Origin of the sequence: Citrobacter sp. ABFQG, assembly GCF_004322975.1 — a bacterium.
Lineage (GTDB): Bacteria > Pseudomonadota > Gammaproteobacteria > Enterobacterales > Enterobacteriaceae > Citrobacter > Citrobacter freundii.
Genome location: NZ_CP036435.1, coordinates 514,855 through 1,437,600, shown reverse-complemented (window position 1 = coordinate 1,437,600; position 922,746 = coordinate 514,855). Strand labels below are relative to the sequence as shown.

At 52.7% G+C, this 922,746-nt stretch carries 829 protein-coding genes, 25 tRNA genes, 15 rRNA genes, 5 pseudogenes, 2 riboswitches and 2 other annotated features (1 of these 878 only partly in view); of the genes and pseudogenes, 408 read left to right on the top strand and 466 right to left on the bottom strand.

Features of this window, described 5'->3' with window-relative positions; all coding sequences use genetic code 11:
- Positions 1–90 precede the first annotated feature (90 nt).
- Positions 91–1,044, bottom strand: a complete 954-nt coding sequence (gene tal, locus WN16_RS07025; RefSeq protein ID WP_003018974.1) for a transaldolase — start codon at positions 1,042–1,044, stop codon at positions 91–93.
- 274 nt (positions 1,045–1,318) lie between these two features.
- Between tal and WN16_RS07020 the strand changes: the two genes are divergently transcribed.
- Both WN16_RS07020 and yaaA read left to right on the top strand, forming a co-directional pair.
- Positions 1,319–2,749, top strand: a complete 1,431-nt coding sequence (locus WN16_RS07020; RefSeq protein ID WP_003018976.1) for a sodium:alanine symporter family protein — start codon at positions 1,319–1,321, stop codon at positions 2,747–2,749.
- A gap of 77 nt (positions 2,750–2,826) precedes the next feature.
- Positions 2,827–3,600 carry a peroxide stress protein YaaA gene (yaaA, locus tag WN16_RS07015; protein ID WP_044699040.1) on the top strand — a complete coding sequence of 258 codons (774 nt, stop codon included), beginning with the start codon at positions 2,827–2,829 and terminating at the stop codon, positions 3,598–3,600.
- Positions 3,601–3,684: 84 nt separating this feature from the next.
- On the opposite strand, the gene thrC is transcribed toward yaaA, so the two are convergent.
- The 6 genes from thrC to yjjY form a co-directional block, all read right to left on the bottom strand.
- Complete coding sequence (gene thrC / locus WN16_RS07010; RefSeq protein WP_044699042.1) at positions 3,685–4,971, bottom strand: threonine synthase; 1,287 nt, start codon at positions 4,969–4,971, stop codon at positions 3,685–3,687.
- A gap of 3 nt (positions 4,972–4,974) precedes the next feature.
- Positions 4,975–5,904: a homoserine kinase gene (gene thrB, locus WN16_RS07005; RefSeq protein ID WP_003018982.1), complete on the bottom strand. Its 930-nt coding sequence runs from the start codon at positions 5,902–5,904 to the stop codon at positions 4,975–4,977.
- A gap of 1 nt (position 5,905) precedes the next feature.
- Complete coding sequence (gene thrA / locus WN16_RS07000; protein WP_003018985.1) at positions 5,906–8,368, bottom strand: bifunctional aspartate kinase/homoserine dehydrogenase I; 2,463 nt, start codon at positions 8,366–8,368, stop codon at positions 5,906–5,908.
- Between the two features lie 23 nt (positions 8,369–8,391).
- Positions 8,392–8,518: a sequence feature (Thr leader region), on the bottom strand.
- Positions 8,448–8,513 (bottom strand): thr operon leader peptide, encoded by a 66-nt coding sequence (gene thrL / locus WN16_RS06995; protein WP_032337689.1) that lies wholly within the window; start codon positions 8,511–8,513, stop codon positions 8,448–8,450. (Overlaps the previous feature by 66 nt.)
- Before the next feature lie 206 nt (positions 8,519–8,724).
- Positions 8,725–9,411, bottom strand: a complete 687-nt coding sequence (locus WN16_RS06990) for a tRNA/rRNA methyltransferase (protein ID WP_003018988.1) — start codon at positions 9,409–9,411, stop codon at positions 8,725–8,727.
- 398 nt (positions 9,412–9,809) lie between these two features.
- Entirely contained in the window at positions 9,810–9,950 is a 141-nt protein-coding gene (gene yjjY, locus WN16_RS06985) for a protein YjjY (protein ID WP_042998021.1), read from the bottom strand.
- A gap of 95 nt (positions 9,951–10,045) precedes the next feature.
- Here yjjY and arcA (WN16_RS06980) point away from each other — a divergent pair, with 95 nt between their 5' ends.
- Complete coding sequence (gene arcA / locus WN16_RS06980) at positions 10,046–10,762, top strand: two-component system response regulator ArcA (protein ID WP_001194359.1); 717 nt, start codon at positions 10,046–10,048, stop codon at positions 10,760–10,762.
- Between the two features lie 60 nt (positions 10,763–10,822).
- Here arcA (WN16_RS06980) and creD read toward each other — a convergent pair whose 3' ends face one another.
- The 4 genes from creD to creA are packed head-to-tail and all read right to left on the bottom strand — an operon-like array spanning position 10,823 to position 14,841.
- Positions 10,823–12,184, bottom strand: coding sequence for a cell envelope integrity protein CreD (gene creD, locus WN16_RS06975; RefSeq protein WP_016149522.1), 1,362 nt, complete (start codon positions 12,182–12,184; stop codon positions 10,823–10,825).
- A 57-nt stretch (positions 12,185–12,241) separates the two neighbouring features.
- Positions 12,242–13,666 carry a two-component system sensor histidine kinase CreC gene (creC, locus tag WN16_RS06970; RefSeq protein ID WP_044699045.1) on the bottom strand — a complete coding sequence of 475 codons (1,425 nt, stop codon included), beginning with the start codon at positions 13,664–13,666 and terminating at the stop codon, positions 12,242–12,244.
- Positions 13,666–14,355: a two-component system response regulator CreB gene (gene creB / locus WN16_RS06965; protein WP_016149520.1), complete on the bottom strand. Its 690-nt coding sequence runs from the start codon at positions 14,353–14,355 to the stop codon at positions 13,666–13,668. The genes creC and creB overlap by 1 nt, the downstream gene beginning before the upstream one ends.
- Positions 14,356–14,367: 12 nt before the next feature.
- Entirely contained in the window at positions 14,368–14,841 is a 474-nt protein-coding gene (gene creA / locus WN16_RS06960) for a protein CreA (RefSeq protein WP_003018998.1), read from the bottom strand.
- Between the two features lie 211 nt (positions 14,842–15,052).
- On the opposite strand from creA, the gene robA reads away from it, so the two are divergent.
- Positions 15,053–15,922: an MDR efflux pump AcrAB transcriptional activator RobA gene (gene robA / locus WN16_RS06955; RefSeq protein WP_003837295.1), complete on the top strand. Its 870-nt coding sequence runs from the start codon at positions 15,053–15,055 to the stop codon at positions 15,920–15,922.
- Here the strand turns inward: robA and gpmB are convergent.
- Positions 15,919–16,566, bottom strand: a complete 648-nt coding sequence (gene gpmB, locus WN16_RS06950) for a 2,3-diphosphoglycerate-dependent phosphoglycerate mutase GpmB (RefSeq protein WP_003019006.1) — start codon at positions 16,564–16,566, stop codon at positions 15,919–15,921. The genes robA and gpmB overlap by 4 nt on opposite strands.
- A 71-nt stretch (positions 16,567–16,637) precedes the next feature.
- Here gpmB and yjjX point away from each other — a divergent pair, with 71 nt between their 5' ends.
- Positions 16,638–17,153, top strand: coding sequence for an inosine/xanthosine triphosphatase (yjjX, locus tag WN16_RS06945; RefSeq protein WP_016149519.1), 516 nt, complete (start codon positions 16,638–16,640; stop codon positions 17,151–17,153).
- Positions 17,154–17,208: 55 nt separating this feature from the next.
- Here yjjX and trpR read toward each other — a convergent pair whose 3' ends face one another.
- Together trpR and sltY are read right to left on the bottom strand one after the other, a co-directional pair.
- Complete coding sequence (trpR, locus tag WN16_RS06940; RefSeq protein WP_003837292.1) at positions 17,209–17,535, bottom strand: trp operon repressor; 327 nt, start codon at positions 17,533–17,535, stop codon at positions 17,209–17,211.
- A gap of 89 nt (positions 17,536–17,624) precedes the next feature.
- Entirely contained in the window at positions 17,625–19,562 is a 1,938-nt protein-coding gene (sltY, locus tag WN16_RS06935; protein WP_044699047.1) for a murein transglycosylase, read from the bottom strand.
- Positions 19,563–19,893: 331 nt separating this feature from the next.
- Between sltY and ettA the strand changes: the two genes are divergently transcribed.
- Positions 19,894–21,561, top strand: a complete 1,668-nt coding sequence (ettA, locus tag WN16_RS06930) for an energy-dependent translational throttle protein EttA (RefSeq protein WP_003845630.1) — start codon at positions 19,894–19,896, stop codon at positions 21,559–21,561.
- A gap of 99 nt (positions 21,562–21,660) precedes the next feature.
- On the opposite strand, the gene nadR is transcribed toward ettA, so the two are convergent.
- From nadR to serB, 3 genes are read right to left on the bottom strand one after another with little or no spacing between them, the layout of a single operon-like run.
- Positions 21,661–22,944, bottom strand: a complete 1,284-nt coding sequence (nadR, locus tag WN16_RS06925; RefSeq protein WP_170864046.1) for a multifunctional transcriptional regulator/nicotinamide-nucleotide adenylyltransferase/ribosylnicotinamide kinase NadR — start codon at positions 22,942–22,944, stop codon at positions 21,661–21,663.
- A gap of 34 nt (positions 22,945–22,978) precedes the next feature.
- On the bottom strand, positions 22,979–24,361 hold the full coding sequence (radA, locus tag WN16_RS06920) for a DNA repair protein RadA (RefSeq protein ID WP_001728171.1): 1,383 nt from the start codon (positions 24,359–24,361) through the stop codon (positions 22,979–22,981).
- A gap of 11 nt (positions 24,362–24,372) precedes the next feature.
- Positions 24,373–25,341 (bottom strand): phosphoserine phosphatase, encoded by a 969-nt coding sequence (gene serB / locus WN16_RS06915; protein ID WP_003019027.1) that lies wholly within the window; start codon positions 25,339–25,341, stop codon positions 24,373–24,375.
- A gap of 115 nt (positions 25,342–25,456) precedes the next feature.
- Here serB and WN16_RS06905 point away from each other — a divergent pair, with 115 nt between their 5' ends.
- Together WN16_RS06905 and lplA are read left to right on the top strand one after the other, a co-directional pair.
- Positions 25,457–26,098, top strand: coding sequence for a YtjB family periplasmic protein (locus tag WN16_RS06905; RefSeq protein WP_044699051.1), 642 nt, complete (start codon positions 25,457–25,459; stop codon positions 26,096–26,098).
- Between the two features lie 37 nt (positions 26,099–26,135).
- Positions 26,136–27,152, top strand: coding sequence for a lipoate--protein ligase LplA (gene lplA / locus WN16_RS06900; RefSeq protein WP_044699053.1), 1,017 nt, complete (start codon positions 26,136–26,138; stop codon positions 27,150–27,152).
- Positions 27,153–27,302: 150 nt separating this feature from the next.
- Here lplA and deoD read toward each other — a convergent pair whose 3' ends face one another.
- The 4 genes from deoD to deoC all read right to left on the bottom strand — a co-directional run bounded on the left by deoD (position 27,303) and on the right by deoC (position 31,614).
- Positions 27,303–28,022, bottom strand: a complete 720-nt coding sequence (gene deoD / locus WN16_RS06895) for a purine-nucleoside phosphorylase (RefSeq protein WP_000224864.1) — start codon at positions 28,020–28,022, stop codon at positions 27,303–27,305.
- Between the two features lie 103 nt (positions 28,023–28,125).
- The gene (deoB, locus tag WN16_RS06890) at positions 28,126–29,349 is read right to left on the bottom strand and encodes a phosphopentomutase (protein WP_003019037.1); all 1,224 of its coding nucleotides are present in this window, start codon (positions 29,347–29,349) and stop codon (positions 28,126–28,128) included.
- 51 nt (positions 29,350–29,400) lie between these two features.
- Positions 29,401–30,723 (bottom strand): thymidine phosphorylase, encoded by a 1,323-nt coding sequence (gene deoA, locus WN16_RS06885; protein ID WP_003019040.1) that lies wholly within the window; start codon positions 30,721–30,723, stop codon positions 29,401–29,403.
- A 111-nt stretch (positions 30,724–30,834) separates the two neighbouring features.
- Complete coding sequence (deoC, locus tag WN16_RS06880; protein WP_003019042.1) at positions 30,835–31,614, bottom strand: deoxyribose-phosphate aldolase; 780 nt, start codon at positions 31,612–31,614, stop codon at positions 30,835–30,837.
- 261 nt (positions 31,615–31,875) lie between these two features.
- Between deoC and WN16_RS06875 the strand changes: the two genes are divergently transcribed.
- Positions 31,876–33,426 (top strand): YjjI family glycine radical enzyme, encoded by a 1,551-nt coding sequence (locus tag WN16_RS06875; RefSeq protein WP_044699056.1) that lies wholly within the window; start codon positions 31,876–31,878, stop codon positions 33,424–33,426.
- On the top strand, positions 33,398–34,261 hold the full coding sequence (locus WN16_RS06870; RefSeq protein WP_044699058.1) for a YjjW family glycine radical enzyme activase: 864 nt from the start codon (positions 33,398–33,400) through the stop codon (positions 34,259–34,261). The genes WN16_RS06875 and WN16_RS06870 overlap by 29 nt, the downstream gene beginning before the upstream one ends.
- 36 nt (positions 34,262–34,297) lie before the next feature.
- Here the strand turns inward: WN16_RS06870 and WN16_RS06865 are convergent, their stop codons facing one another.
- From WN16_RS06865 to holD, 8 genes are all read right to left on the bottom strand, one after another.
- The gene (locus WN16_RS06865; RefSeq protein WP_044699060.1) at positions 34,298–35,074 is read right to left on the bottom strand and encodes a metal-dependent hydrolase; all 777 of its coding nucleotides are present in this window, start codon (positions 35,072–35,074) and stop codon (positions 34,298–34,300) included.
- Entirely contained in the window at positions 35,071–36,144 is a 1,074-nt protein-coding gene (locus WN16_RS06860) for a patatin family protein (RefSeq protein WP_003837277.1), read from the bottom strand. Before WN16_RS06860 ends, WN16_RS06865 begins: the two co-directional genes overlap by 4 nt.
- Before the next feature lie 121 nt (positions 36,145–36,265).
- Positions 36,266–36,427 carry a DUF1328 family protein gene (locus tag WN16_RS06855; protein WP_003019081.1) on the bottom strand — a complete coding sequence of 54 codons (162 nt, stop codon included), beginning with the start codon at positions 36,425–36,427 and terminating at the stop codon, positions 36,266–36,268.
- A gap of 127 nt (positions 36,428–36,554) precedes the next feature.
- A complete protein-coding gene (osmY, locus tag WN16_RS06850) occupies positions 36,555–37,172 on the bottom strand; it encodes a molecular chaperone OsmY (protein WP_003837258.1) in 618 nt (205 codons plus the stop codon).
- A gap of 308 nt (positions 37,173–37,480) precedes the next feature.
- The gene (prfC, locus tag WN16_RS06845; RefSeq protein ID WP_003019086.1) at positions 37,481–39,070 is read right to left on the bottom strand and encodes a peptide chain release factor 3; all 1,590 of its coding nucleotides are present in this window, start codon (positions 39,068–39,070) and stop codon (positions 37,481–37,483) included.
- 92 nt (positions 39,071–39,162) lie between these two features.
- On the bottom strand, positions 39,163–39,843 hold the full coding sequence (gene yjjG, locus WN16_RS06840) for a pyrimidine 5'-nucleotidase (RefSeq protein ID WP_003019088.1): 681 nt from the start codon (positions 39,841–39,843) through the stop codon (positions 39,163–39,165).
- A 14-nt stretch (positions 39,844–39,857) separates the two neighbouring features.
- Positions 39,858–40,304: a ribosomal protein S18-alanine N-acetyltransferase gene (gene rimI, locus WN16_RS06835; RefSeq protein WP_003019092.1), complete on the bottom strand. Its 447-nt coding sequence runs from the start codon at positions 40,302–40,304 to the stop codon at positions 39,858–39,860.
- Entirely contained in the window at positions 40,273–40,686 is a 414-nt protein-coding gene (gene holD / locus WN16_RS06830) for a DNA polymerase III subunit psi (RefSeq protein WP_003837254.1), read from the bottom strand. The genes rimI and holD overlap by 32 nt, the downstream gene beginning before the upstream one ends.
- Positions 40,687–40,789: 103 nt before the next feature.
- On the opposite strand from holD, the gene rsmC reads away from it, so the two are divergent.
- From rsmC to WN16_RS06810, 4 genes are all read left to right on the top strand, one after another.
- Entirely contained in the window at positions 40,790–41,821 is a 1,032-nt protein-coding gene (gene rsmC / locus WN16_RS06825; protein ID WP_003837251.1) for a 16S rRNA (guanine(1207)-N(2))-methyltransferase RsmC, read from the top strand.
- Between the two features lie 221 nt (positions 41,822–42,042).
- Positions 42,043–42,129: transfer RNA gene (locus WN16_RS06820), tRNA-Leu, on the top strand.
- Positions 42,130–42,157: 28 nt separating this feature from the next.
- A tRNA-Leu gene (locus WN16_RS06815) sits at positions 42,158–42,243 on the top strand.
- A gap of 32 nt (positions 42,244–42,275) precedes the next feature.
- Positions 42,276–42,361, top strand: a tRNA-Leu gene (locus WN16_RS06810).
- A 40-nt stretch (positions 42,362–42,401) separates the two neighbouring features.
- On the opposite strand, the gene WN16_RS06805 is transcribed toward WN16_RS06810, so the two are convergent.
- Positions 42,402–42,638 carry a DUF1435 domain-containing protein gene (locus WN16_RS06805; protein ID WP_072144002.1) on the bottom strand — a complete coding sequence of 79 codons (237 nt, stop codon included), beginning with the start codon at positions 42,636–42,638 and terminating at the stop codon, positions 42,402–42,404.
- A 255-nt stretch (positions 42,639–42,893) separates the two neighbouring features.
- Between WN16_RS06805 and WN16_RS06800 the strand changes: the two genes are divergently transcribed.
- Positions 42,894–43,970 carry a diguanylate cyclase gene (locus tag WN16_RS06800; RefSeq protein ID WP_003837249.1) on the top strand — a complete coding sequence of 359 codons (1,077 nt, stop codon included), beginning with the start codon at positions 42,894–42,896 and terminating at the stop codon, positions 43,968–43,970.
- Positions 43,971–44,078: 108 nt separating this feature from the next.
- The gene (gene fhuF / locus WN16_RS06795; protein ID WP_003837247.1) at positions 44,079–44,867 is read left to right on the top strand and encodes a siderophore-iron reductase FhuF; all 789 of its coding nucleotides are present in this window, start codon (positions 44,079–44,081) and stop codon (positions 44,865–44,867) included.
- Between the two features lie 29 nt (positions 44,868–44,896).
- Here the strand turns inward: fhuF and WN16_RS06790 are convergent, their stop codons facing one another.
- Positions 44,897–46,240, bottom strand: coding sequence for a PTS sugar transporter subunit IIC (locus tag WN16_RS06790; RefSeq protein ID WP_044699063.1), 1,344 nt, complete (start codon positions 46,238–46,240; stop codon positions 44,897–44,899).
- A gap of 366 nt (positions 46,241–46,606) precedes the next feature.
- Here WN16_RS06790 and WN16_RS06785 point away from each other — a divergent pair, with 366 nt between their 5' ends.
- Positions 46,607–47,065: a YbaK/EbsC family protein gene (locus WN16_RS06785; RefSeq protein WP_044699064.1), complete on the top strand. Its 459-nt coding sequence runs from the start codon at positions 46,607–46,609 to the stop codon at positions 47,063–47,065.
- Positions 47,066–47,122: 57 nt separating this feature from the next.
- On the opposite strand, the gene bglJ is transcribed toward WN16_RS06785, so the two are convergent.
- Both bglJ and WN16_RS06775 read right to left on the bottom strand, forming a co-directional pair.
- The gene (gene bglJ / locus WN16_RS06780) at positions 47,123–47,800 is read right to left on the bottom strand and encodes a DNA-binding transcriptional activator BglJ (protein WP_044699065.1); all 678 of its coding nucleotides are present in this window, start codon (positions 47,798–47,800) and stop codon (positions 47,123–47,125) included.
- Positions 47,761–48,486, bottom strand: a complete 726-nt coding sequence (locus tag WN16_RS06775; RefSeq protein ID WP_003019119.1) for a response regulator transcription factor — start codon at positions 48,484–48,486, stop codon at positions 47,761–47,763. The genes bglJ and WN16_RS06775 overlap by 40 nt, the downstream gene beginning before the upstream one ends.
- A 462-nt stretch (positions 48,487–48,948) precedes the next feature.
- Between WN16_RS06775 and WN16_RS06770 the strand changes: the two genes are divergently transcribed.
- The 6 genes from WN16_RS06770 (at position 48,949) to opgB (ending at position 54,676) form a co-directional block, all read left to right on the top strand.
- On the top strand, positions 48,949–49,725 hold the full coding sequence (locus tag WN16_RS06770; RefSeq protein ID WP_003019122.1) for a threonine/serine exporter ThrE family protein: 777 nt from the start codon (positions 48,949–48,951) through the stop codon (positions 49,723–49,725).
- Positions 49,716–50,189 (top strand): threonine/serine exporter, encoded by a 474-nt coding sequence (locus tag WN16_RS06765; RefSeq protein WP_003019127.1) that lies wholly within the window; start codon positions 49,716–49,718, stop codon positions 50,187–50,189. The genes WN16_RS06770 and WN16_RS06765 overlap by 10 nt, the downstream gene beginning before the upstream one ends.
- Before the next feature lie 122 nt (positions 50,190–50,311).
- On the top strand, positions 50,312–50,851 hold the full coding sequence (gene dnaT / locus WN16_RS06760; RefSeq protein ID WP_003019130.1) for a primosomal protein DnaT: 540 nt from the start codon (positions 50,312–50,314) through the stop codon (positions 50,849–50,851).
- 2 nt (positions 50,852–50,853) lie between these two features.
- Positions 50,854–51,591 (top strand): DNA replication protein DnaC, encoded by a 738-nt coding sequence (dnaC, locus tag WN16_RS06755; protein ID WP_003019133.1) that lies wholly within the window; start codon positions 50,854–50,856, stop codon positions 51,589–51,591.
- Positions 51,592–51,661: 70 nt separating this feature from the next.
- Positions 51,662–52,153 (top strand): DUF2501 domain-containing protein, encoded by a 492-nt coding sequence (locus tag WN16_RS06750; RefSeq protein ID WP_003830016.1) that lies wholly within the window; start codon positions 51,662–51,664, stop codon positions 52,151–52,153.
- 231 nt (positions 52,154–52,384) lie between these two features.
- Positions 52,385–54,676 carry a phosphatidylglycerol--membrane-oligosaccharide glycerophosphotransferase gene (gene opgB / locus WN16_RS06745; protein WP_016149508.1) on the top strand — a complete coding sequence of 764 codons (2,292 nt, stop codon included), beginning with the start codon at positions 52,385–52,387 and terminating at the stop codon, positions 54,674–54,676.
- A 42-nt stretch (positions 54,677–54,718) separates the two neighbouring features.
- On the opposite strand, the gene WN16_RS06740 is transcribed toward opgB, so the two are convergent.
- Complete coding sequence (locus tag WN16_RS06740; RefSeq protein ID WP_016149507.1) at positions 54,719–56,164, bottom strand: tagaturonate reductase; 1,446 nt, start codon at positions 56,162–56,164, stop codon at positions 54,719–54,721.
- A 13-nt stretch (positions 56,165–56,177) separates the two neighbouring features.
- Positions 56,178–57,200 (bottom strand): zinc-binding alcohol dehydrogenase family protein, encoded by a 1,023-nt coding sequence (locus tag WN16_RS06735; RefSeq protein WP_003837229.1) that lies wholly within the window; start codon positions 57,198–57,200, stop codon positions 56,178–56,180.
- Between the two features lie 136 nt (positions 57,201–57,336).
- On the opposite strand from WN16_RS06735, the gene WN16_RS06730 reads away from it, so the two are divergent.
- From WN16_RS06730 to WN16_RS06720, 3 genes are all read left to right on the top strand, one after another.
- On the top strand, positions 57,337–58,251 hold the full coding sequence (locus WN16_RS06730) for a GntR family transcriptional regulator (RefSeq protein ID WP_016149506.1): 915 nt from the start codon (positions 57,337–57,339) through the stop codon (positions 58,249–58,251).
- A 213-nt stretch (positions 58,252–58,464) separates the two neighbouring features.
- A complete protein-coding gene (locus WN16_RS06725; protein WP_003845612.1) occupies positions 58,465–59,826 on the top strand; it encodes an MFS transporter in 1,362 nt (453 codons plus the stop codon).
- Positions 59,827–59,878: 52 nt separating this feature from the next.
- Complete coding sequence (locus WN16_RS06720; protein WP_003845611.1) at positions 59,879–60,394, top strand: GNAT family N-acetyltransferase; 516 nt, start codon at positions 59,879–59,881, stop codon at positions 60,392–60,394.
- On the opposite strand, the gene tsr is transcribed toward WN16_RS06720, so the two are convergent.
- On the bottom strand, positions 60,391–62,052 hold the full coding sequence (tsr, locus tag WN16_RS06715) for a methyl-accepting chemotaxis protein (protein WP_044699072.1): 1,662 nt from the start codon (positions 62,050–62,052) through the stop codon (positions 60,391–60,393). The two genes, WN16_RS06720 and tsr, sit on opposite strands and share 4 nt — an antisense overlap.
- 365 nt (positions 62,053–62,417) lie before the next feature.
- Between tsr and btsT the strand changes: the two genes are divergently transcribed.
- From btsT to yjiA, 3 genes are all read left to right on the top strand, one after another.
- Complete coding sequence (btsT, locus tag WN16_RS06710) at positions 62,418–64,568, top strand: pyruvate/proton symporter BtsT (RefSeq protein ID WP_003845609.1); 2,151 nt, start codon at positions 62,418–62,420, stop codon at positions 64,566–64,568.
- Between the two features lie 110 nt (positions 64,569–64,678).
- Positions 64,679–64,873, top strand: a complete 195-nt coding sequence (locus tag WN16_RS06705; RefSeq protein WP_003830038.1) for a YbdD/YjiX family protein — start codon at positions 64,679–64,681, stop codon at positions 64,871–64,873.
- 12 nt (positions 64,874–64,885) lie between these two features.
- Positions 64,886–65,842, top strand: coding sequence for a GTPase (yjiA, locus tag WN16_RS06700; protein WP_032937625.1), 957 nt, complete (start codon positions 64,886–64,888; stop codon positions 65,840–65,842).
- Positions 65,843–65,892: 50 nt separating this feature from the next.
- Here the strand turns inward: yjiA and WN16_RS06695 are convergent, their stop codons facing one another.
- The 4 genes from WN16_RS06695 to WN16_RS06680 all read right to left on the bottom strand — a co-directional run bounded on the left by WN16_RS06695 (position 65,893) and on the right by WN16_RS06680 (position 68,796).
- Positions 65,893–66,957 carry a DUF2955 domain-containing protein gene (locus tag WN16_RS06695; RefSeq protein WP_032937626.1) on the bottom strand — a complete coding sequence of 355 codons (1,065 nt, stop codon included), beginning with the start codon at positions 66,955–66,957 and terminating at the stop codon, positions 65,893–65,895.
- The gene (locus WN16_RS06690) at positions 66,947–68,014 is read right to left on the bottom strand and encodes an HlyD family secretion protein (RefSeq protein ID WP_032937629.1); all 1,068 of its coding nucleotides are present in this window, start codon (positions 68,012–68,014) and stop codon (positions 66,947–66,949) included. The genes WN16_RS06695 and WN16_RS06690 overlap by 11 nt, the downstream gene beginning before the upstream one ends.
- A 6-nt stretch (positions 68,015–68,020) precedes the next feature.
- A complete protein-coding gene (locus WN16_RS06685; RefSeq protein WP_032937631.1) occupies positions 68,021–68,485 on the bottom strand; it encodes a MarR family transcriptional regulator in 465 nt (154 codons plus the stop codon).
- A gap of 146 nt (positions 68,486–68,631) precedes the next feature.
- Positions 68,632–68,796, bottom strand: coding sequence for a DUF1127 domain-containing protein (locus WN16_RS06680; RefSeq protein ID WP_003019180.1), 165 nt, complete (start codon positions 68,794–68,796; stop codon positions 68,632–68,634).
- A 177-nt stretch (positions 68,797–68,973) separates the two neighbouring features.
- Between WN16_RS06680 and WN16_RS06675 the strand changes: the two genes are divergently transcribed.
- Positions 68,974–70,386, top strand: coding sequence for a PLP-dependent aminotransferase family protein (locus WN16_RS06675; protein ID WP_003019183.1), 1,413 nt, complete (start codon positions 68,974–68,976; stop codon positions 70,384–70,386).
- A gap of 51 nt (positions 70,387–70,437) precedes the next feature.
- Here WN16_RS06675 and WN16_RS06670 read toward each other — a convergent pair.
- Positions 70,438–70,827: pseudogene (locus WN16_RS06670) on the bottom strand (ISNCY family transposase); the annotation flags it as partial.
- 185 nt (positions 70,828–71,012) lie between these two features.
- Between WN16_RS06670 and WN16_RS06660 the strand changes: the two are divergent.
- The 3 genes from WN16_RS06660 to mdtM all read left to right on the top strand — a co-directional run bounded on the left by WN16_RS06660 (position 71,013) and on the right by mdtM (position 74,094).
- A complete protein-coding gene (locus WN16_RS06660) occupies positions 71,013–71,828 on the top strand; it encodes an AraC family transcriptional regulator (RefSeq protein WP_044699076.1) in 816 nt (271 codons plus the stop codon).
- A gap of 48 nt (positions 71,829–71,876) precedes the next feature.
- A complete protein-coding gene (locus tag WN16_RS06655; protein ID WP_003845599.1) occupies positions 71,877–72,527 on the top strand; it encodes a LysE family translocator in 651 nt (216 codons plus the stop codon).
- A gap of 325 nt (positions 72,528–72,852) precedes the next feature.
- The gene (gene mdtM / locus WN16_RS06650) at positions 72,853–74,094 is read left to right on the top strand and encodes a multidrug efflux MFS transporter MdtM (protein WP_044699078.1); all 1,242 of its coding nucleotides are present in this window, start codon (positions 72,853–72,855) and stop codon (positions 74,092–74,094) included.
- An 80-nt stretch (positions 74,095–74,174) separates the two neighbouring features.
- On the opposite strand, the gene metC is transcribed toward mdtM, so the two are convergent.
- Together metC and WN16_RS06640 are read right to left on the bottom strand one after the other, a co-directional pair.
- Positions 74,175–75,365 carry a cystathionine beta-lyase gene (metC, locus tag WN16_RS06645; protein WP_044699080.1) on the bottom strand — a complete coding sequence of 397 codons (1,191 nt, stop codon included), beginning with the start codon at positions 75,363–75,365 and terminating at the stop codon, positions 74,175–74,177.
- Between the two features lie 30 nt (positions 75,366–75,395).
- On the bottom strand, positions 75,396–76,628 hold the full coding sequence (locus WN16_RS06640) for a dicarboxylate/amino acid:cation symporter (RefSeq protein WP_044699083.1): 1,233 nt from the start codon (positions 76,626–76,628) through the stop codon (positions 75,396–75,398).
- Positions 76,629–76,847: 219 nt separating this feature from the next.
- Between WN16_RS06640 and WN16_RS06635 the strand changes: the two genes are divergently transcribed.
- The 5 genes from WN16_RS06635 to WN16_RS24345 all read left to right on the top strand — a co-directional run bounded on the left by WN16_RS06635 (position 76,848) and on the right by WN16_RS24345 (position 81,251).
- Positions 76,848–77,774, top strand: coding sequence for a LysR family transcriptional regulator (locus tag WN16_RS06635; RefSeq protein WP_005134122.1), 927 nt, complete (start codon positions 76,848–76,850; stop codon positions 77,772–77,774).
- Between the two features lie 75 nt (positions 77,775–77,849).
- The gene (locus tag WN16_RS06630) at positions 77,850–79,130 is read left to right on the top strand and encodes a DUF445 domain-containing protein (protein WP_044699088.1); all 1,281 of its coding nucleotides are present in this window, start codon (positions 77,850–77,852) and stop codon (positions 79,128–79,130) included.
- Between the two features lie 13 nt (positions 79,131–79,143).
- On the top strand, positions 79,144–79,608 hold the full coding sequence (locus WN16_RS06625; protein ID WP_003845592.1) for a GNAT family N-acetyltransferase: 465 nt from the start codon (positions 79,144–79,146) through the stop codon (positions 79,606–79,608).
- 97 nt (positions 79,609–79,705) lie between these two features.
- Positions 79,706–80,893 (top strand): MFS transporter, encoded by a 1,188-nt coding sequence (locus WN16_RS06620; protein ID WP_044699090.1) that lies wholly within the window; start codon positions 79,706–79,708, stop codon positions 80,891–80,893.
- Positions 80,894–81,083: 190 nt separating this feature from the next.
- Positions 81,084–81,251 carry a hypothetical protein gene (locus WN16_RS24345; protein ID WP_155404706.1) on the top strand — a complete coding sequence of 56 codons (168 nt, stop codon included), beginning with the start codon at positions 81,084–81,086 and terminating at the stop codon, positions 81,249–81,251.
- Positions 81,252–81,349: 98 nt separating this feature from the next.
- On the opposite strand, the gene WN16_RS06615 is transcribed toward WN16_RS24345, so the two are convergent.
- The 5 genes from WN16_RS06615 to uxuA all read right to left on the bottom strand — a co-directional run bounded on the left by WN16_RS06615 (position 81,350) and on the right by uxuA (position 87,045).
- Entirely contained in the window at positions 81,350–82,357 is a 1,008-nt protein-coding gene (locus WN16_RS06615; protein ID WP_008322158.1) for a porin, read from the bottom strand.
- A 191-nt stretch (positions 82,358–82,548) separates the two neighbouring features.
- Positions 82,549–82,752 carry a hypothetical protein gene (locus tag WN16_RS06610; RefSeq protein ID WP_008322159.1) on the bottom strand — a complete coding sequence of 68 codons (204 nt, stop codon included), beginning with the start codon at positions 82,750–82,752 and terminating at the stop codon, positions 82,549–82,551.
- A 648-nt stretch (positions 82,753–83,400) separates the two neighbouring features.
- A complete protein-coding gene (gene uxuR, locus WN16_RS06605; RefSeq protein WP_003033268.1) occupies positions 83,401–84,174 on the bottom strand; it encodes a Uxu operon transcriptional regulator in 774 nt (257 codons plus the stop codon).
- A 132-nt stretch (positions 84,175–84,306) separates the two neighbouring features.
- The gene (locus WN16_RS06600) at positions 84,307–85,782 is read right to left on the bottom strand and encodes a fructuronate reductase (protein ID WP_003837172.1); all 1,476 of its coding nucleotides are present in this window, start codon (positions 85,780–85,782) and stop codon (positions 84,307–84,309) included.
- Between the two features lie 78 nt (positions 85,783–85,860).
- Positions 85,861–87,045 (bottom strand): mannonate dehydratase, encoded by a 1,185-nt coding sequence (gene uxuA / locus WN16_RS06595; protein ID WP_044699095.1) that lies wholly within the window; start codon positions 87,043–87,045, stop codon positions 85,861–85,863.
- A gap of 259 nt (positions 87,046–87,304) precedes the next feature.
- On the opposite strand from uxuA, the gene gntP reads away from it, so the two are divergent.
- Positions 87,305–88,648: a gluconate permease GntP gene (gene gntP, locus WN16_RS06590; RefSeq protein ID WP_003033260.1), complete on the top strand. Its 1,344-nt coding sequence runs from the start codon at positions 87,305–87,307 to the stop codon at positions 88,646–88,648.
- Positions 88,649–88,702: 54 nt separating this feature from the next.
- Here gntP and WN16_RS06585 read toward each other — a convergent pair whose 3' ends face one another.
- Genes WN16_RS06585 through WN16_RS06575 form a run of 3 tightly spaced genes read right to left on the bottom strand, consistent with a single transcriptional unit; the run spans position 88,703 to position 91,548 of the window.
- Positions 88,703–89,398 carry a lactate utilization protein C gene (locus tag WN16_RS06585; RefSeq protein WP_003837166.1) on the bottom strand — a complete coding sequence of 232 codons (696 nt, stop codon included), beginning with the start codon at positions 89,396–89,398 and terminating at the stop codon, positions 88,703–88,705.
- Positions 89,391–90,818: a LutB/LldF family L-lactate oxidation iron-sulfur protein gene (locus WN16_RS06580; RefSeq protein WP_003033254.1), complete on the bottom strand. Its 1,428-nt coding sequence runs from the start codon at positions 90,816–90,818 to the stop codon at positions 89,391–89,393. Before WN16_RS06580 ends, WN16_RS06585 begins: the two co-directional genes overlap by 8 nt.
- A gap of 10 nt (positions 90,819–90,828) precedes the next feature.
- The gene (locus WN16_RS06575; protein WP_003845579.1) at positions 90,829–91,548 is read right to left on the bottom strand and encodes a (Fe-S)-binding protein; all 720 of its coding nucleotides are present in this window, start codon (positions 91,546–91,548) and stop codon (positions 90,829–90,831) included.
- 581 nt (positions 91,549–92,129) lie between these two features.
- Here WN16_RS06575 and WN16_RS06570 point away from each other — a divergent pair.
- Complete coding sequence (locus tag WN16_RS06570; protein WP_003837161.1) at positions 92,130–93,683, top strand: L-lactate permease; 1,554 nt, start codon at positions 92,130–92,132, stop codon at positions 93,681–93,683.
- Positions 93,684–94,177: 494 nt separating this feature from the next.
- Here WN16_RS06570 and pdxY read toward each other — a convergent pair whose 3' ends face one another.
- From pdxY to WN16_RS06555, 3 genes are all read right to left on the bottom strand, one after another.
- On the bottom strand, positions 94,178–95,035 hold the full coding sequence (gene pdxY, locus WN16_RS06565; protein ID WP_044699096.1) for a pyridoxal kinase PdxY: 858 nt from the start codon (positions 95,033–95,035) through the stop codon (positions 94,178–94,180).
- A gap of 11 nt (positions 95,036–95,046) precedes the next feature.
- The gene (locus tag WN16_RS06560; RefSeq protein WP_003837156.1) at positions 95,047–96,312 is read right to left on the bottom strand and encodes an aromatic amino acid transporter; all 1,266 of its coding nucleotides are present in this window, start codon (positions 96,310–96,312) and stop codon (positions 95,047–95,049) included.
- A gap of 190 nt (positions 96,313–96,502) precedes the next feature.
- Positions 96,503–97,873: a tyrosine phenol-lyase gene (locus WN16_RS06555; RefSeq protein WP_003837154.1), complete on the bottom strand. Its 1,371-nt coding sequence runs from the start codon at positions 97,871–97,873 to the stop codon at positions 96,503–96,505.
- 777 nt (positions 97,874–98,650) lie between these two features.
- Here WN16_RS06555 and symE point away from each other — a divergent pair.
- Positions 98,651–99,013, top strand: a complete 363-nt coding sequence (gene symE / locus WN16_RS06550; RefSeq protein ID WP_044699097.1) for an endoribonuclease SymE — start codon at positions 98,651–98,653, stop codon at positions 99,011–99,013.
- A gap of 53 nt (positions 99,014–99,066) precedes the next feature.
- Here the strand turns inward: symE and WN16_RS06545 are convergent, their stop codons facing one another.
- Positions 99,067–99,702 carry an HNH endonuclease gene (locus WN16_RS06545; RefSeq protein ID WP_044699099.1) on the bottom strand — a complete coding sequence of 212 codons (636 nt, stop codon included), beginning with the start codon at positions 99,700–99,702 and terminating at the stop codon, positions 99,067–99,069.
- Positions 99,703–99,842: 140 nt separating this feature from the next.
- Here WN16_RS06545 and WN16_RS06540 point away from each other — a divergent pair, with 140 nt between their 5' ends.
- Positions 99,843–100,715 (top strand): phosphorothioated DNA-binding restriction endonuclease, encoded by an 873-nt coding sequence (locus tag WN16_RS06540; protein WP_080942000.1) that lies wholly within the window; start codon positions 99,843–99,845, stop codon positions 100,713–100,715.
- Between the two features lie 180 nt (positions 100,716–100,895).
- Here the strand turns inward: WN16_RS06540 and WN16_RS06535 are convergent, their stop codons facing one another.
- The 14 genes from WN16_RS06535 to WN16_RS06470 all read right to left on the bottom strand — a co-directional run bounded on the left by WN16_RS06535 (position 100,896) and on the right by WN16_RS06470 (position 109,243).
- Positions 100,896–101,903, bottom strand: a complete 1,008-nt coding sequence (locus WN16_RS06535; protein WP_063844630.1) for a restriction endonuclease — start codon at positions 101,901–101,903, stop codon at positions 100,896–100,898.
- A 258-nt stretch (positions 101,904–102,161) separates the two neighbouring features.
- Positions 102,162–102,503 carry a TA system toxin CbtA family protein gene (locus tag WN16_RS06530; protein ID WP_063844629.1) on the bottom strand — a complete coding sequence of 114 codons (342 nt, stop codon included), beginning with the start codon at positions 102,501–102,503 and terminating at the stop codon, positions 102,162–102,164.
- 20 nt (positions 102,504–102,523) lie between these two features.
- A complete protein-coding gene (yafW, locus tag WN16_RS06525; RefSeq protein WP_063844628.1) occupies positions 102,524–102,841 on the bottom strand; it encodes a type IV toxin-antitoxin system antitoxin YafW in 318 nt (105 codons plus the stop codon).
- Positions 102,842–102,859: 18 nt separating this feature from the next.
- Positions 102,860–103,081 (bottom strand): DUF987 domain-containing protein, encoded by a 222-nt coding sequence (locus WN16_RS06520; RefSeq protein ID WP_007893437.1) that lies wholly within the window; start codon positions 103,079–103,081, stop codon positions 102,860–102,862.
- A gap of 8 nt (positions 103,082–103,089) precedes the next feature.
- Positions 103,090–103,566 (bottom strand): RadC family protein, encoded by a 477-nt coding sequence (locus tag WN16_RS06515; RefSeq protein WP_063844627.1) that lies wholly within the window; start codon positions 103,564–103,566, stop codon positions 103,090–103,092.
- Positions 103,567–103,581: 15 nt separating this feature from the next.
- Entirely contained in the window at positions 103,582–104,040 is a 459-nt protein-coding gene (locus WN16_RS06510) for an antirestriction protein (protein WP_063844626.1), read from the bottom strand.
- Between the two features lie 101 nt (positions 104,041–104,141).
- On the bottom strand, positions 104,142–104,381 hold the full coding sequence (locus tag WN16_RS06505; RefSeq protein WP_063844625.1) for a DUF905 domain-containing protein: 240 nt from the start codon (positions 104,379–104,381) through the stop codon (positions 104,142–104,144).
- A gap of 76 nt (positions 104,382–104,457) precedes the next feature.
- Positions 104,458–104,925: a hypothetical protein gene (locus tag WN16_RS06500; RefSeq protein ID WP_063844624.1), complete on the bottom strand. Its 468-nt coding sequence runs from the start codon at positions 104,923–104,925 to the stop codon at positions 104,458–104,460.
- A gap of 23 nt (positions 104,926–104,948) precedes the next feature.
- Positions 104,949–105,392 carry a YfjS/YafY family lipoprotein gene (locus tag WN16_RS06495; RefSeq protein WP_088169063.1) on the bottom strand — a complete coding sequence of 148 codons (444 nt, stop codon included), beginning with the start codon at positions 105,390–105,392 and terminating at the stop codon, positions 104,949–104,951.
- Positions 105,382–105,627, bottom strand: coding sequence for a protein YpjK (gene ypjK, locus WN16_RS06490; protein ID WP_032294624.1), 246 nt, complete (start codon positions 105,625–105,627; stop codon positions 105,382–105,384). Before ypjK ends, WN16_RS06495 begins: the two co-directional genes overlap by 11 nt.
- Before the next feature lie 40 nt (positions 105,628–105,667).
- On the bottom strand, positions 105,668–106,369 hold the full coding sequence (locus tag WN16_RS06485; protein WP_063844622.1) for a WYL domain-containing protein: 702 nt from the start codon (positions 106,367–106,369) through the stop codon (positions 105,668–105,670).
- A gap of 216 nt (positions 106,370–106,585) precedes the next feature.
- Entirely contained in the window at positions 106,586–107,407 is an 822-nt protein-coding gene (locus tag WN16_RS06480) for a DUF932 domain-containing protein (RefSeq protein WP_063844621.1), read from the bottom strand.
- Positions 107,408–107,496: 89 nt separating this feature from the next.
- Positions 107,497–108,360, bottom strand: coding sequence for a GTPase family protein (locus tag WN16_RS06475; protein ID WP_063844620.1), 864 nt, complete (start codon positions 108,358–108,360; stop codon positions 107,497–107,499).
- Positions 108,361–108,481: 121 nt separating this feature from the next.
- Positions 108,482–109,243 (bottom strand): hypothetical protein, encoded by a 762-nt coding sequence (locus tag WN16_RS06470; RefSeq protein ID WP_127790460.1) that lies wholly within the window; start codon positions 109,241–109,243, stop codon positions 108,482–108,484.
- 288 nt (positions 109,244–109,531) lie between these two features.
- Here WN16_RS06470 and WN16_RS06465 point away from each other — a divergent pair, with 288 nt between their 5' ends.
- From WN16_RS06465 to WN16_RS24415, 9 genes are all read left to right on the top strand, one after another.
- Positions 109,532–110,110 carry an inovirus-type Gp2 protein gene (locus WN16_RS06465; protein ID WP_032294619.1) on the top strand — a complete coding sequence of 193 codons (579 nt, stop codon included), beginning with the start codon at positions 109,532–109,534 and terminating at the stop codon, positions 110,108–110,110.
- Positions 110,111–110,231: 121 nt separating this feature from the next.
- Entirely contained in the window at positions 110,232–110,438 is a 207-nt protein-coding gene (locus tag WN16_RS06460) for an AlpA family transcriptional regulator (protein ID WP_053266270.1), read from the top strand.
- Positions 110,439–110,712: 274 nt separating this feature from the next.
- Positions 110,713–113,562, top strand: a complete 2,850-nt coding sequence (locus WN16_RS06455; protein ID WP_074174195.1) for an SNF2-related protein — start codon at positions 110,713–110,715, stop codon at positions 113,560–113,562.
- A gap of 25 nt (positions 113,563–113,587) precedes the next feature.
- Positions 113,588–114,568: an ATP-binding protein gene (locus WN16_RS06450; RefSeq protein WP_048887777.1), complete on the top strand. Its 981-nt coding sequence runs from the start codon at positions 113,588–113,590 to the stop codon at positions 114,566–114,568.
- 9 nt (positions 114,569–114,577) lie between these two features.
- A complete protein-coding gene (locus WN16_RS06445) occupies positions 114,578–116,965 on the top strand; it encodes a S8 family peptidase (RefSeq protein ID WP_063844618.1) in 2,388 nt (795 codons plus the stop codon).
- 9 nt (positions 116,966–116,974) lie between these two features.
- Positions 116,975–118,159: a site-specific DNA-methyltransferase gene (locus WN16_RS06440; protein WP_242673183.1), complete on the top strand. Its 1,185-nt coding sequence runs from the start codon at positions 116,975–116,977 to the stop codon at positions 118,157–118,159.
- A gap of 11 nt (positions 118,160–118,170) precedes the next feature.
- Positions 118,171–118,596 carry a hypothetical protein gene (locus tag WN16_RS24495; RefSeq protein ID WP_242673182.1) on the top strand — a complete coding sequence of 142 codons (426 nt, stop codon included), beginning with the start codon at positions 118,171–118,173 and terminating at the stop codon, positions 118,594–118,596.
- The gene (locus tag WN16_RS06435; protein ID WP_063844616.1) at positions 118,593–121,463 is read left to right on the top strand and encodes a DEAD/DEAH box helicase family protein; all 2,871 of its coding nucleotides are present in this window, start codon (positions 118,593–118,595) and stop codon (positions 121,461–121,463) included. Before WN16_RS24495 ends, WN16_RS06435 begins: the two co-directional genes overlap by 4 nt.
- 84 nt (positions 121,464–121,547) lie before the next feature.
- Positions 121,548–122,054 (top strand): hypothetical protein, encoded by a 507-nt coding sequence (locus WN16_RS24415; protein WP_063844615.1) that lies wholly within the window; start codon positions 121,548–121,550, stop codon positions 122,052–122,054.
- A gap of 181 nt (positions 122,055–122,235) precedes the next feature.
- Here the strand turns inward: WN16_RS24415 and WN16_RS06425 are convergent, their stop codons facing one another.
- Together WN16_RS06425 and WN16_RS06420 are read right to left on the bottom strand one after the other, a co-directional pair.
- Entirely contained in the window at positions 122,236–123,498 is a 1,263-nt protein-coding gene (locus tag WN16_RS06425) for an integrase arm-type DNA-binding domain-containing protein (protein ID WP_063844613.1), read from the bottom strand.
- Positions 123,499–123,696: 198 nt separating this feature from the next.
- Positions 123,697–123,781, bottom strand: a tRNA-Leu gene (locus WN16_RS06420).
- 220 nt (positions 123,782–124,001) lie between these two features.
- Here WN16_RS06420 and WN16_RS06415 point away from each other — a divergent pair.
- Together WN16_RS06415 and WN16_RS06410 are read left to right on the top strand one after the other, a co-directional pair.
- Positions 124,002–125,021 (top strand): NAD(P)-dependent alcohol dehydrogenase, encoded by a 1,020-nt coding sequence (locus WN16_RS06415; RefSeq protein WP_044699125.1) that lies wholly within the window; start codon positions 124,002–124,004, stop codon positions 125,019–125,021.
- 147 nt (positions 125,022–125,168) lie between these two features.
- Positions 125,169–126,671, top strand: a complete 1,503-nt coding sequence (locus WN16_RS06410) for a helicase HerA-like C-terminal domain-containing protein (protein ID WP_003839633.1) — start codon at positions 125,169–125,171, stop codon at positions 126,669–126,671.
- Positions 126,672–126,772: 101 nt separating this feature from the next.
- On the opposite strand, the gene lptG is transcribed toward WN16_RS06410, so the two are convergent.
- From lptG to WN16_RS24490, 3 genes are all read right to left on the bottom strand, one after another.
- Positions 126,773–127,855 (bottom strand): LPS export ABC transporter permease LptG, encoded by a 1,083-nt coding sequence (lptG, locus tag WN16_RS06405; RefSeq protein ID WP_003025875.1) that lies wholly within the window; start codon positions 127,853–127,855, stop codon positions 126,773–126,775.
- Positions 127,855–128,955: an LPS export ABC transporter permease LptF gene (lptF, locus tag WN16_RS06400; protein ID WP_003839630.1), complete on the bottom strand. Its 1,101-nt coding sequence runs from the start codon at positions 128,953–128,955 to the stop codon at positions 127,855–127,857. Before lptF ends, lptG begins: the two co-directional genes overlap by 1 nt.
- Before the next feature lie 62 nt (positions 128,956–129,017).
- Positions 129,018–129,068, bottom strand: coding sequence for a hypothetical protein (locus WN16_RS24490; RefSeq protein WP_212723231.1), 51 nt, complete (start codon positions 129,066–129,068; stop codon positions 129,018–129,020).
- Between the two features lie 153 nt (positions 129,069–129,221).
- Between WN16_RS24490 and pepA the strand changes: the two genes are divergently transcribed.
- The 4 genes from pepA (at position 129,222) to WN16_RS06375 (ending at position 134,862) form a co-directional block, all read left to right on the top strand.
- Positions 129,222–130,733, top strand: coding sequence for a leucyl aminopeptidase (gene pepA / locus WN16_RS06390; protein WP_003025870.1), 1,512 nt, complete (start codon positions 129,222–129,224; stop codon positions 130,731–130,733).
- Positions 130,734–130,851: 118 nt separating this feature from the next.
- The gene (gene holC / locus WN16_RS06385; RefSeq protein ID WP_003025862.1) at positions 130,852–131,295 is read left to right on the top strand and encodes a DNA polymerase III subunit chi; all 444 of its coding nucleotides are present in this window, start codon (positions 130,852–130,854) and stop codon (positions 131,293–131,295) included.
- Positions 131,295–134,150 carry a valine--tRNA ligase gene (locus WN16_RS06380; protein WP_088169061.1) on the top strand — a complete coding sequence of 952 codons (2,856 nt, stop codon included), beginning with the start codon at positions 131,295–131,297 and terminating at the stop codon, positions 134,148–134,150. The genes holC and WN16_RS06380 overlap by 1 nt, the downstream gene beginning before the upstream one ends.
- Positions 134,151–134,358: 208 nt before the next feature.
- On the top strand, positions 134,359–134,862 hold the full coding sequence (locus WN16_RS06375) for a GNAT family N-acetyltransferase (RefSeq protein WP_003844894.1): 504 nt from the start codon (positions 134,359–134,361) through the stop codon (positions 134,860–134,862).
- A 26-nt stretch (positions 134,863–134,888) separates the two neighbouring features.
- Here the strand turns inward: WN16_RS06375 and WN16_RS06370 are convergent, their stop codons facing one another.
- The 3 genes from WN16_RS06370 to rraB form a co-directional block, all read right to left on the bottom strand.
- Positions 134,889–135,719 carry a hypothetical protein gene (locus WN16_RS06370; protein WP_003839625.1) on the bottom strand — a complete coding sequence of 277 codons (831 nt, stop codon included), beginning with the start codon at positions 135,717–135,719 and terminating at the stop codon, positions 134,889–134,891.
- A 164-nt stretch (positions 135,720–135,883) separates the two neighbouring features.
- The gene (gene miaE, locus WN16_RS06365; protein WP_044699132.1) at positions 135,884–136,642 is read right to left on the bottom strand and encodes a tRNA isopentenyl-2-thiomethyl-A-37 hydroxylase MiaE; all 759 of its coding nucleotides are present in this window, start codon (positions 136,640–136,642) and stop codon (positions 135,884–135,886) included.
- A gap of 51 nt (positions 136,643–136,693) precedes the next feature.
- On the bottom strand, positions 136,694–137,119 hold the full coding sequence (rraB, locus tag WN16_RS06360; RefSeq protein ID WP_003025845.1) for a ribonuclease E inhibitor RraB: 426 nt from the start codon (positions 137,117–137,119) through the stop codon (positions 136,694–136,696).
- Positions 137,120–137,282: 163 nt separating this feature from the next.
- On the opposite strand from rraB, the gene argF (WN16_RS06355) reads away from it, so the two are divergent.
- A complete protein-coding gene (argF, locus tag WN16_RS06355; RefSeq protein ID WP_044699134.1) occupies positions 137,283–138,287 on the top strand; it encodes an ornithine carbamoyltransferase in 1,005 nt (334 codons plus the stop codon).
- Positions 138,288–138,393: 106 nt separating this feature from the next.
- Here the strand turns inward: argF (WN16_RS06355) and WN16_RS06350 are convergent, their stop codons facing one another.
- Complete coding sequence (locus WN16_RS06350; protein ID WP_003839618.1) at positions 138,394–138,846, bottom strand: YhcH/YjgK/YiaL family protein; 453 nt, start codon at positions 138,844–138,846, stop codon at positions 138,394–138,396.
- Between the two features lie 672 nt (positions 138,847–139,518).
- Between WN16_RS06350 and arcA (WN16_RS06345) the strand changes: the two genes are divergently transcribed.
- The 5 genes from arcA (WN16_RS06345) (at position 139,519) to WN16_RS06325 (ending at position 144,826) form a co-directional block, all read left to right on the top strand.
- Positions 139,519–140,739 carry an arginine deiminase gene (arcA, locus tag WN16_RS06345; protein WP_003025834.1) on the top strand — a complete coding sequence of 407 codons (1,221 nt, stop codon included), beginning with the start codon at positions 139,519–139,521 and terminating at the stop codon, positions 140,737–140,739.
- Between the two features lie 9 nt (positions 140,740–140,748).
- A complete protein-coding gene (gene arcC / locus WN16_RS06340; RefSeq protein WP_044699137.1) occupies positions 140,749–141,681 on the top strand; it encodes a carbamate kinase in 933 nt (310 codons plus the stop codon).
- A gap of 57 nt (positions 141,682–141,738) precedes the next feature.
- A complete protein-coding gene (gene argF / locus WN16_RS06335; protein ID WP_044699139.1) occupies positions 141,739–142,743 on the top strand; it encodes an ornithine carbamoyltransferase in 1,005 nt (334 codons plus the stop codon).
- Positions 142,744–142,798: 55 nt separating this feature from the next.
- The gene (locus WN16_RS06330) at positions 142,799–144,202 is read left to right on the top strand and encodes a YfcC family protein (RefSeq protein ID WP_003844905.1); all 1,404 of its coding nucleotides are present in this window, start codon (positions 142,799–142,801) and stop codon (positions 144,200–144,202) included.
- A gap of 144 nt (positions 144,203–144,346) precedes the next feature.
- Complete coding sequence (locus tag WN16_RS06325; RefSeq protein WP_003839609.1) at positions 144,347–144,826, top strand: arginine repressor; 480 nt, start codon at positions 144,347–144,349, stop codon at positions 144,824–144,826.
- Here the strand turns inward: WN16_RS06325 and WN16_RS06320 are convergent.
- On the bottom strand, positions 144,823–144,945 hold the full coding sequence (locus tag WN16_RS06320) for a hypothetical protein (protein ID WP_085951582.1): 123 nt from the start codon (positions 144,943–144,945) through the stop codon (positions 144,823–144,825). The two genes, WN16_RS06325 and WN16_RS06320, sit on opposite strands and share 4 nt — an antisense overlap.
- Here WN16_RS06320 and WN16_RS06315 point away from each other — a divergent pair.
- From WN16_RS06315 to ridA, 4 genes are all read left to right on the top strand, one after another.
- Positions 144,921–145,070, top strand: coding sequence for a hypothetical protein (locus tag WN16_RS06315; RefSeq protein ID WP_230131637.1), 150 nt, complete (start codon positions 144,921–144,923; stop codon positions 145,068–145,070). The genes WN16_RS06320 and WN16_RS06315 overlap by 25 nt on opposite strands.
- On the top strand, positions 145,063–145,998 hold the full coding sequence (gene pyrB / locus WN16_RS06305; RefSeq protein ID WP_003025818.1) for an aspartate carbamoyltransferase: 936 nt from the start codon (positions 145,063–145,065) through the stop codon (positions 145,996–145,998). The genes WN16_RS06315 and pyrB overlap by 8 nt, the downstream gene beginning before the upstream one ends.
- 13 nt (positions 145,999–146,011) lie before the next feature.
- The gene (gene pyrI / locus WN16_RS06300) at positions 146,012–146,473 is read left to right on the top strand and encodes an aspartate carbamoyltransferase regulatory subunit (protein ID WP_003025816.1); all 462 of its coding nucleotides are present in this window, start codon (positions 146,012–146,014) and stop codon (positions 146,471–146,473) included.
- Positions 146,474–146,673: 200 nt separating this feature from the next.
- Positions 146,674–147,060: a 2-iminobutanoate/2-iminopropanoate deaminase gene (ridA, locus tag WN16_RS06295; RefSeq protein WP_000047544.1), complete on the top strand. Its 387-nt coding sequence runs from the start codon at positions 146,674–146,676 to the stop codon at positions 147,058–147,060.
- 91 nt (positions 147,061–147,151) lie between these two features.
- On the opposite strand, the gene WN16_RS06290 is transcribed toward ridA, so the two are convergent.
- The 4 genes from WN16_RS06290 to mgtA all read right to left on the bottom strand — a co-directional run bounded on the left by WN16_RS06290 (position 147,152) and on the right by mgtA (position 153,105).
- Positions 147,152–148,438, bottom strand: coding sequence for a TRAP transporter large permease (locus tag WN16_RS06290; RefSeq protein WP_003839607.1), 1,287 nt, complete (start codon positions 148,436–148,438; stop codon positions 147,152–147,154).
- Positions 148,439–148,468: 30 nt separating this feature from the next.
- On the bottom strand, positions 148,469–148,978 hold the full coding sequence (locus tag WN16_RS06285; RefSeq protein WP_003839606.1) for a TRAP transporter small permease: 510 nt from the start codon (positions 148,976–148,978) through the stop codon (positions 148,469–148,471).
- 62 nt (positions 148,979–149,040) lie between these two features.
- The gene (locus tag WN16_RS06280) at positions 149,041–150,018 is read right to left on the bottom strand and encodes a TRAP transporter substrate-binding protein (protein ID WP_003839604.1); all 978 of its coding nucleotides are present in this window, start codon (positions 150,016–150,018) and stop codon (positions 149,041–149,043) included.
- Between the two features lie 378 nt (positions 150,019–150,396).
- Positions 150,397–153,105 (bottom strand): magnesium-translocating P-type ATPase, encoded by a 2,709-nt coding sequence (gene mgtA / locus WN16_RS06275; protein WP_044699140.1) that lies wholly within the window; start codon positions 153,103–153,105, stop codon positions 150,397–150,399.
- A gap of 389 nt (positions 153,106–153,494) precedes the next feature.
- Here mgtA and treR point away from each other — a divergent pair, with 389 nt between their 5' ends.
- From treR to WN16_RS06250, 4 genes are all read left to right on the top strand, one after another.
- Positions 153,495–154,442, top strand: coding sequence for a trehalose operon repressor TreR (gene treR, locus WN16_RS06265; RefSeq protein ID WP_003025788.1), 948 nt, complete (start codon positions 153,495–153,497; stop codon positions 154,440–154,442).
- A gap of 156 nt (positions 154,443–154,598) precedes the next feature.
- Entirely contained in the window at positions 154,599–156,017 is a 1,419-nt protein-coding gene (gene treB / locus WN16_RS06260; protein ID WP_003839598.1) for a PTS trehalose transporter subunit IIBC, read from the top strand.
- Between the two features lie 49 nt (positions 156,018–156,066).
- Entirely contained in the window at positions 156,067–157,719 is a 1,653-nt protein-coding gene (treC, locus tag WN16_RS06255) for an alpha,alpha-phosphotrehalase (RefSeq protein ID WP_044699142.1), read from the top strand.
- Between the two features lie 161 nt (positions 157,720–157,880).
- Positions 157,881–158,624, top strand: coding sequence for an oligogalacturonate-specific porin KdgM family protein (locus WN16_RS06250; protein WP_003839593.1), 744 nt, complete (start codon positions 157,881–157,883; stop codon positions 158,622–158,624).
- Between the two features lie 4 nt (positions 158,625–158,628).
- Here the strand turns inward: WN16_RS06250 and WN16_RS06245 are convergent, their stop codons facing one another.
- The gene (locus WN16_RS06245) at positions 158,629–159,288 is read right to left on the bottom strand and encodes a MurR/RpiR family transcriptional regulator (protein ID WP_003839591.1); all 660 of its coding nucleotides are present in this window, start codon (positions 159,286–159,288) and stop codon (positions 158,629–158,631) included.
- Positions 159,289–159,468: 180 nt separating this feature from the next.
- Between WN16_RS06245 and WN16_RS06240 the strand changes: the two genes are divergently transcribed.
- From WN16_RS06240 to nrdG, 6 genes are all read left to right on the top strand, one after another.
- Positions 159,469–160,878 (top strand): fructose-specific PTS transporter subunit EIIC, encoded by a 1,410-nt coding sequence (locus WN16_RS06240; RefSeq protein ID WP_071593166.1) that lies wholly within the window; start codon positions 159,469–159,471, stop codon positions 160,876–160,878.
- Between the two features lies 1 nt (position 160,879).
- Positions 160,880–163,489: a glycoside hydrolase family 38 C-terminal domain-containing protein gene (locus WN16_RS06235; RefSeq protein WP_044699144.1), complete on the top strand. Its 2,610-nt coding sequence runs from the start codon at positions 160,880–160,882 to the stop codon at positions 163,487–163,489.
- A complete protein-coding gene (locus tag WN16_RS06230; protein ID WP_044699145.1) occupies positions 163,486–165,195 on the top strand; it encodes a sugar phosphorylase in 1,710 nt (569 codons plus the stop codon). Before WN16_RS06235 ends, WN16_RS06230 begins: the two co-directional genes overlap by 4 nt.
- A 3-nt stretch (positions 165,196–165,198) precedes the next feature.
- The gene (locus WN16_RS06225; protein ID WP_003839584.1) at positions 165,199–165,783 is read left to right on the top strand and encodes a fructose PTS transporter subunit IIA; all 585 of its coding nucleotides are present in this window, start codon (positions 165,199–165,201) and stop codon (positions 165,781–165,783) included.
- 377 nt (positions 165,784–166,160) lie between these two features.
- Positions 166,161–168,299, top strand: coding sequence for an anaerobic ribonucleoside-triphosphate reductase (gene nrdD, locus WN16_RS06220; RefSeq protein WP_003025782.1), 2,139 nt, complete (start codon positions 166,161–166,163; stop codon positions 168,297–168,299).
- A 106-nt stretch (positions 168,300–168,405) separates the two neighbouring features.
- Positions 168,406–168,870 carry an anaerobic ribonucleoside-triphosphate reductase-activating protein gene (nrdG, locus tag WN16_RS06215; RefSeq protein ID WP_032937736.1) on the top strand — a complete coding sequence of 155 codons (465 nt, stop codon included), beginning with the start codon at positions 168,406–168,408 and terminating at the stop codon, positions 168,868–168,870.
- A gap of 3 nt (positions 168,871–168,873) precedes the next feature.
- On the opposite strand, the gene WN16_RS06210 is transcribed toward nrdG, so the two are convergent.
- The 13 genes from WN16_RS06210 to pmbA all read right to left on the bottom strand — a co-directional run bounded on the left by WN16_RS06210 (position 168,874) and on the right by pmbA (position 178,990).
- On the bottom strand, positions 168,874–169,158 hold the full coding sequence (locus WN16_RS06210; RefSeq protein ID WP_044699148.1) for a type II toxin-antitoxin system RelE/ParE family toxin: 285 nt from the start codon (positions 169,156–169,158) through the stop codon (positions 168,874–168,876).
- Positions 169,148–169,390: a type II toxin-antitoxin system RelB/DinJ family antitoxin gene (locus tag WN16_RS06205; protein ID WP_003839576.1), complete on the bottom strand. Its 243-nt coding sequence runs from the start codon at positions 169,388–169,390 to the stop codon at positions 169,148–169,150. The genes WN16_RS06210 and WN16_RS06205 overlap by 11 nt, the downstream gene beginning before the upstream one ends.
- Before the next feature lie 77 nt (positions 169,391–169,467).
- Entirely contained in the window at positions 169,468–171,381 is a 1,914-nt protein-coding gene (locus WN16_RS06200) for a BglG family transcription antiterminator (protein WP_003839574.1), read from the bottom strand.
- Positions 171,382–171,402: 21 nt separating this feature from the next.
- Complete coding sequence (locus tag WN16_RS06195; protein ID WP_044699149.1) at positions 171,403–172,143, bottom strand: KDGP aldolase family protein; 741 nt, start codon at positions 172,141–172,143, stop codon at positions 171,403–171,405.
- Positions 172,140–173,258, bottom strand: coding sequence for a DgaE family pyridoxal phosphate-dependent ammonia lyase (locus tag WN16_RS06190; RefSeq protein ID WP_044699152.1), 1,119 nt, complete (start codon positions 173,256–173,258; stop codon positions 172,140–172,142). The genes WN16_RS06195 and WN16_RS06190 overlap by 4 nt, the downstream gene beginning before the upstream one ends.
- A complete protein-coding gene (locus WN16_RS06185) occupies positions 173,242–174,375 on the bottom strand; it encodes an amidohydrolase/deacetylase family metallohydrolase (RefSeq protein WP_016149471.1) in 1,134 nt (377 codons plus the stop codon). Before WN16_RS06185 ends, WN16_RS06190 begins: the two co-directional genes overlap by 17 nt.
- Positions 174,376–174,433: 58 nt before the next feature.
- The gene (locus WN16_RS06180; protein WP_003830379.1) at positions 174,434–175,078 is read right to left on the bottom strand and encodes a DUF4310 family protein; all 645 of its coding nucleotides are present in this window, start codon (positions 175,076–175,078) and stop codon (positions 174,434–174,436) included.
- Between the two features lie 11 nt (positions 175,079–175,089).
- Positions 175,090–175,866 carry a DUF4311 domain-containing protein gene (locus WN16_RS06175; protein ID WP_003025764.1) on the bottom strand — a complete coding sequence of 259 codons (777 nt, stop codon included), beginning with the start codon at positions 175,864–175,866 and terminating at the stop codon, positions 175,090–175,092.
- 22 nt (positions 175,867–175,888) lie between these two features.
- Complete coding sequence (locus WN16_RS06170; RefSeq protein ID WP_003025762.1) at positions 175,889–176,188, bottom strand: DUF4312 family protein; 300 nt, start codon at positions 176,186–176,188, stop codon at positions 175,889–175,891.
- A gap of 2 nt (positions 176,189–176,190) precedes the next feature.
- A complete protein-coding gene (locus tag WN16_RS06165; RefSeq protein ID WP_003830384.1) occupies positions 176,191–176,553 on the bottom strand; it encodes an SFCGS family glycine-rich protein in 363 nt (120 codons plus the stop codon).
- 10 nt (positions 176,554–176,563) lie between these two features.
- Positions 176,564–176,872: a glycine dehydrogenase gene (locus WN16_RS06160; RefSeq protein ID WP_003025758.1), complete on the bottom strand. Its 309-nt coding sequence runs from the start codon at positions 176,870–176,872 to the stop codon at positions 176,564–176,566.
- 332 nt (positions 176,873–177,204) lie between these two features.
- Complete coding sequence (gene cybC, locus WN16_RS06155) at positions 177,205–177,591, bottom strand: cytochrome b562 (RefSeq protein ID WP_003025756.1); 387 nt, start codon at positions 177,589–177,591, stop codon at positions 177,205–177,207.
- 46 nt (positions 177,592–177,637) lie between these two features.
- Positions 177,638–178,990, bottom strand: a complete 1,353-nt coding sequence (pmbA, locus tag WN16_RS06150; protein ID WP_032937740.1) for a metalloprotease PmbA — start codon at positions 178,988–178,990, stop codon at positions 177,638–177,640.
- Between the two features lie 95 nt (positions 178,991–179,085).
- On the opposite strand from pmbA, the gene yjgA reads away from it, so the two are divergent.
- A complete protein-coding gene (gene yjgA / locus WN16_RS06145; RefSeq protein WP_003025750.1) occupies positions 179,086–179,637 on the top strand; it encodes a ribosome biogenesis factor YjgA in 552 nt (183 codons plus the stop codon).
- Between the two features lie 107 nt (positions 179,638–179,744).
- Here the strand turns inward: yjgA and mpl are convergent, their stop codons facing one another.
- Positions 179,745–181,124, bottom strand: coding sequence for a UDP-N-acetylmuramate:L-alanyl-gamma-D-glutamyl-meso-diaminopimelate ligase (gene mpl / locus WN16_RS06140; RefSeq protein ID WP_044699158.1), 1,380 nt, complete (start codon positions 181,122–181,124; stop codon positions 179,745–179,747).
- Between the two features lie 175 nt (positions 181,125–181,299).
- Here mpl and fbp point away from each other — a divergent pair, with 175 nt between their 5' ends.
- On the top strand, positions 181,300–182,298 hold the full coding sequence (gene fbp, locus WN16_RS06130) for a class 1 fructose-bisphosphatase (RefSeq protein ID WP_003025742.1): 999 nt from the start codon (positions 181,300–181,302) through the stop codon (positions 182,296–182,298).
- Between the two features lie 114 nt (positions 182,299–182,412).
- Here the strand turns inward: fbp and WN16_RS06125 are convergent, their stop codons facing one another.
- The 5 genes from WN16_RS06125 to ytfQ form a co-directional block, all read right to left on the bottom strand.
- The gene (locus tag WN16_RS06125; protein ID WP_072213460.1) at positions 182,413–183,525 is read right to left on the bottom strand and encodes a methyl-accepting chemotaxis protein; all 1,113 of its coding nucleotides are present in this window, start codon (positions 183,523–183,525) and stop codon (positions 182,413–182,415) included.
- A gap of 103 nt (positions 183,526–183,628) precedes the next feature.
- On the bottom strand, positions 183,629–184,630 hold the full coding sequence (yjfF, locus tag WN16_RS06120; protein ID WP_003025736.1) for a galactofuranose ABC transporter, permease protein YjfF: 1,002 nt from the start codon (positions 184,628–184,630) through the stop codon (positions 183,629–183,631).
- On the bottom strand, positions 184,617–185,639 hold the full coding sequence (gene ytfT, locus WN16_RS06115) for a galactofuranose ABC transporter, ATP-binding protein YtfT (protein WP_008323019.1): 1,023 nt from the start codon (positions 185,637–185,639) through the stop codon (positions 184,617–184,619). Before ytfT ends, yjfF begins: the two co-directional genes overlap by 14 nt.
- Positions 185,640–185,652: 13 nt before the next feature.
- A complete protein-coding gene (gene ytfR, locus WN16_RS06110; protein ID WP_044699161.1) occupies positions 185,653–187,155 on the bottom strand; it encodes a galactofuranose ABC transporter, ATP-binding protein YtfR in 1,503 nt (500 codons plus the stop codon).
- A 103-nt stretch (positions 187,156–187,258) separates the two neighbouring features.
- Complete coding sequence (gene ytfQ, locus WN16_RS06105) at positions 187,259–188,215, bottom strand: galactofuranose ABC transporter substrate-binding protein YtfQ (protein ID WP_003025728.1); 957 nt, start codon at positions 188,213–188,215, stop codon at positions 187,259–187,261.
- 309 nt (positions 188,216–188,524) lie between these two features.
- On the opposite strand from ytfQ, the gene ppa reads away from it, so the two are divergent.
- Positions 188,525–189,052 carry an inorganic diphosphatase gene (gene ppa / locus WN16_RS06100; RefSeq protein WP_003025726.1) on the top strand — a complete coding sequence of 176 codons (528 nt, stop codon included), beginning with the start codon at positions 188,525–188,527 and terminating at the stop codon, positions 189,050–189,052.
- 104 nt (positions 189,053–189,156) lie between these two features.
- Here ppa and WN16_RS06095 read toward each other — a convergent pair whose 3' ends face one another.
- Genes WN16_RS06095 through tamA form a run of 3 tightly spaced genes read right to left on the bottom strand, consistent with a single transcriptional unit; the run spans position 189,157 to position 195,010 of the window.
- Positions 189,157–189,501, bottom strand: a complete 345-nt coding sequence (locus tag WN16_RS06095) for a gamma-glutamylcyclotransferase (protein ID WP_003025723.1) — start codon at positions 189,499–189,501, stop codon at positions 189,157–189,159.
- A 2-nt stretch (positions 189,502–189,503) separates the two neighbouring features.
- Positions 189,504–193,280 (bottom strand): autotransporter assembly complex protein TamB, encoded by a 3,777-nt coding sequence (gene tamB, locus WN16_RS06090; protein WP_044699164.1) that lies wholly within the window; start codon positions 193,278–193,280, stop codon positions 189,504–189,506.
- Positions 193,277–195,010: an autotransporter assembly complex protein TamA gene (gene tamA / locus WN16_RS06085; RefSeq protein ID WP_003025718.1), complete on the bottom strand. Its 1,734-nt coding sequence runs from the start codon at positions 195,008–195,010 to the stop codon at positions 193,277–193,279. Before tamA ends, tamB begins: the two co-directional genes overlap by 4 nt.
- Before the next feature lie 212 nt (positions 195,011–195,222).
- On the opposite strand from tamA, the gene msrA reads away from it, so the two are divergent.
- Positions 195,223–195,861 carry a peptide-methionine (S)-S-oxide reductase MsrA gene (msrA, locus tag WN16_RS06080; protein WP_003025715.1) on the top strand — a complete coding sequence of 213 codons (639 nt, stop codon included), beginning with the start codon at positions 195,223–195,225 and terminating at the stop codon, positions 195,859–195,861.
- A gap of 274 nt (positions 195,862–196,135) precedes the next feature.
- Complete coding sequence (locus WN16_RS06075; protein WP_003025713.1) at positions 196,136–197,476, top strand: hemolysin family protein; 1,341 nt, start codon at positions 196,136–196,138, stop codon at positions 197,474–197,476.
- A gap of 66 nt (positions 197,477–197,542) precedes the next feature.
- Here the strand turns inward: WN16_RS06075 and WN16_RS06070 are convergent, their stop codons facing one another.
- Positions 197,543–197,749 carry a DUF1107 domain-containing protein gene (locus tag WN16_RS06070; protein ID WP_003025710.1) on the bottom strand — a complete coding sequence of 69 codons (207 nt, stop codon included), beginning with the start codon at positions 197,747–197,749 and terminating at the stop codon, positions 197,543–197,545.
- A 327-nt stretch (positions 197,750–198,076) separates the two neighbouring features.
- Here WN16_RS06070 and WN16_RS06060 point away from each other — a divergent pair, with 327 nt between their 5' ends.
- Complete coding sequence (locus WN16_RS06060; protein WP_003025707.1) at positions 198,077–198,634, top strand: YtfJ family protein; 558 nt, start codon at positions 198,077–198,079, stop codon at positions 198,632–198,634.
- Here the strand turns inward: WN16_RS06060 and cysQ are convergent.
- Positions 198,624–199,364, bottom strand: a complete 741-nt coding sequence (gene cysQ / locus WN16_RS06055) for a 3'(2'),5'-bisphosphate nucleotidase CysQ (RefSeq protein ID WP_003025705.1) — start codon at positions 199,362–199,364, stop codon at positions 198,624–198,626. The genes WN16_RS06060 and cysQ overlap by 11 nt on opposite strands.
- Before the next feature lie 188 nt (positions 199,365–199,552).
- Here cysQ and cpdB point away from each other — a divergent pair, with 188 nt between their 5' ends.
- Complete coding sequence (cpdB, locus tag WN16_RS06050) at positions 199,553–201,496, top strand: 2',3'-cyclic-nucleotide 2'-phosphodiesterase (protein ID WP_044699166.1); 1,944 nt, start codon at positions 199,553–199,555, stop codon at positions 201,494–201,496.
- A gap of 99 nt (positions 201,497–201,595) precedes the next feature.
- On the opposite strand, the gene WN16_RS06045 is transcribed toward cpdB, so the two are convergent.
- Positions 201,596–201,976 carry a helix-turn-helix domain-containing protein gene (locus WN16_RS06045; protein WP_003839526.1) on the bottom strand — a complete coding sequence of 127 codons (381 nt, stop codon included), beginning with the start codon at positions 201,974–201,976 and terminating at the stop codon, positions 201,596–201,598.
- 90 nt (positions 201,977–202,066) lie between these two features.
- Here WN16_RS06045 and WN16_RS06040 point away from each other — a divergent pair, with 90 nt between their 5' ends.
- The 3 genes from WN16_RS06040 (at position 202,067) to WN16_RS06030 (ending at position 204,863) form a co-directional block, all read left to right on the top strand.
- Positions 202,067–202,915 carry an SDR family oxidoreductase gene (locus WN16_RS06040; protein WP_016149456.1) on the top strand — a complete coding sequence of 283 codons (849 nt, stop codon included), beginning with the start codon at positions 202,067–202,069 and terminating at the stop codon, positions 202,913–202,915.
- Positions 202,916–202,996: 81 nt separating this feature from the next.
- Positions 202,997–203,821: an AraC family transcriptional regulator gene (locus tag WN16_RS06035; RefSeq protein WP_044699214.1), complete on the top strand. Its 825-nt coding sequence runs from the start codon at positions 202,997–202,999 to the stop codon at positions 203,819–203,821.
- 76 nt (positions 203,822–203,897) lie between these two features.
- Entirely contained in the window at positions 203,898–204,863 is a 966-nt protein-coding gene (locus tag WN16_RS06030) for a DMT family transporter (protein WP_044699168.1), read from the top strand.
- A 63-nt stretch (positions 204,864–204,926) separates the two neighbouring features.
- Here WN16_RS06030 and WN16_RS06025 read toward each other — a convergent pair whose 3' ends face one another.
- Positions 204,927–206,480, bottom strand: coding sequence for a methyl-accepting chemotaxis protein (locus WN16_RS06025; protein WP_003844953.1), 1,554 nt, complete (start codon positions 206,478–206,480; stop codon positions 204,927–204,929).
- 245 nt (positions 206,481–206,725) lie between these two features.
- Between WN16_RS06025 and ytfE the strand changes: the two genes are divergently transcribed.
- Positions 206,726–207,388 (top strand): iron-sulfur cluster repair protein YtfE, encoded by a 663-nt coding sequence (gene ytfE / locus WN16_RS06020; protein WP_003025690.1) that lies wholly within the window; start codon positions 206,726–206,728, stop codon positions 207,386–207,388.
- An 83-nt stretch (positions 207,389–207,471) separates the two neighbouring features.
- Here the strand turns inward: ytfE and cycA are convergent, their stop codons facing one another.
- Both cycA and fklB read right to left on the bottom strand, forming a co-directional pair.
- The gene (gene cycA, locus WN16_RS06015) at positions 207,472–208,881 is read right to left on the bottom strand and encodes a D-serine/D-alanine/glycine transporter (RefSeq protein WP_003025688.1); all 1,410 of its coding nucleotides are present in this window, start codon (positions 208,879–208,881) and stop codon (positions 207,472–207,474) included.
- Positions 208,882–209,190: 309 nt separating this feature from the next.
- A complete protein-coding gene (fklB, locus tag WN16_RS06010) occupies positions 209,191–209,811 on the bottom strand; it encodes an FKBP-type peptidyl-prolyl cis-trans isomerase (protein ID WP_003025685.1) in 621 nt (206 codons plus the stop codon).
- A 219-nt stretch (positions 209,812–210,030) separates the two neighbouring features.
- Between fklB and WN16_RS06005 the strand changes: the two genes are divergently transcribed.
- A complete protein-coding gene (locus WN16_RS06005; protein ID WP_003025681.1) occupies positions 210,031–210,681 on the top strand; it encodes an OapA family protein in 651 nt (216 codons plus the stop codon).
- Positions 210,682–210,710: 29 nt separating this feature from the next.
- On the opposite strand, the gene WN16_RS06000 is transcribed toward WN16_RS06005, so the two are convergent.
- The 7 genes and pseudogenes from WN16_RS06000 to WN16_RS05975 all read right to left on the bottom strand — a co-directional run bounded on the left by WN16_RS06000 (position 210,711) and on the right by WN16_RS05975 (position 214,139).
- On the bottom strand, positions 210,711–211,634 hold the full coding sequence (locus WN16_RS06000) for a DMT family transporter (RefSeq protein ID WP_003844954.1): 924 nt from the start codon (positions 211,632–211,634) through the stop codon (positions 210,711–210,713).
- Positions 211,635–211,776: 142 nt separating this feature from the next.
- Complete coding sequence (gene rplI, locus WN16_RS05995; protein ID WP_003025676.1) at positions 211,777–212,226, bottom strand: 50S ribosomal protein L9; 450 nt, start codon at positions 212,224–212,226, stop codon at positions 211,777–211,779.
- A 41-nt stretch (positions 212,227–212,267) separates the two neighbouring features.
- On the bottom strand, positions 212,268–212,495 hold the full coding sequence (gene rpsR / locus WN16_RS05990) for a 30S ribosomal protein S18 (protein WP_000135199.1): 228 nt from the start codon (positions 212,493–212,495) through the stop codon (positions 212,268–212,270).
- Positions 212,496–212,499: 4 nt separating this feature from the next.
- Complete coding sequence (priB, locus tag WN16_RS05985; RefSeq protein ID WP_003025674.1) at positions 212,500–212,814, bottom strand: primosomal replication protein N; 315 nt, start codon at positions 212,812–212,814, stop codon at positions 212,500–212,502.
- A gap of 6 nt (positions 212,815–212,820) precedes the next feature.
- Positions 212,821–213,216, bottom strand: a complete 396-nt coding sequence (gene rpsF, locus WN16_RS05980; RefSeq protein ID WP_003025672.1) for a 30S ribosomal protein S6 — start codon at positions 213,214–213,216, stop codon at positions 212,821–212,823.
- 70 nt (positions 213,217–213,286) lie between these two features.
- Positions 213,287–213,364: pseudogene (locus WN16_RS24485) on the bottom strand (hypothetical protein); the annotation flags it as partial.
- Positions 213,365–213,374: 10 nt separating this feature from the next.
- Positions 213,375–214,139, bottom strand: a complete 765-nt coding sequence (locus WN16_RS05975; RefSeq protein WP_003025670.1) for a TSUP family transporter — start codon at positions 214,137–214,139, stop codon at positions 213,375–213,377.
- 298 nt (positions 214,140–214,437) lie between these two features.
- On the opposite strand from WN16_RS05975, the gene yjfY reads away from it, so the two are divergent.
- Positions 214,438–214,713 carry a DUF1471 family protein YjfY gene (gene yjfY, locus WN16_RS05970; protein ID WP_003025668.1) on the top strand — a complete coding sequence of 92 codons (276 nt, stop codon included), beginning with the start codon at positions 214,438–214,440 and terminating at the stop codon, positions 214,711–214,713.
- A gap of 132 nt (positions 214,714–214,845) precedes the next feature.
- Here yjfY and WN16_RS05965 read toward each other — a convergent pair whose 3' ends face one another.
- Genes WN16_RS05965 through ulaA form a run of 6 tightly spaced genes read right to left on the bottom strand, consistent with a single transcriptional unit; the run spans position 214,846 to position 219,255 of the window.
- Positions 214,846–215,532, bottom strand: coding sequence for an L-ribulose-5-phosphate 4-epimerase (locus WN16_RS05965; protein WP_003839510.1), 687 nt, complete (start codon positions 215,530–215,532; stop codon positions 214,846–214,848).
- The gene (locus WN16_RS05960) at positions 215,532–216,386 is read right to left on the bottom strand and encodes an L-ribulose-5-phosphate 3-epimerase (RefSeq protein ID WP_032937760.1); all 855 of its coding nucleotides are present in this window, start codon (positions 216,384–216,386) and stop codon (positions 215,532–215,534) included. The genes WN16_RS05965 and WN16_RS05960 overlap by 1 nt, the downstream gene beginning before the upstream one ends.
- A gap of 9 nt (positions 216,387–216,395) precedes the next feature.
- Positions 216,396–217,046: a 3-keto-L-gulonate-6-phosphate decarboxylase UlaD gene (gene ulaD / locus WN16_RS05955; RefSeq protein WP_003025660.1), complete on the bottom strand. Its 651-nt coding sequence runs from the start codon at positions 217,044–217,046 to the stop codon at positions 216,396–216,398.
- Between the two features lie 12 nt (positions 217,047–217,058).
- Complete coding sequence (ulaC, locus tag WN16_RS05950) at positions 217,059–217,526, bottom strand: PTS ascorbate transporter subunit IIA (protein ID WP_003025658.1); 468 nt, start codon at positions 217,524–217,526, stop codon at positions 217,059–217,061.
- 10 nt (positions 217,527–217,536) lie between these two features.
- On the bottom strand, positions 217,537–217,842 hold the full coding sequence (gene ulaB / locus WN16_RS05945) for a PTS ascorbate transporter subunit IIB (protein WP_003025655.1): 306 nt from the start codon (positions 217,840–217,842) through the stop codon (positions 217,537–217,539).
- Between the two features lie 15 nt (positions 217,843–217,857).
- The gene (gene ulaA / locus WN16_RS05940) at positions 217,858–219,255 is read right to left on the bottom strand and encodes a PTS ascorbate transporter subunit IIC (RefSeq protein WP_003025652.1); all 1,398 of its coding nucleotides are present in this window, start codon (positions 219,253–219,255) and stop codon (positions 217,858–217,860) included.
- Positions 219,256–219,622: 367 nt separating this feature from the next.
- Between ulaA and ulaG the strand changes: the two genes are divergently transcribed.
- Positions 219,623–220,687 carry an L-ascorbate 6-phosphate lactonase gene (gene ulaG, locus WN16_RS05935; protein ID WP_003025649.1) on the top strand — a complete coding sequence of 355 codons (1,065 nt, stop codon included), beginning with the start codon at positions 219,623–219,625 and terminating at the stop codon, positions 220,685–220,687.
- Between the two features lie 108 nt (positions 220,688–220,795).
- Positions 220,796–221,551 (top strand): HTH-type transcriptional regulator UlaR, encoded by a 756-nt coding sequence (ulaR, locus tag WN16_RS05930; RefSeq protein WP_003839504.1) that lies wholly within the window; start codon positions 220,796–220,798, stop codon positions 221,549–221,551.
- Here the strand turns inward: ulaR and yjfP are convergent.
- The gene (gene yjfP, locus WN16_RS05925; protein WP_044699174.1) at positions 221,548–222,297 is read right to left on the bottom strand and encodes an esterase; all 750 of its coding nucleotides are present in this window, start codon (positions 222,295–222,297) and stop codon (positions 221,548–221,550) included. The two genes, ulaR and yjfP, sit on opposite strands and share 4 nt — an antisense overlap.
- A 181-nt stretch (positions 222,298–222,478) precedes the next feature.
- On the opposite strand from yjfP, the gene bsmA reads away from it, so the two are divergent.
- Both bsmA and yjfN read left to right on the top strand, forming a co-directional pair.
- Positions 222,479–222,808: a biofilm peroxide resistance protein BsmA gene (gene bsmA, locus WN16_RS05920; RefSeq protein ID WP_044699175.1), complete on the top strand. Its 330-nt coding sequence runs from the start codon at positions 222,479–222,481 to the stop codon at positions 222,806–222,808.
- A gap of 147 nt (positions 222,809–222,955) precedes the next feature.
- Positions 222,956–223,231 carry a DUF1471 family protease activator YjfN gene (yjfN, locus tag WN16_RS05915; RefSeq protein WP_003839497.1) on the top strand — a complete coding sequence of 92 codons (276 nt, stop codon included), beginning with the start codon at positions 222,956–222,958 and terminating at the stop codon, positions 223,229–223,231.
- Positions 223,232–223,316: 85 nt separating this feature from the next.
- On the opposite strand, the gene WN16_RS05910 is transcribed toward yjfN, so the two are convergent.
- From WN16_RS05910 to nnr, 15 genes are all read right to left on the bottom strand, one after another.
- Positions 223,317–224,939, bottom strand: coding sequence for an isovaleryl-CoA dehydrogenase (locus WN16_RS05910; RefSeq protein ID WP_044699177.1), 1,623 nt, complete (start codon positions 224,937–224,939; stop codon positions 223,317–223,319).
- A gap of 129 nt (positions 224,940–225,068) precedes the next feature.
- Positions 225,069–225,800 carry a 23S rRNA (guanosine(2251)-2'-O)-methyltransferase RlmB gene (rlmB, locus tag WN16_RS05905; RefSeq protein ID WP_003025615.1) on the bottom strand — a complete coding sequence of 244 codons (732 nt, stop codon included), beginning with the start codon at positions 225,798–225,800 and terminating at the stop codon, positions 225,069–225,071.
- A gap of 70 nt (positions 225,801–225,870) precedes the next feature.
- Positions 225,871–228,333 (bottom strand): ribonuclease R, encoded by a 2,463-nt coding sequence (gene rnr / locus WN16_RS05900; protein ID WP_003025612.1) that lies wholly within the window; start codon positions 228,331–228,333, stop codon positions 225,871–225,873.
- Between the two features lie 156 nt (positions 228,334–228,489).
- Positions 228,490–228,915 (bottom strand): nitric oxide-sensing transcriptional repressor NsrR, encoded by a 426-nt coding sequence (gene nsrR, locus WN16_RS05895; RefSeq protein WP_003025609.1) that lies wholly within the window; start codon positions 228,913–228,915, stop codon positions 228,490–228,492.
- A gap of 216 nt (positions 228,916–229,131) precedes the next feature.
- Positions 229,132–230,430, bottom strand: a complete 1,299-nt coding sequence (gene purA, locus WN16_RS05885; protein WP_003025606.1) for an adenylosuccinate synthase — start codon at positions 230,428–230,430, stop codon at positions 229,132–229,134.
- 102 nt (positions 230,431–230,532) lie between these two features.
- Positions 230,533–230,730 (bottom strand): DUF2065 family protein, encoded by a 198-nt coding sequence (locus WN16_RS05880; protein ID WP_003025602.1) that lies wholly within the window; start codon positions 230,728–230,730, stop codon positions 230,533–230,535.
- Between the two features lie 82 nt (positions 230,731–230,812).
- Entirely contained in the window at positions 230,813–231,817 is a 1,005-nt protein-coding gene (gene hflC / locus WN16_RS05875) for a protease modulator HflC (protein WP_003025595.1), read from the bottom strand.
- A gap of 2 nt (positions 231,818–231,819) precedes the next feature.
- On the bottom strand, positions 231,820–233,073 hold the full coding sequence (gene hflK, locus WN16_RS05870; protein ID WP_003025593.1) for an FtsH protease activity modulator HflK: 1,254 nt from the start codon (positions 233,071–233,073) through the stop codon (positions 231,820–231,822).
- A 189-nt stretch (positions 233,074–233,262) separates the two neighbouring features.
- Entirely contained in the window at positions 233,263–234,543 is a 1,281-nt protein-coding gene (gene hflX, locus WN16_RS05865; RefSeq protein ID WP_003025589.1) for a ribosome rescue GTPase HflX, read from the bottom strand.
- A 74-nt stretch (positions 234,544–234,617) separates the two neighbouring features.
- Positions 234,618–234,926 (bottom strand): RNA chaperone Hfq, encoded by a 309-nt coding sequence (gene hfq / locus WN16_RS05860; RefSeq protein WP_003025584.1) that lies wholly within the window; start codon positions 234,924–234,926, stop codon positions 234,618–234,620.
- Between the two features lie 84 nt (positions 234,927–235,010).
- Positions 235,011–235,961 carry a tRNA (adenosine(37)-N6)-dimethylallyltransferase MiaA gene (miaA, locus tag WN16_RS05855; RefSeq protein ID WP_003839486.1) on the bottom strand — a complete coding sequence of 317 codons (951 nt, stop codon included), beginning with the start codon at positions 235,959–235,961 and terminating at the stop codon, positions 235,011–235,013.
- Positions 235,954–237,819 carry a DNA mismatch repair endonuclease MutL gene (mutL, locus tag WN16_RS05850; protein WP_003844967.1) on the bottom strand — a complete coding sequence of 622 codons (1,866 nt, stop codon included), beginning with the start codon at positions 237,817–237,819 and terminating at the stop codon, positions 235,954–235,956. The genes miaA and mutL overlap by 8 nt, the downstream gene beginning before the upstream one ends.
- 9 nt (positions 237,820–237,828) lie before the next feature.
- Entirely contained in the window at positions 237,829–239,160 is a 1,332-nt protein-coding gene (gene amiB, locus WN16_RS05845) for an N-acetylmuramoyl-L-alanine amidase AmiB (protein ID WP_044699179.1), read from the bottom strand.
- A 16-nt stretch (positions 239,161–239,176) separates the two neighbouring features.
- On the bottom strand, positions 239,177–239,638 hold the full coding sequence (gene tsaE / locus WN16_RS05840) for a tRNA (adenosine(37)-N6)-threonylcarbamoyltransferase complex ATPase subunit type 1 TsaE (protein WP_003025570.1): 462 nt from the start codon (positions 239,636–239,638) through the stop codon (positions 239,177–239,179).
- The gene (gene nnr / locus WN16_RS05835; protein WP_044699181.1) at positions 239,610–241,157 is read right to left on the bottom strand and encodes a bifunctional ADP-dependent NAD(P)H-hydrate dehydratase/NAD(P)H-hydrate epimerase; all 1,548 of its coding nucleotides are present in this window, start codon (positions 241,155–241,157) and stop codon (positions 239,610–239,612) included. Before nnr ends, tsaE begins: the two co-directional genes overlap by 29 nt.
- Between nnr and queG the strand changes: the two genes are divergently transcribed.
- Entirely contained in the window at positions 241,156–242,295 is a 1,140-nt protein-coding gene (gene queG, locus WN16_RS05830) for a tRNA epoxyqueuosine(34) reductase QueG (protein WP_044699183.1), read from the top strand. The genes nnr and queG overlap by 2 nt on opposite strands.
- A 269-nt stretch (positions 242,296–242,564) precedes the next feature.
- Here the strand turns inward: queG and WN16_RS05825 are convergent.
- The 4 genes from WN16_RS05825 to orn all read right to left on the bottom strand — a co-directional run bounded on the left by WN16_RS05825 (position 242,565) and on the right by orn (position 243,715).
- Positions 242,565–242,640, bottom strand: a tRNA-Gly gene (locus WN16_RS05825).
- Positions 242,641–242,795: 155 nt separating this feature from the next.
- Positions 242,796–242,871, bottom strand: a tRNA-Gly gene (locus WN16_RS05820).
- Positions 242,872–242,908: 37 nt separating this feature from the next.
- Positions 242,909–242,984: transfer RNA gene (locus tag WN16_RS05815), tRNA-Gly, on the bottom strand.
- Between the two features lie 185 nt (positions 242,985–243,169).
- A complete protein-coding gene (gene orn / locus WN16_RS05810) occupies positions 243,170–243,715 on the bottom strand; it encodes an oligoribonuclease (RefSeq protein ID WP_003839477.1) in 546 nt (181 codons plus the stop codon).
- A 105-nt stretch (positions 243,716–243,820) separates the two neighbouring features.
- Between orn and rsgA the strand changes: the two genes are divergently transcribed.
- The 3 genes from rsgA (at position 243,821) to mscM (ending at position 249,266) form a co-directional block, all read left to right on the top strand.
- Positions 243,821–244,873, top strand: coding sequence for a small ribosomal subunit biogenesis GTPase RsgA (gene rsgA, locus WN16_RS05805; protein ID WP_003025561.1), 1,053 nt, complete (start codon positions 243,821–243,823; stop codon positions 244,871–244,873).
- A gap of 92 nt (positions 244,874–244,965) precedes the next feature.
- Positions 244,966–245,934 carry an archaetidylserine decarboxylase gene (gene asd, locus WN16_RS05800; RefSeq protein ID WP_044699186.1) on the top strand — a complete coding sequence of 323 codons (969 nt, stop codon included), beginning with the start codon at positions 244,966–244,968 and terminating at the stop codon, positions 245,932–245,934.
- A 17-nt stretch (positions 245,935–245,951) separates the two neighbouring features.
- The gene (gene mscM, locus WN16_RS05795) at positions 245,952–249,266 is read left to right on the top strand and encodes a miniconductance mechanosensitive channel MscM (RefSeq protein ID WP_003839472.1); all 3,315 of its coding nucleotides are present in this window, start codon (positions 245,952–245,954) and stop codon (positions 249,264–249,266) included.
- A 136-nt stretch (positions 249,267–249,402) separates the two neighbouring features.
- Here mscM and yjeM read toward each other — a convergent pair whose 3' ends face one another.
- Both yjeM and epmA read right to left on the bottom strand, forming a co-directional pair.
- Entirely contained in the window at positions 249,403–250,905 is a 1,503-nt protein-coding gene (gene yjeM / locus WN16_RS05790) for a glutamate/gamma-aminobutyrate family transporter YjeM (RefSeq protein ID WP_044699191.1), read from the bottom strand.
- A 214-nt stretch (positions 250,906–251,119) separates the two neighbouring features.
- Entirely contained in the window at positions 251,120–252,097 is a 978-nt protein-coding gene (epmA, locus tag WN16_RS05785) for an elongation factor P--(R)-beta-lysine ligase (protein WP_016149440.1), read from the bottom strand.
- A gap of 324 nt (positions 252,098–252,421) precedes the next feature.
- Here epmA and frdA point away from each other — a divergent pair, with 324 nt between their 5' ends.
- The 4 genes from frdA to frdD are packed head-to-tail and all read left to right on the top strand — an operon-like array spanning position 252,422 to position 255,712.
- Positions 252,422–254,212 (top strand): fumarate reductase (quinol) flavoprotein subunit, encoded by a 1,791-nt coding sequence (gene frdA, locus WN16_RS05780; protein ID WP_003025543.1) that lies wholly within the window; start codon positions 252,422–252,424, stop codon positions 254,210–254,212.
- Positions 254,205–254,939, top strand: coding sequence for a fumarate reductase iron-sulfur protein (gene frdB / locus WN16_RS05775; RefSeq protein WP_003025540.1), 735 nt, complete (start codon positions 254,205–254,207; stop codon positions 254,937–254,939). Before frdA ends, frdB begins: the two co-directional genes overlap by 8 nt.
- A 10-nt stretch (positions 254,940–254,949) precedes the next feature.
- Positions 254,950–255,345 carry a fumarate reductase subunit FrdC gene (gene frdC, locus WN16_RS05770; RefSeq protein ID WP_003025537.1) on the top strand — a complete coding sequence of 132 codons (396 nt, stop codon included), beginning with the start codon at positions 254,950–254,952 and terminating at the stop codon, positions 255,343–255,345.
- 10 nt (positions 255,346–255,355) lie between these two features.
- The gene (gene frdD / locus WN16_RS05765; RefSeq protein WP_003025535.1) at positions 255,356–255,712 is read left to right on the top strand and encodes a fumarate reductase subunit FrdD; all 357 of its coding nucleotides are present in this window, start codon (positions 255,356–255,358) and stop codon (positions 255,710–255,712) included.
- A 42-nt stretch (positions 255,713–255,754) separates the two neighbouring features.
- On the opposite strand, the gene ampR is transcribed toward frdD, so the two are convergent.
- Complete coding sequence (ampR, locus tag WN16_RS05760) at positions 255,755–256,630, bottom strand: LysR family transcriptional regulator AmpR (protein ID WP_088169060.1); 876 nt, start codon at positions 256,628–256,630, stop codon at positions 255,755–255,757.
- 131 nt (positions 256,631–256,761) lie between these two features.
- Here ampR and WN16_RS05755 point away from each other — a divergent pair, with 131 nt between their 5' ends.
- Entirely contained in the window at positions 256,762–257,907 is a 1,146-nt protein-coding gene (locus tag WN16_RS05755) for a class C beta-lactamase CMY-48 (RefSeq protein WP_044699195.1), read from the top strand.
- Positions 257,908–257,999: 92 nt separating this feature from the next.
- Positions 258,000–258,533 carry a lipocalin family protein gene (locus WN16_RS05750; RefSeq protein ID WP_003844984.1) on the top strand — a complete coding sequence of 178 codons (534 nt, stop codon included), beginning with the start codon at positions 258,000–258,002 and terminating at the stop codon, positions 258,531–258,533.
- Here WN16_RS05750 and sugE read toward each other — a convergent pair.
- Complete coding sequence (gene sugE, locus WN16_RS05745) at positions 258,530–258,847, bottom strand: quaternary ammonium compound efflux SMR transporter SugE (protein ID WP_000118520.1); 318 nt, start codon at positions 258,845–258,847, stop codon at positions 258,530–258,532. The two genes, WN16_RS05750 and sugE, sit on opposite strands and share 4 nt — an antisense overlap.
- A 256-nt stretch (positions 258,848–259,103) precedes the next feature.
- Here sugE and WN16_RS05740 point away from each other — a divergent pair, with 256 nt between their 5' ends.
- Positions 259,104–259,703 (top strand): LuxR C-terminal-related transcriptional regulator, encoded by a 600-nt coding sequence (locus tag WN16_RS05740; protein WP_003025485.1) that lies wholly within the window; start codon positions 259,104–259,106, stop codon positions 259,701–259,703.
- Positions 259,704–259,733: 30 nt separating this feature from the next.
- On the opposite strand, the gene ecnB is transcribed toward WN16_RS05740, so the two are convergent.
- The 3 genes from ecnB to efp all read right to left on the bottom strand — a co-directional run bounded on the left by ecnB (position 259,734) and on the right by efp (position 260,746).
- Positions 259,734–259,880, bottom strand: a complete 147-nt coding sequence (gene ecnB / locus WN16_RS05735; protein WP_003025482.1) for a lipoprotein toxin entericidin B — start codon at positions 259,878–259,880, stop codon at positions 259,734–259,736.
- A gap of 107 nt (positions 259,881–259,987) precedes the next feature.
- The gene (ecnA, locus tag WN16_RS05730; RefSeq protein ID WP_003830568.1) at positions 259,988–260,122 is read right to left on the bottom strand and encodes a lipoprotein antitoxin entericidin A; all 135 of its coding nucleotides are present in this window, start codon (positions 260,120–260,122) and stop codon (positions 259,988–259,990) included.
- A gap of 57 nt (positions 260,123–260,179) precedes the next feature.
- Positions 260,180–260,746, bottom strand: coding sequence for an elongation factor P (efp, locus tag WN16_RS05725; protein ID WP_003025478.1), 567 nt, complete (start codon positions 260,744–260,746; stop codon positions 260,180–260,182).
- 41 nt (positions 260,747–260,787) lie between these two features.
- On the opposite strand from efp, the gene epmB reads away from it, so the two are divergent.
- Positions 260,788–261,816 carry an EF-P beta-lysylation protein EpmB gene (gene epmB, locus WN16_RS05720; RefSeq protein ID WP_016149436.1) on the top strand — a complete coding sequence of 343 codons (1,029 nt, stop codon included), beginning with the start codon at positions 260,788–260,790 and terminating at the stop codon, positions 261,814–261,816.
- Positions 261,817–262,000: 184 nt separating this feature from the next.
- Complete coding sequence (gene yjeJ / locus WN16_RS05715) at positions 262,001–262,864, top strand: YjeJ family protein (protein ID WP_044699197.1); 864 nt, start codon at positions 262,001–262,003, stop codon at positions 262,862–262,864.
- A 179-nt stretch (positions 262,865–263,043) separates the two neighbouring features.
- Here yjeJ and WN16_RS05710 read toward each other — a convergent pair whose 3' ends face one another.
- From WN16_RS05710 to WN16_RS05700, 3 genes are all read right to left on the bottom strand, one after another.
- Positions 263,044–263,397, bottom strand: coding sequence for a DUF4156 domain-containing protein (locus tag WN16_RS05710; protein WP_003025468.1), 354 nt, complete (start codon positions 263,395–263,397; stop codon positions 263,044–263,046).
- A 134-nt stretch (positions 263,398–263,531) separates the two neighbouring features.
- Complete coding sequence (groL, locus tag WN16_RS05705; protein ID WP_003025464.1) at positions 263,532–265,178, bottom strand: chaperonin GroEL; 1,647 nt, start codon at positions 265,176–265,178, stop codon at positions 263,532–263,534.
- A gap of 43 nt (positions 265,179–265,221) precedes the next feature.
- A complete protein-coding gene (locus WN16_RS05700) occupies positions 265,222–265,515 on the bottom strand; it encodes a co-chaperone GroES (RefSeq protein ID WP_000027827.1) in 294 nt (97 codons plus the stop codon).
- Between the two features lie 275 nt (positions 265,516–265,790).
- On the opposite strand from WN16_RS05700, the gene yjeH reads away from it, so the two are divergent.
- Positions 265,791–267,056 (top strand): L-methionine/branched-chain amino acid transporter, encoded by a 1,266-nt coding sequence (gene yjeH, locus WN16_RS05695; protein WP_044699201.1) that lies wholly within the window; start codon positions 265,791–265,793, stop codon positions 267,054–267,056.
- A 49-nt stretch (positions 267,057–267,105) separates the two neighbouring features.
- Here yjeH and WN16_RS05690 read toward each other — a convergent pair whose 3' ends face one another.
- A complete protein-coding gene (locus WN16_RS05690; protein WP_003025457.1) occupies positions 267,106–267,582 on the bottom strand; it encodes an FxsA family protein in 477 nt (158 codons plus the stop codon).
- 338 nt (positions 267,583–267,920) lie between these two features.
- Here WN16_RS05690 and aspA point away from each other — a divergent pair, with 338 nt between their 5' ends.
- From aspA to WN16_RS05655, 7 genes are all read left to right on the top strand, one after another.
- Positions 267,921–269,357 carry an aspartate ammonia-lyase gene (aspA, locus tag WN16_RS05685; protein ID WP_003025452.1) on the top strand — a complete coding sequence of 479 codons (1,437 nt, stop codon included), beginning with the start codon at positions 267,921–267,923 and terminating at the stop codon, positions 269,355–269,357.
- A 115-nt stretch (positions 269,358–269,472) separates the two neighbouring features.
- Positions 269,473–270,774 (top strand): anaerobic C4-dicarboxylate transporter DcuA, encoded by a 1,302-nt coding sequence (gene dcuA / locus WN16_RS05680; RefSeq protein ID WP_003025449.1) that lies wholly within the window; start codon positions 269,473–269,475, stop codon positions 270,772–270,774.
- A 128-nt stretch (positions 270,775–270,902) separates the two neighbouring features.
- The gene (gene cutA / locus WN16_RS05675; RefSeq protein WP_003025447.1) at positions 270,903–271,250 is read left to right on the top strand and encodes a divalent cation tolerance protein CutA; all 348 of its coding nucleotides are present in this window, start codon (positions 270,903–270,905) and stop codon (positions 271,248–271,250) included.
- Positions 271,226–272,935, top strand: a complete 1,710-nt coding sequence (locus WN16_RS05670; protein ID WP_047715953.1) for a protein-disulfide reductase DsbD — start codon at positions 271,226–271,228, stop codon at positions 272,933–272,935. Before cutA ends, WN16_RS05670 begins: the two co-directional genes overlap by 25 nt.
- Positions 272,936–272,971: 36 nt before the next feature.
- The gene (locus tag WN16_RS05665) at positions 272,972–273,547 is read left to right on the top strand and encodes a transcriptional regulator (RefSeq protein WP_003025441.1); all 576 of its coding nucleotides are present in this window, start codon (positions 272,972–272,974) and stop codon (positions 273,545–273,547) included.
- A gap of 152 nt (positions 273,548–273,699) precedes the next feature.
- Positions 273,700–273,775 (top strand) — tRNA-Phe (locus WN16_RS05660).
- Positions 273,776–274,214: 439 nt separating this feature from the next.
- The gene (locus WN16_RS05655) at positions 274,215–275,876 is read left to right on the top strand and encodes a fatty acid--CoA ligase (protein WP_044699204.1); all 1,662 of its coding nucleotides are present in this window, start codon (positions 274,215–274,217) and stop codon (positions 275,874–275,876) included.
- A gap of 220 nt (positions 275,877–276,096) precedes the next feature.
- Here WN16_RS05655 and WN16_RS05650 read toward each other — a convergent pair whose 3' ends face one another.
- The 5 genes from WN16_RS05650 to WN16_RS05630 form a co-directional block, all read right to left on the bottom strand.
- A complete protein-coding gene (locus WN16_RS05650; protein ID WP_003844994.1) occupies positions 276,097–277,818 on the bottom strand; it encodes a SulP family inorganic anion transporter in 1,722 nt (573 codons plus the stop codon).
- A gap of 463 nt (positions 277,819–278,281) precedes the next feature.
- Positions 278,282–278,397 (bottom strand): 5S ribosomal RNA (rrf, locus tag WN16_RS05645).
- A gap of 90 nt (positions 278,398–278,487) precedes the next feature.
- A 23S ribosomal RNA gene (locus WN16_RS05640) occupies positions 278,488–281,395 on the bottom strand.
- A 221-nt stretch (positions 281,396–281,616) separates the two neighbouring features.
- Positions 281,617–281,692 (bottom strand) — tRNA-Glu (locus tag WN16_RS05635).
- Positions 281,693–281,777: 85 nt separating this feature from the next.
- A 16S ribosomal RNA gene (locus WN16_RS05630) occupies positions 281,778–283,319 on the bottom strand.
- Together the 16S, 23S and 5S rRNA genes with 1 tRNA gene alongside form the textbook arrangement of a ribosomal RNA operon.
- 597 nt (positions 283,320–283,916) lie before the next feature.
- Between WN16_RS05630 and WN16_RS05625 the strand changes: the two genes are divergently transcribed.
- The 5 genes from WN16_RS05625 (at position 283,917) to WN16_RS05605 (ending at position 290,834) form a co-directional block, all read left to right on the top strand.
- On the top strand, positions 283,917–285,548 hold the full coding sequence (locus WN16_RS05625) for a sensor histidine kinase (protein WP_003031877.1): 1,632 nt from the start codon (positions 283,917–283,919) through the stop codon (positions 285,546–285,548).
- Entirely contained in the window at positions 285,545–286,264 is a 720-nt protein-coding gene (gene dcuR / locus WN16_RS05620; protein ID WP_003031875.1) for a two-component system response regulator DcuR, read from the top strand. The genes WN16_RS05625 and dcuR overlap by 4 nt, the downstream gene beginning before the upstream one ends.
- 715 nt (positions 286,265–286,979) lie before the next feature.
- A complete protein-coding gene (gene dcuB / locus WN16_RS05615) occupies positions 286,980–288,320 on the top strand; it encodes an anaerobic C4-dicarboxylate transporter DcuB (protein WP_003031873.1) in 1,341 nt (446 codons plus the stop codon).
- A 96-nt stretch (positions 288,321–288,416) separates the two neighbouring features.
- Positions 288,417–290,063 (top strand): class I fumarate hydratase FumA, encoded by a 1,647-nt coding sequence (gene fumA / locus WN16_RS05610; RefSeq protein WP_003031871.1) that lies wholly within the window; start codon positions 288,417–288,419, stop codon positions 290,061–290,063.
- Positions 290,064–290,210: 147 nt separating this feature from the next.
- Positions 290,211–290,834, top strand: a complete 624-nt coding sequence (locus tag WN16_RS05605) for a DUF2238 domain-containing protein (protein ID WP_003031870.1) — start codon at positions 290,211–290,213, stop codon at positions 290,832–290,834.
- A gap of 20 nt (positions 290,835–290,854) precedes the next feature.
- On the opposite strand, the gene WN16_RS05600 is transcribed toward WN16_RS05605, so the two are convergent.
- The 3 genes from WN16_RS05600 to melA form a co-directional block, all read right to left on the bottom strand.
- On the bottom strand, positions 290,855–291,109 hold the full coding sequence (locus WN16_RS05600) for a SemiSWEET transporter (RefSeq protein ID WP_003031867.1): 255 nt from the start codon (positions 291,107–291,109) through the stop codon (positions 290,855–290,857).
- Positions 291,110–291,111: 2 nt separating this feature from the next.
- Positions 291,112–292,542: a melibiose:sodium transporter MelB gene (melB, locus tag WN16_RS05595; RefSeq protein WP_032948355.1), complete on the bottom strand. Its 1,431-nt coding sequence runs from the start codon at positions 292,540–292,542 to the stop codon at positions 291,112–291,114.
- A 92-nt stretch (positions 292,543–292,634) separates the two neighbouring features.
- Positions 292,635–293,990 carry an alpha-galactosidase gene (gene melA / locus WN16_RS05590; protein WP_088169050.1) on the bottom strand — a complete coding sequence of 452 codons (1,356 nt, stop codon included), beginning with the start codon at positions 293,988–293,990 and terminating at the stop codon, positions 292,635–292,637.
- A 269-nt stretch (positions 293,991–294,259) separates the two neighbouring features.
- Here melA and melR point away from each other — a divergent pair, with 269 nt between their 5' ends.
- The 7 genes from melR to pmrB all read left to right on the top strand — a co-directional run bounded on the left by melR (position 294,260) and on the right by pmrB (position 303,775).
- Positions 294,260–295,192 (top strand): transcriptional regulator MelR, encoded by a 933-nt coding sequence (gene melR / locus WN16_RS05585; RefSeq protein WP_003841146.1) that lies wholly within the window; start codon positions 294,260–294,262, stop codon positions 295,190–295,192.
- 237 nt (positions 295,193–295,429) lie between these two features.
- Entirely contained in the window at positions 295,430–297,697 is a 2,268-nt protein-coding gene (gene adiA, locus WN16_RS05580; protein ID WP_008321469.1) for an arginine decarboxylase, read from the top strand.
- A gap of 311 nt (positions 297,698–298,008) precedes the next feature.
- Entirely contained in the window at positions 298,009–298,770 is a 762-nt protein-coding gene (locus WN16_RS05575; RefSeq protein ID WP_044702149.1) for an AraC family transcriptional regulator, read from the top strand.
- A gap of 127 nt (positions 298,771–298,897) precedes the next feature.
- Positions 298,898–300,235, top strand: a complete 1,338-nt coding sequence (adiC, locus tag WN16_RS05570; protein WP_003031853.1) for an arginine/agmatine antiporter — start codon at positions 298,898–298,900, stop codon at positions 300,233–300,235.
- 146 nt (positions 300,236–300,381) lie between these two features.
- Positions 300,382–302,019 (top strand): phosphoethanolamine transferase EptA, encoded by a 1,638-nt coding sequence (eptA, locus tag WN16_RS05565; RefSeq protein WP_044702150.1) that lies wholly within the window; start codon positions 300,382–300,384, stop codon positions 302,017–302,019.
- Positions 302,020–302,023: 4 nt separating this feature from the next.
- Complete coding sequence (pmrA, locus tag WN16_RS05560; protein ID WP_003031849.1) at positions 302,024–302,692, top strand: two-component system response regulator PmrA; 669 nt, start codon at positions 302,024–302,026, stop codon at positions 302,690–302,692.
- On the top strand, positions 302,693–303,775 hold the full coding sequence (gene pmrB / locus WN16_RS05555; RefSeq protein WP_003841135.1) for a two-component system sensor histidine kinase PmrB: 1,083 nt from the start codon (positions 302,693–302,695) through the stop codon (positions 303,773–303,775).
- Here pmrB and pmrR read toward each other — a convergent pair.
- Together pmrR and proP are read right to left on the bottom strand one after the other, a co-directional pair.
- Positions 303,769–303,858, bottom strand: a complete 90-nt coding sequence (gene pmrR, locus WN16_RS05550) for an LpxT activity modulator PmrR (RefSeq protein WP_008321468.1) — start codon at positions 303,856–303,858, stop codon at positions 303,769–303,771. The genes pmrB and pmrR overlap by 7 nt on opposite strands.
- A 157-nt stretch (positions 303,859–304,015) precedes the next feature.
- Entirely contained in the window at positions 304,016–305,518 is a 1,503-nt protein-coding gene (proP, locus tag WN16_RS05545; protein WP_044702152.1) for a glycine betaine/L-proline transporter ProP, read from the bottom strand.
- Between the two features lie 699 nt (positions 305,519–306,217).
- Here proP and kdgT (WN16_RS05540) point away from each other — a divergent pair.
- Positions 306,218–307,216: a 2-keto-3-deoxygluconate transporter gene (gene kdgT / locus WN16_RS05540; RefSeq protein ID WP_003841132.1), complete on the top strand. Its 999-nt coding sequence runs from the start codon at positions 306,218–306,220 to the stop codon at positions 307,214–307,216.
- A 30-nt stretch (positions 307,217–307,246) separates the two neighbouring features.
- Here kdgT (WN16_RS05540) and WN16_RS05535 read toward each other — a convergent pair whose 3' ends face one another.
- Complete coding sequence (locus tag WN16_RS05535; protein ID WP_044702154.1) at positions 307,247–308,140, bottom strand: diguanylate cyclase regulator RdcB family protein; 894 nt, start codon at positions 308,138–308,140, stop codon at positions 307,247–307,249.
- The gene (crfC, locus tag WN16_RS05530; RefSeq protein ID WP_003844774.1) at positions 308,137–310,494 is read right to left on the bottom strand and encodes a clamp-binding protein CrfC; all 2,358 of its coding nucleotides are present in this window, start codon (positions 310,492–310,494) and stop codon (positions 308,137–308,139) included. The genes WN16_RS05535 and crfC overlap by 4 nt, the downstream gene beginning before the upstream one ends.
- Positions 310,495–311,033: 539 nt before the next feature.
- On the opposite strand from crfC, the gene WN16_RS05525 reads away from it, so the two are divergent.
- From WN16_RS05525 to phnP, 16 genes are all read left to right on the top strand, one after another.
- Positions 311,034–311,369 carry a zinc ribbon domain-containing protein YjdM gene (locus tag WN16_RS05525; RefSeq protein WP_003031835.1) on the top strand — a complete coding sequence of 112 codons (336 nt, stop codon included), beginning with the start codon at positions 311,034–311,036 and terminating at the stop codon, positions 311,367–311,369.
- A 139-nt stretch (positions 311,370–311,508) separates the two neighbouring features.
- Positions 311,509–311,958: a VOC family metalloprotein YjdN gene (gene yjdN / locus WN16_RS05520; RefSeq protein ID WP_003031832.1), complete on the top strand. Its 450-nt coding sequence runs from the start codon at positions 311,509–311,511 to the stop codon at positions 311,956–311,958.
- A gap of 132 nt (positions 311,959–312,090) precedes the next feature.
- Complete coding sequence (gene phnC, locus WN16_RS05515; protein WP_003841124.1) at positions 312,091–312,879, top strand: phosphonate ABC transporter ATP-binding protein; 789 nt, start codon at positions 312,091–312,093, stop codon at positions 312,877–312,879.
- Positions 312,880–313,034: 155 nt separating this feature from the next.
- Positions 313,035–314,051 (top strand): phosphonate ABC transporter substrate-binding protein, encoded by a 1,017-nt coding sequence (gene phnD / locus WN16_RS05510; RefSeq protein WP_044702160.1) that lies wholly within the window; start codon positions 313,035–313,037, stop codon positions 314,049–314,051.
- 104 nt (positions 314,052–314,155) lie between these two features.
- Positions 314,156–314,935 carry a phosphonate ABC transporter, permease protein PhnE gene (gene phnE / locus WN16_RS05505; RefSeq protein ID WP_003841119.1) on the top strand — a complete coding sequence of 260 codons (780 nt, stop codon included), beginning with the start codon at positions 314,156–314,158 and terminating at the stop codon, positions 314,933–314,935.
- 20 nt (positions 314,936–314,955) lie between these two features.
- Positions 314,956–315,681 (top strand): phosphonate metabolism transcriptional regulator PhnF, encoded by a 726-nt coding sequence (gene phnF, locus WN16_RS05500; protein ID WP_044702161.1) that lies wholly within the window; start codon positions 314,956–314,958, stop codon positions 315,679–315,681.
- Positions 315,682–316,134, top strand: coding sequence for a phosphonate C-P lyase system protein PhnG (gene phnG / locus WN16_RS05495; RefSeq protein WP_003031825.1), 453 nt, complete (start codon positions 315,682–315,684; stop codon positions 316,132–316,134).
- A complete protein-coding gene (gene phnH / locus WN16_RS05490; RefSeq protein WP_003844771.1) occupies positions 316,131–316,715 on the top strand; it encodes a phosphonate C-P lyase system protein PhnH in 585 nt (194 codons plus the stop codon). The genes phnG and phnH overlap by 4 nt, the downstream gene beginning before the upstream one ends.
- Entirely contained in the window at positions 316,715–317,782 is a 1,068-nt protein-coding gene (locus tag WN16_RS05485; RefSeq protein WP_044702163.1) for a carbon-phosphorus lyase complex subunit PhnI, read from the top strand. Before phnH ends, WN16_RS05485 begins: the two co-directional genes overlap by 1 nt.
- 46 nt (positions 317,783–317,828) lie before the next feature.
- Entirely contained in the window at positions 317,829–318,620 is a 792-nt protein-coding gene (phnJ, locus tag WN16_RS05480; RefSeq protein WP_224774781.1) for an alpha-D-ribose 1-methylphosphonate 5-phosphate C-P-lyase PhnJ, read from the top strand.
- Positions 318,617–319,375: a phosphonate C-P lyase system protein PhnK gene (phnK, locus tag WN16_RS05475; protein WP_003844769.1), complete on the top strand. Its 759-nt coding sequence runs from the start codon at positions 318,617–318,619 to the stop codon at positions 319,373–319,375. Before phnJ ends, phnK begins: the two co-directional genes overlap by 4 nt.
- An 89-nt stretch (positions 319,376–319,464) precedes the next feature.
- Positions 319,465–320,145, top strand: coding sequence for a phosphonate C-P lyase system protein PhnL (phnL, locus tag WN16_RS05470; RefSeq protein WP_003841104.1), 681 nt, complete (start codon positions 319,465–319,467; stop codon positions 320,143–320,145).
- Positions 320,142–321,278, top strand: coding sequence for an alpha-D-ribose 1-methylphosphonate 5-triphosphate diphosphatase (gene phnM, locus WN16_RS05465; RefSeq protein WP_044702164.1), 1,137 nt, complete (start codon positions 320,142–320,144; stop codon positions 321,276–321,278). Before phnL ends, phnM begins: the two co-directional genes overlap by 4 nt.
- A gap of 2 nt (positions 321,279–321,280) precedes the next feature.
- Complete coding sequence (gene phnN, locus WN16_RS05460) at positions 321,281–321,835, top strand: ribose 1,5-bisphosphokinase (RefSeq protein WP_044702167.1); 555 nt, start codon at positions 321,281–321,283, stop codon at positions 321,833–321,835.
- Positions 321,822–322,256 carry an aminoalkylphosphonate N-acetyltransferase gene (phnO, locus tag WN16_RS05455; RefSeq protein WP_044702169.1) on the top strand — a complete coding sequence of 145 codons (435 nt, stop codon included), beginning with the start codon at positions 321,822–321,824 and terminating at the stop codon, positions 322,254–322,256. The genes phnN and phnO overlap by 14 nt, the downstream gene beginning before the upstream one ends.
- 8 nt (positions 322,257–322,264) lie before the next feature.
- On the top strand, positions 322,265–323,023 hold the full coding sequence (gene phnP, locus WN16_RS05450; protein WP_044702170.1) for a phosphonate metabolism protein PhnP: 759 nt from the start codon (positions 322,265–322,267) through the stop codon (positions 323,021–323,023).
- Positions 323,024–323,224: 201 nt separating this feature from the next.
- Here phnP and yjdP read toward each other — a convergent pair whose 3' ends face one another.
- Together yjdP and WN16_RS05440 are read right to left on the bottom strand one after the other, a co-directional pair.
- Positions 323,225–323,554: a DDRRRQL repeat protein YjdP gene (gene yjdP / locus WN16_RS05445; RefSeq protein ID WP_003031807.1), complete on the bottom strand. Its 330-nt coding sequence runs from the start codon at positions 323,552–323,554 to the stop codon at positions 323,225–323,227.
- Positions 323,555–323,623: 69 nt separating this feature from the next.
- Positions 323,624–325,888 (bottom strand): hybrid sensor histidine kinase/response regulator, encoded by a 2,265-nt coding sequence (locus WN16_RS05440; protein WP_044702173.1) that lies wholly within the window; start codon positions 325,886–325,888, stop codon positions 323,624–323,626.
- A gap of 114 nt (positions 325,889–326,002) precedes the next feature.
- On the opposite strand from WN16_RS05440, the gene WN16_RS05430 reads away from it, so the two are divergent.
- From WN16_RS05430 to WN16_RS05405, 6 genes are all read left to right on the top strand, one after another.
- Positions 326,003–327,526 (top strand): sugar ABC transporter ATP-binding protein, encoded by a 1,524-nt coding sequence (locus WN16_RS05430; RefSeq protein ID WP_003844755.1) that lies wholly within the window; start codon positions 326,003–326,005, stop codon positions 327,524–327,526.
- The gene (locus WN16_RS05425) at positions 327,519–328,514 is read left to right on the top strand and encodes a ribose ABC transporter permease (RefSeq protein WP_003031803.1); all 996 of its coding nucleotides are present in this window, start codon (positions 327,519–327,521) and stop codon (positions 328,512–328,514) included. The genes WN16_RS05430 and WN16_RS05425 overlap by 8 nt, the downstream gene beginning before the upstream one ends.
- 88 nt (positions 328,515–328,602) lie before the next feature.
- Positions 328,603–329,544 carry an ABC transporter substrate-binding protein gene (locus WN16_RS05420; RefSeq protein ID WP_003826688.1) on the top strand — a complete coding sequence of 314 codons (942 nt, stop codon included), beginning with the start codon at positions 328,603–328,605 and terminating at the stop codon, positions 329,542–329,544.
- A 120-nt stretch (positions 329,545–329,664) separates the two neighbouring features.
- Positions 329,665–330,348 carry a D-lyxose/D-mannose family sugar isomerase gene (locus WN16_RS05415; RefSeq protein ID WP_003031789.1) on the top strand — a complete coding sequence of 228 codons (684 nt, stop codon included), beginning with the start codon at positions 329,665–329,667 and terminating at the stop codon, positions 330,346–330,348.
- A gap of 14 nt (positions 330,349–330,362) precedes the next feature.
- The gene (locus tag WN16_RS05410; protein ID WP_003031787.1) at positions 330,363–331,223 is read left to right on the top strand and encodes a ketose 1,6-bisphosphate aldolase; all 861 of its coding nucleotides are present in this window, start codon (positions 330,363–330,365) and stop codon (positions 331,221–331,223) included.
- Complete coding sequence (locus WN16_RS05405) at positions 331,220–332,224, top strand: carbohydrate kinase family protein (protein WP_086529675.1); 1,005 nt, start codon at positions 331,220–331,222, stop codon at positions 332,222–332,224. Before WN16_RS05410 ends, WN16_RS05405 begins: the two co-directional genes overlap by 4 nt.
- A gap of 87 nt (positions 332,225–332,311) precedes the next feature.
- Here the strand turns inward: WN16_RS05405 and WN16_RS05400 are convergent, their stop codons facing one another.
- On the bottom strand, positions 332,312–333,043 hold the full coding sequence (locus tag WN16_RS05400; RefSeq protein WP_044702176.1) for a response regulator transcription factor: 732 nt from the start codon (positions 333,041–333,043) through the stop codon (positions 332,312–332,314).
- Between the two features lie 292 nt (positions 333,044–333,335).
- On the opposite strand from WN16_RS05400, the gene WN16_RS05395 reads away from it, so the two are divergent.
- The 7 genes from WN16_RS05395 to yjcO all read left to right on the top strand — a co-directional run bounded on the left by WN16_RS05395 (position 333,336) and on the right by yjcO (position 343,505).
- Positions 333,336–335,321, top strand: a complete 1,986-nt coding sequence (locus WN16_RS05395; RefSeq protein ID WP_044702178.1) for an alkyl sulfatase dimerization domain-containing protein — start codon at positions 333,336–333,338, stop codon at positions 335,319–335,321.
- 216 nt (positions 335,322–335,537) lie between these two features.
- Positions 335,538–335,813 carry a YtcA family lipoprotein gene (locus WN16_RS05390; RefSeq protein WP_003844749.1) on the top strand — a complete coding sequence of 92 codons (276 nt, stop codon included), beginning with the start codon at positions 335,538–335,540 and terminating at the stop codon, positions 335,811–335,813.
- Between the two features lie 19 nt (positions 335,814–335,832).
- Positions 335,833–336,867, top strand: a complete 1,035-nt coding sequence (mdtN, locus tag WN16_RS05385) for a multidrug transporter subunit MdtN (protein WP_044702180.1) — start codon at positions 335,833–335,835, stop codon at positions 336,865–336,867.
- A complete protein-coding gene (gene mdtO, locus WN16_RS05380; RefSeq protein ID WP_044702182.1) occupies positions 336,864–338,903 on the top strand; it encodes a multidrug efflux transporter permease subunit MdtO in 2,040 nt (679 codons plus the stop codon). Before mdtN ends, mdtO begins: the two co-directional genes overlap by 4 nt.
- A complete protein-coding gene (locus WN16_RS05375; RefSeq protein ID WP_044702185.1) occupies positions 338,900–340,360 on the top strand; it encodes an MdtP family multidrug efflux transporter outer membrane subunit in 1,461 nt (486 codons plus the stop codon). Before mdtO ends, WN16_RS05375 begins: the two co-directional genes overlap by 4 nt.
- A 204-nt stretch (positions 340,361–340,564) precedes the next feature.
- Entirely contained in the window at positions 340,565–342,712 is a 2,148-nt protein-coding gene (gene fdhF / locus WN16_RS05370) for a formate dehydrogenase subunit alpha (RefSeq protein ID WP_080602221.1), read from the top strand.
- Between the two features lie 103 nt (positions 342,713–342,815).
- The gene (yjcO, locus tag WN16_RS05365) at positions 342,816–343,505 is read left to right on the top strand and encodes a Sel1 family TPR-like repeat protein YjcO (protein ID WP_003031775.1); all 690 of its coding nucleotides are present in this window, start codon (positions 342,816–342,818) and stop codon (positions 343,503–343,505) included.
- 104 nt (positions 343,506–343,609) lie between these two features.
- Here the strand turns inward: yjcO and gltP are convergent, their stop codons facing one another.
- The 7 genes and pseudogenes from gltP to nrfA form a co-directional block, all read right to left on the bottom strand.
- Positions 343,610–344,923: a glutamate/aspartate:proton symporter GltP gene (gene gltP / locus WN16_RS05360; protein ID WP_003031773.1), complete on the bottom strand. Its 1,314-nt coding sequence runs from the start codon at positions 344,921–344,923 to the stop codon at positions 343,610–343,612.
- 344 nt (positions 344,924–345,267) lie between these two features.
- Positions 345,268–345,879, bottom strand: a complete 612-nt coding sequence (nrfG, locus tag WN16_RS05355) for a heme lyase NrfEFG subunit NrfG (protein WP_044702186.1) — start codon at positions 345,877–345,879, stop codon at positions 345,268–345,270.
- Positions 345,879–348,105: pseudogene (gene nrfF / locus WN16_RS05345) on the bottom strand (heme lyase NrfEFG subunit NrfF). Before nrfF ends, nrfG begins: the two are co-directional and overlap by 1 nt.
- Positions 348,106–348,113: 8 nt before the next feature.
- Positions 348,114–349,070, bottom strand: a complete 957-nt coding sequence (nrfD, locus tag WN16_RS05340) for a cytochrome c nitrite reductase subunit NrfD (RefSeq protein ID WP_003031764.1) — start codon at positions 349,068–349,070, stop codon at positions 348,114–348,116.
- Positions 349,067–349,738, bottom strand: coding sequence for a cytochrome c nitrite reductase Fe-S protein (gene nrfC, locus WN16_RS05335; protein WP_003031761.1), 672 nt, complete (start codon positions 349,736–349,738; stop codon positions 349,067–349,069). Before nrfC ends, nrfD begins: the two co-directional genes overlap by 4 nt.
- Positions 349,735–350,301 (bottom strand): cytochrome c nitrite reductase pentaheme subunit, encoded by a 567-nt coding sequence (nrfB, locus tag WN16_RS05330; RefSeq protein WP_003031758.1) that lies wholly within the window; start codon positions 350,299–350,301, stop codon positions 349,735–349,737. The genes nrfC and nrfB overlap by 4 nt, the downstream gene beginning before the upstream one ends.
- A gap of 44 nt (positions 350,302–350,345) precedes the next feature.
- Positions 350,346–351,782, bottom strand: coding sequence for an ammonia-forming nitrite reductase cytochrome c552 subunit (gene nrfA, locus WN16_RS05325; RefSeq protein ID WP_003844735.1), 1,437 nt, complete (start codon positions 351,780–351,782; stop codon positions 350,346–350,348).
- 433 nt (positions 351,783–352,215) lie between these two features.
- Between nrfA and acs the strand changes: the two genes are divergently transcribed.
- The 3 genes from acs to actP all read left to right on the top strand — a co-directional run bounded on the left by acs (position 352,216) and on the right by actP (position 356,372).
- On the top strand, positions 352,216–354,174 hold the full coding sequence (gene acs, locus WN16_RS05320) for an acetate--CoA ligase (protein ID WP_003841063.1): 1,959 nt from the start codon (positions 352,216–352,218) through the stop codon (positions 354,172–354,174).
- Between the two features lie 237 nt (positions 354,175–354,411).
- Complete coding sequence (locus WN16_RS05315; RefSeq protein WP_003031750.1) at positions 354,412–354,726, top strand: DUF485 domain-containing protein; 315 nt, start codon at positions 354,412–354,414, stop codon at positions 354,724–354,726.
- Entirely contained in the window at positions 354,723–356,372 is a 1,650-nt protein-coding gene (actP, locus tag WN16_RS05310) for a cation/acetate symporter ActP (protein WP_003031747.1), read from the top strand. The genes WN16_RS05315 and actP overlap by 4 nt, the downstream gene beginning before the upstream one ends.
- A gap of 45 nt (positions 356,373–356,417) precedes the next feature.
- Here the strand turns inward: actP and WN16_RS05305 are convergent, their stop codons facing one another.
- A complete protein-coding gene (locus WN16_RS05305; protein ID WP_044702194.1) occupies positions 356,418–357,107 on the bottom strand; it encodes an LrgB family protein in 690 nt (229 codons plus the stop codon).
- On the bottom strand, positions 357,100–357,510 hold the full coding sequence (locus tag WN16_RS05300; RefSeq protein WP_003031742.1) for a CidA/LrgA family protein: 411 nt from the start codon (positions 357,508–357,510) through the stop codon (positions 357,100–357,102). The genes WN16_RS05305 and WN16_RS05300 overlap by 8 nt, the downstream gene beginning before the upstream one ends.
- A gap of 101 nt (positions 357,511–357,611) precedes the next feature.
- Between WN16_RS05300 and WN16_RS05295 the strand changes: the two genes are divergently transcribed.
- A complete protein-coding gene (locus tag WN16_RS05295; RefSeq protein WP_044702196.1) occupies positions 357,612–358,502 on the top strand; it encodes a LysR family transcriptional regulator in 891 nt (296 codons plus the stop codon).
- A gap of 70 nt (positions 358,503–358,572) precedes the next feature.
- On the opposite strand, the gene WN16_RS05290 is transcribed toward WN16_RS05295, so the two are convergent.
- From WN16_RS05290 to soxR, 4 genes are all read right to left on the bottom strand, one after another.
- A complete protein-coding gene (locus WN16_RS05290) occupies positions 358,573–359,064 on the bottom strand; it encodes a transposase (protein ID WP_044702199.1) in 492 nt (163 codons plus the stop codon).
- Positions 359,065–359,289: 225 nt separating this feature from the next.
- Positions 359,290–360,936, bottom strand: coding sequence for a Na+/H+ antiporter (locus WN16_RS05285; protein ID WP_003031737.1), 1,647 nt, complete (start codon positions 360,934–360,936; stop codon positions 359,290–359,292).
- A 157-nt stretch (positions 360,937–361,093) separates the two neighbouring features.
- Positions 361,094–362,443, bottom strand: coding sequence for a guanine/hypoxanthine transporter GhxP (ghxP, locus tag WN16_RS05280; RefSeq protein ID WP_003031735.1), 1,350 nt, complete (start codon positions 362,441–362,443; stop codon positions 361,094–361,096).
- Between the two features lie 724 nt (positions 362,444–363,167).
- Positions 363,168–363,626 carry a redox-sensitive transcriptional activator SoxR gene (gene soxR, locus WN16_RS05270; RefSeq protein WP_003031733.1) on the bottom strand — a complete coding sequence of 153 codons (459 nt, stop codon included), beginning with the start codon at positions 363,624–363,626 and terminating at the stop codon, positions 363,168–363,170.
- A gap of 86 nt (positions 363,627–363,712) precedes the next feature.
- Between soxR and soxS the strand changes: the two genes are divergently transcribed.
- Positions 363,713–364,036, top strand: coding sequence for a superoxide response transcriptional regulator SoxS (gene soxS, locus WN16_RS05265; RefSeq protein ID WP_003031731.1), 324 nt, complete (start codon positions 363,713–363,715; stop codon positions 364,034–364,036).
- A gap of 2 nt (positions 364,037–364,038) precedes the next feature.
- On the opposite strand, the gene WN16_RS05260 is transcribed toward soxS, so the two are convergent.
- Positions 364,039–365,625 carry an EAL domain-containing protein gene (locus tag WN16_RS05260; RefSeq protein WP_003841054.1) on the bottom strand — a complete coding sequence of 529 codons (1,587 nt, stop codon included), beginning with the start codon at positions 365,623–365,625 and terminating at the stop codon, positions 364,039–364,041.
- Between the two features lie 553 nt (positions 365,626–366,178).
- On the opposite strand from WN16_RS05260, the gene WN16_RS05255 reads away from it, so the two are divergent.
- The gene (locus tag WN16_RS05255) at positions 366,179–366,460 is read left to right on the top strand and encodes a YjcB family protein (protein WP_003031727.1); all 282 of its coding nucleotides are present in this window, start codon (positions 366,179–366,181) and stop codon (positions 366,458–366,460) included.
- Between the two features lie 66 nt (positions 366,461–366,526).
- Here WN16_RS05255 and ssb1 read toward each other — a convergent pair whose 3' ends face one another.
- On the bottom strand, positions 366,527–367,051 hold the full coding sequence (ssb1, locus tag WN16_RS05250) for a single-stranded DNA-binding protein SSB1 (protein WP_003826621.1): 525 nt from the start codon (positions 367,049–367,051) through the stop codon (positions 366,527–366,529).
- A gap of 251 nt (positions 367,052–367,302) precedes the next feature.
- Between ssb1 and uvrA the strand changes: the two genes are divergently transcribed.
- On the top strand, positions 367,303–370,125 hold the full coding sequence (gene uvrA, locus WN16_RS05240; protein WP_003031720.1) for an excinuclease ABC subunit UvrA: 2,823 nt from the start codon (positions 367,303–367,305) through the stop codon (positions 370,123–370,125).
- A 115-nt stretch (positions 370,126–370,240) separates the two neighbouring features.
- Here the strand turns inward: uvrA and WN16_RS05235 are convergent, their stop codons facing one another.
- The 5 genes from WN16_RS05235 to dnaB all read right to left on the bottom strand — a co-directional run bounded on the left by WN16_RS05235 (position 370,241) and on the right by dnaB (position 375,520).
- The gene (locus WN16_RS05235; RefSeq protein WP_003031719.1) at positions 370,241–370,597 is read right to left on the bottom strand and encodes an MmcQ/YjbR family DNA-binding protein; all 357 of its coding nucleotides are present in this window, start codon (positions 370,595–370,597) and stop codon (positions 370,241–370,243) included.
- Between the two features lie 127 nt (positions 370,598–370,724).
- Positions 370,725–371,438, bottom strand: a complete 714-nt coding sequence (gene aphA / locus WN16_RS05230; protein ID WP_044702294.1) for an acid phosphatase AphA — start codon at positions 371,436–371,438, stop codon at positions 370,725–370,727.
- Positions 371,439–371,686: 248 nt separating this feature from the next.
- Positions 371,687–372,880 carry an aromatic amino acid transaminase gene (gene tyrB, locus WN16_RS05225; RefSeq protein WP_044702292.1) on the bottom strand — a complete coding sequence of 398 codons (1,194 nt, stop codon included), beginning with the start codon at positions 372,878–372,880 and terminating at the stop codon, positions 371,687–371,689.
- 128 nt (positions 372,881–373,008) lie between these two features.
- Positions 373,009–374,088: an alanine racemase gene (gene alr, locus WN16_RS05220; protein ID WP_003031716.1), complete on the bottom strand. Its 1,080-nt coding sequence runs from the start codon at positions 374,086–374,088 to the stop codon at positions 373,009–373,011.
- A gap of 16 nt (positions 374,089–374,104) precedes the next feature.
- Positions 374,105–375,520, bottom strand: coding sequence for a replicative DNA helicase (gene dnaB / locus WN16_RS05215; protein ID WP_003826610.1), 1,416 nt, complete (start codon positions 375,518–375,520; stop codon positions 374,105–374,107).
- A gap of 64 nt (positions 375,521–375,584) precedes the next feature.
- Between dnaB and WN16_RS05210 the strand changes: the two genes are divergently transcribed.
- Positions 375,585–376,568 carry a quinone oxidoreductase gene (locus WN16_RS05210; protein WP_003841359.1) on the top strand — a complete coding sequence of 328 codons (984 nt, stop codon included), beginning with the start codon at positions 375,585–375,587 and terminating at the stop codon, positions 376,566–376,568.
- 301 nt (positions 376,569–376,869) lie between these two features.
- Here WN16_RS05210 and pspG read toward each other — a convergent pair whose 3' ends face one another.
- From pspG to WN16_RS05195, 3 genes are all read right to left on the bottom strand, one after another.
- A complete protein-coding gene (gene pspG, locus WN16_RS05205; RefSeq protein WP_003031713.1) occupies positions 376,870–377,112 on the bottom strand; it encodes an envelope stress response protein PspG in 243 nt (80 codons plus the stop codon).
- A 133-nt stretch (positions 377,113–377,245) separates the two neighbouring features.
- Positions 377,246–378,244: a tRNA dihydrouridine(20/20a) synthase DusA gene (gene dusA / locus WN16_RS05200; protein WP_044702291.1), complete on the bottom strand. Its 999-nt coding sequence runs from the start codon at positions 378,242–378,244 to the stop codon at positions 377,246–377,248.
- Between the two features lie 107 nt (positions 378,245–378,351).
- The gene (locus WN16_RS05195; RefSeq protein ID WP_003031710.1) at positions 378,352–378,840 is read right to left on the bottom strand and encodes a cupin domain-containing protein; all 489 of its coding nucleotides are present in this window, start codon (positions 378,838–378,840) and stop codon (positions 378,352–378,354) included.
- Between the two features lie 115 nt (positions 378,841–378,955).
- On the opposite strand from WN16_RS05195, the gene zur reads away from it, so the two are divergent.
- Positions 378,956–379,474, top strand: a complete 519-nt coding sequence (gene zur / locus WN16_RS05190) for a zinc uptake transcriptional repressor Zur (RefSeq protein WP_003031709.1) — start codon at positions 378,956–378,958, stop codon at positions 379,472–379,474.
- A gap of 48 nt (positions 379,475–379,522) precedes the next feature.
- Here the strand turns inward: zur and WN16_RS05185 are convergent, their stop codons facing one another.
- The 4 genes from WN16_RS05185 to WN16_RS05170 all read right to left on the bottom strand — a co-directional run bounded on the left by WN16_RS05185 (position 379,523) and on the right by WN16_RS05170 (position 382,406).
- Positions 379,523–379,732, bottom strand: coding sequence for a CsbD family protein (locus WN16_RS05185; protein WP_003031706.1), 210 nt, complete (start codon positions 379,730–379,732; stop codon positions 379,523–379,525).
- A gap of 136 nt (positions 379,733–379,868) precedes the next feature.
- Entirely contained in the window at positions 379,869–381,188 is a 1,320-nt protein-coding gene (dinF, locus tag WN16_RS05180; RefSeq protein ID WP_016149403.1) for an MATE family efflux transporter DinF, read from the bottom strand.
- A gap of 131 nt (positions 381,189–381,319) precedes the next feature.
- Positions 381,320–381,928 (bottom strand): transcriptional repressor LexA, encoded by a 609-nt coding sequence (lexA, locus tag WN16_RS05175; RefSeq protein ID WP_003031703.1) that lies wholly within the window; start codon positions 381,926–381,928, stop codon positions 381,320–381,322.
- A 109-nt stretch (positions 381,929–382,037) separates the two neighbouring features.
- Positions 382,038–382,406 (bottom strand): diacylglycerol kinase, encoded by a 369-nt coding sequence (locus WN16_RS05170; protein ID WP_003826594.1) that lies wholly within the window; start codon positions 382,404–382,406, stop codon positions 382,038–382,040.
- Positions 382,407–382,577: 171 nt separating this feature from the next.
- Here WN16_RS05170 and plsB point away from each other — a divergent pair, with 171 nt between their 5' ends.
- Entirely contained in the window at positions 382,578–384,998 is a 2,421-nt protein-coding gene (plsB, locus tag WN16_RS05165) for a glycerol-3-phosphate 1-O-acyltransferase PlsB (protein ID WP_044702289.1), read from the top strand.
- Positions 384,999–385,052: 54 nt separating this feature from the next.
- Here plsB and ubiA read toward each other — a convergent pair whose 3' ends face one another.
- The 5 genes from ubiA to malK all read right to left on the bottom strand — a co-directional run bounded on the left by ubiA (position 385,053) and on the right by malK (position 390,221).
- The gene (gene ubiA / locus WN16_RS05160; RefSeq protein ID WP_044702288.1) at positions 385,053–385,925 is read right to left on the bottom strand and encodes a 4-hydroxybenzoate octaprenyltransferase; all 873 of its coding nucleotides are present in this window, start codon (positions 385,923–385,925) and stop codon (positions 385,053–385,055) included.
- Between the two features lie 13 nt (positions 385,926–385,938).
- A complete protein-coding gene (gene ubiC / locus WN16_RS05155) occupies positions 385,939–386,436 on the bottom strand; it encodes a chorismate lyase (RefSeq protein ID WP_003844713.1) in 498 nt (165 codons plus the stop codon).
- A gap of 180 nt (positions 386,437–386,616) precedes the next feature.
- Positions 386,617–387,564 carry a maltose operon protein MalM gene (gene malM, locus WN16_RS05150; protein ID WP_003841372.1) on the bottom strand — a complete coding sequence of 316 codons (948 nt, stop codon included), beginning with the start codon at positions 387,562–387,564 and terminating at the stop codon, positions 386,617–386,619.
- A gap of 113 nt (positions 387,565–387,677) precedes the next feature.
- Positions 387,678–389,033 (bottom strand): maltoporin, encoded by a 1,356-nt coding sequence (locus tag WN16_RS05145; protein ID WP_003031683.1) that lies wholly within the window; start codon positions 389,031–389,033, stop codon positions 387,678–387,680.
- 78 nt (positions 389,034–389,111) lie between these two features.
- Positions 389,112–390,221, bottom strand: coding sequence for a maltose/maltodextrin ABC transporter ATP-binding protein MalK (malK, locus tag WN16_RS05140; protein WP_003031682.1), 1,110 nt, complete (start codon positions 390,219–390,221; stop codon positions 389,112–389,114).
- A 360-nt stretch (positions 390,222–390,581) separates the two neighbouring features.
- Here malK and malE point away from each other — a divergent pair, with 360 nt between their 5' ends.
- The 5 genes from malE to nhaC all read left to right on the top strand — a co-directional run bounded on the left by malE (position 390,582) and on the right by nhaC (position 397,278).
- On the top strand, positions 390,582–391,772 hold the full coding sequence (gene malE, locus WN16_RS05135) for a maltose/maltodextrin ABC transporter substrate-binding protein MalE (RefSeq protein ID WP_003031680.1): 1,191 nt from the start codon (positions 390,582–390,584) through the stop codon (positions 391,770–391,772).
- 131 nt (positions 391,773–391,903) lie between these two features.
- Entirely contained in the window at positions 391,904–393,448 is a 1,545-nt protein-coding gene (gene malF, locus WN16_RS05130; RefSeq protein ID WP_044702287.1) for a maltose ABC transporter permease MalF, read from the top strand.
- 14 nt (positions 393,449–393,462) lie between these two features.
- Positions 393,463–394,353 carry a maltose ABC transporter permease MalG gene (gene malG, locus WN16_RS05125; protein WP_003031677.1) on the top strand — a complete coding sequence of 297 codons (891 nt, stop codon included), beginning with the start codon at positions 393,463–393,465 and terminating at the stop codon, positions 394,351–394,353.
- 302 nt (positions 394,354–394,655) lie between these two features.
- Positions 394,656–395,834 (top strand): MalY/PatB family protein, encoded by a 1,179-nt coding sequence (locus WN16_RS05120; RefSeq protein WP_044702305.1) that lies wholly within the window; start codon positions 394,656–394,658, stop codon positions 395,832–395,834.
- Positions 395,827–397,278, top strand: a complete 1,452-nt coding sequence (nhaC, locus tag WN16_RS05115) for a Na+/H+ antiporter NhaC (protein WP_032938203.1) — start codon at positions 395,827–395,829, stop codon at positions 397,276–397,278. The genes WN16_RS05120 and nhaC overlap by 8 nt, the downstream gene beginning before the upstream one ends.
- 75 nt (positions 397,279–397,353) lie before the next feature.
- Here nhaC and psiE read toward each other — a convergent pair whose 3' ends face one another.
- Positions 397,354–397,764 carry a phosphate-starvation-inducible protein PsiE gene (psiE, locus tag WN16_RS05110; RefSeq protein WP_003031674.1) on the bottom strand — a complete coding sequence of 137 codons (411 nt, stop codon included), beginning with the start codon at positions 397,762–397,764 and terminating at the stop codon, positions 397,354–397,356.
- A 135-nt stretch (positions 397,765–397,899) separates the two neighbouring features.
- Here psiE and WN16_RS05105 point away from each other — a divergent pair, with 135 nt between their 5' ends.
- Positions 397,900–398,355: an acyltransferase gene (locus WN16_RS05105; protein ID WP_161799279.1), complete on the top strand. Its 456-nt coding sequence runs from the start codon at positions 397,900–397,902 to the stop codon at positions 398,353–398,355.
- Positions 398,356–398,452: 97 nt separating this feature from the next.
- On the opposite strand, the gene WN16_RS05100 is transcribed toward WN16_RS05105, so the two are convergent.
- From WN16_RS05100 to pgi, 5 genes are all read right to left on the bottom strand, one after another.
- The gene (locus tag WN16_RS05100) at positions 398,453–400,549 is read right to left on the bottom strand and encodes a YjbH domain-containing protein (protein ID WP_044702285.1); all 2,097 of its coding nucleotides are present in this window, start codon (positions 400,547–400,549) and stop codon (positions 398,453–398,455) included.
- Complete coding sequence (locus WN16_RS05095) at positions 400,549–401,286, bottom strand: capsule biosynthesis GfcC D2 domain-containing protein (RefSeq protein ID WP_044702283.1); 738 nt, start codon at positions 401,284–401,286, stop codon at positions 400,549–400,551. Before WN16_RS05095 ends, WN16_RS05100 begins: the two co-directional genes overlap by 1 nt.
- Positions 401,283–401,921, bottom strand: a complete 639-nt coding sequence (locus WN16_RS05090) for a YjbF family lipoprotein (RefSeq protein WP_044702281.1) — start codon at positions 401,919–401,921, stop codon at positions 401,283–401,285. Before WN16_RS05090 ends, WN16_RS05095 begins: the two co-directional genes overlap by 4 nt.
- Before the next feature lie 119 nt (positions 401,922–402,040).
- A complete protein-coding gene (gene yjbE, locus WN16_RS05085) occupies positions 402,041–402,283 on the bottom strand; it encodes an exopolysaccharide production protein YjbE (protein WP_003826562.1) in 243 nt (80 codons plus the stop codon).
- Positions 402,284–402,702: 419 nt separating this feature from the next.
- Entirely contained in the window at positions 402,703–404,352 is a 1,650-nt protein-coding gene (gene pgi, locus WN16_RS05080) for a glucose-6-phosphate isomerase (protein WP_003031668.1), read from the bottom strand.
- Between the two features lie 314 nt (positions 404,353–404,666).
- Here pgi and lysC point away from each other — a divergent pair, with 314 nt between their 5' ends.
- The gene (gene lysC, locus WN16_RS05075; protein ID WP_003031667.1) at positions 404,667–406,016 is read left to right on the top strand and encodes a lysine-sensitive aspartokinase 3; all 1,350 of its coding nucleotides are present in this window, start codon (positions 404,667–404,669) and stop codon (positions 406,014–406,016) included.
- A gap of 42 nt (positions 406,017–406,058) precedes the next feature.
- Here the strand turns inward: lysC and WN16_RS05070 are convergent, their stop codons facing one another.
- Positions 406,059–406,844: a nucleotidyltransferase domain-containing protein gene (locus WN16_RS05070; RefSeq protein WP_044702280.1), complete on the bottom strand. Its 786-nt coding sequence runs from the start codon at positions 406,842–406,844 to the stop codon at positions 406,059–406,061.
- Between the two features lie 5 nt (positions 406,845–406,849).
- On the bottom strand, positions 406,850–407,977 hold the full coding sequence (locus WN16_RS05065) for a slipin family protein (protein ID WP_044702279.1): 1,128 nt from the start codon (positions 407,975–407,977) through the stop codon (positions 406,850–406,852).
- A gap of 448 nt (positions 407,978–408,425) precedes the next feature.
- Between WN16_RS05065 and rtcR the strand changes: the two genes are divergently transcribed.
- From rtcR to WN16_RS05030, 7 genes are all read left to right on the top strand, one after another.
- Positions 408,426–410,006, top strand: coding sequence for an RNA repair transcriptional activator RtcR (gene rtcR, locus WN16_RS05060; RefSeq protein WP_044702278.1), 1,581 nt, complete (start codon positions 408,426–408,428; stop codon positions 410,004–410,006).
- Positions 410,007–410,117: 111 nt separating this feature from the next.
- Positions 410,118–411,056 carry a ketopantoate/pantoate/pantothenate transporter PanS gene (panS, locus tag WN16_RS05055; protein ID WP_044702276.1) on the top strand — a complete coding sequence of 313 codons (939 nt, stop codon included), beginning with the start codon at positions 410,118–410,120 and terminating at the stop codon, positions 411,054–411,056.
- A gap of 244 nt (positions 411,057–411,300) precedes the next feature.
- A complete protein-coding gene (locus tag WN16_RS05050; RefSeq protein ID WP_044702274.1) occupies positions 411,301–412,887 on the top strand; it encodes a PTS sugar transporter in 1,587 nt (528 codons plus the stop codon).
- A 27-nt stretch (positions 412,888–412,914) separates the two neighbouring features.
- The gene (locus WN16_RS05045) at positions 412,915–413,754 is read left to right on the top strand and encodes a histidine biosynthesis protein (protein ID WP_044702272.1); all 840 of its coding nucleotides are present in this window, start codon (positions 412,915–412,917) and stop codon (positions 413,752–413,754) included.
- A gap of 17 nt (positions 413,755–413,771) precedes the next feature.
- Positions 413,772–414,629 carry a Cof-type HAD-IIB family hydrolase gene (locus WN16_RS05040; RefSeq protein WP_044702271.1) on the top strand — a complete coding sequence of 286 codons (858 nt, stop codon included), beginning with the start codon at positions 413,772–413,774 and terminating at the stop codon, positions 414,627–414,629.
- Entirely contained in the window at positions 414,616–415,374 is a 759-nt protein-coding gene (locus WN16_RS05035; protein WP_005132777.1) for a DeoR/GlpR family DNA-binding transcription regulator, read from the top strand. The genes WN16_RS05040 and WN16_RS05035 overlap by 14 nt, the downstream gene beginning before the upstream one ends.
- 62 nt (positions 415,375–415,436) lie before the next feature.
- Entirely contained in the window at positions 415,437–415,709 is a 273-nt protein-coding gene (locus WN16_RS05030) for a DUF3811 domain-containing protein (RefSeq protein ID WP_003031655.1), read from the top strand.
- Here the strand turns inward: WN16_RS05030 and rluF are convergent.
- Positions 415,706–416,587, bottom strand: coding sequence for a 23S rRNA pseudouridine(2604) synthase RluF (rluF, locus tag WN16_RS05025; RefSeq protein ID WP_044702268.1), 882 nt, complete (start codon positions 416,585–416,587; stop codon positions 415,706–415,708). The two genes, WN16_RS05030 and rluF, sit on opposite strands and share 4 nt — an antisense overlap.
- Before the next feature lie 469 nt (positions 416,588–417,056).
- Between rluF and WN16_RS05020 the strand changes: the two genes are divergently transcribed.
- From WN16_RS05020 to WN16_RS04985, 8 genes are all read left to right on the top strand, one after another.
- Positions 417,057–418,010, top strand: coding sequence for a sugar-binding transcriptional regulator (locus WN16_RS05020; RefSeq protein WP_003844696.1), 954 nt, complete (start codon positions 417,057–417,059; stop codon positions 418,008–418,010).
- A 70-nt stretch (positions 418,011–418,080) separates the two neighbouring features.
- A complete protein-coding gene (locus WN16_RS05015) occupies positions 418,081–418,887 on the top strand; it encodes an SDR family oxidoreductase (protein ID WP_003031649.1) in 807 nt (268 codons plus the stop codon).
- A gap of 9 nt (positions 418,888–418,896) precedes the next feature.
- Positions 418,897–419,304, top strand: coding sequence for a mannose/fructose/sorbose PTS transporter subunit IIA (locus tag WN16_RS05010; protein ID WP_003031647.1), 408 nt, complete (start codon positions 418,897–418,899; stop codon positions 419,302–419,304).
- Positions 419,304–419,798: a mannose/fructose/sorbose PTS transporter subunit IIB gene (locus WN16_RS05005; RefSeq protein WP_003844693.1), complete on the top strand. Its 495-nt coding sequence runs from the start codon at positions 419,304–419,306 to the stop codon at positions 419,796–419,798. The genes WN16_RS05010 and WN16_RS05005 overlap by 1 nt, the downstream gene beginning before the upstream one ends.
- 65 nt (positions 419,799–419,863) lie before the next feature.
- A complete protein-coding gene (locus WN16_RS05000) occupies positions 419,864–420,661 on the top strand; it encodes a PTS mannose/fructose/sorbose transporter subunit IIC (RefSeq protein WP_003841402.1) in 798 nt (265 codons plus the stop codon).
- An 11-nt stretch (positions 420,662–420,672) separates the two neighbouring features.
- Complete coding sequence (locus WN16_RS04995; protein ID WP_003031641.1) at positions 420,673–421,497, top strand: PTS system mannose/fructose/sorbose family transporter subunit IID; 825 nt, start codon at positions 420,673–420,675, stop codon at positions 421,495–421,497.
- A gap of 68 nt (positions 421,498–421,565) precedes the next feature.
- A complete protein-coding gene (gene sorE / locus WN16_RS04990) occupies positions 421,566–422,789 on the top strand; it encodes an L-sorbose 1-phosphate reductase (RefSeq protein WP_044702265.1) in 1,224 nt (407 codons plus the stop codon).
- A gap of 1 nt (position 422,790) precedes the next feature.
- A complete protein-coding gene (locus WN16_RS04985) occupies positions 422,791–423,603 on the top strand; it encodes a shikimate 5-dehydrogenase (protein WP_044702264.1) in 813 nt (270 codons plus the stop codon).
- A 51-nt stretch (positions 423,604–423,654) separates the two neighbouring features.
- Here WN16_RS04985 and WN16_RS04980 read toward each other — a convergent pair whose 3' ends face one another.
- Positions 423,655–424,011, bottom strand: coding sequence for a hypothetical protein (locus WN16_RS04980; protein ID WP_032948294.1), 357 nt, complete (start codon positions 424,009–424,011; stop codon positions 423,655–423,657).
- Positions 424,012–424,152: 141 nt separating this feature from the next.
- Between WN16_RS04980 and WN16_RS04975 the strand changes: the two genes are divergently transcribed.
- Positions 424,153–424,314, top strand: coding sequence for a phage protein (locus WN16_RS04975; protein ID WP_003841416.1), 162 nt, complete (start codon positions 424,153–424,155; stop codon positions 424,312–424,314).
- A 403-nt stretch (positions 424,315–424,717) separates the two neighbouring features.
- Positions 424,718–424,996, top strand: coding sequence for an addiction module antidote protein (locus WN16_RS04970; RefSeq protein ID WP_044702262.1), 279 nt, complete (start codon positions 424,718–424,720; stop codon positions 424,994–424,996).
- Between the two features lie 9 nt (positions 424,997–425,005).
- On the opposite strand, the gene WN16_RS04965 is transcribed toward WN16_RS04970, so the two are convergent.
- Positions 425,006–425,323, bottom strand: coding sequence for a helix-turn-helix transcriptional regulator (locus tag WN16_RS04965; RefSeq protein ID WP_003844682.1), 318 nt, complete (start codon positions 425,321–425,323; stop codon positions 425,006–425,008).
- Positions 425,313–425,672: a type II toxin-antitoxin system RelE/ParE family toxin gene (locus WN16_RS04960; protein ID WP_044702260.1), complete on the bottom strand. Its 360-nt coding sequence runs from the start codon at positions 425,670–425,672 to the stop codon at positions 425,313–425,315. The genes WN16_RS04965 and WN16_RS04960 overlap by 11 nt, the downstream gene beginning before the upstream one ends.
- Before the next feature lie 213 nt (positions 425,673–425,885).
- On the opposite strand from WN16_RS04960, the gene pepE reads away from it, so the two are divergent.
- Positions 425,886–426,575 carry a dipeptidase PepE gene (pepE, locus tag WN16_RS04955; protein WP_003841421.1) on the top strand — a complete coding sequence of 230 codons (690 nt, stop codon included), beginning with the start codon at positions 425,886–425,888 and terminating at the stop codon, positions 426,573–426,575.
- Positions 426,576–426,640: 65 nt separating this feature from the next.
- On the opposite strand, the gene WN16_RS04950 is transcribed toward pepE, so the two are convergent.
- Both WN16_RS04950 and metH read right to left on the bottom strand, forming a co-directional pair.
- On the bottom strand, positions 426,641–428,272 hold the full coding sequence (locus WN16_RS04950; RefSeq protein ID WP_032938230.1) for a Na/Pi cotransporter family protein: 1,632 nt from the start codon (positions 428,270–428,272) through the stop codon (positions 426,641–426,643).
- Between the two features lie 239 nt (positions 428,273–428,511).
- Positions 428,512–432,195, bottom strand: a complete 3,684-nt coding sequence (gene metH / locus WN16_RS04945) for a methionine synthase (protein WP_044702258.1) — start codon at positions 432,193–432,195, stop codon at positions 428,512–428,514.
- Positions 432,196–432,390: 195 nt separating this feature from the next.
- Here metH and iclR point away from each other — a divergent pair, with 195 nt between their 5' ends.
- The gene (gene iclR / locus WN16_RS04940; protein WP_003031613.1) at positions 432,391–433,215 is read left to right on the top strand and encodes a glyoxylate bypass operon transcriptional repressor IclR; all 825 of its coding nucleotides are present in this window, start codon (positions 432,391–432,393) and stop codon (positions 433,213–433,215) included.
- A 21-nt stretch (positions 433,216–433,236) separates the two neighbouring features.
- On the opposite strand, the gene aceK is transcribed toward iclR, so the two are convergent.
- From aceK to metA, 4 genes are all read right to left on the bottom strand, one after another.
- On the bottom strand, positions 433,237–434,985 hold the full coding sequence (gene aceK / locus WN16_RS04935; protein WP_044702257.1) for a bifunctional isocitrate dehydrogenase kinase/phosphatase: 1,749 nt from the start codon (positions 434,983–434,985) through the stop codon (positions 433,237–433,239).
- 102 nt (positions 434,986–435,087) lie between these two features.
- Complete coding sequence (aceA, locus tag WN16_RS04930) at positions 435,088–436,392, bottom strand: isocitrate lyase (protein WP_003031609.1); 1,305 nt, start codon at positions 436,390–436,392, stop codon at positions 435,088–435,090.
- A 31-nt stretch (positions 436,393–436,423) separates the two neighbouring features.
- Complete coding sequence (gene aceB, locus WN16_RS04925) at positions 436,424–438,025, bottom strand: malate synthase A (RefSeq protein ID WP_003844674.1); 1,602 nt, start codon at positions 438,023–438,025, stop codon at positions 436,424–436,426.
- A 268-nt stretch (positions 438,026–438,293) separates the two neighbouring features.
- Positions 438,294–439,223: a homoserine O-succinyltransferase gene (metA, locus tag WN16_RS04920; RefSeq protein WP_003841431.1), complete on the bottom strand. Its 930-nt coding sequence runs from the start codon at positions 439,221–439,223 to the stop codon at positions 438,294–438,296.
- A gap of 156 nt (positions 439,224–439,379) precedes the next feature.
- Between metA and WN16_RS04915 the strand changes: the two genes are divergently transcribed.
- Complete coding sequence (locus tag WN16_RS04915) at positions 439,380–439,817, top strand: acetyltransferase (RefSeq protein ID WP_044702253.1); 438 nt, start codon at positions 439,380–439,382, stop codon at positions 439,815–439,817.
- A gap of 274 nt (positions 439,818–440,091) precedes the next feature.
- Here the strand turns inward: WN16_RS04915 and rrf (WN16_RS04910) are convergent.
- The 3 genes from rrf (WN16_RS04910) to WN16_RS04900 all read right to left on the bottom strand — a co-directional run bounded on the left by rrf (WN16_RS04910) (position 440,092) and on the right by WN16_RS04900 (position 444,987).
- Positions 440,092–440,207 (bottom strand): 5S ribosomal RNA (gene rrf / locus WN16_RS04910).
- A 96-nt stretch (positions 440,208–440,303) separates the two neighbouring features.
- Positions 440,304–443,210: ribosomal RNA gene (locus WN16_RS04905) — 23S ribosomal RNA — on the bottom strand.
- 235 nt (positions 443,211–443,445) lie between these two features.
- Positions 443,446–444,987 (bottom strand): 16S ribosomal RNA (locus tag WN16_RS04900).
- A 622-nt stretch (positions 444,988–445,609) separates the two neighbouring features.
- Here WN16_RS04900 and purH point away from each other — a divergent pair.
- Both purH and purD read left to right on the top strand, forming a co-directional pair.
- Complete coding sequence (gene purH, locus WN16_RS04895; protein WP_044702690.1) at positions 445,610–447,199, top strand: bifunctional phosphoribosylaminoimidazolecarboxamide formyltransferase/IMP cyclohydrolase; 1,590 nt, start codon at positions 445,610–445,612, stop codon at positions 447,197–447,199.
- 15 nt (positions 447,200–447,214) lie between these two features.
- Positions 447,215–448,504 (top strand): phosphoribosylamine--glycine ligase, encoded by a 1,290-nt coding sequence (gene purD, locus WN16_RS04890; protein ID WP_044702691.1) that lies wholly within the window; start codon positions 447,215–447,217, stop codon positions 448,502–448,504.
- On the opposite strand, the gene zraR is transcribed toward purD, so the two are convergent.
- On the bottom strand, positions 448,501–449,826 hold the full coding sequence (zraR, locus tag WN16_RS04885) for a sigma-54-dependent response regulator transcription factor ZraR (protein ID WP_032937287.1): 1,326 nt from the start codon (positions 449,824–449,826) through the stop codon (positions 448,501–448,503). The two genes, purD and zraR, sit on opposite strands and share 4 nt — an antisense overlap.
- 5 nt (positions 449,827–449,831) lie before the next feature.
- Positions 449,832–451,217 (bottom strand): two-component system sensor histidine kinase ZraS, encoded by a 1,386-nt coding sequence (zraS, locus tag WN16_RS04880; RefSeq protein ID WP_044702693.1) that lies wholly within the window; start codon positions 451,215–451,217, stop codon positions 449,832–449,834.
- A gap of 57 nt (positions 451,218–451,274) precedes the next feature.
- Here zraS and WN16_RS04875 point away from each other — a divergent pair, with 57 nt between their 5' ends.
- Entirely contained in the window at positions 451,275–451,463 is a 189-nt protein-coding gene (locus tag WN16_RS04875) for a hypothetical protein (RefSeq protein ID WP_044702695.1), read from the top strand.
- A gap of 18 nt (positions 451,464–451,481) precedes the next feature.
- Positions 451,482–451,925 (top strand): zinc resistance sensor/chaperone ZraP, encoded by a 444-nt coding sequence (zraP, locus tag WN16_RS04870; protein WP_032945657.1) that lies wholly within the window; start codon positions 451,482–451,484, stop codon positions 451,923–451,925.
- Between the two features lie 61 nt (positions 451,926–451,986).
- Here the strand turns inward: zraP and WN16_RS04865 are convergent, their stop codons facing one another.
- The 6 genes from WN16_RS04865 to nudC all read right to left on the bottom strand — a co-directional run bounded on the left by WN16_RS04865 (position 451,987) and on the right by nudC (position 456,352).
- The gene (locus WN16_RS04865; RefSeq protein ID WP_003842011.1) at positions 451,987–452,679 is read right to left on the bottom strand and encodes a DUF1481 domain-containing protein; all 693 of its coding nucleotides are present in this window, start codon (positions 452,677–452,679) and stop codon (positions 451,987–451,989) included.
- 11 nt (positions 452,680–452,690) lie between these two features.
- Positions 452,691–452,963 (bottom strand): nucleoid-associated protein HU-alpha, encoded by a 273-nt coding sequence (gene hupA / locus WN16_RS04860; protein WP_001044509.1) that lies wholly within the window; start codon positions 452,961–452,963, stop codon positions 452,691–452,693.
- A 186-nt stretch (positions 452,964–453,149) separates the two neighbouring features.
- Entirely contained in the window at positions 453,150–453,740 is a 591-nt protein-coding gene (locus WN16_RS04855; RefSeq protein WP_003842015.1) for a YjaG family protein, read from the bottom strand.
- Between the two features lie 33 nt (positions 453,741–453,773).
- A complete protein-coding gene (gene nfi, locus WN16_RS04850) occupies positions 453,774–454,454 on the bottom strand; it encodes a deoxyribonuclease V (RefSeq protein WP_003033072.1) in 681 nt (226 codons plus the stop codon).
- A 9-nt stretch (positions 454,455–454,463) separates the two neighbouring features.
- Positions 454,464–455,528, bottom strand: a complete 1,065-nt coding sequence (gene hemE, locus WN16_RS04845; RefSeq protein WP_003826889.1) for a uroporphyrinogen decarboxylase — start codon at positions 455,526–455,528, stop codon at positions 454,464–454,466.
- A 50-nt stretch (positions 455,529–455,578) separates the two neighbouring features.
- A complete protein-coding gene (gene nudC, locus WN16_RS04840) occupies positions 455,579–456,352 on the bottom strand; it encodes an NAD(+) diphosphatase (protein ID WP_003033074.1) in 774 nt (257 codons plus the stop codon).
- A gap of 96 nt (positions 456,353–456,448) precedes the next feature.
- Between nudC and WN16_RS04835 the strand changes: the two genes are divergently transcribed.
- From WN16_RS04835 to thiH, 7 genes are all read left to right on the top strand, one after another.
- The gene (locus tag WN16_RS04835) at positions 456,449–456,937 is read left to right on the top strand and encodes an Rsd/AlgQ family anti-sigma factor (RefSeq protein ID WP_003033077.1); all 489 of its coding nucleotides are present in this window, start codon (positions 456,449–456,451) and stop codon (positions 456,935–456,937) included.
- A gap of 51 nt (positions 456,938–456,988) precedes the next feature.
- A riboswitch (TPP riboswitch) is annotated at positions 456,989–457,214 on the top strand.
- A gap of 81 nt (positions 457,215–457,295) precedes the next feature.
- Entirely contained in the window at positions 457,296–459,194 is a 1,899-nt protein-coding gene (thiC, locus tag WN16_RS04830; protein ID WP_044702698.1) for a phosphomethylpyrimidine synthase ThiC, read from the top strand.
- The gene (gene thiE / locus WN16_RS04825; RefSeq protein WP_044702699.1) at positions 459,194–459,829 is read left to right on the top strand and encodes a thiamine phosphate synthase; all 636 of its coding nucleotides are present in this window, start codon (positions 459,194–459,196) and stop codon (positions 459,827–459,829) included. Before thiC ends, thiE begins: the two co-directional genes overlap by 1 nt.
- Entirely contained in the window at positions 459,822–460,580 is a 759-nt protein-coding gene (locus WN16_RS04820) for a HesA/MoeB/ThiF family protein (RefSeq protein ID WP_003033085.1), read from the top strand. The genes thiE and WN16_RS04820 overlap by 8 nt, the downstream gene beginning before the upstream one ends.
- Positions 460,561–460,761: a sulfur carrier protein ThiS gene (gene thiS, locus WN16_RS04815; RefSeq protein WP_003033088.1), complete on the top strand. Its 201-nt coding sequence runs from the start codon at positions 460,561–460,563 to the stop codon at positions 460,759–460,761. Before WN16_RS04820 ends, thiS begins: the two co-directional genes overlap by 20 nt.
- A gap of 1 nt (position 460,762) precedes the next feature.
- Positions 460,763–461,533 carry a thiazole synthase gene (thiG, locus tag WN16_RS04810; protein ID WP_003842025.1) on the top strand — a complete coding sequence of 257 codons (771 nt, stop codon included), beginning with the start codon at positions 460,763–460,765 and terminating at the stop codon, positions 461,531–461,533.
- Positions 461,530–462,651 carry a 2-iminoacetate synthase ThiH gene (thiH, locus tag WN16_RS04805; RefSeq protein WP_003845330.1) on the top strand — a complete coding sequence of 374 codons (1,122 nt, stop codon included), beginning with the start codon at positions 461,530–461,532 and terminating at the stop codon, positions 462,649–462,651. The genes thiG and thiH overlap by 4 nt, the downstream gene beginning before the upstream one ends.
- Positions 462,652–462,782: 131 nt before the next feature.
- On the opposite strand, the gene cspG is transcribed toward thiH, so the two are convergent.
- Positions 462,783–462,995 carry a cold shock protein CspG gene (gene cspG / locus WN16_RS04800; RefSeq protein WP_003033098.1) on the bottom strand — a complete coding sequence of 71 codons (213 nt, stop codon included), beginning with the start codon at positions 462,993–462,995 and terminating at the stop codon, positions 462,783–462,785.
- 1,092 nt (positions 462,996–464,087) lie between these two features.
- Between cspG and WN16_RS04795 the strand changes: the two genes are divergently transcribed.
- Positions 464,088–464,393 (top strand): PTS sugar transporter subunit IIB, encoded by a 306-nt coding sequence (locus WN16_RS04795; protein ID WP_003033102.1) that lies wholly within the window; start codon positions 464,088–464,090, stop codon positions 464,391–464,393.
- 4 nt (positions 464,394–464,397) lie between these two features.
- Positions 464,398–464,715, top strand: a complete 318-nt coding sequence (locus tag WN16_RS04790; protein WP_003033104.1) for a PTS lactose/cellobiose transporter subunit IIA — start codon at positions 464,398–464,400, stop codon at positions 464,713–464,715.
- 111 nt (positions 464,716–464,826) lie between these two features.
- Here the strand turns inward: WN16_RS04790 and rpoC are convergent, their stop codons facing one another.
- The 13 genes from rpoC to WN16_RS04725 all read right to left on the bottom strand — a co-directional run bounded on the left by rpoC (position 464,827) and on the right by WN16_RS04725 (position 479,016).
- Positions 464,827–469,050: a DNA-directed RNA polymerase subunit beta' gene (gene rpoC / locus WN16_RS04785; protein WP_003033107.1), complete on the bottom strand. Its 4,224-nt coding sequence runs from the start codon at positions 469,048–469,050 to the stop codon at positions 464,827–464,829.
- Between the two features lie 76 nt (positions 469,051–469,126).
- Entirely contained in the window at positions 469,127–473,155 is a 4,029-nt protein-coding gene (gene rpoB / locus WN16_RS04780) for a DNA-directed RNA polymerase subunit beta (RefSeq protein ID WP_003033111.1), read from the bottom strand.
- A gap of 320 nt (positions 473,156–473,475) precedes the next feature.
- Positions 473,476–473,841: a 50S ribosomal protein L7/L12 gene (gene rplL, locus WN16_RS04775; RefSeq protein ID WP_003033114.1), complete on the bottom strand. Its 366-nt coding sequence runs from the start codon at positions 473,839–473,841 to the stop codon at positions 473,476–473,478.
- Between the two features lie 66 nt (positions 473,842–473,907).
- Positions 473,908–474,405 (bottom strand): 50S ribosomal protein L10, encoded by a 498-nt coding sequence (gene rplJ, locus WN16_RS04770; RefSeq protein ID WP_001207203.1) that lies wholly within the window; start codon positions 474,403–474,405, stop codon positions 473,908–473,910.
- 414 nt (positions 474,406–474,819) lie between these two features.
- Positions 474,820–475,527, bottom strand: coding sequence for a 50S ribosomal protein L1 (rplA, locus tag WN16_RS04765; RefSeq protein ID WP_044702700.1), 708 nt, complete (start codon positions 475,525–475,527; stop codon positions 474,820–474,822).
- Positions 475,528–475,530: 3 nt separating this feature from the next.
- Positions 475,531–475,959 (bottom strand): 50S ribosomal protein L11, encoded by a 429-nt coding sequence (gene rplK / locus WN16_RS04760; protein WP_003033122.1) that lies wholly within the window; start codon positions 475,957–475,959, stop codon positions 475,531–475,533.
- A gap of 154 nt (positions 475,960–476,113) precedes the next feature.
- Positions 476,114–476,659, bottom strand: a complete 546-nt coding sequence (gene nusG / locus WN16_RS04755; RefSeq protein ID WP_003033125.1) for a transcription termination/antitermination protein NusG — start codon at positions 476,657–476,659, stop codon at positions 476,114–476,116.
- Position 476,660: 1 nt separating this feature from the next.
- The gene (secE, locus tag WN16_RS04750; RefSeq protein ID WP_003033128.1) at positions 476,661–477,044 is read right to left on the bottom strand and encodes a preprotein translocase subunit SecE; all 384 of its coding nucleotides are present in this window, start codon (positions 477,042–477,044) and stop codon (positions 476,661–476,663) included.
- Between the two features lie 230 nt (positions 477,045–477,274).
- On the bottom strand, positions 477,275–478,459 hold the full coding sequence (gene tuf, locus WN16_RS04745) for an elongation factor Tu (protein ID WP_003031109.1): 1,185 nt from the start codon (positions 478,457–478,459) through the stop codon (positions 477,275–477,277).
- 118 nt (positions 478,460–478,577) lie between these two features.
- Positions 478,578–478,653, bottom strand: a tRNA-Thr gene (locus WN16_RS04740).
- A gap of 5 nt (positions 478,654–478,658) precedes the next feature.
- A tRNA-Gly gene (locus WN16_RS04735) sits at positions 478,659–478,733 on the bottom strand.
- 114 nt (positions 478,734–478,847) lie between these two features.
- Positions 478,848–478,932, bottom strand: a tRNA-Tyr gene (locus tag WN16_RS04730).
- A gap of 8 nt (positions 478,933–478,940) precedes the next feature.
- A tRNA-Thr gene (locus WN16_RS04725) sits at positions 478,941–479,016 on the bottom strand.
- 19 nt (positions 479,017–479,035) lie between these two features.
- Here WN16_RS04725 and WN16_RS24480 point away from each other — a divergent pair.
- Together WN16_RS24480 and coaA are read left to right on the top strand one after the other, a co-directional pair.
- Positions 479,036–479,104, top strand: a pseudogene (locus WN16_RS24480) (hypothetical protein); the annotation flags it as partial.
- A 302-nt stretch (positions 479,105–479,406) separates the two neighbouring features.
- Positions 479,407–480,357: a type I pantothenate kinase gene (gene coaA / locus WN16_RS04715; protein ID WP_003031107.1), complete on the top strand. Its 951-nt coding sequence runs from the start codon at positions 479,407–479,409 to the stop codon at positions 480,355–480,357.
- A gap of 31 nt (positions 480,358–480,388) precedes the next feature.
- Here the strand turns inward: coaA and birA are convergent, their stop codons facing one another.
- The 9 genes from birA to btuB form a co-directional block, all read right to left on the bottom strand.
- The gene (gene birA / locus WN16_RS04710) at positions 480,389–481,351 is read right to left on the bottom strand and encodes a bifunctional biotin--[acetyl-CoA-carboxylase] ligase/biotin operon repressor BirA (protein ID WP_044703032.1); all 963 of its coding nucleotides are present in this window, start codon (positions 481,349–481,351) and stop codon (positions 480,389–480,391) included.
- Positions 481,348–482,376, bottom strand: a complete 1,029-nt coding sequence (gene murB, locus WN16_RS04705; protein ID WP_044703033.1) for a UDP-N-acetylmuramate dehydrogenase — start codon at positions 482,374–482,376, stop codon at positions 481,348–481,350. The genes birA and murB overlap by 4 nt, the downstream gene beginning before the upstream one ends.
- A 391-nt stretch (positions 482,377–482,767) precedes the next feature.
- Positions 482,768–482,883, bottom strand: a 5S ribosomal RNA gene (gene rrf / locus WN16_RS04700).
- Between the two features lie 90 nt (positions 482,884–482,973).
- Positions 482,974–485,881: ribosomal RNA gene (locus WN16_RS04695) — 23S ribosomal RNA — on the bottom strand.
- A gap of 208 nt (positions 485,882–486,089) precedes the next feature.
- Positions 486,090–486,165 (bottom strand) — tRNA-Ala (locus tag WN16_RS04690).
- Between the two features lie 105 nt (positions 486,166–486,270).
- Positions 486,271–486,347, bottom strand: a tRNA-Ile gene (locus tag WN16_RS04685).
- A 71-nt stretch (positions 486,348–486,418) separates the two neighbouring features.
- Positions 486,419–487,960: ribosomal RNA gene (locus WN16_RS04680) — 16S ribosomal RNA — on the bottom strand.
- Between the two features lie 377 nt (positions 487,961–488,337).
- Positions 488,338–489,189 carry a glutamate racemase gene (gene murI / locus WN16_RS04675; RefSeq protein ID WP_003847829.1) on the bottom strand — a complete coding sequence of 284 codons (852 nt, stop codon included), beginning with the start codon at positions 489,187–489,189 and terminating at the stop codon, positions 488,338–488,340.
- Positions 489,134–490,972 carry a TonB-dependent vitamin B12 receptor BtuB gene (gene btuB, locus WN16_RS04670; RefSeq protein ID WP_044701858.1) on the bottom strand — a complete coding sequence of 613 codons (1,839 nt, stop codon included), beginning with the start codon at positions 490,970–490,972 and terminating at the stop codon, positions 489,134–489,136. Before btuB ends, murI begins: the two co-directional genes overlap by 56 nt.
- Before the next feature lie 64 nt (positions 490,973–491,036).
- Positions 491,037–491,224: riboswitch (cobalamin riboswitch) on the bottom strand.
- Between the two features lie 115 nt (positions 491,225–491,339).
- Between btuB and trmA the strand changes: the two genes are divergently transcribed.
- Positions 491,340–492,440: a tRNA (uridine(54)-C5)-methyltransferase TrmA gene (gene trmA, locus WN16_RS04665; protein WP_003028866.1), complete on the top strand. Its 1,101-nt coding sequence runs from the start codon at positions 491,340–491,342 to the stop codon at positions 492,438–492,440.
- Between the two features lie 82 nt (positions 492,441–492,522).
- Here the strand turns inward: trmA and WN16_RS04660 are convergent, their stop codons facing one another.
- Both WN16_RS04660 and fabR read right to left on the bottom strand, forming a co-directional pair.
- The gene (locus WN16_RS04660; RefSeq protein WP_003028863.1) at positions 492,523–492,882 is read right to left on the bottom strand and encodes a YijD family membrane protein; all 360 of its coding nucleotides are present in this window, start codon (positions 492,880–492,882) and stop codon (positions 492,523–492,525) included.
- Between the two features lie 15 nt (positions 492,883–492,897).
- Positions 492,898–493,533: an HTH-type transcriptional repressor FabR gene (gene fabR, locus WN16_RS04655; protein WP_003028862.1), complete on the bottom strand. Its 636-nt coding sequence runs from the start codon at positions 493,531–493,533 to the stop codon at positions 492,898–492,900.
- A 191-nt stretch (positions 493,534–493,724) separates the two neighbouring features.
- On the opposite strand from fabR, the gene sthA reads away from it, so the two are divergent.
- Positions 493,725–495,125 carry a Si-specific NAD(P)(+) transhydrogenase gene (sthA, locus tag WN16_RS04650; RefSeq protein WP_003028860.1) on the top strand — a complete coding sequence of 467 codons (1,401 nt, stop codon included), beginning with the start codon at positions 493,725–493,727 and terminating at the stop codon, positions 495,123–495,125.
- On the opposite strand, the gene oxyR is transcribed toward sthA, so the two are convergent.
- From oxyR to argC, 4 genes are all read right to left on the bottom strand, one after another.
- A complete protein-coding gene (gene oxyR, locus WN16_RS04645; RefSeq protein ID WP_003028858.1) occupies positions 495,108–496,025 on the bottom strand; it encodes a DNA-binding transcriptional regulator OxyR in 918 nt (305 codons plus the stop codon). The two genes, sthA and oxyR, sit on opposite strands and share 18 nt — an antisense overlap.
- 263 nt (positions 496,026–496,288) lie before the next feature.
- A complete protein-coding gene (gene argH, locus WN16_RS04635) occupies positions 496,289–497,662 on the bottom strand; it encodes an argininosuccinate lyase (protein WP_003028856.1) in 1,374 nt (457 codons plus the stop codon).
- Positions 497,663–497,770: 108 nt separating this feature from the next.
- Positions 497,771–498,544, bottom strand: a complete 774-nt coding sequence (argB, locus tag WN16_RS04630) for an acetylglutamate kinase (protein ID WP_003028854.1) — start codon at positions 498,542–498,544, stop codon at positions 497,771–497,773.
- 9 nt (positions 498,545–498,553) lie between these two features.
- Positions 498,554–499,558, bottom strand: coding sequence for an N-acetyl-gamma-glutamyl-phosphate reductase (gene argC / locus WN16_RS04625; RefSeq protein ID WP_016151284.1), 1,005 nt, complete (start codon positions 499,556–499,558; stop codon positions 498,554–498,556).
- A gap of 155 nt (positions 499,559–499,713) precedes the next feature.
- Between argC and argE the strand changes: the two genes are divergently transcribed.
- The 6 genes from argE (at position 499,714) to WN16_RS04595 (ending at position 508,758) form a co-directional block, all read left to right on the top strand.
- Positions 499,714–500,865 carry an acetylornithine deacetylase gene (gene argE / locus WN16_RS04620; RefSeq protein WP_003028848.1) on the top strand — a complete coding sequence of 384 codons (1,152 nt, stop codon included), beginning with the start codon at positions 499,714–499,716 and terminating at the stop codon, positions 500,863–500,865.
- A 269-nt stretch (positions 500,866–501,134) separates the two neighbouring features.
- Positions 501,135–503,786 (top strand): phosphoenolpyruvate carboxylase, encoded by a 2,652-nt coding sequence (gene ppc / locus WN16_RS04615; RefSeq protein WP_003840542.1) that lies wholly within the window; start codon positions 501,135–501,137, stop codon positions 503,784–503,786.
- Between the two features lie 212 nt (positions 503,787–503,998).
- The gene (locus tag WN16_RS04610; protein WP_044701856.1) at positions 503,999–505,732 is read left to right on the top strand and encodes a phosphoethanolamine transferase CptA; all 1,734 of its coding nucleotides are present in this window, start codon (positions 503,999–504,001) and stop codon (positions 505,730–505,732) included.
- Between the two features lie 151 nt (positions 505,733–505,883).
- Entirely contained in the window at positions 505,884–506,732 is an 849-nt protein-coding gene (locus WN16_RS04605) for an AraC family transcriptional regulator (RefSeq protein ID WP_044701855.1), read from the top strand.
- A gap of 247 nt (positions 506,733–506,979) precedes the next feature.
- A complete protein-coding gene (fsa, locus tag WN16_RS04600) occupies positions 506,980–507,642 on the top strand; it encodes a fructose-6-phosphate aldolase (protein ID WP_003847840.1) in 663 nt (220 codons plus the stop codon).
- Between the two features lie 12 nt (positions 507,643–507,654).
- On the top strand, positions 507,655–508,758 hold the full coding sequence (locus WN16_RS04595; protein WP_003847842.1) for a glycerol dehydrogenase: 1,104 nt from the start codon (positions 507,655–507,657) through the stop codon (positions 508,756–508,758).
- Positions 508,759–508,843: 85 nt separating this feature from the next.
- Here the strand turns inward: WN16_RS04595 and katG are convergent, their stop codons facing one another.
- From katG to WN16_RS04575, 3 genes are all read right to left on the bottom strand, one after another.
- Complete coding sequence (gene katG / locus WN16_RS04590) at positions 508,844–511,024, bottom strand: catalase/peroxidase HPI (protein WP_044701853.1); 2,181 nt, start codon at positions 511,022–511,024, stop codon at positions 508,844–508,846.
- Positions 511,025–511,192: 168 nt separating this feature from the next.
- Entirely contained in the window at positions 511,193–512,080 is an 888-nt protein-coding gene (gene metF, locus WN16_RS04585) for a methylenetetrahydrofolate reductase (RefSeq protein ID WP_003028830.1), read from the bottom strand.
- Positions 512,081–512,237: 157 nt separating this feature from the next.
- The gene (locus WN16_RS04575; RefSeq protein ID WP_044701851.1) at positions 512,238–513,146 is read right to left on the bottom strand and encodes a LysR family transcriptional regulator; all 909 of its coding nucleotides are present in this window, start codon (positions 513,144–513,146) and stop codon (positions 512,238–512,240) included.
- An 89-nt stretch (positions 513,147–513,235) separates the two neighbouring features.
- On the opposite strand from WN16_RS04575, the gene WN16_RS04570 reads away from it, so the two are divergent.
- The gene (locus WN16_RS04570; RefSeq protein WP_003028825.1) at positions 513,236–513,613 is read left to right on the top strand and encodes a carboxymuconolactone decarboxylase family protein; all 378 of its coding nucleotides are present in this window, start codon (positions 513,236–513,238) and stop codon (positions 513,611–513,613) included.
- A gap of 38 nt (positions 513,614–513,651) precedes the next feature.
- On the opposite strand, the gene WN16_RS04565 is transcribed toward WN16_RS04570, so the two are convergent.
- Positions 513,652–515,208, bottom strand: coding sequence for a bifunctional UDP-sugar hydrolase/5'-nucleotidase (locus WN16_RS04565; RefSeq protein WP_032938415.1), 1,557 nt, complete (start codon positions 515,206–515,208; stop codon positions 513,652–513,654).
- Between the two features lie 133 nt (positions 515,209–515,341).
- Between WN16_RS04565 and WN16_RS04560 the strand changes: the two genes are divergently transcribed.
- Entirely contained in the window at positions 515,342–516,517 is a 1,176-nt protein-coding gene (locus WN16_RS04560) for a hypothetical protein (protein WP_044701848.1), read from the top strand.
- A 35-nt stretch (positions 516,518–516,552) separates the two neighbouring features.
- Here the strand turns inward: WN16_RS04560 and metL are convergent, their stop codons facing one another.
- Positions 516,553–518,985 (bottom strand): bifunctional aspartate kinase/homoserine dehydrogenase II, encoded by a 2,433-nt coding sequence (gene metL, locus WN16_RS04555; protein ID WP_003028820.1) that lies wholly within the window; start codon positions 518,983–518,985, stop codon positions 516,553–516,555.
- A gap of 2 nt (positions 518,986–518,987) precedes the next feature.
- Positions 518,988–520,148: a cystathionine gamma-synthase gene (metB, locus tag WN16_RS04550; protein WP_003028818.1), complete on the bottom strand. Its 1,161-nt coding sequence runs from the start codon at positions 520,146–520,148 to the stop codon at positions 518,988–518,990.
- A 264-nt stretch (positions 520,149–520,412) separates the two neighbouring features.
- On the opposite strand from metB, the gene metJ reads away from it, so the two are divergent.
- Positions 520,413–520,730 carry a met regulon transcriptional regulator MetJ gene (gene metJ / locus WN16_RS04545; RefSeq protein WP_003028816.1) on the top strand — a complete coding sequence of 106 codons (318 nt, stop codon included), beginning with the start codon at positions 520,413–520,415 and terminating at the stop codon, positions 520,728–520,730.
- 52 nt (positions 520,731–520,782) lie between these two features.
- Here the strand turns inward: metJ and WN16_RS04540 are convergent, their stop codons facing one another.
- The 3 genes from WN16_RS04540 to rpmE all read right to left on the bottom strand — a co-directional run bounded on the left by WN16_RS04540 (position 520,783) and on the right by rpmE (position 523,516).
- The gene (locus WN16_RS04540) at positions 520,783–522,207 is read right to left on the bottom strand and encodes an MFS transporter (RefSeq protein ID WP_003840517.1); all 1,425 of its coding nucleotides are present in this window, start codon (positions 522,205–522,207) and stop codon (positions 520,783–520,785) included.
- 78 nt (positions 522,208–522,285) lie between these two features.
- Positions 522,286–522,966 carry an oligogalacturonate-specific porin KdgM family protein gene (locus tag WN16_RS04535; RefSeq protein WP_003028811.1) on the bottom strand — a complete coding sequence of 227 codons (681 nt, stop codon included), beginning with the start codon at positions 522,964–522,966 and terminating at the stop codon, positions 522,286–522,288.
- A gap of 337 nt (positions 522,967–523,303) precedes the next feature.
- Positions 523,304–523,516 (bottom strand): 50S ribosomal protein L31, encoded by a 213-nt coding sequence (gene rpmE / locus WN16_RS04530; protein WP_003028810.1) that lies wholly within the window; start codon positions 523,514–523,516, stop codon positions 523,304–523,306.
- A gap of 204 nt (positions 523,517–523,720) precedes the next feature.
- Here rpmE and priA point away from each other — a divergent pair, with 204 nt between their 5' ends.
- The 8 genes from priA to WN16_RS04480 all read left to right on the top strand — a co-directional run bounded on the left by priA (position 523,721) and on the right by WN16_RS04480 (position 532,644).
- Complete coding sequence (gene priA, locus WN16_RS04525; RefSeq protein ID WP_044701847.1) at positions 523,721–525,919, top strand: primosomal protein N'; 2,199 nt, start codon at positions 523,721–523,723, stop codon at positions 525,917–525,919.
- A gap of 156 nt (positions 525,920–526,075) precedes the next feature.
- Positions 526,076–527,101 (top strand): DNA-binding transcriptional regulator CytR, encoded by a 1,026-nt coding sequence (gene cytR, locus WN16_RS04515; RefSeq protein ID WP_003028807.1) that lies wholly within the window; start codon positions 526,076–526,078, stop codon positions 527,099–527,101.
- A gap of 93 nt (positions 527,102–527,194) precedes the next feature.
- Complete coding sequence (ftsN, locus tag WN16_RS04505) at positions 527,195–528,175, top strand: cell division protein FtsN (RefSeq protein ID WP_003840513.1); 981 nt, start codon at positions 527,195–527,197, stop codon at positions 528,173–528,175.
- A gap of 91 nt (positions 528,176–528,266) precedes the next feature.
- The gene (gene hslV, locus WN16_RS04500) at positions 528,267–528,797 is read left to right on the top strand and encodes an ATP-dependent protease subunit HslV (protein WP_003028805.1); all 531 of its coding nucleotides are present in this window, start codon (positions 528,267–528,269) and stop codon (positions 528,795–528,797) included.
- A 9-nt stretch (positions 528,798–528,806) separates the two neighbouring features.
- Positions 528,807–530,138: an HslU--HslV peptidase ATPase subunit gene (gene hslU, locus WN16_RS04495; RefSeq protein WP_003028803.1), complete on the top strand. Its 1,332-nt coding sequence runs from the start codon at positions 528,807–528,809 to the stop codon at positions 530,136–530,138.
- Positions 530,139–530,205: 67 nt separating this feature from the next.
- Positions 530,206–531,135: a 1,4-dihydroxy-2-naphthoate polyprenyltransferase gene (gene menA, locus WN16_RS04490; RefSeq protein WP_003028801.1), complete on the top strand. Its 930-nt coding sequence runs from the start codon at positions 530,206–530,208 to the stop codon at positions 531,133–531,135.
- A 92-nt stretch (positions 531,136–531,227) separates the two neighbouring features.
- Positions 531,228–531,713: a ribonuclease E activity regulator RraA gene (gene rraA, locus WN16_RS04485; protein ID WP_003028798.1), complete on the top strand. Its 486-nt coding sequence runs from the start codon at positions 531,228–531,230 to the stop codon at positions 531,711–531,713.
- A gap of 187 nt (positions 531,714–531,900) precedes the next feature.
- Positions 531,901–532,644: a 3-oxoacyl-ACP reductase family protein gene (locus WN16_RS04480; protein ID WP_044701846.1), complete on the top strand. Its 744-nt coding sequence runs from the start codon at positions 531,901–531,903 to the stop codon at positions 532,642–532,644.
- 202 nt (positions 532,645–532,846) lie between these two features.
- On the opposite strand, the gene zapB is transcribed toward WN16_RS04480, so the two are convergent.
- On the bottom strand, positions 532,847–533,092 hold the full coding sequence (gene zapB, locus WN16_RS04475) for a septal ring assembly protein ZapB (protein ID WP_088732415.1): 246 nt from the start codon (positions 533,090–533,092) through the stop codon (positions 532,847–532,849).
- A gap of 428 nt (positions 533,093–533,520) precedes the next feature.
- Between zapB and WN16_RS04470 the strand changes: the two genes are divergently transcribed.
- The 4 genes from WN16_RS04470 (at position 533,521) to fpr (ending at position 537,884) form a co-directional block, all read left to right on the top strand.
- The gene (locus WN16_RS04470) at positions 533,521–534,366 is read left to right on the top strand and encodes an MIP/aquaporin family protein (protein WP_003028793.1); all 846 of its coding nucleotides are present in this window, start codon (positions 533,521–533,523) and stop codon (positions 534,364–534,366) included.
- A 21-nt stretch (positions 534,367–534,387) separates the two neighbouring features.
- On the top strand, positions 534,388–535,896 hold the full coding sequence (gene glpK, locus WN16_RS04465; RefSeq protein WP_003028792.1) for a glycerol kinase GlpK: 1,509 nt from the start codon (positions 534,388–534,390) through the stop codon (positions 535,894–535,896).
- Positions 535,897–536,031: 135 nt separating this feature from the next.
- A complete protein-coding gene (gene glpX / locus WN16_RS04460) occupies positions 536,032–537,042 on the top strand; it encodes a class II fructose-bisphosphatase (protein ID WP_003840506.1) in 1,011 nt (336 codons plus the stop codon).
- 95 nt (positions 537,043–537,137) lie between these two features.
- Complete coding sequence (gene fpr, locus WN16_RS04455; RefSeq protein ID WP_044701844.1) at positions 537,138–537,884, top strand: ferredoxin--NADP(+) reductase; 747 nt, start codon at positions 537,138–537,140, stop codon at positions 537,882–537,884.
- Positions 537,885–537,947: 63 nt separating this feature from the next.
- Here fpr and WN16_RS04450 read toward each other — a convergent pair whose 3' ends face one another.
- Positions 537,948–538,376 (bottom strand): DUF805 domain-containing protein, encoded by a 429-nt coding sequence (locus WN16_RS04450; protein ID WP_003840502.1) that lies wholly within the window; start codon positions 538,374–538,376, stop codon positions 537,948–537,950.
- Positions 538,377–538,476: 100 nt separating this feature from the next.
- Between WN16_RS04450 and WN16_RS04445 the strand changes: the two genes are divergently transcribed.
- Positions 538,477–539,073: a YiiQ family protein gene (locus WN16_RS04445; RefSeq protein ID WP_016151274.1), complete on the top strand. Its 597-nt coding sequence runs from the start codon at positions 538,477–538,479 to the stop codon at positions 539,071–539,073.
- Positions 539,074–539,184: 111 nt separating this feature from the next.
- Complete coding sequence (gene tpiA / locus WN16_RS04440; protein WP_044701842.1) at positions 539,185–539,952, top strand: triose-phosphate isomerase; 768 nt, start codon at positions 539,185–539,187, stop codon at positions 539,950–539,952.
- Between the two features lie 39 nt (positions 539,953–539,991).
- On the opposite strand, the gene WN16_RS04435 is transcribed toward tpiA, so the two are convergent.
- The 7 genes from WN16_RS04435 to cpxP all read right to left on the bottom strand — a co-directional run bounded on the left by WN16_RS04435 (position 539,992) and on the right by cpxP (position 547,699).
- The gene (locus WN16_RS04435) at positions 539,992–541,464 is read right to left on the bottom strand and encodes a DASS family sodium-coupled anion symporter (protein ID WP_044701840.1); all 1,473 of its coding nucleotides are present in this window, start codon (positions 541,462–541,464) and stop codon (positions 539,992–539,994) included.
- Between the two features lie 113 nt (positions 541,465–541,577).
- Positions 541,578–542,882: an SLC13 family permease gene (locus WN16_RS04430; protein WP_003840496.1), complete on the bottom strand. Its 1,305-nt coding sequence runs from the start codon at positions 542,880–542,882 to the stop codon at positions 541,578–541,580.
- A gap of 73 nt (positions 542,883–542,955) precedes the next feature.
- The gene (locus WN16_RS04425) at positions 542,956–543,705 is read right to left on the bottom strand and encodes a CDP-diacylglycerol diphosphatase (protein WP_044701838.1); all 750 of its coding nucleotides are present in this window, start codon (positions 543,703–543,705) and stop codon (positions 542,956–542,958) included.
- Between the two features lie 104 nt (positions 543,706–543,809).
- Positions 543,810–544,799 carry a sulfate/thiosulfate ABC transporter substrate-binding protein Sbp gene (sbp, locus tag WN16_RS04420; RefSeq protein ID WP_003840489.1) on the bottom strand — a complete coding sequence of 330 codons (990 nt, stop codon included), beginning with the start codon at positions 544,797–544,799 and terminating at the stop codon, positions 543,810–543,812.
- Positions 544,800–545,002: 203 nt separating this feature from the next.
- Positions 545,003–545,965: a 6-phosphofructokinase gene (pfkA, locus tag WN16_RS04415; protein WP_003028778.1), complete on the bottom strand. Its 963-nt coding sequence runs from the start codon at positions 545,963–545,965 to the stop codon at positions 545,003–545,005.
- 183 nt (positions 545,966–546,148) lie between these two features.
- On the bottom strand, positions 546,149–547,051 hold the full coding sequence (fieF, locus tag WN16_RS04410) for a CDF family cation-efflux transporter FieF (protein ID WP_003028775.1): 903 nt from the start codon (positions 547,049–547,051) through the stop codon (positions 546,149–546,151).
- Positions 547,052–547,198: 147 nt separating this feature from the next.
- Entirely contained in the window at positions 547,199–547,699 is a 501-nt protein-coding gene (gene cpxP / locus WN16_RS04405; protein WP_003028767.1) for a cell-envelope stress modulator CpxP, read from the bottom strand.
- A 150-nt stretch (positions 547,700–547,849) separates the two neighbouring features.
- Here cpxP and cpxR point away from each other — a divergent pair, with 150 nt between their 5' ends.
- Complete coding sequence (gene cpxR / locus WN16_RS04400) at positions 547,850–548,548, top strand: envelope stress response regulator transcription factor CpxR (RefSeq protein WP_003028763.1); 699 nt, start codon at positions 547,850–547,852, stop codon at positions 548,546–548,548.
- Positions 548,545–549,918: an envelope stress sensor histidine kinase CpxA gene (gene cpxA, locus WN16_RS04395; protein WP_003840485.1), complete on the top strand. Its 1,374-nt coding sequence runs from the start codon at positions 548,545–548,547 to the stop codon at positions 549,916–549,918. The genes cpxR and cpxA overlap by 4 nt, the downstream gene beginning before the upstream one ends.
- 61 nt (positions 549,919–549,979) lie before the next feature.
- On the opposite strand, the gene yiiM is transcribed toward cpxA, so the two are convergent.
- Complete coding sequence (gene yiiM, locus WN16_RS04390) at positions 549,980–550,654, bottom strand: 6-hydroxyaminopurine reductase (RefSeq protein WP_003028749.1); 675 nt, start codon at positions 550,652–550,654, stop codon at positions 549,980–549,982.
- A 152-nt stretch (positions 550,655–550,806) separates the two neighbouring features.
- On the opposite strand from yiiM, the gene WN16_RS04385 reads away from it, so the two are divergent.
- A complete protein-coding gene (locus tag WN16_RS04385; RefSeq protein WP_003847870.1) occupies positions 550,807–551,703 on the top strand; it encodes a dihydrodipicolinate synthase family protein in 897 nt (298 codons plus the stop codon).
- A 41-nt stretch (positions 551,704–551,744) separates the two neighbouring features.
- On the opposite strand, the gene kdgT (WN16_RS04380) is transcribed toward WN16_RS04385, so the two are convergent.
- On the bottom strand, positions 551,745–552,728 hold the full coding sequence (gene kdgT / locus WN16_RS04380) for a 2-keto-3-deoxygluconate transporter (RefSeq protein ID WP_003028743.1): 984 nt from the start codon (positions 552,726–552,728) through the stop codon (positions 551,745–551,747).
- A 233-nt stretch (positions 552,729–552,961) separates the two neighbouring features.
- The gene (gene sodA / locus WN16_RS04375) at positions 552,962–553,582 is read right to left on the bottom strand and encodes a superoxide dismutase [Mn] (protein WP_003840480.1); all 621 of its coding nucleotides are present in this window, start codon (positions 553,580–553,582) and stop codon (positions 552,962–552,964) included.
- Between the two features lie 289 nt (positions 553,583–553,871).
- Between sodA and rhaT the strand changes: the two genes are divergently transcribed.
- Positions 553,872–554,906: an L-rhamnose/proton symporter RhaT gene (gene rhaT, locus WN16_RS04370; protein WP_003840477.1), complete on the top strand. Its 1,035-nt coding sequence runs from the start codon at positions 553,872–553,874 to the stop codon at positions 554,904–554,906.
- Here rhaT and rhaR read toward each other — a convergent pair.
- Entirely contained in the window at positions 554,903–555,751 is an 849-nt protein-coding gene (gene rhaR, locus WN16_RS04365; protein WP_003840475.1) for an HTH-type transcriptional activator RhaR, read from the bottom strand. The two genes, rhaT and rhaR, sit on opposite strands and share 4 nt — an antisense overlap.
- Before the next feature lie 131 nt (positions 555,752–555,882).
- On the bottom strand, positions 555,883–556,731 hold the full coding sequence (gene rhaS / locus WN16_RS04360; RefSeq protein WP_044701836.1) for an HTH-type transcriptional activator RhaS: 849 nt from the start codon (positions 556,729–556,731) through the stop codon (positions 555,883–555,885).
- 303 nt (positions 556,732–557,034) lie between these two features.
- Here rhaS and rhaB point away from each other — a divergent pair, with 303 nt between their 5' ends.
- The 5 genes from rhaB to rhaM all read left to right on the top strand — a co-directional run bounded on the left by rhaB (position 557,035) and on the right by rhaM (position 562,317).
- Positions 557,035–558,504 carry a rhamnulokinase gene (rhaB, locus tag WN16_RS04355; RefSeq protein ID WP_003840470.1) on the top strand — a complete coding sequence of 490 codons (1,470 nt, stop codon included), beginning with the start codon at positions 557,035–557,037 and terminating at the stop codon, positions 558,502–558,504.
- Positions 558,501–559,760: an L-rhamnose isomerase gene (rhaA, locus tag WN16_RS04350; protein WP_044701835.1), complete on the top strand. Its 1,260-nt coding sequence runs from the start codon at positions 558,501–558,503 to the stop codon at positions 559,758–559,760. The genes rhaB and rhaA overlap by 4 nt, the downstream gene beginning before the upstream one ends.
- 143 nt (positions 559,761–559,903) lie before the next feature.
- Positions 559,904–560,731: a rhamnulose-1-phosphate aldolase gene (rhaD, locus tag WN16_RS04345; RefSeq protein WP_044701834.1), complete on the top strand. Its 828-nt coding sequence runs from the start codon at positions 559,904–559,906 to the stop codon at positions 560,729–560,731.
- Between the two features lie 126 nt (positions 560,732–560,857).
- Positions 560,858–562,006 carry a lactaldehyde reductase gene (fucO, locus tag WN16_RS04340; RefSeq protein WP_044701831.1) on the top strand — a complete coding sequence of 383 codons (1,149 nt, stop codon included), beginning with the start codon at positions 560,858–560,860 and terminating at the stop codon, positions 562,004–562,006.
- Complete coding sequence (rhaM, locus tag WN16_RS04335) at positions 562,003–562,317, top strand: L-rhamnose mutarotase (protein ID WP_003840461.1); 315 nt, start codon at positions 562,003–562,005, stop codon at positions 562,315–562,317. Before fucO ends, rhaM begins: the two co-directional genes overlap by 4 nt.
- 57 nt (positions 562,318–562,374) lie before the next feature.
- On the opposite strand, the gene WN16_RS04330 is transcribed toward rhaM, so the two are convergent.
- On the bottom strand, positions 562,375–562,923 hold the full coding sequence (locus WN16_RS04330) for an XRE family transcriptional regulator (protein WP_003028726.1): 549 nt from the start codon (positions 562,921–562,923) through the stop codon (positions 562,375–562,377).
- Between the two features lie 101 nt (positions 562,924–563,024).
- Between WN16_RS04330 and WN16_RS04325 the strand changes: the two genes are divergently transcribed.
- The 6 genes from WN16_RS04325 to WN16_RS04300 all read left to right on the top strand — a co-directional run bounded on the left by WN16_RS04325 (position 563,025) and on the right by WN16_RS04300 (position 568,897).
- Complete coding sequence (locus tag WN16_RS04325) at positions 563,025–563,684, top strand: AzlC family ABC transporter permease (RefSeq protein WP_003028720.1); 660 nt, start codon at positions 563,025–563,027, stop codon at positions 563,682–563,684.
- Positions 563,684–564,007, top strand: coding sequence for an AzlD domain-containing protein (locus WN16_RS04320; protein WP_003847885.1), 324 nt, complete (start codon positions 563,684–563,686; stop codon positions 564,005–564,007). The genes WN16_RS04325 and WN16_RS04320 overlap by 1 nt, the downstream gene beginning before the upstream one ends.
- A gap of 182 nt (positions 564,008–564,189) precedes the next feature.
- Positions 564,190–564,636, top strand: a complete 447-nt coding sequence (locus WN16_RS04315) for a PTS fructose transporter subunit IIA (RefSeq protein ID WP_003847887.1) — start codon at positions 564,190–564,192, stop codon at positions 564,634–564,636.
- A 10-nt stretch (positions 564,637–564,646) separates the two neighbouring features.
- The gene (locus WN16_RS04310) at positions 564,647–566,092 is read left to right on the top strand and encodes a PTS fructose-like transporter subunit IIBC (RefSeq protein WP_003847888.1); all 1,446 of its coding nucleotides are present in this window, start codon (positions 564,647–564,649) and stop codon (positions 566,090–566,092) included.
- Positions 566,082–567,152: an aminopeptidase gene (locus WN16_RS04305; RefSeq protein WP_044701829.1), complete on the top strand. Its 1,071-nt coding sequence runs from the start codon at positions 566,082–566,084 to the stop codon at positions 567,150–567,152. The genes WN16_RS04310 and WN16_RS04305 overlap by 11 nt, the downstream gene beginning before the upstream one ends.
- On the top strand, positions 567,152–568,897 hold the full coding sequence (locus tag WN16_RS04300; protein ID WP_044701827.1) for a putative frv operon regulatory protein: 1,746 nt from the start codon (positions 567,152–567,154) through the stop codon (positions 568,895–568,897). The genes WN16_RS04305 and WN16_RS04300 overlap by 1 nt, the downstream gene beginning before the upstream one ends.
- Positions 568,898–568,953: 56 nt before the next feature.
- Here the strand turns inward: WN16_RS04300 and WN16_RS04295 are convergent, their stop codons facing one another.
- Entirely contained in the window at positions 568,954–569,166 is a 213-nt protein-coding gene (locus tag WN16_RS04295) for a DUF1471 domain-containing protein (RefSeq protein ID WP_003825262.1), read from the bottom strand.
- 129 nt (positions 569,167–569,295) lie between these two features.
- Here WN16_RS04295 and WN16_RS04290 point away from each other — a divergent pair, with 129 nt between their 5' ends.
- The gene (locus tag WN16_RS04290) at positions 569,296–569,817 is read left to right on the top strand and encodes a Crp/Fnr family transcriptional regulator (RefSeq protein ID WP_044701824.1); all 522 of its coding nucleotides are present in this window, start codon (positions 569,296–569,298) and stop codon (positions 569,815–569,817) included.
- A gap of 58 nt (positions 569,818–569,875) precedes the next feature.
- Positions 569,876–570,382 carry a YgjV family protein gene (locus WN16_RS04285; protein ID WP_044701822.1) on the top strand — a complete coding sequence of 169 codons (507 nt, stop codon included), beginning with the start codon at positions 569,876–569,878 and terminating at the stop codon, positions 570,380–570,382.
- On the opposite strand, the gene fdhD is transcribed toward WN16_RS04285, so the two are convergent.
- On the bottom strand, positions 570,349–571,185 hold the full coding sequence (fdhD, locus tag WN16_RS04280) for a formate dehydrogenase accessory sulfurtransferase FdhD (RefSeq protein WP_071681347.1): 837 nt from the start codon (positions 571,183–571,185) through the stop codon (positions 570,349–570,351). The two genes, WN16_RS04285 and fdhD, sit on opposite strands and share 34 nt — an antisense overlap.
- A gap of 193 nt (positions 571,186–571,378) precedes the next feature.
- Here fdhD and fdnG point away from each other — a divergent pair, with 193 nt between their 5' ends.
- From fdnG to fdhE, 4 genes are read left to right on the top strand one after another with little or no spacing between them, the layout of a single operon-like run.
- On the top strand, positions 571,379–574,429 hold the full coding sequence (gene fdnG, locus WN16_RS04275; protein ID WP_088169089.1) for a formate dehydrogenase-N subunit alpha: 3,051 nt from the start codon (positions 571,379–571,381) through the stop codon (positions 574,427–574,429).
- 12 nt (positions 574,430–574,441) lie between these two features.
- On the top strand, positions 574,442–575,344 hold the full coding sequence (gene fdoH, locus WN16_RS04270; RefSeq protein WP_003028691.1) for a formate dehydrogenase O subunit beta: 903 nt from the start codon (positions 574,442–574,444) through the stop codon (positions 575,342–575,344).
- Positions 575,341–575,976 carry a formate dehydrogenase cytochrome b556 subunit gene (fdoI, locus tag WN16_RS04265; RefSeq protein WP_003028686.1) on the top strand — a complete coding sequence of 212 codons (636 nt, stop codon included), beginning with the start codon at positions 575,341–575,343 and terminating at the stop codon, positions 575,974–575,976. The genes fdoH and fdoI overlap by 4 nt, the downstream gene beginning before the upstream one ends.
- Positions 575,973–576,902, top strand: coding sequence for a formate dehydrogenase accessory protein FdhE (fdhE, locus tag WN16_RS04260; protein WP_003028685.1), 930 nt, complete (start codon positions 575,973–575,975; stop codon positions 576,900–576,902). The genes fdoI and fdhE overlap by 4 nt, the downstream gene beginning before the upstream one ends.
- A gap of 36 nt (positions 576,903–576,938) precedes the next feature.
- On the opposite strand, the gene WN16_RS04255 is transcribed toward fdhE, so the two are convergent.
- Together WN16_RS04255 and WN16_RS04250 are read right to left on the bottom strand one after the other, a co-directional pair.
- Entirely contained in the window at positions 576,939–577,313 is a 375-nt protein-coding gene (locus WN16_RS04255; protein WP_003028682.1) for a type II toxin-antitoxin system VapC family toxin, read from the bottom strand.
- Positions 577,313–577,555 (bottom strand): CopG family transcriptional regulator, encoded by a 243-nt coding sequence (locus WN16_RS04250; RefSeq protein WP_043018956.1) that lies wholly within the window; start codon positions 577,553–577,555, stop codon positions 577,313–577,315. The genes WN16_RS04255 and WN16_RS04250 overlap by 1 nt, the downstream gene beginning before the upstream one ends.
- Before the next feature lie 205 nt (positions 577,556–577,760).
- On the opposite strand from WN16_RS04250, the gene WN16_RS04245 reads away from it, so the two are divergent.
- Entirely contained in the window at positions 577,761–578,669 is a 909-nt protein-coding gene (locus tag WN16_RS04245; RefSeq protein WP_044701816.1) for an alpha/beta hydrolase, read from the top strand.
- A gap of 150 nt (positions 578,670–578,819) precedes the next feature.
- On the opposite strand, the gene fabY is transcribed toward WN16_RS04245, so the two are convergent.
- From fabY to WN16_RS04210, 6 genes are all read right to left on the bottom strand, one after another.
- Positions 578,820–579,761: a fatty acid biosynthesis protein FabY gene (fabY, locus tag WN16_RS04235; RefSeq protein WP_003825286.1), complete on the bottom strand. Its 942-nt coding sequence runs from the start codon at positions 579,759–579,761 to the stop codon at positions 578,820–578,822.
- A 44-nt stretch (positions 579,762–579,805) separates the two neighbouring features.
- On the bottom strand, positions 579,806–580,243 hold the full coding sequence (gene dtd, locus WN16_RS04230) for a D-aminoacyl-tRNA deacylase (RefSeq protein WP_003028671.1): 438 nt from the start codon (positions 580,241–580,243) through the stop codon (positions 579,806–579,808).
- A complete protein-coding gene (locus WN16_RS04225; RefSeq protein ID WP_003028669.1) occupies positions 580,240–581,112 on the bottom strand; it encodes a virulence factor BrkB family protein in 873 nt (290 codons plus the stop codon). Before WN16_RS04225 ends, dtd begins: the two co-directional genes overlap by 4 nt.
- Entirely contained in the window at positions 581,106–581,705 is a 600-nt protein-coding gene (yihX, locus tag WN16_RS04220; RefSeq protein ID WP_016151258.1) for a glucose-1-phosphatase, read from the bottom strand. The genes WN16_RS04225 and yihX overlap by 7 nt, the downstream gene beginning before the upstream one ends.
- Before the next feature lie 105 nt (positions 581,706–581,810).
- Positions 581,811–582,614, bottom strand: a complete 804-nt coding sequence (locus WN16_RS04215; RefSeq protein WP_003847907.1) for a DeoR/GlpR family DNA-binding transcription regulator — start codon at positions 582,612–582,614, stop codon at positions 581,811–581,813.
- A gap of 33 nt (positions 582,615–582,647) precedes the next feature.
- Positions 582,648–583,544, bottom strand: a complete 897-nt coding sequence (locus WN16_RS04210; RefSeq protein ID WP_044701814.1) for a sugar kinase — start codon at positions 583,542–583,544, stop codon at positions 582,648–582,650.
- A gap of 166 nt (positions 583,545–583,710) precedes the next feature.
- Between WN16_RS04210 and yihU the strand changes: the two genes are divergently transcribed.
- The 8 genes from yihU to ompL all read left to right on the top strand — a co-directional run bounded on the left by yihU (position 583,711) and on the right by ompL (position 593,350).
- Positions 583,711–584,607 (top strand): sulfolactaldehyde 3-reductase, encoded by an 897-nt coding sequence (gene yihU, locus WN16_RS04205; protein WP_008323155.1) that lies wholly within the window; start codon positions 583,711–583,713, stop codon positions 584,605–584,607.
- A 10-nt stretch (positions 584,608–584,617) separates the two neighbouring features.
- On the top strand, positions 584,618–585,493 hold the full coding sequence (yihT, locus tag WN16_RS04200) for a sulfofructosephosphate aldolase (RefSeq protein ID WP_003028656.1): 876 nt from the start codon (positions 584,618–584,620) through the stop codon (positions 585,491–585,493).
- Positions 585,494–585,507: 14 nt separating this feature from the next.
- Positions 585,508–586,749 (top strand): sulfoquinovose isomerase, encoded by a 1,242-nt coding sequence (yihS, locus tag WN16_RS04195; RefSeq protein WP_003028654.1) that lies wholly within the window; start codon positions 585,508–585,510, stop codon positions 586,747–586,749.
- A gap of 18 nt (positions 586,750–586,767) precedes the next feature.
- Complete coding sequence (locus WN16_RS04190; protein WP_016151256.1) at positions 586,768–587,610, top strand: aldose-1-epimerase; 843 nt, start codon at positions 586,768–586,770, stop codon at positions 587,608–587,610.
- A gap of 48 nt (positions 587,611–587,658) precedes the next feature.
- Positions 587,659–589,695 carry an alpha-glucosidase gene (locus tag WN16_RS04185; protein WP_044701811.1) on the top strand — a complete coding sequence of 679 codons (2,037 nt, stop codon included), beginning with the start codon at positions 587,659–587,661 and terminating at the stop codon, positions 589,693–589,695.
- Between the two features lie 45 nt (positions 589,696–589,740).
- The gene (locus WN16_RS04180; protein WP_003028647.1) at positions 589,741–591,123 is read left to right on the top strand and encodes an MFS transporter; all 1,383 of its coding nucleotides are present in this window, start codon (positions 589,741–589,743) and stop codon (positions 591,121–591,123) included.
- Positions 591,124–591,169: 46 nt separating this feature from the next.
- Positions 591,170–592,591, top strand: a complete 1,422-nt coding sequence (locus tag WN16_RS04175) for an MFS transporter (protein ID WP_032950664.1) — start codon at positions 591,170–591,172, stop codon at positions 592,589–592,591.
- A gap of 66 nt (positions 592,592–592,657) precedes the next feature.
- The gene (gene ompL, locus WN16_RS04170) at positions 592,658–593,350 is read left to right on the top strand and encodes a porin OmpL (protein WP_003028643.1); all 693 of its coding nucleotides are present in this window, start codon (positions 592,658–592,660) and stop codon (positions 593,348–593,350) included.
- Positions 593,351–593,420: 70 nt separating this feature from the next.
- On the opposite strand, the gene typA is transcribed toward ompL, so the two are convergent.
- Positions 593,421–595,244, bottom strand: coding sequence for a ribosome-dependent GTPase TypA (gene typA, locus WN16_RS04165; protein WP_003028641.1), 1,824 nt, complete (start codon positions 595,242–595,244; stop codon positions 593,421–593,423).
- Between the two features lie 380 nt (positions 595,245–595,624).
- Here typA and glnA point away from each other — a divergent pair, with 380 nt between their 5' ends.
- From glnA to WN16_RS04145, 4 genes are all read left to right on the top strand, one after another.
- Positions 595,625–597,034: a glutamate--ammonia ligase gene (gene glnA / locus WN16_RS04160; RefSeq protein WP_003028638.1), complete on the top strand. Its 1,410-nt coding sequence runs from the start codon at positions 595,625–595,627 to the stop codon at positions 597,032–597,034.
- 281 nt (positions 597,035–597,315) lie between these two features.
- Positions 597,316–598,365: a nitrogen regulation protein NR(II) gene (gene glnL / locus WN16_RS04155; protein ID WP_003028636.1), complete on the top strand. Its 1,050-nt coding sequence runs from the start codon at positions 597,316–597,318 to the stop codon at positions 598,363–598,365.
- Between the two features lie 10 nt (positions 598,366–598,375).
- Positions 598,376–599,785 (top strand): nitrogen regulation protein NR(I), encoded by a 1,410-nt coding sequence (gene glnG, locus WN16_RS04150; protein ID WP_003028633.1) that lies wholly within the window; start codon positions 598,376–598,378, stop codon positions 599,783–599,785.
- A 111-nt stretch (positions 599,786–599,896) separates the two neighbouring features.
- On the top strand, positions 599,897–600,007 hold the full coding sequence (locus WN16_RS04145; RefSeq protein WP_003028631.1) for a YshB family small membrane protein: 111 nt from the start codon (positions 599,897–599,899) through the stop codon (positions 600,005–600,007).
- A gap of 89 nt (positions 600,008–600,096) precedes the next feature.
- Here WN16_RS04145 and hemN read toward each other — a convergent pair whose 3' ends face one another.
- From hemN to WN16_RS24475, 3 genes and pseudogenes are all read right to left on the bottom strand, one after another.
- Positions 600,097–601,470 (bottom strand): oxygen-independent coproporphyrinogen III oxidase, encoded by a 1,374-nt coding sequence (gene hemN / locus WN16_RS04140; RefSeq protein ID WP_003847923.1) that lies wholly within the window; start codon positions 601,468–601,470, stop codon positions 600,097–600,099.
- A 188-nt stretch (positions 601,471–601,658) separates the two neighbouring features.
- Positions 601,659–602,168, bottom strand: coding sequence for a Der GTPase-activating protein YihI (yihI, locus tag WN16_RS04135; RefSeq protein WP_003028627.1), 510 nt, complete (start codon positions 602,166–602,168; stop codon positions 601,659–601,661).
- A 168-nt stretch (positions 602,169–602,336) separates the two neighbouring features.
- A pseudogene (locus tag WN16_RS24475) lies at positions 602,337–602,471 on the bottom strand (hypothetical protein).
- Between the two features lie 260 nt (positions 602,472–602,731).
- Here WN16_RS24475 and yihA point away from each other — a divergent pair.
- On the top strand, positions 602,732–603,364 hold the full coding sequence (gene yihA, locus WN16_RS04130) for a ribosome biogenesis GTP-binding protein YihA/YsxC (RefSeq protein WP_003847926.1): 633 nt from the start codon (positions 602,732–602,734) through the stop codon (positions 603,362–603,364).
- Between the two features lie 333 nt (positions 603,365–603,697).
- On the opposite strand, the gene polA is transcribed toward yihA, so the two are convergent.
- Entirely contained in the window at positions 603,698–606,484 is a 2,787-nt protein-coding gene (polA, locus tag WN16_RS04125) for a DNA polymerase I (protein WP_044701808.1), read from the bottom strand.
- A gap of 363 nt (positions 606,485–606,847) precedes the next feature.
- Between polA and WN16_RS04120 the strand changes: the two genes are divergently transcribed.
- Positions 606,848–607,783 carry an acyltransferase gene (locus WN16_RS04120; protein ID WP_003028622.1) on the top strand — a complete coding sequence of 312 codons (936 nt, stop codon included), beginning with the start codon at positions 606,848–606,850 and terminating at the stop codon, positions 607,781–607,783.
- A 13-nt stretch (positions 607,784–607,796) separates the two neighbouring features.
- On the opposite strand, the gene dsbA is transcribed toward WN16_RS04120, so the two are convergent.
- The 3 genes from dsbA to WN16_RS04105 form a co-directional block, all read right to left on the bottom strand.
- Positions 607,797–608,420 (bottom strand): thiol:disulfide interchange protein DsbA, encoded by a 624-nt coding sequence (dsbA, locus tag WN16_RS04115; protein ID WP_003028621.1) that lies wholly within the window; start codon positions 608,418–608,420, stop codon positions 607,797–607,799.
- Positions 608,421–608,436: 16 nt separating this feature from the next.
- A complete protein-coding gene (locus tag WN16_RS04110; RefSeq protein WP_044701806.1) occupies positions 608,437–609,423 on the bottom strand; it encodes a serine/threonine protein kinase in 987 nt (328 codons plus the stop codon).
- Between the two features lie 76 nt (positions 609,424–609,499).
- Positions 609,500–609,769 (bottom strand): YihD family protein, encoded by a 270-nt coding sequence (locus tag WN16_RS04105; protein WP_003028616.1) that lies wholly within the window; start codon positions 609,767–609,769, stop codon positions 609,500–609,502.
- A 69-nt stretch (positions 609,770–609,838) separates the two neighbouring features.
- Between WN16_RS04105 and mobA the strand changes: the two genes are divergently transcribed.
- Together mobA and mobB are read left to right on the top strand one after the other, a co-directional pair.
- On the top strand, positions 609,839–610,423 hold the full coding sequence (gene mobA / locus WN16_RS04100; RefSeq protein WP_003028614.1) for a molybdenum cofactor guanylyltransferase MobA: 585 nt from the start codon (positions 609,839–609,841) through the stop codon (positions 610,421–610,423).
- Positions 610,420–610,923, top strand: coding sequence for a molybdopterin-guanine dinucleotide biosynthesis protein MobB (gene mobB / locus WN16_RS04095; RefSeq protein WP_003840407.1), 504 nt, complete (start codon positions 610,420–610,422; stop codon positions 610,921–610,923). Before mobA ends, mobB begins: the two co-directional genes overlap by 4 nt.
- 135 nt (positions 610,924–611,058) lie before the next feature.
- On the opposite strand, the gene rrf (WN16_RS04090) is transcribed toward mobB, so the two are convergent.
- The 9 genes from rrf (WN16_RS04090) to pepQ form a co-directional block, all read right to left on the bottom strand.
- Positions 611,059–611,174: ribosomal RNA gene (gene rrf, locus WN16_RS04090) — 5S ribosomal RNA — on the bottom strand.
- A gap of 90 nt (positions 611,175–611,264) precedes the next feature.
- A 23S ribosomal RNA gene (locus WN16_RS04085) occupies positions 611,265–614,172 on the bottom strand.
- Positions 614,173–614,380: 208 nt separating this feature from the next.
- Positions 614,381–614,456, bottom strand: a tRNA-Ala gene (locus tag WN16_RS04080).
- A gap of 108 nt (positions 614,457–614,564) precedes the next feature.
- Positions 614,565–614,641, bottom strand: a tRNA-Ile gene (locus tag WN16_RS04075).
- 71 nt (positions 614,642–614,712) lie between these two features.
- Positions 614,713–616,254, bottom strand: a 16S ribosomal RNA gene (locus WN16_RS04070).
- A 375-nt stretch (positions 616,255–616,629) separates the two neighbouring features.
- Positions 616,630–617,175: a menaquinone-dependent protoporphyrinogen IX dehydrogenase gene (gene hemG / locus WN16_RS04065; protein ID WP_003017846.1), complete on the bottom strand. Its 546-nt coding sequence runs from the start codon at positions 617,173–617,175 to the stop codon at positions 616,630–616,632.
- A gap of 11 nt (positions 617,176–617,186) precedes the next feature.
- Positions 617,187–618,638: a Trk system potassium transporter TrkH gene (trkH, locus tag WN16_RS04060; protein WP_003017848.1), complete on the bottom strand. Its 1,452-nt coding sequence runs from the start codon at positions 618,636–618,638 to the stop codon at positions 617,187–617,189.
- Between the two features lie 38 nt (positions 618,639–618,676).
- Positions 618,677–619,291, bottom strand: a complete 615-nt coding sequence (locus WN16_RS04055) for an IMPACT family protein (RefSeq protein WP_003841252.1) — start codon at positions 619,289–619,291, stop codon at positions 618,677–618,679.
- Positions 619,291–620,622, bottom strand: a complete 1,332-nt coding sequence (gene pepQ / locus WN16_RS04050) for a Xaa-Pro dipeptidase (protein WP_003841250.1) — start codon at positions 620,620–620,622, stop codon at positions 619,291–619,293. Before pepQ ends, WN16_RS04055 begins: the two co-directional genes overlap by 1 nt.
- Positions 620,623–620,811: 189 nt before the next feature.
- Between pepQ and fadB the strand changes: the two genes are divergently transcribed.
- Together fadB and fadA are read left to right on the top strand one after the other, a co-directional pair.
- Positions 620,812–623,001 carry a fatty acid oxidation complex subunit alpha FadB gene (fadB, locus tag WN16_RS04045; RefSeq protein ID WP_044702244.1) on the top strand — a complete coding sequence of 730 codons (2,190 nt, stop codon included), beginning with the start codon at positions 620,812–620,814 and terminating at the stop codon, positions 622,999–623,001.
- Between the two features lie 9 nt (positions 623,002–623,010).
- Entirely contained in the window at positions 623,011–624,174 is a 1,164-nt protein-coding gene (gene fadA, locus WN16_RS04040; protein ID WP_044702241.1) for an acetyl-CoA C-acyltransferase FadA, read from the top strand.
- 178 nt (positions 624,175–624,352) lie between these two features.
- On the opposite strand, the gene WN16_RS04035 is transcribed toward fadA, so the two are convergent.
- The 4 genes from WN16_RS04035 to ubiD all read right to left on the bottom strand — a co-directional run bounded on the left by WN16_RS04035 (position 624,353) and on the right by ubiD (position 628,718).
- Positions 624,353–625,333 carry a LacI family DNA-binding transcriptional regulator gene (locus tag WN16_RS04035; RefSeq protein ID WP_003841244.1) on the bottom strand — a complete coding sequence of 327 codons (981 nt, stop codon included), beginning with the start codon at positions 625,331–625,333 and terminating at the stop codon, positions 624,353–624,355.
- 7 nt (positions 625,334–625,340) lie between these two features.
- Positions 625,341–626,255 carry an ROK family protein gene (locus tag WN16_RS04030; protein WP_003844652.1) on the bottom strand — a complete coding sequence of 305 codons (915 nt, stop codon included), beginning with the start codon at positions 626,253–626,255 and terminating at the stop codon, positions 625,341–625,343.
- Between the two features lie 227 nt (positions 626,256–626,482).
- On the bottom strand, positions 626,483–627,184 hold the full coding sequence (gene fre, locus WN16_RS04025) for an NAD(P)H-flavin reductase (protein WP_003017873.1): 702 nt from the start codon (positions 627,182–627,184) through the stop codon (positions 626,483–626,485).
- A 40-nt stretch (positions 627,185–627,224) separates the two neighbouring features.
- Positions 627,225–628,718, bottom strand: coding sequence for a 4-hydroxy-3-polyprenylbenzoate decarboxylase (gene ubiD, locus WN16_RS04020; protein ID WP_003844649.1), 1,494 nt, complete (start codon positions 628,716–628,718; stop codon positions 627,225–627,227).
- A 204-nt stretch (positions 628,719–628,922) separates the two neighbouring features.
- On the opposite strand from ubiD, the gene rfaH reads away from it, so the two are divergent.
- Positions 628,923–629,411, top strand: a complete 489-nt coding sequence (rfaH, locus tag WN16_RS04015) for a transcription/translation regulatory transformer protein RfaH (protein WP_003017881.1) — start codon at positions 628,923–628,925, stop codon at positions 629,409–629,411.
- A 5-nt stretch (positions 629,412–629,416) separates the two neighbouring features.
- Here rfaH and tatD read toward each other — a convergent pair whose 3' ends face one another.
- The 9 genes from tatD to udp form a co-directional block, all read right to left on the bottom strand.
- The gene (gene tatD / locus WN16_RS04010) at positions 629,417–630,199 is read right to left on the bottom strand and encodes a 3'-5' ssDNA/RNA exonuclease TatD (RefSeq protein WP_003017882.1); all 783 of its coding nucleotides are present in this window, start codon (positions 630,197–630,199) and stop codon (positions 629,417–629,419) included.
- 41 nt (positions 630,200–630,240) lie between these two features.
- The gene (tatC, locus tag WN16_RS04005) at positions 630,241–631,032 is read right to left on the bottom strand and encodes a Sec-independent protein translocase subunit TatC (RefSeq protein WP_003017884.1); all 792 of its coding nucleotides are present in this window, start codon (positions 631,030–631,032) and stop codon (positions 630,241–630,243) included.
- Positions 631,033–631,034: 2 nt separating this feature from the next.
- Complete coding sequence (tatB, locus tag WN16_RS04000; protein ID WP_003841235.1) at positions 631,035–631,583, bottom strand: Sec-independent protein translocase protein TatB; 549 nt, start codon at positions 631,581–631,583, stop codon at positions 631,035–631,037.
- A 3-nt stretch (positions 631,584–631,586) separates the two neighbouring features.
- Positions 631,587–631,841, bottom strand: a complete 255-nt coding sequence (gene tatA / locus WN16_RS03995; RefSeq protein WP_003017888.1) for a Sec-independent protein translocase subunit TatA — start codon at positions 631,839–631,841, stop codon at positions 631,587–631,589.
- A gap of 78 nt (positions 631,842–631,919) precedes the next feature.
- Complete coding sequence (gene ubiB / locus WN16_RS03990) at positions 631,920–633,560, bottom strand: ubiquinone biosynthesis regulatory protein kinase UbiB (RefSeq protein WP_044702239.1); 1,641 nt, start codon at positions 633,558–633,560, stop codon at positions 631,920–631,922.
- Positions 633,557–634,162, bottom strand: coding sequence for a ubiquinone biosynthesis protein UbiJ (gene ubiJ, locus WN16_RS03985; protein ID WP_003017894.1), 606 nt, complete (start codon positions 634,160–634,162; stop codon positions 633,557–633,559). Before ubiJ ends, ubiB begins: the two co-directional genes overlap by 4 nt.
- Before the next feature lie 13 nt (positions 634,163–634,175).
- Positions 634,176–634,931 carry a bifunctional demethylmenaquinone methyltransferase/2-methoxy-6-polyprenyl-1,4-benzoquinol methylase UbiE gene (gene ubiE / locus WN16_RS03980; protein WP_003017897.1) on the bottom strand — a complete coding sequence of 252 codons (756 nt, stop codon included), beginning with the start codon at positions 634,929–634,931 and terminating at the stop codon, positions 634,176–634,178.
- 94 nt (positions 634,932–635,025) lie between these two features.
- Positions 635,026–636,456: a DNA recombination protein RmuC gene (gene rmuC, locus WN16_RS03975; RefSeq protein WP_088169033.1), complete on the bottom strand. Its 1,431-nt coding sequence runs from the start codon at positions 636,454–636,456 to the stop codon at positions 635,026–635,028.
- Positions 636,457–636,596: 140 nt separating this feature from the next.
- Positions 636,597–637,358, bottom strand: a complete 762-nt coding sequence (gene udp / locus WN16_RS03970) for a uridine phosphorylase (RefSeq protein ID WP_003017903.1) — start codon at positions 637,356–637,358, stop codon at positions 636,597–636,599.
- Between the two features lie 265 nt (positions 637,359–637,623).
- Between udp and WN16_RS03965 the strand changes: the two genes are divergently transcribed.
- Positions 637,624–638,430, top strand: coding sequence for a dienelactone hydrolase family protein (locus tag WN16_RS03965; protein ID WP_016151242.1), 807 nt, complete (start codon positions 637,624–637,626; stop codon positions 638,428–638,430).
- A gap of 54 nt (positions 638,431–638,484) precedes the next feature.
- Here the strand turns inward: WN16_RS03965 and metE are convergent, their stop codons facing one another.
- Positions 638,485–640,746 (bottom strand): 5-methyltetrahydropteroyltriglutamate--homocysteine S-methyltransferase, encoded by a 2,262-nt coding sequence (gene metE, locus WN16_RS03960; RefSeq protein WP_044702237.1) that lies wholly within the window; start codon positions 640,744–640,746, stop codon positions 638,485–638,487.
- A 117-nt stretch (positions 640,747–640,863) separates the two neighbouring features.
- Between metE and metR the strand changes: the two genes are divergently transcribed.
- Complete coding sequence (metR, locus tag WN16_RS03955) at positions 640,864–641,817, top strand: HTH-type transcriptional regulator MetR (RefSeq protein WP_044702234.1); 954 nt, start codon at positions 640,864–640,866, stop codon at positions 641,815–641,817.
- Here the strand turns inward: metR and WN16_RS03950 are convergent.
- The 3 genes from WN16_RS03950 to pldB form a co-directional block, all read right to left on the bottom strand.
- Complete coding sequence (locus tag WN16_RS03950) at positions 641,705–642,604, bottom strand: carboxylate/amino acid/amine transporter (RefSeq protein WP_003017909.1); 900 nt, start codon at positions 642,602–642,604, stop codon at positions 641,705–641,707. The genes metR and WN16_RS03950 overlap by 113 nt on opposite strands.
- A gap of 75 nt (positions 642,605–642,679) precedes the next feature.
- Positions 642,680–643,480, bottom strand: coding sequence for a sugar/pyridoxal phosphate phosphatase YigL (gene yigL, locus WN16_RS03945; protein WP_003017910.1), 801 nt, complete (start codon positions 643,478–643,480; stop codon positions 642,680–642,682).
- A gap of 15 nt (positions 643,481–643,495) precedes the next feature.
- Positions 643,496–644,512: a lysophospholipase L2 gene (pldB, locus tag WN16_RS03940; protein WP_003017911.1), complete on the bottom strand. Its 1,017-nt coding sequence runs from the start codon at positions 644,510–644,512 to the stop codon at positions 643,496–643,498.
- Positions 644,513–644,622: 110 nt separating this feature from the next.
- On the opposite strand from pldB, the gene rhtB reads away from it, so the two are divergent.
- Positions 644,623–645,243, top strand: a complete 621-nt coding sequence (gene rhtB, locus WN16_RS03935; protein WP_003828938.1) for a homoserine/homoserine lactone efflux protein — start codon at positions 644,623–644,625, stop codon at positions 645,241–645,243.
- Between the two features lie 162 nt (positions 645,244–645,405).
- Positions 645,406–646,290, top strand: a complete 885-nt coding sequence (locus tag WN16_RS03930; RefSeq protein ID WP_032950636.1) for an Rpn family recombination-promoting nuclease/putative transposase — start codon at positions 645,406–645,408, stop codon at positions 646,288–646,290.
- A gap of 38 nt (positions 646,291–646,328) precedes the next feature.
- Here the strand turns inward: WN16_RS03930 and rhtC are convergent, their stop codons facing one another.
- The 3 genes from rhtC to pldA form a co-directional block, all read right to left on the bottom strand.
- A complete protein-coding gene (gene rhtC, locus WN16_RS03925; protein WP_003828942.1) occupies positions 646,329–646,949 on the bottom strand; it encodes a threonine export protein RhtC in 621 nt (206 codons plus the stop codon).
- 63 nt (positions 646,950–647,012) lie between these two features.
- Positions 647,013–648,842, bottom strand: coding sequence for an ATP-dependent DNA helicase RecQ (gene recQ, locus WN16_RS03920; RefSeq protein WP_003017915.1), 1,830 nt, complete (start codon positions 648,840–648,842; stop codon positions 647,013–647,015).
- A gap of 88 nt (positions 648,843–648,930) precedes the next feature.
- A complete protein-coding gene (gene pldA, locus WN16_RS03915; RefSeq protein WP_003017916.1) occupies positions 648,931–649,800 on the bottom strand; it encodes a phospholipase A in 870 nt (289 codons plus the stop codon).
- A 165-nt stretch (positions 649,801–649,965) separates the two neighbouring features.
- Between pldA and yigI the strand changes: the two genes are divergently transcribed.
- Complete coding sequence (gene yigI, locus WN16_RS03910) at positions 649,966–650,433, top strand: acyl-CoA thioesterase YigI (protein WP_003017917.1); 468 nt, start codon at positions 649,966–649,968, stop codon at positions 650,431–650,433.
- Between the two features lie 51 nt (positions 650,434–650,484).
- Positions 650,485–651,378, top strand: a complete 894-nt coding sequence (gene rarD, locus WN16_RS03905) for an EamA family transporter RarD (RefSeq protein ID WP_003841213.1) — start codon at positions 650,485–650,487, stop codon at positions 651,376–651,378.
- Positions 651,379–651,451: 73 nt separating this feature from the next.
- Here rarD and corA read toward each other — a convergent pair whose 3' ends face one another.
- The 8 genes from corA to WN16_RS03870 form a co-directional block, all read right to left on the bottom strand.
- On the bottom strand, positions 651,452–652,402 hold the full coding sequence (gene corA, locus WN16_RS03900; protein WP_003017920.1) for a magnesium/cobalt transporter CorA: 951 nt from the start codon (positions 652,400–652,402) through the stop codon (positions 651,452–651,454).
- A 153-nt stretch (positions 652,403–652,555) separates the two neighbouring features.
- The gene (ysgD, locus tag WN16_RS24470) at positions 652,556–652,612 is read right to left on the bottom strand and encodes a YsgD/CorL family protein (protein WP_212723238.1); all 57 of its coding nucleotides are present in this window, start codon (positions 652,610–652,612) and stop codon (positions 652,556–652,558) included.
- Between the two features lie 148 nt (positions 652,613–652,760).
- The gene (gene uvrD / locus WN16_RS03895; protein ID WP_003017922.1) at positions 652,761–654,923 is read right to left on the bottom strand and encodes a DNA helicase II; all 2,163 of its coding nucleotides are present in this window, start codon (positions 654,921–654,923) and stop codon (positions 652,761–652,763) included.
- A gap of 64 nt (positions 654,924–654,987) precedes the next feature.
- Positions 654,988–655,704, bottom strand: a complete 717-nt coding sequence (gene yigB, locus WN16_RS03890) for a 5-amino-6-(5-phospho-D-ribitylamino)uracil phosphatase YigB (RefSeq protein ID WP_003017925.1) — start codon at positions 655,702–655,704, stop codon at positions 654,988–654,990.
- Positions 655,704–656,606 (bottom strand): tyrosine recombinase XerC, encoded by a 903-nt coding sequence (gene xerC / locus WN16_RS03885; protein ID WP_003841210.1) that lies wholly within the window; start codon positions 656,604–656,606, stop codon positions 655,704–655,706. The genes yigB and xerC overlap by 1 nt, the downstream gene beginning before the upstream one ends.
- The gene (locus WN16_RS03880) at positions 656,603–657,310 is read right to left on the bottom strand and encodes a DUF484 domain-containing protein (protein WP_003841208.1); all 708 of its coding nucleotides are present in this window, start codon (positions 657,308–657,310) and stop codon (positions 656,603–656,605) included. Before WN16_RS03880 ends, xerC begins: the two co-directional genes overlap by 4 nt.
- Entirely contained in the window at positions 657,307–658,131 is an 825-nt protein-coding gene (dapF, locus tag WN16_RS03875; RefSeq protein WP_003017933.1) for a diaminopimelate epimerase, read from the bottom strand. Before dapF ends, WN16_RS03880 begins: the two co-directional genes overlap by 4 nt.
- A 49-nt stretch (positions 658,132–658,180) precedes the next feature.
- Complete coding sequence (locus WN16_RS03870) at positions 658,181–658,384, bottom strand: lipoprotein (RefSeq protein WP_003017937.1); 204 nt, start codon at positions 658,382–658,384, stop codon at positions 658,181–658,183.
- A 138-nt stretch (positions 658,385–658,522) separates the two neighbouring features.
- On the opposite strand from WN16_RS03870, the gene cyaY reads away from it, so the two are divergent.
- Positions 658,523–658,843 (top strand): iron donor protein CyaY, encoded by a 321-nt coding sequence (cyaY, locus tag WN16_RS03865; RefSeq protein ID WP_003017943.1) that lies wholly within the window; start codon positions 658,523–658,525, stop codon positions 658,841–658,843.
- A gap of 94 nt (positions 658,844–658,937) precedes the next feature.
- On the opposite strand, the gene cyaA is transcribed toward cyaY, so the two are convergent.
- Complete coding sequence (cyaA, locus tag WN16_RS03860; RefSeq protein WP_003017946.1) at positions 658,938–661,484, bottom strand: class I adenylate cyclase; 2,547 nt, start codon at positions 661,482–661,484, stop codon at positions 658,938–658,940.
- Positions 661,485–661,874: 390 nt separating this feature from the next.
- Here cyaA and hemC point away from each other — a divergent pair, with 390 nt between their 5' ends.
- The 4 genes from hemC to hemY are packed head-to-tail and all read left to right on the top strand — an operon-like array spanning position 661,875 to position 665,952.
- On the top strand, positions 661,875–662,816 hold the full coding sequence (hemC, locus tag WN16_RS03855) for a hydroxymethylbilane synthase (protein ID WP_003841203.1): 942 nt from the start codon (positions 661,875–661,877) through the stop codon (positions 662,814–662,816).
- The gene (hemD, locus tag WN16_RS03850; RefSeq protein ID WP_003017952.1) at positions 662,813–663,553 is read left to right on the top strand and encodes a uroporphyrinogen-III synthase; all 741 of its coding nucleotides are present in this window, start codon (positions 662,813–662,815) and stop codon (positions 663,551–663,553) included. Before hemC ends, hemD begins: the two co-directional genes overlap by 4 nt.
- Before the next feature lie 21 nt (positions 663,554–663,574).
- On the top strand, positions 663,575–664,750 hold the full coding sequence (hemX, locus tag WN16_RS03845; protein WP_003017955.1) for a uroporphyrinogen-III C-methyltransferase: 1,176 nt from the start codon (positions 663,575–663,577) through the stop codon (positions 664,748–664,750).
- Between the two features lie 2 nt (positions 664,751–664,752).
- The gene (hemY, locus tag WN16_RS03840) at positions 664,753–665,952 is read left to right on the top strand and encodes a protoheme IX biogenesis protein HemY (protein WP_003017958.1); all 1,200 of its coding nucleotides are present in this window, start codon (positions 664,753–664,755) and stop codon (positions 665,950–665,952) included.
- Positions 665,953–666,407: 455 nt separating this feature from the next.
- Here hemY and WN16_RS03835 read toward each other — a convergent pair.
- From WN16_RS03835 to trxA, 18 genes are all read right to left on the bottom strand, one after another.
- A tRNA-Pro gene (locus tag WN16_RS03835) sits at positions 666,408–666,484 on the bottom strand.
- Between the two features lie 41 nt (positions 666,485–666,525).
- Positions 666,526–666,611: transfer RNA gene (locus tag WN16_RS03830), tRNA-Leu, on the bottom strand.
- Between the two features lie 20 nt (positions 666,612–666,631).
- A tRNA-His gene (locus tag WN16_RS03825) sits at positions 666,632–666,707 on the bottom strand.
- A 56-nt stretch (positions 666,708–666,763) separates the two neighbouring features.
- A tRNA-Arg gene (locus tag WN16_RS03820) sits at positions 666,764–666,840 on the bottom strand.
- 102 nt (positions 666,841–666,942) lie between these two features.
- Positions 666,943–668,328 (bottom strand): amino acid permease, encoded by a 1,386-nt coding sequence (locus WN16_RS03815; RefSeq protein ID WP_003017961.1) that lies wholly within the window; start codon positions 668,326–668,328, stop codon positions 666,943–666,945.
- 277 nt (positions 668,329–668,605) lie between these two features.
- A complete protein-coding gene (gene wecG, locus WN16_RS03810) occupies positions 668,606–669,346 on the bottom strand; it encodes a lipopolysaccharide N-acetylmannosaminouronosyltransferase (protein ID WP_044702228.1) in 741 nt (246 codons plus the stop codon).
- The gene (gene wzyE, locus WN16_RS03805) at positions 669,346–670,701 is read right to left on the bottom strand and encodes an ECA oligosaccharide polymerase (RefSeq protein WP_044702225.1); all 1,356 of its coding nucleotides are present in this window, start codon (positions 670,699–670,701) and stop codon (positions 669,346–669,348) included. The genes wecG and wzyE overlap by 1 nt, the downstream gene beginning before the upstream one ends.
- Complete coding sequence (locus tag WN16_RS03800) at positions 670,698–671,777, bottom strand: TDP-N-acetylfucosamine:lipid II N-acetylfucosaminyltransferase (RefSeq protein WP_044702223.1); 1,080 nt, start codon at positions 671,775–671,777, stop codon at positions 670,698–670,700. Before WN16_RS03800 ends, wzyE begins: the two co-directional genes overlap by 4 nt.
- Positions 671,774–673,024 (bottom strand): lipid III flippase WzxE, encoded by a 1,251-nt coding sequence (wzxE, locus tag WN16_RS03795; protein ID WP_032938464.1) that lies wholly within the window; start codon positions 673,022–673,024, stop codon positions 671,774–671,776. The genes WN16_RS03800 and wzxE overlap by 4 nt, the downstream gene beginning before the upstream one ends.
- 1 nt (position 673,025) lies before the next feature.
- Positions 673,026–674,156 (bottom strand): dTDP-4-amino-4,6-dideoxygalactose transaminase, encoded by a 1,131-nt coding sequence (gene rffA, locus WN16_RS03790; RefSeq protein WP_044702221.1) that lies wholly within the window; start codon positions 674,154–674,156, stop codon positions 673,026–673,028.
- Between the two features lie 4 nt (positions 674,157–674,160).
- Positions 674,161–674,838, bottom strand: a complete 678-nt coding sequence (gene rffC / locus WN16_RS03785) for a dTDP-4-amino-4,6-dideoxy-D-galactose acyltransferase (RefSeq protein ID WP_032938460.1) — start codon at positions 674,836–674,838, stop codon at positions 674,161–674,163.
- On the bottom strand, positions 674,835–676,097 hold the full coding sequence (gene wecC, locus WN16_RS03780; protein ID WP_016151230.1) for a UDP-N-acetyl-D-mannosamine dehydrogenase: 1,263 nt from the start codon (positions 676,095–676,097) through the stop codon (positions 674,835–674,837). The genes rffC and wecC overlap by 4 nt, the downstream gene beginning before the upstream one ends.
- Positions 676,094–677,224, bottom strand: a complete 1,131-nt coding sequence (gene wecB, locus WN16_RS03775) for a UDP-N-acetylglucosamine 2-epimerase (non-hydrolyzing) (protein ID WP_032948215.1) — start codon at positions 677,222–677,224, stop codon at positions 676,094–676,096. The genes wecC and wecB overlap by 4 nt, the downstream gene beginning before the upstream one ends.
- A 55-nt stretch (positions 677,225–677,279) precedes the next feature.
- A complete protein-coding gene (wzzE, locus tag WN16_RS03770; protein WP_003844617.1) occupies positions 677,280–678,326 on the bottom strand; it encodes an ECA polysaccharide chain length modulation protein in 1,047 nt (348 codons plus the stop codon).
- Between the two features lie 12 nt (positions 678,327–678,338).
- Positions 678,339–679,442 (bottom strand): UDP-N-acetylglucosamine--undecaprenyl-phosphate N-acetylglucosaminephosphotransferase, encoded by a 1,104-nt coding sequence (gene wecA / locus WN16_RS03765; RefSeq protein WP_003844616.1) that lies wholly within the window; start codon positions 679,440–679,442, stop codon positions 678,339–678,341.
- A 229-nt stretch (positions 679,443–679,671) separates the two neighbouring features.
- Positions 679,672–680,931 (bottom strand): transcription termination factor Rho, encoded by a 1,260-nt coding sequence (gene rho, locus WN16_RS03760; protein ID WP_002437993.1) that lies wholly within the window; start codon positions 680,929–680,931, stop codon positions 679,672–679,674.
- Between the two features lie 87 nt (positions 680,932–681,018).
- Positions 681,019–681,138, bottom strand: coding sequence for a rho operon leader peptide (locus WN16_RS03755; protein WP_049259789.1), 120 nt, complete (start codon positions 681,136–681,138; stop codon positions 681,019–681,021).
- A 130-nt stretch (positions 681,139–681,268) separates the two neighbouring features.
- On the bottom strand, positions 681,269–681,598 hold the full coding sequence (gene trxA / locus WN16_RS03750) for a thioredoxin TrxA (RefSeq protein ID WP_001280776.1): 330 nt from the start codon (positions 681,596–681,598) through the stop codon (positions 681,269–681,271).
- A 143-nt stretch (positions 681,599–681,741) separates the two neighbouring features.
- Here trxA and rhlB point away from each other — a divergent pair, with 143 nt between their 5' ends.
- Complete coding sequence (gene rhlB, locus WN16_RS03745) at positions 681,742–683,010, top strand: ATP-dependent RNA helicase RhlB (protein WP_003017994.1); 1,269 nt, start codon at positions 681,742–681,744, stop codon at positions 683,008–683,010.
- A 136-nt stretch (positions 683,011–683,146) separates the two neighbouring features.
- Positions 683,147–684,628, top strand: a complete 1,482-nt coding sequence (gene gppA, locus WN16_RS03740; protein ID WP_003017996.1) for a guanosine-5'-triphosphate,3'-diphosphate diphosphatase — start codon at positions 683,147–683,149, stop codon at positions 684,626–684,628.
- A 47-nt stretch (positions 684,629–684,675) separates the two neighbouring features.
- Here gppA and rep read toward each other — a convergent pair whose 3' ends face one another.
- On the bottom strand, positions 684,676–686,697 hold the full coding sequence (gene rep, locus WN16_RS03735) for a DNA helicase Rep (protein WP_003829018.1): 2,022 nt from the start codon (positions 686,695–686,697) through the stop codon (positions 684,676–684,678).
- 84 nt (positions 686,698–686,781) lie between these two features.
- Here rep and ppiC point away from each other — a divergent pair, with 84 nt between their 5' ends.
- Complete coding sequence (ppiC, locus tag WN16_RS03730) at positions 686,782–687,063, top strand: peptidylprolyl isomerase PpiC (protein WP_003017999.1); 282 nt, start codon at positions 686,782–686,784, stop codon at positions 687,061–687,063.
- 119 nt (positions 687,064–687,182) lie between these two features.
- Here ppiC and ilvC read toward each other — a convergent pair whose 3' ends face one another.
- Positions 687,183–688,658, bottom strand: a complete 1,476-nt coding sequence (gene ilvC / locus WN16_RS03725; RefSeq protein WP_003018001.1) for a ketol-acid reductoisomerase — start codon at positions 688,656–688,658, stop codon at positions 687,183–687,185.
- A gap of 164 nt (positions 688,659–688,822) precedes the next feature.
- On the opposite strand from ilvC, the gene ilvY reads away from it, so the two are divergent.
- Together ilvY and fabV are read left to right on the top strand one after the other, a co-directional pair.
- Positions 688,823–689,725: an HTH-type transcriptional activator IlvY gene (gene ilvY, locus WN16_RS03720; RefSeq protein ID WP_003018003.1), complete on the top strand. Its 903-nt coding sequence runs from the start codon at positions 688,823–688,825 to the stop codon at positions 689,723–689,725.
- A gap of 172 nt (positions 689,726–689,897) precedes the next feature.
- Positions 689,898–691,091: an enoyl-ACP reductase FabV gene (gene fabV, locus WN16_RS03715; RefSeq protein ID WP_003844612.1), complete on the top strand. Its 1,194-nt coding sequence runs from the start codon at positions 689,898–689,900 to the stop codon at positions 691,089–691,091.
- 63 nt (positions 691,092–691,154) lie between these two features.
- Here the strand turns inward: fabV and ilvA are convergent, their stop codons facing one another.
- From ilvA to ilvL, 6 genes are all read right to left on the bottom strand, one after another.
- Positions 691,155–692,699 carry a threonine ammonia-lyase, biosynthetic gene (gene ilvA, locus WN16_RS03710; RefSeq protein WP_044702245.1) on the bottom strand — a complete coding sequence of 515 codons (1,545 nt, stop codon included), beginning with the start codon at positions 692,697–692,699 and terminating at the stop codon, positions 691,155–691,157.
- A gap of 5 nt (positions 692,700–692,704) precedes the next feature.
- A complete protein-coding gene (ilvD, locus tag WN16_RS03705) occupies positions 692,705–694,555 on the bottom strand; it encodes a dihydroxy-acid dehydratase (protein ID WP_003844609.1) in 1,851 nt (616 codons plus the stop codon).
- Positions 694,556–694,615: 60 nt separating this feature from the next.
- Positions 694,616–695,545: a branched-chain amino acid transaminase gene (locus WN16_RS03700; protein WP_003018014.1), complete on the bottom strand. Its 930-nt coding sequence runs from the start codon at positions 695,543–695,545 to the stop codon at positions 694,616–694,618.
- A gap of 17 nt (positions 695,546–695,562) precedes the next feature.
- Entirely contained in the window at positions 695,563–695,826 is a 264-nt protein-coding gene (gene ilvM / locus WN16_RS03695) for an acetolactate synthase 2 small subunit (RefSeq protein WP_003018017.1), read from the bottom strand.
- Positions 695,823–697,469, bottom strand: a complete 1,647-nt coding sequence (ilvG, locus tag WN16_RS03690) for an acetolactate synthase 2 catalytic subunit (protein WP_003841174.1) — start codon at positions 697,467–697,469, stop codon at positions 695,823–695,825. The genes ilvM and ilvG overlap by 4 nt, the downstream gene beginning before the upstream one ends.
- 139 nt (positions 697,470–697,608) lie before the next feature.
- A complete protein-coding gene (ilvL, locus tag WN16_RS03685) occupies positions 697,609–697,707 on the bottom strand; it encodes an ilv operon leader peptide (protein ID WP_001311244.1) in 99 nt (32 codons plus the stop codon).
- A 352-nt stretch (positions 697,708–698,059) separates the two neighbouring features.
- Between ilvL and WN16_RS03680 the strand changes: the two genes are divergently transcribed.
- Positions 698,060–699,580 (top strand): YifB family Mg chelatase-like AAA ATPase, encoded by a 1,521-nt coding sequence (locus WN16_RS03680; protein WP_016151226.1) that lies wholly within the window; start codon positions 698,060–698,062, stop codon positions 699,578–699,580.
- 24 nt (positions 699,581–699,604) lie between these two features.
- Here WN16_RS03680 and maoP read toward each other — a convergent pair whose 3' ends face one another.
- The gene (gene maoP, locus WN16_RS03675) at positions 699,605–699,943 is read right to left on the bottom strand and encodes a macrodomain Ori organization protein MaoP (RefSeq protein ID WP_003018025.1); all 339 of its coding nucleotides are present in this window, start codon (positions 699,941–699,943) and stop codon (positions 699,605–699,607) included.
- Positions 699,944–700,049: 106 nt separating this feature from the next.
- Here maoP and hdfR point away from each other — a divergent pair, with 106 nt between their 5' ends.
- Entirely contained in the window at positions 700,050–700,895 is an 846-nt protein-coding gene (gene hdfR / locus WN16_RS03670) for an HTH-type transcriptional regulator HdfR (protein WP_085952510.1), read from the top strand.
- 99 nt (positions 700,896–700,994) lie between these two features.
- Here hdfR and WN16_RS03665 read toward each other — a convergent pair.
- The 6 genes from WN16_RS03665 to WN16_RS03640 all read right to left on the bottom strand — a co-directional run bounded on the left by WN16_RS03665 (position 700,995) and on the right by WN16_RS03640 (position 706,291).
- Positions 700,995–701,070 (bottom strand) — tRNA-Trp (locus tag WN16_RS03665).
- A 52-nt stretch (positions 701,071–701,122) separates the two neighbouring features.
- Positions 701,123–701,199 (bottom strand) — tRNA-Asp (locus WN16_RS03660).
- Between the two features lie 55 nt (positions 701,200–701,254).
- Positions 701,255–701,370 (bottom strand): 5S ribosomal RNA (gene rrf, locus WN16_RS03655).
- 90 nt (positions 701,371–701,460) lie between these two features.
- Positions 701,461–704,367, bottom strand: a 23S ribosomal RNA gene (locus tag WN16_RS03650).
- Positions 704,368–704,588: 221 nt separating this feature from the next.
- A tRNA-Glu gene (locus WN16_RS03645) sits at positions 704,589–704,664 on the bottom strand.
- 85 nt (positions 704,665–704,749) lie between these two features.
- Positions 704,750–706,291 (bottom strand): 16S ribosomal RNA (locus WN16_RS03640).
- Positions 706,292–706,770: 479 nt separating this feature from the next.
- Here WN16_RS03640 and WN16_RS03635 point away from each other — a divergent pair.
- Positions 706,771–707,475, top strand: a complete 705-nt coding sequence (locus WN16_RS03635) for a FadR/GntR family transcriptional regulator (RefSeq protein ID WP_003023753.1) — start codon at positions 706,771–706,773, stop codon at positions 707,473–707,475.
- Position 707,476: 1 nt separating this feature from the next.
- Positions 707,477–708,904 (top strand): multidrug transporter subunit MdtD, encoded by a 1,428-nt coding sequence (mdtD, locus tag WN16_RS03630; protein WP_044700499.1) that lies wholly within the window; start codon positions 707,477–707,479, stop codon positions 708,902–708,904.
- On the opposite strand, the gene rbsR is transcribed toward mdtD, so the two are convergent.
- The 7 genes from rbsR to kup form a co-directional block, all read right to left on the bottom strand.
- The gene (gene rbsR / locus WN16_RS03625) at positions 708,870–709,862 is read right to left on the bottom strand and encodes a ribose operon transcriptional repressor RbsR (RefSeq protein ID WP_003844413.1); all 993 of its coding nucleotides are present in this window, start codon (positions 709,860–709,862) and stop codon (positions 708,870–708,872) included. The two genes, mdtD and rbsR, sit on opposite strands and share 35 nt — an antisense overlap.
- Before the next feature lie 3 nt (positions 709,863–709,865).
- Complete coding sequence (gene rbsK / locus WN16_RS03620) at positions 709,866–710,795, bottom strand: ribokinase (RefSeq protein WP_003023758.1); 930 nt, start codon at positions 710,793–710,795, stop codon at positions 709,866–709,868.
- Positions 710,796–710,936: 141 nt separating this feature from the next.
- Positions 710,937–711,827 carry a ribose ABC transporter substrate-binding protein RbsB gene (gene rbsB, locus WN16_RS03615; protein WP_003023760.1) on the bottom strand — a complete coding sequence of 297 codons (891 nt, stop codon included), beginning with the start codon at positions 711,825–711,827 and terminating at the stop codon, positions 710,937–710,939.
- 24 nt (positions 711,828–711,851) lie between these two features.
- Positions 711,852–712,817: a ribose ABC transporter permease gene (gene rbsC, locus WN16_RS03610; protein WP_003023762.1), complete on the bottom strand. Its 966-nt coding sequence runs from the start codon at positions 712,815–712,817 to the stop codon at positions 711,852–711,854.
- A 5-nt stretch (positions 712,818–712,822) separates the two neighbouring features.
- Positions 712,823–714,328 carry a ribose ABC transporter ATP-binding protein RbsA gene (rbsA, locus tag WN16_RS03605; protein WP_003023764.1) on the bottom strand — a complete coding sequence of 502 codons (1,506 nt, stop codon included), beginning with the start codon at positions 714,326–714,328 and terminating at the stop codon, positions 712,823–712,825.
- A gap of 7 nt (positions 714,329–714,335) precedes the next feature.
- Positions 714,336–714,755, bottom strand: a complete 420-nt coding sequence (gene rbsD, locus WN16_RS03600) for a D-ribose pyranase (RefSeq protein WP_003023766.1) — start codon at positions 714,753–714,755, stop codon at positions 714,336–714,338.
- A gap of 192 nt (positions 714,756–714,947) precedes the next feature.
- Positions 714,948–716,816 (bottom strand): low affinity potassium transporter Kup, encoded by a 1,869-nt coding sequence (gene kup / locus WN16_RS03595; protein WP_046671079.1) that lies wholly within the window; start codon positions 716,814–716,816, stop codon positions 714,948–714,950.
- Between the two features lie 329 nt (positions 716,817–717,145).
- Here kup and ravA point away from each other — a divergent pair, with 329 nt between their 5' ends.
- Together ravA and viaA are read left to right on the top strand one after the other, a co-directional pair.
- Entirely contained in the window at positions 717,146–718,642 is a 1,497-nt protein-coding gene (ravA, locus tag WN16_RS03590) for an ATPase RavA (RefSeq protein WP_044700493.1), read from the top strand.
- Positions 718,636–720,087 carry an ATPase RavA stimulator ViaA gene (gene viaA, locus WN16_RS03585; RefSeq protein WP_003023773.1) on the top strand — a complete coding sequence of 484 codons (1,452 nt, stop codon included), beginning with the start codon at positions 718,636–718,638 and terminating at the stop codon, positions 720,085–720,087. The genes ravA and viaA overlap by 7 nt, the downstream gene beginning before the upstream one ends.
- Positions 720,088–720,090: 3 nt before the next feature.
- Here viaA and asnA read toward each other — a convergent pair whose 3' ends face one another.
- Positions 720,091–721,083: an aspartate--ammonia ligase gene (asnA, locus tag WN16_RS03580; protein ID WP_003827009.1), complete on the bottom strand. Its 993-nt coding sequence runs from the start codon at positions 721,081–721,083 to the stop codon at positions 720,091–720,093.
- Positions 721,084–721,234: 151 nt separating this feature from the next.
- Between asnA and asnC the strand changes: the two genes are divergently transcribed.
- The 20 genes from asnC (at position 721,235) to phoU (ending at position 741,719) form a co-directional block, all read left to right on the top strand.
- Positions 721,235–721,693: a transcriptional regulator AsnC gene (gene asnC, locus WN16_RS03575; RefSeq protein WP_003023780.1), complete on the top strand. Its 459-nt coding sequence runs from the start codon at positions 721,235–721,237 to the stop codon at positions 721,691–721,693.
- An 88-nt stretch (positions 721,694–721,781) separates the two neighbouring features.
- Positions 721,782–722,231 carry an FMN-binding protein MioC gene (gene mioC, locus WN16_RS03570; RefSeq protein WP_003023782.1) on the top strand — a complete coding sequence of 150 codons (450 nt, stop codon included), beginning with the start codon at positions 721,782–721,784 and terminating at the stop codon, positions 722,229–722,231.
- 372 nt (positions 722,232–722,603) lie between these two features.
- The gene (gene mnmG / locus WN16_RS03565) at positions 722,604–724,493 is read left to right on the top strand and encodes a tRNA uridine-5-carboxymethylaminomethyl(34) synthesis enzyme MnmG (RefSeq protein ID WP_003023784.1); all 1,890 of its coding nucleotides are present in this window, start codon (positions 722,604–722,606) and stop codon (positions 724,491–724,493) included.
- A gap of 101 nt (positions 724,494–724,594) precedes the next feature.
- Positions 724,595–725,218 (top strand): 16S rRNA (guanine(527)-N(7))-methyltransferase RsmG, encoded by a 624-nt coding sequence (gene rsmG / locus WN16_RS03560; RefSeq protein WP_003023788.1) that lies wholly within the window; start codon positions 724,595–724,597, stop codon positions 725,216–725,218.
- 614 nt (positions 725,219–725,832) lie between these two features.
- Entirely contained in the window at positions 725,833–726,213 is a 381-nt protein-coding gene (atpI, locus tag WN16_RS03555) for a F0F1 ATP synthase subunit I (RefSeq protein ID WP_003023790.1), read from the top strand.
- Between the two features lie 7 nt (positions 726,214–726,220).
- Positions 726,221–727,036 (top strand): F0F1 ATP synthase subunit A, encoded by an 816-nt coding sequence (atpB, locus tag WN16_RS03550; RefSeq protein ID WP_003023792.1) that lies wholly within the window; start codon positions 726,221–726,223, stop codon positions 727,034–727,036.
- Between the two features lie 46 nt (positions 727,037–727,082).
- Complete coding sequence (gene atpE, locus WN16_RS03545) at positions 727,083–727,322, top strand: F0F1 ATP synthase subunit C (RefSeq protein WP_003023794.1); 240 nt, start codon at positions 727,083–727,085, stop codon at positions 727,320–727,322.
- A gap of 59 nt (positions 727,323–727,381) precedes the next feature.
- Entirely contained in the window at positions 727,382–727,852 is a 471-nt protein-coding gene (atpF, locus tag WN16_RS03540) for a F0F1 ATP synthase subunit B (RefSeq protein ID WP_003023796.1), read from the top strand.
- A 14-nt stretch (positions 727,853–727,866) separates the two neighbouring features.
- The gene (gene atpH, locus WN16_RS03535; protein WP_003023799.1) at positions 727,867–728,400 is read left to right on the top strand and encodes a F0F1 ATP synthase subunit delta; all 534 of its coding nucleotides are present in this window, start codon (positions 727,867–727,869) and stop codon (positions 728,398–728,400) included.
- 12 nt (positions 728,401–728,412) lie between these two features.
- Positions 728,413–729,954, top strand: a complete 1,542-nt coding sequence (gene atpA, locus WN16_RS03530; protein ID WP_003023802.1) for a F0F1 ATP synthase subunit alpha — start codon at positions 728,413–728,415, stop codon at positions 729,952–729,954.
- Between the two features lie 50 nt (positions 729,955–730,004).
- A complete protein-coding gene (gene atpG, locus WN16_RS03525) occupies positions 730,005–730,868 on the top strand; it encodes a F0F1 ATP synthase subunit gamma (protein WP_003023804.1) in 864 nt (287 codons plus the stop codon).
- Between the two features lie 26 nt (positions 730,869–730,894).
- Complete coding sequence (gene atpD / locus WN16_RS03520) at positions 730,895–732,277, top strand: F0F1 ATP synthase subunit beta (RefSeq protein WP_003023806.1); 1,383 nt, start codon at positions 730,895–730,897, stop codon at positions 732,275–732,277.
- Between the two features lie 20 nt (positions 732,278–732,297).
- Positions 732,298–732,717 carry a F0F1 ATP synthase subunit epsilon gene (locus tag WN16_RS03515; RefSeq protein WP_003023809.1) on the top strand — a complete coding sequence of 140 codons (420 nt, stop codon included), beginning with the start codon at positions 732,298–732,300 and terminating at the stop codon, positions 732,715–732,717.
- Positions 732,718–733,365: 648 nt separating this feature from the next.
- On the top strand, positions 733,366–734,736 hold the full coding sequence (gene glmU / locus WN16_RS03510) for a bifunctional UDP-N-acetylglucosamine diphosphorylase/glucosamine-1-phosphate N-acetyltransferase GlmU (RefSeq protein WP_044700491.1): 1,371 nt from the start codon (positions 733,366–733,368) through the stop codon (positions 734,734–734,736).
- A 224-nt stretch (positions 734,737–734,960) separates the two neighbouring features.
- Positions 734,961–736,790, top strand: coding sequence for a glutamine--fructose-6-phosphate transaminase (isomerizing) (gene glmS / locus WN16_RS03505; protein ID WP_003023813.1), 1,830 nt, complete (start codon positions 734,961–734,963; stop codon positions 736,788–736,790).
- Positions 736,791–737,124: 334 nt separating this feature from the next.
- Entirely contained in the window at positions 737,125–738,165 is a 1,041-nt protein-coding gene (gene pstS, locus WN16_RS03500; RefSeq protein ID WP_003023814.1) for a phosphate ABC transporter substrate-binding protein PstS, read from the top strand.
- A gap of 144 nt (positions 738,166–738,309) precedes the next feature.
- The gene (pstC, locus tag WN16_RS03495; RefSeq protein WP_003023817.1) at positions 738,310–739,269 is read left to right on the top strand and encodes a phosphate ABC transporter permease PstC; all 960 of its coding nucleotides are present in this window, start codon (positions 738,310–738,312) and stop codon (positions 739,267–739,269) included.
- Entirely contained in the window at positions 739,269–740,159 is an 891-nt protein-coding gene (gene pstA, locus WN16_RS03490) for a phosphate ABC transporter permease PstA (protein WP_003023819.1), read from the top strand. Before pstC ends, pstA begins: the two co-directional genes overlap by 1 nt.
- Positions 740,160–740,205: 46 nt before the next feature.
- The gene (pstB, locus tag WN16_RS03485; protein WP_003023821.1) at positions 740,206–740,979 is read left to right on the top strand and encodes a phosphate ABC transporter ATP-binding protein PstB; all 774 of its coding nucleotides are present in this window, start codon (positions 740,206–740,208) and stop codon (positions 740,977–740,979) included.
- Positions 740,980–740,993: 14 nt separating this feature from the next.
- Positions 740,994–741,719 (top strand): phosphate signaling complex protein PhoU, encoded by a 726-nt coding sequence (gene phoU / locus WN16_RS03480; protein WP_003023824.1) that lies wholly within the window; start codon positions 740,994–740,996, stop codon positions 741,717–741,719.
- Between the two features lie 84 nt (positions 741,720–741,803).
- On the opposite strand, the gene yieH is transcribed toward phoU, so the two are convergent.
- On the bottom strand, positions 741,804–742,469 hold the full coding sequence (gene yieH / locus WN16_RS03475) for a 6-phosphogluconate phosphatase (protein WP_003840584.1): 666 nt from the start codon (positions 742,467–742,469) through the stop codon (positions 741,804–741,806).
- A 167-nt stretch (positions 742,470–742,636) separates the two neighbouring features.
- Here yieH and adeP point away from each other — a divergent pair, with 167 nt between their 5' ends.
- Complete coding sequence (adeP, locus tag WN16_RS03470) at positions 742,637–743,974, top strand: adenine permease AdeP (protein WP_003840586.1); 1,338 nt, start codon at positions 742,637–742,639, stop codon at positions 743,972–743,974.
- A 54-nt stretch (positions 743,975–744,028) separates the two neighbouring features.
- On the opposite strand, the gene WN16_RS03465 is transcribed toward adeP, so the two are convergent.
- The 9 genes from WN16_RS03465 to rpmH form a co-directional block, all read right to left on the bottom strand.
- The gene (locus WN16_RS03465) at positions 744,029–744,595 is read right to left on the bottom strand and encodes an NADPH-dependent FMN reductase (protein WP_003023832.1); all 567 of its coding nucleotides are present in this window, start codon (positions 744,593–744,595) and stop codon (positions 744,029–744,031) included.
- Between the two features lie 30 nt (positions 744,596–744,625).
- Positions 744,626–745,372, bottom strand: a complete 747-nt coding sequence (locus WN16_RS03460; RefSeq protein WP_003840588.1) for a 4'-phosphopantetheinyl transferase superfamily protein — start codon at positions 745,370–745,372, stop codon at positions 744,626–744,628.
- A 166-nt stretch (positions 745,373–745,538) separates the two neighbouring features.
- A complete protein-coding gene (gene yidZ, locus WN16_RS03455) occupies positions 745,539–746,498 on the bottom strand; it encodes an HTH-type transcriptional regulator YidZ (RefSeq protein ID WP_003023837.1) in 960 nt (319 codons plus the stop codon).
- A complete protein-coding gene (locus WN16_RS03450) occupies positions 746,467–747,648 on the bottom strand; it encodes an MFS transporter (RefSeq protein ID WP_003840591.1) in 1,182 nt (393 codons plus the stop codon). Before WN16_RS03450 ends, yidZ begins: the two co-directional genes overlap by 32 nt.
- A gap of 182 nt (positions 747,649–747,830) precedes the next feature.
- Positions 747,831–749,195 carry a tRNA uridine-5-carboxymethylaminomethyl(34) synthesis GTPase MnmE gene (gene mnmE / locus WN16_RS03445; protein WP_044700490.1) on the bottom strand — a complete coding sequence of 455 codons (1,365 nt, stop codon included), beginning with the start codon at positions 749,193–749,195 and terminating at the stop codon, positions 747,831–747,833.
- A gap of 105 nt (positions 749,196–749,300) precedes the next feature.
- Complete coding sequence (yidC, locus tag WN16_RS03440) at positions 749,301–750,947, bottom strand: membrane protein insertase YidC (protein ID WP_003023844.1); 1,647 nt, start codon at positions 750,945–750,947, stop codon at positions 749,301–749,303.
- Positions 750,948–750,949: 2 nt separating this feature from the next.
- Positions 750,950–751,207, bottom strand: a complete 258-nt coding sequence (gene yidD / locus WN16_RS03435) for a membrane protein insertion efficiency factor YidD (RefSeq protein ID WP_003023846.1) — start codon at positions 751,205–751,207, stop codon at positions 750,950–750,952.
- A complete protein-coding gene (rnpA, locus tag WN16_RS03430; protein WP_003844432.1) occupies positions 751,171–751,530 on the bottom strand; it encodes a ribonuclease P protein component in 360 nt (119 codons plus the stop codon). The genes yidD and rnpA overlap by 37 nt, the downstream gene beginning before the upstream one ends.
- A gap of 17 nt (positions 751,531–751,547) precedes the next feature.
- Positions 751,548–751,688, bottom strand: coding sequence for a 50S ribosomal protein L34 (gene rpmH / locus WN16_RS03425; protein ID WP_003023858.1), 141 nt, complete (start codon positions 751,686–751,688; stop codon positions 751,548–751,550).
- Between the two features lie 606 nt (positions 751,689–752,294).
- On the opposite strand from rpmH, the gene dnaA reads away from it, so the two are divergent.
- The 5 genes from dnaA (at position 752,295) to yidA (ending at position 759,429) form a co-directional block, all read left to right on the top strand.
- Positions 752,295–753,698 (top strand): chromosomal replication initiator protein DnaA, encoded by a 1,404-nt coding sequence (dnaA, locus tag WN16_RS03420; protein ID WP_003023861.1) that lies wholly within the window; start codon positions 752,295–752,297, stop codon positions 753,696–753,698.
- Positions 753,699–753,702: 4 nt separating this feature from the next.
- Positions 753,703–754,803 (top strand): DNA polymerase III subunit beta, encoded by a 1,101-nt coding sequence (gene dnaN / locus WN16_RS03415; RefSeq protein WP_003023863.1) that lies wholly within the window; start codon positions 753,703–753,705, stop codon positions 754,801–754,803.
- Between the two features lie 138 nt (positions 754,804–754,941).
- Positions 754,942–756,015, top strand: a complete 1,074-nt coding sequence (gene recF / locus WN16_RS03410; RefSeq protein WP_003844434.1) for a DNA replication/repair protein RecF — start codon at positions 754,942–754,944, stop codon at positions 756,013–756,015.
- Positions 756,016–756,043: 28 nt separating this feature from the next.
- Complete coding sequence (gene gyrB / locus WN16_RS03405; protein WP_003023868.1) at positions 756,044–758,458, top strand: DNA topoisomerase (ATP-hydrolyzing) subunit B; 2,415 nt, start codon at positions 756,044–756,046, stop codon at positions 758,456–758,458.
- Positions 758,459–758,616: 158 nt separating this feature from the next.
- Positions 758,617–759,429 (top strand): sugar-phosphatase, encoded by an 813-nt coding sequence (yidA, locus tag WN16_RS03400; RefSeq protein WP_003023871.1) that lies wholly within the window; start codon positions 758,617–758,619, stop codon positions 759,427–759,429.
- Between the two features lie 4 nt (positions 759,430–759,433).
- Here the strand turns inward: yidA and cbrA are convergent, their stop codons facing one another.
- Positions 759,434–760,552, bottom strand: coding sequence for a colicin M resistance lipid reductase CbrA (gene cbrA, locus WN16_RS03395; protein WP_044700487.1), 1,119 nt, complete (start codon positions 760,550–760,552; stop codon positions 759,434–759,436).
- A gap of 99 nt (positions 760,553–760,651) precedes the next feature.
- Between cbrA and WN16_RS03390 the strand changes: the two genes are divergently transcribed.
- On the top strand, positions 760,652–761,878 hold the full coding sequence (locus WN16_RS03390) for a DUF3748 domain-containing protein (RefSeq protein WP_044700484.1): 1,227 nt from the start codon (positions 760,652–760,654) through the stop codon (positions 761,876–761,878).
- A 1-nt stretch (position 761,879) separates the two neighbouring features.
- Here WN16_RS03390 and WN16_RS03385 read toward each other — a convergent pair whose 3' ends face one another.
- Positions 761,880–762,212, bottom strand: coding sequence for a YceK/YidQ family lipoprotein (locus WN16_RS03385; RefSeq protein ID WP_003840607.1), 333 nt, complete (start codon positions 762,210–762,212; stop codon positions 761,880–761,882).
- Positions 762,213–762,450: 238 nt separating this feature from the next.
- Positions 762,451–762,523: a sequence feature (ROSE (Repression Of Heat Shock gene Expression) occurs in the 5'-region of heat shock genes and acts as an RNA thermometer to modulate expression.), on the top strand.
- On the opposite strand from WN16_RS03385, the gene ibpA reads away from it, so the two are divergent.
- The 6 genes from ibpA to WN16_RS03355 all read left to right on the top strand — a co-directional run bounded on the left by ibpA (position 762,517) and on the right by WN16_RS03355 (position 766,649).
- Positions 762,517–762,930, top strand: a complete 414-nt coding sequence (gene ibpA, locus WN16_RS03380; protein WP_003023882.1) for a small heat shock chaperone IbpA — start codon at positions 762,517–762,519, stop codon at positions 762,928–762,930. Its footprint overlaps the feature before it by 7 nt.
- Before the next feature lie 92 nt (positions 762,931–763,022).
- On the top strand, positions 763,023–763,451 hold the full coding sequence (gene ibpB, locus WN16_RS03375; protein ID WP_003840609.1) for a small heat shock chaperone IbpB: 429 nt from the start codon (positions 763,023–763,025) through the stop codon (positions 763,449–763,451).
- 124 nt (positions 763,452–763,575) lie between these two features.
- Entirely contained in the window at positions 763,576–765,237 is a 1,662-nt protein-coding gene (locus WN16_RS03370; RefSeq protein ID WP_003840611.1) for a putative transporter, read from the top strand.
- Between the two features lie 185 nt (positions 765,238–765,422).
- Positions 765,423–765,770 carry a YidH family protein gene (locus WN16_RS03365; RefSeq protein WP_003023888.1) on the top strand — a complete coding sequence of 116 codons (348 nt, stop codon included), beginning with the start codon at positions 765,423–765,425 and terminating at the stop codon, positions 765,768–765,770.
- Positions 765,760–766,122: a DUF202 domain-containing protein gene (locus WN16_RS03360; protein WP_003023890.1), complete on the top strand. Its 363-nt coding sequence runs from the start codon at positions 765,760–765,762 to the stop codon at positions 766,120–766,122. The genes WN16_RS03365 and WN16_RS03360 overlap by 11 nt, the downstream gene beginning before the upstream one ends.
- Before the next feature lie 14 nt (positions 766,123–766,136).
- Complete coding sequence (locus tag WN16_RS03355) at positions 766,137–766,649, top strand: radical SAM protein (RefSeq protein ID WP_003023893.1); 513 nt, start codon at positions 766,137–766,139, stop codon at positions 766,647–766,649.
- A gap of 2 nt (positions 766,650–766,651) precedes the next feature.
- On the opposite strand, the gene dsdA is transcribed toward WN16_RS03355, so the two are convergent.
- Complete coding sequence (dsdA, locus tag WN16_RS03350; protein WP_016151216.1) at positions 766,652–767,974, bottom strand: D-serine ammonia-lyase; 1,323 nt, start codon at positions 767,972–767,974, stop codon at positions 766,652–766,654.
- Positions 767,975–767,991: 17 nt separating this feature from the next.
- Positions 767,992–769,329, bottom strand: coding sequence for a D-serine transporter DsdX (gene dsdX / locus WN16_RS03345; RefSeq protein ID WP_003023897.1), 1,338 nt, complete (start codon positions 769,327–769,329; stop codon positions 767,992–767,994).
- A gap of 229 nt (positions 769,330–769,558) precedes the next feature.
- On the opposite strand from dsdX, the gene dsdC reads away from it, so the two are divergent.
- Entirely contained in the window at positions 769,559–770,485 is a 927-nt protein-coding gene (gene dsdC, locus WN16_RS03340) for a DNA-binding transcriptional regulator DsdC (protein WP_003840637.1), read from the top strand.
- A 98-nt stretch (positions 770,486–770,583) separates the two neighbouring features.
- Entirely contained in the window at positions 770,584–771,645 is a 1,062-nt protein-coding gene (locus tag WN16_RS03335; protein ID WP_016151214.1) for a cellulase family glycosylhydrolase, read from the top strand.
- Here the strand turns inward: WN16_RS03335 and emrD are convergent.
- From emrD to tisB, 3 genes are all read right to left on the bottom strand, one after another.
- The gene (emrD, locus tag WN16_RS03330) at positions 771,572–772,756 is read right to left on the bottom strand and encodes a multidrug efflux MFS transporter EmrD (protein WP_003023905.1); all 1,185 of its coding nucleotides are present in this window, start codon (positions 772,754–772,756) and stop codon (positions 771,572–771,574) included. The two genes, WN16_RS03335 and emrD, sit on opposite strands and share 74 nt — an antisense overlap.
- A 193-nt stretch (positions 772,757–772,949) precedes the next feature.
- Positions 772,950–773,783 (bottom strand): DMT family transporter, encoded by an 834-nt coding sequence (locus WN16_RS03325; RefSeq protein ID WP_032937131.1) that lies wholly within the window; start codon positions 773,781–773,783, stop codon positions 772,950–772,952.
- Between the two features lie 123 nt (positions 773,784–773,906).
- Positions 773,907–773,996 carry a type I toxin-antitoxin system toxin TisB gene (gene tisB / locus WN16_RS03320; RefSeq protein ID WP_003840643.1) on the bottom strand — a complete coding sequence of 30 codons (90 nt, stop codon included), beginning with the start codon at positions 773,994–773,996 and terminating at the stop codon, positions 773,907–773,909.
- Between the two features lie 521 nt (positions 773,997–774,517).
- Between tisB and ivbL the strand changes: the two genes are divergently transcribed.
- From ivbL to ilvN, 3 genes are all read left to right on the top strand, one after another.
- A complete protein-coding gene (ivbL, locus tag WN16_RS03315; protein ID WP_003827118.1) occupies positions 774,518–774,616 on the top strand; it encodes an ilvB operon leader peptide IvbL in 99 nt (32 codons plus the stop codon).
- 107 nt (positions 774,617–774,723) lie between these two features.
- Positions 774,724–776,412: an acetolactate synthase large subunit gene (gene ilvB / locus WN16_RS03310; RefSeq protein WP_016151213.1), complete on the top strand. Its 1,689-nt coding sequence runs from the start codon at positions 774,724–774,726 to the stop codon at positions 776,410–776,412.
- Between the two features lie 3 nt (positions 776,413–776,415).
- On the top strand, positions 776,416–776,706 hold the full coding sequence (ilvN, locus tag WN16_RS03305; protein ID WP_003023914.1) for an acetolactate synthase small subunit: 291 nt from the start codon (positions 776,416–776,418) through the stop codon (positions 776,704–776,706).
- Position 776,707: 1 nt separating this feature from the next.
- On the opposite strand, the gene WN16_RS03300 is transcribed toward ilvN, so the two are convergent.
- Positions 776,708–777,493 (bottom strand): DeoR family transcriptional regulator, encoded by a 786-nt coding sequence (locus tag WN16_RS03300; protein WP_003023916.1) that lies wholly within the window; start codon positions 777,491–777,493, stop codon positions 776,708–776,710.
- Positions 777,494–777,817: 324 nt separating this feature from the next.
- Between WN16_RS03300 and rbsK (WN16_RS03295) the strand changes: the two genes are divergently transcribed.
- From rbsK (WN16_RS03295) to nepI, 11 genes are all read left to right on the top strand, one after another.
- Entirely contained in the window at positions 777,818–778,738 is a 921-nt protein-coding gene (gene rbsK / locus WN16_RS03295; protein WP_003844463.1) for a ribokinase, read from the top strand.
- Positions 778,739–778,765: 27 nt separating this feature from the next.
- Positions 778,766–780,082, top strand: a complete 1,317-nt coding sequence (fucP, locus tag WN16_RS03290) for an L-fucose:H+ symporter permease (protein WP_003023919.1) — start codon at positions 778,766–778,768, stop codon at positions 780,080–780,082.
- Positions 780,083–780,093: 11 nt separating this feature from the next.
- A complete protein-coding gene (locus tag WN16_RS03285; protein ID WP_044700482.1) occupies positions 780,094–781,107 on the top strand; it encodes an aldose 1-epimerase family protein in 1,014 nt (337 codons plus the stop codon).
- A 153-nt stretch (positions 781,108–781,260) separates the two neighbouring features.
- Positions 781,261–781,854 carry a transcriptional regulator UhpA gene (gene uhpA / locus WN16_RS03280; RefSeq protein WP_003023923.1) on the top strand — a complete coding sequence of 198 codons (594 nt, stop codon included), beginning with the start codon at positions 781,261–781,263 and terminating at the stop codon, positions 781,852–781,854.
- Positions 781,851–783,353, top strand: coding sequence for a signal transduction histidine-protein kinase/phosphatase UhpB (uhpB, locus tag WN16_RS03275; RefSeq protein ID WP_008323788.1), 1,503 nt, complete (start codon positions 781,851–781,853; stop codon positions 783,351–783,353). The genes uhpA and uhpB overlap by 4 nt, the downstream gene beginning before the upstream one ends.
- Before the next feature lie 9 nt (positions 783,354–783,362).
- Positions 783,363–784,691, top strand: a complete 1,329-nt coding sequence (locus WN16_RS03270; RefSeq protein WP_003023927.1) for an MFS transporter — start codon at positions 783,363–783,365, stop codon at positions 784,689–784,691.
- A 142-nt stretch (positions 784,692–784,833) separates the two neighbouring features.
- Positions 784,834–786,225, top strand: a complete 1,392-nt coding sequence (gene uhpT, locus WN16_RS03265; protein ID WP_003023929.1) for a hexose-6-phosphate:phosphate antiporter — start codon at positions 784,834–784,836, stop codon at positions 786,223–786,225.
- A 125-nt stretch (positions 786,226–786,350) separates the two neighbouring features.
- Positions 786,351–786,803 (top strand): DUF1198 family protein, encoded by a 453-nt coding sequence (locus WN16_RS03260; protein ID WP_003023933.1) that lies wholly within the window; start codon positions 786,351–786,353, stop codon positions 786,801–786,803.
- 100 nt (positions 786,804–786,903) lie between these two features.
- Positions 786,904–787,266 (top strand): type II toxin-antitoxin system RelE/ParE family toxin, encoded by a 363-nt coding sequence (locus WN16_RS03255; protein ID WP_016151211.1) that lies wholly within the window; start codon positions 786,904–786,906, stop codon positions 787,264–787,266.
- Positions 787,253–787,552 carry a helix-turn-helix domain-containing protein gene (locus WN16_RS03250; protein WP_003840660.1) on the top strand — a complete coding sequence of 100 codons (300 nt, stop codon included), beginning with the start codon at positions 787,253–787,255 and terminating at the stop codon, positions 787,550–787,552. The genes WN16_RS03255 and WN16_RS03250 overlap by 14 nt, the downstream gene beginning before the upstream one ends.
- 118 nt (positions 787,553–787,670) lie before the next feature.
- Positions 787,671–788,864, top strand: a complete 1,194-nt coding sequence (nepI, locus tag WN16_RS03245) for a purine ribonucleoside efflux pump NepI (RefSeq protein WP_003840662.1) — start codon at positions 787,671–787,673, stop codon at positions 788,862–788,864.
- Between the two features lie 48 nt (positions 788,865–788,912).
- Here the strand turns inward: nepI and WN16_RS03240 are convergent, their stop codons facing one another.
- Together WN16_RS03240 and WN16_RS03235 are read right to left on the bottom strand one after the other, a co-directional pair.
- Positions 788,913–790,295, bottom strand: coding sequence for a glycoside hydrolase family 1 protein (locus WN16_RS03240; protein WP_016151210.1), 1,383 nt, complete (start codon positions 790,293–790,295; stop codon positions 788,913–788,915).
- Positions 790,296–790,389: 94 nt separating this feature from the next.
- On the bottom strand, positions 790,390–790,683 hold the full coding sequence (locus WN16_RS03235) for a YicS family protein (RefSeq protein ID WP_003840665.1): 294 nt from the start codon (positions 790,681–790,683) through the stop codon (positions 790,390–790,392).
- 130 nt (positions 790,684–790,813) lie between these two features.
- On the opposite strand from WN16_RS03235, the gene WN16_RS03230 reads away from it, so the two are divergent.
- From WN16_RS03230 to nlpA, 10 genes are all read left to right on the top strand, one after another.
- Positions 790,814–791,230, top strand: coding sequence for a GNAT family N-acetyltransferase (locus WN16_RS03230; protein WP_003023951.1), 417 nt, complete (start codon positions 790,814–790,816; stop codon positions 791,228–791,230).
- A 90-nt stretch (positions 791,231–791,320) separates the two neighbouring features.
- Positions 791,321–794,119: a transcriptional regulator DagR gene (gene dagR / locus WN16_RS03225; RefSeq protein ID WP_003840669.1), complete on the top strand. Its 2,799-nt coding sequence runs from the start codon at positions 791,321–791,323 to the stop codon at positions 794,117–794,119.
- A 120-nt stretch (positions 794,120–794,239) separates the two neighbouring features.
- Positions 794,240–794,665, top strand: a complete 426-nt coding sequence (locus WN16_RS03220) for a PTS sugar transporter subunit IIA (RefSeq protein ID WP_003023957.1) — start codon at positions 794,240–794,242, stop codon at positions 794,663–794,665.
- A 12-nt stretch (positions 794,666–794,677) separates the two neighbouring features.
- Complete coding sequence (locus WN16_RS03215) at positions 794,678–795,163, top strand: PTS system mannose/fructose/N-acetylgalactosamine-transporter subunit IIB (RefSeq protein ID WP_003023959.1); 486 nt, start codon at positions 794,678–794,680, stop codon at positions 795,161–795,163.
- A 25-nt stretch (positions 795,164–795,188) separates the two neighbouring features.
- Entirely contained in the window at positions 795,189–795,938 is a 750-nt protein-coding gene (locus WN16_RS03210) for a PTS sugar transporter subunit IIC (RefSeq protein WP_003023960.1), read from the top strand.
- Positions 795,935–796,795, top strand: a complete 861-nt coding sequence (locus WN16_RS03205) for a PTS system mannose/fructose/sorbose family transporter subunit IID (protein ID WP_005121522.1) — start codon at positions 795,935–795,937, stop codon at positions 796,793–796,795. The genes WN16_RS03210 and WN16_RS03205 overlap by 4 nt, the downstream gene beginning before the upstream one ends.
- 3 nt (positions 796,796–796,798) lie before the next feature.
- Complete coding sequence (dgaE, locus tag WN16_RS03200) at positions 796,799–797,908, top strand: D-glucosaminate-6-phosphate ammonia lyase (protein WP_044700479.1); 1,110 nt, start codon at positions 796,799–796,801, stop codon at positions 797,906–797,908.
- Positions 797,895–798,638, top strand: coding sequence for a 2-dehydro-3-deoxy-phosphogluconate aldolase (locus tag WN16_RS03195; RefSeq protein ID WP_032950565.1), 744 nt, complete (start codon positions 797,895–797,897; stop codon positions 798,636–798,638). Before dgaE ends, WN16_RS03195 begins: the two co-directional genes overlap by 14 nt.
- A gap of 211 nt (positions 798,639–798,849) precedes the next feature.
- On the top strand, positions 798,850–799,788 hold the full coding sequence (locus WN16_RS03190; protein WP_044700477.1) for an Rpn family recombination-promoting nuclease/putative transposase: 939 nt from the start codon (positions 798,850–798,852) through the stop codon (positions 799,786–799,788).
- Positions 799,789–799,911: 123 nt separating this feature from the next.
- The gene (nlpA, locus tag WN16_RS03185) at positions 799,912–800,730 is read left to right on the top strand and encodes a lipoprotein NlpA (RefSeq protein WP_044700476.1); all 819 of its coding nucleotides are present in this window, start codon (positions 799,912–799,914) and stop codon (positions 800,728–800,730) included.
- A gap of 28 nt (positions 800,731–800,758) precedes the next feature.
- Here the strand turns inward: nlpA and WN16_RS03180 are convergent, their stop codons facing one another.
- From WN16_RS03180 to WN16_RS03170, 3 genes are all read right to left on the bottom strand, one after another.
- A complete protein-coding gene (locus WN16_RS03180; RefSeq protein ID WP_003023973.1) occupies positions 800,759–801,661 on the bottom strand; it encodes a carboxylate/amino acid/amine transporter in 903 nt (300 codons plus the stop codon).
- 118 nt (positions 801,662–801,779) lie between these two features.
- On the bottom strand, positions 801,780–802,085 hold the full coding sequence (locus WN16_RS03175) for a putative quinol monooxygenase (RefSeq protein ID WP_003023975.1): 306 nt from the start codon (positions 802,083–802,085) through the stop codon (positions 801,780–801,782).
- Between the two features lies 1 nt (position 802,086).
- Positions 802,087–803,094 carry a zinc-binding alcohol dehydrogenase family protein gene (locus tag WN16_RS03170; RefSeq protein ID WP_016151205.1) on the bottom strand — a complete coding sequence of 336 codons (1,008 nt, stop codon included), beginning with the start codon at positions 803,092–803,094 and terminating at the stop codon, positions 802,087–802,089.
- A gap of 104 nt (positions 803,095–803,198) precedes the next feature.
- Here WN16_RS03170 and WN16_RS03165 point away from each other — a divergent pair, with 104 nt between their 5' ends.
- Positions 803,199–804,101: a LysR family transcriptional regulator gene (locus tag WN16_RS03165; protein WP_044700474.1), complete on the top strand. Its 903-nt coding sequence runs from the start codon at positions 803,199–803,201 to the stop codon at positions 804,099–804,101.
- 36 nt (positions 804,102–804,137) lie between these two features.
- On the opposite strand, the gene WN16_RS03160 is transcribed toward WN16_RS03165, so the two are convergent.
- The 5 genes from WN16_RS03160 to WN16_RS03140 all read right to left on the bottom strand — a co-directional run bounded on the left by WN16_RS03160 (position 804,138) and on the right by WN16_RS03140 (position 808,154).
- Positions 804,138–805,634, bottom strand: a complete 1,497-nt coding sequence (locus WN16_RS03160; protein WP_044700506.1) for a C69 family dipeptidase — start codon at positions 805,632–805,634, stop codon at positions 804,138–804,140.
- Between the two features lie 342 nt (positions 805,635–805,976).
- Positions 805,977–806,441 carry a hypothetical protein gene (locus WN16_RS03155; protein WP_003840687.1) on the bottom strand — a complete coding sequence of 155 codons (465 nt, stop codon included), beginning with the start codon at positions 806,439–806,441 and terminating at the stop codon, positions 805,977–805,979.
- A complete protein-coding gene (locus tag WN16_RS03150; protein WP_016151203.1) occupies positions 806,441–807,211 on the bottom strand; it encodes a winged helix-turn-helix domain-containing protein in 771 nt (256 codons plus the stop codon). Before WN16_RS03150 ends, WN16_RS03155 begins: the two co-directional genes overlap by 1 nt.
- Before the next feature lie 41 nt (positions 807,212–807,252).
- Positions 807,253–807,950 (bottom strand): IS1-like element IS1B family transposase gene (locus WN16_RS03145; RefSeq protein WP_095033700.1). Its coding sequence is split into 2 segments (ribosomal slippage): positions 807,253–807,701 and positions 807,701–807,950, totalling 699 coding nucleotides; the frame shifts between segments, so codons are not numbered across the junction.
- Positions 807,951–808,059: 109 nt separating this feature from the next.
- A tRNA-Sec gene (locus tag WN16_RS03140) sits at positions 808,060–808,154 on the bottom strand.
- Between the two features lie 290 nt (positions 808,155–808,444).
- Between WN16_RS03140 and WN16_RS03135 the strand changes: the two genes are divergently transcribed.
- From WN16_RS03135 to WN16_RS03095, 9 genes are all read left to right on the top strand, one after another.
- Positions 808,445–809,827 carry a glycoside-pentoside-hexuronide family transporter gene (locus tag WN16_RS03135; RefSeq protein ID WP_044700462.1) on the top strand — a complete coding sequence of 461 codons (1,383 nt, stop codon included), beginning with the start codon at positions 808,445–808,447 and terminating at the stop codon, positions 809,825–809,827.
- A 10-nt stretch (positions 809,828–809,837) separates the two neighbouring features.
- On the top strand, positions 809,838–812,156 hold the full coding sequence (yicI, locus tag WN16_RS03130; protein WP_044700461.1) for an alpha-xylosidase: 2,319 nt from the start codon (positions 809,838–809,840) through the stop codon (positions 812,154–812,156).
- Positions 812,157–812,478: 322 nt separating this feature from the next.
- Positions 812,479–814,032 (top strand): PRD domain-containing protein, encoded by a 1,554-nt coding sequence (locus tag WN16_RS03125; protein ID WP_003844519.1) that lies wholly within the window; start codon positions 812,479–812,481, stop codon positions 814,030–814,032.
- 26 nt (positions 814,033–814,058) lie between these two features.
- Positions 814,059–814,529 carry a fructose PTS transporter subunit IIA gene (locus tag WN16_RS03120; protein ID WP_008786490.1) on the top strand — a complete coding sequence of 157 codons (471 nt, stop codon included), beginning with the start codon at positions 814,059–814,061 and terminating at the stop codon, positions 814,527–814,529.
- Between the two features lie 19 nt (positions 814,530–814,548).
- Positions 814,549–814,869 (top strand): PTS fructose transporter subunit IIB, encoded by a 321-nt coding sequence (locus WN16_RS03115; protein ID WP_003844521.1) that lies wholly within the window; start codon positions 814,549–814,551, stop codon positions 814,867–814,869.
- A 26-nt stretch (positions 814,870–814,895) separates the two neighbouring features.
- Positions 814,896–815,987, top strand: a complete 1,092-nt coding sequence (locus WN16_RS03110) for a PTS fructose transporter subunit IIC (RefSeq protein WP_003837581.1) — start codon at positions 814,896–814,898, stop codon at positions 815,985–815,987.
- 11 nt (positions 815,988–815,998) lie between these two features.
- Positions 815,999–816,850, top strand: coding sequence for a class II fructose-bisphosphate aldolase (locus WN16_RS03105; RefSeq protein ID WP_032937159.1), 852 nt, complete (start codon positions 815,999–816,001; stop codon positions 816,848–816,850).
- Positions 816,851–816,930: 80 nt separating this feature from the next.
- Positions 816,931–817,791, top strand: a complete 861-nt coding sequence (locus tag WN16_RS03100) for a ketose-bisphosphate aldolase (protein WP_044700458.1) — start codon at positions 816,931–816,933, stop codon at positions 817,789–817,791.
- A gap of 49 nt (positions 817,792–817,840) precedes the next feature.
- The gene (locus tag WN16_RS03095) at positions 817,841–818,518 is read left to right on the top strand and encodes a D-lyxose/D-mannose family sugar isomerase (protein WP_032937161.1); all 678 of its coding nucleotides are present in this window, start codon (positions 817,841–817,843) and stop codon (positions 818,516–818,518) included.
- Between the two features lie 42 nt (positions 818,519–818,560).
- On the opposite strand, the gene WN16_RS03090 is transcribed toward WN16_RS03095, so the two are convergent.
- Together WN16_RS03090 and xanP are read right to left on the bottom strand one after the other, a co-directional pair.
- On the bottom strand, positions 818,561–820,270 hold the full coding sequence (locus WN16_RS03090; RefSeq protein ID WP_044700455.1) for an AsmA family protein: 1,710 nt from the start codon (positions 820,268–820,270) through the stop codon (positions 818,561–818,563).
- A gap of 121 nt (positions 820,271–820,391) precedes the next feature.
- A complete protein-coding gene (gene xanP / locus WN16_RS03085) occupies positions 820,392–821,783 on the bottom strand; it encodes a xanthine/proton symporter XanP (protein ID WP_003024026.1) in 1,392 nt (463 codons plus the stop codon).
- A gap of 225 nt (positions 821,784–822,008) precedes the next feature.
- On the opposite strand from xanP, the gene gltS reads away from it, so the two are divergent.
- Entirely contained in the window at positions 822,009–823,214 is a 1,206-nt protein-coding gene (gltS, locus tag WN16_RS03080) for a sodium/glutamate symporter (protein ID WP_003024029.1), read from the top strand.
- Positions 823,215–823,256: 42 nt separating this feature from the next.
- Here gltS and recG read toward each other — a convergent pair whose 3' ends face one another.
- Genes recG through gmk form a run of 5 tightly spaced genes read right to left on the bottom strand, consistent with a single transcriptional unit; the run spans position 823,257 to position 829,130 of the window.
- Entirely contained in the window at positions 823,257–825,338 is a 2,082-nt protein-coding gene (gene recG, locus WN16_RS03075; RefSeq protein WP_003837591.1) for an ATP-dependent DNA helicase RecG, read from the bottom strand.
- 5 nt (positions 825,339–825,343) lie between these two features.
- The gene (gene trmH / locus WN16_RS03070; protein ID WP_016151178.1) at positions 825,344–826,033 is read right to left on the bottom strand and encodes a tRNA (guanosine(18)-2'-O)-methyltransferase TrmH; all 690 of its coding nucleotides are present in this window, start codon (positions 826,031–826,033) and stop codon (positions 825,344–825,346) included.
- 10 nt (positions 826,034–826,043) lie between these two features.
- Positions 826,044–828,158: a bifunctional GTP diphosphokinase/guanosine-3',5'-bis pyrophosphate 3'-pyrophosphohydrolase gene (gene spoT / locus WN16_RS03065; RefSeq protein ID WP_003024038.1), complete on the bottom strand. Its 2,115-nt coding sequence runs from the start codon at positions 828,156–828,158 to the stop codon at positions 826,044–826,046.
- A gap of 18 nt (positions 828,159–828,176) precedes the next feature.
- Positions 828,177–828,452, bottom strand: coding sequence for a DNA-directed RNA polymerase subunit omega (gene rpoZ / locus WN16_RS03060; protein ID WP_000135058.1), 276 nt, complete (start codon positions 828,450–828,452; stop codon positions 828,177–828,179).
- Positions 828,453–828,506: 54 nt separating this feature from the next.
- Positions 828,507–829,130 (bottom strand): guanylate kinase, encoded by a 624-nt coding sequence (gene gmk, locus WN16_RS03055; protein WP_003024042.1) that lies wholly within the window; start codon positions 829,128–829,130, stop codon positions 828,507–828,509.
- A 261-nt stretch (positions 829,131–829,391) separates the two neighbouring features.
- Here gmk and ligB point away from each other — a divergent pair, with 261 nt between their 5' ends.
- A complete protein-coding gene (ligB, locus tag WN16_RS03050; protein WP_044700505.1) occupies positions 829,392–831,071 on the top strand; it encodes an NAD-dependent DNA ligase LigB in 1,680 nt (559 codons plus the stop codon).
- On the opposite strand, the gene WN16_RS03045 is transcribed toward ligB, so the two are convergent.
- Both WN16_RS03045 and WN16_RS03040 read right to left on the bottom strand, forming a co-directional pair.
- Positions 831,068–831,685, bottom strand: a complete 618-nt coding sequence (locus tag WN16_RS03045; RefSeq protein ID WP_003024049.1) for a trimeric intracellular cation channel family protein — start codon at positions 831,683–831,685, stop codon at positions 831,068–831,070. The two genes, ligB and WN16_RS03045, sit on opposite strands and share 4 nt — an antisense overlap.
- Positions 831,686–831,944: 259 nt before the next feature.
- The gene (locus WN16_RS03040; protein WP_003024052.1) at positions 831,945–832,808 is read right to left on the bottom strand and encodes a YicC/YloC family endoribonuclease; all 864 of its coding nucleotides are present in this window, start codon (positions 832,806–832,808) and stop codon (positions 831,945–831,947) included.
- A 125-nt stretch (positions 832,809–832,933) separates the two neighbouring features.
- On the opposite strand from WN16_RS03040, the gene rph reads away from it, so the two are divergent.
- On the top strand, positions 832,934–833,650 hold the full coding sequence (gene rph, locus WN16_RS03035; RefSeq protein WP_003024054.1) for a ribonuclease PH: 717 nt from the start codon (positions 832,934–832,936) through the stop codon (positions 833,648–833,650).
- A gap of 65 nt (positions 833,651–833,715) precedes the next feature.
- Entirely contained in the window at positions 833,716–834,357 is a 642-nt protein-coding gene (gene pyrE, locus WN16_RS03030) for an orotate phosphoribosyltransferase (RefSeq protein WP_003024058.1), read from the top strand.
- Positions 834,358–834,439: 82 nt separating this feature from the next.
- Here the strand turns inward: pyrE and slmA are convergent, their stop codons facing one another.
- The 3 genes from slmA to coaBC all read right to left on the bottom strand — a co-directional run bounded on the left by slmA (position 834,440) and on the right by coaBC (position 836,809).
- Positions 834,440–835,036, bottom strand: a complete 597-nt coding sequence (gene slmA, locus WN16_RS03025; RefSeq protein ID WP_003024060.1) for a nucleoid occlusion factor SlmA — start codon at positions 835,034–835,036, stop codon at positions 834,440–834,442.
- Between the two features lie 116 nt (positions 835,037–835,152).
- Positions 835,153–835,611, bottom strand: coding sequence for a dUTP diphosphatase (dut, locus tag WN16_RS03015; protein WP_006687626.1), 459 nt, complete (start codon positions 835,609–835,611; stop codon positions 835,153–835,155).
- On the bottom strand, positions 835,589–836,809 hold the full coding sequence (gene coaBC / locus WN16_RS03010; protein ID WP_088169059.1) for a bifunctional phosphopantothenoylcysteine decarboxylase/phosphopantothenate--cysteine ligase CoaBC: 1,221 nt from the start codon (positions 836,807–836,809) through the stop codon (positions 835,589–835,591). The genes dut and coaBC overlap by 23 nt, the downstream gene beginning before the upstream one ends.
- Positions 836,810–836,979: 170 nt before the next feature.
- On the opposite strand from coaBC, the gene radC reads away from it, so the two are divergent.
- The 4 genes from radC to mutM all read left to right on the top strand — a co-directional run bounded on the left by radC (position 836,980) and on the right by mutM (position 839,196).
- A complete protein-coding gene (gene radC / locus WN16_RS03005) occupies positions 836,980–837,645 on the top strand; it encodes a DNA repair protein RadC (RefSeq protein WP_003837605.1) in 666 nt (221 codons plus the stop codon).
- Positions 837,646–837,863: 218 nt separating this feature from the next.
- Entirely contained in the window at positions 837,864–838,100 is a 237-nt protein-coding gene (rpmB, locus tag WN16_RS03000; RefSeq protein ID WP_003024071.1) for a 50S ribosomal protein L28, read from the top strand.
- Between the two features lie 20 nt (positions 838,101–838,120).
- Entirely contained in the window at positions 838,121–838,288 is a 168-nt protein-coding gene (rpmG, locus tag WN16_RS02995; RefSeq protein WP_003024094.1) for a 50S ribosomal protein L33, read from the top strand.
- Positions 838,289–838,386: 98 nt separating this feature from the next.
- Positions 838,387–839,196: a bifunctional DNA-formamidopyrimidine glycosylase/DNA-(apurinic or apyrimidinic site) lyase gene (mutM, locus tag WN16_RS02990; protein ID WP_003024097.1), complete on the top strand. Its 810-nt coding sequence runs from the start codon at positions 838,387–838,389 to the stop codon at positions 839,194–839,196.
- A gap of 38 nt (positions 839,197–839,234) precedes the next feature.
- On the opposite strand, the gene coaD is transcribed toward mutM, so the two are convergent.
- A complete protein-coding gene (gene coaD, locus WN16_RS02985; protein ID WP_003024099.1) occupies positions 839,235–839,714 on the bottom strand; it encodes a pantetheine-phosphate adenylyltransferase in 480 nt (159 codons plus the stop codon).
- Positions 839,715–839,722: 8 nt separating this feature from the next.
- A complete protein-coding gene (waaA, locus tag WN16_RS02980) occupies positions 839,723–841,000 on the bottom strand; it encodes a lipid IV(A) 3-deoxy-D-manno-octulosonic acid transferase (RefSeq protein ID WP_003837609.1) in 1,278 nt (425 codons plus the stop codon).
- 424 nt (positions 841,001–841,424) lie between these two features.
- On the opposite strand from waaA, the gene WN16_RS02975 reads away from it, so the two are divergent.
- The 4 genes from WN16_RS02975 to WN16_RS02960 are packed head-to-tail and all read left to right on the top strand — an operon-like array spanning position 841,425 to position 845,429.
- A complete protein-coding gene (locus tag WN16_RS02975) occupies positions 841,425–842,549 on the top strand; it encodes a glycosyltransferase family 4 protein (protein ID WP_003837612.1) in 1,125 nt (374 codons plus the stop codon).
- Complete coding sequence (rfaP, locus tag WN16_RS02970) at positions 842,542–843,339, top strand: lipopolysaccharide core heptose(I) kinase RfaP (protein ID WP_044700447.1); 798 nt, start codon at positions 842,542–842,544, stop codon at positions 843,337–843,339. Before WN16_RS02975 ends, rfaP begins: the two co-directional genes overlap by 8 nt.
- 30 nt (positions 843,340–843,369) lie before the next feature.
- Complete coding sequence (locus WN16_RS02965) at positions 843,370–844,389, top strand: glycosyltransferase (protein ID WP_003837616.1); 1,020 nt, start codon at positions 843,370–843,372, stop codon at positions 844,387–844,389.
- Positions 844,390–844,436: 47 nt separating this feature from the next.
- Positions 844,437–845,429: a glycosyltransferase gene (locus WN16_RS02960; protein ID WP_032937170.1), complete on the top strand. Its 993-nt coding sequence runs from the start codon at positions 844,437–844,439 to the stop codon at positions 845,427–845,429.
- A 26-nt stretch (positions 845,430–845,455) separates the two neighbouring features.
- On the opposite strand, the gene WN16_RS02955 is transcribed toward WN16_RS02960, so the two are convergent.
- Genes WN16_RS02955 through rfaD form a run of 7 tightly spaced genes read right to left on the bottom strand, consistent with a single transcriptional unit; the run spans position 845,456 to position 852,727 of the window.
- Complete coding sequence (locus tag WN16_RS02955) at positions 845,456–846,400, bottom strand: glycosyltransferase (protein WP_032937171.1); 945 nt, start codon at positions 846,398–846,400, stop codon at positions 845,456–845,458.
- On the bottom strand, positions 846,401–847,456 hold the full coding sequence (rfaQ, locus tag WN16_RS02950) for a lipopolysaccharide core heptosyltransferase RfaQ (RefSeq protein ID WP_032937173.1): 1,056 nt from the start codon (positions 847,454–847,456) through the stop codon (positions 846,401–846,403).
- 1 nt (position 847,457) lies between these two features.
- Positions 847,458–848,471 (bottom strand): glycosyltransferase family 2 protein, encoded by a 1,014-nt coding sequence (locus WN16_RS02945; protein WP_032937175.1) that lies wholly within the window; start codon positions 848,469–848,471, stop codon positions 847,458–847,460.
- Complete coding sequence (locus WN16_RS02940) at positions 848,464–849,747, bottom strand: O-antigen ligase family protein (RefSeq protein WP_224769933.1); 1,284 nt, start codon at positions 849,745–849,747, stop codon at positions 848,464–848,466. The genes WN16_RS02945 and WN16_RS02940 overlap by 8 nt, the downstream gene beginning before the upstream one ends.
- Before the next feature lie 16 nt (positions 849,748–849,763).
- Positions 849,764–850,732: a lipopolysaccharide heptosyltransferase RfaC gene (rfaC, locus tag WN16_RS02935; RefSeq protein WP_044700445.1), complete on the bottom strand. Its 969-nt coding sequence runs from the start codon at positions 850,730–850,732 to the stop codon at positions 849,764–849,766.
- A 3-nt stretch (positions 850,733–850,735) separates the two neighbouring features.
- A complete protein-coding gene (gene rfaF, locus WN16_RS02930) occupies positions 850,736–851,782 on the bottom strand; it encodes an ADP-heptose--LPS heptosyltransferase RfaF (protein WP_003837632.1) in 1,047 nt (348 codons plus the stop codon).
- A gap of 12 nt (positions 851,783–851,794) precedes the next feature.
- The gene (gene rfaD / locus WN16_RS02925) at positions 851,795–852,727 is read right to left on the bottom strand and encodes an ADP-glyceromanno-heptose 6-epimerase (RefSeq protein ID WP_003827312.1); all 933 of its coding nucleotides are present in this window, start codon (positions 852,725–852,727) and stop codon (positions 851,795–851,797) included.
- 215 nt (positions 852,728–852,942) lie between these two features.
- Between rfaD and kbl the strand changes: the two genes are divergently transcribed.
- The 3 genes from kbl (at position 852,943) to WN16_RS02910 (ending at position 856,404) form a co-directional block, all read left to right on the top strand.
- A complete protein-coding gene (gene kbl / locus WN16_RS02920; RefSeq protein WP_003837635.1) occupies positions 852,943–854,139 on the top strand; it encodes a glycine C-acetyltransferase in 1,197 nt (398 codons plus the stop codon).
- 9 nt (positions 854,140–854,148) lie between these two features.
- A complete protein-coding gene (gene tdh / locus WN16_RS02915) occupies positions 854,149–855,174 on the top strand; it encodes an L-threonine 3-dehydrogenase (RefSeq protein WP_003024132.1) in 1,026 nt (341 codons plus the stop codon).
- Positions 855,175–855,366: 192 nt separating this feature from the next.
- On the top strand, positions 855,367–856,404 hold the full coding sequence (locus tag WN16_RS02910) for a glycosyltransferase (protein WP_044700441.1): 1,038 nt from the start codon (positions 855,367–855,369) through the stop codon (positions 856,402–856,404).
- On the opposite strand, the gene WN16_RS02905 is transcribed toward WN16_RS02910, so the two are convergent.
- The 3 genes from WN16_RS02905 to gpmM are packed head-to-tail and all read right to left on the bottom strand — an operon-like array spanning position 856,405 to position 860,181.
- Positions 856,405–857,340, bottom strand: a complete 936-nt coding sequence (locus WN16_RS02905) for a divergent polysaccharide deacetylase family protein (RefSeq protein ID WP_003024138.1) — start codon at positions 857,338–857,340, stop codon at positions 856,405–856,407.
- A gap of 3 nt (positions 857,341–857,343) precedes the next feature.
- Positions 857,344–858,603 (bottom strand): murein hydrolase activator EnvC, encoded by a 1,260-nt coding sequence (gene envC / locus WN16_RS02900; protein ID WP_229235822.1) that lies wholly within the window; start codon positions 858,601–858,603, stop codon positions 857,344–857,346.
- Positions 858,604–858,636: 33 nt separating this feature from the next.
- A complete protein-coding gene (gene gpmM, locus WN16_RS02895; protein ID WP_044700439.1) occupies positions 858,637–860,181 on the bottom strand; it encodes a 2,3-bisphosphoglycerate-independent phosphoglycerate mutase in 1,545 nt (514 codons plus the stop codon).
- Positions 860,182–860,430: 249 nt separating this feature from the next.
- Here gpmM and WN16_RS02890 point away from each other — a divergent pair, with 249 nt between their 5' ends.
- The 5 genes from WN16_RS02890 to cysE all read left to right on the top strand — a co-directional run bounded on the left by WN16_RS02890 (position 860,431) and on the right by cysE (position 863,599).
- Positions 860,431–860,862 (top strand): rhodanese-like domain-containing protein, encoded by a 432-nt coding sequence (locus WN16_RS02890; protein WP_003024148.1) that lies wholly within the window; start codon positions 860,431–860,433, stop codon positions 860,860–860,862.
- 52 nt (positions 860,863–860,914) lie between these two features.
- Complete coding sequence (grxC, locus tag WN16_RS02885) at positions 860,915–861,166, top strand: glutaredoxin 3 (RefSeq protein WP_003844542.1); 252 nt, start codon at positions 860,915–860,917, stop codon at positions 861,164–861,166.
- A gap of 46 nt (positions 861,167–861,212) precedes the next feature.
- Positions 861,213–861,680: a protein-export chaperone SecB gene (gene secB, locus WN16_RS02880; RefSeq protein ID WP_003024155.1), complete on the top strand. Its 468-nt coding sequence runs from the start codon at positions 861,213–861,215 to the stop codon at positions 861,678–861,680.
- Positions 861,680–862,699, top strand: coding sequence for an NAD(P)H-dependent glycerol-3-phosphate dehydrogenase (gene gpsA / locus WN16_RS02875; protein ID WP_003837641.1), 1,020 nt, complete (start codon positions 861,680–861,682; stop codon positions 862,697–862,699). The genes secB and gpsA overlap by 1 nt, the downstream gene beginning before the upstream one ends.
- Positions 862,700–862,777: 78 nt before the next feature.
- Positions 862,778–863,599, top strand: coding sequence for a serine O-acetyltransferase (gene cysE, locus WN16_RS02870; RefSeq protein ID WP_003024160.1), 822 nt, complete (start codon positions 862,778–862,780; stop codon positions 863,597–863,599).
- A gap of 86 nt (positions 863,600–863,685) precedes the next feature.
- Here the strand turns inward: cysE and trmL are convergent, their stop codons facing one another.
- From trmL to WN16_RS02840, 6 genes are all read right to left on the bottom strand, one after another.
- Entirely contained in the window at positions 863,686–864,159 is a 474-nt protein-coding gene (gene trmL, locus WN16_RS02865) for a tRNA (uridine(34)/cytosine(34)/5-carboxymethylaminomethyluridine(34)-2'-O)-methyltransferase TrmL (protein ID WP_016151165.1), read from the bottom strand.
- Positions 864,160–864,205: 46 nt separating this feature from the next.
- A complete protein-coding gene (locus tag WN16_RS02860) occupies positions 864,206–865,546 on the bottom strand; it encodes an aromatic acid/H+ symport family MFS transporter (RefSeq protein ID WP_044700437.1) in 1,341 nt (446 codons plus the stop codon).
- A 195-nt stretch (positions 865,547–865,741) separates the two neighbouring features.
- Complete coding sequence (lldD, locus tag WN16_RS02855) at positions 865,742–866,932, bottom strand: FMN-dependent L-lactate dehydrogenase LldD (RefSeq protein ID WP_003837647.1); 1,191 nt, start codon at positions 866,930–866,932, stop codon at positions 865,742–865,744.
- The gene (gene lldR, locus WN16_RS02850) at positions 866,929–867,705 is read right to left on the bottom strand and encodes a transcriptional regulator LldR (RefSeq protein ID WP_003024170.1); all 777 of its coding nucleotides are present in this window, start codon (positions 867,703–867,705) and stop codon (positions 866,929–866,931) included. Before lldR ends, lldD begins: the two co-directional genes overlap by 4 nt.
- Positions 867,702–869,357 carry an L-lactate permease gene (lldP, locus tag WN16_RS02845; RefSeq protein WP_003837651.1) on the bottom strand — a complete coding sequence of 552 codons (1,656 nt, stop codon included), beginning with the start codon at positions 869,355–869,357 and terminating at the stop codon, positions 867,702–867,704. Before lldP ends, lldR begins: the two co-directional genes overlap by 4 nt.
- A 262-nt stretch (positions 869,358–869,619) precedes the next feature.
- Positions 869,620–869,982: a YibL family ribosome-associated protein gene (locus tag WN16_RS02840; RefSeq protein ID WP_003024174.1), complete on the bottom strand. Its 363-nt coding sequence runs from the start codon at positions 869,980–869,982 to the stop codon at positions 869,620–869,622.
- Between the two features lie 292 nt (positions 869,983–870,274).
- Between WN16_RS02840 and WN16_RS02835 the strand changes: the two genes are divergently transcribed.
- Positions 870,275–870,481: a hypothetical protein gene (locus tag WN16_RS02835; RefSeq protein WP_003024176.1), complete on the top strand. Its 207-nt coding sequence runs from the start codon at positions 870,275–870,277 to the stop codon at positions 870,479–870,481.
- A 12-nt stretch (positions 870,482–870,493) separates the two neighbouring features.
- On the opposite strand, the gene mtlR is transcribed toward WN16_RS02835, so the two are convergent.
- The 3 genes from mtlR to mtlA form a co-directional block, all read right to left on the bottom strand.
- On the bottom strand, positions 870,494–871,081 hold the full coding sequence (mtlR, locus tag WN16_RS02830) for a mannitol operon repressor MtlR (RefSeq protein ID WP_003024179.1): 588 nt from the start codon (positions 871,079–871,081) through the stop codon (positions 870,494–870,496).
- Entirely contained in the window at positions 871,081–872,229 is a 1,149-nt protein-coding gene (gene mtlD / locus WN16_RS02825) for a mannitol-1-phosphate 5-dehydrogenase (RefSeq protein WP_003024180.1), read from the bottom strand. Before mtlD ends, mtlR begins: the two co-directional genes overlap by 1 nt.
- A 127-nt stretch (positions 872,230–872,356) precedes the next feature.
- Complete coding sequence (gene mtlA, locus WN16_RS02820; RefSeq protein ID WP_016151161.1) at positions 872,357–874,270, bottom strand: PTS mannitol transporter subunit IICBA; 1,914 nt, start codon at positions 874,268–874,270, stop codon at positions 872,357–872,359.
- A 531-nt stretch (positions 874,271–874,801) separates the two neighbouring features.
- Between mtlA and WN16_RS02810 the strand changes: the two genes are divergently transcribed.
- The 9 genes from WN16_RS02810 (at position 874,802) to WN16_RS02770 (ending at position 884,936) form a co-directional block, all read left to right on the top strand.
- Entirely contained in the window at positions 874,802–875,164 is a 363-nt protein-coding gene (locus tag WN16_RS02810) for a DUF3302 domain-containing protein (protein ID WP_044700435.1), read from the top strand.
- Positions 875,165–875,166: 2 nt separating this feature from the next.
- On the top strand, positions 875,167–876,303 hold the full coding sequence (locus WN16_RS02805; RefSeq protein ID WP_003024188.1) for an HlyD family secretion protein: 1,137 nt from the start codon (positions 875,167–875,169) through the stop codon (positions 876,301–876,303).
- Between the two features lie 70 nt (positions 876,304–876,373).
- Entirely contained in the window at positions 876,374–876,982 is a 609-nt protein-coding gene (locus WN16_RS02800; protein WP_044700433.1) for a glutathione S-transferase, read from the top strand.
- A gap of 98 nt (positions 876,983–877,080) precedes the next feature.
- Entirely contained in the window at positions 877,081–878,472 is a 1,392-nt protein-coding gene (selA, locus tag WN16_RS02795; RefSeq protein WP_044700430.1) for an L-seryl-tRNA(Sec) selenium transferase, read from the top strand.
- Positions 878,469–880,313, top strand: a complete 1,845-nt coding sequence (gene selB, locus WN16_RS02790) for a selenocysteine-specific translation elongation factor (protein WP_044700429.1) — start codon at positions 878,469–878,471, stop codon at positions 880,311–880,313. Before selA ends, selB begins: the two co-directional genes overlap by 4 nt.
- A 189-nt stretch (positions 880,314–880,502) precedes the next feature.
- A complete protein-coding gene (yiaY, locus tag WN16_RS02785) occupies positions 880,503–881,654 on the top strand; it encodes an L-threonine dehydrogenase (protein ID WP_032937192.1) in 1,152 nt (383 codons plus the stop codon).
- A 92-nt stretch (positions 881,655–881,746) separates the two neighbouring features.
- A complete protein-coding gene (aldB, locus tag WN16_RS02780) occupies positions 881,747–883,285 on the top strand; it encodes an aldehyde dehydrogenase AldB (protein ID WP_003837670.1) in 1,539 nt (512 codons plus the stop codon).
- Between the two features lie 185 nt (positions 883,286–883,470).
- Positions 883,471–883,794, top strand: coding sequence for a DUF3302 domain-containing protein (locus WN16_RS02775; RefSeq protein WP_003024200.1), 324 nt, complete (start codon positions 883,471–883,473; stop codon positions 883,792–883,794).
- 5 nt (positions 883,795–883,799) lie between these two features.
- Entirely contained in the window at positions 883,800–884,936 is a 1,137-nt protein-coding gene (locus WN16_RS02770; RefSeq protein WP_003844558.1) for an HlyD family secretion protein, read from the top strand.
- A 7-nt stretch (positions 884,937–884,943) separates the two neighbouring features.
- Here WN16_RS02770 and WN16_RS02765 read toward each other — a convergent pair whose 3' ends face one another.
- Positions 884,944–885,906 (bottom strand): LysR family transcriptional regulator, encoded by a 963-nt coding sequence (locus WN16_RS02765; RefSeq protein ID WP_044700425.1) that lies wholly within the window; start codon positions 885,904–885,906, stop codon positions 884,944–884,946.
- A 121-nt stretch (positions 885,907–886,027) separates the two neighbouring features.
- Between WN16_RS02765 and WN16_RS02760 the strand changes: the two genes are divergently transcribed.
- Positions 886,028–886,768 carry a MipA/OmpV family protein gene (locus WN16_RS02760; protein ID WP_044700423.1) on the top strand — a complete coding sequence of 247 codons (741 nt, stop codon included), beginning with the start codon at positions 886,028–886,030 and terminating at the stop codon, positions 886,766–886,768.
- A gap of 99 nt (positions 886,769–886,867) precedes the next feature.
- Here the strand turns inward: WN16_RS02760 and WN16_RS02755 are convergent, their stop codons facing one another.
- The gene (locus WN16_RS02755) at positions 886,868–888,823 is read right to left on the bottom strand and encodes a glycoside hydrolase family 127 protein (RefSeq protein ID WP_044700422.1); all 1,956 of its coding nucleotides are present in this window, start codon (positions 888,821–888,823) and stop codon (positions 886,868–886,870) included.
- Between the two features lie 10 nt (positions 888,824–888,833).
- Positions 888,834–890,234 carry an MFS transporter gene (locus tag WN16_RS02750; protein WP_003837680.1) on the bottom strand — a complete coding sequence of 467 codons (1,401 nt, stop codon included), beginning with the start codon at positions 890,232–890,234 and terminating at the stop codon, positions 888,834–888,836.
- Between the two features lie 252 nt (positions 890,235–890,486).
- Here WN16_RS02750 and WN16_RS02745 point away from each other — a divergent pair, with 252 nt between their 5' ends.
- On the top strand, positions 890,487–891,302 hold the full coding sequence (locus WN16_RS02745; protein WP_003844563.1) for a helix-turn-helix domain-containing protein: 816 nt from the start codon (positions 890,487–890,489) through the stop codon (positions 891,300–891,302).
- A 4-nt stretch (positions 891,303–891,306) separates the two neighbouring features.
- Here WN16_RS02745 and araD read toward each other — a convergent pair whose 3' ends face one another.
- The 8 genes from araD to yiaK all read right to left on the bottom strand — a co-directional run bounded on the left by araD (position 891,307) and on the right by yiaK (position 898,881).
- The gene (araD, locus tag WN16_RS02740; protein ID WP_003024215.1) at positions 891,307–892,002 is read right to left on the bottom strand and encodes an L-ribulose-5-phosphate 4-epimerase; all 696 of its coding nucleotides are present in this window, start codon (positions 892,000–892,002) and stop codon (positions 891,307–891,309) included.
- Positions 891,996–892,856, bottom strand: a complete 861-nt coding sequence (locus tag WN16_RS02735) for an L-ribulose-5-phosphate 3-epimerase (RefSeq protein WP_003024218.1) — start codon at positions 892,854–892,856, stop codon at positions 891,996–891,998. Before WN16_RS02735 ends, araD begins: the two co-directional genes overlap by 7 nt.
- Positions 892,849–893,511 (bottom strand): 3-keto-L-gulonate-6-phosphate decarboxylase UlaD, encoded by a 663-nt coding sequence (ulaD, locus tag WN16_RS02730; protein WP_044700504.1) that lies wholly within the window; start codon positions 893,509–893,511, stop codon positions 892,849–892,851. The genes WN16_RS02735 and ulaD (WN16_RS02730) overlap by 8 nt, the downstream gene beginning before the upstream one ends.
- The gene (locus WN16_RS02725; RefSeq protein WP_044700420.1) at positions 893,511–895,013 is read right to left on the bottom strand and encodes an FGGY-family carbohydrate kinase; all 1,503 of its coding nucleotides are present in this window, start codon (positions 895,011–895,013) and stop codon (positions 893,511–893,513) included. Before WN16_RS02725 ends, ulaD (WN16_RS02730) begins: the two co-directional genes overlap by 1 nt.
- A gap of 97 nt (positions 895,014–895,110) precedes the next feature.
- Positions 895,111–896,430 (bottom strand): MFS transporter, encoded by a 1,320-nt coding sequence (locus tag WN16_RS02720; protein WP_044700417.1) that lies wholly within the window; start codon positions 896,428–896,430, stop codon positions 895,111–895,113.
- 31 nt (positions 896,431–896,461) lie between these two features.
- Complete coding sequence (locus tag WN16_RS02715; protein WP_003024231.1) at positions 896,462–897,394, bottom strand: DUF4862 family protein; 933 nt, start codon at positions 897,392–897,394, stop codon at positions 896,462–896,464.
- Between the two features lie 12 nt (positions 897,395–897,406).
- Positions 897,407–897,871, bottom strand: a complete 465-nt coding sequence (locus WN16_RS02710; protein WP_044700416.1) for a YhcH/YjgK/YiaL family protein — start codon at positions 897,869–897,871, stop codon at positions 897,407–897,409.
- A gap of 11 nt (positions 897,872–897,882) precedes the next feature.
- A complete protein-coding gene (gene yiaK, locus WN16_RS02705; protein ID WP_003024235.1) occupies positions 897,883–898,881 on the bottom strand; it encodes a 3-dehydro-L-gulonate 2-dehydrogenase in 999 nt (332 codons plus the stop codon).
- A gap of 217 nt (positions 898,882–899,098) precedes the next feature.
- On the opposite strand from yiaK, the gene yiaJ reads away from it, so the two are divergent.
- Both yiaJ and WN16_RS02695 read left to right on the top strand, forming a co-directional pair.
- On the top strand, positions 899,099–899,914 hold the full coding sequence (gene yiaJ / locus WN16_RS02700) for an IclR family transcriptional regulator YiaJ (protein ID WP_044700413.1): 816 nt from the start codon (positions 899,099–899,101) through the stop codon (positions 899,912–899,914).
- Positions 899,915–900,031: 117 nt separating this feature from the next.
- Entirely contained in the window at positions 900,032–900,505 is a 474-nt protein-coding gene (locus tag WN16_RS02695; protein WP_044700411.1) for a 4Fe-4S dicluster domain-containing protein, read from the top strand.
- A gap of 34 nt (positions 900,506–900,539) precedes the next feature.
- Here WN16_RS02695 and avtA read toward each other — a convergent pair whose 3' ends face one another.
- Positions 900,540–901,832, bottom strand: coding sequence for a valine--pyruvate transaminase (gene avtA, locus WN16_RS02690; RefSeq protein WP_003827361.1), 1,293 nt, complete (start codon positions 901,830–901,832; stop codon positions 900,540–900,542).
- A gap of 134 nt (positions 901,833–901,966) precedes the next feature.
- Entirely contained in the window at positions 901,967–903,997 is a 2,031-nt protein-coding gene (gene malS, locus WN16_RS02680; protein ID WP_044700409.1) for an alpha-amylase, read from the bottom strand.
- Between the two features lie 316 nt (positions 903,998–904,313).
- On the opposite strand from malS, the gene WN16_RS02675 reads away from it, so the two are divergent.
- Positions 904,314–905,138: a protein bax gene (locus WN16_RS02675; RefSeq protein ID WP_003024247.1), complete on the top strand. Its 825-nt coding sequence runs from the start codon at positions 904,314–904,316 to the stop codon at positions 905,136–905,138.
- A gap of 44 nt (positions 905,139–905,182) precedes the next feature.
- Here WN16_RS02675 and xylR read toward each other — a convergent pair whose 3' ends face one another.
- Positions 905,183–906,361 (bottom strand): D-xylose utilization transcriptional activator XylR, encoded by a 1,179-nt coding sequence (xylR, locus tag WN16_RS02670; RefSeq protein WP_044700406.1) that lies wholly within the window; start codon positions 906,359–906,361, stop codon positions 905,183–905,185.
- A 361-nt stretch (positions 906,362–906,722) separates the two neighbouring features.
- On the opposite strand from xylR, the gene xylA reads away from it, so the two are divergent.
- The 3 genes from xylA to yiaB all read left to right on the top strand — a co-directional run bounded on the left by xylA (position 906,723) and on the right by yiaB (position 910,092).
- The gene (gene xylA / locus WN16_RS02665; protein ID WP_003024252.1) at positions 906,723–908,045 is read left to right on the top strand and encodes a xylose isomerase; all 1,323 of its coding nucleotides are present in this window, start codon (positions 906,723–906,725) and stop codon (positions 908,043–908,045) included.
- Between the two features lie 71 nt (positions 908,046–908,116).
- Positions 908,117–909,571: a xylulokinase gene (gene xylB, locus WN16_RS02660; RefSeq protein WP_044700405.1), complete on the top strand. Its 1,455-nt coding sequence runs from the start codon at positions 908,117–908,119 to the stop codon at positions 909,569–909,571.
- Positions 909,572–909,738: 167 nt separating this feature from the next.
- Positions 909,739–910,092: an inner membrane protein YiaB gene (gene yiaB / locus WN16_RS02655; protein WP_003844581.1), complete on the top strand. Its 354-nt coding sequence runs from the start codon at positions 909,739–909,741 to the stop codon at positions 910,090–910,092.
- On the opposite strand, the gene WN16_RS02650 is transcribed toward yiaB, so the two are convergent.
- The gene (locus WN16_RS02650) at positions 910,089–911,084 is read right to left on the bottom strand and encodes an acyltransferase (protein ID WP_044700501.1); all 996 of its coding nucleotides are present in this window, start codon (positions 911,082–911,084) and stop codon (positions 910,089–910,091) included. The two genes, yiaB and WN16_RS02650, sit on opposite strands and share 4 nt — an antisense overlap.
- A gap of 172 nt (positions 911,085–911,256) precedes the next feature.
- Here WN16_RS02650 and WN16_RS02645 point away from each other — a divergent pair, with 172 nt between their 5' ends.
- The 3 genes from WN16_RS02645 (at position 911,257) to glyS (ending at position 914,651) form a co-directional block, all read left to right on the top strand.
- On the top strand, positions 911,257–911,565 hold the full coding sequence (locus tag WN16_RS02645; RefSeq protein WP_032937205.1) for a YsaB family lipoprotein: 309 nt from the start codon (positions 911,257–911,259) through the stop codon (positions 911,563–911,565).
- Positions 911,566–911,660: 95 nt separating this feature from the next.
- Positions 911,661–912,572: a glycine--tRNA ligase subunit alpha gene (glyQ, locus tag WN16_RS02640; protein WP_001168551.1), complete on the top strand. Its 912-nt coding sequence runs from the start codon at positions 911,661–911,663 to the stop codon at positions 912,570–912,572.
- A 9-nt stretch (positions 912,573–912,581) separates the two neighbouring features.
- Positions 912,582–914,651, top strand: coding sequence for a glycine--tRNA ligase subunit beta (gene glyS / locus WN16_RS02635; protein WP_044700402.1), 2,070 nt, complete (start codon positions 912,582–912,584; stop codon positions 914,649–914,651).
- Positions 914,652–914,764: 113 nt separating this feature from the next.
- On the opposite strand, the gene cueP is transcribed toward glyS, so the two are convergent.
- The 3 genes from cueP to WN16_RS02620 all read right to left on the bottom strand — a co-directional run bounded on the left by cueP (position 914,765) and on the right by WN16_RS02620 (position 916,274).
- Complete coding sequence (gene cueP, locus WN16_RS02630; protein WP_044700400.1) at positions 914,765–915,304, bottom strand: copper-binding periplasmic metallochaperone CueP; 540 nt, start codon at positions 915,302–915,304, stop codon at positions 914,765–914,767.
- A gap of 187 nt (positions 915,305–915,491) precedes the next feature.
- A complete protein-coding gene (cspA, locus tag WN16_RS02625) occupies positions 915,492–915,704 on the bottom strand; it encodes an RNA chaperone/antiterminator CspA (RefSeq protein WP_000014594.1) in 213 nt (70 codons plus the stop codon).
- A 279-nt stretch (positions 915,705–915,983) separates the two neighbouring features.
- Entirely contained in the window at positions 915,984–916,274 is a 291-nt protein-coding gene (locus WN16_RS02620; RefSeq protein ID WP_003024273.1) for an HTH-type transcriptional regulator, read from the bottom strand.
- Between the two features lie 380 nt (positions 916,275–916,654).
- Between WN16_RS02620 and WN16_RS02615 the strand changes: the two genes are divergently transcribed.
- Positions 916,655–917,365 (top strand): DUF3053 domain-containing protein, encoded by a 711-nt coding sequence (locus WN16_RS02615; protein WP_003837709.1) that lies wholly within the window; start codon positions 916,655–916,657, stop codon positions 917,363–917,365.
- 58 nt (positions 917,366–917,423) lie between these two features.
- Here the strand turns inward: WN16_RS02615 and ghrB are convergent, their stop codons facing one another.
- The 5 genes from ghrB to WN16_RS02590 form a co-directional block, all read right to left on the bottom strand.
- Positions 917,424–918,398: a glyoxylate/hydroxypyruvate reductase GhrB gene (gene ghrB / locus WN16_RS02610; protein WP_016151146.1), complete on the bottom strand. Its 975-nt coding sequence runs from the start codon at positions 918,396–918,398 to the stop codon at positions 917,424–917,426.
- A 258-nt stretch (positions 918,399–918,656) separates the two neighbouring features.
- Positions 918,657–919,967: an MFS transporter gene (locus WN16_RS02605; protein ID WP_044700397.1), complete on the bottom strand. Its 1,311-nt coding sequence runs from the start codon at positions 919,965–919,967 to the stop codon at positions 918,657–918,659.
- Positions 919,968–920,037: 70 nt separating this feature from the next.
- Positions 920,038–920,976: a sugar kinase gene (locus WN16_RS02600; RefSeq protein WP_044700394.1), complete on the bottom strand. Its 939-nt coding sequence runs from the start codon at positions 920,974–920,976 to the stop codon at positions 920,038–920,040.
- A 3-nt stretch (positions 920,977–920,979) separates the two neighbouring features.
- Positions 920,980–921,729, bottom strand: coding sequence for a hypothetical protein (locus tag WN16_RS02595; RefSeq protein WP_003024284.1), 750 nt, complete (start codon positions 921,727–921,729; stop codon positions 920,980–920,982).
- Positions 921,730–921,828: 99 nt separating this feature from the next.
- Positions 921,829–922,746, bottom strand: the 3' portion of a protein-coding gene (locus tag WN16_RS02590) for a LacI family DNA-binding transcriptional regulator (protein ID WP_044700393.1). The gene runs 99 nt beyond the window's last position; only the last 918 of its 1,017 coding nucleotides appear in the window; the start codon falls outside the window, past its right edge; it ends in the stop codon at positions 921,829–921,831.

The window sequence follows — 922,746 nt, the reverse complement described above, 5'->3', positions numbered from 1 at the left end:
CTCGTTAAACAGAATGATACACTGCGAAAGGAAGGACAGACAGGTTTCAGAAGAGGTAGCGTGACCCATATCAGGGCCACGCTTAAATGATTACAGCAGATCGCCGATCATTTTTTCCAGTTTACCCTGGTCTACAGCAAACTTACGGATACCGTCCGCCAGTTTATCTACAGCCATCGGATCCTGGTTGTGCTGCCACAGGAACTCAGCTTCGGTGATGCGTGCAGGACGCGCTTTCACTTCGCCGGAGAAGGACAGTTTACGTTCGATAGCGCCTTCGCTTTCCGCCAGCTCTTTCAGCAGTGCCGGAGCAATCGTCAGACGATCGCAGCCTGCCAGCTCAATGATTTCGCCGATGTTACGGAAGCTCGCCCCCATCACCACGGTTTCGTAACCGTGCTGTTTGTAGTACTCGTAGATTTCCGTTACGGAAACCACACCCGGATCTTCTGCCGGTGCATACTCTTTCTTGTCGGTGTTGGCTTTGTACCAGTCAAGAATACGACCAACGAACGGAGAAATCAGGTATACGCCAGCTTCTGCACATGCACGTGCCTGCGCGAAGGAGAACAGCAGAGTCAGGTTACAGTTGATGCCTTCTTTTTCCAGCTGCTCAGCGGCACGGATGCCCTGCCAGGTTGAAGCCAGTTTAATCAGAATGCGATCGTTGCTGATGCCAGCGTCGTTGTACATCTTGATCAGACGTTTTGCTTTCGCGATGGACGCGTCGGTGTCGTAAGACAGACGAGCGTCAACTTCAGTAGAGATACGACCCGGGACCAGTTTCAGGATCTCCAGACCGATATTTACTGCCAGTTTGTCGGTCGCGTCGACGATCTGCTGTGCGCGGTCGTTGCTCTGCTGCTTAGCCCAGGCTACAGCGTCATCAATCAGCTTGCGGTATTCTGGGATCTGCGCTGCGTTAAGAATGAGAGAAGGGTTAGTTGTGGCATCCTGAGGCTGATACAGCTTCATTGCCGCGATGTCTCCGGTGTCGGCCACTACTGTGGTGAACTGACGAAGGGAGGTCAATTTGTCCGTCATGATAGCGATTCTCTTTAAACAGCTTGTTAGGGGGATGTAACCGATCTTCCCTGATGATAGCACGACGCACTCTCAGCGCAACCGCCTGGATTGTCCGACCCGCTGCTCAGCCCTGATTACGCATCTCAAAGCCTGTGATGCGCAATTGCGGGATATAACGATTGTTATGATAAACTCCCGCAATCACTCTCATGACAAGGTATATACTGGTCGATTATTGGTAGCGCTTACACGGAAATCTTCGCGCTTACCGGCATCAACAAGAGGGATGTTAATGCCTGATTTTTTCTCATTTATTAATGAAATACTCTGGGGATCGGTGATGATCTACCTCCTGCTTGGCGCAGGATGTTGGTTCACCTGGCGTACAGGGTTCGTGCAATTCCGCTACATTCGCCAGTTTGGCACAAGTCTTAAAAACAGCATTAGCCCGCAGCCGGGCGGTTTAACTTCCTTTCAGGCTCTGTGCACCAGCCTTGCCGCACGTATCGGTAGCGGGAACCTGGCCGGCGTAGCGTTGGCGATCGCCGCTGGCGGCCCTGGAGCCATTTTCTGGATGTGGGTCTCAGCGGTCATTGGTATGGCAACGTCATTCGCCGAGTGCTCACTTGCCCAACTGTATAAAGAACGCGATAGCAAAGGACAGTTCCGCGGTGGCCCTGCGTGGTATATGGCACGTGGTCTGGGCATGCGCTGGATGGGCGTCCTTTTTGCCATCTTTTTACTGATTGCCTATGGACTGATTTTTAACAGCGTTCAGGCGAACTCGGTCTCTCGTGCGTTGACCTTTGCTTTTGACATCCCTCCCCTCTTCTCCGGTATCGCACTGGCAATAGTGTCATTACTGGTCATCGTCGGCGGTATTAAAGGCGTCGCACGCCTGATGCAATGGTTCGTTCCGATGATGGCACTGCTGTGGGTTGGAAGTAGCATCATCATCTGTCTGTGGCATATCGGGCAGCTTCCCGACATTATCGTCACCATTATAAAAAGCGCCTTTGGCTGGCAGGAAGCAGCAGCGGGTGCGGCCGGATATACGCTAAGCCAGGCTATTGCCAACGGTTTTCAGCGCGGCATGTTTTCTAACGAAGCCGGAATGGGATCTACGCCGAATGCAGCCGCATCGGCCGCCTCCTGGCCACCGCATCCTGCGGCACAAGGCATTGTGCAAATGATTGGGGTATTAGGCGACACTCTCGTGGTCTGTACGGCTAGTGCGATGATTATTCTGTTGGCAGGCAATGGCACCAGCTATGTGCCAATGGAAGGCATCCAGTTACTTCAAAAAGCAATGGTAACGCTGACGGGAGAATGGGGAGCCGGATTCGTGGCTTTTATTGTGATTCTGTTTGCCTTTAGCTCGATCGTCGCCAACTACATCTATGCGGAGAACAATCTCGTCTTTCTGAAACTGGACAATATGCGCGTCATCTGGCTATTGCGAATCGCTACCATTAGCACCATTATCGGCGGAACGTTTGTCAGCTTCCCGCTGGTCTGGCAGTTGGCCGATATCATTATGGCTTGTATGGCCATTACTAACCTGACAGCGATTCTGCTGCTTTCTCCGGTTGTCCATACCATCGCCAGCGACTATCTGCGCCAGCGTAAACTCGGGGTGCGCCCGGAATTCGATCCGCACCGTTATCCTGATATCAGACAACAGCTTGCCCCCGAAAGCTGGGATGAAACGCCGCGCGGATAGCGCGGCAATCACAACCATCGATCAAATCTGTCGTTTTTTTTGCTAAAGTCGCAGTAAATTTCCTGCAAGGACTGGATATGCTGATTCTGATTTCACCTGCAAAAACGCTCGACTACCAAAGTCCGCTGGCAACAACACGCCATACGCTACCCGAACTGCTGGATCACTCTCAGCAGCTTATCCATGTGGCGCGCCAGCTCTCTGCGCCGCAGATTGGCAAGCTGATGGGAATTAGCGACAAACTGGCGGATTTGAATGCCACGCGTTTCCATGACTGGCAGCCTGACTTAACGCCGGACAATGCGCGCCAGGCCATTCTGGCATTTAAGGGCGACGTGTATACCGGGCTGCAGGCTGAAACCTTCAGCGAGGCGGATTTCGACTTCGCTCAGCAGCATTTAAGGATGTTGTCCGGACTGTACGGCGTTCTACGTCCACTGGATTTGATGCAGCCTTATCGTCTGGAGATGGGCATTCGTTTGGCCAATGCGAAGGGTAAAGATCTCTACCAGTTCTGGGGAGATATCATCACCGATAAACTTAATGAAGCACTTGAAGCACAAGGCGACAGCGTGGTGATTAACCTCGCTTCGGATGAGTATTTTAAATCCGTGAAGCCGAAAAAGCTCAATGCCGAGCTGATTAAACCAGTCTTCCTCGACGAGAAAAACGGCAAGTTCAAAGTCATCAGCTTTTATGCCAAGAAAGCGCGCGGCCTGATGAGCCGCTACATCATTGAGAACCGCTTAACGCAGCCGGAACAGCTGACCGCATTTAACAGCGAAGGCTATTTCTTTGATGAAGAAGCGTCAGGAAACGGCGAACTGGTGTTTAAACGCCACGAGCAATAATTTACATGCCGGATGACGGCTAACGCCTTATCCGGCCTACAGGTTTTGTAGGCCCGCTAAGCAAAGCGCCAGCGGGCACAACCATTACCCGCGGGTCATCATCAGCTTACGCAGTTGCGCAAAATCAGCAGGCAGGTGATGAGAAAGCAGCGGCAAGTCCGCGCGATCCGCCAGCTCTTTTGGCAACGCCAGCGTCAGATCAAGAATCTCTTCAACGCTTTCTTTAAACTTCGCCGGATGCGCAGTACCAAGGAACAGGCCGTACTCGCCAGGGTTCAGTTGGTCACGCAGCGCACGGTAAGCCACCGCCGCATGCGGTTCTGAGGTGTAGCCTATCTCATGTAACTCACGCATGGTGTCCTGAGTCGTGGCATCATCAACGGCGGCATAACCCAGCTCATTCAGACGCCAGATTTTACGGCGGAACAGTTCTTCCACGCGCGGCCAGTTGTTCGGCTGGCTGACATCCATTGCATTCGATAACGTCGCCTGAGTCGCTTTCGGCGCCCACTCACCTTCAGCAAGGAAACGCGGAACCGTATCGTTAACGTTAGTCGCGGCGATAAAACGCTTCACCGGCAAGCCCAGTGATTTCGCCAGTAGCCCGGCGGTCAGATCGCCAAAGTTACCGCTGGGAACAGAAATCACCAGCTGATTCCGCGCCTCTTGCGGTAGCTGAGCCACAGCCTCAAAGTAGTAACAGATTTGCGCCAGCAAACGGCTGATGTTAATTGAATTAGCCGAGTTCAGTCCCAGAGCCACCTTCAGCTCTTCGTCATCAAACGCCTGTTTCACCAGCGCCTGGCAGGCATCAAAATCGCCATCAATCGCTACAGTTTCAATGTTACCGCCCAGCGTACAGAACAGTTTTTCCTGTAATGGGCTGATCTTGCCGTTCGGGTAGAGGATCACCACGCGCACATTTTTCAGGCCATAAAAGGCATGTGCAACCGCCGCGCCGGTATCACCTGAGGTCGCCGTCAGAATGGTTACCGGCTTGTCGCCGCTGATGTGCGTCAGCATTTGCGCCATAAAGCGCCCGCCAAAGTCTTTAAATGCAAGCGTAGGGCCGTGGAACAGTTCCAGACAGCCGACATCTGCGGCAACCTGAGCAACCGGTGCCGGAAACGCAAATGCAGCACGCACGCGTTTTTCCAGAATTTCCTGAGGGATCTCATCACCAATAAATGCGGACAGGATCTTCGCGCTGCGGCTAACGAAGTCCTGGTTCAGCATCTCATCCACTTCTGTCAGATTGAATTCCGGTAGATCATGCGGAAAAAACAATCCCTGATTCTTGCCAAGCCCTTGCGTGACGGCCTGCGCAAAGCTGACCTGCTCGTTATGATCTTTCAGATTATACAGTTTCATTGATTATCCCAGTACCCGTGCGCCCGCCGTGTCCAGCCGGCAAATATGAACAAAGCCTTCCTGATTTTGCAGGTAATTTTTACTCAGCCAATCTGCTACGCGCTGCGCCGTATCCGGCTTATCGCACAAGGCGAACAGCGTCGGCCCTGACCCGGAGATCCCGCTGGCCAGCGCGCCAATTTCTGTTACCGCCTGACGCGCCTGACTAAAGCCTGGCAGCAAGCGGGTACGATACGGCTCAGCAATGACGTCCTTCATCAGCTTCGCGGCAAGCCCAGGCTGACGGGAATAGCAGGCATGGATAAATCCAGCCAGATGTCGCCCGTGGGCGATACAGTCCTGACGGCGATACTGCGCAGGTAGAATCGCCCGCGCTTCTGCCGTCGACACTTTAATCCCCGGATACGCCAGTACCCATAGCCACTCATCAAAGCCTGGCACCTGCTGGCTGATAATGCCGTTTTCTTCGATCATTAACTGCATGCCGCCCAAAAAGCACGGGGCAACGTTATCGTAATGAATACTGCCGGAGATACGCCCTTCCAGCTCGCCCATTATCGCCAACAGGCGCGTATCGTTGAGCGGCTTACCGCAGTGTTCGTTCATAGCGACTAACGCCGCCACGACGGAACAGGCGCTGGAGCCTAACCCGGAGCCAATCGGCATATTTTTTTCCAGCGTCATCGCCACCGGAACCGTTTTACCCAGCTCCTGGCAGAATCGCTCCCAACACTGATAGACAATATTTTCGCGCGGCTCTGACGGCAGCTTGTTGGCAAAGCGCCCAAGGTTGTTCAGGCTGAACTGATCAGCCGCCTCAACGGACACCACATCGCCCAACAGCGAACCGTCCACCGGAGTTACTGCCGCACCAAGCACATCAAACCCGACGCTCATATTGGCACTGGAAGCCGGGGCATAAACTCTCACCATGTCAGACTCCTAACTTCCATGAAAGGGTGCGTAGCAGGTCGGCAAAGACGCCCGCTGCCGTCACGTCGTTACCCGCGCCATATCCGCGCAGAACCAATGGTAACGGCTGATAGTAGTGGCTATAGAATGCCAGCGCGTTCTCACCGTTTTTCACTTTAAACAGCGGATCGTTGCCGTCTACTGCATCAATTTTCACGCGACAAACGCCGTCCTCTTCGATATTGCCAACATAACGCAATACTTTTCCCTCATCACGGGCTTTCGCCACGCGCGCGGCAAAGACGTCATCCAACTGTGGCAATTTCGCCATAAACGCGGATACATCACCGGAATCATCAAACTCTTTTGGCAGAACTGGCTCAATGACCACGTCTGAAAGCTCCAGCTCACGACCTGTCTCACGGGCGAGGATCAGCAGCTTACGTGCCACATCCATGCCGGAAAGATCGTCACGCGGATCGGGCTCGGTATAGCCCATCTCACGCGCCATGGTGGTGGCTTGCGAGAAGCTCATGCCTTCATCCAGCTTGCCGAAAATAAACGACAGCGAGCCGGAAAGAATACCGGAGAAACGCTGCAATTCATCACCTGCGCTGAGCAGGTTTTGCAGGTTTTCAATTACCGGCAAGCCTGCGCCCACGTTGGTGTCGTAGAGGAATTTACGCCGGGACTTCGCGGCGGCAAAACGCAGCTGATGGTAGTAATCCATCGACGAGGTGTTGGCCTTTTTGTTCGGCGTAACCACATGGAAGCCTTCGCGCAGGAAATCAGCATACTGATCCGCCACCGCCTGGCTTGACGTACAGTCGACAATCACCGGATTAAGCAGATGATATTCTTTCACCAGGCGAATTAAGCGCCCAAGGTTGAATGGCTCTTTCGCGCTTTCCAGCTCCGACTGCCAGTTCTCCAGATTCAGTCCATGGACGTTAGTCAGCAGAGCCTTCGAATTCGCCACGCCGCACACGCGAAGATCGATATGCTTCTTTTTGAGCCAGGTTTGCTGACGTTTAAGCTGCTCCAGTAGCGCACCGCCCACGCCGCCTACGCCAATCACAAACACTTCAATCACCTGGTCGGTGTTGAACAGCATTTGATGGGTCACGCGAACGCCGGTGGTCGCGTCGTCGTTGTTCACCACCACCGAAATAGAACGCTCAGACGACCCCTGGGCGATCGCCACGATATTGATGTTCGCGCGAGCCAATGCGGCAAAGAATTTCGCCGAAATGCCACGCAGAGTACGCATACCATCGCCAACAACAGAGATGATAGCCAGACGCTCAGTTACCGCCAGCGGCTCCAGCAGGCCTTCTTTCAGTTCGAGGTAGAATTCATCCTGCATGGCGCGTTGCGCACGTGCGCAGTCGCCCTGCGGGACGCAGAAGCTGATGCTATATTCGGAAGAGGATTGGGTGATCAGCACTACCGAGATGCCCGCACGCGACATTGCGGCAAAAACGCGTGCCGCCATACCCACCATGCCTTTCATTCCTGGGCCGGAAACGCTAAACATCGCCATGTTATTGAGATTAGAAATACCTTTTACCGGCAAATCGTCGTCATCACTGCTGGCGCCAATCAACGTGCCAGGCGCTTGTGGATTGCCGGTATTTTTAATCAGGCAAGGGATCTGGAACTGGGCAATAGGGGTAATGGTGCGCGGGTGCAGCACTTTGGCGCCGAAGTAAGAAAGCTCCATCGCTTCCTGATAAGACATCGACTTCAGCAGTCGGGCGTCGGGTACCTGACGCGGATCGCAAGTATATACGCCGTCAACATCGGTCCAGATCTCACAACAATCCGCGCGCAAACAGGCGGCCAGTACGGCGGCAGAGTAGTCGGAGCCATTACGCCCCAGCACCACTAACTCACCTTTCTCATTCCCGGCGGTAAATCCGGCCATCAAAATCATGTGGTCCGCAGGAATACGGCTGGCGGCAATGCGGCGCGTAGATTCGGCGATATCAACGGTAGATTCGAGGTAATGGCCGACTGCCAGCAATTTCTCCACCGGATCGATGACCGTCACGTTGTGCCCGCGCGCTTCCAGCAGGCCTGCCATGATGGCGATCGACATTTTTTCGCCACGGCAGATAAGCGCGGCATTGATGCTGTCCGGGCACTGTCCCAACAGGCTGATGCCATGCAGGACGTGTTTAATCTGGGCAAACTCTTGTTCAACAAAGGCTTTGAGCGGGGCCAACGGAAAACCCGGCTGCGCGGCGGCCAAACCCACCAATAGCTCAGAGAAAATACGTTCGGCGTCGCTGATATTGGCTAAAGCATCCTGACCACCGATGGTCTTCTCAATCATCGCCACCAGATGGTTGGTAATTTTTGCGGGGGCAGAGAGCACGGTCGCGACCTGCCCCTGTCTGGCATTGCTTTCCAGAATATCGGCAACCCGCAGAAAGCGCTCTGCATTTGCCACTGATGTACCGCCGAACTTCAACACTCGCATGGTTTACCTCATTGCCTTTGGTCGAAAAAAAAGCCCGCACTGTTTAGGTGCGGGCTTTTTCTTGTGTTTCCTGTACGCGTCAGCCCGCACCGTTACCTGTGGTAATGGTGATGGTTGTGGTAATAGTGATGCTGATGCGTTTCATGATGTTGTGTGCTCTGTAATTATTATCTGTCTGTCTTGTATTCTTTTAGGGTTAAAGTATCTGCTGACCTAAGTCAATAAATTTTTAAATTGATCACATTCCGAAACTTGTTCATGAGCGACTGCTTGCCCTTTTACTTTCAACCAATACAGCATGTCTCGCCCACTTGAAACCAGAGTAAAACACTGCACAACAAACATTGATCAAAACTTTATTTTGTTAGATTTTTTTCTATATCATGTAAAAAACGGTGCAACATTGCCGTGTCTCGCTGCTCTAACAGACCCATTCGCTGTTGCAGCCAGTCCGTCAACTTAATGTCGTCAGAAACGTTCAGCGTGGCTAATAAACGCAAAACACGTTCGCGCAATGCCTGTAGCTGATGCTCATCCGTCATCTCAATGTTTCTGGCCGGTTGTTGTATTAAACCTGCTAATTGATAGCAATACACCATCACCGCCTGCCCCAAATTGAGTGATGGATAGTCAGCCACCATCGGTACCCCGGTGAGGACATCCGCCAGAGCCAATTCTTCGTTGGTCAGCCCCGAATCTTCACGACCAAAAACCAGCGCGGCGTGATCCATCCACGTTGATTTTTCCTGCAACAGGGGAACCAGTTCGACCGGCGTAGCGTAATAATGAAACTTCGCGCGGCTGCGCGCCGTGGTCGCGACGGTAAAATCCACGTCGTGAAGCGCCTCGGCTAACGTTGGAAAAACGTTAATATTATCAATAATATCACCCGAGCCATGCGCAACCCATCGCGTGGCAGGTTCCAGGTGGGCCTCGCTGTCAACGATCCGCAACTGGGTGAATCCCATGGTCTTCATCGCACGGGCTGCCGCACCAATATTTTCCGCTCTGGCGGGGGCAACCAGAATAATTGTTAAACGCATTTCGATACTCTTTTAGCCTATGTGCAGGTAATAATGTGACGTGCATCAACATATTACGCAGCGCGAATTTACATATTTTTAACAGAAATCACTGAAAAAGGATTTCGCATCCGGTAAAAAATGCTAAACTATTTCCAGACTGAACTATTGCCCTTTATGTTAACAAAAGTTGCATATCCTTCTGTTTATCCATGATAATTTAATTTAAAATGGATCGCATTGGTTGGATTCATTACATTTATTAATTAGCGCGTGCAACTAGTTGTAATATTGCAATTTTGTGATGAAAGCAAACATTTGGATACGTTGATTTCATCAAACTGTTAACGTGCTACAATTGAACTTGATATATGTCAACGAAGCGTAGTTTTATTGGGTGTCCGGCATGTCTTAGCCTGTTATGTTGCTGTTAAAATGGTTAGGATGACAGCCGTTTTTGACACTGTCGGGTCCAGAGGGAAACTACCCACGACCAAGCTAATGATGTTGTTGACGTTGATGGAAAGTGCATCAAGAACGCAATTACGTACTTTAGTCATGTTACGCCGATCATGTTAATTTACGGCATGCATCAGGCAGGTCAGGGACTTTTGTACTTCCTGTTTCGATTTAGTTGGCAATTTAGGTAGCAAACATGCAGACCCCGCACATTCTTATCGTTGAAGACGAGTTAGTAACACGCAACACGTTGAAAAGCATTTTCGAAGCAGAAGGCTATGATGTATTCGAAGCGACAGATGGCGCGGAAATGCATCAGATTCTCTCTGAATATGACATCAACCTTGTGATTATGGATATCAATCTGCCTGGGAAAAATGGCCTCCTGTTAGCGCGCGAACTCCGCGAACAAGCTAACGTTGCGCTGATGTTCCTGACGGGCCGTGATAACGAAGTCGATAAAATTCTCGGCCTCGAAATCGGCGCAGACGATTACATCACCAAGCCGTTTAACCCGCGCGAACTGACTATCCGTGCTCGTAACCTGCTGTCGCGTACCATGAACCTGGGTACCGTCAGCGAAGAACGCCGTAGCGTCGAGAGCTACAAGTTCAATGGCTGGGAGCTGGACATCAACAGCCGCTCTCTGATTGGTCCTGATGGCGAGCAGTATAAACTGCCACGCAGCGAATTCCGCGCCATGCTTCACTTCTGTGAGAATCCGGGCAAAATCCAGTCTCGCGCAGAACTGCTGAAAAAAATGACCGGTCGCGAACTGAAGCCGCATGACCGTACCGTTGACGTGACTATCCGCCGCATTCGTAAACATTTCGAATCAACGCCGGATACGCCAGAAATCATCGCCACCATTCACGGGGAAGGCTACCGTTTCTGCGGCGACCTGCAGGATTAATTCGATCCTCACAGGTAAAAAAACGGCGCAATATGCGCCGTTTTTCATTTCACCACAACCCTATTTCCATAAGCGAAACTCGTCACTCTGCGCAGGCTGAGACTCCGGAATTTCTGTCGGCTTTGGTTTTGGCTGTGCCAGCGAGTGCCAGTCAAGATGACGCGTCAGGAACATCACGCCACACAACGCGACCAACAGCACGCCGGTTCCCAGCAGTAAAGAGCTGTCCTGTGAACGGAGCAACACCCACATCACACCATCCAGCCCCAGCAGCGCTACGGTGAACAAAATACTCTTAAGCCAACCCTGTAATATCGCCTGCAGATACACACCGTTCATCAACGCCCCCACCAGACTCGCCGTAATCCACGCGGCGGTAAAACCAATATGTTCTGACAACGCCAGCAGCAACAGATAAAACATCACCAGCGATAATCCCACCAGCAGGTACTGCATCGGGTGCAGTCGAAGGCTGGTCATGCTTTCAAGAACAAAGAAAGACATAAAGGTCAGCACAATCAGCAAAATGGCATATTTTGTCGCCCTGTCCGTCAGTTGGTATTGATCCGCAGGCGTGGCGACAGCGACGCTAAATGCAGGCATTCCCTCCCAGCCAATCTTTTCGCCATCAAAGCGTTCGCCGAGGTTATTGGCAAACCAACTGCTTTGCCACTGTGCATTGAATCCAGACTCACTGATTTCGCGCTTAGCCGGAAGAAAATCCCCAAGAAAGTTGGGATGCGACCAATTGCTGGTTAAGGTCATTTCACTGTTACGGCCAACCGGAACAACGGAGAAATCTCCTGTTCCGCTCAAATTCAGCGACAGCGTCATGCTCAGGTTTTGCTCCGCCCAGCTCGCGTCGGGTAACGGAATGTGGATCCCCTGCGCACGTCCATCCAACCCCGTCCCCGGCTCAACCGCCAGCGACGTTCCATTGACCTGCGGCGCTTGCACCACACCAATCCCGCGCGCATCCCCCACTCCAACCACGATAAATGGTTTGCCGACGCTGACGTTGGGATGGTTTAAATCACGCAAACGTTCAGCGTTAAACTCGGCCTTCACCGAGAGGTCATTGTGCCAGACCTGGCCCTCATAAATACCGATTTTACGCGCTTCAACGTTCTGACTCCCCTCAACCACCAACGACTCCGGCAGCCAGAAATGGATATAGCTTCGCTTACGCTGGATCTCTTTGCCATCCTCCAGCGAGGTATAAAGCTCTGTCACCGGAATGGCTATCAACGGGCCGACCATCTTTTGCGGTCCGCTGGTGCTCTGGCGGATTGCATCTTCAACGTCATTGCGATAATCCGATCGCTCTACGATTATCTGCCTGACCATTGTGAGGGGAATTAACAGCAGCAGCATGGCGCCACCCAGAGTGACGATTTTCCAGAACAGGGGTGATTTCAACATAGCGTTCTCCTTTGCAATATCAGCAAGGTAGAACAGCTATGTGCGGAGAATTTGAAGTTATGTGAAGTGACGGTGAAGCGTAAACGAAGCTTGTGCACCGCCCTCTGGTCGGTTAGATAATGTCACCGCGCCTTCATGCAGTCGTGCAACTTCACTGACAAACGCCAGCCCCAAACCGCTGCTCTTGTGTCCATTCTCGCGGGGCAGCGAGTAGAAGCGCTCAAAAATACGTGGCAACGCAAAGTCAGGGATCCCGCTACCGCTGTCGGTAACCTGCAACGTGACCCGATCCTCGTGCTGATGTGCACTCAGCACAATCGTCCCGTCCAGTGGCGTAAAGTCGATAGCGTTGTCGAGTAAATTCCCCAATGCCTGCTCCAGTAACGCGGGATCGGCTGCGACGCTAAGCGATGAAGGCAAAATGGTCAGCGTGATATTTTTTGCCGCCAGCTGCACGCTACGCGCCTCTTTGAGCTGAGCAAACAGTACATCTACCGCCACTGGCGTCAACGTAATGTCCTGCCGATTCTCCAGTCGCGCCTGACGTAACAAGGTTTCAACCAGCGCCTGCATGCGCGCATTTTGCGTCAGAATATTATCGGTAAAGCGCGCTACCACGTTTGGCGGCGGACCTTCACGCAGTATCTCTGCCGCGCCACGAATGGCCGCCAGCGGGCTTTTCAGCTCATGCGTTAACGCGTAGACATACTGCTCAATGTAGTTCTTGCCTTCGAGCTTCAGACGCATACTTTCCAGCGCCTGCGCCAGTTTGCGTAACTCGCTACTGCCTAAATCAGGCAGTGGGACGGGGCGATTCTCAGTAACGGAGTCGGCATAACGCGCCAGCCGGGCAATGGAGCGGTTTATCCACCATACCATCCCGAAGCCAATCACCAGGGCAATACCCAGCAATACGGCGCTGGCCCACAGCATTCGCCGTTCACTGCGTTTAATCACCGGCGCCATCGCTGCATTTGGTTTGCCGACACTGAGCACACCGATAATACGACTACCGTCTACAATCGGCGCGGCAACGTACATCACCGAGCTTTCCGGGTCGTCCGGATTTTGCGGCGTACTACGAGCGCCATACTGCCCACGTAATGTTAACCACACGTCGTTCCAGCGGGAGTAGTCCTGACCGACGGCCTGATTAGCTGAATCAAACACCACCTTGCCCTGTGCGTCCGTCATGTAGACATGGTATTCATTACGTACTTTGTTAATGCCGCTGATATTGGCGCGGAATGGGCGGTTATGCAGTTGCGAAAAGGCCTGCGCCAGCTTGCCGTTGGCGGGGGTATCAGAGAGTAAGTCATCACGCGCCAGCACAGCCAGCAGCGTGGCGGTATCAATCAATGTGCCCTCAGTCGCTCGACGGACGCCTGGCTTAATTTCCTGCACAAAGATAGACAGAACGAACCAGGCAGCGACGGCAACAATCAGAAAATAGCCGAGCAGCAAACGCATGCCAATGCGCATCAGACGCTCCTCAGGCTGTATCCCATACCACGATGCGTATTGATGGGGGAAAGCTCGGGGTTGATGGCCCGCAGCTTGGCGCGCAGCGTTTTGATGTGGGTATCGACCGTTCTATCAAAGGTATCCTGCGCATCGGCCCAGACTAAATCCATCAGTTGTTGGCGGGAGTAAATACGTCCCGGCGACATCAGGAATGTTTTCAGCAGCAGGAATTCATAGCGCGTCAGGTTCAACGGCATGCCGAACCAAGTAATCTGCGCGGCCAGCTCATTAAGTTCAAAATCCCCACAGCGCGTTGTCAATGAAGGCGTGGAGAATTTTTGCACCCGCCGCAGCAGCGTACGCACACGCGCGCACACTTCACGCGGCGAGAAAGGCTTGGCAACATAGTCATCCGCGCCAATTTCCAGCCCCAACAGGCGATCCACTTCATCGCTGCGTGCGGTCAGAAACAGGATCGGCAACGCCGGGTGGCGTTCAAGTAAACGTCGGCACAGTTCAAAACCGCTTATATCCGGTAGCCCGACATCCAGAATGATGGCATCAGGGCATTGCTGGCGAGACTTCTCCAGCACGGGAAATCCGCGCTCAAACGCCTCTACGCTAAACCCCTCTTGCTGCAGCATGTAGATAAGCGTATCAGCGATTCCCTGCTCATCCTCAACCAACCAGATCAACGGCTGTTGCATTGTGCTTCCTTGTTATTGCCGCCACGGCATGATGGGTACCGCACTAATGGCATTTTTGGGCGATCCATCGACGACTTTATCTGAATAAGCCAGATAGGCCAGCGCATTACGTTTCGCATCGTAAAAACGCACGACCTGTAAAGATTTAAACACCAGCGAGGTACGTTTTTTAAATACCACTTCGCCCTGAGCTTTACCGTTCTTGATTCTGTCGCTCAGTTCTACCGGCCCAACCTGCTGGCAGGAAATGGCGGCATCGGAGGTATCTTCCGCCAGCCCCAGACCACCTTTGATGCCGCCAGTCTTCGCCCGACTCACGTAGCAGGTCACGTTGGTAACATCCGGATCGTCAAACGCTTCGACCACAATTTTATGATCCGGGCCGAACATTTTGAACACCGTATCGACAGATCCAATCTGCTCCGCATGGGCAACCTGCGCCAACATCAGCAGAATTGAGGAAATGACTAAGCTCTTATATTTCATATTGTTACCATTTTTAAAAGTTACTCTGTGCAATTATTCGACATTCTAAGATAAAACGTATACAGATCACAGGATTACAATAATCACGCTTTCGTATGTCCGAAAAAAGCATTTATGAGCAAAAAAAACACTGAATGCTAAAACAGCAAAAAATGCTATTATCCTCATACCTGACGTCAGGTACTCGTTGTTGAAAGGATGAGGATATTTTATGGATCAGGCTGGCATTATTCGCGACCTATTAATCTGGCTGGAAGGTCATCTGGATCAGCCTTTGTCGCTTGACAATGTGGCGGCAAAAGCGGGCTATTCCAAGTGGCACCTGCAGAGAATGTTTAAGGACGTGACGGGCCATGCTATTGGCGCCTATATCCGCGCCCGTCGTTTATCGAAATCTGCAGTGGCGCTGCGCCTGACTGCGCGCCCAATTTTGGATATTGCGCTGCAATATCGCTTCGACTCTCAACAAACCTTTACTCGCGCGTTCAAGAAACAGTTTTCCCAAACGCCTGCGCTGTATCGTCGCTCCCCGGAATGGAGTGCGTTTGGTATTCGCCCGCCAATGCGCCTGGGTGAATTTGCGATGCCTGCGCACGAGTTTGTCACCCTGGAAGATACGCAACTACTCGGCACCACGCAAAGCTATTCCTGCTCGCTGGAACAGATTTCAGATTTCCGTCATGAAATGCGTATTCAGTTCTGGCGCGACTTCCTCAGTCAGGCTCCTGCGATCCCGCCAGTCCTGTACGGGCTTAACGAAACGCGTCCGAGCATTGAAAAAGATGACGAGCAGGAAGTGTTTTACACCACTGCACTGACGCCGGAACAGGCCAATGGCTATGTGCCGTCGGCGCAGCCTATCCTGTTACAGGGTGGCGAGTACGTGATGTTTACCTACGAAGGGCTGGGAACCGGCGTGCAAGAGTTTATCCTGACGGTTTACGGCACATGCATGCCAATGCTGAACCTGACGCGCCGTAAAGGACAGGATATCGAGCGATATTACCCGGCAGAAGATGCCAAAGCGGGAGATCGCCCGATCAACCTGCGCTGCGAATTCCTGATTCCGATTCGCCGCTAGCGCTGTAGTTCATCCAACGCAGGGGCGTCCAGATGTGAGATGTCCCCTGCCGTTTCAACGACCCATCCCGGCGCCAGCCATAAGCTTTCCTGGTAATCAACGCGAGAAATAGAACAGTTGCGCAGACGCAAGCGACGTTCAGCCCATGCCGGTAATCCAAGAATTGTACTCACCAGGCAACCCAGCGCGATACCGTGACTGACCAGCAGCGGACGACTTCCCGGCGGCAATTCCAGACAGGATGCCAGCGCTGCGTTGACGCGATCGCTCAATTCCTGCATCGATTCCCCTTCAGGGATACGCCCATCCACCGTACCGTTCACCAACTGGCGACGCCAGCCCTCTTCCTCCGGCGTCAGCGTATCGATGTGACGTTTTTCCAGCACACCCATATTTAGCTCGCGCAGACGGGAGTCATAGGTGATATCACAGCCACAGGCCTGGGCGATGATTTCTGCAGTGCGTCGTGTACGACCAAGATCGCTACTGATGACATGCGTAATACCAAACGAGCGAGCGCGTTCACCCACCTGCATGGCTTGCTGTTCACCTTTAGCGGTTAGTGGGCTGTCTGACTGGCCTTGAATACGTCGCTCGGCGTTCCACTGCGTTTCGCCATGGCGAACAAGGTATACCTGTAACATGCTTTTTTTCCGTTATATACTCGTCATACTTTGAGTAGACTCTGCGATGAATTTTCAAACTGAGCTTAATTATGCACAAGGTTATCTCTGCGACCACCAATCCTGCCAAAATTCAGGCAATTCTGCGGGCATTTGAAGAGATTTTCGGGGAAGGATCCTGCCATATAGAACCCGTCGCCGTCGAGAGTGGCGTGCCGGAACAACCTTTCGGAAACCAGGAAACGCGCACTGGCGCACGAAATCGCGTTGATAACGCTCGCCGCCAGCACCCGCAGGCTGATTTCTGGGTCGCCATTGAAGCAGGAATTGACGACGATGCCACCTTCAGTTGGGTGGTGATTGATAACGGCCACCGGCGCGGTGAAGCCCGTTCAGCCACGCTGCCATTGCCTACTGTCATTCTCGACAGAGTCCGCAAAGGTGAAGCACTCGGCCCGGTGATGTCGGACTATACAGGTATTGATGAGATTGGCCGTAAAGAGGGCGCAATCGGCGTCTTTACCGCGGGTAAGCTGACGCGCTCGAGCGTCTACCATCAGGCGGTGATTCTGGCGCTCAGCCCGTTTCATAACGCGGTGTATTTATAGCATTGTGCCGGATGTTCAATCGTAGGCCGGATAAGGCAAAGCCACATCCGGCGGATCAATTTTTCCCGAGCAACACCTGTTCCAGCCACTGACGCAGATCCACCGGCGCGGATTTGAGGCTGTTCGATCCTCGCGTAATAGTAGCAATCCCCGCCCCGAGCTCGTTTTTAAGCTCACGCTGGCTCATCTCACCGCGCAGCAGCTCTTCAATGATACGCACACGCGTGCCCAACGCTTCACGCTCATCCGGCGTTAACATCAAATTGAGCAGTGGCAGGTGTAAATCTTGTTCGTAGGCGTGTTTAAGCAGATCGACAAAACGTAACCACTCCTGGTGACGTTGTTCTGCCATCTCTGCTGAATAGGGTGATTGCTGAGTCATAAGATATCGCCATCGTTGCGGGGGAAGCGTGCTTGCCTCCCCCTTTTGTACTCTTTAACGAGTACGATAGCATAACACAATCGACACGATCAGTAACGACGTTGCCATTCTGCGTCGCTCATCAACTCCGGTTTATCACCGAGGAAATAGCGATAGTACGCATCGTAAGCCAGCACGTTCTTCACATAACCACGCGTCTCTGAGAATGGAATGCTCTCGACAAACGCGACGGCATCAATGCGGCCAGCGCTATTGCCAAGCCAGGTGCGAACGCGTCCCGGACCGGCGTTATAGGCTGCTGACGCAAAGATGCGGTTATTGCCAAATTGCTGATACACGTACTGCAAATAGCTGGTTCCGATGTTGATGTTGGTATCAGGATCCAATAGCTGGCTCGGACTGCTGTAACCTGGAATCGAGAACATTTTCACCGTATGCGTCGCCGTACCCGGCATAATCTGCATCAGCCCGCTTGCGCCAACCGGTGATTTCACTTTCGGGTTCCAGGCGCTTTCCTGACGCGCTATCGCCATCGCATAGCTTGGCTGAATATCCTTGCCGCTGGTGTAACGGGTAAAAAGATCTTTATAGGCCAATGGGAAGCGCTCTTCCAAATGATCCCACAGCTTTCCGGCGATCGTCGCCTGAACGCTTAGATCCCACCAGTGATTGTTGAACGCGTAACGCGCCAACTGAGCCTGCTCGGACTTGGTACGGCTGGTGACCAGATTCGCCCATTCACTGCGCGCAGTATTATCCATGTTCCAGTACATTAGCTCGCGGACGCGTGCCATTTCCGGGCCCTGAGTCAGCGCAGAATCAACGTTCGCTGGTGCTTTATCCACTTTCAGCTCGTACTCTTCGCCCAGGCGCTGTGCCGCCACCATCGGATAGAAACCGCGCTGCTGCATGAGTTGGTGCAGGATCTCTTTGGCTTCCGCATCGCGTCCGCGCTCCAGCAGCAGATCCGCTTGCCAGTAGCGCCACTCATCTTTTTCTTTGGCTTCCATTGGCAGACGCGCCAGCCAGGTATTCAGGCCACGACGATCGCCGGTTCCCAGCGCCATGCGCACCCGGCGCTCCACAAGCGAGGTGGAGTTGGAGCGCATAATCGCATCATCACGCCATTTGGCCTGCTCGTCGGTAACGTCATTGCCCATCAGACGCCAGGCGACAATGTCGCGCAGCTCCTGGGTTTGCTCGTCATTAAGCTGTTGCGCCTGCACCAGGGAAGGGATCATCAGGCGGGCATTCTCCACATCCTGACGCGCCACGCTGGCAAAGGCGACCGCCGCCATCTGTCGGGTGAAATCCGTTGCGCCGGTGGTGCGAGCAAAGGTCATTACCGAATTCGGATCGTTGGCCAGCGCGATGATCGCTGAAGCAATGGTTTGGTATTGCGCGGGCATCTGTCCGGCCAACGCCGTGACCAGTCCGGTATTCCCGGCTTTCATCGCCAGACGAATACGTTCCAGATACGCCAGCGGATCCTGAGTGCCAGAGGCACGCCATACGCCGAATAATTTGTCACAGGCGTTCGGCTGACTTTTTCCGCTCAGCCACAGTTCTTTCGCCCCCTGCCAGGCTTCTTCAGTTTGCCCGGTACTCCATTTCGCGAAGTAATAGTTACATTGCGCTTCGGTGGTGCCCGGTTTTTCCGGACTGAACGCCAGCAGCCCACGCCAGTCTTCGCGGCGCGCCAGTTCATTCACGAAACGAGATTGCAGAGTACGCGCCGGGGGCAGCGTCGGGTTGGCGCGCACAAAATTGGTGACGGTAATGGTGGGCTGATTCATCAGATCGTCAGTGATCTGGCGATATTCCAGATAAGGATACAGAGGATAGTTCTTCAGGCCAGGCATCATCTGCTCTACGACATCCATCTGTCGGTTATCCCAGACCTGCTTAATTTGCGCATAGCGATTGCGCTGCTCATCCAGGGAATCCGCTCGCGCTACTTGACTGACCGTCAGCAGACATACGCTGGCAGCCAGCAGGCGCCAGGTAAATTGTTTGGCTTTGTCCACAAGCTCTTCCTCTTCTCATGTTACGTCTGTGCAGCATCATGCCGCTTAATTCATTCATGCTAACCAGACATTGCAGAATGCGCCACGTCACGGACACTTTTTTACTTTTGTTGCGAGTGGGATCTGCTGGCTGGGATTGGACAATGAAAAAGGCTACACTTCGCCTTTGATAACTATTTACCAATAATTAGCCCTAAATAATTCAAGTTGCAGCAAGGCGGCGAGGAAGTGAATCCCCTGAGCGTACAAAAGTACGTGACTGGGGTGAACGACACAGCCAACGCATCTGCGGCTTGAAGTATGACGGGATAAACATAGAGGCGAGTCCAACGTGGCCCAATTCGTTTATACCATGCATCGTGTCGGCAAGGTCGTTCCGCCGAAACGTCATATTCTTAAAAACATCTCACTGAGCTTCTTCCCTGGCGCCAAAATCGGTGTTCTCGGTCTGAACGGCGCGGGTAAATCTACCCTGCTGCGCATCATGGCTGGCATTGATACCGAAATTGAAGGTGAAGCTCGCCCGCAGCCAGGCATTAAAATCGGTTACCTGCCGCAGGAACCAAAACTGAACCCGGAACATACCGTTCGTGAATCCGTGGAAGAAGCGGTTGCCGAAGTGGTTAACGCGCTGAAAGGTCTGGATGAAGTGTACGCCAAGTACGCCGAACCGGACGCTGACTTCGATAAGCTGGCCGCGCAACAGGGCAAGTTTGAAGAGATCATTCAGGCGCACGACGGTCATAACCTGAACGTGCAGCTTGAGCGTGCCGCTGACGCTCTGCGTCTGCCGGACTGGGATGCCAAAATTGAAAATCTTTCCGGTGGTGAACGCCGCCGCGTCGCGCTGTGCCGCCTGCTGCTGGAAAAACCAGACATGCTGCTGCTCGACGAACCGACTAACCACCTGGACGCCGAATCCGTCGCGTGGCTGGAACGCTTCCTGCACGACTTCGAAGGTACCGTAGTGGCAATTACCCACGACCGTTACTTCCTCGACAACGTTGCCGGCTGGATCCTGGAGCTGGACCGTGGTGAAGGTATTCCATGGGAAGGTAACTACTCTTCCTGGCTGGAGCAGAAAGATCAGCGTCTGGCCCAGGAAGCCTCTCAGGAAGCGGCTCGCCGTAAATCCATTGAGAAAGAGCTGGAGTGGGTTCGTCAGGGCGCGAAAGGCCGTCAGTCTAAGGGCAAAGCCCGTCTGGCACGCTTTGAAGAGCTGAATAACACCGAATACCAGAAACGTAACGAAACCAACGAACTGTTTATCCCACCTGGACCACGTCTGGGCGATAAAGTCGTTGAAGTCACTAATCTGCGTAAATCTTACGGCGATCGCGTGCTGATCGACGACCTGAGCTTCTCGGTACCGAAAGGCGCTATCGTCGGCATCATCGGTCCGAACGGTGCGGGTAAATCAACCCTGTTCCGTATGATGTCCGGCCAGGAACAGCCTGACAGCGGCACCATCACGCTGGGTGAAACCGTCAAACTGGCCTCCGTTGACCAGTTCCGTGACGCAATGGATAACAGCAAAACCGTGTGGGAAGAAGTGTCCGGCGGGCTGGATATCATGAAGATCGGCAACACCGAAATGCCAAGCCGTGCCTATGTGGGCCGCTTTAACTTCAAAGGTGTGGATCAGGGTAAACGCGTCGGCGAGCTGTCCGGCGGTGAGCGTGGTCGTCTGCACCTGGCGAAGCTGCTGCAGGTTGGCGGCAACATGCTGCTGCTCGATGAACCAACCAACGACCTGGATATCGAAACCCTGCGCGCGCTGGAAAACGCCCTGCTGGAGTTCCCGGGTTGCGCGATGGTTATCTCGCACGACCGTTGGTTCCTTGACCGTATCGCGACCCACATCCTGGATTATCAGGATGAGGGTAAGGTTGAGTTCTTCGAAGGTAACTTTACCGAATACGAAGAGTACAAGAAACGCACGTTGGGCGCCGATGCGCTGGAGCCGAAGCGTATTAAGTACAAGCGTATTTCTAAGTAATTAGCGTTAAGTGCCGGATGGCGGCCTCATGCCACATCCGGCCTACGAGGTTAGTGCGACTTGTAGGCCGGATAAGCGCAGCGCATCCGGCATTAAAACCTACCTCTGCTCGCCCATCAACTCTTTCACCAGCTCCACGCAGCGCAGGAAGCGGCCGTCGTAGTCAGGCTCCTGAACGTGCACAAAATTGATATTGTTTTCCTGCAACATCTCGACCAGCAGCGTCTGAAACGCTTTTCTGTCAACCGAACTTCCAAGGCTGCGCAAGCCATCCGCTACCCACGGGGTGTTGTTTTCCAGCAGGATAACCAGGTCGAAGCGATACTCGTCAATCAGCGCTTGCACAAACGGGTGTTCACGCCCTTCATACTTTTTGCAGAAAGCCTGAGTGGTCACGAAATCGGTGTCGATGAACGCCACTTTATTGGCGTACTTAACAGCAAAATCAATGTATTGCGCTTGTCCCAGTGCGATTTTATCGTAATCAGAATACTGTAACGCCATCTCATCGCCGCCCAAATGGGAGAAGACGTAATCACGCCCATATTCCCACGCACTGGTGGTGTTAAAGATGTTGGCGAGCTTGTTCACCAGCGTCGATTTACCGCTCGACTCCCCGCCGAGGATCGCCACGGTGCGCACGAAAAACGGCTTCACTTCGGTCGGAATATACTCCCAGTAGCGAAACGGGTTTTCACGGATTTGCCCGCCGCTGATGCTCATAAACGTCCGCTTGGGATCCACCAGCACGGTTTCGATCCCCAGATGTTCGAGATACTGCGGGGCATCTGATTCTTCAGAGGTGTAAATCCAGTTTGGCTGGATCCCTTTCTCCTGCATAAACGTTTTGATCCCGTTGCTCCACACGTCCCAACCGTGTGGATACGGCTCCATGCCCTCTTCGTTGAAGGCATGAATACGGATATTTTTCTGATACTTAAAGGTTTGCAGCAGCCAGCGTAGACGATCGGGCACCGTAGGCTGTTGCGACATGGCACTGTCTTCAAACAGACTGCGATCGCGCGTGTCGTCATAGCCCATGATGATATGCAGTTCATCAACCTGACTACAGGCGCGCTGGATAAGGTAGATATGGCCGGTATGCAGCGGATAAAACTTACCAAATACCACACCGATATTTTTCTGCTGGCGCGGAAACTCCAGTCCGAGAAAACGGTGCAACGCCTCCAGCTTTTGCGCGCTGGGGCTTTTAATTTTGGCATTCAGAAGCTGGCTTAGATATCCCTTGGTCATGCCACTGGCATCTGCCACCTGTTGCAGGGTACAACCCTTTTTCTTAATGGCGGTTTTCAGATAATCAAATGACACAAGAGCCTCCTGCTGGAAAAATCGCGTAACACTGCCTGATGGCGCATCGCTTATCAGGCCTACAAATTCAGTACGTACGGGTATTTGATTATAGGTCGTCAAACACGCTTAACGCATCCGCAAGCTTCTTAACGCCAAAGACCTGCATCCCTTCCGGTACTTTTTTCGGTACGTTAGCGGCAGGAACAATCGCCCGGCGAAAACCGTGTTTCGCCGCTTCCGAAATACGCTCCTGCCCGCTGGGTACCGGACGGATTTCGCCTGCCAACCCCACTTCGCCAAAGACCACTAAGTCCTGTGGCAGTGGCCTGTCGCGCAAGCTGGAGACCATTGCCAGCAGCAACGCCAGGTCGGCGCTGGTTTCGGTGACTTTTACGCCGCCGACTACGTTAACGAACACGTCCTGATCCGCCATCTGCAAGCCACCGTGACGATGCAGCACCGCCAGTAGAATCGCCAGACGGTTCTGTTCCAGACCGACCGCCACGCGACGCGGGTTCGCCATCATTGAGTGATCGACCAGCGCCTGAATCTCGACCAGCAGCGGGCGCGTGCCTTCCCAGACTACCATCACCGAACTACCGGAAGTGACTTCATCGCCACGGCTTAAGAAAATAGCAGAAGGGTTGCTAACTTCGCGCAGACCCTGTTCCGTCATGGCAAAGACGCCCAGCTCATTCACCGCGCCAAAGCGGTTTTTATGGCTACGCAGTGTACGGAAGCGGGAATCGGCGTCGCCGTCGAGCAACACCGAGCAGTCAATACAGTGCTCCAGTACCTTCGGCCCAGCCAGCGAGCCATCTTTGGTGACGTGGCCGACCATCACAATCGCCACGCCGCGCGTTTTAGCAAAGCGCGTCAGGTAAGCAGCGGTTTCACGCACCTGCGCCACGCTGCCCGGCGAAGACTGAATATCCGCCATGTGCATCACCTGAATGGAGTCGATCACCATCAGCTTCGGCTGTTCTTCTTCAGCAATCAGGCAAATTTGTTCGATACTGGTTTCCGACAGCATGTTCAGGTTCGCCGTCGGCAGGCCAAGCCGATGCGCGCGCATCGCCACCTGTTGCAGCGACTCTTCGCCGGTGACGTACAGGGTTTTCATCTGCTCGGCGAGCCTGCACAGCGTTTGCAACAGCAGCGTTGATTTGCCCGCGCCAGGGTTACCGCCAATCAGTATGGCGCTGCCGGGCACCACACCACCGCCGAGCACGCGATCAAACTCTTTAAATCCGGTAGAAAAACGCGGCAGTTCCTCAAGGCTGATGTCAGAGAGCTTCTGCACTTTTGCAACGCCCGCATTTCCGGCGTAGCCGCTGAGTCGCTCGTTGCGCGCCACCGTTGGCGATGCGGCAAGGCGCACCTCGGTAATGGTATTCCAGGCCTGACAGGCGCTGCATTGCCCCTGCCAGCGCGGGTAATCGGCCCCGCATTCATTACAAACAAAGGCGCGTTTAGGAGCTTTTGCCACGTTTTACCTCATTATTTCTGATTCATACTGCCAGAGAGAATGCAGAACACGCCCATCAGGTCAGCGTGACGGATAGTAATCTCCGTCTTTTCATTCACTTTGGGTTTCGCATGATACGCAATGCCCAGCCCGGCCGTTTTGATCATCGGCAGATCGTTGGCACCGTCGCCGATCGCCACCGTCTGCGCCATCGGGATCTCATATTCTTGCGCCAGGCGGGTCAGAGTACTGGCTTTGTACTGCGCATCGACGATATCGCCGATCACGTTGCCAGTAAATTTACCGTCCATGATCTCCAGCTCATTCGCCACAGCTGCCGTCAGGCGCAGCTTATTACGCAGATAATCGGCAAAGAAAGTAAACCCGCCGGAAGCGATAGCCACTTTCCAGCCAAGCGTTTCCAGTTTTAACACCAACTGAGTCAGGCCTGGCATTAGCGGCAATGTTTCGCGCACCTGGTGCAGAATATTGGCATCAGCGCCCTTCAGCGTCGCCACGCGGCTGCGCAGGCTGGCGGTAAAGTCCAGCTCGCCGCGCATTGCGCGTTCGGTGACTTCGGCAACCATCTCGCCGGTTCCGGCCAGTTTAGCAATTTCATCAATGCATTCGATCTGGATAGCCGTTGAATCCATGTCCATCACCAGCAAACCCGGCGTGCGCAGATGCGGAATTTTACCCAGCGGCGCAACATCCAGTTTGGCGTCATGCGCCAGTTTTGCCGCACGCGGCGTTAACGAGCCCGCCAGACGAATTACCTGATAATCCTCAACGCACCACGCCGCCACGATCACCATCGCTGCGCCCAGTTTACTCTGGTATTGCGTTAACCGTTGTTTATCCAGCCCACGACCGTACAGCAGCCAGCCACTGCGGCCCGCGTGGTAATCCAGCGGCATCACTTCATCACCGCTTAAAGAGAGGGGCAGACCTGGCCACAGAGAGACATCTTCAGGTAGATCGCACCAGGTAATGTTAGGCATTAAAGCTCCTGTAAAATCGTTCGGGTCGGAATCATCAGGGGAAAATAACGCATGAGGCTACCCTGTAACCAGCGCTTCTGGCAACATTAAGTCTCAAATTTTCAGCAGGTGGAATATGGCTCGCACAAAACTGAAATTCCGACTTCATCGTGCAGTGATTGTATTGTCCTGCCTTGCGCTGCTCGTCGCGCTGATGCAGGGGGCTTCCTGGTTTAGTCAAAGCCACCAGCAGCAGCGTAATCCGCAGCTCGAAGAGCTGGCCCGCACGCTAGCCCGTCAGGTCGCGCTGAACGTCGCCCCGCTGATGCGTACCGAAACGCCGGATGAAAAGCGTATTAAGGTGGTGCTCACGCAGTTGACGGAGAGTAGCCGTATTCTGGACGCAGGCGTGTACGACGAACAGGGAGACCTGATTACGCGCACCGGTGAGAGCGTCAATGTTCGTGACCGTCTGGCGCTCGACGGCAAAAAAGCCGGGGGCTATTTTAACCAGCAGATTGTCGAACCCATTCAGGGAAAAAATGGTCCGCTGGGCTATCTGCGCCTGACGCTGGATACCCACACTCTTGCTACTGAAGCCAAGCAGGTGGATAACACCACCAACATCTTACGCCTGATGCTGCTACTGTCACTAGCAATCGGTGTAGTGCTGACCCGCACCTTATTGCAAGGTAAGCGTACCCGCTGGCAGCAATCTCCTTTCCTTCTCACTGCCAACAAACCGGTGCAGGAAGAAGACAACGAGAAGATAGAATAAAAGCTGTAAAAACTGTAAAACAGAAGGGAAATCAACCATGACAACACTACGCCTGCTTATCTCAGACTCTTACGATCCGTGGTTTAACCTCGCGGTCGAAGAGTGCATTTTTCGCCAGATGCCCGCCACGCAGCGCGTTCTGTTCTTGTGGCGTAACGCCGATACGGTGGTAATTGGCCGGGCGCAAAATCCATGGAAAGAGTGTAATACACGCCGCATGGAAGAAGACAACGTGCGGCTCGCCAGGCGCAGCAGCGGTGGCGGCGCGGTGTTCCATGACTTAGGCAATACCTGCTTTACCTTTATGGCTGGTAAACCGGAATACGACAAAACCATCTCCACCGCGATCGTCCTCAATGCGCTGAATTCGCTGGGCGTAGAAGCTGATGCCTCCGGGCGTAACGATTTGGTGGTGAAAACGCCGGACGGCGATCGCAAAGTTTCCGGCTCTGCTTATCGGGAAACGAAAGATCGCGGATTCCACCACGGCACGCTGCTGTTGAATGCCGATCTCAGCCGCCTGGCAAACTATCTCAATCCCGATAAAAAGAAACTTGCCGCCAAAGGCATCACTTCGGTTCGCTCGCGCGTAGCGAATTTGACCGAGCTGTTACCGGGCATCACTCATCAACAGGTCTGTCAGGCCATCACGGAAGCCTTTTTCGCCCACTACGGCGAACGCGTAGAAGCCGAGATCATCTCCCCAAACAAAGCGCCGGATCTGCCGAACTTCGCCGAAACATTTGCCCGCCAGAGCAGTTGGGAGTGGAATTTTGGCCAGGCGCCTGCTTTTTCACATTTACTGGACGAACGTTTCACCTGGGGCGGCGTAGAGCTTCATTTTGACGTCGAAAAAGGCGTGATTACCCGCACCCAAGTCTACACCGATAGCCTCAATCCTGCGCCGCTGGAAGTACTGGCAGAACGACTACAGGGCTGCCAGTATCGCGCCGATATTTTACAGCAGACTTGTGAAGCGCTGCTTGCGGAGTATCCAGATCAGGAAAGCGAGTTGCGTGAGCTGGCTGCTTGGGTAGCAAAGGCCGTGCGCTAAGCGATTAGTGGCGAATTGCCGGATGGCGGCTGCGCCTTATCCGGCCTACAAGACCGCTCCCGTAGGCCTGATAAGCGAAGCGCCATCAGGCATTAATAGCGGCATTCCCGTAGGCCCGGCCAGCGCAGCGCCTCCGGGCCACAACAAAACTTACTCTTTATCGCCCAGCAGAACGGATTCCAGTGCGATTTTGATCATGTCGTTGAAGGTCGTCTGACGCTCAGCGGCAGTGGTCTGCTCGTGGGTACGGATATGGTCGGATACGGTGCAGATGGTCAGCGCTTTCGCACCGAATTCCGCCGCCACGCCGTAGATACCCGCCGCTTCCATTTCCACGCCCAGCACGCCGTATTTTTCCATCACGTCGAACATTTCACCGTCCGGAGAGTAGAACAGGTCAGCGGAGAACAGGTTGCCAACGCGAGCGTCTACACCCAGCGCTTTTGCCGCATCAACTGCGTTACGCACCATGTCGAAGTCAGCGATAGCTGCAAAGTCATGATCTTTAAAACGGATACGGTTAACTTTGGAGTCGGTGCAAGCACCCATACCGATAACCACGTCACGCAGTTTAACGTCCATACGCACAGCGCCGCAGGAGCCTACGCGAATGATTTTCTTCACGCCGAAGTCGGTGATCAGCTCTTTGGTGTAGATGGAGCAGGACGGGATACCCATACCGTGGCCCATTACGGAGATCTTACGGCCTTTGTAAGTACCGGTGAAGCCTAACATGCCGCGAACGTTGTTCACTTCACGAACATCTTCGAGGAAAGTTTCAGCAATATGCTTTGCACGCAGCGGGTCGCCCGGCATCAATACGACGTCAGCGAAATCACCCATTTCTGCATTAATATGTGGAGTTGCCATCTTCAGTTCCTTTTATATTGTTGTTTTTGCCGGGTGGCGGCTGCGCCTTACCCGGCCTACAAAACCGTAGGCCCGGTAAGCGAAGCGCCACCGGGCAATTGCATCAGAGCATATTTTTACCGTAGTCCATCGGCGACGTACCAAAGTAGCTCGCCAGCGTCTGACCGATATCCGCGAAGGTTTCACGGTGACCTAAAGAACCTGGTTTCACTTTCGGGCCGTAAACCAGTACCGGAATGTGCTCACGGGTATGGTCAGTGCCGGTCCAGCTTGGGTCGCAGCCGTGGTCAGCGGTCAGGATCAGAATGTCATCTTCACCCACCAGCTCCATCAACTCAGGCAAACGGCGGTCGAACAGTTCCAGGCCCGCAGCATAACCGGCGATATCGCGACGATGTCCCCAGGAAGAGTCGAAATCAACGAAGTTGGTGAAGACGATGGTCTTATCACCGGCTTCTTTCATCTCTTTGATGGTGGCGTCGAACAACGCGTCCAGACCGGTGGCTTTCACTTTTTTGGTGATGCCGCAGTTAGCGTAGATATCCGCGATTTTACCGACGGAAACCACGTGACCGTCTTTCTCGTCGACCAGTTTCTGCAACACGGTCGGTGCTGGCGGCTCAACGGCCAGGTCGTGACGGTTACCGGTACGCTGGAAGTTACCGGCTTTATCGCCGATAAACGGACGGGCGATAACACGACCGATGTTGTAACCACCTTCGGTCAGCTCTTCACGGGCGATTTCGCACAGCTCATAGAGCTTATCCAGGCCAAAAGTCTCTTCGTGGCAGGCAATCTGGAACACGGAGTCAGCGGAGGTATAGAAAATCGGCTTGCCGGTTTTCATATGCTCTTCACCCAGTTGATCCAGGATCACGGTACCGGAAGAGTGGCAGTTGCCGAGGTAGCCCGGCAGGTTGGCACGTTTTACCAGTTTATCCAGCAGTTCTTGCGGGAAGCTGTTTTCGTGATCGGAGAAATATCCCCAGTCAAACAGAACCGGAACACCCGCGATTTCCCAGTGGCCAGACGGCGTGTCTTTCCCGGAAGAAAGTTCATGCGCCCATGCGTAGGCACCAATCACTTCCGCGTTGCCGTCCATGCCAGCAGCAATTTTACCAGTAGAACCTTCGTGAGCTTTCACCAGGCCCAGACGGGTCAGGTTAGGCAGATTCAGTGGACCTTTGCGACCATTGTCAGCTTCACCTTTCGCACAGGCTTCTGCAATGTGTCCCATAGTGTCTGAACCTACGTCGCCAAAGCGATCCGCATCTTCAGTCGCACCAATACCAAAGGAGTCCAGCACCATAATAAATGCACGTTTCATCTTGTTCTCCATACATCTGCGCCGCAAAAAAGCGATCAGATCAGTATACAGTTATTCGGTAATACGACGATAGACTGTCGGTGTAATTTCTGGCGCTTTATCGTCAAGGCTAATTGCCGCTTTGACCGCTTTCGCCGCTTCCTGCCAGCTGGCTTCGTCTTTGGCGTGGATCACCGCCAGTGGGCGCTGTCCGTCTACGCTGTCGCCCAGACGCGCCATATCGCTAAAGCCAACGCTGTAATCAATGGTGTCCGATGCCTGACGACGACCGCCACCCATGGAAACAACCGCCATTCCCAGCGCACGGGTATCCATCGCGCTGACAAAGCCTTCGGTATCAGCATATACCGCTTTGCTGAGCATTGCCGTCGGCAGGTACTTCGCATAATTTTCGACGAAATCGGTCGGGCCTTTTTGCGCCGCCACCATGCGACCAAAAATCTCTGCTGCTTTGCCGTTATCCAGCACCGTCTGCAATTTCGCACGGGCTTCGGCGTCATCTTTCGCCAGGTTGCCGGAGATCAGCATTTCCACGCACAGCGCCATGGTGACGTCTAACAGACGTGGATTGCGGTATTCACCGGTCAGGAACTGCACCGCTTCGCGGACTTCGACCGCGTTACCTGCGCTGGAGGCCAACACCTGGTTCATATCAGTTAACAGCGCGGTGGTACGTACACCCGCACCGTTTGCCACGCCGACAATCGCTTCAGCAAGGGCTTCAGAAAGCTCGTAGGTCGGCATAAAAGCACCGCTGCCCACTTTCACATCCATCACCAGCGCATCCAGCCCTTCCGCCAGTTTTTTCGCCAGAATGGAACCGGTAATCAGCGGGATGGAATCCACCGTCGCGGTAATATCGCGGGTGGCATAAAAACGTTTATCCGCCGGTGCGAGCGAGCTGGTTTGCCCAATAATCGCCACACCCACGTCTTTAATAATTTCACGGAAACGCGCGTCGTCCGGGAAGATGTCAAATCCAGGAATCGCTTCCAGTTTATCGAGCGTACCGCCGGTATGCCCCAGGCCACGCCCGGAGATCATCGGAATATAGCCGCCGCACGCAGCAACCATCGGGCCTAACATCAGTGACGTTACGTCACCTACGCCGCCGGTAGAGTGTTTATCCACAATCGGGCCGTTCAACTGCAGGCTTTTCCAGTCCAGCACGGTTCCTGAATCACGCATTGCCATGGTCAGCGAAACACGCTCAGGCATTGTCATATCGTGGAAAAAAATGGTCATCGCCAGGGCGGCGATTTGCCCTTCAGAAATGGTATTGTCGCGAATGCCATTGATAAAGAAACGAATTTCTTCATCGCTCAGCGTATGACCATCACGTTTTTTACGAATAATTTCTTGTGCGAGAAACACGGTAACCCCCGGGGGAAAGAGTAGAAGGCCGTTGTAAGCCGGGTAAGCAACGCGCCACCCGGCAGTCGTCTTAATGCCGGATGGCGGCTGCGCCTTATCCGGCCTACGGGCTTAGTAGCTGCTTGCGCTCTTGCCGTCGCCGTGACCCAGCGCTTTCAGCAAGCTAGCCAGCAGGCTGGATGCGCCAAAACGGTAGTGACGAGAATCAGCCCAGTCAGCGCCAAACAGTTCATCGGCAATCGCCAGGAACTGCTGTGCATCTTCTGCAGTACGCACGCCGCCAGCCGGTTTGAAACCTACAGTTTTAGAAACACCCATGTCGCGGATCACTTCCATCATGATGCGTGCGCTTTCCGGCGTCGCATTGACCGGCACTTTACCGGTAGACGTTTTGATGAAATCAGCACCGGCTTTGATGGAGATTTCAGACGCTTTGCGAATCAGTGCTTCTTCTTTCAGCTCACCGGTTTCGATGATCACTTTCAGCAGCACGTTTGCCGCCGCACACGCGTCTTTGCAAGCTTTAACCAGATCAAAACCAATCTGCTCGTTACCGGCGATCAGCGCACGGTACGGGAACACCACGTCAACTTCATCGGCACCGTAGGCGATCGCCGCGCGGGTTTCCGCCAGCGCAATCTCGATGTCGTCGTTGCCGTGCGGGAAGTTGGTGACGGTTGCAATGCGGATGTCCGGCGTACCCTGCTCTTTCAGAGTCTTACGCGCAATAGGGATGAAACGCGGATAGATACAGATTGCGGCAGTGTTGCCAACCGGGGTCTTCGCCTGATGACACAGCGCGATCACTTTTTCATTAGTGTCGTCGTCATTCAGGGTGGTCAGGTCCATCAGTTTCAGTGCACGCAGGCTGCTTGCTGTTAAATCGGTCATAACATTCTCCAACGGCATCGCCGTATAAAATTTCACCTTGCGAGTTTGTTAGTATTCTAACATCCGCTCGCTATTACACTTCGATATACATCACAGTTAATGAAAACCACATACAGATTTGCATTACTCTAATGAGATCTACTTCAAATAAATTACCTTTTCTAAAGGGATGCCGTGGCATCAGGCGCATCCGGATCAAAGGTTGTGGCGGCGTTGCTTTCTACAATGGCGTTACACCTTCGGGACAAAAAGGAATCAACGATGCCCACTTCAAGCGAACTCGCGCTGCAACAGCGTTGCCAACAAATCGTGACCAGCCCGGTGCTCAGCCCTGAGCAGAAACGCCACTTTCTGGCGCTGGAAGCTGAAAACGCGCTGCCTTATCCGCAACTACCTGCACAGGCACGTCAGGCGCTGGATGATAGGGTAATCTGCGATATGTACGAAGGTCATGCCCCGTTCAAACCGCGCTACGTTTTACCCGATTACGCGCGTTTTCTGGCCAATGGTTCATCGTGGCTGGAGCTGGAAGGCGCCAGCGATCTTGATGATGCGTTATCCTTACTCACCATCCTGTACCACCACGTTCCGTCAGTGACGTCGATGCCGGTTTATCTCGGCCAGCTCGATGCGCTGCTGCAACCGTATGTTAGAATTCTAACACAAGAAGAGATCGATATTCGAATAAAACGTTTCTGGCGTTATCTCGACAGAACCCTGCCAGACGCGTTTATGCATGCCAATATCGGCCCCGCCGATACTCCAGTTACCCGTGCAATTTTACGCGCAGATGCAGAATTAAAGCAGGTTTCGCCTAATCTGACATTCATTTATGACCCGCAAATCACACCTGACGATCTGCTGCTCAGCGTGGCGAAAAATATCTGCGAGTGCAGTAAGCCGCATATTTCCAATGGCCCTGAAAATGATAAAATTTTCACAAAAAGTCAGTATGGCGTCGTCAGCTGTTACAACTCTTTGCCGCTCGCCGGGGGTGGTAGCACGCTGGTCAGGCTTAATCTGAAAGCCATCGCAGAGCGCAGCGCCTCTGTCGATGACTTCTTTACGCGCACCCTACCGCACTATTGCCAACAGCAAATCGCCATCATTGATTCACGATGTGAATTCCTCTATGAAAAATCACATTTCTTTGAGAATAGCTTCCTCGTGCAGGAAGGGTTGATTGATCCCGAACGTTTTGTGCCTATGTTCGGCATGTATGGCCTGGCGGAGGCGGTGAATCTACTGTGCGATAAGGCGGGGCAAAATGCGCGCTACGGAAAAGATGAGTTCGCCAATCAGCTTGGCTATCGCATCAGCGCCCAACTGGCGGAGTTTGTCGAAAGCACCCCGGTGAAATATGGCTGGAAGCAGCGCGCGATGCTGCATGCACAGTCGGGGATCAGTTCTGACATCGGCACCACACCGGGTGCACGCCTGCCTTACGGCGATGAACCAGACCCGATCACTCATCTGCAAACCGTCGCGCCACATCACGCGTTTTATCACGCCGGGATCAGCGACATTCTCACGCTGGATGAAACCATCAAGCGTAATCCTCAGGCGCTGGTGCAACTGTGCCTCGGCGCATTTAAAGCCGGGATGCGTGAGTTTACCGCCAACGTGAGCGGCAACGATCTGGTTCGCGTTACCGGCTATATGGTGCGTCTGTCGGATCTGGAAAAATATCGCGCCGAAGGTTCTCGCACCAACACCACCTGGCTTGGCGAAGAAGCTGCGCGTAATACGCGCATTCTGGAACGACAACCTCGCGTGATTAGCCATGAACAGCAGATGCGCTTCGGTAAGTAAGATTATCCCTTTCTCCTGCGTCGACGGGCCGGGCAGTCGCCTGGCTCTGTTTCTGCAGGGATGTAATCTGCGCTGTAAAAATTGCCACAATCCGTGGACGATGGGACGCTGCAACGACTGCGGGGAGTGTGTGCTGCATTGCCCGCATGAGGCGCTGAGCCTGAGCGCGGGTAAAGTGTGGTGGCAGTCCGATTTGTGTCAGCAGTGTGACACCTGCCTTCATATGTGCCCCCAGCAGGCCACGCCGATGGCGCAGATCATGAGTGTTGATGAGGTGCTGCAGCATATTCGCAAGGCAGCACTGTTTATTGAGGGAATTACGGTCAGCGGCGGCGAAGCGACAACCCAGCTACCGTTTATTGTGGCGCTGTTTCGTGCGATCAAAACCGATCCGCAACTGCAACACTTGACCTGTATGGTCGACAGCAATGGCATGCTGAGCGAAACCGGCTGGCAGAAGCTGCTGCCGGTGTGCGACGGCGTAATGCTGGATTTAAAAGCCTGGGACAGCACGTGTCATCGTCAGTTGACCGGTCGCGATAACACGCTGATTAAACAAAGCATTACCTTTCTGTCCGGGCAAGGGAAACTTGCGGAACTGCGCCTGCTGGTTATCCCTGGTCAGGTGGATTATCTACAGCATATTGATGCGCTGGCGGCATTTATCAGAGGTTCAGGTGACGTGCCGGTACGGCTGAATGCCTTTCATGCGCACGGGGTGTATGGCGAGGCGAAGGACTGGCCGAGCGCCACGCCGGAGGATGTGGAACACCTGGCGCAAAGATTGCGCGAACGCGGGGTGGATAATTTGATTTTCCCGGCGCTGTACCTGTGATGGCCGGATGCGATGCAATAGCGCCGCATCCGGAATTCAAAAATCAAACAACGCCGTGGTATTACGATACAGCGCGTCAGCGATCACATCCGCAGGTTCCGGGCGCAGTTCGCATAAGACGTCAAAGACTCTGACTACCAGCTCCGGGCGATTAGGCTGCCCCTGAAAGCCGTTGAGCGGCATATCCGGCGCGTCGGTTTCCAGCAACAGCGACTCGAGCGGCAACTGCGCCATTACCTCGCGGGTTTTACTGGCGCGCGGATAGGTAATGGTGCCGCCCACGCCAATTTTGTATCCCAGTTGCACAAAGCGTTCGGCCTGCTGCACGCTCCCGGAAAACCCATGCACCACGCCTGTTCGTGGCAAAGCATGGCGTTTAAGGTACATCGCCAGCTTGTCATGCGTGCGTCGCGAATGCAGGATCACCGGCAGTTCGTACCGCTTCGCCAGCTTAAGTTGCGCTTCCAGCACCCGCTCTTGCTTGTCGAATTGCGGAACGTCGCGATACAGATCCAATCCAATCTCACCTACCGCCACCAGCTTTTGTGGGCGCTTATCCAGCACCTGTTGCAACTGGTCCAGGCAGTCATCACTATGTTGTTCAATAACAATGGGATGTAGACCAAGCGCGGCAAATAATGGAGGATAATTTTCCGCTAACGCCAGTACACGGGAAAAATTCGCCGCCTGGGTGGCCGGAACGATAATGCTCTGTACACCAACCTCCGCCGCGCGCTGAATGCTGGCAGGTTCATCGCCGGTAAACGGCGGGAAATCAAAGTGACAGTGCGTATCGATAAAACGAAAACTCACGCCAAATCCTCATTATTAAACGTTGTATCGTTGGCCTGAGGCGCATTGGCCACCACCGGCGCGTGGGCATCGTTGGCCACCGGCGCGGGAGGAACCACCACCGGTCCCGGCACCACAATCTTCGGCGTCTGACGAGGCAGCGGCACGTTTTTCCCCAGCAGTTTGCCGACGGTAGCGAGGAAGTAACGACCGCACAGGCGTCCGGTTTTGTAATCTTCCCGCAAGGCCGGAATACGGCTTCCCAACGCCATGCTGTGGAGCGGTTTGGGCGGGTAGATCTCAAAGATACGCAGCTTGCCCGGCGGTTTCTCAATAAAGCTCTGAATCGCGCGATAGGTGGCTTCATGGTGCTGCACCAGATTCAACAGTGGTTGCAGGCTGCTTTCACCCAGCCAGCGTTCCATACGCTTGAACCACTGCGGGGTGTAGTACATTTGCGAAGGCACAGTGCGGATAACCACCAGCGTTTTCGCCCCCTGCTTCGCCGCTTCCTGCACGGGAATGGCGTCGCTGACGCCCCCATCCAGGTAATTCACACCGTCCAGCACAACCCCTGTGCGGTAGAACCCGGGAATCGCGCTGGAGGCACGAATAAGATCGAGCCAGTTTTGCCGGTTCGGCGAAAAATAGCCCGGCGTGTAGTCATCACCCCGACAGGCGCACATATAAAACGCTTTCCCCGCGGCAAACAAGCGCTCAGCGTTGTCCATCGCCAGCGGCATTTGGGACGAGGTCGAATCCACCAGCCAGTCGAGATCGATTAAGTTTCCCCCGCGCACAAAGCGCACCGGGTCAAAAAACTCACGTCGGGTAGTGTAACGCATGATGACTTTACGACCGTAACCGGGCTGGTTACAGAGATAAGCTGAAAGGTTTTGCGCACCAGCGGACGTCCCGTAGAAGAGATCAAAGGGATTGAACTGCGCGCGCATGAATTCATCCAGTACGCCTGCGGTGAAGATGCCTCTTTGTCCCCCGCCCTCGCACACCAGCGCCATACTGCCTGGTTGAAACGGACGTAACGATAACGGCGCGATATTACCGAGCGTGACGGGTATTCTCTGCCCCACCTCTGCCTTCCTGTTGTTTTTGTAATAGGACAATAAAGTAACGCAAATTGCCTGCAGCTAAAACCGTAAAAGCCAGTCCGCTGGACTGGCTCAGTAGCAAGTTATCTTTACGGTTTACGTACTAGGGTCGTTTACGCCCGGTGAACAGGCTGACCAGAAACAGAATGATACCCACCACAAAAACAATTTTCGCTGCGCCTGCAGCGGTACCCGCCAGTCCACCAAAACCCAGTGCAGCGGCAATTAACGCGATAACCAGAAATATGATGCCCCATCGAAACATATGCTTCTCCTTTACCATAGTTAATTTCACCGCTTGATATGAGCGCTCAGGCTACCCATCGGCGATATTTTCAGTGTGGTGCACAATACGCCTCCCGACAAACGTCAGGAGGGCGAATTAAGTCTAATTAGTGAGTTTTGAGATCGTTTTTGACGCTTTTCACGCCATCAATCGCTTTGGCGATGCTCTCAGCGCGATCGCTTTGAGCTTGTGAATCGACAGAGCCTGAAAGTTGCACAACGCCATCGGTGGTCTCAACTTTCACCTTGCGTGAAGGGACAATATCATCGGCCAGCAGCTTGGCTTTTACTTCACTGGTGATTGCCGTATCGCCCGCATAGCCTTTAACGGAGGTTTCTTTACTATCACGCACGTGCAGTTTGTCGCTAACGGAGGTCACACCCTCAACGCCTTTCGCCACTTTCACCGCTTCTTCAGCCTGCGCCTGGCTTTCAACAAAGCCGCTTAGCGTTACTACTTTCTGATCGGTCTTGACGGAAATATCGGTGCTCTTAATGCTATCGTGGTCCACCAGCGCGGCTTTTACTTTCGCGGTGATGGTGCTGTCATCCATGAAATTACCGACTTTGTTCATAGAGCTATCGACTTTCTGCCCCGCACTTTCGACGCCGGATTGCGCTTTATCCGTCGTGGCGTTTTCTGCATAAGCAGAACCCGTTGCAACAGCGGAGGTCAGCATCACGGCCAGCAGCGTTTTAGAAATCTTAAGTCCTGTCATTGTCATCGATGTATTCCTGTATGTTTTGCTAAAAGCCAGGCTCTGCCGTTACACGGCCTGAACCAGCAACTAATTTTGTAAGTGGAATAAATATCAGCAATAGAAGCTGCAACAGGCAGCCTAAAAAGCATTTAACGCCGATATTTATGTCATCACATTGTTAAATATAGTTCAGGATTTCGTGATCGCTGCCCGAGTTGACTAAAAAACAGGCAAACAAAAGAAAAACGCGAAGTTTTAAGAACATTCCGCAAGGGATTTAAAAGACAGGGAAAGTTGCAGGGCACGGCGGATACCGTGCCCTGGAAGGTCGATTAGTGTTCGCGTGTTTTACGGAACTGAACGTCCGGATAACGTTCCTGGGTGAGATTCAGGTTAACCATGGTTGGCGCGATATAGGTGAGGTTATCGCCGCCATCCAGCGCCAGCTGAATTTCGTTCTTACGCTTAAATTCTTCGAATTTCTTCACGTCAGAACATTCTACCCAGCGTGCAGTCGCCACATTGACGGATTCATAAATCGCTTCAACGTTGTACTCGCTCTTCAGACGTGAAACCACCACGTCAAACTGCAGCACACCCACCGCACCGACGATCAGATCGTTGTTGGCGATCGGACGGAATACCTGCACTGCACCCTCTTCTGAAAGCTGAACCAGCCCTTTCAGCAGCTGTTTCTGCTTCAATGGATCCTTCAGGCGAATACGACGGAACAGCTCCGGCGCGAAGTTCGGAATACCGGTGAACTTCATCATTTCGCCCTGGGTAAAGGTATCGCCGATCTGGATAGTGCCGTGGTTATGCAGGCCGAGAATATCGCCCGGATACGCTTCTTCCACATGAGAACGGTCACCGGCCATAAAGGTGAGTGCGTCGGAGATCACCACGTCTTTACCAATGCGCACCTGGCGCATTTTCATGCCTTTCTCATACTTGCCGGATACCACACGCATGAACGCCACACGGTCACGGTGTTTCGGGTCCATGTTGGCCTGAATTTTAAACACGAAACCGGTGAACTTCTCTTCTGAGGCTTCGACGACGCGGGTGTCGGTTTTACGCGGCATCGGCGCAGGCGCCCACTCCACTAAGCCATCCAGCATATGGTCAACGCCGAAGTTACCCAACGCGGTACCGAAAAAGACCGGGGTGATTTCGCCCGCAAGGAACAACTCATGGTCGAACTCGTTGGACGCGCCCTGCACCAGCTCCAGCTCGTCGCGCAGCTGCTGCGCCAGGTCTTCACCCACGGCAGTATCAAGTTCCGGGTTGTTAAGACCTTTAACAACACGCACTTCCTGAATGGTGTGGCCTTTACCGGTCTGATACAGGTAAGTTTCATCTTTATAAAGGTGATAGACACCTTTGAACAACTTACCGCAGCCAATCGGCCAGGTGATCGGCGCACAGCCGATTTTCAGTTCGTTCTCAACTTCATCCAGCAGCTCCATCGGATCGCGGATGTCACGGTCGAGTTTGTTCATAAAGGTCAGGATCGGCGTATCGCGCAGACGGGTAACTTCCATCAGCTTACGGGTACGATCTTCAACGCCTTTTGCAGCATCGATAACCATCAGGCAGCAGTCCACCGCCGTCAGAGTACGATAGGTATCTTCGGAGAAGTCTTCGTGCCCCGGGGTGTCCAGCAGGTTCACCAGGCAGTCATGATACGGAAACTGCATCACAGAGGTGGTAATGGAGATACCACGTTGCTTTTCCATTTCCATCCAGTCAGATTTTGCATGCTGGCTGGAGCCACGGCCTTTTACCGTACCGGCGGTCTGAATCGCCTGTCCGAATAACAGTACCTTCTCAGTAATTGTCGTTTTACCGGCATCCGGGTGAGAAATAATGGCAAAAGTGCGGCGTTTGGCCACCTCTTGCAAATAAGGAGACAACGTCATAGTCAAATCTTCTTAGGTAAGCACGGCAACGGGCCGGGCAAGTTGAATACGAAAAATTGCGGCTATTTTACCCATCAACGGGGGGGAGGCAATCAGTGTTTACACAGGAGCTGCTCCAGTTCGCTTAATGACGCTACGGTCCAGGTCGGCTGAATGCCCGCTGGCTGCTCGCGGTGGTGCGTATTTAGCCAGCAGGTGGATAGCCCGGCGTTAATGCCGCCAAGAATATCGGACTCTGCGGTGTCACCCACCATTAGCACGCGAGAACGGTCAGGATTGCCCGCCTGCTCCAGTGCATGGTCAAAAATACGGGAATCAGGTTTTGCCACCCCAACCTGCTCAGAAATCACCAGCAGGTCGAAATAATCGCGCAGCCCCGTCCGCTCAAGGCGGATTTGCTGCAACGCGGTAAAGCCGTTAGTAATGATGCCGATTTTCGCTTTATCACGAATCGCATTGAGCAGAGAAACCGCCCCCGGCAACGGCGAGCAGATCTCCGCCATCGCATTGATGAATGCATCATTAAGCTGGCCCGGTTCAACCTTCAGGCGTTCGGCCCAGCTCTGAAAACGGGCATGCTGCAGTTGTAATGAGGTAATCGCGCCGTTTTGGTAATCCACCCACAGCGGTTTATTCACGGCCTGGTAGTCCTGAAAATCTTCAGCGGTAAAGGTAATGCTATAGTCGAGAAACATCCGCTGTAAGCCGGTAAACGAGTCAAATGTAAACAGCGTTTCGTCGGCATCAAAGAAAATCCAGTCCCACTTCTTCATCATTACACCTTGTCTTACATGCTGATTGGCAACGCCATGATGATGGCGTCTTCGTGACCATCGGCCGTTGGATAGTAATTGCGACGGATCGTCGCCTCGTTAAAGCCTAAGCTTTCGTACAGCGCGATAGCGGCCGCATTCGAGGCGCGCACTTCAAGCCACAGCGTCAAAATGCCACGCTTTTCCAGCTCATCGATCAAATGCTCCAACAGCTCACGCCCCAGCCCACGGCGCTGAAAGTCAGGATCGACGGCAATATTGAACAGCGTAGCTTCATCCAGCACGACCTGCGTAATCGCAAAAGCCGCCATCACGTCATCAACCCTCAACTGAAAATTGAGATAGCGATCGCCCTGGTTGCTGGCAAATGTTTTTTCACTCCACGGAAAAGCGTGGGCGCGTTTTTCAATATGAAATGCTGCGGGTAAATCAGTCGGTTCGAGGGAAGAAATCGTGTTCATATGCGCAGATTTGTTGCCATAACGCGGCGCGTGCCGCTGGGTTTTCCCGTAATTCATTAAACGCAGGACTCTCGACCTGAGCGCCCTCCAGCAGCAGCGGCTCTTCGGTTCCCAGCCGCCAGCTATTACAGCGACTGCCTTGCGGCAGCATGGCGACACGGTCAGGCGTCAGTTGTAAAACCTGATCCGGGCTGACGGTTAATGCGCGTAAAATATCGCTCATCAATGGTTCGGTTAGCGCGGGTAACTGTGCAGCAACCATCACCAAACGGACATGCGCAGGAATGGAAATCGCGATCTCGCCCTGCAGTGCGCCAGGACGACGCAACGACCACTGCGTAATGCCCAGTTGCTGTAACTGCCAGTCTCGTCGGGATGTCATAGCGAAACACTCCTGTCTATCAGGGGCGCAAATATAGCAAATTTGTCGAATCCGTGCCATCAAACAACTATAATCCCCCGCTGTACAATTTAAGGAGCATTCCATGTCTGCTTTTACCCCGGCAAGTGAAGTCTTGCTGCGCCACAGTGATGATTTCGAACAAAGCCGTATTCTGTTTGCCGGTGATTTGCAGGATGACCTGCCTGCCCATTTTGAAAGCGCCGCCAGCCGAGCGCACACTCAGCAACTTCACCACTGGCAGGTGCTTAACCGCCAGATGGGCGACAACGTCCGCTTCAGCCTCATCGCGCAGGCCGATGACGTTGCCGATAGCGATACGCTGATCTACTACTGGCCGAAGAATAAGCCGGAAGCCCAGTTCCAGTTGATGAACATTCTGTCGCTGTTACCGGTTGGCACCGATATTTTTGTTGTCGGTGAGAATCGCAGCGGCGTACGTAGCGCAGAGCAGATGCTGGCCGAATACGCACCGTTAAACAAAGTCGACAGCGCACGTCGCTGTGGCCTGTACCACGGTCGTCTGGAAAAACAGCCGGTCTTTGATGCAGAAAAATACTGGGATGAATACCAGACAGAAAATCTGACCATCAAAACGCTGCCGGGCGTCTTCAGCCGTGACGGCCTGGATGTTGGCAGCCAACTGCTGCTCTCCACGCTGACGCCGCACACCAAAGGCAAAGTGCTGGATGTCGGCTGTGGCGCAGGCGTTCTCTCCGTCGCCTTGGCCAGCCACTCGCCGAAAGTGCGCTTAACCCTGTGCGATGTTAGCGCCGCCGCCGTTGAAGCAAGCCGCGCAACGCTTGCAGCCAATGGCATTGAAGGTGACGTCATCGCCAGTAACGTCTTTTCTGACGTAACGGGCCGATTTGATATGATCATCTCCAACCCACCGTTCCACGACGGAATGCAGACCAGCCTTGATGCCGCGCAAACGCTGATTCGCGGCGCCGTGCGTCATCTGAACAGTGGCGGTGAACTGCGTATCGTGGCAAACGCCTTCCTGCCTTATCCGAAGGTTCTGGATGAAGTGTTTGGCTTCCACGAAGTTATCGCGCAGACCGGGCGCTTCAAGGTCTATCGCACCATCATGACGCGCCAGGCGAAAAAAGCCTAACCGCTGTAGGCCAGATAAGGCGTTTACGCCGCCATCTGGCGTGACACCGAGCAACGCCGGATGGCGCTATCGCTTATCCGGCCTGCATAAAACGCCAAAGCCGAAGAAACGCCTTTTTTTTCGGCAATCACGTTAAGTTCGATAATTAACAGTTGACGCCCTGCATAAAATCTCTAGAATTCGCCTCCGTGGTAACGATACTTTTTGAGTGTCGATGGTATGCGAAGGTGGCGGAATTGGTAGACGCGCTAGCTTCAGGTGTTAGTGTCCTTTCGGACGTGGGGGTTCAAGTCCCCCCCCTCGCACCATAATCCACGTTGATATTGCTCGCACTGGGCGAAGGTGGCGGAATTGGTAGACGCGCTAGCTTCAGGTGTTAGTGTCCTTAGGATGTGGGGGTTCGAGTCCCCCCCCTCGCACCAACGAGGCGATATCAAACAAATAAGATGACTGTGCGAAGGTGGCGGAATTGGTAGACGCGCTAGCTTCAGGTGTTAGTGTCCTTAGGATGTGGGGGTTCGAGTCCCCCCCCTCGCACCAATTATCTTATTTCCCTCTCGATTTCCTTCTCTAGTTTTGTTCATCCCTGATTCCAGTTCATTATTACCAGAACAATGCCACCAATCAGCGCCGCGCATGAAGGTAACAAAACAAAGTGCCGTAAACGCTTGTGGTACAACATGAGCGAAGTCAGTAGTAATCCTAATACAATCATCACCTTCCATACGTAGACCGACAGCTCGCTATATGCCATCCCGGCAATCAGCATTCCCGGCAGCAGAACACCCCATCCACTGCCCAGCGTACGTTGCAACATGATTCCACCTATGACACTGATAATGATAACCAATATCATATGATAAAATTTCTCATTTGTCAGCCGTGAAGCACTATCAATTATATGAGTTTTACTTAACGATTGATGACATGAATAACCCAAGGTGATAAATTGCTCACCGGTTAGCTCTTCAACTAAAAACAATAAAAACCTCTGCGAATGATACCCCGTTCGTTATTTGTTTTATTTACCAACACACCTTCGTACATTGCAGATAACTAACAATATTTACCTATGACAGTACAATCCTGGCGAACTCTGCGCACCAAAAAATACCAACTCTCTTTACGACTGTTTCTGCTGCTCAACGCAGTCTCCGCGCTGTTTACGCTTTTTTTCCCACTGTTTGCGGTCAAAGCCTTATCAGTATCGGCGTTGCTGATACTGGTGATGAGTACACTGCTGCTGGTATGGCATGGGAAATACGCAGATAAAAGAATTAATCTCCCTTTTATTTCAATCGTTTTTGGCTTGTTATGGGCGTTACACATATTATTGAAATATAATGCTTTAGGTCAGAATGATTATTATTTCCTGTTAATAGCGCTTCTCAGCGTACTGTTTATTGGCTCTATCGCTTTTGCCAATAATATCATCGCGTTTACGCTCCACTCACTCCCCTCCGTCGCCGTTTGTTTATGGCTTAACGGCAGCGAGCATGGTTTGCGGATTTTCTATTTTATGGCGCTGCCTATGGCCGGTATCGCCATCCAGCATGTGATACAAAAGCGCTACGATGGGTTCGCTCAGCAACTGATGTACAAACTGCTGGAAGAACGAGAAACCCTGAACGGGCTCAGCATGCTCGACCCGCTAACCGGTTTGTATAATCGCCGGGGGCTGCAACACCGGCTCGATACGCTGTTGGCCCTAAGTAATTCGAGACACTTCGTTCTGCTGCTGGATATCGACCATTTCAAATCCTATAACGATCATTACGGACATATGATGGGCGACCAGGCGTTGATCCGTGTTTCTGCCGCCATCCGAGACTCCGTCCGCTCCAGGGATGTGGTGGCGCGTTTTGGCGGTGAAGAGTTTATGATTTTGCTGACCGCGGTCGATCCACAGCAAGCCCAGGCTGCCGCCGAACGTATCCGCCAGAAAGTATACGACCTTAAAATCCCTCACATGTTTAATGAGAGCGTGGCAACCAACGTAACCGTCAGTATCGGCATTGCACCTCTGGTCGAACAGGATATTGATGCTGCTATTGCCAAAGCGGATAAAGCCCTTTACGAGGCGAAGAATCTTGGGCGTAACAATACTCTGGTCAGCGATGAGCTACGGGTAAACTGCCCTTCTATCTGAGCTTTCTGTGCGGTGCCACCCGAGATGGCGACAAAGATCTTGCTATCGCTTAACACCAATTATAGGATTAGCAATCATTATCATTAAGATTAACATCCTTATATCGACATGGCTTATCGTTCCGCACCGATTGTTGAAGATGTCATCTGGCGTAGCCATCTCCCCTCAGAGATGCCCTCGCTGGCTGCTGCCGTACGCGCAACGATAGCCAAAACTCGCGAGCACTTGCTGGACTTCATTCGTCTTGACGAAACGCCTGTGCCAGGTGCAATGACGCTGCATGAATGGACGCAACCGACGACGCTAAGTTCATTGCTCGCTGTTTATTCAGACCATATCTATCGCAACCAGCCCACGCTGCCCCGCGAAAATAAGCCCCTGATATCTCTTTGGGCGCAATGGTATATTGGCCTGATGATGCCTCCGTTAATGGTGGCCCTGCTGACGCAAAAAGAGGCTATAGACGTCTCTCCTGAACACATGCACGTAGAATTCCACGAAACGGGCCGAGCAGCCTGCTTCTGGATCGATGTCCATCAGGATCATCTGGCTACAGCCCTGTCTCCTCAACAACGCATGGAAACGCTGATTCTCTCAGCGCTAACGCCGGTTGTGCAGGCGCTGGAAGCAACGGGTGAGATCAACGCAAAGCTTATCTGGAGCAACACCGGATACTTAATTCACTGGTATTTAACGGAAATGAAGCCGTTGTTAGGTGAAGAACTGCTGACCACGCTGCGCCAGACCTGCTTTTTTGAGAAACAACTTTCCTGCGGTCAGGATAATCCTCTATGGCGTACCGTTGTTCCGCGTGAAGGGCTGTTAGTGCGCAGAACCTGCTGCCAACGCTATCGCCTGCCTGACGTTCAGCAATGCGGAGACTGCACGCTGAAGTAAGCGAGGAGCCGTAGCCCCTCGCCAGATATTTATGCAACCTGCTGGTTTTCCTCTTCCATACGCTGCGCTTCTTCTTTTTCCTGCGCTAATAACTGCTTTTCGTAGACCTTAAAGAACGGGAAGTAGATAACGGCCGATACCAGCGCCAACAGCACCACCAGGATAGCCGCACGATAATCCCAACCTAACGCCCATGCGGCGCCAACCGGTGCCGGGGCCGTCCATGGAACCACTGAAATTACCCGCCCAATTAAATCCAGTTTCATCGCCGCCCACGCCAGTACCGCATTCACCATCGGAGCCAGCAGGAAGGGGATAAAAAACACCGGGTTCATGACAATCGGCGTACCGAATATCACCGGTTCGTTAATATTAAAAATGCTGGGGACCACGCTCAGACGCCCAATCGAGCGTAGATGAGCGGAACGACTCCGAAGATAGCAAATCACCAACCCCATCGTCGCGCCGGAACCACCAACCACAATGAAGAACGTCCAGAACGCTTCCATAAAGATATGCGGCAACGGCGCACCCTGCGCCAGCGCCGACTGGTTCATCCCGAGATTGGTGAGCCAGAACATTTGCAGCATTCCCGACACAATAGCCGCGCCGTGAATACCGGCAAACCACAGCAGATGGCCGATCAATACCGCCAGCAGGATCGCCGGGAGAGAATCTGCAGCCGACACCAGTGGTTTGAAAATGGCCATAATGGCCTGCGGGATCAGCATGTCAAACTGCGACTGTATCGCCAGGCTTAGCGGGTACAGCGTCAGCACCACCACCAGCACCGGGATCAGCAGATCGAAAGAGTTTTTGATCATCGGCGGCACCTGATCGGGTAAACGGATGCCAATGTTGTGCGCCTTCAGGAAGCGCATCATTTCAACGCAGTAAATGGCTACCAGGATGGCGGTGAAAATCCCCGTTCCTCCCAGACTATCAACCGGCATCGTGCCTTTGGTTTTTGGCGCGGCAATCAGCAAAAAAGCCATGATTGATAGCATCGCACACATAAACGGATCTAACTGATGCGACTTCACATAGTGCTTGCCCAGGTTATAAGCAATAGCCGCACATATGTAGATCGACATGATCCCCATCGTCATATCAAACGGTGTGAGGATTTGGCCTTCAAACTGTTTTGCCAAATCCAGCCACGCACGGGCGAATCCCCAGGTGGTATCCGGAGAAAACGGCGGATAGGCAAAAACCAGCAGAAAAGAGCCTACAATCATAAAAGGCATCGCCGAAATAAAACCGTCACGAATAGCCATGACATGACGTTGTGAAGAGATGCGCCCGGCAACAGGGCTAACATAGTTTTCAACAAAGCGGAAAATCACGTTAAACACAGCATGGTTAGTAGACATAGCCGTTCTCCCGTTGTGCAAAACCTTGCAACCGTGTTGGCATCAACACCACCACGTAAATCCCATTACCACTTTTCGCAACCGTGCCGGGGGGAACACCAGCACTACCGCTATTCGAGTTAAGTTTCATAGATGGCTCTTATTATGTGATACAGAGGAAGTGACAACTTCAGTATTAATCGTCATTTCAGCATTCTGCAACCGGTTACTGTAACCGGTTTCTTTGATTGTGAAGACGATCGAAAAACTGCTAATGTTGCTATATTGTTACAATAAAATATTTACAGTGCGGTTGCCCCTATGACAAATTACATCCTGCATGTTTTCTGCTGTGCAGGATTATCTGTAAGCGATAGGGAGAGAAGAATGAGTTTGCAATCAGTACGTCAATTCCTGGCGCAACATGCACCAGATATTGAGATTATCGAATTAGATCAGAGCACAGCAACCGTTGATCTGGCAGCAAAAGCCCATAACGTTGAACCTGGCCAGATAGCGAAAACACTTTCGCTAAAGGTGAAGAACGACATCATCCTGGTCGTGGCAAAAGGTGATGCCCGACTGGATAATAAAAAGCTAAAGAGTACGTTCGGTGCCAAAGCCCGTATGTTGAGTAGCGATGAGGTCGTGAGCGCGACGGGGCATCCCGTTGACGGCGTTTGCCCCTTCGGATTAGAAACACCGATTTCAGTGTACTGTGATGTTTCTCTGAAGCACTACGCTGAAGTGTTGCCTGCCGCAGGTGCCATCCACAGCGCGGTTCGCATCACGCCTGAGAGGATGGCTGAACTGACTTCTGCCACCTGGGTTGACGTGTGTCAGTAATGCTTCACGCGCCAAATCGGCGACCAAACCCGGCACAAAGCACGTCAACGTTGCCTGTCACGAAGCCGCCTGCATAAAAGGCGCTGGCTCGCCAGCACGCAGGTACAGCAGGATATCGGCAGCATCCAGTAACCCGGCATCTGAGCTTACTCCCAGTTTGGACATCACATTAAATTTGTGTGCCCGAATGGTTTTAATGTTCCGTTCAAGCTGAGCGGCAATCTGTGGCATCGAATAGCCATTTGACATAAAGCGCAGTATTTCTCGTTCTGTCGGACTGAGCATGCGGCTTTGATTAATATACCAATGGTTTTTCGTGCTTTCGGTTCCTCGGCTTGGGCTGCTTAACGCCGTTAATAAAGCGTCCTGTAGCACCGTTAACGAAGAAGCTTTACTCACAACGCCATCCAGCGGCAAGGGGGACAAGGAGCCAATTAAACGCGCTTCAGCGTCATCATCGGCAATCACCACGCGGCGAATCCGTGGAAAATTTATCGCCAGTTCCGTTAAATAGGCCAACCCAGCTCTGCGATCGCTTCTGATTGCAGAGAGAGAAAAAATAACTGCCGAAAACGACATCTTTAACATTACCTGACTAAAAGTGGGCTGGCTAGAAAAGAGATGAAGTTTATATTGGTCATCTGGCATGGTATTAAATAAACTATTAATACCTACACTGCTCATTGTACACTTTTCTACCAGTGCAACGTTTCTTTTGATGATTCTGCTTTCCATTCCGTGGTTTCTCCATAAACTGAAGGTAAATTAAGTTCTCGCGATCCTTGAGAACTATTTATCCAGGCATACATTTCTGCATTGCTATTTATCGACAAGCGACGCATAGCGCTATTCTTTTGGGCACTGATTGTTTTATTGCTTTTCTTCAGTAACATCGCAATCTGATTAATTCCCCAGCCTTTCCCAAGGAGGCGCAACACTTTCCTTTCAGAGAGAGTGAGGACTATTGAGCGCGCGCTATGATCTAACAATTGCGGCATGGCAGGTGGAGAAAGTAGTGTCTTACTTATTCTTTCTGCTCGCGCATTTCCTGCGTGAATGACGCTCACTAAACTTTCTATCGGCTCTGCATCAGAGAGCAGCGAACTGACAGGACACATCAGTAGCTCAATAGCCAAAGGATAAAAAATACGAGAGACGAGAAAGACCCAGTGAATATCACGGTATTGAGATAATAAAGAATAATATTGTTCGCAGACTGAACGAGGATAATTGCAGTCTCCAGTTAAATCAGCAATCACCAAATCAGCGTACCGTAGTTGTAATAATGTAAGCTCTTCAACAGAACGACAGTATGTAAGTTCGTAATCGGCAAACTGCGCCTGTATTATACCTTTAAGCCCGGTCTGTATAATCGGTGATTTACTAATAATAATTGCGTTTTTGCAGCGTCCTTGCAACATATCCCCTCCACACTCACCAGTCCGTAATCGTACTTAATTCAGTTCTCCCTAATAAATTAATAGCCATTAATTCACGTAAAAATACTCCGAACAATAAACGGGGTGAATTGCTTATCCTTGGCGTTTATTAAAATAAAAGTATTGGCACTACAATCCAGATAAAGCCAAACTGTCAAGCTATTATTACATGATTACGCATAAATACGTTATTTGTAAAATTAAAATAACTACAATAGATCGTTAGCATGGCTTATGTATTTGCCATCCGGGTAAATAACGCTACATTACAGTCATGCGCCCTCTCATACCTCGGCGAGTGGGGAGTGTTAATATGCCATAACCGTATCGTCGGTGTCTTTTTTCGACACAAAGATTGATCTTAGCCAGAGCCAGCGGGCTCATGCTTCATGATAAAAGTAAACATTCGTCACTCAAAGAGATCCTTTTCAGTCAGAGCGAACCATGCAAACAGAGCAGTCGTCACAGCGAACGGTTACACGGTTATGTATTCAATGCGGTCTTTTTTTACTTCAGCATGGGGCAGAAAGCGCGCTGGTTGACGAGCTATCCACCCGCCTCGGGCTGGCACTTGGCATGGATAGTGTAGAAAGCGCTATCTCCTCTAACGCTATCGTCCTGACCACCATTAAAGACGGGCAATGCCTGACATCAACGCGAAAAAATCAGGATCGCGGCATTAATATGCACGTCGTGACGGAAGTGCAGCACATTGTCATTTTGGCGGAACATAAACTGCTGGATGTTAAAGGCGTAGAGAAACGCTTTAGCCAGATTAAACCACTGCGCTATCCAAGATGGCTGGTCGCCCTGATGGTCGGTTTATCCTGCGCCTGTTTTTGTAAACTCAATAACGGCGGATGGGATGGTGCGGTGATCACCTTTTTTGCCAGCATGGTGGCGATGTATATCCGCCAGATACTGGCATCCCGGCATTTGCATCCGCAAATCAATTTTTGCATCACCGCCTTTGTGGCGACCACCATTTCAGGTTTGCTGCTGACGTTGCCGACCTTTAGCAATACCCCGACTATCGCTATGGCCGCCAGCGTGCTACTGCTGGTTCCGGGCTTTCCGTTGATCAACTCCGTCGCGGATATGTTTAAGGGACACATTAATACCGGACTCGCTCGCTGGGCTATTGCCAGTCTGCTTACGTTGGCGACCTGTATTGGCGTGATCGTGTCGATGACCTTATGGGGGCTGCGCGGATGGGCGTGATCGATTTCATACTGGCGCTGATGCAGGATATGATCCTGTCGGCGATCCCGGCGCTTGGCTTTGCCATGGTATTCAATGTCCCCCATCGGGCGCTCCCATGGTGCGCATTACTCGGCGCACTCGGTCACGGCTCACGAATGGTGATGATGACCGCAGGGTTTAATATTGAATGGTCAACATTTATGGCGTCGCTGCTGGTCGGCTGCATTGGGATCCAGTGGTCGCGCTGGTATCTGGCGCATCCGAAAGTCTTCACCGTCGCGGCAGTGATCCCCATGTTTCCCGGGATCTCCGCCTACACCGCCATGATCTCAGCAGTAAAAATCGGCCATTTTGGTTATAGCGAAGTGCTGATGATTACCCTGCTGACCAACTTCCTGAAAGCCTCATCGATTGTCGGTGCGCTCTCCATCGGTCTGTCCGTGCCAGGATTATGGCTGTATCGCAAACGTCCACGCGTTTAACGGTGCACTTTCTTTAATACTGTGCAGAGAGGGGAATCTCCCCTCACCTGCTGCTCTCCTTCTTCTCTGTGTTACTATAAAGCAGTCCCCTTCTCGGTTGTTGTTCAGTATTGAGAAACATTATGCCCTGCAAAATTTTGACGCCAGACGTCACGAGCATTGACGCCTTATTACACGATCACCACGCTGTGCTGGCCAAGTCTGCGGGTGGCGCCGTAGCCGTATTCGCTAACAATGCACCAGCGTTTTACGCGGTGACGCCTGCGAGACTGGCTGAGCTGTTGGCGCTTGAGGAGAAACTGTCACGCCCGGGAAGCGATGTGACATTGGATGATCAATTTTATGAAGAGCCGCAAACCGCTCCCGTTGCCGTGCCAATGGGGAAATTTGCGATGTACGCTGCCTGGCAGCCTGATGCCGACTTTCAGCGTCAGGCCGCTTTATGGGGCGTAGCGTTGCGAGAGCCGGTTACTGCTGAAGAACTGGCCTCATTTGTTGCCTACTGGCAGGCTGAAGGCAAAGTCTTTCACCATATTCAGTGGCAGCAAAAACTGGCGCGCAGCATTCAGATTGGACGGGCCAGCAATGGCGGAATGCCAAAGCGCGATGTGAACAGCGTCAGTGAACCTGACAGCCACATTCCACCGGGTTTTAGAGGATAACGATGAAAAACGTTGGCGACCTGATGAAACGTCTGCAAAAAATGATGCCACCTAATGTCGAGCCCGCCTTTAAAACGGGCGAGGAGCTGCTGGCATGGCAAAAAGAGCAAGGTGAAATTCGTGCCGCAGCGCTGGCCCGCGAAAACCGGGCCATGAAAATGCAGCGCACATTCAACCGTTCCGGTATCCGTCCGCTGCATCAGAACTGTTCGTTCGAAAACTATCGGGTAGAGTGCGAAGGTCAGATGAACGCCCTGAGCAAAGCCCGCCAATACGTTGAAGAGTTTGACGGCAACATCGCCAGCTTTATCTTCTCCGGCAAACCCGGCACCGGCAAAAACCATCTGGCCGCCGCCATCTGCAACGAACTGCTATTGCGCGGCAAGTCGGTACTGATCATTACCGTGGCCGATATCATGTCGGCGATGAAAGAAACGTTCAGCAATCGTGAAACCAGCGAAGAACAGCTGCTCAACGATCTGAGCAATGTGGATCTGCTGGTGATCGACGAGATCGGCATGCAGACCGAATCCCGCTATGAAAAAGTGATTATTAATCAGATTGTCGATCGCCGTTCATCCTCAAAACGTCCGACCGGCATGTTAACTAACAGCAATATGGATGAAATGAACAAGCTGCTGGGCGAGCGCGTGATGGACCGTATGCGCCTTGGCAACAGCCTGTGGGTCATTTTTAACTGGGAAAGCTACCGTAGTCGGGTCACCGGTAAAGAGTATTAACGTATTAGGACCACTCCTAAGACTGCCAGCGCTATACTGCGCTGAAAAGGCATAACACGAGTTGCATATAATGATGAAAACTACCAAACGTCTGCTGTGCTGTGCGCTTGCCGCCAGCACGCTCATCTCCACCAGCGTTTTTGCCGCCTCCTGGCAGGATTCGCTCTCCAGCGCGGCCAGTGAGCTAAGCAAACAAAGCTCCGGCTCGCAAAGCAGCTCGTCGCTCTCTTCCCTGACCAGCCTGCTGAATGGCAGCAATCAGTCGTTGACCTCTAGCAGCATGAATAACGCCGCCGGGATCCTGGAATATTGCGCGAAACAGAAGCTGGCCTCGGTCACCGACACGCAAAACGTGAAAAACCAGGTGCTGGATAAACTGGGGCTCAGTGCTCCTGAGCAGAAGCAAGACACCAACTATATGGACGGGATTCAGGGTCTGCTCAACGCCAAAGATGGTCAACAGCTGGACCTGAACACGATTGGCAACAGCTCGCTGGCGAAACAGGTTAAAACCAAGGCCTGCGATCTGGTGTTAAAACAGGGCATGAACTTCATTTCCTGACGCACGACATGCCGCGTATAACCTGCGCGGCATCTATTTTTTACCCCATTACATTCACACGTTAAATAACCAGTAAATCCCCTGCAAAAAACACACATATCTAAACCAATTCTGAATAACAACGTAATTTAATGTCACTACAATTGCAGCAATATAACATCGCTATTACATTGTGCTTTCCCCTAATGATTAGCCTGCCAGGCATGTGCCCGGTTTATTGAGGATCGACCGTTGTCAGAATTAATCTCCATCACTCTGTTTCTCGCTTCAGTGCTGATTTACGCCTGGAAAGCGGGTCGCAACACCTGGTGGTTTGCCGCCACGTTAACGGTGCTGGGGATTTTTATTGTCCTGAATATCACGCTGTACGCCAGTGACTATTTCACCGGCGACGGGATCAATGACGCGGTACTCTACACGCTGACCAACAGCCTGACCGGCGCGGGGATTGGAAAATATATTTTGCCGGGGGTCGGCATCGCGCTGGCGCTGACGACAGTTTTTGTCGCGCTCGGCTGGATCCTGCGCCGCCGTCGCCATCACCCGCATCATGTGGGTTACAGTCTGCTGGCCCTGCTGCTGGCGCTGGCCTCCGTTGACGCCAGCCCGGCGTTTCACCAGATAACCGAACTGGTGAAGTCGCAGTCGCGCGATGGCGATCCGGATTTCACGACGTATTATAAAGAGCCGTCGAAAACCATTCCCAACCCGAAGCTGAACCTGGTGTATATCTACGGTGAGAGCCTCGAGCGCACCTATTTTAATAACGACGCGTTCCCGGATCTGACCCCGGAACTCGGCGCGTTAAAAAATGAAGGTCTGGATTTCAGCAATACCATGCAACTACCGGGTACTGATTACACCATCGCTGGCATGGTCGCCTCCCAGTGCGGTATTCCGCTGTTTGCGCCATTTGAAGGCAACGCCTCGGCGTCGGTCTCAAGTTTCTTCCCTAACAATATCTGTCTGGGCGATATCCTGAAAAACTCCGGCTATCAGAACTACTTTGTGCAGGGTGCCAACCTGCGCTTTGCCGGCAAAGACGTGTTCCTGAAATCTCACGGCTTTGACCATCTGTACGGTGCGGAAGAGTTAAAAAGCGTGGTGGCGGACCCGGCCTATCGTAACGACTGGGGCTTCTACGACGATACCGTGCTGGACGAAGCATGGAAAAAATTCGAAGAGCTTTCGCGCTCGGGCCAGCGTTTTTCACTGTTTACCCTGACCGTGGACACCCATCATCCGGATGGATTTATCTCACGTAGCTGCAACCGTAAACGTTATGACATCGACGGGAAGGCCAACCAGTCGTTCAGCGCGGTCGGCTGCAGCCAGGAAAACATTGCCGAATTTATCAATAAAATCAAAGCATCGCCGTGGTTTAAAGATACCGTTATCGTTGTTTCTTCCGATCATCTGGCGATGAACAACACCGCATGGAAGTATCTGAACAAGCAGGATCGTAACAACCTGTTCTTCGTGCTGCGCGGCGACCAACCGCAACAGGACACGCTGGCGGTAAAACGTAATACGATGGATAACGGCGCAACGGTACTGGATATTCTCGGCGGCGATAACTTTATCGGTCTTGGCCGTAGCAGCTTGTCTAGCGAATCCGTGTCGGAAGTATTCCTGAACATTAAAGAAAAAATGCTGGCGTGGAAGCCCGATATCATTCGTCTGTGGAATTTCCCGAAAGAGATGAAAGAGTTCACCGTCGACCAGGACAAAAATATGATCTCCTTCTCCGGCAGCCATTTCCGCCTGCCATTGCTGCTGCGTGTATCGGACAAACGCGTAGAGCCGCTGCCGGAAAGCGAATACTCGGCCCCGCTGCGCTTCCAGCTGGCGGATTTCGCCCCGCGCGATAACTTTGTCTGGGTCGATCGCTGCTACAAAATGGCGCAACTGTGGGCGCCGGAGCTGGCGCTTTCTACCGACTGGTGCGTTTCACAGGGTCAGTTAGGCGGGCAGCAAATTGTGCAGCACGTCGACAAAGCCAAATGGAAAAGTAAAACCGTATTTAAAGATACGGTGATCGACATGGAGCGCTACAAAGGTAACGTCGATACGCTGAAAATTGTCGATAACGACATTCGCTACAAAGCAGATAGCTTCGTTTTCAACGTGGCGGGCGCGCCGGAAGAGGTGAAACAATTTAGCGGTATTTCACGCCCCGAATCCTGGGGACGCTGGTCCAATGCGCAGCTCAGCGAAGAAGTAACGATTGAGTACAAAGCCCCGCTACCGAAGAAATTCGATCTGGTCATTACCGCGAAAGCCTTCGGTGACAATGCCAATCGTCCGATCCCCGTGCGCGTTGGCAACGAGGAACAGACGCTGGTGTTAGGCCATGACGTCAGCACCACTACCTTACATTTTGATAACCCGGCGAATGCCGATACGCTGGTTATTGTTCCACCCGATCCGGTCGCCACCAACGAGGGCAATATTCTCGGTCACTCACCGCGTAAGCTGGGGATCGGGATGGTTGAAATCAAAATAGTGGCTGCTCAGGGATAAAAAAACAGCGCCCAACACCACACCGGGCGCTGCATGGCAACCTTATTCCAGACTGTTCACCGCCTGGCGCATACCCTGCACCAGAATCATCTCCAGGTTGGCCGTCACCTGCCCGGCAAGCCCAGGTAACAACGTCAAATCCTCTCCCCAGTGCGCCGCATCGCCAAGCACTGAATCCACCAGTTCACGCAGCGTTAAATCATTGCCAACTCGCGGCCACAGGCTGGCATAGAGGCTTACCCACTGCTCATCATCCTGTATCGGATAGCGTTCCCCGTTACGCTCTGCGCGATAAAACGCCAGCAGCGCAGCGAGGGCAAACGTTAACCGCACTGGCCAGCGCCCATTTTGCTCACCCGCCAGCAGTTGCGGCAAAATTCGGGTGCGGAATTTAGTCATCCCGTTAAGCGCAATGGAAAGCAACTGGTGGCGAATGTAGGGGTTCTGAAAACGCCCGCTCACCGCGTCGGCAAATTCTCGCAGTTCGTCCGCCGGGAGATCCAACACCGGAATAATCTCCTCACTAATCGCCCGCTCGACAAAGCGGCGGATATCAGCATCCTGCATCGCCTCGCCAACGGTCTCCAACCCGCACAGCCACGCCACCGGCACCAGCGCCGTATGCGCGCCATTGAGAATAGCGACTTTGCGCTCTTTGTACGGTTTGATATCGCTCACTACACGGATATTCAGCGGACACTGCGCCAGCTTCAGCTCCTCTGCCAGCCACTGCGGCCCCTGGATCACAAACAGGTAAAAATGCTCCGCGGTATCGAGAAACGCATCGTGATAGCCAAGTGTAGCCTCCAGCGCAGCGGCTTCTTCGCGCGGGTAGCCGGTGACAATACGGTCAACCAGCGTGGAACAGAACGTGTTTGCCGTCTCCACCCAGTCGGCAAATGCCGGAGGAAGCTGCCACTCCTGCGCATACCGCAGCACCAGGGATTTGAGCGCCTCACCGTTATAGTCGATAAGCTCGCACGGAATAATTACCCAGCCCTTATCCACCGCGCCCTCAAAGTGGTTAAAGCGCTCCATCAGCAGGCGCGTCAGTTTGGCCGGAAAGCTCACCGGCGGCGCATCATCCACACAGTCTGCCGCGTGATAGCTAATTCCGGCTTCGGTAGTATTTGAAAACACAAAACGGATATCCGCATTGTGCGCCAGCGCCAGATACGCCGCGAAATCCTGGTACGGGTTGATTTCGTTATTCACCGACCGGATAAGCCGCGCCTCACTCACCGCCTCACCCTGCTCGTTTAGCCCGCGAATAAGCGTGGTATACAGCCCATCCTGGGTATTCAGCGACGGAGGAAAATCGGTATTAATTGGCCGAACGATGGTCACGCCAGCGTTCAGATCGGTATGCTCGTTGAGGATATCCAGTTGCCAGTCGACAAACGCCCGCAGAAAGTTACCTTCTCCAAACTGGATCACACGCGTTGGGTAGCTGGCTCCCGGAAAATCACGTCGATTCAATGTTTTCATCCTGTTTTCCCTCTCAGAACGTGATCACGCCTTTAATCAGTTCACGGTTGTTGATCACATCCCGCTCGTAGATTTCAGCCAGTGTGGCAAACGCGTAACGGTGCGTAAGCATCATGTCGGCGGTCAATTTGCCTTCCGACATCAGGCGGCCCACTTTGGCGAAATCTTCCGGCGTGGCGTTGCGACTGCCCATCATGGTGGTCTCTTTCTTGTGGAACTCAGGGTCAGAGAACTGCAAATCGCCTTTAAACAACCCAACGAAAACGATGCTGCCGCCATGACGAATCAAATTCACCGTGTTATTCATCGCATGTTGATTCCCCGTGGCATCAATGACCTTTTGCGCCAGCGAACCGCCAAACTGAGCGCGCAGCTGCGCATCAAAATCTTCAGCGGATGGGTCGATAACCGGAAGTCCCAGGCGGGAAACCACATGGTCTCGGCGTGCGGGACTGGTATCGGCGACCACCACCTGTGCGCCATCGGCTTTGGCAATCGCTGCAGCCCCCAGGCCAATCGGACCAGCGCCGACCACCAGCACCTGCTCACCCGGCGCCACCGCCGCCCGGCGTACCGCATGCGCGCTGATGGCATAAGGCTCAATCAGCGCCGCCGCCTGCGGGTCAATCCCCTGCGCATCCAGCAGGTTGGTCACCGGAACGGACAAATATTCACTGAAACCGCCATCCTGGTGCACGCCAATTACTGAAATCTTCTCGCAGCAGTTGGTGCGCCCGCTCAGGCATGCCGGACACTGCTGGCAGGCCACGTAAGGAATAACCGCCACCTGCTGGCCATTTTTCAGATTCTGTATATTCTTACCCAGCCCGACAATTTCCCCACATATTTCATGCCCTAATACACGTGGGTAGCTGAAAAAAGGTTGATTGCCACCCCAGGCATGAATATCGGTACCACAAATCCCTACCGATTTAATTTTTATTAATGCTTCACTCTCACCCGGAATAGGTATTTCGCGTTCTTTCCAGACTAATTTTTTAGGTTCCTGGCAAATCAACGTATTCATCGTAGACATGATTCTGCTCTCCTGTTTTTTGTTGCCTCAGATATCAACGAAAATAAAAAAGACGGAGAAAGCAGAAACACAATCTGTGAATCCCAGCGCATAAAAATGTTTTAAATCGGGTTTTAATAGGTAAAAAGGAGAAGCCATGAGCCGTTCGCAGAACTTACGCCACAATGTGATTAACCAGATTATCGATGATATGGCGCGTGGTCATATCCCTTCCCCTCTCCCGTCGCAAAGCGCATTAGCGGAGATGTACAACATCAGCCGCACCACCGTGCGTCATATGCTGAGCCACTTAGGCAAGTGCGGCGTTCTGACCCAGGTCGGCAGCCACTATGTTATCGTGCGTAAACCCGACCATGACGACGGTTTTGCCTGCACCACCGCCTCCATGACCGAGCAAAACCGGATTTTTGAGCAGGCTTTTTTCACTATGATCAACCAGCGCCAGCTGCGTGCAGGCGAGAGCTTCTCCGAACTGCAGCTTGCCAGAGCCGCGGGCGTCAGTCCGGTAGTCGTACGGGAATATCTTTTAAAATTCGAACGTTACAACCTGATCAAAAACGAAAAACGCGGTCAGTGGAGCATGAAGCAGTTCGATCAGGCCTATGCGGAGCAGCTGTTTGAACTCAGAGAAATGCTGGAAACCCATTCCCTGCAACATTTTCTCAATCTGCCCGACGATGACCCACGCTGGCTGCAAGCGAAAACGCTGCTGGAACGCCACCGGATCCTGCGCGACAGCATCGGCAGCAGCTTTCGTATGTTCTCGCAGTTAGACCGTGAGTTTCATGCCTTGCTGCTCTCTGCTGCCGATAATATATTTTTCAATCAATCACTTGAAATCATCTCCGTGATTTTCCACTTCCACTATCAGTGGGATGAGAGCGACCTCAAACAACGCAACATCATTGCCATCGATGAGCATATGACCATCCTCAGCGCGCTGATCTGCCGCAGCGACCTGGATGCCACCCTGGCGCTTTGTAACCATTTGAATTCAGCCAAACAATCAATGATTCGTTCCATCAACCAGAGTCATAGCGCCGCCCATTAAGTACCGATAAAAAACAGCAAATCATTACCGGGAGCACGATTTTATAAAAATAAAAACGCCTGAAAAATACCTCTTGCCTATGCTCACGCTAAGTCGATTGCATTAAAAACTTTTGTGAGCGGTGATGAGCAAATTGATTCATCACCGGTATTTTTTCAATACTGCACAGTCCTGCTGTGTGAAAAATAAATTATTGAGGTTCAGGAGTCCGGCGTGGAAAAAAATAATATTACCCTCGACCCGAGTTCTTCGTTTGGCACGTCATCATCTGCGGATATTAATGTTCCGCCTGAGGGCATGGTGCAACGCAGTAGCCGAATAAAACGTATTCAAACCACGGCAATGATTTTATTATTTTTTGCTGCGGTTATTAATTACCTCGACCGCAGTTCTCTGTCGGTCGCCAACTTAACGATTCGTGAAGAACTGGGGCTGAGCGCCACGCAAATCGGCGTGCTGCTGTCGGTATTTTCTCTCGCTTATGGTATTGCGCAATTGCCCTGCGGCCCGCTGCTGGATCGCAAAGGTCCGCGCATTATGCTGGGGCTGGGGATGTTCTTCTGGTCGCTGTTTCAGGCGATGTCCGGCATGGTGCACAGCTTCACCCAGTTTGTGTTGGTGCGTATCGGGATGGGGATCGGCGAAGCGCCAATGAACCCGTGCGGCGTAAAGGTCATCAACGACTGGTTTAACATCAAAGAGCGCGGCCGCCCGATGGGATTATTCAACGCCGCCTCCACCATCGGGGTTGCCATTAGCCCGCCGATTCTGGCTGCCATGATGCTGGTAATGGGCTGGCGCTGGATGTTCATCACCATTGGCGTGCTGGGTATTTTCCTCGCCATCGGCTGGTACATGCTGTATCGCAACCGCGAGCAAATTGAGCTGAGCGCCACGGAACAAGCGTACCTGAACGCTGGTAGCGTCAATGCCCGCCGCGATCCGCTGAGCTTTGCCGAATGGCGCAGCCTGTTTCGCAACCGTACCATGTGGGGCATGATGCTGGGCTTTAGCGGCATCAACTATACCGCATGGTTATACCTGGCCTGGCTGCCGGGCTACCTGCAAACCTCCTACAACCTGGATTTAAAAAGCACCGGATTAATGGCGGCGATCCCGTTCCTGTTTGGCGCAGCCGGCATGTTGATTAACGGTTTTGTCACCGACTGGCTGGTGAAGGGCGGTATGGCGCCGATTAAGAGCCGTAAGATTTGTATAATCGCCGGGATGTTCTGCTCTGCAGCCTTCACCTTCGTTGTGCCGCAGGCCACAACGTCAATGGCCGCCGTGTTACTGATCGGTATGGCGCTGTTCTGTATCCACTTCGCCGGTACCTCGTGCTGGGGCCTGATCCACGTCGCCGTCGCCTCACGCATGACCGCTTCCGTGGGCAGTATCCAGAACTTTGCCAGCTTTATCTGCGCGTCGTTTGCGCCGATCGTCACCGGATTTATTGTTGATACCACCAACTCTTTCCGCCTGGCGCTGATCATCTGCGGCTGCGTCACCATGGTGGGGGCCCTTGCCTACATCTTCCTGGTTCGCCAGCCCATTAGCGATCCACGTAAAGATTAATCCTCCAGATGCCCGATAACACCGTGCTTATCGGGCATGTTATGCTCCTCGTATGAACATCACCTTACGCGCTACTACTCTGGCAGACGCAGCCGCTCTTCCCGCCATCGAACGATCTGCGGGGCAACGTTTTTTACAGATCCCAGAACTGGCGTGGATTGCTGATGACCAGATTATATCGTCTGCTCAGCATCAGGCATTTGCCGCCACTGGCTTGAGCTGGCTGGCGCAGGCCGATGAGCATCCGGTCGGCTTTTTAGTCGCCGAAACGCTGGATTCATCGCTGTTTATTGCGGAACTGTCGCTGCATCAGGAGTGGCAGGGAAAGGGAATTGGCCGCCGATTAATTTGCTATGTTGCCGAACAGGCGGGCGAGAAAGGTTACACATCGCTCACGCTGACCACCTTCCGCGATGTGCCGTGGAATGCGCCATGGTACGCGCGTCTGGGATTTGAAATGTTGGCTGAAGAGACGCTGCCTGCAAAGTTGCGCCAGAAAAGAGAAGAGGAAGCGGCGCATGGACTGGCGTATGAATCACGCTGCGCCATGCGCTTGATGCTTACTTAGAACGTTTCCCAGTTATCCCCGGCATCCGCTACCGCGGCTTTACGCGGCTGGACCGTTGAAACCGGTTTAGCGGCCGCAACGTCACGCGCGCGCTGTTGGTCATGCTGAATACGGAACACAGCAACGGCCTGAGTCAGGCGGCTGGCCTGCTCTTCCAGCGCGGCAGCGGCAGCGGCGGATTCTTCCACCAGCGAGGCGTTCTGCTGCGTCACACGATCCATCTCGGCAACGGCCAGACCAACCTGATCAATACCGCGGCTCTGTTCATCAGAAGCAGAGGCGATTTCACCCATGATATCGGTCACGCGGGTTACCGCATTGACGATCTCATCCATGGTTTCACCGGCGCTTTCAACCAGCGTTGAACCAACATCCACACGGCTGACCGAATCTTCAATCAGGCTCTTAATCTCGCGCGCGGCCTGCGCACTACGCTGGGCCAGGTTACGCACTTCACCCGCAACCACCGCAAATCCACGGCCCTGCTCGCCCGCGCGTGCGGCTTCTACCGCGGCGTTGAGTGCCAGAATATTGGTCTGGAAGGCAATGCCGTCGATGACGCTAATAATGTCGGCGATCTTCTGCGAACTGGAAGCGATATCACGCATGGTTTGCACCACGTTGTCCACCACTTTGCCGCCTTTCTGCGCGGTTTCCGACGCACTCAGCGCCAGATGGCTGGCCTGACGCGCGTTTTCGGCGTTCTGCTTCACGGTTGCCGTCAACTGTTCCATGCTGGCTGCGGTTTCTTCCAGAGAGGCCGCCTGCTGTTCGGTACGGGAGGAGAGATCGTTATTGCCCATCGCAATCTCGCTGGCCCCGCTGTAAATCGCGTTGGCGCCGTTACGCACGTCACCCACGGTATTCATCAGCTCACCCTGCATGTGACGCAGGCTTTCCGCCAGTTGCCCAATCTCGTTGGAACCTTCCACCTCAATACGCTTCACCAAATCGCCGCTGGCGATATGACGAATGCTGTCAATCAGACGGTTCATTGGGGAGATAAGGGTCAGTTTGATACCAAACCACACCGCAATAATCGCCGCCAGTACGGTAATCAGCACGCAGATCAGCACCCACATCGCCTGGCTGTAAGAACTGTTGTTATCTTCCACCGCGATGTCATACAGGCGATCGTTCTGCTGCATGTAACTCATATACTGCTTCTCAAAGCCATCCTGATAGCTCTGCGTCGGTTGATCAAAGAACGCGTTGATCTTCCCGTCACCCAGTAACTGGATCAGCTCCGCCAGCGCACCGTGATAGATGTCATAGGTGCGGTTGATCTCCTGGAAAGCGGCTTCGCTTTGGCGCGGATCGCGCGGGATCGACTCGTAAATCGCCCAGTTTTTTTCCGTCAGCTTCAGCGCCGTGCTGGCTACCTGCATCAGTTCGGCAACGGTCGCGCCGCTGCCGATATTGCTCTGATCCATCATGTAGCGAATGCCCGCCCGGTTCAGGGTATTACGCGTTTGCAGCAGCTCAACCCAGGTGGCGTTCAGCGCAGACTGTTGCTGGCGAATGGTTTGCAGAACGGTAAAGTTCTCTTTGTCATTCTTAAGTGAGTTAAAAAACAAGCCGCCCGAGGCGAGCTGTAAAAGGCCAAATAGCGCCAATACCAGCAGTAAGCTGGTAACAATCTTCATTCGTTTTAACATGTTTTCTCTTTCCGCTAGACAGATATCAGAATTTTCGGCCTGGAAAGGGAAAACTTTATGAAATTTGTGCTAGTTGAATCGATCTCAGCATCGACGATTCGTCGATCCACGCCGTCTGCTAAAGCGCTAAGCGGGTTTATTAGTGATCTCAATCACATAAATATACCCGTTAGTCCCCACCGCTTACCGCTCGCTGACACTTGGGACCGCTTAAGCTGACATACAACCGCTCACTTATTTACCTTACTTTACGCGCGTAATTCTCTGGCAAGATCCCCCCAACATAGCAGTCAAATAACCTCCTCAAACACAAGATCAAACCCACGCGGCTTCGGCCAATTATTAATTAGATACCAGGTTTTACTATGGATACGAAAAAGATATTCAAGCACATACCCTGGGTGATTCTCGGAATCATCGGTGCATTCTGCCTCTCGGTAGTGGCATTACGTCGGGGTGAGCACATCAGTGCCCTGTGGATCGTAGTCGCCTCAGTTTCTGTTTATCTGGTGGCTTATCGTTACTACAGTTTGTACATCGCCCAAAAGGTGATGAAACTTGACCCGACGCGCGCCACGCCGGCGGTCATCAACAATGATGGTCTGAACTACGTTCCAACCAACCGTAACGTGTTGTTTGGTCACCACTTTGCTGCTATCGCAGGTGCAGGTCCGCTGGTTGGGCCGGTACTGGCCGCGCAGATGGGTTACCTGCCTGGTACGCTGTGGTTGCTGGCGGGCGTAGTGTTGGCCGGTGCGGTGCAGGACTTCATGGTGCTGTTTATCTCTTCTCGCCGTAACGGCGCATCTCTGGGTGAGATGATCAAAGAAGAGATGGGCCCGGTGCCGGGAACCATTGCGCTGTTCGGCTGCTTCTTAATCATGATCATCATCCTCGCGGTACTGGCGTTGATCGTGGTGAAAGCACTGGCTGAAAGCCCGTGGGGTGTGTTCACCGTCTGCTCAACCGTACCTATCGCGCTGTTCATGGGGATCTACATGCGATTCCTGCGCCCAGGACGCGTGGGCGAAGTGTCGGTGATTGGTATTGTGTTGCTGGTTGCCTCCATCTACTTCGGCGGCGTGATTGCGCACGACCCGTACTGGGGCCCGGCGCTGACCTTTAAAGACACCACCATTACCTTCACCCTGATCGGTTACGCGTTTATCTCTGCGCTGCTGCCGGTATGGCTGATCCTTGCCCCGCGCGACTATCTGGCTACCTTCCTGAAAATCGGCGTTATCGTCGGTCTGGCGGTGGGGATTGTTATTCTCAACCCGGAACTGAAAATGCCGGCGATGACCCAGTACGTTGATGGTACTGGCCCGCTGTGGAAAGGCGCTCTGTTCCCGTTCCTGTTCATCACCATCGCGTGTGGTGCGGTATCTGGCTTCCACGCGCTGATCGCTTCCGGTACTACACCGAAGCTGCTGGCCTGTGAAACCGACGCGCGTTTCATTGGTTACGGCGCGATGCTGATGGAATCCTTCGTGGCGATTATGGCGCTGGTTGCTGCGTCCATCATCGAACCGGGTCTGTACTTCGCAATGAACACCCCGCCTGCTGGCCTTGGCATCACCATGCCGAACCTGCATGAAATGAGCGGTGAGAACGCGCCGCTGATTATGGCGCAGTTGAAAGACGTTACCGCACACGCAGCGGCAACCGTCAGCTCCTGGGGCTTTGTGATTTCGCCTGAGCAGATCCTGCAAACCGCGAAAGACATCGGCGAGCCGTCCGTTCTGAACCGCGCAGGTGGTGCACCGACGCTGGCCGTTGGTATCGCCCACGTGTTCCACAAAGTGCTGCCGATGGCTGACATGGGCTTCTGGTACCACTTCGGTATCCTGTTCGAAGCGCTGTTCATCCTGACCGCACTGGACGCCGGTACCCGTTCTGGCCGCTTTATGCTGCAAGATTTACTGGGTAACTTCGTTCCGTTCCTGAAGAAAACCGACTCTCTGGTTGCGGGTATCATTGGTACTGCGGGCTGCGTAGGCCTGTGGGGTTACCTGCTGTATCAAGGTGTTGTTGACCCGCTGGGCGGCGTTAAGAGCCTGTGGCCGCTGTTCGGTATCTCTAACCAGATGCTGGCTGCCGTGGCGCTGGTTCTCGGCACCGTGGTGCTGGTTAAAATGCAACGTACCAAATACATCTGGGTTACCGTGGTTCCGGCAGTATGGCTGCTTATCTGCACCACCTGGGCGCTGGGTCTGAAACTGTTCAGCACCAACCCGCAGATGGAAGGCTTCTTCTTCATGGCGAATCAGTACAAAGAGAAGATTGCTAACGGCGGCGAACTGACCGCACAGCAGATTGCCAATATGAATCATATCGTCATCAACAACTACACCAACGCAGGCCTGAGTATTCTGTTCCTGGTGGTGGTGTACAGCATCATTTTCTACGGGTTCCGTACCTGGCAGAAAGCCCGTACCATCAACGGTCGCTCTGATAAAGAGACACCGTATGTACCGGTGCCGGAAGGCGGCGTGAAAACCTCTTCACATCATTAAGCCGTAATTGCCGGATGGCGCTGCGCTCATCCGGCCTACAAAATGTGCAGTATGTAGGCCGGATAAGGCGCAAGCCGCTATCCGGCTTTATTCATTAACAGGACGGCAGAATGTTTGGTACTTTAGGTCAGGCAAAGAAATATCTCGGTCAGGCGGCAAAGATGCTGATTGGCATTCCGGACTACGACAACTACGTCGAGCACATGAAGACCAACCATCCCGATAAGCCGTACATGACCTACGAAGAATTCTTCCGCGAGCGCCAGGAAGCCCGCTACGGTAGCGGCGGAAGCAGTTGCTGTTAGAAGGAGAAGTGAATGACCCCGATTGCAGTTACCCTACTCACCGGTTTTCTTGGCGCGGGTAAAACTACCCTGCTGCGCCATATTCTTAACGAGCAGCACGGTTACAAGATTGCCGTTATCGAAAACGAATTCGGCGAAGTCTCGGTGGACGATCAGCTGATTGGCGATCGCGCAACACAGATCAAAACCCTGACCAACGGCTGCATCTGCTGCACCCGTTCGAGCGAACTGGAAGACGCGTTGCTCGATCTGCTCGACAACCTCGACAAAGGCACCATCAATTTCGACCGTCTGGTGATCGAATGCACCGGCATGGCCGATCCCGGCCCGATTATTCAGACCTTTTTCTCCCATGAAGTAATTTGCGAACGCTACCTGCTGGACGGCGTAATTGCGCTGGTTGACTCGGTGCATGCCGACGAGCAGATGAACCAGTTCACCATTGCCCAGTCTCAGGTGGGCTACGCCGACCGCATCCTGCTGACCAAAACCGACGTAGCAGGTGAAAGCGAAAAACTGCGTGAGCGCCTGGCGCGCATCAACGCCCGCGCCCCGGTGTATACCGTCACGCATGGCGATATCGACCTATCCCTGCTGTTCGACACCAACGGTTTCATGCTGGAAGAAAACGTGGTCAGCGCCAAACCGCGCTTCCACTTTATCGCCGACAAGCAAAACGATATCTCCTCGATCGTCGTCGAGCTGGATTACCCGGTGAACATCAGCGACGTGTCCCGAGTGATGGAAAATCTGCTGCTGGAATCCGCTGAGAAGCTGCTGCGCTACAAAGGTATGCTGTGGATTGAAGGCGAGCCAAATCGCCTACTGTTCCAGGGCGTCCAGCGCCTGTACAGCGCCGACTGGGACCGCCCGTGGGGCGACGAACAACCGTACAGCCAACTGGTGTTTATCGGTATTAATCTGCCGGAAGACGAGATCAGAGCCGCGTTTGCGGGGTTGAAGAAGTAGATTTTTTGTAGGCCGGATAAGGCGCAGCCGCCATCCGGCACTCCAGCCACTCACTCGGTGATCACAAATCGTGTCGCCGCAAAGCAGTTCAAAACGCGGTGCACCAGAAATACCATTGTTAACGTGGCCAGCAGCGCGACGGTAACGGAGGTGATGCGGTAGAGATCGCTGAACACCAGATCGCTGTCCGGATGCAGGTTCTGGCCGAACATAATGCCGATGGTGGTGATACTAGCAAAACCCACGCCCGCACCGACTTTTTCCATCACGTGCAGGCGGGCGCTGAACGCCAGCCCGAGGCCAATCAGCGGCATCATCAACAGCATATGGTTGCTGAAATCATACACCAGCAGTTGCACCAGCAGAATGTACAGACAAGCCAGTACCACGCCGACCACGCGCCAGAGAGAGCTCAACACCGCGCCACGATAATGCATCGGAAACAGGATCAAAATACCCGCCATCAGCGCCGACAGCGAATCGCTCAAGTCGCAAATCTGAAAGACCACAAAAATCATTGTCGCCACCGAACCGGAAAGCAGCGACTCGTGACGAACCCGGGCGTCATCTTTCTCAATGCGCGGCGGCGGCTGTCGGGGTTCCACGTCCGGGATCAGATAATGCAGCAACGCACTCAGCGCCACCGCCATGACGCAGGCTTCCATATTTGAGAACATCAGCGTATGCCAGTTGGTGGTGGGATAGCTCATAAAATTGAGCATCGTGCTCTGGCACACCACGCCCATTGAGCCGAACAGAAACAGCGGTCCTTTGCTCATCAAACGAAAACGCACCACGTACAGGCTAAATACCACCAGCGTCATAATCAGCGGCCATTGTGAGAGATAGCCGACAATCAGTACCATTTCGACGCAGTTCACCGCCGCGCTGAACACAAACTGTTTGGCCACATGGCGGTTGAACACCGGTACCAGCGACAGCAGCATCAGCGGATAAACCACGAAAAACACGCCGTACTGCACGTTGTAGAAGGTCGAAATACTCAGCGCGATTGTGCCGGCAACCGAGATACGCAGGGTCTGGCGAAAATCATTGGCGGTGTAGACAATATTCCCGTGCGGCGTAAAGACGTGGGCCAGAGTGTTAATAGACATAATGCAGCCAGCTAACGAGATGGATCTGCGCCCCGGCAAAGGTGCGGGCGAACATCCCCTCGCTGTTGTACAGCTGTACCGTGGCGCGCGCCCCGGTCGGCAACGGCGTGTCGAGCGGTTCGTTCAGCGCGACGTGAATACGCATACGTTGGGCGTCGCGCACCCAGCGGGTAGACTGTTCCGGTTGCGACAGCTGGCCGTTAACCTGCTCCTGTCCTGCCAAAATACCGGCATCGCTGCTGGTGACGCGAGCAGAGAAAACCTTGCCCGGCATGGCGTCGAACACCACCGCGGCATCGGTATCCACTTTAGTGTGACGCAGGCTTTTCTCGCGAAAGTCGGCCACGATATCGGTCTGGTGGCTGACCAGCGCCAGCAATGGCGTGGCGGCAGTGGCGTAAAGTCCGGGACTAAGCTGGAGATTGCTCACCGTACCGTCGGTCTGGGCATACACTTTGCTCCAGCCGAGGTTCAGTTGCGCCTCTTCCAGCGCGTTACGGTATTTTTGTAGCGTCACGTTACGCTTATCATCGCGCTCGCCCCGTTGGATCAGCAGGTTCTGAATACTGGCATTGAGCGCCGACACCGACTGCTCGCTGGTTTGCCAGGCGGTGCGCACCTTGTCGAGATCGGCTTGCGACACGTTCTGCATGGCACTCAGGCGCTGATAGCGGTCAAAGGTGGTCTTGTCGTTCCGGGCGTTAAATTGCGCGGTGCGCAGGTTGGCACGCTCAGAGGCGATCTGCGCATCCAACTGTTGGTTGCTCAGCTTTGCCTGCTCAAGGGCGATTTGCGCAGCCTCGACCTTATTGATAAACGGCGTCGGATCCAGTTCGTACAGCAAATCGCCCTTTTTCACCTGGCTATTGTTATGTACATGCACCTGCGAGACGTAGCCGGATACGCGTGAGGAAACAGGCGTTACCACACGCATCACCGTGGAGTCCGGTGTTAGCGGGATCCAGATATCGGCAACGATAAACCAGGCGAATATAACCAGGAAAGCGGCAATACTCACCCTTACCCAACGGGCAAATTTTTGTTCTGGGGTCATCATAGATTTTTAGTGTTGATTGTCTTCTTCGCGGATTGTCCGCAAATTGCAGGCGAGTTGATTTAAGGTCGAGCTGAAGGCGGCAAGCTCCGCTTCGGGGATGGTACACGTGACGCGATGTTGGTAGTTCTCAATCACCCGGTTTAGTTTTTCCAGCCTTGAGCGGCCTTGCTCGGTCAGCGTGAGCAGGCGAATGCGTTTGTCATAAGGCGATGTGGAACGCAGCAGATAGCCGTGCTTTTCCAGCTGTGAGAGGGTGCGCATCAGCGGCGGCAGTTCAATACCCTGCACCTCCGCCAGTTCACTGACCGAGACGTTGTCTCCCAGTTGATACAGCTGCATCAATACCGTCCAGCTTGACTGCGTCAGGCCAGTGTCGGTAATGGCTGCATCAATAATGGCCCGCCACTGGCGCACCACCATTGCCATGCGCATCCCCATCGGGCGGCGGGCAAACAGTTCATCTTCAGTCATGTATCCTTCCCCTCATAGCTGAGAAGAAAATAATACTTATCAGGGTAAGTATCAAGAAACACATCATTCAGAACGCATAAATTGATAAATACCATAAATACAAATGAGGCCGGGAGAAAACCCCAGCCTCTGTCGATGAAAGAAAATCACTCCACCTGATCGCGTCGCAGCCCGACGTCCCTCAGCCGCTCGTCGCTCATCTGTTGCAACAGGCGCCGCGTTTGCGCTCGCAGCCGCCACGCCTTGTATGCCCGCCAGATCAGTACAAACCCAATAAACGGCTGTTTTGCTTTATTCTCGTGAAATTCCATACCTTGCCTCCCCGCCTTGCCAGAGGCTTTATCTTCACGGATTTGGCCCAAAACAATACAGACTCACAAAGTACTTTTATTTAACATACAGATTGGTTAAAAAGAGTTCTACATCGCTTTTTTCACGTCAATCTGTACTGGTTTGTTAATCTGTATGGTACCCATGAGGGATACAGCATGACGCGTTACCAACATCTGGCCAATCTGCTGGCCGAACGCATTGAGCAAGGTCTGTATCGCCATGGCGAAAAACTGCCTTCGGTACGCAGCCTGAGCCAGGAGCACGGGGTCAGCATCAGCACCGTCCAGCAGGCATATCAGACGCTGGAACAACTACGGCTGATCACGCCGCAGCCGCGTTCCGGTTATTTTGTCGCACCACAAAAAGCACAGCCGCCGGTGCCGCTGATGTCGCGCCCGGTCCAACGTCCAGTCGAGATAACCCAGTGGGATCAGGTGCTGGACATGCTTGCAGGTCATGCAGACAAATCGATAATCCCTTTTAGCAGTGGCGTGCCCGATATCAATCAACCCAGCCTGAAGCCGCTCTGGCGCGAGCTAAGTCGCGTGGCGCAGCATAATCTCAAGGCGGTTCTGGGCTACGATGAATTACCAGGCTGTCGCGAATTGCGTCAACAGATTGCCCGGCTCATGCTGGACGGAGGTTCGGTCATCAATGCGGATGATATTGTGATCACCAGCGGGAGTCAGAGCGGGATGTCACTGGCGCTGCTGGCAGTCTGCCAGCCAGGGGATATCGTCGCCGTAGAATCGCCCGCCTATTACGGCACGATGCAGCTGCTACGCGGATTAGGGATCAAAGTTATAGAGATCCCAACCGATCCGGATACAGGGATCAGCATTGAAGCGCTGGAACTGGCGCTGGATCAGTGGCCGATTAAAGGGGTGATTCTGGTTCCTAACTGCAATAATCCCCTCGGATTTATTATGCCGGATGCGCGTAAACGGGCGGTGCTCGCCCTCGCCCAGCAGCACGATATTGTTATTTTTGAAGATGATGTGTACGGAGAGCTTGCCACGGAATATCCCCGTCCGCGCACAATACACTCCTGGGACAGCGATGGTCGGGTGCTACTGTGCAGTTCATTTACCAAATCCGTGGCGCCGGGGTTGCGCGTCGGTTGGGTTATTCCCGGTCGTTATCACGATAAATTTCTGCATATGAAATATGCCGTCATCGGCACTAACGTTCCTGCTACGCAGCTGGCGGCCGCCGCTTTCGTGCGTGAGGGGCATTATCATCGGCATGTTCGCCGTATGCGTCAGATCTACCAGCGGAATATGGAGATCTACACCTGTTGGGTACGGGAATACTTCCCCTGCGGGATCTGCGTCACCCGACCGAAAGGCGGCTTTATGCTGTGGGTCGAGCTGCCGCACCAGGTCGATATGGTCTGTGTCGCTAAGCAGCTCTGTCGCCTCAAAATCCAGGTTGCACCGGGTTCGCTGTTCTCCGCATCAGGAAAGTATCGCAACTGCGTACGCATCAACTGCGCGTTGCCGCCAAACGAGAAGCATCGGGAAGTGATGCAAAAACTCGGGGAAGCGGTAAAGGTGGCGATAGAGTAAATCAGACCACCCGGTGCTACCGGGCTGGCGATTGCACGGTTTAGGTCATTTCTAATGGCTTACGCCCTGAATATCTTCAACGGAAAGTCGGGTAATTTTTTGCACCGTGCTGAGATCAGTACCGTCGGCCAGCATGGTGCGGGCAATGCGCAGCGCCTCGGTGCGTTGCCCCTCAATTAAACCTTCTTGTTTACCTTCCTGCTTACCTTTTTGCTGGCCTTCGAGCCACCCTTTTTGAAATCCAGCCTCATGCAATCTGTCCGCGATCGTCATTAAATGCTCCTTATGCTGTGGTGAACGTTCAGCAACCCCACGAATAAACTCACTGAAGCGAGGTGCATCGCCAGTTTGCAAAATATAATTAAACAGCGTCTTTATCTGGCTGTCATTAGTCACTCCCGTAAGTAGCAGGGAAACAATTTGCTCAACAAGCCCCATAAGGAAGCTACACCCTCACCTGCAACTTTCTCTCTTTGCGAGACGATTTCCGGGATAATAACGTCCCTATGTAACGTCTGCATTTGTCTGGAACCCGTCACGCAGAATCACGACCTCAATGCACATTCCCGCTTTTTCACCACTCGGCCTGTGCTATAACGAATCATTACTTTCAGGGAGGAGGCGATGTGACGCACACCCGGGATATTCCACAATCGTTCTGGCGTGATGAACAGCTCCCGTGGCTGGAACTGCGCAGCACCAGGCAAAGCCAGCAGGTCTATAAGCGGCATCACCACTCTCAGCTCTCGATTGGAGCAATTCTCGAGGGGGAAACGTGCTGCCTGTGCGATGGCAAGGAATACCATCTGCAGGTGGGCGATCTGATTGTGATCCCGCCTCTGGCACCTCACAGCTGTAATCCTGTTAACGGACAGTTTCGCAGCTATCACATGCTTTATCTTGATGCCCGGTGGTGCCTTGCCCATCTGCCTGCGCAGAACAACAATCAGCGGCTTTGCACGCGCGATCCCGTTATCCGCGATCGGCAATTGTTCCAGCACTATGTAAACCTCGTGGCACTTATGCAGCAACGGCAAACGACGCGGGTAACGGATGCCGCGCAAGCATTGCTGCGTTCGCTGCCATTGCAGTCGGTCACACAAGACAACCTAAGCGCCACCAGCCAGTATCTGCGCGAACGGTTGCAGTCCAGCCTGCTCACGCCGCCCTCACTCGATGAGCTGGCACATGAGTGTCACATGCGTAAAGAAACGCTGATCCGTACCTTTAAGCAGGACACCGGGCTGACGCCTGGAAGCTATCTGAACATCATTCGGATTGACTATGCCCGCCAGCTGCTGCGGGCCGGGGACGAAATTGCCGATGTCGGCTATCAGAGCGGGTTTGCCGACCAGAGCCATTTCCATCGCACCTTTGTTCGCTACACCGCCGCCACACCGCGCCAGTACGCGTTGGGGCGATCAATAACAGACAATAATTAGCGCTGCGTCAGGCGTACGGTGATCTCAGATTCATTGTCTGAGGTCGCTATGTCGCTGCTTTCTGTACTTTTTCCGTCTGCTTTTCCCGCGCTGGCGCTGGCACATTTTGTCGCACTACTCAGCCCCGGTCCGGACTTCTTTTTACTGGTCGGTTATGCCGTACGATACCGGATGCGCGGCAGCACCGGGCTGTGCGTGGGTATCGCCGTCGGCAATGGGCTATATATCCTGCTGGCAATTATCGGTTGGGGGATCCTGCGCCAGCTTCCCCTGCTGTTTACCATTATTGAGCTGCTGGGCGCGCTCTATTTATTGTGGATAGGCAGCCTGCTAATACGCAGTCGCCCGCAAACTCTGACCGGAGCAGATGCCCGGTCTACCTGTCCAGGATTTGGTAAACAGCTGCTGCTGGGATTGGGTTCGTCACTGCTTAACCCAAAAAATGCACTGTTCTATCTGGCGCTAATGACCGCCCTGCTCGGCCCGTCGGTGACGCTGCTACAACAAACCATGAGCGGGATCTGGATGACCAGCGTGGTGCTGTGCTGGGATCTGCTGATCGTGATGTTCATCGGTTTACCGCAGATCCAGCGGCGGTTAACCAGAGGGATCTTGTGGGTAGAGCGTATCGCTGGCGGTGTATTGATTATCTTCGGCTGTGCTATCGCGCTGCGGTTTTTGCAGAGCATCGTAGTCTGATTTGCGGTGCGATTTTCTACACATAAACAGGATAAACTCGTTTAATTAATATCCAATCCGCATTACACTGCGGATGGTTATTACCCGTTCAACTTACTCTTCCTGAGGTGCGATGTGCTGATTGTTACCTGTAATCGTTACGTTTTCTGACCCCGCGTTAGTGAGCGTTTCTCCTGTTTGCGCTTCACGCAGGCAGAGTTTTTGATTACATGAAATTCAGTACATTTGCAGTCTGCTTTTATTCTGTCATCGGCCTGACGTCTCAAAGACGGTATTGAATTTCGCTATTCCCGTTGAGGGTTTTCTCCCGACAAGGAGCTGTTTTATGCAACGGATTCTCGCGTTTTTCTCCCAACGCGCCACGACGCTATTTTTTCCTATTGCGTTGATTTTGTATGATTTCGCCGCCTATCTGTCGACGGACTTGATTCAGCCCGGCATCATTAATGTCGTACGCGATTTCAACGCCGACGTCAGCCTGGCGCCCGCTGCGGTGAGCCTCTATCTGGCAGGCGGCATGGCGCTGCAATGGCTGTTGGGGCCACTTTCCGACCGGATTGGCCGTCGACCGGTGCTGATTGCGGGGGCATTAATCTTTACCCTCGCCTGCGCTGCCACGCTGTTTACTACTTCAATGACGCAATTTCTGATCGCCCGATTTGTGCAGGGCACCAGCATTTGCTTTATCGCGACCGTTGGCTATGTCACGGTACAGGAGGCGTTTGGGCAAACGAAGGCCATTAAGTTAATGGCGATAATCACTTCCATTGTGTTGGTTGCACCGGTTATCGGCCCGCTCTCCGGAGCAGCGCTAATGCACTTTGTACACTGGAAGATCCTGTTTGCCATTATCGCCGTCATGGGGCTTATCGCCCTGATTGGGCTAGCGTTAGCCATGCCGGAAACCGTCCAGCGCGGCGCGGTGCCGTTCAGCGCACGCGGCGTACTGCGTGATTTCCGCGACGTTTTCCGCAACCGGGTATTCCTGTTTGGCGCAGCCACGCTATCGCTAAGCTATATCCCGATGATGAGCTGGGTGGCGGTCTCGCCGGTGATCCTGATTGATGCGGGCGGCATGACCACATCACAGTTTGCCTGGGCGCAGGCGCCGGTATTTGGCGCGGTGATCGTCGCCAATATGGTGGTGGTGCGTTTTGTGAAGGATCCAACCCAACCCAGTTTTATCTGGCGCGCCGTGCCTGTTCAACTGAGCGGGTTAGCGGTGCTGATCGCGGGTAATTTGCTGTGGCCGCACGTCTGGCTGTGGTCGGTGCTGGGAACCAGCCTGTATGCGTTTGGTATTGGGATGATCTTCCCGACGCTGTTCCGCTTTACGCTTTTTTCCAACAACTTACCTAAAGGAACGGTCTCGGCATCGCTGAATATGGTGATCCTGACGGTGATGGCGGTTTCTGTCGAAATTGGACGCTGGCTATGGTTTAACGGTGGCAGGATTTCGTTTCATCTGCTGGCGGTTGCGGCGGGGCTCGCTGTCGTGTTCACGCTGGCAGGCTTACTCAAACGGGTACGCCAACATGAGGCAACGACGTTAGTCACTGAAAACTAACCTGCCCGCTTATCCGGCCTACGACAACTACGTAGGCCGGATAAGGCGCTTGCGCCGCATCCGGCTACGCTCACATCACCTTACGCAATGCGTGCAAATCCCGCTTCGAGATCGGCAATCAGGTCGCCAATATCCTCCAGGCCAATATGCACCCTGACCAGCGTGCCGCTGAAATCCACCTCTCCAGCCGGGCGGATGCTGTTCAGCTCTTCCGGCTGGTTCGCCAGAATGAGCGACTCAAATCCACCCCACGAATAGGCCATATGGAACAGCGAGAAATTATCGAGGAAATTCGCCATCTGTTCGTCGGTGAGTCTCTTTTTCAGCACAAATGAGAACAGACCTGAGCTTCCGGTAAAATCACGCTGAAAATACTCATGGCCCGGACATTCCGGTAACGCCGGATGGTTCACCCGCGCCACTTCCGGTCTTGCCGACAGCCAGCGAGCAATATGGATACTGCTCTCCTGATGCTGCTTAAGGCGTACCGCCAGGGTGCGCAATCCGCGGCTGCCGTTGTAGGCGGTATCGGCATCCAGCGTTTGCCCCATCAGGTAGGAGTTCTCGCGCAGACGATCCCAACAACGAGCGTTAGATACCGCCGTGCCCAGCATGCCGTCCGAATGACCGATGGTGTACTTCGTTCCCGCCTGAATGGAAATATCCACGCCATAATCCAGCGCTTTGAACAGCACACCCGCCGCCCAGGTGTTGTCGATCATAATGACAATCTCCGGATTCACCGCGCGGATAGCCTTCACCATCCCCGGCACGTCCTGGACTTCCATAGTGATAGAACTTGGTGACTCAAGGAATACAACCTTCGTTTCCGGACGCAGAAGATCGACGATACCTGCACCAATCAGCGGATCGTAATACGTTGTTTCCACATTGAATTTACTCAGGATCTTATTGCAAAAATCCTGGGTTGGCTCGTAGGCCGCGCCGGTCATCAGGATATGATCGCCACCCTGAACAAACGCCAGAATCGCATTGGTCACCGCCGCAGCACCACATGGGTACAGCGCGCAGCCAACGCCGCCTTCCAGTTCGCTCATTGCCTTCTGGAAGGCAAAGTGGGTATAGGTTCCGCGACGACCGTAAAACAGCTCACCGTTTGCGCGATTGACGGTGGCAAATTTCTTGTCCTTCACGGTATCAAATACCAGTGAAGAGGCACGTTGGATAACCGGATTCACCGCTCCCTGGGTGTAGCGTTTGTCACGACCAGCAACAACCAGTTGCGTCTCAAGCTTCATTGCGTCTTTCATAACATCTCCTGTTCTTAATCCGTGTGAAACCTATACCACCGCAGCAGTAGAGTTTATTTCAGTGTTGGTCTGCTTTTTTCCAGCGAACCGTTCAACAATCTGCGCCGCATTCAAATCATGGATAACGTTAATCAGTGTGGCCGGCGCATCGGTAATGGTGCCCAGCACCACCAGCATCGGGATTGCCTCCATCGGCAGGCCCAGCGTGGTGACGATAAAGATTTCACCGAGGAACGCCCCGCCCGGCACGCCACCAACGATAATGGCGGAGAGCACCGCAATCAGCATCGTCAGGAAGAAGGTTTCGGTGGTGAATTCCATACCCAGCACGGAATAGATAAAGACGATTTTCAGCGCGGCAATCATCGCCACACCGCCTTTGTTCAGGTTAACCAGCAGCGGAATGGAAACATCAACGATTTCCGGGTTAATCCCCATCGCCTTACCGGCACGCAGCGTCACCGGGAGCGTCCCCAGCGAAGAGCAGGTCCCCAGCGCAGTTGCAGACGGTTCAATCGCGTTACGCCAGAAGGCTTTGACCGCCGGAATACCGCCGCCAATATACGAATAGAGAATCGAGCCAAAAACAAAATAGACCAGCGTGGCAACCATAAACAGGCCGATGGCACGGGCAAAGGTTAACAGTAGTGCAGAGTCCTGACTGGCCATGGTGGCGGCGAAGTAGCAGCCCAGACCAATCGGCGCGACCTTCATAATGATCGAAACGATCTTCATGATCACGGTATTGGCGTCTTCCAGCAGCGACGCAATGCGTTTACCGGCCTGATCCGACTGGCCAATCGCCACACCGGCGATGATCGCCATCACGATCAGTGCCAGAATATTGGACTTAGAGAACAGCCCAATAAAGTCGCTGGTGGTGATCATGCTGACAAAATCCATCTTGCCGCTGCCCGCCTGCACCGACTGCGAGAGATCGATAGTGACGCCCTGCGCCGGGTTATACCAGAGCGCCAGCGCGACGATCCCTGCCGCCGGAATAAAGGCCATCGCGATCGAAACAATAAAGATAATCGCCATAATACGCCCCAACCTTTTCAGGTCGGTCATACTGGTGATCGAAGACATGACGCTGATCCCCACCAGCGGCACAATAATCATAAATAACAGGTTTAAGAATATCTGACCTATTGGCTGGAGTTTACTTGCAAACGATGGGGCATAAATGCCTAATAAGCCGCCAATCACCAGAGCAACTAATAAAATAATCGACGATCTGTAGGGTTCGAGTCGTGACCACATAATCGGTACCTTTAGAATAATAATTAATGAGATTAAATTCACAATGTGATGAGTTTCCGTTTCGCCTCCTTTTAATTTGTGACGTAACTCACCTAAGTTGTTATTTTTTCATTTTGCCAGCAAGTTGTTTCCTGTGATTCAATAGTTGCATGTTTAAAAGGCGAATGTAACGGCCTATTCGTACCGTTTTTGCAAATCACTTGTGAATTAAAGGAAACTATGAGTACGCCGATTTCACTCAAGCATCTGGAGTTTTTTACTAAAATCGTCGACTGCGGAGGATTGTCAGAAGCCGCGGCGCAGCTCAACGTCTCGCCGTCTGCGGTCAGCAAAAGCCTGGCAGCGATGGAAGATACGTTAGGCACGACATTAATTAAACGCACCACCCGCAGTATTACCCTGACCGACGCCGGGCAATATCTCTTTAATCGCGCTAACAAGCTGTTGAAAGAATTCGATGAAACGCTGAACACTACTTCCGGTTATTACCATAACCCGCAGGGTGAATTACGTATAACCTGCTCAATTGCGTTTGGTTATTCCCGGCTGGTGAACCTGGTGGATAAATACCGCTCCCAGTTCCCGGATGTGAATCTGTATATCGATCTCAACGATAACTTCGTCAATCTGAACGAAACGGATTTCGACATTGCCCTGCGAATTTCCACCGCGCCGCCGCAAAACTATGCGATGCGCAAGCTGGTGCCCGTTCGCTGGGCGTACTGTGCCTCACCCGGCTACCTCGCCAAAAAAGGCATGCCCCAGCGTCGCAGCGATCTGGTAGATCATGATTGCCTGGTTTACCCGGGCCTCACGCCGGTACTGAAGGTGGCAGATGAACAGGATCGACTGCATCAGTTGAAACTACATATGCCGATCCAGGCCAACAGCAGTCTGGTGCTGTTGAAGTCGGTGTTAGAAGATCAGGGGGTGGCATATTTGCCCACTTATTTGATTGGCGATCATATTCAAAAAGAGGAGATCACGCCGCTGATGCTCGACGGCACCATCACCTGTGAAACTCATGCCCTGTATGCGCTGTACTTTCCCAGCAAGTACAGCAATCCGAAGGTGCGATCGTTTATCGATTTTCTGGTCGCAGAACTTGGTCCCTTACCGGCGTGGGATAACTGGATCCCGGAGTAAACCCAGCCCACCTGAAAATGGGAGGCGCACCACATTTTTTGCGCGATCCCCCCGTCTGGCTCTATCCTTAAGCCTATGAATAAAATTGCTGAACTCAAACGTGCCAAGCGACTGGCGCTCTCATTGCTGCTGATCGCTGCCGCGACCTTCGTCATCACGCTATTTCTGCCACCCAACTTCTGGGTACTCGGGATCAAAGCAATCGCCGAAGCGGCGATGGTCGGCGCGCTGGCGGACTGGTTTGCCGTGGTGGCGCTTTTTCGCCGGGTGCCGATCCCGTTTATCTCGCAACACACGGCTATTATCCCGCGCAATAAGGATCGGATCGGCGAAAATCTTGGTCAGTTTGTACAAGAGAAATTCCTCGATACCCAGTCGCTGATAGCCCTGATCCGCCGCCATGAACCGGCTTTGTTGATCGGCAACTGGTTCAGCCAGCCGGAAAACGCCCAGCGCATCGGCCAGCATCTGTTGCAGATCATGAGCGGTTTTCTCGAACTGACCGACGACTCGCGCATTCAGCGGCTGATCAAGCGGGCGGTGCACAAGGCCATCGACAAGGTCGATCTCTCCGGAACCAGCGCGCTGATGCTGGAAAGCATGACCAAAAACAATCGCCATCAGGTGCTGCTCGATACGCTGATCGCCCAACTGATCGCCCTGCTACAGCGCGACAGCTCGCGAGCGTTTATCGCCAGACAAGTAGTGCACTGGCTGGAAACCGAACATCCGCTGAAAGCGAAGATCCTGCCAACCGAATGGCTGGGCGAGCACAGCGCCGAGCTGGTGTCTGATGCCGTTAACTCCTTGCTGGATGACATCAGCCACGATCGCGCGCATCAGATCCGCCATGCCTTCGATCGCGCTACATTTAAGCTCATCGATAAGCTCAAACACGATCCGGAAATGGCCGCGCGGGCCGAAAGCATGAAAAGCTATCTGAAGGAAGATGAAGCCTTCAACCGTTATCTTGGCGAGCTGTGGGCAGACCTGCGTCAGTGGGTGAAAACCGACATTAACGCAGATGATTCCCGCGTGAAGCAGCGCATCGCCAGCGCCGGGCAGTGGTTCGGCGAAACGCTGGTAGCCGACAGCGCCCTGCGTGCCTCACTGAATGGGCATCTGGAGCAGGCCGCGCATAAGGTAGCGCCAGAGTTCGCCACCTTCCTGACGCGCCATATTAGCGACACGGTGAAAAGTTGGGATGCACGCGATATGTCGCAGCAAATTGAGTTAAACATCGGTAAAGATTTGCAGTTTATTCGCGTCAACGGCACGTTGGTTGGCGGTTCAATCGGGCTGGTGTTATATCTGTTGTCGCAAATTCCGTCCCTGCTGACGCTGGCGAATTTTTAAGGAGAAAGATTCAATGACGATGAACATCCGCATTTTTTCCCTGCGCGAGACGCCAGAAAAGCTGCACGAGATCACCGCTTACTTTCAGCAGCAATGGGCCTCAGAAGACTCCATGGCGGTATACGAGGATGCATTGCGCCGTTGTATTGGCGCAAAGAACCCGCTACCGCAGTGGTACTGGCTACAGGATGGTGGCAGCATTGTTGGCTGTGCTGGATTGATCACCAATGATTTTATTAGTCGCGGCGAACTGTGGCCGTGGCTATGCGCGCTCTATATCGATCCTCGCTATCGTGGTCACGGCCTGGCGTTTCGCTTGATCGAACATATTGCACAGCAGGCCAGACAGCTGGGTTTTACGCAGCTCCATCTGTGTACTGACCTGGAAGGTTTATACGAGAAAGCAGGGTTTTACTTTAACGGGCCGGGCTATCATCCGTGGGGGGAAGTCTCGCGGGTCTACAGCCGTAACCTTTGATGGCATTCAGCGTTACGCGGTTTTATTTTTACTTTTCATTATCATTTACGCATGTAATATAACAATCATCAGCTAACAGCGCGAAATGAGAGTCCGTATGTCCCAGGGAAGCCCAGATTCAAATCGCCATGCCATCAGTGTCGCGCTCTTTGGCATGCTGGTCTTAACGCTGGGCATGGGGATTGGACGCTTTCTGTATACGCCAATGCTGCCGGTGCTGCTGTCGGAAGGTCAATTTACGTTTGACCAACTCTCGTGGATTGCCAGCGCCAACTACGCCGGGTATCTGGCGGGAAGCCTGCTCTTCTCCTTTGGGCTCTTTCATCTCCCCTCACGCTTACGTCCGATGTTGCTAACGTCCGCGCTCGCTACCGCAGGGCTGATTCTGGCGATGGCCAGCTTTACACAGCCCGCGCTGGTGATGCTGATCCGCTTTCTGGCGGGCGTCGCCAGTGCCGGTATGATGATCTTTGGCTCGATGATCGTTCTGTATCATACCCGGCATCCCTTCGTGATTGCGGCGTTGTTCTCCGGCGTTGGCGCAGGCATTTTGCTGGGCAATGAATATGTCATTAGCGGTCTGCATTTTGCGCTGTCCTCGCACACCCTCTGGCTGGGCGCGGCGGCAGCCTCGGCTCTGTTCTTTGTGCTACTGGTTATACTCCTGCCATCTCGGGACCACGTGCTCCCCGCCGCGGCCCCGGTAAAAACAGAGCATCAGCCTATGTCCTGGTGGCTGCTGGCGCTGCTGTACGGGCTGGCCGGATTTGGCTACATCATTGTCGCCACCTACCTGCCGCTAATGGCGAAAAGCGCCGGCTCGCCGCTGTTGACTGCCCATCTCTGGTCGCTGGTCGGCATATCGATAATTCCGGGGTGTTTCGCCTGGCTGTGGGCCGCCCGACGCTGGGGAGTATTGCAATGCCTGACGGCGAATTTGTTGATTCAAAGCGCCTGCGTGCTCATGACGCTCGCCAGCGGCTCTTTGCCGCTGCTGGTGATAAGCAGCATGGGTTTTGGCGCAACGTTTATGGGAACCACTTCACTGGTGATGCCGCTTGCGCGACAACTTAGCGTACCGCGCAATATTAATCTGCTGGGCCTGGTCACTCTGACTTACGGCATTGGGCAAATACTTGGTCCGCTATTAACCAGCCTGCTGGGAAGCGGCGCACTGGCGATCGTTAACGCCACGGTGTGCGGCGCCGTCGCGTTGTTTATTGCGGCACTTATCAGCCTCACGCAATTATACAAACAGCGTTTCGCCTCGCCAAAAAGGGTATAACCGGCAACCTTCTAAAGAAGGTATATTCGGATTAGTCCGCAATTAAATGTCAACATTTAATAAACCGCAAATAATCGGTAATTACCCACCAGACAATTTATAATTCCCGTCCGTTCATTTATAAACTCAATTTAAAATGCGTAAAAATGGACATATTAATTCAACATCAACACTATCTTCGGGAAAATACATGTCGTGGTTTAAAATAATATTACTGGGGTTGATTATTTTAGCGGATTTAATTGGCACGCTAAAGGATTATAAAGACTTTGGCCTGTTTGGCGCACTGGGATTGTTTATTATCTTCCTGTTATCAACAACATTTTTATGGCAATGGGCATCTGGCAATGGCTGTTAAGCGGTGTACAGCAGGAAGATAGTCAGCCGGTTTAAACGCCGGCAGATATAAAAAAAGGCGTCTTAACCAGGACGCCTTTTTCATACCAGAACAAAAAGTTAGAACTGATAGGTCAGACCCGCAGCAACCTGGTTATCGCTGTCTTTACCATCGAGCAGGTTAATTTTATAACCTACATCAGCCACGATGTTTTTGTTGAAGTAGTAGTCTGTACCCAGCGCGACGTATTCGGTCAGGTCATTATTGTTGTTATCACGCGCGTGGACGTAAGCCACGTTTGGACGCAGACCAAAATCAAACACATACGCGGCCATCGCTTCAAAGTGCTCAGCTTTGTCCGCATCCTGAATCAGGTTGTGGGACTCTCCGTACATAGTCGCTACATAGATAGCATTAGCATCATATTTCAGACCCGCGCCCCAGAACTCTGCGTTTTCGCCATTCCAACCTTTTTGTTTCTGCTGAGCAGTCACAGAACTGTTGGTATAGGCCGCAATTGCAGATATGCCAGAATCCGCAATGTTGTCATAACCCAGGGAGAAGCCGTAGCCATTGCCGTGTTGTTTCGTCGGATCCTTATTGGTATCGTCCTGACCCTGATATTGCGCGCCAACATTCAGACCATCAACGGCACCGAACAGATTTTTGGTGCGAAGTGTTGCAACGCCAGAAGTGCGTGTAGTAAGGAAGCGGTCAGTATTTTCAAAGGAGTCACCGCCGAACTCTGAGAGAGTATCAGTATAAGCTCCCACATCGTAAGCGATACCATAGTTACGACCATAGTCAAAACTGACGTCATGACCATAATCCAGGCCAGCAAACGCCAGACGTGTATTAACGCCATTCTGCGAACCTTCTGCTTTAGCGGCATCAAACTGACTTTCAAATTGCCCGTAACCGGTCAGTTGATCGTTGATTTGCGTCTCACCGCGAAAACCCAGACGTGCGTAGGTTTCATCAGCATTAGTACCATCAGTCCAGGAATGGGCTGCTTTTACTTTGCCGTAGAGATCCAGCTTGTTGCCATCTTTATTATAAATTTCCGCTGCATGAACGGAGGTTACCCCTAATGCCATTACAGCTAATGCCACTACTGACTTTTTCATGTTATTACTCACTTTTAATTGTGAATTTGGCTATCAACTTTGTTATGCAGGCAGAATACCTGCATAAAAAAGTCCCCTATGGATTAAGGGGCAATACCAATAACACACCAAAAAAATACCAATGAAGGTAATAATGAAGTGGCAAGACATAATTCATTTTTGGATTTTCAATCAAAACCGGACAGCGATAATTACTCGAGACTTTCACTCTCATTAACTGAGCGATGCAACATTAATGCTTCAGCAATAATATCTTGTTTACTTTTACGGGTTTCAAATGCCAGCGTTCGCACATATTCCCACAAAGAGGTATCGACACGGGCACTTAAAAGAACCATATCTTTTGATCGGGTCCCTCTGGGTTTTCGAATATCGGGATAGTCTCGAGATGGCATTTTCAACTCCTGAACGTAATAACACGCTTATGGCGATGAAATATGCAGTTAGTGTAAAAACATGTCAACGGTAAAATACCGTCATAATAGTAATGAAAGTGTTAATAAACCAATGAAGAATGGAACGATATTTCAAATGAAAGATAACTTGTTTATGGAATAATGTGTAATGTTAACTTTACGCATATTGGCTTTTATTCATTTGATTAAAAAAACATGAGGAATTTACATTAGACATATCACAACTCAAAACATCATTATGACCAATAAGTTACGCACCGTTATTAATGTCTACATTTACGCGAACCGCTTGTTTTTATGTGTAGTTATGCCGGTATACCTTATCCTGATTACTGCAGAGATCGCGTTGATTCTCACTTAACCCAGACCCATTTTGTCTAAAAATAAGCACGGAAAGGTAAAAATAAGGTAAACGACACATTTTTTCGCATGCGAAAATAAGTTGTTTTTAATTGATTTAAATCAATTTGCACCGCACAAAGGGGACGAAAAAATGTTCATCCGAGGCGATGGAAACAATTTTTTACGTGACTTTCAGAACGTGAAAAGCGGCCCTGCCGGGCAATGAATGAGGATGCGGAAAACGCGGTGCGGGCCGCAATAGCCCGCGTATGAGAGGAAGGGAAATCAGGCGTTAACTTTATCCAGCGGCCAGGAATCAAACAGATAACCATCAAAATCAATGTCATCGACATTTGAAAACTCCAGCAGACGCTGTTTGACGTTTTCCAGATGCTGCCACATGGCCAGCTTGGCCGCGCGGGCATCTTTTTTGATTAATGCAGCCAGGATCTGTTTATGGTCGCCCATCCACTCTTTCCGGTAGTGGGTATCGTCGAGGTGGCTATGGAGCTGGATCCACATCGGGTTGTTCTCACGCCACTGCCATGACTGGCGAAACAGCTCCACCAGCATGCTGTTATGCGTGGCTTCAGCTATGGCGAGATGGAACTGCATGTCGCCGCTTTCAGAACCGTTCGGCTCGCTGGAAGCCAGCTCCCGCTCTTCCAGTTGCAACGCCTGGCGCATTTTGACGATATCTTCGCGGGTAGCCTGCAGCGCGGCAAATTCGGCAATGTTGCTTTCCAGCAGCTGTCGCGCCTGCAACAGTTCAAACGGGCCCGCATCATTGCAATGATTTGCATCCGTACTGTCGATAGTCTGCGCATCCGCATTGTCGAGCACGTAGATCCCGGCTCCGCGGCGCACGTCCACCAGGCCTTTAATTTCCAGCATGATTAACGCTTCGCGAACCACCGTGCGAGTGACATTGAGCATCTCGGCAATTTCACGCTCTGGCGGCAAGCGTTCACCGGGCTGGTACGGCGTCTGGACAATCAGATCGCGGATCATGGCACCCACTTCCTGGTAGGGTCTTTGCTGAGAAGTGTTCGATTTCATCGTGTTATGTCCGTCAGATGCGTGTAATCAGATACGGGGAATAGGTATCGAACTATAGCATTTGCGGGAAGGCAAAAACAGAAAACGGGTCAACCAAACCAATATTTTGATTGACCCGTCATAGTTCGGAAGTTATGCGTCAGCGCTTAATGCCGCAACGCACTCACGTGCGCCGTGTTCACATAGCTGTTGATACGTCGCGATAATGGTCTCCACAAAGCCGGCGTTTTCCGCCAGGTCATGACCAAAAATGCCAGACAGCCCCAGCAGCGCCGTCACGCGCTCGGCGCCCTGGTACTGTTGGTTAATGTGCTGGAATTCAGCCAGCATAGGGTCGACAACATCAATGGCCTGCCCTTGCTCATCCACACCGTGGGTGTAGCGCATCCAGCCCGCCACGCCCAGCGCCAGGTGACGCCAGCCGCTGGCATTTTGCAGGTGCAGACGCACCGGATCCAGCAGGCGCTGCGGCAGTTTCTGGCTGCCGTCCATCGCAATCTGCCAGGTACGGTGGCGCAGAGACGGGTTGCTGAAACGCTCGATCAGCAGTGTCGCGTAGGCGTTGAGATCGGTGCCTTCCGGCATCGAGAGCGTCGGCGCCTGCTCCTGCATCATCAGCGCAAACGCAGCTTTGCGGTACGCCGGATTGGTCATGGTATCGGCGATGGTTTCATAGCCGCCGAGATAGCCCAGATATGCGAGGAAAGAGTGGCTGCCGTTGAGCATGCGCAGTTTCATCATTTCAAACGGCACCACGTCGGCCACGAACTGTGCGCCAACCTTGTCCCAGTCAGGACGACCGTTGACAAAATTGTCTTCAATTACCCACTGACGGAACGGCTCACAGGCGATAGCACATGGATCGTAAACGCCCAACTGGTCGGCAATCTCCTGCAACGTTTCCGGCGTCGCCGCCGGAACAATGCGGTCGACCATAGTGCACGGGAAAGTCGCATTAGCTTCAATCCACTGCGCCAGCTGCGGGTCGCGCGCCTGCGCCAGCCCCAGTACTGCGACTTTCGCCACATGCCCATTTTCACGCACGTTATCGCAGGACATCACGGTAAAAGCCGCCAGCCCCTGCTCACGGCGCAGGTACAGCGCTTGTACGATGTAACCAATCGCCGATTTCGGCGCGGTCGGATTCGCCAGATCGTGTTTAATCAGCGGGTTATTAAGATCTAACTGACCGCTGGCCGCATCGGTGCAGTAGCCTTTTTCGGTGACCGTCAGCGAAACAATTGCCGTCTGCGGGCGCGCCATCGCCTGTAAAATACCGTCACAGCCGTCAAGATCCGGGTGCAGCGCTTCTTTCATTGACCCGATCACTTTCAGCACGGTGTTGTCCGCGCCTTTTTCCGCCACGGTATACAGCAGTTGCTGCTTGCGCAGATTTTCAATCAGTACGCAGTCGTTACCCGGCATCAGGTTAACTTCACAGATCCCCCAGTCGCTGTCAGTGGTTTCCAGCAAATGATGGGTGTACAGCGCCTGATGCGCGCGGTGAAAAGCGCCACATCCCAGGTGAACAATGCGGGATTGCAAGCGCGAGCGGTCCCATGCAGGGCGCGCAACCGGCAGGTCGCTATTGGCAATTGTCGTTGTCATCGTGAACTCCAGAACCCGTTGAAAGGCCAACGGATGAGAAAAGAAAAAGCCGGCCAGACAGGTGGCCGGCAACTCGCTTTAGCGGCTGAAGAAAGCGCGCTGGATAGCCATCTCAACGCCGCGCACTTCCGCCAGCCCTTTCAGGCGACCAATCGCGGAGTAGCCTGGGTTGGTTTTCTTTTTCAGATCGTCCAGCATCTGGTGGCCATGGTCCGGACGCATCGGGATCAGATCCTCTTTACCCTCGGCTTTACGGCGTTGTTCTTCTTCAACGATCGCTTTCACCACCTCGTACATGTCGACATCGCCATTAAGATGCGCCGCCTCATGGAAGGTTTTCGGGTTATCTTCACGCAGCGTGGAGCGCAGATGGGTGAAGTAAATGCGTGGGCCAAACTGTTTGATCATGTCGACCAGATCGTTGTCCGCCCGCACGCCATAGGAGCCGGTGCACATGGTGAAACCGTTCGCCATGCTGTTGACCGTATCGACCATCCACTGCATATCTTCCACGGTGGAAACAATGCGCGGCAGGCCAAGGATCGGGCGCGGCGGATCGTCCGGGTGTACCGCCATGCGTACGCCAGCTTCTTCCGCCACCGGAATAATCGCCTTCAGGAAGACGGCGAAATTCTCACGCAGCGCGGCTTTGTCGATATCTTTGTAGCGCGCAAGATGCTGGCGGAACTGGTCGAGGGTGTAGCCCTCTTCCGCACCCGGCAGACCGGCGATGATGTTGCGGGTCAGACGCGCTTTGTCTTCATCGCTCATGGTGGCGAAGCGTTCATTTGCCTGAGCAATCTCTTCGGCGGTGTAGTCCGCTTCCGCGCCCGGACGCTGGAGGATATGCAGCTCAAAGGCGGCAAACTCAATCTGGTCAAAACGCAGCGCTTTGGAGCCGTCCGGCAGAACGTATTCCAGGTCGGTACGGGTCCAGTCGAGAACCGGCATGAAGTTGTAGCACACGGTACGAATACCGCACTGAGCCAGGTTACGCAGGCTTTGCTGGTAGTTGGCGATCCACTGCAGATAGTTGTCGGAACGGGTTTTAATGTCTTCGTGGATCGGCACGCTTTCGACGACCGACCAGACCAGGCCCGCCTGCTCAATAATGGCTTTGCGTTTTAGGATCTCATCAACCGTCCACACTTCCCCGTTCGGGATATGGTGTAAGGCGGTGACAACGCCTGTGGCACCCGCCTGACGTACATCCGCTAAGGTGACCGGATCGTTAGGACCATACCAGCGCCATGTCTGTTCCATGTTTTATTCCTCGTTACGTTATGGACTCGACGATATGGCACATAAATTCCTCCTTTTGGTATGACATGTCAACCTGAAGCTTAAAATTGGTTAACCAAATCACGATTTATTCTATTGAGATCGCCATTTTACGGCCATGTTGCTCAGTAAGAATGTAAACATGTAACGCAATGTGACATTCATCGCATCAATGGTTAACCAATATATGTAACATCTCAACCAAAATCATAATGGTTCAACCAATAAAGGTAGACGTTATATGCACGTTCTCAATATTCTGTGGGTCGTATTCGGCATCGGTCTGATGCTGGTGCTCAATCTAAGATTCAAAATAAACTCGATGGTCGCCCTGCTGCTGGCGGCGCTCTCGGTCGGTATGCTGGCGGGTATGGATTTAATGGAGCTGCTGCACACCATGAAATCCGGCTTTGGCAGCACGCTGGGTGAACTGGCGATTATCGTGGTATTCGGGGCGGTCATCGGTAAGCTGATGGTTGATTCCGGGGCGGCGCATCAGATTGCCCATACGCTGCTGGCGCGCCTCGGCCTGCGCTATGTGCAGCTGTCGGTAATCATTATTGGTCTGATCTTCGGCCTGGCGATGTTCTATGAAGTGGCATTTATTATGCTGGCGCCGCTGGTGATCGTCATTGCAGCAGAAGCGAAGATCCCGTTCCTCAAGCTGGCGATTCCTGCCGTAGCCGCCGCCACCACCGCCCACTCGCTGTTCCCACCACAGCCGGGTCCGGTGGCGCTGGTTAACGCCTACGGCGCGGACATGGGCATGGTCTACATCTACGGTATTCTGGTGACTATTCCGAGCGTGATCTGCGCCGGGCTTATCCTGCCGAAGTTCCTCGGCAACCTCGATCGCCCAACGCCGTCATTCATGAAGGCCGACGTACCGGTTGACCAGAATAACCTGCCATCCTTCGGTGTTTCTATCCTGGTGCCGCTGATCCCGGCGATCATCATGATCTCCACCACCATCGCCAACATCTGGTTGGTGAAAGGGACGCAGGCGTGGGAAGTGGTCAACTTCTTAGGCTCTTCACCGATTGCAATGTTTATCGCTATGGTTGTCGCCTTCGTGCTGTTTGGTACCGCGCGTGGTCACGACATGCAGTGGGTGATGAATGCCTTTGAAAACGCCGTGAAAAGCATCGCCATGGTGATCCTGATCATCGGCGCGGGCGGCGTACTGAAGCAGACCATTATTGATACCGGCATTGGCGATACCATCGGCATGCTGATGTCACACGGCAATATCTCTCCGTACATCATGGCGTGGTTGATAACCGTGCTGATTCGTCTGGCAACGGGTCAGGGCGTAGTCTCAGCCATGACGGCTGCAGGGATTATTAGCGCCGCCATTCTCGACCCGGCAACCGGCCAACTGGTGGGCGTCGATCCGGCGTTACTGGTACTGGCAACGGCGGCGGGCTCCAACACCCTGACCCATATCAACGATGCCTCGTTCTGGCTGTTCAAAGGCTACTTTGACTTGTCGGTGAAGGATACGCTGAAAACCTGGGGTCTGCTGGAGCTGGTGAACTCCGTGGTTGGCCTGATTATCGTATTGATCATCAGCATGATTGCATAACATCGATACCGCTCTGGCCCGCAGCGCCAGAGCGGTTATCCATCCTATCCTGCCTCAACAATCCTCAATAATCAGATACACCGCCTTCACCGGGCCATGCACTCCAACCACCTTGATAAGCTCAATATCTGCCGTCGAGCTGGGTCCACTGATGATGTTAATGCACGATGGCATACGCTCACCGGCCTGCGCCTTCTGATGCAGTTTTTCTGCCAGTTGCGCCACGCGCGGCAGGATAGTGCTTTTACGCAGCACGAAAATTGAGGATTCCGGCAACAGGCTCAGGGAACGCCCGCGCTCCGGCGCGGAAAACAGCACCACGCCGCCGGACTCGGTCAGGCCATACTCGGCATACACCACGCCCACTTTCGCCTTTTCGGCCTGGGTAATATTTTCGCTGCCACGCGCCGGATCCCAGACCACGGCGTTGCATTCCTGTTGCAAGCGTTCGGTAATGCCCAGCGCCGCCAGCCGGCTGTCGCCGCTCAGCACCACCGGCTGCTGGCCCAATTCTTCGCACAGACGGAGCGCCGCGTCTGCGGCCTGATCTTCGCGAGTCAGCTCACAGCGAGCCAGCATCACTTCACTGGCAAACTGGACAAACGCATCGCAGCGCTGCTGCGGGCTAAGTTCGGTCAGGCGCTCGTTAGCATAGTTGTTAACCGGCGCGACATCCGCTTGCGGTTCGAAGCGCAGCGGGCGACCCAGCGCCTGGGCGATGGTATTTAAAAACGCGGTACGGTTATCCATTCTTTTTCTCCTGCGCCTGATGTTTCTTAAACCAGCTACGGAAGCTCTCGCCGTCGGCATCAGGCAGATCGCGCGCCTCCATCCAGTCACCAATCGCGCCAACCTTGAGCGGCGTTTTGCCGCCATTGATAAACCAGCTCGCCGCATGTGCGCCCGCCATCATCCCGACTTTCCACAGCCCCGGATGGCTATTGGCGTAGGCGAACATTTTGATCGCCCGTCGCTCGGCTTTCGGCGTAATGCCCTCCTCGGCCATCACCCGGCGATGACGCAGGATCAGTTTTGACAGCGGAATCTTAACCGGACAAACGCTGTCACAGGCCGTGCATAATGAACAGGCGTATGGCAGATCTTTAAAATCTTTATAGCCGCCGAGCAGCGGAGAGATCACCGCGCCGATAGGGCCGGGATAGATAGAACCATAACCGTGTCCGCCAATGTGGCGGTACGCCGGGCAGGTGTTCATACAAGCCCCGCAGCGGATGCAGCGCAGCACATCGCGAAACTCAGAGCCCAGCACCTGTGAGCGGCCGTTATCGACAATCACCAGATGGAACTCTTCCGGGCCGTCGACGTTATCCGCCTCGCGTGGGCCGGTCAGCCAGGTGTTGTAGCCCGTCAGACGTGCGCCCACGGCGCTGCGCGCCAGCATGGTGATCAGCACATCCACCTCGGCAAAGGTCGGCGCGATACGCTCCATGCCCATCACCGCAATGTGCGTTTTCGGCAGCGTGGTACACATGCGCGCGTTGCCTTCGTTGGTCACCAGACAAACAGAGCCGGTTTCCGCCACGGCAAAGTTACAGCCGGTAATACCGATTTCGGCACTGAGGAAATCCTCGCGGATCTTCTGGCGAATGAACAAGGTCATGGCTTCCGGAGTTTCCGGACCGTCGTAGCCCAGACGTTCGTTCAGCACGCGGCGGATCTGGTAGCGATCTTTATGAATAGCCGGGACCACGACGTGCGAAGGCGGATCCTGATCCAACTGCAGGATATATTCGCCGAGATCGGTTTCAATCACCTGAATTCCCGCATCCTGCAGCACATGGTTGACACCGATCTCTTCGGTCACCATCGACTTGGACTTCACCACCTTCTTCGCATTTTTACTCTGCGCAACCTGCAGAATATAGCGGGTGGCGTCTTCTTTGGTTTTGGCGAAATAGACGTGGCCGCCGTTTTCCGTCACTTTCTCGGAGAGTTGATACAGGTAAGCGTCGAGGTTGCTCAGAACGTGATCGCGGATCTGGCTGGCACGATCGCGCCAGTCTTCCCAGTGGCCTAGCTCATCAACCATTTTCTGCCGATTCGCACCAATACGCTCCTGCGCGTTGGCCACGGCTTTGCGCATGATCGGATCTTCGATCTGCTGACGAATGCGCAGTTTAAATTCTACATCGCTGGTTTTTATCGACATCTCTTTCCCCTCAGCGGCTCATCAGCACTTCAGCAATATGCATCACTTTGACCGGCTGGCCTTCGCGTTGCAGTCGGCCGCCAATATTCAGCAGGCAGCTGACGTCAGCGCCGATCAAAAACTCCGGCTTCGCATCCATCAGATGTAAAACTTTCTCTTTCACCATCTCGCCGGAGATCTCGGCCATCTTGACCGAGAACGTCCCGCCAAAGCCGCAGCAGGTGTCCTGATCGGCAAACGTCAACAGCTCCAGTCCGCGCACGTTTTTCAGCAGCGTGAGCGGCTCTTCCTTCACCCCCAGTTTGCGGGTCAGGCTACAGGAAGGGTGATACACAGCGCGGCCCTGCAGGCTGGCACCCACGTCCACCACGCCCAGTTTGTTGACGATAAAAGAGGTGAGATCCTGCATACGTCCGGCAACCTTCTCGGCGCGCAGCGCCCATTCAGGCTCATCCGCCAGATACGTCGGGTAGCTTTTTACCGCGTAGGTGCAGGAGCCTGCCGGGGAGATAATCGGATCGTCGTTGTCTTCCAGGGCGGCGATCAGGTTTTTCATCCCGGGGATCGCCTCTTTGATGTAACCGCTGTTGATGGCTGGCTGACCGCAACACCCTTGCTTCTCGGGGAAATTAACGCGACAACCCAGTTTTTCCAGCAGCAATACGGAGTCTCGTGCCATCCGTGATTTCAGTGCGTCACCAATACAGGTAACAAAGAAATTTACATTCACAATAACTACTCCATTGCTTCATTTCTGTTTATTGCGCTTGATATCGCGATATCAAACAAATGTTCATTCGTATTTCATGCCCAGTTTTTCTGTTTGCTGGTTTTACCAATACCTGGGTTCATGGTGATGCTCTGATCGTTTTTCTTTGATGACGACTCTCCTCTTCTTATATCAGGACAATCGCAAATGTCTGTATTTTCATTTGTATGACAAAACCAAATAATCCCCTAATCGACTCGCACATGCAATACCCTGGTTTATTTATTTCGGCCTCGCTCACATTTTTACATTGGAAACCACCGCGTTATTAACACCTTAGAAAACAGTTTCAAGTGATTACCACTGTTGTCACTACCATTATTAAAAAGTTTATTAAATAACTACTTATAGGTATTTAATCGGCACTTAAGTATATTTACCCGGCATTGGATTTTAATTAAAAGATTACAATAGTTACAAAACTACAAATCATAATTACTTTATTCACTGAAGCGATTCAGTTTGCATACTTTATTAGAACAGCAATGTAGCCTCCCCACCATAAATATAAATCAGGTTTAATGAACCAATTGGGAATAGCAATGAACGAATATTTTATGTTTGCCCTGGCACTCTCTCCGTTACTACTGATGGTATTTTTAATATTGAAATTGAAAATGCCCATCCATTATTCAGTACTGATCTCTTTGGTATTCACCGCTGCACTATCGGCAATATTCTGGGAAATGCCCGTACAAAATCTAAAAGCCGCGATAGGCTATGGCGCGCTGAAGGGATTATGGCCGATTGTGATTGTGATCCTCGGCGCTATCTTCAGTTATAACGTCATGCAGGCGACCAAAGCGCTGGATATTCTGCGCGATATTCTCGCCAGTATTAGCGAAGATAAGCGTATTCAGGTGCTGCTGATTTCATGGTGCTTTGGTGGATTTCTTGAAGCCGCGGCGGGTTATGGTACAGCGGTCGCCATTCCGATCGGTATTCTTATCGCATTGGGTTTCAATCCGCTGAAGGCGGCGATTGCCTCTCTGGTGGCAAATACCGTTCCCACTGCATTCGGCGCGGTCGGGATCCCGGTTTCTATTCTGGCAGAACAGGTTAACCTGCCGGTTTATACCTTAGGCGGAACCATTATTCTGCAGCTCGCGCTGTTTAATATCCTGCTGCCGTTTGTGATTGTCTGCATTATTGGCGGCGGCCTGAAAGCCATTCGCGGCGTATTTCTGATCACGTTGATTTGCGGTATTACCACGCTGGTTCCGCAGTATTTTGTCGCTATTCATCTCGGTGCTGAATTACCCGCCTTTGCCGGTAGCCTGGTCAGCCTGTTTGCCGTGGCGATGGTTAGCCGTCTGCGCAAAGGGAAAACCGATCCCGAGTGGCGAATTGAAGTCAGCCATACCCGCGAAACCACGCCGCGCTCGGCAAAAGTGTTGTTCCGAGTTGGCTCTATTTATCTGTTTATTTTTGTGTTTATCCTGATGTGTTCGCCGCTGTTCCCGACGATAAAAGGCGCAGCCTCACAACTGGCCTCGGTGCTACATTTCACGTTGGCTGACGGCAAAACGATGGCGTTGAAAGTTGAATGGGTGACCACGCCAGGGATGCTGATCATCTTTGCGACCATTATCGGTGGTTTTATTCAGGGAGCGTCCGCACGCGGGATGCTGGAAGTATTTATCAAAACGATTTTCCAGCTTAAAAACTCTATCGTCGCAATTATGGCGATCGTCGCGCTGGCCACGGTGATGGATCTCAGCGGGATTATCTCCACGCTGGCGCAGTCGATTGTCGATCTGACCGGCAGCTCGTACGTCTTCCTCGCCCCGGTGATTGGCGCGCTGGGCACGTTCGTTACCGGCAGCGATACCAACTCGAACATTTTGTTCGGAAAACTGCAAACCATTGCCGCCAGCAAACTGCATATCGATCCCAACTGGCTGGCAGCGGCCAATACCTCTGGCGCAACGGGCGGGAAAATGATTTCGCCGCAAAGCATCGCCATCGCGGTATCCGCCACAAAAATGGACGGTCAGGCCAACCAGATCATGTCTGGCACCATGAAATACTGCTGCGCCTATATCGTGATCCTCGGCTTAAAGGTTGGCCTCTTTTATTACTGGTTTATGGCGTAAGCCATTGTCAACCCCGTCAAATTTGCGGCAACCGTATTTGACGACGCGGTGACCAAAAAGGTTTACACCTCCCCGGGAACGGAACGAGGCGACAGACTTTACGATTTGTCGGCGCTGACTAAAATAGCGCCGATGTTTCAAATCGAGGATTGTTGTTATGTTGTTCTGGAAAAAGATGGTGAAGAAGTTCGACGCCTTTTCCGCGTTGATTCCACCACGCTACTTCCGCGTGTAATACTGGGCACTTATGCCTGATGGCGCTTCGCTTATCAGGCCTACGTTTCGCATTCATTTGTAGGCCTGCGTTTCACGCTCATTTGTAGGCCGGATAAGGCGCTAGCCGCATCCGGCAGCAGCGTAAAATGTTCACCCCTTTCTCTTACGCAGTCCGCACGCTCTTAACATCACAACCCAAATACGAAGCCATGCAAAACGGTAGACCAGCGGATGCTGAAACCTCAGCAATGTCAGAAACACAGAGCCCCCTTGCGGCGTCAGATCACTGTTGCCTGATAGCGAACCTGTGGGTCCATAATCTGGTGGCGCGCGTCTATCAGCCGCAGTTCATACGAATCATGCTCTTTCGTCAGCCGCATTACCGCGTCAACAACACTGGTGGTCCGCTCCAGCGCCAGCTTGTCCTCATAACCATTGAGTAGTGAGGCCAGCATCACGCTGCAAATCAGATCCCCAACGCCCACCGGCATTTTGGTAAAGGTATACAGCGGCCGGGCAATGTGTAACGTCTGTTCCGGCGTCACCAGCAGCATTTCAAACGCCTGTTTGTTCCGCGAACAGTCGCCGAGATGCTTCACCAGCACCTTCTTTACGCCCCACGACACCAGCTGCCGCGCCGCTTCCACCACCTCGTCAAAACTACGCAGTTGTCTGCCCGTCAGCACGCCCAGCTCATAGAGATTCGGTCCCATCATGTCGGCCAGTTGAATGGCGTCATCGACAAAAAATGACTCCACGCCCTGCGCGACAATGCAGCCTTTTTGCGGGTCGCCCATTACCGGATCGCAAAAATAGAGCGCCTGCGGATTACGCTGACGAATGGTGGAGACGGCGTGCTTCACCTCTTCACAATGGCGTTTATCTCCAAGATACCCGGACAATACGGCATCGCATTGCGCCAGCTTTTGCAGGTCATCCAGCCCGCTGATGATCGCGCTCAGCTCGCCGTGCGGCATCGCCATACCCTGCCACATCCCATATTGGGTGTGGTTGGAAAACTGTACGGTGTAAAACGGCCAGACATCGATCCCCGAGAGCTGCATCGGCAACACAGCGGCTTTATTTCCGGCATAGCCATAAACGACCGACGACTGAACAGACAACACGTTTTTCATTTTGACTCCGTCTAACGAAACGTTGGCAGCAGACCAAATACGTCCAGAACAACCGTCAGATAGACAACCGCTCCGCAGACAATCACCAGGTTAAGCACGGTGTTATTACAGGGCGCGGTATAGCTGGCGGTTGGGAAACGTTTCCGCGCGGCTTTCACCAGGAACGGCGGCAGGATCACGCTCCAGATGGTAAAGGCCAGACCGGCGTAACCAATCGCGTGCACAAAACCGTTCGGGAAGAAAAAGCACACGGCGGCTGGCGGGAAGTAGGTCACCAGCGCGGTTTTCAGGCGACCCATGCCGTCGTCCGGGAAGTGAAACAGATCGGCGATGTAATCGAACAGGCCAAGCGTCGCCGCCAGCAGGGAACTGGCTACCGCGAAGTTGCCGAAAAAGGTGAGGATCAGATCCATATATCGGCTGGTGAACAGCCCGCTGATGGCCTCGACAAACACATCGATATTGCCGCCTTTGGCGATAATCGGCGGGAATGAGGAACGGCTGATGTTACCCATCGTCACGCCCAGCCAGAAAATATACAGCAGCAGAGCAAACAGCGTACCGATGATAATCGAACGCGTAATATTCGAGACTCCGCTTGTGCCATACAGTTTAACCAGGCTCGGCACGTTACCGTGAAAACCAAACGAGATAATACAGAACGGCAGCGTCATCAGGATGTACGGCAGATACTGCGAATTGGGCAACGCCACCGCCACGCTGTCGATGAGTTTTGCCACTTCGATATGGCCAATCAGCCCGGAGAACGTGGCAAAGAACGCCACAAACTTACCGATAATCAGCACGGTAGTGATGCGTCCGACCAGTAAGGAACTATACCAGGCAATCGCGCCGACCAGCATACTGACGATCACCACCGAGATATTCGCCGGAAAGCGCACGCCGCTGTATTTGAACACGGTTTGCGCCATCACCGCCGACGAACCGGAGATATAGGCATAGGTCAGAATATACAGCACAAAGCCGAAAGCGATACCAACCACGATATTCCACTTCCGGCCTAATAAATCCTGAGTAAAGGTATTAAAACTGGCACCGGCGCCATAATGCAGGTTAACTTCGACCAGCATCAGACCGGTTAATAACATCATGATGGCGATAAACAGAAGAATAACAGACGCACCGGGGAACCATACGCCGGCCATCGCAATCGGCAGGGAGAACATCCCGCCACCCACTACGGTCGCGATAACCAACATGGTTCCGCTAATCAGTCCGGGGGTACTACTCTGTCGCTCAATGGCATTAATATCCATGATAAATGTTCCTGTAGACTATTCGTTATAATTACAGCTGTCATTTGTACATCATGCGGATAATAAAAATGTCGGAGTCAGGGTTTACTTTTTTTTAGTTATGTCACGGTAACGGGCACCGCAAAGGTTTCCTGTTCATGGAAAAGGAATACAAAAAAGCCCCATCACGTGATGGGGCCATAACTATTTTTTAGATGTAATCAAAGCGTGCAGTAAAGAAACGCAACTGCTTCGGCTCGTAAATAAACTTCAGCCCGCGAATATCTTCTTTGTGCTGGTAAAGTTTAATAATACCGTCAGCCACAACATCCATATGTGCGTAGGTATAAACACGACGTGGAATAGTCAGACGCACGGTTTCCAGTTTCGGTCTGTGGTGTTCACCGGTCACGTTATTACGGCCCGCAGAGATAATTCCGCGCTCCATGCTGCGCACGCCGGTTTCCACATAGATGCTGGCGGCCAGACTTTGCGCCGGGAACTCATCTTGCGTCAGATGCTCGCAGAAGCGACGCGCATCGAGGAATACCGCATGACCGCCTACCGGTTCAACAATCGGTACGCCAGCGGCTTTCAGTTTGTCGCCCAGATAGCGAACCTGCTTCACGCGGTGCTCAATATATTCGTACTGCATGGCTTCGCGCAGGCCAATCGCCATGGCTTCCATATCACGTCCGGCCAGGCCGCCGTAAGATGGCATCCCTTCGTAGACCACGACTAACTCTTTGGCAGAAGAGAACATTTCGTCATCGTTCATGCACAGGAAGCCGCCGATGTTCACCAGACAGTCTTTTTTACCACTCATGGTACAACCGTCGGCGTAGCTGAACATCTCATGCACGATCTCGGCGATGCTCTTGTTCTCAAAGCCCTGCTCTTGCTCTTTGATAAAGTAGGCGTTTTCTACGCAGCGGGTAGCGTCGTAGAACACTTTAATGCCATGCGCTTCTGTCAGTTCACGCACCGCACGCATGTTAGCCATCGAGACCGGCTGCCCACCCGCGAGGTTAACCGTCACCGCCAGGCAGATATACGCAATATTCTCTGCGCCTTTTTCATCAATCAGCTTTTGTAATTTTTTAAGATCGATATCACCTTTAAACGCAATATTCAGACCGGCATCGTGCGCTTCGTCACGAACGATATCGACAAACACCGCACCATTTTTTTCCTGGTGATAACGGGTGGTAGTGAAATACATATTCCCGGCAACATATTGCCCAGGTTTAATAGCCAGCTGCGATAACAGGTTTTCTGCGCCACGCCCCTGGTGAGTCGGAACAATATGTTTAAAGCCAAACAGTTCCTGCACGGTTCTTTCCAGATGATAGAAGTTTTCGCTGCCCGCGTACGCTTCATCACCCATCATCATTCCGGCCCACTGCTTGTCGCTCATTGCGTTAGTGCCACTGTCTGTCAGCAGGTCAATATAAATATCTTTCGAATTTAACAGGAAAGTATTGTAACCCGCTTCCTGCATTTTCTTGAGGCGCTCATCACGCGGGATCATAGATACAGTTTCAACGCTTTTAATACGGAAGGGTTCTGCCGGATAATTCATTTTGTTTCTCCAGTAACAGTGGTCATGTACGTATTAATGTGAAGTAAATCATACCTGGTTCATCAACAAATCCTGATGAAATATAACTATTCGCCTCCTGATTCAGGGGGAGAAATAATGTGGAGGCACTATGCAAGATTTGATTGATTATGGAAATAGCCCGGTCAACATTAATCACTGGCAATAATTTAAAAAGCTGTAAATGTGAGTGATGCAAATCACACGTCATTTTTTTACCCGTTAATATTCAACAAGTTTTTTTTTGCGTTTCGATTTGCCATTCGTCGTAGTGTGTCTGCGGAGAGTGGAAATACTGAAAACATAACTTTCCAGGCTGTGCTCGTAATGTATTGGTGAATGAGTACACCTCATTTTGTGAGAGTCGGATCACTTCACGGAGTGATATTTGTGATTCACATCACCAAAAGTGTAAAGCAAAGTGTACAAAACGGTGTTGTTTCAGAGTTTACTATTTGCTTCAGTGAGTCAGATCGCATTTTTGGCCAGATGTAGAGGCGCGTTATTTCTGGAAATGGCTGGTATTTAGCGGACTGGAGGGGAATGGATTTACACGGTGAATAATACCGGATTTATTGGGGTGAAGGCGTTTTCTATTTATTCCGAAAGCGTGCTATTCGCGCTTATTTCATCGTATTTACATCTGGACTTCCCCCAGTTTACTGGCGTAATTTACAGGGGTTTTATTAGCGCGATGCGAAGGTGCGCCAACACCTCCGCATCGCTAATCACAGCAACTATTTCACGAGAATAGCCATCATGACTGATACGCATTGTATTGCAGTTTCATTTGATCCAGAAGTCCACGCCGCAGATAACCGTCGCCTGAAGGTGGGTTATGCGAGCCGTTATCCTGATTACAGCCGTATTCCGGTGAAGTACGTTCGGTTTCCGTCCATTGTGATGAAGGGCCAGTGGCTGAAAGCCGCCGGATTCGACACCGGCACCGACGTTGATGTGCGGGTAATGCAAGGCTGCATCGTGCTTACCGCCCGCGCTGCCGAACCCGAAGAGTCAGAACTAATGAAATCCCTGCGCGCCGTGGAAAAGCTCTCCGTGCGTAAGCAAAAGCAGGTGCTGGAGTTTATCGGGGTGATTGCGGGGAAAGCGTTGAAGGGGTGAGTGTGTGATTGTGATTGTCATTGAGGCGCCTGCGGGGCGCCTTTTTTGAGCGTTTAGCACAGCATATTTTTCAGTTCTTCTGGGGTGTACGGCGGTATGCGCCGGTGCAACATAGCATGACAGTTTGGACATACGGGGATCAGGTCATTGATGGGATCAAGGCAGGAGTCTTCTTTTATTACCGATAGGGGTACTAGGTGATGAACATGGATAAACCCTTCGGCAATCTTACCGTAGACCTTTGACATATCGATGCCACAGACTTTGCACTGACAACCGTGATGGCGAAGCGCTGCCTGTCGGGCGTTGCGGTCGCGCTCATAGCGATTCACGGTCACCTGAGTCGCTGCCCCTTCTATATATTCAGTTTGCGCTTCGAGTTCTTCAGGAAAGATCGTGTCGCTCACCGCCGCAGCGCGCTTTTTATCCTGAACAATATGAAAACCTTGCTCAGTCAATAATCTGACGCATTTCGAACTGATACCGCCGGAGAAATCCTGAGGGGTAAACGCTTTGCCCGTCAAAAGCGTCGCCGCAATTCCGGCAATGGCTTTTGACGGATAGCGACGCCCCTGAAATTCCAGCTCGTAAAGCCGTGCCTCTTTGAAACGATGCGAGAAGCCCGAGTCATAGGCGTGAATGGCCTTGATGATGTACTCGCGCGGCAGCGTGTCAGGTAGTTCATTCATGGGGCAGATTCCTTTAACCAAAGACTTTCTGAAAAAACGGCAAGCGATAAAGTGACGTCGATAGTGTATCGGCCTCACTCCTCTTGATCAGGTGATATTTTGCGAGCATCATCGCAATTATTTACCCGATAATGAAATCAATGACTTCCAGTAAAACCCTACAACAGGCAATTGCCGACATCACCATCTGGCGTAAAGGCGAGCAGCGTGCGCCGCACAAGCCTCTGCTTCTGCTTCATGTGCTGGCGGGTTATCAGCAGGGCCACGGTCGCCTGTTTGACTACGGTTCGGAAGTTCGCGACCCGTTGCATAGTCTGCTGGAGCGATTTGGACCCCAGCGCGCGCAGTACCGCCCGGATATGCCTTTCTGGCGCTTACAGGGAGATGGGTTCTGGGAGCTACAAAACGCCGAGCATTGTTCAACATCCGGTAGCAGCAAACAGCCCCCTGCCGGGGAACTGGTAACGCACAACGTTGCCGGAGGTTTTGATGAACAGCATTTTGCCCTGCTGAAAAATAGCAAGAGCCTCATCAACACCCTGGCCCAGCAAATCCTCGAGGCGCACTTCACCGAAAGCATCCAGGAAGAGATCGCGGATGAACTGGGATTTGATATCCTGCAAATCCGCAAACAGCGGGATCCATTGTTCCGCCAGCAGGTTCTGCGTGCCTATAACTATGAATGCGCCATTTGTGGTTTCAATATGCGCCACGACAGCACCTCAGTCGCCCTGGAAGCCGCCCATATCAAATGGAAACAGCACGGCGGCCCGTGCGAAATTTCAAACGGCCTGGCGTTGTGCGCAATCCACCATAAAGCCTTTGATAAAGGTTCGATTGGCCTGGATGAAAGTATGCGAGTTCAAGTGTCGCCCGCAGTAAATGGCAGCGGCATGGTGGGCAGACTGTTCTGGGATTTCGACGGGAAGGAGATTGCTCTACCGATGATGCGCGAGAATTATCCAAAAGAAGGGTTTGTGGAATGGCACAGGAAGGAGGTGTTCAGGGAATGAGTGCGAAGGCCGGACTCGAATTTCACACCCAATAGACTGATATCAATGCAATTTATAATCAGGAATAAATAGTTATACCCGCACTTGTACCCACATGTTAAAATCCGTACAAAAAATAGACATTACTAGTGGGTATAAAGCCATACCAGTAGAACACCGATATGGACATCAAAGCAATATTCAGGCGGGCAGGAAAGTTTTCTTCAGAGGCACCAAAAGTTTGGTTTCGATATCTACTTGCTCATAATTCTCAATAAGCGCACGGACGAGATCATCAAGCGTCCAGAGCGTTAGTGGTATCGTCGAACGATCGGCTTCATATCGAGCATCTTTTGTAAAACCACCGGTACTGACATAAAGCCCGCGATCGTCTTTATGGCGACCGCCGATAAAGCTGCGTATCTGCTGACTCCCCATTTGCTCCCTGCGATGTTTTACCTCAACGATAATACGTGGATTTTCAAAACCGAACCCATCAGGTGAAGCAATGATATCTTTACCCCGATCGGCTCCCGCAGGTGAGACCTGCGTTTTATAGCCCATACTGCGTAAAACTCCGGCAACCAGATTTTGCATCTCGTCCCAGTCAAGAGAGTTGATGCGATCTTTGATACCCTCAAACGCAAGCATTTCCATATCGCGCAGCGGATCAGAAACGACCTCATCTTCATCCATCACAATTGGATTCTGAGTAATCACATCTATAGTGGGTTTCTTATCCTGCAACAGCTCTTCTAGCGCATATTCTGGAAGCTGGAAAACCGTCAGCGTAGAACCCAATGTGTTCTTGGTAGCAACAGACAGTCGATCGCGATCTATTTCTTGTGTATTCCATTTAACCTGCCGAGCGATACCCATCCCCTCTTCCACCCATTCAGGATGATATTGGAAGTCTGAAGTAACTTTGCCTAGCAAATAAGTACGGTTGGCTGGCGAATAGGTAATAACCCAATCACCCTTTTGGATTTCGTTCACAAAACGCCAGACCTGCGATGCACCAGAACGCACGGTTCCCAGCTTTGTTAAAGGATCTGCCTCTTGGTATAAGGCGAGTAATTGGGCTCGGGACAAGCCGGGTTTGACTAATGGAGCCAGCTGAGACCAACCGATGCCTACAATTTGCTTATCGCGAAAATCGTCATAGAGCTTGCCGCCGTCACCGCGGATCATCCACATTCTGTTGCCCATACCCATCCCTTCATAAGGAAAAGAAATTAAGCTGGATCATAAGCTTGTTCGCCGCATGCGTCAAAACCATCAACAACGACGGCCCAGCATTCCAGAATTGTACTTGCGATAATGTGCCCAGTTAAAATTACAGCTTCTATTTGCATGATATTTCGTCCATATAAGTAAAAGCACCAACCAGAATCGGCAGGTGCTTTTTGGAATGAGTAAATAAGTAAGGAAAGCTGCAGTGTGAATCAGGAAGGCTATTCCCAATGTTCACCGTGCCGCGCTAATGCGATTTCTTTTCAATAAACCAGTTGCCTGTCGCGCCCGCAGAATATCGACTGCCCGCAGATATGGGGACTGTTCTTGCCAGTCGAATCCCCTACGATCAATACGAACCAGCCCATACTTTTCCACCAGAAAATTAACGGCATCGGCCAAAGATATACCGGCATCGATATGTTCCTGAATTACCGTTTCATCACTGAATGGTGTGTCGTTGAGTGTCAGGCCATAATGTTGTTCCAGCAGGCGTGCAAGCAGCATTTGCCAGACCGCCACGGGCGACAGACATAGCGTCGCCACCTGCGGATTTGTTGCAGGTAGAGTTTTCATATTTGCTCTTGTGAAAGTAGTTAACGATGAGTGGGGTAAACGGCGATGTATACGTAGCCGCAACTGCCAAGGGTGTCGGCTTCGCAGGTTAAATCGTTGTGGTACAGGGTAACGCAGTAGGCATGGTGGGGGCTGAGTTCGCCGGTGGTCAGCATCGATTCCATCTGGCGGATAAAGTGCGGGAATGTTTCATCCAGCTTCCGGCATTCGATGTCACTGAACTTGCCGGTGATGCTGGCCCGGTCAGCCAGATAATGCAGTCGGTTGCCTTCCTGCACCAGACGGGCTCCCAGGCGCGGTGTAATCTCCCGCTGCAGGCCCCTGGTAGGGTTGCTCATTACAGTTCTCCACTATTGTCAGTTCAGGGTGATGCTCATCAGGCAGGTATAGGGCCCATTGCGGTCCTGGCGGCGTTCGGCGTATACCGCGAGGACTCCGGTGATATCCGGAACGTCCCTGCCGGTGTAATGACAGACGCTACCGTGCCACTGATATTTTCCGCTGCAGTAGCGAAAGATCCGGGACTCAGGATGCTGGCGGTATATCGTCATTGCCCGGCGTTTACTGATAATTTTCATGTCATACCTCACAGCAGACCGTGTTCTGCGAACGAATAGATTTGCCTGCCGCCGACAATCAGATGGTCAGGGACGCGGATATCCACCAACTGAAGCACCTGTACCAGTCGCTGCGTGAGGGCTTTGTCTGCCTGGCTGGGTGTTGTCTCGCCAGAAGGATGGTTGTGCGCGAGTATCACCGCCGCCGCATTGAAGTACAGGGCACGTTTCACCACTTCCCGGGGATGCACCTCGGTACGGTTAATGGTGCCGGTGAAGAGCGTCTCATGGGCAATCAACTGATTCTGGTTGTCCAGATACAACACCCGGAACTCTTCCCGCTCAAGTGCGGCCATATGCAGTCGCAGCCACTCACGGACAGCATGTGAAGAGGTGAAGGCCACGCCGGGCTCATGCAGGTGTCGGTCCAGAGCCCTGAGTGCCCGCTGAATGAGACGCCGGTCCTGTGGTGTTATCTCGCCAGGTAAAAAGGAAAGCTGTTTCATTCGTTGTTCCTCCGGTCAGTCGATGATGCGCAGAATAGCGTGAGCTTCTGGATGTTGCAGGGCGTAGTCACGCAGGCGGTAAAAGTGTGCAGTTATCGCGTCACACTCTGTACGGCAGGCATGGTGACTGTACGCAATCATGCAGACAGCAATGCCCGCAGCTTCTGCGCTCATTTGGGCATCATTGCCGTTCATGCCGTTGAGCAGATGCCATTTATCGTCACTGTCAGCATCAGGGGCCATAAACGCGCCGCCATTGCTGAGGGTGTAGAACGACCAGATACCGCCGCTGTAGGTCGCACAGAAACGCTCCATCCAGGCAAAAATACGCGGCTCCAGGGTTAGCCATTGCGGGATAGTGCCAAAATGCTGCGGCCAGAAATCGATACGTTGTTCATCGGGGACCTGCGTGACGGTCAGTTCAAATTCGGGTTGGTTAGCGGGTGCGAGGTCGTACTGCGTCTGCGTTGTCATGGATATGTCTCCGTCAATAAAAACGCCAGCGGCGATGACTGGCGTATAGGGGAATAAAGGGTGTTCGGACAGGTGGAATGTTGCAGGTAAATGCTTCGCGGTCAGCGGGTGGACGTGTCTGTACAGATGCCTGAGGTGCGGATATAACGGTTAAGACCTTCACCGGCATCCGGCTCAAAATTCCATGCCCGCCAGACCATCCGGCCTTCAGTGTCACGAACCACCAGGCGGAAGTGACTGCCCTGGTCGTCTTCGAGTGTGATATTGCAGTATGTGGTAGTGACCGCTTGCGCTTGTCTCCGGGTGAAAGGCCCCGGTGGCAGTAACACGGATTGGGACATTTTCGGGCTCCTGATAAAAGAAAACCCCGGCAGCCTGATGGCTGTCGGGGTTGGTTTGCGTAAGGAGGAACGGCTTTCAGTCGTTACCGCAGTCTCCGGGAGTGGGCAGAACTTTCTCTGCGTTCTTCAGGTCCACAGTGAAAGTCCCCGCTTTACGGTCATTGACGTAAACGTCAAACTGCCCGGTCTTACGGATATCCATAATGAAGTCATACCAGGCGTTATCGCCGTTACGCCAGCCAAGGGTTGAGGGAATGGCATATTGCTTATGGTCCATCACCACGGTGACTGTGGTGCCATCATCGTGCGAACTGACCATTCTGTTATCCGTCTGGGTCAGAAAAACTGAATGCTGGTAGAAACCATTCTGGTCAGGATTTCCAGTACAGTTGATGGTAAACATCCTCCCACTGGTATCGGTCACGCTGTATTCCGTATTGCCCTGGCCATAGCCCTGCTGCCAGAATCCGGGAACCGCAGAGGCTGTAAAGCTGGTAAACAGTGAACATGCCAGTACAAACCGGCTTAGTGAATCTATTGTCATTTCTGTCTCCTTTATCGTTGTTTTTATTCGTGGTTCTCAGGGTTTGAGGGTATCAGCAGTCGCCCCATCAGTTTGCCGTCATGGGCGTACTCAAAGTATCTTTCTTTGGTATACGGGTCCGTCACCTCCTGGTATTCCAGTTTGATGTTATCGGCAATACAAAGCGCATTCATCAGCGGCTGGACGGTTTTTTCCTGCATATCCGCGAGGTAGTAGTAACTACCGCCCTCGCAGCCATCGGGCGACTCACGGGTACGTAAGACCTGCAGGGTGAGACCAGATGAGAAGCCAACCTGTGACCATTCTTCGCTGACATCATCCTGACGACTGACCACATCGCTGAAGCGCGGCGGGGTGAGATCCTTGAATTTGCTGATGGCCTTCAGGTCATCACTCCTGTCATCGCAGGCGCTCAGAAACAGAGTGGTGGCGACCAGTGCCAGAAGAGGCAGTGTTTTACGTTTCATTATTTTTTCCTGAAATCAGACGAACCACTTTGGCAAAGACATAAATGCCCACGAAAATACCCACCGGCACGCCGACGAACGGTGTCAGCGCGACACTGGCGGCACCTGCTGCACCTCCGCCCGTCAACAGTGCAGCAACGGTGGCAAGTGTCAGGGCCGTGAGGCTGTCGGACACCCCGGTTTTGTTCAGAATGATGACGATGACAACAATGGCGATAATGGCAATAACGGGCATCGGGCTCCTCCCTGCTGCCGGGTTGATAACAACGCCTGTGCTATTCCGGTGGGCTGTCAGCCGGAACAAACGCAAGCAGTGACTGCTGGATAAAACGAAAATGGGGTAAGGCTTGAATGAATACCGGGTCCTCAACCAGGCGGCACAGACTGTCATTGCGCCGGAAACTCTCCTGCAGGGGCTGAACCAGATGGATTTCATCCAGCGTGAATACGGCGATATGTCCGTCGTGTTCAGCAACCAGATACCAGGCCTGCTGTTGGATGAGAAGGCGGCAAGGTGCCAGTCGCTCACAGCGCCGACCATCGGTAAGCAGCGTCACCCTCCTGCGCCCGGTAATAGCCTGAATCAGCCGCCAGAAAGATAATGCCCCTGACGGGGAAGGGACCGAATTTGCGGGTGCTATCACGCAGGGAGACTCGTCACACATAAGCAGTGCGTTCACCAGACGACGATCAAGGCCAGGAAAAAGACCTGCCAGCCCGCTCCGGTGGGCAAAGATAAGCACGTCGGGCACCATCTGTGTCTCACTGCCAGCAGTGCGTAAGCGGCAGTAACCGGACTGATATTCCAGGTCCAGATACATCAGCCGCTCACGAAAATCCCGCCGCAGCGTGCGCACCGACACGCCAAACTCAACGGCCAGTTTGCGCACGCTCAGCGTTTCCCCCGCCACCAGGCGACTGATGATCAGTGACAGCCTGACAGCCAGCCGGTCATGGCGGTGTTCTGCCTGGGTCATGGGAGGTTCTCCGTCTAAGTTAACTGACTGAAAATAATGTGATTACTTTAAAGAGGTGGGCGGACAGGGTATGGACACTGCAGAAACTATTTTTCATTTCTGCGAAAGTCAGATATAGCAGGGGTTGCAGGCCATACCAGGGAGAGTGAGTCCTACTGGCATGTCGTAACGCGGACAGGTGGTGTCCGATATTAACAACATGGCAACATGAGAAGGCTACTGTAGTTGCGTAAGCAGTGTTTCCGCCATCATCCACAGCGCCCGGTTGAGCTTCACATCCCCGTCAATGCCACGCACAGCACGGGTATGAGTTCGCCCGCCTTTAACATTACGGCCACTGAGCCCGCCCTTAATCAGGTTTTCCTGCACACGCTGATAGGTGGTCCACAGGTCATTGTTCTCATCCTGCCAGCGGCGTGGGGAGAGTATCTGCGATTCACTGACAGGCTGGTGGTCCTCACCAAAGCGGTACGTGAGCGCGGCTTTTGCCAGTGCCTGCTGAGCGGGAGGTGGTAATAGCAGCGATTGCATGGCATCCCGCTTCTCCTCCACCCGGTCAAAAATCCCCAGTACCTCATACGCCCCTTCTATTACCTGATTCACCACATTTCCTTTGTGTGGCACCCGCACCTCGCCAAACGACTCACCGCAGACGAGCCCATTCTGACAAACCGCACGAAATAATCCCGGCAGCATCTGGTATGAGCTGGTGCCGTCATGTGAATTAAGCAGAATGATTTCCGGGACCTGCTTACCGGTAATCTGCCCCTCACGCCGCAGACGCAGCATGTGCTTTGTGTGTTCGCGACGATTCGGGTCACGCACCCGGGTCTGGCAGGCAAAGAACGGCTGAAAGCCTTCGCTTTCCAGGCTGTCGAGCAGGGAGATGGTGGGTATGTAGGTGTAGCGTTCACTACGGGACTCGTGTTTGTCCTCGCTGAAGACGCTGGGCACCACGCGAAACAGCTCTTCACGGGTTAACGGACGATCACGACGGATAAGGTTTGCAGCGCCAAAGCGCGAAGCCAGACGGGTCATAAGCAGACTCCTCATAACGGGAAGCAATAAAAGAAAGCCCTGTCGCACAGGCGATAGGGCTCAGGGATTAACAGGTAAGAATTAAACGCTCAGAAGAAGAAATCCCAGACAGCACGGGCCACTGACACTACGGCGATGCGCACGGCCTGAATGACGGCCCGCACTGGGGCTGGTATCAGGGGAAAGGCACTGACGCTATCGAGTACGGCACCTACGGTTTCACCAAAATCGCTACGAGCTTGCTCCCGGACTACCATCGTGCGAAAGGGATGCTGCAGTTGCGACACCACCGGGCTGCTGGCCTCACGCGGCAGGCAACGGATCATGCGCTCTGCCATCACCCGTAGTCCCCACTGCAGACGGACTGACACGGCACATACAGGATGCACTGGCTGAAAAATCTCATGCAGCAGGCAGATTTTGCGGCTGATATTCTGCTTCTGCTCTGTGGACAATCGCTCTCCACCGCTGGTGGGCTCAGTCTTATCAGACTGGCTGATAACAAACAGCACTTTATGCCGGTAAGCTTCACCAATCACCTGGCGGTAAAAATGCTCATCCACCGCCAGTGCCCGATCATCAGCCTTAATCAGCCACAGCACCAAGTCGAGCCGGGGAAGCTGTTCACGGTACAGCCCCGCATACTCAGTATCGCGTGCACCACTCTCCCCCACGCCGGGCAGATCCACCAACGTCATATAGCGCTCGCCAACCTGCAGGCGAAATCGCAAAGGTTCACGGGTACAGGCGGCCACATCGCTGACCGGCGACACCTCACCGGCAAACAGAGCATTGCAAAGGCTACTCTTTCCCGCCCCAGTTTTACCCATAATGCCAATCACTGGTTCGTAGTGGGTTAACTGATTTATCTGCTGCAATATACGTTCAGACACCCACTGCGGCAGGCCGGAAAGCGAATGGTTTAATGGCTGCAAACCTTGCTGATTAATCATGACAACTCCTGCAATAAATAAAACTAAAAACGGCAGTACCGCGAAGTTCTGCCGTTATGCTGGTATGTTCATGAAAATGATATATATCTGAATATAGTTTGAATGATGATTTTCTATTGAATCATCCTAAATACTTCCAGTACTCGTAAGGAAGGTTAATGGTGGCTTTAGGAGGGTATAGCTGATTAGGTAAGGCTTTATCGATGTGCAAAGCAGCGATAAAAATAAACCCTTCCTGAAAGGGAAGCACTGGAATCCATGAAAGATAAGCGGAATTAAGATGTCTTTTTTTTCTGCGCATATATTCATCAATTCCTGCATTGCAAAAATCAACAGTTCGAACATGGCAAAGTGACTGAATGTCAAATAAATAAGACTCAACAACAAATAATGGAATTTCTATTTGAATCAGGTCATAGCCAAACTTCTCACCAGATTTTTTATTTACGCACAAATAAACATAGCGTGATATACAATCACCCTCGGGCATATAGGATTTAATTTTATTCTCAATTCTCTCCATAAACCCACTATTGCAAGAGTCCCATTCAGATATTGCCGGAAGGAAAAAGCTTTCAACAGGATTTGGGTGAACATTGAATATAAGCTTTTCAGACAGAGAGTGAAGATATTTAAAAGTAGAGTCATCTTTATGCTGCTGCGTTTCGAAGTGACGAACCTCATGATAAAACATGCTAAAAAGCCTGCTTTCAACCTCCTGAGTAATTCTATTTTGATATGTCACAAAATCAAGAATAGGTGCAGTGGACCGTAATAACTCACATATTACCTTAGAACGTGACATGCCATTGGATTCGGCATACCTGTCGATTGAATTAATCGTTAAATCATCATCGGTGTTAAATGTAATTCTCTTTACCATAACTGTTATGCACTTTGTTGATTGTGCATAACAACCTATCACAGAGGCCAGTAAAGCGCCAGATCGCACTGCAATACTTCAGATTTCGCGTACACATTTCTTCCTGTGTAAGGCCACCATGTGAACCTACGATAGAATCCTTGAAACCATCAGTTCTTACTGAATTAAGGTTAATTAGTATTATCACCCGGAGTTAACCGTTCCTCTCCGGTAATCAATACTCATCCCTGCATTAAAAAATACATCACACATCTATCTATTGAACCCCGTTTAGTTTGAGGATAGATCATGAAAGAACCCTACAATGCCAACCCTAATTACCCTATGCATCGTATTCTTCTCGAAGAGATAAACCACCATCTGGATGAAATGTTTGAGCGTTATTCCCGCTTGCTGGCTTTTCGTATGGATTTTGGCTGGAAACAAGGGAGTGAACGCTCGCAGCGTAATCTCATGGATGAGATGGAGGGCGAGATACAGCACCTGATGGATGTGGTATTTGGCCGAAAGATGGTTATTGGGTATTGCTGGGTAATTGAATACAGACAGCGTAAGGGGTTGCATGTGCATGCCATGCTTTATCTTGATGGGCAGAAGCATCGGAAATTCTATCCAACTTCGCGTGCGATAGGGGAAGAATGGCGCAGATTGACTGACGATGAAGGTCTCTTTCATCTGTGTTCCAAGAAAAAGCATTTCGTTGCGAGTTCCGGAACGATAGTGGATCACCGCAATAGGCAAGCAGTTGATGAACTACGTTACGTAATTAGTTATTTAGCCAAATCTGAGCAGAAGTCACGAGGGGTTATTGCAGGTATGAATGCTATACCACCACGAAGCCGTAGAGGCAGGCCCAGGAAGGAGTAGCGACAGGTAAACGTTAAGCTGAAGTTTTTTTACAACAGAAGCCATTGATGTGGAGGAGCTGACGGTAATGATTGGTTTACTAGCAGCTCCGGTTATTCATCTTTAACCGGAACACATCAACATGTATACAAAACCTGCACTACTTGAAGATCAATTCATTGATATGAAATTCATTACCCAGCTTACTGGCCTGAGCGATAAATGGTTCTATAAGCTGATACAGGATGGGGCATTCCCTAAACCGATTAAATTGGGCAGAGCTTCCCGTTGGTTAAAAAGCGATCTGGAGGAATGGTTGTATTACCGTATTTACGAATCCCGTAATTAATTACTTTGGAACGATATTTGTCTTGGCCAAGATAATGCCCCCTTCAACGTATTTACAACAGATGCTTCGTGTATTTTAAAACGTAGCGACAAGCGTTGCAGCATAGTAGCAATATCAGCGGGAGGGAGCATGCAGTAAAGCACGCTCTGTAATTACCTCTAACGGATTTCACCTGATTTATGCATTGTTCCGGTATGTGAAGACAGCTCCTAGTGCCTTACAGTAAAATGTGGAACATAAGCGCATCTTCGCACTCCGAAATTAAGGATAAAAAATGTATTCAGATCAACAGCGTAGTTATCTGGCCCATTGGTTAACGTTAAGCGGCAAAGCCGAGGACTCACTGACGCAGACTATCGCCAGTGCGCGAGTTGATATGAATCCCCATCAGGTAGAAGCGGCGATGTTTGCACTTGCATCCCCTTTGTCGAATGGAGTTATTTTGGCCGATGAGGTCGGGCTCGGGAAAACCATTGAGGCCAGTCTGATTCTGGCGCAGAAGTGGGCTGAACGGCGTCGGAAATTATTACTTATTGCTCCGGCCACGCTGCGTAAGCAGTGGAGTCAGGAACTTGAAGAGAAATTTTCATTACCTTCGCGCATTATCGAAGCAAAGAGCTTCAATCAAATGATCAAAGAGGGATGTTGTAATCCATTTGACATTGAAAACTCGACTGGAGAGGCTGCGATATGTATTTGTTCATACGAATTCGCTTCCCGTAAAGAACATGAACTGGCTCGTATTCCATGGGATCTGGTCGTCATGGATGAAGCCCATAAACTGCGAAATATCTACAAGAGCGATGGCGCTAAAACAGCCAAAAAACTCAGTAATGCATTATCTGGCAGGAAAAAAATTCTGCTTTCCGCTACGCCGCTTCAGAACAGCATCCTTGAGCTTTATGGTCTGGTTTCCGTTATTGACCCTCATTTCTTCGGCGATTTGGCCTCGTTTAAGGCCCGTTATTCTCGGCAAAATATTGACGATGCAGAATTGGCGTTACTAAGGGTACGTCTGAATAAGATCTGTAATCGTACGCTTCGCCGACAGGTTCAGCAGGAAGGCGGGATCAGTTTTACCCGCCGTCATTCAATAACAGAAGATTTTCGCCCGACAGAAGACGAAGAAGTTCTCTATAAACAGGTTTCCTCTTATTTGCAGCAAGACGATCTGCTGGCAATCAAAAGCGGTGCTCGTCACCTGGTGACATTAGTCATCCGTAAAATTCTGGCCTCATCATCTACGGCGATTCAGGGAACGCTAGAGACAATGATTCACCGTTTAGAAAATAAAATGCCGGTTTTAGATGCCCTGACTGATTATGAAAATTATGATGATTACAGTGATGAAGAAGGTATCGAGGATGAAGATACGATCGATCCTCGGGCACTACAGGCAGAAATCGATCAGTTAAAAAGTTATAAAACCTTAGCGGAATCTATAACTAAAAACGCCAAGGCGGAGGCATTGTTAAGCGTTCTTAGTCGGGCTTTCGAATTTACAGTAGAACTGGGTGGATTGCGTAAAGCGGTCATTTTTACCGAGTCCGTGCGCACCCAAACCTGGCTAGCGCAACTGCTTTCAGACAATGGGTATGAAGGCGAAGTGGTATTGCTCAACGGCAGTAACAGCGATGCGGCGTCTAGAAAGATTTATAGCGACTGGTTGGAGAAACATCAGAACTCTGGCCGAGTTTCCGGCTCTCGCACGGCGGATATGAAAGCGGCACTGGTCGAAAAATTTAGAGATGAAGGTACTCTGATGATTTGTACCGAGGCCGGTGCAGAAGGTATCAACCTTCAGTTCTGCTCTCTGTTAATCAATTATGACTTACCTTGGAACCCGCAGCGGGTTGAACAACGTATCGGGCGTGTTCACCGTTACGGACAAAAGCACGATGTTGTAGTGGTCAATTTCATTAATAAAGGCAACCGGGCCGATCAGCGTGTGTTTGAACTATTGAGCCAGAAGTTCCAGCTTTTTGAAGGCGTATTTGGTGCATCCGATGATATCCTGGGATCGATAGAATCGGGCGTTGATATTGAACGGCGTATCCATGAGATTTACCAGCACTGCCGCTCCGACGAGCAAATAGAACAGGAGTTTAATCAGCTCCAGGATGAACTCAAAGACCAGCTGGAAAACCGGGAGAATGAAACCCGGCGTTCCTTATTCGAACATTTCGATGTAGATGTCGTCCGAAATCTAAAAACTCGACGCACAACTACCCTCGCACAGTTAAACGTTTATCAGGAAAATCTGCTGCTGCTAGCGGAAATGTTTCTAAGTGACAATAGCGATTTCCAGCACTCTGAAACTGGTTTTCGTTCCTCGGGAAAGTATTATGACGTTAGCTGGCCTGTTGCGGATGAAAAGGATGCAGAATTTTTCCGACCTAATCAGGGATACGGAAAGCAACTGATTGATGAGGCCCTACATGAGGGAAAAGATCTTTCCACATTGCCAGTTTGTCAGAAACTCCATTTCATCTACCAACCCAAGGCAGGACAATTGGCTGATGTAAAATTGCTTTGCCAACAATCAGGGCAGTTGTTACTAGCAAAAGTCAGTATCGGAAATCAAGAACAACAACGAGAGCAGCTACTTGTCGCTGCCGTAACGGAAAATGGTGAGGTAGTGGCGGAAGAAACCGCATCCCGTCTGCTTCGCTTGCCGTTGTCAGAGGTAACATCAATCGAAGAACAGCCTGTGTTACCCACTTTAACCGCACAATGTGAGGTTTTACGGAATTCTTTTATCCAGCAGGTCGAACGTGATAACGAACTTTATTACAATGAAGAAGTAGAAAAACTTGAACGCTGGTCAGAAGATCGTCGCATCGCGCTGGACCTACGCATCAAACAGTTAGATGCAGAAATTAAAGAAGCGCGTAAAACCGCCCGCCAACTTCCTTCGCTGAAAGAGAAGATGGAAGCTAAACGCTCCCTAAAGGCGCTAGAACGCGAGCGGGACAACATCATGTTGCAGTATCATGATGAAAAGAAAAAAATTGAGCAGGAAGAAGACCGCCTGCTGGAAGAGGTTGAACAAAAGCTGGCGACAGAGATAACGTCCAGTCAATTATTTGCGGTGAGCTGGACATTGAATTCACCTTCCGCATGAAGTGTTGTTGTTTCAGGAGTCAATAATGGCTAACGGTAAAGTATTAAGACAGCTGATAAAAGCGGGCGCGACGGGCGACACTGCTACGTTCCGTCGCGTTTCAGAAGCCATTATTGATGAGGAACGTCAGAAACAGCACCATCTTCTGGCTAACGATCTGGAGCATATTCTTTATGGCGATCACATTGTTCAGGCTTCGCGTTCACCTACGTTGCCTCCGGCACCGGTAGACAAAGAAAGGGGGCTGCCACTGTTGGATCTACGGCAGCCGCAGCGCAGCCTCGATGAAATGATCCTTCCAGCTACCAGTGCTACAGTGATCGATGAGCTCCTTGAAGAGCACCGGCGTAGCGATGTATTGCATAGCTATGGGATGAAAGCAGCCAGTAAGATCATGTTTTTCGGGCCACCAGGCTGTGGTAAAACGCTGGCAGCGGAGGTCATTGCCTTTGAGCTGGACATGCCGCTGGCAATTGTCCGCCTTGATGTATTGGTATCCTCATTTCTGGGTGAAACAGCCGCAAATCTGCGTAAAATTTTTGATTTTATTGCCCAACATCCGCTGGTGGTCTTGTTCGATGAATTTGATGCAATAGGTAAAGAACGCGGCGACAGCGGAGAACACGGTGAATTACGCAGGGTCGTCAATGCTGTACTGCAAATGATGGATGCTTATCAGGGCAAAAGTCTAATTCTGGCGGCCACCAACCATGAACATATTTTGGACAGCGCCATTTGGCGTCGTTTCGATGAAGTGATTGAATTTCCTCTGCCAGATCAGACGCAGTTACGCGAGTTGCTGGCGTTAAAGCTACGCGGCATTCGCCGACAGTTTGAACTGGACGATAATGAGTTGTTATCCTTGCTTCATGGTAAAAGTGGTGCAGATATCGAACGCATTGTTCGCCGAGCCACTAAGCACATGATCCTGCGCCATCAGGAATTCCTGACGCTGAAGGATTTAAAAAACGCGATGCAGCGAGAGAACGCCAGAACTCACAGATAAGGGACTGCCATGACGGCGAATTATCAGCATCTAAATATTTCCAAAGCCCCTCTTCAGAATGACCGACGGACCCGCAGAGTCAATATGCCTCGTATTCGCAGAGGCGATTTACGTCTGCATGGACAAATGTTATTGAACCAGCTCCAGACTGTGCGCCCGATGCTGACGCAGGTACCAGGCAGCGCCGCTGATGGTCGATATATACTCAAACTGAACTACAGCGGCACGATGAATTTTTCGGCATTGATACATCATGGAGTAGAGTTTGTCAGTCAGGAAAATAAACAAGTTTGCGTAGTCTTTAGTGACGAGCAAGGGCTGGCTACATTTGCAGAACATCTGTCATCCCTCGGTCTAGGTAATACAGAACTAACCTACAAACAGATCCTGGAGGCGCTTGACGGTATTGAGGGCTGGTCTGCGGAAGATCGCAAAAGCTGGGCTCTTCGGCGTTATGGTTTTCCTGTAGCGGAACGCTTTAAACTGGATGTGGAGCTCTGGCCTATCGAAGTTGCGCATCATCCCAAACGTATCGATCTATATACACGTTTTGAGCACTGGTTACATGAGCAGGATATTTCCAGGCAGGATAAAGTCAATCTGGACAGCCTGTTAATGTACCGGGTCGAGGTTTCACTCGCGCAAGCGGAACACCTATTAGCTCATCGGGACGTTAGGTTTATTGATTTGCCACCGTCTAGTGGCATTAGTTATCAACAAATTAACCGGGACATCAATACACTTCCAGCTCGCCTGAGCTCGCCAGCGGAAAATGCGACCAGGATATGTATTCTGGATAGTGGTATTAATACCAACCATCCTTTGTTAAGCACTGCCATTGCTGAAAGCGCCAGCTTTATTCCCGATCAAGATGCGTTTGATGAACAGGGGCATGGCACTGCCGTTGCCAGTATTGCGTTGTATGGTGATGTTGAGGCTTGTAACCAGAGCAATTTCTGGCAGCCTCAACTATGGCTGTATAATGGAAAAGTACTGAACGAGCAGGCTGAATTTAACGCCGAAACTATTGAAGCTACGCTTGCAGCCGCTGTTGCATATTTTACCGATCTCGGCTGCCGCATTTTCAACCTGTCATTGGGAAACGCTAATGCTCCCTACGACGGCAAACATATCCGCGGGATTGCGTATTTATTAGATACGTTGTCCAGGCAGTACAATGTACTATTTGTTGTGTCTGCAGGGAATTTTGCAGGTAGTGATGAACCGCCTGTGCCGCAAAATAGCTGGCGGGATGAGTATCCTGATTACCTGTTGCATGAGGCAAGCGTTATCATCGATCCAGCTCCTGCACTCAATGTACTGACAGTGGGCAGCATCGCCAAGCATAACGCAACGCACGCTGCACAACGAAGGCCTGAGGATATTCAGCATCTCTGCCCGGCAACAGAAAATCAACCTTCACCTTTTACCCGACATGGTCCATCAATAAAAGGGGCATTTAAACCCGACGTGATGGCACACGGTGGCAGTGTCGCTTCCAATGTGCGGCAAGGGCAATGGCAGGCGCACATGCGTGGTTTGGGCGTATTAAGTTGCCATCACCAGTTTCAGGGCACTACCCTGTTTAAAGAGCTCAGCGGTACCAGCTTCGCCGCACCGTATATTACGCATCTGGCTGGACGCCTGTTAAATGAATACCCGGATATGTCCGCCAGTATGTTACGGGCAATGCTGGTTAATCATGCATCTATCCCTCAGGCGATGGCGCAGGCTTTCCCGCAGGAGATGCGAGAAAGTTATAAAAATGCACCTACAACGAAAAACCGCGAGATAGAACGTGAGGTAACGGGTTACGGCATCATCGATGAAGATGCTTTATACCGCTCTTCAGAATATGTGGTGGTCATGCGATGTGAAGAGCAAATAGAAAATAACGCCCACCAGTTTTTTGAGCTGCCCTTCCCTGCTTCTTTTTTAAGATCACAGCGGGCTACTCGTGAGATCCGCGTTACCCTTGCTTACTCGCCCGCTGTGCGTACCACCCGACTGGACTATACCGCCACGCGGATCAGCTTCCGGCTGGTTAATGGCCGCTCGCTGGATGAGGTGCAGGCCAGTTTTAATCACCAGACGCAGAGTGAAACGGAAACCCGCTCCGATGATGCCCAAACTAACCGGGTTGTATCTGCTCAACAGCGGGAACGCGGTACGGTACAATCATCAGTATGGACTTTCCGTCAGCGTAACCCGAATGAAAAATGGTTTATCGTTGTAACCCGTCAGGACAGAGATTGGGGCGAAGCATTCAGCAGCGAGCAGGAGCCTTACGCACTGGTAGTGACCGCGACCGATCGTGATAACGAACAGGCTCAGCTTTATACACAAATTCAGGCGCAGATCCGTGAACAGGAACGCGCCCGAGCACGTATTGGATAAAAATAGATTATGTCAACGAAGCAAAAATTAGAACTCAACTGGATTGGTAAACATAAACGTCCTCGTCTGGAGCCGCGTATTCTGCTTGAAGACAAAGATTTGTCTTATGGTGATGCGGATAGTGAAAATCTACTGATTCATGGTGATAATCTGCTGGCGTTGAAATCTCTGGAGCAGCAGTATGCGGGGAAGATAAAATGTATATTTATCGACCCACCGTATAATACAGGGAGTGCTTTCTCTCACTATGATGATGGGCTTGAACACTCGATGTGGCTTTCAATGATGAGAGACCGATTAGAGTTGCTTCGTTCGTTACTCAGTGAAGAGGGATCACTTTGGATAACTATTGATGATAATGAGGCTCACTATCTAAAAGTCTTATGTGATGAAGTGTTCGGCAGAGCTAATTTTGTAGCAAATATTGTTTGGCAGAAAAAATATTCCAAGCAGAACGATTCGAAATGGTTCAGCACAAGCCATGATCATATTTTTGTTTATGCAAAAAATAAAAACAAATGGTTCCCAAATAAACTCGAGAGAAGCTCTGATGAACTTAAAGGTTATAAGAACCCTGATAACGACTCTAGAGGACTGTGGCAATCAGTTGTATATACCTGCGCAAAAACCAGATCTGAAAGGCCTAATTTATATTACCCAATCACTCATCCTAAAACAGGTGAAGAAGTATACCCAAGTGAATCCCGTGTTTGGGCATATGACAGAAAAAGGCATGAACAACATATTGCTGATGGTTTACTGTGGTGGGGCGAAAATAATGACAAAGATAAACCTCGATTAAAGTCATTTTTAAGTAAAGTTGGTAATGGAATTGTACCTGATACACTATGGCTCAGAGATAGTGCTGGCGATAATCAAGATGCAAAAAGGGAAGCAAGAAATTTTTTCCCTCAAGGTACGTTTGATACACCAAAACCTGAAAAACTAATCCAAAAAATATTACAGATATCGACCAGCGAAGGAGATATTGTTTTAGATTCATTTGCTGGTTCCGGAACAACTGGAGCGGTTGCTCACAAAATGGGCCGTCGCTGGATTATGGTTGAACTGGGAGATCATTGTCAGACTCATATTGTACCTCGCCTGAAAAAAGTCATCGATGGAGAAGATAAGGGGGGGTTACTAAATCGGCGAATTGGCAAGGCGGCGGTGGTTTTCACTATCTACGTTTAGCCCCCTCACTCATGAAAAAAGATCATTGGGGCAATTGGGTAATCAACAAAGAATACAACGCTGAAATGCTGACAGAAGCCATGTGTAAGCATATGAATTTCACGTATGCACCAAGTCAGACTCAATACTGGAATCATGGCTACAGTACCGAGACTGATTACATCTACGTCACTACCGGTTCTTTGGCTTATGAACAACTCAAAGTTATAAGTGAAGAGGTTGGAACTGAACGCACATTGTTGATCTGCTGCAAAGCCTTTATGACCGAAGGTGCAGAATTTCCTAACCTGACATTGGTAAAAATTCCTCGTGCCATTCTAAGTAAATGCGAATGGGATCAGGACGACTATAGCTTTACGCTAAATGTACTCTCTGATTCAGAACAACCTGACGATATTGACTACGACGAAGATACTGAAGGCGAAGAACAATTATGAGCCAAAGCAACGCCATAAAAATTGCCAATCGGATTAGTGCACGACTGTCACTGCGCGATCCGCAGGATGAATCATTGCGCATCTTATGTGACGTGCTCGAACAGCTCGGTCTCAGCAAAGATCCCGATCTTGATCGCTGGATTGAATTGCTGCGTCAGCAGTATCCCACAGTGAAAGGATTTGAACGTGCCTTCCCTTCACTATGCTTTGCACTAGCTACAGGTGTGGGTAAAACACGCTTAATGGGAGCGATGATTGCTTGGTTATACTTAACCGGACGCAGCCGCCATTTTTTCGTGCTAGCTCCAAACCTGACCATCTATGAGAAACTCAAGATGGACTTTTTACCTGGCTCGCCAAAGTATGTTTTTCAGGGCATTCCTGAACTAGCACAAACACCGCCGGTACTAATTACTGGTGATGACTATCAGGAAGGGCGAGGCGTTCGTCTGGATTATGCGATTGCTGAAAGCAAAACGGGTGATCTTTTTGGCAGCGAAACAGCTCCACACATTAATATCTTCAATATTTCCAAAATCAACGCGCTGGAAAATGCCAAAGGTGCAACTAAATCCAAAGTCGCTAAAATCCGACGCATTCAGGAATACGTCGGAGAATCTTATTTTAGCTATCTTGCAAACTTGCCCGATTTAGTTGTTTTGATGGATGAAGCCCACCGTTACTATGCTAGTGCGGGTGCACAAGCGCTTAACGATCTTAACCCAGTATTAGGTATTGAATTAACCGCCACCCCGAAAACCGTAGGTGCAAACCCACGTGATTTTAAAAATATTATTTATCACTATCCCCTTTCGCGTGCACTAAAAGACGGATACGTCAAAATTCCAGCTGTTGCTACGCGCAAAGAATTCCGTGCTGCCAACTACTCTGAAGAGCAGTTGGAAAAAATTAAGCTGGAAGACGGAATCCACCATCATGAATACGTGAAAACGGAACTAACCAGCTTTGCCAACAACACCGGTAACAAACTGGTCAAACCTTTTATGCTAGTCGTTGCGCAGGATACCGATCATGCGGACAGGCTAAAAGTACGCATTGAACACGACGATTTTTTCAATGGCGCTTACAAAGGCAAAGTAATCACCGTTCACTCGAACCAAACGGGTGAAGAATCAGAAGAAACTATGCAGCGACTTTTGGCCGTCGAGCATGACAAAGACACCGAAATCGTCATTCATGTCAACAAGTTAAAAGAGGGATGGGACGTTACAAATCTGTACACTATCGTTCCATTACGTGCTTCTGCCTCTGAAATCCTGACTGAGCAGACCATAGGCCGAGGACTGCGCCTTCCCTACGGCAAAAGAACCGGCGTCGAAGCCGTCGATCGCCTGACGATTATTGCCCATGACCGTTTTCAGGAGATTATCGATCGTGCCAATAACGATGACTCGATTATCAAGAAAGTTCTGTATATCGGGCTGGATGATGATGAAAACGGTATTCCAGAAGTAAAACCCCAGCAAATTATCGTACCATCAATGGCTGAATTCCTGTTGGGAAATCAAGTCATTGATAATAATGGGTTGCAGGCTTGTGAACCTCAAGCAATATATCAGACAAACTCCATATCAAAACCGGTACTCAATACGGAAACAGAACGTAAAGTCGCAGAACTCACGTTTAAAGTGGTGTCAGAAGAAGCTAAACGGTTAACCAGCAGTCAGCAACTCAGCACGCCAGAGGTGAAAGCAAACGTAACTCGACGGGTACAACAAGCCTTGCGTGAATGGGAAGTGACTCAACATCAAATCTCATCGTCTTCGGATCAACTCGATTTGACGGAAATGATTGAAGAGCAAGTTGAACAGCCAAGTTTCCTTTCAATGGAGGATACGGAAGTTCAGGAGTTGGTCGGGACGATCACCGAAAAACTGATGGAATATACTATCGATATTCCTCGAATCGTGGTTTTGCCAGAACGTGAAGTCAATTACGGGTTTAATGATTTCAACCTTTCCGGATTGGATCGCATTGCGCTCAAACCCGGCAGTAAAGAGCTCTTACTCACGCATCTGGAAAATAACGAACAGCGGACAATCAGTTGGCAGGAAGGTGGAGAAGCGGAAGAACGGCTAGAAAACTATCTCATTCGTTATCTGCTCGACCATGATGAAATTGATTACGACGAACATGCCGACATGCTTTACAAACTGGCCGGACAGATGGTGAACCATTTGTGCAGTTATCAGCCGCCGGAAGATTCAGAATCCGTTCTGAAAAATGCGGGTCGGCAGCTGGCTGAATTTATATGGGTGCAAATCAAACAGAATATGTGGACAACGCCAACGGGCTATACCGGACGTATAACTCAGGGCTTTGATGTAATACATCCAGCGACGTTCAATTTTGCCGGTAATGAAAAACCGAGAGATTTCCGTATTGCAGTTCCCGCAGGAGAAAAAAATAAAGTCCGCCAGATGATTTTCACTGGTTTTACTAAATGCTGTTACCCTTATCAGAAATTTGACTCTGTAGATGGGGAGCTCCGCCTAGCTCAAATATTGGAGAATGACCCCTCAGTGATTCGTTGGATGAAACCTCGTCCAGGTCAGTTCCGTATCGAATATGCTAATGGTAGAAATTATGAACCTGATTTCGTTGTCGAAATGGACAATGGCTATTGCCTGATTGAACCGAAAAAAGCGACAGAAATCGACACGCCAGAAGTTCAGGCCAAAACGCGAGCGGCTATCCGTTGGTGCGAATTTGCAAATCAAAATGCTGAGAAACTTAATGGGAAATCATGGCAATATGCTCTTATCCCCCATGATGAAATTGAGTTAAGTCGTTCAATTTCTGGACTAATGGCTGATTTTATGATGACAAATAGTTTATCTGTATAATAGCTATTTTGGAATAATGACGAGAACCATCCTTAGACGGTATAATGCTATCTAAGGATGGTTTAACATAAAAAAAGATAAAAAATGAATCTAGGAAATGAGTTCCCTAAAAAGCAGAATGTTTATAAAGGCATGTGGTATTTAATCACTAACACCAAACTATTTGTATTATCCGCAGCCGAAAACTCAATGGCATTTGAGCTTGAGAAAGAAGAGTATCAACGGAAACTCAAACAAGGAAATTACAGTCTTGATCCAAAAAATCATACCTATTCTCATCCCCAGAGGCTAAAAGAATTACGAACTTTGTTACTCAAGACAACAGTCTATATTTTTAGCATCATCATTTTAATAGCAGGCATTGGTTTTTATACGGGAGCATTAAAAATAACACCCCATCTGTCATGGAAAAATAGTGCCAGCGCATTAGGTATTATTTTAATTTCATGGTCTACATTATTTCAATTAGGCTGGGGAAATGGCTCATGGAGTGGAACGTGTCTGGATGAATTGGTAAGAAATTCTCTTTTTCGTCATATTTTTAGCATTGGTGTATTTGTGAGTTTATTATATTTCGTTCTGCCAGAATGACTATCCCACCTCCTCCCTACTAAATCTGTGGCTTATTCATAAGGAGCTTGAAGAGAGCAGATTGTCCGACCAAGGGCAACAATGATCATTATCCCTTCCAATAGATCCATTTTTGGCAGAATAAAGGCGGCACTTCACGCCGCCGCCCATGATCAGCGCCATTCAACAATTTGAATTATAATCACGTTTTATTATTGGTTTTCCCAAAATCAAACGGACTAACCCCTTTCTCCCGATTCGCATCCAGATAATCCGCCCACCACTGCACCATCAGCCTACGCTCCCCCAAGTGTTCAGCCTTATGAATATAAGCCGCACGCACAGAGTTACGTTCCTGGTGACTCATCTGCCGTTCAACCGCATCCTTCGACCACAATCCCGACTCGATTAACGAACTACAAGCCATTGTCCTGAAACCATGCCCGCAAACCTCAACCTTCGTATCGTAACCCATCACTCGCAAAGCCTTATTCACCGTGTTTTCACTCATCGGCTTACGCGGATCGTGATCACCAACGAAAATCAATTCGCGGTTTCCACTCATGCTTTTGATCTTTTCCAGAATGGCAAGAGCTTGTCGAGATAAGGGTACAAGATGTGGAGTCCGCATCTTCGAACCACGCTGAGAATGCTTTACACCTTCCAGCGGTTCACGCTCACCAGGGATCGTCCACATAGCCGTTTCAAAATCCACTTCTGTCCAACGGGCAAAACGCAGCTCGCTTGAACGGATGAAAACCAACAAAGTGAGTTCAACCGCCAGTCGGGTTAACGGCCTGCCAGAATAGTGATCGATGCGGTGAAGCAATTCAGGAATGCGATTAAGTTCCAAAGCAGCACGATGCTGTCTTTTCGCCGTAGCAACCGCACCAGCAATCTCCTGCGCGGGGTTATAGTCGATTAAGCCACTCTGAACGGCAAAGCGCATAATCGCAGTAGTTCGCTGTTGTAAACGGGCGGCAACTTCGAGCCGCCCGGATGACTCGACAGCTTTGATGGGTACAAGCAGATCCCGTGTCTTCAATTCAGCAATGTTCCGCTTACCGATGGCAGCAAAGAGATTATCTTCGAGGCTTTTCAATACACGAGCGCTATGCGATGCAGACCACTTCTGATTGCTGGCGTGCCACTCTCTAGCTACCACTTCAAACGTTATCGCCTCTTGCTCCTGCTCTACCTTAACGGCTTTCTTGTTCTCACTGGGATCGACGCCATTAGCTAACAGCTTACGGGCTTCATCGCGACGAGCCCTGGCATCCGCCAGCGAAACCTCAGGATATTTCCCAAGCGCCAGCATCTTCTCCTTACCGCCAAAACGATAACGCAGCCGCCAATATTTGGAACCGTTAGGGTGAACAAGCAAAACCATACCTTCACCATCAGTAAGTTTATAAGCTTTTACTTCAGGCTTAGCCGAACGAACCTTCACATCACTCAGAGCCATGATGAGTATCCTTTCAAGGGTTCTGTGTGGGTACAAACATTATCGAACCGGGATATACCCGCAGTTGTACCCGCATCAGTTAGTTGATGTAGATTGAATCAGGTTGACTTAGGTTGAGTGAAAAAGCGAGGAAAGCCTTGCGGATACTGGATTTCAGACACAAAAAAAGACGTCCGTTGACGTCTATTGATGTTCCGATGGTGCCGAAGGCCGGACTCGAACCGGCACGTATTTCTACGGTTGATTTTGAATCAACTGCGTCTACCGATTTCGCCACTCCGGCACGGAAGGGATGCGGAAAACGTTGTGGATTATACCTGTCGTGCGCCACCATGCAAGCGCCAGCGTGTGTCTGGCTCGCTAAGTGTTGAAAATTTCAGCATTACCTTTCTTACCTGTAACCCTCATCACAGTTTACCCGCTTCTTAATCCCCCCTTCTGCGAAGCGTCCCGTTTCCCCATGCTCTACACTTCCAGTTCAACACCACACTGAGGGAAACACGATGTCGATGATAAAAAGCTACGCCGCTAAAGAAGCAGGCAGCGAACTCGAACTCTATGAATATGATGCGGGCGAGCTCAAGCCGGAAGATGTCGAAGTCCAGGTCGATTACTGCGGTATCTGCCATTCTGATTTGTCGATGATAGACAACGAATGGGGGTTCTCTCAGTATCCGCTGGTTGCCGGGCATGAGGTGATTGGTCGCGTGGCGGCGCTCGGCAGCGCGGCGCAGGATAAGGGCCTGAAGGTTGGTCAACGCGTCGGCGTTGGCTGGACGGCACGCAGCTGCGGGCACTGCGACGCCTGTATCAGCGGTAATCAAATCAACTGCCTGGAAGGTTCCGTTCCCACTATTCTTAATCGCGGCGGCTTTGCCGAGAAGCTGCGGGCCGACTGGCAGTGGGTGATCCCGCTGCCGGAGAGTATCGATCTGGCGGCCGCTGGCCCATTATTGTGCGGCGGCATTACGGTGTTCAAACCGCTGCTGATGCACCATATCACCGCCACCAGCCGCGTCGGGGTGATCGGCATCGGCGGCCTGGGGCATATCGCCATTAAGCTGTTGCATGCGATGGGCTGCGAAGTGACCGCGTTCAGCTCCAATCCGGCGAAAGAGCAGGAAGTGCTGGCGATGGGGGCAGATAAGGTGGTCAACAGCCGCGATCCAGATGCGCTAAAAGCGCTGGCGGGCCAGTTCGATCTCATCATTAACACGGTTAACGTCGATCTCGACTGGCAGCCCTATTTTGAAGCGCTGGCCTACGGCGGTAACTTCCATACCGTCGGTGCAGTGCTGAAGCCGCTGCCGGTTCCGGCGTTTACCTTAATTGCCGGGGATCGCAGCATCTCCGGTTCGGCGACCGGGACGCCATTCGAGCTGCGCAAGCTGATGAAGTTTGCCGGGCGCAGCAAGGTGTCGCCTACCACCGAGCTGTACCCGATGTCGCAAATTAACGAAGCAATCCAGCATGTGCGTGACGGCAAAGCCCGCTACCGCGTGGTGCTGAAAGCCGACTTCTGATCGTCTTTGTCGGGTGGCGTAAGCTTCCCGGCTATTCTCCCCGCTATTCCAGGCAGGTAAAATTCTCCTCACAATCTCCGCAATTTAGCGGTGAAGAGTGCGTCACGGTTGCCTATACTCCAGGCAGGATAAATGGAGGAAATCTCAATGAGCGCACCCCTGCTAATTGCCCGCACGCCGGACACCGAACTGTTTTTACTGCCAGGCATGGCCAACCGTCACGGGCTGATTACCGGCGCGACCGGGACCGGTAAAACCGTCACACTACAAAAGCTGGCCGAATCGCTGTCCGGGATTGGCGTACCGGTATTTATGGCCGATGTGAAAGGTGACTTAACCGGCGTAGCCGAAGAAGGACAAGCCTCTGAAAAGCTACTCGCCCGCCTGAAAAACATCGGCATTACCGACTGGCAACCGCATGGTAATCCGGTCACGGTGTGGGATATCTTCGGCGAAAAGGGTCACCCGGTGCGAGCCACGGTATCTGACCTCGGACCGCTGCTGCTGGCCCGTCTGTTGAATCTCAACGACGTTCAGTCCGGCGTGCTGGATATTATCTTCCGCATTGCCGATGACCAGGGCCTGCTGCTGCTCGATTTCAAAGACCTGCGGGCCATTACTCAGTACATCGGCGATAACGCTAAATCCTTCCAGAATCAGTACGGCAATATCAGCAGCGCTTCGGTCGGGGCTATCCAGCGCGGACTGCTGTCGCTGGAGCAGCAGGGAGCGGCACACTTCTTTGGCGAACCGATGCTGGACATCAAAGACTGGATGCGTACCGACGCCAGCGGCAAAGGGATGATTAATATCCTCAGCGCCGAGAAGCTCTACCAGATGCCCAAACTGTACGCCGCCAGCCTGCTGTGGATGCTCTCAGAACTGTACGAACAGTTGCCGGAAGCGGGCGATCTGGAGAAACCAAAACTGGTGTTCTTCTTTGATGAAGCGCATCTGCTGTTCAACGATGCCCCGCAGGTGTTGCTGGATAAAATCGAACAGGTGATCCGTCTGATCCGCTCGAAAGGGGTCGGCGTGTGGTTCGTCTCGCAAAACCCGTCGGATATTCCGGACAACGTGCTTGGCCAGTTGGGGAACCGCGTGCAGCACGCCTTGCGCGCGTTCACGCCGAAAGATCAGAAAGCAGTGAAAACCGCGGCGCAAACCATGCGCGCCAACCCGGCATTTGATACCGAAAAAGCCATTCAGGAGCTGGGAACCGGCGAGGCGCTGGTGTCGTTTCTGGACGCCAAAGGCAGCCCGTCGGTGGTTGAACGGGCGATGGTGATTGCGCCGTGCTCACGGATGGGACCGGTGACGGACGACGAGCGCAACGGGCTGATTAATCACTCTTCGCTGTACGGCAAATATGAAGAAGATATCGACCGAGAGTCCGCCTATGAACGTTTACAGCAAGGCGTGCAGGCCAGTACCGAGCAGCAAAATACGCCTCCCGCCAACGGTAAAGCGGTCGAGGTGGATGGCGGTATCCTCGGTGGATTGAAGGATATTTTATTTGGCAGCACAGGGCCGCGCGGCGGCAAGCGTGATGGCGTGGTACAGAGCGTGGCGAAAAGCGCGGCACGACAGGTTACTAATCAGATAATCCGCGGCATGTTGGGGAGTTTGATGGGCGGGAGAAAACGCTAGCCCGTATTACGTTGCCGGATGGCGGCTTAACGCCTTATCCGGCCTACGGGTCCGGAGTAGGCCTGAAAAGCGCAACGCCATCAGGCCTACGATTACTATGATTACGATTTACGCAGCATCAGCCACAGGCTTATCAGGAAGAAGCTGGCGCTTGGCAGCAGCGCACCGATAATCGGCGGAATGCCGTACACCAGCGTCAGCGGGCCAAAGATTTGGTCCAGCACATAGAACACAAAACCGAAGCTAATCCCCGTCACCACACGCACACCCATCGGGACGCTACGCAGCGGACCAAAGATAAACGACAGCGCCATCAGCATCATGACCGCCACTGACAGAGGCTGGAAGACTTTGCTCCACATATTGAGCTGGTAGCGTCCGGCATCCTGGCCGCTCGACTTCAGGTACTTCACGTAGTTATGCAGTCCGCTAATCGACAGCGCGTCAGGATCCAACGCCACGACGCCGAGCTTGTCGGGCGTGAGATTGGTTTTCCAGGTGCCGCTCACCGTCTGCGAGCCGGTGATTTGTTTCGGATCGGTCAGGTTGGATTCATCCACCTGCGACAAACGCCAAACCTTCTGCTCCGGGTCAAACGTCGCGCTCGCAGCGTAGCGTACAGACTGCAGACGGCGCTTGTCGTTAAACGAGTAGATGCTAATCCCGCCCAACTCGGCCTCGCCTTTCACCCGCTCGATGTAGACAAAGCTGTCACCGTCTTTCGCCCACAAACCCTGCTGGGTAGAGAGCAGCGAGCCGCCGTACATCTGCTGCGCACGGTAGTTACGCGCCATCTGTTCACCCTGCGGTGCGACCCATTCGCCAATGGCCATCGTCAGCAGCACCAGCGGAATCGCGGTTTTCATCACCGATAACGCCACCTGCATACGGGTAAAGCCAGAAGCCTGCATCACCACCAGTTCACTGCGCTGGGCCAGCATGCCCAGCCCCAGCAATGCCCCCAGCAGCGCCGCCATCGGGAAGAAGATCTGGATATCTTTCGGCGCACTGAGCAGGGTATACAGCCCGGCGCCCATCGCATCGTAGCTCCCCTGCCCGGCTTTTTTCAGCTGGTCAACGAACTTGATGATCCCGGAGAGCGACACCAGCATGAACAGCGTCATCATGATGGTGGTGAAAATGGTTTTACCGATATAGCGGTCAAGTACACCAAAAGGCTGCATTATACCGCTCCTTTACGCATAAAACGGGCACGCAAGCGGCGCATCGGCACCGTATCCCAGAGGTTAAGCACAATCGCCAGCGCCAGATAAGCCAGGTTAACCACCCACATCCAGAACACCGGATCCAGCTTACCTTTACCACCGTTCGACTTCAGCGATGTCTGAACCAGGAAGAACAGCAAATAGAGCAGCATTGCTGGCAGCATCGACAACACGCGACCCTGACGCGGGTTTACCACGCTCAGCGGTACAACCATCAGCGCCATCATAAATACGGTGAATACTAACGTGATACGCCAGGTCAGCTCCGCGCGGGCGCGATCGGTGTCGGTCGCCAGCAGCGTACGCATGGTCATCTGTTCGGTATCGTTTGGATCCAGCGCCACGGCCTGATGGCCGATAATCGCCTGATAATCCTGGAAGTCGGTAATGCGGAAATCGCGCAGCAGCGCGGTACCTTCAAAGCGCGTCCCCTGGTTTAGCGTCACAACCTGAGAGCCATCGCGCAATTGGGTAAGATGTCCGGAATCGGCTACGACGACCGAAGGACGAGCGTTGCCTTTCGGGCGGATTTGCGCGAGAAACACGTCTTTGAAGTTGCTGCCGTCAACGCTTTCGATAAACAGCACCGAACTGCCGTTGGTCGCCTGCTGGAATTGCCCCTGAGCAAGCGCCGCCATACCGGGGTTCGCTTTCGCCTCTGCCAGGACTTCGTCCTGATGTCTGGAGGACCACGGTCCGGCCCACATCACGTTGACCGCCGCAATAATACTGGTAAACAACGCCAGCACCATCGCCGCTTTAACAAGCACAGCCTTGCTCAGCCCGCAGGCATGCATGACCGTAATTTCACTTTCGGTATACAGTTTGCCCAGCGTCATCAGCAGCCCGAGGAACAGGCTTAAGGGCAAGATAAGTTGCGCCATTTCTGGCACGCCCAGCCCCAGCAGCGAGAGCACCAGATTTGCCGGGATATCACCGTCAACAGCCGCACCAAGGATCCTGACCAACTTTTGACAAAAGAAGATCAAAAGCAGGATGAATAGGATCGCAAGTTGGCTTTTGAGCGTTTCCCGAACCAGATATCTTATGATTATCACTTTAAATACGCCCGTAAAAACCCGTCTTTTGCCGGAATTTAGCTTGTTTCATGGCTTAAACGTCATTTATTCTCTTGAGTCGTCGAAATCGTCGCTAAGATCATTATACTCAACGGATCCACCTCTCAGAAATTGTTCTGACGTGCCAATGCCGTAATAACGTTAAGATTAACACGAAGTCACCGCAACAGCGGGTATGAGTTACGAAAGCTTGCAATTCTATCCGTAGCCACCGCCGTTGTCTTTAAGATTCAGGAGCGTAGTGCATGGAGTTCAGTGTAAAAAGCGGTAGCCCGGAGAAACAGCGGAGTGCGTGCATCGTCGTGGGTGTCTTTGAACCACGCCGCCTCTCTCCGATTGCAGAGCAGCTCGACAAGATCAGCGACGGGTACATCAGCGCACTGCTGCGTCGTGGCGAACTGGAAGGCAAACCGGGTCAAACCCTGTTGCTGCACCATGTTCCTAACGTTCTGTCTGAGCGAATTCTCCTCATTGGTTGTGGCAAAGAGCGCGAACTTGACGAGCGCCAGTACAAGCAGGTCATTCAGAAAACCATCAATACGCTGAATGATACTGGCTCAATGGAAGCCGTCTGCTTTCTGACTGAGCTGCACGTCAAAGGGCGCAATAACTACTGGAAAGTGCGCCAGGCCGTTGAGACGGCACAGGAAACGCTGTACAGCTTTGACCAGTTGAAGACCAACAAAAGCGAGCCGCGTCGCCCGCTGCGTAAAATGGTCTTCAACGTGCCGACCCGCCGCGAGCTGACCAGCGGTGAGCGTGCGATCCAACACGGTCTGGCAATCGCCGCTGGCATTAAAGCGGCGAAAGATCTCGGCAACATGCCGCCGAACATCTGTAACGCAGCTTATCTGGCCTCTCAGGCGCGTCAGCTGGCAGACAGCTACAGCAAAAATGTTGTGACCCGCGTGATCGGCGAGCAGCAGATGAAAGAGCTGGGTATGCACTCTTATCTCGCCGTCGGTCACGGTTCGCAGAACGAGTCGCTGATGTCAGTCATCGAGTACAAAGGCAACCCGTCCGAAGACGCGCGTCCAATTGTACTGGTCGGTAAAGGGTTAACCTTCGACTCCGGCGGTATCTCCATCAAACCAGCCGAAGGCATGGATGAGATGAAGTACGACATGTGCGGCGCGGCGGCTGTGTACGGCGTAATGCGCATGGTTGCCGAGCTTCAGTTGCCCATCAACGTCGTCGGCGTACTGGCGGGCTGCGAAAATATGCCGGGTGGCCGCGCGTATCGCCCAGGCGACGTGCTGACCACCATGTCTGGTCAGACCGTTGAAGTGCTCAATACCGACGCCGAAGGCCGTCTGGTGCTGTGCGACGTGTTAACCTACGTCGAGCGCTTTGAGCCGGAGGCGGTGATTGACGTTGCGACCCTGACCGGCGCGTGCGTGATTGCGCTGGGCCATCACATCACCGGCCTGATGTCGAACCACAACCCGCTGGCGCATGAGCTGATCGGTGCGTCCGAGCAGGCTGGCGACCGCGCGTGGCGTTTGCCGCTGGGTGATGAATACCAGGAGCAGTTAGAGTCTAACTTTGCGGATATGGCGAACATCGGCGGACGCCCTGGCGGCGCCATTACCGCGGGCTGCTTCCTGTCACGCTTTACCCGTAAGTACAACTGGGCGCACCTGGATATCGCCGGTACCGCATGGCGTTCCGGTAAGGCCAAAGGTGCAACCGGTCGTCCGGTCGCGTTACTGTCGCAGTTCCTGCTCAATCGCGCGGGTTTTAACGGCGAAGAGTGATGTAAAACGCCGGGTGGCGGCTTCGCCTTACCCGGCCTACAACGTCACTCAACCGTAGGCCGGGTAAGCGTAGCGCCACCCGGCTTTGCATTTAAATCCACCACAAGAAGCCCCATATATGAAGAATGCGACGTTCTATCTTCTGGACAACGACACACAACAAGATGGTTTAAGCGCCGTCGAGCAACTGGTGTGTGAAATTGCCGCAGAACGTTGGCGGGCTGGCAAGCGCGTGCTTATCGCCTGTGAAAACGAAAAGCAGGCTCTTCGACTGGATGAAGCCCTGTGGGCAAGACCGGCAGAAAGCTTTGTTCCGCATAATCTGGCGGGCGAAGGCCCCAGAGGCGGCGCGCCGGTAGAGATTGCCTGGCCGGAGAAACGCAATAGCAGCCCGCGCGACCTGCTCATCAGTTTGCGCGTTGGCTTTGCAGATTTTGCCACCGCTTTCACAGAAGTGATAGACTTCGTTCCTTACGAAGATTCTTTGAAACAATCGGCACGCGATCGCTACAAAGCTTACCGCGTGGCTGGTTTTAACCTGAATACGGCAACCTGGAAATAATGGAAAAGACATACAACCCACAAGATATCGAACAGCCGCTTTACGAGCACTGGGAAAAGCAGGGCTATTTCAAACCTAACGGCGATGAAAGCAAAGAGTCCTTCTGCATCATGATCCCGCCGCCGAACGTCACCGGCAGTTTGCATATGGGTCATGCTTTCCAGCAAACCATCATGGATACCATGATTCGCTACCAGCGCATGCAGGGTAAAAACACCCTGTGGCAGGCTGGTACCGACCACGCGGGTATCGCTACCCAGATGGTGGTTGAGCGTAAGATTGCCGCTGAAGAAGGTAAAACCCGTCACGACTACGGTCGCGAAGCGTTTATCGATAAAATTTGGCAGTGGAAAGCGGAATCCGGCGGCACCATTACCCGTCAGATGCGCCGTCTCGGCAACTCCGTTGACTGGGAGCGCGAGCGCTTCACCATGGACGAAGGCCTTTCCAATGCCGTGAAAGAAGTCTTCGTTCGCCTGTACAAAGAAGACCTGATTTACCGTGGCAAGCGCCTGGTCAACTGGGACCCGAAACTGCGCACCGCTATTTCTGACCTGGAAGTGGAAAACCGCGAGTCTAAAGGCTCGATGTGGCACATCCGCTATCCGCTGGCCGACGGTGCGAAAACCGCTGACGGTAAAGATTACCTGGTCGTGGCGACCACCCGTCCGGAAACCATTCTGGGCGACACCGGCGTGGCCGTGAACCCGGAAGATCCACGCTATAAAGATCTGATCGGCAAATTCGTTATCCTGCCGCTGGTTAACCGCCGCATTCCGATTGTCGGTGATGAACACGCCGATATGGAAAAAGGTACCGGCTGCGTGAAGATCACCCCGGCACACGACTTTAACGACTACGAAGTCGGGAAACGTCACGGCCTGCCGATGATCAACATTCTGACCTTTGACGGTGACATCCGTGAAACCGCGGAAGTGTACGACACCAAAGGTGAAGAGTCCGACGTTTACTCCAATGAAATCCCGGCTGAGTTCCAGAAGCTGGAACGCTTTGCCGCGCGTAAAGCGATCGTCGCTGCCATTGATGCGATGGGCCTGCTGGAAGAGATCAAACCTCACGATCTGACCGTTCCTTACGGCGACCGTGGCGGTGTGGTTATCGAACCGATGCTGACCGACCAGTGGTACGTCCGTGCCGACGTGCTGGCAAAACCGGCGGTTGAAGCGGTTGAAAACGGCGACATCCAGTTCGTACCGAAGCAGTACGAAAACATGTACTTCTCCTGGATGCGCGATATTCAGGACTGGTGTATTTCCCGTCAGCTGTGGTGGGGTCACCGTATCCCGGCATGGTATGACAACGACGGCAACGTATATGTTGGCCGTACCGAAGACGAAGTGCGTCAGGAAAACAACCTCGGCGCCGACGTTCAGCTTCGTCAGGACGAAGACGTTCTGGATACCTGGTTCTCCTCCGCGCTGTGGACCTTCTCCACGCTCGGCTGGCCGGAAAACACCGACGCGCTGCGTCAGTTCCACCCAACCAGCGTGATGGTCTCCGGCTTCGACATTATCTTCTTCTGGATTGCCCGCATGATCATGATGACCATGCACTTCATCAAAGATGAAAACGGCAAGCCGCAGGTTCCGTTCCATACCGTCTACATGACCGGTCTGATTCGCGACGACGAAGGCCAGAAGATGTCCAAATCCAAGGGCAACGTTATCGACCCGCTGGATATGGTCGACGGTATCTCACTGCCGGAGCTGCTGGAGAAACGCACCGGCAACATGATGCAGCCGCAGCTGGCCGAGAAGATTGCCAAACGTACCGAGAAGCAGTTCCCGAACGGTATTGAGCCGCACGGCACCGACGCCCTGCGCTTTACCCTGGCGGCGCTGGCTTCGACCGGCCGCGATATCAACTGGGATATGAAGCGTCTGGAAGGTTACCGTAACTTCTGTAACAAGCTGTGGAACGCCAGCCGCTTCGTGCTGATGAACACTGAAGGAAATGATTGCGGCTTCAACGGCGGCGAAATGACCCTGTCTCTGGCAGACCGCTGGATCCTCGCTGAATTCAACCAGACCATCAAAGCGTACCGCGAAGCGCTGGATAACTTCCGCTTCGATATTGCTGCGGGCATCCTGTACGAGTTCACCTGGAACCAGTTCTGCGACTGGTATCTGGAGCTGACCAAGCCGGTAATGACCGGAGGAACTGATGCTGAACTGCGCGGCACCCGCAATACGCTGGTGACCGTGCTGGAAGGTCTGCTGCGCCTGGCGCACCCGATCATTCCGTTCATCACCGAAACCATCTGGCAGCGTGTGAAGGTGATTTGTGGCAACACCGCAGATACCATCATGCTGCAGCCGTTCCCGGAATATAACGCGGCTCAGGTAGATGAAGCGGCGCTGGCCGATACCGAATGGCTGAAGCAGGCGATCGTTGCCGTACGTAATATTCGCGCGGAAATGAATATTGCCCCGGGCAAACCGCTGGAGCTGCTGCTGCGTGGTTGCAGCGCGGACGCAATGCGTCGTGTAAACGACAACAAGAGCTTCCTGCTGAACCTGGCGCGTCTGGAAAGCATCACCGTGCTGCCAGCCGATGATAAAGGTCCGGTCTCCGTGACCAAAATCATCGACGGCGCCGAGCTGCTGATCCCGATGGCCGGCCTCATCAACAAAGACGATGAGCTGGCGCGTCTGGCGAAAGAAGTGGCGAAGATCGAAGGTGAGATTGCCCGTATCGAAGGCAAGCTGTCCAACGAAGGTTTCGTTGCTCGCGCCCCTGAAGCGGTCATCGCCAAAGAGCGTGAGAAGCTGGACGGTTATGCAGAAGCGAAAGCCAAGCTGATTGAACAGCAGGCGATTATCGCCGCGCTGTAAAGCTGTTTGCCGGATGGCGCTTGCGCTTATCCGGCAAACAGGCACCGTCAACGTAGGCCGGATAAGCGTAGCGCATCCGACGCCGCAGACAATAAAAGCCTCTGACGCATATGCTCAGAGGCTTTTTATTGAATTATCCTCGCTTGCGCTTCCCCTCACCGCAGTGGTATTAACTGCATATGTCTCACTTTTATGTCATGAGTTCGCTATGAGTGCCATTACCTCCGTCGCGGCAACGCTGCGCCGAATTTCTGCCGATGATAACGCCGCAATTGCCCGCGTTATCCGCAAAGTTTCCGCTGAATACGGCCTGACCGCCGATAAAGGCTACACCGTTGCCGACCCTGATCTGGACGAATTGTTCCAGGTTTACAGCCAGCCGGGCGCGGCCTACTGGGTGGTTGAGCAAAACGGTGAAGTCGTGGGCGGCGGCGGTGTTGCACCGTTAGGATGTAGTGAACCAGACATTTGCGAGCTGCAAAAGATGTACTTCCTGTCGAGCGCGCGCGGTCAGGGGCTGGCGAAAAAACTGGCGCTGATGGCGCTTGAACATGCCCGTGAGCAAGGTTTTAAGCAGTGCTATCTTGAGACCACGGCTTTTCTGACTGAGGCAATCCGCCTGTATGAGCATTTAGGCTTTGAGCATATCAGCGAAGCGCTGGGCTGTACCGGGCACGTAGATTGTGAAGTGCGAATGTTAAAGCCCCTCTGACCTTACGCCGAGAGGCTTTAACCGCGTTACTGCATCTCGGCTGAGAGCATCAGTCGAATAACGCCAGCCGCGCGAGCGGTTGGCAGCTTCAGCACCTGTGACCATAAATCTTGCACCATTTCACAGGCGACTTTCTCTTTGCCCACGCCTTTACTCGGATCGGCCATGATTTGGATATCCGGTCCAAAGCGTTGTACCAGCCCCGGACTGATGGATTGCAGATCCTGAAGCGCCAACTGTTTTTCTTCCGCCGTAACCGTATGTTTGTTCGGGCCATAGGCCGCGTGCATCATACTCATGTCGCTGGCCATACGACGGTTCATGAGCTCGCGCGGAATAATACGCACCGGGTTAATCCCGCCTTTCACTGCCGGGAATAAAAAGCGAAAACATTCGTCATTGCCCACTTTTGCCACCGCGGCAATCTGCTCGAGATTAATCTTCATATACTCGATCACGTTGGCATCAGGCGCCTGCTGCAAACGCGCCATCTGTACCTGTAGGATCTGCGGCTGAATAGCGTCGATAATCTGCTGTTCGCTTTTCCCCGCCTCTTTCAGCTGCGTTGCCTGGGTGAGGATGTTCTGCCACAGCGCTGGCTCCTGCTCCTTAAGCACCTGATAAACGGGCATGGACAGCATCGCGTTTTCAAATTTCTGCGCATCCGTCAGACCATAATCCGGGCTTTCGCGTGGGATCAGGTAGTGCACATCAAACAGATTCCACGCGATAATCGCCACCACAAAGACCACCGCGCCAGAGACCTTGCCCAGCCAGCCTTTTTTGCGAAACATGCCGACGACGATAGCAATCACCGCCCCGATATAACCTGCCAACAAAACGTGTGCCCAGTTCATTAACCATCCTTATGCCAAATCGTCTCTGTTACAGGGATATATTTCCCCTTCGATGTTTTGATTATTACGGCAGCAGCGAGCTATTTCCAGCCACCAGATTTTGCTAACAGAAACAGGAAGGATTAAACCGCGCGGCGATGGGCACCGCGCGTCAAAGAAAGGAACTAAGCTGGCACACCGCTGTGGAAGCGGAATTCATCGTCAGGAGAGGTGATCAACGCGGCTTCTACTTCGCCAAAAAACCGCACCCGGCTACTGATATCATCGGCTGAAACCTGCTGCGCCAGCGCCAGGTAATCCTGATAGTGCCGCGCCTCGGATCGCAGCAGCGACAGATAAAACGCCTGCAAATCGTCATCCAGATACGGTGCGAGCGCGGCGAACCGTTCACAGGAACGCGCCTCAATGTAAGCCCCGCAAATCAGTTTATCGATTAACGTCAGCGGCTCGTGGGTGCGCACCTCTTTGAGCATACCTTTGGCGTAACGGCTGGCGGTAATCTTAATATAGGGAATGTTGCGACTCATCATCGCCTCACGCACCTGCCAGAAATGATGCAGTTCTTCTTTGATCAGCAAAACCATGCTGTCGATAAGCTTGCGTCCCCACGGATCGTAGGTTTGCGGCATCACGCTTTTGCTTATCTGTTTATTCAGCGCGATAAAATCCGGCTCATCCCCTTCTCTGAAAGCAAACGCTTCATAGGGTTTCAGCCAGTCCAGCAGCGCCTGAGATCCCTGTTTATCTGCGACATACTTACGCACCAGCAGCATCGCCGTTTGCGCCGCTTTCAGCTCACAGACGAGGTGGTCGGTCAATAACAGAGGCAGATTAGCCGGGTCTCGCGCTTTATCAAGCCAGGCCTGGGGCGTTTTACAGTGCAGGAAATTGTGAATCGGGGAGAGTATTTGCAGATAATCCATACATTGTCCTTGGCCTGCGGCAGCCTGGGCTACCGCAGGTCAGTAGATGACTTAGTGACGCACGCCGTCATCATCTTCGTCGACGAGATCTTCATCGTCGCCGTCTTCACCTTCTTCGCCGTTCGGGTCTTCAAAATAGGTGCCCCAACCGTCGTATTCCACATCATATTTTTCAGCCAGGTTCATCAGCTGCTCAACCTGAGCATCGATCAACTCCGCATTCAGTGCACATTCGCTCAAAATGTCACAGCAAATAACCGTGTCGCCTTCTTCCACTTCCAGCTCTTCCGGCTCGGTCACTTCATAACCCAGCTTGAAGGCTTCTACTGCCGCTTTTTCCAGGGTTTCGAAGTCATCCGCGGAAAGGTGATGCTCAATGGTGTACAGCGCGTCTGGATCGCTGCCATCTTCGAGTAACTCTTCAATAATCAAGCGCGTTTCTTCACGCTGTTCTTCCAGTAGTTCCGGGTTTGCCATGGCTCGTTCCTCATAATGTCCTGCCGATACTCTTATTGTCACATACCGCTGTCATTGCCTCCACCTTTCCAGGAAAGATTTGTTAAACAAGGTTGCAAATGAATAAACATCCATATAAATTGAATTTTAATTCAATAAATGGCCTAAGCCATGTGAGGGAACCATGTCTGCGTTTTATCATAAACATTTTTTGAAACTGCTTGATTTCACCTCTGCTGAACTCACGTCACTGCTCCAGCTCGCCGCGCAGCTAAAGGCAGATAAGAAAAACGGCACTGAAGTCGCAAAGCTCACCGGTAAAAACATCGCGCTCATCTTCGAAAAAGACTCAACCCGCACCCGTTGCTCTTTCGAAGTTGCCGCATACGACCAGGGCGCTCGCGTGACGTATCTCGGGCCAAGCGGCAGCCAGATTGGCCATAAAGAGTCGATCAAAGACACCGCCCGCGTGCTCGGCCGCATGTACGACGGTATTCAGTATCGGGGACACGGCCAGGAGATTGTCGAGACGCTGGCGGAATATGCCGGAGTTCCGGTGTGGAACGGATTAACCAACGAGTTTCATCCCACCCAGTTGCTGGCGGATCTGTTAACTATGCAGGAACACCTGCCGGGTAAAGCGTTTAATGAGATGACGCTGGTCTACACCGGTGATGCCCGCAACAATATGGGCAATTCCATGCTGGAAGCCGCTGCGTTAACCGGGCTGGATCTGCGCCTGGTCGCACCGCAGGCCTGCTGGCCAGAGGAAAGTCTGGTTGCAGAGTGCAAAGCGCTGGCGCAGAAAAACGGCGGCAATATTACGCTGACCAAAGATGTCGCCGCGGGCGTGAAAGGTGCGGACTTTATCTATACCGACGTCTGGGTATCAATGGGCGAAGCAAAAGAGAAGTGGGCCGAACGTATTGCGCTGCTGCGTAAGTACCAGGTTAATAGCACGATGATGGCGTTGACCGGCAATCCACAGGTGAAATTCCTGCACTGCCTGCCCGCGTTTCATGACGATCAAACCACGCTTGGCAAACAAATGGCACAGGAATATGGTCTGCACGGCGGTATGGAAGTGACCGATGAGGTCTTTGAATCACCCGCCAGCATCGTATTTGATCAGGCGGAAAACCGGATGCACACCATCAAAGCGGTGATGGTGGCGACGCTGGCGAAGTGAGGGCATGGATGAAAAGAATGCCGGATGGCGATGCTAAGCATCTTATCCGGCCTACAACCGCGCTCTCGTAGGCCGGGCAAGGCGAAGCCGCCCCCGGCAAATACGCTTATGCCACTTGCATTTTCACCACGGCTTTGCGTACCAGCGCAGGAGCACCGACCGCGCACAGCGGTTTATGCACTTCACCCGGATAGAACACCACGAAATCACCTTCGTTCAGCACCACCGTTTTCTCCTGTACCCCTTCCGGCAGGAAGGCGATATCTTTATCCGCCAGCCAGTCAGTTTCCGGTGCGCCCGCAGGCTGCGTGCTGAAGGTCATTCCTTCCTGGCCTTTGAGCAGGATCTGAATATCCAGATAGCGGGCATGATACTCGGCGCGGCGCTGTGCAAACGGCTCCGTCATATCTTCGGCAATCAGATAAAACAGACGATCGCCGTCGATGTCATGCTTACCTTTTTCCGTCGCATCCGTCACATGCGCTTTAATGTGTTCAATTGCCTGACGCAGCTCTTCCGGCAGCCAGGCATCCAGGTTGTGAATATTGCCAACAATCATCTCAAACCCCTTAATTAAAACATCGTTTCATTTTAGTTGTTATACGAAAAAACGGCCTGCCATACTACTGCTATTTGCCGATATTTTGCGTCAACGCATGTTTATCGCTGATGGTGTTAAATAATTGCTAACTCTCAGCCACAGGTTATGCATAAACTTTGCATAACTTTCGGCTACCCTTTTCCAACAAGATCAGTAAAATACTGTTATTAAAGGATTTATTAGAAAAACCAGCTATCGATCACAGTTCACCTCTCCTTCGCAATCCTTCTTCATCGTCATATTTATTTTGAAATAAACTTTACCGCGCAAATAATAAAATCATATATTCGCATAATAATTCACAATACAGAAAAAAACACAAACAAATCAATGCATTACTTATATTGCAGCACACTAAAAGTGTACATAAAATTAACACCGATAAATAACAAGACATATTCCCGCGTAGTAATTCAATTATTCATGTTTTTATTTTATTAATTCTCCGAGCCATATCATAAATTAAACATCAAAAGTCAAATATCGACCTGACTGTGAAATAAATCACGTTTCCTCATCAAATAAGATCTAAATATAGATTCCGAAATCAGCTGAAAAGTCATGACTGCAATAAATATTATTTGCAGGCACATCCTCTTTATTTTTTAAAATAGTATTAAAGGAATAATGATGGAAAAGCATTATGTCGGGTCTGAAATCGGTCAATTACGTAGCGTAATGCTACATCGCCCTAATCTCAGCTTAAAAAGGCTGACACCATCAAATTGCCAGGAACTACTTTTTGATGATGTTCTTTCGGTAGAACGTGCAGGAGAAGAGCATGACATTTTCGCCAACACGTTACGTCAGCAAGGGATTGAGGTTCTGTTACTCACTGATTTATTGACACAAACCTTAGATGTCCAAGATGCCAAAGACTGGTTGCTGGAGACACAAATCTCTGATTATCGCCTTGGCCCCGCTTTCGCCACGGATATTCGCGCCTGGCTTGCAGATATGCAGCACCGGGAACTCGCCCGGCATTTAAGCGGTGGGCTAACCTACGGAGAAATTCCTGCCTCAATCAAAAATATGGTGGTCGATACTCACGATATTAATGACTTTATTATGAAGCCATTACCAAACCACTTATTTACCCGCGACACCTCATGCTGGATATATAACGGTGTGTCAATTAACCCAATGGCAAAAACCGCGCGACAAAGAGAAACCAATAACCTGCGGGCGATCTACCGTTGGCACCCTCAATTTGCTGATGGTGAATTTATTAAATATTTCGGCGATGAAAATATTAATTACGACCACGCCACATTAGAAGGTGGGGATGTGCTGGTCATTGGTCGCGGCGCGGTGCTCATCGGTATGTCGGAACGCACCACGCCGCAGGGCATTGAATTCCTTGCCCAGTCGCTGTTTAAGCATCGCCAGGCTGAACGCGTCATCGCGGTTGAACTGCCGAAACATCGCTCCTGTATGCACCTCGATACCGTCATGACCCACATTGATATCGATACCTTCTCCGTCTACCCGGAAGTGGTACGCCCGGATGTCCAGTGCTGGACCCTGACGCCAGACGGGCGCGGCGGCTTGAAACGCACCCAGGAAAGTACTCTGGTACATGCCCTCGAAAAAGCGCTGGGCCTCGACCAAATCACGCTGATAACCACCGGGGGCGACGCCTTCGAAGCTGAACGCGAACAGTGGAATGACGCCAACAACGTCCTGACGCTACGCCCCGGTGTGGTCGTGGGCTATGAGCGCAACATCTGGACCAACGAGAAATACGACAAAGCGGGCATCACCGTTTTACCCATTCCTGGCGACGAACTTGGACGTGGACGCGGCGGCGCACGCTGCATGAGCTGCCCACTGGAACGCGACGGTATTTAAGGAAAAGTCATGGAAAACAAACCTACTCTGGTTGTGGCGTTGGGCGGCAATGCGCTGCTCAAACGCGGCGAGCCGCTGGAAGCTGACATCCAGCGCAAGAACATTGAGCTGGCGGCAAAGACTATCGCTCAGCTCACACAGCAATGGCGCGTGATTCTGGTGCACGGCAATGGCCCACAGGTTGGACTTTTGGCGTTACAGAACAGCGCTTATGACCGCGTCACCCCTTATCCGCTCGACATTCTCGGTGCGGAAAGTCAGGGAATGATTGGCTATATGCTGCAACAAGCTCTGAAAAACCAGCTGCCGCAACGTGAAATCAGCGTCCTGCTGACTCAGGTTGAAGTCGATGCCCACGATCCAGCCTTCAGTAATCCGACCAAATATATCGGACCGATTTACGACGACGCTCAGGCTAAAACGCTACACGCGGAAAAAGGCTGGATTTTCAAAGCCGATGGTAAAGCGTTCCGTCGCGTTGTGCCCTCTCCACAACCCAAACGTATCGTTGAAAGTGATGCTATTCGCACATTGATCGCCCGCGATCATCTGGTGATTTGCAACGGCGGTGGCGGCGTACCGGTGGTGGAAAAAGCCGATGGCTTCCACGGCATTGAAGCAGTGATCGACAAGGATCTCTCCGCCGCCCTGCTCGCCCGCCAACTCCATGCCGATGCGTTGTTGATCCTCACCGATGCTGATGCCGTGTACCTCGACTGGGGCAAACCTACCCAGCGCCCACTGTCCCAGGTCACCCCGGAACTGCTCGGTGAAATGCAATTCGACGCCGGTTCAATGGGCCCCAAAGTCACCGCCTGCGCGGAATTCGTCTCTCACTGTCGTGGGATTGCTGGCATCGGTTCACTGGCCGACGGCTCGGCCATTCTCGCCGGCGACAAAGGCACGCTAATTCGTCTCGAAACCACCGACGCTAACGCGTAGGACTTTTTTTTGCCGGATGACGGCTTCGCCTTATCCGGCCTACATAAGGACATTTTCATGACTGTTAACCTGAAAAATCGCAATTTTCTCAAACTGCTGGACTACACCCCGACGGAAATCCAGTACCTGATCGATCTGGCTATCGAGTTAAAAACGGCAAAAAAGGCCGGGCGCGAAAGACAGACGCTGGTCGGTAAAAATATCGCGCTGATCTTCGAAAAAACCTCAACCCGTACCCGCTGTGCCTTTGAAGTCGGCGCTTTCGATCAAGGCGCACAGGTGACCTATCTCGGCCCAAGTGGATCGCAGATCGGCCATAAAGAATCAATGAAAGATACTGCCCGCGTGCTAGGCCGCATGTACGACGGCATTGAATATCGCGGATACGGCCAGGACATTGTGGAGGAACTGGGGCAATTTGCCGGAGTTCCTGTTTGGAATGGACTGACAAATGAATTTCACCCCACCCAAATCCTCGCGGATCTGATGACCATGCTGGAACACGCCCCGGGTAAAACCTTGCCGGAACTGAGTTTCGCTTATCTCGGTGACGCCCGCAATAACATGGGTAATTCGCTGATGGTTGGCGCAGCGAAAATGGGGATGGATATCCGTCTGGTCGCACCTAAATCCTTCTGGCCTGACGAGGCGCTGGTTGCCGAATGCCGTGAAATTGCCAGCGTGACTGGCGCACGCATTACGCTCACAGAGGATGTTGAGGAAGGCGTATACGACGTCGATTTCCTCTACACCGATGTCTGGGTCTCTATGGGCGAACCCAAAGAAGCCTGGGCAGAACGCGTTAGCCTGATGACGCCCTATCAAATTAACCAGCGGGTCATCAACGCAACCGGTAACCCCAATGTGAAATTTATGCACTGTCTGCCCGCCTTCCATAACGAGCACACAAAGGTTGGACGTGAAATCGAAATGGCCTACGGCCTGAAAGGGCTTGAAGTCACGGAAGAGGTTTATGAGTCAGCTCATTCCATCGTCTTCGACGAAGCAGAGAACCGGATGCATACCATTAAAGCGGTAATGGTAGCGACCCTCGGCGACTAACCCCAGCGGGCGTATGTCGCCTGACGGCATATGCCCAAGCTATCCGGAGAACATCATGGGCAAATTCAAATTTCCCAGCGCATATACCATCCTGTTTATTCTCATTGCACTCGTCGCGGTTATGACCTGGATAGTCCCGGCAGGGAAATACCAGATGGCGATGAATGCTACTCTGGGCAAAGAAGTGCCAGTTGCCGGTACTTATGCCCCCACAGAGGCGCACCCGCAAGGTTTTACCGCTGTACTGCTGGCCCCGATTGACGGTCTTTACAACCACGAAACCTATACCGCAGGCGCAATTGATGTGGCGTTGTTTGTCCTGATTATTGGTGGGTTTCTCGGCGTAGTAAACAAAACAGGCGCCATCGACGCAGGTATCGAGCGCGTGACGGTCAGGTTGAACGGTAAAGAGGAGTGGATGATCCCCATTCTAATGGGGCTTTTCGCCGCCGGAGGTACGATTTACGGGATGGCGGAGGAATCACTCCCATTCTACACATTGCTGGTTCCGGTCATGATGGCCGCACGCTTTGATCCGTTGGTTGCCGCCGCCACCGTTCTGCTCGGCGCGGGCATTGGCACACTCGGCTCGACAATCAACCCTTTCGCAACGGTTATCGCGGCTAACGCCGCCGGGATCCCCTTCACCCAGGGAATGCTGATGCGCATTCTGCTGCTGATCGTCGGCTATGTTATCTGTGTGGTGTGGGTCATGCGTTATGCGCGCAAAGTCCGCAATCACCCGGAGTTGTCGATTGTGGCGGATAAAATGGAGGAAAACCGTGCGCATTTTCTCGGCAATCGCGGCAATACCAATCTTGAATTCACAGCCACGCGTAAGTGGATCCTGCTGATATTCGCCGCCGCCTTTGCGGTAATGATTTATGGCGTCGCGGTACTCGGATGGTGGATGGCAGAAATATCCGCAGTCTTTCTGGGTTCTGCCATTATCGTCGGCGTGATTGCCCGCATGAGTGAAGAAGCCTTCACCAGTACCTTCATTGACGGTGCGCGGGATCTGCTTGGCGTGGCGCTGATTATCGGCATTGCACGCGGTATCGTGGTGGTGATGGACAACGGCATGATCACCCACACTATTTTGCACAGCGCCGAAAATTTAGTCTCCGGTCTGTCCACCACCATTTTCATCAATGTAACCTACTGGCTGGAAGTATTGCTCTCCTTCCTGGTCCCTTCCTCGTCTGGCCTGGCGGTGCTCACGATGCCCATTATGGCCCCGCTGGCCGACTTCGCGCATGTACAGAGAGATCTGGTCGTCACCGCGTATCAATCCGCTTCCGGCATTGTGAATCTGATTACACCCACCTCAGCCGTCGTGATGGGTGGGTTAGCCATCGCCCGTGTTCCTTACGTGCGCTACCTGAAATGGGTCGCCCCGCTCCTGCTCATTTTGACGTTACTGAACATGGCCGTCCTGAGTATCGGCGCGATGTTGTAGCCCTTTTAGCCGTCGGATCCCGACGGCTTTTTTGAGCGCATTCTCGTTTTTCTGCGCAACCGCCCGTTTGAGCCGTTATTGATACTGCAAATGTGGTGAATTTCGCCATCACATTGATACAAATGATAAACTTAGGGTGTATTTATGAAGGAATTCGATGATTACTCGACCAAAGAGCAGAAACAATTGGCGATTTGTCAGCGCCTGATTAGCGAAAAAAGCTACCTTTCTCAGGAAGCGCTTCGCCGCGATCTCCAACACCATGGTTTTACCGGAATTAGCCAGTCAACGGTATCCCGTCTGCTGAAACTACTCGGGGCTATAAAAATAAGAAATACAAAAGGGCAAAAAATTTATTCTGTAAATCCGCAGTCGCGCCCCGCTCCTGATGCTGCCCGATCGATTGCTGAAATGGTGGTCAGCGTTGAGCACAATAGCGAATTTATCCTCATCCACACGGCGGCAGGTTATGGCCGTGCCGTTGCCAGAATCCTCGATTACCACGCGTTACCAGAGATTCTGGGTGTCATCGCTGGCAGCAGTATTGTCTGGGTTGCGCCGCGAGTTGTGCAGCGAACGGGGCTGGTGCACAAGCAGATTAACTATCTATTTAAAATGAATTAAAATTCATAAGAACCGTTTGCGGTGAATAAATTGTGCATTTTCCGCTTGATCCCATAACGGAGCTGAGTATAATCGCGGACAATTTGCCGGGAGGATGTATGGTTCAGTGTGTACGACATTTTGTCTTACCGCGTCTGAAAAAGGACGCTGGCCTGCCGTTTTTCTTTCCGTTGATCACCCATTCCGAGCCCCTCAATTGAGGGGCTTTTTTTTTGCCCAGGCGTCAGGAGATAAACATGGCTAACCCGCTCTATCAAAAACACATCATTTCCATAAACGACCTCAGCCGCGATGACCTCAATCTGGTCCTCGCGACGGCGGCGAAATTAAAAGCTAACCCACAGCCGGAGCTGTTAAAGCATAAGGTTATCGCCAGTTGCTTCTTTGAAGCGTCAACCCGCACCCGTTTATCCTTTGAAACCTCCATGCACCGCCTGGGCGCCAGCGTGGTGGGTTTTTCTGACAGCAGCAACACGTCGCTGGGCAAAAAAGGCGAAACCCTGGCCGATACCATTTCCGTCATCAGCACCTATGTCGACGCCATCGTCATGCGTCATCCGCAGGAAGGCGCCGCACGTCTGGCTACGGAGTTCTCCGGTAACGTTCCGGTACTGAACGCAGGCGACGGCTCCAACCAACATCCCACCCAAACGCTGCTGGACCTGTTTACCATTCAGGAAACGCAGGGTCGCCTGGACAATCTGCACATCGCCATGGTGGGTGACCTGAAATATGGCCGTACCGTCCACTCCCTGACCCAGGCGCTGGCGAAGTTCGAAGGTAACCGTTTCTACTTCATCGCCCCGGACGCACTGGCCATGCCGCAATACATTCTGGATATGCTGAACGAAAAAGGTATCGCCTGGAGCCTGCACGGCACTATCGAAGAGGTGATGGCGGAGGTCGATATCCTCTACATGACCCGCGTACAAAAAGAGCGTCTGGACCCGTCCGAATACGCCAACGTGAAAGCACAGTTTGTCCTGCGCGCCAGCGATTTGAACGGCGCCAGAGCAAACATGAAGGTGCTACATCCGCTGCCGCGCATCGATGAAATCACCACCGACGTCGATAAGACGCCGCACGCCTGGTATTTCCAGCAGGCTGGCAACGGCATCTTCGCCCGCCAGGCGTTACTGGCATTGGTACTGAATAGCGAACTGGCACTGTAAGGGAGAAAAAAAGATGACACACGATAACAAACTGCAGGTTGAAGCCATCAAACGTGGCACCGTGATTGACCACATTCCCGCACAGGTTGGTTTTAAGCTGCTGACGCTGTTCAAACTGACGGAAACCGACCAACGTATCACCATCGGTCTGAACCTGCCGTCTGGCGAGATGGGCCGTAAGGATCTGATTAAAATCGAAAACACGTTCCTGACCGACGAGCAGGTAAACCAGCTCTCCCTGTACGCCCCGCAGGCAACGGTAAACCGCATTGACGATTACGACGTAGTGGGTAAATCACGTCCGAGCCTGCCTGAGCGTATCGATAACGTGCTGGTTTGCCCGAACAGCAACTGCATCAGTCATGCTGAGCCGGTTTCTTCCAGTTTTGCAGTGAAAAAACGTGCCGATGACATCGCACTCAAATGCAAATACTGTGAAAAAGAGTTTTCGCATTATGTGGTGCTGGCCAACTAATTGGGGTTGGTTATGAGATCCCGGCTCCCGTTACACATAAGCATTCGCAATGCATCGAGGCGGCAAGTCCGATTATCACTGGGAGCATAGTAAACTATGTGACCAGGGTAAGAGGACGTAGCCAACGAAGAGGCAGTGTGAAGGATGACGTGTATAATGGGCGGGAACATTCTACTACCGCTGTAAATTCAGGAGAAATCATGAGCAAGACTATCGCGACGGAAAATGCACCAGCAGCAATCGGCCCATACGTTCAGGGCGTTGACCTGGGTAGCATGGTAATCACTTCCGGTCAGATCCCGGTCGATCCGAAAACCGGTGCCGTAGCGGAAGACGTATCCGCTCAGGCACGTCAGTCGCTGGAAAACGTAAAAGCTATCGTTGAAGCAGCAGGCCTGAAAGTGGGCGACATCGTAAAAACGACCGTTTTCGTTAAAGACCTGAACGATTTCGCCACCGTAAACGCGACCTACGAAGCATTCTTCACCGAGCACAACGCGACCTTCCCGGCGCGTTCTTGCGTAGAAGTTGCCCGTCTGCCGAAAGACGTGAAAATCGAGATTGAAGCGATCGCCGTTCGTCGCTAAGTCTCCTTGTGCCGGATGGCGGCTTCGCCTTATCCGGCCTACGCAAGCGTAGTTTGTAGGCCCGGTAAGCGTGAGCGCCACCGGGCATTTATCACATCACGCCAAACAATTTCGGCAGGAACAGCGAAATCGCCGGAATGTACGTCACCAACATCAACACCAGGAATAGCACAAGGTAGAACGGCAGCATCGCCTTTACCACCTGCTCTATTTTCTGCTTACTCACCGCACTGGCCACAAACAGCACCGACCCTACCGGTGGCGTAATAAGGCCGATCCCTAAGTTCACCAGCATGATCATGCCAAAATGGACTGGATCAATGCCGAGCGCGTTGGTCACTGGCAGCAGAACCGGCGTCAAAATCAGGATCAGCGGTGCCATATCCATCAGCGTACCGATCAGCAGCAGCATGATGTTAATGCACATCAGAATGACGTATTTGTTGTCCGAGATGCTGGTGAAAGCTTCAGTGATACGCATCGGCAACTGCATATAGGTCATAACGGCGCCGAACGCAGCGGCAAAGCCTATCAGGATCATGACGATCGTGACCGTTTTCACCGTGCGGAACATCAGCTTTGGCAGCTCAGACCATTTATAGTCACGATAGATAAACATGGTGACAAAGAAGGCCCAAAGGCAGGCAATCGCCGCAGATTCCGTCGCGGTAAAGATACCTGACAGGATGCCGCCCATGATGATCACAACCGTCATCAGGCCCCACAGCGTATCGACGAAAATCTTCAGCGCCTGGCGAAACGGTACGCGTTCCCCTTTTGGATAACCGCGCTTGTGCGCAAAAGCCACGCACATTACCATCAGACTGAAACTTAACAGCAGGCCCGGCAGGATCCCGGCGATGAACAGTGCGGCAATCGACACCGTTCCGCCTGTAGCCAGCGAGTAAATAACCGAGTTATGGCTGGGCGGCGTAAGAATCGCCTGCACCGAACCACTGGCCGTTACCGCCGCGGCAAAGTCGCGCGGATAACCTTTTTTATCCATTTCCGGGATCATTACCGAACCAATGGATGCGGTATCCGCTACAGACGATCCAGAAATAGCGCCAAAAAAGGTTGATGCCACAATGTTTACCAGCGACAGTCCGCCGCGAATAAAGCCAACAAAAATATAGGCAAAGTTCACCAGTCGCCGCGCAATTCCCCCTTCGGCCATAATAGCCCCGGCCAGAATAAAGAACGGGATCGCCAGCAGGGAGAACTTATTCACCCCGCTGGTCAGTTGGATCATCACCGCTTCCAGCGGAATATCAATGTACCAGGCGCCAATGATGGCGCTAATCCCTACCGCGTACGCTACCGGTACCCCAATTGCCAGCATAATGCCGAGCGTAAAGACGAGAATAAATGCATCCATCTGCTTTCCTTTCTGAAATGGGGGCGGTAACTAGCTGGTCGATCCCAGCATGACAACGGGACGTTGGTACTGCGGACCACGGAAAATCTTTTCTGCGATAAACAGCAGCGTTATGGCAGAGCCAATCGGCAATGGAAGGTAGTTTTGCCCGGCGCTTAAAAGCGGGAATTCGGCCACGGGCTGTCCCCACAGCTCAAGACAGAGATTGGTTCCGTACCAGAGGATAAAAAGGCTTATCGCCACTAACATAACGTCAGCGATTACAGAGCAATAACGGCGGGAAGCATCACCCAGACGGTCAATCACCATACTTACCGCGATATGCGAGCCTGCACGATAGCTCACCGCCGCGCCAATAAAGGTGAATGTCACCATACACAGAATAGCGACGGGTTCAGGCCATGACAGGGCGTTATTCAGAACATAACGCGCGAATATACCAATGGGGATAATGGCGACCATGACTAATAATGCGATACCGGCAATCCACATTGACACCCGATAAAGAAAATCCATTACCGATGAATAGCATTCACCCATAATCATCACCTCGAATTAATCAAAAGATTCAGGCGGAGGGTTGATATCCTCCACCTGATGAATTACTTCACATCCTGAATTCGTTTGATCAAATCCTGGTGGTCTTTACCATAATTATCCCGCACTGACTGCGTGGCTTTATAGAAATAGTCCGTATCAATATCGTGGAACTGAACGCCGTTGGCTTTCATGGTCTCCAGTGATTTTGCATTATAATCCTGCCAAAGTTTTCGTTGCTCTACCTGTGCTTCTTTGGCGAGTTTAATAATGAGGTCCTGGTCTTCTTTTTTTAACTTATCCCATTTGGCTTTCGAGAACAGAAAAAGCTCAGGAATAATAAAGTGTTTGCTCCAGGTATAGTTTTTCACGACCGGCAAATAGTTATGCGCAACAAACGTTGGCGGGTTATTTTCCGTGCCATCAATAACGCCGGTCTGCATACCGCTAAATACTTCACTGACGCCCATGACAACGGAGTTAGCGCCCATCGCTTTCAGGGTATCCAGCGCTATCGGACTCCCTTGAACACGGATTTTCATACCGTGTAAATCTTCCGGTTTCACCACTGGATTTTTGGTGATCAGGTTGCGCGTTCCGGCATCCATCCAGCCGAGGAACACCAGCCGCGATTTGGCGTTGGCCGTCAGGCGGTCGCCAATCTCCTGACCAATCATGCCGTCGAGAACCTTATGCAGATGGTCTTCATCACGGAAAATATATGGCAGGGTAAACACGTTAATTTCAGGGAGAATAGCGGCGACTGGCGTCATTGAGACACGAATAATATCGATAGCGCCTAATTGTGCCTGCTCAATCATCTGTTTTTCGTCGCCTAACACACCACCGGGAAAGGTTTTAATCTCCAGACGACCTTCGGTAGCGGCGCTAAGTTTTTCCCCCATATGTTTCACGGCAACAACGTTCGGGTAATCAGCCGGATGCACATCTGCGGCGCGAAAGGTTTGTGCCAGCGTTGCATGACTCGCCAGTAATACAGACGCGCCAATACACAGACTTAACAGGTTTTTTGTCAGTTTCATTTGTCCTTCTCCAGAAGTTCATAATATCCATTAACAGGAATAGCTTGCAGAGCAAATGACTGCCGGAATTAAAAACGGGCAGCGAGAAACTTTCTTAACGACGTTACCTGCGCAGACTAACTGGTGTAACAATTTATTTCGATGACTACGTTCACAAAAAATCGCAGACAGTTAAATTTTTTAGCACGCTGTTTCATTTTTGCAATGCAGATCGTTTTATTGATAAAAAAACAACGCAAGAAAGGCGATTTGATACTAACAACCCGCGTTAGTATTTCAATAAAAATAAAACACCAATATTTCGGGAGAATATCTTTCGAATGAAAAAGTGAAATGCAGGATGGTATTAACACCATCCTGCAGAAGAGAAGTTGAGGATTACTGCCAGCCGTAGCGGCGGCTATAAAAACCTTTCACAAGCTGGGTTAATGTCATGTAACCCGCCAGAATTGCAATCAGCCACGGGAAGTAGCTCAGCGGCAGCGCCTGCAATTGCAGATAGCTGGCCAGCGGCGAGAACGGTAATGCAATGCCCACCACCATTACCACCAGCGTCATCAGCATCAGCGGCCATGCGGCGCGGCTTTGGATAAACGGCACGCGACGGGTACGGATCATATGCACAATCAGCGTTTGCGACAGCAGGCCCACCACAAACCAGCCAGACTGGAACAATGTCTGATGTTCAGGTGTATTGGCATGGAAGACGAACCACATCAGGCAGAAAGTCAGAATGTCAAAGATCGAGCTGATCGGTCCAAAGAAGATCATAAAGCGGCCCAACTCGGCGGGATTCCAGCGCTGCGGCTTTTTGATCTGCTCTTCATCAACGTTATCAAACGGAATCGCCACCTGGGATACATCGTACAGCAGGTTCTGAATCAGTAAGTGCAACGGCAACATCGGCAGGAACGGTAAGAAGGCGCTCGCAACCAGCACGCTAAACACATTACCGAAGTTAGAACTGGCCGTCATTTTGATGTACTTCAGCATGTTAGAGAAGGTTCGGCGTCCTTCGATTACCCCTTCTTCCAGCACCATCAGGCTCTTTTCCAGCAGGATGATATCAGCCGCTTCACGTGCAATATCAACCGCGCCGTCAACGGAGATACCAATGTCCGCCGCGCGCAGCGCCGGAGCGTCGTTAATGCCATCGCCCATAAAGCCGACCACATGACCTTCGCGCTTGAGCAGCGTGACAATACGCTCTTTGTGCATTGGTGTCAGGCGGGCAAACAGCGTGGTGCGCTGAGCAAGCGTTGCCAGTTCGTCATCGCTTAACCCCTCAATGCTGCTGCCGATCACCACATCGCCCGCATCCAGCCCCACTTCACGGCACACTTTTGCCGCCACCAGCTCACTATCGCCCGTCAGAATTTTCACCGTAATACCGCTGGCTTTCAGCGCTTTAAGCGCCGGTGCGGTGGTCTCTTTCGGCGGATCGAGAAACGCAATATAGCCTTCGAGGATCAGATCGGATTCATCAATACGTTGGTAATCGCCTTCACGCGCTGGCAGGTATTTCGTCGCCACCGCCACCACGCGCAGCCCCTGGCGGTTCAGCGTGTCCGTGACGCGTTTCACCCGACGCAGCATGTTGTCATCTAACGGAACAATCTCACCATTGTGGCGCACCTGGGTACACACGCTGAGGATCTCCTGTAGTGCCCCTTTACAGACCAACTGGTGCACATCGGTTTCTTCTGCCACCACCACCGACATACGGCGACGTTCGAAATCAAACGGGATCTCATCGATTTTTTGCCAGCGGGTAGAGAGCCGACGGGCGGATTCTTCGTCCACGCCTTCCAGCACTGCCGTATCCAGCAGATTCTTCAGCCCGGTCTGGTAGTGGCTGTTCAGCCACGCAGAATGCAGGACGTGTTCGCTGGGCTTTCCAGATATATCAGTATGATTCTCCAGCACTATTTTATCTTGTGTCAGAGTGCCGGTTTTATCGGTGCACAGAATATCCATCGCGCCAAAGTTCTGGATAGCGTCGAGGTGTTTAACGATAACCTTTTGTTTTGACAGCTTCACCGCCCCACGCGCCAGCGTCGAGGTGACGATCATCGGCAGCATTTCTGGAGTCAGCCCCACCGCCACAGACAGCGCAAACAGCGCCGCTTCCCACCAGTCACCTTTGGTATAACCGTTGATGATCAGCACAATCGGCGCCATCACCAGCATAAAGCGGATCAGCAGCATGCTGACGCGGCTGATCCCTTTCTGGAAGGCATTCTGCTCGCTTTCCTGCTCGCTGACGCGGCCCGCCAGTTGCCCGAACCAGGTATTGGCCCCAGTCGCAATCACGATGGCCTGCGCCGTGCCACTCACCACATTGGTGCCCATAAAGCACAGGGTATCGCATTCCAGCGGGTTGCTTTGCTGCGGGTCGCGGCTGGTTGCAACTTTCTCTACCGGCAGCGATTCACCGGTCAGCGAAGCCTGAGCCACAAACAGGTCACGAGCCTGTACCACGCGCAGATCGGCCGGGATCATATCCCCTGCCGCCAGTTTGATAATATCGCCAGGAACCAACTGATCGATCGGCAGTTCAACCCAACCGTTCTCCCCTTTCTCGTTGATAACGCGCAGCACCGTGGCGGTGTTGCTGACCATCGCTTTCAACGCATCCGCCGCTTTGGTGGAACGTGCCTCCTGCACAAAATTCAGCAGCGTCGAGATGGCGACCATCAGCGCGATGACGCCGGCAGCGAACAGATCCTCAGTGGCATAGGAAATCGCACCAAGGATGGTCAGCAGAATATTAAACGGGTTGCGGTAGCAGACCCACAGATGCACCCACCAGGGCGACGGCTTCTGCGCCGGCAACTGGTTTTCGCCATGGATTTCGCGAGCGTTCTCGACTTCTGCGGCGTTCAACCCTTCTGGGTGCGCGCCGAACGTTTTCCACAGCGCTGCTTCGTCCATCAGCGCCATTTTCAGGCAATGTTCGCTCAGCGAGGGTGGGATCGGCGTGCTGGCAACGGTTTGCGCATTGGGTAGCGGATCGCGATGCACCAGACGATGCGGTAGATGGCGGTTTAGCCGGGCAAATAGCTGGCGAGTAATATTTTTGAACATAGGCAGTCCCCCTGCACCAGTATAAACAGGCGCAGTAAATCCTTCAGGCGTGGCAAAACCTTGCCTGATGGCAATCTCAAAATCGTAACAGGGACGTCAGAACGTCACTGTCTTACGCATCCGGTAAGACAGTGAAAGACAGGCTTACCGGAAAGGGTTGTTTCTCCGTCTCGGGAGAGGGGTGGGATCGGGATCCATATAGCCTCCGGTAAGTGAAAGATTTGCGCTGCGGATTATACGCAGAAAACCATAAGGTTTGTGGCAATTATGGCGGTATGATACAGCACGGAAACTAAACCAAATGTATACCAGACTTTGCCCATTGCACTGCGCTTGAGTAAAGTTATTCTCTATTTGGCATAACTTCACACGCAACATGGGAAAACAGGATGCAAAATCGGCTGACCATTAAAGACATCGCCCGCTTAAGCGGTGTGGGAAAATCAACCGTTTCCCGTGTGCTCAACAATGAAAGCGGCGTGAGTGAACGCACCCGCGAGCGCGTTGAAGCGGTGATGAATCAGCACGGTTTTTCCCCTTCCCGCTCCGCACGCGCCATGCGTGGGCAAAGCGACAAGGTAGTGGCGATTATCGTCACGCGTCTGGACTCGCTTTCGGAAAATCTCGCCGTGCAGACCATGCTGCCCGCCTTTTATGAACAGGGTTACGATCCGATCATGATGGAAAGCCAGTTCTCACCCGAACTGGTTGAAGAACATCTCGGCATGCTCCGACGCCGTAATATTGACGGCGTGGTGCTGTTTGGTTTTACCGGCATTACTGAATCCATGCTCACCACCTGGCAGGATTCGCTGGTGCTGCTGGCACGCGATGCCAAAGGCTTTGCCTCGGTCTGCTATGACGATGAGGGTGCCATTCGCACCCTGATGCAGCGTTTATATGAACGCGAGCATCGCCATATTAGCTTTCTTGGCGTTCCTCATAGCGACGTGACCACCGGTAAGCGCCGCCATGAAGCTTATCTGGCATTCTGTAAGAAACACAAACTGCATCCGGTTGCCGCGCTGCCGGGTCTGGCCATGAAGCAGGGCTATGAGCAGGCCGCCAGTGTCATCACCCCGGAAACAACCGCACTAGTCTGCGCGACGGACACCCTCGCCCTTGGGGTCAGCAAATACCTGCAGGAGCAGCGAATTGAGAACCTGCAGTTGGCGAGCGTGGGCAGCACGCCGCTGATGAAATTCCTCCATCCGGAAATTATCACCGTCGACCCAGGATACGCCGAAGCCGGGCGACAAGCGGCCTCGCAGCTGATCGAGCAGATCAACGGCCGCAGTGAACCACGACAAATCGTTATTCCTTCCACCCTCTCCTGACCGCTTTCTGAGCGTTAATTTGTGATCTTCGCTGCGTTTCGGGAACGTTCCCATTTTTAAATATTCATCGACGATATACTCTGGCGCCAACAACGCGAGAGTTGCCGGATGGCGACCTAACGCGTCTTATCCGGCCTACGGGGAACACACGTCATCATGAGCAAAATAAAACAAGCAGACATCGACCGGCTGATTGAGCTGGTAGGCGGGCGCGACAATATCGCCACGGTAAGCCACTGCATTACTCGCCTGCGTTTTGTGCTGAATCAGCCTGCGAACGCCAGGCCGAAAGAGATCGAACAGTTGCCGATGGTCAAAGGCTGCTTCACCAATGCCGGGCAATTTCAGGTGGTGATTGGCACCGAGGTAGGTGATTATTACAAAGCGCTGCTGGCGACTACCGGACAAGCCAGCGCCGACAAAGAGCAGGCGAAAAAAGCGGCACGGCAGAATATGAAATGGCATGAACAGCTGATTTCTCATTTTGCGGAGATCTTCTTCCCGCTGCTGCCCGCGCTGATTAGCGGCGGCTTGATCTTAGGTTTCCGTAACGTGATCGGCGATCTGCCGATGAGCAATGGCCAGACGCTGGCGCAGATGCATCCTTCGCTGAAAACCCTTTACGACTTCCTGTGGCTGATTGGCGAGGCGATCTTCTTCTATTTGCCGGTCGGGATCTGCTGGTCGGCGGTGAAGAAAATGGGTGGTACGCCGATCCTCGGTATTGTGCTGGGCGTAACCCTGGTTTCACCGCAGTTAATGAACGCTTATTTGCTCGGTCAGCAGGTACCGGAAGTGTGGAACTTCGGCCTGTTCAGCATTGAGAAAGTAGGCTACCAGGCGCAGGTCATTCCGGCATTGTTGGCCGGGCTGGCGCTCGGGTTTATTGAAACACGCATGAAGCGCATCGTGCCGGATTACCTGTATCTGGTGATCGTCCCGGTGTGTTCGCTGATCCTCGCAGTGTTCCTCGCCCACGCGTTTATTGGTCCGTTTGGCCGCATGATCGGCGACGGTGTCGCGTTTGCGGTCCGCCATCTGCTGACCGGCAGTTTTGCTCCGATTGGCGCGGCCCTGTTCGGCTTCCTGTACGCCCCACTGGTGATCACCGGTGTGCATCAGACCACGCTGGCTATCGACATGCAGATGATTCAGAGCATGGGCGGCACGCCGGTATGGCCACTGATCGCACTGTCGAATATCGCTCAGGCTTCTGCGGTGGTCGGGATCATTATCTCCAGTCGCAAGCACAACGAACGTGAAATCTCCGTTCCTGCCGCGATCTCTGCTTATCTTGGAGTAACTGAACCAGCAATGTACGGGATCAACCTGAAATACCGCTTCCCGATGCTGTGCGCGATGATCGGCTCCGGTCTCGCCGGACTGCTGTGCGGCCTGAACGGTGTGCTGGCAAACGGGATTGGCGTCGGCGGTTTGCCGGGCATCCTCTCCATCCAGCCGACTTATTGGCAGGTATTTGGCATGGCGATGGTCATTGCAATTGTTATCCCAATGATACTGACCTCATTTGTTTACCAGCGTAAATACCGTCTGGGCACATTACAAATTATCTAACTTTTCTTCGGGGCGCAGTTGCGCCCCAGCGTATTTCCAGGAAACAACCATGAATATTCCCCACTGGTGGCAAAACGGCGTTATCTATCAGGTTTACCCCAAGAGTTTTCAGGACACTACCGGCAGCGGCACCGGCGATTTACGCGGCGTGACGCAGCGCCTCGACTATCTGCAAAAACTGGGCGTTGATGCCATCTGGCTGACGCCGTTCTATATTTCGCCGCAGGTTGATAACGGCTACGACGTCGCGGATTACCTGTCTGTCGATCCGGCCTACGGTACGCTGGAAGATTTTGACGAACTGGTGGCGCAGGCGAAAGCCCGCGGCATCCGTATTATTCTCGATATGGTGTTTAACCACACCTCAACCCAGCACGCCTGGTTTCGTGAAGCGCTGGATAAAGACAGCCCGTATCGTCAGTTTTATCTCTGGCGCGACGGCACGCCAGACAGCCCGCCGAATAACTGGCGTTCCAAATTTGGCGGTAACGCCTGGGGCTGGCACGCCGAAAGCGAGCAGTACTATCTGCACCTCTTTGCTCCGGAGCAGGCCGATCTGAACTGGGAAAATCCGGCGGTACGCGCCGAGCTAAAAAAAGTCTGTGAGTTCTGGGCCGATCGCGGCGTGGACGGATTGCGCCTCGACGTGGTGAATCTTATCTCTAAAGATCAGGACTTCCCGAACGATCCCGACGGCGATGGGCGGCGTTTTTATACCGATGGCCCGCGCGCGCATGCGTTTTTACGCGAGATGAACCGCGACGTCTTCACGCCACGCGGCCTGATGACGGTGGGCGAGATGTCTTCCACCACACTGGAAAACTGCCAGCAGTACGCCGCACTCAATGGCTGCGAACTGTCGATGACCTTTAACTTTCACCACCTGAAAGTGGATTACCCCAACGGTGAGAAGTGGACGTTAGCCAAACCCGATTATGTCGCGCTGAAAACCCTGTTCCGTCACTGGCAGCAGGGCATGCACAATCAGGCCTGGAACGCGCTGTTCTGGTGTAACCACGATCAGCCGCGCATCGTGTCGCGTTTTGGCGATGAAGGTAAATACCGCATTCCGTCGGCCAAAATGCTGGCGATGGTGCTGCACGGCATGCAGGGCACGCCCTATATCTACCAGGGTGAAGAGATCGGCATGACCAATCCGCACTTCAGCCAGATTACCGATTATCGCGATGTGGAAAGCCATAACATGTTTGCCGAACTGAACGGTCAGGGGCGAGATGCCGACGAACTGCTGGCGATCCTCGCCAGTAAATCCCGCGATAACAGCCGCACGCCGATGCAGTGGGATGCCAGCCAACACGCGGGCTTTACCGAGGGCGAGCCATGGATCAATCTGTGTGACAACGCAGCGGAGATCAACGTGGCGGCAGCGCTGAGCGATGCCGACTCGGTGTTCTACACCTATCAGAAACTGATCGCATTGCGCAAAGCGGAGCCAGTTATTACCTGGGGCGACTATCAGGATCTGTTACCGGACAGCCCACATCTGTGGTGTTACCAACGCGAGTGGCAAGGGCAGCGGCTGCTGGTCATTGCTAATCTGAGCGATACCTTCCAGAACTGGCAGCCAGTCCAGGCCGATGGAAACTGGCAGGTGCTGATGCACAACTATGCCGAGGTCGCCAGCCAACCTGGGGACATGACACTGCGTCCTTTTGAGGCCGTCTGGTGGTTGCAGAAGTAACGCCGCAAAGATACGGATAAGCATCTTTATCCGTATCTTTTATTATTCAATTCAGGAGTGACGTATAGCGATACCTGAAATGTACCATGATAAAATTTACAAGCGCTGGAGAATAAAACAAAAATACCCCTGCCTCTTATTATATAACCCGGCAGGATATTATGAAAAATCTTATTAGAACATGTTCTCTTTCAGCATTACTGATTAGCAGCCAGGGATGGTGTGGAAATACTGCTGTTGATTTACGCTTTGGTCATAACACCAACTCTGACGTTAATGACTCACGTATTAAAGTCATGCACCAGGCCGATAATGGATTTTATTTTTCCGTTGAGGCTGCACAAAATCACAATGACACATTTTTTGGCGATACCGATCGTAACGACCCCGATGATAAAGGTGTCACTGAAGCCGCTCAAGAAATAGAAACACGCTGGCGTTTTGATTTAGGCGATGGTTATGCAATTGCGCCGGGGATGGTTACTGTATTTACCACCAGCAACACGCATTACCGTCCCTTTATTCAGGGATGGAAGTCTTTTGATAATGGACTTAATCTCTCCGCGCGTTATCGCTATAACACCGTAAATGACTCACACAGTGACAGAGAATTAGACGGCAGCGGTTACACTCGCCGTCAATCTCACCAGTTCGATATCTGGTTTGCCTATAATATCGGCAAGTTTGGCATGTCTTATAATCCCCGCTTCCGCTGGCAGGATGGTGTCGACCAGGGAACGGGTGATGATACGTATTGGGAGCATACCGTGGCGTTCAATTATAAACTGGACGATGGCTGGACCCCGTATGTTGAGCTAGTGTCTCTTGATAAAACCTACATCAATGACCACGGAAATCATGAAAATGATTACGCCGTGCGTCTGGGTATCGTTAAGCAACTCTGATGTTTTACGCCGCATCGTGTTGCAACAAATAGCAACCGATGCGGTCAACAACGGTCAACAACTCCAGTTGACCTTCCCGTTGGTACAAGGAAATCGCATCGATATCAATGTCCAGGGGCCAACACAGCGTAGCCAGCGCCGCTAACGACGATTCTCTCCTGGTAATCGCAATTATTTTTAGCCCTTTTCGCAAAGCATTTCTTGCCATCTCAACTAAAGAAGCGGTTTCTCCCGATTTACTGATCAGCACCAGCGTTCCTCGCGAGACCCGGGTAAGCTGATGAATATCATTGAGAATTAAATGGGGTAAACTCGCCAGTGAAAGAAAGCGAGAAAGGTAATTCAAACTGGTCAGCGATGCACCACGTGAATATAAAAATATATGACTTGAATTACTCAGCAGGTTACATAATTGTATAATTAGTTCTGTTTTTTCGTTGCCAACACTATATTTTACCGGTTCGGCAACACGTCTGTCTCGTGAAAATTTATAACGCAGTTCGGTATAACTCTGATACCCCATTTTCTTACACACCCGATTCACCGACGTCGTCGTCGTGAAGGTCTCGGTCGCAATCACTTTAGCGGAAATATCAGAAATTTCATGTGCATGGCACTGTATATATTCGAATATTAATCTTTCACTACCTTGAAAAGAATTCATAAAACAGCACTCTTTAACTAAAGATAGAATAATCATACTCGTATCTTATACCTGACACTGCAATGCGAATCACACTATCAGGATACAGGTATGCCCATACGCAATTAGTATCACCAAACGTTTAATGGTTCTTTTATTTCTCTTTATAATTTCCGCAGTCCTATTTTTAGAGATTTTACAATGACAAAACTAAAAATTGTTGCAGTAACGGCGTGCCCTACAGGTATCGCCCATACATTTATGGCGGCCAACAAAATTGTCACCTGGGCGAAAGAAAATGGCTTTGACGTTAAGGTAGAAACACAAGGAAGCGATGGGGTCAAAAATAAGCTTTCCCGGCAAGATATCGCCAGCGCTGACGCTGTCATACTGGCAACGGACGTTCCTATCCAGGATGCTGAACGATTCGCAAACACGCTACATCTTAAAATTCGTACCCAGGAACTGATTAAGAATACCGAGCGCTATATTCGCCAGGCGCTAGCCTTGAGCAAAGGCTCCACCCAAATAACTGACGAACCCGAAGAGCATCGTTCCGCATGGCAGATATTTATTGGCCATATTATGGCAGCAATCAGCTATATGCTGCCTGTTGTCGTTCTCGGTGGATTACTTATGGCGGTGGCGAAAATAACCGGGCAATTTATTCCCATCGCCGGAACGCCGTTCGAGGTGCTGGATAAACTGGGCTTTATGGTCATCAAGTTTATGTACCCGGTATTTGCCATGTACCTCGCCTTTTCAATTGCCGGGAAACCCGCACTGATACCTGGTCTTATCGGCGGAATTATGTCTGACGAAGTCTACAAGCGCTTTTTTAATCTCGAAGGTTTTATGCCCTCGGGATTCTTTGGCGCAATCGCCATCGGCTTTTTTGTCGGTCATCTGGTGCAATGGCTCAACGATACAATAAAAGTACGTCAGCAAATCACCACCATAAAAACCATGCTGATCGTGCCGCTGTGTACCGGTATTACACTGGTTATTGTGATGCAGTATCTGATTAACCCCATTTTTGGCGCGCTGAATCAGGCGATGGTGGCCTTTTTTACTTCCGCCGGAGAATCCGGGCGCAGCTTTTACTCGCTGATGATCGCAGCAGGTACCGCTTTCGACCTCGGCGGGCCAATTAACAAAGCTGCGGGGTCGGTGGCGCTGGGACTTAACGGCGTGAGCGATACCTTCGATTTGACAGCCAGAGAACTGGCTATCGTCATCCCTTCAATCGGCGTCGGCATTGCTGCATTGCTCAATAACCGCTTCGGTCTTCCTGATGTGTTCAATAATGAAGAAAAAACTATCGGTAGTACCTCACTACTGCTGGGATTCATTGGCATTTCCGAAGGCGCGATCCCCTTTATTCTGAAAAACCCGCGTCTGATCCCCGTCTTTATGGTCGGCGCAATGTCTGGCGCATTCATCGCCACAACGTTAGGTGTCAAACAATCCTTACCGCTACCTGCCGTTTGGGGATGGCCGCTCGCCACCAACGTCACCGGCTATCTGGTAAGCGTTTTCGCAGGCTCTCTGGTGTGCGCGTTGGGCGTACTTTTCTTCAGCCCGAAACTGGCAACAAATTCAGGAAAGTAAAATGAGTCATATCCATGTCATCGCCCACACGCACTGGGATCAAGAGTGGTATTTCACGTTGCAGGACAGCAATATCCTGGCATCGCGAAACTTTGCCGATGTTATTGATACATTAGAACGTTACGCCGATTACACCTGTTACCATTTCGACGGACAAACCGCCGTGGTTGAGGATTTTCTGGCCGTCAATCCGCAATACGCTGACCGCCTGAAGCTGCTGGTCAAAAACAAGCGGCTTTACATCGGCCCGTGGTACACCCAGACGGATACGTTCAACGTTCACGGCGAATCGATTATCCGCAACCTGAAGTACGGCATACTTTCCGCGCGTAAACTGGGCCACGCCATGATGGTGGGATATCTGCCCGATACCTTTGGTCATAACAGCCAGCTCCCGACGCTGCTTCGCGGATGCAACCTGGACAACATCGTGTTCTGGCGCGGCATTGATCATGACACGCAGGTTGCACAGAGCCAGTTTATCTGGCGTGCGCCGTCAGGTTCGCAAGTCATTGCCTGCGCAATGCTGTTTGGCTACGGGGCAGCCAAAAATATTCAACCGGACGATGCCCACCTGCAGGAAAAAATCTTTCCAATGGTGAATCTCATCCGCCAACGCGCCGGTCTGCATGACTTACTCCTGCCCTGCGGCGGCGATCAGGTCAATATTGATCCTCTGTTACCCGAGATTCTGCAGACGGTCAGCGAACGCTCCCCTACAGGCGATCGGTTCCAGATATCATCGCTGGAAGCGTTTGTTGATACGCTTCGTCAGCAAGCCGATGGATTTACCTGCTGGCAAGGCGAACTGAAATCCCCGCGCTATACCCGGATCCACAAAACCATCGGCTCCGTTCGTTACGACATTAAAAAGAAAAATTACGATATCGAACAATTTTTGTTGGGCAAGCTGGAACCGACTATTGCGCTGGCCCGCCATCATGATATTCACGTCAACCTCCAGTGGGTTGATCAAATCTGGAAAAACCTGTTACGCAACCATGCCCATGACTCCATAGGCGGGTGTAACAGTGATGCCACCAACCGGGATATTCTGCATCGCCTGGAACAGACGGAACAGCTCAGCCATAGCCTGTGGAATCTGGTGATTAAAGAGCTGGCCATTGCCAGCAGCCAAGAGAACGACCTCTTTGTGGTGAACCCTGGCGCGACGCCCTGGTCCGGGGTTGTCAACGCCACGCTATATACCGGCACACCATCCCTTGAACTCTGCGCTGGCGAGCAGACTCTCTCATTTAGCATTATTGAACAAACAGAGCTTTCCGGTGGACGCGTGATTCAGGTTACGCCGCAGGGAGAAAAAGAGGTTGAGCTTCCGCCTTATTATCGCTCGCAGGTCGCTATCGACACGCAGGAACTGCCCGCACTGGGTTATATCAATATTGCCGTTCGCGAGGGCACGCACACGGTTTCTACGCTGCGCCCTTATGCCGAAAACCATATTGAAAATGACCATTATCGACTCAGCCTTGATGACGGAACACTGACGCTACGGGATAAACGTACCGGCAGAACTCTGTCCGACCTGCTGACCTTCGAAGATTGTGCGGATGCAGGTGACAGTTATGATTTTTCACCGCTGCAAGGTGATATCCCCCAAAAGTTCAATCACTTCACACTTCTCGCCTGCGAAAAGAGCCAGCACGTCGAGCGCTTAACGCTGGGCATCACGCTCAACCTGCCCTATTCATTAAGCCAACGCGCAACACAAGAATGCCCGGTACAGGTTGTTTGCGAACTCCGTCAGGGCGAAGCCCATCTTTTTATTGATGCCCGTTTAGAAAACAACGTTTGCGACCACCGCCTGCGCCTGCTGATCAACAGCGATATTCATACTCAGGAATCAATAGCCTCTCAGCCTTTCGGCATTATTCACCGCCCCATTGCCGACGCCCCTGCGAACTGGCAGCAAAACTATCGTGAGAAACCTGTCGATATCGAAACCAGCGAGGGAATTATCGCCATTGCGGAAAACGACAACGCTCTGGTCATAAACAGCCTGGGCATGAAAGAGTATCAGATCCTGCAAAACACAACATCGCAGGTGGCGCTGACGCTCTTCAAATCGACAGGCGTTCTGGGACGCGACGATCTAGCCTGGCGCCCCGGACGCGCTTCCGGCATCAATAATACCGTCGTTTACACGCCCGAGGCCCAGCTCCACAAGCCCCTGATCTTTAACCTGACCCTGACACTTAGCGAGCGTGCCGACCATCTGACATTACGCCGCCTTGAGGAAAGAGCTTTACGTCAGCCTTTCAGCTGGCAGAACCAGAAATTGAATACGCTGGACAACCGTCTGGAGCGCTTCACGCTCAATTTCACACCGCGTTCACTGCCAGAAACTTTCAGTCTGCTGACGTTGCCTGAGCCGCTCATGCTCTCGGCGCTGCCACACGCCCAGACGATAAATGGAACAATATTACGTATTTTCAATGCCGGTGAGCATCCTGTTGAACTCCCACCATTGCTGCAAGAAATGCCGCAGATTAACTATCTGGAAGAACCCGTTAAGCACTGCCGCGAAATTGCGCCTTTCGCCACATGCGATTTCCTTTTCTCACTGCCGGAGCGTGACGCAAAAGTATGAATATCTCCCCACATAAAGCATTTATCCGCGACACGCTGGCACAGCTCTATCCGCAAGCGGATCATCAGGCAATCGCAGCGAAGATTGAACAGCTTATCCAACGCTGGAAACCCAAAACGCAAACGACGATTCCGTTAGATCAAAGCCGTATCTGGATGATCGCCTATGGTGATAGCATCTGCGCGCAAGGGGAAAATCCCCTATCGATTCTCCACCAGTTTGCAAAACTGTGGTTGAAGGGGACGATCAGTGACATTCACCTGCTGCCGATGTTCCCCTGGACCTCCGATGACGGTTTTAGCGTGGTGGATTACCGACAGGTTGATCCACATCTTGGGCAGTGGTCAGATATTGCCGCGCTGGCGGGCGATTTCAATTTAATGTTCGATTTTGTGATTAACCATATTTCACAGCAAAGCCGTTGGTTCCAGGGCTATTTGCATGGTGAGCCTCGCTACCAGAACTACTTTATCAACGCCGATCCGGATGAAAATTACAGCCGGATCACACGTCCGCGTACATCTCCTTTATTAACGCCATTCACGCTTAAAACAGGGGAAACGGCGCATATATGGACCACATTCAGCGCCGATCAAATCGATCTTAACTTCCGTGAACCCGAGGTTTTACTGGAAAGTATTGATATTCTTTTGGAGTATGCTTCACGCGGTGCCCAGGCAATTCGACTCGATGCCGTCGGTTTCTTGTGGAAAGAGAAAAACAGCCGCTGCATTCATCTGCCGCAGACCCATCAGGTAATCAAACTCTGGCGGGCGATCCTGGAAGAGATCTGGCCTGACTGCCTGCTGATTACCGAAACCAATGTGCCACATCAGGAAAACATCAGCTATCTGAGTGCCGGGGATGAGGCTCATATGGTGTATCAATTCCCGCTACCACCGCTGACACTGCATGCCTGCCTGCGCGGCAACGCACGCTGGCTACGCCAGTGGGCGCAAAGCCTGGAGCAAGAAACCTTTCCTGCCAACACTACATTTTTCAATTTCCTCGCTAGCCATGACGGCATTGGCCTGCGACCTGTCGAAAACATCCTCTCGACGGAAGAAAAAGCGTTCCTGGTCAGTGAAGTAGAACGTAAGCAAGGACGAATTTCCTGGCGCACCAATCCAGACGGCAGCCAGTCGCCGTACGAGATGAACATTAACTTTCTGAGCGCGTTAAGCGAACCGGGAGAAGCTCCCGACACGCAGGTTGCCAGATTTGCCGCCGCTCACGCCATCCTCTTTATGTTGCAGGGCGTTCCTGCAATTTACTACCACAGCCTTCTCGGTAGCGAAAATGATATCGCAGGGTTGAACGCGTCAGGGATCAATCGCCGTATTAACCGTGAAAAACTGGATTTCGCCACCACGCATCAGGCATTAGTCACGCCAGAATCCCGACAAGCGAAGATCTATGCCGCACTAACGACATTACTGCGCATTCGCCAACAACATCCCGCGTTCTCACCGGCAGCCGCTCAGCAAGTCCTTACACTGCCGGATGCGCTATTTGGCGTCAAACGCCACCACCAGACAGAGGAAGAAACTGTCTACGGTATTGTGAATGTCACTGGCGCATCACAAACACTTCTCTTACCCGTGACGGGGACAGATCTCCTGACAGGAACCCCCTTTAATGGCGTTTGCGAACTGGCGGGCTGGCAAACGATCTGGATCCACGTCAAGGCACAACCGGAGGCATAAAACATGGAATTGTCTACACTGACTCGTCAGACGCTAATTTTTATCGATCCGCCGCAATCGTCTCCCGATGCGATCATCCGGTATATGTCTTCAGCATTGTCTGAATGCGGACTCATTACCAATAAAGACGCTTTTATTGACAGCGTTCTGCGCCGTGAAAATGAAGGACCAACCGCGCTGGGAGAAGAGCTGGCCGTCCCTCACGGAAAATGTGATTCCGTCGTGCAGGCGTCGTTCTGCGTCGCCCTTTTTCCCGAGCCAATACTGTGGCCGGGTCTTGAAGGGCCTGAACCAGTACGGTTAGTGTTCCTGCTGGCGATCCCGCCAAATGAAGCGGGTACAACGCATATGCAACTGCTCACCCAGCTCACCTCGTCGCTGGTTGAGGATGAGATGCGAAACGCCATGCTTAACGCTACGTCTGCCGAAGAAGTACTGGCGCTGCTCTCGACTGGAACGACACCAGCTCAGGAAGTGCCAGAAAACCGCGTGAAGAGCAGTTACCTTGTACCACTCATTCTGGGTCTCGTCGCCTCGGCAGCCTTCATTAATGCAGGTATCCACTGGATGCAGTCGCTGTCGTCATAGTGTGTTCCGGGCAGCAGATGCCTGCCCGGCTTTACCTTCCTGTTTTTGTTGAATAATTAATCAGAATTTTCTGCCCATAATTTACAATCGCTGTACTGCCCGTCATCTGTACGCTCCGATTTTTACTTTGCGCTACATCAAATAAACCGTAAACATCCTTGATGCAAATCACTACATATAGAACTTAAAATGCACGCCGACCCAATATGTTGTATTAATCGACTACAATTGCTACAACTACAGTGCACCGCTTTACGGTGAAATTGTGGATAAAGTGGGTCAGGATTGCGGGAAGTCATTGGCAATAGAGATGAATAAAGCCATGGCCGCTTCCCCAACCTCTGTGGATAACCTGTTCTTATAAATATGGAGTGATCATGACACCGCATGTGATGAAACGAGATGGCTGTAAAGTGCCGTTTAAATCAGAGCGCATCAAAGAAGCCATTCTGCGTGCAGCTAAAGCAGCGGGAGTCGATGACGCAGATTACTGTGCCACCGTCGCAGAAGTCGTTAGTAGCCAGATGAATGAGCGCAGCCAGGTCGATATCAACGAGATCCAGACAGCGGTAGAAAACCAGCTGATGTCTGGTCCGTACAAACAACTCGCCCGTGCGTACATCGAATATCGCCACGACCGTGATATACAGCGTGAAAAGCGTGGCCGTCTGAACCAGGAAATTCGTGGTCTGGTTGAGCAAACCAACTCTGCTCTGCTGAACGAAAACGCCAACAAAGACAGCAAAGTGATCCCGACCCAGCGTGACCTGCTGGCCGGTATCGTCGCCAAACACTATGCGCGTCAGCACCTGCTGCCGCGTGATGTCGTCCAGGCGCACGAGCGTGGTGATATTCACTATCACGATCTCGACTACTCTCCGTTCTTCCCAATGTTTAACTGCATGCTGATCGACCTGAAAGGCATGCTGACGCAGGGCTTTAAGATGGGTAACGCGGAGATTGAGCCGCCAAAATCCATCTCCACCGCTACGGCCGTCACCGCGCAAATTATCGCGCAGGTTGCCAGCCATATTTATGGCGGTACCACCATTAACCGTATTGACGAAGTTCTCGCACCATTCGTGACCGAGAGCTTTAACAAGCATCGCAAAACCGCTGAAGAGTGGCAGATCCCGGATGCCGACGGTTATGCGCATTCCCGTACCGAGAAAGAGTGCTACGACGCATTCCAGTCTCTCGAGTATGAAGTGAATACCCTGCATACCGCTAACGGCCAGACGCCGTTCGTCACCTTCGGTTTTGGCCTGGGAACCAGTTGGGAATCACGTTTGATCCAGCAGTCCATTCTGCGTAACCGCATTGCGGGCCTCGGTAAAAATCGTAAAACCGCCGTGTTCCCGAAACTGGTGTTCGCCATTCGCGACGGCCTGAACCACAAGTTTGGCGATCCGAACTACGACATCAAACAGCTGGCGTTGGAGTGCGCAAGCAAGCGCATGTATCCAGACATCCTGAACTACGATCAGGTAGTGAAAGTGACCGGTTCGTTCAAAACGCCGATGGGCTGTCGCAGCTTCCTCGGCGTGTGGGAAAACGAGAACGGCGAACAGATTCACGACGGGCGTAACAACCTCGGCGTTATCAGCCTCAACCTGCCGCGTATCGCGCTGGAAGCCCACGGCGATGAAGCCACCTTCTGGAAACTGCTCGACGATCGACTGGTGCTGGCACGTAAAGCGCTGATGACCCGCATTGCGCGTCTGGAAGGCGTGAAAGCCCGCGTGGCCCCAATCCTGTATATGGAAGGTGCCTGCGGCGTGCGTCTGAAAGCGGACGATGACGTGTCAGAAATATTTAAAAATGGCCGCGCGTCTATCTCGCTGGGTTACATCGGCATTCACGAAACCATTAACGCGCTGTTTGGTGACAAACATCTGTACGACAGCGAGCAGCTTCGCGCCAAAGCTATCGCCATTGTCGAACGCCTGCGTCAGGCAGTCGATCAGTGGAAAGACGAGACCGGCTACGGCTTCAGCCTGTACAGCACGCCAAGCGAAAACCTGTGCGATCGTTTCTGTCGTCTGGATACCGCCGAGTTTGGTGTGGTGCCAGGCGTGACCGATAAAGGTTACTACACCAACAGCTTCCACCTCGACGTGGAGAAAAAGGTTAACCCGTACGACAAGATCGATTTCGAAGCGCCATACCCGCCGCTGGCGAACGGAGGCTTCATTTGCTACGGCGAATACCCGAATATTCAGCACAACCTGAAAGCACTGGAAGACGTCTGGGATTACAGCTATCAGCACGTGCCGTATTACGGGACCAACACGCCAATTGATGAATGCTACGAGTGCGGCTTTACCGGTGAGTTCGAGTGCACCAGCAAAGGCTTTACCTGCCCGAAATGTGGTAACCATGACGCCGCGCGCGTGTCGGTCACCCGCCGCGTCTGCGGTTATTTAGGCAGCCCGGACGCCCGTCCGTTTAACGCCGGTAAGCAGGAAGAAGTGAAACGCCGCGTTAAGCATTTGGGTAACGGGCAGATCGGTTAATCCGCTGTTACGTTAATGCCCGGTGGCGCTGCGCTTACCGGGCCTACGGACCGCACTCTTATTGTAGGCCGGGTAAGCGCAGCGCCACCCGGCATGGTTACAAGCTATGAACTTTCACCAATACTATCCCGTCGACATCGTTAACGGCCCCGGCACCCGCTGCACGCTGTTTGTGTCCGGGTGCGTGCATGAATGTCCCGGTTGCTATAACAAAAGCACCTGGCGGCTCAATTCCGGCAAGCCATTTACCAAAGAGATGGAAGACAAGATCATTGCCGACCTGAACGATACGCGAATCAAGCGTCAGGGGATCTCGCTCTCCGGTGGCGATCCGCTACATCCGCAAAACGTGCCGGAAATCCTGCAACTAGTGCAGCGCGTTCGCGCTGAGTGCCCCGGCAAAGATATCTGGGTGTGGACTGGCTACAAGCTCGATGAACTCAACGCCGCGCAAATGCAGGTGGTCGATCTCATCAACGTACTGGTCGATGGCAAATACGTGCAGGATCTTAAAGACCCGGCGCTAATCTGGCGCGGCAGCAGCAACCAGGTTGTACATCATTTGCGTTGATCGCTAAAGCCGTTTGTTTGCATCGAGATAAACGGCCGAATGTTGTCGCTTGCCGACCGCGACAACAAACACGGTCACAACCTCATCCCGAACCTGGTACACCAGACGATAGCCGGACGATTTAAGCTTAATTTTATAGCAATCTGGAAGACCGTTTAAACGGGCAGAGTCAATTCTGGGGTTCAACAACACGTCGGCCAACTTCTTCTTAAACTGAGCCTTCACCGTATCACCCAGTTTATGCCACTCTTTTAAGGCTCTCGGGTCGAATTCCAGTTCATAAGTCATCCAGACTAACCTTGATTCCTTTTTGCGGGCTGGCCAGCCTCTCCCGGACTGTCTGAATCAGTGTATCTTCGCTGTCGCTAACGGTGACGGTTTTCACTGGCATGCGCCCCGTTTCCGCGACGTACTGAAACAGTAATCGCACAGCTTCCGTTGGAGTAATGTTCAGTTTTTCCAGCACGGCATAAGCCTCATTTTTGAGTTTGTCATCCAGACGGACGTTCAGCGTGGCCATTATGCCTCCAGTAGAATCGAATGTGTAATGCAGTTTAGCATTACATACGCATTACATCGAATTCTGGATAGCGCCTCTCAAAAACGACTGACACACTCCATGGCGACGGTTTTGAACTCGGTGAAATTCCGGCATGCGCAGAGCCGCGTCATGGCGCGTTCACGCAGGAAGGTGACGAAAATATCGTAGATCGCCATCGCTTCTTCGTACTCGCTTTTACTGATGGCGAGCAGGAAGATCACGTGCGCGGTTTCATCACCCCAGGCAATGCCCTGCGGGGCGAGGATAGTGTAAACCACCGTTTTCTTGGCCAGCAGACCGAGGGCGTGCGGCAAGGCAATGCTGTCACCCAGCATGGTGCTGACGATAGCCTCACGCTCAACCACTGAATCAAGGAACTCTGCGTCGACAAAACCTTCATCCTGCAACTGACGGCATAAGGTTTTGAACAACGTTTGTTGATCCATTGGCTCGTCAATTACACGAAAATGGGCGGCATCGAAGAATTTGTTCAACATCCACGGGCGGGTTCTGTCCACCAGCACCAGTTTGCCAATTTGTTCCAGTTGATAATCGGTCGGGAACGGCGCAATCATCGCTACAGGCTTATCTTTTTCACCGATCCGCGCGGTAGAGATGACAAAATCTTCGCTGATGCTTTCCCGCTGTTCGTAGTCACGCAGCGTGACGGTATCGACGATCTCTATCTGCGGATACTTACGCGCCAGCACCGCTTCAATCATCCGCGCCATCGCATTTCCGGCATCGCATACCAGCAGAACCTTCGGCTGTCTCTGGTAACCGATGTTGTAACTACGCTCCAGCCCGACGCCAATATGCAGCACGAGGAAGCCGATCTCATTTTCACTGATGGTGTACGGCGTATATTTTCCCCATCCCGAGACGGCGGCCAGCGTCATGTCCCACGCCATGGGGTAGTGCTGTTTAATATTTTCCAGCAGCGGATTGGGGATCATTATCTGGTAACGCACGCGGGTGATCATCGTCTTAATATGCGTCAGCAGATCAGCATGTAACTGTTTGTCATTCAACAGGTTGTAGTTGTACTGGGTGTTGATAAAACGCAGGATGTAATTGACCAACGCTTCGTCATCATCCGCATTGATAGCACTGGGCGCGATCTCTTGTACCTGGCGAGCAGCAATATGCACCTGTAGCCAGTTTTCTTCGGAAACGGAAAGCGGTTTGTCTGCCAGGCGGTGCAATACCGCCGCGATTTCCCGCGTGGCCAGGCACACCGATTGATCGGCCTCTTCTGCGGCAAAATCCGGGAGTGGATACCCTTCGCTAATCCGCCGTACCGCCACCGCGCAGTACAAGCGTAAAAACAGCTCGCCCTCATCGGTCAGACGAATATGAAAACGAGCGAAAATATCCTGTAAAACGGGCTGTAGCTGCTCAGGGATCCCGGCATTAAGCGCCTCCTGCATCACTAATGGGTGCTGCGGATCCTGCTGTGCCAGCGTCCACAGCAAATCGGTCAAACAGGCGCGAATCGCCATTTCGCTGCCGAATAGCTTCATGCCGTGGCGGGGACGCGTTTCCAGCGTCAGATGATAACGTTGCAGATGCTCGCGCACCTCAGCCATATCGTTTTGCAGCGTCGCGCGGCTGATAAACCATTCATCAGCCAAATCTTCCAGCTTTAGCGAGAAAGCCGACGTCAGAAAACGCACCACCAGCCAGTGTATCCGTTCCTGGCTGGTTCGAGGGATGCGAAGCAACGCGTTGGGCTGCTGCGTTTGCAGGGTGTTATAACTTGCCGGGTCGTCAATTTTGAGCTGATAACCGTTACCCCGGCTGAGGACAAACTGTGCGCCATACTGGGTGAGCAGCGCGTTTAGCGCGGTGATATCCGCCCGTACGGTGCGTGTGGAAACCGACAACCGCTGCGCCAGCTCGTCCTGTGGAAGCGCTTCGTTTTGCAACATGTCAAACAGCTGTGCTAAACGTTGGTTGGGAAATCGCACGTCAGTTTCCTCATCAGTCAGTTAGCCTACGCAGGCCCGGGTCATCGCCATCAGTTGGCGTACGTCATCCGGACGAGTGTTACCACTCACCTTATCAATAATCGAACTATAGATGTGAGGAATGATTTTACTCACTCCGGCATCGAGGGCAATCTGCAGGATTTCAGTGAAATTATCCAGATCGATACCGCCAGTTGGCTCCAGCCAGAAGTCATGACGGGCGCAGGCCTGCGCTACGGCAATGTACTCTTCACGGCATTTCAGGCCGCCCATCGGGAAGTATTTAATCGAGCTACCGCCCATGTCTTTGAGCAGCGCAATCGCGGTTTCTACCGGCACAATACCGTCCGGCGTCTGGATGCTTAGCGGACCGGTGGAGATTTTCACCCTGCCCGGCATGCCGGTTGGCGAGACCAGACCGTTGACCACTGTCTCCTGCTGGCCCAGCAGCGCGCGACTGGTGGCCACACCGGTAAAGACCTGATTAACATGCTGGGGCTGCACCTGACGGGAAATTTCACTGACCATCGCCGACTGGTTAGGATCACCTGCCCCCAATCCCACGGAGAGCGCATTGTCGATAAGCGCTGCGTATTCACGCATATCCGCTACTGCGCTTGCGACATCCGGGTAATTTTTTGACAACACACCAACCAACACGTGTCCTTCCGCCGCCGCGTAAATATCCCGCGCATTTTCTTTGGAGCCTGCCAGCACGTTCAGGCAGACGCGGTCGCGATAAAAGTTAGGGGTCAGTTTCATGCGTTTTTCTCCTGCGAAATCACTTCACCAATTCGACGGGCCACAATCTCCAGCTGCGCACGATCGACGCTGCGCACATCGGCTTCGATAATGCCTTCGTTAGCTTTGTAACCACGGAAGTAAATCACGTACTCGCCTTGTTTCAGGGCTTCAACCAGTTCGCCCGTGGCGATCCCGGTTACCGCTTCATCAAACTTAATTTCCGTGCGTGCGATGTCGCGCCCTGCGCTATCCCACACCACGCGGGCGCTCACGCCGTTAAGCTGGTTCAACGCATTAATGAACGGCGTCATTTTCTCGACCATCTCCGCGCCACTCTCTTTCTGCGCGTTCAGATACAGTTCGATGGCGCAGGTTAGGCCAAGAATTCCCTCTTTCCCCACCTTCATCGCCCGGCCAATTCCCGCCGTCTGGCGTTTCACCCACTCAACGTACTGGGTTTTACCTATCACCAGACCGCTGGTTGGTCCTTCAATCGCCTTCGCGCCGCTATAAATAACCAGATCCGCGCCAACCCGGTAGTAGCATTGCAAATCTTCTTCCGCCGCCGCGTCCACGATCAGCGGCAGGTTATGCGTACGCGCCACCACCGCAGCCTGCTCCACGCTGAGCATACTTTTCTGGACGCAGTGGTGAGATTTGATATACAGAATGGCCGCCGTACGCGGTGTAATGGCCGCAGCCAGCTGCGCCGCGGAACATTCGTTGGCATAACCGGCTTCCACTAACTTACCGCCGCCAAGCGCCACCATGGTACCCACCGGAGCGCCAAAGTTGACGTTGTGGCCTCTGGGCAGCACGATTTCGTTGTTCTCGATGGGCGTGACGTGCAGGTTCTCCAGCAGCCAGTCGCTGTCTTTAACCAATACGCCAGCCACCGACAGGGCGATCCCCGCCGAGGCGCAAGAGACAACGGTTGCCCCTTCCACTTCCAGCAATTTCGCGATGTAGTCGCCGGTTTTATTCACCAGATCTTTCATCTCGAAATAGTGGTTCATCCCCGCCATCGCCGCTTCAACCACTTCTGGTCGCGGCGTGGAAACGCCAAGCGCCGTCATGCGGCCGGAGGTATTAATCACCTGTTTTAAATCGTATTTCTCAAAAATCGAAGGCATGTTCCGCGCTCCCTTGTTCGGTCATATAGCCCTTGCCCGCACGTATTGCGGCAAGCGGCACCAGCAGTTGTTCAGCTTGCAGGCTGTCGTTTTCTGCATCTACCAGCACGGTTGGCTGGCGCTTAAGCGTAAAGAGGGTTAAATCAGCATCCAGACCGACCTGCAGTCGCCCCTTCTGTTTCAGGCGCAGGCCGTCGGCAGCATTGGCGGTAACGCACTCAATGACCTGCGGAAGCGACATCCCAATGGCGAGAAATTTCGACATCACATTCGCCAGAGAATGGACCGGGCCGCTGATACGGTTGCGACAGTAAATATCGGAACTGATGGTGTGTGGCAAAATCCCCAGTTCAATAGCGCGTTTTGCCACCGCAAAGCTCAGGCTGGCGGTGCCATGCCCAACGTCCAGACGCACGCCGCGTGAAATCGCCCGCGTCACTGACGCCCGCAGCTCGCCTTGCGGCGTCAGAATGCGGTTCGGCTTACCGTTGTAGCAGTGGGTAATGATGTCACCCGCGCTCAGGCGCTCGGCGATCTCATCCAGGTCCGGCGGGTTGTTGCCGATGTGCACCATCAGCGGCAGGTCGCCGTTCTCTTTTTGCATCGCTTTGGCGCGATCCAGCGGCGTGATGCCATTTTCACCGACTACGCTGCTACTCATACGTGCCTTCAGACCGACGATAAAATCAGGGTGGCGTTTCACCGCCTCTCGCACCGCATCAGCGTCAATATTGGCCATGTTGGCCAGCTCGTTCTGGGCGATAAGCCCAACGCGGGAGATATTCAGCAACGCATACACCTCGGTGGCAGCTTCCCGGGTCAGGGTGTAAAAATCGTCGATGTCATCCGCCCCGGTACTGCCCGCATCCACCACGGTAGTGACGCCGGTCGCAATACCGACGCTATCCGGCTGGTCGTGGTAAATCGGGGATTTCGGGTAGCAATGAACGTGGGAGTCAATCCAGCCTGCGCTGACGTAGCACTCGCCGCCCAGCTCAATGGTTTTCAGCGCCGGGCCATCAACGTCGCCCAACGCCGCGATCTTGCCGTCTTTGAGCGCAATATCGCTCACCGTATCGTCAACGAGGCGCGCACGGCGCAGGAGTAAATCAAACATCGTTCTCTCCTATGCCGGATGGCAGCGTAACCGCCTTATCCGGCCTGCAAATCAACAGTTAGCTAATGGCAATCGGGAAGATGGACCCGAGGATCATTGCCCCAAGGATCGCCCCGCCGGTAATCGGTTTTTGCCACAGATAAAACAGCAGCGCACCCGCCAGAGAACCGATTCCGATAGGAATAGAAGCCGTCATCGCGCTGAGGATAATCAACGGTCCGAGGAAGCGGCCGGAGGCGTTACCGGCCCCCATCATGACGTCCGCACCGTAGGTTGAGTCGCTCTGGTTGATGGTGAACTTACGCGCCAGAATGATGATGTAGCCAATCGCCAGACCAATCACCAGACCGGTGACCAGCGAGGCGGCAAAGTTGGCGACCGGGAAGATAATGCCCGCGCCCAGCAGCAGCGCCGGAACACCTAACCCAACCCCGGTCTGAATCGCCCCGCCGATATCCAGAATACCCACCAGCGAACCTTCAATGATGCGGGCAAACAGGAAACTTGCGCCAAATGCCGCCACCGCCCCATAGGAGCCGGTATCCATTCCAGCTTTCAGCATCGCCACAAAAGCCACTTCGTTAAATGCGCCAATACCGTACAGGTAGTACATGTGCGTTCCGGCAAATACGCCGGATGAGAGCAGGCCCACGAAGATCGGGAACGACCAGTCAGCGAACCAAAAACCTTTATTCTGTTCCATGATGACCTCCGTTATTTGCCGCTGAGCGAGTTGTGGATAAGTTCGAGCCAGTTAGGCACGGTCAGATGGAAGGATTCGATCATCTTCATATCGAAACCGCGGAAGAAGCCGCTCAGAACAAACAGCGCGACGATAGCTACCATCATCACTTTCGTGACGTGGTTCCAGCCGCTTTCTTCAACACCTTTGCCGATCAGAATGCCGAGCACCAGCCCCGGAACGGCGTTGCCCATGATCAGCTGCGCCGCGCCGCCAAAAACGGTGGCCCAGAAGCCGGATTTCTTACCGGCGTCGATCGCCGCCAGCCAGAAGATCACCGGCATCACGGTGTTAACCAGCAGGTTAGCCGCTGGCACCAGCACCTTGACGGCGGTAACCTGCAGCGCTTCCGGTACGGATGACGCAGTGAGGTTCAGGAAGGTCACCACGATCATCCCGATAACGCCGCAGGCAATTGCCATGCGCTTAGGATCGTGCAGCGTTTCACCGACGTTGCGATTTTTAATCATCAGCGCGGCGGCACCCCAGTTGGGGATGATGCGATGGTCGACGTCCTGAGTGAACGCCCCCGCCGCAACGGAGGAAGCCCAGGCGTTAAAGAAGAAGCCCAGACCGAACGAGAAGTGAGAAGCCGGATCCCCTTCGCAGGAATTCAGTTCTCCAAGAGTACGAAACGCGCCCATCCCTTGAGTGGTAGGCGCATGAAACATGCGTGCAGCCCCAGCGCCGACACCAACGCCAACCAACGCGCCGATGATGAGCGATTTTATTAATATTATCAGGAACATAATTATGCCTTTTAATAGAAAATCAGCGTTGCGTAACGAAATCCACCTTGTCGAGATTGATGGCAGTCACGTTGACGGTCACGTCCAGCTCCACGCTGAAAGTGCGTCTTTCCCGGCGCAAAAAGAGGAATAAAAACGCCTCTTTACGCACCGATTCACGCGCTTGAACAACCTGCACATCCTGTGGCTCAATACGCAGTAAGATATGCGGCGACGCTTTCATCACCGCAGCCTGAACGTGGTTCAGGGCATCGGCAAAGGCGCGAGCTTTGGTCTCGCCCTTACCCGTGACTCTCACCGTGGTGGTGAATTGCTCTTTCATGCTTAAGCGCCGTGTTTCTTTTGCCAGGCCTGCACCAGGCGCTCGCCGAGCTCTTCTTTGTCCATAAATCCGAATCCCAGTACGTTGCACCCTTCGTTGATGGCGGTTACCCCTTCATCGACCGAACGCATGCCGTATTTCGCCTTGTAGCCGTATTTGGTCTGCGCAGTAATCGCACCCGCACCACCGCTGCCGCAAAACGAGATACCAAAGGTGGCGTTTTCCGCCTTCATCACGTCACCCAGCTTCATATCTGCTGCAACGCCCGGCACCACAACGGCACGGCCACCCGCTTTCTCTACGCCTGCCGCCACTTTCTGGCCTTTACCCAGACGATCGCCAATCACTACGGTAATCTGTTCCATCTTTTTCTCCTTAAAGGTTGTCTTTCGCGACTTCAAAGTGCACCGACAGCAGCCAGGCCTCTTCCTCAGGAAGATTGCCAAACTCGGCGACCACGTCGCGGGCAAGCGCCATTGACTCGGCAGATATTTCATCAAACAAGCTGGCATCGACTTCTGGTAAGGGTTCACCCGTTACCGAGCGGTGCGCCATGGCGCGAACATGCGACGTCAGCATCTGTTCCTGTACGGCGTTGGGAATAATGTTGCGTTCACGCAGCAAGGCATACACCTGCGCCAGCATGCGGTCGGCCAGTTCCACCGATTCCCCCATGTCATTCATTACAGCTCCGTTATTCACTCGTCTTACCCCGTTAATGTCTCTGAGGGTAAATTAGCGACGGAGGTTATAAGTTTGTAGCGAGTTGTTTTCCACTTCGAAGTGGAAAGGTGTGCAGCGATAGTGATCTGTGCCGCAAAAAGGGCTGGAACCACGATTTATCACCGGAAGAATGTGATTGAGATCGCAAGAGTGGGCCGCAAAATGGAAGGAAGTGCGAACAATGAATGGACGATAAAAATGAAAAAATGTGATGGGGATAGCGTTTACTTATGGGGCGTGCAGTAGCGGGGGATTTTATCCGGCCTACGGGTATGCAGGCCGGGTAGCGCAGATTAGCGGAACTTCTTGTGGTTTTCGTTGCGCGTGGTTTTCAGCTCTTCCGCAACGGCTTTCGCCTCTTTAACTTTACCTTCGTTCGCCAGCTTCAGCGCGCCGTCAATCTGGCCGATCAGCGTGTCAAAGCCGTGGCGGAAATCTTTCATCTCCGGGCTGTCCGGGGATTTGTTTTCCAGCTTCGGCGGCGTACCTTTTTGCGCGTCCAGCGCGGCTGCACGCATTTTGGTTAACGCGTCTTTCAGTTCAGTCGCATTATCCGTTTTTTCGACAATTTTCAGGTTGTCGTTGAGGATCCCCATGTCATCTTCGAGATCGGCTGCAAACGCAGAAGAACCAAGAACCAGCGTTGAAGCCGCGACGATCGCTAACAGGTGTTTACGCATTGCTCACTTCCTTTTTTATTATTAAAAATTAACGCCTTAACGAGTATTACTGCCCGGCGATTTTCATCTCCGGTAACAATACCGAACCACATTGGATATTACTGCGCGTTTCAATATCGTTCCCCACGGTCACAATATTGCGCCACATCTCTTTTAAGTTACCGGCGATGGTAATTTCACTCACCGGATACTGAATTTCGCCGTTTTCGACCCAGAAGCCCGCCGCACCGCGCGAGTAATCGCCGGTAATGCCGCTTACGCCCTGGCCCATCAGCTCGGTAACCACAAGGCCTGTGCCCATCTCTTTAAGCAACTGCTCGAAGCTTAGACCTTGTCCCGGAATTCGCCAGTTGTGGATCCCGCCCGCATGCCCAGTGCTCTTCAGCCCCAGCTTACGTGCGGAATAGTTAGTCAACAGCCATTGAGTCAGCACGCCTTCTTTAATGATGTCACGGCGTTCGGTCCGTACCCCTTCGCTGTCGAACGGTGAAGACGCCAGCCCTTTCAGCAGGTGCGGATGTTCTTCAATAGTCAGCCATTCCGGCAGAATTTGTTTGCCCAGCGAATCCAGCAGGAAGGTGGATTTGCGGTACACCGAACCGCCGGCGATCGCGCCGACCAGGTGTCCGAACAGTCCGGTCGCCACTTCGTTGGCGAAAATCACCGGCGCTTTCATGGTGGACAGCTTACGCGGCGACAAACGAGATAAGGTGCGGCGAGCACAGTCAGCCCCTACCCACTCCGGCGTTTGCAGATCGCCCATCGCCCGGCCAATGGTGTAGGCGTAATCGCGTTCCATATCGCCATTTTCTTCCGCGATCACACAGCTGGAAAGGGAATGACGCGTGGAGCAGTAGCCCTGCAGCATGCCGTGGCTGTTACCAAACACTTTGATGCCATAGTGGCTGTTAAAGCTGCCGCCTTCGGTATTGGTGATACGCTTATCAGCCTGCAGCGCCGCCTGTTCAGCACGAGCGGCCAGTTCGATGGCTTCATCAGGGGAAACTTCCGCCGGGTGGAACAGGTCCAGATCGGGCGCATCAAAGGCCAGCAGTTCTTTATCTGCCACGCCTGCGCACGGATCCGGCGAAGTGTAACGTGCAATGTCCAGCGCAGCCTGCACGGTGCGTGCAATCGCCTGCGGGCTTAAATCGGTGGACGATGCGCTGCCCTTACGGTTCTGGTGATAAACCGTAATCCCCAGTGCACCATCGCTATTGAATTCGACGTTCTCCACTTCACCATAACGGGTGCTGACGCTAATACCCGTGGTCTTGCTCACAGCGACTTCCGCGCCATCCGACTTACCTGACGCTAATTCCAGTGCCGTCGAGACTGCTTCTTCCAGAATCTTACGCTGCGCTTCAACTTGTGAGATTACTTTCATCGCAAATGCCATAATGTAGAGAGAGTTTCTCTGAAGTCTAACAGAGAACCGTTTTTCAGTGCGCATCTTAACTGGTAACATTAGCCTCTTTTTTTAAGGAGCCTGAAATGACAAAGCAGCCTGAAGACTGGCTCGACGACGTTCCCGGTGATGACATCGAAGACGAAGACGATGAAATTATCTGGGTCAGTAAAAGTGAAATTAAACGCGATGCCGAGGAGTTAAAACGCCTGGGTGCGGAACTGGTTGATCTGGGGAAAAACGCGCTGGATAAGATCCCGCTTGATGCGGATTTACGTGCCGCCATTGAGCTGGCCCAGCGTATTAAGATGGAAGGACGTCGCCGCCAGTTGCAGTTGATTGGCAAAATGTTGCGCCAGCGCGATGTTGATCCTATCCGTCAGGCGCTGGACAAGCTGAAAAATCGCCACAACCAGCAGGTCGTTGTTTTCCATAAGCTGGAGCAACTGCGTGACCGTATGGTTGACGGTAGCGATGAAGCCATCGAAGAAGTGATGAATCTGTGGCCTGACGCCGACCGCCAGCAACTGCGTTCGCTGGTACGTAACGCCAGGAAAGAAAAAGCGGGCAACAAGCCGCCAAAATCTTCCCGCCAGATCTTCCAGTATCTGCGTGAACTGGCGGAAAACGAGGCCTAACCTCTTCGTCTGCCGAAAGTGCCGGATGGCGGTGCAATCACCTTATCCGGCCTACAATCCGTTAACACGTTGTAGGCCCGGTAAGCGTAGCGCCACCGGGCATTTTTTTACTCTTCCGCTTCTGCCTGAGCTTTCTTCGCCAGGCCATCCAGCAGTTTTTGATGAATACCACCAAATCCGCCGTTGCTCATCACCAGAATGTGATCGCCTGGCTGCGCGGTTTTCACCACCATATCTGCCAGGACATCCACATCTCCACTCCAGTGTGCCGGCTGAACGCAGGCTTCAGCGACTTCGGCTACCTGCCACGGAATATGCGGAGGTTGCAGCAGGAACACTTCGTCCGCACGGCCTAACGACGGCGCCAGATCGTCTTTGCACAGGCCCATTTTCATGGTGTTCGAGCGAGGCTCCAGCACTGCGATGATGCGCGCCGTACCGCCCACTTTACCGCGCAACGCCGCAAGCGTTGCCAGAATGGCCGTCGGGTGATGGGCAAAATCGTCATACACCGTCACGCCATTGGCTTCACCGCGCAGCTCAAGACGACGACGGGCGTTAATGAATGAACCGAGCGCATTAGCTGCATCTGCAGGCACGACGCCCACATGGCGCGCGGCCGCAATCGCCATCAGACCGTTATGCATATTGTGCTCGCCCACCAGGCCCCACTTCACTTCACCGACTTTTTCACCGTCCAGCCACACTTCCCACTCAGAAGCATCGGTGGTCAGTTTTTTCGCCTGCCAGTGACCTTGTTCGCCCACCAGCTCTTGTTCGCTCCAGCAGCCCATCGCCATCGTTTGTTTCAGATTGATGTCGTTTTCCGGGTAGATGATGCGTCCCTGGCCCGGCACGATACGCACCAGATGGTGGAACTGTTTCTGGATCGCTTTCAAATCGTCAAAGATGTCCGCGTGATCGAACTCAAGGTTGTTGAGGATCAGCGTACGCGGGCAGTAATGCACGAATTTAGAACGCTTGTCGAAGAACGCGCAGTCGTACTCATCCGCTTCAATCACGAAGAAGTCGCTTTCGCCCAGACGCGCAGAAACCTCGAAGTTACCCGGTACGCCGCCGATCACAAAGCCAGGCTTATAGCCACAGGCTTCGAGGATCCAGGTCGCCATTCCGGCGGTGGTGGTTTTGCCGTGCGTACCCGCAACTGCCAGTACCCAGCGGTCGCGCAATACAAAGTCATGCAGCCACTGCGGGCCAGACATGTACGGAATGTTCTTCTCGAGAACCGCTTCCACACACGGATTACCACGGGTCATGGCATTGCCGATGATCACTAAGTCCGGCTGCGGGTCGAGCTGGCTGGCATCGTAACCCTGAATCAGATCAATGCCTTGCTTCTCAAGTAAGGTACTCATCGGCGGATACACATTGGCGTCCGAACCGGTTACTTCATGACCGAGCGAGCGCGCCAGCATCGCCAGACCGCCCATGAAAGTGCCACAAATTCCCAAAATATGAATGCGCATACGTCACTATCCTTTTTTAATCTGGGGGCCATTTTACGCACATGTCCGGCAAGTGAGAAACGCATTTCAGGATATTCCGCAGTTTGCTGGCGCGATTCACCTAAGCGCAACAATGAAAATATTTGTTAATATTGTTGCGGTCGCTTTACTCCACATAAATTGCAGGGAAAGTGTTATGAAAACGTTAGGTGAATTTATTGTCGAAAAGCAGCACGAGTTTTCTCATGCTACCGGTGAACTCACTGCTTTGTTGTCGGCAATAAAGCTGGGCGCCAAGATCATCCACCGCGATATCAACAAGGCCGGTCTGGTCGATATCCTGGGTGCCAGCGGTGCTGAGAACGTGCAGGGAGAGGTTCAGCAAAAACTCGATCTGTTCGCGAACGAAAAACTAAAAGCTGCACTGAAGGCGCGCGACATTGTGGCGGGCATTGCCTCGGAAGAAGAAGATGAAATCGTCGTCTTTGAAGGCTGTGAACACGCTAAATACGTTGTGCTAATGGATCCGCTGGATGGCTCATCCAACATCGATGTTAACGTCTCTGTCGGTACGATTTTCTCTATTTACCGCCGCGTAACCCCAGTCGGTACTCCGGTCACGGAAGAGGATTTCCTGCAACCGGGCAACAAGCAGGTTGCTGCAGGTTACGTGGTTTATGGTTCTTCCACCATGCTGGTGTACACCACCGGCTGTGGCGTGCACGCCTTCACCTACGATCCTTCTCTGGGCGTATTCTGCCTCAGCCAGGAACGTATGCGCTTCCCGGCGAAAGGCAGCACGTACTCCATTAACGAAGGTAACTACATCAAATTCCCGAACGGCGTGAAGAAGTACATTAAATTCTGCCAGGAAGAAGATAAGTCAACCCAGCGCCCGTACACCTCGCGCTACATTGGCTCTCTGGTTGCGGACTTCCATCGCAATCTGCTGAAAGGCGGGATCTACCTGTACCCAAGCACCGCCAGCCACCCGGAAGGGAAACTGCGTCTGCTGTATGAATGCAACCCAATGGCCCTGCTGGCCGAGCAAGCGGGCGGCAAGGCGAGCGACGGTAAAAATCGTATTCTGGATATCATCCCGGAAAGCCTGCACCAGCGCCGCTCCTTCTTCGTGGGTAACGACCATATGGTTGAAGATGTAGAACGCTTTATCCGCGAGTTCCCGGACGCGTAAGCGCAACATCCGGCCTACAGCACGTTGCAGGCCGGATAAGCGAAGTGCCATCCGGCACAATACGGTGATATTGCCGGATGGCGGCGTAAACGCCTTTATCCGGCCTACGCACGGTTACGCTGTCTGTAGCTTAAATACGGCCATTGCTTCGATTAGCGCTGAAGACTGTTCTTCCAGCGAGCGGGTAGCCGCTGACGACTGCTGTACCAGCGCCGCATTTTGCTGCGCCGTTTCATCCATCTGAATCACCGCAATATTCACCTGCTCTATGCCGCGACTCTGTTCCTGGGACGCACTGGCAATTTCACGCATCAGTTTGGTCATGCGCATGACTTCATTGGCAATCTCATCCATGGTTTCGCCCGCCTGCTGCGCCAGCTCACTACCTTCCCCTACGTGGGTGTGTGAATCACTGATTAACGTGCGGATCTCTTTGGCCGCCTCGGCGCTGCGGCTGGCCAGATTACGTACTTCACCTGCAACAACCGCAAAGCCCCGCCCCTGCTCACCGGCGCGCGCCGCTTCAACGGAAGCGTTGAGCGCCAGGATATTGGTCTGGAAAGCAATACCGTCGATTACGCTGAGGATGTCGGCGATTCGGCTGGAGCTGCCGGAAATATCGCGCATTTTCTCGATCACATAGCACACCATTTCACTACCGCGATCGGCGGTATCCGACACCGATTTTGCCAGTTGGTGAGCCTGTTCCGCGTTCTGCGCATTCTGTTTCACCGTCGCCGTGAGTTCTTCCATGCTGGCGGCAGTCTGCTCCAGTGAAGTGGCTGTCGATTCAGTTCGTTGCGCCAGATGCTGGTTCCCGGCCGTCAGTTCACGACTGCCAATATCAATTTGCGAACTGGCATCGCGTACGCGTTGTACCGAGTCGCCCAGCGCATGGCGCATGTCATCCATTGCCGCGTTCAGGCGGTTGAATTCAGCGCTGGCCGACAGCGTGGTAACCGGTGATAAATCCCCCGTCGCCAGACGTTCCAGTTGCTCAACCATATTATCCAGCGGTTTGAGAAACTTATTTCGTAGCATAAACCAAATAACCGCCAGCAATGTGATAGCAGTCAACATCGCAGCGCTCATAATACCGTGATAAATCAATGAGGTAATGACACGCGTAGAGGCATATAGCCCCATACCACCGGTCAGTAACAGAAGGAAAGTCAGCAAAGACAATAACACCAACAAACTTGATCGAATTGAAAGGGATTTTGGCATCGTTATATTTCCGGTTGTAGGGTTAAAACAGACCTGTACAGAACCTATCGACTACAACCGGAAAAAGTTTAGGTATTTAAATGTTTTGTGCAAAATCAGGATGTTACTTTGGTGTTGCCGCCGTACCCACTCGGGTAACCGGCGAGCTTTGACGATTTTCCCAAAGCACCGTCAGGCCGCGTTGTAACGCTATAAAAATAAACAATAAAATGCCAATCGCGATCTTCGTCCACCAGGAACTTAATGTGCCATCAAAATTAATGTAGGTCTGGATCAGCCCTTGGATCGCCACGCCAAATAGCGTACCCAACACCGTTCCCACGCCGCCGCTTAGCAGCGTTCCGCCAATCACCACTGAGGCAATCGCATCCAGCTCAACGCCAACGCCCGCCAGCGCATAACCCGCCTGGGTGTAAATGGAAAACACAATGCCGGCAAGCGTCGCCAGCCCGGTAGACAGCATATAAATGCGGATCGTTGTGCTGCGAGTAGAAATGCCCATCAGGTTAGCAGAGGTGGCGTTGCCGCCAATGGCGTAAACCTGATTACCAAAGCGCGTACGATGCGCAAGGAAGATGCCAATCACCACCACGCCCAGCATTAACAACCCCATCGCGCTCAGGCGACCGCCGCCAGGAATTTTCCATGCCAGACTTGAGAGCGTGTCATAAATCGGATGGTTAATCGGGATGGATTCTTCTGAAACCAGATAGCTGACGCCGCGCAGGAAGAACATTCCCGCCAGCGTAATAATGAATGCTGGGATCTTCAGCGCATCAATCAGTAACCCCATAAACGCGCCAAACGCGCAGCCCATCAGCAAAATCAGGGGGAACGCCAGCAGCGGGGAAATACCCCAATAGCCAATGGCCTTCGCCAAAAATACGCCGGTAAACGCGATCACCGAGCCAACGGAAAGGTCGATCCCGCCAGAGAGGATCACGAAGGTCATGCCCACGGCGATAATCCCTAAAAAAGCGTTATCGGTCAGGATATTGCAAATCACCCGGGTGGAAGCAAAAGCTGGAAACTGCGTCAGGCAGTAAAGGTAGCCCAGCACAAACACGCCGAGGGTGATCATCAGCGGTAAATTACGTTTTATCATGACCACGCACTCCTTTTATCAGGCTGATAAAGCGTTGTGATTGCACGACCAGCACACACAACACCACCACGGCTTTGACCACCTGATTCAGTTCCGGCTGGAAGCCCGACAGCAAAATCCCGGTGTTCATGCCTTGAATAATCAACGCGCCTACCACCGACAGCAGCAGGTTAAAGCGCCCGCCCATTAGCGAGCCACCACCGATGACTACCGCCAGGATGGCATCCAGTTCCAGCCATAATCCGGCGTTATTGGCATCTGCCCCACGAATATCCGCCGTGACGATAATGCCAGCGATAGCCGCGCACAGGCCGCTCAGCACATAGGTGAGCATCACGATAATGCGGGTGTTCACCCCAGCGTTTTTTGCCGCACGAATGTTGATACCCACCGCTTCGATAAACATACCCAGCGCCGTTTTCCGCGTCAGCAGCCAGAACACCACCAGCGTGAGCAATGCAATAATTACCGGCGTAGGGAACAGTAAGAGCGAGCCACTACCAAACCACGACAGCTCGGGCGAGTTGAAAGTGACGATTTGCCCGGAAGTGATAAGCTGCGCCACTCCACGCCCGGCCACCATCAGGATTAGCGTGGCGACAAACGGTTGGATCTTGAGTATGGCCACCAGAATCCCATTCCACAGCCCAGCCAGAATGCCGGAGCCTAAGGCGGCAAGCAGCACCACCGGTAGACTGTGCCCGGCCACCGTCATCGCCGCAGTAGTGGCGCCAGCAATAGCCATGACGGCCCCCACGGAAAGGTCGATGCCGCCGGTGGCAATCACCAGCGTCATACCAATCGCCAACAGCGCCACGGGAGCGGCGCGGTTGAGAATATCAATCGGGCTACCAAACAGCCGACCATCCTGCAAAATCACCTGGTAGAAGTGCGGGGCGACCAGGCTATCCACCAGCAGCACCAGCAGTAGCGCCACCAGTTGTGGCATCCCCTTTGGCCAACGGAACCGCCGTTTAGGCGGATTGGATTGAGGGAGGGATTGAGGCATCACCATAGTCTCCTTAGGCCGCAATGGCGTTCATGATCGCCGGTACGGACAGTTCAGCCAGTGGGATCTCGGCCACTTGTTTGCGATCGCGCATAATAATGACCCGATCGGCATAGCCCACTAACTCTTCCAGTTCGGATGAGATGACCAGCAGCGCCAGACCATCCGCGCACAGCGTTTCGATCAGGCGGATGATCTCCGCATGCGCGCCGACGTCGATCCCACGCGTGGGTTCATCGAGGATCAGGAACTGCGGTTTGGTCAGTAACCAGCGCGAGAGCAACACTTTTTGCTGATTGCCGCCGGAGAGAAACTCGATCGGCTGTTCAGCGTTGGGGGTGCGAATTCCGAGCTGGCGGATAAAACGCTCGGCAATCTCGTTTTGTTCTTTCCGTGGGATAGGCCGCAGCCAACCGCGCTGCGCCTGCAATGCCAGAATGATGTTTTCCCGCACCGAAGCGGCGGCAATAATGCCATCCGTTTTGCGATCCTCCGGACAGAAACCGATACCCAGACACGAAGCCTGATGCGGCGATCGCAAGGTCTGCGGTTTGCCTTTGATCAGCGCACTTCCGCTGTCGGCGGGTTTAATACCGAAGATCACCTCTGCCGTTTCCGTTCGCCCGGATCCCAGCAGCCCTGCGAGACCAACGATCTCACCGGGACGCACCTGTAGATCAAACGGCGCGATGGTGCCTTTTTTGCCAAAGTCGCTAAAGGCCGCCACCGGCTTATCGCTAAGCAATGTGCGTCCCGCACGCTGTAGCGCATGGGTATCCAGTTCGCGACCCAGCATCATTTTGACCAGTTCAATTTGCGGTAATTCCCGGGTTTCACGGCAGCCAACGAAGCCGCCGTTACGCAGAACGGTGATGCGATCGCTGACCTGATAAACCTGATCGAGGAAATGAGTGACGAAGATCAGGCTGACGCTCCGATCGCGCAGATGACGCATCAGGCCGAACAGCATTTCAACTTCCTGGGTATCGAGGCTGGCGGTCGGCTCATCGAGGATCAGCACTTTCGCGGAGAGATCAATCGCCCGACAGATGGCGACAATTTGTTGCATCGCCACGGAAAAGCGGTTCAGCGGCTCACGCACGTCAAGGGAAAAACCGTATGACGCCATCAGCTCCGTCGCGCGTTTTTCCATCTGCTTGCGCTGAAGCAGGCCAAAACGCCGCGGCTCACGGCCAATAAATAAGTTATCGGCAACCGACATATTGGGCAGCAGGTTCACTTCCTGGTACACGGTGCCAATCCCCAGTTGCTGGGCATGGGCGGTGTTTTTGGGGGAGATCGGTTGGCCTTCGAGCCAGATAGTGCCGCGATCTGCATGGTAAACGCCGGTCAGCGCTTTGATGAGCGTCGATTTGCCGGCTCCGTTTTCCCCCAGCAGCGCCATAATTTCACCGCGACGCAAGCTGAAATCCACGTTATCCAACGCTTTGACGCCGGGAAAGAATTTGCTTAATCCTTCGGTGCGGAGGATTTCCTGATGTTGGTCGGTGGTCATGATTCCCCCTGCATCACGCCGGATGGCGCTACGCTTATCCGGCCTACAAAAGAGCGTAATGTAGGCCGGGCAAGCGCAGCCCCCCCGGCATTTTCATGAAGGCTTAGTAGCCCATGTTTTTCTTCTTCTCTAACTCTTCTTTCGCCGTATCCGGCAGATAAAGGATCGACTTGGTAATGGTCAGCTTCTCAGGCATCGTGCCGTCTTTTTTGAATTTCTCCAGCGCGTCGAATGCCGGACCCGCCATATTCGGCGTCAGTTCGACACTGGCGTTGGCTTCACCGTCAATCATCGCTTTGTAGATATCCGGTACGCCGTCGATAGAACCGGTGAGAATATCTTTGCCGGGTTTCAGACCCGCTTCTTTGATCGCCTGGATAGCACCGATCACCATGTCATCGTTGTGGGCGTAAACCATGCAGATGTTCTTGCCGTTGTTTTCTGCTTTGATAAAGCTCTCCATCACTTCTTTCCCTTTACTGCGGGTGAAGTCACCGGACTGAGAGCGGATAATTTTGATGTTTGGCGCACTGGCGATGGCTTCAGCAAAGCCTTTTTTACGATCGATCGCCACGCTGGCCCCGACGGTCCCTTGCAGCTCAACGACGTTACACGGCTTGCCGTCCACTTGTTTAATCAGCCAGTCGCCGATCAATTTGCCTTCCAGCACGTTGTCGGCGGTGACGGTGGTCATATAGAGAGATTTGTCTTTTACATCGATGGAACGATCAAGCAAAAAGACCGGAATGTCGGCATCTTTCGCTTCTTTTAAAACCGGCTCCCAACCTGTTGCCACGACCGGCGCAATAAAGATGGCGTCGACGCCCTGGGCAACAAATGAGCGAACTGCTTTAATCTGGTTTTCCTGCTTTTGTTGACCATCAGCGATTTTCAGCGTAATTCCCCGCTTTTCGGCCTCGCTTTTCGCGACGTTGGTTTCTGCTGCACGCCAGCCGGATTCAGAGCCAACCTGCGAAAATCCTACGGTTAAAGGGGCTGCCATTGCCATAGACGACATGGCTGCCGAAACTGCTGTGACTAAAAGTAAGCGCTTCCACATAAGTGCGTCCTCGTAGGGTGATTATTGTTGGTTAATTAACCGTTGCGAAAAAACTATAGACAATTGAGCATGTAACGGATTGCGTTACATCACACTTCAAAAAAGTAAATAAAACGTTAATCACAACTTTGTAATCGCTTTCATCTCGCTATGAAAAATGCGGCTGAAGATATGGACTTTTCTGTCACGAGAGAGAGGTAAAAAGAAGAAAATGCACGCAGAGAAAGCGAAAACAAGCGGAGACATTCCGCGCGAGTTGGCTATAATACCCGCCACTTGTTTGCCATAGCTTATTTAAAGGAAACAGACATGAGCTTACTCAACGTCCCTGCCGGTAAAGACCTGCCGGAAGATATCTACGTTGTTATCGAGATCCCTGCTAACGCAGATCCGATCAAATACGAAGTTGACAAAGAGAGCGGCGCCCTGTTCGTTGACCGCTTCATGTCCACCGCGATGTTCTATCCGTGCAACTACGGTTACATCAACCACACCCTGTCTCTGGATGGTGACCCGGTAGACGTTCTGGTCCCGACTCCGTACCCGCTGGAGCCAGGTTCAGTGATTCGTTGCCGCCCGGTTGGCGTACTGAAAATGACCGACGAATCCGGTGAAGATGCGAAACTGGTTGCTGTACCGCACACCAAGCTGAGCAAAGAATACGATCACATCAAAGATGTGACCGACCTGCCGGAACTGCTGAAAGCGCAGATCACCCACTTCTTCGAGCACTACAAAGATCTCGAAGCTGGCAAATGGGTAAAAGTTGACGGTTGGGACAACGCTGAAGCCGCTAAAGCTGAAATCGTTGCTTCCTTCGAGCGCGCGAAGAAGTAAGTTTTACTTTTGATGCTTAGCCCCGCATGTCGGGGCTTTTTTGTGCCCTGATACAAGTGCAACAGGTACATAAAACAACGCCACCCGAAGGTGGCGTGTTCACATCAGTACTGGTCTCTGTCTAACCAGTTACCGCTTTCAATCAGCGTTAAGCCATCAACCGGACGTTGGTACACGTACATCCATGCACTTCCGTACGGCGTTTGAATTAACTGGCGTGCGTATTCACCGCCACGGGTACGCAGAGCGTCAAGCTCTGCCAGCGTGGCGTTATCAATACGATAAACTTCCCCGTGTACTGTTCCATTTCCCGGAACCGCGCCTGGATAGTGGCCCAGGCTGTACAACTGGTAGTTATCGATACTGAAATTTCCCAGCAACAGGGCATTGGTCATCCAGTGGCTGTTGCCTTGTTTGGTTCGTAAACTGCCGTAGACAAATATTCGCATTGCTAAAACTCGAACTGATAGAGCAAATCAAGTGCCTGATCTACGCCAGACACTGCTTCCAGATATAGCTTAGGCATCAGACGATAACGTAGCGTGAGTGTCGCTAAGGAGTCAAATATACCCACACCATATTTCACCTGCAGACCTGGCAGTACGTATCCGCTGACAACCACCTGAGATGAGTCGCCCACCCCTTGCGTGTCCAGTGCCAGATTGCTTACGCCAAATGTCTCCCCGATTTTACCCACAACCTGACCACTTTGTGCAACCCCCAGACCAATAAGCATTGAGGTCATCGCTGCGCTATCGCTCTGCTCGCTATCCAGCCCTTGTCCGCGTAGCAGGTAGGAAAGCGCCATTTGCTGCGACATTGCCGGGTCAGAGAAGATCTCCGCCTTCGGTTCATCGGCGGTACCAGTGACGCGAACGCCAGCGATCACGTCGTCTTCGGTGGCATCAGGGTTACGAATCGCTTCGATGTTGAGCAACGGCTGATCCGGCGGACCGGAGAACAACAGCTCGCCCTTACGTACAATCAGATCCTGACCATAGGCATGGAAGCGACCGCTCGGAATATTAATTTGTCCGTTCAGCCCCAGCCCCTGCTTATCCTGCACCACTTTCAGATCGCCCGTCAGACGCGCTTTCAGACCAAAGGCGTCAAGACGCACGTTGTTACCGACGTGGATGTTCAGGTTGCTGTTGATCGGAATGCCGGCGGTCTGCGGTTTCTCGGGCTGCAGATTGTTGTTAAGCATGACCATATCGCTGGAAACCCCAACCGCGCTTTCCGGCAGGTCATGTACCACGATACGCGCCCACGGCACATCCACGTTGCCATCGAGGGTGAACAGGCTTGGCGTGGCTTCAAAGACCACGTCCGGCGAGACATCCAGGCGGACCATTGGCGGTACGGTAATACGTACCCTACTGCCTTTAGCCGCGACGCGCGCCCGCCAGTTGTCTATCTGACTCCAGTCGGCATCGCCGCTCAGGTTAATTTCTCCCTGCTGCGTACGCACCACGCCCGCCAGCGTTGAGCGTGTTCCGGTGAAGTTAACGGCTAACTGGCTTGGCTGCATGTCAAACGGCATAAAGTTACCGTCTATATCAAGACCACTCAGTTGCAGCTGTCCGAGCAACTGCGGGCTTTGCACATCGCCGCCCAGCCGCAGGTTGGCGTTGATCATCCCTGCCGCTTTTTCACCGCGCGAGAAGATGGGGTTCACCATCGCCAGATTGAAGTTGCGAATATTGACGTTACCGCCCAGATTACGGCGCCCTTGCGGGTCTGTTACCTGCACCTGTCCGTCAAACTGTCCGTTGTTGGTCAGACGAATCAGCCAGCCCAGCTCTGCACGGTTATTGTGCAGGTCGGCGGTCAGATTCAACGTTTCAAACGCCACGGGGAGCGGTGCATCATTAACGCTTTGCGTGACCTTCACGTTACGTCCGCTCAGGGTGACCTGCCCCTGTGGCAGCCCCTCTTTGGTGGTGTCCCAACTCACATCGGCTTTACCGGTGAACACGCCGCTGGCCTGGGTTGTCTCCGGCATAAACGGTTTTAGCATCGCCAGGTCGAAGCGGTTTAGATTCACCACCGCGCGCCCTTCCGCGCCCGCATCAATCGTCTGTGGTACGCACAGCTCCGCATTCGGGTTGTTCCAGCAGTGCGGTCCGATACTAATTTTTTGTTCCTGATTACGGTAATCCAGCGCGATAGCCCGGTTGAGCGACCACGGACCAACCGGCGTCTGGAAGCGGGTATTGCTTAACTCTCCTTTCCAGCGCTGTTCTTTGCGATCAAAGCTCCCGGCAAGATCCAGTTGCCCGGAAACCGGTTCCCCCTGAATGCGCAACTGCAGCTCGTGCTGCTTTTCACTGCCTTTGGCGTTGAGCGTCACCAGGCCAATATTCACGTCAGGTTGTACAATCCGCTCTACGCGAACATTAAGATTACCGGCGATTTGCTCGGCCGATTTAACATCCCCTTCAACACGTACCTGAGCAACGGAAAGTTCCTGCCAGCGCAGACCACGGGCGGTAATATCCGCCAGCAGCTGTGGTGCTTCAACCGTACCGCGAACTTTTACCAGCCCTTTCGCCGTACCGCCCAGCCCCGGCAGCGCGTTATCCAGGCTTGGGGCATCAATCGTCGCGTCGAGGTTGAGGTCTTTAACCCCCAGTTCACCTTTTACGTCCGCACTGTTGCGTCCCAGTTCCAGATGCAGGCCCGGGATCGTCCACTGCAGGTAGCTGTTCCCCTTCAGCGAACCGTTCACATTGACCTTATTCTGCTTCACGTTGCCGGTCAGCTTCAGCTCGGGAACCTCCATCTGCCAGCTTCCGCCGTACAAACTGCCGCGAGTTTTCACCAGGCCATTCAGTTTTGACGGCCAGTCCGGGATCGCTTTTGCGGTGTTGATACCATCCAGCGTTAGCTCCCCGCGCCAGCTGATCGCCTGCTGCCAGTCCACCAGCGCTTTCAGCTCGGTTTTCCCTTCCAGTGCCGCAACGCTGAGTTTGTCGAGATTGATCTGCTGTTCGTTGCCTTTGGCGTCCAGCGTGATGGTAGCCGGTGGAATATCCTGACCTTTCACGGCGGTACGCATCGACAGCGTATAGTCGGTCATCTTACCGGTCAGTTTGAGTTTAATGTCATCGGCCTGGAACTGTTTCTCACCGGTAAACGGCCAGTAAACCTGCTTACTCACCACCTCAATGTTGAGCGGTAATCCGGCTTCAGCCAGACGCGTCTGTGCACGCAGGTCCATATCCACCGGACCAGACAGATTGACGCCGACTTCCAGCTGCTCGCGCAGCGCGCCGCCGACCTTCAGCTTCACCTTTTCGCCTTTTAACGGGTCAATGTTTAGCGTACTGTTTAACGTAATATCAACCGGCCACGTGTTGGTCAGTTGCGCTGTGCCGCTGGCTTTTACCGTTCCCTGATTCGAGTCGATGTCCAGCGCGTCGAGCTTCATGTTGCCGTCAATGCTGCTCACTTTTAGCAGCATGCTATGGACCGTTAAATCCGTATCTCCGGTCACGCGCAGTTGCTCGCCGCGAAACTCTTCAATATTGAGATTGAGCGGCAGATGGACATCGGTCATTTCCGGCAGCACCGGCTTTGAGAACAGATCTTTTAGCGTTTCGCCGAGCGGCTTTTCATCCGGCTGTGGGTTTTGAATCTTCGGTTCGACAACCTCTTCCTGCGCCACTTCCGCCACTTTGGGCAGAGCAATCAGCAGCCCCTGTAATGACGTTGGCTTCAACGTCAGCGTTTTTTCCTGCCAGTTCAGGCCAGAGGTAAAATCCAGCACCGAAACCGTGGTGTCATCGATTTTGATATTGATGTTGTTCAGCGCCACGCGCGAAAGCGTGATGGGGTAAGGCGTGGAAAGATTAAGCGGACCGCTCTCTTCTTCCTCAACCGGCGCGGATGGCGGCATCTTTTTGCTGTCGATCGCCACATTGATATTTTTCAGCGACAGATCGTTGACGCACAGACTGCTGTTCCACAGGCAGTTAAGCCCCACGGCCAGGTGTACTTCGCCAGCATTCACCGCCACGCCAGGCTGGTCATAACGAATATTTTTCAGTGATAAATCCCGCCAGCCACCGGTGACCTGACCAATCTCCAGCCCCGGAACCCAACGATTAGCGGCTTTGAAGATCAGATGCAGGCCCGAGGTGGTACCGACGAGGAACGCCACCGTGCCTAACAACAGCAGGATAAAAATCAGCACACCGAGGCTTATCTTCTTCCATAAACTCATAATTCAGGCCCCAGACCGATGTAAAACTGTAAACCATGTTCATCTTTGTCGCCGACCGGGACGGCAAAGTCGAGCTTGATAGGGCCCACTGGTGATTGCCAGCGTACGCCGACCCCGGCACCGGTTTTGAAATCGCTTCGGCGAATATCGCTGACCGCTTCACCGCTATCGACAAACATCGCGCCCCACCATTTACCGGTCACGTTGTACTGGTATTCCAGCGAGCCAGTTGCCAGCTTGGAGGCCCCTTTCAGCTTGCCGTCGCTACCTTCCGGCGAAATAGATTTGTATTTATAGCCGCGAATACTGCGATCGCCCCCGGCGAAGAAACGCAGGTCCGGCGGTACTTTGTCGAAGTCTCCGGTTTCAATCCAGCCGAGATTACCGCGCATCACAAAACGATGGCGATCGTACAGCGTGCGGATCCAGACGTTTTGCGCCTGGAAAACGGAGAAATCAACATCTGACCCCCAGGCGGTGTTGGAGTAATCAATAGAATAACGCTGAGAGTCGCCCCAGACAGGCATCAAGCCGCCGCGTGAACGCGTCCGGCTGATCATCACGCCCGGATAGAGCAGCATAGTGGTGTTGGTGACGTTACCCTGGGTAAAGTGGTCGAGGCTCCAGCGCAGGTTAATCGCGCGCTGCCAGCCGCTGGAGAGGTCCCAGTAACGGGAAACCGCAAGCGTTGTAGAGTCCTGCTCGGTGTCATTTAAATCGGTTCGCTTAAAGCCGCCCTGTACCAGGTAATACTGTTCCAGCGGGTTCTTTAACAGCGGCATTTTATAGCTGAAATCAAGCACCTGCTCTGGTGCCGAGATACTGGCGCTGGTCGTAAGGCTGTGGCCGTAGGAGTTCATCCACGGCTTTTTCCACGAGGTCTTCACCCGTGGCCCGACGTCAGTTGAATAGCCGACCCCGGTTTCGATGGTGTTTTCGGTGCGCGGTGAGACCACGCCTTTCAGCGGCAGCACTTTGGTTTTGCGGGCTTTATCAAACTCCGGCGCGACGACCACGGAGTTAAACCATCCGGTCGCCGACAGACGACGGTTCAGTTCGCCCAGATCTTTCGACTCGTACTCTTCACCTTCTTTAAAGGGCACCAGATTTTGCAGATACTCATCGCGAATTTGCGAGCCTTCAAAGGTGACATGCCCAAAGCGATAGCGTTCACCGCTGTTGTAATCGATATCCCAGAACGCCTGGCGGCGCTCAAGCGCTATTCCAAGCTGGCTTTTATTAAATTCACTGTCGAAATAACCTTTGCGCAGCGCCACGCTGGTGAGTGACTTTTTGAAGTTGTCATAGTCCCCCTGATTCAGCACGGTGCCGATTGCCGGGCGCGTTTTCAACAGATCCAGATAATCTTTATCCGTACGCGCGCCACCACGCAAAATCACCTCGGTGCCACCAATCAGCACCGGCTCGCCGGGGGTCACTTTGGCGATCAGCACCTGGCGGCCTTTCGCCGGCGGTGGACGTAGTTCAAAATCAATGGTCGGCTCAAAGTAGCCCAGCGCTTTTAGCCCTTCGCGGATGGCATCATCAACGCGCGCACGAAAGCGTCGGTCTGGAGTGACTTCATCACTTTGAATCGTGGACAGCTGCGCACGGACGTTTTTCTCCAGCGGTCCTGATAATCCTTCGACCTGTAAGCGAACATTCGCGGCGGCGGCGGAGCCACTTAAGCACAGTAATCCCACCCAACATAACTGACGGATATGTGGCACATTTTCTCCTGAATATCCTTTTTTCCCACCCCTGGAAAAAAATACTATGCCGTTCCTCGGCTTAACAAAAAATCAACAATAAGAGTTGAAAAACAGACGGCAACCCAAATATTTCTTATGTTTAACTCTAGACGTATTCACGCCGTTTATTGTGGGCAAAGACGCGTCTCGTTACAACCTTAACCCAAATGACTGATTTCGGGAGAACGGCCATGAGTTTATTTGATAGAAAGCATCTTGTTACTCAAGCAGATGCGCTACCTGGACGCAACACCCCGATGCCAGTGGCAACGCTGCATGCGGTTAACCAACATTCGATGACCAACGTGCCCGACGGTATGGAGACCGCTTATTTCGCCATGGGATGTTTCTGGGGCGTTGAGCGTTTATTCTGGTCATTACCCGGTGTATACAGCACGGCAGCCGGATACACCGGCGGCTACACCCCAAACCCAACCTATCGGGAAGTGTGTTCTGGCGACACTGGACATGCCGAAGCGGTACGCATCGTCTATGACCCGCATGTTATCAGCTACGAACAACTGCTGCAGGTGTTCTGGGAAAATCACGATCCGGCGCAGGGCATGCGTCAGGGGAACGACCAGGGTACGCAGTATCGCTCCGCCATTTACCCGTTAACGCCGGAACAAACCGCCGCCGCACAGGCCAGCCTTGAGCGTTTTCAGGCAGCAATGACCGCCGCAGGCGACGAGCGCACCATTACCACAGAAATCACTACGGCAACGCCTTTCTACTATGCCGAGGACGATCACCAGCAATATCTGCATAAAAATCCTTATGGATATTGTGGCATTGGCGGGATTGGCGTTTGCCTGCCGCCACAAGGATAATTTCCCCCCTCTGGCGACTTTACAGTACCTTACGCTATACTAGCTTCTGAAATTACCGGTCCACTCCCTTCGGACCGGTTTTCATTGAATATTCCATTGGATTTATACTCTATGGATTTCGAGTTGCAGGCAGGCGGCAAACTCGTGAATCCCCAGGAGCATAGATAACTATGTGACTGGGGTGAATGAGTGCAGCTAACGCACCTGCAGCTTGAAAGACGACGAGTATCAACTTCTCCCTTCCGAGGATCTGACCTGAACGGTCAGATAAGATATGTTAAACAGTATTTTAGTCATTCTCTGCCTGATCGCCGTGAGTGCGTTTTTCTCGATATCTGAGATCTCGCTTGCTGCATCACGCAAAATAAAACTTAAACTGCTTGCCGATGAAGGCAACGTAAACGCACAACGTGTTTTGAAGATGCAGGAAAACCCCGGCATGTTTTTTACCGTCGTGCAAATTGGCCTTAACGCGGTCGCCATTCTCGGCGGTATCGTCGGTGATGCAGCATTCTCCCCGGCGTTTTACAGCCTTTTCTCGAAGTACTTCGCTCCAGAGCTGTCCGAACAGTTAAGCTTTATTCTGTCATTCTCGCTGGTTACTGGCCTGTTCATCCTGTTCGCGGATTTAACCCCGAAACGCATCGGTATGATTGCGCCAGAAGCTGTGGCTTTGCGTATCATCAACCCGATGCGCTTCTGCCTGCTGGTCTTCCGCCCGCTGGTGTGGTTCTTTAACGGTCTGGCAAACAACATTTTCCGTCTGTTTAAGATCCCAATGGTGCGAAAAGACGACATCACCTCAGACGACATTTACGCCGTGGTCGAAGCCGGTGCGCTGGCGGGTGTTCTGCGCAAACAGGAGCATGAGCTGATTGAAAATGTGTTCGAACTGGAATCGCGTACCGTCCCGTCTTCAATGACCTCGCGCGAGAATATTATCTGGTTCGATCTCCATGAAGATGAGCAAAGCCTGAAGAACAAAGTGGCGGAACATCCGCACTCCAAATTCCTGGTGTGTAACGAAGATATCGACCACATCATTGGTTATGTCGATTCAAAGGATCTCCTCAACCGCGTACTGGCGAACCAAAGCATGGCGCTGAACAGCGGCGTACAGATCCGCAATACGCTGATCGTCCCGGACACGCTGACGCTCTCTGAAGCACTGGAAAGCTTCAAAACCGCAGGCGAAGACTTTGCCGTCATCATGAACGAGTATGCGCTGGTGGTGGGAATTATCACGCTTAACGACGTGATGACCACGCTGATGGGTGATTTAGTTGGCCAGGGTCTGGAAGAGCAGATTGTGGCGCGTGATGAGAACTCATGGTTGGTTGATGGCGGTACGCCGATTGATGACGTTATGCGCGTGCTGGATATCGACGAGTTCCCGCAGTCCGGCAACTATGAAACCATCGGCGGCTTTATGATGTTCATGCTGCGTAAAATCCCGAAACGCACCGACTCGGTGAAGTATTCTGGCTACAAATTTGAAGTGGTGGATATCGATAACTACAAGATCGATCAGCTGCTGGTGACGCGTCTGGACAGCAAACCTACAGTTCTGGTACCAAAACTGCCAGATGCAAAAGAAGAGGCAAAGGCGTCGTAACGCCTTACAGAAACATCAACGGCTCCTGTCCAGGAGCCGTTTTTTTAACTACTGCATAGCACTTGATCAAGCCATCTCAGTTTGCAGACGCAAGACCTGACGGTTAACTTCGGACATCACGGAAAAATGCAGCTTGTCCTTCACTTTTGGGATAAGAATCTTACCCTTATCAAATTCAAAAGCGCCTACATCCTTGATATATAACCGTCCACGAAACAGGATCTTCACGTACTTCGCCACCTGCAGCGGGTTGTATCGTTGGAAAATTTTCATTGTTGTCTCCTGCTGAGCATTACGCCTTTGCGGTACCACAATCGGTCCGACAATCCTCAGGCGCAAATTTTAATGCCCTATGACTATAGACTATCTCGTTGATGTTTCCAGCGTGTATAAGTTTATTTACCTTCAGGTTACAATTATTCAGAATTATCTTTTCAACGCTTCGCTGTCTTCAGTATAAGCCTTCATTTTTCGCAGGATTTGTGCGCCCGTCCGCAAACTGGCATCGCGCTTGCGGGAAAAAGCATCAATCGCACATATGATTAAATTCCAGACCCAAGTGGTCGGATCACCTGCAAAATAAAAGAAGAAGGAAAACCTATGACCTTACGAAAACTGTTGGCGCTGTCGTTTCTGCTGCTGCCGATGATTGCCTCCGCACATAAGTTTGAGACTGACCAACGCGTACCACCGGTGGGGATCGCCGATCGCGGCGAACTGATTCTCGATAACGATAAGTTTAGCTACAAAAGCTGGAATAGCGCGCAGTTGCCTGGGAAAGTGCGAATTGTGCAACACATTGCCGGACGCACCTCCGCCAAAGAGAAAAATGCGACACTGATCGAGGCAATCAAAGCCGCCAACCTGCCGCACGACAAATACCAGACCACCACTATCGTCAACACAGATGACGCCATCCCCGGCTCCGGTATGTTTGTGCGCAGCAGTCTGGAGAGCAATAAGAAGCTCTACCCGTGGTCGCAATTCATTGTCGACAGCAATGGCATTGCGCGTAAAGCCTGGCAACTGGATGAAGAGAGCTCCGCTATCGTCGTACTCGACAAGGACGGACGCGTGCAGTGGGCAAAAGATGGCGCATTAACGCAGGAAGAGGTGCAGCAGGTAATTGCCCTGCTGCACAAATTGCTCAGTAAATAGATACGCGGAAGCCGGGGTTGAGGAACGATTCACGTGGGGTGTAATCCAGAGGTTTCCCCTGCCAGTCGTGAACGTGCGCTCCGGCTGCGGCGGCAACAGCGTGGCCCGCGGCGGTGTCCCATACGTTAGTGGGCCCAAAACGCGGGTACAGCTGTGCGTGCCCTTCCGCCACCAGGCAGAACTTCAACGATGAGCCAATCGACGTGGTCTGGTGCTCGCCCAACTGTTGCAGATACTCTTTTAATTCATTATCGGCATGCGAGCGGCTAATGACCACCAGCGGCGGACGCGCGTCACGAACCTGAATTTGTTTACGTACGCCGCACTCTTCTTTCCACGCTTTACCTTCTGCTGCGCTGTACATCACTTTCATTACCGGCGCGTAAACCACGCCCAGAACCGGCTTTCCTTTCTCGATCAGCGCAATATTGACGGTAAATTCACCGTTACGCTTAATGAACTCTTTGGTCCCGTCCAGCGGGTCCACCAGCCAGTAGCGCTGCCAGTGCTGGCGAACATCCCAGCCAGGAGGCGCCTCTTCAGACAGAACCGGAATATCCGGCGTCAGCGCCAGTAATCCCTCGAGGATCACCTTGTGCGCGGCGATATCCGCCGCCGTGACCGGAGAATCATCCTGCTTGCTGGTAATCTCCATCGGTTTGATTCCATCGTAGACCTGCATAATGGCATCGCCCGCGTTCCGTGCAAGCTGGCATACATGTTCTAGCATTCTCCACCTCGTTTCTGTCAGTGGTGTTAACTCGTTGTTTTACTTATACCCGATCGTCAGGGGATCCGCCAACTGTGATAGCGTCTGCGGTTTTAAACGCTATATTCATGTCATGATTCACAGTTCTGTAAGCAAGAAGATTTATATACATTTTCTTTTGTGGCTTAGATCTTAAAAGGATGCCCCTGATGATTAAGTTTAGTGCAACGCTTCTGGCAACGCTGATTGCAGCCAGCGTCAATGCCGCGACCGTCGATCTGCGTATAATGGAAACCACTGATTTGCATAGCAATATGATGGATTTCGATTATTACAAAGATACACCGACTGAAAAATTCGGTCTGGTACGTACGGCAAGTCTTATCAACGCTGCGCGTGGAGAAGTCAAAAACAGCGTGCTGGTTGATAATGGCGATCTGATTCAGGGCAGCCCGCTCGGGGATTACATGGCGGCCAAAGGGCTGAAAGCGGGCGAAACTCACCCGGTATATAAGGCGCTGAATACCCTGGATTACGCGGTGGGTAACCTCGGCAACCATGAATTCAACTACGGCCTTGAGTATCTGCACAACGCGCTGGCAGGGGCGAAGTTCCCTTACGTTAATGCCAATATCATCGACGTTAAGACCAAGAAGCCGCTGTTTACGCCTTATCTGATCAAAGACACTGAGGTTGTCGACAAAGAAGGGAACAAGCAGACGCTGAAGATTGGCTATATCGGTTTTGTGCCGCCGCAGATCATGACCTGGGATAAAGCCAACCTCAGCGGTAAAGTGACGGTGAACGACATCACCGAAACTGCACGCAAATACGTTCCCGAAATGCGAGAAAAAGGTGCCGATGTCGTGGTGGTAGTTGCTCACTCCGGGCTTTCTGCCGACCCGTATCAAACCATGGCGGAAAACTCCGTTTATTACCTCAGTGAAGTCCCAGGCGTGGATGCCATTATGTTTGGCCACGCTCACGCCGTTTTCCCTGGTAAAGACTTTGCCAACATCAAAGGTGCAGATATCGCAAAAGGTACGCTGAATGGGGTTCCGGCGGTGATGCCGGGTATGTGGGGCGATCATCTGGGGGTGGTGGATTTAGTGCTGAATAACGACAGCGGTAAATGGCAGGTCACCCAGGCGAAAGCCGAAGCACGTCCGATTTATGACGCGGCAGCGAAAAAATCACTGGCAGCAGAAGACAAAAAAATCGTTGAGATCCTGAAAGCCGATCACGACGCCACGCGTGAGTTTGTCAGCAAACCGATCGGTAAATCCGCCGACAATATGTACAGCTATCTGGCGCTGGTACAGGATGATCCGACCGTACAGGTGGTGAACAACGCGCAGAAAGCCTATGTGGAACACTTTATTCAGGGCGATCCGGATCTGGCAAAACTACCGGTACTTTCCGCCGCCGCGCCGTTTAAGGTCGGTGGGCGTAAGAACGATCCGGCCAGCTTTGTAGAAGTCGAAAAAGGCCAGTTAACCTTCCGTAACGCCGCTGATTTGTATCTCTATCCCAACACTCTGGTGGTGGTGAAAGCCAGCGGTAAAGAGGTGAAAGAGTGGCTGGAATGTTCCGCCGGGCAGTTCAATCAGATTGATATCCACAGCAGCAAACCACAGTCGTTGATTAACTGGGACGGCTTCCGTACCTATAATTTCGACGTGATTGATGGCGTGAATTATCAGATTGATGTTTCACAACCCGCCCGCTACGACGGGGAATGTCAGACCATTAATCCGAAAGCGGAACGTATTAAAAATCTGACCTTTAACGGCAAACCAATCGATCCGAATGCTACCTTCCTCGTCGCGACCAACAACTACCGCGCCTACGGCGGTAAGTTTGCCGGAACCGGCGACAACCACATCGCGTTTGCTTCTCCGGATGAAAACCGCTCGGTGCTGGCCGCGTGGATTGGTGCACAGACGAAGCGTGCCGGTGAAATTCATCCGGCGGCAGATAACAACTGGCGTCTGGCGCCAATTCACAGCGATACGCCACTGGATATTCGCTTTGAAACATCACCGTCTGATAAAGCCGCGGCGTTTATTAAAGAGAAAGGACAGTATCCGCTGAAAAAAGTCGCGACCGATGACATCGGTTTCGCCATTTACCAGCTGGATTTAAGTAAGTAATTTTCGTGCCGGATGCGACGCACAATAGCGTCTTATCCGGCCTACGAGTCGAAGTAATCAGTAGGCCGGATAAGGAGTTAGCCGCCATCCGGCAATACTTTACGCCGCCCGCTCTTCCCGCTGCGCTAAAACCTGCGGCAAATTCAGTTCTATCCAGTCCGCCAGCGCGGCGACTTTATCGCTCACCTGCTCACCCAACTGCGTCAGGCTGTACTCCACATGCGGCGGTACGACAGGATACGATACCCGGTTGATAAACCCGTCCTGCTCCAGCGCCTGCAGAGATTGCGCCAGCATCTTTTCACTGACCCCGCCCATCTTACGGCGCAAATCGCTGAAACGGTGCGTACCGTCGCGCAGCGCCACCAGAATCAATACACCCCATCGGCTGGTGACGTGTTTTAACACCTCGCGGGAGGGACACTGTTCGGCAAACAAGTTGCCATCGCGTAACTGCTGGGAGAGCGTCGAAGCTGTCATTTTCATACTAACCTTTTTGTACGTACTTACTAAAAGTAAGTTTAGGTGTTAGCGTGATTAAACACAAGACCAATACCAAGGAGTCACCCCATGATCGCGATTACCGGCGCCACCGGCCAACTGGGCCAACACGTTATTGAATCTCTGCTGAAAACCGTTCCTGCCAGCCAGATTGTGGCAATCGTGCGTAATCCCGCTAAAGCGACGGCGCTTAGTCAGCAGGGCATTACCGTTCGTCAGGCGGATTACAGCGATGAAGCCGCCTTTACAACTGCCTTACAGGGTATCGACAAGCTACTGCTGATCTCCTCCAGCGAAGTGGGACAACGTGCCCCGCAGCATCGCAACGTGATTAATGCAGCGAAAGCCGCTCACGTGAAATTTATCGCCTACACCAGCCTGCTGCACGCTGACACCTCCCCGCTGGGGCTGGCTGATGAGCATGTGGCAACCGAGCAGATGCTGGCTGAATCCGGTATCGCCTACGCGCTACTGCGTAACGGTTGGTACACCGAAAACTATCTCGCCAGCGCACCGGCTGCTCTGGAACATGGCGTGTTTATCGGGGCTGCAGATGAAGGCAAAATTGCCTCAGCGACCCGCGCCGACTATGCCGCTGCCGCCGCGCGCGTCATCAGTGAAGACGGTCACGCCGGTAAAACCTATGAGCTGGCGGGCGACGCAGGCTGGACCCTGAGCCAGTTGGCTGCCGAGCTGGCAAAACAGAGTGGTAAAAAAGTGGTGTATCAGAACCTGAGCGAAGCTGATTTTGCCGCCGCGCTAAAAGGTGTAGGTCTGCCTGCCGGACTGGCGGACATGCTGGCTGACTCAGACACTGGCGCCTCCAAAGGCGGTCTGTTCGACGACAGCCATACGCTGAGCAAACTGATTGGTCGCCCGACCACCTCGCTGGCTGACAGCGTCAAAGGCATCTTGTAAGTGTTAAAAATTAGTTAATTGTGGTGGCATCCCCGCGCATCCTCTCTGATAATGACAGGATGATGCGTGGGGAGAGAAAACGTGCAAGGTGTACCTGAGCAGTTTATTGATGAGAAAGACAGCGCCCGCTTTCGCCATCTGGCGCAGGTGCCGGGCGTAGAGCTGTATCATGCGCACATCTCACGTTACGCCTTTGAGCCGCACACACATGAAGCATTCGGCATTGGCGCGATAGAAGCCGGAGCCGAACGTTTTCGTTATCGCGGCACGCAGTACGTGGCCCCCGCCCATTCCGTCGTAACCATGAATCCCGATGAGCTGCACACCGGCGAGGCCGAAACCGCCGATGGCTGGCGCTATCGGATGATTTATCTTGAGCCCGATCTTCTGGAAGAGGTCACAGGGATCCGCCACTGGTGGTTTCATGACGTAACGCGTCACGATCCGCTGCGCTCGCACCAGATCTGCTCGCTGATCCACGGCCTGTGGAACACGGAAGATCCGTTGGCGCAAAAAGGACTATTGCTCGATCTGATCGACACGTTCCAGCCGCTGGCCCGCCATGCACCGGTTTTGCCGGAGGGGGCGCATCGCTTTGAACGAGTACGCGAGTATCTGCACGATAATTATATGCATCCGGTCACGCTCGACGAGCTGGCGCGGGTTGCATCGCTGAGTCCCTGGCATTTTCAGCGCCAGTTTAAATCTCATTTCCACGTCACGCCGCACCAGATGTTGATGGCGATCCGCCTGTGGCGAGCCAAAGGTTTTCTCACTTGCGGTATGCCCGCCGCAGAGGTCGCCGCCGCAACCGGCCTCACCGACCAGTCGCATCTCACCCGCGCGTTTACCCATCGCTACGGCATTACGCCAGTGCGATATCAGAAACAAGTCGTCCGGCGTTGATCAGCAATCTCATACAATACGGCAGCATTTTTCCTGCCTACACTCGACGTATTGTTAAGCGATGTGGATATCAAAAATGATTAGCGGTGTGTTGTATGCCCTGCTGGCCGGGCTGATGTGGGGATTAATTTTTGTTGGACCGCTGATCGTACCGGAATACCCGGCGGTATTGCAGTCGATGGGGCGCTATCTGGCGCTGGGGCTGATCGCATTGCCGATTGCCTGGCTGGGACGTGTGCGCCTGCGTCAACTCGGGCGGAAAGACTGGTTAACTGCGCTGACGCTAACAATGATGGGGAATCTGATTTATTACGTTTGCCTGGCAAGCGCTATCCAGCGCACCGGCGCACCGGTCTCCACCATGATTATTGGTACATTGCCGGTGGTGATCCCGGTCTTCGCTAACCTGCTCTACAGCCAGCGTGACGGCAAATTATCATGGTGGCGTTTGTCGCCTGCGCTGGTGTTGATTGGTACAGGCCTGCTGTGCGTGAATATCTCGGAGCTGAATCAGGGACTCCCTGACTTTAGCGGCTGGCGATATGGCTCTGGCATCGCACTGGCGCTGATTTCGGTGGTGTGTTGGGCGTGGTATGCGCTGCGTAATGCCCGCTGGCTGCGCGAGAATCCGGATAAGCACCCGATGATGTGGGCGACGGCCCAGGCACTGGTGACGCTGCCTGTTTCTCTGCTCGGCTATATTGCCGCCTGCCTGTGGCTGAACGGGCAAACGCCGGACTTTGCTCTGCCCTTCGGTCCGCGTCCAGCCGTGTTTATCGGCCTGATGATAGCCATTGCGGTATTGTGTTCTTGGGTTGGCGCACTGTGCTGGAACGTCGCCAGCCAGAAGCTGCCGACGGTGATCCTCGGCCCGTTGATTGTCTTCGAAACGCTGGCTGGTTTGCTGTACACCTTTATACTGCGCCAGGAATTTCCGCCGCTGCTGACGGTAAGCGGTATTACGCTGCTGATGGTTGGGGTAGTGATAGCCGTCAGAGCCAAGCCGCAGAAACCGAGCGTCGTCGTGGTACCACAATCATAATGTGCCGGATGGTGCTCCGCTTATCCGGCCTACTGGATAATATCTTGTAGGCCGGAGCAGACGTTAAACTTTAAACACCGCCACCGTCTGGTTCAACCGTGCGGCCTGCTCTTCGAGCGCGGCTGCGGCGGAAGCGGATTCCTCCACCAGCGAGGCGTTTTGCTGCGTGACGCGATCCATCTCAGCCACCGCCTGACCGACCTGATCGATACCCCGACTCTGTTCATCAGAGGCCGACGCAATTTCTCCCATAATATCGGTAACCTGGGTGACGGCACTGACAATTTCCGCCATCGTCTCACCCGCCTCATGCACCAGCGCCGTACCGGCATTGACCCGATTCCCTGAGTCATCAATCAACGCCTTAATTTCTTTTGCCGCCTGAGCGCTACGCTGCGCCAGCGTGCGCACCTCGCCTGCGACTACAGCAAAGCCACGCCCCTGTTCGCCCGCTCGCGCCGCTTCTACCGCCGCGTTCAGCGCCAGGATGTTGGTCTGGAAAGCAATACCGTCGATAACAGTAGTAATTTGCGCAATTTTGCTGGAACTGGTGGCGATTTCATCCATCGTACGCACCACGCCATCAACCACGGTTCCGCCTTTCTGCGCCGTCTGCGAAGCATTTTTTGCCAGGCTGGTCGCCTGACGCGCGTTATCTGCGTTCTGTCTCACGGTTGCAGTAAGTTGTTCCATGCTGGCTGCGGTCTCCTCCAGAGAGGCGGCCTGCTGTTCGGTACGTGAAGAGAGATCGTTACTGCCAGCGGCAATTTCACCCGCGCCGGTATAGATGGTGTCAGCCCCGTCACGCACCACGCTGACCGTGTTCGCCAGCGCCTGCTGCATGTCGCGGACGTTGCCTGCCAGCAGCGCCATTTCATTACTGCCATCGGCGTTGATGCGGTGAGTCAAATCACCTGCGGCAATATGGCGAATATGTCCCATCACCTCGTGGAGCGGCTTGAGCAGCACTCGCTGCATCGCCAGCCAACTGGCGATAATTACGGTGACGACAATCAGCATCACCGCGGACAGTAGCCAGATTATCTTCTGGTAGTCACTCTCATTGTCCTGTACCCCGGCAGTGGCCAGCGCCGTTTGCGCGCTACGCCATTCCCGATAAACTTCCTGCATGGCCGTTTGCTTTTGCTCGGCGTTCTGCTTGAACATCTCTTCCAGCTTTCCTTCAGCCAGCAGCGCGTTCATTTTTGCCAGCGTCGCAGAATAGATGCCGTACTGTTCTTCCAGTCGATCGGCCAGATGCTCATCCAACCCCGGCGTTTCCGGTAGAGCGTAGTATTTATCGTAATGCTCTTTCGATTCGGCCAACAGGCGATTTGCTGTGTTCACCAGCTCCTTCAACTGACCGCCGTTAATCTCGCTGGCCATCGTTCCCTGTAAACGCAGCATGCCCCGGTTGAGCGTGACGCGAGCCTGGTTCAGGCTAATCCACGCATCGGTAAACTCGGCCACATTCTGGCTGGAAAGTTGAGACACGTTAAAGTTCTGCTTATCGTTATTGAGCGCGCCAATAAAGACGCCCGCAGAGATGAGCTGCATTGCGCCCAGGGCGAGTAACACGGTGATAAGTAAGGTTATCACTTTGATTCGTTTGAACATCTGTAGCCTTTTTATTATGCAGGTATTGTCTGAGGTCTAACTATCGGCAGCGGCGTGCGCTTATTTAATCCTGTCGAGCCGCTTTTTTCGCCGCCCCTCACCTTTCCAATAAGATTCAGCACCTTAACGAAATAAGAAATTTTCGTGACGTTCATCACAAAACACCCCACCCCGAAAGGGTTATATCCTTCGCCATAAGTTGTATTTAAAATACATCTTATATTATTGAGAATGAGGTAACGGCAATGTCTTATCGCGATCAACCTTTAGGTGAACTGGCGCTCTCTATTCCTCGCGCTTCGGCCCTGTTTCGTAAATACGATATGGATTACTGCTGCGGCGGTAAGCAAACGCTGGCACGCGCTGCCGCGCGTAAAGAGCTGGATTTAGACGTTATTGAGGCGCAGCTCGCGCAGCTGGCTGAACAGCCGCTGGAGAAAGACTGGCGTACCGTGGCTCTGGCTGAAATCATCGACCATATCATCGTGCGTTATCACGACAGACACCGCGAACAGCTGCCGGAGCTGATCCTGCAGGCCACAAAAGTTGAACGCGTTCACGCAGACAAACCGAACGTACCGCGCGGTCTGGCGAAAAACCTGACCATGCTGCATGAAGAGCTGTCCAGCCACATGATGAAAGAAGAGCAGATCTTGTTCCCGATGATCAAACAGGGCATGGGTAGCCAGGCGATGGGGCCAATCAGCGTGATGGAAAGCGAACATGACGATGCGGGTGAACTGGTGGAAGTGATCAAACACATCACCCACAACGTGACGCCGCCGCCAGAAGCCTGCACCACCTGGAAAGCCATGTATAACGGCATTAACGAAATGATCGATGACCTGATGGAACACATCAGCCTGGAAAACAATGTGTTGTTCCCGCGTGCCCTCGCAGGTGAATAAAAAAAGGCGCCCGAGAGCGCCTTCCTGAAGTTCGAATTCGGCCACTGCTTATGTGGCCTTTTTTGTGTCCGATATGACAACGCTTAACGCATACCCGCCATACGTTTCTTACCGATAAACAACCAGCCCAGACCCAGCGCGATGAACCACAGCGGCGTCACCATCAACGCCTGACGGGTATCATCTTCCAGCGTCAGCAGTACCAGTACGAAGACGAAGAACGCCATACATACCCAGCACATCAGCTTGCCTAACGGCATCTTGTAAATTGATTTTTCATGCAGGTGAGGACGTTGCTTGCGGTACACCAAGTACGAGCAAAGAATGATGGTCCAGACGAACATGAACAGAATCGCCGACACGGTGGTGATCATGGTGAACGCGCCAATCACGCTCGGGTTCACGTACAGCATCACCACGCCACCCAACAGACAGATACAGGAGAAGGTTAACCCCTTCGCCGGAACTGCGCGTTTAGACAGCTTGGCAAATGCTTTAGGCGCAACGCCTTCCTGCGCCAGGCCGAACAGCATACGGCTGGTAGAGAACACGCCGCTGTTTGCGGAAGAGGCAGCTGAAGTCAGAACCACAAAGTTGATCAGGCTCGCCGCAGCAGGCAGACCAACCAGCACAAACAGTTCAACGAATGGGCTCTTGGTTGGCACTACCGAGCTCCACGGCGTTACGGACATAATCACGATCAGCGCGAACACGTAGAACATGATAATACGGATTGGAATCGAGTTAATGGCGCGCGGCAGAGATTTCTCAGGATCCTTGGTTTCCGCGGCGGTCGTTCCCACCAGCTCAATACCCACAAACGCGAATACCGCTATCTGGAAGCCGGCAAAGAAGCCGCTCAGACCTTTCGGGAACCAGCCACCGTCATTCCACAGATGCGTGAACGATGCCTGAACGCCGGTTGGCGACTGGAAGTGCGTCAGCACCATCACCAGACCGACGACAATCAGGCCGATGATGGCGACGATTTTGATCATCGCAAACCAGAACTCCATCTCACCGAACATTTTTACGGTGGCGAGGTTGAGGCTCAGCAGCAGCACAATCACCGCCAGCGAGGCGACCCAATCTGACAGTTCGGGGAACCAGAATTGCGCATACGCGGTAATCGCGACAACGTCTGCCATCCCAGTAACGACCCAGCAGAACCAGTAGGTCCAGCCGGTAAAATACCCGGCCCACGGCCCGAGCAGGTCGGAGGCGAAATCACTAAACGATTTGTACTCCAGATTCGAGAGCAGCAATTCACCCATTGCCCGCATCACGAAAAACAGCATAAAACCGATGATCATATATACAAAGATGATCGACGGTCCGGCGAGACTGATGGTTTTACCGGAGCCCATAAACAGGCCAGTACCGATTGCACCACCAATAGCAATAAGTTGAATATGACGGTTTGTGAGATTGCGCCGTAGCGACTGTTCAGACGACGCCTCTTCAGCGGTGTCGACTTTTACCTGATCTACCATGTTTTTTTCTTCCTGTACCTGTCTGTGTTGTTCAGGCTCTACGGCCTTTAGTGTGTCTATGATACGACGATCCTGTTATCAGGACTCATCGATATTAGGTAAGAATTGGCGGGATGAATACTAAGATTTAGATATAATGTTAATTTAATGTTTAAAGTGAGTGTCATATCACTCTGATAGCGCGAATCAGCTCACAAAAATACACGCTGATGCGGCATTTGCAAGATAAAATATCGACAACGACGTAACTATAGCTTTTCACGCTATTTTTTTGTTCCCCCCAGCCTCGGGGGGAACAGAAGTCACTGCTTACAGGATCTCAAGCAGCTCAACGTCGAACACCAGCGTGCTGAACGGAGGAATGGACGCGCCAGCACCACGCTCGCCGTAAGCCAGTTCCTGAGGAATAGTCAGTTCCCATTTCGAACCTACCGGCATCAGGGTCAGTGCTTCAATCCAGCCAGGGATTACGCCGTTAACCGGGAATTCAGCCGGTTCGCCACGTGCGACAGAGCTGTCAAACACGGTACCGTCGATCAGTTTACCGGTATAATGCACGCGAACGCGGTCAGTACGCGCCGGAATAGCCCCTTCGCCCTGAGTCAGAACACGGAACTGCAAACCGGATTCAGTGCTGTTCACACCCTCTTTCTCACGGTTTTCTTCCAGATATTTGACGCCATCAGCCGCCATAGCCTGGAAGCGTTCGCGACGTACTGCATCAGCGCGTTCATGGATTTCACGCAGCGCGCGATGCACAACATCAACCGGCACTGCCGGGTGCTTACCTTCCAGCGCGTCAGCGATACCCGCTACCAGCGCTTCAGGCAACAGTCCTTCCAGTCCGGATTCGCTCAGCTGTTGTCCTACCTGCAAACCAATGCCGTAGCTTGCTTGCGCTTCGATAGTGTCAAAAGTCGGGTTAGCCATCATATTTCCTTTCATCGGATGTAAAGTAGCGGGCAGCATATCAGCCATGCCGCATCCGGTAAAACTTTGTCTCGGGAACAGATGACAAATCGCGAGGAAACATAAACAATAGGAATATCCCGCGTTGACGTCACGAAAGCGGGTAATATGACGAACATCATAGCGTTAGCCATCTATACTCTATGATCGAGGAACGAGACGCGGAGCAGGAGGAAAGCCATGCCCGGGCGCTTTGAATTAAAACCAACCCTGGCGAAAATCTGGCATGCACCGGACAATTTTCGCATTATGGATCCGCTACCGCCTATGCACCGCCGCGGCATTATTATTGCTGCTATCGTGCTGGTGATAGGTTTCCTGCTTCCTTCCAGTGACACCAGCGATGCCCCTGTGGTGACGCGTACTGCCCAGCTGGATTTACAGTCACAGTCGCAGCCACCAACCGAGGCTCAGCTACAGGCACAGTTAGTCGCCCCGCAAAACGATCCCGGCCAGGTCGCTCCGGTTGCTCCAGAGCCAATCCAGGAAGGAGAACCTGATGCGCAGCCGCAGGCGCAGCAATCTCAGCCGCAGACGCAACCTTTCCAACAGGATAGCGGAATTGAGCAACAGTGGCGCTCTTATCGCGTAGACTCGGGCAAAACGCTGGCCCAGGTCTTCCGTGACCATAACCTCCCGCCAACCGATGTGTATGCAATGGCGCAGGTTGAAGGCGCGGGAAAACCGCTAAGCAACCTGAAAGACGGTCAGATGGTGCAGATCAGGCAGAATGCCAATGGCGTGGTGACGGGATTAACCATTGATACCGGGAATGGCCAGCAGGTTCTGTTTACCCGCCAGCCAAACGGCAGTTTTATTCGCGCCCGTTAAGCGGCGCCATCAGGCATCAAGGTGAAGCGTCAGCGCTTCACCTTATTCACCCACCAGATCCCCGAACAGACCAGCACCAGCGCCAGTGCGTATTTCCATTCGAGAATGTTTTCGCCGAGGAATATCGCCGACAGCACCGCCCCCGAAACCGGGATCAGGAAGTTAAACGGCGCAATCATCCCCACACGATTATGCTTGAGCAGAATACTCCACAAGGCAAAGGCGACCGAAGAGAGTAACGTCAGGTAGCCCAGAATTGCTACCGAAGACGCACCGTGTACGGTCAGCGTGCCGCCAAAAGCGTAGCCACCGATAACCAACGCCAGACCGCCACCGCCCAACTGGTACCCTGTCATTACCGTCGGGTCCACCGTCTGAGAAATACGTTTTCCATATAGCGTGGCAGCAGAAAGAATAAAGGCCGCCATCACTACTGAGCCGTCTCCTAACAGGCTAAAACTAAAATCCATTCCGCTGCTAAAGTTCACTACCATCACCCCAGCAAAGCCGAGGATACAGCCCAGCGCTTTGTTGTAGCTCAGTTTGTCATTATGGTAGATAAAATGGGCCAGTAGCACGCTGAAGAAGGTCCCGGTCGCATTCATGATGGACCCTTTCACCCCCGTCGTGAAAGCCAGGCCAATATAGAAGAAGATGTATTGCAGCGAGGTTTGCGTCAGCCCCAACAGCGTGAGTTGGCCGTACTGACGCGGGCTTAACCGACCAATCGGTTTTCGCTGCGCCATCGCCAGCATTAGCAGCAATATTCCCGCAAACAGAAAGCGATATCCGGCAAAGACAATCTTTGAGGGAATGTCATCCGTGGCAATCTGGAAGATCTCATATCCGCTTTTGATCGCCGGATAGGCGCTCCCCCACAGCAGGCAGCAGAACGCCGCGCTCAGATAGACAACATTTTTACGCGCAAACAGAGGTTGGTGCGTTGGTTCCATTCCATCACCACTTTGAAATAATGTTTTATTTTTGTGATTATCCCGAAAAGGATAAAGAATAGCCAGAGAGAAAAGCGGGGGAACAGAAAAGCAAAACGCCGGCACAGGGCCGGCGCTTTTACGCGGTCATCAGAATAAAAACTTATTCTGCAACTACGTTTACAGTCAGCTTAGCAAACACTTCGCTGTGAACCTGGAAGCTCACTTCGTGCTCACCAGTGGTACGCAGAACGCCGTTCGGCAGACGAACTTCGCTCTTAGCTACTTCAACGCCAGCTGCAGTTACAGCGTCAGCGATGTCGCGAGTACCGATGGAACCGAACAGTTTACCTTCGTCGCCAGCTTTAGACGCGATGGTTACGGTTTCCAGTGCGTTGATTTTCTCAGCACGAGCTTCAGCAGCGGACAGAACGTCAGCCAGTTTAGCTTCCAGCTCAGCGCGACGCGCTTCGAAAAATTCAACGTTTTTCTTGGTAGCAGGAACAGCTTTACCCTGTGGTACCAGGAAGTTACGAGCATAGCCCGCTTTAACGTTAACCTGATCACCCAGGCTACCCAGGTTTGCTACTTTATCAAGCAGAATAACTTGCATTACCTTATCCTCTCAAAGTCGTATTAATGGACCGTGACCGATTACTGATGACGATCAGTGTACGGCAGCAGAGACAGGTAGCGAGCGCGTTTGATAGCGCGAGCCAGCTGACGCTGGTATTTTGCACGGGTACCGGTGATACGGCTTGGGACAATCTTACCGCTTTCGGTGATGTAGTTTTTCAGCGTAGCGATATCTTTATAGTCGATCTCTTGAACGCCTTCCGCGGTGAAACGGCAGAACTTGCGACGACGGAAATAACGTGCCATATGGCTAGTCTCCAGAATCTATCAATTCAATCTGCTCGGCATGCAGAACCATTTTGCTCAGGCCGTTCTTTGCCTTGTGGCAAGAGATGAACCCCTGAACGGTCACTGCGCTACCGACCGTTATACTGTGAGTAATGGCCTGGTTTTCGTGTCCGCTAATAATAACGGGCATTTGGCACCACGCCTGCCGGTGAAACCCGGCTTCCTCCTGCACAGAACGATGCTCAAGCACGAACTGGCAATGAGGAATTCCTGATGGACTGACCTTTCGAAGGGGAGCCCTGCACACGGTGCCGGACAACGCCAGACGGTTGGTCATCAGAAATTACTCTTCAGAATCCCCAGCTTCAGCATCATCTGCGGTTTCGTTAGCGAAATCATCGCGACGCTCACGGCGCTCGTCTTTCGCTTTAACCATCGGAGATGCTTCGGTAACAGCGTGTTTAGTACGCATAACCATGCTGCGGATAACGGCATCGTTGAAGCGGAAGGTAGTTTCCAGCTCATCGATCACTTCCTGCGGCGCTTCAACGTTCATCAGAACGTAGTGAGCTTTGTGCAGTTTGTTGATCGGGTAAGCCAGCTGACGGCGGCCCCAGTCTTCCAGACGGTGGATCGTGCCTTCTGCACCAGTGATGGCAGCAGTGTAGCGTTCGATCATACCCGGAACCTGTTCGCTCTGGTCAGGATGGACCATAAAAACGATTTCGTAATGACGCATCGAATTGCTCCTTACGGATTATTCAGCCTCCTGTCTGGGTCAGCCGAGGCCCATGGAGGCAAGGAACGTGTTAAAGGTCGGCTGAAAAATGACGCGTCATAATACTGGGGTCAGCAGGTAAACTCAAGGTGCTTGTCCGATTATTTATCATGTCGCCATTAATACATATCCAGCAGCATTTTGACGCTGATACAAATAGAGACGATGACAATCATGGGTCGGATGACTTTCTTGCCGCGCGTCAGTACGACTGTCGCACCCAGACGTGCGCCAAGGGATTGCCCGGCAAACATCACCAGCCCCAGCGACCAGATCATTTTACCGCCGAAAATGAAGAACAGAATCGAGGCAATGTTCGACGCCAGGTTGATAAAATTCGAGTGGATTTGCGCTTTATCGATACTGTACCCCCACAGCAGGATATAGCAGAGCGTATAAAAGGAGCCGGCCCCGGCACCGAGAAAACCATCATAAAACCCAATACCTCCCCCGCAGATCAACGAGAAGAGAAACAGGGATACCTGCTGCTTTCTTTTCGGTTCGCTAAGATTAGGCGCAGAAATAAAGTAGATAGCGACCGCGATAATCAGGATCGGCAGCAGTTTCTTCAACACGTCCGGTTCAATAAACTGGATAAGCGTTGTGCCCATCGCAGAACCGATAAAGGCAGATAAAAAGACATATTTGTGCTCCTGCACATTAATATGTCCCCGGCGTAAAAAGTAAATTCCGGAGGTTAGCGAGCTACCCAGTGCCTGAATTTTATTGGTTGCCAGCGCATTAGCCGGGGGTAAACCAGAAATTAAGAGAGCGCCAATAGAGAGAAAACCACCGCCGCCCGACACCACGTTAATAAAGCCAGCCACCAGCGCGACCATAAACATAATCACGAAATAGCTGAAATCCATGAATGAAGTATCCATAAGTTTTTGCCTAATTATCATAAAGTTATATTAATTATCTGGCTCACTATAAACGGCGTACTCACCCGATTAAATTGACTATTTGGTAAGAGCTTATGCGCGTAAGGCAGGTATTTTTAACCGTAGCGGAAGGCATCAGCTGATTGTTAATTAAAGAAAAGATGGCTTTGCGGTAATTTTTTGAACAACTGCATCAGAAATGGTCGCTATCGACTGCGCCGGCAGCGGTTAAAATTAAATCAGAAGTTATCCACTCACAGGAGAGAGCTAACCAGAGACCGCAGTCGAGGAGGTACATATGCGAGCCCGTGTTTTGACCCTTCTGGCTGTACTTTTGCTCAGTGCAAATGCAACGGCAGCCATCAAAATTGACAATCATCAGGCCAGGAATATGGATGATGTGCAGAGCTTAGGCGTTATTTACATAAATCATAACTTCGCCACTGAAAGTGAAGCCACTCAGGCCCTGAATGAAGAAACCGATGCGCAAGGCGCAACCTACTATCACGTGATCCTCACCAGGGAACCCGGTAGTAACGGAAATATGCACGCCAGTGCAGATATTTATCGCTAGCACCAGAAACAACCAACGAGAACATTGCCACAGTTTGACTTGCCCCCTTCACTGGGGGCTTTTTTTTGCAAAACAATCCCGAAGCCAGACCGATCTCATCCCCATGAAGAGTTGGCTCCGGAACGTTTTTTCTTACTTCTGGCCGTAATAGGCATTTGGGCCGTGCTTACGCATGAAGTGCTTATTCATCAGGTAACTGTCGATGGGGCTGAGCGCCGGATTAATGCCACGCGCAATCCATGCCATTTTTGCCACCTCTTCCATCACCACAGCGTTATGTACCGCGTCGTGAGCATCTTTGCCCCAGGCAAACGGGCCATGTTGGTACACCACTACGCCAGGCGTATGTAAAGGTTCCACCTCCCCGAGCGTTTCAATAATCACCCTACCGGTATTAAGTTCATACTCCTCCTGAACTTCAGCTTCAGTTAAAGCCCGGGTACAGGGAATATCGCCAAAGAAGTAGTCAGCATGCGTCGTGCCGAGCGCAGGAATTGCCAGACCTGCCTGCGCCCATGCCGTCGCGTGGGTTGAGTGGGTATGCACCACGCCGCCGAGAGAGGAATAACGGCGATACAGCGCCAGATGGGTGGCGGTGTCGGAAGAAGGACGATAGCGTCCCTCCACCACATTACCGTGCAGATCCACAACCACCATGTCATCCACTGTCATTGTTTGGTAGTCGACGCCGCTGGGCTTGATCACCACCAGCCCGCGTTCGCGGTCGATGGCGCTGACGTTACCCCAGGTAAACGTCACCAGCCCGTAGCGCGGCAGATCCATGTTGGCCTCAAAAACCTGCTGTTTACGTTTTTGCATTACACTGCCTCCACCAGGCCCGCGTTGGCCATACGCGCTTTCACCCAGTCGCGCGCCTTCGCCACTTCACGTGCCGGGTCGTCCGACGTTTCGCTCCACATCTCAATCAGGTATGGCCCGCAATACCCACTCTGTTTGAGCGTCGCAAAACAACGTTCGAAATCGACAACCCCTTCACCAAACGGCACATTTTTGAATACGCCGGGTTTGGTATCTTTCACGTGTACGGCAACTATATGGCCCATTCCCGCCTGCAGCTCCATCTGCACGTCGTTATCCCACGCCGATAAATTGCCAATATCGGGATACAGCTGGAACCACGGATTGTTGAGATAGTGGGCGTATCCCAGTGCCTTACTGATCGAATTCATCAGTGGATAATCCATGATTTCCATCGCCAGCGTCACCTGTGCACGGCTCGCCATCTCTACGCTCTCTTTCAGCCCATCGCGGAACCGACGACGCGTTTCGTTATTGGCCTGCTGGTAATAAACGTCGTAACCCGCCATTTGAATAACGCGAATACCGATATCTTGCGCAAACTGAATGGCTTTACGCATGATCTCCAGCCCCTGTTCGCGTACCGCATCATCTTCACTACCAAGCGGAAAACGACGATGAGCGCTCAGGCACATGGACGGTACCCGTATCCCGGTGTCGGCGATAGCGGCCACCAGCGCCAGTCGCTGCTCGCGGTTCCAGTCAAGACGCGCCAGGCGAGCGTCGGTTTCATCAACCGACATTTCGACAAAGTCAAAGCCCAGTTCCTTCGCTAGTTGCAAGCGTTCCAGCCAGCACTCCCCGCCGGGGAGTGCTTTTTCATAAATACCGAGCGGGACCTGTTTCGACAACATAGTCGCTCCTTATCCCCACAGTTGGGCGATAGAACGTTTGAACTGACGGGCCGCTTCCACCGGAGAGGCGGCATCGCGAATACTGCGGCCGGCAATAAAGACGTGAATCGGAATTCCCTGGAACAGCGGCAGATCTTCCAGCGCCAGACCGCCGGTGACGGTGACTTTAAAGCCCATCTCGGACAGACGCTTGATCGCGCTGATATCCGCTTCTCCCCACGCCACGCCCGCCGCCTGCGCATCACGACTGCGGTGATATACAACTTGCCCAATCCCTGCGTCACGCCACTCTTGCGCCTGCTCCCAGGTCCAGTAACCAGTCAGTTCAATCTGTACATCACCGTTAAATTCTTTCGCCACCTCCAGCGCCCCCTTGGTGGTGTTGATATCGGCACAGCAGATGACGGTAACCCAGTCAGCGTTGGCTTCGAAACACATGCGGGAGAGGATTTTTCCCGCATCGGCAATTTTGGCGTCCGCCAGCACAATTTTATGTGGGTAAAGCGCTTTCAGATCGCGAACGGCGCGCACGCCCTCTGCCACGCAAAGAATAGTGCCCACCTCAATGATATCGACCTCTTCGGCAATCAGACGCGTCGTTTCATACGCGGAAGACATTGATTGGTTATCCAGCGCAACCTGCAACATAGGTAATGACATTTTGGTATCCTTTTAAACAGCCGCCGCAGTGGCGTTATCAATTAAATCCAACACTTCCTGCGCGGTGCGGCAGGCGCGTAAACGGTCGAAATTGGCTTCGTCATCAAAGAGATTCACGATCTGCATGATGCCCACTTCCTGATGCGTGTTGGCGTCAACTGCCGCCATCGTGATCAGAATGTCGACCGGGTCGTTATCCTCGTGGTTAAACACCAGCGGCGTTTTCAGCGTCACCAGCGCAAAACCGGTTTTCTTGACCCCTTCCTCCGGACGGCCGTGCGGCATCGCCAGGCCTGGCGCAATCACAAAGTACGGGCCAAACTGCTCAACGCCATCAAGGATGGCTTGGTAGTAGCGTGGTTCAACCACATCAGCCTTAACCAGCAGATCCACGCCAAGCTTTACCGCTTCCTGCCAGGTACTGGCCTCGGCTTGCAAAAGGATGGAACTATTGTCTGCCAGCGAGTCACGTAATTTCATATGCCGCCCCTTACTTCACGTCCTGCGGAAAATGCGCTTTGATCACTTCCAGCAGTTTTGGTCCAAAATCGGCAGGAGACAGCATATTGCGTACGCCAACGACATATTTATTGCCAGAAACGGTAATCTCACCGGCGATATGCGTAGAGGCGATGATAATATCCGCTCCGCTCAGTTCACTTTTGTATTCACCCACGGCGCAGCTGTTTACCGTATGGTCAATATTTGACTGGGTTAAAAACTGGTCCACCTTCATTTTCATGATCATGGAACTGCCCTGCCCATTGCCACACACAGCCAGAATACGTACGGTCATAATCGGAACTCCTTATTAAGCAGAGTGTTCTGCCAGTTGTTTTTCTGCGTCTTCCTCAGCACGCAACGTGCGTCCTGCGAAAAACATATAAGCCAGTGCAATCAGAATAATGACGGCCATAAACACGATGCCGATGGAGGCAAAGCCTTGCATCATCGGCGGTGCCAGAATTGACCAGTCCGCCATGCCCATCCAGGCGCTCATACCGGTGAGCTTCACCGCCCAGACGCAGCCGAAGATTTCGATCATCCCCATCACCAGGCAAATCTTGAGCGCTGCGCGCCAGCCGCCAAAGTGGTTAGCAAATACGCCGATAGTGGCGTTCGAGAAGAACATCGGGATAAAACCTGGGATAATCAGAATGGAAGAGCCGCAGGCCACAAGGATGCCCACCGCAATCAGTTGGCCGATGGTCCCCCACATAAAGCCCCAGACCACCGCGTTAGGAGCAAAGCTATAAATCGCCGCGCAGTCGATGGCCAGTACCGCGCCCGGGATCAGGCGTTGAGAGATACCGTTGAACGCTTCTGAAAGTTCAGCAACGAACATACGTACGCCCTGGGTGATGATGAAGATAGCGACAGCAAACGAAAAACCGGTTTGCAGGATATACACCGTCCAGTGGGTTTTACCCGCCATCGCCTGAACCACATCAATGCCGAAAGAGAGCAGGATCGCCCCGAAGAAGATGGTCATCACAATCGCGGTAGAAACGATGTTGTCGTGGAAGATATTCAGCCAGCCTGGCAGCTTGAGATCTTCTACGCTCTCCTCTTTCTTACCCAGATACGGCGCGACTTTGTAAGCAATCCAGGAGGCGAACTGCTGCTGGTGACCGATGGAAAAACCACAGCCGTCGGTCACTTCCTGGGTCGGCTTGTACATCATATTGGAGGTAATGCCCCAGTAGAGCGACACCAGCACCGCGGTACAGATGATGGTGGTCCACATGGAATAGCCAAAGATGTAGAAAGAGACGGCGATCAGGCCCGCCTGCTGGAACATGATGTGCCCGGTCAGCATGATGGTACGAATACCGGTAATCCGCCGTAGCAGTACATAACAAATGTTTAGCGCCAGCGCCAACAGTACCGCGTACCCTACCCAGCTATAGGCATCCCCCATACGTTCGATGGTTGCCATCATGGAGGCATAGGTATCGGAAATCGCACCGTTGATACCGTAAACCTCGGACATCTTCGCCACTACCGGTTTAAACGTGCTGGTCAGAATGCCCGACCCTGCCTGCAATAACATAAAACCGATAATCGTTTTGATCGTGCCTTTGATAATAACGCTGACACTTTTACGCAACAGGATGTAGCCGAGGCAGGTCACAATACCCAACAGCAACGGTGCATTGGTCATGACCTGATTAAAAAAGACGGTAAAGATGTTGTAGAGGATCTCCATAACGATCTCCAGTAGACGAAGTTGCTGAACATTCATTACAGATGCCCAGGATGTTGTGCCCTCACTCTAATTTTCAAAAGTAATCACAACAAGATTGAATTTGATTAAATGTGATGCAGTACGCAAATAATTCTCTCACTTGCAGAGTGGATTTGCTCCGAATTCATTCACCTCAAAATAAATCCATTTAAAACAATAAAATAAAAAAATACATTTCATATAAACCATCTTGTCACGTTGTAATTTGTTAACAATTTTTCATTCAACATCAAAAATCAACGCATTGCCTTCTTGATAAAATGATGTCAGTATCAATCAAAACAAATCACAATTTGATTCAACTTGAATAAACATGAAGGTAATTGCGATGAGTAAAGTAAAAAGCATCACGCGTGAATCATGGATCCTGAGCACATTCCCGGAGTGGGGAAGCTGGCTGAATGAAGAGATCGAGCAGGAACAGGTCGCACCAGGTACTTTCGCGATGTGGTGGCTCGGCTGTACCGGAATTTGGCTGAAGTCGGAAGGCGGGACTAACGTCTGCGTCGATTTCTGGTGCGGCACGGGCAAACAGAGTCACGGTAACCCGCTGATGAAAACCGGTCACCAGATGCAACGCATGGCAGGGGTGAAGAAGCTGCAGCCAAACCTGCGCACCACGCCGTTTGTTCTTGATCCGTTTGCCATTCGTCAGATCGATGCGGTGCTGGCCACGCACGATCATAACGATCACATCGACGTAAATGTTGCGGCAGCCGTCATGCAGAACTGTGCCGACGACGTGCCGTTTATTGGACCGCAGACTTGTGTGGATCTGTGGATCGGTTGGGGTGTACCAAAAGAGCGCTGCATCGTGGTAAAACCAGGCGATGTGGTAAAAGTGAAAGATATTGAAATTCATGCGCTTGATGCGTTCGATCGTACTGCGTTAATCACCCTGCCCGCCGATCAGAAAGCCGCTGGCGTACTGCCGGATGGTATGGATGCCCGCGCCGTAAACTATCTGTTCAAAACGCCGGGCGGTACGCTTTATCATAGCGGCGACTCACACTACTCCAACTACTATGCAAAGCATGGCAACGAGCACCAGATCGACGTCGCACTCGGATCCTACGGCGAGAACCCACGGGGTATTACGGACAAAATGACCAGTTCTGACATGCTGCGTATGGCGGAGGCCCTGAATACAAAAGTGGTGATCCCTTTCCATCATGATATCTGGTCAAACTTTCAGGCCGATCCGCAGGAGATCCGCGTACTGTGGGAGATGAAAAAAGATCGCCTTAAGTATGGCTTTAAGCCATTCATCTGGCAGGTAGGTGGCAAGTTCACCTGGCCGCTGGACAAAGATAACTTTGAATATCACTATCCGCGCGGCTTTGATGACTGCTTCACCATTGAACCGGATTTACCGTTTAAATCGTTCTTGTGATCCACACAAAATGCCGGGCCATCCCGGCATTTTTTTCCCCATTTACTTTAGTATTTCCAGGCTATTTCAAATATCATCTTTTCAAATCAATTTGTATCGGAATAGCTCATGACTGAAGCACAAAGACATCAAATATTGCTGGATATGCTGGCGCAGTTGGGCTTTGTTACCGTTGAGAACGTAGTTGAGCGTCTGGGGATTTCACCCGCCACTGCGCGCCGGGACATCAACAAGCTCGACGAAAGCGGCAAACTCAAGAAAGTACGCAACGGCGCAGAAGCTATTACCCAGCAGCGGCCGCGCTGGACGCCAATGAATCTTCACCAGGCGCAGAACCACGATGAAAAAGTTCGCATTGCCAAGGCAGCATCCCAGCTTGTGAATGCGGGTGAAAGCGTAGTGATCAACTGCGGATCGACCGCTTTCCTGCTGGGTCGCGAAATGTGCGGCAAGCCGGTGCAGATCATCACCAATTATTTGCCACTGGCGAACTATCTGATCGACCAGGAGCATGACAGCGTGATCATCATGGGAGGGCAATATAACAAAAGCCAATCCATCACGCTTAGCCCGCAAGGCAGTGAAAATAGCCTGTATGCCGGACACTGGATGTTTACCAGCGGCAAAGGGTTGACCGCGGACGGACTGTATAAAACCGATATGCTGACCGCGATGGCCGAGCAGAAAATGCTTAACGTGGTGGGTAAACTGGTGGTGCTGGTCGATAGCAGTAAAGTCGGTGAACGTGCGGGAATGCTGTTCAGTCGCGCCGATCAAATCGATATGCTCATTACCGGCAAAAATGCAAACCCTGAGATTCTACAACAGCTTGAAGCTCAGGGCGTGAGCATTATGCGCGTTTAAAGGTGCTGGCGGAAAAACGTCACTGTTGCGGCCAACGCTTCTGGCGTGATGCGATGCCGTACGCCCGCTTCCCACAGGCAGGTCAGATTGTTGTCCAAACCTGCCTGAATCAGCGCTTGCTGTAAGCGGAAGGTTTCAACAGCCGGTACAACATCATCATCCTGTCCATGCCACAGCAACAACGGCCTGTCGGCGAGCCGTGGCAACTGATGCGTAACATCCCATTCGGCAAGCGGGGCGATAACGGCATCAAACTCCGCCTGTTGCTCTGGGGTCTGAACCTGTAAAGGAGGAAAAAGCGTCTGCGCAAGACGGGTAAAATAGCCCGATCCCATCAGGCTGGCTACACATTTAACCTCAGGATGGCGCGCCATTATGCCCAATGCAGTCATTCCCCCCATCGATGCCCCACCGACGGCAAGCCGCTCATCTGAAAGCCAATTTTCTGCCACCAGAGCCGCACGTAACGTCGTAAACTCCTGCATGTTTTGCTGCAATATATGCCAGAAGCGGAACATTCGCTCCTGAGCATTACCGTTAAATCGGGCGCCATGTTCGGGCGCATCTGGCATGACGACGCGAAACCCGGCCTGAGCCAGCGCAACGGCAAAATAACTGTAGACCAGACTTGAAGATGTAAACCCGTGATAAAAGAGAATACAAGGGAGTGAACATTCGCGTTTACCAGCCGGAACGGCGTGCAGGACAGGGATACCAGCCAACTGTCGTGTCTCAATTTCTATCATTTGTTGCCCCTTTTTTTCTGGTATGCCATGCAGCAATACTTAACGCAAGCGAATGTGGTCGGTAATGATTCATAATGTTGAGAACTGGGTTACGCTTTCGCAACATTTTCATTCGAAAATCGCGTGAGAGATAACAATTCGGGAACATTCCCCTAAAGGGAAATTAATAAGGCACTACACTATGGCTATCAGGAAACGAGATAGAGTTATGCGTCGGTTTGCCTCTTTGTTGCTGGTTATGTTTTTAAGCGCCTGTAGCGTGCTACAGGGAACGCCGCAACCCGCACCGCCCGTTGCCGACCACCCGCAGGAGATCCGCCGTGACCAGAGTAAAGGGTTACAGCGATTAGGGACGGTTAGCGCGCTGGTAAGAGGCTCTCCGGATGATGCGCTGGCAGAGATCCGTGCCAAAGCCGTCGTGGCTAAAGCTGATTACTACGTGGTTTTATTAGTGGATGAAACCATCGTGACAGGCCAATGGTATTCACAGGCGATTTTATATCGTAAATAACATTGGGTTGAAATTTAGTCAGCTTTACATTGCTTTGCGCCTCTATGCGTTTACCTGTGCACAATAAACCAACAGCAGGAAGCTTGAGGTTTATTATCGCGATGGAATGCCCTGCCGTGTGTAGGGGTACGAATAATGGAGCTGACGATGAAACAATCTCTTGCCTTATCCTCACTGCTGCTTTCTGCCGGACTGGCAGGCACTACGGCGCAGTCTGCCGAATTCGCCAGTGCTGACTGCGTTACGGGCCTGAACGAAATTGGCCTGATCTCTGTCAGTAACATTGCAGGGAATCCGCAGGATGTAGAACGTGTAATCGCGTTAAAAGCGGATGAACAAGGTGCCTCATGGTATCGGATCATTCAGATGTACGAAGACCAGCAGCCCGACAACTGGCGCGTACAGGCCATACTTTATGCATAACAGATTGCCGGATGGCGTAAACTTATCTGACCTGGACTGAGCGTAGGCATGATAAGACGCACCCGCGTCGCCATCAGGCAAGTTATTACCGTAACCCCCCCGTTGCCCGCAGGAGCAAATCGCTCAGCACCTGTTCAGACAATCGTAGTCCACCCCGCGTATCAAGCATCATTTGGCACCAGGCCTGCGCCACTGGCGGAGAAGAATAACGCAACATCTGCGCCCCGCAACCGAGCAGGAAAAGCTGCTGCGTAATCTCTCGTCCCAATGCCTCACTGGGTTTACGTAAACGCTGCTGTAGCTGACGCACCATCCGATCGTAATGTCGATCCTGCCCCTTTACCTCCGCAAAGGCTTCGCTGAGCATATCGTAGATGCCGGGTTGTTTTGTCAGTACCCGCAATACATCAAGGCACATAATGTTGCCGGAGCCTTCCCAGATACTGTTTACCGGCATCTCACGATACAGGCGCGGCAGCTCACTCTCCTCGCAATAGCCAATCCCGCCCAGCACTTCCATCGCCTCAGCCACAAACGGCATACCGACCTTGCAAACGGAGAATTTCGCTGCTGGCGTGAACAACCTGGCCCACAGCGCTTCTTTGGCATCAGCACGACGGTCCCAGGCCCGCGCCAGTCGAAACAGTAGCGCCGTTTGACCTTCCAGTTGGAGCGCCATCCGACCTAATACCTGACGCATCATAGGCTGTTCAATCAATGACTTGCCAAAAACCTGTCGCTGGTGCGCATGATAAATCGCGACGGAAAAAGCACGTCGCATCATGCCGTGACTGCCGAGCGCGCAGTCAAAACGCGTCATCCCGCCCATCTTCAGGATATGGCGGATACCTTCCCCTTCTTCGCCCAATAGCCAGCCAATCGTATCGTGGAATTCAACCTCGCAGCTGGCGTTGGAGCGGTTGCCTAACTTATCTTTCAGTCGTTCAAGACGGATGGCATTACGCTGCCCATCAGGTAAAAATCGCGGTACAAAAAAGCAGGATAAGCCGCCCTTTGCCTGGGCCAGCACCAAATGGGCATCGCTTTGCGGCACGGAGAAAAACCACTTATGTCCCACCAGCCGATACGAGCCGTCGACAAGACATTCTGCCTGAGTGGTATTGCTCAGCACATCTGAACCACCCTGTTTTTCGGTCATCCCCATACCAATCAGTAGCCCGCGCTTTTGCCCTCCGGGCAGTAAATGCGAGTCATAACGGTCGCTTAGCAGCGGCGTCAGCCAGTCGTGAAAGGGGGCGGGTAACATTTGAAGTAACAGCGGCGTAGCGGCAAACGTCATGGTCACCGGACACAACGTGCCTGCTTCAACCTGCACATGCAGCATGAAACGCGCCGCCCGGGCCACAAACGTTCCCTGCCTCGCGTCTTCTTCCCAGGCCAGATTATGTACGCGGTTGGCGCACAATCCCTGCATCAGCAAATGCCAGGCAGGATGAAAACGCACATCATCCAGCCGCTGCCCCTGCGGGTCGTAGCGCAATAGTTCAGGTGGAAAAGCATTGGCCAGACGACCCAGTTCGAGCGACTCGGCAGTCCCTAGCTGCTGACCAATACTGGCGAGAAGATCGCTATCCCAGCCAGCGCCTTCACGGATAACCGCTTCGCACAGCGCGCCGTCGGACAAATATAAGTTACTGTTATTGAGAGGTACAGGTTGGTTAAAAACGGTATGCGTTTGCCAGTGCATTGTGTCTCCCTCCGTCAATGGCCGTCGCTTTAAGTATGGTCAGGCAGCAGAGAGAACGCATGGGACAACGGTCACAAAAAAGCCATCCCGAAAGATGGCTTGAGAGAAGAGAGAAATAAGGGAGATAGTTTAGCTGCGCTGGCGGACTGCTTCAAACAGGCAGATGCCCGTCGCAACTGAAACGTTCAGCGACGAAACGCTACCTGCCATCGGGATGCTGATGAGTTCGTCACAGTGTTCACGGGTCAGACGGCGCATACCTTCACCTTCTGCGCCCATCACCAGCGCCAGACGTCCGGTCATTTTGCTCTGGTAGAGAGTATGGTCGGCTTCGCCAGCGGTTCCGACGATCCAGATATTCTCTTCCTGCAGCATACGCATGGTGCGCGCCAGGTTGGTCACGCGGATCAGCGGTACGCTTTCTGCCGCACCGCAGGCCACTTTTTTCGCCGTAGCATTCAACTGAGCGGAACGATCCTTCGGTACGATTACAGCATGTACGCCAGCGGCATCGGCGCTACGCAGGCATGCCCCCAGGTTATGCGGGTCGGTGACGCCATCGAGGATCAAAAAGAACGGCTGATCGAGCGTAGCAATCAGATCCGGCAGATCGTTTTCCTGATACTGACGGCCCGGCTTCACACGAGCAATAATCCCCTGATGTACCGCACCCTCGCTTTTCTCATCCAGAAACTGACGGTTAGCCAGTTGAATGACAACACCCTGTGCTTCCAGTGCGTGGATCAGCGGTAGCAGGCGTTTATCTTCACGACCTTTGAGAATAAAGACGTCCTGGAAGCGCTCAGGCGCACGTTCCAGCAGAGCCTGCACCGCATGGATGCCGTAAATCATTTCACTCATGAATGTACTCGTTAATAGTTTATGCATAACGCGGGCAACACGAGATTGCCCGACTTACTGTTTATGGCAGTTATTGTGCGACTTTCTTTTTCGCCGCACGTTTAGCTTTGGTGGCGGCAGCAATTTTAAGCGTTTTTGCCGATGGCTTTTTCGCTTTTTTGTCGCCTTTCTTCTCAGCCGCATTCTTTTCCGCCTGAGGTTTGGCTCTGCCTTTTTTCTCACCGCGGAAAGCGCTATCCGGCTCGAAATTCACCTTTTTGCCCATCTGACGACGTTTACCGGTATTTTTACCCGCATCGCTTTTTTTGGCTTTTTCGCGCGCAGTTTTACCTTCATTACGCGGCGCACGTTCGCTGGAGATCAAGCTAAAGTCGATCTTACGCTCGTCCATGTTGACTGCTTCCACGCGAACTTCCACGCGATCGCCCAGGCGATACATCTGACCGCTGGATTCCCCCGTCAGGCGCTGCCCAACCTGGTCGAAACGATAGTAGTCGTTATCCAGGGAGGAGACATGCACCAGACCGTCGATAAACAGCTCATCAAGACGGACAAAGAAGCCAAATCCGGTGACGCTGGCGATCACGCCTTTGAAGACATTCCCTACCTGATCCAGCATGAAGTCGCACTTCAACCAGTCAGAGACATCGCGCGTGGCTTCGTCAGCACGGCGCTCGGCCATCGAACAGTGCTGACCCAGTTGCAGCATCTCTTCCATCGAATAATGGTAGCCACCCGTTTCCGTGGTGTTGCCTTTATGGCCCTGCTCCTGCGCCAGCAGATACTTAATCGCCCGGTGCAAGGAGAGATCCGGGTAACGACGGATCGGTGAAGTAAAGTGTGCATAAGATTGCAGCGCCAGGCCGAAGTGACCACGGTTTTCCGGATCGTAAATCGCCTGCTTCATCGAACGCAGCAGCATGGTTTGCAGCATTTCTGCGTCAGGACGGTCAGCAATCGACTCCAGCAGTTCAGCGTAATCGCGCGGCTCAGGTTTGTTGCCACCTGGCAGCTCCAGTCCCAGCTCTGCCAGGACGGAACGGAACGAGTTAATCGCTTCGGTCGTCGGCTTATCGTGAATACGGAACAGCGCTGGCTCTTTGGCTTTCTCAACGAATCGCGCCGCTGAGATGTTCGCCATGATCATGCACTCTTCAATCAGCTTGTGCGCGTCGTTACGCTGCGTCTGCTCAATACGCTCAATACGGCGTTCAGCATTGAAGATAAACTTCGCCTCTTCACTTTCAAACGAGATACCGCCGCGCTCTTCGCGGGCTTTATCCAGCACTTTGTAGAGGTTATGCAGCTCTTCAATGTGTTTGACCAGCGGTGCGTACTGCTCACGCAGCTCCTGGTCGCCCTGCAGCATGTGCCAGACCTTGGTGTAGGTCAGACGTGCATGGGAACTCATGACCGCTTCGTAGAATTTAAAGCCGGTTAAACGGCCTTTCGACGAAATGGTCATTTCACAGACCATACACAACCTGTCCACCTGCGGGTTGAGCGAACACAATCCGTTAGACAGCACTTCCGGCAGCATCGGAACAACCTGCGACGGGAAGTAAACGGATGTGCCACGGCTGCGGGCTTCCTGGTCCAGCGGAGTCGGCGGGCGAACGTAATAGCTTACGTCGGCAATTGCCACCCATAAACGCCAGCCGCCGCCGCGTTTCTTCTCGCAGTAAACCGCATCGTCGAAGTCACGCGCATCTTCGCCATCGATAGTCACCAGCGGCAGGTCGCGCAGATCGACACGTCCTATTTTCGCCTCTTCCGGCACTTCTTCTTTCAGTCCGGCGACCTGTTTCTCAACAGCCTGCGGCCAGATATATGGGATTTCATGAGTACGCAGGGCCATATCAACGGCCATGCTGGTTCCCATGTTGTCACCCAGCACTTCAACAATTTTACCCACCGCTTTGGTGCGGCGAGTCGGACGTTGGGTCAGTTCAACGACGACCACAAAGCCCATACGAGCGCCCATCACCTCTTCCGGCGGGATCAGGATATCGAAACTCAGACGGCTGTCGTCAGGGACGACAAACCCAACGCCAGCATCGGTGAAGTAGCGACCGACAATTTGGCTGGTTTTTGGCACCAGTACGCGCACAATACGCGCTTCGCGACGACCTTTACGGTCCGCGCCCAGCGGCTGCGCCAGCACCTGATCGCCATGAATGCAGGTTTTCATCTGCTCGCTGGACAGGTACAGGTCATCTTTGCGGCCTTCAACGCGCAGAAAGCCGTAGCCATCACGGTGGCCAATAACGGTACCTTTCAGCAGGTCGAGACGCTCCGGCAGCGCATAGCACTGACGACGGGTGAAGACCAGTTGTCCGTCACGCTCCATCGCGCGCAGACGGCGGCGCAGTGCTTCCTGCTGCTCTTCACCTTCAATGTTGAGTTCAGCGGCCAGCTCATCGCGGTTGGCCGGTTTTTCACGTTTAGTTAAATGTTCGAGGATAAATTCCCGGCTTGGGATAGGATTCGCGTATTTTTCAGCTTCGCGTTCCTGGAAAGGATCTTGTGACATTGAGGTTCCTCCATTGTCAGCTCTGATGGAATTCCTTCGTCTTTCACGACGCCTCTTTGTTGGCTGCCTTTGCTCCCACCAGTCACTTACTTTTGTAAGCTCCTGGCGACTCGCTCAGTTGCCGCCGCGATGCGACGCGAAATACTTTGGACTTCATTACTCCACCAGCAATAATTTATAAAGCGGTTGATTCTCTTCAACCAAATCAGCAAGTGTGTAGTTGTCCAGCTCCGTGAGAAAACTTTGCACTGCCTTAGAAAGCGCCTGTTTGAGTCGACAGGCCGGGGTAATGTGGCAAAACTCGCTGCTACAGTTGACCAACGATAAGGGTTCCAGCTCGCGAACCACATCACCAATACCAATATCCTTAGCGGGTTTACCCAAGCGGATACCGCCATTTTTTCCTCGAATAGCAGTAACAAAGCCCGCCCGGCTAAGTTGATTGATTATTTTGACCATATGATTACGGGACACGCCGTAGACTTCTGTCACCTCAGAAATACTGGTCATACGTCCTTCGGGAAGTGACGCCATGTAGATTAGCGCACGTAATCCGTAATCGGTGAAACTTGTTAACTGCACATCAACCTCAGGAAAAGGGATAAAACGGATAAACCTGGTGGTATTAATTATATTGATGATAAACCAGCCACCAGCCAGGTCGCTAATTTATTTCAGTTCGGGAAGGAAAAAAGCGAGGAACTTACGTGATTTTAAGCCGGATTCTGATGCAAAGCACCTTATCCGGCTTGAGATATTGCAAGCGCAGCGCCATTCGACGCCACGCTATAACCAGAATTATGCGTCGAACGGGTCGCGCAGGATCATGGTTTCAGTACGGTCTGGGCCAGTTGAGATAATATCAATCGGCACACCGGTCAGTTCTTCAATACGCTTGATGTAGTTCAGTGCAGCCTGCGGCAGACCGCTACGTTCCTTCACGCCGAAGGTAGATTCAGACCAGCCCGGCATGGTTTCGTAAATCGGCTCGATACCTTTCCAGTCGTCTGCTGCCAGCGGAGTAGTCGTTACTTCACGGCCATCCGGCATACGGTAAGCGACACAGATTTTCACCTCTTTCAAACCGTCCAGTACGTCCAGTTTGGTCAGGCAGAAGCCAGACAGGGAGTTAATCTGTACTGCACGGCGTACAGCAACGGAGTCCAGCCAGCCGGTACGACGACGACGACCGGTGGTCGCACCATACTCGTTACCTTGTTTGCACAGGAACTCGCCAACGTCATCAAACAGTTCAGTCGGGAACGGACCCGCACCTACACGAGTAGAGTAAGCTTTGATGATACCCAGAACGTAGTCCACATAACGTGGGCCCAGGCCGGAGCCGGTTGCCACGCCACCTGCGGTGGTGTTGGAGGACGTTACGTACGGATAGGTACCGTGGTCGATATCCAGCAGCGTACCCTGCGCACCTTCAAACATGACAAAATCGCCACGCTTACGCGCCTGGTCCAGCAGATCGGAAACATCAACAACCATCGAGGTCAGGATGTCGGCGATAGCCATCACATCATCCAGCACTTTCTGGTAGTCAACTGCTTCAACTTTATAGAAATTCACCAGCTGGAAGTTGTGATATTCCATCACTTCTTTCAGTTTTTCAGCGAAGGTTGCTTTATCAAACAGATCGCCAACACGCAGACCGCGACGAGCTACTTTGTCTTCATAAGCCGGACCGATACCACGACCGGTAGTACCGATCGCTTTCTCGCCACGCGCTTTCTCACGAGCGTTATCCAACGCAACGTGATAATCAAGGATCAGCGGACAAGCTTCAGACAGCAGCAGGCGCTCGCGAACCGGGATACCACGATCTTCCAGTCCTTTCATTTCTTTCATCAGCGCGGACGGAGACAGAACAACACCGTTACCGATGATGCTGATGACATTCTCGCGAAGAATACCTGATGGAATAAGATGGAGGACGGTTTTTTCACCGTTGATTACGAGAGTATGGCCTGCGTTGTGACCACCCTGGTAGCGCACAACATATTTAGCCCGTTCAGTCAGAAGATCGACGATCTTCCCTTTACCTTCGTCACCCCATTGGGTGCCCAGTACGACGACGTTGTTACCCATTTTTCAAAATCACCGTTTGCTTAAAAATGGATTCTACCACCGCTTTTTCAGATATACAGCACTTTTTGCATGCGAAAATCCGCAAATTAGTCTACTAATTAATCAGCCAATCGTTTTCCTCAACATGTAGTAGACCACAACGCCCGCAACCACAAGACCTCCACCAAAACGACGCAAAATATTTTCGGGAAGTTGCGCCATTGCAGAGATCATTTTCTTCCATGCGCTGGGATAAAGCATCGGACCCAGCCCTTCCAGCACCAAAACCAGCGCGAGCGCCAGCAAAATTGTTGAATTCATCCATCGCCCTTATATAAAAAGAAAACCACCGCATCCCTGGAGATGCCGGTGGTTTTGCTGCTTTAAAACCGCTGGAACGCGATTAGCGTGTCGCGGAACTCGGTGTCTTCATGTAGCGGAAGAAATCGCTGTCCGGACTCATGACCATCACGTCCTGGTTGCCTTCGAAGCTCTTCTCGTAAGCACGCAGGCTACGGATGAAGGCGTAGAAGTCAGGATCCTGACTAAATGCATCGGCAAACAGCTTAGCGGCTTCTGCATCGCCTTCACCGCGCATGATACGGCCCTGACGCTCAGATTCTGCCAGCGTTTTAGTGACTTCATAGTCCGCCGTTGCACGCAGTTTTTCCGCCTCTTCCTGGCCTTGTGAACGATGGCGACGTGCTACCGCTTCACGCTCAGCGCGCATACGGTTGTAGATAGCCTCGGACACTTCAGCAGGCAGGTTGATTTGCTTAATACGCACGTCAACCACTTCGATGCCCAATGCCGCCATACTGTTCGGGTTGATGACCGGTACTTTACCGTTCGTTTCAGCCTGAACACGTTCAGCCGCTTCGGCAATCGCGCTATCTGCTGCCGGAGTCGCCACTTCATCTTCCGTGCCAGCAGAACCGGAGTTCAGCGCGTCACGGACTTCCAGGGTCAGACGACCGCGGGAATCGGTAACGATGTCCTTCACGTCCAGACGACCAATTTCAGAACGCAGACGGTCAGAGAACTTACGTTTCAGCAGGACTTCCGCCTGAGAAACATCGCCACCGCCCGTTGCCAGGTAGTAACGGCTAAAGTCACTGATGCGCCACTTGATGTAGGAGTCAACAATCAGGTCTTTCTTCTCTTTGGTAACAAAGCGATCGGCCTGGTTGTCCATGGTCTGAATACGCGCATCGAGCATCTTCACAGATTCAATAAACGGAATCTTGAAGTGCAGGCCTGGTGCAACGACCAGCGGCTTGTTTTCATCGTCACGCAGAACTTTACCAAAGCGCAGAGTAATACCGCGCTCGCCTTCTTTGACCACAAAGACAGACATGAACAGAACTACCAGAACGATGATGATAATCGCAATAACTGACTTACGCATCGTTATTCCCCCTGACGCTGGTAGTCGTTACGCTGCGCATTCGCGCGGCGTTGGTCCATAATATCGCCCTGACTGGTGGACGATGTATTGCTTGCTCCAGTGCTGGAAGTCGTTGCTGGCGGCAGACGCAACAGGTTTGAACTGCTGTCAGTCTTTGCTGCTGGCGCACTACCACCTTTCAGCATTTGATCCAGCGGCAGAACCATCAGATTGCTGCCTTTATCGTTAACCAGGACTTTGCGGGTATTGCTCAGCACTTTTTCCATGGTTTCGATATACAGACGCTCACGGGTAATTTGCGGTGCGGCTTTATATTCCGGCAGAATTTTTGCGAAGCGAGCCACTTCACCCTGTGCTTCCAGGATGGTCTGAGTCTTATACGCACGCGCTTCTTCCAGAATACGCTGAGCCTGACCGTTTGCACGCGGCTGAACTTCGTTGGTGTATGCTTCTGCTTCACGAATGTACTGCTGTTCGTTTTCACGTGCTGCGATAGCATCGTCAAACGCGGCTTTTACTTCTTCCGGCGGACGTGCGGCCTGGAAGTTGACGTCCAGCAAGGTTATACCCATGTTGTACGGACGGATCGTTTCTTCCAGTTCACGCTGGGTATCGCTACGAATAACGGTACGCCCTTCGGTCAGGATACGGTCCATGGTGTATTTACCGATAACCCCACGCAGGGCGCTGTCAGTTGCCTGACGCAGACTGTCATCCGCACTGGTTACGCTAAACAGGTAACGCTGCGGATCGGTCACGCGGTACTGTACGTTCATTTCGACGCGCACGACGTTTTCGTCAGAGGTCAGCATAACGCCGGATGCGGCAAGTTCACGCACGGCTTCAACGTTGACCGGTGTCACTTCATCGATAAAGGTCGGTTTCCAGTTCAGACCCGGTTCAACCAAATGGCTGAATTTACCGAAGCGTGTCACCACGCCACGTTCCGCTTCTTTAATGGTATAGAAACCGCTAGCCGCCCAGATAATGACGATGGCGGCCGCTGCGATAGTAAAGACTCGCCCGCCCAGTTGCGGACGCGGGCCTTGCGATGAACTACCGCCGCCAGAACCAGTACCTTTACCGCCACCCAGACCACCGAGCTTTTTACTCAGTTTGCGGAAGATATCGTCCAGATCGGGAGGTCCCTGCTCGCGACCACCTTTGTTTCCATTTCCCTCAGGGTTGCCGCCAGGTTTGCTGCTTCCCCAGGGGTCGCGGTCTTGTCCGTTATTACCGGGCTGATTCCACGCCATTTTTGTGCTCCATATTTGTTATGCGATGCTATACCTGCGTCTTTTGCGCTGCCGATGCGTTGGCTGCGTCCCTCAACTCCAGTCACATAGTTGACTATGCTCCTGGAGATTTCAGGACTTGCCGCCTTCCTGCCGCACAAAATCCACAAGGTATAGAGGCGAAAAAATCTTCAGGCCATATCCGTCAGATCAGACAACATAGTCTTCCAGTGCCGGTTCTTGTTTACAGAGGCGACGCCAGTCTACGATCGGCATACGAACCTGCAGACCTACGCTGCCGTCTTCCTCCATCCACTCTTTTTCTATTGCCTGAAGTTGATAAAACCGGCTTCTCAAACGCCCTTCCTGCGGCGGCAAACGCAACGTATGCTGCGCCACCTCACCGGAAAGTCGCTCAGTCAAAGCCTGAAAAAGTTGTGGTATACCAATCCCCGTTTGCGCTGATACCCAAACGCGAATGGGTTTATTCTCTTCATCTCTATCGATACGCGGCTCAAAGTCATCCAACATATCGATTTTATTCATCACCAGCAGGGTCGGGATCTCATGCGCATCGATCTCTTCGAGCACCGTGTCGACTGCCTCGATGTTTTCCTGCACACGAAAATCTGCAGCATCAATAACGTGCAGCAGCAATGTTGCCTGACGTGTTTCCTGCAAGGTGGCTTTAAATGCCGCCACCAGGTCGTGCGGCAAATGGCGGATAAACCCTACGGTATCCGCCAGCACGGTCTCACCCACGTCCGCCACGTCTATGCGGCGCAACGTTGGGTCCAGGGTCGCAAACAGCTGGTCCGCTGCATAAACCCGGGCTTCGGTGATCTGGTTGAACAGGGTGGATTTTCCGGCGTTGGTATATCCCACCAGTGATACGGTTGGGACATCCGCTTTCTTGCGCGACTGCCGCCCCTGCTCACGTTGCTTTTCAACTTTTTCCAGGCGCGACTGTATTTGCAAAATGCGATTACGCAGCAAACGACGGTCGGTTTCGAGCTGGGTTTCACCCGGACCGCGCAAACCAATCCCGCCTTTTTGCCTTTCAAGGTGGGTCCAGCCACGGACCAGACGCGTAGCCATATGGCGCAACTGCGCCAGCTCAACCTGCAACTTACCCTCATGGGTGCGCGCACGCTGGGCAAAAATATCTAAAATAAGACCGGTCCTGTCGATAACAAGACACTGGCACAACTGTTCCAGGTTACGTTCCTGGGCGGGGCTCAGAGCATGATCAAAAATCACCACCGCAGCGCCAGTCGCTTTTACGGCTTCGGCAATTTCGATTGCCTTACCTTCACCAACAAAATACTTCGGGTGCGGTGCTTTACGGCTCCCGGTAATCACCTGCATTGCTTCGACACCGGCGGAAGAAACCAGAGATTCAAACTCCTGGAGGTCTTCCATATCTTTGTCTTGCGAAAAATAGATGTGTACCAGTACCGCCTGCTCACCGGCATCATAACGGTCAAACAAGCGTCAACCCCTTAATATAAATCAACGGGGAACGCAGGATCGCTGGCTCCCCGTATGTAAAACAGCTAATAACCTTATTCGGTTTCTTCGCTGTCCTGTTGCGCAGATGAACCTTGCGCGTTGCTACCGTGATGGTAGTTGCTGCCAGTGCCGCCGGTGGCATTATTGCTGTGATGAGAAACCGGACGAGACGGGACAACAGTAGAAATCGCGTGCTTATAAACCATCTGGCTGACCGTGTTTTTCAACAGGATCACGAACTGATCAAAAGACTCGATTTGACCTTGCAGCTTAATACCATTCACCAAATAAATAGAAACTGGAACACGTTCCCGACGCAATGCGTTCAGGAACGGATCTTGTAAAGATTGCCCCTTAGCCATTCTCTCTTTTCCTTATATGCTTATTTGTACTTTGAACCTTTCGATTCTGAAAAATTGCGCACGATACGTTTCAATTGTACACATTCAGTTCGCGATAGCACCAACAACCTGTAATACTTCGTTTCGCGCCTGGTCAGGCTTTTCACTGTCAAGCCAGTGCACCCCTTCCCAACCACGCAACCAGGTTACCTGTCGCTTCGCCAACTGCCTCGTGGCGCAAACACCTCTATAAACCATTTCATCGTATGAAATTTCACCTTCAATGTATGACCACATCTGGCGATACCCTACACAACGAATGGAAGGCAAATCCGTATGCAAATCTCCACGGGCAAAAAGCGCCCGGACTTCTGCTTCAAAACCTGAAGCTAACATCTGATGAAAACGCTGCTCAATTCGCTGATGGAGCAGTTCACGGCTCGCCGGGGCGATTGCAAACTGATGCACCTGATACGGCAAAGCATCTCCTGACGTTTGCGTCAGCTCCGTTAAAGTTTTACCCGAAATGAAAAAAACTTCCAGTGCCCGGGAAAGTCTTTGCGGATCATTTGGATGAATACGCGCCGCAGCCACCGGATCGATGTCCTGAAGCTGTCGGTGTAACGCGTCCCAACCCTGCTCTGCCGCCTGCTGCTCAATTCTGGCCCTGACTTCCGGGTCCGCCGACGGTAACGGCGACAGCCCTTCAAGCAAGGCTTTGAAATATAACATTGTGCCGCCCACCAGCAACGGGATACGCCCCGCGGCGGTGATGTCGGCCATCTCGGCTAACGCATCGCGACGAAAATCCGCAGCGGAGTACGCTTGCGACGGATCGCGAATATCCAGTAATCGGTGCGGCGCGGCCTGTAATTCATCTGCATCGGGCTTGGCTGTACCGATATCCATCCCCTTGTAAATAAGGGCGGAATCAACGCTTATCAACTCTATGGGCAAAACTTTACGCAATTCAATTGCGAGTGCCGTTTTACCGGAGGCCGTTGGCCCCATCAAAAAAATCGCCTTTGGCAGGCTCGCCTTACGGGTATCACTCATGTTTCAGGGCATTCATTACCGAATGTAAATCAACAGGTTGTAACAAACCACCCGGCGGTGCCTTCACGAGTTGTGGGCAGAGCCGCTCAACATCCGCTAACAGCGTAATCGCCTGTGCCATACTCCACTGTGGATGCTCGCTAATCAGGTTACGTGCGATCCACTGCGCAATATTGCCCGGCTCGAATACGGATTGCTGCGCCAGGTAGCCTATCAGTTCAGGAATCAAGATTTGTAAATTTTGTTGGCGTAAGGGTAAAGGCACCGCCCGGATGGTCACATGCTGCGCATCCAGTTGAAATTCAATGCCCAGCTCAGCCAGTTGGCTCTGTCCTTTTTGCAGCGCCGCTTTTTCATCGGCGTTGACTTTTAAACGTAAAGGGATCAGCAACGGCTGGGCGCAAACGGTCCCCTGGTCCGGCGTTAATTGCGCCTGACGCAGCCAACGCTCAGCCACCGGTAATGCCAGCAACCGAATATGGCCATCGCACTCGAGTAACGCGCAGTCTGCACCGACAATCGTTAGCACCCGGCCAAAGCCCTGACTACTGCCACTCAGAGGTACCGATGATGTTTCAGAGACCGGCGTTTTACGCGTTGGAGCCGGCGTCTGCATCAGTTTCTGATAAATTTCGCCCTGCTGCTTTTGGTATCCGGGTTGGGCATGAGGCCAACTGGCCCCCGCCTGACGGCCTGCGCCACTACTGCCGTTTCCAGCGCCAGTTGAGTACTGCGGTGTCGCAGGTTCACGCGCGGGAGCCGGCTCGGCAAAATGGTTACGTCCGGCAGCAACGCGGTTTTCCGGGATGTGCCTTGGAGCGGGTTCGTCGTCATCAGCCAACGGCAGCGGCGTTTCAAGCTGCTGTTGCAGGACGCTCAACACGCCCTGGTAAATAAAATCGTGCACCAGGCGGGATTGATGGAAACGGACCTCATGTTTAGCTGGGTGTACGTTGACATCCACTTGATGCGGATCGATTTCCAAATACAGCACAAAAGCGGGTTGTTGATCGGCTCCCAGCTTATCTTCACAGGCCTGGCGGATAGCATGGTTGATCAGCCGATCTCGCATCATCCGACCATTCACATAACAGTACTGTATTTCTGCCAGTGCCGCCGTTGTGTGGTTAGGATCGGCCACCCAGCCGCGCAGCGTCAAATCACCATGCTGCCATTCAATCGCCAGCGCATTCTCCAGAAACGGCGTGCCGCAAATCGCGCCCAGCCGGCGCTCTTTCTGCCCATCCGCGGCCACTGCCCGGTACTGACGCACCACTTTGCCGTTGTGAGACAAATTAATCGTCACATCAAAACGCGCCAGCGCAATGCGGCGAATAATCTCGTCGATATGATTAAATTCAGTTTTCTCGGTGCGCATAAATTTGCGCCGCGCCGGGGTGTTGTAGAACAGATCTAACACCTCCAGTGTGGTTCCCACTGGATGCGCAGCAGGTTTTACCGTCACATCCATGTCGCGCCCTTCAGCATAGGCTTGCCAGGCCTCAGGCTGCTCTTGTGTGCGCGACGTCAGGGTTAAACGAGACACGGAGCTGATACTTGCCAGCGCTTCGCCACGAAATCCGAGGCTCACGATGGCCTCAAGATCGTCAAGCGAGGCTATTTTACTGGTGGCATGACGCGCCAGCGCCAGCGCCAGCTCGTCTTTTTTAATCCCGCAGCCGTTGTCACGAATACGGATAAGCTTCGCGCCGCCGCGCTCAATATCGATATCAATGCGCGTCGCACCGGCATCGATGCTGTTTTCCACCAGCTCTTTCACCACTGACGCAGGCCGTTCTACCACCTCGCCTGCGGCAATCTGGTTCGCCAGCTGTGGCGGTAGAACCTGAATCGGCATGGCTAATCCTTAATTTGTTAACGTGTTACCCGGCGATATGGCGCTGGCGGTTTGCGCCGGCGCGCCCTGCGGTCCAGTTTGCATCGGGTGCGCCTGGAAATAGTTACGCAATCCTTTGTATATCGCCTCAGCCAGTTGCTGCTGGTAATCATCGCTCGCCAACAGACGTTCTTCGCTGTTGTTACTGATAAAGCCGGTTTCAACCAGCACAGACGGGATATCAGGCGAACGCAGTACGCCAAGACTGGCGTGTTCCGGACGGCGCTTATGCATCGAACCAATACGTTCTAACTGGCCGATCATGCTGGTCGCCACATCATACCCGACGCGCTGCGAATGACCGAACTGCAGATCCAGTACGGCCTGGCTGAGATAAGGATCGGACTGGCTGTTTGCCAGCACATCGCCCGCGCCGCCCAACAGCTCTGATTGTTTTTCGTGCTGTTCCAGCCAGCCGGCCATCTCACTGTTCGCCCGACGGTTCGACAGCACCCAAACGGAAGCACCTGTGGCATCACGGTTTGGCGCGGCATCCGCGTGAATAGAAACCAGGAAATTGGCGTTTTGTTTACGTGCGACGTCTGAACGCCCCATCACCGAGATAAAGTAATCGCCATCACGGGTGAGTACGCCTTTAAACATTGGGTCATCATTGAGCAAGCTGCGCAGTTTACGCGCCACGGCAATCGTGACGTTTTTCTCACGCGTGCCGCCAGGGCCAATCGCCCCCGGATCCTGCCCGCCGTGTCCGGCATCAATGGCAATAACCACTTTTTCACCGCTGCCGGTGCTGGCGCGCGCCGCAGGTCGTGTGGAGGTATTACTGTTGGTCACCATCGTGGTGCGATCGTTCTCTGCTTTAAACGGGTTACGCGCAGGCTCGGCAGGACGAGGGGCGACAACCGGCGTTTCAACACGCTTAACAACCACTGAAGGTGGAGGCGGCGGCGGTGGCGCATCCGCTTTGATGGTAAACACAACGGTATAATTGCCGCCGTTTTGGCGTTTAACGGCTTCGGCCTTGCCGTTCTCGGTTAAATCCACCACCAGACGCAAGGACTGCGCATCTTTTGGCGTGCCGGAGCGGATAGATTTCACCAGATTATTGCCGCTAAACAGCAGCGGTAATCCCTGAATCACTCCGGTTTGTTTTATATCCAGCGCGACGGTGCGTTTCCCGTCCTGGCTCACGGCGTATTCAGGCTCGCCAATAAAGCTCAGCGTAATCCGCGCCTGTTGATTGCCATTGGAAACCTGAAGATCGGAGAGGCTGGCGGCCCCTGCCTGCGCGCACAGCAGGACCAGGGTTGCCATCAGCCAGTTTCTGATGCGATAAATCATCCCGCCACCCTTAAGGTTATTCGGCTAAACGCGCCAGCAATAATTCACCCGATGAGGAGACTGCGCTTACGCGCGCCTCTCGACCTTGCGCCTGATATTCAATGTGTATTTCGACGTCCGGGTCTGGCAGTACACCTTTACCTTGTTGCGGCCATTCCACCAGGCAGATGGCATCATTGGCAAAATAATCGCGGATCCCCATAAATTCCAGCTCCTCCGGGTCCGCAAGTCGGTATAAATCGAAGTGATATACCATCAAGTTATCGAGTGAATAGGGTTCAACCAGCGTGTAGGTGGGGCTTTTTACATTACCTTTATGACCTAACGCCTGCAGAAATCCCCGGCTGAAAGTGGTTTTACCCGCCCCCAGGTCGCCGTACAAATATATAACCGTCGCGCCGTCACAGGCTTTGGCTACCCGCAGCCCCAGGTCTAAAGTTGCCTGCTCATCAGGTAGTGGAATTACTCGATTCATCATGATAAACGTCAATCACATCAGGGTTAACAATACGCTGTAGCGTGGTAAAGAGATCTGTCGCCAGCATGCCGCGCGTACCAAAACGCGCCGCCAGCACATCCGCCGCCGCTCCGTGCGCAACACATCCCGCACATGCTGCATCATACGGGGTAAGCTTCTGTCCGAGCAATGCGCCAATAATACCGGAAAGCACATCCCCCATTCCGCCGCTGGCCATCCCTGCATTGCCAGTATCAATAATACCTAACTCAGCTTGTTCAGCAGCAACAACCGTACCCGCGCCTTTCAGCACTACCACGCCTCCGTACCGTTTTACCAGACGTTGTGCACAAAGTAAGCGATCGTCTTCAATTTCTGCAATGGAACAGCCCAGCAGTCGCGCGGCTTCACCTGGATGCGGCGTGATCACGCGATTGTGACGTTTATCGGGGTTGATTGCCAGCAGGTTCAGCGCATCCGCATCCCAGAGCATCGGTTTGCGAAAATTCTCCACTTTTTGCAGCGCTTTTTTGCCCCACTCCTGCTGACCAAGCCCAGGTCCTATCACCACAACATCCGCCCATGCCAGGCTCTCTTCCAGAGTCTGCGGCGTCAGCGCATCGACCATCAGTTCTGGTCTGGCAGTCAGAACAGGCGCAATGTTCTCCCTGCGCGTCAATACTTTGACCAGCCCGGCCCCCGCACGCAACGCCGCTTCACCGGCCATACGTATTGCACCTGCCGTGCCGTGGTCGCCGCCGATAATCACCAGCCGACCGTGGGAGCCTTTGTGTGAGGTGGGCCGACGCGGCGTTAGCCAGTGCGCAAGCTGTTGAGCATCAAAACGTTGCAGCGGCGCGTTCTGCCCCGCCAGCCAGTCGTCCAGCCCGAGTGCGTTAACATGCAGACGTCCGGTGACATCGCGTGCTTTACCGGTAAGCAGACCTGGCTTGAGCGCAATAAAGGTAACGGTATGCGCAGCGTTGATGACTGCCCCCGGCGTCGCCCCCGTCTGCGCAAGCAGGCCAGAGGGAATGTCGATTGCAATTGTAGGGGCTGGGTGGCTATTGGCACGTTCGATCAACGCCGGGAGAGGTTCACGCGGCGCGTTTTTTAAGCCAGTACCTGACAGCGCGTCGATAATGACGTCCACGCTGTCTGGCCAGTTAATATCAGCAGCATGAATAACGCCACCGGCGTTAAGCCAGGCGTCGTGCGCCTGCTGCGCTTCCTCGGGGAGCGGTTTATCACTCTCGTGCGCCAGCAACGTAACATTAAAACCCTGCGCTTTGGCAAGTCTTGCCACCACGTAACCATCACCGCCGTTGTTGCCGTGACCACATAGCACCAGCCAGTGTTGGGCGTTCGGGTAAGCCTCACGGGTGACCTGAAACGCCGCCTCTCCCGCCCGTTGCATCAGCTCATACAACGTCAGCCCTAAACTGTCTGCCGCCTCTCGCTCCATCCGCCTGATATCATCGGCGTGCCAGATGGAGTGTGGTATACTTGCGGGGTTTTTCTTCATTGTATGGTCCGTCATGTCAGAGCCCCTCGATCTCAATCAGTTAGCGCAAAATATTAAGCAGTGGGGGCTGGAGCTTGGCTTTCAGCAGGTCGGTATTGCCGATACCGACCTCAGCGAAGCAGAGCCCAAACTGCAGGCCTGGCTGGATAAACAATACCACGGCGAGATGGACTGGATGGCCCGTCACGGCATGATGCGCGCCCGCCCCCACGAATTGTTGCCCGGTACGCTACGTGTCATCTGCGTACGTATGAACTATCTTCCTGCCAAAGCAGCCTTTGCCAGCACGTTGAAGAACCCTTCTCTGGGTTACGTCAGCCGTTACGCGCTTGGCCGCGACTACCATAAGCTGCTACGTAACCGCTTAAAAAAGCTGGGAGAGATGATTCAACAGCACTGCGTTTCGCTGAATTTTAGACCTTTTGTCGATTCTGCGCCCATTCTTGAGCGTCCTTTGGCGGAAAAAGCCGGGCTTGGCTGGACAGGTAAGCACTCACTAATCCTCAATCGCGAAGCCGGTTCATTTTTCTTCCTCGGGGAATTACTGATCGATTTACCCTTGCCGGTCGACCAACCAGCAGAAGAAGGATGCGGGAAATGCGTCGCCTGCATGACAATCTGTCCCACCGGGGCCATCGTTGAACCCTACACCGTAGATGCGCGCCGCTGTATCTCTTATCTCACTATCGAACTGGAAGGCCCGATACCGGAAGAGTTTCGTCCATTGTTGGGGAATCGAATTTACGGCTGCGATGATTGCCAGCTCATTTGCCCGTGGAACCGCTATTCACAGTTGACGACAGAGGATGACTTCAACCCGCGCAAGCAGCTTCATGCTCCGGAGTTAATAGAGCTGTTTAGCTGGAGCGAAGCGTGGTTTTTAAAAGTCACGGAGGGGTCTGCCATTCGTCGTATTGGCCACCTGCGCTGGCTGCGAAATATCGCCGTTGCGTTGGGTAATGCTCCCTGGAATGACGCTGTTATTCTCGCGCTGGAAAGTCGCAGAGGTGAGCACCCACTTCTCGACGAACACATAGACTGGGCGGTTGCTCAGCAAATCGAGAAGCGAAATGCCTGCGTAGTTGAGGTGCAGCTACCGAAGAAACAACGTTTGGTCAGGGTCATTGAGAAGGGTCTGCCGCGCGACGCTTAAGTCATCCACAGCTTGTGTATAAAAATAAAAACACATTGATATTCAAGAAGGAAAAAATCGTCAAGTGATCGCATTAACAATTTGAAATGATAATTAAGTCAATAATTTCAATTAGTTAAAATGATACTATTTACCCGGCGAAGCTTTTTGCATTCCAGGAATAATACCCGAACCTGTGGATAAGTCTGTTTACAAGAGTATGTCAATGACGAAACAAAACGTCCCCAACGCGATTATTCGTTGTGGATATTTTTATTGAGGTAAGAATTTGGAGCGGGAAACGAGACTCGAACTCGCGACCCCGACCTTGGCAAGGTCGTGCTCTACCAACTGAGCTATTCCCGCATAATCTTCGTCTTTCGAACCGCTACTGCGTTGGCTGCCTTCATTCGCCTGAGTCACTTACTTCAGTAAGCTCCTAAGGACTCATTCAGTTGCCGCCTTGTCGCAATTCGAAATACTGCGATTGGTGGTCTGTGCTTATAAGCACTTTCAAATTTTGGAGCGGGAAACGAGACTCGAACTCGCGACCCCGACCTTGGCAAGGTCGTGCTCTACCAACTGAGCTATTCCCGCTTGGGTGCGTCTGTGCTTAATAAGCACTTTCAAATTTTGGAGCGGGAAACGAGACTCGAACTCGCGACCCCGACCTTGGCAAGGTCGTGCTCTACCAACTGAGCTATTCCCGCAAATTTGTTGCTGTCGTAATTCGCATTTCTGCGTCGTTACGGGAGGCGCATTATACGAGAAATCCGTTTAGCTGCAACCCCCTTGAATACGTTTTTTTCGAAAATTCGTTCAAGTGATTACTTTACAATCAAGCTGAACAATTTAGCGTCAAAAAGCCGGTGACGCAAGCCACCGGAGAACAAAATCAAAGCTTAATAAAATGTTCGCGATAGTAAGCAAGCTCAGCAACAGATTCACGAATGTCGTCCATCGCCTGATGCGTTCCCTGCTTGGTGAAGCCAGCCAGGATCTCCGGCTTCCAACGACGCGCCAGTTCTTTGAGCGTGCTGACGTCCAGATAGCGATAATGGAAATACGCCTCCAGCTCCGGCATGTATTTAAACAGGAAACGACGATCCTGGCCGATGCTGTTGCCACAGATAGGTGATTTCCCTTCCGGAACCCACTCTTTCAAAAAAGCCAGCGTGGCCAGTTCTGCTTCACGATCGCCCATGGTGCTCGCCTTCACGCGTTCCACCAGCCCGCTACCGGTGTGCGTACGTACGTTCCAGTCATCCATTAATGCCAGTTGTTCGTCGGACTGGTGCACCGCAATTGTCGGTCCTTCTGCCAGAATATTCAGGTTGGCATCCGTCACCAGCGTGGCGATCTCAATAATGCGATCGCGCTCGGGATCCAGACCTGTCATCTCCAGATCGATCCAAATCAGGTTGTTTTCATTGGCACTCATGCTATTTTCCACCCTTCAGCGTCACATTCAGTGTGACTACATTGATCTAAAATTGTGTGTATCATAAATGTTTTGCCCATCATGGGCGACCAGGAGCCAGTCCGATTGAGTAAGAATAAACTCTCCAAAGGCCAACAGCGCCGTGTGAACGCCAATCACCAGCGTCGTCTCAAAACGTCCACGGAGAAGCCCGACTACGACGACAACCTGTTTGGCGAAACCGCTGAAGGCATCGTTATCAGCCGTTTTGGCATGCATGCCGACGTAGAGTCTGCTGACGGTGAAATTCACCGCTGCAACATCCGCCGTACAATTCGCTCGCTGGTTACTGGCGATCGCGTAGTCTGGCGCCCAGGTAAAGCGGCGGCTGAAGGCGTGAATGTCAAAGGTATCGTTGAAGCGGTACACGATCGTACCTCGGTACTGACACGTCCCGACTTTTACGACGGGGTAAAACCTATTGCCGCCAACATCGACCAGATCGTTATTGTCTCAGCCATCTTACCCGAGCTGTCACTCAATATTATCGACCGATATCTGGTAGCCTGCGAAACGCTACATGTTGAACCAATTATCGTACTGAATAAGATCGATCTGCTGGATGATGAAGGCATGGCCTTCGTTAACGAACAGATGGATATCTATCGCGACATTGGCTATCGGGTGTTGATGGTATCCAGCCGCACTAAAGACGGCCTGAAACCGCTTGAAGAAGCATTAACCGATCGCATCAGCATTTTTGCCGGTCAGTCGGGCGTAGGTAAATCCAGCCTGCTCAATAATCTTCTCGGCCTGCAGGAAGAGATCCTGACCAACGATGTCTCCGACAACTCCGGTCTTGGACAGCACACTACCACGGCCTCTCGCCTGTATCACTTCCCGCACGGCGGCGACGTTATCGACTCCCCTGGCGTACGTGAGTTCGGACTGTGGCATCTGGAGCCGGAACAAATCACGCATGGCTTTGTCGAATTTCATGACTACCTGGGCCATTGCAAATACCGCGACTGCAAGCATGATACCGATCCAGGCTGCGCTATCCGTGAGGCTGTAGAAAAAGGGGCCATAGCCGAAACCCGGTTTGAAAATTATCACCGCATCCTGGAAAGCATGGCGCAGGTAAAAACGCGTAAAAACTTTTCTGATACAGACAACTGACAACTAAGCTAAGCATCGCTAGAATCGTCCCCCTTTTTTCAGGATCCGGTCCACATGCCGGATCGGGAACAAATTATGGCCTGGAGGCTACCTTGTTAAACTCATTTAAGCTTTCGCTACAATACATTCTGCCGAAACTATGGCTCACTCGCCTGGCGGGTTGGGGTGCGAGCAAACGAGCGGGATGGCTGACCAAATTGGTTATCGATCTGTTCGTGAAATATTACAAGGTCGATATGAAAGAGGCGCAAAAGCCGGACACCGCCAGCTATCGCACCTTTAATGACTTCTTTGTTCGCCCGCTGCGCGACGATGCTCGCCCGATTAATACCGATCCAAACGTACTGGTCATGCCCGCTGACGGCGTGATCAACCAGTTAGGCAACATCGAAGAAGACAAATTGCTGCAGGCTAAAGGGCACAGCTATACCCTTGAAGCGCTGCTGGCTGGCAACTATCAGATGGCGGACAAATTTCGCAACGGTACGTTTGTGACCACTTACTTGTCTCCACGCGATTACCACCGTGTACACATGCCGTGTAACGGTATCCTGCGTGAAATGATGTATGTGCCGGGCGATCTCTTCTCTGTAAACATCCTGACTGCGCAAAACGTACCGAACCTGTTTGCCCGCAACGAACGCGTAATCTGTTTGTTTGATACCGAATTTGGTCCGATGGTGCAGATTCTGGTCGGCGCGACTATCGTCGGCAGCATTGAAACCACATGGGCTGGCACCATTACCCCACCGCGTGAAGGCGTCATCAAGCGCTGGACCTGGCCGGAAGGCGAAAGCGAAGGGTCGGTGGCGCTGTTGAAAGGTCAGGAAATGGGCCGCTTTAAGCTCGGTTCCACCGTCATCAACCTGTTCGCACCTGGCAAAGTTAACCTGGTTGAGCAGTTGCAGGATCTTTCCCTGACCAAAATCGGCCAACCAATGGCCATCTCGACCGAGACTTTCGTGACGCCAGAGACAGAACCGGCCCCGCTGGCGAAAGAAGAGATCGAAGCAGAACACGACGCCAGCCCGCTGGTTGACGACAAAAAAGACGAAAGTTAAACATAGGAATCGCTGCTGTGCGCCTGATTATCACTTTTCTGATGGCCTGGTGCCTCAGCCTGGGGGCGTACGCTGCGACGGCCCCCGATGCCAAACAACTCACACAGGAACTGGAGCAGGCAAAAGCGGCAAAACCCGCTCAGCCAGAAACCGTCGAGGCGCTCCAGTCCGCGCTGAATGCCCTTGAGGAGCGGAAAGGCTCTCTCGAGCGCGCACAGCAATATCAGCAGGTTATTGATAACTTCCCCAAGCTGTCCGCAACGTTACGCGCACAGCTTAGTAACCTGCGCGATGAACCGCGCAATGTACCAACTGGACTCTCTACCGATGCATTAAACCAGGAGATCCTCCAGGTTAGCAGCCAACTGCTGGAAAAGAGTCGTCAGGCCCAGCAGGAGCAGGATCGCGCCCGGGAAATCGCCGACTCGTTAAGCCAGCTTCCTCAACAGCAAACCGATGCCCGCCGCCAGCTCAATGAGCTTGAGCGCCGCATTGGTACCGCCAACGGCAATTCCGCGCAGAATCAGGCGATGCAAGCTGAATCCGCCAAACTTAAAGCCCTGGTCGATGAACTGGAGCTGGCACAGCTTTCTGCCAATAACCGTCAGGAACTGGCGCGTATGCGCTCCGAACTGGCGGAAAAACAGAGTCAACAACTCGACACTTACCTGCAGGCTTTGCGCAATCAACTCAACAGTCAGCGTCAACGTGAAGCAGAGCGAGCGCTGGAAAGCACCGAACTGCTGGCGGAAAACAGCGCGGGACTGCCGGAAGGTATTGTCGATCAGTTCAAGGTTAACCGCGAGCTGTCTCAGGCCTTGAACCAGCAGGCGCAACGTATGGACCTGGTCGCCTCGCAGCAGCGTCAGGCTGCCAGCCAAACGCTGCAGGTCCGCCAGGCCTTGAATACGCTGCGAGAGCAGTCTCAGTGGCTTGGGGTTTCAAATATGCTGGGAGAAGCGCTGCGCGCGCAGGTATCCCGTCTGCCGGAAATGCCCAAGCCCCAGCAGTTGGATACCGAAATGGCGCAGCTTCGCGTGCACCGTATGCGCTATGAGGATCTCCTCAACAAACAGCCGCAGCTGCGTCAGATTCATCAGGCCGATGGACAACCGCTGACCGCTGAACAGAGCAGTATTCTCAACGCCCAGCTACGCACCCAGCGCGAGCTGCTGAACTCATTGTTACAGGGCGGCGATACGCTGATCCTTGAGCTGACCAAGCTCAAAGTCTCCAACAGCCAACTGGAAGATGCGCTAAAAGAGGTCAACGAAGCAACGCACCGCTATCTGTTCTGGACGTCAGACGTCAGTCCCATCTCGCTCTCCTGGCCTGTCGACATCGTTCAGGATCTGCGACGTTTGATCTCATTAGATACGTTTAATCAGTTGGGTAAAGCCAGCGTCATGATGCTGACCAGCAAAGAAACACTATTGCCGCTGTTCGCGGCGTTGGTGCTGGTTGGCTTTAGCCTCTCTTCGCGCAAGCACTTCACCCGTTTCCTTGAACGCTCGTCCGCGCGAGTCGGGAAAGTCACCCAGGACCATTTCTGGCTGACAATACGCACGGTATTCTGGTCAATACTCGTCGCTTCTCCGTTGCCGGTGTTATGGGCAACGCTCGGTTACGGGTTGCAGGAAGCCTGGCCTTACCCGCTGGCTGTTGCTATCGGCGATGGCGTTACCGCCACGGTGCCTATGCTATGGGCGGTAATGATTTGCGCCACCTTTGCGCGTCCCAACGGTCTGTTCATTGCCCACTTTGGCTGGCCACGTAACCGCGTCGCGAAAGCCATGCACTACTACCTGATGAGCATCGGACTGATTGTTCCGCTGATCATGGCGGTGATTATGTTTGATAATCTCAATGACCGGGAATTCTCCGCCTCGCTGGGACGTCTGTGCTTTATTCTGATTTGCGGTGCGCTGGCGGTCGTGACCCTGAGCCTGAAACGCGCCGGGATACCGCTGTACCTCGATAAAGAGGGCAACAGCGATAACATGGTCAATAGTATGCTGTGGAATATGCTGATGGGCGCGCCGCTGATTGCCATTCTCGCTGCGGCAGTGGGTTATCTCGCCACATCGCAAGCCCTGCTGGCACGTCTGGAAACATCCGTGGCGATTTGGTTCTTATTACTGGTGGTGTATCACGTCATCCGCCGCTGGATGCTAATTCAGCGCCGCCGCCTTGCGTTTGACCGCGCCAAACATCGACGCGCCGAAATGCTGGCGCAACGTGCGCGGGGCGAAGAGGAACCACCTCATTCAACCAGCCTTGAAGGTACGATCGATGTAGATGAAAGCGAAGTGGATCTGGATGCAATCAGCGCGCAATCGCTGCGCCTGGTACGTTCTATCCTGATGCTTATCGCCCTGCTCTCGGTTATTGTGCTGTGGTCAGAAATTCATTCCGCTTTCGGCTTCCTGGAAAACATCTCGTTGTGGGATGTCACCTCCACGGTGCAGGGCGTGGAAAGCTTAGAACCGATAACGCTGGGCGCGGTGCTCATTGCTATTCTGGTGTTTATCATCACCACCCAGCTAGTGCGCAACCTACCCGCGTTGCTGGAGCTGGCGCTACTGCAACATCTGGATTTAACCCCCGGCACCGGTTACGCCATCACCACTATCACTAAGTATCTTCTGATGCTGATTGGCGGCCTGGTGGGCTTCTCGATGATCGGTATTGAGTGGTCCAAACTGCAATGGCTGGTGGCGGCTCTCGGTGTCGGTCTGGGCTTTGGTTTGCAGGAGATCTTCGCCAACTTTATTTCCGGCCTGATTATCCTGTTTGAAAAGCCAATCCGCATTGGCGACACGGTTACAATTCGCGATCTCACCGGTAGCGTGACGAAAATTAATACCCGTGCCACCACTATCAGCGACTGGGACCGCAAAGAGATCATCGTACCCAACAAAGCCTTTATCACCGAACAGTTTATCAACTGGTCGCTATCCGATTCGGTTACCCGTGTGGTGTTAACCATCCCGGCACCGTCGGAGGCTAACAGCGAGGAGGTTACGCAGATCCTGCTGACTGCCGCACATCGTTGCTCGCTGGTTATCGATAACCCGGCGCCAGAAGTCTTCCTGGTTGACCTGCAACAAGGAATTCAAATCTTCGAACTGCGTATTTATGCCGCTGAAATGGGGCATCGCATGCCGCTGCGCCATGAAATCCACCAGTTGATTCTGGCAGGCTTCCGCGAGCATGGTATTGATATGCCATTCCCACCGTTCCAGATGCGTCTGGAGAGCCTCGGCGGTAAGCAAACAGGCAGAACATTAAGTTCTGCTGGAAGAGGCAGTCGCCCGGCGGGAAGTTTGTAATACCTGAGTAGCCCGAACGCAGTGACGCCGAGCTACGGTGCGGGTCTTGTAGGCCTGATAAGCGTAGCGCCATCAGGCAATTCGATGCTGATTGCCGGATGGCGGCATTGCCTTATCCGACCTACAACGGCCCAATTTACTCTGTCACCAGAACCGGCTGACTGTCAGCGCGGCGATGATAGTTCTCATAAATCGCCATCGCCAGCAGCGAGAAGAAGATCGGGCCGCCGGTCATCCACAAGGCACTGTTCCAGTCCCCGGCTTCAATTACCGGCTGGATGATGGTGAACACGTTGGCAAACGTCACCACCAGAACGACCACACCCGTTGCCAGCAGCGTCGCCGCTCGGGTTTTAAAGACAACAAACGGTCTTTCCAGACCCGGACGGGCTTTAAAGAACGGAAACGCCAGCGCCAGGAACAGATACGGCAGCGTCATGGATACGTTCGCCATCAGCGTCAGTTTGTTATAGAACGCTGAAGCCGTATCGCCACCAAATGAAACCAACAGGATAAACAGGCTCACCAGCAGGCACTGTAACCACATTGCCGTCGTCGGCATCCCTACGGCATTCAGTTTGGTCATCGGCGCGGGCCACAACGCTTTCGGCGTGCCCTGAATAATCGCTTTCAGCGGTGAGTAGCTGAGGGTGAAAAAAGCGCCGGTATAGGCAAGGAACATGGAAAGCCCGGTAATACGTGCAAACCATACGCCCATCACCATCGCGGTCTCAGTGGAAAGATGCAGCGCATTACCCAACGTCATCCCGAGGCTCTTCATCAGGATATAAGTAATATTGCCGAGGTTGACCGAGCTATTGCTTAATACCTGCTGCCAGTTGGTGCTAACGCCCCATAAAAAGATAGCCAGTGAATAACCAACAGAAATGACAATAGCGGCAAAAACAATGCCTTTAGCAAAGTTCTTTTCTGGTTTTTCTGTTTTATCAACCAGTCCCCCTACAGCTTCAATTCCGCCATAAGCAAAAATGGCAAACACAACAAATGACAACATTGCCAGCCCGGACTGATATCCGGGATTAGGTGAGGAGATAAAATTAATATCCTGTGCAAAGTGGCCACCAGTTAATAACAAAATAGCGACACTCACTAACAACAGAACTAAATTAAGACACATTACGGCAATTCCGCCTACTGCCGTAATACGCGCAATCTTATTAATACCCCGGGATGCCACGCAGGTCACCAGAATCATCCAGCCGACGGCGAGCAGCCCGACAACCTGCGTAGGCTCAAGCCCTGCAATACGCCAGTGCTGCGTCATGTCTGCGCCAAACAAGAAGGTTGAAAAAGGTACCCAGACTTTCGCCGCAGTACTTACCATCCATATCACATAAGAAGAAAACCACATAAACGTGCCGATAAAGGCATAGCGCGGTCCAACGCTATTATTCATCCACGAATAGATTCCCCCCTCTTCTTTCCGATAGGCAGACCCCATTTCCGCCATCATTAAAGCAAATGGAATAAAGAATAATAATGCAGAAAATATATACCACGGTATTGCACTATACCCCATTAAATAGAATGCGGAGGGGCTATTAGCAAAACCGAAAACTGACGTAAATATCATGAGAATGAGACCTGGCAGGCTCATCTTTTTTATTGTTTGGGTCATTAAACCATCCCTTACTCTGGCAAGCGTTTAGCAAACGCCGCTCACCGGTTGGCACTGCTCTCTTTGCAGAGTTCAGCGATAAAAAAATCAACACAGAATTGATACCTAAACGATATCAAATATCCAGGTGTAAATTGTGGCTATTAGAGGGGAAATGAAAAAATATGCTACAAAGTGGCGATTAAGCCGCCACTTTGTATTGCGGAAGGGTAAGTTATGCGCGATCGACGGTAAATGCGATAACCTCAGCCAGGCTTTCTGCGCCCAGCGCCAGCATCACCAGACGGTCAACACCCAGCGCCACGCCTGAGCAATCCGGCATGCCTACTTTCAGCGCTTCCAGCAGGTTGGTATCGATAGGTTGCTGCGGTAAGCCTCGTGTGGCACGTTTGCGGTTATCCTGTTCAAACCGCTGCTGTTGTTCACGCGCGTCGGTCAATTCATGGAAACCATTTGCCAGCTCAATACCTTTGTAATAAACCTCGAAACGTTCAGCCACGCGGTGATCTTCGGTACTGATTTGCGCCAGTGATGCCTGGCTGGCCGGGAAATGATACACAAACGTCGGTTTGTCTTTACCAATATGCGGCTCAACGCCCATCGTAAACAGCAGTTGCAGTAAGGTGTCCCGGTCTTCTTCGGTATCGGCAATATTGCTGAGATCCAATTTCGCCGCCACTTCCCGCAGTTGGGTTTTATCCGCAGACAGCGGGTCTATCTCCAGATGACGCTGGAAGGCTTGCTGGTAAGAGAGGCTTTCCGCAGGCGAACAGTCCAGCACCTGCTGAAGCAAATCATCCACCTCATTCATCAGGCGATACATATCGTAGTGCGGACGATACCACTCAAGCATGGTGAATTCAGGGTTATGATGGCGCCCCATCTCTTCATTACGGAAGCTGCGGCACAGTTGATACACCGGGCCGCACCCTGCCACCAGCAGGCGCTTCATATGGTATTCAGGGCTGGTCATTAAATAGAGATTCATCCCCTGGGAGTGTCCAGGGCCAACGAAACGCGTTTCGAACGGGAACAGATGGATGTCCGTTACCGTTGCCTGACTCATACAAGGGGTCTCAACCTCAAGCACGCCACGATCGGCAAAAAAGCGGCGAATCTCCGCTATAATTGCTGCACGTTTTAACAGATTGGGGATGGACGCGCTCGGCTGCCAGGTTGCCGTTTCGCTCATGGTTGTTTCTCCGATTTATGACAAGGGCACGAAGTCTACTCGTATCGCGCTAACGAGACAAATTTCAGGCAGCAGTAATCAGCACCGGCAATTGGATAAAAAAAGCGACATAGGGTGGTTTAGTAATTAAATTAATCAAATTCAATGATAATTCCCCCCTGTGACACGCTAAAAAAATCGAACACGTCAAATTTCCCGCACATCCCTAAGACTATACTATTGTACCTATAAAGGAGCAGTGGAAACGCGTTCATAACCTGTTTGAAGCCGATGAAGCATCTGATTTCAGGCGGGGATGAAATAACAACAATCTGGAGGAATGTCGTGCAAACCTTTCAAGCCGATCTTGCCATTATAGGCGCCGGTGGCGCGGGATTACGTGCTGCAATTGCTGCCGCACAAGCAAATCCCAACGCTAAAATCGCACTGATCTCAAAAGTGTACCCAATGCGCAGCCATACCGTTGCTGCCGAAGGCGGCTCTGCTGCTGTCGCGCAGGATCATGACAGCTTTGACTACCATTTTCACGATACGGTAGCAGGCGGAGACTGGCTATGTGAGCAGGATGTCGTGGATTACTTTGTCCACCACTGCCCAACTGAAATGACGCAACTGGAACAATGGGGCTGCCCATGGAGCCGTCGTGAAGACGGTAGCGTCAACGTACGTCGCTTCGGCGGCATGAAAATCGAGCGTACCTGGTTTGCCGCAGATAAAACCGGCTTCCACATGTTGCATACGCTGTTCCAAACATCTTTGCAGTTCCCGCAGATTCAGCGCTTTGACGAACACTTCGTTCTGGATATCCTGGTGGACGAGGGTCATGCCCGCGGCCTGGTTGCCATGAACATGATGGAAGGCACGCTGGTGCAGATCCGTGCTAACGCAGTCGTAATGGCAACGGGCGGCGCTGGTCGTGTTTACCGTTACAATACCAACGGCGGCATCGTAACCGGCGACGGTATGGGCATGGCGCTGAGCCACGGCGTTCCGCTGCGTGATATGGAATTCGTTCAATATCACCCGACGGGTCTGCCAGGCTCCGGTATCCTGATGACAGAAGGTTGCCGTGGTGAAGGCGGTATCCTGGTCAACAAAAACGGCTACCGTTATCTGCAAGACTACGGCATGGGTCCGGAAACCCCGCTGGGCGAGCCGAAAAACAAATACATGGAACTCGGTCCGCGCGACAAAGTTTCTCAGGCTTTCTGGCACGAATGGCGCAAAGGCAACACCATTTCCACTCCGCGTGGCGATGTGGTTCACCTCGACCTGCGTCACCTCGGCGAGAAAAAACTGCTCGAACGTTTACCGTTCATCTGCGAACTGGCGAAAGCTTACGTGGGTGTCGATCCGGTTAAAGAACCGATCCCGGTACGTCCGACCGCGCACTACACCATGGGCGGTATTGAAACCGATCAGCACTGTGAAACCCGCATTAAAGGTCTGTTCGCTGTCGGCGAATGTTCCTCTGTTGGTCTGCATGGCGCTAACCGTCTGGGCTCTAACTCCCTGGCGGAACTGGTGGTCTTCGGTCGTATGGCCGGTGAACAAGCTGCGGAACGCGCTGCAACGGCTGGCGCTGCAAACAGTGCCGCTCTGGATGCACAGGTTGCTGGCGTTGAAAAACGTCTGAAAGATCTGGTTAACCAGGAAGGTAACGAAAACTGGTCTAAGATCCGTGATGAAATGGGTATCTCCATGGAAGAAGGTTGCGGTATCTACCGTACGCCGGAACTGATGCAGAAAACCGTTGATAAGCTGGCTGAACTGCAGGAACGCTTCAAGCGCGTACGTATCACTGATACCTCCAGCGTCTTCAACACCGACCTGCTGTATACCATCGAACTGGGTCACGGTCTGAACGTTGCTGAATGTATGGCGCACTCCGCGCTGGCGCGTAAAGAATCCCGCGGCGCGCATCAGCGTCTGGATGAAGGCTGTACCGAGCGTGACGACGTGAACTTCCTCAAACACACCCTCGCCTTCCGCGATGCTGACGGCACGACTCGCCTGGAATACAGCGACGTGAAAATCACCACTCTGCCACCAGCTAAACGTGTTTACGGTGGCGAAGCGGAAGCAGCCGATAAGAAGGAGAAGGCGAATGGCTGAGATGAAAAACCTGAAAGTTGAGGTGGTGCGCTATAACCCGGAAACCGATACCGCGCCGCACAGTGCTTTCTACGAAGTTCCTTATGATGAAACCACGTCACTGCTGGATGCGCTGGGCTACATCAAGGATAACCTGGCACCGGACCTGAGCTACCGCTGGTCCTGCCGTATGGCAATCTGCGGCTCCTGCGGCATGATGGTCAACAATGTACCGAAACTGGCGTGCAAAACCTTCCTGCGTGATTACACAAACGGCATGAAGGTTGAAGCGCTGGGCAACTTCCCGATTGAGCGCGATCTGGTCGTCGACATGACGCACTTTATCGAAAGCCTGGAAGCGATCAAACCGTACATCATCGGTAACCCGCGTACACCGGATCAGGGGCCAAACACCCAGACTCCGGCGCAGATGGCGAAGTATCATCAGTTCTCTGGTTGCATCAACTGTGGTCTGTGCTACGCCGCGTGCCCGCAGTTCGGCCTGAACCCTGAGTTCATTGGACCGGCTGCGATTACGCTGGCGCATCGTTACAACGAAGATAGCCGCGACCACGGTAAGAAGGAGCGTATGGCTCAATTGAACAGCCCGAACGGCGTCTGGACCTGTACTTTCGTGGGCTACTGCTCCGAAGTCTGCCCGAAACACGTCGATCCGGCTGCGGCCATTCAGCAGGGTAAAGTTGAAAGTTCAAAAGACTTTCTTATCGCTACCCTGAAACCACGCTAAGGAGTGCACGATGACGACTAAACGTAAAGCCTATGTGCGGCCAATGACGTCCACCTGGTGGAAAAAGCTGCCATTTTATCGTTTTTACATGCTGCGTGAAGGCACGGCAGTCCCGGCAGTCTGGTTCAGCATTGAACTGATTATCGGCCTGTTTGCACTCAAGCATGGTGCAGAGTCCTGGATGGGCTTTGTCGCCTTTTTACAAAACCCGGTGGTGGTAATCCTTAACATTATCGCCCTGGCAGCAGCGCTGCTGCATACCAAAACCTGGTTTGAGCTGGCACCAAAAGCAGCCAACATCATCGTAAAAGACGAAAAAATGGGGCCAGAGCCGATCATCAAAGGTCTCTGGGCAGTCACTGTGGTTGCTACAGTAGTCATACTGTTTGTTGCCCTGTTCTGGTAAGGAGTCCGGAATGATTAATCCAAATCCAAAACGCTCTGACGAACCCGTATTCTGGGGCCTGTTTGGTGCAGGCGGTATGTGGAGCGCAATCATTGCGCCGGTAATGATCCTGCTGGTAGGCATTATGCTGCCGCTGGGCTTTGTTCCTGATGCTTTCAGCTATGAACGCGTACTGGCATTCGCTCAGAGCTTCATCGGACGTGCGTTTCTGTTCCTGATGATCGTTCTGCCGCTGTGGTGTGGTTTACACCGTATGCACCACGCGATGCATGACCTGAAAATCCACGTGCCGGCTGGCAAATGGGTATTCTACGGACTGGCAGCTATCCTGACCGTTGTAACGGCGATTGGTATTCTGACCATCTAAGTACATGCGTTAATTATCAGGCCCGCCATTGGCGGGCCTTTTTTATTTGTGCAGCACCCCGGTCAACCAACGGGAAAATTCACGCATCGCAGGCGTCTCCGGGCGAGATTGCAAACGCGTTATCCAGTAGCTTCCCAAATCAATCTGCGTTAAAAACGGCTGAACGATACGTTCACTGCTGAGTAAATGCGTGAACATTCTGACTGGCGCAATTGCCACACCCATTCCCGCCTGTGCAGCTTCCAACATGGTGACTGACGAATCAAACACCATCACATTGTGCGTCGGTGACGGAGGCGCCTCTCCGGCCGCCTGCATCCAAAGCGCCCATTCATCCCGCCGATACGATCGTAATAACGGAAATTTCAGGATATCCGCAGGCGTTTGAATCTGCGAAGCCAATGTTGGCGAACACAGTGGAGACATCAGCGCGCTACATAAATATTGCGCATCGGTATCGTGCCAGGCTCCCCCACCGTAGCGAATGGTATAATCCAGCCCTTCGGCGGCGGGATCCACGCGATTGTTATGGGTAGAAATATGCAAATCAATATGTGGGTAACTGCGCTTAAAATCGCTCAACAGCGGGAAAAGACAGCCGATAGCAAAGGTTCCCACTACGCCAATTTTAAGTTTTTCCTGGGTCTGTTTAGTGGCAAAACGATCCAACATCCCCGCCATACGATCGAAGGAGTCATTAAGTACAGGTAACAGACTTTCCCCTTCAGTCGTCAACATTAATCCACGAGAACCGCGCACAAAAAGCTGACAATTCAGCTGCTGCTCCAGCGAGTTGACATGCTGGCTGATGGCAGAATGCGTCACGTTGAGCTCAATCGCAGCGCGGGTAAAGCTGAGATGTCTGGCCGCGGCTTCAAAAGCCCGCAGCGAGTTAAGAGGGATATAGCTACGCGTCATCATTAAGCCTGTTAGAAAAACTTATATCTGCTGCTAAATTTAACCGTTTGTCAACACGGTGCAAATCAAACACACTGATTGCGTCTGACGGGCCCGGACACCCTTTTGCTTTTAATTACGGAACTGATTTCATGATGAAAAAATCGATATGCTGCGCGCTGCTGCTGACAGCCTCTTTCTCCACGTTTGCTGCCGCAAAAACAGAACAACAAATTGCCGATATCGTTAACCGCACCATCACACCACTGATGCAGGAGCAGGCTATTCCGGGTATGGCCGTGGCGATTATCTACGAGGGGAAACCTTATTACTTTACCTGGGGTAAAGCCGATATCGCCAATAACCACCCAGTCACGCAGCAAACGCTGTTTGAGCTAGGGTCGGTCAGTAAGACGTTTAACGGCGTGTTGGGCGGCGACGCTATCGCCCGCGGCGAAATTAAGCTCAGCGATCCGGTCACGAAATACTGGCCAGAACTGACAGGCAAACAGTGGCGGGGTATCAGCCTGCTGCACTTAGCCACCTATACAGCGGGTGGCCTGCCGCTGCAGATCCCCGATGACGTTACGGATAAAGCCGCATTACTGCGCTTTTATCAAAACTGGCAACCACAATGGACTCCGGGCGCTAAGCGTCTTTACGCTAACTCCAGCATTGGTCTGTTTGGTGCGCTGGCGGTGAAACCTTCAGGTATGAGCTACGAAGAGGCAATGACCAGACGCGTCCTGCAACCATTAAAACTGGCGCATACCTGGATTACGGTTCCGCAAAGCGAACAAAAAAATTATGCCTGGGGCTATCGCGAAGGGAAGCCTGTACACGTTTCTCCGGGACAACTTGACGCCGAAGCCTATGGCGTGAAATCCAGCGTTATCGATATGGCCCGCTGGGTTCAGGCCAACATGGACGCCAGCCACGTTCAGGAGAAAACGCTCCAGCAGGGCATTGAGCTTGCGCAGTCTCGTTACTGGCGTATTGGTGATATGTACCAGGGATTAGGCTGGGAGATGCTGAACTGGCCGCTGAAAGCTGATTCGATCATCAACGGCAGCGACAGCAAAGTGGCATTGGCAGCGCTTCCCGCCGTTGAGGTAAACCCGCCAGCACCTGCCGTGAAAGCCTCATGGGTGCATAAAACGGGATCCACAGGTGGATTTGGCAGCTACGTTGCCTTCGTTCCAGAAAAAAACCTTGGCATAGTGATGCTGGCAAACAAAAGCTATCCTAACCCGGCTCGCGTAGAGGCGGCCTGGCGCATTCTTGAAAAACTGCAATAACTGACAGAGGGGTCCGGTAAATCGGACCTCCTTTCTTGCTCTTTTTTTCCTGCTGTCATCTACACTTAACAAAAAACAGTAAGGAAAACACTATGCGCATTCTGCCCGTCGTTGCTGCAGTTACGACTGCATTCCTGGTTGTCGCTTGCAGCTCCCCAACACCGCCGAAAGGCGTTACCGTGGTGAATAACTTTGATGCCAAACGCTATCTGGGAACATGGTATGAAATTGCGCGCTTCGACCATCGTTTCGAGCGCGGGTTGGATAAAGTGACCGCAACGTACAGCTTGCGCGACGACGGCGGCATCAACGTTATTAACAAGGGCTATAACCCTGACAGGGAGATGTGGCAGAAAACGGAAGGGAAAGCCTATTTCACCGGCGACCCAAGCACGGCCGCGCTTAAAGTATCATTCTTCGGCCCCTTCTATGGTGGGTATAACGTAATTGCACTCGACCGGGAATATCGTCACGCGCTGGTTTGCGGTCCGGATCGCGACTACCTGTGGATCCTTTCACGGACTCCAACTATTTCAGATGAAATGAAACAGCAAATGTTAGCCATCGCGACCCGGGAAGGGTTTGAGGTGAATAAGCTGATTTGGGTGAAACAGCCTGGCGCTTAGTGAGTGCTCAGCTTCAGACCAATAATGCCAGCAACGATCAGCCCAAGGCTCAGCAAACGTGCCGGACTGGCAGATTCACCCAGCAGCAAAATCCCTGTAATGGCCGCCCCTACGGCGCCAATGCCGGTCCAGACCGCATAAGCGGTTCCTACAGGTAATGTGCGCATTGCCCAGGAGAGCATGGCAATACTAACGATCATCGCCGCAATAGTGATAATGCTTGGCGTAAGACGCGTAAAACCGTGGGTATATTTCAGGCCAATCGCCCAGACGACTTCGAGCAAACCTGCAATTAATAAAACGATCCAGGACATATCAGGCTCCAGAACAATGGGGCCGTCCCCGGTGAAAGAAGCGTTTGCAGGTCGTCCTACAAAGCTGATGTGTGAAATGGCATTTTTGCCCGGAAGAAAATGAATTTCAACCTTTTTATTCACTGCCAGCTAAAAGCAAGAATTAAGCATAATTAGCGGCGTAGTTCCCGCATTTGGCACTCATCGGAGTTCTTTATGATGAAGGGCTTTCTGAAACCGGAAAGTCGATTGCCCCTCTTCTGAATGCGAAACGTTTATGCTTAAAATTTTAGTGATTGACCGGTGCCACTTTACCCGCACAGGGATAGAGGCCTTGCTTAATCATTCTGGCAGGTTCAGCTCTTCATTTCTGGTCTCAGGAATCAATAATCTCCTGTTAGCAAAAGAGCATATTTTGCAATGGAAACCGCATCTGGTGATCGCGGATTTATACAGTTTTATTAGCGAGACGCACTCCAGTCCGCCAATTAACCCTTTTTTTATGAGTTGTGGCGTCATCCCATTGATTTTACTGCAATCAGCAGATAGACAGCATGCCCCCATCGCCCCCTCTCAATCCGTCGCCCATTCGGTCTTGACCAAGCACACCACGCTGAACACACTCTCCCACACAATTCAGGAAGCACTTCAGGTTCGCCCCGCATTAGAAATACCCAAAAACGCCACGCCTTTGCTTACGCCGCAGGAGGAGAAAGTATTATCAATGTGGATGGATGGTGTGAGTAACAATGCCATTGCCGCCGCACTCAGCATACATGGCAAAACGGTCTACACCTATAAGCGGAATATCCGTATGAAACTGCACCTGGGGAACCGCTTCTCGCCGTTTCTGTCACTCCCAGGGAAGGGAGATTAACGGTACGACACGACGTCGTACCGTTCTTCATTATTGCTGAGCTTTTGTCGCTGCACCAGAAATGGCGCTACCGCCTTCAGAAATATCCTGTCCTACGCCTCGTGTGGTATTACACGCGGTTAAAACGGAAGAAAGTACCAACACAGAAAAGATCGCAGCAATTGTCTTCTTAACCATAACGTCTTCCTTTTCTAGCCAATATTGTTTGTGTATAGCTACTTAATAATAGACAAGATCTGGGAGTGTGATGGATAAACAACCATTTTTAAGACTATATGAAATGATTAGCTGGCAGCGTGAGAGATTGAATTGCCAAGATGTTTGATGTCTTCACCGAAGCCGCGCGCGGTATTGCATCCCGTCAGGAGGGTGCTGGTGAAAAGGAGTAGCATTACAAGACCGAGAAGACGTTTCATCATTCCTGCCCTGGAAAAAGTATGGCGCAGCAACCTGCGCCATAAGATCAAATGGAAGACTTATTTTACGCGAGAAACGTATTCGCCGGAGCGGGTATCCACTTTGATCACTTCGCCGATCTGTACGAACAGCGGAACTTTAACGACTGCGCCGGTAGACAGGGTAGCCGGTTTGCCGCCAGTACCAGCGGTATCGCCTTTCAGACCTGGGTCGGTTTCAACAACTTCCAGCTCAACGAAGTTCGGCGGAGTTACAGAGATCGGCTGACCGTTCCACAGGGTCACGATGCATTCAGCCTGGTCCAGCAGCCATTTAGCGTTATCGCCTACCGCTTTCTCGTCAGCAGCCAGCTGTTCGAAAGTGGTGTTATTCATAAAGTGCCAGAACTCACCGTCGCTATACAGGAAAGTCAGGTTCATGTCGGCTACGTCTGCGCCTTCAGCGGAGTCAGTAGACTTGAAGGTTTTCTCTACGCGAGTACCGGTCAGCAGGCGACGCAGCTTAACGCGCGCAAACGCCTGGCCTTTACCTGGTTTAACGAATTCGCTGGCTTCAACCGCATAAGGTTCGCCGTCCAACATGATTTTAAGACCAGCACGAAAATCGTTGCTATAGTACGTTGCCATAAGGCCCTCTGAAAATTGTTAACTGGTAGCTAAGCCACAAAATGGCGCATATTGTAACCCTAAATACCCCATCCAGAGAAGATTGGTTATCGCAACTTGCCGATGTTGTGACCGATCCCGATGAACTTCTGCATCTTTTGAATATAGACGCAGATGAAAAACTGTTGGCCGGACGCGATGCGAGACGGCTTTTCGCCCTGCGCGTGCCGCGCGCGTTTATTGCCCGCATGGAGAAAGGTAACCCGGACGATCCGCTTTTGCGTCAGGTACTTACCTCCCAAGAAGAGTTTGTTGCCGCGCCAGGCTACTCAACCGACCCGCTGGAAGAACAGCACAGTGTGGTTCCCGGTCTGCTGCATAAATATCGCAATCGGGCACTGTTGCTGGTCAAAGGCGGTTGTGCGGTGAATTGTCGCTATTGCTTCCGTCGACACTTCCCATATGCCGAAAACCAAGGCAATAAACGCAACTGGCAGGTCGCTCTCGACTACATTACCGCGCATCCTGAGCTGGATGAAATCATCTTCTCTGGTGGCGATCCGTTAATGGCCAAAGACCACGAACTGGATTGGTTGCTCACGCAACTGGAAGCCATTCCGCACATTAAACGCCTGCGTATTCACAGCCGTTTGCCGATAGTGATCCCTGCGCGCATTACCGAAGGACTGGTCGAACGTTTTGCGCGCTCCACGCTGCAGATTCTGCTGGTCAATCACATTAACCATGCCAATGAAGTTGATGAGACGTTTCGCCAGGCGATGAGTAGTCTGCGCGCCGCGGGCGTTACGCTACTCAACCAAAGCGTATTGCTGCGTGGCGTGAACGATAACGCACAAACCCTGGCTAACCTTAGCAACGCACTATTTGATGCCGGTGTGATGCCCTATTACCTGCACGTGCTGGATAAAGTACAGGGTGCCGCCCACTTTATGGTCAGCGATGATGAAGCGCGTCACATTATGCGTGAACTGCTGACACTGGTTTCCGGTTACATGGTCCCCAAACTGGCGCGTGAAATTGGCGGAGAGCCAAGTAAAACGCCGTTGGACCTGCAGTTACGCCAACAATAACCATTATTGAGTGTCCGATTCCGGACACTCGCTATCGATCACGATTATTTAATATCCCTGCAGGTGGAGCCGCACTTTTAATATGTGCTATTTTAATTAGCGCTGTAAAATCATTCATTCGTAAATTTTATCAATAGTTTCAAATGCAGAGCATTTATAAATATATGGTTAGGGAGAACCTTTTATGGCTATAAGTATTAAGGGCGTTAATACCGGCGTTATTCGTCAAAAGAATGAATTTGTTGCTTTGGCATTAAAGATAAAAGAGCCAAGAAATAAGGAGTCGTTGTTTTTTCTTTCTCCGCTTGGGCTAAGAGACTTGCTTATTGCTCTGGAAAGCAGGCTATCCACCAAACATCAACTAAGCGAAGACAAGCGTGTGCAGTATGAGAAAGAATGCGAGAAAGCCAGCAAAAAGATGCACGAAAACATTCCGTTAATTCAGGAAGATGAGCTAAAAAATGCGGATATTAACCGTCGCATAGATTCACTGACGTTAGTGGATGATAAAGGGGAAAACTTAGCATTTTCTCTGACGCTACATGACGGGAAAAAAGATGAATTACTGGTTAATGAATTACAGATTCAGGTGTTGGCGCATGCAATTATTCATGCAATAAATAATGCTGGCATGCGGGATTTAGCGCTACGAATTACATCGCTGCTGGATTTCCTACCGCTGTACGATGTAGATTGCCAGCAAAACGACAATCTGGAATACGACTCTTATACACAACCCGAATGGAAACATAACCTGTTTAATCATTATCTGGCGATTATTTACCGCTATACGGACGATAAAGGAAAAGCCCATTTCTGTGGTTCGGTAGTAAAAACTCGCGCCGCTTCCGGCAGCAAAGAGGCCGAAGCCATTACTCGCCGCCTGCTCGATTTCAGCCCACGGCTGAAAAAACTTGCCGGTGTACCGTGCCAGGTATTTATCAGAACGTTGACGGGTGATAAGACGCAAAAGCTCAATCAGGATCAGTGCCTGCGCGCACTGCATCATTTACGCGTTCAGTCTGCACATAAGACTCAGAATGCCTGATGGCGCTGCGCTTATCAGGCCTACGATTGCATGAGTCTGTCCAGGCCACTTTATTACACAAAATAATTCAATCTGCATCGCGGCGGCAAACGAAGAAAATCCCCAGGAGCATAGATAACTATGTGACTGGGGTTTCACAGCGCAGCCAACAAAGAGGCTGGTTGAAGGATGAAGTGTAATCAGTTAGGGCACTTATAAACCTGTCCAATCATCTCACTGGCGGTAGGAACAAAGCTGGACAGCATTCCCTGCGATGGGCTGCTGACGCCATAAATCACGTTACCGCCCATTGCCGCAGCCTGGTTACGCAGATCGTTTGCTGCGCCACGCATTGAGCCGCCCTCTTCGCCGTGCTGGCCAGAAAGCCAGTTGCTTTGCTTACCGGTTGCCGTGCCTATCAGTTGGCACTCTGCGCCAGGCTTGTCTTCGACAAAGCGTACGCTTTGCCCGGCTGAACTCAGTTCGTTGCTGGAGCTACAACCCGCCATCAGTAGCGCGGCACCAACGATCCCTGCTAAATATTTCACGTGCATGTCATTCCCCATGATCAATTAGTTGGACGTTATGTCCGTAGCTGAATCATATACTAAAAAGATGACCAAAAGAAAAACCCCCGGACATTTCTGCCCAGGGGTTTCTCAATTCTGAGAGGTTCAGAACAACATGATTACATCATGCCGCCCATTCCACCCATGCCGCCCATACCACCAGCAGCACCTAAGTCAGGTGCATCGCCTTTCGGCAGGTCGGTAACCATGCACTCGGTGGTGATCATCAGACCCGCAACAGAAGCCGCGTACTGCAGAGCAGAACGAGTTACTTTGGTTGGATCCAGGATACCCATGTCGATCATGTTGCCGTATTCTTCAGTTGCAGCGTTGTAACCGTAGTTACCGTCACCGGCTTTCACGGTGTTAGCCACTACAGACGGCTCTTCGCCGCAGTTCAGTACGATTTGACGCAGTGGGGATTCCATTGCGCGCAGCGCAACTTTGATACCTACGTTCTGGTCTTCGTTCTGACCTTTCAGGCCGGCAATTTTAGATGCTACGCGAATCAGCGCAACGCCACCACCAGCAACCACGCCTTCTTCTACCGCAGCACGGGTAGCGTGCAGGGCATCTTCAACGCGGGCTTTCTTCTCTTTCATTTCAACTTCAGTCGCAGCACCAACTTTGATAACCGCAACGCCGCCTGCCAGTTTCGCTACGCGCTCCTGCAGTTTTTCACGGTCATAGTCGGAAGTTGCTTCTTCGATCTGCTGACGAATCTGAGTCACGCGACCCTGGATTGCAGCTTCGTCGCCCACGCCATCGATGATGGTGGTGGTATCTTTGTTGATAACAACGCGTTTCGCCTGGCCCAGATCTTCCAGAGTTGCTTTTTCCAGCTCCATACCGATCTCTTCAGAGATAACGGTACCCCCGGTCAGGGTAGCGATATCCTGCAGCATTGCTTTACGACGATCGCCGAAGCCAGGTGCTTTAACCGCAGCGACTTTCACGATACCGCGCATGGTGTTAACAACCAGAGTTGCCAGCGCTTCGCCTTCAACATCTTCAGCGATGATCAGCAGCGGTTTGCCTGCTTTCGCTACAGCTTCCAGAACCGGCAGCATTTCGCGGATGTTGGAGATTTTCTTGTCAGCCAGCAGGATGAACGGGCTTTCCAGTTCTACTGCGCCAGTTTCCGGCTTGTTGATGAAGTAAGGAGACAGATAGCCACGGTCGAACTGCATACCTTCAACCACGTCCAGTTCGTCCTGCAGACCGGTACCGTCTTCAACGGTGATCACGCCTTCTTTACCGACTTTGTCCATCGCTTCAGCGATCAGTTTACCTACGGTTTCGTCGGAGTTAGCGGAGATGGTACCAACCTGAGCAATAGCTTTAGAGTCGGAGCACGGTACGGACAGTGCTTTCAGTTCTTCAACAGCAGCAGCGACAGCTTTGTCGATACCACGTTTCAGATCCATCGGGTTCATGCCCGCAGCAACGGCTTTCAGACCTTCAGTGATGATGGACTGAGCCAGTACGGTTGCGGTGGTGGTACCGTCACCTGCAGCGTCGTTCGCTTTAGAGGCAACTTCTTTCACCATCTGCGCACCCATGTTTTCGAACTTGTCTTCCAGTTCGATTTCACGTGCTACGGAAACACCATCTTTAGTGATGGTCGGTGCACCGAAAGATTTATCCAGAACTACGTTACGGCCTTTTGGACCGAGGGTAACTTTCACTGCATCTGCCAGTACGTTTACGCCGCGCAGCATTTTCACACGAGCGTCGTTACCGAATTTTACGTCTTTAGCTGCCATTTTCTCTTTCCCTTAAATTCGTATGTTCAGTGTCGTTCGCGGATTAGGCTTCAACAATTGCCAGGATGTCGCTTTCAGACATGATCAACACTTCTTCATTGTCGATCTTCTCAGATTTAACACCGTAGCCATCGTTGAAAATAACGATATCGCCGACTTTCACGTCCAGCGGCTGTACGGTACCGTTGTCCAGGATGCGACCCTTACCGACAGCGATGATTTCGCCACGAGTTGATTTACCTGCTGCAGAACCAGTCAGTACGATGCCGCCAGCAGATTTGGATTCAACTTCTTTACGTTTGACGATCACACGATCATGTAACGGACGAATACTCATTGATAGCTCTCCTTTGAGAAAGTCTTTATCAGTTATGGGTGACGCCGGCCCGTAAACGGTTTCCCGGCTAGTGACCAGAGAGATGGGGATGGGGTTTTGTGCCTTCAAGGGGGCAAGCGAAAAAAAAATTTTATCAGCAGAAAATCCCGTCAAAATGCCGACCTGCCTCACATTCCATAACGATTTCAGTCGCGTCGTCATAAGCAAATCCGATTGTGATACCATCAAAAATCTGCGTTGTAGCCCGGTCAATGGGCATAATCGGATAACCACTTATGAGCGGACTGAAACAAGAGCTGGGACTGGCTCAGGGCGTTGGCCTGTTGTCGACATCATTGTTAGGTACAGGCGTTTTCGCCGTCCCCGCGCTGGCCGCACTGGTTGCGGGCAATAACAGCCTGTGGGCCTGGCCGGTGCTGATTGTTTTGGTCTTTCCGGTGGCAATTGTCTTCGCCGTATTGGGTCGTCATTTCCCCAGCGCAGGCGGTGTGGCGCATTTTGTCGGCATGGCCTTTGGTTCACGACTGGAGCGCGTCACCGGATGGCTATTTTTGTCGGTCATTCCTGTCGGCTTGCCTGCGGCGTTGCACATCGCCGCCGGATTTGGTCAGGCGATGTTTGGCTGGCATGACGAGCAACTTCTGCTGGCTGAGCTGGGTACGCTGGCATTGGTTTGGTACATCGGCTCCCGCGGCGCAAGCTCAAGCGCTAATCTGCAAACGGTCATTGCCGGACTGATTGTTGCCCTCATTGTTGCTATCTGGTGGGCGGGCGATCTGAAACCAGTCGAAATCCCCTTCCCTGCAATTAGCGATATTGAACTCCCCGGTCTGTTCGCCGCGCTGTCGGTGATGTTCTGGTGTTTTGTTGGCCTCGAAGCGTTTGCTCACCTGGCATCTGAATTCAAAAATCCGGAACGAGACTTCCCACGCGCGCTGATGATTGGCCTGCTGCTGGCTGGATCTGTTTATTGGGCATGCACCGTCGTCGTTCTCCATTTTGGTGCCTACGGCGAGCAAATGGCCGCCGCAGCATCGCTGCCAGAAATCGTCGTGCAACTGTTTGGTGTACAGGCACTGTGGGTCGCCTGCATCATTGGTTATTTGGCCTGTTTTGCCAGCCTCAACATTTATATTCAAAGTTTCGCTCGACTGGTCTGGTCGCAAGCGCAGTATAAGCCTGAGAGTTATCTGGCTCGTCTGTCCCCCCGCCACCTTCCGCGCAATGCGCTAAACGCCGTATTGGGCTGCTGCGTAGTCAGTACTCTGTGCATCTATATGCTGCAAATCAATCTCGATGCGTTAATCGTCTACGCCAACGGCATCTTTATTATGATTTATTTGCTGTGCATGTTGGCGGGTTGTCGATTACTGAAAGGGCATTACCGCGCACTGGCGGTCATTGGTGGTCTGCTGTGCCTACTACTACTGGCAATGGTCGGCTGGAAGAGTTTGTACGCGTTGATTATGCTGGCAGGGCTGTGGCTGTTTTTACCCCGCAGGCCGGATAAGGCAACGTTGACGCCATCATCCGGCCTATAAACACTTTTGCCGGATGGCGCCAACGCTTATCCGGCCTACATACTGAGCCTTAATCCCGACGATCGTCTTTATGTTCGATGCTGTCGCGCTTGTCATCCTTGCGCTGAAATTCACCATCAAAAGTCTCACCGCCACCGGTTCCGGCGCTAAAACCACCGCCAGGCATACGCGAAAAACGTAAATGTGGCAGCAGTTTCATCGTCAGATGTTTTTGCACCGGGGGTAATAAAAGAAGAAGACCGAGGAAATCGGTGAAAAAACCAGGCAGTACCAACAGCAGACCGGCGATAATCAGCGATACGCTTTTGATCATTTCTGCAGCCGGACTTTCACCAGCCGCCATTTTTTGTTGCATCAGTAAAAAGTTCTTAAATCCCTGATTACGAACCAGAGACATACCGATAACCGACGTAAAAATAACCAAAATCAGCGTCATCAGGACGCCCATCACATGGGCAACCTGAATAAAAATAGATATCTCTATGTAAACATAGAGAAAAATGGCAAGTAATGGTATCCAGCGCAAAGGGATCTCCTGTTAATAACAGCCGTTTTGTTCAACTTCTGTTCGAAAAATTATGTTAATCGCATCGATTTGATATTGTGGTGGTTAGCAAAATTTCAAGTGGCTTGTACACTAATATTTAGGGTTAATCACAAAGGGGTGATCCATTTCACAGAATAATAAATAAGGGGTAAATTCCACGCTTTAAGTGATCCAGATTACGGTAGAAATCCTTAACCAGCATATGATCTCGGGTATCAGACCGATGCAGGGGATAATCGTCGGTCGAGAAACAATCGAAATCACATATATCCTGTGTGTTTAGTCAAATCATTGGCAGCTTGAAAAAGAAGGTTCACATGTTAAACAACATTCGTATCGAAGAAGACTTGTTGGGTACCAGGGAAGTTCCAGCGGACGCCTACTACGGTGTCCACACTCTGAGAGCGATTGAAAACTTCTACATTAGCAACAGCAAAATCAGCGATATTCCTGAATTTGTTCGCGGTATGGTAATGGTTAAAAAGGCAGCGGCAATGGCCAACAAAGAGCTGCAAACCATTCCTAAGAGTGTGGCAAATGCCATCATCGCGGCGTGTGATGAAGTCCTGAATAACGGAAAATGCATGGATCAGTTCCCGGTAGACGTTTACCAGGGTGGTGCGGGTACCTCCGTCAACATGAACACCAACGAAGTTCTGGCCAATATCGGTCTGGAACTGATGGGTCACCAGAAAGGTGAATATCAGTACCTGAACCCGAACGACCACGTTAACAAATGTCAGTCTACCAACGATGCATACCCAACTGGCTTCCGTATCGCTGTATACGCATCCATCATCAAACTGATTGATGCACTGAACCAGCTGCGTGAAGGCTTTGAGAAAAAAGCCGATGAATTCCAGGACATCCTGAAAATGGGTCGTACCCAGCTGCAGGATGCTGTACCGATGACTCTCGGTCAGGAATTCCGTGCTTTCAGCGTACTGCTGAAAGAAGAAGTGAAAAACATTGGGCGTACCGCTGAGCTGCTGCTGGAAGTTAACCTCGGCGCAACAGCAATCGGTACTGGTCTGAACACGCCGAAAGAGTACTCTCCGCTGGCAGTACAGAAACTGGCTGAAGTCACTGGCTTCGCCTGTGTTCCGGCAGAAGACCTGATTGAAGCAACTTCTGACTGTGGCGCATACGTTATGGTGCACGGCGCACTGAAACGTCTGGCTGTGAAGATGTCCAAAATCTGTAACGACCTGCGTTTGCTCTCCTCTGGTCCGCGTGCGGGTCTGAACGAGATCAACTTGCCGGAACTGCAGGCTGGGTCTTCTATCATGCCAGCTAAAGTGAACCCGGTTGTTCCGGAAGTCGTAAACCAGGTGTGCTTCAAAGTCATCGGTAACGACATCACTGTCACCATGGCATCTGAAGCTGGTCAGCTGCAGCTGAACGTAATGGAGCCGGTCATTGGTCAGGCAATGTTTGAATCCATTCACATTCTGAGCAACGCTTGCTACAACCTGCTGGAAAAATGCGTTAGTGGTATCACTGCTAACAAAGAAGTCTGTGAAGCGTTTGTATTCAACTCCATCGGCATCGTTACTTACCTCAACCCGTTCATCGGTCACCACAACGGCGACATCGTCGGTAAAATTTGTGCCGAAACTGGTAAGAGCGTACGTGAAGTTGTCCTGGAACGCGGTCTGTTGACCGAGTCTGAACTGGACGATATCTTCTCTGCACAGAACCTGATGCACCCTGCTTATAAAGCAAAACGTTATACTGATGAAAGCGAACAGTAATCGTGTAGGGTAGTACCGGAGAAGGCACGTCATGATGACGTGCCTTTTTTCTTACTCGAAGTTACTTAAAAACAACAATTTAATATCAACTTGTTAAACAACAAGGAAGGCTAATATGATAGTTTTAGAACTTATCATCGTTTTGCTGGCAATCTTTTTAGGTGCCAGACTTGGGGGTATCGGTATTGGATTTGCAGGTGGGCTGGGTGTTCTGGTTCTTGCCGCTATCGGCGTAAAACCAGGTAATATTCCGTTCGATGTTATTTCCATTATCATGGCGGTTATCGCTGCTATCTCTGCCATGCAGATTGCCGGTGGTCTGGACTACCTGGTTCACCAAACTGAAAAACTGCTGCGTAAGAACCCGAAATACATCACGATCCTTGCACCTATCGTGACCTATTTCCTGACTATCTTTGCCGGTACTGGCAACATCTCTCTGGCAACACTGCCAGTTATCGCTGAAGTTGCGAAGGAACAAGGTATCAAGCCTTGCCGTCCGCTCTCTACCGCAGTGGTTTCTGCACAGATTGCGATTACGGCTTCTCCAATCTCCGCAGCCGTGGTTTATATGTCTTCCGTCATGGAAGGTCATGGCATCAGCTACATTCACCTGCTGTCCGTGGTCATTCCGTCCACCCTGCTGGCCGTTCTGGTGATGTCCTTCCTGATCACCGCACTGTTCAACTCCAAACTGTCTGACGACCCGATTTATCGTAAGCGTCTGGAAGAAGGCCTGGTTGAACTGCGCGGTGAAAGACAAGTTGAAATCAAAGCTGGCGCGAAAACCTCCGTTTGGCTGTTCCTGCTGGGCGTGGTTTGCGTAGTTGTATACGCCATCATCAACAGCCCAAGCCTTGGCCTGGTCGCTAAACCGCTGATGAACACCACCAACGCAATCCTGATCATCATGCTGAGCGTCGCGACGCTGACCACGATCGTCTGCCGCGTTGAAACTGACTCCATCCTGAACTCCAGCACCTTCAAAGCCGGTATGAGCGCCTGTATTTGTATCCTTGGTGTTGCATGGCTGGGTGATACCTTCGTATCTCACAACATTGACTGGATCAAAGATACTGCAGGTAGCGTAATTCAGGGTCATCCGTGGCTGCTGGCGGTCATCTTCTTCTTTGCTTCCGCGCTGCTGTACTCTCAGGCTGCAACCGCTAAAGCACTGATGCCGATGGCTCTGGCTCTGAACGTTTCCCCACTGACGGCTGTTGCATCTTTCGCCGCTGTTTCTGGTCTGTTCATTCTGCCAACCTACCCAACTCTGGTTGCGGCGGTTCAGATGGATGACACCGGTACAACTCGCATCGGTAAATTCGTCTTTAACCATCCGTTCTTCATCCCAGGTACTCTGGGTGTGGTTCTGGCTGTCTGCTTCGGCTTCTTGCTGGGCAGCTTCATGCTGTAAGACTTTACTGCAGGGTGCCTTCGCGCCCTGCAGTTCCTCCTCCCCACCCCGCTTTAGCTAACATCCTTCCCTCGTCCGTTGTATAGTGACCATTCTTTTGCTGGTTACTCTGTTCTTTCGAGGTGTTTATGCTTGATGTAAAGAGTCAGGATATTTCCATCCCCGATACCGTTGTGGTGCTCTGTACCGCCCCGGATGAAGCAACCGCCCAGGATCTCGCCGCCAAAGTGCTGGCGGAAAAGCTGGCTGCCTGCGTGACCCTGCTACCCGGTGCGACCTCCCTCTACTATTGGGAAGGCAAACTGGAACAGGAATATGAAGTGCAGATGATTTTAAAAACCACCGTCACACACCAGCAAGCCCTTCTCGATTGCCTGAAGTCACATCATCCGTATCAAACGCCTGAACTTCTGGTTTTACCCGTCACTCACGGAGACTTTGATTACCGCTCATGGCTCAACGCATCCTTACGCTGATCCTGCTGCTGTGCAGCACATCTACCTTTGCTGGATTATTTGACGCGCCTGGCCGCTCGCAGTTTGTACCTGCCGATCGGGCGTTTGTTTTTGATTTTCAGCAAAACCAACACGATCTGAACCTCACATGGCAGGTTAAAGATGGCTATTATCTGTATCGCAAACAGATAAGCATTACGCCATCTCAGGCCGATATTGCCGAGATAAAACTGCCGCCAGGCGTCTGGCATGAAGATGAGTTTTACGGCAAAAGTGAAATTTACCGTAAACAGCTGACTATCCCGATCACGGTCAATCAGGCTAAGTCTGGCGCAACATTAACGATCACATACCAGGGCTGCGCCGACGCCGGATTTTGCTATCCACCAGAAACAAAAACGGTGCCATTAAGTGAAGTGTCTGCCGATATCCAGGCGACACCTGCGCCGGTGCCAGCCACTGTCGATCCGCAAGAGAAACCGCAGCCCGCGGCTCAACTCCCCTTTACCGCTCTGTGGGCATTGCTGATCGGAATAGGCATCGCGTTTACGCCCTGCGTATTACCGATGTATCCATTGATTTCCGGAATCGTACTGGGCGGCAAGCAACGCTTATCAACCGGACGGGCACTGCTGCTGACGTTTATCTACGTTCAAGGGATGGCGCTCACCTATACCGCGCTGGGTTTGGTTGTTGCAGCCGCCGGTTTACAGTTCCAGGCTGCGCTTCAGCATCCCTACGTCCTGATTGGCCTTGCCGTCATCTTTACGTTGCTGGCGTTGTCGATGTTTGGTTTGTTCACGCTGCAACTGCCTTCATCGCTGCAAACGCGCCTCACGCTAATGAGTAACCGCCAGCAAGGTGGAGCTCCCGGCAGCGTCTTTGCGATGGGGGCGATTGCTGGCCTCATCTGTTCTCCTTGCACAACGGCCCCGCTAAGCGCGATTTTGCTGTATATCGCTCAGAGCGGGAACATGTGGCTGGGAGGCGGCACGCTGTATCTGTACGCGCTGGGGATGGGATTACCTCTGATGCTGATTACCGTATTTGGCAATCGCCTGTTGCCTAAAAGCGGCCCATGGATGGAACATGTCAAAACCGCTTTTGGCTTTGTCATTCTGGCGCTTCCCGTCTTCTTACTCGAACGTATCGTTGGCGACGAGTGGAGCGTTCGCTTATGGTCACTGTTAGGCGTCGCGTTCTTTGGCTGGGCGTTCATTACCAGCCTGCAGGCAAAGCACACCTGGATGCGTATCGTGCAGATTGTCCTGTTAGCCGCAGCACTGGTATGCGTGCGTCCACTGCAAGACTGGGCGTTCGGCGCGCCGCATACTCAAACCCAGGCACACCTTAACTTCACGCCGGTGGCATCGGTAGATGCGTTAAATCAAGCGCTGGAGCAAGCTAAAGGCAGGCCAGTCATGCTGGATCTGTATGCCGACTGGTGTGTAGCCTGTAAGGAATTTGAAAAGTACACGTTCAGTAATCCGCAGGTTCAGCAAGCGCTAGGCAACACGGTGCTGTTGCAAGCGGATGTGACAGCAAACAATGCCCAGGATGTCGCTCTGCTGAAACATCTACAGGTTTTAGGTTTGCCGACTATCTTGTTCTTTGATGCCGAGGGAAAAGAGCATCCGGAGGCCCGGGTAACGGGTTTTATGGATGCCGCTACCTTCAGCGCACATTTGCGCGATCGCCAACCGTGAGCGACACTTGCAACAGGAAATACGGAGGAGAATACCGTGCAACGTGAAGATGTCCTGGGAGAAGCCCTGAAATTACTTGAGGTGCAAGGGATAGCCAATACCACGCTGGAAATGGTGGCCGAACGTATCGATTATCCTCTGGATGAACTGCAGCGCTTTTGGCCCGATAAAGAGGCCATTCTGTACGATGCGCTACGTTACCTCAGCCAGCGGGTGGATATCTGGCGGCGTCAGCTTTTGCTGGATGACACCCTGAGCGCTGAGCAGAAATTACTGGCGCGCTACACCGCACTGTCCGAATGCGTGAGCAATAATCGCTATCCCGGCTGTCTGTTCATCGCCGCCTGTACGTTTTACCCCGATCCCGGGCATCCGATCCATCAGTTAGCCGATCAGCAAAAAAAGGCAGCACATGACTTCACCCATGAACTGCTCACGACGCTGGAAGTTGACGACCCGGCAATGGTCGCCAAACAGATGGAACTGGTGCTGGAAGGCTGCCTGAGCCGCATGCTGGTTAATCGTAGTCATGCTGATGTCGAAACGGCACACCACCTGGCTGAAGATATCCTACGCTTTGCCCAGTGCCGAATGGGCGGTGCGCTGACCTAAGCGAGCATTATCTGTTTTAGCCGCATCTGTCGGGGAGATTTGTGCAAACTTCAGGCATAACCATGCAGATTGCCGCAATATTAAGCGGTTGAACAATGTTTCCAGAAATTTGATTGACTGACAGACGTGAATACGGTTTAATGCGCCCCGTTGCCCGGATAGCTCAGTCGGTAGAGCAGGGGATTGAAAATCCCCGTGTCCTTGGTTCGATTCCGAGTCCGGGCACCACTATTCAGAAGAACCCGCCTATGGCGGGTTTTTTGCTTTCAGGGTTCTGCTAGATTTCTGATCGTTCTGTCCACTGCGACTCCTACCCTACCTCATCACGCCAGTTAAACCTTCCAGTGAGACCACGATGGTACTGCAAAAAATATAGCGGTATCAGGCACACCTCTTTTTCTGGCGTGCTTAACCGTAGGCCAGATTTGAGTGATTTATCTGAACAGCCTTGGGCACTAAACCAGTGGGTGAAGGAACTGGGCATAGAGTAGCCAGGATTCTGCAGGTAGCGAATAACCCGATCGCGTTGCAAGGTACGCACATTCATCCCCAGGGGCTGGAACTGGTCGCCGCCTCGATATCTGAAGCAAACGCCAGGGAGTAAAGGCCAACCTTAATCTACAATTGCCATCATACCGAGCAAATAGTGAGTCAACGAGGAATCTGGATGGTGAAAACAAAAATCATACAGCCAGCGCAGGGGGCTCATGCCTATCCGTTGCTGATCAAGAGCCTACTGCTGTCGGGTGGGCGTTCTCATCCCGAGCGAGAAATCGTCTACGCCGATAAGCTCCGTTACGACTATCGTACCCTCAAACAGCGCATTCATCGCCTGGCAAACATGCTGACAGCGGCCGGTGTCATGCCTGGAGACACCGTCGCCCTGCTAGATTGGGACAGCCATCGCGCCCTCGAGTGCTTCTTCGCGGTACCCATGATTGGGGCCGTGCTGCACACGGTGAACGTCCGCTTCTCGGCGGACCAAATCGCTTACACCATGAATCATGCCGAGGACAACCTGGTACTGGTGCACGACGACTTCTTGCCGGTTGTCGAGTCACTGGCTGAGACGCTGACCACTGTCCGGGGATACATCCAGCTTAGCGACGAAGAATCGAAGGCGACCAGCCTGCCGGTACTCGGGGAATATGAGACCCTGCTCGCCGCAGCGGGAGAACTCTTTGACTTCCCCGACTTCGATGAAAACTCGATAGCTACCTTGTTCTATACCACTGGAACCACGGGCAATCCCAAGGGAGTCTACTTCAGCCATCGCCAGCTGGTCCTGCACACGCTCAATGAGCTGGGTCTCCTGGCTGCCCACGAGGGACAGTCGCTGCTACGATCGAACGATGTCTACATGCCGATCACCCCTATGTTCCACGTGCATGCCTGGGGCGCTCCTTATGTCGCAACAATGCTGGGTGTGAAGCAGGTATACCCCGGTCGTTACGAACCCAACAAACTGGTGCGGTTTTATCACGATGAGGGTGTGACCTTCTCGCATTGTGTGCCAACCATTTTGCAGATGATCCTTGAGTGCGAAGAAGCCACGCAGACTGATCTGTCAGGATGGAAGATGTTACTCGGTGGCAGTTCACTGTCCCTTGGACTGGCGACACAGGCCCACCATAGGGGCATACGCATTCACGCCGGCTATGGCATGTCTGAGACCTGTCCCCTGCTCTGTATGACCCACTTAAGCGATGCCGAGCTGGCCCTTCCCATGGATGAACAGTTACCCCTGCGGATTCGGACCGGCCTGCCTGTCCCGTTGGTGGATCTACGTATCGTCGATGGCGAAGGTCGGGAGGTGGTGCACGACGGAGAAGCCCTGGGCGAAATAGTGGTACGAGCCCCTTGGTTGACTCAGGGCTACCTGAAGGAACCCGAGAAAGGAGCTGAGCTATGGAATGGCAGTTGGCTGCACACCGGCGACATAGCCTCTATCGATCCCCATGGGATAGTGGAAATCAAGGATCGCATCAAAGACGTAATCAAGACGGGCGGTGAGTGGATAAGCACGCTGGAGCTGGAGAACCTCATCAGCTCACACGCGGCGGTCAGGTCGGTAGCCGTCGTCGGGATACCTGATGAGCAGTGGGGCGAACGCCCCCTGGCTCTGGTGGTTTGCAAGGAAGGGGAGGACCTGGAGCCGCAAGCCATAGCGACATATCTACAAGGATTCGTCGACCGCGGCCACATCACTAAATGGGCGATCCCACGACAGATAAGGATAGTCCCGGATATTCCCAAAACCAGCGTTGGCAAGATCAACAAGCGCCTGATTCGGGAGCTCGAAGCCAGCAATGGGAAGGATATCATTTAAGCGATCTGTCGCATTCACAGCGTAAGGTTAACAACAGTCACACTGCTTATATTTCAGGTAGCTTGCCGATATCAATGCTCTGCCGGGGAACTCACCGTCCCCGGGCGGATGCTGATCCCCCCTTTAGCAACATGGGGTTCTGGTCGATGTCAGGTCCTGCTGGACGAAAAACCCGTCCTCAGCGCCTTCCATTCAGCCTGATCATTTACCTAAATCTGCTTTATTCAACAACGCCAGATTCACCCTCACTCATGCTTTCTTTGCTTTGAATAAACCGCAGCGCCAAATAAAGGTCTGGTGCCAGAATCATGTCGTCGTCTTTCATTGTCGGTCGACTCTCTTTAAACCAGCGTGTTAACTCCGTTTTCCGGCCCGCAAGAATTAACTTAATCTGCCGCCCCTTCAGGTCCCGTTTTAACTCATTAATGGTTGCCAGGACGCTGATATCTGAATAGGTAAAGCAAGAAACGGCGTCAATGACCACCCATTTAGGTTGTAGTACTGCACCATCGACTAAATTCAAAACGCGGCGCTTAAAATAGGCCACATTAAAATAGGTCAGCGGTGAGTTAAATCGGTACATCAACACGCCAGGGATCATTTTCACATCAGTTGAATTACCTAATGAGTGAATCATCCCATTTTCGTCAATTCCTAATAAGTGTTCAGTAGGACGAAAAACTGTGCGCAGGAACTGCAACAGACCCAGCAATACCGCAAGGCCGATCCCCTGAATAACACCAATAATCAGAACACAGCCAAAGGTGAAGAACGCCAGGCGAAATGCGGGTTTATTTCTTCGCCTCAGATTCCAGAGTCCGCGTAAATCAATCAATGACCACGATGCATAAATTAGAACAATGCCTAATGCAGATACCGGAATAAATGGTAATGGCTGCGTGAAAAATACCACGACAATTCCGATGATTAAGGCTGCAACAACGGAAACCAGCTGACTTTTCCCTCCGGTGGAGTCATTTACCGCAGTCCGGGAATCGGCTCCGCTAATCGCAAACCCCTGAGATAAGCCAGACATCAGATTCGCAACACCCAAAGCCCTGAACTCAGCATCAGCATTTATTTCGTATCCATTTTTCGCGGCAAAACTGCGAGCGGTTAGCATCAGGCTAACAAAACTGACTAATGCCAGGTTCAGCGCAGGGATCAATAAATCACGTGCCAGACCAGGCTGAAATGAGCCCCAGTGAACAACAGGCAAACCAGACTGGAAGCCCGATCCCCCAATAGTGGCAATACCATACTGCTGTGCAGATGTGATCCATACCAGCGCCGTTGTTATCACAATTGCAATCAACGGTGCTGGCCATTGGCTACGAAACGTTTTGATAGCTATTAAAATCGCTAACGTTAGGATGGAGATCCCTAAGGTTAATAAATGAATTTCCGAGAGTCGGCCTGGCAGGGCAATAATCTTCTCTATCACTTGCTCTTCATCAAGCGTAATCCCCAGCACCTTACCGAGTTGCCCGACAATAATCGTCACGGCAACGCCATTAAGCAGTCCCGTTAGAATGGGATGAGAAAGCAGATCAGCAAGCGCACCCAGGCGAAACTTACTGGCAAGTAGACACCATCCTCCCATCATCACGGTCATGACGATTGTTAACTGCCAGTGGAGTTCTGGATTTCCGGCAGAAAGAGGAACCACAACTGCCGCAATTACCGCGCAGGTCGTGGCATCAGGGCCAACAATCAATTGGCGGGAAGAACCAAACAGTGCATAAGCTAGCATTGGCAAAACGCAGGAATATAACCCGACGATAGCCCCGACTCCCGCCAACTCAGCGTAAGCAATCGCAACCGGTAGTGCTACGGCAGCAACGGATAACCCGGCTTTAACATCATGTTTTAGCCAGCTTTTATCGTACGCTAATAAATTTTTTAGACCCGGCATGTAGTTTAATACCATTTTTCCGAACACTTTATTCTCCGGATTGACCCTTACTAATAGATAAAGGTACACGTAACTGTCGCAGGAGATCCTGATATTTTCGGGAGGCAATACAGATAATTCAGATTGGGTGTTTATCGCATATACCGCAGGATGGCTTGTGTTATGGAGGCTCAGGATATTGCTTTGCACCCGATGGTGCTGCGATGTGCGTGATGCGCTGCGCTTATCAGGCCTGCACAATACGTTCAGCCCGGCGTTTTTTACCCCGCACACACGCAAAAAAGCCCATCCGTCAGGATGGGCTTTTTCACTTTATTTGATGCCTGGCAGTTTATGGCGGGCGTCCTGCCCGCCACCCTCCGGGCCGTTGCTGCGCAACGTTCAAATCCGCTCCCGGCGGATTTGTCCTCCTCAGGAGAGCGCTCACCGACAGACCACAGATAAAACAAAAGGCCCGGTCTTTCGACCGGGCCTTTCGCTTTTATTTGATGCCTGGCAGTTCCCTACTCTCGCATGGGGAGACCCCACACTACCATCGGCGCTACGGCGTTTCACTTCTGAGTTCGGCATGGGGTCAGGTGGGACCACCGCGCTACAGCCGCCAGGCAAATTCTGTTATTAACCCGCTTTTCGCCGGTTAATGTAATCTGTATCAAGCTGAATGTCGTCTCTTCGCCAAAACATCTTCGGCGTTGTAAGGTTAAGCCTCACGGTTCATTAGTATCGGTTAGCTCAACGTATCGCTACGCTTACACACCCGACCTATCAACGTCGTCGTCTTCAACGTTCCTTCAGGAGACTTAAAGTCTCAGGGAGAACTCATCTCGGGGCAAGTTTCGTGCTTAGATGCTTTCAGCACTTATCTCTTCCGCATTTAGCTACCGGGCAATGCCATTGGCATGACAACCCGAACACCAGTGATGCGTCCACTCCGGTCCTCTCGTACTAGGAGCAGCCCCCCTCAATTCTCCAGCGCCCACGGCAGATAGGGACCGAACTGTCTCACGACGTTCTAAACCCAGCTCGCGTACCACTTTAAATGGCGAACAGCCATACCCTTGGGACCTACTTCAGCCCCAGGATGTGATGAGCCGACATCGAGGTGCCAAACACCGCCGTCGATATGAACTCTTGGGCGGTATCAGCCTGTTATCCCCGGAGTACCTTTTATCCGTTGAGCGATGGCCCTTCCATTCAGAACCACCGGATCACTAAGACCTGCTTTCGCACCTGCTCGAGCCGTCACTCTCGCAGTCAAGCTAGCTTATGCCTTTGCACTAACCTCCTGATGTCCGACCAGGATTAGCTAACCTTCGTGCTCCTCCGTTACTCTTTAGGAGGAGACCGCCCCAGTCAAACTACCCACCAGACACTGTCCGCAACCCGGATCACGGGTCCACGTTAGAACACCAGCCATTAAAGGGTGGTATTTCAAGGATGGCTCCATGCAGACTGGCGTCCACACTTCAAAGCCTCCCACCTATCCTACACATCAAGGACCAGTGTTCAGTGTCAAGCTATAGTAAAGGTTCACGGGGTCTTTCCGTCTTGCCGCGGGTACACTGCATCTTCACAGCGAGTTCAATTTCACTGAGTCTCGGGTGGAGACAGCCTGGCCATCATTACGCCATTCGTGCAGGTCGGAACTTACCCGACAAGGAATTTCGCTACCTTAGGACCGTTATAGTTACGGCCGCCGTTTACCGGGGCTTCGATCAAGAGCTTCTCCTTACGGATAACCCCATCAATTAACCTTCCGGCACCGGGCAGGCGTCACACCGTATACGTCCACTTTCGTGTTTGCACAGTGCTGTGTTTTTAATAAACAGTTGCAGCCAGCTGGTATCTTCGACTGATTTCAGCTCCACGGGTAAACCGCTTCACCTACATATCAGCGTGCCTTCTCCCGAAGTTACGGCACCATTTTGCCTAGTTCCTTCACCCGAGTTCTCTCAAGCGCCTTGGTATTCTCTACCTGACCACCTGTGTCGGTTTGGGGTACGATTTCGTGTTACCTGATGCTTAGAGGCTTTTCCTGGAAGCAGGGCATTTGTTACTTCAGCACCGTAGTGCCTCGTCATCACACCTCAGCGTTAAAAAGGTACCGGATTTACCTGGAACCTCCGCCTACATGCTTAAACCGGGACAACCGTCGCCCGGCTAACATAGCCTTCTCCGTCCCCCCTTCGCAGTAACACCAAGTACAGGAATATTAACCTGTTTCCCATCGACTACGCCTTTCGGCCTCGCCTTAGGGGTCGACTCACCCTGCCCCGATTAACGTTGGACAGGAACCCTTGGTCTTCCGGCGTGCGGGTTTTTCACCCGCATTATCGTTACTTATGTCAGCATTCGCACTTCTGATACCTCCAGCATACCTCACAGTACACCTTCAACGGCTTACAGAACGCTCCCCTACCCAACAACACATAGTGTCGCTGCCGCAGCTTCGGTGCATGGTTTAGCCCCGTTACATCTTCCGCGCAGGCCGACTCGACCAGTGAGCTATTACGCTTTCTTTAAATGATGGCTGCTTCTAAGCCAACATCCTGGCTGTCTGTGCCTTCCCACATCGTTTCCCACTTAACCATGACTTTGGGACCTTAGCTGGCGGTCTGGGTTGTTTCCCTCTTCACGACGGACGTTAGCACCCGCCGTGTGTCTCCCGTGATAACATTCTTCGGTATTCGCAGTTTGCATCGGGTTGGTAAGTCGGGATGACCCCCTAGCCGAAACAGTGCTCTACCCCCGAAGATGAGTTCACGAGGCGCTACCTAAATAGCTTTCGGGGAGAACCAGCTATCTCCCGGTTTGATTGGCCTTTCACCCCCAGCCACAAGTCATCCGCTAATTTTTCAACATTAGTCGGTTCGGTCCTCCAGTTAGTGTTACCCAACCTTCAACCTGCCCATGGCTAGATCACCGGGTTTCGGGTCTATACCCTGCAACTTAACGCCCAGTTAAGACTCGGTTTCCCTTCGGCTCCCCTATACGGTTAACCTTGCTACAGAATATAAGTCGCTGACCCATTATACAAAAGGTACGCAGTCACACCCCAAAGGGTGCTCCCACTGCTTGTACGTACACGGTTTCAGGTTCTTTTTCACTCCCCTCGCCGGGGTTCTTTTCGCCTTTCCCTCACGGTACTGGTTCACTATCGGTCAGTCAGGAGTATTTAGCCTTGGAGGATGGTCCCCCCATATTCAGACAGGATACCACGTGTCCCGCCCTACTCTTCGAGTTCACAACCTGTGCATTTTGGTGTACGGGACTATCACCCTGTACCGTCGGACTTTCCAGACCGTTCCACTAACACACAAGCTGATTCAGACTCTGGGCTGCTCCCCGTTCGCTCGCCGCTACTGGGGGAATCTCGGTTGATTTCTTTTCCTCGGGGTACTTAGATGTTTCAGTTCCCCCGGTTCGCTTCATTACGCTATGTATTCACGTAATGATAGTGTGACGAATCACACTGGGTTTCCCCATTCGGAAATCGCCGGTTATAACGGTTCATATCACCTTACCGACGCTTATCGCAGATTAGCACGTCCTTCATCGCCTCTGACTGCCAGGGCATCCACCGTGTACGCTTAGTCGCTTAACCTCACAACCCGAAGATGTTTCTTTCGATTCATCATCGACTTGCAAAAATTTGAGAGACTCGAACACACCATTTATCTGTTCTTATTACGGAGAACAGACACAGTGTGTCGTTTCAATTTTCAGCTTGATCCAGATTTTTAAAGAGCAAATATCTCAAACGTCACCCGAAGGTAAGTTTTGAGATATTGGGGTCGGCGACTTTCACTCACACATACCAGCAAGTGGCGTCCCCTAGGGGATTCGAACCCCTGTTACCGCCGTGAAAGGGCGGTGTCCTGGGCCTCTAGACGAAGGGGACACTGAAGTCTCAATCGCAAGACGCCTTGCTATTTACTTTTCATCAGACAATCTGTGTGAGCACTACAAAGGCAGGTTCTTTAAGGTAAGGAGGTGATCCAACCGCAGGTTCCCCTACGGTTACCTTGTTACGACTTCACCCCAGTCATGAATCACAAAGTGGTAAGCGCCCTCCCGAAGGTTAAGCTACCTACTTCTTTTGCAACCCACTCCCATGGTGTGACGGGCGGTGTGTACAAGGCCCGGGAACGTATTCACCGTGGCATTCTGATCCACGATTACTAGCGATTCCGACTTCATGGAGTCGAGTTGCAGACTCCAATCCGGACTACGACATACTTTATGAGGTCCGCTTGCTCTCGCGAGGTCGCTTCTCTTTGTATATGCCATTGTAGCACGTGTGTAGCCCTACTCGTAAGGGCCATGATGACTTGACGTCATCCCCACCTTCCTCCAGTTTATCACTGGCAGTCTCCTTTGAGTTCCCGGCCGGACCGCTGGCAACAAAGGATAAGGGTTGCGCTCGTTGCGGGACTTAACCCAACATTTCACAACACGAGCTGACGACAGCCATGCAGCACCTGTCTCACGGTTCCCGAAGGCACCAAGCCATCTCTGGCAAGTTCCGTGGATGTCAAGAGTAGGTAAGGTTCTTCGCGTTGCATCGAATTAAACCACATGCTCCACCGCTTGTGCGGGCCCCCGTCAATTCATTTGAGTTTTAACCTTGCGGCCGTACTCCCCAGGCGGTCGACTTAACGCGTTAGCTCCGGAAGCCACGCCTCAAGGGCACAACCTCCAAGTCGACATCGTTTACGGCGTGGACTACCAGGGTATCTAATCCTGTTTGCTCCCCACGCTTTCGCACCTGAGCGTCAGTCTTTGTCCAGGGGGCCGCCTTCGCCACCGGTATTCCTCCAGATCTCTACGCATTTCACCGCTACACCTGGAATTCTACCCCCCTCTACAAGACTCTAGCCTGCCAGTTTCGGATGCAGTTCCCAGGTTGAGCCCGGGGATTTCACATCCGACTTGACAGACCGCCTGCGTGCGCTTTACGCCCAGTAATTCCGATTAACGCTTGCACCCTCCGTATTACCGCGGCTGCTGGCACGGAGTTAGCCGGTGCTTCTTCTGCGAGTAACGTCAATCGCTGCGGTTATTAACCACAACGCCTTCCTCCTCGCTGAAAGTACTTTACAACCCGAAGGCCTTCTTCATACACGCGGCATGGCTGCATCAGGCTTGCGCCCATTGTGCAATATTCCCCACTGCTGCCTCCCGTAGGAGTCTGGACCGTGTCTCAGTTCCAGTGTGGCTGGTCATCCTCTCAGACCAGCTAGGGATCGTCGCCTAGGTGAGCCGTTACCCCACCTACTAGCTAATCCCATCTGGGCACATCCGATGGCAAGAGGCCCGAAGGTCCCCCTCTTTGGTCTTGCGACGTTATGCGGTATTAGCTACCGTTTCCAGTAGTTATCCCCCTCCATCGGGCAGTTTCCCAGACATTACTCACCCGTCCGCCACTCGTCACCCAAGGAGCAAGCTCCTCTGTGCTACCGTTCGACTTGCATGTGTTAGGCCTGCCGCCAGCGTTCAATCTGAGCCATGATCAAACTCTTCAATTTAAGTTTGATGCTCGTGAATTAAACTTCGTAATGAATTACGTATGTTCACTCAGAGACTTGGTATTCATTTTTCGTCTTGCGACGTTAAGAATCCGTATCTTCGAGTGCCCACACAGATTGTCTGATAAATTGTTAAAGAGCAGTTGCGACGCGCTTTAGCGCTCTGTCGCGAGGTGGCGTATATTACGCTTTCCTCTTTCAGAGTCAACCCTCATTTTCAGGTTTTTCTCTTCAACCGAACCGGCTGTTTGTGTGAAGTGATTCACATCCGCCGTGTCGATGGAGGCGCATTATAGGGAGTTTCCTGTGGCCCGCAACCCTTAAATGACAGAAAAATGACTGACTGCTGCATTCCACAGCAAAACCCCGCCTTATACCCATTTACGCACAGAGTTATCCACAATCGTAAGCAAATTATCTGTCAGCGTCCCTGAAAAAGGAGAGAACCGGTATGAAAACTTCTATATAGAAAGAAATTCACTCTACGCTATATAAAGAAGAAGGGCTGACAACTTAAGCTCCACAATCCCTACCACCTTTGAATTACGCCCCCCATCAGGCGATAATACCCGCACAAACCGTGATTCCAGGACCGTGATGAGACACTCACTGCAACGTACTGCTATACGCAAACGCCCGATGAAGCTTGGCACCACCGTGATCCTCATGGTTAGTGCAGTTCTCTTCTCCGTGCTGCTTGTCGTTCATCTGATTTATTTCTCGCAAATTAGCAACATGACGCGCGATGCGTTAGCGAGTAAAGCGCTTGCCGTCGCGCGAACGTTGGCCAACTCTCCGGAGATCCGCCAGGGACTAATGAAAAAGCCCGAGGAAAGCGGTATTCAGGCGATTGCCCAGGCGGTGAATAAGAGCAACGATTTTTTGTTCATCGTCGTCACCGATATGCAAAGCATTCGTTACTCCCATCCCGAAGCACAGCGAATCGGCCAGCCATTTAAAGGCGATGACATTTTGCTGGCCCTGCAAGGTAAAGAGAATGTCGCCATTAATCGCGGGTTTCTGGCTAAAGCCCTGCGGGTATTCACCCCTATATATGACGAACATCACCAGCAAATTGGCGTGGTAGCGATCGGTCTTGAGCTAAGCAGAGTTGCTGAACAGATCAATAACAGCCGCGGCAGCATCATCTGGTCAATCTTATTTGGCGTGCTGGTTGGGCTGCTCGGCACATGGATATTCGTTAAGGTCCTCAAGCGCATTCTGTTTGGTCTGGAACCTTATGAAATCTCCAATCTGTTCGAACAACGCCAGGCAATGCTGCACTCTATAAAGGAAGGTGTCATTGCCGTTGACGAGTGCGGTGAAGTGACGCTGATTAACCAAGCTGCGCAGGAGCTGCTGGATTATCACAAATCACAAGATGATGCCCAGCTCTCCACGCTCAGCCATGCGTGGTCACAGGTGGTCGATTTTTCACAGGTACTACATGACGGAACGCCGCGCCGCGATGAAGAGATCATGGTGAAGGATCGGCTACTCTTAATTAACACGGTCCCGGTACTCAGCAACGGTAAAATCATCGGCGCCATTTCAACCTTCAGAGATAAGACTGAAGTCCGAAAGTTAATGCAACGCCTGGACGGTATGGTCAACTATGCCGATGCACTTCGTGAACGATCCCACGAATTCATGAATAAATTGCACGTGATTCTGGGATTATTGCATCTGAAAAGTTATAAGCAGCTTGAAAATTACATCCTAAAGACCGCGAACAATTATCAGGAAGAAATTGGCTCACTGTTAGGAAAAATAAAATCTCCGGTGATCGCAGGATTTTTACTCAGTAAGATTAATCGCACATCTGATTTAGGCCATAGCCTGGTCATCAGCAATGAAAGCCAGCTACCGGAAAATAACAACGAAGATCAGGTGGCGGTGCTGATTACCGTTCTGGGGAATCTGATTGAAAACGCCCTGGAGGCGCTAGGTCAAGAACCTGGTGGTGAGATCAGCGTATCCTTACATTATCGACACGGCTGGTTGCATTGCGAAGTGAATGACGATGGTCCGGGGATCGCCCCCGAAAACATTGAGCACATCTTTGAGAAGGGCGTTTCGTCAAAAGGAACCGAACGGGGCGTAGGTTTAGCGCTTGTTAAACAACAGGTTGAAAACGTTGGCGGCAATATATCCGTCGAGTCTGAACCTGGGATCTTCACCCAATTTTTTGTACAGTTACCGTGGAATGGTGAGAGGGCCAGCAGATGATCAATGTCTTAATTGTCGATGACGATGCAATGGTAGCGGAATTAAACCGTCGTTATGTCGCGCAACTCTCCGGTTTTCACTGCTGCGGTACAGCCTCCACGCTGGAGAAAGCAAAAGAGATAATCTTCCATAGCGGTCATCATATCGATCTGATTTTGCTAGATATTTATATGCAAAAAGAAAACGGTCTGGACCTGCTACCGGTTCTGCACAGTGAAGGTTGCAAGTGCGATGTCATCGTCATCTCTTCTGCAGCCGATGCCACCACCATTAAAGATTCACTTCACTACGGCGTCGTTGACTACTTGATCAAACCTTTCCAGGCGTCCCGGTTTGAAGAGGCGCTCACCGGCTGGCTACAGAAAAAAACTGAGATGGAAAAGCATCAGTACTATGAACAGTCTGAGCTTGACCAGTTGATTCACGGCAGCTCCTCCAATGAACAAGAAACGCGGCGCTTACCCAAAGGATTAACGCCACAAACGTTGCGCACGTTGTGCCAGTGGATTGATGAGCACCAGGATCAGGAGTTCTCCACGGATGAGCTGGCTAACGAGGTCAATATCTCGCGCGTCTCTTGCCGTAAATACCTTATCTGGCTCGTCAATTGTCACATCTTATTTACCAGCATCCATTATGGCGTGACCGGCAGACCTGTTTATCGTTATCGCGTGCAGGCTGAACACTATTCATTGCTTAAACAATATTGCCAATAAATACACTTGGGATTATTTGTTATTTGAAAGTAACAATTATTAAAATAATGAAAAATCCCTATTTCACCAACTGACACTGCAAAATTATAAATTTGCGTTAGATCAAATATATTTGTATCCGGCATGTTAAATGTATTATTTTAATATTGACAAATATCACACTGTTTTTAATTTCAAAATCGCTAACAAAAGTTAATTAAGTATTATCTAACTCGCAGAGTGTGTATTTTTACCCATAAAGGATTAGTCTGAAATTAACCAGACATACAAAATCTAGACTGGTAGCAATGGAGACCATGCTACGTACCATGGACACCGTACATTTTTGTGAGCAAATAAAAGTATCCGCACGCCGACTTCATCACATCATGAAATGGCGTGACCGTGATCACATAAATAACCCACTCACTCATTCTGTCGGTGGTTCATGTAATAGCGGAAAACGCAAAATAGATAAATTACAGCGTCAACCGCGGCTCTCCATGTTCAGCTCTGCTTCCCATCGCCTGAGGATTCTCTCCTCTGATCAAAGCCACAGAAAAAACCAAATATCGCCATAACTTTAAAAAAAATTCTAGCAAGACATTTGAACATTAATCGCAAATACGGACATATCGAATACTGACCATTTTTTGATGCTTATTCTGGCAAAAAAGAATGTGGCACAGATCCATTTTTCAAAAAATTGACTGGGTTTTTCGCGAGGGTAAATAAAATGTTATTTAGTATACAACTTCTCATAATATTAATATGTTTGTTTTATGGTGCCAGAAAGGGCGGTATCGCGTTGGGTTTATTAGGCGGTATCGGCCTGGTCATTCTGGTTTTCGTTTTCCATCTCCAGCCGGGTAAACCACCTGTAGATGTCATGCTGGTTATTATTGCCGTGGTGGCCGCATCGGCAACCTTACAAGCCTCCGGCGGTCTTGACGTTATGCTGCAAATCGCTGAAAAGCTGCTGCGCCGTAACCCAAAATATGTTTCCATCGTCGCACCTTTCGTTACCTGCACCCTGACGATTCTCTGCGGTACAGGGCACGTGGTATACACCATCCTGCCAATCATTTATGACGTTGCCATTAAGAACAATATTCGCCCGGAACGTCCGATGGCGGCGAGTTCCATCGGTGCGCAGATGGGTATTATCGCCAGCCCGGTTTCTGTAGCCGTTGTGTCACTGGTGGCAATGCTGGGTAACGTAACGTTTGAAGGCAAGCATCTCGAATTCCTCGACCTGCTCAGCATCACCATCCCGTCTACCCTGTTGGGTATCCTGGCGATCGGTATCTTCAGTTGGTTCCGTGGTAAAGATCTGGATAAAGATGAAGAGTTCCAGAAGTTCATTTCTGTACCTGAAAACCACAACTATGTGTATGGCGATACCGCCACGCTGTTAGACAAAAAGCTGCCGAAAAGCAACTGGCTGGCCATGTGGATCTTCCTTGCCGCTATCGCCGTTGTTGCCGTACTCGGCGCGTTCTCTGAGCTGCGCCCTACCTTTAGCGGCAAACCACTGTCAATGGTACTGGTTATCCAGATGTTCATGCTGCTGACGGGTGCGCTGATTATTATCCTGACGAAGACCAATCCCGCTTCAATATCTAAAAACGAAGTCTTCCGTTCCGGTATGATCGCGATTGTGGCGGTGTACGGTATTGCCTGGATGGCCGAAACAATGTTCGGCGCGCACATGACAGAAATCGAAGGTGTGCTGGGCAATATGGTGAAAGAGTATCCGTGGGCCTATGCAATTGTTCTGCTGCTGGTATCCAAATTTGTAAACTCCCAGGCAGCAGCGCTGGCAGCGATTGTTCCGGTCGCACTGGCAATCGGGGTTGATCCAGCGTACATCGTGGCTTCCGCTCCGGCATGTTACGGTTACTACATTCTGCCGACCTACCCGAGCGACCTGGCGGCTATTCAGTTTGACCGCTCTGGCACCACCCACATCGGCCGCTTCGTTATCAACCACAGCTTCATTCTGCCTGGTTTGATCGGCGTAAGCGTATCCTGTGTCTTTGGTTGGATCTTCGCCGCAATGTACGGTTTCCTGTAATCACAGTTCGCGTGCCGTCCGCGTTGGTACGGCACGCCACCATTAAGACACAGAGAATTTTAAAATTCCTGAGAAAAATGAAAAGGCTGGAAGCAAATGTCAAAAGTTGAATTCACTTACCAGGCGGCTTTCCCACTGGGGGAAGACAAAACTGAGTACTACCTGCTGACATCCGATCACGTCAGTGTCGGCGAGTTTGAAGGCGAAACAATCCTGAAAGTAGCTCCTGAAGCACTTACGCTACTGGCCCAACAAGCCTTCCACGATGCCTCCTTCATGCTCCGCCCAGAACACCAGCAGCAAGTCGCCTCAATTCTCCATGATCCCGAAGCCAGCGAAAACGATAAGTACGTGGCGCTGCAGTTCCTGAGAAACTCCGAAATCGCCGCCAAAGGCGTGTTGCCAACCTGCCAGGACACCGGTACGGCAATTATCATGGGTAAAAAAGGTCAGCGCGTTTGGACCGGCGGCGGCGATGAAGCGGCCCTCTCCAAAGGCGTATTTAATACCTATATTGAAGATAACCTGCGCTACTCGCAAAACGCGGCGCTGGATATGTACAAAGAAGTGAATACTGGCACCAACCTGCCCGCACAAATCGATCTGTACAGCGTGGACGGTGACGAATACAAATTCCTTTGCGTGGCCAAAGGCGGCGGCTCAGCCAACAAAACCTATCTGTATCAGGAAACCAAAGCGCTGCTGACCCCCGGCAAACTGAAAAACTTCCTGGTTGAGAAAATGCGCACGCTGGGTACTGCAGCTTGCCCGCCGTACCACATCGCATTCGTCATTGGCGGGACGTCAGCGGAAAGTACCCTTAAAACGGTGAAATTGGCCAGCACACACTACTATGACGCGCTGCCGACTGAAGGTAATGCTCACGGCCAGGCGTTCCGCGATCTGCAACTAGAACAGGAACTGCTGATCGAGGCACAGAAACTCGGCCTTGGCGCTCAGTTTGGCGGGAAATACTTCGCACATGATATCCGCGTGATCCGCCTGCCTCGCCACGGCGCATCCTGCCCAGTTGGTATGGGCGTTTCTTGCTCCGCAGACCGTAATATTAAAGCCAAGATTAACCGCGAAGGGATCTGGATTGAAAAACTGGAACATAACCCAGGTCAGTACATTCCGGAATCTCTGCGCCAGGCGGGTGAAGGTGAAGTGGTTAAAGTTGACCTTAACCGCCCGATGAAAGAGATCCTCGCTCAGCTCTCTCAGTACCCGGTTTCTACTCGTCTGTCACTGAGCGGTACTATCATTGTCGGTCGTGACATTGCCCACGCGAAGTTAAAAGAACGTATTGAGTCCGGCGAAGGTTTACCGCAGTACGTGAAAGATCATCCGATCTACTACGCGGGTCCGGCCAAAACGCCTGCTGGCTATCCGTCCGGTTCTTTAGGCCCAACCACCGCGGGTCGTATGGACTCCTACGTTGACCTGTTGCAGTCTCACGGCGGCAGCATGATCATGTTGGCGAAAGGTAACCGCAGTCAGCAAGTGACTGACGCCTGCCACAAACACGGCGGCTTCTACTTAGGCAGCATCGGTGGTCCGGCAGCGGTACTGGCGCAGCAGAGCATTAAGCATCTGGAATGCGTGGAATACCCGGAGCTGGGAATGGAAGCTATCTGGAAAATCGAAGTAGAAGATTTCCCTGCTTTCATCCTGGTCGATGACAAAGGCAACGATTTCTTCCAGCAAATCGTCAGCAAACAATGCGCTAACTGCGCGAAGTAACCCATTCGGCCCGGCACTGGACTGGCACTAAATTTTTGGCGTCAGTCCAGCGATCCCCCCGGGCCAACTTTATCCCCCCATTTACTGGTATTGAATTTTTGCCGTTCACAGGGAATAGTGACCTTTTCCATTACGTGTGAATTCGCAATGCTCCGCACTCTGAACCCCACAATCTTGCACACTGGCGCAGTGTTCCTGGCGCTGATCCTTATCTACACCGGTATCTCTGCCTCGGAGAAAATCACCTGGCTGATGGAAGTCACGCCGGTCATTATTGTCGTCCCGCTGTTGCTGGCTACCATGAAGCAGTACCCATTGACGCCGCTGCTTTATACGTTGATTTTCTTGCACGCCATCATTCTGATGGTAGGCGGGATGTATACCTACGCCAAAGTTCCCGTCGGTTTTCAGGTTCAGGAATGGCTGGATCTCAGTCGTAACCCCTATGACAAGTTGGGTCACTTCTTCCAGGGGCTGGTACCAGCCCTGACGGCAAGAGAGATTTTAGTGCGCGGCAATATTGTCCGTGGTCGTAAGATGCTGGCATTTTTAGTCTGCTGCGTAGCACTGGCGATTAGCGCAATGTATGAACTGATCGAGTGGTGGGCAGCGCTGGCAATGGGACAAGGTGCGGAAGACTTCCTTGGCACGCAGGGTGACCCGTGGGATACCCAGTCGGACATGTTCTGCGCCCTGCTCGGCGCGTTAACAACGATCCTCGCGTTGGCGGGCTGGCACAATCGGCAGTTGAAAACGGCCGGAGAGCGCTAACGCTTCTCCGGCAATCTGCGCTACCTACTGCGATACTTGATAACCAGAATCGGCAAGGCGAACAACAGTGTCAGAAAGTTCGCCATGCTGACAGCGGTATCTTCAATCAATAACCCATAAGCCAGCCACAACACCAGCCCGCACACAAACATCACATACATTAAACCGGAGATACCCTGGGTGTTGCGGGTGGTAATAACCTTAATCGCCTGCGGCAAAAAAGAGAGCGTCGTCAGCGTTGCCGCCAGATAGCCAATCCAGGAATGCCACTCCATAGCTAGGCCTTCACATCGCTGGCCACTACCACCGGAATCTCCGGAGTATTCGACTGTTTGACGGGCGACGGCACTTTTCGGTACTTATCCAGCAGGTGGATCTGAATCTTACGCAGCATATCGCCATTCAACCGGTAGTAACGGAAATAGAGCACCAGTGTCACAACGAAAAAAAGCGTGGGCAGCGCGATCATGATGAACTGCATGCCGAGGATGGTCTCAGCAGATTGCGTCGCATTCGGAACATAACCAATCAATCCCAGCACCACCGCAATAAAGAAAGCGGAAAACGCCGAGCCACCTTTGACCACCATTGTCTGCACGGCATAGGCAATACTCTCGCAGCGGACGTTAAACTTGTATTCACCGTAATCTACGGTGTCCGCCACCATAATCACCTGCAGTACCCAGAACAGCGCCGTACCAATGTTCAGAAGGATCCCTGCGGTAACAATCAGGAAAGTATTGTGGAATGCCCCCAGAGCCATAATCAGCAATACGCCTGCGCTGAGAACTGGCATAACCGAAGCGCCAGCCCACAGTACCCGGCGAGAAAGCGCCTTTGACAGACGGGGAAAGAGAATCAATGTCAGCAAGTTAGCTGCTCCGGCATAGGAGAGGTAGTATGGGAAAAGGTCAGCATCACCCACCACGTAGGTGAAGTAGTAAATCGCAAAACCTGTAATGATATTGGACGCCACGTTGTAAGCCAGCGCCATCCCCAGCAGGCAGGAAAGCTGATCGTTTTTGTAGATAAGCGCAAGGATTGATTTCAGCGTCAGCCGGGTGCTGTCTGCGGTAGCTTCGCTGTCAGAGGAATACACTTCATGCACATTGCGCAAGGTTACGAGGGTAGAAACAATAAAAAATGCGATCAGCACCAGCGTAAACATCTGAAAACCGAACCCGCGATCCGCGCCGCCAACATAGTTTACAAAGGGTAGCGTCACGCCCGCGGTGACAAACCCTGCAAGGCTGGCAAAAAAACGAGGGAACGGCACCAGTTGTTCACGTTCGCGTTTATCCAGCGTAATCGTGGGGACCAGCGACCAGAATGGAATATCCATAATGGTGTAGGTCATCCCCCACAATATGTACGTCACACAAACAAATACGACCTGCGCAGTACCCTCAAACAGATGTGCGCTAAAAAGCAAAAACAGCACCAACGAGTTCGCCAGCGTACCGAGTAAGATCCAGGGTTTAAATTTTCCCCAACGCGACCGGGTGGCATTCACTATCCACCCCATCACCGGATCGTTAAACGCGTTCCATATTTTTGCCACTAGGAACAAGGTTCCGACGACGCCCACCGATAATCCCACCACGTCGGTGTAGTAATACATCAGGTACATGTACACGATACCGATAGCGAAATCCTTACCGAACGCTCCAAATCCGTAACTGAGTTTTGTTGTCAGAGAGATGCTCATAGGGTATCGGGTCGCTGTTACCAGCGCCCGCCTTCTGTAAGAGGAAACGTCAGAGGTTAAACGCCGGATGCTCTGCCCGGCGTGATTGTGTATTAACGGTGCAGCCAGGCCGGCAGCCAGTCGCCGTGAGACGCGATCAGGTCGTCCACCAGCGCATAAATCTCTTCAATCCCCAGTACCGCGGCGGTATGCGGATCCATCATCGCCGCGTGATAAACACGATCGCGGTTCTCCGTCAGGATGGCTTCCGTTAGCAGAGTCTGAACATTGATATTGGTTTGCATCATAGCCGCCAAATGTGACGGGAGAGCTCCGACTTTCGTTGGCTGAATACCATTCGCATCAACCAGACAAGCGACTTCAACACAGCAACCTTGCGGCAGGTTATCGATCAGATTGTCATTGCGAACGTTGCCATACACGACGCTCGGTTCACCGGTCCAGATAGCGTTCATGATAGTGCTGGCATATTCGCGCGACGGTTTAATGTCGATCCGCTCAGCCGTTTTGTACTCTTCCAGCTCTTTTTTCCAGTTCGCCAACTGTTCCACACAACGTTTTGGATATTCATCCAATGGCACCTTATAGCGCTCAATCAGATCTTCACGCCCCGGTTTGATAAACCACGGCGTATATTCGGCGAAGTGCTCCGACGATTCGGTGACGAAGTACCCCAGTTTTTTGAACATTTCATAGCGCACAATGTTCTGGCAACGGGTATTTCCGTGAATATTCGGTTTCGGCGCCTGACCGGATTCATAGGCCGCCAGCAGCTCCGGGTAGAGATTCACATAGGCGCCGTCCGCCGTTTTGCGCTCCAGCTCCAGATAAAATGCCATATGGTTGATCCCGGCACTGCGATAGCGCAAAGAGGCAGGGTCAATGTTCAGATCGCGGGCCAACTCCTCCGCCGTCCCCTGCACCGAATGACACAGCCCAACCTGCTTAATATGCGGATAGCGCACATACATTGCCCAGATGTTCATCGCCATCGGGTTAACGTAGTTAAGCATGGTGGCCTGCGGACAGACTTCGGTCATATCCTCACAAATCTGCCATAAATGCGGAATGGTGCGCAGCGCGCGCATAATGCCGCCCGGCCCCAGCGTGTCGGCAATCGTCTGCTCCAGACCATGGCGTTTACACACCGTAAAATCGGTGACGGTACAGGGTTCATAGCCGCCGATCTGGAAAGCGACCACCACAAAATCAGCATCCTGTAATGCTGCTTTTTGATCGGTATAGCAGGTGATTCGTCCAGACGCGCCCGCAGAATCCATCAACTTGCGCACAACAACGTGTGACTCTTCCAGACGCGTAGGATCGAGATCCATCAAGGCGATATGCGCAGATTTAAGCGCATCGCGGTGAAAGACGTCCCCAAGAATATTTTTGACGAAAATCGTGGAACCGGCGCCGATAAAGGTAATTTTGGGTGCAGACATCATGACTCTCCAGAACATTAGTGAACACAGTCATGGTGGCACAGCGTATAGCTGAAAACTTCCGACTTCTCTGCTGAGCATTCCCATAAACTCAGATCATCACTCTGCACCCTATTGGATCTGAGTTTATGGGACAAAATTACCCAAAAAGCAGAGTATGTGGCCGCAAAATGTCGCTATGCTCAATGGTAACGGTCCAATTTGTGTCCTGATTCTCAGCCTTAATACGTGTTAAATGACATGATTCTGATAATTCAGGAAATGGAGCAACCATGAGTACATTACCGACATCGCCTCTTCCTCCCGATCCGCACATGTGCAGTAGCGATGAAGAACAAACCCGCAGCCCGCTATCGCTGTACTCAGAATATCAACGGATGGATATCGAGTTGCGCTCACCGCATGCTATGCCAGCCAGCCACTGGCATGGGCAGGTGGAGATCAATGTGCCGTTTGATGGTGACGTCGAGTACCTTATCAACAACGAAGTCGTACAGATAAAACAGGGACACATCACGCTATTCTGGGCCTGCACACCGCATCAACTCACGCGTCCGGGCAGTTGCCAAAGTATGGCTATCTTCAATTTACCGATGCACCTTTTCCTCTCCTGGCCGCTGGATCGCGAGTTGATCAACCATGTTACCCATGGAATGGTCATCAAATCGCTGGCGTCGCAGCAGTTGAGCACCTTTGAAGTTCAGCGCTGGCAACAGGAACTGAACAACCCGAACGAACAAATTCGCCAGCTCGCCATTGATGAAATTGGTCTGATGCTCAAGCGGTTTAGCCTTTCCGGCTGGCAGCCTATACTCGTCAATAAAACCTCGCGGACCCACAAAAACAGCGTGTCGCGGCACGCCCAGTTTTACGTCAGCCAAATGCTGAGCTTTATTGCCGATAACTACGATCAGGCGCTCACCATCAACGACGTCGCGGAACACGTGAAGCTCAACGCCAACTACGCGATGGGGATTTTCCAACGCGTGATGCAACTCACCCTGAAGCAGTACATCACGGCAATGCGGATCAATCACGTCCGCGCATTGCTTAGCGATACCGATAAAACCATTCTCGACGTTGCGTTGACCGCCGGATTCCGTTCCAGCAGCCGTTTTTATGACACCTTCAGCAAGTTTGTCGGCATGTCGCCACAGCAGTACCGCAAACTAAGCCAGCAGCATCGGCAAACAATGGCTGGTTGATATCATTCGGCCATATCAGTATCAGCCAAAAAAATATTCCCCCTGTCGATAAACGGTGGTGAAAAACCGCCAACAAGCAAACGTAACCATATGTTTAAAAACAAATTAAACATAAATCAGACTATTTTTCACCCGCTTTACAGCCCGTTTTGACAGGATAATACTTGCCTGCGTCACATTCATACGGTGTGTCTGCAATTCATAGATTGCAACCTTTCCACAACCGGGTAAAAGATGATGAAAGTATTAATTGTTGAAAGTGAGTTTCTGCATCAGGACACCTGGGTCGGTAGCGCTGTCGAACGTCTGGCTGACGCATTAAGCCGCCAAAATGTTACCGTCATTAAGTCCACCTCATTCGACGATGGCTACGCAATCCTCGCCGCCAATGAAGCCATTGATTGCCTGATGTTCAGCTATCAAATGGAACAACAAGACGAACACCTGAACGTCAGGCAATTGATCGGCAAGCTCCACGAGCGCCAGCAAAACGTTCCCGTATTCCTGCTGGGCGATCGCGAAAAAGCCACCGCATCGCTGGATCGCGACCTGCTGGAGCTTGTCGATGAATTCGCCTGGATTCTGGAGGACAGCGCTGACTTTATCGCTGGCCGTGCCATCGCAGCGATGACTCGCTATCGTCAGCAGTTGTTACCACCGCTGTTCAACGCCCTGATGAAATACAGCAATGTCCATGAGTATTCCTGGGCTGCACCGGGTCACCAGGGCGGTGTCGGTTTCACCAAAACACCTGCCGGTCGACTGTACCATGACTACTACGGTGAGAATCTCTTCCGTACCGACATGGGGATTGAACGTACCAATCTCGGTTCTTTACTCGACCATACAGGCGCATTTGGGGAAAGTGAAAAAAATGCTGCCCGCGTGTTCGGTGCCGACCGTTCCTGGTCCGTAGTGGTCGGCACTTCCGGCTCTAACCGCACCATCATGCAGGCCTGTATGACCGACAACGACGTCGTGGTGCTGGATCGTAACTGCCATAAATCCATCGAACAGGGGCTGATCCTCACCGGGGCAAAACCGGTGTACATGGTGCCAAGCCGCAACCGGTACGGCATTATCGGGCCTATCTACCCGCAGGAAATGCAGCCTGAAACTTTACAGAAAAAAATCAGCGAAAGCCCACTGACCAAAGGCAAAGCTGGGCAAAAACCGTCTTACAGCGTTGTGACCAACTGTACCTACGACGGTGTTTGCTACAACGCCAAAGAGGCACAGGATCTGCTCGCACAAACCAGCGATCGCATCCACTTCGATGAAGCCTGGTACGGCTATGCTCGCTTCAACCCAATTTATGCCGATCACTACGCCATGCGTGGCGCGCCGGGCGATCATAACGGTCCTACCGTTTTTGCCACCCACTCGACCCACAAACTGCTGAATGCGCTCTCTCAGGCATCTTACATTCACGTTCGTGAAGGTCGTGGGGCTGTGAACTTCTCCCGCTTTAACCAGGCGTACATGATGCACGCCACCACCTCTCCGCTGTATGCTATCTGCGCCTCAAACGACGTGGCGGTCTCCATGATGGACGGTAACAGCGGCCTGTCGCTCACTCAGGAAGTGATCGACGAAGCAGTCGATTTCCGTCAGGCCATGGCACGGTTGTACAAAGAGTTCACCGCCGAAGGCGACTGGTTCTTCAAACCGTGGAACAAAGAAGTGGTAACCGATCCGCAGACCGGTAAAACCTATGACTTTGCCGACGCGCCAGCCACATTGCTGGCAACCGATCAGAACTGCTGGGTGATGCGTCCTGGTGAATCCTGGCACGGCTTTAAAGACCTGCCGGATAACTGGAGCATGCTGGACCCGATCAAAGTCAGCATTCTGGCGCCGGGGATGGGCGACGATGGCGAACTGGAAGAGAACGGCGTACCGGCTGCACTGGTTACCGCCTGGCTTGGCCGCCACGGCATCGTGCCGACCCGAACCACCGATTTCCAGATTATGTTCCTGTTCTCCATGGGGATTACCCGCGGGAAATGGGGCACACTGATCAACACGCTGTGCTCTTTCAAACACCATTACGATGCCAATACCCCGCTGGCACAGGTGATGCCAGAACTGGTTGAGGAACATCCTGACACTTATGCCAACATGGGTATTCACGATCTGGGCGACACCATGTTCGCCTGGCTGAAAGAAAACAACCCAGGCAGCCGTCTCAATGCAGCCTACTCCGGTCTGCCGGATGCGGATATTACTCCGCGTGACGCTTACAACGCGATAGTCAGTGACAACGTTGAGATGGTGGCGATTGAAAATCTGGCGGGACGTATTGCGGCAAACTCCGTGATCCCTTACCCACCGGGAATTCCGATGCTGCTGTCCGGTGAAAACTTTGGCGATGCCAACAGCCCGCAAATTGGGTACCTGCGTTCGTTGCAGTCCTGGGACCACCACTTCCCTGGATTTGAACATGAAACCGAAGGAACGGAAATTATTGACGGTGTTTATCACGTTATGTGCGTGAAAGCATAAGGTCTCTTTTTAGATAGTCCGATGTTTAAGGTAGACATGTCATTCTTGAGTAATTCCTGAGTATTGCTGCAAAACAATAACACTGTCATACCTTTTTGCGCGGGACCACCCCGCGCTTTTTTTATACGCAAATAGCATCTTTCCAGTTGCGTAAAAAAATCTGTACATAAGAAAAATCCCACCAAACATTGTAATTAATTTCAGACACGTTATTTTATTGCGGTCCTGGTTTCATCATACAATTTCAATTTAGCCGATTTGGCTCATCTGATGTTGAGCTACGGTGTTTTTTCATATTCCTGGAGTTGGGTATGAAGCTTTGCAGCAAAGAAGCTTGTGTTGTTGTATTAACGGAGAAGGATGTTTGGTTAAGGATTAACGGTAAAGACGCCATCAGTTTAAAAGCTAATCATATGGCACTGGTGGCATGCGATAATAATATTATCGATTTTTCATCACTTAATAACGCATTGGTTGTACATATTAGCCGCGATATCATTAAAGACTATCTGCGCTTTTTAAATAAAGACCTTTCACAGATCCCACTCTGGCAACGCAGTGCCAGCCCAGTGATGACCTCAGCGTGTCTGACGCCGGATGTCTTCAGGGTGGCTGCCCAACATAGCGTAATGGACACAGTGAACGAAGCTGAAAGAGAGCGTACGCGCTCGCTACTGTTCACGGTGTTATCACGCTTTCTCGACAGCAAAAAGTTTATCTCTTTGCTCATGTATATGCTGCGCAACTGTATCAGCGACAGCGTTTATCACATAATTGAGAGCGATATACATAAAGACTGGAATTTAAGCATGGTTGCCAGTTGCTTATGCCTGAGTCCTAGTTTGTTAAAGAAAAAGCTCAAAAGTGAAAATACAAGTTACAGCCAAATAATTACCACCTGTCGCATGCGATATGCCGTCAATCAATTACTGATGGACGGCAAAAACATTTCCCAGGTCTCTCAACTGTGTGGATATAACAGTACCTCATACTTTATCTCCGTATTCAAAGAGTTCTATGGGATGACACCTCTGCATTATGTTAGTCAACATAGGGAGCCATCCGCCGCCTGATTTTTAATCAGTTAGCGATAAGCCATAATAATATCAGCATTAGCGATACCCCAGCTCCGTCATCATTAAACAGACTTTTGACGAGGTATGATAAGGCGTCATTTATCCTTATCAGGAGTTAGAAAATATGTCGACGGATGCTGATGCTCACAAAGTGGGCTTAATCCCCGTCACCCTTATGGTGTCGGGGAATATTATGGGTTCCGGTGTATTCCTGCTACCCGCAAACCTTGCGTCAACTGGCGGGATTGCAATCTACGGATGGTTGGTCACGATTATCGGTGCTCTGGCACTGTCGATGGTGTACGCCAAAATGTCGTCCTTAGACTCCAGTCCCGGTGGTTCTTATGCTTACGCCCGCCGCTGCTTCGGTCCTTTTTTGGGCTACCAGACCAACGTACTGTACTGGCTGGCCTGCTGGATTGGTAACATCGCCATGGTGGTCATTGGCGTCGGTTACCTGAGCTACTTCTTCCCCATCTTAAAAGATCCGCTGGTCCTGACGCTGACCTGTGTCGTCGTGCTGTGGATCTTCGTATTACTGAACATTGTCGGACCGAAAATGATCACCCGCGTGCAGGCCGTCGCAACGGTACTGGCGCTGGTACCAATTGTCGGGATTGCCGTCTTCGGCTGGTTCTGGTTCCGCGGTGAAACCTATATGGCGGCCTGGAACGTCAGCGGCATGAACACCTTCGGCGCGATTCAAAGCACTCTGAATGTTACCTTATGGTCATTTATCGGGGTAGAAAGCGCCTCCGTCGCGGCTGGCGTGGTTAAAAACCCCAAACGTAACGTACCTATCGCCACCATGGGCGGCGTGCTGATTGCCGCTGTTTGCTACGTGCTCTCCACCACCGCGATCATGGGTATGATCCCTAACGCGGCGCTACGTGTTTCAGCCTCTCCGTTCGGTGATGCCGCACGCATGGCGCTGGGTGACACCGCAGGGGCAATTGTCTCCTTCTGTGCTGCGGCCGGGTGTCTTGGTTCTCTGGGCGGCTGGACGCTGCTTGCCGGGCAAACCGCCAAAGCCGCAGCCGATGACGGCCTGTTCCCACCGATTTTTGCCCGCGTGAACAAAGCCGGTACGCCAGTGGCCGGGTTAATTATCGTCGGCATTCTGATGACCATCTTCCAGTTCAGCAGCATGTCGCCGAACGCAGCGAAAGAGTTTGGTCTGGTCTCTTCGGTCTCCGTTATCTTCACCCTGGTGCCGTATCTGTACACCTGCGCCGCGCTGCTGCTGCTCGGCCATGGTCACTTTGGTAAAGCACGCCCGATGTACTTACTGGTGACCTTTATCGCCTTTGTCTACTGCATCTGGGCGGTTGTCGGTTCCGGAGCCAAAGAAGTGATGTGGTCGTTCGTCACGTTGATGATCATCACCGCGCTGTACGCACTGAACTACAACCGGATCCATAAAAACCCGTATCCACTGGATGCCCCGGTAAACAATAACTAACACCAACAATCGTCGTGGCCCGATGGCGTAAGTTCATCGGGCCAACGTTCTCCCACCGCTCTTCGAAAAATCAACATTAAGAACTTAAGGTTGGCTTAATTTTACTTTGAGAGGATTTGCGCCACATAGTCGATGGAACCCCCTTAATGTTAAAGCTCTTGTTTAAAAGGCCCACTCTCGGGCTAATCAGCTGGCTTCTGCTGATTTCATTTTATCTTGCGACCTTCCTGAACATTGCGTTCTATAAACAAGTGCTGCAAGACCTGCCTCTGGACTCTGTGCGTAACGTGCTGGTGTTTTTATCAATGCCGGTGGTCGCGTTCAGCGTCATGAACATTGTGCTGACACTGGCCTCATTCCTGTGGCTTAATCGCCTGGTGGCGTGCATTTTCATTCTGGTTGGCGCATCGGCCCAATATTTCATCATGACCTACGGCATCATCATCGACCGCTCAATGATCGCCAATATGATGGACACCACCCCCGCCGAAACCTTTGCTTTGCTGACGCCACAACTGCTCATCACGCTCGGGGTGAGCGGCATTCTGACCGCACTTATTGCCTGCTGGGTAAAAATCAAACCGATCACGTCTGTCATGCGCAGCATACTGTTTCGTGGCGCGAACATTCTGATCTCCGCACTGCTGATCGTGCTGGTCGCTGCGTTCTTCTATAAAGATTACGCTTCACTGTTTCGCAACAACAAAGAACTGGTGAAATCCCTCAGTCCATCCAACAGCATTGTGGCGACGTCATCCTGGTATTCACACCAGAGGCTGGCCCACCTGCCGCTGGTACGCATTGGCGAAGATGCACACCGCAATCCGTTGATGGTGAAAGAAAAGCGTAAGAACCTGACGATTGTGGTTCTCGGCGAGACTTCACGTGGCGATAACTTCTCGCTGTCAGGCTATTCGCGCCAGACCAACCCGCTGCTGGAAAAAGATAATGTGGTCTATTTCCCCCGCACAACGTCCTGCGGAACGGCAACGGCAGTATCAGTACCCTGCATGTTCTCGGATATGCCACGCGCGCACTACGACGAAGAACTGGCGCAGCATCAGGAAGGCGTGCTCGACATTATTCAACGGGCGGGAATTAACGTTCTGTGGAACGATAACGACGGCGGCTGCAAAGGGGCTTGTGACCGGGTTCCACACCAGAATATGACTAAGCTGAACCTGCCGGGGCAGTGTATTGACGGTGAATGCTACGATGAAGTCCTGTTCCACGGGCTGGAAGAGTACATTAATAACCTGAAAGGCGACGGCGTGATTGTGTTGCATACCATCGGCAGCCACGGTCCGACCTATTACAACCGCTATCCTGCGCAGTTTAAGAAATTTACGCCAACCTGCGATACCAACGAAATCCAGACCTGTTCACAGCAACAGTTGGTCAATACTTACGACAACACTATTCTTTACGTTGACTATATTGTTGATAAAGCAATCAATATACTGAAAGAGCACCAGGATAATTTCACCACCAGCCTGGTCTATCTTTCCGATCACGGCGAATCCTTAGGGGAAAATGGCGTCTATTTGCACGGCCTGCCGTATTCGATTGCACCTGATACGCAAAAACATGTGCCGATGCTGCTGTGGCTCTCCGAGGATTATCAGCAACGCTATCAGGTCTCTCAGACATGTTTGCAAAAACGGGCAAGCTCAGAAGATTTCTCACAGGATAATCTCTTCTCAACCCTGCTGGGATTAACGGGCGTACAAACACAGAAATATCAGGCGGCGGATGATATTCTGCAACCCTGCCGGGGAGGCTAAACGAATGAAAATCCTGATTGTTGAAGATGATACGTTGTTATTACAGGGACTGATACTCGCCGCGCAAACAGAAGGCTACGCCTGCGACGGCGTATCCACGGCCCGCGCAGCGGAGCAGTGTCTGGAGAGCGGACATTACAGTCTGGTGGTCCTCGACCTGGGCTTACCGGATGAAGACGGCCTGCACTTTCTGAACAGAATCAGACAGAAAAAATACACCGTGCCGGTACTTATCCTCACCGCCCGCGACACGGTGAAAGACCGTGTCAGCGGACTGGACGTGGGTGCTGATGACTATCTGGTCAAACCGTTCGCACTGGAAGAACTGCACGCCCGCATCCGGGCGCTGCTGCGTCGGCATAACAATCAGGGTGAAAGTGAACTCATTGTCAGCAACCTGACGCTGAATATCGGTCGGCGCCAGGTGTGGATGGACGGGCAAGAGGTTATCTTAACGCCGAAAGAATACGCACTCCTGTCACGCCTTATGCTCAAAGCGGGCAGCCCAGTACACCGGGAAATTTTGTATAACGACATCTACAGCTGGGATAACGAACCGTCGACCAATACGCTGGAAGTGCACATTCACAATCTGCGCGACAAAGTCGGAAAATCTCGCATCCGCACGGTCAGGGGATTTGGCTATATGCTGGTTGCCACTGAGGAAAGCTAAGTGAAGCTGCTGCAATATCTAAAACAACCGCTCCCGCTTCGTCATCGCCTGATGCTGACGATTGGTCTTATTCTGCTGGTCTTTCAGCTGATTAGCACTTTCTGGTTGTGGCATGAAAGTACCGAGCAAATACAGTTATTCGAACAGGCATTGCGCGAAAATCGCAACAACGATCGCCACATCATGCATGAGATCCGCGAGGCCATCGCCAGTCTGATCGTCCCCGGCATCTTTATGGTCAGCCTGGCGCTGCTGATTTGCTACCAGGCAGTGCGACGTATTACTCGTCCGCTGGCAGATCTGCAAAAAGAGCTGGAGGCGCGGGCAGCCGATAACCTGACCCCGATTGAAATTCACAGCTCAACCATTGAGATCCAGGCGGTTGTCTCCGCGCTCAACGACCTGGTAACGCGGCTAACCAGCACGATTGAAAACGAACGCTTATTTACCGCCGATGTCGCTCACGAACTGCGCACACCGCTGTCAGGCGTGCGCCTGCATCTGGAATTATTATCCAAAACCCATAAGGTCGACGTTTCGCCGCTAATTGCCCGGCTAGATCAAATGATGGACAGCGTATCGCAACTGCTGCAACTCGCCCGCGTCGGACAGTCGTTTTCGGCCGGGAGCTACCAGCATGTCAAGCTGCTGGAGGATGTTATTCTGCCCTCCTACGATGAACTCAGCACCATGCTGGACCAACGTAAACAGACGCTGCTCCTGCCACAAAGCGCGGCGGACGTTGTCGTGCCTGGTGATGTTACGCTGTTGCGGATGCTACTACGAAATCTGGTGGAAAACGCGCATCGTTACAGCCCGGAAGGCACCCATATTACGATTAGCCTGAACACAGAGCATGATGCCGTCCTTGCCGTTGAAGATGAAGGGCCGGGCATTGATGAAAGTAAATGCGGGGAGTTGAGTAAAGCGTTTGTGCGTATGGACAGCCGCTTTGGCGGAATTGGACTGGGGCTGAGCATTGTCAGTCGCATCACCCAGTTACATCAAGGGCATTTCTATTTGCAAAATCGCCAGGGAGCCAACGGCACTCGCGCATGGGTGGAATTGGCGAAAATTCAGTAAGAGCTCACCCATACATACAAAAAGCTGCTGACGATCAGCAAACTGCACACGGTGGTCAAACTTTCATAAATACGGGTTTTCATGACACTCTCCTCCGAAACTATGGAGGAGAGTTTGCCTGAAGGATATTAAGCCAACCTTAAGGCCACGCGCCGGATGGCGGCAGACGCCTTATCCGGCCTACAAAGTACAATGCTACCCGTAGGCCTAAAATCTGCGTGCCATCAGGCAATGACACGATTACTCATCAATACGCGGATGCTGCTGCACCAGACGCGTGCGCTTAACCTGTAGTTCAGCAATTTCCTGATCGATATCTTCGATTTTCTGTTCAATGTTATCGTAGTGTTCGCCGAGGATCTCTTTCGCTTCCTGAATATCCGAAGCGGCAGGCGTGGCCCCTTTCAGCGGCTGATTGGCGGTCTCTTTCATGGTCACGCCGGTAATTAAACCAACCACCGCAATCACCATCAGATAATAAGCAGGCATCATCAGATTCTGCGAGCTTTCCACCAGCCATGCGGCCAATGTCGGAGTCAAACCAGCAATCAATACCGAGATATTAAACGCGGCGGCCAGTGCACTGTAGCGAATATGCGTCGGGAACATCGCCGGTAACGTTGACGCCATCACCCCGGTAAAGCAGTTGAGGATCACCGCCAACATCAGCAACCCGGCGAAAATCAGACCGATAACATTACTGTTAATCAGGATAAATGCCGGAATCGCCAGCACAAACAGCGCAATACTGCCCATGATCACAAACGGACGGCGCCCGAAGCGGTCGCTGAGCAACCCCATAATCGGCTGCACAAACAGCATACCAATCATGATGGCGATAATAATCAACACACCGTGGTCTTCGGAGTAATGCAGGTTATGCGACAGGTAGCTCGGCATATAGGTGAGCAGCATGTAGTAGGTGACGTTGGTAGCAATCACCAGACCAACACATGCCAACAAGCTGCGCCAGTGCTTAGTCGCAATCTCTTTAAACGAAACCTTCGGACCTTCCTGTAGACCCTGACGATCGCCCTGCTCCAGTTTATCCACGTGCTGCTGGAACGCCGGCGTCTCTTCCAGCGCATGACGCAGGTACAGACCAATCAGCCCTAACGGTAGCGCCAGGAAGAACGGAATACGCCAGCCCCAGTCAAGGAAATTTTCCTCGCCGACGACGGTTGAAATCAGAACCACCACGCCCGCACCCAGCACAAACCCGGCAATCGAGCCGAAGTCCAGCCAACTGCCCATAAATCCACGCTTACGGTCCGGCGAATATTCCGCGACAAAAATCGACGCCCCGGTGTACTCTCCGCCGACCGAGAATCCCTGTGCCATCTTACACAGCAGCAGCAGAATCGGCGCCCAGATACCAATTGAGGCATACGAGGGAATAAGACCGATACAGAAGGTACTTATCGACATAATCACAATGGTGATAGCCAGTATCTTCTGACGACCGTATTTATCGCCGAGCATACCGAAGAACAATCCGCCAAGCGGTCGAATCAGAAAGGGAACAGAGAAGGTAGCGAGTGCAGCAACCATCTGCACGCTGGGGTCAGCCCCCGGGAAGAACACTTTACCTAATGCGTAAGCAACAAATCCATAAACACCAAAATCGAACCATTCCATCGCATTACCTAACGACGCTGCGGTAATGGCTTTTCGCAATTTACCGTCATCAATGATGGTAACGTCGCGCAGCGTTATCGGTTTTATTTTTTTCCTTTTTAGCATACTCGTCCTCATAGACTTAGCCCTGTCACGCTCCAGTTCGAGTCCCCCAACGCCCATGCGTCAAGGTCATCACCGAGCGGGGAACGCACAGGCGCATTCCCTGTAACAAGCGTAGCAGGTTTACTTACACTGACGAGAAACGCACAGTACAACCGAACCTGTTGACGCCTGATTGGGCGGTTAATGACCTCTTTACCCTAACAGCGTTTAAATTTGTGATCAACTTCACATATAGTTTTTCATTTCGTCAACATGCGTAAATTAGGTCATTCTTAGTCATCTTTTTTACATGTAACGCTTGTGATTTACTGACAATTAAATACAAGAATAAATCGCTTTATTGCACCAACAATCACAGCGGTCATTATTATTCTGCTAGCAAAAAAAACACCTAATCCCTTCACAAAAAGATCACAGCTTTTTTAATAATCAGAGCGACCGGGAACTTTTGCTCGGAATATGTGATGAAGATAACTAAAACATCGTTTTATTTTGATTGAATCAACGTTCCCATGAATGCAAACTAATTCCAGACGCAATATCCCTGGGAGCAGCAACACGCTCAACGTATGCCGCGTTAGATTTTATAAAACAAAGAGATAGCGATTTTCTTTGTTAAGAGAAACCAGTAACCATTTGAATTTATTAATTTTTACCCTCTTGCGCTAGTGTTAGCGGCGACAAGACATGAGGACGTTTATGAAAATTAAAGCCACGATTGAACGCATCCCCGGCGGAATGATGTTGATTCCTCTGTTATTAGGCGCAGTGTTAAATACGTTAGCTCCGGATACCGGTGCGTATTTCGGTTCGTTTACCAAAGGAATGATCAGCGGAACGGTACCGATTCTGGCAGTGTGGTTTTTTTGTATCGGCGCATCTATTGATTTACGGGCAACCGGCACGGTATTACGCAAGTCCGGTACGCTGGTAATAACCAAAATAGCCGTGGCGTGGGTAGTGGCAATGATTGCGGCTTCATTTATTCCTGATACCGGTATTCAAACCGGGTTCTTTGCAGGCCTCTCAGTTTTGGCAATTGTCTCCGCAATGGACATGACCAACGGTGGTTTGTACGCCAGCCTGATGAACCAGTACGGCACCAAAGAAGAGTCCGGCGCATTTGTGTTGATGTCTCTGGAATCCGGCCCGTTGATGACCATGGTCATCCTCGGCTCCGCGGGTCTGGCCTCCTTCGAGCCACACCATTTTATCGGCGCGGTATTACCGTTCCTGATTGGCTTTACATTAGGCAACCTGGATCATGACCTGCGTTCTTTCTTCAGCAAAGCCACACCGGTGCTGATCCCGTTCTTCGGCTTCGCATTGGGTAACACCATTAACCTGAGCGTAATCGTTGATACCGGTCTGCTGGGTATCTTGCTGGGTGTCGCGGTTATCGTCATCACCGGTATCCCGCTGATTATTGCAGACCGTGTTATTGGTGGCGGGAACGGTACGGCAGGCGTGGCAGCCTCTTCAGCAGCAGGCGCTGCGGTGGCAAACCCGGTGATTATCGCCCAGATTAACCCGGCGTTCGAACCGGTTGCCGCATCCGCTACGGCGCTGGTTGCCGCCAGCGTAATTGTCACCGCCATTCTGGTGCCGATTATCACCGCGCTGTACGCCAAACGTTTTAATAAAAACCTGGTCGCCAACGAGACGGTGGCCACCCCGGCAGACTCTCTGCACCACTAACTCTGTCTTAGCCCCACTGACCGTCCCTGCTCAATTGATGAGTAGGGACGGTGCAAAAATCTCCTCAACCATCGCATCAGCTAGTCGTTTCGCCGAACACAATCGCGGCATTCCTAACGCCACATTTTGCCAACGCTGCGTCACCGACCAGCTCACCGGATGACGCTGCGCATCGCACCAGTCGCCTAACCAGCTCAGCATATCGTTATACTCGCCCGATCCGCCGACAACTGGCGTGCTGAGCCAATGATGATAGTAATGACGCGTAGCAGGCGCCGCATTCACGTTGTCCGCCAACGCCTGAGCGGCCATGGTTCGCAGGTTGTCTTTTAGCATTAACACCACATCGGCATTCGCTAACCGGCAGGCGTCACCGAAGGCTCCCCAGCGCAACTCCTCCAGCGCAACAAAACAGCGTCCAGGTAACGACCAACCGTCATATGCGCCAGCCCGCCAGCGGGTAAAAATTTGTTCGCTGTGTTCGCCCGCCTGAACCGTCAGGCCACGCTGGGTCAGCGCCTTCTCTTTATACGCAGCGCGTTGGGTAAACCAGTCAGTCAGTGAATTTATTTGTTGTAAAAGACCAGGGGTTGAAAGCCCACGCGGGTGTTCGGTTTGTTGTAAAAACCTCAGCCCTTCGGCAATACGCACCAGCGCCAGATGGCCTGGGTCGATCATGCCCGCCAACTTCTCTACCAGCTTAAGACGCATCACCAGATGCTCGCTGGATACTCCCGCCATCACCCACGCCCGTAGTTGTGTCTGGGATAACACCTCCTGCGTCAGACGCGCACGCAACCGCTGCTGCTGTTGCAGAAAACCGCCGGAACGTTTGGTTTCATCTCCCTGAACCAGATCGACCATAAACTTCGGGTAGACACACTCCAGCGTCCTCCCGGGGCCTTCCAGTAAAACGTTAGTCATGTGTGCTCGGTTGCAAAAAGGGTATTGATATCGTCACGCAGCAAACGGGAATCTTCATAAAGCCATGCCGCAATCGTAATGCGCTGCTGCAATTGCTCATTCATTGCATTCACCGCGGATTCATTTTGTTGGCGTAGCGTCAGACTCTCACTCAGGCTCGCCTGCAATTGCGCCAGACACAGTGAAAAATCTGCAAAAAACGTGGCCATGCCTGCCGTAACGGAAATATCGACCTGAGCAACTAAAGCTTTACGAATTTGTTGGCAAAACTGGGAGACATACTGCACAAGGTTCTTATGCAAAGCGCCCATATCAATGAGATAACGCGTTTTTGTTTCGACGTAATCATTCCATCCCCAGTTGGGTTGATTTAGCCAACGAGAGAAAGTGTCACGTACCGCACCACCAGTAGACGGCGCATTTTCTGCCGGAATATCCTGCTCAATGGCCTCGTTAAACAATTGGCGGGTATTGAAATTAAACATCGCTGTATGGAACGCTGGAAAACGGATCCGCGCACGAAAACCGGCGTGGTTTAGCTCCTCTTTCACCCTTTGCTCAATTGGCCGCATCGCGTCATTTAGCGCCCGGGAGAGTGTCGACTCAAGCTGTTCAAAACGCAGGGCTAAGTCACGGCTGATGCTTTCCTGCGCCGCCAGCAATACCCCCTCACAGGACGAGCGAATTTTATCTAACACAATTTTCGCCTGCCCTTCATCGTGCAGCACCAGCATTTCTCCGGCCATTTCTGCCGAGGAGACGCCAGCTCCCAGGCTATGTTGTGACATCATCAGGACGTTTTCTTTGACAAAGAACGTGTTGATACCGCAAAGAATCTCGGTTTGTTGCTCTCTGAGATAGGCTGCAGCAGCTTCCAGCGCCAGTTCTACTTCATGGCTGACTTCATCGCTCACCCGCCCCTGGCTCACTTCTAACTGCTGCATATCCTCTTCAATATGCGTGATGTTCAGCCGCAGTTCGTCATAGGCGACCGTTAACCCGTGGGCACGAAACTCCAGATATTCGTGCACGCTTTGCGCATAGTTCAATAACTTATGTGACGCTGAGCGTAGCGCATACAGCGATGCATTGGCGTAAGCGGCGTGAATCACTTTCTGGATAGGCTGTTCAAACAGCGAGTCTTCCCACAACAGGTCGGCGGCATGACGGATATGCTCCGTATCTTCAAGATCGGTGGTGCGCCAGCGTCTGCCAAGCGCCGCTTCGGCAAAATCCTGCACCCAACGTTGCACCTGATGATCCGGCAGTCGCCCACGGGCCGTCAGCTCATGACGCGCCCTGTTTGCCAGATAGCCCCACATTGAGGAAACCGGATAGATTCTTTCAGGGGCAATGCCACCTTGCATCAACGTGCCAGAAATCAACGCCCGCACCTGCTCTTCATCGTCACTGTTGCGGTCTTTCTGATCGAACTTGTTCACCAGCGCATACAGCGGTACTGACTTGCCAACCGCCATAATCGCCTGACGCACTTCCTCATCAGAAATAGATTTCAATTGGGTGTAATCCAACACTGCCAGCACCGCAGAGGCCCGTACCAGCTGTTCATTAAGCATTTTTTGTAAGTGCGGTTGTCCCGCCTCGTTCGGCCCCGGCGTATCCAGCAACGTTAATTGCCCTGGGTAGCTTGCTTGTCCGGCCAAATGGACAAACTCAACCTCAATAACCGGAATATGCTCAATCGCGGCATAGGCAGCAAAAGGAAAATCAACATCCAATGCTTTTGACAGGCGCACCAGGTCGTTCAGGCTTTTAAGGCAATGGAAAATAGGCTGTGCGCCAAGATAATACCGTTCAAATGCCACGCCGGTTTCAATATGCTGCAGCAGGACATTCATATCCTTGTCAATTTCCAGGGTCTGCGTAAGACGCTGGCGATCGCACTCGCGCACACGCTGCTGTAAAACCTTCATTAAGGCATCAATCGGCGCGACATGTGAAAAATGCAGGACCGGCTCTTTCTGCCCCGGCGTATGACGAATTAGCGTTGGTAACGCCGTCATGGGGCGATTACGATTAGGTAAAACTTCTGTCCCTACAATCGCGTTAATCGTCGTCGATTTTCCCGCTTTCATCGTGCCAACAATCGCCAGCACCATTTCCAGACGCGTAATCTTGCGCAACTCATTATTGAGCGTTGCTTGCTGGACATCCATGCCACGCGCGCTGAAGTGCAGGGGCTGAACAACCTGACTGCTATGCTCTCCTTGTTTTAGCGCGACATCATCCAACGACGTCATGGGCAATTTTTGCAATTGCCTGAGATGTTCAAGCGAGAGCATCAGCAAGCGTTCCGCTTCCTGACTTAATTCATATATTGTCTGTGTGTGCATGGAAAATCTTTCCTTAACGCAAATAGCATTGCTTTTATTTAGCCCAATCGTTTTATTTATAGATTTTTTGGCTTTTATAATTACGTGTGGAAATAATTAAAATCAAAACAACCAATTGATATTATTAAAATAAGTTTGGCGTACAACCGCTGGCCTGAAACCTCTCACTTATGTAATAAGTAAGAAAGATAAACAGCGTAGTTCAGTTTTAAAAAATGCCAGCTTAATCCCCCTACTAAAATTAAGGGGGATTGAGATATTCAATCACAATGACTTAGACATCCGCAGGCGATGTTACCTATGAATATCAGATATTTCGCCTCACCTTATCTTAAATAACCTGACGTAGCAATTTCCCTTAAAAAATATTACCCCATACTTTCATTGAGGTAAAAGCAAAGGGTCTTTACAGCAGATCATTTGCGTAATCACACAGTAGTCCCGACAAAAGCAGGGATTTTATGTATAATTGCGGCCTTTTTCGGCAATCTGCCATTTTTTGGGCGCATTTGCCCCTGCTGACTTTTGAGGAAATCCACATGTCATTACCACACTGCCCACAATGCAACTCCGAATACACTTACGAAGATAACGGCATGTTCATCTGCCCGGAATGCGCGCACGAATGGAACGATGCTGAACCGGCACAGGACAGCGACGAACTGATCGTTAAAGATGCTAACGGCAACCTGCTGGCCGACGGCGACAGCGTTACCGTCGTGAAAGACCTGAAGGTAAAAGGTAGCTCTTCCATGCTGAAGATCGGTACCAAAGTGAAAAACATTCGCCTGGTTGAAGGTGACCACAACATCGATTGCAAAATCGATGGCTTTGGCCCAATGAAGCTGAAATCTGAGTTTGTGAAAAAGAACTGATGCAAATTGCCTGATGGCACTACGCTCATCAGGTCTACACCAGCTCATCTGCCAGGCGGGAAGCTCATACTTCCCGCCTGGTTTATTTATGCAGACGATAACTACACTTAACTGGTTTCTTTTACCTGAGGTAAAGATTATGCCGTTAAGTCCCTATATCTCCTTTGCAGGCAACTGCGCTGACGCTATCGCCTACTATCAAAAAACGTTAGGCGCTGAACTGCTCTACAAAATCAACTTCGGTGAAATGCCCAAATCGGCGCAGGATAGTGAAGATGGTTGCCCTTCAGGCATGAAATTCCCCGACACCGCCATCGCCCACGCCAACCTGCGCGTTGCGGGCAGCGACATCATGATGAGCGATAGCGCCCCGGATGGAAATGCTCACTACTCTGGCTTTACGCTGGTGCTCGACACGCAAAACGTCGATGAAGGCAAACGCTGGTTTGATAACCTGGCAGCAAACGGAAAAATCGAAATGGACTGGCAGGAAACCTTCTGGGCCCACGGTTTCGGTAAAGTGAGCGACCAGTATGGCGTGCCGTGGATGATCAACGTCGTCAAACAACAGCAACCCCCTACAGAGTAATCCAACGGGAGGCCAGCCCTCCCGTACTGTCATCAAATAGCGCTCAACTCTTCATCATCGAGTAACTATCCCTTAACGAAAACGTCACATTGATCCGCCACGATGGGGCCACTTTTTTAGGGAGGCCGCAGCATGCAAACGATTATTCGCGTCGAAAAACTCTCCAAGTCCTTCAATCAACATCAGGCGCTCAATGCGGTTGATCTGAACATCTGTTCCGGTGAGATGGTGGCTCTGCTTGGGCCGTCCGGCTCCGGCAAATCCACCCTTTTACGTCATTTAAGCGGTTTGATCGTCGGTGATAAATCACCCGGTAGCCGCGTCGAGCTGCTGGGCCGCACCGTTCAACATGAAGGCCGCCTGGCGCGCGATATCCGCAAAAGCCGCGCCCACACCGGCTACATCTTCCAACAGTTCAATTTGGTGAACCGCCTGACGGTGCTGGAGAACGTCCTGATTGGCGCGCTCGGCAGCACGCCGTTCTGGCGCACCTGTTTTAGCTGGTTTACCGCCGAGCAGAAACAGCGTGCATTACAGGCGCTGACCCGCGTGGGCATGGCGCATTTTGCATACCAGCGTGTTTCCACGCTTTCGGGCGGACAACAGCAGCGCGTCGCAATCGCCCGCGCGCTGATGCAGCAGGCCAAAGTGATCCTTGCCGATGAGCCGATTGCCTCACTGGACCCGGAATCCGCACGCATCGTGATGGACACCCTACGCGACATCAACCAGACCGACGGCATCACCGTGGTCGTCACGCTGCATCAGGTGGATTACGCCCTGCGCTACTGCGAACGCATCGTCGCGCTGCGCCAGGGCAACGTCTTCTTTGATGGCAGCAGCCAGCATTTTGATAACGATCGTTTTGACCATCTTTACCGCAGCATGAACCGCGTCGAACAGAACGCGCAGGCTGCATAGTTCTAAAAAACCAGGCGTTATTGGCGCAGCCAGGCTGGAGACGGCCAGCGCGGAAAAACCGGAGCGTACACGCAGTACGTGAGGATTTTGAGCACTGCCCGGATTCAGGCTGGCAAGTGAAATAGCCTGGAACAATGACTAATTAAGGAAACGACATGAGCTATAAGACAGTTGCCGCGCTGGCTTTCACCAGCATGTTTAGCGTCAGTACCTTGTTAAGCCCGGCGCATGCCGAAGAGCAAGAAAAAGCGCTGAACTTTGGCATTATTTCGACCGAGTCACAGCAAAACCTGAAGCCGCAGTGGGAACCGTTCCTGAAGGACATGGAAAAATCACTGGGCGTGAAAGTGAACGCCTTCTTCGCCCCGGACTACGCCGGGATCATCCAGGGCATGCGCTTTAACAAAGTGGATATCGCCTGGTACGGCAACCTCTCGGCAATGGAAGCGGTGGATCGCGCGAACGGACAAGTGTTTGCCCAAACCGTTGCCGCCGACGGATCCCCAGGTTACTGGAGCGTGTTGATCGTTAACAAAGACAGTCCGATCAATAACCTGAACGATCTGATCGCCAAACGTAAGAATCTGACCTTCGGCAACGGAGATCCCAACTCAACGTCAGGCTTCCTTGTTCCCGGCTACTACGTCTTTGCCAAAAACAACATCTCCGCGAGCGATTTCAAACGCACCGTTAACGCCGGACACGAAACCAACGCCCTGGCCGTCGCCAACAAGCAGGTCGATGTCGCCACCAACAACACCGAAAACCTCGACAAGCTGAAAACTTCCGCGCCGGAAAAGCTGAAAGAGCTGAAGGTGATCTGGAAGTCACCGCTGATCCCGGGCGATCCGATCGTCTGGCGTAAAAACCTCTCCGAAACCACCAAGGACAAGGTGTACGACTTCTTTATGAATTACGGCAAAACGCCGGAACAGAAAACCGTACTGGAACGCCTTGGATGGGCACCGTTCCGCGCCTCCAGCGATCTGCAACTGGTGCCGATTCGCCAGCTGGCACTGTTTAAAGAGATGCAGGGTGTGAAGGACAACAAAGGGCTGAACGAGGAAGAGAAAACCAGCAAAACCTCGGCGTTGAAAGCGCAGCTCGATGACCTTGACCGTCTGACAGCCGCACTGGGCGCCATGACCAGCGTCACCAAAGCAGTGCAGTAACCCTGGTGCCCGGTGGCGCTTCGCTTACCGGGCCTACGGTGTTTTGTAGGCCGGATAAGACGCCTGCGCCGCCATCCGGCAATAACCTATGCACGGAGCTAAACATGCAAACCATCACCGTCGCCCCGCCCAAACGTAGCTGGTTCTCGCTGCTGAGCTGGGCCATTCTGCTCGCCGTACTGGTGGTCTCGTGGAAAGGTGCCGAAATGGCTCCGCTCACGCTGATCGAAGATTCCGGCAATATGGCAACCTTCGCCGCCGACTTCTTCCCACCGGACTTCAGCCAGTGGCAGGACTATCTCGGTGAAATGGCCGTCACCCTGCAAATTGCCGTCTGGGGGACTGCCCTCGCCGTGGTGCTATCGATTCCCTTCGGCCTGATGTGCGCCGATAACCTGGTGCCGTGGTGGATTTACCAGCCGATGCGCCGCCTGATGGACGCCTGCCGCGCCATCAATGAAATGGTCTTCGCGATGCTGTTCGTGGTCGCCGTCGGGTTAGGGCCATTCGCCGGGGTGATGGCGCTGTTTATCCACACTACCGGGGTACTCTCCAAGCTGCTTTCCGAAGCGGTAGAAGCCATTGAGCCGGGTCCGGTAGAAGGTATTCGCGCCACCGGAGCCAACAAAATTGAAGAGATTCTGTACGGCGTTCTGCCACAGGTCATGCCGCTGCTTATCTCCTACTCGCTGTATCGCTTTGAATCCAATGTTCGCTCAGCCACGGTAGTCGGCATGGTGGGCGCAGGTGGTATTGGCGTGACCTTATGGGAAGCGATTCGCGGCTTTCAGTTCCAGCAAACCTGCGCCCTGATGGTGTTAATCATCGTCACCGTCAGCCTGCTGGATTTCCTTTCCCAGCGTTTGCGTAAGCACTTTATCTGATTAGCGAGGCATTGATTGCTATGCACTTGTCTACACATCCGACCAGTTATCCAACGCGTTATCAGGAAATTGCCGCGAGACTTGAGCAGGAGCTACGTCAACATTATCGCTGCGGTGACTATCTGCCCGCCGAGCATCAGCTTGCCGCGCGCTTTGACGTAAACCGCCACACCCTGCGCCGCGCCATTGACCAGTTGGTTGAACGCGGTTGGGTTCAGCGTCGCCAGGGAGTCGGCGTGCTGGTGCTGATGCGCCCGTTCGATTACCCGCTTAATGCCCAGGCACGCTTTAGTCAGAACCTGCTGGACCAGGGCAGCCACCCCACCAGCGAAAAACTGCTGGCGGTGCTGCGTCCGGCCTCCAGCCACATTGCCGATGCGCTCAGCATAAACGAGGGCGATAACGTGATTCACCTGCGCACCCTGCGCCGGGTTAACGGGATCGCACTGTGCCAGATCGACCACTATTTTTCCGACCTCACGCTGTGGCCGCTGCTGCAAGGCTTCAACAGCGGCTCACTGCACGACTATCTGCGTCAACAATCCGGTCTGACGCTACTGCGCACGCAAACGCGCATCAGCGCCCGCCGCGCGCAGGCCAAAGAGAGCAAGGTGCTGGAAATCCCCAATATGGCGCCGCTGCTGTGCGTGCGCACCCTGAACCACCGTGAAGGCGAAGAACACGCGGCGGAATACTCCGTCAGCCTGACCCGCGCCGACATGATCGAATTCACTATGGAGCACTGAATGCATTTCGATACCGCCACCCGCCAGCGCTGGATGCGCGCGCTGGCTTACAGCAATGCCGATGCCCTGAACGCCCGCATCAACGCGCTCAAACTGACGCCGGACTATGAACTTATCCGCGCACCGGAAAGCGGACTGATGCAGATCCAGGCCCGTATGGGCGGTACCGGTAACCGCTTCTTTGCCGGTGACACCACGCTTACCCGCGCAGTGGTACGCCTGAAGAGCGGCACGCTGGGTTACAGCTACCTGCTGGGACGCAATAAACAACATGCCGAGCAGTGCGCGGTAATTGACGCGCTACTGCAGGAACAAACGCATTTCCAGAACCTAATGGAAACCTTAATTGCCCCGCTGGAAGCGGAACGCGATGCGTTGATTAACGCACGCTGTGCCGAAGTCAACGCCAGCCGGGTCGACTTCTTCACGCTGGTACGCGGAGATAACGCATGACCTTACAGACCGCATTTAATTTACCCGTTCAGGATGCTCAGCAGAGCTTTCGTCGCCTGCTGAAAGCCATGAGCGAACCGGGCGTAATCGTCGCCCTGCATCAGCTGAAACACGGCTGGCAGCCGCTGGGTCTGGCGACCACCAGCGTGCTGCTGACCCTGGTCGATGGCGACACGCCGGTCTGGCTGGCGCCGTCGATGGATAACGATATCGTCCGGCAGAACCTGCGTTTTCACACCAACGCGCCGCTGGTGGATCAACCACAGTTGGCGGCCTTTGCCGTCGCCGACGAACGTATCAGCAGCGAACAGCTTAACGCCCTCTCCGCCGGTTCAGCCGTCGCACCAGAAACCAGCGCCACGCTGATTGTGCAAGTCTCAGGCTTAAGCGGTGGACGCATGCTGCGTCTGACCGGCGCGGGCATCGCCGAAGAGCGCATGATCGCGCCACAGCTGCCGGAATGCCTGATTCACGAACTCACCGAACGCCCGCACCCGTTCCCACTGGGGGTCGATCTGATCCTCACCTGTGGCGAACGCCTGCTGGCTATTCCGCGAACCACCCATGTGGAGGTGTGCTGATGTACGTCGCCGTCAAAGGGGGCGAAAAGGCGATAGCCAACGCCCACGCCCTGCAGGAAAACCGACGCCGGGGCGATGAGACCATTGCTGAACTGAGCGTGGCGCAAATCGAACAGCAGATGAACCTGGCCGTTGATCGGGTGATGACCGAAGGTGGCATCGCTGACCGCGAACTGGCTGCACTGGCGCTCAAACAGGCCAGCGGCGATAACGTCGAGGCCATCTTTTTGCTCCGCGCCTACCGCACTACGCTGGCAAAGGTTGCTGTCAGCGAACCGGTTAACAGCGCAGAAATGCGTCTTGAACGCAGAATCTCCGCGGTCTACAAGGATATTCCCGGCGGGCAGCTGTTGGGTCCAACCTATGACTATACCCATCGCCTGCTGGATTTTACCTTACTGGCCAATGGCGAAACCCCGCCTCTGCGCAGCGCAGACGGCGCGCAGGATGCCTCCCCGCACGTCTTTTCCCTGCTGGCGAACCAGGGCCTGGCAAAACGTGAAGAGGATGATGGCGCGACACCCGACGACATCACCCGCACGCCGCCGGTTTACCCCTGCTCACGCGCTTCACGTCTGCAACAGTTGATGCGCGGTGACGAGGGATATTTGCTGGCGCTGGCCTACTCCACCCAGCGCGGCTACGGGCGCAACCACCCGTTTGCCGCCGAAATCCGTAGCGGCTATGTGGCACTGGAAACCGTACCGGAAGAGCTGGGATTTGCGGTGAACGTCGGCGAACTGCTGATGACGGAATGTGAAATGGTCAACGGTTTTGTCGCGCCAGAAAATGAATCCCCCCATTTTACCCGCGGCTACGGGCTGGTGTTCGGTATGAGCGAACGTAAAGCAATGGCGATGGCGCTGGTGGACCGCGCCCTACAGGCAGCCGAATACGATGAAACGGTCACAGGACCGGCGCAGGACGAAGAGTTCGTGCTGGCGCATGCGGATAACGTCGAGGCGGCGGGTTTTGTTTCGCACCTCAAACTTCCCCATTACGTCGATTTCCAGGCCGAACTGGAACTGCTCAAACGCCTGCAACAGGAGGCCACCTGTGACCACTAACCTCTCCGGCTACAACTTTGCCTATCTTGATGAGCAGACCAAACGCATGATCCGCCGCGCAATTCTGAAAGCGGTAGCGATCCCCGGTTACCAGGTACCGTTTGGCGGACGTGAAATGCCGATGCCATACGGATGGGGAACCGGCGGCATTCAACTTACCGCCAGCGTGATTGGCGAGCCGGACGTGCTGAAAGTGATTGACCAGGGCGCGGACGACACCACTAACGCCGTATCGATTCGTAATTTCTTCAAGCGTGTGACCGGAGTGAATACCACTGAGCGTACGGAAGATGCGACGCTGATCCAGACCCGCCACCGCATCCCGGAGACGCCGCTGGTGGAAGATCAAATAATCATCTTCCAGGTACCGATCCCCGAGCCGCTACGCTTTATCGAACCGCGTGAAACGGAAACTCGCACCATGCACGCGCTGGAAGAGTACGGCATCATGCAGGTGAAACTGTATGAAGATATCGCCCGCTTTGGTCATATCGCCACCACTTACGCCTATCCGGTGAAGGTCAACGACCGCTACGTCATGGACCCGTCGCCCATCCCGAAATTCGACAATCCGAAGATGGACATGATGCCGGCCCTGCAACTGTTTGGCGCAGGCCGCGAAAAACGTATCTATGCCGTTCCACCTTACACTCGCGTGGAAAGCCTCGATTTCGACGATCACCCGTTTACCGTGCAGAGCTGGGATGAACCTTGTGCCATCTGCGGCTCAACCCACAGCTATCTCGATGAAGTGGTGCTCGATGACAGCGGCAAACGCATGTTTGTCTGCTCCGACACCGATTACTGCCGCCAACAGAGCGAGGCCCTCAGCAAATGACGCAACCGCTGCTTTCAGTCAACAACCTGACCCATCTCTACGCGCCGGGCAAGGGCTTCAGCGATGTCTCTTTTGACCTGTGGCCAGGCGAAGTGCTGGGTATCGTCGGCGAGTCCGGTTCTGGCAAAACCACGCTGCTGAAATCGATCTCTTCACGGCTGACGCCGCAGAGCGGTGAGATTTTGTATCAGAACCGTTCGCTGTACGGCATGAACGAAGCCGACCGTCGCCGTCTGCTGCGCACCGAATGGGGCGTGGTGCATCAGCATCCGCTGGATGGCCTGCGCCGTCAGGTCTCCGCCGGCGGCAATATCGGCGAACGCCTGATGGCCACTGGCGCGCGTCACTACGGCGACATCCGCGCCACCGCGCAGCGCTGGCTGGAGGAGGTGGAGATCCCCGCCTCGCGTATCGACGACCTGCCAACCACTTTTTCCGGCGGTATGCAGCAGCGCCTGCAGATCGCCCGCAACCTCGTCACTCATCCCAAACTGGTGTTTATGGACGAACCCACCGGCGGGCTGGACGTTTCGGTACAGGCCAAACTGCTGGACCTGCTGCGCGGCCTGGTGGTGGAACTGGATCTTGCAGTGGTCATTGTCACCCACGATTTGGGTGTGGCGCGTCTGCTGGCAGACCGTTTGCTGGTGATGAAGCAGGGTCAGGTGGTGGAAAGTGGGTTAACCGACCGCGTGCTCGACGACCCGCACCATCCGTACACCCAGTTGTTGGTGTCGTCCGTTTTGCAAAATTAAACATCGGATGCCGGATGGCAGCTTACGGGGCGCTTTTTGTAGGCCGGATAAGCACAGCACCATCCGGCAATAAGAACCATGAGGCTCAAATGATCCGCGTTGAAAATGTCAGTAAAACCTTTGTCCTGCATCAGCAAAACGGCGTGCGTCTGCCGGTGCTGCAAAACGCCACGCTGGAAGTGAAAAACGGCGAATGCGTGGTGCTGCACGGTCACTCGGGTAGCGGCAAATCCACGCTGCTGCGATCGCTGTACGCCAACTATCTGCCGGATGAAGGACACATCCACATTCGCCACAGCGATGAGTGGGTCGATCTGGTGCAGGCCCCGGCGCGCAAAGTGTTGGAAGTTCGCCGTTCAACCATCGGCTGGGTGAGCCAGTTCCTGCGCGTAATCCCGAGGATTTCCGCGCTGGATGTGGTGATGCAACCGCTGCTGGATCTGGGTGTCTCCCGTGAGGAGTGTGCAGCCAAAGCGGCTAACCTGCTTACCCGCCTGAACGTGCCGGAGCGGCTGTGGCACCTGGCGCCGTCGACCTTCTCCGGTGGCGAACAGCAGCGCGTCAACATCGCCCGCGGGTTTATCGTCGATTACCCGATTCTGCTGCTCGATGAACCCACCGCCTCGCTGGACGCCAAAAATAGCGCCGCCGTCGTCGCATTGATTGAAGAAGCAAAAGCCCGCGGCGCAGCAATTGTCGGTATTTTTCACGATCAAACTGTGCGCGACCGCGTAGCGGATCGTCTGCATCTGATGGGAACAACAGCATGATTATCAATAATGTAAAGCTGGTACTGGAAGATGACGTGGTGCAAGGATCGCTGGAAATCGAGGGCGGGGTCATTCGCGCCTTTGCTGAAAGTCCGAGCAGCCTACCTGAGGCGCTGGACGGCGAAGGCGGCTGGCTGCTGCCAGGGCTTATCGAGCTGCATACCGATAATCTCGACAAATTTTTTACCCCGCGCCCGAAGGTAGACTGGCCTGCCCACTCGGCAATGAGCAGCCACGACGCGCTAATGGTCGCCAGCGGCATTACCACCGTGCTGGACGCAGTGGCGATTGGCGATGTGCGCGACGGTGGTGACCGTCTGGAAAATCTGGAGAAGATGATCAACGCGGTGGAAGAGACGCAAAAGCGTGGGGTCAATCGCGCCGAGCACCGCCTGCACCTGCGCTGCGAGCTGCCGCATCACACTACCCTGCCGCTGTTTGAAAAACTGGTCGGTCGTGAGCCGGTGACGCTGGTGTCGCTGATGGATCATTCCCCCGGCCAGCGTCAGTTCGCCAATCGTGAGAAGTACCGCGAGTATTATCAGGGCAAGTATTCGCTCACCGACGAGCAGATGGCCCGTTATGAAGAAGAACAGTTAGCGCTGGCTGCGCGTTGGTCACAGCCCAACCGCACGGCGATTGCCCAGATGTGCCGTGAGCGCCAGATTGCGCTGGCGAGCCATGACGATGCCACCTGCGATCATGTGCTCGAATCGCATCAACTTGGCAGCGTGATCGCCGAATTTCCCACAACTTTCGAAGCCGCCGATGCCTCACGCCAGCATGGCATGAACGTGCTGATGGGCGCACCTAACATCGTGCGCGGCGGCTCTCACTCCGGCAACGTGGCGGCACATAGGCTGGCTGAGCTGGGGCTGCTGGATATTCTCTCCTCCGACTACTACCCCGCCAGCCTGCTCGATGCGGCATTTCGCGTAGCAGATGACGACGCTAACCGCTTTACGCTGTCGCAGGCTATTCGTCTGGTGACACGCAATCCGGCGCGGGCCTTAAATCTCGACGATCGCGGCGTTATTGCCGAAGGTAAACGCGCGGATCTGGTGCTGACGCATCGCAAAGGCGGCAACATCCATATCGACCACGTCTGGCGTCAGGGCAAAAGGGTATTCTGACTATGGGTAAACTGATCTGGCTGATGGGGCCGTCCGGCTCCGGTAAGGACAGTCTGCTGGCAGAATTGCGCCAGCAGGAACCGGCGCAACTGCTGGTGGCGCATCGCTACATCACCCGCGCCGCCAACGCCGGGAATGAAAATCATATTGCGCTAAGTGAACCAGAGTTTTTTACCCGCGCCGGGCAGAATCTGCTGGCGCTGAGCTGGCACGCCAACGGCTTCTACTACGGCGTCGGCGTGGAGATAGACCTCTGGCTGCACGCTGGTTTTGATGTGGTGGTCAACGGCTCGCGTGCGCATCTGCCCCAGGCGCAGGCCCGTTATGGCGCTTCTTTGCTTCCCATTTGCTTACAGGTTTCTCCGGCAATTCTCCGCCAGCGCCTGCAGGCTCGTGGGCGGGAGAGCGAAACGGAAATCGCCGCCCGTCTTGAACGCGCAGCCCACTACGCCCCGTATGACTGCCACGTCCTGAATAACGATGGTAGTTTGCTACAGTCTGTCGATACACTGCTCGCACTGATGGGACGCAAGGAGAAGAAACATGTCTGTCTGTGAATTACGCCGCGCCACGCTCTACGATACCGATGCGGTTTACGCGCTCATCTGCGAGTTGAAACAGGGTCAATTTGACCTGCAGGCTTTTAGCGCTGGTTACGCCGCTAATCTGCAAGATACCAATATGCACTACCAGTTGGCACTGATCGACGGACAGGTCGTCGGCTTGATCGGTCTACACCTGCAGTTTCATCTGCACCACGCCAACTGGATTGGCGAAATCCAGGAACTGGTGGTGATGCCGCAGGCACGAGGGTTAAGGGTCGGCAGCCAACTACTGGCCTGGGCCGAAGCCGCCGCACGCGAAGCGGGCGCAGAAGTCACCGAGCTTTCCACCAGCACCCAACGCCTTGACGCACACCGTTTTTACCAGCGTGAAGGCTATACCATGAGCCATTTTCGCTTCACCAAACCGCTGTAGGGGGAGCCATGAGTCTGACCATTACGCTAACGGGAACGGGCGGCGCACAGCTGGTGCCGACATTTGGCTGCGACTGTGCGGCCTGCCAACGAGCACGCTTACAGGCGCAATATCGTCGACGCCCTTGTAGCGGGGTGGTCAAATTCAACAATGCGGTGACGCTGCTGGACGCAGGGATCCCGCATCTGATGGACGACTGGCCAGTGGGCAGCTTCCAGCAGTTTCTGCTGACCCACTATCATATGGATCACGTGCAGGGGCTGTTTCCGCTGCGCTGGGGCGTGGCGGCGACTATCCCGGTGTACGGACCGCCGGATGAACAGGGTTGCGACGATCTGTTTAAGCATCCCGGCATCCTCGATTTTAGCCATACCGTCGCGCCATTCGTAGTGTTTGACCTGCAAGGATTGCAGGTAACGCCGCTACCGCTCAACCATTCAAAGCTGACGTTTGGTTATCTGCTGGAGACCGCACATAGCCGCGTGGCGTGGCTCTCCGATACCGCCGGACTTCCCGACAAGACGCTGAAGTTTCTCCACAATAACCAACCCCGGGTGATTATCATCGACTGCAGCCATGCCCCGCGCACCGAGCCACCGCGCAATCACTGTGATTTAAATACCGTTATCGCGTTGAACGACGTTATCCGCTGTCCACGGGTGATCCTGACGCATATCAGCCATCAGTTCGACCTGTGGATGATGGAAAACCAGCTTCCCGCAGGGTTTGAGGCAGGATATGACGGTATGGAGATTATGCTGGAGTAAGGAAATTTGCCGGATGCGATGAAAACATCTTATCCGGCCGACAAGACGACAGCCAGGCGACTTTTCCATAAGCATAGAGAGATTGCAATGCCTACATGCACTGTGCTCAAGTGCATGTATTGACATAAAATGGCGAGATGTTGAGCTGACAGCGAAATCCCTTACAGGGGATAAAATATTCTTACATTTAGATAGTTACAGTTAACGATCGTAATCTTCTTCCATTCTGCGTTCTTCGTCTTCTAACTGACGCCGTTCTTGATCAAGCTGGCGCTGACGGTCATCCAGTTGGCGACGTCGATCTTCAAACTGGCGGCGGCGATTGTCATATTGCCTGCGCCGGTCGTCACTCATCTGGCGCTGCCAGCTTTCATCACGGGAATCATCATAATCCCGCCCGTTGTCCGGTTTGTATGCGTCGTTTATCGCCTGCTGAATATTACCAATGGCGTCATCGATAATATCCGCCTGCGCCGATACGGTGGTCAGCATCAGCAAACTAAAAAGAAGGAATGTCGCGGAGCGTTGCATAAAACCAGCCTCATCAAGAAACTCGCCCCACGGTAACCAAAGCGTATTTGCGCGGGTAGCGGAGGAATCTCAATTACGCGAATGCCGCAGCGCCTGCGCCAGCTCTCCCCGAGTAAAAGGCTTACGCAATAGTGCCACATCCGGCAGCGCCGGGTTATGCGCCGGGCGTAAATCCTGACCGCTCATCAGCAAGATGGACAACTGCGGATAATGTGCCTGGGCATGGTTAACCACATCCACGCCGCTTAAACCACCAGGCAGCATTAAGTCACTGATAAAAATATCAATCTCGGATGAAGCCGCCAGCATATGCATCGCCTGTTCGCCGTTGGCGGCCTCTAACGTCAGGTAGCCCAGCAGGTGTAATTGCTCGCACAACGTCTGGCGTACATCGTCCTCATCCTCGAGCACCAACACCAGTTTTTCATCGTTGGTCGTTGTGTGTTGCGCTACCGCTTCCACTTGAGCCTGCACCGGAACAACGGCGCGAGGCAGTTGCAGCCGGACAGTCGTTCCCTGCCCGGGGGCGCTTTCAATCTCCACCCGGCCACCGGACTGGCGCACAAAACCGTAAACCATCGACAGCCCAAGCCCACTGCCGCTGCCGGTCTGTTTGGTGGTGAAAAATGGCTCGAAGACCTGCGCTTTCACTTCCTGCGACATCCCACTTCCCTGGTCGGCTACCTCCAGCATCACCATGTCCTGCTTGCGCCCGTCGCTGCGCGTGACCCGTTGATTCCAGGTACGGATTTTTATCGTGCCCGCCTGCCCGTCCATGGCGTCACGGGCGTTCATCACCAGATTGATAATGGCGTTTTCCAGTTGGCTTACGTCAATCCACGCGGGCCAGGCAGGCGACTGGGCTTCAATCTCCAGCGTCAACGTGGCCGGAAGAGAGTGGCGCATCAGTTCGCCCAGGTTTTCCAGCAAGGTTTTCAGCTCCACCGCATGGGGATGCAATGACTGTTTGCGCGAAAAGGCCAGCAGCCGTTGGGTAAGCAGCGCCCCGCGCTCGGCGGCTTTTAGCGCCCGATTGACCCGTGGCGCATCGGGCGACTCCGGATTCACCAAATCCAGACTGCCAATAATCACCGCCAGCAGGTTATTGAAATCATGCGCTAATCCACCCGTCAGTTGCCCCACCGCCTTCAGCTTTTGGCTGTGCAACAGCGCTTCTTCCAGCCCCTGACGCTCGGTGCGATCGATTTCCATCTGGCTGGTTTTTTCTTTTAGCAGCCGGGTCGTGTGCTCCAGCGACGCGGTATTGCGGGCAAAGACGCTAAAGGCACGCGCCAGCTCGCCCAGCTCATCGCGCCGTTGCAGGGCCGGGACGCTGACGTCTGATTCCCCATGCGCCAGCCGGGTCATCGCCCGCGAAATGGCCGTCAGGTTGGAACCGAGATTACGGTAGATATACCACCCGGCAAAACCGGTGATCACCACCGCCAGCAGCGCAAACACTAAAATAAACAACGCGCCGGATTGCAGTTCCTGATGGTTTTGCGCCACCCGCTGCTCTGAGATCAGCGCCACCTGCGAGGCATACTGGTTGATATCGCTGTTGAGGATCGCCACCAACGCTTTGATGTGGAACATATACCAATTGATGGCCAAATCACTTTGCTCCAGCGCGGAGGAGAGCGGCTCCAGCTTATGCAGCTCCTGGTTGAAGTCGTTGAGGATACCGCTAATCAGCGGATTGGCATGCAGCAAGGGAAGAGCGGGCATCACTGCATCCAGTTGTTTCACCACCGAACGCGGCGTGGGCGTGTCGATGGCGGCAACAATTAAGCGGTCCATCTGCCCCAGCAGCACATCGTCCTGCGCGCCGGTGAGCTTTTGCAGATGACGTAAATAGCTTTGATTCTGATACAGCGAACTGAGCAGCGCGTTACGTTCCAGGTGCCGCCGCTGACCGCGCTGCAACATCCCTTCCACGCTGCTTTGTAGTTCATTACTGCGCTGGATAATTCGCTCGACCAGCCCCGGCTCCTGCTGCGCCAGCGGTGCGGTAGCCAGTTGTTCCAGCGACTGCTTCAGCGCCCTTTGCGTCTCCTGCAGCCGCTCCGCTTCCCCTTTGTATTCCAGCGCCCCGACTACCTGCGACAACCGCACCGCCGCTGTCGCCACGTTCGCCGTATCCCGTGCCAGGTTCATGCTGCCGGTCATGTCGTCAACGGTTTGCTGCTGCACCTGCTCCTGGATCTGGCTTGCGTGCTGAAACCCCAGCACCGCCACGCCGCTCACCATCAGCGTGACCGCCACCACCAGCAGATTGAAGAACAGCAATCGTCCACGCGCACTGGCGAAAAAGTGACGTCCCGGTTGCGGCATATCACGCTCCGTGAAGAAAAATCGCAATATGACAAATATGAACGGCTTCTGACATTTTGCATTTACATTCCTGTGATGGACTGCTGATATCGGCAACCCCACAGGAGATCCGCCATGAGCAGGACACCGGTTCTGGAGATGCGCAACATTGCTAAAGCGTTTGGCAAATTTTACGCGCTGAAAGGGGTCGATTTAACGGTCTGGCCGGGCGAGATTCATGCCCTGATGGGCGAGAACGGTGCGGGGAAAAGCACCCTGATGAAGATCCTCGCGGGCGCCTATACCGCCACCAGCGGTGAAATCCTGATTGACGGTCAGCCGTTTCACATTCGCGGTCCCAAAGATGCACTCAGCGCAGGCATCACGCTGATTTATCAGGAAATGCAGCTCGCGCCGAACCTGACGGTGGCAGAAAATATCTTTCTTGGCAGCGAGCTGTCGCGCGGCGGTCTGGTCCAGCGTAAAGAGATGGTCATGCAGTCACAGAAAGTCATCGATCGACTCGGCGCCCAGTTTAAGGCCAGCGACCGTGTGATGACGTTGACCATCGCCGAACAGCAGCAGGTTGAAATTGCCCGTGCCCTGCACCGTAACAGCCGCATTCTGGTGATGGATGAACCCACCGCCGCCCTCTCCTCACGTGAAACCCACCGCCTGTTTGAACTGATCATGCGCCTGCGCGATGAGGGGATGGCGATTATCTACATCAGCCACCGCATGGCGGAAGTGTACGAACTCTCCGATCGCGTCAGCGTCCTGCGCGACGGGCAATATGTTGGCAGCCTGACCCGCGACAAACTCAACGCCTCGGAGCTAGTGCGCATGATGGTGGGCCGTCCGTTGAGCGACCTGTTCAACAAAGAGCGCGACATTCCCTTAGGTAAAGCACGCCTCAACGTCCATCACCTTACCGACGGCCATAAGGTCCAGCCGTGCAGCTTGCTGGTGCGCTCCGGGGAGATCGTCGGCCTGGCCGGGTTAGTCGGCGCAGGGCGTTCTGAACTGGCGCAGCTGATTTTTGGCGTGCGCAAAGCCATCGGCGGCATGATTGAAGTGGACGGTGAACCGGTGGTGATCCACTCCCCGCGCGAAGCAATTGACCACGGCATTGGCTTTCTGACGGAAAACCGCAAAGAGCAGGGATTATTTTTAGAGCTGGCAGCGGCAGAAAACATCACCATGGCAACGCTGGAACGTGACGCGAACTGGGGCATGCTCGATCGCAAAAAGGCGCAGGCGATTTCCGATGACGCCATCAAATTGCTCAATATTCGCGTCCCGCATGCCCAGGTCCGCGCAGGCGGCTTGTCCGGCGGCAACCAGCAAAAGCTGCTGATTTCGCGCTGGGTGGCGATCGGGCCACGCATTTTGATCCTCGATGAACCGACGCGCGGCGTGGACGTCGGCGCCAAAAGCGAGATCTACCGGATCATGAACGATATGGCGCGCAAAGGCGTGGCGATCCTGATGATCTCCAGCGAACTACCGGAAGTGGTCGGGATGAGCGACCGCGTGTACGTCATGCGCGAAGGCAGTATTGCCGGCGAGCTGAACGGACAAAGTATTACCCAGGAAAATATTATGACGCTGGCAACCGGCGTGAACGACTCCCATCATCAGGCGGTGCCCCATGAATAATCCAACCACTCCCCAGCAGGTGGCGAAATCCGCCTCCGCAAAAAAAATGCTGATGAGCGATCTGATGCAAACGGTCGGTATCTTACCGATTCTCATCCTGATAGTGGCGGTGTTTGGCTTTATCGCGCCTAACTTTTTTACCGAAAGCAACCTGCTGAATATTACCCGCCAGGCGTCGATCAACATCGTGCTGGCCGCTGGCATGACCTTCATTATTTTAACCGGCGGCATCGATCTTTCGGTTGGTTCGATTCTCGGCACCACCGCAGTGGCAGCCATGGTGGTTTCTCTCATTCCTGAGTTTGCCATGCTGTCAGTCCCTGCTGCACTGTTGCTCGGCATGGTGCTGGGGTTGTTTAACGGCGCGCTGGTCGCTTTTGCCGGCCTGCCGCCGTTTATCGTCACGCTTGGAACCTATACGGCGCTGCGCGGCGCAGCTTACCTGCTGGCCGACGGCACGACGGTGATTAACTCCAACATCAGCTTTGAGTGGATCGGTAACAACTATCTCGGTCCGGTTCCGTGGCTGGTGGTCATTGCGCTGGCGGTGGTGGTGGTGTGCTGGTTCATTCTTAGGCGCACCACACTCGGCGTTCATATCTATGCGGTTGGCGGCAATATGCAAGCCGCGCGCTTAACCGGTATCAAAGTGTGGCTGGTGCTGCTGTTCGTCTACGGCATGAGCGGTTTGCTCTCAGGTCTTGGCGGGGTGATGAGCGCCTCGCGGCTGTACAGCGCCAACGGCAACTTAGGTATGGGTTACGAACTGGACGCCATCGCGGCGGTGATCCTCGGCGGCACCAGCTTTGTTGGCGGGATCGGCACCATCACCGGCACGCTGGTGGGGGCGTTGATCATTGCCACGCTCAATAACGGCATGACGCTGATGGGCGTCTCCTATTTCTGGCAATTGGTGATCAAAGGGGCGGTGATCATCATAGCGGTGCTTATCGACAAATACCGTACCCGACACCATCAAAGTGCATAGACAAGCTTACTGGCCTACTCATTCGTAGGCCTGATAAGCGCAGCGCCATCAGGCGTATAACAACAATACCCTACGTGAGGAAACGAGTATGCGTTTGAAGCCATTAGTGACCGCGCTCTGTGCTGGCGCCCTGCTTGCTGCAGCTCCATTTGTGCAGGCAAAAGAACTGAAATCCATCGGCGTTACGGTGGGCGATCTGGCCAACCCGTTCTTCGTGCAGATCACCAAAGGCGCGGAGCTGGAAGCACGCAAACTGGCAGGTGATAGCGTTAAAGTAACGCTGGTTTCCAGCGGCTACGATCTGGGGCAACAGGTGTCGCAAATCGACAACTTTATTGCCGCCAAAGTCGACATGATTATCCTTAACGCCGCCGACTCCAAAGGCATTGGCCCGGCGGTTAAACGCGCGAAAGACGCCGGGATCGTGGTGGTTGCCGTTGACGTAGCGGCGGAAGGCGCAGACGCGACCATTACTTCCGATAACACTCAGGCAGGCGAAATGGCCTGTAAATACATTACCGACCGTCTGAAAGGGAAAGGCAACGTCGTCATCATCAACGGGCCGCCGGTTTCCGCCGTCCAGAACCGTGTGGAAGGCTGCCAGACTGAGTTTAAACGCCACCCGGACATTAAGGTGCTGTCGCATAACCAAAACGCCAAAGGCAGTCGCGAAGGCGGGTTGGAGATCATGACCGCGTTGCTGGCGGCGAATCCGAAGATCGACGGCGTATTCGCCATTAACGATCCCACGGCGATCGGCGCCGATCTGGCGGCAAAACAGGCGCAGCGTAGCGAATTCTTTATTGTCGGCGTAGATGGATCCCCAGACGGTGAAGAAGCGCTGAAGCGCGAAAACTCACTATTTGTGGCGACTCCGGCACAAGATCCGCAGGTGATGGCTGCCAAAGCGGTTGAAATCGGCTATGACATATTGCAGGGGAAACCCGCCCCGAAAGAACCCGTGCTGATCCCAGTGACGATGATCGATAAAAACAACGTCGGCAGTTATAAGGGTTGGACGGTTAAATAGCCCGCCACAACAACGCCGGTTGGCGGCAAAGATGCCTTATCCGGTCTACAAGATCGCTATGAATTTGTAGGCCGGATAAGCGCGGCACCATCCGGCATTATATTAAGGAGGATTCAGCCGATGAAACGCTCCGCAATAAACGAGATCCTTGGCCACACGCGCCAGTTTTTCTCTCAGCACGACGTGCATCTCCCCCCTTTTGCCAGCTTCCCCCCGACCCAATGGCGCAAGCTTGATGCCGCTGCCTGGAGCGAAGTGTTCGACCTTAAGCTCGGTTGGGATGTCACCGCGTTTGGCGGCAACAATTTCGCCGCGCAAGGATTAACGCTGTTCACCCTGCGTAATGGTTCGCCGAAAGGCATGCCTTACGAGAAATGCTACGCCGAGAAAATCATGCATGTTCGCGATGCACAGGTCACGCCGATGCATTTTCACTGGCGCAAACGCGAAGACATTATCAATCGCGGCGGAGGCAATCTCATTGTAGAACTGTGGAATGCAGGGATCCGCGAGCAAACGGAAGACAGCGACGTTAGCGTGGTAATTGACGGCTGTCGGCAAACCCATGCCGCAGGCAGTCAACTGCGCCTGACGCCGGGTGAAAGCATCTGCCTGCCGCCGGGCCTGTATCACAGCTTTTGGGCGGAAGAAGGTTTTGGCGACGTGCTGGTTGGCGAGGTCTCTTCTGTTAATGACGACGACCACGACAACCATTTTCTGCAACCGATTTCCCGCTACAACGACATTGAAGAAGACGAACCGGCGCTGCTGGTGCTGTGTAACGAATATCGCCTGTTCCGCTAACCAAGGAGCACATTATGCCGTTGATCTCACTCGCTGATGGCCTTGCCCATGCCCGCGAGCACCGCTATGCCTTAGGGGCGTTTAACGTTCTGGATTCACATTTCCTGCGCGCGTTGTTTGCCGCAGCAAAGCAAGAACGTTCGCCGTTTATTATCAACATTGCCGAGGTGCATTTTAAATATATCTCGCTGGATTCTCTGGTCGAAGCGGTCAAATTCGAAGCCGCGCGGCATGACATTCCCGTAGTGCTGAATCTTGACCACGGCCTGCACTTTGAGTCGGTGGTGCGAGCGTTACGCTTAGGTTTCAGCTCAGTGATGTTCGATGGCTCCACGCTGGAGTACGAAGAAAATATCCGTCAGACCCGCGAAGTGGTGAAGATGTGCCACGCCGTCGGCGTGTCGGTGGAAGCTGAGTTGGGCGCAGTCGGTGGCGATGAAGGCGGTGCGCTGTACGGTCATGCCGACGAATCACTGTTTACCGACCCAATGCTGGCGCGTGATTTCGTTGACAGAACCGGGATTGACGCGCTGGCGGTCGCCATTGGTAATGCCCACGGCAAATATAAAGGCGAACCGCTGCTCGACTTCCCGCGTCTGGACGCCATTCGCCAGCAGGCGGCAATCCCGCTGGTACTGCACGGTGGCTCCGGCATCAGCGACGACGATTTCAAGCGCGCAATTGAACTCGGCATTCACAAAATCAACTTCTATACCGGCATGTCGCAGGCGGCGCTGTCGGCAGTGGAGACGCGGATGGCGAATCGTCAGCCCTTATACGACGAATTCGCCGAACTGCTGCTCGGCATTGAGGAAGCCATTACCGATACCGTTTCAGAACAGATGCGCATTTTTGGCAGCGCGGGACGGGTCTGATGGAACGCAAAGGCGTTATCGCCGCAGGCAACATGCTGGTCGATCATGTGCATCAAATTGTACAGTGGCCGGAACGCGGCTGGTTGGCGGAAATCACCCGTAGCGAACGCGCCACGGGCGGTGCGCCGCTTAATGTGCTGCTGACGCTGGCAAAAATGCACACTGGGCTGCCGTTGCAGGCGGTGGGGTTAATCGGTCAGGACAGCGATGGCGACTACATCATGGCGATGCTGGAGCAGTATCACGTTAATCGCCAACACGTGCAGCGCACGACATTCGCGCCCACGTCAATGTCGCAGGTGATGACCGATCCCAGCGGTCAGCGCACCTTTTTCCACTCGCCGGGCGCCAACAGACTGCTGGATTTGCCCGCTTTTGAGCAACTGGATACCTCGATGAAAATCTTCCATCTGGGATATCTGCTGCTGCTCGACAGTCTGGACATGCCGGATAAGGAGTACGGGACGCGTAGCGCAAGGCTGCTGGCGCAAATGCGCGACAACGGCTTTGAAACATCGCTGGATCTGGTCTCACGCAAGGGCGACCCGCGCTACCAGCCACTGGTGATGCCAGCCTTGCGCCATCTCGATTATCTGGTGATTAACGAGCTGGAAGCCGGAGAATTTAGCGGGCTGGAGATCCGCCAGCCCAACGGCGAGCTGCATATCCCGCATATCGCTACCGCCGCGCGCGAATTATTGGATGCAGGGGTACGCCAGCGGGTGGTTATTCACTGTCCGGAAGGTGCCTGGGGTGAAGCGCCGGATCTGCCGGGCGTCTGGATCCCGTCGCAGTACCTGGCGCAGGAAGAGATCGTTGGCAGCGTCGGGGCGGGTGATGCGTTTTGCGCCGGATTCTTGTATGGCTGTCATGAGCGCTGGTCGCTGACGGACAGCGTCAGGTTGGCACACGCCTGTGCGCGGGCAAGCTTGCTGTGCGCCAATGCGATAGACGGCGCGAAGACGCTGGCAGAGTTAAAAGCAGAAATGGTTGACGCCTGATGCGCTGCGCTTATCAGGCCTACGGGATCGTTGTCGCTTTTGTCGGCCGGATAAGACGTTTACGCCGCATCCGGCAACTGCACACGATTACGCCGCCTTATCGTGATGCTGCACGTCGGCGGCAAACACATAACCCAACCCGCGCAGGGTTTTGATCAACATCGGTTGATGCGGGTTAATCTCTATTTTTCGCCGCAAGCGCATGATTAACACGTCAATAGTGCGGTCAAACACCTCAACACTGTCGCTACGCGTCAGCTCCAGCAGTTGTTCCCGGCTCAGCACCCGGCGGGCATTTTGAGCCAGCGCCAACAGCAGGCTGTATTCCCCCTGCGTCAACTCCACCTTCAACTGCTGAGGATTACGAAGCTGGCAACCGGCGGTATCGAGATGCCAGCCATTGAAAGAAAGCCCCGTGGTCTGTGGGCCGCCGTTTTCTGCCGTTAACACGCCAACGCGTCTGAGCACCGCCTTTACCCGAGCCACCAGCACCCGCGCATTGAACGGTTTACCGATATAGTCGTCAGCGCCCATTTCCAGCCCGACCACCACATCCGACTCGCTGCCAAGCCCGGTCAGCATCACCACCGGTAATCCGGGCCTCATCTTTTGCACCTGCTGCAGCACCATCAGACCGTTGATGTCGGGCAACATCATATCCAGCAATACCAGCGCGATCTCCGGCTGAGTCTCAATGCAGCGCAACGCCTCCTGCCCGGTGTGACAAGCGGTCACCGCAAAGACGTGTTCGTTCAGCACATCCTGTAAAAGCGAGCAGACTGCCACGTCATCATCCACAACCAGAACAACGGGTTTCATCATTCGACTCCGTCCACTTCGTTATCATCTTATTGTGAGTAATATCAGGCGAAGTGAAAGAGCACACATGATCTATCTGATAAAAATATAATCCTTGTCACACTATTCAGTAAACATAATAGGTTTTCCTCTGCTCAGCACTTTGGGCACAAATACCTAATAAGAATAACTACGCAGATCACACTTCCTTTCTTTAAAATAAAACATTCGAACTTATGATAATGACAAAATTAAAGCAGCGATATTTACTATTTTAATAAATTCACAGTACATATGATAAATGGAGATTCATATGAATAAATCTCAGCCGTTCCGCCTGAGCAGGATTTTTATTGCATTGGTCGCGACTACCGGAATATTAGTTAGTCCTGTATTTGCCAGTGAATCATCTCAACCAGCGTCACAATATACAAAGCAACAAAATCAGCGTTATTTAACATCATTACCTTTTGCCGATCGCCAGGATTTTGACGATGCGCAGCGTGGTTTTATCGCACCACTACCTAACCAAGGTATTCTTAAAAATGCCGACGGAAAACCCTTTTATCGCGCAGAAGATTATAAGTTTGATATCAATGCCCCTGCACCAGAAACAGTAAACCCCAGCTTATGGCGACAGTCGCAGATCAACGGTATTTCGGGCTTGTTTAAAGTAACTGAACGGATGTATCAGGTACGCGGCCAGGATATTTCCAATATCACTTTTATCGAAGGTGATACAGGTATTATCGTTATCGACCCATTGGTTACCGCTGGGGCAGCAAAAGCCAGCCTGGACCTCTACTATCAACATCGTCCGCAAAAACCGATTGTTGCCGTTATTTATACCCATAGCCATACCGATCACTATGGCGGTGTGAAAGGCATTGTCTCTGAAAATGACGTGATATCTGGCAAAGTGCAGATTCTCGCCCCGGCAGGCTTTATGGAAGAAGCCATCAGCGAAAACGTATTGCTGGGCAATATTATGAGTCGCCGTGCTCTGTTCTCCTACGGCCTGCTTCTGCCTCGTAACCCACAAGGAAATATCGGCAACGGTCTGGGCGTCACGCTGACAACAGGTCTGCCGACTATCATTGCCCCAACCCAATCAATCATCAAAACCGGTGAGAAAAAAGTCATCGACGGCCTGGAGTTCGATTTCCTGATGGCGCCAGGCAGCGAGGCGCCTTCCGAAATGCACTTATATATTCCGGCGCTCAAAGCGCTCTGTACGGCAGAAAATACGACGCACACGCTGCATAACTTCTATACGCTACGCGGTGCAAAAACACGCGATACCAGCAAATGGACCGAGTATCTGAACGAAACACTTGATATGTGGGGCAGCCAGGCAGAAGTGTTGTTTATGCCGCATACCTGGCCCGTCTGGGGTAATCAGCATATTAACGACTATATCGGTAAATATCGCGACACCATCAAGTATATCCACGATCAAACTCTGAATATGGCTAACCAGGGCTATACGATGAATGAGATTGGCAACATGATTCAACTACCACCAACGCTCGCCAATAACTGGGCCAGTCGTGGCTACTACGGTTCGGTCAGCCATGACGCGCGTGCGGTCTACAACTTTTACCTCGGCTACTTCGACGGCAACCCGGCAAATCTGGATCCTTACGGACAGACAGATATGGGTAAACGCTACGTCAAAGCGTTGGGTGGTGCAAAACAGACCATTGAGCTGGCTCAGGAAGCCTATGACAAGGGTGATTATCGCTGGACGTCAGAACTGCTCAAGCACGTGATTTCCGCTGAACCTGACAACCAGGCGGCAAAGAATCTGCAAGCGAATGCGTTTGAACAACTGGGCTATCAGGCCGAGTCCGCCACCTGGCGCGGTTTCTACCTCACCGGCGCGAAAGAACTGCGTGAAGGCGTGCGTAAATTTACACACGGCACCACCAATTCTCCGGACACCATCAACGGCATGAGCGTAGAAATGCTGCTCGATTACATGGCCGTTCGTCTGGACAGTGAGAAAGCATCAGGTAAACACATCAGCCTGAACTTCAACCTGGACAAAGGCGAGAACCTGAATCTGACGCTCAACAACAGCGTGCTCAATCATCGTCAGACCCTGCAACCAGATGCCGACACTTCATTCTATATCAGCCGTACAGATCTACACGACGTGCTGACAGGCCAGGTGAAAATGAGCGATCTGGTACACGCGAAGAAAGTCAAAGTGATTGGCAAAGCCGCGAAGTTGGATGAAGTGATAGCGATGCTGGATCAATTTGATTTGTGGGTTAATGTCGTTACACCCAATTAATAACAAGCCGCTTCCAGAGATATTTTCAATCTCTGGAAGCATATTTATTCACACAACAATGTGCAATCGCAAAAACAATAGAATAAATAAATGAATTATGAACTCGGTGGGCATGCAAAGATATTTTATCTCGTTAAAAAATTGCCATACTGCTGACGCTTTATATTTTTACATTCACTCATGATATTGTTCGCGATAAACAGGATGTATTTTGTTATGCAAACGGTTAACTCCAGCATTGTGATACCGCTGAGAATAATAGGCTGGTTTCTCTCGCTGCCATTATTAACAGGATGCAACTTCTCTCCCGCCATTCCGGTCATCGGTGCTTACTATCCCGACTGGCTGTTCTGCCTTATTGGCGGTGTCATCCTGACACTCATAACCCGAAAATTCATTCTGCATAAATATAGCGGATTGGCCTTTATCGGGATTATTTATACCGCCCTTTTTGCCCTCTACTCCATGCTGTTCTGGCTGGTATTTTTCTAACTTATTTTGAGACGCCCCTATGGAAAGCTCGTCGAACAAAGCTCCGCGTAACAAACTTCCCGCGCTGATGCTGTTGGTACTTGCGCTGGTTATTTTGGTCTTCGTCATCTGGAAACTGGATAGCTCACCCGCGACCAATGACGCCTACGCCTCAGCCGACACCATTGATGTCGTGCCAGAAGTCAGTGGTCGCATTGTCGAACTGGCTGTTTCCGATAACCAGCAGGTCAAGCAAGGTGATGTGCTGTTTCGTATCGATCCCCGTATCTATGAAGCGAATCTGGCAAAAGCACAAGCGTCGCTCGCCGCTCTGGATAAACAGATCATGCTGACCCAGCGCAGCGTAGATGCACAACAATATGGTGCTGACTCCGTACGGGCTACGGTAGAAAAAGCGCGAGCAGCCGCTAAGCAAGCCAGCGATACTCTGCGCCGTACCGAACCACTACTGACGGAAGGTTTTGTCTCCGCGGAAGATGTTGATCGCGCCAGAACGGCACAACGCGCCTCAGCGGCAGATCTTAATGCGGTGTTATTACAGGCGCAGCAGGCTGCCAGCGCGGTGAGTGGCGTTGATGCCCTGGTAGCTCAGCGCATCGCCGTAGAAGCCGATATCGCCCTGACCAAACTGCATCTTGAAATGGCAACAGTACGCGCACCCTTCGATGGCCGCGTGGTGGCATTAAAAACCTCCGTCGGGCAGTTTGCTTCCGCCATGCGACCCATTTTTACCCTGATTGACACCCGTCACTGGTACGTAATCGCCAATTTTCGCGAAACAGAGCTGAAAAATATCCATGCAGGCACACCAGCCAATGTTCGCCTGATGAGCGACAGCGGCAAAGTGTTTGTCGGTAAAGTGGATTCAATCGGCTACGGTGTATTACCTGATGATGGCGGTATGGTGCTGGGCGGTTTGCCGCGTGTTTCCCGCTCTATCAACTGGGTTCGCGTTGCCCAACGCTTCCCGGTAAAAATCGTGGTAGATAAACCGGATGAAGAGATGTTTCGCATCGGCGCATCGGCGGTTGCTACCCTTGAGCCACAGAAATGAAAGCACTTAACTGTTTGCCTCTGCCACTGGTCAGGCTATTGGCGTTTTTTCACGAAGAATTAAGCGAACAACGTCCCGGAAGACTCCCACAAATCATGCAGCTCTGGGCGGGTTGCCTGCTGGTGGTACTGATCTCGATGACCTATGAGATCCCCTTCCTGGCGCTTTCGCTTGCCGTACTCTTTTATGGTATCCAGTCCAATGCTTTCTATACCAAATTCGTGGCGATTCTCTTCGTCGTCGCCACAGCATTAGAGATAGGTAGTTTATTTCTGATCTACAAATGGTCTTATAGCTACCCTCTGGTCCGTCTGATCATTGCCAGCCTGATCGTTCTGGCCTGCATGTTCCTGATGCGAACCCATCGTCTGGGGCTGGTTTTCTTTGCCGTGTCGATTGTTGCAATATACGGGCAATCTTTCCCCGGCATGCTCGACTACCCCGAGGTCGTCGTTCGCCTGACGTTATGGTGCATCGTCGTTGGTCTGTATCCCACGCTACTGATGACGCTGACCGCCGTTTTGTGGTTTCCCAGCCGCGCTGTCAACCAAATGCGCGAAACCCTGCGTGCCAGGCTGGGTGATGCCCTCAATCACCTGACGGCACCGGCAACACCGCTTGCGGAAAAATACATCGAACGAGAAGTGCTGGCGCTGCAAAAGCTGAACATCTTTTGCCTGGCAGATGACGCAAACTGGCGAGAAAAAAGTGCCTGGTGGCAGGCTTGCGTTGCCACAACCACCTATCTGTACACCACGCTCAATCGCTACGATTTCACGGCACATAACCCGGCAACCCGCGATCTCCAGCAGAAACTGTGCCGTGAAATAACCGCATTGCAAGATGCGGTTGCTCGAGGTATGCCCTGGCAAAGTGAATGGGAACTCAGTCAGGCAGAAGCCACAACGGCCCGCGAATGCGGCCTGGAACCCCTGTGCCAAACCCTGCTACAGCTTGGTCACATGGACCCTAATACGCCGCCAGCTCCTGTCGCTAAACCGCCCTCAATGGTATCTGACGCGTTCACCAACCCAGGCTATATTCGCTACGCATTAAAAACACTGCTGGCATGTCTGATTTGCTATGTCTTTTATTCCGGTACCGACTGGGAAGGCATCCACACCTGCATGCTGACCTGCATTATTGTCGCGAACCCCAGTATCGGCTCGTCATACCAGAAGATGGCACTGCGCTTCGGCGGCGCATTTTTCGGCGCAATTCTGGCCCTGCTGATGACGATTTTTGTCATGCCCTGGCTGGACAATATCGTCGAACTTCTCCTGGTGCTGGCGCCACTTTTCCTGATGGGTGCCTGGATTGCCACCGGCTCAGAACGTTCCTCTTATATCGGAACCCAAATGGTCGTCACCTTCGCGCTGGCAACGCTTGAAAACGTCTTTGGCCCAACCTACGACCTGGTGGAAATCCGCGATCGCGCCTTCGGCATTTTGATCGGCACTCTTGTTTCTGCGGTGATCTACACCTTTGTCTGGCCGGAAAGCGAAGCCAAAGCGCTGCCACAAAAACTGGCAAGCTCGCTGGGACTGCTCAGCAAATTACTGCGGATCCCACGTCAGCAGGATGCTGTTCTCATGCGCACTTATCTTCAGATGCGTATTGGTCTCCATGCGACGTTTAACGCCTGTGATGAAATGTGCGAGAGGGTCGCGCTGGAACGCCAACTCCCCGGCGATGAACGCATGGCGCTTATTCAACGTAGTCAGCGCGTTATTCACCTGGGCCGTGACATTCTCTATGCCTGGGATACCACCCGAAATGACGCCCCGACGCTGGATAACGCGGTATTGCTGGAGAGCGCAACACACCTGGCCGATGCGCTGGAAAAATACGCAGCCGACCTGGCGACAGCATCCAGCCTTCCGCCGTCGATTGAAAACCTGTCCCCATCTCAAGACATTTTACCAACGTTACCCAAACAGGAGCGCTGCATCATACAGCAGATAACCTGTTTACCCGACTGGACTCACCCGACGCTAATACCAGCAAGCGAGCAGGAGCAAGGAACCTCCCAATAATGAACCGATCTCTCCCTCGATTACTCCTCTGCGGCATACTCAGCGGCGCAACGGTCCTTTCCGGCTGTGCACTGATCCGCAAAGATTCTGCACCACATCCGCAATTACAGCCTGAGCAGATCTCCCTGGCTAAAGACATTCATCTGGCAAGCTCAGGATGGCCACAGGCACAGTGGTGGCGGCAGTTTAACGACCCACAGCTAAACTCGCTTATTGAAGCAACGCTGTCTGGCTCCCATAACCTCGCCGAAGTGAAGCTGCGTGAAGAGAAAGCGCAGTCGCAGACTGAACTGCTGGAAGGGCGTTCTCAGCTCCAGATGGCAGCGCTGGGCATGATTAACCGCCAGCGAGCGTCTGCCAACGGCTTCCTCGGCCCCTACGCGCTGGATGCGCCACGATTAGGGATGGACGGCCCCTACTACACTGAAGCGACGATTGGTCTGGTCGCCGGACTGGATCTCGACCTGTGGGGCGAGCATCGTTCCGCTGTCGCGGCAGCTATTGGCGCACAAAATGCCGTGATTGCCGAAACCGCAGCAGTGGAACTCTCCCTGACGACCGGCGTCGCGCAGCTGTATTACAGTATGCAAGCCAGCTACCAGATGCTTGATTTGTTGCAGCAGACCCACGATGTTATTGATTATGCCGTGAAGGCCCACCAGAGTAAGGTCGCTCACGGGCTGGAAGCAAAAGTACCGTACCATGGCGCACGTGCGCAATTGCTGGCAGTGGACAAGCAAATCGTCGCGGTTGAAGGACAAATCAAAGAAACTCGGGAATCACTCCGGGCGCTGATCGGTGCCGGCGCAAAAGATCTGCCTGAAATCAAACCGGTCGCACTGCCAACTGTCGATACAGGAATACCCGCAACGCTCTCCTACGACCTGCTTGCCAGGCGTCCGGACTTGCAGGCTATGCGCTGGTATGTGCAGGCTTCGCTGAACCAGGTCGAGGCCGCTCGCGCCCTGTTTTATCCGAGCTTTGATATCAAAGTCTTCTTCGGTTTAGACGCTATCCATATCGATCAACTGTTCAAAAGCACCAGCAGGCAGATCAACTTCATCCCCGGCCTGCGTTTACCGCTGTTTGACGGAGGTCGTCTGAATGCCAATCTGGAAGGCGCCCGCGCAACCAGCAATATGATGATAGAGCGCTACAACCAGTCGGTGCTCAATGCAGTGCGCGATGTCGCGATTAACGGAACACGTCTGCAAACGCTCAATGAACAACGGGTAATGCAGATGGAACGCGTAGATGCCACGCATTACACGCAAGCAGCAGCAGACGCGGCTTACCAGCGAGGCCTGAGCAGTCGCCTGCTGGCAACAGAGGCCAAATTACCCGTGATCGCAGAAGATATGTCGCTCCTGGTCATAGATACCCAACGACTCATGCAGAATATTCAACTCATCAAAGCGCTTGGCGGAGGTTATCAAGCCCCTGCTAACAAGAAGTAGCGTTCTCCGACCTCGCCGCGTGATATCCGTCACGCGGCATTTTCTTTCGTCACGTCAAATATGACGACAGCCTGTTTTTCGTCAGGGTTTTGCGCAAAATTCGCCCGTAATATCGATGAATGCCCCTGATAAAAACATGGCATAAAAGATGCATAACTAAAGCGACAGCGCGTATGCGCGATTTGATTAACTGGAGCGAGACCGATGAAAAAAGTCGTCACGGTTTGCCCATATTGCGCATCAGGTTGCAAAATCAACCTGGTGGTCGATAACGGCAAAATCGTCCGGGCTGAAGCGGCGCAGGGGAAAACCAACCAGGGTACTCTGTGTCTGAAGGGCTACTATGGCTGGGATTTTATCAACGATACCCAGATCCTGACCCCTCGTCTGAAAACCCCAATGATCCGTCGCCAGCGTGGCGGCAAACTGGAATCTGTTTCCTGGGATGAAGCGCTTGATTACGTCGCCACTCGTCTGAGCGCCATCAAAGCGAAGTATGGCCCGGACGCTATTCAGACGACCGGTTCATCTCGCGGTACGGGTAACGAAACCAACTATGTAATGCAAAAATTCGCGCGCGCCGTTATTGGTACCAATAACGTTGACTGCTGCGCTCGCGTCTGACACGGCCCATCGGTTGCAGGTCTGCACCAATCGGTCGGTAACGGCGCAATGAGTAATGCTATCAATGAAATTGATAACACAGATTTAGTGTTCATCTTCGGGTATAACCCGGCGGATTCCCACCCGATCGTGGCGAATCACGTGATTAACGCTAAACGTAACGGGGCGAAAATCATCGTATGCGATCCGCGCAAAATTGAAACCGCGCGTATTGCCGACATGCACATCGCGTTGAAAAACGGCTCGAACATCGCGCTGCTCAACGCCATGGGTCATGTCATCATCGAAGAAAAACTGTACGACCAGGCGTTCGTCGCCTCCCGTACGGAAGGATTCGAAGAGTACAGCAAGATTGTCGAAGGTTACACGCCGGAGTCCGTCGAAGATATCACTGGCGTTAGCGCGCAGGATATTCGTCAGGCTGCACGTATGTATGCCACGGCAAAAAGCGCGGCTATCCTGTGGGGTATGGGTGTTACCCAGTTCTATCAGGGCGTGGAAACCGTGCGTTCACTGACCAGCCTCGCAATGCTGACCGGCAACCTCGGTAAGCCAAGCGTGGGCGTTAACCCGGTTCGTGGTCAGAACAACGTTCAGGGCGCATGCGATATGGGCGCGCTGCCGGATACCTATCCGGGCTATCAGTACGTTAAGTTCCCGGAAAACCGCGAGAAATTCGCTAAAGCCTGGGGCGTGGAAAGTCTTCCTGCACATACCGGTTATCGCATCAGCGAACTGCCGCACCGTGCTGCGCATGGCGAAGTCCGCGCGGCGTACATCATGGGTGAAGATCCATTACAGACCGATGCTGAACTCTCCGCAGTGCGCAAAGGCTTTGAGGATCTGGAACTGGTCATCGTGCAGGATATCTTCATGACCAAAACCGCCGCTGCCGCAGACGTTATTTTACCGTCTACGTCATGGGGTGAGCATGAAGGCGTATTCTCCGCGGCTGACCGTGGCTTCCAGCGCTTCTTTAAAGCCGTTGAGCCGAAGTGGGATCTGAAAACGGACTGGCAGATTATCAGTGAAATCGCCACCCGTATGGGCTATCCGATGCACTACAACAACACCCAGGAAATCTGGGACGAGTTGCGTCATCTGTGCCCGGATTTCTACGGTGCCACTTACGAGAAAATGGGCGAGCTGGGTTATATCCAGTGGCCTTGCCGCGACACCTCAGAAGCCGATCAGGGGACGTCTTATCTCTTTAAAGAGAAGTTCGACACCCCGAACGGCCTGGCGCAGTTCTTCACCTGCGACTGGGTAGCGCCAATCGACAAACTCACCCCAGAGTACCCAATGGTACTGTCTACGGTGCGTGAAGTCGGCCACTACTCTTGCCGTTCGATGACCGGTAACTGTGCGGCGCTGGCCGCGCTGGCGGATGAACCGGGCTATGCCCAGATCAACACCGCCGACGCAGAACGCCTGGGCATCCAGGACGAAGAACTGGTGTGGGTTAACTCGCGTAAAGGTCGGGTCATTACCCGTGCGGCAGTCAGCGATCGTCCAAACAAAGGCGCGATTTACATGACCTACCAGTGGTGGATTGGCGCATGTAATGAGCTGGTAACCGAGAACTTAAGCCCGATTACCAAAACGCCAGAGTATAAGTACTGTGCCGTTAACGTTGAACGCATTGCCGATCAGCGCGCTGCCGAGCAGTATGTTATTGATGAGTACAACAAGCTGAAAGCCAGTCTGCGCGAAAGCGCGATGGGTTAGTCCGTTTACGTACCTGTTCTGCAACAGCCTCCGCCCGGAGGCTGTTTTTTTATCCATACGATCTCTTTATACTGTTCATTCCGTACCCTAAATAAAACTCAAAATGAAACAACTCATTGCATTGATGTTCTTTATGACATTCTTTGCCCATGCCAGTGATACTGAGCCAGGAAGTCAGTACTTACAGGCCGCTGAGGCAGGGGACCGTCGCGCACAGTACTTTCTTGCCGATACCTGGTTCAGTTCGGGCGATTTGAGCAAAGCCGAGTATTGGGCGCAAAAAGCCGCCGACAATGGCGATGCCGACGCCTGCGCGCTCCTGGCGCAAATCAAAATTACGAATCCGGTCAGTCTGGATTACCCCCAGGCCAAAACGCTGGCGGAAAAGGCAGCCAAAGCGGGCAGTAAAGCAGGAGAACTCACCCTGGCGCGGATTCTGGTCAACACCCAGGCAGGACACACAGATTACCCCAAAGCCATTACCTTGCTGCAAAACGCCTCTGAAGATCTGGAAAATGACTCGGCCGTCGACGCGCAAATGCTGCTCGGGCTGATTTACGCCAACGGCGTGGGGATCCCCGCAGACGATGAAAAAGCGACGTGGTATTTCAAACGCAGCTCCGCCATCTCCCGCACCGGTTATTCCGAGTACTGGGCCGGAATGATGTTCTTAAACGGCGAGCAGGGTTTTATCGTGAAGAATAAACAGAAGGCGCTGCACTGGCTGAATCTGAGCTGTATGGAAGGGTTCGATACCGGCTGTGAAGAGTTTGAAAAGTTAACAAACGGGTAATGGTTTGCATTGCCGGATGGCGGCATAAACGCCTTATCCGGCCTACAGTTCACCGTCTTCCGTAGGCCGGATAAGCGCAGCGCCATCCGGCAATCTTTCATTAATTAATGATTAGCAGTCTTATCAAATTTACCCAGCATCTCGCGCTCGTAAGCCAGCGCCTTCTTGCGGTCAAATTTGTGCTCCCACTTGGCGATAACCAGCACCGCCAGCGCATTCCCCACCACATTCAGCGCGGTACGCGCCATGTCGAGGATACGGTCAACACCGGCAATAAACGCCAGGCCTTCCAGCGGGATCCCCACGCTGCCAAGCGTAGCCAGCAGTACCACGAAGGAGACGCCCGGCACGCCCGCAATCCCTTTCGAGGTCACCATCAACGTCAACACCAGCACGATTTCCTGCCACAGCGACAGGTCGATACCATACAGCTGCGCAATAAAGATCGCGGCAATACTCTGGTACAGCGTTGAACCATCAAGGTTGAATGAGTAGCCGGTCGGCACCACAAAGCTGGTGATTGAAGCCGGTGCGCCATAGGCTTCCATCTTCTCGATAATACGCGGCAGTACGCTCTCGGAACTGGCGGTAGAGTAAGCCAGAATCAGCTCATCTTTCAAAATGCGGATCAGGATCCAGATGCTCAGACCGCAGATACGCGCCACAATCCCCAGCACCACCAGCGCGAAGAACAGGATGGCAAAATGTACCAACAGCACCAGTTTCGCCAGCGGCCACAGTGAGGCAAAACCGAAGTTCGCGACGGTCACAGCAATCAGCGCAAAAACACCGACTGGCGCATAACGCATCACCATGTGGGTCACTTTAAACATGGTTTCTGAAATCGAGCGGAACACAGTCACCAGCGGCTCGCGGTGGGTTGCTGGTAGTGAAGACAAGCCTAAACCAAACAGCACCGAGAAGAAGATAATCGGCAACATATCGCCTTTCGCCATCGACGCGACGATATTAGTCGGCACCAGCGACACAATCGTGCCCATCAGGCCATGCGCGTGGCTCTGCACTTCTGCGGTGGTATTTTGATATTTCGAAATATCCACGGTCGCCAGTTGCGACATATCAATCCCGGAACCCGGCTGGAAAACATTCGCCAGCGTGATGCCAAGAATAATCGCTACGGTGGTGATCACTTCGAAATAGAGAATGGTTTTGGCGCCAATACGGCCCAGCTGTTTTGCATCACCCACCCCGGCAATACCAACCACCAGCGTGGAGATAACAATCGGCACGACGATCATTTTGATCAGATGGATAAAGATATCGCCCGCCGGAGACAGCAGGTTGACCACCAGCCATTCGCGGCTGTCGCTATGGTAATGCAGGTAACTCCCTAGCAGAATGCCCAGCACCATGGCGATTAGAATCTGCCATGCCAGGCTGACTTTCAAATTTTTCATAACAACGGACTTCCTCGATGGAGCGCTATTCCACATGCGGTGTGTGGGAATAGTACATACTGAAAGGGTATGAATTGTGTTGCGTTCGTTTATGGAGTTTTTTAACGCTTATTATCATTATCATCTGCATGGCATTCCGCGCAACCCTCTAAGAACAGGGCTTTTGGCTGAATTTATGCATAAAAATGCAATTTTATCGCGGTATTGATGAATAACTTTTTGTTATAAAAGAATTTTAATATGTTCAAAAATGAAGAAGTCATAGCGTGAGTTTTTTTCGCTCACCTGTTCGTTTGCCTGTTTTTTAAACAGGCAAAATGATACAAATCACAAATAAAACAAATTTATTTTTGCCGATTCTGCAACAACTTCGCCATATTAATAGAGTCAACGAGCTGTGCCCGGTTCACCCTCGGCGAGTTTAAATCCATAACTTTTTGCCAAACTGAAATAGCCTGGGCGTAGTCTGCCTGCATAAACGCATCTGAGGCTAACAACATCAGCGCGGTGACCTCTGCCGGGTCCAGCGCCAAGGCCTTATCAATCATCTCGCGAGTGGGCGGCGCCATATGTTGTCCGGCCTGGTAATACAATACCGTTGCCATCGCTGAATAGATCTCAGCATTTTCACCGCCGACACGCAGCGCCTGCTCGTAGGCCAGCAGCGCATTATGATACGCGTTTTGCCAAAGATAGTACTCCCCGAGTTGCGCCCATTTCACGCCGTCCTGTGGATTGGCTCGAATCTGCGATTGCAGCAAAAGCAACTGTTTTTCCTGAATATTTTCATCAGAGAAAGCATGTAAAGGGTCCGCCAGTCGCGTCTGCTCCTGACGAACCGCCTGCCATTTTGGCGTCAACAGGTAGCCTCCAATGCAGGCCGCAACCATCAGTACCACCGCAGCGGTCAGCCGCTTCACGGGCATTGGGCGTAACAGCGGCTCGCACTGGCTCATTATTCACCTTCCTCCGTATGCTGACGTCTTCTCACTCGCCAGACCACGACACCTACCAGCAACAACAACAGGCACGGCAACGCCCACAGCAGCAGCGTTTGTTCATTCAGCGGCGGATTATAACGAACGAAGTCACCGTAACGCTCGGTCATCCAGGTGGTTATCTCAGCTTCACTTTTCCCTTCCGCCACCATGCTATAAACCTGATGGCGCATACTGACCGCTACCGGCGCATTGGATTCCAGCAAATTTTGGTTTTGGCACTGTGGACAACGCAGTTGGCTGGCAATAGACAGCGCTTGTTCCTGCTGCTGCGGGTTGGCAAACGTCCATGTGTCCACAACCTGGGCATGCGTAGCGAAAGTAATGAAAAACAGGACGAGCGTTAAGAGTAATAACTTTCTGCCGGATGGCGCTGCGCTTATCCGGCCTACGGTTTGCGCACCTTGTAGGCCGGATAAGGCGTTTACGCCGCCATCCGACAACGCTGTGATTAATTTACGCATCACGCTTCCTTCCTCGCCATCCGCTCAGCAGCGCGCCAAAGACCATTAATAGTCCCCCACCCCAAATCCAGCGCACGCCGGTCTGCACGTACAAGCGCATGGCATAACGGTCTGGTCCGGTTTTTTCACCCATTACCGCATACCAGTCATGCATCAGGTTCCAGCGGATCCCCGGCTCCATCATCTGTTGACGACGCGCGGCATAGAAGCGCCTTTCAGGTTGCAGGCTGCCAATGCGTTTCTCATTGTGCCACAGCGTGATCTGCGCTTTTTCACTGGTGTAGTTACCTTTGGCTTCCAGGTCGAGACGCTCAAAACGGAAAATGTAACCCGCCAGTTCAACCTGCTGCCCAGGGCTCAGGTTCAGGCTTATCTCCTGACGGCTCCCGCTGTAAAAGACGATCCCCGCCGCAAACACCAGCACTCCGGCATGCGCCAGCAGTGCCGGAAGTTGGATGCGGAAAGACACTTTGCGGCTTCTGACCATTGCCAGCACAATAACCAGCAGCATCAGTAGGCCAAAGGGCAGCGTAGCGCGGTTAAAGTACGGTGCACCCACGGAAAGCCGCCCCCAGCCGAACAGCCCGTAAATCATCGGGTAGAGCGTGCCAATCAGCACAATCAGCAGCACCGCACTAAAGAGCAGCAGCGCAACCAGAATCAGCATCTCGCGTGACCAACCGCCAAAACGAGCATTCTGCCGGACTTGCTGGCCCCGCCAGGCGTACAACCCGAGCGACGCCAGACTCAACACGGTAAACAGCGCAAACAGCGGCGCGGCACGAACGTTATCCAGCGCGAAAGCATGCACCGAAACGAGAATGCCGGAACGCACAATCAGCGTCCCCAGCAGCGATAAAATCAGCGTGACGATCGCCAGCAGCAGCGACCAGTGGCGGAAGATCCCGCGCTGGCGCGTGATATACAGGCTATGTAGCAGCGCGCTGGCGGAAAGCCAGGGTAATAAGGAAGCGTTTTCTACCGGGTCCCAGAACCACCAGCCGCCCCAGCCCAGCTCGCAGTAGGCCCACCAGGAGCCGAGGATAATCCCCAGCGTCAGCGCGCACCAGCCGGGCAAGGCCCAGCGCCAGCACACCCAGGCGCTCTGCGCATTAAAGTCACTACGTAGCAGCGAGGCCAGCGCCACGCCTGCCGCCACCATCAAACCACCGTAACCCAGGTACAGCAGCGGTGGATGGAGGATTAACCCGAGATGTTGCAGCATCGGGTTAAGGTCGCGCCCTTCAATGGCTGGCGGAAAGATACGCACGAACGGATCGGACCATACCACTACAAACAGCAGCAGCAGGGCCGTTATCATTGAAAGGACACTGAGCGTCAGCGGAAACAGCGCGTTGGTATTACGCCGATAGCGAAGAGCAAACAGCGCGCTCCAGGCGGAAAGAAACAGCACCCACAGCAGCAGCGATCCTTCATGACCGCCCCACACCGCCGCCAGTTTTAATCCCCACGGCAGCAGGCTGTAGCTGTGCTGGGCAACGTAGACCACCGAAAAATCGCTGGTCAAAAAGCAGAATACCAGAATGGTAAAGGCCAGTAGCAGCAGGGCAAATTGCGTCCACACGCCCACGCTTGCCAGGCGCATCACCCCTTGCCAGCGCTGCCGGACACCTACCAACACGGCAAGCGGGGTCAACACGTTGACCCCGAGGCTTAATAACAGCGCCAGAAAACCGGCTTCAGGAAGGAGAACGTCCAGATATCACCTTACGCAACGGTTAGCTGACCCGCATAGAGGATAAAAAAGCGCAGCAGCAGTACGCCGGTCAGGCTAGCGCCGCACACTGCCAGCACGCCATGAAACGTCGAACTGCGGTTGGCCCAGGGTTTTAGCAGCATCGGCAGTATCAACCCAAGCCCAGCCACGCCAAGCCAGAACCACCAGGTCCAGAATCCGCCGCCCAGTGCCGCCGCCAGCGCACGCATTTTGCCGTCATCGCCCAGCGCCAGGCCGACGAAGAACGCCGCCAGAAGGAAGATCTCCAGCCATACCACCGGGACTTCCATGCGATGCACAAAGTGCGCTTCCGTACTGTGCGGGTTGCTACGATGACGTAACGCCATGGCGATCAGTGCCACCGCCGCACCGGAGGAGATCCCGGAGAACAGAAACAGCACCGGCAGGATCGGGTTATTCAGGAACGGGTAGGATTTCAGCGCCGACAGCAGGAACCCGGTATACGCCCCGAGCAGAACCGCCAGCACCAGCATCAGCGTCTCAAGCGCGCGATGGAACGGCGTGATTAGCGTCAGTAGTTTTGACACAATCGTCAGTCGCGGCACGAACCGCTGTTGCAGGGCAATCACCTCTTTTTCAAAGATTTTTGCCAGCCACAGCACTAACACCACCATGTACAACTGGAACAGCATGACCCCCATCGACATCACCGAGGTGAAGCTGTAGTGGAACATCAGTTTCCAGAAAGTCCATGGACGCGTCAGGTGGAACACCAGAATCAGCAAACCGAGGATAATTGCCCCCGGCCCTAACACCAGCGTGGTGCGCAGCAGCGTGCTGTCTGAACCGCCCGCCTCCGGATGGAAGCGACGCAGCAGAATCGCCAACGTGACCAGTCCAGCAGAGATACCTATCAGGAACAGATAGATGGCAATGGGCCAGTCCCACACCAGTGATTCAAAATGAAATGCAGAAGCGGATGTCATTGGCTCACCTCCCCAAATTTAAAGGGAACGCGGTAGACCTTCGGTTTTGTACCCAACGCCAGTTTGTAACGGTAGGTAGTTTTCTGCTGCAACAAACGGGATATATCACTGTTGGGATCGTCCAGATTACCAAACGTCAGCGCCTTCGTCGGGCATGACTCAACGCAGGCGGGCTGTTTGCCCGCTTTCAGGTTGGTTTTCCGGCAGAAATCGCATTTATCCGCCGTTTTGCTCACCGGATGGATAAACCGCACGCGATAAGGACACGCGGCGATACAGTACTGGCAGCCAACGCAAAGGTCCGGGTTCACATCCACAATACCGCTGGCGGCATCGCGATACGATGCCCCCGTCGGGCAGACGTCAACGCAGGGAGCGTGGTCGCAATGCTGGCACGAGTGACGGAAGAAGCGATACTTCACATCAGGAAATGTCCCTTGCGGCTCGCTGCGAATAATCGTCAGACGCGATACGCCTTCCGGCACGTTGTTAACTTCCCGACAAGCATCCATGCAGGCCGTACAGCCAATGCATAAAGACTCATCATGAACCATACCGTAACGCACGCCATTGATGTTCAGCGTCTTCGCCACAACGCGCCCCGCCGTCCCGCTCACTGCCACCAGCGCGCCGACGCCGGTGATAAACTGGCGACGAGAGCAACTCATGGATGCTCCTTAAGCAACGGAACCGACGCCGGGTTAAAGTTCGGATTGTTACGTTGATCGCTGTGGCAATCGACGCAAATCTTGATCCGTCCTTTATCGCTCAGCGTCTGCATCGTGTCTTGCTTCGGATGCAGTGAGTGACAGCTGGCACACGCTACTTTGGTTACGTGGACATCGTGCGGCCAGAACGCTTTTTGCAACTGCTCAGGCAGGTGACAGGACATACAGACACTGTTCTGCTGCTCCACGTTGTACATCGGCTCATTAAAGCGCATCACATCTTTCACCCCTTCGCGGTGGTTCGGTGACGGCTGGCCGTGACAATTGGTGCAGGTGACAGGCAGTTTGTTATTCGGGTTGATGGCTTCCGCATGCTTACCATGCATGCCTTCGGTATCCGGCTTGTGACAGTCCAGACAGGCGGCATCCGGATTACGCTGTTGGGTAACCGTCCAGCGTTGATCCGACTCCTGCGGCGTTGGCGTGGCAGTGATTCCACTCAGGCTCCATAACAAGCCTGACGCCAGCACCCCAGCAGTTAATAACGAACGTAATACGCTCATATTCACTCCGTTGAGTTATCCGCCCCTTGCGGGGCGAAATGGGGTTATTGGCTTAACAGACCGTTTTTACGCGCCTGATCTTCCCACTGCGGAATCACCGTTTTGATGAAGTCCTGCTTTTCAGCATTGATTTGCTGCATGTTCAGACCAATCGCCGCCTGGGCTTTCTCTTTGGTAGAGATATCCGGTAACGGGATTTCATGCGTGATGCCTTTGGTCGCCAGCAGACGGACCAGTTTGGTACGTGCGTCAGCGGCTTTATCCATTGCGCTACCCAGCATCCGCAGACCTTCTTCCGGGGCATGCATGTGAATACCGTGTGAGGCGATAGACAGGTCCCAACGCCATTGCGCGTGACGGATATCTTCCAGAATCGGCTTCATTTCCGCTTCGGTCGCACCCGCATCCCATGCGGCTTTCGCTTCGAAGTGCGCACGAACAAGCTGGTCTTCAACTTTGATTTTCAGGTCATGAATGGCCTGTTTACGCTCGGCGACTACTTTTTGCAGGGACGCTTTGTCCTGGGTGTGGCAGTTCGCACAGGTCTGAGCGAAATTATCAAACGGATTACCAATCTTATGGTCGGTGTAAATCTTGCCTTCCGCGTTCTGCACTTTCGGCATGTGGCAGTCGATACAGGTCACATTGTTCTTGCCGTGAATGCCTGCGCTCCAGGTTTCATACTCCGGGTGCTGCGCTTTCAGCATCGGGGTTTTAGACAGGGAGTTGGTCCAGTCAGAGAAGGCGATGGTGTCGTAGTACTTCTCCATGTTCTCGACTTTCATGCCGTCGTCCCACGGGAACTTAACGGCTTTGTTTTTACCGTCGAAGTAGTATTCCACGTGGCACTGGCCGCAGACCATGGATTGCTGGTCAAATCGACCGGCTTTCTCAAACGGTTTGCCGATTGTTTCCATCGCGCGTTCAGCATAAGGACGCGACAGCGTCAGTTCTGGCTTGCCTTTGGCAAAGTCTGGTGACGCGGTGTTATGGCAATCGCCACAGCCAAGATTATTAACAATTTCAGGACCGCCGCGCGCCCATTTACCGTGGAAGTAGCCATCTTCACCGTCTTTCTGGATCAGACGCGCCACATCCGGGCTTTTACAGCTCCAGCAGGCCATCGGCAACGGACCATCTTCTGCCGTTTTGGGTGCGCCGGTACGTAAGGTTTCACGAACATCGGTCACTGCATACGCGTGCCCGCGCGGTTTGTTGTAATCGCGCGAGAAGGGATATCCCGCCCACAGGATCACCAGACGAGGATCTTCTGCCAGCGCATCTTCACGGGCTGATTGCTCAGACGTGGCTTTCCAGGAGAGATATTGATCGGGATGCTGAGGGGCGAAGACTTCATTCTTCGCTTCAACGGTGACGGTTTTTGCGGGTACGGGAGTTTGTTCAGCGTGAACTGCAGAGATAAATAATAAAGGTACTAACAGGCTGAAGAAACGGCGTACGCGTGATTTTATCCTTGCCATAGGGGTCTCATCCAGATGACGCCATTATCTGCAATGGCGGTTCTTTTATTGTTTTCCATAACAGCAACCACACGAATACTGTCATGACATTGCTCCACCCTATTTGTAACAAGAAACCACACTGAAAATGTTGTCTTTAATCAATTGTAAGTGTATGTAAAATACCACTTTAGAGTTAGTAACACCCTTTGATTGCTCCCTCTTTTGTCTAATTCAGATACAGATCACCTTTTCAACAATCCTTTAGATAACTACATGTTATCGCGAGATTTAGTCAATTTTGCTAGCTCCCTTCAAAATTCAGTTTGTCGCTAATTTGCACAATTCGTTTATTGCGTGATCTGCCGCGCAAATACTAAACAAAACTCTCAAAGCCCCTACATTTAACGTTTATGAGACATATTATTAACATCCTACAAGGAGAACAAAAGCCATGAGCCAAATACATAAACACGCTATTCCCGCAAACATTGCGGATCGTTGCCTGATAAATCCGGAGCAGTACGCAGAGAAATACCAGCAATCCGTTAACGAACCCGACACATTTTGGGGCGAACAGGGAAAAATTCTTGATTGGATCAAGCCGTACAGCCAGGTGAAGAACACTTCCTTCGCACCAGGCAACGTGTCGATTAAATGGTACGAAGACGGCACCCTGAATCTGGCCGCAAACTGCCTTGACCGCCACCTGCAGGCAAACGGCGATCGTACCGCCATCATCTGGGAAGGCGATGACGCAACCCAAAGCAAAAACATTACCTATCGCGAGTTGCATCGCGATGTCTGCCGTTTCGCCAATACGCTACTGGATTTAGGCATTAAAAAAGGTGACGTGGTGGCCATTTATATGCCGATGGTGCCGGAAGCTGCGGTCGCCATGCTAGCCTGTGCCCGTATTGGCGCGGTGCATTCGGTCATCTTCGGTGGTTTCTCACCGGAAGCCGTCGCCGGACGTATTATCGACTCCAATTCACGCCTGGTGATCACCGCCGACGAAGGCGTACGCGCCGGGCGCGCTATCCCACTGAAAAAGAACGTCGATGATGCGCTGAAAAATCCAAATGTGAAAACCGTTGAACATGTGATCGTTCTCAAACGTACCGGTGGAAAAACGGAATGGCAGGAAGGTCGCGACCTGTGGTGGTCCGATCTTATCGAGAAGGCCAGCTCAGAACACCAGCCGGAAGAGATGAACGCGGAAGATCCGCTGTTTATCCTGTATACCTCCGGCTCAACCGGCAAGCCGAAAGGCGTGCTGCACACTACCGGCGGGTATCTGGTCTACGCTGCAACCACCTTTAAGTATGTGTTTGATTACCATCAGGGCGATATCTATTGGTGTACCGCTGACGTAGGCTGGGTAACCGGGCACAGCTACCTGCTGTACGGTCCGTTGGCCTGTGGCGCAACTACGCTGATGTTCGAAGGCGTGCCAAACTGGCCTACCCCGGCGCGTATGTCGCAGGTTGTGGACAAGCATCAGGTCAATATTCTGTATACCGCACCGACCGCCATTCGCGCCCTGATGGCGGAAGGCGATAAAGCGATTGAAGGCACTGACCGTTCGTCGCTGCGTATCCTGGGTTCAGTTGGCGAGCCGATCAACCCGGAAGCATGGGAGTGGTACTGGAAGAAGATCGGCAACGAAAAATGCCCGGTCGTCGATACCTGGTGGCAGACTGAAACCGGTGGATTCATGATCACCCCGCTGCCGGGCGCCACCGAACTGAAAGCCGGTTCTGCAACCCGTCCATTCTTTGGCGTACAGCCTGCGATTGTCGATAACGAAGGTAATCCGCTGGAAGGCGCGACCGAAGGCAATCTGGTGATTACCGACTCGTGGCCGGGCCAGGCGAGAACGCTGTTTGGCGATCACGAACGCTTTGAGCAAACCTACTTCTCTACCTTCAAGAATATGTACTTCAGCGGCGACGGCGCGCGCCGTGACGAAGATGGCTATTACTGGATCACCGGACGTGTGGACGATGTGCTGAACGTCTCCGGCCACCGTCTGGGAACAGCTGAAATCGAATCGGCGCTGGTGTCGCATCCGAAGATTGCCGAAGCCGCGGTGGTGGGGATTCCGCATAATATTAAAGGCCAGGCGATCTACGCTTACGTCACGCTGAATCACGGTGAAGAGCCGTCACCTGAGTTGTACGCCGAGGTTCGCAACTGGGTGCGTAAAGAAATTGGCCCGCTGGCAACGCCAGACGTGCTGCACTGGACCGACTCACTGCCGAAAACCCGCTCCGGCAAAATCATGCGCCGTATTCTGCGTAAAATCGCGGCGGGCGATACCAGCAATCTGGGCGATACCTCGACTCTCGCCGATCCTGGCGTCGTGGAGAAACTGCTCGAAGAGAAGCAGGCCATCGCGATGCCATCATAACCATAACTGTGAAATGCCCGATGGCGCGCAGCTTATCGGGTCTACAAATCCTATCCCTACCCCTCCCCTGACCGGGAGGGAAATATAAAAACCCTCCCCCAAAGGATTTCGCGTTGCAGGAAGGCGGCAAGCGAGCACATCCCCAGGAGCATAGTTCACTATGTGACTGGGGTGGGCGAGTGCGGCCAACGCACCTGCGGCGTGAAAGACGAAGGGGGTATCTCTGGAGACTCTGTGATGAATGACCAAATTTATCAGCGGATAGAAGACAGTGCGCGTTTCAGGGAGTTAGTAGAAAAACGGCAACGGTTTGCCACCATTCTGTCCATCATCATGCTGGCAGTTTATATCAGCTTTATTTTACTGATTGCCTTTGCGCCTGGCTGGCTGGGTACGCCGCTCCACGCGGGAACCAGCGTCACCCGGGGTATTCCGATTGGGGTCGGTGTGATCCTTATCTCCTTCATTCTGACCGGGATTTATATCTGGCGGGCAAACGGTGAATTTGATCGCCTGAACAATGCGGTTCTGCACGAGGTTAAAGCATCATGAAGAGAGTCCTGACGGCGCTTGCCGCCACGCTGCCCTTCGCCGCAAACGCGGCGGATGCTATTAGCGGTGCAGTTCAACGCCAGCCAACCAACTGGCAGGCGATTGTTATGTTCCTGATTTTCGTCATCTTTACGCTCGGCATTACCTACTGGGCGTCTAAACGCGTACGTTCGCGTAATGACTACTACACCGCCGGCGGTAACATCACCGGTTTCCAGAACGGGCTGGCGATTGCGGGCGACTATATGTCGGCGGCATCGTTCCTTGGAATTTCCGCGCTGGTATTTACCTCCGGTTATGACGGGCTGATTTACTCACTCGGCTTCCTGGTCGGCTGGCCAATTATTCTGTTCCTGATTGCTGAGCGTTTGCGTAACCTCGGTCGTTACACCTTTGCTGACGTTGCTTCTTATCGTCTGAAGCAGGGTCCAATCCGTATTCTGTCGGCCTGTGGTTCCCTGGTGGTGGTCGCGCTGTATCTGATCGCCCAGATGGTCGGCGCAGGTAAACTGATTGAGCTGCTGTTTGGTCTGAACTATCACATCGCCGTCGTACTGGTTGGCGTACTGATGATGATGTACGTTCTGTTTGGCGGCATGCTAGCAACCACCTGGGTACAGATCATTAAAGCTGTTCTGCTGCTGTTCGGCGCCAGCTTTATGGCCTTCATGGTAATGAAGCACGTCGGCTTCAGCTTCAACAACCTGTTCACCGAAGCGATGGCAGTACACCCAAAAGGCTCCGCGATTATGAGCCCGGGCGGTCTGGTAAAAGATCCGATATCCGCCCTGTCGTTAGGTCTTGGATTGATGTTCGGTACAGCAGGTTTGCCGCATATTCTGATGCGTTTCTTCACGGTCAGCGATGCCCGCGAAGCGCGTAAGAGCGTATTCTATGCCACCGGTTTTATGGGTTATTTCTACATCCTGACCTTTATCATCGGCTTTGGCGCGATCATGCTGGTAGGCGCTAATCCAGAGTACAAAGATGCTGCAGGCGCACTGATCGGTGGTAACAACATGGCGGCGGTTCACCTGGCGAATGCGGTGGGCGGTAACCTGTTCCTCGGCTTCATCTCTGCAGTGGCGTTTGCCACCATCCTGGCGGTGGTTGCCGGGCTGACGCTGGCGGGTGCTTCGGCAGTTTCTCACGACCTGTACGCCAACGTATTCCGCAAAGGCGCAACCGAACGTGAAGAGCTGAAGGTGTCAAAAATCACCGTACTGGTACTGGGTGTGATAGCCATCCTGCTCGGCGTGCTGTTTGAGAACCAGAACATCGCCTTCATGGTGGGTCTGGCGTTCGCCATCGCGGCCAGCTGCAACTTCCCGATCATCCTGCTTTCCATGTACTGGTCGCGTCTGACCACCCGTGGCGCAATGCTGGGTGGCTGGTTAGGTCTGTTAACAGCGGTAGTATTGATGATTCTCGGCCCAACCATTTGGGTCCAGATCCTCGGTCACGAAAAAGCCATTTTCCCGTATGAATATCCAGCGCTGTTCTCCATCAGCATAGCGTTCCTCGGGATCTGGTTCTTCTCTGCTACCGACAACTCAGAAGAAGGCAACCGCGAACGCGAGCAGTTCCGTGCTCAGTTCATCCGCTCCCAGACCGGGTACGGCGTAGAACAAGGTCGCGCGCACTAACCTCCCCTCTCCTCCGGCTTTCGGGCCGGAGGATTACATCCTTTCTTAGAACATCAGCCTCGCGACCAGCGGCGCCACCAATACCATCACCACACCGGAAAGCATCATCACCAGGCTGGCAACTACGCCCTCTTGCTGACCAAGCTCATAAGAGCGCGCCGTGCCTGCCCCGTGCGATGCGGCGCCAAATCCTGCGCCTTTCGCCATGCCTTCACGAATGGAAAGGCGTAAAAACAGCACATCGCCGACCGCCATGCCGAATACGCCGGTCACCACCACGAACAAGGCCACCAGGTCCGGCTGCCCGCCCAATGGCTCTGCCGCTGCCAGCGCAAATGGCGTGGTGACGGAACGCACCGCCAGACTGCGTTGGATCTCATCAGGCAACATAAACAGGCGCGCCAGCCACACGGAACTGGTAACGGCCACCAGCGTTGCCGTTACCACGCCCGCCGTCAGCGACATCCAGTGACGCTTAATCACCGCAAGGTTGTCATACACCGGAACGGCAAAGGCGATGGTCGCCGGTCCTAACAGCCACAGCAACCAGTGCGATTCACCAATATAGTTTTGCCAGGAGATATGGCCGAAGACTAGCATCAGCACCAGCAGGGCCGGGGTGAGAACTAATGGCATCAGCGGTAATTTACGAAAACGGCGATACAAACGCTTATTAGCAAAGTAGATACCCAGCGTAATCACCAGACACAGCAAGCTTAGCTGAAAATTACTCACGGTTTAACCTGCTCATTTCATAGCGATAAACTTTATCCACCACCCACGCCGTTGCGCCGAGCACCATCAGCGTACTGATCGCAATGACGGCAAATATACGCCAGCCATCAACCAGCAACAGCTGCGTGTAATTCACAACGGCGACCACCGCCGGGACAAAAAACAGCAGCATTTCAGCCAGTAACCAGCGAGCACCTGCGCGAATCCAGTTCAGCGGGATAACCCGGCAGACAATTAACGCCAGCATCAGCACCATCCCTACCAGGTTGGCAGGAAGCGGCAGATGCAGCCAGGAGACAAGATATTGAGCAAATACAAAGAGACCTGCGTACAACAGAACCTGAACGGGGATCTGGAGTCGATGAATAACAGCAGGCGTCACGCGGCTTATCGCCACAGCCATGAGGGTATGTCCTTAAAAAATAGAGAGCGCCAGTATAGAGAGCCCCCGTCCAGGACTGAAATGAATTAAACTCATTGCAGGCATAGTCTTAAGGAATAATCATGGATATCAGAACGCTGCGATATTTTGTTGAGGTGGTTCGTCAGCAGAGCTTTACTCGCGCAGCGGAGAAGCTTTTTGTCACCCAGCCCACCATCAGCAAGATGTTGAAGAACCTTGAAGACGAGCTTAATTGCACGTTGCTCATCCGCGACGGGCGGCGGTTGTTGTTAACCGACACCGGGCAGGTCGTTTTCGAACGCGGCCTGGCGATCCTCGCTGAGTTTCGCCAGCTTGAAGCCGAACTTAGCGACATTAATCACCTCAACAGGGGTGTGCTGCGCCTCGGTATCCCGCCGATGGTCGGTATGTTGATGGCCGGGCCTATCAGCCTGTTTCGCCAGCACTATCCCGGCGTTGAGCTGAAGGTCTCTGAATTTGGCGGCTTAACCGTCCAGCAGGCGGTGATGAACGGCGATCTGGATGTTGCGATGACCGCGCTGCCGGTTGAAGAAGAGAGTGGTCTGGCGACCTTACCGCTTTTCAGTCATCCGCTCTGCGTGCTGGTCCCCCGCTCCGGTCAGTGGACAACATGCGAATCCATTTCCCCCGAGGCACTGGCGGAACATCCGCTACTGATCTACAACGAAGATTTCGCGTTGAGCCGCCAATTGCTTGAGCTGTTTAGCCAACACAACGTCAAGCCCCGCATCGCGGTGCGCAGCGGGCAGTGGGATTTTCTGGCTGCGATGGTACAAGCCGGAGTCGGAATTGCCATTTTACCGGAGCCGATTTGCCAGCGCCTGGATAAGCAAACGTTGCGCTGGATCCCTCTGGAGAGTGATTTACGCTGGCAATTGGGCATGATTTGGCGCGAAGGCGTGTATCTGTCGCACAGCGCTCAGGCGTGGCTCAAATGCTGTGAAGGGTTTTGGCTACCGCAAGCGTCGTAAAATGCCGGATGCGGCGCAAACGCCTTATCCGGCCTACATCGGTTTTGTAGGCCTGATAAGCGTAGCGCCATCAGGCACGTTCACCCATATTAAAATCCATTATTTCACCTGCCCAATTGTGTGGGAACAAACCACGCCTCACATCGCGATGAAATGTTGAAAAAGGCCATGTCTGTACCTGTTTTACCCACCCGTGCTTCACTGGGTTAATGTAAATATAATCAACATGCTGTCGATAATCGTGCTCATCGCGGATGGTATGTTCCCAAAAGCGAGGTTGCCAGATATGTCGGGCAGACAACGATCGCGTGAAATGCTTCTTAATTTCCCGCCAGCGGGATGAAAAATCAGCGTCATTTTCAGGCAACGTCCAGATGCAATGCATATGCTCAGGTAATACGACCCACGCATTGATATAAAAAGGTTTCATTTTTTGTACCGCAGAAATAGCACAACGTAACCGATCAATTTTTGATAGCAGAAGCTGGCTTCGACGGTCCTGCAGATTTACCGTAAAAAACCAGGTTCCTCCGTTGATGTAATTTCGTCGATAGTTGGACATATTTCCCCCTTTCCTCAACCGTATGGAGAAAAGAGGGAACAGACAAGACAAACAGATCAGTTCAGGAAAGCGGCTCGCAAATTACACGATGAATATTTTATGTAGGCCTGATAAGCGCAGCGCCATCAGGCAGATCTTTCGCCGGATGCGGCGCAAACGCCTTATCCGGCCTACAACGTGCTACCCCGTAGGCCTGATAAGCGTAGCGCCATCAGGCTCTCTCGTTTATTGATTCTCGATCAACAGCGCTTCCAGCAAGTCCAGATCGTGCAGCAGCTTTTGCAGCGTTTCATTGCTGATTTCCCGCGTCGCGCGCAGGTGATAAAGCTCTGCGCGTTCTGAACGCAACGCTGCCAGGCGGAAACGTCGCTCGAGGTTTTCTTCCTGCATCGAGCTTTCCACATCGTTGCGTCCGTCGGCGCGACGACGCAGGTTACCAATCACGCGGGAACTCACCTCGGTGAGTAACTGGTTATCGATGTTCTCTTCGGTGTCCGCGGCCAGTCGCTCCTCCATTTTCTGGATCGCGACAATCGCCACTTCTGCCGTAGCAGCGCGAGCAATACGTTCCTCTTTCTGCTGCTGCGAGTGGTCTGCCACTTCCAGATGTTGTAGCAGAATCGGCAACATCACCACGCCAACAAACAGCGAGAACAGAATCACGCCTGCGGCAAGGAAGATCAGCTCATATCGCGCCGGGAATCCGCTACCATCCGGTAACAACAGTGGAATGGAGAGCACACCGGCGAGGGTGATTGCCCCGCGCACGCCGGCAAAGGAGGCAATCAGGATTTCACGCGTCGTCCAGGATCCGAATTCCATCGGCTTTTTCTTCAGGAAGCGCAGACTGAATTTTTTCATCGTCCACAGCCAGCCAAAACGTACCAGCATCAGCGCCACGTAAATCAGCACGATATCGGTAAACAGCATCCAGATTTCAACGTTCGGATCGACCTCGGCCGCCGCTAAGGAAGACTCCAGAATCCCCGGTAACTGTAGCCCTAACAGCAAGAAGACCATGCCGTTAAACACAAACTCCAGCATTGCCCAGGTACTGTTAGCACGTAAACGCATCGCCAGCGGTGCGCGGCGCATCACCCCGGAACGGGTGATCGTCATCCCGGCAGCGACCGCCGCGAGAATACCGGAAACGCCGATGTGTTCCGCAATCAGGTAAGACGCAAACGGCAGCAGGAACAGCAGGACGATTTGCGTTGCCGGCTCGTCACCGCCCCAGCGGCTGAGGAAGCGCAGGGAGCGCCCGTACAGCCAACTGACGACAAAACCAGCCAGGATGCCGCCAATCGCCACTTTGAAGAACTCAAGCGTTGCGCCACCAACGGTGAATACCATCGTCCCCATCGCCACGGCGACGGCAAACTTCAGAGAGACCAGACCGGAGGCGTCGTTCATCAACGCTTCGCCCTGCAGGATGCCCATGATTTTCTTCGGTATGCGCCCCTCCCCCACAATGCCGGAAAGGGCAACAGCATCGGTTGGCGAAAGGACGGCGGCCAGCGCAAAGGCTGGGATAAGTGGTATCCCCGGCACCAGCCAGTAAATCATAAATCCAATGCCGACCACCGTGACCAGCACCAGCGCCAGCGCAAGGCCGAAGATCTCTCGCCCATGCTCGAGAAACTCACGCGTTGGCGTCTTCCAGCCATCGGCAAAGAGCAGCGGCGGGATGAACAGCACCAAAAACAGCTCAGGATCGAATTCCACATGCAAACCAAACGTCGGCCACGCCAGCAAGGCGCCGATGGCGATCTGCATTAGGGGTAAAGGGAGTTGGAAGGGCAATACGCGAGTAAATACCCCCGACAGCGAGACCACAAGGGTCATGATGAGTATGGTGAAAAAGATTTCCATGCGTTCCCTGTTTGCGATGTTTCTTATGATTGGTGATGAGAGGCGTCGTGCCTCAATTCTATCTAATTGAGAGTAACGCAAAAGACAACGAGTGTGTTCTGAAAATAAAAACGGGCGGCCAAAGCCACCCGTTTTGAGGATCTTTATCGAACAAAAATCAGATAGCCCAGCCGCCCGCGTAGAAGGCCACCAGCGCGATAGCGATAACCACCGTGCCGATGTTCAGCTTGCGCCATTCGCCAGAGACAAGACGGCCAATCACCAGGGTAGCAAAGCCAATCATAATGCCGGTAACGATGTTACAGGTCAGCACGATAAATACGGCCGTTACCAGACCCGCCATTGCGTCGACAAAGTCAGCAAAGTCGATTTTCGCAACGTTGCTCAGCATCAACAGGCCCACATACATCAGTGCAGGCGCCGTTGCGTATACCGGTACAAGATACGAGAGCGGAGAGAGGAACAGGATCAGCAGGAACAGGACGCCAACGGTGATCGCCGTCAGGCCAGTTTTACCGCCTGCCGCCGTACCCGCTGCGGATTCAATGTATACCGCCGCAGGAGCAGCGCCCACCAGACCAGAGAACACGCTGCTCAGGGAGTCGGTGGTCAGCGCTTTGCCGCCGTCGATAATCTGTCCGTCTTTATCCAGCAAATTCGCCTGTCCGGCTACGGCACGAATGGTGCCGGTCGCATCGAAGACGGCGGTCATAACCAGCGCCAGCACGCTCGGCAGAACGATAGGATTCAGTGCGCCCATAATATCCAGGCTGCCGATCAGCGAGTTGCCGTTTTCGTCGCTCAGAGACGGCATGGCAAAAATACCGGAGAAATGCACGGCCGGGTCGAAAATCAGGCCAACAATGGAAATACCGATAATAGTCAGCAGGATGCCGCCCGGTACTTTCAGTTTTTCGAGGCCAATAATCACCGCCAGACCAACCAGCGACATAATCACCGGGAAGGTATCGAAGTCACCCAGCGCAACCGGCAGACCGTCCAGCGGATTCTTAATCACCAGACCAACGCCGTTTGCCGCAATCAGCAGCAGGAACAGGCCGATACCGATTCCCGTACCGTGCGCAACGCCCTGCGGCAGATTGCGCAGGATCCAGCTACGAATACCCGTCGCGGAAATGATGGTAAACAGGACGCCCATCAGGAACACCGCGCCCAGCGCAACGGGCACGCTGATATGTTGCCCCAATACCAGGCTGAATGCGGTAAACGCCGTCAGAGAAATGGCGCAACCAATCGCCAGCGGCAGATTTGCCCACAGGCCCATGACAATAGAACCGACGCCCGCGACCAGGCAGGTTGCCACAAATACAGCGGCAGGCGGGAATCCGGCTTTACCCAGCATCCCTGGAACCACAATAACGGAGTAAACCATGGCGAGGAACGTCGTTAATCCGGCAACGACTTCCTGACGAACGGTACTGCCGCGAAGCGAAATTTTAAACCAGGCGTCGAGTGAACCGCCGGTACGCGCTGAAGGCGTAGACATAGAAAACATCCCCTGAGAGTTTATTTTTTCGTCATTATGCGTGCTGGACAATCCACTGCCTGCTAAACGTTTTCTCCATGTGCCAGGTTTGCGTCATTAGGGGTGTCGCAAAAAAGCAAACGTTTAGCTCCGCGCATAAAAAACGGGTGGTAAAAAAAAGCAAACGATTATCCAGCGATCATACGCCGGTTTTCAACTGAACTTTGCCGCTTTTTACTCATTTCTTCTTATAACGCACAATAAACAACCAGTCGATGCGCAAACGTTATCGTCAATGCGCAATCTGGTAACAAATTTCGCCAGATTGTCGCAACAATCGTTCTTATTTTTCGCGCAAACTCGCGCAAGAAAACCGGTGAAGATGCGGTAATTTTTTTGGCTAAAAAATCATCATTTGACTGGCAAATGGAGGGAGGTAGCTTACACTTACATTATCAACACAGGCCGGAACCTCCCCTAATGTGCTCGACTGAGGGGTGTTGATGTCGGGGGAAACCCTCCCGTGAACCAGCGGGATAGAGTGAAAGACGAAGACCGGAACCAAACTAAAGCGCCCTCTGTGGCGCTTTAGTTTTATACCCGTCATATTTCACGTTGCAGGTGTGTTGGCTGCGTTTACTCACCCGAATCACTTAGTTTACTAAGCTCATCGGGATTCGTGCTCTTGCCGCCTTCCCACAACGCGAATTATTTAGGGTATATATCAGTCATATATTTAAACCAATCAATCATCTTCCAGCAGACGCGCCCCGGTTCCTTGCTCGCCCAGCTGATCGCCTGGGTTACGCAACGGGCAATCGCTGCGCGACAAGCAGCCGCAACCAATACATCCATCCAGCTCATCGCGTAGCGACACCAAAGTATGAATGCGTCGGTCCAGCTCTTCACGCCATTGCGAAGAGAGCTGTTTCCACTCTTTAGCGCTAAGTGAATGTCCTTCAGGTAATACGCCCAGCGCGTCGCCAATCGTTGCCAGCGGGATCCCAATGCGTTGAGCAATCTTGATAATCGCCACGTAACGCAACACATCACGTTTGTAGCGACGCTGATTACCGCTGTTGCGCATGCTGCTGATTAACCCTTTGCTTTCATAGAAATGCAGGGTCGAAACTGCCACGCCGCTACGCTTTGCAACTTCACCTGGCGTGAGCAGCGCTTTTATCCGGGGTAATTTCTTTTCCATAAATCGCTTTACCTCAAGTTAACTTGAGGAATTATACTCGCCCACAGACAAAACGACGAATCGAATACTGAGAAAGAGGCAGCCCTATGTCCCATCAGCAGATTATTCAGACCCTTATTGAATGGATTGATGAACATATCGATCAGCCGCTGAACATTGAGGCGGTTGCGAAAAAATCAGGTTACTCGAAGTGGTATTTACAGAGAATGTTCCGCACGGTGACGCGCCAGACGCTGGGTGACTACATCCGCCAGCGACGACTTCTGCTGGCGGCGGTTGAACTGAGGACGACTGAGCGACCTATTTTCGATATCGCGATGGATCTTGGTTATGTATCGCAACAAACCTTCTCGCGCGTGTTTCGCCGCGAGTTTGATCGTACCCCCAGCGATTACCGCCACCGCCTGTAAGCTTATTGCCCGCTCTGCGTCAGTATGGCGGGCGACCGTTGTATCCAGTGCATGAACTCCTGCGACGGCAGCGCCTTCGCAAAATACCAGCCCTGACAATACTGTACGCCGCGTTCAAGCAGCCATTCGATTTGTTCCTTCGTTTCCACCCCTTCCGCAATCGTCTTCAGGTGTAAGCTTTGCGCCATCTCAATAATATGTTCGGCAATCAAGTGACTGGTGCTGTTAGTGGACAACGTGCTAATAAACGATTTGTCGATCTTCAGGATATCGACATTCAGCGCTGACAAATTATGCAGATTGGAATATCCCGTGCCAAAATCATCAAACGCCACTTCATAACCCGCCTTGCGGAACGCCTGAATTACTGGGGTCATTTTATGTACATCTATGAACCCCCGCTCCGTCACTTCGACTTTAATTTGCTGGGCCGCCACGGAGTACTCACGATTTTTGTCGTTAATCAGAGCAATCAATCGGGATGAATGAAAGTCAGAAGCGGAAAGGTTAATCGAGATATAAAGCTGAGGATGCGCCGAAAGAAAATACCCCAAATCGTTGAACACCTCTTCAACGACATAATCCGTGATCCGCTCAATCATTCCCTCTTTTTCAGCCAACGGAATAAACTCCGTCGGGCTCATCACCTCACCTTTACAACCCGGCCAGCGCAGCAGAGCTTCAGCACCAACACATTGTCCATTCTTAATATCAATGATCGGCTGGTAATGCAGGCAAAGCTGACGTTTTTTGATCGCGCGTTTTAGTAAGCGCCGGGGAGATAAGTATTCCTGGCGCGTGCGCCACCACATTAGCAGTATCAGGATGCTGCAGATAATCCCGAAGGGAATGGTTAACGCCGCCTCGTGATAAAAAATCTGACTTACGCGGTTGTCTGAGGTCGACACAATGATCGCAATTGGGCGTTTTTCTGAATGCACGATGGTGTAAAAGCGATCGTCTTGTTGAAAGGTCGAGGCTTCACCGCGTACGAGAGGCGCGAATTGCGCAATATTTGCCGCTTCGCTGGCGGAGAAAAACGTATCTGTTACTGTGTCATATACGCCCCAGGACAGATCCGGATCATCTGACATGACTTCGCTGTAGGATAATGGATTTATGACTGCGACGTAGTTCCCACGTTGCATGTACGTCATTCTGTAGCCAGCGAAAAAAGGGGTATCGCGGTAGTAATAGATGGCGATATCCGGCGTACGTTTATAGTCTGCGGTCGGCATAATATAGGTAACGGGTGGCACCATCGACGTAGAGCACAAAAAATGATCGCCCTGCGCATAAATTAGCTCGCTGATATATAAACGACCGCGAATAATATTCAGCATACTTTTCTGATGTGCCGGGGTACACATCTTACCCTGATACAACTGGGCCATATCACGCGCCAAATCGGCTTGCAGGATTACCAATTCTGTTTTATTTAACACCAGTTGAGCAAATGAGCGGAGTTGATTACGGGTTTCGGACATAGCCCGAATTTGAGCAAACCATAATGCCAGCACCACGGGGAGCAATACCACCATGAATGTTCCCAGCAACTTCAGCAGCTTGCGTCGCGCACTGTGATTCATGTCAGCCTTATGTCCCTGTTTTGTCTATGCCAGTACCTGTCACGGCAGGATGCTATAAACACCAGCTAGTTAACTTGCATGAATCTATCAGTATTAGCAACAGACGTCTCTATGTAAAAGTCTGATAATAGTTGATGATGATATTATTTTTCCGTAAGGCAAACTTAAAGTTACGCTTATTTCACAACGTTATTATCCCTAAAACGTAAATTTTTTATGAGCACTATCCTGGTTGCATTTAAGAAATTCATTAAATTTTTTTAACACAAAATTTAGGATAAATTAAACCGGTGGTCTAAATGCACCTTTAAGATTGATTATTTAGTGTCAAAAGCCTTTTTGAATATAACCACACATTAAGAGTGGTTATGATCCTGTAAAAATAACGTCCAGTACTGGTGAACAAACGAGCACTTGTGATATAGTTCACAAAAATCATGTAACAGAAACAATGTTTCATTCATGTTATTGCCCGTCGATAGCCAGAGTACTACACCCTCGGTGAACACCCCCGCGCTGTCCTGGGCATCCAGACTTTCTGAGGACGTTTTTCATGGCAACGATAACAACTGGCGTGGTTCTTCTGCGGTGGCAATTACTCAGTGCAGTGCTGATGTTTTTAGCCAGTACGCTCAATATCCGTTTTCGTAAATCAGATTATATTGGCCTGGCCGTCATTAGCAGCGGTTTGGGGCTGGTTTTTGCCTGCTGGTTTGCGACTGGATTGCTCGGCATAACCCTGGTGGATATGTCTACTATCTGGAAGAACATTGAAACCGTGATGGTTGATGTGATGAGCCACACACCGCCAGACTGGCCGATGGTGTTGAACTGATAACAAAATTTCATATGGCTACCCCGGTCTTGAGGTAGCCATAATTTTCAGCGAAAAGCAGAAGGATTAGAACGGAATATCGTCGTCGAAATCCATCGGCGGTTCGTTAGACGGCGCTGCCGGAGCGGACTGCTGCGGACGAGACTGCGCGCCGCCGCTGAACTGATTGCCGCCCTGCGGCTGCTGAGGCTGACCCCAACCACCCTGCTGCTGGCCACCACCTGCCGGAGCACCACCGCCCTGACGACCGCCCAGCATTTGCATGGTGCCGCCAACGTTAACAACAACTTCAGTGGTGTACTTTTCTACGCCGGACTGATCGGTCCATTTGCGGGTACGCAGCTGACCTTCGATATAGACCTGGGAACCTTTACGCAGATATTCACTGGCCACTTCCGCCAGTTTGCCAAACAGCACAACGCGGTGCCATTCAGTCTGCTCTTTCATTTCACCGGTCGCTTTATCACGCCAGGATTCGGAAGTAGCCAGCGTAATGTTGGCAACTGCGCCACCATTCGGCATATAGCGTACTTCCGGGTCCTGGCCCAGATTACCGACGAGAATCACCTTGTTTACGCCTCTGCTGGCCATGATCGTGTCTCCTGAAAAACGTTACTGAATAAGTGTAAGCGCGGGATTGTAGCATTTCCAATAGCGCTTTTACTACGTTGCGAAGTTGATTCCAGTAAACAACCCCCGCCAGACATTGTTGCACAGGAACATGCGTTTTGCATTCCAATACTGTATATCCATTCAGGTCAGGTTGTGTCATAATTAACCGTTTGTGATCGCCGGTAGCACCATGCAGCCAGGCAAAAAAGCGTTTAATCCGGGAAAGATGAATGGATAAGATCGAAGTTCGGGGCGCCCGCACCCATAATCTCAAAAACATCAACCTCGTCATCCCGCGCGACAAGCTGATTGTCGTCACCGGGCTTTCGGGCTCAGGCAAATCTTCGCTCGCTTTCGACACCTTATATGCCGAAGGGCAGCGTCGTTACGTTGAATCCCTTTCCGCGTACGCGCGTCAATTTCTGTCGCTGATGGAAAAACCGGACGTCGACCACATTGAGGGGCTCTCTCCTGCCATCTCAATTGAACAAAAATCGACGTCCCATAACCCGCGATCCACGGTAGGTACAATTACCGAAATTCACGACTATCTGCGTCTGCTGTTTGCCCGCGTTGGCGAGCCGCGCTGTCCGGATCACGACGTTCCCCTGGCAGCGCAGACCGTTAGCCAGATGGTGGACAACGTCCTGTCCCAGCCGGAAGGCAAACGTCTGATGCTGCTGGCACCGGTAATTAAGGAGCGTAAAGGCGAGCACACCAAAACGCTGGAAAACCTGGCGGGCCAGGGCTATATCCGCGCCCGTATCGACGGCGAAGTGTGTGACCTTTCCGATCCGCCCAAGCTTGAGCTGCAAAAGAAACACACTATTGAAGTGGTGATTGACCGTTTTAAGGTACGCGACGACCTCACTCAGCGACTGGCTGAATCCTTTGAAACCGCGCTGGAACTGTCCGGTGGTACGGCGGTGGTGGCCGATATGGACGACCCGAAAGCGGAAGAGCTTCTGTTCTCCGCCAACTTCGCCTGCCCTATCTGCGGCTATAGCATGCGCGAACTGGAACCCCGCCTGTTCTCGTTTAACAACCCTGCGGGCGCGTGTCCAACCTGTGACGGTCTCGGCGTGCAGCAGTATTTCGATCCTGACCGGGTGATTCAAAACCCGGAACTGTCGCTGGCCGGTGGTGCTATTCGTGGTTGGGATCGCCGTAACTTCTATTATTTCCAGATGCTTAAGTCTCTGGCTGAACACTATAAATTCGACGTTGAAGCCCCATGGGCCAGCCTGAGCCCTACCGTGCATAAAGTGGTGCTGTACGGTTCGGGTAAAGAAAATATCGAATTCAAATACATGAACGATCGCGGCGATACGTCCGTACGTCGTCACCCGTTTGAAGGTGTGCTGCACAATATGGAGCGCCGTTATAAAGAGACGGAATCCAGTGCGGTACGTGAAGAATTAGCCAAATTCATCAGTAACCGACCGTGCGCCAGCTGTGAAGGGACGCGTTTACGTCGCGAGGCCCGCCACGTATTTGTTGAAAATACGCCGCTGCCCGCGATTTCCGACATGAGCATCGGTCATGCAATGGATTTCTTCAACAATCTGAAGCTTGCGGGTCAGCGGGCAAAGATTGCCGAGAAAATTCTTAAAGAGATTGGCGATCGTCTGAAGTTCCTGGTCAACGTCGGCCTCAACTACCTGACGCTATCGCGGTCGGCGGAAACGCTATCCGGCGGTGAGGCCCAGCGTATTCGTCTGGCAAGCCAGATCGGCGCGGGTCTGGTTGGTGTAATGTACGTGCTGGATGAACCGTCTATCGGTTTGCATCAGCGCGATAACGAGCGTCTGCTGGGTACGCTTATCCACCTGCGTAATCTGGGTAATACCGTCATTGTAGTCGAGCACGATGAAGATGCGATTCGCGCCGCTGACCACGTTATCGATATCGGCCCCGGCGCGGGTGTTCACGGTGGTCAGGTCGTCGCCGAAGGGACGCTCGACGACATCATGGCAGTGCCTGAGTCGCTGACCGGCCAGTACATGAGCGGTAAGCGCAAGATTGAAGTGCCTAAACAGCGCGTTGCGGCTGACCCAGAGAAAGTGCTGAAGCTCACCGGCGCACGCGGCAACAACCTGAAAGATGTCACCCTGACGCTGCCGGTAGGTTTATTTACCTGCATTACCGGGGTTTCCGGTTCGGGTAAATCGACGCTGATTAACGATACTCTGTTCCCAATTGCGCAGACGGCGCTGAACGGTGCGACGCTGGCGGAACCTGCGCCGTATCGCGATGTTCAGGGTCTGGAACATTTCGACAAAGTCATCGATATTGACCAAAGCCCGATTGGCCGTACGCCGCGTTCTAACCCTGCGACCTACACCGGGGTATTTACGCCGGTGCGCGAACTGTTTGCCGGCGTGCCGGAGTCACGTGCACGCGGTTACACCCCTGGGCGTTTCAGCTTTAACGTCCGCGGCGGACGCTGTGAAGCCTGCCAGGGCGACGGCGTGATCAAAGTCGAAATGCACTTCCTGCCGGATATCTACGTGCCGTGCGATCAATGTAAAGGCAAGCGCTATAACCGCGAAACGCTGGAGATTAAGTACAAAGGCAAGACTATCCACGAAGTGTTGGATATGACGATTGAAGAAGCACGCGAGTTCTTCGATGCCGTTCCGGCGCTGGCGCGTAAGCTGCAAACACTAATGGACGTTGGCCTGACGTACATCCGACTGGGTCAGTCCGCTACCACACTCTCGGGCGGCGAGGCGCAGCGCGTGAAGCTGGCGCGCGAACTGTCAAAACGCGGTACTGGGCAAACGCTGTATATTCTCGATGAGCCGACCACCGGTCTGCATTTTGCGGATATTCAGCAACTGTTGGACGTGCTGCATCAGCTCCGGGATCAGGGCAACACCATCGTGGTGATTGAGCACAATCTGGACGTGATTAAGACCGCTGACTGGATTGTCGATCTCGGTCCGGAAGGCGGCAGCGGAGGCGGCGAAATTCTTGTCTCCGGCACACCAGAAACAGTCGCTGAGTGTGAAGCCTCACACACGGCACGTTTCCTCAAACCACTGTTGTAATTACGCAACACTTATCAGGCCCACAGAACAGGCGTAAAGCTTGTAGGCCTGATAAGGCGCTTGCGCCGCATCAGGCAACTGTTGTACCTGATGGCGCTACGCTTAACAAGACCGTTCAGGGCTGCGTCAGTATCCGCCGTTTATCAGCAGGCAGCGTGTTCACAGCCTGCTGATAAGAGGCGTCAACCAGATAATAAATCTGTGAATCCGGTAGCGAGCCGTCCAGATACACCGTACTCCAGTGCGCCTTATTGAGATGCCTGCTTGGCCGAACATCGCTATGCTGCTGGCGCAACAACTCTGCCAGTTCTGGGCTGGTTTTCAGAGACACCGCCGGGCGTTCTTCCACCTCTTTTACCATGGCAAAAAGCACATCTTCGACTTTGATTTGCGTGGCCTTCCAGTCACTGTGAACGCTCTGCTCCGCGCCCATTTTTGCCATGCAGTATTGCAGCAACTCCGAATTCGTCATCTTTATTCCCCTTACCAGCATATTGCCTAATGAGAACATCATTTATTCAGTGTGCAGCAAGTCCGCAAAAGGTAAAAGCCAGCAATGTAAATTTGTTTAAAAAAACAGCAATCCGCAGCCAGTGTCCTCAATATTCCGAGTTGACGATCACCTCTTCACCAAACGCACCGGCCTGTGGCAGCGGCTTATAAGTGGAGTTAGAGGCGCGCAAAATGCGAATACCACGAATGCCCACGTCGCGAGCGGCAGTGATGTCATTATCGGAGTCACCGTAAAACATGCGGATATTTTTATCCTGTAACCACTGCGTTTTGGTGTTCTGGCCCGGCTTATCGCCGGCAAAAATGACCGGATTCATATTGCCTGCCGGGATGTGAAAGTTATCAGACAACGTTTTCGACACCGTTTCAGTCTTCGTCTGGCTACGCCCGGTCACGAAAAAGATGCTGTCACCACGACGCACATGCATATCAATTAGCTGGCGCGCGACTTCTTTTGGAATACTGAACTCGTCCCAGCCGTTATTCATTTTTTCCCAGAAGGCCGGATTCTTCAGGTAATCCTCACTGTCCGGAGAATACGTTTTTTTACCGCGCCAGAAGCCTGGGCTGGAAAAGAGGACAGTGTCATCGATATCAAACCCGACCGCCATCGGCGGACGTCCGGTCAGGCTGTTTTCAATTTGTGCCACGGAGACCCAGTGAATGGGAGCCTGCTCAGCGAGCGTTGCAACATTGGTGCCTGGATTGAGCTGAGAGGGAGAAGAAACGAGTGCCTGGGCTGGCTGATTTAGCGTGAACAATAAACAAACGGCACTCAGTGCCAACGTAAACTTGCGCATATTTTTCCCTAAGTAGTCAGTTAGTTATCATTTTTTTATTAACAACTGGTCAAAAAACTATCTGACCTTACCCCTTAGGAGGAGGGAAAGGAAGGATTTTCTCTGGTTTTGCCCTGGAAAAGGAGCACGATCACACAGGAAAGCGAGCCTGATGGCACGACGCTTATCAGACCTACAAACGAAAATCCATATACCTTTGTAGGCCGGATAAGGCATTTACGCCACCATCCGGCAACATTCAAAGCCGGTTACATGACGGCGGCAAATGCCTTTGCCACGCGCTGCACGTTACCGTGATTCAACCCAGCTACGCACATGCGACCGCTGGCGATCAGGTACACACCGAACTCATCGCGCAGGCGATCAACCTGGGCTGCGCTAAGCCCGGTATAGCTGAACATACCGCGCTGTTGCAACAGGTAGTCAAAGTTACGGCCCGGGATCTCTGCATTCAATACGTTAACCAGCTCCTGACGCATCGCCAGAATGCGGGTACGCATCTCTTCGACTTCTACCAGCCAACTGGCTTTCAGCGCGTCATCACCCAGTACCGCGGCAACTACCTGCGCACCAAAGTTTGGCGGGCTGGAGTAGTTACGACGCACCGTCGCTTTTAGCTGCCCCAGAACGCGGCTGGCGGTATCACCATCTTCACATACGACAGACAGTCCGCCGACACGCTCGCCGTACAAGGAGAAAATCTTCGAGAATGAGTTACTGACCAGAGCGGGCAAACCGGCGCTGGCAATGGCGCGAATCGCATAGGCGTCGTCTTCTATTCCACCACCGAAGCCCTGGTAAGCAATGTCCAGGAACGGAATCAAATCGCGTGCTTTCAGGATCTCAATAACGCTATCCCACTGCGCAGGCGTTAAATCCGCGCCCGTCGGGTTATGGCAGCACGGATGCAGCAGCACGATGCTGCGCGCCGGTAAGGTATTCAGCGTTGCCAGCAGGCCGTTGAAACGCACGCCGTTAGTCGTGTCGTCATACCATGGGTAAGTGCTTACTTCGAATCCAGCCCCCTCAAAAATCGCGATATGGTTTTCCCAGGTCGGATCGCTGACCCATACGCCAGAATCAGGGAAATAGCGTTTCAGGAAGTCTGCGCCAACCTTTAACGCACCGGAGCCGCCCAGCGTCTGAATAGTTGCGACGCGCTGCTGCTGGAGAACCGGATGATCTGCGCCAAACAGCAGCGGCGCAATAGTATGACGATACGTGTTCAGACCTTCCATCGGCAGATACAGCGAAGCACCATGCGGTTTGGCATTAAGTCGAGCTTCCGCTTCCGCCACCGCTTTAAGCTGAGGAATAATTCCGTCTTCGTTGTAATACAGGCCGATGCTGAGGTTCACTTTGTCGCTACGTGAATCTTCTTTGAAGCGCTCCATGAGCGATAAAATCGGGTCGCCGGCGTAGGCGTCAACTTTTTGAAACACGTGTGGTTCTCCAGGTTTACAGGCAAGGGTTAAGAACACAATAAACCGGAAGCGGGAGAAGATCGAGAGGATGTTGAGGGTAATATTGCCGGAAGGCGGCGTAACCGCCTGTCCAGCACATCATTCTGCTAATCGATATACTTCATCGCCACCCTTGAGGTCAGGCGCGTAATAAGTTCGTAAGCACTTACTTTCGTCATTTCAGCAATGCGTTCAACGGGCAGTCCCTCACCCCACAGAATCACCGAATCGCCGGCTTTATCCTGCGCTTCGGGGCCTAAATCGACGCAGATCATATCCATCGCAACGCGACCGACGATCGGCACTTCACGGCCATTGACCAGTACCGGCGTCCCAGACGGCGCCGCGCGCGGATAACCATCACCATAGCCCATTGCCACCACGCCCAGACGCGTGTCGCGCTCGCTCTGCCAGGTTCCACCATAGCCAACCGGTTCGCCCGCTTTGTGCTCACGCACCGCAATCAGGCTGGAGGTCAACGACATCACCGGCTGACAGCCAAAATCGGCGCCGATAGAGTGGTTTTCCAGTGGCGACACACCATACAGAATCAGTCCCGGACGCGCCCAGTCGAAGTGAGACTGTGGCCACAGCAGAATACCGCCCGATGCGGCAATCGAACGCTGCCCAGGTTTGCCCTCGCAAAAGCTGTTGAAGATATCGAGCTGTTTTTCGGTCGCGCCGCATTCAGGTTCGTCTGCGCGCGCAAAATGGCTGACGATATTGACCGGCTGGCGCACATTTTCACATTGCGTTAGGCGCTGATAAAACGCCTCGGCCTGCTCAGGGCGTACGCCCAGGCGGTGCATACCGGTGTCGAGCTTCATCCAGACGGTAACGGGTTCAACCAGATTAGCTGCTTCCAGGGCTTCGAGTTGCTCCTGGTTATGGACGGCTGTATGCAGACGCTGCGCGGAAATAGTCGGCAGATCGGAGGCATCAAAAAATCCCTCCAGCAGCAGGATGGGCTGCGTGATCCCTCCCGCTCGCAACCGCAGGGCTTCTTCAAGACGAGCGACACCAAAAGCGTCCGCATCGGGGAGCGTTCGCGCGGTCTCTAACAGACCATGGCCGTAGGCGTTCGCTTTCACGACCGCAACCAGTTTACTGGCAGGGGCCAGTTCACGCAGACGTTGCAGGTTGTGTCGCAGAGCGCGGCGGTTAATGACTACAGTTGCCGCTTGCATTTGTATTCCTTAGAAATTACTCATCATCATATTGAGGACCGGCATAGTTGTCGAAGCGGGACCACTGTCCGTTAAACGTCAGGCGCACCGTACCGATCGGACCGTTACGCTGCTTACCAATAATAATTTCGGCGATGCCTTTTAAGTCACTGTTTTCGTGATAAACCTCATCACGATAGATAAACATGATTAAGTCGGCATCCTGTTCGATGGAGCCGGATTCACGCAGATCCGAGTTAACCGGACGCTTGTCGGCGCGTTGTTCCAGAGAGCGGTTAAGCTGCGACAGCGCCACCACCGGCACATGCAATTCTTTCGCTAACGCTTTCAGCGAGCGGGAGATTTCTGCAATTTCCAGCGTACGGTTGTCGGAGAGTGACGGCACGCGCATCAGCTGCAGGTAGTCGATCATGATAAGTCCGATACCACCATGTTCACGGGCAATACGACGGGCACGCGAGCGCACTTCCGTTGGCGTCAGGCCGGAGGAGTCATCAATATAGATGTTTCGTTTCTCCAGCAAAATACCCATTGTTCCGGAAATTCGTGCCCAGTCTTCATCATCCAGTTGACCGGTACGGATTTTGGTTTGGTCTACGCGTGAGAGCGAGGCCAGGGAACGCATCATGATCTGTTCCGAGGGCATTTCAAGACTAAAGATAAGAACCGGCTTATCCTGCAACATCGCCGCATTTTCGACGAGGTTCATCGCAAATGTTGTTTTACCCATCGACGGACGCGCGGCGACGATAATTAAGTCTGACGGCTGCAAACCCGCCGTCTTTTTATTGAGGTCGTCATAACCGGTGTTCACCCCGGTGACGCCGTCGTGCGGCTGCTGGAACAGTTGCTCGATACGCGCGACGGTGGCGTCGAGCACATCAGTAATATTTTTCGGCCCTTCGTCTTTATTTGCGCGGCTTTCCGCGATTTTAAAGACACGGGATTCAGCAAGGTCCAACAGATCTTCACTGGAACGGCCTTGCGGATCAAACCCGGCTTCCGCGATTTCGTTCGCAACCGAAATCATGTCACGAACAACGGCACGTTCGCGGACGATATCCGCATAAGCGCTAATATTCGCCGCACTTGGCGTATTTTTAGATAACTCAGCCAGGTAAGCAAAACCGCCGACGCTATCCAGTTGTCCCTGAACCTCCAGCGACTCTGCCAGTGTGATCAGATCGATGGGTTTCCCCATCTCCTGCAGGCGATGCATTTCCGTAAAGATATGCCGGTGCGGCCGGGTATAAAAATCTTCCGCCACCACACGCTCGGCGACATCGTCCCAGCGTTCGTTATCCAGCATTAAACCGCCCAACACCGACTGTTCCGCTTCAATCGAGTGCGGCGGTACTTTCAGCCCGGCGACCTGGGGATCGCGCTCACGAGCATCAGTCTGTTGTTTGTTGAAGGGTTTATTTCCTGCCATAGTGAATGGAGTTACCGAGATAATGATTGGGTCGAAAGATTACCACATTTCTTTTGGAGGAAGCATGGCAACACGTATTGAATTTCACAAGCATGGTGGCCCTGATGTACTCAAGGCGGTGGAGTTTACACCCGTAGACCCGGCGGAAAACGAAATCCAGGTCGAGAACAAAGCTATTGGGATCAACTATATCGACACCTACATCCGCAGTGGTCTTTATCCGCCGCCATCTCTGCCCAGCGGCCTGGGTACCGAAGCTGCCGGCGTAGTCAGCAAAGTCGGCAGCAAAGTGACACACATTAAAGCTGGCGATCGCGTGGTGTACGCCCAGTCTGCCCTTGGTGCCTACAGCTCAGTGCATAACGTTCCGGCCGATAAAGCCGCCATCCTACCCAACGCTATCTCATTTGAACAAGCCGCAGCCTCATTCCTGAAAGGGTTAACCGTTTTTTATCTGCTGCGTAAAACCTATGAAATTCAGCCTGATGAGCCGTTTTTGTTCCATGCGGCTGCGGGCGGCGTCGGGATGATTGCCTGCCAGTGGGCAAAAGCATTGGGCGCGAAGCTGATTGGTACCGTCGGCAGTGCGCAAAAAGCGCAAATTGCGCTGCAGGCCGGCGCATGGCAGGTCATTAACTATCGTGAAGAAAGCATAGTTGAGCGAGTGAAAGAGATAACCGGCGGAAAAAAAGTACGGGTGGTGTATGACTCGGTGGGGAAAGATACCTGGGAAGCCTCGCTGGATTGTTTACAGCGCCGGGGACTAATGGTCAGCTTTGGTAATGCTTCCGGGCCGGTGACTGGCGTGAACTTAGGTATTCTGAACCAGAAAGGTTCGCTGTACGTGACCCGTCCTTCACTCCAGGGGTATATCACCAATCACCGCGAATTAACCGAAGCCAGCAATGAGCTATTCTCGCTAATTGCCAGCGGAGTAATCAAAGTGGATGTCGCGCCTGGTCAGACGTTCGCACTGCACGATGCACAGCGTGCTCATGAAGTACTTGAAAGCCGGGCAACGCAGGGATCGAGTTTGCTAATCCCATAATGCTTCGACTTCCCCTAAATAATTCAAATTGCAGGAAGGCGGCAATTGAATGAATCCCCAGGAGCTTACTGGAGTAAGTGACTGGGGTGAATGAAAGCAGCCAACACACCTGCGGTTTGAATTATGACGGGGAAGTAAAGAATTAGGGCTTCCCGTGGGAAGCCCTTTCTTTTTTTAGTTCGGCTGTATGTAGGGTACAGCTCGATGAATTCGTTAACCTGGCAATAGTGACAGATTTGATAATCAATTCCTATTTGGTTCTAAAGGCAATGTTGCAGGTTGTGACGCACCGCTCAATACCTTAGTAAAATCGACGGTTATTGCGCTGATACTGTGGGACTTTTGGCGCTTTTATCGCCTTGATAACCCACACCACGGCAACAGCCAGTAGCAGCCAGGGCAACAGTTTAATCATCAAGGCAAATAGTCCGCCCAGAAACATCACTGCGGTGGCTACGACCAATGCAGCCAGAACGCCCAGCAAAGATACGCCGGTGACCATCAGCATGATAAAAAATCCAATCACAAAAAGTAGTTCCAGCATGGCTCTCTCCCGAAATGAAATTCTCTCCATTGCTTTACAAGAAACATGCCAAAAATAATGTATTGATTTATAAAGAAAACGCCCCGCGACAAAGCGCAGGGCGTGGTGAAATTAACTAACTTTTGGCGAAAACTTAACGCTTGTCAGCGACCAGCTTCAGCGCATGCTCCAGTACGTTAATATCTGCCCCGGCTTTATGCGCATTTTCGCTCAGATAGCGACGCCACTGACGAGCCCCAGGGATCCCCTGAAACAGCCCCAACATATGGCGCGTCACATGTCCCAAATAGGTCCCCTTACTCAGTTCACGCTCAATGTACGGGTACATGGCGCGCACCACGGCAACTGGATCGGCATCTTCGCTGGCAGCAGCAAAAATCTCACGGTCAACGGACGCCAGAATACCTGGGTTTTGGTAAGCTTCACGCCCCACCATCACGCCATCCATATGTTGCAGATGAATTTTTGCTTCTTCCAGCGATTTAATGCCGCCGTTGATCGACATCGTCAGATGCGGGAAATCACGCTTTAGCTGATAAACACGGTCATAATCCAGCGGTGGAATTTCGCGATTTTCTTTCGGGCTTAACCCGGACAGCCAGGCCTTGCGGGCGTGAATGATAAACATCTCACATTCGCCGTTGCCAGATACCGTGTTGATGAAATCGCACAGGAATTCGTAGCTGTCCTGATCATCAATGCCGATACGCGTTTTCACCGTTACCGGAATCGACACCACGTCGCGCATTGCTTTGACGCAATCGGCGACCAGTTGCGCATTCCCCATCAGGCAGGCGCCAAACATGCCATTCTGCACGCGGTCGGAAGGACAACCCACGTTGAGATTGATTTCGTCATAACCCCGCTGTTCAGCGAGCTTTGCGCACTGCGCCAGCGCCGCAGGATCGCTCCCGCCCAGTTGCAATGCGACCGGATGCTCTTCTTCGCTATACGCCAGATAATCGCCTTTACCATGAATGATCGCGCCGGTGGTTACCATTTCCGTATAGAGCAACGTCTGGCTGGACAGTAAGCGCAAAAAGTAGCGGCAGTGTCTGTCCGTCCAGTCGAGCATCGGCGCGATAGAAAAACGATGAGCGGGAAAAGCGGTAGACTGAGATTCAGGCAGCATGGCGAATATTCAAGCATCCGGTTAAAAAAGGGGCGCTACTATAGCATAGACCGTTACGATAGTGAGCCACATCCTCGCGGCTCACTCCCCCTGCCCCTCAACAAACGCTATTTACGCCCCGGTTTTCCGTCATGTGATCCGAAAAACTGCGGCGGATGGTCGACCCAGCGATCCTCACGTGTAGCGGCATAGACCGGGTTAAGCGGATAATAAATGCGGTTATATTTTTTGTTCGCCTCACCCACGACTAACAGACGCACCTCTTCACTGGTGTTATTGATAAAGGTATGGCACACGCCTGTACCTGCCGGGAAACCGACGCTGTCGCCCGGTTCTAGCTTCCATAAATACCCGTTAATCCAGGCCTCAGGATAACCTTCCAGCACATAGATAAACTCTTCCTCATCGCTTTCAGCGTGCGGGTACGACGTTCGCCGACCCGGCGGCAGGCGTTCATGATGAATGCCGAGTCGTCCTAACCCCAACTTGCGGGCAAGCGGCGCGCCAATAGCAAATAGCTCATCACTGTCGGGATAAGTGGAGTCATCAGCCCCCTCAACCTCACGCCAGTGGCGAATACAATCGGGTCTTTTCATGGTTATTTTCCAGTATTGCGATGCGTCAGGTATAGCACACCGCGGTGGATCTCGGCGTTTTAAGCAGAACATGTTAAAGTAAGGGATTAACCTTCCACGCAAATCGAGGCGCCAAATGGACAAAACCACTACGCAAGAGTTATTGGCTCAAGCTGAAAAACTCTGTGCGCAACGCAACGTGCGGCTTACGCCACAGCGTCTCGAAGTGCTGCGCCTGATGAGCCTGCAGGAAGGGGCTATCAGCGCCTATGACCTGCTCGACCTGTTGCGGGAAACCGAGCCGCAGGCCAAGCCGCCAACCGTGTATCGTGCGCTCGATTTTCTGCTGGAACAAGGGTTTGTGCATAAGGTGGAATCCACCAACAGCTATGTCCTTTGCCATCTGTTCGATCAGCCAACGCACAGTTCCGCGATGTTCATTTGTGACCGCTGTGGTGTGGTAAAAGAAGAGTGCGCAGAAGGTGTGGAAGACATCATGCATACGCTGGCGGCCAAAATGGGCTTTGCTCTGCGACATAATGTTATTGAAGCACACGGGCTGTGTCCGGCCTGTGTAGAAGTTGAGTCATGCCGCCATCCTGGCGAGTGCCAGCATGACCATACGATTCAGGTGAAGAAGAAAGTTGGGCGCTAGGTAAGCGGGAGAGCGTACATCCTTGTACTCTCAGGAGGGAGGGGTTAATTACCAGCGGTAATCATTACGTTTTTCCCAATCGTTAACTTCTTTCTCCGCCTGATCTTTCGCGTAACCGTAACGCTCCTGGACTTTACCGACCAGTTGGTCACGTTTACCTTCAATGACCGTCATATCATCATCGGTCAGTTTGCCCCATTGCTCTTTCACTTTACCTTTAAACTGCTTCCAGTTGCCGCCGACTTCGTCTTTATTCATCATCAAGTCCTCATCGTTAGGTTGTGAATAGCGAGAGTGCCATGTCCAGACACATGCTGTTTTCTCTGGACGTGAGAATAAGTGTAGTCAGGGATTCTGGGTTTTATTTACTATTCGGAATTTTTAACCATCCTGCTCAGGCGAACCAGGTTCCATTACGCCAGTGGCGTCGCCAGATAAAGGCCAGTGAAAGCCCGCGCAACGCGAGGAAAACGGTTAACGCCAGCCACAAACCATGATTTCCCAGCCACGGCAACGTCAGGAGCGTTAAGGCGAATCCCACTGCGGCAACGGCCATACTGTTGCGCATTTCTGCAGCCCGCGTCGCGCCAATAAACATTCCGTCGAGCAGATAACACCAGACACCCACCAGCGGTAACACCACCTGCCAGAAGAGATAGCGATCGGCCAGTAGTTGGATTTGCGGCAGCGAGGTCAGTAGCGCAACAATCTGCTCGCCAAACAGGGCATAAACCAGCGAAAACAGAATAGCCACAATACCGGACTGCCGACAGGCCGCCCGCCAGACGTCCAGTAACTGGCTACCATCTCGCGCCCCATAGGCCTGGCCCGAATGCGCTTCCACGGCATAGGCAAATCCATCCAGCGCGTAGGCGGTAAAGGTTAGCAGGGTCATCAGAACGGCATTAACCGCAATAATATCGCCTCCCAAACGCGCACCCAGCACCGTGATAGCGCCAAAACAGAGCTGCAGCAGCAGCGAGCGCAACATGATGTCACGATTAAGCGCCAGCAAACGACGGAAGTTGCCACGCCACGCCTGCTTCAGCATTGCCAGCGATATTCCGCGCATATGCAGGACTTTGCGCACCATCATCAGGCCGATCAGTAAGGTGGCATATTCAGCAATCACCGTCGCCAGTGCCGCACCTTGCACGTTCATATGCAGGCCCATCACCAGCCATAAATCGAGCACAATATTGAGAATATTGCCGACAATCAGCAGGATTACCGGCGCTCGGGCATACTGCACGCCCAACAACCAGCCGAGCAGTACCAGATTCGCCAGCGAAGCTGGCGCGCTCAGCCAGCGGATTTCAAGGAAACGCCGGGCTTGTTCCAGTACCGCTTCACTTCCCCCGACAATATGCAGCGCTACATCGATAATCGGCGTGCGAAACAGCGCGATAAGTAATCCCGCGCCCAGTGCCAGCATGAGCGGCTGTACCAGCGCGCGCGCCAGCGCCTGAGGATTTTTCGCACCAAATGCCTGCGCGGTAAGACCGGTGGTACTCATGCGCAAAAAAAGCAGCAGCATAAAGAGAAAACTGGTCGCCGTAGCACCAACCGCAACACCGCCAAGATAGACCGGACTATCCAGATGACCAATCACCGCGGTGTCCACCAGTCCCAGCAGGGGAACGGTGATATTGGAGAAGATCATCGGTAAGGCGAGGTGCCAGAGTGCTTTATCAGAGGAGGTAAAGAAAGGCATACAGGAGGGCCTGAGAAGAAGTTAGACGTACTGGACAATGTGATGCAGGCCCGGAAAGCGTAGCGCTACCGGGCACATTGCCGGATGGCAACGTAATCGTCTTATCCGGCCTACAGAGATTCAACAGAAAATCAGAGCCATTCACCGTTACGAATGACACCTACCGCCAGCCCTTCAATGGTGAAGCTTTGCTCACGCAGGTCGACAACGATAGGTTTAAATTCGCTATTTTCTGGCAGAAGTTCAACCTTGTTGCCCTGCTTTTTCAGGCGCTTAACCGTAACTTCGTCATCAATACGGGCAACAACAACCTGACCGTTACGCACGTCCTGAGTTTTATGCACAGCGAGTAAATCACCGTCCATAATACCAATATCTTTCATAGACATACCGCTGACGCGCAGCAGAAAATCGGCGTTCGGTTTGAACAATGAGGGATCGACCTGGTAGTGGCCTTCGATGTGCTGCTGCGCCAGAAGTGGCTCGCCTGCCGCCACACGACCGACAAGCGGTAATCCCTCTTCTTCTTCCTGCAGCAGTCTAATACCGCGCGATGCGCCGGAGACAATTTCCAGCACACCTTTACGCGCCAGCGCTTTCAGATGTTCTTCAGCGGCATTTGGGGAACGGAACCCCAAACGCTGCGCGATCTCCGCACGCGTCGGTGGCATACCTGTCTGGCTGATGTGATCTCTAATGAGATCAAACACCTCTTGCTGCCTGGCCGTTAACGCTTTCATTCCGCCCCCTGGGTGTATATACAGTTATGCTGTGAGTATATACAGCTAAAGGTGATTTTGGAACCGCAAACTGCACAAAAAGCAGGAGATTTATGAAGATGTGGAATCCTTATCGCAAATGCGACCACAACAGGATGCCCCAGGTAATCAGAGCGACAAAAATAGACAACAATACCGCCGCCGACCCCATATCTTTCGCCCGGCCGGAAAGTTCGTGATACTCAGAGCCTATACGATCAACTACCGCCTCAATCGCACTGTTGAGGATTTCAACGATCATCACCAGCATCACGGAACCAATCAACAGCACGCGAGTAATCGCATCGACGTCCAGCCAGCAGGCGATAGCTACGCCCAGCAGTACGGCAACGCTTTCCTGGCGGAATGCCGCCTCATTGATCCATGCGGCGCGAAAACCTTTCCAGGAATAGCCTGCAGCTTTGATAATTCGGGTGAATCCAGTGGTATTATTGGCCATCAAAAAGAACCTTTTTACATTATTAGCGTCAATGTCATTGTAACGTTACCCCGTTTGTTTCAGGGTGTGGCAAAGCAGCGCGAAGTATGACGGGATACCACAGAAATTCACTAAACTTTCTGATATCCTTGCAGCGCATTTGCATTATTAACCAGAGGCTTTACATCGTTTATGTCCGGCTGGCCACGAATTTACTACAAATTACTGAATTTACCATTAAGCGTCCTGGTAAAAAGCAAGTCTATTCCGGCAGAACCTGCCCCGGAATTGGGGCTCGATACGTCTCGTCCCATTATGTACGTCCTACCGTACAATTCAAAAGCAGACTTGCTGACGCTGCGTGCCCAATGTCTGGTGCACGATCTCCCCGATCCCCTGGAACCGCTGGAGATAGACGGGACTTTACTGCCGCGCTACGTGTTTATTCACGGCGGCCCGCGTGTGTTCACCTATTACACGCCAAAAGAAGAGTCCATCAAGCTGTTCCATAACTATCTCGACTTACATCGCAGCAATCCAGACCTGGATGTGCAGATGGTGCCGGTTTCGGTGATGTTTGGCCGTGCGCCAGGGCGTGAAAAAGGTGAAGTTAATCCGCCGTTACGTATGCTAAACGGCGTACAGAAATTCTTTGCGGTTTCCTGGCTGGGTCGCGACAGTTTTGTCCGCTTCTCCCCGTCGGTCTCCCTGCGTCGTATGGCGGATGAACACGGTACGGATAAGATCATTGCCCAGAAGCTGGCACGCGTGGCACGTATGCACTTTGCTCGCCAGCGTCTGGCCGCTGTCGGCCCGCGCCTCCCTGCCCGCCAGGATCTGTTTAATAAGCTGTTAGCTTCAAAAGCGATCGCTCGCGCGGTAGAAGATGAAGCGCGCAGTAAAAAAATCTCCCACGAAAAAGCGCAGCAAAATGCCATTGCGCTGATGGAAGAGATTGCAGCCAACTTCTCCTACGAAATGATCCGTTTGACGGACCGTATTCTGGGCTTTACCTGGAACCGTCTGTATCAGGGGATTAACGTTCACAATGCTGAACGTGTACGCCAGTTGGCGCACGATGGGCATGAAATCGTGTACGTTCCGTGCCACCGCAGCCATATGGACTATATGCTGCTGTCGTACGTTCTGTACCACCAGGGTCTGGTTCCTCCGCACATCGCAGCCGGTATCAACCTGAATTTCTGGCCAGCGGGTCCGATTTTCCGTCGTCTGGGCGCATTCTTTATTCGTCGTACCTTCAAGGGCAACAAGCTCTACTCCACCGTATTCCGCGAATACCTGGGCGAGTTGTTCAGCCGCGGCTACTCGGTTGAGTATTTTGTCGAGGGTGGACGTTCACGTACTGGTCGTTTGCTCGACCCGAAAACCGGCACCCTGTCGATGACTATTCAGGCGATGCTGCGCGGCGGTACGCGTCCTATTACTCTCGTACCGATCTACATCGGCTACGAGCACGTAATGGAAGTGGGCACCTACGCAAAAGAGCTGCGTGGCGCGACGAAAGAGAAAGAAAGTCTGCCACAAATGCTGCGTGGCTTAAGCAAGCTGCGTAACCTGGGTCAGGGCTACGTCAACTTTGGTGAACCAATGCCATTGATGACTTACCTCAACCAGCATGTGCCAGAATGGCGTGAATCTATCGATCCTATCGAGTCTATCCGTCCGGCCTGGCTGACGCCGACGGTGAATAACATTGCCGCCGATCTGATGGTGCGCATTAACAACGCAGGCGCGGCCAACGCCATGAACCTGTGTTGTACCGCGCTGTTGGCTTCCCGCCAGCGCTCTCTGACCCGTGAACAGTTAACCGAGCAGCTCGACTGCTACCTGAGCCTGCTGCGCAACGTGCCGTACGCGGCGGACTCAACCGTTCCTGCGCAAAGTGCCAGTGAACTGATCGACCACGCCTTGCAGATGAACAAGTTTGAGGTCGAGAAAGACACCATCGGTGACATCATTATTCTGCCGCGCGAGCAGGCGGTCTTGATGACGTACTACCGCAATAACATTGCGCATATGCTGGTTCTGCCTTCGTTGATGGCAGCCATTGTGACTCAGCATCGTCGTATTTCACGCGTCGCGCTACAGCAGCATATTGATGCGTTGTACCCGATGCTGAAAGCCGAGTTGTTCCTGCGCTGGGAGCGCGATGAGCTTGCCGGGGTGATTGACGAACTGGCCAGCGAAATGCAGCGCCAGGGGCTGATTACTCTACAGGATGGCGAGCTGCATATTAATCCTGCCCGCTCCCGTACGCTGCAGCTGTTGGCTGCGGGTGCTCGCGAGACGTTGCAACGCTACGCCATCACCTTCTGGCTACTGAGCGCCAACCCGTCGATCAACCGTGGCACGCTGGAGAAAGAGAGCCGCACCGTGGCACAACGCCTCTCAGTGCTGCACGGCATTAACGCGCCGGAATTCTTCGATAAAGCGGTGTTCAGCTCTCTGGTGCTGACGCTGCGTGACGAGGGATTCATCAGCGATACCGGGGATGCCGAGCCGGAAGAGACGCTGAAGATCTATCAGATGCTGGCCGAACTGGTGACGTCGGATGTCCGTCTGACCATCGAGAGTGCCACACAGGGCGAGTAAGCATTAAAAAACCGGTCGAAATGACCGGTTTTTATTTTGCAGGCTAAGCCAAACTCAAAAGTGCCAGTAGCTCATCGCCAGTCCTAAGAACAGTACCAGGCCTACATAGTTATTGTTCATAAACGCTTTAAAACAGGCATCACGCTCACGATTAACGATCAGCTTCTGCTGATACACAAACAGCGCACCCGCCACCAGCAGAGACCAGTAATAGCCCGGTCCCAGCCCGTTTAGCCAACCCACCAGTGCCATCAGCGTCAGTACGCCCACCTGCAGAATACCAATGATCAGCTTGTCGTTTTGACCGAACAAAATCGCGGTCGATTTAATGCCAATCTTCAGGTCATCATCCCGATCAACCATCGCATACTGTGTGTCATAGGCCACCGCCCAGAGAATGTTGGCGAGGAACATCAGCCAGCAGCTCAGTGGTACAGACTCGCTCACGGCGGCAAACGCCATCGGTATAGACCAGCCAAACGCCGCGCCCAGCACCACCTGCGGCAGATGCGTGTAGCGTTTCATGAAGGGATAGACCCACGCCAGCGCTAGCGCCGCAACGGACAACAAAATGGTCATCGTGTTGAGTGTCAAAACCAGCAGGAAGGCCAGCAACACCAATACGACGAACAGCGTTCGGGCTTCTTTTTCGGTGACGGCACCGCTCGGCAGCGGTCGATTCGCGGTGCGTTTAACGTGTCCGTCAAATTTCCTGTCGGCATAATCATTTACCACGCATCCAGCGGCGCGCATTAACCAAACGCCGGCGATAAATACCGCCAGGATCCACAGTTGCGGCATGCCTGGGGTCGCCACCCACAATGCCCATAGCGTTGGCCAGAGCAGCAGTAAGGCGCCGATCGGCTTATCCGTACGCATCAAGCGGTGAAACGCCAGCAGCTTATTCTGCGTCAGACTCCACTCCATCTTTATCTTCCTCTCAGTACAACGGCGATGCAGGCAGAAAAAGCTCGGTAAGCATCAGCGGCTTACCGCTCAGCCGTAGGCGGGAACGACGCCCCCATAGCGCTGCATCGCGGCCAATCTCAATAAAATCTCGGGTCAATGTCGATGACGTAAACAGGTAGCGTCCGAGCGGGGTTTTCCCCAGGTTCTGTAAGGCCAGTTCAGGGCCGCACAAGGTTGATTCAGGCACCACGGTCCGTCCGGCAAGCCAGGGTTCACCATCCGCACATAACAGGATTTCACGTAACCAATAGCGAGACTCTTTAGGCAGCAGCGTCAGTTCTTCAGCCACCTCATTTTGCCCAACGAATTCTTCGCGAATCAACGTTACGGTGACTTTTTTCCCCTGCAGCTCAAAACGTTTGGTCATGGAATCTTCCAGTAACAACCAGTCGAGCAGTTGGGGGTCCAGCGCTGGGATCGCATCAAAATAACGCAGCGCACGCAGTTGCGTTAACGCAGGGTGTGGCATGCCTTACTCTCCGATTTATAACCTGAAGGCATTGTATCGCAGAAAATGCATTACGGGGTGAGCAAACACAATTAAGTGATCGTCAGAGCAACATAAGTGTAACAATTAGCACCGAAGGATAAAAAAAGGTGCGCCAGGAGACGCACCAGTTGTTGCAAAATCAGCACTGCGGGGAGACGTTTACCCCTTGCCTTTTACACTGCTGATAAAGGTGGATCGGGCAGATTTGGATCCCAGACGTTCAGCTTCATCAAGCAGCTTCAGCGCTTTATCGACATCGCCTTTCGCCACGGCATCCTTAATGCCCTGGTTAAAATAACTTTCCGTGTCATTTAACATCGGCTCACTTTTCTTCACCGGTTGTGGCGCTGGAGCAGCAACGGCTGCCGCCGGAGCCGCATAAGTAACTGCAGGCGCTGCGGTATTACCCACCGTGACAGGGCCAGGGCCGGATGAGCCAAACAGCGGCCCTACCAGCACGCTGGAGGAGGAACTGGTTTTGACTTTCAGCTTCAGCAGACCGTCGGTGGTATGACGGGCGATCGGGTCAGGAATATCCGGAACAGCGTTACCTACACCCTTGGCATAGGCTTTTGCCGGGTCAAGCAGGGTCGTGGTCTGCTGGAGATCTTTATCTGTGGTAAAGACCAGAACATAGAGCTTTTGCTGGCCCAGCGCTGGCGTCAGACGCATTACGCCTTCCAGACGATCGGCACTCATCACGCCGGGTTCCTGGTAGGTGAAATAGCTGCTGGGGAAGAACGCAGATGGCGTCATGTTCTGATCAAGAATTAAAACGTTTGGTGCAAATACACTGGTTTGTTTGTTGACTTCACTGGTCAGCGTCAGAGTTAACTCACCAATATTCGCGGGTACGCTGTACGCAGCGACTGGGCCAGTAATACCAGCAACATCCAGACGCTGACCCGCTGTCGCTAGCTGTGTCGACTGGGTTTTGGATTGATCAACCGGCGTCCAGGTTAACTGTTGTAGCGCAGCAGTGGGAATAGCTGGAGCCGCGGTGGTGTTCTGCGGAACAATATTTACATCGGCCAGGCTGATGCCAGGCGCGCTGGCAAATAACCCTGCAGATAAACAAAGGGCAACGAGACTTTTCTTCATTTTCATTGTTATCACCTCAGATAGCATGGGTTCAGCGGTGGCCAGGCAATAGCGCGCTAAACCGTAATCAAGAGGGGCTGGCGCCCCTCTTTCGGTCTTTACGTCAGGTTAGTGCTGAATTACCACCAGATTTCCATCTGGGCACCGAAGGACCACTCATCGCTGTCGCCACGGCTGGTTGTGCTGATACCAGAGTTGGTTGCAGCGGCGTATTTGGTTACGTCGTTACCATTTTTAACGTAGCCCCACTCTTCATCCCATTTGGCATAGGTTGCAAAGACACGAATTGCCGGGCGGGACCAGATGCTGTCGCCAGCCTGCCACTGTTGCGCCAGGGTGATTTTGTACTGGCTGTTGCGATCGCCAGTTTGCTGAGATTTGACGTTGTCGTAACCGACTTCCAGCAGGGTGCTCATGATCGGTGTCCATTTGTACATCGGACGAATACCGACGGTGTACCATTCGGTCCCCAGGTCGTTATCCATATCGAGGTTCTGGTACATACCGACGTACATCAGATCCCATTTGTCGCCCAGGGAGATTGCACCGTGGTCAAGTACGCGGAACAGGCTACCGTTGTTATTAATAACGTTATTGGCGTAATTCGTTTTACTACCGTCTGGGTTAGTAACGGTGAAGGAGGATGAACCGTAAGACCCTTGGTTCAGACCTTTACCCTGAGTGGTCATAGAATCTGTCGCGTACTGAACAACAAACTTGTTGTAGCCCTTCAGCATGCTCTGGGTATGTTCAGCGGTGAACATCCAACCATCTTTAGATGCGCCGTCTGCCAGGTGGTAATCATCGGTGGTATTCGCACGGCCATAGTCAACGCCCAATTCCAACATCCCATCCGGGTTAGTTGCCAACTGTGCTAAACGAACGTCAAATACGTCGTTGGCGGTGTCTTTGGTACGATCATAGATATTCTGGCTGCTGAAAGCATATGAACCACCCGCTTCCTGTGAACGGCTCGCGGCCAGAGACAGTTTACCGAAGCCCAGATCGATGTTTTCAATACCAGCACCAGGACCTGAAATATCCCAGTAGTAGAAGTCGATCATGTGAACATCATGACGCTGATAGAAGCGCTTACCTGCCCAGATAGTGGAGCCTGGCAGCCATTCAATCAGGTTTTTACCCTGCACGTTGGCTTCACGGAAGGCCGGGTCAGTCCCTTCCCAGTCATTCTGCTGTGCGACGGAATAGGCAACGTTAGTGTCGAAGTAGAAGCTCTTATCGCCCTCTTTCCACACTTCCTGACCTAATTTAATTTCCGCATAGGTTTCACATTCGTTACCAAGACGGTATTTACTTTGGGCGCCGGTTGCCTGGAAACACTGTTGTTCACCGCCGCTACCCGTCCAGCCAATACCGGAACGTGCATAGCCATGGAAATCCACAGCCATTGCCTGAACAGACATAATGCCTGCCGCCACAGCAACCGCCAGAGGGAGTTTGCGCAGAGTAATCATCGTTCTATCTCCTGAGATCATTGCTTTTCTTTAAACGCTTCACCTTGACGGTTTTGCGCTTTTTTTTAATGGGATACCTTAAACACCCGGCTCTTGATGCAACCGACGACATGCACTGCCATCCTCACGGAACAGATGGCAACGCTCTGGCGGCAGGCCGATAGCGAATGTGGCACCCTCTTCTACCAACACCACGTCGTTCTGGCGGTAAACCAGGTTTTGACGGATGGCGGGGATCTGGATATGAATTTGTGTTTCGTGACCAAGCTGCTCGACCACCTGCACTTCACCTTCGAGGGTGACATCGGCGATATCGCTGGGCAGCAGATGTTCCGGGCGGATACCTAAAGACATGTTGGCGCCAACCTGCACCGCATGGCTGTCTACCGGGAGCCATATTTGCTGGCGGTTAGGCAGTTCAACCTGCACCTGATCGATGGCCGTCCCGGTGACTTTCACCGGCAGGAAGTTCATCTTCGGCGAGCCAATAAACCCGGCAACAAAGCGGTCAGCCGGGTAGTGGTATAGCTCCAGCGGTTTACCGACCTGCGCTACGCGACCGGCATCCAGCACCACAATTTTGTCAGCCAGGGTCATCGCTTCGACCTGATCGTGGGTGACGTAAATCATCGTGCGACCAAGACGTTTATGCAGGCGGGAGATTTCAATTCGCATCTGGACGCGCAGCGCGGCGTCGAGGTTTGACAGCGGTTCGTCCAGCAGGAATACACGCGGTTCGGCGACCAGCGTACGGCCAATCGCCACACGCTGACGTTGTCCGCCGGAAAGCGCTTTTGGTTTACGCTCCAGCAGGTGTGCCAGTTGCAGAACTTCCGCAACCTGGTTCACACGTTGGTTCATCACCTCTTTTTTCGCCCCGGCCAGTTTGAGGCCGAATGACATGTTTTCCGCGACAGATAAATGGGGGTATAACGCGTAGGACTGAAAGACCATACCCACACCGCGTTCGGCGGGCGGAATGTCGTTCATCCGGGTCTCCCCGATAAACAAGTCACCACTGGTGATGGTTTCAAGCCCGGCGATCATACGCAGCAAGGTCGACTTACCGCAGCCTGACGGTCCGACAAACACCACGAATTCCCCTTCGTGAATGTCGAGATTGATATCTTTCGATACCACCACGTCACCCCAGGCTTTTGTTACATTTCGCAGCTGTACGCTCGCCATGCCCTTCTCCCTTCGTTACAACCTGTCATCGACAGCAACATTCATGATGGGCTGACTATGCGCGATCACTTGACTGCGTGAATCCTCCACCCCCCGGCTTTTTTATGGGGGAGGAGGCGGGAGGATGAGAGAGCAGCGTCTGAGACCCAGGCTACCCGCCGCAGAGGAATTTCGTGATGCAGCCTGCAAAAATCGGTGGGTTTTTATGTGCGCCAGTACGCAATACTCACATTTATGTAACACAGATCACATAAAGAGCGGGTGGGGCGTAGGGGTAAGGAGGATGGAAAGAGGTTGTCGTATAAAGAAACTAGTAACCGTTAAGCCACCTCTGCAAAATCACCAAACAGGATGGGAACTATGAAAATCAAAACTGGCGCACGCATCCTCGCATTGTCTGCATTAACGACGATGATGTTTTCCGCCTCGGCTCTCGCCAAGATTGAAGAAGGTAAGCTGGTTATCTGGATTAACGGCGACAAAGGCTATAACGGCCTCGCTGAAGTGGGCAAAAAATTCGAGAAAGACACCGGGATCAAAGTCACTATTGAGCACCCGGACAAACTGGAAGAGAAATTCCCGCAGGTTGCCGCGACCGGCGACGGCCCGGACATCATCTTCTGGGCTCATGACCGTTTTGGCGGTTACGCTCAGTCTGGCCTGCTGGCTGAAATCACGCCTGACAAAGCGTTCCAGGACAAACTCTATCCGTTCACCTGGGATGCCGTACGCTATAACGGCAAACTGATTGCCTACCCGATCGCGGTTGAAGCGCTATCGCTGATTTACAACAAAGACCTCGTGCCAAACCCACCGAAAACCTGGGAAGAAATTCCTGCACTGGATAAAGAACTGAAGGCGAAAGGTAAATCCGCGCTGATGTTCAACCTGCAAGAGCCGTACTTCACCTGGCCGCTGATTGCCGCCGACGGCGGTTACGCATTCAAGTTTGAAAACGGCAAGTACGATGTGAAAGACGTGGGCGTGGATAACGCCGGCGCGAAAGCGGGTCTGACCTTCCTGGTTGACCTGATCAAGAACAAACACATGAACGCGGATACCGATTACTCCATCGCCGAAGCGGCCTTTAACAAGGGCGATACCGCGATGACCATCAACGGTCCGTGGGCGTGGTCCAATATCGACAAGAGCAAAATCAACTACGGCGTCACGCTGCTGCCAACCTTCAAAGGCAAAGCGTCTAAACCATTTGTTGGCGTTCTGAGCGCCGGTATCAACGCCGCCAGCCCGAACAAAGAACTGGCGAAAGAGTTCCTCGAAAACTACCTGCTGACCGATCAGGGTCTGGATGAAGTGAACAAGGACAAGCCGCTGGGCGCCGTTGCGCTGAAATCCTTCCAGGATCAGTTAGCAAAAGACCCACGCATCGCCGCCACCATGGATAACGCCCAGAAAGGCGAAATCATGCCGAACATCCCACAGATGTCCGCATTCTGGTATGCCGTTCGTACCGCAGTGATCAACGCAGCCAGCGGCCGTCAGACCGTCGATGCCGCGCTGAAAGATGCACAAGGTCGTATCACCAAGTAATGCTGTAGCACACGTGCCGGATGGCGGCATAAATGCCTTATCCGGCCTACAACACACCGTAGGCCTGATAAGCGCAGCGCCATCAGGCACGCTGACCAACAGGTTTTCATTGTTGTTGAGGATTGAACCCCATGGATGTCATTAAAAAGAAACACTGGTGGCAAAGCGACACGCTGAAATGGTCAGTGATGGGTCTGCTTGGGCTGCTGGTCGGTTACCTTGTTGTTTTGATGTACGCTCAGGGGGAGTACCTGTTTGCCATCATGACGCTGATTTTAAGCTCTGCTGGCCTGTATATTTTCGCTAACCGTAAAGCCTATGCCTGGCGCTATGTTTACCCGGGCGTTGCCGGTATGGGGCTGTTTGTCCTGTTTCCGCTGATTTGTACGATCGCCATTGCCTTTACCAACTACAGCAGTACTAACCAACTGACCTTTGAACGTGCTCAGGAAGTCCTGATGGATCGTTCGTATCAGGCTGGGAAAACCTACAACTTTGGCCTGTATCCGGCGGGTGATGAGTGGCAATTGGCTCTCACCGACGGTGAAACCGGCAAGAATTATGTTTCCGACGCCTTCAAATTTGGCGGCGAACAGAAACTGCAACTGAAAGAAACGGATGCTTTGCCAGCGGGCGAGCGTGGGACGCTGCGCATCATCACGCAGAATCGCCAGGCGCTGAACCAACTGACCGCCATCCTGCCGGATGAAAGCAAAGTGATTATGAGCTCGTTGCGCCAGTTCTCCGGCACGCAGCCACTTTATACGCTTGCTGATGACGGTACGCTCACCAACAACCAGAGCGGCGTAAAATACCGCGCCAATAACGATATTGGTTATTATCAGGCGATTAACGCTGACGGTAGCTGGGGTAGCGAAAAACTCAGTCCAGGCTATACCGTTGCCATCGGCTGGGATAACTTCACTCGCGTGTTTACCGACGAAGGCATCCAGAAACCGTTCTTCGCCATCTTTGTCTGGACGGTGGTCTTCTCCGTTCTGACGGTGATCCTCACCGTTGCTGTGGGGATGGTGCTGGCCTGTCTCGTACAGTGGGAATCTCTCAAAGGCAAAGCGATTTACCGTGTCCTGTTGATTCTTCCGTATGCCGTACCGTCGTTTATCTCGATTCTGATTTTCAAGGGCTTATTCAACCAGAGCTTTGGTGAAATCAACATGATGCTGAGCGCACTGTTTGGTATCAAACCGGCCTGGTTCAGCGACCCAACCACCGCGCGTTCGATGATTATTATCGTCAACACCTGGCTCGGTTATCCATACATGATGATCCTGTGCATGGGTCTGCTGAAAGCGATTCCTGACGATCTGTATGAAGCCTCGGCGATGGATGGCGCAGGTCCGTTCCAGAACTTCTTTAAGATAACGCTACCGCTGCTGATTAAGCCGTTGACACCGCTGATGATCGCCAGCTTCGCCTTTAACTTTAACAACTTCGTGCTGATTCAGCTGTTGACCAACGGTGGCCCGGACCGACTCGGCACCACCACGCCAGCCGGTTATACCGACCTGCTCGTGAGCTACACCTACCGTATCGCCTTTGAAGGCGGCGGTGGTCAGGACTTCGGTCTGGCGGCGGCGATTGCCACGCTGATCTTCCTGCTGGTGGGTGCGCTGGCGATTGTGAACCTGAAAGCCACACGTATGAAGTTTGATTAAGGGAGACAACGAACATGGCTATGGTACAACCCAAATCTCAGAAACTGCGTCTCTTAACAACGCACCTGCTGCTGCTGATTTTCATCGCGGCGATCATGTTCCCGTTGCTGATGGTTATCGCTATCTCGCTGCGCGAAGGTAACTTTGCCACCGGCAGTTTGATCCCGGAAAACATCTCCTGGGAACACTGGAAACTGGCACTGGGCTTTAGCGTTGAACACGCGGATGGCCGCGTGACGCCACCGCCATTCCCGGTATTGTTATGGCTGTGGAACTCGGTGAAAGTGGCCAGCATTACCGCGATCGGTATCGTGACGCTTTCCACCACCTGTGCTTACGCCTTTGCGCGTATGCGTTTCCCGGGCAAAGCAACCCTGCTGAAAGGGATGCTGATTTTCCAGATGTTCCCGGCGGTGCTGTCTCTGGTCGCGTTGTATGCTTTGTTTGACCGCCTGGGCCAGTACATCCCGTTTATCGGCTTGAACACGCACGGCGGCGTGATCTTCGCCTATCTTGGCGGTATTGCGCTGCATGTATGGACGATTAAGGGTTATTTCGAAACCATCGACGGTTCGCTGGAAGAAGCGGCCGCGCTGGATGGCGCAACGCCTTGGCAGGCATTCCGCCTGGTGCTGCTACCACTTTCCGTTCCGATTCTGGCGGTCGTGTTTATTCTGTCTTTCATTGCCGCTATTACCGAAGTACCGGTCGCGTCACTGCTGCTGCGTGATGTGAACAGCTATACCCTCGCGGTAGGTATGCAGCAGTACCTCAATCCACAGAACTATTTGTGGGGCGACTTTGCCGCCGCAGCTGTACTTTCAGCCATTCCGATCACGCTGGTGTTCCTGCTGGCACAACGCTGGCTGGTCAACGGCCTGACGGCGGGTGGTGTGAAAGGTTAAGTTTTACCGAAGTAACAGCCCGGCGACGGGCAATGCCACTGCAACCCTCAACTTATGTTATCCCAACCTGTGACTGTTATTCGGCGCTCTACGGAGCGCCCTTTTTTTATGTAAATTACAGGCGGTTAAGCGATGTAAAACGTTTACACTCGCCGGATTATTTTTATTGACAGATAGTTAACATCTTTGTGATAAGCATCACATATGCAAATTTTCATAATGACGAAAACAAAATACAGAATAACACTTCCACCCTCGAAATATTACATTACTCTAAAGATGAAATCGGGCGAGTAACAAATATGAAAGTTTATAATTTTGATAAAGTTATTTCACGCGACGGAACCTATAGCGCTAAATATAATAACAAGGGGCGTGAAATCATCCCTCTATCTGTAGCTGATATGGATATCCCGGTAGCTGATTTTATGGTTTCTGAATTATCAGTCGCAAATCAGAAAGGTATCTACGGTTATACATTATTAAGTGATGACTGGCAGCAAGTGACAGCACAGTGGTATCAACGCCATTACTCGTGGAAGGTCAACCCTGAACACATTGTTTTTTGCCCACGAGTGGTACAAGCCGTTTCATTATATATCCAGAATTTTACCCAACCGGGAGATGCTATTGTCAGCCTGGCACCAGCCTATCATCCTATTAGCCATGCAGTTGAAGTCAACCATAGAGTATTGCTGGAAAGTGCGTTGCTTTATCGTGACCGCTCCTATGAAATAGACTTTGCGGATCTCGAAGATAAGTTTAAAACGGCTTGTTGTTTCATTCTAATATCGCCGCATAATCCAACAGGAACAATCTGGTCAGAAGATAATCTAAGAAAAATAGCTTCATTAGCAGAGAAATACAACGTTTTTATTATTTCTGATGATGTTCATGCAGACTTCAATTTCATCAAAAAACATCATCAAACAATTTCTTCGATAAGTTCATACGTTGCACAAAACTCGTTTATTTGTACATCTCCGGCAAAAACATTCAATATGGCCGGACTTGAAATCGCTAATATTGTTATTGCTAATGATAAGTATCGAGAAAAGTTTAAATCAGCTCTTATTGCAGCAGGTATCCATAATCCTGGTTATTTCTCTGTTCCTGCATTTCTCTGTGCTTACCGCCATGGTGATTCTTGGTTAGCAGCATTAAAAGATTATTTAGCCGAAAACAGGAGTTGGGTTCAATCCTTTTGCCAGACTCATTTTCCAGACTGGGTTTTAGCCTCTGGTGGCGGAACTTACATGTTGTGGATTGACTACCGAGCGATGAACATCAGCGAAGAGCAGCTACGCCATTGGTTTGTTTCGCTCGCAGGTGTTGAGATGAGTTGGGGATCAGATTTTGGCGATGAAGGACTTGGTTTTTTCCGTGTGAACATTGCCACGCCGAGAACCATTCTTAAAGAAGCATTTGAACGGATTTATCAGAGCATACCCTACACTAAAGGAGTTTCCCTCCATGAATAATAACAATACTCCAAGAACACCAACTCTGGTGGAATCAATGTTACCGATACTGGCGATGGTCTTATTGCTGGGGGTTGGTTATGCGGCTTTCGATCTACCACCTGAGCCATTAATGGTCCTTTCGACCGTCATTGCGGCACTATTGGTTAAGCGTTTGGGGTACGGCTACAACGCAATCCTTGAATCAATTTCGCAGAAAATCGCCAAAACGATGCCCGCTCTCTTAATTTTGATCAGCGTGGGCCTACTGATTGGGACATGGATGATAGGCGGTACTATTCCGCTGATGATTTATTACGGCCTTAATCTGATAAACCCTTCAATGATCTATGTGACAGCCCTGCTTGTCACTGCAGTCGTCTCTGTGTGCACAGGAACATCCTGGGGCTCAGCGGGCACAGTCGGTGTAGCGTTTATGGGCGTGGCCATCGGAATGGAGGCTAATCTGGCAGCAACTGCTGGGGCTATTGTGGCGGGAGCTTACTTCGGGGACAAACTGTCTCCCCTTTCTGGTGACACTAACCTGGCAGCGATGGCCGCCCAGATAGATCTCTATGAACATATCGCTCATTTACTTTACACAACCCTTCCTTCCTTGATCCTTTCTGCTGTTGTCATGACTCTCTATGGTATGAATGGCGATCTCGGCGGCTCAACCGTTCCCGATAAAGTTCAGTTAATTACAGAGGGATTAAAGGGTATTTACCATTTTAATTTGTTGTTACTGTTACCCATTGCTATTGTCCTGTACGGCTCGATTACCAAGAAACCAACCATTCCAATTATGTTAGTTTCGGCACTGGTTGCCATGATCAACGCCAGCGTCATTCAGGGTTTCACTCTGCACGATATTGTAAAAAGCGCCGTAGACGGATTTAACGTTTCAATGCTTGCCGATAAAGATGTTAATCCCCTACTGGGTAATTTGCTTAACCGTGGTGGCATGAACTCGATGATGAGTACGCTGCTGATTTGTTTCTGCGCCCTTTCATTTGCGGGAACATTGGCTCTGAGCGGTGCTTTAGAAGTCATTGTCCACAACCTACTTAAACTAGTTCATTCCACAGGAACCATGATTCTTGCGACTATTGCCTGTGGTTTAACAATGATTAGCGTGACCTGTAATGGTCAGATCTCAATCCTGATTCCGATTGAAATGCTACGAAGCGCTTATATTGAGCGTGGGCTACACCCAAAAAATCTGGCAAGGACAGTAGAAGACTCTGCCACCATATTCGAGCCGATTCTGCCCTGGACTGCGGCGGGAGCCTACATGGCAGGTACGCTTGGTGTTGCAACATTAAGCTATCTTCCGTGGGCGATTCTCTGCTGGAGTGGCATTTTCTTTGCGACGTTATGGGGTTTCACTGGTTTTGGCATTGCTCGCTTATCCAAAGAAAAGCAGCAACAGCTCATGATGGAAGCAGCAAATGAAAGCAAGTAGTACCAGCCTGATTAAGATATTTGCCAATAATTAACTACGTCTACACGCCGCAGCCCGATTGCGGCGTGTTGTCTTTTACTCTCGCTTCAGCCGTTTGGAATTACACAGCCACAGGGTGATCACCAGCAGCAGGATCGCTGCAGAATAGATCAGCACATCCATCGGCGCTTTATGATCGACAATGATCAACCGCACAATCGCAGTGATCCCGATATAGACAAAGTAGCGCAACGGAAAGTGAAACCCTGACTGAAAGTACTTCACAATCAACGCGATAAATTCAAAGTAGAGGAAGTAAACCACCAGCCCTTCCACCAGCTCATACTTGCTGGTTTGTTCCGGCGCGAACAGCACGTCCGCCAGATGCAGCGTTTCTTTCCCGAGGAATACAACCAGGATCAGGCCCAGACTCAGCAGTCCCAGATTCAACACGGTCTGTAAAATAGTGGAGATAAACTCCACGCGCGGACGAGATAGCGACGTCATAGCAGCACCTCTTACTCAGTGGCGAGGTTCCTGTATAACGCAAAAATGTGACAGAGATCTACATTTTTTGTTTATATTTTGTGCAAGAAAGGTCAACGGAGAATGATGAATGCCACGATACATTTCACAGGATGAATTATGCAGCTAAGACAATCCGCTGTCCGCAACGTTACCTGCGGTGAGAACGTGGTGATTTATGAACCTGCCAATCTCTACGATTGCACATTGGGAGACAACGTTTTTGTCGGACCATTTGTTGAAATCCAGGGCAACACACAGATTGGCGCAGACAGCAAAATTCAGTCGCACACCTTCATCTGCGAATATGTCACCCTCGGCGCCCGCTGTTTTATCGGTCATGGCGTGATGTTCGCCAACGATATGTTCCGCGAAGGAAAACCCAACGCCGACCGCAACAGTTGGGGAAGAATTACGATTGGCGACGATGTTTCGATCGGCAGCGGGGCGACCATTCTGGCGGTCACTGTCTGCGATGGCGCGGTCATCGGCGCAGGAAGCGTAGTGACCAAATCAATCACCGAGAAAGGCGTGTACGCGGGAAACCCGGCAAAATTATTGCGTCGCCTGTAACTTCCCTGATGACGGCGTAAATACCTTATCCGGCCTGCAATACAGGCTCTTTGTAGGCCGGATAAGCGTAGCGCCATCCGGCTGGCAAACGGCTCGATTACCGAAAATTCACGCTGCGATCGCTGGTCATATCGTACAGACCAAACTTACGCCCAAGCTGCTGACCGCCATCACGTGTTAACGGCGTCCAGCCAATCGCCGCACGGCTGCGGGTCGGACCAGACGAGAACAGATCCAGCGGCACGGAAACGTACACCCCTTTAGTAAAATCACCCTCGCCATACTCATCCGGCGAGGCGTTAGTGATAGTCGCATAACCACCCACCACGACACCGCTGTCGAAGCGTTTGGCGATCTCCAACGTTCCGCCCTTATCCCCGGCCAGATACTGACCCACGCTGGCTTTCACCAGCACATCCTGGGCGAAAGAAGGATTCCAGTACGCGGTCAAATGCCCGGTCTTCACGCTGTAGTCGGTGAATTTCATCATGTCCTGCGCGCTACGCCAGTCACGCTGTTTCACGTAGTTGGCATCAACACCAAACGCCCAGTTGCTGTCCAGCGGGCGATACAGCACTTCTGCCCCCGCCCCGCCGTACATGGTCTCCAGATAGCCGCCGTAAACCTGTCCGTAAAAGCCGTTGCCGAGTGACTGGAAGTAGTTGGCCTGCAGGTTATTCACGTAAACATCGTTTTGCACGTAGTCACGTACATGGGTACGCACACGCGGCAAATGCGAATCCTGCGGCGGGTTGGTGTAGTTAAACTTGTCATAGTTATTGGCGAGGTTGGCGAACAAACTCCCGGTGGTCAGCAGATGATCGGTCACCCACCAATCCGCCGTACCCATCACGCCCAACTGATACATATAGAAATTTTCCGGGCCACCCACCGACTGGTTTAGCACCGGATCGATATGGAAATCGAAGCGCGACTTATCAATATACCAGCCCTGCTCGGTCGTTTTCGGCACCATGGGCTCCACGCGTTTTTGCGCCAGTTGAGTCTCATGGCCCAAGGGCTCGCCTTCCAGATGGCGCTTGAGGCTGGAAACCTCTGTTTCGGTCGTCACCTGCGGCAAGTTAAGGCGATTTTCCGTAATACGGATCGTGCGGATCCCGTCAGGAAGATCGTTCATCACGATCCGGTTGGCACGCTCGATCCCCTCGCGTGAATCACGGTATTTCACCTGTTCGCCTGTTACATACAGCGTATCGCCCTGCACCTGGATTTTAGGATCCGCCAGCCCGGCATTGTATTTCAGCAGCGTTAGCTGATTCGCCACCACCGAATGTTGCAGGATGGCATCCTGCGGCTGCGGCTGATACTTCGGACGGGCGTTATCGTTATAGTTTGGTCGCAAATCGTTGAAGTTAGTCCGCAGCGTGAACCCAAACATAAAGGTGTTCCCGCGCTCATAGCTGAGGTTAACGTCGGCCCAATCGGTGACGCGATAAATAGCGCCGACGTTAAACTTGCTCTTCTGATCCAGCTTGCCCGCGAAATCCTGCTGGTAATTATTACCCTCATACTCCAGTTTCAGACGCAGCGGCTGCCAGGGTGTCTGATATTCCACGCCGCCAAACAGCGATGCCGGGCCGTGGAACATCTGGCTGCCGTCAATGGAACCCGCCTGCTTGTAACTGTTATCGCGATGACAGAATTTATCGCTGTATGAGCAAAACGGATTGCTGACGTTGCCGCTGGTCCCGAGGTATCCCCAGCCAAGACCGAGTGAGAAATCAAACGGTCCCCAGGCTTTGTTTGCCACAATATACTCCGCATCGAACAGGCCCGTTCCGCCAATATCGCGCGCACCTACCGCCACCTGCGGCATCCAGTAGCTCTCTTCCCACAGACGTAGTTTGAGATCAAAAGCTTTATCCTTGTATGTCTGATCGCCAGAAAACGACTCCACGCTACTGTATTGTTTGGTACGCACATCGGTATAGCGCAGCGTGGTTTCCAGCCACGGGAAGAGCTGCACCGACGCAGAGTAATAGCGGTACTGATCGTTATCGCGGTAGTTAAGGCTCATTTCGCCCTCACGCGCCATGCGTGCGGTTGGGGTTTGCAGCAGCCCCACGCCGCCAAAATCGGACTGGGAAGGACCAATCGGCGCAGGATACGTTTCACCGTGACAGGCCGCACTGATACCCAGCGCCAACAGGCTGAGCAGATAAGTTTTTCTCATTATTCGGGTATCCGCTGGGTCAGGGTGCGAAGAATGTCGGCATTGATTTCATCCGGGGTGCTGCTCCAGACAGAGTCCGACAACCCGACAAAAATGATGCTGCCGGGCATCGGCTCAATGTGACGTTTGTTCCAGTAGGCGACCGGTACTTTTTGTGTGCGTCCGTTGGGATAGACAACCCAGGCGTAGCTACGATCCGCGCCGCTGAGCCGATGTTGCCCATCGAGATAGCTGGCAACATCACGTCCGGGTATAAAAGGCTGTTTACCCGGGTGGCTTAGCAGGCCAAACAGCGTGATATCCGTGGGCTGCGGTCCGACCCACAGTGTGTAATTGCCCTGCAACGGCGGGTTGCCTGGCTCACTGGTACGCACTACATCTGGGTCGAGATTAATCGTCTGTCTACCGGTCACCTTCAGCGCCTGAATTTGCTGGCGTAATGCGTTGATAGCGCCAGCATCATCACCGCTTGCTTCAGCACTCAACGCCGCCAGACGAGCCAGTAATGCCTGCTGCTGACGTTGTGCCTCAGTTGTTGCCCGCTCTTCGCTGATAACCGCACCTAGCCACCAGCTATTGCTCAACCGCGGCTGTCCAACCAGGTCGAGCAGATGTTCAGCCCCGGTCAGAGTTTTTGCTTCTGTGCTACCTGTCGTAATCACTTTTACGCTGCCCGCAGCAAAAACAGATGCCGCGCACAGGCTGAATGTCAGCGCAGTAATCATTTGTTTCATCATGGTTTTGCCGCCTTAATCAGCGTGGTTTTCACCGGGAAGAAACCTGCGCCAAGATACTGTTCCGACTGGCGAATCTGCCCTTCACTGTCGATCCAGTAGCGGTTATGCCAGCGCGTTTGATCGGTGGTGACCTCTTCATCAAGGATCCGTACCGGCGTGTTATAGCTGCCGACTTTGATGGTGTCTGCGCTATCCCATGTGAAAACCGAGCGCGCGGTGGCATAGCGTACCTGCTGATGTTCAGTCCAGCCCATCGTGCGGATCCACGTTGCGCCGTCGACTATCTGATTTGGCTTGATGAGCGGGTCTGTCGCCAGATTATTCACCTCGATTAGGTTGTCCCCGCCAAGGTGCGTTTTCACAATGCGCCCATGCTGCGTGACGAGAATAGCCCGATCCTGAGTCACCCATTTCTGCTGTCCGTTTTCTGCAAACGCGAGTACCACAAACAGTTGGGGACCGCCGTTGAGCTGCATGTACTGGCTGGCGTAAGGCATGTTTTGAATTTCATCGTCCGTCATCTGTACGCCGGAAGTACCAAACACGCTATCCCACAGCGAATGACCCAGCCCTTCGGTAGTGGCTGAGCACGCCTGCAGTAGCAGGCAAACCATTATGATCGCTGGTCGCTTCACGACGTTTCTCCGCTTTATTGCCGGGTGGCGCAACGCTTACCCGGCCTACAAATCCCACAGACTTTTGGCAATTCCAAAATAACCACACCGAAGTGTGGTTAGAATTAAACGTACCTTTATTACTGGGTACTGGTGGTTGTGGTGGTTGTGGTTCCGGTATTAGAACCATCGCCGCCGCCGGTCGCCGCCAGGGCAACCCCCACCGCAGAACTTACGGTGCTCACGCTGGTTGCGGAGGAACTTCCTGCCGAAACCGACGCAGCAGCCGACCCTGCAGCCTCACCCACCTGAACGGGGGCGGCATAGACAGAGGTCGCCGCAAGCGCAGATATAGCCCAAAGGCCATACAGAACTTTTTTCATCACAAATTCCCTTCATTGTATGAATGGAGATTTACCCAAAAGAATTTCGGGCGAGATCGAGTATACACAAGCGAAGTATGCAAATTAGATCGAGAGGGAATTTAGGACAATTAGATAACGAGAGAAAATATGATTAACAACAAATAATAAAAACAACTTAATTCAAAGAGTTAAAATATAATAATAAAAACACAATACCCGGTAAATCTGAAAATATCAGAAACAGGATAACGTTGAATAAATTATTTTAGGATTAAGCTCAATTAAAGGGTGAAGTAAAAACATAAATATCCTGGAGTAATCTTATAAAAAAGCCGATATTAATATCGGCTTTTTTATTTCATTAATGCCGGATGGCGGCGAAACGCCTTATCCGGCCTACAGGATATGTGTCTGTAGGCCGGATAAGCGCAGCGCCATCAGGCGCGCCAGGCTTTGTAACGGTTAATCAACCCATTAGTAGAAACATCATGGGAAGAAACAGTTTTATCATCGTTCAGCTCTGGCAGAATGCGGTTCGCCAGCTGTTTGCCCAGCTCAACGCCCCACTGGTCAAAGGTGAAGATGTTCAGGATCGCGCCCTGAGTGAAGATTTTGTGTTCGTACAGCGCAATCAGCGCACCCAGGCTGAACGGCGTGATTTCGCGCAGCAGAATGGAGTTCGTTGGACGGTTACCTTCGAACACTTTGAACGGCACAACGTGCTCAAGCGTAGCCGGATCTTTACCCTGGTCGCGATATTCCTGCTCAACCACTTCACGAGATTTACCAAAAGCCAGCGCTTCGGTTTGCGCGAAGAAGTTAGACAGCAGTTTCGGATGGTGATCCGACAGCGGATTGTGGGTGATTGCCGGCGCGATGAAATCGCACGGCACCATTTTGGTACCCTGGTGGATCAGCTGGTAGAACGCATGCTGGCCGTTAGTACCCGGCTCACCCCAGATGATTGGGCCAGTCTGGTAATCCACCGCATTGCCGTTACGGTCAACGTATTTACCGTTGGATTCCATGTTGCCCTGCTGGAAGTAGGCCGCGAAACGGTGCATATACTGGTCATACGGCAGAATCGCTTCGGTTTCGGCACCGAAGAAGTTGTTGTACCAGATACCGATCAGCGCCAGCAGCACCGGCAGGTTTTTCTCAGCCGGGGTGGTGGAGAAGTGTTTGTCCATCGCATGCGCGCCGGAGAGCAGCTCAACAAAGTTGTCGAAGCCTACGGACAGGATGATGGACAGACCGATTGCAGACCACAGGGAGTAACGACCGCCAACCCAGTCCCAGAACTCGAACATATTGGCAGTATCAATACCAAACTCGCCAACCGCTTTACCGTTAGTGGAAAGCGCTGCGAAGTGTTTGGCTACGTGCTTGTTGTCGCCAGCGGTCGCCAGGAACCAGTCGCGCGCGCTGTGGGCGTTGGTCATGGTTTCCTGGGTGGTGAAGGTTTTGGAAGCGACCAGGAACAGCGTGGTTTCCGGGTTCACTTTTTTCAGCACTTCGGCGATGTGCGTACCATCGACGTTCGACACAAAGTGCATGTTCAGGTGATTTTTATACGGACGCAGCGCTTCGGTCACCATGAACGGGCCAAGGTCAGAACCGCCGATACCGATGTTTACTACATCAGTGATGGCTTTGCCGGTATAGCCTTTCCAGCTTCCGGAGATGATCGCTTCAGAGAAAGATTTCATCTTCTCCAGTACCGCATTCACTTCCGGCATCACATCTTTGCCGTCAACGATGATCGGCGTATTGCTACGGTTACGCAGCGCCACGTGCAGCACGGCACGGTCTTCAGTACGGTTGATTTTCTCACCGGAGAACATGGACTTGATGGCACCCGCCAAATCGGTTTCTTTCGCCAGATCCTGCAGTTTAGCCAGCGTCTCTTCAGTGATGCGGTTTTTGGAGAAATCCACCAGCATCAGATCGTCAAACGTCGCGGAAAACTTAGTGAAACGATCGCTATCTTTCGCGAAAAGATCCGCGATAGTAACGTCTTTCATTTCTTCAAAGTGTTTTTGTAGTGCCTGCCAGGCTGAGGTCTGCGTTGGATTGATGTTTTTCATTAGCAATACTCTTCTGATTTTGAGAATTGTGACTGAGATCGATTGTAACGCCAGTCACAGAAAAGTGTGATTGTTTTAATGCCATTGCCAGGGCATCCGCCAAACGTGGCTAAAAAGTATAGCGGTTATCAGCGTTGTTATTAGTACCGTTACTCAACGCAGTTGCAGCATGAAAAATCCGCATAATCCCAGCGTTGACAGTGCAAGCTACACATTTTATTTATAAATACGGTATTTGCATTTGCGCCTGCACCGGTTTTCGTTCTGCCTTATGTGCCATGGTCGCTCTATTCATTCCCTGACACGAGGTAGTTATGACTGATGTAGTTGTCTCCAAGTTTGGTGGTACCAGCGTGGCGGATTTTGATGCCATGAATCGCAGCGCTGATGTCGTGCTTTCTGATGCTAACGTCCGTGTGGTGGTACTTTCCGCTTCTGCGGGAATCACCAACCTGCTGGTCGCACTGGCTGAAGGGCTGGAGCCAACCGCGCGCTTCGAAAAACTCGATGCCATTCGTCAAATTCAGTTCAACATTCTGGAACGCCTGCGTTATCCAAACGTGATCCGTGAAGAGATCGAACGTCTGCTGGAAAACATCACCACACTGGCAGAAGCGGCGTCACTGGCGACCTCAACCGCGCTGACCGACGAACTGGTCAGCCACGGTGAACTGATGTCTACCCTGCTGTTCGTCGAGATCCTGCGTGAACGCAACGTGCAAGCGCAGTGGTTTGACGTGCGTAAAGTGATGCGCACTAACGATCGTTTTGGTCGTGCAGAACCCGACGTCACGGCGCTGGCTGAACTGGCAACGCTCCAGTTGGCCCCGCGTCTGAGCGAAGGTCTGGTGATTACTCAGGGCTTTATCGGCAGTGAAGGCAAGGGCCGCACCACCACGCTGGGACGCGGCGGCAGCGATTATACCGCCGCCTTACTGGCAGAAGCCCTACACGCAACGCGCGTTGATATCTGGACCGACGTTCCCGGCATTTACACGACCGATCCGCGCGTGGTTCCGGCTGCGCAGCGTATTGATGAAATTGCCTTTGAAGAGGCCGCGGAAATGGCGACCTTTGGCGCGAAAGTTCTGCACCCGGCAACCCTGTTGCCAGCCGTACGTAGCGATATTCCGGTATTTGTGGGCTCCAGTAAGGATCCAAAAGCAGGCGGTACGCTGGTATGTAATAAAACCGCGAATCCACCGCTGTTCCGGGCGCTGGCATTACGCCGTAAGCAGACGCTGCTGACACTGCATAGCCTGAATATGCTGCACTCTCGCGGCTTTTTGGCGGAAGTGTTCGGCATCCTGGCACGCCACAATATCTCGGTCGATTTAATTACCACATCCGAAGTCAGCGTGGCGCTGACGCTGGATACCACTGGTTCAACGTCCACCGGCGATACACTGTTAACACAGTCTCTGCTGATGGAACTGTCTGCCCTGTGTCGGGTTGAAGTGGAAGAAGGCCTGGCGCTGGTGGCGTTGATTGGCAATGACCTGTCCAAAGCCTGTGGCGTGGGTAAAGAGGTGTTCGGCGTACTGGAGCCATTCAACATTCGAATGATTTGCTACGGCGCGTCCAGCCATAACCTGTGCTTCCTGGTACCCGGTACTGAAGCCGAGCAGGTTGTACAGAAGCTACACCATAACTTGTTTGAATAAGTAGACGTCAACGCCCGATGGTTCTTAGGCCATCGGGCATTTTCACCGCATCACCGTTTCATATAACAATCTGTCCAGCTCCCTGACATCGCCTTCCCGGCAATCCGGTAACGCCGGTGGAATCTCTCCTCTTTCCAGCTCGGCGCGGATAAACGCATGCAACAGTGGACGACGCGGGCCGTACTCCGCTTCACCCGCACACTGCTTGCGCTCCAACAGCTCATCAATTTCATGACGCAATGGCGCATCCAGTTCACTTCCCGCCAGCAGGTCGGCAAAACGCATCGGCGGTACGCCCTTGCCCGCTTCCACCCAACGCACCGCCAACAGGGGTCGCAGAACGTAGAAGTACTTCTTCAATCGCACGTCGTCACCCTGCAAATAACCACGGAAGTTTTTCCGCGCCATAGAGTAGTAGTGCCAGCGGGCACGTAGCGGAGAAAACCATTTGAGCACCAGCGCTTTCAGCGCCGAAACGGTCACGTCATCCTGCTGATAGACCACCGGCGAATCCAGCCACTCGATAAGCGTCGGGTTTGCGCCTTTGAGTAACCCCAGCGCCTTGCGCCATTCCCAGCCGCACACGTCCAGCTCATTATCTATCGGCAGCTCGATAACATCGCGAGGCGCTTCGACCCGCAGATACCATTCAGGGGGATGAACATAGAGAAATCGCACGTCGTAATCGCTGTCCGGCGAGGCAAATCCCCAGCCACGGCTGCCGGATTCACAGGCATACAGCACCCTGACGCCATAGCGCTGCTCAACCTCTTTTAGCTGGCGCAATACCCGTTCGCGCATTGCGCCGTCCACTGTGTTATAACTCATTATTCTTATCCTTTTATGTTCACAAGGCCGTGCAGCACCTGATCCAGGCCCCCGAACACCGAGATTTTATCGATACGCTCAGCAACTCTTTCGAGGGTTTCCAGTTCTTTTAAGCGCAGCGCTACCGGGTTGTTTTCCATCACTTTTGCCGTATTTAACAGCGATCGCGTGGCGGCAGTCTCTTCACGACGTCGGATCACGTTGGCCTGGGCGGATTTTTCCGCTTCAACCAGTTGCGACAAAATAGCCTTCATATCACCGGGCAGGACAATATCCTTCACCCCCAGTGAAGCCACTTCGATACCAAACGGCGTCATGCGGGCTTTCACCTGCGCGCTCACCACTTCATCGATCACCTGCTTATCTTCCAGTAATTCGTCCAGTGTGCGCGTTCCCACCGCTTCACGCAGCGCAAACTGCAACTCACGGTAAAGGTGATCCAGCGGTTTAGTCAGTTGACCAAATGCCAGCAGCACATCGCTATAACGCCAGTTCGCCGCCAGGTTTAAACGCAGGTTGACCTTATCTTTGGTCAGGATCTCCTGACCGCCAACCTCCAGCACCTGCAAACGGGTATCCACCACTTCCGCTTCAATCAGATGGTTTACCTTCCAGTATGCTGTTACCCCCGGCAGCAACAGCGCCTGAGTTTCACCATCAATTTTCAGTACACCGACGTGCCACGCCGGGACCTGCACCGTTAAGATAGCTTCGCGACCTTTCACCGCACCGCTGCGACGTGGCTGTAACACCGCGTTCATCACGTCAACAGGAACCAAAACCTGACGTGTATCCATCCGTACCAGCTTCAGCGCTTCATCGGCCTGCCAGTACAGACGGCGCGATGCCGGTGGCAGGATCTCCTGCAAAACGCCGTTGATATACAGCGCCGCGGCTTCGGTATCCGTTGTATCCGCGACCAGGCAGAAACGCGCCACCCACTCGGGCTGAAAGCGGCGTAAATACTCCGCTAATGCCTGCGGTACTTCGCCGCCATCCCTGTTGACGATCAGCACTTCCGGGGTGTTAAACCACGGTAAACGATGCTGACCCGCTTCCAACACCTGATAGTAATCACCCTCGCGGGATAAAAGACCTAACTGCGCTTTTTGGATAGTGATTTTCTTAGCCATTTTATATTCCTTAATATCGTTCAGGCGCGGGTGCAGGGGCGAAGCGGCAGGGGAATTCCCTTTTGCCTGCCGCACGGCATCTTTACCGGCAGCCTGTTCTGGAGCGTGCTAACTGCGCATCACTCCGCTTTATTTCTATGATTAACAACCAGTTTTCATTCGGGGATGAAATTGGGAATCGAACCCACTGTGTGTCATCGGCTGACGGAACACTCCCGGAAAACAGCCTGTGCCGTTCCTGACGTGCCGGCGGGGTTTAACCCCCTGCGCTTTCAGCGTGATTGACGCAAGTGTTATTGCCAGAAGCGTGCCAGGAATTAAAAAAGGCATATTTAATTGTTAATTAATTGATTTTTATAATTTTAATTATTGATGCCAATAATGGCGGTTGTCTTGACGGGTTAATTTTTTTATCTTTTATTCTCTTATTTATCTTTTTGGATAAACCATGAAAAAACGGCGGGTAGTGATTGGCGTACTGGGAACGGTGCTCGATAAGCGCGGCAAGCGGGCCAATCGGTTTAAGAAGTGGCGACCCACGGTTGGGCTATGCCAACAACCCGATTTCCCTGTCGACAGGCTGGAACTCCTCCACCAGCCACGCGATGAGAGCATGGCGCAACGGTTGATTGAAGACGTCGCGCTGCTTTCGCCGCACACCCAGGTTCGCCCGCATGCCGTCACCATTAACGATCCGTGGGACTTTGAAGAGGTCTACGCCGCGTTTCTCGACTTTGCCACGCATTATGAATTTGATACGGAAAACGAAGAGTATCTGGTGCACATCACCACCGGCACTCACGTGGCACAAATCTGCTGGTTTTTGCTGACGGAAGCCCGCTACCTGCCCGCCAGCCTGCTGCAAACCAGCCCGGCGCCACGCGGTTCATCCGATGAGGCCATCGCCGCTGGCGTCTGCTCGGTTATCGATCTCGATTTAAGCCGCTACGCCACGCTCACCAGTCGTTTTCAGCGCGAACAGCAGCAGTCGGTCTCTTTTCTGAAAGCCGGGATTGATACGCACAACGCCACCTTCAATAAACTGATCGATCGCATTGAGCGAGTCGCTCTGCGTTCGACCGACCCGATCCTGCTCACCGGCCCTACCGGCGCGGGCAAATCCTTCCTCGCGAAACGCATTTTCCAGCTACGCCAGTCGCGGCATCTGGTAGCGGGAAAACTGGTGGCGGTTAACTGCGCGACCCTGCGCGGCGACAATGCGATGTCCACGCTGTTCGGTCACGTGAAGGGGGCGTTTACCGGTGCGCTCACGGCGCGTAGCGGATTACTGCGAGAGGCCGATGGCGGCGTGCTGTTTCTCGATGAGATCGCCGAATTAGGGTTGGACGAGCAGGCCATGCTACTCAAAGCAATTGAAGAAAAAACCTTTTTCCCGTTTGGGTCAGACAAAGAAGTACGCAGCGATTTTCAGCTGATTGCCGGCACCCATCGCGACATGCGGCAATGGGTCGCTGAAGGCCGTTTTCGCGAGGATCTCTACGCGCGTATCAACATGTGGTGCTTCGCCCTGCCCGGTCTGGCGCAGCGGCGGGAAGATATCGCGCCGAACGTCGAGTATGAGCTGCAACGTTTCTCCAACAGCAAACAGACGCAAATCCGTTTCGATAAAGAAGCCCGCGCTTCCTATCTGGCATTTGCCTGCTCCCCACAGGCGCAATGGCGCGGCAACTTTCGCGAACTCAGTTCATCCATCGCGCGCATGGCGACGCTTGCCGAACAAGGTCGCATCACCTTATCCCTTGTCGAAGAAGAGATTGCGCTGCTAAAGGAGAGTTGGCAGATAGCAACTCCGCAGCCTGAAGTGAATATGGACATTGACCTGTTCGATCGCCGCCAGTTAGAAACGGTACTGGAAGTGTGCCGCCGCTGCGCGTCGCTGTCGGAAGCCGGACGCGAACTGTTTGCCGTCTCACGGCAGAAAAAAGCCAATCCTAACGATGCAGACCGCCTGCGCAAATATCTCGCTCGTTTCGGGCTGAGCTGGGAAAACATTCACTGCGGAACATAAACATAATTTGTTTGAATAATATTCCATCACGCGATAAACCATAACTATGGTCGGGCTCGATCCCGGCTTTTTTATAACAACACAACACATTTCAATCGCAAGGAATACAACATGCTCGCTACTCTCACGCGGCTGTTCCCGTTATGGGCGCTGCTGCTCTCTGTTATTGCGTATTACACACCCTCCACCTTTACGCCTGTCGGGCCATTCGTGCCGTCGTTACTGATGCTGATTATGTTCGGTATGGGCGTGCACCTGAAGGTGGATGACTTTAAACGCGTACTCTCACGCCCGGCCCCGGTCGCGGCGGGTATTTTCCTGCACTATCTGGTGATGCCGCTCGCCGCATGGATTTTGGCGCTGGCTTTTAATATGCCGCCGGAATTGTCCGCAGGTATGGTGCTGGTCGGTAGCGTGGCCAGCGGAACGGCATCTAACGTAATGATCTACCTGGCGAAAGGCGATGTGGCGCTCTCCGTGACGATTTCATCGGTTTCAACGCTGGTCGGTGTTGTCGCCACGCCGCTGCTCACCCGTCTTTACGTCGACGCGCATATCCAGGTGGATGTGATGGGTATGCTGCTGAGTATTCTGCAGATCGTGGTTATTCCGATTGCTTTGGGTCTGGTCATTCACCATCTGTTCCCACGCGTCGTGAAAGCCGTAGAACCGTATCTGCCCGCGTTTTCTATGGTGTGCATCCTGGCGATTATCAGCGCTGTTGTGGCAGGTTCTGCGTCGCACATAGCGTCAGTCGGCTTTGTGGTAATTATCGCCGTTATTCTGCATAACACCATTGGCCTGCTTGGCGGCTACTGGGGCGGGAAACTATTCGGCTTTGATGAATCCACCTGCCGCACACTGGCGATTGAAGTCGGCATGCAAAACTCCGGCCTCGCCGCTGCGCTGGGCAAAATCTACTTCGGTCCGCTCGCCGCTCTGCCCGGCGCGCTATTTTCCGTCTGGCACAACCTTTCTGGTTCGCTACTGGCGGGTTACTGGTCCGGGAAGGCGATTGAAGAGAAACCGCACGCAGTAAAACAACACTGATCTCTATAAAATGGAGGAGGCATCCTCCATTTCTCCCTATCTGCATTTGAACCTCATCACAAAACAACAAACATCAACATAAAACAAAATAATTATTTAATTGTTATATTTCAATTGTATATATAAAAAATACAGTTTAAAACTCAAATAAGCCCACTTCATAGATGTTGATTTGGTTTGTTTTAATTGGGAATATGCTGTCACTACAACACAGATAAACCCTTACCCTATCTTCGAGGCCGCTATGAAAAAAATTGCGATTATTGGAAGCAGTGGAGGCAACCTCTACAACCTGGGTGGCGCAGAGCCAGAGAAGTTACTCCAGGAAATCTATCAGCAGTGCGAAGCCGCAGGTGTGGAAGTTGCCGCCGTGCAGTTTATCGCGGCGGAAGCTTCGATGGATGTAGCCAAACCCCACACACCGGCATCCGTGTATGCATTAACCACAGAAAACCAACAAAAACCACAAAGGATATTTCAGGGCAAACTTTCAGAGGTGAACGCATCGGTGGTCGAAAGCGATCGCCAGATTGCTGAGATGATCCGTAGCGGCGCGATCGACGGAATCGTTGTGATGAGCGCCGATCCGGGAAAAGCGAACCACGAAGTCTTCACCGCCGCCGTTGAAATGAAAACGCCGATCGTTGGCACCGGCGGAACGTCAATGGCGCTGGTGGCTGCAAAAGGGGCAAATATTGTCGCTACCTCTGGTACGACCGGCACCACCAGCCGAACCCGCGCAGTCTCTTTCGTGGCGTCTCTGTGTAAACACTGGGGCATTAAGTACAAGCCGCAGTTGGGTAACGCTTCACCCTCCCAGGGCGGCTCCGGAAAGAGCCTGCTCAAACGCTTTAACATTCGCAGCATTATGATCCCTGCGCTGCCTGGCTTTATCGCGATGGCGATTGTTCTCGCCCTGAGCCACATCCCGGGTCTGGAAAAACTTAACGATATTTTTGAAATCCTGCTGAAAGGCCTGCCGGTATTGGTTGCCGTGCTGGCGGCAAAACAGATTTCTGAGCTGGATGAAGTCTCAATTGTTGCCGGGGTCGTCGCCGGGGTGCTGTCCGTCGAGGGGGGCCTGATTGGCGGGATCATCGGTGGTTTGATGGCCGGGATTTTCGTTCGTTGGCTGTTTGAATTATGCCTGAACTGGCGCTTTCCGATGACCACCGTCAACATCGTTGCCGGTGGGATTTCAGGTCTTGCCGCCGGGTTGATCATGCACTATCTATTGAGTCCGCTGGCGTTGTCAGCAGGTAATTACATCAAACTGGCTATCGAAAGCACCCTGGCTTTCAGTCCTGTTCTTGCCGGACTGCTGGCAGGGCTGGTTATCTGGCCAGCCATCCTGGGCGGTGTCTATCATGCGGTCATCCTGCCGCTGGTTCTGCTGGAGATGGAAAAATCCGGCGTAAGCTTCCTCGGCGCAGTCGATATGGTGGGTCTGGTGATGGTTGCCGCAGGGATTAACCTTGCCAACGTTATCGCCCCTCGTGAAAAAAGTGAAGCCGCCGTCGCCACACCGGGGCTGCTTATAAACCTGGGTTTCGGAACCTTCGTGGAATCTGCCTACCCCTTCATGTTCGCCAACAAAATTGTCTTTGGCTCCGCCATTTTCTGGGCCGGAATGGGCGGCATGATGCTGGGCTTCTTTAACGTTAAAGGCGTGGCCTATGTTCCCGCTTTTGCCTCGCCGTTCTTGTCCAGCAATGCGCTTCAGATGGCCATCGTGATGATCACAACAATGGCGATGACCTGTATTACCACCATTATTGCTAACCGTTTTAAGGCTGTCGTACAGAGCGAACCTGCAGCGTCAGCCCGTTAATTAATGCACCAACACCAGAGGTACACCATGTTTAAAGGCGATATGAATAAAAAACGCGCCAAAGCGTTACAGAAAGTGAAAGACGCCATTGCGCTCCACGGCGGACAAACCATCCTCAGTACCGGGATCACTGGCGACGATGCGCGTCTGGCGAAAGCGGTGTGTGAGGCAGGCGTTAAGCTGCTGGAACCAAACCACCCAGCACTGGCGCTGGCGCGTGGACACAAAGGCGTGAGCAATATGCATGCAGCGGAGCAGATCCGCCATGAAATCACCAACGGGCAAATGGCTGAAGCGGTACACGGCGTGCGTAACGTGGTTCCTGACGATATTTTCATTACCGTGGGTATTGCGGGAGGTTTTACCGAAACCTTGCCCGTGCCGCTCAGTGACACTGAGATTCTGGAGATTGCCCGTGCCGGAGCCGATGGTTTGCACACGCATAAATCCGACTGGGACGATCTGCAGGATATCGTTAATCTCGCCCATCAATATGGTCTGACCGTTGACGCCTATATTGGTCACCCGGACGATCTGCATACTTTCGGTATCCCTGCGCGCACGCCGGAAGAGGTTTCCAGCGTGGCGAAGCGGATGCAGGAAATTGGCGTCGATATGATCGGCCTGATGACCGGTATGAGCTATGAAGGCGTAGCCGCAGGCGACATTCCACAGGCCATTAAAGAAAGGCTGCGAGCGCTGGTTGGCGCGGTTGATGTACCGACGCTGGCAGAAGGCGGTATTAACCTCGCCAACGCCAAAGCGTTTAAAGATACCGGGGTCAATATTCTGGTCGTCGGTACGGCAATCGACAATATGGTCTGCAACGCCGCCAAAGAGGCCGTCACGCCGTTTATTGCTCAGTAAACGCAGAGGAAAGAGAAATGTTGCTGGTGACCGATCTGGATGGAACGTTACTGACATCACAGAAAACAATCAGCCCGCGCACGCGTCAGGCGCTGGTTGAGTTCCGCCAGCGTGGCGGTCTGCTGGCAGCCTGTTCCGCCAGGCCGGTCTCCTCTATGGTGCGCCTGTTACAACAGCAACAGGTAGATAAATTGTTTGCCTGGTGCGCCGGTTTTAATGGCGGGCAAATTCTGGAGATGACGTCGCAGCATATGATTCATACTGCGACACTCTCTTGCATGGCTCTCCGGGAGATTGACCAATCTCTTTCCTGCTACCCCCATCATTTTTTTAGCGCCGATGCTATTTATCATCGTGATGACCGACTCGTGGCACCATGGACGACTTATGAGGCCAACTTATTTGAGCTACCCTTTATTTCGGCAGCGCCTGAATATATTTTTAATCAGCATGACATTTATAAGATCACATTAGTGGCAGAACAATCAAAAGTAAATGCATTATGTACGGCAATGAATAATGAATTACCCTATGGTTATATGGCGACAATCACCGGAGGGAATTATATTGACATCCAACGTACTGAAATAAACAAAGGCTATGCTATAAACATGTTAAGGCAACAGCTAAATATAGCGACCGAACAGGTTACGGCGATTGGCGATCAGCAGAACGATATCAGTATGTTTACCGCTGCGAACATCGGTATCGCCATGGGCAATGCGCCTGATGCAGTAAAACAACACGCCAGCTATGTAACGGCCTCTAATGATGATGAAGGTATTGTCTGTGCACTGGAGTGGTTGCGTTGCTTTGCGCATCCAGTTACCATGCGCCAAAGCACGACATTGGCGGAAAATAATGAACCCGATTAAAAGAAGAAAACATATTCTTGATGAATTAAATAAGTTCGGTGAAGTCACAGTCATCAAATTATCGGAAACGCTAAAAGTTACATCAGAGACCATTCGCCGTGACCTCTCGATACTGGAGTCCGAAGGACAAATTACCAAAATCCATGGCGGGGCTGTCAAAAAACAGGTCGTTCAGGAAGATGAGTTCGGCGCGCGGATTGATATACACCGTGATGAAAAAATGGCAATTGGTAAAATTGCCGCCACGATGGTTAGCGAACGCGATACGCTGTTTATTGACTCCTGTACGACTAACTTAATTCTTGCTGAACTATTACCCCCACTCGCTTATTCTGTTATTACCAACTCAGCGTTAATTGCGGATAAAATTAAAGAGCATAATCTTCAGGCCCGCGTTTACGTCTTAGGCGGTGAATATGACTACCATTTTCGCGCCAATCTCGGTGTCTCGGTTTGTCAGCAAATTAACGCCATTCACGCCGATATCTGCTTTATTGGCGCAGGTGGAATTTCGCCTCAGCATGGAGTGCTGGTAAAAAGTTTTGATGAGGCGTACGTGGCGAAGTCCATGATTGCCATGAGCAAAAAAGCGGTAATTCTCGCCGACCATACCAAATTTGGTCAGGATGGGGTGATGTGTATCGCCACGTTAAAAGAAATCGATAGCATCATCACGGATAAAGGATTCAAAACAACGGGTTATACCCAGCAGGACTTTGGCGGAAAATTGCGTATTGCCTATTGAGCGCTATCAGCCTGGCCAGGATTACCGTACACTGAGGATATCGGCTAACAGAGGGCACCCGTATGGCACTCCCCCGCATTACCCAAAAAGAGATGACCGAGCGCGAACAGCGTGAACTGAAAACGCTGCTTGACCGCGCGCGCATTGCACATGGTCGCCTGCTGACCAACGCTGAAACAAACAGCATCAAGAAAGAGTACATCGATAAACTGATGGCCTTGCGCGAAGCAGAAGCTAAAAAAGCCCGCCAATTGAAGAAAAAGCAGGCTTATAAACCGGATTCAGAGGCGTCATTTTCCTGGTCGGCGAATACACCAACGCGAGGCAGACGTTAACGTCCTTTCTTCTTACGCCCCGGTGAGATAAAACGCTTGCCGTTTGCCGCCGGGCGCGATTTCTCTTTCTCCGCCGATTTTTCAATTTTCACTACCGGGCGCTTGATGCCTGCTCTGGCGGCTTTTGGCTTCGCTTTCGCCTTCGGTTTAGCTTCTGACGATGAATTCTCAATCAGCTTGAACAGATCGATCAGTTCGTCATCCGTCAGGTCACGCCATTCACCCAGTGGCAAGCCGGACAAACTCACGTTCATGATGCGTGTGCGCTCAAGCTTGGTAACTTCATAGCCAAAGTGTTCGCACATACGACGGATCTGACGGTTCAGCCCCTGAATCAGCGTGATGCGAAACACAAACGGCGCTTCTTTCTTCACCTTACATTTCTTGGTGACGGTGCCGAGAATTGGCACACCAGCCCCCATCCCACGGATAAAATCATCAGTGACCGGCTTATCTACCGTCACCAGATACTCTTTTTCGTGATCGTTACCGGCACGCAAGATTTTATTCACCAGGTCGCCGTGGTTGGTCAGAAAGATTAGCCCCTGGGAATCTTTATCCAGACGGCCAATGGGGAACACGCGCTTGCTGTGATTCACGAAATCAACAATGTTGTCGCGTTCGCTGTCTTCGGTGGTACTGACAATTCCTACCGGCTTGTTCAGCGCGATAAAAACCAGATCTTCCGCTTCACGCGGCTCAATCAACCGACCATTCACTTTTACGACGTCGCCAGGCATCACCTGATCGCCGATGGTGGCGCGTTTACCATTCAGGAAGACATTCCCTTGTTCGATAAAGCGATCCGCCTCGCGACGCGAGCAGATTCCGCTTTCACTGATGTATTTATTTAATCGGATGGATGAGTCGGGCAGCATAATTTCTCCTGTATACACTTCATCCTTCAAGCCGTCTCTGCGTTGGCTGCCCTCACTCACCCTGGTCACATAGTTATCTATGCTCCCAGGAATTCGTTCCCTTGCCGCCTTGATACAACTTGAATGCTTTTGTGTATTAAAAGCGAAATATACCCTACCTTGCGGACGATAAAAAATAATCGTGCTCGACTGCCCACGCGCTATTTGTGATCCGTCACACCTTTTGACACAAAAGTGTCAGCGATTCATCCCTGCAATTTTGTTGGGTGAAAACAAGCAGAATCAATACATTAGAGAGACAAGCACATCTGTGCCGACAGCACGCCATCACCACATCAAATGTGCAACACAATCGGCCATTACAGGGCACTGAAATAAGTGAAAATAGCTTTGAGATGGAGAACAGTTGGGGTTATATCAGATCAAGAAGACAATTTCGTGATTTGCACAAATGTGCAGGAGTCCAGAAATGGCGACGGAAAACAGCGATGATATCCGCCTGATCGTAAAGATAGCGCAGCTGTATTACGAACAGGATATGACACAAGCGCAAATCGCCCGTGAGCTGGGTATTTACCGCACCACGATCAGCCGTTTGCTAAAACGTGGCCGTGAGCAGGGTATCGTCACCATCGCCATTAATTACGACTACAACGAAAATCTGTGGCTGGAACAGCAGCTAAAACAGAAATTTGGCCTGAAAGAAGCGGTGGTGGTCTCCTGCGACAGCGAACAGGAAGATGAACAGCTCACAATGATGGGTGTGCACGGCGCACAGTTGCTGGAACGCTTGCTGGAACCTGGGGACATTATCGGGTTCTCATGGGGCCGCGCGGTGCGGGGACTGGTGGAAGGGTTATCCCCTGCCAGCCAGTCGCGCCAGCTGATCTGTGTGCCGATTATCGGCGGACCGTCCGGCAAGCTTGAAAGCCGCTACCACGTCAATACGTTGACCTACGGCGCTGCGGCAAAGCTCAAAGGGGAATCACACCTGGCAGATTTCCCGGCACTGCTGGAAAACCCGCTGATCCGTAACGGGATCATGCAGTCACGACATTTTAAATCGATTTCCGCTTATTGGGATAATCTGGACATCGCGCTGGTCGGGATTGGATCTCCGGCAATACGTGATGGCGCCAACTGGCACGCTTTTTACGGCAGTGAAGAGAGTGATGACCTGCATGCTCGCCAGGTCGCCGGAGACATTTGCTCGCGCTTTTACGATATCAACGGTGCAACCGTAGAAACCAATATGAGTGAAAAGACGCTCTCCATCGAAACCAATAAATTAAAACAGACGCGTTACTCCATTGGCATTGCAATGGGTGAAGAAAAATACAGTGGGATATTAGGCGCATTACGTGGGAATTATATTAACTGTTTAGTCACCAACAGCCATACCGCTGAATTATTGTTGAAGTAAATAAATTCTAATTGGTCCTGCCATAATTAATTTTATGTGGGATCCCCTTATCTGAAATCGGGAGTTAATTATGCAAACGTGGTTAAACTTGCAGGGCAAAGTCATTATTGTTACCGGTGGTGCATCCGGTATTGGGCTGGCGATTGTTGAAGAGTTATTAGCGCAGGGCGCTAATGTGCAAATGGCGGATATTCACGGTGGTGACGGTAAATATGAAGGCCATAATGGATATCATTTCTGGCCGACAGATATTTCCAGCGCCAAAGAAGTTAATCATACCGTTACCGAAATTATCCACCGCTATGGGCGTATCGATGGTTTGGTGAATAACGCAGGCGTTAATTTTCCGCGGCTGCTGGTCGATGAAAAAGCCCCCGCCGGGCAATATGAACTCAACGAAGCCGCTTTTGAAAAAATGGTGAATATCAACCAGAAAGGTGTGTTCTTAATGTCGCAAGCAGCGGCACGCCAAATGGTAAAACAGCGTAACGGCGTGATTGTGAATGTCTCTTCAGAAAGCGGGCTGGAAGGTTCAGAGGGCCAAAGTTGCTATGCCGCCACCAAAGCCGCATTGAATAGCTTTACCCGTTCCTGGTCGAAAGAGTTGGGCAAACACGGCATTCGTGTGGTGGGCATTGCACCTGGCATTCTGGAAAAAACCGGACTGCGTACCCCCGAATATGAAGAAGCGCTGGCCTGGACTCGCAACATCACCGTCGAACAGCTGCGCGAGGGCTACACCAAGAACGCGATCCCAATTGGTCGCTCAGGGCGCTTAAGCGAAGTCGCTGATTTTGTTTGTTATCTTTTGTCTGAGCGCGCCAGTTACATAACCGGAGTAACCACTAACATTGCTGGCGGAAAAACGCGCGGCTAAGGAGGTTTTATGGTCAATGCAATCTTCTGTGCTCACGGCAAACTGGCCTGCGCCATGCTGGAATCGGTACAGATGGTCTACGGTGATGCCAACGTTGAAGCCGTGGCATTTGTCCCCGGAGAGAACGCCAGCGACATCGTGGAAAAGCTGAAAAAGTTAGTAAGTATTCACACTGGCGATGAATGGCTGATTGCCGTCGATTTGCAGTGTGGCAGTCCCTGGAATGCTGCCGCGACGCTGGCAATGCACAATCCGGCGATACGGGTCATTAGCGGGTTATCACTACCGTTGGCGCTGGAGCTGGTAGATAACCAAAGCAGCATGAATGTGGATGAACTGTGCGAACACCTGACGACCATTGCTCAACAAACCTGTGTCGTCTGGAAACATCTGGAAACGGCCGAAGAGGATTTCTGATGAACATTACCCTTGCTCGTATTGATGACCGCCTGATCCACGGTCAGGTCACCACCGTCTGGTCGAAGGTAGCGAATGCCCAACGGATTATTATCTGTAATGACGACGTTTATAACGATGAAGTACGTCGTACATTATTACGTCAGGCCGCCCCGCCGGGAATGAAAGTGAACGTTGTTAATATCGAAAAGGCGGTCGCAGTTTACCATAATCCGCAATACCAGAACGAAACCGTTTTTTATCTATTTACCCGCCCGCAGGATGCATTAGCAATGGTAAAACAAGGGGTAAAAATCACCACATTAAATATTGGCGGCATGGCCTGGCGACCAGGTAAAAAACAATTAACCAAAGCCGTTTCTTTAGATAACGACGATATTCATGCGTTTCGTGAGTTAGATAAACTGGGTGTCGCGCTGGATTTACGCGTCGTCGCATCCGATCCATCTATTAATATTCTCGAAAAAATAGAAGAACAATCGTTCGCTGAATAAATAAAAATGCCTGTGTACTTATGCTTTAACAGGCAGGGATGATCACATTCACAAGGTGACATATTATGGAAATAAGTACCCTACAAATTATCGCCATATTCCTATTTTCCTGTATTGCCGGGATGGGCAGCGTGCTGGATGAGTTCCAGACCCACCGTCCGCTAATTGCTTGTACCGTTATCGGCCTGATCCTCGGTGATTTAAAAACCGGGATTATGCTCGGCGGCACGCTGGAGTTAATCGCTCTTGGCTGGATGAACGTCGGCGCAGCGCAGTCTCCCGATTCGGCGCTCGCCAGTATTATCTCTGCCATTCTGGTTATCGTCGGTCAGCAAAGCATTGCTACCGGTATCGCCATCGCCCTGCCGGTGGCGGCGGCAGGCCAGGTACTGACGGTATTCGCCCGTACCATTACTGTGGTGTTCCAGCACGCGGCGGATAAAGCCGCCGAAGACGCCCGTTTTCGTACCATCGACATGCTGCACGTTTCCGCTCTCGGTGTACAGGCGCTGCGCGTTGCCATTCCCGCATTAATCGTCTCGCTGTTTGTCAGCGCCGATATGGTCAGCAATATGCTCAACGCCATTCCGGAATTCGTCACCCGCGGATTGCAGATTGCCGGTGGCTTTATCGTGGTGGTCGGCTACGCCATGGTGCTGCGCATGATGGGGGTGAAGTACCTGATGCCCTTCTTCTTCCTCGGGTTTATCGCTGGGGGTTATCTCGATTTGAGCCTGCTGGCTTTCGGTGGGGTTGGCGTGATTATCGCGCTGGTCTACATCCAGTTGAACCCACAGTGGCGTAAAGCCGAACCGCAGGCGCAACCCGCCTCTTCTCAAGCTATCGATCAGCTTGATGACTAATGGAGCCAGCCATGGAACAGAAAAAACTGACCAAATCCGACCTGTTTAGCATGTTCGTTCGCTCCAACCTGCAACAGGCGTCATTCAACTTTGAACGCATTCATGGGTTGGGCTTTTGCTACGACATGATCCCTGCCATCAAGCGCCTGTATCCGCTGAAAGAAGACCAGGTTGCAGCACTCAAACGGCACCTGGTGTTCTTCAATACCACACCTGCCGTTTGCGGCCCGGTGATTGGCGTGACCGCCGCGATGGAAGAAGCTCGCGCCAACGGTGCGGAAATTGACGACGGTGCCATCAACGGTATCAAAGTTGGGCTGATGGGTCCGCTGGCCGGCGTCGGCGATCCGCTGGTATGGGGAACGCTGCGCCCGATTACCGCCGCGCTCGGCGCATCGCTGGCGCTGTCCGGTAACATTCTCGGCCCACTATTGTTCTTCTTTATTTTCAATGCAGTACGTCTGGCAATGAAGTGGTACGGCTTACAGCTTGGCTTTCGTAAAGGGGTCAACATCGTCAGCGACATGGGCGGCAACCTGCTGCAGAAACTGACCGAAGGCGCATCGATTCTCGGCCTGTTTGTGATGGGAGTATTGGTCACCAAATGGACCAGCATCAACGTGCCGCTGGTGGTATCGCAAACGCCTGGCGCAGACGGCACCACCGTCACCATGACCGTGCAGAACATTCTCGACCAACTCTGCCCCGGCCTGCTGGCGTTGGGTCTGACACTGCTGATGGTGCGTCTGCTCAACAAGAAAATTAATCCGGTATGGCTAATATTCGCCCTGTTTGCGCTGGGAATTATCGGTAACGCACTGGGCTTCCTGTCCTGATTTTTTCGCTCCGGCAATGCCGGGGCAACTTCAACAAATAGTCCTCGAAAGAGGAAGAGGTGGTAACAATGCAAACAACAACAGCTTTACGTCTTTATGGTAAACGCGATCTGCGCCTGGAAACTTTCGACCTTCCTGAAATGCGGGATGACGAAATTCTGGCCTCAGTCGTAACCGACAGCCTGTGCCTTTCTTCCTGGAAAGAGGCTAACCAGGGCGAGAACCACAAAAAGGTGCCGGACGATGTGGCCACCAACCCGATCATCATCGGTCATGAGTTTTGCGGCGACATTATTGCCGTAGGCAAAAAATGGCAGCATAAGTTTCAGCCCGGCCAGCGCTATGTCATTCAGGCTAACCTGCAACTGCCGGATCGCCCGGACTGTCCCGGCTACTCCTTCCCGTGGGTGGGCGGTGAAGCCACGCACGTCATCATTCCTGATGAAGTCATGGAGCAGGACTGCCTGTTGGCCTACGAAGGTGAAACCTATTTTGAAGGTTCGCTGGTTGAGCCGCTATCCTGCGTGATTGGCGCATTCAACGCCAACTATCACCTGCAGGAAGGCTCTTATAACCATAAGATGGGCATTCGTCCGCAGGGACATACACTGATACTCGGCGGCACCGGTCCGATGGGACTACTGGCGATCGACTATGCACTGCATGGCCCGGTTAACCCGGCGCTGCTGGTGGTAACCGACACCAATAACGACAAGTTGAGCTACGCCTGCAAGCACTATCCATCAGAACCACAAACGTTGATCCATTATCTCCACGCCCAGGATGCGAGTTATGACACCTTGATGGCGCTGAGCGGCGGGCACGGGTTTGATGACATCTTTGTGTTTGTGCCCAACGAACAGCTGGTTACGCTGGCCTCTTCCCTGCTGGCTGCCGATGGTTGCATGAACTTCTTTGCTGGTCCGCAGGATAAGCAGTTTAGCGCGCCGATTAACTTCTACGACGTACACTACGCCTTCACCCATTATGTTGGGACGTCTGGCGGCAATACCGACGACATGCGCGCGGCGGTTAAACTTATCGAAGAGAAGAAAGTTCAGGCGGCAAAAGTGGTGACGCACATTCTGGGGTTAAATGCGGCAGGTGAAACAACGCTGGAACTGCCAAAAATCGGCGGCGGGAAAAAACTGGTTTATACCGGCAAAGCCTTACCATTAACCGCGCTCACGCAGATTGATGATCCAGCCTTGCGCGATATCCTGGAGCGTCATCAGGGGGTCTGGTCGCAGGAAGCCGAACAGTACATATTGTCTCACGCCGAGGAAATTTAACATGATTAACCGCGACACCCAGTTGTGCATGTCGCTTGCCGGTCGCCCTGGCAACTTTGGCACTCGCTTTCACAACTATCTGTATGAAAAATTAGGGTTAAATTTTATCTACAAAGCCTTTACCACGCAGGATATTGAGGCCGCAGTGAAAGGCGTTCGCGCGCTGGGTATCCGCGGTTGCGCGGTCTCAATGCCGTTTAAAGAGAGCTGCATGCCGTTTCTGGATGCCATCGATCCTTCCGCAAGCGTCATTGATTCCGTCAATACCATCGTCAATGACAACGGTACGCTGACAGGATTTAACACCGACTATATTGCGGTAAAAAGTCTGATTGCCAGCCACCAGCTCAATAGCAGCGCACGCGTGATGATTCGCGGCAGCGGCGGCATGGGCAAAGCGGTGATTGCCGCCTTTCGCGATGCGGGGTTTACGGATGTAATCATTGCCGCACGTAATCGAGAGAGCGGCACTACGCTGGCAAAACAGTACGGTTTCCAGTGGCAGCCGCAGCCGGATGGAATTGCCTGCGATATTCTGGTCAACGTGACGCCCGTCGGCATGGCGGGTGGTAAAGAAAGCCATGAGCTGGCCTACAGCGAAGCGATGGTCGCTGCCGCCTGCGTAGTGTTTGACGTCGTCGCCCTGCCGCCAGAAACACCGGTGATTAAGCTGGCACAGCAGTTGGGTAAAAAGACCATCAGCGGCGCAGAGGTGATTGCCTTACAGGCCGTAGAGCAATTCGCCATGTACACCGACGTGCGCCCGGATAACGCGCTGATTGCCGAAGCAGCAGAATTTGCGCGGGCGGGGTAAAGAAGCAGGAACAGAGCGCCGGGGATGGGCGCTCTTTTACATTTTTAAGTTCTACGCAACAGCAAGCAGCGTTTGATCGGCTTTCGCTTCCAACTGCGCCAGCGCGGGAATCAACTGGCTGATATTTACCAGACTGTGTCCTAACTGGCATATGCTCTCATAGGCAAAATGTTCCTGACCTTCACCCGCCATGGTCAGCAGGCTTTCGCCCATAAAATTCAGCGTCTGGTACAACCCTGCCAGCGCCTCTTCACAGCCAAACGATAGCGCCAGATTTTCTTCGGTAGTGAGATGGCGACAATCAAGATGGCGGAACGCCTCGGCGAGTGGAGAATAAAGCAGATCGGCTTGCGGAATGGGAGAAGAAGACGCAAAACAGGCGTTAGTGGTACTATTAGCATCAGCCATAGCATTACCTCGTATAATGTTGTGGTTAGACGCCCTGATCGTGTTCCCGCACTTTCGGGGCGTTGTCATTTTTGGTGTATGAGAGTAATGTGCCATCACACATACTCACACTACTCTTGTGTAATTAAGGTGTCAACACACATGAACGAAAGAAGAGGCAATCCCCCGTTTCAATTCCGTCTGGATCCGGAACTGCGCAAAGCGATGGAAGAAGCACAGCGGCAGGATGGCGATGAATCGTTGGCAGCCTGGATTAAACGTGTGATTAGAAAAGAGCTGAAGCAGAAAGGGATCGAAGTCTAGCGATCGGCATTCTGTATCGTTTTCTGGAGATCTGCTTAGAGCACAAAGCAGCCCCTTTACCCTGTTACCGTTTCTCGTATAAACCGCAGCATCCTGGAAAATTACGCATTACTGCGAGGCGCTTTCCTGTTTACGCCCACCAGCATTTCCTCGTACATCCCAGTTTTTTATTCTCTACTTTCAACTTGTCAATTCATAATGTAGTTTATAAAATACATGGAACGTAATCATGGAAATTCTTCAGACCACGGTTTTCCAACGCTGGGAACAGAATCTACGGGATCGCAGGGCCAAAACGCTCATTGCCGCACGACTTTTTCGACTGCCGAATGGTTTAGCTGGCGATGTTAAACCTATTGGAGAATGCTCGCCCGTTCACTGGACTATCAGGAGACCTTCCGCCATGAATAAGCTTACTCAGTACGATCCCGCTGTTGCGCTGGTTGATGATGAAGAAATTGCTGTATTTATGGCGGATGCCCTCGAAACAGGCGATGCAACGTACATTGCAAAAGCGTTGGGCGTGGTGGCACGCGCTAAGGGAATGGCGAACATCGCGGCAGAAACGGGATTATCTCGCGAACAACTCTACCGCTCGTTTAGTGAGAAAGGAAACCCGACGCTGAAAACCACGCTGGCAGTGATGAAGGCGCTCGGTATTGGATTGACGGTTAAGGTTTGAAGTTGGATATCAGCCAAATTTCACTTTCAGCTTTCCTGACATATTGCCCTCTTTCCCGACAACAATCTCTACATCACGGCCCAGCCTCACCAGGCATTCGAGCATCTTTGCTTCACTGATACCGCGAAACTGGCCGCGTAGCAGATTGGAAAGTTTAGGCTGTGTCATTCCCAGTAACTGCGCGGCCTGCTGCTGCGTTAACCCTTTGCGTTGCAAAATCTCACCAATCACCATTGCCAGCTGCGCTTTCAACTGCATCTGTTCTGCGTCATACGCACCTAAATCGGCGTAAACATTACCGCTACTGGTTTCGACATCATGTGACATATCCACTCTCCTGCGCATGGCGCTGTGCAGCCTTGAGCCGCTGATAAATCAGGTCAATTTCAGGTTTCGGGGTTGCTTTCCCGGAAACGGACTTCTTCTGAAAAACATGGAGAACATAAACCGCATTTTTCAACTGGATGGTGTAAACCGCCCGCCAGGCGTTGCCGTGATAATCCTCAACGACTTCCAGAACCCCCGCTCCACCAAATCCTTTTAATGGTTTAGTCTGTGAATGCTGTTTACCCTGTTGCGCAAGCCAAAGAGCAAACCCAAACGTATCCCGAACGTGTTCTGGCATTGCAATCAGGTCTTTTCTGGCCTGCCCAACCCAGTAAAGTGGTTTCGTCATCCTTTCCTCTTGATTATATCCATTTAGGTATAAAACACCATTACCCACCAGAAGAATAAATCAACAATACCCCTTTCAGCCGAAATAAAACGCCAGTCTGCGAGGCGCTTTCCAGAACCTCACTCCCAACATCGTGAGCCATATCAGTAAGGCGTTAGGCTGATAGTGGTAGCATTAGCGCGGTTTGTAATTTTCTGATTACATGGAGAAATGATGGAACTGCTTTTATTGAGTAACTCGACGCTGCCGGGCAAAGGCTGGATGGAACATGCGCTGCCGCTGATTGCAGAGCAACTGAATGGTCGCCGTACGGCGGTGTTTATTCCGTTCGCTGGCGTGACGCAAACCTGGGATGAGTACACGGCGAAAACGGCAGCCATCTTTGCGCCAATGGGCGTCAATGTTACGGGCATTCATACCGTTGCCGATCCGATTGCTGCCATTGAAAACGCCGAGCTGGTGATTGTCGGCGGGGGTAATACCTTCCAGTTGCTGAAAGAGAGTCGCGAGCGCGGGCTGCTGGCGCCGATTGTGGATGTCGTCAAACGTGGTGCACTGTACATCGGCTGGAGCGCGGGTTCCAACCTTGCCTGCCAGACCATCCGCACCACCAACGACATGCCGATTGTCGATCCCAAAGGTTTTGATGCGCTGGGTCTGTTCCCGCTGCAGATTAACCCACATTTCACCAACGCGCTGCCGGAAGGCCACAAAGGCGAAACGCGTGAACAGCGTATTCGCGAACTGCTGGTTGTGGCACCGGAGCTGACGGTGATTGGCTTGCCAGAAGGTAACTGGATCAAGGTGAGTAACGGTAAGTCCGTGCTCGGCGGCCCGAACACCACGTATATCTTTAAAGCGGGTGAAGAGGCGGTTGCTGTTGAAGCAGGCCACTGCTTTTAGTTGATTTGTTGTCTGATGCCGGATGGCGGCATAAATGCCTTATCCGGCCTACCGCTTCACCTCACTCAATAATCATCCCGCTCATCGTCTTCATCCGGCTGTTCCAGCACGCTGTAGGCCACGGAGCAAAACAGCGAGTTCAGACGCTGCATATCGCCCAACAGTGCCAGGTGCAAGGAGCTGGTTTCGATGCTCTGCACGTTCTGCTGATGCAGACGGTCAACGTGCGCGTGCGAATAACGACGGTTGAGAATACGGAAACGGTGCTTGCTGCGGCGCAGACGGCGGGCGCTGGTCACATCGCCTGAGAAGAACACCGACATCGCCAGCTGCAGATTGCTGAGCAGCTGATCGTAAAGTGCATCCAGCTCTTTCAGCCCTTCCACAGAGAATGCCCGACGGGCGGCCAGCGACTTATCGGCAATCTCACTCCCCATACGCTCGACGATATCGGAAGCCTGTTCGAGGTTGAGCGACATTTCGATAATCTCCGCCCAACGGCGTGATTCCTCTTCCGCTAGTTCATCCTTTGGCATCCGCGCCAGATAGAGCTTAATCGCTGTGTACAACACGTTGATGTCATCCGCCATCCTGCGCAACTCTTTCTCTTCGCGCGGCTCGCCGTGCATCACCTTCTTCAACCCGTCCATCATCTGCTCCATCGCATCGCCGATACGCAGCGCTTCGCGGGCGGCATTCGCCAGCGCAAGCGTTGGCGTATCCAGCGCGCTGACGTCCAGATGCTTGGGCTTCAGATGCGCGTCCAGCTCCGGTTCATCGCGGATGATGCGCTTACAAAAACGCGCCATCGGTTCAGCGAACGGCACCATCACTACGCAGCGCACCAGGTTGTAGAAGACGTGGAAGTAAATAACCAGTTCCGATTTCGGCAGCGGCAGTTCATCCATCAGATTAGCCAGCGGATGAACAAACGGCAGGATAATCAGGCTCCCCACCAGCTTGAACAGCAGGCTACCGAGCGCCACACGACGAGCGGCGGCATTCGCAGCACTGTTGTTGAGCATCGCCAACAGACCAGAGCCGAGGTTGGCACCAATCACCAGACACAACGCTACCGGGAACGAGATAATGCCCGCCGCGGTCAGCGTTGCCGTCAACAGTACCGCCGCCAGGCTGGAGTAACTGATAATCGCAAACATGGCGCCAATCAGCGCATCGAGCATGATATCGCCGGTGAGCGAGGCGAAAATAACCTGTACGCCATTAGCCTGAGTGATCGGCGTTACTGCCTGCACAATCAGCTCCAGCGCCAGTAAAATCAACCCCAGACCAATACCAACCCGCCCCAGTTGCCCCACGCGGGACTGCTTACGGCCGAGAAAGAAGATCACGCCGATAAAAATTAGCAGTGGCGACAGCCAGGAGAGATCGAAGGTCAGGATACGCGCCATCAGCGCGGTCCCCACGTCGGCACCAAGCACAATCACCAGCGCAGGAGTCAGCGCCACGAGATCTTGTGCAACAAACGAGGTCACCAGCATGGTGGTGGCGTTGCTACTTTGCACCAGCGCCGTCACGCCGATACCCGCACAAAAGGCGAGCGGTTTCTTTTCAACGCTACGGCTGAGCACGGTGCGCAAGCGGGCGCCAAAGACGCGCATCACACCAGTACGCACAATATGCGTACCCCAAACCAGCATCGCGACGGCAGAAAGCAGGTGTAACAGAGTTAACACGGAATCAGGTACTCCTTATCGTTATATGTTCCTGGGCTCGGCGCAGATAGCGTGCCTGATGGCGCTGCGCTTATCAGGCCTACAGAATGTCCCTTGTAGGCCGGATAAGGCGTTTACGCCGCCATCCGGCAAACAGCGCTCGCGAACCTTCTTTCAGTATAAGGGTTTAAACGTAATAAAGAGACAGGGCACTCATTGAGTGCCCTGTTTGTTGTAAATAAAGATGACAGTTTTGTGAATCAGTCAGCGTCGTAACCCAGATTAGGTGCTAACCAACGTTCGACTTCCGCCACGCTCATGCCTTTACGCAAGGCGTAATCTTCAACCTGATCGCGCTGGATTTGCGCCACAGCGTAGTACTTGCTGTCCGGATGACTGAAATACCAGCCGGAAACCGACGCACCTGGCCACATGGCGAAGGATTCGGTGAGCTTCATCCCGGTATGCGCCTCCACGTCCAGCAGTTCCCAAATGGTGGCTTTTTCGGTGTGTTCCGGACACGCCGGATAGCCCGGTGCCGGGCGAATCCCCTGGTAGTTTTCGCGGATCAGCTCCTCGTTACTGAGATTCTCGTTCGCCGCATAGCCCCAGTAGACTTTACGTACGCGCTCATGCAGATATTCTGCGAACGCTTCCGCCAGACGGTCAGCGATCGCTTTCACCATGATCTTGTTGTAGTCGTCATGCTGGGCTTCGAAGGCGTCCGCCAGCGCATCTTCTTCCAGACCACCAGTGACCGCAAAAGCACCGATGTAATCCGCTTTACCGCTCAGTTTCGGCGCAACAAAGTCAGACAAGCAGTAGTTGGCGAAACCGACTTTTTCCGTCTGCTGGCGCAGGTGATGACTCACGTTGATGACGTGCGTACGCGTCTCGTCACGGTAAATCTCGATGTCGTCACCCACGCGGTTGGCCGGGAATAAACCCACCACGCCCCGCGGATTCAGCGTCTTCTCAGCGCTGAGTTTATCCAGCATGTCGTTGGCATCTTTGAACAGGCGCTTCGCCTCTTCGCCCACTACTTCATCTTCGAGGATGCGAGGATATTTCCCGGCCAACGACCAGGTCATAAAGAACGGCGTCCAGTCGATGTAGTTGCGCAGGGTTTCGATGCTGGCTTCCACTTCCTGTACGCCCAGACGGTGCGCCACCGGCGGGGTGTAGTTTTCCCAGTCAAAGGCCAGATCGTTGTCGCGGGCAGCCTGTAACGTTACGGGCGGAGTACGCGGTTTCTTACGCGCATGCTGGATACGCACGGTTTCATACTCTTTACGGGTACGGGCGACAAAGTCATCACGCTGGGTATCAGAGAGCAGCGCAGCGACGACGCCAACGGTACGCGAGGCGTTCTGCACGTACACCGTCGGGCCGCTGTAGTTCTGCTCAATTTTCACCGCGGTGTGCGCTTTCGAGGTGGTCGCGCCGCCAATCAGCAGCGGAATAGTGAAGCCCTGACGCTCCATCTCTTTCGCCACGTTGACCATTTCGTCCAGCGATGGGGTAATCAGCCCGGAAAGGCCAATCAGATCGGCATTCACTTCACGCGCCGTTCTGAGGATTTTCTCCGCGGGCACCATCACGCCAAGATCGACGATTTCGTAGTTGTTACATTGCAGTACCACGCCGACGATATTTTTACCGATATCGTGCACATCGCCCTTCACGGTTGCGATGACCATTTTGCCGTTGCTGGAACCTTTCTCTTTGCTGGCCTCAATGTACGGTTCAAGGTAGGCCACCGCCTGCTTCATCACGCGAGCGGATTTCACCACCTGCGGCAGGAACATTTTGCCCTCACCGAACAGGTCGCCAACCACGTTCATGCCGTCCATCAGCGGCCCTTCAATAACCTCGATCGGGCGCGCAGCCTGCTGGCGAGCTTCTTCGGTATCCAGCTCAATAAACTCGGTTATGCCTTTCACCAGCGAGTATTCGAGGCGCTTTTTCACGTCCCAACTGCGCCACTCCGCCATCTGGGCATTCGCCGTGTCATCGGTTTTACTGCCGCGATACTTCTCAGCAAGCTCCAGCAGTCGTTCGGTGCCATCGTCACGGCGGTTGAGGATCACATCTTCAACCGCATCGCGCAGCTCGGTGGGCAGGTCGTCGTAAATTGCCAGTTGTCCGGCGTTGACGATCCCCATGTCCATACCGTTGCGAATGGCGTAGTAGAGGAATACTGCGTGAATGGCTTCACGTACTGGGTCGTTGCCACGGAACGAGAATGAAACGTTAGAAACGCCGCCGGAGATCAGCGCGTGCGGCAGTTCGCGTTTGATGTCTTCACAGGCCCCGATAAAGTCCTGCGCGTAGTTGTTGTGTTCATCAATCCCGGTCGCGACGGCAAAGATGTTCGGGTCAAAGATAATATCTTCCGGCGGGAAGCCCACCTCTTCGGTAAGAATCTTGTACGCCCGACGGCAGATCTCAATTTTACGCGCGCGGGTGTCGGCCTGGCCCTGCTCGTCAAAGGCCATCACCACCACTGCAGCACCGTAGCGACGCAGCAGCTTCGCGTGATGGATAAAGGTCTCAACCCCCTCTTTCATCGAGATGGAGTTAACGATGCCTTTACCCTGAATGCACTTCAGCCCTTTTTCGATTACTTCCCATTTCGAGGAGTCGATCATAATCGGCACGCGGGCGATATCCGGTTCACCGGCAATCAGGTTGAGGAAACGAACCATCGCCGCTTCGGCGTCGAGCATCCCCTCATCCATGTTGATATCGATGATCTGCGCGCCGCTTTCTACCTGCTGGCGGGCGACGTCCAGCGCCTCGCTGTATTTCTCTTCTTTGATCAGGCGCTTAAACTTCGCCGAACCGGTAACGTTGGTACGCTCGCCGACGTTCACAAACAGGCTGTCGTCGCCGATGTTCAGCGGCTCAAGGCCAGACAGACGGCAGGCAACCGGGATTTCCGGCAAGCGGCGTGGCGGCAGTCCGTCCACTGCGCGACTCATGGCGGCGATGTGTTCCGGCGTGGTGCCGCAGCAGCCGCCAACAATATTCAGGAAGCCCGCCTCGGCCCATTCGCGGATTTGCGCCGCCATGGTGTCGGCATCGAGATCGTACTCACCAAAGGCGTTAGGCAGCCCGGCGTTCGGGTGCGCGGTAACGTAGCATTCGGCAATACGCGACAGTTCCTGCACGTACTGGCGCAGTTCGTCCGGGCCTAAGGCACAGTTCAGACCAAAAGTCAGCGCATCGGCGTGGCGCAGGGAGTTGTAGAATGCTTCGGTGGTCTGGCCGGAGAGCGTACGCCCGGAAGCGTCGGTGATGGTGCCGGAGAGCATAATCGGCAGCTCAACGCCCAGCGCTTCGAATTCAGTTTTAACCGCGAAAATAGCGGCTTTGGCGTTGAGGGTATCGAAAACGGTTTCAATCAGGATCAGGTCACTGCCGCCTTCCACCAGCGCTTTGGTGGATTCGCGGTAGGCGGCCACCAGCTGATCAAAGGTAATATTGCGGTAAGCCGGGTCGTTGACGTCGGGCGAGATAGACGCCGTACGGTTGGTTGGGCCAAGCACGCCCGCGACGTAGCGCGGTTTGTTCGGCGTGCGTGCCGTCCATTCATCTGCCGCCGCGCGCGCCAGTTTGGCTGCCGCAAAGTTGATTTCCGCCGACAGGGATTCCATCTGGTAATCCGCCATGGCGATAGTCGTGGAGTTAAAGGTGTTGGTTTCGATGATGTCCGCGCCCGCCTCGAAGTAGGCGTTGTGAATCGCGGCGATCACCTCCGGTTTGCTGAGCACCAACAGGTCGTTGTTGCCTTTCAGATCGCACGGCCATTCGGCAAAGCGTTCGCCGCGGAAATCCTCTTCGCTCAGACGATATCCCTGGATCATGGTGCCCATACCGCCGTCCAGCACCAGAATACGTTCATTTAACTGCTGACGTAATTGTTCTACTTTGCTGCTCACACTCGCTCCCGACAACGCTCAACCAGACCGAAAAAAACTCAACAGGCCATACTGGCACAAACCTGAGAGGCGGAAAAGAGAACAACGGCCAACATGAGACATGTTCAGCTTCACTCATCCGATCAGTACAGGAATTCTTGCATTATAATTGAATAAAACGAAAATGATTTCCACGATACAGAAAAGGAGTCTGCCATGGTTGCCCCCGTTCCCGCGAAACGCGGTAGAAAACCCGCCGCTACTACTGCGCCCGCAACCGGGCAGGTTCAGTCCCTGACGCGCGGCCTGAAGCTACTGGAGTGGATTGCGGAATCCAACGGCAGCGTGGCGCTGACCGAGCTGGCGCAGCAGGCCGGCCTGCCAAACTCCACGACTCACCGATTATTGACCACCATGCAGCAGCAGGGATTTGTTCGTCAGGTCGGTGAATTAGGGCATTGGGCCGTGGGCGCACATGCGTTTATCGTCGGCAGCAGCTTTTTGCAAAGTCGTAATCTGCTGGCGATTGTGCATCCGATCCTGCGCAAGCTGATGGAAGACTCCGGTGAGACGGTCAACCTCGCCGTGCTGGATCAAAGCGATCATCAGGCCATTATTATCGACCAGGTGCAGTGCACCCAACTGATGCGCATGTCCGCGCCTATCGGCGGCAAACTGCCGATGCATGCTTCCGGCGCGGGTAAGGCGTTTTTATCCCAACTGAGCGAAGAACAGGTGACAGGGCTGCTGCACCGCAAAGGACTACACGCTTATACCCACGCCACGCTGGTGTCGCCAGTGCATCTGAAAGAGGATTTGGCTCAGACGCGCAAGCGCGGCTATTCCTTTGATGATGAGGAACATGCGCTGGGTCTGCGCTGCGTGGCGTCGTGCATTTATGACGAGCACCGTCAGCCGTTCGCCGCCATCTCCATTTCCGGGCCAATCTCACGCATTACCGATGACCGTGTGACCGAGTTTGGCGCAATGGCAATCAAAGCAGCGAAAGAAGTCACGCTGGCGTACGGCGGATTTCGCTAAGATGGGGTTGCCGGGTGGCGGTTACGCCTTACCCGGCCTACGGTCGGTTTCATAACGCACGCTGAAACGCTGTTTGCGTCGGTAGGCGTAAACATCTTCCACATGCCCGTTTTTAATCCGCGTTTGCAAACCCCGCCAGTAGTCGGCGCTGAACAAGTCAGCGTGCATCTCTTCAAATAGCGGCCCGATACGCGGGTCGGCACATAGCCAGTGGCGAAACTCTTCCGGGAAGACATCTCCAGGCGATACGCTGTACCACGGCTCAGCGCTCATCTCATCTTCCGGGTAACGTGGCGACGGGATATGACGGAAATTAACCTCCGTCATGTAGCAGATTTCATCGTAGTCGTAGAACACCACGCGCCCGTGACGGGTGACGCCGAAGTTCTTAAACAGCATATCGCCGGGGAAAATATTGGCGGCGGCCAGCTGACGAATCGCGTTGCCGTACTCTTCAATGGCATCGCGCAGTTGTTGACCTTCGACTTGCTCCAGCCAGATATTCAGCGGCACCATCCGTCGTTCGATATACAGATGGCGAATGACAATCTGATCGCCAAGATCGGTAATTTTTTCCGGGGCTTCCTGCAATAACAGCGCCATCAGCGCCGGATCGATTTGCCGTTTATCCAGCACAAAATTCTCGAACTCCTGGGTGTCAGCCATCCGCCCCACACGATCGTGCTCTTTGACCAGTTGATAACAGGCGCGGACGTGGGCGGCAGACATCTCTTTTTGCGGCGCAAATTTGTCTTTGATGATTTTAAACACCCGGTCAAAGCCCGGCAGGGTAAACACCAGCATCACCATACCGCGGATCCCCGGTGCTTCAATAAACTGCTCATCACAGTTGGCCAGGTAGAGCAGATACTCCCGATAACTTTCCGTTTTTGCATGCTTCTGACAGCCAATCGCCATATACAATTCAGCGGTGGTTTTACCGGGCAGGATCTCGCGCAACCACTCCACCAGTGCCGCGGGCAGCGGGGCATACACCATGAAGTAGGAGCGAGCGAAGCCAAACACAATGCTCGCCTCCGCCGTCGTGGTCAGACAGGTATCGACAAACAATTCGCCTTCGTCTGTCCGGTGGATTGGCAGTAAAAACGGCAGCGTTCCAGAAGGGGTAATCAGCTTCCCGACCAGCCAGGCGGCCTTGTTACGATAAAACAGTTCATTCGCCACCTGTAAATGGCAGCCTGGCAACACATCCGCTCCCAAGGTTTCGGTCAGGTGTTCGATGATGTAGTGGATATCACGATGTTTATTCTGCCATGGAAGACGTAGGGGAAGATCGCTAAGGACGCGAGTTAGCAGCCACTCCCAGCCGGTATCAGGAAAAAAGTCTTTCGCCAACGGGCGTGGGATCGTGCGGAAACGGCGCTCTGGCTGAGAACTGAAAATAAACAGCCGCTCGGGAGTCAGCGAGCGGTGGTCAAATAACCGACAGTAAACGGAGTTAAAAAAGCTCTCCGCAATCTCGAAGCGCGGGTAATCCGGCAGTAGCCGGGTGTAATGCTCTTTCACGCGAAGTAAAAAACCCGCGTCGGTACTTTTGCCGTCTGTAATGCAGCGCAACTGCTCCACCACCAGACCTACGTGATGATCGTAAAGGTGAATACGGCTTTTCATCGCCTGCTGAACCGCATGCCAGTCGGCATGTTCAAAACGCTGCTGCGCGCCGGAGGTGACTTCCAGAAAACGCCCGTACTGGGCGTCGAAACCTTGCAAAATCGTCTGAGCAATCAGTAATTCCAGGCCACGCGTCATCGACTTCTCCCATTCGGCACAACGTCATGCCGGATGGCGCGTTCGCTAATCCGGCCTACATCCCTTCGTAGGCCCGGTAAGCACAGCGCCACCGGGCATTAATCAAAACTGCGATTCTTCGGTCGAGCCAGTCAGCGCGGTCACCGAGGAAGCGCCGCCCTGAATGATAGTAGTGACTTTGTCGAAGTAGCCTGTACCCACTTCCTGCTGATGGGACACGAAGGTGTAACCGTCTTTAGCCGCCGCAAATTCTGGCTGCTGAACCTTCTCAACATAGTGGCGCATGCCTTCACCCTGCGCATAGGAGTGTGCGAGGTCGAACATGTTGAACCACATGCTGTGGATGCCCGCCAGGGTAATGAACTGGTATTTGTAACCCATATCCGACAGTTGCTGCTGGAAGCTGGCAATGGTTTTGTCGTCCAGGTTTTTCTGCCAGTTAAATGACGGCGAACAGTTGTAGGCCAGCAGTTTGCCGGGGAATTTCGCGTGAATCGCATCGGCAAAGCGCTTCGCCAGTTCGAGATCCGGCGTGGAGGTTTCACACCACACCAGATCCGCATAAGGTGCATAGGCCAGACCACGGCTGATCGCCTGCTCAATACCCGCATGCGTACGGTAGAACCCTTCGCTGGTACGTTCGCCGGTGATGAACTCGCTGTCGTATGGGTCGCAGTCAGACGTTATCAGATCGGCTGCGTCAGCATCAGTACGCGCAATAACCAGCGTCGGAACACCCATGACGTCGGCTGCCAGACGGGCGGCCACCAGTTTCTGGATAGCTTCCTGAGTCGGCACCAGAACTTTGCCGCCCATGTGACCACATTTTTTTACCGATGCGAGCTGATCTTCGAAGTGAACGGCCGCTGCACCAGCCTCAATCATCGATTTCATCAGTTCAAACGCGTTCAGGACGCCGCCAAAACCCGCTTCTGCATCGGCGACGATCGGCAGGAAGTAATCCACATAGCGCGGATCGTTCGGCTCAATACCGGTTGACCATTGGATCTGATCGGCGCGACGGAATGTGTTGTTGATCCGATCCACCACTGCCGGGACGGAGTTCGCCGGATACAGCGATTGGTCCGGGTACATGCTGGAGGCCAGGTTGGCATCTGCCGCCACCTGCCAGCCTGAAAGGTAGACCGCTTCAATACCGGCTTTCGCCTGCTGCAGCGCCTGACCGCCAGTCAGCGCGCCGAGGCTGTTGATATAACCTTTCTTCGATTCACCGTGCAGCAGACGCCACATTTTCGCCGCGCCAAGCTGAGCCAGCGTGCATTCCGGGTTGACCGAGCCACGTAATTTCACCACTTCCTCCGCGCTATATGGACGGGTGATGCCTTCCCAGCGCGGTTGAGTCCATTCTTTCTGTAATTCTTCGATTTGTTGAGTACGGGTTTTCATGTGCAGATGCTCCATATTGTTATGTGGTGGATTACGCCAGCAGGCGGTAGCCTGGCAGGGTCAAGAAATCGATCAATTCATCAGAGGTAGTGATTTGCTCCATCAGGCGCGCAGCATCGTCAAAACGCCCGCTGCTATAGCGGTGTTCGCCCAGCTCGTCCTGAATCACCAGCATCTCTTCGGCCAGCATCTGACGGAACAGCGGTTTGGTAACCGGCTTGCCGTTGCTGAGCGTCTTCTGGTGGTGGATCCACTGCCAGATGGAGGTACGGGAGATTTCGGCAGTGGCCGCATCTTCCATCAGACCGTAAATCGGTACGCAGCCGTTACCGGAGATCCACGCTTCGATGTACTGCACCGCAACACGAATGTTGGCGCGCATGCCTTCTTCAGTACGCTCACCTTCACAAGGCGCCAGCAGTTGTTCTGCGGTAATCGGCGCATCTTCTTCACGGGTCACGAACAGCTGATTTTTGTTTTCACCGAGCACGTCGTTGAACACCGCCATTGCGGTATCTGCCAGTCCCGGATGGGCAATCCATGTGCCGTCATGACCGTTATTGGCTTCCAGCGCTTTGTCCGCTTTTACCTTGGTCAGAACCTGGTTGTTACGTTCCGCATCTTTGCTGGGAATGAAAGCTGCCATGCCGCCCATCGCGAATGCGCCACGTTTATGACAGGTTTTAATCAGCAGACGCGAATAGGCGCTGAGGAATGGCTTATCCATCGTCACCACCTGACGGTCCGGCAGCACGCGATCCGGATGGTTCTTCAGCGTTTTGATATAGCTGAATATGTAGTCCCAGCGACCGCAGTTCAGACCGACAATATGGTCACGCAGGGCGTGCAGAATTTCGTCCATCTGGAAGACGGCCGGCAGCGTTTCAATCAGCAGAGTCGCTTTGATGGTGCCGCGTGGCAGATTAAAGCGATCTTCTGCATAGCTGAACACTTCGCTCCACCATGCTGCTTCTTGCCAGGCCTGCGTTTTTGGCAGGTAGAAGTAAGGGCCGCTGCCTTTTGCCAGCAACGTTTTGTAATTGTGGAAGAAATAGAGGGCAAAATCGAACAGGCTGCCCGGGATGGATTCGCCACGCCAGGTGACGTGTTTTTCCGGCAGATGCAGACCACGAACGCGGCATACCAACAGAGCCGGATTAGGTTTGAGCTGGTAAATTTTGCCCGCTTCGTTGGTATAGCTAATGGTGCCATTGACCGCATCACGCAGGTTTATCTGCCCGTCGATAACTTTGTTCCACTCAGGAGCCAGCGAATCTTCAAAATCAGCCATAAAGACTTTGACGTTCGCATTCAGCGCGTTGATAACCATCTTGCGCTCAACAGGCCCAGTTATCTCTACGCGGCGATCCAGTAAATCATCAGGAATTCCGCGAATTTTCCAGTCACCTTCTCGAATGGAAGCCGTTTCCGAAATAAAATCAGGCAACTTACCGTCATCAATATCCTGCTGCTGCTGGATACGTGCAGCCAGAAGTTTATTGCGTTTTGGCGTAAATCTTGTCACCAGTTCAGTCAGAAACTCTACTGCTTCAGCGGTCAGAATTTGTTGCTCCTGTTCGCCACGCGGCCTGGTGAAGACCAGTTCATCGGTTGTCGTTGCCTGTTGATTCATTGCGTAGTTCCTCGTCATTGATCCAAACACATCCCCAATGCGAACGAAGGATCGTTGTGCGCTTTTCGTTCAGCACAACTAAGACTACTCATTTAAATTTCAAAATCAAAAACAATTTCCATTTTTAATTTAATTATCAATTAACCTATTGATAACAATATAAATAAAATTTAATTACACCGTGAGGTGCGTTTCGGAAATAAAAAAGGCACCCGAAGGTGCCTGATTCAATATGCTGAAACGCTTAAGGATCGTCTGCTACAGAAGATTAATCCAGCGTTGGATTCATGTGACGCAGATCATATGGCGTGATCTGGTAGACGTAATAGTTGAGCCAGTTGGTAAACAACAGATTACCGTGGCTACGCCAGGTTGCCCGCGGTTTGTTTTGCGGGTCATCTTTCGGGAAGTAGTTATAGGGCACTTCCGGCGTTAGGCCCGCTTCGACGTCACGAAAATACTCACTGCCGAGCGTATGGGCATCATATTCCGGATGGCCCGTCACAAAGGCAATTCGTTTATCTTTGCTGGCAAACAGGTAGGCATCTCCCTCTTCGGTTTCAGCAAAAATCTCGAGATCGGTGTAGTCGCGAATAAGCGCAGCAGGAAAATCGGCATAGCGCGAATGCGGAGCCAGGAACGCATCATCGAATCCACGCGTCAGCAGCGCATGAGGATGCAGAATATGGTGCTCATAGACGCCTGAGAGTTTGTCCGTACGGGTTTGCTTAGGAATTCCGTACAGGATATTCAGCGCGGCCTGCACCGCCCAACAAACAAATAGCGTTGAGGTAACGTGATCTTTCGCCCATTCAAGCACTTGTTGAATCTGCGGCCAGTAAGCCACGTCATTAAATTCGACCAGACCCAACGGCGCGCCGGTCACGATCAGTCCGTCAAAGTTCTGATCGCAGATATCCTCGAAATTACAGTAAAAGTTATTCAGATGCTCCGTAGGGGTGTTACGTGACTCGCGAGCATCGATGCGCAATAGCTGAACATCTACCTGTAGCGGTGAGTTAGACAGTAAGCGCAGAAACTGGTTTTCCGTTTCAATCTTCTTGGGCATCAGGTTGAGGATGAGCACCTTCAGTGGTCGAATTTCCTGACCGGAAGCGCGGGATGTCGTCATCACAAAGACGTTTTCCTCACGCAAGAAATTGACGGCGGGTAGCTCGTCCTGCACGCGAATTGGCATAACCTGATAACCTCACTACATACGTTTAAACGTTTAGACATCCAGATAGCTGAAGATACCCAGGAATCATGCGAATGTCGAGCCTGCATCCTCAAGTTGAGAAAGTTTCACGGCCCTTGCTGTAGAATAGTGCAGTAAAGATAAAAGGAGAATGCTATGCCCTTTACCATTCGTCGTTCGCGTAAGGACGAAGGTGATAAGCTCATATCTATTTGGTGTCGTTCTGTCGATGCGACGCACCGTTTCCTCTCTGCGGAGTATCGGATTGAGCTGGAAGAGCTGGTAAGTTCATTTTTACCAGAAGCTCCGCTATGGGTTGCAGTGACAGAACAAGATGAGCCTGTCGCCTTTATGCTTTTGACCGATCAGCATATGGATGCGTTGTTTGTCGATCCGGATGTGCGTGGTAGTGGCGTTGGTAAACTGCTGATTGAACATGCTTTATCAATGGTTTCAACGCTAACGACCAACGTTAATGAACAGAATGAGCAGGCAGTTGGATTCTATAAGAAGATGGGATTTACTGTGACGGGACGGACGGAAGTGGACGATCTCGGACGAGCGTACCCGTTACTCAACCTCGTACACGGGTAGCCGTATCCGGATAACTGCTGGCGCACACCGCATCCGGCGTTTTTTTACCCCGCACACACGCAAAAAAGCCCATCCGTCAGGATGGGCTTCTTCACTTTATTTGATGCCTGGCAGTTTATGGCGGGCGTCCTGCCCGCCACCCTCCGGGCCGTTGCTGCGCAACGTTCAAATCCGCTCCCGGCGGATTTGTCCTCCTCAGGAGAGCGCTCACCGACAGACCACAGATAAAACAAAAGGCCCGGTCTTTCGACCGGGCCTTTCGCTTTTATTTGATGCCTGGCAGTTCCCTACTCTCGCATGGGGAGACCCCACACTACCATCGGCGCTACGGCGTTTCACTTCTGAGTTCGGCATGGGGTCAGGTGGGACCACCGCGCTACAGCCGCCAGGCAAATTCTGTTATTAACCCGCTTTTCGCCGGTTAATGTAATCTGTATCAAGCTGAATATGATGTCTGTCTCTTCGCCAAAACATCTTCGGCGTTGTAAGGTTAAGCCTCACGGTTCATTAGTATCGGTTAGCTCAATGTATCGCTACACTTACACACCCGACCTATCAACGTCATCGTCTTTAACGTTCCTTCAGGAGACTTAAAGTCTCAGGGAGAACTCATCTCGGGGCAAGTTTCGTGCTTAGATGCTTTCAGCACTTATCTCTTCCGCATTTAGCTACCGGGCAATGCCATTGGCATGACAACCCGAACACCAGTGATGCGTCCACTCCGGTCCTCTCGTACTAGGAGCAGCCCCCCTCAATTCTCCAGCGCCCACGGCAGATAGGGACCGAACTGTCTCACGACGTTCTAAACCCAGCTCGCGTACCACTTTAAATGGCGAACAGCCATACCCTTGGGACCTACTTCAGCCCCAGGATGTGATGAGCCGACATCGAGGTGCCAAACACCGCCGTCGATATGAACTCTTGGGCGGTATCAGCCTGTTATCCCCGGAGTACCTTTTATCCGTTGAGCGATGGCCCTTCCATTCAGAACCACCGGATCACTAAGACCTGCTTTCGCACCTGCTCGAGCCGTCACTCTCGCAGTCAAGCTAGCTTATGCCTTTGCACTAACCTCCTGATGTCCGACCAGGATTAGCTAACCTTCGTGCTCCTCCGTTACTCTTTAGGAGGAGACCGCCCCAGTCAAACTACCCACCAGACACTGTCCGCAACCCGGGTAACGGGTCCACGTTAGAACACCAGCCATTAAAGGGTGGTATTTCAAGGATGGCTCCATGCAGACTGGCGTCCACACTTCAAAGCCTCCCACCTATCCTACACATCAAGGACCAGTGTTCAGTGTCAAGCTATAGTAAAGGTTCACGGGGTCTTTCCGTCTTGCCGCGGGTACACTGCATCTTCACAGCGAGTTCAATTTCACTGAGTCTCGGGTGGAGACAGCCTGGCCATCATTACGCCATTCGTGCAGGTCGGAACTTACCCGACAAGGAATTTCGCTACCTTAGGACCGTTATAGTTACGGCCGCCGTTTACCGGGGCTTCGATCAAGAGCTTCTCCTTACGGATAACCCCATCAATTAACCTTCCGGCACCGGGCAGGCGTCACACCGTATACGTCCACTTTCGTGTTTGCACAGTGCTGTGTTTTTAATAAACAGTTGCAGCCAGCTGGTATCTTCGACTGATTTCAGCTCCATGAGTAAATCACTTCACCTACATATCAGCGTGCCTTCTCCCGAAGTTACGGCACCATTTTGCCTAGTTCCTTCACCCGAGTTCTCTCAAGCGCCTTGGTATTCTCTACCTGACCACCTGTGTCGGTTTGGGGTACGATTTCGTGTTACCTGATGCTTAGAGGCTTTTCCTGGAAGCAGGGCATTTGTTACTTCAGCACCGTAGTGCCTCGTCATCACACCTCAGCGTTAAAAAGGTACCGGATTTACCTGGAACCTCCGCCTACATGCTTAAACCGGGACAACCGTCGCCCGGCTAACATAGCCTTCTCCGTCCCCCCTTCGCAGTAACACCAAGTACAGGAATATTAACCTGTTTCCCATCGACTACGCCTTTCGGCCTCGCCTTAGGGGTCGACTCACCCTGCCCCGATTAACGTTGGACAGGAACCCTTGGTCTTCCGGCGTGCGGGTTTTTCACCCGCATTATCGTTACTTATGTCAGCATTCGCACTTCTGATACCTCCAGCATACCTCACGATACACCTTCAACGGCTTACAGAACGCTCCCCTACCCAACAACACATAGTGTCGCTGCCGCAGCTTCGGTGCATGGTTTAGCCCCGTTACATCTTCCGCGCAGGCCGACTCGACCAGTGAGCTATTACGCTTTCTTTAAATGATGGCTGCTTCTAAGCCAACATCCTGGCTGTCTGTGCCTTCCCACATCGTTTCCCACTTAACCATGACTTTGGGACCTTAGCTGGCGGTCTGGGTTGTTTCCCTCTTCACGACGGACGTTAGCACCCGCCGTGTGTCTCCCGTGATAACATTCTTCGGTATTCGCAGTTTGCATCGGGTTGGTAAGTCGGGATGACCCCCTAGCCGAAACAGTGCTCTACCCCCGAAGATGAATTCACGAGGCGCTACCTAAATAGCTTTCGGGGAGAACCAGCTATCTCCCGGTTTGATTGGCCTTTCACCCCCAGCCACAAGTCATCCGCTAATTTTTCAACATTAGTCGGTTCGGTCCTCCAGTTAGTGTTACCCAACCTTCAACCTGCCCATGGCTAGATCACCGGGTTTCGGGTCTATACCCTGCAACTTAACGCCCAGTTAAGACTCGGTTTCCCTTCGGCTCCCCTATACGGTTAACCTTGCTACAGAATATAAGTCGCTGACCCATTATACAAAAGGTACGCAGTCACCCCATAAAGAGGCTCCCACTGCTTGTACGTACACGGTTTCAGGTTCTTTTTCACTCCCCTCGCCGGGGTTCTTTTCGCCTTTCCCTCACGGTACTGGTTCACTATCGGTCAGTCAGGAGTATTTAGCCTTGGAGGATGGTCCCCCCATATTCAGACAGGATACCACGTGTCCCGCCCTACTCTTCGAGTTCACAACCTGTGCATTTTGGTGTACGGGACTATCACCCTGTACCGTCGGACTTTCCAGACCGTTCCACTAACACACAAGCTGATTCAGACTCTGGGCTGCTCCCCGTTCGCTCGCCGCTACTGGGGGAATCTCGGTTGATTTCTTTTCCTCGGGGTACTTAGATGTTTCAGTTCCCCCGGTTCGCTTCATTACGCTATGTATTCACGTAATGATAGTGTGACGAATCACACTGGGTTTCCCCATTCGGAAATCGCCGGTTATAACGGTTCATATCACCTTACCGACGCTTATCGCAGATTAGCACGTCCTTCATCGCCTCTGACTGCCAGGGCATCCACCGTGTACGCTTAGTCGCTTAACCTCACAACCCGAAGATGTTTCTTTCGATTCATCATCGACTTGCAAAAATTTGAGAGACTCGAACACACCATTTATCTGTTCTTATTACGGAGAACAGACACAGTGTGTCGTTTCAATTTTCAGCTTGATCCAGATTTTTAAAGAGCAAAACTTCTTAATGCACTCGAAAGTACATTCAGAAGTTCATCATTCATCAGACAATCTGTGTGAGCACTACAAAGAACGTTTCTTTAAGGTAAGGAGGTGATCCAACCGCAGGTTCCCCTACGGTTACCTTGTTACGACTTCACCCCAGTCATGAATCACAAAGTGGTAAGCGCCCTCCCGAAGGTTAAGCTACCTACTTCTTTTGCAACCCACTCCCATGGTGTGACGGGCGGTGTGTACAAGGCCCGGGAACGTATTCACCGTGGCATTCTGATCCACGATTACTAGCGATTCCGACTTCATGGAGTCGAGTTGCAGACTCCAATCCGGACTACGACATACTTTATGAGGTCCGCTTGCTCTCGCGAGGTCGCTTCTCTTTGTATATGCCATTGTAGCACGTGTGTAGCCCTACTCGTAAGGGCCATGATGACTTGACGTCATCCCCACCTTCCTCCAGTTTATCACTGGCAGTCTCCTTTGAGTTCCCGGCCGGACCGCTGGCAACAAAGGATAAGGGTTGCGCTCGTTGCGGGACTTAACCCAACATTTCACAACACGAGCTGACGACAGCCATGCAGCACCTGTCTCACGGTTCCCGAAGGCACCAAGCCATCTCTGGCAAGTTCCGTGGATGTCAAGAGTAGGTAAGGTTCTTCGCGTTGCATCGAATTAAACCACATGCTCCACCGCTTGTGCGGGCCCCCGTCAATTCATTTGAGTTTTAACCTTGCGGCCGTACTCCCCAGGCGGTCGACTTAACGCGTTAGCTCCGGAAGCCACGCCTCAAGGGCACAACCTCCAAGTCGACATCGTTTACGGCGTGGACTACCAGGGTATCTAATCCTGTTTGCTCCCCACGCTTTCGCACCTGAGCGTCAGTCTTTGTCCAGGGGGCCGCCTTCGCCACCGGTATTCCTCCAGATCTCTACGCATTTCACCGCTACACCTGGAATTCTACCCCCCTCTACAAGACTCTAGCCTGCCAGTTTCGGATGCAGTTCCCAGGTTGAGCCCGGGGATTTCACATCCGACTTGACAGACCGCCTGCGTGCGCTTTACGCCCAGTAATTCCGATTAACGCTTGCACCCTCCGTATTACCGCGGCTGCTGGCACGGAGTTAGCCGGTGCTTCTTCTGCGAGTAACGTCAATCGTTGCGGTTATTAACCACAACGCCTTCCTCCTCGCTGAAAGTACTTTACAACCCGAAGGCCTTCTTCATACACGCGGCATGGCTGCATCAGGCTTGCGCCCATTGTGCAATATTCCCCACTGCTGCCTCCCGTAGGAGTCTGGACCGTGTCTCAGTTCCAGTGTGGCTGGTCATCCTCTCAGACCAGCTAGGGATCGTCGCCTAGGTGAGCCGTTACCCCACCTACTAGCTAATCCCATCTGGGCACATCCGATGGCAAGAGGCCCGAAGGTCCCCCTCTTTGGTCTTGCGACGTTATGCGGTATTAGCTACCGTTTCCAGTAGTTATCCCCCTCCATCGGGCAGTTTCCCAGACATTACTCACCCGTCCGCCACTCGTCACCCAAGGAGCAAGCTCCTCTGTGCTACCGTTCGACTTGCATGTGTTAGGCCTGCCGCCAGCGTTCAATCTGAGCCATGATCAAACTCTTCAATTTAAGTTTGATGCTCGTGAATTAAACTTCGTAATGAATTACGTATGTTCACTCAAGAGACTTGGTATTCATTTTTCGTCTTGCGACGTTAAGAATCCGTATCTTCGAGTGCCCACACAGATTGTCTGATAAATTGTTAAAGAGCAGTTGCGACGCGCTTTAGCGCTCTGTCGCGAGGTGGCGTATATTACGCTTTCCTCTTTCAGAGTCAACCCTCATTTTCAGGTTTTTCTCTTCAACCGAACCAGCTGTTTGCGTGAAGTGATTCACATCCGCCGTGTCGATGGAGGCGCATTATAGGGAGTTTCCTGTGGCCCGCAACCCTTAAATGACAGAAAAATGACTGACTGCTGCATTCCACAGCAAAACCCCGCCTTATACCCATTTACGCACAGAGTTATCCACAAACCACACGATCGTTTCTACGATCCTCTCGTTATATCAGCCTCTTTCAACTGAAAAAGAAGAGGTCAAAATCGAAAATTAAAAATTCGCGAGCGTTGCGCAAACGTTTTCGTTACAATGCCCCCGCACAACAAGGATGCCCCGTAAGGGGCGTTAGCTGAGTTTTTAGCCAAGAATTCACCTAACGCTCTCTGTAATAGTCAAATCCAGGGGATTTACCATGCAACAACGTCGTCCAGTCCGCCGCGCTCTGCTCAGTGTTTCTGACAAGGCCGGTATCATCGAATTCGCTCAGGCACTTTCCGCACGTGGTGTGGAGCTGCTATCTACAGGTGGCACTGCGCGCCTGTTAGCGGAGAAAGGTCTGCCAGTGACCGAAGTTTCCGATTACACCGGCTTCCCGGAAATGATGGATGGACGCGTGAAGACCCTGCATCCGAAGGTCCACGGTGGCATTCTTGGTCGTCGCGGTCAGGATGACGGAATAATGGAACAACATGGTATCGCGCCTATCGATATGGTGGTTGTTAACCTGTATCCATTCGCCCAGACCGTCGCCCGCGAAGGCTGTTCTCTGGAAGATGCGGTAGAGAACATTGATATTGGCGGCCCGACCATGGTGCGCTCCGCAGCCAAGAACCATAAAGATGTAGCTATCGTTGTGAAGAGCAGCGACTACGACGCCATTATTAAAGAGATGGATGCCAACGACGGTTCTCTGACCCTCGACACCCGTTTCGATCTCGCGATTAAAGCCTTCGAACACACCGCCGCTTACGACAGCATGATCGCCAACTACTTCGGCAGCATGGTTCCGGCTTACCACGGTGAAAGCAAAGAAGCCGCCGGTCGCTTCCCACGTACGCTGAACCTGAACTTCATTAAGAAGCAGGATATGCGCTACGGCGAGAACAGCCACCAGCAGGCAGCCTTCTATATAGAAGAGAATGTTAAAGAAGCTTCCGTTGCCACCGCGCAGCAGGTACAGGGCAAAGCACTTTCCTACAACAACATCGCCGATACCGATGCGGCGCTGGAGTGCGTGAAAGAGTTCAGCGAACCGGCATGCGTTATCGTTAAGCACGCAAACCCATGCGGCGTGGCGGTAAGCACTTCTATTCTCGACGCTTACGACCGTGCGTATAAAACCGACCCGACCTCCGCGTTCGGCGGCATCATCGCCTTTAACCGCGAGCTGGATGCCGAAACCGCGCAGGCGATTATCTCCCGCCAGTTCGTGGAAGTGATCATCGCGCCATCCGCCACCGAAGAAGCACTGAACATTACCGCAGCCAAGCAGAACGTTCGCGTGCTGGTCTGCGGCCAATGGGCGCAGCGCGTTCCGGGCCTGGACTTCAAGCGCGTGAACGGCGGCCTGCTGGTTCAGGACCGTGACCTGGGTATGGTGAGCGAAGCTGAACTGCGCGTAGTGACCCAACGCCAGCCGACCGAGCAGGAACTGCGCGATGCGCTGTTCTGCTGGAAAGTGGCGAAGTTCGTGAAATCCAACGCCATCGTTTATGCCAAAGGCAATATGACCATCGGTATTGGCGCAGGCCAGATGAGCCGCGTTTACTCCGCGAAAATCGCCGGGATCAAAGCGGCCGACGAAGGTCTGGAAGTGAAAGGTTCTTCTATGGCTTCTGACGCTTTCTTCCCGTTCCGCGACGGGATTGATGCCGCTGCTGCCGCCGGTGTGACCTGCGTGATCCAGCCGGGTGGTTCTATTCGCGATGACGAAGTGATTGCCGCCGCCAACGAACACGGCATTGCGATGGTATTTACCGACATGCGCCACTTCCGCCATTAATCCACGGAGCAGACGATGAAAGTATTAGTGATTGGCAACGGCGGGCGCGAGCACGCCCTGGCGTGGAAAGCGGCACAGTCGCCTAAAGTCGAAACGGTATTTGTCGCCCCGGGCAACGCGGGCACCGCGCTGGAACCCACGCTGCAAAACGTGGCCATCGGCGTAACGGATATTCCGGCGCTGCTGAGCTTTGCCCAGAACGAGAAGATTGATCTGACCATCGTTGGTCCGGAAGCGCCGCTGGTGATTGGTGTGGTTGACGCTTTCCGCGCCGCCGGTCTGAAAATCTTCGGCCCAACCGAAGGCGCCGCGCAGCTGGAAGGCTCTAAAGCCTTCACCAAAGATTTTCTTGCGCGCCATCAGATCCCGACGGCGGAGTACCAGAACTTCACCGAAGTCGAACCTGCGCTGGCTTACCTGCGCGAGAAAGGCGCGCCGATCGTTATCAAAGCCGACGGCCTGGCCGCCGGGAAAGGCGTTATCGTGGCGATGACGCTGGAGGAAGCCGAAGCCGCGGTGCATGACATGCTGGCCGGTAACGCGTTTGGCGACGCGGGCCACCGCATCGTTATCGAAGAGTTCCTCGACGGTGAAGAAGCGAGCTTTATTGTCATGGTCGACGGTGAGCACGTGCTGCCGATGGCCACCAGCCAGGACCACAAGCGCGTGGGCAATGGCGACACCGGCCCGAACACCGGCGGGATGGGTGCTTACTCACCAGCGCCGGTGGTAACTGATGAAGTGCATCAGCGCACCATGGAACGTATCATATGGCCAACCGTAAAAGGCATGGCGGCGGAAGGTAACACCTACACCGGCTTCCTGTACGCGGGCCTGATGATCGACAAGCAGGGCAACCCGAAGGTTATCGAGTTCAACTGCCGCTTCGGCGATCCGGAAACCCAGCCGATCATGCTGCGCATGAAGTCCGATCTGGTGGAGCTGTGCCTCGCCGCCTGTGACGGCAAGCTGGATGAGAAAACCTCCGAGTGGGACGAACGCGCCTCGCTGGGCGTGGTCATTGCCGCAGGCGGTTATCCGGGTAATTACAATACCGGCGATGAGATCCACGGTCTGCCGCTGGAAGACGTCGCTGACGGTAAAGTGTTCCACGCGGGTACCAAACTGTCTGCTGACGATCGCGTGCTGACCAACGGCGGTCGCGTGCTGTGCGCCACCGCGCTGGGCAACACCGTGGCGGAAGCGCAGAAACGCGCCTACGCCCTGATGACCGACATCCGCTGGGACGGCAGCTTCAGCCGTAACGACATCGGCTGGCGCGCCATCGAACGTGAGCAACGCTAACGCGAAATTTTCGCCAGCAGCGTTTTACGCGTAATGCCTAACTGACGGGCGGCTTCCGTTTTATTGCCGCCCGTTTTTTCAAGCGCCGCCAGAATCACCTCCTTTTCGACATCCACCAGCGGTTGGATCTCGCCACTGAATTCCGTTTTTATCGGCGTCGCGGCAATCGCCATCGGCAGTTCACGTTCGGAAATATATTCCCCTGTCAGCAGCACCACCGAGCGCTCAATCGCATTTTCCAGCTCACGAATATTGCCCGGCCAGTCGTAGTGGATCAGCAGATCCATCGCCTGCGGAGTAAAGCCTTTCACCGCTTTACGGTTACGCGCGGCAAAACGCTGGAGAAAATGTTCGGCTAACAGCGGAATATCTTCCCGGCGCTGGCACAGCGCTGGCATTTCAATGGTGACGACGTTCAGACGATAGTAGAGATCCTGACGAAAGCGCCCGGCGCTGACTTCCTCTGCTAGATCGCGATGCGTAGCGGCTATCAGCCGGACATCAACCGCAATGGTCTGATTGCTACCAACTCGCTGCACTTCTCGCTCCTGGATAGCCCGCAGCAAACGCACCTGCATCAGCGGTGAGATATCGCCAATTTCATCAAGAAATAACGTGCCACCATCGGCTTCCACAAAGCGCCCTTCCCGGCGTTTATCCGCCCCGGTAAACGCCCCTTTCTCGTGACCAAACAGCTCGGACTCCAGCAGCGATTCATTAAGCGCCGCGCAGTTGAGCGTCACCAGCGGCTTATCGCGACGGGCGCTGCTGGCATGCAGCGCCCGGGCCACCAACTCTTTCCCCGTGCCGGAGTCTCCGTGAATGAGCACTGTCGCATCTGAGGGCGCAACCATCGCGATTTCATTGAGCAACTTCTGCATCGCCGGACTGCTGCCAATCATGCCAAACTGCGCAGCCGACGCCGATGGCAGTTCAGCGCCCATTTCCCGCGTATGCGCCAGCGCCTTTTCCAGCGTCTCCTGCAGACGGTCAAAATCCAGCGGCTTGATTAAGTAGTCCAGCGCCCCGGTTTTAAGCGCCTCAACGGCGGTCTCTACGCTGGAGAACGCCGTCATGATCAAGACCGGAATCGCCGGATTCAGCGCTTTAATCTCTTTCAGCGTTGCGATGCCGTCCATCTCCGCCATGCGTACATCACACAGCACTAAATCAAATACGCGTTCGCGCACCTGTTCCAACGCCGCTCGCCCGCTATAGGCCAGCGCGACCTCATAACCCCAGCCGCGCAGCAGCGCCTGTAAAATGGTGCAGTGGCTGATATCGTCATCTACTACCAGAATATTGATTTTTCCGCGCGTCATCCTTGTTAATCCTGTTGTTTCGCTTTGGTCGGCAGCCAAAGAGTAAAGGTCGCACCTTTGCCCTCAACGCTTGCCACCTGAATGGTGCCACCATGCTGTTCGATAATGTTCTGCACTACCGCCAGTCCGAGGCCGGTTCCGTCAGCTTTGGTTGTAAAGTAAGGCGTAAAAATGGCCTCCAGCTGTTCCGCTGCAATTCCCTTCCCGCTATCGGTAACCACAATTTTAACGCGATCGCCGCTGCTTTCATTCGCTTCAACCGTGATCGTGCCCTGACGACCAATCGCATGAATGGCGTTCAGATACAGATTCAACAAAACCTGAGTCAGTCGGTCAGGATCGGCCTGGATAGCGGGCAGCGTAGAATTGGCCGAAAAGCGGAGCTGGATTTCCCTGCTTACCGCATCCTGACTCACCAGGTGTAATGAGTGGGTGATAACCTCATTGAGATCCACCTGTTGCAGCGTCAGATGTGCAGGCTTCACCAGCTCCAGCAGCTCGCTCACCACCCGATTTAAACGATCCGCCTCTTTCGCCATCACCTGTGCCAGCTCATGCGACTCGCCTCCTGCCGGGGTTCGCTCGGCAAAATACTTCGCTAACCCTTTGATCGATGAAAGCGGATTACGAATTTCATGCGCCACTCCAGCCGCAAGATGCCCGAGCGCTAACAGTTTTTCTTTACGCTTCATCGCATCCTGAAGTTCTTTGTACGAGCGCTGATAGCGCTGATACCAGAAGAACGTCAGTACGGTGGCCAGCAACACAGCCGCCAGCGCACAGAGGACTATCAGTGTGTTACGCCACTCTCTTGCCTGAGTCGCTGTCAGATCGCTGGCATCAAAGGCGATAAATATGGTTTGCGCTGGGGTGATAAGCTGCCCGTCATTGCTGGCACAGCGCGCCATGCCGTGGCGTCCTGGACCATACATCGGCTGAAACTGGCGATAAATTTCCAGGGCCGGCGTTTTTTCACCATCCCTCGCTGGAATTTCAATATTCCGCCAGCTTTCTTGCTCCCCAGGACTAAGCTGTCGCAGGACATCCGGTGAATAGAGCGTTTTTCCGACCATCGCGGCATTGCTGTGAGTAATAATGACACCATGCTCATCGACGACGGCAAACCATAGCACGCCTGGTTGTACGGCCATTTCCTCCAGTAGCGTCTGCTGCTGGGCATGATGCATGCGCATCCCCATGCCTACACGCGTACCAGACTCCAGAGCGCGAATGAGCACGCTGCCTTTTTCCAGTAGCGTTTGCCGCGCGGCACCACTTTCCCGCCCATAGTCCCGAATAGTCATAATCGAAAACCAGCCGACCAAAATCAGGATTGCCGCCAGCAAGAGTCGGCTCAACCACTTTGCCACCGTATCCTTATAAAGATGCATACGCTCTCCCTTTACCCCACTTGTTCCTTTCATCGTTGCAGGTATACAGCAGAAATCATGCCATTTTTTCCCCCTGATAACCCTGCCCTCAGACACAAACAGCTGAAAGTACCGAGTAAAAATGACTCGCTGGCGCGTTCTGGCGAGTCATTTTTACTCGTTTCCCTGCAAAGACGGCGGGTACAACGCCCGCAGGACTGGGATTGCCGCTTTGGCACGGAAGATGCAAAAGGGAATGTAAGCTAACCAACAGGAGAACGAACGATGAAACGGAACAACAAACTGGCACTGATTGCACTTTCTCTGATCGCACTGGGCTCCACCCCGGTACTGGCGCAGAATCACTGGGGATATGGTGATGGAATGCAGCAACGGGGCGGTACCCCAATGACCGCTGAGCAGCAGGCTGCCGCACAGAAAATCTATGATGATTACTACTCCCAGACCAGCGCGTTGCGCCAACAGCTGACATCCAAACGTTATGAGTACAATGCACTATTAACGGCCAGCTCGCCGGACACGGCAAAAATTAATGCCGTTGCAAAAGAGATGGAAGCGTTGAACCAGTCTCTGGACGAGCAGCGTGTTAAACGCGATGTCGCAATGGCGCAGGCTGGCGTGCCACGTGGCGCGGGAATGGGCTACGGCGGATGCGGCGGTGGCGGTAACCATCGCGGCGGCGGCCATATGGGAATGGGTCACTGGTAAAAGACTTAATGCCTGATGACGCCATACGGATCAGGCCTGCTGACTACCTGTCTTCAGGTTTTCAGAAAGTTTTGGCTGTAGGCTGCCAGTGACAAAAATCTTCATTGGCGACTAGCAGTAGCTGCGACCCTTCGGGCGCTTCCAGCCATGCCACACTCACCTCTACGGATGAATGTTTCTGGCGGCGCTCGATATGGTTTATCGCCCACGACTCCAGGTCTGGCTTCAGCGTTTCACCTTCACAGGTTGTGACCGTGTTATCCGCATGCCAACGTCCCTGACGCAATATCACCCGTCCCTGACGCAGCGCATCGCTGGTCTGGCGAATTTGATCGGCGCGATAGCGGTAAAGCGCGATTTGATCGCTGGAAAGCTGCTGCTTTTGCCCGTCGACTTCACGCTGCATGAAGCTCAGTTCGCCCCGGTCATCGAAGCGTATACGGACATGTTCAGCCGGTTTACTGTAAACGTTGAGTTCTATGAGAGAGAGCGAATCACCCTGCCAGCGGTATTCACTGGTAGTGGTTTCGCCTTTTCGCCACGGACTAAATACCGAGAGCAAGTGAACATCGTCACCGGAGTCTTTACGCCAAATGCGTACCGCCCCCTGATCGCCAACATAGCCGCTGGCCGTGAACGGAGGAAGCTCAGAATGGCTACCGCAGGCAGACAGTAACAGAACACCTGAAAGCCAAAGCGTATGACGCCAGATGGACAAAAGGGGCGAAACCGCCCCTTCGTTAAAACTGTTCACTGCCACGCGAATTACTTAACCGCGTCTTTCAGTGCTTTACCAGAAACAAATGCCGGTACGTTAGCTGCGGCAATTTTGATTTCTTTACCGGTCTGCGGGTTGCGGCCAGTGCGCTCAGCACGGTGGTTCACTTTGAAGGTACCGAAACCAACCAGTTGTACAGCATCGCCTTCTTTCAGAGACTCAGTAATAGCAGCCAGAGTGGATTCCAGAGCAGCTTTAGCCTGTGTTTTAGACAGTTCTGCTTTGTCTGCAATTACATCAATCAGTTGAGTCTTGTTCATAAGTTATCCTTACAATGTGTTTATCGCTTGCTAAGCATCGAGTGCGACGGAAATGCCAGAAAAGCACTCTCCTGCATACACGCACCGATAGCCACTTTTTTTCGCCCCCCAAATGTAGACCAGACCGGGGGCGGATGGGAAGCCTTCAGGCACGACAAATCAGGCGTTAAATCACGTTTTGTGGTGTCATTGCTGAAAATTTATACCAATATTGCTCTCGCCAGCCTCGCGCAGGTCTGCACGCAGCCCTTTTATCAGCTCAATATCGCGTTCTTCACAGTCGGCTAAAAGTCGGAAAATTTCCCACTGAATATCCCATTCTTGCTCAACGGCAGGGTTCTCTTTGAGCTCCTCATCGGTCATTTCGCGACCAGCCTGGGTCATTTCCAGCATCGCTACCGTCGTAATCGAAGCTTTACTAACTTCAATTGCATGCTCCAGCGTTTCACCGCTAAGACGTGAATGCATCAGTTCGCTTAATGCCACACAGGCATCAATCGCCGGATAAACGCCGTACAGATCGTAATCGTCTGCAGAAGGAATGGCCTCTTCAAACTTTTCCAGCTGGCTGTCGAAATTGATTTTCGCGTCTTTAACCGTCAGCGCTTCCCAAATCAGATCCAGAATTCGGCGGTAAATCTGTCCATCGCCAAATTCAGTTTGCTTGCAGAACATGGCGTAATTCGGGTACATGCGTTCGCACAGACAGGCCATAAATGTGACGTGCTGCCAGCTTTCCAGCTTCTCCAGACGCAGGTGAATCGGATTTTGTAACATGATGAGTTCTCAAATACGGAAATTAGCCGCAGTTTACCCGATATGGGGCGCTTTTGCTGCAAGCCGCGTAAAAGCCGGGCGTTCGGATGCCACCGCATCTGCCCAGCGCGTTGGTTCCGGCAGACGATAGCCGTTCATACAGCGTTGTACCCACGCCAGTGCGCTGTCCATACTCACGCGGTGGCCCGTAGAGATAAACAACGGGTTACAGCGCGCTTTGCTGCGCCAGACCCATGCCAGCTGTTCGCCTTTATCCAGCAATGGCACTAGCGCACCGGGTTCAGCAGCGAGCGGTTCAAACTTGCCACACAGCCGTTTTTTCGCCACACCAATCGTTGGGACGTCCACCAGCAGGCCAAAATGGCTGGCCACGCCCAGACGGCGCGGGTGCGAAATGCCGTGCCCGTCAACGAACAGCAGATCTGGCTTGTGCGAGAGCAGTTGCCAGGCGGCCATCAGCGCGGGGGTTTCACGAAAGGAGAGAAAACCGGGAATGTAGGGCATGGTAGTGGCGATGCGCGCCACCTTGTATTCAACCAGTTCAAGCGTGGGATACTTCAGTAAGACCATCGCGGCTCGCGTCACTTCGCCACCCTGCTCAAACCCAACGTCCGCCCCGCCGATCAGATCCGGCGGATCGTTCTTCAGACGATCCTCGCGGATCAATGAAGAGGCCAGTTCAAGCTGCTGCGCGCGTAATGACGCGAGATCCATAATGACTCCTTAGCGGTGGTACTGTTCGGACAACCGATGTACCGCCTCCACAAAGACACCCGCATGTTCTGGCGGGACGTCCTGATGAATGCCGTGGCCCAGGTTAAAGACATGCCCTTCGCCCTGACCGAATCCGGCCAGAATTGTCGCCACCTCTTCTTCGATGCGGGCTGGCGGTGCATACAGCATGGACGGATCCATATTGCCCTGTAGCGCCACTTTATGACCTACACGACGACGCGCATCGGCAATGTCAGTGGTCCAGTCGAGACCTAACGCATCACAGCCGGTTTCCGCCATCGCTTCCAGCCACTGACCACCGCCTTTGGTAAACAGGGTCACAGGTACGCGACGACCTTCGTTCTCGCGTAGCAGGCCATCGACGATTTTGTGCATGTAGTACAGGGAGAACTGCTGATAATCGCGACCGGTCAGCACACCGCCCCAGGTATCGAAAATCATCACCGACTGCGCGCCCGCTTTGATCTGCGCGTTCAGGTACAGCGTGACGCTCTTCGCCAGCTTATCAAGCAGCAGATGCAGCGCTTTAGGGTCGGCATACATCATCTTTTTAATCACGGTGAAGGCTTTGCTGCTACCGCCTTCAACCATGTAGGTCGCCAGCGTCCACGGGCTACCGGAGAAGCCGATCAGCGGCACTTCGCCTTTCAGTTCACGGCGGATAGTGCGCACCGCGTTCATCACGTATCCCAGCCCATCTTCCGGGTCCGGGATCGGCAGTTTGTCGACGTCAGCCTTGCTGGTAATCGGAGAGGTGAAGCGTGGACCTTCTCCTGCTTCAAAATACAGCCCGAGTCCCATCGCATCCGGGATCGTCAGGATATCGGAGAAGAGGATCGCGGCATCAAGTTTATAGCGACGCAGCGGCTGCAGCGTAACTTCGCAGGCCAGCTCGGCATTTTTGCACAGCGCCATAAAATCGCCCGCTTCGGCACGGGTAGCTTTGTATTCCGGTAGATAACGGCCTGCCTGGCGCATCATCCATACCGGAGTGACATCAACGGGCTGGCGCAGCAGCGCACGCAGATAACGATCGTTCTTCAGTTCGGTCATTTTTGCAGTTCCTTATTGCGTCAGTCCATCAGTGTATCACCACTCGCTCTTTACTCGTACTCAGCCCGACACATTGCCACAGTATCTTCAATCAATCGACGCGCGACAGTACCCGGCGGGGGCAAGAGCGGTAAATCGTCATAGCGATACCAGTTCGCTTCCAGCAGCTCTTTCGGGTCGATGACGATTTCGCCGCTATCATACTCCGCCATAAATGCGGTCATCAAAGACTGTGGGAACGGCCACGGCTGAGAAGTGACATAGCGCAGGTTTTTCACCTTAATGCCGCTCTCTTCCATGACTTCACGCGCCACCGCCTGCTCGAGGGTTTCGCCCACTTCGACAAAACCTGCCAGCACGGTATGCACGCCGTTGCGATGGCGAACATGTTGGGCGAGCAGGATGGAATCATCTCGGCGAATAGCGACGATTATGCAGGGAGCAATTTGCGGGTAATAACGTTCGCGGCAGTGACTACAGAGCATCGCCCACTCCGTTTTACTCGGGTGCATGGGATGGCCGCAGTAACCGCAGAATTTATGCGAGCGGTAAAACTCCGCCAGCTGTACGCCTCGTCCGGCCAGTTGAAACAGGCCAACGTCCTGGTCAATGACCTGGCGCACCGACCCCATATCGTGTCGACGCTGCTGCTGAACCAGCCAGACAGTTTCCCCTTCCCACTCGCCTATTGGCAGCGCGCGCTGACCAATCAGATCAAAACGGGCTGCGTCGCCATAAGGTAGCTCGCCATGAGGTAACCATAACTTTTGCTCATGACTGACAATCCACCAGCCGCTATCTAATTTTTCAATTATACGATCCATATCTCTTGCGCAACCTTTGCTTCACAGGCATGTTGTTTACATTATTTTTACATTTACGGGTGAGCAGTTCCTAAACACCATCTTGCGGAGTCAATCATGCTAAACCAGCTGGAAAGCCTGACGGAGCACGTCGGAGGAAGTAATAAACTGGTTGATCGCTGGCTACATGTACGTAAGCACCTGCTCGTGGCTTACTACAATCTGGTTGGCATTAAGCCTGGCAAAGAATCGTACATGCGACTCAATGAAAAGGCGCTGGATGATTTTTGTCAGAGCCTGGTCGATTACCTCTCCACCGGACACTTCAGTATTTATGAACGTATTCTCCATAAATTGGAAGGGAACGGGCAGCTTTTAAAAGCCACAAAAATTTGGCCGCTGCTGGAAGCCAATACGCAGTTGATCATGGACTACTATGACTCCAGCCTGGAAACTGCGATTGATCATGATAACTTCCTTGAGTTTCAAAAGGTTTTATCGGATCTCGGCGAGGCGCTGGAAGCCCGGTTCGTGCTCGAAGATAAGCTGATCATGCTGGTATTTGATGCGATGCACGAGAGTGGCACTCTCAAACGTCCTGCTTGAGATTTGTCGCATTAACGCGTAGTTTACATTCATTACCTCTAAGATAGAGGTTACTTCTTGTCGGAGTGCTTATTTTCCACAACAGCATTCGTGATGCGTCAAGGCGGCAAGTCAGTGAATCTCCAGGAGATTACCTAAGTAAGTGACTGGAGTGAGCGGACGAAGCCAACAAAGAGGCAGCGCGAAGGATGACGTGGAAAAGGCTGAGACCGTTAATTCGGGATCCGCGGAACCTGATCAGGTTAAGACCTGCGAAGGGAACAAGAGTCAATCTACAACCGTATCGCCCCTGGGCGATCGCCTCTCTTGCTTCATCCGTCGTCTGACAAGCCACGTCCTTACTTTTTTGGAATGAGCTATGTCTGCCACTACTAAACCATCACGCCGCGAACAGCGCGCGCAAGCCCAACACTTTATCGATACCCTGGAAGGGACCGCCTTCCCTAACTCAAAACGCATTTATATTACCGGTTCGCAGCCGGATATCCGCATTCCGATGCGCGAAATCCAGCTTAGCCCGACGCTGATTGGCGGCAGCAAAGACAACCCGCAATTTGAAGACAACGAAGCCGTGCCGGTGTACGACACATCCGGGCCGTATGGCGATCCTGACGTGGAGATTAACGTCCAGCAGGGCCTGGCAAAACTGCGCCAGCCGTGGATTGCGGCGCGTAACGACAGCGAAGAATTAGACGACCGCAGCTCCGCTTACACCAAAGAGCGCCTGGCCGACGATGGCCTGGACGAGCTGCGTTTCAGCGGCCTGCTGACCCCAAAGCGCGCCAAAGCCGGTAAGCGCGTGACCCAGTTGCACTACGCCCGTCAGGGGATCGTCACGCCAGAGATGGAGTTTATCGCCATCCGTGAAAATATGGGCCGCGAGCGTATTCGTAGTGAAGTGCTGCGCCACCAGCATCCGGGGATGAACTTTGGCGCTCGTCTGCCGGAAAATATCACCCCGGAATTCGTGCGTGATGAAGTCGCTGCGGGCCGGGCGATTATTCCTGCCAACATCAACCACCCGGAATCCGAGCCGATGATCATCGGCCGCAACTTCCTGGTGAAGGTGAATGCCAACATCGGTAACTCGGCGGTCACTTCCTCTATCGAAGAAGAGGTAGAAAAACTGGTGTGGTCGACCCGCTGGGGCGCAGATACGGTGATGGACCTCTCCACCGGTCGCTATATTCACGAAACCCGCGAGTGGATCCTGCGTAACAGCCCGGTGCCGATCGGCACCGTACCGATCTACCAGGCGCTGGAGAAGGTCAATGGGATCGCCGAAGATCTCACCTGGGAAGCGTTCCGCGATACGTTGCTGGAACAGGCCGAACAGGGCGTGGACTACTTCACCATCCATGCCGGCGTACTGCTGCGCTACGTGCCGATGACCGCTAAACGCCTGACCGGAATTGTCTCGCGCGGCGGTTCAATTATGGCGAAATGGTGCCTTTCTCATCACAAAGAGAACTTCCTGTTCGAACATTTCCGCGAGATTTGCGAAATCTGCGCCGCCTACGACGTCTCGCTCTCTCTCGGTGACGGCCTGCGCCCGGGTTCGATTCAGGATGCCAACGACGAAGCGCAGTTCTCCGAACTGCATACGCTGGGCGAGCTAACCAAAATCGCCTGGGAATACGACGTGCAGGTGATGATTGAAGGCCCAGGGCATGTGCCGATGCATATGATCCAAAGCAACATGACCGAAGAGCTGGAGAGCTGCCACGAAGCGCCGTTCTACACCTTAGGGCCATTAACGACAGATATCGCGCCGGGCTATGACCACTTCACCTCAGGCATTGGCGCGGCGATGATCGGCTGGTTTGGCTGCGCGATGCTGTGCTACGTCACGCCGAAAGAGCACCTCGGCCTGCCGAACAAAGAAGACGTGAAGCAAGGGCTGATTACCTACAAGATTGCCGCTCACGCCGCCGACCTGGCGAAGGGGCACCCGGGTGCGCAGATCCGCGACAACGCGATGTCGAAAGCGCGCTTCGAATTCCGCTGGGAAGACCAGTTTAACCTCGCACTCGACCCGTTCACCGCCCGCGCCTACCACGATGAAACCCTGCCACAGGAGTCCGGCAAGGTCGCCCACTTCTGCTCGATGTGCGGGCCGAAGTTCTGCTCGATGAAAATCAGCCAGGAAGTACGCGACTACGCCGCCGCGCAAACTATTGAAGTGGGAATGGCAGATATGTCGGAGAACTTCCGCGCCAAAGGCGGTGAAATCTACCTCAAAAAAGAGGAGGCATAATGTACCAGCCTGATTTCCCGACCGTGCCGTTCCGCCTCGGGCTTTACCCGGTGGTGGACAGCGTGGCGTGGATTGAACGCCTGCTGCAGGCGGGCGTACGCACGATCCAACTGCGCATTAAAGATAAGCGTGATGAAGAGGTCGAAGCCGACGTCATGGCCGCCATTGAATTGGGGCGTCGCTATGACGCCCGCCTGTTTATCAACGACTACTGGCGGCTGGCGATTAAGCACAACGCTTACGGCGTGCATCTGGGCCAGGAAGACCTTGAAACCACCGATCTGAAGGCGATTCAGGCGGCGGGGCTGCGCCTGGGTGTCTCCACTCACGATGATATGGAGATCGACATCGCGCTGGCGGCTAAGCCTTCTTATATCGCACTCGGCCATGTTTTCCCCACGCAAACCAAGCAGATGCCTTCCGCTCCGCAGGGGCTGACACAGCTGGCAAGCCATATTAACCGACTGGCCGATTACCCGACCGTCGCCATCGGCGGCATCAGCCTGGAACGTGCACCATCGGTGCTGGCGACCGGTGTTGGCAGCATTGCCGTGGTCAGCGCCATTACCCAGGCGGCTGACTGGCAGGCAGCCACGGCGCAGCTGCTCGACATAGCGGGAGTCGGCGATGAATGACCGCGACTTTATGCGCTACAGCCGGCAGATCCTGCTCGGCGATATCGCGATTGAGGGCCAACAAAAGCTGCTCGACAGCCATGTGCTGATTATCGGTTTAGGCGGGTTAGGTTCGCCTGCCGCGCTGTATCTGGCGGGAGCAGGTATCGGCAAACTGACGCTGGTAGACGATGACGACATTCATTTGAGCAATCTGCAGCGCCAGATCCTGTTTACCACTGATGATATCGCGCGTTCAAAATCGCAGATTGCCCAGCAGCGCCTGACGCGGCTCAACCCGGATATCGAACTGGTATCGCTCCAGCAGCGACTGAAAGGCGATGCGCTCCGGCATGCGGTAGCGCGTGCCGACGTGGTGCTCGACTGTACCGACAACATGGCCACGCGTCAGGAAATTAACGCCGCCTGCGTGTCGCTGAATACACCTTTGGTTACCGCCAGCGCCGTCGGTTTCGGCGGCCAGTTGATGGTGCTCACGCCACCGTGGGAGCAAGGTTGTTACCGCTGCCTGTGGCCGGATGATGTAGAGCCTGAACGCAACTGCCGTACCGCCGGTATCGTCGGCCCGGTTGTCGGCGTGATGGGCACCTTGCAGGCGCTGGAAGCCATCAAACTGCTTAGCGGCATTGCGACGCCCAGCGGCGAGTTACGCCTGTTTGACGGTAAAACCAGCCAGTGGCGCAGCTTCGCACTACGACGTGCCAGCGGCTGCCCGGTATGTGGAGGGCAACATGCAGATTCAGTTCAATGATGAGCCGATGCAGTGCGCCGAGGGACAAACCGTCAGCGGGCTGCTCACCGAGCTTAATCAGCTTAAACCGGGCGCGGCGCTGGCGCTCAATCAGCAGATCCTGCCGCGCGAGCAGTGGCAGCAGCAAATCGTGCAGGAAGGCGACCAGATCCTGCTTTTTCAGGTTATTGCAGGGGGTTGATATGTTACGTATTGCCGACAAAACGTTTGATTCACATCTGTTCACCGGTACCGGAAAATTTGCCTCATCGCAGCTGATGGTCGAGGCGATTCGCGCCTCCGGCAGCCAGTTGGTCACGCTGGCCATGAAGCGCGTGGATTTGCGCCAGCATAACGATGCCATTCTGGCCCCGCTTATCGACGCGGGCGTGACGCTGCTGCCTAACACCTCCGGAGCGAAAACCGCTGAAGAGGCGATTTTCGCCGCCCAACTGGCGCGTGAAGCTCTGGGCACAAACTGGCTGAAATTAGAAATCCACCCGGATGCCCGCTGGCTATTGCCGGATCCGATTGAAACACTAAAAGCTGCCGAAGCGCTGGTGAAACAGGGCTTTGTGGTGCTGCCCTACTGCGGTGCGGACCCGGTACTGTGCAAGCGGCTGGAAGACGTGGGCTGCGCGGCGGTGATGCCGCTCGGCGCACCTATCGGCTCTAACCAGGGGCTGGAAACCAAAGCGATGCTGGAGATTATTATCCAGCAGGCGACCGTGCCGGTGGTGGTTGATGCAGGCATCGGTGTACCCAGCCACGCCACGCAGGCGCTGGAAATGGGCGCCGACGCGGTGCTGGTCAACACGGCAATCGCGGTAGCCGACAGCCCGGTGATGATGGCCACCGCTTTCCGTCTGGCAGTTGAAGCAGGCCTTTTGGCGCGCCAGGCGGTACCTGGAAGCAAAAGCTCGCAGGCAAATCCCACCAGCCCGTTAACCGGATTCCTGGAGGCCTTCGCATGAAAACGTTCAGCGACCGCTGGCGACAACTGGACTGGGACGACATCCGCCTGCGCATCAACGGTAAAACCGCCGCTGACGTGGAGCGCGCTCTCAAGACTTCGCATCTTAGTCGCGACGATCTGATGGCATTGCTCTCTCCTGCCGCCGCCGATTATCTGGAGCCGCTTGCGCAACGGGCGCAAAAGCTCACCCGCCAGCGTTTTGGCAACACGGTGAGCTTTTACGTGCCGTTGTATCTCTCCAACCTTTGTGCCAACGACTGCACCTACTGCGGTTTTTCGATGAGCAACCGTATCAAACGCAAAACGCTGGACGAAGATGAGATACAACGTGAGTGTGCGGCTATCCGTGAGCTGGGCTTTGAGCATCTGCTACTGGTCACCGGTGAACATCAGGCCAAAGTGGGGATGGATTACTTTCGTCGCCATTTGCCTGCCATTCGCCGCCAGTTTGCTTCTTTACAGATGGAAGTACAGCCGCTGTCAGAGGCTGAATATGCGGAGCTGAAGACGCTGGGGCTGGATGGCGTGATGGTGTATCAGGAGAGCTATCATGAGGCGATTTACGCCCGCCACCATCTGAAGGGGAAAAAGCAGGATTTCTTCTGGCGACTGGAAACGCCGGACCGGCTGGGCCGCGCAGGGATCGACAAAATCGGTCTTGGCGCGTTGATTGGTTTGTCCGACAGCTGGCGGGTTGACTGCTATATGGTAGCTGAACATCTGCTGTGGATGCAGCAGCATTACTGGCAGAGCCGCTACTCTATCTCCTTCCCTCGCCTGCGCCCATGCACCGGAGGCGTTGAGCCTGCATCGATCATGGATGAGCGACAGCTGGTCCAGACCATTTGCGCGTTTCGTTTACTCGCACCAGAAATTGAGCTGTCGCTCTCCACCCGCGAATCGCCATGGTTTCGTGACCATGTGATCCCGTTGGCAATCAACAACGTCAGCGCCTTCTCAAAAACCCAGCCCGGTGGTTATGCCGATAACCACCCCGAACTGGAACAGTTCTCCCCGCACGACGATCGTCGCCCGGAAGCCGTTGCTGAAGCACTGATGGCGCAGGGATTACAGCCCGTGTGGAAAGACTGGGACAGCTATCTGGGACGCGCTTAACAGGTACCGTAAGTCAGGAGCGATCGCATAAACAAAAAAACCCGCTTTCGCGGGTTTTTTCTTCACTGGTGCTTAACTGCTCGGGCTCTGGCCTTCATCGCTATCGTAAGCCTTCGTGAAATTATCGGCGTTTACAGCGCGACAACGTTAACAGCAGACGGGCCTTTAGCGCCATTCTCCACGGAGAACTCCACCTTTTGACCTTCGTCTAACGTTTTAAAATCGTTACTCTGGATAGCGGAAAAATGCACAAACACATCCTTGCTACCGTCCTGAGGAGTGATAAAGCCGAAGCCTTTATCAGAGTTAAACCATTTTACTAAACCAGTCATTTTGTTAGACATAGATACTTCCTTTCATGTTTTTGAGCCGCTTATGCAGCGAAGATGGCCTGTTTTGCAGAAATTAACTTATGGGGCACTTAGGGAGGAGGCTCATGAAGAAGAGTATCTGAGGATAACGCTTGAACTGAGAACTGCTTTACTAAAACTGCTTGCATAAGGTCTGTGTTCCAAACCGATGCCGCTATAGTAGACCTACTTCTAATCATTAAGCAAGCATTAATTTTTTTAATACCCACTGAGTGATGCAATGTTGAACCAACGCGGCTAAGCATCATGGATAACAGCTTGATCTACAATGAACAAAAGCCCCGACTATTGCAGTCAGGGCTTTACGTTACTACACACTTCAAATTTAACATTAATAAACTTAACGATTTAATACTGCTGATGGTACTACTTTAAAATGTACACGTTTACTACAGATAATATTGGATATTGATACTAACTAAAGCTTTCCTCTATTTACCGTTAAACACATTCCACCCGCTTGATAATAGAACTCAAGGCTGGTGACCTAAACAAGTACACTTCCCCTCGCGACATATACTCTTTGATGCGTTGCCTTATTTCCCTCGTGATAACCAAAAAGCAGAAATCACGAACAATTACTATTAAATCATGGCGTTACATCGTCGCGTTTTACTGATTTTTTGCGATTAGATATATCAACTACGTGGCCTGAAAGCATTGTCGAGGTGAAAAAATAGCGTTTTCAGCATCGACTATCCCATACAAAAAATACTTCGTGGCCTTTATCGCAAACCCCAATCAAGCTCTACTAACACTTACTACGTTAACAGCAAACTACAATTTCTCCGCTGTTAAGTATTAACATACGGGTTTAAAAAGCGCTGTCAATACTGTTTTTTATAACATGTCTTTATTGACAGTAATTATATATTCCAGCATGTGATAAGCGAGTCAAAAAGCCGCTGGTCCCGGTCCAGATCGCAGGGTTTGGCCTCTTTTTGTAACCGGTTTCAGAAAAAGCGGCTTTCTTTGTGATGCCTTGCACACAATCGTTGCAAAGCAGTTGTTGCTATAGCTGGCTCGCGATAATTATCAACTCACACATGTTGATCGAGACTGCTTATGAAAAACATCGTTTTATGCTGTGCCGCTGGAATGTCCACCAGCATGCTGGTGCAAAGGATGAAAGATGCCGCCCAGAAAAAAGGCGTCGACGTCACTATCAAAGCCGTCCCGGTGGCCGAGTTTGAAGAGAATATCGCTACAGCGGATATCGTTTTGCTCGGTCCACAGGTTAAGTATGAACAGGCCAAGCTACAGGCGATCGCCGACCCACTAGGCAAAAAGGTCGCCGTTATCGACATGATGGATTACGGCATGATGAAAGGCGATGCGGTACTGGACAAGGCGCTGAAACTACTGGAGTGATGGTATGGAAGAGTTAGAAACGATCATCATGGAGTTATTGGTAAACGCTGGTGCTGCACGCAGCCAGGCCCTGACGGCATTGCAACTGGCGCGTAAAGGTGATTTCTCCGGTGCAGAACAAGCGATGACGGAATCACGCGAGTACGTTAAACAAGCGCATAAAATCCAGACCCAGCTGATCGGAATTGACGAAGGAACCGGCAAGCTACCGGTTAATCTCATCACCGTCCATTCGCAGGATCACCTGATGAACGCGATGGTGATTCAGGATTTGGCGGGAGATATGATTGAGCTTTATCGGCGGTTACCGCCGGTAAATTAATGACACTGCCGGATGGCTTCGTAGCCTCGTAGACCTGATAAGCGTCATCAGAAATAAACCTGGACATAAAAAAACCCGCCGAAGCGGGTTTTTTATTATGGTCGGCAACGATTAATCGTTGTCAGAACCGCCCAGGCCTGCGTTCAGCAGTTCTGCCAGGCTGGCAGACGCATCTTCAGCAGTCACCTGCGGTGCAGCTGGCAGTTCGCCCGCTGCGCGACGGCGCATACGATCCTGGTGGTACGCGTAACCGGTACCTGCCGGGATCAGACGACCCACGATTACGTTCTCTTTCAGACCGCGCAGTTCATCACGTTTACCTGCAACAGCGGCTTCGGTCAGGACACGCGTGGTTTCCTGGAACGATGCTGCAGAGATGAAGGACTCGGTTGCCAGAGACGCTTTGGTGATACCCAGCAGATCGCGGGAGAACGTTGCACCCACTTTGCCGTTCGCTTCCAGCTCGCGGTTAGCGATCTTGACGCGGGAGTATTCAACCTGCTCGCCTTCCAGGAAGTCGGAGCTACCAGCGCTTTCGATGGTGGCTTTACGCAGCATCTGACGAACGATAACTTCGATGTGTTTATCGTTAATCTTAACACCCTGCAGACGGTATACGTCCTGAACTTCGTTAACAATGTAACGAGTTACAGCATGCACACCACGCAGACGCAGGATGTCGTGCGGCGCTTCCGGACCGTCGGAAACCACGTCACCACGTTCTACACGTTCACCTTCAAACACGTTGAGCTGACGCCATTTCGGGATCATCTCTTCGTACGGCTCGCTACCGTCTACCGGGGTGATAACCAGACGACGTTTACCTTTGGTTTCTTTACCGAAGGAAATGATGCCGCTGATTTCAGCCAGGATTGCCGGCTCTTTCGGACGACGTGCTTCGAACAGGTCAGCAACGCGCGGCAGACCACCGGTGATATCCTTGGTACCGCCGGATTCCTGCGGAACACGCGCCAGGGTGTCACCAGAACTGATCTGTACGCCATCTTCCAGCTGAACAATCGCTTTACCCGGCAGGAAGTACTGAGCAGGCATATCGGTGCCTGGGATCAGAACGTCGTTGCCCTGAGCATCAACAATTTTCAGTGCCGGACGCAGGTCTTTACCACCCGCAGTACGCTCTGCAGAATCCAGAACCACCAGAGAAGACAGACCGGTCAGCTCGTCGGTCTGACGAGTAATGGTCTGGCCGTCGATCATGTCAGTGAAGCGGACAAAACCACTCACTTCGGTGATAACCGGCATGGTGTGCGGATCCCAGTTTGCTACGGTTTCGCCGCCAGCAACCTGTTCGCCATCACCTTTCGCCATAACGGAGCCGTAAGGCACTTTATAGCTTTCTTTGGTACGGCCGAATTCGTCGATCAGTTTCAGTTCGGTGTTACGTGAGGTGATAACCAGTTTGCCGCTGGAGTTCACAACCGACTTCGCATTGCTCAGACGGATGCTACCTTTGTTTTTCACCTGAATGCTGGATTCAGCAGCCGCACGAGATGCCGCACCACCGATGTGGAACGTACGCATCGTCAGCTGTGTACCCGGTTCACCGATGGACTGTGCCGCGATAACGCCGATTGCTTCACCTTTGTTGATGATGTGGCCACGCGCCAGGTCACGACCGTAGCAGTGCGCACATACACCAAAGTCGGTGTCACAAGATACAACAGAACGGACTTTGACGGAGTCAACGGAGTTCTCTTCCAGCAGGTCACACCACTGTTCGTGCAGCAGCGTGTTGCGTGGAACCAGAATATCCGCCGTACCCGGCTTCAGAACGTCTTCAGCAGTCACACGACCCAGAACGCGATCGCGCAGCGGCTCTTTAACATCACCACCCTCGATAACCGGGGTCATGGTGATGCCTTCCAGAGTGCCGCAATCGTCTTCAGTAACAACCAGGTCCTGCGCAACGTCGACCAGACGACGAGTCAGATAACCGGAGTTCGCTGTTTTCAGTGCGGTATCCGCCAGACCTTTACGCGCACCGTGAGTAGAGATGAAGTACTGGAGTACGTTCAGACCTTCACGGAAGTTCGCGGTGATTGGCGTTTCGATGATGGAGCCATCTGGCTTCGCCATCAGACCACGCATACCGGCCAGCTGACGAATCTGTGCTGCAGAACCACGCGCACCGGAGTCGGCCATCATGTAGATGCTGTTGAAGGAAACCTGCTGCTCTTCTACGCCGTCACGGTTAATAACGGTTTCGGTTTGCAGGTTATCCATCATCGCTTTGGATACACGATCGTTCGCCGCAGCCCAGATATCGATAACTTTGTTATAGCGTTCGCCCGCGGTTACCAGACCAGACTGGAACTGCTCCTGAATCTCAGCAACTTCAGCTTCCGCTTCAGAGATGATCTCGTGTTTCTTCTCCGGGATGACCATGTCATCAATACCAACAGATGCACCTGAACGCGCTGCATAAGCAAAGCCGGTGTACATTGTCTGGTCAGCGAAGATAACAGTCGGCTTCAGGCCCAGAATGCGGTAACAGGTGTTCAGCATTTTGGAGATAGCTTTCTTGCCCAGCGCCTGGTTGACGATGGAGAAAGGCAGACCTTTCGGTACGATCATCCACAGAATGGCGCGACCAACGGTCGTGTCTTTCAGACTGGTGTGCGCAACGAATTCGCCGTTTTCATCTTTTTCGTATTCAGTGATACGCACTTTAACGCGCGCATGCAGAGAGGCCAGACCTGCGCGATAGATACGCTCAGCTTCTTTCGGGCCAGTCAACACCATGCCTTCGCCTTTGGCGTTAACACAGTCACGGGTCATGTAGTACAGACCCAATACAACGTCCTGAGACGGAACGATGATAGGTTCGCCGTTCGCCGGAGACAGGATGTTGTTGGTAGACATCATCAGCGCACGCGCTTCGAGCTGGGCTTCCAGCGTCAGCGGTACGTGAACAGCCATCTGGTCACCATCGAAGTCGGCGTTATATGCCGCACAAACCAGCGGGTGAAGCTGGATAGCTTTACCTTCGATCAGTACAGGTTCAAATGCCTGGATACCCAGACGGTGCAGTGTTGGTGCACGGTTCAGCAGTACCGGGTGTTCGCGGATAACTTCGTCCAGGATATCCCAAACGACAGCTTCTTCACGCTCAACCATTTTCTTAGCGGCTTTGATGGTGGTGGCCAGGCCACGCAGTTCCAGCTTGCCGTAGATGAACGGTTTGAACAGTTCCAGTGCCATTTTCTTCGGCAGGCCGCACTGATGCAGACGCAGGTATGGACCTACGGTGATTACAGAACGACCGGAGTAGTCAACACGCTTACCGAGCAGGTTCTGACGGAAACGACCCTGCTTACCTTTGATCATGTCGGCCAAAGATTTCAGAGGACGTTTGTTAGAACCGGTGATCGCACGACCGCGACGACCGTTATCCAGCAGGGCGTCAACCGCTTCCTGCAGCATACGTTTTTCGTTGCGTACGATGATGTCCGGCGCAGCCAGATCCAGCAGACGCTTCAGACGGTTGTTACGGTTGATAACGCGACGATACAGATCGTTCAGATCCGACGTTGCGAAACGACCACCATCCAGCGGAACCAGCGGACGCAGATCTGGCGGCAGAACCGGCAGAACGGTCAGGATCATCCACTCTGGCTTGTTGCCAGACTGTACGAAGGCTTCCAGCAGTTTGATACGCTTGGTTAGCTTCTTACGCTTGGTTTCGGAGTTGGTTTCGTTCAGCTCTTCGCGCAGAGTTTCACACTCTTGCTCCAGATCCATGCTCTTCAGCAGGGCCTGGATTGCTTCCGCACCCATCTTCGCGTCGAATTCGTCACCGAACTCTTCCAGCGCGTCCAGATACTGCTCTTCAGTCAGGATCTGTTGACGTTCCAGATTAGTCATACCGCCTTCGATAACCACATAAGATTCGAAGTACAGTACGCGTTCGATATCACGCAGCGGCATATCAAGCAGCAAACCGATACGGGACGGCAGAGATTTCAGGAACCAGATGTGAGCAGTCGGAGACGCCAGCTCGATGTGGCCCATACGCTCACGGCGTACTTTGGTCTGGGTCACTTCAACGCCGCACTTCTCACAGATCACACCACGGTGTTTCAGGCGCTTGTACTTACCGCACAGGCACTCGTAGTCTTTTACCGGCCCAAAGATACGGGCGCAGAAAAGGCCGTCACGTTCAGGTTTGAACGTACGGTAGTTGATGGTTTCCGGCTTCTTAACTTCACCGAAAGACCATGAACGGATCATGTCTGGCGAGGCCAGAGCAATTTTGATCGCATCAAACTCTTCGGTTTTAGTCTGCGCTTTCAGAAACTTTAATAAATCTTTCACGGATTTGCTCCCGTCGGAGTTAGCACAATCTGGCGCTGGCTGTTACGCCAGCACCAGTGACCTGTTTGATCGAGAGTTACTCGTCTTCCAGCTCGATGTTGATACCCAGCGAACGAATCTCTTTCAACAGTACGTTGAAGGATTCCGGCATGCCTGGTTCCATCTGATGGTTGCCGTCCACGATGTTTTTATACATCTTAGTACGACCGTTCACGTCATCAGACTTAACGGTGAGCATTTCCTGCAGGGTGTATGCTGCGCCATATGCTTCCAGCGCCCACACTTCCATCTCCCCGAAGCGCTGACCACCGAACTGCGCCTTACCACCCAGCGGCTGCTGAGTAACCAGGCTGTAAGAACCGGTAGAACGCGCATGCATCTTGTCATCAACCAGGTGGTTCAGTTTCAGCATGTACATGTAGCCAACGGTAACCTGGCGCTCGAACTGCTCACCGGTACGACCGTCGAACAGTGTGATCTGACCGGAAGTCGGCAGGCCACCCAGCTGTAACAGTTCCTTGATTTCAGACTCTTTCGCACCGTCGAATACCGGCGTTGCGATCGGCATACCTTTTTTCAGGTTTTCAGCCAGACGCAGAACTTCTTCATCACTGAAGGTATTCAGGTCAACTTTCTGACGAACATCTGAACCCAGATCGTAAGCACGCTGGATGAATTCGCGCAGTTTCGCGACTTCCTGTTGCTGTTTCAGCATGGCGTTGATCTTATCGCCGATACCTTTTGCAGCCATACCCAGGTGGGTTTCAAGGATCTGACCGATGTTCATACGCGATGGTACGCCCAGCGGGTTCAGTACGATATCTACCGGCGTACCGTTAGCATCGTGTGGCATATCTTCGATCGGGTTGATCTTAGAGATTACACCCTTGTTACCGTGACGACCTGCCATCTTATCACCAGGCTGGATCCGACGTTTAACCGCCAGATAAACCTTAACAATCTTCAGCACGCCCGGTGCCAGATCATCGCCCTGAGTGATTTTACGGCGCTTCGCTTCGAGTTTTTTCTCGAATTCGTGTTTCAGTTCGTCGTACTGCTCAGCCAGTTGTTCCAGCTGATTCTGTTTTTCTTCGTCGGTCAGGCCGAGTTCTAACCAGCGGTCACGCGGCAGTTTGTCGAGCTTCTCAGCTTCAACACCACCAGAAACCAGCACAGCGTAGATACGGCTGAACAGGCCAGCTTCGAGGATCTGCAGTTCTTCAGACAGGTCTTTTTTCGCCTGCTTCAGCTGCATCTCTTCGATTTCCAGCGCACGTTTGTCTTTTTCTACGCCATCGCGAGTAAAGACCTGAACGTCGATAATCGTACCGGAAACACCGTTTGGCACGCGCAGAGAAGAGTCTTTAACGTCAGACGCTTTCTCACCGAAGATCGCACGCAGCAGCTTCTCTTCTGGCGTCAGTTGGGTTTCACCTTTCGGCGTTACCTTACCAACCAGAATATCGCCACCGGTCACTTCCGCACCGATATAAACGATACCGGATTCATCCAGTTTGGAGAGCGCAGCTTCACCCACGTTCGGGATGTCAGCGGTGATCTCTTCTGGCCCCAGCTTGGTGTCACGGGACACACATGCCAGTTCCTGAATATGGATGGTGGTGAAACGGTCTTCCTGGACAACACGCTCGGATACGAGAATGGAGTCTTCGAAGTTGTAACCATTCCATGGCATGAATGCCACGCGCATGTTCTGGCCCAGCGCCAGTTCACCGAGGTCGGTGGACGGACCGTCTGCCAGCACATCACCACGTTCAACCGGCTCGCCCAGAGATACGCAAGGCATCTGGTTGATACAGGTGTTCTGGTTAGAACGGGTGTATTTGGTCAGGTTATAAATGTCGATACCTGCTTCGCCCGGGTACATCTCGTCTTCGTTAACTTTGATAACGATACGGGAAGCATCCACGTACTGAACAGTACCGCCACGTTTAGCAACTGCAGTAACACCGGAGTCAACGGCAACAGCACGTTCCATACCGGTACCAACCAGCGGCTTATCAGCGCGCAGAGTCGGAACCGCCTGACGTTGCATGTTCGCACCCATCAATGCACGGTTGGCGTCATCGTGTTCCAGGAACGGGATCAGGGACGCACCGACGGATACCACCTGCTGGGTGGATACGTCCATGTAGTCAACCTGATCACGGCTGAACAAGCTGGATTCGCCTTTGCTACGGCAGGTAACCAGATCTTCTACAAAGTGGCCTTCGTCATCCAGGTTGGAGTTCGCCTGAGCGATAACGTAGTTGCCTTCTTCGATAGCAGACAGGTAATGAATTTCGTCAGTTACAACACCGTCGGTCACTTTACGGTACGGAGTCTCGAGGAAGCCGTATTCGTTAGTCTGTGCATACACGGACAGGGAGTTGATCAGACCGATGTTCGGACCTTCAGGCGTTTCGATTGGACATACGCGACCGTAGTGAGTCGGGTGTACGTCTCGAACTTCGAAGCCTGCGCGTTCACGGGTCAGACCGCCTGGGCCGAGTGCAGAGATACGACGTTTGTGCGTAATCTCAGACAGCGGGTTGTTCTGGTCCATAAACTGAGACAGCTGGCTGGAACCAAAGAACTCTTTCACTGCTGCAGAAATCGGCTTGGCGTTGATCATATCCTGAGGCATCAGGGTATCCAGATCGCCCAGAGACAGACGCTCTTTCACCGCACGCTCAACACGTACCAGGCCAACGCGGAACTGGTTTTCCGCCATTTCGCCTACGGAACGGATACGACGGTTGCCGAGGTGGTCGATATCATCGACTTCGCCTTTACCGTTACGGATATCGATGAGCTTCTTCATCACTTCGATGATGTCGTCTTTGCTCAGGATACCGGAACCTTCGATTTCGTCGCGCAGCAGAGAACGGTTGAACTTCATACGACCGACCGCAGACAGGTCATAGCGGTCTTCGGAGAAGAACAGGTTCTCGAACAGGCTTTCAGCAGCTTCACGAGTCGGCGGCTCACCAGGACGCATCATGCGGTAGATTTCTACCAGTGCGCTCAGACGATCGTTGGTTGGGTCGACGCGTACAGTTTCAGAAATGTACGGACCGTGGTCCAGATCGTTAGTGAACAGCGTTTCGATACGCTTGTGACCAGACTGGCTCAGCTTAGCCAGCAGATCCAGGCTCAGCTCCATGTTAGCTGCGCAGATCAGCTCGCCAGTAGATTCGTCAACGTAGTCTTTAGCCGCAACTTTACCAGCAATGTATTCAACCGGAACTTCGATATGTTTGATATCGTCTTTTTCCAGTTGGCGAATGTGGCGCGCAGTGATGCGACGGCCTTTTTCGACGTAGACTTTACCGTTAGCTTCAATGTCAAAGGAGGCGGTTTCACCACGCAGGCGTTCCGGCACCAGTTCCATCTGCAGCTTGTTGTCACGAATTTCGAAAACAACTTTTTCAAAGAACAGGTCAAGGATCTGCTCAGTGGTGTAGTTCAGTGCACGCAGAATAATGGTCGCAGGCAGTTTACGGCGACGGTCAATACGTACGAACAGGTTGTCCTTCGGATCGAATTCGAAGTCCAGCCAGGAACCACGGTAAGGGATGATGCGCGCGTTATACAGCACTTTACCCGAAGAGTGGGTTTTACCTTTGTCGGAGTCAAAGAAGACGCCAGGACTACGGTGCAGCTGAGAAACGATAACACGCTCAGTACCATTGATTACAAAGGTACCGTTGTCAGTCATGAGCGGAATTTCGCCCATGTAGACTTCTTGTTCTTTAATGTCTTTTACGGTGCCTTCCGGCGCTTCGCGCTCGTAGATCACCAGACGCAGTTTTACGCGCAGCGGTGCGGAATAGGTCACGCCACGGATCTGACATTCCTGAACGTCAAACACCGGTTCGCCAAGGCGGTAGCTGACGTATTGCAGCTCGGAATTACCGCTGTAGCTCTGAATCGGGAAAACGGAACGGAAAGCTGCTTCCAGACCATACTGCCCTTCAGGATCTTGCTCGATGAACTTCTGAAACGAGTCAAGCTGGATAGAAAGGAGATAAGGTATGTCCAACACTTGTGGACGTTTACCAAAATCCTTACGAATACGTTTTTTCTCGGTATAGGAGTAAACCATTAGGGTTCCTCAGCTCGCTGACAAGTCGACCCATCTGTCCGACGAAGGGACAGTTTGTGCAACACTATTTTGTTGACCGGAAAATCGAATACTTTCCGCAATGCCTGTTGCTATCACGCTTAAACCATTTCATTGCGATTTACACAGAACTGATGCTCTGTCGCAGTATATTAAGACGTCGATAGAAACAAGCATTGAAAGGCACAGCAGTAGTCAAACAGTGTGAAATGCTACTGGCGCCTTACAGCGCAAAAAGGCTGGTGACTAAAAAGTCACCAGCCATCAGCCTAATTTCTTAGGCTGCAACCAGAAAAGTTGGCTTATTTAACTTCAACTTCAGCGCCAGCTTCTTCCAGAGATTTTTTCAGTGCTTCTGCGTCGTCTTTGCTGATGCCTTCTTTCAGGGCAGCCGGAGCAGATTCTACCAGGTCTTTAGCTTCTTTCAGACCCAGGCCAGTTGCGCCACGTACTGCTTTGATAACAGCAACTTTGTTAGCGCCAGCAGCTTTCAGAATTACGTCGAATTCAGTTTTTTCTTCAGCAGCTTCAGCCGGGCCAGCAGCTACAGCTACAGCAGCAGCAGCGGAAACACCGAATTTTTCTTCCATTGCAGAGATCAGTTCTACAACGTCCATTACGGACATAGCGGATACTGCTTCAATGATTTGATCTTTAGTGATAGACATTTAAATTGTTCCTGAAAATCAGAATAAGTTTATACGTAAGCAGATGCTTGAGAAAAATAACTGCGATTAAGCAGCTTCTTTCGCATCGCGTACAGCAGCCAGAGTACGAACCAGTTTGCCAGCCGAAGCTTCTTTCATGGTTGCCATCAGGCGTGCAATTGCTTCTTCGTAGGTCGGCAGAGTTGCCAGGCGATCGATTTGCGATGCCGGGATCAATTCACCTTCAAAGGCTGCGGCTTTGACCTCAAATTTTGCATTCGCTTTCGCGAACTCTTTGAACAGACGAGCAGCAGCGCCCGGGTGTTCCATAGAGTATGCAATCAGGGTCGGACCAACAAACGTGTCTTTCAGGCACTCGAACTGAGTACCTTCAACGACGCGGCGCAGCAGGGTGTTACGAACAACACGCATGTATACGCCAGCTTCACGACCTGCTTTACGCAGTTCAGTCATTTTATCTACAGTTACGCCACGGGAATCCGCAACTACTGCAGACAGCGCGCCTTTGGCTACTTCGCTGACTTCAGCAACAATCGCTTGTTTGTCTTGAAGATTTAAAGCCATTAGCTTTGCTCCTGGATGTTTGCCGGAACTCATGTTCCGGAACTCACTTCACTCTCCCCAACGGAGAGAGCGTCTAAATACGGTGAGCAGAAACAAGCCAGAGTATCAGAAATAATCTTAGCGTTCTGTCACCGTCTACGCAGGGCATTAAGTTTCTTACGAAACACCTGCGGTCTTCGACGGAGGCCTGGATAGGCCAGGCTCCAACGAACAAATCTTGTCTATCTGTCGCTATTCAATCTGTGCCGGCGTTGACTGCCTTCGTTCACACCAGTCACATAGTTAACTATGCTCCTGGCGATTCACTCAGTTGTCGCCTTGCCACAGCCTGAATATCTCGGATATACGTCTGCAATTAGCAGAAACGTGGGGGTAAGATTGTAGACAAAATCACCGCCCACGTAAAGGCGAATATTAGTTCGCCACAGTCGCAGTCAGACCGGACTGATCAACGGCAACACCAGCACCCATGGTGGTGGAGATGCTAACTTTCTTGATGTACACGCCTTTAGCCTGAGTCGGTTTCGCTTTTTTCAGCGCAACCAGCAGAGATTCCAGGTTTTCTTTCAGTTTTTCAGCGTCAAAATCCACTTTACCGATGGTAGTGTGAATGATGCCGTTTTTGTCGTTACGGTAACGAACCTGACCTGCTTTAGCGTTCTTAACCGCTTCAGCAACGTTAGGGGTTACAGTACCAACTTTCGGGTTTGGCATCAGGCCGCGCGGACCCAGAACCTGACCCAGCTGGCCAACAACGCGCATTGCATCCGGGGAAGCAATAACAACGTCAAAGTTCATTTCGCCTTTCTTGATCTGGTCAGCCAGATCTTCCATACCTACCAGCTCAGCGCCTGCAGCTTTAGCAGCTTCAGCGTTTGCGCCCTGGGCAAATACGGCTACGCGAACGGAACGGCCAGTACCGTGCGGCAGTACAGTTGCACCACGTACGTTCTGGTCAGATTTACGAGCATCGATGCCGAGGTTAACGGCAACGTCTACGCTTTCTACGAATTTAGCAGTGGCCAGCTCTTTCAGCAGAGCAATAGCTTCGTTGATGTCGTACTGTTTAGTTGCATCAACTTTGTCACGGATCACGCGCATACGCTTGGTCAGTTTAGCCATTTCTTAGTCCTCCACTACCAGGCCCATGGAACGTGCAGTACCTTCAATGGAGCGAGTCATCGCTTCAATGTCGGAACCAGTCATGTCGGCAGCTTTGGTCTGCGCGATTTCCTGCAGCTGAGCGCGGGAAATTTTACCCACTTTGTCTTTGTTCGGCTTACCTGAACCAGACTTGATACCAGCCGCTTTCTTCAGCAGAACTGCTGCCGGAGGCGTTTTGGTAACGAAAGTGAAAGAACGGTCAGCGTAAACGGTGATAACAACCGGGATCGGCAGACCTTTTTCCATGGAATCAGTTTTTGCGTTGAACGCTTTGCAGAATTCCATGATGTTCACGCCTTGTTGACCCAGTGCTGGACCTACCGGCGGACTCGGGTTAGCCATACCAGCTGCAACTTGCAGCTTGACATAGGCCTGGACTTTCTTAGCCATTCTAAATTCCTCTAGTTGGGTTATAGCGCCTCAAGGAGGCTCCCCGTGATTAAATTCGTTTTACGGACAGGGTCCATAAAAACAAAAGGCGCGAAATTGTATTCCAATCTCGCGCCTTGTGCAACGATTAAATCGCCGCTTTTTTGATCGCTGTTTAGGCTTTTTCTACCTGGGCAAAGTCCAGTTCTACCGGGGTCGCACGACCAAAGATAGAAACAGAGACTTTCAGGCGGGACTTCTCGTAGTCCACTTCTTCGACCACGCCGTTAAAGTCAGCAAACGGACCGTCACTAACGCGAACCATTTCACCTGGCTCAAACATCGTTTTCGGACGCGGTTTATCACCAACCTGCTGCAGACGGTTCATGATCGCATCAACTTCTTTGTCGCTGATCGGCGCCGGACGGTCAGATGTACCGCCGATAAAGCCCATCACACGCGGCACGCTACGCACCAGGTGCCAGCTTGCGTCATTCATCACCATCTGGACCAGTACATAGCCCGGGAAGAATTTACGTTCGCTCTTGCGACGCTGGCCACCACGGATTTCGACCACTTCTTCGGTCGGCACCATGACTTCGCCAAACAGCTCTTCCATATTTTGTAACTTGATATATTCGCGCAGCGACGTGGCTACGCGGCCTTCAAAACCGGAAAACGCCTGAACGACGTACCAGCGCTTTTTAGGGGCTTCAGACATCTTAGAACCTCAGGCCAGTGATAAAGGATACCAGGCGAACCAGAATACCATCCAGTCCCCACAGGATCAGTGACATTACTGCGGTAACCGCAGCCACAATTAATGTGGTGTGCAATGTTTCCTGGCGAGTTGGCCAAATGACCTTACGGACTTCGGTTCTCGCTTCACGGGCAAAAGCAACGGTCGCTTTACCTTTTGTTGTCAACAGCGCGACACCACCCGCTGCGGCAATCAGAATCACTACGGCCAGCGCACGCAGCGGCAGCATCATGTCACGATAGAGGTAGTTGCCAACGATAGCTACAAGCAGCAATACAGCGACAACAACCCACTTCATCGCTTCCAGGCCGCGCCCGCTTCCTTGAGCTTCGGTATTCGCACTCATAAACCAACCTGTCAGAAGTATTCTACAAACATTTTCACCCCGCGTAAGCGAGGCGATCCAAACCGAAATGCTCTGGTGCGTTTCGGACTAAACGCCCTCTTCAGAGCCTGTCTCAGCAATGATTATGACAAAAAAAATCACTGATGAGCCAGGTTCTGGTGTGAAAGCGTGCAAAAAGGGCATCAAATGATGCCCTTTTATTGCGCATTGCGTCAAATGTTATTCGGCAATTAGCTCATTACTTTGGCAACAACGCCCGCACCAACAGTACGGCCGCCTTCACGGATTGCGAAACGCAGACCGTCGTCCATCGCGATCGGGTGGATCAGGGTAACAACCATTTTGATGTTGTCGCCCGGCATTACCATCTCTACGCCTTCCGGCAGTTCGATGGTACCAGTCACGTCAGTAGTACGGAAGTAGAACTGCGGACGGTAGCCTTTGAAGAACGGAGTATGACGGCCGCCTTCGTCTTTGGACAGAATGTACACTTCAGATTCGAACTTGGTGTGCGGCTTGATAGAGCCCGGCTTAGCCAGTACCTGACCACGTTCGATTTCTTCACGTTTGATACCACGCAGCAGAACACCAACGTTCTCACCAGCACGGCCTTCGTCCAGCAGTTTGCGGAACATTTCAACGCCAGTACAGGTAGACTTAGCAGTCTCTTTGATACCAACGATTTCAACTTCTTCACCAACTTTGATGATACCGCGCTCTACACGACCGGTAACAACGGTACCACGACCGGAGATGGAGAATACGTCTTCGATAGGCAGCAGGAACGGCTTGTCAATCGCACGCTCTGGTTCTGGGATGTAAGAATCCAGGAAGCCAGCCAGTTCGATGATTTTCGCTTCCCACTCTGCTTCGCCTTCCAGCGCTTTCAGAGCAGAACCACGAACGATCGGAGTGTCGTCGCCCGGGAAATCGTACTGAGACAGAAGTTCACGAACTTCCATTTCTACCAGTTCCAGCAGCTCTTCGTCATCAACCATGTCGCATTTGTTCAGGAACACGATGATGTACGGAACGCCTACCTGACGACCCAGCAGGATGTGCTCACGAGTCTGCGGCATCGGGCCGTCAGTCGCAGCAACAACCAGGATCGCGCCGTCCATCTGCGCAGCACCGGTGATCATGTTTTTAACATAGTCGGCGTGGCCCGGGCAGTCTACGTGTGCGTAGTGGCGAGTCGGGGTGTCATATTCAACGTGAGAAGTGTTGATGGTGATACCACGTGCTTTTTCTTCCGGCGCGTTATCGATCTGATCGAATGCGCGAGCAGCACCGCCGTAGGTTTTAGCCAGAACGGTAGTGATTGCAGCGGTCAGCGTTGTTTTACCATGGTCAACGTGGCCGATAGTACCGACGTTAACGTGCGGTTTAGTACGTTCAAATTTTTCTTTAGACATCGATTGTCCCTCTAAGACACGGATAAATCGGTGATATCACCACATCAACCAGGCAATATACCTGAGCTGTTGAATGCTTTTAAAAGTAAACAGAGAGAAACGGGAAGGAGAAGTGAAGTGGTGCTGATACCCAGAGTCGAACTGGGGACCTCACCCTTACCAAGGGTGCGCTCTACCAACTGAGCCATATCAGCACGTCTGGAGCGGGCAGCGGGAATCGAACCCGCATCATCAGCTTGGAAGGCTGAGGTAATAGCCATTATACGATGCCCGCATCCTGAAACTCGGCTACCCAGTTCTTTCTGTAACAAAAAAGAGATTTCTCTCTTTTCTGTTCGAGCTGATTAATTTTTTAATCAACTCAGGCGGCGATAACGCTGCCAGAAAGTGGTGGTGGGGGAAGGATTCGAACCTTCGAAGTCTGTGACGGCAGATTTACAGTCTGCTCCCTTTGGCCGCTCGGGAACCCCACCGGACTTGATGGTGCCGACTACCGGAATCGAACTGGTGACCTACTGATTACAAGTCAGTTGCTCTACCTACTGAGCTAAGTCGGCATCAAGTAGCGCGCATTTTATGGAGACATGCGCACTCATGCAACTAAAAAATTGCATAAAATGTTCTATCGCTCACATTTTGCACTATGCGACCGATAAATAATCTATTTCTTCTTTGGATTGGACAAATTTCCAACGCCAGGTGCCACCTCAGGGAGGAATTTTGCCCCAGCATGCACGCGTCGATAGAGAGAAAGCACATCTTTATACATCTGGAATACCCGTCACATTGCATTTCAGAGGATGATTTTTTCTTATTATTCCCCTCCATCTGGTGTTACCCTCCTGCCCATTGTCCAAATTAACTGAAATGTGCGTGCCATTGCGTACCGGGGATGATTTCGTTTTTTACCGCAGACCTGATATAGCAATGACAGCCAGACCATGCGTATGAGTATAAAAGAGCAAGCGTTAACGTCGCCTTACCTACAGTTTGATCGCAACCAGTGGGCTGCGCTTCGTGATTCCGTGCCGATGACCCTGACCGAGGAAGAGATTGCTCGTCTTAAAGGCATTAACGAAGACTTATCGCTGGAAGAAGTTGCCGAGATTTATTTGCCTCTCTCGCGTTTGCTAAACTTTTACATCAGTTCAAACCTGCGACGTCAGGCAGTGCTGGAGCAATTTTTAGGCACGAATGGCGAGCGTATTCCTTATATTATTAGTATTGCTGGCAGCGTTGCCGTCGGTAAAAGTACGACAGCGCGTGTTTTGCAGGCCTTACTCAGTCGCTGGCCAGAGCATCGTAAGGTTGAATTGATTACTACCGATGGCTTTCTCCACCCTAACCAGGTATTGAAAGATCGTGGACTAATGAAGAAGAAAGGCTTCCCCCAGTCCTATGATATGCATCGCTTGGTTAAATTCGTTTCCGATCTGAAATCAGGCGTACCTAACGTCACGGCGCCGGTCTATTCCCATCTCATCTATGATGTGATCCCTGATGGCGACAAAACCGTTGCCCAGCCCGACATATTAATACTCGAAGGGTTAAATGTATTACAAAGCGGGATGGACTATCCTCACGATCCACATCATGTATTTGTTTCTGACTTTGTCGACTTTTCTATTTATGTTGATGCGCCAGAAGAATTACTCCAGACGTGGTATATCAACCGCTTTCTGAAATTCCGTGAAGGGGCGTTTACCAACCCGGACTCTTATTTCCATAACTATGCAAAATTATCAGAAGATGAGGCTATCAATACTGCCACATCGCTATGGAAAGAAATTAACTGGCTGAATTTAAAGCAAAACATTTTACCAACACGTGAAAGAGCCAGCTTGATTATGACTAAAAGCGCCAATCATGCCGTTGAGCAAGTCAGGCTACGTAAATAAATAAAAAGGGGAGCCTGAGCTCCCCTTTTTATTATTCAGCACTTCTCAGCGATATTTCTCCACCCATCCAGGGTTTGATCTCGCCATTTTGTTCAAGCAATAATGCACCTTGCGCGTCTATTCCACGAGAGATACCAAATATTTCTTTATCACCAATAATAAGTTTTACCGGGCGGTCGATAAAGTTATCCAGTTTCTTCCAGCGAGGCAGATACGGTGCTAAACCTTCGTGCTCAAAGAGCACCAACGCAGCGCGCAACTCACGTATCAGTCGGGCAGCAAGGGTATTGCGGTCAATGTTAATGCCCGCTTCCTGCAGGTTAATCCAGCCTTGATTAACCACATTTTCTTCAACCCGGCGCATGGACATATTAATACCCGCGCCGATAACAATTTGCGCGGCATCACCTGTCTTACCTGTCAGTTCAACCAGGATCCCTGCCAGTTTACGGTCGAGTAAATAGAGGTCGTTGGGCCATTTTACACGGACTTTATCCGCACCCAGATCACGCAAAACCTCAGCCATGACGATACCAATAACCAGACTCAGGCCAATCGCAGCTGCCGGTCCTTGTTCCAGCCGCCAGAACATTGAGAGGTAAAGGTTGGCACCAAACGGTGAAAACCATTTCCGACCACGGCGCCCGCGCCCGGCCTGTTGATATTCAGCGACGCAGGCATCCCCTGACTCCAGCTGACCTATTCGGTCCATCAGGTACTGATTGGTTGAGTCGATAACCGGCAGTACAGTGATATTTCCACCATCCAGTTGAGAATGAATAAGTGAGGCATCTAATAGTTGGATAGGCTCCGGTAAGCTGTATCCTTTACCTGGAACAGTAAAGACATCAACCCCCCAGTCGCGCAACGTCTGGACATGCTTATTGATTGCGGCACGGCTCATTCCCAACGTTTCACCGAGCTGCTCACCGGAATGAAATTCTCCATCGGCCAATAATGAAATAAGCGTCAGAGGGACGGTATTATCCTTCATGCAATGATCTCCACAGCATTCATTTCACCCTGCGGACCAATAAACCGGACCTCTGGTTCGAGCCAGACATTAAATTTCTCACCGACTTTTTGGCGCACATGGTGTGCAAGTTGCACTACATCCTGACTCGTCGCATTATCTGCATTGATCAGCACCAGTGCCTGCTGCTGATGTACCGCCGCGCCACCAATGCGCATACCTTTTAGCTGGCACTGATCGATAAGCCAGCCTGCTGCCAGTTTCACAGAACCATCAGCCTGCGGGTAATGAGGTGCTGTTGGGAATTTAGCCAGGAGCTCCTGCGCAATATTCCCAGTGACAACAGGGTTTTTAAAGAAGCTACCCGCATTACCGTTTACTTTCGGATCGGGTAGTTTTGTCGTGCGCATATGGCAGACAGAATCAAAAACCTGCTGAGGTGTAACTGTTGTAGGATCCAGACGCGTCAAGTCACCGTAAGTCAAAACGGGCTGCCACTGTTTAGGTAAGCGCAGACCAACGGCTACAATTGCGAAACGATCCTGGTATTCATGCTTGAAGATGCTGTCACGGTAACCAAAACGGCATTCTGCTGCGTTAACGCGCAGATGTTTGCCAGTCGAAAGCTCAACGCAGTCTACGTATTCGCAGACGCGCTGCAGCTCTACGCCATAGGCACCAATATTCTGGATTGGCGATGAACCCACGCAGCCGGGAATGAGTGCCAGATTTTCCAGGCCAGGCATGTTGCGCTCCAGCGCATAGCACACCAACTGATGCCAGTTTTCACCCGCGCCTACGTGCAAATGCCACGCATCAGGTTGCTCTGTAATCTCAATACCCTTAATACGATTGACGATCACCGTACCCTGGAAGGTATCAAGAAACAGGACGTTACTCCCTTCGCCCAGAATCAGTACTGGATGATGCGATGCATTGGCTGATTGCCAGGCATTCAGTAATTGTTGTTCATTTTCGGCGCAGACAAGTTCATTCGTTTGCTGATCGATACCGAAGGTGTTCCAGGCTTTAAGGGAGTGATTCATAGACGCTTTCCTGATGCAAAATCGCGCCTAGTTTACCGCATATACCGCAGAATGGCTTGTGTTATGGAGGCTCAGGATATTGCTTTGCACCCGATGGTGCTGCGATGTGCGTGATGCGCTGCGCTTATCAGGCCTGCACAATACGTTCAGCCCGGCGTTTTTTACCCCGCACACACGCAAAAAAGCCCATCCGTCAGGATGGGCTTTTTCACTTTATTTGATGCCTGGCAGTTTATGGCGGGCGTCCTGCCCGCCACCCTCCGGGCCGTTGCTGCGCAACGTTCAAATCCGCTCCCGGCGGATTTGTCCTCCTCAGGAGAGCGCTCACCGACAGACCACAGATAAAACAAAAGGCCCGGTCTTTCGACCGGGCCTTTCGCTTTTATTTGATGCCTGGCAGTTCCCTACTCTCGCATGGGGAGACCCCACACTACCATCGGCGCTACGGCGTTTCACTTCTGAGTTCGGCATGGGGTCAGGTGGGACCACCGCGCTACAGCCGCCAGGCAAATTCTGTTATTAACCCGCTTTTCGCCGGTTAATGTAATCTGTATCAAGCTGAATGTCGTCTCTTCGCCAAAACATCTTCGGCGTTGTAAGGTTAAGCCTCACGGTTCATTAGTATCGGTTAGCTCAACGTATCGCTACGCTTACACACCCGACCTATCAACGTCGTCGTCTTCAACGTTCCTTCAGGAGACTTAAAGTCTCAGGGAGAACTCATCTCGGGGCAAGTTTCGTGCTTAGATGCTTTCAGCACTTATCTCTTCCGCATTTAGCTACCGGGCAATGCCATTGGCATGACAACCCGAACACCAGTGATGCGTCCACTCCGGTCCTCTCGTACTAGGAGCAGCCCCCCTCAATTCTCCAGCGCCCACGGCAGATAGGGACCGAACTGTCTCACGACGTTCTAAACCCAGCTCGCGTACCACTTTAAATGGCGAACAGCCATACCCTTGGGACCTACTTCAGCCCCAGGATGTGATGAGCCGACATCGAGGTGCCAAACACCGCCGTCGATATGAACTCTTGGGCGGTATCAGCCTGTTATCCCCGGAGTACCTTTTATCCGTTGAGCGATGGCCCTTCCATTCAGAACCACCGGATCACTAAGACCTGCTTTCGCACCTGCTCGAGCCGTCACTCTCGCAGTCAAGCTAGCTTATGCCTTTGCACTAACCTCCTGATGTCCGACCAGGATTAGCTAACCTTCGTGCTCCTCCGTTACTCTTTAGGAGGAGACCGCCCCAGTCAAACTACCCACCAGACACTGTCCGCAACCCGGATCACGGGTCCACGTTAGAACACCAGCCATTAAAGGGTGGTATTTCAAGGATGGCTCCATGCAGACTGGCGTCCACACTTCAAAGCCTCCCACCTATCCTACACATCAAGGACCAGTGTTCAGTGTCAAGCTATAGTAAAGGTTCACGGGGTCTTTCCGTCTTGCCGCGGGTACACTGCATCTTCACAGCGAGTTCAATTTCACTGAGTCTCGGGTGGAGACAGCCTGGCCATCATTACGCCATTCGTGCAGGTCGGAACTTACCCGACAAGGAATTTCGCTACCTTAGGACCGTTATAGTTACGGCCGCCGTTTACCGGGGCTTCGATCAAGAGCTTCTCCTTACGGATAACCCCATCAATTAACCTTCCGGCACCGGGCAGGCGTCACACCGTATACGTCCACTTTCGTGTTTGCACAGTGCTGTGTTTTTAATAAACAGTTGCAGCCAGCTGGTATCTTCGACTGATTTCAGCTCCATGAGTAAATCACTTCACCTACATATCAGCGTGCCTTCTCCCGAAGTTACGGCACCATTTTGCCTAGTTCCTTCACCCGAGTTCTCTCAAGCGCCTTGGTATTCTCTACCTGACCACCTGTGTCGGTTTGGGGTACGATTTTGTGTTACCTGATGCTTAGAGGCTTTTCCTGGAAGCAGGGCATTTGTTACTTCAGCACCGTAGTGCCTCGTCATCACACCTCAGCGTTAAAAAGGTACCGGATTTACCTGGAACCTCCGCCTACATGCTTAAACCGGGACAACCGTCGCCCGGCTAACATAGCCTTCTCCGTCCCCCCTTCGCAGTAACACCAAGTACAGGAATATTAACCTGTTTCCCATCGACTACGCCTTTCGGCCTCGCCTTAGGGGTCGACTCACCCTGCCCCGATTAACGTTGGACAGGAACCCTTGGTCTTCCGGCGTGCGGGTTTTTCACCCGCATTATCGTTACTTATGTCAGCATTCGCACTTCTGATACCTCCAGCATACCTCACGATACACCTTCAACGGCTTACAGAACGCTCCCCTACCCAACAACACATAGTGTCGCTGCCGCAGCTTCGGTGCATGGTTTAGCCCCGTTACATCTTCCGCGCAGGCCGACTCGACCAGTGAGCTATTACGCTTTCTTTAAATGATGGCTGCTTCTAAGCCAACATCCTGGCTGTCTGTGCCTTCCCACATCGTTTCCCACTTAACCATGACTTTGGGACCTTAGCTGGCGGTCTGGGTTGTTTCCCTCTTCACGACGGACGTTAGCACCCGCCGTGTGTCTCCCGTGATAACATTCTTCGGTATTCGCAGTTTGCATCGGGTTGGTAAGTCGGGATGACCCCCTAGCCGAAACAGTGCTCTACCCCCGAAGATGAGTTCACGAGGCGCTACCTAAATAGCTTTCGGGGAGAACCAGCTATCTCCCGGTTTGATTGGCCTTTCACCCCCAGCCACAAGTCATCCGCTAATTTTTCAACATTAGTCGGTTCGGTCCTCCAGTTAGTGTTACCCAACCTTCAACCTGCCCATGGCTAGATCACCGGGTTTCGGGTCTATACCCTGCAACTTAACGCCCAGTTAAGACTCGGTTTCCCTTCGGCTCCCCTATACGGTTAACCTTGCTACAGAATATAAGTCGCTGACCCATTATACAAAAGGTACGCAGTCACACCCAAAAGGATGCTCCCACTGCTTGTACGTACACGGTTTCAGGTTCTTTTTCACTCCCCTCGCCGGGGTTCTTTTCGCCTTTCCCTCACGGTACTGGTTCACTATCGGTCAGTCAGGAGTATTTAGCCTTGGAGGATGGTCCCCCCATATTCAGACAGGATACCACGTGTCCCGCCCTACTCTTCGAGTTCACAACCTGTGCATTTTGGTGTACGGGACTATCACCCTGTACCGTCGGACTTTCCAGACCGTTCCACTAACACACAAGCTGATTCAGACTCTGGGCTGCTCCCCGTTCGCTCGCCGCTACTGGGGGAATCTCGGTTGATTTCTTTTCCTCGGGGTACTTAGATGTTTCAGTTCCCCCGGTTCGCTTCATTACGCTATGTATTCACGTAATGATAGTGTGACGAATCACACTGGGTTTCCCCATTCGGAAATCGCCGGTTATAACGGTTCATATCACCTTACCGACGCTTATCGCAGATTAGCACGTCCTTCATCGCCTCTGACTGCCAGGGCATCCACCGTGTACGCTTAGTCGCTTAACCTCACAACCCGAAGATGTTTCTTTCGATTCATCATCGACTTGCAAAAATTTGAGAGACTCGAACACACCATTTATCTGTTCTTATTACGGAGAACAGACACAGTGTGTCGTTTCAATTTTCAGCTTGATCCAGATTTTTAAAGAGCAAAACTTCGCAGTGAACCTTTTCAGGTACACTCTGAAGTTTTCTTGTGTTTTTGCAGTAAAGATGGTGGAGCTATGCGGGATCGAACCGCAGACCTCCTGCGTGCAAGGCAGGCGCTCTCCCAGCTGAGCTATAGCCCCATCGTAGTTATCTCATTCACCTTAATTCCTGCTGAGACAAGGCGTGGAGCGGCGAAGCATACTGAAGTATGCGAGTCGTTTCACAACGCGGTATCAGAAAGAATTTGGTAGGCCTGAGTGGACTTGAACCACCGACCTCACCCTTATCAGGGGTGCGCTCTAACCACCTGAGCTACAAGCCTGCAGAGATTTTCTTACTGCTAATTTTCATCAGACAATCTGTGTGAGCACTACAAAGAACGTTTCTTTAAGGTAAGGAGGTGATCCAACCGCAGGTTCCCCTACGGTTACCTTGTTACGACTTCACCCCAGTCATGAATCACAAAGTGGTAAGCGCCCTCCCGAAGGTTAAGCTACCTACTTCTTTTGCAACCCACTCCCATGGTGTGACGGGCGGTGTGTACAAGGCCCGGGAACGTATTCACCGTGGCATTCTGATCCACGATTACTAGCGATTCCGACTTCATGGAGTCGAGTTGCAGACTCCAATCCGGACTACGACATACTTTATGAGGTCCGCTTGCTCTCGCGAGGTCGCTTCTCTTTGTATATGCCATTGTAGCACGTGTGTAGCCCTACTCGTAAGGGCCATGATGACTTGACGTCATCCCCACCTTCCTCCAGTTTATCACTGGCAGTCTCCTTTGAGTTCCCGGCCGGACCGCTGGCAACAAAGGATAAGGGTTGCGCTCGTTGCGGGACTTAACCCAACATTTCACAACACGAGCTGACGACAGCCATGCAGCACCTGTCTCACGGTTCCCGAAGGCACCAAGCCATCTCTGGCAAGTTCCGTGGATGTCAAGAGTAGGTAAGGTTCTTCGCGTTGCATCGAATTAAACCACATGCTCCACCGCTTGTGCGGGCCCCCGTCAATTCATTTGAGTTTTAACCTTGCGGCCGTACTCCCCAGGCGGTCGACTTAACGCGTTAGCTCCGGAAGCCACGCCTCAAGGGCACAACCTCCAAGTCGACATCGTTTACGGCGTGGACTACCAGGGTATCTAATCCTGTTTGCTCCCCACGCTTTCGCACCTGAGCGTCAGTCTTTGTCCAGGGGGCCGCCTTCGCCACCGGTATTCCTCCAGATCTCTACGCATTTCACCGCTACACCTGGAATTCTACCCCCCTCTACAAGACTCTAGCCTGCCAGTTTCGGATGCAGTTCCCAGGTTGAGCCCGGGGATTTCACATCCGACTTGACAGACCGCCTGCGTGCGCTTTACGCCCAGTAATTCCGATTAACGCTTGCACCCTCCGTATTACCGCGGCTGCTGGCACGGAGTTAGCCGGTGCTTCTTCTGCGAGTAACGTCAATCGTTGCGGTTATTAACCACAACGCCTTCCTCCTCGCTGAAAGTACTTTACAACCCGAAGGCCTTCTTCATACACGCGGCATGGCTGCATCAGGCTTGCGCCCATTGTGCAATATTCCCCACTGCTGCCTCCCGTAGGAGTCTGGACCGTGTCTCAGTTCCAGTGTGGCTGGTCATCCTCTCAGACCAGCTAGGGATCGTCGCCTAGGTGAGCCGTTACCCCACCTACTAGCTAATCCCATCTGGGCACATCCGATGGCAAGAGGCCCGAAGGTCCCCCTCTTTGGTCTTGCGACGTTATGCGGTATTAGCTACCGTTTCCAGTAGTTATCCCCCTCCATCGGGCAGTTTCCCAGACATTACTCACCCGTCCGCCACTCGTCACCCAAGGAGCAAGCTCCTCTGTGCTACCGTTCGACTTGCATGTGTTAGGCCTGCCGCCAGCGTTCAATCTGAGCCATGATCAAACTCTTCAATTTAAGTTTGATGCTCGTGAATTAAACTTCGTAATGAATTACGTATGTTCACTCAGAGACTTGGTATTCATTTTTCGTCTTGCGACGTTAAGAATCCGTATCTTCGAGTGCTCACACAGATTGTCTGATAAATTGTTAAAGAGCAGTTGCGACGCGCTTTAGCGCTCTGTCGCGAGGTCCCGTATATTACGTTTTCCTCATTCAGAGTCAAGCATTTATTTTTGCTTTTCTCTACGAGATTCTCAGGAGAACCCCGCTGACCCGGCGGCTTGTAATCCGTTGTTCCGTGTCAGTGGAGGCGCATTATAGGGAGTTATTTCGGGCTGACAAGGGGAAATTTAAAATAATCTTCCGAGTGCGTATTTTTTCATCAAAACCACTTAAACTGACAGTTTTTCGAGCGTTTTAAAGCCATAGCGCTGTAGCACGGGCAATAGTTGTTCGGCTTCTGTCGTCATTGCCATACAAAATGCAACGTTCTCATCGGTTGATTTCGCATCTGGCGCTTCATGTTCTAATAACCAGGCCGTGCGGCGCGCAATCGCGGCACCAGAATCCACCAGCCGCGTCCCCTCGGGCAGGACCTGTAAAAGCTCTTCCTGTAATAGAGGGAAATGAGTGCAACCGAGCACTACCGTATCGGGTGGTTCCGACATCCGCAGCCACGGACGCAGAATACGCCGCAGCTCTTCCAGAGAGACCGTTTCGCCGTGCAGCTTCGCTTCCGCCAGTTCCACCAACTCAGCAGAACCCAACATTGCAATTTGGCATTCGTTAGCAAACCGCGCAATCAGCTCATGGGTATACGAGCGCTTCACCGTTGCACGCGTAGCCAGCAGCCCCACTACGCCATTCGCCGTGAGTCGCGCCGCCGGTTTAATCGCAGGCACCACGCCCACAACCGGGAAGGCAAACTTCTCACGTAACGCAGGAAGCGACACCGTGCTTGCTGTATTACATGCGATGACCGCAAGAGAAAGGGGATAGCGCTGCTGGACAGCAGTCACAATCTCAACAACACGCTCGACGATAAACTCCTCGCTCTTCTCTCCATAAGGAAAGGCGACGTTGTCGAAAGCGTAGATATAGTGGAGATCCGGCAGAAGACGCCGGATCTCGTCATAGACCGACAACCCACCGACGCCGGAATCAAACACCAGCACAGTGGGACGGGGATCAGAAGGTGTAGCTGCCAGACAAGGTGTATTCCCGTCCTGCAGTTGCGTAGCCATAAACTGTCTCGTAATCTTTATCGAACAGGTTGGCGATTTTACCACGAACTGTCAGCTGTGAGGTGATTGGATATGACACGGCAAGATCCCACAGGCTAACTCCTCCCATTTTTACCGGCTGGTAGGTTAAGTAGTCCGTGTCATAACGCGTTCCCAGGTAGTGATACGTCAGGCCCCAGTCAAAATCATAGACCTGCCAGTCAAGCTGGTATTTCACCTGCTGTTTAGAACGTCGTGCGAGGGGCTTGTCCGTAATTGCATTGCGCGAATCGACATAATCGTAGCTCAACGTATGTGCCAGCGGTCCGGTATCAAAGTTTGCGGTCGCTTCAACGCCTTTAATGCGTACTTTACCTTCGTTAAAGTATTTCTCGGTATGTGGGTCATAATCGATCATGTCATCGATATCGTTACGATACCCTGAAACTCGCCAGTTCACACCCGCCGTTAAGCCTTCAAACGCCCCTTCCCATTGCTTACTTTGTTCAGGATCCAGGTTCGAATTGCCGTAATAACCATGCAACTGCCCGAGATTAGGTGCTTTGTAAGATGTACCGTAGGACGCAATAAAGCGATAGCCTTCAATAAACTCCCATCCGGCGCTGGTTTGCCATGTGCCATGACGTCCAAACTCGGAGTTATCATCACTGCGCGCAGCACCTTCGAAAGTGAAATCACCCAGTTGCTGTAATCCCGTCAAGTAGAGGCCGGTATTTCGCTGGTCGTAACCGTCCGTGACATACCCGGTGCCAGGCTCCGTAGTTTGCTTTTGCCAGTCGACACCAGCGCCCACATTACCATGACCAACCACTATGCTGTTTGACCACTGCACATTATATTGCTTCATCTCATCCAGTGTGGCCGAGGAATCATAGCGGCCATAATCCGGATCATAGTTGTAGTCTTTGCTATGGCTATAGCTCGAAACCAGCTGCGACTGGATAAGCTCGCCATTAAAACGCAGTCCGGCATCCCAGCTTTGGCTGTAGAGTTTTCGGGTATCGAGGAGCGGCGAGCCAGGAGAGTAATATGAGTCGTAATTCGTGCGGTTATCATAACCATAACCGCGAACAAACCCGCTCCATGTATCGGAAAAGTTGTGTTCCAGCGCGCCATACAGCGTCTTACTTAAGAAGCCGTCTTTGTCGGGCTGAGCCTGAGAGCCGGTGCTGCCGTATGCTACAACATCAAAGCCTTTGGTATAGGCATAATCGCCCATCAGCGTGACGCGCGTATTTTCGCCGAGCTGTTGTTGGGTTGAGACATCGTAATTCTGATACCCATTGCTCCCCACACCGGCTGTCAGTTCCGTCCCCGGCTTTTCGCGCGTGGTAATGATATTCACCACGCCGCCAATCGCATCAGAACCATAAACCGCCGAACGCGGCCCTCGAATGTATTCGATACGCTGCACTAACGAGACCGGGAACTGGCTGAGATCGGCTGCGCCGCTAACCCCTGCCAGGTTCAGGCGCACGCCGTCAATCAGCACCAGAACATGGCTGGCGTTGGTGCCGCGAATAGAGATAGACGAGTTTTGTCCCATACCACCGTATTGAGCGATATCGACGCCAGGCAGGCGACGAAGCACATCATTCACGGAGGTAGATTGCCAGCGATCGATATCCTGACGCGTAACAACGGTAATAGGAGCGAGTACTGCGCTACGAGGCTGCTGAAAACGGTTGGCAGTGACGACGAGAGTATCCGGGCGAGTGTCCTGTGCCCAACCAGAAAATGCCGTGACGGACAGCGCCGTGCACAGCAATGATTTTTTGATCATTGTAAAGCATCCACAATTTAAGAAGGATGCCGCAGGTCCCACCGATAGTACGCGATGATGAAAACCAGATGCGACGTTAGCCGGCAGGTCTTCGGGCTTGGAGGCGACTTAAAGAGACGATGACTTCCCGCGGCAATCCGCAGTGTCTGCACCAGGTGCGCTCATCTCTTACCTTCCTTACCGCTGCGCGTCAGCTCCAGATTTACACTGGATTCCCTTTTAACTCACAGGACCGGAAAACGGATGCTACAGTTTGTTACAACCTGGTGTCCAGACCGCGTATCACATTATCGGAAATCATCAATGACTGGACATCTGTTGAGCAATCCCTACAATCCCCGCGTACTTTTATTTTTCAGGACGCATCATGACCCCCGAACACCTTCCGACAGAACAGTACGACGCCCAGTTAGCTGAGAAAGTAGTGCGTCTGCAGAGCTTAATGACGCCATTTTATGCACAGGCTCCGGAAGTGTTTCGCTCACCGGTCAGCCATTACCGTATGCGCGCCGAATTCCGCCTGTGGCATGACGGTGATGACCTGTACCACATCATGTTCGACAGCCAGACCAAAAACCGTATTCGCGTCGACAGCTTCCCGGCTGCCAGCGAGCTCATCAACACGCTAATGACGGCAATGATCGACGGCGTTCGCAACAACCACGTCCTGCGCCACAAACTGTTTCAGATTGATTACCTCACAACCCTGAGCGATCAGGCGGTGGTTTCGATGCTGTACCATAAAAAGCTGGATGATGAATGGCGTAAGGAAGCCGAAGCGCTGCGAGATGCGCTGCGGGCGCAAAACCTGAACGTGCATTTGATTGGTCGGGCTACCAAAACCAAAATTGAGCTGGACCAGGACTACATTGACGAACGCTTGCCGGTTGCAGGTAAAGAGATTATCTACCGCCAGGTTGAGAACAGCTTCACCCAGCCAAACGCCGCCATGAATATTCAGATGTTAGAGTGGGCGATTGATGTCACCAGGGGCTCAAAAGGCGACCTGCTGGAGCTGTATTGCGGCAATGGCAATTTCTCGTTAGCCCTGGCGCAAAACTTCAACCGCGTACTGGCCACTGAAATCGCCAAACCGTCCGTGGCTGCTGCACAGTACAACATCGCGGCTAACCATATTGATAACGTACAAATTATCCGCATGGCGGCCGAAGAGTTTACACAGGCGATGAACGGTGTTCGCGAGTTCAACCGTTTGCAGGGAATCGATCTGAAGAGTTACCAGTGTGAAACTATCTTCGTTGACCCACCGCGCAGCGGTCTGGACAGCGAAACGGAGAAAATGGTGCAGGCGTATCCGCGCATTCTGTACATCTCTTGCAATCCGGAGACGCTGTGTAAGAACCTGGAAACGTTAAGCCAGACGCACAATGTTTCACGTCTGGCGCTATTCGATCAGTTCCCGTATACGCACCATATGGAGTGCGGAGTACTGTTAACGAAGAAGTAAGACTGAACGGAAGCCGGATAAGCACTACCGGTTCAGATTGCCGGATAGCGGCTTTGCCTTATCCGGCCTACAGCGACAACTATTACTCCACAATTTCCTGTTTACGGTTACGCACTTTAAAGCCGATCCAGAACACCAGAATCACCGACAGCACCGCCGGGAAGAAGTTAGAGCCAATATCCGGATATTCAGCGCGTACCACGGTGCTGTACAGCAGAACACCGAGAATAAAACAGGCGGCGGCCAGGCCCGGCAATCCCACAGGCATGGTGCGGTTCTGATAGCGTTGATGCAAACAATAAACCGTCAGCACCAGCGAAATAATCGGGAATACGGAGAATGGCACAATGGAGCTAAACAGCGCCGCAAATGTACCATTGATCGATAAGCCAGCAACCAGCGCCAGCAGCAGCGTACCTTTATCTTGACCTGACTGTTTCATTGCTTGTCCTTCTCGTTACTCGGAGTGGTGCGTCATCTTCTCTTGTTCACGGCGGTACCAATAAAATGCGCCTTTCGCGATCATGCGCAGTTGCAATACCAGCCGCTCTTCTAGCTGTCGACGCTGTTCAGCGCCAACATCCAGTGCTTCTGCCCCGGCGCTGAAAACAATGGTTACCATGGCTTCGGCTTGCGCTTCAGTAAACGCACGAGGCATATGGTTTTCGAGTTCCAGATAGTCCGCAAGTTCCGCAATGAAGTGCTGAATTTCACGTGCGACCGCTGCACGAAACGCTGCGGATGTCCCCGAACGCTCGCGCAATAATAAACGGAAGGCGTTGGGATTGTTGCCGATGAACTCCATAAATGTTGAGACCGAGGTGCGGATCACACTCCCGCCCTTCGCGATACGCTGGCGCGCCTGGCGCATCAATTGACGCAGCATCAGACCGCTTTCGTCCACCATCGTCAGGCCGAGTTCATCCACATCGCGGAAATGGCGATAAAACGAGGTTGGCGCAATGCCCGCTTCACGAGCAACTTCGCGTAAACTGAGGCTGGCAAAACTACGCTCAGCGCTCAGTTGACTAAATGCGGCTTCTACCAGCGAACGCCGGGTTTTTTCTTTTTGTTGCGCTCTAACGCCCATCACGATGTCTGAATCCTTCCACATACCTTGCTGGCACTATACCAGAGATTAGGCGGTTGGCATGGCTTTGTGAATGATTGTTTACGCGCAGTTTGTGCTTCGACTTCGCAAAAAAGCACAACGATAATTGGGTTATCCTGACAACGATGTTACTATTCTGTTGCTTTTATGTATAAGAACAGGTAAGCCTGACCATGTCACATTCCTACGATTACGATGCAATAGTAATAGGTTCCGGTCCCGGCGGCGAAGGCGCTGCAATGGGTCTGGTTAAGCAAGGAGCGCGCGTCGCGGTGATTGAGCGCTATCATAACGTCGGCGGAGGCTGTACCCACTGGGGCACCATCCCGTCGAAAGCCCTCCGCCACGCCGTCAGCCGCATTATTGAATTCAATCAGAACCCACTGTACAGCGACCACTCCCGACTCCTACGTTCTTCTTTTGCCGATATTCTCAACCACGCTGATAACGTTATTAATCAGCAAACGCGTATGCGGCAAGGATTTTACGAGCGCAATCACTGCGAAATTTTGCAGGGGAATGCCCGTTTTGTTGATGAACACACGATCGCCCTGGAATGTCACGACGGTACGGTGGAAACGCTGACTGCGGATAAGTTTGTTATTGCCTGCGGTTCGCGTCCTTATCGCCCTGTTGATGTCGACTTTTCGCATCCCCGGGTTTACGACAGCGACTCTATCCTGAGCCTGCACCACGAACCCCGCCATGTGCTGATTTATGGCGCGGGGGTCATTGGCTGTGAATATGCGTCGATCTTCCGTGGAATGGACGTCAAAGTTGATTTAATCAACACCCGCGATCGTCTGCTGGCATTCCTCGATCAAGAGATGTCCGACTCCCTCTCTTACCACTTCTGGAACAGCGGTGTGGTCATTCGCCACAACGAAGAGTATGAGAAGATTGAAGGCTGCGATGACGGCGTCATCATGCACCTGAAATCCGGTAAGAAACTGAAGGCAGACTGCCTGTTGTACGCCAATGGCCGTACCGGTAATACCGATTCGCTGGCGCTGGAAAACATTGGTCTGAAAACCGACAGCCGTGGGCAGCTCAAAGTGAATAGCATGTACCAGACGGCGCTGCCGCATGTGTATGCCGTAGGGGATGTGATCGGTTATCCGAGCCTGGCATCGGCGGCCTACGACCAGGGACGCATTGCCGCCCAGGCGTTGGTAAAAGGCGAAGCCACCGCGCATCTGATTGAAGATATCCCGACCGGGATTTATACCATTCCAGAAATCAGCTCCGTTGGTAAAACCGAACAGCAACTCACGGCAATGAAAGTTCCATACGAGGTTGGCCGCGCCCAGTTTAAGCATCTGGCACGTGCGCAAATCGTGGGTATGAGTGTCGGAACGCTGAAGATCCTGTTCCATCGCGAAACCAAAGAGATTCTGGGGATCCACTGCTTTGGGGAGCGTGCGGCCGAAATTATTCACATCGGACAAGCGATAATGGAGCAAAAAGGTGGTGGTAACACTATCGAGTACTTCGTTAACACCACCTTTAACTACCCAACCATGGCAGAAGCCTATCGGGTAGCAGCGCTAAATGGCTTAAACCGCCTGTTTTAACGCACTGTCGAAATGGCCATCCATTGATCCACGGATGGCCTCTGCCAACTGTTCATAACGGCTGCGCAGCGGCGAACCAGGACGGTACACCAGACCAATCGTACGACGCGGTTCGGGTTTAATGCATGGCAGATAAACGACACCATCACGCTTACGCTCCGGCGGAACAGCCAGCGCAGGCAGTAAGGTAATACCGCTTCCTGCCGCCACCATGTTACGCAGCGTTTCCAGACTGGTTGCCCGAAAATGGGTATCTTCATCAGCACCCGCTTCAAAGCAGAAGCCCATTGCCTGATCGCGCAGGCAGTGGCCATCTTCCAGCATCAGCAGTTTTTCACCCGCCAGATCGGACATCGGTACACAGTCACGGTTTGCCCACGGATGATCTTCATAGATCGCCAGCAGCATAGGCTCATCAAATAGCGGTACTTCGATGAACGCCTCACTCTCTTTCACCAGCGCCAGAATGACGCAGTCGAGCTTGCCGCTATCCAGTTGCGCTAACAGCTGATGTGTCTGCGCTTCATGGAGATACATTTCCAGTTTTGGGAAGGTCTGGTGCAACATCGGAATAATATGCGGCAGCAGGTATGGCCCCACCGTTGGGATCAAACCAATATGCAGCGGGCCAGACATTGTCTCGCCTTGTTGGCTTGCCATCTCCTTGAGCACTTTGACCTCGCGCAGCACGGTGCGCGCCTGATCCACCAGCAGCAAACCAGCCTGGGTGAACAGCACCTTGCGACTCGTACGCTCCAACAACATGACGCCAAGCTCATCTTCCAGCTTGCGGATCTGCCCGCTCAGCGTTGGTTGGCTAACGTGACAGGAGTCTGCCGCTCGTCGGAAGTGACGATGTTCGGCTAGCGCTACCAGGTATTCAAGATCACGAATATTCATTATTCATCCTCCATCGCCACGATAGTTCGTAGCGATAGGTAGCATAGCAACGAACGATTATCCCTATCAAGCTTTCTGTTTAATAATGCACCACAGAAACGGAACGGTACCCCTTTAACCCTTGAAGCTACTGTCCGTTTTGAGAGTTTCTCTCATACTCGAAATAACTAAAGCCAACGTGAACTTTTGCGGACCTTGTGTCCGCATTTTTTTTGCATAAAAAAGCCCGGCGTGACGCCAGGCTCGAATGATTACCCATCAATTTATGCCAGACGCGCCTTCGCGTAGTCGATCGCCTGTGCAACCTGCTGGGGTGACACGCCGCCTTTCGCCGCACGCTTGTCCAGGCACGATTGCAACGAGAGGATCGGGTAAACGTCATCGCCAATCACCTGGCTAAACTTTTGTAAGTCAGCAAGCGACAGCGCCTCCAGCGGTTTGCCCTGTCGAATCGCCTCGACCACCGTTTCACCTACGATATGGTGCGCTTCGCGGAACGGGACACCTTTCGCCACCAGATAATCCGCCAGTTCAGTGGCGTTAGCATAGCCCTGCTGCGCCGCTTCCTGACAACGCGGACGTTTCACCTGGATACCATCCAGCACCAGCGCGGCCATATGCAGACAGTCCAGCCAGGTGTCGAGCGCGTCGAACAGCCCTTCTTTGTCTTCCTGCATATCTTTGTTGTATGCCAGCGGGAGGCCTTTTAACGTCATCATCATGCCGGTCAACGCACCCTGCACGCGACCGCATTTGCCACGGATCAGCTCCAGCGCATCCGGATTTTTCTTCTGCGGCATCAGAGATGAACCCGAAGTCACACGATCAGACAGCTCGACAAAGCCCGCTTCGCCGGTGTTAAAGAAAATCAGGTCTTCAGCAAAACGCGACAGGTGTACCATGCCGATAGAGGCGTCTGAGAGTAACTCCAGCACGTGGTCACGGTCAGAAACGCTGTCCAGACTGTTGCGCGTAGCCGAGGCAAAGCCCAACCAACCCGCCAGCTGCTCGCGATCGATTTCATACGCCGTACCCGCCAGCGCGCCGCAGCCTAACGGACTGACGTCCAGGCGTTTGAGCGCATCCTGCAGGCGGCTCTCGTCACGCGCCAACATTTCAACATAGGCCAGACACCAGTGAGCAAACGTCACCGGCTGCGCACGTTGCAGGTGGGTGTAACCCGGCATGACGGCGTCCTGGTTATTCTCCGCCGTCACCACCAGCGCAGTTTGCAACTGACGATTGGCCGATAGTAATTCGATAACCGTGTCTTTGCACCACAGCTTGAGATCGGTCGCGACCTGGTCGTTACGGCTACGTCCGGTATGCAGTTTTTTACCAAGCTGGCCGACTTTATCAATCAGCTTACCTTCCACCCAACTGTGAATATCTTCGGCATCGCTTTGCAGAATCTGCTGAGGATTCGCACGAACCTCTTCCAGCAGATTATTCAGCGCCTCTTCCAACCGCAGCTGTTCATCAGCAGTCAGTACACCGACCGTTACCAACGCTTTGGACCAGGCCACAGAGCCAACAATATCCTGTTCTGCCAGGCGGTAGTCAAAACGCAACGAGTCGTTGAACTGTTTGAACCGCTGATCTGCTGCCTGTGTAAAACGCCCACCCCAAAGTGCCATAACGAATTTCCTTAATATGATATTTTTGCCCGGTGGCGCTGCGCTTACCGGGCCTACAAAACCCACGTAGGCCGGATAAGGCGAAGCCGCCATCCGGCACATTAGTAGTTAAGCCAGAATACGCGTACCAATTGGCGTGCCGTTAAACAGCGCCGGGAGTTGCTCTGCATGACGCCAGGAGGCGATATCCACCGGACGACCCAGCGTACGCGCGGCATCCAGCGCCGCATTCACCTTCACGATCATGCCATCGGTAATAATGCCCTGTTCAATCAGCTGTTCCGCTTTCGCTGCAGTCATTTCGGCAATACGCTGGCCTTTGCCATCCAGAATACCGCTTACATCAGAGAGCAGGATCAGATCCGCACCCAGCGTTGCCGCCAGCGCCGTTGCCGCCTGATCGGCATTCACGTTCATCAGCAGCCCATCATCAGTGACGCCAATAGAGCTCACTACCGGCAGAAAACCGCTTTCCAGCAGCGTGTTAATCAGCTTAGGCGAACCCGGCTGCGCCAGTCCAACATGACCCAGTTCTTTATCGAGCGGCGTCACTTTTACGCTGTCGCCATCGCCAAGATACAGACCCACAGACGCGATGTGATGCTTTTTCGCCCAGGCCAGCAAGGTTTTATTCGCCGTTCCCGCCAGGGCACCGGTAATAATGTCAATTTGATCGGCAGGCGTGACGCGCAGACCATTTTTCTTTTTCACCGGCAGATTCAGCTGCTTCATCAGCTCGTCGACCACGCAGCCGCCACCATGCACAATGACCAGCGGACGCTGGTGCGACTCACGATAATTCACCAGTGCGGTAAACAAGCGCTCCAGCGCCTCTTCACTATCCAGTAAAACGCCGCCCAACTTGATAATTAATGGATTCATTGTTGCACCCTAAATAAGAGACTGCGTTTGGGCAAAGCCAAAACGAATATTTGCGCACTGCATCGCCTGTGCCGCCGCGCCTTTCAATAAGTTGTCTTCCGTCGCCACGACGATCAGGTGTTCACCCTGTACGGCAAACCCGATATCGCAGAACGGTAATCCAACCACATTCTTCAGCGCCGGAACCCCTTTGTCATACAGACGCACCAGCGGTTTATCGCCATACGCCTGTTGCAGCGCCTGAGCCACCTGAGCATGGGTTACGCCCGCCTTAAGGCGGCAAGTGATAGTTTCCAGAATTCCGCGCGGGAAGTTACCCAGATGCGGGGTGAAAATCACTTCTGTCCCCAGATGAGTGGCGATTTCCGGCTGATGACGATGGGTAAACACGCCATACGGCTGCAGGCTCACCTCACAAAAGCTGTTGGAGATAGCCGCTTTACGCCCCGCACCGCTCACGCCGCTGGTCGCATTAATTACCGGCCACTGGCTGAGATCCAGCAGCCCGGCATCAATCAACGGTTTCAGCGAAAGCTGCGCCGCCGTCGGGTAACAACCTGGCACAGCAATCAGATTCGCTTCTTTCAGTTTGTCCGCGTTCCACTCCGCCAGCCCATAAACGGCCTGCTCCAGCAGCTCAGGATGCTGATGCGTAAAGCCATAATATTTTTCATAGAACGCGCCGTCGTTTACGCGAAACGCGCCCGAAAGGTCAAACACCACGCAACCGGCCTGCAAAAACTGCGGAGCCAGGTCATGACTCACCTCATGAGCCGTTGCGAGGAACACAACATCCACCCCTGCGCTAAACTCGCTGATATCTGACATTGGCTGCAACGGTAAATCGACAATGCCTTTCAACTGCGGATGCAAATCGGAGATTAATTTTCCTGCATCATTGCTTTGCGCTGAGACGGTCAAAGCGGTTATGGTCATATCAGGATGGCGATTTACATAGGTCACAAGCTCTGCGCCGGCATAGCCACTGGCGCCCACAATCAGCGTATTCAACATCGGGGCAGCTCACCTTCTTAGATTCTGTTGCCAGGTATAAGCCTTTATCACCTCACCTTACACTTGGTGGGTTTTATTACGCTCAACGTTAATGTATTTTTATTCACAAATACTGCATGAATATTGATACTATCATGACCCGAGGTGTGTCAACAATGAAAAACAATTTACCGCCATTTATCGAGATTTACCGCGCTCTGATTGCCACGCCATCGATCAGCGCCACCGAAGAAGCGCTCGATCAAAGCAATGCAGGTTTAATCACTCTGCTGGCGGGCTGGTTTAAAGATTTAGGCTTCAATGTTGAGGTCCAACCGGTTCCCGATACGCGAAATAAATTCAATATGCTGGCGAGCATTGGACAGGGCGCTGGCGGCCTGTTGTTGGCGGGCCATACCGATACCGTACCCTTTGATGACGGACGCTGGACGCGCGATCCGTTCACTCTAACCGAGCATGACAATAAGCTGTATGGTTTGGGTACGGCGGACATGAAAGGCTTCTTCGCCTTTATCCTCGACGCGTTGCGTGATGTCGACGTCACGAAACTGAAAAAACCCCTGTACATTCTGGCCACTGCTGACGAAGAGACCAGCATGGCGGGAGCTCGCTACTTCTCTGAAACTACCGCTCTGCGCCCGGACTGCGCGATCATTGGCGAACCCACATCCCTGCAACCGGTGCGCGCGCACAAAGGCCATATCTCTAATGCGATACGCATTCTGGGACAGTCGGGTCATTCAAGCGATCCGGCGCGTGGCGTTAATGCGATTGAACTGATGCATGATGCCATCGGCCATATCATGCATCTGCGCGATGACCTGAAAGCTCGCTATCACCATGATGCCTTTACCGTCCCGTATCCAACGTTAAATTTGGGCCACATCCACGGCGGTGACGCCGCCAACCGAATCTGCGCCTGCTGCGAATTGCATATGGATATTCGCCCGCTACCGGGTATGACGCTAAACGATCTCAATGGGTTACTTAACGAAGCGCTGGCCCCTGTCAGCGAACGTTGGCCGGGTCGCCTGACCGTATCTGAACTGCATCCGCCAATTCCAGGCTATGAGTGCCCACCTGACCATCAACTGGTAGAGGTGGTTGAGAAACTGCTGGGCGCACAGACTGAAGTGGTGAACTATTGCACCGAAGCGCCGTTTATCCAGACGCTTTGCCCAACGCTGGTATTGGGTCCAGGCTCCATTAATCAGGCGCATCAGCCGGATGAGTATCTGGAAACGCGCTTTATTAAGCCAACCCGCGAATTAATCACCCAGGTTGTGCACCATTTCTGCTGGCATTAACTGCTTGTCACCCCGCTAATCCCTTAGTGGTAAGCGGGGCGATTTTTTAACATTTCCATAAGCAACGCTTATTTGATTGGATGTGAATTAAATAACGTAAATTCACGGCATTTATTCGTTTGCTGAACCGATTTCGCAGCAATTGACGTCACGTGTTTTACGTGGCTTTATAAAAGACGGCTAAAAAGTTAAGTCCGCAAGATTTTGCGTGATAGTCAGGCGCGAAAGATACAGGACATATTCAAAATAGATGGGGTGTCTGGGTTAATATGAACGAACAATATTCCGCGTTGCGTAGTAATGTCAGTATGCTCGGCAAAGTGCTGGGAGAGACCATCAAGGATGCGTTGGGAGAGAACATTCTTGATCGCGTAGAAACAATTCGAAAGCTGTCCAAATCATCTCGCGCTGGCAATGAAATTAATCGCCAGGAATTGCTCACCACACTGCAAAATCTGTCTAACGACGAGCTGCTGCCGGTTGCCCGCGCATTTAGCCAGTTCCTGAACCTGGCCAACACCGCCGAGCAGCACCACAGCATTTCGCCAAAAGGCGAAGCCGCCAGCAACCCGGAAGTGATTGCTCGCACTCTGCGTAAACTGAAAGAGCAGCCCAACCTCAATGACGCCACCATCAAGAAAGCCGTAGAATCACTCTCTCTGGAGCTGGTACTCACCGCCCACCCGACCGAGATCACTCGTCGTACGCTGATCCATAAAATGGGTGAAGTGAACGCCTGCCTCAAGCAGCTTGATAACAAAGACCTCGTCGATTATGAACGCAACCAACTGATGCGCCGTCTGCGTCAGCTCATTGCTCAGTCCTGGCATACGGATGAAATCCGCAAACTGCGCCCAAGCCCGGTTGATGAAGCCAAATGGGGATTCGCGGTTGTTGAAAACAGCCTGTGGGAAGGTGTGCCGAACTACCTGCGCGAGCTGAATGAACAACTGGAAGAGCATCTTGGATATAAGCTGCCAGTTGATTTTGTCCCGGTTCGATTTACCTCCTGGATGGGCGGCGACCGTGACGGCAACCCGAACGTAACGGCGGATATCACCCGTCACGTGCTATTGCTCAGCCGCTGGAAAGCGACAGACCTGTTCCTGAAAGACATCCAGTTTCTGATTTCTGAGCTGTCGATGGTGGATGCTACACCGGAGCTGATGGCACTGGTAGGTGAAGAAGGCGCAGCGGAACCATACCGCTATCTGATGAAAACCCTGCGTTCTCGTCTGATGGCGACCCAGGCCTGGCTTGAAGCCCGTCTGAAAGGCGAGAAATTGCCGAAACCTGCGGGACTTCTCACCCAAAACGAACAGCTCTGGGACCCGCTTTACGCGTGCTACCAGTCTCTACAGGCCTGTGGTATGGGCATCATCGCCAATGGCGAATTGCTCGACACCCTGCGCCGCGTGAAGTGTTTCGGCGTGCCGCTGGTGCGTATTGATATTCGTCAGGAAAGCACACGCCATACTGAAGCCTTGGGCGAACTGACTCGTTATCTGGGCATTGGCGACTACGAAAACTGGTCGGAAGCTGATAAACAGGCTTTCCTGATCCGCGAACTGAATTCCAAGCGTCCGCTCCTGCCGCGTAACTGGGAGCCGAGCAATGACACCCGTGAAGTGCTCGACACCTGTCAGGTCATTGCCGAAGCCCCGTATGGCTCCATTGCCGCCTATGTTATCTCGATGGCGAAAACGCCGTCGGATGTGCTGGCCGTGCATCTGCTGCTGAAAGAAGCCGGAATTGGTTTTGCTATGCCGGTCGCTCCGCTATTTGAAACGCTGGACGACCTCAACAATGCCGATGACGTCATGTCCCAGCTTCTGAATATCGACTGGTACCGCGGCTTTATTCAGGGCAAACAGATGGTCATGATCGGCTACTCTGATTCCGCAAAAGACGCGGGCGTGATGGCGGCGTCCTGGGCGCAATACCAGGCTCAGGACGCGCTGATCAAAACCTGCGAAAAAGCCGGTATCGAACTGACGCTGTTCCACGGTCGCGGCGGATCCATTGGTCGCGGCGGCGCGCCTGCGCATGCGGCGCTGCTCTCTCAACCGCCAGGCAGTCTGAAAGGCGGTCTGCGCGTGACAGAACAAGGGGAGATGATCCGCTTTAAGTACGGCCTGCCGGAAGTGACCATCAGCAGCCTGTCGCTGTATACCGGAGCAATTCTGGAGGCCAACCTGTTACCACCGCCAGAACCGAAGGATAACTGGCGTCATATCATGGATGAGCTTTCCGATATTTCCTGCGAGCTATACCGTGGATATGTTCGTGAAAACAAAGACTTCGTCCCTTATTTCCGCTCAGCTACACCGGAGCAGGAACTGGGTAAATTGCCGCTCGGTTCACGTCCGGCAAAACGCCGTCCGACCGGCGGCGTTGAGTCTCTGCGTGCTATACCGTGGATCTTTGCCTGGACGCAGAACCGTCTGATGCTCCCGGCCTGGCTTGGTGCTGGTACCGCGCTGCAAAAAGTGGTTGAAGATGGTAAGCAAAGCGAACTCGAAGCGATGTGCCGCGACTGGCCATTCTTCTCCACACGCCTTGGCATGCTGGAAATGGTTTTCGCGAAAGCAGACCTGTGGCTGGCAGAGTATTACGATCAGCGCCTGGTCAAAAAAGAGCTGTGGCCGCTGGGTGAAGAGCTACGCCAACGCCTGGCAGCAGATATCGATGTCGTACTGGCGATTGCCAACGACTCACATTTGATGGCCGACCTGCCGTGGATTGCCGAGTCCATTCAGTTAAGGAATGTTTATACTGACCCGCTGAACGTCTTACAGGCAGAATTGTTACACCGCTCACGCCAGGCCGAAGAGCAAGGCCATGAACCGGATCCACGCGTTGAACAAGCGCTGATGGTGACTATCGCTGGTGTTGCAGCCGGTATGCGCAATACAGGCTAACGCCCCCTCCCGCTGTCGCCTTCGTGCTATTGTACGAAGGCGACAGTAAAAACAGCTGTTACAACCACTTCATTTTCAATATATTCCCGCCTGAACATATTCACTACGTGAATATTACAACAGCAAAACACGATCCTGAGATCGTGATGCTTCAGTTCCTCTTAATGTTTAGTCGCTACTCTTGGCGCTACGATTAAAGACAGGCTCACATTATGCAATCCTTACAACTCCAGTCTAAACCCGCCTTTAGCTGGAAAGCCCTGGGTTGGGCGCTCCTCTATTTTTGGTTTTTTTCCTCATTACTGCAGGCCGTTATCTATTTTAGCGGCTATAGCGGATCTACCGGCCTACGCGACTCCCTGCTGTTCAGCTCGCTGTGGTTGATCCCGGTATTCTTATTTCCAAACCGTATCCGCATTATTGCTGCCGTCATTGGCGTAATTCTATGGGCGGCCTCGCTGGCAGCTCTGAGCTATTACGTCATTTACGGGCAAGAGTTCTCGCAAAGCGTTCTGTACGTAATGTTTGAAACCAATGCGAACGAAGCCAGCGAGTACCTGAGTCAATACTTCAGCCTGAAGATCGTCTTAATTGCGCTGGCATATACAGCAATGGCAATTCTGCTATGGACACGTCTGCGTCCGGTACATATTCCATCACCCTGGCGCTATCTGGTGTCGTTTGCACTGTTATACGGATTGATTCTGCATCCGATGACAGTGAACACATTTATCAAACATAAGCCGTTTGAAAAAACGTTGGATGGCCTTGCTTCACGTATGGAGCCCGCCGCGCCGTGGCAATTCATCTCCGGGTATTATCAGTATCGTCAGCAGTTGACCTCGCTCAATAGCCTGCTGAATGAGAACAATGCCCTGCCGCCGCTGGCCAACTTTAAAGACAGTTCAGGTGACGCACCGCGTACGCTGGTACTGGTGATTGGTGAGTCAACGCAACGTGGCCGCATGAGCCTGTATGGCTATCCGCGTGAAACGACGCCAGAACTGGATGCGCTGCATAAATCCGATCCTAACTTCACCGTATTCAATAATGTCGTGACTTCCCGTCCGTACACCATTGAAATCCTGCAGCAGGCGCTGACCTTCGCTAACGAGAAGAACCCGGATCTGTATCTGACTCAGCCGTCCCTGATGAACATGATGAAACAGGCGGGTTATAAAACCTTCTGGATCACTAATCAGCAGACGATGACCGCCCGCAACACCATGCTGACGGTGTTCTCTAAGCAGACGGATAAACAGTTCTATATGAACCAGCAGCGTACGCAAAGTGCGCGCGAATATGACAGCAACGTGCTGGCGCCATTTAAAGAAGTACTGGCCGACCCGGCACCGAAAAAGTTCATCATCGTGCATCTGCTGGGTACGCATATTAAGTACAAATTCCGCTATCCGGATGGCCAGGGTAAGTTTGACAATAATATCGACCATGTTCCCGCAGGTCTGAGTCACGATGAGTTGGAAGCCTACAACGATTACGACAGCGCGAATGTTTACAACGATCATATTATTGCCAGCCTGATCAAAGACTATAAAGCGACCGATCCGAACGGCTTCCTGCTGTACTTCTCCGATCATGGCGAAGAGGTTTACGATACGCCACCGCACAAAACGCAGGGTCGTAATGAAGACAACCCAACGCGCCATATGTACACGGTGCCGTTCCTGTTGTGGACTTCGGAAAAATGGCAGGCCGCGCACCCGCGTGACTTCTCACAGGATGTGAATCGTAAATACAGCAGCTCAGAGCTTATCCACACATGGTCTGACTTAGCGGGCTTCACCTACGATGGCTTCGATCCAACTCGCGCCATTACCAATCCGCAGTTCAAAGAGACAACCCGCTGGATTGGCAATCCGTACAAGAAAAATGCCCTGATAGATTACGATTCCCTGCCTTACGGCGATCAAATCGGTAATCAATAACCGTCTGCCGGATGCGCTACGCTTATCCGGCCTACAGCTCGCAAAGACTTGTAGGCCGGATATGGCATTAGCCGCCATCCGGCAATAATCACTTGAGGGCGATTGTTTTCAACGTTACTGTTTCCCTGTCTGCTGCCTGCAAGGGATTAACATGTATCACGACGTCAGCCATCTTCTCTCCCGCCTGATTAACGGCCCCACGCCGCTGCGGCAGATTTATTTCGCCAGCACCAATAGCACAACGCCGGAACTGGCGTATCAGGTCGATTTTCCCCGGCTGGAAATTGTGCTGGAAGGTGAATTTGCGGATTCTGGCATCGATAAGGTGCTTACCCCCGGCGATGTCTTGTTTGTTCCGGCTGGCGGCTGGAATATTCCGCAGTGGGCCACACCGGTCACGACACTCAGCATTCTGTTCGGCAAACAGCAACTGGGTTTCAGCGTCGTCCAATGGGACGGCAAGCAATATCAAAACCTTACCCACCAGAACGTCGCTCGGCGTGGGCCGCGTATTGGCTCTTTTCTGCTGCAAACGCTCCATGAGATGCAAATGCAGCCGCAGGAGCAGCAAACGGCCAGGCTAATCGTTGCGAGCTTGCTGAGCCACTGTCGCGATCTGCTCGGCAGCCAGATCCAAACCGCATCACGTAGTCAGGCGCTTTTCGACGCCATTCGCGGCTATATTGACGAACGCTACGCTTCACCGCTCACCCGTGAATCCGTCGCACAGGCGTTTTACATTTCACCCAATTACCTCTCCCACCTGTTTCAAAAAACGGGCGCTATCGGGTTTAACGAATACCTGAATCATACGCGACTGGAACACGCAAAAACGCTGTTAAAGGGTTACGAGCTGAAGATCAAAGACGTGGCGCACACCTGTGGGTTTATTGACAGCAACTACTTCTGCCGCCTGTTTCGCAAGAATACTGAGCGTTCGCCGTCAGAGTATCGTCGGCAGTATCACAGCCAGTTGACGGAGAAAAAAACTGACCAGTAATAATCGCATACTGGGACAGAAAACGGAGACAAAGGTAACATTTACTGGATTTTTGTATTATCAAAAAACATATACCAGCTCATATCACTTACATGTGAAGTATCTCTCACTTTTATAGACATATTACATTTATCCAGCTTTTGACAGATTTGTCAGATAGCACCGCGTGACGAAACACTCTTATCCTGTGCATAGCAAAGCAACCCGGCAACGGGCAGCTAACGGAAAACGTAGAGGGTGTTTTTGTATGGAACTTTATCTTGATACCGCCAACGTCGCGGAAGTCGAACGTCTGGCCCGCATCTTCCCTATCGCGGGCGTCACCACCAACCCAAGCATTGTGGCAGCAAGCAAAGAATCCATCTGGGATGTGCTGCCACGCCTGCAGAACGCCATTGGCAAAGAGGGCATTCTGTTTGCCCAGACCATGAGTCGCGACGCACAGGGCATGGTGGAAGAAGCTAAACGCCTGAGCAATGCGGTGCCCGGTCTGGTAGTGAAAATCCCGGTGACATCCGAAGGTCTGGCCGCGATCAAGATGCTAAAAAAAGAGGGTATCACCACGCTGGGAACCGCCGTTTACAGTGCTTCTCAGGGGCTACTGGCTGCGCTGGCAGGAGCGAAATATATCGCGCCTTACGTTAACCGTATCGACGCGCAGGGCGGCGACGGGATTCGCGCAGTACGGGAACTGCAAACATTGCTGGAACTGCATGCACCGAACAGCATGGTACTGGCGGCCAGCTTTAAAACTCCACGTCAGGCGCTGGATTGCTTGCTGGCAGGATGTGAAGCAATCACCCTGCCATTAGACGTAGCGCAACAAATGCTCAATACCCCTGCGGTAGAGTCAGCAATAGAGAAGTTTGAGCAGGACTGGAACAACGCATTTGGTCACATCAACCTGTGAGGGAAATAAAGTATGGATCGCATTATTCAATCACCTGGTAAGTACATCCAGGGTGCCGATGTTATTACCCGTCTTGGCAGCTACCTCAAACCATTGGCAGAACGCTGGCTGATCGTTGGGGACAAGTTTGTCTTAGGCTTTGCCCAGGGTGCACTGGAAAAAAGCTTCCAGGATGCCGGACTGGCGCTGGAAATTGCACCGTTTAGCGGAGAATGTTCACAAAACGAAATCGACCGTCTGCGCGTCGTAGCGGAAAAAGCGCAGTGTGCGGCAGTACTTGGTATTGGTGGCGGTAAAACGCTGGATACCGCCAAAGCGCTGGCGCACTTTATGGGCGTGCCTGTCGCCATTGCGCCAACCATCGCTTCTACCGATGCGCCGTGCAGCGCGCTGTCCGTCATTTACACCGATGCCGGTGAATTCGATCGCTATCTGCTGCTGCCCAATAACCCGGACAGGGTCATTGTTGATACCAAAATTGTCGCGGGCGCACCGGCGCGTCTGTTAGCTGCGGGTATTGGCGATGCGCTGGCGACCTGGTTCGAAGCGCGTGCCTGTTCACGCAGCGGCGCAACCACAATGGCGGGCGGTCAGTGTACTCAGGCGGCGCTGGCGCTGGCAGAGCTGTGCTTTAATACGCTGATCGAAGAAGGTGAAAAAGCGATGCTGGCTGCAGAGCAGCACGTGGTTACACCAGCACTGGAGCGCATTATTGAAGCCAACACCTATCTGAGTGGCGTCGGTTTTGAAAGCGGTGGTCTGGCAGCGGCTCACGCCATTCATAACGGTCTGACCGCAATCCCGGATGCACATCATTATTACCACGGCGAGAAAGTGGCTTTCGGTACGCTGACGCAGTTGGTGCTGGAAAACGCGCCGGTCGATGAAATTGAAACCGTTGCCGCGCTGTGCCATTCCGTTGGCTTGCCGATTACCCTGGCGCAACTGGATATCAAACAGGATATTCAGGCGAAAATGCGCATTGTGGCTGAGGCAGCCTGTGCCGAAGGCGAAACCATCCACAACATGCCTGGCGGCGCAACGCCGGACCAGGTGTATGCCGCCCTGCTTGTGGCTGACCAGTACGGTCAACGTTACCTGCAAGAGTGGGAATAACCTGCAAATAGAAAATCCCCGCAAATGCGGGGATTTTTTATTCCTACCATGCCGGATCCGCGCAAGCGGCATCCGGCATCGTCTGTTACAGCAGATCGAAACGATCCAGGTTCATCACTTTCACCCATGCGGCAACGAAATCTCTCACGAACTTCTCGTGGGCATCGCTACAGGCATAGACTTCAGCCACTGCGCGCAGCACAGAGTTAGAACCAAACACCAGATCGGCGCGGGTTGCGGTGTATTTTACTTCGCCACTCAGACGGTCACGACCTTCAAACAGCTCTTGTGACTCATCAACCGCCTTCCACTCATGGCGCATATCCAGCAGATTGACGAAGAAGTCAGTGCTGAGTACGCCTGGACGATCGGTAAAGACACCGTGCTGGCTACCATCAAAGTTGGTGCCCAGTACGCGCATACCGCCCACCAGCACGGTCATTTCCGGTGCGGTTAGCGTCAGCTGCTGTGCTTTATCGATCAACAGCGACTCGGTGGTCGATACGTCAGGACGGGCGCGGTAGTTACGGAAGCCATCGGCGATCGGCTCAAGCAGTTCAAACATCTCAATATCCGTTTGATCCTGGTGCGCATCCACGCGGCCCGGCGCAAAAGGTACCTTAATGCTGACGCCCGCAGCACTTGCCGCCTGCTCGATACCGACAACCCCGGCCAGCACGATAATATCGGCCAACGAGGCGGTATGAGCAGACTTATAAATCCCTTCCAGCACAGGCAGAACGCGTGCTGCGGTGGCATTCACATCCCAGCCGCGCTGTGGATCCAGCGCCAGACGCGCACCGTTAGCGCCGCCACGTTTATCCCCACCGCGGAAAGTCGATGCCGACGCCCACGCTACCGATACCAGTTCGCCCACGGACAGCCCGGAAGCGGCGATGGTCGCTTTCAGCTTCAGGATATCTTCTTCGCTTGGGTTGAAGAACGCATGCGGCAGCGGGTCTTGCCAAATCAAATCTTCTTTTGGCACTTCCGGTCCGATGTAACGCGCTTTTGGCCCCATATCACGGTGCGTCAGTTTGAACCACGCACGAGCAAACGCTTCGTTGAACGCCTGCGGATCGTTCAGGAAACGGCGGGAGATTTTCTCGAACTCAGGATCGAAACGCAGCGTCAGGTCGGTAACCAGCATTGTTGGCTTGCGTTTTTTCGACGGATCAAACGGATCGGGGATAATCTCCGGTGCGTCAACCGCTTCAAACTGAATAGCGCCTGCCGGGCTGCGAGTTTGCACCCACTCATATTTGAACAGGTTCTCGAAGAAATAGTTGCTCCACTGGGTCGGAGTCTGCGTCCAGACAACTTCCAGACCAGAAGTGATGGCATCTGCACCCGAGCCGCTGCCGTAGCTGCTGGCCCAGCCCAGGCCCTGTGCTTCAATCGGTGCGGATTCAGGATCGGCGCCTACGTGCGAAGCCGGTGCAGCGCCGTGGGTTTTGCCCAACGTATGACCGCCGCCAATCAGCGCTACGGTTTCTTCGTCGTTCATTCCCATGTTACCGAAGGTCGCGCGAATAGCCGCTGCCGCTGAAAGCGGTTCGCCGCTATGGTCCGGCCCTTCCGGGTTCACATAGATAAGGCCCATTTCGGTTGCGCCCAGCGGCGCTTTGGCCAGTTCTTCCGGGTGACGGTGAGTCAGCCAGGCTTTTTCATCACCCCAGTTTACGTCGAGATCCGGTTCCCAGACATCTTCACGACCAGCACCAAAGCCGAAGGTGCGGAAGCCTGAGTTTTCCAGCGCCACGTTACCCGCGAGGATAAACAGGTCGGCCCAGGAAATTTTCTGGCCATATTTCTGCTTGATTGGCCACAGCAGACGACGCGCTTTATCAAGGCTTACGTTGTCCGGCCAGGAGTTCAGTGGTGCAAAACGCTGCTGTCCGCGACCCGCGCCACCGCGTCCATCGATGGAGCGATAGGTCCCTGCACCGTGCCATGCCATGCGGATAAACAATCCAGCATAGGTTCCCCAGTCAGCGGGCCACCACGGTTGAGATTCGGACAGAAGGGCTCTGAGATCCCCTTTCAGGGCAGAGTAGTCGAGTTTGCTAAACTCTTTGCGGTAGTCGAAGTCCTCACCCAGCGGGTTAGAACGGTTGGAATGTTGGTTTAAAAGATCAACGCGCAGTTGATTTGGCCACCAGTCGCGGTTGTTCGTTCCTGCTCCCGCGCTCTGGTCGTGACCGCCCTGATGAAAAGGACACTTACCGGCAGTTGATGTGTTCTGGCTATCGTCGGACATGCTCATCTATATGCTCCCTTTACAGTGTTCTGACTACGATATACACCACCAGAGATAAGATATAGTCGAAAAAACCCACAGATTCGATAGCTAATTCCTTTTATATTTTACGTTACAGAGATGTAGATCAAAATGATCAACAAAAAGCCCTCCGTAGAGGGCTGGGGCATCTGTTTAGTTCGGTCTTACACCCAGTGTGTGACAAATAGCGTAGCTCATCTCGGCACGATTAAGGGTATAGAAGTGAAAATCTTTCACCCCTTCACGGCTGAGAATCTTCACCATGTCCATGGCGATATTAGCGCCCACCAGCTTGCGGGTTTCCGCGTCATCATCCAGACCATCAAACATGGTCGACATCCACGCCGGAATGCGGACGTTGGTCATGTCGGCAAATTTTTTCGCCTGCTTAAAGTTGGAGACTGGCAGGATACCCGGAATAATTTCCACATCGATACCCGCAGACACGCAGCGATCGCGAAAACGCAGATAGCTTTCTACATCGAAGAAGAACTGGGTAATCGCACGGTTCGCACCGGCATCAACCTTACGCTTCAGATTCAGCAAATCAGCCTGAGCGCTCTTCGCTTCCGGGTGTACTTCCGGGTAAGCCGCAACGGAGATATCAAAGTCTGCAACGTCTTTCAGTAGCGTCACCAGGTCAGAAGCATACATATCCGGTTTACCGCTTCCCGGCGGCAAATCACCGCGCAGGGCAACAATATGACGAATACCGTTGTTCCAGTAGTCCTGAGCAATGGTACGCAGCTCATCACGGGTCGCATCAATACAGGTCAGGTGCGGCGCTGCTTCAAGGCCAGTGCGATCCTTAATGCCTTTAATAATGCTGTGCGTACGGTCGCGCTCACCAGAGTTTGCACCGTAAGTGACTGAAACAAACTTCGGCTTCAGGCTGCTCAGGCGATCGATGGAGTTCCACAGGGTTTGCTCCATTTCACTGGTGCGCGGCGGGAAAAACTCAAATGAAACGTTAATCTGACCGGCAACTTCTGCCAGGCTCTGATTCAGGGCTTCCCGCTGGTTGGCGTGAAAAAAGCTCATACCTTACCTCATCAATCTTTTGTCGTTATATGTTGTGTTGTGAACTGCTATACGTTTAGACGTCTAGATGTAAAAATGACGGAAAAGCATGCTGGCGTCAACACAAAAATCATCGCTAAAGGTGAGGAATACTCAGCCAACGTGAAAAAAATTCACATCAGTCTGAATTGATGAGGGATTGCGCCATGACCGTCTGCAGCCATGCTAATTTTTTTACGTTTTCAGGCAGCATCAGCAACCCCGTGCTAATACGCAATTCGGTATCGGTAAGCGGCAGGAATATCACCCCCCGACGTTGGATAGCGGAAAAGGAGGCCGGAAGTAGGCTCAGACCGTCACCCTGCGCGATCCGCGCCAACAACACATCATGTTCCAGCGGTTCTTCAATACAGGCAGGAGAGTAACCAGCATGACTAAAAATATGTCGGGTGTAATCAAAAAAGGCGGGGTTACGTTCACGTTTGAACCAGAACAGTGGTCGGTGGCTCAGCGACATTAACGAGAGCGAAGGCAGCGCTGCCTCTGGCCAGAGCGCGGGTAAGGCGACGATCAACGATTCTTGCCAGCCGAGCGGCGTGACGCTAAGCCCCGAAGTCTCAAGCGGTAACGCCACCAGCGCGGCATCCAGCTTTCCACGACGCACCAGACGCGCGAGTTCAGGCGAACCATGACGGACAATATGTCGCTTCTGCACATGCGTAGTCAGCTGTGACTCAAGCACCGCAAAAACGCCCTGTTCAAACGCCGTGCTTAACCCTAAGCGCAAAGATGGTTCCCCGACTTGCGTTAATTGATTCAACGCAGTGTAGGTTTTGTCCTGGAGATCAAGCAGCGGGCGTACCATTTCAAGTACGCGCTGGCCGTCCTCCGTCAGCGTTAATCCACGGGTATGACGGACAAACAGCGTGACCCCCAGGCGCTCTTCAAGCTGGCGAATGTGGCGACTCAACGGCGGTTGCGACATAAACAAGCGCTGCGCAGCCCGGCTCATATTGTTCTCTTCCGCTACTACGGAAAAGTAACGCAGCAGGCGAATATCCAGAGAGTGTAATGGCGATGTTGTCATACCGAAAAGGTATCACGGAAACGGTATTATCCAAATCATTCTACACCCCCTATTCTCTCGCCATACGCCACACCTACGAGGGAAAAATCATGGAATCAGAACGTTTTATTACCGGCCAGAAAATGCTGCAACAGGTAGATGGCAAAGGGGGAGAGGCCGTCGTTGAGAGCCTGAAGGATATCGCGCCGGATTTTGCCCGCTACCTGCTGGAATTTCCGTTTGGCGACATCTATGCACGTCCAGGTCTGGACCTGCGCAGCCGGGAAATTGCCACTGTCGCCGCGTTAACAGCAATGGGCAATGCCGCCCCGCAGTTGAAAGTGCATATTGGCGCGGCATTACACGTTGGTTTAACGCAGGATGAGATCGTTGAAGTGATTATGCAGATGGCCGTATATGCCGGCTTCCCTGCCGCACTCAATGGTTTGTTCGCCGCGAAAGAGGTGTTTGCCTCTCACAGAGGCTAACACAACAGGCCAGCGGATTGTCTGCTGGCCTGAGCTCACTATGGTTTCACATCTGCCACACGCATGCCTTTAAGCTGCTCATCCGTCAGCGTATTTCCCGCCTTGAAATAGTCAACGACAGCATTAGAGACATAGTAACCTCCGGAGGTATTTCGCGCTTTTCCTTCGGCAAATGCCGTAAAACCATCACCGCCGTCTGCCAGGAAGCTATTGGTGGCTATGTGATAAACCGTGGCATCCTCAATCGGTTTACCGTTTAACGTTAGTACGGTGACGCGCTGACCGACTGGTTTACTGCTGTCATATTTCATCTCCAGTCCTTTGGACACCTGCAATACACCGTTACTTAAACCCGCGCCGTGCTCCATCAGGCTACGCAACTGTTTACCGGTGAGATCCATTGTTGCCAGCTCGTTGGGGAACGGGAAGGTGCTAATGACTGCACCCATCGTGATAGCACCGGCTGGGATTTCATTACGGATACCGCCCGAATTAGTGAGCGCTAATTGAGCATCTTTACCTGCCGCCACCAGCAACGCATCCGCCGCCAGATTGCCCAACGAAGAAGATTCACCGTAAGCACGCGTCAGCTCAACCGGAGAGTTTGCAACCGTCTGTTGTACCACCTTATCAAGCTTTTTATTCCAGCCATCAATGACCTGTTTCGTCTGCGGGTCTGGCTGCCACTCATCAGCATAAATGGTCTTCAGCTCGAAGTTCTTCACGGTAAATTGATGCGGTTTCTGCTGATAATCCAGCACCAGTTTACCCACATCAATACCGCCGCTGTCGGTAGAAAGAATCAGAGTGTTACCGACTTTAATCGGCTCCGGCGTGCCCACATGCGCATGGCCGGTAATCAGGATATCCAGCCCCTTTACCTGACCTGCGGTCTGGATGTCTTTATCCAATGCACGGCGCACATCTGTACTTCCCTGGCTAGACTGACGCGCTGGCGTACCTTCATGGATCAGCGCCACAGTGAGATCGACTTTACCTTTAAGCTCATCGATATAGCGTTGCAACCACTTCACTTCATCCCGCGCTTCAATACCGACACGTGTCGCAGCAGAAACCGTATCATCAAAAGCAAACACGCCGTGCAGGCCAATCACACCAATCTTCACGCCATCTTTTTCAATAATGGTGTAAGGCTTATCCCAGAACATTTTGCTGCTGTTCTGATAAAAGATATTACCCTGCACGATGGGGAATTTCGCCTGACTCAGTTGTAGTAGCGTGTTATCCCAACCGTGATCGAATTCATGATTACCCATGGTGACAGCATCAAAATTCATGGTGTTCATGATATCGATAATCGCCTTACCCTTGGTCAGGCTGCTGATATACGGCCCGGTAAAATAATCACCGGCATCAAAAAACCAGGTGGCGCTATTTTTCGTTTTTTCCTGCTTCACCATCGTCGTGATATTAGCCCAACCACCAATATCACGCGTGCCATTAGCAATCCATGGGACTTTATAAGGTTCAACGTGGGCGTGAAGATCGTTGGTATAGATAATCGTGACATCTTTGGCACTCGCCCAAAGCGGCAACGATACCAGAACACCAACAGCAAGCATTTTTAACTTCATAATCAATCCCTTTCAGTCATATAAAGAATCGCTACGTTACGTTCTGAAAGGTTTTTTTATGTGAGAAAACTCACATCCACTGGTGATAGTCGCGGGTCAAAATCAACGACCATTAAAAATCGTTGGTAATACGATGACGTCACTGTTCACCATCAATTGCTGTAAGTCCTTCGGCTGTAAAAATCTGGGGCTGGCGAGCTCACCAGATTACAGCTGGCCCGAGTATCGGTTGGGTTATGCTGCGCTGCATTGCCGGGCATGCGGCAGCTATCCCCCGCTGTTTAATGAGGAACAGTTTGGTGGGTGGTTGTCAGCATATTTAACGGATTTTGCCGCCCAAAGCGGTCATTTTTGCCCACGATGTTATCAGCGGGAAACCATCCTCTATGGGCATAATCCTCAGGGCAGCCAACGCGTTCAGTGCCGGAGCTGCAAACATGTCTGGACACCAAAGCAGCAGCCGCTCACCACCATTGTTCCACCAGAACAAATAGCGACGGTTCCCTTAATCGTCCCTTTTCAGGGAGCCTGCACCGACCAGAAACTTTATGTATTACTCAGTTTTGACGCTATTCGCGGCAATATTTTGCATATTTCCAGTAATTTCACGCCCCATCTCGTAGGGGATACATTACGATACCGCTGGCGTAACAACGTTGAACCCGCGGTCATTCATGACGATATCGTTGAACGAGTAAGACAGAGGGAAACCCTGTTTTTACGCCGCAGCCAGTTTGATGAAATCCAGTACGGCAGTGCAATGCTCAAACGAAATGCCAACGGCGCAGTTTTACGCCCGGTCATTACCGCGCACGGACATTTCCGCATACTGAGCCATCTCTGGCCTGAGGTAAAAACGCACATTATTGCCCACGAATGTTTTCTGCGCGGCGCGGCGATTACCGCATGGGCGCAGCAATATCGCGATCATCACGCTTCGCTTTGGTTTATTGATGAAGAGATCAATAGCGATAAGTGCACACTGCCCTGGCGATTGCTGGGTAAAACCTGGCAGGGGTGGTGGCAAAACCAGTGGCAAATTTGGCAACAAGGCGACACACGCAAAATGGTGTGTCTGTTAACGGAGGGTCAGGTTGAAAAAGGGGCGTCAATCACACTGGCGGCAGGCCACCATTTTCTCGCCTGGTTACAGCAGCAGTCGGAGTTTCGGGATAGCGCCCGTTACTCGGCTCATTCGGTGTTTCAGACGATAAGGACGCTGGCGGAGCAATACAACACCCTGATCACCCAGCGCGATTTGCCCGGTGGCACTGCCGCTTACCGGGCCTACGGATCATGCCATATGTAGGCCGGGTAAGCGTAAGCACCACCCGGCAACGCAAATTACAGCAACTGCGCTAAACGGTTGATGTCAGACTGAATCGCCCCAGCGGTAACGTCACGGCCCGCGCCCGGTCCACGGATCACCAGCGGGTTATCGCGATACCAGCGGCTCTCTATGGCGAATACGTTATCGCACGGCAACAGCGCCGCCAGCGGGTGTTCAGGGCGAACCGCTTCAACACCAACGCGAGCTTTGCCGTTAGCATCAAAACGCGCCACATAGCGCAGCACCAGCCCCATTTCACGCGCCGCTTCCAGACGCTGCACCATCTGCTCGTTCAGCTCATCGCCATTCTCAAAGAAATGGTCAATAGAGCCTTCTTCACAATGCGCAGGCACCAGCGATTCCACGCGAACCTGGTCCGGTTCGATGTCGTAACCCGCTTCACGCGCCAGAATCACCAGCTTACGCATCACATCTTTGCCGGAAAGATCTACGCGCGGATCGGGTTCAGTCAGACCCTGTTGCCATGCCTGATCCACCAGATCGGTGAATGGGACTGTGCCATCAAATTGCAGGAACAACCACGACAACGTGCCGGAGAAGATCCCGCTGATCGACAAAATGGTATCGCCACTATCAATCAGATCGCGCACGGTATGGTTGATCGGCAAACCTGCACCCACGGTGGCGTTATATAACCAGTGGCGACCCGTTTTTTCGAAAGCGTCATGAATCTGGCGGTAATTATTACTGCTGCTCGCCCCGGCCAGTTTGTTGGCGCTGATAACGTGGAAACCATGGCTGGCAAAATCCAGATACTGATCCGCCAGTTGCTCGCTCGCGGTCACATCCAGCACCACTAAATCATCATACGGGTGAGCACGCATCCACAGGAATAGAGACTCTTCATCCTGCTCTACCGCCTCGTCATCAAAGAAAGCTAACGCGCGGCTGGCATCCAGTCCTTCGTAATTCAGCAGGCTACGACGGCTATCAACCACACCCGCCAGCACAAACTCTAATCCGGTACGCGCCGAGAGCGTGCTCTGCTCGCGAGCGAACAGCTCCAGCCAGCGCGACCCAATGTTACCTTTGCCGAACAACACCAGACCAATGCGTTTTTCAGCACGGAAGATTGACTGATGCAGACCCTGAATCAGGCTCTCCGTTGGCCCAGTACGCAGTACCGCGACCAGGCTGATTCCCTCTTCCGACTGCCAGGTGAATTCAACCGGCTGACCTTTCAACTGTTGCCAGAAACGGTGGCAGTGCAGCGGATTACGGGTGACGCCCGCCCCGACCATCGCCACCAGCGCCAGCCCCTGGCGCAGACGCAGCTCGCCTGGCAGGCCAGCTTCATCCAGAATTTTCAGCGCGCTGTCAGCGACTTCGGAGGTGTAGCAAAATTGCAATAGCTGGCGGTCAGGATGCACGCCCACTGCCAGCGGACGCACCTGGCTACGTTTTAAAACCTGGTCAATCTCTTTATAAGCCAGCTTAAAATCCTGGCCAGTCGGAACCAGAAACTCAATCAGGCAGACGTCATCATGACTGGTCACAATACGCGCCCCGGTACCGGAGGCCAGTACTCGCTCAATACGCGTTGAACCCTGCTCTGGGGTATAGCTACAGCGCAACTGGAGATCGATATCGCTACCGGAAACCGGCTGTAAGGTACGGGCATGGAGAACCGGTGCCGCCAGACGCGCCAGCTCGCTGGCTTCATCCAGACGCAACAGCGGCAGCAAACAGGCGTCTTTTACTTTACGCGGATCCGCGCTGTAAACCCCGGCGACATCGCTCCAGATGGTTACTCGGGAAACGCCCGCCAACGCACCAACCTGCGTCGCCGAGTAGTCAGAACCGTTACGCCCCAGTAGCACTGTTTCACCGGCATTGCTGCGGCTAATAAAGCCGGTAACCACCAGGCGTTTACCCGGATGCTGCGCCAACAGTTGCTGCAGTAATGGGTAAGAAAGACCTTCATCTACCTGCGGCTGGGCACCGCGTTCAGCACGTAAAAAATCGCGCGCATCCAGCCAGGCTGACTCCAGCCCCTGTTGATTAAGGACGGCAGACATCAAACGCGCGGACCATACCTCACCATGCCCAACAACCTCAGCATAGACGGCATCGTTCACGCCGCTGTCGAGTAACCCAGCCAGGCGTTCCAGATCGTGAATAAACGCGCCAATCAGTCCATCAGCCACCTCGGGAGGTAACAAACCGCTGATAAGCTCACTTTGATAGCGACGTAACGCCTGTTGAACCTGATGCGCAGAAAGGCGATCGGTCTGGCTTAATTTCAGCCAGCTAATCAACTGGTTAGTGGTACTGCCTGCGGCTGAAACAACCATCATGTCATCAGGCTGCGAGTAATCCGCCATAATGCCTGCGACACGCAGATAACATTTCACGTCTGCCAGACTACTACCACCAAATTTGTGCAGTTGACGACCCTTCGCCCCTGCCTGCGCAATCACACTCATGTTTACCCCTTGTTTGCAGCCCGGAAGCCATTTTCCAGGTCGGCAATTAAATCTTCGCCATCTTCAATACCGGTGGAGATACGCAGCAGCGTTTCGGAAATTCCGGCAGCAGCACGCGCTTCTGGTGCCATGCCCGCGTGTGTCATAGTTGCGGCGTGGGAGATCAGACTTTCAACGCCCCCTAACGATTCCGCCAGCGTAAACAATGACAACCCGCCGAGGAAACGGCGCAGCGTTTGCTCATCGCCATCCAGTTCAAAACTTAACATCGCGCCAAAGCCTTTTTGCTGACGCGCAGCAATCTCATGGCCCTGATTATCCGGCAATGACGGGTGATACAATTTTTTCACCAGCGGCTGAGTTTGCAGATAATCGACTATCGCCTGAGCATTACGTTGCGCCACCTCCATACGAGGAGACAAAGTACGCAGGCCGCGCAACAGCAGATAACTATCAAACGCGCCGCCGGTCACACCAATATTATTCGCCCACCATGCCAGTTCAGTGACCGTTTCCGGATCTTTGGCTATAACCACACCAGCCACCACGTCTGAGTGACCGTTTAAATATTTCGTGCATGAATGCAACACCAGATCGGCGCCTAATGCCAGTGGATTTTGCAGTGCCGGGCTTAAAAAAGTGTTGTCGACCACGCTGACCGCGCCAGCTTCACGCGCCAACTGGCAGATTTTCGCAATATCCACCACGCGCAGCAGCGGGTTGCTTGGGCTTTCTACCAGCACCAGCTTCGGTTTTTCCGCCAATGCAGCCTGCAATGCCTGCTCATCTCCTTGATCGACAAACAGGACGCGGTAACAGCCACGCTTTGCCAGACTGTCAAACAGTCGGTAGCTCCCGCCGTAGCAGTCGTGCGGTGCAACCAACAGATCGCCAGGCTTAAGGAAGACAGTGGTCACCAAATGAATCGCCGACATACCGGTATTAGTCAGTACCGCTCCGGCCCCTCCTTCCAGTTCAGCCAGCGCACGTTGAACGACATCACGCGTTGGGTTGCCGCGACGCGAATAGTCATGAGCACGAGGTTCATTAAATCCGGTAAAGTTATAGGTGCTGGAGAGGTGAATCGGCGGGACAACGCAACCGTACTGTTCGTCGTCATTTAACCCGCTACGCACTGCGATGGTGGCCTGTTTACGCGTCATATTGAGAAGATCCTGGCTGAGTCGGTGAAAAGTCAGGCACCAGAGTAATCATTGTTACTATAGCCGTCAATACATCTGGACATCTAAACTTCTTTGCGTATAGATTGAGCAAACTGGAAATAGCCGTTAAAATTATATGCATTAGCGTACATCTGCGTCGGCTACTTCGTGTCAGGGCCGCGCCACTACGATAAACTACGCGCAATTATGGTCCGGGCTCAGGTTCTGGCCTCAATATTAATGACAAAGAGGATTAGGTATCTCATGGCTGAATGGAGCGGCGAATATATCAGCCCATACGCTGAGCACGGTAAGAAGAGTGAGCAAGTCAAAAAAATTACGGTTTCCATTCCTCTGAAGGTGTTAAAAATCCTTACCGATGAACGCACGCGTCGTCAGGTGAACAACCTGCGCCACGCCACCAACAGTGAACTGCTGTGTGAAGCGTTTCTGCATGCTTTTACCGGGCAACCATTACCCAACGATGAAGACCTGCGTAAAGAGCGCAGTGATGAAATCCCGGAAGAAGCAAAGGTAATCATGCGTGAACTGGGTATCAACCCGGAAACGTGGGAATACTGATTGTTAGAACAGATGAGAAAAGGCGGGATTGCTCCCGCCGATTCTCGCTATGTTACTTACTGATACCATTAAGTTTATTCAATGTTTCTTCCATTTTGAGCGTTTCCGTACGGTTTAATGGATAGAAATAAATCAGAATGACCGCCGCCAAAAACAGGCATAACGCCGGTAAAAGATTCGCCATCGTATAAATATTTTCCTGCACAATGCTGGTTTGCACAGCGCCACCTGTTGAAGATGATTGATAACCAATGATGGCCAACATAAAGCCGCCAATGGCTCCTGCACACGCCTGACCAACCTTGCGGGCAAAGAAGTTCACACCATAGACGGTACCATCCTCGCGATCGCCGGTGACATACTGGTGATAATCACACACATCGGTCATAAACGCCCAAATCATCAGGTTGAATAGTCCAGCCCCCAACGTCGCCAGGAACAGGAAAACCAAATAGACTTTCGCGTCGGTAATGTGGATGAAGTACATAATCAAATACATCGCTACTGCAAAGAGTAGCGCGCCGACGCTGGCCTCTTTTTTACCAAACCGCTTTGTGAGCCAGGATGCCGATGGTGCCAGCAAAACCAGGGAACCAAAGGTAAACAGCAACGCGACTGACATCGCCTCTTTATTGTGGAAATAGTCATTAAACAGGTAAGTCATATTGGTACCGGACAATCCCTGATTAATCACAATCAGCAAATCCACAACCACTAAAACAATCAGCGCCTTATTGCGTGCCAGTCCCTTCAGCAACACCGAAACGGGCATGCTCTCTTTTCTCTCCACGCGCACGCGTTCGGTCGTTAACTGACAGGTCAAGGATAAAAAGATAAAGCCCAGCACTGCGCAACCAATGGAAATCCAGAAGAAGTGTTGCCCGGAAATCACCTGGCTTCCGTCCACCAGGGTGGTGTACATCAGGATCGGAATGAAAAAGCCAGTTGCCCCACCGCCGATAGCTGACCCAACGCTGCGCCAGGTTGACAGCGAGACACGATCATCCGGATTCGAGCTAATCGCCGCAGACATAGCACCGTACGGAATACTCACGGTCGATAACAGCGAACCGTAAATGAAATAGGAGCAACAGATGTAGATAATTTTCGCCGTATAAGAAAAATCATTTACAAACGGCAGAAACAGGACAACTGCAATGATGCAAAATGGATACTTCATGCGACGCACCCACGGGTTAAAACGTCCATGTACCGTCAATTTAGAGGTATCGCATAAGCGCCCTACACCAACATCAACGAACGCATCAAAGAGTTTGGTCACAAAATAGAGTGAGCCAACGATAACGCCGGAAATACCGAGGACGTTAGTGTAATAAATCATTAAAAAACTATTAACTAAGCCAAGAATAAAACAGGTTCCGAGGTCACCACATAAATAACCAATTTTATCTCGAATTCCGAAAGGTCTGACGGCAGTGGGTTCATTATTTCCGATAATAGTTCCATCATTAGACATGATGTCAACTCCTTAGACATATTATTCACACAAACTATGCTTATCGATGTAATCAGTCGATATGAAAGCTATTACCGGTTAGAAGTTATAACCAAGACCGACACGATAACGGGTCTGACGATCGTCAGTCGTTGTTGTGTTATAACCCGAGGAAACGTTACCAACCTCAACAAATGGAACCCAAGAGCCTAGTTTATACGCCACGCGGAAGTTATATTCATAATCATCTTTCCGGTTGTTATATAAATCTTCGCTATCGGCAATTTTATAAATACCATTTAACTCAAACATCCAGTCATTGACGTTATAACCAAGCCAGGCTTCCGGACGATAGACCATGCGGTCATCTTTGCCGTCAGTGTTTCTGCGCATGTACTCCTGACGATAGCGGAACGCGGTCCACCAGCTGTCGTTAATGTTGTACTGCACGCGGATATAAGGTTTATAAATCGTGATGTTATCGCCCGTTTCGATCGCAATACCTGGCTGCCAGATAAGATCCCGCCAGGTAAACTGGTAGCTTGCAGTATACTCGTTGCCATTACTTTCCATATTATTCCACGCATCATTAGATTGCGTATCTTCGGAACGTGAAATGGCTTCGACTGCGACACCAAAACCAGTCGCAAAACGGTGAGACATATAAACACGATCGTAATTACGCCCATCGTCATAATATTCATGCCGGTAATCAACATAACCCGCTTGTGCGGCCGCAGAGAATAATGGAATCAGTAATAACGCAGATTTAAATTTCATGACAATCCCTCTTCACACTCAACAACGGAAATTCCCCATCTCGTCCCGTCCATTAATGGGAAACGATGAAGGATTAAGAATAATTTTATATTTCCACGAAAGTGTATTTTAGAAAGAAAGCAGAAACCTTTGGTATTTTGCCAACAATTGGCATGAGTGGCAGAAATCAGAAGATAAAAATGACGCAGATCACTACTAGAAACATTTTACCTAAAAAATAAAAACACTGTTTCATTTATTAAACAAAAAACACCATTCAACACATCAATATAAATTTTAGTCTTCAAGCGCAGATACAAAAAAAGCGCCATAAGGCGCTTTTTTCTGACAGCTGAACTTACTTGCTGCCTGGGATGCTGAAACGCTTGTTGAAGCGATCAACACGGCCACCGGTAGCAACATCACGCTGCTTGCCAGTATAGAACGGGTGGCACTTGCTGCACACGTCGAGGTTCAGATCGTGACCGACAGTAGAGCGGATTTTAATGACGTTACCGCAAGAGCAGTTTGCAGTAATTTCTTCGTATTTCGGGTGAATATCTTTTTTCATGGGAAAACCTCGGTTTAAGGCCGCGTCGCTCTTCCAGCCCTAACGCCAGACACCACGCGATGTTAATAGTATAGGTCAGTGATACAAATTTGTATCAAAGGCGGCGAATCATACAGAAATTAACCTGCTCATGCAAACTGATCCGCATTCTACCCTCCACTAATGTGTATACTAACCCGCCAGATTTCAAGTCAGGATGATTCAATGCCCGTTGCGCACGTTGCCTTACCTGTTCCGCTACCTCGCACCTTTGACTACCTCCTGCCGGAAGGCTTGAGCGCCAAAGCCGGGTGTCGTGTACGCGTGCCTTTTGGCAAGCAGCAGGAGCGCGTGGGTATCGTCCTGTCCGTCAGCGAGCACAGTGAACTACCGCGGAGCGAATTGAAAGCCGTTCTCGAAGTGCTGGACAGCGAACCGGTCTACTCGACCTCTGTCTGGCGTCTGCTGTTGTGGGCGGCGGATTATTATCATCATCCTATCGGTGACGTACTGTTTCACGCTCTGCCAATTTTACTGCGCCAGGGGCGCCCGGCGACAAACGCGCCCATGTGGTACTGGTTTGCCACTGAAGAAGGCCAGGTTATTGACCTCAACAGCCTGAAGCGCTCTCCCAAGCAGCAGCAGGCGCTGGCTGCGCTACGCCAGGGAAAAATCTGGCGCGACCAGGTGGCTGAACTGGAATTTAATGACGCCGCATTACAGGCACTGCGGAAAAAAGGGCTGTGCGAGCTGGCGAGCGAAACGCCAGGCTTTAGCGACTGGCGTACGCACTACGCGGTTTCCGGTGAGCGTCTGCGGCTGAATACCGAACAGGCCACCGCCGTCGGGGCGATCCACAGTGCATCTGACAGTTTTAGCGCCTGGCTATTAGCGGGCGTGACGGGATCGGGTAAAACAGAGGTCTATTTAAGCGTACTGGAAAATGTGCTCGCCCAGGGCAAACAGGCGCTGGTAATGGTGCCGGAGATTGGCCTGACGCCGCAAACTATTGCCCGTTTTCGCGAACGCTTCAATGCGCCGGTCGAAGTTCTGCACTCGGGTTTAAATGACAGTGAACGTCTTTCGGCATGGCTGAAGGCGAAAAATGGTGAAGCGGCAATTGTTATCGGCACGCGCTCGTCGCTGTTTACGCCGTTTAAAAATCTGGGCGTGATTGTCATCGACGAAGAGCACGACAGCTCTTATAAACAGCAGGAAGGCTGGCGTTATCATGCGCGCGACCTCGCGGTTTATCGCGCCCATAGCGAACAAATTCCCATCATTCTCGGCTCAGCCACCCCTGCGCTGGAAACGCTGTGCAACGTGCGGCAGAAAAAATACCGCATGTTGCGCCTGACGCGCCGTGCCGGGAATGCACGCCCAGCCACTCAGCACGTGCTGGATCTCAAGGGTCAGCAGGTACAGGCCGGGCTCGCCCCTGCGCTTATCGCCCGTATGCGTCAGCATCTGCAAGCGGATAACCAGGTGATCCTGTTTTTAAACCGCCGGGGTTTTGCGCCTGCCCTGCTGTGCCACGACTGTGGCTGGATTGCTGAATGCCCGCGCTGCGATCACTACTACACGCTGCATCAGGCGCAGCACCATCTGCGCTGCCATCACTGCGACAGTCAGCGTCCGATACCGCGTCAATGCCCTTCCTGCGGCTCTACGCACATGGTTCCGGTAGGACTCGGCACCGAACAGCTTGAGCAGGCTCTGGTGCCTTTTTTCCCCGGCGTGCCAATCTCACGCATCGATCGCGACACTACCAGCCGCAAAGGCTCGCTGGAGCAGCATCTGGCGGAAGTGCATCGCGGCGGCGCGCGAATCCTGATCGGCACGCAAATGCTGGCGAAAGGCCACCATTTCCCGGACGTCACCCTGGTGGCGTTGCTGGACGTTGACGGCGCGCTGTTCTCCGCAGATTTCCGGTCGGCAGAACGCTTCGCCCAGCTCTACACGCAGGTTTCCGGGCGTGCCGGTCGCGCCGGGAAGCAGGGCGAAGTGGTACTGCAAACGCACCACCCTGAACATCCGCTGCTGCAAACCTTGCTGTATAAAGGGTATGACGCCTTTGCCGAGCAGGCGCTGGCAGAGCGACAAACGCTCCAGCTTCCCCCATGGACCAGCCATGTGATCGTGCGGGCAGAAGATCACAACAACCAGCATGCGCCGATGTTCTTACAGCAGTTACGAAATCTGATTCAGGCCAGTCCGCTGGCCGATGAAAAACTGTGGGTGTTAGGCCCAGTTCCCGCCCTGGCGCCCAAACGTGGCGGTCGCTATCGCTGGCAAATTTTGTTGCAGCACCCGTCGCGAATTCGCCTGCAGCATATCGTCAGCGGAACGCTGGCGCTGATTAATACGTTACCCGATGCACGTAAGGTTAAATGGGTGCTGGATGTCGATCCCATCGAGGGATAATCCCTCACGATGCGAGGCGGATCGTAAAATTAAATATCCATCACACTTTTTATGAAAATTCTGTAACCGCTTCCATTCACTATCTGATAAAAATGTTTCAGATGAAGGCTATTCAAGGACGAGTCTGTGCCAGCAGCTCTCTGGCGAGGAGAAAGAGTGAAACCGAATAAGCAGGTTGCCGCCGCTACGATGAAAGATGTTGCTCTGAAGGCGAAAGTCTCAACGGCAACCGTATCCCGCGCATTAATGAACCCAGACAAAGTCTCGCAGTCAACCCGTAACAAGGTTGAGCAGGCAGCGCTTGAAGTGGGATATTTACCCCAATCAATGGGGCGTAACGTTAAGCGTAATGAATCGCGTACCATTCTGGTGATTGTGCCGGATATCTGCGATCCGTTTTTTAGCGAAGTGATTCGTGGCATCGAAGTCACCGCCGCAGAACAGGGATATCTGGTACTTATCGGCGATTGCGCGCACCAGAACCAGCAGGAAAAAACCTTCCTTAACCTCATAATTACCAAGCAGATCGATGGCATGGTGCTGCTCAGCTCGCGCCTGCCGTTTGATGCCAGCGTGGAAGAGCAACGCAACTTGCCACCGATGGTTATGTCCAACGAGTTCGCGCCAGAGCTGGAACTGCCCACCGTGCACATTGATAACCTCACCGCCGCCTTCAACGCGATGAACTATCTGCTGGAACTGGGGCATAAACGCATTGGCTGTATCGCCGGGCCCGAAGATATGCCGCTGTGCCATTATCGTCTGCAAGGTTACGTTCAGGCACTACGTCGCAGCGGAATTACGGTCGATCCGCATTTCATCGCGCGCGGTGACTTTACCTATGAAGCGGGGGCCAATGCGCTTAAACAGCTCCTGGCGCTACCACAGCCGCCTACCGCGGTCTTTTGTCACAGCGATGTCATGGCGCTTGGCGCCCTCTCTTACGCCAAACGTCAGGGTCTGAAGGTGCCCGACGATTTATCGATTATCGGCTTCGATAACATTTCGCTCGCGGAATTTTGTGATCCACCCCTGACAACCGTCGCACAGCCGCGTTTCGATATCGGACGTGAAGCTATGCTGTTACTGCTCGATCAATTACAAGGACAGAACGTCAGCAGTGGCTCACGATTACTGGACTGCGAGCTTATTATTCGGGGCACTACCCGGGCACTGACGTAAAGTAAAGTGCTTTCGGACTCCCCTGTCTGGTCAAAGGCCCGCCGCTTAAGTAACATGGCGGGCTGACGAACGAATAAATACAGCGAAACGATAGTGGCACAACGAGATTATGTACGTCGCGGCCAACCGGCACCTTCGCGGCGCAAGAAGAGCACATCACGGAAAAAACAACGCAATACGCCTGCGGTATCGCCCGCAATGGTTGCTATTGCTGCAGCCGTACTCGTGACCTTTATCGGTGGTCTGTACTTCATTACGCATCACAAGAAAGAAGAGTCCGAAACGCTGCAAAACCAGAAAGTCACCGGTAATGGCATCCCGCCAAAACCGGAAGAGCGCTGGCGATACATTAAAGAGCTGGAAAGCCGTCAGCCTGGCGTACGTGCGCCTACCGAACCGTCTGCCGGCGGCGAGGTGCTGAACGCCGACCAATTAACCAATGAGCAGCGCCAGTTGTTGGCGCAGATGCAGGCTGATATGCGTCAACAGCCAACGCAGCTCAACGAAGTACCGTGGAACGAACAAACGCCTGAACAGCGTCAGCAAACGTTGCAGCGCCAGCGTCAGGTACAGCAACAGCAATGGGCCAACACGCAGCAGCAGGCTCAACAGCCGCGCACGCAACCACGGGTAGCGGAACAGCCTTACCAGCAGCCGCAAACGCGTACGGCGCAAACCGCGCCGGTACAGCAGCCGAAAGCACAGCCAAAACCGGCGGCGCAACAGCCGTATCAGGATTTGCTGCAAACGCCTGCGCATACCACCGCCGCTCAGCCGAAAACGCAACCGGCCGCGCCAATAACGAATGAAACGCAACCGCCAAAACAGACGGCGGAGAAAAAAGATGAACGCCGTTGGATGGTTCAGTGCGGGTCATTTAAAGGCGCTGAGCAGGCAGAAACCGTGCGCGCGCAGCTGGCCTTTGAAGGGTTCAACTCGCGTATTACCACCAATAACGGCTGGAATCGCGTGGTCATTGGTCCGGTCAAAGGCAAAGAGAATGCCGACAACACCATCAGCCGCCTGAAGGTTGCTGGTCACACAAACTGCATTCGACTCGCCACTGGGGGTTGAAACCCCCAAAATCCCCCCCATCTATACTTGCATTACGCCCCGCATACTGTGCGGGGCCTGTACATTGCATTTGTAACCAAGGGGTCTGCTCGTGACAACAATAGTAAGCGTACGCCGTAACGGCCATGTGGTAATCGCCGGTGATGGTCAGGCCACACTGGGTAACACCGTAATGAAAGGCAACGTGAAGAAAGTCCGCCGTCTTTACAACGACAAAGTCATCGCGGGCTTTGCGGGCGGTACTGCGGATGCATTCACGCTGTTTGAACTGTTTGAACGCAAGCTGGAAATGCACCAGGGTCACCTGGTGAAGGCTGCCGTTGAACTGGCAAAAGACTGGCGTACAGACCGTATGCTGCGCAAACTCGAAGCGCTGCTGGCCGTCGCAGATGAAACGGCATCGCTCATCATCACCGGTAACGGCGACGTCATCCAGCCAGAAAACGATCTGATTGCCATCGGCTCCGGCGGTCCCTACGCCCAGGCTGCTGCACGCGCTCTGCTGGAAAACACCGAGCTTGGCGCACGCGAGATTGCTGAGAAAGCGTTGGATATTGCAGGGGATATCTGCATTTATACCAACCACTTCCATACCATCGAAGAATTGAACTCCAAAGCGTAAGGATCCCCCATGTCTGAAATGACCCCACGCGAAATTGTCAGCGAACTGAACAAACACATCATCGGCCAGGATAACGCTAAGCGTTCCGTGGCGATTGCCCTGCGTAACCGCTGGCGTCGTATGCAGCTCAACGAAGAGTTGCGCCATGAAGTCACGCCGAAAAACATTCTGATGATTGGCCCGACCGGCGTCGGTAAAACCGAAATCGCCCGTCGTCTGGCAAAACTGGCCAACGCGCCGTTCATCAAAGTTGAAGCAACCAAATTCACCGAAGTTGGCTATGTTGGTAAAGAAGTTGACTCGATCATCCGCGATCTGACCGATGCTGCCATTAAGATGGTCCGCGTTCAGGCAATCGAGAAAAACCGCTTCCGCGCTGAAGAGATGGCGGAAGAGCGCATTCTCGACGTGCTGATCCCACCGGCTAAAAATAACTGGGGACAGTCAGAGCAGCCGCAGGAACCTTCTGCAGCGCGTCAGGCGTTCCGTAAAAAACTGCGTGAAGGCCAACTGGATGATAAAGAGATCGAAATCGATCTCGCGGCCGCACCGATGGGCGTTGAAATTATGGCGCCTCCGGGAATGGAAGAGATGACCAGCCAGCTGCAGTCCATGTTCCAGAACCTGGGCGGTCAGAAGCAAAAACCGCGTAAGCTGAAAATCAAAGACGCGATGAAACTGCTGATTGAAGAAGAAGCGGCCAAACTGGTGAACCCGGAAGAGCTGAAACAAGAAGCTATCGACGCCGTTGAGCAGCACGGGATCGTGTTTATCGACGAAATCGACAAAATCTGTAAACGCGGCGAATCTTCCGGTCCGGACGTGTCCCGCGAAGGCGTACAGCGCGACCTGCTGCCGCTGGTTGAAGGCTGCACGGTCTCTACCAAGCACGGCATGGTGAAAACCGATCACATTCTGTTTATCGCTTCTGGCGCATTCCAGGTGGCGAAACCGTCTGACCTGATCCCAGAACTGCAGGGTCGTCTGCCGATTCGTGTCGAGCTGCAGGCGCTGACCACCAGCGATTTTGAGCGTATCCTTACTGAACCGAATGCCTCCATCACCGTGCAGTACAAAGCGCTGATGGCGACTGAAGGTGTGGACATCAACTTCACTGAATCCGGTATTAAACGCATTGCCGAAGCGGCCTGGCAGGTTAACGAAACCACCGAAAACATCGGTGCACGTCGTCTGCATACCGTTCTGGAACGTCTGATGGAAGATATTTCCTATGATGCGAGCGATTTGAACGGCCAAAGCATCACAATTGATGCCGAATATGTGAGCAAACATCTGGATGCGCTGGTCGCAGATGAAGATCTGAGCCGTTTTATCCTATAATCGCGTTCAATGCATTTTCATCACTGTTGATGGGGCTGATAAAGCCCCATTTTTATTGGCGCTAAATATGACTGAACAACAACAAATTAGCCGCTCACAAGCCTGGCTGGAAAGTTTACGACCTAAGACCTTACCGCTCGCCTTCGCGGCGATCATCGTCGGTACGGCATTAGCATGGTGGCAAGGATACTTCAATCCGCTGGTTGCTCTGCTGGCATTGATTACGGCGGGATTACTGCAAATTCTGTCCAATCTCGCTAACGACTATGGCGATGCCGTCAAAGGCAGCGACAAGCCCGACCGCATAGGACCGCTGCGCGGTATGCAAAAAGGGGTCATCACCCAACAGCAGATGAAGCGGGCGCTGATCGTCACCGTGGTCTTGATCTGCCTGTCCGGTCTGGCCCTGGTTGCTGTGGCCTGTCACACGCTGGCAGATTTTGTCGGCTTCCTGGTGCTCGGCGGCCTGTCGATCATCGCCGCAATCACCTATACCGTAGGCAATCGCCCTTACGGATATATCGGTCTGGGCGATATTTCCGTGCTGGTGTTCTTCGGCTGGCTGAGCGTTATGGGAAGCTGGTATCTGCAGGCGCATACGTTGATTCCGGCGCTCATTCTGCCTGCTACCGCCTGCGGCCTGCTGGCAACTGCCGTGCTCAACGTCAACAATCTGCGCGATATCAACAGCGACAGAGAGAACGGCAAGAACACACTGGTCGTGCGTTTAGGCGCTGTCAATGCCCGCCGCTACCACGCCTGTCTGCTGATGGGCACGCTGGTCTGCCTGGCCCTGTTTAACCTGTTCTCACTGCAAAGCCTGTGGGGATGGCTGTTTATCCTCGCCGCTCCGCTGCTGATTAAACAGGCGCGATACGTGATGCGTGAGATGGATCCTGCGGCAATGCGCCCAATGCTGGAACGCACCGTAAAAGCGGCATTGTTAACTAACCTGCTGTTTGTCGTTGGAATTTTCTTAAGTCAGTGGTCTCTTTAACTGACAAATATCAATTAACAATTGATGATTTTGCCAACAGTACACATAGCGCGATATACTAAAAATTCTCGCAGCAACTGAACGTTGAGCCTATGAAATACGATACATCCGAGCTTTGTGACATCTATCAGGAAGATGTCAACGTCGTGGAACCACTGTTCTCTAACTTTGGAGGACGGTCGTCGTTTGGCGGACAAATCATCACGGTAAAATGTTTCGAGGACAACGGGTTGCTGTACGATCTGCTCGAACAAAACGGCCGTGGTCGCATTCTGCTGGTCGATGGTGGCGGTTCTGTCCGTCGTGCGCTGGTCGATGCCGAACTGGCTCGACTGGCCGTACAGAATGAATGGGAAGGTCTGGTCATCTACGGCTCAGTCCGTCAGGTAGACGATCTGGAAGAACTGGATATCGGCATTCAGGCGATTGCCGCAATTCCGGTCGGTGCCGCAGGGGAAGGTATTGGAGAAAGCGATGTACGCGTCAACTTTGGCGGTGTAACGTTCTTCTCTGGCGACCACCTGTACGCCGACAACACCGGGATAATCCTCTCCGAAGACCCGCTCGATATCGAGTAAAGAAAACACCGCAATTCGGTGTGATGCCAGTCGGTTAAATAACTGACTGGCTTTTTTTCGCTTCTGAAAATCTCCAGAGCCTCTTTTGCCCTTTTCCCCTTCCGATTCCCCCATCCTGCGCATTGACGAAGAAAAAACTCTCTCTATACCTAATGATGAATCTCATCACTCTCATCACGAGGTCATCATGCATATCGATCTGACAGGTAAAAAAGCGCTGGTCACCGGAGCCAGTCGTGGATTAGGGCGCGCCATTGCACTGTCGCTGGCGAAAGCCGGTGCTGATGTTGTTATAACCTATGAAAAATCTGCGGAGAAAGCCCAGGCCGTTGCCGATGAAATTACAGCACTTGGCCGCCATGGTGAGGCGATTCAGGCAAACAGTGCAGACGCTCAGGCGATTCAGAATGCCGTAAACCGCACGGTACAGTCACTCGGAGGACTGGATATCCTGGTCAACAACGCAGGGATCGCACGCGGCGGCCCGCTGGAGTCGCTGTCACTGGAGGACATCGACGCATTGATTAACGTGAACATCCGTGGCGTGGTAGTTGCCATACAGGCCGCGCTACCGCATCTCCCTGAAGGTGGGCGAATCATCAATATTGGCAGTTGTCTTGCCAACCGCGTCGCCCAGCCGGGGATTGCCGTCTACGCGATGACTAAATCAGCGCTCAACTCGCTAACCCGTGGCCTGGCTCGTGATCTCGGCCCACGAGGCATTACCGTTAATCTTGTCCATCCCGGCCCAACGGACAGTGATATGAACCCGGCAGATGGCGAGCAGGCAGAATCCCAACGACAGCTTATTGCGACAGGGCATTACGGAACACCGGAGGATGTTGCAGCGGCGGTGACGTTTCTGGTAAGCCCAGCGGCTGGGCAGATTTCCGGCACCGGTCTGGACGTAGATGGGGGTTTGAATGCCTGAAATTAACGTTGTGTTGCGGTAAAACGATTGTATTGCCGGATGACGGCTTACGCCTTATCCGGCCTACACAGGAACGATTACGCAAGAGGTTTCGTGTTGTAGCAAGGCGGCAAACGAAGGTATCCCCAGGAGCGTAGTAAACTACGTGACTGGGGTAACTGAGCGCAGCCAACGCAGCTACGGCACGAAAGATGAAGCGTAATTAGACTTCTTCCATACGACCCAGCAGGGCATGCAGACGATCCTGCCAGCCATTCTGCTGTTCTTTCAGGTTGTTGTTCTCACGCTCCAGCTCTTCACGCTGCTGCTGTGCAGTCTGAACTTCCTGCGACAGTGAGTTGTTCTTTTCTTTCAGCTCTTCGATTTCCATCTGTAACAACGTGATGGTATCAATCGCCTGCTGTACTTTTGCTTCCAGTTTCTCAAACACTTCTAATGACATCGTCATACCTCTCCTGAATTGCAAGGCGTTGATGGATAAAAATCCTCGTCCCGATAACCGGCGACGCCTTAATAAAAACGAGCGCACTCTACTTAACACCGATTGTATGAAGCCGCGTCATCGCTGTCCAGCGGCATCCCGCGCAGATTGCGGTTTGCAACACTTTTAGTCTTTCTCCTGGTGACATGACTGTCATAACTCTTAAGTGTTAACAGATTGATCAGTGAAATGATTCAGCTCACACTATTTTTGTATAACAAATACCGCACAATGGCGCGAAAACGCTCATTTTGTTGATGCAGTACACACATTTTAATTTCGATATTTCTCGTTTTTGAGCGTTAACGATAAATTAACAGTGTGCCTACCGGCTCCGGGGATGTCAGTGACCTTCTCGCACACAATAAACATTAAACTCTCTTCAGGATCCGATTATGAGTCAAACCTCAACCTTAAAAGGCCAGTGCATTGCTGAATTCCTCGGTACCGGGTTGTTGATTTTCTTCGGTGTGGGCTGTGTCGCTGCACTCAAAGTAGCTGGTGCTACTTTTGGTCAGTGGGAAATCAGTATCATCTGGGGTCTGGGGGTAGCGATGGCTATCTATCTGACCGCAGGTGTTTCTGGTGCACACCTGAATCCCGCGGTAACCATCGCACTCTGGCTGTTCGCCTGTTTTGATAAACGCAAAGTTGTCCCTTTTATTATTTCGCAAATTGCTGGCGCCTTTTGCGCAGCGGCATTGGTTTACGGGCTTTATTACAATCTTTTCATCGATTTTGAACAAACCAACCATATCGTGCGTGGCACTACCGAAAGCCTGGGTCTGGCGGGTACTTTCTCCACCTATCCGAATCCGCATATCAATTTTGTGCAGGCCTTCGCGGTTGAAATGGTCATTACCGCTATTCTAATGGGGCTGATTCTGGCTCTGACCGACGATGGTAACGGTGTACCTCGTGGTCCGCTGGCACCACTGCTGATTGGCTTATTAATTGCCGTTATTGGTGCTTCCATGGGTCCGCTGACAGGTTTTGCGATGAACCCGGCACGTGACTTCGGACCGAAACTCTTCGCCTGGATGGCCGGATGGGGTGAGATTGCCTTCACAGGTGGTCGCGATATCCCTTACTTCCTGGTTCCGGTGTTTGGCCCGATTACCGGCGCGATTTTGGGCGCATGGGCATATCGCAAACTGATTGGTCGCCATTTACCGTGCGATGTCTGCGTGATTGAAGAAAAAGACGCGGCGGCCAACACTCAACAAAAAGCTTCGCTGTAATGTGACTACGGGACAAAAATTATGACTGAAAAAAAATATATCGTTGCGCTCGACCAGGGCACCACCAGCTCCCGCGCGGTCGTAATGGACCACGATGCGAATATCGTTGCCGTTTCACAGCGCGAATTCGAGCAAATCTACCCGAAAGCAGGTTGGGTAGAACACGACCCAATGGAAATTTGGGCAACCCAAAGCTCTACGCTGGTTGAAGTTCTGGCGAAAGCCGATATCAGTTCCGATGAAATTGCAGCGATCGGTATTACCAACCAGCGTGAAACCACCATCGTCTGGGAGCGTGAGACCGGTAAACCAATCTACAACGCCATTGTGTGGCAGTGTCGTCGTACCGCAGATATCTGCGAAAAGCTCAAGCGCGATGGCATGGAAGAATACATCCGTAACAACACCGGCCTGGTGATTGACCCGTACTTCTCTGGCACCAAGGTGAAATGGATTCTCGACCACGTTGAAGGCTCGCGTGAACGCGCTCGTCGCGGCGAACTGCTGTTTGGTACCGTGGACACCTGGCTTATCTGGAAAATGACGCAGGGACGCGTACACGTCACGGATTACACCAACGCTTCACGTACCATGCTGTTCAACATCCACTCCCTGGACTGGGATGACACGATGCTGGATGCGCTGGATATTCCGCGCGCCATGCTGCCAGAAGTGCGTCGCTCTTCTGAAGTGTACGGTCAGACCAACATTGGTGGTAAAGGCGGCATTCGTATTCCTATCTCCGGTATCGCCGGTGACCAGCAGGCAGCTCTGTTTGGCCAGCTGTGCGTAAAAGAAGGGATGGCGAAAAACACTTACGGTACAGGCTGCTTCATGCTGATGAATACCGGTGAGAAAGCCGTTAAGTCCGAAAACGGACTGCTGACCACCATCGCCTGCGGACCGACCGGGGAAGTGAACTACGCGCTGGAAGGTGCGGTATTTATGGCTGGCGCATCCATTCAGTGGCTGCGCGATGAAATGAAACTCATCAGCGATGCATTCGACTCTGAGTATTTCGCCACCAAAGTGAAAGACACCAACGGCGTGTACGTCGTTCCGGCATTTACTGGCCTGGGTGCACCGTACTGGGACCCGTATGCACGTGGCGCCATCTTCGGCCTGACCCGTGGCGTAAACTCCAACCACATCATCCGCGCAACGCTTGAGTCTATCGCTTATCAGACGCGTGATGTTCTGGAAGCGATGCAGGCTGACTCCGGTATTCGTCTGCACGCCCTGCGCGTTGACGGCGGTGCGGTCGCCAACAACTTCCTGATGCAGTTTCAGTCTGACATTCTGGGCACCCGCGTAGAGCGTCCGGAAGTTCGCGAAGTCACCGCATTAGGTGCAGCGTACCTGGCTGGCCTGGCAGTAGGCTTCTGGCAGAATCTGGATGAGTTGCAGGAGAAAGCGGTCATCGAGCGTGAATTCCGTCCAGGCATCGAAACCACCGAGCGTAACTTCCGTTACAGTGGCTGGAAAAAAGCGGTCAAACGCGCCATGGCATGGGAAGATCACGACGAGTAATACGTCATTGCCGGATGGCTACTTTGGCTTATCCGGCAAAATCTTCGTGCGGGGGCAACCCCGCACACACATCAATAATCTCGCCCCCTCCCCTGTGCTACACTTCGCGCCATTCCTTTCAGCTACGAGTTTGCAATGAGACGAGAACTTGCCATTGAATTTTCACGCGTGACCGAAGCGGCCGCGCTGGCTGGCTATAAATGGCTGGGCCGCGGCGATAAAAATACCGCTGACGGCGCGGCGGTGAACGCCATGCGTATTATGCTCAACCAGGTCAACATCGACGGCACCATCGTGATTGGCGAGGGTGAGATTGATGAAGCGCCGATGCTGTTTATCGGTGAAAAAGTCGGGACCGGTCTTGGCGATGCGGTCGACATCGCCGTCGATCCTATTGAAGGCACACGCATGACGGCAATGGGTCAGGCAAACGCGCTGGCCGTACTGGCTGTGGGCGATAAAGGCTGCTTCCTGAATGCGCCAGATATGTACATGGAAAAGCTGATTGTCGGCCCAGGCGCAAAAGGGTCTATCGACCTGAACCTGTCGCTGGAAGCCAACCTGCATAACGTTGCCGCTGCACTCAATAAACCGCTGAGTGAGCTGACCGTAACCATTCTGGCCAAACCACGCCATGATGAAACGATCGCCGAAATGCAAAAACTGGGCGTGCGCGTCTTCGCTATTCCAGACGGCGACGTTGCGGCCTCCATTCTGACTTGCATGCCAGACAGTGAAGTTGACGTGCTGTACGGCATTGGCGGCGCACCTGAAGGTGTGGTTTCCGCAGCTGTGATCCGCGCACTGGACGGCGACATGCAGGGCCGTTTGCTGGCGCGTCATGACGTCAAAGGCGACAGCGAAGAAAACCGTCGCATTGGCGAACAAGAACTGGCTCGTTGCGCCGCCATGGGCATTGAAGCGGGTAAAGCGCTGCGCCTCGATGAAATGGCGCGTAGCGACAACGTCATTTTCTCCGCCACCGGCATCACCAAAGGCGATTTGCTGGAAGGGATTAGCCGTAAAGGTAATATCGCGACCACCGAAACGCTGCTGATCCGCGGCAAATCACGTACGATCCGTCGCATTCAGTCGATTCACTACCTCGATCGTAAAGATCCCGATGTGCAGGCGCACATCCTGTAATTGATTTGATCAATAGAGCCTTCCAGCCCATATGGGCTGGAAATCTTTCGTCCAACGAACGAAGATAAGGCAATCAAAGCAGACAGGAGAAAACCATGGCAGATTGGGTAACAGGCAAAGTCACAAAGGTGCAAAACTGGACCGATGCCCTGTTTAGTTTGACCGTGCGAGCTCCGGTTCTTCCTTTCACTGCAGGTCAGTTCACTAAGCTTGGCCTTGAGATCGACGGCGAACGCGTCCAGCGCGCCTATTCTTACGTAAATGCCCCTGATAACCCCGATTTAGAGTTTTATCTGGTGACAGTTCCCGACGGCAAACTCAGCCCTCGTCTGGCAGCACTGAAGCCTGGCGATGAAGTCCAGGTGGTGAGTGAAGCTGCTGGTTTCTTCGTGCTGGATGAAGTCCCCGATTGCGAAACGCTATGGATGCTGGCGACCGGCACGGCTATCGGCCCATATTTGTCGATTCTGCAGTTAGGCAAGGACCTGGATCGCTTTAAAAATCTGGTGCTGGTCCACGCCGCGCGCTATGCCGCCGATTTGAGCTATCTACCGTTGATGCAGGCGTTGGAAACACGCTACGAAGGTAAATTACGCATCCAGACGGTTGTCAGCCGTGAAACAGCCGCAGATTCGCTGACCGGACGTGTACCGGCGTTGATTGAAAGCGGTGAGCTAGAAAAAGCAGTCGGGTTGCCAATGGATAAAGAAACCAGCCATGTGATGCTGTGCGGAAACCCGCAAATGGTACGCGACACGCAGCAGTTGTTGAAAGAGACCCGGCAAATGACCAAACACCTGCGCCGTCGACCGGGCCATATGACCGCAGAGCACTACTGGTAAGAACGTTTCAATGCCCGGTAAACACCCGGGCATTTTGCCGGATGGCGCTTACGCTTATCCGGCCTACGAGTCAGCTCTGTACTTTACGTCCTGCGTATCCTTACCATATTTATTTGCGTCCTGGGTGCCAATGAACGCCCCCAGATCGATAAGCATACCAACCAGAATCAACGTTGGAACAAAGCGGCCTACCGCCCATTGCCAGACGCCGGGTAAAATCGCCCAATTTCCGGCCAGCAGCATCCACGCCAGGATCATCAACAGCGCCCACGCTCCGGAGCGCCCCCGGTCATGCAGACGTTTTACCGTCACTGCCGCCGTTGGCCATAGCAGACACACCAGACAAAAAGCCGCGGTCTGAATATCGAGTAATTGTTTGCTCGCCAGCGAAAACAGAACCAGCATGCTGACGATCCATAGGCCAATCCAAATCCAGAAATCACGGCGCCCGATGCGCCCTTTAAATGAGAATAACCACTGCTGTATGGTCATGTAAGTTCCTTTATTATTACCTTCCAGAACAGTTTACCCTTTTGACAAGCTCGACGGTTACCGTTTTAATCGTGAGCAATGAGAATGAAAGGTACGATTGATGAAGCAAGGATTTACACTGTTTTTATTATTGTTTTCAGCCTTAACCGCGAGCACTGCGGTACTGGCGGAAGAGCCATCGACGGCAACCACGGCCCCCTATTTACTGGCGGGCGCGCCGACCTTTGACCTGTCGATTAGCCAGTTTCGTGAAAACTTTAATACGCAGAATCCGAAGCTTATTCTGAATGAGTTCCGCGCCATCGACAGCAGTCGCGATCGAGCAAATCTCACCCGCGCAGCCAGTAAAATCAATGAAAACCTGTATGCGTCTTCCGCTCTTGAACGCGGCACCCTTAAAATCAAAAGCATGCAGATAACCTGGTTACCCATTCAGGGGCCAGAACAAAAGGCAGCCAAAGTGAAAGCGCTGGAATACATGACCGCCGTCATCCGCACCGTCGCACCGCTACTGACGAAGGAACAGAGCCAGAAAAAGCTGCAAAAACTGCTCGCCGCAGGCAAAGGTAAGCGCTATTACGCTGAAACAGAAGGCGCAATTCGCTATGTTGTTGCTGACAACGGTGAAAAAGGACTGACCTTCGCTGTTGAACCGATTAAGCTGGCACTATCAGAAAGTCTTGAGAAGGCGAATTGATGACAAAAAGCAAAGCCTTTCAGGGGATGAATCTCTATACTGTTTCACAGACCATGCTGCCCTCACGGGCGGCCATATTCCTTAATTCGCTGACAAGCGTGGAGAAATGAAATGCGACATCCTTTAGTGATGGGTAACTGGAAACTGAACGGCAGCCGCCACATGGTAAACGAACTGGTTGCTAACCTGCGTAAAGAACTGGCTGGCATTGCTGGCTGTGCAGTAGCGATTGCTCCGCCGGAAATGTATATCGACCTGGCGAAACACGCCGCTGCCGGTAGCCACATCATTCTGGGCGCGCAGAACGTTGACCTGAACCTGTCTGGCGCATTCACTGGTGAAACAAGTGCTGAAATGCTGAAAGACATCGGCGCGCAGTACATCATTATCGGTCACTCTGAGCGTCGTACTTACCACAAAGAATCTGACGAGCTGATCGCTAAAAAATTCGCCGTGCTGAAAGAGCAGGGTCTGACTCCAGTTCTGTGCATCGGTGAAACCGAAGCAGAAAACGAAGCGGGCAAAACTGAAGAAGTTTGTGCACGTCAGATCGACGCGGTTCTGAAAACTCAGGGCGCGGCAGCATTCGAAGGCGTCGTTATCGCTTACGAACCAGTATGGGCTATCGGTACCGGCAAATCTGCAACTCCTGCTCAGGCTCAGGCTGTTCACAAATTTATTCGTGACCACATTGCTAAAGCTGACGCGAAAATCGCTGAGCAAGTTATCATCCAGTACGGCGGTTCTGTAAACGCAACTAACGCGGCAGAACTGTTCGCTCAGCCGGACATCGACGGTGCGCTGGTTGGTGGTGCTTCTCTGAAAGCAGACGCCTTCGCAGTCATCGTTAAAGCAGCAGAAGCCGCTAAACAGGCTTAAGTTGTTAAGGCGGGAGGAACCCTCCTCCCGCTGTATTAACTACCAGTATCCCAACCAGTGCCACCAGAAGGCGCCGGTCACACCCCAAATGGTCAGGTTGACCACACTCATCACCAGCCCCGTTTTCCACCACTCCGCCAACGTGACATAGCCCGAACCAAAGATAATAGGCGCAGTACCCGTGCCATAGTGCGTGAGCGACATCATCAAGGAGGAGGAGAAACCGAGCATTAAACCAAGCAGCGCTGGCGGCGCGCCGAGGCCTAAGCCTGCGGCGAAGAACGCAGCGAACATAGCCGTAATATGCGCAGTTGTGCTGCCGAAAAAGTAGTGCGAGTAGACGTAAAGCAGGATTAACAGCAGCGTCGCAACACTCCAGTGCACGCCAAGATGGTCGATTGCGCTACCCACGCTGGTTGCCAGCCATCCCACCAATCCCAGTTTGCTGAGAAAATCCGCCATCATCACCAGCGCGGCAAACCAGACTATCGTATCCCATGCCCCGCGGCATTTAAGAATGTCATCCCAGCTCAATACACCCGCCATCAATAGAATCGACAATCCAATTAACGCGGCGCTAGTGGGGTTTACGCTCCAGGCACTGCCCATCAGCATTGCTGGAACACCCGCCCATAGACAGAGCAGCAAAATGAACACCCCCAGGGTGATTTTCTCTGCCAAAGAAAGTGGACCCAGCGCATCCAGTTTTTGCCGCGCAAACTGCGGCGCATTTGGCGTGCGCGTGATAGCTGGCGGATAGAGCCACCAGATTACAATCGGCATAACAACCAGTGATACCAGTGCGGGAAGAAGCGCCGCAATAGCCCACATTCCCCAGGTCATGTTCAGCACGCCATCCGTCCCCTTTGTCAAAAAACTGACGATTAACGGATTAGGTGCGGTCGCGGTGATGAACATTGCCGAGCTGATCGGGTTAATGTTGTAGTTCACCAGCGCGAGATAACGGCCCGTTGAGCCATTCTCGGCATGGCCTGGCTGCGAGCCGAGGCTCTCCGCAATCGCCCGCATTACCGGGTGGATAATGCCACCACCACGCGCGGTATTGCTTGGCGTTACGGGTGCAATTAGCGTTTCCGCAAGGGTTAATGCCCACGCAATACCCAGCGTTCTTTTACCAAAGAGCGCAATAAACCCGTAGCCAATACGCGCGCCCAAGCCGGTCTTTAACAGACTTTGCGACAGCATAATGGATAAACCAATCAGCCAGATTAGCTGGTTAGAAAAACCACTCAATGCATCGTTCAATGCCGCGGAGGGTTTGCCTGGGTTAGTAACGCCTGTCATCGCCACCAGCATAATCGCCACAATCGCAATTGCACCAATGGGCATAGCTTTACCGATAATCGCGGCGATCGTACCAATAAACAGTGCCAGCAGGTGCCATGCTTGCGGGGTTACGTCAGGAGGACACGGGATAACAAACCAGATGGTCAGCGTAATCACAAGCGAGATGATGGCAGGCCAGCGGCGGATGGGGGTCAAACTGTCCATGAATCAATCCTTGAGTTTCCAGTGCGCAAATCTGCGCTCAGGCATTAACCGATATTGCCGCGCATAATACAATTCACTCACTCACAAAACATAAAATTAACATTTTGATACAGCTACAGTTTTCCCAACACCGTAAACCAGGCGTAATCCAGCGGCAGAAGAATCAAATACGTTGCCGCCGCCAGTGCGATACACAGCAGCATCCCTGCCCTTGCAGGTACTTTCCCGAGCGCCATCGCCACCACGATCGGTGAAGCCTGATACGGCAACAGTGGTGTGGAATAACCCAGCACCTGGATCATAATCACCGACAGCAGCGGGAATCCCGTCGCATCGGCAAAGCTTTGCGCCAACGTGGTATACAGCGCCGGAACACCGTTCGCCGTCATAATAAAATTAAGCGCCGTGGTAATACCGGTCAGCGCGAGGAAACTGGTAAACGGCTTTTCCGCATCCAGCGGCATCACCTGTAACAGCGCTTCGCCAACGGCGCTACCAATACCTGTCTGCGTGACGGTGATCGCCAGTCCCAGAATACCCGCCACATAAATACAAGTACGAATGTTGACCCCAGTGGAAAACTCGTCGCCATTGATAAAGCCAACCCGTGGGAGCAATGTGATAACTGCCGCCGCCAGCCCGGTCCACGCGGGGCCAATGCCGTGCCAGCTTTCGCTTACCCAAAGAAGCAACACCACCGCTAACATCCAGGCCAGACGTTTTTCATCTCCACTCATCGGTTCCGACGGCGTGAGATCGCGTGGCGCATGGGGCTTGCCAGGGAACAGCCAGCAGATAAGCACGATGAGAACCGCGCCTTTAAGCCAACCCAGAACCGGCGTATGCAGCAGCAAATAGGGAAGATAATTGAGGTGGATGCCGTAAGAGCCTTCCGCCGCGCCGCTCATCACCAGATTCGGTACGTTTGCGGGTAAAATCGTCGCAGAAAGCTGGAATGTCCCAAACCCAACGGCCAGTGCCAGACCATACCAGGCGCGCGTACCATCGTTAATTCCAGCTCGTTTCGCCATCGCTGCGACAATCGGCATCAGCAGCGCAATGCGGCCCATGTTGGATGGCATTACAAACGCCAGCGCGTAACTCAACAGCACCACGCTCGCCACCATTAACGGCCAGGAGTCGGTCAACCGTGATGACAGCGCCCTCGCCGCCCTGTCCGCCAGTCCCGTTTTACGAATCGCGATACCCAGCACAAAGCCGCTAAACACCAACCAGAATGCGGAGGACGCAAAGCCGCCAAAGATCACATCCGGTGGCGCGATTTTGGCGACCATCGCCACGGCAAAGAACAGCAGCGCCGTTATAAACTCCGGCAGCAGCGACGTAGCCCAGAGCAGAATGGTGATGCCAACCACCAGAGAGGGGATAAACAGAGGGTGTGTAAGCCAGAGCGACATGCCTGTCTCCTGTTGTTTTTTTCAACAAGAATACGGGGACAGGCATGCGGAGTAAACGCCAGATTAGGTGGGGTTAACGCAGAATATCACATTGATGATCCTGAATTTCCTCAGCGGAGGCGAGATTCAGCGCCAGCAGATTGCGCTGAGTAGCCAGCAGAACAAAGGATTCATCGCTCTGACGCACCATCGCCAACGCATAGCTGCCCATATGCTCACGTGCATCCGGCACCTCTTCTGCCAGCATCATAAATGGGCTGCGTTGTGCCAGTTCATTTTCCGTGACGCGACGCGCCAGATATTCATGACCGCGCAGCCCACCTGGTAGAGGTAGCCAGCGGGTGCTGATTTTCGCCAGGTTGTCATCCAGCTGTTTTCTGACATCGGTTCGCAGGCAGGAGATATGAATATGCAGGTGATTTTGAGTACGCCCGCTACGTGAGTTAATGGTCAGAGAGACTGCTTTGTCAGGGATTTCCTGGCCGTATTTTTGGCTCATAAAGCTACGCGCCTGCCAGGCCAGCCAGAAAAAGTTCGGCGTGCCTGATTTCAACAGCAGTGGGCTTTCCGTACCGTTAATGCGATAAGTGGGCATCAACAAATATTGCAAAGGGCCGTTACGGTCTTTGAACACCACATATCCGGCATCCAGCTTCACTTCTGCGCATGGTGCAGGATCCTGCTGCTGCAACTGGTGCGGCAAGCATTGTTGAAGGACGATCTGGCGTAATGCGTCCGGGTTGCTGGTGAATTTCCAGTACCCGATGCCTGCAGCGGCGGCGACTACAATCACCGCCAGTAAAAGATAGCCTGCTTTTTTCATTACGCGTTTCCTGTATCCCATTGAAGGGCAAGAGTAACGCAAAACCATGACAAATAAAAAACCCGGTCGCGTTAGGCCACCGGGTCGGTAAATCACAGACTTATTTAGCGTTTGCTGATCTGGTCGAACGTACCGCCATTAGAGAAGTGCTCTTTCTGCGCTTTTGTCCAGCCGCCAAACTCTTCGTCGATGGTGAACAGCTTCAGCTTCGGAAATGCATTTTCGTATTTCTTCGCAACGTCTGTATCACGTGGACGATAGTAGTTTTTCGCTGCAATTTCCTGGCCTTCCGGAGAGTAGAGATACTTCAGATAAGCTTCCGCCACCGCTTTGGTGTCTTTCTTTTCCACCACTTTATCGACCACGGAAACGGTCGGCTCCGCGAGAATAGATTCACTCGGCGTCACTATCTCGAATTTGTCTTTACCCAGCTCGTTCGTTGCCAGCAGCGCTTCGTTTTCCCAGGCGATCAGCACATCACCGATACCACGCTCAACGAAAGTATTGGTTGAGCCACGTGCACCGGAATCCAGCACTTCAACGTTTTTATACAGGGCCTTGACGAAGTCCTGCGCTTTGGCCTGATCGTTGTTGTTGTGGTGCAGGGCATAGCCCCATGCCGCCAGATAGTTCCAGCGTGCGCCGCCTGAGCTTTTCGGGTTTGGTGTAATCACTGACACGCCGGGTTTGATCAAATCGTTCCAGTCATGAATTTGTTTGGGGTTGCCTTTGCGGACCAGGAACACGATGGTGGAGGTGTAAGGCGCAGAGTTATCCGGCAAGCGCTTAATCCAGTTTTTATCAATTCGACCACGTTCAGCAATGGCATCCACGTCATATGCCAGTGCCAACGTCACCACATCGGCTTCAATACCGTTGATGACAGAGGTCGCCTGTTTACCAGAGCCGCCGTGCGACTGGCGGATCACGACGTTATCGCCCGTTTCCTGCTTCCAGTGCGCGCTGAAGGCTTTATTGTACTGCTCGTACAGTTCACGTGTTGGATCGTACGATACGTTAAGTAACTGAATATCCTTTGCCAGAACGCTGGTTGATGCCAGCAATAATGTTAACCCTACGCCCCATTTGTTCATCGCCCAGCTCTCTTATGTGATGTTGTGATGAGCAAAGCGTGCCAGAAAGGCATCCAAACATTAAAGAATAAAAAAAGATTTGCTATAACTTCGGGGAATAAATGAGGAAGGTTGTGCCGGATGACGACTTACGCCTTATCCGGCCTACAAGAGTACACGCTGTAGGCCCGGTAAGCGAAGCGCCACCGGGCAACAAAAAACAATCAGTACAGTTTTTTCGCGCAGTCCAGCCAGTCACCTTTGAACGGACGCTTCATGTTCTCGATAGCATCGATGATATCGTGGTGAACCAGTTGCTCGTTCTGAATACCGACACAGCGGCCGCCATGACCTGCCAGCAGCAGTTCAATAGCATATGCGCCCATACGGGATGCCAGAATACGATCGTAAGGAACCGGGGAACCACCACGCTGAATGTGACCCAGCACGGTCGAACGCGTTTCGCGGCCCGTTTCCTTCTCGATGTAATGCGCCAGTTCGTCAACGTCACACATGTGTTCAGTGATCGCTACAATTGCGTGTTTTTTACCTTTCGCGATGCCCGCTTTGATTTCAGCAACCAAATCGTCGCGACTGAATTCCACTTCCGGAACCACTACGAACTCACAACCACCGGCAATTGCAGCCGCCAGGGTCAGATCGCCACAGTAGCGGCCCATCACTTCAACGATGGAAATACGCTGGTGAGAAGAAGAGGTATCACGCAGACGGTCAATCGCTTCTACTACAGTACCCAGAGCGGTGAAGTAACCGATGGTGTAGTCGGTGCCCTTGATATCGTTGTCGATAGTGCCCGGCAGACCGATGCATGGGAAGCCCATTTCAGTCAGGCGTTTCGCACCCATGTAAGAACCGTCACCGCCGATAACAACCAGCGCATCAATGCCACGCTTTTTCAGGTTTTCGATAGCCACCGCACGCACGTTTTCGTCGCGGAATTCCGGGAAGCGAGCTGAACCGAGGAAAGTACCGCCACGGTTGATCATGTCGGACACGCTGTAGCGGTCAAGCTGGACCATACGGTCTTCATACAAACCCAGGTAGCCATCATGGATCCCCATGACTTCCAGCCCTTCCGTCAACGCTGCACGTACAACACCACGGATTGCTGCGTTCATGCCCGGCGCATCACCGCCGCTTGTCAACACACCGATTTTCTTAATCATGACTACCTCTGAACTTTGGAATGCAAAATGAAATCTGCTGCCGGAAGTCGATTCCGCATATCGAAACGATCCAACGAATATGCAGATAGTATAACAATCACTTCCTGCTGAATTGATTCAGGTCAGGCCAAATGGTGGTAATTTATACACAAAATGCTGGCCCGGTTCACTTTTTACAACGAATTATGAAAGCTCAAACACCTTGCCTTCCTTGGGTACGACTGAACAGGGATCCTGATGAATGATGACATCCGATCCCGGGAAACGCCGTAAAATTGCCTGCTCAACCTGTTCAGCCACTAAATGCGCCTGAACGAGCGGCAGATTATCTTCCATTTCCAAATGAATCTGAATAAAACGGGTCGGCCCTGACTGCCGCGTGCGAAGATCGTGAGCGCCGCTGACCCCAGGCCATGACGTCACGATATCAATAATTTCCTGACGTTCCTCATCGGGTAAAGCGCGATCCAGCAAAGATTGCACTGCCTCATACCCCATGCGTAATGCGCTATATAAAATATAGATGCCAATCCCGAGCGCAAACAAGGCATCCGCACGATGCCAGCCGTACCATGCCAGCCCGAGCGCAATGAGAATCGCACCGTTCATCATAACATCAGACTGATAATGAAGCATATCTGCCCGAACGGCCTGACTTTGCGTACGCTTCACTACCCAGCGCTGAAACGAGACCAGAATGATTGTACACACTAACGCAATGATGGTGACAACCACCCCAACGCCGGGATCTTTCATCGGCGTCGGTTGGATGAGATGCTGAATCCCGGTCAGGAATAAAAACAGCGCCGAACCGGAAATAAACATGCTTTGCGCCAGCGCCGCCAGTGATTCCGCTTTTCCGTGTCCGAACGTATGTTCATCATCGGCCGGTTGCAGCGAATAGCGCACCACCAACAGGTTGGTTAACGACGCCGCGATGTCCACCAGAGAATCCACCAGTGCAGCCAGAATACTGACCGATCCGGTGTACCACCACGCAAAAATTTTGATCAAAAGTAACAGCGATGCCATCACGGTCGCCGCGATTGCCGCCCGGCTCACCAGCCGCCCATAGGTATGATTCATAAACACTCCAGCCAGAATATGCCGCTAGTATAACGGATGAAGTAAAACAGTCAGGCAATAACCGAGTGACAAATTTTGGGCAAAAAAAACCCCCACATCATGTGGGGGAAGACAGGGATGGTGTCTATGGCAAGGAAAACAGGGTTACTACTGGGAACGTGAGTTGCTACTACTCAATAAATTCAACGATGAGCTTTTTTTCCAGTGCGCTACGTCGCGCAGTTGCTCCATTCGTTGTTCATGTTTCTCATTTAAAACCGCTTGCTGCTCGGGCGTTAACAGGCGATACATCTGGTTGCGGATCCTGGCTATTTCAACCTGGCGGGCAACCTGTTCTTGCGCCATTCTTTCTGCCTGAGCGCGCACTGCGCTTTCATCAAATTTCTCTGCGGTGACAAGGCGATGCATTGTCTCCATTTCGCTAACATTAACAGGAGGCTGTTCGTGTCTTGCCTGCTGCATTAAATCTCGCATCTGTTGACGTTGATGTTCGGTTAAACTGATACCGTCAAACATGTGGCTCTGAACGCTACGTTGCGATGAGCCTTCACCCAGGTGCCAGTGATCGCCTGTGACGACTTCAGCTGCATGGCTAAATGTACTAAGTGCCAGCGTTGAGGCCATGACGGCAGCGCTAACTTTGCCCATCACTTGCTCCCAAAATCTTTTCTGTCGCGATTCAACGAGAGACAGTTTACGATTCGGGCTGCAAACATGCGTCAGGGGGTGTAAAACAACGTAAAGTCATAGATTAGCGACGCCTGATGACGTAATTTCTGCCTCGGAGGTACGTAAACAATGAATAAAATCCTGTTAGTTGATGATGACCGAGAGCTGACTTCCCTGTTAAAGGAGTTGCTCGAAATGGAAGGTTTCGATGTGCTGGTTGCCTATGATGGGGAACAGGCGCTTGAGCTTCTGGATGACAGCATCGATTTACTTTTGCTCGACGTCATGATGCCGAAGAAAAACGGCATTGATACGCTGAAAGCACTTCGTCAGACACACCAGACACCCGTAATCATGCTGACCGCTCGCGGCAGCGAATTGGATCGCGTACTTGGCCTTGAGCTGGGCGCGGACGACTATTTACCCAAACCGTTTAACGACCGTGAACTGGTCGCGCGCATCCGCGCTATTCTGCGTCGCTCACACTGGAGCGAACAGCAGCAGAACAGCGATAACGGCTCGCCGACTCTGGAAGTAGATGCGTTAAGCCTTAATCCGGGTCGCCAGGAAGCCAGCTTTGACGGGCAAATTCTGGAGTTAACCGGCACCGAATTCACCCTGCTTTATTTGCTGGCACAGCATCTCGGTCAGGTGGTTTCGCGTGAGCACCTGAGCCAGGAAGTGCTGGGTAAACGCCTGACGCCTTTCGATCGCGCTATCGATATGCATATCTCGAACCTGCGTCGTAAGCTGCCAGAGCGTAAAGACGGACACCCGTGGTTTAAAACCCTGCGTGGTCGCGGCTACCTGATGGTTTCCGCTTCATGATAGGGAGCTTAACCGCGCGCATCTTTGCCATCTTCTGGTTGACGCTGGCACTGGTGTTGATGTTGGTGCTGATGTTACCCAAGCTCGACTCACGCCAGATGACCGAGCTACTGGACAGCGAGCAGCGCCAGGGGTTAATGATTGAGCAACACGTTGAAGCTGAACTGGCGAACGATCCACCCAACGATTTGATGTGGTGGCGTCGCTTGTTTCGGGCGATAGACAAGTGGGCGCCGCCAGGACAGCGGTTATTACTTGTTACGACGGAAGGACGCGTGATCGGCGCAGAACGCAATGAAATGCAGATCATTCGTAACTTTATTGGTCAGGCCGATAACGCAGACCATCCGCAAAAGAAAAAATACGGTCGCGTTGAGATGGTCGGGCCTTTCTCCGTCAGAGACGGTGAAGATAACTACCAGCTGTATCTCATTCGACCAGCCAGCAGCTCACAATCTGACTTTATCAACCTGCTGTTTGACCGACCGCTGTTATTGCTGATCGTCACCATGTTAGTCAGCTCTCCGCTATTGCTCTGGCTTGCCTGGAGTCTGGCGAAACCAGCGCGTAAGTTGAAAAACGCGGCGGATGAAGTGGCCCAGGGCAACCTGCGTCAACATCCGGAGCTGGAAGCCGGTCCGCAGGAGTTTCTGGCGGCAGGTGCCAGCTTTAACCAGATGGTGACGGCGCTGGAACGGATGATGACCACGCAGCAACGTTTGCTGTCGGACATCTCTCACGAGCTGAGAACACCGCTAACGCGTCTGCAACTGGGCACCGCTCTGCTGCGCCGTCGTAGCGGTGAGAGCAAAGAGCTGGAGCGCATTGAAACAGAAGCACACCGACTAGACAGCATGATCAACGACCTGCTGGTGATGTCGCGTAATCAGCAGAAAAACGCGCTGGTCAGTGAAACGGTGAAAGCTAATCAGCTGTGGGGCGAAGTGCTGGATAACGCCGCCTTTGAAGCTGAGCAGATGGGTAAATCGCTCACGGTGAATTTCCCGCCGGGTCCGTGGCCGCTGTACGGTAACCCAAATGCGTTGGAAAGTGCGCTGGAAAACATTGTGCGCAATGCCCTGCGCTATTCACATACGAAGATTGAAGTTGGCTTCGCGGTGGATATCGACGGGATTACCATCACCGTGGACGACGATGGCCCAGGTGTAAGCCCTGAAGACAGAGAACAGATTTTCCGTCCGTTCTATCGTACCGATGAGGCACGCGATCGCGAGTCTGGCGGAACAGGTCTGGGTCTGGCGATTGTTGAAACCGCAATCCAGCAGCATCGTGGCTGGGTGAAGGCCGAAGACAGCCCGCTGGGTGGTTTACGGCTGGTAATTTGGTTACCGTTGTATAAGCGTTCCTGAGTCTCTCTGTGTTGCCGGATGGCGGCGTAATGCCTCATCCGGCCTCCACGGACAGGGGGAATTATTTCCCCCACAAACGGCGGGAATTGTCTTCGATCTTGCCGCTTAAACGACGCTTTTGCATCGTTCTGGTCCAACTTTTTGATAACCCGGCAGCCGACAGTAAACGGTGATATTGCGAATCATCAAACGGCATATGCCAGGCGATAGCAATTGCCTCCCGCACGCTGACGTCGCTCACGCGTGACGCCAGGATCAACGGCGCGTCTGCAGATACCAGCCCTGCCGCGACGACGCTGCACAGCCAGCCCGTCTTACCTGCATCCTGCATCTGGCAGGCCATATCGCTGATGCCAAAATGGAAATTCAACTTAAAGCACGGCGAGCGCGGCTGCGTGACCTGAATCAACGCCTCTCCCCACTGGAAAATGTCACCAATATACACATTCTCTTCAGTCAGCCCCTCAGTAGAGAGGTTCTCACCAAACGCGGGCGCGACAAATAGCTCCGCCTGCTCCGGAAACGCTTGTCTCCAGTGCTGATAGTGTTCACGCGGATAGTGACACAGCGCGCGATCCGGCCCGCCATGAATTTTCGCTTCCGCCTGTTCATCTCCCGTCAGCCCCAGTTCGGTCAGCATCAGCTCACCGTCAATCTGGACTTTAGCAATCGCGCTGGGACGGCTTCCCGTGTAGTCCCGAACTTTGCCCGTAAAAACATCGACCGGATATCGCATCTGTTCCCTCTCCCGATAAATTTCCCCCATTACACCACATTTATTTTACCCCAGTCGCTCAAAATGAGAGCACGGTTCACATGAAACTTAGGGACACATGCTATCAATGTAAGCTGGTTTTGAAACATAATTTCAAATAAGGAGTCGACAACGTGACTGGTCAATCGCAATTTGCTGGCGTCTGGTGTCCTTCCATTACGCCAATGGACAATGACGGTAAGATCGATCTCAACGGTCTAAACCAGCATCTCAAACGCCTTACCGAGGCCAAAATCGATGTGATTTTGCTGATGGGCAGCATCGGGGAATTTGCTTCCTTTACGCTCGAAGAAAGGCTGTTGCTGATCCGCGAGGCCCGCGCCATGAGCTCGCTGAAGATGGTCGCCAACGTCTCATCCACCTGCCAGAATGATGTATTGTTGATGGCGCAGGAAGCGTATCGCTCAGGTTACGATGCCGTGATGATCCTGCCGCCCTACTACTACGGACAAACGGCGAAACAGCTGCTGAGCTACTTCCGTCAGTTGGGGCAGAAACTCAGCGGCAAATGGTTTGCCTATAACTTCCCGGCACGCACCGGCTGCGATTTAACCCCAGAGCTGGTTGCCTCCCTCGCCGCTGAGTTCCCGAATTTCGCTGGTATCAAAGACACCGTCGACTGCCAGTCTCATACTCGCAGTATGATTCAGACCACCCGCGCCGTGCGGGAGGATTTTGCCGTGCTGTCCGGCTACGACGAATACTATATACCCAACCTGTTGGCAGGTGGCGCAGGGATTATTTCAGGGTTGAACAACGTCATGCCGGAACTGTTTGTCAGCGCGCGGGAAGCGTTTAAACAGGGCGACCTGGCAGCGCTTCGCGATATTCAGGACCAGATTGGCACCTACATGTCCATCTATGCCATCGGCGAAGATTTTGTCACCACCATCAAAACCGTGGTATCGCGTAAGTTTGGCTATTGCTCCGGCGTGTCACGTAATGCCGGTGGAGAGTTGAACGAGAGTGAGTGTAGAACAATCGATGAGGTGTTTGTCGTCAAAGGGTAAATAATTAGGCCGGATGGTGCAGACCATCCGGCTTAAGAGACTTACTTCACGGTGCCACGAAGATCAATTTCTGCCGCCCTTGCTTTGGCCCTTTTCGACCAGATAGACGTGATAATCGGCACCAGAATGGAGGTCACAATCACCGACGTGGCGACCAGGGAAGTTGCTGCCGGTGCCATCGGTTTAAATGCCGGAACCATTTCAGCAATCAGCACAGGCGTAGCAACCGCCGCCCCCGCAGAACTGGAAGCCGCAATCCCCGCCGTACCATCGCCACCACCAATCAGTTTATCGGCGATAATCAATGGAATACCAGTGATGATAATCACTGCCACGCCCAGCAGAATACCCAGCACGCCGGTCTGAGCAATCACGCTCAAATCAATGGTGTTACCTAATGCGAAGGCAAAGAACGGGATCAGCGTCTGCACGGCCTTACTGAAGAATTCCCGCAGCTCAGGATCCAGATTACCCAGCGCAAAACCAATCAGGAACGGCAATACTGCGCCAACAAATACGTGCGGTTCAAACGACGCGATCCCGGCAGTTCCCAGAATCACCATGGTCATCAGCGGGCCAGACTCCAGCGACATCAGGACAAACGCCCCAGCCTCTTCTTTGGTGCCGTACTGCTGCATAATCGAGGCATACAACCCGCCGTTGGTCATATCCATCGCGGCCACCAGCGCCAGCGTAGACAACCCAGCGAAGAATCCGACCTCTACGCCATGTTCCGGCAGAATGCGTGAGGCAATCGCTGCAACCACCCACGCCACCAGAATCTTGGTTATGACTAACGTACCTGATTTACGCAGCACGGTGCCGGTGGCGCTTAGCTTGATCGACGCCCCCATGCAAAAGAACCAGACCGCCAGGATAGGTACCGTACCGGTGATCATACCGTTGGTAAAGGAGCCGAAGTATTTCCCGGCGCCGGGGGAAAAGGTGTGACACAACGCGCCCAGGAAAAGCGGCACCAGCATCATACCGCCTGGGATTTTCTCTATCGTACGTTTGATCTGCATTTCCATCACCTGTAGACATAAAAATGGGGCAATTTTTATGGGCGATTGCATCTTGCTTTGAGATGCGCCCGTCTTGATGAAAAGAAGATAGACATTCATAGAGACTATAAAAGTGATCCCACTCGCATAATAAAACCTTGTTTCAATTTAAGTGGATCATTGTTTTTATATTGAGTTTGATCACAAAAAAACCCCACAAGCATCGCTTGCAGGGCTTCGTTAAAGCATAGAATTTATTTTTTTGCTGCGAAACGCGCGGCAGCTTCGTCCCAGTTCACGACGTTCCAGAACTCTTTGATGTAGTCCGGGCGACGGTTCTGGAATTTCAGGTAGTAAGCGTGTTCCCAAACATCCAGGCCCACGATTGGGAAACCGGAAGCGCCAGAGATAGCTTCACCCATCAGCGGGGAATCCTGGTTGGCGGTGGAAACAACAGCCAGTTTGTCACCTTTCAGCACCAGCCACGCCCAGCCGGAGCCAAAGCGGGTTGCCGCTGCTTTTTCAAATTCAGCTTTGAAGTTGTCAACGGAGCCAAAGTCACGTTCGATAGCCGCTTTCAGGTCACCCTGCAGCGTAGTACCGGTTTTCAGGCCTTTCCAGAACAGGCTGTGGTTAGCGTGACCGCCCGCGTTGTTACGCAGTACGGTTTTCTTGTCTGCTGGCAGTTGATCCAGTTTGGTGATCAGCTCTTCAGCGGACAGGCTGGCGAATTCTGGCAGGCTTTCCAGCGCAGCGTTCGCGTTGTTTACGTAAGCCTGGTGGTGTTTGGTATGGTGGATTTCCATCGTCTGCTTATCGAAGTGCGGTTCAAGGGCATCATAAGCGTACGGCAGGGATGGCAGTGTATAACTCATAATCATCTCCAGTATTGTCGGGCGGCCTGTGTTAACGCCGCGTAAGCAGTTGGGTCATTATAGTTAATTAAATGATATTGAAAATGATTATCAATGCCGTACTTTTTACAAGGTTTTAATAGCGCATGTTGATTGCTAAAGATGTGAACCGAATCACCCAGTTAACGTGATGATTGCCAACATGCGCAAAATGGCGGCAATCGTTAAAAGGTTAACATCCTGCGTAATTTTTAAACTCGTTTGGTCGGAGGGGTCATTACCGACGATAAAAAATAACGAGGATTAAGTCATGAGTAACGCGATTACGATGGGTATCTTTTGGCATTTGATAGGCGCAGCCAGTGCCGCCTGTTTCTATGCCCCGTTCAAACAAGTCAAACATTGGTCATGGGAAACGATGTGGTCGGTTGGCGGGATCGTCTCTTGGCTTATCCTGCCATGGACCATTAGCGCCATGTTGCTTCCCAATTTCTGGGCCTACTTCAGTTCTTTCAGCCTCTCTACGCTGGCTCCGGTGTTTCTGTTCGGCGCGATGTGGGGGATTGGCAATATCAACTATGGTCTGACCATGCGCTATCTCGGTATGTCGATGGGGATCGGCATTGCAATTGGGATTACGTTGATTGTCGGCACGCTGATGACCCCAATTATCAACGGCAACTTTGATGTGCTGATCAATACTTCCGGCGGACGCATGACGCTGCTTGGCGTACTGGTCGCGCTGATTGGCGTCGGTATTGTGACTCGGGCCGGTCAGTTAAAAGAACGCAAAATGGGCATCAAAGCGGAAGAGTTCAACCTGAAAAAAGGGCTGGTTCTGGCGGTCATGTGCGGCATTTTCTCCGCCGGGATGTCATTTGCGATGAACGCCGCTAAACCAATGCACGATGCCGCCGCCGCGCTGGGTGTCGATCCATTGTATGTCGCCCTGCCCAGCTACGTGGTTATCATGGGCGGCGGCGCGTTAGTCAACCTGGGCTTTTGCTTCATTCGTCTGGCAAAAGTGAAAAACTTGTCGATAAAAGCCGACTTCTCGTTAGCCAAGCCACTGATTATCACCAACGTGCTGCTGTCTGCGCTTGGTGGCCTGATGTGGTATTTGCAATTCTTCTTCTACGCCTGGGGCCACGCGCGTATTCCGGCTCAATATGATTATGTAAGCTGGATGCTGCACATGAGCTTCTATGTTCTGTGCGGCGGGATTGTCGGGCTGGTGCTGAAAGAGTGGAAAAACGCGGGTCGCCGTCCGGTAAGTGTGCTAAGCCTTGGCTGCGTGGTGATCATTGTCGCGGCAAACATTGTGGGTCTGGGAATGGCCAGCTAATCATGTTGGGTGCTGAGATGACGCCACTGGCTCGGCGTCATCCCGGTTTCGCGCGTGAACACTACCGAAAAGTAGTTACTGTCCTCAAAGCCGCAGCGCATGGAAATCTCACTAATCATCAACCGACTATGTTTGAGCAGATACTGCGCATGGCAAACCCGCACCTGGCGGAGATACTGGTTGATGGTCATGCCGGTCTGGCTGCGAAACTGCTGGCGCAAAACGCGCTCGCTGCACCGTTCGCGCTCGCAAAACTTATTCAGTTCGAACGCATGCTCATGGCTACCGGCTAACGCGGTGATCAGTTTATCCAGCAGCGTTTCGCTCGACGTCGCCGGGAGCGTATCCGTGGCATAACGATGCCGCTTAAGGTGGGTCACCAGTTGCCCGAACAGCAGCTCAGCCATGGTAAAAGCCTGCGCATCACGTTGATTACTTTCATGCTCAAGCTGGCTTATCACCTGTCTGACCTGGCTCATGCCAACGCTACCGAGTCGCCAGTGCGGGTGCCTCGGCGCACCATCAAATCCGGGGATCGCCCCTTGCCAGTCAACATTCAGCGTCAACCGCTCCGGGCAGTAGATGATATTTTGCAGCACAAGGTCGTTAACGGAAGTGTAGGAGTGTTTATCTTCGGCGCGAATGTAAAACAGATCGCCACGGGTTATCCGGTACGGGCGATCGTTAAGGACATGCAGGCCATTACCGCGCCAGACCAGAACCAGCTCGCAAAACTCATGGGTATGCTCAGCAAAGACATCCTGCGGATAACGATCGGCTACGGCGACAGCCTGCTGCTCATGCGCAAAAAAGTCTGATTTCAGAAGGACCAGATGGTTCGCCATCACAATATTCCCTGCCGGGTGGCCGCTACGTGTCACGTAATCTGTAGGCCGGATAAGGCGTAGCCGCCATCCGGCGTTAAGGAACATGATTATCTGAGATTCGGCGATAAAAAACGTTGATAGCTTTCGCGTTACTGGAGGCTGCTTGCCACAACGAGATCGCGCCCCTGACGAATATCGCGTGGCGACCACTTGAACTCACGGCGAAAAAGCGTCGAAAAGTGGTTACTGTCGCCGAATCCGCAGAGATAAGCGATGTCTGTCACGCTATCATCACTGTGACGAAGCAGATGCCGAGCCTTGATCAGCCGCAAGCGGTTAAGGTAGCGCTGCGGCGTCAATCCGGTTTGCTGTTTGAGCTGGCGATGCAGAGTACGCAAAGAGAGGGAAAACTTCTCGGCCAGCGCCTCCCAACATACCTCGTCGGCAAAGTTATCTTCCAGCCACGCCATCAGGAGGTTAAGCCGCGCGTCGTTATCGGTCGCTGCTTCCATCAGGCTGCTTTTACGCAGCAGCACCAGCAGCTGCATAAACAGGATCTCGCGATTTGCCGCCGTTGGTGTATCCATCCCCTCACCGAGCCCTTCCATCTGCCCCACCAGTTGTCGAACCTGCTGCAACACACCCTGATTCACCCGCCAGTGCGAAGGATACTGCCCATTCTGTTCCTGAGGTAAAAGTTGATTCAGCCCAGCCAGAAATTGAAACGCATCCGGGGAGCGATACAACACATTGGTCAGGCACAGATTGTCAGTATGTTCATATAAATGCCGGTCATGATCGCGAACGAAACACACCGTACCGCCGCTGATGGTGTAAGGCTGTCCGTTGAACACATGGATCCCCGTTCCATGTTCGACCACCACAATTTCATGAAAATCATGATGATGTTCTGGAAACGCAGGTTGAGGAAGCCGCGGTTCAATAGCCACTGGCGCTTTACCTGTCGGAAAAAAATCCACGCAATGCAATATCGTCATGATGACATCCTTCCCGATCAAATGAACATGGCTGAATAGTAATTAAGGGTTATCACCCTCACCTTAAATTTTTGACGCCAAAGTGCGTAAACACGGTCAATTCTTCAAGAAATGGCGGGAAAGATCGGGAATTGCGGAAGACGTCACATCCGCTAAAACCGACCCTATTAATAGAAATTGTGAACAGCATCACGTTCACCTTTGCCATGTTGCCAGCCGCTAATTGTGGCTGTCACTGTCAAGAAGGTACGCGTTATCTGGGGTTCTTAGACTGAGTGCAATAAAACTCAGAAGGACCTCGCTATGACTTTTCGCCATTGTGTCGCAGTCGATCTCGGCGCATCCAGTGGGCGCGTAATGCTGGCGCGTTACAACAGTGAACACCGCACCCTGACGCTGCGTGAAATCCACCGCTTCGTGAACTGCCTGCAAAAAACAGACGGTTTTGACACCTGGGACATCGACAGCCTGGAAAACGATATTCGTCTTGGCCTGAAAAAAGTCTGCGATGAAGGCATTCGGATAGACAGCATCGGCATTGATACCTGGGGCGTGGATTACGTTCTGATCGATAACGTCGGTCAACGTGTCGGTCTGCCGGTCTCTTACCGTGACAGCCGCACGACCGGCATTATGGCGCAAGCGATGGCGCAGCCGGGTAAAGGTGAAATTTACCGCCGTAGCGGCATTCAGTTTCTGCCCTTTAACACCCTGTATCAGTTGCGTGCGCTGGTTGAACAACAGCCAGAACTGCTCCCGCAGGTGGCCCATGCCCTGCTGATCCCCGACTACTTCAGCTTTCGCCTGACCGGCAAAATGAACTGGGAATACACCAATGCCACCACCACCCAGTTAGTCAATATTAATACCGACGACTGGGATGACACTCTGCTGGCGTGGACCGGAGCAGACAAAGCCTGGTTTGGTCGTCCGACGCATCCGGGGAACGTAATTGGTCACTGGATTTGCCCGCAGAAAAATCAAATTCCGGTCGTAGCCGTCGCCAGTCACGACACGGCCAGCGCGGTCATTGCTTCTCCGCTGGCCGACAAAAACAGCGCCTATCTTTCTTCCGGGACCTGGTCGCTGATGGGCTTTGAGAGCAGAACGCCGTATACCAACGATGCGGCACTGGCGGCGAATATCACCAACGAAGGCGGCGCGGAAGGGCGCTACCGTGTCCTGAAAAATATTATGGGGCTGTGGCTGCTCCAGCGCGTATTAAAAGAGCGCCAGATTTCCGACCTGCCAACGCTTATCAGCCAAACGCAAGCGCTGCCGGCTTGTCAATTCCTGATAAACCCGAACGACGATCGCTTTATCAACCCCGACGATATGAGTGCAGAAATTCAGGCAGCATGCCGTGAATCAGGCCAACCCGTACCCCTGCAAAACGCCGAACTGGCGCGCTGTATCTTCGACAGCCTGGCGTTGCTGTACGCCGACATCCTGCAAGAGCTGGCACAACTGCGTGGTGCAGCATTTAGCCAACTGCACATTGTCGGTGGCGGCTGCCAGAACACCTTACTGAACCAGTTGTGCGCGGATGCCTGCGGTATTCGCGTGATGTCCGGGCCAATTGAGGCCTCCACGCTCGGCAATATTGGCATCCAGCTGATGACGCTGGACGAGCTGAACAACGTTGATGATTTCCGTCAGGTGGTGCGCGCTAACTACGAACTGACCACCTTCATTCCCAATCCTGAAAGTGAAATTGCCCGCTACCAGGCGCAGTTTCAATCACTACGACAGACAAAGGAGCTTTGCGCATGACCACTCAACTTGAACAAGCCTGGGAACTGGCAAAACTGCGTTTCGCCGCGGTAGGCATTGATGTCGAGGCGGCCTTACGCCAGCTCGATCGTCTGCCGATCTCCATGCACTGCTGGCAGGGCGATGATGTCGCCGGTTTCGAAAATCCGGAAGGTTCGCTCACTGGCGGTATTCAGGCTACCGGTAACTATCCGGGTAAAGCGCGTAACGCCACCGAACTGCGGGCCGATCTGGAGCAGGCGCTGAGCCTGATTCCGGGTCCAAAACGTCTGAATTTGCACGCGATCTATCTGGAATCTGATACGCCGGTTGCCCGCGATCAAATCAAACCTGAGCACTTTAAAAACTGGGTGGAGTGGGCGAAAGCGAACCAGTTAGGACTGGATTTCAACCCATCCTGCTTCTCACACCCGCTGAGCGCCGACGGTTTCACGCTGGCCCACGCCGATGACACCATTCGCCAGTTCTGGATCGATCACTGCAAAGCCAGCCGTCGCGTCTCGGCGTATTTTGGCGAGCAGTTGGGTACGCCATCAGTGATGAACATCTGGATCCCGGATGGCATGAAAGACATCACTGTTGATCGTTTAGCGCCGCGCCAACGTCTGCTGGACGCGCTGGACGAAGTGATCAGCGAGAAACTAGACCCGGCGCACCATATCGATGCCGTCGAAAGCAAGCTGTTTGGCATCGGTGCGGAAAGCTACACCGTGGGCTCTAACGAGTTCTACATGGGTTACGCCACCAGTCGCCAGACGGCGCTGTGTCTGGATGCGGGTCACTTCCATCCGACCGAAGTGATTTCCGACAAAATCTCCGCCGCCATGCTGTACGTGCCGCGCCTGCTGCTGCATGTCAGCCGTCCAGTGCGTTGGGACAGCGATCACGTGGTGCTGCTGGATGATGAAACGCAGGCGATTGCCAGCGAGATCGTGCGCCACAACCTGTTTGACCGCGTACACATCGGCCTCGACTTCTTCGACGCCTCCATTAACCGCATCGCCGCGTGGGTGATCGGTACCCGCAATATGAAAAAAGCCCTGCTGCGCGCGCTGTTAGAACCGACCGAGCAACTGCGCCAGCTCGAAGCCAGCGGCGACTACACCGCACGCCTGGCCCTGCTGGAAGAGCAAAAATCGCTGCCGTGGCAGGCCGTCTGGGAGATGTATTGCCAGCGTCACGACACGCCAGCGGGCAGCCAGTGGCTGGACAGCGTGCACACTTATGAAAAAGAGATTTTGAGCAAACGTAGCTAACCGTGACACCAGGCTTGTAGGCCGGATAAGACGCCTCGCGTCGCCATCCGGCAATGAATGAAACACGATTGCCGGATGGTGCTTCGCTTATCCGGCCTGCGTAAGACCCGATAACGTTCGGGCACTAAACAGGAACACCGAACATGCAAAACATTACTACTTCCTGGTTCGTCCAGGGGATGATCAAAGCCACTTCTGATGCGTGGCTGAAAGGCTGGGACGAGCGTAACGGCGGTAACCTGACGCTGCGTCTTGATGAAGCAGATATCGCGCCATTTAGCGCCGATTTCCACGAAAAACCACGCTATATCGCGCTGAGTCAGCCGATGCCGCTGCTGGCGAATACGCCGTTTATCGTCACCGGTTCGGGGAAATTTTTCCGCAACGTCCAGCTCGATCCTGCAGCCAATTTGGGCGTGGTGAAAATCGACAGCGACGGTGCGGGCTACCACATCCTCTGGGGCCTGAATCACGAGGCTGTACCGACCTCTGAACTGCCGGCTCACTTCCTCTCTCACTGCGAACGCATTAAAGCGACGAACGGTAAAGACCGCGTGATCATGCACTGCCATGCCACCAACCTGATCGCTCTGACCTACGTGCTGGAAAACAACACCGCGCTGATTACCCGCAAGCTGTGGGAAGGCAGCACCGAGTGCCTGGTGGTGTTCCCGGATGGCGTTGGCATTCTGCCGTGGATGGTGCCAGGTACAGATGAAATTGGTCAGGCGACCGCCGAGGAAATGCAGAAACACTCGCTGGTACTGTGGCCATTCCACGGCGTGTTCGGCAGTGGACCCACCCTCGACGAAGCGTTCGGTTTGATCGATACCGCAGAGAAATCCGCTGAAGTTTTAGTCAAAATCTATTCGATGGGCGGTATGAAGCAGACCATTACGCGTGAAGAGCTGATCGCACTTGGCAAACGCTTCGGCGTGACGCCGCTGGCCAGCGCCATAGAGCTGTACTGATACCTCCCCACTCAACGCCGGATGCAGCTTCGCCTTATTCGGCCTACATGACGGTGCGCATTTCACCGTAGGCCCGATAAGCGTAGCGCCATCGGGCACCAGGGAATTTTTTTAAGGAGAATAGTGATGAGCTTTATGTTGGCACTGCCAAAAATTAGCCTGCATGGCGCCGGCGCGATTGCCGATATGGCGAACCTCGTGGCGAATAAACAATGGGGCAAAGCGCTGATCGTCACCGATGGTCAACTGGTAAAGCTGGGCCTGCTGGATAGCCTGTTTGCCGCGCTGGATGAACATCAGATGTCTTACCAGCTGTTTGATGAGGTGTTTCCAAACCCGACGGAAGAGCTGGTGCAGAAAGGTTTCGCGGCGTATCAGGACGCCAAATGTGACTACATTATTGCCTTCGGTGGCGGTAGCCCGATCGATACGGCTAAAGCGGTGAAGATCCTGACCGCCAACCCCGGCCCTTCTACTGCTTACTCCGGCGTAGGCAAAGTGAAAAATGCGGGTGTACCGCTGGTCGCCATCAATACCACCGCCGGTACGGCAGCAGAGATGACCAGCAACGCGGTCATTATCGACTCTGCCCGTAAGGTCAAAGAGGTAATCATCGACCCGAATATCATCCCGGATATCGCCGTGGATGACGCCAGCGTCATGCTGGACATCCCGGCATCCGTCACCGCCGCAACCGGTATGGACGCCTTAACCCACGCGGTGGAAGCCTATGTTTCCGTTGGTGCGCATCCGCTCACCGACGCTAACGCGCTGGAAGCGATTCGCCTGATCAACCTGTGGCTACCAAAAGCGGTCGACGACGGTCATAATCTCGACGCTCGTGAGCAAATGGCGTTTGGTCAGTATCTGGCGGGGATGGCCTTTAACAGCGCTGGTCTCGGTCTGGTGCATGCTCTGGCGCACCAGCCGGGCGCAACCCATAATCTGCCACACGGCGTCTGCAACGCCATCCTGCTGCCGGTAATCGAAAACTTTAACCGTCCAAACGCCGTGGCGCGCTTTGCCCGCGTGGCGCAGGCGATGGGCGTCGATACCCGTGACATGAGCGATGAAGCGGCAAGTATGGAGGCCATCAACGCGATTCGTGCACTCAGCAAGCGTGTCGGTATTCCTGCGGGCTTTAGTTCACTTGGCGTGACGAAAGAGGATATTGAGGGCTGGCTGGATAAAGCGTTGGCCGATCCGTGTGCGCCGTGCAACCCGCGCACCGCCAGCCGCGACGAGGTCCGCGAGCTGTATCTGGAGGCGTTATGATTCGCAAGGCCTTTATAATGCAGGTGAATGCCGACGCGCACGTTGAGTACCAGCGTCGTCATAACCCCATCTGGCCAGAACTGGAAACAGTGCTGAAAGAACATGGCGCCCATCACTACGCGATTTATCTCGATCAGGCGCGCAATCTGCTGTTCGCCACCGTTGAGATTGAGTCCGAAGAACGCTGGAATGCCGTTGCCAGCACCGACGTTTGCCAACGTTGGTGGAAGCATATGCGCGACGTAATGCCGACCAACCCAGACAACAGTCCGGTCAGCGCAGAGCTAAAAGAAGTGTTTTATTTGCAGTAGTCTTGTAGGCCGGATAAGGCGCTAACGCGCCGCATCCGGCACAACGCAACATAACAGTTAGTTCTGCTCAGAAACCAGAATCGCCTGGGTGTCAGGCTCCAGCGCTTTAAAGATATGCGCCTGGTCAGCGGGGTAACAAATATAGTCGCCCTCGCCTAACTCCTCCGGTGCTTCCGTCAATCCCACCATCGCCTTACCCTGCGTCACGATGATGTGTTCAACCGATCCCGGCGGATGCGGCTGTGAAATCCGATCCGCACCCGGCTGCGTCAGCAGCAGATAGATATCCCGCCGTGCCCCCGGTGGGCAGGCGGCCAGTAAAATGGCCTGATAGTGGGCCTGCTCAGCCACAACTTTTGTTCCTTCGCCGCGGCGAATCACCTGCGTTTTTTGTTCCTGCGGCTCCAGCAGGCGCGCAAAGGGAATATCCAACGCCACACACAGCGACCAGAGCGTTTCCAGGCTAGGATTGCCATTGCCCGCTTCCAATTGCGAGAGTGTCGATTTTGCAATCCCTGCGCGACGGGCAATCTCTGCCAATGACAAACCGGTGCGCTGACGTTCACGCACCAGGCTTTTCGCGATCATACTGATGGGCTGGGTCATTCACGACTCCATGTTCTTTATATCGAACGAATCGTTCGACTTGTAATATTGACTGGTCGCGTTCATTATAATGGAAATTCGTTCGATATGGCTAAAATGGTATGAAACATTATTTTTCCAGTCTCAAAGGCGACACAATAAAAGCAATATTTTTAGTCTGTCTGGCCGTCGGCGTAGTCGGCATGTCATACGGCTCGCTGGCAATGGCCTACGGCTTCCCGCTGTGGGTACCGTTTGTGCTCTCTATTACCGTGCTGGCGGGTGCATCCGAGTTTATGTTTATCGGCATCGTCGCCAGCGGCGGTAACCCACTGGCGGCTGCGGCTGCCGGTTTACTGGTCAACGCCCGACACATCCCGTTTGGCGTCACGGTGCGCGATCTTGTGGGCTCCCGGGCTGCGAGTTTCCTCGGCTGTCATATCATGAACGACGAAAGCGTAGTATTCGGCCTGTCGCAAAAAACACCCGAACAACGTAAAGCAGCCTATTGGCTGTGCGGTCTGGGCGTCGCTATTTTCTGGCCTGTTGGCACACTGATCGGCGCGGGCGTCGGCAAACTGCTCCCCGCCCCGGAAACCATCGGTCTGGATGCCGTCTTCCCTGCAATTTTATTGGCCTTAGTGGTCCCGGCCTTTAAAAACCGCACCACACTGATTCGCGCCTGTAGCGGTGCCGGGTTGTCGCTTGCCGCCATCCCCTTTGCGCCGGTCGGTTTACCGGTTTTGCTCTCACTGTTTGGCTTACTGACGAGGAAAAAATAATGGGCAACATGACGCTGTTTATCGTCGGTATCGCCATCTTATCTCTGGGAACCTATTTAATGCGTTTAGGCGGAGCGAAGCTTGGGAGTCGTTTAGCGTTCTCGGAACGCTCGCAGGCGCTGCTTTCCGACGCCGCAACGGTATTACTGTTCTCCGTTGCGCTGGCGACCACCTTTTACGAAGGCGAACACTTTGCCGGTATGGCGCGGGTTCTTGGGGTTGGCTTCGCGGTATTTCTCGCCTGGCGCAAGCTGCCGCTAATCGTGGTGATCGTTGCCGCCGCGGTGGTGACCGCATTGTTAAGGATGGCGGGAATACACTAAAAAAATAATTACCCTGGCGAAATATTCATCAGGGTAATCGCCTGTAGCGTTGTGTGTTTTACCCCACAAAACCACGCGCTAACTCGGCCCCAAATTGTCATTCCACGCTGACATATTGCCGCTCATCTCTTCGCCATCTCGCCGTTAGAATCAAATCAAATAGTTTTAACAGAGCCCCCCACATGACAACCCTTACAGCTAACTGCATTGACCTGAATATTCAGGGGAATAGCGTGTATGCCATCCTCAAGCAACTGGCAGATATGGCGTTTCAGAATGGCTATGTCTCCGATCGCAGCATTTTCCTGCAAACGCTATTGCTGCGCGAAAAGCTGCATTCCACCGGCTTTGGCTCGGGTATTGCCGTCCCGCACGGTAAGAGCGCCTGCATCAGGCAGCCCTTTGTGTTGTTCGCGCGCAAGTCAGAAAACGTGGACTGGAAAGCCAGCGACGGCGAGGACGTCAACTGCTGGATCTGCCTCGGCGTGCCACAAACCGGCGAGGACGATCAGGTCAAAATCATCGGCACCCTGTGCCGCAAAATCATTCATCAGGATTTCATCGATCAACTGAAGCAAGGTGACGCCAGCCAGGTGCTCGCCCTGCTTAATCAGACCTTAACCTCATAAGGACGCGGCTATGGAGTCATCCTTACGTTTAGTGGCGATCACCAACTGTCCGGCGGGGATCGCCCACACTTATATGGTGGCAGAGGCGCTGGAGCAAAAAGCGCGCTCGCTCGGCCACACGATTAAAGTCGAAACCCAGGGCTCAAGCGGCGTCGAAAACCGCCTGAGCAATGAAGAGATTGCCGCTGCCGATTATGTCATTCTGGCCACCGGTCGCGGCCTGAGCGGCGAAGACCGGGCACGTTTTGCCGGGAAAAAAGTCTATGAAATCGCCATTTCCCAGGCGCTAAAAAATATCGACCTGATTTTTACGCAGTTACCGACGCATTCCCAACTTTTCGCCGCCGATAGCAGCGTGAAACTGGGAAAACAGGAGGTCCAGCACGGTAGCGTAATGAGCCACCTGATGGCGGGCGTTTCCGCCGCGCTGCCGTTTGTTATCGGCGGCGGTATTCTGGTCGCCATCGCCAATATGCTGGTGCAGTTCGGTTTGCCCTATACCGATATGTCGAAAGGCGCGCCGTCGTTCACCTGGATTGTTGAATCGATCGGCTATCTGGGCTTTACCTTTATGATCCCGATTATGGGGGCATATATTGCCTGGTCGATTGCCGATAAACCCGCTTTTGCCCCAGCATTTCTGGTGTGTTATCTGGCGAACGATAAAGGCCTGCTGGGTACGCAGTCCGGCGCAGGATTTCTCGGCGCGGTCGTACTCGGGCTGGCAATTGGCTACTTTGTCCTTTGGTTTCGCAAGGTTCGCCTCGGCAAAGCGCTACAGCCACTGCTTGGTTCTATGCTGATCCCGTTTGTCACTTTACTGGTGTTCGGCGTACTGACTTACTACGTCATCGGCCCGGTGATGTCCGACATCATGGGCGGTCTGCTGCACTTCCTGAACACCATTCCTCCATCCATGAAAATGGGCGCGGCCTTCCTCGTTGGTGCGATGCTGGCGTTTGATATGGGCGGGCCAATCAATAAAACGGCCTGGTTCTTCTGCTTCTCACTGCTGGAAAAACATATCTATGACTGGTACGCCATCGTCGGCGTGGTGGCGCTGATGCCGCCCGTCGCGGCGGGAATCGCTACCTATTTAGCGCCTAAACTGTTTACGCAACAGGAGAAGGCCGCCGCCAGCAGTGCGATTGTCGTCGGCGCCACCGTCGCTACCGAGCCGGCCATCCCCTACGCACTGGCCGCGCCGCTGCCGATGATTACCGCCAATACGCTCTCCGGTGGCGTTACCGGCATGCTGGTTATCGCCTTTGGAATCAAACGCCTCGCGCCGGGTTTAGGTATCTTTGATCCGCTGATTGGCCTGATGTCTCCGGCGGGATCATTTTACCTGGTGCTGGCTATCGGTCTGGCACTGAACATTTCGTTAATTATTATCCTGAAAGGGTTGTGGCTGAAACGTAAAGCCGCGCAGCAGGAGCTTGCCCATGAACATTGAGTTACTTCAGCAGTTATGCGAAGCCAGCGCCGTCAGCGGCGATGAACAGGAAGTTCGTACTCTTCTCATTAACGCGCTGGAATCCAGCGTCGATGAAATCACCTTCGACGGCCTCGGTTGCTTTGTCGCCCGCAAAGGCAACCGCGGGCCGAAGGTGGCGGTTGTCGGCCATATGGATGAAGTCGGCTTTATGGTCACGCATATCGACGAGAGCGGATTTTTGCGCTTCACCACCATTGGTGGTTGGTGGAGCCAGTCGATGCTGAACCACCGGGTCACCATTCGCACACGCAAGGGATTTAAAATCCCTGGTATTATCGGCTCCGTCGCTCCGCACGCGTTGACGGAAAAGCAGAAACAGCAGCCGCTGACCTTTGACGAGATGTTTATCGATATTGGCGCTAACAGCCACGAAGAAGTAGAAAAATACGGGATTGCGATCGGTGACTTCATTAGCCCGGAAGCCAATTTCGCTCGCTGGGGCGAAGATAAGATCGTCGGTAAAGCGTTGGATAACCGCGTCGGCTGCGCGCTGATGGCTGAGCTGTTACAAACCGTCGATAACCCTGACATTACCCTGTACGGCGTGGGCAGCGTGGAAGAAGAGGTCGGGCTGCGCGGAGCGCAAACCTCGGCCGAGCATATCAAGCCCGACGTGGTGATAGTGCTGGATACCGCAGTTGCGGGCGATGTGCCCGGAATCGACGCCATCAAATACCCGCTCAAGCTTGGCGATGGCCCTGGCCTGATGCTGTTCGATAAGCGCTATTTTCCCAATCAACAGCTGGTCGCCGCGTTAAAAGCGTGTGCCAAAAACAGCGATGCGCCTTTGCAGTTCTGCACCATGAAAACCGGGGCGACGGACGGCGGACGCTATAACGTTATGGGAGGGGGGCGTCCGGTGGCGGCACTCTGCCTGCCGACACGCTATCTCCACGCCAACAGCGGCATGATTTCCGCAGCAGATTACGACGCGCTGTTTACGCTGGTGCGCGAGCTGCTGAGCTCGCTGACGGCAGAAAAAGTGAAATCCTTCACCGACTTTCTCCAGGTGAATTAATGTTATCGGAACGCCAGTTAAAAATTGTGGATATTCTTGAACAGCAGCCGTGTCCGTTGGGCGAGCTGGCGCGACAAACTGGCGTTTCGAGTCGAACCATCCTGCGCGATATTGATTACCTCAATTTTACCCTCAGCGGTAAGGCTCGTATTCAGCCTGGCGGCAACGCGGGTTATCAACTGGATATCGTCGACAGACGCGGTTATTTTCAGCTTCTGCAACGCCATGATAATGATGACCGGTTGCTGGCCTTTCTTCTGCTTAATACCTTTACACCCCGCGTACAGCTGGCTTCAGCACTCAATTTACCTGAAACCTGGGTGGCAGATCGTCTCCCGCGTTTGAAACAGCGCTATGAGCGCGCCTTTTGTCTTGCCAGCCGCCCGGGCGTCGGTCATTTCATTGATGAACCAGAAGAAAAACGCATAATCCTGCTGGCAAATCTGCTTAAAAAAGATCCACTCTTAATTCCACTGCCAGGTATTACCCGAGACAACATCGACAGGCTCAACACTGCATGTGAAAAACTTGATGAATTCCCGTTCATCTCGGGAGAGTACCTGGCAAGTCTGGTGCTGGCAGTCTACGCCCTGCGTAATCAGCTCACCGGATCGTGGCCGGAGTGTCGGTATATATCACTGAAAAATGCGGTGGAACAAGGAGGAGTCTACCTGGGCGAAAACGCTTTCAGAACCCTGATCGGTCTTCTGGAAATCAGGCAACGTCAGGCAATGACCATCTCGGCCGATGCGGTGACCTGCTTGTTAAAAAGCGTTCCCGGCATTGCCGCGTTGAACGTTATCGATGCCCAACTGGTTGAAAATATTACTGGCCACCTGTTGAGATGCGTCTCTGCCCCGGTTTGGGTACCGGAGCATCGCCAGAGCAGTATGCATAACCTGAAGTCTACCTGGCCTGCCGCTTTCGATTTGAGTTTGCGTTTTATCGCCCTGTTGCGCGAAAAACTGGATATCCCGTTGTTCGATAGCGATCTCATCGGGCTTTACTTCGCCTGTGCGCTGGAGCGGCATCAAAACGAGCGTCAGCCGGTCATTTTATTATCCGACCAGAATGCTATCGCCACCATCAACCAACAGGCTATTGAGCGGGATGTCCTGAATTGTCGGGTGATCATTGCGCGAAATACAAGTGAAGTCAGCGCCATCAGCGAAGAAATCACCCCGCTGTTAATCGTCAACAATAGTCACTATCTGCTTGATGAATCTCTAAAAAACACCTTAACCATCAAGAATATTATCACCGCAGCGGGTACCGAGCAGATCAAACACTTCCTTGCGACGGCCTTTATCCGCCAGCAGCCCGAACGTTTCTTTTTACAGCAGGGCTGCTTCCATTACGCCAATATGAAGGCCGAAAGCTGGCAGAGCATCATCGGTCGGATCTGCGGCCAGCTTGTGGCCCAGGGCCATATCACTGAGGACGAAGCGCTACGCATTTGCGCCCGGGAGCATGAAGGTGAAAACTTGATAGTGAATCGCCTGGCGATTCCTCATTGCTGGAGCGAACAGGAGCGTCGTTTCCGCGGTTTCTTTATCACCCTCGCACAGCCCATTTTGGTGAATAACGAACCCGTCAGTCATGTCCTGATCGCCTGTGCCGCCGCCGAGGCGCGGCATGAACTAAAAATCTTCAGTTATTTATCCAGCGTACTGAGCAGCCATCAGGCTGATACTATTGCGGGATTGACCGGATATGAAGCGTTTATTGCATTGCTCAGGCAGTAAATATCAGAAATGAAAAAAGCGCCTCAAGGGCGCTCTTTCGACAGTACTGAGGTATCTTATTTCAGCAGTTCAGCAGTCATGTGCACGCGGTTACCGGTGTAAGCCTGAGTGATTTTATAATCGCTGGCGCCTGCACGTTCAGCCTGGGCGGCAATTTTTGCTTCAGCACTTTCCAGCGTAGAACCGGTTGCAGTAACTGTCTGAGCAGCGAAAGAACCGAAAGAAGTAGCCAGAGCGATAACTGCGACAAAAGTTTTGATGCTTTTCATGATATAAACCCTTTAACTTAGTTGTTTGAGTAAGGCACCGTGCCTTGATGTGATAAATAATAGCCCTCACATCGCACAACTAAAAGCGGAAGGATTTGCCAGTCTTATTCAAATTATTTGAGAGATAAAGTGTCACGTACTCAGGAATCACAATGGCTTGCTGGCAGCCGTAGAAAAACGCAACCGGCAGGTAGTTGGTTACTTCGTCAAGGTGAACCACAAAGTAAAATTCATCTTTTGCATCATGGTGTTGCTCGTGCGGTTTATCACGCGGACAACGGCATTGAAAGGGTTAAAGAATTCTACTTTGCCGGAGAATACTGCTTTCTGTACCTGAACTGGCTAACTAACACGCCTGCCGATTACAGTCTGCAAATGATCGCCGCTGGAGAAACCACTGAAATCCCCTTGGCGTTGCTGAATGCACCGGAAAATCAGGAGATTAAGACCCAGCTACTGGTCCAGCAATTGATCTACAAAGAGAAAAAAGAGCAAATGCTGCTGCTCAATACCCCAGAGCAACGCTACCAGTACGTACAAACACACTTCCCGGACTGGGAGTCGCAGCTCACTCAGCGTGATCTCGCCAACTATATCGGCATTACCCCCGTTAGCCTGTCCCGTATTCGCCAGCGTCTTAACAAAGGTTAACGCCTTACGTTGATGCGTCGATTATTGTCCCGTCACTCTTTAATCGATGGCGACCACAATGAACGCATTTCTTCTCTCTCAGATGCTGGCTGGCATCAGCTTCTTACTGGATATTTCCGCTTTTCATTTTCAACGCCGGGCTATCACTTTAACGCTGCTCACCGGCTCTACTTCCCTGTTAGCTATCCATTTCTATCTTTTGGATCAACACGCTGCGGCTGGGCTAATGATCATTGCCGCTTGCCGCTATGCGACGGCCATCATCACGTTTCACCGCTGGGTGATGTGGGGATATATGCTGGGATCGCTGCTGTGTAGCATTTATCTTTGGCAAAATCTGTCGAGTATTTTGCCGCTGATGGGAAGCCTGTTGATGACTTTTGCGTCGTTTCAAAAACGCAGCGGAAAATTACGGGGATACACATTGTGCGGAAGCCTGTGTTGGCTACTGAACAATGTGATTGTTGGCTCGCCGGTTGCCGTAATCATGGAACTAGCATTTTCAGGCAGTATTCTGGCCGCCTGGTGGCGTCACTGCGCGACCAGACGCTGTGGATGCGTATAAATCGTCGCCCTGCCCGGTTTGCAAAAACCCACCAGCGTCAGGTTACAGCGCTCGGCAACTTCTACCGCCAGCGTTGTCGCGGCAGACACAGCAAACAGAATCTCCACGCCGCACATCGCCGACTTCTGCACCATCTCGTAGCTGGCCCGGCTGGAGACTAATACCGCGCCCTGTTGCCAGGTTTCCCCTTCGATTGCGCGTCGCCCCAGCAGTTTATCCAGCGCAACATGACGCCCAACATCTTCATGCCCGCCCGCCAGATGACCTGACGGCTGTACCCAGGCAGCCGCGTGTGTGCAGCCTGTCAGTTGCCCCACGGGTTGAAAATTATTGAGATGGCGTAAAGCGTGATCGAGATTCGCCAGATCGAATGTCTGGGTAAACGGCAGCGGCTGGACTGGCTTGCCAATGTCATTGAGCTGCTCCACGCCACAAACGCCGCAACCGGTGCGACCGGCCAGCGCGCGACGACGTTCCTTCAGCCCCATAAATCGGCGACTGGACAGCTCAACCTGCACTTCTAATCCGTTACAGGAAGGAACCACTTCCATTGCGTAGATATCCTGCGGGCGCTCAATAATGCCTTCAGAAAGTGAAAAGCCCATCGCAAAGTGCTCAAGATCTTTCGGTGACGCCATCATCACCACGTGCGAAATCCCGTTGTAAACCAGCGCAACCGGTACTTCTTCAGCGACGACATCCGGCTGAGGATGTTGCAAATCCTCGCGTTTCCAGAGGGTCAACTGGCGCGATCCTGTCAAAGTCGTCACATTTTTGATGTTTTCTCGAATAATCTTATTCACTTTCTTTTAACCATATTGGAACACGCATACCAACATTGTGGTATTCTTTACAAACCCCTCCTGGAGGGAGGGAAATTCACCCAATTCTGGACCTTTGCGGTCCCGTCCGCAAAGAAAAATAACAACCACTTCCCTCACGCTCGAGTAACGGAAAAGTGAAGGGAACGTGACAATGTCGAAAAAGGAGCAAACCATGCAGGTCAGCAGAAGGCAGTTCTTTAAGATCTGCGCTGGCGGTATGGCAGGCACCACGGCAGCGGCACTGGGTTTTGCACCCGGCGTAGCGCTCGCGGAAACACGGCAATATAAACTGCTGCGTACCCGCGAAACCCGTAACACCTGCACTTACTGTTCCGTTGGCTGTGGACTGTTAATGTACAGTCTCGGTGACGGAGCAAAAAACGCCAAAGCATCCATCTTCCATATCGAAGGGGACCCGGATCACCCGGTGAACCGTGGCGCGTTGTGCCCGAAAGGGGCAGGGCTTGTGGACTTCATCCACTCCGAAAGTCGCCTGAAATTCCCGGAATACCGCGCACCAGGCTCTGATAAGTGGCAACAGATTAGCTGGGATGAGGCATTTGACCGCATCGCTAAGCTGATGAAAGAAGACCGCGACGCAAACTACGTTGCACAAAACGCCGAAGGCGTAACCGTTAACCGCTGGCTTTCCACTGGGATGCTGTGTGCTTCCGCTTCCAGTAACGAAACCGGCTATTTAACGCAAAAATTCTCCCGCGCGCTCGGTATGCTCGCGGTCGACAACCAGGCACGCGTCTGACACGGACCAACGGTAGCAAGTCTTGCTCCAACATTTGGTCGCGGTGCGATGACCAACCACTGGGTCGACATTAAAAACGCCAACCTCGTTGTGGTGATGGGCGGTAACGCCGCTGAAGCTCACCCGGTCGGATTCCGCTGGGCGATGGAAGCTAAAATTCACAACGGCGCGAAGCTGATTGTGATCGATCCGCGCTTTACGCGAACCGCAGCGGTGGCTGATTTCTATGCGCCGATTCGTTCCGGTACTGACATTGCTTTCCTGTCAGGCGTCTTGCTGTACCTGCTGAACAACGAAAAATTCAACCGCGAATACACTGAGGCCTATACCAACGCCAGCTTGATCGTGCGTGAGGATTACGGTTTCGAAGATGGCCTGTTCACTGGCTACGACGCGGACAAACGCAAGTATGACAAAACCAGCTGGAACTACGAGCTGGATGAAAAAGGCTTCGCCAAACGCGATGTCACCCTGCAACACCCGCGCTGCGTGTGGAACCTGCTGAAACAGCACGTCTCCCGCTATACGCCGGACGTTGTAGAAAATATCTGCGGTACGCCAAAGGCTGACTTCCTGAAGGTCTGTGAGTACATCGCAGAAACCAGTGCCAAAGATAAAACCGCGTCGTTCCTGTACGCCCTTGGCTGGACACAACACTCCGTAGGTGCGCAGAACATCCGTACCATGGCGATGATCCAGTTGCTGCTTGGCAACATGGGGATGGCCGGCGGCGGTGTTAACGCCCTGCGCGGCCACTCCAACATTCAGGGTCTGACCGACTTAGGCCTGCTGTCACAAAGCCTGCCTGGCTATATGACGCTGCCGAGCGAAAAACAGACTGACCTGCAAACCTACCTTGCCGCCAACACGCCAAAACCGTTGCTGGAAGGTCAGGTGAACTACTGGGGTAACTACCCGAAATTCTTCGTTTCGATGATGAAAGCCTTCTTTGGCGATAAAGCGACAGCGGAAAACAGCTGGGGCTTCGACTTGCTGCCGAAGTGGGATAAAGGGTACGACGTGCTGCAGTACTTCGAGATGATGAACCAGGGCAAAGTGAATGGCTATATCTGCCAGGGCTTTAACCCGGTCGCGTCATTCCCGAATAAAAACAAGGTCGTGGCTTCACTGTCCAAACTGAAATTCCTGGTCACCATTGACCCACTCAACACCGAAACGTCTACCTTCTGGCAGAACCACGGTGAGTCGAACGATGTTGACCCGTCGAAAATCCAGACCGAAGTATTCCGTCTGCCGTCCACCTGCTTCGCCGAAGAGAACGGTTCTATCGTCAACTCCGGTCGCTGGTTGCAGTGGCACTGGAAAGGCGCGGACGCCCCGGGGATTGCCGTTACCGATGGTGAAATCCTCGCCGGTATCTTCCTGCGCATGCGCAAGATGTATGCCGAGCAGGGTGGCGCGAACCCGGAACAGGTGCTGAGCATGACCTGGAACTACTCCACACCACACGAACCGGCTTCGGAAGAAGTGGCGATGGAGAGCAACGGTAAAGCGTTGGCCGACATTATCGACCCGGCAACAGGTGCAGTCATCGTTAAGAAAGGCCAACAGCTTAGCTCGTTCGCCCAACTGCGTGACGACGGCACCACTTCCAGCGGCTGTTGGATTTTTGCCGGTAGCTGGACGCCGGAAGGCAACCAGATGGCACGTCGCGATAACGCCGACCCATCAGGCCTTGGCAACACGCTGGGCTGGGCATGGGCGTGGCCGCTCAACCGACGCATTCTGTATAACCGCGCTTCCGCTGATCCGCAGGGGAATCCGTGGGATCCAAAACGTCAGATCCTGAAATGGGATGGGGCGAAATGGAGCGGGATGGATATTCCGGACTACAGCGCCGCCGCACCTGGCAGCAACGTTGGGCCGTTCATCATGCAACCGGAAGGGATGGGACGCCTGTTTGCTATCGATAAGATGGCGGAAGGTCCGTTCCCGGAACACTACGAGCCGTTTGAAACGCCGCTGGGGACTAACCCGCTGCACCCGAACGTTATCTCTAACCCTGCCGCGCGCATCTTTAAAGGTGACGCGGAATCACTGGGTAAAGCAGATAAATTCCCGTACGTCGGTACGACCTATCGTCTGACCGAGCACTTCCACTACTGGACCAAGCATGCGCTGCTCAATGCCATCGCACAGCCGGAACAGTTTGTGGAAATTGGCGAGAAGCTGGCGAATAAACTCGGTATCTCTCATGGCGATACCGTCAAAGTCTCCTCTAACCGCGGCTACATTAAAGCCAAAGCAGTGGTGACTAAACGTATTCGCACGCTGAAGGCCAACGGTCAGGATATCGACACCATCGGTATTCCGATTCACTGGGGCTACGAAGGTGTGGCGAAAAAAGGCTTTATCGCTAACACGTTAACGCCATTCGTCGGTGATGCGAACACGCAGACGCCGGAATTTAAGTCCTTCCTCGTGAACGTGGAAAAGGTGTAACGGAGACGACCTATGGCTTATCAATCGCAAGACATCATTCGTCGTTCCGCCACTAACGGTTTCACCCCCGCGCCTCAGGCGCGGGACCATCAGGAAGAGGTGGCGAAGCTTATCGACGTCACCACCTGTATCGGCTGTAAAGCGTGTCAGGTGGCGTGTTCTGAATGGAACGACATCCGTGATGAAGTGGGCAACAACGTTGGGGTGTACGACAACCCGGCTGATTTGACCGCTAAATCCTGGACGGTAATGCGCTTCTCGGAAGTGGAACAGAACGACAAACTGGAGTGGCTTATCCGCAAGGATGGCTGTATGCACTGTGCCGATCCGGGCTGCCTGAAGGCGTGTCCGGCTGAAGGCGCAATCATTCAGTATGCCAACGGTATCGTCGACTTCCAGTCCGAGCAGTGCATCGGCTGTGGCTACTGTATCGCAGGCTGTCCGTTCGACGTGCCGCGCCTCAACCCGGAAGACAACCGCGTCTACAAATGTACGCTGTGCGTTGACCGTGTCGTGGTCGGGCAAGAACCGGCCTGCGTGAAAACCTGCCCAACCGGCGCGATTCATTTCGGTACTAAAGAGTCGATGAAAACGCTGGCAGGCGAGCGTGTGGCGGAGCTGAAAACGCGTGGTTACGAAAACGCGGGTCTGTACGATCCGGCAGGCGTTGGCGGTACGCACGTCATGTACGTATTGCACCATGCTGACAAGCCGAATCTGTATCATGGCCTGCCGGAGAACCCGGAAATCAGCGCCACCGTGAAATTCTGGAAAGGCATCTGGAAACCTCTCGCAGCCGTCGGCTTTGCAGCGACATTTGCGGCCAGTATCTTCCACTACGTCGGTGTAGGCCCGAACCGCGCGGAAGAGGAAGAAGACAACCTGCATGAAGAAAAAGACGAGGTGCGCAAATGAAACGACGTGACACCATCGTGCGCTACACGGCGCCGGAACGCATCAACCACTGGATCACTGCCTTCTGCTTCATTCTGGCGGCAGTGAGCGGGATGGGCTTTCTCTTCCCGTCTTTTAACTGGCTGATGCACATCATGGGCACTCCGCAACTGGCGCGAATTGTGCACCCGTTTGTCGGCGTGATCATGTTTGCCTCGTTTATCATCATGTTTTTCCGTTACTGGCACCACAATCTAATCAATCGGGATGATATCTTTTGGGCGAAGAATATTCGTAAGATTGTCGTCAACGAGGAAGTAGGTGACACGGGACGTTATAACTTCGGCCAGAAATGCGTATTCTGGGCGGCGATTATCTTCCTGGTCCTGTTGCTGGTGAGCGGAGTGGTCATCTGGCGTCCGTATTTTGCACCTGCTTTCTCAATCCCGGTGATCCGATTCGCGTTAATGCTGCATTCATTTGCCGCAGTAGCGCTAATTGTGGTTATCATGGTGCACATTTACGCCGCCCTTTGGGTGAAAGGCACCATTACCGCGATGGTGGAAGGATGGGTTACCAGCTCATGGGCGAAGAAACATCACCCGCGCTGGTACCGTGAAGTCCGCCAGAAACAGGAAAAGTCATCTGAATGAGTATTCGCATAATCCCGCAAGATGAGCTGGAGAAGAGCGAGAAACGCACGGCGGATATGATTCCGCCGTTATTATTCCCCAGACTCAAAAATTTGTATAACCGCCGCGCTGAGCGCCTGCGCGAGCTGGCCGAGAACAACCCGCTGGGCGACTACCTGCGCTTTGCCGCGCTGATCGCCCACGCGCAGGAAGTGGTGCTGTACGACCATCCGCTGCAGATGGATCTGACCGCGCGCATCAAAGAAGCGAACGATCAGGGCAAACCGCCGCTGGATATCCACGTCCTGCCACGCGACAAGCACTGGCAAAAGCTGCTGCAGTCGTTGATTGCTGAGCTGAAGCCAGAGATGAGCGGTCCCGCGTTAGCGGTGATCGAGAATCTGGAAAAAGCCTCAGAGCAAGAACTGGAGCTGATGGCCAGCGCGCTGTTTGCCTCTGATTTTGCCTCCGTCAGCAGCGACAAAGCACCGTTCATTTGGGCTGCCCTGTCGCTCTACTGGGCGCAGATGGCAAGCCTGATCCCCGGCAAAGCCCGTGCGGAATACGGTGAACAGCGTCAGTACTGCCCGGTGTGTGGTTCAATGCCGGTCTCCAGCATGGTGCAAATCGGTACCACCCAGGGTCTGCGTTATCTGCACTGCAACCTGTGCGAAACCGAGTGGCACGTGGTGCGCGTGAAGTGCAGCAACTGCGAGCAGAGCCGTGATTTGAACTACTGGTCACTGGATAACGAACAGGCGGCAATCAAAGCTGAAAGCTGCGGCGACTGCGGGACTTACCTGAAGATTCTCTATCAGGAAAAAGACCCGAAAGTCGAAGCCGTGGCCGACGATCTCGCCTCACTGATGCTGGACGCGCACATGGAGCAAGAGGGCTTTGCCCGCAGCTCCATCAACCCGTTCCTGTTCCCGGGTGAAGGGGAGTAAGTTCTTCGCACTACCGGGCGGCGTAAGTCGCCCGGGTTATAATGTATACGGTGTGACCACACCGGATAGGCCTGCAAAATCCTTAGTATTTCGCGTAACCAGCGTAAGACGATGAATCTGTGCTGTTGCCAAAATAATGGCATCCGGCAATTTCATCCCATATTCCTGTCTGATACTCACGCTTCGTTCAGCAATATCCTGTGAAACGCCGATCACGTTAAAAGCACCTAGCGCAACACGAGTACGGGCTTCCTGATGGTATTTTTTTGCACCCACCATCACCTCCATCCATGTAATGAGGCTGATTGCATTCTGCGGCGGCCATGTTTCTATCGCTAGTTTTGCTTCATTTCTCCCACTAAACAGATCGATGAGGATGTTGGTATCAAAAAGCGCGGATCCTTTGACCATTACCATTCCTCACGGAGTTTACGCTGGTATTCAACACCATCTTCCTCACAGCCTTGCCACAGCCCAAGAGCACGTGAAATTGTGGTTTCAGCCTGATCCTGTCTCTCAAGATACTGTTCAACGGCCTCCCGTAAAAGTTCTGCTCGCGGCAGGTTGCGCTGCACCTTGAGATCATCAAGACGTTTAATCACTTCATCTGATAAATCGAGTAAAATTCTGCCCATATCCATCCCAGCCATCATACTCATATATACCTCAAGTATATCATCAGCGATTAATTTCCACACAACATACACCTGAAAAAAGCGAGAAAATAGCCTCCACGCGAACGATTTTTACTTTTGCGAGCCGCTTTCCAGAATCATACCCACCCCTATTTTTCCCATTTTCATTCTTAGTAATCCAGGTTATAAACCTGTATATCCATACAGATAAGAGTATTTAAAAATGGCACTGGAAAGCGGGATTGCGCAGTTAGTTGAGGCATTTATCGCGGCGGGACGCCCTTCTTCCCGTGAGCAGAATATTGATGACCGGAGAGCGGCCTATATTGCCAGTACGGCGCTGGCCGGAGAAACTGAAACCCGCGTACAGGCTGAAGATATTGAACTCGATGCCATGGCATTTCGCGTTATTTCGCCGCGGGGCAGCACGGGAAATCTCCCCTGCGTTATCTATTATCACGGCGGCTGCTTTGTCAGCGGTGGATTTGCCACACATGATAACCAGCTAAGGCAACTCGCCAGGTACAGCGGCTGTCGGATCATTGCGGTGCAGTATCGCCTCGCACCAGAGCATACCTTCCCGGCAGCACATAACGATGCTGAAACCGGGGCCAATATCATCTGGAAGTATGCCCAGAAACTGGGGGTAGACCGGGACAACATTACGCTTGCTGGCGACAGCGCAGGTGGACACCTGGCGCTGGTCACCGCACTACGCCTGAAAGCTGCCAGGCAATGGCAACCTGCACAGCTTATGCTGATCTACCCGATGCTGGACGCAACCGCCAGCTTTGCGAGCTATGACCATAATGGACGGGATTACATTATCACTCGCGATACACTGCTTTCGGGCTACGAAATGTATATGCCGAAAACCGATCCATTACATCCCGAAGTCAGCCCACTCTGGCGCAAAGACTTCAACGGTTTACCGCCCACGCACATCATTACTGCCGAATTCGACCCACTGCGAGATGAGGGTGAAGCCCTGTATCAACGGTTCCTGGAGCAAGGCGTGGAGTGCTCTTGCCAACGCTATCTCGGCGTCATCCACGGTTTTTTCCAGTTGGCAGGGGTGAGCCCGGCGGCACGAAATGTGATGCGAGATGTGGCCTGGAGGCTTGGCGAATAAGGATGTTCATAAGTTCTGAAATTAAGGAAGGTACCCGTCAATACAATCATCGACAGCATGCGATTTTTATCAAAATGCGGATTATGGCATTTTCATAATCCGCATTTTACATCAGCAAATGAACCCAACATTACATTTTAGCCAGAGGACCTACTCTTCCTCGTTACCGCCTTCTTCATATGCGCCAAACGGTTTCGCAGGTAGCACAATGTAAGTACCTTCAAACACGACGCCCGGAGTGTCATCGCCAAACACCCCGACCTGCATCTGAACGCGCGCCTTGCGACCTCTTGCCAGGCGGTCGAGGTCACCGCTCAACGACCCCAGATCGGCAATAGCAGTTGGTTTCCCGGTGATCGGCCTGCTGTATCGGATATGCGCGTCGGCCAGGATTATTGTCCCACCCAGATGACGCTCGCGCAGCATCAGCCAGATAAGTCCCCAGCCCGTTAGCGTAGCCAGTGAAAACAGGCTACCGGCAAACAGGGTATGGTGCGGATTCTGATTGCCTGTCTCGGGCATCGTGGTGATAAATTTCTGCCCAGTGTACTGCTGAATGCGTACGCCCATTTTCTCACTCAATGGAATATGTTCGTACCAGGCTTGTTGTAGCTGTCCGCACCAGTCCCCGCGATGGAGAATATCGTCCAGCGTCGCAATGGGCTTAATCATCAAAAAGTGGCGCACCGGCGTGGTTTGCGGCGTGGTGATTTCTCCCTGGCTCACAAAACCGAGCTTGGCGAAAAATTCGACCGCATCTTCACGGGCACTACAGGTTACGCGTTTGACCCCTTCCTGACGCGCCACAGACTCCAGAGTCATCGCCATCAGCGTGCCCAACCCTTTCTCTTGCACGGAAGGGTCTACTGCCATAAAGCGTATGGAAGCTTCGTTATCCGCATTGATATACAGACGCCCTACCGCAACCAGATTCCCCTCTTCGTCCACCACCATCTGGTGATGCGCCATCGCGTCCCATGCATCCCGTTCGGAGCCTTTTGGCTGGTGCAATGGTTTACGCAGCATCTCCCAGCGAAACTGGTAGTAACGCTCCAATTCTTCTTCTGTTTGCGGTACTCGAAGGTGATACATAGTCGTATTCTCTCTTGTTGTCCGCGGCCATACCGGTAGCTGGTTCATACTTGTAACCAGAACGTCACCGGGCCATCATTAACCAGTGAAACCTGCATATCCGCAGCGAATCGACCAGTTTGCGTATTCATTTCCTGTTGGCGGCAACGCTCAACAAAGTACTCATACAGCGCTTCTGCACGCTCGGGCGCTGCGCCTTTCGAAAACCCCGGGCGCATGCCACGCTCGGTATCTGCCGCCAGCGTAAACTGTGAAACCACCAGTACACTCCCCCCTGATTGCTGCACATTAAGGTTCATTTTGCCTTCGGCATCGCTAAAGATTCGATAACCGAGTACACGCTCGCACAGGCGATTCGCTTTCTGTTCGTCATCATCCCTTTCGACACCTAACAGGACCAAAAGTCCTGGGCCAATTTCACCCGTCACCTCACCCTCCACGGTGACGCTGGCACGGGTTACGCGCTGAATTAATGCAATCATGGTTGCTCTGCTTCTTCTTCTTTTGCGGCTTGTTTAAGTTTGCGGTATTCCCCGAGAGTGACAGTTATTTCCGCGCCTAGCAAGACGATACACCAGGTCCAGTATACCCAGACAAATAAAATAGGGATCACCGCCAGAACACCGTAAATGAGCTGATAAGACGGAAACATCGTGATATAGAGCGCAAATCCTTTCTTTCCGGCTTCGAACAACACAGCAGCCACAAAGGCACCAATAACCGCATCACGGTTGGGTACACGCGTAGTCGGTACGATGCTGTAAAGCAGCCAGAACGAGAGCCAGGAAAGCACCAGCGGGAAAATACGCAGGACGTTATCAATCACCGTGTTGAGATCGCTGGCCCAGCGCAATGACAACAGATAAGAGCTGATCGCCAGACTGGCCCCCGCCAACAGCGGCCCCAGCGTTAAAATCATCCAGTAGACGGCGAAAGAGTAAACTTTAGGGCGAGTACGCTTACTGCGCCAGATAGTATTCAACGCATTATCAATGGCATACATCAACAATAACGCTGTGACAATCAGCCCGCATGCCCCGACTGCCGTCATTTTGTTCGAGTTGGCGACAAACTGTTCGATATAACGTTGAATGACGTCTCCCGTCGCCGGGATAAAGTTTGCGAAAATAAAATGACGTAACTGGACACTGACGTCGGAAAACATCGGAAATGCGGCGAAAAGCGCAAATACGACGGCAATAAGCGGCACTAATGAGAGCAATGAAACGTAGGCAAGATTCCCTGCCAGCGTCGTCATGTTGTCCTCATCAATCCGCTGCCATAATAGCTTCAGCCAGTCTCGTACGGGACGCGTATGATGCCTGGCTTGCTGCTGAACATTTTTTAGCATAACAACGTCGCGAAATAGTCAGGAATGGTCTTTTTATCGACGACCTGGATACTGGTGATCCCTAACCGGTTAGCCCCTTCAATATTATCGGCGTTATCGTCAAAAAAGACCGCATCGTGCGCAGAAAAACCTTCAGACTGCAGGACGTGCTGGTAAATCCGCGCTTCCGGTTTACGCATGCCCAGGTCCTGGGAAAGGTAAATATGGTCAGCAGCCTGACGGATCTCGGGATATTCATCCGGCCAAAACGTGGTGTGCAGGCGGTTAGTATTCGACAAGACGACCACCCGATGCCCCTGCTCACGCAGCTTTTGCATGATGTCGATGACCTCAGGGCGCAAGGCGACAAAAACGGCCTGCCAGCCGTGAGAGAACTGCTCGTAACTTAGCGGCAGCGCCATCTCATGACATAGCGCCTCGGCAAAGGCTTCATCCGTTATTTCGCCTCGCTCGTGCTGGTGAAAAGCCTCCCCCATGGTGAAACTTTGCTTTAGCGAAGCCAGCGGTACACGACTTAGATCGCTCCATGTGCCCAACACGCGGTTGAAGTCGATATCGACAATCACATTACCCAAATCAAAGATATAGAGCATGCCCTTCTCCTTATTCGCCGTGGATGAATAACTGTAGCGGGAAAGGAGAAGTTTGACTATGCGAGAGTGATGGCTGCGAAGTTATCGGGCCATCATTGGGAAGAATTACACGGCCAGAGCATCATCCTGTGAAGGACTCACCTGCACAATTTCAACCTGCTGTGACTGGAGTAAATTGTGCAATGCCGGACCTGGGTATTCATCAGTAAACAGCGCAGTCACCTGAGACACGTTACCAATTTCTACCGCGGCAGAAGCCGTATATTTCGTATGATCCGCTGCCAGCAGAATGTGTCTTGAATGGGACATCATCGTTTTCACTACGCTGGCTTCATTGACATCAAACTCCAGCAGCGCGCCATCACTTTCGATCGCACCAACGCTGGTAACCAGGTAGTCGGCCCGAAAATCAGCCACAAATGCTGAAGCAGAAGGGCCAATAATGCCGCTGTTGTGCGGGCGTAACGTTCCACCTGGTACCATAACTTCAAAACGTGGGTTGTTATACAGAATGTGCGCCACGCGTAGGCTATTGGTAATAATGCGCAAATGATTATGGTTTAACAGCGCGCGGGCCACCTGCTCAACGGTGGTGCCAATGGTAATAAACACCGTTGATCCATCGGGAATGTAGTCAGCCACCGCTTCCGCGATGGCCTTCTTCTCTTCCGTCCAGGAAACTTCACGCTGCTCAAACGCCGTATTCACCACGCTGGAGGCTCTGCCCGCGCCACCATGATGACGCGTAATTAATCCCTGCTCGCTGAGTTTACGAATATCACGACGCACAGTTTGCGTTGACACGTCCAGCAGGCTCGCCAGCTCGTCGATATTCATATAACCGCGCTCGCTAATCAGCATCAACAGCTGATCGTGCCGCGGGTTACCGGTCAGTTCGGTAAGACTCATGAAATTTCCTCGAAAAACCATTGCCCTGGCATTTTATACAAAAAGTGACAGAAAAGATCGGGTTTGATCACAGTCAGGGATTCCGGCCCTTCCTCCCGGGCGAGTGCATTTTAACGCAGCAACCCCACTGGCAAACCTGACGGCCTCTTCTGGAGCATCGCCACCCGCCAGGCTGAATGCGAGCGCACCGTGGAAAACATCCCCAGCTCCCGTAGTATCCACAACATCGACTTTAAATCCAGATTGATGCTGCAACGTATTATTTTTTATCCAGTCACAGCCTTCGCTCCCTCGTGTCACATAGACCTGACCATTTGTGAGCGTTTTTGCTTTTTTAAGTCCAGCTTCAGAATCATTTATCCCGGTTAAACGCGCCAGACCCGGTTCAGAGAACGCCGCATGATCGCTCAACGCCACCAGCTCACTGATATCTTGTGGCGTGACGTCACCATCCAGTACCGTCATCACTCCCGCCCGACGCGCCTGCGTGAACGCCTGCCTGGCGCCTTCGTGCCAGCGAACATCCGCCAACACCACATCCCACTGGGAAAAATCGATCTTATTCAGCCAGGCAGCATCCGGCAGTAAATCCGGGCTGGGATAGTTAACGATAATCCGTTCTCCTTGCGCATCAACCATAATTGCCGATTGCGAAGACTTTGCCCCCGCATAGCGCCGGGTGTAGCGGGTGTTTACCCCCAGGGATTCCAGCTCCGCCAGCAGGCTATTTCCGGTGTCGTCATCGCCCACACGGCCAATAAAGTCCACCTGCGCGCCCAGCTTCGCTGCAGCCACTGCGGCCGTTGCAGCAGGCCCGCCGCCCACTTCCGTATAACGCTTCGCCACATACTTACCTCCTTCGGTCGGTAAACCTTCCACGTAATAGATGCGATCCATCACGGCAATACCTACACAAGCAATACGAATCATGGTCATTCCTTAGGCGTTTCAAGATGGGATCATTTTAATTTCACAAAATGTTTAAAAAGTGACGGCTGTCAATTTTTTGACCATAAATTACAAATACGATCAAAAACAGACAAAAACAAACGGCCTTAAATGACAAAAAATGACATCCACGTCTCAGGAGAACGTTATGGCAGTTATAGCATTTATCGGATTAGGTCAGATGGGTTCACCCATGGCGAGCAACTTGCTGAAGCAGGGTCATCAACTCAGCGTCTTTGACGTTAACCCGGATGCCGTTCAGCGCCTGGTGGAAAAAGGAGCCCAACCTGCCAGCAGCCCGGCTCAGGCAGTAAAAGGGGCAGAATTTGTCATCACAATGCTGCCAAACGGCGATCTGGTGCGCAGCGTACTGTTCGGCGAGCAGGGTATCTGTGAAAGCCTTTCCCCACAGGCATTAGTGATTGATATGTCGACTATTCACCCACTGCAAACCGACAAACTGATCGCCGATATGCGTGACAAAGGCTTCGACATGATGGATTGCCCGGTTGGACGTACCTCCGATCACGCTATCGCGGGAACGCTGTTGCTGTTGGCAGGTGGAACGGCACAGCAGGTAGAACGCGCCACACCGGTTCTGATGGCGATGGGTAATGAATTGATCAACGCAGGCGGACCCGGCATGGGCATTCGCGTCAAGCTCATCAACAACTACATGAGCATCGCGTTAAACGCCTTGTCTGCTGAAGCCGCCGTGTTGTGCGAAGCGCTCGGCCTCTCCTTCGATGTGGCCTTGCAAGTCATGAGCGGCACTCCCGCCGGGAAAGGCCACTTCACTACCTCCTGGCCGAACAAAGTGCTGAAAGGCGATCTTTCCCCGGCTTTTATGATCGATTTAGCTCACAAGGATCTTGGCATCGCGCTGGACGTTGCCAACCAACTACATGTGCCGATGCCGCTCGGTGCCGCCTCCCGCGAAGTCTATAACCAGGCACGCGCCGCTGGCCGTGGCCGGGAAGACTGGACGGCCATTCTTGAACAGGTTCGCGCATCCGCCGGGCTAAATAAACACACAGATAAGTAAGGACTGAACAATGACGAAGTACACCCTGAAAGATATCACCCGAGCTTCCGGCGGTTTTGCCATGCTGGCGGTCGATCAGCGCGAAGCCATGCGCTTAATGTTTGCCGCTGCGGGTGCAAAATCCCCGGTCAATGACAGCGTGCTGACCGATTTCAAAGTCAATGCGGCAAAGATCCTGTCCCCCTATGCCTCCGCCATTCTGGTCGATCAGCAGTTCTGCTACCGCCAGGTTGTAGAGCAAAACGCGGTAGCCAAAAGCTGCGCCATGATTGTGGCCGCTGATGAGTTTATTCCGGGTAACGGAATTCCGGTCGATAGCGTAGTGATTGATAAAAAAATCAACCCGCAGGCTGTGAAGCAAGATGGCGCCAAGGCTCTCAAATTGCTGGTGCTGTGGCGTAGCGATGAAGATGCCCAACAGCGCCTGGACATGGTGAAAGAATTTAATGAGCTATGCCATTCCAATGGGCTGCTGAGCATCATCGAGCCGGTTGTTCGCCCACCGCGTCGTGGCGATAAGTTCTGCCGTGAACAGGCCATCATCGATGCCGCGAAAGAGCTGGGCGACAGCGGTGCCGATCTCTACAAGGTCGAAATGCCGCTGTACGGCAAAGGAACCCAACAGGAATTGCTTAGCGCCTCTCAGCGCCTGAATGAAAACATCAACATGCCGTGGGTCATTCTCTCCTCTGGTGTGGATGAAAAACTGTTCCCACGCGCGGTCAGCGTAGCAATGACCGCAGGCGCATCCGGCTTCCTGGCCGGGCGTGCGGTCTGGTCATCCGTCGTGGGTCTGCCGGATACCGAACTGATGCTGCGTGATGTTTCCGCACCGAAGTTGCAGCGTCTGGGCGATATCGTCGACGAAATGATGGCCCGCCGCTAATCGAGGATCAAAGCATGAAATGGTTTAACACCCTAAGCCACAACCGCTGGCTGGAACAAGAAACCGATCGCATCTTTAACTTTGGTAAGAACGCGGCGGTGCCCACCGGGTTTGGTTGGTTAGGAAACAGTGGTCAGGTCAGAGCGGATATGGGAACACATCTGTGGATCACCGCCCGCATGCTGCACGTCTATTCCGTTGCCGCCTCCATGGGTCGCCCAGGTGCATATCAACTCGTCGACCACGGCATTAAGGCGCTGAACGGCGCGCTACGCGACACACGCTACGGCGGTTGGTACGCCTGCGTCAATGACGAAGGCGTGATGGATGCCTCCAAGCAGGGTTATCAGCATTTCTTCGTTTTACTTGGCGCGGCAAGCGCGGTCACTACCGGTCATCCACAGGCCAGAAAATTGCTGGATGACGCCATCGAGGTGATTGAGAAGTACTTCTGGAGCGAAGACGAACAAATGTGCCTGGAGTCCTGGGACGAAGCCTTCAGCCAGACAGAAGATTATCGCGGCGGCAACGCTAACATGCACGCGGTCGAGGCTTTCCTGATCGTGTATGACGTTACTCATGACCGTAAATGGCTCGATCGCGCACTGCGTATCGCTTCGGTGATTATTCACGACGTGGCCCGTAGCGGGGAGTACCGCGTCAATGAACACTTCGATTCACAGTGGAACCCAATCCGCGATTACAACAAGGACAACCCAGCTCACCGTTTCCGCGCCTACGGTGGCACGCCGGGTCACTGGATCGAGTGGGGCCGCCTGATGCTGCATCTGCATGCTGCGCTAGAAGCTCGCTTTGAAACGCCTCCTGCCTGGCTGCTGGAAGATGCAAAAGGACTTTTCCACGCCACTATCCGCGACGCCTGGGCACCGGACGGCGCAGACGGTTTTGTCTATTCGGTGGATTGGGACGGCAAACCGATCGTTCGCGAAAGAGTGCGCTGGCCGATAGTCGAAGCGATGGGTACCGCCTACGCCCTGTACACCCTCACAGGCGACAGCCAGTACGAAGCCTGGTACCAGAAATGGTGGGATTACTGCATTACCTACCTGATGGATTACGAGACCGGTTCATGGTGGCAAGAGCTGGACACCGATAACAAGGTGACCACCAAAGTCTGGGACGGCAAGCAGGATATTTATCACCTGCTGCACTGCCTGGTGATCCCACGTCTGCCGCTGGCTCCGGGCCTTGCTCCGGCTGTTGCCGCCGGTCTGCTGGATATCAACGCTAAATAAGTAACAAGGTGGGCTGCCATGCATAGCGGTGGAAAAACCATTCATCTTCAGGCCGGACACTACCAGGCGAAAATCGTCACGGTTGGCGCTGGGCTAGCAGAATTGACGCACCGTGGGCGTCATATCGTTATTCCCCACAAACCGGAAGAAATGCCGCTGGCACACTTGGGGAAAGTGTTAATCCCCTGGCCAAACCGCGTTGTAGACGGCAGCTATCACTATAACGGCAAGGATTACCAGCTTGCCGTTAACGACTCGGTTTCACATACCGCCATTCATGGGTTACTGGCCTGGCGGGACTGGCAGATTAACCAGCAGTCGGCATCGGAAGTGTCGCTGACGATTTTTCTGCCGCCTTCTTATGGTTATCCCTTCGCGCTGGTTTCAGAGGTGATTTACCGACTGGAGGCAACCCGTGGACTGCACGTTTTTATCCGCACACAGAATGTGGGTGACGAAATCGCGCCGTATGGCGCGGGAGCACATCCCTATTTGACCTGCAATCTGCAACCCATTGATGACTGTGAATTAACACTCCCGGTGATTGAAGAAACATGTGATGAACGATATTTCACCACGCCGCAACGCATTGCGCAGACCGCTATCGATCATACGTTCAGGACTATGCCACCTGACGCTGAGTGGGAAGTCAGGATGACCAGCCCATCGCAAAACATGTCCACTTTTTTACGCAGCCACCAGCCCTGGTTGCAAGTGTATACCGGCGAAAAATTAGCACGGCGTGGCCTGGCGGTTGAACCGATGACCTGCCCGCCAGACGCCTTTAACTCCGGAATTAGCCTGATTCATCTCGCGCCCGGAGAACAACATCAGATGCATTTTTTAATCGGCAGTGAATAACAGATTTCCGACAAATTACCGAATTACCCTATTTTTACGGAGACGACAATGAATTCGCTACAACAACGGTCAACCGCCATAGAACTCACATCATTACCTGATGGATTTGCTTTAACGTACCACCAGCGCCTGATTTTACGCCACAGCACAGAAACGCCCTGCCTGTGGGTCGGCGCTGGCGTTGCCGACATTGACATGTTTCGCGGCAACTTCAGCATTAAAGACAGGCTCAATGAGAAGATTGCTCTAACTGGCGCCACTGTAAGCGAGTCCCCAGACGGCTGGCGGGTGCATTTCAGCCGCGGTGATACCATCAACGCCACGCTGCATATTTCCACCGATGAACAGGGTCGCCTGAAGCTGGATCTGCACAACGGCGATCTCAACCATAACCGCATCTGGCTGCGTCTGGCCGCCAGGGCGGACGATCATATTTACGGCTGCGGCGAACAGTTCTCTTATTTCGACTTACGCGGTAAGCCGTTCCCGCTGTGGACCAGCGAACAGGGCGTGGGCCGAAACAAAAACAGCTATGTCACCTGGCAAGCCGACTGTAAAGAGAACGCCGGTGGCGACTACTACTGGACCTTCTTCCCACAGCCGACCTTCGTCAGCACGCAGAAGTACTACTGCCACGTTGATAACAGTTGCTATATGAATTTCGACTTCAGCGCGCCGGAGTATCACGAACTGGCGCTGTGGGAGGACAAAACCACCCTGCGCTTTGAGTGCGCTGATACCTACATCTCTCTGCTGGAAAAACTGACTGCGCTGTTAGGACGCCAGCCGGAGCTGCCGGACTGGATCTACGATGGCGTCACGCTCGGTATTCAGGGCGGTACTGAGGTTTGCCAGAGCAAACTGGACACCATGCGTAACGCAGGCGTGAAAGTAAACGGCATCTGGGCGCAGGACTGGTCCGGGATCCGCATGACCTCCTTTGGCAAGCGCGTGATGTGGAACTGGAAATGGAACAGCGACAATTATCCGCAGTTGGATAGCCGTATTAAGCAGTGGAAAGAAGAAGGCGTGCAGTTCCTCTCCTACATCAACCCGTATGTTGCCAGCGATAAAGATCTCTGTGCCGAAGCGGCCAAACACGGTTATCTGGCGAAAGATGCATCCGGCGGCGATTACCTCGTAGAGTTTGGCGAGTTTTACGGCGGCGTGGTCGATCTGACCAACCCGGAAGCCTACGACTGGTTCAAAGAGGTCATCAAGAAAAACATGATCGAACTGGGCTGCGGCGGCTGGATGGCAGATTTTGGCGAATACCTGCCGACAGATACGTATCTGCACAACGGCGTCAGCGCCGAGATCATGCACAACGCCTGGCCCGCACTGTGGGCGAAATGTAACTACGAAGCGCTACAGGAGACCGGCAAACTCGGCGAGATCCTGTTCTTTATGCGTGCGGGTTACACCGGCAGCCAGAAATACTCCACCATGATGTGGGCGGGCGATCAGAACGTGGACTGGAGCCTTGACGACGGTCTGGCTTCCGTCGTTCCTGCGGCGCTCTCACTGGCGATGACCGGTCACGGTCTGCACCACAGCGATATCGGCGGCTACACCACCCTGTTTGACATGAAACGCAGCAAAGAACTGCTGCTGCGCTGGTGTGACTTCAGCGCCTTCACGCCGATGATGCGTACCCACGAGGGTAACCGCCCAAGCGATAACTGGCAGTTTGATGGTGATGCTGAAACCATCGCCCACTTTGCACGAATGACCACCGTGTTTACCACCCTGAAACCGTATCTCAAACAGGCCGTCGCGCAAAACAGCGCTACCGGTCTGCCGGTGATGCGTCCGCTGTTCCTGCATTACGAAGACGATGCGCGTACCTATACCCTGAAATATCAGTATCTGCTGGGACAAGATCTTTTGGTCGCGCCAGTTCACGAGCAAGGCAAATCCGACTGGACCCTGTATCTGCCGGAAGATAGCTGGATAAATGTCTGGACCGGGGAAACCTATCAGGGCGGTGAAATTACCGTGGATGCGCCGATTGGCAAGCCTCCGGTGTTTTATCGCGCGAAGAGTGAATGGGCGTCACTGTTTGCCACTTTACGCAACATCTAAAACGGCTCGCCCGTGGGGAGACTCACGGGCACATGGAGAATAATAATGAGTCAGACCTCTTCTAATCCGGCAACCCTACGTTTGCCGTTCAAAGAAAAACTCGCCTATGGGATGGGTGATTTAGGTTCCAATATCCTGCTGGACATAGGTACGCTCTATTTACTCAAGTTTTATACCGATGTTCTTGGTTTACCTGGAACTTATGGCGGTATCATTTTCCTTATCGCCAAGTTTTTTACCGCGTTTACCGATATGGGGACTGGGATTATGCTCGACTCGCGCCGCAAAATCGGCCCGAAAGGCAAATTCCGCCCGTTCGTTCTGTATGCCGCATTTCCAGTGACGCTGCTGGCGATTGCGAACTTTGTCGGTACACCATTTGAAGTCACCGGTAAAACGGTGATGGCAACGGTACTGTTTATGCTGTACGGACTGTTCTTCAGTATGATGAACTGCTCTTACGGTGCGATGGTCCCCGCGATCACCAAAAACCCGGACGAACGCGCCTCGCTGGCAGCCTGGCGACAGGGCGGAGCCACTCTTGGCCTGCTGCTGTGCACCGTCGGTTTTGTGCCAGTAATGAACCTGATCGAAGGCAACTCACAGTTGGGTTATATCTTCGCCGCCACCTTATTCTCTCTGTTCGGCTTGCTGTTTATGTGGCTGTGCTATGCCGGGGTTAAAGAACGCTACGTGGAAGTGAAACCCGTTGATGCCGCGCAAAAACCGGGATTGCTGCAATCCTTCCGCGCCATCGCAGGTAACCGCCCGCTGTTTATTCTGTGCGTTGCCAACCTTTGCACACTTGGCGCGTTTAACGTCAAGCTGGCGATTCAGGTCTATTACACCCAGTACGTACTGAACGACCCGATCCTCCTTTCCTGGATGGGCTTTTTCAGCATGGGCTGTATCTTCATCGGTGTCTTCTTGATGCCGGGAATGGTCAGACGTTTCGGCAAGAAAAAGGTCTACATCGGCGGTTTGTTGATTTGGGTCGCGGGCGATCTGCTGAACTACTTCTTTGGCGGCGGTTCCGTCAGCTTTGTCGCTTTCTCGTGCCTGGCGTTCTTCGGCTCAGCATTCGTCAACAGCCTGAACTGGGCACTGGTTTCTGACACGGTGGAATATGGCGAATGGCGTACCGGCGTACGTTCGGAAGGAACGGTATACACCGGCTTCACCTTCTTTCGTAAAGTGTCACAAGCGCTGGCAGGATTCTTCCCCGGCTGGATGCTGACGCAAATCGGCTATGTCCCCAACGTGGTGCAATCTGCCAGTACGGTCGAAGGATTGCGTCAGCTGATCTTTATTTATCCCTGCGCGTTGGCGGTGATCACCATTGTAGCTATGGGCTGTTTCTACAACCTTAACGAGAAGATGTATGTCCGCATCGTTGAAGAGATAGAAGCGCGTAAACAAACCGTTTGATAATAATAATGAATAGCGCTCTACGGGGCGCTATTGAGGAGCGATTATGTCTTTTCATGATCCGCTAACGCTAAAACTGAGCCTGCGTGAAAAATTCGCCTACGGAGTGGGTGACTTCGGCTCAAATTTGATGCTGTGTATCGGCACGCTGTATCTGCTTAAATTTTATACCGATGAACTAGGGATGCCGGCCTGGTACGGTGGGATTATCTTTTTAGTAGCGAAGTTCTTCACCGCCTTCACCGATATTCTGACCGGCGTGTTGCTGGACTCAAGGCGTAATATTGGCGCAAAGGGGAAATTCAGACCCTTTATTTTGTATGCGTCATTTCCTGTCGCCGTCGTCGCCAGCGCGCAGTTTTTAGCGACAGGATTTACGCTAACAGTGAAAACGGGACTGGCAACGGTGTTGTTCATGCTGTTCGGCCTGTTCTATAGCCTGATGAACTGTTCCTACGGCGCGATGGTGCCTGCAATTACTAAAAATCCACATGAACGCGCTCAGCTCGCCGCCTGGCGTCAGGGCGGCGCTACCGTAGGCCTGTTACTGTGTACCGTTGGCTTTATGCCAATTCAGGCGCTATTTGTCAGTTCACCTTCGCTGGGTTATCTGATTGCCGCACTGCTCTTCTCTGTCTGCGGACTGTTCAGTATGTGGTGGTGCTTTAGCGGTGTGAAGGAACGCTATATCGAAATCGTGCCGGACCATCATAAGCCCAGTATTCTCAAATCGTTCTGCGCCATTTTCCGTAACCCTCCACTACTGGTGCTATGTGTTGCCAACTTGTGCACGCTGGCGGCATTCAACATTAAGCTGGCGATTCAGGTGTATTACACCCAGTACGTGCTGAACGATATACATCTGCTGTCGTGGATGGGTTTCTTCAGCATGGGATGCATTCTGGTTGGGGTACTGCTGGTTCCCACAGCTGTAAAACGCTTCGGTAAAAAACAGGTTTACCTCGGCGGTCTGACGCTATGGGCAATCGGCGATGTGCTGAACTTTTTCTGGGGCAGCACGTCATTTTTATTCGTGATGTTTTCTTGCATGGCCTTCTTCGGAACCGCTTTTGTTAACAGCCTGAACTGGGCGCTGGTTCCGGATACGGTCGATTATGGAGAATGGAAGACGGGGATCCGTGCGGAAGGCTCGGTATATACGGGTTATACCTTTTCGCGCAAAATTTCCGCGGCGCTCGCAGGCTTCCTGCCTGGGATTATGCTGACACAAATCGGTTATATCCCCAACATAGCCCAGAGCGATGCTACCCTGCTCGGTTTGCGTCAACTCATCTTTCTCTGGCCTTGCGGACTTGCAATTATTGCAGCACTCACAATGGGCTTCTTTTATAAACTCAACGAAACACGTTTTGCTTTTATTATTGAGGAAATCAGCCAACGGAAGAAAAACAACATCCAACCGGACCCTATTACCAATAAAAAGAATACCTCTGCTGTAAACGTATAAAAATAATAGCCGCCTATTCCATCCCAATGGATGGCGGCCTCCCTACGCTTAAAAAATGGATTTATCATGAAAAAATTAACGACAATAATTTTCTTATCCTCTGTGGTATCAACCTCTGCTTTCGCTGGAGCCTATGTAGAAAACCGGGAAGCATATAATCTGGCGTCCGATCAAATAGAGGTCATGATGCGCGTCGGCTATAACTCTGATATGGGCGCAGGTATCATGCTCACCAACACCTACACGATGCAACGCAAGGATGAGCTAAAACACGGCTATAACGAAATAGAGGGCTGGTATCCGTTATTTAAACCGACAGATAAATTAACAATCCAACCTGGCGGGCTAATAAACGATAAGAGTATTGGTTCTGGCGGTGCTGTTTATCTGGATGTTAACTATAAATTTACACCATGGTTTAATCTTACCGTGCGTAATCGATATAATCATAATAACTACAGTTCAACCGACCTGAACGGTGACCTGGATAATAATGATACCTATGAAATAGGTAACTACTGGAACTTTGCCATTACCGATAAATTTTCCTATACCTTTGAACCGCACTATTTTATGCGAGTCAATGACTTCAATAGCAGCAACGGAAAAGATCATCACTGGGAAATTACCAATACCTTTAAATATCGGATCAATGAACACTGGTTGCCCTACCTGGAATTACGCTGGTTAGATCGCAATGTTGAACCTTATCATCGCGAACAAAACCAGATTCGTGTTGGGGCAAAGTATTTCTTCTGATACTGCTGATGATAAAAAAAGCCGCTGATAATCAGCGGCTTTTTTATGCTTACCTGAGAAAGAGCGTTAATTACTCTTCTTTCGCGCCACGCATTGCACGGCGACGATCGTTTTCAGTCAGGTGACGCTTACGAATACGGATAGAGGTTGGAGTAACTTCTACCAGTTCGTCGTCATCGATGAATTCCAGAGCCTGCTCCAGAGTCATCTTAACCGGCGGAACCAGAACCGTTGCTTCGTCAGTACCGGACGCACGCATGTTGGTCAGTTTCTTACCGGTCAGGCAGTTTACAGTCAGGTCGTTAGAGCGGCTGTGAATACCGATGATCTGGCCTTCGTAAACTTCAGCACCGTGACCCAGGAACAGCTTACCGCGGTCCTGCAGGCTGAACAGTGCGAACGCAACTGCTTTGCCCTGGCCGTTAGAGATCAGTACGCCGTTCTGACGCTGACCCACATCACCCGCACGAACATCGTCGTAGTGGCTGAAGGTGGAGTACAGCAGACCGGTACCGGAAGTCATGGTCATGAATTCTGAACGGAAACCGATCAGACCACGGCTTGGGATCACGTAGTCAAGACGTACGCGGCCTTTGCCATCTGGATTCATGTTTTTCAGGTCGCCTTTACGCTCACCCAGAGCCTGCATGACAGAACCCTGATGCTGCTCTTCGACGTCCAGCGTTACGTTTTCGAACGGCTCTTGTTTACGGCCATCGATTTCGCGGAAGATAACTTTCGGACGGGAAACCGCCATTTCGAAACCTTCACGACGCATGTTTTCAATCAGAACAGACAGGTGCAGCTCACCACGACCGGATACACGGAACGCATCCGCATCTTCGGTTTCTTCAACGCGCAGCGCAACGTTGTGCACCAGCTCTTTGTTCAGGCGGTCAAGGATCTGACGAGAGGTAACATATTTACCTTCTTTACCACAGAACGGAGAGGTGTTTACGCAGAAGAACATGGTTACGGTCGGTTCATCAACGGACAGAGCCGGCAGCGCTTCGACGTTCTGCGGATCGCAGATGGTGTCGGAGATGTTCAGTTCGCCCAGACCGGTAATCGCGATGATATCGCCGGCTTCGGCAATATCGCTCTCGATACGTTCCAGACCCAGATGGGTCAGAACTTTACCGACTTTACCGTTACGGGTTTTACCTTCGCTATCAATGATAGTGATCTGCTGGTTCGGTTTAACTTTACCGCGTTTAATACGGCCGATGCCGATTACGCCAACGTAGTTGTTGTAGTCCAGCTGAGAGATTTGCATCTGCAGCGGGCCATCAAGGTCTACGTTCGGAGCCGGTACACGATCAACGATGGTCTGATACAGCGGAGTCATGTCTTCAGCCATATCTTCGTGATCCAGACCTGCGATACCGTTCAGCGCGGAAGCGTAAACGATCGGGAAGTCCAGCTGTTCGTCGGTAGCGTCGAGGTTAACGAACAGGTCGAATACCTGATCAACAACCCAGTCAGGACGCGCGCCAGGACGGTCAACTTTGTTGATAACAACAATTGGCTTCAGGCCATGGGCAAAGGCTTTTTTGGTCACGAAGCGCGTCTGCGGCATCGGACCATCCATTGCATCCACCACCAGCAGCACGGAGTCGACCATGGACATTACACGTTCAACTTCACCACCGAAGTCGGCGTGCCCCGGGGTATCAACGATGTTGATGCGGTAGTCATTCCATTTGATAGCGGTGTTTTTAGCGAGGATGGTAATCCCACGCTCTTTCTCCAAATCGTTGGAGTCCATCACGCGCTCTTGGGTTTCAGCACGTGCATCGAACGTACCGGATTGTTGGAGCAGCTTGTCTACCAGGGTCGTTTTACCATGGTCTACGTGCGCGATGATGGCGATGTTACGCAAATTTTCGATCACAACTTTGCCTCAGGCATTTTAGAAATAGCGCGTTATTGTACACGGATTAATCGCAGTACAAAACAGGATCACAAACATCCTCCGCAAACAAGTATTGCAGAGTTTCTTTGTGATCACATTCACGGAGCGTTAAAAGGGGTAATCTGACATGCTTTGCACCAATATGGTGCTTAATGTTCACATTAAAGCACTATAATGGTGCAATACAACCTTCATGGTGCAGCCCCTTTGCACGATAGTGCGCATGATAACGCCTTTTAGGGGCAATTTAAAAGTTGGCACAGATTTCGCTTTATATTTTTTACGGCGACACGGCCAATTTTTTGCAGAATTGAAGACTTCGTTACCACGACGACCATGACCAATCCGGGAGAGTAAGTATGTCCGCTGAACACGTTTTGACGATGCTGAACGAACACGAAGTGAAGTTTGTTGATTTGCGCTTCACTGATACCAAAGGTAAAGAACAGCACGTCACTATTCCTGCTCATCAGGTAAATGCCGAATTCTTTGAAGAAGGCAAAATGTTTGACGGCTCCTCAATCGGTGGCTGGAAAGGCATTAACGAATCAGACATGGTTCTGATGCCAGATGCGTCTACTGCACTCATCGACCCGTTCTATGAAGAGTCCACTCTGATCATCCGTTGCGATATCCTGGAACCTGGTACACTGCAGGGCTATGACCGCGACCCGCGCTCCATCGCAAAACGCGCTGAAGAGTATCTGCGTTCTACCGGCATCGCAGACACCGTTCTGTTCGGGCCAGAGCCAGAATTCTTCCTGTTTGACGACATCCGTTTCGGCGCGTCTATTTCCGGTTCCCACGTGGCAATCGATGACATCGAAGGCGCATGGAACTCCTCCACCAAATACGAAGGTGGTAACAAAGGTCACCGTCCTGGTGTGAAAGGCGGTTACTTCCCGGTTCCTCCGGTAGATTCTTCTCAGGACATCCGTTCTACCATGTGTCTGATCATGGAAGAGATGGGCCTGGTTGTTGAAGCGCATCACCACGAAGTGGCGACCGCTGGCCAGAACGAAATCGCGACCCGCTTTAACACCATGACCAAAAAAGCGGACGAAATTCAGATCTACAAATACGTCGTGCACAACGTTGCGCACCGTTTCGGTAAAACCGCGACCTTTATGCCAAAACCGATGTTCGGTGATAACGGTTCCGGTATGCACTGCCACATGTCCCTGTCCAAGAACGGCGTAAACCTGTTCTCTGGCGACAAATATGCGGGTCTGTCTGAGCAGGCGCTGTTCTACATCGGCGGTGTAATCAAGCACGCTAAAGCGATCAACGCCCTGGCTAACCCGACCACCAACTCCTATAAGCGTCTGGTCCCAGGCTACGAAGCGCCGGTAATGCTGGCTTACTCTGCCCGTAACCGTTCTGCTTCTATCCGTATTCCGGTTGTTGCTTCTCCGAAAGCGCGTCGTATTGAAGTGCGTTTCCCGGACCCGGCTGCTAACCCGTACCTGTGCTTCGCAGCACTGCTGATGGCTGGTCTTGACGGTATCAAGAACAAGATCCACCCGGGCGAAGCCATGGACAAAAACCTGTACGACCTGCCGCCGGAAGAAGCGAAAGAGATCCCACAGGTTGCTGGTTCTCTGGAAGAAGCACTGAAAGAACTGGATCTGGACCGTGAGTTCCTGACTGCAGGCGGCGTGTTCACCAATGAAGCGATCGATGCGTATATTACGCTGCGTCGCGAAGAAGATGACCGTGTGCGTATGACTCCGCACCCGGTAGAGTTTGAGCTGTACTACAGCGTTTAATCGTTTGAGTTGCCGTGGAAATTTTAGCCTGCTCAGGCAGGCTTGAGATCGATGGCGAATGATAAGACGCCTGATGGCGCAAGCTTATCAGGCCTACCGGTAACATCACCTTGTAGGCCGGATAAAGCAAAGCCGCCATCCGGCATCTGCGTTTGCCAGTCATCTGTAGCCCATCCCAGGATGGGCTTTTTTCTCCACTAACAACCTGCTTTCTCGCGCTTTTTTGATGTAAAAAGCTATAATGCACTAAATTGGTGCAACACTTTTCAGGAGACTGCTGAATGGCAACCGGCACGCTGCCCGATGCTGGGCAGATCCTCAATTCTTTAATCAACAGCATTTTGCTCGTCGACGATGAGCTGGCGGTACATTACGCCAACCCGGCGGCACAGCAGCTGCTCGCCCAAAGCTCCCGCAAACTGTTTGGTACACCGCTTCCCGATCTGTTGAGTTATTTCTCCTTAAACATCGGGCTGATGCGAGAGAGCCTGGAAGCAGGCCAGGGCTTTACGGATAACGAAGTGACGCTGGTGATAGACAGCCACTCACATATCCTCTCAGTGACCGCTCAGAGGCTGCCTGATGGCCTTATCCTGCTGGAGATGGCGCCAATGGATAACCAGCGCCGTCTGAGTCAGGAGCAGCTCCAGCACGCCCAGCAGATTGCCGCCCGCGATCTGGTGCGCGGTCTGGCGCACGAAATCAAGAACCCTTTAGGTGGATTACGCGGCGCAGCGCAGCTACTCAGCAAAGCGCTTCCGGACCCGGCGCTGACCGAATATACCAAAGTCATTATTGAGCAGGCCGACCGCCTGCGTAATCTGGTCGACCGTCTGCTGGGACCACAACAGCCTGGCATGCATGTCACGGAAAGTATTCACAAGGTGGCGGAGCGCGTGGTGGCGCTGGTCTCAATGGAGCTCCCGGAAAACGTCACGCTGATTCGTGATTACGACCCGAGTCTGCCCGAATTACTGCACGACCCGGACCAGATCGAGCAGGTTCTGTTAAACATCGTGCGCAATGCTTTGCAGGCGCTGGGAGCGGAAGGCGGTGAGATCATTCTGCGTACCCGCACCGCGTTTCAGCTCACGCTGCACGGTGTACGTTATCGCCTGGCGGCACGGATTGATGTTGAGGACAACGGTCCGGGTATTCCCTCGCATTTGCAGGACACGCTGTTCTACCCAATGGTCAGCGGTCGCGAAGGCGGTACCGGGCTTGGATTATCCATCGCCCGCAATTTAATTGATCAACATTCCGGCAAAATTGAATTTACCAGTTGGCCGGGTCATACCGAGTTCTCGGTTTACCTGCCTATCAGGAAATAAGGTGACGTTTATGCAACGAGGAATAGTCTGGGTCGTTGATGACGATAGTTCCATCCGTTGGGTGCTTGAACGTGCGCTCGCAGGGGCAGGGCTAAGCTGTACCACATTTGAAAGTGGTAAAGAGGTGCTGGACGCGCTGGCCAGCAAAACGCCTGACGTACTGTTGTCGGATATTCGCATGCCGGGCATGGACGGTCTGACGCTGTTAAAACAGATTAAACAGCGGCATCCGATGCTTCCGGTCATCATAATGACCGCGCACTCCGATCTGGATGCTGCCGTCAGCGCCTATCAGCAAGGGGCGTTTGATTATCTGCCCAAACCTTTTGATATTGATGAAGCCGTGGCGCTGGTCGAACGTGCCATCAGCCATTATCAGGAACAGCAGCAGCCGCGCAATGTTCAGATAAACGGCCCAACAACTGACATCATCGGCGAAGCGCCGGCAATGCAGGACGTCTTTCGCATTATTGGCCGCCTGTCCCGATCGTCAATCAGCGTATTGATTAACGGGGAGTCCGGGACCGGTAAAGAGCTGGTCGCCCATGCGTTGCACCGTCATAGCCCGCGCGTCAAAGCGCCGTTTATCGCCCTGAACATGGCGGCTATTCCGAAAGATTTGATCGAATCTGAGCTGTTTGGTCATGAAAAAGGGGCATTTACCGGGGCGAATACGATTCGCCAGGGGCGCTTTGAACAGGCTGACGGCGGTACGCTGTTCCTCGATGAAATTGGCGATATGCCGCTGGACGTGCAAACGCGTTTATTGCGCGTATTAGCCGATGGACAGTTTTATCGCGTTGGCGGCTATGCGCCCGTGAAGGTGGACGTACGTATTATCGCCGCCACGCACCAGAATCTGGAACTACGCGTACAGGAAGGCAAATTCCGCGAAGACTTATTCCATCGTTTAAACGTCATCCGCGTGCATTTGCCGCCGCTGCGTGAACGTCGGGAAGATATCCCACGTCTGGCGCGCCATTTCCTGCAGGAGGCCGCGCACGAACTGGGGGTTGAAGCCAAACAATTACACCCGGAGACCGAGGCGGCGCTGACCCGTCTGGCCTGGCCGGGTAACGTGCGTCAGCTTGAGAACACCTGCCGCTGGTTAACCGTCATGGCGGCCGGGCAGGAAGTACTGATTCAGGACTTACCAGCCGAGCTGTTTGAAACCACCGTGCCTGACGCACCGTCCCATATGCAGCCAGACAGCTGGGCAACCCTGTTGGCACAGTGGGCAGACCGGGCCTTGCGTTCCGGTCATCAAAACCTGCTTTCTGAGGCTCAACCGGAAATGGAGCGCACACTGTTGACCACCGCGCTACGTCATACCCAGGGGCACAAACAGGAAGCCGCACGCCTGCTTGGCTGGGGCCGTAATACCTTGACGCGTAAGTTAAAAGAACTCGGAATGGAGTGACGATTCGTCACTGTGTAAAGATTGATAATTGAGCGCAAATTGCTGCTATTTTGCGCTTTACTGTTCCGATGAGTTAAGTATGATCGTGCCCGGCAAACGGGGGAAGTCATCATGCTGGAATCAATGATTAATCTGCTGTCGAGCGGTGCGGTCGAAAGCCATACGCCACAAACTGCGGTTGCCGCAGTGCTGTGTGCGGCGCTGGTTGGGCTGTTCAGCTGAAGGCGCGCCGGATGGCGCTAACGCTTATCCGGCCTACAGATTATTGCGACGTGTAGGCCCGGTAAGCGTAGCGCCACCGGGTAACCCGGTTAAATGACGCGGGAGAACTGCTGCATGCGTGCTTTCTGCCGCAGATAGGCATCAAAGCACATGCAAATATTACGGATCAACAGGCGCCCCTTCGGCGTAACCTGAATCCCCTTCTCATCCACATCCACCAGCCCATCTTTCGCCAGCGGTGCCAGCAGTTTCAGGTCTTCGGCAAAATAGTCAGCGAAGTTCAGAGCCCATTGCTGTTCCACAGCGGCATAGTCGAGGCGGAAGTTACAGATCAGGAGCTTAATAACATCACGACGAATGCAGTCATCGCGGGTCAGGGCAATTCCGCGCCACAGTGCGTCCCCCTGCTCGTCTACCTGCTGATAATAGCGCTTCAGCTCTTTCTGGTTCTGCGCATAGTTGTCACCAATCATACTAATGGCTGACACGCCCATTCCCAGCAGATCGGTATCACCCTGGGTGGTATAACCCTGGAAATTACGATGCAGCACACCCTTGCGTTGAGCAATCGCCAGCTCATCATCCGGCCGAGCAAAGTGATCCATACCAATGAACTGATAACCGGTTTCGGTCAGTGAAGAAATGGTTTCCTGCAGGATATCCAGCTTCTGCTGCGCGCTGGGCAGGTCGGCGTCTTTAATCTTGCGCTGAGCGGCAAACAGCGTCGGCAGGTGCGCGTAGTTGAAGACGCTCAGTCGGTCTGGATTCAGCTCAGCAACGCGTTTCAGGGTAAAGGCGAAACTTTCCGGCGTCTGTTTTGGCAAACCATAAATCAGATCGATATTCGTTGAGGTAAAGCCAATCTCACGCGCATGATTCAGCAGCGCAAAGATAAACTCCTCATCCTGCTCACGGTTCACCAGGCGCTGAACTTCTTTATTGAAGTCCTGCACCCCCATGCTCAGGCGGTTAAAACCTTCAGCGCGTAAATGATCGAGCACATCCAGCTCAATTTCACGCGGATCCACTTCGATCGAGATTTCGGCGTCGTCGTTAAAGTTAAAGTTGCCACGCAGCAGCGACATCAAACGGCTGATTTGCGCTTTATTCAGATACGTTGGCGTGCCGCCGCCCCAGTGCAGCTGACTGACATGACGTCCGGCAAACAGCGGTGCGCGATGAATAATTTCTTGTTCTAAGACATCGAGGTATTGATCGGCTTTATGCTGCTGGCGAGTCACGACCTTGTTACAGCCACAGAAATAACACAGCTTGTGGCAGAACGGGATGTGAACGTACAGCGAGAGAGGACGCTCAGGATAACGCGCCACGGCCTTTAGAAATGCTTCAGTGCCGTAGTCTTCAGAAAACTCCAGCGCGGTCGGGTACGAGGTATATCGTGGCCCGGAATAGTTATATTTCTGGATCAGGGCCAGGTCCCAGTCTATTAACTGCTCTGACATGCTCACTCCTTCCGATGGCGTCTCTGGCGGGTACGGCGTACCGACTTAACCCCAGTACGGGTGATAAGTCGGTTGCGCAGCCACTTCTGTCGCCGCGACAACCGCTGTAGTTTAACGAATAACCACACCAGATAACATATAACCGGAAGGGTTATAAGCAGGACGGGAAGACCCACGGTGTAAAACCGTTAGTTGCCGCCTTTCAGCAGGCGCATCATGTCTTCCTGCTTTTCTTCTTCTTCCTCTTCTTCCTCGTCATCGTAAGAAAGACCCAGCTTTTGCATCAGCTCATCAATGCGGTCCAGCTTAGCATCAACCCAGGACTGATCTTCCGCGCTCAGGGTCTCTCCTGCTTCAAGACGCTCCAGCAGCGCATCCAGGCGCTCATCCGTTTCCAGTAAATCCAACTCAGCCTGTGGTGAAAGCATAGGTTTCTCACTCTTCGGTTTGTGCTGTTTGGTGACTTTTTCGGTCACGCCCAATGGAATGGGGGTTTTGCTGCCAATACGAGGATCTTTTTGCTTATTTTGGTTTCCGCCACCAGATGCGCCTTCGCTACCGGACGCACGGCTACCTGCCGCATGACCACGGTGTTTTTTCTGGCGCTTACGGTCGCGAGCTTCCTGGTTAATTTCTTCGCGTGTTTTACGACGCGCTTTTGCAGGACCTTTACCGCGTGGTGTAGAAGTTGGTTTCATCATGATTCGTCTTTGGCTGTTTTATTCAGTATATAATTGCGCCGGAATCTAGCAGAAATAAAGAAAAAAGGCGACAGAGTAATCTGTCGCCTTTTTTCCTGACTCTCAACCCTTACGGGCTCTACAATCCCTGTTGGCTATCAACACACCCTGTTTTTCCCTTAGCCTCTAACATTCCGTGTTGTTTCCATTTCCTTTTACTAACGTCTCCGGACGTTTGTCTTCCTGACAATCCTGTGTCTTCGCCTCCTGGCGCTCCTGACCCTCATCCTGAGTCGTCTATCCTGTCAGCTTCCTCGCTATGGACGCTACTTTACCGTTTTGGTTTAAACGTACAAGTAACCTGGGTAACAATTTCTGATTTTAAGAATAGCGCCCAAATGTAACTCTATGATTTATTTTAGTTCTGTCATTTTTTACTCTGTCATCTCGTATAGAAACTGTCGGCAATGTCTCACAAAGCGCGTGGTTTTTACTCACACTGCCCACTCGTCGAAAAACCAGCCTTTTGCTGGGGTTCAGGTATAATCGCTGCAAAGCCCTGATTGATGGAGAGGACTGCTTTGACTAACTTGAATTATCAACAGACGCACTTTGTGATGAGTGCGCCTGATATTCGCCACTTACCTTCCGACACGGGTATAGAAGTGGCTTTTGCTGGCCGTTCCAACGCAGGCAAATCCAGTGCGCTAAATACCCTGACGAATCAAAAGGGTCTGGCGCGTACATCTAAAACGCCAGGTCGTACTCAGCTCATCAACCTGTTTGAAGTCGTTGACGGCAAACGCCTGGTCGATTTGCCAGGATACGGTTATGCCGAAGTTCCAGAAGAGATGAAGCGCAAATGGCAGCGCGCGCTGGCTGAATATCTGGAAAAACGTCAGAGCCTGCAAGGTCTGGTGGTACTGATGGATATTCGTCATCCGTTAAAAGATCTCGATCAACAGATGATCCTGTGGGCGGTTGAGAGCAACGTTCAGGTTCTGGTACTGCTGACTAAAGCAGATAAGCTGGCCAGCGGTGCACGCAAAGCGCAGTTGAATATGGTACGCGAAGCCGTACTGGCATTTAACGGTGATGTGCAGGTAGAAGCATTCTCATCGCTGAAAAAGCTGGGTGTGGACAAACTGCGGCAAAAACTGGATAGCTGGTTTAGTGAACTGGCACCGGTTGAAGAGATGCAGGACGGGGAATAACCCACCGTATTGCCGGATGGCGCCGCTGCGCGTCTTATCCGGCCTACAGCATGTACAAAACTTTTCTTTCGCACAATAAAAAACGCCCCAGTCATTACTGACTGGGGCGGCTAAAATATTCAGCCAAATCCGATTACGTGAAGTAAAAGGTCTGAAAGATAGAACATCTTACCTCTGTACCCTACGAGAATAACTTTACTCTTTTTTGAGCAGCTCAGAAAGCACTTTTTGTAATTTTTTTTCATTCCTTACATAGGGAATTCTAATGGACATCACAAAAAGCTCTCTCTTATGTTGCTTAGTTACGAAAAAGAGCCGTTATTCAGTAAACCCTTAGTGCGCCTGATCCCAGTTTTCGCCACTACCGACTTCCACCAGCAACGGCACGTCAATCTGGGTCTCGTTTTCCATCAGTTGGTGGATCTTTTTAGAGACGCTTTCGAGGTCATCTTTATGCACTTCAAACACCAGTTCGTCGTGTACCTGCATGATCATACGCACACGCGGTTGCTCGGTTTGCAGCCATCTGTCCACCGCAATCATCGCTCGTTTGATAATGTCTGCGGCAGTACCCTGCATCGGGGCGTTAATTGCCGCGCGTTCTGCACCTGCACGACGAGCACCATTACTGGATTTAATATCAGGTAAATAGAGACGGCGACCTTCCAGCGTTTCTACATAACCCTGCTCTTTCGCCTGCGCGCGGGTGCGTTCCATATATTCCAACACGCCAGGGTAGCGTTCGAAGTAGAGATCCATGTACTTCTGTGCTTCTTTACGCGGAATATTCAACTGGCGCGCCAGACCAAAAGCGCTCATCCCGTAGATCAAACCGAAGTTGATGGCTTTCGCGCTGCGGCGTTGCTCGCTGGTCACAGAATCAAGCGGTAAACCAAAGACTTCTGCCGCCGTTGCGCGGTGAATATCTTTCCCTTCGGCAAACGCGGTAAGCAGACCTTTATCACGTGAAAGGTGCGCCATGATACGCAGTTCAATCTGTGAGTAGTCCGCAGAGACAATCACGTAGTCTTCTGGCGCAATGAACGCCTGACGAATACGACGACCTTCGTCATTACGTACCGGGATGTTTTGCAGGTTCGGATCCGTTGAAGACAAGCGACCCGTTGCGGTAACTGCCTGATGATAGGAAGTGTGCACGCGCCCGGTCTTCTTGTTAATCATCAACGGAAGCTTATCCGTATAGGTCGACTTCAGTTTTGCTAAACCACGATATTCCAGGATAACTTTCGGCAACGGATAATCCAGCGCGAGCTCTTCCAGCACCTCTTCTGACGTTGATGGTGCGCCACCAGGGGTTTTCTTCAGCGGCTTAATACCCTGCTTTTCAAACAGGATGGTTTGCAGTTGCTTGGTGGAAGAGAGGTTAAACGCTTCTCCGGCGATCTCGTGTGCTTTTTGCTCCAGCTCGTTCAAACGCAGCGTCAGTTCTTCTGAATGCTTGTGCAGAACAGCCGGATTGATTTTCACACCGTTGCGCTCAACACGAGACAAAACTGGCACCAGCGGCATATCGATATTTTCAAAGACGTTCAGTGGCCCTTTATGCTGCTGTAATTCTGGCCACATTTTCAGATGCAGCTGTAGCGTAACGTCGGCGTCTTCCGCAGCGTAACGCCCGGCTTCTTCCAATGCTATCTGGTTAAAGGTCAGCTGGTTTTTGCCTTTTCCAGCGATCTCTTCAAAGGTGATAGTTTTATGTTTAAGCCAGCGGTCCGACAGGCTGTCCATATCGTGTCGGCCAGCAACGCTGTTAAGAATGTAGGATTCAAGCATGGTGTCAAAGGTGATGCCGCGCAGCTCGATGCCATAGTTCGCCAGGATACCGCGATCGTACTTCAGGTTCTGCCCGACTTTGTGCGCGTTCTCATCTTCCAGCAGCGGCTTCAGCAGCTCCAGCGCGCGATCGCGAGCTATTTGATCGGGGGCATCCAGGTAATCGTGGGCAACAGGAACATATGCCGCCACACCCGGTTCAATGGCAAAAGACAGGCCAACCAGATTCGCGGAAATATTGTCCAGGCTGTCAGTTTCAGTATCGAAGGCAAAGACAGGTGCTTTTTTCAGCTTCGCGATCCACTCTTCCAGCGTCGCTTCGTCCAGAATCGTCACATAGTTATCATACGAAAGAACCGTAGCCGGCTCCTCAGGCGTTTCATCGACGACAATAGTTTCTTGCGGTTTTGCCGCCGGCTTCGTCCCTTTCGCCTGTAGCCATTTACCCGCTTCAACGTCAGTAACCCAACGTTTGAATTCATACTGTTTAAACAGGCCAAGCAGTTCTTCTGCTGCCGGTTGACGGACTTCCAGCTGCTCGCAGGTCAACTCCAGCTCAACATCCGTTTTGATAGTAGCCAATTGATAAGAGAGGTACGCCACCTCTTTATTCTGCTCGAGTTTGCCCGCCATGGTTTTCGCACCACGGAAAGTCAGCCCCGCAATTTTGTCTGATTCAGCATAGAGAGTATCCAGCCCACCCAGCCCCTGCAGCAGAGCCTGCGCAGTTTTTTCACCTACGCCTGGAACGCCAGGAATGTTATCTGAGGAATCCCCCATCAGCGCCAGGAAATCGATGATCAGTTCCGGCGGGACACCGTATTTATTCACCACTTCATCCGGGCCGAGGATCGTATTGGTCATGGTGTTGATAAGGGTGATATTCGGCGTCACCAACTGAGCCATATCTTTATCACCAGTGCTAATCAGCACCGGACGACCCACCTTCTCCGCTTCCCGCGCCAGCGTACCGATGACATCATCCGCCTCCACGCCAGAAACCGCCAGCAATGGCAGCCCCATCGCTTTTACCATCGCATGCAGAGGTTCAATCTGCGCACGCAGATCGTCCGGCATGGGTGGGCGGTGCGACTTATAGTGTTCGAATAACTCATCACGGAAGGTTTTACCCTTGGCGTCGAATACCACCGCCGCGTGGGTCGGCTGATATTGCAAAATCAAGCTACGCAGCATGTTGAGGACACCGTACATCGCGCCCGTAGGTTCTCCTGCGCTGTTAGTCAGCGGTGGGAACGCGTGGTATGCGCGATACAGGTAAGATGAGCCATCTACAAGGATAAGTGGGTTTTCTGGGATCTGAACCATAATGTCCGTGCCTGTTTATCAGATTATGGGTAAAGGATGCCACAGACAGGATGAAAACATGAGTTTTTCGCCGCATTTGTCGAAAAACTTTTGTAGATCTTCTGCTTTGCTCGCAAAGACAGCTGTGGATAACTTTGTGAATAAATAATTTACAGCTCTTTAAATATAACAAGGCAATTATTATCTCATTATATTTTTATATGTATTTCAATGAATTAAATAAATAGACAGCATTTTATTCCATTTTTACAGCTTATATCCTGATGTGGATAGATATTCCTCTTTTTTCTATTGAGGGAAGATCCATCATTTGGTTCGTTTTCTGATAAAATCAGCCCCTTGCGCCTCTTTCGCGCACTGTCTATGGCTAACCTTTTGAATAATTTAATTATGACGAGAATACTCGCTGCGATAACGCTGTTGCTGAGTATCGTATTGACCATATTGGTCACGATTTTTTGTTCTGTGCCGATCATCCTTGCGGGAGTTGTGAAACTCCTTTTGCCTATTCCTGTCGTCTGGCGCAAGGTTTCTGTCTTCTGTAATTTCATGATGTACTGCTGGTGTGAAGGCCTGGCGCTACTGCTGCACCTTAATCCACGGCTAAAGTGGGATGTTGAAGGACTGGAAGGTCTTAGCAAGAAAAACTGGTATCTGCTCATTTGTAATCATTACAGCTGGGCCGATATCGTTGTGCTTTGCGTTCTGTTCCGTAAGCACATCCCGATGAATAAATATTTCCTCAAGCAGCAGTTGGCCTGGGTACCCTTTATTGGCCTGGCCTGCTGGGCGCTGGATATGCCGTTTATGAAACGCTATTCACGTGGCTATCTGCTTCGCCATCCGGAACGCCGTGGTAAAGATGTCGAAACAACGCGTCGTTCCTGCGAGAAATTTCGCGTACACCCGACAACCATTGTGAATTTTGTCGAAGGTTCGCGCTTTACCAAAGATAAACGTGAGCAAACCCGCTCGCCCTATCAAAACCTGCTCCCTCCTAAGGCGGCCGGTATTGCAATGGCATTGAATGTACTGGGTTCACAGTTCGATAAAATGTTGAACGTCACGTTGTGCTATCCGGAAAACAGCAGTCGACCGTTCTACGACATGCTGAGCGGTAAGTTAACGCGGATTGTCGTGCGGGTGAATCTGGAGCCAATTCATGAAGAGTTGCACGGTGATTACGTGAACGATAAGGGATTCAAGCGTCGGTTTCAGCTCTGGCTAAATACGCTATGGAGTGAGAAAGACGCGCAGCTCGACGCGATTAAAGCCTCAAATAAAAAAGCCGGTCAGTGACCGGCTTTTGCTTTTATTTCTGACCAACCAGGTACTTCACGGTATCCGCATACTGTTGTACGAAGATATCCATGCTGCTGGTATCCATGCCCTGCGGGTTGACCTGATATTTGCCATTCACGAACATCGCCGGAACGCCCTGCAGCTGTAAATCAGCCGCCGCTTTTTCCTGCTGTGCCACAAGTGATTTCACCACGAAGCTGTTCCATGCCGCATCATAATCTTCGCCTTTAATACCTGCGTCGACAAACACTTTACGGATATCAGCAACAGACTGAACGGTCTGGGTTTTCTGAACGCCTTCAAACAGCGGAACGGTGACCTGATCTTCAACACCCAGCGCCATTGCAACCGCCCATGCCTGCGTCAGATCTTTACCCAAAGGCCCGAGAAACTCGACGTGGTATTTGGTCATCTTGGTGCCTTCCGGCAGCTTTTTCTTCACATTATCAGATACGTGAAGCACTTCTTCAAACTGGTAGCAGTGCGGGCAGTAGAAGGAGAAGAACTCCAACACTTGCGGTTCACCCGCAACTGGCTTTTCCAGAGTGATGTATTGTTTGCCATCCTGGAACTGCGCTGCAGATGCGCTAAAAGCTAAGACCATACCAGCCAGCGCCAGCCATATTTTTTTCATGTTCAAGTTTCTCCGATTAATACATTGGCGTTAATTGTAAGGGGGGCTCTTGCAGAATTTTTGCCTGCTCAATAAAGGTCGCGGTCTGACGATGCCAGTAATCTTCCCCGGTTAACCACGGGAAGTTTTTTGGAAATGCAGGGTCAGCCCAACGTCGAATTAGCCAGGCAAGATAATAAACTAAACGCATAGCGCGTAAAGGTTCTATCAGTCCGATTTCAGAGATGTCGAACTCACTAAACTCTTCATAAGCCTCGATAATGGTTTCAAGCTGCATACGTTGTTCAGCTTTATCGCCATTGAGGAGCATCCATAAATCCTGAATAGCCGGACCGTTGCGGGCATCATCTAAATCGACAAACATCGGGCCATCGCGCCACAGAATATTACCGGCATGACAATCACCGTGCAGGCGTAACGTGGTTAAACGCGTATGCCAGCGTTCAGTAACGATCGCGATAAGCGCATCCGTTGCCTTCAGGAAGGCCGCTTTTTGCCCTGATGGGATTAGCTGTGCGTGTTCAAAAACTTTACGCGGCTCAGTCAGGTATTCTTCAAGGCCGATCGTTGGGCGGAAGGCAAAAGTACGCTTGCATCCGGTCTGGTGCATACGCCCGAGATAGCACCCCACCGCCTCCATCTGATCGATGTTGTCGGCTTCAAACTGGCGTCCACCGACGCTGGGGAAGATCGCATAATGGAAACCCTGATGGCTTAATAGCGTTTGGCCGCTGAATACCAGCGGAGCAGCTACCGGGACTTCATCGTTTACCAGTTCCAGAGCAAACTGGTGCTCTTCCTGGATCTGATCGACAGACCAACGTTCAGGGCGATAAAACTTAACGACAAAGCGTCGACGGTCTTCGTCCTGGAATTGATAGACACGGTTTTCATAACTGTTAAGCGGGGTAAGCCCGGAGTCCACCCGGATCCCCTGCTCAAACAGTGCATCCATGATGGTATCCGGGTGTAGCGTCTGGAAATTAAAAGCGTTGTCGTTCATCCCATCATCCGGAAAATACTACGAATGATTCAGGATATCATTTCGCAGCGCTTTCGGTGGCGGCGATTACAAGCTTTTACTCTTTAATTACGCCACGTGCGCGGAGTAGTGCAGTTTTAAAATCTTCTTCATAATCTTTCTGAATACCTGGAATGACCGCATCTTTCGCCGAGTCACGCATTTTCAGGTGATAGATCAGAATGTCATCAGTTAAATCCGCCAGTTCGCCGTCAAAACCTGACTCTTGCGCCAGTTTCTGTAAAAATTGCATCAGGTTAAGATCGGGTTCCTTCTGCCAGGCAGGCTGGAGGAGTTCAATAACTTCATTCAGACGTTTACATTTCATGGTTGTGCTCCTTAGGCTCAATACAGATACGTTAGCAGGGTCAATCCCACATTAAAAGAGGCGATATCAGTGATTCTGGATAGTGCAATAACAGGGGTTGTGCTGGCTGGCGGTAAGGCCAGACGGATGGGCGGAACCGATAAAGGTCTGCTTGAGCTGGACGGTAAACCTCTTTGGCGACATGTGGCCGACATTCTCGCTTTGCAGGTCGAAACCGTGGTGGTTAATGCCAATCGCCACAGGGATATATACCAGCAAAGCGGCCTGAAAGTTATTCCCGATTCATTGGCCGATTTCCCTGGCCCACTGGCCGGGATGCTATCGGTATTCCTGCAGCAAACGGGAGAATGGTTTTTGTTCTGCCCGTGCGATATGCCCTATATTCCTCACGATCTGGTCGCTCGTTTAAAAGAGCAGCGCAAAGCAGCACCGGTTGTCTGGGTGCATGATGGTGAAAGAGATCACCCAACCATTGCGCTGATGCACCGCTCTATGCAGCCTTTACTGCAGGATTATCTTCAGTCCGGTGAACGACGCGTTATGGTCTTTATGCGTCTGGCTGGCGGTCATGCTGTCGATTTCAGCGATCATAAAGATGCGTTCGTAAACGTGAACACCCCCGAAGAGCTCGCAAAATGGCAGGAAAAATCATGATCCCATTACTCGCCATTGCGGCATGGAGCGGCACGGGAAAAACCACGCTGCTCAAAAAGTTGATCCCGGAACTACGTGCCAGAGGTATACGTCCCGGATTGATTAAGCATACTCATCACAAGATGGATGTCGACAAGCCCGGTAAAGATAGCTATGAGTTACGCAAAGCCGGTGCAGCACAAACGCTGGTCGCCAGCCAGCAACGTTGGGCATTAATGGTAGAAACACCGAAAGAGCCCGAACTGGATTTAGCGTATCTGGTAAGCCGGATGGACGCTTCAACGTTGGATATGGTGTTGGTCGAGGGATTTAAGCATGAACCTGTCGCTAAGATCCTACTTTTCCGCGAAGGCTGCGGGCATAGTCCTGAGGAATTGGTGATGGACGACTATGTTATAGCGGTTGCCAGTGACGTTCCGCTGGCGGTGGATGTTCCATTGTTAGATATCAACAACACACAGCAAGTAGCTGATTTTGTTACGCAATGGGCCAGAAGATAACTGCGGTGTCGTGATCTGCCTGATGCGCTACGCTTATCAGGCCTGCACAATCAATACGTTCAGCCCGGCGGTTTTTACCCCGCACACACGCAAAAAAGCCCATCCGTCAGGATGGGCTTCTTCACTTTATTTGATGCCTGGCAGTTCCCTACTCTCGCATGGGGAGACCCCACACTACCATCGGCGCTACGGCGTTTCACTTCTGAGTTCGGCATGGGGTCAGGTGGGACCACCGCGCTACAGCCGCCAGGCAAATTCTGTTATTAACCCGCTTTTCGCCGGTTAATGTAATCTGTATCAAGCTGAATGTCGTCTCTTCGCCAAAACATCTTCGGCGTTGTAAGGTTAAGCCTCACGGTTCATTAGTATCGGTTAGCTCAACGTATCGCTACGCTTACACACCCGACCTATCAACGTCGTCGTCTTCAACGTTCCTTCAGGAGACTTAAAGTCTCAGGGAGAACTCATCTCGGGGCAAGTTTCGTGCTTAGATGCTTTCAGCACTTATCTCTTCCGCATTTAGCTACCGGGCAATGCCATTGGCATGACAACCCGAACACCAGTGATGCGTCCACTCCGGTCCTCTCGTACTAGGAGCAGCCCCCCTCAATTCTCCAGCGCCCACGGCAGATAGGGACCGAACTGTCTCACGACGTTCTAAACCCAGCTCGCGTACCACTTTAAATGGCGAACAGCCATACCCTTGGGACCTACTTCAGCCCCAGGATGTGATGAGCCGACATCGAGGTGCCAAACACCGCCGTCGATATGAACTCTTGGGCGGTATCAGCCTGTTATCCCCGGAGTACCTTTTATCCGTTGAGCGATGGCCCTTCCATTCAGAACCACCGGATCACTAAGACCTGCTTTCGCACCTGCTCGAGCCGTCACTCTCGCAGTCAAGCTAGCTTATGCCTTTGCACTAACCTCCTGATGTCCGACCAGGATTAGCTAACCTTCGTGCTCCTCCGTTACTCTTTAGGAGGAGACCGCCCCAGTCAAACTACCCACCAGACACTGTCCGCAACCCGGATTACGGGTCCACGTTAGAACACCAGCCATTAAAGGGTGGTATTTCAAGGATGGCTCCATGCAGACTGGCGTCCACACTTCAAAGCCTCCCACCTATCCTACACATCAAGGACCAGTGTTCAGTGTCAAGCTATAGTAAAGGTTCACGGGGTCTTTCCGTCTTGCCGCGGGTACACTGCATCTTCACAGCGAGTTCAATTTCACTGAGTCTCGGGTGGAGACAGCCTGGCCATCATTACGCCATTCGTGCAGGTCGGAACTTACCCGACAAGGAATTTCGCTACCTTAGGACCGTTATAGTTACGGCCGCCGTTTACCGGGGCTTCGATCAAGAGCTTCTCCTTACGGATAACCCCATCAATTAACCTTCCGGCACCGGGCAGGCGTCACACCGTATACGTCCACTTTCGTGTTTGCACAGTGCTGTGTTTTTAATAAACAGTTGCAGCCAGCTGGTATCTTCGACTGATTTCAGCTCCATGAGTAAATCACTTCACCTACATATCAGCGTGCCTTCTCCCGAAGTTACGGCACCATTTTGCCTAGTTCCTTCACCCGAGTTCTCTCAAGCGCCTTGGTATTCTCTACCTGACCACCTGTGTCGGTTTGGGGTACGATTTCGTGTTACCTGATGCTTAGAGGCTTTTCCTGGAAGCAGGGCATTTGTTACTTCAGCACCGTAGTGCCTCGTCATCACACCTCAGCGTTAAAAAGGTACCGGATTTACCTGGAACCTCCGCCTACATGCTTAAACCGGGACAACCGTCGCCCGGCTAACATAGCCTTCTCCGTCCCCCCTTCGCAGTAACACCAAGTACAGGAATATTAACCTGTTTCCCATCGACTACGCCTTTCGGCCTCGCCTTAGGGGTCGACTCACCCTGCCCCGATTAACGTTGGACAGGAACCCTTGGTCTTCCGGCGTGCGGGTTTTTCACCCGCATTATCGTTACTTATGTCAGCATTCGCACTTCTGATACCTCCAGCATGCCTCACAGCACACCTTCAACGGCTTACAGAACGCTCCCCTACCCAACAACACATAGTGTCGCTGCCGCAGCTTCGGTGCATGGTTTAGCCCCGTTACATCTTCCGCGCAGGCCGACTCGACCAGTGAGCTATTACGCTTTCTTTAAATGATGGCTGCTTCTAAGCCAACATCCTGGCTGTCTGTGCCTTCCCACATCGTTTCCCACTTAACCATGACTTTGGGACCTTAGCTGGCGGTCTGGGTTGTTTCCCTCTTCACGACGGACGTTAGCACCCGCCGTGTGTCTCCCGTGATAACATTCTTCGGTATTCGCAGTTTGCATCGGGTTGGTAAGTCGGGATGACCCCCTAGCCGAAACAGTGCTCTACCCCCGAAGATGAATTCACGAGGCGCTACCTAAATAGCTTTCGGGGAGAACCAGCTATCTCCCGGTTTGATTGGCCTTTCACCCCCAGCCACAAGTCATCCGCTAATTTTTCAACATTAGTCGGTTCGGTCCTCCAGTTAGTGTTACCCAACCTTCAACCTGCCCATGGCTAGATCACCGGGTTTCGGGTCTATACCCTGCAACTTAACGCCCAGTTAAGACTCGGTTTCCCTTCGGCTCCCCTATACGGTTAACCTTGCTACAGAATATAAGTCGCTGACCCATTATACAAAAGGTACGCAGTCACACCCAAAAGGATGCTCCCACTGCTTGTACGTACACGGTTTCAGGTTCTTTTTCACTCCCCTCGCCGGGGTTCTTTTCGCCTTTCCCTCACGGTACTGGTTCACTATCGGTCAGTCAGGAGTATTTAGCCTTGGAGGATGGTCCCCCCATATTCAGACAGGATACCACGTGTCCCGCCCTACTCTTCGAGTTCACAACCTGTGCATTTTGGTGTACGGGACTATCACCCTGTACCGTCGGACTTTCCAGACCGTTCCACTAACACACAAGCTGATTCAGACTCTGGGCTGCTCCCCGTTCGCTCGCCGCTACTGGGGGAATCTCGGTTGATTTCTTTTCCTCGGGGTACTTAGATGTTTCAGTTCCCCCGGTTCGCTTCATTACGCTATGTATTCACGTAATGATAGTGTGACGAATCACACTGGGTTTCCCCATTCGGAAATCGCCGGTTATAACGGTTCATATCACCTTACCGACGCTTATCGCAGATTAGCACGTCCTTCATCGCCTCTGACTGCCAGGGCATCCACCGTGTACGCTTAGTCGCTTAACCTCACAACCCGAAGATGTTTCTTTCGATTCATCATCGTGTTGCGAAAATTTGAGAGACTCGAACACACCATTTTTCATTTCTTATTACGGAGAAATGAAACAGTGTGTCGTTTCAATTTTCAGCTTGATCCAGATTTTTAAAGAGCAAAACTTCGCAGTGAACCTTTTCAGGTACACTCTGAAGTTTTCTTGTGTTTTTGCAGTAAAGATGGTGGAGCTATGCGGGATCGAACCGCAGACCTCCTGCGTGCAAGGCAGGCGCTCTCCCAGCTGAGCTATAACCCCATCGTAAATGCTAATCTCTGTACCCTAATTCGTTTCCGGGCAAGGCGCGGTGGTGCGAAGCATACTAAAGTATGCGAGCATCGCCGTAACACAGCACGGAAGCGAATTTGGTAGGCCTGAGTGGACTTGAACCACCGACCTCACCCTTATCAGGGGTGCGCTCTAACCACCTGAGCTACAAGCCTGCAGAGATTTTCTTACTGCTAATTTTCATCAGACAATCTGTGTGAGCACTACAAAGGCAGGTTCTTTAAGGTAAGGAGGTGATCCAACCGCAGGTTCCCCTACGGTTACCTTGTTACGACTTCACCCCAGTCATGAATCACAAAGTGGTAAGCGCCCTCCCGAAGGTTAAGCTACCTACTTCTTTTGCAACCCACTCCCATGGTGTGACGGGCGGTGTGTACAAGGCCCGGGAACGTATTCACCGTGGCATTCTGATCCACGATTACTAGCGATTCCGACTTCATGGAGTCGAGTTGCAGACTCCAATCCGGACTACGACATACTTTATGAGGTCCGCTTGCTCTCGCGAGGTCGCTTCTCTTTGTATATGCCATTGTAGCACGTGTGTAGCCCTACTCGTAAGGGCCATGATGACTTGACGTCATCCCCACCTTCCTCCAGTTTATCACTGGCAGTCTCCTTTGAGTTCCCGGCCGGACCGCTGGCAACAAAGGATAAGGGTTGCGCTCGTTGCGGGACTTAACCCAACATTTCACAACACGAGCTGACGACAGCCATGCAGCACCTGTCTCAGAGTTCCCGAAGGCACCAAAGCATCTCTGCTAAGTTCTCTGGATGTCAAGAGTAGGTAAGGTTCTTCGCGTTGCATCGAATTAAACCACATGCTCCACCGCTTGTGCGGGCCCCCGTCAATTCATTTGAGTTTTAACCTTGCGGCCGTACTCCCCAGGCGGTCGACTTAACGCGTTAGCTCCGGAAGCCACGCCTCAAGGGCACAACCTCCAAGTCGACATCGTTTACGGCGTGGACTACCAGGGTATCTAATCCTGTTTGCTCCCCACGCTTTCGCACCTGAGCGTCAGTCTTTGTCCAGGGGGCCGCCTTCGCCACCGGTATTCCTCCAGATCTCTACGCATTTCACCGCTACACCTGGAATTCTACCCCCCTCTACAAGACTCTAGCCTGCCAGTTTCGGATGCAGTTCCCAGGTTGAGCCCGGGGATTTCACATCCGACTTGACAGACCGCCTGCGTGCGCTTTACGCCCAGTAATTCCGATTAACGCTTGCACCCTCCGTATTACCGCGGCTGCTGGCACGGAGTTAGCCGGTGCTTCTTCTGCGAGTAACGTCAATCGTTGCGGTTATTAACCACAACGCCTTCCTCCTCGCTGAAAGTACTTTACAACCCGAAGGCCTTCTTCATACACGCGGCATGGCTGCATCAGGCTTGCGCCCATTGTGCAATATTCCCCACTGCTGCCTCCCGTAGGAGTCTGGACCGTGTCTCAGTTCCAGTGTGGCTGGTCATCCTCTCAGACCAGCTAGGGATCGTCGCCTAGGTGAGCCGTTACCCCACCTACTAGCTAATCCCATCTGGGCACATCCGATGGCAAGAGGCCCGAAGGTCCCCCTCTTTGGTCTTGCGACGTTATGCGGTATTAGCTACCGTTTCCAGTAGTTATCCCCCTCCATCGGGCAGTTTCCCAGACATTACTCACCCGTCCGCCACTCGTCACCCAAGGAGCAAGCTCCTCTGTGCTACCGTTCGACTTGCATGTGTTAGGCCTGCCGCCAGCGTTCAATCTGAGCCATGATCAAACTCTTCAATTTAAGTTTGATGCTCGTGAATTAAACTTCGTAATGAATTACGTATGTTCACTCAGAGACTTGGTATTCATTTTTCGTCTTGCGACGTTAAGAATCCGTATCTTCGAGTGCCCACACAGATTGTCTGATAAATTGTTAAAGAGCAGTTCCGCTTCGCTTTTTCTCAGCGGCGCGGGGTGTGCATATTACGCCATCCCGCTGCGAAGTCAAGCATTTAATTTCGCTTTCTTCGCCGGAGTTCTCAGTGAAACCCCGCTGACCCGGCGGCTTGTAATCCGTTGTTCCGTGTCAGTGGAGGCGCATTATAGGGAGTTATTTCAGGCTGACAAGGGGAAATTTAAAATAATCTTCCGAGTGCGTATTTTTTATTCTTTACGTTTATTTTAACGACGTTTTGTTGGTTAATTGGGCTATTTCCCGCGCGAATCTCGCAACCTGTTCCCAATCGGTATACACCACTTCTTTATTCGTATCCGTTTCACCGCCTGACATCTTCATTATCAGTTGGATCATAACTCGGTCATACCAGCGATAGCGGGGATACAGCAAAGCACCCGCAATGACTGCACTGTGATCTGGTCGCCACGGCGAACTCATCAGGAACTTACGCGCATAGCTGTTGGTTTGCGGCGTACGTTTCTCCGGTTTACGGGCAACGAGGTTTACGGAGTAGAACGCACTCGGCATCGAATTCAGCCGTGTGGCATGCTTTTTCACAAACTCCTGAAAAGCAGCATGGTAATGACCATAGCGAATCGAGGCGCCAATCACCACGCTGTCATAATTTTGCCAGTCCGGCTCCGCGGTACGATGCAAATTAACAACATCTGCCCAAACGCCCAGCTCTTTGAGTTCAGAAGCCAGATATTCAGCGATTTCACGCGTTTGTCCGTCCCGGGAAGAAAAAAGAATCAGTGTTTTCACGTGTTACTCCATTATTCACGCCAGAAGGTAGGGGTAAAGAGCACCAGCAGAGTAAAGACCTCCAGACGACCAAACAGCATATTGGCAATCAGGATCCACTTCGCCACAGGGTTCATACTGGCAAAGTTGTCGGCAACAACCCCCAGTCCAGGCCCCAGGTTATTCAACGTTGCCACAACAGAGGCAAACGCGGAGAAGTCATCAACGCCGGTCGCAATAATCGCCAGCATACTGATAATAAAGACCAACGCATAGGCAGAGAAGAATCCCCATACGGCTTCAAGAATTCGCTCCGGCAACGCACGGTTACCCAGTTTGATACTGTAAACCGCATTCGGATGAACCAGTCGTTTCAATTCGCGGTTGCCTTGCTTAAACAGCAGCAGGATACGAATCACCTTCAAGCCCCCCCCCGTCGACCCGGCACAGCCGCCGATAAAAGCAGAACACAGCAACAGCACCGGCAGGAACAGCGGCCAGCGGGCAATACTGTCCGTGGTAAATCCGGCAGTCGTCGCCATCGATACCACCTGGAAAAAGGCCTGGTTAATCGTCGTGAGCGCCGAGCCATAGGTATTGTGTATCCACAGCACCAACGTACAGACAGCCACCAGCGTCAACTGCACGCCGATGAACATGCGGAATTCCGGATCGCGCCAGTAAACCTTCAGACTACGCCCGCTTAATAAAGAGAAGTGCAGACCGTAGTTACAACCGGAGATCAGCAAGAAGATAGCAATAATCGTATTAATCGTGGGACTGTCGAAATACCCCACGCTGGCATCGTGTGTGGAAAAACCACCGATGGCAATCGTGGCAAAACTGTGCCCAATGGCGTCAAACGCGGGCATCCCGGCAAACCATAGCGCCAGCGCGCACGCCACCGTCAGTAATACATAGATAAGCCACAGCGTTTTCGCCGTTTCGGCAATACGCGGGCGCATCTTATTATCTTTCAGCGGCCCCGGCATTTCTGCCCGATAGAGCTGCATCCCACCCACGCCAAGAATAGGCAGGATAGCCACCGCCAGCACGATGATCCCCATCCCGCCGAACCATTGCAGCATCTGGCGATAGAAGAGAATCGCGTGTGGCAATGAATCCAGCCCCACCAGCGTCGTCGCACCGGTAGTGGTCAATCCGGAAAAGGATTCAAAAAAAGCGTCGGTTATCGTCAGGTTAGGGCTTTCCGCAAAGATGAACGGTAGCGCACCCACGCTGCCCAGAACGGTCCAGAACAAAACGACAATCAGAAATCCTTCGCGCGATTTCAGCTCGCCCTTCTCTTTACGGTTTGGCCACCACAGCATGGAGCCGATCGCCAAAGCAACGAAGAAAGTTTGGGTGAATGCACGCCCTGCCCCGTCACGGTAGATGAGCGCTACCAGTCCAGGGATAATCATTGTCCCCGAGAATAAGATGACCAGTAGTCCAACGATTCGGGTGATGGCGCGAAAATGCATCTCTGCCGCTTCCTTAGTTCTTTAAAATGAGGTGGGGATTATTCTTCAATCGCTAACAATTGCAATGAACCACGACTAAAATCCGCCAGTTTTGCCGAAAACTCATCCACTTTGGCAAAAGGAAGCGCCACCCTGAGTCGAACAAAAGCCTGGTAATCACTGGCAACGACTTTACCGTCAAACTGCCCCAGCAAAGCTTCAATGCCTGCCAACTGACCGTACTCACACTGCAAAGTATATTCGGTTAATGGCGTCTTGCGCTGTGTCGTTAACTGGCGCAACGCCTGATTCACACCGCCGCCGTAGGCTTTTACCAATCCTCCAGTACCGAGAAGGATACCGCCGTAGTAGCGCACGACTACAGCGGTAATCTCACCGACACCGCTCCCCATCAGCTGTGCGAGCATCGGTTTACCTGCCGTACCCGCCGGTTCGCCATCGTCTGAAAATCCTAGCTGCTGCGAGTCATTGGGCGCACCCGCCACCCACGCCACGCAATGGTGGCGGGCGTCCGGGTGTTCCGCTTTGACTGATTCAACAAACGCTTTTGCCGCTTCTACGCCGTCCGTATGGGCGAGCAGCGTAATGAAGCGGCTTTTTTTGATCTCTTCGACGACGCTAACCGGCCCCGCAGGGATTAACCAACTGTCCATTACGCCAGTTTCAAATCCCGAGTCATGTTTTCGATATTGTTTTCGTGGACCACCACGTTGTCTTCAATACGAATACCGCCGAACGGTTTCAGGGCTTCAATTTTCTGCCAGTTGAAGTGTTTGCTGAACTGCCCTTCACGCCACGGCGCCAGCAGAGATTCAATGAAGTAAATGCCCGGTTCGATGGTCAGAACCATGCCCGGTTGCAATACGCGGGTGCAACGCAGGTAAGGATACTTCGACGGCGCGGCCAGATGGGTACCACTGTCATCCTGCATAAAGCCAGCGACATCATGTACCTGCAGGCCCAACTGGTGACCAATGCCGTGTGGCATAAACGGCCCAGTAAGATCGTTTTCTACCATCGCCTCTTCACTCATATCGGTGATGATTTGATGCTTACGCAGCAGCTTCGCGATGCGCTGGTGGAACTGAATGTGGTAATCCACGTAGCTGGCACCTGCTTTCATGGTGGCAATCAGCGCCAGCTCTTCGTCGTTAACGTCTTTCACCAGATGCGCATAGTCGTTGTCGTTTTTCGCCGACCAGGTACGCGTCAGGTCTGCCGCATAGCCGTTGTATTCCGCGCCAGCGTCGAGCAGGAAGCTGCGGATTTCAGACGGCGCCTGATGATCCAGCTTGGTGTAATGAAGAACCGAAGCATGCTCGTTAAGCGCCACGATGTTGCTGTATGGCACGTCGGTGTCGCGGTGACCGGTGGCAGTCAGGTAAGCGAGGTTGATGTCAAACTCGCTCATTCCGGAACGGAACGCCTCTTCTGCTGCACGGTGTCCATTTACCGCCATTTTCTGCGCTTCGCGCATACAGGCCAGTTCGTAGTCCGTTTTATAGGCACGGTAATAATGCAGGTAGTCGATCACCCCTTTCGGGTTGATGTTGCTGGCCGCAATGTCCAATTGCAGGGCACGTTCCGGAACCGGGCCAATGTAACCGATATTGCCGCGAGCAGCAGGCAGTTGGCTACCGATACCATCCGCTTTCGGCAGCGCGATGATCTCGATTTCTTCCGTCCAGAAAGAGGTCGGCAGCGGCTCAACGTTGTGCCAGTAATCGACCGGCAGGTAGAACCACAGTTTCGGCTTGTTTACGCCATCCACCAGCAACCAGCAGTTAGGAACCTGCGTGACAGGCACCCAGGCTTTGAATTGCGGATTGACCTTAAACGGGTACGGATGATCGTCGAGAAAGACGTTAACAAGTTCGCCTGAGTGAATAAGTAACGCATCCAGCTTGAAGCGCTCCAGCGCGTCGCGCGTCCGTTCTTGTAAGGTAACGATATGATTTTTATAGAGTGCGGCCAGTGATTCCATTTTCTACCCTTCTGTTTTTTTGACCTCAAGTCTCCGCATCTTAGCACATCGCTTTGTGAGTGCGTGATTTCTGGCGAGCGTGATCGAATCGTCATTTCTTTAATCATTCATTTGCATTTTATTAACATAAAACACACACTTCGATTCATCTGGTATGACCAGATCACCTTGCGGATTCAGGAGACTGACATGCTTTACAAAGGCGACACCCTGTACCTCGACTGGCTGGAAGATGGCATCGCCGAACTGGTGTTCGATGCCCCTGGTTCGGTCAATAAACTCGACACGGCCACCGTTGCCAGCCTGGGCCATGCGCTTGATGTGCTGGAAAAACAACCGAATTTAAAAGGGCTGCTGCTGCGCTCTAACAAAGCAGCCTTTATTGTTGGTGCCGATATCACCGAATTCCTTTCACTGTTCCTCGTGCCTGAAGAGCAACTGAGCCAGTGGCTGCATTTTGCCAACAGCGTCTTTAACCGCCTCGAAGATCTACCTGTTCCGACCCTCTCAGCGGTAAATGGCTATGCGTTGGGCGGTGGCTGCGAGTGTGTCCTGGCAACCGATTATCGTCTGGCAACGCCGGACCTGCGCATTGGTCTGCCGGAAACCAAGCTGGGCATTATGCCGGGCTTTGGCGGCTCTGTGCGTATGCCACGTATGCTGGGTGCGGACAGCGCGCTGGAAATTATTGCGGCAGGTAAAGACGTTGGTGCTGAGCAGGCGCTAAAAATCGGTCTGGTCGATGGCGTAGTGAAGCAAGACAAACTGCTTGATGGCGCGATCGCGGTATTACGTCAGGCGATTAACGGCGACCTCGACTGGAAAGCCAAACGTCAGCCTAAGCTGGAGCCGTTGAAACTCAGCAAAATTGAAGCGGCTATGAGCTTTACCATCGCCAAAGGCATGGTGGCGCAGACGGCAGGTAAGCATTATCCCGCACCGATTACCGCGGTAAAAACCATTGAAGCAGCGGCTCGTTTTGGCCGTGAAGAAGCGCTGAATCTGGAAAATAAAAGCTTTGTGCCACTGGCGCACACCAGTGAAGCTCGCGCGCTGGTTGGGATCTTCCTTAACGATCAGTTCGTGAAAGCCAAAGCCAAAAAGCTCACCAAAAATATTGAAGCACCAAAGCAAGCGGCAGTGCTGGGTGCAGGCATTATGGGCGGCGGCATCGCTTACCAGTCAGCCTGGAAAGGCGTGCCGGTTGTCATGAAAGATATCAACGACAAATCATTAACGCTGGGCATGACCGAAGCGGCCAAACTGCTGAACAAACAGCTTGAGCGCGGCAAAATTGACGGTCTGAAAATGGCGGGCGTGATTTCCACTATTCATCCAACCCTCGACTATAGCGGTTTTGAGCGTGTGGACGTGGTGGTTGAAGCGGTCGTGGAAAACCCGAAAGTGAAAAAAGCGGTACTGGCGGAAACCGAAGATCAGGTACGCCCGGACACCGTACTGGCGTCGAATACCTCTACCATCCCAATCAACGAGCTGGCCAGCGCGCTCAAGCGCCCGGAAAACTTCTGTGGGATGCACTTCTTTAACCCAGTACACCGCATGCCACTGGTTGAGATCATTCGCGGCGAGAAAAGCTCGGATGAAACCATCGCCAAAGTTGTCGCATGGGCAAGCCAGATGGGCAAAACGCCAATTGTGGTCAACGACTGCCCCGGTTTCTTCGTGAACCGCGTGCTGTTCCCGTATTTTGCCGGTTTTAGCCAGCTGCTGCGCGATGGGGCGGATTTCCGCAAAGTCGACAAAGTCATGGAAAAACAGTTTGGCTGGCCGATGGGCCCGGCTTATCTGCTGGACGTGGTGGGAGTTGATACCGCACATCACGCGCAGGCAGTGATGTCCGCAGGCTTCCCTCAGCGTATGCAGAAAGATTATCGCGACGCGATAGACGCCCTGTTTGATGCAAACCGTTTCGGACAGAAAAACGGTCTTGGATTCTGGCGTTATAAAGAAGACAACAAGGGCAAGCCGAAAAAAGAAGAGGATGCCACCGTTGATGATCTGCTGGCAGAAGTCAGCCAGCCGAAACGCGAATTCAGTGATGAAGAGATTATCGCTCGCATGATGATCCCGATGGTCAACGAAGTGGTACGGTGCCTGGAAGAAGGCATTATCGCCAGCCCGGCAGAAGCCGATATGGCGCTGGTGTATGGCCTGGGCTTCCCTCCGTTCCACGGGGGCGCGTTCCGCTGGCTGGATACGCTCGGCAGCGCGAAGTATCTCGATATGGCCCTGCAGTATCAGCACCTCGGAGCGCTGTATGAAGTTCCGGCTGGTCTGCGTGATAAGGCGCGCCATAACGAACCGTATTATCCCCAGGTTGAGCCTGCCCGCCCGGTTGGCAGCCTGAAAACGGCTTAAGGAGTCACAATGGAACAGGTTGTAATTGTTGATGCGATCCGTACCCCGATGGGCCGTTCAAAAGGGGGGGCGTTTCGTAACGTGCGTGCAGAAGATCTCTCCGCACACTTAATGCGTAGCCTGCTGGCGCGTAATCCGGCGCTGGATCCAACCGCGCTGGATGACATTTACTGGGGCTGTGTGCAGCAAACGCTGGAGCAGGGTTTCAACATCGCCCGTAACGCCGCGCTGCTGGCGGAAATCCCGCACTCCGTTCCGGCGGTCACCGTGAACCGCCTGTGCGGTTCATCAATGCAGGCGCTGCACGACGCGGCACGTATGATCATGACCGGCGATGCTCAGGCGTGCCTGATTGGTGGCGTGGAGCATATGGGCCATGTACCAATGAGCCACGGCGTTGATTTCCATCCGGGCATGAGCCGCAACGTAGCAAAAGCGGCGGGGATGATGGGTCTGACCGCAGAAATGCTCTCCCGCATGCACGGCATCAGCCGTGAAATGCAGGATGCTTTCGCCGCACGTTCACATGCTCGCGCCTGGGCTGCAACACAGTCTGGCGCATTTAAAAACGAAATCATCCCGACCGGCGGTCATGATGCCGACGGCGTGCTGAAGCAGTTTAACTACGATGAGGTTATCCGCCCGGAGACAACCGTTGAAGCGCTCTCCACCCTGCGCCCAGCGTTCGATCCGGTTAGTGGAACGGTCACTGCCGGTACCTCCTCCGCGCTCTCCGACGGCGCAGCGGCGATGCTGGTGATGAGTGAAAGTCGCGCCCGTAAACTGGGTCTGACGCCGCGTGCCCGTATTCGTTCGATGGCTGTTGTTGGCTGCGACCCGTCAATCATGGGTTACGGTCCGGTTCCGGCCTCAAAGCTGGCGCTGAAAAAAGCGGGACTCTCCACCAGCGACATCGGCTTGTTTGAGATGAACGAAGCCTTTGCCGCTCAGATCCTGCCGTGCATTAAAGATCTGGGACTGATGGAGCAGATAGACGAGAAGATCAACCTCAACGGCGGCGCGATCGCTCTGGGCCACCCACTGGGATGCTCCGGGGCGCGTATCAGCACCACCCTGCTCAACCTGATGGAACGCAAAGACGTACAGTTTGGCCTGGCGACGATGTGTATCGGGTTAGGCCAGGGCATCGCAACGGTATTTGAGCGAGTTTAATCAAAGATAAATTCCCCTAAATAATTCGCGCTGCATCGCGGCGGCAACTGAGCGAATCCCCGGGAGCATAGATAACTATGTGACCGGGGTGAGCAAAGGCAGCCAACAAAGAGGCAGAGTGAATTATGACGGGGAAAGGTTTAGTTGCCGTTCTTCCCGCCTGTCAGGGGCGGGTTTTTTATTTCCCTGAACTACCACGCACCACTAACTGCACCGGCAACAGCAGATTCTCTTCCTGATTTTCTTCCAGCAATAAACGCAGCGCTTCACGCCCCAATTGTTGTTTATCAACCGCAATGGTGGTGAGTGGTGGATGTGACCAGGCCGCAGCATCAATATCATCAAACCCCACCAACGCAAGATCTTCCGGGATACGTATACCCTGCTGCGTACACACCCGTTGAACAACCAGCGCTGCCGCGTCGTTATAGGCAAAAATGGCGTCGGGCGGCTCTGGCAGACTGAGCAATTCATTAACCGCCTCCACCAAAGATTGCTCGGTATCCAGCAGTGGCGGCGCAATGGCTTCATACTCTGGCGGCATCAGCAAGCGGGCTTCATACAATGCCTGACGGTAGCCCTTCTCGCGCTGACGGATGCTGTAGTGCGCAAGCGAACTGGCAAGAAAAGCGATACGGCTGCGCCCTTGCGCAATCAGATGTTGCGTGGCCAGATAACCGCCCTGGGTATTGTCCGGGTTCACGCAAGGCAGGTCCGGCGCCCAGAGATCCACCAGCACCAACGGCAGTTTCATCTGTTGCAGCAAGCCAAGTAATTCAGGCTCAAAAAATCCCGCGCAGATCAGCGCATCAGGCTGGTGCAACATCACCTGCTCACTCACTGCATCGCCTGGACCAATGGAGAGAAAGCTCAGCGCAATACCATGGTCACGACAGTTATCTTCTATCCCCAGCAGCAGTTGAGAATAAAACGGCAATGCCCGGCTGATATTGTGCTGGCGGTGCAGCAAAAACAGGACGCGTTTGATCTTGTCTGCGCGCAGGCGAGAAAAATCATAACCCTGCTGCTGCGCCACAGAAATAATGCGCAGCCGGGTATCTTCACGTAGCCCTGGCTGCCCTTTCAGGGCGCGGGAAACCGCGCCAACCGAGACACCACAAGCTTCGGCAATGTCCCTGATACGTACAGGTTTCGTCATGTCACTCTCATTGATTTACGCTGGCCTTTTGCGCCCCCAGCCAGGCCGCGCCGCGTACGCCGCTGCTGTCACCGTGTCGGGCCTGAACGATCGGCGTACGGCACTGTTTACCAAATACGTACTGCGCCACTCGCGCCTGCAAGCCTGAGTACAGTAAAGTGATATTGGATACCCCACCGCCCAGCACGATAACATCGGGATCGAGCGTATTCACCACCCCCGCCAACGCGCGCGCCAGTTGATCGCAATAGCGTTCCCATAACAAACAGGCATCTGCATCACCCGATTCTACCCGCTGCATAATATGTGGCACATCTGCATGTTGTGCGGTGTGACTCATATACTGACGCTCCAGGCCGCTGCCGGAAATAAAGCTCTCAATACAGTTCACCTGTCCGCAATAGCATGTCACTTCAGCCCCATCCCGAGATTCGTGGTAGCGCGGCAATGCATTATGTCCCCACTCTCCTGCACAGGCGTTAGGTCCGGAGATCAAACGGTTATCGATGCATAGTCCACCGCCGCAACCGGTACCGAGGATCACACCAAATACCACGCTATGCCCGTGTCCGCTACCGTCCATCGCTTCCGACAGGGTAAAGCAGTTGGCATCATTAGTAACAGGCACGGGTATTCCTAACGCTCGCTCAAGGTCTTGAGCAAAAGCCTGCTGATTCAACACCAGGATGTTCGAATTCTTAATCAAACCTTCGCTATCCACCGCGCCAGGCACTCCAACACCAACCGATAAAGACTGATTAACGGCCAGTCTGGCCTTAGAAATCATCTCCGTCACGGCCTGGAAAAAATCACCGTAACTCTGCTTTGGTGTCGCACATCGCTCGCGGTAAACAATTTCACCCGCGTTATCAATCACCACCGCTTCAATTTTAGTCCCGCCGATATCCAGTCCGAGCCTCATGGTTTTCCCTCGTTGATGTCCAGCAATGTGATGCGATACAGCTTGCCCATTTTGTTTACTAAACAAAATGAGACCCGTCACAAAAAATCAGTTTTATGGTTAATAGACAGGAAAAACATGTTTACTAAAAATGTGCTGAAAAGAGGAGCAGTGAGACCGGGCTTGCACCCTGTTAGAAGAAGTAAGGTTGGTGATGGATGCGCCGGAAGGACTCCGGCGCACAGCGCTTAAATGAACGCGAACGCGTCGCCAAACAGGCGATCTTCACGTGCCTGACGCTCATTACAGAACAGGTCGCGCGCGATTTTTGCCATCTCAAAACGACCGGCAATGTAGATATCGTGTTCCGCCAGAGTACCGTAATCCTGCAATACTGCCGTTAACACGGTTCCCGTACGACCACGCCAGCCGTCTTCAGGCTGCTCTACCACCGGCTCAACACGCAGGTTCGGGTGATTCACCGACAATGCTTCCAGCTCTGAGAGATCGTAGAGATGCTTCTCTTCGCGCCCGCCCCAGTAAATAGTGATATCGCGGTTGGGATTGCGTGCCAGCGCGGTAAGCAGAATAGAACGCACGTAAGAGAACCCTGTACCTCCGGCAATCAGGATCAGCGGGCGCTCGTCTTCATCACGCAGCCAGGCTTCGCCATGCGGAATATCGACCTTGATTTCCCGGTCTTTCAGAATACGGTCCATCACGGCCATGGCGTAAAGATTTAGCTCAGAGGCGCCAACGTGCAGCTCAATGAATCCTTGCTCGTCCGGCGTTGATGCCATGGAGAACGGACGCTTATCCCTTTCGTCCATCACGACCATTAAATACTGGCCAGCACGAAAGGAAAACGCCGCGTCTGGCACTAAACGAACGCGATATACGGTGTCAGTTATAGCTTCTACCGAGGTCACTTTACAGCTTAAGGTTGTCATGCGCTCTCTCTGTCGGATCAATAGGCAAAACGATCGCGCCTCAGGCGCTTTTGCCGTCATTAAAGATGGCCAGTTCATCCCAAATTGCGTCAATACGCGCAGTCACTTCAGGATCTTTTTTAATCGGACGTCCCCATTCGCGTTGGGTTTCGCCCGGCCATTTATTTGTGGCATCCAGCCCCATTTTTGAACCAAGGCCGGAAACCGGCGAGGCAAAGTCCAGGTAATCAATTGGCGTATTCTCTACCAGTACCGTATCCCGGGCGGGGTCCATACGGGTAGTAATAGCCCAAATTACATCATTCCAGTCGCGCGCGTTAACGTCATCATCGCAGACAATAACAAATTTGGTGTACATGAACTGACGCAAAAACGACCAAACGCCCATCATGACGCGTTTGGCATGGCCTGCGTACTGTTTTTTCATCGTCACCACGGCCAGACGATATGAACAGCCTTCCGGAGGCAGGTAAAAATCGACGATTTCCGGGAACTGCTTTTGCAGAATAGGAACGAATACTTCGTTCAGAGCCACGCCGAGCACTGCTGGCTCATCAGGCGGACGTCCGGTATAGGTAGAGTGATAAATAGCATCTTCACGTTGGGTAATGTGGGTGACGGTAAAGACCGGGAAATTATCTACTTCGTTGTAGTAGCCGGTATGATCGCCATAGGGCCCTTCTGGAGCCAGCTCGCCCGGTTCGATGTACCCTTCCAGTACGATTTCTGCGCTGGCAGGCACTTCCAGGTCGTTGGAAATACATTTGACCACTTCGGTCTTGGTACCGCGCAACAGCCCGGCAAATGCGTACTCGGATAATGTATCAGGAACGGGCGTCACGGCCCCCAGAATGGTCGCAGGATCTGCCCCCAACGCCACTGAAACCGGGAAACGTTCACCAGGATGCGCCGCGCACCACTCCTGATAATCAAGCGCGCCGCCGCGATGGGACAACCAGCGCATAATAAGCTTGTTTTTACCAATCAACTGCTGGCGATAGATGCCCAGATTCTGCCGCTCTTTATGCGGACCACGCGTGACGGTGAGTCCCCAGGTAATCAGCGGCGCGGCATCTTCCGGCCAGCATGTCATAATCGGAATGCGGTTTAAATCAACGTCATCGCCTGAGTAGATTTTTTGCTGACAAGGCGCACCGCGCAACCGCTTAGTCGGCATGTTCAACACCTGCTTAAACTGCGGCAGCTTATCAAACAGATCGCGGAATCCTTTCGGTGGCTCTGGCTCTTTCAAAAACGCCAACAGTTTACCGACTTCTCGTAGCGCCGAGACATCTTCTTGTCCCATTCCCATCGCAACACGCTTTGGTGTGCCAAACAGGTTACACAGCACCGGCATTGAATAGCCTTTCGGATTCTCAAACAGTAACGCAGGCCCACCGGCACGCAGAGTGCGATCGGCAATTTCAGTAATTTCCAGGTGGGGATCCACCTCAAGCGAAATGCGTTTGAGTTCGCCCTGCTGTTCAAGCAGCGTCAGGAAGTCGCGTAAATCGTGATATTTCATGGCGTCCATTGTGGCCTCTTCGTAAGCGCTTCATTATACGGCGTTCATCATTGTGATGCTGTATTTTTGTTAAATTAGCGTGAACTCTGGCGATACATATAAGCCCTGGGAGTATATACCCATTGGGTTTCAGCCTGCGTTGAGGCGGGTATAATTAACTTAACGCATGGCTTTTGCTATGCTGGCGCTCAGAACAAGCGGATAAGAGTTATTATGCAATCCTGGTATTTACTGTACTGCAAACGTGGGCAACTTCAGCGAGCCCAGGAACACCTGGAAAGACAGGCGGTGAACTGCCTGACGCCTATGATCACCCTGGAAAAAATAGTGCGCGGTAAACGTACCACAGTCAGTGAACCACTATTCCCTAATTACATGTTTGTCGAGTTCGACCCGGAAGTGATCCACACCACCACTATCAATGCCACGCGTGGTGTCAGCCATTTCGTCCGTTTTGGCGCGACGCCTGCGACAGTTCCTTCTCCCGTTATTCACCAGCTTTCTATCTACAAGCCTGAAGGAATTGTTGACCCGCAAACTCCTCAGCCAGGGGACAGCGTGATTATTACTGAAGGGGCATTTGAGGGGCTAAAAGCGATCTTCACCGAACCGGATGGCGAAGCACGTTCCATGCTACTGCTTAACCTGTTGAATAAAGAGGTTAAGCAGAGTGTGAAAAATACCGGCTTTCGAAAAATTTAAGCCGTTTAGAAGGTCACTTCGAACAGTGTTCGGACGTTAGCATCAATGGTTGCTGACAGCCATTGAGGATTTTCCCCGCGCCAGTGGGCAATACGCTCAAGAATATGTGGCAGGTGCGCCGGTTCATTGCGCCGTGACGTCGGTTTAGGCGTTAAGTCGCGAGGGAGTAGGTAAGGCGCATCGGTTTCAATCAGCAGCCTTTCCACCGGAATAAACGGCAGCAGTTCCCGCAGTTCCATCCCCCGGCGCTCATCACAGACCCAGCCGGTGATACCGATATAGAGTCCCCGGTCCACGCAGTCCTGCATCTCCTGCCGCGTTCCGGTAAAACAGTGCAGCACCGCGCCTGGGAGGCTATCCAGCCACGGCTCCAGCAACGTCAGAAAACGCTCATGGGCATCCCGACAATGCATGAAAATCGGCATCTGCAGTTCAGCAGCAATGCGCAGTTGCGCCTCAAAAGCACGTTCCTGCTCCTGCGGCGTGGAGAAATTGCGATTGAAATCCAGACCGCACTCGCCAATAGCGACCACCTCAGACTGGTTTGCCAGCGCGATAATCTCGTCTTCCGTTGAGGATTGCCATTGGCTGCTGTCATGCGGGTGCACGCCAGCCGTGGACCAGCAATGCGGATAATGCTGTGCCAACTTTAGCGCCTGCTGGCTTTCGTGCAGGTTTGTTCCGGTCAGAAGCATACCGTTTACGCCCGCAGCAAAGGCGCGCGCCACAACATCATCCCTGTCTTTTGCAAATTGTGAACTGGTTAAATTAACGCCAATGTCAAACATGCTACCTCCCATATGACAACCGCCCTGACGGGCGGTTGAATTTACTCTTCTGTTTTCTCGGTGGCTTCGGCTTCTTTTGCTTCTTCGGCCTCGTTGTCCTCATCTCGCGTACGTCGCTTGCCGACATAGAAACGAGAGAAGAAAACGCCCACTTCAAACAGGCAGTACATCGGTATCGCCAACAACGTTTGCGAGAAGACATCTGGCGGGGTCAGTAACATCCCGACGACAAATGCCCCAACCACAACGTAAGGACGCTTCTTGCGTAAATCGTCTGGCGTCGTAATGCCCATCCAGCATAGCAGCACAATGGCGACAGGGACCTCAAAAGAGACCCCGAAAGCCATAAACAGAGCCATGACGAAACTGAGATAGCTGGCAATGTCCGTTGATACCTGTACGCCTTGCGGAGCCGTGTTGGCCAGAAAACCAAACGCCAACGGGAAGACAACAAAATAGGCGAATGCCATGCCGATGTAGAACAGCAACGAACTGGAGACCAGCAGCGGCACAACCAGGCGACGTTCATGTTTGTACAAAGCAGGCGCAATGAATGCCCATACCTGGTAGAGGATCACTGGCGCTGACAGGATCAGCGACACCATGAAGGTCAACTTGATTGGCGTAAAGAACGGCGAAGCCACATCGGTGGCGATCATCGTTGCACCCTGCGGCATCTGTTTAATCAGAGGCGCTGCAACCATATGGTAAATGTCGTTGGCAAAATAAACCAACGCCAGAAAGATCACGATTACCGCAATAATACAGTTCAGGAGTCGCTTACGCAGCTCAATAAGATGCGTGATGAGCGGTTGGGTATCTTCTACAGACATGTTTACGGTTTATCACTCGACGAGGGTGAGGATTCGACAACAGGTGCGGCAGCTTTCTTTTCTGCATCCATCAACGTAGCGGAAGTGTTTTCCGTCGGCTCTGGCGTTTTAGCACCCGTGGATTCCGGTTTTTGCTCCGGCGAACTGGCCTGATTTTCAGCGGCGGCAGGGGTGACCCCTTCTCGCTGCGCTTCACCTTCTTTCACCACCGGATTATGGATAGTGTGCGCTTCATCGCTCGCTTTCTCAGGATCGTGCACGCTGTAAGAACGCTTCATCGATTCCGCCGCTTCACGCAGCTCATCCATTGACGCTTTCAGCTCCGGGGTCAGATTTGTCAGGCTCGCTTTCTCTACTTTCTTCAGGCTGTCCTGAAACTCCTGAAGCTTAAGCTCCTGGGTCAGTTCATTCTGAACAGTAGTTGCCAGGGAACGTAAAGCACGCACCCAGCCAGCAACCGTTTTTACCGCTACGGGTAATCGTTGCGGCCCCAGGACAATGAGGCCGATCACGAACACCAATAACAGTTCGCTAAAACCGATATCAAACACGGATTATACCTGCTCTTTATCTTGGCTTTTGGCGTCTTCCTTTTTCACTTCGCCCTGCTTATCGGTGATGGATTTAGCTGTAAAATCAGCGTCCTGGCTGGTTTTATCTTGCTTAGGCTCATCATCACCCATCGCTTTTTTGAAGCCTTTAATCGATGCGCCAAGATCGGAACCGATGGAGCCGAGTTTCTTGGTGCCAAATAGCAGTACAACGATGACGGCAATGATCAACAACTGCCAAATACTGATACCACCCATACATGTTCCTCTGTCATAGATGATGAATTAATAAGGCCGTAGTATACGTTACACGGCCTGCCTTGGGCGATGAAAAATTCAGCGCATTTTGCGCCAGCCGATTAACCAGGCTAAGACACCGCCTGCCATCAACCAGCCCGGCATAAGCCCCCACTCAGGGCGGCTTACCAGCAGGAATGTTCCACTTAGCAACAATGTTGCGCCAATGCCCAATAAATAACGGGATTGTCCCTGGCGTACATGATTCGCGTGAAGCTCGCGGGCAATCTTATCAACACTGTGCTGTAAATATTTGCCCTGGCGCAAACTGTCATACACCAGTTCAGGTATTTCTGGCATTTTTTCGACCCAGAACGGTGCTTTTTCTTTAAATGCCCTAACGAGCGCCGGAATACCGACCTGATCTTTAATCCAGGATTCGAGGAATGGCTTAGCCGTTTTCCACAAATCTAACTGCGGGTAGAGCTGTCGTCCGACACCCTCAACGTACAGCAGCGTCTTCTGTAGCAATACCAGTTGAGGCTGGACTTCCATATTGAAGCGGCGCGCAGTGTTGAACAAATTCAACAGCACATGACCAAAGGAAATCTCCGCAAGCGGTTTTTCAAAAATCGGCTCGCACACGGTACGAATAGCAAATTCAAACTCTTCTACGTTGGTATCCGGTGGAACCCAACCAGAATCCACGTGCAGTTCAGCAACTTTGCGGTAATCGCGGTTAAAGAACGCAATGAAGTTTTCAGCCAGGTAACGCTTATCTTCTTTGTTTAAAGAGCCCACAATCCCACAATCAATACCAATGTATTTAGGGTTTTCAGGGTGCTCATAACTGACGAAAATGTTCCCGGGGTGCATGTCCGCATGGAAAAAGCTGTCGCGGAAAACCTGAGTAAAGAAGACCTGAACACCACGCTCGGCCAACAGTTTCATATTGGTGCCGTTATTCTCAAGCGTGGTGACATCTGAAACCGGGATACCGTAAATGCGCTCCATCACCATCATGTTCTGACTGCAATAGTCGGAATACACTTCCGGGATGTACAGCATCGGGCTATCTTCAAAATTACGTCGTAGCTGAATGGCATTCGCAGATTCGCGCAGCAGATTTAGCTCATCAATTAACGTTTTTTCATATTCACGGACGACTTCTGTTGGTCGCAGACGACGCCCATCTGGCAGCAGACGAGGAACCCAACGAGCCAGGCGGTAGATCAGTTTTAAATCCGCTTTGATGACCGGCAGTATGTCCGGGCGAATAACTTTGATCACCACCTCTTTGCCATTCGATTTCAATCGCGCAGTGTGAACCTGAGCAACAGACGCAGACGCCAGCGGCGTGATTTCAAAATCATCAAACCATTCCTCGACGGGCAGCCCGCCCATGGCCTCTTCGATTTGTTTTTTCGCTCTAAGCCCATCAAACGGGGCAACACGATCCTGCAATAGCGCAAGCTGATCGGCGATGTGCGGAGGGAAAAGGTCGCGACGGGTGGAGAGCATCTGCCCAAACTTGATCCACACCGGGCCGAGTTCCTGTAAAGCCAGTCTCAGCCTTTCTCCCAGCGGTTTGTCTTTATGTCGGTTGGGCATCCAGAACAACGAGTAACGCCACAACCGAAGCGGCAGCGTGATTCGCATTTTGGGGATGAGTTCATCAAGACCGTAGCTTAAAAAAGTGCGAATGATGAAATAAAGGCGCCGTACTTCACCTGGCGTCATTTGGCCTCCAGTTTTTCCAGCCGTTTGGCCAGAGATTCAACCGCGCGCTCAACGGCTGCCGTTTCTTCAGCAAACCATGCAACCTCTAGTGGGCCAGGAGCCATGCGCCACTCTTCGGTGATCGCTTCGGCGACATAGCGCTGCTGGCGCTGAAAGTTATGGCACAGGAACTTCGCTCCACCACGCAAGACTTTGCTGACCCCTTCCGCGACGATATCGCCGGTATAGGGTGCTAACAGTTCTGCAGGATCCAACTCGGCCAGATCGGCCAGCGCAACAAAGTTCTGTACTACCTGGATATCACCCTGGACTTCCAGTTCACCGCTGCGGATAAGCGTGGTGAGTTGCTGTCTGTCACGCAATTTCGGTAACACACTGGCATATGTGATTACGGTGCAATCGGCTTCGCCTTCCCACGCCCCCAGCACATCGACCTGGCGCTCACTAAACACCAGGACTAACGATGTTGAAAATCCTTTGAGATCAACACGTAGCACTTTGCCCTGTAAACGCGTTCTGGCTGACTTGAGCGCAGGAGAGCGGTACAGAAAGGTGTTGAGCAGATTTTCAACGCCTGCGGTCACTAAGGGTTTTAAAGGCATCCCCACTCTCCTGTCAGAACTTGTAACCACGATGCAGCGCAACGACACCTGCTGTCAGGTTGTAGTAATCAACGCTTTCGAACCCGGCATCTTGCATCATTGCTTTTAAGGTGTCCTGATCGGGATGCATGCGGATGGATTCCGCCAGATAGCGGTAGCTGTCCGCATCGCTTGCTACCATTGAACCTATACGCGGCAGAACATGGAAAGAGTACGCGTCGTAGGCTTTGCTCAACGGTTCGATAATCGGCTTGGAGAATTCCAGCACCAGTAGACGTCCGCCCGGCTTCAATACGCGGTACATGGAGCGTAATGCTTTGTCTTTATCCGTAACGTTGCGCAGACCGAAAGAGATGGTGATGCAGTCAAACGTGTTGTCAGGGAAAGGTAGTGCTTCCGCATTCGCCTGAACGTACTCAACGTTACCCACCACACCAATATTGCGCAGCTTTTCGCGACCCATTTTGAGCATTGAGTCATTGATATCCGCCAGCACAACTTTGCCGGTTTCGCCTACCATGCGAGAGAATTTCGCCGTCAGATCGCCGGTACCGCCTGCTAAATCGAGAACGGTTTGCCCGCGACGCACGCCACTGCAGTCAATGGTGAAGCGCTTCCACAAACGATGAATGCCGAATGACATTAAGTCATTCATGACGTCATATTTAGAGGCCACAGAATGAAAAACGTGGGCCACCATGTCAGCTTTCTGCTCTTTAGCGACGGTCTGAAAGCCAAAGTGCGTCGTTTCTTGTGAATTATCCACCATCTCAGTGCCTGCTCATCCAAAAAATGTTCGAGAAGTGTAACAGATTGGGCCAATTTGCCCTACCCTTCTGCCGGGTTCAACTACCCCAAATGGACTAGTTTGATTGCTGATTTACCGCTTCACCATCGGGGTAAGACGCATCTTGTTGCGTCTCAGGGACCGAGCGCAAGCGGTATTCTTCATCCTGCGTAGTGGCTTGCTCAGCCAGCTCAGGATTAATCTCGCGCTTAATTTCTACACCTAAACTGCGAAACGCTTCTGCCTGCGACAGGACGTTTCCACGACCGGAAGAGAGTTTTTTCATCGCCTGTCGGTAATTATCCTGGGCTTTGTCCAGGCTTTGACCTATTGCCGACATATCATCCACAAACAACCGCATCTTGTCATAAAGTTTACTGGCCCGATCGGCAATTTGTTGCGCATTACGACTCTGATGCTCGTAGCGCCACAGGTTGGCAATCGTGCGCAATGCCACCAACAGCGTGGTAGGGCTCACCAGCATAATGTTATTTCTAAGCGCTTCGGTAATCAGTTCTGGCTGTCTGTCGAGCGCCAATAAAAAAGCAGGCTCAACGGGGATAAACATCAGCACATAATCAAGCGTACGCAGCCCCGGAAGCTGCTGATAGTCTTTGCGGCCCAGCAGACGAATGTGGTTGCGCACCGAGGCGATGTGCTCCTGCAACGCGCTCTCGCGGGTGAATTCATCTTCAGCGTTAAAATAGCGTTCATAGGCGACCAGCGTCATTTTCGCATCAATCACCACATCTTTGCCCTGCGGTAATCGGACAATAACATCCGGCTGCATCCGCGAACGGGCGTCGTTTTCGATGCTGACCTGGGTTTCGTATTCATAGCCTTCGCGCAGACCGGAAGCCTCAAGCACCCGCGTGAGTACGACCTCGCCCCAGTTACCCTGCGTTTTGTTATCGCCTTTTAATGCCCGCGTCAGGTTTACCGCTTCCTGTGCCATCTGCGCATTCAGTTGCTGGAGATTACGAATTTCGTGCGCCAGAGTATGACGTTCCTGTGCCTCTTTACCAAAGCTATCCTGAACCTGGCGTCGAAAACCGTCCAGTTGTTCGCGAAGCGGTGCCAACAAGCTGTTCAGGCTTTGGCGATTTTGCTCATCTACGCGGCGATTGCTGTGCTCGAATATACGGTTCGCCAGATTTTCAAACTGCTCGCTCAGGCGCTGTTCGCTGTTGATCATCTGACGAATTTTATCTTCCGCATGCTGTTGCGTTGCTTCCAGACGAGTGGTGACTTCCCGGAGATCGGCCTCCAGCGAGGTATTGATACTGTGCAGGCTGCGGAGTTCGTTATTCAGCAGTTCGCACTCATCACGCCAGTGGGCTTCCTGTGAGAGTTGTTGCCGGGCGGCACTTAGCGCGATATCCAGTTCACGTCGTTCTTCGATGAGATCGGCACGGATCCTGTCGGCGCGCGCTTTTGTTGCCAGCCACCCAACCAGCAGCCCTGCGGCTAACGCCAGCACGGCACTCATCATAATTGAAATATCCACAACGCCCCCTTACAGCAACGACTTACCCGCACAAAATAGAATTGTGCTGTATAAACGTCCAGTTTAAAAGGAATTTCCTGCGAGGTACTACGCAAAATAAAAAGGCCGAACGCGTCGGCCTTTTTGAATAGACGGGAGAATTACAGTAAACGACGCGCAGCTTCCACCACGATTTTTACCGCATGGCTTTCTGTTTGTTTCATCGTTTCCGCATTAGGGATCTCTTGCTGAGTACGGTTCACGATAACACCCGCGACCATACCGGCACGCAGACCCTGGCTTGCGCACATGGTCAGCAGCGTGGCAGATTCCATTTCGTAGTTCATAACGCCCATAGACTGCCACTCTTCCATCGAGCCTTTGAAACGGCTCACGACGCGACCAGAGAAGGTGTCGTAACGTTCCTGGCCCGGGTAGAAGGTGTCAGAAGATGCGGTAACGCCCACGTGGGTAGTGGCGCCGATAGATTTCGCCGCTTCCACCAGCGCGGTGGTGCACTCGAAGTCCGCAACGGCCGGGAACTCCATTGGCGCGAAGTGCAGGCTTGCGCCGTCCAGACGGACAGACGCCGTGGTGACCAGGACATCACCTACATTGATATGCGGCTGGATAGCGCCAGTCGTACCGATACGCAGGAAGGTACGAATGCCCAGTTGTGCCAGTTCTTCAACGGCAATAGAGGTTGACGGGCCGCCGATACCGGTAGAGCAAACGATCACGGCTTTACCATCCAGCTCAGCACGCCAGGTAGTGAACTCGCGATGAGATGCCAGCTTAACCGGCTTATCCATCAGCGCGGCGATCTTTTCCACACGCTCCGGGTCGCCAGGGACGATAGCAAGCGTAGCCCCTTGTAAGTCGCTCTTAGTGAGGCCGAGATGAAAAACATCAGACTTAGACATAAAAACTCCTCTGTGAATCGGTTTTGTCAGAAGAAGCAAAAACACACTTTACCGAAGGCATGAACATATTTTCGTGACAGTCATCACTATGATGTAAATCAATTGCATTCAATTACCATCAAAAAGTGATGCGTATCACATAAATGATGCGATGTAAGGAAGCCCTGCACAAAAGATAGCCCGTTTAAGGCAATGTGGTTCGTTGCATGTGTCTATAGTTAACAATGCGCTTTTTGGCTGAATATTTAAGGGTACGGAGAATACCATGACAACACGACAATCTGGCTTTGCACCTGCTGTATCTCCACCGACGTCTACCACGGTTCACACTCCGGATAACGAAATTATCGCCGGTGTAACGTCCATACCTTCACAAGGCGATGATATGCCAGCGTATCACGCACGACCAAAACAAACCGATGGACTGCTTCCCGTGGTCATTGTCGTGCAGGAGATTTTTGGTATTCATGAGCATATTCGTGACGTTTGCCGCCGTCTGGCTCTGGAAGGGTATCTGGCTATCGCACCAGAACTCTATTTTCGCGAAGGCGATCCCAATGACTTTGCCGATATCCCCACGTTGCTCAGCGGCCTTGTCGCCAAAGTGCCTGACTCTCAGGTACTGGCCGATCTGGACCACGTCGCCAGTTGGGCCTCCCGCAACGGGGGAGATGCGCACCAACTGATGATCACCGGATTTTGCTGGGGTGGACGCATCACCTGGCTGTATGCCGCACATAATCCGCAGTTAAAAGCGGCGGTGGCGTGGTATGGCAAACTGGTGGGTGATAAAACCCTCAACTCGCCGAAACATCCCGTTGATATCGCAACCGATCTTAACGCCCCCGTTTTGGGACTTTATGGCGGCCAGGATACCAGCATTCCGCAAGATACCGTTGAAACAATGCGTCAGGCGCTACGCGCCGCCAATGCGAAAGCGGAAATCGTGGTCTATCCCGATGCCGGACATGCCTTCAACGCCGATTATCGCCCGAGCTATCACGAAGAGTCCGCGAAAGACGGCTGGCAGAGAATGCTGGAGTGGTTCGCGCAATACGGTGGGAAGAAATAATTCCCGCCAGGCAAACCAATAAACAAAACGGAGGCATCAGCCTCCGTTTTGTTTTTACGCCTGACGCAGATTCTGCGCCGCTTTAACCATGTTTGCCAGCGCAGCACGGGTTTCCGGCCAGCCGCGCGTTTTCAGGCCGCAGTCCGGGTTCACCCACAGACGCTCAGCCGGAATACGCTGCTCGGCTTTCTTCAGCAGAGCTTCAATCCACTCCACGCTCGGGACGTTCGGCGAGTGAATGTCGTAGACGCCCGGCCCGATTTCGTTCGGATAGTCGAACTCTTCGAACGACTCCAGCAGCTCCATATCAGAACGTGAAGTCTCAATAGTGATCACGTCCGCGTCCAGCGCCGCAATGGAGTCCATGATGTCGTTGAACTCGCAGTAACACATGTGGGTGTGGATCTGGGTTTCATCCTTCGCCACTGCCGCGTTAATGCGAAAGGCTTCCACGCCCCACTCCAGATACGCCGCCCAGTCGCTGCGACGCAGCGGTAAACCTTCACGCAGTGCCGGCTCATCAATCTGGATAATGCCGATCCCCGCTGCTTCCAGATCCGCAACTTCATCACGCAACGCCAGCGCAATCTGCTTCGCGATGGTTTCACGCGTCACGTCTTCACGCGGGAATGACCAGCAAAGAATGGTCACCGGACCGGTCAGCATACCTTTTACCGGTTTGTCGGTCAGTGACTGGGCATACTTCGCCCACTCCACGGTGATCGCTTCCGGGCGGCTGACGTCGCCAATGACTACCGGTGGCTTCACGCAACGGGAGCCATAGCTCTGCACCCAACCGTTCTGGGTAAAGACGAACCCGTCCAGATGCTCACCAAAGTATTCCACCATGTCGTTACGTTCGGCTTCACCGTGTACCAGCACGTCGAGCCCCAGACGCTCCTGTTCGGCGATCGCCTGTTTGATATGTTCCGCAATACCGGTGCGGTAGTTACCGGCATCCAGGTTGCCCTTTTTGAAGTCCAGACGCAGACCGCGAATTTCGGTGGTTTGCGGGAATGAGCCGATAGTCGTGGTCGGCCATGCCGGCAGATTAAAGCGGGCACGTTGCGCCTCGGCACGAACCGGATAAGCGTTGGCGCGCTGGCTGTCCTGGGCGGTGATTGCCGCCAGACGTTTTTCCACTGCGGCGTTGTGGACACGAGTAGAGTGACGACGAGCCTGAATCGGTGCGCTCCATTCGACAATTGCCGCCGTATCACCGCTGTTCAACGCATCACGCAGCAGCGCCAGCTCGCCGCATTTTTGCAGGGCGAAGGCAAACCAGCTCTTCACCTCTGCATCAAGGCGGGTTTCCACGCTGAGATCAATGGGGCTGTGCAGCAGGGAGCAGGAAGAAGCCACCCACAGGTCACGTTTCCCGACGATATCTTTAATTTGCGCGTATTTTTCGCTGAGATCGGCGCGCCAGACGTTGCGCCCGTTCACCAGGCCCGCTGACAGCAGCCAGTCGGCAGGCAGACGTTTGTGCAGCTCGGCGACATCATCTTTACCGTGCACGAAGTCGACGTGCAGTCCCTGCACCGGCAGCGCGGTAATGGTATCCAAGTTTGGCGTTACGCCTTCGAAGTAGGTGGTCAGTAGCAGCTTCACCTGGCCCTGCAGGGCATCATAAGCTGGTTTGAAAGCGTCCAGCCACGCTTGCGGTAATTCCAGCACCAGAGCAGGTTCGTCAATCTGCACCCACTCAATACCCCGTTTTGCCAGCTCCGCCAGCACCTGCTGGTAAACCGGCAGAATGTCGTTCAACAGACTCAGGCGGTCAAACTGTTCGCCCTTCACTTTCCCCAGCCACAGGTAAGTTACCGGCCCCAGCAGCACAGGTTTCACCTTGTGCCCGAGCGCCAGCGCTTCGTCTACTTCATCCAGCAGTTGCGTCCAGGTCAGTTTGAACTGCTGACCTTTGGTGAACTCTGGCACCATGTAGTGATAGTTGGTATTAAACCATTTGGTCATTTCTGCCGCCGCCGCTGGCTCACCGGTCGGTGCGCGGCCACGGCCAATACGGAATAAGGTATCGATATCGACCGAGCCGTCTTTATTCTGATGACGAGCCGGAACGTTGCCGAGCAGCAGGCTGGTAGTCAGCACGTGATCGTACCAGGCAAAATCACCTACCGGCAGCAGGTCAACACCCGCCTGCTTCTGCTGATCCCAGTGGCGGGCACGCAGCTCGCGGCCAACGGTCAGCAAATCTTCACGGGAAGAATTTCCCGCCCAGTAACTTTCTTGCGCTTTCTTCAACTCGCGACGCAGGCCAACGCGAGGGAAACCGAGGGTGTGATTAAGTATTGTCATTATATGCCTCTTATTTAATTTGCAGGTTTTAGCCGTCCAGATGTTTACACCGCTATATTTCGCAAGTACTGTATATTCCTCAAGCGCAATTTGTTCATGCCGAAGTGAAGGACTTTCATGATCGAGATTAAACACCTGAAAACGCTCCAGGCGTTGCGGAATAGCGGTTCGCTGGCAGCCGCCGCGGCGACGTTGCATCAGACCCAATCCGCTCTTTCTCACCAGTTCAGCGATCTGGAGCAGCGCCTTGGCTTTCGACTTTTTATCCGTAAAAGCCAGCCTCTGCGCTTTACGCCGCAGGGAGAAATCCTGCTGCAATTAGCCAATCAGGTGTTGCCGCAAATTGGTCGTGCGCTGCAGGCTTGCAACGAACCGCAGCAAACCCGGCTGCGAATCGCAATTGAATGTCACAGTTGTATTCAATGGCTGACGCCCGCGCTGGAGAATTTTCGTGCCAACTGGCCACAGGTGGAGATGGACTTTAAATCCGGCGTGACGTTCGATCCGCAACCAGCGCTACAGCAGGATGAGCTGGATCTGGTGTTAACCTCCGACATCCTGCCGCGCAGCGGATTGCACTACTCACCGATGTTTGATTTTGAAGTCCGCCTGGTACTGGCGCCTGACCATCCGTTGGCCAGCAAAACGCAAATCGCGCCGGAAGATTTGGCCAGCGAGACGCTGCTCATTTACCCGGTGCAACGGAGTCGACTGGATGTCTGGCGACATTTCTTACAGCCTGCGGGCGTGAGTCCGTCGCTGAAGAGCGTGGATAACACCCTGCTGCTGATTCAGATGGTTGCAGCCAGAATGGGTATCGCGGCGTTACCGCACTGGGTGGTGGAGAGTTTTGAACGCCAGGGTTTAGTAGTGACTAAAACCCTGGGTGATGGATTGTGGAGTCGACTGTACGCCGCCGTGCGTGATGGCGAGCAGCGACAGCCGGTCACAGAAGCGTTTATTCGCTCAGCGCGGAATCACGCCTGCGATCATCTGCCGTTTGTGCGGAGTGCGGAACGACCCACTTTCGATGTACCCACAGTGAGGCCACTATCACAGCCGCGCCAATGATGAAGCTTGGCCAGTGAGGCTGTTGATGCCAGATAGCCAGGTTGACCAACAGCCCGGCCGGCACATGCATATTGTTCATGATGCCCAGCGTACCGGCATCCACCTGGGTCGCGCCGTAGTTCCACATAAAGTAACCAATGCCGGACGCTGCCACGCCAAGAAAGACCAGAATTCCCCACTGTAGCGTGGTTGCAGGCATTTTCTGCGCATTGCCCAGCATGAACCAGGCCACGACAGCCACCATAAAGGCCCCCATGTAAAACCAGGCAAAAGCGTTATGCTGTGGCATTGGGCGGGTTTCCATCAGACGCTTGTAGCCCACCATACCGATGGCAAAACTAATGTTGGAAAGCTGCACCAGCAGCAGGCCAGTCCAGAAGTGGCTGGTTACCTGATCGTAACGAATAATCCCCGCGCCAATCACCGCCAGTAACGCACTGAAAGCGTAGCTCCAACGCAAACGGCGCCCGCTCATCAGGTCATAAATCAGCGTGATGTAGAGCGGCGTCAGCACGGTGAAAAGCAACAGCTCTGAAACCGTCAGATACAGGTAGGCGTGAAAACTCAGCATATACATAATGCCAAGCTGCATGGCCCCCACCAGCATATATAGCGCGATCGTTTTTACGCTGTGCCCACGGGTTCGTAAAAACGGCAGGAACACCAGCGCCGCGAGTCCAACGCGCACCAGCACCGCAAAATAGCTATCGACATGACCAGCAAGGTACTCGCCAAACAGGCTGAAGGAAAAGGCCCACAAAATAGTGGTAATGATGAGTAGCGCCACAATGGATGTCTCTTAGAACAGGGAACATCCATTGTAGCGGAGAGTTTAGTTGACAACTGGTCAACTAAAGAACAATTACTTTAAAAAGAGATCGCGCAGGTAGTGCGGCACGGCATCGTCGGCGTTGAGTCCGATGACTTCCAGCTCCGGATGCAGATCCTTCAGGCGCTGGTGGGCATTGCCCATGATGCAGCCTTTGCCCGCCATGGAGAGCATTTCCGCATCGTTCATCCCATCGCCAAAAGCGATGCAGTCTTTCAGGCTGTAGCCCATCGCTTTCGCTACCGCTTCCAGCGCATGACCTTTCGACACGCCGCCCGCCATGACTTCCAGACAGGTAAGCGTAGAGAAGCTGACGTTGACGCGATCGCCCCAGCGGGCGTTAATCGCCTGCTCCAGCGGTAGCAGTCTTTCGTGAGAGTCGGTGGTGAAGAACACTTTGCTGACGCCTTCCGGCTCCAGTAGCGCAGGTTCAAACAGGGAATAGTTAAACACTGCTTCTTTGAAAAAGCGCATTTCGTCCGGACGATGGCGATTCATAAACCATTCATCATCGCGATAAACGTTGGTTACGATGTCCGGATTTGCATTCACTACGCCAAACAGGTCGCTGGCAATGTCGCGATCCAGGTTATGGGAAAAAACCAGATTCCCGTCAGAATCATGCACCCGCGCGCCGTTGGACGTGATCATGTAGGTTTTAATGCCGAGGTTATCGCGAATTTGCCCCACATCAACATGATGACGGCCAGTCGCAAACACGAAGTTAACGCCGCGAGCGGTCAATAACTTCAGCGTCTCTTTGGCATAGGGGGACAGAGTATGGTCGGGGGAAAGCAGCGTACCGTCTAAATCAGACGCAACAACCTGATACATAAGAAAATTAAACCTCTAGGCAAAGCGGGTTCCGCTGGATGAGTTATGTTTGTCGAAAAATTCGACAATAGCGTTAAGCGCGACTGAGCGCATGGCGTCCTTTTCAAAAAGGATCTCATGGTACGCGCCTTTTATGACAAGCGGCTGACCTCCTTCTACAGGATGGCCCGCTGCGGCGCGGAGTTCACAAAAACGATCGTGCATGCGGTTATCCACTACACGTTCTTCTTCAGCCTGAATCAGCAGCGTCGGCGTCGCATCATCCCCAGCGCCAGCCAAAACCTGTTCACCAGCCAGAATCCCTTCGCGTACCCAGTGATAGGTGGGACCACCAACGCGCAACCGCGGCTCATCAGCATAGAAGCGTAGATTGCGCCGATAGCGCTGTCGACTATGGGTTAACGCATTCATACCGAACGGCAGCGCCCGCCAGCGCCCGGTTCCCATCGCATAGCCTTCGCGGATCCGCGGATGCCCTTCAGCCCAGTCCAGAATGTGGCGCACCATCCAGTCGGGAAAGCGCATCACAATACCAAACATCGGTGCACAAAGCGCGATGGCATCACACTGATTCGGGTGGCGCTGCAGGAATAACGTGGCAATCGCCCCGCCCATTGAATGCGCCAGGATATAGCGTTTTCTCCACGGGCCGGGTAGCACCTCCTGCTGCCAGAAGGCGGTTAGATCGTCGACATAGTCATTAAAGTTATCGACATGACCGCGATGTGGATCCGAAAGCATTCGCCCGGAACGCCCCTGACCACGGTGATCGATAATGAGCACGTCAAAACCAGAATGAAACAGGTCATACGCCAGTTCAGCGTATTTCACATAGCTTTCAATGCGTCCAGGACAGACGACGATGACGCGATCGTTTTTTTCTGCATGAAAACGCACAAAATGTACGGGGATATCATCCACGCCCGTAAATTCCGCTTCTTCCCGCTGACGCCAGAAATCTGTCAGTGGCCCCATGGAAAAAGCAGCAAACGCGTTTTCTCTTGTTTCCCAGTCTTTTTGCTGCTGAAACATCGGGTATCCAGCCTCGTTGACCAAGTAAAATCGTTTTTTTCACCGTCGTTGATACAACCTAACGGCAGTAGCGTATTGTGGCATAAAAATAGACAATCCGGGAGTTTCTCATGACCTTTGAATGGTGGTTCGCCTACCTGCTGACCTCTATTATTTTGAGCTTGTCTCCAGGCTCTGGCGCAATCAACACTATGACCACCGCCATCAGCCACGGATATCGAGGTGCCAGCGCGTCGATTGCAGGTTTACAGACAGGGCTGGGCATTCATATCGTTTTGGTTGGCGTGGGGCTGGGAACGCTATTTTCTCGTTCGGTGATCGCGTTTGAGGTGCTGAAGTGGGCGGGAGCGGCCTATCTGATTTGGCTGGGTATTCAACAATGGCGGGCTGCGGGCGCTATCGATCTGAACACCATGGCGAATACACAATCACGCAGCCGCCTGTTCAAACGCGCGGTCTTTGTGAATCTGACCAACCCCAAGAGCATTGTTTTTCTTGCCGCCCTGTTCCCGCAGTTTATCCTGCCGCAGGAACCGCAACTGATGCAGTACGTGGTGCTTGGCGTTACGACCATCGTGGTCGATATCATTGTGATGATCGGTTACGCGACGCTGGCCACGCGCATTGCTGGCTGGATTAAAGGGCCAAAGCAAATGAAGGCGCTGAACAAAGTGTTCGGTTCGCTGTTTATGTTGATAGGCGCCCTGCTGGCATCGGCAAGGCATGCCTAGCCAATGGAACGGCACTCGCAAAGAAATGCTAACAGTATGAGCGTCTGAATATGACTTTCCATACTTAGCCGCAAAGGAGGAAAAGTCTTTTATTCTGTGCTGTTAGGTGTTGAATACCAGAGTAAGAATGCCGCCACTCTCACTTCTCACGGATGATGGACGATGGCGGAAGCAACGACACCCCATGACGCAGTATTTAAGACCTTCCTCTCCCGCGTGGAAACCGCGCGGGACTTTATCGAACTTCATCTTCCTCCCTCGTTAATCAAAATCTGCAAACTGGAAACGCTCCGTCTGGAATCAGGCAGTTTTGTGGAGGACGATCTGCGCCCCTATTTCAGCGATATTCTCTACTCACTGGAAACCACCAGCGGGCATGGCTATGTACATGTGCTCATCGAGCATCAAAGCTCACCTGACAAGCATATGTCATTTCGCCTGATGCGCTACGCTATCGCAGCGATGCAGCGTCATCTTGAGGCTGGAAACGACACTCTACCGCTGGTGATTCCAGTGCTCTTTTACCATGGTAAGCAAAGCCCATGGCAAGGCTCAATGAACTGGCTGGATCACTTTGAGGATTCGGGAACCGCCCTTCAACTTTACAGCACACCGTTTCCGTTGGTGGATGTGACGGTTATTCCAGATGATGAAATCATGCAGCATCGCAGTATGGCGGCGCTGACATTAGTACAAAAACACATTCGCCAGCGCGACATGGCACAGCTGCTGGATAAGCTTACCCGCCTGTTTATGCTGGAGAAGATGAGCGGACAACAAATAACCGTGCTGGTAAACTACATGGTGCAAGCAGGGAATACACAAGATGTTCAGACATTATTGTATAAGCTGGCACAGCGTGTGCCGCAGCATGGAGACAAACTGATGACAATGGCGGATCAACTAAAGCAGATAGGCCGCGAAGAGGGCAAACGTATTGCCATACTGGACATAGCAAAAGCAATGCTCAAGCGAGGTCTTGATACCGATGCGATTATGGAAATGACCGGCCTTTCGAAGGATGAATTACAGAAGCTTGTGCAATAAACCGTACTCCGCCCGGGACTCCCAGGCGGGTAACAAACTTAGCGCGAAATAATCAGGTGGATGCCGAAACCCGCGAACAGCGCCCCGGCAAAACCGTCAATCCACTTCGCCAGGCGCTGATAGCCACGACGCATCTTCGGCAGCGCAAACAGGCTGGCAACCACGGTAAACCACGCCAGCGTTTCCACGATAATCAGAGCAAAAATCCCCCAACGCGCGCCCGTTCCGACGTTGTCGCCAACGAACAATGAGAAGACGGAGCCAAAATAGATTATGGCTTTAGGGTTCGCCAGGTTGGTCAGCAGACCTTTCAAGAAGCTGCGTCCGCTCTGCGCCAGCTCAACCTGCGGAGTGGGAGCTGCAACATCCTGTTTTTTAAACGCGCCGCGCAGCATCTGATAACCCATCCAGCACAGATACAGACCCCCACCTACCATAATAATGGTGTGCAGCCAGGCCATTTTTTCGATAATCAGATGCAGGCCGAGCAGTGCCACGCCAGCCCAGACCATGACGCCGCAGGTAATACCCAGCACGCCCATCATCGCCTCTTTGCGCGAACGGCTAACCGCAGTTTGAGAAACAAAAAAGAAATCGGGACCGGGGCTCATCAGCGCAACGATATGCACCAACGCAACGGTGAAAAATAGCGTTAACATAAAAATGACTCGCGGGGGAATAGTTCAGTGAGTCACCATCCTGGCACTTTTTTGCCCTGCTGACTACTCTTCGTCGTCACCATCAACGTGTGCGCGGATAAGCGCCATAAACTCTTTGCCAAAACGTTCAAGTTTACGCATTCCCACGCCGTTGACGCTCAGCATTTCACTCGGTGAAACCGGCATTTGTTCGGCCATTTCAATCAACGTAGCGTCGTTGAACACCACGTACGGCGGGATGTTCTCTTCATCAGCAATGGCTTTACGCAGCTTACGCAATTTGGCGAATAGTTTGCGGTCATAGTTGCCGCCGAAGGATTTCTGCATCGCGCGCGGTTTCAGCGCCACAATACGCGGCACGGCAAGCTGTAGTGGAACGTCACCGCGCAGCACCGGACGCGCGGCTTCGGTTAACTGTAACGCGGAGTGATGAGCAATATTCTGCGTCACCAGGCCCAGGTGAATAAGCTGGCGAATAACGCTCACCCAGTGTTCGTGGCTTTGCTCACGTCCAATGCCATAGACCGGCAGTTTGTCATGGGCCAGCTCGCGAATACGCTGGTTATTCGCGCCACGCAGAACCTCGACGACATAGCCCATACCAAAACGTTGGTTAACACGGTAGATCGTCGACAGCGCTTTACGCGCATCCATGAGTCCGTCGTACTGCTTTGGCGGATCGAGGCAGATGTCGCAGTTACCACACGGCTCCTGACGCCCTTCGCCAAAATAATTCAGCAGCACCAGGCGACGACAGGTTTGTGCCTCGGCAAACGCCCCCATCGCATTGAGCTTATGCCGTTCGATATCCAGCAGTTGCCCAGCGGGTTTCTCTTCGAGGCAACGGCGTAGCCATGCCATATCAGCCGGATCGTAAAACAGCATCGCTTCCGCCGGTAGACCATCACGCCCGGCGCGGCCGGTTTCCTGGTAATAGGATTCGATATTGCGCGGAATGTCGAAATGCACCACGAAGCGTACGTTAGGTTTGTTGATCCCCATACCGAACGCCACGGTCGCCACCACGATTTGCAGGTCGTCGCGCTGGAATTTCTCCTGCACCTCGGCGCGTACGGCATTTTCCAGCCCAGCATGATAAGCCCCGGCGCTGATGCCACGGCTTTGCAGACGCGCGGCGGTGTCCTCGACTTTAGCGCGACTGTTACAGTAGATAATGCCAGACTTGCCGCGCTGCTCTTGCACATAGCGCATCAGCTGATCGAGCGGCTTAAATTTCTCCATCAACATGTAGCGAATGTTCGGGCGGTCAAAGCTGCTGATCTGAATTAACGGGTCGTTGAGTCCCAGCAGACGCACAATGTCCAGCCGGGTTGTCTCATCCGCGGTCGCGGTCAGCGCCACAAACGGCAGGGTTGGGAAACGTTGGCGCAACTGGCCCAGCGCCGCGTATTCGGGGCGGAAATCATGCCCCCACTGCGAAATACAGTGCGCTTCATCAACCGCCAGCAGCACCGGATTCCAGTGCGCCAGATGCTCAAGGAAGTTATCCAGCATCAGGCGTTCGGGCGCAATGTACAGTAAGCGAATCTGTCCTGTACGACAGCCTGCCATCACCTCAAGCTGCTGCTCACGACTTTGAGTAGAGTTAAGGCACGCCGCCGCCACGCCGTTGGCCAGCAGTTGATCGACCTGATCCTTCATCAAGGAAATCAGCGGAGAAACAACAACGGTGAGTCCGTTTAGCAATAATGCGGGAATTTGATAGCACAGGGATTTACCGCCGCCGGTCGGCATAACGACCAGGCAGTCGCGACCAGAGAGCACGGTATCAATGATTTCTTCCTGACCAGGGCGAAACTGTTGGTAGCCAAAGGTTTCTTGCAAAACCTGTTTAGCGCCCATTTCCAGATTCAACACTTCCGCCTGCGCCACATTAACCCCATTAGCCTGAAATAAAAACAGGCGCTATTTTCAGCGCCTGAGAGAGAAACTGCAATGATTAAAATACTCTCAATACTTATCAGAAGATATCGTTGAGCATCACGCCCACACCAACACGGGTCTGATTGAAGTTATAGTCAATCAGCGATTCGCCGTAACCGCTGTAAACCTGGGTGTAAAGACGTACATGCTTCGTAATGGGGTAACTGACACCCAACTCAGCGCCGCCGTAACCGGTATTCCAGTTGTACTGACCTTTCGCACTTAAGACGGCGTCACCGAGGTGATAACCCAGTTTGAGCTGATAGTAGCCCATATATTTTGTGATATCCGGGTTATCATCAGTGCTACCGATGACGTACCACGGCTTAACTTCCACCAGCCAGTTACCGTTTTCAGCCATCAGACGAGTATAAAGACGGTTCCAGCTACGCGAGGTCGGATCGGAACGACCGTTGGAATCATGGTTATAGCCCATTTCGACATCACGAAGCGTCCAACCGGCAAAGCGGTAGTCGGTGGCGAAACCGAGGAACAATTGCGGTTCGTAGTTGGTTTCGCGAAACGGTGAAGACTCTTCACTGTTAGAAAGCTGCCACCAGGATTTCTGGGTATAGGAGCCGCCGAGTACCGAATTTGGGCCTAATATCCCGCGCCACAGCGGAAACGCCAGGCTTAGCTGAAACTTAACCTCATCTTTGCGCGCATTTTCGGACCAGCTATAGCTGCTGATCGCCTCTTTGTTCATGTCGCTGGTATTGGTGTAGATAAGATAGTTAGTGTCATAAGGATAAAGCGTGAAAGGGTTGTCATGTTCCTGCAGCATGTTGGCGATAATACTGCCACGAACCGCCGGTGCATCATGAATCTCTTTCACTGTCGCTTCCTGCGCATACGCGGTCAACGGCAGCATGACTGCTGGTAGTAACCATCCCAAAATCGCCCGCATCGGTACTGTTCTCCTGAACCAAAATATTGATGAATTGTATAATTATCTGGCAAGTATTCTACATACTTAGCGAGTTCCTCGTTAGTTATCCCGTCCTAAAGTAGAAAACAACAAATAATAAGCATAATATCAACATTTCATTAACCATTAAGATGTAGGGATCATATGTCTGCCGTACTTACTGCTGAGGAAGCGCTGAAGTTAGTGGGTGAAATGTTTGTCTATCATATGCCGTTTAACCGGGCGCTGGGACTTGAGCTTGAACGCTATGAGAAAGAATTTGCTCAATTAGCCTTTAATAATCAACCGATGATGGTCGGCAACTGGGCGCAAAGCATTTTGCATGGCGGCGTGATCGCCTCGGCGCTGGACGTCGCCGCCGGACTGGTGTGCGTTGGCAGTACGCTAACCCGCCATGAGACGATCAGTGAGGACGAACTGCGTCAGCGGATGTCACGCATGGGAACCATCGATTTGCGCGTTGATTACCTGCGCCCAGGGAGAGGGAATCGCTTTACCGCCACCAGCAGCCTGCTGCGGGCGGGTAATAAAGTCGCCGTGGCACGCGTGGAACTGCATAACGAAGAACAGCTTTATATTGCCAGCGCAACCGCCACTTATATGGTGGGGTAAGCAGCCAAAAAAAGGTAAACTGCTGTTACATTTCTGCAATGAGTTTTCCCGATGGATGCTAAACAAACGCGGCAGGGCGTGTTACTCGCTCTTGCTGCTTATTTTATTTGGGGTATCGCACCTGCCTACTTCAAGCTGATTTACTATGTCCCGGCGGATGAGATCCTGACGCACCGCGTCATCTGGTCATTTTTCTTCATGGTGGTGCTGATGAGCATCAGCCGCCAATGGTCGGGTGTCAAAACGCTGCTCCAAACGCCAAAGAAGATCTTCCTGCTGGCGCTCTCGGCGGTGCTCATCGGCGGAAACTGGCTGCTGTTCATTTGGGCGGTCAATAATCACCATATGCTGGAAGCCAGCCTCGGCTATTTTATTAACCCGCTGGTGAATATTGTGCTGGGAATGCTTTTCCTCGGCGAACGCTTTCGTCGCATGCAGTGGCTGGCGGTACTGTTAGCCGCCTGCGGCGTGCTGGTACAGCTGTGGACCTTCGGATCGCTGCCAATCATCGCGCTGGGACTGGCGTTCAGCTTTGCGTTCTATGGCCTGGTGCGCAAGAAGATTGCGGTCGAAGCACAAACCGGCATGCTGATCGAAACCCTGTGGCTTTTACCCGTTGCAGCCATCTATCTGTTTGGCATTGCCGACAGCCCAACCAGCCATATGGGGCAAAACCCGATGTCGCTCAATCTGCTGCTGATTGCTGCGGGTGTCGTGACCACCATTCCGCTGCTGTGCTTTACCGGCGCGGCAACCCGCCTGCGTCTGTCGACGCTGGGTTTTTTCCAGTACATTGGCCCTACGCTGATGTTCCTGCTGGCGGTAACGTTCTACGGTGAAGTACCGGGTGCGGACAAGATGGTCACTTTCGCGTTTATCTGGGTCGCACTGGCGATTTTCGTGATGGATGCGATTTATACGCAACGACGGGTTCGTCGGAGCTAGGGGATTGCCGGATGGCGTTTCGCTTATCCGGCCTACAAAAGCACATCACCGTAGGCCGGATAAGTCACCGCCATTACAGCCAGTTCTTGCGCTTAAAGTACAGATACGGCGCCAGACCGGCGAGCATCATAAAGACAATCGCCCCAGGATAACCAAAGCTCCAGTGCAGTTCCGGCATGAACTCAAAGTTCATCCCATAGCTGGACGCCACCAGCGTCGGCGGCAGGAACACCACAGAAACCACCGAGAAGATCTTGATGATGCGGTTCTGCTCGATGTTGATAAAACCCATCGCCGCCTGCATCAGGAAGTTAACCTTCTGGAACAGCGATTCATTGTGCGGCAGCAGAGATTCGATATCGCGCAGGATCTCACGCGCCTGCTCCAGCTGACTGCCCGGCAACCGCGCTTTACGCACCAGGAAGTTCAGTGCGCGTTGGGTATCCATCAGACACAAGCGTACCTTCCAGCCGATATCTTCCAGTTCCGCCAGCGTCGACAGCGCTTCGTCATATTCATCGCCCTGACGCCCTTCCATGATCACACGGCTGAGTTTTTCCAGGTCGCTGTAGATGTTTTCGATCTCATCCGCCAGCTGTTCAATTTTGGTTTCGAACAGGTCGAGCAACAGCTCGTAGGCATTGCCATCCACCATAGCCTGGTTACGCGCACGCATGCGGTACAGGCGAAAGGCCGGCAATTCGCGCTCGCGCAGGGTAAACAGACGGCCTTCGCGAATAGTAAATGCGACGGTTGAGTTACCCGCGTGATCGTCGGCATCTTCATAAAAGAAGAAGGAGTGAATGTGCAGACCGTCTTCGTCTTCAAAAAAACGCGCGGATGCTTCGATGTCTTCCAGTTCAGGGCGCGTAGCCAGATTCTGGCCCAAGTCCTTTTGCACACGGTTTCGTTCTTCGTCATCCGGCTCGACTAAATCGACCCAAACCGAACTGGCCAGGTGCTCGATCTCGTCTGCCTCAAGGCGAGTTAAACGATTGTTTTCCAGTTGAAATGCGCTCAGCATGACCGGGACTCCCAATGCAAAAAATTATCGGACAGTTCGGAGGGCACACAGAAACAAATTGGGTTTCAGACCATTAAACAGCCTGACTCAGCGCGACGGGAAAAACAGAAGGTCGCTGACAACCGCGAAGGCTATCAGCAAAAAGGGATAGCCTTAGGAGTTGATCCTGGATGACAGGATAATGAGCCAGTATCTACTGGGTGTGTCCAAGGCGAATGTCCTCTTAGCGTAATCGTGCGCGCATGTTACGCCAGCAAAATTTTGACGTCAACACGCAACGAAACGCTAGCCTGGATAAATTACCTGCTCATCAGTAAGGCTAGCAGATCGTTACAAAATAATGATATTTTTCTGAAAGTTATACCGTTTCCAGTCGGGCATAGGCCGCCACCAGCCATTTGATCCCCTGCCCCTGGAACGCGACCTGCAAACGACTGTGCTCGCCGCTGCCTTCCAGATTGACAATGGTGCCCTCGCCAAACTTGGCATGGCGTACGCGCTGGCCAAGCTTATAGCCGGTATCGTTTTCCGCCATTGGCGTGCCCATTCGCTGATGGCTTACCGGGCGGCTGACCGTGGCGCGCAGACGTACCTCTTCAACACACGCTTCCGGCAGTTCACCAATAAAGCGCGACGGGCGATGGTAAACCTCTTTGCCGTACAGACGACGCGTTTCAGCGTAGGTCAGCGTCAGCTTTTGCATCGCGCGGGTCACGCCGACGTAGGCCAGGCGGCGTTCCTCTTCGAGACGTCCGCCTTCGTCCAGCGACATCTGGCTGGGGAACATGCCTTCTTCCATGCCGACGATAAACACCTGCGGGAACTCCAGACCTTTCGCCGAGTGCAGGGTCATCAGCTGAACCGCATCCTGCCAGGTATCCGCCTGCCCTTCGCCCGCCTCCAGCGCGGCGTGAGACAGGAACGCCTGCAACGGCATTAAGTCTTCATCTTCCTCGTTGTAGCTAAACTGGCGCGTTGCCGTCACCAGTTCGTCTAAGTTTTCGATACGCGTCTGGCCCTTCTCGCCTTTTTCCTGCTCGTACATCATGCGCAGGCCGGAGTCTTTAATCACCCGGTCAGTTTGCACGTGCAGCGGCATATCGGCGGTCTCCTGGGCCAGTGCGTCAATCAGCTCCATAAAACGCTGTAAGGCGCTGGCAGCGCGCCCCGCGAGGGCTTTTTCCTGCAACAGCTCACGACAAGCCTGCCACAACGTTAGCTGGCGGTCACGGGAGGTCTGACGCACCACATCTAAAGTACGATCGCCAATCCCGCGGGTCGGTGTATTCACCACGCGCTCAAATGCGGCGTCGTCATTGCGATTAGCGATCAGGCGCAGGTAAGAGAGCGCATCTTTGATTTCCTGGCGTTCGAAGAAGCGCATCCCGCCATAAATCCGATACGGCATGCTGGCTTGTAACAACGCCTCTTCCAGTACGCGCGACTGGGCGTTGCTGCGGTACAGAATAGCGCATTGTTCAAGCGCGCCGCCGTTGTCCTGCCAGGTCTTGATGCGGTTAACGACAAAACGCGCTTCATCAAGTTCGTTGAACGCGCAGTAAAGCGAGATCGGTTCACCGTCGACACCGTCGGTCCACAGCTTTTTACCCAGACGCCCGTTGTTGTTCTCAATCAGGGCGTTAGCTGCGCTGAGGATATTGTTGGTCGAGCGGTAATTCTGCTCCAGACGAATGGTTTCTGCGCCCGGGAAATCGGTTAGGAAGCGCTGGATGTTTTCCACCTGCGCCCCGCGCCAGCCGTAGATCGACTGGTCGTCATCACCCACGATCATCACTTTACCGGTATCGCCCGCCAGCAGGCGGATCCAGGCGTATTGAATGTTGTTGGTATCCTGAAATTCGTCCACCAGGATATTGGTAAAGCGTTCGCGATAGTGCTGCAGGATATGCGGCTTGTTGAGCCACAGTTCATGGGCGCGCAGTAGCAGCTCGGCGAAATCCACCAGCCCGGCGCGATCACACGCTTCCTGGTAAGCCTGATACACTTTCTGCCAGGTTTGCTCAACCGGGTTGCCATAGCTCTGCAGATGGTGCGGGCGCAGCCCTTCGTCTTTCTGACTATTGATAAACCACATCGCCTGACGCGGCGGCCACTGCTTCTCATCCAGGTTCATCGCCTTGATCAGGCGCTTGAGCAGACGCAGTTGGTCTTCGCTGTCGAGGATCTGGAAATCCTGCGGCAGGTTGGCATCCATATGGTGCGCGCGCAGCAGACGGTGCGCCAGACCGTGGAACGTCCCCACCCACATACCGCCCTGGCTGGTTCCCATGATCTGACCAATACGGTGACGCATTTCCGCTGCCGCTTTGTTGGTAAAGGTTACCGCCATAATCGAATACGGCGAGTTGTTCTCTACCGTCAGTAACCAGGCGATACGGTGCACCAGCACGCGCGTTTTACCACTCCCCGCACCTGCCAGAACCAACATGTTGCTGCGTGGCGCGGCCACAGCCTGGCGCTGTTCGTCATTGAGGCTATCGAGCAGGTAAGAAACGTCCATTGGCACCGCCGGAATCAACAGGGCCCAGCCGGACCCCTGGGAATTTATACAGAGTTGTTGGTGATTATATCAGCGAGGTCAGAGATGCCAACTGTGAAATTTCGATATGCGGCAGCAAACGGCTGTCAGCGGTGTGCATCAGGTCGGCATTTTCCGGTTTGATCCAGCAGGCCTGCATACCACAACGGATAGCGCCCGCGACGTCTGTCGTCAGGTCATCACCCACATGCAGGATCTCACCTACAGGCATTTTCAGTTTTTCCGCCGCCAGCGTGTACATGTCGCTGAACGGTTTTGATCGTCCGTCGGGACCGGCGCGCAGCACAAACTCAAAGTAATCACCCAGGCCAAACAGTTCCGGCTGCGCGTTACCGTTGGTGATCGCCACCAGCGGCCATTTGCGAGCCAGCGCTTTCAGCGTGTCATGCGTCGTCTGTGGGACTTCAATGCGGCTACGCCATTTGGCAAAATTCATCATCGCCGCATTCGCCCCCATTCTGGCTTCTGCCGCTGACAAACCCGCCTCCAGCATAGCGCGTTCTACGGCCCGGTGACGCCATTGGGTAACATCGTGATAGATTTCCGGCTCGGCGTCACGAACGGCCTGACGCAAGCGCTGTAGGTCGCTATTTTGCAGCGAATTCAACGCCGGATGGTAATTCTGTACAAACGCGAGCGCTTCCTGCTCGGTGCGTGTGATAACGGGACGGTTATCGTAAAGGGTGTCATCAAGGTCAAAGGTGAGCGCAGAAATGCGCCCCAAAGGCCGGTAAAAACGCATTATTTCCCCCGTTTGGCGCGCGGATGCGCCGCATCGTACACTGAAGCCAGGTGTTGAAAATCAAGATGGGTATAGATTTGAGTTGTGGAGAGATTGGCATGACCCAATAACTCCTGCACTCCGCGCAGATCGCCGCTCGACTCCAGCATATGCGTCGCAAAGGAGTGGCGTAATTTGTGGGGATGTACGTGGCTGTTCAGCCCCTGCTTGATACCCCATTCAGCAAAGCGTTTCTGCACGTTACGCGCCGAGATGCGTTTGCCCAGTTTGGACAGAAATAGCGCATCGTCATCGCAGCCAAAGAGTCCGCGTAGATCCAGCCAGTGTTCAATCCACGCCACCGCATTGCGGCCAATCGGCAGGCGACGCTCTTTACTGCCCTTACCCATCACCCACACTTCGCCGGTGTCGAGATCGAGATGTTTAATATCCAGCCCAACCAGTTCAGATAAACGCAGACCCGCGCCGTACATCACTTCCAGCATCGCTCTATCACGCACGGCAAGGGGGTCGTTGAGATCGATATCCAGCAGACGATTAACGTCGTCGACATCGATATTTTTAGGCAGATGACGCGGTGCTTTCGGCGCGGAAACGCTTTTTGCCGGATTGGCTTTCAGTTCGCCCTGATTAACCAGCCAGTCGAAGAAACTGCGTAACGCGGAGAGACGCAGCGCCAGACTCGCCGGCCCCAATCCTTTACGACGGCTGCGAACAGCAAAACTGCGGACCATGAGCGCATCACATTGTTGCCAGCTTTGCAGACCGGTCTCTCCAGCTAACGCAATGATGGCATCAAGCTGACGCTGATAATTAAGCAAGGTGATCGGGCTAAGCTGACGCTCAACGCCCAGATAGCGCAAAAAGCGCGCCACATCCTGAGAAAGGGGTGAATCGGTCATACGCGTTCAATCCAGCGCTCCAGCAGCTCCGGCAACATCAGCGAGATTTCCTGCAGCAATTGCGTGCCTTGCCCCTGCTGGTAATGATTAACATCACGACTGCTAAACAGCATCACGCCAAGGGATCCATCCTGCCCGAGCATCGACATCGCGACTGAGCCTATGGCTTTCGCCTCCGGCATCATGACCAGCAATTCAGGACCATTGAGCGGCCCAAGATAGTGCTGCGACTGGCCCAAACGCTGGATACGCAACGGTTCAAAAGCCTGACGGCTTAATGCCAGATGGGTGAATTTTGAGGGCGCGCCTAGTCGCCAGCGATCCGGGAACAGACGAACCGTCGCTCCTGCCAGCCCTAACTCACGCGCCCAGCGATGAAATCGCATCAGCATATCGTCAAGGCTGCTGGCCGCCACCAGACGTCCTTGCAGATTTAACAGACGATAGAACAGGCTTTCATTGGCGTTGGCCTGTTCCATCAACAGCGCCATGTTCTCTTCCAGCACGTTAATATGATTACGCGCCCGCGCCATATGCCATTCCACTAAAGAGACCGTGCCCCGCACTGGGTGCGGAACTCGCATCGCTTCAACAGCCTGGGCATTACGGATAAAAAACTCAGGATTACGTTGCAGATAATCGACGACCGCCCGATCGTCGAGCTCCATGAGCGTTTCCTGTAGTTCTTCCCCTGGTTGCTTCATAAGTGAATAAATCCGTCGTAGACATGTGCCGCCGGGCCAGTCATATACAGCGGATGACCCGGACCTTTCCAGGCGATATCAAGTCGACCGCCCGGTAATTCCACCCTCACTTCTTCTGCCAGCAGCCCCTGCTGGATACCGACTGCAACGGCGGCGCATGCACCGCTGCCGCAGGCCTGCGTTTCACCCGCGCCGCGCTCATAGACGCGCAGTCGGATATGCTCGCGTTTTACCACCTGCATAAATCCGATGTTGGCGCGTTCAGGGAAGCGTTCATGGCTTTCCAGAACCGGTCCCAGTGTTTCTACCGTGGCCGTATCAACATCATCAACCTGAATCACGCAGTGCGGGTTCCCCATTGAAACCACGCCGCACAATACTGTCTGTTCGGCCGCGCGCATAATATAGGTCTTCTCTGCTTTATTAGCGCGAAAAGGAACCTGCGAGGGTTCAAAATTGGGTTCGCCCATATTCACTCGCACCAGCTCGTCGTCGGTTACGGTTAATACCATACGACCATTCGCTGTACTGACGCGAATATCGCGCTTATTGGTCAGCCCTTTCAGGCGAACAAAACGGGCAAAACAGCGGGCGCCATTGCCGCACTGTGACACTTCACTGCCGTCGGCATTAAAAATACGGTAGTGGAAATCCAGCTCCGGATCATACGGAGGTTCAACCACCAGCAGTTGATCAAATCCAACGCCGAGATGTCTGTCGGCCAGGCGGCGGATCAGCTCTGGTGAGAAAAAGACATTCTGCGTTACCGCGTCGACGACCATAAAATCGTTGCCAAGGCCATGCATTTTAGAGAATTGCATCATTCACTCCGTTCACGCGGGTACAGAAATGTAAAATCTATTCCTGCCGTTAGTAATTCACCTGAGAAGGCCCATCACTAATCCCACGATCGTTTTTCTCAGGCGTGGTGGATTGCGATTGCGGCTGAACGCTCTTGGTCGGAGGCGGCGCGGTTTTATCAGCTGGCGGGAAATAGAGCGGGCCTTTGAGCCCACAGCCCGTCAGGCTGAACAGAGTAAAAATGACAGCGAGTGGCTTTAACACGTTTTTCATTATCGATTGCCTGTAAAGTTCATGCTTTCTGTTTTCTATCATCGCAGGAGAAGGCGTAAAAGCAAGAGTTTGGCTAAAAACTGCATCGCGATTTATTCCACGTTATACTGCGGGCATCACGAAAAATAGGATAAGAAAATGAACGACAGTGAATTTCATCGCCTTGCTGACACCCTGTGGATGACCATTGAAGAACGTCTGGATGACTGGGATGGCGACAGCGATATTGATTGTGAGATCAACGGCGGCGTTCTGACCATCAGTTTCGAAAACGGCAGCAAAATTATCATTAACCGTCAGGAGCCGCTGCACCAGGTATGGCTGGCGACCAAACAGGGCGGCTACCACTTTGACCTGAAAGGCGACGAGTGGATCTGCGACCGAAGCGGCGAAACGTTCTGGGATCTGCTGGAACAGGCGGCAACGCAGCAGGCAGGTGAAGAGGTGAGCTTCCACTAAGTGTGATTGCCGGATGCGCTTCGCTTATCCGGCCTGGGTATCTCGCGCATTTGGAGGCCGGATAAGGTGTTTACACCGCCATCCGGCACTATGCTTAAGAGAAGTACTGCTGCAACTGCGGCGCGTCGTTGTCCTGATTGACGGGCGGAACAGCGCTAATCGGCTGGGTGCGGAACGGAATCACCTGCGCGCGCCCGTCGGTTTTCACAATCTGATAGAACTGCGGCAGGTTAAAGTTGATGAAGCTGGAGCCGTAGGTAAAACGATCGTGCGACGATGAGTAGAAACGGCTGACGTCGCGTACCAGTTCCTCTTTACTACCTTCGCAGTGGTGATACACCTCAGCCCGATTGCTTTCGTCCAGAATGTAGATATTAAAGCCCTGCTCATCACCCGTTTCTTCGAAAAAGAACTGAATAATCCCTTCACTGGCAAAACCGTCTACCACCGACGGCAGTTTCACATGGTTGGTCTCAACCTGGACGGAAAGCCCGTGCAGTTTGTTATGTGAAATCGCGCCATAGAATTCAATCGCGTTTTCCAGCTTCTGCACCGAGACGTTCAGGCGCTCGAAGAACAATCCCCACGTCTGGCCGGAAACACGCAGCGCTTTGAAACGTCCGGTTTCCTGACGGGTGCTGGAGAGGCGTAATTCGATGCACTCAGACACCAGTTGCTGAACGCGGGTACGAATTAAACCGCGCAGATGCTGGCTATAGCAGAAGACCTCGACGCTATCTGGCGGCGCGGCATCCTGGTGCATTTTGCCCAGAATCGTTTTTAACGCTTCAATCATCGCCTGCTCGCCGTTGAAGTGCAGCGTACGCACCTCATTCCACGAGTTGCGGTACAGCAGGTCTACGCTACCCACCAGGCATTTTTGCTCTTCACCAAAACTGAAGACGTCCAGCTTACGGAAATCAAAATGCACCACCTGATTGCGAAACGCTGCCGTCGGGTCATATTCGAGGTTAACGATAATCGCCAGATGGCGAATTTCGCATGGGCTATAGAGCGCTTTCGGCGTTGGCGCAGGCAGTCGCAGCGGGAAGTGGTGCGACACATCGGCGACCATTTCCTGCAGCTTCGGCAAATCAACAATGCCGTTGCCCTTAATAAACAAATGCGTACGCGAGGTCAGCAGGCCATTGAACCAGGCCCACGCCACCAGCTTGTTGAGATAGCGGTTATATTCCAGCGGCTGATGGCTGATGATCGAGTCCATGTTAGGCGCGCGGTTGTAGAGATACCAACCCGAACGGTTGGCACGACCCGGCGGTACATGGATAAAGGTCAGATTCGGTTCCGAGAGATCCGGAGATATCTGCGGGTTCACCAGCGTGACCTTACCCGGCAACGCTTCAAACGCAGCATACAGCTTACGGGTCAGCACACCGATATCCTGCGGACTGGCGCTGACGCTGAGGTTATTGCGCCGCGCAAAGCGGATCAGGTTACGATAGCTCTGCATCATCGCATCGAGCAGTTCGTTATGCGCTTCACGTACCTGGTCAATCTTCCAGTTAGCGCGGTTATCCAGCATGGTCAGACGAGTGTCATCCCAGCCCCACTCTTTCACTAACTGACTTAATACTTCACGACGCCAGCCCACGCAGGCGCGCTCACGGCTCAGTTTCTCGCACACTTTTAAGTAGAAACATCGACGTACTAAATCCAGGCGCGTCGGATCTTCGATCGCCGTGAGGTACTCGGTAACGCGCTCCAGCATCATGCAGTAAGGGTCGAGACCAAAAGAGACGATCTCGCCGTCATGCAAGCGCTGTTTAATGTCTTTCGCCAACAGGCGTGGGTTGGGATATTCCCAGGAATAGGCTTCCAGCAACAGCGTTTTCAGCACCGCTTTGTACGGGGAGTCGATACTCTTGTACAACTGCCAGAGGCTGGCGCCAAAGTACTCTTCGGCGGAAAGCGAACTGAGTCCGCCGAGATCCAGCCATTCATTTGGCGTTAACACCCCCTGTGCGTAGAGCGTCATGACGTAATCGTCGTAGTGCTCTTCTTCGTCGCCCGGCACCATATTCCACAGAATACGTTTACCCGCGAGGCGCACAGCGGTGCGATAGAATTCATCCAGCAACAGGATATGCTGCGTCGAACCACAGTCTTCACCACCCAGACTGCCGCTTTCATTGTGACGGAAACGGTTTTCATCAATCAGGAAGAAACTGACTTCCACACCCAGCGAGGCCGCCCAGCTTTCCAGCAGGCTACATTTTCGCTGCAGCAGCTGGCGCTCTTCGCTATCCAGCCAGGATTGATGGCAGACCCAGATATCAAGGTCAGACGAACAGCTTTGCCCTACCGAAGAGGTACTGCCCATTGAGTAAACGCCGGTGATCGGCAGTTCGCCCTTCGGCGGGTCCTGCGGCGACATACCGCGGTACAGTTCCAGCTCGTTCAGGTAGTGGCGTTGGGTTTCATCAGGCGTGTAAAGGCATATGCCCTTGGGAACGTTACCATCAAGGTAACCCGGCATCAGCGGATGGTGGTAGTGCAATAATGTCGGCAGCAGACTGTATACCTGCTGGAAAGCAGGTCCCATGGCAGCAAGCGCGCGATCCACACGCAGTTGATTTATGGCATCCAGTCTCTGTTTCAGAGTCTCAATATAGAGGTACAAGACGTATCGCCTGATGTTGCATCCGTCATGGCGTCGATAGCAGCGGCGCAAACGCTCACCACCCTCGTCATCAGTCCGGATAAACCGTATGTCAAAAATAACCGTTACCTTTTTCCCCTGCACTTTTATTAGTTACAGATGAAAAAATGGTCTAAAACGTGATCAATTTAACACCTTGCTCATTGACCGTAAAGAAAGATGCGCTACATACCAGTGTAGCACCGTTCGTTACGTGTAAATTCCTTCATACGGTCGGGAGGTTTTTCTCGTCATTATTCACTGACAGTGATGATGCAGCGCCTTTCCTCTCACTTACGTTTGAGCGTAACGCTGACATCCCTTTGATAAGGATGTTAGGATGGTCAATGATTGATAATGACGGTAACAAGCATGTTAGACAATGTTTTGAGAATTGCCACACGCCAAAGCCCCCTTGCGCTCTGGCAGGCACATTATGTCAAAGACGCCTTAATGGCAAACCACCCAGGTCTGATCGTGGAACTGGTTCCTATGGTAACCCGTGGCGATGTGATCCTTGATACCCCGCTGGCGAAAGTCGGAGGGAAAGGGTTGTTTGTTAAAGAGCTGGAAGTCGCGCTGCTGGAAAAACGCGCCGATATCGCCGTGCATTCCATGAAGGATGTGCCGGTTGAATTCCCTGACGGTCTTGGACTGGTCACCATTTGCGAGCGAGAGGATCCGCGTGATGCTTTCGTCTCAAATAAGTACAACACGCTGGATGAACTCCCCGCAGGCAGCATCGTTGGGACATCCAGTTTGCGTCGCCAGTGCCAGTTGGCGAAGCGTCGCCCGGATCTCGTCATCCGTTCGCTGCGCGGCAACGTAGGCACGCGCCTCAGCAAACTGGATAACGGCGATTATGACGCCATTATTCTGGCGGTCGCTGGATTAAAACGTTTAGGTCTTGAGTCGCGAGTCCGTACCGCTCTGCCGCCGGAAGTCTCCCTGCCCGCTGTCGGACAAGGCGCAGTAGGCATAGAATGTCGACTGGATGATATGCGCACTCAGGCGCTGTTAGCGCCGCTCAACCATGAAGAAACCGCGCTACGCGTCAAAGCAGAACGCGCCATGAACACCCGCCTGGAAGGGGGATGTCAGGTACCTATTGGTAGCTATGCCGAAATCATCGACGGTGAGATTTGGCTACGTGCGCTGGTCGGCGCGCCAGACGGTTCACAGATGGTATGCGGAGAACGTCGCGGCGCCACACAGGATGCCGAACAGATGGGCATCTCTCTGGCAGAAGAACTGCTGGAGAACGGTGCGCGCGCCATTCTGGCTGAAGTTTATAACGGAGAAGCACCCGCATGAGTATTCTGGTCACCCGCCCGTCTCCCGCTGGGGAAGAGTTAGTGAGCCGTCTGCGCACACTGGGGCAGGTGGCCTGGAGTTTTCCGCTCATCGAGTTTTCACCTGGTCGGGAACTGGCAACGCTTGCTTCCCGACTGTCGGCGCTGACGGAGAACGATCTGGTCTTCGCCCTCTCGCAGCACGCCGTTACCTTTGCAGATGCCGAGCTTCAGCAGCAAGAGAAAAGCTGGCCATCCCTTCCGCAGTATTTTGCCATTGGCCGTACAACGGCGCTGGCGCTGCATACTGTTAGCGGCTTCAATATTCACTACCCTCTGGATCGGGAAATTAGCGAAGTCTTGCTACAATTACCTGAATTGCAAAATATTGCGGGAAAACGCGCGCTTATATTACGCGGCAACGGTGGCCGCGAGCTGATAGGTGAAACCCTGACGGCACGCGGAGCCGATGTCGATTTTTGTGAATGTTATCAACGCAGTGCAAAATATTACGATGGTGCAGAAGAAGCGATGCGCTGGCAATCCCGTGGCGTAACCACGGTGGTCGTCACTAGCGGAGAGATGCTACAACAGCTCTGGACGCTTATTCCACAGTGGTATCGTGAGCACTGGTTACTACGCTGTCGGCTGCTGGTCGTCAGTGAGCGTCTGGCGCACCTCGCCCGGGAACTGGGCTGGCAAGATATTAAGGTCGCTGATAACGCCGACAACGATGCGCTTCTACGCGCATTACAATAACTCTCATAATGGGATGCCATAATGACGGAACAAGAAAAATCCTCCGCCGTGGTTGAAGAGACCAGGGAGGCCGTGGAAACCACGTCACAGCCAGTTAATACTGAAAAAAAGAGTAAGAACAGCACGGCGCTGATTCTGAGCGCTGTGGCAATTGCTATTGCGCTGGCAGCAGGCGTTGGGCTGTACGGCTGGGGGAAACAACAGGCAACAACACAAACGGCAACCAGCGATGCGCTGGCGAACCAGCTGACGGCACTGCAAAAAGCGCAGGAAAGCCAGAAAGCTGAACTGGAAGGTATTATTAAACAGCAGGCAACGCAGCTGGATGAAGCCACTCGCCAGCAGGCCGCGCTGGTCAAACAGCTTGATGAAGTCCAGCAAAAAGTCGCCACCATCTCCGGCAGCGATGCTGGAACATGGCTGCTGGCGCAGGCTGATTTCCTGGTGAAACTGGCTGGTCGCAAATTATGGAGCGATCAGGACGTCACTACCGCCGCGGCGCTGCTGAAAAGCGCCGATGCCAGTCTGGCAGATATGAACGACCCGAGCTTAATTACCGCGCGACGTGCGATTACTGACGATATCGCGAGCCTCTCCGCGGTGACTCAGGTCGACTATGACGGCATTATCCTGAAAGTGAATCAACTCTCTAATCAGATCGATAACCTGCGTTTGGCCGACAACGACACCGACGATTCACCGATGGACTCGGACAGCAGCGAGCTTTCCAGCTCGATTAGCGAATGGCGCGTCAATCTGCAAAAAAGCTGGCAGAACTTTATGGACAGCTTTATCACCGTGCGCCGTCGTGATGAAACTGCCGTACCGCTGCTGGCACCGAACCAGGACGTTTACTTACGTGAAAATATCCGTTCCCGCCTGTTAGTAGCTGCACAGGCCGTGCCGCGTCATCAGGAAGAGACATACCGCCAGGCGCTGGAAAATGTCTCCACATGGGTGCGTGCTTACTACGACACCGACGATGCAGCGACCAAAGCGTTCCTTGAAGAAGTAGACCAACTGAGCCAGCAAAGCATCAGTATGGATGTCCCGGAAACGCTGCAGAGTCAGGCTATTCTCGACAAGTTAATGCAGACCCGCGTACGTAATTTACTGGCGCAACCTGCCACAGCACCGGTAGCAGCAGCGCCAGCGCCTTCGACAGACGCTCCGGCAACCGCGCCGCAAGGAGAATAATGATGCTAAAAGTATTGTTGCTCTTTGTGCTGTTGATCGCCGGGATCGTCGTCGGTCCGATGATAGCCGGTCATCAGGGCTATGTGCTGATCCAGACGGATAACTACAATATCGAAACCAGCGTGACGGGCCTGGTGATCATCCTGATCGTCGCCATGGTCGTCCTGTTTGCGATTGAATGGCTGTTGCGCCGAATTTTCCGCACCGGCGCACATACCCGTGGGTGGTTTGTGGGTCGTAAACGTCGTCGCGCCCGTAAGCAGACCGAACAGGCGCTGCTCAAACTGGCAGAAGGTGACTATCAGCAGGTTGAGAAGCTGATGTCGAAAAATGCCGATCATGCAGAACAGCCAGTAGTGAATTACCTGCTGGCGGCAGAAGCGGCTCAGCAGCGCGGTGACGAAGCTCGCGCCAACCAACACCTTGAGCGTGCTGCCGAACTGGCGGGAAATGATACGATCCCGGTAGAAATCGCTCGCGTTCGCCTGCAACTGGCGCGTAATGAAAATCATGCCGCACGCCACAGCATAGACAAACTGCTGGAAGTAACGCCACGTCATCCGGAAGTGCTGCGTCTGGCTGAGCAGGCCTACATTCGCACCGGCGCATGGAGTTCCTTGCTGGATATCATCCCATCCATGGCAAAAGCGCATGTGGGTGATGACGAGCACCGCGCCATGCTGGAACAACAGGCATGGGTTGGCTTGATGGATCAGGTCCGCGCCGATCAGGGCAGCGAGGGGCTGCGTGCATGGTGGAAAAACCAGAACCGTAAAACTCGTCATCAGGTTGCTTTGCAGGTAGCAATGGCTGAACATCTGATTGAGTGTGACGATCACGATACGGCGCAGCAGGTCATCATTGATGGTTTGAAACGTCAGTACGATGACCGTCTGGTGCTACCGATCCCGCGTCTGAAAACCAATAATCCAGAGCAGATAGAGAAAGTGCTGCGCCAGCAGATTAAAGCCGTGGGCGATCGCCCGTTGCTGTGGAGTACGCTGGGTCAGTCGTTAATGAAGCATGGGGAATGGCAGGAAGCCACGCTCGCCTTCCGTGCCGCTCTCAAACAGCGCCCGGATGCCTATGACTACGCCTGGCTTGCTGACGCGCTGGACAGACTGCATCAACCGGAAGAAGCCGCCACCATGCGTCGTGATGGCCTGATGTTGACGTTGCAGAACAACAATCCCCCGCAGTAACTCCTGAATGCCCGGTGGCGCTTTCGCTTACCGGGCCTACATATTTTTCATCTCGTATACACAAAATCATTCGAGAAGCAGCTCGAAGGATTTTGTGTATGCATAAAAAAACGCCCGCTCGGTAAGGAGCAGGCGTTAAACAGGTCTGTATGACAACATAAATGGGTGCTTCACTCAACGTTATGTCCATGGTGTTTGATGAGGCTACGCGACATCTGTCTGTGGACGATAAGCACCGTAAATGGCTCTGCATCATTCCTGAGTTTATGAGGCCAGAGGGCGAACATAAGAGATGGAATGAGCATCTACCCGCATATTATTGCACAAGGCATGCCACGATTGCACTGCAAAAACCAGGTATTCGGACTTTTTAAGACATCAGGTAATTCGCGGGAATAAAGGCTGAGAAGGGAAAATCAGAAAACAAAAAACCCCGCCGAAGCGGGGTTCAAAATTGGTCGGCGAGAGAGGATTCGAACCTCCGACCCACTGGTCCCAAACCAGTTGCGCTACCAAGCTGCGCTACTCGCCGTTTTACTGCTTTTTGAATTTTTAGTTCAATTCTTTAAGTCGTGGTGCGAGGGGGGGGACTCGAACCCCCACATCCTAAGGACACTAACACCTGAAGCTAGCGCGTCTACCAATTCCGCCACCTTCGCATTTCACAACTTTAAATTAATGGGGTGGCTAATGGGATTCGAACCCACGACAACTGGAATCACAATCCAGGGCTCTACCAACTGAGCTATAGCCACCACTGCAAATCTTTTACGCGGTATTAAAACCACCGCAGCTCTGGCACCCTACTAAATGGTGCGCCCGACAGGATTCGAACCTGAGACCTCTGCCTCCGGAGGGCAGCGCTCTATCCAGCTGAGCTACGGGCGCTTAGCGCCGTTGCGGGGCTGGATATTACGGAGGTCTCGGTCTTCTGTCTAGTGCTTTTTTAAAATAAATTATCGTTTGGTCATGGTTTGTGCGTTTTGTCGCTTATTCCCGCAATTTATGGGCTGTGCCATGACGATTCAGACCAAAAACCTTATAAATGAACGTCACGGCCAACAAGAAACCCATGCCAACAAAAAGCGACATTCGGGTATCTTCATTAAAGTACATGCCAATTAATACGCAAATCAGGAACGCCATCGTCAAATAATTCGCCCACGGGAACAGAATGGAGCGGAATGGATGACTGGCAATCGCCGCTTTATGCGCCTGACGGAAACGCAGCTGGCTTATCAGGATCACAAACCACGGCACCATCCCCGGCAACACGCTGGCGCTATAGACATAAACAAACACGCGCTGCGGATTGGGAATGATGTAGTTCAGGCACGAACCAATCAGCAGGATCGCGATAGAAATGGCCACGCCGGCAACCGGTACGCCATGGCGAGAAACTTTCCCAACAGCGGCGGGGAGCTGGCGATTCTTGGCCAGCGCGTAGAGCATACGCCCACAGCTGTACATGCCACTGTTACAACCCGACAGCGCCGCCGTCAGGACCACAAAGTTAATAATCCCCGCCGCGGCGGTAATACCAATCTTGGCAAAGGTGAGAACAAACGGACTGCCGTTGCTGCCAATCTCGTTCCACGGGAAAATAGTGACGATAACAAAAATTGCGCCAACGTAGAAAATCAGGATACGCCACAGCACTTTACCTACCGCGCTACGCAGCGTGACCTGTGGGTTCTTCGCTTCACCTGCAGTAATGCCAATCAGCTCCACGCCCTGGTAAGAAGCCACGACAATACACAATGCTGTCAGGAAGCCCTTCCAACCACCGGCAAAGAAACCGCCGTGTTCGGTCAGGTTGCCAAAGCCGATCGCCTGACCGCCATTACCAAAACCGAAGAAAATCACCCCTAACCCAATGACGATCATCACAATGATGGTGGTCACTTTGATCATGGCAAACCAGAACTCAATTTCACCATACAAGCGAACTGCGGCGAGGTTCGCCAATGCAACCAGTCCGACCGCGATCAGTGCGGGTATCCATTGCGCCATTTCCGGGAACCAGAACTGGACGTACACCCCGATGGCGGTAATCTCTGAGATCCCCACCGCCATCCACATAAACCAGTATGACCAGGCGGTGAGATAGCCAAAGAAGGGGCTCATATAACGGTGAGCGTAAACAGCGAATGAACCGGCAACCGGCTCGAGGAATAACATCTCCCCCATAGAACGCATAATGAAAAATACGAACAGCCCAGCGACGATATACGCCAGCAGAACCGAAGGTCCCGCCCATTTCAGGGTACTGGCGGCCCCCATAAACAGCCCGACGCCAATAGTGCCCCCGAGGGCAATTAATTCGATGTGACGAGCCTCCAGCCCACGCTGTAGCTCAGGTTTGTTCTCGGCCATAAATCCTCTTGTTGTGTTTGCATGCTGTCCGGTATTACCGGTTCTCGTTATGGGTACATCTTGTTATGTCATAACAGGCTATACGACACCGACCGCTTAGCAGTTGGCGTCAAAACTCCACGGCACTGAAATGATTGTTGCGAATGGTTTCCTAAAATCGCTTAAATGGCAATTAAAGCATTCAAAAAATGAATATATTGTGCGAGAAAGCAGCGATTATGTTGTGAATAAGTAGCGTAATTAGCAGATCACGCTACTTATCAGAGGAGAGAGGGCGTCAGAGGTTGCCGGTATAGTGCCAGCGTAGATAGCGTAATAAGCGAAGTTGTCGAGTAATACGGCTCGGTTGCGACAATAAGCGATACAGCCACTCCAGCCCCAGATTTTGCCAGATTTTAGGCGCACGCTTAACGTGACCGGTAAAGACGTCGTAGGTGCCGCCCACGCCCATATACAGCGCGTCGGGGTGAGTCTTGCGGCAATCACGCATAAAGATCTCTTGTTTCGGCGAACCCATCGCCACCGTCACAATTTGCGCGCCGCTGGCGTGAATACGCTCAAATAACGCCTGACGCTGCTCTGGGGTAAAATAACCATCCTGGCTACCCACAATGTTCACACGCCACTGTGCACGTAGTTTTGCTTCTGTTTGCGCCAGAACTTCAGGCTTGCCACCAACCAGGAAAACAGGCGTTCCGTTTTGCCCGGCTCGCGCCATCAGCGCTTCCCAAAGGTCAGCACCGGCCACACGTGAAACCTGCGCCTGTGGGAATTTTTTGCGCACCGAACGCACCACGCTAATCCCATCCGCATATTTGAACTCCGCGGCGTTGATCAGCTCCCTCACTTCAGGATTATCTTCTGCTGTCAGCATTTTCTCAGCGTTGATAGCCACCAGCGTTCCTGACCTGAGGTGTCCTTCGGCAAACAGGTAATTCAGCGCATGTTGCATATCGCGCCAGCCAATCAGTTGTAATCCGCGCAGCGAATACAGCGGCGCAGTTATGTTATCTGTCATTACGATCCTTCAATTTGTGTCCGGGGCAGCGACTTGATTCGTTTATGGATGAGTCCTGCGCTATCGAATAGCCAAAACAGCAGTTTTGCCATCAGTAGGCAAACGCCAAAAATCACGAGGAAAAAGACTACTCGCGAGACAAACGAATCCAGCCCTTCACGTGCCAACACGATCATATTGAAAATGGCGCCAAAACAGAAACTGTGCAAAATCGCCGCCTTATAGCGATTGGTTTCTTGGTTACCTAGCTCATACAGCCAGTCGAACCACTTGATAATGAGTCCAACGACAATCGCGCCTAATGGTATAAAAAGCGCCCCGCCCATCACCACCAGTGAACCAATTAACGTCGGCGAAATCGCCAGTCCCGAGTGGTTGTTCAACACTTCCCAGGTAAAGTAGTTCGCTGAGTTGAGTACAATACTCGGCCGCCCAGGCCACAGCCAGGAAGGGATAAAGACATAGAAGTCACGGACTATCGGTGCCAGCCCCTGGAACTCAATATTGTGGTAATTCTGCAGCAACAGCGCCAGGTTCTCCCACGGCGAGAAGGTGTCGCGCGTAAGGTACAGGAACGTATAGAACGCCTCATCGCCGCTAACGCTCATTCCGTAGCGCTTCAAGGCCAGCCAGAACATCCCGACAATACCCAGCACGCCTGCGGCGACCAACATCCACAGCGAAATCCAGCCGCGAATAATGCCGATAAACAAGAAGATGGCAAACGCAATGATGATATTGGCGCGCGTCCCGCCCACAATCATATAGGTCAGCAAACCAAACGCGACGGTGCTCACCAGGAAGAACAACCACGCTCTGCTGTCCTGACGCAGGAAATAAACCACCAGCATGGCCGGAATGAAGAAGTAGAAGAAACGCTTCAGAGCGACCCCAGAGACTTCGCTGGAAAAAATCTGGCTATAGGATTGCAGTCTGAACAGCAGGAATCCGTTGTGCATAAAGAAGACGCCCACGCTCACCAGCGCAATCGCCATCAGGATAACCCAGGTCAAATGGGCTTCAACGCGATTGATGGTAAACAGCGGCCTGCGCGGCTTACCCTCTACTCGCTTACGCAATCGCGTTTTATACGTCACGTAGTAGACGGCATAGAAACAGGCTGCTGACAGCAAGGCCTGCAGCAGGATCTCCGGCGGAGCCACTGCCACATCAAAGCGGAACACCAGGATGCTGGTTAACGGGAATCCGAAGAAGAACGTCAGCAAGAACAACAATGAGAAGAAAACATTGAAGTTAAAACGTACGCGGCGGAACTCAAACCAGGTCAGCGTGGCGATAAATAAGGTAGAGAGCAGCCAGACTACCAGCAGACCGCTGAATTGCATCAGGCTCATACGGTTTCTCCTGAAGCAATGCGCAGCGCGTTATACCACGGCTGCAGATAATTCGGGATAAAGAAGGTAATCGTGTTTTTATCTACCGATGCCAACTGGCGCTGCGCTTCACGTACGACGCCTTCATTGAGATCATCCGTGGTAAATAACACTGGAAGATTCTGTTCCACCATATCCTGCCAGAAGGGATTTTCACGGTTGAGCACGCACGGGATACCCGCCTGGATCAGCAAACACAGGGTACCGATCCCCTGCTGCCGGGCAAAAATAAAGTAACCCAAATCGCATTGCCGCAATAATGTTAGATAGGCATCAAATTCCAGCTTTTCACTTAAAATTTGCAGATTATCAGCGCTAAATAATGCCATACCGGCCTGGCGAACCTCGTCGATATAGGCATCATTATTGGCGGGGTAACCCATCGGCACAATCACGTTCACCGTGTCGCCGAACTGCTGATGGACAGCACGCAGCGCGGCAACATGCTCATTGCTGCAATCGCCAGAGTTGCCAACCAGCACCGTCATCTTGCCGCTGCGCTGACAATCATTGCTCATGTTATTGAGTGAAGGATCCATTCGCGTTGGGAAATAGAGCAACTCACCCCGTACATGCGGATGCTGCTCGGCGAAATAACGTAAATCGCCCCGCGTGGCAAATACGCAGCCCACGCGGTTCTGCGCCATGCGGCGAATCGGGTAAAACAGGCGGAATTTCAGCCCACTGGAGACTTCGTATAAATCAGCACCCCAGATATGCCAGTAAAACTGCGTCGGTTTAATTCCCCCGCTCAGCAGCGCCAACCACAGGCTGGTGTTGAACTGACCGTGGAAGAAGAATCGCTGTTGGCGATTCGCTTTTGCTTTCGCAATAACTGCTTCGGCTAACGATTTTTTCCCACTGTAGAAACTCAGCGATAACGCCGGGCAGCTCTCACTGAATCCCGCATCCTGACCGGCAACCATAAACGTGCGCGCGTGCTCGCTCGTCGCGGCAAGCGAGTCGTTGAAAAACCGTAGCACGGTTTGGTTATGGTGAGGGATATCCGATCCCAGAACGTGAATCAGTACAGTCATGCCCGCCTACGCCAGAGTAAAAACACGCCACAACAAAGAGAAAAATAGACGATGTACGTTGCCATATAAGCCTGTGCCGCTCCCAGCGCACCATGTGCAGGGATCAGCCAGTGAGCAAACACCGTCAATAACATGAACTGGCTAATTTCAGCCAAAATATAAAACCGCAGTGATGCTTTCGCGATCACCAGATACCCAAAGACATACGCCCCAACTTTTAGTACATCGCCAACCAGTTGCCAGGCAAACAGATCGCGCATGGCGGTGAATTTTGCGGAGAAAAGCAGCCAGATAGCAAAGTCACGCAGTAGCCAAACGGTAAAGCTCGCAGCGGCAACTGCAGGTAACACGAACTTCAGCGACTTAACCACCTCGCGCGTAATGTCGCGCTTTTCAGTCAGTCGCGACAACGTCGGCAGCAAGTAAACGCTGAATGAAGCGGTAATGAATTGCAGATAAGCATCAGAGATACTGCTTACCCCCTGCCAAATCCCCACATCATCCCAACTGTACTGCGCCGCCAGCAGGTTTCGCATCATCACGTATGCCACAGGCAACGTTACGGAGGTAATCAGCGCCATCAGCGTAAACTTGCTTAGCTGTCCAGCCAGACCGTTATCCCACGAGGGTTTCAGGTAATGCAGAGGAATCGCCCCGCGCTTAATCAGCATAATAGCGGCAGGGATAACGACCAACGCGGGCACTAACGCCAGACCCAGCAAAGCGCCTTCATACCCTCCCAGGCGATAACAGCCATAATAAGCAACTACGCCCACCAGACTACCCACAATCAGCGACAGCGCGTTACCCGCCGCATCGCGAAACCCCTTCATCAACGCCAGCAGCAGATTCGCCCAGGCAATGCCCATCTGCACCAGCGCAACCAGTCTTACCAGCCCCTGATAATGAGTATGACCAAACAATCCCTGACTGATTGGTGCGGCCGCCAGCAGAAAAATCACCGCCATCAGCGTAGAGAATCCCAGCACCATCGCGGAAGATGTACCGACGACCTTGCGGAGCCGGTTCGGATCGTCATGGTGCTGCGCAACATATTTCGTGACGCCGTTGAAAATGCCGGCCCCCGCCAGGACACCAAGCACGGTGACCATCTGGCGGAAGTTACCCGCCTGCCCCACGCCTGCCGGGCCAAACGACACCGCCAGCAGCTTCACGACCAGCAAACCCGCACCAATTTTTACCAGCGTACTGGCTGCCGTCCATAAGGACGCTTTAGCAAGCGACATTTCAGGCGAAGTAGTTGAGTAAGGTCGAAATTACCGTTCGCTGGTTGACCGGCGACAGGTTGTAGAACAGCGGTAAACGCAGCAAACGCTCGCTCTCTTTGGTGGTGTAACGATCAACACCGGCAAATACGCCGAATTTGTCGCCAGCCGGGCAATCATGCAGCGGGATATAGTGGAACACCGCCATAATTTCAGCTTCTTTCAGGAAGTTAATCAACGCCGTGCGATCGTCGATATCGCGCAGCTTGATGTAAAACATATGGGCGTTTTGCACGCAGTCTTCCGGTACAGAAGGCAGCTCGATACGTCCGGCACGCGCCAGCGGTTCAAGAGCATCATAGTAGTTCTGCCACAGAGTCAGACGCTGCTGGTTAATGCGGTCCGCTGCTTCCAGTTGCGCCCACAGATAAGCGGCCTGTAGATCGGACATCAAATAGCTGGAGCCGATATCACGCCAGGTATATTTATCTACCTGGCCACGGAAAAACTGGCTGCGGTTTGTCCCTTTTTCACGGATGATCTCTGCACGTTCGACTAATTTTTTATCATTAATCAGCGTCGCGCCGCCTTCACCACCTGCGGTATAGTTTTTGGTCTCATGAAAGCTAAAGCAACCGATGTGACCAATCGTCCCCAGCGCCCGACCTTTGTAAGTCGACATAACGCCCTGGGCCGCATCTTCCACCACAAACAGGTTATGTTTGGTCGCCAGCGCCATAATAGTATCCATTTCGCAGGCCACACCCGCGTAATGCACCGGCACAATCGCGCGGGTTTTGTCGGTGATCGCCGCTTCAATCAGCGTTTCGTCAATGTTCATGGTATCCGGGCGGATATCAACAAAGACAATTTTCGCGCCTCGCAGCACGAAAGCATTGGCCGTGGATACAAACGTATAGCTTGGCATAATGACTTCGTCGCCAGGCTGGATATCCAGCAGCAATGCCGCCATCTCAAGCGATGCGGTGCAGGAAGGCGTCAGCAATACTTTCTCGCTGCCAAAATGCTGTTCCAGCCACTGCTGGCAGCGACGGGTAAAACCGCCATCGCCACACAGTTTGCCGCTGTTCATCGCAGACTGCATGTAATCGAGTTCAGTGCCCACCACCGGCGGTGCGTTAAATGGAATCATCGTGTCACCTGTATAACCAATACGCGGTGCTTTCCACATTCGCACCACTGTGTATATAACGTTTAAGCGCGGCGGTATTGCCCATTTGGGTCGCCACACGCAGTGCTGTTTTACCGTGAGCCTGCGCCCAGCAAAGCGCGGCCTGCATCAGTTCTGCTCCCGCCCCACGCCCGGCTAGCAGGCCAATTCGCGCCTCGGTCGCATTCAGTTCACGCAGCGAGACATAGCCACGAATCTCACCTGTTGGTGTACGAAAAACGAGGCATTGATGATCGAACGTCCCCAGCACCGCGTTTTCAATCCACTGCGCATAAAAACGCGCGCTGGCATCTGCGGCATACCACGGGGCGCGAAAACGACTTTGCGCGAACGCCTGTCCTGCCAGATGGCGTAATGCAGGGATATCCGTAGTTTGTGCGACCTGCGCACCGGGGTCACCATGCGCACACGTCACTGGCAGCACAAAATCCACTTCACCTTCAACCAGTGAGAAGCCCATTTGTTGCAGGGCATCTAATGCTTGGGTATTGGCGGCAGGTATTTTTGCCTGTACCCGCGACCAGGGCTGCAACGCATCCGCAGTCAGAACCGACGCGTGTTGGTCAAAACGCACAATAGCGCTATGCACGCCAAAGAACGTATTTTCCCAGCTAAGCGGCTCAATACTGGCGCGGATTTTCACCGCCAGACCCCTTTGGTATCAACGACATATTGCTGGTGAACCGCATCGCCTTTAATGGCTTTAAATTCATTGTGGTCGACAAGCAAGACCAGTACATCGGCACTTCCCAGGGCATCGTCCAGCGTTGCCAGTTGGCACAGACCGTCCAGTTTTTTCGGCAGTTGATGGATATTCGGTTCCACCACCAATGTTTCGCCTTTGTGCCAATGCGCGATACTTTGCGCAATTCCCATCGCCGGGCTTTCACGTAAATCATCGATATTCGGTTTAAATGCCAGACCAAAACAGGCAATTTTCACTTCGCTGGCCCGTTTATTGGTATCCGCCAGACAGTCGGCCACGGCAGCTTTTACCCGATCGACCACCCAATGAGGCTTACCGTCGTTTACCTCACGCGCGGTGCGAATCAATTTCGCCTGCTGCGGGTTCTGCGCCACGATAAACCACGGATCAACCGCGATACAGTGCCCGCCAACACCCGGACCCGGTTGCAAAATATTCACGCGCGGATGGCGATTTGCCAGGCGAATCAGTTCCCAGACGTTGATCCCCTGATCGGCGCAAATCAGCGACAACTCATTAGCGAAGGCGATATTGACGTCGCGGAAACTATTTTCAGTCAGCTTGCACATTTCCGCAGTGCGCGCGTTGGTCACGACACATTCACCCTCAAGGAAAATGTTGTACAGTTCGCTAGCACGCGCGGAACAGACGGAGGTCATTCCCCCAATCACGCGGTCGTTTTTAATCAGTTCAACCATCACCTGGCCCGGCAGCACGCGTTCTGGACAATAAGCAATGTTAACGTCAGCCTGTTCACCGACCTGCTGCGGGAAAGTCAAATCAGGACGCATTTCAGCCAGCCATGTGGCCATCTGTTCGGTAGCCCCGACAGGCGACGTCGATTCAAGGATCACCAACGCGCCTTTTTTCAGCACCGGAGCAAGAGACTTGGTTGCGGCTTCCACATAAACCATATCGGGTTCGTGCTCCCCCTTAAACGGAGTAGGCACAGCAATCAGAAAGGCATCCGCATCTACAGGGGTTGTGGTCGCACGCAGAAATCCATTTTCGACCGCCGTTTTCACCACGGCGCCCAAATCTGGCTCAACGATATGAATTTCACCGCGATTAATGGTATCCACCGCGTGTTGATTTACATCTACGCCAATCACATGCTTTTGACGGGAAGCAAAGGCAGCCGCCGTCGGCAGTCCGATATAACCCAGCCCAATGACAGAAATGGTCGTAAAACTCATAGCGATATCCGATTATTTTTTAACGCGTGTAAAATGCGGCCACATGCCTGCCCGTCACCATACGGATTATGGGCGCGGCTCATGGTCTGATATTCATTATCGTCATGCAGCAAACGCGTGACTTCTTCGACAATACGCTGCGGGTCTGTCCCTACCAGACGTACTGTACCTGCAGTAATCGCTTCCGGACGTTCCGTCGTTTCGCGCATCACCAGTACCGGTTTCCCCAAAGATGGGGCTTCTTCCTGAATCCCACCGGAGTCGGTCAGGATCAGCCAGGCATGATTCATCAGCCAGACAAACGGCATGTAATCCTGCGGTTCAATCAGGATGACGTTTTCAACGTGACCCAGAATGCGATTCACCGGTTCGCTAACGTTAGGATTCAGGTGCACCGGATAGACAATCTGTACGTTCTGATTGGCCGCAGCAATTTCCGCCAGCGCGTGGCATATGCGTTCAAAACCGCGACCGAAGCTTTCACGACGATGACCGGTCACCAGTATCATCTTTTTATCAACAGCCAGGAAAGGATAACGTTCTGCCAGATCGGTACGCAGCACCTCATTTCCCAGTACACGGTCACGAACCCAGATCAACGAATCAATAACCGTATTACCTGTAACGAAGATACGGCTATCAGAAATATTTTCCCGTAGCAGGTTTTGGCGCGAGTTTTCTGTTGGCGCAAAATGATACATCGCCAAATGCCCTGTCAGCGTACGGTTCGCCTCTTCCGGCCAGGGAGAGTAGAGATCGCCTGTACGTAAACCCGCCTCCACATGCCCTACCGGAATACGCTGATAGAACGCGGCCAGGCTAGTGGCAATGGTGGTCGTGGTATCGCCGTGAACCAACACAACGTCGGGTTTAAAGTCAGCCAGAATAGGCTTTAATCCTTCCAGTATTCGGCAGGTAATTTCTGTTAGTCCCTGACCTGGCTGCATAATATTGAGATCGTAGTCAGGTACAATGGAAAAAAGGTTCAACACCTGATCGAGCATCTCGCGATGCTGCGCCGTGACGCAAACTTTTGCCTCAAAATCAGGATCTTTTGCCAACGCATGAACCAGAGGTGCCATTTTTATGGCCTCCGGTCGCGTGCCAAATACAGTCAGTACTTTCACATCGATTCTCTTCGGATTGGCAGTGAGGGCCCAGCCCCTCACTGCAACGATATTGCTAAATCGTGCGGCGACGGGTTAACGCGACACCAGCACCGATCAGAGCCCCAACGATGCCCCACATAATCATCAGGAAGGCACGACGAGGGCTGTCACGTTTTACCGGTTCCTCCGGCGTACGCAAATAACGATAGGTCTGAAAACGCGGATCCAGAGTTGGCCCAACGTTCAGTGTGTTAAGCATGGCTCGGTTTTGGAAGTAGTCCAGATCGAAATCGGGACCAACAGATTGCAGGTTTTCGAGTCGCGCCTGCAGCATAGGGCGTCCAAGCAAAAACAGTTCTGAATCAGGTAATTCTTCAGCCGGAACGTCAGTGGAAGTACGCGAAATATTATGCTGTTCAGCAATTTTGAGTGCCTGCTCAATGTTGTGGACTCGGCGAGAGAAAATCGATTTCGCCACTTCTTCCTGGCGTTTAACCTGTGCCTTCATCTGCACGGTGCGCGCAGCCCAGGCTCCCTTTAACTCGTCGTTCAGATGACGCGCAGCACGCTGACTGGCAAACGCAACATACTGACGCAACAGATTGTTGGCATCGGGTGCCGTCTCGGCAATCAGCTTCACGCTGTCATTGGTATTACGAACCGCATCGCCAGGCATAAACTGAATGTTATTGATCAGTTCATCCAGCATCGCCGCATCGGCTTTGCTGTTACCCACCATACGTTGCTTGTAGTAATCAGTCTGCTGCCAGAATTCACGGCGCGTATCCCATGAGGCAAGCTGCATAATAAATTCTTTATAGGCTTCATCCATCACTGACGGTTGATCCGCTGATGCAAGACTGGCCTTGATGTCCAGGTTACGCAAGAATTGCTGCTGAGAGTAATAACCGCCCAACATATTGACCGTGGGCCTGTCTGAAATCGCCGTCGCACTCCACTCCTGACGAGCAAAGAACGTATAGGCGAGAGCGACTAACGCGAAGGCGAGAGCCATGCCGACAATCCACACTTTCCCTGCCCATAAAGCACGAAACAACCCACGGATATCCAGTTCATTTTCTGCGCTCACGGCGTGTTCCCCCGGTAATGGTTGTGTCATCGCATCCTCAATTTACTTGGTTAAGTTTGGTTTGCCTTCGCGGTGCCTTCGTAGTCTGCGCTTAACTCGCTTAATAAATCTCGCCACCTTCCATGCTCGCTTAATACAGTAACCGTAAAGACCAAATGCCAGTAAAAAGAGCACCAACATGGCCCATTCAGGGACTAAACGAAAATATTCAGCCAGTGCACCGATAGAGGCCAGAATCGCTGCAGCCAACGTGATCAGAACAAATGCCTGTCTGGAAGTAAACCCGGCGCGCATCACTAAATGATGAATATGCTGGCGATCTGCAGAGAAAGGACTCATGCCTTTACGTAAACGACGATACATGATCGCCACCATATCCATTAACGGAATGGCGATAATCCACAGAGCCGTGACCGGGCTAATAGGATGCGTTTTACCTTGAGTGGTCTCCAGCAGGATCCAGATTACCGTAAAGCCAATCAGCGTACTCCCCGCATCGCCCATAAAGACTTTATAGCGGCGTCCGAGAATCCCCAGGTTCAGTAGGATGTAAGGCAGAATGGCGGCGATCATGGCAAAACACCAGATTGCCAGGCTTGTCTGGCCATCGAACCACAGGATAAACCCCATCGCTGCGAATGAGACGCTGGATAGCCCGCCTAACAAGCCATCAATGCCATCAACCATATTAAAGGCGTTAATCGCCGCCCAGACGGCAAAAAGGGTGAGAAAATAACCAAAGGGACCCAACAACAACTCCCACGGGCCAAAAATATATCCCAGGCTACTTAGATAAAGCTCACCTTTTACCATCATCACAATAGCAATCGCCGCCTGAACGACTGCTCGTATTTTTACGCTGATGTCAAAACGATCGTCAAGCGCGCCAACAAACACCAGCACACCTGCACAGAAGAGGTATAAAGAGGCATGGGGAATGTAATAATCCGAAAGGCCAAACATGAAATTGATTCCGGCAAACACAGAAATCCCGCCCACTAACGGAATAATCCCTTGGTGACGTTTGCGGAAGTTTGGCTTATCCACTAAACCTATTTTTATGGCTACTTTTCGTGCCAAAAAAATAAAAATGGTTGTGAATAAAAAAATACTAACTAGCTCAGAGAAAGCAGCGAGTAGATTCACAGTGTATGTGTTCTCAGCATATATCATTTCCTTAAAGTATAATGCGTTAAGACGCCCCCTTGAAGAGAGCAGCTAAAACATTACACTTCCTACCTCTTGTCGGTCATGCCGCACATTGTGACAATCCATGACGCCGATAATAATGACAATTTTATCTGACCAAACATTAGGATGAATCGTAAAAGCAAAACGCCACGTAAAAACGTGGCGTTTTCAGATGATGCCCGAATCAGGAACGCTTCATCATATCGAAGAAGTCGTCATTGGTCTTGGTCATCGCCAGTTTGTTAATGAGGAATTCCATTGCGTCGATTTCACCCATAGGATGGATGATTTTGCGCAGGATCCACATTTTCTGCAGCTCTTCCTGGGTGGTGAGCAGCTCTTCTTTACGGGTACCGGAACGGTTGTAGTCGATAGCCGGGAAGACGCGTTTTTCAGCAATCTTACGGGAGAGATGCAGTTCCATGTTGCCGGTACCTTTAAACTCTTCGTAGATAACTTCATCCATTTTAGAGCCGGTATCAATCAGCGCAGTCGCGATGATGGTCAGGCTACCGCCCTCTTCCACGTTACGTGCAGCACCAAAGAAACGCTTCGGACGATGCAGGGCGTTGGCGTCCACACCACCGGTCAGTACTTTACCGGAAGCAGGAACCACGGTGTTATATGCACGTGCCAGACGGGTGATGGAGTCAAGCAGAATGATAACGTCTTTCTTGTGTTCAACCAGACGTTTCGCCTTCTCGATAACCATTTCCGCAACCTGAACGTGGCGGGAGGCAGGTTCGTCAAAGGTAGACGCAACCACTTCACCTTTCACCAGACGCTGCATCTCGGTAACTTCTTCCGGACGTTCGTCAATCAGCAGCACCATCAACACGCAGTCAGGATGATTGTATGCAATGCTCTGCGCGATGTTCTGCAGCAGCATGGTTTTACCCGCTTTCGGCGGAGCAACAATCAGACCACGTTGGCCACGACCGATCGGCGATGCCAAATCCAGTACACGTGCCGTTAAATCTTCAGTAGAACCGTTACCACGCTCCATACGCAGACGAGAGTTTGCGTGCAGCGGCGTTAAGTTCTCAAAGAGGATTTTGTTACGGGCGTTTTCTGGTTTGTCGTAGTTAACTTCGTTAACTTTCAACAGCGCAAAGTAGCGTTCACCTTCTTTCGGCGGGCGAATCTTACCAGAAATGGTATCACCAGTGCGGAGGTTGAAACGGCGGATTTGGCTGGGAGAAACGTAGATGTCATCAGGACCGGCGAGGTAGGAGCTGTCTGCAGAGCGGAGGAAACCAAATCCATCCTGCAATATCTCCAGCACACCGTCACCAAAGATATCTTCGCCACTCTTTGCGTGCTGCTTCAGGATGGCAAAAATAATGTCCTGCTTGCGCATACGAGCCAGGTTTTCAAGGCCCATATTTTCGCCGAGAGTGATCAGCTCAGAAACCGGCGTATTCTTTAATTCGGTAAGATTCATAATGGTGTGAGTTCTTAAACTTGGGGTAAATCTCGAACTTAATGTTGTGAATGGTATGGCAGGGTCATCCATGCCTGTTTACGGCCATCAACTCATGTCTGTTCGCTGTCTGGTCACAGGAAAGTACGCAGAACTGAAACGACAAGACGGATTGAGTGACAAGCCAGGAATCTGTCCACTTCTCGCGCGAGAAACAACGGGAAGTATTGGATATAACTAGATTCAAACTTAATAAGGTATGTTTAATACGAAGTCAACACTAACTTAGCACGACTCAAGTCGGGCGTCCAGTCATCCGAATCATTTCGAAGTATGGTCGCCCGATCATGAGACTTCCTTACGCTAAATTAGCGTCGAGGAATTCTTTCAACTGACCTTTGGACAGCGCGCCGACTTTTGTCGCCGCAACTTCGCCGTTTTTAAACAGCAACAGGGTCGGGATGCCACGGATACCATACTTCGGCGCGGTGCCTGGGTTTTGGTCAATGTTCAATTTAGCAACCGTCAGTTTGCCCTGATATTCGTCAGCGATTTCATCCAGAATCGGAGCGATCATTTTGCACGGACCGCACCACTCTGCCCAGAAATCAACGAGGATTGCTCCGTCCGCTTTGAGTACATCCGTGTCAAAACTGTCGTCAGTCAGGTGAATAATTTTATCGCTCATAATAACTCCACAGGAATAAGCCTGGTGCATTGGTGTAGCATTAATCAACGACGTGTTGATGTAGCATTAACCAACTAAAGGTTGACTTTATTTCACCGGATACGCTTTCGTAAAGCAATAGTAAGCTGATATTCTACCACACTATGAGCAAAACACATTTAACAGAACAGAAGTTTTCCGACTTCGCCCTGCACCCAAAGGTGATAGAAGCCCTTGAAAACAAAGGCTTTCATAACTGCACGCCCATTCAGGCCCTCGCGCTGCCGCTAACGCTGGCTGGTCGTGATGTTGCCGGGCAGGCGCAAACCGGTACCGGAAAAACGATGGCGTTCCTGACGTCAACGTTTCATTATCTTCTCTCTCATCCCGCGATTGCCGATCGCAAGGTGAACCAACCGCGTGCGTTAATTATGGCGCCAACGCGTGAGTTAGCCGTGCAGATCCACGCCGATGCCGAGCCGCTGGCACAGACCACTGGTCTGAAATTAGGCCTGGCGTATGGCGGCGACGGTTACGATAAACAGCTGAAAGTGCTGGAAAGCGGCGTCGATATTCTTATCGGCACGACCGGTCGTCTTATCGACTATGCAAAACAGAACCACATTAATCTGGGCGCGATTCAGGTCGTGGTGCTGGATGAAGCCGATCGTATGTACGATCTGGGCTTTATTAAAGATATCCGTTGGCTGTTCCGTCGTATGCCGCCAACCACCCAACGTCTGAATATGCTGTTTTCTGCAACCCTCTCTTATCGCGTTCGCGAACTGGCGTTCGAACAAATGAATAACGCTGAGTACGTTGAAGTCGAACCGGAACAGAAAACTGGCCATCGCATTAAAGAAGAGCTCTTCTACCCCTCCAACGAAGAGAAAATGCGTTTGCTGCAAACGCTGATTGAAGAAGAGTGGCCAGATCGCGCCATTGTTTTTGCTAACACCAAGCATCGTTGTGAAGATATCTGGGGCAGCCTTGCTGCAGACGGCCATCGTGTCGGTCTGCTGACCGGTGACGTGGCGCAGAAAAAACGTCTGCGAATCCTCGATGAATTCACCCGTGGCGATATCGACATTCTCGTTGCGACGGATGTTGCTGCACGTGGTCTGCATATCCCAGCCGTAACGCACGTATTTAACTATGACCTGCCGGATGACTGTGAAGATTACGTTCACCGTATTGGTCGTACCGGTCGTGCTGGTGCAAGCGGTCACTCTATCAGCCTCGCTTGTGAAGAGTACGCGCTGAATTTACCCGCAATTGAGACCTATATCGGCCACTCGATTCCGGTCAGCAAATATAACCCGGATGCGCTGATGACCGATCTGCCGAAGCCTTTGCGCTTAACGCGCCCGCGCACAGGCAATGGCCCACGCCGTACCGGTGGTGCTCCGCGTAATCGTCGTCGTTCAGGTTAAGAAAAGTTATGCCATACACAAAATCATTCAGCCTGTATCAAGGCGGCAAGAAAACGAATCCTGATGAACCTACTTTAGTAAGTGATTCGGGTGAGAGAACGCAGCCAACACAGATACAGGTTGAAGGATGAAGTGTATGAATTCTACTTCGCTGTATGCGGCAATCGATCTCGGATCAAATAGTTTTCATATGCTGGTTGTACGCGAGGTGGCAGGAAGCATCCAGACGCTCACTCGTATCAAACGCAAAGTGCGTCTGGCTGCTGGACTCAACGGTGACAACGAGCTCTCTGTTGAAGCAATGGAGCGCGGCTGGCAATGTTTGCGCCTGTTTGCAGAACGTCTGCAGGATATCCCGCATCCACAAATCCGCGTGGTCGCCACGGCAACATTACGCATCGCCGTAAATGCCGATGTGTTTATTGCTAAAGCGCAAGAGATCCTCGGCTGCCCTGTCCAAGTGATTAGCGGTGAAGAAGAAGCGCGCCTGATTTATCAAGGTGTGGCCCACACTACCGGCGGCGCAGATCAGCGTCTGGTCGTCGACATTGGCGGGGCCAGCACAGAGTTGGTTACAGGTTCTGGCGCGCAAACCACTTCCCTGTTCAGCCTGTCAATGGGCTGCGTCACCTGGCTCGAACGCTATTTTACCGATCGTAATCTGGCACAGGAAAACTTTGACGAGGCCGAGAAAGCGGCTCGCGAAGTTCTGCGCCCGGTCGCCGACAAACTGCGTTTTCATGGCTGGAAAGTTTGCGTTGGTGCCTCTGGCACCGTCCAGGCGTTGCAGGAAATCATGATGGCGCAGGGCATGGATGAGCGCATTACGCTGGCCAAACTTCAGCAGCTTAAGCAGCGCGCCATTCACTGCGGTCGTCTGGAAGAGCTGGAAATCGAAGGGTTAACGCTGGAACGTGCGCTGGTTTTCCCCAGCGGGCTGGCCATTCTGATTGCTATTTTCACCGAACTGAACATTCAATGCATGACCCTGGCCGGCGGCGCATTACGTGAAGGTCTGGTCTACGGTATGCTGCATCTGGCGGTGGATCAGGATATTCGTAGCCGCACATTACGCAATATCCAGCGTCGCTTTATGGTCGATACAGAGCAAGCACATCGCGTTGCCAATTTAGCGACTAAATTTCTCGATCAGGTAGAAAAAAAGTGGCATCTTGAACCGATTAGCCGCGAATTACTGATTAGTGCCTGTCAGCTGCATGAAATTGGCCTAAGCGTTGATTTTAAACAGGCACCACAGCATGCCGCTTATCTGGTGCGCAATCTCGATCTCCCGGGTTTTACCCCTGCGCAAAAGAAACTGCTAGCGACGCTGTTACTCAACCAGACCAATCCCGTCGATCTCTCTTCGCTCCACCAGCAAAACGCAGTGCCACCGCGCATCGCGGAGCATCTTTGTCGTTTGCTACGCCTGGCGATCATCTTCGCCAGTCGTCGCCGTGACGATCTTGTGCCGGAAATTCAATTGGATGCAAGAAACGAGCACCTGACGGTCACTCTACCAGAAGGCTGGCTGGAACATCATCCGCTGGGTAAAGAGTTAATCGATCAGGAAAGCCAGTGGCAAAGCTATGTCCATTGGCCGCTGGACGTTCATTAGATGTTGGTTGCCGGATAGTGCTTACATATATCCGGCCCATAAAATACCTACTTCGCTTTAGCTTTCGCCATCATTGCCCGAATATTAGCGATGCTGGCCTGCCCTTTTTGCATCCGCTCCTCTGCGCTCACCACTTTTCGCTCTTGCTCCCAGATAACGTCATCCTGTGGCAGCTCCAGAAGGAAACGACTCGGTTCCGGACGCACCAGCTCACCATACTGACGACGCTCTTTACATAGCGTGAAGATGAGCTCTTTTTGTGCACGCGTAATCCCTACATAAGCCAGACGACGTTCTTCATCGATATTGTCTTCATCGATACTGCTCTGGTGCGGCAAAAATCCTTCTTCCATTCCCACCATAAACACGTATGGGAACTCCAGCCCTTTTGAGGCATGCAGTGTCATCAATTGCACCTGATCCAGCTCTTCTTCACTCTCTCCACGTTCCATCATGTCGCGTAGGGTAAAGCGGGTAACAACCTGGGTCAGGGTCATTGGCTCTTCCAGCTCACTGCCTTCCAGCATCTCCGTCATCCAACTGAACAGCGTATTGACGTTTTTCATACGCATTTCAGCCGCTTTCGGGCTCGGCGAGGTTTCATACAGCCAGGATTCGTAATCAATACCGTGGATAAGATCGCGCACAGCGGCAACCGGCTCACGCTCCGCCAGACGCTGAATTTCCCCCAGCCAGTGCGTAAAGCGAGTCAGAGAATCATACCCGCGCCCGGTCAGTGTCTGGCTAAGCCCCATATCAAAGCTGGCGGTAAACAGGCTTTTATTACGTGTCATCGCCCATTCCCCCAACTTTTGCAGCGTGGCCGGGCCGATTTCACGTTTTGGCGTGTTTACGATCCGCAAAAATGCGCTATCGTCATCCGGGTTGCTCAGCACGCGCAGATAAGCCAGCAGATCTTTAATCTCCGGACGCGAGAAGAACGACGTTCCGCCGGAAATTTTGTACGGGATACGGTTCTGCATTAGAAACTTTTCGAACACGCGCGACTGATGATTACCGCGATACAGGATGGCGTAGTCTTTATACTGCGTCTTGTTCACAAAATGATGGGCAATTAATTCCCCGGTCACGCGTTCCGCTTCGTGCTCTTCATTATTGGCACTCAGTACCTTCAGTTCAGCACCGTAACCCAACTCGGAAAAGAGTCGCTTTTCAAAGACGTGTGGATTGTTCGCAATAAGGATGTTCGCCGCCTTCAGGATGCGACCTGATGAACGGTAGTTTTGCTCCAGCTTCACCACCTGCAAAGCCGGAAAATCTTTGCTTAACAGTACCAGGTTCTGTGGACGGGCGCCGCGCCAGGAGTAGATCGACTGATCGTCATCGCCCACGACGGTAAAGCGCGCGCGTTTACCTACCAGCAACTTCACCAGCTCGTACTGGCTGGTGTTGGTATCCTGATATTCATCCACCAGCAGGTAGCGGATTCTGTTTTGCCAGCGCTCACGCACTTCTTCATTGCGCTGTAGCAGTAGCGTGGGAAGCAGGATCAGATCGTCAAAATCGAGGACGTTACACGCCTTCATATGCGCGTCATACAGACCATAGCAGTGGGCAAAAATACGATCGCGCTCACCCTTTGCACTGGCTGCCGCCTGTGCCGGAGTCATCAGATCGTTTTTCCAGTTGGAGATCGTCGAGATCAACTGCTGGAGGATAAGCTTATCGTCTTCGATTAGCCCTTCGGTCAGTTCCTTGAGCAAGGCCACCTGGTCAGTATCGTCAAACAACGAGAAGTTAGACTTCATCCCCAGCGCCGCATATTCACGCTTAATGATATCCAGTCCCAGGGTGTGGAAGGTGGAGATCATCAACCCACGCGCCTCTTTACGACCCAGCGTTTGCGCCACGCGCTCTTTCATCTCGCGCGCAGCCTTATTGGTAAAGGTCACGGCCGCAATATGGCGTGCCTGATAACCACATTCACGGATCAGATGGGCGATTTTGTTGGTGATAACACGCGTCTTGCCGGAACCCGCTCCCGCCAACACCAGGCAAGGTCCGGTGACGAATTCGACGGCTTGTTGTTGTCCGGGGTTCAAACGCATAAAGGGTCACTCATGAAAGTCGGGAGGGGAGAATAACAGCGTGGTAGTATAGCCAGCCTTAACCACCCCACTCAAGGCACGATCATGGCAAAAACAGCAGCAGCAGTGCATATCCTTGTTAAAGAAGAGAAACTGGCACTGGATCTTCTGGAACAGATTAAAAACGGCGCAGACTTCGGCAAGCTGGCGAAGAAACACTCTATCTGCCCATCAGGAAAACGCGGCGGTGATTTAGGTGAATTCCGTCAGGGCCAGATGGTTCCGGCGTTCGACAAAGTGGTCTTTTCCTGCCCAGTGCTGGAGCCAACCGGCCCGCTGCACACTCAGTTTGGTTACCACATCATTAAAGTACTGTACCGTAACTAATAAAAAATCCCGGAGCGTTCAGGCGCCGGGATTTTTTTGCCGGATGGCGGCTACGCCTTATCCGGCCTACATCTGCTGTGCGTAGGTCGGGTAAGCGCAAGCGCCACCCGACATCCTATTTAGCCAGCAACGGCAATGCGTTTCATATCGGTCATGTAACCGCGCAGTTTCTTACCAACCTGCTCGATAGCGTGGCTACGGATTGCTTCGTTCACGTCGCGCAGCTGCGCGTTGTCTACCGCACCTTCGGCAATCGCTTTGCCCAGGTCGCCGGTCTGCAGGGTGGTCATGAACTCTTTCAGCAGCGGTACGCAAGCGTAAGAGAACAGGTAGTTGCCGTATTCTGCGGTATCGGAGATAACCACGTTCATTTCGTACAGACGCTTACGGGCGATGGTATTCGCGATCAGCGGCAATTCATGCAGTGATTCGTAGTAAGCAGATTCTTCGATGATGCCGGAATCAACCATGGTTTCGAACGCCAACTCAACGCCCGCTTTCACCATCGCAATCATCAGAACGCCTTTATCGAAGTACTCCTGCTCACCGATTTTACCTTCAAACTGCGGGGCGGTTTCGAACGCGGTTTTACCGGTCTCTTCACGCCAGGTCAGCAGTTTCTTATCGTCGTTAGCCCAGTCAGCCATCATGCCGGAAGAGAATTCGCCGGAAATGATGTCGTCCATGTGTTTCTGGAACAGCGGCGCCATAATCTCTTTCAGCTGTTCGGACAGCGCGTAAGCACGCAGTTTCGCCGGGTTAGACAGACGGTCCATCATCAGGGTGATGCCGCCCTGCTTCAGCGCTTCGGTGATGGTTTCCCAGCCGAACTGAATCAGTTTTTCAGCATATGCCGGGTCAGTACCTTCTTCCACCAGCTTATCGAAGCACAGCAGAGAACCTGCCTGCAGCATACCGCACAGGATAGTCTGCTCACCCATCAGATCAGATTTCACTTCCGCAACGAAGGAGGACTCCAGCACGCCCGCACGGTGACCACCGGTGGCCGCAGCCCAGGCTTTGGCAATCGCCATGCCTTCGCCTTTCGGATCGTTTTCCGGGTGAACGGCGATCAGGGTCGGTACACCGAAGCCACGTTTGTACTCTTCACGAACTTCAGTACCCGGGCACTTCGGTGCCACCATCACAACGGTGATGTCTTTACGGATCTGCTCGCCCACTTCGACGATGTTGAAGCCGTGTGAATAGCCCAGCGCCGCGCCATCTTTCATCAGCGGTTGTACCGAACGTACAACGTCGGAGTGCTGCTTGTCTGGCGTCAGGTTAACCACCAGGTCAGCCTGCGGGATCAGCTCTTCGTAGGTACCCACTTTGAAGCCGTTTTCGGTCGCTTTACGCCAGGAAGCACGCTTCTCAGCAATGGCTTCTTTACGCAGTGCGTAGGAGATATCCAGACCGGAGTCACGCATGTTCAGGCCCTGGTTCAGACCCTGAGCGCCACAGCCGACGATGACCACTTTTTTACCCTGAAGGTAGCTCGCACCATCGGCGAATTCGTCGCGGCCCATAAAGCGACATTTACCCAGCTGTGCCAGCTGCTGGCGCAGGTTCAGTGTATTAAAGTAGTTAGCCATGATGGTGTACTCCGTGATGTTGTGTTGTGGTGCTTATTATTCGGTTCGCAGATTTGTATTTGCGAGATTGAATCCACATTACAACAGGAAATTTATTGCGGAAATTGATATATTCACAACATCACATTGCAATTTATGCAACGTAGAAAATCGGAGGTTCGTCTGTGGATTTACGCGATCTGAAAATGTTCCTGCATTTGGCTGAAAGTCGCCACTTTGGCCGCAGCGCACGGGCAATGCACGTCAGCCCCTCCACGCTTTCGCGCCAGATTCAGCGCCTGGAAGAAGATCTCGGCCAGCCGCTGTTTGTGCGCGATAACCGCACGGTCACGCTGACCGAAGCGGGCGAAGAGCTGCGCGTATTCGCCCAACAGACGCTGCTGCAATACCAGCAACTGCGCCACACCCTCGATCAGCAAGGGCCGTCGCTGTCAGGCGAGTTACATATCTTCTGCTCCGTCACCGCCGCGTACAGCCACCTGCCACCGATACTTGATCGCTTCCGCGCTGAACACCCGTCGGTTGAAATCAAGCTCACCACCGGCGACGCCGCCGATGCGATGGACAAAGTGGTCACTGGTGAAGCCGATCTGGCGATTGCCGGTAAGCCCGAGACACTGCCCGGCGCGGTAGCGTTCTCGATGCTGGAGAATCTGACGGTGGTGCTGATCGCCCCGGCGCTGCCCTGCCCGGTGCGTAATCAGGTTTCCGTCGAGAAACCCGACTGGTCGACGGTGCCTTTTATCATGGCCGACCAGGGGCCGGTCCGCCGCCGCATTGAGCTGTGGTTCCGCCGTCACAAAATCAGCAACCCATCGATTTACGCTACGGTAGGCGGTCATGAAGCGATGGTCTCAATGGTGGCGCTGGGCTGCGGCGTGGCGCTGCTGCCGGAAGTGGTGCTGGAAAACAGCCCGGAGCCGGTACGTAACCGCGTGATGATTTTAGAACGCAGCGACGAGAAAACGCCGTTCGAACTGGGCGTCTGCGCGCCGAAAAAGCGGCTGCATGAACCGCTGATCGACGCGTTCTGGAAGATTGTTCTGGAACGTAAATCTGCCGACTAGCGCCAGCGTCAGGCCTAAAATCAGTGGTAGATTCAGTATTGGCGCTCCTTTTCTGTATAATGTCGTGATCCATTGTAGTGGGGGGCTTGTTAACCATCGCGTTAAGCAGGCCAGAACAGACGGTGTCATTGCGCACTTGACAGCGAAAATACAAACTTAATTAGCCATCATTATGATAATCAAACCAAAAATTCGTGGATTCATCTGTACAACGACCCATCCGACTGGCTGCAAAGTCAACGTGGAAAAGCAGATCGAGTATGTTAAGCAGAACGGGAAAATCGAGAACGGCCCGTCCCGCGTGCTGGTGATCGGTGCTTCCACCGGTTACGGTCTGGCTTCCAGAATTTCTGCCGCCTTTGGCAGCGGAGCCGCCACTATCGGCGTATTTTTCGAAAAACCGGGCACGGATACCAAACCGGGTTCCGCAGGCTGGTATAACTCTGCCGCCTTCGATGAAGCAGCTAAGCGTGAAGGTCTGTACTCCAAAAGCATCAACGGCGATGCGTTCTCTGACGAATGCCGTGATGAAGTGATCAAACTGATAAAAGAAGACCTGGGTCAGATTGACCTAGTGGTTTACTCACTGGCTTCCCCAGTGCGTAAAATGCCGAAAACCGGTGAAATCGTCCGTTCTGCGCTGAAGCCAATCGGTGAGGTTTACACCTCTAAAGCGATCGATACCAACAAAGATCAGATCATCACCGCCAGCATTGAGCCGGCAACCGAAGAAGAAGTTCAGAACACCGTCACCGTCATGGGCGGCGAAGACTGGGAACTGTGGATGGGCGCGCTGAGCGAAGCGGGCGTGCTGGCTGACGGCGTGAAAACCGTAGCCTACTCCTACATCGGTACCGACCTGACCTGGCCAATCTACTGGCACGGCGCGCTGGGCAAAGCGAAAGAAGATCTCGATCGCGCCGCGGGCGAACTGCGTAACCAGCTGGCTCCGCTGAACGGTTCCGCGAACGTTGCCGTACTGAAGTCCGTTATCACTCAGGCGTCTTCCGCCATTCCAGTGATGCCGTTGTACATCTCCATGGTCTTCAAGCTGATGAAAGCACAGGGGATTCATGAAGGTTGTATCGAGCAAATCAACCGTCTGATGACCACCAGCCTGTACGGTGACAAAGTGGCGCTTGATGACAACCAGCGTATCCGTATGGATGACTGGGAACTGCGTGATGACATTCAGCAAGCATGTCGCGACCTGTGGCCGCTGATCACCACCGAAAACCTGGCGCAAGAAACCGATTATGCAGGCTACAAGCAGGAATTCCTGAACCTGTTCGGTTTTGGTCTCGACGGCGTGGACTACGACGCTGACGTGAACACCGAAGTCGAATTCGACGTTATCACGCTGTAATCTGCTGATACAGTAGCAAAAAGGGTTCATGTTTTTACATGAACCCTTTTTTAATGGCTGTTGTTAACCCGCCAGGAAGAACCTGAACGCCGGGTTATGCGTTTCATCGTGACAATCATAGCCCAGTTCGTTCAGCCGCGTTTCGAAATCAGGCTCGTGTTCCCCCAACTCAAACGCCGCCAGTACGCGACCATAGTCGGTACCGTGACTGCGATAGTGGAACAATGAAATATTCCAGTGCGTCCCCAGGGTATGCAGGAATTTGAGCAACGCCCCTGGTGATTCGGGGAATTCAAAGCTGAACAGACGTTCCTGTAAGGGTTTCGACGGACGTCCACCGACCATATAGCGCACGTGTAGCTTCGCCATCTCGTCATCAGACAGATCCACCACGCTGTAGCCGCCCTCGTTGAGCAGTTGCAGGATTTCCTTACGCTCTTCCAGCCCACGGCTCAGGCGTACACCGACAAAAATGCAGGCGTCTTTCGCATCGGCAAAGCGGTAGTTAAACTCCGTTACCGAACGGCCACCCAAAAGCTGGCAGAACTTCAGGAAACTTCCCTTCTCTTCCGGGATGGTCACCGCCAGCAGGGCTTCACGTTGTTCCCCCAGCTCGCAACGTTCGGAAACGTAGCGCAAGCCGTGGAAGTTAACGTTAGCGCCGGAAAGAACATGCGCCAGACGCTCGCCGCGAATATTATGCTGGGCGATGTATTTTTTCATCCCCGCCAGCGCCAGCGCCCCGGAAGGCTCAGCCACCGCACGTACATCCTCGAACAGGTCTTTCATTGCCGCACAAATAGCATCGCTATCGACAGTGATAATATCGTCGAGATATTCCTGGCACAGACGGAAGGTTTCATCGCCAATACGTTTCACCGCTACGCCTTCGGCAAAGAGACCCACACGCGGCAGATCCACCGGATGACCAGCATCCAGCGCTGCTTTCAGGCAGGCCGAATCTTCCGCTTCCACGGCAATCACTTTGATTTGCGGCATCAGCTGTTTAATCAGCACCGCAACACCTGCCGCTAATCCGCCACCACCAACAGGCACGAATACGCGATCGAGATGAGCGTCCTGCTGGAGCAGCTCCAGCGCCAGCGTGCCCTGCCCGGCAATCACCATCGGATGATCAAACGGTGGAACCCAGGTAAAACCCTGCTGCTGTGACAGTTCAATCGCTTTGGCTTTGGCTTCATCAAAATTCGCGCCGTGCAACAGCACTTCTCCGCCGAAGCCGCGAACGGCATCGACTTTGATATCGGCGGTAGCCGTTGGCATGACAATCAGCGCCTTCACGCCTAAGCGCGCAGAAGAGAACGCGACACCCTGAGCATGATTACCCGCCGATGCAGTGATGACCCCATGCGCTTTTTGCTCTTCGGTCAAGCCCGCCATCATGGCATAGGCACCGCGTAGCTTGAAGCTGTGAACGGGTTGACGGTCTTCGCGCTTCACCAGAATGACGTTATCGAGGCGCGAAGAGAGCTTTTCCATTTTCTGTAGCGGCGTTACCTGTGCCGCTTCGTATACCGGCGCACGCAGTACCGCTCTGAGATACTCAGCGCCCTCAGGAGCACCGGATAGAGGTTGTGAATCCGCCATGGTCATTATCCCCCGAGCTTCGACTTATCGCGCACCGCACCTTTGTCGGCACTGGTTGCCAGGCTGGCATAGGCGCGCAGTGCAAAGGAGACCTGACGTTGACGATCTTTTGGCGTCCAGGCTTTGTCACCGCGAGCTTCCTGCGCTTCACGGCGCGCAGCGATTTCCGCATCACTCAGTTGCAGTTGAATGCCACGATTCGGGATATCGATGGCAATCATGTCACCATCTTCGATAATCGCGATATTACCGCCGCTGGCCGCTTCCGGAGAAACGTGACCGATGGAAAGCCCCGAAGTACCGCCGGAGAAACGACCATCGGTAATCAGCGCACAAGCCTTGCCGAGGCCCATCGATTTCAGGAAGGTGGTTGGGTAGAGCATTTCCTGCATGCCTGGCCCGCCTTTCGGCCCTTCGTAGCGAATGACAACCACGTCGCCAGCCACCACTTTACCGCCGAGGATTGCTTCAACCGCATCGTCCTGGCTTTCATACACTTTTGCCGGGCCGGTGAATTTCAGGATACTGTCATCCACGCCTGCAGTTTTTACGATACAGCCGTTTTCCGCAAAGTTACCGTACAGGACTGCCAGACCGCCGTCTTTGCTGTAAGCATGTTCCAGCGAGCGGATGCAGCCTTCAGCGCGGTCGTCATCCAGCGTATCCCAACGGCAGTCCTGCGAGAACGCCTGGGTGGTACGGATGCCCGCCGGTCCGGCGCGGAACATTTTTTTCACCGCGTCGTCTTTGGTCAACATCACGTCATACCGATCAAGCGTTTGCGGCAGAGTCAGACCCAGCACGTTTTTCACGTCGCGGTTCAGCAGTCCGGCACGATCCAGTTCGCCTAAAATACCCAGTACGCCGCCTGCGCGGTGCACGTCTTCCATATGGTATTTCTGCGTGCTCGGCGCCACTTTACACAGCTGTGGGACTTTGCGGGACAGCTTGTCGATATCACTCATGGTGAAGTCGATTTCCGCTTCCTGTGCGGCCGCCAGCAGGTGCAGAACGGTGTTGGTGGAGCCGCCCATGGCGATATCCAGCGTCATGGCGTTCTCAAACGCCGCTTTACTGGCAATGTTGCGCGGCAGGGCGGAGGCATCATCCTGCTCGTAATAGCGTTTGGTCAGCTCGACGATGCGTTTACCCGCGTTAAGGAACAGCGTTTTACGGTCGGCGTGAGTCGCCAACAGCGAACCGTTACCCGGCTGCGACAGGCCCAGCGCTTCGGTCAGGCAGTTCATCGAGTTGGCGGTGAACATTCCGGAGCAGGAGCCGCAGGTTGGACAGGCGGAACGTTCAACCTGCTCGCTTTGTGAGTCGGAGACTTTCGGGTCAGCGCCCTGAATCATCGCATCAACCAGGTCGAGCTTGATGATTTGGTCAGAGAGCTTGGTTTTCCCGGCTTCCATCGGACCGCCGGAAACAAAGATCACCGGAATATTCAGGCGCAAAGAGGCCATTAACATCCCAGGGGTGATTTTGTCGCAGTTAGAGATACAGACCATCGCATCGGCGCAGTGGGCGTTAACCATGTACTCCACTGAATCGGCGATCAGCTCGCGCGACGGCAGTGAATACAGCATGCCACCGTGCCCCATGGCGATACCATCATCCACAGCAATGGTGTTGAACTCTTTCGCCACGCCGCCTGAGGCTTCGATTTGTTCGGCAACCAGTTTACCGAGATCGCGCAGGTGGACGTGACCCGGCACAAACTGGGTAAAAGAGTTCACCACAGCGATAATCGGTTTACCGAAATCATCATCGGTCATCCCGGTGGCGCGCCACAGTGCGCGGGCACCCGCCATATTGCGTCCGTGGGTGGTGGTAGCAGAACGATACTTAGGCATGCTTGATTAACTCCCGTCTGTCTAATAATTGGGACGGTGCGTGCCGTCCCAAATTTATGTTTATTGATTAACCTGATCCAACCAGCCGTATTTATCTTCCGTTTCACCAGTGAAGAGGCCAAAGAAGGCCTGCTGGATGCGTTTGGTGACCGGACCGCAGCGGCCTTCGCCCACCTGGATACCATCGACGCTGCGTACTGGGGTGATTTCGGCCGCGGTACCGGACATGAACACTTCGTCGGCCAGGTACAGCGATTCACGGGACAGCACCTGCTCACGCACTTCGATATCGAGATCTTTCGCCAGCTTAATGATCGCGTCACGGGTGATACCCGGCAGTGCAGAAGAGGTAAACGGCGGGGTAAACAGAATGCCGTCTTTTACTTCAAACAGGTTTTCACCCGCGCCTTCAGAAATGTAACCATTCACATCCAGGGCAATGCCTTCCTGATAGCCATGACGACGCGCTTCACTACCCACCAGCAGCGAAGACAGATAGTTACCGCCCGCTTTAGCCGCTGTAGGGATGGTGTTCGGCGCAACGCGGTTCCAGGAAGAAACCATCGCGTCGATCCCCTGTTCCAGCGCTTCAGCACCAAGGTAAGCGCCCCACGGGAACGCAGCGATGATCACGTCAGTGGTGTATCCCGCTGGCGGGTTAACGCCCATCCCCACGTCGCCAACAAACACCAGCGGACGGATATAGGCGCTGGTCAGATTGTTTTTACGAATCACCTCACGGCAAGCTTCCATCAGCTCATCAACGCTCTGAGAAACCGGAAAACGATAGATCTTGGCTGAATCACGCAGACGCTGCATATGTTCGCGATGACGGAACACCACCGGCCCTTTGTGAGAATCGTAGCAACGGATGCCTTCAAATACAGAAGTACCGTAGTGCAGCGCGTGGGACATCACGTGAACCTTAGCGTCTTCCCAACGAATCATCTCGCCATTAGACCAAATGTAATCAGCTTTTTTCGTCGTCATTTTTCTTCCTTTTGCGCTCAGGCGCGGATTTGTTGTGATGTGGTTGTGCTCTGGCAGATAGCAACATGTGCAACGTCTACCAGTTTACTTAACTGACTAAACAGTAAGTCGACCGACCGGGGGCTGGCAACGGTCAATTCGATATTTATATTCTGCGCATCGCTAGCGGCTTCCATATTCATGGAGCACACCTGAAAACCGCGATGGCGTACCACGCGTAAAACACGTTCTAACGTTTCCGGATTGAACCGAGCCTCAACGGCGACCTGATGTTGCATCATGATAATTTCTCCAGCATTTCTGAGTTACTGGCACCTGGCGGTACCAGAGGCCAGACATTCTCAAGTTCGTCGATTGAGACATGAAGCAGGTATGGCCCCTCGCTGTTCAGCATGGTGTCGAGTGCCGCTTCAACCTGGTCTTTACGGGTGATGTGTTGACCTGGGATGCCGAAGGCACTGGCCAACATGAGGAAATCGGGGTTATCGGTAAGGGTGGTTTCGCTATAACGTTCCTGGAAAAACAGCTGCTGCCATTGTCGCACCATGCCTAACCGCTGGTTGTCGAGTAAAACTATCTTCAACGGCAACTGCTTGCGTTTTACGGTGCCGAGCTCCTGTACATTCATCATGAAGGAACCGTCACCGGAGATACAGATTACCGTATCGTTCGGGCGAGCAACCTGCGCGCCAACCGCTGCTGGCAAGCCAAAGCCCATCGTGCCCAGGCCGCTCGAGGTGATAAAATTTTCCGGGCGGGTGTAGGTCATATGCTGCGCCGACCACATCTGATGCTGGCCAACATCCGTTGTCACTACGCTGTCCGCGGGTTTGCGATCGGACAACTGCTTCAACAACAGTGGCGCGTAGATAGCCTCACCGGGATGATCATAGCGCCAGGTATGCTCTGTGCGCAGTTCAGCACTATGCTGACGCCATGCGTCAATCTTCAGCGATTGCTGCAATGCCGGCAGCAGAGAATTTAAATCACCCTGCAATGCTACGTGCGCCTGGCGCAGCTTGTTCATTTCCGCAGGGTCGATATCCATGTGGATCACGCTGGCGTTTGGTGCGAAGGTATTCAGCTTGCCGGTTACCCGGTCATCAAAACGCGCGCCCACTGCAATCAGTAAATCACATTCTTGCACCGCGAAATTTGCCGCTTTAGTGCCGTGCATTCCCAACATACCCAAATAGTATGGGTAGTCAGCCTCTACTGCGCCCAGCCCCTTCAACGTGCAGGCGACCGGCATTTGGGTTACCGCGATAAATTCACGCAGGGCCGGGACCGCCTGCGCCATACCAACGCCGCCACCTACGTACAGGATAGGTTTCTGCGCTTGTGCCAGCATTTTACGCGCCTGCTCAACGTCAGCGTGCGGGAAAACCTCTACGTTTTTGACTGTCGTAAAATACGGCTCCAGCGTACCGCTGGCCAATTGGATGTCTTTCGGGATATCAACCAGAACCGGCCCCGGACGACCGGAATTCGCCACAGCAAAAGCTTCAGCCATGATGCGCGGCAGCTCTTCCAGTGACTGCACCAGGAAACTGTGTTTGGTGCAGGACAGAGACATACCCAGAACGTCCACTTCCTGGAACGCATCCGTTCCGATGAAAGATGATGCCACCTGGCCGGTGATCGCCACCACAGGAACTGAATCTAACAGCGCATCGGCAAGGCCCGTGATCAGGTTGGTAGCACCAGGTCCGGAAGTGGCGATACACACGCCGGTTTTACCGGTCGCACGGGCATAGCCAATTGCTGCCATTGCCGCGCCCTGCTCGTGTCGGCACAACAGGTGTTCTACGCCGCCGTCATATAACGCATCGTAAACCGGCATAATTGCGCCACCAGGATAACCAAAGACGGTTTGAACCCCTTGTGCACGCAACGCATGTACCACCCACTGTGCCCCATTCATAGTTACATCCCCGCCGTAAATCTTGAGAAACAGAATTTTATGCTACCGTTCACTTTCTGCTCCTCGTGTATGTTTTTAAGGTCAAAAAAAACCCCCGGACCTTTCGGTGCGGGGGTCTTAGTTCGTTAAGGCTTGTTTTCTAAGCCTTTCCTCGTCCAAGTGCAGCCCCGCACGGTGGGATAATAATCACCACCACGCTAATCACGACCAGGCTAATCACTCGTAGAAGGGCTGTCATTTTTGTATTTTCTTGCATCTTGTTCGAAGGAATACCTAAAGAGTTACCATAGAATTTGCAAATGACACAAGATATTTTTTTATTCGTTTTTCTGACGACGTTAACGGTTTAGATAAATATCGTTGTTTTTTAAACAAAAAATCAAAGGTGAAAATATTTCACGTTTCAGGTAATTCTCGGCAACCCATTCCCTACTAAAAATGCCATGCAAAAGCGTTTGCGAGCGCTATTCCAGACTTAATGTAATCAGTGTTGAGCTACATAAAAACACGGGAATGAGCCTCTAAAAACCGTAATTATGTGAAATCTTGCAGCGATGTATTGCGACATAATGCTTTCATCAGGAGGGCTTATGTCACTATCGATTGTTCACACACGCGCTGCGCTGGGCGTGAATGCGCCAGCCATTACCATCGAGGTACATATCAGCAATGGTTTGCCTGGTTTAACCATGGTGGGATTACCCGAAACAACGGTGAAAGAGGCCCGCGATCGGGTTCGCAGTGCGGTAATTAATAGCGGTTATGAATTCCCGGCAAAGAAGATAACCATAAACCTCGCTCCAGCCGATCTCCCAAAAGAAGGGGGACGATATGATTTACCTATCGCAGTTGCGCTTCTGGCCGCTTCTGAGCAGCTTACTCCCCATAATCTCGATACATATGAGCTGGTAGGCGAATTAGCGCTTACAGGCGCGTTACGCGGCGTTCCCGGTGCGATATCAAGTGCAACCGAAGCCATTCGCGCAGGCAGGAGAATTATTGTCGCAAAAGAGAATGCAGCTGAAGTTGGACTAATACAGGGTGAAGGGTGCCTCATAGCCGATCATCTACAGGCAGTATGCGCATTCCTCGAAGGTAAGCATGATTTAGACAGACCATCATCAGCAGATTTTATCCCCTGCGCATTAGCAGATGATCTGAGCGATGTTATCGGCCAGGAACAGGGTAAACGCGGGCTGGAGCTTACCGCAGCTGGCGGTCATAACCTCATACTCATCGGCCCTCCGGGTACGGGTAAGACTATGCTGGCCAGTCGCCTGAGAGGATTGCTTCCGCCACTGAGTAACGATGAGGCACTGGAAAGCGCCGCGATTCTTAGTCTGGTCAATTCCGACACGCTACAGAAACAGTGGAAACAACGCCCTTTTCGCTCTCCGCATCACAGTGCTTCATTAACCGCCATGGTCGGTGGAGGCTCTATTCCTGCGCCAGGCGAGATCTCTCTGGCGCATAACGGCATACTATTTCTGGATGAACTACCCGAGTTTGAGCGGCGCACACTGGATGCACTGCGCGAACCCATTGAGTCCGGACAGATACATCTATCCCGCACCAGAGCAAAAATCACCTATCCCGCTCGCTTTCAACTCATAGCCGCCATGAATCCCAGCCCAACAGGCCATTATCAGGGGAACCATAACCGCTGTACCCCAGAGCAGACGCTACGCTACCTCAATCGATTATCAGGTCCATTTCTTGACCGCTTCGATCTCTCTCTCGAAATCCCTTTGCCACCGCCCGGGATACTCAGCCAGAACCAGGTAAAAGGGGAAGATAGCGCAACGGTGAAGCAACGTGTTATGGCAGCGCGAGATCGTCAGTATCGACGACAAAATAAGTTAAACGCGCATCTGGACAGTCAGGATATCAATAAATACTGTCCACTGCGCAGTGACGATGCACAGTGGCTTGAAGAAACGCTCGCGCATCTCGGATTATCCATCCGCGCCTGGTTACGCCTAATAAAGGTTGCTCGAACGATCGCGGATATAGAACAATCTGACCATATCTCTCGCCAGCACTTACAGGAGGCTGTTGGGTATCGGGCGATAGACAGATTACTCATTCATTTGCAGAAACTACTGGCATAAAAAAAGGGCTTTCGCCCTTTTTTATTAATCATCAGATTCGGTGTAGTCTTCCGCACCTTCCACCTGAGGTTTCCCACCAGACAGCGTGTGGAAGCGTTTTGGACGCTTAATGCGCGTCATGTATTTGGACCACACACGTTCAGCTTCGGTAACCGGTTCGCGCTCACCACGGCATACCGCAACAAACAGTTTTTCTTCTTCCGTTACCGGCTCACGCTTGCCCAGATCCAGCTCGTTGAAAGCATAACCGTGACGCTCAAGCAGTTGTGCTTCTTTAATGGTGAAATCACCATGACGGGAGAATCCGCGGGGATAATATTTATTATCGAAATATCGATTAGTCGTCGTAAAGCTTTCCGCCATCCTGCACGCTCCTAATTCTTTGGCCGAGCTATTTATGGCGCGGAGTATTAGTTACGCTTGACAGAGCGTCAAACAAAAGATTTAAATCATAACGACAAATAATTTTATGGAGCGAGTTGTGGATACGGAATTGTTAAAAACTTTCCTGGAAGTTAGCCGGACACGCCACTTTGGCAGAGCTGCTGAAGCGCTCTATCTGACCCAATCAGCGGTTAGTTTCCGGATCAGACAACTGGAAAATCAATTGGGTGTAAACCTGTTCACCCGACACAGAAACAATATCCGTTTAACCGCTGCTGGTGAAAAATTACTGCCTTACGCTGAAACGCTGATGAATACGTGGCAAGCCGCACGTAAGGAGGTTGCGAATACCTCGCGTCATAACGAGTTTTCTATTGGTGCCAGCGCATCCCTCTGGGAATGTATGCTTAATGGCTGGTTGGGGCGTTTGTACCAATCCCAGGAGCCGCAATCCAGCCTGCAGTTTGAAGCGAGGATCGCTCAGCGACAGTCGTTAGTAAAACAGCTCCATGAACGACAGCTTGATCTACTGATTACTACCGAAACGCCCAAAATGGACGAATTTAGCAGCCAACTGTTGGGATATTTCACGCTGGCGCTCTATTGCAGTTCTCCTTCACAAACCAAGGATGAACTGAATTATCTGCGTCTGGAATGGGGACCTGACTTTCAGCAACACGAAGCGGGATTGATTGCGGGAGATGAAGTGCCGGTACTCACCACCAGTTCGGCAGAATTGGCCAGGCAGCAACTTTCAGTCCTTAGAGGCTTTAGCTGGCTTCCGGTCAGTTGGGCTAAAGGTAAAAGCGATCTCCATACGGTTACTGACAGTACAACCCTTTCGCGCCCGTTATATGCAGTTTGGCTGCAAAACAGCGATAAACATGCACTGATTTGCGACTTGCTGAGAACGAATATTCTGGAAGATTAAAGAAAATACGGGCAAGGATGCCGGGAATAAAACAACTGGAAGGCACAGCGCAAATTGCAGATAAAAAAAATCCTTAGCAAGAATGCTAAGGATTGTTTCTGGCAGGGGCGGAGAGACTCGAACTCGCGACACCCGGTTTTGGAGACCGGTGCTCTACCAACTGAGCTACGCCCCTAAATTTTCTTATCATTAAGCCTGCTACTAAGCAGGCTTAATTTTCTAATAAGTGGCGGAACGGACGGGACTCGAACCCGCGACCCCCTGCGTGACAGGCAGGTATTCTAACCAACTGAACTACCGCTCCACCGAATTTCTTTGTCACTACCCGGATTCTTCATCCCGGTTTACTGCAATTTGATGCCTGGCAGTTCCCTACTCTCGCATGGGGAGACCCCACACTACCATCGGCGCTACGGCGTTTCACTTCTGAGTTCGGCATGGGGTCAGGTGGGACCACCGCGCTACAGCCGCCAGGCAAATTCTGTTATTAACCCGCTTTTCGCCGGTTAATGTAATCTGTATCAAGCTGAATGTCGTCTCTTCGCCAAAACATCTTCGGCGTTGTAAGGTTAAGCCTCACGGTTCATTAGTATCGGTTAGCTCAACGTATCGCTACGCTTACACACCCGACCTATCAACGTCGTCGTCTTCAACGTTCCTTCAGGAGACTTAAAGTCTCAGGGAGAACTCATCTCGGGGCAAGTTTCGTGCTTAGATGCTTTCAGCACTTATCTCTTCCGCATTTAGCTACCGGGCAATGCCATTGGCATGACAACCCGAACACCAGTGATGCGTCCACTCCGGTCCTCTCGTACTAGGAGCAGCCCCCCTCAATTCTCCAGCGCCCACGGCAGATAGGGACCGAACTGTCTCACGACGTTCTAAACCCAGCTCGCGTACCACTTTAAATGGCGAACAGCCATACCCTTGGGACCTACTTCAGCCCCAGGATGTGATGAGCCGACATCGAGGTGCCAAACACCGCCGTCGATATGAACTCTTGGGCGGTATCAGCCTGTTATCCCCGGAGTACCTTTTATCCGTTGAGCGATGGCCCTTCCATTCAGAACCACCGGATCACTAAGACCTGCTTTCGCACCTGCTCGAGCCGTCACTCTCGCAGTCAAGCTAGCTTATGCCTTTGCACTAACCTCCTGATGTCCGACCAGGATTAGCTAACCTTCGTGCTCCTCCGTTACTCTTTAGGAGGAGACCGCCCCAGTCAAACTACCCACCAGACACTGTCCGCAACCCGGATTACGGGTCCACGTTAGAACACCAGCCATTAAAGGGTGGTATTTCAAGGATGGCTCCATGCAGACTGGCGTCCACACTTCAAAGCCTCCCACCTATCCTACACATCAAGGACCAGTGTTCAGTGTCAAGCTATAGTAAAGGTTCACGGGGTCTTTCCGTCTTGCCGCGGGTACACTGCATCTTCACAGCGAGTTCAATTTCACTGAGTCTCGGGTGGAGACAGCCTGGCCATCATTACGCCATTCGTGCAGGTCGGAACTTACCCGACAAGGAATTTCGCTACCTTAGGACCGTTATAGTTACGGCCGCCGTTTACCGGGGCTTCGATCAAGAGCTTCTCCTTACGGATAACCCCATCAATTAACCTTCCGGCACCGGGCAGGCGTCACACCGTATACGTCCACTTTCGTGTTTGCACAGTGCTGTGTTTTTAATAAACAGTTGCAGCCAGCTGGTATCTTCGACTGATTTCAGCTCCATGAGTAAATCACTTCACCTACATATCAGCGTGCCTTCTCCCGAAGTTACGGCACCATTTTGCCTAGTTCCTTCACCCGAGTTCTCTCAAGCGCCTTGGTATTCTCTACCTGACCACCTGTGTCGGTTTGGGGTACGATTTTGTGTTACCTGATGCTTAGAGGCTTTTCCTGGAAGCAGGGCATTTGTTACTTCAGCACCGTAGTGCCTCGTCATCACACCTCAGCGTTAAAAAGGTACCGGATTTACCTGGAACCTCCGCCTACATGCTTAAACCGGGACAACCGTCGCCCGGCTAACATAGCCTTCTCCGTCCCCCCTTCGCAGTAACACCAAGTACAGGAATATTAACCTGTTTCCCATCGACTACGCCTTTCGGCCTCGCCTTAGGGGTCGACTCACCCTGCCCCGATTAACGTTGGACAGGAACCCTTGGTCTTCCGGCGTGCGGGTTTTTCACCCGCATTATCGTTACTTATGTCAGCATTCGCACTTCTGATACCTCCAGCATACCTCACGATACACCTTCAACGGCTTACAGAACGCTCCCCTACCCAACAACACATAGTGTCGCTGCCGCAGCTTCGGTGCATGGTTTAGCCCCGTTACATCTTCCGCGCAGGCCGACTCGACCAGTGAGCTATTACGCTTTCTTTAAATGATGGCTGCTTCTAAGCCAACATCCTGGCTGTCTGTGCCTTCCCACATCGTTTCCCACTTAACCATGACTTTGGGACCTTAGCTGGCGGTCTGGGTTGTTTCCCTCTTCACGACGGACGTTAGCACCCGCCGTGTGTCTCCCGTGATAACATTCTTCGGTATTCGCAGTTTGCATCGGGTTGGTAAGTCGGGATGACCCCCTAGCCGAAACAGTGCTCTACCCCCGAAGATGAGTTCACGAGGCGCTACCTAAATAGCTTTCGGGGAGAACCAGCTATCTCCCGGTTTGATTGGCCTTTCACCCCCAGCCACAAGTCATCCGCTAATTTTTCAACATTAGTCGGTTCGGTCCTCCAGTTAGTGTTACCCAACCTTCAACCTGCCCATGGCTAGATCACCGGGTTTCGGGTCTATACCCTGCAACTTAACGCCCAGTTAAGACTCGGTTTCCCTTCGGCTCCCCTATACGGTTAACCTTGCTACAAAATATAAGTCGCTGACCCATTATACAAAAGGTACGCAGTCACCCCATAAAGAGGCTCCCACTGCTTGTACGTACACGGTTTCAGGTTCTTTTTCACTCCCCTCGCCGGGGTTCTTTTCGCCTTTCCCTCACGGTACTGGTTCACTATCGGTCAGTCAGGAGTATTTAGCCTTGGAGGATGGTCCCCCCATATTCAGACAGGATACCACGTGTCCCGCCCTACTCTTCGAGTTCACAACCTGTGCATTTTGGTGTACGGGACTATCACCCTGTACCGTCGGACTTTCCAGACCGTTCCACTAACACACAAGCTGATTCAGACTCTGGGCTGCTCCCCGTTCGCTCGCCGCTACTGGGGGAATCTCGGTTGATTTCTTTTCCTCGGGGTACTTAGATGTTTCAGTTCCCCCGGTTCGCTTCATTACGCTATGTATTCACGTAATGATAGTGTGACGAATCACACTGGGTTTCCCCATTCGGAAATCGCCGGTTATAACGGTTCATATCACCTTACCGACGCTTATCGCAGATTAGCACGTCCTTCATCGCCTCTGACTGCCAGGGCATCCACCGTGTACGCTTAGTCGCTTAACCTCACAACCCGAAGATGTTTCTTTCGATTCATCATCGACTTGCAAAAATTTGAGAGACTCGAACACACCGCTTTTCATTTCTTATTACGGAGAAATGAAACAGTGTGTCGTTTCAATTTTCAGCTTGATCCAGATTTTTAAAGAGCAAATATCTCAAACGTCACCCGAAGGTAAGTTTTGAGATATTGGGGTCGGCGACTTTCACTCACACATACCAGCAAGTGGCGTCCCCTAGGGGATTCGAACCCCTGTTACCGCCGTGAAAGGGCGGTGTCCTGGGCCTCTAGACGAAGGGGACACTGAAGTCTCAATCGCAAGACGCCTTGCTATTTACTTTTCATCAGACAATCTGTGTGAGCACTACAAAGGCAGGTTCTTTAAGGTAAGGAGGTGATCCAACCGCAGGTTCCCCTACGGTTACCTTGTTACGACTTCACCCCAGTCATGAATCACAAAGTGGTAAGCGCCCTCCCGAAGGTTAAGCTACCTACTTCTTTTGCAACCCACTCCCATGGTGTGACGGGCGGTGTGTACAAGGCCCGGGAACGTATTCACCGTGGCATTCTGATCCACGATTACTAGCGATTCCGACTTCATGGAGTCGAGTTGCAGACTCCAATCCGGACTACGACATACTTTATGAGGTCCGCTTGCTCTCGCGAGGTCGCTTCTCTTTGTATATGCCATTGTAGCACGTGTGTAGCCCTACTCGTAAGGGCCATGATGACTTGACGTCATCCCCACCTTCCTCCAGTTTATCACTGGCAGTCTCCTTTGAGTTCCCGGCCGGACCGCTGGCAACAAAGGATAAGGGTTGCGCTCGTTGCGGGACTTAACCCAACATTTCACAACACGAGCTGACGACAGCCATGCAGCACCTGTCTCACGGTTCCCGAAGGCACCAAGCCATCTCTGGCAAGTTCCGTGGATGTCAAGAGTAGGTAAGGTTCTTCGCGTTGCATCGAATTAAACCACATGCTCCACCGCTTGTGCGGGCCCCCGTCAATTCATTTGAGTTTTAACCTTGCGGCCGTACTCCCCAGGCGGTCGACTTAACGCGTTAGCTCCGGAAGCCACGCCTCAAGGGCACAACCTCCAAGTCGACATCGTTTACGGCGTGGACTACCAGGGTATCTAATCCTGTTTGCTCCCCACGCTTTCGCACCTGAGCGTCAGTCTTTGTCCAGGGGGCCGCCTTCGCCACCGGTATTCCTCCAGATCTCTACGCATTTCACCGCTACACCTGGAATTCTACCCCCCTCTACAAGACTCTAGCCTGCCAGTTTCGGATGCAGTTCCCAGGTTGAGCCCGGGGATTTCACATCCGACTTGACAGACCGCCTGCGTGCGCTTTACGCCCAGTAATTCCGATTAACGCTTGCACCCTCCGTATTACCGCGGCTGCTGGCACGGAGTTAGCCGGTGCTTCTTCTGCGAGTAACGTCAATCGTTGCGGTTATTAACCACAACGCCTTCCTCCTCGCTGAAAGTACTTTACAACCCGAAGGCCTTCTTCATACACGCGGCATGGCTGCATCAGGCTTGCGCCCATTGTGCAATATTCCCCACTGCTGCCTCCCGTAGGAGTCTGGACCGTGTCTCAGTTCCAGTGTGGCTGGTCATCCTCTCAGACCAGCTAGGGATCGTCGCCTAGGTGAGCCGTTACCCCACCTACTAGCTAATCCCATCTGGGCACATCCGATGGCAAGAGGCCCGAAGGTCCCCCTCTTTGGTCTTGCGACGTTATGCGGTATTAGCTACCGTTTCCAGTAGTTATCCCCCTCCATCGGGCAGTTTCCCAGACATTACTCACCCGTCCGCCACTCGTCACCCAAGGAGCAAGCTCCTCTGTGCTACCGTTCGACTTGCATGTGTTAGGCCTGCCGCCAGCGTTCAATCTGAGCCATGATCAAACTCTTCAATTTAAGTTTGATGCTCGTGAATTAAACTTCGTAATGAATTACGTATGTTCACTCAAGAGACTTGGTATTCATTTTTCGTCTTGCGACGTTAAGAATCCGTATCTTCGAGTGCCCACACAGATTGTCTGATAAATTGTTAAAGAGCAGTTCCGCTTCGCTTTTTCTCAGCGGCGCGGGGTGTGCATATTACGCCATCCCGCCACGAAGTCAAGCATTTAATTTCGCTTTCTTCGCCGGAGTTCTCAGTGGAACTCCGCTGACCTGGCGGCTTGTAATCCGTTGTTCCGTGTCAGTGGAGGCGCATTATAGGGAGTTATTTCAGGCTGACAAGGGGAAATTTAAAATAACTTTCTGAATGCGTGTTTTTTCACCAAAACAACCATTAACATGCCATAAAATAAGCAAATTGCCGTTTTTGCAGCCGCAATCACACTTCCAGGTGGCATACTAATGAATAAGAAAAAGAGTAAGGAAGAACATTCATGCCGTTAAATGCCCAACAGCTAGCCGCACAGAAAAACTTGTCCTACGTTCTGGCCGAAAAGCTGGCTCAGCGAATATTAAAAGGTGAATACGCGCCGGGCGCTATATTGCCTGGCGAAATAGAGCTGGGCGATCAGTTTGGTGTGAGTCGCACCGCGGTAAGAGAGGCGGTAAAAACGTTAACGGCAAAAGGTATGGTATTACCACGCCCACGTATCGGCACACGCGTCATGCCGCAAGCAAACTGGAACTTCCTCGACCAGGAGCTGCTCACCTGGTGGATGACGGAAGATAATTTCCCGCAGGTCATTAAACATTTTCTGGTGATGCGTATCAGCCTGGAGCCTCAGGCGTGTTTACTGGCGGCGACCATTGGTACGGCTGAACAGAAAGCGCACCTCAACACGCTGATGGAAGAGATGGTCGAGCTGAAAAGAAACTTCAGACGCGAACGCTGGATTGAGGTTGATATCGCCTGGCATGAACACATCTATGAAATGAGTGCGAATCCGTTCCTTATTTCCTTTGCATCTCTGTTCCATTCGGTTTACCAGACCTACTTTACCTCTATTACCTATAACGATGTGGTGAAACTGGATTTGCACCAGGCCATTGTCGATGCAATAGATGATAACGATGGCGATCGCGCCTTTGCTGCTTGTCAGGCATTGCTGATAGCACCGAACGTGCTACCGGATAAATAATATGTCAGAAAAGAAATCACGTAGTATGGCCGGGCTACCGTGGATAGCAGCCATGGCCTTTTTTATGCAGGCACTAGACGCCACTATCCTCAATACCGCCCTACCCGCAATAGCACATAGTCTTAACCGCTCTCCGCTCGCCATGCAGTCGGCCATTATCAGCTATACCCTGACGGTCGCGATGCTGATCCCGGTAAGTGGTTGGTTGGCAGACCGATTTGGTACCCGACGCGTCTTTATGATTGCTGTTAGCCTGTTTACGTTGGGATCGCTGGCCTGTGCGCTGTCCAGCTCCCTAAGCGAGCTGGTGATTTTCCGTGTCATTCAGGGGATCGGTGGCGCCATGATGATGCCCGTTGCCCGTCTGGCGTTATTGCGTGCCTACCCTCGTAGTGAACTGCTTCCCGTGCTTAACTTCGTCACCATGCCTGGACTTGTGGGGCCGATTTTAGGTCCGGTATTGGGCGGTGTACTGGTTACATGGGCCAGTTGGCACTGGATCTTCCTGATTAATATTCCAATTGGCATTGCCGGTATCTTCTATGCTCGCAAATATATGCCGAACTTCACCACCCCACGCCGCGGTTTTGATATGACCGGTTTCTTTCTGTTTGGTTTGAGCCTGGTGTTGTTTTCCAGCGGCGTTGAATTGTTCGGCGAGAAGCTTGTCGCTACCTGGGTCGCACTCGGTATTATTCTTGTCAGTGTGTTGTTACTACTCGCCTATATTCGCCATGCTCGTCGTCACCCAACGCCACTTATATCTCTTCCGATATTTAAGACTCGAACCTTTTCTGTTGGGATCGCCGGCAACCTCGCCACTCGCCTGGGCACAGGCTGCGTGCCCTTCTTAATGCCGCTGATGTTGCAGGTAGGCTTTGGATATCCGGCTCTGATAGCCGGTTGTATGATGGCGCCAACGGCGTTGGGTTCAATTCTGGCAAAATCCATGGTGACGCAGGTTCTGCGCAAACTCGGCTACAGGACCACATTGGTGGGTGTTACGGTTTTTATCGGCCTGATGATTGCGCAGTTCGCTTTGCAATCTCCTGCCATGCCGGTCTGGATGCTGATCCTGCCGCTGTTCATTTTAGGTATGGCGATGTCCACCCAGTTTACCTCAATGAATACTATCACTCTGGCGGATCTGACCGATGAAAACGCCAGCAGCGGCAACAGCGTATTGGCCGTTACTCAGCAGTTATCAATCAGTTTAGGGGTTGCCATCAGCGCCGCCGTTCTGCGTATCTATGAAGGTATGGAAGGAACCAATACGGTCGAGCAGTTCCACTACACCTTTATGACGATGGGCGCTATCACGGTAATATCCGCGCTGATGTTCATGCTGCTAAAAGCCAAAGATGGACGTAACCTGATCAAAGATCGGCACAAACCTAAACCGACCCCCGCTCCATCAAAACAGGAGTAAGCTGCAAACGCTGTTGTTGTAATGCGGGCTGGGCCATCCGATGGATTAATACATCGATGGCCAGTTCGCCCAATTCATCTTTTGGTTGATGTATGGTCGTCAGCGGAGGCGTCATATAGCGCGCCAGCTCGATATCATCATAACCCACCACCGCCATATCCTGCGGAATGCGCAATCCCGACTGGTACAGAGCCTGATACGCGCCAACCGCCATTGCATCATTACCGGTAAAAACGGCCTGCGGTCGCTGTTTATGCGACAGCAACGTTTGCATAGCTTCAAAGCCGCCACCAAACTCAAAGTCACCGGTAATCTCGTAGCCTTCCGGGACAAGCAAGCCCGCCCGCTTCATTGCCGCCCGATATCCTTCCAGACGCAAACGCGCCGGGGTTTTATCCAGCGGCCCGGTGATGCAGGCAATGCGCGTAAAACCTTTTTCGATAAGATGTTGCGTGGCTAAATCCCCGCCCAGCAGGGAGTTATCCTGAATCAGATCGCTTTCACCATCAAAGGGCGACCAGTCCATCATCACGGTCGGTATAGAAGGATAACGCTGCATTATCTCTCTGGAAGGCTGATGTGTTTCCGTGCAGAGCAGCAGCAAACCATCCACGCGTTTTTGCATTAGCGTTTCCAGATTACGGTTCATGCGCTGTTCATCGCCTTCGGTATTGCACAGCACCAGGCTGTAGCCGCGCTCAAAACAGCTACGTTCAACGCCGCGCACCAGCTCAGAATAGAAGGGATTGGTACTGGCAGTGATTAACATGCCAATTGTGCGGGTCTGGTTTAACTTGAGGCTACGCGCCAGCGCGGAGGGAGCGTAGTTAAGCGCTTTAATCGCAGCTTCTACTTTGTCAGTGACAGACTCACTGACAAAGCGATCTTTATTAATGACGTGAGAAACCGTCGACGTGGAAACACCCGCCAGGCGGGCGACGTCCTTCATTGTAGCCAAGCGTTACCTCTGTTGACTTAAAAACGCTTCTATTTCTTCGCGCCACGGAACGGAAGGCTGTGCGCCTTTACGGGTAACCGCAATCGCCGCAGCGGCATGCGCAAAACGGATCGCTTCAGGCAGTGGAGTCTCTTCCAGTAACGCTGTAATTAACGCGCCATTAAAGGTGTCTCCGGCGGCAATAGTATCAACGGCTTCCACTTTAAAACCGGGTACTCGCTGACCTTCGCCATTCACGCTGGCCCACACACCGCGACTCCCTAAGGTAATCAGTACAGTATGGATTCCTTTAGCATGCAATGCCTGCGCCGCTTTGGCCGCGTCTTCATCATTTTCAACCCGGATCCCCGTCAGCTTTTCAGCCTCGGTTTCATTCGGGGTAATAATATCTACCAGCGCCAACAGCTCGTCAGAAAGTTCACGCGCCGGAGCCGGGTTTAGGGCGACCATGGTCTTATTTTGATGTGCAATCTTTGCCGCAGCCAGAACGCTTTCGATCGGCGACTCTAGCTGCATCAGTAAAGCGGACGCCTGCGCAATACGCTCATGCTGTGCTTCCACCAGCGCTGGCGAAAGCGCTGCGTTAGCTCCAGCATGAATGCCGATAACGTTCTCACCTTCACCATTCACAAAAATCAACGCAACACCGGTCGATTCCCCCGAAATTACGCTAATCGGCGCAATATCAATGTTGTCTTTGGCTAACTGTTTACGCACACTTTCGCCAATATCATCATCGCCCGTACAGGCAATGAATGCGATATTCGCGCCACTACGACCCGCAGCAACAGCCTGATTCGCGCCTTTACCGCCAAATGCGACCTGATAATGACTACCGGTTACGGTTTCACCAGGTGTCGGGAAAGAGTTAAGGTTAAGGATGTGATCGGCATTGATACTGCCAAGAACAACGAGGTTGCCTGCGGTTTTCATATTTGGTGTTCCAAGTCAAAGTGCGCCACCGGGTTAGGGTGGCGCGTGCCCTGCTTTTCTTTTTACGCTTTCATCCCCAAAACCAGATACGGGGATGGCGTATTTATGTCTCCATCAGGCCGCGAGCGACCTGAATCGGTATTACTGCTTGATGACCAGCTTCAGGTCAACCGGATATTTAGCCTGAACCTTCTCGCCTTTCAGGACTTTATCCGCAGTCTCAACGCCTTTCGCGCCGATCTGATCCGGCAACTGAGCAATGGTCGCAGCCAGTTTGCCATCATTTACTGCTTTTTCGCCATCTGGAGTGCCGTCAAATCCAACCACCATCACATCAGATTTACCCGCGGTTTGCAGTGCGCGCAGCGCACCCAGCGCCATTTCATCGTTCTGAGCAAATACGGCCTGCACATCAGGATGCGCGGTCAGCAGGTTCTGCATGACGTTCAAACCTTTAGTGCGGTCGAAGTCTGCCGGCTGGCTGGCCAGTACGTTAAATTTGTGTGCCGCAACGGCCTGCTGGAAACCTTCGCCACGCTCACGCGCCGCTGAAGTTCCGGCAATCCCCTGCAGTTCGATAACTTTCGCGCCTTCACCTGCTTTCTTCGCGATGTAATCACCCGCAATTTTGCCGCCCAACACGTTATCAGACGCAATGTGGCTTACCACTTCGCCTTTGGAGGCAACACGGTCAAGGGTAATAACCGGAATTTTTGCCTGGTTAGCCATCTTCACAGCATTACCAACGGCATCAGAGTCGGTTGGGTTGATCAGCAGAATTTTAGTTCCACGAACCGTTAAGTCCTGAACGTTAGCCAGCTCTTTCGCCGGGTTGTTCTGCGAGTCCAGAATCACCAGGTTGTAACCCAGCTTATCCGCCTCTTTTTGCGCCCCATCCTTCAGAGAAACAAAGAACGGGTTATTGAGGGTGGAGACCACCAGCGCAATGGTATCTTTAGCCATCGCATTCGCGCTCACGGTGGCGCTTAGCGCAACAGCAGAAACCAGGGTAGCCAGTTTTTTCATGTTCATATTTAAGATGTCCTGTAATCGTTGTTACTGCTTTTTGTTGTCTACCAGTACCGCCAGCAAAATCACCACCGCTTTGACGATCATCTGGTAATAGGAGGATACACCTAACAAATTCAACCCATTATTGAGGAAACCAAGAATCAATGCGCCGATCAGCGTCCCAACAATTCGTCCTTTACCACCCGCCAGGCTAGTACCGCCTAATACTACCGCTGCGATAGCATCTAACTCATAGCCAGTACCTGCCGTCGGTTGCGCAGAGGAGAGGCGCGCAACTTCAATGATGCCCGCCAGCGATGCCAGCAGACCGCACAGTGAGTAAACGATAATTTTGATTTTACTTACGCTGATACCGGACAGACGCGTTGCCGCTTCGTTACCGCCCAGCGCATAGATATAACGCCCCAGACGCGTGTGGTGCAGCATGTACCACGCCGCGAGGAAGACAATCCCCATGATCCACACCGGCGTAGGGACGCCTAACGGACGACCAATCCCGAACCAGCCAAACAGATCGGCATTGTCAGTAAACCCGGTGTTTACCGGACTGCCGTTGGTGTAGACCATGGTCACACCGCGCAGCAGCAGCATCATAACCAGAGTCGCGATAAACGCCTGCACGCGACCTTTCGCGACAATCACCCCGGTTACCGCGCCAATGGCAGCGCCGAGCGCCAGGGCCGCAGCAACAGCCACCAGCGCATTGACTTCAATCCCTACAATCGAAGCCGCAACCGCACCGGTCAGCGCCAGCAAGGAACCGACGGACAGATCGATACCCGATGTCAGGATAACCAGCGTCATGCCAACCGCCATGATGGCGTTCACCGACGTTTGCTGAAGAATGTTGAACAGGTTATTAACGGTAAAAAAGTTAGGGCTCATGGTGGAAACAATCGCGATCAGCACTAACAGAGCGATGAGCGACTTTTGCTCCAGAAGCCATGCTTTAGTGAAATAACGGCGACCAGAAACAGCCTGGGTAGTCATCTTTTTTACTCCTGATTCACGCGATTAAGCTTGCCCACAGCGGCAGCCATTAATACTTCCTGAGTGGCCTGCTCGCGAGTGAACTCACCGCCGAGATGCCCTTCATGCATAACGATAATTCGATCGCTCATGCCCAATACTTCTGGCATCTCAGAAGAGACCAGAATGATACTCAGCCCATCGGCCTTAAACTGGTTGATAAGCTGATAGATTTCTTTCTTGGCCCCAACGTCAACGCCGCGCGTTGGTTCATCAAGGATCAGCACTTTTGGCCGGGTCATCAGACCGCGCGCAATCGCCACTTTCTGCTGGTTACCGCCGGAAAGAAGGCCGATAGCCTGTTCCATCGATGGCGTTTTAACATTGAACAGGCGAATAAAATCACCCACCGCCTGCTGCTCATCTTTATGTTTAAGGCTTCCGCCTGCACGGCTGAAATAGCGCAGCGCGGTCAGTGACATATTCTCTTTCACCGACATGCCGAGCACTAAACCATCGCGTTTACGGTCTTCAGAAATATAGACGATGCCGTTAGCCAGTCCATCCTGCGGCGAACGGGTAACCACTTCATGGCCATCAAGCGTGACGTAGCCGCTGGTACGCGGCAATGCGCCGTACAACACTTTCATCAGCTCGGTACGCCCAGCCCCCATCAGCCCCGATACGCCAAGGATCTCGCCTTTACGCAGCGTGAATGACACATCGTTTACGCCAGGACCGCACAGATTATCGACCTTCAGGCGAATATCACCCGGCGCTTTTTCCAGACGCGGGTACTGATCTTCCAACTTACGTCCCACCATCATTTCAATCAGCGAGTCTTCGGTAAGCGATGCGACTTCACGCTCGGCAATAAACTGCCCGTCGCGGAAGACGGTTACGTCATCGCAAATCTCGAAGATCTCTTTCATGCGGTGAGAAATATAGACAATGCCGCGCCCCTGGGATTTCAGTTCGCGGATGACGCGGAACAGGGATTCGGTTTCGGTGTCGGTGAGGGCATCCGTCGGTTCATCCATAATGATGACCTTCGATTCAAAGCTCAGCACTTTGGCAATTTCGACCATCTGCTGATCGCCAATCGACAGCTCACCGACCAGCCTGTCGCTTTTAAAGCGCAGATTGAGTTTGGCGAGCAGCAGATCGGCTTCGGCGTACATCTTCTTCCAGTCAATTTTGCCAAAGCGATTCACAAACTCACGACCGAGAAAAATGTTTTCAGCGATAGTGAGTTGCGGGATCAGGTTCAGCTCCTGGTGGATGATACCGATTCCGGCTTCCTGGGAGGATTTCGGGCCGTTAAAGGTGGTCTCTTTCCCCAGCCACAATAAGGAACCGGCATCACGGGTGTAGATTCCGGTCAGCACCTTCATCATGGTGGATTTACCCGCACCGTTTTCGCCCACCAGCGCCATTACGCGGCCTGGGTAGACATTCAGCGCGGCGCCGGATAGCGCTTTTACACCCGGGAACGCTTTATCGATCCCTTTGAGTTGCAGTAATGCGTTCATGATGGCCTCAGAACGTGACGCCAGCACAGAGAATGATATTCGCATACGGAGAACACTCTCCGCTGCGAATTACCGCCTGACTGTCTGCGGTTTGTTTTTTGAATTGTTCATGCGTGGTGTAACGAATTTCTATGGTGTTTCCCTGGTGTTGTTGCAGTTGCTCAATGTGGCTGAGCAACGTTTCGTGGAGTTGCGGATTATGTTGTTTAATTTCCGACGCGAGAATGGCTGCCTCGACCTGCATTTCACGTGTGACCACATCCAGTACCTGCATAAAAGAAGGTACGCCCTGGGTTAATGCCATATCGATACGCGTTGTGCTGTTCGGGATGGGTAAACCTGCATCACACACCACCAGCGTATCGGTATGCCCCAGACGGGAGATCACCGATGAAATTTCAGAGTTGAGTACCGTGCCTTTCTTCATTTTCTTTCCCCACTAGCGAAACGTTTCGCTGGAGATAAGTGTAGTGCGAAGAGTGGACAGAAAACCACCGCGACGTTACGAAAATGTGATCGCCATCGAAACGTTTCGCAAGGATTATCATTAGATGAAATGAAAACTGGGAGGGGCAAAACAAAACGCCCCTTTTCACGATGAAAGAGGGCGTCGATGAGATTAAATCTCGACCTGAGTACCGAGCTCAATAACCCGGTTCGGTGGGATTTCAAACTGGTCCGGCGCACGCAGCGCATTGCGCTGTAACAGCAGATACAGCTTACCGCGCAGACGCAAGTACCATGGTCGTTTGCCGACAATCAGCGACTCGTGCGACATGAAGAAGGAGGTTTCCATCATCCGGCAGCTTAAGCCTTCCAGACCGCAGCGATGGAACACTTCCTCCACGTTCGGCGTTTCGCGCCAACCGTAGCTGGCAACCACGCGCCAGAAGGTGGGCGATAACTGCTCAATCTGCACCCTACGCACGTTGTGAACATAGGGCGCATCTTCCGTGCGCAGCGTCAGCAGAATAACGCGCTCATGCAGCACCTTGTTATGTTTGAGGTTATGCAGAAGCGCAAACGGGATGACGTTCAGTGCGCGGGACATATATACAGCCGTTCCCGGCACGCGTACCGGTGGTGATTTCTCCAGAGAAGCAATCATCGCCTCCAGAGAGTTACCGTGCTCATGCATACGACGCAGCAGACGGAAGCGTTCACTTTTCCAGGTGGTCATGATGGTGAACATCACCAGACCCAGCGTCAGAGGCAGCCAACCGCCGGAAATCAGTTTATCGAGGTTCGCGGTGAACAGCGGAACATCGACGCACAGGAATGCCACCAGGATCAGGAAGACGAAGTATTTATTCCAGTGCCAGTTTTTGCGCGCCACGGTGGTCGACAAAATAGAGGTCAGCACCATCGTCCCCGTTACCGCAATCCCGTACGCCGCGGCCAGATTACTGGAGTGTTCAAAACTCACAATCACAATAACCACCGCAAAATAGAGCATCCAGTTAACGAAAGGAATGTAGATCTGGCCCGACTCCATTTCCGAGGTATGGATAATGCGCATTGGCGATAAATATCCCAAACGCACGGCCTGACGCGTCAGCGAGAACACACCGGAGATAACCGCCTGCGAAGCGATTACCGTCGCCAGCGCAGCGAGGATCAGTAGCGGGATCAACGCCCAGTCTGGCGCCAACAGGAAGAACGGGTTTTTGATCGCTTCAGGATGCTTTAACAGTAGCGCCCCCTGACCAAAATAGTTCAGTACCAGTGAAGGCAACACCACAGAGAACCATGCCAGGCGAATCGGCAACTTACCGAAGTGGCCCATATCCGCATACAGCGCTTCAACACCGGTAATCGACAACACCACCGCACCCAGTGCAATAAAAGACAACGTTTTGAATTCGAGGAAGAAATGCACCGCCCAATACGGATTTAGCGCCTGCAGTACTTCCGGATTGCCAATAATACTGCGTACGCCTAAAACCGCCAGCGTCAGGAACCACAGCAGCATAATCGGCGCAAACAGCTTACCGACCATGCCGGTACCGTGTTTTTGAATCAAAAACAGCAGGGTCAGTACGATTATCGAGAGCGGAACAATCCAGGTATCAAGTTGCGGGGCAATAATCTCCAGACCTTCAATCGCAGACATCACCGAAATGGCTGGCGTAATCACCACTTCACCATAGAAGAAGCTGCCGCCTATCAATCCCATAATGACCAGCATGGAGGTTGTTCGCGCCGAGGTATTGCGCCCGGCCAATGACATCAGCGTCAGGATCCCGCCTTCTCCGGCGTTATCTGCGCGCATGACAAACGTCAGGTATTTAATGGAGACAACAAAGATCAGCAGCCAGAAAATCAGCGAGAGAAAACCAAATACGGCATCACGTTCAACGCCAAAACCAAACTGGCCGGACAAACATTCACGAAGCGTATAAAGTGGGCTGGTACCAATATCACCGTAGACAACCCCAATGGCTGCAAGGGTAATCGCAGACAATGATTGTTTATTATCAGTGCTCATAGACTCGTCTTTCGTTTATACACATCATCTTTCAAGCCACTCCGTGTGGGCTGCATTCGTTATTCCCCCCATCCCAGGAGAAAACTCCATTGCCGCCTTGGTGCAGCTTGATTGATTTGGTGTATATATAAGAAATGTGTGCGTCGTCCCTTGGCCCACAAAAAGGCGCACAGTATGCACGATTAATCACAAAATCGTACCCCTAAATGAGACCAGATTAATCTGGCTCAAAGAAAAATAAGCGCACCTTCAGTCTATTACTGCAATGGTGTGAAGCATCTATACTCGCAGTTTATGCAGTACATTTGGCGAAAGGACGCCACTTCATTATGGCTCACCCACATTTATTAGCGGAAAGAATTTCCCGTCTGAGCAATGCGCTGGAAAAGGGACTTTTTGAACGTAGCCACGCCATTCGTCTGTGTCTGCTGGCAGCACTCAGCGGCGAGAGCGTTTTCTTATTAGGGCCCCCGGGGATCGCAAAGAGCTTAATTGCCCGCCGACTGAAGTTTGCCTTCCAAAATGCACGCGCTTTTGAATACCTGATGACGCGCTTCTCTACGCCGGAAGAAGTTTTCGGCCCTCTGTCCATTCAGGCCCTTAAAGACGAAGGTCGCTATGAACGCTTAACGGCGGGCTATCTTCCTGAAGCTGAAATCGTTTTTCTCGATGAAATCTGGAAAGCAGGCCCGGCAATTCTTAACACCCTGCTGACCGCCATTAACGAACGTCACTTTCGCAACGGCGCGTATGAAGAAAAAATTCCGATGCGTCTGCTGGTGGCCGCATCCAACGAACTGCCTGAAGCCGACAGCAGCCTGGAAGCGCTGTACGACCGTATGCTGATTCGTCTGTGGCTGGATAAAGTTCAGGACAAGGCCAATTTCCGCTCCATGCTGCTAAGTCAGCAGGATGAAAGCGACAACCCGGTCCCCGCATCATTGCAGGTGACGGATGAAGAGTATCACCAGTGGCAAAAAGACATTGGCGCCATCAAGCTTCCCGATCGCGTGTTTGAGCTTATTTTCACCCTACGCCAGCAGTTGGACACGCTACCGAATGCCCCCTACGTGTCCGATCGTCGCTGGAAAAAAGCGATCCGCTTACTCCAGGCCAGCGCTTTCTTTAGCGGACGTGATGCGGTAGTACCTATCGACCTGATCCTGCTGAAAGATTGTCTGTGGTACGACGCGCAAAGCCTGAATCTGATGCAACAGCAGCTTGAAATATTGATGACCGGACACGCCTGGCAGCAGCAAGCCATGCTGACGCGCCTGGGCAGTATTGTGCAGCGCCGCATTCAACTCCAGCAGCAACAAAGCGACAAAACGGCGTTCACGGTAATCCGTCAGGGTGGCATGTTCAGTCGTCGTCCTCATTATGATTTACCACCAGAAGCTACGTCCTCAGTCGTGACATTACTGCTACAAAAGCCATTAAAGCTGCATGATATGGAAGTTATCCATATTGCTTTTGAACGCAGTGCGCTGGAACTGTGGCTAACAAAAGGCGGTGAAATCCGCGGAAAATTAAACGGGATCGGCTTTGCCCAAACACTGAATATGGAAGTCGATAGTGCACAGCATCTGGTTGTGCGCGATGTCAGTTTACAGGGTTCTCGCCTGGCGCTGCCGGGGGCTTCGCAAGAGAGTATGCCCGCAGAGATAAAGCAGGAGCTTGAAGCGCTCGATAACGAGTGGCATCAGCAGCACAGCGCATTCAGCGAACAGCAAAAATGCCTGTTTATTCATAGCGACTGGTTAGGCCGCATTGAGGCCAGCCTGCAGGATGTCGGGGCGCAAATCCGCCAGGCGCAACAATGCTGACCCTTGATACACTCAACATAATGCTGGCAGTCAGCGAAGAGGCGATGATCGAAGAGATGATCGTCGCCCTGTTGGCTTCCCCAAAGATGGTGGTATTTTTTAAAAAATTTCCTCGCCTTAAAAAAGCGATCACTGACGATATTCCCCGCTGGCGCGAATCTTTGCGTAGCCGCCTCAAAGATACCCATGTGCCGCCGGAGTTGGCAGAAGAAGTCATTTGTTATCAACAAAGCCAGCTCCTCTCTCATGCACAGTTTATCGTTCAACTACCGCAAATATTATCGCTATTGCACCGACTCCATTCGCCCTGGGCTGGGCAAGCGCAGCAACTGGTCAATGACAACAGCACCTTTACGCCCGCCCTACATACGCTTTTTCTCCAGCGCTGGCGCCTGAGCCTGGTGGTGCAAACCACAACGCTGAATCAGCAACTGCTGGAAGAAGAGCGCGAGCATTTGCTCAGTGAAGTACAGGAACGGATGACCCTTAGCGGACAACTGGAACCCGTTCTGGCGGAAAATGACAACGCTGCAGGCCGGTTGTGGGATATGAGCGCGGGCCAAATCAAGCGCGGTGATTATCAGTTGATGGTGAAATACGGCGAATTTCTGACGCAACAACCCGAACTCCAGCGGCTGGCCGAGCAGTTAGGTCGTTCCAGAGAGGCGAAATCCGTGCCGCGTAAAGATGCGCCAATGGAAACCTTCCGTACCCTGGTGCGCGAACCGGCAACCGTCCCGGAGCAGGTGGATGGCATCCAGCAAAGTGACGATATCCTGCGCCTGCTACCGCCAGAACTGGCCACGTTGGGCATAACCGAACTGGAATACGAGTTCTACCGACGGCTGGTGGAAAAGCAACTGCTGACCTACCGCCTGCACGGCGAAGCATGGCGTGAGAAGGTAACAGAACGTCCGGTGGTTCATCAGGATTTTGACGAGCAACCGCGCGGACCTTTTATCGTCTGCGTTGATACATCAGGATCGATGGGCGGGTTTAATGAGCAGTGTGCGAAAGCCTTTTGCCTGGCGCTAATGCGCGTCGCCCTTGCCGATAACCGGCGTTGTTTCATTATGCTGTTTTCAACAGAAGTGGTGCGCTATGAGCTTTCCGGTCCGGAGGGCATCGAACAGGCGATCCGCTTTTTAAGTCAACGCTTTCGTGGTGGCACTGATATTGCCAGCTGTTTTCGCGCCATTATTGAACGCATGCAGGGTCGGGAATGGTTTGATGCCGATGCGGTGGTTATCTCAGATTTTATCGCTCAGCGATTACCCGATGAAGTCGTCAGCAAAGTGGGGGAATTACAGCGGGTGCACCAGCACCGTTTTCATGCGGTAGCGATGTCAGCACATGGCAAACCCGGCATCATGCGCATTTTCGATCATATCTGGCGCTTTGATACCGGGATGCGAAGCCGCCTGCTCAGACGCTGGCGGCGTTAATTGTTACAGCAGAGAAGCGACGCTTTCACGTACCTGGGCCGGCCATACGCCACACTGAACCTGGCCAATGTGCGGTAATTGCAGCAACAGCATGGTCAGACGCGACTGCCCAATCCCCCCACCAATCGTCTGCGGCATTTCACCACGCAGCAGCGCCTGGTGCCATTCCAGACTCAGGCGATCTTCATCACCGGTCAAAGACAGCTGGTGTTTCAGAGCGTCAGCATCCACACGGATCCCCATAGAAGACAGCTCAAACGCATCTTCCAGAACCGGGTTCCAGACCAGAATATCACCGTTCAGACCGGCATGACCCAGCTCAGACGCTGAACTCCAGTCATCATAATCCGGCGCACGTACATCATGACGGTGACCGTCACTGAGCTTACCGCCGATTCCCACCAGGAATACCGCGCCCAGCTCTTTAGCGATCGCACGTTCACGACCTTTTGCGTCAAGATCCGGATAACGAGATAACAGCTCCTGGCTATGAACAAAGTGGATTTGCTCTGGCAGGAACGGTGCCAGACCAAACTCTTTGCTAACCGCAGCTTCGGTGGCCTTAATTCCCGCCCAGATAGCCTCTACCGTGCTTTTCAGAGTGGAGAATTGACGCTCACCGTCGCCCATCACACGCTCCCAATCCCACTGGTCAACGTACACTGAGTGCAGCGGGGAGAGGCGATCTTCATCGGGACGCAGGGCTTTCATATGCGTGTACAGCCCCTCGCCTGCGCTAAAGTCGTGTTGTCCTAACGTTTGACGCTTCCACTTCGCCAGTGAATGAACCACTTCGAATTGAGCGTCTGGCAATGCTTTAACCTTCACCTGCACCGCTTTTTCACAGCCCGACAAGTTATCCTGCGTGCCATCTCCAACGCGGCTGAGGATCGGAGCCTGAACTTCGATCAGACCTAAACGCTCTTCCAGCTGGCGAGAAAAATGAGATTTTACGAAGCTAATTTGACGTTGTTTGGCAATGTAAGCGGTTTTCATTATGTGTACTCCTGTGTCCTGTTGCCTATGATTAAGCAACAGAATGGAGGTAATATTCAATAATCAACAAACAAAAAGCCGACTTCGATTTTGATTCGTTAAAATTAACGACTAAAATAGAGGGAATCATTAATCTACATAAGAAAAACCTATGGAAAATTATCAGATCGACAATCTGGACCGCGGCATTCTTGATGCCCTGATGGAAAATGCCCGTACAGCCTACGCAGAATTAGCCAAACAGTTCGGCGTCAGCCCAGGAACAATTCACGTTCGCGTAGAAAAGATGAAGCAGGCCGGGATCATTACCGGCGCGCGGATTGATGTTAGTCCCAAACAATTGGGTTACGACGTCGGCTGCTTTATCGGCATCATTCTGAAAAGTGCGAAAGACTATCCGTCAGCACTTGCAAGACTGGAAAGCCTCGATGAAGTGACCGAAGCGTATTACACCACCGGGCACTACAGCATCTTTATTAAGGTAATGTGCAAATCGATCGACGCGTTGCAGCAGGTACTTATCAACAAGATCCAAACAATTGACGAAATTCAGTCCACTGAAACCCTGATCGTCTTGCAGAACCCGATTATGCGTACCATCAAGCCGTGATCGGGTTTTTTAATCCCCTATTTTTCCACAGGTAGATCCCAGCTCGCACACAGCGTACAATACGCCCTCTTTATAAAGGTGGGCGATCATGGCAGACATCACTCTTATCAGCGGTAGTACGCTTGGCAGTGCGGAATATGTAGCAGAGCATCTGGCTGAAAAGCTGGACGACGCCGGTTTTTCCAGCGAAATACTGCATGGGCCAATGCTTGAAGAGGTTCCGACTGACGGGATCTGGCTGATTATCAGCTCCACACACGGAGCAGGAGACATTCCTGACAACCTGCAGCCTTTATATGATGCCTTACGCGAGCAGAAACCGAACCTGTCACAAGTGCACTTTGGTGCAATCGGGATCGGCAGTCGTGAATATGACACCTTTTGCGGCGCAATCGACAAGCTGGAAGCCGAATTGAAGGCCTGTGGGGCAAAACAGATCGGCGAAACGCTCAGGATCAACGTACTGGAACATGAAATTCCGGAAGATCCGGCTGAAATTTGGCTGGGATCGTGGCATCCGTTGCTCAGAGATTTGTAAAGATCGTACTTTTTTATGTGGATAACTCTGGTTAAAAGCTTGGATTAACCGGTAGTTATCCCAAGAACAACTGTTGTTCAGTTTTTGAGTTGTGTATAACCCTTCATTCTGATCCCAGCTTATACGGACCAGGATCACCGATCATTCACAGCTAATGATCCTCAGCAACCTGTTGATCTTACTTAAAGGATCGCCCTTATCCACAGAAAGGTGCGATCCTAATAAGAGATCACAATAAAACAGATCTCTAAATAAAAAGATCTTCTTTTTAATACCCAGGATCCCAGGTCTTTCTCCATCGACTAAAGTTGAGTAGAATCCACGGCCCGGGCTTCAATCCATTTTCACACCGCGTTATGCGAGGCAATCACCATGTTTTATCAGGATCCTTTTGACGTCATCATCATTGGCGGGGGTCATGCAGGCACCGAGGCCGCAATGGCCGCGGCGCGAATGGGTCAACAGACTCTGCTTTTGACACACAATATCGACACTCTGGGACAGATGAGCTGCAACCCGGCGATCGGCGGTATTGGGAAGGGACACCTGGTAAAAGAAGTGGATGCGCTTGGTGGGTTGATGGCAAAAGCGATCGACCATGCGGGTATCCAGTTTAGGATACTAAACGCCAGCAAAGGGCCTGCCGTTCGTGCTACTCGCGCTCAAGCCGATCGTGTGCTCTATCGACAGGCGGTACGTACCGCACTGGAGAATCAACCCAACCTGATGATCTTCCAACAGGCGGTTGAAGATCTGATTGTTGAAAACGATCGTGTCGTAGGCGCGGTAACCCAAATGGGACTGAAGTTCCGTGCCAAAGCGGTCGTGTTAACCGTGGGGACTTTCCTCGACGGCAAAATTCATATTGGTCTGGACAACTACAGCGGTGGCCGCGCTGGCGATCCGCCGTCTATTCCGCTGTCACGTCGTCTGCGTGAACTGCCGCTGCGCGTCAGTCGCCTGAAAACCGGTACACCGCCGCGAATCGATGCGCGCACGATTGATTTCAGCGTGCTCGGCCAGCAAAACAGCGATAACCCGATGCCGGTCTTCTCATTCCTGGGCGATGCATCTCAACATCCGCGCCAGATGCCGTGTTATATCACGCATACCAATGAAAAAACCCATGATGTGATCCGTAATAACCTCGATCGTAGCCCGATGTACGCAGGCGTGATCGAAGGTATCGGCCCACGCTATTGCCCGTCGATCGAAGACAAAGTTATGCGCTTTGCCGATCGTAACCAACATCAGATCTTCCTCGAACCGGAAGGACTGACGTCTAACGAAATTTACCCGAATGGCATCTCCACCAGCCTGCCGTTCGATGTGCAGATGCAAATTGTCCGTTCCATGCAGGGGATGGAAAATGCCAGAATCGTCCGTCCTGGCTACGCGATTGAGTATGATTTCTTCGATCCGCGCGACCTGAAACCTACTCTGGAAAGCAAATTCATCCAGGGTCTGTTCTTTGCTGGTCAGATCAACGGTACGACCGGTTATGAAGAAGCTGCCGCGCAAGGGATGCTGGCTGGTCTGAACGCCGCACGCTTGTCTGCTGACAAAGACGGCTGGGCGCCGCGCCGCGATCAGGCTTATCTTGGTGTGCTGGTGGACGATCTGTGTACGCTGGGCACCAAAGAACCGTACCGCATGTTCACCTCACGCGCGGAATACCGTTTGATGCTGCGCGAAGATAACGCCGACCTGCGTCTGACCGAAATTGGCCGTGAGCTGGGACTGGTGGACGATGAGCGTTGGGCTCGCTTCAACGAGAAGCTGGAGCGTATTGAACAAGAACGCCAGCGTCTCAAATCAACCTGGGTGAATCCGTTAGCGGAGTCCGCTGCAGAAGTGAATGCTCACCTGGCGACACCTCTGTCACGTGAAGCGAGCGGTGAAGATCTGCTGCGTCGCCCGGATATGACCTATGCTCAGTTGACCTCTTTATCTGCGTTTGCACCTGCGCTTGATGATGCTCAGGCCGCAGAACAGGTTGAAATTCAGGTGAAATACGAAGGATATATCGCCCGTCAGCAGGAAGAGATCGAGAGACAACAGCGTAATGAGAACACCCTGTTGCCTGCAACGCTGGATTATCGTCAGGTCTCCGGCTTGTCGAATGAGGTCATTGCCAAACTGAACGATCACAAACCGGTATCGATCGGTCAGGCATCGCGTATTTCCGGCGTAACACCTGCCGCCATCTCCATTCTGCTGGTATGGCTGAAAAAACAAGGTATGCTGCGTCGCAGCGCTTGATATCACTTTTTGGCGGGAGCTCTTCGTTTGCCCGCCCTACAAATTTGTCGGCCCGATAAGCGACAGCGCGTCGGGCAATAGATTATTTACAGGTAACGACCGTGCTCAACAAACTCTCTCGTCTGCTGGCTGATGCCGGTATTTCTCTTACCGATCACCAGAAAAATCAGCTGATTGCGTATGTCGATATGCTGCATAAATGGAACAAAGCGTACAACCTGACGTCGGTGCGTGATCCCAACGAAATGCTGGTGCGCCATATTTTGGACAGCATTGTCGTCGCGCCGTACCTGAAGGGCGAGCGTTTTATCGATGTCGGCACTGGTCCGGGCCTACCGGGAATCCCTCTCTCCATCGTACGTCCTGAAGCGCATTTCACACTGCTGGATAGCCTGGGAAAACGCGTTCGTTTCTTGCGCCAGGTGCAGCATGAGCTTGCGCTTACTAACATCACTCCAGTGCAAAGTCGCGTTGAAGAATTCCCTTCGGAGCCGCCGTTTGATGGGGTGATTAGCCGTGCTTTCGCGTCACTCAATGATATGGTGAGCTGGTGCCATCATTTGCCTGGTCAGGAAGGGCGTTTTTATGCGCTAAAAGGGCAGTTGCCTGAAGATGAAATTGCCTCGTTGCCTGCAGAATTCAGCGTCGAGTCGGTCGAAAAATTACGCGTTCCGCAACTGGATGGTGAACGTCATCTGGTGGTTATTAAGCCAAACAAAATTTAATTTTTATCAAAAAAAATAGAAAAAAAACGGTTCTTCGGGTGTTAAAAGTCATAAGGAATAGTGTGGTTAAATGTCGTTACATTTCACTAATGCCTTACGGTTTTGCATCATAACTATAACGTACCGTTTTTTGTTAAAAGTGAAACAAGTCAGCTGTGAAAATATCAGCCTGCTAAAAATAGAATCAAAGAATCACCGCTCGTGTTAATTTTTTATTATAAATGTCAATGGGTGGTTTTTTTGTTGTTATTCGCTATTTTTAAAACAGTAACGAATTTTAGGCTTAAATATCAAAAAGTTGAAATGGCATCATTTGCCAAGTAAATAAATAGTGCCGGGGCGAATATGCTTAATATGTGATCTGGTGCACGCTTTGCAGCCAGTGTTTACGCGGCTTTTGCAGTTTTGCATGATCGTTCACAGTTTGCATAAAAGTGATAAATGTGGCGTAGCGAAAAATATTTAAACATTTATTCACTTTTTAGCTACTTATTGTTTGAAATCGAGAAGGCGCACCGTATAATTTGACCGCTTTTTGATGCTTGACTCTAAGCCATAAAGAACGTTTTATACGACACGCGGCATACCTCGAAGGGAGCAGGAGTAAAAACGTGATGTCTATGTCGCTCTTGAGTCGAAACGTTGCTCGTAAGCTTTTGCTCACACAGTTTCTGGCGGTAATAGCAAGTGGACTGCTATTTAGCCTCAAAGACCCTTTCTGGGGCATCTCCGCATTGTGCGGTGGATTGGCAGTGTTACTGCCTAATGTGTTGTTTATGATATTTGCCTGGCGTCACCAGGCACATACACCAGCTAAAGGCCGAGTAGCCTGGACGTTCGCTTTCGGCGAAGCCTTCAAGGTATTAGCTATGCTGGTGTTGTTGGTGGTGGCGTTGGCTGTTTTGAAAGCGGTATTCATGCCGCTGATCGTTACGTGGGTTTTGGTGCTGGTGGTTCAGATACTGGCGCCGGCTGTAATTAACAACAAAGGGTAAAGGCATCATGGCTTCAGAAAATATGACGCCGCAGGATTACATAGGACACCATCTGAATAACCTTCAGTTGGACCTACGTACATTCTCGCTGGTGGATCCGCACAACCCCCCAGCCACCTTCTGGACGCTCAATATTGACTCCATTTTCTTCTCGGTGGTTCTGGGTCTGTTGTTCCTGCTTATGTTCCGTAGCGTAGCCAAAAAGGCGACCAGCGGCGTACCAGGTAAATTTCAGACTGCGATTGAGCTGGTAATCGGCTTTGTGCATGGTAGCGTGAAAGACATGTACCATGGCAAAAGCAAGCTGATTGCTCCGCTGGCCCTGACGATTTTCGTCTGGGTATTCCTGATGAACTTGATGGATTTGCTGCCTATCGACCTGCTGCCGTACATCGGTGAGCATATCTTCGGCCTACCGGCTCTGCGTGTGGTTCCGTCTGCTGACGTGAACATCACCCTGTCGATGGCGCTGGGCGTATTTATCCTCATTCTGTTCTACAGCATCAAAATGAAAGGCATCGGTGGCTTCGCGAAAGAGTTGACGCTGCAGCCGTTCAATCACTGGGCGTTCATCCCTGTCAACTTAATCCTTGAAGGGGTAAGCCTGCTGTCCAAACCAATCTCACTTGGTCTGCGACTGTTCGGTAACATGTACGCTGGTGAGCTGATTTTCATTCTGATTGCTGGTCTGTTGCCGTGGTGGTCACAGTGGATCCTGAATGTGCCGTGGGCCATTTTCCACATACTGATTATCACGCTGCAAGCCTTCATATTTATGGTTCTGACGATTGTCTATCTGTCGATGGCATCTGAAGAGCATTAATTTACCAACACTACTACGTTTTAACTGAAACAAACTGGAGACTGTCATGGAAAACCTGAATATGGATCTGCTGTACATTGCTGCCGCTGTGATGATGGGTCTGGCGGCAATCGGTGCTGCGATCGGTATCGGCATCCTCGGGGGTAAATTCCTGGAAGGCGCAGCGCGTCAACCGGATCTGATTCCTCTGCTGCGTACTCAGTTCTTTATCGTTATGGGTCTGGTGGATGCAATCCCAATGATCGCTGTAGGTCTGGGTCTGTACGTGATGTTTGCTGTCGCGTAGTAAGCGTTGCTTGAATTAAGAGCAATATCAGAACGTTAACTAGATAGAGGCATTGTGCTGTGAATCTTAACGCAACAATCCTCGGCCAGGCCATCGCGTTTGTCCTGTTCGTTCTGTTCTGCATGAAGTACGTATGGCCGCCTTTAATGGCTGCCATCGAAAAACGTCAAAAAGAAATTGCTGACGGCCTTGCTTCTGCAGAACGAGCACATAAGGATCTTGACCTTGCAAAGGCCAGCGCGACCGACCAGCTGAAAAAAGCGAAGGCGGAAGCTCAGGTAATCATCGAGCAGGCGAACAAACGCCGTGCTCAGATCCTGGACGAAGCTAAAACTGAAGCAGAGCAGGAACGTACTAAAATCGTGGCACAGGCGCAGGCGGAAATTGAAGCCGAGCGTAAACGTGCTCGCGAAGAGCTGCGTAAGCAAGTTGCTATCCTGGCTGTTGCTGGCGCCGAGAAGATCATCGAACGTTCCGTGGATGAAGCTGCTAATAGCGACATCGTGGACAAACTTGTCGCTGAACTGTAAGGAGGGAGGGGCTGATGTCTGAATTTGTTACGGTAGCTCGCCCCTACGCCAAAGCAGCTTTTGACTTTGCCGTTGAGCACCAAAGCGTTGACCGTTGGCAGGATATGCTGATGTTTGCCGCTGAGGTGACAAAAAACGAACAAATGGCAGAGCTTCTCTCTGGCGCGCTGGCGCCGGAAACGCTCGCTGAGTCGTTTATCGCCGTATGCGGTGAGCAACTGGACGAAAGCGGCCAAAACCTGATTCGGGTAATGGCTGAAAATAACCGTCTGAATGCGCTCCCGGATGTTCTTGAGCAGTTTATTCACCTGCGTGCAGCCAGTGAGGCTATCTCTGAGGTAGAAGTTACTTCTGCCAATGCACTGAGTGATGAACAGCTTAAGAAGATTAGCGCAGCGATGGAAAAACGTCTGTCACGCAAAGTTAAGCTGAATTGCAAAATCGATAAGTCTGTAATGGCGGGCGTAATCATCCGAGCGGGTGATATGGTCATTGATGGCAGCGTACGCGGCCGTCTTGAACGCCTTGCAGACGTCTTGCAGTCTTAAGGGGACTGGAGCATGCAACTGAATTCCACCGAAATCAGCGAACTGATCAAGCAGCGCATTGCTCAGTTCAATGTTGTGAGCGAAGCTCACAACGAAGGTACTATTGTTTCTGTAAGTGACGGTGTTATCCGCATTCACGGCCTGGCCGATTGTATGCAGGGTGAGATGATTTCCCTGCCGGGTAACCGTTACGCTATCGCACTGAACCTGGAGCGCGACTCCGTAGGTGCAGTTGTGATGGGTCCATACGCTGACCTCGCCGAAGGCATGAAGGTTAAGTGTACGGGTCGTATTCTGGAAGTTCCGGTTGGCCGTGGCCTGCTGGGTCGTGTGGTGAACACTCTGGGTTCCCCGATTGACGGTAAAGGTCCGGTTGATAACGATGGCTTCTCGCCAATCGAAGTTATCGCACCAGGCGTAATCGAACGTCAGTCCGTCGACCAGCCAGTACAGACCGGTTATAAATCTGTTGATGCCATGATCCCAATCGGTCGTGGCCAGCGTGAGCTGATCATCGGTGACCGTCAGACAGGTAAAACCGCGATGGCAATCGATGCCATCATCAACCAGCGTGATTCCGGCATCAAATGTGTGTACGTGGCTATCGGCCAGAAAGCGTCCACCATTTCTAACGTGGTTCGTAAACTGGAAGAACACGGCGCACTGTCCAACACCATCGTTGTTGTGGCGACCGCGTCTGAATCTGCTGCACTGCAATACCTGGCACCATATGCCGGTTGCGCAATGGGCGAATACTTCCGTGACCGCGGTGAAGATGCACTGATCGTTTACGATGACCTGTCTAAACAGGCTGTTGCTTACCGTCAGGTTTCCCTGCTGCTGCGTCGTCCACCAGGACGTGAAGCATTCCCGGGCGACGTATTTTACCTCCACTCCCGTCTGCTGGAACGCGCATCCCGCGTAAACGCGGAATACGTTGAGAAGTTCACCAATGGTGAAGTTAAAGGTAAAACCGGCTCCCTGACCGCTCTGCCGATTATCGAAACCCAGGCGGGTGACGTTTCTGCGTTCGTTCCGACCAACGTAATTTCTATTACCGATGGTCAGATCTTCCTGGAAACCAACCTGTTTAACTCCGGTATTCGTCCGGCAGTTAACCCGGGTATCTCCGTATCTCGTGTTGGTGGTGCAGCGCAGACCAAGATCATCAAGAAACTGTCCGGTGGTATTCGTACCGCGCTGGCGCAGTATCGTGAACTGGCAGCGTTTTCTCAGTTCGCTTCCGACCTGGATGAAGCTACTCGTAAGCAGCTGAGCCACGGTCAGAAAGTAACTGAACTGCTGAAGCAGAAACAGTATGCGCCAATGTCTGTTGCACAGCAGGGTGTGGTGCTGTTCGCGGCTGAACGCGGTTACCTCGAAGATGTGGAACTGGCGAAAATCGGTAGCTTCGAAGCCGCTCTGCTGGCTTACGTTGACCGTGACCACGCTCCGCTGATGCAAGAGATCAACCAGTCCGGTGGCTATAACGATGAAATCGAAGGCAAGCTGAAAGCTATCCTCGATTCCTTCAAGGCAACCCAGTCCTGGTAACGTCTGGCGGTCTGCTTTAGGGTGGACCGCAAGGCATTGAGGAGAAGCTCATGGCCGGCGCAAAAGAGATACGTAGTAAGATCGCAAGCGTCCAGAACACGCAGAAGATCACTAAAGCGATGGAGATGGTCGCCGCTTCCAAAATGCGTAAATCGCAGGATCGCATGGCGGCCAGCCGTCCTTATGCAGAGACCATGCGCAAAGTGATTGGTCACCTTGCGAATGGTAATCTGGAATATAAGCACCCTTACCTGGAAGAACGCGACGTTAAACGCGTGGGCTACCTGGTGGTGTCGACCGACCGTGGTCTGTGCGGTGGCTTGAACATTAACCTGTTCAAAAAGCTGCTGGCGGATATGAAAACATGGTCCGATAAAGGCGTTCAGTGCGATATCGCAATGATCGGCTCTAAGGGCGTGTCTTTCTTTAACTCCGTTGGCGGTAATGTGATTGCTCAGGTAACCGGTATGGGGGATAACCCTTCCCTGTCCGAACTGATCGGTCCGGTTAAAGTGATGCTGCAGGCCTACGATGAAGGTCGCCTGGACAGACTGTACGTTGTCAGCAACAAATTTATTAACACCATGTCTCAGACGCCAACCATCACCCAACTGCTGCCTCTGCCGGCATCAGATGATGATGAATTGAAGCGTAAATCCTGGGATTACCTGTATGAGCCAGACCCGAAAGCGCTGCTGGATACCCTGCTGCGTCGTTATGTCGAGTCTCAGGTTTATCAGGGCGTGGTAGAAAACCTGGCCAGCGAGCAGGCCGCACGTATGGTGGCGATGAAAGCCGCGACCGACAATGGCGGCAGCCTGATTAAAGAGCTGCAGTTGGTATACAACAAAGCTCGTCAGGCCAGCATTACTCAGGAACTCACCGAAATCGTCGGTGGTGCATCCGCGGTATAACCAGGTTAATTCGTAGAGGATTCAAGATGGCTACTGGAAAAATTGTCCAGGTAATCGGCGCCGTGGTTGACGTCGAATTCCCTCAGGATGCCGTACCGCGCGTGTACGATGCTCTTGAGGTTATGAATGGTAAAGAGAGCCTGGTGCTGGAAGTTCAGCAGCAGCTCGGCGGCGGTATCGTACGTACCATCGCCATGGGTTCTTCTGACGGTCTGCGTCGTGGTCTGGAAGTTAAAGACCTCGAGCACCCGATCGAAGTCCCGGTAGGTAAAGCAACGCTGGGTCGTATCATGAACGTTCTGGGTCACCCGATCGACATGAAAGGCGATATCGGTGAAGAAGAGCGTTGGGCTATCCACCGTGCAGCACCTTCCTACGAAGAGCTGTCAAGCTCTCAGGAACTGCTGGAAACCGGTATCAAAGTTATCGACCTGATGTGTCCGTTCGCTAAGGGCGGTAAAGTTGGTCTGTTCGGTGGTGCGGGTGTAGGTAAAACCGTAAACATGATGGAGCTGATCCGTAACATCGCGATCGAACACTCCGGTTACTCCGTGTTTGCGGGCGTAGGTGAACGTACTCGTGAGGGTAACGACTTCTACCACGAAATGACCGACTCCAACGTTCTGGACAAAGTATCCCTGGTATATGGCCAGATGAACGAGCCGCCTGGAAACCGTCTGCGTGTTGCGCTGACCGGTCTGACCATGGCTGAGAAGTTCCGTGACGAAGGTCGTGACGTTCTGCTGTTCGTTGATAACATCTATCGTTACACCCTGGCCGGTACAGAAGTATCTGCACTGCTGGGTCGTATGCCATCAGCGGTAGGCTACCAGCCGACCCTGGCGGAAGAGATGGGTGTTCTGCAGGAACGTATCACCTCCACCAAAACCGGTTCTATCACCTCCGTTCAGGCGGTATACGTACCAGCGGATGACTTGACTGACCCATCCCCAGCAACCACCTTTGCTCACTTGGATGCAACCGTGGTACTGAGCCGTCAGATCGCATCTCTGGGTATCTACCCGGCAGTTGACCCGCTGGACTCCACCAGCCGTCAGCTGGATCCGCTGGTTGTTGGTCAGGAACACTACGACACCGCGCGTGGCGTACAGTCCCTGCTGCAGCGTTATCAGGAACTGAAAGACATCATCGCCATCCTGGGTATGGATGAACTGTCTGAAGAAGATAAACTGGTGGTAGCACGCGCACGTAAGATTCAGCGCTTCCTGTCCCAGCCGTTCTTCGTTGCGGAAGTATTCACCGGTTCTCCGGGCAAATACGTTTCCCTGAAAGACACCATCCGTGGCTTTAAAGGCATCATGGAAGGCGAATACGACCACCTGCCAGAGCAGGCGTTCTACATGGTTGGTTCTATCGACGAAGCCGTGGAAAAAGCCAAAAAACTTTAACGCCTTAATCGGAGGGTGATATGGCAATGACTTACCACCTGGACGTCGTCAGCGCAGAGCAACAAATGTTCTCTGGTCTGGTCGAGAAAATCCAGGTAACGGGTAGTGAAGGTGAACTGGGTATTTTCCCGGGTCACGCACCGCTGCTCACCGCCATTAAGCCTGGTATGATCCGCATCGTTAAACAGTTCGGTCATGAAGAGTTTATCTACCTGTCCGGCGGCATTCTCGAAGTGCAGCCTGGCAGCGTGACCGTTCTGGCTGATACCGCGATTCGCGGACAGGATCTCGATGAAGCGAGAGCCCTGGAAGCGAAGCGTAAGGCTGAAGAGCACATCAAGAGCTCTCATGGTGACGTGGATTACGCTCAGGCATCTGCGGAACTGGCCAAAGCGATCGCGAAACTGCGCGTTATCGAGTTGACCAAAAAAGCGATGTAACACCGGCTTGAAAAGCATAAAGGCCAGTCTGGTTTCCAGGCTGGCTTTTTTTTGCTTTTGCTGCAAGAACATTTAAATTGAAAGCTGTTTTGTGATTTAGATCATAAAAATATTGATTGGCTAAAAAATGCGGCGTAGACTCTTTTTATGTGATGTGTGTCACATAATAAAATCAGATAAAAAGAGATGCCAACATGAAATTACTCAATAAAATCATCGCCATGTTCAGCAATATGAGCTTTTAGACTTTACCTGCCTGTCCTGTGGCGCGATGCTTGATATGGTTTATCAGTCAGCGCCACTTGTTGTTATAAATCCCCTCCCCTACTCTTCTCCCTCAACTTTTTATTTCGCGTACGCATTTTCGGTTTCTCACTGAATCACATAAATAAAATCGGGCTTTGCATGTGTAACTCTTTATTCATGCGGTGAAAAAATAGCAAAAACATTAACCTAAGGCTTTAATAAGAGCAGTCCCCAGGTTTTTGGCAGACAAAAGATACTGATTTAGACGAAAATAGTGAGTTATCAGATGGGGAATTACCCCTGTTGAACGTTTTATCTTCGGTCCATTTCACGCTGAAAAAAATGTAGTATTTTCAATGTGAAACGGTATAAATTCGTTCTCAAATTACAGTCAGGATGTGTATGTTGAATAATGCTATGAGCGTCGTGATCCTTGCCGCAGGCAAAGGCACGCGTATGTATTCCGATCTCCCTAAAGTGCTGCATACCCTCGCAGGAAAACCGATGGTTCAGCATGTCATTGATGCTGCTAATGAATTAGGTGCGACTCACGTACATCTGGTCTACGGGCACGGTGGTGATTTGCTCAAGCAGACGCTGAAAGATGGCAATCTGAACTGGGTTCTGCAGGCGGAACAGTTGGGTACCGGCCATGCAATGCAGCAGGCGGCGCCATTCTTTGGTGATGATGAAGACATTTTAATGCTCTATGGCGATGTGCCGCTGATCTCTACCGATACCTTACGTCGCCTGCGTGAAGCCAAACCGCAGGGCGGCATTGGCTTGCTAACGGTAAAACTTGATGACCCAACCGGTTATGGCCGAATTACCCGCGATAACGGCAATGTCACGGGTATCGTTGAGCATAAAGATGCCACCGACGAGCAGCGTCAAATCCAGGAAATAAACACTGGTATCCTGATTGCCAACGGTGCTGACATGAAGCGTTGGCTGTCTAAACTGACCAACAACAACGTGCAGGGTGAATACTACATCACCGATATCATCGCGATGGCGTATAAGGAAGGACGTGAAATTGCTGCAGTACATCCGGCACGCATTAGCGAAACTGAAGGGGTGAATAACCGTCTTCAGCTATCCCGTCTGGAACGTGTTTATCAGTCCGAGCAGGCAGAAAAACTGCTGCTGGCGGGCGTGATGTTGCGCGATCCGGCACGTTTTGATCTTCGCGGTACGCTTATTCACGGGCGCGATGTTGAAATTGATACTAACGTTATCATTGAAGGTAACGTAACCGTTGGGGATCGCGTCAAGATTGGCGCCGGTTGCATCATCAAAAACAGCGTGATTGGTGAGGGTTGCGAGCTTAGCCCATACAGTGTGGTGGAAGATGCGCATCTGGAAGCCGCTTGCACCATTGGTCCATTCGCACGTCTGCGCCCGGGGGCTGAGCTGCAGGAAGGCGCGCACGTGGGTAACTTTGTCGAAATGAAAAAAGCGCGTCTGGGTAAAGGCTCCAAAGCCGGTCATTTGACCTACCTGGGTGATGCGGAAATTGGCGATAACGTGAATATCGGCGCGGGTACGATTACCTGCAACTACGATGGCGCCAATAAGTTTAAAACCATTATTGGTGATGATGTGTTTGTGGGGTCTGATACTCAGCTGGTGGCGCCTGTCACCGTGGGTAAAGGTGCGACGATTGCCGCCGGAACCACCGTAACGCGTAATGTCGCCGATAACGAACTGGTATTAAGCCGTGTACCTCAGGTCCATAAACAGGGCTGGCAGCGTCCGGTGAAGAAGAAGTAAGTGATTTTTGCCGGATGGCGGCCTACGTGCGGTGACGTTCTGTAGGCCTGATAAGCGTAAGCGCCATCAGGCACACAAGAGATGAGGGGATAACATAATCCTCCGCTCAACAAGCAGTACCATAAAAATAACCCCACTCTCTACAAGGCTCGGGGCGCCCGAAATGGGCAAATACAGGTCAGCGACAACGACAGGCATAATGCCTAAATTCGGAATCAAAAAATATGTGTGGAATTGTTGGCGCTATCGCGCAGCGTGATGTAGCTGAAATCCTTCTCGAAGGTTTACGTCGTCTGGAATATCGTGGTTATGACTCTGCTGGTCTGGCCGTCGTCGATGCTGAAGGTAACATGACCCGTCTGCGTCGTCTGGGTAAAGTGCAGATGCTGACTGCTGCTGCGGAAGAACATCCGTTGCATGGTGGTACAGGTATCGCTCATACCCGTTGGGCGACACACGGTGAACCTTCAGAAGCGAACGCGCATCCTCATGTTTCTGAACACATTGTTGTGGTGCATAACGGCATCATTGAAAACCATGAACCACTGCGTGAGCTGTTGAAAACGCGTGGCTATACCTTTGTTTCTGAAACCGACACCGAAGTGATTGCTCACCTGGTGCACTGGGAACTGGAACAGGGTGGTACGCTGCGTGAAGCCGTGCTGCGTACTATTCCCCAACTACGTGGTGCCTACGGCACGGTGATCATGGATACCCGTAATCCGGAAACCCTGCTGGCGGCCCGTTCTGGTAGCCCGCTGGTGATTGGTCTGGGTATGGGCGAAAACTTCATCGCTTCCGATCAGCTGGCGCTGCTGCCGGTAACCCGTCGCTTCATCTTCCTGGAAGAGGGTGACATCGCGGAAGTGACTCGTCGTTCTGTCTCTATTTTCGACAAGTCTGGCGCAGAAGTGAAACGTCAGGATATCGAATCGAATCTGCAGTATGACGCGGGCGAAAAAGGTATTTATCGCCACTACATGCAGAAAGAGATCTACGAACAGCCGAACGCGATTAAAAATACGCTGACCGGGCGCATTAGCCACGGTGAAGTGGATTTAAGCGAGCTGGGGTCGCGTGCCAACGAGCTGCTGTCTCAGGTTGAGCATATCCAGATTATCGCCTGCGGTACGTCTTACAACTCCGGTATGGTGTCCCGCTACTGGTTTGAATCGCTGGCGGGTATTCCTTGTGATGTCGAAATCGCTTCCGAATTCCGCTATCGCAAATCCGCCGTGCGCCGTAACAGCCTGATGATTACCCTTTCTCAGTCTGGTGAAACGGCGGATACCCTGGCGGGCCTGCGCTTATCTAAAGAGTTGGGCTATCTGGGATCGCTGGCTATCTGTAACGTACCAGGATCTTCTCTGGTGCGCGAATCCGACCTGGCGATGATGACCAATGCCGGTACCGAAATCGGTGTGGCCTCCACGAAGGCATTTACCACTCAGCTGACCGTTCTGCTGATGCTGGTGGCGAAACTGTCCCGTCTGAAAGGCCTTGATGCGTCTATTGAGCAGGAGATCGTTCACGGTCTGCAGGCGCTGCCGAGTCGTATTGAGCAGATGTTGTCTCAGGACAAACGCATTGCCGCTCTGGCAGAAGGTTTCTCTGACAAACATCATGCGCTGTTCCTTGGCCGTGGCGATCAGTATCCAATTGCGCTGGAAGGCGCGCTGAAGCTGAAAGAGATCTCGTATATTCACGCTGAAGCTTATGCCGCAGGTGAACTGAAACACGGTCCGCTGGCGCTGATTGATGCCGATATGCCGGTTATCGTGGTTGCGCCGAACAACGAATTGTTGGAAAAACTGAAATCCAACATTGAAGAAGTTCGCGCCCGTGGCGGTCAGCTGTACGTCTTTGCTGACCAGGATGCTGGCTTTACCAGCAGCGAAAACATGCACATCATCGAGATGCCGCATGTGGAAGAGGTGATTGCACCGATCTTCTACACCGTTCCGCTGCAGCTGCTGGCGTATCATGTGGCACTGATTAAAGGCACCGACGTCGATCAGCCGCGTAACCTGGCGAAGTCAGTTACCGTAGAGTAATCCGTGCTTAACTGAACTGGAAATGCCCTGCTACAAGCGGGGCATTTTTTTAAACTTGTTCTGTTTTTAATCAATTATCCCGCCTGTTTTATGTGACAAACCGTCATCTTCAACTACTGTTTTCAGTGTCATAAAAAGAAAATTCTAACGAAATATTATTGTTATGATTGTGACTAACTTTTTGTTTTAAATGTATTTTTAGATAAAAAATTTCCCGTATTTTTCGTTGTCATAAAACTGTCATATTTCGTACATTTAACTGTCACCTGTTTGTCCTATTTTGCTCACAGTAGCAACTCAAACAACGATTTACGAAAACCGTGCAGGAGACATTATGAAAGTTATGCGTACCACTGTCGCAACTGTTGTCGCCGCGACCTTATCCATGAGCGCGTTCTCTGCGTTTGCAGCAGCGAGCCTGACAGGTGCAGGTGCAACCTTCCCTGCGCCAGTGTATGCCAAATGGGCAGATACCTATCAGAAAGAGACCGGTAGCAAAGTAAACTACCAGGGTATCGGCTCCTCCGGTGGTGTAAAACAAATTACGGCCAATACCGTTGATTTCGGCGCTTCTGATGCACCGCTGTCTGACGAAAAACTGGCGCAAGAAGGTCTGTTCCAGTTCCCGACCGTGATCGGTGGCGTAGTGCTGGCTGTGAATATCCCGGGCCTGAAATCCGGCGAGCTGGTGCTGGACGGTAAAACGCTGGGTGACATCTACCTCGGTAAAATTAAAAAGTGGGATGATGAAGCCATCACCAAACTGAACCCGGGTCTGAAGCTGCCTTCACAGAATATCGCCGTTGTGCGTCGCGCTGACGGTTCCGGTACTTCCTTCGTTTTCACCAGCTACCTGGCAAAAGTAAACGAAGAGTGGAAATCTAAAATTGGCTCCGGCTCTACTGTGAACTGGCCGACCGGTCTGGGCGGTAAAGGTAATGACGGTATCGCTGCGTTCGTACAGCGTCTGCCGGGTTCTATCGGTTACGTTGAGTACGCTTACGCTAAGCAGAACAACCTGGCGTACACCAAGCTGGTCTCTGCTGATGGCAAACCGGTAAGCCCGACAGAAGAGAGCTTTGCTAACGCCGCAAAAGGCGCTGACTGGAGCAAAACTTTCGCTCAGGATCTGACTAACCAGAAAGGTGACGACGCGTGGCCAATCACTTCCACCACCTTCATCCTGGTCCATAAAGAGTCGAAGAAACCAGAGCAGAGCGCAGAAGTGCTGAAGTTCTTCGACTGGGCGTACAAAAATGGCGGCAAACAGGCTAACGACCTGGATTACGCCAGCCTGCCGGACAGCGTGGTTGAGCAGGTTCGTGCTGCATGGAAGACCAACGTGAAAGACAGCAGCGGTAAAGCGCTGTACTAATAGAATATCTTTAACGAGTTGGCGGATGGCGCTACGCTTATCCGCCCTACGGTTTCGACTGTAGGCCCGCTTTGTAGGCCGGATAAGCGTAGCGCCATCCGGCATGGGCAACTTCGTAAACGCGTTTAACTTAAAGAGTGATTTATGGCTGCAACCAAGCCTGCTTTTAACCCACCGGGTAAAAAGGGTGACATGATCTTCAGCGCGCTGGTAAGACTGGCTGCGCTGATTGTGCTATTGATGTTGGGTGGCATTATTGTCTCTCTGGTTATCTCCTCCTGGCCAAGCATTCAGAAATTTGGTTTCTCCTTTCTGTGGACCAAAGACTGGGATGCGCCAAACGATATCTACGGTGCCTTAGTACCGATTTACGGTACGCTGGTTACCTCACTTATTGCACTGCTGATTGCCGTTCCGGTGAGTTTCGGCATTGCGCTGTTCCTGACTGAACTTGCACCTGGCTGGCTGCGTCGCCCGCTGGGCATCGCTATTGAACTGCTGGCGGCAATTCCGAGTATCGTGTACGGCATGTGGGGGCTGTTTATCTTTGCCCCGCTGTTTGCGACTTATTTCCAGGAGCCGGTCGGAAACATCCTTTCCAACATTCCGTTTGTTGGCGCACTGTTCTCCGGCCCAGCTTTTGGTATCGGTATTCTGGCGGCTGGCGTGATCCTCGCCATCATGATCATCCCGTACATTGCGGCGGTTATGCGTGATGTGTTCGAACAAACGCCGGTACTGATGAAAGAGTCGGCCTACGGCATCGGCTGTACCACCTGGGAAGTTATCTGGCGTATCGTCCTGCCGTTCACCAAAAATGGCGTGATCGGCGGCGTGATGCTGGGTCTGGGGCGTGCGCTGGGTGAAACCATGGCGGTGACCTTTATCATCGGTAACACCTACCAGCTCGATAGCGCCTCGCTGTACATGCCGGGCAACAGTATTACCTCTGCGCTGGCGAATGAATTTGCCGAAGCGGAATCTGGGCTGCACGTTGCCGCGTTGATGGAGCTGGGTCTGATTCTGTTTGTGATCACCTTCATCGTGCTGGCTGCGTCTAAGTTCATGATCATGCGCCTTGCGAAGAACGAGGGGGCACGCTAATGGCTACGCTTGAAATGCAAAACACCGCTCAGCTTGCGGAATCCCGCCGTAAAATGCAGGCGCGTCGTCGTCTGAAAAACCGCATCGCGCTGACGCTCTCTATGGCGACCATGGCGTTCGGTCTGTTCTGGCTCATTTGGATCCTGATGTCCACGATCACCCGCGGTATTGACGGTATGTCGCTGGCGCTGTTCACCGAAATGACGCCGCCGCCGAATACGGCGGGCGGTGGTCTGGCGAACGCCCTGGCCGGTAGCGGTCTGTTGATTCTGTGGGCGACTGTGTTTGGTACCCCGCTCGGCATTATGGCGGGTATCTACCTGGCGGAGTATGGACGTAAGTCCTGGCTGGCTGAGGTCATCCGCTTTATCAATGACATTCTGCTTTCTGCACCATCCATCGTGGTCGGTCTGTTCGTTTACACCATCGTGGTAGCAAAAATGGAGCATTTCTCTGGCTGGGCGGGCGTGATCGCGCTGGCGCTGCTGCAGGTGCCTATTGTTATTCGTACCACAGAGAACATGCTCAAGCTGGTGCCAGATAGCCTGCGTGAAGCCGCCTATGCACTGGGTACGCCGAAATGGAAGATGATTTCTGCGATCACCCTGAAGGCATCTGTCTCGGGCATCATTACAGGTGTTCTGTTAGCAATTGCTCGTATCGCAGGTGAAACGGCTCCGCTGCTGTTTACGTCGCTCTCCAACCAGTTCTGGAGCACTGACATGATGCAGCCTATCGCCAACCTGCCGGTCACTATCTTTAAGTTTGCGATGAGCCCGTTTGCTGAGTGGCAGCAACTGGCCTGGGCTGGGGTACTGATTATTACCCTGTGCGTACTGCTGCTGAACATTCTGGCGCGCGTCATTTTCGCGAAGAAGAAACACGGTTAATTTTTACGGCGTGGCTGATGCGGCGCCGGATGAGGAAAAGATTGAAATGAGTATGGTTGATACTGCCCCAGGTAAAATTCAGGTTCGTGATTTGAACTTCTACTATGGCAAATTCCATGCCCTGAAGAACATCAACCTGGATATTGCTAAAAACCAGGTAACGGCGTTTATCGGTCCTTCTGGCTGTGGTAAATCGACGCTGCTGCGTACGTTCAACAAAATGTTTGAACTGTACCCGGAGCAACGTGCGGAAGGTGAAATTCTGCTGGATGGCGACAATATTCTCACCAATACCCAGGATATCGCTCTGCTGCGAGCCAAAGTGGGCATGGTATTCCAGAAGCCTACGCCGTTCCCGATGTCCATCTACGACAACATCGCTTTTGGCGTACGTCTGTTTGAGAAACTCTCGCGTGCGGATATGGACGAACGCGTGCAGTGGGCATTGACCAAGGCCGCATTGTGGAATGAAACCAAAGATAAATTACACCAGAGCGGGTACTCTCTCTCGGGTGGTCAGCAGCAGCGACTGTGTATTGCGCGTGGCATCGCCATTCGCCCGGAAGTGCTTCTGCTTGATGAGCCATGTTCAGCGCTCGACCCTATTTCTACCGGGCGTATCGAAGAGCTGATCACTGAGCTGAAAGAGGATTACACCGTCGTTATCGTTACCCACAACATGCAGCAGGCTGCGCGTTGTTCCGATCACACGGCATTTATGTACCTGGGCGAGTTGATTGAGTTCAGTAACACGGACGATCTGTTCACCAAGCCCGCGAAGAAACAAACTGAAGATTACATCACCGGTCGTTACGGCTGATTCAGGAGCTTGTTGTGGATAACCTTAACCTTAATAAACATATTTCCGGCCAGTTCAATGCAGAGCTGGAAAGCATCCGTACCCAGGTGATGACCATGGGCGGCATGGTCGAGCAGCAGCTTTCTGATGCAATCACGGCGATGCACAACCAGGACAGCGAGCTGGCGAAGCGCGTCATTGAAGGCGATAAGAACGTCAACATGATGGAGGTGGCGATCGACGAAGCCTGCGTGCGTATCATCGCCAAGCGTCAACCGACAGCGAGCGACCTGCGTCTGGTGATGGCGATTATCAAAACCATCGCTGAGCTGGAACGTATTGGTGACGTGGCAGATAAAATTTGCCGCACCGCGCTGGAGAAGTTCTCGCAACAGCACCAGCCGCTGCTGGTAAGTCTGGAGTCGCTGGGTCGTCACACCGTGCAGATGCTGCACGACGTGTTGGATGCGTTTGCGCGTATGGATCTCGACGAAGCGGTACGTATTTATCGCGAAGATAAGAAAGTCGACCAGGAGTATGAAGGCATCGTGCGTCAGCTGATGACTTATATGATGGAAGACCCACGTACCATTCCAAGCGTGCTGACCGCGCTGTTCTGCGCACGCTCCATCGAACGTATCGGTGACCGCTGCCAGAATATCTGCGAATACATCTTCTATTTCGTGAAGGGACAAGACTTCCGTCACGTGGGCGGCGATGAGCTGGATAAGCTGCTGGCGGGCAAAGATCCTAAAGAGTGATAAAAACGTAGAAAGTAGGCCGGATAAGCGTTAGCGCTATCCGGCAATTGCCCGGTGGCGCAAGCTTACCGGGCCTACAAAAAATTACCGAGTAATATCCCAACCCCGTGCCTTCCACAATTCCGGCAACTGTGTCAGATCGGTAAAGGTCGTGACTTTTGGATGATCGATCGGTTTGTTATGCGGATCGGCGCAGAAGTAGAACACTTCCATCCCCGCCGCAATCCCCGCCTGCGCGCCTGCGCTGGAATCATCAACCAGAATGCAGTTCTCAACATTAACGTCCATTGCTTTTGCTGCATGGAACATTAGGGCCGGATCGGGCTTCCAGCGTTGGATATCGTAGCCGCTGAACAGTAAATCAGGAAAATGGTGCAACATGCCCAGCTTACCCAGCGAATGCTGCATTTTGCTGACCGGACCGTTAGACACCACGCACATTGGCACAGCCATGCTGTCCAGCAGCGTGTGCGCACCAGCAATGACTTCCAGCTCGGTATCGAACAGACGTGCGACCTCAGCGCGGTAAACCGGTTCTAAATCGGCTTTTGCCAGTTCGACACCGTGCTCTTCGTTGATAATGTCGATGATCTCGTACAGCTTTACCCCCTTGAAGCGTTTGAAAATTTCTTCAAGATCGAGCGTAATGCCAAACGCCTGGAACATGCTGACATACGCGCGAGAACAAATCACTTCACTGTCGACAAGGGTACCGTCACAGTCAAAAAATACGGCTTCTATCTGGGACATGTCATTTCCGTTTTAACAAGTTTAACGTTTTCGTAATGCATTATTGGGCGACGCAATCGTTGCCGTATAAGCAAAATCAATGAAAAAAGTCGCTCATAACCCAACCCTATTGTCGCATTTTGGTATAGGATAGCGACGAATTTTCCCTCCTTGTTCGGAAATTGATAATGAGTCAACAACACACAACCCAGGCTTCTGGCCAGGGGATGCTGGAACGCGTGTTCAAACTGCGCGAACATGGCACGACGGCACGGACCGAAGTGATCGCCGGTTTAACCACCTTCCTGACGATGGTGTATATCGTTTTTGTTAACCCGCAAATTCTTGGCGTGGCTGGCATGGATACCAGCGCCGTCTTTGTTACCACCTGCCTTATTGCTGCCTTTGGTAGCATCCTGATGGGGCTATTTGCTAACCTGCCGGTCGCACTTGCGCCTGCTATGGGCCTGAATGCATTTTTCGCTTTCGTGGTCGTCGGCGCGATGGGCCTGTCATGGCAGATCGGTATGGGGGCTATCTTCTGGGGCGCGGTAGGTCTGCTGCTGCTGACCATTTTCCGCGTACGTTACTGGATGATTGCCAATATCCCGGTGAGCCTGCGAGTGGGGATCACCAGTGGTATCGGTCTGTTCATCGGCATGATGGGGCTGAAAAACGCAGGTGTTATCGTCGCCAACAAAGACACGCTGGTGTCTATCGGTAACCTGACGTCCCACAGCGTACTTCTCGGTATTCTGGGCTTCTTTATCATCGCGATTCTGGCGTCACGTAATATTCATGCGGCGGTGCTGATTTCCATCATTGTAACCACGCTGCTGGGCTGGATGCTGGGCGATGTCCATTACAACGGTATCGTTTCTGCGCCGCCGAGCGTGATGTCCGTTATCGGACATGTCGATCTGGCCGGTTCGTTTAACATTGGCCTGGCGGGTGTGATTTTCTCGTTCATGCTGGTCAACCTGTTTGACTCCTCCGGTACGCTGATTGGCGTGACGGATAAAGCTGGTCTGGCGGACGCGAAGGGCAAGTTCCCACGCATGAAGCAGGCGCTGTATGTGGATAGCGTGTCGTCGGTTACCGGGGCGTTTATCGGGACTTCTTCCGTTACTGCCTATATTGAATCCTCTTCCGGGGTGTCGGTTGGTGGCCGTACCGGCCTGACTGCAGTCGTCGTTGGCCTGCTGTTCCTGCTGGTTATCTTCCTGTCGCCACTGGCGGGAATGGTACCGGGCTATGCAGCTGCAGGTGCGCTGATTTACGTTGGTGTCCTGATGACATCAAGCCTGTCGCGCGTGAAGTGGGAAGACCTGACTGAAGCGGTTCCGGCGTTTATTACCGCCGTGATGATGCCGTTTAGCTTCTCAATTACCGAAGGTATTGCGCTGGGCTTTATCTCTTACTGCGTGATGAAAATCGGTACTGGACGTTTCCGCGATCTCAGCCCGTGCGTCATCGTTGTCGCGCTGCTGTTTGTGCTGAAGATTGTGTTTATCGACGCGCACTAAAATATCGGTCTGGACAACTGCCCGCCAGGCATCGTTGCTGGCGGGCTTTTTCTTTTAGGCTTTCACGCGTTGAATGTAGTCGCCAAATGCGGTCAACTGGCCGGTCAGATGGTCCAGCGTGCTTTGGTCAATCACTTCACCCGTCTGCGGATCCACCTTGTTTTGAATGACCCCGCCCATAAATTCCGGCTTGTTCATTACCATGGCGTCGAGGAACACCAGGATTTGACGCAGATGGTACTGGCAGCGCGCGCCGCCAATGGCACCCATGGAGCTGGTCTGGATCAGCACCGGTTTGCCGGATAATGGCTGATCGGGCAGGCGAGACAGCCAGTCGATGGCGTTCTTCAGTCCGCCCGGAACAGAATAGTTATATTCAGGTGTGACGATGACGACACCGTCAGCCTTTCTGATTTGCTCAGCCAGTGCTTCTACGCTGGCCGGAAAACCTTCTTCCTGCTGGAGATCGGCATCGTACAGTGGGATATCACCAATCGACGGTAACGCGCTCACTTCCATTCCTGCGGGAGCAATCTTGGGCAGTGTACGGGCAACCATTCCATTAAACGAACCTTTGCGCAGACTTCCCAGTAACGTAACAACATTCAATGTTTCAGACATGGTGACTCCTGTTTCATCATAAAGGTTAAATCAAAGCGTATGGCTTTTCGCTGCGCATAATTGAGAGAACCGGATCAGACGACCCGTTGGCTCATTGGCGCGAGTCTGGATATCAGGCAAACTTTTCCAGTCCTGCTGACCATCAAACTCCCAAACCTTGAGTTTTTCAATGGCTGGCGAAACCGCAACCGACCACACCAGCACATCTTCCGCGTCGCAAATGGCTTCAATCTGCGCAACATGGGCACATTTCAGGCGTCCTGCGCCGGGTAAAAGCTGGAGTTCGCGCGGATCGTCATTGCATACATCGCCGGTGAGTTTGAGTACGCTCTGGCGCAATGTAATGAGCTGCGCGCGTGCTTCATTGGGGTCGTTTTGATTATTGATCCACAGGTTTTCGTTACTGGAGAAGCGCCACGTTTCCGCTGAATTTGGATTGTTAAACCCGCGGGTTGCCCGCTGAAGTTCCATATCCAGGCCGCACGTTCCTTCAGTCGTTAGCACAACGCCGACGATATTCCCGGCATAAGAGATCGAAAATCCCGGTAGATTCTTATCGCGAAAAACGGGCTTACCTTTCGCCTCAGTAACAATCTCAGGCAACGTGCTGGTGCCGTAAAGCATGAACATCAGTTCGGCGAGAAGACTTCGGGAGGCCAGGAAGCGTGTTCGGCGATGAGCGGGCAGATCTCTTGCTTCGATATGGCATGGAGAAGGGAGGCGAGCTGATACCAGGTGTCCCTCCGTAAGAATCCCTCTGGCAAAATGTGTCGCCATTTTTCGCTCCGTGATTAATGGTCCGTGATTATCACCAGAGTAACATTTACACGGCTTCCGGGCAGGCTTTGCTGCCCAAAAAGTAAGCGGAAATGGGATACATTACGCGATATTTACATTTCTGTTGCCAGAATGGTCGATTTTGAAACACCAAAATGACGGATCGTCAGGATATATCGCGATAAAGCGCCTTGATCGTGTCTTTTAGCCAGACGATCTTAGGATTGTGGCTGTTGCGTTTATGCCAAAGAAGAGTAAACGGTACGCGCATTTTTTCCAGTTGCGCCGTATCAAATGGCATCGGCCGCGCAACGAGTGGAAGCTGGTGGAGTTGGTTATAACGCTGGCAATAAACCGGTGCGGTGGCAATCAGCGCGTGATCCGGCTGCGCTGCCATAAACAGCGATTGCTCAAAACCAGGCAGACATAACGCGATATTGCGTGCGCGCCCCATTTCTTGCAGGACTTCATCCAGCGCCCAGGTATCGCTTTGCTCCCAGCTAATGCTGATGTGCGGATAGCGCAGAAAGGTGTCCAGATTCCACTCTTCCTGCAGTGCGGGATGATCTTCACGTAGCCAGACGCAGGGCAGATCGGAAAACAGCACTTCATGGTCGATCGACAATGGCAACAAACTCAGCAGTTCTCGCGAACGCGGATGACTTTCGCGTCCGGTAAAGCCAATATCCACTTCACCGCGAATAATGGCATCCAGCGAATCATAGTCCCAGTTGCGTATTTTGATCGTCGCCTGAGGATAGCGCTGGTAAATCTGCCGGGAGAGCGCGTTGAACATGATCATCACCAGCGGCGTTTCGGCCACCAGATCAAACTTCAGCCCGCGCGGCGATTCATGGTGCGGCTTATCGAGCAGCTGATTGCCCATCTGCATCCATTCAGCCAGGCTCTGCTCCATGCTGACCATCAGCGGCGTCGGCGATAGCCCCAGCGGGGTGTTCACAAACAAGGGATCGTCAAACCAGGCCCGCAGCTTCGACAGCGACTTACTGACCGCCGACGGTGTGACGTTCATCCGTTTAGCGGTTTTAGTGACGCTGCGTTCCTGCATCAACAGCTGCAGGCAGAGCAATAAATTAAGATCGAGACTGCTGAGGGATTTCTTCATGAGTTGGCGCGGACCGGTTAGGTGCAACAGTGATAATCAGCATGATACTCACTATGCTACAGCCAATCAGAATCCCGATCAGCATATTCAGCGCATCAAGGCCAAGAACAGCCGCCAGCCAAATCCACAGCGAGGAACCGCAAACCTGTGCAATACCTAATGCCGAGCTGGCGACGCCCGCGCGCAGCGAGAACGGTCCCAGCGCCTGGCTCATCGCAACACCGAAACCGACCGAGAATCCGGCGCAGATTAAGGTTAGCCCGAACAACGTTACCGCGTGTGAAGTAGCAAGGGTTAACACCACGCCAGCACACAGAAACAGCACCTGCGAGGTCAGCATCATAACGCGAGGCTTAAACACGCTCAGGGCGAATGGCGTAGAGAAAGAGACCGCCATACTGATGCCAGCGGTCATGGCCATGGTAGTGGCGTACTCGCCGCGGTCGAAGCCCATCACTTCCATCAGCAGCACCGGAGACGTATTCACGAAGGTCAGGATCACCGACACGCTAAGGGTAGTAATGGCCAGACGGCTTAAGAAAAAGCGGTTTACCAGTGATTCGGTTGTGTGGTTCTTTTCCATCGTCGCCATAAGCGTTGCTGGGCGCGATTCTCGCAGGACAAACACCGACAGCAGGCAAACAGCCACACCCATTCCCATCATCGTGTAGAACAGGCTCTGCCACGGGTATTTGAGCATGATCAAATGCCCCATCACCGGAGCCAGCACCGGCACGATACAGGTAATACCGTTCAACAACGACAGTACCTTCGCCCGGCGACGATCGTCGAGCGTATCGCGCAGAATAGCGAAAGCCACCACATAGCAGCAGCCGGCGCCCACACCCTGAATAAAGCGGCCTACCAGGAACGGCGTACCGCTCTCGGCAAATGAACACAGCGCAGAGGCGAAAATAAAGATGAGTGCACCGACAATAGCGACTGGTTTACGTCCTGACTGGTCGGCAACTTTTCCGGCGAAAAGCATCGCCGTCGCCATTCCCGCCAGATAAACCGAAAACGCGATATGCAGTTGCGCCTCGCTGGCCTGTAGATCGGCCGCAATACGGGGCAGCCCCACCAGATACATATCAATACCGGCAGGATAAAGAAGAACCAGGGCGAAACTGCAGATTAGAAAGCGTGTCATAGCGACCTCATGAGAAATGTGGCGCTAAGCATACGGTCAGAGAGTCAACTGCACGAGTTGCCATTTGGACAACAGTGATTTCCGCATGGGAAATTGTTGTTGCCGGATGGCGGTGTAAACGCCTTATCCGGCCTACAGGGCCTGTAGGCCCGGCAAGCATCGCGCCGCCGGGCAACACAACGTTACTTACCTATACAGAAACTGGAGAAAATTCGCCCCAGCAGATCGTCGGAGGTAAATTCCCCGGTGATCTCACTGAGGTTCTGCTGCGCCAGGCGTAGCTCCTCAGCCAGCAATTCTCCGGCCCATGCTCCGAGCAGTTGGGCTTTACCCTGCTCGAGATGCTCTGCAGCTTCTGTCAGCGCCTGCAGGTGACGACGACGCGCCAGGAAGCCGCCTTCCATATTGGTTTCAAAGCCCATACTCTGTTTGAGATGGTTACGCAGTACGTCAACGCCTTCACCGGTACGTGCGGAGAGACGAACCAGTGAGTGGCCATTTACTTCGCTAAGGCCCAGCGTCTCACCGGTAATATCCGCTTTGTTACGCACCACGGTAATTGGCAGTTTGGCTGGCAGACGGGCAATAAAGTCTGGCCAGATGTCAGCCGGGTCCACGGCATCGGTGGTGGTGCCATCCACCATAAACAGCACACGGTCGGCTTGTTCGATTTCCTGCCAGGCACGTTCGATACCAATGCGTTCAACTTCATCACTGGCATCGCGCAAACCGGCAGTATCGATGATGTGCAGCGGCATACCGTCGATATGAATATGCTCACGCAGTACGTCGCGAGTCGTCCCCGCAATGTCGGTCACAATAGCCGCCTCACGGCCTGCCAGCGCGTTCAGCAGGCTCGATTTCCCGGCGTTAGGGCGACCGGCAATGACTACCTTCATCCCTTCGCGCAGCAGGCTACCCTGACGCGCTTCGGCACGTACGGCATCAAGATCGCTGATAACGCTATTGAGCTGCGCTTCAATCTTGCCGTCAGACAGGAAGTCGATTTCTTCATCCGGGAAGTCGATCGCCGCTTCGACATAGATGCGCAAGTGAGTGAGTGCTTCCACAAGATGATTTACCCGTGCGGAAAATGCGCCCTGCAACGAGTTCAGCGCCGAGCGAGCGGCTTGCTCCGAGCTGGCATCGATCAGGTCGGCAATCGCCTCTGCCTGGGCTAAATCGAGCTTATCATTGAGAAACGCGCGCTCGGAGAATTCACCGGGTCTGGCAATGCGCAGCCCGGGAATCGTCAAAATACGTTTGAGCAGCAGGTCAAGAATCACCGGACCTCCGTGGCCCTGAAGCTCTAAAACGTCTTCGCCGGTAAAGGAGTTCGGGCCGGGGAACCACAGGGCAATCCCCTGATCCAGCGTGCTGCCATCCGCGTCTTTAAACGGCAGATAATCGGCGTAACGCGGTTTGGGTAGTTTCCCCAGTACGGTTTCTGCGACCTCACGCGCCTTCAGGCCGGAGATACGCAGGATACCCACGCCACCACGTCCCGGTGGGGTGGCCTGAGCGACGATGGTGTCGTTATGGCTCATGGTTTGTCTCTTCTTAATGCAATAAAAAAGGCGGTCTAATGACCGCCCTTTACTTTATGTTCCGTTTGCCGGATGGCGGCTTCGCCTAATCCGGCCTACACCGAATCAGGAGTTTTTCTTCTCGCGGCTATGCAGGCCACGCTTCTCCAGACCACGGTAAATCAGCTGCTGCTGAATAATGGTTACCAGGTTGCTGACGATATAGTACAGCACCAGACCTGACGGGAACCACAGGAAGAACACGGTGAAGATGACCGGCATAAAGGTCATGATCTTCTGCTGCATCGGGTCGGTTACGGTGGTCGGAGACATCTTCTGAATGAAGAACATCGTCACGCCCATCAGAATCGGCAGAATGTAGTACGGGTCCTGTGCAGACAGGTCATGGATCCACAGAGCGAACGGCGCATGACGCAGTTCAATGGAGCCCATCAGCATGTAGTACAACGCCAGGAAGATTGGCATCTGGATGATCAGCGGGAAGCAGCCGCCCAGCGGGTTAACCTTCTCAGCTTTGTACAGGGCCATCATTTCCTGGCTCTGACGCTGTTTGTCATCGCCCAGACGCTCACGCATTGCCTGAATCTTCGGCTGCAGCATACGCATCTTCGCCATGGAGGTGTACTGCGCTTTGGTCAGCGGGTACATGATGCCACGAACGATAAAGGTGATAACGATGATGGAGAAGCCCCAGTTACCCAGGAAGCTATGGATCCATTTCAGCAGTTTAAACAGCGGCTGAGAAATGAACCACAACCAGCCGTAATCCACGGTCAGATCCAGGTGCGGTGCAACGGCCGCCATTTTATCCTGAATTTCCGGGCCGACCCACAGGGTACTGGTCATCGCGCCAGTCTGGCCAGGCTGTACCAGTACCGGCTGTGACTTATAGCCGATAGCGGCAATGCCGTTACCCAGGTTAGCGGTATAGAAGTTGTTGGTGCCGTCGTTACGCGGAACCCATGCCGTTGCGAAATACTGTTGCAGCATTGCGACCCAGCCGTCTTTAGCATTGACGTTCAGGTTTTCGTTTTCAGCAATGGTGTCGAATTTGTATTTCTCATACTTCTCATCCGGCGTGGAGTACGCCGCGCCGCGGAAGGTGTGCAGCGCAAAGTTGCTGCTTCCGGTATCGCGATGAGATGGCAGATTGATGGATTGCTTCAGCTGACCAAAGGTGGAGACTTCCAGCGGTTTTTCGCCGGCGTTCTGCACGCTGTAGTTAACGTTGACAGCATATTCACCACGCTTGAGTACAAACGTTTTAGTGAATGTGTTACCCGCTGCGTCAGTATAGGTCATCGGGATCTGCAGTTCGTTCTGACCGTCAGCCAGTACAAACGCGTCTTTTTCGACGTTGTACAGCGGACGCGGGCCGTTAGCCGGGTTATCCGGGCCGTCACGACCTGTCAGGCCACTCTGTGCCTGGTAGATGAACTGTGGCGTGGTTTCCAGTAACTGGAACGGTTCGGTAGAACCGAGTTCTTTCGGGTAAGCTGGCAGTGAAGCCTGTTCCACATCACCACCACGGGTGTTGATGGTCAGATCAAGCACGTCAGTTTTAACCGTAATCAGTTTCCCCTGGCCACTGGCCGGTACGCCCTGGTCTGCGGCGCTACCCGCTGCGGTGGTCGTTGTCTGCGTGGTCTGTTGGGCCTGAGGTTGCGGGTTTTTATCCTGCTCCCAGGCTTGCCAGATCATGAAAGACACGAACAGCAAAGCGATGACTAAAAGATTGCGTTGCGAATCCATCGTTAGTGTTCTCTGGTATCAAATGGTCCGGGCGGGACGGGATCGTCACCACCAGGGTGTAAAGGGTGGCATTTTAATACGCGTTTCACCGTCAACCAACTGCCTTTTATCACTCCAAACCTGCGCAATGCCTCAATTCCGTAGCTCGAACAGGTTGGAGTGAAACGGCAATGCGGCCCAAGCAGCGGACTGATCAGGCGTTGATAGACCCGAATGAGGGCTATCAGGACCCGCGAGCCAGGCGACAATGGCGACGCCATAATTTTTCCAACGCTTCCGAGAGAGCACGGTTATCGAGGTCAGCAACCCCTTTTTTCGCCACCACCACGAAATCCATTGCTGGAAGCTCGTGCTGACGTAAACGGAAGCTTTCACGCGTCAGACGTTTAATCCGATTGCGTTCATGCGCACGTTTAACATTTTTCTTGGCGACTGTAAGACCGATACGGGGATGCCCCAGCGAATTCAGGCGGCCGAGGATGGTGATTTGCGGCGTGCCAGCCCGTTGTGGCTGCTGGAAGACGAATGTGAAATGAGTGGGAGTTAACAAACGTAACTCCCTGGGAAATGCGAGCTTAACCACTCAGGGGCTAGCTTTTATTACTTAGAAACGGTCAGACGAGAACGGCCTTTAGCACGACGACGTGCCAGAACCTGACGACCATTTTTATTAGCCATACGAGCACGGAAGCCGTGAGAACGGTTGCGCTTCAGTACAGACGGTTGAAAAGTGCGTTTCATGGCGATTTCTACCTAAACTTGAATAAATTCACTGACTTTTGCGTATACCCGAACGAATTTCGAACGACCTACGCCACAGTGTGGGTGATTAAAGAGGCCGGATTGTAATAATTGTACACTCCGGAGTCAATTCTCTTTCCTTATTTCCCGCTTTTTTCCGCATGGTTTCGCGTAAAAAACAGGCAGCGTTGACGCCGTAAGGCGACCGTTACTCGCTGGGGGTAAGAATTATACGGGCTGGTGGATAAAGCGCAAGGATCGCTCGGGATCTTTATTAGATCGTTTAAGCAGTAAAGCATCTTTACTCATTAATTTTTTCAATATGCGCGCTAAAACCTGCAGCACTTCTCCAGGATCGTTTACACTTAGCCGATTCTGGATCATCCTGTGGATAAATCGGGAAGAATCTGTGAGAAACAGAAGATCTCTTTCTCAGTTTACGCTATGATCCGCGGTCCTGATCGTTTCAATGGATCCTGATCGGGTAAAAATTGCAGATAGCAATTCGCACGTCACCCTTTGCATAGGGTCTTGTCGATGTGCGTCAACAATCATGAATGTTTCAGCCTTTGTCATTTATCGACTTTTGTTCGAGTGGAGTCCGCCGTGTCACTTTCGCTTTGGCAGCAGTGTCTTGCCCGATTGCAGGATGAGTTACCAGCCACAGAGTTCAGTATGTGGATACGCCCATTGCAGGCGGAACTGAGCGATAACACGCTGGCTTTGTACGCGCCAAACCGTTTCGTGCTCGATTGGGTAAGGGATAAATACCTTAATAATATTAATGGATTACTCAATAATTTCTGTGGAGCGGATGCCCCACAGCTGCGCTTTGAAGTCGGTACTAAACCCGTCACGCAAACGCTGAAAACGCCGGTCAACAACGTTGTTGCGCCCGCCCACGTGACTCAGCAAGTGCAACCACAACGTGCTGCTCCGGCGGCGCGTCCAGGCTGGGATAACGTCCCGGCTCCGGCAGAACCTACCTATCGTTCTAACGTCAACGTCAAACACACGTTTGATAACTTCGTTGAAGGTAAATCTAACCAACTGGCGCGCGCGGCGGCACGTCAGGTGGCGGACAATCCTGGCGGCGCCTACAATCCGTTATTCCTTTATGGCGGTACGGGCCTGGGTAAAACTCACCTGCTGCACGCTGTCGGTAACGGCATTATGGCGCGTAAGCCAAACGCCAAAGTGGTGTATATGCACTCCGAGCGTTTTGTGCAGGACATGGTCAAAGCCCTGCAAAACAATGCGATCGAAGAGTTTAAACGCTACTACCGTTCCGTTGACGCGCTGCTGATTGACGATATCCAATTCTTCGCGAATAAAGAGCGATCGCAGGAAGAGTTTTTCCACACCTTTAATGCCCTGCTGGAAGGTAATCAGCAGATCATCCTGACCTCGGATCGCTATCCGAAGGAGATCAACGGCGTTGAAGATCGTCTGAAATCCCGTTTTGGCTGGGGACTGACTGTCGCGATCGAACCGCCCGAACTGGAAACGCGTGTTGCGATCCTGATGAAAAAAGCCGACGAAAACGACATTCGTCTGCCGGGTGAAGTAGCGTTCTTTATTGCCAAGCGTCTACGCTCTAACGTACGTGAGCTGGAAGGCGCACTGAACCGCGTGATCGCCAACGCCAATTTTACCGGCCGGGCGATTACTATCGATTTCGTGCGTGAAGCGCTGCGCGATCTGCTGGCTTTGCAGGAAAAGCTGGTCACCATCGACAATATCCAGAAGACGGTGGCGGAGTATTACAAAATCAAAATTGCGGATCTGCTTTCTAAGCGTCGATCTCGCTCGGTAGCTCGTCCGCGCCAGATGGCGATGGCGCTGGCAAAAGAGCTCACTAACCACAGTCTGCCGGAAATTGGCGACGCGTTTGGTGGGCGTGACCATACTACCGTGCTTCATGCCTGCCGCAAGATTGAGCAGTTGCGTGAAGAAAGCCATGATATTAAAGAAGATTTCTCCAATTTAATCAGAACATTATCTTCGTGACGCTATGAAATTTACCGTTGAACGTGAACATTTATTAAAACCGCTTCAGCAGGTCAGCGGCCCGCTGGGTGGACGTCCTACACTGCCGATCCTCGGAAACCTGCTGCTGCAGGTTGCTGACGGCACCCTTTCGCTTACCGGTACCGATCTCGAAATGGAGATGGTGGCGCGCGTGGCGCTGATCCAGCCTCATGAACCTGGTGCGACCACCGTACCGGCGCGTAAATTCTTCGATATTTGCCGTGGATTACCAGAAGGGGCGGAAATTGCCGTTCAACTGGAAGGCGACCGTATGCTGGTGCGTTCTGGCCGCAGCCGTTTCTCGCTGTCTACGCTGCCTGCCGCCGACTTCCCGAATCTGGACGACTGGCAGAGCGAAGTCGAATTCACCCTGCCACAGGCGACAATGAAGCGCCTGATTGAAGCCACGCAGTTTTCGATGGCGCATCAGGACGTGCGTTACTACTTAAACGGCATGCTGTTTGAAACCGAAGGGGAAGAGTTGCGTACCGTGGCGACCGACGGTCACCGCCTGGCGGTCTGTTCAATGCCTGTCGGTCAGCCGTTGCCTAGCCATTCGGTGATCGTACCGCGTAAAGGTGTGATTGAACTGATGCGTATGCTCGACGGCGGCGATAACCCGCTGCGCGTGCAGATTGGCAGCAACAATATTCGTGCGCACGTTGGTGACTTCATCTTTACTTCCAAGCTGGTTGACGGTCGTTTCCCGGATTATCGCCGCGTATTGCCGAAGAATCCGGACAAACATCTGGAAGCCGGTTGCGATATCCTCAAACAGGCGTTTGCGCGTGCGGCGATTCTCTCCAACGAGAAATTCCGTGGCGTGCGTCTGTATGTCAGCGAAAACCAGCTCAAAATCACTGCCAACAACCCGGAGCAGGAAGAAGCAGAAGAAATTCTGGATGTTTCCTATCCTGGTACTGAACTGGAAATCGGCTTTAACGTTAGCTACGTGCTTGACGTTCTGAACGCGCTGAAGTGCGAGAACGTACGTATTCTGCTGACCGATTCCGTATCGAGCGTACAGATTGAAGATGCAGCGTCACAATCTGCAGCCTATGTCGTCATGCCTATGCGCTTGTAAAGAATATCGGGCTATCTTACTTGTTATTCTGGCTCCGGGCAGTGCTCGCAATCCTCACGTACTTCAGTACGCTCCGGTTGCTGTGCGCTGGCCGTAACCAGACTAACTGCGACGATAACGCCCTGGTTATGAGTTGATATGTCGCTATCCCGACTCCTGATTAAAGATTTCCGCAATATTGAAAATGCGGATCTCGCTTTATCTCCCGGCTTTAACTTTCTGGTAGGCGCTAACGGCAGCGGCAAAACCAGCGTGCTGGAAGCCATCTATACGCTCGGCCATGGTCGGGCGTTTCGCAGTTTGCAGATTGGCCGCGTGATTCGCCACGAGCAGGAGTCGTTTGTTTTACACGGGCGTTTGCAGGGTGAAGAACGTGAGACGTCGATTGGCCTGACGAAAGACAAACTGGGTGACAGCAAAGTGCGCATTGACGGCACTGACGGGCACAAGGTCGCGGAACTGGCGCACCTGATGCCGATGCAGTTGATCACGCCTGAGGGGTTTACTTTACTCAATGGCGGCCCCAAATACAGAAGAGCATTCCTTGACTGGGGATGCTTTCACAATGAAGCCGGATTTTTCACCGCCTGGAGTAACCTGAAGCGACTGCTCAAGCAGCGCAATGCAGCGCTGCGCCAGGTGAGTCGTTATGAGCAACTGCGCCCGTGGGATAAAGAACTGATCCCACTGGCGGAACAAATCAGCACCTGGCGCGCGGAGTACAGCGCCGGTATCGCGCAGGATATGGCGGATACCTGCCAGCAGTTTCTTCCCGAGTTTTCTCTCTCCTTCTCTTTCCAGCGCGGCTGGGAGAAAGAGACAGATTACGCCGAAGTGCTGGAACGTAGTTTTGAACGCGATCGCATGTTGACCTACACCGCGCACGGTCCGCATAAGGCGGATTTCCGCATTCGCGCCGACGGTGCGCCGGTGGAAGATACGTTGTCGCGTGGGCAGCTCAAGCTGCTGATGTGCGCCTTACGTCTGGCGCAAGGGGAGTTCCTGACCCGCGAAAGCGGACGGCGCTGCCTGTACCTGATAGATGATTTTGCCTCTGAACTGGATGATGCGCGTCGCGGGCTGCTGGCCAGCCGCTTAAAAGCCACGCAATCTCAGGTCTTTGTCAGCGCAATTAGCGCTGAACACGTTATAGACATGTCCGATGAAAATTCGAAGATGTTTACCGTGGAAAAGGGTAAAATAACGGATTAACCCAAGATAAAATGAGCGAGAAACGTTGATGTCGAATTCTTATGACTCCTCCAGTATCAAAGTCCTGAAAGGACTGGATGCGGTGCGTAAGCGCCCGGGTATGTATATCGGCGACACGGATGACGGCACCGGTCTGCACCACATGGTATTCGAGGTGGTAGATAACGCTATCGACGAAGCGCTCGCGGGTCACTGTAAAGATATCGTGGTAACGATTCACGCTGATAACTCCGTGTCCGTTACCGATGATGGCCGTGGTATCCCAACCGGTATTCACCCGGAAGAGGGCGTTTCGGCAGCTGAAGTTATCATGACCGTTTTGCACGCAGGCGGTAAATTTGATGATAACTCCTATAAAGTTTCCGGTGGTCTGCACGGCGTAGGTGTTTCCGTCGTTAACGCCCTGTCGCAGAAACTGGAGCTGGTGATTCGTCGTGAAGGCAAAGTGCATCAGCAAACTTACGTGCACGGTGTGCCGCAGGCGCCGCTGGCGGTAACCGGCGAAACAGAATTGACGGGTACTCAGGTCCGTTTCTGGCCAAGCCACGAAACCTTTACCAACGTCGTTGAGTTCGAATACGACATTCTGGCGAAGCGTCTGCGTGAGCTGTCATTCCTGAACTCCGGCGTCTCTATTCGTCTGCGCGACAAGCGCGACGGCAAAGAAGATCATTTCCACTACGAAGGCGGCATCAAGGCGTTTGTTGAATACCTCAACAAAAACAAAACGCCGATCCACCCGAATATCTTCTACTTCTCCACTGAAAAAGACGGTATCGGCGTTGAAGTTGCGCTGCAGTGGAACGATGGTTTCCAGGAAAACATCTACTGCTTCACCAACAACATTCCGCAGCGTGACGGCGGTACTCACCTTGCAGGCTTCCGTGCGGCGATGACCCGTACCCTGAACGCCTACATGGACAAAGAAGGCTACAGCAAAAAAGCCAAAGTCAGTGCCACCGGTGACGATGCCCGTGAAGGCCTGATTGCCGTTGTTTCCGTGAAGGTGCCGGATCCGAAATTCTCCTCTCAGACCAAAGACAAGCTGGTCTCTTCTGAGGTGAAATCGGCGGTAGAACAGCAGATGAACGAACTGCTGAGCGAATACCTGCTGGAAAACCCGTCTGACGCGAAAATCGTCGTCGGCAAAATCATTGATGCTGCGCGTGCTCGTGAAGCTGCACGTCGCGCGCGTGAAATGACCCGTCGTAAAGGCGCGCTGGACTTAGCGGGTCTGCCGGGCAAACTGGCGGACTGTCAGGAACGCGACCCGGCTCACTCTGAACTGTACCTGGTGGAAGGGGACTCAGCGGGCGGCTCTGCGAAGCAGGGACGTAACCGTAAGAACCAGGCGATTCTGCCGCTCAAGGGTAAAATTCTTAACGTTGAGAAGGCGCGTTTCGACAAGATGCTCTCTTCTCAGGAAGTGGCGACGCTGATCACCGCGCTGGGCTGCGGCATCGGTCGCGACGAGTACAACCCGGACAAACTGCGTTATCACAGCATCATCATCATGACCGATGCGGACGTCGACGGCTCGCACATCCGTACGCTGCTGTTGACCTTCTTCTATCGTCAGATGCCGGAAATCGTTGAGCGCGGCCACGTTTACATTGCACAGCCGCCGCTGTACAAAGTGAAGAAAGGCAAGCAGGAACAGTACATCAAAGACGATGAAGCGATGGATCAGTACCAGATCTCTATCGCCCTTGATGGCGCCACGCTGCACACCAACGCCAGCGCACCAGCCCTGGCGGGTGAAGCGTTAGAAAAACTGGTTTCTGAATACAACGCGACGCAGAAAATGATTGGCCGTATGGAACGTCGTTTCCCGAAAGCGCTGCTGAAAGAACTGGTTTATCAGCCGACGCTGGCTGAAGCCGATCTGGCTGATGAAGCGAAAGTCACTGCCTGGGTGTCCCAGCTGGTTAACGTGCTGAATGAAAACGAAGTTCACGGCAGCACCTGGAACAGCTTTGTGCGTAAAGACGCTGAACTGAATCTGTTCGAGCCGGTGATCCGCGTGCGTACCCACGGCGTTGATACCGATTATCCGCTGGAGCATGAATTTGTGACCGGTGGCGAATACCGTCGTATTTGTACGCTTGGCGAGAAGCTGCGTGGACTGATCGAGGACGATGCGTTTATCGAACGTGGCGAGCGTCGCCAGCCGGTTGCCAGCTTCGAGCAGGCGCTGGAATGGCTGCAGAAAGAGTCACGTCGCGGCCTCGCTATCCAGCGTTATAAAGGTCTGGGCGAGATGAACCCGGAACAGCTGTGGGAAACCACCATGGATCCGGAAAGCCGTCGTATGCTGCGCGTTACCGTGAAGGATGCGATTGCTGCCGACCAGCTGTTCACCACGCTGATGGGTGATGCCGTTGAACCGCGTCGCGCATTTATCGAAGAGAATGCCCTGAAAGCGGCGAACATCGATATCTAATCGTGCATTGTTAAACATACCCGGTTGTTTGCGCAACCGGGTATTTTTTTGCCCAAAAAAGAGGAATCTCGATTCCCCTTTCTATCCCCCTTTTCGTAGCTGTTTTTTGAGCGGAATCGCGTTAGCATGAGGACGGACTCATTTAATCCGGGGAACTCATGGCTATCAAACTTATTGCTATCGACATGGATGGCACACTTCTGCTGCCCGATCACACCATTTCACCTGCGGTCAAAACGGCGATTGCCGCAGCGCGCGCGCGTGGCGTGAATGTGGTGCTGACCACGGGACGCCCGTATGCCGGCGTTCACAGCTATCTGAAAGAACTACATATGGAACAGCCCGGTGACTACTGCATTACCTACAACGGTGCGCTGGTGCAGAAAGCTGGAGATGGCAGTACCGTAGCGCAAACTGCGTTAAGCTATGACGATTATCGCTACCTGGAGCAGCTTTCCCGGGAAGTTGGCTCACATTTCCACGCCCTCGATCGCAACACGTTGTATACCGCGAACCGTGATATCAGCTACTACACGGTGCACGAATCGTTTGTCGCGACCATCCCGCTGGTGTTCTGTGAAGCCGAGAAAATGGATCCAGCAACCCAGTTCCTGAAAGTGATGATGATTGATGAACCGGAGATCCTCGATAAAGCCATCTCGCGCATCCCAGCAGAAGTAAAAGAGAAGTACACCGTATTGAAAAGTGCGCCGTATTTCCTCGAAATCCTCGATAAACGCGTCAATAAAGGCACTGGCGTAAAATCGCTGGCCGATGCGTTAGGTATTAAAGCCGAAGAGGTGATGGCGATAGGCGATCAGGAAAACGACATCGCGATGATTGAATACGCAGGCGTGGGTGTTGCCATGGACAACGCTATTCCATCAGTCAAAGAAATCGCCAACTTCGTGACCAAATCCAACCTCGAAGATGGCGTCGCGTATGCCATTGAGAAGTTTGCGCTGAATTAAGAAATTATGGGCAAGTGCCTTGTTTCATTTGCCCTGTTTCAGCCATGATTTGTGGTGCTGAATGGTCTCCCTGGGGAATATGCGCCACGCCGCTGCGCATAATCCATTTACGGGAAAATGCTGACGTGAGTGCCCGGCTTTTCAGGATTTTGCCATACAGTTTGAGACGTATTTTTCGGGTAGCTTTACGGTAAGCGTGATTCATATCTGGCGTATCCCGCAGCAGTACCGATTTGAGGATCTCCGCGCTGTCCAGCGCATAGCTAATCCCTTCCAGCGAGCTGGCGCTAATAAAACCGGCCGCTTCACCAATCAAAAATGCGTTGTCCTCTCCGCAGACAAAGTCTTTCCAGCGTGAGGGGAACAGAACCGTACATTTTTCACTTTTCACCGGTTTGCCGAACTGGAAATGGAATGCTTTCAGCTTCTCCTTCAGCGCGTCAAAGCGTGCCTGTCCGTCCTTCATGGGGTAGGCGCCACCAAAGATAAAATAGCCATCTTTGCTGATACTCCATGAATAACAGTCAGTTGCATCGTTATCAAAAATACAGGAATAGAACGGCACAGGATGTTTCTCCGCAAACCATTGTTGAATAGCGACATATTTACGGATTTGGTGCTGGGGATAGAGATGACGGCGCACCAGTGAATTCGCACCGTCTGCCCCCACCAGATAACGCGCGGTGATCTGCTGCTCCCAACCGTCGGCGCGGAAGATAACATGCCATTTATCGCCCTCGCGCCAGATTTTCCGACACAGGCTGTCGTGGTACACCTGCACATCATCAGGGATGAGAGATTTAAGCCATAAATCAAAAGCATGGCGGTTGATATTAATGTAGCTGCGCTGGTAGTTACGCGTCAAAGAAGCGGCAACATCAATAGTTTTAACGCTAAAAATCTGCGGGTTGGCGATGACATCAACGGGTAAGGTTATACCATCGCGGATAAACGAACGCTGGGCGTCCGGGGCCAGCAGACCGCCGCAGGGTTTAGTGAAACCTTCGTTGCCGCACTGGCGTTTTTTATCCAACGCAATCACGCGCATTTTTCCGCTCAACTGCCGCGCCAGCGCTGCGCCTGCCGGACCTAATCCGATAATCGCCACGTCAAAATGTTCCATCTTTCTGTCCGCAAAAATGAAGATGGCGATACGCTAAAGCCTGAAAGTGAAGTGCTTGTGAAGTATGATTGCTTTAATCGTCTTGTATCAGGGCATCCCATGAAGCAAATCACCTTTACGCCGCGTAATCATCAGCTTACCAATATTAACACCTGGACACCGGACAGCCAGTGGCTGGTCTTTGATGTGCGTCCTTCTGGCGCCTCCTTTACCGGTGAAACAATTGAGCGCGTCAATATCCATACTGGCGAACGGGAGGTGATTTACCGGGCTACTCAGGGAGCGCACGTTGGCGTGGTGACCGTTCATCCAAAGTCGGAAAAATATGTATTCATTCACGGGCCTGAAAATCCTGATGAAACATGGCATTACGACTTCCATCATCGTCGTGGGGTGATTGTTACGCAGGCTGGGGTGGAGAATCTGGATGCGATGGATATTACCGCGCCGTACACGCCAGGCGCGCTGCGTGGCGGGAGTCATGTGCATGTCTTTAGCCCGAACGGTGAGTTTGTCAGTTTCACCTATAACGACCATGTTTTGCATGATCGCTCGTCGGCGCTGGATTTACGCAACGTCGGCGTGGCTGCACCATATGGGCCGGTGAAGGTCTCCGCGCAGCATCCGCGTGAATACAGTGGCAGCCATTGGTGCGTGCTGGTGAGCCAGACGACACCAACGCCAAAACCGGGTAGCGATGAGATTAACCGTGCCTATGAAGAGGGCTGGGTAGGAGAAAACAGGCTGGCGTTTATCGGCGATACGTTGTCAGTGAATGGCGAAAAAGTACCGGAATTGTTTATTGTCGATTTGCCACTGGATGAAAGTGGCTGGAAACAGCCGGGGGACGCGCCTCTGGAGGGGACTGACATGACCATGCCTGCGCCGCCATCCGGTATTTGCCAACGTCGCCTGACGTTTACCCATGAGCGCGCCTTCCCGGGGCTGGTGAATCAACCTCGCCATTGGGTACGCAGTAATCCAAAGGCGTCTGAGATTGCGTTTTTAATGCGTGATGACAGCGGTATTGTGCAGCTATGGCTGATTTCCCCACAGGGGGGTGCACCGCGTCAGCTTACCCAATGCTCTACGAATATTCAGTCAGCCTTTAACTGGCACCCATCGGGGAAATGGCTGGGATTTGTACTGGAGAACAGAATTGCTTGTTGTGATGTTCAAACGGGCAAGATTGATTTTTTAACGGAACGTCATGGTAACCCGCCGTCGGCCGATGCGATCGTCTTCTCCCCTGATGGTCGACAGGTTGCGTGGATGGAAGACGTCGAGGGTTTCCGCCAGCTGTGGGTGACTGAAACCGGGCGTTAACTTATGGAGCGGACATTTCTGCCGGGGGAATAACGGCGTTCGTGGCCTGGGTTCTCTCCTCGCTCTTTTCTACGCGGGATCTCACCGAGTTGTCTTTGCGAAAGAGATCCCACGGTAGCAATACCGTATCGAGCACCGCGGTGAAAGGCATATCCAGAATTGCCAGCGACTTGGTTCCCCAGTTCGTATCACTTTCGCTAATCATTGTGGCACTGGCTCGCGTGCCAGGATATGTCCCTTCTTTGCCACCGGTATGCGACATGATGCTGGAACAGCCGCTTACAAACGCTATCCCACTACACATCGTCAGTGTTACCAACATTTTTTTAATCATCATTTATTCATCTGTATTTATCGTGTTTGCATGGTGAGTTAAAGCGATCCGTTGCGAAAATAACATCACCATTTCGTCGCACTGTGGCGGCCATCGCGATTTAACGAGAACAACTGCTCCCCCCAGTGTATGCAATAGACAACAAACTGCAAAAAAAGTCAGATGAATACGCTTGAAAAGTTTGTATTAAGACCCATTTTTAGAGTGTAGACAAATGAAGGGCATGCCTGATGGGTGTCCTGGCTACCTGACCTGTCCATGATGGAAGGTCAATTATTCTCGCTGATTTCAGGAGCTATTAATTATGCGTAACTTTGATTTATCCCCGCTGTACCGTTCTGCTATTGGTTTTGACCGTCTGTTTAACCTGCTGGAAAACAATCAGGGCCAAAGCAATGGCGGCTACCCTCCGTACAACGTTGAGCTGGTAGACGAAAACCATTACCGCATTGCAATTGCCGTTGCCGGTTTTGCTGAAAGCGAACTGGAAATTACTGCCCAGGATAATCTGCTGGTGGTGAAAGGCGCCCATGCGGACGATCAAAAAGAACGTACTTACCTGTATCAGGGTATTGCCGAGCGCAACTTCGAACGTAAGTTCCAGTTAGCGGAGAACATTCATGTTCGCGGCGCAAACCTGGTAAATGGTCTGCTGTATATCGATCTTGAGCGCGTGATTCCTGAAGCGAATAAGCCGCGCCGCATCGAAATCAACTAATTCTATAGGCCGCTTCAGGCGGCCTTGCTAAGTCATCGGCTTGCCGTCAGGGAGCCGACAGGTACCTACTCGCTTCTTAGAAGGAGATTATTATGCGTAACTACGATTTATCCCCACTGCTGCGTCAATGGATCGGTTTTGACAAACTGGCCAATGCTTTGCAAAACACCGGTGAAAGCCAGAGCTTCCCGCCTTATAACATCGAAAAGAGCGATGATAACCACTACCGCATTACCCTTGCGTTAGCCGGTTTCCGCCAGGAAGATTTGGATATTCAACTGGAAGGTACGCGCCTGACCGTGAAAGGTACGCCGCAGCAGCCGGAAAAAGAGACCAAATGGTTGCACCAGGGGCTGGTCATTCAGCCGTTCAGCCTGAGCTTTACGCTGGCTGAAAATATGGAGGTCTCCGGCGCAAGCTTCACTAACGGCTTGCTGCATATCGATTTGACCCGGAATGAACCTGAAGCCATTGCTCCACAACGTATCGCTATCAGCGAACGTCCCGCATTAAATAGTTAAATAGCTCCATGCCTTTGCCCCGCCAGAAATGACGGGGCTTTTTTGTGCTTTACCACCCATACATTGCGACTGTACTCTGCGAGAATCCATTTACTTAATGATGTTATTCACAGGGAACAAGATAATGAGTGATATAGCATTGACGGTCAGCGTTCTGGCATTAGTGGCAGTTGTCGGATTATGGATCGGCAACATAAAAATACGTGGTGTTGGTTTTGGCATCGGAGGCGTGCTGTTCGGCGGTATTATTGTCGGGCATTTTGTCGATCAGGCAGGGATGACCCTGAGCGGCGACATGCTGCATTTCATTCAGGAATTTGGCCTGATCCTGTTCGTCTACACCATCGGTATCCAGGTCGGACCGGGCTTTTTTGCGTCATTGCGCGTTTCGGGCCTGCGGCTGAATCTGTTTGCCGTGCTGATTGTCATCATGGGTGGCCTGGTCACCGCGATTCTGCATAAACTTTTTGCCATTCCTCTTCCCGTGGTACTGGGTATATTCTCCGGGGCGGTCACCAATACCCCAGCGTTGGGAGCCGGGCAGCAAATTCTGCGTGATCTGGGTACCCCTGGCGATGTGGTTGACCAGATGGGGATGAGCTATGCCATGGCTTATCCTTTCGGCATTTGCGGAATTTTACTCACCATGTGGCTGATGCGCCTTATTTTCCGCGTTAACGTCGATGCTGAAGCCCAGCAGCATGAATCCACGCTAACCAACGGGCACGCACTGATTCAGACGATGAACATCCGTGTGGAAAACCCAAACATCAACAATATGGCAATTCAGGATGTCCCGATTCTGAACAGCGACAAAATCATCTGCTCGCGTCTGAAACGTGACGAGACATTGATGGTGCCGTCGCCAGGGACAGTTATCCAGATGGGCGACCTGTTACACCTGGTCGGGCAGCCAGCCGATCTGCACAACGCGCAGGTGGTGATTGGTCAGGAGGTGGACACATCGTTGTCGACGCGCGGGACTGATTTACGCGTTGAGCGCGTGGTGGTGACCAACGAACAAGTGCTGGGTAAACGTATCCGCGATCTGCACTTTAAAGAACGTTACGACGTGGTGATCTCCCGCCTGAACCGTGCGGGGGTTGAGCTGGTAGCCAGCAGCGACGCCAGCCTGCAATTCGGGGACATCCTCAATCTGGTTGGGCGCCCTTCGTCGATTGACGCCGTTGCCAATGTTGTTGGTAACGCGCAGCAAAAACTGCAGCAGGTGCAGATGCTACCGGTATTTATCGGTATCGGACTGGGTGTTCTGCTGGGGTCAATCCCGCTGTTTATCCCGGGTTTCCCGGTGGCGTTAAAGCTGGGGCTGGCCGGTGGGCCGCTTATTATGGCTTTGATTCTTGGACGTATTGGCAGCATAGGTAAGCTGTACTGGTTTATGCCTCCCAGCGCTAACCTGGCGCTGCGAGAGTTGGGTATCGTACTGTTTCTCGCGGTGGTTGGTCTGAAGTCAGGCGGTGATTTTGTTCATACACTGACGCAGGGCGATGGTCTGAGCTGGGTGGGCTACGGTATTTTCATTACCGCGATTCCGCTCATTACCGTGGGCTTGCTGGCGCGGATATTCGCCAAAATGAACTATCTGACGCTGTGCGGCATGCTGGCCGGCTCAATGACCGATCCTCCTGCGCTGGCGTTTGCTAACAACCTGCATGCCACCAGCGGGGCGGCAGCGCTCTCCTACGCCACCGTTTATCCACTGGTCATGTTCCTGAGGATTATCACCCCGCAACTGTTGGCGGTGATCTTCTGGGGAATGGGTTAAAACTGACTTATCCGGCCTGCATCTCCTGTAGGCCGGATAAAACGCAACTCGCCATCCGGCATTACAAACACCCTCTCTCTTTTCCATTGTCTCATCACCAGACTCGCCCTTTCGTTTGAGAATCAGGTTCATACTCCTTAACTGTTCCGGTATAACGATCAGATAACAATATTTAAGGAGCTGTCATGAAGATTTCTCGCCTTGGGGAAGCACCGGACTATCGCTTCTCGTTGGCAAATGAACGTACCTTTCTGGCGTGGATCCGCACCGCGCTCGGATTTCTGGCGGCGGGGGTTGGCCTTGATCAACTTGCCCCGGATTTTGCCACGCCGGTCATCCGTGAGGCGCTTGCCTTGTTGCTGTGTCTGTTTGCCGGCGGTCTGGCGATCTACGGCTACCTGCGCTGGCTACGTAACGAAAAGGCGATGCGACTGAAAGAGGACTTGCCCTACACCCACAGCCTGCTGATTATCAGCGTTATGCTGACTATTGTGGCAGTGATTGTCATGACGCTGGTGCTGTATGCCGGATAGCCGCAAATCGCGACGTATCGCCGACCCGGGGTTACAACCGGAGCGAACATCGCTGGCCTGGTTTCGTACCCTGTTGGGTTATGGTGCGTTAATGGCGCTGGCGCTGAAGCACAACTGGCATCAGGCGGGCTTCCTGTTTTGGGTTTCAATTGTGGTGCTGGCGATGGTGGGAATCGTACTTTGGCGCTATACCCGCAGCCGTAATCTGATGGATGTTACACATAGCGATTTTTCTGAATCTCGTGCGGTGCGTGACAAATTTATGATCTCCCTCGCGGTGTTATCCCTCGCAATACTGTTTGCTGTAACGCATGTTCGCCAACTTATCGTATTTATCGGGAATTTTGCATGACAGGATGTGAGAACATGGATGTTAGTGATGATGTTTTAAACGTGGTGATTGACCACCAGAAGTGTTTACAACCAGTTGAAGTGTACCGTGGTTTGCAACAAGGAAATGTTCGCCTGGTACAGTTTATTCCGCTGGTTAAGCACGATGGCTCAGGTCACCTGACAGACGAATCGGTTACGTCTGAGGCGTGGGGCCGATTTTTAATTACGATATTTGATATCTGGGTACGTGAAGATATTAATCAGATATCTATCCAGCTTTTCGACAAAACGCTCCGCCAGTGGTGTGGTCTGGCAGCACAGATTGAACGACAGACCATGTCATCAATGAATACGCGTTGCCAAACATGCTCATTGTTTCAATATTACCATGGTGATTGTCCTGCGTACTGCGAGGAAAATGGAAAGGGCGTGCTGTGTGCAGGATATCAGGCTTTCTTCAATCATACCGCACCGCATATGCGCGTGATGCGTGACCTGCTTAAGCAGCATCGCTCACCGATGGAGCTGATGGCGATGCTGCGCTGAGATTAGCGCCCTTTCGCCAGGTATTGCGCCATCTCGGTTTCCGGCACCATGCCGCCGCCGGTTGCCCACACCAGATGGGTGGCGTTATTGAGCTGATCCGCGCTGAAGCCATGCATCTGCTGGTAATCCGTGGAGGCGCAAACGTGCTGAGGGCCAGCCATGCCTGCCAGCGCCGACGGCTCAAGACGAATGCCTTCTTCCTGCGCCAGCCAGCCCAGCATATCGTACATTGTCTGATCGTCCAGGGTGTACAGACCGTCGAGCAGACGTTCCATCGCCCGGCCAACAAAGCCCGATGCGCGACCCACCGCCAGTCCATCCGCTGCTGTCAGGTTATCGATGCCGATGTCCTGTACGGAAATGGTATCGTGCAGCCCGGTGTAAATCCCCAGCAGCATACACGGTGAATGAGTCGGTTCAGCGAAGAAGCAGTGCACGTTATCGCCGAATGCCAGCTTCAGGCCAAACGCCACGCCGCCAGGGCCGCCACCGACGCCGCAAGGCAGGTAGACAAACAGAGGATGATCGGCATCCACCACGCGCCCCTGCTGGGCAAACTGCGCTTTCAGACGCTGACCGGCGACCGCATAGCCTAAGAACAGCGTGCGGGAATTTTCATCATCGATAAAGAAGCAGTTCGGATCGGACTCTGCCGCCTTACGACCTTGTTCAACCGCCACGCCATAATCTTCTTCGTATTCCACTACCGTCACGCCGTGGCTGCGCAGCTTGGCTTTTTTCCACGCGCGGGCGTCGGCAGACATATGCACCGTGACGTTAAAGCCGATGCGGGCACTCATGATACCAATCGACATCCCCAGGTTGCCGGTGGAGCCAACCGCGATGCTGTACTGGCTGAAAAACTGTTTGAACTCCGGCGAAAGCAGAACGCGGTAATCGTCTTTGGTGGTCAGCAGACCGGCTTCCAGCGCCAGTTTTTCCGCATGGGTCAGTACTTCATAAATGCCACCGCGGGCTTTAATCGAGCCTGAAATCGGCAAGTGACTGTCTTTCTTCAGCAGGAGTTCGCCGTTAATGTGCTGCCCGAACTCTTTTTCCAACCGTTTTTGCATGGCAGGGATTGCGGCCAGCTCAGATTCGATAATGCCCCCAGTGGCGGCAGTTTCCGGGAAGGCCTGCGCCAGATACGGTGCGAAGCGCGTCAGACGCGCGTGGGCGTCCTCAACGTCGTGTGCTGTCAGGCCAACATACGGTAAACCTTCCGCAAGAGAGGTGGTGCCAGGGTTAAACCAGGTTGTCTCTTTCAGAGCCACCAGATCTTCCACTAAAGGATGCTGGGCGATAAGTGTTTGAATGTTTTCCATAGTCAGTCTCTTCGCGCTTAGATAATAAAGGAAAGCAGGAATGTGCAAGCCAGTGCAATAACGGACGCGATAAATGTCGCGGTCGTATAGTATTTGAACGTTTCATTCAGGGTGGCGCCGCAATACTGCTTCACCAGCCAGAACAGGGAATCGGTGACGATCGTGCAGCCAATAGCGCCGGAACCGATGGCAATGGCGATAATTTCCGGGCTAACGTTGGGGTACAGCGGTAGCATCGGGGCAACGATTGCCGTCGCGCCCATCATAGCCACCGTGGCAGAGCCTACCGCCGCATGCAGAATCAGAGCGACCAGCCACGCCAGCAGAATCGGGTGCATATGCATGTTTGAGAGGATCAGCGCCAGAGTATCCGCCAGCCCGCTGCTCTTGAGAATAGCGTTGAATGCGCCGCCTGCGCCTATAATCAGCAAAATGTTAGCAATCGAGCCAAAACCGTTTTCGGTGTGGGTCAGCAGCGCACCCATACCGATGTGCTGACGCAGACCGAGAATGTAATAGGCTACGAAAACGGCGATAAACATCGCGGTGATCGGGTTACCAATAAACTCCAGCAGCGTATACACCGTGCTGCCTTTCGCCATGTTCAGTTCCGCGACGGTTTTCACCAGCATCAGGCCAATTGGTAGCAGTACGGTAAACAGCGTCGCGCCCAGCGATGGCAGCGTGCTTTCATCACGCACTTTCAGGTCGGAAAACTCAGCCGGTACCGGTTTAAATGGCAGACGGTTACCGAGGAATTTCAGGTACAGCGGCCCACCGACAAGCGAAGCCATTAAACCCACCAGTAAGCCGTAGACAATCACGGTGCCAATGTCTGCGCCCAGCTTATTAGCCACGAACAGGGCGGCCGGATGCGGAGGTACGACGCAGTGTACCGCCATCAGCGCCGTACACAGCGGAATCGCCAGCTTCAGTAATGAGGTATTGGTTTTTTTAGCAATCGAAAAGGCCAGTGGAATCAACAGCACCACGCCGACCTCAACGAACAGCGTGATCCCGCAAATCAGCCCGACCAGCACCATAATGACATCCGCTGAAAGCCAGCGGCAGCGCTGCAGCGTCAGACCGATGCGTTCGGCCGCGCCGGACACTTCCATCATTTTGCCCAGAATGGTCCCAAGGCCGATAACCGCCGCGAGGAAGCCCAGCGTACCGCCGATGCCGCTCTCAATGGCATTGACCATATCCAGCGGCCCCATCCCCATCATCGTACCCACGAAGAAACTGGCTAACAGCAGCGCCAGAAACGGGTGGAATTTGAACTTCACGATGGTCAAAACGATTAACACGATGCTTATCAGCAGCGTGCTCACAACCCAGATTTGAGAGTGCATAGCTCACCTTGCCCTGTGATTAATATAAGGTTATTGGACAAAAATAAGGCACCGTCTGACAAACGATATAAATCTCCTTTCACATGAGCCAGATTGCATCAAGTGAGTGATTTATGTCTAATTACGCTATGTTTATGCGATATGGTTCACCTTGATTCATCTTTATGCTGATTTTTGCAGCGAAGTTTTTTACACTCCGGCGAATGAATCAGGAGGACAGGAGGTGAGTTTGGATCCCCTACGCGAGGTCAGAAACCGGCTGCTCAATGGCTGGCAGCTGTCAAAGCTGTATACTTTTGAAGTGGCGGCCCGGCATCAGTCGTTTGCGCTGGCGGCAGATGAGCTGTCGTTAAGCCCCAGCGCCGTCAGCCATCGCATTAATCAACTGGAAGATGAACTGGGCATTCAGCTGTTTGTCCGTTCGCACCGTAAAGTGGAACTCACCCACGAGGGTAAGCGGGTATTCTGGGCGCTGAAATCGTCGCTGGATACGCTGAATCAGGAAATCCTCGATATTAAAAATCAGGAGTTGTCCGGGACGCTCACCGTCTACTCTCGACCTTCTATCGCCCAGTGCTGGCTGGTTCCGGCGCTCGGTGACTTTACCCGTCGCTACCCGTCAATTTCACTGACCATCCTGACCGGCAACGACAACGTCAATCTGCAGCGTGCCGGGGTCGATCTGGCTATCTATTTTGATGATGCGCCCTCCGCGCAGCTTACGCACCACTTCCTGATGGATGAAGAGATCCTGCCGGTATGCAGCCCGGACTACGCTCGCCGCCATGACCTTACCGGTTCGTTAGTGAATTTGCCGCACTGCACCTTGCTGCACGACAGACAGGCATGGAGTAACGACTCAGGAACCGATGAATGGCACAGCTGGGCGCAGCATTTTACGGCGAATTTGCCGACATCATCGGGGATTGGTTTCGATCGTTCTGATTTAGCGGTAATTGCCGCCATGAACCATATCGGCGTGGCGATGGGCCGAAAGCGTCTGGTGCAAAAACGTCTCGACAGTGGAGAACTGGTCGCGCCTTTTGGCGATATGGCGCTGAAATGCCATCAGCATTACTACATCACCACGCTGCCCGGCAGGCAGTGGCCGAAAATCGAGGCGTTTATTAGCTGGCTTCAGGAGCAGGTAAAATAAGCGGACCGCGAATATTTTTTACGCTTTCTCTCTACACGGAAAGTGAAAAAGCGTGCTAAATACGTGATATCACTCCTGATGATTGCGTAAGGACGACCGTGTTAAAGCCGATTGTTTCCCTTTTACTGTTGGCCAGCGCCACCGTGTGCGCCGCGCAACCTGCGCTGACGGCGGCGCAGTATGCACAGCAGCTTGGCGTTGGGATGGACGTAGATTGGGCGCGCACCGATCGGGGTATCCGTGAATTCGATCCGCTGGTAGTGCGGGACTACAAGGCGAAAGGGTTGGCCCACGTACGCATTCGCGTAGCGGGCGAGCCTACGGAGGCGCGGCTGATTCATCTGCGCAAGCTGGTGGAAGCCTGCGAGCAGTATGGCGTGATCCCGATCATTGCCTATCAGGCAGACGAATATAAAAAAGACCCCAGCGCCGGGAACGAAAAAGAGGTGGTTAACTGGTGGGTGGCGGTGGCGCATTACTTTGGTCAACGCTCGCCGTTGCTGGGTTTTGACCTGATCTACGACCCCTCTGATAAGCTCAACCATAATCAGGCGTCGCTCAATCGCGTGTATGACAAAACCATTCGAACCATCCATGCCATCGATCCACAGCGAATGATTTTTATCGCGCCGAAACTGCATGCCGCTCCGGAAGATTTGGCCAACCTAAAGCTGCCGCCGCAAAGTCAGAATACGGTGCTGGCCCAATGGCATATTTTTCCGTGGGGACCGCTGAAAAATAACGGCAAATATCCGTGGACCTCAGGGACTGCGGCAGAAAAGGCCGCCATTCGCGCCCGTATCAATACTGCCATTCATTGGCAACAGAAAACCGGGCATGTCAGTTGGGTAGGGGGCTGGTCGCCGGGAGAAACCGTCAAAAACGCGCCTTCTGCCTCGCAAATGGCGTTTGCCCGCTTTATGGCGTGCGAGCTGAAAAAAGCGAAAATTCCCTATGCTATCAATGCGGATACGCAGTTCTATGATGGTGAGGAGGGGGCCTGGCGTCCGGCGCTGGAACCGTTACTGACGACGATTATCGCGCCAGAATGCGAAAAGCCCGGCGATAAGCCGGGCCATCATACGCTTAAACCGCCTGTCCCTGATGCGACACGCGTGACGCCAGCGGAAGCCAGCAAACAAAAATCAACAGCCCCATAAGGGTCATCAGCAGGCCCAGACTGGCTTGCCCGGTCTGCGGCAGCATGGCAGAGAACCACGCCAGCACGCCGGAACCAATGTTCTGTAATCCCCCAACCAGCGCGCCGGCCGTGCCTGCCAGGAACGGGAAAGGCTCCATTGCACCGCTGGTTGCCAGCGGAAACAACATTCCGGCGCCGAAGAAAAACAGTGCGGCAGGAACCAGCAGCGTCCAGACGTTCATCACGTCAAACAGCCCTGGGATCCACATCATTAAACCCGCTACCAGACAGCAGGTCACCGACTGCCACATTAGCGTCGAGAAACGTTTATTCGGGCGACCGGCGAACCATGCGCCGAAAAACGCCGCCGGGATGGGCAGGATAAACAGGATACTGACCACCATGCTGCTTAGACCGAGACGTGCGCCCAATAATACTCCGGAGCAGGCCTCAAAGACCGCAACACCCGCCAGACCACCGATCAACATCAGCACGTAACAGGTGAAAGCGCTATTACCAAACAGGGTTTTGTAGCTGGCGATCAGCCGTGGACGCGGCGCACCTGCAGGGCGCGTTTCCGGCATCCAGCGTGCCATGCTAAACGTCACGCCCGCACACAGAATCAACAGAAAAATATAGCAGGCGCGCCAGTTCCACACTGTATCCAGCACACCGCCAATCAGCGGAGCTAACAGCGGACTGACCAGAATCCCCATGTTTAACAGACTATTGGCGTGGCGCAGTTGCGTGCCTTCGTACAGATCGCGCGGTAACGTTCGCGCCATCACTCCGCCGACGCCCGTTCCCATCCCCTGGATGGCACTGGCGATAATCAGTACCGTCAGGCTATGCGTGGTAATCGCGACCAGCGTGGCCAGCATAAAAATAGACATCCCGGCGAGGATAACCGGGCGGCGGCCAACGCGGTCTGAAAGGGGACCGTAAACCAGTTGTGATAGACCATAGGTCAACAGATAGGCGGCCATTACGCTTTGCACCGCCCCTTCGCGAACGTTCAGTTCACGCGCCATATCAGCAATCGCGGGGATATAAATGGTTTGCGCCATCTGACCTACCGCCACCAGTAATACCAACATCAACAACAAATTGACGCTTCTATGCCTTTTCATTTCGCTGATTACTTTTAAAAAAGAGAAAAAAGAAGAATAAGGTGCTGCACTTTCCCGTAAATGCGCGTGGAATCTACCACAACAGAAAAAGAAGGCCAGATAGTGGGCTGGAATGTTTATGTGATGGACGGCAGGAAATGTAAACAAAAAGCGGCAACAAATGTTGCCGGATTGCATCGGGTTTACAACGCGATCATGATAAGCGTAGTAAAACTGCGCCTACGGCAATACCTGCAGCCGCGACAAGACGTATTCCGGCAACCTTCTCTTTCAGTAGCAGCCACGCGAGCAGCGCGCCAAACAGGATAGAGGTTTCACGCAGTGCCGCGACTACCGCCAACGGAGCCTGGGTCATAGCCCACAGCGCCAGGCCGTAAGAACCCATTGTGCCAATGCCACCAAGAATACCTTTTTTCCACTGCTGTACCAGATAACGTGACGCTTCCCGGCGTCTGGCGATCATCGCCCAGCCCAGCAGGCAGGAGCCGTTCAGAAAGAAGGTCCACAGCGTGTAGCCCAGCGTGGTTTCTGATAAACGTACGCCGGTGCCATCAACCAGCGTATAACCGGCGATAAAGCAGGCGTTAATGAGCGCCAGGATAATCCCGCGTTGCGAACCGCTGCGTCCGTTAAATGCCATCCCGAGAATAGCCAGACAGATGGTGGCAATCCCCACCCAGGCGAGTAGCGAAAGGCTATCGCCAAGAAACAGGACGCTGATAATCGCGACCAGCAGTGGCGCTGTGCCGCGCATCAGAGGATAGGTCTGGCTCATATCCGAAACCTGATAGGTTTTAGCGACCAGGACGGTATAGACCACCTGTAATGCGGTTGAGACAGCCAAAAACGGCAGGCTGGCGGCAGAGGGTTGCGGCGCAAAGGGTAAACAAATCAGCGCCATAATCGCAGCGGTTCCGCTGACGCTGATCGCCGAGTACAGCTTGTCGTTTCCCGCTTTTACGATGGCATTCCAGCTGGCATGCAGCAGTGCGGCGAACAGCAAAATGCAGAAAACAGAAAGCGTCATGGCGGAATTCTTCCCTGAGGATGTCATAAAAACGTAACATATTGACGCGATACAAGCACCAGGGAGAAGGTGAAAGGGGAGCGGAGTGTTATCCGCCCCCCTTAGGTGCGACTTGAATCTGAATTACTTAATGTATTTCAGAACGGCATCAAGGAGTTGCAGTGCTGCAACAATGAGTTTGAGGATAAGAATAGCGATATCCACGAGGCTCATACGCTCTCCTTTTGGTACAAGGAGCACGGTGCTGACGTACCTCGCCGCTGCCTGTTGCCAGCACCTTTGTTGACATAACACAGTGTGCTCACGCGGGGGTTAAGGCGCTGACGGCACCACCCGTTTCAGCCAGGACTTTGATGCGCCGGTTTACGATGCGGCCCCCGCATAACACATTGCGTACCGAGACATTATAGATAAATACTGTATAAATTAACAGTATTTTATGGACGTTACACTATTCATGTTCCATACTCAAAAACATCAAAATTCGTGCCGAAATTGCGTGTTCTTCGTAGAACGCGTATACTTTTTTCGTTGACATAACACAGTGTGTTCGGCGGCTACCAACCGCACAACGCTGAAAAAACCTCGCTCCGGCGGGGTTTTTTGTTTTTGCACGACATACAATGAAATGTGATCGTTGAAGCATTTTTGTGCAGATGAAAATTTTTCCATTGTCACGCTGAAAAACCTGTGTTTGTATAAATCCAGTTAATCAACAAACAGACAGGTCCCTAATGAACCCTTCCATGCTGACTGCGACCCTACTAAAAACTGCGCCATCTCGCGCAGCGGTCGTCGTGCGTGTGGTGGTGGTCGTCGGCAATGCGCCGTAGGGTCCGAATCAACACACGATTCCAAAACCCCGCCGGCGCAAACCGGGCGGGGTTTTTCGTTTCAGAGACCTGCCCGGAGCAAAGGCCCAGAATAAAAGGACTGGAGCATGGCAAGTTCGGGCATAACATCCAAGCGTACGCGTTTTACGGGCGCAGAATTCATCGTTCATTTCCTGGAACGTCAGGGGATTCAGGTCGTCACCGGTATTCCAGGCGGCTCGATTCTTCCCGTCTATGACGCTTTAAGCCAAAGCACACAAATCCGTCATATCCTGGCGCGCCACGAGCAGGGCGCGGGGTTTATCGCGCAGGGAATGGCGAGAACCGATGGCAAACCCGCTGTCTGTATGGCCTGTAGCGGACCGGGCGCAACCAACCTGGTAACCGCCATTGCCGATGCGCGTCTGGATTCCATCCCGCTGGTGTGTATCACCGGGCAGGTTCCGGCCTCAATGATCGGCACCGACGCTTTCCAGGAAGTCGACACCTACGGCATCTCTATCCCCATCACTAAGCATAACTATCTGGTCCGCCATATCAGTGAATTACCGCAGGTCATGAGCGATGCGTTCCGCATTGCGCAGTCCGGACGTCCAGGCCCGGTGTGGATAGACATTCCTAAGGATATTCAAACCGCTGTTTTTGACATTGAAGAGATGCCGGAACCCGCGCAGAAAATGGCGGCACCAGCGTTCAGCCAGGACAGCATTCGCGATGCTGCAGCTATGATTAACGCCGCCAAACGCCCGGTGCTGTACCTCGGCGGCGGCGTAATTAACGCGCCGGAACGTGTTCGTGAACTGGCCGAAAAAGCAAAACTGCCAACCACCATGACGTTGATGGCGCTCGGTATGCTGCCAAAAGCGCATCCGCTGTCGTTAGGCATGCTGGGCATGCATGGCGCGCGCAGCACCAACTTTATTCTGCAAGAAGCGGATTTACTGATTGTCCTGGGCGCACGTTTTGATGACCGGGCGATTGGTAAAACCGAACAGTTCTGCCCGAATGCCAAAATCATTCACGTGGATATTGACCGCGCGGAGCTGGGTAAAATCAAACAGCCGCACGTGGCGATCCGGGCAGATGTCGATGAGGTTCTGGCACAATTGATCCCGCAGATTGAAGCGCAGCCGCGTGAAGAGTGGCATCAACTGGTGTCTGACCTGCAGCAAGAATTTCCGTGCGCGATCCCCCAGGAAAAAAATCCGCTCAGCCACTATGGATTGATCAACGCCGTGGCTGCCTGCGTAGACGACAGCGCCATTATCACCACCGACGTAGGCCAGCATCAGATGTGGGCGGCACAGGCTTACCCGCTGAATCGTCCACGCCAGTGGCTGACCTCCGGCGGTCTGGGAACCATGGGCTTTGGCCTGCCTGCGGCGATTGGTGCGGCCCTGGCTAACCCAGACAAAAAAGTGCTGTGCTTCTCCGGCGATGGCAGCCTGATGATGAATATTCAGGAAATGGCGACCGCCAGCGAAAATCAGCTGGATATTAAAATCATTCTGATGAATAACGAAGCGTTAGGTCTTGTATATCAACAGCAGAGTCTGTTCTATAAGCAGGGTGTTTTTGCCGCGACCTATCCGGGGATGATTAACTTTATGCAGATAGCTGCCGGGTTTGGTCTCGAAACCTGCGATCTGAATAACGAAGCGGACCCACAGGCAGCGTTGCAGGAGATTATTAATCGCCCTGGACCTGCGCTGATCCACGTGCGCATCGATGCCGAAGAAAAAGTGTACCCGATGGTGCCGCCGGGTGCGGCAAACACAGAAATGGTGGGGGAATAAGCCATGCAACAGCAGACTCATGACAACGTAATCCTGGAACTCACCGTACGTAACCATCCGGGCGTAATGACTCACGTTTGCGGCCTGTTCGCCCGTCGTGCGTTCAACGTAGAAGGCATCCTCTGTCTACCGATTCAGGACAGCGATAAGAGCCGCATCTGGCTACTGGTCAACGACGATCAACGTCTTGAGCAGATGATAAGCCAGATCGACAAGCTTGAAGATGTGGTGAAAGTGGCCCGCAATCAGTCCGATCCGTCGATGTTTAACAAAATCACCGTGTTCTTTGAGTGAGTTAGTCGCCGTCTGAATCCGGGGTGATCACTTTGACAGAGCCGTTCCGGCAGTGGGTTGCGTAATCTGCTGGTAACGGACGGTCGCTTATCAGTACGTCAAAGGTGGAGAGTGGACCAATGCTGGCGGGGGCGACCTCATCGAACAGGGCGTGGCGCGTCAGCAGAATTTTGCGTAATCCGCGTTCCATCGCTTTGCGTTTTGTGGCTAGATCGTCCGGATTGAACCAGCTAACGCCGAAATGCTCATGGACGCCGCTGGCGGAGATGAATACTTTTCGTGGGTTGAGCGCATCCAGCGGAGAGGGGGTGCTGGTATCGTAAAAGGCGTCACTTTTCGCCCGATAGGTGCCTCCGCAAAGAATCACCGTGGCGTTGGGTTTTTCATTTAGCGCCACGAATACCCGGTGCGAGTAGCAAATTCCGGTAAAGGAAATATCATCCGGGATCATGCTGACCACCAACGGCATTTCCGCACCATTATCAAAAAAGACCAGATCATTTTCACTTACCAGTCCCGCGGCCAGAATGGCAACCGGTAAATCGTCGCGGTGATACTGTTTTTGCGCAGGCACTGGGGCATTAACGATGGCGGCGGGCTTGTTCACCATCACAATGTAACCACCGAGCAGCGTAAGCGGTAACGGCTCGTCATCCTGACTGAGATCCCGACGAATAGTCATCACGGAAACTTCCAGCATTCGTGCCGCCTCTTTCAGATGGATTCGGTCGGTCTTCTTCAACAATTCCATCAGACGTCGAATACGTTCTTTTTGCTTAGTTTCCATGTGCTTCTCCACGAATCATGTTCCCATGTTCCTTCAGTAACATTTTTGTGTTTCTGAGAACATGGCATTGCCGTATTACTATACGTCTGACTATTCGGAAATAAAAGCGTGTTTTTTCACGTTTTATTGATTATATCCAGTTAACTTTCAGTCAATTGTAAGCAACTTCATTATTTGTAGTGTGATGGGGTCGCAACATTTAGCGTAATAAATAAACAATAAAATGATCTTCCAATCGCGATCCTAGTCACAAATGATACGAAAGTAACATGATAATGTTATTTTAATATCATTGTGGTGTGATTGTTTCTGAGAGGTAGTAAAATGGATATCGCGGTTATTGGCTCCAACATGGTGGATCTCATCACCTACATCAACCAGATGCCCAAAGAAGGGGAAACGCTGGAAGCGCCGGCGTTCAAAATTGGTTGTGGCGGTAAAGGGGCAAATCAGGCCGTTGCAGCCGCTAAGCTCAATTCCAAAGTACTGATGCTGACAAAAGTCGGTGATGATATTTTTGCGGATAACACTATTCGCAATCTCGAATCCTGGGGGATTAATACCACCTATGTCGAAAAGGTACCCTGCACCAGCAGCGGTGTCGCACCGATCTTTGTTAATGCGAACTCTAGCAACAGTATTCTGATTATTAAAGGAGCGAACAAGTTTCTCTCCCCGGAAGATATCGATCGTGCGGCGGAAGATCTGAAAAAATGTCAGCTTATTGTCCTGCAACTGGAAGTGCAGCTGGAAACTGTTTATCACGCGATTGAATTTGGCAAAAAACACGGTATTGAAGTGTTACTAAATCCCGCTCCTGCATTACGGGAATTAGATATGTCTTATGCCTGTAAATGTGATTTTTTTGTGCCGAATGAAACCGAGCTGGAAATATTAACCGGTATGCCAGTGGATACTTATGACCATATTCGCGCAGCGGCACGTTCTCTGGTTGATAAAGGTTTGAACAATATTATCGTCACCATGGGTGAGAAAGGTGCGTTGTGGATGACGCGTGACCAGGAAGTCCATGTTCCGGCGTTTAAAGTGAACGCTGTCGATACCAGTGGCGCAGGCGACGCTTTCATCGGTTGTTTTGCCCATTATTACGTTCAAAGCGGTGATGTCGAAGCCGCCATGAAAAAAGCCGTTCTCTTCGCTGCATTTAGCGTTACCGGGAAAGGCACTCAATCATCTTATCCAAGCATCGAACAATTTAATGAGTTTCTTACCTTAAACGAATAATACTCCTGCATTGTAAAAGGTAGCACTATGAACGATAAAAACATCATTCAGATGCCCGACGGCTATCTGAATAAGACGCCTCTGTTCCAGTTTATTTTGTTATCCTGTTTATTCCCATTATGGGGATGCGCAGCCGCATTAAATGATATTCTGATTACGCAATTCAAAAGCGTATTTTCACTCAGCAACTTTGCCTCGGCATTAGTGCAGAGTGCCTTTTATGGCGGATATTTTTTAATTGCGATTCCTGCATCTTTGGTGATTAAAAAGACCAGCTATAAAATTGCCATCTTAATGGGGCTGACGCTATATATTGTTGGCTGTACGCTCTTTTTCCCGGCATCGCACATGGCCACCTACACCATGTTCCTCGCGGCAATTTTTGCGATTGCGATTGGCCTGAGCTTCCTGGAAACGGCAGCTAATACCTACAGCTCCATGATCGGCCCAAAAGCGTATGCCACTTTACGCCTGAACATCAGCCAGACCTTTTACCCCATTGGCGCCGCCGCCGGTATTCTGCTGGGCAAATATCTGGTCTTCTCTGAAGGTGAGAGTCTGGAAAAACAGATGGCTGGGATGAACGCGGAACAGATCCACAACTTTAAAGTGTTGATGCTGGAAAATACCCTTGAGCCTTACAAGTACATGATTATGGTACTGGTTGTGGTGATGGTGTTGTTCCTGCTGACCCGCTTCCCGACCTGCAAAGTCGCGCAAACGGCGAGTCATAAGCGTCCGTCAGCGATGGATACGCTGCGTTATCTGGCCAGCAATGCCCGTTTCCGCCGTGGGATTGTTGCGCAGTTCCTGTATGTGGGGATGCAGGTTGCGGTGTGGTCATTCACTATCCGTCTGGCACTGGAATTGGGTGATATCAACGAGCGTGATGCCTCAACCTTCATGGTCTATAGCTTTGCCTGCTTCTTTATCGGGAAGTTTATCGCCAACATATTGATGACGCGCTTCAATCCGGAAAAAGTGCTGATCCTATACTCCATCATTGGCGCGCTGTTCCTCGTCTATGTTGCGCTGGCGCCAAGCTTCAGCGCCGTGTACGTCGCCGTGCTGGTGAGCGTCCTGTTTGGACCCTGCTGGGCGACAATCTACGCCGGTACGCTGGATACCGTGGATAACGAGCATACTGAAATGGCGGGAGCTGTCATTGTCATGGCGATTGTCGGTGCGGCGGTGGTTCCGGCAATTCAGGGCTATGTGGCTGATATGTTCCACTCGCTGCAACTTTCGTTCCTGGTTTCTATGTTGTGCTTCGTGTACGTCGGAATCTACTTCTGGCGTGAGAGCAAAGTACGCAACAATCTGGCTGAAGCGACGGTTTCCTGAGGAGAACGATCATGACAACACGTATCACGCTGTGGCGGGAACTCTTTGCAGAGCATCCGCGAATCTTACTGAAAAATAGCGATTTCACGGTTACCGCGTTTCGTTACGCCAGCGGAGTGGAAGGGCTGAAGATAGAAAACAGTCGTGGACATCTGGTTATTCTGCCCTGGATGGGGCAGATGATCTGGGATGCGCAGTTTGACGGGCATGATCTGACCATGCGCAACATGTTCAGTCAGCCAAAACCGGCTGCAGAAGTGGTCGCGACCTACGGCTGCTTTGCTTTCCACTCGGGGTTATTGGCTAATGGCTGCCCGTCGCCGGAGGATTCTCACCCGCTGCATGGTGAAATGGCCTGTGCTGCGATGGATGAGGCCTGGCTGGAGTTGGAAGGCGAGAATTTACGCGTGAGCGGATGCTACGAGTATGTGATGGGGTTCGGTCATCATTATCAGGCGTATCCTGCGGTGGTTATGCGTAAGGCGAGCGCGCTGTTTGATATTCAGATGGCGGTCACTAACCTCGCCTCAGTGGCAATGCCTTTGCAGTACATGTGCCATATGAACTATGCCTACGTCCCGGAAGCGACCTTCAGCCAGAATATCCCGGATGAAGCCATAACGCTGCGTGAATCGGTACCCGCACATGTTAAGCCTACCGAGCAGTGGCTGGCGTTTAATCAGCGGATTATTCAGGGTGAGGCTTCGCTGACGCGCCTTAATGAACCCGATTTTTACGATCCGGAAATCGTTTTCTTCGCTGACCAACTGGATAGATACACAGATAAGCCTGAATTTAGCATGATCGCACCTGATGGCACCACGTTCGTGACGCGTTTCTCCAGCGCGGAGCTGAATTATGTCACCCGTTGGATCCTCTATAACGGCGATCAGCAGGTGGCAGCCTTCGCCCTACCCGCGACTTGTCGACCTGAAGGCTTCCTGGCGGCGGAACGAAACGGGACGTTGATTCAGATAGAACCGAAACACACCCGCACATTTACCGTCACAACGGGCATAGCCTGATCGCTCAAGGCTTGAACAGCAAAGCACTTATCGTTAAGGTAAGCGCTTTTGCCGGATGTCGGTATTAATGCCTTATCCGGCCTACAACGGCACCTGCCCGTAGGCCTGATAAGCGCAGCGCCATCAGGCATGTCTTAGCGCCAGGATGAACCCATGATTACCGTTGCCCTTATTGACGACCACCTTATCGTCCGCTCCGGCTTTGCCCAACTGCTGGGGCTGGAACCTGATTTGCAGGTGGTGGCTGAGTTTGGCTCAGGCAGTGAGGCGCTGGCGGGATTACCGGGACGCGGCGTGCAGGTCTGTATCTGTGATATCTCGATGCCAGATATCTCCGGTCTTGAACTGTTAAGCCAGTTGCCAAAAGGAATGGCGATTATCATGCTCTCCGTCCACGACAGCCCGGCGCTGGTGGAGCAGGCGCTCAACGCGGGCGCGCGTGGTTTCCTTTCTAAACGCTGTAGCCCGGATGAGCTGATCGCAGCGGTGCATACCGTTGCGACCGGCGGCTGTTACCTGACGCCGGACATCGCCGTCAAACTGGCGGCTGGTCGTCAGGATCCGCTCACCAAACGCGAACGTCAGGTAGCGGAAAAACTGGCACAAGGTATGGCGGTCAAAGAGATTGCTGCTGAACTGGGTCTGTCGCCGAAAACGGTGCACGTGCATCGCGCCAACCTGATGGAAAAGCTGGGCGTCAGCAACGACGTCGAACTGGCCCGCCGGATGTTTGACGGCTGGCAATGAACACGCTCTGTTCCCGGTTAATCACCGTTGTTGCCTGCTTCTTTATCTTCTCTGCCGCGTGGTTTTGCCTGTGGAGCATCAGCCTGCATCTGGTTGAGCGCCCGGAGCTGGCAGTACTGCTGTTTCCGTTTGGCCTGCGTTTGGGGCTGATGCTGCAATGTCCACGTGACTACTGGCCGGTGCTGTTGGGCGCGGAATGGCTGCTTCTTTTCTGGTTGGTACAGGAAGTGGTGCTGGCCCATTTGCCACTTTTGATGATCGGCAGCTTCCTCACGTTACTCCCGGTGATGCTGATATCGCGATACCGCCACCAGCGTGACTGGCGTACGCTGCTGTTGCAGGGCGCGGCGCTTACGGCGGCGGCATTGCTGCAATCGCTGCCCTGGCTTGGGCAGGGTGAAGAGGCATGGAACGCGTTGCTGCTGACGCTCACCGGCGGATTAACGCTGGCGCCGATCTGCCTGGTGTTCTGGCACTATCTGACCAGCACCACCTGGCTGCCGCTGGGCCCTGCGGTGGTGTCGCAGCCGGTGAACTGGCGCGGGCGGCATCTGGTCTGGTACCTGCTGCTGTTTAGCGTCAGCCTGTGGCTACAGCTCGGTTTACCCGCCGAGCTTTCGCGCTTCACACCGTTTTGCCTCGCTTTGCCGATCATTGCGCTGGCCTGGCACTACGGCTGGCAGGGGGCGCTGATTGCGACGCTGATGAACGCCATCGCGCTGATTGCCAGCCAGACCTGGCACGATCATCCCGTCGACCTGTTGCTCTCGCTGCTGGTGCAAAGCCTGACCGGGCTGCTGCTCGGCGCGGGCATTCAGCGTCTGCGTGAGCTTAACCAGTCGCTGCAAAACGAATTAGCGCGCAACCATCGTCTGGCTGAACGCCTGCTGGAGACCGAAGAGAGCGTGCGTCGGGACGTGGCGCGCGAACTGCATGATGATATCGGCCAAACCATCACCGCCATTCGTACCCAGGCGGGTATTGTCCAGCGCCTGGCGCCGGAAAACGCAGGGGTGAAGCGTAGCGGGGCACACATCGAACAACTTTCTCTCGGCGTGTACGATTCGGTGCGTCGCCTGTTAGGCCGCCTGCGACCACGCCAGTTGGACGATCTCACGCTGGAACAGGCCATCCGCTCATTGATGCGCGAAATGGAACTGGAAAGCCGCGGCATCGTCAGCCATCTCGACTGGCGAATTGACGAATCTGCACTCAGCGAAAGCCAGCGGGTGACACTGTTTCGCGTCTGTCAGGAAGGACTGAACAACATCGTTAAGCACGCCAACGCCAGCGCGGTGACGCTTCAGGGCTGGCAACAGGATGAACGGCTGATGCTGGTGATTGAGGACGACGGCAGCGGCCTGCCGCCGGGGTCGAATCAGCATGGATTTGGCCTCACCGGGATGCGTGAACGGATTAGCGCCCTCGGAGGATCGCTGTCGATTTCCTGTACGCACGGCACGCGGGTCAGCGTGTCACTGCCTCAACGTTATGTGTAAGGAGCGGCCATGTTTGCGTTTTTAAAAGCCCCGGCCAATGCGCCGCTCATCACCGACAAGCAGGAAGTGGATGCCCGCTATCGCTATTGGCGGCGGCATATTCTGACCACTATCTGGCTCGGCTACGCGCTGTTCTATTTCACACGCAAAAGCTTCAATGCCGCCGTACCGGATATCCTCACCAGCGGTGTGCTGACCCGCAGCGATATTGGGCTATTGGCGACGCTGTTTTACATCACCTACGGCCTGTCGAAGTTTGTTTCCGGTATCGTCAGCGACCGCTCCAACGCACGCTATTTTATGGGCATCGGGCTGATCGCCACCGGCGTGGTGAACATTCTGTTTGGATTCTCTACCTCACTGTGGGCCTTTGCGGTGCTGTGGGCGCTGAACGCCTTTTTCCAGGGCTGGGGGTCGCCGGTCTGCGCGCGTTTATTGACCGCGTGGTATTCGCGTACCGAGCGCGGCGGCTGGTGGGCGCTGTGGAATACCGCGCACAACGTCGGCGGGGCGCTGATCCCTATCGTGATGGCGGCGACAGCGCTGCACTACGGCTGGCGCGCCGGGATGATGATCGCTGGGCTGCTGGCGATTGTGGTGGGGGTTTTCCTCTGCTGGCGGCTGCGCGATAGACCGCAGGCGATTGGTCTGCCGCCGATTGGCGACTGGCGACATGATGAGCTGGAAATTGCTCAGCAGCAGGAAGGTGCAGGGCTGAGCCGCAAAGAGATCCTCACCCGCTATGTGCTGCTGAATCCTTATATCTGGCTGCTGTCATTGTGTTATGTGCTGGTGTACGTGGTCCGTGCAGCGATTAATGACTGGGGCAATCTGTACATGTCTGAGACGCTCGGCGTGGATCTGGTGACTGCCAATACCGCCGTGACCATGTTCGAACTGGGTGGATTTGTCGGTGCGCTGGTGGCGGGGTGGGGCTCGGACAAGCTGTTTAACGGCAACCGCGGTCCAATGAACCTGATTTTTGCCGCCGGAATTTTGCTCTCCGTTGGTTCGCTGTGGCTGATGCCGTTCGCCAGCTACGTGATGCAGGCAGCGTGCTTTTTCACCACCGGATTCTTCGTCTTCGGCCCGCAGATGCTGATCGGCATGGCGGCAGCGGAGTGTTCGCACAAAGAGGCGGCAGGTGCAGCAACCGGTTTTGTTGGGCTGTTTGCCTATCTGGGGGCATCGCTCTCCGGCTGGCCCCTGGCGAAGGTGATGGAGGTCTGGCACTGGACCGGGTTTTTTGTGGTGATCGCCATTGCGGCGGGGATTTCCGCGCTGCTGCTGCTGCCGTTTTTAAACGCCCAGGCTCCGCGCGATCTCAACGAAGCGTGATGCACCTCACCTTTTTGCCCTGAGTGGGGCAAAACTAAGAAATTTTCCCGGTTTCACCTGGACGCTGTCTCAGGCACGTCTCCCGGCTGATTTTTACAATGCCTGCTATTCGCAGGTATAAAAATTAGCTCGGGAGTGTCAAATGCTGGCCTTTCTCAACCAGGTGCGCAAGCCGACCCTGGATCTGCCGCTCGATGTGCGGCGCAAAATGTGGTTCAAACCGTTCATGCAGTCCTATCTGGTGGTCTTTATCGGCTACCTGACCATGTACCTGATCCGCAAAAACTTCAACATCGCGCAGAACGACATGATCTCCACCTACGGGCTGAGCATGACGCAACTGGGGATGATTGGCCTGGGCTTCTCCATCACCTACGGCGTGGGAAAAACGCTGGTTTCCTACTACGCGGACGGCAAAAACACCAAGCAGTTCCTGCCGTTTATGCTGATCCTCTCTGCCATCTGTATGCTCGGCTTCAGCGCCAGCATGGGTGCGGGTTCAACCAGCCTGTTCCTGATGATTGCCTTCTATGCGCTGAGTGGTTTCTTCCAGAGTACCGGCGGCTCGTGTAGCTATTCCACCATCACCAAATGGACGCCGCGTCGCAAGCGGGGTTCTTACCTCGGTATGTGGAACATCTCCCACAACCTCGGCGGTGCGGGTGCGGCAGGCGTGGCGCTGTTTGGCGCTAACTATCTGTTCGACGGTCACGTCATCGGGATGTTTATCTTCCCGTCGATTATCGCGCTGATTGTTGGTTTTATCGGCCTGCGCTACGGCAGTGACTCCCCGGAATCTTATGGTCTCGGTAAAGCTGAAGAGTTGTTCGGCGAGGAGATCAGCGAAGAAGACAAAGAGACCGAAGAAAACGAGATGACGAAATGGCAGATCTTTGTTGAGTACGTGCTGAAAAACAAAGTGATCTGGTTGTTATGTTTCTCGAACATCTTCCTGTACGTGGTGCGTATCGGTATTGACCAATGGTCCACTGTCTACGCTTTCCAGGAGCTAAAGCTCTCCAAAGAAGTGGCGATTCAGGGCTTTACCCTGTTTGAAGTGGGCGCGCTGGTTGGCACGCTGCTGTGGGGTTGGCTCTCTGACCTGGCGAATGGCCGCCGTGCGCTGGTGGCCTGCGTGGCGCTGGCGTTGATTATCGCCACCCTGGGCGTTTATCAGCACGCCAGCAACCAGTACGTTTATCTGGCTTCGCTGTTTGCACTGGGCTTCCTGGTGTTTGGTCCGCAGCTGTTAATCGGCGTTGCGGCAGTCGGATTTGTACCGAAAAAAGCGATCGGCGCAGCCGATGGGATTAAAGGCACCTTTGCTTATCTGATTGGTGACAGCTTCGCCAAACTTGGTCTGGGGATGATTGCTGACGGCACGCCGATTTTCGGCCTCACCGGCTGGGCAGGAACCTTCGCCGCGCTGGACACCGCCGCCATCGGTTGTATCTGTCTGATGGCCATCGTGGCCGTGTTTGAAGAACGTAAAATTCGCCGCGAGAAAAAGATTCAACAATTGAAAGTCGCTTAAGTTAAGTGTGCATTGGTAACTTTTGCCCGCCTTAATGGCGGGCTTTTTTATGCCGTGGCGTTCATCCATCGACAGCGATAAATTTGCCGCTATGATGGGCATCCTGTCTGGTAATGGATGTGCGCATGATTTGGATAATGTTGGCCACCCTGGTGGTTGTTTTTGTGGTGGGATTTCGGGTGCTGACGTCCGGTTCACGGCGGGCAATTCGCCGTCTGAGCGAGCGACTGAACATTGATGTCGTGCCAGTAGAATCGATGATCGATCAGATGGGAAAAGTACAGGGTGAGGCTTTTTTACAGTACCTCCACCGCCCTGATGAATCACATCTGCAAAATGCGGCCCAGGTGCTGTTGATCTGGCAAATCGTGATTGTCGACGGCAGTGAGCCGAATCTGCTGCAGTGGCACCGTTGGCTGCAAAAAGCTCGGCTGGCCGCGCCGATTACCGACGCGCAGGTGCGTCTGGCGCTCGGTTTTTTGCGCGAAATGGAGCCGGACATGCAGGAGCTTAATGCGTTTCAAATGCGCTATAACGCCTTTTTCCAGCCCGAAGATGGTGTGCATTGGTTGCATTGAGAATCAGGTCTGATGGCGAATAAATTATGCAAATAACGATTGATTCAATAGCTAATAAGCTATAATTTCTCTATAGCTTATTAGCTATGAGGGATCGTTGATGTGGGAAGTGGAAACAACGGATGCTTTCGATAAATGGTTTGACGTACAGACCGAAGCGCTCAAGGAAGATATGCTCGCAGCAATGATGATTTTATCCGAGTATGGTCCTCAGTTAGGCAGGCCGTTTGCTGATACGGTAAATGCTTCTGCTTTTTCAAATATGAAAGAGTTGCGAGTACAGCATCAGGGTAGTCCGATTCGGGCGTTCTTCGCGTTTGATCCTTCTCGCCATGGCATCGTGCTATGCGCTGGAGATAAAACAGGGTTAAACGAAAAGAAATTCTATAAAGAGATGATCAGGCTTGCGGATGCTGAGTACCGAAATCACCTAATAAGTAAGGAAAATTATGGCTACCCTTAAAGAATTGATGGCGAAACAAAGCCCGGAAAGCCAGGAGCGTATTACCGAAAAAGTAGAAATACTACGTCAGGCGGTTGCGTTAAATATGTTAAGGGAAGAACTGAATCTCTCTCAGGCTGAACTTGCCTCGGCAATGGGGGTTAAGCAGCCAACAATCGCAAAAATGGAGCAGGCAGATAACGATCCTCGTCTGTCGACGCTCAAGCGTTATGTCACGGCACTGGGTGGTGAACTTAGCATTGATGTTAAGCTACCTACAGGTAAAAGAGTCGCGTTCTATCTTTAAAAATCCGAGTAACCGATATTCTTTGTTAAATGAAACTAGTTGCTGAAACGTTAAATACGTCACAAATTTAATGTTACACTGCGTAACTTTTCTACAATAACCCCACGCAGGTAACAAAATGAGTGAAGCTGTTGAACAAAAATCCCGCGCTGAGGCAAATTCCCGACCTAACTGGTCGGCGGTATTTGCCGTGGCGTTCTGTGTTGCCTGCCTGATAACCGTTGAGTTTCTGCCCGTTAGCCTGTTAACGCCGATGGCGCAGGATCTGGGGATTTCTGAAGGTGTGGCGGGGCAATCGGTGACCGTGACGGCATTTGTCGCCATGTTCGCCAGCCTGTTTGTGACGCAAATTATTCAGGCGACCGATCGTCGCTATGTGGTGATCCTGTTTTCGGTGCTGCTAACGCTCTCCTGCCTGCTGGTTTCCTTTGCCAACTCTTTTTCGCTGCTGCTCGTTGGCCGCGCCTGTCTCGGTCTGGCGCTTGGTGGCTTCTGGGCGATGTCGGCGTCGCTGACCATGCGTCTGGTTCCTGCACGTACGGTGCCGAAGGCGCTGTCGGTTATTTTTGGCGCAGTCTCCATCGCGCTGGTGATTGCCGCGCCGTTGGGGAGCTTTTTAGGCGGCATTATCGGCTGGCGTAATGTGTTTAATGCGGCGGCGGTGATGGGCGTGCTGTGCACAATTTGGGTGGTGAGAGCGTTGCCTTCGCTGCCTGGCGAGCCTTCGCATCAGAAACAAAACATGTTCAGCCTGCTGCAGAGACCGGGGGTGATGGCCGGGATGATTGCCATCTTCATGTCCTTTGCCGGGCAGTTCGCCTTCTTTACCTATATTCGCCCGATCTATATGAATCTGGCGGGCTTTGACGTTGATGGCCTGACGCTGGTGCTGCTGAGCTTCGGTATTGCCAGTTTTGTTGGTACGTCGCTTTCGTCGATGATTTTGAAGCGTTCGGTCAAACTGGCGTTAGCCGGTGCGCCACTGGTGCTGGCGCTCAGTGCACTGGTCCTGATTCTGTGGGGCAGTGACAAAGTGGTGGCGGCGGGTATTGCGATTATCTGGGGACTGTTGTTTGCGCTGGTACCGGTCGGCTGGTCGACGTGGATCACGCGCTCGCTTGCCGATCAGGCAGAAAAAGCCGGATCGGTGCAGGTCGCCGTGATCCAGCTTGCCAATACCTGTGGGGCTGCGGTGGGAGGCTATGCGCTCGATACTCTCGGACTGCTGTCGCCCCTGATGCTTTCCGGCAGCCTGATGCTGCTGACGGCGCTTCTGGTGGCAGCAAAAGTTCGCATAAAGGGTATGCAATAAACTAAAGCTCGGTATGCCGGATCGCTATCCGGCATCCTGGTTATTTTTTTAATTAAAACCATTGTTTTCGGCAGTATGGGCAAACCATTCGCCGCTCTTTTTCACCGTACGTTTTTGCGTGTCTAAATCTAACTGGACAAAACCGTAGCGGTTTTTATATCCGTTGAGCCAGGACCAGTTATCAATAAAAGTCCACATATGGTAGCCAAGACAATTACAACCTTCGCTGATGCCTTTATGTAGCCATTTAAGATGCTCAGAAACAAATTCAATGCGGTAGCTGTCGTTGATCTGGTCATGCTCAACGAAACGCTGCTCATTTTCCACACCCATACCGTTTTCAGAAATAAAGCAGCGTGGGTTGCCGTAATTATCACGAAGATTAGTAATAATATCGTAAATACCAGGCTCATAAATTTCCCAGCCACGGTAAGGGTTCATTTTACGCCCCGGCATTTCGTAATAATCAAACAGCCACTCCGGCATAAACGGCGCGTTTGGATTGACCGCAGTATCACGACATTTCACGCGACGCGGCTGATAATAATTGATACCGAGCAGGTCGATTTTCCCCTCGACGATGAGCTGACTGTCGCCTGGCTGACAGGTTGGTAGCTGATCGTACTCTTTCAGCAATTCGACCAGATCCGCCGGATATTCCCCTTTTAGTACCGGGTCAAGGAAGCAGCGGTTAAACAGCAGATCCGCATGGTGCGCGGCTTTCACATCCGCCGGGTGCTGAGAGCGTGGATAAGAGGGCGTCAGATTTAGGATCACACCGATCTCACCGCCGTAGTTTCCGGCGCGATACGCCCGCACCGCCGTGGAATGCGCCAGTACAGTGTGATACGCCACGGTGGCCGCGCGTTTGAAATCCACCACGTTCGGGTAATGGAAGTCATACAGATAGCCGCCTTCCACCGGGACAATAGGCTCGTTAAAGGTGAACCAGTGCTTCACCCGGTTGCCGAACAATGTAAAACACGTCTGCGCGTAGCGGCCAAACGCCTCAACCACCTCACGGTTTTCCCAGCCGCCTTTCTCCTGCATCACCATTGGCATATCGAAGTGGAACAGGGTGATAAAGGGCGTGATATCCTGGGCCAGCAGCTCGTCGATGACGTTGTTATAGAATTCGATGGCTTCCGGATTAACATCGCCGGTACCGTCCGGGATCAGGCGTGACCAGCTCAGAGACGTACGGAAGCTGTTGTGCTTCAGCTGCTTGAGCAGTGCGATGTCCTGTTTCCAGTGCTGATAAAAGGTTGAGGTGTTTGCCGGACCAACCCCCTGGTGGAAACGACCTGGCTGGCGGTCGAACCACACGTCCCACGTGGTCTGGCTTTTGCCGCCGTTCAGGCTATCCCCTTCGGTTTGCAGTGCCGAGCAGGCACTGCCCCACCAGAAGTTTTCTGGAAAACGGTATCGCATTGTTATTGCTCCATTGCTATTTATACGTTCTGGCAACAATACGTGTTTTTGCGACACAGAAACCGGTTACAGTGCTCATTTTACAACAAGATGCTTATAAATCCGGGCATTCAACTTTGCCAAGTGCTTCCCAGTAGTTGTTCTGGTTATTTCTTTGTATTGCCAGAATAGCCTCGCGGATATGCTGCTGATTACGTGTATCAGACATAATCGTTTTTTCCCACACGTCATCGGATGGCGACCCCTGTGGGGTGCAAATCTTGCGTAAGTCCTTCAATACAGTATTTTTTTCATGAACGGACTGTAGAGAGCCGTAAGCCGAATCGGCCTGCGCTAAACCCGGCAGCGTGAAAAGAATGGCAATAAGCGGTAAAGCGGCTCGTTTCATGATAATAATCCTTGTTGTCGATGCGCATCATCTCAAGAGTAAGTGTAGACGGCATGCGTCTCACTCATCAGCCTGTGTTAATTTCTAAACAAATAATCAGCCAGAAGTTGTAGTTTTTCATGAGGATAGGATGCAAATACAGATTACAGATACCATTACTGAAGACGATCAAAATGCCCTGCTTGCCGGATTGCGCGCCTACAACCGTCAGTTCCTGAGAACCACCAATTTTGGCGACCTGGCGGTGTACTGGCGCGATGAAAGCAATGAAATTCTGGGCGGGCTGATTGGCAAAATCAAAGGCGAATGGCTGTGTATTGATTTCCTGTGGATGCATGATTCGCTGCGCAAAGGCGGTTACGGCACAAAATTGATGCAGGCTGCCGAGCAGACAGCGCGTGAGAGAGGATGCCTGCATGCATTGGTGGATACCATGAGTTTCCAGGCGCTGCCGTTTTATCAGAAAAACGGCTATCAGCTGCAAATGACCCTCGATAACTTTCCGGAAACCGGCTCCGCGCGGCATTATTTGTCGAAAACGTTTTGATGACCGGAAGGTCTGGACGCCGCCTCACTTTCTTGCGCAGCAGAATAGTGTATGTTCTGAACAATCATTTATTTCTTAAGCGGTAAAGAGATGAGACGGATTGAGATAATACTGGGGGAGCTGGAACGGCTGACGCGAGGACTGAATCTTGCCCATCTGGCGCAGGAAACGGCGTTCACAGCGGAAGCTATCGGCTTTAACCTCGGACTGGCGCGCAACTCGGTCAGTAAAGATCTCAATCAGCTCTGGAACGACGGCCTGGCGATTAAAAGCCGCGGACGCCCTGTCTTCTTTCTGCATCGTCAGGCGATTGAAACGCTGCTGGGACGCAAACTGGATGAGTCCGAGCGCGAAGTGCAAACCGTTGCCGACCTGTTACCTGTTCAGGAAAACCAGGCGACAGACGATCCCTTTTCTGGCCTGATTGGTTACGATCGCAGCCTACGCGACGCGGTGGAAAAAGGCCGCGCGGCGGTGCTGTATCCCCACGGGCTGCACGTTCTGCTGACCGGTCCCTCCGGCGTTGGCAAAACCTTTTTTGCCGAACTGATGCACCGTTTTGCCTGCGAACGCGCAGTGGGAGCGTCGCCGCCGCTGGTTTACTTTAACTGCGCGGAATACGCCCATAACCCGGAGCTGCTTTCTTCGCACCTGTTTGGTCATCGACAGGGGGCATTTACCGGCGCAAATGAAAATAAACCCGGTCTGGTCGAGCAAGCCGACGGTGGCTATCTGCTGCTCGACGAAGTGCATCGTCTGCCGTATGAAGGCCAGGAAAAGCTATTTTCTATTCTCGACAAAGGCGAATACCGGCCGCTGGGTTCCAGCGCCGTGGCGCGGTCAATCTCGGTTCGCCTGATATGTGCGACCACCGAACCGGTAAGCTCGGCGTTGCTGCGTACCTTCCAGCGACGTATTCAGGTGTGTATCGATTTGCCCGGCATCCGCCAGCGTTCAGTGGAAGAGCAGGTTGAACTGATCGTTGGCTTCTTACAGCGTGAGAGCCGCAAAATCGAGCGTACGATAAGCATCGACCGTACTCTGCTGCTCTGGCTGCTGAACAAGCCGCTGGAAGGCAACATTGGTCAGCTTAAGAGCGACATTCAGTTTCTCTGCGCACAGGCCTGGGCCTCGGGGATGACCGAGCACAGCGACACGCTACAACTGGATAAACGTCTGACCGAGATCCCCTTTAACGCCACGCCGGAACAACGTCTGTTGGTTGGAGCGCTGTTCGAAGGCAAAGAACACCTGAGCATCGATGCCCGCACGCTGCCTGCGCTGAAAAATTCACTGGCCACCGGAGCCGAAATTGAAGAGAGCGATCTTTTCTACAGCTTCCTGACCCGCGAATATATCAACCTGCGTAACAGCAACGTGCCGCCAGCCGAAACGCTGGCAATCCTCAAAAACAAGCTCAGTTCGATATTTGAATATGGTCTCTACAGCCGCGACAGCGTGGCGCATCCTCCGCGCTATGGCGATCAGATTGAAGAGCGAGTCACGCTGCTGATCGGCTGTGTTGAGCAGGTGCTTGGTTTTACGCTGCCGGAAAATCTGGTTAACCCGCTGCGCAAACACTTCCTGGCGCTGATTGGCTATGTGCAGCGCGGCCTTATTCCGCAACTTTATTCTTCCAGCCTGATCCTCGATCGCTGCAAAGATGAATACGAAAACGCGACGCTGTTATGCCGAAAAATCAATGAACTGCTGCATATTCAGTGTCCGGCGACGGAGGTGGTCTGGCTGTGCCTGTTCCTCAAAGAGTGTCGCCATTACCGCCAACGGATTGACGCCAGTCCTGACTGCGGGGTGATTTTGATTGCCCACGGTGCGACGACCGCCACAAGTCAGGCGCAGTACGTGAATCGCGTGCTGGAGCGCGAGGTGTTCAGCGCTATCGATATGCCTTTCGAGCAGTCGGTGCATGACACGCTGGAAGCCCTGACGCAGATGATCCAGACCCGGCAATATCGCCGATTGATCCTGATGGTGGATATTGGTTCACTGGTCCATTTTGGCAGCACGATCAGTAAGTTATTCCAGATAGACGTACTGTTAATGCCCAATATCACGCTCACCAGCCTGCTGGAGATTGGGCTGGATTTAAGCTACGAAACCAGCGACTTGCCGCAGCTGGCGGCGTTGATGCAGAGCAAAAATATTCCCTGTCAGCTTTGTACTCCGCAGCAGGAAAACAGCGGTAAAGTGCTGGTTATCTCCTGCATCACCGGGATGGGAACGGCAGAGAAAATCAAAAAGGTGCTGGAGGAGAGCTTCGGTGAGTTGATGTCGCAGGATACGCGGATGGTTATCCTCGATTACAACGAAGTTCGCAGCCTGGAGCGTGTTCAGCAGGCGATTAACGCCAGTGAACGCCTGGCGGGAATAGTGGGCACTTTCCAGCCAGGACTGCCGGATATTCCGTTTATCTCGCTCGAGGAGCTGTTCTCTGAGCAAGGCCCCGAGCTGGTACTCAGCCTGCTGACGCCAGATCTCTCCAGCAGCGAACGCCGTCTGGAGATGGAGCGCAGCGCGATGCGCTTTATCAGCGCGTTGACTATGGAGAGCATCATTAACCATATTTCGGTGCTCAACCCGCAGCGTATTCTCAAAGAGATGGAAGGCGTGCTGAATCATCTGACCACCGCGCTTTCGCTCAAACCGAGCCGTCAGGTGACACTGCGCTTCCTGATCCACTGCTGCTGTATGGTCGAGCGTATCGTGATTAACCGCAAACCGTTACAGATGGCGCTGGAGAACAAGCCGGATCTGGATAATCGCGCGTTTAGTGTCATTAAATCCGCTTTCCTGCCGATCGAAGAGGCCTATGCCATTCGCTTATCGGACGCGGAATATTTTTATATCTACGAACTGCTGTATAGCTAATCCCTTTACTGGCGCGGCTTTCTGCCTCGCCAGCGCTCCTCTCTTCCCCGCGTGACACAAATTCTGGCACAGCCTTTGCTCTGTTTACCTATGTCTATGTAATCGAGCCAGGAGGCCATTTTGACTACCACTGAATCCTTGCCCCAGATCCTGCTGCTGACCCATGGCGGCTGGGGGCAACAGCTTTGCAACAGCCTGCGCATGGTGATGGGTGAAATCAAAGGCGTGACGGAAATTGCGCTGATGCCCGTTGATACGCTCGGCGAGTTTTATCAGCGCGTTGAAGCCGTAGTGAAAACCATGCCGGAAGGCTCACTGATCCTGACTGATTTTATTGGCGGCACCACCTCCAACGTGGCGGCGCGGCTGAGCGCCGATTACCCGGTGGCTGTTATTTCCGGGCTCAACGCCTCTTTGCTGCTGGAGGCGCTCGACAAACGCGAGCATGGCCAGTTGACCACCTGCGTGGCTGAACTGGTCGACGCCGGGCGTAGCAGTTGCCTGGACGTTGTCGCCCACGTGCGTCAATTACAACAATCACAATAAGGAATAAACATCATGGCAAACATCGTCTTATGTCGTATCGATAGCCGTCTGATTCATGGACAAGTGGTGACCAAATGGGTTGGGCAATCTCAGGCCAACCGGATTGCGGTGGTTAGCGATGAGCTGGATGCCGATCCGTTTATGAAAAACATCTACCTGATGGCCGCGCCGCCAAACATCAAAGTGGATTGTTTCGGTAACCAAAGTTTTGCGGCCGCCTGGAAAGAAAACCAGCTTGGTGACGGCAAAGTGCTGGTGCTGTTCCCTTCTCTGGCGGCGGTTCAGGAAGCGGTCCAGTTGGGGTTTGACGTCACTACCATTCAGGTCGGTGGGCTGGGCGGTGGGCCAAACCGCAAAGCGGTATTCCAGAACATTACGCTGGATGAAAAAGACGTCGGCATTCTGAGCGACCTGAAAAATCGTGGGATTCAGGTGTTCTTCCAGACTATCCCGGAAGATAAGCCTCAGTCGCTGGACGATATCCTGAAAAAATTCTAATTCTTTGATAACAGGGTACTTAACTATGGATACTTTAGTCTTTGCAAGCCTGATGGGGTTGTATTACTGGTTTGCCCGATTACGCCTTGGCTACACCTTCTCCGCTATGCTGCTGCAACCGGTAGTGATTGCCGTATTCGTTGGCTTGCTGTTAGGCAACATGGAAACGGCGATGATCATCGGTGCCGGTATGCAGCTGGTTTATCTCGGCGTGACCTCTACGCCAGGCGGTAACGTCCCGTCGGATCCTGCGCTGGCCGCCTGTATTTCAATTCCTATCGCTGTGAAGGCCGGAATGGACCCGAACCTGGCTATCGCGCTGGCGATCCCGTTTGGCGTCATCGGCGTGTTCCTCGACCAGTTGCGCCGCACGTTAAACGCAGCGTGGGTGCATATGGCCGACAAGCATGCGGAAACGGCCAATATGGCGGGCATTATGCGCTGTGCATTCCTCTACCCGGCGTTGCTTGGCCTTGTACTGCGTTTCCCGGTGGTTTTCGCCGCCAACTATTTTGGTCAGGACGTGGTGGAAAGCTTCCTCAAGCTGATGCCGCACTGGCTGACGCACTCCTTTGAAATTATGGGCGGCATTCTGCCAGCGTTGGGCTTCGCCATTACCATTATGGTGATCGGTAAAAAGAGCCTGCTGCCGTGGTTTATCGGCGGTTTCTTTGCGGTGCTGTACCTGAAGGTAGACATCATGGCGATGGCAATCTTTGGTACCTGCGTGGCTTTCCTGATTAAAGGTCTGGCGAAAAATGAAGGAGCAGCATGATGAGCAGCGACGTAATGCAACATGAACTGGTGGAGCGGGCGCGTGAAAGCGGCACGCTGACCAAAGCCGATATCACCAAAGCCTGGTTTATCTACTGGCTGGGTGCAGAAGTTTCCAGCTCCTATGAGCGTTTGCAGAGCCTGATTTTCTGCGCCTCGATGACGCCGATCATCAAAAAGCTCTACCCGCAAAAAGAGGAACAGGTAGAAGCGCTGAAACGCCATCTGAACTTCTTCAACTCAGAGCAGACGTTCGGGGCGGTGATTCAGGGGATCTCCATTGCGATGGAGGAACAGAAAACCCGCGGCGAGCCGATCAGCGATGCTTCAATTACCGGGATTAAAACCGGGCTAATGGGACCGCTGGCCGGGATGGGGGACTCGATCATCTGGGCCGCCGTTATGCCGCTGTTAATTGCTATTTTTATCCCATTCGCGGCAAATGGCAGCGCGATGGGCGGAATTGTACCGTTAATCCTCTACCCGGCCATTACGTTGGCAATCAGCTACGGTATGGTGCACAAAGGCTATACGCTGGGACGTGACTCGATAATTGGTCTGCTGCAGGGAGGGCGAATAAAGGAACTTATCTACGGCGCGAACGTGCTGGGCCTGATCATGATGGGCGCGCTTTCTGCGAGCTACGTCAAGATCACCACGCCGTTAAAACTCAGCGCCCTGAAAGGCTCTGAAGTGGTGGTTCAGCAAATCCTCGACTCTATTGCCCCCGGTCTGTTGCCGCTGGCGGCGGTGTTCGCCATTTATTTCTATCTGGTGAAGAAAGGGCCGCGTTACACCACGATTTTGCTGTCGATTGTTGCGCTCAGCGTGGTCTGCTCGCTACTGGGAGTGCTGTAAGCCATGACACAGAATATCTACCAACAATTGGGGCTAAAACAGGTGATTAACGCCTGCGGCAAGATGACGATTCTGGGCGTTTCCAGCGTTGCGCCGGAAGTGATGCAAGCCACCGCGCGGGCAGCTTCGGCCTTTGTTGAAATTGACCGGCTGGTGGACCGTACCGGTCAATTGGTTTCCCGCTACACCGGCGCGGAGGACAGCTATGTTACTTCGTGCGCCTCGGCGGGTATTGCGATTGCCGTTGCCGCCGCCATTACCCGCGGTGACCAGGCTAGTGTCACGCTGATGCCGGACAGCGCGGGTATGGCCAATGAAGTGGTCATGCTGCGCGGGCATAACGTTGACTACGGGGCGCCCATCACCAGCGCGATCCGCTTAGGGGGAGGACGGGTGGTGGAGGTTGGCTCAAGTAATCTGGCGGCCCGCTGGCAGTTGGAGAGCGCGATTACCGATAACACCGCCGCGCTGCTGTACGTGAAATCGCACCACTGCGTGCAGAAAGGCATGTTGAGCATTGCAGACTTCGTACAGGTTGCGCAGGTTCATAACCTGCCGCTGATTGTCGATGCCGCCGCCGAGGAAGACTTACACGCCTGGGTGGCGAGCGGGGCGGATATGGTGGTCTACAGCGGAGCAAAAGCCTTTAACGCGCCGACCTCCGGGTTTATCACCGGGAAGAAACAGTGGATTGCCGCGTGTAAAGCGCAGCACCACGGAATTGCCCGGGCGATGAAGATCGGCAAAGAGAATATGGTCGGGCTGGTGTATGCCCTGGAAAACTATCATCAGGGGCAAACCGTGGTCACCGCCGAAGAGCTTCGCCCCGTGGCGCAGGCGATTTCAGCGATTCGCGGACTGGATGCGGATATTGAGCAGGACGAAGCCGGGCGCGCCATCTGGCGGATTCGTATTCGGGTGAATGCACAAGAGCTGGGGATGGATGCTTACGCCGTAGAAGCGCAGCTGCGAGAGGGTGATATCGCGATTTACGCTCGCCGTTACAACCTTCATCAGGGCGTCTTTAGTCTTGACCCGCGTACGGTCGCAGAAGGGGAAATGGCACTGATCGTGGCCCGACTAAAGGAGATTGCAGACCATGCAGCACATTAATTTTTATCGCAATAAAGTGGCTATTAACGTGCTGGCGAAGGATATCGCCAACGCCCGGGAAATCTATGACGCTGCCGAAGGTCACGCGGTGATCGGCATTCTTTCAGCGCAGTTCTCCTCGGTTGAGGAAGGGGTTAAGGAAGTAAAACGCTGGATGGTCGACGTGCCGTCGATTTCCGTGGGGCTGGGGGCGGGCGACCCGGCGCAGTATTACAAAGCGGCGATGATTGCCTCACAGGTCCATCCGGCACACGTCAACCAGACCTTTACCGGTTGTGGTTTTGCGGCAGGCGCGCTGGCGGCAACGGGCGGTGAACAGACCCATATCAACGCGTTAGTCAGTCCCACGGGCACGCCGGGGGAAGTGTTGATCTCCACTGGCGTCAGCAGCAGCCAGGGCACGCCAGCCCACGTTTCCTGTGATGCAGCGGTACGTATGATGCTGGACTCTGGCGCGCATGCGGCGAAGTTCTTCCCAATGGGCGGTGAGCAGTCCCTGCCTGAGTTGTACGCACTGGCGACGACAGCGGCACGCAACGGCATGACGTTGATTGAACCGACCGGCGGTATCGATCTCGATAACTTCGGCATTATCCTGCAATCCTGTCTGGAAGCAGGAGTATCGCGCGTCATGCCGCATGTTTACAGCTCGATTATCGACCCACAGACCGGTAATACCCGGCCTGCAGATATCATCAGGTTGATGGAGATAGTCAAAGCCCTGGTGTGATGTTGCCATCGCCGGATGGCACACAAAAAATGCCCGGTAAGCGTTAGGTGCTACCGGGCATTTTTGCGAACACCCTTCCCTGAAAATGAATATATTGCACCAGCATGTATTTATCCTCGAAAGCGCCTCGCAGAGAGATAATTTCCCTGATGTCGTCTGTGCCACTGGCGAGTAATGTCCCGTCATCTTGTTCTTCCGGTGACGGACCGCCATGCAAAAACCAACAACATCTACACCGCATGATGCGGTGTTTAAAAAATTCTTAGGCCATCCAGATACGGTGCGGGATTTTCTTGATACCTATCTTCCTGCGTCATTACATGAGCTTTGCGATCTGGATACACTGAAACTGGAACCCGGGAGTTTTATTGAGGAGGATCTGCGTGCCAGTTATTCCGATATTCTGTGGTCGCTAAAAACTAGAACCGGTAAAGGCTATATCTACGCGTTGATTGAACACCAAAGCTCGCCAGATGCTCATATGGCATTCAGGATGATGCGTTATGCCATTGCTACGATGCAGAAGCATCTTGATGCAGGACACAAAACGCTGCCGCTGGTGGTGCCGATACTTTTTTATCATGGCGTTGACAGCCCGTATCCATACTCGCTGTGTTGGCTGGATGAATTTGATGATCCACAAACTGCGCGGCAGCTTTATGGCTCTGCCTTCCCGCTGGTAGACATCACGGTGGTGTCTGATGATGAGATTATGCAGCATCGGCGGATGGCGCTACTTGAGCTTGTCCAGAAGCATATACGTGAACGTGACCTGATGGTGCTGGTGGATAACCTGGTTGCTCTGCTGGTTAAGGGATACGCTAATGACAGCCAGGTAGAAACGCTATTTAATTATCTGATGCAGTCTGGCAGCGCACCGCGTTTCGAGGCGTTTATTCGCGAGGTGGCTTTACGCGTTCCCCAACACAAGGAGAGATTAATGACTATTGCAGAATGTTTACGTGAATCAGGGCGAAGAACGGGTCATTACAGTGGCTTACAAGAGGGATTACAAAAGGGCAAGATTGAAGGCAAACAAGACGAAGCGTTGCGGATAGCCCATGCCATGCTGGAGAAGGGGATCGATCGTGAACTGGTGCTAATTATCACCGGGCTTTCAAGTGATGAACTAACGGCATCTTCCGACTAATGTATCTTTTTCCCGTTATGCCTTTTTCTTCTTGCTGATGCTTTTTCGTTTTTTAAACCGCAGCGACCTTGCCGCTATAGTCATTTCATTACTCATCAGGCGGTTATTGCAAAAGGATAGAACGTGAAGCTGAAGATACCTTTTTTTGGGGCCGGGGCGGCGGTATTACTGGCGGGGTTATTGCTGGCAGGATGCGATCAACAGAGCAGTGATGCAAAGCATATCAAAGTGGGTGTGATTAACGGTGCCGAGCAGGATGTGGCGGAGGTCGCGAAGAAAGTGGCCAAAGAGAAGTACGGCCTCGATGTTGAACTGGTGGGTTTTAGCGGTTCTCTGCTGCCCAACGATGCCACTAATCATGGTGAGCTGGATGCCAACGTCTTCCAGCATCGTCCGTTCCTCGAACAAGATAATAAAGCACACGACTATAAGCTGGTTGCGGTGGGCAATACCTTTGTGTTCCCGATGGCAGGGTATTCGAAGAAAATCAAAACCGTCGCTGAACTAAAAGACGGTGCAACGATTGCGATACCTAACGATCCAACCAACCTCGGGCGGGCGCTGTTGCTGCTGCAAAAAGAGAAGTTAATTACGCTGAAAGCGGATACCGGCCTGCTGCCAACAGCGTTGGATATCACTGATAACCCGCGGCATCTGATAATTATGGAACTGGAAGGCGCGCAGTTGCCGCGCGTATTGGACGATCAGAAAGTGGATGTAGCGATTATCAGTACCACCTACATCCAGCAAACCGGGCTTTCCCCGGTACATGACAGCGTATTTATCGAAGACAAAAACTCACCGTACGTGAACATCCTGGTGGCGCGAGAAGACAACAAAGATGCCGAGAATGTGAAAGAATTCCTGCAATCTTATCAGTCACCGGAAGTGGCAAAGGCGGCAGAAACTATCTTTAACGGCGGCGCGGTTCCGGGTTGGTAATCATGACCCGTTGCCGCGCCGGTTGGGGTTAAACCGCTCTGGCGCGGCGACGTGAGTCCATTGAGATCAGCACTACCGATGAGAGGATTAAAAGCGTGCCCAGCCAGTCTGGCAGGGTAAAGGTAATACCTAACAACAGTAGTGACAGCAACGCGCTGCTCAACGGTTCTGCGCAGCTTAAAATGCTCGCTTTCGGTCCGCCAATCATCTGCGCGCCTTTCAGGTACAGGCTAAACGTCAGCGACGTGCCGATGACCACCAGATAGAAAAACGCCAGAATCAAACTGCCATTCACCACGAAATTAGTGCCCTGTCCGGCATAAAACGGCAGCAGGATCATGCCGCCGATTAACATACTCCAGCCGACGACCGGCAGCGTGCCGTAGCGCGCGATAAGCGTTGAGGGGTAGGTGGTGTAGAACGCGGCGGCAAACGCCGAGGCAATTCCCCAGAACAGCGCGGCAGGTGAGATAGACAGCGACGTTGGGTTACCGTGGGTGACCAGTAAGAAGGTGCCGATGAGCGAGGTGAAGATTGCGGTCAGCACTAAAATCCCCGGTCGAGCTTTGCGCACCACGGAAAACCACGCCACGATAATGGTCGGTGACAAAAATTGCAGCACCGTCGCGGTGGCGGCGTTGGATTTTTCAATGGTCAGCAGAAAGGTGAGCTGTACGGTGAGCGCTCCAACTACGGAAAAAATCAGCAGGCTGATGGCGTCTTTGCGGTTTTTGATAATGGAGAACACTTTGTCGCCGTGAACGAAAGAGAGCATCAGCAGAATCAGCCCGGCGAAAATCAGACGTGTCATGGTCAGAAACTGCGACGACATCTGACTTTGCTCCATGATGTACTGCGCGCAAACGCCTGAACTTCCCCACAATACGGCGGCAATCAGGACGTTCATCATCCCTCTTCTGGTGGAACTCATCTTTCCCTCGGCATGTTGTTTTGTTTTATTTGTGTGCAGGCATCATAGCAGAGATAGCGAAGCGAGTGAGGCATGACTGGTGTAGCCCCCCACGCGGCAGGGGGCTTCGGTAGTTATTTTATGGCGCAATCGGCGTCAGATAATCCAGCCGTAGCGGTTCGGCTAGCAGATCGTTCATTTGTAGAATGAACGCCTGGAAATGTGGCAGAGCGATATGCTCGTCCAGACCGGCCTGACCGTGCCAGGATTCGCGCACGTAAAACACATCCGGCGTGTCGCGTAACTGGAACAGGGCATATTCAATATTGCCCGGCTCCCGGCGAGTAGGCAGTAACAGAGCCTGCAGTGCCTGTTTCAGTGCATCGATTTTCCCTGGTTTGGCTTTCAGTACCGCAATAATTGAAATCACTTCTGAATCTGACATGTTAAAACCCCTCCAGCACAATCTTGCCGACCGAACGACCGGTTTCAATTTGCGCGTGGGCTTTTTGCAGATTTGCCGCGGTGATCGCGCCAAAATGTTCGCCCAGCGTGGTGCGGATGGTGTTGCTGTCGATCAGCTGTGCCACGCGGGTCAGTAACTGATGCTGCGCAATGATGTCGTGGGTGGTAAACATCGAACGGGTAAACATAAACTCCCAGTGCAGCGAAATGCTTTTGGCCTTCAGCGGACGCGCATCGAGAGTGTGCGGATCGTCAATCAACGCCAGTTTGCCCTGCGGTGCCAGGGCGGCAATAATTTGCGAATAGTGCTGCTCGGTATTGTTCAGGCTGGCAACGTGCGTCACCTCTTTAATGCCTATCCGTGCCAGCTCTTCCGTCAACGGCTTGCTGTGGTCAATCACATGATGAGCGCCCGCTTCACGAACCCATTTCTGGCTCTGCGGACGTGATGCCGTACCGATGACGGTCATTTTGGTCAGCTTACTGGCCAGTTGCGTCAGAATAGAACCGACGCCGCCAGCCGCGCCAACGATCAATAACACATCATCTTCATTGCTATTCTCCTCAACGCCCAGACGGTCGAACAGCATTTCCCAGGCGGTGATGGCGGTCAGCGGCAGCGCCGCAGCAGAAGCATTATCCAGTGTTTTTGGCTTCAGCGCGGTAATACGTTCATCAACCAGCTGAAATTCACTGTTACTGCCAGCGCGGCCCAGCGCTCCGGCGTACCAGACTTCATCGCCAGGTGTGAACAGGGTGACGGCTTCACCCACGGACTTCACCACGCCAACGGCGTCCCAGCCCAGAACGCGCGGCACATCGGCGTTAAAACCTTCGCGAACCTTGGTATCAACGGGATTGACGGAAATGGCTTTCACTTCAACCAGCAGATCGTGCCCGGTAGCGACTGGCATGGGCAGGTCAATCTCTTGTAAAAATTCAATGTTATTGCCGTCGGTCGCGGCGCGGGTAATAGCGATGGCTTTCATGGTCTCTCCGGTCACAGGAATCAGTTGAATAATTCGATGGTAAACCGGTAGCAGAACGGGAAAAATAGCCCTACGGCGACAGGACTTATACTCGGGGAGTGAAAATGTTCCGGCTTGAAGATCTCACGTTGTTTGTCCGCGCCGCGGCGCTGAATAGTTTTAGCGATGCTGCGCGCGAAATCGGCGTTCAGCCTGCTCAGGTCAGTTCAGCTATCAAGCGACTGGAGTCTACGTTGGCTATCCGCTTGTTCGCCCGCTCCACGCGCAGCCTACGCCTGACGCCGGAGGGCGAGGTCTGGCTACCCTATGCCCGCCAGATGCTGGACGTGATGCATGCCGGGCTGCAAAAAATTCAGACCCCAGAAGATGAAGTTTCTGGCACGCTGCAAATCGCCGTGCCTTCCGATCTTGGCCGTAACCTGCTGCTGCCGGTCTTTCAGTCGTTTCGACGCCGCTATCCCGCGCTGCGCCTGCGGATTTTTTTCTCCGATCAGGTGACGGATGTCTTTAAAGACCCCGTCGATGTTGCGTTTCGCTATGGCAATACCGAAGACGCGTCTTACATTGCGCTGCCCGTTGCACCGAGTAACCGACGTGTGCTGGTGGCATCACCGGAATGGGTTGCACAAAACGGCGCTCCGCAAACCCCGGATGATTTAACACAGCTCAACGCCATGACCTTCGTATTACGCGGCCGTCTGCATGATCGCTGGACGTTTACGCGCAACGGCGAGGTCAGTAGTGTGCAGGTTAACGGCACCATTATGAGCGACGATGCGGAAGTGATCCGACGGCTGGCAATTGCCGGGGAAGGTGTGGCGTACAAGTCGTGGCTGGATGTCAGCGAAGATGTGCGTGACGGTCGATTACAACTGCTGATGCCGGATTATCAGGGGGAGAAAGTCCCGCTGAATATGATTTGCCCCCATCGGAAGCAGCTTTCAAGAGCAGTCCGTCTGCTGCACGACGCAGTGAAGGCGCGGTGTGAAATGCTGGCGCAAAGCTAATAAGCGCTTTACGCCAGAATACTATCGCGTCGTTACTCAGTCTTTTTTCGCAGCGTTTGCAAAGAAGATATCAGACTGAATGTCTTTGGTGCGGATGGTAAATAGCTGATTAGTCAGATCTTCCGTCAGCTTCTCGGTGTCGGCCATGATGCGCAGGTTGAAGTCATTCAGCATCTTATCGGCGGCTGGTTTATCAGTTTTCGCCATCTTCAGATACTCTGCTTCAACCTCTTTTTGCTCCTTGGCCACTTTGTCTTCCCACGCTTTGTAGGCTTTTTTGACGATTGGCGCGAGCTTCGGATAATCGGTCATCGTCAGCGTTTGTAATTTACGATATTTCCAGTAGATAGACTGATCGTCCGCTTTATCGGTACCCATCGTATAGTTAGCCGGATACGCTTTCAGGCCGCTGTAGTACGGAACAAAGGCGGTGAGGTCGGCCATGCCCAAACCAATGTAGGTCGTTTCACCGATCTCTTTTGGCAACCACGGACGGACCTGCATAACATGCGCTTCATAGGTGCGGAAGACGCTGACCGGACGCCATGGCTCTTTGCCGTTCAGACCGTTGGTGTAGGGGTCATGGCTGGTGCCTTCATAATGGTTACGCAGTACGGCCTTCACATCGTCCAGTGTCATTTTCTTCTCTGGCGTCATGAAGACCGGGAATTCACGTCCTTTGGCCATATCCTGGTTTACGGAAGGATTGAACTCTTTCTGGATGGTCCAAACGCGAGGGTCGTTATACGTGCGGTCACGCTCATCATCACGGGTATAGGCTTTGGAGAAGTTGAATTTGCCATCTTTTGCCGGTTCGTACAGACCCTTTTCGGTCGCAAATTGAATCAGGTTTTTTGACGCCATCATGTCCGGGTTTTTCGGATCGTAATCCTGTAAGCGGCCCTGGTTACCGGTGGCAAAATACTGGTTATTTGGCAGACGCTGCGCCATCCACTGATGGCCGCTGCCGGTTTCCAGATACCAGATCTCGTTATCGTCGACGACGGCAACGCCAAAGCCTTCGCCTGCGCCGACGGTCTCAACGATATGGCCCAGTAGCGCCACGGCTTCACGCGCGGTTTTACTCTGCGACAGCAGAATATCCGGAATATCGTCTTCGGTGATCCCTTTATCCTCAACGTACGGGTCGGCGGCCAGCGCTTTTGGTGAGGCAAAAATAGATTCTGTGCCGCTCACGCCAACGCCCAGCTCGTTAAATCCGGTCGCGCCGTGCAGTTGGGTTTTCCAGTTTGGAACAGTGGTATAACGCAGCGAGTTTTTGGGTAGCGGCCAGGTAAAGTCATTCGCACCGTTATGTGCTTTGGTGCTGTATACCCCGGTCTGATTCTGTTTTGCCGGGTGAATGACAAAATGTTGCGCTTTCAAGGCATCGCTGTCAGCGCTACGGGCAACCAGCATCGAGCCGTCCGCTGATGCTTCGTTACCGACCAGCAGGGTCGTACAAGCAAAACCTGATGAAACAACGGCCAAATTTATAGAAAGTGCAATCAGGCACTTTTTAAAAGTAAACATTACGTATCCCTCATATGTACGCCAAAAATACACCGGAAACATACCGTTTCCTGAAATGCGATAACGCCTGAACCTGCAGACATTGCTCGCGAGAGAGATAAACGCCCCTGCCCACGCCTTCTCCAAATATCCATCCGTAGATTGAAGTCTTCTGGACAAAATAAAACGCCCATTTCGCTTAATTATTACGCAATGGATATCGTGATATTCAGGATGTTTCCTGATTCGGGATGAAGAATAGCAATGGGTTATTAGAGGATTCAGTGACCCATGTCGCGTAAGTCGATGATGACAAATATGAATTCCATTGAGGGGGCGCGATTTTTGTTTCCGGATATGACGTTACCTCTTGCGGCAATACAGCGAGGGTACATTGGAGCTGGCAAAGATCCATGTGCCCTTATACTCTTCCATGACCAGACTGAGGGTTCGTCCGCTTTGGCGGTAAAAACCGGGTAAGGTATTGTTAATATCCGTTTCATCGGCGCTGTCTGCGAAGGTTTTGACCACCTGCATCGCCTGTAGCACCCGGGCTTCGTGCTGTCTGGTGTAGTTGAAATAAATGTTCCTGCTGATGTCTGAGGTATTACGTCCGTACAGTTTTCCGGTAATGGTGGCCAAACCTGCATTATCGTACATCCGAAACGCTAACGTACCGGCAAAGCGATTGCTGCCAATATTCCATTCCACGTTGCCGATGCAACTCAGCGGCTTTTCGGCAAAGCGTGAATACCATAGCCACCCGCCTGAACCGAGCAACGTCGCCAGACCGATTACCAGCAGAATAAGGTGATGTATTTTTTTCATTACCCGCGCATCCAGTAATAGTGGGTAGTACAAAACGCGTTAGCATCTATCCGCGCATCTTTATCACAGACAAACGCCACGATCCTCTCCGCTTTGCGGTAGCCGGAAAGGAAGACGTGCTTGTTGTTTTCGCAGAGATAGGGATGCAGTTGCATCAGATTGAAATAATTCTCCTGGTCGTGCTCATTTGGCGAGTAATAAATTTTACAGTTTTGCCGAGAGGGAACTTGCATAGAAACAGACACGAATTTACTAAACGGCATAACAGGACGCGTCTGATACCACACCAGCCAGATAATCAGGGTGGCAATAACGATGCCCGTGCTAAATATAATGTACCACCAGGGTCCCCGCGTCGTTTGTTGAGGCGCGGGAGCAATTATCTTTGGGGGCGCGTAATCCTCTATAACCGGTGGCTGGTAAACTTCACTTTGAGGATGTGTTATCGCCTCAACCTGCGTATTTTCATTTAATGCAAGCCCGCGCCGGGAAATTGTTTTTACCGTATCTCTCGGCAGACCCACATCCGCCAGAGCATTACGTAGCGTCAGAATAGCCTGGTAAAATGTGTTGGTGGTGGTCACATTATTTCTCTCACCCCAGCCCACTTTAATCAACGTGTTCTGAGAAACAATGTCACTTGCGTGAGTAATTAAATAGAGAAAACAGAGCGAGGCTGGTATCTGTAGTTGAATTGCTCGCCCTGTCTGTCGATTGACCAGGCTTTTGTTATCAGGATTAAATTCGACCAACTGATTGATAAGGTACAATTGCCCAGCCCTCAGTAACCTAAACGGGTAATGACTCCAACTTATTGATAGTGTTTTATGTTCAGATAATGCCCGATGACTTTGTCATGCAGCTCCACCGATTTTGAGAACGACAGCGACTTCCGTCCCAGCCGTGCCAGGTGCTGCCTCAGATTCAGGTTATGCCGCTCAATTCGCTGCGTATATCGCTTGCTGATTACGTGCAGCTTTCCCTTCAGGCGGGATTCATACAGCGGCCAGCCATCCGTCATCCATATCACCACGTCAAAGGGTGACAGCAGGCTCATAAGACGCCCCAGCGTCGCCATAGTGCGTTCACCGAATACGTGCGCAACAACCGTCTTCCGGAGCCTGTCATACGCGTAAAACAGCCAGCGCTGGCGCGATTTAGCCCCGACGTATCCCCACTGTTCGTCCATTTCCGCGCAGACGATGACGTCACTGCCCGGCTGTATGCGCGAGGTTACCGACTGCGGCCTGAGTTTTTTAAATGGCGGAAAATCGTGTTGAGGCCAACGCCCATAATGCGGGCGGTTGCCCGGCATCCAACGCCATTCATGGCCATATCAATGATTTTCTGGTGCGTACCGGGTTGAGAAGCGGTGTAAGTGAACTGCAGTTGCCATGTTTTACGGCAGTGAGAGCAGAGATAGCGCTGATGTCCGGCGGTGCTTTTGCCGTTACGCACCACCCCGTCAGTAGCTGAACAGGAGGGACAGCTGATAGAAACAGAAGCCACTGGAGCACCTCAAAAACACCATCATACACTAAATCAGTAAGTTGGCAGCATCACCAGGAATTTGTGTGCTGAAAAGATATGGCAAATGACTGGGATAAGGTAAGAATTTTGGCGGAAGATCACAGGAGTCGAACCTGCCCGGGAACGCTGGCGCCCCCAACTGGATTTGAAGTCCAGCCACCTCACCGGAGATGACGATCTTCCGCGCCTCGATTGCTACATGGAGGCGGGGCGCATTATAGCTACTTCCTGGGGTTTCCACACCCCCTCACTCACTTTTTTAACTTCCCTTTTGTCTTGCCATGATCGGTTTCATATAAATCCTCAATAAATCCGGTAGTTACATTTCATCACATTTTTCGACGCAACTCTGATCACAGAAAACAAGAATCGTAATTTGATAACGAGATATCGGAATACCCGCGCTCACAGGGATGGTTTACAAGAACTGTAACCGGTATCAGTGCGTGTGAAAGTGCTAACAAGGATGCGTAATGAAAAGTGAGATTTTGTCCGTTAAAGAGAAGATTGGCTACGGTATGGGCGATGCCGCCAGCCACATCATCTTTGATAACGTCATGTTATATATGATGTTCTTCTATACCGATATTTTTGGTATTCCGGCCGGATTTGTCGGCACCATGTTCCTGCTGGCCCGCGCACTGGATGCTATCTCAGACCCTTGCATGGGACTGCTCGCCGACCGCACCCGGTCGCGCTGGGGGAAATTTCGCCCGTGGGTACTGTTTGGCGCGCTGCCGTTTGGTCTGGTCTGTGTGCTGGCCTACAGCACGCCGGACCTCAGCCTGCATGGCAAAATGATTTATGCCGCAATCACCTACACCCTGCTGACCCTGCTCTACACCGTGGTGAATATTCCCTATTGCGCGCTGGGCGGCGTCATCACCAATGACCCCACGCAGCGTATCTCCCTGCAGTCCTGGCGCTTCGTGCTGGCGACGGCGGGCGGCATGCTCTCCACCGTGCTGATGATGCCGCTGGTAAATCTGATTGGCGGCGAGGATAAAGCGTTCGGCTTTCAGGGCGGGATTGCCGTGCTCTCGGTTGTGGCGTTCCTGATGCTGGCATTTTGCTTTTTCACCACCAAAGAACGCGTGGAAGCGCCGCCGAGCAGCACCTCAATGCGTGAAGACCTGCGCGACATCTGGCAGAACGACCAATGGCGCATCGTCGGCCTGCTGACCATCCTCAATATCCTGGCCGTCTGCGTTCGCGGCGGGGCGATGATGTATTACGTCACCTGGATCCTGGGTATGCCGGAGGTGTTTGTCGCCTTCCTTACCACCTATTGCGTCGGCAACCTGATCGGCTCTGCGCTGGCAAAACCGCTGACCGACTGGAAATGCAAAGTCAGCGTCTTCTGGTGGACCAACGCCGCGCTGGCGGCCGTCAGTCTGGCGATGTTCTTCGTACCGATGCACGCCAACATTACCATGTTCGTCTTCATCTTCGTGATTGGCGTACTGCATCAGCTCGTGACGCCAATTCAGTGGGTAATGATGTCCGACACCGTGGATTACGGCGAGTGGTGCAACGGAAAACGTCTGACGGGGATCAGCTTTGCGGGCACGTTGTTCGTGCTCAAGCTGGGCCTGGCGCTCGGCGGGGCGCTGATCGGCTGGATGCTGGCAGGTGGGGGCTACGACGCCGCAGCGAAAACCCAGAACGGCGCCACCATTAGCATCATCATCGCGCTGTTCACCATAGTCCCGGCTATTTGCTACCTGCTGAGTGCCGTGATCGCCAAACGCTTCTACACCCTAAAAACCCCGTATCTGACTGAAATCATGAGACAACTGGCGCAGGGCGCGCGCCGCAATCAGCAAGATTTCACGACGAAAGAATTACAGAACTAAGGAACCGATGATGAAAATTAGCGATGGAAACTGGCTGATTCAGCCCGGTCTGAACGTGATTAACCCGATACAGGTGTTCGAGGTTGAACAGCAGGGCAATGAGATGATTGTCTACGTTGCGCCGCGCGATGTGCGTGAACGTACCTGGCAACTGGATACCCCATTGTTTACCCTGCGCTTCTTCTCGCCGCAGGAAGGCGTGGTCGGTGTGCGTATGGAGCACTTCCAGGGGGCGCTGGATACCGGTCCGCATTACCCGCTCAATGTGCTGCAGGATGTGAAGGTCGAGATGCGCAACACCGCTGAGATTGCCGAACTGAAGAGCGGTAACCTGAGCGTGCGCGTAACCAAAGGGGAATTCTGGTCGCTGGATTTCCTGCGTAACGGCGAACGTATTACCGGCAGCCAGCTGAAAAACAACGGCTACGTGCAGGATACCAACAGCGGGAAAAACTATATGTTTGAGCGCCTGGATCTCGGCGTCGGGGAAACGGTATATGGCCTGGGCGAGCGCTTTACCGCGCTGGTGCGTAACGGGCAAACGGTAGAAACCTGGAACCGTGACGGCGGCACCAGCACCGAGCAATCTTACAAGAACATCCCATTCTATATCACCAACCGCGGTTACGGCGTACTGGTGAACCATCCGCAGTGCGTGTCGTTTGAAATCGGCTCTGAGAAAGTGTCGAAAGTGCAGTTCAGCGTGGAAAGCGAGTATCTGGAATATTTCGTCATCGACGGCCCAACGCCGAAGGACGTGTTGAACCGTTATACCCAGTTCACTGGCCGTCCCGCGCTGCCGCCCGCCTGGTCGTTCGGCCTGTGGCTGACCACGTCGTTCACCACCAATTATGACGAAGCGACGGTCAACAGCTTTATCGACGGCATGGCCGAGCGCAATCTGCCGCTACACGTTTTTCACTTTGACTGCTTCTGGATGAAAGCCTTCCAGTGGTGCGACTTTGAGTGGGATCCGATGACCTTCCCGGATCCGGAAGGCATGATCCGCCGCCTGAAAGAAAAAGGGCTGAAGGTCTGCGTGTGGATTAACCCGTATATTGGCCAGAAATCGCCAATATTCAAAGAGCTGAAAGAGAAAGGCTATCTGCTCAAGCGGCCGGACGGTTCCCTGTGGCAATGGGATAAATGGCAGCCGGGCCTGGCGATTTACGACTTCACTAATCCGCAAGCCTGTGAGTGGTATGCCAATAAGCTGAAAGGTCTGATGGATATTGGCGTTGACTGCTTCAAAACCGACTTTGGCGAACGCATTCCTACTGACGTTCAGTGGTTTGACGGTGCCGATCCGCAGAAAATGCATAACCATTATGCGTACATCTACAACGAACTGGTGTGGAACGTGCTGAAAGAGACTGTCGGTGAAGAAGAGGCGGTGCTGTTTGCCCGTTCAGCTTCGGTCGGCGCGCAGCAGTTTCCGGTGCATTGGGGCGGCGATTGCTATGCCAACTATGAATCGATGGCCGAAAGCCTGCGCGGCGGGTTGTCCATTGGTCTGTCCGGCTTTGGCTTCTGGAGTCACGATATTGGCGGCTTTGAGAATACTGCCCCGGCGCACGTCTACAAGCGCTGGTGTGCGTTCGGGCTGCTCTCCAGCCACAGCCGTCTGCACGGTAGCAAATCCTACCGTGTACCGTGGGCGTACGATGGCGAATCCTGCGATGTGGTGCGCTACTTCACCGAGCAGAAATGCCGCATGATGCCGTATCTGTATCGCGAAGCGGCGCGCGCCAATGAGCTAGGAACGCCGATGATGCGCGCAATGATGCTGGAGTTCCCGGACGATCCGGCATGTGATTATCTCGACCGCCAGTACATGTTGGGCGATAGCGTGATGGTTGCGCCGGTGTTTAGCGAGGCGGGCGATGTGCAGTTTTACCTGCCGGAAGGACGCTGGACGCATCTGTGGCGTAACGACGAGGTGTCTGGCAGTCGCTGGCATAAACAGCAGCATGGCTTCCTGAGTCTGCCAGTCTACGTGCGCGAGAACACTCTGCTGGCGCTGGGCAGCAATAACCAGAAGCCGGACTACGCCTGGCATGAAGGAACCGCGTTCCAGCTGTTCCATCTGCAGGAGGGCCGGGAAGCGGTGTGTGAAGTGCCTGCGATGGACGGCTCGGTTATCTTCACGCTGAAGGCGACGCGTGTAGGTAATACCATCACTGTGAAAGGGAACGGTGAGGCACGTAACTGGACGCTGTGCCTGCGAAATATTCAGGAAATTGGCGGCATTAAATGCGGGTCGCATATGGGCAGCGAGCTGGGTGTAGTTATTACTCCACAGGGCAGTGAGCTGACGATTACCTTGTAAGTATGTGTCGACGTGGTGCCGGATGCGTTTTATCCGGCCCACGCTGCGAGCAGCATTCCAGATCTGAAAATCCAAATCATCCTGAATTAAATTTTTATCTCTGCATATTTGCGAGCGGTATCACTCTGATTCCCGCGAAAAATGTGATCTGCGCCGTAAATATCTCACTATTTCCTCTTTTTGTCTTATTTCTGTCCGGATTACTGGACACGATTTAGTATTGTTGACGCATCGTAGTCCTCTTATATTTATCATCACGGATTACACGTGGAGCATAAGCGCTTCTTTAGCTATTTAATCTGGTGTGTGATAAGGGTAAATAATGCAAATGATTACCTCGCGACAAAACAGATTATTAAAGTTTCTTCTGTCTAAGAAGGAATATGTCACGCTGCTGAAAATTGCCGAGTATTTATCTGTTTCAGAGAAAACTGTGCAGCGCGATCTGCGTTTACTGGAACCATGGTTATCAGAATGGAAAATAACCATCGATAAACGTGCTGGTGCTGGGGTGATATTAAGTTCCGATAATATTACCGACCTTTTATATATGGATCAGTTATTAGGATCGGAAGGTGATGATACTGACGGCATGATGAATAATTCACGGCGAGTCAAGATAGCCTCACAGTTATTAAGCGAAACGCCGCATGAAACGTCGATCAGTAAATTATCCGAACGTTATTTCATTAGTAGCGCATCGATTGTTAACGATCTGAAAGTAATTGAATCCTGGATTACCCCACTGGGCCTGTCGTTGATTCGCAGTCAGAGCGGCACGCATATCGAAGGCAGCGAGAGCGGTGTACGCCAGGCGATGGCGTCACTGATTAACGGCGTGATTAACCATAATGAACCTGGTAACGTGGTTTATTCACGCCTTGACCCGGGCAGTTATAAAGCCTTAGTGCATTACTTTGGTGAAGAAGATGTTTTATTTGTCCAGACGTTATTGCAGGAAATGGAGAACGACCTGTGCTGGTCTCTGGGCGAGCCTTATTACGTCAATATCTTTACCCATATTTTGATCATGATGTACCGCATCACGCGGGGCAATGCGCTGCCGAGAAAAGATGAAAATATCACCTCATGTGACGAGAATATTTTTTCCATTGCCAGCCGGATGATTCAGCATATTGAAAAACGCATTGCCCACCCGCTGCCGGAAGACGAAGTCTGGTTTATTTATCAATACATTATCTCTTCCGGCGTGGTAATTGAAGAGCATAACGACGTGAGCGTGATTGGCCATATGCACTCCAGCGACGAAGCGCGTTTGATTACCCATCGGTTGATTGCCTCCTTTGCCGAGATGGTCGACAGCGATCTTAGCCAGGACACGGCGCTTTATGACGGATTGCTGATCCACATTAAGCCGCTGATTAACCGCCTGAACTACCAGATCCGCATTCGCAATCCATTGCTGGAGGATATTAAAGGCGAGTTGCAGGACGTGTGGCGTCTGACCCAGTGCGCGGTGAATCGGGTGTTTAGCAGCTGGGGCGAGCGGGCCGTGTCGGAAGATGAGGTGGGATATTTAACCGTGCATTTTCAAGCCGCAATGGAGCGGCAGATAGCGCGTAAGCGCGTGCTGCTGGTCTGCTCAACCGGTATTGGCACCTCTCACTTACTCAAAAGCCGTATTCTGCGCGCCTTTCCGGACTGGACTATCGTCGGCGTGGTATCGGCAGGCAGCCTGCCCTCCGTACTGACGGACGATATTGAACTGGTGGTATCGACGATAAATTTACCTGCCGTTGCTATGCCGGTCGTGTATGTCACCGCCTTTTTCAATGATGCAGATATTAAGCGGGTAACAGAAACGGTTATTACGGAAAAATTACATCGGGCGACGTCGCTGGTCGTCGAAAATTAATGTCTGAACTCCATGAGGTATGATTGATGGACATCACGAAAATACTCAATACAAATCGCGTTATTTTGGACATGAAGGCCACAAGCAAAACGGAGGCTATTGAGGAACTGACGGATATTCTGCAAAAAGATGGGGCAATTAGCTGTCGGGAAACGTTTATTCAGGATGTCTGGCAGCGTGAATCAGAAGGCTCGACCGGCTTCGAAAATCATATTGCGATCCCGCACGGGAAATCCTCGGCGGTGGTCAATACCACGCTGGCAATTGGGCGTACCCGCCAGGATATTCCCTGGGAAACCCTGGATGGCAGCAACGTGCGCTGCATCATTCTGTTTGCCGTACGTCTTGAAGATCAAAACACTACACATATTCGTCTGCTTTCGCAGGTTGCCGGCGCGTTGGCGGATGACGACATTATTGAACAACTGTTAGTCGAAAGCAGTCCACAGAAAATTATTGAGCTTTTTAGCCAATATGCTGAATCCAATGTCTGCTAAATAAAAAGTGGAGCATGTTATGAATATTGTTTGTGTTGCCGCCTGTACGGCGGGTATTGCGCACACCTATATTGCCCGTGAGAAGCTAATTAAAGGTGCTAAAGCGCTTGGTCATAATATAAGAGTTGAAACCCAGGGAACTATCGGCACGGAGAACGAACTGCTGACAGAGGATATTTCTGCAGCTGATGTCGTAATTCTTGCTGTCGATGTCAAAATAAAAGGGGAGGAACGATTTTCAAATAAACGCATTGTGCGAGTGAAAACCGAAATCGTCATAAAATCGCCCATTCAGTTTCTTGAAAAGGTCGAAAAATCATTAGTTAATAATAACCAGTAGCGATCCTCATTCTGGAGGGATTTCACATGAGTGAAAATAAAATTCCGCTATCTCAGGAAATAAAAAGACATTTATTAACGGGGATTTCGTGGATGATCCCGTTAATTGTCGCCGCCGGGATCTGTATTGCTCTCGGGCAAATACTTGGCGGCACTAACGTGGGTGAAAAAACAGGAACCATACCCTGGATGCTCAACCAGATTGGCGGCTGGGGGATGGGGTTAATCGTACCGCTGATCAGTGCGGCGATTGCGTACTCCATTGCCGATCGTCCCGGATTTGCGCCGGGCCTGATTGTCGGCTTTGTTTGCGGCGAAATTCATACCGGTTTTATCGGCGGGATGCTGGGCGGGTTCCTGGTCGGTTATACCGTACTGCTACTTAAGCGCTATATCCGTTTGCCACAGTCGATGCAGGGGCTGATGCCCATCATGGTGTTGCCGGTACTGAGTACCGTCATTGGCGGCCTGTTGATGATGACGCTGATTGGCAAGCCGATAGCCTGGCTGCAGGACGCGTTGATTCATCTGCTGGAGTCCATGCAGGGCGGATCCCGCTTTCTGATGGGCGCTATCCTCGGTGCGATGGCGACATTCGACTTCGGCGGACCGGTGAATAAAACCATGTCGCTGTTTGCTGACGGCATGCTGGTCAGCGGTGTGTACGGTCCGGAAGCGGTGAAGTTTGTTGGTTCGATGATCCCTCCGTTCGGCATTACGCTCTCTTTCCTGCTGACGCGTCACAAATACACCCGTGCGGAGCGCGAGGCGCTGAAAGCGGCATTCCCGATGGGGATCTGCATGATTACCGAAGGGGTCATTCCGATTGCAGCGCGTGACCTGTTGCGCGTGGTGGGCTCCTGCGTGGTGGCCTCGGCGATTGCGGGCGGCCTGATTATGGTGTGGGGTGTCGAAAGCCCGGTACCGCACGGCGGCATGTTTGTGGTTCCGCTCTTTACGCATCCGCTGCTGTTTTGCCTGGCGCTGGGGATCGGCACAGTGATTTGCGGTGTCATGTTGTCGCTGTGGAAGAAACCGGTGACCGAGCGTGACGAAGAGTTTGATGAACTCAGCGATCAAAAATTGAAAGACGAAGAGATCACCTTCACCCTGGAATAACCGGAGGCCGTATGTTTGCCGATATGAAAAGCATGGTGACGAAAGCCTGGCGTGAGCAGTACGCGCTGCTGGCCATTAACTGCATGAACCTGGAAAGCGCCCGCGCGGCGGTTCGGGTGGCAGAGAAACACCGTGCGCCCATCATCCTGAATCTGTATCAGGGGCATCTGGAGCATTTTCCGGCCCCGATAGCCGCTGCGGTCGTCAAAACGCTGGCAGAGGAAGCATCAGTACCGGTCGCGCTGGCGCTGGATCATGGAAAGGATCCTGTACGCATTCGTCAGGCTTTTCGCGCCGGATTCAGCGGGTTAATGATCGACGCCTCCGCCTTTGCGCTGGAGGAGAACATTCGCCAGACCCGTGCAGTGGTCGAGCTCGCAGCCAGCGTTTCTCTGTGCGTGGAAGGCGAGCTGGGCCATCTGGCCGATGCTCCGCGCTATGACCATGCCGCTAACGCTGATTTGATGACTCAGGCCGCCGACGTGGAACCCTTTATCCAACAGACCGGGATCGATTTGCTGGCGGTGTCGGTGGGTACGGCACACGGCATGTACGCGCCGGGTATCACACCTGCTATTGATTTCCTGCGGCTGGAGGAAATAGCCCGGTTATCAACGGTACCTCTGGCACTGCATGGCGGCAGCGGGACGCCGTTTGATCAGCTACAGCGTTGCCCGACGTTTGGTGTCGCCAAGATAAACGTTGGTGCGGCGGTTTTCGAAGCCGGAAAGGCTGCGCTACTGCATACCCTGTGTCGTGACACATCCGGTGAACTCGTTAATGCCCTGGCCCTGATGGAACAGGCCTGCGAGGAAGCCATTATTCCGTACCTGCAGGCCAGCGGCGCTATCGGCAAAGCCTGATTCATTTTCTGTAACGCCTTCTATGCCTCTGCGATGACGCACTGGCAGGGCTTTCTACACCCTGAAACTGGAGAATTAACATGTTAGTTTCGATGAAAGAATTACTGCAACCTACTCGTCAGCACGGTTTTGCTATCGGCGCATTCAACGTGGCGGACAGCTGCTTTGTACGTGCAGTAGTGGAGGAAGCGGAAGCGACCAACACCCCTGCGATTATCTCCATTCACCCCAGCGAACATGATTTTGTCGGCGATGCTTTTTTTAGCTACGTCCGTGATATCACGATGCGTAGCCCAGTGCCGTTTACTCTGCATCTGGACCACGGCGCTTCGGTTGAGCATGTGCTGCGGGCGATTCAGTGTGGGTTTACCTCGGTGATGATTGATGGCTCGCTGCTGCCGTATGAAGAGAACGTGGCGCTGACCCGCGAAGTGGTCAAGCTGGCGCATGCGGTAGGTGTTTCTGTGGAAGGGGAGTTGGGTACGATTGGTCAGACCGGGACGTCAGTGGAAGGCGGCGTGTCGAAGGTTACTTATACCGATCCTGCTCAGGCAGAGGATTTTATCGCCCGAACCAGTGCAGACACGCTGGCGGTGGCGATTGGAACCGCGCACGGGATCTACCCGAAAGGGATGCAGCCAGAGCTGCAAATGAACATCCTGCGCGACATCGCCGGGCGTGTGGATATTCCGCTGGTGCTGCACGGTGGTTCCGCGAACCCGGATGCGGAAATTGCCGAATCCGTGACGCTGGGTGTTGGCAAAATCAACATTTCCAGCGATATGAAATATGCCTACTTCCAGAAAGTCCGCGAAATCCTGGCGAAAGAAACCTGGTGGGACCCGAACGTAATCTACCCAGAAGCCATTAGCGCCGCGCGGGACGTGATCCGCCACAAAATGAAATTGTTCGGTTCAACCGGCAAAGCATCACTTTACTAACGGCATGCAGGCGGGGCGACCCGCCTCTTTCGCAACAAGGAAAAGTGGAATGAAGCGTTCACATATTAATTATGCCGTCGATAAAGCGCATGCCATCGCCGAGACTTTTCGGGTCTGTCTGCCTGATTTTGCGTATTTTACGATCGATGCCTGGCGGCAACAGGATCAATCTCTGTGGCGTGAAGTGCGCGATCTCCAGCTGGGCTGGGATATTACCGACTTTGGGCGTGGAGATTTTGCGCAAACGGGACTGACGTTACTGACGTTGCGCAATGGTCTGATGGGGTCAGCGGATTACCCCAAACCGTACGCCGAAAAGATGCTGCAAATTCAGCAGGATCAGCAAACGCCATGGCATTTTCATCGCCATAAAATGGAAGATATCGTGAATCGCGGCGGCGGTGACTTATGTATGCAGCTGGCATGGGCCACGCCTGATGATGGGTATGACGCACGGCGTATTGTTGAAGTTAGCGTCGATGGTCAGCGGCGTACCGTTGACGCTGGCGAGACGCTGGTATTGAAACCGGGACAGGGGGTGTGCCTGCCGCCGCGCTTGTATCATCGCTTTTGGGCGGAGAAGGCGTTCGTGCTGGGCTGGGAAATCTCGATGGTCAATGACGACCAGCATGACAACCACTTTCTGGAACCTGGCGGTCGCTTCCCGGCGATTGAAGAGGATGAGCCGGTGAAGTGGCTGTTGTGCAGTGAATATATTCGTTTATGAGCGTGAGTAGGCCCGGTAAGCGAAGCGCCACCGGGCAATAAATTATTGCGCAGGTGGTGGTGCTGTGACTTCACTCCCTGAAACCACTCCCGCCTGCATAGTCTGCGTGACCTGCTGTTTCTCCACGTTCACCGCATGTAGTTGCCCGTTGACCGTTGGCTTGAACGGCGTATCGGCCTGAATATTGCCGCTGGCGGTAAGCTGAATATTACCATCGCCGGAAAGCGGCAGTGCGGGCCAGCCCCACTGCTGCAGGATCGTCATTGGCACGCCGCGTCCGTTCAGGCTGATCTGAGCCTGGCGCTGAGGCAACTGAGAAATGCTGGCGGTGGCCTCCAGCAGCCCTTTTTCCGTATAGGCGCTCAGTTCGCTGATATTGATGGTGCTGTTGTTCGCCGTCAGCGCCAGCGAAGGACGACGTACATCCGTGCGGTTAAAGGTAGCAGCAGCGGCGTTGAGGGTGGCGCTCCCGCTCCAGATCCCCCACTGATTGTTCTGTACCAGCCCGAGGTTAGCGCCGTAACCGTCAAGCGCGGTGAGCTGCCACGGGAAACTCGGGTCGATATCAATTACCAGATTGCGGCTGGCGCTGAATTTCTTCAGCGTCAGGCTGTTTAGCCATGTTGGCAGAGGTTTCATCCACTGCTGCTTCCAGTTTTCCGGTAGCGTGTATTCCAGACCGGCAATCGCGGCATCATCGAGGACCAGCGCTTTGTTGCTGCGTAGCCAGTTTCCGGATGTTCTGACCATACCGCCTTCCCAGCGGGTGGTGAACTGGCGCAGCGCAATGCCCTGTGGTGAGAACTCGGCGTTCAGAATCGGATCGAAGAAGTGCAGAGAGCCGTAGATAAACTCGCTGGCGTTCATCGACAATTTTCCTTCCTGAGTTTGCCAGTCGTCCTTGCTGAAGGTCATGTTGCGCAAGCTCAGATCGAGATCCGTCACCGCCCAGTCAGGGCCTTGCAGACGGGCATCCGTTATCTCCAGACGACCAATTTGCAGGGAAGGAATGGTGCTTAACGGGGCAAAAAAGTCGGCCAGCGATTTGTCGCTTTGTAGCCGGATATCATTCAGGCGCAGATTCTCCACTACCCAGCTCCCGTCGGCATTGCGTTGCGCTACGCCGGTTAATGCTCCACGTGCCACGTCTGCGCCAATATTGCTAAGTGTCACCCTGTCATGGTCAATGCTGCCTTCAATCAAGACGTTGGTGGTCGGGACATCGTTGAGCGTCAACGAACTGGCGCTGAGCTGAATTTGCGCTTTGCTGCCGAGAATTTTACCTGCCTCAGGGCTCCAGGGAATGACGCCGCCGTTAACGCGCTGGGCGCTGAGATTCCACTCGCTACCGGGGCTGTTAAGCGCCATATCCTGCAATTGCAGACGATCGGCCTGAAACGGTAACGGCGCGGTTTGCTGGGAAAGATTCAACGTGCCGTTTTGCAACAAAATGGTGTCTACATGCAGCGGGTCGGTGATTTGGCGGCTACTGAGTCCAATATCGACCGTTTTGGCGACCAGCGTGGCGGGCTGACCATCCCGGCCAAAGGTGACGTTTTCCAGCAGAATATGGGAAGGGGAAGAAAACCGGTGATCGATGGCATCAAAGGCCAGATGGTAGCTGCTGTTCTGTGAAACCCAGGCACTGACGTGCTCTGCGCCCCAGCGGGTTTGCAGTAGAAAATAAAGGCCGAGGATCGCCACTGCAAGGGCGATCAGCACGTAAAGAAGCAGCTTTCCAATAAATTTCATGGTCTTCCATCCCGCGAAGTGCACATAGTCAAGTTATGCACGATTTAGACGCAATGCTCAAGGCGGGAATGGTGAAAGAGCGTTACAGCGGCGTTGATTCAGAATCAACGCCGCTGTTTGCTTATTGCTTTTCTGGTGGGAACACCAGGTTCAGAACGATAGCGGTAATACCGCCTGCGGCAATGCCGGAAGAGAGCAGGTTTTTCACCCAGTCTGGGGCGAACTGCAGGATCAACGGCTGCTGGGAGACGCCCAGGCCGACGGCCAGCGACAGCGCGATAATCAAAATCGCGCGGCGGTTCAGCGGCTCGCGGGACACAATACGCACGCCGGATGCGGCGATAGTACCGAACATTACCAGCGTTGCCCCGCCCAGTACTGGCTCAGGAATATGCTGTACAAAACCGCTGACCGCCGGGAACAGGCCCAGCGCGATCAACATCAACGCCACCACAAAACCGACGTAGCGGCTGGCAACGCCCGTTAACTGAATAACCCCGTTGTTCTGTCCAAAACAGGAGTTCGGGAAGGTGTTGAACACAGCGGAAACAAACGAGTTCAGACCGTTCGCCAGCACGCCGCCTTTCAGGCGTTTCATATACAGCGGACCAGAAACCGGCTGCTCGGAGACATCAGAGGTGGCCGTAATATCGCCGATGGTTTCCAGCGAGGTGATCATAAAGACCAGCATCAGCGGCAGCAGTAAACTCCAGTCGATACCTAGGCCATAATACAGCGGCGTTGGCACCATTAGCAGGTCCTGACTTACCGGTGCGGTATTTTGCGGCAGCATGTCCATAAACCAGGCCAGCAGATAGCCTGCCGCCATCGCAATCACCAATGACGCAACACGCAGGTAAGGGTTGCGTTGACGGTTAAGCAGGATGATTAGTGCCAGTACAACGCCTGCCAACAGTAAATTCTTCGGTGCACCAAAGGTGTTGTCGCTCATTGCGGCATAGCCACCACCAATTGATGTCAGACCCACCTGAATCAGCGACAGGCCGATAATCATCACCACCACGCCTGAGACCAATGGGGTAATGATCCGCCGCGCCAAATGCAGTACGCGTGAGATAACCATCTCGGTGCAGCTTGCCAGCATCAACGTACCGAACAGCGCCGCCATCATGGTTGGGACATCTGCGCCACCGGTTTTTAGCGCCGTACCGCCCATAATCAGTGGCGCAACAAAGTTAAAGCTGGTGCCCTGAATGGATAGCAGCCCTGAGCCTACCGGCCCCCAGGCTTTGATCTGAATGATAGAAGCTACGCCGGAGGCGAACAGCGACATACTGATAATGTGTTGAGTATCCTGAGCCGGTAAACCAAGCGCCTGGCAAATTAACAGAGCGGGAGTAATTACCGCGACGAACATGGCCAGCAGATGCTGACAGGCGGCAAACAAGGTCTGGGCTAACGGGGGGCGATCTTCAAGACGGTAAATCAGTTCACTGTTGTGAGTCTGCGCAACCGGTTGCGCATTTGTTGACTCTACGGCGTTAACGGACATCAGAGGCAATCCCATGGTGGAAAAGCGGTGATTTTATCTGACCAGGGCAGAAAAGCAAACGTTTGCTAGCAGGTATTCTTAATATTTAAAACGGATAAACAAACATTTTTATATAACTTTTCATCATTTTCTGCTTAAAATCCACCCCGAAAACTCAATAAGAGCTAAAAATCGGTCTGGAATGCATCGTGCGTGATTGTGCTAAACGCACTAATGGAGCTGTAAATGTTTTATCTCGATACGTTATCAACGCTGGTTGCGGCAACCCTTGTGTTGCTGCTGGGACGTAAGCTCGTCCAGTCTGTTTCCTTCCTGAAAAAATACACCATTCCCGAACCCGTAGCGGGCGGCCTGCTGGTGGCGATTGCGCTGCTGGTGCTGAAAAAAAGCATGGGTTGGGAAGTTAACTTCGATATGACCCTGCGCGATCCGTTGATGCTGGCCTTCTTCGCCACTATCGGTCTGAACGCCAATATCGCAAGTTTGCGTGCTGGTGGCCGCGTGGTGGGTATTTTTCTGATTGTGGTTGTTGGCCTGTTGCTGATGCAAAACGCCATCGGTATTGGTATGGCGACCCTGCTGGGTCTGGACCCGCTGATGGGCCTGATTGCTGGCTCGATCACCCTCTCTGGTGGACACGGAACCGGGGCCGCATGGAGCAAGCTGTTTATTGAACGTTACGGCTTCACCAATGCGACTGAAGTGGCGATGGCTTGCGCAACGTTTGGTCTGGTATTGGGTGGGCTGATTGGCGGCCCGGTGGCACGCTATCTGGTCAAACACTCCACCACGCCAGACGGTATGCCGGACGATCAGGCTGTGCCGACCGCATTTGAAAAGCCGGACGTCGGACGCATGATCACCTCACTGGTGCTGATTGAAACCATCGCGCTGATCGCTATCTGTCTGACGGTGGGGAAAATCGTTGCGCAAATGCTGGTTGGAACGGTACTGGAACTGCCGACCTTCGTTTGCGTGCTGTTTGTTGGGGTGATCCTCAGCAATGGTCTGGCGCTACTGGGCTTCTACCGGGTGTTCGAACGTGCGGTTTCTGTGCTGGGTAACGTTAGTCTGTCACTGTTCCTGGCGATGGCGCTGATGAGCCTGAAGCTATGGGAACTGGCTTCTCTGGCCTTGCCGATGCTGGCAATCCTGGTTGTGCAGACCATTTTCATGGCGCTGTATGCGATATTCGTTACCTGGCGCATGATGGGTAAGAACTACGATGCCGCTGTGCTGGCTGCTGGACACTGCGGTTTTGGCCTCGGCGCGACGCCGACGGCGATTGCCAACATGCAGGCGATTACCGAACGCTTTGGGCCATCCCATATGGCGTTTCTGGTGGTGCCGATGGTGGGGGCATTCTTTATCGATATCGTCAACGCGCTGGTGATTAAGCTGTATCTGCTGTTACCGATTTTTGCGCAATAACGGCTGTGCGGCGGGGTAACATCCGCCGCCGCTATGAATCGACTATGCGTTGGAGTAGCGTTCGGTTTCCGGCATCCAGCGCTCTATTAGCGCCACGGCCTGTTGCGGATAGCGTTCGTGAATATGGCGAGCAATGCGCTGAACTTCCGGGATAATCGCCTGATCACGCAGTAAATCTGCGACCTTGAATTCTGCCGTTCCGGTCTGGCGAGTACCTAACAGCTCGCCGGGGCCGCGAATCTCTAAATCTTTTTGCGCAATCACGAACCCGTCGTTGCTGTCTCGCAGAACCTGCAAGCGTTTCTGCGCGGTTTTAGACAGCGGTGATTTGTACAGCAGGACGCAGTGGGAGGCCACCGCGCCACGACCTACGCGGCCACGTAGCTGATGCAGCTGGGCCAGGCCCAGGCGCTCCGGGTTTTCAATAATCATCAGGCTGGCGTTTGGCACGTCCACGCCCACTTCAATCACTGTGGTGGCAACCAACAGATGCAGTTCACCCTGCTTAAAGGCCGCCATTACTGACTGCTTCTCGGCGGGCTTCATACGGCCGTGTACCAGGCCAATATTGAGTTCTGGCAGCGCAATCTTAAGCTCTTCCCACGTTGCTTCTGCTGCCTGAGCTTCTAACAGATCAGACTCTTCAATCAGCGTACAGACCCAGTATGCCTGGCGCGCTTCGTGGGTACAGGCGTTGCGCACGCGATCAATAATATCGCTGCGGCGGGTATCCGGAATGGCGACCGTGGTGACCGGGGTACGTCCCGGTGGGAGTTCATCAATTACTGAGGTGTCGAGATCGGCATAGGCGGTCATCGCCAGCGTGCGCGGGATTGGCGTGGCAGTCATGATTAGCTGGTGCGGGTGGAAACCCTGCTGCTGACCTTTTTCCCACAGCGCCAGACGCTGATGCACCCCGAAGCGGTGCTGTTCGTCGATGATAACCAGTGCCAGACCGTTGAACTGAACCTGTTCCTGGAAAATTGCATGAGTACCGACAATCATCTGCACCTGACCGCTGGCGATGGCTTCCTGTTGCGCCAGACGCGCTTTGCCTTTCTGCTTGCCCGCCAGCCAGCCCACTTCAACGCCCAGCGGCGCGAACCAGCTGCGGAAGTTATTCGCATGTTGTTCAGCCAATAATTCGGTGGGGGCCATCAGCGCAACCTGCTTACCATGTGCGATAGCGCGCAGGGCGGCTAACGCCGCAACCAGCGTTTTACCTGAGCCGACATCACCCTGTACCAGGCGCATCATTGGGACATCCAGTGCCATATCACGTTCGATCTCCGCGGTAACGCGAGCCTGTGCGCCAGTCGGTTTAAATGGTAGCGCCGCCAACAGCTTATCTTTCAGCGCATTGTTTGCGCTCAGCGGCTGGGCATGAAAACGCTGTGCCCCGGCGCGTAGTGCCAGCATGCTGAGATTATGCGCCAGCAGTTCTTCGAGAATCAGACGTCGCTGCGCCGGATGTTGTCCTGTTTCCAGATCGCTGAGTTGCAGCGACGGTGGGGGGCGGTGCAACGTGCGCAGTGCTTCGGGCAGGCTCATCATGCCCTGTAACAGCTCTGGCGGTAGCAGTTCGGCAATGGCGCAAGTATCGAGCAGATCCAGTGCCTGATCGGTCAGCTTGCGCAGCGTGGCCTGCTTCACGCCTTCGGTAGTCGGATAAACAGGGGTAAGCGTTTCCTGTAATTCCGGCGTGCTGAGATCGCCCTGCACACGGTATTCCGGGTGGATCATCTCTGCGCCGTATTTCCCGCGTTTGGCTTCACCGTAGGCCAGCACCCGGCGACCGGTGGCTAGGCTGTTTTTCATTGCTGCGCTGAAGTTGAAAAAGCGCATGGTGAGAATGCCGGAGCCATCGCTGATCTGACAGGTCATCATCCGGCGACCGCCGAAGGTGATATTGCAGTTCAGCACTTCGCCTTCAACGGTGGCATAGACGCCCGGCAGTAGTTCGCCAATTGGGTACAGATGGGTACGGTCTTCGTAACGCAGAGGGAGGTGTAGCAGGAGGTCCTGTACGGTGTGCAGGCCAATTTTCGCCAGTTTACTGCTTTGCGCTGCGCCAACGCCGGTCAGAGAGTTGAGTGGGATGGCATCCAGTAAACGGCCTTTCATCGCGTTTATCTCGCAGATTGCATAGTGGCCCACCACGTTGCATCGGCTTCAATTTCGCCCTGCGTGTTTACGTGAGGGTAGGGAAGACCTTTGCGCTTAGCGACATTCGCCAGCACCGGATAACCGCCTTCAAACAGTAAGCGCTGCTGCTCGTCTTGTGGCAGCATGCTGTTTTCTCGTCGGTACATCCCAGCGTTTTGCCGCTGGCGTTGTGCTTCGTACAGAATCAGCGCGGAGGCGACCGAAACGTTCAGCGACTGCACCATGCCAGTCATGGGAATGATGATGTCCTGATCTGCCAGATCCAACGCTTCCTGAGTGATGCCGGTTTTCTCCTGGCCCATCAGGATGCAGGTGGGGCGCGTGTAATCAATCTCGCGAAAATCCACGGCTTTATCTGACAGATGAGTTGCCAGAACCTGCATGCCGCGGTTTTTTAAATGTGTGACCGCATCGCCAATAGTTAGGTGAGTTTTCACCTGCACCCAACTGTTGCTGCCTGCGGCAGAAGAGGCCATGGTGCGCATACGACTACCCGGCCAGACGGCGTGGACTTCATGCACGCCGACCGCATCTGCAGTACGAATAATCGCAGAAACGTTATGAGGTTTGTGAACCTGCTCCATGCAGACGGTCAGATCGGGCTGACGACGTGCGAGCATCTCGCGGATACGTGCATAGCGCTGTTCATTCATAAAACGTGTTCTAGTTACGGTTACGGGTGACTTTTATCACGTCCGGCATGACGCGGATTTTGCGCATGATATTTGCCAGGTGCACGCGATCGCGAGCGGTCAAGCGAATAAAGGCGCTATAGACGCGACCATCTTTCTCTTCCGTATTCAGGCTTTGAATATTGGAGGTGGTCGTGTTGATTGCCGCCGTCAGGTTCGCCAAAGCACCCTGGTGGTTAAACATATCCACCTTAATCTCAGTGATGAATTCCTGCTCTGTTTCTTTATCCCATTCCACCGCCATAAATTTCTCTGGCTCTTTCTGGTAGCCACGAATATTACGGCAGGACTCATGGTGAATCACCAGACCTTTACCCGGACTGACGTGGGCAATGATGGGATCGCCTGGAATTGGACGGCAGCATTTCGCGAAGGTGATCAGCACGCCGTCTGCACCTTTGATCGGCAGATGACCATGGCCAGATTGTGCCGGTACGTTCGCTGTTGCTTCGCCCTGCTGGAGGTTTTTCGCTACCACCACGCTCATGGCATTACCCAGACCGATTTCTGCGAGCAGATCGTCAAGAGTGGCGAGCTTCATGCGCTCAAGCTCACGCTGGATGCTCTCTGGCGGGATCTCAGCCAGTTTACGGCTACCGCCCAGGGCATGGTTGAGCAGTCGACGGCCCAGACTGACGGAATCATCGCGCTTGAGGTTTTTCAGCAGTTGGCGAATCTTGGCGCGCGCTTTCGAACTGACGACGAAGTTGAGCCACGCGGCATTCGGGCGCGCACCCGGGGCGGTAATAATCTCAACTGTCTGACCGCTAAAGAGCGGTTGTGAAAGCGGGTAAGGCTGTCTGTCGACGCGCGCGCCGACGCAAGCGTGACCGATATCGGTATGCACGGCGTAGGCGAAGTCGACAGGCGTTGCACCGGCGGGCAGTTCGACAATGCGCCCTTCCGGTGTGAAAACATAAATCTCATCCGGGAAGAGATCAGATTTAACGCTTTCAATAAATTCAAACGAGCTACCGGCGCTCTGCTGCAGTTCCAGCAGGCTTTGCATCCAGCGTTGAGCGCGGATTTGCGCAGTGGTGCTGCTTTCGCCGCCGTGCTCTTTGTAAGCCCAGTGCGCTGCGACACCCATCTCTGCCATCTGGTCCATGTCTTCAGTACGAATCTGTACTTCAACTGGGACGCCATGAGGGCCGATCATTGAGGTGTGCAAAGACTGATATCCGTTCGCTTTTGGGATGGCAATATAGTCTTTCACGCGGCCAGGACGTGGTTTGTACAGGCTGTGCATCTGGCCGAGTACGCGATAGCAGGTATCGGAATCATGAACGATGACGCGAAATGCGTAGATATCCATGATGGAGTGAAAACGCTGCTCTTTGAGCACCATTTTGCAGTAAATAGAGTACAGGTGCTTCTCACGCCCGCTTACGCGACACGGAATACCTGCCTCCTGCAAACGCCCTTCGATTTCCGAGAGGATTTTTTGGATCATCTCTTTGCGGTTGCCGCGAGCGGCTTTAACCACTTCTTTAATCACGCGATAGCGGTTCGGGTATAGCGCTTCAAAACCCAGCTCTTCCAGCTCGGTTTTAATGTGATGAATACCTAAACGGTGTGCCAGCGGACTATAGATTTCGAGGGTTTCACGGGCGATTCGGCGACGCTTGTCCGGGCGTAATGAGCCCAGCGTGCGCATATTGTGGGTACGGTCGGCAAGTTTGATGAGAATGACGCGGATATCCTGCACCATCGCCATAATCATCTTGCGAAAGTTTTCGGCTTGCGCCTCTTTCTTATCGCGAAACTTAAGCTTATCAAGCTTCGATACCCCTTCTACCAGCTCTGCAACGCTTTTACCAAAAAGCTGTTCCATGTCCTGATAGGTGGCTGGGGTATCTTCAATCACGTCATGCAGCAGCGCAGCCATCAGCGTTTCGTAGTCGAGTTTCATCTCGGCCAGAATGCAGGCTACCGCTACCGGGTGCGTGATATAGGGTTCACCGCTTGAACGTGTCTGGCCCTCGTGAGCGTCACGTGCAACGAGATACGCCTGCCGAAGACGCTTAATCTGGTCTTCCGGCAGGTAGTTTTGAATCAGTTGATTCAGGCTTTCAAACAGATACAAGGGCGACCCGCTTTGTGATTAACGACGACCTTCAGCAATAGCGGTAACGGCTTGTAATTCAGCGGCTTCCTGCTCTTGCTGTTCCTGGCGCTCACGCACGTCGAGGATCTGGTTGTTGATCAGTCCTTCTTCGATTTCGCGCAGCGCGATAACGGTAGTTTTATCGTTTTCTTCCGGTACGAGCGGATCCTTTCCGCCTACCTGCATCTGACGAGCGCGACGCGCGGCGACCAGTACCAGGTCAAAACGGTTACCAATTTTCTCTACAGCGTCCTGAACAGTTACGCGTGCCATACTTAAAATGCTCCACAGGTGAAGAAATGACTGGGCATGATACTGAATGTGGGTTCAGTCTGCCAACAGTTTGCTGATTAAAGCGTCATGACGCTGCTTTTGGCGGCTCATGCGCAGACGTTCGGCGCGAATGATGGTTTTCAAATCGCCCAGGGCGGTATCGAAATCATCGTTCACAATAAGATAATCATATTCGGCGTAATGGCTCATTTCTGCAACAGCTTGCGCCATACGTTTTGCGATCACGTCTTCGCTATCCTGACCGCGGCCACGCAGACGGCGATCCAACTCAATCTTAGATGGCGGCAAAATAAAAATACTGCGCGCATGCGGCATTTTTTCACGAATTTGCTGCGCACCTTGCCAGTCGATATCTAAAAAGACGTCTACGCCGGATGCTAATACTTGCTCAATGGTTTCACGTGAGGTGCCGTAGTAATTACCGAAAACCTCCGCGTGTTCCAGGAACGCGTCTCTGCCAATCATGGTTCTGAATTCATCATGGTTCACAAAAAAATAGTGTTCACCGTGCACTTCCCCCGGGCGCGGTGCGCGCGTGGTGTGCGAAACAGAAACCTGGGTGTCATACAACGGTTGGGTCTTTAATAAAGCCTGAATCAGGCTGGATTTACCCGCGCCACTGGGGGCAGAAACAATATAAAGCGTGCCTTGAGCCATGAGTATCTTAATGTATGTGATTGTCGAAAGAGAGCCTACATACGGGCTTATTATACACGTAGCCGCTATGTGACGTAGCCCTTGTCACACTTTTTGCGCATGTTTATTGCGTTTTGCGTATCAGTTTCCTGTTTTATCGATGATTTGCAGCAATACGTGCAAATGTCAGGAACGTTGCTCGCAGGATGCTTTTTTGCCGCTCTGTTTCCCTATTATTTCGCGCTATACCTGCCAGGAAATGCAGTGCTCAGCGGAGGTAACATGGGATTATGGAAAGGCATAGGGCTGGTTTTGCTAATGGGGTATCTACCCGCATGGGCGGTATGCCCCGTCTGGTCACCTGCCAGGGCAAACGAGGAAATTTCACGACTACAGCAGCAGATAACACAGTGGAATGACAGTTACTGGAAACAGGGTGAAAGTGCCGTAGATGACGGCGTTTATGACCAGCTCAATGCGCAACTAATTCAATGGCAGCGCTGTTTTGGTGATGAAGTTCCACCAGATCTGTCTGCGCCACCAATGGGTGGCACAGTATCGCACCCCGTTCCCCACACGGGTGTTCGAAAACTTGCCGATAAGCAAGCGCTACAGCAATGGATGCACGCGCGCAGCGATCTCTGGGTGCAACCGAAGGTGGATGGCGTGGCAGTGACGTTAGTCTATCGCAATGGCAATCTGGTACGGGCGATTAGCCGTGGTAATGGCCTGAAAGGCGAAGACTGGACGCAAAAGGTTCTTCAGATCCCTTCCGTACCACATTCCACCAAGGGGAATCTCGCTAACAGTACGTTGCAGGGTGAGATTTTTTTGCAGCAAGAGGGGCATATTCAGAAGCAGAGAGGGGGAATGAACGCCCGCTCGAAGGTTGCTGGATTGATGATGCGCCAGAGCAATCCAGAATTATTAGGCTCGCTGGCTATTTTTATCTGGGCCTGGCCCGATGGTCCTGCGGTCATGTCTGAAAGACTGGAGCAGCTCACTGCTGCCGGGTTCAGTTTCACGCAACATTTTACCAAGGCCGTGAAGAGTGCGGATGACGTAGAGCAAGTGCGAGCAAAGTGGTGGACTTCAGCATTACCTTTTGTCACTGATGGCGTGGTCGTGCGAACAGGAAAAGAGCCGCAGGCACGATACTGGCTACCCGGACAGGGAGACTGGCTGGCTGCGTGGAAATATCCTCCCGTGGCCAGGGTGTCTGAGGTAACCGGTATTCAGTTCTCCGTTGGTAAAAGCGGGAAAATTGCGGTGGTAGCATTGCTGACTCCCGTCATGCTGGATGATAAACGCGTACAGCGCGTCAATATTGGCTCCGTTCGACGCTGGAATGAATGGGATATCGCGCCTGGCGATCAGATTCTGGTGAGCCTGGCCGGACAAGGGATCCCCCGTATAGATGAGGTGGTCTGGCGCAGTACCCAGCGTAGTAAGCCAGTGCCACCTGAGGGGCGCTTCAATTCATTAACCTGTTTTTATGCCACAGCGGAGTGCCAGGAACAGTTTGTTGCCAGACTGGTCTGGCTGGGGGCCAAAGAGGTGCTGGGGCTGGAGGGCATCGGCGAGGCGGGATGGCGGGAGCTCCACCAGGCGTATCGTTTTGAGCATATCTTTTCCTGGCTCGGGGTAACTCAGGAACAACTACAGTCCACATTTGGTGTAAGCAAAGGGGAGAAGTTATGGCATCAATTCAACCTGTCACGCGATCTTCCGTTCACGCGCTGGGTGATTGCCATGGGAATACCGTTAACACAGGCAACGCTGAATGCCAGCAGGGATGGTTCGTGGCAGCAATTGCAAGAACGCGATGAACAAAGCTGGCGGCAGCTTCCTTCCATGGGGGAGCAGCGGGCACGGCAGGTTATTCAGTGGCTGGAGGATCGAGAGGTCACAGCGCTGAGCAACTGGTTAGCTGCTCAGCGGATCGCGGGATTTATGCCTTAATGGCCTTCATGGCGATAGTAAAATACTGGCAGACCTAACTTCAGGCGCAGCGCCAGTAGTCGGGCGGTAAAGCCGAAGAGCAGGGTAGAGATAACCACCACATCATGACTGGAGACATAATGCTGCAGCACGATGTACAGCACGGCAGCGGCAAATGATACGCCGGCATACAGTTCTTTCTGGAACACCAGCGGGATGCGTTTGCAGAACATATCGCGTAATACGCCGCCGAAAACCCCGGTAGTGACCGCAGCGACCACGGCGATAATCGGTCCATGGCCCATATCCAGTGCCACCTGAGCCCCGATAATAGAAAAGACCACCAGGCCCAGCGCATCCAGTACGAGGAATATTTTGCGCAGATAGGGCATCACGGGAGCAATAATAGTGGTCAGTACCGCGGCAGTGGCTACGATAATGACGTATTCAGGGTGCTTTACCCAGCCGAGCGGATAATGGCCGAGAAGAATATCGCGTACTGAACCACCGCCAATGGCTGTCGCGGTGGCAATGATAATGACGCCAAATGTATCCATACGACGACGCCCAGCCGCAAGCGCACCGGTCATGGCTTCGGCAGTAATACCAATTAAGTATAAAACGTGTAACAGCATGTATTCCCCCTGATTTACTGGGGGCTAAGGTTAACGATTTGTGCGCACTGTCACGATTGAGATTTTCTAAGGTGAAGTGATTCTAATAACTACAGCTAATGCGAAATTGTTGTAAACACGTTATGGCATGCGCTTTGTGATATGGGTGGTGACAATAAATGATGAGAAAATATAAGCCTGGTCGCATAGATGAGAACTGATAGCGTCGGGAAAAGCACGTAGCGCCGCCGTTTATTGACGGGCTACGTGAGATGGTGACTTACTCGATATTCTGAATTTGCTCGCGCATTTGCTCGATCAATACCTTCAGTTCAATTGCGGAGTTAGTCACTTCGGCATTGATAGACTTCGATGCCAGAGTATTCGACTCACGGTTGAATTCCTGCATCATGAAGTCCAGACGACGGCCAACCGCCTCTTTTTTCTTCAGAATGTTGTAGGTTTCTTTGACGTGAGCTTCCAGGCGATCCAGTTCTTCAGCCACGTCGATACGCTGTGCCATCAGCACCAGTTCTTGCTCAAGGCGGTTATTTTCCAGTTGCACCTGAGCATCTTCCAGTTTGGCTACCAGACGCTCGCGCTGCCATTGCAGGATTTCCGGCATATGCGCACGTACCTTCGTCACTTCGGCGCTGACGCCTTCCAGACGCTGCTCGATCAACGCCTTCAGTGCCTGTCCTTCGGTTTCACGCGCAACGATAAAGTCATCCAGCGTACCGTCAAGCGCGGCGAGGATTTCGGCGGCAATGGCGTCCAGATCTTGCTCCTGGGCTGCCATTACGCCTGGCCAACGCAGGATATCAACCGGGTTAATTTCACCTTCATCACTCTGCATTTTGACCCAGTTAGCAGCGCTAACGAGCTGTTTAGCGAGTTTTTCATTCAGAATCAGCTCGCCCTGTGCACTGGCATCAGGCTCAAAACGCAGCGTACATTCGACTTTACCGCGCGTCAGACGTGTGCGAATACGTTCGCGAACTACGGGTTCGAGACTACGGAACTGCTCCGGCAGGCGAAAATAAGTTTCCAGATAACGCTGGTTTACCGAGCGCATTTCCCAGGTAGCGCTACCCCATTCACCCTTGATTTCACGCCGGGCGTAAGCGGTCATGCTGCGGATCATAGACGTTCCTGTTTTTAAAGATGAGATGGGAGGATTATAGCCATCCACGTCTTGTCAGGATAGGAATAACAGTCGGAAGTCCGTATAATGCGCAGCCACATTCGTTTCAAGCCGGAGATTTTATCATGCGTCCAGCAGGTCGTAGTGCCAATCAGGTGCGTCCCGTCACCCTGACCCGTAATTATACAAAACACGCTGAAGGCTCCGTGCTGGTCGAATTTGGTGATACCAAAGTGCTATGTACCGCTTCTATTGATGAAGGCGTACCGCGTTTTCTGAAAGGTCAGGGCCAGGGTTGGATCACCGCAGAATATGGCATGCTGCCACGCGCCACACACACCCGTAACGCCCGTGAAGCGGCGAAAGGTAAGCAGGGTGGTCGTACCATGGAAATCCAGCGTCTGATCGCTCGCGCGTTGCGCGCTGCCGTTGACCTGAAGACGCTCGGTGAGTTCACCATTACCCTGGACTGCGATGTTATCCAGGCAGATGGCGGTACGCGCACCGCATCAATTACCGGTGCATGTGTTGCGTTAGCTGATGCGCTGAACAAGCTGGTCGCGAGCGGTAAACTGAAAACTAACCCGATGAAAGGGATGGTCGCCGCGGTTTCCGTGGGCATTGTTAACGGTGAAGCGCTCTGCGACCTCGAGTACGTTGAAGACTCTGCTGCAGAAACCGATATGAACGTAGTGATGACTGAAGACGGTCGCATTATAGAGGTTCAGGGCACGGCGGAAGGTGAGCCATTCAGCCATGAAGAACTTCTCACCCTACTGGCGTTGGCCCGAGGGGGAATCGAATCCATTGTAGCGACGCAGAAGGCGGCGTTAGAAAATTGATTTTAAAGGCGACTGATGAGTCGCCTTTTTTTTGTCTGTAATAAAGTGAGATGAGGAGCGAATCCATGAAACCGTATCAGCGCCAGTTTATTGAGTTTGCGCTTAGCAAGCAGGTACTAAAGTTTGGCGAGTTTACGCTGAAATCCGGGCGTAAAAGCCCCTATTTCTTCAACGCCGGACTGTTTAATACCGGGCGCGACCTGGCTCTGTTAGGCCGTTTTTACGCCGAAGCGCTGGTGGATTCCGGTATTGAGTTCGATTTGCTGTTTGGCCCAGCGTACAAAGGTATTCCGATTGCGACTACAACGGCCGTTGCGCTGGCTGAACACCACGATAAAGATTTGCCGTACTGCTTTAACCGTAAAGAGGCGAAGACCCACGGTGAAGGTGGCAATCTGGTCGGTAGTGCACTTGAGGGGCGCGTGATGCTGGTGGATGATGTTATCACCGCAGGTACGGCGATTCGTGAGTCGATGGAAATTATCCAGGCGAATGGCGCCACTCTGGCGGGGGTACTGATTTCTCTCGATCGTCAGGAACGCGGTCGCGGCGAGATTTCCGCTATTCAGGAAGTGGAACGTGATTACGGTTGCAAAGTGATCTCTATTATCACCCTGAAAGACCTGATTGCGTATCTGGAAGAGAAACCGGAGATGGCGGAGCACCTGGCGGCAGTACGAGCCTATCGCGAAGCATACGGTGTATAAGGACAGCCGGATAGCGCTGCGCTGATCCGGCCTACGCATTTACCGGGCCTACGGTTTACGTAGGCCGGACAAGACGAAATCGCTACTGCAATTGAGCGGCAACCAACGGCCAGCGGGTGTCAAAATCATCCGTTGGGCGGTATTTAAATTCGCTACGAACAAACCGGGATAGCATACCTTCGCAGAAAGCCAGTAACTGGCTGGCCAGCAGCGTTTCATCCACGGTGTAGCCTTCACCTTCACGCATTCTTTTTTCTCGCAGAACCTGGCGCAACTGCGCTTCAATGCGCTCAAAAAGTTGGTTAATGCGACCTTGCAGACGGTCTTGCTCGAACATCAACGCGTGTCCGGTCAGAATTCGCGTCAGGCCCGGATTACGCTCACCAAACCCTAAAATCAGCAGAACGATCAGACGCAGACGCGCGCTGGTATCCTTTTCATCTTTCAAAATCAGATTGATACGCGTAATCAGACTATCTTCGATAAACTCAATCAGGCTATCGAACATACGGGTCTTGCTGGGGAAATGGCGATACAATGCCGCTTCGGATACGCCAACTGAGGCTGCCAGCTTTGCTGTGGTGATGCGTTGGCTACCATCGCTGGACTCAAGCATCAGTGCCAGAGACTGAAGTATTTCTTCGCGACGATTCCTTTTCGCAGTTTGCTTTTCTACCATGTTACAAAATACCCCTGAAAATAAGCTCTTGCCAGGCAGGCATCCACACAGCGACCGCAAACTGATGTTTGCGGTGTGTTATTGCGTTATTACGCTATGGGATACTTTTCTGCGGGTTACTTGCGCCCGGAATGGCCGAAGCCACCTTCGCCACGATCGGTGGCTTCAAACTCTTCCACCAGATTAAATTCAGCCTGCACGACCGGTACAAATACCATCTGCGCGATACGTTCGCCCGGCTCAATAGTGAAGCTGTCCTGACCACGGTTCCAGATGGACACCATCAGTTGGCCCTGGTAGTCGGAATCAATCAAACCAACCAGATTGCCCAGCACGATACCGTGCTTATGGCCCAATCCGGAGCGCGGGAGCATCACCGCTGCCAGAGAAGGATCGGCAATGTGGATAGCTAACCCGGTTGGCACCAGCGTTGTTGCGCCCGGTGCCAGTTCTACGGCGTCATCAAGACAAGCACGCAGGTCAAGTCCGGCAGAACCAGAAGTGGCGTACGTCGGGAGCGGAAATTGTTGCCCTACGCGCGGGTCCAGAATCTTAACGTCGATTTTTTTCATCATAACGGGTCACGATCTCGTCGAGTAATAATTGGCCCAGGAGTTCTTTACGCTCAAGCGGTAAGACTTTGTCTCCATCCTGCCAAAAAAGGTGTAATGCGTTGCTATCGCTGTTAAACCCTTGAGTTGACAGCGAAACGTCGTTCGCACAGATCACATCAAGGTTTTTGCGGATGCGTTTTTGCCGGGCATATTCTTCCACATTATTTGTTTCGGCGGCAAACCCAACGACAAAAGGACGGTTAGCATCCAGTGCGGCAACACCGGCGATAATGTCCGGGTTTTTGACCATTTTTACTGTTAATTCATCACCCTGCGTCGCTTGTTTTTTTATTTTTTCGTGGGCGACAGTTTCAGCGCGATAATCAGCGACTGCAGCGCAGCCGATAAAAATATGCTGTTGTTGCACTGCAGACTGCACAGCGGCTTCCATTTCCAACGCGGTCATCACATCAACCCGCTGAACAAATGGTGGTGTGGATAACGAAACCGGACCCGATACCAGTGTGACGTTTGCCCCGCGCTTTGCTGCAGCGGCCGCGATAGCAAATCCCATCTTCCCGGAGCTATGGTTGGAAATATAACGCACGGGATCAAGCGGTTCACGCGTCGGACCCGCCGTAATCATGATGTTGAGATGTTGCAGATCGTTGACAGGCGAAAAATGTTCTGCCGCCATATCCGCAATCGTTAACGGATCCAGCATACGTCCAGGACCGACATCGCCACATGCCTGGCTACCGCTGTCCGGGCCCCAAATGAGCAAACCGCGTGAGGCAAGAATACTCAGATTGTGCTGGGTCGCGGCAGCGCGATACATCTGCTGGTTCATGGCTGGCAGTACAGCAACAGAAGCAGGCGTTGCCAGACAAATCGTTGACACCAGGTCGTTGGCCATACCTGCGGCGACACGAGCAATCAGATCTGCTGTAGCGGGCGCCAGGATGACCAAATCGGCCCATTTTCCCAGCTCAATGTGGCCCATCGCAGCTTCGGCTGCGGGATCAAGCAGGCTGTCGGAAACGGGATAACCTGAAACCGCCTGTAAACTCAGGGGAGTAATAAATGCTTTTGCCGCTTCGGTCATCGCCACGCGGACGTCAGCGCCGCGTTCCCGTAAACGACGCACCAGCTCAGGGGTCTTGTACGCAGCAATCCCGCCACTGACGCCAAGTACGATTTTTTTACCGGCCAGGCTCATCATGATCTTTCCTGTTGGGTTTCACCAGAAGGCAGATATTTTATCACAATCCGCAATTTGTCGTGCTTTTGACCGTCTTCTACTTTGCGAGGCACTACGAAGAAGTGAAAACAGCGCGTCGATTCACCGTCGGTGTTATGCCACTATGCGGACGCGAAAGGAGGGAAAGTATGGACAATACAGGAAGTATGATGCCCAGGGAAAAGCTGTTGGCACAGGGGGCCAGTTCGCTGACCGATGTTGAGTTACTGGCGCTTTTTTTACGTACCGGCATTCAGGGTAAAGATGTGCTTACGCTGGCGAAAGAGATGCTTCAGCATTTTGAGTCGTTGTATGGCTTGTTGTCTGCTGATTACATGGATTTTAGCTATGTTCCGGGAATCGGTATCGCGAAGTATGCACAGTTGAAGGGTATTGCGGAGCTGGCAAGACGCTACTACAACGTGCGAGTAATAGAGGAGCGTGCTCTACTTAGCCCGGAAATGGCGCGTGAATTTCTGCAAAGCCAGCTCTCGCAAGAGGAACGCGAGATCTTTCTGGTGATCTTTATGGATTCTCAACATCAAGTGATTAAACACAGCAAACTTTTTTCCGGGACACTAAGCCACGTCGAGGTACATCCGCGAGAAATTGTCCGCGAAGCGATAAAAATGAATGCTTCCGCCGTGATCCTTGCGCATAATCACCCTTCGGGGTGTGCAGAGCCGAGTAAAGCAGATAAACTCATCACCGAGCGTGTTGTGAAATGCTGTCAGTTCATGGATATCCGGGTGCTTGATCATCTGGTCATTGGGCGCGGAGAGTACGTTTCTTTTGCGGAACGCGGTTGGATTTAACGCACTTTACGCGATCCATCGGGATCTTTGTCTGTTCGGGACTTGAGCATAACGCCGGGTCAGCGTATACTACGCCACCTTTGAGAATCTCGGGTTTGGCATTTGGGCCTGGCAATCGAGAGTTCACTTAGAACTATGCGATGACCGGGCTGTAAAGCCTGACGAGGCGCCGATACCCCATACGAAGCTCGAGCTAATTTGATTTTTGGAGAATAGACATGTCCCGAGTCTGCCAAGTTACTGGCAAGCGTCCGGTGACCGGTAACAACCGTTCCCACGCACTGAACGCGACTAAACGCCGTTTCCTGCCGAACCTGCACTCTCACCGTTTCTGGGTTGAGAGCGAGAAGCGTTTTGTCACCCTGCGTGTATCTGCTAAAGGTATGCGTGTAATTGATAAGAAAGGCATCGAAACAGTTCTGTCTGAACTGCGTGCCCGTGGCGAAAAGTACTAAGTACTAAGAGGAAATAAATCATGGCTAAAGGTATTCGTGAGAAAATCAAGCTGGTTTCTTCTGCTGGTACTGGTCATTTCTATACCACTACGAAGAACAAACGTACTAAGCCGGAAAAACTGGAACTGAAAAAATTCGATCCAGTTGTACGCCAGCACGTACTGTACAAAGAAGCTAAAATCAAATAATTTTAGTTTCGATGTAGCAAAAAACCTCGCCTCGGCGGGGTTTTTTGTTTTCTGGCCGTCCCCATATTAATGAGACCTGATACACCGCCGGAGATACTATGCCTGAATTACCTGAAGTCGAAACCAGTCGCCGTGGGATTGAGCCGCATCTGGTAGGGGCAACGATTATGCACGCGACTGTGCGTAACGGTCGTTTGCGTTGGCCGGTATCAGAGGAAATCTATCGCCTGAGCGATAAACCTGTCCTGAGCGTACAGCGGCGCGCAAAATACCTGCTTCTGGAGCTGCCGGATGGCTGGGTAATCATTCATCTGGGGATGTCGGGTAGTTTGCGTATCCTTCCTGAAGAGCTTCCGGCAGATAAGCACGACCACGTTGACTTAGTGATGAGCAATGGCAAAGTTCTGCGTTATACCGATCCCCGTCGCTTTGGTGCCTGGCTGTGGACTAAAGAGCTGGATGGACATAATGTCCTCGCCCATCTTGGCCCTGAGCCGCTGAGTGACGATTTCAACGCCGGTTATCTACAGCAGAAATGTGCAAAGAAGAAAACGGCGATTAAACCCTGGCTGATGGATAACAAGCTGGTGGTGGGGGTGGGAAACATCTATGCCAGCGAGTCGCTGTTTGCGGCTGGTATCCATCCTGACCGTCTGGCATCATCGCTGTCGCAGGATGAGTGCGAACTGCTGGTACGCGTTATCAAGGCGGTTTTGCTGCGTTCTATCGAGCAGGGCGGGACGACGCTGAAGGATTTTCTGCAAAGTGACGGTAAGCCGGGCTATTTTGCCCAGGAGCTGCAGGTCTATGGGAGAGAAGGTGAACCTTGCCGCGCATGTGGCGCACCGATTGTTGCGACAAAACACGCTCAGCGTACAACGTTCTATTGCCGTCGCTGTCAGAAATAGTGTCATTGCTGGCCGGATGCAGCATCCGGCCAGGCACATTACTTCAACTTACTCATTAACGCCTGATGGACGTTTTCCGGCAGAAAGTGCGTCACATCACCCTGATGGCGGGCGACTTCTTTCACCAGTGACGATGAGATAAATGACCACTCTTTAGACGGCATCAGAAAGACGCTTTCCAGTTGCGGCATTAGGTGGCGGTTCATGTGCGCCAGCTGCATTTCATACTCAAAATCTGCTACCGCGCGTAGGCCTCGGATCAGAATGTTAGCCTGATTATCACGGGCAAAATTTGCCATTAAGTCGCTGAATCCCAGAACTTCCACATTGCCGAGATGCGCCGTTGCCTGTTGCGCCAGCTCGACGCGCTCTTCAAGGGTAAACATCGGCTTTTTACTGGGACTTGCAGCAATCGCCAGGATCACGTGATCGAACATGCTGGTCGCACGCGTCACGATATCAAGATGGCCGTTAGTTATGGGATCAAAGGTTCCTGGATAAATCGCCCGTTTTTGCATGGCTTGCCTCAATGCGTTTTGGGTGGCAGATAAGGTTCCAGCAGCTGCAGCAGACGCTGTAACGCGCCCTGATTTTGATACAGAACTTCAACTGCGTGACGGCCATAAAAATTACGATAATCTGCATCGGTCAGTAAAGAAGATACTTCTTTTACCAGCGTAGGTGCGTCGGTGACGGTGATCAATCCGCTTGCCTGTTCGAGGCGGGCGCAAATATCTTTAAAATTAAACGTATGTGGTCCCATCAGCACTGGAATAGCATGTGCCGCGGCTTCCAGTGGATTGTGGCCACCACGTTCAACCAGTGAACCGCCGACAAAAGCAAGGTCGGCAATGCCATACAGCAACATCAGCTCACCCATGGTATCGCCGATCACAACCTGAGTGCCTGAGGACGGAACTTCACCCGAAGAACGAGTGGTATAACTTAGCCCAGCCTGGCGTACGAGGTTAATTGCATCCGGGAACCGTTCAGGATGTCTGGGAACCAGAATTAGTAAAAGATTCGGGAACTGATTTAATAACGCCTGATGGGCGGCAATGATGATGCTTTCTTCGCCGTCGTGGGTGCTGGTTGCAATCCATACCGGACGGTGAGGAGCCCATTGACGACGTAATGTCACCGCTTTTGCGGCCAGTTGTGGCGTGACGGATATATCAAACTTCAGACTGCCAGTAACGGTGACCTGATTGCTTCTGGCACCAAGTGTAATAAAACGTGCGCCATCTTCTTCGTTTTGTGCGGCAATTAACGTAATTCGACGCAGTAGTCTGCCAACAAATTTACCTAATTTCGCATAGCCAGCTGCTGAACGAGCAGAAAGACGTGCGTTGGCAATAACCAGAGGAATGTGACGCTTATGGAGTGCCGCGATCAGATTTGGCCACAGCTCGGTTTCCATAATTAACACCAGTTTGGGGTCAACTTTATTCAGAAAACGGTTCAGGGCATCCGGTAAATCGTAAGGCAGATAAATATGCTGAACGTCAGTGCCAAAAGCAGATTGTACGCGCTCGGAACCGGTTGGCGTCATAGTGGTGACCGTGATCGGCAAGTCGGGATAACGGTGACGCAGAGCGCGAACTAATGGGATTGCAGCCAGTGTTTCGCCCACAGAAACCGAATGAAGCATGATCCCGCCGGGTTTTAGCGGGCGGCGATAAAAGCCGTAGCGTTCGCCCCAGCGTTTACGGTAGGCCGGAGCCTTACGTCCGCGCACCCAAAGCCGTATCCAGATCAAAGGCTGAATAAGGTAGAAAAGGGCGGTGTAAAGCAATTCGAGCATAATGGTAGCTGACTTATGAATGTGCTGGGGATTCTATGTATTTAACTATGGCTTTACCATCATTTTTATCCAGGTTGTATCAAAACGATGGAATTGGTGGGGAACTGATTTCGCTGATGGCTATTTCAAAAATTCACATGGCCGCATTTATATGTCTTAACCTCTTGTGCGGTGTGAGTTTCCTGATGAACTGGTGTCTTATTTATCTGTATGTTTTTAATGGTTTATTTTATTTTTTGTTTAAAAAATATTCATTTCGGAATGCTTGGTAATAAATGATATACTACTGCGCAATTTCAGGTAGCTAGCGGGCAGAAACGTTTCGAAAGCACAGAAAGTCATCTTTGGATGCTTTAGGCAAGGATTACACGATTCTGATGCTTCAAACCTGATATGCCTGGCGACGCGATGCGGATATTAATGCATGAATATTGCTTTTTGTTTGTACAAGTATTTTCCCTATGGTGGGTTACAGCGTGATTTCTTGCGAGTAGCGCTGACGGTTGCTTCTCGTGGCCATCATGTTCAGGTATTTACCCAGTCATGGCAGGGCGAGCGTCCGGAAGGGCTGGAGATTATACTCGTCCCCGTTACATCCAGAACGAATCATGGGAAAAACGAGCAATATTATCAGTGGGTTCAGAATTATTTAACTCAACATCCCGTCGATCGTGTCGTTGGTTTTAATAAAATGCCTGGCCTGGATGTGTATTACGCTGCGGACGTTTGCTATGCGGAAAAGGTTGCCCGCGAGAAAGGCTTTTTCTACAAATTGACGCGCAGGTACCGACACTACTCTGCATTTGAAAAAGCCGTATTTCAGCAGGGTGTCGGCACTACGCTTTTGATGTTAACCGATAAACAAATTGGTGACTTCAAACATCATTACCAAACTGAGAGCCAGCGCTTTCGTATTCTGCCTCCAGGAATCTACCCTGACAGAAAGTACAGCCAGCAACCTGAAAACAGCCGGCTGATTGTTAGGGAAAAAAATGGTATTGGTCTCGATCAGTTCTTGCTCTTACAGGTAGGTTCCGATTTCAAACGCAAAGGCGTGCCAAGAACATTACAGGCGTTGGCTTCTTTGCCTGATGTCATTCGCCACCGCACACGATTGATGGTTGTTGGTCAGGATAAGGCCGATCGCTATCGCGCTCAGGCTCGTCAATTGGGGGTTGAAGAACAAGTGCAGTTCTTCTCGGGGCGGGACGATGTCGCAGAATTGATGTCTGCTGCTGATTTATTACTTCACCCAGCTGTACAGGAAGCCGCCGGTATTGTCTTGCTAGAAGCTGTAGTTGCCGGACTGCCGGTATTAACTACCGAAGTTTGCGGCTATGCGGGTTATATCAACGCCGCCCAATGTGGGGTGGTGATTCCTGAACCTTTTGAGCAGGAAAATCTGAATACAGCACTTTTCGATGCGCTGCAAAATAATGAGCAGAGAAGTCGTTGGGCCGGGAACGCACGGCATTTTGCTGATACAAAAGATCTCTACAGCCTGGCAGATAAAGCTGCAGATATCATTTTAGGTCCTAAGAATGATTGAATTAAAAGAACCATTTGCCACGCAGTGGCAAGGAAAAGACCCGTTTACTGAAGTCGCTAAGCTGGACGGTGAGGTTTTTCGCGCCCTGGAAACACGACGTACCCTACGTTTTGAGATGATGGGTAAGGGTTATTTTCTTAAATATCATCATGGAACCACGCTTAAAGAAGTGGTGAAGAATCTTATATCTTTACGTATGCCTGTACTGGGCGCAGACCGGGAGTGGCTGGCAATTCATCGCTTACAGGAACTGAGTGTTGACACCATGACCGGCGTGGCATTTGGGCAGAAAGGACTGAATCCGTTAGAGCGCACCTCATTTATCATCACTGAAGATCTCTCTCCTGCTATCAGCCTTGAAGATTTTTGTGCAAGGTGGAAAGTTGAGCCCCCTGATTTTGTATTAAAACGGACCATTATTACCCGCGTGGCAGAAATGGTGGGTAAAATGCATCGGGGGGGAGTAAATCATCGGGATTGCTATATTTGCCATTTTTTACTCCAACAACCGATGCCAGAAAATATTGCGGATATCAAACTCTCCGTAATCGATTTGCATCGTGCACAAATTCGTCAGCATGTGCCACGCCGCTGGCGGGATAAGGATCTGATTGGACTCTATTTCTCTTCACTTGAGATCGGGTTGACGTCCAGAGATATCTACCGTTTTTTACGTGTCTATTTTTCGAAGCCACTACGTGAAATCTTTCGTCAGGAAGTCAGGTTGTTTGAACAGGCTGTCACAAAAGCGCAAAAAATAAGACAAAGAACAATAAGAAAAGCGCTATAAATCACAGATAAAGTTTGAGGCCATTTTACTATGAACATTGATTTCCAAAAGCTAGTTATCCAAAAACACGTCATAGACAGCTCTACGCATGAGAAGAGTAAAAAATTAAGTGTTGCGTATGGTGTCGACCGTAATTTTTTATTTGGCTCTGGTATTTCAATGACCTCAGTATTAGTGAATAACCCTGATATTGATATTCACTTTTATATAGTAACAGACTATATAGATGACGATTATCTGAAGAGTGTAAAACGCCTGACCCAAATGTATAGTACGACTGTGACGGTTCTTGTGTTCGATAACGCGGCGTTTCGTGAACTGCCGAGTACAAAAGCATGGACTTATGCAATGTACTATCGTTATTTCGCATTTGAATATTTAAGCACAGAGTTAAGCTCCGTACTGTATCTTGATGCAGATGTTATTTGCAAAGGCTCTCTTCGCGAGCTTACCGAGATTAATTTCTGTGGAGAATATGCCGCTGTTATCAATGATATTGATGAAGTACGTACTAAGTCCGGCAATAGGCTCGGTATTCCTGAACTGAGTAATGGGTACTTTAACTCCGGAGTGGTGTTTGCGAATCTGGAAGTTTGGCGTGAGCAGCAGTTATTGACGAAGGCTTTTTCTATCTTAGATAAACGCCAAAAGGAACTTCTGTATTTTGACCAAGATGTCCTAAATATATTGTTCGTTGGTAATGTGATTTTCCTGAGACGAGATTTTAACTGCATTTATGGTGTAGATCAGGAACTAAAAAATAAAAACGATAAAATATACCAGGATTATATTACTGAGGATACTGTTTTAATACATTACGTCGGTGTCACTAAACCATGGCATACATGGGCTAAATATCCGGTAGCTAAATACTTCATCGAAGCATATAAAAAATCCGCATGGGCGGAACAAGCCTTGTTAAATGCAAATACGGCAAAGTTGTATAAACGTAAGTCACGGCATGAAAGAGTGCAGCGTAAATATATTCGCTCGGTACTTAGTCATGTAATGTATATAAAAAATAAGTTACACAATTCAAAAGCATATTGAATATAGAAACAGTAACTTATTGATAATCGATTAAATAGGTGTAGCGAATGAACTTTGATTGTCATCAGTCTATAAAAAAGATACTTGAGTTTAATCAAGCGCCGACCGAACAGAAAATACAACTTAACATCGCCTGGGGTGTTGACAGGAATTTTATGTTTGGTGCTGCAATTTCGATGACATCGGTACTATTGAATAATAAAGATTTAAATATCCATTTTCATCTTTTTACTGACTACATTGATGCTGATTACCAGCAGCGGATAGCTAAATTAGCAGAGCAATTTTCCACAAACATCTCAATTTATGTTATGGATGCTAATGGGTTAAAAGTTTTGCCAAGTGGTCACGCCTGGTCACACGCAATGTACTTCAGGTTTATTGCCTTTGAATATCTTGGTGAGAAAATTGATTCACTTTTATACATTGATGCGGATGTAATGTGTAAAGGTTCACTTTTTGAACTCACGCAGATTGATCTTGGAGAATATGTTGCAGCGGTAATTACCGATGTGGATGATAGCCCTGCCAGAGATATTGAGATAAATAAAGATTATTTCAATTCAGGTGTCATATTTGCAAACCTAAAAAAGTGGAAAGAGCAGAATTTTATCAATGCAGCTTTTGATATCTTATTAGACAAAAATAATAAACTTTCATTCCCGGATCAGGATGTCTTGAATATTCTTTTCTTTAAAAAAGTACTTTTTCTGGAGCGAAGGTTCAATGCTATCTATGGAATTAAGCAAGAATTAAAAAGCAGAGATCTTGCGAAATATAAAGAATATATTACACCTGATACTGTTCTAATTCACTATGTTGGCGTGACTAAACCCTGGAATTCATGGGCAAATTATCCTTCAGCACAGTTTTTTGTTGACGCCTGGAAGGCTTCGCCTTGGGCAGATGTTCCATTGTTACCCGCCAGAACGCCAAAACAATATAAAAAGAAATCACGCCATGAAAGATTACAAGGGAAGTATTTCGCCTCGGTAATAAGCTATATTGGTTATTTGCGGGAAAAATTAAAAAGTAAGTAAAAAAACTCCCGTAAGGGAGTTTTTTATTAACGTAATTTAGTCTTAAGGTATTTCAAATACCATTTGATCGAGGCGCAATACTTCCCTTTTTTAGCTTCCTGGCGTGAATAGACCCGATAATCAGTAGGTCTCATACGTGGAGCATAAGAACGCATTTCTGTGTTTCGCCATGGTGTGAAATGATGGTAGAAAAGATAAAGTTGCTGTGAAAGCCCGGTATGCTCTTTATACCAGGGCTTCCTTCCACCAGTGAAGTGGATAATTCTTGGCAGAATATCTTTTTGGTAGAAGAATATCTCTTTTTGTTGATCGGTAAACCAGTTGAACAAAAAATTCCACCGGTTATCAATAAACTTAACGTTACCATCCATTGCGATATTCAGTGCATCCTGGTCAAAGTAAGGCAAGGCTTTACCTTGTTCAAATAACACGGTGTTTGCTTTATTTTCAATATCAAACTTGATCCAGTTTTCAATGTTAATATACAAAAAACCAGCATTGAAATAATGACCAGTACTCAGGCCCAAGCGTTTGGCATTTTTTGTATCATGAATATCGAGAGAATCGTGGCTGACTGCACAAATGACGTTGCTGATATCAATGCTGTTAATGTCATTGAGCTTATCAAAACACAGGGTATCTGCATCCAGGTAGATAAAATGCTCAACTTTATCTTTAAGTAAGCGCGGTACGGCCAGACGCATATAGGTCGAACGGTTCAGATGTTTGATTGCAAAGTCACTGTTATACTTTTCAATCTCTTCTTTATCGATATTGATAACCTGAATTTTATCACTGGTTGAACGCAGTTTATTGATTTCTTCGTCAGTAACGTCATAGACAAAGACAAAAAATGACAGGTCCTGTTCCGGGTTGTTCATTATGACAGACATAATGGACACTGCTACATATTCCAGATAATTAGCATCTGTACAGTAAGCAATATTAATAATGTTATTTTTGTTGTCCATTTATGTTTTCTCATTACCTTTTATATTGTCACTATCATGAAGTACCGTATCGATAGCGTCAATCACGGCTTGCTCCGGTATCCATGTGAGATATTTTTTTGATCTGTCGAGTTCATCCCGAGATGGCATCGGATGATAATCGCCAGCCCAAATCAATAAGGCTTTATCCGACCATGGCTTCCACTGTTGATAATTGGTGGCGCCAAACAGGCAGACCTGTGGTGTCTTTAGCGCCGCTGCCATATGCATAGGAGCAGAATCGACGCCAATGTACAGAACTGCATGATCGATCAATGCAGCCAGCTGCAAAAAGGTGGTTTTACCTGCCAGCGTCAGGTCAGGGGAAGATTGACACAGTTCAGCAATGCGCTGAACCTGCTGCTGCTCACCTAGCGTTGGCCCACAGGTAAGATAGACGTGCAGACCTCGTTGATGCAGGTGGTCTATAACATGCGTGAATTTATCATCATCCCAGCATTTAAACTCTTGTCTGGCAGTGGGTTGAATAACGACATATTTTTGTGAAGGCAATGCCGGGAGTTGGGTAACTAAATGTTGATAGTCGTCAGGGCGATAACAAAGAGACATCTCTTTCTTCAGTTCTGTTTCGCTAAACCCGATACCTTTTAGAATAGATAAATTTTGTTCAACAATATGCGTTCCAATGAATGGCGTTACTCGCGTAAAAAGTCGATTCCACAGATCTTTTTCGCGCTCAAAAGCAATTGAAGGGCAACGTAAAGAGGCTATAAGAGCGCCGATCGGCCATTGTTCGGTGAGGTTAACGATCAGGTCGTAGTGATTTTTCTTCAGTTGTTTACGCACTGAAAGGTAATTTTTCACTGTTGACAGCAGGCCTTGCTTTTTCTCAATCAGATAAAAATTATTAATATCTTTATGGGCGGCTAAGATTGCTTTGGTATCTTTATAGAGTAGCAGATCGATCTTAGCTTGCGGATAACGAGCCCGAATGCTGGCAATAACAGGTGTAGTTAGCAGAACATCCCCATAAAACTTCAGCTTGCAAATAAGAACCCGGTCAACTTTTTCAAACATGTTAAAATCCCTTTCGCAAGAATAAGCTTTTACAAGCAGATAGTATCTTATATCTTGTTTCAGAAATAGAACGATCGATATGGGGGTATTTCATCTTCAGAATTATTTTCTTCTTAACGATTTTCGTATCGCAGCATGCAAGTGCATTCTGAATGTCATTTAGCATACTTTCGCTATAACGATAATAGCCTTTTTTCTTGCGTAAAATTTTACGTCCTTCGAGAAAACAATTGATAATCATAAATGTCGCAACAGTACGCTTAGATCTATTTTCATTAATATATTTATACATTTTTCGCATAGCAAAGAAGATGCTGTCAGCGTCACTATCAATAATGTTCTCGGTAATGCTTTTATCATTTACTCGGTAGTAATATAGCTTATTCTCGATTTTTAGAATCTTATGACATTTAAAATACTGGAATGGGCAAAAAATCACGTCTTCGTAGCGATGATGTTCCTCGAACTTATCGCTACCAATGATATTGCGGTGAAAGATTTTTGTCATCAGATGCCATTGCCCAGCCTTGAATGTTGGTAACAGAGGGGCGTAATTGTCATCTGATAATATTATTTCGCGCTGGGCAATGTTGTTTTCCATTTCCGGCGCGTTTTTATACAAATTGTTTATATCTCGAGTTAAGTTAAATTCGATAATGTCATATTTTTCGTCTCTTAACTTAGGCAGGAGAATTGTGAAATAATTCTGGCAGACAATATCATCACTGTCTACAAAACCAATATATTTCCCTGTCGCATGGGCAAGCCCAACGTTACGGGTGATTGCAACGCCCTGATTTTTTTGGCTTATATATTTAACATTATGGCAATCTTTTTCGCGGTAAAACGCATTTATACGCTCTTCGGTTAAATCCGTAGAGCCATCATTAACAATTATTACCTCTACATCATCAGTGATGCTCTGATGTATAGACGCCAACGTCGCTGTGATGAGTTCAGCGTTGTTGTATGTAGGTATAATAATGCTCAGTAAATAACCGGAAGCGTTAACCATGGCATCGTTCTCTTGTTGGATTCGAGCTCAGTACTGCTGCTACACATAACGCCAGTACGCTGCTCAGGGCTTCACCTTTGGCATACAATAATAAATCACTCAAGCCATAGATAGCGATTGCGCCTGAGATAACGAACAACAGAGGACTACGTTGCCAGTAAGCTATTAAAAACATGGCAGTATAGAGCAAGAGTAGCACAACAACACCAGGGATGCCTTTCAGCGAGAAGGTATCAATGACTTCGTTATGCAGGTGGACGTCCACATAGGCGAGAGCCCCTTGCATTGTGACATTTTGTAATGCGAACGCTTTGATTTCTGCATCTCGTTGTTCAAGCGATTGTCCCCAAAGGTGTGCGTTTCCTGCTTCAATACCGACCTGTTGCATCGCAAATCGCGCACCAATTGATGTATTACTGTTATTCTGGCTGTAAGAATGCAAGTCGGCCATCAGATTCTGGTAACGCACCTCAATAACCGATTTTAACGGAATAGTTGCCAAACCGCCGAGTATTACGAAGGCAAGCAATGCTCTTAATAACATTCTGCGATTATGTCGGTAGTGGATGAAAAACAACCCAATACTCAGGATTGGATAGATCAGAATGGCCGCTCGGGTCTGTGTCGTAACCATGACGGCAAGGGAGAGCAAAAAATGCAAAAGATAGAGTGAAACAGTGTGTTTTAGTCGCAGATTAAGGATGGTCTGTGATGCTAACAAAGCGATAAATGTCAGGCCGTAAGCCGCTCCGGTTGGATGTTCAAAGCCCAGCGCAACACGGTAGGTCATAATATCTGGTGCTCCGGCAGCCTCGTAGCCTGCGAAAAGATACAAGCCTATTGCGGTAAGAATCGTCCAGAGACTGGTAATGCGTGTTTTGTTGGCACACGGCTCTCGCGTTGTCAGAGCTGTCATAACCAGTGCGGCAAAAATCATCACTTTGCCACCGTTCTGGTATGAACGATAGGCACCGGTAAAGGCTGAGCCAGATTGTTTAAATACTTCTACCCAAATAATCTGGAGTAAACCAAAGAGCAGCAACATAACAGGCAAAACCAGATTTTGTTTGTTACTGCACACATGCTTTATATTTTTTCCTATAAGCGGCAGAGACAGAGCCGTGGAGAAAATAAATACCTTCAGCGCTTCATCTGGATTTACCAGGACCATCGCAAGAGTTGCCAGGATCCCAGCGTAAAATAAGACGTATATAAAATCGAATGGATTATTTTTTATACTACAAACAAAACGAGAAAACATGTGTTGGCGAAGCATGGGTCGTCTCTTAAAGTTAAAGCAAATTATTATCAATTAGCGATACGTTGACTAAGCTTGCGTCCAGATCCTGCAATTTTCCGGAATGGCTCTGCTGTGTGTATTGATTCTTCCCATATCCACCAATCAATCCCGGGTCTGTCGGGCCATATAACGTAATATTGGGGCGATCCAATGCGGCGGTTAAATGGCTGAGACCTGTATCAACCGACACCACAAATTTTGCTCCCGCCAGGATGCGAGCAACCTCTTCCAGACTCATCCGCGGCAGGACATCGACGTAAGGAAAACCTTCCGCCAGCCTTTTGGCGCGCTCTTCTTCATGAGGGGCGCCCCAGGGGAGTTTAATACGGATGCCCGTATTATTTAACAGCCCAATCAGCTCCCGCCAGTTGGCTTCAGGCCAGTGCTTATCATCACGTGTAGTGGCGTGCAGAAATACAGCATAGTGGCCTGTATCAGCATTACATTCATTCACAAAATGCTGAGCGATAGCGTAATCACCCTGCGACTGCGGTTTGGCATATCCCAGACTTTTGGCGAACAATTCACGCGTACGTTCTACCGCATGCTGCTGTTTCGCAATGTGATGTTTGTGATTATAAAACAGGCTAGCCAGCGGCTCGCGGGCCGTACTCCAGTCCATACCATGCTTGACGCCACGTGCCAGACGCGTCACCAACGCCGCACTCTTAACCAGACCCTGCGCATCAATTATCGCGTCATACTGCTGCAAACGTACGGCATCGCGAAACGCTTTACGCTCGGCTTTAATCGGCGCTGAAAACCAGGCTTTACGCCAGCGGCGAATCGCCACTGGGATGACCCGGTCAACGGCTGCATGCCAGGAAGGGATCTGCGCGAATCCTTCTTCCACCACCCAATCAAATTGAATACCCGGAATAGCCTGCTGCGCATCGGTTAATGCGGGCAACGTATGCAGAACATCGCCCATAGAAGACGTTTTAACGATCAGAACCCGCATCCGTCAGGCTTCCTCTTGTAACAACAGGTCGTTGAGTTCTTCCAGTACACGCTGGGGTGTGATGTCAATCAGGCTTTGGTGATAGCCTTCAGCCGCATCGCCCTTGCGCACTTTGTGATAGCCCGTAATCAGACGAATGACCCGCGCTTTGTGCGACAACGGCGGGGTAAAGTCCGGACTACTTGGGCCATACAATGCTACCAGAGGTCGATTCAACGCTGCGGCAACGTGCATTAATCCAGAGTCGTTGGTGACGACCGCTTTGCAGGCGGCGAGCAGAATAACGGCCTGCTCCAGCTGCGTTTCGCCCGCCAGATTACGACACCAGGCCTGCTGCTCAACGCTTAACGTTGCCAGGATTTCATTTCCGGCTTCATGATCTTTTGCCGAGCCAAACAGCACAATCTGATGACCTTCGTCGATCAGCTGTTTTGCCAGTTCAGCATAATGGTAGTGTGGCCAGCGTTTCGCCGGACCAAATTCCGCACCCGGGCAAAAACCGATGATGGGGCGTTCGGCAGAAAGGGAGAACTGGCTACAGGTCAGAGACTTTTCACCTTCGCTGACCTGCAACTGTGGCCACAGCAGAGGTTGCGGCAAATCTTTAGCCGACAGCATCACGCCTTTATCGTAGGCCAGGGCCACATAGCGTTCGACCATCAGCGGCCATGCGTCTTTATCCAGCACGCGCGCATCGTTGAGCAGGCCGTAGCGCATTTCACCACGCCAACCGGTACGATGCGGAATACCTGCAAAAAAGGGCACCAACGCGGATTTAAACGAGTTAGGCAGCACATAAGCGCGGTCATAGCGCTTCTCACGCAGGCTATGACCGAGCTTACGCCGTTCACCAATTTCCAGAGCGCCATGCCCAAGCGGCATCGCGATCGCTTCATTGACTTCCGGCATCCGCGATAACAGCGGACGGCACCATGCAGGTGCCATCACGTCGATTATCGCCTGGGGATAGCGCGCCTTGAGCGTGCGATAGAGACTTTGCGACATCATCATGTCGCCCACCCAAGACGGGCCAACCACCAGAATCCTCATAGATTGCCTGCCTTATGCGTCGCGGTTCAGCCAGGCCATATATTCCGTTACGCCTTCAGCAACGGTCTTAAACGGCTTGTCATAGCCCGCGGCGCGCAGGTTGGTCAGGTCTGCCTGAGTAAACGCCTGGTAGCGGCCTTTCAGTTTTTCCGGGAATGGAATGTACTCAATGCTGCCTTTTTTGTGGTACGCCAGCGTTGCGTCAGCAACGGCCTGGAAAGATTCCGCACGACCAGTACCGAGGTTAAAGATGCCGGATACCCCGTTTTCCAGGAACCACAGGTTCACTGCAGCCACATCGCCAACGTAAACGAAATCACGTTTGAAGTTTTCGCTGCCTTCGAACAGTTTTGGTGTTTCGCCATTGTTAAGCTGAGTATTGAGGTGGAAAGCGACGCTCGCCATGCTGCCTTTATGGCCTTCACGCGGTCCGTAGACGTTGAAATAGCGGAAGCCAACAATCTGAGAGTTGGCTTCCGGCAGGATCTGACGCACGTACTCGTCGAACAGGAATTTTGAGTAGCCATAGACGTTCAGCGGTTTCTCATATTCACGGGATTCGATGAAATCAGAAGTGCGACCGCCATAGGTGGCGGCAGAGGACGCGTACAGGAACGGGATTTCACGCTCCAGGCAGTAGTGCAGCAGCTCTTTAGAGTATTGATAGTTGTTGTCCATCATATACTTGCCGTCCCACTCGGTGGTGGAAGAGCATGCGCCTTCGTGGAAAATAGCTTCGATATCGCCGAAATCTTCCCCGGCCATAATCTGGATCAGGAAGTCTTCCTTGTCCATGTAGTCAGCAATATTCAGATCCACCAGGTTAACGAACTTGGTGCCGTCTTTCAGGTTGTCCACCACCAGGATGTCGGTGATGCCTTTATCATTCAGGGACTTAACGATGTTGCTGCCGATAAAGCCCGCGCCGCCGGTAACGATGATCATAAATGTAACCTTCGAATTATGGAGTCAGAGACAATCTCAGACACGAATACTTTCTATCATATCACTACATGGCTCAGGCTTCAGCCATTCACCGATAAGCCGTGCGGGTACACGTGATTTATGCTTCATTTTGAAGAAGTGATGATGCGTCATCTCGTATCAACGTATAGCTTTGGGTAATATGTGCTGAAATTTGCCCAGTCTGGAGAATTGAAATGCGTGGGGATTTTTACAAACAGTTAACCAACGATCTCGACACCGCACGTGCGGAAGGATTGTTTAAAGAAGAGCGCATTATTACATCTGCCCAGCAGGCGGATATCACCGTGGCGGACGGAAGCCACGTTATTAACTTTTGTGCGAACAACTATCTGGGACTGGCTAATCATCCGGAACTGATTGCAGCAGCAAAAGCGGGTATGGATTCTCACGGATTTGGTATGGCTTCGGTTCGCTTTATTTGCGGTACCCAGGATAGCCATAAGCAACTGGAGCAAAAACTGGCGGCATTCCTCGGTATGGAAGATGCCATCCTTTACTCTTCCTGCTTCGACGCCAATGGCGGCCTGTTTGAAACGCTGCTGGGCGCAGAAGACGCAATTATTTCCGATGCCCTGAACCACGCTTCTATCATAGATGGCGTTCGTCTGTGTAAAGCAAAACGTTTCCGTTACGCCAACAACGATATGGTGGAACTGGAAGCTCGCCTGAAAGAAGCACGTGAAGCGGGCGCTCGTCATATCCTGATCGCCACTGATGGCGTGTTCTCTATGGATGGTGTGATCGCTAACCTGAAAGGCGTTTGCGATCTGGCGGATAAATACGACGCGCTGGTCATGGTTGATGATTCCCATGCCGTCGGTTTTGTCGGCGAAAATGGTCGTGGCTCCCATGAATACTGTGACGTGATGGGTCGCGTGGACATCATCACCGGTACGCTGGGTAAAGCACTCGGCGGCGCATCCGGTGGTTACACCGCAGCGCGTAAAGAAGTTGTTGAGTGGCTGCGTCAGCGTTCCCGTCCTTATCTGTTCTCCAACTCACTGGCGCCAGCGATTGTTGCGGCCTCCATTAAAGTGCTGGAAATGGTTGAAGCAGGCAGCGACCTGCGCGACCGCCTGTGGGCGAACGCACGTCAGTTCCGCGAGCAAATGTCTGCCGCAGGCTTTACTTTAGCCGGTGCCGATCACGCGATTATCCCGGTGATGTTGGGTGATGCAGTGATCGCGCAGGACTTTGCTCGTGAACTGCAAAAAGAGGGGATTTACGTTACCGGATTCTTCTATCCGGTGGTTCCAAAAGGCCAGGCGCGTATCCGTACCCAGATGTCTGCGGCGCATACCCCTGAGCAGATTACGCGTGCTGTTGAGGCGTTCACACGCATTGGTAAACAACTGGGCGTTATTGCCTGAGGATGTGAAATGAAAGCGTTATCCAAACTGAAAGCGGAAGAGGGCATTTGGATGACTGACGTTCCTGAACCGGAAGTCGGTCATAACGATTTGCTGATTAAAATCCGTAAAACAGCCATCTGCGGGACTGACGTTCACATTTATAACTGGGATGAATGGTCGCAAAAAACCATCCCAGTACCGATGGTCGTTGGGCATGAATATGTCGGCGAAGTTGTTGGCATCGGTCAGGAAGTTAAAGGCTTTAAAATCGGCGATCGCGTTTCAGGCGAAGGTCATATCACCTGCGGACATTGCCGTAACTGCCGCGGTGGACGTACTCACCTGTGCCGCAATACGACCGGTGTCGGTGTAAACCGTCCGGGCTGCTTTGCGGAGTACCTGGTGATCCCGGCATTTAACGCATTTAAAATCCCGGACAATATCTCCGACGACCTGGCGTCTATCTTCGATCCGTTCGGTAATGCAGTGCACACGGCGCTGTCGTTCGATCTGGTTGGGGAAGATGTACTGGTGTCCGGTGCGGGTCCAATCGGTATTATGGCGGCGGCGGTCGCGAAGCACGTTGGCGCACGCCACGTGGTGATCACCGACGTTAATGAGTATCGCCTTGAGCTGGCGCGCAAAATGGGTATCACTCGCGCGGTCAACGTATCGAAAGAGAATCTGACCGACGTGATGGCTGAACTGGGTATGACCGAAGGGTTTGATGTGGGCCTAGAGATGTCCGGGGCGCCGCCAGCGTTTCGCGCTATGCTGGACACCATGAATCACGGTGGCCGTATTGCTATGCTGGGTATTCCGCCATCTGATATGTCCATCGACTGGACGAAAGTTATCTTTAAAGGACTGTTTATTAAAGGTATCTACGGTCGTGAGATGTTTGAGACATGGTACAAAATGGCTGCACTGATCCAGTCTGGTCTGGATTTGTCGCCGATCATCACCCACCGATTCTCCATCGATGAATTCCAGCAGGGCTTTGACGCGATGCGTTCAGGCCAGTCAGGGAAAGTGATCCTGAGCTGGGATTAACCGTATCCACCCTGTGGATTCTGTGTGTTGTCCCCGGATGTTGATTATCATTAATCATCCGGGGCGTTTTTTGCCTGCACAATCTCTCTCGCCCGGCGCATTTTCCGCTAAAGAATTAATAATTTTTTCTGAAAATCTACCGCTTAATATGCTAAAAAGTGCCGATTACTCTATTGTCTGGCTGGATTTGATATGACCTATATACCTGGTCTCCTGAGCGTCATTATGCCGCTTTACAACACGGGTGAACCGTTCATTGCGTGTATGGATTCGCTGATTGCGCAAACCTGGAAGAACCTGGAGATCATCATTGTTAATGATGGCTCTACGGATAACTCTGCGGAGCTTGCTCAGTCTTATGCGGATCGTTATCCGCACGTTCATCTGCTGCACCAGCGCAATGGGGGCGTTTCGGCGGCGCGCAATACCGGTATGAAAGTCGCCAGGGGGGAGTACATCGCGTACGTAGACGGCGATGATATTGCCTATCCGGAAATGTATGAAACGCTGATGACTATGGCGCTGAAAGACAACCTGGATGTTGCGCAGTGCAACGCTGATTGGTGTATTGCGGAAACCGGCCACACCTGGGCATCCATTCCTACCGATCGTATTCGTTCTACCGGCGTGATGACCGGGCCAGACTGGTTACGCAAAGCGTTAGCCAGCCGCCGTTGGCGACACGTTGTCTGGATGGGCGTTTATCGTCATCAGACTATCCGCGACGCGGGGCTGACCTTCCTGTCTGGCCTGCATCACCAGGATATTATCTGGACGACGGAGTTTATGTTTAATGCGAAGCGCGCGCGTTACACGGAAATCCCTCTGTATAAATACTTCCTGCACGGCGCATCTGTTAGCCGTCTGCCGCGCACCGGGCTGAAAAATCTCGCTTACCAGCGCCACTACATCAAAATTACCCGTCTGCTGGATAAGATGAATCATGATTACGCCGGGCGCATTCCCATTTACCCGGAGTTCAAACAGCAGGTGATTTACGAAGCGCTACGCGTTTGTCATTGCATACGTAAAGAACCGGACGAGAAAATCCGCCAGCGCATGATTGCTGAAGTATTCGTGTCGGGTATGTTCAAGCGTATGGTAAGCAATATTTGCAGCGTTAAGCTGGGTTATCAGGTGCTGTTGTGGGCCATCCGCTTTAGCCAGTGGCGCGATAAATCACTGACGCCGCGCCGCCTGGCTCATTTAACGCTGGATAGCAAAGGCTGATTATTGCCAGCCCTGCCACTGCAGGCGCATATACTGCACCAGCGTGCTTTGGGTAATGCTTTCGCCGAGCACGCTGAAGAAGCGGCTGGCGTACACTGGCTCTAACGGCTGCTTCGGTTTGCATAATTTCACCCCGCGGAAAGGATTACGCGGCGCATCAGGTGTACCGTTCTTCGGTGGCGTGAGGTTTGGTCTGGAGGTATCCACCTGCGGTTCATTGAGCAGGCTGCTTGGGCGAACCAACGTGATGTCGGCTGGCAGGCTATACAGCATCTGCTGCAGGACACGAACCGTAGACGGGTGAGGATGGCCAATGGCGATTGCGGAACCGTTGCGGCGCGCCAGCTCGACGGCACGATTAAACTGACGGCGAATATCGGCTTCGTTTTGCGTGTCATCCAGGAAGACTTTGCGTTTGATGACTTTCACACCGGTCCCTGACGCTGCGCGCATTGCCTGGCTGTTACCAATGGTCATGCTGTCCAGGAAGTAGAGATCGTATCGCTCCAGCGCCTGCATCACCTTCTGCATGCCAAACAGGCTGGAGGTCATCGCGCTGCCCATATGGTTGTTCAGACCGACCGCATTCGGTACTTTGCTTACCGCGTCGCGAATAATTCGCTCAATCTCTTCGCTGCTCATTTCAGGGCGTAATGTATCTTTCTCTAACGGCTGCTTGCTCAGCGGCGCCATTGGCAGATGGATTAAGACTTCATGCCCGCTGTTATGCGCTTTGATTGCCATTTCTCGCGCATGTGGGGCGTTAGGCAGAACGGCAACGGAGATGGTAGAAGGCATCGCCAGTACCTGGTTTTCAGTGTGTGGGCGATAGCCGAAATCATCAATGACGATGGCGAGTTTGCCAGCAAAAACAGGTGTTGCGAAGGCCAGCAGGCTGGCGAGAGAGAGTAGTAGACGACGAAATTGTTGTGGCAAAACTTATCTTCCCAACCACGGCTGTGGATTGACCGCCTGACCCTGGCGACGAATTTCGAAATAGAGTGCCGGCCTGCCCTGACCGCCGCTGCTACCCACTAGTGCTATAGGCTGCCCGGCGCGAACCTGCGTACCGACGCTGACCAGTGCGCTCTGGTTATAACCGTACAGGCTCATATCGCCTTTACCGTGCTCAACGACGACCACCAGGCCATAGCCCTGCAACCAGTCCGCCAGAATGACGCGACCATCGGCAATGGCTTTAACTTCGGTGCCTTCGGATGCACCAATAACCATCCCCTTCCAACGTAGCTCACCCTGCAGTTGTTCGCCATAACGATGTAGGGTTGGACCCCGAACGGGCCAGAATGCCTGGCCGCGTGGCGAACCCAAACCGCCGGTACGTGACATCAGAGATTTTTCACTTTCGGTCGGTTTGTAGGTTGAGCCTTTCCGTGATGCATCCTGTTGCTTATCACGTACGGCCTGCGCCTCGCGCGCTTCACGTTCCGCGCGCGCTTTGGCCGCAGCTTCGGCGCGAGCAATGCTGTTGCGCAGGCGCGATTCGTTGGCGCGCATTTCGCCCAGTTGCTGTTGACCCTGTTGAATCGATGATTCCAGACTCGAAAGCGTTTTCTGGCGTTCGTTACGTGCCTGTTCCAGCTTAGCCTGCTGAGCGCGCTGTTCGTACAGTAGCGTCTGCTGTTCGCTTTGCTTATCTTCCAGCTCGGCTTTTTGCGAGTCGACTTCTTCGCGGGTTTGTTTCAGCTGCGCGATAGTTTCTTGCCTCGCCTGGTTCAGGTAGCCGAAATAGGCTTGCAGGCGCTGTCCGCGCTGGCTTTCTTCGCCGCTAAGGATGAGCTGAATACCGGTGTGTTCACCCTGGCGAAACGCGGCGTCTAACTGGGCTGCCAGACTGCGCTCTTGCGCTGCTCGTTGCTTTTCCAGCTTCGCGAGTGCTGCGTTCATCTCTGCGATTTGCGCGTTCAGTTGTGCCAGTGAGTTCTGCGTTTCGCGTAACTGCCTTGCGGCAACGGCGATGGCTTGTTCCTGAGCTTTAAGCTGAGCGAGGAGAGTGGAACGTTGTTGTTGCTGTTGGCGTACCGCGCGTTCTTTTGCCGCGATATCGGCCTGAATAGATTTGAGCTGGTCGCGTTCGTCCGCGTGGGCGGAAAAGGCGCACAGCAATACGCCAGCGCTAAGCGCGCTGGCGTAGAACAAGGGCCTGACTGAAAACTTACGCGGTTTCACGGCCCGAGTGATGGTATTAATCGCCTTTCCCCTCATGGGGAGGGATTATTCCACGATGAACAGCGGCTTACCAGTCATCTCTTGCGGGATTTCCATACCCATCAGCGTCAGCATCGTTGGGGCGATATCAGAAAGTTTGCCGCCTTCGACTGCTTTGACGTTCTTACCACCGACATAAATCAGCGGAACGGGCAGGTTGGTATGTGCAGTATGTGCCTGACCGGTGGACGGATCGCGCATCTGCTCTGCGTTACCGTGGTCTGCGGTGATCAGCAACTGGCCGCCAACGGACTCAACCGCTTTAGTCACCTGCTCAACGCAGTTATCCAGCGCTTCAACCGCTTTAACCGCTGCTTCCATCACCCCGGTGTGACCAACCATGTCGCCGTTCGGGTAGTTACAAATGATGGTGTCGTATTTACCGCTCTCAATCGCTGCAACCAGCTTCTCGGTCAGTTCAGCAGAGCTCATTTCCGGTTGCAGATCGTAGGTCGCAACTTTCGGAGAGTTGATCAGGATGCGGTCTTCGCCTTTGAACGGCTCTTCTACGCCGCCGTTGAAGAAGAAGGTCACGTGCGCATATTTTTCAGTTTCGGAAATACGCAGCTGCGTTTTTTCGTTCTTCGCCATCCACTCACCAAAGGTGTTGGCCAGAGATGCTGGAGGGTAAGCAACCGCAGTTTTGATGTCTGCCGCGTATTCGGTCAGCATCACAAAGTTGAGGTTAACGACTTTCTTACGGGCGAAGCCGTCGAAATCAGCGTTAACAAACGCACGGGTGATTTCACGCGCACGGTCAGCACGGAAGTTCATGAAAATCAGCGTATCGCCATCTTCCATAGCAGCATCTGCCTGACCTTCGGCACGGATCACGGTCGCTTTGACGAATTCGTCGTTCTCTTCGCGGGCATAAGCAGCCTGCAGACCTTCAACCGCCGTAGCGAACTGGAACTCGCCCTTCGCCAGCGTCATCAGATCGTAAGCCTGTTCTACGCGATCCCAACGGTTGTCGCGGTCCATAGCGTAGTAACGACCGATGATGGACGCTACGCGGCCTTTGCCCAGCGCGGCAAATTTCTCTTCAAATTTCTGCAGTGAATGTTCAGCGCTGCGCGGCGGGGTATCACGACCATCAAGGAAAGCGTGCAGATAGATTTTTTCAGCGCCGCGTTCAGCGGCCATTTCTACCATCGCCATGATGTGATCTTCGTGGCTGTGAACGCCGCCAGCAGAGAGCAGACCCATGATGTGTACCGCTTTCCCGGCATTTTTTGCCTGGTCGACCGCATCGGTCAGCACCGGGTTAGCGAAGAAAGTACGTTCTTTGATTTCAACGTCCAGACGGGTAAGGTCCTGATACACGATACGGCCCGCGCCCAGGTTGACGTGACCCACTTCGGAGTTGCCCATCTGGCGATCGGGCAGGCCGACTTCCAGACCAGACGCATCAATCAGGGTATGCGGACGTTTTGCCCACAGCGCATCCATTACCGGGGTTTTAGCACTAAAAATGGCGTTATCCTGGCTGTCTTCGCGATAGCCGTAGCCATCCAGAATCACCAGTACCATAGGTTTTTTAGAAACCGACATTGCGACAACCTCACACTCAAGAGATAAAAAATAATTGCGTAATTTTACTACAGCTGAATCGATAAAGTAGCCCCCGAAGATCAAATAATGGGGGATCGCGTGCCAGGGGGAACACCGATTTACATTTTTTTTTCCGTAGCGCCCCGCAAAAATGCAATCCAATGCACGCTCTGGCTGTATTTGCGCCAACGCGCAGGTATACTCCTTTCCTGGTTTTTTTAATCACTGAGTCGGGAGTTGTTACCCCCCATGCAAGAAATTATGCAATTTGTTAGTCGCCACCCTGTCTTGAGTATCGCCTGGATTGCGTTACTGGCGGCTGTATTATTTACCACGTTTAAGAGCCTGACCTCAAAAGTGAAGGTGATTACTCGCGGCGAAGCTACACGTCTCATCAACAAAGAAGACGCCGTTGTTGTGGATTTACGCCAGCGCGACGACTTCCGCAAAGGCCATATCGCAGGCTCCACTAACCTGCTGCCGAGCGAAATCAAAGCCAACAATTTTGGCGAACTTGAAAAACACAAAAACAAACCTGTGATTGTGGTTGATGGTTCAGGCATGCAGTGCCAGGATTCAGCAACTGCGCTGATTAAAGCCGGTTTTGAGCAAGTATCCGTACTGAAAGACGGCGTAGCGGGCTGGAGTGGTGAGAATCTGCCACTGGTTCGCGGCAAGTAATTTACCCATCTTCTTTCATGCCATAGGGTAAAAAGAACACTGGAGATAAGTCATGGCCAATATTGAGATCTACACCAAAGCAACCTGCCCGTTTTGCCATCGCGCAAAAGCGCTGTTGAACAGCAAGGGTGTGAGTTTCCAGGAGCTTCCGATTGACGGCGATGCCGTAAAGCGTGAAGAGATGATCAAGCGCAGTGGCCGTACGACGGTTCCGCAGATTTTTATTGATGCACAGCACATTGGCGGTTGTGACGACTTGTATGCGTTGGATGCGCGTGGTGGACTGGATCCCCTGCTGCAATAAGGCGTACTGAAAGTATTTAAAGGACAACACTAAGGGTTTTCTAAACATGTCAGAACAAAATAACACTGAAATGGCTTTCCAGATCCAACGTATCTATACCAAGGATGTGTCTTTCGAAGCGCCAAATGCACCGCATGTTTTCCAGAAAGATTGGCAGCCAGAGGTTAAACTTGATCTTGATACCGCATCTACCCAACTGGCAGATGACGTGTATGAAGTAGTGCTGCGTGTCACTGTAACGGCTTCTCTTGGTGAAGAAACTGCGTTCCTGTGCGAAGTTCAGCAGGGCGGTATTTTCTCCATCAGTGGTATCGAAGGGACTCAGATGGCGCATTGCCTGGGCGCATACTGCCCGAACATTCTGTTCCCGTATGCCCGTGAATGCATCACCAGCCTGGTATCACGCGGTACGTTCCCGCAACTGAACCTTGCGCCGGTCAACTTTGATGCGCTGTTCATGAACTATTTACAGCAGCAGGCTGGCGAAGGTACTGAAGAACATCAGGATGCCTGATGAACCAAAGTAATGCTTCAATGACTGTGATTGGTGCCGGCTCGTACGGCACCGCTCTTGCCATCACCCTGGCAAGAAATGGCCATCAGGTTGTCCTGTGGGGCCATGATCCGAAACATATCGCGACCCTTGAGCACGATCGCTGCAACCTCGCGTTCCTTCCTGATGTGCCTTTTCCTGACACACTGCGCCTGGAAAGTGATTTAGCCACTGCGCTGGCCGCCAGTCGTAATATTCTGGTGGTGGTGCCGAGCCACGTCTTTGGCGAAGTGCTGCGAAACATCAAACCATTGATGCGTCCTGACGCACGACTGGTCTGGGCGACAAAAGGTCTGGAGGCGGAAACGGGGCGTCTGCTGCAGGACGTCGCGCGTGAAGCGCTGGGGGACTCAATTCCACTGGCGGTTATTTCCGGCCCGACGTTCGCCAAAGAGCTGGCTGCGGGCATGCCGACGGCGATTTCTCTGGCCTCGACGGACGACGCCTTTGCTGACGATCTCCAGCAGTTGCTGCACTGCGGCAAAAGCTTTCGCGTTTACAGCAACCCGGATTTCATTGGCGTGCAGCTTGGCGGCGCGGTGAAAAACGTCATTGCGATTGGTGCGGGGATGTCTGACGGCATCGGTTTTGGCGCGAATGCGCGTACCGCATTGATCACCCGTGGACTGACCGAAATGTCTCGCCTTGGCGCGGCGCTGGGTGCCGATCCTGCCACCTTTATGGGGATGGCGGGTTTAGGCGATCTGGTGCTGACCTGTACCGACAACCAGTCGCGTAACCGTCGTTTTGGCATGATGCTCGGCCAGGGTATGGACGTGCAGGGCGCGCAGGACAAGATTGGTCAGGTGGTTGAAGGCTATCGCAATACGAAAGAAGTTCGTGAATTGGCGCACCGTTTTGGTGTCGAGATGCCAATAACCGAGGAAATTTATCAAGTATTGTATTGCGGAAAAAACGCGCGCGAGGCAGCATTGACGTTATTAGGTCGTGCGCGCAAGGACGAGCGAAGCAGCCACTAGCCGTAAGGAACCGTTTCAATCTAACGACCCGACCCGCGAAGAACGGGTCGGTCGTTTTGCTACCTTCTGGAGTACGCAATGCCGTGTGAAGAACTGGATATCGTCTGGAAAAACATTAAAGCGGAAGCCCGGGCACTGGCGGAATGTGAGCCAATGTTGGCCAGTTTTTACCACGCAACGCTGCTCAAACATGAAAATCTCGGCAGTGCGCTAAGCTATATGCTGGCGAATAAACTCGCTTCTCCAATCATGCCCGCCATTGCGATTCGCGAAGTCGTGGAAGAGGCCTATGCCGCCGATCCTGAAATGATTGCCTCAGCGGCCTGTGATATTCAGGCGGTACGTACGCGTGACCCGGCTGTCGATAAATATTCCACCCCACTTCTGTACCTGAAGGGTTTTCATGCGCTTCAGGCCTACCGTATCGGTCACTGGCTGTGGCATCAGGGGCGTCAGGCGCTGGCGATCTTCCTGCAAAATCAGGTGTCCGTTACCTTCCAGGTAGACATTCATCCGGCGGCAAAAATTGGCCGTGGGATTATGCTCGATCACGCAACCGGCATTGTGGTCGGTGAAACGGCAGTGATTGAAAATGATGTCTCTATTCTGCAATCCGTCACGCTCGGCGGGACCGGTAAAGCCGGCGGCGATCGTCATCCGAAAATTCGTGAAGGTGTAATGATTGGCGCGGGAGCAAAAATTCTCGGCAACATTGAAGTCGGGCGCGGCGCGAAGATTGGCGCAGGTTCAGTGGTTTTACAACCGGTACCCCCGCATACCACTGCGGCAGGCGTACCTGCACGCATCGTCGGTAAGCCTGACAGCGATAAACCGTCTATGGATATGGATCAGCATTTCAACGGGATACATCATACTTTCGAATACGGCGATGGCATCTGATTTCGAGCTATGCCCGGCGGCGCAGTGCTTACCGGGCCTACAAATCTCGTAGGTCGGATAAGGCGTCAGCCGCCATCCGACAAAAATCAACTACGCAATACCGCGCCAGGATAACCTAACTGGCGCCAGGCCTCATACACCACCACCGACACCGCATTTGACAGGTTCATGCTGCGGCTGTCCGGCATCATCGGAATTCGAATTTTTTGTTCGGCTGGCAGCGCGTCGAGGATGCTGGATGGCAGACCGCGAGTTTCCGGGCCAAACATCAGATAATCCCCATCCTGATAGCTTACCGCGCTATGCGCTGGCGTACCTTTGGTGGTCAGGGCAAACAGACGTTGCGGGTTTTCTGCGGCGACGAAGCTGGCGTAATCAGGGTGGCGCAGCACGGCGGTAAACTCATGGTAATCCAGCCCCGCGCGACGCAGGCGCTTGTCGTCCCAGGTAAAGCCCATTGGCTCAATAATATGCAGACGAAAGCCGGTGTTGGCGCAAAGACGGATAATATTGCCGGTATTTGGCGGGATTTCTGGTTCGAATAAAACGATGTTAAGCATACTGCCCCCTTGATAACGGGGGGCAGAATAGCAGAAAGAGCGGGTACTATGCGACGGTCAGCGCGTGCGGTTTATAGCGTTGCAGTTTGTAAATCGTTGCGGCAGCCGCAATCAGCGCCGGAAGGCTGAGGAACATTAATATACTGTCTGCCTGCCATTGCAGGGAAAGCAACTGGGCGCTCATCATCGTTCCGGCTACGCCACCGAAGCGGCCCACGCCCTGCATCCAGGCAATGCCCGTCGCGCGACAGTGGGTCGGATAAAAAGTGGCGGCCAGCGTCTGCAGCCCGGACTGCGCGCCGTTCATGGTAATCCCCATCAGGAAGATCAGTGCGCCGAACAGGATGATATGGTTATGTTCAAATCCGAGAGCGAGGGCAAACAGCATCGTCAGAATAAAGCCGAGTGACACCACTTTATGCGCTTCCCAACGGTCCATTAACCAACCGGCCAGCAGGATCCCTGCGGTACCGCCGAAGGTAAATAGCGATGTCAGCCAGGCGGATTCGGCCAGCGGATAGCCCATTCCCAGCATCAACGTTGGCATCCAGCTCAACAGCACGTAGTAGATAACCAATCCCATAAAGTAGGTCATCCAGAGCATCAGCGTGCCCGGCAGCCAGGGCATACTGAATAGCTGTGCCACGCTGCCTTTTTTGACCGTGACGCGGTCTTCATCCAGATAAAACTGGGTAACCTGTTCCAGACTTCCCGACATAAAGCGTTGAGCAATGCGTTTAACCTGTGCAACCCCTTTACCGCGGTGAACCAGATACTTCACCGACTCCGGCAGGAACAGCACCAACAATACGGTGAGGACCAGCGGGGCGATCGCACCGGCAAGCAGGACGCTGTGCCAGCCGTAGTTAGGGATAAGCCAGGAGGAGATCACCCCGCCGCCTGCAGCCCCTAACGGAAAGCCGCAGTACATGGTGTTAATCGCCATTGAACGACAGCGTTTTGGTGCAAATTCTGACACCAGGGTGATGGCATTGGGCATTGCCGCGCCAAGACCCAGCCCGGTGAGAAAGCGCCAAAATGTGAGCATATTCAGCGTCTGGGCATAGGCAGTTCCCAGACTGGCGAGGCCAAAAAACAGACAGGAAAAGACCAGCACGCGTTTACGGCCCATACGATCGGAAATCGGCCCGGCCAGCAGTGCACCAAATGACAGGCCCAATAGCGCGGCGCTTAACACCGGTCCGAGATCCTGTTTCTTGATGCCCCAGTCGGCTGAGAGCGTGGGCGCAATATAGCCCATCGCCGCCGTATCGAAGCCGTCGATGGCCAGGACCAGAAAACCCAGGACAATAATGACCCAGTGGAAGCGCGAAAAAGGACTGTCATCTATCGCCTGCTGGATATTCACTTTTCCGGAATAAGCCATGTTACCCTCGCCCGTTATGATGGTTGTTATCTGTATATTTCGCCCTTGTATTAGCTTGTATATACATCTGACAGGTGGATAAAAAGTTGTCAAATATATTGGTTATAAATGTTAACCGGTCGTTATTTTTGGATAAAAAATGGCCGGGCTGAGAACAGACCGACCATGCAGAAAGTGGGTTTTATGGGGATATTGTTACGCCGCGCTACCCTGAACCAGAGGTGCCAGCGCAGCAGGCAGGCTTTTTCCCAGTTCTTGTACCAGCGAATCATGACTGATTTCGCTAATCGATTTTGCACCGGTCAGGGTCATTGCCACCTTCATCTCTTTCTCGATCAGATTCAGCAGATTCGCTACCCCGGCCTGACCGTGGGTTGCCAGCGCGTACAGATAAGCACGTCCCAGCAGAACACTATCCGCGCCCAGCGCAATCATGCGTACGACGTCCAGACCGTTGCGGATCCCGCTGTCTGCCAGAATGGTGATATCGCCTTTTACCGCATCGGCAATAGCGGGTAACGCGCGAGCTGAAGACAGCACGCCGTCTAACTGGCGACCACCGTGGTTAGAGACAACGATGCCATCAGCGCCGAAGCGTACGGCGTCGCGAGCATCTTCAGGATCGAGGATCCCTTTGATCACCATCGGACCATCCCAAAATTCGCGGATCCACTCGAGGTCTTTCCAGGAAATCGACGGATCGAAGTTATTCGCCAGCCAGCCGATGTAGTCTTCAAGGCCGGTGGGTTTGCCAAGATAGGTCGAGATATTGCCTAAATCATGCGGGCGACCGTTCAGGCCAACGTCCCATGCCCATTGTGGATGGGTGACTGCCTGCCAGTAGCGGCGCAGTGCCGCATTTGGGCCGCTCATCCCGGAATGGGCGTCACGGTAGCGTGCGCCAGGTGTTGGCATATCGACGGTAAAGACCAGCGTGGAGCAACCTGCCGCTTTGGCTCGTTCCAGGGCGTTACGCATAAAGCCGCGATCGCGCAGAACATACAGCTGAAACCACATCGGACGCTTGATAGTCGGGGCGACTTCTTCAATCGGGCATACGGATACTGTGGAAAGCGTAAACGGAATGCCTTTGGCATCAGCGGCGGCGGCGGCCTGAACTTCGCCCCGACGCGCATACATGCCGCACAGACCGACAGGTGCAAGGGCCACCGGCATGGAGAGCGTTTCGTTGAACAGTTTTGTCTCCAGGCTCAGGTCGGACATATTCTTCAGCACGCGCTGGCGAAGGGCCACCTCCGACAGGTCTGCCACGTTACGGCGCAAAGTGTGCTCTGCATACGCCCCACCGTCAATATAGTGGAACAAGAAGGGGGGTAGGATGCGCTGGGCTGCGGCGCGATAGTCGCTGGCTGCTGAAATAATCATGTGTTGTTCTCCCTGCTATTCTCACCAGGGTCACCGGGCAGGCGGGTGATTCGCGCCTGGCGGGCCTGATCTTCATCAAATCGTTTAATCGTGGTGTGGACAAAACTGAGGTGCGCCATCATCGCTTTACGCGCGCCGTCGGCATCTCCGGCAACAATCGCATCCAGTACGGCCTGATGCTGTGCCGTCAGCTGTGAAAATACGGGCGGCACGAGGTACATTCGCTGGCGGCTCTGTTTCACCGAAGACTGCAATACGTCGAAGAAACCGCGCATGGTCTGTAACAGCACCACGTTGTGTGAGGCCTCCGCAATGGCGAGATGAAAGCGAACGTCTGCCTGCGAGGCGAGATCTGGATCTTCGCTTTGTGTGGCCTCGAAACAGAGCCTGATCTTCTCTTTATCGGCTGCAGTGGCACGCATAGCTGCGTGCCAGGCGGTGCTGGCTTCGATGGCGTGGCGGGCTTCCAGAATATCGAAACTGTAATCAGGATCGTCCGCCAGCAGGGTTTTCAGCGGCTGCACGATGTTTTGTTCAGACCATGCCTCATGCTGCCAGCGAATAAACGTTCCACCGCCACGACGGCTAATCAGTACGCCTTCACTCACCAGCTTTGCTAACGCCTCGCGCAGCGAGTTGCGCGATACGCCGAGCTGTACGGCCAGCTGGCGCTCAGCGGGCAACTTCATGCCCGCTTCCAGCTGTTGTTCTTCAATCAGCGCCCGCACACGAGATGCGACTTCGTCTGACAGGCGTCTGGGCATCACTATCATGGAATCATCCAGGTTAAGACATAGGCCTGCAGTGTGGTAATCACACCCACCATGCAGGTGAAAATCAGACTGTGCTTCACGGTAAAGCGGAACAGGTCAGACTCTTTTCCCACTAATCCCACTGCCGCACAGGCGATAGCGATAGATTGCGGAGAGATCATTTTTCCGGTCACGCCGCCGGTGGTATTTGCAGCCACCATTAATACATCCGAAACACCGATTTGCTGAGCGGCCGTGGCCTGTAGGGCGGCAAACAGTGCGTTTGATGAGGTGTCGGATCCAGTCAGGAATACCCCCAGCCAGCCAAGGAACGGCGAGAAGAAGGTAAATGCGCTGCCGGTGTGAGCCAGGGCCAATGCCAGGGTGGATGAAAGCCCGGAGTAGTTAGAGATAAACGCGAATGCCAGCACCATCCCGATGGAGTAGATAGGTAGCGCCAGATCTTTCAGCGTGCTACCAAAGGTCTGAAGCGCAGCAGACGGCTTCATCTTCAGCCAGACGATGGACAGCAGGGCGGCAAACAGTATTGCGGTACCGGTCGCGGAGAACCAGTCAAATTTGTACACCGCCGCGTAGGCTGTGGCTTCGTGTACGACCGGCGGCATACGGGCAACCAGCTTGTCGAGGAACGGAACCGGAATATTGACCACCCAGTGGTACATCGCGCCGCCTGGTGCAAACAGCGCTTTAAACGGCGGTATGCTCCACAGCGTGACGGTAGCTGTCAGGAACAGGAACGGCGACCAGGCGCGGATGATTTGCCCGGCGGTGTAGCGGGTGCGCGACAGATCCATATCGACCTGCGAAGCGCCCATATCACCAAAGCGGAAGATGCGTACCGGCTGCCAGCGCTTCAGGAACAGCGTCAGACAGACCAGGGAAACCAGAGAAGAGATGATGTCCGGCAGTTCCGGTCCGATAAAGTTAGAGCTGAGATACTGCGCGATAGCAAACGAGCCGCCAGCGACCATCACCGCAGGCCAGGTTTCTTTCACGCCACGCCAGCCATCCATAATCGCCATAATCCAGAACAGCACGATAATGGTCAGGAACGGCAGTTGACGGCCCACCATCTGGCCAATCTCGAAGCTGTCCAGCCCGGTAACCTGACCGGCAACCAGAATCGGAATGCCCATTGCCCCAAAAGCGACTGGAGCGGTGTTTACGATCAAGCACAAACCTGCCGCATACAGCGGGTTAAAGCCAAGGCCAACCAGCAGTGCGGCGGTAATCGCTACCGGAGCACCGAAGCCTGCCGCCCCTTCGAGGAATGCCCCAAAGGAGAAACCGACAATCAGCATTTGCAGACGCTGGTCTGGGGTAATCGAGAGTATCGAGGAGCGGATAATGTCGAACTGCCCGGTTTTTACCGAGATTTTATAGACGAATACCGCGGCGATAATGATCCAGGCAATTGGCCACAGACCGTAGAAGAAACCGTACACTACGGATGCCAGAGCGTGATCGACCGGCATTTTGTAAAACAGCAGGGCGACCGACAAAGCGATCACCACCGTCCATGACGCCGCAACGTAGCCTTTCAGCTTGAGCTTAATCAGGGCGAAGAAAAAGAACAGGATGGGGAGCGATGCGATCAGACTGGAAAGCCAGATGTTACCGGCCGGGTCGTAGTTCTGTTGCCAGAGATTCATTGCAGGTCTCCTGGGGGCCGCCGACATAATGGAATGAGTCTTTGCTCAAATCTTCGTCACATTATGTGTAAAAGTGGCCCTGCCAATATTGTTGTGTAGGGGTAATGACAATGAATGGTTAATCAAATGTTATTTATTGGCAACGGTATTGTACGCACATTTTAATGAAATGTGAGGTGCTGGTATGATCTGGCTAAAATTGGTAGGGCCAATGGCGAGGAGAAGTGAAGGACCGGGCAAGCGGATGTTGCCCGGTGGGAGATCAGAACTCGCTCTTCGCGAAGCCCGTCATCTCTTTCAGGCCCATTTCACGGCCAAGCTCGGTCATCGGGTGAACGACAATCAGGCCGCGCACGCTCTTCTTCAGCTTGCCCATGTCGGCCTGTTCTTTTTTGGTGATGGTACGACGGAAAGGGAGTTTCGTCAGCTTTTGCGCTTCTTTGCTCAGCTTCTGACCATGGACTTCACGCAGACGCGCAATCTCGTTTTCCAGAGTTTCTTTCTCTTGCTCCAACTCAGCATATTTGTCGGCGGCTTCAACCAGAGACAGGTCAGCCTGCTGGTGGCGGATAGCGTCCAGACGATCGCTCAGGCGTTTAATTTCGTTTTTTTCGACTTCTTTCATAGGATAGCTTCTGATAAAAATAGGATGAATATCCTATAGTATGCGCGCAGAGCGGGATTATTCACAACTAATCGAAGATAAATAATCAAATGTTGCAAGTATTATTCAGCTAATGAAAATATTACTATTTTGATTAATAAGGAATTTTAAGCGATAAGATCGACCATGGCGCATTTTGTTGGCGGGTTCATAGTGAAGCACGTTTTCCTTAATGTAATTGCCAAACCGATCCTAAACTTAAACGATCAACCGCGCAGGCTGAGCGCGGTTAATACATGGAGGAGGGAAGATTATGGCGAAAATAGGTGAGAACGTTTCGGCTCTAATTGATAAGACGGTCGATTTTATGGCTTCAAGCCAGGCTTTTCGCGAGTATCTGAATAAAACACCGCCACGCAACGTTGTCCCTTCTGAAATACCGCAGGAGAATGCGCAGTTGTATCTGCAACGTCTGGCGTACTATCGGCAGCTTTATCGACCGCAGCAGGAAGAGAAATAAGCAAGCATCGTCTTATTTTTGAAAGGCTTTTTTTAAGCTGATTTTAGAAATCAGCTCGGTCAGGGAAAGTACCATCGTGGAGCGCACCATCTGCTGGTAGCGCTGGATCTGCATCGCGTGCAGACCTGAGTCTGAGGTATCAAACTGCGGTGGCGGCGGGAGTGCCGTCACGCAGTGGAGTTCGCCAAACGGACCAAGAATTTCATCGTCGGTGAACGCATATTCATTGCCGTCATGGTTTAACTCTTCCCGCAGCGCCATCAGAAGCTCGGCGTCTTCATACTCCGGCCGGCTGAGTACGCCCAGACCGTAGATGAGCTTCAGGCGAACGGAAAGATCGCCCAGCGGACCGTCGCCGTCAAGCAGTGGTTCTACAGCATATTTCACCGCATAGTCGTCTTTGCGAAATACCTGAAGCACAAGAATATTCACCGCCTCGGTGAGCAGTTCTACGGCGGTGATGAGGAAGCTGCGTACGGTTTTGCCAGCATTCAGACGCTCAAGCACACGATTTTCAAAGGCCTGCGTTTGTTCCATTATTGCCTGCATATCTGACAATCTATTATTCAGGCGCAGGATATCCTGCGCCAGGTCCTGCATCATTTCTTTGCGTTATACGCGTTAACAGCCTCAAGCACGACATCGCTGTTGGCATCCAGCCCGGAAACTTGCGCCAGCGCGGCCTGCGGACCTTTTTCGTCAATCAACGCGGCCAGTTCCTGTGCCTGCGGATCTTCTTCGCTGCGATAGTGCATCGCTGCCGCAATGCCGATAACCAGATTTGCATGCGGCAAACCATACTCCAGCGTACCCAGCAGCGGTTTAATCAGACGATCTCCCGCGCTCAGCTTACGCAGCGGCTGACGACCCACGCGCTCAACGTCATCTTTCAGATACGGGTTTTCAAAGCGACCGAGGATTTTCTGAATGTATGCCGCATGTTTTGCTGCATCAAAACCATAGCGTTTGATCAGTACCGCGCCGCTCTCTTCCATCGCACCTTTTACCACTGCGCGGATTTTCTCGTCGAGAATCGCGTCACGGATGGTCTGATGACCGGTCAATTTTCCGAGGTACGCGGTTATAGCATGCCCGGTGTTCAGCGTGAAGAGTTTACGTTCGACAAATGCCATTAGGTTATCAGTTAATTCCATTCCTGGGATATTTGGTAGTTCACCTTTGAACTGTGTTTTGTCGACAATCCACTCACTGAAGGTTTCTACGGTAACTTCCAGCGGGTCATTGGTTGCTGAAGCCGAAGGCGGAACAATGCGGTCCACGGCGGAATCGACGAAGCCAACATGTTCTTCAACCCAGGCTTTGTCTTCATCTGCCAGCGCGTTCATTACATGGCCTTTCAACTGGGTCGTTCCGCGCACCATGTTTTCACAGGCGATGATATTCAGCGGAGTAGCTATGCCCTGTGCCTTGCGTTTAACCAGCCCTTTGGCGATGGCCGGAGCGATACGCTCAAGCACGACCGGACCGACGGCGGTAGTGACTAAATCTACATGGGCAATCAGGTCGACGACATCATCGCCGATGCTGCTCACGGCGTTGACGCCGGAGACGGTATCAACCTGTTCGTTTTCACCTACGACATGAACCTGATAGCTATGACGGGCATTCAGGGCATCGAGCACGACCTGATTTACATCCGCGAACGTCAGCTGTATCCCCGCGTCCGCCAGCAGTTTGCCGATAAAGCCACGACCGATATTACCTGCGCCAAAATGTAATGCTTTCATAGTATTAACCTTCATCAATGTTTTTACCCAAGAGGGCTGGGGTGAGGCTTTTCCCTCAACCTAACCCTCTCCACAAGGGAGAGGATTTTTAGGCCCGGTAAGCGTGAGCGCTACCGGGCAATAACGTTTACTTACGACCAGCCAGCAGCTCCAGAACTTCATCCACGCTGGTGGTATGGGCCAGACGTTCGATCACGGATTCGTCATCCAGCGCGTTGGTCAGGCTGGTAATCACCTGGATGTGCTCGTTGTTACGTGCTGCGATACCAATCACCAGGCGGGCAATATCGTCTTCTTCTTCACCGAAGCGAACGCCTTCCGGGTACTGGCAGAACACCACACCGGTTTTCAGCACACGGTCTTTGGCTTCAACCGTCCCGTGCGGTACTGCGATGGACTCGCCGAGGTAAGTCGGAGTCAGTTTTTCGCGGTCCAGCATCGCCTCGACGTATTCTGGCTCAACGTAGCCGCCTTTCACCAGTTGCTCACCAGCAAAGCGAATTGCTTCCTCTTTGTTAGTGGCTTTACGACCGAGGAAGATATTCTCCGCACCCAGTTTGAACAGGTGGGTATCACCCTCTTCAAAGCTGTCTTTCAGGTGATCGCGGACTTTCTCTTCGTTCACGTTGTGGCGCTGTGCAGCGACCAGACGTTCGGTCAGGTTAGAGTACAGGCCGCTGTCGAGGAAGTTGGTCAGCGAAATGTGCTGTGCCTGAGGCACCTGGCGCATCGCGCGTTCGGTCAGGTCACGGTGGGTAATGACCAGATCCACATCCGGCGGCAGATTGTTAATCGCGCTGTTAGTGACGGAAATCTGAGACAGACCTGCATCCTGTACTTTCTTACGCAGTACGCCCGCACCCATGGCGCTGGAACCCATGCCGGCATCGCAGGCAACGATGATTTTACGCACATGGCTCAGGTCGTTGGTCACGTCGCCAGCCGCCAGCGGAGATGCGCCTTTGGATTCCGCTTTCATGTCGTGCATACGACGGGTTGCGGCATCAATGTCATCATCTTCTTTCACTTTGCTGGTTTTCAGCAGAATGGCTGAAACCACAAAGGAGACTGCCATAGCAGCACAGATAGCAGCGATGTTAGCGAAGTAAGCGCCCTTCGGCGTCATGGCCAGCACGGCCAGGATAGAACCCGGAGAGGCCGGAGAAACCAGACCGCCGTTCAGGATAGTCAGGGTAAATACGCCAGTCATACCGCCGAGGATAACGGCCAGGATCAGACGTGGGTTCATCAGCACGTACGGGAAGTAAATTTCGTGGATACCACCCAGGAAGTGAATGATTGCCGCGCCGCCCGCAGACTGCTTAGCGCTGCCGCGACCGAAGAACATGTATGCCAGCAGAACGCCCATACCCGGACCCGGGTTAGCTTCAATCAGGAAGAAGATGGATTTGCCCATCTCATGGGACTGCTGAATACCCAGCGGTGAGAAAATACCGTGGTTGATGGCGTTGTTGAGGAACAGGATTTTCGCCGGTTCAACGAAGATAGACGCCAACGGCAGCATGTCATGGACAACCATGAAGTTAACGCCTGCCGCCAGGATTTTGGACAGTGCTTCAACCAATGGGCCAATGCCAAGGAATGCCAGAATGGCGAGGATCATCCCGATGATGCCTGCGGAGAAGTTATTCACCAGCATCTCAAAACCGGACTTGATCTTACCGTCTACCCAGTTGTCGAAATGTTTGATAGCCCAGCCGCCCAGCGGGCCTGCGATCATCGCGCCGAGGAACATTGGCATATCTGCACCGACGATAACGCCCATGGTGGTGATAGCACCAACCACGCCGCCACGTTCGCCGCCAACCAGCTTACCACCGGTATAACCGATCAGCAGCGGCAGCAGATAGGTGATCATAGGACCGACAAGCTTCGCCAGCGTTTCGTTCGGCAACCACCCTGTCGGAATGAATAATGCGGTGATAATACCCCACGCGATAAACGCGCCGATATTTGGCATCACCATGTTGCTGAGGAATCGACCAAAGCTTTGCACCTTGATCTTAATATCGGATGACATAAAAACACCCCTTCTTATGTTTGCTATCGCGCAGGCTGAAAGCCCGAGGTTTGTTAATGTAGCGGCAGGAGGTAGCCGGACCCTGTAGATACTGCGAAATCTGGCACTGAATCGTTCAACTGTCCAGTCGACGACCTTTTATGTGATATTCGTCACGTAAATATAGGGTGTATGGCGTTAGTTAATGTGATCTTAATCACAAAATATCGGTACAAAAAAACATCACTGGATCAGAATTCGCCAAAAATGGGGGGTAAATGTGAACTGATTCACATTTTATCCTTTGCTGTTTGTTGAATCTTTGTGATGCAGATCGCAAAGTATTTTCATCTGCATTTGCTCGGATGTGATCTACAGCAGGTTCTACCCCCCGATATTTTTATTGCAAAAGAAAGCAACTTCTCACCAGAAAAAATATTTATTTTGTGGTATGGCGAAAACCCCAAACTGCAGTTATGTTCAAAACATCAGCCTGGGTGCATGCGGCTGCCGGCATAAAAAAACTCTAATTAGCGTGAATTCGAGGCAGGTATGTTTCTAAATTATTTCGCACTGGGCGTGCTGATCTTCGTCTTTCTGGTTCTGTTTTACGGAATCATCGCCATTCACGATATTCCCTATAATATGGCTAAAAAACGCAACCATCCTCATGCTGATGCCATTCATACGGCGGGTTGGATTAGCCTGTTTACACTCCATGCAATATGGCCGTTCCTGTGGATTTGGGCGACGCTCTACCAGCCTGAACGGGGGTGGGGCATGCAATCACACATCATGTCGAACGGAAAGGACCCAGACCCCGAGATTGCCGCACTGGCAGCGCGCATCACCCAGTTGGAAAAAAGACTGGATGGGGAGAAGAAAACAGATAACTCCACCTTTCCGGAGATTTAATCATGGATTTGTTGATAGTCCTGACCTATGTGGCCTTTGCCTGGGCCATCTTTAAAATATTCCGTATTCCGGTAAACCAATGGACGCTCGCTACTGCTGCATTAGGTGGGGTATTCATTGTTGCGGGACTGATCTTATTAATGAACTATAACCACCCGTATACCTTTACGGCGCAAAAAGCGGTTATTTCAATTCCGATCACTCCGCAAGTCACAGGAATTGTTAGTGAGGTAACGGATAAAAATAATCAGTTGATTAAAAAAGGCGAAGTGTTATTTAAACTCGATCCAGGCCGCTATCAGGCACGTGTTGACAGACTGCAGGCTGATCTTGTTACCGCCACACACAACATCGACAATCTGAAAGCCCAACTTTCTGAAGCCGTCGCCAACACTACCCGCGTTTCCGCTGAACGCGATCGTCTGTATAAAGATTATCAACGCTATTTGAAGGGCAGCCAGGCGAAAGTTAATCCCTTCTCTGAAAGCGATATCGACAACGCCCGGCAGAACTATCTGGCACAGGACGCGCTGGTAAAAGGTTCCGTTGCCGAACAGACGCAGATTCAGAGTCAGTTAGACAGTATGGTCAACGGGGAGCAATCTCAGGTTGCGTCTCTGCGCGCTCAGCTCGCTGAAGCCAAATACAATCTTGAGCAGACTATCGTCCGTGCCCCCAGCAACGGCTATGTTACGCAGGTGCTTATTCGGCCCGGGACCTACGCCGCAGCACTACCTCTGCGCCCGGTGATGGTATTTATTCCGGAACAGAAACGGCAAATTGTGGCGCAATTCCGCCAGAACTCGTTGCTGCGTCTTAAACCGGGTGATGAAGCGGAAGTGGTCTTCAACGCGCTGCCTGGTCAGGTTTTCTCCGGTAAGTTGACCTCCATTCTTCCGGTTGTGCCGGGCGGTTCTTATCAGGCGCAGGGGGCATTACAGTCCTTAACTGTGGTGCCGGGTACCGATGGCGTGCTGGCTACGATTGAGTTGGATCCTAATGCCGATGTGGATGCGCTGCCGGACGGTATCTATGCTCAGGTGGCGGTCTATTCCGACCATTTCGCTCACGTTTCAGTGATGCGTAAAGTGCTGCTGCGCATGACCAGCTGGATGCATTACCTTTATTTGGATCATTGAGATCGTCATCACCTGCCATTTACGGCGACCTGAGCCATACTGATATTTTTGTTGGCAAAAAGGACCCGGCATGAAACTCATTGGCAGCTATACCAGCCCTTTTGTGCGTAAAATTTCTGTTCTGTTACTGGAAAAGGGCATCACCTTCGAATTTGTGAATGAACTCCCCTATAACGCGGATAGCGGCGTGGCGCGATACAATCCATTAGGAAAAGTGCCCGCGTTGGTCACCGATGAGGGTGAGTACTGGTTTGACTCTCCGATCATCGCAGAATACATAGAGCTGCTGGATATTGCGCCAGCCATGCTACCGGGTGAACCGTTAGCGGCACTCAAAGTTCGTCAACTGGAAGCGTTGGCCGACGGTATTATGGATGCGGGATTAGTCTCGGTGCGCGAGCAGGCTCGCCCCGCCGCGCAGCAGTCAGAAACTGAACTGTTACGCCAGCGGGAGAAGATCACCCGCAGTCTGGATATGCTGGAAGGCTATCTGGCGGACGGTACGCTGAAAACGGATACGGTTAACCTGGCTACCATCGCGATTGCCTGTGCCGTCGGTTATCTCAATTTCCGTCGGGTCGCGCCCGGCTGGTGTGTGGACCGCCCACGTCTGGTCAAACTGGTGGAAACGCTTTTTCAACGCGAAAGTTTTGCCCGCACAGAACCGCCAAAGGCTTGATGCAGATAATACCTGCCTGAGCAAAGTCACGGTACAATCCTTCCTATATCGATAGCCCTCTCCGCGGTGGAGAGGGCCACCAACAGCCAGGCCCTTTCATGACAACCGACATGCGTTCACTCTACAGCCAGCTTCCCGCTATCGATCGTTTATTGCGCGATAGCGCCTTCCCAGCCTTACGTGAATCTCACGGTCATACCCGGGTGGTTGACCTGCTGCGTCATATGCTTGACGAAGCCAGAGATGCGATTCGCGACACGCACGCGCTCCCGGCATGGTGTGAGGACTGGGCGCAAGAAGCCAGCGCCCGGCTGGAACGAGAATCGCAAAGCGCGCTGCGTCCGGTGATTAACCTGACCGGAACGGTGCTGCATACCAACCTTGGGCGAGCGTCGCAGGCCGAAGAAGCGATCGAGGCGGTGGTGCAAGCAATGCGCACGCCAGTGACGCTGGAATATAGCCTGGATGATGCCGGACGTGGACATCGGGATCGGGCGCTGGCGGATTTACTCTGCCGTCTGACGGGAGCGGAGGACGCCTGTATCGTCAATAACAATGCGGCAGCGGTTTTACTGATGCTGGCCGCCACGGCCAACGGCAAAGAGGTGGTCGTTTCGCGCGGTGAGCTGGTGGAAATTGGCGGCGCGTTTCGTATTCCGGACGTGATGTGCCAGGCCGGATGTGTTCTGCGCGAAGTCGGTACCACCAACCGGACCCATGCGAAAGATTACCGTCAGGCGGTGAATGAAAATACCGCTCTGCTGATGAAAGTCCATACCAGTAATTACAGTATTGAAGGCTTTACGAAGTCGGTGGATGAGGCTGAGCTGGCCGCTATTGGCAAGGAACTGGATGTGCCGGTGGTGGCGGATCTCGGCAGCGGCTCACTGGTCGATCTCAGCCAGTATGGATTACCGCAGGAGCCGATGCCGCAACAGCTGATTGCCGCTGGCGTCAGTCTGGTGAGCTTCTCTGGCGATAAATTACTGGGTGGGCCGCAGGCCGGGATTATCGTCGGTAAAAAAGAGATGATCGCTCGCTTACAGAGCCATCCGCTGAAACGCGCATTACGGGCTGATAAAATGACACTGGCTGCGCTGGAAGCGACGCTGCGGCTCTACCTGCACCCGGAAGCGCTGGCGCAGAAGTTGCCGACGTTACGCCAGCTCACTCGCTCGCAGGAGGCTGTCCACGCGCAGGCCCAACACTTACAGGCACGGCTTGCCGAGCATTACGGTGACGAATTCGCCCTGAACGTCATGCCTTGCCTGTCGCAAATTGGCAGCGGCTCGCTGCCGGTTGATAGGCTGCCCAGCGCGGCATTAACCTTTACCCCCCATGACGGGCGCGGTAGCCGCCTCGAGGCACTGGCCGCCCGTTGGCGTGCACTGCCCGTGCCGATCATTGGCCGGATTTATGATGGCCGCATGTGGCTGGATCTGCGCTGCCTTGAAGACGAGACCCGGTTTATGGAGATGATGCTGAAATGATTATTGCAACCGCCGGACACGTTGACCACGGAAAAACAACGTTATTACAGGCGATTACCGGCGTGAATGCCGACCGTCTGCCGGAAGAAAAAAAGCGCGGCATGACCATCGATCTCGGCTATGCCTACTGGCCGCAGCCGGACGGGCGGATACTGGGATTTATCGATGTACCCGGACACGAAAAGTTTCTGTCTAACATGCTGGCGGGTGTTGGCGGGATTGATCACGCGCTGCTGGTGGTGGCGTGTGATGACGGCGTGATGGCGCAAACGCGTGAGCACTTGCAAATTCTGCAACTGACGGGTAATCCGCAGATCACCGTGGCACTTACGAAAGCCGACCGCGTGGACGAAGCAAGAATTGAAGAGGTGCGTGCGGAGATTCAGGCCGTGCTGGGGAATTATGGTTTCGCGGAGTCGGTGCTTTTCGTCACTGCCGCCAGTCAAGGCCGTGGCATCGAGGAACTGCGCGAACATTTGCTGCAATTAACGTCGCGTGAGCATGCCCGCGATCACAGCTTCCGCCTGGCGATTGACCGTGCCTTTACGGTCAAAGGCGCGGGACTGGTGGTGACCGGGACGGCGCTCAGCGGTGAAGTGAATGTCGGTGACACACTGTGGCTCACGGGCGTCAACAAACCGATGCGCGTACGTAGCCTGCATGCACAAAATCAGGCCACCGATCGCGCGCAGGCGGGACAACGTATTGCGCTAAATATTGCCGGTGATGCGCAAAAAGAAGAACTTAACCGCGGCGACTGGCTGCTTGCTGATGCGCCGCCAGAGGCGTTTACCCGCGTGATTGTTTCTTTAGAACATGCCGCGCCGCTGATGCAGTGGCAACCGTTGCATATTCACCACGCGGCCAGCCACGTCACCGGGCGTATTTCCCTGCTCGAAGGGACGCTGGCGGAACTGGTGTTTGATACACCACTCTGGCTCGCCGATAACGACCGTCTGGTGCTGCGTGATATTTCGGCTCGCACGACGCTGGCCGGTGCGCGCGTGGTCACGCTCAATCCGCCGCGTCGCGGGAAGCGTAAGCCGGAATATTTGCAGTGGCTGTCGGCGTTGGAAAACGCACAGAGTGATGGTGACGCTCTGGCGCTGCACCTGACGCGTGGAGCGGTAAATATTCCCGACTTCGCCTGGGCGCGTCAGCTCAACGGTAACGGCATGCGTCCGTTGATCGAGCAGCATGGTTTTATTCAGGCGGGATACAGTCTGTTGGATGCCACTGTTGCAGCGCGCTGGCAGCGCAAAATCCTCGATACGCTGGCGACTTACCACGACCAGCACCGCGATGAGCCTGGACCTGGGCGCGAACGCCTGCGCCGGATGGCTTTGCCGATGGAAGATGAAGCGCTGGTCCTGCTGCTGATTGAAAAGATGCGCGAGAGCGGCGTCATCCATAGTCATCATGGCTGGCTGCATTTGCCCGATCACAAGGCCGGTTTCAGCGATGAGCAGCAGGCTATCTGGCAAAAAGCAGAACCGCTTTTTGGCGATGAGCCGTGGTGGGTGCGCGACCTGGCAAAACAGACGGGCACGGATGAGCAAATGATGCGTGTGGTGTTACGACAAGCGGCGCAGCAAGGCATCATCACCGCGATCGTGAAAGATCGTTATTACCGTAACGATCGGATAGTGGCCTTTGCCAATATGATCCGCGAACTGGATCAGGAAAGGGGATCGACATGTGCCGCTGATTTTCGCGACAGGCTTAACATCGGGCGCAAATTGGCTATTCAGATTCTGGAATATTTTGACCGCATTGGTTTTACTCGCCGTCGGGGAAATGATCATTTATTACGCGATGCATTGCTGTTCCCCGAAAAGTAATGAAACAATTAATTCAGGAATTAAATGAATTAATACAAAATAGATATTGATTGAAATAAGCACATTAGATTATGAACCTAATGTGCTTTTTAATGTTGGTTGTTATTAAAATAACAATCATGATCATATTCTGTTGGATATTTCACTCGTATGCTTCCTGACTCTTTTAGAGTAATTAAGGATCGTACAATGGCTGCTTCAACATTTTTTATTCCTTCCGTGAATGTAATCGGCGCTGATTCATTAAAAGACGCAATGAATACAATGGCGGAATATGGTTTTCGCCGTACGCTGATTGTCACGGATGCCATGCTGACGAAATTAGGTATGGCTGGCGAGATTCAAAAGGCATTACAGGAACGTGATATTTTCAGCGTAATTTACGACGGTACGCATCCTAATCCCACGACCAGCAACGTTGCCGCTGGCCTGCAAATGTTGACTGAAAACGACTGTGATAGCGTTATTTCTCTCGGTGGCGGTTCTCCACACGATTGTGCAAAAGGTATTGCGCTGGTGGCGGCTAACGGTGGCGATATTCGCGATTACGAAGGTGTAGACCGTTCTGCAAAACCGCAGCTGCCGATGATCGCCATCAACACCACGGCGGGTACAGCATCTGAAATGACCCGCTTCTGCATCATCACCGATGAAGTACGCCACATTAAAATGGCGATTGTCGATAAGCACGTTACGCCGCTGCTGTCGGTTAACGACTCCTCGCTGATGGTCGGCATGCCGAAGTCTCTGACGGCGGCTACCGGTATGGATGCGTTAACCCACGCTATCGAAGCTTACGTGTCGATTGCTGCCACGCCGATTACCGATGCATGTGCGCTGAAAGCGGTCACCATGATTGCGCAAAACCTGCCGGTCGCCGTTGAAGAGGGCAGTAATGCTCAGGCGCGCGAAGCCATGGCCTATGCGCAGTTCCTCGCAGGTATGGCCTTTAACAATGCCTCTCTTGGCTACGTGCATGCAATGGCGCACCAACTGGGTGGCTTCTACGATCTGCCACACGGAGTATGTAATGCCGTACTGCTGCCGCATGTACAGGTATTTAATAGTAAAGTTGCTGCCGCCCGCCTGCGCGATTGCGCCTCGGCAATGGGTGTGAACGTTGCTGATCTCAACGAAGAGCAAGGGGCAGAAGCCTGCATCGCAGCGATCCGCGAACTGGCGCAGAAAGTGAATATTCCGGCCGGTCTGCGTGAGCTGAACGTGAAGGAAGAAGATTTTGCCGTTCTGGCGACTAATGCCCTGAAAGATGCCTGTGGTTTCACTAACCCTATTCAGGCGACACATGAAGAAATCATGGCGATTTATCGTGCTGCCATGTAATTCGTGATACCTGTCGTAAAGCAGTAAAAGGCTGGCGAATAATTCGCCAGTCCCGTCTACCCTTGTAGTACCCCTACAGCAAGGAGACGGTCATGACCAATAACCCCCCTTCAACGCGTATTTACCCCGGCGAGTATGGTTACCCCCTGAAGTTAAAAGCCCGATACGATAACTTTATCGGTGGTGACTGGGTCGCCCCGGTGGACGGCGAGTATTACCAAAACCTGACGCCGGTAACCGGGCAATTACTGTGCGAAGTGGCCTCTTCCGGCAAAAAGGACATCGATTTGGCACTGGATGCCGCGCATAAAGTAAAAGATAAATGGGCGCAGACTTCCGTGCAGGACAGGGCGGCGATTTTGTTCAAAATTGCCGATCGTATGGAGCAAAATCTGGAGCTGCTGGCAACGGCTGAAACCTGGGATAACGGTAAACCCATCCGCGAAACCAGCGCGGCCGATGTGCCGCTGGCAATTGACCATTTCCGCTATTTTGCCTCCTGTATTCGTGCGCAGGAAGGGGGAATCAGCGAGGTTGATAGCGAAACCGTGGCTTATCACTTCCATGAACCTCTTGGCGTGGTAGGGCAAATTATCCCGTGGAACTTCCCGCTGCTGATGGCCAGCTGGAAGATGGCACCCGCGCTGGCGGCGGGTAACTGCGTGGTGCTGAAACCCGCGCGCCTGACGCCGCTGTCCGTGCTGTTGCTGATGGAAGTCATCGGCGATCTGCTCCCGCCTGGCGTGGTGAACGTGGTAAACGGCGCGGGTGGGGAGATCGGTGAGTATCTGGCGACGTCAAAACGTATCGCGAAAGTGGCGTTTACCGGCTCAACGGAAGTTGGGCAGCAGATCATGCAATACGCCACGCAGAACATTATTCCTGTCACGCTGGAACTGGGCGGGAAATCACCCAATATCTTCTTCGCGGACGTGATGGATGAAGAAGATGCGTTCTTTGACAAAGCGCTGGAAGGTTTTGCATTGTTTGCCTTCAACCAGGGCGAAGTGTGTACCTGTCCGAGTCGTGCGCTGGTTCAGGAATCCATTTATGAACGTTTTATGGAAAGAGCCATTCGTCGGGTGGAAAGTATCCGTAGCGGTAACCCGTTAGACAGCGTGACGCAAATGGGCGCGCAGGTGTCGCATGGTCAACTGGAAACTATTCTGAATTACATCGACATTGGTAAGAAAGAAGGAGCAGATGTTCTCACCGGCGGGCGGCGCAAGCAGCTGGATGGCGAGTTAAAAGAGGGGTACTACCTCGAACCAACCATTCTGTTTGGTAAGAACAACATGCGGGTTTTCCAGGAGGAGATCTTCGGGCCGGTGCTGGCTGTCACAACGTTTAAAACCATGGAAGAGGCGCTGGAAATCGCTAATGACACCCAATATGGGCTTGGCGCTGGTGTCTGGAGTCGTAATGGAAATCTGGCGTACAAAATGGGACGTGGGATTCAGGCGGGGCGAGTTTGGACCAACTGTTACCATGCGTATCCGGCACATGCGGCGTTTGGTGGCTATAAGCAGTCGGGCATCGGGCGCGAGACGCATAAGATGATGCTTGAACATTATCAGCAAACCAAGTGCCTGTTGGTGAGCTACTCTGATAAACCACTGGGGCTGTTTTAATTTCACGTCACTGATTGCCCGGTTTTGCACCGGGCATATCTTTATTCTGCAGTTATATAGAAACCCATATATCGTTATATAAATAAGAAAATTGCATCCAGTCTGGTCATTCCAATACTATTATCAACTCTATTGTTTAAATCAAATTGCATCTGAATTTCTTAATTTAAATCCCTGAGGCAAATATGTTCCTTAATTATTTTGCATTAGGAGTGCTTATTTTTGTATTCCTGGTCATTTTTTACGGGATTATTATTCTGCATGATATTCCCTATCTCATTGCAAAGAAACGTAACCATCCTCATGCCGACGCAATACATGTTGCGGGTTGGGTTAGTTTGTTTACCTTACATGTTATTTGGCCCTTTTTATGGATCTGGGCAACGCTTTATCGTCCGGAGCGCGGATGGGGTATGCAGAGCGCGGATTCTTCCCTGATCCAGCTTCAGGCAAGGGTTGCGGATCTGGAAAAGAAACTGGGTGAGGCCAAGACCTCTCCGGCGGAGTAATATCGATGGATTTACTAATTGTTCTGACCTATGTGGCGTGTGCATGGTCAATATTTAAAATTTTTAAAATTCCTGTAAATAAATGGACAGTTCCTACCGCAGCATTAGGCGGTATATTCATTGTTTGCGGGCTTATATTACTGATGAATTATAACCATCCGTATACATTTAAGGCACAAAAGGCGGTAATTTCTATTCCCGTGGTGCCGCAGGTAACGGGTGTAGTGACAGAAGTGACGGATAAGAAGAATACGCTAATCAAAAAAGGCGAGGTTCTGTTTAAGCTTAATCCAGGGCGTTATCAGGCACGGGTCGATCGCCTGAAAGCTGATATTGTCACCGCACAGCATAAAGAGCAGGCTCTGGTTGCGCAGTTAGACGAAATGAAAGCCAACACGCAGCGGGCAAAGGCCACGCGTGACAAACTGGCAAAAGATTACCAGCGCTATGCGCAGGGTAGTCAGGCGAAGGTGAATCCTTTTTCTGAACGCGATATTGATGCGGCGCGGCAAAACTATCTGGCGCAGGAAGCGTCGGTGAAATCTTCCGTCGCGGAGCAGCAGCAAATCCAGAGTCAGTTAGACAGCCTGATACTGGGCGAGAATTCGCAAATTGCCAGCCTGAAAGCGCAGTTAGCCGAAGCGGAGTTCAACCTGGACCAGACGGTGGTTCGCGCGCCCAGCGATGGCTATGTGACGCAGGTGCTGATGCGCCCGGGAACCTATGCCGCCGCGCTGCCGATGCGTCCGGTGATGGTATTCATCCCGGATCAAAAAAGGCAAATTATCGCCCAGTTCCGTCAGAACTCGCTGCTGCGTCTGGAACCTGGCGATGAAGCTGAAGTGGTATTTAACGCGCTACCGGGTAAGGTATTCAGCGGTAAACTGGCTGCAATTAGTCCGGCAGTGCCGGGCGGGACATATCAGTCGAATGGGGCGCTGCAATCCTTAAATTCTACGCCCGGTTCGGAAGGGGTAATCGCCACGATTGAGCTGAATGATAATGCGGAGGTTAGCGCGTTACCTGATGGGATCTACGCGCAGGTCGCGGTTTATTCTGACCACTTCGAACATGTGTCCGTCATGCGCAAAGTCTTGTTGCGCATGACCAGTTGGGTGCATTACCTGTATCTCGATCATTAAACTCAGGCTATTTTGCTTGCTCAGTCTGCTGATCCAGCGACTGAGCAAGTTGCCGGCGAATCTCCGCCAACATCTCATCAAGAATAAACTGTACCCGCCATGGCTGATATTCACGTTTGCGGAAAATCGCCACCAGATCCAGCCACCATTCATGCTGTCCGGAGAAACACGGAACCAGCCCGTTAGGCTGACTTTCTTTTTGTACGCTCGCCTTGGGTGCAAAAACAATGCCCAGATGGTTTCGCGCCAACGACAGCGCAGATTGCGTATTGTCGCAAACATAATTACCCGTTACGCGATAGTCATGCATCTCTTTACCTCCGGGGGAGGAGAATCGCCAAATGTTAGCATCATCAATCATCATGGAATCAATCAGAATACAGGAGTGATGCTCAAGTTCTTCAGGAGTGCTGATGGGATGTTGGGCCAGATATTGATTACTGGCGAAAGCGGTAACTACATATTTGGTAATAAAACTGGCGACCAAAGATTCATCTTTTGGATGTGCATAAGTAATTAAAACATCACAGTCATCAGGAAATTCGACTCCTTCATAAAAGGCTTTACGTTCCAGGTTATAGGTTTTTAGCACCAGACTGATATCGCCAATATCTATAATTTTTGCAATAACATGTTGCGATAAGTAAGCGATAATTCCGGTTGGTGCATATACCGTTACTTTTCCACGTTTCTCGTGCTTATAATCAGCAATGAAATTATTTAACTGCTCGTTTCTGTCTAACATGTCATTGATGTAAGGAAGTAACGCTATACCAAACGGCGTGAGGGTCAGTTGCCGGGTGGTGCGGTCAAACACCTTTAATCCAACTTTTGATTCAAAATCAGCAAGATATTTACTGACGTTGGCCTGTGCGATGCCGAGAACAGTCGCGGCATGACTGATATTTTCACTGGCAGCGATTACCGAAATAATCTTCAGCTCCCGGTGTTTAAGTTGTAATTTATTCATCGCCAAGCCCAATATATATAATTTTTTATATATTACTATATAAATATGAACCTTGCATCGATGAAATTGTAAGCATTATTATGCACCAGTTTTGTAGCTTATTTTAAAATGGAATGTTGGCATGTTAATTAAACACAATATTGTGGCGCTGCTCGCCTTTTCTTTTATGGCGAGTGCAACTGCCGCAGAGTTTTCAATTGGCGCTGGTGCTGTATATAATGAATCACCTTATCGCGGGTATAATGATAATGTTCACGCAGTACCGCTAGTCAGTTACGAAAGTGAATCATTTTATTTTAGGCAAACAACGCTAGGTTATATTTTGTCTAAGAGTGAAAGTAATGAATTTAGTATTACTGCCTCTTATATGCCGCTTGAGTTTGATCCCGGCGATAATGACGATCATGCGATGAAAAAGCTGGATAAGCGTGACGCAACTGCAATGGCGGGTGCCGCGTGGTATCACCATGAAAGATGGGGTAGCGTGAAAGTCTCCGCCGCTGCGGATGTGCTGGACAACAGTAATGGCTGGGTAGGGGAAGTTTCACTGTTCCGTCCAATGCCGATGGGCAAGCTGACGCTGACGCCATCGATTGGCGTGCTCTACTATGACGAAAACTTCAATGAATACTACTACGGCATATCGGGTAATGAGTCCCGTCGTAGTGGCTTATCAAACTATTCCCCAGGCGATAGCTGGACACCGTATGTTGGCCTGTCCGCTAAATACGCATTGACCACTAACCTGACGCTGCTGGCAAGCGCCAATTATAGCGCACTGCCGGATGACATTAAAAATAGCCCGATGGTTGATCGCGATGACAGCTTTACCTTTATGTCCGGTCTGACCTGGCGTTTCTGATTTAAATACGTGCCTGATGGCGCTTCGCTTATCAGGCCTACGTGGATAGGTGTTGTAGGCCGGATAAGACGTGAAGCGTCGCCATCCGGCACGGTTTAATTACTGCTCGTTTATCCAGATACGCATTTCGCCTTCACCACGGTTTGCCCAGCTAAACCACGGAATAAACGTCAATGTATGCGCCTGACGCAAAGTTGGGGAAACATCGTAGTGCCACAACGATTGTTGTGCTGCATCGGCTGCACTTTGCTTCACACCTTCAGCCTGAATTAACATTTTATGGCTGAACAATCCCTTACCTTCGAATACTCTGAACTCACTCTCTTTTGGCAACCACAGATTATGCAATTCCTCGCCGTTGTCGGCCTGCTCCAGGCAATATACCAGTGGCCCACGCTGAATGGCGACCTTACCGGCAACATGACGCACTAATGGATTTCCGTATACCCGACGCACCGGCATTGGCAGGGTCAAACTGAGCGTATCGCCTTCCTGCCAGGTTCGACTGATGTGCAAATAGCCTTTGCGAATATCCTGCTCAACCGGCTGACCATTCAACAAAACCTGCGGCGCGGAGCACCAGTCTGGCAGGCGCAGAGCCAGAGTGTGATAAACCGACCGCGGTGATTCGATGGTGATTTTTACCTGCTCATGCCATGGGTAATCTCCGCTAATACGCAGTTTAAGCGAGCCGTTTACAACAGGGACCTCCATGCTATTGCCCACGTACATATTGATATACAGCGCGTCCTGACGCGGTGTATAGATGTAGTGGCCAATTGAGGTTAACACGCGGGCGATATTCGGCGGGCAACAGGCGCAGCCAAACCAGCGCTGACGAACGGGTTTCACGTGGTCATAAATATGATTGAATTTTAATGATTTAGGATGTACTTCCAGCGGGTTCACATAGAAGAAGTGCTTGCCATCGAGCGCCATCCCGCCCAATACGGTATTATACAGGGCGCGCTCCATCACGTCGGCATACTGGCTGTCGGCTTCCATTTCCAGCATTCTGCGGGCGAACATCATCAGGCCGATAGAGGCGCAGCTTTCCGCATACACGGAGTCGTTGGGCAGATCGTAATCGCTGCTAAACGCCTCGCCGCTGCTTTGTGAACCGATCCCGCCGGTAATGTACAACTGGCGCTGGGCCATGTTTTTCCACAGGCGCAGGCAATCCTGACGCTTGCCTTCGTCCTGGCTTAAGCGTGCCAGATGAGCGACGCCGGTCATCAGGTAGACAAAGCGCACCGCATGCCCGATCGCCGTTTGCTGTTCTGAAATGGGCTGATGAGCCTGGCTATAGGGTTTATCCTTCACCATCCATGCCGGACCGTAAGTATGCCAGTAAGAGGTTTGGCCGCGCTTTTCGTACTCTTCGTCATAGAAATGGGGCTGTGCGCCGCGCTGTTCCACAAAGTAATTTACCAGCGCCATATAGCGTGGTTGCTGGGTCACTTCGTATAAGCGCATTAAAGCCAGTTCGATTTCCGGGTGTCCTGGGTAGCCTCGCAGTTGATTCTCCCTGAGTCCAAATACGCTGTCGATGTGATCTGCCAGGCGACACACCACCTCTAACAGACGGCGTTTACCCGTCGCCTGAAAGAACGCGACGCCTGCTTCGATCAAATGACCTGCACAGTACAACTCATGACACTCGGCGAGGTTGGTCCAGCGTTCATCCGGTGCTTTCACTGTGAAGTACGTATTGAGATAGCCATCTTCACACTGGGCGGCCGCCACCAGTTCAATGACTTCATCGGCCGTTTTTTCAAGTTCCGCATCGGGTTTCTGGCACAGGGACCAGGCAACGGCCTCCAGCCACTTTGCTACGTCGCTATCCTGAAAAACCATGCCGTAAAATTCGCCATCCTGCAGGCCCGCGGCGATACGGAAATTCTCTATCGCATGACTTGGTTCCGCCTCTGCAATGCGGTCATTGAGCGCATCCCATTGATAGGGGATCACCACGTCACGCACCAACTGCTGATATTGTCCGAGGAACGGATCGCTGACGGTGAGCTTATGCAGGTCGACTTCCAGTACGTTCATTTCGTGCTCCTTAAGGCTGTACATGACGCTGACGCAGATCGGTGGCAATGCGCGACATCATCGGATTATTGAGTTTGCAGATGCGGATAGACAGCGCCAACAGCAGGTGGAACAGCGCGGGAAGCAGCGTCTCCATCGCGGTAATTCCTTGCAGCGAGCTGGCGGTTTGGTTACCAGCGCCTGGCTGATAGGCGACAAAAATAAACAGCAGGCTGATGATCCCCGCACTTGAGGCCCAGGCCAGCTTGATGAAAAACAGATTGAAGGCGAAATTCATGCCGGAGGAACGTACGCCGGTTTTCCACTCGCCGTAATCGTCGGCGAAGGCCATCAGTGAGAAGTGCAACGGCAGCGTGAAGCCTAAAATAATGCCGTTACCGAGGATGACTGCCAGCCACAGCGTCTGATAAGCCGGGCCGGTTGGCAGGAACCACATCAGTATCGCCAGGGCCGTCAGCACCAGATTGGTGTAGTAATAGAGTTTGACGGTATCGATGCGGCGGGTCAGGGGGCTGACAATCACTGAACCGATGATGGACGCGAAAGTGACCATGGTGAAAAACAGCGACGTATAGGCGGTGCTGCCTTCCAGCACGTAGGTAATAAAATACATGTACCCGCCGCCGCGAATATTAAAGACGTTGATCAGCAGGAAAGACATTACCAGCATCAACAATAGCTGATCGTTTTTGCGCAGCCCTCCAATGTGTTCACGCAGGGTAAATTTCCCCATCATCGCCAGCGGCACACGCTCGCGAACCCAGAAGAAACAGCACAGGAACATCACCACCGCGATGGCACACAGGATGCCTACGCCAAACTGATAACCCTGTGCGGCATTGCCCTGACCCAGAATATCCACCATCCACGGCAGACCAACGGAAACCAGGAATCCCGCCACGCCGCACAGCACAAAGCGCCAGGACTGACAGGCGATCACCTCGTTATGGCGGGTCGTCATGGTGTTGATCAGCGCACAATACGGTACGTTGATGGCGGTATAGCCGACAGAGAGCAGGAGATAGGTGCCGAATGCCCAGGCGATCTTGACCCCCATGCTGGCGTCCGGGACGGTAAAAGTGAGCACGCCAATAATACCGATCGGAATCGCAACCCACAGTTGCCACGGGCGAAAGCGCCCCCAGCGGCTTTGCGTACGGTCGGCTAGCACACCCATGATGGGGTCGGAAATGGCGTCAAATACACGCAGGGCAATAAATAATGTGCCGACCAGCGCAGGCGTTAACCCGAAGACATCGGTGTAGAAAAATGTCAGGAAGTTCATGATCAGGCAGGTAATTACTGTCCCGCCAGCATCGCCTAGTCCATAACCAATTTTTTCACGCAGGGATAATTTGTCGTCCTGGGCACGCTGTGCCAAATCAGATGTTGTAATCGGAGCCGAAGTCATAAATAACTCCCGGAGAGGATGTTCAGAAAGTATCCCGCTACGTTGCGGGTTATTTGTTTGTAATTTGCAAAATACGTTATTTATTCTGCACGAAATGTTTGGGTCAACAAGGGAAGAGAAAAGTATAAAAAGATGACAATTCCGACTTCATTATAAAAATGTGATTTCGATCCGGCGGAAAGCAGGTTTATCGTGAATAATCAATGATAAAGATCGGTTTAAATAATGTAGAAAGCGGGAATTTGAATATATATGCTCGAATTATCCATGTCTCTTCCGATTAAAGTGCAAAATGGTGGGCTATTTATTTCCCGGGGCGTGGGCAGTCATCCTGCGCGACGATTGCAATCCTGGGAAATTATCTTTGTTGAAAAAGGGACATTAACGATTCGCGAAGGCCAGACAGTTTTTTGCGTGAATGCCGGAGAAAGTTTGCTGCTGTGGCCGCAGCGCTTGCATATTGGCGTTGGGCAATTTCCGGCTGATTTGAAATTTTACTGGCTGCATTTTGAGGTGACGGCAGAAAACGACGCATCAATAACGGAACCGTTACTTGCTATCCCTCAACATACCCGGGTGGGCGAGCCCCAATATATTATTTCGCTGTTTCGCCAGTTCTTACGCGAGCAGGAAAATATTCATCGCAGCATGGCGCTGGAACTGATCCTGCTGCTGATTTTGCAGCAAATATCCGCAGCCGCCAGCGAGCAACCTGTCGACAGCCCCGGGAATGCGTTGGCCTGGAAAGCGCAGCAAATCATTCACACCCGGTTCCACCTGCCGATTTCCGCCTCAACGTTGGCGAAAGAGTTGCATTGCAATGCGGATTATCTGGGGCGCGTTTTCCGTGGCGCTTTCCGGCTGACGCTAACCGAAGCGTTGCACCGTCAGCGGGTAAGGGCGGCAGAAAAACTGTTAATCAGCGATTCGCTGTCGCTAACCGAGGTGGCGATGAAATGTGGATTTAATGATGTGGGTTATTTTCGCAAAATATTCCACAAGCACACCAGCCTGACGCCCGCGGCGTGGAAACGGCGCTATTGCAAAGAACATATCAATAGCGCCTGACCCGTTATTGTCCGTAATACGCATTCGCCCCGTGTTTGCGCAGATAATGTTTATCCAGCAACTCAGACTGCATATCCGGCAACTGCGGGGCTAACTGGCGAGAGAACAACCCCATGTAGGCGCACTCTTCGAGCACCACAGCGTTATGCACCGCGTCTGCGGCGTCTTTACCCCAGGCGAACGGTCCGTGGGAGTGCACCAATACCGCCGGAACCTGCAGCGGATTGAGATCGCGCTGCTCGAAGGTCTGAATGATCACCTCTCCGGTTTGATATTCATATTCGCCGTTGATCTCTTCAGCGGTCATTAGACGCGTACACGGAATAGAACCATAGAAATAATCGGCATGCGTGGTGCCCCATGCAGGGAGATCCAGACCCGCCTGCGACCAGATTGTCGCGTGGCGAGAATGGGTATGGACGATCCCGCCGATCTGTGGATAACGACGATACAGCGCCAGATGGGTTGGCGTGTCGGACGACGGTTTTTTGTTGCCTTCCACTACGTTGCCGCTGGCAATATCCACTACCACCATGTCGTCGGCGGTCATCACCTCATATTCCACGCCGGATGGCTTAATCACCATCAGTTTACGTGTTTCATCCACTGCGCTGACGTTGCCCCAGGTAAAGGTGACTAAGCCATGAGCCGGGAGCGCCAGGTTTGCCGCCAGCACCTCGGCTTTCAGTTGTTCTAACATGGAAATCCTCCTTCCTGCATGCGTGCTTCTATCCAGCGCCGTGCCTGGATAATTTCCAGTACCGGCTCCTTCGCTTTTTCAGTCCACATTTCAATCAGAAACGACCCGCGATAGTTCAGCTGATGCAGCGTTTTGAAGATGCCAACAAAGTCCACGCACCCTTCGCCAAACGGCACATCGCGAAACTGGCCCGGATGAGTTTCGGTTACCGGCAGCGTGTCTTTCAGATGGATAGCAGCGATGCGGTCAATGCCCAGCGTCAATTCGGCAGTGACGTCATTCCCCCAGGCGCTGAGGTTGCCCACGTCCGGATAAACGGTGAACCACGGCGATGACAGCATTTCATCCCACTTTTTCCACTTGCTGATCGAGTTCATAAACGCGGTATCCATGATTTCTACCGCCAGCATCACCTGCGCGGCAGCTGCTTGCTCGACTGCCCATGCCAGCCCTTCGGCAAAGCGCTGCTGCGTTCCTGCGTCATGTTCTTCGTAATAGACGTCGTAACCAGCCAGTTGAATAGTGCGGATACCCAGATCGCGCGCCAGACGAATGGCTTTGCTCATTATTTCTCGCGCCCGCTCACGCACGGCTTCATCGCGGCTGCCAAAGGGAAAACGACGGTGGGCGGACAAGCACATTGATGGGATCGCCACGCCGGTTTCCAGCATCGCGCTCACCAGCGATGCGCGCTGAGCCGGACTCCAGTCGAGACGCGACAGACGTTCATCGGTTTCATCCACCGACATCTCGACGAAATCAAAACCGCAGCTTTTTGCCAGCACCAGCCGTTCCGGCCAGGAGAGGTCTTTCGCCAGCGCTTTTTCATAGATACCTAATGGATGATTACGCATGCAGTGTTCCCCAGATGGCGTCGATTTGCGCATGGAATTCGCCAGCAACCTGCGCTGGGTTTTGCGCTCCCGCCAGCGCGCGCCCGGCAATAAAAGCTTTGACGTTAATTTCGCGAAACAACGGCAGATCGGCGGGCGTGATCCCACCGGTAATCGACAGTTCCAGACCAATATCAGAAAGCGCCTTCATGCGCGCCAGGTCTGCTTCTCCCCACTGTTGTCCGCTGGCCTGAGCATCGCGGCCACGATGGTAAATCGCCTGGCGAACACCAACGCGATACCAGTCGCGGGCATCATCCAGCGTCCAGTTGCCGAACAGCTCCATCTGAATTTCGCCGCCGCAGGACTGCGCGATGCCATGACCTTTCTCTACCGTCGCCAGCGGCGCAGCACAGATAATGGTCATCCAGTTTGCACCTGCTCCAAAGGCTTGCTGCGCGAGGGTTTCGCCCGCATCGGCCACTTTCCAGTCGGCGACGATGATTTTATTCGGGCACTGGGCACGCAGTGCTTTCACGGCGCTCAGCCCTTCGGTTAAGCAGAGAATCGTCCCCGCTTCAACGATATCGACGTTCTCTTGTAGCAGCGCGACGTCGCGTTGTGCGGCTTCAAGGCTGGTGTGGTCGAGCGCCAGTTGCAGTAATGGTCGACTCATCATTCGTGCTCCTTAATGCGGGCGTGGTAGCCCTGTAGTGCGGTAATTAAATCCAGGTATTGGCGGTATTTACGCTGGTAGCTCGACTGCGCGGCGGCGTCCGGCAATAGCGTGCGCACCGGGTGCTGTAGGCTGCGCTGGGCGTCGCTGAAGTTGGAATAAACGCCGGTGCCGACGCGGGCGGCGAGCGCAGCGCCAAAGCAACCGGTCTCTTCAATCTGTGGCAATTCGATACGTAAACCGCTGACGTCTGCCAGCATTTGCATCCAGATGTCGGAGTGCGCCGGACCGCCGGTGACGCGCAGGGTATGCGCCTTCGTAAAACGTTCGCGCATGCGGTTGAGGTGGGTCATGTGGCTAAAAACCACGCCTTCGTAGATGGCCTGTAATAAGTGGGCGCGAGTGTGTATTGCCTGCATGCCATAAAAGCCGCTGGTCATCTCCAGCCCGGCGTTGCTGCCGTACAAAAAGGGCAGGAAGAAAAGCTCGCTACCGGCTTTCGGTAAGCTGGCGACGGCCTGATTGATCTCAGCAAAAGAGAGTTCGCCCCACTGGGCGGTAAACCATTCCAGATTGCCGGAAGAGGTCGGGCTAGCTTCGTGAACGATGTACTGCCCGTCGTTGACATAGCGCCCATAAACATAGGGATGGGCCTCGTGGTCGCGCAGACCGTGAGCGATCCCGCTGGTGACGGCCCAGGTACCCATCACCGCGTTGAGGGTGTATTCATCTTCGATACCGGCGCAGAGTGCGGTGGAAACCACATCAAACAGTCCGCCGACGACGGGCGTGCCCGCCGCCAGACCGGTTATGGCGGCTGTCTGAGCGGTGATTTCCCCGCATATTTCTGCTGAGCCGACAATCGGCGGTAGCGCATTGTCGATCTCACTGATGCCCAGCCACTGGGTCAGGCGCGAGTCGTACTGACCCGAAGTCATGTTGTAGAGGTTCGACTCGGAGATATTGCTCTCTTCACAGCCTTTGATGCCGGTTAAGCACCAGCGCAGATAGTCATGGCCCATCATGACGCAGCCAATTTGCGCGTAACGGTGAGGTTGATTCTCTTTCACCCAGCGCAGCAATGATGCCGGATGCCCGGTCCACAATGTCTGGCGGGTTACCGGGTAGAGCTGCTCAGGGATCCCATCCTGCTGCCAGCGCTGAACGATATCCATCGCCCGGCGGTCGGAAGAGAGGATGGCATTGCCCAGCGGTTTATCCTGCTTATCGAGAAGGAACAGGCCTTTGCCCTGAGCGGAAATACCGACGCCTTTGATTTGATCGCCGCAGACGCCGGTGCGCGCTAACAGCCCGGCGATCGTGGCTACACACTGTTGCCACAACTGGTGCATATCGCGTTCGGCGTAACCGGGCAATGGCGATGCGGTCTGCAACGATTGCCGGTTAATGCCATGTTCATGACCTTTGGCGTCATACAACCCGGCTTTCAGATACGTACCGCCACAATCAATACCCAGCCAGAAGGTCTCTTTCTCACTCATCTTGTTATCTCATTTTTGCCGGATGGCACTGCGCTTATCCGGCCTGGGACGGTTGCTACCTGTAGGCCCGGTAAGCGAAGCGCCACCGGGCATTGTTTTACGCTGTACGTTTATGTGGATTCAGTGTCTTTAGCGGAGTGGCACCGGCGTCGCATTTGGCTGGCAGCAGCAGCGCCATCAGCGCGGCCAGAGCCAGTGAGATAGCCAGGCAGTAAACCCCCGCATCTTTGCTATACAGGGTGATGAGTACGCCGACCGCATAAGGACCGCAGAAGCCGCCGAGGTTGCCCAGCGCGTTGATGACTCCACGCGCGCCACCGGCCATTTCCGCACTGAACAAACGCGCCGGAATGGTCCAGAACACGCCCGCTGCCGATTGCAGGAAGAAGCCGCAGCCGACCAGCGCGGTATAAGCCAGCCAGACGTTATTTTTCAGCGCCACGGAAAGGAACATGCACAGGGCAAAGCCAATCAACGGCAGGCAGACGAACAGCTTGCGTTTGCCGGTGCGGTCAGAGAGAGAAGAGAACAGGAACATCCCGGCAATGGCCCCGACGTACGGCAGAATGGCGAGCATACCGACCTGTCCCATACTGCTGTGCGTCAACTCTTTGAGGATGGTCGGCAGCCACAGGGTGTAACCGTAAATCCCGGTCTGATAGAAGAAGTTCAGCGCGATGAGCTGCCACATGGTTTTATCGGAAAGCACCGCGCCCAGAGAGGCATTTTTGACTTCCGTTCCGGCAATGGCTTTTTGCTCGGCGGCCAGCGTTTCGACCAGGTAATTTTTCTCGGCCTCAGAGATCCAGCGCGCCTCCTGCGGACGGTCGTAAACGGTATAGGCCCACAACACCAGTACAACGACGGAAAGCAAACCTTCAATGATGAACAGCCAGCGCCAGTCGAGAACGGTGATAATCCAGCCCGAGAGCGGGGCGGTAATGATCCCGGCAATCGGCACAAACATAATCACAATCGCATTGGCGCGACCACGCTCGGCGTCGGGGAACCAGTTACTGATCATCGTCAGCACCACCGGCAGCATGCCGCCTTCGGCAACGCCGAGTAAAAAGCGCAGAACCAGCAGTTGGTACTGATTAGTGATTAACCCCGTGAGGACGGAAATAACCGCCCAGGCAACCAGCGACCAGCCGATAAATTTCTTGCCGCTGCCGTGAACGGCAATTTTTCCGCCGGGAACCTGTAAAAACAGATAACCGATAAAGAAAATACCGCCAGCCAGTCCTGCCATGGTGGCGGAAATACCTAATTCCTCATCCATTCCGCCCGGCATCGCGAAAGCGATATTGACGCGGTCCATATAAGAAATAATACAGGCGATGAGAATAGGTGGAATAATCCGCAGCCAGCGCTGACGGGGTATATCTTTGAGTGTAGGGCGAGAGGTCATGTTCATATTAATATTCTCGTAGAGTAGTATTTTATTTTTATAGTTTTGCTTTATTTAATGCGGCGATACCGTCGCGCAATATTGCTACGCGATGGTTCACATCTGCATTGGCGTTTATTTCCAGCAATTTAATACCGGCAAATTGCAGTGGTTCGGCTTCTGCGCAGGCGAATAATTCGCGGGCATGGTCGGTGGTCATCAGGCTTTGTGGGCAGAATGGGGCAAACGGCGCGTGTAAGTCCTGCCACTCGCCGTATTCCCCCGCAAGCGTGGTACCGGAGAACATCAGCGCGCCCAGTTTTCCAGCCCGTTTGGCCTGCTGCGTGTGGTCCAGCGCCAGGGCGGGATTCTGCCCTTCAATGGTCGATCGCGCCCAGTTAATGCACACGCTGATGTCATACCCGGCAATGACCTCCAGCACATTGTCTAACGGCAGAAAGCCTTTGCGCGGCGCAATGCCGGTCATGGCGTCGCAATGTTCCAGCACCAGATCGCAGGACCAGTCCCAGGAGGTAATTTCTTTCAGCGAACGGGCAAACGCGTCGGTGGCTTGTGCAACATTTGGGTTGCTGGCATTGGGGGCGGCATGCAGTTCCAGCGCAATCACTTTTCCGGCGTGTGCCGTATTGATATGGTTGATTTTCTGCTGCAGATGACGGTAATACGCCACGCAGGCTTTACGCTGTTCTTCGTCGCTGGAGGCCAGCCCAAAAGCGCTGTTTGCGCCGCGACGGCGCATGGTTTCCATAATGGCGGTGACCACGATTTGCCAGTCGCCCGGCGTATGACGTAATAACCATTCGTCGCCTAACGGGTGAAGATGTTCAAGGCAGGGCTGCTCCAGACCGCGAATATCGGGAGTGTCGGCGAGCTGTCGCCAGAATTCCTTCTCTTCCTCTTCACTCTTTTGGTGAAATGAGGGTGCACAGGGGTACGCACCGATAATATAACCGGCATTATTAACGCTCATGTTGTACTCCTTTTATAAAACTGAAATAGCAACCTTCACAACTATTTTGCGGATCGCCGTGGCGACAGTTTTATGACATGCAGGACGGTGAACATCCTGCGGGAAAAATATGGCGTAGCTTCCCGGAATCATTTCAATGAAAGATTCATGTTCGCTGGCGTGATAAAAAATAATATCGCGCTGTTCTAATAACGATTCGCTGATTTGGTTATTCCCGGTATCAATCGCGATCCCGATTTTCTCTTCGCCCCAGGCCAGAAATTGAATATCCAGGTAGCGGCGATGCACCTCCGGGCGATTTTCGGCAACGTCACGCGTGGTTAAATCGATAACCTGCGCGAAGATATTTTTACCGTCGATTTCTACCACGCCCGGTTCCATATTGCGGAAGTCTGTGCTGCGCAGAAAGTCGAGTGCCCTTTCAATCGCCGCGGGTAAACGACATGGGTTAGGCTGAGCGATATGTCCAAAGATCATACTCTGACTCCTTACAACGCCTGAATTTTGGCCCAGACGCTGTCATCAACGGTGATACCGTTGCGGCGGTTTTCTTCCAGCAGCTTTGTAAACTCGTGGCCCGGCAGGCGGACAGGTGTATTTTCATCGGCGCGTTCGGCGGAGGTGATGAAATCCATAATCCGCTGTAGCTTGGCATCACGGGTGGCGCCATCGATCAGCTTGTCTACTTCAATGGCGATGAAAATCTGTGAAACGCCATATTCATCGCTGTTGTCCTGGGTGACCTCGGCCACGGAAGAACCGTCTGAAAGCAGAGTGGCGATCATATCCAGCACAATCGACAGACCTGAACCTTTCCAGTAACCCATTGGCAAAATGCGGCGGTTTTTTTCGATAACGCCCGGCTCTTTAGTGAGATTGCCTTCATCATCAAAGCCACCATCTACCGGCAGTTCGCGACCGGCCAGGCGATTCACTTCCAGCATGCCGTAGGAGAACATCGACATCGACATATCAACCATGGTGATTGGCGATGAGGGGATCGCGACGATCAACGGGTTAGTACCAATGCGGCACTCTTTCGAACCCCACGGCGGCATGACGGCAATCGAGTTAGTCCAGCAGATACCGATGTAACCTTTCTCCGCCGCCTGCCAGCCATAGCTGCCGCCGCGCATCCAGTGGTTGGCGTTACGCAGTGCGACCAGGCCAATACCGTGATCGGAGGCCAGCTCAATGGCTCTGTCCATCATCTTTTTCGCCGTCAGATTTCCGATCGAACGCTGGGCATCCCATTGTTCAATCGCTCCCAGGCTAGTAATGCGTTGCGGTTTGGCCTCAGGAATGATGTCGCCGTTATCTAATTGCTGAATAAAACGAGGAAAACGATTCACGCCGTGCGAATACACGCCGGACTCGGTGGTGCGCGCAAACATTTCGGCACAGGCATCGGCGGTTTCAACGGCGATACCGCGTGCCAGCAGTACCCGATTGAACGCATCTTTCAACTGCTCAAAAGTGACTTTCATTCCTGTTTCCTTGTTTAAATTTGATCGCTTTTTTATCTCTAAATTTCACTATGCGAAATCTGATTTCAAATATAGCGATCAAATTTTGACAGATCAACGGGGTGGTCTATTTTTTAAAATCATCAAAATCAAATAGTTGTGTTTTTTCGGTTCAGATCGTGAACTGAAACACACTTTGCGCTACCATCAGAGCGCGACGAAAAGGGGAGCGGAAGCGATGGGCACAAAAGAGAGTGAAATGACGCAAGACAAAGAGAGGCCAGCCGGAAGTCAGAGCCTGTTCCGTGGTTTGATGTTGATTGAGATTCTGAGTAACTATCCGAATGGTTGCCCGTTGGCGCATTTGTCTGAACTGGCAGGGCTGAACAAAAGTACTGTGCATCGACTGCTGCAAGGGCTGCAATCCTGTGGGTATGTCACCCCCGCGCCAGCGGCAGGGAGTTATCGCCTGACCACCAAATTTATTGCCGTGGGTCAGAAGGCGTTGTCGTCACTGAACATCATCCATGTTGCTGCGCCGCACCTCGAAGCGCTGAATATCGCCACCGGTGAAACCATCAACTTCTCAAGCCGTGAAGATGACCACGCGATTCTGATTTATAAGCTGGAACCGACGACGGGCATGCTGCGTACCCGCGCTTATATCGGCCAACATATGCCGCTGTATTGCTCGGCGATGGGTAAAATTTACATGGCGTTTGGGCATGCGGATTATGTGGAAGCCTACTGGGAGAGCCATCAGGATCTTATTCAGCCCCTGACCCGCAATACCATTACCGGTTTACCGGCGATGTACGACGAATTGGCGCAGATCCGCGAAAGCAGTATGGCGATGGATCGGGAAGAGAACGAACTGGGCGTTTCCTGTATTGCCGTGCCGGTGTTTGATATTCATGGTCGGGTGCCGTACGCGGTGTCAATTTCACTCTCTACCTCGCGACTTAAGCAGATAGGGGAAAAAAATCTACTCAAGCCACTACGGGAAACCGCGCAGGCGATTTCAAATGAGCTGGGTTTTAGCGTTCGCGATTAGGCAGAGATCCATAGTTATTCAGGCACCTGACAATATTTAACCGTTTCCCCTGTCCGATCAAAGCGACAAGGGCGACCTCTCTGGCACTCTGTGGTTTTCACGCAGAGGGAGGGGACAATGAACGCGTTTATTATGGCGGATGCGGCAAAATGTATTGGGTGTCGTACCTGCGAAGTTGCCTGCGTCGTCGCGCACCAGCAAAACCAGGACTGTGCGTCGGTCTCTTCTTCTGCGTTTATACCGCGGATTCGGGTAATCAAAGATGACGCCTTTACAACGGCGGTCGCCTGCCATCAATGCGAAGACGCTCCCTGTGCGAATGTTTGCCCAACGCACGCCATTCGTCGTGAACATGGGCATATCTTCGTTGAACAGACACGTTGTATTGGTTGTAAAAGCTGTATGCTGGCTTGCCCGTTTGGGGCAATGAATGTCGTTGCCCGTTCGTCGCGGGTGCAGGCGATAAAATGCGATTTGTGCTGGCATCGTGAGACGGGGCCAGCGTGTGTAGAAGCCTGCCCGACCAGCGCGTTGCAGTGTATTGATGCCGTCAGTATTCAGCGACAGCGTCTGCGTTCACAACCGCTATGAAGTGAGCCCGACCCGCACTTGGGTCGGGTTTGCGTTAGCCTTCCAGCCAGGCGCGTTCGATCTCTTCAGCCAGAATCTTCACACCAGCTTCGATTTTCTCTGGTTCTGGCACGTAGTTCATCCGCATGCACTGATGGGTATGCGGCCAGGGTTTATCCAGCCCCGGGAAGAAGTAATCACCGGGAACCATCAGTACGCCGCGCGCTTTCAGGCGCTGATACAGCAGTTCAGTCGTGATGGGCAAATCTTTGAACCACAGCCAAAGAAAAATTGCGCCCTCTGGTTTATGGATAAGGCAGCGATCTTCTGACAAGTAGCGGCGAATAATCGCAATCGTCTCCTGAACGCGCTGATAGTAAAACGGTTTAATTACCGTTTCGGACAGGCGCAGTAGATCGTTACGTTTAATCATCTCGCACATCATCGCCGGTCCCATCCCGCCAGGAGCAAGACTGATGATGCCGTTCATATTGGTAATCGCAGTGATGATTTTTTCATTGGCGATAATGATGCCGCAGCGGGAACCTGGCAGACCCAGTTTGGAAAGGCTCATGCACAGCACAATGTTGGGGTTCCACAGCGGACGCGCTTCGCTAAAGATGATGCCAGGGAATGGTACGCCATAGGCGTTATCAATCACCAGCGGGATCCCATGCTGGTTGGCCAGCCGGTCCAGCTTCATCAGCTCGTCGTCTGTGATCACGTTGCCTGTCGGGTTAGTGGGGCGTGACACGCAGATCATCCCTGTCTCTTCACCGATGTGCAGGTGTTCAAAATCAACGTGATACTTAAACTGGCCTTCCGGTAACAGTTCGATGTTCGGACGTGCGGAGACGAAAAGATCTTCTTCTAGCCCGGAATCGGCATAGCCAATGTATTCCGGGGCTAATGGGAATAACACTTTTTGCGTTGTTCCGTCAGCGCGGCGTCCGGCGAACAGATTGAATAAGTAGAAAAACGCGCTCTGACTGCCATTTGTCAGTGCAATATTTTGTGGCTCGATATCCCATCCCTGCTTCTCACGTAGCAGTTTCGCCAACTCAGACAGGAGCTCGGTTTTCCCTTGCGGACCGTCATAATTGCAAAGCGCATCAGTGGCTTTGCCGTTTGCCAGCATATCTGTCAGCAGAGACTGGAAGTAATTTTGCATCTCTGGAATTTGCGCCGGATTACCACCGCCGAGCATGATGGCGCCTGGGGTGCGTAAACCGTCGTTGAGGTCCTCCATCAGGCGGGTGATGCCTGAATGGCGGGTAAATTTGTCGCCAAAAAGTGAGAATGTCATAGCAGGGGGTCTGTCGAACTGAGTAGTAAAGTGGCTAACCATAGCGCTACCCATGGCAGGGTGCAAATCAGGGGAAGCGGACCGGATTGATGTTTTGTGCTGCAGATGTTTGCCTGGCTGGTTTTTTATTTTGTGTTGAGCTTCCCGCCGTATGCACAGCGGGAAGCCTGTTGGGATCAGGGCTGGCCGGCCCACACCACCATCACCTTATCGTCGCCATGCTCGCGGATAAATCCGTATCCCTGCTTCAGGGTAAGCGTAGTCTGTTTACCGGCGCCGATGGCGGGATGTCTGGCTCGGAACTGACTGATGCGCTGCCAGTGTGCGACGCTGGCGGCAGATTTCCCGCTCACATCCTGCCAGTTCATTTCTGAGCGCGTGCCCTGCAATGGGTCTGAACCTGTTGGTCCAAAGGGTCTGGCCGACTCGTCGCCGTAAAAGAGTTGTACCGCGCCAGGCGCCAGCAGCAATAGCTCGGCGGCTTTGTCTCCACCTTCGCGAAACAGACGCGTATCGTGCGAGGAGAGATAGCTCATGACGTTGAAATCCTGCAGTTTTTCAGCCATTTGTTGCCAGGTGACATCCATATTTGCCAGACAATCGACGGCCTTTGCCGCCTGCTCCTGGTAGTCGAAATTGATCATCGCATCAAAGCCGTGACGGTAATAGTCGCTTTGCATTACGCCGTGACCCCAGGCCTCGCCGGTCATCCAGAAAGGTTTATCATCCAGCGCTTTATCCGGGTTGGCTTTCTTCCATTCAGCCAGCGCTGCGCTGGCCTGTGTTTTTAATTGCTGCCAGGCGGGAAGCTCGACGTGTTTGGCGGTATCAACCCGAAAGCCGTCAATCCCGTAATCACGCACCCACTGGCTGAGCCAGTGCGTCAGATAATCGCGGGGCGTGTAACCGGCGATAGCTTTAGCGTGCGTATCTGGCTTATGCTGATAAAAGTTTGGCAGCCCGGAAGGTGTGGTGGATTCGGTTTTCAGATCGGGCAGGAAGGCCAGTGACATGGTCAGGTCGTCAAAGCCAGGATTGTCGTAATCGCCAATATCGGTACGGATCCAGTTTTTCCCCCACCATTTTTCCCAACCTGCTTTATCGCTGAAGTTGATGTAATCATTAAAGCTGTGCCAGCTTTGCCCGGCGGCTGGCTTCCAGTCCGTCCAGCGTTCACCGAGCGTGTTTTTCAGTTCATCGCCCGACAAGTACAGCGCTCCAAACTGATACTCCTGCATATCCGCCAGCGTGGCGTAGCCGGTATGATTCATGACGACATCGAACAGGATACGAATGCCGCGCTGGTGCGCACCCTCAACCAGGGCACGCAGGTCAGCTTCATTACCCATATTCGCATCGAGCGTGGTCCAGTCCTGAGTGTAATAGCCGTGATAAGCGTAGTGGGGGAAATCGCCTTTGGTGCCACCGCCGACCCAACCGTGAATTTGCTCAAACGGTGCGCTGATCCACAAGGCGTTGACGCCCAACTGTTGCAGGTAGTCGAGTTTACTGGTGAGTCCGCGCAAATCGCCACCGTGGAAAGTGCCAATTTCCTGCATGCCGTCGTTGCGACGTCCGTAGCTGTGGTCGTTGCCTGGGTCACCATTTACAAAGCGATCCGTCAGAACGAAATACACCGTAGCGTTATGCCAGTCGAAAGCAGCCGGGGCATCGGTTTCTGCCCGTTCCAGCAGCAACAGCCCGTTACTGGCTGCGGCAGGCTGTAGGGTAATCGACCCATTCTTTACCGTTGCCGTTTGTTTGCTGTAGTAATCGCGCACCACGGCACCTTCCGGAAAGGTCTGGCTCACATCCAGTGTTAACGGCGAACCATCCCATTTCGGGCACTGGCGAATCTGGGTCGTGACAGGGTCTGCGGCGCTTTTTACCGAGAGCATCAACGTTGGCGTTCCGGAGCGGGTATCGACTTCCAGCGTGTAATCGCCGTCTTTGAATAAACGCCACTGCGGCGGCGCGCCTTCACACGGTTTTAGCGATAGCATCTGGTTGAGTTTTATCGCATCAGCAGGCTGCCAGCACTGTTGGTCAAAATTCAGGATTAAAGGACGAGTACCCTTCGTCAACGCTGCATGGCTGACGAATTTACCCGTACCTTCCGCTTCGAAGTTGGGGAGTCCCTGAGAAGTCCATGATGAGGCGATGGCAATGCCGGGCATGAGCGCCAGCGCAACGGCGGCAAGTTTCATAATGCTGTCCTTGGTGCTGCTGTTTTCGCCAGTTTGCCAGTGAAATCAGGCTGGAAACTCATCCTTTGAGTCGATTCCGCCAGGAGGAGAAGTGAGGGTGAGCGATCGCGTTCAAAAAATGAACTAATTTTGCGATAACCTCCACATTTTCTTCGAATTAATGGCACCCTGAACTGTTAATGCGTGACATAGTTTCAGAATTGGACTATTCCTTTGGGTGCTCTTGACGGCTATTTTTGATATGATTTGAGATTCATCTCTCATTTTTGTGAAAAATATAAGGTGTTGGAATGTATAAATCCGACCAGGAGACCTAATGATATTGACTCCCATTCGACGATATGGGGCAATGATTCTTATGTTACTCACCGTTGCATTTTCGGGTGAGGTGCTGGCAAAGACACACACGGCGACAACGAGTCACAAGCCCCAGATAACCAAGGCAAGTAATAAACAGGTTAGCAGTAAACAAGAGTATTCTCGCAATAGTGCAAAGAGTAGTTCACTTCCTGATTTGCGAAAATACCCTTCCGGAACACCAAGGAAAAAAGCGTTTCTCCGGACGGTTATGCCTTATATTACCAGTCAAAATGCTGCCATTACTGCGGACCGTAACTGGCTGATTTCAAAACAGTACCAGAACCGCTGGTCACCGACTGAGCGTACGCGTATGAAAGACATCGCGAAGCGCTACAAGGTGAGCTGGTCTGGCAACACGCGTAAAATTCCGTGGAATACGCTGCTTGAGCGCGTAGACATTATCCCGACGAGCATGGTGGCAACCATGGCTGCGGCCGAAAGCGGCTGGGGTACGTCGAAGCTGGCGCGTAGCAACAACAACCTGTTTGGCATGAAATGTGGCAAAGGTCGTTGTAACAATGCCCCTGGTAAGGTGAAAGGCTACTCACAGTTTGAATCGGTGAAAGAGTCGGTGAATGCTTACGTCATCAACCTGAACACGCACCCGGCTTACTCTTCTTTCCGTAAATCACGTGCGCAGCTGCGTAAAGCCGATCAGGAAGTCACCGCTACCGCGATGATCCATAAGCTGAAGGGTTATTCCACTAAAGGACAGAGCTACAACAACTATCTGTTCGCAATGTATCAGGATAACCAGCGTTTAATCGCCGCGCATATGTAATTCTGTGTGCCGGATGGCGGCTTCGCCGTATCCGGCAATAATCCTCACAGCAACACTTCGCTGTTCACCTCGCGATACTCTTTTGGCGTCGTGTCGTACTCTTTCTTGAAGACCGAATAGAAATACTGCAGAGACGGATAGCCGCACATCTGTGAAATTTCGTTGATTGAAAGCGTGGTAGAAATCAACAGACTGCGCGCTTTTTCCAGCTTTTCGGCATGAATCACGGCGTGGATAGTCTCTCCGACCTCTTCTTTAAAACGCTTCTCCAGATTTGAACGTGAAATCCCTACTGAATCAAGAACTTGCTCAACCTTAATCCCTTTGCAGGCATGATTGCGGATAAAGTGCATCGCCTGAATGACGGCAGGATCGGTCAAGGAGCGGTAATCGGTTGAGCGCCGCTCAACCACGCGCACCGGAGGAACCAGAATGCGTTGCAGCGGCAGCGCCTCATTCGCCAGCAAGCGGTGCAGAAGTTTTGCGGCCTGGTAGCCCATCTGCCGGGCTCCCTGAGCCACGGATGACAGCGCTACCCGTGATAAGTAACGGGTCAGTTCTTCGTTATCTATTCCTATCACGCATAGCTTTTCCGGTACCGGGATATGTAGGTGCTCGCAGACCTGCAGGACGTGTCGTGCCCGCGCGTCGGTGACCGCGATAATGCCGGTTTGCGGCGGCAACGTTTGTAGCCAGTCTGCCAGACGATTTTGCGCGTGCTGCCAGTTTTCCGGCGCAGTTTCCAGCCCCTGGTAGACTACGCCTCGGTACTTTTCTTTAGCCACCAACTGGCAAAAGGCATATTCACGTTCTGCGGCCCAGCGTTTACCGCTTGAGGAAGGCAGGCCGTAAAACGCAAAACGGTTAACCCCTTTCTCTTTCAGATGCAGAAAAGCGCTTTCTACCAGCGCGTGGTTGTCGGTAGCAATGTAATGTACCGGGGGATAATCTTGCTCCCGATGGTAGGAACCCCCAACGCCGATGATCGGAACATCGACATCGGCAAGTAATTGCGCAATGTCATCATCGTCATAATCGGCAATAACGCCATCGCCTAGCCAGTCTTTAATATTATCGATACGGGCGCGGAAATCTTCCTCAATGAATATATCCCACTCGGATTGCGATGCCTGTAAATATTCACCCACTCCTTCTACCACCTGACGGTCATAGGCTTTATTGGCATTGAATAACAGAGTGATGCGGTGACGTTTATCAAACATAAGAACCTGTCCTGGAAAGGTTAACGTGGGCCTGTCGATACTAGCAAAACCGCCGGTACGACTGCTTGATGAAGCGTGACAAATTTCCTGATTGCCTGAGGCCAGGCAAAATTTACATACTGTCAGCGGGATGACAATTGTCATTTTTCATCTGCGCATTACGGTTTTTTGTTTAATGGCTAACCTTCGATCGCGATCGCTTTTTTATTTCGTTTTTCAGCGTGTTTTTTTGGGAGCCAGCGCACGTTTGGGTATTCTCTTAATAGCGGTGTGAAATAACGTAATTGAGCAATAAATCAGGAAATTCCAGTATAGCCATATCGCAGTTTACTTACCGTATTACCTGATTATGGAGCTTATTATGCCGGCTTATTTTGACCAACTCGATCGTGTTCGTTTTGAAGGTACTCAATCCACCAACCCGCTCGCATTTCGCCATTACAATCCTGACGAAATCGTGTTGGGCAAACGTATGGAAGATCATCTGCGTTTTGCTGCCTGCTACTGGCATACCTTCTGCTGGAACGGTGCGGATATGTTCGGTATGGGCGCTTTCGATCGTCCGTGGCAGCAGCCTGGTGAAGCACTGGCGCTGGCGAAACGCAAAGCGGACGTGGCATTTGAGTTCTTCCACAAGCTGAACGTGCCTTACTACTGCTTCCATGATGTGGATGTCTCGCCTGAAGGGGCTTCACTGAAAGAGTACAAAAACAACTTTGCGCAGATGGTTGATGTGCTGGCGGCAAAACAGGAACAGAGCGGCGTGAAGCTGCTGTGGGGAACAGCAAACTGCTTTACCAACCCACGCTACGGTGCGGGTGCGGCAACAAACCCGGATCCAGAAGTGTTCAGCTGGGCCGCCACGCAGGTGGTTACGGCCATGGATGCCACGCACAAGTTAGGCGGTGAAAACTACGTTCTGTGGGGTGGTCGTGAAGGCTATGAGACGCTGCTGAATACCGATCTGCGTCAGGAACGTGAGCAAATTGGTCGCTTCATGCAACTGGTGGTGGAACACAAACACAAAACCGGTTTCCAGGGCACTTTGCTTATCGAGCCGAAACCGCAGGAACCGACCAAGCACCAGTACGACTACGATGCGGCGACCGTCTACGGCTTCCTCAAGCAGTTCGGTCTGGAAAAAGAGATCAAACTGAATATCGAAGCTAACCATGCCACGCTGGCGGGCCACTCGTTCCATCACGAAATCGCCACCGCTATCGCGCTGGGTCTGTTTGGCTCTGTTGATGCCAACCGTGGTGACGCGCAGCTGGGCTGGGACACTGATCAGTTCCCGAACAGCGTAGAAGAGAACGCGCTGGTGATGTACGAAATCCTGAAAGCGGGCGGTTTCACCACCGGTGGCCTGAACTTCGATGCCAAAGTGCGTCGTCAGAGTACCGATAAATATGATCTGTTCTATGGTCATATTGGTGCGATGGATACCATGGCACTGTCGTTGAAAATTGCGGCCCGTATGATTGAAGACGGTGGTCTGGATCAGCGCGTGGCAAAACGTTATGCCGGTTGGAATGGTGAGCTGGGCCAGCAAATTCTGAAAGGGCAGATGACGCTGACGGAAATTGCGCAGTACGCTGAACAACATAACCTGGCGCCGGTGCACCAGAGCGGTCATCAGGAATTGCTGGAAAATCTGGTGAACCATTATTTGTTCGACAAATAACGGGTTTCTGAGAACGTCCGTAAGCCCGGTCAGCTCGCGCTACCGGGCCTTTCTTTAAGGAACGATGCCTTATGTATATCGGGATAGATCTTGGCACATCAGGCGTAAAGGCCATCCTGCTCAACGAGCAGGGGGATGTGGTCGCTTCGCACACGGAGAAACTCACCGTCTCGCGCCCGCATCCGTTATGGTCTGAACAAGACCCTGAGCAGTGGTGGTCGGCAACGGATCGGGCTTTGAAAGCGCTGGGTCAGCAGCATTCGCTTCGCGAGGTGAAAGCGTTGGGGATTGCCGGACAGATGCACGGCGCGACGCTACTGGATGAGCAACAGAAGGTATTGCGTCCGGCTATTCTGTGGAACGATGGTCGCTGTGGTGAAGAGTGCGTGATGCTGGAGAATCAGGTTCCGCAGTCTCGTGCGATCACCGGCAACCTGATGATGCCTGGCTTTACCGCGCCAAAACTGCTGTGGGTGCAACGCCATGAGCCGGAAATGTTCAACCAGATTGATAAAGTCCTGCTGCCGAAAGATTACCTGCGTTTGCGCATGACCGGTGATTTTGCCAGCGATATGTCTGATGCGGCAGGGACAATGTGGCTGGATGTCGCGAAGCGTGACTGGAGCGATGTCATGCTGGCTGCTTGTAAACTGACTCGCGCACATATGCCTGCGCTCTATGAAGGCAGCGAGATTACCGGAACCTTGTTGCCAGATGTCGCTAAAGCCTGGGGAATGCAGGAGGTTGCGGTTGTTGCCGGAGGTGGTGATAACGCGGCGGGGGCGGTTGGCGTAGGCATGATGAATGCCGGTCAGGCGATGCTTTCGCTGGGGACATCCGGTGTCTATTTTGCGGTGAGTGATGGTTTCCTTAGCAAACCGGAAAGTGCGGTTCACAGTTTTTGCCATGCTTTGCCTGAGCGATGGCATCTGATGTCTGTGATGTTAAGTGCGGCATCGTGTCTGGACTGGGCGGCAAAATTAACCGGACTGGCGAGCGTTCCTGCATTGATTGACGCTGCGCAACAGGCCGATGAACACGCGGAGCCGGTCTGGTTTTTACCTTATCTTTCCGGTGAACGTACGCCGCATAACAATCCGCAGGCCAAGGGCGTATTTTTCGGTCTGACGCATCAGCATGGTCCGGCAGAACTGGCGCAGGCGGTGCTGGAAGGTGTGGGGTTTGCGCTGGCTGACGGTATGGACGTGGTACATGCCTGCGGCGTGCAGCCCGTCAGCATTACGTTGATTGGCGGCGGGGCGCGCAGTGAATACTGGCGTCAGATGCTATCTGACATCAGCGGATTGCAGCTGGATTATCGTACCGGCGGTGATGTCGGCCCTGCACTTGGTGCGGCGCGACTGGCGCAAATTGCCATGAATCCGCAGCGGCCTTTATCAGACCTTCTGCCTCAGCTTACGCTGGAACAAGCGCATTATCCTGACGCCGGGCGCCACGCGCTTTACCAACAACGTCGGGAAACCTTCCGCCGAATCTACCAGCAGTTGCAACCGCTGATGTCCTGATCCTCGTTCCCCTCTGGTAAACAGAGGGGATTTATCAAATGTATATTTCAATCCAATAAATAGTTAGTACGCATGGATTTATTCTGAAAGTCCGGCGTAGTGCCATTTTTCTGTGTTGTCTTTAGCGGGTTATTCATATTGTATCCATGATGGATAAGGAGATCCCAATGAAGACGACAAGGCTGTTGCCATGGATATTATTCCTGTCTGGCGCACTGATTTACGTTATTGGCTTATGGCAGGCATGCCCGTTATTGAGCGGCAAAGGCTATTTTCTGGGCGTGCTAATGACGGGAATGTTTGTGACATATGTTTATCAGCGTGCAGTGAATCTCAATCAGAGCGACGAACGCTTCGCCTCTGTATGTCAAATGGTCACACTCATCACGATAGGGTTGCTGCTGGTGGGCGTCTGGAACGCCCCGTTATCGCCCCTCGAAAAAGGGCTGTATCCGGTGGCATTCATCATATGTTTACTGGGGCAAGTTTTGTTGCTACGTCTGCAAAATATGGGGGGTTAACTCACCAGCCTGCGCGTATCGATGCGCTGCAACAGTATGGACAACAGTAAACTGCCTGCCAGCGTGGCGCTGAAAATCCACAGCATATCCAGCGGTGGCCAGTTTTTGAGTTCAATTCCGTTGGTTCGTAGTGCGTGAATGATCAGCGCATGAAAACCATAAATGCCCAATGAATGGCGAGAAATAAGGCCCAGTAGCGGCAGAGTACGTGTGCTGAGCGTATTTTTGACCAGCGTCAGGAGTGAGACGGCGCAAATAAATACCGCAGGGCCGCAGTAGAGGTACCAGGTGTCGGCAAAATTGCCTCGCCAGCGCAGTTCATGCAATGTGCCACGAGAAATAATAAATACTGCGGTAATGAATAACGCCGCACAGAGCCAGCTGAGCGCGCGCTTTTGCGTATCCATCATGCCAATCGCCCGGCCCAGCATGCCGTACAGGATGTAATAGAAGGTGTCGCCGCTGATGTACAGGTTAATGGGTAGCCATTCAAAACCGCCAATTTTTTGCGAGACGGTATTGGGATTGGCAATCACGCCTATCACCACCATCAACGCCAGCAGCATCTTGCCGCTGATATTTTTCACCTGTATCAGCGGAGAAACCAGGTAGATGACGGCGATCGCGAAGAAAAACCACAGATGATAGAACACCGGCTTTTGCAGCAGGTTCTTCAGCGACAGCTCAGCGTTGATCGAGGTAAACAGCAGGATATAGGCCAGCGCCACGCTGCTGTAAAACAAAATGCAGAGCGCGATGCGCAGGAAATGGCGCGGTTTGGCGCTACGCTCACCAAAAAACAGATAGCCCGAAATCATAAAGAACAGCGGGACGCTGATGCGAGAGGCTGAATTGAGCACGTTAGCCAGATCCCAATTCAACGGGCTGACGCTTTGCGCATTGGTGATGTACCAGGTCGTGGTGTGGATCATCACGACCATTAAACAGGCTATCCCGCGCAGGTTATCAATCCAGAAAATTTTGGGCTGCATCAGTTCCTCTGTGTCCATTAAAAAAAGTCTGACCGATATTTTGCGAACGTAGCTCGCTGGAATAATCCGAGTTCTTACGCTAAAGCTTGAGATGGTCTGATGAGATTCTCAAAATAGGATCTGTTTCCAGACACTAATAATAAGACTGACCAGCAAACCAGGCGGTAATAAAATGATGATGAAGTATTTCTTTCCCGCAATCGCTACCCTTTTGCTGGTAGCGTGCGCTGACACACAACCGTCTGCACCCGCGCAGAAAGCGCAAAAGGTTAAGGTCAGTGCCACACGTTCGCTGGATATGGAGTCATTGTGCAAAAATGAGGCGGCGCAACGCTACAACACTGGCGCGCAGAAAATTGATATCTCCGGCCTGGAGCAATTCCAGGGCAGCTATGAGATGCGTGGTTCTACCTTCCGTAAAGAGAGTTTTGTCTGTTCTTTTGATGCAGACGGGCAGTTTTTGCACCTTTCCATGCGCTAAGTTCCCCCTTTTTCCCGTTTCGTACTGTATATCTTGCAGCCAGCGGGTATACTGATCGCTTCCTTTAAATCCACACGTATCCAGCACGAAATAATATGCAAAAGTTTGATACCAGGACCTTCCAGGGCTTGATCCTGACCTTACAGGATTACTGGGCTCGCCAGGGCTGCACCATTGTTCAACCATTGGACATGGAAGTCGGCGCGGGAACATCTCACCCAATGACCTGCCTGCGTGCGCTGGGGCCGGAACCGATGGCGACTGCTTATGTGCAGCCTTCCCGTCGTCCGACCGATGGCCGCTATGGCGAAAACCCGAACCGCTTACAGCACTACTATCAGTTCCAGGTAGTGATTAAGCCGTCTCCGGACAACATTCAGGAGCTGTACCTGGGTTCTCTGAAAGAGCTGGGTATGGACCCGACCATTCACGATATCCGTTTCGTGGAAGATAACTGGGAAAACCCGACCCTGGGTGCCTGGGGTCTGGGTTGGGAAGTGTGGCTGAACGGCATGGAAGTGACTCAGTTCACCTACTTCCAGCAGGTTGGTGGTCTGGAATGTAAACCAGTAACCGGGGAAATTACCTACGGTCTGGAACGTCTGGCCATGTACATTCAGGGCGTAGACAGCGTTTACGACCTGGTCTGGAGCGACGGCCCGCTGGGTAAAACCACTTACGGTGACGTGTTCCATCAGAACGAAGTGGAGCAATCCACCTACAACTTCGAATACGCCGATGTGGACTTCCTGTTCACTTGCTTCGAGCAGTACGAGAAAGAAGCGCAGCAGCTGCTGGCGCTGGAAAATCCGCTGCCGCTGCCTGCGTATGAACGTATTCTGAAAGCCGCCCATAGCTTCAACCTGCTGGATGCGCGTAAAGCCATTTCCGTCACCGAGCGTCAGCGCTATATCCTGCGCATTCGCACCCTGACCAAAGCAGTGGCAGAAGCTTACTACGCTTCCCGTGAAGCCCTTGGCTTCCCGATGTGCAACAAAGACAAATAAGAGGCGGCCATGTCTGAGAAAACTTTTCTGGTGGAAATCGGCACTGAAGAGCTGCCACCAAAAGCACTGCGCAGCCTGGCTGAGTCCTTTGCTGCAAACTTTACCGCGGAGCTGGATAACGCTGGCATCGCGCACGGCAACGTTGAGTGGTTCGCTGCGCCGCGTCGTCTGGCGCTGAAAGTCGCGAATCTGGCGGAATCTCAACCCGATCGTGAAGTTGAAAAACGCGGTCCAGCCATTGCCCAGGCGTTTGACGCTGAAGGCAAACCGAGCAAAGCGGCAGAAGGCTGGGCACGTGGCTGCGGCATCACGGTTGATCAGGCTGAGCGTCTGACTACCGACAAAGGCGAATGGCTGCTGTATCGCGCGCATGTGAAAGGCGAAAGCGCTGAAACGCTGCTGCCAAACATGATCGCCACTTCGCTGGCGAAGCTGCCGATCCCTAAACTGATGCGCTGGGGCGCGTCTGACGTTCACTTCGTGCGTCCGGTTCACACCGTGACTCTGCTGCTGGGCGACAAAGTGATTCCGGCAACGATTCTGGGCATTCAGTCCGATCGTGTGATCCGTGGACACCGCTTTATGGGCGAGCCGGAATTCACTATCGATTCTGCCGATCAGTATCCGGAAATCCTGCGTGAGCGCGGCAAAGTCATTGCGGATTACGCTGAGCGTAAAGCGAAAATCAAAGCCGATGCTGAAGAAGCGGCGCGTAAGATTGGCGGCAACGCCGATCTGAGCGAAAGCCTGCTGGAAGAAGTCACCTCGCTGGTAGAATGGCCGGTAGTGCTTACCGCGAAATTCGAAGAGAAATTCCTCGCTGTTCCGTCTGAAGCGCTGGTACACACCATGAAAGGTGACCAGAAGTACTTCCCGGTATACGCGAATGACGGCAAACTGCTGCCGAACTTTATCTTCGTTGCCAACATTGAATCGAAAGATCCGACCCAGATTATCTCCGGTAACGAGAAAGTCGTTCGTCCGCGTCTGGCGGATGCTGAGTTCTTCTTCAATACCGACCGTAAAAAACGCCTGGAAGACCATCTGCCGCGTCTGCAAACCGTGCTGTTCCAACAGCAACTGGGTACGCTGCGCGATAAGACTGACCGTATCCAGGCGCTGGCGGGCTGGATTGCTGGTCAAATTGGCGCTGACGTTAACCACGCAACGCGTGCTGGCCTGCTGTCCAAGTGCGACCTGATGACCAACATGGTCTTCGAGTTCACCGACACCCAGGGCGTGATGGGAATGCACTACGCGCGTCACGATGGCGAAGCGGAAGATGTCGCGGTGGCGCTGAACGAGCAGTATCAGCCGCGTTTTGCCGGTGATGACCTGCCGTCTAACCCGGTGGCTTGTGCCGTGGCGATTGCTGACAAGATGGACACCCTGGCGGGTATCTTCGGTATTGGTCAGCATCCGAAAGGCGACAAAGACCCGTTTGCGCTGCGTCGTGCTGCTCTGGGCGTGCTGCGTATCATTGTTGAGAAGAACCTGAATCTGGATCTGCAAACGCTGACGGAAGAGGCTGTTCGTCTGTATGGCGACAAGCTGACCAACGCCAACGTGGTGGATGACGTTATCGACTTTATGCTTGGTCGCTTCCGCGCCTGGTATCAGGACGAAGGTTATACCGTCGATACTATTCAGGCCGTGCTGGCGCGTCGTCCGACTCGTCCGGCTGATTTCGACGCACGTATGAAGGCGGTTTCGCACTTCCGTACCCTGGAGGCCGCGTCCGCGCTGGCTGCCGCGAACAAGCGCGTATCAAATATTCTGGCGAAGTCTGAAGAAACGCTGAATGACCGTGTGAATGCGGCAACGCTGAAAGAGCCGGAAGAAATTGCGCTGGCGATGCAGGTTGTGGTGCTGCGCGATAAGCTGGAGCCTGTTTTCGCCGCTGGCCATTACCAGGAAGCGCTGGTTGAGTTAGCGGAACTGCGTGAGCCGGTTGATGCGTTCTTCGAGAAAGTGATGGTCAACGTAGATGATAAAGATCTGCGTATCAACCGTCTCTCCATGCTCGAAAAACTGCGCGAACTGTTCCTGCGCGTGGCGGATATTTCGCTGCTGCAGTAACGGTCCTGAGCTGACTTAGAAAATGCCGGATGGCAGCTTCGCCTTATCCGGCCTACGAGATAAACACCAGTAGGCCGGATAAGCATTGCGCCATCCGGCATTTTTTTATGTTGTTAGCGCAGCTGTAATTTAGTCAGACAGGTCTGGCTGTCTTCCATGGTCTTAATGGGATACTCCGCTTTTTTGTCGTTGTAGCTTACTGCGATGGTGCCTGCCATATTGCGCGGTAGCCAAACCCCGACGAAGCCATTTCGACCGCTCTTCATCTCTTTTTGTAGCACTACATCACCTTTGTTATCCGTCACTTTGACATTGAATGTCTTCTCCGGCATTTCGCCCTGGCAACCGGAAAGGCTGTGGTTGAAGCAAGGATGTGTTTGCCATTCATAAGGGGCAAATGACAGATAGAACTTGTCACCGAGCGGCAGGGTATAGATCTGATCGCCTGAAGAGAGCTTCAGTTCAGTGCTGGTGACGGATGCCGAGTAGGGCAGTGGGCGGCTCTGGGGAGACTGGTCAATGGCCTCGACGATTTGCTCGACGGATTTTCCGCTGAGCCCGTGTTCCGCCAAAAAAGTGGCTTCAGGGGTTGCGGCGAACGCGCTACCGGTGGTGAGTAAACCTAAAACCAGCAACAATGAGGATTTCGACATAGCTTCAATTCCTTGTGAACGTTGTGGAATACAGACTGGCTCACTATAAAGCTTGCCCTTAGGGAAAGGTCAAAGGGGCGGCGGGTAAAGTAATGCAAAGAAGCGTGTGGCCGGGGCGTTTTAAGAAGTACAGATAAAAAAAATCCCCGCCGTTTGGCAGGGATTCAGAATCTTGAGCTTTTTAAGCTTACAGGCTGGTTACGTTGCCAGCTGCCGGGCCTTTAGCGCCGCTTTCGATGGTGAAGGAAACTTTCTGACCTTCGTCCAGAGATTTGTAGCCATCGTTCTGGATAGCAGAGAAGTGTACGAACACGTCTTTAGAGCCATCGTCAGGAGTGATGAAGCCGAAACCTTTGTCAGCGTTGAACCATTTTACGATACCAGTCATTTTACCGGACATAGTGTATTACCTTTTAAAAAATAAGTGTGCCTTTCGGCGATATGGCGTGCTTTACAGATTTTTTAACAGTAAAGGAAATGCTCACTACGAAGGGTATCAACGATAACTCTTGAAGGGACTTGCCTTACTAACTGCTGTAATGGTCTGTACGTCAAACCGTTGAGGGCATTAACTCATTTTACGCATGTGGATGCAACTACTATTTTCTTTTTTGTGGATAACCTTCGTAAGGGAACGGCCCCGTTACAGGACCGTTCTTAAGCAAAATTGAAAAATAGTTCAATCCATCAGTTGCTTACTTAATCTTGGATCTGCCTGGATCAGGCGCATTAACTTCAATTCGGTAGTGGAAGGCTTTACGCGTTTAGACTCCCATTCATGAACCATCGCGACTGTCACGCCCATTACTCGGGCAAAATCATCTGTTTTTAAACCCGTCCCTCGTCGTAACTGTTCAAATTCGGTGAAAGGGTTGGTTTTTTGCGTCAGAGTGACCGTCTGCGATACATCTTTAAAAACAATCTGCTCCAGACTGCTCAGCAGTTCAAACATAGGATCTTTGTATTCCATTGAGAACTCCTACAAATCACACAGCGGGATCGTGAATTTCTTCGAAGCTCATTAAGAGTAGTCGCAAAAAATGAAGTCGGATTCGGGGTTTGAGAGTTGGATTCGTTTCAGCAGATCGCAGGTGACAATCTGTTACTGGCTAACAAACTGATAAAGGTCGGGATCTCCGAACGATCGATTCCGATTGTAAAGATGACTAAAATATGACGCCGAGTAGTAAATGCAGCATTGTTTAGCAAAACGAACGGTGGTGGGAACGGTTATTTTCCCCCACAAGATTATGCGGAAAGGGTATCTTGCGGGGCTGACCTGGACTATCCTTGTTAACGTCAGGCACGCGGGTGTCGTTGTGCGCATTTTTGGGTGAAAGGAGTATTAAAATGGCGACAGGTAAGTCCTGCTCTCGCTGGTTTGCGCCTGTTTTGGCGCTCTTAATGGTAGTTGGCCTGAGTGGGTGTTTTGATAAAGAAGGCGATCAACGCAAAGCGTTTATCGATTTTCTGCAGAATACTGCAATGCGTAGCGGAGAGCGTTTACCAACGCTGACCGCCGATCAGAAAAAACAGTTTGGCCCGTTTGTGTCCGATTACGCGATTCTGTATGGCTATTCGCAGCAGGTTAATCAGGCGATGGACTCCGGTCTGCGTCCGGTGGTTGATAGCGTAAATGCGATTCGTGTTCCTCAGGATTATGTGACTCAGCGTGAGCCGCTGCGTCAGGCAAATGGTGCGCTAGGTGTATTAGGGCAACAGTTGCAGAATGCGAAACTACAGGCAGATGCTGCGCATGGCGCGCTGAAGCAGGGCGAAGATCTGAAGCCGGTCTTTGACCAGGTTTACAATAAAGTCGTCACTGTACCTGCAGAGGCGTTACAGCCGCTGATCCCTGCAGCGCAAATCTTCACGCAGCAGTTAGTGCAGGTTGGTGATTTTGTGGCGCAGCAGGATACGCAGGTGAGCTTTGTCGCCAACGGTATCCAGTTCCCAACGTCACAGCAGGCAAGTCAGTACAACACGCTGATTGGCCCGTTGGCTTCTCAACATCAGGCATTTAACCAGGCCTGGACTGCTGCGGTGAATGCCGCTCAGTAATTAAGCCGCTGTAAGATATGAAGGGCCGGGTGAGCGTAAGCGCTACCCGGCCTTTTGTTTATCGCGCGACCTGCGGGTTTACGCAGTTCTTCTCAACGCGTCCTTGCAGCGCATCGATTAAGTTATCCACCGCACAGGCCGCCATGTTATAGCGTGTTTCGTGCGTGGCTGAACCAATGTGCGGCACAGCAACCACGTTTGGCAGCGACAGCAGCGGTGAGTCTGCCGGTAATGGCTCCTGCTCAAACACATCCAGGCCAGCGGCATGAATTTCGCCGTTTTGCAGGGCGGCAATCAGTGCTTTTTCATCGACCACCGGCCCACGTCCGGCGTTAATGAAAATGGCGGAAGACTTCATTTTGGCAAACTGTTCGGTGCTGAACAGATGATGCGTTTCGTCGGTTAACGGCAGGATCAGGCAGACAAAATCGGATTCTTGTAACAGCGTATCAAGATCGCAGTAGCGCGCGTTGAAACGTTCTTCTGCTTCCTGATGATGACGGCGCGCATTATAGAGAATCGGCATGCTAAAGCCGAAATGCGCACGTTGTGCCAGCGCCAAGCCAATACGGCCCATGCCGACAATCCCCAGCGTTTTGTGGTGCACATCCGTACCGAACCAGTCCGGCCCGATACTTTTGGTCCATTCACCGACCTTCACCCGTTCAGCCACTTCTACCACGCGGCGAGCGGTGCTTAACACCAGCGCCATCACCGTATCGGCGACGGTTTCTGTCAGTACGGTTGGCGTGTGCATCAACAGCACCTTACGCGCGTTAAGGGCATCGACGTCGAAGTTGTCATAGCCGACGGAAATCGTGGAGGTCGCACGCAGTTTCGGCATTTTCTCCAGTAGTGCGGTATTGACGGCTTCACTGGAGCCCAGCAGACCTTCCGCATTGGCAAATGCTTCGGCGTGCTGTGCGACGGTTTCCGGGCGCAGGTTAGGCACACGAGTCACAGTAAAATGCTCTTCCAGGCGATGCAGTAAATCGTCAGGTAACGCTTTATAGAGAATAATGGACGGCTTCATGCGAATCTCCGTAAGTTAAAATTTAAGCGTGGCGTGCGCCAATAGGTAGCTGTTGATTATTAGCAGGCTCAGGCCGAGTCCTGCCGTTGCACACGCACGTCGCTGGCGGTTATTTTTGCCCAGTGCAAGGCACGAGCAGAGAAGTTTGGTGAACCAAACGAGCTGGGAGTAACGCCGCAATGGGCAAAAATAGCCCCAGCCCTTCGGGACACGCGTCAGAACCACGAACTCTTCGTTGTCTGGCTTGGGCATAGTTCACTATGCCCAGCGCCCTCCGCCTTGATTACGCGGTTCTGCCACAGTGTCGACGGTGTGTTCAATGGCAGGACTCGGCCTCACAATGAGAGTTAGCCATACTGAGACAAAAAGCGCTACCCCCATAAAAATGTACGAGGCGGACGGGCTGCCGGTAGCGCCATTGAGGTAGCCGACAAACCATGAACCAAAGAATGAGCCTAGTGCGCCCATACTGTTAATCAGCGCCATTGCACCCCCGGCAACGTTACGCGGCAGCATTTCCGGAATGATGGCAAAGAAAGGACCATAAGGGGCATACATTGCCGCACCCGCAATAACCAACAGCGTGTAAGAAATCCAGAAGTGGTCTGCGCCCACGGCCCAGGAGCCGATAAAAGCGAAAGCAGCTATCAGTAACAGTGGCCAGACAAACAGCTTACGATTTTGCAGTTTATCGGAGGCCCAGGAAACGAGGATCATCGCCGCAGTCGCCGCCAGATAAGGTACGGATGACAGCCAGCCAACCTCAACCATCCCCAGATTTGCACCGCCGTTGCGGATAATCGACGGCAGCCACAGGACAAAACCATAGACGCCAATACTCCAGGTGAAATACTGCATACACAGCAGGATGACGTTACGTGAGCGGAAAGCCTCGCTATAGTTCCGTACGGCTTTGATTCCTTGCTGCTCTTTTTCCAGTTGTGCCTGAAGGGCGGCTTTTTCAGATTCTGACAGCCAACCGACCTGAGACGGTTTGTCTTTTACCAGCACCCACCAGCAGAACGCCCAGATGATGGCCGGGAAGCCCTCGATGATGAACATTTCCCGCCAGCCCAGCGCCTGGATCAGATACCCGGAAACCACGGACATCCACAGCACGGTGACCGGGTTGCCAAGGATCAGGAAGGTGTTGGCGCGTGAACGTTCGGATTTGGTAAACCAGTTGCTGATATAAATCAGCATTGCGGGCATCACGGCAGCTTCAACGACACCGAGAATAAAGCGAATGGCGGCGAGCATGGGAATGTTACTGACCATGCCGGTCAGTGATGCGCATCCACCCCAGAGGATCAGACAGACAAAAATCAGTTTTCTTACGCTGCGACGCTCGGCGTAAATCGCGCCTGGGATCTGGAAGAAGAAATAACCGAGGAAAAACAGCGCGCCCAGCAGGGAAGAGATCCCTTTAGTAATGCCGAGATCCTCGTTGATACCGGCGGCGGAGGCGAAGCTGAAGTTCGCGCGGTCGAGATACGCCAGGCTGTACGTGATAAACACGATTGGCATGATGTACCACCAGCGTTTTGCTGCATTTGTTGAGCTATTCATAGACTGCCCTCTGATTATGCTGTTACGCCGCCTCTGAATGTAGGGTACAGAGACAGAGTTGACCGGGAATTTATTCCCCTAATTGTTCACGTGTGGGTAATCCTTCGCTGTCGCCCTGAACCTGAATGGCCAGAGCGCCAATTTTATTGCCGCGGGTCACCGCCTGATGCAGCGAGCGACCTTCCAGCAGGGCGCTGATAACGCCGACCGCAAAGCCATCGCCTGCGCCGACGGTGTCGACCACGTTGTCGACTTTTACCGGTGCGACGCAGCCCTGCTCGCCGTTGGCGGCTTTATACCAGGCGCCATCGGCCCCTGTTTTGATGATCACGGCCTTCACCCCGTGGCGCAGATAAAAGTCGGCGATGGCTTCAGGCGTCTGCTGACCGGTTAAAATAATGCCCTCTTTTAATCCAGGCAAAACCCAGTCGGCCTGGAATGCCAAACGGTTCAGTTTTTCCACCATCTCGGCTTCGCTTTTCCACAGCACAGGGCGTAAATTCGGGTCGAACGAGATGGTCTTCCCTTGTGCTTTCAGTGTGCGGGCGGTATGGGCTAACAGTTCATAAGAGCTGGCAGAAAGTGCCGCCGCTACGCCGCTCAGGTGCAGGTGGCGCGCGCTGGCGAAGTAGGCTTCGTGATAATCCTCAATGCTGAGGTGGCTGGCAGCGGAACCTTTGCGGAAGTATTCCACAATGGGATCGGTTCCATTTTCGACCTTAGATTTAAGCTGAAAGCCGGTAGCGTAACGCTCGTCCTGGGTGACTCCCTGCGCATCAATCCCTTCTTTTTCCAGCGACTTAACGATAAAACGGCCAAAACTGTCGTTGCCTACACGGCTTACCCAACCGACCTTCAGGCCCAGCCGGGCAAGACCGGTCGCCACATTGAGTTCAGCGCCAGCAACGCGCTTGATAAACTGCTCCACATCCGCCAGTTCGCCGGTTTGCGTGGCGACAAACATCGCCATCGCTTCACCAATAGTGACCACATCCAGTGAATTTTTCATGCGTTACTCCTCGCGTAACAACTCGACGTAACGGCGAGTAACCGCCGCCAAATCCTGCCCTTCCAGGGGAAACTCAATGCCGCGTGGAACATCGCCCGGCAGCGTTTTCAACAGCGTCAGCCAGCGCGGATCGGCTGCATCAGGCGGTACGGCACGGTAGCTGTCGCGATGTGCAACGGCGGCTTTGACATGGATATACCCAACGGTTGACGCCAGTTTCTGCGCCGCCTGTTCCGGGGAGTCGCCCACCCACAGCCAGTTGCCCATATCGAAGGTCAGAGATATCGGCAGATTTTGCGTCTGGCAGGCTTCGTTAAAGCGCTGCATCGGCTTCAGGCGTCCGCAGGCGGTCTGATCGTTTTCGACAACCAGTTCCATTCCGCTGTTGTCCAGCCATTCGCGTAACACGTTGAACTGTTCGGTATGGGAGAAATGACCGAGGGAGACTTTTAGCCACAGCGCCTGCAGGGCCTGTGCTTCTTCAAGTAGCGCAGGAAGTCGGGGATTGAGGCTACCGTCCTCAAGGAACAACGGCTCAGGCGCTGAGTAACAGGCCAGCAGGCCGAAAATTTCGATAGCAGATGCCACCGTAGACAGCGTGTGCAGCTCGGCGTCGGTCAGCAATTCGCGGCGGATTTCGACGCCGTCAGCACCGGCTTCAGCGATAATGGGCAGCATTGCCGTTTGCCCGCCAGCGGCCCGTACCTGGTCATGGCCGTAAGCGGCGGTGACCACCATAATTTTTCTTTTCATGGAAACTCCAGACTAGCGTTCTTGCTATAACGCTAGATGGAACCGGTTCCAAAGAAAAGCTTATGATGTTGAATTTATGATCACCATCACGAAGGAAATTTAACGGGCGGTAGAGCCGCGAACGATTAGTTCGCCGGAGAAGACCTGTTCCTGAATGGCAGCAGGGCCGCCATCGATCCGGCGTACAACCTGCTCAACGGCGGTGTAGCCAATCTGCCAGGTAGGTTGTTTCAACGTGGTAATACCAACGCCCGCCAGTTCGGCCCATTCCAGTTCGTCAAAACCGAGCAGGCCGATATCGCTGCCCCAGTTAAGGCCAATGCGTTTCAGGGCGCGGGCAACCTGTAGTGTGAGAGCGCCATTGGCTGAGATAACGGCTTTGCGCATTCCCCGGTGCTGCTGGTGGAACTGGCGCAGGGTTTCGTCCAACTGCGTATTGTCCGTGAGCGGGACTTCGGCATTTTGTGCGATAACGCCGGGGTACTGTGCGAGGGTGGCGCGAAAAGCGCTCAGGCGTTCGCGGCGGGTATTCACCATGCCGAGCGGTTCGCTGAGGAACAGGATGGCTTCAAAACCTTGTTCGACCAGATGTTCCGTGGCAACCGTTGCCGCCTGGGTGTTATCCAGCCCGACCATATCACAGGCGAAATCGGGAATTTTACGGTCAATCAGCACCATCGGCAGCGCAGACTGCTGCAGGCGGTTCAGCCCCTCTTCGCGCATCCCGACGGCGTTGACCACAATCCCTTCGACCTGGTAGCTGCGCAGCAGGTCAAGATAATGCAGTTCCTGATCCACTTCGTTGTTGGTGTTACACACCAGCGGGGTAAAGCCTTTATCGCGGCAGGCGGCTTCAATGCCGCTTAACACGTTGACGGAGTAGGGATTGGTAATATCGGCGATGATCAGGCCAATCAGGCGGGTACGACCGTGTTTCAGTCCTCTTGCCATCAGGCTGGGACGGTAGTCGAGATCGGCAATGGCTTGTTCAATGCGGGCCAGTAGCGCGTCGGAAAG

Excerpts from the sequence above, each read along its gene's own strand:
- tal (WP_003018974.1), bottom strand. The coding sequence starts at position 1,044 with ATGACGGACAAATTGACCTCCCTTCGTCAGTTCACCACAGTAGTGGCC.
- WN16_RS07020 (WP_003018976.1), top strand. The coding sequence starts at position 1,319 with ATGCCTGATTTTTTCTCATTTATTAATGAAATACTCTGGGGATCGGTG.
- yaaA (WP_044699040.1), top strand. The coding sequence starts at position 2,827 with ATGCTGATTCTGATTTCACCTGCAAAAACGCTCGACTACCAAAGTCCG.
- thrC (WP_044699042.1), bottom strand. The coding sequence starts at position 4,971 with ATGAAACTGTATAATCTGAAAGATCATAACGAGCAGGTCAGCTTTGCG.
- thrB (WP_003018982.1), bottom strand. The coding sequence starts at position 5,904 with ATGGTGAGAGTTTATGCCCCGGCTTCCAGTGCCAATATGAGCGTCGGG.
- thrA (WP_003018985.1), bottom strand. The coding sequence starts at position 8,368 with ATGCGAGTGTTGAAGTTCGGCGGTACATCAGTGGCAAATGCAGAGCGC.
- WN16_RS06990 (WP_003018988.1), bottom strand. The coding sequence starts at position 9,411 with ATGCGTTTAACAATTATTCTGGTTGCCCCCGCCAGAGCGGAAAATATT.
- yjjY (WP_042998021.1), bottom strand. The coding sequence starts at position 9,950 with ATGACTAAAGTACGTAATTGCGTTCTTGATGCACTTTCCATCAACGTC.
- arcA (WP_001194359.1), top strand. The coding sequence starts at position 10,046 with ATGCAGACCCCGCACATTCTTATCGTTGAAGACGAGTTAGTAACACGC.
- creD (WP_016149522.1), bottom strand. The coding sequence starts at position 12,184 with ATGTTGAAATCACCCCTGTTCTGGAAAATCGTCACTCTGGGTGGCGCC.
- creC (WP_044699045.1), bottom strand. The coding sequence starts at position 13,666 with ATGCGCATTGGCATGCGTTTGCTGCTCGGCTATTTTCTGATTGTTGCC.
- creB (WP_016149520.1), bottom strand. The coding sequence starts at position 14,355 with ATGCAACAGCCGTTGATCTGGTTGGTTGAGGATGAGCAGGGAATCGCT.
- creA (WP_003018998.1), bottom strand. The coding sequence starts at position 14,841 with ATGAAATATAAGAGCTTAGTCATTTCCTCAATTCTGCTGATGTTGGCG.
- robA (WP_003837295.1), top strand. The coding sequence starts at position 15,053 with ATGGATCAGGCTGGCATTATTCGCGACCTATTAATCTGGCTGGAAGGT.
- gpmB (WP_003019006.1), bottom strand. The coding sequence starts at position 16,566 with ATGTTACAGGTATACCTTGTTCGCCATGGCGAAACGCAGTGGAACGCC.
- yjjX (WP_016149519.1), top strand. The coding sequence starts at position 16,638 with ATGCACAAGGTTATCTCTGCGACCACCAATCCTGCCAAAATTCAGGCA.
- trpR (WP_003837292.1), bottom strand. The coding sequence starts at position 17,535 with ATGACTCAGCAATCACCCTATTCAGCAGAGATGGCAGAACAACGTCAC.
- serB (WP_003019027.1), bottom strand. The coding sequence starts at position 25,341 with ATGCCTAACATTACCTGGTGCGATCTACCTGAAGATGTCTCTCTGTGG.
- WN16_RS06905 (WP_044699051.1), top strand. The coding sequence starts at position 25,457 with ATGGCTCGCACAAAACTGAAATTCCGACTTCATCGTGCAGTGATTGTA.
- lplA (WP_044699053.1), top strand. The coding sequence starts at position 26,136 with ATGACAACACTACGCCTGCTTATCTCAGACTCTTACGATCCGTGGTTT.
- deoD (WP_000224864.1), bottom strand. The coding sequence starts at position 28,022 with ATGGCAACTCCACATATTAATGCAGAAATGGGTGATTTCGCTGACGTC.
- deoB (WP_003019037.1), bottom strand. The coding sequence starts at position 29,349 with ATGAAACGTGCATTTATTATGGTGCTGGACTCCTTTGGTATTGGTGCG.
- deoC (WP_003019042.1), bottom strand. The coding sequence starts at position 31,614 with ATGACCGATTTAACAGCAAGCAGCCTGCGTGCACTGAAACTGATGGAC.
- WN16_RS06875 (WP_044699056.1), top strand. The coding sequence starts at position 31,876 with ATGCCCACTTCAAGCGAACTCGCGCTGCAACAGCGTTGCCAACAAATC.
- WN16_RS06870 (WP_044699058.1), top strand. The coding sequence starts at position 33,398 with ATGAACAGCAGATGCGCTTCGGTAAGTAAGATTATCCCTTTCTCCTGC.
- WN16_RS06855 (WP_003019081.1), bottom strand. The coding sequence starts at position 36,427 with ATGTTTCGATGGGGCATCATATTTCTGGTTATCGCGTTAATTGCCGCT.
- osmY (WP_003837258.1), bottom strand. The coding sequence starts at position 37,172 with ATGACAATGACAGGACTTAAGATTTCTAAAACGCTGCTGGCCGTGATG.
- prfC (WP_003019086.1), bottom strand. The coding sequence starts at position 39,070 with ATGACGTTGTCTCCTTATTTGCAAGAGGTGGCCAAACGCCGCACTTTT.
- yjjG (WP_003019088.1), bottom strand. The coding sequence starts at position 39,843 with ATGAAGAAGTGGGACTGGATTTTCTTTGATGCCGACGAAACGCTGTTT.
- rimI (WP_003019092.1), bottom strand. The coding sequence starts at position 40,304 with ATGAACACGATTTCTTCCCTCGAACCGACTGATTTACCCGCAGCATTT.
- holD (WP_003837254.1), bottom strand. The coding sequence starts at position 40,686 with ATGACATCCCGACGAGACTGGCAGTTACAGCAACTGGGCATTACGCAG.
- rsmC (WP_003837251.1), top strand. The coding sequence starts at position 40,790 with ATGTCTGCTTTTACCCCGGCAAGTGAAGTCTTGCTGCGCCACAGTGAT.
- WN16_RS06805 (WP_072144002.1), bottom strand. The coding sequence starts at position 42,638 with ATGTTGCAACGTACGCTGGGCAGTGGATGGGGTGTTCTGCTGCCGGGA.
- WN16_RS06800 (WP_003837249.1), top strand. The coding sequence starts at position 42,894 with ATGACAGTACAATCCTGGCGAACTCTGCGCACCAAAAAATACCAACTC.
- fhuF (WP_003837247.1), top strand. The coding sequence starts at position 44,079 with ATGGCTTATCGTTCCGCACCGATTGTTGAAGATGTCATCTGGCGTAGC.
- WN16_RS06790 (WP_044699063.1), bottom strand. The coding sequence starts at position 46,240 with ATGTCTACTAACCATGCTGTGTTTAACGTGATTTTCCGCTTTGTTGAA.
- WN16_RS06785 (WP_044699064.1), top strand. The coding sequence starts at position 46,607 with ATGAGTTTGCAATCAGTACGTCAATTCCTGGCGCAACATGCACCAGAT.
- bglJ (WP_044699065.1), bottom strand. The coding sequence starts at position 47,800 with ATGGAAAGCAGAATCATCAAAAGAAACGTTGCACTGGTAGAAAAGTGT.
- WN16_RS06775 (WP_003019119.1), bottom strand. The coding sequence starts at position 48,486 with ATGTTGCAAGGACGCTGCAAAAACGCAATTATTATTAGTAAATCACCG.
- WN16_RS06770 (WP_003019122.1), top strand. The coding sequence starts at position 48,949 with ATGCAAACAGAGCAGTCGTCACAGCGAACGGTTACACGGTTATGTATT.
- WN16_RS06765 (WP_003019127.1), top strand. The coding sequence starts at position 49,716 with ATGGGCGTGATCGATTTCATACTGGCGCTGATGCAGGATATGATCCTG.
- dnaT (WP_003019130.1), top strand. The coding sequence starts at position 50,312 with ATGCCCTGCAAAATTTTGACGCCAGACGTCACGAGCATTGACGCCTTA.
- dnaC (WP_003019133.1), top strand. The coding sequence starts at position 50,854 with ATGAAAAACGTTGGCGACCTGATGAAACGTCTGCAAAAAATGATGCCA.
- WN16_RS06750 (WP_003830016.1), top strand. The coding sequence starts at position 51,662 with ATGATGAAAACTACCAAACGTCTGCTGTGCTGTGCGCTTGCCGCCAGC.
- WN16_RS06740 (WP_016149507.1), bottom strand. The coding sequence starts at position 56,164 with ATGAAAACATTGAATCGACGTGATTTTCCGGGAGCCAGCTACCCAACG.
- WN16_RS06735 (WP_003837229.1), bottom strand. The coding sequence starts at position 57,200 with ATGTCTACGATGAATACGTTGATTTGCCAGGAACCTAAAAAATTAGTC.
- WN16_RS06730 (WP_016149506.1), top strand. The coding sequence starts at position 57,337 with ATGAGCCGTTCGCAGAACTTACGCCACAATGTGATTAACCAGATTATC.
- WN16_RS06720 (WP_003845611.1), top strand. The coding sequence starts at position 59,879 with ATGAACATCACCTTACGCGCTACTACTCTGGCAGACGCAGCCGCTCTT.
- tsr (WP_044699072.1), bottom strand. The coding sequence starts at position 62,052 with ATGTTAAAACGAATGAAGATTGTTACCAGCTTACTGCTGGTATTGGCG.
- btsT (WP_003845609.1), top strand. The coding sequence starts at position 62,418 with ATGGATACGAAAAAGATATTCAAGCACATACCCTGGGTGATTCTCGGA.
- WN16_RS06705 (WP_003830038.1), top strand. The coding sequence starts at position 64,679 with ATGTTTGGTACTTTAGGTCAGGCAAAGAAATATCTCGGTCAGGCGGCA.
- yjiA (WP_032937625.1), top strand. The coding sequence starts at position 64,886 with ATGACCCCGATTGCAGTTACCCTACTCACCGGTTTTCTTGGCGCGGGT.
- WN16_RS06695 (WP_032937626.1), bottom strand. The coding sequence starts at position 66,957 with ATGTCTATTAACACTCTGGCCCACGTCTTTACGCCGCACGGGAATATT.
- WN16_RS06690 (WP_032937629.1), bottom strand. The coding sequence starts at position 68,014 with ATGATGACCCCAGAACAAAAATTTGCCCGTTGGGTAAGGGTGAGTATT.
- WN16_RS06685 (WP_032937631.1), bottom strand. The coding sequence starts at position 68,485 with ATGACTGAAGATGAACTGTTTGCCCGCCGCCCGATGGGGATGCGCATG.
- WN16_RS06680 (WP_003019180.1), bottom strand. The coding sequence starts at position 68,796 with ATGGAATTTCACGAGAATAAAGCAAAACAGCCGTTTATTGGGTTTGTA.
- WN16_RS06675 (WP_003019183.1), top strand. The coding sequence starts at position 68,974 with ATGACGCGTTACCAACATCTGGCCAATCTGCTGGCCGAACGCATTGAG.
- WN16_RS06655 (WP_003845599.1), top strand. The coding sequence starts at position 71,877 with ATGTCGCTGCTTTCTGTACTTTTTCCGTCTGCTTTTCCCGCGCTGGCG.
- mdtM (WP_044699078.1), top strand. The coding sequence starts at position 72,853 with ATGCAACGGATTCTCGCGTTTTTCTCCCAACGCGCCACGACGCTATTT.
- metC (WP_044699080.1), bottom strand. The coding sequence starts at position 75,365 with ATGAAAGACGCAATGAAGCTTGAGACGCAACTGGTTGTTGCTGGTCGT.
- WN16_RS06640 (WP_044699083.1), bottom strand. The coding sequence starts at position 76,628 with ATGTGGTCACGACTCGAACCCTACAGATCGTCGATTATTTTATTAGTT.
- WN16_RS06635 (WP_005134122.1), top strand. The coding sequence starts at position 76,848 with ATGAGTACGCCGATTTCACTCAAGCATCTGGAGTTTTTTACTAAAATC.
- WN16_RS06630 (WP_044699088.1), top strand. The coding sequence starts at position 77,850 with ATGAATAAAATTGCTGAACTCAAACGTGCCAAGCGACTGGCGCTCTCA.
- WN16_RS06625 (WP_003845592.1), top strand. The coding sequence starts at position 79,144 with ATGACGATGAACATCCGCATTTTTTCCCTGCGCGAGACGCCAGAAAAG.
- WN16_RS06620 (WP_044699090.1), top strand. The coding sequence starts at position 79,706 with ATGTCCCAGGGAAGCCCAGATTCAAATCGCCATGCCATCAGTGTCGCG.
- WN16_RS24345 (WP_155404706.1), top strand. The coding sequence starts at position 81,084 with ATGTCGTGGTTTAAAATAATATTACTGGGGTTGATTATTTTAGCGGAT.
- WN16_RS06615 (WP_008322158.1), bottom strand. The coding sequence starts at position 82,357 with ATGAAAAAGTCAGTAGTGGCATTAGCTGTAATGGCATTAGGGGTAACC.
- WN16_RS06610 (WP_008322159.1), bottom strand. The coding sequence starts at position 82,752 with ATGCCATCTCGAGACTATCCCGATATTCGAAAACCCAGAGGGACCCGA.
- uxuR (WP_003033268.1), bottom strand. The coding sequence starts at position 84,174 with ATGAAATCGAACACTTCTCAGCAAAGACCCTACCAGGAAGTGGGTGCC.
- WN16_RS06600 (WP_003837172.1), bottom strand. The coding sequence starts at position 85,782 with ATGACAACGACAATTGCCAATAGCGACCTGCCGGTTGCGCGCCCTGCA.
- uxuA (WP_044699095.1), bottom strand. The coding sequence starts at position 87,045 with ATGGAACAGACATGGCGCTGGTATGGTCCTAACGATCCGGTCACCTTA.
- gntP (WP_003033260.1), top strand. The coding sequence starts at position 87,305 with ATGCACGTTCTCAATATTCTGTGGGTCGTATTCGGCATCGGTCTGATG.
- WN16_RS06585 (WP_003837166.1), bottom strand. The coding sequence starts at position 89,398 with ATGGATAACCGTACCGCGTTTTTAAATACCATCGCCCAGGCGCTGGGT.
- WN16_RS06580 (WP_003033254.1), bottom strand. The coding sequence starts at position 90,818 with ATGTCGATAAAAACCAGCGATGTAGAATTTAAACTGCGCATTCGTCAG.
- WN16_RS06570 (WP_003837161.1), top strand. The coding sequence starts at position 92,130 with ATGAACGAATATTTTATGTTTGCCCTGGCACTCTCTCCGTTACTACTG.
- pdxY (WP_044699096.1), bottom strand. The coding sequence starts at position 95,035 with ATGAAAAACGTGTTGTCTGTTCAGTCGTCGGTCGTTTATGGCTATGCC.
- WN16_RS06560 (WP_003837156.1), bottom strand. The coding sequence starts at position 96,312 with ATGGATATTAATGCCATTGAGCGACAGAGTAGTACCCCCGGACTGATT.
- WN16_RS06555 (WP_003837154.1), bottom strand. The coding sequence starts at position 97,873 with ATGAATTATCCGGCAGAACCCTTCCGTATTAAAAGCGTTGAAACTGTA.
- symE (WP_044699097.1), top strand. The coding sequence starts at position 98,651 with ATGACTGATACGCATTGTATTGCAGTTTCATTTGATCCAGAAGTCCAC.
- WN16_RS06545 (WP_044699099.1), bottom strand. The coding sequence starts at position 99,702 with ATGAATGAACTACCTGACACGCTGCCGCGCGAGTACATCATCAAGGCC.
- WN16_RS06540 (WP_080942000.1), top strand. The coding sequence starts at position 99,843 with ATGACTTCCAGTAAAACCCTACAACAGGCAATTGCCGACATCACCATC.
- WN16_RS06535 (WP_063844630.1), bottom strand. The coding sequence starts at position 101,903 with ATGGGCAACAGAATGTGGATGATCCGCGGTGACGGCGGCAAGCTCTAT.
- WN16_RS06530 (WP_063844629.1), bottom strand. The coding sequence starts at position 102,503 with ATGAAAACTCTACCTGCAACAAATCCGCAGGTGGCGACGCTATGTCTG.
- yafW (WP_063844628.1), bottom strand. The coding sequence starts at position 102,841 with ATGAGCAACCCTACCAGGGGCCTGCAGCGGGAGATTACACCGCGCCTG.
- WN16_RS06520 (WP_007893437.1), bottom strand. The coding sequence starts at position 103,081 with ATGAAAATTATCAGTAAACGCCGGGCAATGACGATATACCGCCAGCAT.
- WN16_RS06515 (WP_063844627.1), bottom strand. The coding sequence starts at position 103,566 with ATGAAACAGCTTTCCTTTTTACCTGGCGAGATAACACCACAGGACCGG.
- WN16_RS06510 (WP_063844626.1), bottom strand. The coding sequence starts at position 104,040 with ATGACAACGCAGACGCAGTACGACCTCGCACCCGCTAACCAACCCGAA.
- WN16_RS06505 (WP_063844625.1), bottom strand. The coding sequence starts at position 104,381 with ATGTCCCAATCCGTGTTACTGCCACCGGGGCCTTTCACCCGGAGACAA.
- WN16_RS06500 (WP_063844624.1), bottom strand. The coding sequence starts at position 104,925 with ATGACAATAGATTCACTAAGCCGGTTTGTACTGGCATGTTCACTGTTT.
- WN16_RS06495 (WP_088169063.1), bottom strand. The coding sequence starts at position 105,392 with ATGAAACGTAAAACACTGCCTCTTCTGGCACTGGTCGCCACCACTCTG.
- ypjK (WP_032294624.1), bottom strand. The coding sequence starts at position 105,627 with ATGCCCGTTATTGCCATTATCGCCATTGTTGTCATCGTCATCATTCTG.
- WN16_RS06485 (WP_063844622.1), bottom strand. The coding sequence starts at position 106,369 with ATGACCCAGGCAGAACACCGCCATGACCGGCTGGCTGTCAGGCTGTCA.
- WN16_RS06480 (WP_063844621.1), bottom strand. The coding sequence starts at position 107,407 with ATGACCCGTCTGGCTTCGCGCTTTGGCGCTGCAAACCTTATCCGTCGT.
- WN16_RS06475 (WP_063844620.1), bottom strand. The coding sequence starts at position 108,360 with ATGATTAATCAGCAAGGTTTGCAGCCATTAAACCATTCGCTTTCCGGC.
- WN16_RS06470 (WP_127790460.1), bottom strand. The coding sequence starts at position 109,243 with ATGGTAAAGAGAATTACATTTAACACCGATGATGATTTAACGATTAAT.
- WN16_RS06465 (WP_032294619.1), top strand. The coding sequence starts at position 109,532 with ATGAAAGAACCCTACAATGCCAACCCTAATTACCCTATGCATCGTATT.
- WN16_RS06460 (WP_053266270.1), top strand. The coding sequence starts at position 110,232 with ATGTATACAAAACCTGCACTACTTGAAGATCAATTCATTGATATGAAA.
- WN16_RS06455 (WP_074174195.1), top strand. The coding sequence starts at position 110,713 with ATGTATTCAGATCAACAGCGTAGTTATCTGGCCCATTGGTTAACGTTA.
- WN16_RS06450 (WP_048887777.1), top strand. The coding sequence starts at position 113,588 with ATGGCTAACGGTAAAGTATTAAGACAGCTGATAAAAGCGGGCGCGACG.
- WN16_RS06445 (WP_063844618.1), top strand. The coding sequence starts at position 114,578 with ATGACGGCGAATTATCAGCATCTAAATATTTCCAAAGCCCCTCTTCAG.
- WN16_RS06440 (WP_242673183.1), top strand. The coding sequence starts at position 116,975 with ATGTCAACGAAGCAAAAATTAGAACTCAACTGGATTGGTAAACATAAA.
- WN16_RS24495 (WP_242673182.1), top strand. The coding sequence starts at position 118,171 with ATGAAAAAAGATCATTGGGGCAATTGGGTAATCAACAAAGAATACAAC.
- WN16_RS06435 (WP_063844616.1), top strand. The coding sequence starts at position 118,593 with ATGAGCCAAAGCAACGCCATAAAAATTGCCAATCGGATTAGTGCACGA.
- WN16_RS24415 (WP_063844615.1), top strand. The coding sequence starts at position 121,548 with ATGAATCTAGGAAATGAGTTCCCTAAAAAGCAGAATGTTTATAAAGGC.
- WN16_RS06425 (WP_063844613.1), bottom strand. The coding sequence starts at position 123,498 with ATGGCTCTGAGTGATGTGAAGGTTCGTTCGGCTAAGCCTGAAGTAAAA.
- WN16_RS06415 (WP_044699125.1), top strand. The coding sequence starts at position 124,002 with ATGTCGATGATAAAAAGCTACGCCGCTAAAGAAGCAGGCAGCGAACTC.
- WN16_RS06410 (WP_003839633.1), top strand. The coding sequence starts at position 125,169 with ATGAGCGCACCCCTGCTAATTGCCCGCACGCCGGACACCGAACTGTTT.
- lptG (WP_003025875.1), bottom strand. The coding sequence starts at position 127,855 with ATGCAGCCTTTTGGTGTACTTGACCGCTATATCGGTAAAACCATTTTC.
- pepA (WP_003025870.1), top strand. The coding sequence starts at position 129,222 with ATGGAGTTCAGTGTAAAAAGCGGTAGCCCGGAGAAACAGCGGAGTGCG.
- holC (WP_003025862.1), top strand. The coding sequence starts at position 130,852 with ATGAAGAATGCGACGTTCTATCTTCTGGACAACGACACACAACAAGAT.
- WN16_RS06380 (WP_088169061.1), top strand. The coding sequence starts at position 131,295 with ATGGAAAAGACATACAACCCACAAGATATCGAACAGCCGCTTTACGAG.
- WN16_RS06375 (WP_003844894.1), top strand. The coding sequence starts at position 134,359 with ATGAGTGCCATTACCTCCGTCGCGGCAACGCTGCGCCGAATTTCTGCC.
- WN16_RS06370 (WP_003839625.1), bottom strand. The coding sequence starts at position 135,719 with ATGAACTGGGCACACGTTTTGTTGGCAGGTTATATCGGGGCGGTGATT.
- miaE (WP_044699132.1), bottom strand. The coding sequence starts at position 136,642 with ATGGATTATCTGCAAATACTCTCCCCGATTCACAATTTCCTGCACTGT.
- rraB (WP_003025845.1), bottom strand. The coding sequence starts at position 137,119 with ATGGCAAACCCGGAACTACTGGAAGAACAGCGTGAAGAAACGCGCTTG.
- argF (WP_044699134.1), top strand. The coding sequence starts at position 137,283 with ATGTCTGCGTTTTATCATAAACATTTTTTGAAACTGCTTGATTTCACC.
- WN16_RS06350 (WP_003839618.1), bottom strand. The coding sequence starts at position 138,846 with ATGATTGTTGGCAATATTCACAACCTGGATGCCTGGCTGCCGGAAGAG.
- arcA (WP_003025834.1), top strand. The coding sequence starts at position 139,519 with ATGGAAAAGCATTATGTCGGGTCTGAAATCGGTCAATTACGTAGCGTA.
- arcC (WP_044699137.1), top strand. The coding sequence starts at position 140,749 with ATGGAAAACAAACCTACTCTGGTTGTGGCGTTGGGCGGCAATGCGCTG.
- argF (WP_044699139.1), top strand. The coding sequence starts at position 141,739 with ATGACTGTTAACCTGAAAAATCGCAATTTTCTCAAACTGCTGGACTAC.
- WN16_RS06330 (WP_003844905.1), top strand. The coding sequence starts at position 142,799 with ATGGGCAAATTCAAATTTCCCAGCGCATATACCATCCTGTTTATTCTC.
- WN16_RS06325 (WP_003839609.1), top strand. The coding sequence starts at position 144,347 with ATGAAGGAATTCGATGATTACTCGACCAAAGAGCAGAAACAATTGGCG.
- WN16_RS06315 (WP_230131637.1), top strand. The coding sequence starts at position 144,921 with ATGTATGGTTCAGTGTGTACGACATTTTGTCTTACCGCGTCTGAAAAA.
- WN16_RS06320 (WP_085951582.1), bottom strand. The coding sequence starts at position 144,945 with ATGTCGTACACACTGAACCATACATCCTCCCGGCAAATTGTCCGCGAT.
- pyrB (WP_003025818.1), top strand. The coding sequence starts at position 145,063 with ATGGCTAACCCGCTCTATCAAAAACACATCATTTCCATAAACGACCTC.
- pyrI (WP_003025816.1), top strand. The coding sequence starts at position 146,012 with ATGACACACGATAACAAACTGCAGGTTGAAGCCATCAAACGTGGCACC.
- ridA (WP_000047544.1), top strand. The coding sequence starts at position 146,674 with ATGAGCAAGACTATCGCGACGGAAAATGCACCAGCAGCAATCGGCCCA.
- WN16_RS06290 (WP_003839607.1), bottom strand. The coding sequence starts at position 148,438 with ATGGATGCATTTATTCTCGTCTTTACGCTCGGCATTATGCTGGCAATT.
- WN16_RS06285 (WP_003839606.1), bottom strand. The coding sequence starts at position 148,978 with ATGGGTGAATGCTATTCATCGGTAATGGATTTTCTTTATCGGGTGTCA.
- WN16_RS06280 (WP_003839604.1), bottom strand. The coding sequence starts at position 150,018 with ATGAAACTGACAAAAAACCTGTTAAGTCTGTGTATTGGCGCGTCTGTA.
- mgtA (WP_044699140.1), bottom strand. The coding sequence starts at position 153,105 with ATGTTCAAAAATATTACTCGCCAGCTATTTGCCCGGCTAAACCGCCAT.
- treR (WP_003025788.1), top strand. The coding sequence starts at position 153,495 with ATGCAAAATCGGCTGACCATTAAAGACATCGCCCGCTTAAGCGGTGTG.
- treB (WP_003839598.1), top strand. The coding sequence starts at position 154,599 with ATGAGCAAAATAAAACAAGCAGACATCGACCGGCTGATTGAGCTGGTA.
- treC (WP_044699142.1), top strand. The coding sequence starts at position 156,067 with ATGAATATTCCCCACTGGTGGCAAAACGGCGTTATCTATCAGGTTTAC.
- WN16_RS06250 (WP_003839593.1), top strand. The coding sequence starts at position 157,881 with ATGAAAAATCTTATTAGAACATGTTCTCTTTCAGCATTACTGATTAGC.
- WN16_RS06245 (WP_003839591.1), bottom strand. The coding sequence starts at position 159,288 with ATGAATTCTTTTCAAGGTAGTGAAAGATTAATATTCGAATATATACAG.
- WN16_RS06240 (WP_071593166.1), top strand. The coding sequence starts at position 159,469 with ATGACAAAACTAAAAATTGTTGCAGTAACGGCGTGCCCTACAGGTATC.
- WN16_RS06235 (WP_044699144.1), top strand. The coding sequence starts at position 160,880 with ATGAGTCATATCCATGTCATCGCCCACACGCACTGGGATCAAGAGTGG.
- WN16_RS06230 (WP_044699145.1), top strand. The coding sequence starts at position 163,486 with ATGAATATCTCCCCACATAAAGCATTTATCCGCGACACGCTGGCACAG.
- WN16_RS06225 (WP_003839584.1), top strand. The coding sequence starts at position 165,199 with ATGGAATTGTCTACACTGACTCGTCAGACGCTAATTTTTATCGATCCG.
- nrdD (WP_003025782.1), top strand. The coding sequence starts at position 166,161 with ATGACACCGCATGTGATGAAACGAGATGGCTGTAAAGTGCCGTTTAAA.
- nrdG (WP_032937736.1), top strand. The coding sequence starts at position 168,406 with ATGAACTTTCACCAATACTATCCCGTCGACATCGTTAACGGCCCCGGC.
- WN16_RS06210 (WP_044699148.1), bottom strand. The coding sequence starts at position 169,158 with ATGACTTATGAACTGGAATTCGACCCGAGAGCCTTAAAAGAGTGGCAT.
- WN16_RS06205 (WP_003839576.1), bottom strand. The coding sequence starts at position 169,390 with ATGGCCACGCTGAACGTCCGTCTGGATGACAAACTCAAAAATGAGGCT.
- WN16_RS06195 (WP_044699149.1), bottom strand. The coding sequence starts at position 172,143 with ATGAAACTGACCCCTAACTTTTATCGCGACCGCGTCTGCCTGAACGTG.
- WN16_RS06190 (WP_044699152.1), bottom strand. The coding sequence starts at position 173,258 with ATGCCTTCGATTTTTGAGAAATACGATTTAAAACAGGTGATTAATACC.
- WN16_RS06185 (WP_016149471.1), bottom strand. The coding sequence starts at position 174,375 with ATGTTTGATTTACTCCTGCGCCGTGCGCGCCTCGTTGACGATACGGTG.
- WN16_RS06180 (WP_003830379.1), bottom strand. The coding sequence starts at position 175,078 with ATGGAACAGAATAAAGGTTTTTGGTTCGCTGACTGGTCGTTCCCGATC.
- WN16_RS06175 (WP_003025764.1), bottom strand. The coding sequence starts at position 175,866 with ATGTTCCTGATAATATTAATAAAATCGCTCATCATCGGCGCGTTGGTT.
- WN16_RS06170 (WP_003025762.1), bottom strand. The coding sequence starts at position 176,188 with ATGAAAGAGCAATTCACCACCACGGTGAGAGTCACGGGTAAGGGCGAG.
- WN16_RS06165 (WP_003830384.1), bottom strand. The coding sequence starts at position 176,553 with ATGGAACAGATTACCGTAGTGATTGGCGATCGTCTGGGTAAAGGCCAG.
- WN16_RS06160 (WP_003025758.1), bottom strand. The coding sequence starts at position 176,872 with ATGAATGACATGGGGGAATCGGTGGAACTGGCCGACCGCATGCTGGCG.
- cybC (WP_003025756.1), bottom strand. The coding sequence starts at position 177,591 with ATGCGTAAACACCTGTTAGCGATCGTCGCGGCTTCAACGCTGGTTCTT.
- pmbA (WP_032937740.1), bottom strand. The coding sequence starts at position 178,990 with ATGGCATTTGCGATGAAAGTAATCTCACAAGTTGAAGCGCAGCGTAAG.
- yjgA (WP_003025750.1), top strand. The coding sequence starts at position 179,086 with ATGACAAAGCAGCCTGAAGACTGGCTCGACGACGTTCCCGGTGATGAC.
- mpl (WP_044699158.1), bottom strand. The coding sequence starts at position 181,124 with ATGCGCATTCATATTTTGGGAATTTGTGGCACTTTCATGGGCGGTCTG.
- fbp (WP_003025742.1), top strand. The coding sequence starts at position 181,300 with ATGAAAACGTTAGGTGAATTTATTGTCGAAAAGCAGCACGAGTTTTCT.
- WN16_RS06125 (WP_072213460.1), bottom strand. The coding sequence starts at position 183,525 with ATGCCAAAATCCCTTTCAATTCGATCAAGTTTGTTGGTGTTATTGTCT.
- yjfF (WP_003025736.1), bottom strand. The coding sequence starts at position 184,630 with ATGATAAAACGTAATTTACCGCTGATGATCACCCTCGGCGTGTTTGTG.
- ytfT (WP_008323019.1), bottom strand. The coding sequence starts at position 185,639 with ATGCCTCAATCCCTCCCTCAATCCAATCCGCCTAAACGGCGGTTCCGT.
- ytfR (WP_044699161.1), bottom strand. The coding sequence starts at position 187,155 with ATGACCACCGACCAACATCAGGAAATCCTCCGCACCGAAGGATTAAGC.
- ytfQ (WP_003025728.1), bottom strand. The coding sequence starts at position 188,215 with ATGTGGAAGCGCTTACTTTTAGTCACAGCAGTTTCGGCAGCCATGTCG.
- ppa (WP_003025726.1), top strand. The coding sequence starts at position 188,525 with ATGAGCTTACTCAACGTCCCTGCCGGTAAAGACCTGCCGGAAGATATC.
- WN16_RS06095 (WP_003025723.1), bottom strand. The coding sequence starts at position 189,501 with ATGCGAATATTTGTCTACGGCAGTTTACGAACCAAACAAGGCAACAGC.
- tamB (WP_044699164.1), bottom strand. The coding sequence starts at position 193,280 with ATGAGTTTATGGAAGAAGATAAGCCTCGGTGTGCTGATTTTTATCCTG.
- msrA (WP_003025715.1), top strand. The coding sequence starts at position 195,223 with ATGAGTTTATTTGATAGAAAGCATCTTGTTACTCAAGCAGATGCGCTA.
- WN16_RS06075 (WP_003025713.1), top strand. The coding sequence starts at position 196,136 with ATGTTAAACAGTATTTTAGTCATTCTCTGCCTGATCGCCGTGAGTGCG.
- WN16_RS06070 (WP_003025710.1), bottom strand. The coding sequence starts at position 197,749 with ATGAAAATTTTCCAACGATACAACCCGCTGCAGGTGGCGAAGTACGTG.
- WN16_RS06060 (WP_003025707.1), top strand. The coding sequence starts at position 198,077 with ATGACCTTACGAAAACTGTTGGCGCTGTCGTTTCTGCTGCTGCCGATG.
- cysQ (WP_003025705.1), bottom strand. The coding sequence starts at position 199,364 with ATGCTAGAACATGTATGCCAGCTTGCACGGAACGCGGGCGATGCCATT.
- cpdB (WP_044699166.1), top strand. The coding sequence starts at position 199,553 with ATGATTAAGTTTAGTGCAACGCTTCTGGCAACGCTGATTGCAGCCAGC.
- WN16_RS06045 (WP_003839526.1), bottom strand. The coding sequence starts at position 201,976 with ATGACAGCTTCGACGCTCTCCCAGCAGTTACGCGATGGCAACTTGTTT.
- WN16_RS06040 (WP_016149456.1), top strand. The coding sequence starts at position 202,067 with ATGATCGCGATTACCGGCGCCACCGGCCAACTGGGCCAACACGTTATT.
- WN16_RS06030 (WP_044699168.1), top strand. The coding sequence starts at position 203,898 with ATGATTAGCGGTGTGTTGTATGCCCTGCTGGCCGGGCTGATGTGGGGA.
- WN16_RS06025 (WP_003844953.1), bottom strand. The coding sequence starts at position 206,480 with ATGTTCAAACGAATCAAAGTGATAACCTTACTTATCACCGTGTTACTC.
- ytfE (WP_003025690.1), top strand. The coding sequence starts at position 206,726 with ATGTCTTATCGCGATCAACCTTTAGGTGAACTGGCGCTCTCTATTCCT.
- cycA (WP_003025688.1), bottom strand. The coding sequence starts at position 208,881 with ATGGTAGATCAGGTAAAAGTCGACACCGCTGAAGAGGCGTCGTCTGAA.
- fklB (WP_003025685.1), bottom strand. The coding sequence starts at position 209,811 with ATGGCTAACCCGACTTTTGACACTATCGAAGCGCAAGCAAGCTACGGC.
- WN16_RS06005 (WP_003025681.1), top strand. The coding sequence starts at position 210,031 with ATGCCCGGGCGCTTTGAATTAAAACCAACCCTGGCGAAAATCTGGCAT.
- WN16_RS06000 (WP_003844954.1), bottom strand. The coding sequence starts at position 211,634 with ATGGAACCAACGCACCAACCTCTGTTTGCGCGTAAAAATGTTGTCTAT.
- rplI (WP_003025676.1), bottom strand. The coding sequence starts at position 212,226 with ATGCAAGTTATTCTGCTTGATAAAGTAGCAAACCTGGGTAGCCTGGGT.
- rpsR (WP_000135199.1), bottom strand. The coding sequence starts at position 212,495 with ATGGCACGTTATTTCCGTCGTCGCAAGTTCTGCCGTTTCACCGCGGAA.
- priB (WP_003025674.1), bottom strand. The coding sequence starts at position 212,814 with ATGACCAACCGTCTGGCGTTGTCCGGCACCGTGTGCAGGGCTCCCCTT.
- rpsF (WP_003025672.1), bottom strand. The coding sequence starts at position 213,216 with ATGCGTCATTACGAAATCGTTTTTATGGTCCATCCTGACCAGAGCGAA.
- WN16_RS05975 (WP_003025670.1), bottom strand. The coding sequence starts at position 214,139 with ATGGATACTTCATTCATGGATTTCAGCTATTTCGTGATTATGTTTATG.
- yjfY (WP_003025668.1), top strand. The coding sequence starts at position 214,438 with ATGCGAGCCCGTGTTTTGACCCTTCTGGCTGTACTTTTGCTCAGTGCA.
- WN16_RS05965 (WP_003839510.1), bottom strand. The coding sequence starts at position 215,532 with ATGCAAAAACGTAAACAGCAGGTTTTTGAGGCCAACATGGATCTGCCG.
- WN16_RS05960 (WP_032937760.1), bottom strand. The coding sequence starts at position 216,386 with ATGTTGTCGAAACAGGTCCCGCTCGGTATTTATGAAAAAGCACTCCCC.
- ulaD (WP_003025660.1), bottom strand. The coding sequence starts at position 217,046 with ATGTCATTACCTATGTTGCAGGTTGCGCTGGATAACCAATCAATGTCT.
- ulaC (WP_003025658.1), bottom strand. The coding sequence starts at position 217,526 with ATGAAATTACGTGACTCGCTGGCAGACAATAGTTCCATCCTTTTGCAA.
- ulaB (WP_003025655.1), bottom strand. The coding sequence starts at position 217,842 with ATGACCGTACGTATTCTGGCTGTGTGTGGCAATGGGCAGGGCAGTTCC.
- ulaA (WP_003025652.1), bottom strand. The coding sequence starts at position 219,255 with ATGGAGATCCTCTACAACATCTTTACCGTCTTTTTTAATCAGGTCATG.
- ulaG (WP_003025649.1), top strand. The coding sequence starts at position 219,623 with ATGAGTAAAGTAAAAAGCATCACGCGTGAATCATGGATCCTGAGCACA.
- ulaR (WP_003839504.1), top strand. The coding sequence starts at position 220,796 with ATGACTGAAGCACAAAGACATCAAATATTGCTGGATATGCTGGCGCAG.
- yjfP (WP_044699174.1), bottom strand. The coding sequence starts at position 222,297 with ATGATAGAAATTGAGACACGACAGTTGGCTGGTATCCCTGTCCTGCAC.
- bsmA (WP_044699175.1), top strand. The coding sequence starts at position 222,479 with ATGGCTATCAGGAAACGAGATAGAGTTATGCGTCGGTTTGCCTCTTTG.
- yjfN (WP_003839497.1), top strand. The coding sequence starts at position 222,956 with ATGAAACAATCTCTTGCCTTATCCTCACTGCTGCTTTCTGCCGGACTG.
- WN16_RS05910 (WP_044699177.1), bottom strand. The coding sequence starts at position 224,939 with ATGCACTGGCAAACGCATACCGTTTTTAACCAACCTGTACCTCTCAAT.
- rlmB (WP_003025615.1), bottom strand. The coding sequence starts at position 225,800 with ATGAGTGAAATGATTTACGGCATCCATGCGGTGCAGGCTCTGCTGGAA.
- rnr (WP_003025612.1), bottom strand. The coding sequence starts at position 228,333 with ATGTCACAAGATCCTTTCCAGGAACGCGAAGCTGAAAAATACGCGAAT.
- purA (WP_003025606.1), bottom strand. The coding sequence starts at position 230,430 with ATGGGTAACAACGTCGTCGTACTGGGCACCCAATGGGGTGACGAAGGT.
- WN16_RS05880 (WP_003025602.1), bottom strand. The coding sequence starts at position 230,730 with ATGAATTCAACAATTTTGCTGGCGCTCGCGCTGGTTTTGGTGCTGGAA.
- hflC (WP_003025595.1), bottom strand. The coding sequence starts at position 231,817 with ATGCGTAAGTCAGTTATTGCGATTATCATCATCGTTCTGGTAGTTCTG.
- hflK (WP_003025593.1), bottom strand. The coding sequence starts at position 233,073 with ATGGCGTGGAATCAGCCCGGTAATAACGGACAAGACCGCGACCCCTGG.
- hfq (WP_003025584.1), bottom strand. The coding sequence starts at position 234,926 with ATGGCTAAGGGGCAATCTTTACAAGATCCGTTCCTGAACGCATTGCGT.
- miaA (WP_003839486.1), bottom strand. The coding sequence starts at position 235,961 with ATGAGTGATACCCGTAAGGCGAGCCTGCCAAAGGCGATTTTTTTGATG.
- mutL (WP_003844967.1), bottom strand. The coding sequence starts at position 237,819 with ATGCCGATTCAGGTTCTACCGCCACAGCTGGCGAACCAGATTGCCGCA.
- amiB (WP_044699179.1), bottom strand. The coding sequence starts at position 239,160 with ATGATTTATCGCATCAGAAACTGGCTGATGGCAACCCTGGTCCTGCTG.
- tsaE (WP_003025570.1), bottom strand. The coding sequence starts at position 239,638 with ATGATGAATCGAGTAATTCCACTACCTGATGAGCAGGCAACTTTAGAC.
- queG (WP_044699183.1), top strand. The coding sequence starts at position 241,156 with ATGTCAGAGCCCCTCGATCTCAATCAGTTAGCGCAAAATATTAAGCAG.
- nnr (WP_044699181.1), bottom strand. The coding sequence starts at position 241,157 with ATGACGGACCATACAATGAAGAAAAACCCCGCAAGTATACCACACTCC.
- orn (WP_003839477.1), bottom strand. The coding sequence starts at position 243,715 with ATGAGTGCCAATGAAAACAACCTGATTTGGATCGATCTGGAGATGACA.
- yjeM (WP_044699191.1), bottom strand. The coding sequence starts at position 250,905 with ATGACCCAAACAATAAAAAAGATGAGCCTGCCAGGTCTCATTCTCATG.
- epmA (WP_016149440.1), bottom strand. The coding sequence starts at position 252,097 with ATGAGCGAAACGGCAACCTGGCAGCCGAGCGCGTCCATCCCCAATCTG.
- frdB (WP_003025540.1), top strand. The coding sequence starts at position 254,205 with ATGGCTGAGATGAAAAACCTGAAAGTTGAGGTGGTGCGCTATAACCCG.
- frdC (WP_003025537.1), top strand. The coding sequence starts at position 254,950 with ATGACGACTAAACGTAAAGCCTATGTGCGGCCAATGACGTCCACCTGG.
- frdD (WP_003025535.1), top strand. The coding sequence starts at position 255,356 with ATGATTAATCCAAATCCAAAACGCTCTGACGAACCCGTATTCTGGGGC.
- ampR (WP_088169060.1), bottom strand. The coding sequence starts at position 256,630 with ATGACGCGTAGCTATATCCCTCTTAACTCGCTGCGGGCTTTTGAAGCC.
- WN16_RS05755 (WP_044699195.1), top strand. The coding sequence starts at position 256,762 with ATGATGAAAAAATCGATATGCTGCGCGCTGCTGCTGACAGCCTCTTTC.
- WN16_RS05750 (WP_003844984.1), top strand. The coding sequence starts at position 258,000 with ATGCGCATTCTGCCCGTCGTTGCTGCAGTTACGACTGCATTCCTGGTT.
- sugE (WP_000118520.1), bottom strand. The coding sequence starts at position 258,847 with ATGTCCTGGATCGTTTTATTAATTGCAGGTTTGCTCGAAGTCGTCTGG.
- WN16_RS05740 (WP_003025485.1), top strand. The coding sequence starts at position 259,104 with ATGCTTAAAATTTTAGTGATTGACCGGTGCCACTTTACCCGCACAGGG.
- ecnB (WP_003025482.1), bottom strand. The coding sequence starts at position 259,880 with ATGGTTAAGAAGACAATTGCTGCGATCTTTTCTGTGTTGGTACTTTCT.
- ecnA (WP_003830568.1), bottom strand. The coding sequence starts at position 260,122 with ATGATGAAACGTCTTCTCGGTCTTGTAATGCTACTCCTTTTCACCAGC.
- efp (WP_003025478.1), bottom strand. The coding sequence starts at position 260,746 with ATGGCAACGTACTATAGCAACGATTTTCGTGCTGGTCTTAAAATCATG.
- epmB (WP_016149436.1), top strand. The coding sequence starts at position 260,788 with ATGGCGCATATTGTAACCCTAAATACCCCATCCAGAGAAGATTGGTTA.
- yjeJ (WP_044699197.1), top strand. The coding sequence starts at position 262,001 with ATGGCTATAAGTATTAAGGGCGTTAATACCGGCGTTATTCGTCAAAAG.
- WN16_RS05710 (WP_003025468.1), bottom strand. The coding sequence starts at position 263,397 with ATGCACGTGAAATATTTAGCAGGGATCGTTGGTGCCGCGCTACTGATG.
- groL (WP_003025464.1), bottom strand. The coding sequence starts at position 265,178 with ATGGCAGCTAAAGACGTAAAATTCGGTAACGACGCTCGTGTGAAAATG.
- WN16_RS05700 (WP_000027827.1), bottom strand. The coding sequence starts at position 265,515 with ATGAGTATTCGTCCGTTACATGATCGTGTGATCGTCAAACGTAAAGAA.
- yjeH (WP_044699201.1), top strand. The coding sequence starts at position 265,791 with ATGAGCGGACTGAAACAAGAGCTGGGACTGGCTCAGGGCGTTGGCCTG.
- aspA (WP_003025452.1), top strand. The coding sequence starts at position 267,921 with ATGTTAAACAACATTCGTATCGAAGAAGACTTGTTGGGTACCAGGGAA.
- dcuA (WP_003025449.1), top strand. The coding sequence starts at position 269,473 with ATGATAGTTTTAGAACTTATCATCGTTTTGCTGGCAATCTTTTTAGGT.
- cutA (WP_003025447.1), top strand. The coding sequence starts at position 270,903 with ATGCTTGATGTAAAGAGTCAGGATATTTCCATCCCCGATACCGTTGTG.
- WN16_RS05670 (WP_047715953.1), top strand. The coding sequence starts at position 271,226 with ATGGCTCAACGCATCCTTACGCTGATCCTGCTGCTGTGCAGCACATCT.
- WN16_RS05655 (WP_044699204.1), top strand. The coding sequence starts at position 274,215 with ATGGTGAAAACAAAAATCATACAGCCAGCGCAGGGGGCTCATGCCTAT.
- WN16_RS05625 (WP_003031877.1), top strand. The coding sequence starts at position 283,917 with ATGAGACACTCACTGCAACGTACTGCTATACGCAAACGCCCGATGAAG.
- dcuR (WP_003031875.1), top strand. The coding sequence starts at position 285,545 with ATGATCAATGTCTTAATTGTCGATGACGATGCAATGGTAGCGGAATTA.
- dcuB (WP_003031873.1), top strand. The coding sequence starts at position 286,980 with ATGTTATTTAGTATACAACTTCTCATAATATTAATATGTTTGTTTTAT.
- fumA (WP_003031871.1), top strand. The coding sequence starts at position 288,417 with ATGTCAAAAGTTGAATTCACTTACCAGGCGGCTTTCCCACTGGGGGAA.
- WN16_RS05605 (WP_003031870.1), top strand. The coding sequence starts at position 290,211 with ATGCTCCGCACTCTGAACCCCACAATCTTGCACACTGGCGCAGTGTTC.
- WN16_RS05600 (WP_003031867.1), bottom strand. The coding sequence starts at position 291,109 with ATGGAGTGGCATTCCTGGATTGGCTATCTGGCGGCAACGCTGACGACG.
- melB (WP_032948355.1), bottom strand. The coding sequence starts at position 292,542 with ATGAGCATCTCTCTGACAACAAAACTCAGTTACGGATTTGGAGCGTTC.
- melA (WP_088169050.1), bottom strand. The coding sequence starts at position 293,990 with ATGATGTCTGCACCCAAAATTACCTTTATCGGCGCCGGTTCCACGATT.
- melR (WP_003841146.1), top strand. The coding sequence starts at position 294,260 with ATGAGTACATTACCGACATCGCCTCTTCCTCCCGATCCGCACATGTGC.
- adiA (WP_008321469.1), top strand. The coding sequence starts at position 295,430 with ATGAAAGTATTAATTGTTGAAAGTGAGTTTCTGCATCAGGACACCTGG.
- WN16_RS05575 (WP_044702149.1), top strand. The coding sequence starts at position 298,009 with ATGAAGCTTTGCAGCAAAGAAGCTTGTGTTGTTGTATTAACGGAGAAG.
- adiC (WP_003031853.1), top strand. The coding sequence starts at position 298,898 with ATGTCGACGGATGCTGATGCTCACAAAGTGGGCTTAATCCCCGTCACC.
- eptA (WP_044702150.1), top strand. The coding sequence starts at position 300,382 with ATGTTAAAGCTCTTGTTTAAAAGGCCCACTCTCGGGCTAATCAGCTGG.
- pmrA (WP_003031849.1), top strand. The coding sequence starts at position 302,024 with ATGAAAATCCTGATTGTTGAAGATGATACGTTGTTATTACAGGGACTG.
- pmrR (WP_008321468.1), bottom strand. The coding sequence starts at position 303,858 with ATGAAAACCCGTATTTATGAAAGTTTGACCACCGTGTGCAGTTTGCTG.
- proP (WP_044702152.1), bottom strand. The coding sequence starts at position 305,518 with ATGCTAAAAAGGAAAAAAATAAAACCGATAACGCTGCGCGACGTTACC.
- kdgT (WP_003841132.1), top strand. The coding sequence starts at position 306,218 with ATGAAAATTAAAGCCACGATTGAACGCATCCCCGGCGGAATGATGTTG.
- WN16_RS05535 (WP_044702154.1), bottom strand. The coding sequence starts at position 308,140 with ATGACTAACGTTTTACTGGAAGGCCCCGGGAGGACGCTGGAGTGTGTC.
- crfC (WP_003844774.1), bottom strand. The coding sequence starts at position 310,494 with ATGCACACACAGACAATATATGAATTAAGTCAGGAAGCGGAACGCTTG.
- WN16_RS05525 (WP_003031835.1), top strand. The coding sequence starts at position 311,034 with ATGTCATTACCACACTGCCCACAATGCAACTCCGAATACACTTACGAA.
- yjdN (WP_003031832.1), top strand. The coding sequence starts at position 311,509 with ATGCCGTTAAGTCCCTATATCTCCTTTGCAGGCAACTGCGCTGACGCT.
- phnC (WP_003841124.1), top strand. The coding sequence starts at position 312,091 with ATGCAAACGATTATTCGCGTCGAAAAACTCTCCAAGTCCTTCAATCAA.
- phnD (WP_044702160.1), top strand. The coding sequence starts at position 313,035 with ATGAGCTATAAGACAGTTGCCGCGCTGGCTTTCACCAGCATGTTTAGC.
- phnE (WP_003841119.1), top strand. The coding sequence starts at position 314,156 with ATGCAAACCATCACCGTCGCCCCGCCCAAACGTAGCTGGTTCTCGCTG.
- phnF (WP_044702161.1), top strand. The coding sequence starts at position 314,956 with ATGCACTTGTCTACACATCCGACCAGTTATCCAACGCGTTATCAGGAA.
- phnG (WP_003031825.1), top strand. The coding sequence starts at position 315,682 with ATGCATTTCGATACCGCCACCCGCCAGCGCTGGATGCGCGCGCTGGCT.
- phnH (WP_003844771.1), top strand. The coding sequence starts at position 316,131 with ATGACCTTACAGACCGCATTTAATTTACCCGTTCAGGATGCTCAGCAG.
- WN16_RS05485 (WP_044702163.1), top strand. The coding sequence starts at position 316,715 with ATGTACGTCGCCGTCAAAGGGGGCGAAAAGGCGATAGCCAACGCCCAC.
- phnJ (WP_224774781.1), top strand. The coding sequence starts at position 317,829 with ATGATCCGCCGCGCAATTCTGAAAGCGGTAGCGATCCCCGGTTACCAG.
- phnK (WP_003844769.1), top strand. The coding sequence starts at position 318,617 with ATGACGCAACCGCTGCTTTCAGTCAACAACCTGACCCATCTCTACGCG.
- phnL (WP_003841104.1), top strand. The coding sequence starts at position 319,465 with ATGATCCGCGTTGAAAATGTCAGTAAAACCTTTGTCCTGCATCAGCAA.
- phnM (WP_044702164.1), top strand. The coding sequence starts at position 320,142 with ATGATTATCAATAATGTAAAGCTGGTACTGGAAGATGACGTGGTGCAA.
- phnN (WP_044702167.1), top strand. The coding sequence starts at position 321,281 with ATGGGTAAACTGATCTGGCTGATGGGGCCGTCCGGCTCCGGTAAGGAC.
- phnO (WP_044702169.1), top strand. The coding sequence starts at position 321,822 with ATGTCTGTCTGTGAATTACGCCGCGCCACGCTCTACGATACCGATGCG.
- phnP (WP_044702170.1), top strand. The coding sequence starts at position 322,265 with ATGAGTCTGACCATTACGCTAACGGGAACGGGCGGCGCACAGCTGGTG.
- yjdP (WP_003031807.1), bottom strand. The coding sequence starts at position 323,554 with ATGCAACGCTCCGCGACATTCCTTCTTTTTAGTTTGCTGATGCTGACC.
- WN16_RS05440 (WP_044702173.1), bottom strand. The coding sequence starts at position 325,888 with ATGCCGCAACCGGGACGTCACTTTTTCGCCAGTGCGCGTGGACGATTG.
- WN16_RS05430 (WP_003844755.1), top strand. The coding sequence starts at position 326,003 with ATGAGCAGGACACCGGTTCTGGAGATGCGCAACATTGCTAAAGCGTTT.
- WN16_RS05425 (WP_003031803.1), top strand. The coding sequence starts at position 327,519 with ATGAATAATCCAACCACTCCCCAGCAGGTGGCGAAATCCGCCTCCGCA.
- WN16_RS05420 (WP_003826688.1), top strand. The coding sequence starts at position 328,603 with ATGCGTTTGAAGCCATTAGTGACCGCGCTCTGTGCTGGCGCCCTGCTT.
- WN16_RS05415 (WP_003031789.1), top strand. The coding sequence starts at position 329,665 with ATGAAACGCTCCGCAATAAACGAGATCCTTGGCCACACGCGCCAGTTT.
- WN16_RS05410 (WP_003031787.1), top strand. The coding sequence starts at position 330,363 with ATGCCGTTGATCTCACTCGCTGATGGCCTTGCCCATGCCCGCGAGCAC.
- WN16_RS05400 (WP_044702176.1), bottom strand. The coding sequence starts at position 333,043 with ATGAAACCCGTTGTTCTGGTTGTGGATGATGACGTGGCAGTCTGCTCG.
- WN16_RS05395 (WP_044702178.1), top strand. The coding sequence starts at position 333,336 with ATGAATAAATCTCAGCCGTTCCGCCTGAGCAGGATTTTTATTGCATTG.
- WN16_RS05390 (WP_003844749.1), top strand. The coding sequence starts at position 335,538 with ATGCAAACGGTTAACTCCAGCATTGTGATACCGCTGAGAATAATAGGC.
- mdtN (WP_044702180.1), top strand. The coding sequence starts at position 335,833 with ATGGAAAGCTCGTCGAACAAAGCTCCGCGTAACAAACTTCCCGCGCTG.
- mdtO (WP_044702182.1), top strand. The coding sequence starts at position 336,864 with ATGAAAGCACTTAACTGTTTGCCTCTGCCACTGGTCAGGCTATTGGCG.
- yjcO (WP_003031775.1), top strand. The coding sequence starts at position 342,816 with ATGAAACAACTCATTGCATTGATGTTCTTTATGACATTCTTTGCCCAT.
- gltP (WP_003031773.1), bottom strand. The coding sequence starts at position 344,923 with ATGAAAAATTTGAAAGTCAGCCTGGCATGGCAGATTCTAATCGCCATG.
- nrfG (WP_044702186.1), bottom strand. The coding sequence starts at position 345,879 with ATGAGCCAGTGCGAGCCGCTGTTACGCCCAATGCCCGTGAAGCGGCTG.
- nrfD (WP_003031764.1), bottom strand. The coding sequence starts at position 349,070 with ATGACATCCGCTTCTGCATTTCATTTTGAATCACTGGTGTGGGACTGG.
- nrfC (WP_003031761.1), bottom strand. The coding sequence starts at position 349,738 with ATGAGTTGCTCTCGTCGCCAGTTTATCACCGGCGTCGGCGCGCTGGTG.
- nrfB (WP_003031758.1), bottom strand. The coding sequence starts at position 350,301 with ATGAGCGTATTACGTTCGTTATTAACTGCTGGGGTGCTGGCGTCAGGC.
- nrfA (WP_003844735.1), bottom strand. The coding sequence starts at position 351,782 with ATGGCAAGGATAAAATCACGCGTACGCCGTTTCTTCAGCCTGTTAGTA.
- acs (WP_003841063.1), top strand. The coding sequence starts at position 352,216 with ATGAGCCAAATACATAAACACGCTATTCCCGCAAACATTGCGGATCGT.
- WN16_RS05315 (WP_003031750.1), top strand. The coding sequence starts at position 354,412 with ATGAATGACCAAATTTATCAGCGGATAGAAGACAGTGCGCGTTTCAGG.
- actP (WP_003031747.1), top strand. The coding sequence starts at position 354,723 with ATGAAGAGAGTCCTGACGGCGCTTGCCGCCACGCTGCCCTTCGCCGCA.
- WN16_RS05300 (WP_003031742.1), bottom strand. The coding sequence starts at position 357,510 with ATGGCTGTGGCGATAAGCCGCGTGACGCCTGCTGTTATTCATCGACTC.
- WN16_RS05295 (WP_044702196.1), top strand. The coding sequence starts at position 357,612 with ATGGATATCAGAACGCTGCGATATTTTGTTGAGGTGGTTCGTCAGCAG.
- WN16_RS05290 (WP_044702199.1), bottom strand. The coding sequence starts at position 359,064 with ATGTCCAACTATCGACGAAATTACATCAACGGAGGAACCTGGTTTTTT.
- WN16_RS05285 (WP_003031737.1), bottom strand. The coding sequence starts at position 360,936 with ATGGAAATCTTTTTCACCATACTCATCATGACCCTTGTGGTCTCGCTG.
- ghxP (WP_003031735.1), bottom strand. The coding sequence starts at position 362,443 with ATGTCTACGCCTTCAGCGCGTACCGGCGGTTCACTCGACGCCTGGTTT.
- soxR (WP_003031733.1), bottom strand. The coding sequence starts at position 363,626 with ATGGAAAAGAAATTACCCCGGATAAAAGCGCTGCTCACGCCAGGTGAA.
- soxS (WP_003031731.1), top strand. The coding sequence starts at position 363,713 with ATGTCCCATCAGCAGATTATTCAGACCCTTATTGAATGGATTGATGAA.
- WN16_RS05260 (WP_003841054.1), bottom strand. The coding sequence starts at position 365,625 with ATGAATCACAGTGCGCGACGCAAGCTGCTGAAGTTGCTGGGAACATTC.
- WN16_RS05255 (WP_003031727.1), top strand. The coding sequence starts at position 366,179 with ATGGCAACGATAACAACTGGCGTGGTTCTTCTGCGGTGGCAATTACTC.
- ssb1 (WP_003826621.1), bottom strand. The coding sequence starts at position 367,051 with ATGGCCAGCAGAGGCGTAAACAAGGTGATTCTCGTCGGTAATCTGGGC.
- uvrA (WP_003031720.1), top strand. The coding sequence starts at position 367,303 with ATGGATAAGATCGAAGTTCGGGGCGCCCGCACCCATAATCTCAAAAAC.
- WN16_RS05235 (WP_003031719.1), bottom strand. The coding sequence starts at position 370,597 with ATGACGAATTCGGAGTTGCTGCAATACTGCATGGCAAAAATGGGCGCG.
- aphA (WP_044702294.1), bottom strand. The coding sequence starts at position 371,438 with ATGCGCAAGTTTACGTTGGCACTGAGTGCCGTTTGTTTATTGTTCACG.
- alr (WP_003031716.1), bottom strand. The coding sequence starts at position 374,088 with ATGCAAGCGGCAACTGTAGTCATTAACCGCCGCGCTCTGCGACACAAC.
- dnaB (WP_003826610.1), bottom strand. The coding sequence starts at position 375,520 with ATGGCAGGAAATAAACCCTTCAACAAACAACAGACTGATGCTCGTGAG.
- WN16_RS05210 (WP_003841359.1), top strand. The coding sequence starts at position 375,585 with ATGGCAACACGTATTGAATTTCACAAGCATGGTGGCCCTGATGTACTC.
- pspG (WP_003031713.1), bottom strand. The coding sequence starts at position 377,112 with ATGCTGGAACTACTTTTTGTGATTGGATTTTTTATCATGCTGATGGTC.
- dusA (WP_044702291.1), bottom strand. The coding sequence starts at position 378,244 with ATGCTGCCTGAATCTCAGTCTACCGCTTTTCCCGCTCATCGTTTTTCT.
- WN16_RS05195 (WP_003031710.1), bottom strand. The coding sequence starts at position 378,840 with ATGAAAAGACCCGATTGTATTCGCCACTGGCGTGAGGTTGAGGGGGCT.
- zur (WP_003031709.1), top strand. The coding sequence starts at position 378,956 with ATGGACAAAACCACTACGCAAGAGTTATTGGCTCAAGCTGAAAAACTC.
- WN16_RS05185 (WP_003031706.1), bottom strand. The coding sequence starts at position 379,732 with ATGAATAAAGACGAAGTCGGCGGCAACTGGAAGCAGTTTAAAGGTAAA.
- dinF (WP_016149403.1), bottom strand. The coding sequence starts at position 381,188 with ATGCCTTTCTTTACCTCCTCTGATAAAGCACTCTGGCACCTCGCCTTA.
- lexA (WP_003031703.1), bottom strand. The coding sequence starts at position 381,928 with ATGAAAGCGTTAACGGCCAGGCAGCAAGAGGTGTTTGATCTCATTAGA.
- WN16_RS05170 (WP_003826594.1), bottom strand. The coding sequence starts at position 382,406 with ATGGCCAATAATACCACTGGATTCACCCGAATTATCAAAGCTGCAGGC.
- plsB (WP_044702289.1), top strand. The coding sequence starts at position 382,578 with ATGTCCGGCTGGCCACGAATTTACTACAAATTACTGAATTTACCATTA.
- ubiA (WP_044702288.1), bottom strand. The coding sequence starts at position 385,925 with ATGGAGTGGAGTCTGACGCAGAATAAGCTGCTGGCGTTTCACCGCTTG.
- ubiC (WP_003844713.1), bottom strand. The coding sequence starts at position 386,436 with ATGCCACACCCTGCGTTAACGCAACTGCGTGCGCTGCGTTATTTTGAT.
- malM (WP_003841372.1), bottom strand. The coding sequence starts at position 387,564 with ATGAAAATGAAGAAAAGTCTCGTTGCCCTTTGTTTATCTGCAGGGTTA.
- WN16_RS05145 (WP_003031683.1), bottom strand. The coding sequence starts at position 389,033 with ATGATTACTCTGCGCAAACTCCCTCTGGCGGTTGCTGTGGCGGCAGGC.
- malK (WP_003031682.1), bottom strand. The coding sequence starts at position 390,221 with ATGGCGAGCGTACAGCTGCGAAATGTAACAAAAGCCTGGGGTGACGTG.
- malE (WP_003031680.1), top strand. The coding sequence starts at position 390,582 with ATGAAAATCAAAACTGGCGCACGCATCCTCGCATTGTCTGCATTAACG.
- malF (WP_044702287.1), top strand. The coding sequence starts at position 391,904 with ATGGATGTCATTAAAAAGAAACACTGGTGGCAAAGCGACACGCTGAAA.
- malG (WP_003031677.1), top strand. The coding sequence starts at position 393,463 with ATGGCTATGGTACAACCCAAATCTCAGAAACTGCGTCTCTTAACAACG.
- WN16_RS05120 (WP_044702305.1), top strand. The coding sequence starts at position 394,656 with ATGAAAGTTTATAATTTTGATAAAGTTATTTCACGCGACGGAACCTAT.
- nhaC (WP_032938203.1), top strand. The coding sequence starts at position 395,827 with ATGAATAATAACAATACTCCAAGAACACCAACTCTGGTGGAATCAATG.
- psiE (WP_003031674.1), bottom strand. The coding sequence starts at position 397,764 with ATGACGTCGCTATCTCGTCCGCGCGTGGAGTTTATCTCCACTATTTTA.
- WN16_RS05100 (WP_044702285.1), bottom strand. The coding sequence starts at position 400,549 with ATGAGAAAAACTTATCTGCTCAGCCTGTTGGCGCTGGGTATCAGTGCG.
- WN16_RS05095 (WP_044702283.1), bottom strand. The coding sequence starts at position 401,286 with ATGATGAAACAAATGATTACTGCGCTGACATTCAGCCTGTGCGCGGCA.
- yjbE (WP_003826562.1), bottom strand. The coding sequence starts at position 402,283 with ATGAAAAAAGTTCTGTATGGCCTTTGGGCTATATCTGCGCTTGCGGCG.
- pgi (WP_003031668.1), bottom strand. The coding sequence starts at position 404,352 with ATGAAAAACATCAATCCAACGCAGACCTCAGCCTGGCAGGCACTACAA.
- lysC (WP_003031667.1), top strand. The coding sequence starts at position 404,667 with ATGACTGATGTAGTTGTCTCCAAGTTTGGTGGTACCAGCGTGGCGGAT.
- WN16_RS05070 (WP_044702280.1), bottom strand. The coding sequence starts at position 406,844 with ATGAGTTATAACACAGTGGACGGCGCAATGCGCGAACGGGTATTGCGC.
- WN16_RS05065 (WP_044702279.1), bottom strand. The coding sequence starts at position 407,977 with ATGGCTAAGAAAATCACTATCCAAAAAGCGCAGTTAGGTCTTTTATCC.
- rtcR (WP_044702278.1), top strand. The coding sequence starts at position 408,426 with ATGAAAAAACGGCGGGTAGTGATTGGCGTACTGGGAACGGTGCTCGAT.
- panS (WP_044702276.1), top strand. The coding sequence starts at position 410,118 with ATGCTCGCTACTCTCACGCGGCTGTTCCCGTTATGGGCGCTGCTGCTC.
- WN16_RS05050 (WP_044702274.1), top strand. The coding sequence starts at position 411,301 with ATGAAAAAAATTGCGATTATTGGAAGCAGTGGAGGCAACCTCTACAAC.
- WN16_RS05045 (WP_044702272.1), top strand. The coding sequence starts at position 412,915 with ATGTTTAAAGGCGATATGAATAAAAAACGCGCCAAAGCGTTACAGAAA.
- WN16_RS05040 (WP_044702271.1), top strand. The coding sequence starts at position 413,772 with ATGTTGCTGGTGACCGATCTGGATGGAACGTTACTGACATCACAGAAA.
- WN16_RS05035 (WP_005132777.1), top strand. The coding sequence starts at position 414,616 with ATGAACCCGATTAAAAGAAGAAAACATATTCTTGATGAATTAAATAAG.
- WN16_RS05030 (WP_003031655.1), top strand. The coding sequence starts at position 415,437 with ATGGCACTCCCCCGCATTACCCAAAAAGAGATGACCGAGCGCGAACAG.
- rluF (WP_044702268.1), bottom strand. The coding sequence starts at position 416,587 with ATGCTGCCCGACTCATCCATCCGATTAAATAAATACATCAGTGAAAGC.
- WN16_RS05020 (WP_003844696.1), top strand. The coding sequence starts at position 417,057 with ATGGCGACGGAAAACAGCGATGATATCCGCCTGATCGTAAAGATAGCG.
- WN16_RS05015 (WP_003031649.1), top strand. The coding sequence starts at position 418,081 with ATGCAAACGTGGTTAAACTTGCAGGGCAAAGTCATTATTGTTACCGGT.
- WN16_RS05010 (WP_003031647.1), top strand. The coding sequence starts at position 418,897 with ATGGTCAATGCAATCTTCTGTGCTCACGGCAAACTGGCCTGCGCCATG.
- WN16_RS05005 (WP_003844693.1), top strand. The coding sequence starts at position 419,304 with ATGAACATTACCCTTGCTCGTATTGATGACCGCCTGATCCACGGTCAG.
- WN16_RS05000 (WP_003841402.1), top strand. The coding sequence starts at position 419,864 with ATGGAAATAAGTACCCTACAAATTATCGCCATATTCCTATTTTCCTGT.
- WN16_RS04995 (WP_003031641.1), top strand. The coding sequence starts at position 420,673 with ATGGAACAGAAAAAACTGACCAAATCCGACCTGTTTAGCATGTTCGTT.
- sorE (WP_044702265.1), top strand. The coding sequence starts at position 421,566 with ATGCAAACAACAACAGCTTTACGTCTTTATGGTAAACGCGATCTGCGC.
- WN16_RS04985 (WP_044702264.1), top strand. The coding sequence starts at position 422,791 with ATGATTAACCGCGACACCCAGTTGTGCATGTCGCTTGCCGGTCGCCCT.
- WN16_RS04980 (WP_032948294.1), bottom strand. The coding sequence starts at position 424,011 with ATGGCTGATGCTAATAGTACCACTAACGCCTGTTTTGCGTCTTCTTCT.
- WN16_RS04975 (WP_003841416.1), top strand. The coding sequence starts at position 424,153 with ATGAACGAAAGAAGAGGCAATCCCCCGTTTCAATTCCGTCTGGATCCG.
- WN16_RS04970 (WP_044702262.1), top strand. The coding sequence starts at position 424,718 with ATGAATAAGCTTACTCAGTACGATCCCGCTGTTGCGCTGGTTGATGAT.
- WN16_RS04965 (WP_003844682.1), bottom strand. The coding sequence starts at position 425,323 with ATGTCACATGATGTCGAAACCAGTAGCGGTAATGTTTACGCCGATTTA.
- WN16_RS04960 (WP_044702260.1), bottom strand. The coding sequence starts at position 425,672 with ATGACGAAACCACTTTACTGGGTTGGGCAGGCCAGAAAAGACCTGATT.
- pepE (WP_003841421.1), top strand. The coding sequence starts at position 425,886 with ATGGAACTGCTTTTATTGAGTAACTCGACGCTGCCGGGCAAAGGCTGG.
- iclR (WP_003031613.1), top strand. The coding sequence starts at position 432,391 with ATGGTTGCCCCCGTTCCCGCGAAACGCGGTAGAAAACCCGCCGCTACT.
- aceK (WP_044702257.1), bottom strand. The coding sequence starts at position 434,985 with ATGACGCGTGGCCTGGAATTACTGATTGCTCAGACGATTTTGCAAGGT.
- aceA (WP_003031609.1), bottom strand. The coding sequence starts at position 436,392 with ATGAAAACCCGTACTCAACAAATCGAAGAATTACAGAAAGAATGGACT.
- aceB (WP_003844674.1), bottom strand. The coding sequence starts at position 438,025 with ATGAATCAACAGGCAACGACAACCGATGAACTGGTCTTCACCAGGCCG.
- metA (WP_003841431.1), bottom strand. The coding sequence starts at position 439,223 with ATGCCAATTCGCGTGCAGGACGAGCTACCCGCCGTCAATTTCTTGCGT.
- WN16_RS04915 (WP_044702253.1), top strand. The coding sequence starts at position 439,380 with ATGCCCTTTACCATTCGTCGTTCGCGTAAGGACGAAGGTGATAAGCTC.
- purH (WP_044702690.1), top strand. The coding sequence starts at position 445,610 with ATGCAACAACGTCGTCCAGTCCGCCGCGCTCTGCTCAGTGTTTCTGAC.
- purD (WP_044702691.1), top strand. The coding sequence starts at position 447,215 with ATGAAAGTATTAGTGATTGGCAACGGCGGGCGCGAGCACGCCCTGGCG.
- zraR (WP_032937287.1), bottom strand. The coding sequence starts at position 449,826 with ATGACGCGCGGAAAAATCAATATTCTGGTAGTAGATGACGATATCAGC.
- zraS (WP_044702693.1), bottom strand. The coding sequence starts at position 451,217 with ATGCATCTTTATAAGGATACGGTGGCAAAGTGGTTGAGCCGACTCTTG.
- WN16_RS04875 (WP_044702695.1), top strand. The coding sequence starts at position 451,275 with ATGCCATTTTTTCCCCCTGATAACCCTGCCCTCAGACACAAACAGCTG.
- zraP (WP_032945657.1), top strand. The coding sequence starts at position 451,482 with ATGAAACGGAACAACAAACTGGCACTGATTGCACTTTCTCTGATCGCA.
- hupA (WP_001044509.1), bottom strand. The coding sequence starts at position 452,963 with ATGAACAAGACTCAACTGATTGATGTAATTGCAGACAAAGCAGAACTG.
- WN16_RS04855 (WP_003842015.1), bottom strand. The coding sequence starts at position 453,740 with ATGTTACAAAATCCGATTCACCTGCGTCTGGAGAAGCTGGAAAGCTGG.
- nfi (WP_003033072.1), bottom strand. The coding sequence starts at position 454,454 with ATGGATCTCGCGTCATTACGCGCGCAGCAGCTTGAACTGGCCTCTTCA.
- hemE (WP_003826889.1), bottom strand. The coding sequence starts at position 455,528 with ATGACCGAACTGAAGAACGATCGTTATCTGCGTGCGCTGCTGCGCCAG.
- nudC (WP_003033074.1), bottom strand. The coding sequence starts at position 456,352 with ATGGATCGTATAATTGAAAAATTAGATAGCGGCTGGTGGATTGTCAGT.
- WN16_RS04835 (WP_003033077.1), top strand. The coding sequence starts at position 456,449 with ATGCTAAACCAGCTGGAAAGCCTGACGGAGCACGTCGGAGGAAGTAAT.
- thiC (WP_044702698.1), top strand. The coding sequence starts at position 457,296 with ATGTCTGCCACTACTAAACCATCACGCCGCGAACAGCGCGCGCAAGCC.
- thiE (WP_044702699.1), top strand. The coding sequence starts at position 459,194 with ATGTACCAGCCTGATTTCCCGACCGTGCCGTTCCGCCTCGGGCTTTAC.
- WN16_RS04820 (WP_003033085.1), top strand. The coding sequence starts at position 459,822 with ATGAATGACCGCGACTTTATGCGCTACAGCCGGCAGATCCTGCTCGGC.
- thiS (WP_003033088.1), top strand. The coding sequence starts at position 460,561 with ATGCAGATTCAGTTCAATGATGAGCCGATGCAGTGCGCCGAGGGACAA.
- thiG (WP_003842025.1), top strand. The coding sequence starts at position 460,763 with ATGTTACGTATTGCCGACAAAACGTTTGATTCACATCTGTTCACCGGT.
- thiH (WP_003845330.1), top strand. The coding sequence starts at position 461,530 with ATGAAAACGTTCAGCGACCGCTGGCGACAACTGGACTGGGACGACATC.
- cspG (WP_003033098.1), bottom strand. The coding sequence starts at position 462,995 with ATGTCTAACAAAATGACTGGTTTAGTAAAATGGTTTAACTCTGATAAA.
- WN16_RS04795 (WP_003033102.1), top strand. The coding sequence starts at position 464,088 with ATGAAAAACATCGTTTTATGCTGTGCCGCTGGAATGTCCACCAGCATG.
- WN16_RS04790 (WP_003033104.1), top strand. The coding sequence starts at position 464,398 with ATGGAAGAGTTAGAAACGATCATCATGGAGTTATTGGTAAACGCTGGT.
- rpoB (WP_003033111.1), bottom strand. The coding sequence starts at position 473,155 with ATGGTTTACTCCTATACCGAGAAAAAACGTATTCGTAAGGATTTTGGT.
- rplL (WP_003033114.1), bottom strand. The coding sequence starts at position 473,841 with ATGTCTATCACTAAAGATCAAATCATTGAAGCAGTATCCGCTATGTCC.
- rplJ (WP_001207203.1), bottom strand. The coding sequence starts at position 474,405 with ATGGCTTTAAATCTTCAAGACAAACAAGCGATTGTTGCTGAAGTCAGC.
- rplA (WP_044702700.1), bottom strand. The coding sequence starts at position 475,527 with ATGGCTAAACTGACCAAGCGTATGCGCGTGATCCGTGACAAAGTTGAT.
- rplK (WP_003033122.1), bottom strand. The coding sequence starts at position 475,959 with ATGGCTAAGAAAGTCCAGGCCTATGTCAAGCTGCAAGTTGCAGCTGGT.
- nusG (WP_003033125.1), bottom strand. The coding sequence starts at position 476,659 with ATGTCTGAAGCCCCTAAAAAGCGCTGGTACGTCGTTCAGGCGTTTTCC.
- secE (WP_003033128.1), bottom strand. The coding sequence starts at position 477,044 with ATGAGTGCGAATACCGAAGCTCAAGGAAGCGGGCGCGGCCTGGAAGCG.
- tuf (WP_003031109.1), bottom strand. The coding sequence starts at position 478,459 with ATGTCTAAAGAAAAATTTGAACGTACTAAACCGCACGTTAACGTCGGT.
- coaA (WP_003031107.1), top strand. The coding sequence starts at position 479,407 with ATGAGTATAAAAGAGCAAGCGTTAACGTCGCCTTACCTACAGTTTGAT.
- birA (WP_044703032.1), bottom strand. The coding sequence starts at position 481,351 with ATGAAGGATAATACCGTCCCTCTGACGCTTATTTCATTATTGGCCGAT.
- murB (WP_044703033.1), bottom strand. The coding sequence starts at position 482,376 with ATGAATCACTCCCTTAAAGCCTGGAACACCTTCGGTATCGATCAGCAA.
- murI (WP_003847829.1), bottom strand. The coding sequence starts at position 489,189 with ATGGCTACGCAACTGCAGGACGGGAATACACCTTGTCTGGCAGCTACA.
- btuB (WP_044701858.1), bottom strand. The coding sequence starts at position 490,972 with ATGATCAAAAAATCATTGCTGTGCACGGCGCTGTCCGTCACGGCATTT.
- trmA (WP_003028866.1), top strand. The coding sequence starts at position 491,340 with ATGACCCCCGAACACCTTCCGACAGAACAGTACGACGCCCAGTTAGCT.
- WN16_RS04660 (WP_003028863.1), bottom strand. The coding sequence starts at position 492,882 with ATGAAACAGTCAGGTCAAGATAAAGGTACGCTGCTGCTGGCGCTGGTT.
- sthA (WP_003028860.1), top strand. The coding sequence starts at position 493,725 with ATGTCACATTCCTACGATTACGATGCAATAGTAATAGGTTCCGGTCCC.
- oxyR (WP_003028858.1), bottom strand. The coding sequence starts at position 496,025 with ATGAATATTCGTGATCTTGAATACCTGGTAGCGCTAGCCGAACATCGT.
- argH (WP_003028856.1), bottom strand. The coding sequence starts at position 497,662 with ATGGCACTTTGGGGTGGGCGTTTTACACAGGCAGCAGATCAGCGGTTC.
- argB (WP_003028854.1), bottom strand. The coding sequence starts at position 498,544 with ATGAATCCATTAATTATCAAGTTGGGCGGCGTTTTACTGGATAGTGAA.
- argC (WP_016151284.1), bottom strand. The coding sequence starts at position 499,558 with ATGTTGAATACGCTGATTGTGGGCGCCAGTGGCTATGCCGGCGCAGAG.
- argE (WP_003028848.1), top strand. The coding sequence starts at position 499,714 with ATGAAAAACAATTTACCGCCATTTATCGAGATTTACCGCGCTCTGATT.
- ppc (WP_003840542.1), top strand. The coding sequence starts at position 501,135 with ATGAACGAACAATATTCCGCGTTGCGTAGTAATGTCAGTATGCTCGGC.
- WN16_RS04610 (WP_044701856.1), top strand. The coding sequence starts at position 503,999 with ATGCAATCCTTACAACTCCAGTCTAAACCCGCCTTTAGCTGGAAAGCC.
- WN16_RS04605 (WP_044701855.1), top strand. The coding sequence starts at position 505,884 with ATGTATCACGACGTCAGCCATCTTCTCTCCCGCCTGATTAACGGCCCC.
- fsa (WP_003847840.1), top strand. The coding sequence starts at position 506,980 with ATGGAACTTTATCTTGATACCGCCAACGTCGCGGAAGTCGAACGTCTG.
- WN16_RS04595 (WP_003847842.1), top strand. The coding sequence starts at position 507,655 with ATGGATCGCATTATTCAATCACCTGGTAAGTACATCCAGGGTGCCGAT.
- katG (WP_044701853.1), bottom strand. The coding sequence starts at position 511,024 with ATGAGCATGTCCGACGATAGCCAGAACACATCAACTGCCGGTAAGTGT.
- metF (WP_003028830.1), bottom strand. The coding sequence starts at position 512,080 with ATGAGCTTTTTTCACGCCAACCAGCGGGAAGCCCTGAATCAGAGCCTG.
- WN16_RS04575 (WP_044701851.1), bottom strand. The coding sequence starts at position 513,146 with ATGACAACATCGCCATTACACTCTCTGGATATTCGCCTGCTGCGTTAC.
- WN16_RS04570 (WP_003028825.1), top strand. The coding sequence starts at position 513,236 with ATGGAATCAGAACGTTTTATTACCGGCCAGAAAATGCTGCAACAGGTA.
- WN16_RS04565 (WP_032938415.1), bottom strand. The coding sequence starts at position 515,208 with ATGAAGTTAAAAATGCTTGCTGTTGGTGTTCTGGTATCGTTGCCGCTT.
- WN16_RS04560 (WP_044701848.1), top strand. The coding sequence starts at position 515,342 with ATGACGTCACTGTTCACCATCAATTGCTGTAAGTCCTTCGGCTGTAAA.
- metL (WP_003028820.1), bottom strand. The coding sequence starts at position 518,985 with ATGAGTGTGATTGCGCAGGCAGGGGCGAAGGGTCGTCAACTGCACAAA.
- metB (WP_003028818.1), bottom strand. The coding sequence starts at position 520,148 with ATGACGCGTAAACAGGCCACCATCGCAGTGCGTAGCGGGTTAAATGAC.
- metJ (WP_003028816.1), top strand. The coding sequence starts at position 520,413 with ATGGCTGAATGGAGCGGCGAATATATCAGCCCATACGCTGAGCACGGT.
- WN16_RS04540 (WP_003840517.1), bottom strand. The coding sequence starts at position 522,207 with ATGTCTAATGATGGAACTATTATCGGAAATAATGAACCCACTGCCGTC.
- WN16_RS04535 (WP_003028811.1), bottom strand. The coding sequence starts at position 522,966 with ATGAAATTTAAATCTGCGTTATTACTGATTCCATTATTCTCTGCGGCC.
- rpmE (WP_003028810.1), bottom strand. The coding sequence starts at position 523,516 with ATGAAAAAAGATATTCACCCGAAATACGAAGAAATTACTGCAAACTGC.
- priA (WP_044701847.1), top strand. The coding sequence starts at position 523,721 with ATGCCCGTTGCGCACGTTGCCTTACCTGTTCCGCTACCTCGCACCTTT.
- hslU (WP_003028803.1), top strand. The coding sequence starts at position 528,807 with ATGTCTGAAATGACCCCACGCGAAATTGTCAGCGAACTGAACAAACAC.
- menA (WP_003028801.1), top strand. The coding sequence starts at position 530,206 with ATGACTGAACAACAACAAATTAGCCGCTCACAAGCCTGGCTGGAAAGT.
- rraA (WP_003028798.1), top strand. The coding sequence starts at position 531,228 with ATGAAATACGATACATCCGAGCTTTGTGACATCTATCAGGAAGATGTC.
- WN16_RS04480 (WP_044701846.1), top strand. The coding sequence starts at position 531,901 with ATGCATATCGATCTGACAGGTAAAAAAGCGCTGGTCACCGGAGCCAGT.
- zapB (WP_088732415.1), bottom strand. The coding sequence starts at position 533,092 with ATGACGATGTCATTAGAAGTGTTTGAGAAACTGGAAGCAAAAGTACAG.
- WN16_RS04470 (WP_003028793.1), top strand. The coding sequence starts at position 533,521 with ATGAGTCAAACCTCAACCTTAAAAGGCCAGTGCATTGCTGAATTCCTC.
- glpK (WP_003028792.1), top strand. The coding sequence starts at position 534,388 with ATGACTGAAAAAAAATATATCGTTGCGCTCGACCAGGGCACCACCAGC.
- glpX (WP_003840506.1), top strand. The coding sequence starts at position 536,032 with ATGAGACGAGAACTTGCCATTGAATTTTCACGCGTGACCGAAGCGGCC.
- fpr (WP_044701844.1), top strand. The coding sequence starts at position 537,138 with ATGGCAGATTGGGTAACAGGCAAAGTCACAAAGGTGCAAAACTGGACC.
- WN16_RS04450 (WP_003840502.1), bottom strand. The coding sequence starts at position 538,376 with ATGACCATACAGCAGTGGTTATTCTCATTTAAAGGGCGCATCGGGCGC.
- WN16_RS04445 (WP_016151274.1), top strand. The coding sequence starts at position 538,477 with ATGAAGCAAGGATTTACACTGTTTTTATTATTGTTTTCAGCCTTAACC.
- tpiA (WP_044701842.1), top strand. The coding sequence starts at position 539,185 with ATGCGACATCCTTTAGTGATGGGTAACTGGAAACTGAACGGCAGCCGC.
- WN16_RS04435 (WP_044701840.1), bottom strand. The coding sequence starts at position 541,464 with ATGGACAGTTTGACCCCCATCCGCCGCTGGCCTGCCATCATCTCGCTT.
- WN16_RS04430 (WP_003840496.1), bottom strand. The coding sequence starts at position 542,882 with ATGTCGCTCTGGCTTACACACCCTCTGTTTATCCCCTCTCTGGTGGTT.
- WN16_RS04425 (WP_044701838.1), bottom strand. The coding sequence starts at position 543,705 with ATGAAAAAAGCAGGCTATCTTTTACTGGCGGTGATTGTAGTCGCCGCC.
- sbp (WP_003840489.1), bottom strand. The coding sequence starts at position 544,799 with ATGAACAAATGGGGCGTAGGGTTAACATTATTGCTGGCATCAACCAGC.
- pfkA (WP_003028778.1), bottom strand. The coding sequence starts at position 545,965 with ATGATTAAGAAAATCGGTGTGTTGACAAGCGGCGGTGATGCGCCGGGC.
- fieF (WP_003028775.1), bottom strand. The coding sequence starts at position 547,051 with ATGAATCATACCTATGGGCGGCTGGTGAGCCGGGCGGCAATCGCGGCG.
- cpxP (WP_003028767.1), bottom strand. The coding sequence starts at position 547,699 with ATGGGCAAAGTTAGCGCTGCCGTCATGGCCTCAACGCTGGCACTTAGT.
- cpxR (WP_003028763.1), top strand. The coding sequence starts at position 547,850 with ATGAATAAAATCCTGTTAGTTGATGATGACCGAGAGCTGACTTCCCTG.
- cpxA (WP_003840485.1), top strand. The coding sequence starts at position 548,545 with ATGATAGGGAGCTTAACCGCGCGCATCTTTGCCATCTTCTGGTTGACG.
- yiiM (WP_003028749.1), bottom strand. The coding sequence starts at position 550,654 with ATGCGATATCCGGTCGATGTTTTTACGGGCAAAGTTCGGGACTACACG.
- kdgT (WP_003028743.1), bottom strand. The coding sequence starts at position 552,728 with ATGCAGATCAAACGTACGATAGAGAAAATCCCAGGCGGTATGATGCTG.
- sodA (WP_003840480.1), bottom strand. The coding sequence starts at position 553,582 with ATGAGTTATACACTGCCATCCCTGCCGTACGCTTATGATGCCCTTGAA.
- rhaT (WP_003840477.1), top strand. The coding sequence starts at position 553,872 with ATGAGTAACGCGATTACGATGGGTATCTTTTGGCATTTGATAGGCGCA.
- rhaR (WP_003840475.1), bottom strand. The coding sequence starts at position 555,751 with ATGGCGAACCATCTGGTCCTTCTGAAATCAGACTTTTTTGCGCATGAG.
- rhaS (WP_044701836.1), bottom strand. The coding sequence starts at position 556,731 with ATGACGATATTGCATTGCGTGGATTTTTTTCCGACAGGTAAAGCGCCA.
- rhaB (WP_003840470.1), top strand. The coding sequence starts at position 557,035 with ATGACTTTTCGCCATTGTGTCGCAGTCGATCTCGGCGCATCCAGTGGG.
- rhaA (WP_044701835.1), top strand. The coding sequence starts at position 558,501 with ATGACCACTCAACTTGAACAAGCCTGGGAACTGGCAAAACTGCGTTTC.
- rhaD (WP_044701834.1), top strand. The coding sequence starts at position 559,904 with ATGCAAAACATTACTACTTCCTGGTTCGTCCAGGGGATGATCAAAGCC.
- fucO (WP_044701831.1), top strand. The coding sequence starts at position 560,858 with ATGAGCTTTATGTTGGCACTGCCAAAAATTAGCCTGCATGGCGCCGGC.
- rhaM (WP_003840461.1), top strand. The coding sequence starts at position 562,003 with ATGATTCGCAAGGCCTTTATAATGCAGGTGAATGCCGACGCGCACGTT.
- WN16_RS04330 (WP_003028726.1), bottom strand. The coding sequence starts at position 562,923 with ATGACCCAGCCCATCAGTATGATCGCGAAAAGCCTGGTGCGTGAACGT.
- WN16_RS04325 (WP_003028720.1), top strand. The coding sequence starts at position 563,025 with ATGAAACATTATTTTTCCAGTCTCAAAGGCGACACAATAAAAGCAATA.
- WN16_RS04320 (WP_003847885.1), top strand. The coding sequence starts at position 563,684 with ATGGGCAACATGACGCTGTTTATCGTCGGTATCGCCATCTTATCTCTG.
- WN16_RS04315 (WP_003847887.1), top strand. The coding sequence starts at position 564,190 with ATGACAACCCTTACAGCTAACTGCATTGACCTGAATATTCAGGGGAAT.
- WN16_RS04310 (WP_003847888.1), top strand. The coding sequence starts at position 564,647 with ATGGAGTCATCCTTACGTTTAGTGGCGATCACCAACTGTCCGGCGGGG.
- WN16_RS04305 (WP_044701829.1), top strand. The coding sequence starts at position 566,082 with ATGAACATTGAGTTACTTCAGCAGTTATGCGAAGCCAGCGCCGTCAGC.
- WN16_RS04300 (WP_044701827.1), top strand. The coding sequence starts at position 567,152 with ATGTTATCGGAACGCCAGTTAAAAATTGTGGATATTCTTGAACAGCAG.
- WN16_RS04295 (WP_003825262.1), bottom strand. The coding sequence starts at position 569,166 with ATGAAAAGCATCAAAACTTTTGTCGCAGTTATCGCTCTGGCTACTTCT.
- WN16_RS04285 (WP_044701822.1), top strand. The coding sequence starts at position 569,876 with ATGAACGCATTTCTTCTCTCTCAGATGCTGGCTGGCATCAGCTTCTTA.
- fdoH (WP_003028691.1), top strand. The coding sequence starts at position 574,442 with ATGGCTTATCAATCGCAAGACATCATTCGTCGTTCCGCCACTAACGGT.
- fdoI (WP_003028686.1), top strand. The coding sequence starts at position 575,341 with ATGAAACGACGTGACACCATCGTGCGCTACACGGCGCCGGAACGCATC.
- fdhE (WP_003028685.1), top strand. The coding sequence starts at position 575,973 with ATGAGTATTCGCATAATCCCGCAAGATGAGCTGGAGAAGAGCGAGAAA.
- WN16_RS04255 (WP_003028682.1), bottom strand. The coding sequence starts at position 577,313 with ATGGTCAAAGGATCCGCGCTTTTTGATACCAACATCCTCATCGATCTG.
- WN16_RS04250 (WP_043018956.1), bottom strand. The coding sequence starts at position 577,555 with ATGATGGCTGGGATGGATATGGGCAGAATTTTACTCGATTTATCAGAT.
- WN16_RS04245 (WP_044701816.1), top strand. The coding sequence starts at position 577,761 with ATGGCACTGGAAAGCGGGATTGCGCAGTTAGTTGAGGCATTTATCGCG.
- fabY (WP_003825286.1), bottom strand. The coding sequence starts at position 579,761 with ATGTATCACCTTCGAGTACCGCAAACAGAAGAAGAATTGGAGCGTTAC.
- dtd (WP_003028671.1), bottom strand. The coding sequence starts at position 580,243 with ATGATTGCATTAATTCAGCGCGTAACCCGTGCCAGCGTCACCGTGGAG.
- WN16_RS04225 (WP_003028669.1), bottom strand. The coding sequence starts at position 581,112 with ATGCTAAAAAATGTTCAGCAGCAAGCCAGGCATCATACGCGTCCCGTA.
- yihX (WP_016151258.1), bottom strand. The coding sequence starts at position 581,705 with ATGCTCTATATCTTTGATTTGGGTAATGTGATTGTCGATATCGACTTC.
- WN16_RS04215 (WP_003847907.1), bottom strand. The coding sequence starts at position 582,614 with ATGAGTCTTACCGAACTGACCGGTAACCCGCGGCACGATCAGCTGTTG.
- WN16_RS04210 (WP_044701814.1), bottom strand. The coding sequence starts at position 583,544 with ATGATTCGTATTGCTTGTGTAGGTATTGCCGTGATGGATCGCATCTAT.
- yihU (WP_008323155.1), top strand. The coding sequence starts at position 583,711 with ATGGCAGTTATAGCATTTATCGGATTAGGTCAGATGGGTTCACCCATG.
- yihT (WP_003028656.1), top strand. The coding sequence starts at position 584,618 with ATGACGAAGTACACCCTGAAAGATATCACCCGAGCTTCCGGCGGTTTT.
- yihS (WP_003028654.1), top strand. The coding sequence starts at position 585,508 with ATGAAATGGTTTAACACCCTAAGCCACAACCGCTGGCTGGAACAAGAA.
- WN16_RS04190 (WP_016151256.1), top strand. The coding sequence starts at position 586,768 with ATGCATAGCGGTGGAAAAACCATTCATCTTCAGGCCGGACACTACCAG.
- WN16_RS04185 (WP_044701811.1), top strand. The coding sequence starts at position 587,659 with ATGAATTCGCTACAACAACGGTCAACCGCCATAGAACTCACATCATTA.
- WN16_RS04180 (WP_003028647.1), top strand. The coding sequence starts at position 589,741 with ATGAGTCAGACCTCTTCTAATCCGGCAACCCTACGTTTGCCGTTCAAA.
- WN16_RS04175 (WP_032950664.1), top strand. The coding sequence starts at position 591,170 with ATGTCTTTTCATGATCCGCTAACGCTAAAACTGAGCCTGCGTGAAAAA.
- ompL (WP_003028643.1), top strand. The coding sequence starts at position 592,658 with ATGAAAAAATTAACGACAATAATTTTCTTATCCTCTGTGGTATCAACC.
- glnA (WP_003028638.1), top strand. The coding sequence starts at position 595,625 with ATGTCCGCTGAACACGTTTTGACGATGCTGAACGAACACGAAGTGAAG.
- glnL (WP_003028636.1), top strand. The coding sequence starts at position 597,316 with ATGGCAACCGGCACGCTGCCCGATGCTGGGCAGATCCTCAATTCTTTA.
- glnG (WP_003028633.1), top strand. The coding sequence starts at position 598,376 with ATGCAACGAGGAATAGTCTGGGTCGTTGATGACGATAGTTCCATCCGT.
- WN16_RS04145 (WP_003028631.1), top strand. The coding sequence starts at position 599,897 with ATGCTGGAATCAATGATTAATCTGCTGTCGAGCGGTGCGGTCGAAAGC.
- hemN (WP_003847923.1), bottom strand. The coding sequence starts at position 601,470 with ATGTCAGAGCAGTTAATAGACTGGGACCTGGCCCTGATCCAGAAATAT.
- yihI (WP_003028627.1), bottom strand. The coding sequence starts at position 602,168 with ATGAAACCAACTTCTACACCACGCGGTAAAGGTCCTGCAAAAGCGCGT.
- polA (WP_044701808.1), bottom strand. The coding sequence starts at position 606,484 with ATGGTTCAGATCCCAGAAAACCCACTTATCCTTGTAGATGGCTCATCT.
- WN16_RS04120 (WP_003028622.1), top strand. The coding sequence starts at position 606,848 with ATGGCTAACCTTTTGAATAATTTAATTATGACGAGAATACTCGCTGCG.
- dsbA (WP_003028621.1), bottom strand. The coding sequence starts at position 608,420 with ATGAAAAAAATATGGCTGGCGCTGGCTGGTATGGTCTTAGCTTTTAGC.
- WN16_RS04110 (WP_044701806.1), bottom strand. The coding sequence starts at position 609,423 with ATGAACGACAACGCTTTTAATTTCCAGACGCTACACCCGGATACCATC.
- WN16_RS04105 (WP_003028616.1), bottom strand. The coding sequence starts at position 609,769 with ATGAAATGTAAACGTCTGAATGAAGTTATTGAACTCCTCCAGCCTGCC.
- mobB (WP_003840407.1), top strand. The coding sequence starts at position 610,420 with ATGATCCCATTACTCGCCATTGCGGCATGGAGCGGCACGGGAAAAACC.
- trkH (WP_003017848.1), bottom strand. The coding sequence starts at position 618,638 with ATGCATTTTCGCGCCATCACCCGAATCGTTGGACTACTGGTCATCTTA.
- WN16_RS04055 (WP_003841252.1), bottom strand. The coding sequence starts at position 619,291 with ATGGACAGTTGGTTAATCCCTGCGGGGCCGGTTAGCGTCGTCGAAGAG.
- pepQ (WP_003841250.1), bottom strand. The coding sequence starts at position 620,622 with ATGGAATCACTGGCCGCACTCTATAAAAATCATATCGTTACCTTACAA.
- fadB (WP_044702244.1), top strand. The coding sequence starts at position 620,812 with ATGCTTTACAAAGGCGACACCCTGTACCTCGACTGGCTGGAAGATGGC.
- fadA (WP_044702241.1), top strand. The coding sequence starts at position 623,011 with ATGGAACAGGTTGTAATTGTTGATGCGATCCGTACCCCGATGGGCCGT.
- WN16_RS04035 (WP_003841244.1), bottom strand. The coding sequence starts at position 625,333 with ATGACGAAACCTGTACGTATCAGGGACATTGCCGAAGCTTGTGGTGTC.
- WN16_RS04030 (WP_003844652.1), bottom strand. The coding sequence starts at position 626,255 with ATGAGGCTCGGACTGGATATCGGCGGGACTAAAATTGAAGCGGTGGTG.
- fre (WP_003017873.1), bottom strand. The coding sequence starts at position 627,184 with ATGACAACCTTAAGCTGTAAAGTGACCTCGGTAGAAGCTATAACTGAC.
- ubiD (WP_003844649.1), bottom strand. The coding sequence starts at position 628,718 with ATGGACGCCATGAAATATCACGATTTACGCGACTTCCTGACGCTGCTT.
- rfaH (WP_003017881.1), top strand. The coding sequence starts at position 628,923 with ATGCAATCCTGGTATTTACTGTACTGCAAACGTGGGCAACTTCAGCGA.
- tatD (WP_003017882.1), bottom strand. The coding sequence starts at position 630,199 with ATGTTTGACATTGGCGTTAATTTAACCAGTTCACAATTTGCAAAAGAC.
- tatC (WP_003017884.1), bottom strand. The coding sequence starts at position 631,032 with ATGTCTGTAGAAGATACCCAACCGCTCATCACGCATCTTATTGAGCTG.
- tatA (WP_003017888.1), bottom strand. The coding sequence starts at position 631,841 with ATGGGTGGTATCAGTATTTGGCAGTTGTTGATCATTGCCGTCATCGTT.
- ubiB (WP_044702239.1), bottom strand. The coding sequence starts at position 633,560 with ATGACGCCAGGTGAAGTACGGCGCCTTTATTTCATCATTCGCACTTTT.
- ubiJ (WP_003017894.1), bottom strand. The coding sequence starts at position 634,162 with ATGCCTTTAAAACCCTTAGTGACCGCAGGCGTTGAAAATCTGCTCAAC.
- ubiE (WP_003017897.1), bottom strand. The coding sequence starts at position 634,931 with ATGGTGGATAATTCACAAGAAACGACGCACTTTGGCTTTCAGACCGTC.
- udp (WP_003017903.1), bottom strand. The coding sequence starts at position 637,358 with ATGTCTAAGTCTGATGTTTTTCATCTCGGCCTCACTAAGAGCGACTTA.
- WN16_RS03965 (WP_016151242.1), top strand. The coding sequence starts at position 637,624 with ATGACAACACGACAATCTGGCTTTGCACCTGCTGTATCTCCACCGACG.
- metE (WP_044702237.1), bottom strand. The coding sequence starts at position 640,746 with ATGACAATACTTAATCACACCCTCGGTTTCCCTCGCGTTGGCCTGCGT.
- metR (WP_044702234.1), top strand. The coding sequence starts at position 640,864 with ATGATCGAGATTAAACACCTGAAAACGCTCCAGGCGTTGCGGAATAGC.
- yigL (WP_003017910.1), bottom strand. The coding sequence starts at position 643,480 with ATGTATCAGGTTGTTGCGTCTGATTTAGACGGTACGCTGCTTTCCCCC.
- pldB (WP_003017911.1), bottom strand. The coding sequence starts at position 644,512 with ATGTTTCAGCAGCAAAAAGACTGGGAAACAAGAGAAAACGCGTTTGCT.
- rhtB (WP_003828938.1), top strand. The coding sequence starts at position 644,623 with ATGACCTTTGAATGGTGGTTCGCCTACCTGCTGACCTCTATTATTTTG.
- WN16_RS03930 (WP_032950636.1), top strand. The coding sequence starts at position 645,406 with ATGGCGGAAGCAACGACACCCCATGACGCAGTATTTAAGACCTTCCTC.
- rhtC (WP_003828942.1), bottom strand. The coding sequence starts at position 646,949 with ATGTTAACGCTATTTTTCACCGTTGCGTTGGTGCATATCGTTGCGCTG.
- pldA (WP_003017916.1), bottom strand. The coding sequence starts at position 649,800 with ATGCGGGCGATTTTGGGATGGTTACTACCAGCAGTCATGCTGCCGTTG.
- yigI (WP_003017917.1), top strand. The coding sequence starts at position 649,966 with ATGTCTGCCGTACTTACTGCTGAGGAAGCGCTGAAGTTAGTGGGTGAA.
- rarD (WP_003841213.1), top strand. The coding sequence starts at position 650,485 with ATGGATGCTAAACAAACGCGGCAGGGCGTGTTACTCGCTCTTGCTGCT.
- corA (WP_003017920.1), bottom strand. The coding sequence starts at position 652,402 with ATGCTGAGCGCATTTCAACTGGAAAACAATCGTTTAACTCGCCTTGAG.
- uvrD (WP_003017922.1), bottom strand. The coding sequence starts at position 654,923 with ATGGACGTTTCTTACCTGCTCGATAGCCTCAATGACGAACAGCGCCAG.
- yigB (WP_003017925.1), bottom strand. The coding sequence starts at position 655,704 with ATGCGTTTTTACCGGCCTTTGGGGCGCATTTCTGCGCTCACCTTTGAC.
- xerC (WP_003841210.1), bottom strand. The coding sequence starts at position 656,606 with ATGACCGATTCACCCCTTTCTCAGGATGTGGCGCGCTTTTTGCGCTAT.
- WN16_RS03880 (WP_003841208.1), bottom strand. The coding sequence starts at position 657,310 with ATGAAGCAACCAGGGGAAGAACTACAGGAAACGCTCATGGAGCTCGAC.
- dapF (WP_003017933.1), bottom strand. The coding sequence starts at position 658,131 with ATGCAATTCTCTAAAATGCATGGCCTTGGCAACGATTTTATGGTCGTC.
- WN16_RS03870 (WP_003017937.1), bottom strand. The coding sequence starts at position 658,384 with ATGAAAAACGTGTTAAAGCCACTCGCTGTCATTTTTACTCTGTTCAGC.
- cyaY (WP_003017943.1), top strand. The coding sequence starts at position 658,523 with ATGAACGACAGTGAATTTCATCGCCTTGCTGACACCCTGTGGATGACC.
- hemC (WP_003841203.1), top strand. The coding sequence starts at position 661,875 with ATGTTAGACAATGTTTTGAGAATTGCCACACGCCAAAGCCCCCTTGCG.
- hemD (WP_003017952.1), top strand. The coding sequence starts at position 662,813 with ATGAGTATTCTGGTCACCCGCCCGTCTCCCGCTGGGGAAGAGTTAGTG.
- hemX (WP_003017955.1), top strand. The coding sequence starts at position 663,575 with ATGACGGAACAAGAAAAATCCTCCGCCGTGGTTGAAGAGACCAGGGAG.
- hemY (WP_003017958.1), top strand. The coding sequence starts at position 664,753 with ATGCTAAAAGTATTGTTGCTCTTTGTGCTGTTGATCGCCGGGATCGTC.
- WN16_RS03815 (WP_003017961.1), bottom strand. The coding sequence starts at position 668,328 with ATGGCCGAGAACAAACCTGAGCTACAGCGTGGGCTGGAGGCTCGTCAC.
- wecG (WP_044702228.1), bottom strand. The coding sequence starts at position 669,346 with ATGACAGATAACATAACTGCGCCGCTGTATTCGCTGCGCGGATTACAA.
- wzyE (WP_044702225.1), bottom strand. The coding sequence starts at position 670,701 with ATGAGCCTGATGCAATTCAGCGGTCTGCTGGTAGTCTGGCTGCTCTCT.
- WN16_RS03800 (WP_044702223.1), bottom strand. The coding sequence starts at position 671,777 with ATGACTGTACTGATTCACGTTCTGGGATCGGATATCCCTCACCATAAC.
- wzxE (WP_032938464.1), bottom strand. The coding sequence starts at position 673,024 with ATGTCGCTTGCTAAAGCGTCCTTATGGACGGCAGCCAGTACGCTGGTA.
- rffA (WP_044702221.1), bottom strand. The coding sequence starts at position 674,156 with ATGATTCCATTTAACGCACCGCCGGTGGTGGGCACTGAACTCGATTAC.
- wecC (WP_016151230.1), bottom strand. The coding sequence starts at position 676,097 with ATGAGTTTTACGACCATTTCTGTCATTGGGCTGGGTTATATCGGACTG.
- wzzE (WP_003844617.1), bottom strand. The coding sequence starts at position 678,326 with ATGACACAACCATTACCGGGGGAACACGCCGTGAGCGCAGAAAATGAA.
- rho (WP_002437993.1), bottom strand. The coding sequence starts at position 680,931 with ATGAATCTTACCGAATTAAAGAATACGCCGGTTTCTGAGCTGATCACT.
- trxA (WP_001280776.1), bottom strand. The coding sequence starts at position 681,598 with ATGAGCGATAAAATTATTCACCTGACTGACGACAGTTTTGACACGGAT.
- rhlB (WP_003017994.1), top strand. The coding sequence starts at position 681,742 with ATGAGCAAAACACATTTAACAGAACAGAAGTTTTCCGACTTCGCCCTG.
- gppA (WP_003017996.1), top strand. The coding sequence starts at position 683,147 with ATGAATTCTACTTCGCTGTATGCGGCAATCGATCTCGGATCAAATAGT.
- rep (WP_003829018.1), bottom strand. The coding sequence starts at position 686,697 with ATGCGTTTGAACCCCGGACAACAACAAGCCGTCGAATTCGTCACCGGA.
- ppiC (WP_003017999.1), top strand. The coding sequence starts at position 686,782 with ATGGCAAAAACAGCAGCAGCAGTGCATATCCTTGTTAAAGAAGAGAAA.
- ilvC (WP_003018001.1), bottom strand. The coding sequence starts at position 688,658 with ATGGCTAACTACTTTAATACACTGAACCTGCGCCAGCAGCTGGCACAG.
- fabV (WP_003844612.1), top strand. The coding sequence starts at position 689,898 with ATGATAATCAAACCAAAAATTCGTGGATTCATCTGTACAACGACCCAT.
- ilvA (WP_044702245.1), bottom strand. The coding sequence starts at position 692,699 with ATGGCGGATTCACAACCTCTATCCGGTGCTCCTGAGGGCGCTGAGTAT.
- ilvD (WP_003844609.1), bottom strand. The coding sequence starts at position 694,555 with ATGCCTAAGTATCGTTCTGCTACCACCACCCACGGACGCAATATGGCG.
- WN16_RS03700 (WP_003018014.1), bottom strand. The coding sequence starts at position 695,545 with ATGACGACGAAAAAAGCTGATTACATTTGGTCTAATGGCGAGATGATT.
- ilvM (WP_003018017.1), bottom strand. The coding sequence starts at position 695,826 with ATGATGCAACATCAGGTCGCCGTTGAGGCTCGGTTCAATCCGGAAACG.
- ilvG (WP_003841174.1), bottom strand. The coding sequence starts at position 697,469 with ATGAATGGGGCACAGTGGGTGGTACATGCGTTGCGTGCACAAGGGGTT.
- ilvL (WP_001311244.1), bottom strand. The coding sequence starts at position 697,707 with ATGACAGCCCTTCTACGAGTGATTAGCCTGGTCGTGATTAGCGTGGTG.
- WN16_RS03680 (WP_016151226.1), top strand. The coding sequence starts at position 698,060 with ATGTCACTATCGATTGTTCACACACGCGCTGCGCTGGGCGTGAATGCG.
- maoP (WP_003018025.1), bottom strand. The coding sequence starts at position 699,943 with ATGGCGGAAAGCTTTACGACGACTAATCGATATTTCGATAATAAATAT.
- hdfR (WP_085952510.1), top strand. The coding sequence starts at position 700,050 with ATGGAGCGAGTTGTGGATACGGAATTGTTAAAAACTTTCCTGGAAGTT.
- WN16_RS03635 (WP_003023753.1), top strand. The coding sequence starts at position 706,771 with ATGCCGTTAAATGCCCAACAGCTAGCCGCACAGAAAAACTTGTCCTAC.
- mdtD (WP_044700499.1), top strand. The coding sequence starts at position 707,477 with ATGTCAGAAAAGAAATCACGTAGTATGGCCGGGCTACCGTGGATAGCA.
- rbsK (WP_003023758.1), bottom strand. The coding sequence starts at position 710,795 with ATGAAAACCGCAGGCAACCTCGTTGTTCTTGGCAGTATCAATGCCGAT.
- rbsB (WP_003023760.1), bottom strand. The coding sequence starts at position 711,827 with ATGAACATGAAAAAACTGGCTACCCTGGTTTCTGCTGTTGCGCTAAGC.
- rbsC (WP_003023762.1), bottom strand. The coding sequence starts at position 712,817 with ATGACTACCCAGGCTGTTTCTGGTCGCCGTTATTTCACTAAAGCATGG.
- rbsA (WP_003023764.1), bottom strand. The coding sequence starts at position 714,328 with ATGAACGCATTACTGCAACTCAAAGGGATCGATAAAGCGTTCCCGGGT.
- rbsD (WP_003023766.1), bottom strand. The coding sequence starts at position 714,755 with ATGAAGAAAGGCACGGTACTCAACTCTGAAATTTCATCGGTGATCTCC.
- kup (WP_046671079.1), bottom strand. The coding sequence starts at position 716,816 with ATGAGCACTGATAATAAACAATCATTGTCTGCGATTACCCTTGCAGCC.
- ravA (WP_044700493.1), top strand. The coding sequence starts at position 717,146 with ATGGCTCACCCACATTTATTAGCGGAAAGAATTTCCCGTCTGAGCAAT.
- viaA (WP_003023773.1), top strand. The coding sequence starts at position 718,636 with ATGCTGACCCTTGATACACTCAACATAATGCTGGCAGTCAGCGAAGAG.
- asnA (WP_003827009.1), bottom strand. The coding sequence starts at position 721,083 with ATGAAAACCGCTTACATTGCCAAACAACGTCAAATTAGCTTCGTAAAA.
- asnC (WP_003023780.1), top strand. The coding sequence starts at position 721,235 with ATGGAAAATTATCAGATCGACAATCTGGACCGCGGCATTCTTGATGCC.
- mioC (WP_003023782.1), top strand. The coding sequence starts at position 721,782 with ATGGCAGACATCACTCTTATCAGCGGTAGTACGCTTGGCAGTGCGGAA.
- mnmG (WP_003023784.1), top strand. The coding sequence starts at position 722,604 with ATGTTTTATCAGGATCCTTTTGACGTCATCATCATTGGCGGGGGTCAT.
- atpI (WP_003023790.1), top strand. The coding sequence starts at position 725,833 with ATGTCTATGTCGCTCTTGAGTCGAAACGTTGCTCGTAAGCTTTTGCTC.
- atpB (WP_003023792.1), top strand. The coding sequence starts at position 726,221 with ATGGCTTCAGAAAATATGACGCCGCAGGATTACATAGGACACCATCTG.
- atpE (WP_003023794.1), top strand. The coding sequence starts at position 727,083 with ATGGAAAACCTGAATATGGATCTGCTGTACATTGCTGCCGCTGTGATG.
- atpH (WP_003023799.1), top strand. The coding sequence starts at position 727,867 with ATGTCTGAATTTGTTACGGTAGCTCGCCCCTACGCCAAAGCAGCTTTT.
- atpA (WP_003023802.1), top strand. The coding sequence starts at position 728,413 with ATGCAACTGAATTCCACCGAAATCAGCGAACTGATCAAGCAGCGCATT.
- atpG (WP_003023804.1), top strand. The coding sequence starts at position 730,005 with ATGGCCGGCGCAAAAGAGATACGTAGTAAGATCGCAAGCGTCCAGAAC.
- atpD (WP_003023806.1), top strand. The coding sequence starts at position 730,895 with ATGGCTACTGGAAAAATTGTCCAGGTAATCGGCGCCGTGGTTGACGTC.
- WN16_RS03515 (WP_003023809.1), top strand. The coding sequence starts at position 732,298 with ATGGCAATGACTTACCACCTGGACGTCGTCAGCGCAGAGCAACAAATG.
- glmU (WP_044700491.1), top strand. The coding sequence starts at position 733,366 with ATGTTGAATAATGCTATGAGCGTCGTGATCCTTGCCGCAGGCAAAGGC.
- glmS (WP_003023813.1), top strand. The coding sequence starts at position 734,961 with ATGTGTGGAATTGTTGGCGCTATCGCGCAGCGTGATGTAGCTGAAATC.
- pstS (WP_003023814.1), top strand. The coding sequence starts at position 737,125 with ATGAAAGTTATGCGTACCACTGTCGCAACTGTTGTCGCCGCGACCTTA.
- pstC (WP_003023817.1), top strand. The coding sequence starts at position 738,310 with ATGGCTGCAACCAAGCCTGCTTTTAACCCACCGGGTAAAAAGGGTGAC.
- pstA (WP_003023819.1), top strand. The coding sequence starts at position 739,269 with ATGGCTACGCTTGAAATGCAAAACACCGCTCAGCTTGCGGAATCCCGC.
- pstB (WP_003023821.1), top strand. The coding sequence starts at position 740,206 with ATGAGTATGGTTGATACTGCCCCAGGTAAAATTCAGGTTCGTGATTTG.
- yieH (WP_003840584.1), bottom strand. The coding sequence starts at position 742,469 with ATGTCCCAGATAGAAGCCGTATTTTTTGACTGTGACGGTACCCTTGTC.
- adeP (WP_003840586.1), top strand. The coding sequence starts at position 742,637 with ATGAGTCAACAACACACAACCCAGGCTTCTGGCCAGGGGATGCTGGAA.
- WN16_RS03465 (WP_003023832.1), bottom strand. The coding sequence starts at position 744,595 with ATGTCTGAAACATTGAATGTTGTTACGTTACTGGGAAGTCTGCGCAAA.
- WN16_RS03460 (WP_003840588.1), bottom strand. The coding sequence starts at position 745,372 with ATGGCGACACATTTTGCCAGAGGGATTCTTACGGAGGGACACCTGGTA.
- yidZ (WP_003023837.1), bottom strand. The coding sequence starts at position 746,498 with ATGAAGAAATCCCTCAGCAGTCTCGATCTTAATTTATTGCTCTGCCTG.
- WN16_RS03450 (WP_003840591.1), bottom strand. The coding sequence starts at position 747,648 with ATGACACGCTTTCTAATCTGCAGTTTCGCCCTGGTTCTTCTTTATCCT.
- mnmE (WP_044700490.1), bottom strand. The coding sequence starts at position 749,195 with ATGAGCCATAACGACACCATCGTCGCTCAGGCCACCCCACCGGGACGT.
- yidC (WP_003023844.1), bottom strand. The coding sequence starts at position 750,947 with ATGGATTCGCAACGCAATCTTTTAGTCATCGCTTTGCTGTTCGTGTCT.
- yidD (WP_003023846.1), bottom strand. The coding sequence starts at position 751,207 with ATGGCGTCGCCATTGTCGCCTGGCTCGCGGGTCCTGATAGCCCTCATT.
- rpmH (WP_003023858.1), bottom strand. The coding sequence starts at position 751,688 with ATGAAACGCACTTTTCAACCGTCTGTACTGAAGCGCAACCGTTCTCAC.
- dnaN (WP_003023863.1), top strand. The coding sequence starts at position 753,703 with ATGAAATTTACCGTTGAACGTGAACATTTATTAAAACCGCTTCAGCAG.
- recF (WP_003844434.1), top strand. The coding sequence starts at position 754,942 with ATGTCGCTATCCCGACTCCTGATTAAAGATTTCCGCAATATTGAAAAT.
- gyrB (WP_003023868.1), top strand. The coding sequence starts at position 756,044 with ATGTCGAATTCTTATGACTCCTCCAGTATCAAAGTCCTGAAAGGACTG.
- yidA (WP_003023871.1), top strand. The coding sequence starts at position 758,617 with ATGGCTATCAAACTTATTGCTATCGACATGGATGGCACACTTCTGCTG.
- cbrA (WP_044700487.1), bottom strand. The coding sequence starts at position 760,552 with ATGGAACATTTTGACGTGGCGATTATCGGATTAGGTCCGGCAGGCGCA.
- WN16_RS03390 (WP_044700484.1), top strand. The coding sequence starts at position 760,652 with ATGAAGCAAATCACCTTTACGCCGCGTAATCATCAGCTTACCAATATT.
- WN16_RS03385 (WP_003840607.1), bottom strand. The coding sequence starts at position 762,212 with ATGATTAAAAAAATGTTGGTAACACTGACGATGTGTAGTGGGATAGCG.
- ibpA (WP_003023882.1), top strand. The coding sequence starts at position 762,517 with ATGCGTAACTTTGATTTATCCCCGCTGTACCGTTCTGCTATTGGTTTT.
- ibpB (WP_003840609.1), top strand. The coding sequence starts at position 763,023 with ATGCGTAACTACGATTTATCCCCACTGCTGCGTCAATGGATCGGTTTT.
- WN16_RS03370 (WP_003840611.1), top strand. The coding sequence starts at position 763,576 with ATGAGTGATATAGCATTGACGGTCAGCGTTCTGGCATTAGTGGCAGTT.
- WN16_RS03365 (WP_003023888.1), top strand. The coding sequence starts at position 765,423 with ATGAAGATTTCTCGCCTTGGGGAAGCACCGGACTATCGCTTCTCGTTG.
- WN16_RS03360 (WP_003023890.1), top strand. The coding sequence starts at position 765,760 with ATGCCGGATAGCCGCAAATCGCGACGTATCGCCGACCCGGGGTTACAA.
- WN16_RS03355 (WP_003023893.1), top strand. The coding sequence starts at position 766,137 with ATGGATGTTAGTGATGATGTTTTAAACGTGGTGATTGACCACCAGAAG.
- dsdA (WP_016151216.1), bottom strand. The coding sequence starts at position 767,974 with ATGGAAAACATTCAAACACTTATCGCCCAGCATCCTTTAGTGGAAGAT.
- dsdX (WP_003023897.1), bottom strand. The coding sequence starts at position 769,329 with ATGCACTCTCAAATCTGGGTTGTGAGCACGCTGCTGATAAGCATCGTG.
- emrD (WP_003023905.1), bottom strand. The coding sequence starts at position 772,756 with ATGAAAAGGCATAGAAGCGTCAATTTGTTGTTGATGTTGGTATTACTG.
- WN16_RS03325 (WP_032937131.1), bottom strand. The coding sequence starts at position 773,783 with ATGACGCTTTCTGTTTTCTGCATTTTGCTGTTCGCCGCACTGCTGCAT.
- tisB (WP_003840643.1), bottom strand. The coding sequence starts at position 773,996 with ATGAGCCTCGTGGATATCGCTATTCTTATCCTCAAACTCATTGTTGCA.
- ivbL (WP_003827118.1), top strand. The coding sequence starts at position 774,518 with ATGAACCCTTCCATGCTGACTGCGACCCTACTAAAAACTGCGCCATCT.
- ilvB (WP_016151213.1), top strand. The coding sequence starts at position 774,724 with ATGGCAAGTTCGGGCATAACATCCAAGCGTACGCGTTTTACGGGCGCA.
- ilvN (WP_003023914.1), top strand. The coding sequence starts at position 776,416 with ATGCAACAGCAGACTCATGACAACGTAATCCTGGAACTCACCGTACGT.
- WN16_RS03300 (WP_003023916.1), bottom strand. The coding sequence starts at position 777,493 with ATGGAAACTAAGCAAAAAGAACGTATTCGACGTCTGATGGAATTGTTG.
- rbsK (WP_003844463.1), top strand. The coding sequence starts at position 777,818 with ATGGATATCGCGGTTATTGGCTCCAACATGGTGGATCTCATCACCTAC.
- fucP (WP_003023919.1), top strand. The coding sequence starts at position 778,766 with ATGAACGATAAAAACATCATTCAGATGCCCGACGGCTATCTGAATAAG.
- WN16_RS03285 (WP_044700482.1), top strand. The coding sequence starts at position 780,094 with ATGACAACACGTATCACGCTGTGGCGGGAACTCTTTGCAGAGCATCCG.
- uhpA (WP_003023923.1), top strand. The coding sequence starts at position 781,261 with ATGATTACCGTTGCCCTTATTGACGACCACCTTATCGTCCGCTCCGGC.
- uhpB (WP_008323788.1), top strand. The coding sequence starts at position 781,851 with ATGAACACGCTCTGTTCCCGGTTAATCACCGTTGTTGCCTGCTTCTTT.
- WN16_RS03270 (WP_003023927.1), top strand. The coding sequence starts at position 783,363 with ATGTTTGCGTTTTTAAAAGCCCCGGCCAATGCGCCGCTCATCACCGAC.
- uhpT (WP_003023929.1), top strand. The coding sequence starts at position 784,834 with ATGCTGGCCTTTCTCAACCAGGTGCGCAAGCCGACCCTGGATCTGCCG.
- WN16_RS03260 (WP_003023933.1), top strand. The coding sequence starts at position 786,351 with ATGATTTGGATAATGTTGGCCACCCTGGTGGTTGTTTTTGTGGTGGGA.
- WN16_RS03255 (WP_016151211.1), top strand. The coding sequence starts at position 786,904 with ATGTGGGAAGTGGAAACAACGGATGCTTTCGATAAATGGTTTGACGTA.
- WN16_RS03250 (WP_003840660.1), top strand. The coding sequence starts at position 787,253 with ATGGCTACCCTTAAAGAATTGATGGCGAAACAAAGCCCGGAAAGCCAG.
- nepI (WP_003840662.1), top strand. The coding sequence starts at position 787,671 with ATGAGTGAAGCTGTTGAACAAAAATCCCGCGCTGAGGCAAATTCCCGA.
- WN16_RS03240 (WP_016151210.1), bottom strand. The coding sequence starts at position 790,295 with ATGCGATACCGTTTTCCAGAAAACTTCTGGTGGGGCAGTGCCTGCTCG.
- WN16_RS03235 (WP_003840665.1), bottom strand. The coding sequence starts at position 790,683 with ATGAAACGAGCCGCTTTACCGCTTATTGCCATTCTTTTCACGCTGCCG.
- WN16_RS03230 (WP_003023951.1), top strand. The coding sequence starts at position 790,814 with ATGCAAATACAGATTACAGATACCATTACTGAAGACGATCAAAATGCC.
- dagR (WP_003840669.1), top strand. The coding sequence starts at position 791,321 with ATGAGACGGATTGAGATAATACTGGGGGAGCTGGAACGGCTGACGCGA.
- WN16_RS03215 (WP_003023959.1), top strand. The coding sequence starts at position 794,678 with ATGGCAAACATCGTCTTATGTCGTATCGATAGCCGTCTGATTCATGGA.
- WN16_RS03210 (WP_003023960.1), top strand. The coding sequence starts at position 795,189 with ATGGATACTTTAGTCTTTGCAAGCCTGATGGGGTTGTATTACTGGTTT.
- WN16_RS03205 (WP_005121522.1), top strand. The coding sequence starts at position 795,935 with ATGATGAGCAGCGACGTAATGCAACATGAACTGGTGGAGCGGGCGCGT.
- dgaE (WP_044700479.1), top strand. The coding sequence starts at position 796,799 with ATGACACAGAATATCTACCAACAATTGGGGCTAAAACAGGTGATTAAC.
- WN16_RS03195 (WP_032950565.1), top strand. The coding sequence starts at position 797,895 with ATGCAGCACATTAATTTTTATCGCAATAAAGTGGCTATTAACGTGCTG.
- WN16_RS03190 (WP_044700477.1), top strand. The coding sequence starts at position 798,850 with ATGCAAAAACCAACAACATCTACACCGCATGATGCGGTGTTTAAAAAA.
- WN16_RS03180 (WP_003023973.1), bottom strand. The coding sequence starts at position 801,661 with ATGAGTTCCACCAGAAGAGGGATGATGAACGTCCTGATTGCCGCCGTA.
- WN16_RS03175 (WP_003023975.1), bottom strand. The coding sequence starts at position 802,085 with ATGTCAGATTCAGAAGTGATTTCAATTATTGCGGTACTGAAAGCCAAA.
- WN16_RS03170 (WP_016151205.1), bottom strand. The coding sequence starts at position 803,094 with ATGAAAGCCATCGCTATTACCCGCGCCGCGACCGACGGCAATAACATT.
- WN16_RS03165 (WP_044700474.1), top strand. The coding sequence starts at position 803,199 with ATGTTCCGGCTTGAAGATCTCACGTTGTTTGTCCGCGCCGCGGCGCTG.
- WN16_RS03160 (WP_044700506.1), bottom strand. The coding sequence starts at position 805,634 with ATGTTTACTTTTAAAAAGTGCCTGATTGCACTTTCTATAAATTTGGCC.
- WN16_RS03155 (WP_003840687.1), bottom strand. The coding sequence starts at position 806,441 with ATGAAAAAAATACATCACCTTATTCTGCTGGTAATCGGTCTGGCGACG.
- WN16_RS03135 (WP_044700462.1), top strand. The coding sequence starts at position 808,445 with ATGAAAAGTGAGATTTTGTCCGTTAAAGAGAAGATTGGCTACGGTATG.
- yicI (WP_044700461.1), top strand. The coding sequence starts at position 809,838 with ATGAAAATTAGCGATGGAAACTGGCTGATTCAGCCCGGTCTGAACGTG.
- WN16_RS03125 (WP_003844519.1), top strand. The coding sequence starts at position 812,479 with ATGCAAATGATTACCTCGCGACAAAACAGATTATTAAAGTTTCTTCTG.
- WN16_RS03120 (WP_008786490.1), top strand. The coding sequence starts at position 814,059 with ATGGACATCACGAAAATACTCAATACAAATCGCGTTATTTTGGACATG.
- WN16_RS03115 (WP_003844521.1), top strand. The coding sequence starts at position 814,549 with ATGAATATTGTTTGTGTTGCCGCCTGTACGGCGGGTATTGCGCACACC.
- WN16_RS03110 (WP_003837581.1), top strand. The coding sequence starts at position 814,896 with ATGAGTGAAAATAAAATTCCGCTATCTCAGGAAATAAAAAGACATTTA.
- WN16_RS03105 (WP_032937159.1), top strand. The coding sequence starts at position 815,999 with ATGTTTGCCGATATGAAAAGCATGGTGACGAAAGCCTGGCGTGAGCAG.
- WN16_RS03100 (WP_044700458.1), top strand. The coding sequence starts at position 816,931 with ATGTTAGTTTCGATGAAAGAATTACTGCAACCTACTCGTCAGCACGGT.
- WN16_RS03095 (WP_032937161.1), top strand. The coding sequence starts at position 817,841 with ATGAAGCGTTCACATATTAATTATGCCGTCGATAAAGCGCATGCCATC.
- WN16_RS03090 (WP_044700455.1), bottom strand. The coding sequence starts at position 820,270 with ATGAAATTTATTGGAAAGCTGCTTCTTTACGTGCTGATCGCCCTTGCA.
- xanP (WP_003024026.1), bottom strand. The coding sequence starts at position 821,783 with ATGTCCGTTAACGCCGTAGAGTCAACAAATGCGCAACCGGTTGCGCAG.
- gltS (WP_003024029.1), top strand. The coding sequence starts at position 822,009 with ATGTTTTATCTCGATACGTTATCAACGCTGGTTGCGGCAACCCTTGTG.
- recG (WP_003837591.1), bottom strand. The coding sequence starts at position 825,338 with ATGAAAGGCCGTTTACTGGATGCCATCCCACTCAACTCTCTGACCGGC.
- trmH (WP_016151178.1), bottom strand. The coding sequence starts at position 826,033 with ATGAATGAACAGCGCTATGCACGTATCCGCGAGATGCTCGCACGTCGT.
- rpoZ (WP_000135058.1), bottom strand. The coding sequence starts at position 828,452 with ATGGCACGCGTAACTGTTCAGGACGCTGTAGAGAAAATTGGTAACCGT.
- gmk (WP_003024042.1), bottom strand. The coding sequence starts at position 829,130 with ATGGCTCAAGGCACGCTTTATATTGTTTCTGCCCCCAGTGGCGCGGGT.
- ligB (WP_044700505.1), top strand. The coding sequence starts at position 829,392 with ATGGGATTATGGAAAGGCATAGGGCTGGTTTTGCTAATGGGGTATCTA.
- WN16_RS03045 (WP_003024049.1), bottom strand. The coding sequence starts at position 831,685 with ATGCTGTTACACGTTTTATACTTAATTGGTATTACTGCCGAAGCCATG.
- WN16_RS03040 (WP_003024052.1), bottom strand. The coding sequence starts at position 832,808 with ATGATCCGCAGCATGACCGCTTACGCCCGGCGTGAAATCAAGGGTGAA.
- rph (WP_003024054.1), top strand. The coding sequence starts at position 832,934 with ATGCGTCCAGCAGGTCGTAGTGCCAATCAGGTGCGTCCCGTCACCCTG.
- pyrE (WP_003024058.1), top strand. The coding sequence starts at position 833,716 with ATGAAACCGTATCAGCGCCAGTTTATTGAGTTTGCGCTTAGCAAGCAG.
- slmA (WP_003024060.1), bottom strand. The coding sequence starts at position 835,036 with ATGGTAGAAAAGCAAACTGCGAAAAGGAATCGTCGCGAAGAAATACTT.
- dut (WP_006687626.1), bottom strand. The coding sequence starts at position 835,611 with ATGATGAAAAAAATCGACGTTAAGATTCTGGACCCGCGCGTAGGGCAA.
- coaBC (WP_088169059.1), bottom strand. The coding sequence starts at position 836,809 with ATGAGCCTGGCCGGTAAAAAAATCGTACTTGGCGTCAGTGGCGGGATT.
- radC (WP_003837605.1), top strand. The coding sequence starts at position 836,980 with ATGGACAATACAGGAAGTATGATGCCCAGGGAAAAGCTGTTGGCACAG.
- rpmB (WP_003024071.1), top strand. The coding sequence starts at position 837,864 with ATGTCCCGAGTCTGCCAAGTTACTGGCAAGCGTCCGGTGACCGGTAAC.
- rpmG (WP_003024094.1), top strand. The coding sequence starts at position 838,121 with ATGGCTAAAGGTATTCGTGAGAAAATCAAGCTGGTTTCTTCTGCTGGT.
- mutM (WP_003024097.1), top strand. The coding sequence starts at position 838,387 with ATGCCTGAATTACCTGAAGTCGAAACCAGTCGCCGTGGGATTGAGCCG.
- coaD (WP_003024099.1), bottom strand. The coding sequence starts at position 839,714 with ATGCAAAAACGGGCGATTTATCCAGGAACCTTTGATCCCATAACTAAC.
- waaA (WP_003837609.1), bottom strand. The coding sequence starts at position 841,000 with ATGCTCGAATTGCTTTACACCGCCCTTTTCTACCTTATTCAGCCTTTG.
- WN16_RS02975 (WP_003837612.1), top strand. The coding sequence starts at position 841,425 with ATGAATATTGCTTTTTGTTTGTACAAGTATTTTCCCTATGGTGGGTTA.
- rfaP (WP_044700447.1), top strand. The coding sequence starts at position 842,542 with ATGATTGAATTAAAAGAACCATTTGCCACGCAGTGGCAAGGAAAAGAC.
- WN16_RS02965 (WP_003837616.1), top strand. The coding sequence starts at position 843,370 with ATGAACATTGATTTCCAAAAGCTAGTTATCCAAAAACACGTCATAGAC.
- WN16_RS02960 (WP_032937170.1), top strand. The coding sequence starts at position 844,437 with ATGAACTTTGATTGTCATCAGTCTATAAAAAAGATACTTGAGTTTAAT.
- WN16_RS02955 (WP_032937171.1), bottom strand. The coding sequence starts at position 846,400 with ATGGACAACAAAAATAACATTATTAATATTGCTTACTGTACAGATGCT.
- rfaQ (WP_032937173.1), bottom strand. The coding sequence starts at position 847,456 with ATGTTTGAAAAAGTTGACCGGGTTCTTATTTGCAAGCTGAAGTTTTAT.
- WN16_RS02945 (WP_032937175.1), bottom strand. The coding sequence starts at position 848,471 with ATGGTTAACGCTTCCGGTTATTTACTGAGCATTATTATACCTACATAC.
- WN16_RS02940 (WP_224769933.1), bottom strand. The coding sequence starts at position 849,747 with ATGCTTCGCCAACACATGTTTTCTCGTTTTGTTTGTAGTATAAAAAAT.
- rfaC (WP_044700445.1), bottom strand. The coding sequence starts at position 850,732 with ATGCGGGTTCTGATCGTTAAAACGTCTTCTATGGGCGATGTTCTGCAT.
- rfaF (WP_003837632.1), bottom strand. The coding sequence starts at position 851,782 with ATGAGGATTCTGGTGGTTGGCCCGTCTTGGGTGGGCGACATGATGATG.
- rfaD (WP_003827312.1), bottom strand. The coding sequence starts at position 852,727 with ATGATCATCGTTACCGGCGGCGCGGGCTTTATCGGCAGCAACATCGTT.
- kbl (WP_003837635.1), top strand. The coding sequence starts at position 852,943 with ATGCGTGGGGATTTTTACAAACAGTTAACCAACGATCTCGACACCGCA.
- tdh (WP_003024132.1), top strand. The coding sequence starts at position 854,149 with ATGAAAGCGTTATCCAAACTGAAAGCGGAAGAGGGCATTTGGATGACT.
- WN16_RS02910 (WP_044700441.1), top strand. The coding sequence starts at position 855,367 with ATGACCTATATACCTGGTCTCCTGAGCGTCATTATGCCGCTTTACAAC.
- gpmM (WP_044700439.1), bottom strand. The coding sequence starts at position 860,181 with ATGTCGGTTTCTAAAAAACCTATGGTACTGGTGATTCTGGATGGCTAC.
- WN16_RS02890 (WP_003024148.1), top strand. The coding sequence starts at position 860,431 with ATGCAAGAAATTATGCAATTTGTTAGTCGCCACCCTGTCTTGAGTATC.
- grxC (WP_003844542.1), top strand. The coding sequence starts at position 860,915 with ATGGCCAATATTGAGATCTACACCAAAGCAACCTGCCCGTTTTGCCAT.
- secB (WP_003024155.1), top strand. The coding sequence starts at position 861,213 with ATGTCAGAACAAAATAACACTGAAATGGCTTTCCAGATCCAACGTATC.
- gpsA (WP_003837641.1), top strand. The coding sequence starts at position 861,680 with ATGAACCAAAGTAATGCTTCAATGACTGTGATTGGTGCCGGCTCGTAC.
- cysE (WP_003024160.1), top strand. The coding sequence starts at position 862,778 with ATGCCGTGTGAAGAACTGGATATCGTCTGGAAAAACATTAAAGCGGAA.
- trmL (WP_016151165.1), bottom strand. The coding sequence starts at position 864,159 with ATGCTTAACATCGTTTTATTCGAACCAGAAATCCCGCCAAATACCGGC.
- WN16_RS02860 (WP_044700437.1), bottom strand. The coding sequence starts at position 865,546 with ATGGCTTATTCCGGAAAAGTGAATATCCAGCAGGCGATAGATGACAGT.
- lldD (WP_003837647.1), bottom strand. The coding sequence starts at position 866,932 with ATGATTATTTCAGCAGCCAGCGACTATCGCGCCGCAGCCCAGCGCATC.
- lldR (WP_003024170.1), bottom strand. The coding sequence starts at position 867,705 with ATGATAGTGATGCCCAGACGCCTGTCAGACGAAGTCGCATCTCGTGTG.
- lldP (WP_003837651.1), bottom strand. The coding sequence starts at position 869,357 with ATGAATCTCTGGCAACAGAACTACGACCCGGCCGGTAACATCTGGCTT.
- WN16_RS02840 (WP_003024174.1), bottom strand. The coding sequence starts at position 869,982 with ATGAAAGAAGTCGAAAAAAACGAAATTAAACGCCTGAGCGATCGTCTG.
- WN16_RS02835 (WP_003024176.1), top strand. The coding sequence starts at position 870,275 with ATGGCGAAAATAGGTGAGAACGTTTCGGCTCTAATTGATAAGACGGTC.
- mtlR (WP_003024179.1), bottom strand. The coding sequence starts at position 871,081 with ATGCAGGACCTGGCGCAGGATATCCTGCGCCTGAATAATAGATTGTCA.
- mtlD (WP_003024180.1), bottom strand. The coding sequence starts at position 872,229 with ATGAAAGCATTACATTTTGGCGCAGGTAATATCGGTCGTGGCTTTATC.
- mtlA (WP_016151161.1), bottom strand. The coding sequence starts at position 874,270 with ATGTCATCCGATATTAAGATCAAGGTGCAAAGCTTTGGTCGATTCCTC.
- WN16_RS02810 (WP_044700435.1), top strand. The coding sequence starts at position 874,802 with ATGTTTCTAAATTATTTCGCACTGGGCGTGCTGATCTTCGTCTTTCTG.
- WN16_RS02805 (WP_003024188.1), top strand. The coding sequence starts at position 875,167 with ATGGATTTGTTGATAGTCCTGACCTATGTGGCCTTTGCCTGGGCCATC.
- WN16_RS02800 (WP_044700433.1), top strand. The coding sequence starts at position 876,374 with ATGAAACTCATTGGCAGCTATACCAGCCCTTTTGTGCGTAAAATTTCT.
- selA (WP_044700430.1), top strand. The coding sequence starts at position 877,081 with ATGACAACCGACATGCGTTCACTCTACAGCCAGCTTCCCGCTATCGAT.
- selB (WP_044700429.1), top strand. The coding sequence starts at position 878,469 with ATGATTATTGCAACCGCCGGACACGTTGACCACGGAAAAACAACGTTA.
- yiaY (WP_032937192.1), top strand. The coding sequence starts at position 880,503 with ATGGCTGCTTCAACATTTTTTATTCCTTCCGTGAATGTAATCGGCGCT.
- aldB (WP_003837670.1), top strand. The coding sequence starts at position 881,747 with ATGACCAATAACCCCCCTTCAACGCGTATTTACCCCGGCGAGTATGGT.
- WN16_RS02775 (WP_003024200.1), top strand. The coding sequence starts at position 883,471 with ATGTTCCTTAATTATTTTGCATTAGGAGTGCTTATTTTTGTATTCCTG.
- WN16_RS02770 (WP_003844558.1), top strand. The coding sequence starts at position 883,800 with ATGGATTTACTAATTGTTCTGACCTATGTGGCGTGTGCATGGTCAATA.
- WN16_RS02765 (WP_044700425.1), bottom strand. The coding sequence starts at position 885,906 with ATGAATAAATTACAACTTAAACACCGGGAGCTGAAGATTATTTCGGTA.
- WN16_RS02760 (WP_044700423.1), top strand. The coding sequence starts at position 886,028 with ATGTTAATTAAACACAATATTGTGGCGCTGCTCGCCTTTTCTTTTATG.
- WN16_RS02755 (WP_044700422.1), bottom strand. The coding sequence starts at position 888,823 with ATGAACGTACTGGAAGTCGACCTGCATAAGCTCACCGTCAGCGATCCG.
- WN16_RS02750 (WP_003837680.1), bottom strand. The coding sequence starts at position 890,234 with ATGACTTCGGCTCCGATTACAACATCTGATTTGGCACAGCGTGCCCAG.
- WN16_RS02745 (WP_003844563.1), top strand. The coding sequence starts at position 890,487 with ATGCTCGAATTATCCATGTCTCTTCCGATTAAAGTGCAAAATGGTGGG.
- araD (WP_003024215.1), bottom strand. The coding sequence starts at position 892,002 with ATGTTAGAACAACTGAAAGCCGAGGTGCTGGCGGCAAACCTGGCGCTC.
- WN16_RS02735 (WP_003024218.1), bottom strand. The coding sequence starts at position 892,856 with ATGCGTAATCATCCATTAGGTATCTATGAAAAAGCGCTGGCGAAAGAC.
- ulaD (WP_044700504.1), bottom strand. The coding sequence starts at position 893,511 with ATGAGTCGACCATTACTGCAACTGGCGCTCGACCACACCAGCCTTGAA.
- WN16_RS02725 (WP_044700420.1), bottom strand. The coding sequence starts at position 895,013 with ATGAGTGAGAAAGAGACCTTCTGGCTGGGTATTGATTGTGGCGGTACG.
- WN16_RS02720 (WP_044700417.1), bottom strand. The coding sequence starts at position 896,430 with ATGAACATGACCTCTCGCCCTACACTCAAAGATATACCCCGTCAGCGC.
- WN16_RS02715 (WP_003024231.1), bottom strand. The coding sequence starts at position 897,394 with ATGAGCGTTAATAATGCCGGTTATATTATCGGTGCGTACCCCTGTGCA.
- WN16_RS02710 (WP_044700416.1), bottom strand. The coding sequence starts at position 897,871 with ATGATCTTTGGACATATCGCTCAGCCTAACCCATGTCGTTTACCCGCG.
- yiaK (WP_003024235.1), bottom strand. The coding sequence starts at position 898,881 with ATGAAAGTCACTTTTGAGCAGTTGAAAGATGCGTTCAATCGGGTACTG.
- yiaJ (WP_044700413.1), top strand. The coding sequence starts at position 899,099 with ATGGGCACAAAAGAGAGTGAAATGACGCAAGACAAAGAGAGGCCAGCC.
- WN16_RS02695 (WP_044700411.1), top strand. The coding sequence starts at position 900,032 with ATGAACGCGTTTATTATGGCGGATGCGGCAAAATGTATTGGGTGTCGT.
- avtA (WP_003827361.1), bottom strand. The coding sequence starts at position 901,832 with ATGGTTAGCCACTTTACTACTCAGTTCGACAGACCCCCTGCTATGACA.
- malS (WP_044700409.1), bottom strand. The coding sequence starts at position 903,997 with ATGAAACTTGCCGCCGTTGCGCTGGCGCTCATGCCCGGCATTGCCATC.
- WN16_RS02675 (WP_003024247.1), top strand. The coding sequence starts at position 904,314 with ATGATATTGACTCCCATTCGACGATATGGGGCAATGATTCTTATGTTA.
- xylR (WP_044700406.1), bottom strand. The coding sequence starts at position 906,361 with ATGTTTGATAAACGTCACCGCATCACTCTGTTATTCAATGCCAATAAA.
- xylA (WP_003024252.1), top strand. The coding sequence starts at position 906,723 with ATGCCGGCTTATTTTGACCAACTCGATCGTGTTCGTTTTGAAGGTACT.
- xylB (WP_044700405.1), top strand. The coding sequence starts at position 908,117 with ATGTATATCGGGATAGATCTTGGCACATCAGGCGTAAAGGCCATCCTG.
- yiaB (WP_003844581.1), top strand. The coding sequence starts at position 909,739 with ATGAAGACGACAAGGCTGTTGCCATGGATATTATTCCTGTCTGGCGCA.
- WN16_RS02650 (WP_044700501.1), bottom strand. The coding sequence starts at position 911,084 with ATGCAGCCCAAAATTTTCTGGATTGATAACCTGCGCGGGATAGCCTGT.
- WN16_RS02645 (WP_032937205.1), top strand. The coding sequence starts at position 911,257 with ATGATGATGAAGTATTTCTTTCCCGCAATCGCTACCCTTTTGCTGGTA.
- glyQ (WP_001168551.1), top strand. The coding sequence starts at position 911,661 with ATGCAAAAGTTTGATACCAGGACCTTCCAGGGCTTGATCCTGACCTTA.
- glyS (WP_044700402.1), top strand. The coding sequence starts at position 912,582 with ATGTCTGAGAAAACTTTTCTGGTGGAAATCGGCACTGAAGAGCTGCCA.
- cueP (WP_044700400.1), bottom strand. The coding sequence starts at position 915,304 with ATGTCGAAATCCTCATTGTTGCTGGTTTTAGGTTTACTCACCACCGGT.
- cspA (WP_000014594.1), bottom strand. The coding sequence starts at position 915,704 with ATGTCCGGTAAAATGACTGGTATCGTAAAATGGTTCAACGCTGACAAA.
- WN16_RS02620 (WP_003024273.1), bottom strand. The coding sequence starts at position 916,274 with ATGGAATACAAAGATCCTATGTTTGAACTGCTGAGCAGTCTGGAGCAG.
- WN16_RS02615 (WP_003837709.1), top strand. The coding sequence starts at position 916,655 with ATGGCGACAGGTAAGTCCTGCTCTCGCTGGTTTGCGCCTGTTTTGGCG.
- ghrB (WP_016151146.1), bottom strand. The coding sequence starts at position 918,398 with ATGAAGCCGTCCATTATTCTCTATAAAGCGTTACCTGACGATTTACTG.
- WN16_RS02605 (WP_044700397.1), bottom strand. The coding sequence starts at position 919,967 with ATGAATAGCTCAACAAATGCAGCAAAACGCTGGTGGTACATCATGCCA.
- WN16_RS02600 (WP_044700394.1), bottom strand. The coding sequence starts at position 920,976 with ATGAAAAATTCACTGGATGTGGTCACTATTGGTGAAGCGATGGCGATG.
- WN16_RS02595 (WP_003024284.1), bottom strand. The coding sequence starts at position 921,729 with ATGAAAAGAAAAATTATGGTGGTCACCGCCGCTTACGGCCATGACCAG.